The following is a 905417-nucleotide window of genomic DNA, read 5'->3' on the forward strand; positions in this document are numbered from 1 at the left end:
CTTGCAGCTGAACGGCGGCGAGCCCTTGCCGCGCAAGAAGTCGGAGGAGGGCGATGCGCTCCGCTGCAGGCTGCTGAAGCGATCAGGCTTCCGCGGGATCGATCGCTGGCTCACCTGGATGCGGATCGGCACCGGCGCGAAGCGCGACGATGTGCTGGATGCGTGTGCAGTGGCGCTGGCTGCGCGCGAACCATGCGGAAGCGTTCCCGAAGCGCCGCCGCGAGACGCGCACGATCTGCCGATGCAGATTTGGTTCTAGCTGCAGTTCGTCACCTGGTTGGAGCACAGGCTGCGCCACCAGCCGCGCACGCCGTCATGGCTCTCCACCAGCGCCCAGTGCCCGCTGCAGGCGAGGATGCGTTTCGGACCATCGTCGGTATCGAGCTCACCGCCGAGCTTGCGCAGCGCCGGCGTCCACTTGGCATCGACGAAGGGCGCCTGGAACAGCCCGCCCATGCGGGTGTAGCCGTTGGCGTAGCTCGCGCCGACCTTGTTGGCGGCAACCCATCCGCGCCCGGCATAAGGCTTTGGCGCGTTGCGCGGATAGCGCTTGTCATCTTCATAGGCCTTGCCCGGCGGCATCGCGCCTTCGATCAGAAACCAGCCGTCCTTGAAGCCGATGATACGAAACTCGGTGAGCCAGCCGCCCTCCGGCGTGTTCTCGGCCCCGCCCATCTTGAGATGGTAGGGCGGCGGCAGTTTGCCGAGCACGCGTGCCTTCGCCGACGGCTCCGCGCGCACGTTGAGGCCCGCGAGGTCCTTGTCCTCCGACCAGGCGCCAAGGTCGCACGGCTCGGTCCCGCCGGGCAGTGCGTTTCGCTTCGCGTCAAGCTCGGCCTGGCGCGCGGCAAAATCATTGTCCGCCCCGTCGGCATGTCCGGTCGCGATGTCGCTGGGACCGCGCGGCTTCAATTCGGCCGACAGCGCGCGCGTGCCATCCTTGCTGAGCGTCACGACCATCATCTGACGCGGCGCGAAGACGCTTGCCGGCGTCTTCGGGTCGTCCGCGCTCGCGGCATAGACCGCGAGGTAGCCGGTGGTGCCGGCGGTATCCGTGCTGGAAGAGGTGCCCGCAACATATCCGGCCGGCACCAGCGCGACCGCGCTCGCGCGCCACGCCGGTTCGGCTTCGCTTGCCTGCTGTGCGGAAGCCGTCGTGGCTGATAACGCCATGACGGCAACGGATGCCAGGATGCGCATGCGTGGTGCGCGTGCTGCGGTTACGCCCGCGTGCCGGTGAAGGGGAAGCTGCCCATCGGGCCGATGCCCATCTCGCCGGAGATGCCGTCGCCTGCGACCTTGCCGGTGAATTCGAGCGTCAGCGGCATCGGGTTGGTGATGGAAACCTTCCAGGCGACGTCGTCGCCGTTCACGGTGCCGTCGAAGATTTCGGTGGAATTGCCCTCGGCGCCCTGCGTGCCGGTGAGCGTGCCGCCGGAGCTTGCCAGCGACAGCGTCGCCTTGCGCTCGCCCATCGGCGTCGTCATCGTGAGATTCCAGTTTCCGTCCACCGCCATTGATGTCTCCCCTCCAGGTAAGGCGCTTTCAAGCGAGATGGCTACCGTTTCGCGCGAAGAAAACGCGTGCGCGGGTATAGCCCATCTTGCCGCGCGCGCCTAGTTCGCGGCTGCGGCGATCAGGCGCGGGCGGCGGCGCGCAGCCGGCTTCCGACCAGGACGCGGAAGGCGACATACTGGATCGCGAAGGCGGCGATCTTGGCGCCGACCAGCACCACCGACACGTAGAATGCCCAGAGCTTCATGTCGCCGGTCGTCGCGATCGCAATGGTGCCGGCGGCGAGGATGAACATCAGCCCGGCCCAGGCGTAGCCGGCGAGGGTGGCGTATTCCGGAATCGTCTCGGTCACGATCGGCGGCAGATAGCGCAGCATCCAGCCGCGCTTGAGCATGATCGCGCCGATCGCGATGTGACCGATCGCGGGCTTCGCCAGCACGAAGCGCGGATCGTTGGTGAGTAGCGTCGCGCCGCCGAGCACGATCACCAGCCCAAGGCTCGCCCAGGTCATGTAGCCGAGTGACTGTCGCTTGACGCGCGCATAGACCACTTGCGCGATTGCGCCCGCGATCGCAACGCCGGTGGCGATCAGGACATTGTCGGTGGCGAAATAGACCACCAGGAAGACGATGGTGGAGAGGAAGTCGCTCGCAAGCCTGGCAAATACGCTCTTCATCGTCGTGGTTTCCGTTTCCTCGGGATAATGGTTGTGCTGAAGGCTAGCGTCTAGCGTGAGGGCAGCGCGCCGGCCGGCGGCGTCGCGTCCTTGGCCGCGCGATAGTGCGGATACCAGTGGGTAAAGCCGACCGCGGCATTGCGTGCGGCGAAGGCGATCAAGAGGCCCGTCCACAGCGGCAGCGCCGGCACGTAAAGCACCGCAACGTTGCCGACCAGCATGAGCAGCATCGCCACGGTCCAGGCGCCGGTGATCAGGTAGTTGGCATGGAGGAAGCCGGGCAGCTTCGCGGTCTCGGCATCGACCTGCTCCAGCGCATATTGCCGCGTGAAGGGACGGCCGATCATGATCGAGCCGAGCGACACCAGCAGGATGCCGGCATCGACCGCGATCTTCACCGCGGTGCTGCTCAGCGTCGCATCGACGAAGGTGAGGTAGGAGCCGATCGCGGCGAAGATGACGACCGAACCGACGCCGAGGATCTTGATGCTGCGGCCGCGCGCGACATCGAACGCGATCACGGCGAGGCAGATCAGGGCCGCACTGAGCAGGCTCACCGTGGCCGAGGTCACCAGCATCAACATGGCGAAGGCGCCGTAGGGAGCGAGGATCAGGAAGATCGTCATGGTGAGCCTCATCGGCTTATCTTTACAGTGTAAAGATAGCCTAGCGGTGAGCAACGGAGGCGTCAAGCGAAATCTTTACAGTGTCAAAATCGTGAGGTGATGGAAAAATCCCCAGGTTTGCCAATAACATAAGTGGCGACCGCTCGTTTTCGGTCGGCGGCGGCAAAGACGTGGATGCCCGGGACAAGCCCGGGCACGACACGTGGAGAGGTTGGCGCACTGACGTCCGGGGTGGTCGTTGGCTACTCCGCCCCCACCCAATTGCCGTGGAATCCATCGGGCACGCGGTGGCCGAGATGGACCAGCGCGGTCGGGCCCGCTTCGACATCTTGCGCGTTGAACACGGCGAGGTCGCTGCGGTTTTCGCGGGCGCGCCAGACCACCGCGAGCAGCCAGCCGTCGCCTTCCGCGGCGTCAGCGCTGCGCTCGACGAACACAGGCTCGGAGATCGTGTCGCCGGCGGGCAGCAGATAATGGCCGAGCCGCTTGCCGCGGCCGTCGACATGCACGATGCCCGACAGCGCACCGAACATCGGCAGATCTGGGTTAGCGCAGGCGTACCAGCCGTGATTGCTGGCAAATCCGGCGCGCCGATCGTCGACGCGGGGGAATTCGCCGGTGAGGTCGTCGAGATAGGTTTGCGTGAAGCGGTCGGTGTTGCCGGAGAGGTCGAAGGTCCAGCGGCAATAGCGCGCGCGGTTTTTCCGCGGGTCGGTCGGCGAGCCGTCGGGATGATTGAACAGCGGCGCTTCCTCGAACTGCATCACGTCGGCGATGATGCGGTTGCCGTCTTCCCACGCGTTCATGACGTGGAAAACGTAGCAGGTCTCGGCGCGGAACCAGACGATGTCCTTCGATGCGCCGCTGCGCTTCATGACGCCGACATAGGCGCCTTTCTCCGGCTCCCAGGCGTAGGGCGCCTGTCCGCGCATCGCGCGCTGCATGCTGCCGGTGATCGGCAGGATCGGAAACAGCACATGATTCTCGGTGACGATGAAGTCGTGCACCATGCTGGCATAGGGCGCCTCGAAGCGTTCGAACCGCGTCACCACGCCGGACGAGCTCACCGCGCCGAACGACAGCGCCGGCGTCAGCGGGCCCGCGGCGTTGTAGCCGAAGAACACCATCTCGCCGGTCGCCGGATCGATCTTGGGATGCGCGGTGAACGGGCCTGTGATCGCGCCCTTGTAGTCGCAATAGCCGAGGCGATTGAGCGTGCCGGGCTCGATCTCGGTCGGCAGATGGCCTTCCTCCAGCGCGAGCAGCCGGCCGCCATGGAAGATGATGTTGGTGTTGGCGACGCCGCCGTCCGTCGTCGTGGTGGCCGGCGCATCCGGCATCTTGCGGCCGAAGCCGCCGAACAGCGCGCGACCGGCATCGTGCTCGGCCTGCCATTTCGGCGTGCGGACCCAGCGGTTGCGGTAGCTGGCGCGGCCGTTCTCGAGATGGAAGGCGTGCAGCATGCCGTCGCCGACGAACCAGTGCGCACCCGGCGCCTCGAACTGCGGATTGGGGCCGTTGCGATAGAGCGTGCCGTTCAGCCCGCGCGGCAATTCGCCCGAGATCTTCAGGAACGGCGCGTCGGCTTCGAATGGGATCGGCGCCAGATTGGTGCGCGCCGCATTGGATGTGACCTGGTCGAGCATTCCGCATCTCCCTGTATTATGATCTTTACATCGTAAAGATATCAGTAGGGATGACGCCGCCGATCGTCAAGCAAAATCTTTACAGTGTAAAAATTGCGACCTATAAGGCCGCATGGCAAGAATCTCCAAAGAAAACAAGGCGACTCGCCCGGCACGGGCTCCGACCCGCCGGGTTGCACGGACTGCAGCAGTTCGTCCGGCCCAACGGCGCCGCGCCAATGACACGCCGTATCACCATGGCGATCTGCATGAGGCGCTATTGAAGGCCGCCGAGCGCGTGCTCGAGCGTGATGGATTGGCGGGGCTGACATTGCGTGCGGTGGCGCGCGAGGCCGGCGTGTCGCACGCCGCCCCGACGCATCATTTCGGCGATCTTACCGGTTTGCTCAGCGAACTCGCGGCGATCGGTTTCCGGCAATTTGGCCTTGCGATGGCGGCTGCGGACGCTTCGGCGGCCACGACGCCCGAGAAGGGCGTGGCGAGCGCAAAGGCTTATGTTGCCTATGCGCAGGCACATCCCGGCATGTACGGGCTGATGTTCCGCAGCGAGCGGCTGGATCACTCGCGGCCGTCGCTGCACGAGGCGTCCGAGGCTTCGTTCGCAGGGCTGACCCGCGGCGTCGGCGCCAGCCGGCACGAGCAGATTTCCAAGGAGCAGCTTACGCTGGATCAGGCCGCCGCGATCGCGTCCGCCTGGTCGCTGGTGCATGGTTTCACCATGCTGTTGCTCGACGGACGCCTCAAGACGATCCTGGATCGGTCGCCCGAGGGCACATCCGCGGAAATGTTGTTGACCGCGATGCTGCGATTGTCCGCGGGCCGCTCAGCGCGGCAATAACCAGTGCTGCCCCTGGGCTAGTGTCCCGAATGCGAAGTTCGCATCATTTGCCGCACCTTCGGAGCGAACTTCGGATTCGATAAGGACACTAGCAAACTTATGATTCTAGTGTGCTTTATGAATGCGAAGTTCGTGAGAGTGGTTGCCGCGAAATCGCACGAACTTCGCATTCAGCACACTAGCGCCTCACAAGCGACGTGGTCCGGCCGCTCTGTCCGATCGTCTTCACCGTATCCGTGCCGCATTTGAAATCGCGGGCGAAATCGTCGGCGGCCTGCCGCGCCAGCTCGTTGGCGTTGGGATTGGCCGCGACGTCGACATAGGCGACATGACAGACATCGCCCGGCGGCAGCCGAGTCACGGCGAGCATTGCCCGCGAGACCGGGCCGCCGCGCTTGTCCTGCTCGCTGTTGTCGGCGATCTGCCAGCGCTGGATGATTGCAAACGGCTTGCCGCCGGCTGCACGCCATTCGACCCGATCGCCGGTCGAGCTGAACGGGCCGAACCAGGCTTGCGCCGCCGGTTCCCTGGCTGCTGCCTCGCGGTTTCGGCCGACCGAGACCACTTCACGCAGGTCGCCCTCGTTGATCAGCACCACAAGCCCGGATTTTCCCGGACAGACCCTGGTGGTGCTGCCGTCCTCTTCGCTGGGCTTGCCGATCATGCGGCAGGCCTTCGGCGCGGTCGATGAGTAGCTGCTGCTGATCGCCTCAGAGCCGGCATGACCAGGATTTGCGCTGGCGGCCGTCATAAAGACTGTTGCAAAAGCAAGGTATTTCATCAGGGGAAACCTGCGATCCGGACGTTACTTTGTCTCTGACATATGCAATCTGGGGAAGGTTCAATAGACACGCGGGAAACACCTGACAGGCGCGCGGAATCGTCCTAGAAGGGCGGCTTCGCAACTTCTGTCGCGTGCACTTGCGTGCCGTAACCTTGATCGTCATGCCCACGATATCATCCAACAAGCCCTATCGCGTCGGCCGTTCCCGGACCGGTCTTGGCCTTTTCGCCACCAAGCCGATCAAGAAAGGCACCAAGATCATCCGTTATTTCGGGCCGTTGCTCGACTCGAAGAAGAAGGATGAGGACGCGATCGAGAACAAATATCTGTTCGAGCTCACCAACCGCTGGACCATCGACGGCTCGATCCGCGAAAACGTCGCCCGCTACATCAACCATGCCTGCAGGCCGAACGCGGAATCCGACGTTCGCCCACGCAAGCGCAAGGTGTTCATCCGCGCCATCAAGGACATCGAGCCGGGCGACGAAATCAATTACGACTACGGAACCGACTATTTCAAAGCCTATCTGAAGCCGATCGGCTGCAAGTGCGATGCCTGCGAGAAGAAGCGCAAGAAGAAACGCGCGGAGGCGAGGGCGGAGCGGGTGCGGCTGAAGGAAAGAGCCGAGCGGAAGGCACAGCGCAAGGCCGAGAAGCTCGCCGAGGAGCGGGCCAGACAGCGGAAGGCGAAGAAGGCTGCCAAAGCAAACGGCAAGCTCGCCAACGGCACGGCGCTGAACGGCAGTCACCTCAATGGTCACAGCCTGATCAACACGGCGGGCAAGAAGGCTGCCTCGTCGAAGCGCGGCACCGCCCGGGCGCTGAACGCCTGATATCCGGGACGAGGTCTCTCTAGCCGCTCGGCCGGTGCGCCGCGCGTGGCAACGGTGAATTGCCGAAATCCAGCGTCGAGCGCTGGATGATCGTGCCGTGCTCGTCGATAACGAGACGGAAACGCTTGCTCCCCGAGAAGAATGTGAGGCGATGCCGCCCCTGATCGGCGTCGAGCCCGCGCTCCGAGCGCGTCGTGATTGCGCCCGAGCGCATCCCGGCCTGCAGCAGCGGAACCGCGATGCCGAGGCCTTCGGCGACGATATTGGCGTCGACCTCGAACGCGCCGTCCGCGAATGTGATCGTCGTCATGATGCCCTCGCGGGATGGCGGACGGGACGCGGCAGGTAGGCGCATTCGGCGAGCGTCGTTCCGTCGAGCTCGCGCATGAAGGCCTCGCGTGCCGCGGCAAGCTTCGCCTTCAGCCGGCAGCGCGGCAGCAGCAGACAATCTCCGCCATCATCCCTGAAACATTCGACCAGCGCGCTGTCGCCTTCCAGCGCACGGACCACCTGGCCGAGGGTGATGGTCTCCGCCGGCCGCGCCAGCGAAAACCCGCCACCGGCGCCGCGCTGGGTGGCAATGAAGCCGGCGTCGGCAAGGTCGCGCACCACCTTGGCGAGGTGATTGCGGGAAATGTCGAACTCGGCCGCGATCTCGCTGGTCGCAAACGACCGGTCCGGCTCGCCGGCCAGCCGCATCAGGGCGCGGAGCGCAAAATCCGTGAACGATGTCAGGCGCATGGAAGCCCTTCGAAATCAGCACTTGGCGGATCAGCTATAGCAGGTTAAATAGGCATTTGAAATACCTATTTAGGATGTAAGCCATGACAGCAGCAGAGCGCCGCGAGCAGATCACCGCCGGGATTGTCGCGCGGACCGGGATCACCGAGGCCATGATCGAGCAGCTGGTGCACGCCTTCTACGCCAAGGTCCGCAAGGACCCGATGATCGGACCGGTGTTCGAGACCAGGATCAGCAATTGGGAGCCGCATCTGGCGCAGATGTGCGCGTTCTGGTCTTCGGTTGCGCTGATGACCGGGCGCTATCACGGCACGCCGATGGTCAAGCATATGCCGCTGCCGATCGACGCCGCGCATTTCGACCGCTGGCTCGAACTGTTCGAGGCGACCGCGGCCGAGCTGTGCCCGCCTGACGCGGCGGCGCATTTCATCGATCGCGCGCGGCGCATCGCCTCGAGCCTCGAGATGGGCGTCGCCGGCGGACAGGGCGTGATGCTGGCGGTCGGCGAGCGTTACAGGCGAAGCGAAGCAGGAGCAGTGCAATGAGGAACAGGGCGAAAGCGATCGCGCGTGCCATCGATGGCGCATGGTTTCATCAGGATCAGGCCGATCCGTTTTCCGGCAGCAGTCTGGTGCCGATGCTGATCATCGGCCTGGCGCTGACCTTTGCCGGTATGATCGTCGCGGTCGTGCTGAGCTGACGGAAACGGCCGCCGCGTTTGCCGCGACGGCCGCTCGTCACATCCGGCATTCGGTTTACGCCGCGACCGTCTCACCGCTGCGGCGCAACCCGACATATTGCAGCTCGGCGAAAACGCCGGTGGCGATCGCCTGGGCCAGGATCACGATGGTCCCGAAGAGGTTCGGCGACACCGCGCCCGACAGCAGCAGCGCGATGCTGGCGAGCGTCCAGGCCGCGTTGCCGACGACCACCAGCATCACCAGCGGCTTCGGCACCGACATGCGCGTGCCGAGCCAGCCGACCAGCGCCGTATAGGCGATCAGGAACAGCCCGGTCTCGCGCAGCAGCGCTTCCGGCAAGCCGAGCAGTGATGCCAGCGCGCCGGCGTCGAGCACCATCGCTATGGAGGATACGCCACTGAAGACGGCATCGGCAAGCAAAGCGCGGCGCAGCAGCTGGGACGAATGGATCATGGCAGTGTCTCCTCGGGTTGGGGTGGGGGTGGTCAGCGGAACAGCGACTGCAGCTGACGCCACAGCCGGAGCGGACACAGCGCCTTGCCGACCCTCATCTCGGCCGCATAGACCTGCGCGAACACCAACACGCCGGTCGCGTGCACGAGCGGCTGCGGCATGTTGAGCGAGCGCGCCAGCAGCCAGGTGGCCAGATGGACCAGCCACGGGAGCAGGACGGCGAGGGCGCGGACAAGGGACAGCATCAGCATGGTCATCTCCTGTGCCGTGGAAGATGAGCCGGCCGGCGCGCCAATTCGATTACCTCAGGCGTAATGGAACGGGCGAATTCCGCATGGTAGGTTTTGCACCATGAACGCACATGCATCCATGGCGCGGGCCGAGCCCGCCAAACCCGTCCCGATCGGCGAGCACCTGCGCGAGTGGCGGCAGCGCCGTCATCTCAGCCAGCTCGACCTTGCCGTCGATGCCGAGATCTCGGCGCGGCATTTGAGCTTCGTCGAGACCGGCCGCTCGGCGCCCTCGCGCGACATGGTCCTCAAACTGGCGGAGCGCCTCGACGTGCCCCTACGCGAACGCAACGTGCTGCTGGTCGCCGCGGGTTTCGCGCCCGCATTCCCGCAACGCTCGCTGGATGATCCGGCGCTGAAATCGGCGCGCGAGGCGATCAACCTGGTGCTGAGGGCGCACGAGCCGAATCCGGCGCTGGCCTATGACCGGCACTGGAATCTGGTCTCCGCCAACCGCATGGTGGCGCCGCTGCTCGAGGGCGTGCCGCAGCGGCTGCTCGGCCAGCCCTTCAACATCCTGCGGCTTGCCTTCCACCCCGAGGGCCTCGCGCCGCGCACCGTGAACCTCGCGGAATGGGCCGCGCATCTTCTGGAGCGGCTGCATCGGCAATGCGAGGCAACGGCCGATCCGGAGCTGCTCAAGCTCTACCAGGATCTGAAGTCCTATCCGATCCCGGCGCGGTCGGCCCCGATCACCACCGACAACAACGTCGCGCTCCCCTTCAAGCTCCGCCTCAATGGCGAGATCCTTAGCTTCATCTCGACCACCATGGTGTTCGGCACGCCGGTCGACATCACGCTGCAGGAACTGGCGCTGGAGACCTTCTTCCCGGCCGATGAGCTGACCGCCGAGCGGATGCGGCAGATGGCAGCCAGTATGAAATAGCGGCTTGTCTCAGAGCGCTTTCGGCCTACCTTTGGGGTTCCATTTTCCGCCGGGAACCCCGCCATGAGCGATCTGAAGCCGCTTCGCCTCGACATCGTCTCCGACGTCGTTTGCCCCTGGTGCTATATCGGCAAGCATCGCATCGAGGATGCGCTCAAGCTGGTGCCCGATGTGCCGGTCGAGGTGCATTGGCGGCCGTTCTTCCTCAACAATTGGGTGCCGCGCGAAGGCATCAGCCGCGAGGAATATCTCACCGCCAAGTTCGGCTCGGTCGAGGCCTACAAGGGCATTGCCGGCCGCGTGGTCGCCGCCGCCAATGAGGAGGGGCTCACCTACCATCCCGAGCTCGTCAAGCGGCAGCCCAACACAATCGACTGCCATCGCCTGATCCAGTGGGCCGAGGCCAAAGGCAAGGCGGCCGAGATGAAGCAGCGGCTGATGGAGCTGTATTTCCGCGACGGCGGCGATCTCACCGACAGCAACGTGCTGGTGCAGGCGGCAAGCGATGTCGGGCTCGATGCCGACGACGTGCGCAAGCGTCTTGCCACCGACGAGGATGTCGACCTGGTCTCGGCGCAGGCCCAGGAGGCCGCCGAGAAGGGGATTTCGGGCGTGCCGACCTTCGTGTTCGCGCAGAAATACGCGGTGTCCGGCGCCCAGCCGGCCGAGCAGCTCGCCCGCGCCATCCGCCAGGTCTCGGCCGAGATCAACGCAGAGGCCGCGGAGTAGTCCGCAATCCCTATCGAAAGCCCGGCTCATGCCGGGCTTTTTCGTTTGCCCACATCATCCATCGGAAACAATCAGGGGAGACCACCATGATCTATGAGCTGCGCACCTATACGGTCCGTCCAGGCGCCGTCGGCGAGATGGTGAAGGCGGCGAGCACGATCTCGCGCGATATCCGGGCCGACAATTTCGGCAAGCTGGAAGGCTACTGGATCACCGAGATCGGTCCGCTCAATCAGGTCATGCACATGTGGAGCTACGCCGATCTCAACGAGCGGACGCGGCTGCGCGCCGAGCTCGCCAAGAACCCGCGCTGGACCGGCGAGTATATTCCGGTGATCCGACCGTTGCTGGTGCGGCAGGAGGTGCGGCTGCTCAATGCCGTCATCCCGCCGGTGGCGCCGGCGACCAAGGGCAACATCTACGAATTCCGCAACTATCGTGCCAAGCCGGTCGGCGGCGCCAAGCAATGGCTCGATCTGATCACCGGCGTGATGCCGGAGCGCGAGAAATACTCCAAGATCGTCGGTCTCTGGACCACCGAAGCCGGGCAGCCCAACGAAGTCTGCCACATCTGGGCCTATCCCGATCTCAACGCCCGCGCCGCCGCGCGCGGCAACGCGATGAAGGATCCGGCCTGGCTGGAATTTTTGAGCAAGGGCACGCAGGTGCTCGAGGAGATGCACTCGACCATCATGCTGCCGGCACCGCATTCGCCGTTGCAGTAAGAGAGGCGATCATTCGCGCCGCGACGAGCCGTGTTGTCCCAAGCGCAAGACAGAGAGGCCGCCGGTTGAGGCGGCCTTTTCGTCTTTGCGTCAGGACGTCGCGGGCGACGGCAAAAAGCCCCATCCGATGTTTCCATCAGATGAGGCTTTCGAAGCAAGGGCGCGCGCCGTCTGAGAACCAGCGCGCCGCAACGCTAGTCGGGCCAGCTGACACCAACCTGACGGCGGCAGCCCGTTGTTTCCCGATGTGTCTGCATGCCTACGAAAGGGTAAACCGCATTATCCGGGCTTGCCGCGCCGGCTGCGGGTGAAGCGGACGGCGCCGCGCGCGGCTTCGTAGGCGAAGTTGTTCAGGCTCAGCGCGGTGTGAATGGCCGGCACCAGCGGATCGCGGCGCCGCAGCGGCAGCAAGACGTCGCCGATCGCGAAGCGGCCGCGCCAAATCGGGTCGATCATGGGGTGGCCCGGCGCCGCGGTGGAATCGGCCGAATTGATCGTGGGATCGGCGCAGAGATGGCGCGTCAGCTCCAGCGTCAACTGCGTGCCGGGCGAATGTTTCGCAAAGCGCTCGTCGACGCCGATCTTGAAGAAGAAGGCGCGGTCCTGGTGACGCACCACGATGCCGCCCGCGACCGGCGTGTCGCCCGCATGCAGCGTGATGATCTCGCAACGGCCGGCTTCGGCCATTGCCGACGTCGCGCGGCGGATGAAGGTCGCATCGCCGGCATGCTGGCTGAGCGCCGTGCCGCGCTGGCCCTTCCAGCCACCGGCTTCGAGGACAAGGAAAGTCTCGAGCGCCGTCGCAACCTCGCGCGGCGTGCGGGCGACATCGAAGCGCACCGCGCCGTGGTCGGACAGGCGATGATGCTGGCGGCGCAGCTCCTTCAGCTTCTTGGGCCCGAGCGCGTCGCGCAACAATTCGTCGGCATCGCGCGTCGCATCCAGCTGGGCGCGCTGATAGGCGCTCAGTATCCGCGGCTGCAACCCGTCTCGCGCCAGCACCGCGCGGATCGCCGCCATGGCCGGGCCCTCGAGCGACATGGTGCGCAGGATCAGCGCATGCGCGCCCGCATTGCGCGCCTGCCGCAGCATCTTGCCCACCGCTTCCTCGGCGGCGTCGCGGTCGAGCAGCGGCGTGCACAGCGTGCCATAGGGTTCGACGCCGACCAAAGCGGGCAGGGGGATGCGGTAGATCCGCCTCATCGGAACGACGGGCAACAGGCCGATCAATTGCCCGGTATCGCCGGCGGCACTGAGCAGCGCCGCGCCGGTGCGGCCGCGCGCGGAGGCATCGACCGCCAATTCCCAGTCCGCCTGATAGTAGCCATTGGCCTCGATCGCGCGCGCGGCAAGCGCACGCCATGCATTGAGCGGCGCGGCCGACAGCGGCGGCAACGTGCGATCGTCCGTGGCATCCTTGCGCGATGCACGGTGCATCATTGCCTGGTCAGCAATATCGGCCACGTCCCTGTTTCCCCACTCCGCGAGGCTGATTGGGCCTTGCGTTCGTCAGGGCAACGCTAGCGGAAAGAAATGGAAAATGCCGTTGAAGCCACCGCGCAATTTGAACGGTCGTGTTAACGGACCGTTCAGCATACCCGGTGCGCAGCGGCTTGGCCGGCTCGCCGGCTCAAGCGCTAGGGTTTGGTGCTCCGTTGCGTTTCCGCCGCAACGGTGCTCTCGACCGGCTCGTAAGTCTCCGTCACGCAATTGTCGTCGGCTCCGACCTGCCGGCGATCGAAGATCGAGCCTTCATTGATGAACACGCGATAGGTCTGCGTCCCCAGCGGCTTGCCGATCACCGATGTCAGCTCGGCGCGTACGCATGCCGTCCAGCCGGTGCCGCGCGGGTCGTGCAGCGGGGCGGAGACCCGCACATGGGTCGGCTGTGAACCGGCCGTGAACACCGAATCCAGCTTGCCCGCGACCAGCCGTTTGACGTCCGGAGGCATCTCGAGCGGCGCCGGCTCGGCGGCCTTGACCTTCAAGGCCTCCGGCCACACCGCATGGCTGTCCGCCAGGCCGCAGCCACTCAATATTAAGGCGGCGCCGGCCAGCAGCGCCGCCAGATGTACTTGTCCCTGTCCCATTCAGCGCATTTAATGTGCCGCCGTCAGGATTGCGCCCCCTGGTGGCGCTGAATTCGCGTGAGGCGGCGCTTTGTCGATCAACAAATGTCGAGCGACAAGTTATCGTTGGGGTAGAGGTATTACCGGATGTTGCTGCGGCGGCGGGGGAGACAGACTGACATGAAACGCTTCACGGTTGCTGCCGTCATCCTGGCGCTGCTCGCGACACCCACCCTGGCCCAGGGCCGGCGAGGGGGCGGTGGAGGCGATACGAAGACGGAGCAGAAGCCCAAGGTCGACGAGAAGGCCTACAAGGCCGCGCTCGATCGGATCCCCGAGCCCAAGGAGAAATACGATCCCTGGGGTGTCACCAAGCCGGCAGCGGATCCGGCCAAGAAGCCGAAATAGCCGGCCTCACGACTCGGCAGCCATTCGACCGTCGTCGGTCGGCAGTACATTGCCGTATGGCATGAACCTTGGCCTTGCGGCCTCCGACCCATCTTCGATGTCATTGTCGGAGGCCGCCATGCTTCGCCGTTCGCTCCTCAGCCTGATCGTTCCGGCAGCGATCCTGCTCGGCGCCGTGCCGGCATCGGCGGAAAGCCGGCTGGCGCTGGTAATCGGGCAGTCGGCCTACAAGTCGGTGCCCGCGCTGCCGAATCCGGCCAACGACGCCAGGGCAGTGTCGCAGATGCTGACCGATGCCGGATTTGCGGTGACGGCCGCATCGGACCTGTCGCAGGACGAGATGCGCGCACGGCTCAGCGATTTCTCCGGCCAGGTGGCCGCGAAGGGCGCCGACACCGTGGCGCTGGTGTTCTATGCCGGGCATGGCCTGCAGATCGACGGCGAGAACTATCTGGTGCCGGTCGATGTCGATCCGAAGCGCGAGGCTGATATCCCGATCCAGGCGGTTCGGCTCAACGACGTCCTGAATACGCTCACCTCAGTTCCGAGTCGGATGCGCATCGTGCTGCTCGATGCCTGCCGCAACAATCCTTTCCCGGAGCTCAGCAAGACAGCGGGGCACGGGCTCGCCATCGTCGATGCGAGGGTCGGCGCGCCCGGCACGTTCGTGTCGTTCTCGACCTCGCCGGGAGCGGAAGCCGAGGACGGCAGCGGTGCCAACAGCCCCTACACCACCGCGTTGCTGGCCTCGGCCAAGGAGCCGGGCATCCCGATCGAGGACACCTTCAAGCGCGTTCGCCTCGCGGTGAACAAGGCTACCGACGGCCGCCAGACGCCGTGGGACTCGTCCTCGCTCACCGACGACTTCCGTTTCATGGTGGGGACAGCGGCATCAGCCGCGACGCCGCCGCCGGCCGCGGCCAAACGCACCGTCGACGAATGGAAGCGCGAGTTGCAGGGCAAGCCGATCGAGGCCGCGAATGAACTGATGGTGATCGACGGCTCCGACGAATCCTATGAAGCCTTCGCCGCGATCTTCGCCGGCACGCCGCGCGGCCTGCAGGCGCGCGACTGGCTCGACCGGCATCGCCGCATGCTAGCGTGGAATAACGCGATCCTCATCAACACGGCGGCGGCCTATCGCGGCTTCCTCGCGCAATATCCTGACACCGACCTGACAGCGACCGCGCGCAAGATGATCGAACGGCTGCGCTACCGTCCCGATCCGGCACCCGCCGTCGCGCTCAGTGTGCCCGCGACCAACGTCGCGCTGGCGGCGCCGATCTGTCCCTGCAACGCCGCGCCGCCGCAACAGCCGCTGCAGCAGAGGGCCAACGTGCCGGTGAAAAAGCGTGCCGATCCCGATCCGCCGCGGCGCGCGGGCAAGCGCCCGCCGCGCGTCGTGGTCGAGGACGACGTCGTGGTGGTGCGCCGTCCGCCTCCAACCGTGGTCTACGAGCCTGCCGGACCGCCGATCGGAATCGGAATCGGGATCGGCATCGGCGGCGGCGGTGGTGGTTATCGCGGTAACTACGGCGGCGGCTATCGCCGGGGTGGATACTGACGCGACGATCGCGTAAATGCTTTCCCGCATGAGATGCGGCGCCCGGTGATCGCATCCTGGGGGAGGACGCGATGCGGTCGCTGTTTTGCCTGCTTGCCGCGCTGCTGCTGTGTGGTCAGCCGGCGCGCGCCTGGGAGTATTGGGGCGGCGACCGCGGCGGACAACGCTTCTCGCCGCTGACGCAGATCACGTCAGACAATGTCGGCACGCTGCTGCGCGGCTGGGAATTCCGCACCGGCGATCTCGATACGCGCCCGCCCGAGGTGATGAAGCGCACCAAGTTCGAGGTGACGCCGCTGTTCGTCGAGGACAGCCTGATCCTCTGCACGCCGTTCAACGAAGTGATCGCGCTCGATCCCGGCACCGGTGCGCAGAAATGGCGTTTCGATCCGAAGATCAGCATGGCGCAACGGCCGGCCAATCGCTTTGTCTGCCGCGGCGTCGCGCACTGGACGGATGATCGTGCGGCGGAAGGCGCGGCCTGCAGGTCACGCATCTTCACCGGCACCAACGACAGGCGCCTGATCGCGCTCGATGCCAGAACCGGCAAGCCCTGCGCCGATTTCGGCAACGGTGGCGAGATCAGGATCGAGATTGGCATGAAGCTGGAATGGCCGGGCGAGTTTCAGATCACGTCGGCGCCGGTGACGGGACGCGGCGTGGTCGTGGTCGGGTCCGCGATCGGCGACAACCGGCGGGTCGACGCGCCGCTCGGCGCGGTGCGCGCCTTCGATGCACGAACCGGCCAGCCGCGCTGGAGCTTCGATCCGCTCGTGCATGACGGGATCGAGGCCGGCCACAGCAATGTCTGGGCGCCGATGTCGGTGGACGAGGAGCGCGGGCTGGTGTTCCTGCCGACGACATCGCCCAGTCCGGACTTTTGGGGCGGCAAGCGCGCCGGCAATGACGAGCACGCCAATTCCGTGGTCGCGCTGCGGATCGAGACCGGCGAACTCGCATGGGCGTTCCAGACGGTGCATCACGACGTCTGGGACTACGACCTGCCGGCGCAGCCGACGCTGGCGCGGATCGACACCGGCGATGGTCAGCACGACGTCGTGATCCAGCCGACCAAGCAGGGCTTTGTGTTCGTGCTCGATCGCGACACCGGCAAGCCGGTGTGGCCGGTGGAAGAGCGCGCGGTGCCGCAGAACGGTGCCGAGGGCGAGAGGCTGTCGCCGACGCAGCCATTCCCGACCCATATGCCGCCCCTGCTGACGCAGCGGATGACGGCCGATGATGTCGCCGGCCTGTTGCCGGGCACCGGGAGCTCGGCTTGCGAGACGCTGCTCGCGCAATCCCGCAATGAGGGCCTTTACACGCCGCCGTCGACGCAAGGCACGGTGATCTATCCGATGACAGGCGGCGGTGTGAACTGGGGCGGCGCGGCGTTCGATCCGGTCAATCAGATACTCTACGCCAATGTCAGTCATGCGGCGCACATCGTCACACTGATTCCGCGCGACCAGGCCAAGGGCTTCAATCCGCCGCCGGGCCATGAATTCGGCCAGCAGGAAGGGGCGCCGTTCGCGATGTCGCGGGCGCTGGCGACGACGGCGGTCGGGTCGCCCTGCAACAAGCCGCCATGGGGCGAGACGGTGGCGGTCGATCTCAGGGCCGGCAAGATCCTCTGGCATTCGTCGGTCGGCACCAGCGAGGATCTCGCGCCGCTCGGCATCGCGTTCAAGACCGGCACGCCGCTGGTCAACGGCGTCGCGATCACCGCGGGCGGCCTGGTGTTCACCGGTGCGATGGATGCCTATCTGCGCGCGTTCGATGCCAGATCGGGAAAGCAGTTGTGGCTCGGCCGGCTTCCGGTGCCGGGCGTCGCCAATCCAATGACTTATCTCTGGAAGGGCGAGCAGTACGTCGTGATCGGCGCCGGCGGCCATTCCGAGGCCGGCACGTCGATCGGCGATAGCGTGGTGGCATTTCGCCTGCCGCGTCAGGGCGAGGGGGCATCGTTGTGGACCCGCCTGATCGATCGGCCCGGCGGGCGGTTCACCGCCAAGGCTGTGGTCGCCGGTCTCGTGCTCGTCGCCCTCGTTGCGCTGTTCTGGCGCTGGCGGCGGAGCCGTCGCTCGCGATCCGCTTAGGTGCTCCCTGCCGCAGGTGCGCGCCGCCAAAATATCGAAAACAACCCCATGCAAAGTGGCCGGCAGCTGCCGGCGTTCGAAAAGCAACTTGACACGTCGGGCAACTCAGGGTTATTTTTCTACTATTCCGAAATAGTGCAAGCGTCGCCTCGCTCCGCTAAAGCGCGATGAATTCAGGTTCTTCGCCGCGTCTGACTGGTCCGGTATTGGGTGCAGTCCGGACTTCTCATCAACGATCTCCGACCGCCGCATTTGACCCATGCAGTCATGGGGCCTTCTTGCCCGCGTGCTTCCGGAGCTTTCTCGCAATGATGCTGTTCCCCGCATCGGCGATGCTATCAACGTGCACGCCGTCGCCAATTGCTCGGGGTCTCGCCGGTCAGCTTCCTGAAGGCGGCGGCGAACGCGGTCTGGGAGGAATAGCCAAGCGCGACCGCGATCGAGATGACCGACGCGTCGGTGTCGCGCAGCATGTTTTTGGCCTCCTCTAGCCGGTGCTGACGCAGCCAGGCATGCGGTGAGAGCCCGGTGCTTCTCTTGAAGGCGCGGCAGAAGTGGAAGCGCGACAGACCGGCATCCGAGGCGAGCGCGGCGAGGGAGACGTCCGCATCGCTGTCTGGGCGCAGACGCTCGATGGCGCGGCTCAGCACCTTCGGCGAAAGGCCACCCATGGTCGGCTGGATCGTGGTTGGCAAGCCGGTGTGCGCAGCCAGGAGACGCGTGGCCAGAAGGCTTGTCAGTTGAAGCCTGAACAGCGTATCCAGGGCCTCATTGCCCTCCAGGGTATCTGCCGCGGTCAAGAGCAATCGGGATGTAACGGGGTCTAGATGCGCCGTTCGCTCCAGGAGATTGACCGGTCCGGCGGTGTCGGCTTCTTCGGCCGCGCGCTCGAGCGTCGCGTGCGGAAGATAGAACTCAACGACATCAACAGGTTTTGGAATATCCCATCGGGAGCTTGATCCTTCCGGAATGATTATCACAGCTCCGGGACGGAACGTTGCGGTCGCAACTGATCGTCCCGACCGCCGTTCCATGCGCTGCACCGAGCCGTTGTAGGCCATGATGACGTGGTGGGTCTTGGGCCCGCAGACGTCGTGCACTCGTTTGTATTTCCGGTGGGCGATCGCGGCACCGCAGTTATCCAAAGCCACGCGAAATGCCGTGGTCCCGAGCACCCGCGCCATTTCCGCACCGGCGTCAGGACGCTCGGCATTGGCCTGAGTGACTTCGCACGCTTCAGGCGCAACTGACGCGTCCTCCAAGGAATCGCGCAAGACATGCTTGTTCATGAACGTATCCTCGCATTGGGGAGGCGATGCAGGTGGCGGGAGAAATGCCGTGATCCGGAGCAGCCAGCGTTGATTGCGAAGCTCAGTCCGCGTCGCGCGCGGGGCGGGCCGACCACCGCTCGGACCAGGCTTGTTCCCGAAGGGTGAGAAAATGTGTACTGTTCCGAGCGGAAAAAGCCTTGCAGCCGGCTTGAATTGCGATTGAGTTTTCCTTGGCTTCTTGTCCAAGAAGGATCAGAAGTGCCGTTTCTGTTCGAAGATTATTGCCTCGATGCTAACCGGCGCGAGCTCAAGCGAGGCTCCGAGCTCATCCCCGTTGGACCGAAGGTGTTCGATCTGCTGCTCTTCCTGGTCCAGAACCGGGAACAGGTCGTGACAAGGGACGATCTTCTGAAGGCGGTGTGGGAAGGACGGATCGTGTCCGAATCCACGCTGACCAGCCACGTCAATGCCGTGCGCAAGGCAATCGGGGACACCGGCAAGGAGCAACGCCTGATCCGGACGGTTTCTCGCAGAGGCCTCCGGTTTGTTGGCAAGATCATCGAGGAAGAAATGCCCGCGCGAGTCTCGGTCACGGGCCCAGGTACGGGTCTTGGCGTTCAAGATCCTGGCGTTCGACATGCAAAGAACACTCAGGAGCCAATCAGGGCCTTTGAGGTCGATGCGCCGACTGAAACGCGAGAGGCTGCGCCAGTTTTTGCTGCCGAGGCCGAGAGCCCGCCTTCGCTGCCCGACAGGCCTTCCATTGCCGTGCTTCCGTTCCAGAATATGTCTGGCGATGTCGAACAGGAATATTTTGCCGATGGAATGGCCGAGGACATCATCACGGCGCTGTCCCGTTTCAAGGCGCCATTTGTCATCGCGCGAAACTCCAGCTTCACATACAAGGCGCGCGCCGTCGATGTGAAGCAGGTAGGGCGCGAGCTTGGGGTGCGCTACGTGTTGGAAGGGAGCGTTCGCAAGGCGGCAAACCGAGTGCGCATTACGGGGCAACTCGTCGATGCCGCTACTGGAGCACATATTTGGGCCGATCGGTTTGATGGCGAGTTCGGCGACATCTTTGATTTGCAGGATCAGGTGACTGAGAGCGTTGTCGGGGCGATCGCGCCTGCGGTGGAAAAAGCTGAGATCGACCGCGCCAAACGCAAGCCGACCGCTAGTCTCGACGCCTATACCCTCTATTTGCGCGGTCTGGCTCGGCTTCATCAGTTTGGTAACCGGCATGCGAACGACGAGGCACTGCGCCTGTTCAACCGCGCGATCGAGCTCGACCCGGAATTTGCTACCGCCTACGGTCGTGCAGCCTTTTGCTACCTCATTGCCAGGATCAATGGCTGGATTCCGGACACAGCGAACGCAATTGCCGAAGTGAAGAAGCTTACCCAACGAGCGGTTGAGTTGGGCAAGGATGACGCGATCGCGCTCTCTGCTGGCGGGAATGCGTTGGCGTTTGTTGTTGGGGATCTCGAGGTAGGTGGCGGCTTGGTTGATCGCGCGCTCGCGCTCAATTCCAATTTGGCTGAGGCATGGAATTTCGGCGGCTGGGTAAAGCTCTGGCTCGGCGAGCCGGAATCGGCGATCGGGCGCTTCGCGCGTTCCATTCGCCTGAGCCCAGTCGATCCGTGGCTGATGGGCATGCGAGCCGGGACCGCGTATGCGCATTTCTTTTTGGACCGCTATGACGAAGCGGCATCATGGGCGGCAATGGCATTGCAGTGCAGCCCGGACTATCGACCTGGATTACGTATCACCGCCGCAAGCAACGCAATGGCCGGTCGGCCGGAGCAAGCACACAAGGCAGTGGCTCGGCTGCGAGAACTGAGCCCCACGCTGCGCCTTTCCAATCTCAAAGAAGTACTTGGGCCTTATCGACGTGCTGAGGACGTCACGCGATATGAAGAAGGATTGCGGCAAGCAGGGCTGCCCGAATGACCATCTCGGCCAAGGTACCCGCCTTGGCAACGAGGTGATCGAATAACCGCAACTTCCGCTAATGACCCAGAGCGGAAGTTCTCGCCAGAATTGCCGACTTGGTCCCATAGGCCGCGGGGTGCTGTTCATCGAAAGAAACGGCCCCAGCGAGGGGGCATCAAGCTGGGGCCAGTCAACGTCATCCCACGAGGGATCCGCTATTCAAGGAGGAGAAGGCCAACACCGACGATAAGCACGACAAATGAGACTCCAGCAGAGCTGATAAGTCCCCACTCGATCCGGTTCATATGGTTGAACCTAAACACGGACGTACAATCGCCGGAGAGTGTCGTTTCCGCATTTAGATATGCATGTCAGCGAGGGTGTCCTAACAGCTCCTTGGCATTGACCTGTGTATTGAGCAGCTTCCCGACCTTCGCCTAGACTGACCCCATGTCACCCTCTCAGATGCGGCATCTGGCCGAAACTTACGAAGCGATGGCGGGATGGACCGACCGATCCAACCGGACGCGCCTCCACATGACGGCGGACAGTTGGAAGCGGATCGCCAGCCAGGTTGAGGTTCTTAATCGCTCTCCGACCTATCGGATCATCCGTCGCGCGGCCAATCCCTCACCATGGCCAATCATTCGATTGGTGTCCTAATTCCCGGCCTGTCTCAACCAAGGGGCACGGGTTTTCGTGGGCGAATGGATTTCCTAATCTCGATTAATGCACGTTATTGACGGCGCGTCTGGAGTTCCCGCAAATGTTCCCCGCGCCGGGGAACCATCCAATGAAAGACATGCAAGCGCATTTGGAAAAGCTTCGTGTCGAGGCGGAAGAGTGTGAGCTAATCAGCAAGCTTGCGACGAACGCCACCAAGAAGTCCCTCTTCGCCAAGCTGGCCGCGCACCACCGAACTCTGGCCGATGAGGTCGAGCAAACGATGAAGGCGTCGGAGTAGGAACCTTGCACCTCGTTAACACTTGGAGTTCCGGTTCTGGGTAGGAGCCGAACGAGGTGGATGCATGGGACCAAAGAAGCGGCGGCGCCGCGTTGTTCAGACGAATTCGCTTGAAGCAAGGTTCCTAGAACGCGCTCGACAGCTGCGCGAACAGGCCGCAGCACTTCTCCCAGGTATCGAGAAAGAAGCGCTCCTTGAGCTGGCCCAGCAAGCTGAGGTTGGCGCCAGCATGATCGAATGGCTGCGCCTCCCCGCGCTTCAAACATCCACCTAAGGCCGCGTAAGTTGGCGGCCTCTTTCAATTGATGCGATGCCACGTTGCCTCATGGCCCATAGCTGACGGTCTGCATGACGATCGGAAACGTTGGCTCTTCGAGGTAAAGCGGAAGTCCCCCGGTTCAGTCCCTTTTGGCGGATTTTGACCCTGAACGGACATCCGGCGTCGAGCTGCCCGCCGCGCACCGCTGGATGAGTCTATTGCGCTAGAATTCATGCTCGGACCCGAAGGACGCGGTCAAAAGTTCCATGGAACGGTCCTACCCGCCGTCTCGTTAGATAGGCGGAAACGGTCGCGAGGACCGGTTTTGGACAAGCAGCTGGACCGGATCGATTGGGCTGCGCTTGGCGCGTTAGTGGACGCCATCCCCCAGCTTGCATGGATCGCTGACGCCTCCGGCGATATCAATTGGTACAATTGGCCTTGGTACGACTACACAGGCACTGACTTCGAGCAAATGCAGGGATGGGGGTGGCAAAAAGTGCATCACCCCGAGCATGTAGACCGCGTCGTCGCAAATATCACAAAGTCATTCGAAACCGGAACGCCGTGGGAAGACACTTTTCCATTGCGAGGCAAGGACGGCACCTATCGGTGGTTCCTTTCGCGCGCGCTCCCATTTCGTGATGACACGGGCCAGATAACTCGTTGGTACGGAACGAACACCGACATCACCGAGCGCATGGAGATCGAGAGCGCGCTTCGCCAAAGCGAAGAGCAGCTGAATTTACTTGCCGCGATAGTCCATTCGAGTGACGACATCATCGTGAGCAAAAATCTGGACGGCATTATCTCTAGCTGGAACGAGGGCGCCGAACGCGACTTTGGTTACACAGCAGCGGAGGCAATCGGACAGCCAATCACAATCGTCATTCCGGAGAACCGGCATGCTGAAGAACGGGAAATACTATCGAAGATAAGGCGTGGAGAGCGCATTGAGCATTTCGAGACTATTCGTCAGCGTAAAGACGGGACCCAGATTGTAGTCTCTTTGACTGTTTCTCCCGTCAAGAACCGCGATGGCGTCATCATTGGCGCTTCCAAGATTGCTCGCGACATTACCGAGCAGAAACAAATCCAAGAGCGAGTTTCGATGCTTGCACGGGAAGCCGAGCATCGAAGCAAAAATTTGCTTGCCAATGTGCATGCTATCGTCAATCTCTCGCGGGCCGATACTGTCAAAGAGCTAAAGCTGTCGGTACAGGGACGCATTCAGGCTCTCGCGAACGTTCATTCGCTTTTTGCAGCAACCCGTTGGATCGGGGCGGAATTGACGCAGATCGTCAAACAGGAGATTGCCCCATATTCCGCTGGGGCGGACAACCGTGTACGCTTGAGCGGACCACAGGTATTGCTTGAACCGGACGTTGCGCAAGCGGTCGCCTTGATCGTCCATGAATTGGCAACGAACGCTGCTAAGTACGGCGCATTATCCTCCAACCACGGCCGTATCGACGTGACGTGGTCCGACGCCGACCGGAAGCTGCAACTGGCCTGGGGCGAGACCGATGGTCCGAAGGTAGAGCCACCGAGCCGCGCAGGCTTTGGCAGCAAGGTTATCGAGCTGATGGCTGCCGAGCGAAAAGGCACTGTCAGTTTTGATTGGCCCCCCGAGGGAGTGGTCTGCCGGATCATTCTTCCGCTTTGATTGCGCCACACAAGATGTCTTGTGTTGGCCCTGAGCGGACATTCACCACAGCATCGCCGATGTCGGCTTTTGAGAGCGACACGGACCTCGCTAGTACACGCCCTGTTCTCATCACGCTTTAGCGCGGCGCCGTCACAAGTCAGAAACACGAATTCTCAATCCGTGCACTGAAGCGACGTGCAGGCAAACTTGCGCGATGCCATGCTTGCGTTCGCCGCGACGCTTCGCTTACGAGGTCGCGGACGGAGCCGCCGGGCTTCCGGCGACCTGTTCATTTCAGATCATTGCCCATGGAGATTGCGATGAAGATCACTGCCTCGATCATGCTTGCCGCCGCGCTCGCGCTGTCGTCGGCACCGGCCAGCGCCACCGTCCTCGATCTCTCGACCATGACCTGCAAGCAGTTCGTCGACGGTGGCGACGACACCATCAAGATGGTGCTGGTCTGGATGGACGGCTGGTACAAGGGCGATTCCGACGAGGCGATCATCGACACCGATGTGTTTACCGAGAACGCCAAGAAGTTCGGCACCTATTGCGGAAGGAATCCGACGATCAGCATCGTCAACGCGGCGGAGGCCGTGCTCGGCAAGTAAATCTAGCAGCGTGATTAGCCTGAAACCTCATGGTGAGGGCGCGGAACGCGCGTCTCTGTACGATGCTTCGCATCGCCAGGCGAACCATGAGGCCGGGCTGGTGGCCTCGTGCCTCGAGACGCTTGCTGCAAGCGCCTCAGGATGACGGTGTGAGAATTGTAGCGAGCGGCCTCCGTACCGTCGTCCTGGCGAAAGCCAGGACCCATAACCACCGAATTCGATTGAGAGTGCGAGTGGCCCCAGCGTCGCACAATAAGAAGCGGTTGGGGTAATGGGTCCTGGCTTTCGCCAGGACGACGCTGAATGCATTCACATTCTCTCAGGATGAGGAGATACGCCGTCCATGATGCAAGAGCTCTACCCAGGCAGCATCGCGAAGGCGCTCGACACCATCGCCACCGGCTTGTTGTCGGTGGCGGAGGATAGCGTGACGCGGCCGAAGCTCATGGTGCGGCCGAGCCGGACCACGCGGGCGTCGGCCAGGACGTCGGATGCCGTCACCGCGCGCATGAAGTGCGTGGTCTGGTCGACCGTCGTCATCGGACGATAGCCCTTGTTGGCCGCGAGGTTGGCGAGCACCATCGCGGTGTCGGCGAACGCCATCAGCGCCTGGCCGCAGACGATGCCGCCATTGCGGCACAACCGCTCGGAAAACGGCATGCGCAGGATGGCGCCGGGCTGCCAGTCGGCATCGCCGCCGGCGGGCGGCGCGATGTCGAACTGCTCGATCGACAGATTGAGGTCCTGCACCCACGGCGCAAAGACGTCGCCGAGCACGCGTTTGGCGTCGTCGATCCCGAATTCCCCGGCTTGCTGCTGCATGACGTCCCGTTCCCTCTGTTGATGCTATCTATCTTGTTCTAGTTGCGCGTGACATGCACGGCCGGCGTCTTGCCGTCATTCCACTTGCCGTCGATCGCCCGTTCGATCTGGGCGGCGAGCTGCAGCAACAGCCCGTCACTCGCTTGCTTTCCGATCGCCTGGATGCCGAGCGGCAGGCCGTGCTCGTTGGTCGCGAGCGGCAGCGAGATCGCGGGGATGCCGCAGAGATTGGCGAGCGGCGTGAAGGCGAAGTTGCGCCAGAGATTGCCGAACCAGTCCAGCACCGACGGATTGTCGCTGATGGTGAGATATTCCGTGGTGCCGACCTTCGGCGTCGGCAGCGCCGTGATCGGCGTCAGGATGATGTCCCAGTCCTCGAAAAAGGCGCCGAAGCCGCGCGAGGTGGCGTTGAAGACGGCCTGCATGCGGGCGCGATCGGCGAAGCTGAAGTCGCGGCCGTGCTCCCATATGCGGATGTTGATCGGCTCGATCAGCTCCGCCGGCGGCCGCTCCTGCCCGCGCGCGGCGAGCATGTTGCCGATCACGACGGCGAAATTGCTGATGTAGCAGGTGGTCTGCGCCGCGAAGGCTTGCCGATAGTCGATCGTCGGCAGTGCGTAATCGACCTGATGGCCGAGGCCTTCGAGGAAACGTCCGACCCGCTCGAGCTCGGCTGTGATGTGCGGCGTCGCGCGATAGTCGCCCCATGTGTGCGACAGCGCGATTCTGAGCCGGCCGGGATCGCGCGCGATCATCGCGGCATATGGCTCGGGCGAACTCCAGAACGGCATGAACTCGCCGGGCGCAGGTCCCCGGCAGGCATCGACGAAGCCAGCGGTGTCGCGCACCGAGCGCGACTGGCAGCCCTGGATCGAGACCAGCCCGGTGAGATCGGACAGATGCGGCGCGAGCGAGAACACGCCGCGCGAGACTTTCAGGCCGATATTGCCGTTGACCCCGGCGGGAATCCGGATCGAGCCGCCGCCGTCGGTCGCATGCGCGATCGGCACCGCACCGGCGGCGACCATCGCCGCGCTGCCTGCCGACGAGCCGCAGGTGGTGTAGTCGGTGTTCCAGGGATTGCGCGTGACATAGACCGCGGGATTTTCCGCCGAGCTGCAGACCCCGAACTCCGGCGTCGTGGTGCGGCCGATCAAATTGAGGCCGGCCTTGCGCATCTTCGCGGTCAGGAAGGTATCCGCCGCGGCGCGGTTGCCGCGCATCATCAGCGAGCCCATCTCCTGCAGCCGTCCCTTCAGGGTCGGGCCGAGGTCCTTCATCAGGAAGGGCAGGCCGGCGAACGGGCCGTCGAGGTCGGCGCCGTCGCGCGCCGGATCGGCGATCACATCGTCGAACAGCTCGACGACGCCGCAGAGCGCGGGATCGACCTTGGCGACGGCGCTGGCTGCCTGCGACGCCAGCTCACGGGGCGTCAGCTCGCCGTTCCGGACGCGCTCCGCGAGCGCCGTCCCGTCGTGCTGCGTCCACTCGTCCCAGCTCATCGCCAAAGTCATTTGATCGATTCCTTTTCTGCTTTGTTGCGCAGTGTAATTTGCGCGGCCGCCCGGTCAAACCAGTGCGCGCCGGCAGCCCGTCCGACGCGCGCTTGCGCTCCGACGCGCACTGCGCTGCGCTCCGACGCGCACTGCGCTGCGCTGCAAGCGCCGTGCCCGGCTTGAAAATGCCCCAGTTTCGGCGCCCAGTTGCCTGCTCGCGAGTGGTGGGGGCGTACATGTTCCGCAGGTTGGTGTTGCTCGGCGGCGTGGTTGCGATCGGGCTTGCGCTCAGCGGTTGCACGCGCTGCGGTCCGATCTGGGACGACTGGATGCAGTCGCCGAAATCCTGCAAGTCAGACCATCTCTAGGGGCATGATCCGAAAAGTGGAAACCGGTTTTCCGAAAAAGATCATGCTCAAACAAAGAGATGAGAACATGATGCGATTCCGCGGAAACGCATCATGTTCGGGGCCGGGGCAGGCGCGCTTGGCGGCGGCTTTGTTGCGGTGATATACCGCCGACGAAACGCAGGGAGTGTTCTTATGAGAGTTTTGAGCGCAGTCGCGGTTGCGGTGCTGCTGTCGGCACCGGCCTATGCGCAGATGCCGAACGTCAACCTGATGCCTGAGGTCAAGACCAGGACCCAGGAGGAGAAGGAGCAGGACGCGGTCAGGGACAAGGCCTACAAGGACTCGCTCAGCAAGATTCCCGATGCCAAGGGATCGTCCGATCCCTGGGGCGTCGTGCGCAGCGATCCGCCGAAGGCGGCCGCCCATCCCGCCAAGCCGAAGACCAAGACCGGAAGCTCGGCGCAGCCCGGAAGCGCCGCGCCGCGCAGCCAGTAACGCCCATTCGGGGCGACGTCGTCCGTCTCCCGCAGACTCGGATTCTCCCGCCGCCGCCCCTATATTGGGGTGTCGTCAGTTGGTCCGGAGTTGCGGCATGGTGTCTCGTCCGCGCGATCTCGCCAGCCGGATGGCCGAGCGGCGAAAGCCGGACGACGGCTATCTGCGCGAGACCTTCAGCCTGCCACGCGATCAGGCCCGCGTGAGGGCGCGTGACTTTCTCAAGCGCTACCCGAAGGCGGCCTATATGAGCGCCGTCGAGAGTTGGCGCGAGCTTCCCGGCGGCGACATCGAGTTCACGATGCGGCGGCTGGCAAGCGCGGATTGAAGCGTTTTCGAGCGGAGCGGGCGGGCCAGCCGGTCAGGGCACCGGAGCGTGCACGATAGACTATGCCTCAGTCCCCATTGCTGCCGCGGGTCCGTTTCCGCCCCAGATTGTTCAGTTCGCGATCGATCCGCAGCTGCACGCGGCGGATCGCCAGAAGATCGAGCTTTGCTTCGGTCTTGCCCGTGAAGACGCGATCGCCGATCTGGAAGCGCCATTTCCAGACGCCGGCCATCAGCTGAGTGACGCTGAACTCGATGCCCCTGTGGATCATCTGTAACGGTTCCGCGAATGAAGGGCGGTCGTCGACATTTAAACCATTAGTTGTAATAATGATCAGCGCCCGTAAAAAGATCGTGTGAAAGGCCGCGCCCGTTCGAGCTGTCGTTGTGGATTCTGGAAGGATTCGTCCGTCGGCAGCGTCGCCACGGAACGGTCGCCAGCCATGTTGCCTGCCCAGCGCCGCGCAATTCGCGTTGGTTGAGCAGGCCAATGTTACGAACACTGGCGGAACCTGAGTCTTCCGTCGAACGCTACGGAGTTTTTCCAGGGCTCAGGAGGGGTACGAAGGTAGTATGCAGATTGTGCCAGCCGCTATCGGACGCCGTCGCGCCTGTCAGGTTAACTTGTTGATTATCAGGGAACTTCGGGCGCGAGGCGCATCGTACGGCCGGAACTTTGTTCTTGGCCGGAGAACTACGGAATTTTAAACGGCCCCGACAGGGGGCCGCCAACCCGTCCCGGAGGCGGGTTTTCCTCCAGCAGTCGGGGGGCTACCTGTCTGGCTGGGGGCCCCCAAATAAGGGCACTGCCGGGTCAATTGTTCCAGTAAACATTCCGCGAGAACAGATCGCGACCCGCAGGAAATTATGGGGCCAGAACATCTGAGGGTCTTCTCAGTAGTCCTACCGAGAACATCGGCTACCCCTTGGTTACAACGGGGTTAAACCCAAGCCGGGCCACTCCAAAAATCAAAGCAGGGCACTGTGGATGGAAACAGGCCAGCACCGGTTTGCTGGTACTGGCCGAAATAGGCCACTCGCCAAATCAAAACAGGCCACTTAGGAACCGGCGTATGCGCGGCAACTTGGTCACGGTGCGCAACTCCCAATACGCATGTCCGTCATGGGACAAACTCGGCTCCAGAAGATGAGGATGACGAAGAAGAGGCCGCCAACTGAGGCGGCCTCAGCCTGCGCTTTCGTTAAATCTAGTGTGGATTCGCAATCCTGCTTGCAGGAGTTTGTCCACGCATTTGGCCGCGGTCTTGCGCCGGGAGCCCAGTTGCTGGCGCCTTTGCGCCTGGGCCTGTTGTATCGTTTCCGCCGCCTGGGTGTTTGGTAGTGTTGGCAGGATATGGATTGGGCCCACATGCCGACTGGCCGTTAAGACCCCTACATTGCGCCATTGCGGTGCCGGGACCCAAGCATAGCGCCGCCAATAGAATGCAGATGCTATATCTCATGGTGCCTCCATTCAAAAATGGGTTGTGCCAAATGGGGCCATCAACCTTACATCATGGCGCGTTAACCTCAGTGGGATCGAAATGAGTACCCAATTGGGCGGCGCGTTGGCTGGCGCGATTTTCATCTGAGGCACGACCGAGGATTCAGGAACCCCGTTCACCCACGGAGAACACCGGGGAAGAACGTTTGGCCGTCAAGCGGAACGGATGGGGATAGAACATCCTATAGGCTGCTCGGTAGGACTACTGAGAACAGCTGCCAATCCATGGTTGAGGCAGGGTTAAACCCAAACTAGGCCACTCGAAATTTCAAAGTAGGCCACTAGGGATGGAAACAGGCCAGTACCGGTTTGCTCGAAAGAACATATTGCGAACATAGAACAAACGTGGTACGAGGTTCCCATCAACAACGCATTCCGCCTGATCTCATCGCCCGTTTGTCCCGCTAGCGAATCCCCGCAATAAGGAGCACATCCCAAATGTCCGCCACTGCACTGCGTATCGTCGAAGGATCCTCCATGGACAAGTCCAAGGCCCTCTCAGCCGCGCTCTCCCAGATCGAGCGCCAGTTCGGCAAGGGCTCGGTGATGAAGCTCGGCAAGAACGACCGTTCGATGGATGTCGAGACGGTGTCGTCGGGATCACTCGGGCTCGATATCGCGCTCGGCGTCGGTGGCCTGCCGAAGGGACGCGTCGTTGAGATCTACGGGCCGGAATCCTCAGGCAAGACCACGCTGGCGCTGCACACCGTGGCGGAAGGCCAGAAGAAGGGCGGCATCTGCGCCTTCATCGACGCCGAGCACGCGCTCGACCCGGTCTATGCGCGCAAGCTCGGCGTTAACATCGATGAGCTCTTGATCTCGCAGCCGGACACCGGCGAGCAGGCGCTGGAAATCTGCGATACGCTGGTGCGTTCCGGCGCAGTCGACGTGCTGGTGGTCGATTCGGTTGCGGCGCTGGTGCCGAAGGCCGAGCTCGAGGGCGAGATGGGCGATGCGCTGCCGGGCCTGCAGGCCCGCCTGATGAGCCAGGCGCTGCGCAAGCTGACCGCCTCGATCAACAAATCCCATACCATGGTGATCTTCATCAACCAGATCCGCATGAAGATCGGCGTGATGTACGGCTCGCCGGAGACCACCACCGGCGGCAACGCGCTGAAGTTCTATGCCTCGGTTCGCCTCGACATCCGCCGCATCGGCGCGATCAAGGAGCGCGACGAGGTGGTCGGCAACACCACCCGCGTCAAGGTGGTGAAGAACAAGCTGGCGCCGCCCTTCAAGCAGGTCGAGTTCGACATCATGTATGGCGAGGGCGTCTCCAAGATGGGCGAGATCCTCGACCTCGGCGTCAAGGCTGGCATCGTCGAGAAGTCGGGCGCCTGGTTCTCCTATGACAGCCAGCGGCTCGGCCAGGGTCGCGAGAATTCCAAGGCATTCCTGAAGTCGAATCCCGACATCACCGCCAAGATCGAAGCCGCGATCCGGCAGAACTCCGGCCTGATCTCCGAGCAGATCCTCGCCGGCACGCCCGAGCGCGACGCCGAGGGCGAGGAGCCGACGGAAGAGTAAGCCTTCAGCATGATCCGGAAAAGTGCGAAGCGGTTTTCCCTCGCGACAAACGCGAAGCGTTTGCGCGGAGATCATGCTCAAATCATCACATGACTTCGCTGCAAGCGGGTGCTGAGGACGTTGAGTTGCCGACGTCTTCGGCGCCCGTTTGGTTTTGTGTGTCGTCGCGAGAGTTGGGCCGATGAAGCGCCTGATCCTGACCAGTCCGTCCGGCCTCAGCCTCATCCGTTCGGGGCTTGCCGAGGTCGGTATTACATCGACCTTTCGGTTTGTCGGTGGACCGCTGCCGTCGCCAGGAGAACTCGAGGCGTATTTCGGGGCGCGGTCGGACAAGAATCCGGTCGGACACTGGTCGCACTGGTGCGCGTGGGGCCAGCGGCCTCAGGATGCCCGGGCACGTAGGAACCTCGCACTGAACGAATTTTGCGAGCCTTACGAGGTGATCGAGCTTTGGTTCGATCCGGATCCAAATGATCAACTGCAGCTCATCTGGTTGCTCGATCATTTCCAAGCTTACCCGGCGCTGGCGGCCAAGTTGAAGTTGCGGCTTGTCGCATTCGATCTGCTGACGATGCACGAGACGTGGCGTAGCTGGGACCAGGTACCGCTTGCCAACATCCGATCCGAGGACCTTGAGACCGCAAGCGTATGTTGGCAGGCGTACCGGGCGGCAACGCCGGAGGCCTGTTTCGATGCGGTTCATCGCGACCTGAGCGCGTTTCCCTTGCTGAGGCCGGCGCTGCTTGATCTGCTTCGTGAGCTGCCATGGAGCCGATCCGGACTGGGCGCGACCGAGATGCGGTTGCTTGAACTGGTCGCCGCCGGGTTCATGGGGACGAACGCGCTGTTCTACCTCCGCGGCTTTCGCCAGCGTGGCGTCTTTAACGACATGGAAATCGGCAGGCTGCTCGAAGGCCTTGCGCATGGTCCGCGACCGGCGATTGCCGGGCTCGACGATGGCTTGCGCTCCATCGACCCGGACAATGCGCGACGTCGCCTGGAGGCCTTCCAGCGAAGCCGCTTGTCGGTGACGGAGTTTGGCAAGGCGGTGCTTGCCCACAAGGCGGACTTCACGGACCACAATCCGGTCAATCGCTGGTGGGGCGGCACGCACCTCACCAACGACAACCTTTGGCGCTGGAATCCGGCGTTGACCGGCCATGACACGCAGCGGGAGCCGCGCACGTCGTGACGAGTCTGATCCTGGCGACAAGCGATCTCGCGAGCTATCGCCTGAGGCAGGCGGGAAGGGCGGATATCGTCGTCGGCTTGAGGCCGCGCTTCGTTTGGGGGAAAATGCCCTCGTCAGATGACCTCACGACCCTGCTGGAACCGCGTTCCGCAAAGCATGTCGATTTCGACACGCACTGGCTCGACTTCGCCAGTTCAAGATGGACCGGCTCGATCGGTCGGGACTTTGGGCTTGTCGAGTTGTGTGAGCGTTGCGACAGCGTCGAGCTATGGGCTGATCCCCAGCCGAATGACCAGTTGGTGCTGGCCTGGTTGCTCGACGTGCTCCGCCCGCACCGCCACATCGTAGCGAAGCTCAGTCTGGTCCAGACCGATGTCGAGATCGGCGGGTACCGAAGCGAGAGCTCGGCGAAATGGCGATTGCCTGCACTTGCGGTGACCGATGATCGGCTGGAATTGGCCGGTCGCGCCTGGAATGCCTATCGCGCTCCGACGCCCGAGCCCTGTTTCGACCTTCTCATGCAGGATCTGTCGGCCATCCCGCAGCTCCGCGCGGCGCTCATTGCGTTGCTCGAGGAGCTGCCCGGGCGAGACACCGGCCTCGGCGCGTCCGAACTGCGGATGCTGGATCTCGTCGCCGACGGCGAGACAAGCCCACAGGTCCTTTCAAGCGAGCTGAACCGGGAACGCGGCGTGTTCGATTTTCAGGAAGCGGAGCTGATCCTGGACCGGCTCGCCTATTGTCCATCACCGGTCCTGAGCGGATTTCCCTCCGAGATCGAGGCGGCCGACGATTTGAAGGCCCGACGAGAACGACTCCTGTACAGTCGGCTGTCGCTCACCGATTTCGGCCAGGAAGTGTCGGATCGCGAGCTCGACTTCAGCCAGTACAATCCGATCCATCGCTGGTGGGGCGGCACCGAATTGACCAATGAGCGGCTGTGGCGCTGGGACGCCGAGAGCCGCAGCTTGGTCGCCCCGTAAGCCTGATCCGCACAACGCGTGTGCGCAATCAGCCTGCGCCTATGCCAGCGCCTTTTCGCGGCTCGCGATCAGCGCCCGCAGGTCCTCGGTCACCGCGACCGATTGATGCGTCTTCTGGTCGGTCGCGACCCAGATGATCTCGCCGGTGGCGCGCAGGTCATCGGAGCCCCTGGCGAAGATCGCGAGCGCAAGATTGATCGAGGAGCGGCCGATCTTGGCGACCCGGACGCAGACCTCGATGTCCTCGTCGAACCGGATCGGCGCCTTGTACTCGACGACCGATTTCACAGTGTGGAAGTCGATGCCGGTCCGCGCCACCTCGCCGAGATAGTCGTAGCCGAGCGCGCGGAAATATTCGGTGATGGCGGTGTCGAAATAGGTGAGGTAGTGGGCGTTGAACACCACGGCCTGCGCGTCGACCTCCGAATAGCGGACGCGAAACGGGAAATGGAACCAAAATTCCTCGCGCATGTTTCCTCCTGCCGCGGGCGGCCCTCGCTATCGTTCGTCCCGCGGTTAGCAGGGACGTTACGATCGCTCTACCCATCCTACAACAATGGCTACGAGAAGGGCGCTTACTCCGCCGCCTGCGCGTAATCCTCGACCGGCGGGCATGAGCACACCAGATTGCGGTCGCCATAGACGTTGTCGACGCGCCCGACCGGGCTCCAGTATTTGTCGGAACGCGACACGCCGGCCGGGAAGCAGCCCTCGGCGCGGGTGTAGGCCCGGTTCCAGGCATCGTCGGCGATGTCGTGCACGGTATGCGGCGCGTGGCGCAGCGGCGAGGCCTCGACCTTCCAGCGGCCCTTCTCGATCTCCGCGATTTCGTCGCGGATCGCGATCATGGCGTCGCAGAAGCGGTCGATCTCGAACTTCGATTCCGATTCCGTCGGTTCGATCATCAGCGTGCCCGCCACCGGGAAGCTCATGGTCGGCGCGTGGAAGCCGTAGTCGATCAAGCGTTTTGCGATGTCGTCGACGGTGACGCCGCTGGTCGTCTTCAGCGGCCGCGGATCGACGATGCACTCATGCGCAACGCGGCCGCGCTCGTTGCGGTACAGCACCGGGAAGTGCGGCTGCAGCCGTGCGGCGATGTAGTTGGCATTGAGGATCGCGATCTCGGTCGCCCGCGTCAGGCCTTCGCCGCCCATCATCAGGATGTAGATGTAGGAGATGGTCAGGATCGACGCCGAGCCGAACGGCGCGGCCGACACCGGGCCGATCGCATGCGCCGTCGCTCCGTCGGTTGCGGGATGGCCCGGCAGATAAGGCGCAAGATGCGCCTTCACGCCGATCGGGCCCATGCCGGGGCCGCCGCCGCCATGCGGAATGCAGAAGGTCTTGTGCAAATTGAGATGGCTGACATCGGCGCCGTAGTCGCCGGGCCGCGACAGCCCGACCTGCGCGTTCATGTTGGCGCCGTCGAGATAGACCTGGCCGCCATGCGCATGCACGATGTCGCAGATCTCGCGGATATGCTCCTCGAACACGCCGTGGGTCGACGGATAGGTGATCATGACCGCGGCAAGGTTGGCGGAGTGCTTCTCGGCCTTGACGCGGAGATCATTGACGTCGACGTCGCCGCGCGCATCGCACGCCACCACCACGACCTCCATGCCGACCATCGCGGCCGAGGCCGGATTGGTGCCGTGCGCGGAGGAGGGGATCAGGCACACCTTGCGGTGCGGCTCGCCGCGCGCGAGGTGATAGCCGCGGATCGCCAGCAGTCCGGCATATTCGCCCTGCGCGCCGGAGTTCGGCTGCAGCGAGACCGCGTCATAGCCGGTGATGTCGCACAGCCATTGCTCCAGCCGCTTGAATAGCGCGTGATAGCCCTTGGCCTGATCTGAGGGCGCGAACGGATGCAGATTGCCGAACGCCGGCCAGGTCAGCGGGATCATCTCGGTGGTGGCGTTGAGCTTCATCGTGCAGGAGCCGAGCGGGATCATCGCGCGGTCGAGCGCGAGGTCACGATCGCTGAGCTTGCGCATGTAGCGCAGCAGCTCGGTCTCGGAACGATGCGTGTTGAACACCGGATGGCTGAGGAAGGCGCTGGTGCGCCGCAGCTCCTTCGGCAGCGCCTCGTGCGCGCCGGCCTCGATCTCGGCATAGCTGAGCTTGCCGCCGAACACGCGCCACACCGCCTCGACCGTCTCCGGCGTCGAGGTCTCGTCGAGCGCGATGCCGAGCGTGGTCGCGCCGATCCGCAGATTGATCCGCTCGGCCTGCGCGCGGGTGACGAGCTCGATCTGCTTGCTACCTGCCTCGACGGTCACGGTATCGAAGAACGCTTCGCTGGTCGGCGCAAAGCCGAGCTTGCGCAGGCCGGCCGCGAGCACGGTGGCGCGACGATGCACGCTGCGTGCGATATGGGTCAGGCCCTCGGGACCGTGATAGACCGCATACATCGAGGCGATCACGGCGAGCAGCACCTGCGCGGTGCAGATGTTCGAGGTCGCCTTCTCGCGGCGGATATGCTGCTCGCGGGTCTGCAGCGCGAGGCGATAGGCGGGCTGCCCACGCGAATCCACGGAAAGGCCGACGATGCGGCCGGGCAGCGAGCGCTTCAGCGTGTCGCGCACCGCCATATAGGCGGCGTGCGGTCCGCCATACCCCATCGGCACGCCGAACCGCTGCGCCGAACCGATCGCGATGTCGGCGCCGAGCTCGCCGGGCGAGGCGAGCAGCGTCAGCGACAGCAGGTCCGCCGCGACGATCGCCAGCGCGCCCTTGGCGCGCAGCGACGCGATGGCAGGCTTGAGGTCGCGAACCGCGCCCGACGTTCCCGGATATTGCAGCAGCGCGCCGAGCACGTCGGCGTTGTCGAGCTCGGTCAGGGGATCGCCGACCACCAGCGCCCAGCCCAGCGGCGCGGCGCGCGTGCGCATCACCGCCAGCGTCTGCGGATGCACCTCCTTGTCGACGAAGAACACCTTCGCCTTGACCTGCGAGTGGCGCTCGGCGAGCGCCATCGCTTCCGCCGCGGCGGTCGCCTCGTCGAGCAGCGAGGCGTTGGCGACGTCGAGCCCGGTGAGATCGCAGATCATGGTCTGGAAGTTGAACAGCGCCTCGAGCCGGCCCTGGCTGATCTCCGGCTGGTACGGCGTATAGGCGGTGTACCAGGCCGGGTTCTCCAGAATGTTGCGCTGGATCACCGCGGGCAGGATGGTGCCCGAATAGCCCTGGCCGATCAGCGAAGTGAACACCTGGTTCTGCGCGGCGAGCTCGCTCATATGCGCGAGCGCCTCGGTCTCGCTCAGCGCCCGGCCGAGATCGAGCGGCGCCTTCTGCCGGATCGACGCCGGCAGCGTCTCATTCATCAGCGCCTGCAGGCTCGTGGCGCCGACCGTCTCCAGCATCGCGTTGACGTCGCGCGGCGACGGTCCGATGTGGCGGCGGACGAAATCGGTGGCGGCTTCGTTGATCGGCTTGAAGGGCGCGTTCATGACGTGATCCTCGGGGTGATCCTTTAGGCGGTGTGCGCGGCGTAGGCGGCCTCGTCCATCAGGCCGCCGAGCTCGCCCTTGTCGGCAATCTTCAGCTTGAAGAACCAGGCCTTGCCGCCGGCGTCGGAATTGACCAGCGCGGGCTCGGCGGCGAGCGCGTCGTTGACCTCGACCACCTCGCCGGAGATCGGCGCGTAGACGTCGGAAGCGGCCTTGACGGATTCGACGACAGCGGCGGCCTCGGCCTTCTTCAGGCTGCGGCCGATCTTGGGCAGTTCGACGAACACGACGTCGCCGAGCTGCGACTGCGCATAGTCGGTGATGCCGATCGTGGCGACGTCGCCCTCGATGCGGAGCCATTCGTGGTCGGACGTGTACAGCGTCGTCATGGGGATCGGTCCTTTGGCGTTTAGCGTTTGTAGGTATTGGGGACGAAGGGCGTGGCGGAGACCTTCAGCGGGAGCCGCTGGCCGCGCACTTCGGCGAAAACGGTGGTGCCGACGGCGGAAAGGGCGGTAGGCAGATAGCCCATCGCGACCGGCGCATTGAGGCTCGGGCCGAAGCCGCCCGAGGTCACCTTGCCGATCTGCTCGGTCGAGCCGGCATCGGCGAACAGCGCGGCGCCTTCGCGCACCGGGGCGCGGCCGTCGGGCTTCAGGCCGACCCGCCGGCGCGCAGCGCCATCTGCGAACTGCGCGAGAATCTTGTCGGCGCCCGGGAAGCCGGCGGCGCGGGCGCCGCCGCTGCGGCGAACCTTCTGCACCGACCATTCCAGCGCGCCTTCGACCGGCGTCGTCGTGGTGTCGATGTCATGGCCATAGAGGCAGAGCCCGGCTTCGAGCCGCAGGCTGTCGCGCGCGCCGAGCCCGATCGGCAACACGTCGGGATTGTCGAGCAGCGCGGTGACCAGGGCTTCCACCTTGTCTGCGGGCACGGAAATCTCAAAGCCGTCCTCGCCGGTATAGCCGGAGCGCGAGACGAAGCAGTCGACGTCGCCGACGCGGCGCGGACCGGCGTCCATGAATTTCGTCGAACCGACATCTGCACAAAGTTTCGCCAGCGCCGATTCGGCTTTCGGGCCCTGCAGCGCGATCAGCGCGCGGTCGGCCAGCGAGACGATCTCGCAGGCGTCGGAGAGACTCGCGCGCAGATGCGCCTCGTCCTCGGCCTTGCAAGCGGCGTTGACCACGAGGAACAGGTGATCGCCGAAATTCGCCACCATCAGGTCGTCGAGCAGGCCGCCGTCATTGTTGGTGAATTGCGCGTAGCGCTGCCGTCCCGGCGCGATGCCGACGATGTCCTGCGGCACCAGTTTTTCCAGTGCGAGCGCGGCGTCGGCGACCTTGCCGGATTTGGCCTTCAGTACGAGTTGGCCCATGTGCGACACATCGAACAGGCCGGCTTCCTTGCGGGTGTGCAGGTGCTCCTTCAGCACGCCGGCCGCGTATTGCACCGGCATGTCATAGCCGGCGAACGGCACCATCTTGGCGCCGCGCGCGAGATGCAGCGCGTGCAGCGGGGTCTGTTTCAGCGGGGAGGTTTCGCGCGCAAGCATCACAGGGCCCTCGCGGTTCCCGCCGGGGACCTATTTCCCCTTGAGAAACCTGCAGAAAGCCCCATCTGTCGCTGTGCCTGAGAGTATTATCCCGTCGGCGGACGCATCGGGGCGAACCCCAGCGTCTCTTTCCAGATGTCAGACGTCACGCGGTCCTTTTGCCTGAGAGTTTCCGGGGCGGTTGCTCCTTCGGCGCCGGCGGTAAGGCCGGTCTCTCCCGACGTGACTAGGTATAGGTAGGTAGAAAACACGGCGCCACCAAGACTGTCAACGCAGCTGCAGCAACTATCCAATGGGCTTTGTGCTGCCGCGGCAAGCCCATGATCCGCCTGCACAGTTTCTGGACACCGCAGCTGGCAATGTCTAAAAGCGTTCGGCCGGAAAATGACGCCTTTTTGCGGCTGGCCGGCCCCTTTTTCCGATTGGATGAACATGAGCAGCGTCAACGACATCAGGTCGACATTTCTGAACTTCTTCAAGGAGAACGGGCACGAGATCGTGGCCTCGTCGCCGCTGGTTCCGCGCAACGACCCGACCTTGATGTTCACCAATGCCGGCATGGTGCAGTTCAAGAACGTCTTCACCGGCGTCGAGAAGCGCGGCTACCAGCGCGCCACGACGTCGCAGAAGTGCGTGCGCGCCGGCGGCAAGCATAACGACCTCGACAATGTCGGCTACACCGCGCGCCATCTCACCTTCTTCGAGATGCTCGGCAACTTCTCGTTCGGCGATTACTTCAAGGAGCGCGCGATCGAGCTCGCCTGGAATCTGATCACCAAGGATTTCGGGCTGAAGAAGGACAAGCTGCTGGTCACCGTCTACCACACCGACGACGAGGCGGCCGGCTACTGGAAAAAGATCGCGGGCTTCTCGGACGACCGCATCATCCGCATCCCGACCTCGGACAATTTCTGGGCGATGGGCGATACCGGCCCGTGCGGTCCGTGCTCCGAAATCTTCATCGACCGCGGCGAGCACATTTGGGGCGGACCTCCGGGCAGCCCGGAGGAGGATGGCGATCGCTTCCTCGAATTCTGGAACCTGGTGTTCATGCAGTACGAGCAGGTGACGAAGGAGGAGCGCGTAGCGCTGCCGCGTCCCTCGATCGACACCGGCATGGGGCTCGAGCGCATGGCCTGCATCCTGCAGGGCGTCGAGAGCGTGTTCGAGACCGATCTGTTCCGCAATCTGATCGATGCCGCCGCGTCTACCCTCGGGCACGGTCCGAACGAGCAGAACGTTGGGTCGTATCGGGTGATCGCGGACCATCTGCGCTCGTCCGCGTTCCTGATCACCGACGGCGTGCTGCCGTCGAACGAAGGCCGCGGCTACGTGCTGCGCCGGATCATGCGCCGCGCGATGCGCCATGCACAGCTCTTGGGCGCGAGCGAGCCGCTGATGCATCGCCTGGTCTGGGCGCTGGTCCGCGAGATGGGCCAGGCCTATCCGGATCTGGTCCGTGCGGAGAAGCTGATCGAGGAGACGCTGCGGCTGGAGGAGACGCGCTTCCGCAAGACGCTGGCGCGCGGCCTGTCGATCCTCGACGAGAAGAGCGCCGGCCTCAAGAAGGGCGACATGTTCGACGGCGACACCGCGTTCACGCTGTACGACACCTATGGGTTCCCGCTCGATCTGACGCAGGACGCGCTGAAGTCGCGCGGCATCAGCGTCGACCAGGCGTCGTTCACCGACGCGATGGAGCGGCAGCGCGTGAAGGCGCGTGCCTCCTGGGCAGGTTCGGGCGAGGCGGCGAGCGAGGCGATCTGGTTCCCGCTGCGCGAGAAGCTCGGCGCGACCGAATTCCTCGGCTACGAAACCGAGAGCGCGGAAGGCGCGGTGACGGCGCTGATCAAGGACGGCGCCGAGGTCGAGAGCCTGAAGGCCGGCGAGAGCGGCGCGATCGTGCTGAACCAGACCCCGTTCTACGGCGAGTCCGGCGGCCAGGTCGGCGACACCGGCGTGCTGACCGGCGAGGGCGTCAAGTTCCGCGTCACCGACACGCAGAAGAAGGCCGGCGATCTGTTCGTGCATCTCGGCACGGTGGAGCAGGGCACGCTCGGTAACGGCACCGCATTGCAGCTCGAGGTCGATCACACCAGGCGCTCGTCGATCCGCGCCAACCATTCGGCGACGCATCTGTTGCACGAGGCGCTGCGCCAGGTGCTCGGCGATCACATCGCGCAGCGCGGCTCGCTGGTCACGCCGGACCGGCTGCGCTTCGACTTCGTGCATCCGAAGCAGATCACGCCGGAAGAGCTCGCCCGGATCGAGGACATCGCCAACGATGTCGTGCTGGAGAATGACGAGGTCACGACCCGGGTCATGGGCGTCGACGATGCCCGCGAGGCCGGCGCCCGCGCGCTGTTCGGCGAGAAATACGGCGACGAGGTTCGCGTCGTGTCGATGGGCAAGGGCGCCCGCGATCACGGCCAGAACGCGCTTGGCTGGTCGGTCGAGCTCTGCGGCGGCACCCATGTCCGCCGCACCGGTGACATCGGCATGATTTCCGTGACCAGCGAGGGCGCGGTGGCGTCCGGCGTGCGCCGCATCGAGGCGCTGACCGGGCATCATGCGCGCAAGCACGCCAACGACACCATCGCGCTGGCCAAGACCGCGGCGCTGGAGCTGCGCACCACGATCGACGACGTGCCGGCGCGCATCACAGCTCTGATGGAAGAGCGCAAGAAGCTCGAGCGCGATTTGTCCGACGCCCGCAAGAAGCTCGCGATGGGCGGCGGCGGTGCGTCGAACGGCGCCGCCTCAGCGGTTCGCGAGGTCGGCAATGTCAAGCTGCTGGCGCGCGCGGTCGAGGGCGTCGAGACCAAGGATCTCAAGAGTCTCGTCGACGACGGCAAGAAGCAGATCGGCTCGGGCGTGGTCGCGATCGTTGGCGTCACCGAGGACGGCAAGGCCGGCATCGTGGTCGGCGTCACCGCCGATCTGACCGCGCGGTTCAACGCGGTCGAGCTCGTGCGCAAGGGCTCCGAGGTGCTCGGCGGCAAGGGCGGCGGCGGCCGGCCCGACATGGCGCAGGCCGGCGGGCCTGACGGCGCCAAGGCCGACGCCGCACTGTCGGCGATCGAACAGGCCATGACTCAACAGGCATCGGCCGGCGCCTGACGGAGAGGCTGATCGTGGCGACGGCTCCGCTCAAGCCCACGATCGGCGATCCCGGGCTGCGCGACCGTCTCTACGATCTGCTCGAACGCGATGATCTGCCGCATTCGGGCGGCTTGCGCTTTGCCCGGGTCATCGTCGCCATCATCGCCGTCGATGTGCTGGCGGCGATCCTGGCCTCCGTGCCCGAGATCGACGCGCAGTTCGGCTGGCTGCTGACGACCATCGAGATCGCGGCGGTCATCGCCTTCGCGCTGGAATATGCCGCGCGGCTCTGGAGCGTGGTCGGCCACTCGCTGCGCGACATGACGCCGGCGCGGGCGCGGCTGGAATACGCCTTCTCGGCGCTCGGCGTGATCGACCTGCTGGCCTTCCTGCCATCGGCCGTCGCGCTTGCGATCGGCGACAAGACCGCGCTGGTGCTGTTCGGCATGCTGCCGTTCCTCAAGCTGGTGCGCTACTCGACTGCGATGCGCTCGCTGCTGGCGGCGCTGCATGCCGAGCGGCGCACGCTGTTCGGCTGCGTGGTGATCCTGACCGGCGCCGTGCTGTTGTTCGCCTCGCTGCTCTATGCCATCGAGCACAGGGTGCAGCCGGACAAGTTCGGCACCATGCCGCAGGCGATGTGGTGGGCGATCGTGACGCTCGGCACCGTCGGTTACGGCGACGTCGTCCCGATTACGCCGCTCGGCCGGACCGTCACGGTGGTCGCGATCGTGGTCGGCTTCGCGATGATCGCGCTGCCGGTCGCGATCATCTCGACCGCGTTCGCCGACGAGGTCCGGCGCCGCGACTTCGTCGTGACCTGGGGCATGCTGGCGCGGGTGCCGCTGTTCTCACATCTCAACGCTGCCGATATCTCCGACATCATGCGCTTGCTGCGGTCGCAGACCATCGAGGCCGGCGAGGTGCTGGTGCGGCGCGGCGATGCGGCGTCATCGATGTATTTCATCACCGCGGGCGAGGTCGAGATCGACCTGCCGAGCCAGCTTGTGCGGCTTTCCGACGGCGCGTTCTTCGGCGAGATCGCGCTGCTGCGGCGGACCAGCCGCTCCGGCACGGTGACGGCGGCGCGCAAGACCAAGCTCCTGGTGCTCGATGCGCAGGACTTCCATGCCCTGATCGAGCGCATGCCGGCGCTCGCCGCGCATGTCCGGGAGACCGCCGAGGCGCGGCTTGCCGACCCGATCGCGGCCGGCGGCGACCTTGCCGCCGCAGAGATCGCCCAGGCGCCGCGCGAAACCGACGGCGGCATCCGCGACTAGAACCTCATTCCGATTGAATCGGAACGAGGCCTCGATTCTTCGTTTGGCGCGTTTTCTTCACGCGAACCGGTATCCACTTCGCTCGAAAACGCTCAGTCCCGTCGCAGGAACACGTAATCCGCCGAGTAGGCCGCTCCCTTCAGCGCGCCTGATTTGTCGCAAGCGCCGCTGAGCTCGCCGCCCGAGGTGTTGATCCGCTGCACGGTTGCGACGCCGGAGAGCAGGCCGTTGCCGCGATGGGCGATCACCTCGAGCTTCAGCCAGGGAATATCGGCGGCGGTGGCGCCGGGTGTGCTGCCGGCGGTGCGGGCGGTCACGACGCTGCCGTCGACATGCTCCCAGTTCGGACCCGCATAATGCCGGCCGACCGTGCGGCCGTCGGCGATCAGGGTGGCGATCGGTTCGCGGAACGACCAGGCGAGCTTGCCGTCGGTGACCGGCTTGCACTCATAGACCTGCACGCCCTCGGCATGGACGGTGAGGATCTTGGACTCGCCAGGCGCCGCGACGGCGTCGGGCAGGGGATCGGCAGCGAATGCCGCCGACGTGGTGAGCGAGAACGATGCGAGCACGACGGCTCTGACAAGGGCCACGGTCATGCTCGCACCTGTCTTCCCAGGATGACGGCCTCAGGCCGCGATCGCCTTCACGAGGTTGTCGGATACCTTGTCGAGGAATCCGGTGGTCGAGAGCCAGCGCTGGTCGGCGCCGACCAGGAGCGCGAGGTCCTTGGTCATGTAGCCCTCTTCGACGGTCGCGACGCAGACCTTCTCCAGGGTGGTGGCGAACTTGGCCAGCGCCTCGTTGTTGTCGAGCTTGGCGCGATGGGCGAGGCCACGGGTCCAGGCGAAGATCGACGCGATCGAGTTGGTCGAGGTCTCCTTGCCCTTCTGGTGCTCGCGGTAGTGGCGGGTCACGGTGCCGTGGGCGGCCTCGGCTTCCACGGTCTTGCCGTCCGGGGTGAGCAGCACCGAGGTCATCAGGCCGAGCGAGCCGTAGCCCTGGGCCACGGTGTCGGACTGCACGTCGCCGTCATAGTTCTTGCAGGCCCAGACATAGCCGCCGGACCATTTCAGCGCCGAGGCCACCATGTCGTCGATCAGGCGGTGCTCGTAGGTCAGGCCCTTGGCGTCGAATTCCTTCTTGAACTCGCGGTCGAACACCTCCTGGAAGATGTCCTTGAAGCGGCCGTCATAGACCTTCAGAATCGTGTTCTTGGTCGACAGATAGACCGGGTAGTTGCGCATCAGGCCGTAATTGAACGAGGCGCGCGCGAAATCGGTGATGGAATCGTCGAGATTGTACATCTCCATCGCGACGCCGGCGCCGGGCGCCTTGAACACTTCCTTCTCGATCACGGTGCCGTCCTCGCCGACGAACTTCAGCGACAGCGTGCCCTTGCCGGGGAACTTGATGTCGGTGGCGCGGTACTGGTCGCCATAGGCATGGCGGCCGATGATGATCGGCTTGGTCCAGCCGGGAACCAGGCGCGGCACGTTCTTGCAGATGATCGGCTCGCGGAAGATGCAGCCGCCGAGGATGTTGCGGATGGTGCCGTTCGGCGACTTCCACATCTGCTTCAGGCCGAACTCCTTCACCCGGGCCTCGTCGGGGGTGATGGTGGCGCATTTGACGCCGACGCCGACCTTCTTGATGGCTTCGGCGGCGTCGATGGTCACCTGGTCGTTGGTCTCATCGCGGTATTCCATGCCCAGATCGAAATAGAGCAGTTCGACATCCAGGAATGGGTTGATCAGCTTGTCCTTGATGTACTGCCAGATGATCCGGGTCATCTCGTCGCCATCGAGCTCGACGACGGGGTTGGATACCTTGATTTTTGCCATGACGGGGAGGCCCTCTTGGGAACGGCGCGCTTTTGACGGCGGGGGTGGAAAAGATGCCTGCGCTATAGCACCGCCCGGGGGCGGGCGGAAGCGGAGGGGTTATGCACTTTCAGCCCATCTTTTCACCGAGAACCGCCATTCTGGACGGACCAGAATGGCGGCTCCCGGCCTTGTTTTTTGACGGGTTTTCTTCACGCGAACCGGTGCCCACTTCGCTTGAAAACCCTCTAGAACGCCGCCTGCGTCGCGGTCCCGGCCACGATGTACCAGGTCACGAACAGGCCCGCGATCAGGGCGCCCAGCAGGCTCGATCCGGTCCGCCGCCAGGTGAACGTCGCGATCACGGCGACGATCGCGAGCAGGGGCACGAACTGGATCGCGACGATGGTCGAGAGCGGCACGAAACCGGGGTCCGGGACCGGGTTGAACAGCTTCCCCGTCAGCCACAGCGTGCCGTATTGCAGCACCAGCAACACGATGAAACCGAACGTCAGCGCCAGGATGTTGGTCAGGTACAGCGCCCCGCGCGGCGCATCCATGGTCGAGAAATTCCGGTGCAGCACGTGCAGCGCCACGACGAAAAACGCCGTGAACGGAATCAGATAGATCAGGAAGATGAGGAATTGCTTCGCGCTCATCAACTTGAGTGCGACGATCCAGAAGCGGAAGTCGATCTTGAAGGCGAGGTCGGCAAGCCACAGCGCGGCATAGCCGACCGCGACCGAAGCCAGCGCGATCACGACGGATTGACCGACGAGGCCGGTCCGGCTGGCCCGCTTCGGGGCGAACCGCATCAGGGCGAGCGTGATCAGGCCGTTGATGACGGCCCAGACCAGGATCTGGTTGGTGATGCCCTGCGGCAGGAACGCGCTCGGGGTGACGAAAGTGCCGCCCAGTGCAAAGGCCGGGTAATAGGTCAGCGCCGGAATGAAGGCGGACAGGATGAACGCCGTGGTCCAGCGCCGGCCGCTCGCGGCCTGATGCGGCGGCATGGTGCCGTCGGCAACCGCCGGCAGCCGCAGGCGGGAGAACATCGGTGCCTCCAGCAAGCCGTCGAACGTGCCGATCACCAGGACGATAAAGCCGATCAGCGCGACCAGCGTGCCGATCTCCTTGCGGAACCAGATCTGGTCGTCGACCGGACGCGGCGTGCCGCCCTTCAGCGTCTTGGCGAACCAGTCGAGGCTGTAGCCGATCGCCTCATGCGAGATGTGCTCGGCCGGATGGGTCATCGCCGGCGTGTACAGCACCCGCGCGGTGCCGTTGGCCGGATCGCCATAGACCTTGCCCGGCTCGACCGCGCCTTGGGTGCCGAACAGCGCCCAGAGTTTCGGGCTCTTGGTGACGTCGCGCGCGAGCGGGACACCCCACATCAGGTCGGGAAATTCCTCGTACTGCGCGAACACCAGCGCGGTGTTGCGCGGCCAGTTCGCGGTGCCCTCGGCGGCGAACGGCTTGCCGGTGGACGAGCCTTCCAGCACCATCGATTTGTAGTCGTTGGGCTGAGCTGCGGCAGCCGCCAGCACGGTCCAGCCGCCCATCGAGTGGCCCTCGAGCCCGATATTCTCCTTGTCGACGAATTGGAGGCTGCGGAGATAGGTAAGGCCGTCAGGTCCGCCAAAACCGTTGGCGAAGGAGGGCGGGTCGCTGTAGCCGTGGCCGGTCTGGTCGAGCGCCAGCACGACATAGCCGCGGCGGGCGAACTCGATGGCGAAGCCGTCCTGGGTCTCGCGTGAATTGATATAGCCGTGGACGGCGAGGATGCCGGGCGCCGGGATCTGCGGCGTGGCATTCGGTGGGATGTAGAGCAGGGCGCTCATGGTATTGCCCTTGGCGCCCTTGAAGCGGACATCCTCGATCCGGATGCCGCTGGCGGTCTGCGTGAAGTGGGCGAGCAGGCCTCCCGCCACGATCAAGATCAGGCCCAAAATCGCCAGCGTCCACCTGCCCCGCATCCTCGTCCCCCCAAGTGCTTCGACTTCGACCCAAGTGTTTCGCCGTTGAAACCGGCGTCACAAGCGTGCCTTTACAGCTTCGCTTTGGTTGTGGTTGATAGCCTATCCGAAGGCCAAGTGCGCGCAAGCGGCAGCCTTCGCTTCGTGCGATTGGGACTCCGATTGAGGATTCGCAAACGCCGCTAACCCTGTTATCTCCTTGGAGAAAATGGTCCCGCGCAAAACCGGTGCAAAGCTGGTCGGTGCGGTCTTGGACCCCTGCATGAGATTTTGAATCAGCCCTCTCGGAAGCTGATTCAAAATCTTCAGACGTTGAATCAGAAAGTGAAGTGAGATGTCCGGCACCGACAAGACCAAGGCAGGGCACGATCTTGCCGGTCCCGTCGTCATCCTGGTCGAGCCGCAGCTTGGCGAGAACATCGGCATGGCCGCGCGCGCGATGGGCAACTTCGCGCTGTCGAGGATGCGCATCGTCAACCCGCGCGACGGCTGGCCGAACATTGCCGCCCAGCGCGCGGCCGCCGGCGCCGACCACATCATCGGTTCCGTCGAGCTGTTCGACACCGTCGAGCAGGCGATCGCCGATCTCACGCTGGTGTTCGCGACCACCGCCCGGGCCCACGACCAGGCCAAGCCGGTGGTCGGGCCGGAGGGCGCGGCGGGTGAGATCGTCGGTCATGTCGCATCCGGCGGCGGCGCCGGCATCCTGTTCGGGCGCGAGCGCGCCGGCCTGACCAATGAGGAGGTCGCGCTCGCCAACCGCATCATCACCTTCCCGGTGAACCCGGGCTTCGCCTCGCTCAATCTGGCGCAGGCGGTGCTGTTGATGGGCTACGAGTGGTTCAAGCTGTCAACCGCGGGCGCGCTGCCGTTCGCGATGCCCGAGCGGTCCGAGCCGGCCTCCCAGCACCAGATGCAGGCGTTCTTCGACAACCTCGTCGCCGAGCTCGACAAGGTCGAGTTCCTGCGGCCGGCGGAGAAGCGCGACACCATGCTGGTGAACCTGCGCAACATCTTCACCCGGATGGATCCGACCAAGCAGGACATGCACACGCTGCACGGCGTGGTGATGGCGATCGCCGAGGGCCGCAAGGGCCCGGCCAAGGGCGGGGTGCTCGACGGCGCCCAGGCGACGCGCTTGCGGGCGCTGCTCGCCGAGCAGGGGCAGAGCGGCGCGACCGCCGACAGCAGCAGCACGGTGCGCGGCCTCGCCCGGCTGCTCCGCCGCAACCCGACCGACGCCGAACGGATCCTGTGGCAGGCGCTGACGCGGGACCGCCGCTTCGCCGGACAGTTCAAGCGCCAGACCCCGGTCGGCCGCCACATCCCCGACTTCGTCTCCTTCGTGCACCGGCTCGCGATCGAGCTGGTCAACCCGAACGAGAGCGAGGCCATCGGAGCCGACCGCGCCAAGCGCAGAGTCTGGCTCGAAGCGCGCGACTATCGGGTGGTCGACATGCAGGTGGCCGATGTCGAGCGCGACCTCGACGCCGAGCTCGCGCGGCTGGAGGCGGGGCTGCGGCAGGAGCGGTAGCTTACGCAATTGCTCTGTCCGCGGAGCAAGAACGGGATTGGAGTAAGCGTCTCTTTCCACACGTCGTCCTGGCGAAGGCCAGGACCCATAACCACCGCATTGGATTGTGAAAGGGATCGTGGCCGCGGCGTCGCGCAACAATCGAGATTTGGGGTAATGGGTCCTGGCTTTCGCCAGGACGACACTGTGTTGGTGCGCCGCAGGTGGCACGATTTCTGCCGTCGCAATCCCGAAGGCAGCATCTCGCTAGGCTAGTGCCGACACAAGCCACAGGCCCACATGCAGGTCGCGGCCATCAGCTCCGAGGCTTGCGGCGAGCGCGTTGCGTACCGCTTCCATGGCGCGATGACGTTGATCGTCCGTGGCATTCTCGAGCAGCGCAGGCAGCGGGCCGGCCTGCGTGATGAAGGCCATGCTTTGCGCGATGTCGCCGCCATGGATCGGCACGTCGGTGGCCTTGAGCGCAATCTCGTGAAACCCGGCCTCGTGCAGGATGCCGCGAACGCGATCCTCGCGCGCGAACGAAAACATCCCGGGCGCCAATGGATCGAGCGGCGGCTGTGGCGGCACGTGCGGTCGGGCCGCCTCGATCGGCACGCGAAACCACGGCGACTCCGGCATGGTGCGAAAACAGACGAACACCAGCCGCCCGCCCGCTTTCATGCCGCTACGGATGTTGGTGAAGGCCCTGACCGGGTCATCGAAGAACATCAGGCCAAAACGCGAATACACCAGATCCGCCCAGCGCGGTTCGAAGCCGTAGATCGTTGCGTCGGCCTGTGCACAGGTCACGTTGCCAAGTCCCGCCTCGGCAACACGATGCCTGGCCAGATCCAGCATCGGGACCGAGATATCGACGCCCACCACAGCACCTGACGGACCAACGACCTTGGCGAACGCCAACAGCGTGTCACCGGTGCCGCATCCGATATCGATGACACGCTCACCCGGCTTTGCCGCCGCAGCACCCAGGCTGACGCTGGTGACCGACGTGAAGACGTCGCTGATCACGGCTTGCTGCGAAACCCATGAGTGCCCCATGGTGCTGTTCCAGAACTCTGCTCCTCGGGGGTTTGGCGTGGGCGTCTGCATTTGATCAATCTCCTGGTGCTGAAAATTCGACGGTGTGTCGGCTGAAACAAACTGCAAGAAATTCCAAATGGAATGCGAACTGCAGCCGACGCGCTTCCCATGTCGGCTTCAGGCTATCAGGACGTCTTCGCACGATCCGCATCTGATCGATGCTGGACGGCGCTCAGGTGGTGGAGTCATTGCCGCCGCTGCCTTTCGGCCTGGACATCGGAGGGATGCAGCTACCGAAGCGTGGATCGAGCGGATCGTAGCGCGACCTCATTCTCGCGACGATGTAGAGTGCCGCCAGTGCGAAGGTGCCGAGCAACAGCAGGCCCCATGCAGGCGGCGGACCTGCAATCAAAAGCACTGCCGCTCCAACGAGGACTGACGCGAAAATGCCCATAGACAGTTTTGAAGCCATGACCGGCTCTGCAGCTAGCCCAGGGACGAGATACTATCCCTGAAATCGATCTATTGGCGAGAGGCCGGCTGCGACACGCCAGCGCAGATATACCCACCCACCTGGGCCGTGGACGGAGCAACGACCTGTTCGCTCACCGCCGCGAACGTCACTATTGCGAGTTAAAAGTTGAGTTGACCCCAGCTCACGTACTCACTGCCGCGTGGATGGCGCGGCAATGTTGTACCAGGGCATCGTGCGAGACCACGAATTGCTTCAACGGTGTCTCGATGTCGTAGAAGTAGATGTTGGCCACGAAGCCATAGATGCCGGCGTCGATGGTCGTCGGCCTGTCGCCATGCACATAGCCTTGGCTCGGGATCAGGCTCGCCAGCGCGGCGAGATCGGCGATGCCGCGGGCCATCGCGGCGTCGGGCTCGAAGCGGCCGATGCCCTGGTAATAATAGCGCTGCGCGTTGAACTCCTTGGCCTTCATCAAGCCGTCGTCGGTGAGGGCCGGATGCTCGCGCTTGAGCGCATCGCGGAATTGGGGCCAATAGCGCGCGTCCTGCCAGCGCGAATAGGACATCACCCAGTAGAGATCGTCGAGCGTCCGCGTGACGAGGAGATTGGTCGTGCGCTGCGCCGGCGTCAGCGCGGCATCCAGCGTCACGCCATATTTTCCGGTGACATAGGCGAGGATGGTCTCGCTGTCGCCGACAGTGTCACGGCCGTCGACGACATAGGGCAATTGCTGGCGCGGCGCCTTCGACGCATCGAAGATGTGCTCGTGCCGGAACGGCACGCCGGCGAGCTTCAGAAAAGCGAATACCTTCAGGCCATAGCCATTGTTGTCGGCCACGCCGAACAACGGCGGATAGGAATAGAGCGTGAGCATATGGCTCGCCACGTTCGAGGTGGACGAAGGCTACATCAGAATCCGCCAGTTGGATACGCGGGCAAGTAAACCGCCTCGGGATGAACCGGTACAAAGACTACAGCGGACTTGGCGCGCCTTGCTGGCGACATCAGCTAACGGCCGGAAGCGGCTTCATCCGGCGCGGCATCACTTCCCTTGTCCGGCCAATACAGCGACGACAGAGAGGAGGCGCACCGTCATGGCGGCACCTCCTCTCGCTTTGTTCAAGTAATACGTCGTGTTTACTGCGCGGGGCGTGATATGCCCTTGGCTATTGTGCGAAGCGCAAGCGCTTGAAACGGCGCACTTCCGAACAAGCGCAAAGCTTGGGCTCACCAGCCCCAGCCACCGTAGTGGCGTGGGATCAGCGTCGGCCTTCCGGTGACGTAGCTGCGGTTGGCATAGCCACCAGGATAACCACCATACGAGCCATAGTAGCTGCCGGGATAGCCGACAGCGGCGTAAGAACCGTAATTGCCTGCGTTATAGCCGCCGTAGTAACGCGGGACCAGCGTTGGCCTTCCCGTTACATAGCTGCGGTTGGCATACCCGCCATAGTATTCTCCGGGATAGCCGCCATAGTAGCCCGTGCCGACATAGGGGCCACCACCATAGTAGCTATAAGGTGAAGTGGCAGCTACCGCGGCTGCTCCTATCGCGCCGGCCGCCAGGCCAGCACCCGCCACACCGGCACCGTAGCCGTACGCGGCCCGACGATATTGTCGACGGGCGACCCCGGCACCGCTCAGGGGAGTCAACGGCCGACCGATCCGCGCCTCGGCGCTGTCGATTGCTAGCGAAACGCCGCGCTGTTCAGACCAACTGAGCGAGAGCAGTGTCGCACAAGTGAAGGTCGTGGTTACAATTGCAGTTTTCAATGCCAACTTCATCGATTCTCTCCGTTGCTGTAGATACGATGGGTTGTCCGTCGTCGATTCTCATCGAAGCGCTACTTCGATCACGAAGCCCGCAATGAGTTACTTCGTGGCTGCGCCGGTTGTGCCAGCGGTACTCCCCGTCGTCGTGGGAGTGCCCCGGCGGGCGTCACGTCGGTCTTGACGTGCATCGCGTCGGTCATCCCGACGATCACGCCGGCCTTCTCGCCGATCTTGACGTCGTACCATGCCGGCGGTTTGGGCTGCCGCGTCGGAGGTCACCATCACAGAAAGCGCCAGGAGGCCAAACGCGGTCGCCATTCCGAGCGAAGACAGTGCGGTTCGCCGAGAGATCATCAAATCCTCCTCAGGCTCCGCCCCACGTGCAAGGCATACGCTGGCCAGTCGCTACGCATTGATTTACATCAATGTTGGTGCAGCGAATGGCGACGAAATCATTGTGCAGCAGCGCTGACCTACCGCGCGAAAGGGAGATGGTCGGGCGGTGCGGCCCAGTGCAAGCACGCGAAGGCGGAGTTCAAATCGAAGGGGAAGGAAAAATCCTATCGTCCTCTTATGTCCTCAAACCCCAAGGCGATCCAAGGGAGCCTTGATCCTTATCTTGAGGCCGTTCTGCCGCCAGTCGTATTCGATCTTGCCCCCGAGTTGACCAGCAATACTGCGCTCCGTGAGTACGCTGCCAAAGCCGGCGGCTTGCGGCGGGGCAACAATCATGGGACCGCCCGTCTCATTCCACTCAAAATGCAAGTCGCCGCCTTGCGTCTCCCATTTGATACGGATTGCCCCGCTCGGCTCCGAGAGTGCCCCGTATTTGGCTGCATTCGTCGCGATTTCGTGCAGCGCAAGGGCGAAGCTCGTTACGGCCATCACGCCTACAGGCACATCGGGGCCGCCGATCATGATGCGGTCGCGCGAGCCGTCGTCATAGGGTTGCATGACGGTTCGCGCGACCTCGTCCACCGTCGTCCGTTCGCTATGCGCTTCCGTACCCATGATCCCCGGACGTATAAGGTCCTTGGCCCGCATGAGGGCATCCAGCCGACCGCGAAGCGAATGAGCCATTTCCTGCGGCGTTCGAGCTGATCGAGCGCTAAGGCTGATGATGCCGTGGAAGATCGCGAACAGGTTTTTCACCCGGTGGTTCGCCTCTCGCGCAAGCAACCGTTGATGCTCTTGCGCTTCCTTCTGAGTGGTGATGTCCACCACGACACCGACAAAGTTGGTAAGCTCGCCGCTCTCGTCTCTCAGGCACTCGCCACGCGCCTCGACCCAGCGGATGGTTCCGTCTTTGTGGAGCAGCCGGTATTCCTGGATGTACTTTTCTCCGGTGGCGACCGCGAGATTCACGGCCGCAGTAGTCCGCTCCACGTCCTCCGGATGGATGCCCGCGACATATTCCGACAACGGTGCGCCTTTCTCGCCCTTGGCGGGATCGACTGAGAACATTTGCGCGAAATACGCATCCGAATAGAACGTGTCCGTCGGCACATGCCAGTCGAACGTGCCTATCATTCCGGCGGCACTTAGCGCCTGGCTAAGCCGTTTCTCCGCTCTGGCCAGTTCTCGCTGCGCCACAACGCGTTCAGTTGTCTCGTTCACGATGCAGAGGACGCCGCCTATGTCGCCCGCCTCGTTTCGAACCGGGGAATAGGAGATGTCGAAATAGACGTTCTCCGGATAGCCGTGCCGCTCGATGTAGAACGGACGATCCTTGGCGAAGACGGTCTCACCAGTGTCGAGGACGCGCCTTAGCAGAGGTTCAAGATCGTCCCAAAGCTCCGCCCAATTCTCTCGCGCGGGCCGCCCGAGTGCCCTTGGATGCTTCTCACCGATGGTCGGTGCGTAGGCGTCGTTGTAGAGGGCCACGAAGTCCGCGCCCCAGAACAGCACGATTTGTGCGTTGGCAGGCAGCATGAGGCTGACCGCGCTCTTGAGATGCGCAGGCCATCCGTCAATGGGTCCCAAACTGGTCGTGGACCAATCGAGCGCGCGAATGAGCGCACTCAATTCGCTCCCGCCCGGCAGGAAGTCAGTTTGACATTTGCCGCTGGGACTCGTCTCGCGAGTGGTGCTCATTGCATTGAAGCAAACAGGACTTTGCGACCGGAGACAAGAGCCGCGTTCTCCTGCCACTCCCTTAGTCAACTGAGCCAGTTGAGGCAAATGAGCTAACAATGGTTATTCGGGCAATATCCGGTTCGGGTCATGAGCCGCCGATGACGCCCAAGCCGGGCGGCTTCCGCTTTGCCATCGGAAGCCGACGCCAGCGGTGCACGCTTCGGACGGTCAGGCCTTCGAGATCCCGCCGTCGATCACCGGTCCCATCGGCTCGTAGCGCTCGCCGCTGAAGCGCACCAGTTGCAACTGCTCGAGCGGATAATAGTCCGATGGCGAGGTGTTGATCCGGATGCCCGGCAGCAGCATGTCGGATTCGAAATCCTTTAGGTTGGCGGCCTGCTTGATGATGCTTTCGGACGACACGTCGTCGCCGCACTGCTTGAGCACCTGGACCAGGATCTGGCTGGTGAGATAGCCGGTGACCGCGTAGATGTCGTTCTTGGCCGCCGCCGGATCGTATTTGTCGAGGAAGGCCCGCCATTTCTGGATGGCGGGATCGTTGTCCCAGGCGGCGTCGACGGGATCCTTCAGATAAGCGCTCGAAATGATCCCCTTGGAGACGTCGAAGCCCGCGGCCTTCAGCGTCGAGCCCGCGGAGGAGGCGTTGTTGCCGATGTAGTGCGCCGGCTGCCAGCCGAGCTCGGCGATCTTCTTGATGCCTTGGGCGGCGAATTTCGGCGTGGTCATGCTCATGAACACGTTGGCGCCGGCGGATTTGCAGCGGACCACCTGGCTGTCGATGGTCGGATCGGCGGTCTCATAGGACAGCTCCGCCACGATTGCGGACGTCCTGGCGCCGAGTCCGTCCTTGAAACCCTTCAACACGTCGCGGCCGAAATCGTCGTTCTGGTAGACGATGCCGATCTTGGGGTCGTTCTGTGTCGACAGCACATGCTGCGCGAAGGCGCGGCCCTCGATCTGGTAGCAGGGCTGGAACCCCATGGTGTAGGGGAAATTCTTGTAATCGCCGAACTTGGTCGCGCCCGAGGCGATGAAGAGGTGCGGGACCTTCTTCTGGTTCATGTACTTCATGATCGCCGCGTTGGTCGGCGCGCCAAGCGGCGCGAACAGCACATCGATCTCGTCGCCTTCGACGAGCTTGCGCGCCTGCTCGACGGTCTTGGCCGGGCTGTAGGCGTCGTCATAGGTGATGTACTTGATCATGCGGCCGTTGATGCCGCCTTGCTCGTTGATCATCTTGAAATAGCCGCCGGGCGTGCGACCGATCGACGAATAGACCGCAGCCGGTCCCGAATAGGCGTCGATATTGCCGATGACGATTTCGGTCTTGCCCTCCGCCTTGCCCTTGGCAATGGCGGGCGTGCCGAGCAGCAGCGTGGCCGACGTGGCAGCAGTGCCTTTGATGAGATCACGGCGTGTGAGCCGGGATGAACGGTTCCTTGGCATTGTCGTCCTCCGTTTCTTGTTGTTGGCCGTTTTGGCATTGTTGGCCGGTTGGCAGCCTCTGACGGGCATGTCGGCTTGAAGCATTCCGTAGTGCTTCAGCCGGATCAAACCAGTCTATGAGTGAGGCGCGGCAGAACTTGTGTGCAGTCGCTATCGCCGGAAATATTCGCGCGGTGTCAGGGTCCGGAGCGGCGCGGCAGATCACATGATCCGCCGCGCCGACGCCGAGATCGATCAGGCCGCCAGAGCCCGGTTCGCCGCGCGATCGTGCGCATCGAGCTCGCGCACCGGAAACACGCGATCGTAGCCGATGTTAAAGGCGAACGCGTAGACCAGATAGAACGCGACGATGGAGATATCCATCATCAGCGCCGCCCACAGCGAGACGCCGAGATACCAGGCGACGAACGGGATCAGCAGCACGATCAGGCCGGCCTCGAACAGCATCGCGTGCGCGACGCGGATCGGCATCGTCTTGGCGATACGGCCGGTGACGCGGACCAGCGCGTGGTCGAAGCCGAGATTGAACAGCAAGTTCCAGACCGTCGCTACCGTCGCCGAGACGATTCCGATGACGCCCATATGGGCGACCGGCTGATTGAACAGCCAGGCGGCCGCCGGCGTGAAGATGGCGATACCGATCAGTTCGAACAGGACTGCGTGCCTGACCCGGTCGGAGAAGGAACGCATAGACATTTTGAGACCCTTTCTTGTCGTTGCGACCGGGTTTCTATCTGATATTGTGTCATAACAAAGTTAGGTATTATCTGGAAAAGAGATAGATGTCCGTTTCCATGGACCAGCTCGAATCCTTCGTGGCGGCGGCCGAGCAGGGCTCGTTCTCCGGCGCGGCGCGGCTTTTGAAGAAGGCGCAATCAGCGGTCAGCACGCATGTCGCCAATCTGGAGGCCGATCTCGGCATCGCGCTGTTCGACCGCGCCGGCCGCAATCCGGTGCTGACCGAGGCAGGGGCGCGGCTGTTGCCGGAAGCAAAACTGATCCTCGATCGCCGCGAGCACCTGATCGGTGTCGCCAGCAGTTTCGAGGCCCATGTCGAGAAGCGCCTGGTGGTGGCGATCGACGAGCTCTATCCGGAGAGCGCGGTAGGCGAGCTGTTCGCGGAATTCGCCGGGCGTTTTCCCCATGTCGAACTGGAGCTGCTGTTTCCGATCATGGAGGACGTCAGCCGTCTCGTGCTCGACGGCAAGGCCGATGTCGGCGTGATGTGGCGGCAGGAGCATCTGCCGCCAGAGCTTGGCTTCAAGACCATCGGCTGGGTGCCGCTGCAGCTGGTTTGCGGCAAGAACCATCCGCTGGCGCATGGCCGGGTGGATTGGGAGGAGCTGAAGCGGCATCGCCAGATCATGGTCACGGTGCGCAACGAAGGCACCGAGCGGCATCGATTGCGTGTCGCAGCCGAGGTGTGGTGGGTCGAGAGCCATTGGGTGATCCTGCAGATCCTCAAGCAGGGCGTCGGCTGGGCGCTGATTCCGGCGCACATCATGGCGAGCTCGCAGGTTGCCGATGAGCTTGCGGTTCCCGAACTGGAATTCGACGAGGGCGCGCATCCCGTCGCGCTCGAAGTGGTCTGGCACAAACAGCGGCCGGCCGGGCCGGCGGCAAAATGGCTGCGCCGCCGTTTCGCTACGCGGCCGCCCATGCTGCGCATGTGACGGGATCAGACAAGCGTGGAGTTGCTCATCGCATGGTGAGCTGACATCGCGACCATGATGTGTTGCGATAGGTGCTGCACGGACCTGACAGGGTGGAGACGATGGCGAAGCAATTGGAAGGTAAGGTCGCCGCCGTGACCGGGGCGGCGTCGGGGATTGGACTGGCGAGCAGCGCGGCGATGCTGGCCGCCGGCGCGCGCGTGGTGATGGTCGACCGCGATGCCGCCGCGCTGCAAGCGCTCGCCCGCCAGCACGGCGATGCGGTGGTCCCGCTGGTCATCGACCTGCTCGATCCCGCGGAGTGTGCGACCTTGCTGCCCAAGGTGCTCGAGAACACCGGCCAGCTCGACATCCTGCACGCCAATGCCGGCATCTATGTCGGCGGCGACCTCGTCGATGCCGATACGATTGCGATCGACCGGATGCTGAACCTCAACGTCAACGTCGTGATGAAGAACGTGCACGATGTGCTGCCGCACATGATCGCGCGCGGCACCGGCGACATCATCGTGACGAGTTCGCTCGCCGCGCATTTCCCGACGCCGTGGGAGCCGGTCTATGCGTCGTCGAAATGGGCGGTCAACTGCTTCGTGCAGACGGTGCGGCGCCAGGTGTTCAAGCACGGCATCCGTGTCGGCTCGATCTCGCCCGGGCCCGTGATCAGCGCGCTGCTGGCGGACTGGCCGGCGGAGAAGCTGGAGGAGGCCAAGGCGGCGGGCAGCCTGCTGGAAGCGAGCGAGGTCGCCGAGGTCGTGATGTTCATGCTGACCAGGCCGCGCGGCATGACCATCCGCGACGTCGTGATGCTGCCGACGAACTTCGATCTGTAGGGCGCATTTCTGCCGGACGTCGCCTCAGGCGGCGCCGCGATCGAGGGCCGGCGCGGGGTCCTTCTTCGTCAGCCGGCGCAGCGCCGCGACATTGGTGGCGACGGACGCCAGGCGGCACTGCGCCTTGCCGTCGGATTTGGCCTCATAGAGCGCGGCATCGGCAACGGCCAGGAGCTCCTCGGCCTCGGTACCGTGCTCGGGCGAAACAGCGACACCGACACTGACGCCGACCTTTGCGAAGATGCCGTCGGCGAGCCGGTAGGGCATCGTGACGGTCTGGATGATGCGATGACCGACGGCGAGTGCCTGCTCGGCGGTGACGCCGTCCGCCAGCACGACGAATTCATCGCCGCCGAGCCGCGCGATCACCGCGGTCTCGGGCAGGGCGCGCCGCAGCCGCTCGGCGGCCAGCATCAGCACCTGGTCGCCGGCCGCATGGCCATAGGTGTCGTTGACCGGCTTGAAATTGTCGAGGTCGAGGAACAACAGCGCGAACGGCCCGCTATCTCCAGCCGGGGCCGCGAGCTTCGCGTTCAGCGCGGCGACGAAGCCGGCGCGATTGCGCAGGCCGGTCAGGGTGTCGTGATGGGCCAGATGGCCGTTCTCGCGCTCGGCGCGCATGGTGGCGATCAGCATCTTGTTGAGGCGGAAGGCCGCCACCGTCATCGCCGTGAGATACAGCGGCACCTGCATGACGACGATGAAGAGCAGCGGCTCGCCGGCAAGGGCCGCGCCCGGAACGATCGGGCCGAGGCTGAGCAGGATCATGGTGCCGGCAAGGCGCGGGGCGCTGAAATTGCGGAAGCAGATGCCGCCGACCATCGCCGCCGCCGATAGCGAAGCCAGCAGCGCAACCACCCAGTCGCCGCTTGCGAGGCTGATCAAGATGCCGAAGCCGACGCTGGCGCTCCAGGCGACCGCAAGGACGAGGTGCAGATCGGTTGGCGTCGGCCGCCGCTCGCGTGCCGCGCGATGCGCAGACACCAGCACCGCCAGTCGCGAGAGGCAGATGACGAGTTCGAGGATGACCCAGGTGATGAACGGCGCGGTCGGCTCGCGGATCGCAATCACGGCCGCGACAGCAACCGTATTGACCGCACCGGCCGCGAACACCGGCAACGAGCCGTAGAGATCCCCGATCAGCGCCGCGCGGATGTCATCAGGTACGCCTGGTCCCGGGTCGGCGAGCCAGCGCGTCACGCCCCAGCGCGGCTGGCTGTATCGTCCTTTTTCGGACTGCATTGTTCTTGCCTCGTACTTTCACCGCGCAACTGACCCGGCCGGACCTAACAGGCGTTTAAGGCCGGCCCCGATCGCGCGGCGTGATTGACGGCAGGTAAACTCGGAGGCGATCGCGTCGCAGAAATACCGACGCCGGAGGTCGCGATGTGGCCGTTGCGTTACACCGCGAGGAGCTGTTGTTCGGCCGCGCCGCCGGCGCGCTTCGGCTTCTTCGCCTTGGCCGGCGCGAACAGATTGCTGGCGGCAAGGCCCGCGGTGTCGGCGACAGTCGGATCGCACGACACCATGGCCGCGACGATGGCGCCGTCGATCAGAAGCGCGAGCTGGTGCGCGAGCACGGCCGGCTCGGCCGCGCCCATCTCGCCGGCGAGCTTCTCGATATGCGCCAGCACCACCTTTTTGTGCTTCAGCGCGATGTTGCGGAACTGCTTGGCGTCCTTGTCGTGCTCGGCGACCGCGTTGATGAAGGGGCAGCCGTAGAAGCGCTCCTCGGCGAACCAGGTCTTCAGGGCAGGGAAGATCCGCGACAGCTTGGTCTGCGGATCGCCGCCGCCGGCCTCGATCGCGCCGATGAACCATTCGCGCCACTGCCGGCCTTCGCTCTCCAGCACCGCATGCACGAGGTTGGTCTTCGAGCCGAACAGTTTGTAGAGCGTGGTCTTCGCGGTTCCGGCCTCGTCGATGATCGCATCGATGCCGGTGGCGTTGATGCCGTTCTTGCAGAACAGATGGGTTGCGGCGTTCAGCAGGCGCCCGCGCGCCGATTCATCATCGCCGGCGGTGAACGCAGCGGCAGGTTTTTTCTTCGCAAGCGATTTGGCCATGCGCGGCAGTAAATCGGAGCGCGGCAGAATCATCAAGTCGCATCTTCACGGCCGCATCGATGCGCTGAAAATCATCGCGGTCGTGCGGCATTTGCTTGGCGATTGAGCAGGCCGGCACTGATCAATCCGCAGGCAGCCCCGCTTAAGCGCCTGCGGGATTTCGCCTTTTGATTTGCCGCGGGATTGGCACGCTTCGTGCAGGAAACAGACCGTTCGGTATCCTGAAATTCCATCGCTCCCAGGGAGAAAACTGATGACCGCTGTCGCCCAGAAAACCGCACTGACCGGCTGCCTCGCGCCGATCGACAGAGGCGGGCTCGAGCAGCTGATTGCCAATGGCAAGGCCAACCCGAAGGTGATCAAGACCTTGAAGTGCAAGACGGTGGCCGAGGGCAAGTTCCGCCACGCCAACTACATCCGTAACCTCGCGCCCTACATCGTCGACGAGCCGCCGGGCCTGCTCGGCGACGACACCGCGCCCAATCCTTCCGAGGCCTCGCTCGCCGCGCTCGGCTCTTGCCTCGCGGTCGGCCTGCACGCCAACGCCGTGCATCGCGGCTGGATCGTCAACAAGCTCGAGCTCGAGCTCGAGGGCGATCTCAACATCACCGCGGTGTGGGGCACCGGCGACGTCAGCGAAAAGCCGGTCGGCTTCACCGACGTCCGCGTCAAGGTCGACATGGAGTGCGAGGGCGTCTCGCAGGCCGAGATCGACGCGCTCGTCGCGCATGTGAAGAAGTGGTCGCCGGTCGCCAACACCTTCACCCGTCCCGTCAATCTCGAGGTCAGCGCGTAAACGCCCGACCGGCAATTCAAGGTGCGGAGATCATCCATGGGTTCACTGGCTTTGTCGCGGGTCGCAGCTCAAGATCCCGCACCGACCATTGCGGACGAGGTAGCCCGCCTTGCCCGTCAGGAGCTGGCGCCGATCGCAGCCGCGGTCGATGCCGGCTCGGTCTATCCCGGCGAATTCCTGCGCCGGCTCGGCAAGGTCGGCGCCTGGAGCAGCCATGTGCCGCAGGAGGGGCCTGCCGACCTGCGCTGGGCCATCCAGTCGATGGCCGCGCTCGGCGAGGTCTGCGGCGCCACCGCCTTCATGGCGTGGTGCCAGAACACGCTGGTCTGGTACGTCGCCAATTCCACCAACATGAAGCTCGCCGCGCGCTTCGGTGACTGCTTCGCCCGCGGGCGCGCGCTCGGCGGCACCGGGCTCTCCAACCCGATGAAGAGCTTCTTCGGCATCGAGCGGCTGAAGCTGAAGGGCCGCAAGGTCGATGGCGGCTACATCGTCCGCGGTGCGCTGCCCTGGGTGTCGAACCTCGGGCCCGGCCATTACTTCGGCACGATCTTCGAGCGCGAGGACGAGAGCAGCAAGGGCGAGCCGGGCGGCATCGCAAGCGGCGAGCCGGGCAGCACCGTGATGTTCCTCGCCGACTGCTCCGATCCCGCGATCACGCTGACGCCTTGCAAGCCGTTCCTGGCGATGGACGGCACCGGTACCTATGGCGTCCAGTTTCGCGACGTGTTCGTGCCGGACGAACTGATCCTGGCCGAGCCGGCTGCGCCGTTCGTCAAGAAAATCCGCGCCGGCTTCATCCTGTTGCAGGCGGGCATGGGCCTCGGGCTGATGAAGGACTGCATCAACATCATGGACGAGGTCCATGCGCCGCTCGGACACGTCAACCGCTATCTGCCGCAACAGCCGCTGCAATTTCGCGAGCTCCATGCCGAGTTCGAGAAGGAGGCAATGGCGCTGGCAAGCGATCCCTACAATGCCGATGACAGCTACTGGCGCCGCGTCGTCGCACTGCGGCTGCGGATCGGCGATGCCAGCGTCGCATTCGCGCATGCCGCGATGCTCCATTGCGGCGCGCGCGGCTACCTGATGAGCCACCGCGCCCAGCGCAGGCTGCGCGAGGCCTATTTCGTTGCCATCGTCACGCCCGCCACCAAGCAGCTGCGCAAGATGCTGGCGGACGGCTGAAGCATGATCCGGAAAAGTGGAAACCGGTTTTCCCTCGCGACAAACGCGGAACGCGCTTGCGCGGAGATCATGCTCAAACAAGTTCGGGACCACCACAACTGCAACCACAGACAGGAGAGGCTGCCATGACGGACGTTCTGATCACCGCCGGCGAACTTGCCGAGCTCGTCAAGAAAGACCCGTGTGTCATCATCGACACGCGAAATCCGGATGCCTATGCGGCCGGCCATTTGCCCGGTGCCGTCAATGTGCATGACATCTTCACGTTCCTTGCGACCTCGACGCCGGAAGGCATCCACGAGCTGAAGACCAAGTTCGCTGATGCGTTCGGCGCCGCCGGTCTCTCCGGCAAGGAGACCGCGGTGATCTACGAGCAGTCGATGAATTCCGGCTTCGGCCAGTCCTGCCGCGGCTACTACCTGCTGACGATGCTGGGCTATCCCAAGATCAAGGTGCTGCATGGCGGCTTCGATGCCTGGAAAGCGGCCGACCTGCCGGTGACCACCGACGTTGCGGTGCCGGCGAAGGCCGCCTTTGCGATCGTACCGGAGGCCGGCGATATCATGATCGATGCCAAGGCGATGCTGGCAGCAGTCGGCAAGCCCGGCGTTGCGATCCTCGACGTGCGCGACGTCGACGAGTGGATCGGCGAAAGCTCCTCGCCCTACGGCAAGGATTTCTGCCCGCGCAAAGGCCGCATTCCCGGCGCGGTGTGGCTCGAATGGTACCGCATGATGAAGCCGACCGCCGAGGGCCCGCGCTTCAAGTCGAAGGATGAGATCCTGGCGGAATGCGCCACCGTCGGCATCTCGCAGACCACGCCGGTCTATCTCTACTGCTTCAAGGGCGCGCGCGCCTCGAACACCTTCCTGGCGCTGAAGAACGCCGGCGTGAAGGACGTGCGGATGTACTTCGGCTCCTGGAACGAGTGGTCGCGCGACCCGTCGCTGCCGATCGATGAGGGCTTGCCGACCGCGCCCGTCGTCACCGGCAAGGCGGCATAGAACCTGCATGCTTGTTGGTGTCCGGCGGCGCAAAACGCGGCCGGACGCCGATCAATGAACCGGATCGCGGAGCTCTCTGCGTTTCGGTGCGACAATGGGGCGCAGCATGTCCATGTCAGATGATCCCTTCGACGCCGACCGCGTGCTCACGCGATCGGGTTGCGCCTGCGGCTGGCATCGCTCAGCCGCCGAGCATGAGCAGGTCGCGCGCACGCTGCGCTGCGAGCCGGTCGCCGATCTCAGCGAACAGAAGCGTTTCGAAGGCATCGTCGCGTCGGCGGTGATGCGGGCGGTGTTTCCGCAGGATGTCGCGCGCCGCGCTTTCCTGAAATCGGTTGGCGCCGCGACGGCTCTCGCCGCGCTGTCACAGCTCTTCCCGCTGAAGACGGCGACGGAGGCGTTCGCCGACGCCGGACCGCCGGAGAAGAAGGACCTCAAGGTCGGCTTCATCCCGATCACCTGCGCGACCCCGATCATCATGGCGGCGCCGCTCGGCTTCTATGCCAAGCAGGGCCTCAACGTCGAGGTGGTGAAGACCGCCGGCTGGGCGGTCATTCGCGACAAGACCATCAACAAGGAATACGACGCCGCCCACATGCTGGCGCCGATGCCGATCGCGATCTCGCTCGGCCTTGGCGCCAACGCCATACCGTTCACGGTCCCTGCGATCGAGAACATCAACGGGCAGGGCATCACGCTGGCGATGAAGCACAAGGACAGGCGCGATCCGAAGGACTGGAAGGGCATGAAGTTCGCCATTCCGTTCGACTACTCCATGCACAATTATCTGCTGCGCTATTACCTCGCCGAGCACGGGCTCGACCCGGATACCGACGTGCAGCTTCGCTCGGTGCCGCCGCCGGAGATGGTCGCCAATCTGCGCGCCGACAACATCGACGGTTTCCTCGCGCCCGACAATATCTGCCAGCGCGCGATCTATGACGGGGTCGGCTTCCTGCACATCCTCTCCAAGGAGATCTGGGACGGCCATCCCTGCTGCAGCTTTGCCGCCAGCCGCGAGTTCATCACGACGGCGCCGAATTCCTTCGCTGCGCTGACCCGCGCGATCGTGGATGCCACCGGCTACGCGGCGAAGGCCGAGAACCGCAAGCAGATCGCGGAAGCGATCGCGCCGGCCAACTACATCAACGCGCCGGTGACGGTTCTGGAGCAGGTGCTGACCGGCACCTATGCCGACGGGCTCGGTGGCGTGAAAACCGATCCGAAGCGCGTCGATTTCGATCCGTTCCCCTGGCAGTCCTTTGCGGTGTGGATGCTGACGCAGATGAAGCGCTGGGGCCAGATCAAGGGCGACGTCGACTACAAGGCGGTCGCCGAGCAGGTCTATCTCGCCACCGATACCAAGAAGGTGATGGCCGAGATGGGCCTTGCGCCACCGGCCACCTCGTACAAGTCGTTCTCGGTGATGGGCAAGAGCTTCGATCCGGCCAAGCCCGACGATTATCTCGCGAGCTTCAAGATCAGGAAGTCGTCGTGACGGGCGAGGCTTTCTCCACGGCGTCGTCCCTGCGAAAGCAGGGACCCATAACCACGACCCCTAGCCATTATGCACGGTGTCTCCCGGAGTGCTCCATCGAGGGGCCGCGGCGTATGGGTCCCTGCTTTCGCAGGGACGACTGGTTGAGGGAGCTTGCCATATGACCTTCTCCCTCCGTCTCCGCGCCGCCATCGTCTCGATCGCGCTGCTTGCCGGCTTCCTCGGCGCCTGGCACCTTGCCACCCGCAGCAGCGGCACGACGGCGGCCATGAGCCCCGAATACGCCAGGCTGATGGGGCTGACCGCGACGCAGGGCAAGTCGGCGATGCCCGGGCCGCTCGATGTCGGCGCCAAGCTGTGGGAGCATCTGAAGCGGCCGTTCTACGACAATGGCCCGAACGACAAGGGGCTCGGCATCCAGCTTGCCTATTCGATCGGGCGGGTCGGGCTCGGCTATCTGATCGCGGTCGTCGTCGCGATTCCGCTCGGCTTCATGATCGGCATGTCGCCTCTGATCAGCAAGGCGCTCGATCCGTTCATCCAGGTGCTCAAGCCGATCTCGCCGCTGGCCTGGATGCCGCTCGCGCTCTACACCATCAAGGATTCCTCGATCTCGGCGATCTTTGTCATTTTCATCTGCTCGGTGTGGCCGATGCTGCTCAACACCGCGTTCGGGGTCGCCGGTGTGCGCAAGGAGTGGATCAACGTTGCGCGCACGCTCGAGGTCGGCACCGTCAGGCGCGCCTTCACGGTGATCCTGCCGGCGGCGGCGCCGACGATCCTGACGGGCATGCGGATCTCGATCGGGATCGCCTGGCTCGTGATCGTCGCCGCCGAGATGCTCGTCGGTGGTACCGGCATCGGCTACTTCGTCTGGAACGAGTGGAATAACCTGTCGATCACCAATGTGATCATCGCAATCCTCTTGATCGGCTTCGTCGGCATGCTGCTCGACCAGGTGCTGGCGCGGTTCACGCGCATGGTGACGTTTCCGGAGTAGCGATGACCGACAGCCGCATTGCAGCCACTTCACCTCGCCCCGCCTGCGGGGAGAGGTCGATCGCGAAGCGATCGGGTGAGGGGGAGTTTCCGCGAGTCTATCTGCCGCCGTGCTCGCGGAGGAAGCCCCTCACCCCAACCCTCTCCCCGCGAAGAGCGGGGCGAGGGAGCGCAGTCCGTTCGTGGAGCTACCGCGGATGACCGACAAGTTCATCTCGATCGAGGGCATCGCGCGGCGCTATCCCGGCGCCGGCGGCGGCGTCACCACGGTGTTCGAGAATTTCTGGCTGTCGATGGCGCGTGGCGAGTTCGGCTGCGTGATCGGCCATTCCGGCTGCGGCAAGACCACGGTGCTGAACATCCTCGCCGGCCTCGACGAGCCGAGCGAGGGCACGGTGATCGTCGATGGTCAGGGGATCGAGGGCACCAGCCTCGACCGCGCGGTGATCTTCCAAAGCCATGCGCTGCTGCCGTGGCGCACCGTATCGGGCAATGTCGCCTATGCTGTCAGCTCGAAATGGCGCAAATGGGACCGTGCGCGGGTGAAGGCGCATGCGCAGAAGTTCATCGACCTCGTCGGGCTCACCGGCTCCGAGCACAAGCATCCGTCCGAGCTCTCCGGCGGCATGAAGCAGCGCGTCGGCATCGCGCGGGCGCTGTCGATCACACCGAAGATCATGCTGATGGACGAGCCGTTCTCGGCGCTGGATGCGTTGACCCGCGGCACGCTGCAGGACGAGGTGCGGCGGATCTGCCTGGAGACCGGGCAGACCACCTTCATGATCACCCATGACGTCGATGAGGCGATCTTCCTCGCCGACAAGATCTTCCTGATGACCAACGGTCCCGGTGCCGTGCTGGCCGAGATCGTCGAGAACCCGCTGCCGAAGGAGCGCGGCCGCATCGACCTGCACCGCCATCCCTATTACTATGCGCTGCGCAACCATATCGTCGATTTCCTGGTCAGCCGTAGCAAGAGTTTTGCCACCGAGGTGACCGGTCACGATCCGCGCCGCGTGCCGACAGTGCGGCCCGGCGTCGGCGAGCCCGTGATCGTCTCGCCGCCACGCGCCGTCGAACCCAATCCCGCGCAGAGCGCTGCGCGCTGAAGCCCAAGGAGGAAACCTGATGAAACGCGAAGACCTCACCGAGAAGCTGCTCGACATCAAGCGCGAGAAGGGCTGGAGCTGGAAATACATCTGCGAGAAGATCGGCGGCTATTCCGACGTGCTGATCACGGGCGCCATCCTCGGCCAGATGAAACTGACGAAGCCGCAGGCGGCGAACGCCGGCGAATTGTTCGGGCTGTCGAAGGCCGAGATCGCGATGCTCAACGAGGTGCCGATGCGCGGCACCGGCACGCCGATGCCGCCGACCGATCCGCTGATCTACCGCTTCTACGAGATGGTGATGGTCAACGGCCCGGCCTGGAAGGCGCTGATCGAAGAAGAATTCGGCGACGGCATCATGTCGGCGATCGACTTCGACATGGCGCTGGAGCGCGTCGCCAATCCGAAGGGCGACCGCGTCAAGATCACCATGAGCGGCAAGTTCCTGCCGTACAAATATTACGGCGCCAGCGGCAACGTGCCTGAATACGGCTTCAAGGAAGAGTGAGGCGAGGGGGCGAATGGCGAGTAGCGAATGGAATCGCTACTCACCCGATCGCGAAAAACATCACAGGATCGTGCCCGGCGCGTAGCTCGCGGCTTCCGGCTTGGCCTTGGCCAGAGCCTCGACCTGCTCGGCGAAGAAATCAACCTGGGCGCCGGCGTCGCCGGAGTTGGCGCGGCCCTGGTCGAGCACGTGCTGCAGTTCGGCTGCGCTCAAGCCAAGACGCTTGTCGGCGGCGAGCCGCTGCAGCAGATCGTTCTGCACGATCTTGCCGGTGCGCAGGTCGCCGATGGCTGCGACGGCATGCTCCTTGATCGCCTCGTGAGCGCCTTCGCGGCCCGCGCCCTTCTTGACCGCTTCCATCATCACCGTGGTGGTCAGCAGGAAGGGCAGATAGCGGTTGAGCTCGGTCTCGACGACGGCTTCGAACACCTCCATCTGGTCAAGCACCGTGAGCAAGGTTTCGAGCAGGCCATCCATGGCGAGGAAGGCATCGGGCAGCATGACGCGGCGGACGACCGAGCAGGAGACGTCGCCTTCGTTCCACTGATCGCCGGCAAGGCCTGCGGCCATCGCGAGATAGCCCTTCAGGATCACATGCAGCCCGTTGATGCGCTCGCAGGAGCGGCTGTTCATCTTGTGCGGCATCGCGGAGGAGCCGACCTGGCCCTTGGCAAAACCTTCGCTGGCGAGTTCGTGGCCTGCCATCAGGCGGATGGTCTTGGCGAAATTGCCGGGCCCGCTGGCGAGCTCGGTGAGCACGCTGACCGCACGGAAGTCGAGGCTGCGCGGATAGACCTGGCCGACGGCATCGAGCGCCTTCGGCAGGCCGAGGTGTACGAGGACGCGCTGCTCGAGCGCGCGCGCCTTGCCGGCATCGCCGTTGAACAGGGTGATCTGGTCGAGACGGGTGCCCACCGCGCCCTTCAGGCCGCGCGCGGGATAGGTTTGCAGCACATTGACCAGGCTCTGATGCGCCAGCAGCATCTCCTCGCCGGACATGGCGATGCGCTTGCCGAGCGTCGTGACCTGCGCGGCCACGTTATGGGTGCGCGCGGTGAACGGGATGTCGCGCAATTGCTTCGCGCGCGTGGCAAAGCGGATGAGCGCGGCGATGCTCTTGGTCTCGATGAGCTGCAGCGCGCGGTAGACCTGCAATTGCTCGACGTTCTCGGTGAGGTCGCGGCTGGTCATGCCCTTGTGCAGGTGCTCGTGACCGGCGAGCTCGCAGAACTCCTCGATGCGCGCCTTGACGTCGTGGCGGGTGACGCGCTCCCGCCTCATGATGGAGGCGAGGTTGATCTGGTCCTTGACGCGCTCGTAGCTTTCGATCACGCCATCCGGCACCGCGATGCCGAGATCGCGCTGGGCCTTCAGCACGGCGATCCAGTAGTCGCGTTCGAGGCGGACCTTGCCTTCGCCACTCCAGATGGCGCGCATGGCCGGCGAGGCGTAACGTTCGGCGAGGACGTTGGAAATGTGATCTTGGGACATCCCGCTCTCTTGGCATTGCCTGAGGCTGGCTGCAAGCCGCGACCTGCGATGAATCGTCAGGTCTGGTAACGCCTCGGCCGGGCTTGCGGTGCTGGCGCCAGCATACCAGATTCAGGAAGGCGCCGCCTCGGGCAATCCGGGGCGGCGCAGGCATGCTTCGCCCGGCGTCAGAGCGAGAAGGTTACGGCGGCGGGCCCGCAGCTCAGGCCGGCCGTGTTCGGCACGGCCGTGTCGCTGGTCCAGTTGTCCTCGCCGTCAGTGGTCTTGTACAGGAACTGGCCGTCGGGTCCCTGGTGCAGGACGTACAATGTGTCGTTGAACACGACCGGCGCGGCATTGCCGAAATTGCCCGGCGTGTCGGGGACCTGGCGGTCGGCTCCCCAGCTGCCAATGCCGTCGAACCGCTTGAAGAAGAAGAGACCCGTGGGGTCGTTGAAGAACAGGTAGATCCAGTCCTTGTAGGAAGCTGCGCCCGGACCGTTGCTGAGGCCTTCCGTGCCGGCAACCGGATTGCTTCGCCAGGTGCTGCGGTCGAAGGTCGCGTACCAGAAGCGGTTCATGTTGCCGGGTTCGCTATAGCCGGGCCCGCGGCCGAACACGTAGAGCGTGTCGCCGCGCACGACCGCGGCCGGGGTGTCGACGTTCTGGTAGGCGACGGAGATGAGATGGTTGGTTCCGGATGTGTTGATCTCGGGTCCGAAGCTGATGCCGTCGTAGGTCTTGTACATCAGGTCGGACTGGCCGGGATTCGAGTACAGCAGATAGATCAGGCCGTCATACACGGCGGCCGCCACGCCGCCGCCAACGCCGGCCATGTTGGGCACCTGGGCTGCCGCCGTCCACAGCTCGCCGTCATAGACCCTGTAATAGAGGGACTGGTTGATGGGATAGAACACATACAGGTTGGTGTTGAAGACGACGGCTGCCGGCGTGTTGCTGATCCAGGTGTTCCCCGGCATCGGGACATCGCCGCTCCAGGCCTCGCCGTTGAAGACGTTCGTAAAAAATTGCGGACTGTTTCCGACGCCCTTGTGCAGGGAAAACAACCAGCTCTTCATTTTGGAAATCCCCCATGGCGACGAGACGCCGCCTCTGATCATCGGTGTAGATTGATCGACGTGCGCAGGATCGATTGGAATGACCTGATCGTACGCCTGCGCCCGTCGTGTTCTACGTCCGATTCACCGATGGTTGTGTGAAGCTGTTCACTCACCCTGGAGGAGGAGGCCATATATGTCGTGCGCAGACTGAGAATCGAGGCCGCGCAAGGCACGCCGCGACGTGAGTGGCGACTTGTCGGAAGACGGATTTCGAGGAGATGAGAGAAGCGCGAATAGCGAATGGATGCTTTCCGATTCGCTACTCGCTGCTTCCTATTCGCCTTTAGCTGCGGCGAATGCCGCGCGGACCTCCTTCACCGGCGCCATGTCGCGGACGAAGCTGAATGCGCCGTTGTCCTTCATCTCGCGGGCACAGCGCAGGAACGCAGCCAGCGCGTGGCGCTGCATCGCGCCGCCGACGCTGATGCGCTTGACGCCGGCGGCGGCGAGCTGCTCGACGGTCAGGGTCGGATCGGCAAAGCCCATCACCAGGTTGAACGGCTTCTTGACCGACGACACCACGGTCTTGATGGTGGCGAGATCGTAGAGGCCCGGCGAATACAGCACGTCGGCGCCGGCGGCCTCGAACGCCTGCAGCCGCTTGATGGTGTCGTCGAGGTCCTTGCGGCCGTGCAGGAAATTTTCCGCCCGCGCCGTCAGCGTGAACGGGAAGGGCAGCGCCCGTGCGGCTTCAACCGCCGCCTGGACCCGCTCGACCGCCAGCGAGAAATCATAGATCGGGCGCTGCGGGTCGCCGGTCGAGTCCTCGATCGAGCCGCCGACCGCGCCGGCCTCGGCGGCGAACCGGATCGCCTCGGCCGCGAGCTTCGGCATGTCGGCGCCGCATTTTTCCAGATCGGCGTTGACGGGCAGGTCGGTGGCCTCGGCGATCACCCGGCAATTCTCGATGATCTCGTCGAGGCTGACGGTCGAGCGGCCAAGCGTGTTGGCGAGCCCGAGGCTGGTGGTCGCAAGCGCCTCGAAGCCCATGGATGCGAGCAGCTTGGCCGTCCCGGCGTCCCACGGATTTGGAATGATGAAGGCGCCGGGCCGCTGATGCAGCTCGCGAAACCGTGCTGCCTTGTCCGCCTGGGTGCGCATGTGAACTCCTGCTGTTGTCAAAAGCGGCTGAAAGCAGCGATAGGGCGGTTTCGCCCATCAGACAAATTTGTTATTTCTCTCGATATCATCAGCTTTTTGCATGAGGAGAGCGATGGACAGCGACGCGCTCAACACGTTCCTGGTGGTGCATCGGCGCGGCGGGATCTCGCATGCCGCCAAGGCGCTGCATCGCTCGCAGCCGGCGATTTCGCGGCGCATTGCGCTGCTCGAGCAGGAGCTCGGCGTGCCCCTGTTCGAGCGGATCGCGGGCAAGACGCGGCTGAGCGATGCCGGGCGGGTGATGGTGCCCTATGCCGAACGGGCGGTGGCGGCGGCGCAGGATGCCGAGAACGCGGTGCGCGCGCTGCTGCGCGACAATTCCGGCCCGGTGGCGCTGGCGGTGACCGGCACGCTCGCCGGCGAGCGGCTCTCGAATGTGTTGAAGCGCTTTGCCCGCCGGCATCCGGACGTTGCGCTGACGCTGCGCACCGCCACCAGCGCCGAGGTCAGCGACCTGATCCGGCGCGGCGAGGCGACGATCGGGTTGCGCTACGACCGCGACCGCTCGCGCGACCTCGATTGTGAGGTGCTGTTTGCCGAGCCGCTCGGGGTGGTCTGCGCGCCGGACCATCCGCTGGCCGGGCGCCGGGTCGGCAAGCTTGCCGATCTCAGGGATGAGCGGTGGATCGCCTTCCCGGAGGTGCCGGGACGCCGCGAAATCACCGCCTCGCACGTCTTCGCCCTGTTCCTGACGCACGGGCTCGGCGAGGTCGCCTGGACGCCGGTCGACAGCCTGACGGCGCAGAAGCGGCTGGTCGAGGCCGGGCTCGGGATCGCGCTGCTGTCACAAAGCAATGCGGCGGAGGAATTGGGTAGCTCCAGGATCGCGACGATCCGCGTCGGCGATCTCGCCGCAAGTCACGAAGTCGTCGCCGTGACGCGGCACGGCGGCTTCCTCAGCGCCGCCTCGCGCCGCCTGCTCGACATCCTCCGTGCCGACTTCACCAAGACGAGGGGCACAAACACGTCGCGCCGGAACGGCGTCCGGCGCGCGTAAAAGTCGACTTGGTAGGATGTCCCGGGAACTCAGCTTCCCGCCTTGACCTGCGCCGCGGCCACCGCCAGCAGTTCATCCATCTTGGCGCGGATATCGCGCTCGGTGGCGGGTTGCCCCTTGGCCGTGAGGTCCTTCAGAACCTTGTGCAGCACGTCATTGTCGCCGGCTTCCTCGAAGTCGGCGGCGACCACTTCCTTGGCATAGGCGCTGGCGGCGTCGCCCGTGATGCCGAGCTTCTCGGCCGCCCACAGGCCGAGCAGCTTGTTCCGGCGGGCTTCAGCCTTGAACTTCTGCTCCTCGTCGAGGGCGAACTTCTTCTCGAAACCTTCCTCGCGCTTGTTGAATTCGCTCATGGCTGAAGTTCCAATTCCCTTGCTGAATGAGGGCCGCCGCGCGTTGCGGCAGCCCCGATGCCTGCCTAGATAAGTGGGAGGAATCGGCAAGACAACGAGCCGTTAAGCCGCAGGCAAAACTGGCGGAATCGGCCCTTTATGATAGGGCGGTATAAGTGCCCTCAAGGAGGCACTATCGATTGTGCTGGATGGGCCAATCGGATAGGTTGCCAACAGGCATGGTTCTTGTTCTGTTTCCAGTTGGATTGCCCAGGTTCCAGGCCTCCGCGGCAGCTCCGTCGTGGGTCGTAACCCCAAGTCATCCGGAGCACCCAAATCCATGGATTTCAACAAAACACGGTACATCCCAATGAGCCGTCGACGCCGTATTTATGAAGGCAAGGCCAAGGTGCTTTACGAAGGCCCCGAGCCGGGAACCCTGATCCAGCACTTCAAGGACGACGCGACCGCGTTCAACGCCAAGAAACACCAGGTGATCGAGGGCAAAGGCGTCCTCAACAACCGGATTTCGGAGTACCTGTTTCAGCACCTCAACGACATCGGGGTACCGACCCACTTCATCCGCCGCCTCAACATGCGCGAGCAGCTGATTCGCGAGGTCGAGATCGTGCCGCTCGAGGTGGTGGTGCGGAACGTGGCCGCCGGCTCGCTGTCGCAGCGGCTCGGGATCGAGGAGGGCACCCAGCTGCCGCGCTCGATCATCGAGTTCTATTACAAGAACGACCAGCTCAACGACCCCATGGTGTCGGAAGAGCACATCACCGCCTTCGGCTGGGCGACGCCCCAGGAGATCGACGACATCATGGCGCTGGCCATCCGCGTCAACGACTTCCTGACCGGCCTCTTCCTCGGCATCGGCATCCGCCTCGTCGACTTCAAGATGGAGTGCGGACGGCTGTTCGAGAACGAGATGATGCGGATCATCGTCGCCGACGAGATCTCGCCGGACTCCTGCCGGCTGTGGGACATCAAGTCGAACGAGAAGCTCGACAAGGACCGTTTCCGCAGGGATCTGGGTGGCCTGCTCGAGGCCTATACCGAGGTCGCGAAGCGGCTCGGCATTCTGATTGAAAACGAGCGGCCGGCCGGCAGCGGCCCGGTGCTGGTGAAGAGCTAAGCTGAAGGGACGACCGTGAAGGCACGTGTGACTGTGACATTGAAGTCGGGCATCCTCGATCCGCAAGGCAAGGCGATCGAGGGTGCGCTGAAATCGCTCGGCGTCGATGGCGTCGCTAGCGTTCGCCAGGGCAAGGTGTTCGACATCGAGCTCGCCGCGACCGACAAGGCCAAGGCGGAGGCGGCGCTGAAGGCCGCCGCCGACAAGCTCTTGGCGAATACCGTGATCGAGAACTATCGGGTCGAACTGCTCTAGGCCGCATCGAAAATGAAATCAGCCGTCCTCGTCTTCCCCGGCATCAACCGCGAGCGCGACATGGCGCGCGCGCTCAAGCTCGCATCCGGCAATGAGACCGCGATGGTCTGGCACGCCGAGACTTCGCTGCCCAAGGGCACCGACCTCGTGGTGGTGCCCGGCGGCTTCTCCTATGGCGACTACCTGCGCTGCGGGGCGATCGCGGCGCGCGCGCCCGTGATGGACGCGGTGCGCGACTTCGCCGCCAAGGGCGGGCTCGTGCTCGGCGTCTGCAACGGCTTCCAGATCCTCTGCGAGTCCGGGCTGTTGCCGGGCGTGCTGATGCGCAATGCGGGGCTGAAGTTCATCTGCCGCGACGTGCATATGCGCGTCGAGCGCTCCGACACCCCGTTCACCCGCGGCTACAATGCCGGCCAGGTGATCCGCGTGCCGGTGGCGCACGGCGAAGGCAATTACGAGGCGGACGAGGAGACGCTGAAGCGGCTCGAAGGTGACGGGCGGGTGCTGTACCGCTACTGCTCGCCGGAGGGCGTGGTGGACGAGGCCTCCAATTTGAACGGCGCCGCGCATTCGATCGCCGGCATCGTCAATGAGCGCGGCAACGTGCTCGGCATGATGCCGCATCCCGAAAACCACGTCGAAGAGATCATGGGCTGCACCGACGGCCGCGGCCTGTTCGCAGGCCTGGTCCAGCAGTTCGAAAAGGCGGCGTAATCACCATAGCGTTTTCGAGCGAAGTGGGGACCGGTTCGCGTGAAGAAAACGCGTCAGAATAAAATGCTGCGGCGGTGGTGCGTTGCCGCGGCTGCGGCGCTTCTGCTTGCGACGTCGGCCTACGCCCAGGACTTCCCGAAGCGTCCGATCACGATGATCGTGCCGTTCACGGCCGGCGGCACCTCCGACGTCATCGCCCGCGCGGTGGCCGACCAGATGGGCACGGCGCTCGGCCAAAGCATCATCATCGAGAATGTCGGCGGCGCCGGCGGTTCGACCGCGCTCGCCCGCGCCGCGCGCGCCGAGCCGGACGGCTACACCATCGCGATCGGCAATGCCGGCACCAACGCCGCGACCTACACGATCTATCCGAAGCTGCCGTTTACGCCTGACTCCTTCGCGCCGATTGCAGTGGTCGCCAAGACCTTCGGCATCGTCGCGCTGCGCAAGGACTTTCCGGCCAAGGACCTCAAGGAATTCATCGACTACGCCAGGAAGAATCCGGGCAAGGTCAATCTCGGCCATGCCGGCGTCGGCTCCTCGAATTACCTGATCTGCAAGAGTTTCGTGCATGCCGCCGGCATCGACGTGCAGCTGGTCGGCTATCGCGGCGCGGCGCTTGCGCTGACGGACGCGATCGGCAGTCAGATCGACGGCGTCTGCGATGCCGCGGCCTCGGTGTCGCAGGCGATCGACGACAAATTGGTGAAGGCGGTGGTGGTCGGCTCGACCGTGCGGCTGGCCTCGCTGCCGGAACTGCCGACCTCGGCCGAGGCCGGACTGCCCGAGTTCGAGGCGCAGGGCTGGAACGGCCTGTTCGCCCCCAAGGGCACTCCGCCCGAGATCATCGCCAAGCTCAACGCTGCCGCGCGCACCGCGGTTGCAAGCGAGGCGGTGAAGAAGCGTTTCGCGGACCTGTCGACCGTCGCCCCCGACACCAGCGAACTCGCGCCCGAGGTGCTGCAACAACTCGTGACCCGCGACGTCGCGAAATACCGCGCCCTGCTGGCAGACGACAAGAAGTAATTCTTGTTGGTCATTCCGGGGCGCGTCGTTAGACGCGAACCCGGAATCTCGAGATTCCGGGTTCGATGCTAGCGCATCGCCCCGGAATGACGTGGCTTGCTGAGACTGCTATGGTGCTCACAGCCGCCTGAGCCAGCGCTTGACCGCTTCGCCCGGCACCGTCATCGCGGCGACGCCGGCCATGACCAGCAAGAGGCCGAGCGCGAGATTCGACGGCACGGATTCCCCGAGCAGGATCACCGACAGCGCGACGCCGATCGGAATGCGAAGATAACCTTGCGCATTCGTCGTCAGCGTGCCGAGCCGGGTCAGGCACACGTAGAACAGCATCAGGCCGAACGCGCTGGAGAAGATGCCCATCACGACGGTGGCGACCAGCGCCTGCGGCGTCGGGTGCAGCGTCCAGGGATGGTCGACGATCAGGGCGACCGGCAGCAGCACGGTGCCGCCGAACAAGAGCGAGCCGGCCGCCACGACCATCGGATCATAGTCCGACAGCCGAAGCCCGAAGATCGTGGCGCAGGCGAACGAGACGGTGGCGAGCAGGATCGCGATCTCGGCGAAGATCTCCTTGCCGAAGCCTGAGAGTGCGTCGAGGCCGATGATCGCGACCGTGCCGGCGAGGCCGAGGATCGCGCCGACCAGCTTGTGCAGAGAGGCCGGCTCGTGTCGCGTGATCGCCCAGGTGATGAGGAAGGCGAAGATCGGCGTCGTCGAGGCCAGCACCACGGTGTTGGATGCCGGCACGTAAAGCTGCGCCCAGGTGATCACCAAAAACGGGATCGTGGAGTTGATGGTCTGCTGGAAGGCGAACAGCTTCCAGGCCTTGAGGTCGGTCGGGATGCGGATGCCGCGAATGCGCAGCACGATGAGCAGGAAGGCGGCGGCCACCAGCGAGCGCGCGGAAATGAAGGTCACCGGCGGGATCGAGCCGAGCCCGATCTTGGTCAGCGGGTAGGTCGAGCTCCAGCAGCAGGCCAGCGCCAGCAGCAGCGCATAGTCGCGCCAGCCGCGCGCGCCCGGCGCTGGCGTGGGCGAGGTGGGCACTTTCGCGGGAGCCGTCACGCCGCCCGTTTTCGCTGTGCTCTTCGGCACCTTGATTTGGCTCCCTTCGCGCATTGGCGCGCGAAGCAGCAATCTAGCGCGGCGGCGCGATGCAAGGCTAGGGTATTGAATTTACGCCGATATCCCGCTTGGAGGAATTGGTGCGGGCGCGTCTGAGGGACTGAGGCTGGAGGCGTCCCGACGCCTCCGGCGTATGTTACCGTTTTGTGACTTGGCCCACACGGGTGTCTGCCTCGTCCTGCTAGGCTCAGCAGCATGACGAAGCATTTCAGATTACCGATCATTTTCACTGCGCTCGTTGTCGCAACGCAATGCTTCGCTGCGGAGACCAGGGGCGCCGGCTCGACCTTCGTGTCGCCGGTGATGGCGAAATGGATCGATGCCTACAAGGCCAAGACCGGCAACACCGTCAGCTATCAATCGGTGGGTTCGAGCATCGGCGTCGGCCTGATCAAGAAGGCCGCCGTCGATTTCGGGACGAGCGATATGCCGCTCGATCCGAAAGAGCTGGACAGGCTCGGCATGGTGCAATTCCCGATCGTGATCGGAGGCGTCGTGCCGGTGGTCAACATCGCGGGCGTCAAGCCCGGCCAGATCCAGTTCACCGGACAGCTGCTCGCCGACATCTATCTCGGCAAGGTCAGATCGTGGAGCGATCCGGCCATCCAGGCGGTCAATCCCGATCTGAAGCTGCCGCGAACGGCGATCACCGTCGTGCATCGCCTCGATGGATCGGGGACGACGTTCAATTGGTCGAACTATCTTGCGAAGGTCAGCGCGCAGTGGAAGGCAAGCGTCGGAGAGGGCTCGTTGGTCGAGTGGCCGGTCGGGCTCGGCGGCAAGGGCAATGATGGCGTCGCCTCGCTCGTCAGTTTGATTCCCGGGTCGATCGGCTATCTCGAATATGCCTACGCGCTGCAACGGCTCGACCGGATTTCCTTCGGTCTGGTGCAGAACAGTGCCGGCAATTTCGTCACCCCGGACGCCGCATCGTTCCAGGCTGCGGCGTCGAGTGCGGACTGGACGGCGACGCAGGATTTTTACCAGGTCCTCACCAACGCTCCCGGCGAGGACGCATACCCGATCACGGCCACGACCTTCGTCCTGATGCACAAGCAGCCGAAATCGCCCGATGGGTCGGCAACCGCGATCGACTTCCTGCGCTGGTCATTGCAGAGCGGCAAGCCGCAGGCTCAATTGCTCAACTACGTTCCCCTGCCGGCCACGCTGGTCGAGCAGATCGAGCAATATTGGCAGCACAATTTCGAGGCGCTCACGGCGTCGGCAGCGGCGTCCGGAAAGCGGACTGATCGGTAGACCACGCGAATACGCTACTTAAATCCGATCACCATCGAATCCGGGCCAACGAGCGGTTCGACCCGCGTTCGGGAAAATCCGACGTCGCGCATCCAAGCCTGACAGTCTTCGCCTGTGTAGTCAAACCCACCGGCGGTTTCGATCAGCATATTCAAGCTCATCAAAAGCCCGAAAGCGTTTTCGCGGCGATCGTCATCGATGATGGCGTCATAAACAATGATTGCGCCACCTTTCGGAAGCGCATCGAATGCCTTGCCGAGAAGCGCCCGTTTCTTGGCAAGGTCCCAATCATGAAGGATGTGACCCATGATGATGACGTCAATCTCCGGCAGCGGGTCCTCGAAGAAGTTTCCTCCCCGAAACCGCACCCGATCCTCCAGCCCGCGCTGAGCGATAAATTCCTCGAACACCGGCTTGACCGCGGGAAGGTCGAAGCCGATGCCGGTGAGGTGCGGATGGTCGTGTGCGAGCGTGGCAGGCACCATGCCCTGAGCCGAACCGAGATCCATGAAAGTCTTGTACTCGCTCCAAGGGAACTTGCCGGCAATAGCATGCGCCGCACCCGCGCTTATTGCGCTCATCGCGGTCAGAAATCCCCGCAACCGATCCGGATCGGCATACAATGCCGCAAATAAGTCTTCTCCTCCGCCCTTGCCCTCGTTCTGCAATTCGCCGCTGCGCAGGGCCTCCGTGAGCGATCCCCAAAAGCCATAGAGCCGGGCATTCGCCATCTCCAGAATGCCTCCGATGTAGGATGGCTTGGCGCGATCGAGATACAGGTCCGTGTCCGGGGTGTTGCTGTAGATGCCGTTCTCGCGCTCAAGCAATCTGAGCGCCACCAGCGAATCGAGGAAGTCGCGGGCCGATCGCTGATGCAACGCAAGCGTCCTTTGCAGCGTCGGCAGGTCGGCGGGGCCATCGGCCAACGTACTGAACACGCCCAATTCGACGGCGCTCAAGAGCGTTTTGGACGCCCAAAAGCCCATACCAATCTGCATAATATGTTCCGGTGTTGCCGCGCTCATGACTTGATCCCAATTGGTTGTCACTGCCGATGCAGCCGGGTGAACATGTCGCCCCTGGTTCGGGCCTGGTGCGCCGGGAGGGTGGCAGGGGTTCACCACGGCGTCATTTCAAATAACGGCGAATAAATTTGATTTTGACACTTCCGTTCGGTGAACGCCAGTGGCGCAGGATTGGCGAGAACGAATCAGCGATGGACGCCGCTCCGGCGTCCATCGCGTGAGCTGTGCCTGAAATGCCGGACCATGCTCTAGCGCAGGACCTGGCCCAGCACCTCGCCGTCGACCTGCTGCGGTGCCGAACCGAGGATCCGCATGATGGTCGGCGCCACGTCGATATTGCGCATGTGCCGCACCACGGTGTCCTTGCGGATCTGCGGGCCCGCGGCGATGAACGTCGCGCTCATCACCGGAAGCTCGGGGTCGTGACCGTGGGCGCCATAGAAGTTCGGCATCGACAGCATGGTGGTTGCCGCGTTGAACGGCGCGTCGCCCTGGCGCGCGACCCCGGGGTTCTGGATGCCGTCGAAGTTGTAGCCGGGCGCCATCAGCGCGAACACGTCGCCATAGTCCTGGCCGATGGTCTTGCTGATGCATTGTCCGGTTCCGGCGTCGCATTGCAGCGGCCGGGTCTCGACGACGGTGAAGATGCGCTGGTCCTTGAGTGAGTAGTTGAAGCGGGCGTTGGGGTCGACCGCGTTCTTCACCGCGTCGGTGATCTGCGCCACCAGTGTGCGGTAGGTCGCCAGATCAACGGTGCCGCCGAGCTCGCGGTTCTGCAGGTTGACGTAGATGTCGGCGGCGGGACCGGAGGTGCGGATCCCGACCTTGCTGGTGTCGATCCCGGCGTTGCGCAGGATGTTGGTGAGATTGACCGAGGTGTGGAACGGCGCGAAGCCGTGGTCCGACACCACGATCACGTTGCTGTCGCGGCCCGCCGCATCGGCGATCTGCTTCACCGCCTTGTCGGCCGTCTGGTAGGCGAAACGGATGTAGGACGCGTAGCGCTTGACCTTGGCAGCATCCTGGTTGCCGCCGATCGAATTCGGGTCGGTCGGGGTGGTGCCCTGGCGGGGATCGGTCAGCAGGAACTGGTGCTCGGAGCCGTCGGGCTGCTCGATATAGACCATGACGAGGTCGGCGTCCGGATGGGTCTTGATCGCGCGCTCACCGATATTGGCCTGGTAGCGCACGAAGGTCTTCACCATGTCCTCGAACATCGTCTCGATCTCGACGTCGGGGAAGCCCGTGAAGCCCGGGCTCAGGCGCTCCGGAATGCGGAAGTCGGCCTGCGGACGCCAGAACCCGATGTTGTTGTTGATGTCGTCGACGTCGGCGAGCACCGGCGTGTTGCGCGGGATGTAATTGGCGCCGTAGCGGGCGAAGCGCACCACCGAGAGATCGGGAGACAGCGCAGAGACGAAGTACGCGGCACCAACCTTCGCCCCGCTGCCTTCAAAGAAGAACGGTGCATTCTCGCCGCCAAACTTGACGTAGGCCGGCCCGGTCGACGGCGCGTGGAACGGTCCTGCGGTGATGCCGCGGTTGGCATCGAAGAACACCAGCGTGTCGTAGTTCACCTTGCGATCGTTGGTGGTGTCGATCGCGGCGACGCGGATCGAATATTTGACGTCGAGCGTCGAGGCATTGGTGCAGGTCGCGGTTGCCGCGGCGGAGCAGGAGAACGTCTCGATCGGTGCGGAGGTCACCAGCACCGGGCTGAACGAGAAATGGCCGGCAGCCTGCAGCGCCGTCACGATGCTCGGGTCGGCCGTGAAGTCGCCTCGCGACAGCGAGAAGCCCTGGGCCCCGATGCCGCCGAACGCGCCGAACGGGACCGTGAAGTCGGTGATGCGGGTCGGCTGGGCCGGCTGCACCACGGTCTTGTTGATGGAGATGTCGGCGCCGTCGCCGCCGGGCCAGGTCGCCGTGACGACCTTCTTGCCCTGCTGGCGCAGCTGCACCCACAACGGCACCGCCGTCGGATGCGGCGATGGCCCGAGCGGATTCTCGCTGTAGCCGCCGATCGGTGCCGCAAAGCCGCTGATGCTGCCGGAGATCGGCCCGACGATCGGCTCGAACGTGTTCGAGGGGATGTCGTTGTGGACCGCCGTCGAGCCGGTCGCGATGGCAATATGAGACACCGCGGTGAGCGACGGTGACGCCGTCACGTTCTGCAACGCCACCGCGCCGCGCCGGCTCAGCCGGGCGAGGCCGCCGTCGCGCGGCAGTACGCCTTCCTCGATGAATTTCTGGATGAAATCGGGCTTGGCACCGTCGAGCGAGATCATCACCACGCGCGGCTTGCGGCCGTGATGACCGCCGTCATGATCCTGGTCTTGATCCTGATCGTGACCGCGAGCATCGCCAACGCCGCGATCACCATTATCGCCGTCTTGACCGGCGCGCGCCGGAGTTGCAGTCCACGCCAGCGATGCGACAAGCGACATCGCCGTCGTAACGGAAACGAACGTCTTCAATTTCATGAGAATGCCCCAACTTCGCTGCGCGAACGCACAAACGGAAACCGTTCAACAATCTTCGGGGGCTTGCCTGACGCGCATGTGACGCGCGCGCGACGACGCAACGACAGTGCGTCGATGCGTCACAACCGCAGTTCGTATTGCCTCACGCGAAGAACGCGCGTGAACACAACGCGCTAGAGCTGTGCTGTCGATTCAATCCGTGGCGATGTAACGGCTGGATGACGGCGTGCGTCCACAGACGTCACGCGCTTTACGCCGTTGCCTGCGCCGGCGTCCTGCGCTTCACCCGCTTGATGGTGCCGGAGAAGGTGAACAGCGGCCGCTCCGCCGATGTCAGCATGCCCCGCACGAAGATCAGCGACATGCCGGCGCGGGTGACCTCGCCGGTGCACTCGATCAGGTCGCCCTCGCGGGCGGCGTCGAGGAATTCCGAGGCGAACGACACCGTGACGCCGGGGCCCTGCAGCACCGAGCCGGCGAGCGCGAACAGGCAGTAATCCGCGAAGGTCATGAAGCAGCCGCCATGGACGTTGCCGGAGCCGTTGAGATGCTTCTTGCCGACCCGGAACGCGCAGGTGATGCGGCCGTTCTCGTCCATGCGGTGGTAAAACGGGCCGGTATGGGTCTCGAAATTGTCCCGGGTCCAGGTTCGCCAGCCGGCGAATTCGCCCTCGGTTTCGACGTGCAGGTCGGGGCGGCGGTTGAATGCGGTTTTGGCGAGCTCGTTCACGAAATATGGCCTTCAATTATCGGGTTCGGGTCCTTAAATCCGATCCATCCCCATTGTGCAAATCCCGGGACCAAATCCCGGGCCGCGGCCAGCTGCCGCAAAGCTCTGGACAGGCCGGAAATGGGCCCTAAAAGGCCTTTTCGCCCCCGTTCTATCTACCTATTAAGGGTCCCATGAACGCGCCCAAGAACGACGCCAAGAACGAGCCCCAAATCACCCCCGAACTCGTCGCCGCCCACGGGCTGAAGCCGGACGAGTACGAGCGCATCCTGAAGCTGATCGGGCGGGTTCCGACCTTCACCGAGCTCGGCATCTTCTCGGCGATGTGGAACGAGCATTGCTCGTACAAGTCGTCGCGCATCCATCTGCGCGGGCTGCCGACCAAGGCCCCCTGGGTGATCCAGGGCCCCGGCGAGAATGCCGGCGTGATCGATATCGGGGACGGGCAGGCCGTGGTCTTCAAGATGGAAAGCCACAACCATCCGAGCTACATCGAGCCCTACCAGGGCGCGACCACCGGCGTCGGCGGCATCCTGCGCGACGTCTTCACCATGGGCGCGCGCCCGATCGCCTGCCTGAACGCGCTGAGCTTCGGTGCGCCTGAGCATCCCAAGACCCGGCATCTGGTGTCCGGCGTGGTCGCGGGCGTCGGCGGCTACGGCAATTCCTTCGGCGTGCCGACGGTCGGCGGCCAGGTTCGCTTCCACACCCGCTACGACGGCAACATCCTGGTCAATGCGATGGCGGTCGGCCTCGCCGATGCCGACAAGATCTTCTACGCGGCGGCCTCCGGCGTGAACATGCCGATCGTCTATCTCGGCTCCAAGACCGGCCGCGACGGCATTCATGGCGCCTCGATGGCCTCGGCCGAATTCGACGACGCCTCCGAGGAGAAGCGCCCGACCGTGCAGGTCGGCGATCCCTTCGCCGAGAAGCTGCTGCTCGAAGCCTGCCTCGAGATCATGGAAAAGGGTTGCGTGATCGCGATCCAGGACATGGGCGCGGCGGGCCTGACCTGCTCGGCGGTCGAGATGGGCGCCAAGGGCGACCTCGGCGTCGAGCTCGACCTCAGCGCGGTGCCGACCCGCGAGACCGGCATGAGCGCCTACGAGATGATGCTCTCGGAGAGCCAGGAGCGCATGCTCATGGTGCTCAAGCCCGAGAAGGAGAAAGAGGCCGAGGCGATCTTCCGCAAATGGGGGCTCGATTTCGCCATCGTCGGCTACACCACGCCGACCAAGCGCTTCGTCGTCAAGCATGCCGGCGACGTGATGGCCGACCTGCCGATCAAGGAGCTCGGCGACGAGGCGCCGGTCTATGACCGTCCGCATGTCGCCTCGAATGCGCTGCCGGTGATCCGCGGGCAGGACGTCAAGCCGCCGCTCGGCATCGCGGATGCGCTGGAAAAGCTGATCGGCACGCCCGAGCTGTGCTCGAAGCGCTGGGTGTGGGAGCAGTACGACCACGTCATCCTCGGCAATACCATGCAGCGCCCCGGCGGCGATGCCGCGGTGGTTCGCGTCGAGGACGGACCGAAGGGCCTTGCGCTCACCGTCGACGTCACGCCGCGCTATTGCGAGGCCGATCCGTTCGAGGGCGGCAAGCAGGCGGTCGCGGAAGCCTGGCGCAACATCACTGCGGTCGGCGGCCGGCCGCTCGCGATCACCGACAATCTCAACTTCGGCAATCCGGAGCGGCCCGAGATCATGGGTCAGTTCGTCGGCTGCCTGAAGGGCATTTCGGAGGCCTGCCGCACGCTGGATTTCCCGGTCGTGTCCGGCAACGTCTCGCTCTACAACGAGACCAACGGCCGCGGCATCTTGCCGACGCCCTCGATCGGCGGCGTCGGCTTGCTCGACGACTTCACCAAGTCCGCGACCCTGGCGTTCAAGGCGGCGGGCGAGGCGATCCTCTTGGTTGGCGAGACGCAGGGCTGGCTCGGCCAGTCGGTCTATCTGCGCGACGTCTGCGGCCGCGAGGAGGGCGCTCCGCCGCCGGTCGATCTCGCTGCCGAGAAGCGCAATGGCGACGTGGTGCGCGGCATGATCCATGCCGGTACCGCGACCGCGGTGCACGACGTCTCCGACGGCGGTCTTTTGATCGCGCTCGCCGAAATGGCGATCGCCAGCGGCATCGGCGCGCAGCTCCTGGCGGCGCCATCCTCGATCGTGCTGCATGCCTACTGGTACGGCGAGGATCAGGCCCGCTACATCGTCACCGTGCCGGCCGCCGACGCAGGCCTCGTGCTCGCCAAGATGAAGGGCGCCGGCGTGCCCTGCGCGCGCATCGGCACCACCGGCGGCGACGCGATTGCGGTGGCTGGGGAGTCGCCGGTTGCGGTCGAAAGCCTGTCGCGCGCCTTCGAGCACTGGCTGCCGAACTACATGCACGGCACTGCCGCCTGATCCGGCTGGATCAGGCGCCGCGAGCAACGATTCAATGGCGCGATGAACCCATCATCGCGCCATTTCTATTCCGAACGTGATCCCTTCGGATCATGCCTTATGTCGCGCCGCGGACCGCGCGCCAGGCAAAGATGATGATGCAGGCGCCGATGAAGCCGGCGACGAGATAGCTGAGCCAGCCTCCGCCGAGCGACACGCCGAGCAGACCCAACAGCCAGTTCGCCAGCGCGGCGCCGACAATGCCGAGGATGATATTCATGAAGATGCCGGTCCCGGACTTCATGAACATCTCGGCGAGCCAGCCCGCCAGTCCGCCGACGATGATGGCGGCGATCCATCCAACTTGAGGGTCGTTCATCTCAGGACTCCCTAGGGTCAAGCAGTCCGGCCAGCATACCTGAGAATCACCTGGCGGGATGTGACCAAAGGCAGGTTGTGCGCAACTTGTCGGCCGCGAAAATGCCGTTAGCCCCGCCGCTTGCGCCGCGCCCGGCGTTCGGCCGCGGTGATCAGGATGCGCGGGCCCGGCCCCTGGGCGCCGAGCTTGTCGTCGCAGTTGCGCAGTGGGCAATCGGTCACCGACAGGCAGCCGCAACCGATGCAGTTGAACAGCTTGTCGCGGAGATCGGTGAGATCGTTGATGCGCTGCTCGAGCGTCTCGGTCCAGGCCCGCATCGCGCGCTCCCATTCGCGCACGGTCGGCGCGCGATCGAGCGGTATCGCGGCGAAGGTCTGCCTGATCTCCTCCAGCGGGATCCCGGCGCGCTGCGCGATCCTGATCACCGCGATCCGCCGCAGCACCCCGCGCATGTAGCGGCGCTGGTTGCCGCCGGTGCGCCGGCTCGCGATCAGTCCCTTGCTCTCGTAGAAGTGAAGGGTGGAGACGGCAAGTCCGCTGCGCCGCGCCACCTCGCCGACTGAAAGCTCCTGCGCAAGCGTCATTGCAAATCCTGGATTAGAAGTCCTGCAAGCTGCCAGCCTTGACCTCAACCATACTTGAGGTTCTATATCAGTTGCGGGCTTGCAGGGGCAAGCTTCCGGCCGACACGCCGGGGTTCGTTCTTGGAAGCAATATGCCGTCCGCATCATTTTCGTCGCGCCGCTGGCTCGGGCTTCGTGCCAGGCCGTTCGGCATCACTGTTCTGTTGCTCGCCTGTGCCGCGGCCGGCTTGTTTGCTTGGCGCGCAGGCGGATCGAGCGCCTCGGCCAAGCCCACCGTCGAAGCCCCGCCGACGCCGGTCGCGGCGATGGTGGTACGGACCGAAACCTTGCCGCGCTCGATCGAGGCGATCGGCTCGCTGCAGGCGGTGCGTCAGGTGATTCTGGCGCCCGAGGTTGCCGGCCGCGTCACCGCGATCAATTTCGATGCCGGCATCGATGTCGCCGAGGGCGCGCCGCTGGTGCAGCTCTATGACGCGCCGCTGCGCGCCGCGCGTGCGGTTGCGGTCTCCAAGGGACGTTTCGCGCAATTGCAGGAGAAGCGTTCGCAGGGCCTCGCGCCGTCCGGCTTCGTGACCCAGGAGACGCTGCAGCAGCGGCAGGAAGATCTGAAGCAGGCCGACGCCTCGCTCGACCAGCTCGATGCCCAGATCGCGCAGATGACGATCCGCGCGCCGTTCGCGGGCCAGGTCGGTCTGCGCAAGGTCAATCTCGGCCAATACGTCAATGCCGGCGATGCGCTCGCGACGCTGACCGCGCTCGACCAGCTCTATGCCAATTTCACCGTTCCGCAGCAGCGCCTGTCAAATCTGAAGGTGGGAGGCGCGGTGACGATCCGTACCGATGCTTTCCCCGATCGGGTGTTCGAGGCCAAGATCAACGCCATCGAGCCGCAGGTCGCCGAGGACACCCGCAATGTCCTCGTGCAAGCCCTGTTTCCTAATCCCGACCGGCTGCTGCGGCCGGGCCTCTTCGTGATGGTGAACGTCGTGCTGCCGCCGCAGACGGACGCCATCGTGGTGCCGGTGACCGCGATCCAGACCAGCGCATCCGGCGAGAGCGTGCTTGTCGTGCGCGACAACAAGGCGGTCGGCGTCGCTGTGAAGACCGGGCAACGGATCGGCGAGCGTGTCGTGGTGGAGCAGGGGCTTGCGCCCGGCGATCACATCGTCACCGCGGGCCAGCTCCGCGTCATGCCCGGCGCGGCCGTCCAGACGACCATGGCGGAGACGCCGGAGAAGGGACGCTGACCCGCGAGCGGTAGGCGACCAAAGGCAAGCATCATGCATTTCACCGACATCTTCATCCGCCGGCCGATTCTGGCGACGGTCGTCAGCCTGCTGATCCTGTTGATCGGCACCGCAGCGATGGTCTCGCTGCCGGTGCGGCAATATCCCAACATGGAGAGCGCGACGATCCAGGTCGACGTCTCGTTCCCCGGTGCGACCCAGGACGTGATGCAGGGCTTCGTCACGTCTGTCATCGCGCAGTCTATCGCGACCGCCAACGGTATCGAGTACATGACCTCGAACTCGACGCTTGGCCTCAGCCAGATCAAGGCCAAGCTGGTGCTCAACGCCAATGCCGACCGCGCCATGACCGAGGTGCTCGCCAAGGTGCAGCAGGTCAAGTACCGGATGCCGGCCGGCGTGTTCGACCCTGTCATCACCAAGATCACCGACGGCGCCTCGGCGGTGCAGTACATCGCCTTCACCAGCGACACGCTGACGCCGGCGCAGATTACCGACTTCGCGACCCGCGTGGCGCAGCCGCTGCTCACCTCGGTGCCCGGCGTGGCGTCGGCCGACACCTCGGGCGGATCGTCGCTGGCGATGCGGGTGTGGATCGATCCGTTCAAGCTCGCGGCACGCGGGCTGACCGCGGCCGATATCTCCGCCGCGCTGCGGTCCAACAACGTGCAGGCGGCGCCGGGGCGGCTGCGCGGCGAGATGACCGTCACCAACATCACCGCGGCGACCGATCTGCGCAATCTCGACGATTTCCGCAAGATGGTGATCAAGACCGGCGCCGGCGGCGGAGGCCTGGTGCGGCTCGGCGACGTCGCCACCCTCGAGATCGGCGGCGAGAACTACGATTCCAATGCGCGCGACAGCGGCAGGCCCACCGTCTACATCGCGGTGCAGCCGACCCCCGACGGCAATCCCCTGGAGATCGTCGCCGCCACCGCCAAGGTGATCGAGGACCTCAACCGCGTGGCACCGCCCGGATTGAAGGTCGCCGACGTCTTCAACATCGTGCACTTCGTCAAGGCCTCGATATCGGAGGTGCAGCATTCGCTGGCCGAGGCCATCGCGATCGTGGTGGTGGTGATCCTGCTGTTCCTGGGCTCGTTCCGCTCCGTGCTGATCCCGGTGGTCACCGTGCCGCTGTCGCTGGTCGGCACCGCCGCGATGATGCTGGCGCTCGGCTTCTCGATCAATCTGCTGACCCTGCTCGCGATGGTGCTGGCGATCGGGCTCGTGGTCGACGACGCCATCGTGGTGGTGGAGAACATCCATCGCCACATCGAGGAAGGACGGAGTCCCGGCAACGCCGCGCTGATTGGCGCGCGCGAAATCATCGGTCCCGTGATCGCGATGACGATCACGCTCGCCGCGGTCTATGCGCCGATCGGCCTCATGGGTGGCCTGACCGGCAGCCTGTTCCGCGAATTCGCCTTCACGCTGGCGGGCTCGGTGGTGGTCTCGGGCGTCATCGCCCTGACCTTGTCGCCGATGATGAGCGCGCAGTTGCTCGGCGGAGCCACCTCGCACGGCCGGTTTGCCCGCTTTGTCGAGCATCAGTTCTCAAGGCTGTCGCGCGGCTACGGCCGGCTGCTGGCCGCGACGCTCAAGATGCGCGCAGCGGTGCTGCTGGTGGCATTCGGCGTGCTGGCGGCGATCGTGGTGCTGTTCCTCGGCAGCCAGCGCGAGCTCGCGCCCTCCGAGGACCAGGGCTATGTGTTCACCGTGCTCCGCGCGCCGCAATATGCCAGCGTCGATTACACCACGCGCTCCTCGGACCAGATCGAGCAGCTGTTTCGCTCGTTTCCCGAATACCACGCGAGTTGGTTCATCAACGGTACCGACGGGCAGAACCATGCCTTCGGCGGCATCACCCTGACCGATTGGGACAAGCGCAAGCGCTCGGCCAACGACATCCAGAACCAGCTCTACGGCATGTCCTACGGCGTGCTCGGCGCCAGCGTGACGCCGTTCCAGCCGGCGGCGCTGCCGGCGGCGACCGGCGGCCTGCCGTTCCAGATGGTGGTGCGCTCGGCCGGCGATTTCGCCACCATCTATCAGGAGGTCGAGACGCTGAAGGGGGCCGCATGGAAGAGCGGGCTGTTCGCCTTCGTCGACAGCGATCTCGCCTTCGACAGCCCGACCGCGCGAATCACAATCGATCACGCCAAGGCGGCAGAGGCCGGGGTCAGCATGCAGACCATCGCCGACACTCTCGCGGTGCTGGTCGGCGAAAACTATGTCAACCGCTTCAATTTCTTTGAACGCTCCTACGAGGTGATCCCGCAGGTGCGCCAGGCCGACCGGGTCACGCCGGAAGGGCTCGGAAACTTCAACGTCCGTTCGAGCTCGGGGCAGATGTTTCCGCTGTCGACGGTGATCAAGGTCAACGTCAAGCCGGAGCCGAACCGGCTGCCGCAGTTCAATCAGATGAACGCCGCGACGATCTCGGCGGTGCTGAAACCCGGCGTCACCATGGGGCAGGCGGTGTCGTTCATGCAGGCGCAGAAGCTGTCGCCGGGGATGACCGTCGACTGGCTGTCGGACAGCCGGCAATATGTCCAGGAGGGCAACCGCCTCATCGTCACCTTCGGCATGGCGCTGATCGTGATCTTCCTGGTGCTGGCGGCGCAGTTCGAAAGTTTTCGCGATCCGCTGGTGATCATGGTCACGGTGCCGCTCGCGGTCTGCGGCGCGCTGCTGCCGCTGTATTTCGGCTTCACCACGCTGAACATCTATACGCAGATCGGCCTCGTCACCCTGATCGGGCTGATCTCCAAGCACGGCATCCTGATGGTGAGCTTTGCCAACGAGATCCAGCACCACGAAGGGCTCGATCGGGTCGCCGCGATCCAGAAGGCGGCCGCGGTGCGGATGCGACCGGTGCTGATGACGACAGCCGCGATGGTCGCGGGCCTTGCCCCGCTGCTCTATGCCGACGGCGCCGGCGCGGCGAGCCGCTTCGCGATCGGGATCGTCGTGGTGATGGGCATGCTGATCGGCACGCTGTTCACGCTGCTCGTGCTGCCGACCTTCTACATCCTGATCGCCCGCGACCATCGCGCGGCGGCCGCCCCGCGGCTGGAAAGCGTGGCGGCGAGGGGCGAGATCGCGGCGTAGGGCGGGTAGAGCGCCGCGAAAACCACCATCTCGATGCACGGCACGGAGGTGATGGGTTTCGCTGCGCTCTACCCATCCTACGGCCTCATCGAACTAAAGCACGTATCTCGAACCCGGAATCTTGCGCAGCACGGCCGTGACCGCCCAGCTCAGCGCCACGGTGGCGAAGAACGCGATCGCGGCCTTAGCGAAGGCGGGCAGATCCATATCGAACAGCCAGTATTGCAGCCACAGCACGATCGGATAGTGCACCAGGAACATGCCGTAGGCGTCGCCCTGCATACGGTCGAGCAGCGTCGGGCCCGACGATTTCGATTGCAGGAAGTAGGCCAGGATCGCGAATAGGATCGAGGCGCTGAACAGCACATAGAAGGTACCATAGATCCCGAGATACCAGCCGGGCAGCGGATCGGGGTTACCGATGATCATGCGCTTGATGTAGATCATCACCCACATCAAACAGTAGGGGATCAGCGTGATGCCGGTCCAGAACCAGCGCCTCTCGGTCAGCCGTCCGTGGGCGCTGAGCACGCCACCCTCGAGGTTCGCCGCCCCGATTCCCGCTCCGATGAAGAAATAGGACGCATACAGCAGCACGCGGCTCGCCTGCACCGAAAACGGTCCGAACTCGAACCAGTAGTTCTGGCCGTAATGGATCAGCATCGGCAGGTAGGCTGCGGCACTGACGATGACGAGGAACAGCCAGAACTTCGAGGGACGTTGAAATCCCTTGATCGACAGACGGTTGATCGGATCGAGCAGACGCGGCGACACCCGGTACAGAATGCTCGCCGTCAGGTCGAAGGCCATCAGGACATAGACGAACCAGATCGGGCCGCTTGGCCACGGCCCGATCGTCATGGTTCTCCACCAGAATTCGGAGAAGCTCAGCCCCGGCGTCGCGCGCAGCGCGATCGCGTAATAGGCGATCGGAATGACCGTGACCGCGCAGATCACGAACGGCAGGCCGAGCCGCAGCAGCCGGTCGCGCAGGAAGATCAGCCACGGCTTGTTGCCGAGCCCCGGCCAGACGAACAGCCCCGACAGGAAAAAGAACATCGCCATGAAGAAGCTGTCGGTGGCGAGCACCACGCAGTCGAAGCCGATCCACGATGTCGGGTCGGTGTGCCCGAAATAGGTGTAGGGGATCACCGCGTGGTGCAGCAGCACGACCAGGGTCAGGAAGGTGCGCGCGCGGTCCAGCGCGACATTGCGCTTGTGGAGCTTCGGTGCTGCCTGGATGTCGACGGCCGGAGCCGCGTGAGCAATCGATTTCATGGTGCCACCAGCCGGGTCTGCACCCTGATGTTGCAGTCGGGAACCTGATTCAGCAAGGCCCAATCGGCCGGACGGGGGAGTATCGAGGTCGGTCATCTCGGCGAAGCTGTTTCGTCTTTGGAACTGCGGTCGGGTGCGGGCGTTCTCGTCCGACCTGGCGGACACGCGCGGTTATGAGGAGCGGGTAATGACAATTCTGAAATGGGCGCTGATCTTCCTTGTCGTATCGATCATCGCGGGTTTGCTTGGCTTCACCGGCATTTCCGCCGCCTCCGCCGACATCGCGCGCTTTCTGTTCTATGTGTTCGTCGTGATCTTCCTGGTGCTCCTGATCCTCGGGCTCACGATATTCAGGGTATAGCTGGGATCGGGGCCAAGCGCTCCCGACGTCATGCCCGGGCCTCGCCCGGGCATTGCCGTTTTGCAGGCTGGGTCAGCGCGCGACCAAAGGCCGGGCGAGGCCCGGCGCTTGCGGCAGGCGACCCTAGGCGACTTCCTCGATCTTCACCTTGTCCGGATAGAAGGCGAGATGGCCGGCGATCTCGGTCATCGCCGGGAAGGGCTCCTCATAGGTCCAGATCGCGTTGTCCAGCGTCTTGCCGTTGGCCTTGATGCTGAAGTAGTTCGCGTCCCCCTTGTACGGGCAATGCGTGGTCCGCTCGGTGCGGGTCAACAGCTCCATGTTGGCGTCCTGCCGGGGGACGTATTGCACGGCCGGATAGCTCGCTTCCTTCAAGGTCAGCGCATGGGTAGTCTCGGCGATCACGACGCCGTCGGCGATGACGCGGACGCGCTTGGCATTGGGCGTGATCGTGATGGGATGGTCGGGGCCGGGGAGCTTCATGATTCTGCGCCTCTTCTGGTCATTTCGGTGTGATGGCTTGTGACCGATTGATGCAGGTTTAAATCGCTGGGAATGGGAATATAGTGTGCCCGGGATGACCTAGAAGACCCCAAGGGCTAGGTTTTATCCTTAGGTTTATCTGGCCGATCTGGCCCTGATTCGAACGACCTGACGGAGGTGGACTGGGATGCCGATGGACGCCCGTGATATCGAATCGATGATCAAGGCAGCGATTCCCGATGCCGAGGTGACGATCCGCGATCTGGCCGGCGACGGCGACCACTACGCCGCCACTGTTATTTCCGAGTCATTCCGCGGCAAGTCCCGCGTCCAGCAGCACCAGATCGTCTACCAGTCGCTGAAGGGCCAGATGGGCGGCGTGCTGCACGCGCTGGCCCTGCAGACCGGCGTGCCGGAAGGCTAGGGCCCGGCAAAGCTGCGGGCGGGGGCCTCAAGCATGGTGGACAATCCGCGTGGCGCGATGTTTCGCGTCATCGTGCCGAACCAGCACAGCCGCGTCACCAATGCCGAGCTGTTCTTCGACCTCGTCTTCGTCTTCGCCGTCACGCAGCTGTCGCATACGCTGCTGCACCACTTCACCCTGCTTGGGGCGGTGCAGGTCACGCTGCTGTTCCTCGCGGTGTGGTGGGTGTGGGTCTACACCACCTGGGTCACCAACTGGCTCAATCCCGAGCTGACGCCGGTCCGCCTGCTGCTGTTCGTGCTGATGCTGGGCGGGCTGTTGCTGTCGACCTCCATACTGACCGCCTTCGAGGGCCGCGGGCTGTGGTTCGCCGGGACCTATGCGGCAATGCAGGTCGGCCGCACCACGTTCTGGCTGCTGGCGACGCCGCGGCGCCGGACGGCGGTGCGCCACAACGCCATCCGCATCCTGACCTGGCTGTCCTGCTCGGCCGTGCTGTGGATTCTCGGCGGATTCGCCGAACATGAGACGCGGATGTGGCTCTGGATTGCGGCGCTGACCATCGAATATATCGCGCCGGCCGCGCGATTCTGGACCCCTGGGCTCGGCTTTTCCTCGATCGAGGCGTGGTCGGTCGAGGGCGGCCACATGGCCGAGCGCTGCGCCGGCTTCATCATCATTGCGCTCGGCGAGGCCATCGTGGTCGATGGCGCGACCTTTGCCGAACTGACCTGGACGCCGGAGAATGTCGCCGCTTTCATCTCGGCGCTGGTCGGCAGCATCGCGATGTGGTGGATCTATTTCCACAAGGGCGCCGAGGCCGGCTCGGACATGATCTCCAAGTCAGAGGAATCCGGCCGCGTGGCACGGATCGCCTATACCTATCTGCACATGCCGATCGTCGGCGGCATCATCCTCACCGCAGTGGCCGACGAACTGGTGCTGAAGCACCCGTCCGGTCATTCCGATCTGAACACGATCGTCAGCTCGGTTGGCGGGCCCATGCTGTTCCTGGTCGGGACCATCCTGTTCAAATATGTGATCCGCAACTTCCTGCAGCTGTCGCACGGCGTCGGCATCGTCGCGCTGGCGATCACGGCCTATTTCGCCCGCGAGATGTCGCCGCTGGTGCTCTCGCTCGTCACCACCGCGATCATGATCGTGGTCGCCGCATGGGAGTCGATCTCGCTGCGATCGACGGGAGAAGAGGAATAGCGGCCGCCGTTACTTGCGGCCGGCCTTTGCTACCAAATGCTGCCAATAGACGAACAGCGGTGCGCCGATCACTTCGAGCGCGGTGAAGCCCACGAAGGGCAGCGGCGGCAAGCCGACCATCAGCATCGACAGCAGCCTGCCGATGCCGCCGAGGAAGATGCCGCCCCAGACCACCCGAAACAGCACGCTCCCGCTTTCGATCCGCGGCACCAGCCAGAGCAGCGCGAGGCCGAGACCGAGCCAGACCCCGCCGAAGAAGCGCAGATTGCTGTCGAGCACCGGCAGCGCTGGGACCCCCGCGGAGGCGTAGAGCGGATCGCTGACGCCCAGCATGGTGATGATGCCGGTCAGGATCGGGACCAGGGCGAGCAACGCCGTCGCGATCTGCAGCGGACGCCTGCCCATGATTTGCCCCGTCTCTTGGTTTGGGCGCTAGTCCGCGACCAGTGCGTGCACCGAGAACATCGTGTTGGCGTCGGTCCAGCTTTCGCGCACCGTCCAGCCCGCGCTGCGGGCGAGCGCGGTGAAGCGCTCGAGCGAGTATTTGTAGCTGTTCTCGGTGTGGATGCTCTCGCCCGGACGGAACGCAAAGGTGTTGCCGAGGATGCGCACGGTCTGCGCCTTGCGACTGATCAGGTGCATCTCGATGCGATGGCGATCGCGGTTGTAGATCGAGCGGTGCGTGAATCCCGACAGATCGAAATTGCCGCCGAGCTCGCGGTTGATGCGAACCAGCACATTGAGGTTGAACCGCGCGGTGACGCCGGCTGCGTCGTTATAGGCGTCGTACAGCACGCGCTCGTCCTTCTCGAGGTCGACGCCGATGATCATCTGCGCGCCGTGGCCGAGGATTTTTCGCGCGCTGCGCAGGAAGGCCAAGGCCTCGCTCGGCTCGAAATTGCCGAGCGTCGAGCCGGGGAAGAAGCCGACCTTCGGCATCGTGGCGACGGCCTCGGGCAGCGTGAACGGCGTGGTGAAATCGGCAGCGACCGGGTAGATGCCGAGGCGAGGGAAATCCTTCCGCAGCCCGTCGGCCTGGGCTTTGAGGAAATCGCCTGAGATATCGACCGGCACATAGGCTGCGAATTCGCAATGCTCGAGCAGCAGGCGCACCTTGGTGGTCGCGCCGGCGCCGAACTCGACCAGCGCCGCGCCGTCAGGGATGATCGCGGCGATCTCGTCGCCGCGGTCGCGCAGGATGCCAAGCTCGGTGCGCGTCGGATAATATTCCGGCAGCACCGTGATCTGCTCGAACAGCTCGGAGCCGGTGGCGTCGTAGAAATATTTCGGCGACAGCCGTTTCGGGTGACGGGCGAGATCGCCAATCACGTCGCCGGCAAACACCGATGTCGCTTCGTCGAACGGATACGCTTTGGCCAAAGCGGCGGCATGCACATTCATGATACTCTCCCGAACGCGCTTACCGACGCGTTATTGATGTCGACAGGACTCAATCAGGCATAGTCTGCGAGGCGTAACCCCGTGAATTGCCAGCGATGGTGTGGATAGAAGAAGTTGCGATAGGTGACGCGGCTGTGACCCGAAGGCGTCGCCAGCGACGAGCCGCGCAGCACGAGCTGGTTGACCATGAACTTGCCGTTGTACTCACCGAGCGCGCCTTCGATCGCGCGGTAGCCTGGATAGGGCGAATAGGAGCTGCGGGTCCATTGCCAGACGATGCCGTAAGCGTCGTTGAGCAGGCCGGCGCGCGCGGCGACCTCCCATTCCATCTCGGTCGGCAGGTGCTTGCCCGCCCATCGGGCGAAGGCGTCGGCCTCGTAATAGCTGACATGGCAAACCGGCGCGGACGGATCGATCGGCTGCAGGCCGCCCAGCGTCATGATCCTCCATTCGCCGTCGATCTCGCGCCAATGGCCGGGTGCCTGCCAGCCCTCGTTGCTCACGGTGCCAAAGCCATCCATCAGCCACAGCGTGGCGGTGGAATAGCCGCCGTCCTTCATGAAGGCGAGCCACTCTGCATTGGTGATGAGGTTCTTCGCGAGCTTGACCGGGCCGACCAAAGCGCGATGCGCGGGCTTCTCATTGTCGAAATGGAAGCTGTGGTCGCCATGGCCGACGGTGTGGATGCCTTCGTTGAGCGTCACCCATTCCTCAGGCCCGTGCTGCGACGCCGGGAAGCGCCACGTCGGATCGTAGGCCGGCGGGATCGGGTTCTGCGCGAAGGCATGCAGGATGTCGGTGTACATCAGCTCCTGATGCTGCTGCTCGTGATTGAGCCCGACCTCGACCAGCGGCACCAGCGCCTCGAGCGTGTCGGCTCCGGCAGTCTGGAAGAATTTCACCACCTCGGCGTCGACATGGCGGCGGTAGGCGGTGACTTCGTCGGCGGTCGGGCGGGTCAAATGGCCGCGCTGGTGGCGGGCGTGCCGCGGACCGGCGCTGACGTAATAAGAATTGAACAGATAAGCGTAGTCGGGATGGAATGGCGTGTAGCCCTTGACGTGCTCGCCGAGCAGGAACTGCTCGAAGAACCAGGTGGTATGGGCGCGGTGCCATTTGGCTGGGCTCGCGTCCGGCATCGACTGGATCAGCTGGTCTTCGGGCGACAGCGGTGCGGCCCGCCGTTCGGTCTCGTCGCGGACGGCGCGATAGGCGTCCACCAAGCGCTGGGCGAGCGGGCCGGATTCGGAGGATAGTGACGGGGGGACGGCGGGAAGGGCGGCCGCGGCAGAGGCTGGTTTCGTCACAGGGGTCTCCGATTCAATGGAGAGAACGTTGCTTCGGCAAACTGGTTCCCAACGGACAGTTCGTCCTAGATAGGGGCTCCGTTACGGGAAAAAAGCCTCCCCCCGCGATGATATTGGGGCCGTCAGATAATCCCGGCCCGTTTTGGGCGCCCGCAGCGCCCGGTGCATGCCAGATTTCCGCCATTTTGCTTTGGATGCACAATGGTTTGAGCTACATATATAGTCAGTCACGGGTTAGAAGGGTGGGCCGGCCCGTCAAGGCCTGAGAGCGCCGCCCCCGAAGGAAGCGAAAATGAGCATCGAGCAATTCATCGACAACGAAGTGAAGTCGAACGACGTCGTGCTGTTCATGAAGGGCACGCCGCAATTCCCGCAGTGCGGGTTTTCCGGTCAGGTCGTGCAGATCCTCGACCACGTCGGCGTCGGCTACAAAGGCCTCAACGTTCTCGAATCCGCCGAGCTGCGCAACGGCATCAAGGTCTATTCGAATTGGCCGACCATTCCGCAGCTCTATGTGAAGGGCGAGTTCGTCGGCGGTTGCGACATCATCCGCGAGATGTTCCAGGCCGGCGAATTGCAGCAGCTGTTTGCCGACAAGGGCATCCCGGTCGACGTGGCTGCCTGACCTTGACGGCGCGCCAGATCGGCAAGGCGCGGCTCGAAGTCATCGTTACCGACATCACGACCTTGCGCGTTGACGCCATCGTCAACGCGGCCAATTCATCGCTGCTCGGCGGCGGCGGTGTCGACGGAGCGATCCATCGTGCCGCGGGCCCCGAGCTGCTCGCCGAGTGCCGCACCCTGCACGGCTGCAAGACCGGCGATGCCAAGATCACCAACGGCTATCGGCTCCCGGCCAAGCACGTGATCCACGCCGTCGGCCCGATCTGGCACGGCGGCACCCAAAACGAGGATGCGCTGCTCGCATCCTGCTATCGCCGCGGCATCGAGCTGTGCCACGCCAATCAGCTGGGCTCCATCGCATTTCCCGCCATCTCGACCGGCGTCTATCACTTCCCGCCGGATCGCGCCGCCGACATCGCGGTCAAGGCCGTCGTCGATGCCCTGGCCGCCGCGCCCGGCCTCACGCAGGTGATCTTTTGCTGCTTTTCCGCCCAAAGCGGCGAGCTTCATCAGAAGGTCCTGGGGGCCTTTGGCAGCCCTTGTGCCTGATGATACCGCCGCTACACTTCCCCGTGATTTCCGGGGAGGGATAATCCAAATGCATTCATTTCGTCTGACGTGCGCGGTCGCAGCCGCCGCGGTGGTGCTGGCGGCGCCGGCGTACCCGCACACCGAGGGCACCTACGAGATTCCGGCGGGTGCGCATTTCAACCGCGACAAGCTCGCCAAGATCAGCGAGTTCTTCAAGAACGAGGTCGCGACCGGGAAGATTCCCGGCGCCATCGTCCTGATCCAGCAGCACGGCAAGCCGGTCTATCACGAGGCCTTCGGCGTGCAGGACGTGGTCAGCAAGGTGCCGATCACGGACAAGACCATCTTCCGGCTGGCTTCGATGTCCAAGTCGATCACCGCCGTGGTGTCGATGCAGTTGCTGCAGGAAGGGAAATACAAGCTCGACGATCCGGTCTCGAAATACATCCCGTCCTTTGCCAACGTGAAGGTCGGCGTCGAGAAGAAGGCCGAGGACGGCACCAAGACGCTGGAGCTGGTGCCGCCAAAGCGGCCGCTCACGATCCTCGATCTGATGACGCATACGTCGGGTATCACCTACGGCTTCTATGGCGACAGCCTGGTCCGCAAGGCCTACAAGGAAGCCAATATCTACGGCGGAGATTTCGATCTCGCCGAATTCGCCGAGCGGATCGCCAAGCTGCCGCTGCACAACCAGCCCGGCGCGCTCTGGCAATACGGCCATTCCACCGACATTCTGGCGCGCGTGATGGAGGTGGCCACCGGCGAGAAGCTCTCGGCGATCGAGCACGAAAGGCTACTCGATCCGCTCGGCATGAAGGACACCGGCTTCTTCGTCACCGATCCCGAGAAGCAGAAGTTGATGGCCGAGCCGATGCCGAACGACAGCGACTTCCGGGTCGGCCGGGTCAACGATCCGACCAAGGTCAAGAAATGGGAGTCCGCCAGCGGCGGCATGGTCTCGACCATGGCGGATTATTCGCGCTTCGCGCAGATGCTGCTCAATGGCGGCACCCTCGACGGCAAGACCATCCTGAAGCCCGAGACGTTCAAGGAGCTGACGACCGACCGCGTCGGGCCGGGCTCCGGCGTCGAGCGCGACTTTTTCTATTTCCCCGGCGACGGCTTCGGCTTCGGGCTTGGGATCGCGGTGCGCACCGATCCCGGCACTGCGAAGCCGCCGCCGCCCGGCGATCTCGGCGAGCTGAAATGGGACGGCGCCAGCGGCTGCTATTATGTCATCGACCGCAAGCAGGACTTCTTCTTCGTCCTGCTGGAGCAGACGCCGACCGAGCGTCAGCGCATCCAGCGGACGCTGAAGCAGCTCGTCTATGAAGCCATGGAAAACTAGAGCGTTTTCGAGCGAAGTGGATACCGGTTCGCGTGAAGCAACGCGTTGAAAAGAAGGGAATGACGGCATGATCCGATTCAGGCGGATCGGCTCATGCGCTTGCATGCGGGAGGGCCGCGCGTTCGTCGCGGCACTCGCGTTCGCCTTGGTCGCAACGGTTGCGAAGGCCGGCTCCGCGGGGCCGGCCGCGCACAGCTTCTCGGCGGAAGGCCTCGCCAGGGTTTCCGACTATGTCAGGAACGAGGTCGCGACCGGAAAGATCCCGGGGGCGATCCTGCTGCTGCAGCAGCACGGCAAGCCGGTCTACTACGAGAAGTTCGGGGTTCGCGACGTCGCCACCGAATTCTCGATGAGCGCGGATACCATCTTCCGCCTCTATTCGATGTCGAAGCCGATCACCACGGTCATCGCGATGATGCTGGTCGAGGAAGGCAAGCTCGCGCTCGGCGATCCGGTGTCAAAATTTATCCCGGCCTTTGCCGACATGAAGGTCGGGGTGGAAAAGCGCGGCGATGAGGGCAAGATGGCGATGACGCTGGAGCCGCTGAGGCGCCCCATCACCATCGAAGACCTGATGCGCCACACCGCCGGTCTGCCTTACGGTTATTACGGCGGTGGTATCGTGAACAAGACCTACGCCGATGCCGGCCTGTTCAACAACGATCCCGACAATGCCGAATTCGTGGCGCGGCTCACGTCGCTGCCGCTCGCCGAACAACCCGGCACGCAATGGGACTACGGCCATTCCACCGACGTGCTCGGCCGCATCATCGAGGTGATCACGGGGAAATCGCTGTTTCAGGTCGAGAAGGAGCGGCTGCTCGGCCCGCTCGGGATGAACGAGACCGCGTTCTATGTCGCCGACCGGGCGAAATGGCCGCTGATCGCCGAGCCGATGCCGAAGGATCGCACCATCAGTCCGGTCGCCGACGTCCGCAATCCGCGCAAGCCGCTGCGATGGGAATCCGGCGGCGGCGGCATGGTCGGCACCATCGGCGACTATGCGCGCTTCTCGCAGATGCTGCTGAATGGCGGCAGCTATGAGGGTAGGCGCTATCTGAAGCCGGAGACCATCGCGCTGATGGCGAGGGACCATATCGGTCCGGAGACCGGAGTCGTGCGCGACCAGAACTACTATCCCGGTCCGAACTCCGGCTTCGGTCTCGGCTTCGCGGTCCGCACTTCGGTGCCGGCGAACACAGACTGGCCGCTGGGCGAGTATCGCTGGGACGGTGTCGGAGGCACCTTCTTCTTCATCGATCCCGCGGACGACCTGTTCGGGATCTTCATGGTGCAGACGCCGTCGCAGCGCGGCCGGATCCAGCAGGAGCTGAAGACGCTGATCTACCAGGCGATGGGACGGTAGAATTCGGCTTCGTAGCCCGGATGAAGCGAAGCGCAATCCGGGCTACGGGAGTTACGCCGCGCGCACGATGTCCCTGACGTGTCCGATCGCTTCCTCGATCATCGCGGCGGTGACATCGAGATGCGTGCAGGCCCTAATCCGGCCGTCCATCGTCGCCAGCGTCACGCCGCGCTTGCGCAGCTCAGCGACCATCTTGTCGCCTGAGACGCCGGCGCCTTCCGGCTTAAAGAAGACGAGGTTGGTCTCCGGCGCTTGCACCGCGATGCCGTTGATCTGCGACAGGCCGCGCGCCAGCGCCCGCGCATTGGCGTGGTCGTCGGCGAGGCGGTCGACATGGTGATCGAGCGCATGGATGCAGGCGGCGGCGCAGACGCCGGACTGCCGCATCGAGCCCCCGAGCCGCTGCTTCCAGCGCCAGACATCGTCGATGAAGGCGCGGGTGCCGGCGATCACGCCGCCGATCGGCGCGCCGAGGCCCTTGGAGAAATCGATCCAGGCGGAATCCCAGCCCGCCGTCATGTCGCGCGGCGAGATGCCGGACGCGACGGTCGCATTGAGCAGCCGCGCGCCGTCCATGTGGGTGACAAGGCCGTGGGCCCTGGCGATACGCACGACCTCGTCGAGCGCCTCCTTCTTCCAGATCGTGCCGCCGCCGATATTGGCGGTCTGCTCGACGCTGACGAGCACCTGCGGCGGCTGGTAGCGGGTGCGCGGATGCAGCGCGGCCTGGAAGGTCTCAGGCGTGAACTGGCCGTCATCACCCGGCAGCTGCGTGATCTGGAAACCGCCGAGCGCGGCATGGGCGCCGCCCTCGCGCGCGATGATATGCGCGGTCGCATGCGCCAAAATCTCGTCGCCGGGGCGGCAATAGGCCAGCGTCGCCGCGACGTTGCACATCGTGCCCGACGGCATGAACACGGCGGCTTCCTTGCCGAGCAGATCGGCGACGCGGGCGCAGAGCTCATTGGTGGTCGGATCGTCGCCGACCTGCTCGTCGCCGACCTCCGCCTTCGCCATCGCCTCGCGCATCGCCGGCGTCGGCCTGGTCTGCGTGTCCGAGAGCAGGTTGATACGGACGGCGGGTGCCTTGGGATCGGGCCGGGCAGGGGTGTAGTGCATGATGTCTCTCTCGGTCGATATGCCTTGACTTTAGCCAAACAAAAAGGCCCCGGCAAAACCGGGGCCTTTCGGATATCGCAATGCTGAAGTGATCAGCGCGAATAGAATTCGACGATCAGATGCGGCTCCATCTGCACCGGGAACGGCACATCCGAGAGGCCGGGGGTGCGCGCGAACGTCGCGGTCATCTTGGAGTGATCGACCTCGATGAAGTCGGGCACGTCACGCTCAGGGAGCTGGACCGCTTCCAGCACCGGGGTCAGCTGCTTGGAGGAGTCCTTGACCTCGATGAGGTCGCCGACCTTCAGCTTGTAGCTGCCGATGTTGACCTTGCGGCCGTTCACCTTGATGTGGCCGTGGTTGATGAACTGGCGCGCGGCGAACATCGTGGAGACGAACTTGGCGCGGTAGACCACGGTGTCGAGACGGCGCTCCAGGAGGCCGATCAGGTTCTCGCCGGTGTCGCCCTTCAGGCGGCTGGCTTCGACATAGATGCCGTGGAACTGGCGCTCGGAAATGTTGGCGTAGTAGCCCTTGAGCTTCTGCTTGGCGCGCAGCTGCACGCCGAAGTCGGAGAGCTTGCCCTTGCGGCGCTGGCCGTGCTGGCCGGGGCCGTATTCGCGGCGGTTCACGGGGCTCTTCGGGCGACCCCAGATATTCTGGCCCATGCGGCGATCGATCTTGTACTTCGCCTCACTGCGCTTTGTCATCGCGTCCTCTTTGTACAGCCGTCGCACCCAGCGCCCGGCGTTTTGTCAGTCTAGGGTTTGAGGAGACGCGCCCTCCTGTGTACCGGCCAAAAGGCCTGTACCGACAGGTCCGCCTCGAAAGCTCGGGGAGGACCACGGGTCGCGAAACGCATCGCGGGCCGAAAACCGGCCCGCGAGCAAGGGTGGTCTTAAGGAGAAAGTCCGGTTCTGTCAAACAAAACGCAGGGCATTTTGGGCCGAATCGGCGTCAAAATTGGCCGATTTTGCTCCTCAGAGGCGGCTTCCGGCCGCCCGGACCAGCCGGGCATCGGCTTGCGGCCGGCCCGCGCCCAGTTCGGCGGCGATTTCGCCGGCCAGCACCTGCTCGAGGCGGATCAAGGTCTGTGCGATCAGGGCGGCGTCGCAGACCAGATGGTCCCAGCGCACCACCACGTCGACGGTGTGGTCCGGCCTGATCACGCCATAGCTCAACAGGAATGGCCCGGGGCTCAGCGCGTGCAATTCGCCAGGGCCATAGGCCGCGACCGAGGTCACGCCAAAGCTGCCGCAGAAATTGGCGCGCTGCCGGCCAAAATTCATCCCGATCGCCCACGCCAGGCGGCGCAGCGGAAGCGGCAGGCGGGTCACGCAGAGCATTTTGCGGAACGAGGGGATTTCGTGCAGCGGCGCGGTCTTGGCGCGGCGGATCAGCGCGTCGACCTCGGCGAGCGGCATCTCGTCGGCGGCACAGACGCGCTCGAACAGCACGCAGTCCTCGCCCTTCTCAACGCGCGCAATCGCCACCATGCCGACGCTGCGCGGCAGCTCGTAGAGGCAAGGCCACGGCCATTTGACGTGCAGCGTGCGCAGGGTTGGCTCGGTCCTGGCGACCAGCGCGAATGCCTTGACGAAGATGGCGGCCCAGCCCGGTGCCTGCGCCGCACGTGCACGAGCCTCGACGATCGCCCGCACGTTCAGGGTGCGCTTCAGGGAGACCAGCGGCACGCCGGCCGATGCATGCATCAGATCGGCGACGAGACGGCGCGGCAATGAAATTTGACGAAATTTACCGCGCATCCGTTCGGTTCAGTTCCTTAGCAAACAGGCAAAAAGTCAAAGGCCCGGCGAGCTCAAATGGTCGCTCGCCGCACCTGAAGCTCAGATGAACCAACTGGTCGGAGACCAAGGGGTTCTGCTCACGGCGCTGGTTTTGCCAACGGCTCGCCGGCCTTGACCACGTAGACGCCGAGCACCTTGAGCGGCTTGTCGCCGGACGTCTTGGCGTCGTGCACCGCGCCTTCCGGGATCTGGTAGGAATCGCCCGCCTTCAGCTTCAGCGGCGGCTTGCCGTCGATCAGAAGCTCGAGCTCGCCTTCGAGCACATAGCCGGTTTCAGCGCCGGGATGGGTGTGACGCCCCGACGCACCCCCGGCCGGAACCTCGGCGATCGCGGTGACCGTGTTGAAGCCCGGCGGAAAATCGACCTTCTGCAGCGGCGTCCGCTTGATGCCGCTCTGCTGCGCAAAGGCAGCGCCGGCACCGGCAAGGGCAATCACGGTGAGACCAAGCAGTAATTTCCTGAACATGCATTTTCCTCCCAACCCGCAAAACTCTAGCAGCGCGGAATCGCGGCGGAAAGCGGGCGATGTGTGATGTGCACTTGCGACGTTGGGATTAGTCCGTTCATCCAGCAGCGCGGGTTTGCGCCGCTTATTCATGAGCTACTCAGGCGAACGAGCTGTCTCGGCGACACGCATCGTTCACTCCGTCGCAGGCGAGATGCCGGACGTTGCGCCGCGGTTCCTTCACGACGTGACTGGAACCTGCTCGCCGGCAGCTGAGAGCAAGCGGCGGCCGCGTTTGACGCCTACCGCTTGATCCCCGCGAACGCGGCCGCGATGCCGCGCTGGAACAGCGACCAGTCGAAGCCGAGTGCGAGCGCGAGGTAGCCGCGGTCGATCATCGCATTGGCCTGTTCGGCGGTGCGCGCGACGCCGCCGATCGGCACGCCGCTCTTCATGATGCCTTGTTCGGCGCGCTGCATCAGCGCGACCACTTCGGGATCGTCGGGCAGACCGCGCTTGTTGATCGAGGTGGCGAGATCGCCGGGACCAATCACCGCGAGGTCGATGCCCGGTGTCGCCACGATCTCGTCGATGCGGTTGACGGCATCGACGTGCTCGATCGTGATCATGCAGATCATGTCGTCGTCAGCGGTCGCCATATAGTCGTTCATCGAGACGCCCCAGCGGAACGGCGCATGGAACGGTCCCCAGAGCCGGTCGCCTTGCGGCGGATAGCGCACGCTGCGCACCGCCTTCACCGCATCGCTTGCGTTGCAGATCATCGGAAAATTGATGCCGAGCGCGCCGATGTCCATCGGTGCCTTGGCGAGATGCGGCTCGTTGGCGGCGATCCGCACCATCGGCACGCAGGGCGTGCCCGAGGTCGCCACGATCATCGCATGGGCGGTGCCGAGATCGATCGGACCGTGTTCGAGATCGACGATGATCCAGTCCAGTGACTGCGCCATGATCTGCACGGTCTGGATGCTCGGAATGGTCGCGATCGCGCCGAAGGTCGGGCGCTTGTCGCGCCACGCCTCGCGCAGGCGATTGAGCGGCGTCAGCGGGGCTGCGGTCAAGTTCGGTCCTCCCTCGAAGGAGAGCAGAGGCTAGCAGCACGTTGGGACGGCGAAAAGGATCAGGCCGGGACGCGGCCGCCGAAGAATGGCGTCAAGGCTTCCGTCAGCGCGTGCGGGCGCTTCGAGGTGAAGATCATCTCGGCGCGGGCCTGGTCGCTCTCGTGGCCGGCAGGGCCGAGCAGGTCGGCGACGCGGCGTGCGATCGCCGGCGCCGGATCGATCCAGTCGACCGGCCAGGGCGCGAGCCTCCTGAGGCGTTCCAGCAGCAGCGGATAATGCGTGCAGGCGAGCACGACGGTGTCGGTGCGGGCGGGATCGTGGGCGCCATCGCCGACGAAGCAGGGCGCGAGCTCGGCCGCGATATCCTCGTCACGCACGCTCGCGCCGCTGAGGGCGGCCTCCGCCAGCGAGGCGAGCTCGCCGGAGCCGACCAGCGTCACCTCGCAGCCATGCGCAAAGTCCGAGATCAGCTTGCGGGTATATTCGCGCTTCACGGTGCCCCTTGTGCCGAGCACCGAGACGCGCTTCGTTTTCGACGAGGCGCAGGCCGGCTTGATCGCCGGCACGGTGCCGACGAAGGGCAAAGGATAGGCGTCGCGCAGATGCGACATGACCAGGGTGGATGCCGTGTTGCAGGCGATCACGACGAGGTCGGGCGCGTGCGCCGCGATCAGCTCACCGACCAGCGGCACCACGCGGGCGATGATCTCGTCCTCGCCGTGGTGGCCATAGGGGAAGAAGGCGTCGTCGGCGACATAGACGTAATGCGCGTCGGGCCGGGCGCGGACGATCTCGCGCAGCACGGTGAGGCCGCCGAGGCCGGAATCGAACACAAGGATGGTCGGGGGAGTGGACACGCGAAAACTCTATCCGAAGCAGGGTTACCATTCAGTTGTTTTTGGCTATCCGGCCGCTTCGGCCGACAAAAGGCGGTGAAGCCGGGAATTTCACATGGCCTTGACCGATAGCTGCAAGTATTACGGCAAACTATTGCTGCGACGTGTGAAATCCAAAAATGCGGCCGCAAGGGGGCCACGCGACATGATCCGCAATACCGCCGCGAGCTGGGGCTCGCTAGCCCGCGCGTTCCACTGGGTGCTCGGCATCGCCATCATCGGCATGCTGGCCTATGGCTGGTGGATGAACCACGTCCCGGCGCGGGCGGACAAGTTCTTCTACCGCTCGATCCACGCCGATATCGGCTACCTGGTGCTGCTGCTCACCGTGCTGCGGCTGGTCTGGCGCGGCGTCAACCCGACGCCGGCGCTGCCGGCCGAGATGCCCTCCTGGCAGCGGATCGCCGCCCGGGTCAGCCACGGCGCGCTCTACGCCGTCACCATCCTGGTGGCGATGCTGGGTTGGGCGCATTCCGGCGCCCGCGCCCAGGATTATTCGAGCTTCTTCGGCCTGTTTCACGTTCCCCAGATCACCTCGCCCGACAAGGCGGCGGCGGATGCCTATGAGGATCGCCACATCTTCTTCGCCTATGTGCTGCTGGCGCTGATCGTGCTGCACCTCGCCGCGGTCGCCTTCCACCACTTCGTCAAGCGCGACCGTGTCGCCGCGCGGATGGTGGGGACAAGCGAGGTCGACCCCGCCCGCTAGGCATCGGCGGCCGGCTCGGTGCGTTCCAAAATGGTCGCCCGCGCGGGGACGCCTGCGTTACCCTGTGACGAACGGGGACGGCCATCGCGGTTCGAATGCTCATGAACGATGCTGCACGACATCAAACGAACTGGCGCATGCCTGGCGAGGGCGCCCCGCATGCCGCCACCTGGATGGCCTTCGGCGCCGACGTGGAGCTCTGGGGCACGAAGCTCCTTCCCGTCATCAGAAATAATCTCGCCAGCGTTGCCAAGGCAATCGCGGTCTATGAGCCGGTGAAGATGCTCGTGCGCGAGGAGGACTACGACATCGCCGCGCGGCTGTGCGGTCCCTCGGTCAGCCTCGTCGTTCAACCGCTCGATGATGTGTGGCTGCGCGACACGGGACCGGCCTTTGTGACCAATCCTGCCGGGCAGCTCGGCGCCGTCGGTTTCAATTTCAACGGCTGGGGCGGGAAGCAAACGCATGCGCATGATGCCAAGATCGCGGAACGTGTGGCCGAGCTTGCGCAAGCTGAGTTCATCAAGGCCGGCCCGAAGCTGGAGGGCGGCGGCATCGAAGTCGACGGCGAGGGGACAGCGATCATCACCAAAAGCTGTGTTCTCAACGACAATCGCAATCCTGGTTTGACGAAGGATGAATGCGAGGCTGAACTCTTCCGCCTGCTCGGGCTGCAGAAGATCATCTGGCTACCCGGCTGTCACAACAAAGACGACATTACCGACGGCCATACCGATTTCTACGCGCGCTTCAGCAGCCCGGGCGTCGTTGTCGCGGGCCTGGAGATGGATACGTCGTTCGACGATTACGAGGTGACGAGAGAACACCTGGCAATCCTGCGCAAGTCGACAGACGCAAGAGGTCGACACCTGAAGGTCGTGGAGTTGCAGGGACCGTCGACGGTCCGTCCAAAGTACGGAAACGACGACGGCTTCGCCGCCGGCTACATCAATTTCTATGTCTGCAACGGTGCCGTGATCGCGCCGGAATTCGGTGATGCGGCAGCGGACCGCAACGCGCGCGACAAGCTGCGCGACCTGTACCCGGGCCGGGAAATCATCCAGCTCAACATCGATGGCATCGCCGCCGGTGGCGGCGGCATCCACTGCGTGACGCAGCAGCAGCCGCGCACGTGACGCGTGCAGGCCGCGAAGCTATCGCGGCCTGACGGTCTGCAGCAGAGGGTGCCTTAGCCCGCCGGCATCTGCTTCTCGACCAGCCGCACCCAGTAGGAGGCGCCGTGGCCGAGGATGTTGTCGTTGAACTTGTAGGCGGGGTGGTGGCACATCGGACCGTCGCCCATGCCGAGGAAGACGAATGCGCCGGGGCGCGCTTCCAGCATGAAGGCGAAATCCTCGGCGCCCATCACCGGCACCAGATTGTCGTTGACGCGGTCGGCGCCGACCACATCGCGGGCGACCTCGGCGGCGACGCCGGCCTCGCGCGCGTGGTTCAACGTCACCGGATACATCCGTCCATAATCCGTCTCGGCCGAGCCGCCATAGGCCTTGGCGATGCTGGAGGCGACCTCGCCGATCCGGCGCTCGACCAGGTCGCGCACACCGGGATCGAGCGTGCGCACGGTGCCGCCCAGCGTGACGGTCTCCGGGATCACGTTGAACGCGGTGCCGGCCTCGAACATGGTGATCGAGATGACCGCCGATTTCAACGGGTCGACATTGCGTGATACGATCGACTGCAGCGCATTGATGATCTGGGCGCCGATCAGCACGCTGTCGACCGCCTCGTGCGGGGCGGCGCCGGCGTGGCCGCCCTTGCCGTGGACCACGATCTTCAACGTGTCCGACGAGGCCAGCATCGGGCCCGGCGTGGTCGCGAAGTAACCCTCGGGCAGGCCGGGCATATTGTGCAGGCCGTAGACCTCCTGGATGCCCCACCGGGTCATCAGCCCGTCGTCGACCATCGCCTTGCCGCCGGCGCCGCCTTCCTCGGCGGGCTGGAAGATCACGACCGCGGTGCCGTCGAAATTGCGCGTCTCGGTGAGATATTTCGCGGCGCCGAGCAGCATTGCGGTGTGGCCGTCATGGCCGCAGGCGTGCATCTTGCCGGGAATCTTCGAGGCGTAGGCGACGCCCGAGGCCTCCGCGATCGGCAGCGCGTCCATGTCGGCACGCAGGCCGATGGTCTTTCCCGAAGTGGACTTGCGGCCGCGGATCACGCCGACCACGCCGGTGCGCCCGATCCCCGTCACCACCTCGTCGCAGCCGAACTCGCGCAGCTTGTCGGCGACGATGCCGGCGGTGCGGTGGACTTCGTAGAGCAGTTCGGGATTCTCATGGAAGTCATGGCGCCAGGCGGCCATTTCATCCGAGAGGGCGGCAACGCGATTGACGATGGGCATGGGGAGCGTCCGTTTCTTGTGAGCCTTGGTGGGCGGGTCAGCGTAGCGTAACCCGCCGACTTGTCACGCGCGAATGGTACCAGCCCGTAGCCCCGGATGAGCGCAAGCGATATCCGGGAATATGCACAACCCGCCCCGGGTGTCGCTGCGCTCACCCGGGCTACGGGAACGGGGCTACAAATTCGCCAGCCCGCATTCGACGGCGAGGCGGACCAGCTGGGCATCGGTCCGCATGCCGGTCTTGGCCTTGATCAGGTAGTGATAGTTCTGCACGGTCTTGGTGCTGAGGTTGAGGTTGGCGGCGATCTGCTCCTTGGTGCTGCCGGCCGCCAGTTGCCGGAGGATTTCGATCTCCCGCTCGCCGAGCTGGTCGAGCGCCGATCGGGTCGGCACCAGGCTCTCCAGCGCCAGCACGCGGGCGACGTCGTCGCTCATCGCATGCTCGCCGCGCGCCACCGAGCGGATCGCCGCGATCAGCTCGGCCGGTTCGCTGCCCTTGGTGACGAAGCCACTGGCGCCGGCGCCGAATGCCGCCTTCACCTGGGCCGCCTCGCTGTGCATGCTGAAGACGAGGATGCGGGCGTCGGCGTCGCGCGCGCGGATGTTGCGGATCGCTTCCAGCCCGCTGGCACCCGGCATCGAAATGTCCATCACCACCACATCGGGCTGGTGCGACTTGAACGCGCGATAGGCATTGGCGGCGTTGTCGGCTTCGGCGACCACGCGGAAATCGTCCTGATGCTCGAGCACGCGCCGGTAGCCCTGGCGGACCACCGGATGATCGTCCACCAGCAGGATCGAGATGCCCCGAATCTTAGCCGCTGTCGCCGTCACGGTTGTCATCTCAGGCGGCGAGCGGGATCGTGGCGGCGACCGACAGGCCGCGGCTGGCGCGCGCGATCGACAGCGAGCCGCCGAGGGCTGTGACGCGTTCGCTGACGCCGGTGAGGCCGAAGCCCGCGGATTGCGCCACCTTGGCCGCATCGCCGCCGCCATCGTCCTCGACGCGCACCAGCAGAGCGTTCTCGCTTCCGGTGCGCCGCTCGATCCGCAGCACGATCTCGCGCGCCGAGCTGTGGCGCAGCGCATTGGTCAGACACTCCTGCGCGACGCGATAGGCGGTGGCGGCGACCGTGCCGCTGATGTCGGCAAGGTCGCCCTGCAGATCGAGCTGGATCATCGGCTGCGCCGTGCGCGACCGCCAGCTGTCGACGAGATCGACCAGGCTTGCCTCCAGCCCGAGCTCTTCGGCCGGCGGATGGCGCAGCCGGTTCAGCGTATCGCGCAGGCACGCCATGATGCGGCGCGTCGCCTGCGAGATCATCCGTGCATCCTGCGCAATTTCGGTGCCGGCGGCGTACTTGTCCCCGGCACTTGCCTCGATCGTGTTGGCGAAGGCGAGGATCGCGGTGAGATTCTGGCCGAACTCATCGTGCAGCTCGCGCGCCAGCGTGCGGCGTTCGTCGTTGCGGATTTCGAGCAGCCGCCTGGTCAGCACCGTGCGTTCCTCCTCGGCAAGCGCGAGGCGGTCGCCGAGATCGCTGACGGCGCGCCCGATCATCGCGAGCTCCATCGAGCGGACGCGCGGCAGCGGCGTACGGTACTCGCCGTCGGCCATGCGCCGCAGCGCCGACACGATCGAGTGGGCGGGCGCCAGCGTGTGCGCGATCGCAAGCGAAGCGAGCAGCGCGATGGCGAGCGCCATCAACAGCGCGACATGGATGTTGTCGAGAATGTGCTGCCAGGCGAGCGCGATCGCGGCGTCCGGATCGGCGATGGCGCGGACGGTTCCCGCGGTCGCGGCGCGGGCGCTGATCGGCCGCTCCACGGTGGCGTGATCGCCGAGCACCATCTGCACGGTGGCCGCGAACCAGCGCGGCGGCGCCTTGCCGATTCCCTTGCTCTGGCCGCAGAGCGGCTTCTCGAAGGCGCCGGCCGGTTCGAACTGCACGCAGATCCCCGGCGCGATCAGGCCCATGGTTTCGATGGTGCGCCAGTCCGGTGCCGGCAGCAATTGCTCGCGCATCCGGTTGCTGCGCAGCAGCAATTCGCGCCAGTACAGCGCTTCGAGCGATTGCGAAACCCGCTCGGCGGACGCCTGCGTGGCGCGATCGACACTGCGATAGGCGTCGATCGTGGCCCAGATGGTGGCAGCGCCGAGGCATAGCGCGACGATCACGAGCAGGCGGGCGACCAGTTGAAGCACGAGGCGCATGCGATCACTCCACGGCCAGAGCATGATCCGAAACGGAGAGAAGCGGCTGGTCATGCTCAAACGAGAGATGCGATGCTAACAGCACCGCTGTTCCCCGCCAATCGCAAGCATGCGAAGCTATGCAGGTCGGGAAATTTGCCCGACGAAATCTGGGCAGATGTCTTTGGACGGCGCAGGCCGGCTCTGCTCTAACGGAAAGTGAGGCCCGCGCGGAGCCTCACGGAACACAGGGAGCTCACGCAGCATGGATGCCAAGGTCGACGTCGCGGCCGCATCGGCCGGCACGGACGCGGCGGAGCGCAGCGCCCTGCTGCTCTGGATGATCTTCACCGGCCTTTCGGTGTTCGCCGCCTTCCTGCTGTGGCGCTACGGGCTGATCCGCCTCATGATCAGTTCCGACCGCACCTACATTTCCAGCGTCATCGCCGTCCTTTACATCGTCACCTGCATCCATTGCTTCTGGCGGACGCGGGCGATCGCGCGGGAAGGCGAGGTGGCGCGCTCCTGCCGCACCATCCTCGCCGCGCCCGATGGCGCCAAGATCCTTGCATCGGGGGCGCTTGCATCAGATGCGCGCGGCCTGCCCGGCGGGCTCGTCACCGATCACATCAAGAGCCTGGTGCAGAAAGCCGAGGCGCAGGCCAAGGGGCGCATCGACCAGACCCTGCTGCTGCGGACGCTGGCGGACCGGCTGCGCGGGTCCAACGGCTTTGGCGCCTTCGTCTCCGACACGCTGATGAAGCTCGGCCTGCTCGGCACCATCATCGGCTTCATCATCATGCTGGCGCCGATCGCTTCGCTGGATGCCGCCGACAAGGTCGCGATGAAGTCGTCGATGGGCCTGATGAGCGACGGCATGGCGGTCGCGATGTACACGACGCTGGCCGGGCTGATCGGATCGATCCTGGTCCGGATCCAGTATTACATGCTCGATTCCGCGACCCAGCGGGTGTTTTCCGACGCCGTCGTGCTGACCGAGACGCACGTCACGCCGGCCCTGGAACGTCGCCTTGGTACGCCGTCATGATGGATGAGTTCGGGCTCTATCCGCGCGAGGAGCCGTTCGATCCGCTCGGCGTGATGCTGTTCAAGGCGCTGCAGGTCATCGCCTTCCTGTTCTTCCTGGCGCTGCTTGCGGTGTCGCCGGATTCCAAGGACGGCAAGATCGAATCCAAGGCGGAGTTCATCATCACGATGGACTGGCCGGACAACCATCCTGACGATCTCGACCTGTTCGTGCAGGATCCGGCCGGCAACATCGCCTGGTACCGGCATCGCGAGGCCGGCTTCCTGACGCTCGATCGCGACGACCGCGGCGGCGCCAACGACTTCATCATCGTCAACGGCAAGAAGATCGCCTCTCCGATCCGCGAGGAGATCGTCACGCTGCGCGGCATCGTCGCCGGCGAATACACCGTCAACGTCTCGCATTTCCAGGCGACGACCGGCGAGCCGGTGCAGGCCAATGTGAAGGTACAGAAGCTCAATCCAACGGCGCAGGTGATCTTCGACGACAAGCTGACCGTCGATCACACCGGCGACGAGAAGACCGCGGTCAGGTTTCGTCTCGACGCCGAGGGCAAGGTGATCAACGTGGACCGGCGGCCGAAATCGCTGCTCGAGACCTTCCGCAGCAGCTGGCGCAACGGCGCCGACATGGATCCGAAAACCGGCGTCAGGGTGCTCCGCCGTGATTAGTCTGCAGTCGGTCATTCTCACGCTTGCGGTCGCATACGCGGTGGTGGGTGCGCTGCTCTTGATCGTGCTGGTCTATGCGCGGCTGCACTGGTCGCTGAAGGCTGTCGTCATCGTCGTGACCAGCGCCTTCTATTTCGTCAGCTTCGGCGGCATGCGCGGTCTGCTCGGCTGGGCGTCCGCGGAAAAATTGCCGGCGAATTTCAAGCTGCTGTCGACGCGGATCGTGGAGCCGCATTCGCTCGAGGGCGACCCGGGCTCGATCTATCTCTGGGTCGAGGAGCTTGACGAGGACAACCGGCCGAGCGCGATCCCGCGCGCTTTCCGCATTCCCTATAGCGAGGCGTTGGCGGAGCAGACCCACACCGCCGAGAACGAGATCAAGGCCGGGCATCCGCAGGGCGGGCGGGCGGCGGATTTCGGCGGTGGCGACGGCACCATCATGGACTTCGTCAGGGAGTACATCACGCCGAAGACGATCGTGGAGACGACAGGCGGCGATTCTACGACGGGGACGTTCGTGGCCCCGCCGGCCGGCGCGCAAGGGTCGGTGTTCACGCCGCTGCCGCCGCCCCGGATGCCGCCCAAGGACGAGCAGCGATAGCAGGATGCCTACCCAGAAGGTGGCACAAAAATAGGGATCGGCAATAATCAGTCAGCGGGATGGACAGTAATCATCCGGAATTCCTCAATTCCCTGAAGTGTGTAGTCTTGGGGCTAACCGGGGCTAGATTTCATCCCGAAGCGATTTTCCCGGCAAAGGGGCCGCTGCGTGAAGCGGCCCCTTTCGATTCCGGCAGCAAGGTACGGTGAGGGGCCGGCGCGGCGAGGCGGGCTCACAGCACCGTCAGGAATGCGATCGCAAGCACCATCAGCCACCCGACAATGACGAGCGAGACCACCGCGCCCGCGGTGATCTTGGCGATCTCCTTCAAGGTCATTGGCCGGTCCATGCAAGTCTCTCCCGGGTAGCCCCGAGCGAGACATAGGCGCGGATTGGCAGATCGCCCCCGCTGCTCACGGAACGTTGTAGCGCCCCATCGGCCGGGGGCTTTCCCGGGAGGACTGCTGTCATTTCACAAAATATTGTCTGACAGATATTGAAATCTGTCAGCGGGATGGTGTATATACTAATGAGCCCAAGGGAGGAGGGCGCCCAGTGGCTGTTCCGGCGTTTGGCCGGGGGAGCCGGACTTAATTTGACTACCTCGAAGGACTACCTCCATGACCATAGAAATCTTTCAATTGACCGCCCAGATTCAACAGTGGCTCAATCTTCGCGTCGCCCGCCACTTGGCCGCCCAGGCCGCCAAGTTCACCCGCGGGCAGGACAGCGATAACCAGACGGTAAACGCATGAACGAGGCGGTGGTTTTGACACCCGAGCGGATCCTTGAGGCAACTGAGGATGTCTTGAGGCGCTTCGGGTTGACCAAGGCCACCGTTGTCGACGTTGCCCGTGCGCTGGATGTCAGCCACGGCAGCGTCTACCGTCACTTCCCCAGCAAAGCCTCGCTGCGCGATGCCGTCGCCAAGCGCTGGCTCGACCGCGCCAACGAGCCGCTGTGCAAGATCGCAGCCGGCGAAGGCCCGGCGCCGGAGCGGCTGGAGCAATGGCTGCGCACCGCCTTCACGATCAAGCAGAAGAAGGTCTGCGACGATCCCGAGATGTTCGCGACCTATCTGGCGCTGGCGCAGGACGCGCGCGAGGTGGTGGAAGCCTACAAGGACAAGCAGGTCGATCTGATCGCGAAAATCCTGTCCGACGGTGTCGCGCAGGGCGTGTTCGAGATCGACAATGTGAAGGCGACCGCGCGTGCCGTGTTCGACGCCACCGTCCGCTACCATCACCCGGCGCATGCCGAGGAATGGGCCAAGCCGGAATGCCCGGGGCGGATCGATGCGCTGCTGGCCCTGCTGCTGAAGGGCCTGCGGGTCTGCAAGCCCTAGCTGAGCTTTCTGCCGACATACCTCTGACCACCTGATGCCTTTGGCCCGATTGCGAGCCCGGGGCCGCGTGTGCTTGATATCGGATAGGAATCAGCAACGCGGACCACGATGCGGCTTGCACTGTTCGCCGATATTCACGCCAACCGGCAGGGCTTCGCCGCCTGCCTCGACGCTGCGCATGCGCGCGGCGCCGAGCGGCTGATCTGCCTCGGCGATATCGTCGGCTACGGCGCCGATCCCGAATGGGCCGTCGATACGGTGATGGACCTCGTCGCCAAGGGCGCGATCGCGGTGCGCGGCAATCATGACAATGCGATCGGCGTGCCGAGCGACAGCATGAATGCCGAGGCGCAGGCCGCGATCGACTGGACCCGCGGCCGGCTCAGCGGCGAGCAGAAGGCGTTCCTTGCCGAGCTTCCGATGTCGCGGGAGGAGGACAATCGGCTCTACGTGCACTCCGAAGCTTCGGAGCCCACGAAATGGCGCTACGTGCGCGACACCGCCGACGCCGCGCGCAGCATGATGGCAACCGAGCTGCAGATCACGTTCTGCGGCCACATCCATCGTCCCGGCCTCTATTCGATGTCCTCAACCGCCAAGATGACGAGCTTCGTTCCGACTTCGGGCATCGCCGTTCAGTTGCTGCCGGGGCGGCGCTGGCTTGCGGTGCTCGGCTCGGTCGGCCAGCCGCGCGACGGCGATCCCGCGGCGTCGTTTGCGATGTTCGATACCATAAGCCGCGAGATCGCCTTTCATCGCGTGCCCTACGACGTCGCGACCGCGGCGGCGCGGATCAAGGCGAACGGCCTGCCGCACTGGCTCGCCGACCGCCTGCCGCTCGGCCGGTGACGCCGATGGCGGCGCTGGCGATGCAGGCGGGCGCCGAGATCGATGGCTTCACCATCGGCGAACGCGTGCACCGCGGCGGTATGGCGACGCTGTGGAGCGTCACCCATCCCGGCATCACCGTGCCGCTGCTGATGAAGGTGCCGCTCACCTCGGAGGGCGAGGATCCGGCCGCGATCGTCAGCTTCGAGATGGAGCAGATGATCCTGCCGCGGCTGTCGGGGCCGCACGTGCCGGCCTGTTTCGGCACCGGCGACTTCGAACGCCAGGCCTATGTGGTGATGGAGCGCATCCCCGGTCAGACGCTCTACAAGCGGCTCGGCGAGCTGCCGATGCCGTATGAGGAGGTGAGGGTGATTGGCGGCAAGATCGCGACCGCACTCGCCAGCCTGCATCGGCAGAACGTCATCCATCACGACATCAAGCCGAGCAGCATCATGTTCCGCGAGCGCGGCGAGGCGGTGCTGATCGATTTCGGCCTCTCGCATCACCGGCATCTGCCCGACCTGTTGCAGGAGGAGTTTCGCCTGCCTTACGGCACCGCGCCCTACATGGCGCCGGAGCGCCTGCTCGGCGTCCGCGACGATCCGCGCAGCGATCTGTTTTCGCTCGGCGTGCTGCTCTATTTCTTCACCACCGGCGTGCGCCCGTTCGGCGAGACCGAAAGCCTGCGCGGCATGCGCCGGCGGCTGTGGCGTGACCCCTATCCGCCGCGCGAGCTGAAGCCCGACTATCCGCCTTGGCTGCAGGAGATCGTGCTGCGCTGCCTGGAGATCGACCCCGCCGCGCGCTATCCGACCGCGGCGCAGCTTGCCTTCGATCTCGGCCATCCCGATCAGGTGAAGCTGACGGCGCGGGCGCAGCGGCTGCGCCGCGATCCGCTCAGCACGGTGTGGCGCCGCCGCTTCAATCTCGGCGCGGTGCCGCCGCGGCCGAAGTCCGATGTCGCCGCCCAGCTCGCCTCGAGCCCGATCGTTGCCGTCGCGCTCGATATCGGCGAGGGTGCCGAGGCGCTGAACGACACCATCCGCGTCACCGCCGAGCGCGTGCTGTCGACCTCGCCGTCGGCGCGACTCGCCTGCGTGAACGTGCTGAAGCTCAATCGCCTGGCGATCGACCGCACCCATGACGAGCAGGGTCAGAACAAGCATGTCGATCGCCTGGTGGCGCTGCAGCACTGGGCGCGGCCGTTCGGGCTCGAGGAGGGGCGGCTGACCGTGCATGTGCTGGAGGCGATCGATCCCGCCGCCGCGATCCTGGAATTCGCAGCGGTCAACCTGGTCGACCACATCATCATCGGCGCGCGGCAGAACTCGCTGCGGCGCGCGCTGCTCGGCAGCGTGTCCGCCAGGGTCGCGGGGGAAGCGCCGTGCACGGTGACCGTGGTGCGGCCGTCGCGGCTGGCGTCGCAAGCGGACGGCGGCGAGGGCGATGAGGCGGCGGAGCAAGCGGCGAATGCCGCGGCCACGCCGCCCGCAGTGTTCTAGTTTCCCCGGATCGTCAAATCGCCTCGCCGCGAGCTTCGGCTGCCGCATGGCGGATCGCGGCGATGTTGGTCTTGTAGGCCTCGACGGTGCCGCCCTTGAATACGGCGGACCCCGCGACAAAGGCGTTGGCGCCGGCGGCCGCGAGCTGGCCCGCGACGTCGGGCGCAACGCCGCCGTCGACCTCGATGTCGATCGGCCGGCCCGCGACCATCGCCCTGACATCAGAGATCTTGCCGATCGCCGAGCGGATGAAGGCCTGGCCGCCGAAGCCGGGATTGACCGACATGACCAGCACGAGGTCGATCAGGTCGAGCACATATTCGATCGCGCTCGCCGGCGTTGCCGGATTGAGCGAGACGCCGGCCTTCTTGCCGAGCGCGCGGATCGCCTGCAGCGAGCGGTGCAAATGCGGGCCGGCCTCGGCATGCACCGTGATGTGGTCGCAGCCCGCCTTGGCGAAAGCTTCCAGATAGGGATCGCAGGGCGAGATCATCAGATGGGCGTCGAAGATCTTCCTGGTGTGCGGCCGCATCGCCTTGATGACGTCGGGGCCGTAGGAGATGTTCGGCACAAAGTGCCCGTCCATCACGTCGAGATGGATCCAGTCGGCGCCGGCCTGGTCGACGGCGCGGACCTCCTCGCCGAGCTTTGAGAAATCCGACGCCAGGATCGACGGAGCGATAACGAGGGGACGCGGGGTGAATGACTGAGTCATGTCAGCTGTTCCGGAAGACTTCAGGGGGCGACGGGTGAGTCCGCCTAACATGCGGACGCGTGGCGGGCAATGCGAGCGGACGGCGCTCTGCGACCGGAAAATTCTTCCGCCGGCGGCAGCTCTTGCCGGGTGCGCGGAACCCGCTTCGATGCGGGAACGCCTGGTTTTGCTGGGTTTTTGCCATGGCACGCCCTTTGCTCAGCCATTGACCAGCGTTTGAGCCGCCAGGCGCGGCCCTGTTGGAGTATTGCCATGCTGTTCGCCCTTGGCGCTGCGTCGTCGGCCATCGACCTCTTGAGCTCGCTGATGTCGTCGAAGTCGACGACCAAGACCGGCAGCTCTGGTCAGGGGAATCAGACCACCGGCCTGTTCGCCCCTTCGACCGGTACATCGACGTCGGCCGGCAGCAGCACCGGTACCGGCTCGGGCAGCGGCTCCGGGCAGATTTCGCCGCTGACGATGGGCGCGCTGATTTCCGCGCAAAGCCAGTCCCAGACCGCGGTTTCAAACAGCCCGACGGCGGCCAGCCGCTCGGATGCGCTCAAGGACCTGTTCTCGCAGATCGATGCCGACGGCAACGGCAAGATCACCCAGTCTGAATTCGAGAACGCGCTCGGCGCTGGCGGCACCAACACGGCGCAGGCCGACGACGTGTTCTCCAAGCTCGACAGCAATGGCGACGGTAACGTCAGCCTCGACGAGATGTCCCAGGCCTTGCAGGGCCACAAGGGCAGTGGCCATCATCGCCATCACATGGCCAGCGGCTCGACCGACGGCTCCAGCGGCGGCGCGGGCGGATCGAGCTCCGATCCCTTGATGCAGGCGCTGGACGGTGCGACCTCGACGTCGGTGACCAACAGCGACGGCTCGACCACCACGACGACGACCTATGCCGACGGCTCGAAGGTGGCGATGACGACGCCGGCCACATCCGCCGCGACCCTCAACGCGGCCTCGTCGTACAATATCGTCGAGCAGCTGATCCAGCGCCAGGCGAAGGCGATCTCGGCGCAGGACTTCGCTGCGGTTTCGGTCAGCGCGTAGCTCGACACACTGGGCATCGAATAGTGCAGGCTGCCTCTGCTTCGCCTCGCCCCGCGTGCGGGGAGAGGCCGGAACGCATCGTCAGATGCGTTCCGGGTGAGGGGGAGTCTCCGCGAGCACGTCGCTTCAACTTGAACTAACCGAATTTGTCCCGCCAGCTCGGCAGCGCGCCGGCGAATGGCAGCGCGGTCGCCGAATGGACGCCGCGGGCGATGGCGCGCGCCACCGTGTTGGCGGCGAGCGCACCGAGCTTGGTGAGGCCGAACAGCGGATCGATCGGCCTGGCGCCGGTCGCGGCAGCGAACACCACGTCGCCGTCGAGCGGGGCGTGCACGGGATAGATCGCGCGCGCCATGCCGGTCTGCGCGATCATCGCAAGCCGCCGCGCCTGCGGCTTCGTCAACTGCGCATCGGTCACCACGACGACGAGGGTGGTGTTCTCGGCGGCGCTGGCGTCGGCGCCGCCCTTCAGCCGCGCCTTCAGCATGTCCGGCGTGAACGACGGCGGCAGGCCGCGCCCGCCGAATTCGCCGCCGACCTCGAACGGCGCCGCCCAGAACCAGGGGCCGCTGCCGACCGTGACGCTGCCGACCGCGTTGACCACCGCGAGCGCCGCGACCGTCACGCCATCGTCGGTCACGTCGGACGCCGAGCCCAGGCCGCCCTTCAGGTTGGCCGTGGTCGCGCCCATGCCGGCGCCGACGCTGCCGAGCTCAAAGTCGTCGGAGGCGGCATTGGCCGCCGCGTAGCCGAGGTCGCGATAGGGCGGGAAGCGTCCCCACGCCTTGTTGCCGCCGTTGAGCAGGTCGAAGCAGATCGCGCCCGGCACGATCGGGATCACCGCGTCGCGGATGCGGAAGCCGCGGCCGCGCTCGGCAAGCCAGGCCTGCACGCCGCCGGCGGCGTCGAGCCCGTGCGCCGAGCCGCCGGACAGCGCGATGGCGTCGATTGCCTCGACGACGTTGTGCGGCGAAAGCAGCGCTTCCTCGCGGGTGCCCGGACCGCCGCCGCGGACATCGATCGAGGCGACCGCCGGCCGCTCGAACAGGATGGCGGTGACGCCGGAGGCGACCGTTGGATCGTCGGCATGGCCGACGGCAACGCCGGCAATATCGGTGAGAAGGTTTTTCACGATGGGTCCATCCGCCTGCTGTCCGATCGATCCGGTATAGCAGCCGCGACGGATGCATCAACCGTCGGGCGCGGGCGGGCGGAGACGTGCGGTAAGACTTGCAGGCATCAGGTCAAAAAAACGCCCCGGCGGACCGGGGCGTTCTCGTACTCTGGTTGGATCAGACGCGCGAGAGGCTCAGGAGCCCTTCGGATTGATCTCGGTGTAGTTGCCCTTGGCGTCCCACTTGTAGACGACGTAATCGATCGCCTTGATGTCGCCCTTGGCGTCGAAGGCCATCTTGCCGAGCACGGTGTCCCACTCGCCGGCCTTGATGGCGTCCATCACCTTCTTGGCGTCGGTCGAGCCGGCCTTGGCGACGGCCTGGGTCCAGACCTGCATCGCGGCGTAGGTGTAGAGCGTGTAGCCCTCGGGGTCGATGTTCTTGGCCTTGAACTTCTCGACGATCGCCTTCGCGGTCGGCTTGTTGCGCGGGTCCGGACCGAACGTGAACAGCGTGCCTTCGGCGGCGGGGCCGGTGATCGAGGCGAACTCCTTGTCGTTCATGGCATCGCCCGCCATCAGCACGGTCTGCAGGCCCTGGTCGCGCATCTGGCGCAGGATCAGGCCGGCTTCCTGGTGGTAGCCGCCGACATAGACCAGATCGATGTTGTCGCGCTTCAGGCGCGAGACGATCGAGTTGAAGTCCTTGTCGCCCTTGTTGTAGGACTCGAACATCTTCTCCTGGAAGCCGGCCTTGTTCAGCGCCTTCTTGGTCTCGTCGGCGAGGCCTTTGCCGTAGGTGGTCTTGTCGTTCAGGATCGCGACGTTCTTGCCCTTGTAGTTCTTCATGATGTAGTCGGCGGCGACCAGGCCCTGCTGGTCGTCACGGCCGCAGACGCGCGCCACGTTCCAGAGCTTGCGCTCGGTGAACAGCGGGTTGGTCGAGGCCGGGGTGATCTGCAGCACGTTGGCGTCGGCATAGGCCTCGGAGGCCGGGATCGAGGACGACGAGCAGAAATGGCCGGCCACGAACGGGATCTTCGAAGAGCCGATCTTTTCCGCGATCGAGCGCGCCTGCTTCGGATCGCAGGCATCGTCGTCGGCTTCCAGCGCGAGCTTCTTGCCGAGCACGCCGCCGGCGGCGTTGATGTCGGCGACCGCCTGCTCGGCGCCGTTCTTCATCTGCCGGCCGAAAGCGGATTCGGAGCCCGTCATCGGGCCCGCGACGGCGATGGTGATGTCTTGCGCGAACGCGCTCGCCGATAATGCGAACGAAGCGCCAAGTGCCAGGCCGATCAGCTTCAGTGATTTCATGAGACGTCCCTCGTGGTCGTTGCCTCTTGCGGAAGGGCCCGGCACGCCGGGCCCCAAAACCGCGGGCATTCTCAGCTGATTTCGCGGCGAAGTCACCGGCAATTTTCAGGCAAATCGACGCTGCATCCGCCGCGTCTTGCTTGCGGGGGCGGCACGGAACGTCAAGCTAGCCGCGGCGGCCGCCTTCCAGATAGGCGGCGCGGATTTCCGGGCGCTGCAGCAATTCGGCGCCGGTTCCGGCCAGCGTGATCAGCCCGTTGACCATGACATAGCCGCGATGGGCGAGCTTCAGCGCATGGTTGGCGTTCTGCTCCACGATCAGGACAGTGAGGCCGTCCTGCCGGTTCAGCGTGCGGATGGCGTCGAAGATCTGGCGCGCGATCAGCGGCGCGAGCCCGAGCGAGGGCTCGTCCAGCATCAACAGCCGCGGCCGGCTCATCAAGGCGCGGCCGATCGCCAGCATCTGCTGCTCGCCGCCCGACAGCGTGCCGCCGCGTTGTGCGACGCGTTCCTTCAGGCGCGGGAACAGCGCGAACACCCGCTCCAGCCCGGCTGCACGTTCGGCCTCGCTGCATTCGGTGGCATCGGCGCCCATCTGCAGGTTTTCCGCGACGCTCATGCGCGGAAAGATCCGCCGGCCCTCCGGCGATTGTGCGATGCGCAGCCGCGCGATCTCGTGGGTCGGCACGCCGGTGATGTCACGGCCGTCGAACTCGATGGCGCCGGCGCGGGCGCGCGGCCTGCCGAAAATCGTCATCATCAGCGTCGACTTGCCGGCGCCGTTGGCGCCGATCAGGGCGACGATCTCCCCGCGATTGATCTCGATATCGACGCCCTTCAGCGCCTCGATCTTGCCATACGCCGCGCGCACGCCGCGCACCGCGAGCAGGGGCTGGGTCATGACTCGTTCCCCTTCTTGGCCGACATGGCGGTGTCGGTTCTCCCTCCCCCTGAAAGGGGGAGGGTTGGGGTGGGGGTTGTCGCCGCTTGCGCCAATCCCTCCATGTGCGTGACCAAGTCGCTCAGCACGCCGTCCAAATTCGACAGCACGTCGTTGTTCCAGTAGCGAACCACGGTGACGCCTTTTTCCGCGAGCCATGCGGTTCGGCGATCGTCGGCCTGCTTCCGCTGCTCGGCATGCTGACCACCGTCCACCTCAACAGCCAGACCAAGGCGCGAGCAGTAGAAGTCGACGGTGTACGGGCCGATCGGGTGCTGCTTGCGGAAAGAGAAGCCGTTGAGTTGATCGCGACGCAACGCACGCCAGAGGCAGGCTTCCGCATCGGTCATGTTTGCGCGGAGAGATCGCGCCCGTGCCGTCATATCTTTCGTGCGGGAAAAGCGTGACCCCCACCCGCCCGCTTCGCGGTCGACCTCCCCCTTGCAGGGGGAGGTGGGGGGCTTGCTGGCTGCGCTCGTCACGTGCCGCTCTCCATCACGGCGATCGCCTCTTCCTCGTCGGCGCCGAGATAGGCGGCGATCACCTTGGGGTCGTCGCGCACCGTCTGCGGCGTGCCTTCGGCGATCTTGACGCCGTAGTCCATGACCACGACGTGATCGGAGATCTCCATCACGACCGACATGTCGTGCTCGATCAGGAGGATCGAGGTGCCCTGTTCGTTGCGGATCGACAGCAGCAGCTCGTTGAGCCCGCCGCTCTCGCGCGCATTCAGTCCGGCCGCCGGCTCGTCGAGACAGAGCAGCGCCGGTTCAGTGCACATCGCGCGCGCGATCTCGAGCCTGCGCTGGTCGCCATAGGGCAGGTTGCCCGCGGCATCGTCGGCGCGGTCGAGCAGGCTGACGCGCGCGAGCCAGGTCCGCGCCAGATCGATGGCGCGCTGCTCGGCCTCGCGCCAGGACGGCAGGCCGAGCAGTCCGAGCAGGGTCAGACCCGAGGCGCGCATCAGCGCGTTGTGCTGGGCGACCATCAGATTTTCCAGCGCGGTCATGCCGGGAAACAGCCGGATGTTCTGGAAGGTGCGCGCCACCTTGGCCTGCTTGGAGATGCGGAAATCGTTCAGCCGCTCGAGTTGGATGGTGCGGCCGTCGTCATGGGCGAGGCGGATCGCGCCGCCGCTCGGCCGGTAGAACCCGGTGATGCAGTTGAACACGGTGGTCTTGCCGGCGCCGTTCGGCCCGATCAGCGCGGTGATCTTGCGCCGCTCGGCGGCAAAGGACAGTTCGTTGACGGCGACGATGCCGCCGAAGCGCATCATCAGGCGGTCGACGGTGAGAATGGGGTCGCCGCTCATCCGTGGCCCTCCTTGACGAGGTCGGACGAGATCGCCTGGTTGCGTTCCAGGAACACGGTCGGCGCGCGATGGCCGATCAGCCCGCGCGGCCGCCAGATCATCAGCAGCACCATCGCCATGCCGAACACCAGCATGCGGTATTGATCGAGGCCGCGGAACAGCTCGAAGCCGCCGATCATGGTCAGCGCCGCAAGCGCCACGCCAAGCTGCGAGCCCATGCCGCCGAGCACCACGATCGCCAGCACCAGCGCCGATTCCTGGAAGGTGAAGGATTCCGGGCTGATGAAGCCCTGCCGCGTGGCGAAGAACGCGCCGGCGAGGCCGCCGAACATCGCGCCGGTCGCGAACGCCGTCAGCTTGGTGGTCGTGGTGTTGATGCCGAGCGCGCGGCAGGCGACCTCGTCCTCGCGCAGCGCCTCCCAGGCGCGGCCGATCGGCAGCCGCCGCAGCCGGATCGTCACCCAGTTGGTGATCAGCGCCATCGCAAGGATCAGATAGAACAGGAAGACGAGGCGGTGGGTCGGCGAGAATTCGATGCCGAGCTTGGCGGCGAGCCCGTCTTCACCCGCCGTCAGCGGAATGCCGAACATTGTCGGGCGGGGAATTCCCGAGACGCCGTTGGGGCCGCCGGTCAGGCTCTGCCAGTTGATGATGACAAGGCGGATGATCTCGCCGAAGGCGAGCGTCACGATCGCGAGATAGTCGCCGCGCAGCCGCAGCACCGGGAAGCCGAGCAGCACGCCCCAGAACGCCGCCAGGATGCCGGCAAGCGGCAGGCAGACCCAGAACGACAATCCGAAATTGGTGGCAAGCAGCGCGTAGGAATAGGCACCGACGGCGTAGAACGCGACGTAGCCGAGGTCGAGCAGGCCGGCGAGGCCGACCACGACGTTCAATCCCCATCCCAGCATCACATAGGTCAGGACCAGGATCGACAGGTCGAGAATGTAGCGCTGGTTGTAGAAGATGACAGGCACGAGAAAGGTGAACACCAACAGCGCCGGCGCCAGCCAGCGGCCGGCGAACGACATCGCTGATTGCACCGGCTTCGGCACGATGCGGTCCTTGTCGACCGGCCCCCACCACTGCCGCAGCAACTCGACGACGATGCTGCCGCCGAACACCGCGCCGACAAGGGCTGCGAGGTCGCCGAACCGCGTCCAGTAGATCAGGCCGCCCTGCGGCCCGGCTTCGGTGCGAATGCCGATCATCAGCGAGAACAGCACCAGCGCGACAAGGGCGCTGATCAGGGCTTTCTTGAGAATGAAGGCGCTGCCCAAGGGCTGCGCGGCGTGCGAGGGGCGGGCTGAGGTCGCGCTCACGAAGTGCCTGTCAGACTTTTTCGACTTCGGGACGGCCAAGCAGGCCGGTCGGCATGAAGATCAGCACCACGATCAGGATCGAGAACGCGGCGACGTCCTTGTACTCCACCGAGAAATAGGCCGACCAGAACGTCTCGATCAGGCCGATCGCGAGTCCGCCGAGCATCGCGCCCGGCAGCGAGCCGATGCCGCCGAGCACGGCGGCGGTGAACGCCTTGATGCCGGCGACGAAGCCCATGAAGAAATCGACCAGGCCGTAATACAGGAGATACATCATGCCTGCGACCGCGGCGAGCGCGGCGCCGATCACGAAGGTCATCGAGATGGTGCGGTCGACGTCGACGCCGAGCAGCGAGGCCATGGTCTGGTCCTGCTCGCAGGCGCGCATGTCGCGTCCGAGCCGGGTGCGCGAGACCAGCCAGGTGAACAGCGCCAGCACGACGATGGTGGCGAGCACGACCATGATCTGGATGTTGGAGAGCTGCACGGCGAAGCCCGACGAGCCTTCATGCAGCGTGTAGCCGCCGGTGATGATCGGCGGCACCGGCTTCACCCGCGCGCCTTGCGACACCTGTGAGAAATTGGTCAGCACGAATGACATGCCGATCGCGGACAGCATCGGCGCCAGGCGGAACGAATGCCTTAAGGGTCGGTAGGCGATGCGCTCGATGGTCCAGCCATAGAGCGCGGTGATCGCCATCGAGACCAGCAGCACGATTAGCAGGATCAGGGGGATCGCGGTGAGGCCGAGCGACACCAGCACCAGGAACGAGATCAGCGCGATGAAGCCGCCGATCATGAAGATGTCGCCATGGGCGAAGTTGATCATGCCGACGATGCCGTAGACCATCGTGTAGCCGATGGCGATCAGGCCGTAGATCGAACCGAGCACGAGGCCGTTGATCAATTGCTGGGCGAAATAATCCATACGCTGCCGTCAGAGCCTGTTCGGTTGAGAACCGACCAGGCTCTCGTGTTGATCTGGACGCGCCTTCTTCACGCGAACCGGTTCCCACTTCGCTCGAAAACGCTACGTCGAGGGTGACGCGGCGAGGGCCCCGGCAGCCTGATCCGTCACGTCGTGTCGTTTTCTAACAGTGGAACCCCGGCCGCGGCAACAGCGTGGCAGCAGCAGAAAGGGCTTGTACATAACTAGTTTGGCGGATGCGGTTCCGATGTCACAGGGCCGACATGGCCTTGCCTTGCAATGATCACGCCGGAACCCGTGTTCCCCGAGCAACCGCGCTTCCGACGCGCGCGTTGTCCCCAGCTTGATGAAAGCAAAGGGAGTAGCTGAATGAGCAACCCAAATCAGAATCCGGGACAGCCGAACCAGAACCCCAATCAGAAGCCCGGCCAGCAGCAGCAGGGCGGCGGCCAGAAGCCCGGCCAGCAACAGCAGGATCAGGGCCGGCAGGGCCAGAAGCCCAATCCGGAGCGCTAATTCGGACAATTGAGCCGAACTAGCAGGGAGGCCTCGCCGAAAGGCGAGGCCTTCCTTGTTCAGGCTTAAACCCTTTTCGCTTGGGCTGTCTTGTTCAGGCCAACTGGTCGGCGAAGCGGCCGCGGAAGGCGTACGAACCGAAATGCGTGAGCTCGCTTCGGAGGTCGAGCCAGATTTCGCCGCCGAGATCGATCCAGCGCCGGCAGAACGCGTAATCTTCGGACAAATACTCGCCGGTCGTCTTGTCGATCATGCATTCGAACAGCGACACGCGGTCGAGGTCGGCGCGGACCAGGTCGCCGGTGTTCAAGTCGTTGGACTTGTGGTTCGCCCGATATTTGAGTTCGGGATGGGCGTCGCACAGCCTGACGAGGGCGGATCGCTTCATCATGAGAAAGCCGGTTCCGGCATATCGGACCTTGGCGAAGCCGTCGCCGCGAGACGTGATCTGGTCGCCCTCCCATGTGACGACATAGTCCAGCGAGGATGACGCGAGGTTCTTGCGCTTGGCGTCCGCAGCCCGCTGCACCTTTGCCCAATCGATGTGCTTAAGCGGATAGGCCGCGGCGGAAACGTCGGCACCGCAATCCAGCAGCCGGAAGACGGACTCGGGTTCGAACCCGATATCGGCATCGATGAACAGGAGATGGCTGGCGCCGGATGCAAGGAATTGGTGGGCCAGTTCGTTCCGGGCGCGGACGATCAGCGATTCGTTTCCGATCAGATGAAACTGGATGTCGATGCCCCGGGCGGTGGCCGCAGCCTGAAGCTTCAGGGCGGACAACACATAGGCCATCTTCAGATCGCCGCCGTAGCAGGGCGTTGCGACGAAAACGCGCGTTCTTTCGGTCATTTTACCCCCTTTATCCCCGGCCGGCGCCGATCTTGCGCAGATCCCGGCCGGGCCCGATCGCATCGATCCGGAACCATCGCATCGCGCTTAACCTTAACAAAGGGTTTAAATTGCTGCCGGCAATTGATCGGCGTTAGCTCGCGCCCTGAACCGTCGCCGGTCTGAAAGGCGCGGGAAGCACGGGAAGCGGCAATGTCGAACAACTGGCGGATCAGCTCCTTCAATGGCGCGCTGCTTGCGGCCTATTTCATTCCGGTCTGGACCATCATCGCCTTCAGCATCATGGTGTCGCCGATCCACGGCCTCTATGAGCGGCCGAGCGTGTCGATCGCGTTCTATGCCAGCGACTATCTGCACCTCGGCAAGATGGCGACGGTGCGGCTCGCGTGGCTGCTCGCGCTGGCGCGGATCACCGTGGTGGCGTTCTTCACAGTCTTCCTCGCGATGGCCGCGTTCTCGCCGTTGCGCAAGAGCAGCAGCGGCGCCGATGAGGCGCTCGCGGTGGCGCTCTGCCTTGGCAGCGTGCTGAGCTTCGCCAGCATGATGATGGCTTCCAAGGTCGGCGAGGTCGAAGCGATGCGCATGCATGCGTCCGAGCTTCTGATGCTGCTCGGGACCGCGATCGTGATGCTGTTTGAGACCTCGCCGAAGCGAGCTCGAGCGTCTGCCAATGCAGCAACGACCACCGAAACGCCCGCAGGCCAGCTATCCCTTCAGCAGCCCTAAAGCGCGATAGTCTTCGCACTTTAGTCGTTTTTTGCGCATGATCTTTTCGGAAAACCGCTTCGCACTTTTCCGGATCATGCTCCTAGCTCGGCAATGATCGCGCCGGCTTCCTTGACGGCGTGGTTGGCCGCTGGCACGCCGCAATAGATCGCCTGCTGCAGCAGGATCTCCTTGATGTCGTCGGGCGTGAAGCCGCCCTCGGCGAGCGCGGCGCGCACATGCAGACGGAATTCGTCCCACTGGCCGAGCGCGACCATGGTGCCGATCACAAGCACGCGGCGCGTGCGGTGATCAAAATGCGGCCGGGTCCAGATGTCGCCCCACGCATAGCGCGTGATCAGGTCCTGGAAGTCGGTGTTGAACGCGTTGCGGTTCTTGATCGACTTGTCGACCCATTCATTGCCGAGCACCTTGCGGCGCTGCGTCATGCCGTCGTCGCGGCGCTGATTGTCGTCCATGGATGTCTCCTCATGAAATCGTAGCCCGGATGGAGCGCAGCGCAATCCGGGGCTTCAGCGTTGGCCGAAGGACTTGTCCCGGATTTCGCTTCGCTGCATCCGGGCTACACACTGGGTCATTCCGGGGCGATGCGAAGCATCGGACCCGGAATCTCGAGATTCCGGGTTCGGTCCTGCGGACCGCCCCGGAATGACGATGACCGTTACCGTTGCGTCAGGAAGCCGACCACGGCTTCGGTGAAGGCGTGCGACTGCTCGACATTGGAAATGTGCGCGGCATCGAGCAGCGTCATGCTGGCGCCGGGAATGCCGCTGCGGATCATTTCGCCTGCCGACACCGGCGTTGCCATGTCCTGCTTTCCCGCGATCACCAAGGTCGGGCTCTTTATCTTCGGCAGCAGGGCGCGTTGGTCGAGTGTCGACAGCGCCTCGCAGCAGGCGAGATAGCCTTCGACCGGCGAGGCAATCAGCATCGCCTTCATGCGCGCCGCGGTCTCCGGCTCGCGCTCGCGGAAATCTGCGGTCAGCCAGCCGGCGATCACGGCGTCGGCGACCGCGGCGATGCCGCCTTCCTTCACCGCCTTGATGCGGTTGAGCCAGTTGGTCGGATCGGGATAGTAGCAGGCGGTGTTGGCGAGGATGATCTTGCCGAATCTTTCCGGGGCATTCGCTCCCAGCCACTGTCCGACCATGCCGCCCATCGACAGGCCGCACCAGTGCACCTTCTCGATGTTGAGGTCGTCGAGGATCACCAGCACGTCGCGGCCGAACCGCTCCATCGAATAGGGGCCCGCCGGCACGCCGGATTTGCCGTGACCGCGGCGGTCGTAGCGGATGACGCGGAACAGCTGCGTCAGTGCCCGCATCTGCGGCTCCCACATCTGCAAGGTGCAGCCGAGCGAGTTCGACAGCATCAAGGTCGGTCCGCCGTCGCGGCCGTCCACCTGGACGTTGAGCAGGCACCCGTCGGCGTTGATCATCGGCATCGGCTTTTCCCTCTCGTCATGCGCTTGCCGGCTTAAATCCGGCAATGACATCGTCGCTATTTGTCATCCAGTGAAGCCAGCAGGCGGTCGATCAGCGCTTGCGAGGCGCCCTGATAGGCCATCGGCTCGAACAGCTCCGCGATTCGTTTCGCGTCGAGATGCGCGGTGACCTTGGCGTCCGCCGACAGCACCTCGCGCAGGTGCTTCTTCTCCGCGACCGCGCGCTTGCTGGCGGCTTCGATCAGATGATGGGCGTCGCTCTTGCCGATCTTGTCGGCCAGCGCAAAGGTGATGGCTTCCGCCATGATCAACCCCTGCGTCGCATCGAGATTGGCGCGCATCCGCGCCGCATCGACCTCGAGCCCTTCGGCGAGATCGACGATGGCGGCAAGCGCGCCCGAGGTCACCAGCATCAGGCCCGGCAAGGTCGGCCATTCCGCATGCCACGGACCGGCGCTGCGCTCATGATCCTGCACCTGCGCGGCGAAGATCGTGGCGGCAAGATTCGGCGCCATGGTCGCAGCCCCCAGCGCGCTCGCCGCAGCGACCGGATTGCGCTTGTGCGGCATGGTGGAGGAGCCGCCGCGGCCGGCGCCAGCCGGCTCGAAGGCCTCGCCGACATCGGTCTGCATCATCAGCGAAACGTCGCGCGCGATCTTGCCGCAACTGCCGGCGAGGATGGCGAACACCGACGCGGCCTCGGCGATGCGGTCGCGATGGGTATGCCAGGGCGCATCCGGCAGGGGCAGATTGAGCTCTCGCGCAAGGGCGGCGGCGACCGCCAGCCCCTTATCTCCGAGCGCGGCGAGCGTCCCGGCGGCGCCGCCGAATTGTAGCGCCAGCGTCTCGCGGCGCAGGCGCAGCAAGCGCTTGCGGGAGCGATGCAGCGCCGCGGCATATTCGGCGAGCTTGAGGCCGAACGGCATCGGCAGGGCGTGCTGCAGCCAGGTCCGCGCCACCACGGCGGTGTCGCGATGGGCGCGCGCAAGCCTTGCGAAGCCCGCGACGGCGCGGTCGAGGTCGGCCAGCAGCGCGTCGATCCCCTCGCGCAGCGACAGCATCGTCGCGGTGTCGATGACGTCCTGGCTGGTCGCACCCCAATGCACGTAGCGCGCCGCCGCGGCGTCCGCCTTGGCGACATTGGCGGTCAGGGCCTTCACCAGCGGGATCGCCAGATTGCCGGACCGCGTCGCGGCGTCGGCCAGCGCGGCAGTGTCGAATGATTCGGCCTTGCAGGCGGCGCCGATTGGTCCTGCGCCAGCTGCGGGAATCACCCCGCAGGCCACCTCGGCGCGGGCCAGCGCGGCCTCGAAATCCAGCATGTTCTGCAGCGTGGCGGCGTCGTCGCACACCGTGCGCATCGCGGCGCTCGACAGCATCGGCGCGAGCAGGGGGGAGAGGGCTGTGCTCATGGCCGGCGACCTAACCACTGTCGCGCGTCGATGCCAATGCCCCGGGGCTGCCTGCATTTTCAACAACGGGGATTGCGCGATTTCGTGAACGATAGGCTTGGCTTGCTGCGGTTGCGAATATGCATCGCTCATCCTCCGAAGGTGCCCTTTCCTTTGTGTCCCGGCTGCTTTACTTGGGGGAAAAGGTTCTAGCGATCGAGGAGGTCCCCTATGGCCATGACAATGACCGGCGAAGTCCAGCTTGCAGCGCCGCGCCAGGCTGTGTGGGACAAGCTCAACGATCCCGAAGTTTTGAAGGCCTGCATTCCCGGCTGCGAAGAGCTGGAGAAGACCGACGAGGGCGGCTTCCGCGCCACCGCCAAGATGAAGGTCGGCCCGGTCTCGGCCCGCTTCAAGGGCAAGGTCACATTGAGCGATCTCGACCCGCCGAACGGCTACAAGATCTCAGGCGAAGGCGAGGGCGGGGTCGCCGGCTTTGCCAAGGGCGGCGCCACCGTTGGCCTTGCCGACAAGGATGGCGGCACGCTTCTGAGCTACAATGTGGAGGCGCAGATCGGCGGCAAGCTCGCCCAGCTCGGCCAGCGCCTGATCAACGGCGCCGCCAAGAAGCTGGCCGATGAATTCTTTGCAAATTTCGCCAAGGCGGTGCAGGGTTAGCCCCGCCTTTCGGCTGGATTATTCAGGTCCGGCCATGTCCTGGATGGGTGGCTCGAAAGGTTGCCCATCGCGGGGCGCGCCCATATTATGCCGTCTGGAATGATTTAAAACCGCCTGCTTCGCCGATATGCGGTGGCGCAGATAAGAGAGTGCTGATGGCCAAGATTTCAATGATCGTGAACGGCAACCCCGTGAACGCGAATGTCGACCCCCGTACCCTTCTGGTCCAGTTTCTGCGCGAAAACCTGCGGCTGACCGGCACCCATGTCGGCTGCGACACCTCGCAGTGCGGCGCCTGCGTCGTGCATCTGGACGGCAGGGCGGTGAAGTCCTGCACGACGCTTGCGGTGATGGCCGACGGTCACGAGGTCAAGACCATCGAGGGGCTGGCGGCCGATGGCGCGCCGCTGCACCCGATGCAGGAGGCCTTCCGCGAGCATCACGGCCTGCAGTGCGGCTTCTGCACGCCGGGCATGATCATGACCGCGGTCGACCTGGTCCATCGCAAGGGCCACGAGCTCTCCGACGAGGTGATCCGCGAGGAGCTGGAAGGCAATCTGTGCCGCTGCACCGGCTACCAGAACATCGTCGCTTCGATCGCCGCCGGCGCCAAGGCGATGGCGAAGTCGGACCTCGCCTAGTCAGCAATTCATCGCGAGCGCGATCAGGACATTCCAATGTACGAATTCAAATATCACCGTCCCGGCACCGTGCGGCAGGCCGCCAACCTCCTGGTGAAGAACGAGGACGCCAAGCTGATCGCCGGCGGCCACACGCTGGTGCCGGTCATGAAGCAGCGGCTCGCCAGCCCGCCGCATCTGGTCGACCTCTCCCACATCGAAGGTCTCGACACGATCGAGATGAAGGGCCGCTCGCTGGTCATCGGCGCCACCGCCAAGCACGCCGAGGTCGCGAACTCCGCGGTCGTGGGCGAGGCGATCCCGGCGCTGGCCGAGCTTGCCGGCCTGATCGGCGATCCCGCCGTGCGCCACCGCGGCACCATCGGCGGCTCGCTCGCCAACAACGACCCGACCGCCGACTATCCGGCCGCGGTGCTGGCGCTGGGCGCGACCATCGTCACCAACAAGCGCCGCCTCAAGGCCGAGGAGTATTTCCAGGGCCTGTTCTCGACCGCGCTGGAGGCCGACGAGATCATCACCAAGGTGATGTTCCCGGTGCCGAAGAAGGCGGCCTACGTCAAGTTCCGCAACCAGGCCTCGCGTTATGCGTTGGTCGGGGTGTTCGTGGCAAAGCGTCCGTCCGACGTGCGCGTCGCGGTCACCGGTGCGGGCTCCGACGGCGTCTTCCGCGTCACCGCGTTCGAGGACGCCCTGAAGAAGCGCTTCTCGCACAAGGTGCTCGACGGCATCGCGGTTTCGGCCGACGGGCTGAACAGCGACCTGCACGGCAGTGCGGAATACCGCGCGCATCTGATCGGCGTTTTGACGCGCAGGGCGGTGGAAGCCGCGAACGCCAAGGACTAAGTACCAAGGCGTGACCTTGCTGACCTCTGTTCGAAGACTGGCTGTTCCATGAGTGCATCGGCGTTACCCACTTCCGTCGATGCGCTCGAGGATCTCCTGACCTCGCGCGGCTACCTCGCCGAGCGGTCGCTCGCGACCGTGACCTATCTCGCGCTGCGGATGGGCCGGCCGCTGTTCCTCGAGGGCGAAGCCGGTGTCGGCAAGACCGAGATCGCAAAAGTGTTGTCGGCGGCGCTCGGGCGCAAGCTGATCCGCCTGCAATGCTATGAAGGCCTCGACGTCGCCTCCGCGGTCTATGAGTGGAGCAGTGCGGCGCAGATGATCGCGATCCGCCTTGCGGAAGCCTCCGGCGATACCGATCGCGACCAGCTCGCCAGCGACATCTTCGCCGAGCGATTCCTGATCAAGCGGCCGCTGCTGCAGGCGCTCGAGCCCGATGTCGCGGGCCCTCCGGTGCTGCTGATCGACGAGCTCGACCGCGCCGACGAGGCATTCGAGGCGTATCTGCTGGAAATCCTCAGCGACTTCCAGGTCACGATTCCCGAGCTCGGCACCGTGAAGGCGCCGGCGCCGCCGATCGTGATCATCACCTCGAACCGCACGCGCGAGATTCATGACGCGCTGAAGCGGCGCTGTCTCTATCACTGGGTGGATTATCCCACAGCCGAGCGCGAGCTTGCGATCGTCAAGTCGCGGGTGCCGAACATCTCCGCCAAGCTGTCGCAGCAGGTCGTCCGCTTCGTGCAGGCGCTGCGCAACCAGGATTTCTACAAGTCGCCGGGCGTCGCCGAGACCATCGACTGGGCCACCGCGCTGTCCGAGCTGGACGCCCGTTCGCTGACGCCGCAGGTGGTCGGCGACACGCTGGGCGCGCTCTTGAAGTATCAGGACGACATCGCGCGCATGCAGGGCGATGCGCTGCAGAAGACGTTGAAGGATGCGACGAGCGAGACGTAGCTCTTCGTCATTCCGGGGCGACGCGCCAGCGTCGAACCCGGAATCTCGAAGTTGTTGCGCGAGATTCCGGGTTCACGCTTCGCGTGCCCCGGAATGACAGGGTACAAACAATGGCGATCAACCACCTCGCGCCTCCGACCGGCCACATGGCCGACAACGTGATCGGCTTTGCCCGCGCGCTGCGGGCGGCCGGGCTTCCCGTCGGGCCGGGCTCGGTGATCGACGCGCTCGATGCGCTGCAGCTGATCGAGGTCGGGCATCGCGCCGATTTCTACGCCACGCTGGAAGCGATCTTCGTCAAGCGCCACGAGCACGCGCTAATCTTCCGCCAGGCCTTTATGCTGTTCTTCCGCGCCGCCGAGGAGTGGAAGAGCATGCTGGATTCGGTGCCGCTGCCCGACCACGCCAGGAAGAAGCCGCCGCCGGCCTCGCGCCGCGTCCAGGAGGCGATGGCGCAGCCGGCGCGGAGCGAGGAGCGGCCGCAGGCCCAGGAGCAGGAGCTGAAGCTCTCGGTCTCCGACAAGGAGATCCTGCAGAAGAAGGATTTTGCGCAGATGACCGCGGCGGAGATCGCCGAGGTGACGCGCGAGATCGCCAAGATGCGGCTGCCGCAGGCCGAGCTCGTGACCCGCCGCTACCAGCCGGATGCGCGGGGCCTACGGCTCGACATGCGCCGCACCGTGCGCAACTCGCTGCGCACCGGCGGCGAGATCATCGACATCCGAAAGCTCGGCCGGATCGAAAAGCCGGCGCCGATCGTGGCGCTGCTCGATATCTCGGGCTCGATGAGCGAGTACACCCGCCTGTTCCTGCACTTCCTGCACGCCATCACCGATGCCCGCAAGCGGGTTTCGGTGTTTCTGTTCGGCACCCGCCTGACCAATGTGACGCGCGCGTTACGGGCGCGTGACCCCGACGAGGCGCTGGCGAGCTGCTCGTCCTCGGTCGAGGACTGGGCCGGCGGGACGCGGATCGCGACTTCGCTGCACAGCTTCAACCAGCTCTGGGCCCGCCGGGTGCTCGGGCAGGGCGCCATCGTCCTCCTTATATCCGATGGACTAGAACGGGAGGCTGATGCCAAACTGGCCTTCGAGATGGACCGATTGCACCGTTCCTGCCGCCGCCTGATCTGGCTCAATCCGCTGCTGCGCTACTCCGGCTTCGAGGCCAAGGCGCAGGGCATCAAAATGATGTTGCCCCACGTTGACGAATTTCGCCCGGTGCATAACTTGACGTCCATCAAGGGCTTGATCGGGGCGCTGTCGTCCCCGCCGCCGGCGCACCACCGCAGCCTGATCCGTTCTGTTGCTTGAGGAGACGCTCTCATGCTCAACCGCGACGAAGACATTCTTCAGGCCGCCGAGACCTGGCAGAAAGAGGGCCATGGCGTGGCGCTTGCCACGGTGGTCGAGACCTGGGGCTCGGCGCCGCGCCCGGCCGGCTCGAGCCTCGTCATCAATGACGACGGCACCTTCCTCGGCTCGGTCTCCGGCGGCTGCGTCGAGGGCGCTGTCGTGACGGAAGCGCTCGACGTCATCGCGAGCGGCCAGCCAAAAATGCTCGAATTCGGCGTTGCCGACGAGACCGCCTGGAATGTCGGCCTGTCCTGCGGCGGCACCATCCGCGTCTTCGTCGAGAAGGTTGGTTAGCCGTGAAACTCGAGATCCTCAAAGCGTTGAACGCCGAGCGCGCCGCGCGCCGCCCGGTCATCATCGTCACCGACACCGCCAATGGCGATCAGCGTCTGGTCAAGGCCGCGGACATCGCCGCCGATCCGCTGCGTGCCGAGCTCGCAAAGCAGCTGCGGATGGGCAAGAGCGGCAATATCGAGGTATCAGGCAAAAAACTGTTCCTCAACGTCTACGCGCCGACCGCAAAGCTCGTGATCATCGGCGCAGTCCATATCAGCCAGGCGCTGGCGCCGTTGGCGCGCTCGCTCGACTATGACGTCACGGTGGTCGATCCGCGCACCGCGTTTGCGAGCCCGGAGCGCTTCCCCGACGTGCCGCTGGTCGCCGAATGGCCCGACGTCGCGCTGCCGCCGCTCAACGTCGATCACTACACCGCCTTCGTCGCGGTGACGCATGATCCGAAGATCGACGATCCGGCACTGCTGCACGCCTTCGACCGCGACTGCTTCTATATCGGCGCACTCGGCTCGCGGAAGACCCACGCCAAGCGCGCCGAGCGGCTGCGCGCGCAGGGCGCCCGGGACAGCGACATCGCGCGCATCCACGCGCCGATCGGCCTCGATATCGGCGCGGTGTCGCCGTCGGAGATAGCGGTCGCGATCATGGCCGAGATCACCGCGCAGCTGCGCCTGCCTCCCAAGCAAAAAGAAGAAGCGGCATGAAGTTCGGTCCCGCCAGTCCGGCCGACGCGATTGGCGGCGTCACCGTTCATACCCTCCGCCAGGGCGCGCTGGTGCTCAAGAAGGGCACCACGATCGGCCCCGCCGAGGTCGAGGCGCTGACCAAGGCCGGCGTCGACGAGATCGTCGTGGTGCGGCTCGACGAGGGCGACGTCTCCGAGGACGCCGCGGCCGCCAGCATCGCGCAGGCGGTGGCCGGCGAGGGCGTCAACGTCGAGCGCGCCTTCACCGGCCGCGCCAATCTGTTCGCGGCGCGCCCCGGCGTGCTGGTGATCGATCGCGCCGCGGTCGACCGCATCAACGACGTCGACGAGGCCATCACCTTCGCGACCCTCGCCGCGTTCAAGCCGGTGGTCGAAGGCGAGATGATCGCGACCGTCAAGCTGATCCCGTTCGGCGTCGAGGGGCGCTTACGCGATGCCGCCGTCGCGGTGGCCGGCAAGGATACGCTGCGGATCGCGCCCTATGTGATCCAGAAGGTCGGGGTGGTCTCGACGCTGCTGCCGGGCCTCGCGCCGAAGGTGATCGACAAGACGCTGCGCGTCACCGCCGAACGGCTCGCGCCGGCCGGCGCCACCATCATCGCCGAGCGCCGCGTGCCGCATGACGAGACGGTGCTCGCCGCCTCGATCAAGGAATTGCTCGAACTGGGCGCCGAGCTCGTCATCGTGTTCGGGGCGTCCGCGATCGCCGACCGTCGTGATGTCATTCCGGCTGCAATCACCGAGATCGGTGGCGCGGTCGAGCATTTTGGCATGCCGGTTGATCCGGGCAATCTGCTGCTGATCGGCAGCGCCGGCGGCGTGCCGGTGCTGGGAGCGCCGGGCTGTGCGCGCTCGCCGGTCGAGAACGGTTTTGACTGGGTCTTGATGCGGCTGCTCGCCGGCATCAAGGTGACGCGGTCGGATCTCACCGGCATGGGCGTCGGCGGCCTGCTGATGGAGATCGTGACGCGGCCGCAGCCGCGCACCGTGCCGGACACCGAAGGCAACCGCAACGTTGCCGCGATCGTGCTTGCCGCCGGCCGCTCGACCCGGATGGGCGGCCCGAACAAGCTGCTCGCCGAGCTCGACGGCAAGAAGCTCGCGCGCATCGTCGCCGAGCAGGCGCTGGCCTCGAAGGCCTCCGAGGTCATCGTCGTCACCGGACATCAGGCCGAGCTGGTCGAGCGGGCGCTCGATGGCCTCAAGGTGAAATTCGTCCGCAACCCGGATTTCGCCGGCGGCCTCGCCAGCTCGGTGAAGGCCGGCATTGCGGCGGTCTCCGACAGCGCCGACGGCGCGATCGTCTGCCTCGGCGACATGCCGCTGATCGATGCGAAGCTGATCGATCGCCTGATCGAGACCTTCGCGCCCGACCGCGGCCATCTGATCGCGGTCCCGGTCAGCGAGGGCCGCCGCGGCAATCCGGTGCTGTGGTCAAGGCGCTTCTTCAAGGAGCTGATGACGCTCGACGGCGACATCGGCGCGCGTCACTTGATCACCAAGCATGCCGAGGTGGTCGCCGAGGTCCCGGTCGACGGCGACAGCGCCTTCCTCGACATCGACACCCCGCAGGCGCTGGAAGCCGCGCGGCGCGGGTAGGCTTTATCCGCTGTCGTCCCGGCCAAGCGAAGCGCGAGCCGGGACCCATAACCACAGGATGAAGTTGTTGTGCGACGCTGGGGCTCCAGCGAACTCCATCGCACAAGGCGGTGGTTATGGGTCCCGGCTTTCGCCGGGACGACGGGTGGTTAGAGTTGCGCGCCTCAACCCGTCATTCACCATCTGGAAACGACCCCTGCGTACAGTCCGCGCCGGGCTTTGGGGGATTTCCGCTTGATCATTTCGACCGCCGTCGCGCAGCGTCGAGCGTTGACGATTCTCGTCCTGACATTGCTGCTCGGCGCCACGCGTTTCTCCGTGGAAACCTTCGTGCCCAAGGCGCGCGCGGCCGGCGCGTTCGCGGTCGGCAAGTGCGGAGCGTATGGCCAGGCCTACGACTATCCGGCGGAAGGCGCGGCGCGCGCCGCCGCGCTGAAGCAGTGCAAGGGCGATTGCACCACCGTCACCATGAAGCGCGCCTGCGCCGCGCTTTCGATCGACATGAAGAATCCGTGCGGCGCCCATGGCTATGCCGTGGCGCCGAAGATCTCGAGCTCGCTCAATGCCGCGACCAAGAAGTGCTACGACTATGGCGGCAAGGAATGCGTGATCCGCGCCTGGGCCTGCGACGCCAAGGGGTAGGGCAGTCGCCGATCCGCAAGGTCCGCCTGGTGGGCAAAGCGCTGATGGCCTGCACTCCGAGCCGCGCTCAGACGGCGCCATAGAAGTGTCGGTATTGCCAGGCGGCGTCGCGCTCCAATTGGTCTTCGGACCACGATTGGTCTTTGAACCGCATGACCGACATCGGCGATAGATCGACGGGCGGCTTGCCGTCCACGATCCAGGCCGCGAGCGCCTCGCCGACGGTCGGCGAGATCGACAGGCCGGCGACGTTGCATCCGCTCGCAAAATAGAAACCGGTCACGCCGGCGGCCGGGCCGAGAATATGATGGCCGTCGGCGGTCATCGTCGGAATGCCGCCGCGAAACTCCCGCACCTTGGCGGTTTGCAGGAACGGGAGCTGGTCCTTGACCTCATCGGCGGCGGCATGAAGCACGCCGATATCGAGCGGCATGTCCTTGACGTCGAAGCCGGCCCCAAGCGATTGCATATCGAAGAAGCGCGGCGTTTCCTCGTAGACACCCCACAGGAAGCCGCCCTGACACGGGCGGGCATACACCGCGGCATCCATGATGCGGATCATCGGCAGGTCGGCCCGGGCGCCATCCAAAGGTTCGGTGACGATCAATTGCTGCCGGGTCGGCACCAGCGGCACGCGAATGCCGCTCGCCTCCGCGACCTGCCGCGTCCACGCACCGGCGGCATCGACGACAACCGGACTTTCAATGACGCCGTTCGCGGTGGTCAAGCCGATCACGGTGCCGCCGACGATGTTGACGGCGCGCACGTCAGTCTTCGGCAGCAAGGTTGCACCGTTGGACGCGGCGGCTGTGGCGAAACCGACGGCAACCTGCGCCGGGTCGAAATACCGGTCGTCGCCGATCCGCATCGCCGCAACGACGCCCGCCGGCCGCAAGAACGGATTGAGACCGCTCGCCTCTTCCGGAGAGATCAGCTCGACGTCGAGGCCGGTGCGGCGTCCGCGCGCGAAATCTTCCTCGATCACTTCGGCGTCCTGCGGCCGGCGCGCAATCTTGAGGCTGCCCGAATGCACCCAGTCGAGCGGCTGGCCGGTTTCTTCCGTGAACGCCTCGATCTTGCGGCATGCGTCCTTGATGAGGCCAATCATCAAGTCGCTCTTGCGCGCGCAACTCACCATGCCTGCAGCGCGGGGGGAGGTTTGCGATCCGATCTCATGCTTGTCGACAAGGGCGACGCTGAGACCTCCACGCTTGCTCAGGTAATAGGCTGTGGCCGCGCCCAATCCGCCCGAACCAATAACAACAACATCGGCCTTGCTGATCATGATGCAATGCCCTGAAATATGCTGATGGTCATCGAACGCCCGAAGCCTACTACGCGGCGCAGGAGCTGACTATCGCTTTCCGTCCCGGCACGGATCGGGCCTTTGCGACGTCGCGCGGCTAGTGTGCTGAATGCGAAGTTCGTGCGATTTCGCGGCAGCCACTTTCACGAACTTCGCATTCATAAAGCACACTAGAATCATAAGTTTGCTAGTGTCCTTATCGAATCCGAAGTTCGCTCCGAAGGTGCGGCAAATGATGCGAACTTCGGATTCGGGACACTAGCGGTCGACGTGTGGGTTGAGCTTCTTCGCCGCAGCGATATCAGCTTCGCCAGCCGCGACGTCGCCCTTCAGGCGGGCAGGGTCCGCCCGTGGGTTGCTCAAGAAACTAACGTCAGCGCCTGGCGGGCAGATGAGGGATGCGCGGTCAGAACTGGCGTTCGTCGTCAACCTGCGGATAGATTTATCGCCATGCAGTTCGACACCAAGATCGCGGTCGTGATCCGCACCGACCTGGAAGTCTGGCAGAAGCTCAACGTGGCGTCGTTTCTTGCCGGCGGCATCGCCGCTTCCTTTCCCGAATGCATCGGCGAGAATTACGAGGACGGCTCGGGGACCAGATATCTCTCTTTGATCGGCCAGCCGATCCTGATCTACGGCGCCGACGGGCCCGCGCTGTCGCGGGCTCTGGAGCGCGCGCTGGCGCGCAACGTGCAGCCGGCGCTCTACACCGAGGACATGTTCAAGACCACGCATGACGCCGCCAACCGCGAGGTGGTGAAGGCGGTCGTGCGCAGCGAGCTCAACCTGGTCGGCCTCGCCATTCGCGCCGACCGCAAGGTGGTCGACAAGATCCTCGACGGGCTGAAGTTTCACACGTAGCCGAGTGCGCGCGTAGTGCGGTCCGGCGCTTATCGGCTCGCCTCCTTGTCCGGCATGATCTGCAGCAACGGTGTCGGCGCAATCGATATCTGGCCGGTGAATGGTCGATCATGCGCGGCAATCAGCAGAACCGACGTGGCCACGCCGGTCGCGAACAGTCCCATCGCGATGGCGGATCCCAACCGGTTGTCGCAGTGAACAAGGGCAATGACCAATAGCTCGCAGATGGCCTGAAGGTAGAGGCACCACCATTTGATCGAGTCGACTTCGGTCTGGCTGACGATGATCCGTTGTCGTCGCGCATCGAGTGCCGAATTCAGATTGGTGATGATCTCGTGCTGCGTCGTCTGCTGGCCCGGGTTTTGCGCGGGCGTTGATACGACAAGCCGCAACGCCGCGGTCAGCGCCGGAGGAGCTGCCTTGAGCGATGCAGCCTGGCGCGCCATCATCGGCCATTCCACGGCGACCGTTTCCTCGACGTAGTCGCGAACGAGGCCGCGCAGGCGCGCCTCCTGCTCCGGCGGCAGGCCGCCGGCGAGCAAGATGACCGCCCGCAACGAACTGGCTTCGCGGCTCACCGCCGCGGTGGCGCGATCACTGTCACTCCAGACCTGTGCCGCGGTGAATGCGACAAACAGGCCGAAAAGGATGCCGAGCACCGGCAACATGCCGGGAGAGATCGATTTGAAGGACGTTGCGCGCTCCTTGGTCGACAGGATCGCAACGCCTGCGAAAATGAGAACGGCAACAAGATAGGTGAAGCCGAAGACGATGAAGGCCATCCACGGCACAGAAAGGTTGTGTAGCCAATCGCTCATAGGTGTTTCCCCCAGCCGATCGCTTGTATCAAAATCCCCTCAATCTCGCCGGGGGGAGCACGAAGTGAGCCGTAGCCCGTCGCGCAGGGAAAGCCGGATTGCTCCGGTTACACCTGTGGTGCCACCCCTGCGCCTTCTTGTTGCGCAGGGCCCGTGGGTGCGAGCGGGCTTTCCCTGCGCCCACTGTTCCCCGGAGGGGCGGAAATAAGCAGCAAATTCGGGCATTTGCACCGCGAGATCGCGAACCTATGCGCCCCCTGAGGAGCCGGGAAGGCCGACAGGAACGCTTCCGGCCGGCAGGCGTTTTCTCTGAACATGTTGACAATGACTGACTGGTCAGTCATAATATGGCCATGACAAAGCGCATCCAAGAAGCGAACCGCTCCCGGCCTGCCAGGCGCCGGACCACCACGATCCGAGCTGCCGCAGCGAGGATCCCGAAGGTGGCCTCGGCAAAGCTGCCCGAGGCGAAGCCTGCCGCGAACCGCGCCGAGAAATCCGCGGAGCGGCGCGCTGCGATCGTCGAGGCGGCGATGGACGAGTTCATCGCGCGCGGCTTTGCCGCGACGCGGCTCGACGATGTTGCCAAGCGGGCGGGCGTCGCCAAGGGCACGCTCTATCTGTACTTCAAGGACAAGGAGTCGATGTTCGAGGAGCTGATCCGCACCGCCGTCGTGCCCTTGGTCAATCGCATGGCCGCGCCGCCGACCATCACCGGCCCGGTGCGCGATGCGGTGGAGAGATTCGCCGAGACCTTCATCCGCGAGGTCGTGTCGACCCGGCGCGGCGACATCATCCGCCTGATCGTCTCCGAAGGGCCGCGCTTCCCGGCGATCGCCGACTTCTATTTCCGCGAGGTGGTGTCGAAGGGGATGGCCGCGATGCAGGCGCTGATCCAGCTCGCGATCACGCGCGGCGAGATCAGGCAGCGCCAGCTCGCGCAGTTTCCCCAACTCGTCGTGGCGCCCGCGATCGTCGCGGTGATCTGGCAGAGCCTGTTTGCCCGGCACGCGCCGCTCGATGCCCTCGCGATGTTCAAGGTTCATCTCGATCTGATCTTCGGCGAACGGAGCAAGCCATGACCGTCTCGCGCATCATGAAGCTCGTGACCGCAGTCCTGCTGGCGGCGGCGCTGGCCGGTTGCCAGGAGAAGCGTGATCCCGGCTTCCAGGGCTGGGTCGAGGCCGACATGATCTTCGTCAGCCCCGATGAATCCGGCCGCGTCATCAAGCTCAATGTGCGCGAGGGCGACGAGGTCAAGCCCGGCGATCTGCTTTATTCGGTCGACGACGATTTGCAGCGCGCCGATCTCAACCAGAACAACGCGACCCTCGCCAACGCGCGGCAGAGCTATGATCGCGCGGCCTCGCTGCGCGGCACCGGCGCCGGCACCCAGGCCAATCTGGATTCCGCGGTCTCGGCGCTGCGCGTCGCGGAGGCGCGGGTCAACACCTCGCAGACCCGGCTCGACCGTCGCAAGGGCTTTGCGCCGATCGCGGGCTCGATCCAGCAGATCTATTTCCGCGAGGGCGAGATGGTGCAGGCGCAGCGCCCGGTGCTGTCGATCATGCCGCCCGGCAACATGAAGCTGCGCTTCTTCGTGCCGGAGCCCGAGCTGCCGAAGCTCGCGCTCGGCGACGAGGTGAGGGTGACCTGTGACAATTGCGCCGCCGACCTCACGGCAAAGATCTACTTCATCGCTACCACGGCGGAGTACACGCCGCCGGTCATCTACAGCCTCGATGAGCGCAACAAGCTGGTCTATCTGATCCAGGCGCGGCCGAGCCGGCCCGATGTGCTGCGCGTCGGTCAGCCGATCAGCATCTACCTCAATCCCAAGACGCCGGTGGCGGAGCGCAGATGAACGGCGGCTCCACCAGCGCGCGGTCCAACGCACCCTCCATCGCCATCGACGTGAAGGGCCTGACCAAGTCGTTCGGCGGACGCGAGGTCGTCCATGACCTGTCGATGCAGGTCAAGCGCGGTTCGATCTACGGCTTCCTCGGTCCCAACGGCAGCGGCAAGACCACGACCATCCGCATCCTGTGCGGCCTGCTGACGCCCGACAGCGGCGAGGGCACCTGCCTCGGCTACGACATCCGGCGCGATGCCGACAAGATCAAGCGCAAGGTCGGCTACATGACGCAGCGCTTCAGCCTCTACCAGGATCTGTCGGTGCGCGAGAATCTCGAATTCGTGGCGCGGCTCTATGGCATGCCGGATGCGCGCGGCGCCGCGGCCGACATGATCGCGCGCATCGGCCTGAAGGGCCGCGAGGAGCAGCTCGCCGCCAACCTTTCCGGCGGCTGGAAGCAGCGGCTCGCGCTCGGCGCCTGCACGCTGCCCAATCCGCAATTGCTGTTGCTGGACGAGCCGACCGCCGGCGTCGATCCCAAGGCGCGGCGCGATTTCTGGAACGAGATCCACGCGCTCGCCGCCGAAGGCCTCACCGTGCTGGTCTCGACCCATTACATGGACGAGGCCGAGCGCTGTCACGAGATCGCCTACATCGCCTACGGTCATCTGCTGGCGCATGGCACGGTGGACGAGGTGATCGCCGCCTCCGCGCTGTCGACCTGGACGGTGACCGGCGAGGATTTCAACGGCCTGATGGCCGAACTCACGGACAAGCCCGGCGTCGACATGGTGGCGCCGTTCGGCACCAGCCTGCACGTCTCCGGCCGCGACAAGGCGGCGCTCGAGGCCGCGATCGCGCCCTATCGGGACAATTCGAAATGGCATTGGCAGGCCAGCGAGCCGTCGCTCGAGGACGTCTTCATCGACCTGATGGGGCGCTCCAAGGACAACTTTCAGGGATAATTTCCAGGGATAATTGCGATGAGCGCAACGGAAACGATCCAGAACAGCGAGGCGAGGGAGCCGGCATTCGGCTTCTGGCGGCGCAGCTACGCGATGCTGGTCAAGGAGTTCATCCAGCTTCGCCGCGACCGCGTCTCGTTCGCCATGATCATCATGCTGCCGGTGATGCAGCTGACGTTGTTCGGCTACGCCATCAACACCACGCCGCGCAATCTGCCGACCGCGGTGCTGACCCAGGAGGACAGCGATCTCGGCCGTTCGATCCTGAAGGCGATGGAGAACACCGCCTATTTCCATTTTGTCCGCGAGGTCCACACCGTCGAGGAATTCGACGAGCTGCTGCAATCCGGCAAGGTGCTGTTCGGCGTCGAGATCCCGCGCGGCTTCGAGCGCGCGGTGCGGCGCGGTGACAGACCGGCGCTGCTGGTCGCGGCCGATGCCACCGACCCGGTGGCGTCGGGCTCGGCGCTCGGCGCACTCGGGCCGCTGGTGCAATCGGCGCTGGCGCATGATCTGCACGTCGGCGATCCCCCGGACATGCCGTTCGAAATCCGCGCCCACGCCCGCTACAACCCGGCGGCGGATTCGCGCCTCAACATCGTGCCCGGCCTGGTCGGGACCATCCTGACCATGACCATGCTGATCTTCACCGCGCTTTCGGTGACGCGCGAGATCGAGCGCGGCACCATGGAGAGCCTGCTGTCGATGCCGATCAAGCCGGTCGAGGTGATGTTCGGCAAGATCATCCCCTATGTGCTGGTCGGCTTCATCCAGGCCACGCTGATCATCGCCATCGGCATTTTGCTGTTCGGCGTGCCGGTCCTCGGCAGCCTTACGCTGCTGGCGCTGCTCACCACGCTGTTCATCACCACCAACCTGTCGATCGGCTACACCTTCTCGACCATCGTGCAGAACCAGCTGCAGGCGATGCAGCTCTCGATGATGTTCTTCCTGCCGAGCATCCTGCTGTCCGGCTTCATGTTTCCGTTCGCGGGCATGCCGGTCTGGGCGCAATATATCGGCGAAGGGCTGCCGCTGACCCATTTCGTCCGCATCGTCCGGGCCATCATGCTGAAGGGCGCGGCGATGCAGAACCTGCAATACGACACCGCCGCATTGGTCGCCCTGATGCTGTTTGCCATGACGATCGCGGTGACGCGCTTCCGCCGCACGCTCGATTGAGGCTATGATGGATGCCATCAATGATCGTCATTCCGGGGCGATGCGAAGCATCGGACCCGGAATCTCGAGATTCCGGGTTCGCTTCGCGCCCCGGAATGGCGGGGTGGGAGGCATGGCGGAATCTTCGGACAAAAACAGCGCAGCGGCAGACACAACCGTATCCGCCGACTTCCATCACGCCCTGATGCGCGAGGTGATGACCACCGAGCTGCTCCGCATCAAGGTGCTGATCGCTACCGCCGCTGCCCTCGCGGCGATCAGTCTGCTGGTGTATTTCTTTGCGCCCGACGCGGTCAGCCGCGTCTGGCACGGCAACCTCAGCCCCGTCTACGTCTTCTACGTCACCATTCCGCTGATCCTGTTCGAGATCTGGGTGCACGGGGCGATCAGCTGGCACATGCGCAAGGGGCGCGACCTGCCGGTGGTCCGGCGCTACATCGGCGTGCTGGTCGAGACGTCGCTGCCGACCGTCGTGCTGGCGCTGCACATGAACAGCATGGGGCCGCAGGAGGCGCTCGGCTTCGTGGCGCCGCTGATCTATTTCGTCTTCATCATCCTGTCGACGCTGCGGCTCGACTTCTGGCTCTCGACCTTCACCGGCTTCGTCGCGGCGGTCGAGCTGTTCTACATGGCGGTGTTCTTCCATCCCTCGGGCGGCGGCGCGGCCGAGACCAGCATCTACTATCACGCCGCGCGGAGCGCGATCATCCTGATCTGCGGCGTGCTGGCCGGCGCGGTCGGCATGCAGCTGCGCCGGCAGTTCGCGGCCAGCATCGCGGCCGCCACCGCGCGCGATCGCATCACCAATCTGTTCGGCCAGCACGTCTCGCCGCAGGTGGTCGAACGCCTGATGACGGAGGGTGCCGGCACCGGCGGCGACATCCGCCGTGTTGCGGTGATGTTCGTGGATTTCCGCAGTTTCACCTCGGGTGCGCGCACCCGCTCGCCGCAGGAGGTGGTGGACAGGCTCGACGGCGCCTTCGCCGTGCTGGTCGATATCCTCGATCGTCATGGCGGCATCGTGAACAAGTTTCTGGGCGACGGCTTTCTCGCGCTGTTCGGTGCGCCGTTCGAGACCGGCGACGCCGCGCATCAGGCGGTCGCCGCCGCGCGTGAAATGCTCGCGGCGAACGAGCGCACCAACGCGGCGACGAGCTGGCCGCTGCGCATCGGCATCGGCATCCACATCGGCGAGGTCGTCGCCGGCAATATCGGCTCGCCCCGGCGCAAGGAATACACCGTGATCGGCGACACCGTGAATTTCGCCGCGCGGCTCGAGGCGCTGAACAAGGAGCTCGGCTCGCAGTTTTTGATTTCCTCCGCGGTGCGCGAGGCACTCGGCGACGACTGCAAGGACGCAGTGTCGCGCGGCGAGATCCCGGTGCGGGGCTACGAGCACCCGGTGCACGTCTGGCAGTTGGGGTAGGTGGCGACGCTCGCATGATCCGAGGCAATCACGCACGTCTCCTCAAGCCGCGCGAGCTGCCTGCATGTAACTTGCCCGCGATTGTACCGAGTGCTCTGAAGGGCATCGCGCGGGCTGTGCTACGGTGACGTCATCGAAATGACCGAAGCATAAGGACAAGCAAGATGCAGCGGCGTTATGTCACCGTCGATGTTTTCACCGACCGCGCCTTCGGCGGCAACCCGCTCGCCGTGGTGCTCGACGCCGAAGGGCTGTCGACCGAAGCGATGCAGGCGATCGCGACCGAGTTCAACTATTCCGAGACGACCTTCGTGCTGCCGCCGCAGGACAAGGTCAACGACGCCCAGGTTCGCATCTTCACGGTGCGCTCGGAAATTCCGTTCGCCGGCCATCCCAATGTCGGCACCGCCTTCGTGCTGGCGAGCCGGGCCGCGAAGGCGCCGGCGCGCTTGAGGTTCGAGGAGAAGGCGGGCGTCGTGCCGGTCGAGATCCGGTCCGATGGCGGCAATGTGATCGGGGCCGAGCTGACCGCGCCGCAGGCGTTGCAGCGGACCAATGAGGTGAGCCCGGCCGATGCCGCCGCGTGCCTGTCGCTGACGGCGGATGACGTGAAGACCGATCGGCATGTCCCGCAGGTCGTCTCGGTCGGGCTGCCGTTCCTGGTGGTCGAGATCGCCTCGCGCGAGGCGCTGAAGCGCGCCAGGCCCGATGCTGCGGCGTTCGCCAGGACGCTGGCCGAGATCGGCCGCGACGTCGTCTATTTCTATACCCGCGACGTGCCGGCGAGCGAGCAGCCGCTCGACCTGCAGGCGCGCATGTTCCATCCGGGTGCCAGCGGCCTGTCCGAGGACCCCGCCACCGGCAGCGCGACCGCGGCTTGCGCGGCGCTGCTCGCTGATATCGATCCTGCGCGCGATGGCGAATTGCGGCTGCGGATCGGGCAGGGCGTCGACATGGGCCGGCCGAGCCTGTTGCTGACGCGCGTGCGCAAGCAGGCCGGCGCGGTGACGTCGGTGCATGTCGGCGGCGGCTGCGTGACGATGATGGAGGGGACGCTGAACGTGCCGGGCGGGGCGGGCTAGACCTGCGGCGCCGCCAGGTTCTCGATCCTGACGCCGTCGCGCTCCTCGATGATCTCGGCGATCCAGCGACGGTGGCAGTGTTCGTGGTCGCGCTCGTAGCAGAGGATGCAGACCGGGCCGGACTGCTTGACCAGCGCCGACAGCTCGTCGAGCTCTTCCTTGGCCTGCGCCGTCTTGAGGTGCGCCGAATAGATCTTGTGCAGCAGCGCATATTGCCCGCTGCGCGCCGCCTCCCGTCCGCTCTTCGGGGTGCCGAGGCCGCGCAGATGGACGTAGCCGATGCCGCGCTCGTCGAGGCCCGCGGCGAGCTGGGTCTTGGAGAAGCCGGGCCGGCGCGAGGAGGCGATCGCGCGGACGTCGACCAGCAGCTTGACGCCGGCCTGCTCGAGCTCGTCGAGCACCGCCTTGGACGGCGTTTGCTCGTAGCCGATGGTGAACAGCTTCCTGGCCTTCGCCATCGGTTGTCGCTCACTTCACCCGTTCGATCAGCTCCATCGCGCCGGCGGGCGCGCGGATCTTGCCCTCGTGGATCACATAGGCGAACACGTCGCGCGGCGCCTTCTTGGGCGCGGCCTTCTCGACCTTCGGCAGGTCGTCGGGCTCACTGCCGCCGGCCCAGTCCTGAAACCGCCTGGCCCAGGCGTCGAGCTGCTTCGGCGGATAGCAGGTCTTCAATTCGTCATTGCCCTTCTGCAGCCGCGCATAGACGAAGTCGCTCGCGACGTCGGCGATCGCCGGATATTTGCCGTGCTCGGCGAACACCACCGGTACCTCGTGCTCGCGAATCAGGGCGACGAATTCGGGCACGCAAAAACTGTCGTGGCGGACCTCGACGACGTGGCGCAGCGCGCGGCCGTCGAGCTTGCGCGGCAGCAACTCGAGGAACTTGCCGAAATCGGCGCCGTCGAACTTCTTGGTCGGCGCGAACTGCCAGAGCACCGGCCCGAGCCGGTCCTTCAGCTCCAGCACGCCCGAATCATAGAACCGCTTCACCGAATCGCCGGCCTCGGCGAGCACGCGGCGGTTGGTGGCGAAGCGTGGTCCCTTCAGCGAGAAGATGAAGCCGTCGGGCACTTCGCTGGCCCATTTGCGAAAGCTCTCCGGCTTCTGCGAGCCGTAATAGGTGCCGTTGATCTCGATCGAGGTCAGCTTGGAGGCGGCGTAGGACAGCTCCTTCGCTTGCGCGAGCTTCTCCGGATAGAACACCCCGCGCCACGGCTCGAAGGTCCAGCCGCCGATGCCGATATAGATGTTGCCTGCGTCGGTCTTGGTTGCCTTGGTGTCTGTCTTGGTCGCCTTGGTGGGAGCTTTGGCCACGACTGCACTCATCGTGAGGGAGGGAACAGGAAGCAAGACTAATCAAAATAATCGTGATTGGCCAGTTTGCCAGATCGGCGCGGCAGTGCTTATCGTCGCTGTCGCTCTTCGCTACGATGCGCCAAAATGGAGAACAACAATGCGCATGCTGGTTGCGGCCGCCCTCTTGATCATGTCCTCCGCTGCAATGGCCGACGAGGTCGACGATGCGCACAAGCTCGCGATCACCGGCCGCGACGCCTACTGGAATTGTCTCGCCCGCGAATATCCCCGCGACAGCAACAAGGCGATGTCCGACCAGGAGTTCACCTCGCTGATCGCCAATGTCTGTCCGTCGGAGCGGCAGAACTTCCGTGTGTCGCTGATCGACTTCCTGTCGCTGCAATTTCCGAAGCAGGACGCCGACGCGAATCTGACGACCGCCAACCGCGCGATCGAGCTCGCGCAGAAGGACATCGTGACCGCCTTCACCCGGCGCAAGGCCGCGGCCAAATAGGTTCCCAAATCCTGTTGCGGCCGGCCGATTTTTGATATCAATCCGCGCAGGCGAGGGGATCATCGGCATGAGATCACAATCGACGGCAGGTTTCTTGGGCGCACTGGTCGCGGCCGTCGCGCTGGCGGCGGCGTTCATCTACGGGCCGTCGCCGAGCCAGCTCCGCAACCCGACCCGGTCCGCCGCGCAGCCGCAGGCGGCTCCCGCCGCGGAAGCCGCGCCTGCAGCCCCGGCGCCACGCGGCCCGGTGATCCGGGAAGTCCCGAACAACTAGCGCCTCCTGCGCCCCTTGCGGACCGCCTGGGGCCTTCCTATCTTGCTTCCAACGGCGACGTTGCAGCTTCAGGGCTCCGGCGCCGGACGACCACGACATTGATTGGCTGCGCCGGATGTACGCGCGCCCCTTGTTCGTGGTCGTTGGCATTTTCAGGGGTGTTTTACCCCGTTTTCCCGCTTTCCGAGCGTGCGTTTGGGTCGGCCTGCCTTGGCAGCGGGAGAGGCTGCGGCTATACGCTGGCGCTCATGAACCAAGCCATCAAGCCGAGCCCCGAAACCTCATCGCAGGCAGCAAGCTTGCCGCTGCTTTCGGTGGTCGTCCCGACCTTCAACGAACGCGACAATGTCACGGTGCTGTACCGCCGGCTCGACGCGATCCTGAAGGACGTGTCCTGGGAAGTCATCTTCGTCGACGACAATTCGCCCGACGGAACCTGGGACGTGGTGCGCGCGCTGGCGCGGAAGGATTCCCGCGTGCGCTGCATCCGCCGGATCGGCCGGCGCGGCCTGTCCGGCGCCTGCATCGAGGGCATCCTGGCCTCGAGCGCGCCCTATGCCGCGGTGATGGACGCCGACCTGCAGCATGACGAGACCCAACTGCCGAAGATGGTGGCGCTGCTGCAGAGCGGCGAGGCCGAGCTTGTGGTCGGCAGCCGCTATATCGAGGGCTACAAGGCCGACGGCTTCAACAAGCAGCGCGCCGGCGCCAGCGCCTTCGCCACCGAGATCGCGCGCCGCACGCTGAAGGTCGAGATCGCCGACCCCATGAGCGGCTTCTTCATGATCCGCCGCGACCGCTTCGAGCAGCTCGCGCCGCAGCTGTCGACGCAAGGCTTCAAGATTCTGCTCGACGTCGTGGCGACGGCGGAGGGCAAGCTGCGCGCGGTCGAAATTCCCTACACCTTCGGTGCTCGCCAGCATGGCGAGAGCAAGCTCGACTCCATGGTCGCGCTCGACTTCCTCGGCCTGGTGCTGGCGAAGCTGACCAATGATCTGATCTCGCTGCGCTTCATTCTGTTCGCAGCCGTCGGCGGGCTCGGCCTGGTGGTGCACCTCACCGTGCTGTTCATCGCGCTTGAACTGTTCAAGGCGCCATTCCCGGAGGCCCAGGCCACCGGTGCGATCGTCGCCATGACCAGCAATTTCATCCTCAACAATTTCCTGACCTATCGCGATCAGCGGCTAAAGGGCTTTGGCATCCTGCGCGGCCTGCTGCTGTTCTATCTGGTCTGCAGCGTCGGCCTGCTCGCCAATGTCGGCGTCGCGTTCTCGGTCTACGACCAGGAGCCGATCTGGTGGCTGGCGGGCGCAGCCGGCGCGCTGATGGGCGTGGTTTGGAACTACGCGATGTCCGGGCTGTTCGTCTGGCGCAAGCGATGACGGCGGCATGAACGCGAGCGAGGCGCGGCTGGCCCGAAACACCGCGCTTGCGGTGTGCGCGCTGGTCGTGTTGCGGCTGGCCGCCGCGGCATGGACGCCGCTGACTTTCGACGAAGCCTATTACTGGATGTGGTCGAAGGCGCTCGCCGGCGGCTATTACGACCATCCGCCGATGGTGGCGGTGGTGATCCGGCTCGGCACCATGATCGCGGGCGATACGCCGTTCGGCGTGCGGCTGGTGTCGATCCTGCTCGCACTGCCGATGAGCTGGGCGATCTACCGGGCGGCCGGCATCCTGTTCGGCGGCCGGCGCATCGCCGCGAGCGCAACGATCCTGCTCAATGTCACGCTGATGGCCGCCGTCGGCACGCTGATCGTGACGCCGGATGCGCCGCTGCTGGTCGCTGCCAGCCTCCTGCTGTATGCGCTCGCAAAGGTGCTGGAGAGCGGTCGCGGCGAATGGTGGCTTGCGGTCGGCGCCAGCGCCGGCGCGGCGCTGCTGTCGAAATACTCAGCGCTGTTCTTTGGTCCGGCGATCCTGATCTGGCTTGCGATGGTGCCGAAGCTGCGGCGCTGGTTTCTCTCGCCCTGGCTCTATCTCGGCGGTCTGGTCGCCCTCGGCCTGTTCAGCCCGGTCATCCGCTGGAATGCCGATCACCACTGGGTGTCCTTCATCAAGCAGATGGGCCGGGCGCGGATCGAGGATTTCCGCCCGACCTACATCGCCGAGCTGATCCCGACCCAGTTTGCGTTCGCAACGCCATTGGTCTTCATTCTCGGCGTGATGGGCCTCTACGCGCTCTATCGGCGCCGCGCCGGCGCGCTGGAGGCGCGCGCGCTGGTCAACACGATGTTCTGGACCATCGTGGTCTACTTCACCTGGCACGCATTGCATGCACGGGTCGAGGCCAACTGGTTCGCGCCGGTCTATCCCGCCTTTGCCGTGGCGGCCGCGGTCGCGGCAGTCCAGGTGCAGTGGGCGCCGCGCGAGCAGCGCACGATCGATTTCTGCCGCCGCTGGGCCGCGCCCGTCGGCGTCGTGCTGTTCGCGCTGCTGATCGTGCAGGCCAACACCGGTTTGCTCTCGGGCTACCGCCGCGACGCCACCGTGCGCAGCGTCGGTGTCGGCTGGCGGGAGCTAGCGGACGAGATCGAGGCGACCCGCGTGCGGACCGGCGCGAGCTGCGTGCTGGCGGCGGATTACGGCACCACGGGCTGGCTCGTCTTCTATCTCCCCAAGGGCACCTGCGTCGCCCAGCAGGGCCAGCGCATTCGCTGGGTCAACATGCAAGAGCCGAGCCCGGCGCAACTGGCTGGCAAGCTGCTCTATGTGCACGAGGTCGAGCAGGCGATGCCGGCCTCGCTGCGCGACAATTTCGCCCGTGTCGAAACGGTGGCCGAGGCCAAACGCATGCGGGGGCCGTTGACCATCGAGACCTACGCGCTCGACCTGCTGGAAGGTGCAAAGGGCGAGATCCTCGACCGTTCCCCGCCGCCGGAACTCCAATAAAATCCTCGCCGTTAAGTGTCGGATCGTCCGGGGCCGGCTCGTCTTCCAGACAGCCCGTCAACCACGCGAGGTTCCAACCATGACCAGTTCCGTCCTCAAGCCCGCCACCGAGCTCGCCACGACCAATGTCAGGCGCTTTCCCAATGAGAGCGCCGAGTATCGCCGCGCCCGCCAGGAACTGCTTGTCGAAGAGATTGAGCTGCGCCGGCATATCGAGCGCGTCGCCGCGCTGCGCCGCGCATTGCCGCCGGGCGGCGAGGTGACCAAGCCCTATGAGTTCACCGGCGAGTCCGGCGCGGCATCGCTCGCCGATCTGTTCGGCAACAAGCCGACACTCATCATCTACAGCTACATGTACGGCCCGCAGCGCGAGAAGCCGTGTCCGATGTGCACGTCGTTCATGAGCACGTGGGAGGAGAAGCTGCCCGATATCGAGCAGCGCGTGTCGTTCGTGTTCGTGGCGCGCTCGCCGATCGCACGCCTGATCGAGGCGAAGAAGGCGCGCGGCTGGACGCATCACAGGATCTACTCGGATGCATCGGGCGATTACACGCGCGACTATGTCAACAAGGATGACAGCGACCTGCCGGGCTACAATGTCTTCACACGCCACAACGGCACGATCCGTCATTTCTGGGCCGGCGAAATGGGGGCGGGCACGATGGACCCCGGCCAGGACCCGCGCGGCGCGCCGGACATGGATCCGCTGTGGACCTTGCTCGACACGACGCCTGAAGGACGCGGCAAGGACTGGTATCCGAAGCTCAGCTACTGAGAGATGGTTTTTGCTCGATCCCCGCGCGATTACGGGGCGATCGGCAAGGAAATTCTCTCCTGAATATATTCCGGTATGCCGCGCTGGAGCGGCATGCCGGAATGTCCCATGATGGGACAGAAAAGCCGCTTTGGCGGTCCAATGTCATCTTAAAAAAGCCCTACGCCACAGGCACTTCCCGCGCTGCAGGGGATCGCATCCGGTTAAGTCGCATTTAACTAAAAGTCGCCTTAATGGCCGTCTGTGCCCCCGCGCGACGTTGAGCCGAACACCCGTTCGACCCCGCGTCGAGTGAGGGACAAAGGTGGACCTGTTTTGAGCGCCGGGCGTATGGGTACGAGTGCGAGTGCGTATGTTCTTGGGGCGCCAAGCCGCAAGAAATCCTCCCGAAAAATTCTCCCACAGCATTTCCTCGGCAGCGCCGCGGTGGCGGGGCTGGTGCTTGGCTGCGCCTGGACCGTCTACGCCAACATTTTTGCGGCGAGCGTCTATCCGTCGGTGGGTAGTGCGTCGTTCGATGCGCCGGTGGTGAAGCGGCCCGTCGCGGTCGATGCGCGGCCGACGCCTGCCTTCAACGAGGTGTTCGCGTCCCTGACGCCGGCACCGGCGGCGCCCGCGAAGACCGAGGTCGCGAAGTCGGAAGCCCCGGCATCGTCGCTTATGTTTAACGATCGGTTTGCGGCCGCCTCGCCCGAGGGCGTCGCATCCAGCGTCGTGGCTGACGCCGCATCGCAGATCGACCCGATCAAGCAGGCCGCTGCGCCCAAGCTCGCCGAAGCGGCGAGGGCGGTCGCCTCCGCGGAGCTTGCCGAGACATCGAAGGCGTTGCCGGCGCCGAAGTCGGTCGAGACCGCCAAGAAGCAGGCCGCCGCCAATCTGAAGGTGGCGCTCAACGATCCCGCTGCGGACGTTCAGCCCAAGGGTGCCGATAAGGCGTCCGAGGCGAAGCCTGCCGAGGCCAAGCAGGCTGCGAAGTCCGGCGGCGTTCGCGACATGGCCGCGCGGGCCAAGGCCGCGGTGATGTCGATCGCGTCGAACGAGCGGCAGACCATGGTCGAGAAGCTGTGGGGCAAGCGGGAGTCGAGCGGCGGACTGCTCTCCTTCGCTTCAGCCGATGCGAACGTGACCGGCAGCATCCCCTCGACGTTGGACCAGAACCCGATGCTCGGCGGCTCGCCGCCCTATGACCGTCAGACCGCGGTCTACGACATCTCGGCCAAGACCGTGTACCTGCCCGACGGCACGCGCCTCGAGGCGCATTCGGGCCTCGGCTCCAGGCTCGACGACCCCAGGTCCTCGCATCTGAAGATGGTCGGCGTGACGCCGCCGCACATTTACGAGCTCAAGCCGCGCGAGGCGCTGTTCCACGGCGTGCCGGCACTGCGGCTCAATCCGATCGGCGGCGAGGGCAAGATCTTCAACCGCGACGGCTTGCTCGCGCACACCTTCATGCTCGGTCCGAACGGCGACTCCAACGGCTGCGTCTCGTTCAAGGACTATTACGCGTTCCTCGACGCCTACCGTAACAAGGGCATCCGCCGTCTCGCGGTGCTCGCGCGGATTCAGTAGTCAGAGCGGGCAGCGGCCCACCGCTGCGGCCTGATCGACGTCTGGAACTAGATGCCATAGTCGCTATACTGCACTGATCCAGAGCGAGTCCAAGCTCGGCAACGGATCTGGTGCAACGCGAACATGTCTCCCACGCCCTCCATCGAAACCCCGCCGCCGATCACGACCGAAGCGTTCGTCGATGCCGCAGCCGCGGTTGTCCGTCTCGAAGAGATCTACGAGCGCAACACCGGCTTCCTGCGCAATCGTTTCGAGGCCTATGTCAACGGCGTGCCGTTCACGACGCGGGTGCGGGCGCATTATCCGTTCGTCCGCATCACGACCTCGTCGCACGCGCGGCTCGACTCGCGGCTTGCCTACGGCTTCGTCTCAGGACCCGGTGTCCACGAGACCAGCATCACGCGGCCGGATATCTTCCGGACCTATCTCACCGAGCAGATCGGGCTCCTGATCAAGAACCATGGTGTGGCGGTCGAGATCGGCGAGTCGAACGAACCGATCCCGATCCATTTCGCCTACCGCCGCGACATCAATATCGAGGCGGCGCTGACCATCGCCGACAGTTCGGCGTTCACAAGGTCGCTGCGCGACATCTTCGATACGCCCGATCTCGCGGCGATGGACGATGCGATCGCCGACGGGACCTTTGAGCTGACGCCGGGCGTGCCGGAGCCGCTGGCGCTGTTCCGCGCGGCGCGAGTCGATTACTCGCTGCGCCGGCTCTACCACTACACCGGGACCGACCCGGAGCACTTCCAGAATTTCGTGATCTTCACGAACTACCAGTTCTATGTCGATGCCTTCGTGCAGCTCTCCCAGCAGCGGCTTGCGTCGGGCGAGGCCGGTCTCGAGGCCTTCGTCGCGCCCGGCAATGTGATCACGCACAATGCGCGGCTCGGCGGCGGCACCACCGGGACCCCGTCCGAACGCGTCCCGCAGATGCCGGCCTTCCATCTGGTCCGGCCCGGCTATCGCGGCATTACCCTGATCAATATCGGAATCGGTCCGTCCAATGCGCGCAACATCACCGATCACGTCGCGGTGCTGCGGCCGCATGCCTGGCTGATGATCGGGCACTGCGCCGGACTGCGCAACACGCAGCGGCTCGGCGATTATGTGCTCGCTCACGGCTATGTGCGCGAGGACCACGTGCTCGATCACGAGCTGCCGCTCTGGGTGCCGATCCCGGCGCTTGCGGAAATGCAGGTCGCGCTCGAGGAAGCCGTCGGCGAGGTGACCGGGCTCACCGGCTTCGAGCTCAAGCGGCTGATGCGCACCGGCACGGTCGCCAGCGTCGACAACCGCAACTGGGAGATCAGCGGGCCGCAGGTGATCCGGCGCATGTCGCAGTCGCGCGCGGTCGCGCTCGACATGGAATCGGCGGCGATCGCCGCCAACGGCTACCGCTTCCGCGTACCCTACGGCACGCTGCTGTGCGTCTCCGACAAGCCGCTGCACGGCGAGATCAAGCTCGCAGGCATGGCCAGCGAATTCTACCGCCAGCGCGTCGGCCAGCACCTTGAGATCGGTCTCAAGGCGCTGGAGCGGCTCAAGCAGCAGGAATCCGAACGCCTGCATTCGCGCAAGCTGCGCAGCTTCGCCGAGGTCGCGTTTCAGTAGCGCAACGCCGGGCGGGGCGGCCCTCAGGCAAGCGCGTTGCCGCGGGCGATGATCGCGAAGCGGTCGGACAGTTCGGCGAGCGCGACGTCGTGAATCAGCCTTGCGGCGATCGTGCCGCCGACGCCGTCGGGCAGATCGCGGGTGGCGCAGCTGTCGGCGTCGACCGTGGTGCGGAAGCCGAGATCGAGCGCGGCGCGGGCCGTCGAGCTCACGCACATATGCGTCATGAAGCCGGCCAGCACCAGCTCCTTGCGGCCGGTCGCGGCAAGCTGCGCGTTGAGGTCGGTGCCGGCGAACGCGTTCGGCAATTGCTTCTCGATCACGATCTCGCCCGGCCGCGGCGCCAGCGGCGCGACGATCGCGCCACGCTCCGCGCTGCGGTCGAACAGGCTGCCCGGCTGGCCCTTGTGCGCGATGTGGATGATCGCGGCGCCGCTCTCCCGGGCGCGCGCGAGCAATGCAGTGGCGCGCGCAATCGCCGGGTTGGCGTCGGGCAGCGCCAACGGACCTGCAAGATATTCGTTCTGGATATCGATCAGCACCAGGCAGCTGTCGCCGAGGCGCGGCGGGGTAAGGTCGATACCGGCAAGCTGCATCAATGTCTTGGCTGACGTCATGGTCGTTCTCCAGCGGATGTGTCGCCGATAACATAGCCCGGGATCGGCCTGCCGTTATGCAGGGATATTGCAGCCGGTGGCTGCGTTATTGCAGGCGGCGGCCGCGCGATGTAGCCTGCCGCCATGAACTGGGACGATCTTCGCATCATCGCGGCCGTCAGGGACGAGGGCACTTACGCCGGCGCCAGCGCGCGGCTGCGCATTGACGAGACCACGGTCGGGCGCAGGTTGGCGCGGATCGAGCGCGCGCTCGGCCTGCGCCTGTTCGAGGCCGTCGATGGCGTCCGCAAGCCGACCCGGCAGTGCGACATGGTGCTCGCGCATATTGAGGCAATGGCGGCGCATGCCGAGGAGATCGGCCGGATCGGCGAAAGCCTGCCTGGTCCGGTCGGGCGGCTGCGCATCGCCTCCACCAGTGCGATCGCCGAGGAGGTGCTGGCGCCGCGGGCAAGTGAATTCCTGCGCGCCCATCCGGGCCTGACGCTGCAGTTTCTGACGTCGAGCGACAACGTAAAATTCTCGCGCTGGGAGGCCGATCTCGCGATCCGCTTGCGCAAGCCCGACAAGGGCGACTTTGCGATCTCGAAGCTCGCCGAGGTCCGCTCGTATTTCTTCGAGCCGGCCGCGACGACAGCGGGAGATGTGATGCTGTGCGCCTATCCCGACGATCTCGGAGCGATTCCGGAAATGCAGTTCCTGCGCACGAAGCGGCTTCGCGCACGCTGCGTGACCGACAATGTGCGTATCATCCACACGCTGATCCAGTCGCATCACGCGGTCGGCGTGTTGCCGGAGCACAGCTGCGCCGGCCTGCTGACCGACCGCCGTCTGCGCGCCACGCTGCTGCCGAAGCGACGCGACGTCTGGCTCCTGGTGCAGAACCATCTCAAGCGCGACGCGGCAACGCGCGTCACCATCGACTGGCTGCGCGCCTGCTTCCAGGATGCCGCGCAGAGGGGGTGAGGTGCCCTCGCAATGACGGGACGTGCTGCGACGCGTGGGTCACAGCACCGCCCCGTCATGAAAAAATCATGCGCAATCCTCTTGCAACCTGAACGGGCTTCGTCTATTAGCCCGCTCCTTCGCTTCGGCCATGGGTTCGGGCTCGTTGAGATCCCGACCGGCGCGAGCCGCTTTGCGGTGTCGTGTTCCGCCGAAATGAAGATCGCGAGATGAAGCTCATGGTCGAGCGTCGGGGATGAAATCCCGAAGGTATCGGTTCGAATCCGGTCTCTCACAAAGGATAGCTCAGTTGGTTAGAGCAGGTGAATGATACTCATCGGGTCGCGGGTTCGATTCCCGCTCCAAGCGCTCCGTTTCAGCCTGCAAAGCTGATACCTCTGAAGGGGACCGGACGCGCGCTTCAGTCGCAGTCCGGCCGTCCTGCCGCAAGGCTCTTCGTCCGAACATCGACACTGTGAGACCGGCTTTGCGCCGCGGTGGATACCGCTTGCGCTGATGCCGGGTGGCTCCGCGCAGCCGCGCGACATTCGTCGCGCGAACGCGCGCGTGCGCCCGTCATCGCGCAAGCTTCAAGCCACGGCCCGCTTGGCTGACAGGAAGCCGCGTTCGCGTCCTCACGTCCTTTGCCAAATGCAACCCGCTCTCTGGCCCATGGGCCTGATGGCAAACGATGGAGGCGTCTCATGACCTGGCACTTCCTGACGACCAAGTTGACGGTGAAGGATGGCGAGCGCGCGTTGCTGATGCGCGACGGCCGGCTCGAGCAGGTGCTCGCGCCCGGACGTCACCGCCTGTTCGATCCCGTGCATCAGCTCAAGGCCGAGCTGTTCAGCGTCGTGCGGACCGAATTCCCCGCGGATCGCTTCGCGGTGATCAAGGCCGCGCGCCCCGATCTCGCCGACGAGCTGTTCGAGGCGATCGAGACCCGCGCGAACGAGATCGCGATCGTCAGCCTCGACGGCCGTCCCGTGCAACTGATGACGCCTTGGCAGACGCGCGTGTATTGGAAGGTCGCGACGTCGGTCGAGGTCGAGCGCATCGACGTCACCAGCGATCCCAGGGTCACGGCACGCCATCTCGCGATGATCCAGCCCAACCGGGCCGGCGTCATCACCGAGGCCGTGGTCGAGAACCACGAGGCCGGTCTGCTCACGGTCGAGGGCAAGCTGGTCGAGCGGCTCGCGCCCGGCCGGCACGCGTTCTGGATCGCGGGCCGCAAGATCGAGGTCAAGCGCCTCGATTTGCGTCCCCAGGCGGTCGAGATCACGGCGCAGGAGATGCTGACCAGGGATCGCATCGCGCTGCGCGTGACGCTGACCGCGTTCCGCCGGATCGTCGATCCCGAGCGGGTCGTGGCCACGGTGCCCGACGTGGATGCGTGGCTGTACCGCCTGGTGCAGTTCGCGATCCGCGAGGCGGTGGCCGGCCGCACGCTGGACGAGGTGCTGTCTGCGAAGGCGGCGCTCGATACGGAGCTTCGCGACTTCGTCCGCGATCGTGTCGCGGACAGCGGCGTCGAGGTCACCGAGCTCGGCGTGAAGGACGTGATCCTGCCCGGCGAGATCCGCGAGCTGGTCAACAAGGTGGTGGAGGCGGAGCGGGTGGCGAGGGCCAACCTGATCCGCCGCCAGGAGGAGACCGCGGCGACGCGTTCGCTCCTGAACACCGCCAGGCTGATGGAGGAGAACCCTCTGCTGCTGCGGCTCAAGGAGCTGGAGTCGCTCGAGCGTCTGGTCGAGAAGGTCGGCCGCATCGACCTGCATGCGGGCGAGGGCCAGGGCCTCGATGCGCTGCTGACCAAGCTCGTGCGTCTCAAGGCGCCCGAGAGCGCGTAAGACAGGAAGGGCCGCCCACGGGCGGCCCTTCGATTTTTTCGCCGGGACCGACCGCCGGCACTCGTACGAATGTTAGCGTGCAGAAGGCTGTAACCGGGCACCGCCACGGCACAATTCGCATCTCCTGCCCCATGCCGCAAAACAAAGGTGCCACTCCGGGCAGATTGCGATAACGTTCATGCACCGTGGTCCATTCGGCCAGCCGTCAACCCGTCGGTGAAGCCAGTGCAGCAGATTGCGGAATGGCTCGAGAAGCTGGGACTTGGGCAATACGCGCTGCGTTTTGCCGAGAACGGGATCGACCTCGGCGTTCTTCCCGAGCTGACGGATGAAGACTTCGACAGGCTCGGCGTCCTGCTCGGCCATCGCCGCAAGATGCTGCGCGCGATCGCCGATCTCAATCAAGCCGAACTTATCGCCGCGCCGGTCTCGCCGCACGATGCCGAGCGCCGCCACCTCACTGTGATGTTCTGCGACCTGGTCGGCTCGACGGCCTTGTCGGCACGTCTCGATCCCGAGGACATGTGGGAGGTGATCCGTGCCTATCGCGCAGCCTGTGCGCAGGTGATCACGACATATGACGGCGCCGTTGCCAGATTCATCGGCGACGGGATCCTCGCTTATTTCGGCTATCCCCGTGCCCACGAGGATGATGCGGAGCGCGCGGTGCGCGCCGGCCTCGATGTCATCGCTGCAATCGGCAAGCTCGAGACCCGGGCGGAAGAGGGCGTTGCGGTACGGATAGCGATCGCGAGCGGGCTCGTCGTGGTCGGCGACCTCGTCTCCGGCGGCGCGTCTGAGGAGCAGGCGCTGGTCGGCGATGCGCCGAACATCGCGGCGCGGCTGCAGAGCTTGGCGGAGCCGGGCGTGGTGGTCGTGGCGGCCTCGACCCGGCGGCTGCTCGGCAATCTGTTCACGCTTCGCAACCTCGGCCGCCGCGAGGTCAAGGGTATCTCCGAGCCGATCGCGGTGTGGGCCGTCGAAGGCGAGCCGGCATCGGAAAGCCGTTTCGAGGCGGTGCGCACCGCGCGCTCGATCGGCTTCGTCGGCCGCAAGGCGGAGATCGAATTTGCGCTGTCGCGCCAGCAGCTGGCGTGGCAGGGCCAGGGCCAGGCGGTGCTGATATCGGGCGAAGCGGGTATCGGCAAATCGCGCATCGTGGCGATGCTCTCCGACAGCCTGGCGCCCGGAACACACCGCCGTGTGCGGTATCAATGCTCGCCCTATCACACCAACAGCGCGCTGCACCCCTTTGTCGGCCAGCTCGAGCGTGCCGCCGGCATCAGGTCGGAAGATGCGCCGGAGCAGAAGCTGGACAAGCTCGAAGCCATGCTGGCGCTCGGCACGCAGCATGTGCCCACCGTGACACCGCTGATCGCAGCGCTGCTGTCGATCCCGACCGGCGAGCGCTATCCGCCGCTCGGCCTCAGCCCGGCGCAGCAGCGGCGGCAGACATTCGCAGCGCTGCTCGACCAACTCGAGGGCCTCGCCCGGCAGCAGCCGGTGCTTGTCGTCTGCGAAGACGTGCATTGGGCCGATGCCACGTCGCTCGAACTGCTCGACCTCGCGGTCGACCGGATCAGGGGACTGCCGATCCTGATGCTCATGACGTTCAGGCCGGAGTTCGAGCCGCCATGGGCGGGGCTCGCCAATGTCAGCCTGCTGCGGCTCGATCGGCTCGACCGGCAGGATACGCGCGCGCTGATCGAGCAGGTGACCGTCGGCCGGTTGCTGCCCGGCGAGATGATGGCGCAGATCATCGAGCGGACGGATGGTGTCCCGCTGTTCGTCGAGGAGCTGACCAAGATGGTCATGGAGTCGGGGCTGCTGGTCGAGAATGCCGGGCGCTATCGCCTCGACAATCCGCTGCCGCCGCTGGCGATCCCGGCAACGCTGCAGGACTCGCTGATGGCACGGCTCGACCGGCTGGCGCCGGTCAAGGAGGTGGCGCAGATCGGTGCCGCGATCGGCCGTGAGTTCTCATATGCGCTGCTGCGCAGCGTGGCCGGGCGCGATGATCTGACGCTTGGCGCGGCGCTTGCCCAGCTCGAAGAGGCCGAGCTGCTGCTGCGCCGCGGCGTGCCGCCGGACGCAAGCTACAGCTTCAAGCACGCGCTGGTCCAGGAAGCGGCTTACGAGAGCCTGCTCAAGAGCCGCCGGCAATTGCTTCACAAGCATATTGGCGATGTGTTGCGCGACAAATTTGCCGAGATGGCCGAGATCGAGCCGGAAGTCGTTGCCTACCACTTCACCGAGGCAGGGCTCGGCGAGACCGCGCTGGCGTGGTGGCGCAAGGCCGGTCAGCAGGCACTGAAGCGCTCGGCCTATTGCGAGGCGATCGCGCATCTCGGCAAGGCGGTCGCCATCGCCGATGAACTGCCCGACGAGCCGGATCGGATGATCGGCCGGCTCCATCTGCAAATCGCCTACGGCCGCGCGCTGCGGGGCAGTCTCGGGCACAGCGCCCCCGAGACGGTCGCCGCCTGGACCCGCGCCCGGCAGTTCGCCTCCGACATCGATGATCCGATCGAAATGGCGCCGATCCAGTCGGGCCTCTTCAACGCCTGCTTGACCCACGGCGAGCTCGCGCCGATGCGGGAGTTGGCGGAGGCGATCATGGGCGCAGCGGAGCGGCACCCGCAGTCGCCGGTGGCGACCATCGTCGCGCGCTGGACCAGCGGGGTGACCTCCTGGTTCGCGGGCGAGTACGTGAACGCGGGCATCCATCTCGAGCAGGCCTTCGCGGCCTATGCGACCGAACCGGATCCGGCAACCTTCAAGGCGTCGACGCTCGACTTGCCGTTCGTCATCATGAGATTTCTCGCTTTGGTGCTTTGGCCGCGTGGCGAGATCGATCGGGCCCGGCAGCTCGCGGGCGCAGCGGTGGACGTCGCCGGGAAACAGCGCGCGCTCGCGCGCGCCAATGCGCTGGTTCACAAGGCCGTCTTCGACGGGCTGTGCGGCAGCAGGTTGCGCCAGACCGACACGATCCTGGCCCTGGGCCTGGCGCGCGACCACACGATGCCGCTGTACGTCGCCGCCGGCACCTATCTCAACGGTCTGGAGAAGTGGCGTGCCGGCGACCGCGCCGCAGGTCTCGCGGAGATGCAGCGCGGCTGGTCCTTGCTTCACGAGAACGACTGCTACCTCTGTGAACCGTTCTGGGGATTGCAGATTGCCGTGGCGAATGCGGAGGCCGGGCATGTTGATGCCGGGCTCGACATCATCAATGAGTTGATCGAGGCGACGGAGCAGTCCGGGCAGCACTGGCTGGATGCCGAACTCTACCGCGTGCAGGGTGGGCTGCTGTCGCGTCGTCACAGCCCCGACATGTCCGGCGCCGAGGATGCCTTCCACCGTGCCCTCGAGATTGCTCGAAGGCAGCAGACCAGGACGTTCGAGCTGCGCAGCGCGCTGGGACTTGCACGTCTTTACAGTCGCAGCGGCCGGGCAGAGGAGATATCGCAATTGCTGGCGCCGGTGCTCGCCGGTTTCGATCCGGCGCTCGACCTTGCCGAGATCAAGGACGCGCAGGAACTGCTCGCGCAGGCGCGTCGGTGGCCGGACCGGCACTCGCGCGCCTCTTGACGGGTGCCGCAGCGAGCGGTCACACCGCGTCCGCCACCTTCCTGCGCCCGCGCAGATAGTGAAAGAGCAGGCTCGGATGTCGCGCGCGGCGCGAGCGATGCGAAACTGGAACTGTTGGGTTCCCGAAGTTCTACGGTGCGACGATACGCATTTTGCTATTGCGTCCGGCGGCGCATTTGCATCTAACTTTAAGGACGCCGCCGCGGAGAATTCCGCCTTGCGGTCAAACGTTTGGAATATGTTTTTGATCCCGTGTTCGAGTGAGTATGCTGTGCGACCCTTGACGTTCCCGCAGGTGAGCAATTCCGGTGGAACTTGTAATCGCCTTCTCGCGACGTTGTCGCCGGCGGATCTGGACCTCCTGAGACCCGAACTTGAGACCGTTGCGCTCGAACAGGATGCAGTCCTGGCGCGCGCCGGTGACGAGATCGACTACGTCTTCTTTCCTCACAGCGGCGCGATCTTGTTGATGATCGACATGGCGGATGGGCAGACGGTCGCAACCGGCGTGGTCGGATGCGAAGGGGCCGTGGGCAGTCTTTCGGTTCTCGGAGCCTCGCCGTCAGGCATTACCGCCGTCGTTCGTGCGGCTGGTACCGCCTCGCGGGTTCCGGCGGCACGCTTTCATGCCGCTTTCGGCCGCAGTCCGGGGATTCGGCAGGCAATCCAGAAGCACGTCAGATCGATGCTGATCCAGTTTCAGCTCGGCTCCGCTTGCAATGCGCTCCACCCGGTCGAGGCGCGGATGGCGCGCTGGCTGCTTCAGCTTCGCGACCGCGTCGACAGCGACGTCCTCCCGCTGACCCAGCAAGCGCTGTCGCAAATCCTCGGCGTACGACGAACGACGGTGACCTTGCTGATGGGCAATCTGCGCAAGCGCGGTGCGATCAGGTCCGATCAACGAGGCCAGATCGAGATCGACCGGGCGCGGCTATTGGCGGCGGCGTGCGAGTGCCATCGCGTCATGCGTCTCGAGGCCGAGGAGATTTTCTCGGGCGACAAGGTTCGAACGCGAGGAATGGCGCCGGCCAACGATCCGCGCATCCCGGAAATCGAGGCTGACGACGCCGTGTAAGCGCGTTCCCTGCTGCGATCAGCTTCCTGGCCGCCGATCAAGCTCCCGCGTGGAGGAGGATACCCTTTCGAGCTTCGCAATCTCGCGCAGCACCTTTGCGGTCTCGCGCAACTCATTGCGCTTCGGACCGGGCTTCAGCCGTCGTGCTTCATCGAGAAAGTCCTTGGCCTGTAGCAGCCAGGCAGACGTTTCCGTCGTGATCTGCACCTGCGCCATGGTGTCCCTCCATCGCGGTCGTCAAAAGTGGTGGCCACTTTCAGGCCGGTGAACCGCCGCCGCGGCGTCGCCGCACGCGGATGCTCGGCTCATCGACCCAGGCGTCCCGCGCAAACCAGGCGTGATCCGCGCGGCAAAATGGACAGGCCGTGCGCGAGAAGAACACGGTACTGCGTCGAAAGCTCTCGCGATCGGTTTTGATTCCGGTGGAAATCGCGTGCCCGGTTTGCGGACATCTGACCATCACCATGCCCATGAGCGCCTCCCTCCCATATTGCCTTTTGCTTTTTGCCTTGCAGAATAGTCCGGCCGGTTGGATTGGCCCCAGGTCGGTGCGCGGGGTAGTTGGGGGGGCATCGCGCACCTGCGGCGGTTGACGGAGCATCGGGCAGTGGGGGCTGCATGCTCTCGTCACTGGGCTTCTTCCAACCGGCCAGGTCCCTCCTTGAACAAATCCTCGATGTGACTTCAACGCCGCTTCTTCAGGCGGCTCGGCTGAGAACCTTGTCGCTCACTGCACTGCCTCCCTCGCAAGTGAACGCATTCTCCGCAACGCTTGCCCGCGTCACGGGAGCTGACGCTCCGTGCTCAATTCAGATTGTTGAGAGTGAACTTCGATCTTGTCCCAAGCCTACTGTGCGGGACGAAGATGACGCTGTCGGTTCGGTTTGCGACTCTCGCACGAAATTTTTTTTGAAATTGTCAACTCAGACCAACGTATATTTACGGAGAGTGTTGTGAATAACGTGCATGCTGTGAGCAGCGTAAGGCTCCTGGTAAGTCGCCCGGCGAGCCTGCCCCAAACAAAAACCCCGGCATCGCTGCCGGGGTTTTGCATTTCGTTGTCGTTGAGCGAGATCCCGGCTCTGCGGTGCACCGCCTCGCGCTGCACCGCGTCCGGGACGACTTCGTCGCTTAGAAGTCCATGCCGCCCATGCCGCCGCCCGGAGGCATCGCGGGGCCGCCGGCGTTCTTCTTCGGCAGCTCGGCAACCATCGCTTCCGTGGTGATCAGGAGCGCGGCAACCGAGGCAGCGTTCTGGATCGCGGTGCGCACGACCTTGGTCGGGTCGATGATGCCCTTCTTGACGAGGTCGGCATAGTCGCCGGTCTGGGAGTCGAAGCCGTAGTTGTAGGTCTTGTTCTCCAGGATCTTGCCGACGATGACCGAACCGTCTTCACCGGCGTTGATCGCGATCTGGCGAGCGGGAGCCGACAGCGCCTTGCGCACGATCTCGACGCCGGTCTTCTGGTCGTCGTTCTTGGTGCGCAGGCCCTTGAGCTGCTCGGAGGCACGGAGCAGGGCGACGCCGCCGCCCGGGACGATGCCTTCCTCGACAGCCGCGCGGGTCGCGTGCATCGCGTCATCAACGCGATCCTTGCGCTCCTTCACCTCGACCTCGGTCGCGCCGCCGACGCGGATCACCGCGACGCCGCCTGCGAGCTTGGCGAGACGCTCCTGCAGCTTCTCACGGTCGTAGTCCGAGGTGGTCTCCTCGATCTGCGCCTTGATCTGGGCAACGCGGGCGTCGATGTCGGCCTTCTTGCCGGCGCCGTTGACGATCGTGGTGTTCTCCTTGTCGATCATCACCTTCTTGGCGCGACCGAGCATCTGCAGCGTGACGTTCTCAAGCTTGATGCCGAGGTCTTCCGAGATGGCCTGGCCGCCGGTCAGGATCGCGATGTCCTGCAGCATGGCCTTGCGGCGATCGCCGAAGCCCGGAGCCTTGACGGCCGCGACCTTCAGGCCGCCACGCAGGCGGTTGACGACGAGGGTGGCGAGGGCTTCGCCTTCGACGTCCTCGGCGACGATGACCAGCGGCTTGCCGGTCTGCACCACGGCCTCGAGCAGCGGCAGCAGCTCGTTCAGCGAGGAGAGCTTCTTCTCGTTGATCAGGATGTAGGCGTCGTCCATCTCAACGCGCATCTTGTCGGCGTTGGTGACGAAGTAGGGCGAGATGTAGCCGCGGTCGAACTGCATGCCCTCGACGACGTCGAGCTCGGTCTCGAGCGACTTGGCTTCCTCGACCGTGATCACGCCCTCGTTGCCGACCTTCTTCATGGCGTCGGAGAGGAACTTGCCGATCTCGGCATCGCCGTTGGCCGAAATGGTGCCGACCTGGGCGATCTCCTCGTTCGAGGTGACCTTCTTCGAGTTCTTCTGGAGGTCCGCAACGACGGCTTCGACCGCGAGGTCGATACCGCGCTTCAGATCCATCGGGTTCATGCCGGCGGCGACCGACTTGGCGCCTTCCTTCACGATCGCAGCCGCGAGCACGGTCGCGGTGGTGGTGCCGTCGCCGGCCGCGTCTGCGGACTTGGAGGCGACTTCGCGCACCATCTGGGCGCCCATGTTCTCGAACTTGTCCTCGAGCTCGATCTCCTTGGCGACGGTGACGCCGTCCTTGGTGATGCGGGGAGCGCCGAACGACTTCTCGAGCACCACGTTGCGGCCCTTCGGACCGAGGGTGACCTTCACCGCGTTGGCGAGGATGTCGACGCCGCGCAGCATCTTGTCGCGCGCCTCGACGGAGAATTTGACTTCTTTAGCTGCCATCTGAGTTTTTCCTTGAGAGATTTAACCTGGGAGGGAAAGAGGCGCTTAGGCGGCCTTCTTCTTGGAAGCGGGGACGTCGAGCACGCCCATGATGTCGCTTTCCTTCATGATCAGCAGGTCTTCGCCGTCGATCTTGACCTCGGTGCCCGACCACTTGCCGAACAGGACGCGGTCACCGACCTTGACGTCGATGGGGATCAGCTTGCCAGCTTCATCGCGGCCGCCCGGGCCAACGGCGATGACTTCGCCCTGCGAGGGCTTTTCCTTGGCACTGTCCGGAATGATGATGCCGCCAGCAGTCTTCTCTTCGGCGTCGATACGCTTAACCACGACGCGGTCGTGAAGCGGACGGAATTTCATGCAGTCCTCCTAAACATTTGCAGATGCTGTAGATTTTTGGAGAGTTAGCAGTCCAGCCCAGCGAGTGCCAGACTGGTTGCGCAGGAGATAGGCCAAGCCTTGGCGGCGGGCAAGTGCCTCTAGCAGAAAAATTGGCACTCGTGAGTGCCGCCTGCCAAAAGGATGCCGAGATCATTTCGGCATCCTTAACGCCGCCCAAGAGGGGTCGCCGGGGCTATTAGCAGATGCGGTAAGCTGCTGCCAACGCAAGAAATTTCAACAACCTATTAAACATTTGGGCTTGAGATGGGTTAGTCGCGTGCGTCACATTTCTCTCATGTGAGCGCATCCATTGCCGGTGGTCCGGCGGGGGAGGTCGGCCACCACGTGAATGCGCTCCGTCACAGGAGGTTGGCATGGTCTCGCGAGTTGGTGGGGTTGTTTCCGACGATTTCCGGAAGCAGTTGCTGGGGTACGGGCTGACGACGGCGCAAATCCTCTATCGGATGCCGGATCACCCCTCGTTGCTGCAGACCTATGTCTGGCAGAACTACGACCTGTTTCCGAAATTCCCGGCGCTGCAGGATTTCCTCGCGTTCTGGCAGGCGAAGCTCGAAGGCCCGCTGTTTTCGGTGACGGTGGCGCATTCCAAGCTCGTCAAGCCGGCCGAGCTGCGTGCCGTCGACGGCGTGTTCCGGCTGCATTGAGCGGGCGAGCGGGCAAAAGCGCGCTGTGCGCCTTTGCTCGCCTCGCGGCGCGCGACTTGTGTTAGCCTCTCTCCGTCACAAAAAGACGGGAGGCGAAACAATGGCCAAGAAGACGGCATCAAGATCGGCAGCCAAGACCGCGGTGAAGAAGAAATGGTCGGGGCTCGGCGCCGGCGCCAAGAAGACGTCCGCGAAATCGTCCGCGCGCAAGACCATCAAGTCGAAAGGCCGCGTCTCGGCGGCCAAGAAGAGCGCGCCGAAAGCCGCAGCCAAGGCGCGGCCGAAGCAGCGCGTCGCGATCAGCCATCACCGCGAAGAGGACTTCAAGGCCGACGGGCTGCGCGCCTACGCCAAGTACCGCGACCTCGGCATCGCCGCCGCCTCGCATGGCCTCGCGCAGGCACACGTCATCCGGCTGCAGGGACCGTGCAATCCCGATGAGGTGTCGAAGCTGCACTTCCACGACGTCGACTTCCAGATGGTCTATGTGCTCAAGGGCTGGGTGAAGACCTACATGGAAGGCGAGGGCGAGACGCTGATGCAGCAAGGCAGCGCCTGGACCCAGCCGCCGCGCATCCGGCACATGATCCTGGACTACTCCGACGACGTCGAACTGCTGGAGGTGATCCTGCCGGCCGAGTTCAAGACGGTGGAGTTGAAGGCGTAGGCTTTTTTGCGGCCGTCATGGCCGGGCTTGACCCGGCCATCTATCCTGCTTCGCAAGATTCTCCTGGTCGATGGATGCCCGGGTCAAGCCCAGGCATGACGATTTTCTGGGCCGTGTACCCATAAAGCCGTCGGCGTGACTCTACGTCCGCTTTGCCCCGATAGCGACCAAGTTCGTGCGGCAACGCAAGATGTCGCGATGGGCCAGAAGCAGACGTAAGCCGTGACGGGAGGCGACATGATAGGTCGAGTGTACCTTGTGTAGTCCGAGAGGTGAAATGCTTGGAGTTCTGAACTTTACCGGCTTCATTATAGCCGCTTTCCTTTTCGCAAAGTTCTTCTCACGCAGCGTCACGTCGGGATGGGTATTGGCGGTCTTGGCCAATAGTCCAGGTCTCCTGTTCTACGGTCTACTCGATCCGAGGCGTGACGATACGTTCGTCCTTTTCCTAGGAGTGATTTTACTCGCAGGTTTCGGCGGCTTCGGGATAGGTGCAATTGTTGGAATGATAGTCGCGTCTATCCGAGCGCGGAGCGAGCCCACACAGGTTCGCTATGGGTCAAAGCGAACACGCTGCGACTCTCATGCTGGCAACAGCGGAACACGCCGCTTCATGGGTCCCGATGTTCGAGGAATTCCTTCACCGGCCCGATGAAGGGGTGCGCGAACTGGCCGAGCATGCCGCCGGGGATCGGCTTCACCGTTCCGTATTTGGCCGGCCAGCGGTCTTTGGGCAGGTGCCAGGTTCTGCCCAGCATATCGAACAGCGGCGTGTGTGCCGCGTAGTTCTTGTCGATGGCCTCGGCGTCCGAGGCGTGGTGCCAGTGATGGAATTGCGGCGTGACGATCACGTACCGCAGCCAGCCGACATCCATCTTGATGTTCGAATGGATCAGCACCGATTGCACAGAGATGAAAATGAGATAGGCGAAGATCGTGTCCTGCGGGAAGCCGAGCAGGACGATCGGCACCAGCACCAGGGCGCGCGTTGCCAATGGCTCGAAGAAATGGAGGCGCGATCCCGAGAGCCAGTCCATGTGTTCGGGCGAATGATGAACCGCATGGATTCGCCACAACCACGGCACCTCGTGATAGGCGCGGTGGGAGATGTATTCGACTGCATCGGCCGCCAGGATCACCAGCACGAAGCGGACGATCGCCGGCAGGGCCACGACATGCGCTTGCAGTGACGGGCTGATCGCCCAGGCGAAATAGTCATGGGCAAAATGTGTCGAGACCACCAGAAAGACGCCGATCAGCAGATGGTTGACTCCGAAATACGCGAGATCGAGCCTCCAACCGGGGCTGAGCGGCCCTTGCTCCGGCCGCACCCGTGGGAAGACCCACTCGAGCAGCACGAATGCTGCGCCGGTGAAGAATAGATCGAGCACCAACCAGTCGAGGCCGAGATAGAAGCGCGGCTGGAGAAAATCTGGTGTCGGCACGTAGGGCCCGCCAAGCAGCGTGGCGAAAAAAAGCGCGCTGAGGCCGATCGTAGCGGGCACCCGCGGGCCGCCAAGCACGATCCCGGTGACGCCGAGCCAGGCACCGACGACCATGGCAATCGCGAGGGTGAGGCGGAGCAGCTCGACGTCGTAATGGACGCGCAGCTCAGGCGTCGTGAGAAAGGCGGGGTAGCGCAGGCATAGCACCGCAGCGACGCTGAGCACGCCGATCGCGGCGCAGAAAGAACTGCCGATGCGCCCTTCGCCGATACGCGGCCTCGAACTTTCTTGAGCCATCAACGGTCCCCCCACAAAGATTCTGAAGCACGTCAGCATAGGCGCGCGAGAGTTTACTTAAGTTCAACGTCTAGGATACATAGATGGCCGATAAGAGTTAAAATTGCCAGAAGTCAAAGTTCGCTTTGGGTCATTCACGTCGAATCGCATCGGGCGGAGCCGCCGTCGATGTCCGCAATGCTCCGTTTGCGTCCACGCCGGCACTGCGCGGCAAACGACGCTAGGGGCCAACAGCTGCCCACAATGTTAAGACGGCGGCGCGCACTTCGAAACTAACACCGGCACGTCCGGTCGAATCTTCCGTGCCAACGCGACGCGCTCGTTCCAACCGCAAGTAAAAAGGCGAAAACCCTCTGAGAAATCTGCTACACTCGGACTATGAAAACCTTTTCAGATAAGGTCCGCGACATCGTGCGCAAGATCCCAAAGGGGAAGGCCATGACGTACAAAGCTGTCGCTGCTAAAGCCGGCAATCCGAAGGCTGCACGCGCGGTTGGTGCCATAATGCGCACGAATTACGACCCATCGATCCCCTGTCATCGCGTTATTGCAAGCGACGGCTCAATGCGCGGCTACGTGCGTCCGCGCCGTCGGCCGGCCCAACAATGATCCGCTTGACAGGAAGCTTCACCGTGTCAGCACCGCCCCGGATTGCGCGGAGCCTGTCATCGGGCGCGCGTTCGCGCGACCCGTTGGCTCCATCCGGGCTACTGCGACTACGGCTGCGTCAGCATCCCCACGATCGCGCCCATCAGGCAGGTCGTCAGCGTGCCTGAGACGATCGACTTCAGCCCGAGCGCGTTGATCTCGTCGCGCCGCTCGGGCGCCATGATGCCGAGGCCGCCGATCATGATGCCGAGGCTGGCGAAGTTGGCAAAGCCGCACATCGCGTAGAGCATGATCAGCCGCGAGCGCGGATCGAGCGCGTCGGGGCCGAGCTTCGACAGGTCGACATAGGCGATCAACTCGTTCAGCACGGTCTTGGTGCCCATCAGGCTTCCTGCCGTGATCGCCTGCGGCCAGGGCAGGCCCATCAGCCAGCACACCGGCGCCATCACGTAACCAAGCAGGCGCTGCAGCGAAATCTTCGCGCCGCCGATCTCCGGCAGCAGGCCGATGATCGCGTTCGCCAGATACACCAGCGCGACCAGCACCAGCAGCATCGCGATGATGTTCATCAAGAGCTCGAGCCCGGCGGCCGTGCCCTTCACGATGGCGTCCATCGTCGACGACACCTGGATATCGGGATTGTCGAGCGATCCGCCGGTGCGCTTGCCGGACGTTTCCGGCACCATGATCAGGCTCACTAAAATCGCGGCTGGCGCGCCGAGCACCGAGGCGATGACGAAATGCGCGGCCGCATCCGGGATCAGCGGCGCCAGCAGCGTGGCGTACAGCACCAGCACCGTGCCGGCGATCCCGGCCATGCCGCCAGTCATCACCAGAAACAATTCGCTGCGGGTGAGCTGCGCCAGATAGGGCCGGATGAAGAGCGGCGCTTCGACCATGCCGAGGAAGATATTGGCCGCGGTCGAGAGCCCGACCGCGCCGCCGACGCCGAGCGTGCGCTCGAGCAGCCAGGCCATGCCGCGCACAACAGGCGGCAGCACGCGCCAATAGAACAACAGCGTGGTCAGCACGCTCATGACCAGCACGATCGGCAGCGCCTGGAAGGCGAGGATGAAATCCGAGCCGGGTGCCTTGGGATCGAACGGCGCCGGGCCGCCGCCGACATAGCCAAACACGAAGGCAGTGCCGGCGCGCGTCGCGGCCGCGATCGTGCCGACGGCGTCATTGATCGCGCCGAAGGCCTGCGTCACCAGCGGCACCTTGATCAGCACCAGAGCCGTGACGATCGTGACGACAAGCCCGATCGCCGCCTGGCGCAGCGACACCTTCAGGCGATTCTCGCTCAGCGCCCAGGCGATCAAGAGCAACGCCACCACGCCGAACGCCGATTGCAACTGCAGCATCACGCCCCCAAAAAAACTCACGCGATTATGGGCAGGGGCCTCGCGCAGCGCAATGCTGTTGCGCGTTCATCTCGTATCCATTGACAAGTTGCAGGCGCTCGGCCACGCAATCATCCATGTCCTCCGCCACGCCGGCCGGCGCCCGCGATCTGCTCGGCCACAGACCGTTCCTGTTCTTCTTGTCGTCGCGCAGCCTGTCGCGCTTCTCCAGCCAGATCGGCGCGGTGGCGATCGGCTGGCAGATCTATGATCTGACCGGCAGCGCATTCGACCTCGGCATGGTCGGACTGGTGCAGTTTCTGCCGACGGCGCTCTTGGTGTTCGTCGCCGGCCACGCCGCCGACCGCTTCGAGCGCAAGCGCGTGGTGCAGGCCTGCCAGATCGCGGAGGCGCTGACCGCATTGTTTCTCGCCGCAAGCACCTTTGCCGGCACCATCTCGGAGATCCAGATCTTCGTCGCGACCTTCGTGCTCGGAATCGCCGGCGCGTTCGAGAGCCCGGCGACCGCCGCGCTGTTGCCGCTGATCGCGCCGCAAGGCTCGCTGCAGCGGGCGACCGCGATCTCGAGCGGCGCGGCGCAGGTCGCGACCATCACCGGACCCGCGCTCGGCGGTTTCGCCTATGCGCTGATGCCGGGCGCGCCCTACGGCATCATGATGGTGTTCTGGCTGTTCGGTGCGCTGCTCACCGGCGGCATCGGCCGGCTGCAGCAGGCGGCGGTGAAGAACGGCGGGTCGTCGGACGACCTGTTTGCCGGCGTTACCTTCGTTCGCAGCAATCCGGCGATCCTCGGCACCATCTCGCTCGACTTGTTCGCGGTGCTGTTCGGCGGCGTCACCGCGCTGCTGCCGATCTATGCGCGCGATATCCTGCAAGCCGGCCCGCTCGGCCTCGGCATCCTGCGCGCCGCGCCCGCCGTCGGTGCGCTGCTCATGACGATGGTGCTGGCGCGGCACACCATCAACCGCCGCGTCGGAATGCGCATGTTCCAGGCGGTGATCGTGTTCGGCGTCGCGACGGTGGTGTTCGCGCTGTCGCACTGGATGTGGCTGTCGGCGCTGGCGCTCGCGGTGCTCGGCGCTGCGGACACGATCAGCGTCGTAATCCGCTTCTCGCTGGTGCAGCTTGCCACCCCCGACGAGATGCGCGGCCGTGTCGGCGCGGTGAACTTCCTGTTCATCAACGCCTCGAACCAGCTCGGCCAGTTCGAGAGCGGCGTCACCGCGGCGCTGCTCGGCACCGTTCCGTCGGCCGTGCTCGGCGGCGTCGCCACGGTCGCGGTCGCGCTGCTCTGGATGAAGCTGTTCCCGACGCTGCGGGACGTCGAGAAGCTGGAGTAGGGGCTTTCGCTGCACCCGTCATTGCGAGCGAAGCGAAGCAATCCATCTCACCGCATGCCGAGATATGGATTGCTTCGTCGCTGACGCTCCTCGCAATGACGGAATCGGCTCCGGCTGCAACGGATGTGATAGCCCCCGGAGCGAGGGCACTTGCAGGATTTCGGAATAATGGAAAAATATCGCTGATTTGCCCGACGTGTCAAGTTGCCGCGTCGAACGCCGGCAGCTGCCGGCTCCTTTGCATGGGGTTGTTTTCGATATTTCGGCGGCGCGCCCCTGCGGCAGCCGGCCGGGACAAGCCCGGCCGGCTGCCGTGATGGTCCTGCCGCTAGCAGGGAGAAGGAGCAGATCAGCCCCGCCCCACGAACGGCATCTTGGTCGCCATCACCGTCATGAACAGCACGTTGGCGTCGAGCGGCAGGCCGGCCATGTAGGCGACGGCGTCGCCAACCGCCTTGGCGTCCATGCGCGGCTCGTGCTTGGTGGTGCCGTCCGGCTGCAGCACGCCGGGGCCGTTGACCATGCGGTCGGTCATCGGGGTCGCGGCATTGCCGATATCGACCTGACCGACCGCGATGTCATACATCCGGCCGTCGAGGTTGGAGGACTTGGTGAGGCCGGTGATGGCGTGCTTGGTCGAGGTGTAGGCGGCCGAGAACGGCCGCGGCGCATGCGCCGAGATCGAGCCGTTGTTGATGATGCGGCCGCCGCGCGGCGTCTGGTCCTTCATGATGCGGAAGGCGTGCTGGGTGCACAGGAACGGCGCGGTCAGGTTGGTGTTGACCACCGCCTGCCATTGCTCGAGCGGCAGATCCTCGAAGTTCACCGGCGGCGCGCCCATGCCGGCATTGTTGAACAGCACATCGAGCCGGCCATAGGTCGCCTTCACCTTGTCGAACAGCGCCGCGATCGCGGCCGGGTTGGCCATGTCGGCCGACACGCACAGGCTCTTGCCGGCGGGACCGAGCTTGGCGGTCTCTTCCAGCATCTCCATGCGGCGTCCGGCGAGCACTACGGTGTAGCCCTTGTCCATCAAAGCGAGCGACGCGGCGCGTCCAACGCCGGTGCCGGCGCCGGTCACGAGTGCGATCTTGCTGGTTGCCTCAGTCATCCGAGTTTCCTCTTACTTGGTTTTTGCTTCGGTTTCGTTCTTGTAGGGTGGGCGTGGAATGTTCTGGTGCGCCGCACGGAGCGCCGCCGACCAGCGCGAGCGCAGGTCGTGGAAATAGGGCTCGCCGGCCTCGATGCGGTGGTTGAGATCGGCCTCGCAGGCATCGGTGCGCACCACCAGCACGTCGATCGGCAGGCCGACGCCGAGGTTGGAGCGCATCGTCGAATCCATCGAGATCAGGCCCGTTTTGAGCGCCTCGTAGAGCTCGACGTCGTAATGCATGGCGCGGTCGAGCACCGGCTTGCCGTATTTGTGCTCGCCGATCTGGAGGTACGGCGTGTCGGTGGTGCACTCGATGAAGTTGCCGGCGGTGTAGACCATGAACAGGCGCATCCGCGAGCCCTTGATCTGGCCGCCGAACAGGAACGAGACGTCGAACGAGATGTCCTCGGCGCGCAGTGCGTCGCCCTCGGTGGCGTGCACCGAGCGGATGGCGCGGCCGATCCGCTGCGCCGCCTGGAACATGGTCGGGGCGTTCATCAGCGTCTCGAGCTCGCCGGTGTCCGGATTTTCCATGCCCTCGGTCAGGGTCGACAGCACCGACTGGCTGATCGCGAGATTCCCGGCGCTGGCGATCGCCATGATGCGCTCGCCGGGCTTTTCGAAGATGTGCAGCTTGCGGAAGGTCGAGACGTTGTCGAGGCCGGCATTGGTGCGGGTATCGGCGATCATGACGAGCCCGTCGCGCACCAGAATTCCGCAGCAATAGGTCATTTAAAGCCCTCAGACGGTCCGAGTTTCTCGGCGGGAAACTAGTAGCCAATTTCGCGGATGCATCCAACCCCAATTCCCCGTGACGGGACGTGCGACGGCCGGTCACGCGGGCCGGGCGCCGGTCCTGGCGAAGGTCCGTCCGGGTGCCCTGTTCCGGCCGTCGAGGTCGCGAGCATTCCGGTCTCGCTCTGCGTGGCGCGCAGCCGGCAATGATCTTGGCCTCGCGTCGTTGCGGGGGGCGGGGTGTTGTGCTCGACTGCCTGCAACCGACGACAACAAGAAATTTCGGGAGGCGGGAATGTCGTTCAAACTGGCCGCGTGCATTGTGACATTGGGCATCGCGGCGATGGCCGCGAGCCCTGCATCGGCGCAGAAGAAGGGCGGCACGCTGCGGCTCTATCACAATGACAATCCGCCCTCGACCTCGCTGCTCGAGGAATCCACCATCGCCTCGGTGATGCCGTTCGCGGCCGTCTTCAACAACCTCGTGGTGTTCGATCCGGCCAAGGCGCACGAAAGCATCGACACGGTGATCCCCGATCTCGCCGAGAGCTGGTCGTGGGACCAGACTAACACAAAGCTTACCTTCAAGCTGCGGCACGGCGTGAAGTGGCATGACGGCCAGCCGTTCACGGCCAAGGACGTGCAGTGCACCTGGCGGATGCTGATCGGCAAGAGCGAGACCCAAGACGTCAAAACACCGGACTTCAAGCGCAACCCGCGCAAGGTCTGGTACTCGAAGCTCAAGGATGTCAGCATCAATGGCGACGATGAGGCCACTTTCGAGCTGACCGAGCCGCAGCCCGGTCTCTTGGCGCTGCTCGCCAGCGCTTTCTCGGTGGTTTATCCCTGCCACGTGCCGCAGCAGGTGATGCGCACCAAACCGGTCGGCACCGGGCCGTTCAAGTTCGTCGAGTTCCGGCGCGGCGACTCTATCCGTCTGATCCGTAACCCCGATTACTTCAAGAAGGACCGGCCGTATCTCGACGAGATCACGGTGCGCTCGATCGACAGCCGCGCCACCCGTATGCTGGCGTTCGCGACCGGCGACTATGACATCACCTTTCCGTCCGACGTCAGCATTCCCCTGATGAAGGACGTCAAGGCGCGGGCGCCGAACGCGATCTGCGAGATGACGTCGACCAATCTGCAGATCAATCTGCTGGTCAACCGGGTCAATCCGCCGTTCGACAATCCGGATATCCGCAAGGCGATGTCGCTGGCGCTGGATCGCAACGCCTTCAACAGCATCCTGTTCGAGGGCACCGGCCGGCTTGGCGGCGCGATGCAGGCCAAGCCCGAAGGCGAGTGGGGCATGCCGCCGGAGATCCTGTCGACGCTGATGGGATACGGCCCCGATACCGGGAAGAACCTCGCCGAGGCGCAGGCGATCATGCAGAAGCTCGGCTACAGCGACGCCAAGCCGCTCTCGATCAAGATCCAGACCCGCAACCTGCCGACCTATCGCGACCCGGCGGTGATCCTCGCCGACCAGCTCAAGAAGATCTACATCACAGCCGAGCTCGACATCCTGGATACGCCGCGCTGGTACTCGCGGTTGCAGCGCAAGGATTACACCATCGGCCTCAATGTCACCGGCGTCAGCGTCGACGATCCCGACGGCAATCTGGTCGAGAACTATTCCTGCAACTCCGAGCGCAACTACACCCAGTATTGCAACGCCGAGGTCGACAAGCTGCTGGCGGCGCAGTCGCGCGAGGTCGACAAGGACAAGCGCCGCAAGATCGTATTCGACATCGAGCACCTGCTGGTCGACGACGCCGCGCGGCCGGTCATCCTGCACTCATCGGCTGGCAATTGCTGGCAGCCCTATGTGAGGAATTTCCACCCGCACGACAACAGCCAGTACAACAATCTGCGCTTCGAGGATGTCTGGCTGGATAAGTAACGCGTGGTGCCCCGCCGGCGACGACGTGCGCCGTCGCCCTCGTGCGCTTCGTATCCTCATTTATTCACACGACCGAAGCGGTGGCTGGTCCTGCGCACGCGCGCACTCCCGCGCCGATCGCCGGGGGCAAGTTTGCGACGGCGCCCGTCAGTCAGGCCGCGTCGAGATCCATCGGGATATCCGACGTAGCTACGGGAGCTCGGATATCAGCTTGGTCCACTCCGCCTCGGGCCAGGCCCGTGAGGTGCAAGTCCGTATGTTTCCCAGAGAGCTGAGGGCAAGCGCGAGTTTTGTGATGTTGTCGCCGAGCGGTGCTTCGGCGAGGAGAAGGATGTCATGCTCGCCGGAGGTGAGATAGACCTCCTTGATTTCGACACCTAGCGTCTTGGCGAGTTCTTTCGCCGCTCGGCTGCGCTTGGGAGCTTCCTTGACATTACGAATTCCCTGGTCGGTCCAGTCGATCCTCAATATGAATGTCGCCATGTCGTCCTCCAAGGGTTAAGCACTGCCCTTGTCTGCCGCGCGTGCGGCAGGCCAACCTGCTTCATGTTGAAGTTGAGGGAGCGCCACATAAGGCAGGCGCTGCTTTCAGACTGCGATGCCTGCCGACGGCCTGACCGCTGCCCGTTCCTTCAAACGGCGACGTCGGCCCGTCCCGTCCAAGGGCAGCTCGCTGCAGATTACGCCATGTCCCTTGCTCGAGAAAGAGGGCTCCCCGCGTTGTGATCGGAACCGCGTAAGCGAGGGCGCCGCGTCAAGATCACACCCTCTGCGCAAGGATGCGGCCGCAGACCTTCGCGCGCCGGACAGCTATCCGATGTAAGTCAGCTGTGGGTGTAGTCACCGGGTTTCAACCCGAGCGCCTTGACAGCTGCTTCGGGAAGCGGCCCCCACGCTTCGACCGTTTCATTCGGGGCCATCATGTCCGCAATAATTGCCGTGGCCTTTGCCGCGTCTCCTTCAGCCACGAAGAAGACCGAGCGAACAGGCGGGCCGCCGTCCAACGGCGCAGTTGTTACGAGGACAACCTGACCATTTGCCATGCTCTCTTATACCGCATTCGCGGCGCTGTTCCACGGATCCTGTCGATCGATCCTCACGACCCGGCCGCTGCGCCAAGAGCGATGTTGCCACGGTATTGCATCGTCGCGGGTCGAACACCAAATTACTGAATGTGGGAGGCAGAACCGCTCCTGGAGTGAGCGCGTGGCCAGCAAAAGAGCGAACGAAGAGCTCCCCGTCATTGCGCGCTTTGAGGTGCGCCGCCGCAATTACCTCGCGCCCGACGGCTCAATAGAGCGGCCGCTTCCTGCCTTCGCCACCGATGCCAAGCTGCTGGTCGAACTTTACCGGTCGATGGTGCTCTTGCGTCTGTTCGACCGAAAGGCTGTTGCATTGCAGCGCACCGGTCGGCTGGGAACCTATGCCATTTCGCTCGGCCAGGAGGCGGTGTCGGTCGGCATCGCGAGTGCGATGCGGGAGGATGACGTTCTGTTGCCCTCCTATCGCGACAACGGCGCGTTGCTCTGGCGTGGCGTCGCGCTGGAGGAGATCCTGCTGTTCTGGGGCGGCGATGAACGCGGCAATCAATTCTCCGGTCCGGTGCACGATTTCCCGTTCTGCGTTCCCGTCGGATCGCAGGCGCCGCATGCCGCCGGCGTTGCCTACGCCCTGAAGTTGCGCAAGGAGCCGCGCGTGGCCGTCTGCATGTTCGGCGACGGCGCCACCTCGAAAGGCGATGTCTACGAGGCCATGAATTTCGCCGGCGTTCACAAATTGCCGCTCGTGTTCGTCGCCACCAACAATCAATGGGCCATATCGGTGCCGTTGCGTCTGCAGACGGGTTCCGAGACGCTGGCGCAGAAGGCCATCGGCGCCGGGTTCAGCGGCGAGCAGGTGGACGGGAGTGACGTGGTGGCGATGCGCGCCGCGGCCGAGGAGGCCATTACCGCTGCCCGCGACGGCAAGGGCCCTCACTTCATCGAAGCGGTCACCTATCGGCTCGGCGATCACACGACGTCAGATGATGCATTGCGCTATCGTTCGGCCGAAGAAGTCCAGGCGCATTGGAAGGAAGAGCCGATCGCGCGCCTCAGGTCCTATCTTGTGGGTCAGAAGATGTGGACCAAGGCGGACGAGGAGCGGCTTGCCGCCGAGTGCCATGAGCGCATCGAGGCGGCGGTGGAGCGCTATCTGAAGACGCCGCAACGCCGAGCAGAAACCATGTTCGACAACCTCTATGCCGATCTGCCCGAGGCGTATGCCGCGCAGCGCCGCGAACTTGCGGGAGAGGACGATGCCTGAAGTCACGTTGGTCGAAGCCATCAATCTGGCGCTCGGCCGCGCGATGGCGGATGATCCCGATGTGGTCGTGCTCGGCGAGGATGTCGGCGTCAATGGCGGCGTCTTCCGCGCGACCGTCGGCTTGCAGGAGCGCTTCGGTCCGGAGCGCGTCCTCGATACGCCGCTTGCCGAACTCCTGATCAGCGGGCTCTGCGTCGGCATGGCCGCGCAGGGACTGAAGCCGGTCGGCGAAATCCAGTTCATGGGATTTATCTATCCCTGTCTCGATCAGCTGGTGAACCACGCATCACGGATGCGCAACCGTACCCAGGGACGGCTCACTTGTCCGATGGTTCTGCGCACGCCGCATGGTGCCGGCATTCGCGCACCCGAGCATCATTCCGAGAGCACCGAGGCGATGCTGGCCCACATTCCGGGCTTGCGTGTCGTGATGCCTTCGTCGCCGGAGCGCGCCTATGGACTTCTCCTCGCCGCGATCCGCGATCCCGATCCGGTGGTGTTCCTGGAGCCGACGCGGTTGTACCGCGCCGTGAAAGGCGAGGTCGAGGACAACGGCGAAGCCTTGCCGATGGATCGCGCCTTTGTCGAGAGGGAAGGTCGCGACGTCACGCTGATCAGCTGGGGTGCGATGCTGAAGGAAACGATGGCCGCAGCGGACGCGCTCGCCGACGAGAGCATCGCTGCCGAGGTTATCGACCTCGCCACGCTCAAGCCCTACGATGAAAACACCGTGCTCAGGTCGGTCGCAAAGACCGGGCGCTGCGTCATCGTGCACGAGGCCGCGCACACCGGCGGATTTGGCGCGGAGATCGCAGCCATGATCGCCGAGCGCGGACTATCCTCGCTGCTCGCACCCGTGACCCGCGTCACCGGCTACGACACGATCATCCCGATGGCCCGCCTTGAGCAACGCTACATGCCGTCGGTCGGACGCATCGTGACCGCAGCCCGAAAGGCGCACCAGTACAACTGAACACCAATGGACCTTGTGCCATGCGCCAGTTCACGTTGCCGGACCTTGGTGAAGGTCTTGAAGAAGCCGAGATCGTCACCTGGTACGTCAACGAGGGCGATCACGTCGTGACCGATCAGCCGCTCGTTTCGGTCGAGACCGACAAGGCGGTGGTCGAGATACCGGCGCCGTCGAGCGGACGCATCGCGCGCCTGTTCGGTGCCAAGGGCGATATCGTGAAGGTCGGCGCGCCGCTCGTCGAGTTTGCCGAGGACGCCGGGCAGGACACCGGCACGATTGTGGGCGAACTCGACACCGGCGAGCAACGGCCGGCGCCAGCAACTGCTTCGCCGCTCAGCGGGCAGGGAGCCCAAGTGTTTCCGGCAGTGCGCGCCCTTGCGCGCAAGCTTGACGTCGCGCTCGATCTCGTCGAGGCGACCGGGCCCGGCGGCACCATCACGCGGGCCGATGTCGAGAGGGCGGCGAAGCGGATGTCTCACAGCGGACCTGCCGAGCCGCTGCGCGGCTTGCGCCGCGCGATGGCCCAACGCATGACGGCAGCGCATGCGGAAATCGTCCCCGCGACGGTCACCGATGAAGCCGACATCGACGATTGGCGGCAGGGCGAGGACGTGACAATCCGCCTGGCGCGGGCGATCGCCGCTGCCTGCAAGGCAGAGCCCGCGCTCAATGCCTGGTATCATTCCGGTACGGGAGAACGGCGCCTGATCGAGCGCATCGATCTCGGCATCGCCGTCGACACCGGCGGCGGCCTGATCGTTCCCGTGCTGCGCAATGTCGCGGAGCGGAGCGTATCGGACCTGCGGGCCGGGCTCGACCGTCTGCGAGCCGACGCAATCGCGCGCGCGATACCCCCGGAGGAACTGCGCGGTGCGACGATCACGTTGTCGAACTTCGGCATGATCGGAGGCCGGTTTGCTAATCTCATCATCGTGCCGCCGCAGACGGCGATCGTCGGCGCCGGGCGGATTTCGGAGCGCGTGGTCGCGCTTCGGGGGCAGGTTGCGGTCCGACGCACGCTGCCGCTATCGCTGACCTTCGATCATCGGGTAGTGACGGGCGGCGAAGCTGCCCGTTTCCTGGTTGTCCTCAAATCCGACGTCGAGCGCATTTCGTGACATCACTCATTCGCGAAACAGCCAGGAGCGTCACGGCTCCTGGCTTCGTCCCGCGGGTGCATCGACGAGGAAGGCCTCATCGACGGGCACGCCGAGCGCCGTGACCAGCCGGTTGGTCTCGGCGGCCATGCCGACGATCGCCAGCATTTCCTGATATTCGGCGTCGGTCATGCCCTTGGTGCGGGCGCTCGCGGTGTGCGAGTGAATGCAGTAGCTGCAGCCGTGGGCCACCGAGACGGCGACGTAGAGCATCTCCTTGACCTTCGGGTCAAGCGCGCCGGGTGCCATCACCTCCTTGATGCTCTCCCAGGTCCGCCGCAGGGTCTTCGGATCATGCGCCAGCGCGCGCCAGAAATTGTTGACGAAGTCCGAGTTCCGCGTCTTGCGGATGTCGTCGAAGACGGCGCGTGCCTCCGCCGAGAGTTCGTCGTCGGAAAGCAGTTTTACGGTGGCCATGGCTTGTCCCGCTGGTGTGGTTTGCAGCAGCGATCATAGCACCCCTGCGGACATTGCGAGGAGCGAAGCGGCGAAGCAATCCATGCCTCCGAAAGCGATCAGATGGATTGCTTCGCGGAGCCTGTCATCGGGCGCGCGTTCGCGCGACCCGTTGGCTCGCAATGACGGACGCGGAGAGGGATCAGCCCTACGACTGCGTCTGGCTCTGCCACTGGCCGGGACGGCCGGCCTGGTCGACCTTGACCGCGACCGTCAGCGTCTCGTTGCCGCCGCCATAGCGGGTGCCGCGGACCGGGGCGGCGCCGAGATAGTCGAGGCCGATCGCGACGCGGGCATGGGCGTCGGTGGTGCAGATGCCGTTGGCGGCGTCGAAGCCGATCCAGCCGAGATCGGGCACGAAGGCCTCGGCCCAGGCGTGGCCGGCCTGCTGGTTGACCATGCCATCGGAGCGCAGGAAGTGGCCGGAGACGAACCGCGCCGGAACGCCGCCGGCGCGCGCGCAGGCGATCAGGATGTGCGCGTAATCCTGGCAGACGCCGCGCTTCAGCGCGAACGCCTCGGCGGCCGGGGTGGCGCTGTTGGTCGGGTCCTCGTCGAAGGTCATGTGCTCGTAGATATGCACCATCAGCGCGTGCAGGAAACCGAGCACGTCGGCGCCGGCTTCCGCGCGCAGCTCGCGCACGACGGCCGTCATTGCCGGGTTGAGGTCGGTCAGCGGTGTGGGACGCAGGAACAGGCTCGGCGGAAACCGCTCGTCGCTGCCGCGCAGCACGCCGCCGGTATCCTGGGTCTCGATCAGGCCCTCGCAATGGATCGTGAGGTCACTGATCGAACCATGCGTCAGCACATGGGTGACGTTGCCGAAGGCGTCCTCATGGGTGTCGAGCCGGGAATCGGTCGAGACGTCGATCTGCCAATCCGCGACGTACTGGCCGTCATGGCTGCCGGGCGTCATCCGCAGAATCTGGATCACGCCCGAGGCCGCCGGCTCGTAGCGATAGGTGGTGGTGTGGGCTATCCGCAGGCGCATGGCTCAACCGGTGTTCAATCGGTTTTTTCAGGGCAGGAGTGTCATGCCCGGACCCTTCCCGGGCACCCACGTCTTTCTTCCTAATCGGCCGCGAAAGCAAGATGTCGATGACGGGGTCACCAATGTACGAAAGACGCGCTTCGCGCTTTTGCCCGGCCATGACGGGATTTTGCCTCAAAACCGGTCAAATCAGGTACTGCTTGGTGATGATTTCACCCAGCCGTGAGTTGTCCGCGATGAATTCCTGGATGAATTCGTGCACGCCGTGCTGGAAGATATCGTCCATGTTGCTGTGTTCGAGCCGGTTCCTGATGCCGCGGGCATGGCGTTGCGAGGCGCCCTGGCGGCCATAGGCGACGCCGATCTGGTCGAGGTTGCGCACGAGGTTGCTGTAGCAGCTCGCAAGCGAGCGCGGCAGCGTATCGTTGAGGATCAACAGATCCGCGATCAGCCAGGGCTTCAGGGTTTCCCGGTAGACCCAGTGATAGGCGGTCGTTGCCGACACCGAGCGCAGGATCGAGGTCCACTGGTAGTAGTCCAGCGGGCCGCCGACATGCTCCTCCTCGGGCAACAGCATGTGATACTTCACGTCGAGAATCCGCGCGGTGTTGTCGGCGCGCTCGAGATGGACGCCGAGCCGCGAGAACCAGTAGGCGTCGTTGCGCAGCATGGTGCGGTAGGCCGAGCCGTCGAAGCGCAGCGAGGTCTCCTGCACGAAGCGCAGGAATTTGGCGAGCTCCTCGCGGTTGGCGGGACCCTTGTTCCAGACCGCCTGCAGCTCGATCCAGGCCGAATTGATGGTGTCCCACATCTCCGACGTCAGTGCTGTCCGCACCGAGCGTGAATTGAGCCGCGCCGCCTCGATGCAGTTCTTGATCGAGGACGGATTGTCCGACGAGAAGGAGAGATATTCGATGACGTTCCGCTCGTCGGCTTCCTCATAGTGATCATAGAAGCTCGCGCCGACGCCGGCGGTGAGCAGTGCGGAATCCCACTCATTGGTCTTGCCGACATAGGCCGCGGGCAGCGCGGTGACGCGCAACGTCGCATCGATGGTGCGCGCCAGATATTCGGCGCGTTCGACATAACGGGCCAGCCAGAACAGGTTTTCGGCGGTGCGCGACAGCATGCGATAGTCCCTACAAGGCGAAACGTGTTTCACCTCCCCCTGAAAGGGGAGGTCGACGCGCAGCGGCGGGTGGGGGTCTTCTCTCCATTCGGCGTATGCGGCCGACCCCCACCCCGACCCTCCCCCTTGCAGGGGGAGGGAGGGCTCGCGCAGCGCGTTTGGCTTCAAATCACTCACTCAGTATCCAGGTGTCTTTGGTGCCGCCGCCCTGGCTCGAATTGACGACGAGCGAGCCTTCCTTCAGCGCGACGCGGGTCAGCCCGCCGGGCACGATGGTGGTGTGGCTGGAGCCGGTCAGCACGAACGGGCGGAGGTCGACATGACGCGGCGCCAGCCCCTTGTCGGTGCAGGTCGGGCAGGTCGACAGCGCCAGCGTCGGCTGGGCGATGAAGCCTTCCGGCTCGCGCTTGAGCTTGTCGCGGAACGCCTCGATCGTCGCCTTGGTGGCGGCGGGGCCGATCAGCATGCCGTAGCCGCCCGAGCCGTGCACCTCCTTGACGACGAGGTCGGCGAGGTTGTCGAGCACGTAGGACAGATCCTGCGGTTCGCGGCAGCGCCAGGTCTGCACGTTCTTCAGGATCGGCTCTTCGCTGAGATAGAATTTTACGATGTCCGGCATGTAGGAATAGATCGCCTTGTCGTCGGCGATGCCGGTGCCGACTGCATTGGCGAGCGTGATGTTGCCGGCGGCGTAGGCCGACATCAGTCCGGGGACGCCGAGCGCGGAGTCCGGCCGGAAGGTGAGGGGATCGAGAAAATCGTCGTCGACGCGGCGATAGATCACGTCGACCCGCTTCAGCCCCTCGGTGGTGCGCATGAACACCTCGTCGTTCTTGACGATGAGGTCGCGCCCCTCGACCAGCTCGATGCCGAGCTTGTCGGCGAGGAAGGAGTGCTCGTAATAGGCCGAGTTGTAGACGCCGGGCGTCATCAGCGCGACCGTCGGCTCGGCGGAGGCGCTGTGCGGCGCGACCGACCGCAGCGCCGACAGCAGCTCGTCCGGATAACGGTCCACCGGCGCGACGCGGTGCCGCGCGAACAGGTCCGGAAACAACCGCATCATGATCTCGCGGTTTTCCAGCATGTAGGACACGCCGGATGGCGTGCGCGCATTGTCCTCCAGCACGATGAAATTGTCGGGATCGGTACGGATGATGTCGATGCCGGCGATGTGGACGTAGATGTCGTGCGGCACGTCCTGGCCGTTCATCTCCGGACGGAACACCGGGTTCTGGAAGATCAGGTCCTCGGGGATGACGTTGGCACGCAGGATGTCGCGGCCGTGATAGATGTCCTTCAAGAACATGTTGAGCGCGAGCACGCGCTGCTTGAGGCCCTTCTCCAGCAGCGTCCACTCGGTCGCCGACATGATGCGGGGGATGACGTCGAAGGGGATCAGCCGCTCCTGGGCCTCGGCATCGCCATAGACCGCGAAGGTGATGCCGATCCGGCGGAACAAGAGCTCCGCTTCCTGGCGTCGATATTCGAGTGCATCCGGCGGCGTCTCTTTGAGCCAGCGGGAGAGCTCCTGGTAGGCCGGGCGGAGATCCTCGCCGAGGCCATTCATCTCATCGAACGCGACTGCCATATAGCCCGACTGCCCTCCCAAGCCATGTGACACAGTGCATGACTTGATGGGATGGTAGCAAGGGGCGGGCCAGCGCGATATGCATTGGCTTGCGGCATTTGCTATGGGTGAAGTGGAAGGCCTGCCCGAAAAACCGGCTGAGGTCTGCTTAATTCGGCGGCAAAACCCCGTGACATCAAGGCATTGGATCGGCAATGTCAGGGGATCAAGTTAGGGAATGAGACCATGAGCGAGATCGTCACGGCGGGGATATTGGTGATCGGCGACGAGATCCTGTCCGGCCGGACCAAGGACAAAAACATCGGCTTCATCGCCGAATACCTGACCAACATCGGCATCGACCTGAAGGAGGTCCGCGTCGTCGCCGATGACGAGGCCGACATCGTCTCCGCCCTTGATGCGCTGCGGCATAGGTACACCTACGTGTTCACCACCGGCGGCATCGGGCCGACCCATGACGACATCACCGCCGACAGCGTGGCGAAGGCGTTCGGGGTCGATATCCATCATCACCCCGAGGTGGTGGCGCGGTTCAGGGAGCGCTGGAGCGAGCAGGACCTCAACGAGGCGCGGCTCCGCATGGCCCGGGTGCCTGACGGCGCCGAGCTGATCCAGAGCGCGACCATCCTGGCGCCGGGCTTCAAGCTCGGTAATGTCATCGTGATGGCCGGCATCCCCACCATCATGCAGGCGATGATGGACATCGTGGCGCCGACCCTGAAATCCGGCGTGCGGATGTTGTCGGACTCGGTCAGGGCCGACGCACGGGAAGGCGACATCGGCGGTCCGCTGCGGGCGATCGCGGAAGCCAATCCCGACACCATCATCGGCAGCTATCCGTTCCAGGACGAGAACCAGAAGCCGAACACCAATCTCGTGGTCCGCTCGCGCGATCCGGAAAAGCTCGCCGCGGCGATGATCGCGGTGAAGGAGATGCTGAAGCAAGTGCAGGCCGCGCAGAAGAAGCCGGCGGGTTGAGACGATATGGCTGAACGAAATTCCGAACCGAGTGCACAGGAGCGAGCCGGCAGGCCGTTTCCGGTCTCGTGGGATCAATTCCACCGGGACTGCCGGGCGCTGACCTGGCGGCTCAATGAGGTCGGCCCGTTCCAAGCGGTGATCGCGATCACTCGCGGCGGGCTGGTGCCTGCGGCGATCGTGGCGCGCGAGCTCGGCTTGCGGGTGATCGACACCGTCTGCGTCGCCAGCTACGACCACGACAAGCAGGGCGATCTGAAAGTGCTCAAGGGCATTTCGGAGCAGACCGCCAAGCTCGGCGGCGGCACCGGCAAGGGGCTGTTGATCGTCGACGACCTCGTCGATACCGGCAAGACCGGCAGGCTGGTGCGCCAATTGCTGCCCGATGCGCATTTCGCGACCGTGTACGCCAAGCCCAAGGGCCGGCCGCTGGTCGACACCTACATCACCGAGGTGTCGCAGGACACCTGGATCTACTTCCCCTGGGACACCGCACTGTCGTTCCAGCCGCCAATCCGCGACGGGGCGGCGTGAGGAGTCACCTCGCCCCGCTTGCGGGGAGAGGTCGATCGCGGAGCGATCGGGTGAGGGGGAGTCACCGCGAGTTCATCTCTCACTATCTTTGCGGACAAAGCCCCTCACCCCAACCCTCTCCCCGCAAGAGCGGGGCGAGGGGGAAGTAAGAAACATGCCCCTGCAAAACCGCGTCACGCCCACCGGCGACATCGTCGCCTCAGACCATCGCGGCACCTTCACCGGCAATCGCGGCATCATCCACGATCCCGCGACGCGCACGCTGCTGAACAAGCGCTGGTCGAGCCCGGCGTGGCTCACCTGCGTCTGTGAGTTCAGGGGACGGCGGCGCGAGGTGATGAGCCGGCAGAGCTGGACCGAGCTGTTCTTCCTCGATGAGGCCACCGCGTTCGCGGCCGGACACCGGCCCTGCTTCTACTGCCGCCGTGACGATGCCAAGCGGTTTCGCGGCTGCTGGGAGCAGGGCAACGGCGTGAGCGATCTCAGCGCCAAGGCGATGGACGCGGTGCTGCATGCCGAGCGGCTTGACCGCGGCAAGAAGCGGCTGCATCCGCTGTCGACGCGATTGCGCGACTTGCCCGACGGGACGATGCTGCAGGCGAGCGGGGACAGCTACCTCGTCGCCGACGGCGCCACGTTGCGCTGGTCGTTCGCCGGTTACAGCCGGGCCGACGTACCGGAGCCGGCCATGCTGCTGACGCCGCCATCGACGTTGCGCGCCTTCCAGGCCGGCTACCGGCCGGTGTTGCATCCGAGCGCGATGGCCGTTCTGGGTTGATCTGCCGGCGCAGTCGTTACGCCAGCCGCTGCCGCGCCAGCTTGGCCCCGGCGCCCAGCGCGATCAGCTTGGCTTCCGCGATATCCCGCCGCATCGGCGCCATGCCGCAATTGGTGGTCGCGATGATGTTGCCCTTCGGCACGTGCTTGGCGACCGCCTCGATCACCTTGACGACGTCCTCAGCGGTCTCGATCTCGTCGCTGGCGACGTCGATCACGCCGGCCTGCACGATCTTGCCGGGGAGCGCCGCGAGCAGTTCGATCGGCACCTTCGAGTTGCGGCATTCGATCGCGACCTGCTGGATCGTGCTCTTGTCGATGACGGGGAAGGTCTCCTCGTATTGCCGCCACTCGCCGCCGAGCGTCTGCTTCCAGTCGGTGTTGGCCTTGATGCCGTAGCCGTAGCAGATGTGCACGGCGGTGGCGCAGGTCAGGCCTTCGGCGGCGCGCTCCAGGGCCTTGATGCCCCAGTCGCGCACTTGGTCCATGTAGACGTTGAAGGCGGGCTCGTCGAACTGGATCATGTCGACGCCGTCGGCCTCGAGCGCCTTCGCCTCCTGATTCAAAAGCTCCGCGAAAGCGAAGGCCATCTTCACGCGGTCGCCGTAATATTTGTCGGCGATGGTATCGATGATCGTCATCGGGCCGGGCATGGTGAATTTCAGCCGGTTCCTGGTGTGCGCGCGGGCCGCACGGGCCTCGCTCTCGTGGACGCGCCCCTTCAGCTGCAGCGGTGCGACCACCTGCGGGACCATCGCTTTGTAGCGGTCCTTGCGGATGCCCATCTCGACCTTGTGGGCGAAATCGATGCCTTCGATCCGCTCCAGGAAGCCGTGGACGAAATGCTGGCGCGCCTGCTCGCCCTCGGTGACGATGTCGACACCGGCATCTTCCTGCAGCTTGACCGCGAGCACCGTGGCATCGCGCTTGGCGCGGGCGAGCTCGGCGCCTTCCGACTTCCAGGGTGCCCACAGCATGTTCGGCTCCGCCAGCCATTCCGGCTTCGGCAGCGAGCCAGCGATCGTGGTTGGAAACAGCATGGGTGCCTCCCGTTGGGTTCTGATTGAGGGCCTGTGTGCCATGTCCTAAGGTGGAGGTACAGAACAACAAAAGTCTTTGTGACGGGGAATAGAACGCCGATGATCGATCTGCACTACGCGCCGACGCCGAACGGCTGGAAGATCTCGATCATGCTGGAGGAACTGGGGCTGCCCTACAAGGTGATCCCGGTGAACATCCGCGCCGGCGAGCAGTTTCGGCCCGAATTCCTGGCGATCAGCCCGAACAACCGGATCCCCGCGATCGTCGACCATGCGCCCGCCGACGGCGGCGGGCCGTTCTCGGTGTTCGAGACCGGCGCGATCCTGATCTATCTCGCCGACAAGGCCGGCCGTTTCCTGTCCAGGGAGCTACGTGCGCGGTCAAACGTCATCCAGTGGGTGATGTGGCAGATGGGCGGCCTCGGGCCGATGCTCGGCCAGCACGGCCATTTTGCGCTCTATGCGGCCGAGAAGATTCCTTACGCGATCGAGCGCTACCGCGACGAGACCGCGCGGCTCTATGGCGTGCTCGACCGCCAGCTCGGCAGGACCGGCGCCTATATCGCCGGCGACGACTATTCGATCGCCGACATCGCCTGCTTCCCCTGGACCATGACCCACAAGGCGCAGGGTTTTACCCTCGACGATTTCCCGAACATCAAGCGCTGGTACGCCACCGTGCGCGCCCGCCCGCAGGTGCAGGCGGGGCTTGCGATCGGAAAATTCGTCAAGGAGCCGTTTGACGAGGAATCACGCAAGAACATGTTCGGCCAGCGTGCGAAGGAATTGGTCGAGAAGAAATGATGCCGTTATTCCGCGGCGCGACACAGTTGCGAGCCCTGCGCCTTGCGGTGCATCCCGGAATGACGAGAATGAACGTGGAAAAGACAAAGGGAAACGCCATGATCGAATTCTTCTTCGACTGCTCCAGCCCGTGGACCTATCTCGCCTGGCACAACATCCAGCCGCTCGCGAAGGAGTTCGACGCTCCGATCACCTGGCGGCCGATCCTGGTCGGCGGCATCTTCAACACCGTCAACCCGTCGGTCTACGCGCAGCGCGAGAAGCCGGTGCCGCTGAAGGCGCGCTACATGAAGAAGGATCTCACCGACTGGGCGCGCTCGGCCGGCCTTGCGATCAAGATGCCGCCGACCGTGTTCCCGGTGAACAGCGTCAAGGCGATGCGCGGCTGCATCTGGCTCGGCAACGAGAAGATGGTGCCGTTCGCCCGCGCGGTGTTCGAGGCCTATTGGGGTGACGACAAGGACATTTCGCAGGATGCGGTGCTGACCGAGATCTGCACTAAACTCGGGATCGATCCGGCGCAATTCCTTGCCGGCATCGGCGACCAGGCGATCAAGGATCAACTCAAGGCCAACACCGAGGAGGTGATGGCGCGCGGCGGCTTCGGCTCGCCGACGATCTATCTCGACAAGACCGACATGTATTTCGGCAACGACCGCTTGCCGCTGATCCGCGAGGCGCTGGCACGTCTCAAGGCGCGGGCTGCCTGATGCCGAAAGCCGTCGTTTGCCGCGAACTCGGGCCGCCCGAGCGCCTGCAGCTCGAGAACTTTGCCTCGGTGCCCTTGCAGCCGGGACAGGTGCGCGTTGCGATCCGGGCCGCCGGGATCAATTTCCCCGACATCCTGATGGCCGCGGGCGAGTACCAGCTCAAGCCGCCGCTGCCGTTCACGCCGGGCTCGGAAGCCGCCGGCGATGTCGTCGAGGTCAATGACGCTACCGGTGTCGCCATCGGCGATAAGGTGATCGTCAAGATGCGCTTCGGCGCCTATTGCGACGAGACGATTGCAACGCCGTCGCAGTTCGTACCGGTGCCGTCGACCTTCGACTATGCGGAAGGCGCGACCTTCCTGGCCGCGCATGGCACCGCCTATCATGCGCTGATCGACCGCGGACAGATCAAGCCGGGCGAGGTGCTGCTGGTGCATGGCGCCGGCGGCGGCGTCGGACTTGCCGCGGTCGAGATCGGCAAGCTGCTCGGCGCCACCGTGATCGCCGCGGCTTCGAGCGAGGACAAGCTTGCGATCGCCAAGGCGCGCGGCGCGGACCATCTCGTGCTCTATGCGCGCGAGCCGTTCCGCGATGCGGTCAAGCGCCTCACCGACGGTCGCGGCGCCGATGTCGTGTTCGATCCTGTCGGCGGAGAGGTGTTCGAGAACTCGATGCGCTGCATCAACTGGGGCGCGCGGATTCTCGTCGTCGGCTTCACCGGTGGCATCGGTCTTGCCCGCACCAATCTGTTGATGATCAAAGGCGCGAGCGTGCTCGGCGTTCGCGCCGGCGAGGCGGTGCGCAAGGATCCCGCGCTCGGCGAGGGCAGGTTCAAGAGGCTGAGCGAATGGGCCGAGGCCGGCCGGGTGCGGCCGAATATCTCGCACCGGCTGCCGCTGGAAGACTATGCGAAGGCGATGCGGCTGTTGATCGAGCGCAAGGCGATCGGCCGTGTGGCGCTGCTGACGAGGCCGTGAAGCCATAGATCCGTCGGGCAGGCGGCTTGCCAGCGTCCGCCATGCACCGATAGCAGACCAAATTCTGCAGTGCAGCCAAATGACGCGATGGGCCCGGCATTCAAGGAATCGAACCCAGGTCCGTCGCGTGATATCCTCTGCCGGCTGAGTGTCGTTGCAGGGGTGGAGGATGACATGCGTATCGCTGTGATGGCGGCCGGTGCCCTCGGCGGTTATTTCGGAGCACGTATGGCCGCGGCAGGGCACGACGTGTTCTTTATCGCACGCGGCTCCAACCTCGAGGCGATCAGAAAGAACGGTCTCAAGGTCGAGAGTGTGCTCGGCAATCTTCATTTGCCCGAACCCAACGTGACCGATGATCCAGCCACGGTCGGCCCGGTCGATATCGTACTGTTCGCGGTCAAGCTTTGGGACAGCGAGACGGCAGCCAGGTTGTCTCTCCCCCTGGTCGGACCGCGCACCCGGGTGATCCCGCTGCAAAACGGGGTCGATAGCGCGGAGAGGATCGCCCCGATTCTCGGCGCCGACAATGTGGTCGCCGGAAGTGCCTATATTGCTACGGTGCTGTCCGCGCCTGGCGTCGTCACCCACACGAGCCAGTTCGCGCGCATGGTCTGCGGGAGAACCGACGGCAAGCCCGATGAGGGCCTCAAAGCCTTTGCCGACGCCGCTCATGCGGCCGGGGTCGACATCTCGGTGTCCGACGGGATTGAGCGCGAGCGCTGGCAGAAATTTGTATTTCTCGTCGGACTATCAGGCGCGACCGCAACGACTCGCCAGCCGCTGGGGCCAATCCTGGCCGACCCGGATACGCGAGCGTTCTTTTACAGCCTGATGAGCGAGGTGGTGGCGGTCGGCCGTGCCAGGGGCGTTCCGATTCCGGAGAATTTTGCCGAGGACAGAATGAAATTCGCGGAAGCCTCGCCGCCCACCTTCAAGGCTTCCATGCTGCACGATCTCGAACGCGGCAACCGGCTCGAACTCGACTGGCTCGCCGGAAAGGTGGTGGAGTTCGCCCGCCCGCTTGGCGTTCCTACGCCAGCCAACAATGCGGTCTATGCCATGCTCAAGCTGCACAGGATGGGTAACACCCACGCCTAGTCCACCTGACGATTTGTGCTGAATTTCCCCTCTTGCAAGAACGCGATGGTCTGCGCGATCGCTTCCTTGTTGCGCACCAGCCAGGGATGCGAGGTGCGGATCACGATGTGATCGGCCATGCCCTCAAGCCTGGTGTTGGCGACCGACACCCGGCCGTCATGCGGCCGCGGCAGGGCCATGGAGGTGATCGGATAGACCGAACGGTTGCCGGCAATGATGCCGGCGGAATAATCGATCGGCGGCAGCAGCGCGCTGGTCGCGGCATCGCGGCGGGTGACGAGCTGCTGGCCGGCCGGACCGAAATAGGCGCGATAGGCCGCGAGGTTCTTCAGGCGGTCGGCGATCTCGCTGCCGCCGTTCGGTGTCCCGAGCATCACGACGCGGCCGAGCCGCGCCGGGCGATGCCTTGCCAGATAGACGCGTGCCAGAAGACCGCCCATGGAATGGCAGACGAAGTTCACGGAGCCGTCGAGGCTCTGCGCGAACCGATCGAGCGAGGGGTGGATGTCCTCAGCCAGCACGTCGAGTGGCTTGCGCCGGCTGTCATAGTCGAGATTGAGGGTGGCAAAGCCGGCCGCCCTCAGCGCCAGCTCCATCCTGCGAAACGAGCGCGCCGTCCTGCTGATGCCGTGCAACAGGACGACGCCGTCAAGTGTGGACGCCGCTTGACGCCATTCGCTCACTTATAGTCGCGCTCTTGCCACCACGGGAAATAGTCGGGCATGTCCGACGAGACCCTGTTCTTGAACTGCGCGGGGCGCTTTTCCAGGAACGACACCACGCCTTCCTTGACGTCGTCGGAGCGGCCGCGGGCATAGATGCCGCGGCTGTCGACCTTGTGCGCCTCCATCGGATCGTCGGCGCCCATCATGCGCCACATCATCTGGCGGATCAGCGCCACCGACACCGGCGCGGTCTTGGCTGCGAACTCCTTGGCGAGCGCACGCGCGGTGGGCAGCAGATCGTCCGGCGGCACCACCTTGCTGACGAGCCGGCCGGCGAGCGCTTCCTGCGCCGGGAAGACGCGGCCGGAATAGCACCATTCCAGCGCCTGCGAGATGCCGACGATGCGCGGCAGGAACCAGCTCGATGCGGCTTCCGGCACGATGCCGCGCTGGGAGAACACGAAGCCGAAGCGCGCGGCGTCGGAGGCGATGCGGATATCCATCGCAAGCTGCATGGTGACGCCGATGCCGACCGCCGGGCCGTTCACCGCGGCGATGACAGGCTTCAGGCACTTGAAGATGCGCAGCGTCACTTGCCCGCCGCCGTCACGCACCTGCGGATCGCTGTAGTCGACGCTGCCGTCGGCATTGCGCTTGACCGGACCGCGCCGCGCATCGCGGTCGAACGTGTTGGCGCCGGATGATAGATCGGCGCCGGCGCAGAAGCCGCGGCCTTCGCCGGTCACGATGATGGCCCTGACGTCGTCGTCCTTGTCGGCTTTGTCGAACGCGTCGATCAGCTCCTGCTGCATCGTGGCGTTGAAGGCGTTGAGCTTGTCGGGCCGGTTCAGCGTGATGGTCAGGATCTGCTCGGCGACCTCGTACTTGATCGTCTCATACGCCATGGGGATGATTTCCTTCCTTTTATTTGTCATTGCCGGGCTCGACCCGGCAATCCATCTCTTCTTTATGAAGAAGATGGATGCGCGGGTCGAGCCCGCGCATGACAATTTGGAAGGCCGAGGCGCTACTTCTTCGGCGGCGCGGGCCACGGCTTCTGCGGGCCGCGCAGGCCTTCGAACGCCTTGCCCATGCCGAGCACGCCGATGTCGTCGAAGCGGCGGCCGATGATCTGGACGCCGATCGGAAAGCCCTTCTTGTCGTAGCCGCCGTTGATCGACAGCGCGGGGTTCTCCGACATATTCCACGGCACGGTAAAGCAGATGTGCTCGAACGGCTTTGCCGGGTCGTTGAGCGGCGCTGCGAACTCCGCCGGGAAGTTCACCACCGGCGACACCGGCGAGATCACGTAGTCGACCTCGCAGAACAATTTCGCGGCGGCCGCGCGGATCGCCATCGTCATGTTGAAGCCGCGCACCACATCGACGCCGGAGAGCTTTGCACCGGCCTCGGCCCAGTTGAGGATGTAGGGCAGGGTCTTGCCGCGGTCGGCCTGCGACAGTTTCGACAGCTCATCCCAGGTCCGGGCGCGCCAGAAATTGTCGAGCCCTTCGAGCATCTCGGGCGTCAGGATGCCGTCGATCTCGGTGATGACGGCGCCGGCGGATTCGAACGCCTTCGCAGCCTTCACGACGACCTCGCGAACCTCCTTCTCGACCTTCTGGCCGGAGCCGGCGTCGAGCATCAGCCCGATGCGCAGCTTGCGCGGCGACTTCTCCAGCGCCTTCCAGTTCACCTCGAGCGCCGGCAGGCTCATGCCGTCGCGGCGGTCGGGACGCGACAATACGCTCATCATCAGCGCGGCGTCGTCGACGGTGCGGGTCATCGGACCGGCGACGCGGCCGACATAAGGCGGGTCGATCGGCACGCGGCCGAGGCTCGGCTTCAATGCAACGAGGCCGCACCAGTTGGCCGGCAGCCGCACCGAGCCGCCGATATCGGTGCCGAGATGCAAGGGACCATAACCGGCAGCACCTGCCGCGCCAGCGCCGGCGCTCGAGCCGCCGGGGTTCTTGCTGACATCCCAGGGATTGCGGGTCAGCGGATGGAACGACGACAAGCCCGACGACAGCATGCCGTAGTCCGGCATCGTGGTCTTGGAGAAGATCACGCAGCCGGCCTCGCGCAGCCGCGCCGCAGGCGGTGCATCCTTCTCCGCGGGCGCCAGCTTGACGCTCGCCGCGCCCAGCGGCACCGGCTGCCCCTTGGTCGCGACGTTGTCCTTGATGGTGGCGGGAACGCCATCGAGCGTGCCGGCCGGCTCGGCCTGCTGCCAGCGCTCGGTCGAGGTCTTGGCGACCTTCCGCGCCCCTTCCGGGTCGTACAAATACAGCGCCTTGATGTGCGGCTCCCAGGTCGCGACCTGGGAGATGATTTCCTCCAGCACCTCGGACGGCGAGAACTGCTTGGCACGATAGCCGGCGAGCAGGTCGACGGCGGAGAGATCGTGCAGCGACGTGATGTCGTCCCCTTTGGGCTTATGCATGCGCACCTGCCGGCATGCGTTTCTCGATGATGCGGGCGAACATGCTGGCGCCGATCGGCAGGATCTTGTCGTCGAGAACGTAACCGGGATTGTGAACGGGCACGGAGCCGTCATGGCCGACCCAGAAATACGCGCCGGGAATCGCCTGCATCATGTCGGCGAAATCCTCGCTGCCCATCTTCGGCGTCGAGCGGGTGATGACCTTGGCCGGATCGACCACGGTGCGCGCGACTTCCTCGACGACGCGGGACTGCTCTTCCTGATTCACCAGCACGCTGAAGCCGTCGCGGATCTCGACCGAGATTTCGGCGCCATATGCCGCCGCAAAGCCCGCGGAGATTTCGCGCATGCGCTTGCGGATCAGCTCACGGATCTCGTCGGAGAAGCAGCGCACCGTGCCGCACATCCAGGCTTCGCCGGGAATGACGTTGTACGCCGACCCGGAATGGATCTGCGTGATCGACAGCACCGCAGCCTGCAGCGGATCGACGTTGCGGCTGACGATCGACTGCAACGCCTGTCCGAGCGTCATTGCGATTACGACGGCGTCCTTGGAGCGCTCCGGCATCGCGCCATGCGCGCCGTAGCCCTGGATCCTGATGTCGAAGAAGTCGGCTGCGGCCATTGCCGGGCCCGGCAGGATCGCGATCTCGCCATGGTTGAGGTCCGGCGCGTTGTGCAGGCCATAGACCTCGTCGCAGGGGAACTGCTTGAACAGGCCGTCCTTGATCATGGCGCGCGCGCCGCCGAGGCCTTCCTCGGCCGGCTGGAAGATGAAATGCACGGTGCCGTCGAAATTGCGGGTCTCGGCGAGATAGCGCGCCGAGCCGAGCAGCATCGTGGTGTGGCCGTCATGGCCGCAGCCGTGGAAGCGGCCGGGGATGGTCGAACGCCACTTCAGATTGGTGTTCTCCTCCATCGGCAGCGCGTCCATGTCGGCGCGCAGGCCGATCTTCTTGGTGCCGTTGCCCTTGCCCTTGAGCACACCGACCACGCCGGTGCCGCCGAGGCCGCGATGCACCTCGATGCCCCAGCTCGTCAGCTTGTCGGCGACGATGCCCGAGGTGCGGACCTCCTCGAAGCCGATCTCGGGATGCGCATGCAGATCCCGTCTGATGGCGGTGAGTTCGTCGGCAAAACTGTCGATGCGCTCAATGGTCGGCATGGCTCTCTATCCGTTTGTGCGTGATGGGGAGGTGGGTGTGAAAGTAGGGCCGTTCGGCTTGATACGAATGCCGGGACGCAAATGTCTCCACGGCAGCGTGGCGGTATCGGCGGGCATCGCGCCGGGAGCGGCGCAAATCAAGAGCTTCTCGGCGATCGGCTCGAAATCGGCGCGGAAGTGCACCGAGCTCTTGTTGACCAAAATCTTCTGTGCCGTCGGCTCGATGCCGACATAGCGGTACATCGCCTGGTCGGCAAGCTGGGCCTTGTAGGAGCCGACCACGACGCGGACGTCGCCGACCCGCAGGCAGGCCGAGGGGCCCATGTCCATGTCGCGGCCGCCGAAATAGGGACCGGGAGCCACGAATTTTCCATCCGAGAGCTGTTCGACGACAAAAGTCTCCCGGTATGGCGCGTCGCCGGGAATGCCGGACTTGCCGCCGAGCTCGAGCGTGACTGATGCCCCCACACCGGCGCTGTGCGCGGCCTTCGCGGATTGCGGGTCGTAGATCACGCCGGTTGCGGCACTCGCCTTGTTGCGCACCAGCGCGCGCAGCATGCCGGTGGTGTCGGAATCGCCGCCGGCGCCGGGATTGTCCTGAGTGTCGGCGATGATGATCGGCCGGCTCGCCGATTTCGCCAGTTCCATCGCCAGCCGCACGCCTTCGTCGGGCGAATAGATCCGGCCGTCGAAATCATCCTCATGGCTCTCGACCAGGGCGACGACCTTGTCGGCGGCGGCATCCGCATCGGCCTGGGTCCGGCCGTAAGCGAATACGCTCGGCCCGCAATCCCTGAAATCGGCGGCCGGAAAACCCGGCGCAAACGACAGTGTCGGCACCGCGTCGCTCTCGAGGGCGGCGAGCTTTTGATAGATGCCCTTGGTCGGCTGGTCGTTGGTGCATTGCCAGCTGATCGGGATCAGGAACGGCAATTGCCGGAAGGCCTTTGCGAAGCGCTGCCTGGTTTTGAGCATCAGCGCCAGATGCCGGGCGCAGGCGCGGCCGGTTTCGGCCATGTCGACATGCGGATAGGTGCGGTAGGCAATCAGCGTATCGGCATGCTCGATCATCTTTGGCGAGACGTTCGCATGCAGATCGAGGCTCGCCACCAGCGGCAGGTCGTTGCCGATCGCCTTGCGCACGCGGGCCAGCGTTTCGCCTTCACCGTCGTCATAATGCTCGGTGACCATGGCGCCGTGCAGGTCGAGATAGACGGCATCGATCGGTCCGGCCGCGGCGATGCCGTCGACCATTTCCGTCACGATCCGCTCGAACGCATCCTTGCTGACATGCGCCGACGGGCTCGCCGCGGCGAAGATCGTCGGCACCAGCTCCCAGCCATTGGCTTCCGCCGCCTCGACAAAGCCGGCGAGGCCGACATTGATCTTGCGCATGACCTTGAGCACGTCGGCGCCATGCGTCATCGACGGCCAGCCACCGCCATGCACGAAATCGTCATAGGTTGCCTTCGTCGGTGCGAAGGTATTGGTCTCGTGCAGGAAGCCGCCAACGGCAATGCGGGTCATCAAGTCGGTCTCGATACGTTTCTTCGATCATGATGCGATCATAACGACGCGCGTCATGATCTCATCTCGTTGGTTGGAGCGTGATCTCCGGGGAAGACCGGCGTCCACCTTCAGGGCCACGCTCTAGCGCGCGACGTTAAGCGTGTCGTCGCGCCAAGCGCAAGCCGGGGAGCACCAGCGGATTTGCATGCCCTGTGGGCGGAAAGGCTTGAGGCTAAAGACCTAGGCCGTCGCCACAATGCCTTCCGAAACGGGGCGGAAGTTGGCGAAGTCCCAGCCGCGTCCGGGCGCCGCATCCAGCAGCGCGCGGGTATAGGCTTGCTGCGGATTGGTCAGCACCTCGGCGGCCGGTCCCTGTTCCACGACGCGGCCATGTTGCATCACGGCGACGTCGTCGCAGATTTGTGCGGCGACGCGCAAATCATGCGTGATGAACAGCAGCGCGATGCCAAGCCGGCGCTGGATTTCGTCGAGCAGATCCAGAACCTGCGCCTGCACCGAGACGTCGAGTGCGGACACCGCTTCGTCCGCGACGAGCACGTCGGGATCGAGCGCCAGCGCGCGCGCGATCGCGATGCGCTGGCGCTGGCCGCCGGAGAACTGGTGCGGATAGCGCGAGATCGCGTCGGGCGGCAAATGGACGAGCTCGAGCAGCTCGCGCGCCCGCGCCAGCGCATCCTTGCGCGGCATGCCGTAATTGACCGGGCCTTCCGCGATGCTCTCGCCGACGGTGACGCGCGGATTGAGCGAGCGGTAGGGATCCTGGAAGATGATCTGGATCTTCTGGCGATGCGGTTGCAACAGCCGGCGCGACAGGTCGGAAATCTCGCGGCCGGCGAGGCGTACCCCGCCCGAGGTCGGATCGATCAGGCGCACGATGCAGCGCGCGACCGTCGACTTGCCGGAACCGCTTTCGCCGACGATGCCGAGCGTGCGGCCCTTGCGCAGAGTGAGCGTGACGTTGCTGGCGGCGGCGACCTCGCGGGCTTTGCCGTACAGCGACCGCTCCCGGTAGACCTTGCCGAGCTCGTTGGCTTCCAGCACCACGGGCTCGGTCGTCTCCGGGCGCGGCGCTCGCGGCACCAGGCTCGGCACCGAGGACAAGAGGTTGCGGGTGTACTCCATCTTCGGGTTGCGCAGCACGTCCTGCAGCGGGCCGGTTTCGACCAGGCGGCCGTGTCGCATCACCGCGACGCGGTCGGCGATCTCGGCCACCACGCCCATGTCGTGGGTGATGAACAGAACCGCGGTGCCGTGATCGCGTTGCAGGTCGCGGATCAAGGTGAGGATCTGCTTCTGGGTGGTGACGTCGAGTGCGGTGGTCGGCTCGTCGGCGATCAGGAGCTTCGGCTCCAGCACCAGCGCCATCGCGATCATGATGCGCTGGCGCTGACCGCCCGACAGGCGGTGCGGGTAGGAGGAGAAGATGCGCTCCACATCCGGCAGCCGCACATGCTCCATCATCGCCAGGATTTTCTGGCGCCGCGCGCGGGCGTCGAGATCAGTGTGGGCGCGCAGCACCTCGTCGATCTGGCGGCCGACCGGCACCACGGGATTGAGCGCGGTCATCGGCTCCTGGAAGATCATCGCCATCCGCGTGGCGCGGAGTTGCCGCAGCCGCCGGTCGCTGGCGGTAAGCAGCTCCTCGCCGACCAGTTTGACGCTGCCGCCGGACGGCACCAGCGTGCCCTTCTGCTGCAGGCCCATCACGGTGAGCGATGTCACCGACTTGCCCGAGCCGCTTTCGCCGACCAGGCACAGCGTCTCGCTTTCGCGTACCTGTAGCGAGAGGTCGTCGATGATGCGATGCGCATCCGCCTTGCGGCCGAGGCCGACGACGAGATTGCTGATGTCGAGGACGACGTTGGTCATGTCAGGGTCTCTTGGCGCTGCGAAGGAATTTACCCACTGTCATTCCGGGATGGTGCGCCAGCACCAGACCCGGAATCTCGAGATTCCGGGTTCGATGCTTCGCATCGCCCCGGAATGACGGCTTCAGAAGAGCTGAAGCCGTCACTTGCCCTCACGCTGCTTCATGCGGGGATCGAGCGCGTCGCGGGCGGCGTCGCCGATCAGGTTGACGCTGAGAATGGCGATCGAGAGCAACAGCCCCGGCCAGAAGATCAGCGACGGCTTGACCTGGAAATAGGCGCGGCCCTCGGCCATGATGTTGCCCCAGGTCGGCGTTTCCGGCGAGATGCCGGCGCCGAGGAACGACAGGATCGCCTCGGTCAGGATCGCGGACGCGCAGACATAGGTGCCTTGCACGATCAGCGGCGCGATGGTGTTCGGCATCAAATGCCGCCACATGATCTTCGGCAGGCTGCTGCCGAGCGAGATCGCGGCCTCGACATAAGGCTCCTCGCGTGCGGTCAGCACCACCGAGCGCACCAGCCGCGCCACGCGCGGGATCTCGGGGATGGTGATCGCGACCATCACGGTCCAGATGCTGGCCCCCGACAGCGACACCACGGCGATCGCGAGCAGGATGGCGGGGATCGCCATCAAGCCGTCCATCACGCGCATCAGCACCGCATCGACCCAGCGGAAGAAGCCGGCGACGAGGCCGATCAGAAGGCCGATGGCGATCGAGCAGACGGCGGCGCCGAGCCCGATCACCAGCGAGATCCGTGCGCCGTAGATGATGCGCGACAACAGGTCGCGGCCATAGGCGTCGGTGCCGAGCAGATATTGCGCGCTCGACGGCTTCAGCCGCTGCGACGGCGTCAGCAGCAGAGGATCATGCGGGGCAAGCAGCGGCGCGAAGATCGCCATCAGGATGATGAGAGCGAGGCTGATCGTCGCAATCGCGATGATCGGCGTCGACGTCAGGAAGCCGAACTTGACGCGGAACGGCCGGGTGACGGGAAGCGAGGATTCGGGAAGGGTTTCGATCGCCATTGCTCAGTACCGGATACGAGGATCGAGCAGGGTGTAGGCGAGGTCGATCAACAGATTGACCGCGACGTAGATACCCGACGTCAACAGGATCATCGCCTGGATCACCGGATAGTCGCGCGCCAGCACCGCATCGACGGTGAGGCGGCCGATGCCGGGCAGGTTGAACACGCTTTCGGTGACGACGACGCCGGAGATCAGCAGCGCGAAGCCGGAACCGATCACGGTGATGACCGGCACGGCCGCGTTGCGCAGCGCATGGCGCAGCAGCACGCCGGTCTCGCCGATGCCCTTGGCCCGCGCCGTGCGCACGTAATCCTCGCCGAGCACATCGAGCATCGAGGCCCGCGTCATGCGTGCGATCAGCGCGACATAGATGAAGGAGAGCGTGCAGGTCGGCAGGATGAGGCGCTGGAAGAACGGACCGAAGCCGGCCGAGATGCTCTTGAAGCCCTGTACCGGAACCCAGCGCAGATCAATCGCAAAGATCTGGATCAGCACATAGCCGATCACGAACACCGGCACCGAGAAGCCGAGCACCGAGAGCCCCATCACGAAGCGGTCGATCCAGGTGCCGTGCTTCCACGCCGCGATCACGCCGAGCGGCACCGCCACCAGGATCGAGAGGATGATGGTGGCCAGCGCGACCGAGATCGAGGGCTCGAGGCGCGGGACGATCATTTCGAGGATCGGCTTGTTCGAGATCAGGGAGACGCCGAGGTCGCCGTGCAGCAGCTTGGCGATCCAGGTGTAGAACTGGATGTAGATCGGCTCGTTCAGACCAAGCGAGGTCCGAATGCGTTCGAGCTGTTCGGGCGTCGCATTGTCGCCGGCGAGGATGGCGGCCGGGTCGCCCGGCGTCAGCCGCAGCAACAGGAACACGAACAGAGCCACCACGCCCATCACGGGAATGGCGGCGAGGATGCGGCGAAGCAGATATCCGAGCAAATTTGATCCGTTGGGTTGTGGTCGATGAAGTCCCCAGCGGGACCGTTGCACACCAGACCGTAGCACAGATGGTAGCAGACTCACGGTAGAACTTGAGCAAGTCCCATGCCATCGGTGCTGCGGATTTTGCGGTGCAGCTAATCAGTCCTGTGGGCCGCGATTATTCCTCCGGTGAAGTTCGAAGCAGTCCACTGGAAGGTGGATTGATTTCAGCTTTGCGCGCGTCGGCGGGCACATCGAGCCCGGCACCGAACGACGGCGCCATCGGCGGCGTATCGAGGTCGCGCCAATCGTCGATCGCCTGGGCCACCATCTGCGCCGTCGCGGCCGACAGCGTCCAGCCGAGATGACCGTGGCCCGTATTGTAGAACACGCCCGGAATCCGTCCGGCGCGAACCACCGGCATCATGTTCGGCATCATCGGGCGCAGGCCCGCCCATGGCACGACTTTCGACGTATCGATCTCCGGGAAATGATGCCGCACCCAATCCACCAGCGGTTGAATGCGATCGGCGCGAATGTCGCGGTTGAAGCCGTTGAACTCGGCGGTGCCGGCGACGCGGAAGCGGTCGGCGCCGAGCCGGCTGGTGACGATCTTCGCAGCTTCATCGAGCAGGCTGACGGTTGGGGCGGCATTCCGGCTTTGCGGCGCATCGAGCTGCACGGTGATCGAATAGCCCTTCACCGGATAGACATTGACGCGGTCGTTGAGCAGGCTGGCGAAGTGGCGGCTCGCCACGCCGGCGCAAATCACGATCCCGTCCGCCTGCAGCTGCTGGCGTGTCGCGACCGCAGCATCATGTGAAGCAGCTTCGTTCCAGCCGATGCGGAAGCCGTCATCGCCGCGTGCGATCGTGTCGACGTCGGCTTCATGGACAAAGCTCGCGCCACGGCGGATGCAGGCGTCGGCAAGCCCACGCGTGAACTTGTGGATATCGCCGGTCGCGTCCGACGGCGTGAAGAAGCCGCCATAGCAGGCCGTCTGCAGCGCGGGTTCGATGACGCGGATTTCGTCTGATGTCACCGGCCGGCGGTCGAGCCCGCCTTGCTGCAGCAGCGTGTTGACCTTGAGGCCGGCTTCGAAGCCGGCCCTGTCGTGATAGACGTGCAGGATGCCGCGGCGTTCGAGATCGAAGGCGATGTTTTCGCGCTCTGCGATCGAGAACAGATGCTTGCGCGCTTCGATGGCGAGCTTCGTGGTCTCGATGGTGTTGCCGCGATAGCGCGTGATGTGGCCTACGAACTCGCCGATCCAGGAATATTTGTGCCAGCTCGGCTTCGGGTTCATCAGCAGCGGCGCGTCGCTTCTCAGCATCCAGCGCAGCCCCTTGAGGATGGTCGCGGCGCTGTTCCACACCTCGGCGTTGCTGGCGGAGAGTTGTCCGCCATTGGCGAACGAGGTTTCCATCGCGGCGTAGCGATGCCTGTCGAGGACGGTCACCTTGTAGCCGCGTTCAAGCAGGGCATAGGCCGTCGTTATGCCGGTGATGCCGGCGCCGATGATCGCGATGTGTGGCATGATAGTCGTCAGGCTCCCGTGGGTTAGAGTCGCCGAACCACCGGTGAAACCGGCATCGGCGCCCCATCTGTCACGGTACCTGAGAGCTTGATCCGCATCGGGCTGTGGCCAGAAGCGAACTATCCCCTTCGGTGGACGTCATGGCCCTTGATGTGCGGCCATGTTCGTCTCTCTCCAGATCGTCCTGACGATACAGTCCTTTTGCCTGAGAGTTTCCGGGGCGGTTGCTCCGTCGGCGCCAAAGGCAACAACACGAATGTTGTCGCTTCGATCTCTCCCGCATCGTCGCGTTGGACGGCCGGACCGTAGGCGAAGCCTTAAAAATGGACAAGGCTAAATTTCGATCCGGCAGTGCCAACGTGTTGTGCAGTGCAATCGATGTCAGTCCAGCGTCGCCAGCAGTGCCGCCATCAGGCGGCCGCGTTCGGCGAGGCTGTCGACCTCGATGTGCTCGTTGAGCGTATGTGCATCGGCGCCGCGAACGCCGAGGCCGTCGAGCGTGGGGATGCCCATCGCGCCTGTGAAGTTGCCGTCCGAGCCGCCGCCGGCGCTGCCGTGCGGCAGATCGAGACCCATCGCTGCCGCAAGGCGTTTTGCCTTTTCATACAGCGCCATGGTGCCCGCATCCGGCTCCCACACCGGGCGCGTAACGCCGCGCGTCACCTTGAAGGTCACGTCGTTGGTGGTGCCCGACAATGCCAGCATGCGCTCGACGCCACGGTCGAGATCGGCCTGGCGCTTGGCCATGCTGAGCGCTTCGCCGGTGCAGGTCGTCGCGACGCAATTGACCCACTGGCCGCCATGCACGATGCCGACCGAGAAGGTGCAGTCCTCGGTGGTCATGCCGTCGATGGCGATGATCTGCCGCGCCATCTCGCGGATCGCGGAGCGGCCGGAAGACAGCGTTGCGCCGGCATGGCTGGGCTTGCCGGTGGCTTCCAGATTGAAGCGCGCGATCGCGTAGCGGCCGGTGACGACGCCGTTGTTCGGACGGCCGGGCTCCGGCACCAGCACATATTTGTTGCGCGCGGCTTCCGCCTCGATGATGTCGCGCGTCGACGGCGTGCCGACCTCTTCGTCGGGGGTGAACAGCACGGTGATCGGCAGCGGGGTCGTGAAGGAGGCGCGCGCCAATTGCCTGATCGCCTCGATCGACAGGTAGTTGCCGCCCTTCATGTCGAAGATGCCCGGCCCGAAGCACTTGTTGCCTTCGCGCCGCCACTTCAGCTTCTCGATGGTGCCGACGGGGTGAACGGTGTCCAGATGGCCGGCGATCAGGATGCCGGGCTGGCCTTGTTTCGGATGGGGGAAACGGGCGCGGACGCAGCCCGCGAAGCCTTGGCGTCCGGCGATGCGCTCGATCGTCGCACCCATGATCGCCATCTCGCGGGCGGCGAGATCGAGCATGCGTTCGACCGCGGCGGCGTCCCAGGTCGGGCTTTCGCATTCCACCCAGCTGCGCAGGCCCTGCAGCATCATTTCGGAATCAAAGGGGAGATTGGCGGGGTTCATCGTTGTTCTCTCTTGTTGTTCTGACGGCGCCGGCATCGCGCGCGCGTTACGAAAATCTCAGCCGACGATTTTGTAAAGCCAAAATCTGGCGCGCGGCCTCATTCGTTTGTGTACGTCCGATGCGACTTGAAACCGATTGACGCGCTTGGCGCTTGGTGCAAGTCTCGATTTCACAAGCCATACAGCATGTTAGTTCGCCTAAATAACGAACCACATGCATAACGAATAAGCCGGCTTTGACCAGTTACACGTCAGGAGAGATTGCATGTTCCCTATCTCGCGTTGGAAACACCGCACGCTAGCGGCCGCGTTGACGGCGCTCGCGCTGTCGTTCGCGCCGCAGGAATTGTCATTCGCACCGCAGGCGATGGCCGCGGGCAAGACCATCACCGCGGTGATGCACTCGGATCTGCGCGTCATCGATCCGATCATGACCACGGCCTACATCACCCGTGATCATGGCTACATGATCTATGACACGCTGCTGGCGACGGATTCCAATTTCAAGATCCAGCCGCAGATGGCGGACTGGAAGGTTTCCGACGACAAGCTGACCTACACGTTCACGCTGCGCGACGGCCTGAAGTGGCACGACGGCGCGCCGGTCACCGCGGAAGACTGCGTCGCCTCGCTGCAGCGTTGGGGCAAGGTCGACGGCATGGGCCAGAAGCTGATGGACTTCGTCGCGAGCCTGGAGGCGACCGACGCCAAGACCATCACGCTGAAGCTGAAGGAACCCTACGGCCTCGTGCTGGAATCGATCGGCAAGCCGTCGTCGCGCGTGCCGTTCATGATGCCGAAGCGTCTTGCCGAGACGCCGCCGGACAAGCCGATCCCGGAACAGATCGGCTCCGGACCGTTCAAATTCGTGCAGGCGGAATTCCAGCCGGGCGTGAAGGCGGTCTATGAGAAGAACAAGGACTACGTGCCGCGCAAGGAGCCGGCGAGCTGGACCGCGGGCGGCAAGGTCGTCAAGGTCGACCGCGTCGAATGGGTCACGATGGCCGATGCGCAGACCGCGGTGAACGCGTTGCAATCCGGCGACATCGATTTCATGGAGAACCTTCCGTTCGACATGCTGCCGGTGCTCGAAGCCAATCCGGATCTCAAGATCGACGTCCTGAACAAGTTCGGCTTCCAGACCCTCGGACGCATGAACTTCCTCTATCCGCCGTTCGACAATCCGAAGGTGCGCCGGGCTGCGTTCCTGGCGATGAACCAGAAGGACGTGCTCGACGCGCTGGTCGGCAACGCCAAGTACCAGAAGATCTGCGGCGCCTTCTTCGTCTGCGGCACGCCGCTCGAGACCGACGTCGGGGCCGAAACGCTGGTGAAGGGCAACGGACTGGCGGAAGCCAAGAAGGCGCTCGCCGCATCCGGCTATGACGGCACCCCTGTGGTGATCATGGCGCCGGGCGACGTCACGACGTTGAAGGCCCAGCCGGTCGTGGCTGCGCAGCAGTTGCGCGAGGCCGGCTTCAAGGTCGACCTGCAGGCCACCGACTGGCAGACCGTGGTGACCCGCCGCGCCAGCCAGAAGCCGCCGAAGGAAGGCGGTTGGAACATGTTCTTCACCAACTGGGTCGCGGCCGACGTTTCCGATCCGATCGTCAACGCGTCGATCACCGGTCGCGGCAAGAATGGCGGCTGGTTCGGCTGGGCCGAAGACCCGAAGATCGAGGAGCTGCGTGACAAGTTCGCACGCGCCGGCTCGGCTGAGGAAAAGAAGAAGATCGCCACGGAAATCCAGACCGAGGCCTACGATCAGGTGATCTACGTTCCGCTCGGCCAGTACACCATTCCGAGCGCGTGGCGGAAGTCGCTGACCGGCGTGCTCGACGGCCCGGCAACGCCGATCTTCTGGAACATCGACAAGTCCGAGTAAGCTTGCGGCTTGACGCAAAACAAATGGCCGGGACTTGTCCCGGCCATTTTCTTTTCGCGCTGTCGCTTGTCAGGTGTGGCTGTCGCGGAGCTGCTCCAGTCCGTCGCTGAGCGGTGGCCCGCCTTGTGGTGCGTCCTGCGGCGGGGAGGGGCGCTCCTTGCGCCGATCGGGTTGGTCGGTTGCGCGCTGCGCGGATGGATCGTCGTTCGGCATCGTCATGCTCCAATTGCGGCATGACAACGAATACGCAGTGCACGGGTTCCGAACCGGCGACCGCTAATCGCCGTGGCCTGGTCTCATGCTGCTCGGGTTCGACAGGCTCGTGAGCTGTGTCTGTCCGATGCCGGTTCCGTTGATCCAGACCACCGCTCCGGCGGCAAACGCGAGCAGTCCGTACACCATGATCGCGCCGCGGATCCATCGCCGGTAGATCACGCGGTCGTCGGGCGCAGCGTTGCGGAAATTCTGTGCATTGAGCCCGTTGCTGCAATGTGCCGCATCGTCGCCGTGCAAGAGATTGGAGGCGTCGTGATCGCGCGCCCTGTTGTCTGCAATCCGATTGTCGTCCGCAATTCGATTGCAGTTTGCAATCTCCATCGCCGATCTCCGACCAAATTGATTTCAAAATGCGACGGCCGCGAAATCCGCGGCCGGAATTTCTAATGCGGAAAGAGTACGATGGTCAGCCATCGCGGCGTGTGAACCGCGCCACAGCCGGAAAACACGATGCGGTGAGCATCGCCACATTGGCCCACTCATGTGCTGGGTCCGCGCACGGCATGCGAAGGTTGGTGCGGGCGGTGGGACTCGAACCCACACGACGTTGCCATCGAGGGATTTTAAGTCCCTTGCGTCTACCAGTTCCGCCACGTCCGCGTTGCGCCAGGCGCGCCGATTTCTAGCGCGTTTGGGCGCGGAGTGGAATTGTCATTATCCGGTGCTAACAGGTGAGCTTTCAAAGGCTTATGCGGCGGCCCGCAATTCCATTTGCCTCGGCGGCCGAGCATTGGGATAAGCAGCGCGCCGCCGCGATTGAGCCTCAATCCGGACACCGGTGGCTGCTTTAGGCAATCTCAACACTGTCCGGTTAAGAAAGCTGAATGTCCGTTCGTTTCCCACGCCGCCTGAAGCTGTCGCGCGCGGCGGCCGTCATCGCGCTGCTCGCCTCGGCCGCGGGCGTTTCCGGCTGCGCGCAGATCGGCGACACCGTACCGTCGGCATTCGCCGATCCCGCCAAGTACGAGCTTTATGATTGCAAGCAGCTCGAGAACGAGCGCAGCAATCTCAAGACCCGCGCGGCGGATCAGGAAAAATTGATGGCCAAGGCGGAGACCGGCGTCGGCGGTACTGTCGTCTCCGAGATGGTCTATCGCAACGAGCTGATCTCGATCCACTCCCAGCAGAAGCTGGCGGATGAGGCCTGGCGCAAAGGCAGGTGCCATGAAAGCACGCCGGACACGCCTGCGGCCGCTGCCCCCGCTACCCCCACGCCGGCGGCGAAGGGCCCGCGCGCACCGCGAGGCCTCGTCCACTAAGCTTGCGTTGCCAGACGGGTCGGTCGCGATTGGCCGAGTTCAGGCGCGCCAGTCGTAAATCCAGTCCTGCCGCGCCAGCATGCGCTCCGGACCGATGGCGCGGATCGCCAGATCGCGCGCGATCGCCGCCGGCCCACGCAAATGATAGATGCGGCCCTGCTGTCGCGCCAGGCGCTGCACTTTCAGCACGCGCCCGCGCCGCACCCGTGCGTAGCGCTTCAACGCGGCGGGAATGCCCGCGGTGTTTTCCCCGGTGCTGTCGCTCAAGGCCTTGGCGAGCACGGCCGCATCCTCGATCGCCATGCCGGCGCCTTGGGCGGCAAACGGCAGCATCGCATGCGCGGCATCGCCGAGCAGCGTCACCGCGCCTTCGCTCCAGCGGCCGATGTCGGGCAGGGTGAACAGCGCCCATTTGCGCCAGCCGTCGACCGCGCCGATCAGCATCCGCGCCGTCGCGGGCCAGCGCGCGGTGGCGAATGCGCCCTTGATCTCGTCGATGTCGCCGGGCTCGCTCCAGCCCGGCCGGTTCCAGGTGCCCGATACGATCGCGACCACGTTGACCTGGCGTCCCGCCGAGATGGGATAGGCGACGAGATGCGCGTCCGGTCCCATCCAGAGCTGCACGCGCGGTGCGGTGTATTCACGCGGCAGGGCGGTGGCGTCCAGCGTGCCGCGCCAGGCGATCAGGCCGGAGAATTGCGGCTGTACATCCGGAAACAAATGCCCGCGCACCGACGACCAGATGCCGTCGGCGCCGATCAGCGCGACGGCCAATTCCTCCTGCCGTGAATTGCCGCGGCGTTGGACGACGGTGAGGCCTCGCGCATGCTTGGTCACATCCTCGAACTGGCAGCCGAGCCGCAGATCGATATCGGGATGGTCGCTCGCGGCGGCCTGCAGCGCGGCCTGCAAATCGGCGCGGTGGATCACCCAATAGGGTGCGCCGGCGCGGAACTCGGCGGCCTGGCCAAGCGGCATCCGTGCGATCTCGCCACCGGCCCGCGCGCTCAGGATGTTGACGGATTCAGGCGTGACCGCGCGCCGCGCAAGCGGTTCCTTGAGCCCGAGCTCGACCAGGATGCGGCTGGCATTGGGAGAGAGCTGGATGCCGGCGCCGGCTTCCTCGAGCCGTTCGGCCTTCTCCAGCACGACGACGCGAAAGCCCTGTGCCGCCAGTGTCAGCGACACCGTCAGTCCTCCGATCCCGGCGCCTGCAACGATGACGGTTCGCGTCAGCGCCACGGAGCGGTCAGGCGACCTTGTCTTTCAGGACGCATTCCGGCGGCCGCGCTTCGCCGGCCGCGAGGTCGGACGCGAAGCGATAGAGCGTCGAGCAGTACGGGCAGATAATCTCGTTGTCATTGCCGAGGTCGAGGAACACGTGCGGATGGTCGAACGGCGGGTTGGCGCCGACGCACATGAACTCCTGCGATCCGATTTCGATCACCGAGACACCGGCATCGTTATGGAAGTGCGGGACGACGTGGTCGGACATATTCTCACCTTGATGGCAACGATGGGCAGACGCAATCAACAGCATGCGGCATCGCGAAATGCCGCGCACCATACTGGCGGGAACAGTTGATTCCTAGAGCCCCGATGGCTCATTTGCTCATGCAAATTCGACACAATCTTGTCGTCCCAGAGAAGCCCTCCTTTGGTCGGAGCCGTTGTGTCGCAAAAACGGCACACTATCTCCAAGGCGAATAAAACTAGAGGTTTTATCGGGATGAATCGGGTGCGCGTCAGCTTGGCGGTGGTCGGCGTGGCAGCAAGTGCTGCCGTGGGCGCGGCTATTTGGCCGCACGCCCGTGATGCCGGCACCGTGCTGGCGGCGCGGGACGATCCCGCTGCGCTCGCCGACATCAGGCTCAATTCCGTGCTGCGCAACAACCCGGCGTTGATCGCGGACAATATCGAGGCGGCACTGGCTTCCGGCGATGCCGACCTTGCGGCCAGCTTTGTCGCGCTCGCCGGCGAGAAGAGCATCGCACTTAGTGATGATCTCACCAAGCGCGTCGATGACGCGCGCGCCGAGCAATCATCCAGCATGCATTACGCCAAGGGGTTCGCCACCGGCCTGGTGACCGGCAATGCCGACGATGTCGCAAGCCTGTCCGGCACGGTCGCCGGCGACCTGTTCGTGTTCGGTGATGTCAGGGACGTCGTGCGCGAGGGCAAGCACCTCGTGATGGGCGAGGACACCGACCAGCTGGTGCTCGGCCTCGCCGCCGCCGGGCTCGCGGTGACCGCGGCCACCTATGTGTCGGTCGGCGGCGCCGGGCCGCTGCGCGCCGGGCTGACGCTGGTCAAGGATACGCGCAAGGCCGGACGGCTGAGCGAGGGGATGATCGAATGGGCCGGACGTTCGACCCGCGAGGTCGTCGACCAGCCGGCGCTGCGCGAGGCGGTCGTATCCGGCTCGGTGCTGCGGCCGGTGCAAACCGCAACCGCGATCCGCGCGGCGTTCCGCGCCGAGAAGGCCGGCGCGCTGGTGCGCGTCGCCAAGGACGTCGGGCGCATCGGCGAGGCGGCCGGGGTTCGCGCTGCGCGGGATACGCTGAAGGTCGCCGAGAATCCGAGGGAGATCGCGCGGGCGGCGCGGATCGCCGAGGTGAAGGGCGGCCAGACCCGCGCGATCCTGAAGCTGCTCGGCCGCGGCGCGCTGCTGCTGGCGGCCGGCGCATTCAATCTCACCATGTGGCTGTTCGGCGCGCTGCTGGCGCTGTTCGGCTTCCTGTCGTCGATCAAGGCCACCACCGAACGGGCCACTGCCTGGTGGCTCAGACGAAGCAAGGCGCTGCGCCTGAAGCGGCAGATGGCCGCTCAGGCCAGCTTGGCGAGTATGCCCGCCCAGGGTTAGGCTTGCGGTCGCCTGTCGATCGCCAATCGCAAATCCCAAGAACAAACGGAATGGATGATGCCGAGTTTCCATCACGGCGATGTTGAAATTGCCTATATCGACGAAGGCGCGGGCGAACCGATCGTGCTGGTGCACGGCTTTGCCTCGAGCAAGAACGTCAACTGGATCTACCCGACCTGGGTGTCGGATCTCGTCAAGGCCGGCCGTCGGGTGATCGCGCTCGACAATCGCGGCCACGGCGAATCCGCCAAGCTCTACGATGCCGCGCAGTACGAGATCGCGACCATGGCCGGCGACGTGATTGCGCTGATGGACCATCTCGGAATCGCGCGCGCCGACATCATGGGCTATTCGCTGGGCTCGCGGATGACGGCGATCCTGGTGCGAGAGAATTCCGATCGGGTGCGCTCGGCGATCCTTGGCGGGATCGGCATCGGACTGATCGAGGGCGGCGGCCCCGGCGAGGCGGTCGCGCTGGCGCTGGAGGCGCCGTCGCTCGACGATGTCACCGACCCGGTCGGCCGTACCTTCCGCGCCTTTGCCGATCAGACCCGCTCCGACCGCCGCGCGCTCGCCGCCTGCCTGCGTGGCTCGCGCCGCCTGATGACGCGCGAGGAGGCGGCCGGCATCCGCGTGCCGGTTTTGATCGCGGTCGGCAGCAAGGACGAGATCGCGGGCTCGGCGTCAGCGCTCGGCCGGATCATTCCGGGTTCGGAGGTGCTCGACATTCCGAACCGCGATCACATGCGGGCGGTCGGCGACAAGGTCTACAAGACCGGGGTCATCGACTTCCTGTCGCGGCGAAAATAGATCGTCGGCTTCATCCCTGGCGAAGGCGCGCGCGGCCGCGATCAGCACCACGAAGGTCGCGACCCACACCATGCGCGCGCCGTAGCGGTCGTGCGGTCCCGAGATCACGCCGCAGACAAAGGCATTGCCGAGCAAGGCGAGCGTGACCGTGCCCGCCAGCAGCGTCAGATCGTCGAGCCGCCGCTGCCACAGTCCGCGGCCGAACAGGATGACGACCAGGAGCATCGAGCCCAGCGCGACCGGCACGTGGATGCGGTTGATCGCGGTGAAGTCGAGGTGCCAGCGTTGCTGCCGCGCCGCGCGCATCGGCCGGACCTGTTTGGGAATGTAGCGCTCGATGATGCCGTAGGTATGCGGGATCCAGCCATTGGTGCCTTCACCGGTCGCGACATGCATGAGCTGGTCGGCGGTTGCGGTCAGCGCCGCCTTGGCCTGCCATTCCGGATATTCGGCCAGCGAGCGCAGCACGATGTGGCCCATCTCGTCGTTCAGTCCCTTGAAGCGGCCGAGCGTGTTGAACATGCTGTGGCCCCACAGGAAGTCGTCGGCGGTCGGCGGCAACTCGTTGCGATAGGGGCAGAGCTTCAGCTTCTCCGTCGCGCAATGATCGTGCAGATACTGCGCGACGATGCCATCCTGCAGCATGCGGCCGAAGGCGACGCCATAGCCGCCGGGCGTCCAGGCCAGCTGTCCGGACAGCGCAAAGTTCGCCGCCAGCAGCATCGCCGCGCCGGCGACGGTGGTCAGGCTGCCTTGCAGGAGGCCCGCGACCGGGATGCGCCGCCCGAGCCACGGACGCAGCATCCAGCCGACGCAGCACAGGCCGAGCAGCACCGCCAGCGTCGCGCTGTGCGTGGCGGCGGAAAACGCGATGAACCCGAACAGCACCGCCTTCTCCAGCGTCGAAATCCGTTCGCCGTGCAGGATGAGGATGAAGAGCGCGAGCACCGAAAGGCCGGCGAAGATGTCGGTCAGCAGCATGCTGTCCAGCCAGGGCAAAGCGGTGGTTGCGATCAGCGCGAGGCTGATCGCAATCAGCCGGACCGGCCGGGCGAGGCCGAGCACGCGCAGCGTCAGCTGCAGGATCCATAGCGTCGCCAGGGTCTGGATGCCGAGGTTGAGCCAGAAATCCGATGTCTCGCCGACATGGAGGTAGATGCCGAATACCGTGGACCGGCTCGGCACCAGGTAGCCCTCATACCAGCGCGCCAGATAGCCGCCGGTATCCCATTGGAGCAGCGGATAGCCGTTCCAGAAGGCAGGGGCGAGCAGCAGGAGGGGGATGGCAATGGTCGCGATCCAGACCGACCGCGCGTCGGTCAGGCGGGCACCTAAACTCCGGGTATTGATGATGTTTCCCCCTTTTATTGGGCCGACCATGCCCAAAACCACACTGGGGACGAAATCCGCCAATAGTTGCAGAAGCACGGCTTGATTTCGGCAAAATCCCGACCAATTCCCCTAGACGCCGGCCCGGGGGTGTTTGGCTGGGACCGTACTGAGCCATCCCGGGACGCGCTGGGTCCATCGTGCTATAACGCACATCAGAACAACCGAATTGCGAGAGCAGCTATGGCAGTTCATCAGGTCAATCCGCAGGGAGGCAAGCTTGCGGCGCTCGATCCGATCTGGGATCGAATCCGCGGCGAGGCGGAGGACATCCTGCGGCGCGAGCCGGAACTCGCATCCTTCATCTATGCGACCGTGCTGCATCATGAGCGGCTGGAAGATTCGGTAGTCCATCGCATTGCCGAGCGGCTCGATCACGCCGCGCTGTCGGGCGATTTGATCCGCCAGACCTATGGCGAGGCACTGCGCGACGAGCCCGATATCGGCAACGCGTTCCGCGCCGACCTCGTCGCCGTCTATGACCGCGATCCGGCGACCTCGCGCTTCATCGATCCCTTGCTCTACTTCAAGGGCTTTCACGCGCTGCAGACCCATCGTCTCGCGCACTGGCTCTATCAGAAGGGCCGCAAGGATTTTGCCTTCTACCTGCAGAGCCGCTCCTCGGCCGTGTTCCAGACCGACATCAACCCGGCCGCGAGGATCGGCCGCGGCATCTTCCTCGATCATGCCACCGGTTTCGTCTGCGGCGAGACGGCGGTCATCGAGGACGATGTCTCGATCCTGCATGGCGTCACGCTCGGCGGTACCGGCAAGGAGAATGAGGATCGCCATCCGAAGATCCGCCACGGCGTGCTGATCGGCGCCGGCGCCAAGATCCTCGGCAATATCGAGATCGGTCATTGCGCGCGCATCGCGGCCGGCTCGGTCGTGGTCAAGCCGGTGCCGCACAACGTCACGGTCGCGGGCGTGCCGGCGAAAATCGTCGGCGAGGCCGGCTGTGCCGAGCCGTCGCGCACCATGGACCAGATGCTCAGCGCGATCGGGCTTTGATTTCACTCGCTTTCTGATCGCGGCGCGTTCCTGAGCGAAGTGGGCGCCGGTTCGCGTGAAGAAAACGCCACAAAGCACAAAAAAAACAAGAGCCGTGTGCGCAACATCACGTCGCCAAAGCCTGAAAAGGCTCTGGCGATCTTTGCCGTCTCGTCCTAAAACTCCCCCGAAAATCATCGACCCGATTGGAGACGGCCGTGGACGTTCAGGAAGTCAGGAAGCTCGACGCGTATCTCAAACGCGTGTTCAGCAATCCCAAGATCCGCGTGGTGCCGCGGCCCAAGAAGGATGACTCGGCCGAGGTCTATATCGGCGAGGAGTTCATCGGCGTGTTGTTCGTCGACGACGAGGACGATGATCGCTCGTTCCAGTTCCAGATGGCGATCCTGGAAGAGGATCTGGCCGAGTAAGGCGGAACAGCCTCGCCTTCACACGTCGTTACGACGAACTCGCGACAAAATTGCAGAGCGATTTTACGCTGGAGCGACCGTCCTTCGCGGACACGTCGCTCCGCTTGCAATGACAGTGTCATCCCTTCGCGCTGTGCATCTGCGCGGAGAGACGGTTCATCGCGGTGGCGATGTCGCGCCACTGCGCAAGCCAGCTGCGCGGAAAGCGAAAGATCAGGTCGGCGCCGTCGATGCGCCGCTCACTCAGGCACATGCCGGGCGTCGAGGTATCGCGCGTGCAGCGCGCGGTCAGCTGCGGCTCGCTCGCGGTGAACAGGTCCTCGCCGCCATAGGGCGTGCCGTCGCGGAACGCGCGCGCCGTCAGGCCGTCATCCATGTTTGCGCGCTCGTCGAGATAGCGCGGATAGATCGTGCGCAGGCGCATGTCCGGCGCGAGTGAATCGTGGTGCGCCGCGATCGATACGAAGATCCTGTCGATCGGCTGCACCTTGTCATCGACCGTATCGGCGCTGTAGTGCTTCGGCGCGGCGGGCGCGTCCAGCGACGGATAGAGGAAGCTCAAATCGACGCGCTCCTGCGGTCCGGAGTGACGCTGGATCTTCATGCGCACGGCCATGGTCGGCACGTTGAACAGCGTGCCGCCGACGCTCACCGGCAGCCGCGACGGATCGCTCGGCGGAATGGTCGTGTAGGTCGGCCACAGCAGATAGGCGACAAGCGCGACCGCGCCGGCCGCGATCACCGCCGAGGCGATGATCGGAACGAGATGCGCGCGCGGGTTGCGGCGGGTGTCGCGGGCGAGATGCTGGGCGGTCGAGAGAAGCGTCATGAGCGAGGCTGAGATCAGGTCGGGAGTGGCCGAATCATCTGCCGAATATGCCACGTGGCGGGGAATTTCCGTACGATTCCAATGGAATCCGGGACCGAATGGCCATGCGCAAACGCCGCGCCTGATGTGTCCGGTTAACCTTTCCTTAAGGATGATATGGCGGCAGGCTGCCAATTCTGCGAAGCAGGGCAGGTGGCCTGTTGAGTAGCGGAAGTTCCGATGTCGCCCGATACCTTGAATTCCCTGTTCTCGCTCTTGATCGGTTTCGCGCTCGCGGGCGCGCTGGCCAACGGTTACCAGGCGATGGCGGAGCGCCCGGCCGGTTTCGGCCTGCTGCAGGAGGGCGCGGCGCCGAAGACCTTCGCCGCGGTCCCGTTCCTCGTCTTCGCCGCACCGTTCATCATCATGCGCAACACGCTGCGCGGGGCGCGCATCGAGCGCCGCCGCTTCGAATTCGTGATGATGGCAACCGTCATCTCCGGCTTCTGGAGCCTGATGTCGGGCACCTTCTTCGTGATGACGCTGCGCGCTGCGGGCGTGCTGGCCTGATCCGATCATGATCCGCGGCCGATCACGGTCGCGCTTGCTTGAAACCATGTCGGCCGTCGTGCCAAGGTCTCCTGCGATCAGGGCTTCGGTTCTGATTGAATCAGAAACCGAAGCTCTGGATTTTCGTTTCGACGCGTTTTCTTCACGCGAACCGGTGTCCACTTCGCTCGAGAACGCTCCAGGGAGACCTCAATGGCGATCTACGAACTCGACGGGCAGGCGCCCGATCTTCCCGCCGACGGCAGCTACTTCATCGCCGACAATGCCGTGGTGATCGGCAAGGTCCGCCTCAAGTCCGCCGCGAGCGTCTGGTTCGGCGCCGTGCTGCGCGGCGACAATGAGTGGATCGAGATCGGCGAGGGCTCCAACGTCCAGGACAATTCCACCCTGCACGTCGATCCCGGCTTTCCCCTCAGCATCGGCAACAACGTCACCATCGGCCACAATGCGATCGTGCACGGCTGCACGCTGGAAGACGGCGTGCTGATCGGGATGGGATCGATCGTGATGAACGGTGCGCGGATCCGGCGCGGCAGCGTGGTCGGTGCCGGCTCCGTCATCACCGAGGGCAAGGAGTTTCCGGAAAATTCCCTGATCATCGGTGCGCCCGCCCGCGTGGTGCGTACGCTTGACGCTGCGCAGGCCGAGGCGTTGTCGCGGCCGGCGAAGTCCTACGCGATCAGGGGTCCGCAATACAAAGCGGGACTGAAGAAGATCGGCTGAAGCCTCAGCGCTTGCGGCCGCGCTTGCGCGCAGCGTTCGCTGCAGTGGTGCGAGGCTTCGCTGCATCTTGCGGTCTCGTTGCCTCCTGAAGTCTTGCGCTCTTGCGCAGCGCATCCTTCAGGTCGATCGGAATGCCGTGCTTCTTGAGCAGGTCGGCGAAAGCCTCGTCGGCGAGCTCCTGCAAGGTCGCCATCCGGTCGCGCCCGAGCTGCTTCAGCTTGTCGAAAGTGTCGTCGTCAAACTCGATCAGCTTGCGCAAATTGCATTGCTCCCAAACTGTATTGCTCCAACGCCTGCGGGAACCGGCCTTTTGCGGCCTCGTTGACGTCCGCAAGGGAGAATTGCCATGCGCAAATTATCTGTCACCACCGCGCTCGCGACAATCGCGATTGTGCTGACGCCCGCGGTTACCGTTGCCCAAGGTACCGGGAGCGGCGCCGGGACCGGCAGCCCCTCGTCAGCCAGCCCGACATCGCCGCAAGCCACTTCACCGCCGGCCGGGACCAACAGCGCCGGGACCGCGCAATCCTCCGGCGGCCCCAATACCGGCAGAGGCGTTACCACCGGATCGGCAACGACGACCGAGAGCGTCGACAAGGCCATCGCCGACGAGAACGAAAAAGTCGAGCGCCGTACGCGAGGCATCTGCCGCGGCTGTTAAGCTCTGACGGCCGCGCTTCGATGAACGCGGGTCGCGCAGATGTGAGCGCGACATAGGCGCGCGGTAGAAGCCGCAGTCCTAGATTGAGCTAGCATGCGCAGGACGCGGCGGAGGAGGCTTGAAAACAAAGCCTTTGAAAAAAGGAGTAACGGGTGATGTTGCGTAAAACGATGATTGCCTTGCTGGCGACGGCCTCGGTCGGTCTGTTCACCGTCGATGCTGCGTCGGCACGCGGTGGCTTCGGTGGCGGCGGCTTTCATGGTGGTGGCGGCTTCCGCGGCGGCGGCGGATTTGGCGGCTTCCACGGCGGCGGCGCTGCATTCCGGGCCATGGGCGGAGGCGGTGGCTTCCGGTCGGCTGCGATCGGCGGCGGCGGTTGGGCCGGCCGCGGCTGGCACGGCGGAGGCTGGCGTGGTGGCGGCTGGAACGGTGGTTACTATCGGCGCGGCTGGGGCGGCGGCTGGGGCTATCCGCTCGCGGCGGCTGCGGTCGGCTTCGGGGTGGGCTATGGCGCCTACGATTACTATGACGGCTACTACGGCAATCCATACTACGCCGGCTACGGCTATGACGATGGCTACGGCTACGGTTACGGCGGCTGTTACGTCGTGCGCCGCGGCGTGATGACACCGTATGGCTGGCGCGTTCGGCCGGTGCAGGTTTGCAATTGAGCCATTCGCTCACGCATGGCCGGTCCATTCGGTCGCCATGCTGATGGTCTTGCAATGATCGGCGCGGCCGGCGTTTCGATGCCCGGCCGCCGCGCTGGGTCGCGCACTGGTATGCAGCTTGCACCGCCTTGCAGAAGTCCGTGCGTGAGCGCGCCGCGAAAACAGATGGTCCGGCTGCGATTGAAGCCGGGCCCAGAGGACATCCAAGATGCTGACCATTCCTGACCTGACCTTGCTGCTCATGGTGGTTGTTGCGAGCCTTGCCGTTGCGCTGATCTACATGCTCCGCGAGCTCGAGCCGAAGCTTGCGCGGCTGCGACTGCGAGGTGGTCGCGTCTTGCGCGATCGCACCGAATAAGTCGGCAATTCCGTTCGCCGCGGCTTTGGCCGCGGTGATGCTGCGCATACAGAGTCGTCAGCCGAGCACGCCGTGTTTCTTCAGGCGGTCTGCGTCTTTCGCGCGGCTAGGGCCGCCTTCGGGATCTCGAGCCGGAGCTTTCCTGGTAGGTCCCGAGCGGGATTCAAGGACCCCAAAAAACAAGGCCGTCGACGTAGTATACCGTCAACGACCTTGCCAGCCCCGGATATTGAAATCGGCTCACGCCATCCGGTCATTCGAAGATGACTCGGATTCGAAGGCCGATATGTGAACCAGTTCACAAAGTCAGGATTAATTCACGGTAACGGGCACTCATGATCGGCCGCCGCCGGCAGCCCTCGAGCGCGAAAGTTCCCCGTTAGATGATGATCTTGCTCGGGATTTGGCGCATTTTTATGGCTGGTCACCTAGGTGGGCGGGGTCCGCGGGGGCGTCAACCGCGCGACCTGTGGCGCTTCCGGTTGGCGCTACGGGTGGCCTTCGAGCGCTTGCGGGGCGCGGGCTCGGCGGCCGGCTCGTTGGCCTGCGCGCTCGCCAGCGATTGGCGCAAACCCTCGACCTGTTCGGTCAGCGCGGCGACCTGGTCGGAGAGCCTCTTGGCATCGGCCGCCTGCAAGGCGAACTGCTTGCGCATGGTCTGCAGCTGGTCCTGCACCTCCTGCAACTGGTCGATGGATTCCTGCTGGGTCGCCTCCATGCCCTTGGTCTTTTCCACCAGAGCCTCGGAGACCTGCGCGGTCCGCGCCTGCAACTGCCGCGCGGCGACCATGCGGTCGGTCTCCGGCACGTTGCCGGTGTAGGCACGCCACAGCGCGATCGAGCCGATTCCGAACAGCACGAGCACCAGCGCCACGGCGCCGATCGCGATCGGCTGCACGCCAATCAGGCTGCTGGCTTGTGAATTCCGGGGGGCAAGTTCGACCATGCGACCAACAACCGGACATCAATTGAAAGGTTCGAAATAGCACAAACCCCGGCGCGGGCAAAACCGGGGGGTGTGTAGACCACTGCGGCAGCAGCGAAATTTGTATCATATGTTAGTTTTCGGCCGTGCTGCCCGGCCCGCCCGAGGCACGATCGGCCTCTGGCCGACCCGAACTCAAGGTCCCCGAATTCAGCCTCTGGGCGCGATCAGGCCGACCCGCATGTCCTTTGCCAGATAGACGCAAGCGCCGTCGGCGAGCACCCGGCCGTCGGCGATGCCCAGCACCAGCCGGCCGCGCCTGGCCTGGCGTATGTCGACCTCATAGCGCACCAGCCTGACATCCGGCGTGATGTGCCCCCTGAACTTGACCTCGCCGACCCCGAGCGCGCGGCCCTTGCCCGGCGAGCCCGACCAGCCGAGCCAGAAGCCGATGATCTGCCACATGGCGTCGAGGCCGAGGCATCCGGGCATCACGGGGTCGGCGGCAAAGTGACAGGCGAAGAACCAGTGGTCCGGCGCAATCTCGAGTTCGCCGACGACGTGGCCCTTGCCGAACGCGCCGCCGTCCAGGCTGATCTCGGTGATGCGGTCCATCATCAGCATCGGCGGTGCCGGCAGCTGCGCATTGCCCGGGCCGAAATAGCCGCCTTCGCTCGAGCGCAGCAGATCCGGCTTGCTGTAGGACGATTGCGGTGCGTGAAAATCGTGCGGATTGAACAAGATGGCCACCGATGTTCGGGTTCTGGCTGAAGCTTAGCTGCGGCTGCGCCGCGTGGCTCTTGGCCGCGCGGACAGGGGTTTGGCAGGCAAGCCCAGCGCGGCGGCCATGAAGGCCCAGATGTCGCCGGTCAGCCTTGCCGCATCAGGCCGTCTTTCGCTCATGAGCGCGCCGATCAGCGCCTGGCGGATGCCGCCGATCATCAGCGCAATGGTGAGGTGAGGGTCGATGCCGCCGGGCACGATCCCGTCGCGCTGGGCCGCTTCGATCATGCGGGCGCCGGCGTCAAGCTGCCGGCCGGTGAAGGCGGTCTCGACATCGAGCACCTCGGGCGCGCGGCTGAGCGGTCCGATCACGAGGGGCGCAAACGGGTGGTCATAGTGAAAGGCGACATAGGCGCCGATCCGCTCCTTTTCCCGGTCCGCCCAGTCCGCGGCGGACAGCTTGGCGCCGCCGAATGCCGCCGCATCAAGTTGTTCATAGAAGCCTTCGACCACGGCGGCGATCAGGCCGGCCTTCGATCCGAAGTGATGGTAGGCGAGCCCGACCGAGACCTGCGCCCGCCTTGCGACGGCCTGCATCTCGAGGTGCCCATGGCCCTCGATGAGCTCCGCCTGCGCTGCCGAGAGCAGCCGTTCCCGTGTCCCCAGGCTCGCGTCCATCGTGGCCCATTCGCTGAATTGAATTCAATTCAATACCGCCGATGCTAGGATGTCAAGCCGCCGACGCGGATGGCAAAGCGAGCCGGTGAAGGAAGGCGATGGCGTTTGCGATCAAGACCGAGATCCGAAATCCGCGGGCGAAGGTGTTCACCTTCACCGCGCAGAAGACCATGTATGGCGGCAAGCACATCGCGGCCGATGACATCGTGTTCGTGTTCGCGAGCGAGAACGAGGGCGGCAACGGCCTGATCGCCCGCGCGATCGTCGCGTCGGCCGACGCGACACCGCGCAAGGTCGGCGTCATCAGGCAGACGCCGCGCGTCAGCATCACGGTCAGACGCACGGCATCCGCGGCGCGGCTGCTCGGGCGCGACCAACTCAAGCGCTTCAAGGATTGGGGCGATGGCCGGCCGGAGACCGAGCTGAATTTCAAATTCTATCGCCAGGCCACCAACAAGATCGTCGGCATCTCAGACGAGACCGCGGCGTTTCTCGAGCGGTTCTTCTAGTGTCCCGAATCCGAAGTTCGCATCATTTGCCGCACCTTCGGAGCGAACTTCGGATTCGATAAGGACACTAGCAAACTTATGATTCTAGTGTGCTTTATGAATGCGAAGTTCGTGAAAGTGGCTGCCGCGAAATCGCACGAACTTCGCATTCAGCACACTAGGCGTCGATCGCGCCGCTCAAAAAAGGTGCGGCCACCCTTTGGGGGAAGGGTGGCCGCGCGCGAACCGGTCTGGGACGGGGAGGGGTGGGGATGTGACCGGGTCGCGAACTCGAAATTTCCTGTTCTGCTCAGCGCGAGCTTGCCGTTGCAACTGCCGGGCGGTTGTCACCGAGCGAGACCCACACATTGGGATCGCCCTGCGACTGCCGCTTGACGAAGCGGTAGCCAGTGTCGGTCCAGGCGACGATGCTCTCGTTCTGGTTATCGAGCACGAACTCGCCCTTGTCGGTCTTCACCGTCAGCACCGCGTGGCCTTCGCCCTTCTTGTCGCGGACCACCGTGATCAACAGCGCCTCGCGGGGCCAGCCGGCGTCCATCAGCATCTTGCGCTTCAGGAGCACGTAGTCCTCGCAGTCGCCGTAACCGTCAGTCGGCAACGACCATTTCTCGATCACGCCCCAATGATCCATGTCGGTCATCGGCTTGATGGATTCGTTGACCCACTTGTTGACCCGTACGAGGTCCCGCCAAGCGGTCTGCGACAACACGATGTCGCGTGGTTGCGTCGCGCCGCCGCGGCATTCGCCCGGATTGTCGGCACAGAATTCGACCCAGCCGATCGGCGAACGCGCAACGTCACCCAGGCTGGCGTAGACCACGTCGCCGGCCTTGGCCGACACGCACGTCGCAAACAGAATGGCGGCAACCGCCAAACCTTTCCCCTGTCCCCTGAACCCAAACATCGTGGCCCCCGTTCTTCTTGTTGGGACCACGTTTCGCACAAAGCTTTTGCGCCGCCGCTAAGTACGCAAAGTAGATTTGACGCGAATACTGGTAAAACCTGCGGCGAATTCGAACTGTACTTGAATCGAATTCGCGTAAAATTTGAAACAACTGCAATTGATTCAAATTTTATGCATTAACGCCGCGAGCGTTGCGCCAGCGCGGTTTGTTGCGTCAAACGCTGCGGCCGTTAACCGCCGATTTTCACCGGGCCAAACGCGCCGAAGGCGGCCACCGGTGCACCGGTGGCCGCCTTCGCGGGCAAAAACAGGGGGCTTGAGCGGTTTTTCGCTTTACCTCGCGGTAACGCTCTCTTCGAGCGTTTCCGCCGATTGCTCGTGGACGAACTCGAGCGCGAAGCCTTCCTCGAGATTTCGCACCACGCGGGACTGTACCCGCCCGAGCATCACGAGCGATTTCAGCGGCGGGCGGTTCTCGGCGGCAATCGCAGCACCGGACAAGGAAAGGTCGATGATGCGGCAGGTCATCCGCGTGCCGTCTTCCTGGGTCAGCAGGGCGATCGGGTTGCGCGGCACGATACGGTCGTGGCGGCGATCCTCGGGCAGATTGAGGATGTCGCGGTTGGCGAGCCAGGTCAGCTGCGCGGCGAGCTTGTCGCGCTTGCGCGCGGTGGCGCCGATCGTCATCGCAAAGCCGTTGTCGATGATGCGGGTGATGCGACCCTCGACCCGGCCGATATGGTCGAGATAGGCGATCACACGGTCGCCGACATTGCCGATGCCCGGCGCCAGCAAAGCGAGGCCGCCCGGCGACATGTTGATAATCTGGCACGGAAACTCGCGCCGGTCGGGCAGCATGTAGCGGCCGAGCAGGTGCACCTTGACGCGCTGGAAGCGCCGCCGCTCCTCGGCTACGGGGACGACGGTAGTTTTCTTCTGTGCAAACGACATCACGACAAACCCGGCCACCGTCCATTCGGAGCCCCGACGACCCTAAGGCTGATAGGGTTAACGGGGCGTTACGGTTGTGAAAGGGAACTCGGACACGGAGCGAGAGAGACGGGCGACGAACACGTGCACCGTACCCGAGGACGTCAGGCTCATTCATGTGCCGCGTCGGGTTCTCCGAACCATCGCGACGCGGCTTGAGCAGTCTCCTCCAGATCCGGCTCAATATCTGTGGCCCAAGCCACAAACCCGTCGGGTCGCACCAGCACCGCCCTCAAGCCCAGCCGATCGCCGGCCTCGCTTGCGACGTAGCGGACCCGCCCGTGCCAGCGATCGGCAAGCGCTTGCAGGGGCGCGCGCCGATCAAAGTCCAGCAGCGGGCCGCGACCATCTCTGAGCAACTCGCCGAGCTTAGCCCCGCAGGCGAGCTCGAAGTCAGGTGCGCTGCGGCCCACCAGCGGATGGTTGCCGCCAAGATCGTAGCGCAGCGTAACGCCCCACACGCGCTCGGCAAAGTAGGTCGCGCCGTCTGATGTCGCGATCAGGTCGCGGATGATGGCTTCGAGCGCGCGCGAACTTCGGCTTGGCCGCATCAGCGCGACCTGGGCGCGCGACCAGTCCAGCACCTGCGCGCCCACCGGATGCCGCTCACGCGAGTAGCTGTCGAGCAGATCCGCCGGTGCGTCGCCGCGGATCGTGGCCGCGAGCTTCCAGCCGAGGTTCATCGCATCGCCAAGCCCGAGATTGAGCCCTTGGCCGCCGAGCGGAGAATGAATATGCGCGGCATCGCCCGCGAGCAGCACGTGGCCCTTGCGGTAATCCGTCGCCTGACAGGCGCGATCGGTCCAGGTGGTGGCAAGCCGGAGCGCCGTCAACGTGACGTCTGTGCCGGAGACGCGGCGCAGCACCGCCTGCACGTGCTCGCGCGTGATCGGCCGGGTTCGGTGGAAGGCGCCGCCGTCGAACTCCACCATCGCGATCGTGCCGGGCCGTGCGTAGGTATACATGCCCGTCGGCGTGTAGTGACGGCCGGTGCGGAGCTTGTCCGGATCTGATATATCGACCTCGACCGAATAGCCGGTGAACTCGGGATCGGTGCCGACGAATTCAAAGCCGCCGGCCTTGCGCACCATGCTGCGGCCGCCGTCACAGCCGACCAGCCAGCGTCCGTGGAACGTCTCGGCACCGTCGCGAACGATCACGCCATCATCCGATTGTTCGAACGCCTCGACGCCTGTGCCGCGCCTGATCTCAACCCCCATCGCGGTTGCGCGCGCGGCGAGGGTGGATTCGAGCGCCTCCATCTCGACCGCCATGCTGGTGCCTGCCGGGCTCGGCAGTCGAAACGGCCACTTCGACGTCTCGACATCATCGTGAAAGAACTGGATGCCGGCAAAATGGCCGGCCGGGCGGCGCGACTGTTGCATCCAATGCGCGCTGTTCGATGCGCTGCTGCCCGAGCCATCTCTTGTGTGCTGTCGTGCCGCGATGTCGTCCAGCATCCCGCGACGATAGAACGCCTCGATGCTGGGCGCCGAAAGGCCGCGCATGCCGAAGGGCAACCGCTTCAGTGGCGAGTGCGCGTCCGCGGCCTGCTCCAGCACCAGCACCGAGCACCCTGCGAGCCGCAGCTCGCAGGCGAGCATCAAGCCGACGGGGCCGGCGCCGGCAATCACGACATCATGGGGAATGGGGTGGTGGTTGTGCATGAACTGCTCCTATGTCGGTGTTCGACCGGAGCGGTTCGTCGGGTTGAGAACCACACGGACGAACACGATGGGCGCCTTGATGGCGTCCGGTGTTCGTCGTGGGGATCTCATGCACGAGGCAGGAGACCAGAGCTTTCGTTTTTCGAAAGGACTTCGTTTTCGAAAGGACTTTCGTTTTCGAAAGGACTTGGGCTTACCAAACCAAGTCTGCCTTTTCCGACGCGGCGTATATAGCTGCGTGGCGTTCGATCCGCAACGGAAGATGCGCGGCTGCGGATTACTGGAACAATGCACTGCCGCGATGTCGCGGCGCGACCGCATCGGCGTTGCCTGGTTCGTCGACGCGGCGCGCGCCCGGGCGCGGCGCAAGATTGTCCGGCGTCTTGATGTTGCTCGCGAGTCCTGCGGCTTCGAATGCCTTGATCAACCACCAGCCGAGGTCGATCTGACCCGGCAGCAGCCCGAGCTTCGCGGAGCCGGGATAGGCGTGGTGATTGTTGTGCCAGCTTTCGCCCATGCTGATCAGGCCCGCGATGCCGACATTGTAGCCCTGGGCCGCGACGCCTTCGATGATCCAGGTCTGTCCGCCCTTGCGATGCGAGTAATGACCGATCAGCCAGTGACCGGTGACGCAGACGGCGACGCGGACGCAGATGCCCCAGACCAGCCAGCTCCACGAGCCGATCGTGAGGAACAGGATCGCCCAGGGCAATTGCTGCCACATCCAGGTTCGTTCGACGACGGCGTAGATGCGGTCATCGGCGAGCCGCCGTTCGAGCCGGAATTCGGGCGGGTGTTTCAGGACCAGCGTGCAGTGCAGTTGCCACCACGCGTCGCGCCAGAAACCGGCGCGGTGGCAGGAGTAGTCGTGGCACGCCGTCTGGCGCTGCGCCCAGTCGCGGAAATCGTGCAGCCGCACCATGCCGTAGGGGCCGGCCATCCCGACCAGTGTGCCGAGATAGACGCAGAGCCGCTCCAGCGACAGCGGACAGTCGAAGCTCGCATGGATCAGGCGGCGGTGCATGCCGACCGAATGCCCGAAGCACAGCGTGATCGCGCTGGTGACGATGAATAATGCGAACGCGCTCCACGTGAACAGCAGCGGCCCGAGGATGATCGCGACCGCGGTCATGCTGCCAAGCCACAGCGATTTCGCCGGGGCCCATCGCACGCATCCGTCCAGCGGATCGGTGCTGGCGTCGACGAAGATTCGCTCCGAGCCGGGTTGCGGCTTCATTCCGTCACCTGAGGTTGCATCGCAGGTTGCGGTGAAGCGATCGTCGCTGTCAATCGTCCGCGCACGTCCGTCATGTCGCAGCCCGTATTGGCGTCTGCGGCGGATTCACCTAGGTGACGGCGCCCGGCGGATACGGGGTGTGCGGAAGCGGCGCGGTGAGGTTATTTGGCCTCGGCGTCCATTTCCGGTTCGACAGCCGTTTCCGGTTCGACAGCCGCCACTGGTTGTTCAACAGTCACGGCTTTCAGCACCTTTCGCTTCGCCGCGCGGACCTCAATCTGCAGCGGCGGGTGATAGGATCCGCTTGGCGGCACGAAGACGAAGGCGTGGTGTCCATCGCCATCGTTGAGCTTGAGAAGATCGTTGCGGAACTCATCGGCGACGACTTCGCCAACGAGGTTGCCGTTGAAGTAGATATCGATCGCGACCCTTTTGTCGGGGTGTTGGTTGTACAGCGCCCAGCCGGCAATCCTTTTTTCGTTGACGACGTCGACATGGCCAGTGATCTCGCCATACAGGCTCTCGATGCCGGCCTCGATCACCTCGAGGTCGCTCCTGTAGATCGATCTCGTCACATCGAAGCTGAAATTCGCGGTATCGACGCATTGGTCGAGCAAGCCCTGTCGATGCTCCTTCATCCGTTGCAGCGTGTCCAGTTCGCCCAACTTGACGTACATGCCGACGATACCTTCGATACCAGGATTCATGGTGTCGTTCCCCGCAATGCTACCAGCCAATTCGCCCTCGGCTGCTTTCACAATCGATGCCTCCTTGCGGAAAATACTCCGCCAGGACGAGAAGCGCCTCGTTCCGCCAAGGTCTGTCATCAAGACCTTCATGACAGGCCTTCATGACATCCCAATCGTCCTGACTTAAAGTCGGCTCGGCCGAACCCGGCCCAACGACAAGGACAGGGAGAGCGAACCGATGGAGCAGATCCGCGTCTGCACGCATGATGGACCTGGAGCCAAGCCGGTAATCCGGACAGTGCCATGGCCGGAAATCGGCAAAAAGGCGGCCTTGATCAAGGTGGGGGCCTGTGGCGTTTGCGGAACCGATCTGCACATCCTGAAGGGACATTGGCCGAAGCCGTTGCCGTGGCCGTTCACGCTCGGCCACGAGCTCGGCGGCGTGATCGTGGAATGCGGCGCGGAGTTCACCGAGGACTTCATGAGCAAGCCGCTGCAGGTGGGATCGAAGGTGATGATCCCGCCCTTGATGCCGTGCGGCCGCTGCTACTACTGCATCCATTATCCCGAGAGCGCCAACAAATGCCTGACGCCGGTCTATTACGGCCGCTATCTCGGTTTCGACAAGGCGCCGCACATGTGGGGCGGCTGGGCTGAATATGTCTATGTCGATCTCGACATGCTGCCCGGCACCAAGATCTACAAATTGCCTGACGACATGTCGCTGCGGCTCGGCGCGCTCTCCGAGCCTCTGACCTCCTGCATCCGCGCCTTCAACCGCGCCACCCGCGCCGGCGGCTTCAGCTGGGGCGACACGGTGGTGATCCAGGGCTCGGGGCCGATCGGTATCCTCGCGGTCGCCGCCGCGCAGGAAATGGGCGCGGGGCGCGTGATCTGCGTCGGCGCGCCGGAGACACCGCGCCTTGCGCTGGCGCGCAAGTTCGGCGCCGAGGCGACCGTCGATATCGAGCAGCTCAAGACGCCGGAGCAGCGCATCAAGGCGGTGCGTGACATCGTCGGCGGTTTCGGCGCCGACCTCGTCATGGACTGCTCGGGCCATCCGACCGCCGGCCCCGAGGGCATCGAGATGCTGCGCGACGGCGGCACCTATGTCGAGATGGGGCAGTTCACCGATGCCGGCTCGATCAACACGTCGTGGCACCGCATCTGCACCAAGGATCTCAACGTGCTCGGCTCCTGGGGCTTTACCGGCAACGACCTGCCGCTCGGCGTCGACATGCTCTACCGCACGCGCAACAAATATCCCTGGCTCGACATGCAGACGATCTATCCGTTCACCGAAGACGGCGTCGCCCGCGCGGTTGCCGACGCAATGGCGATGAAGACGGTGAAGTCGACCATCGTGCCGTGGCCGGAATTGGTCGGGTGAAGCAGATCGCGGATGCTGCAAATCCTGCTGCAGTGCTCCCAAGGATTTGTGTCCAGGGTGCGGCCGATTGGGCCCTGATATCGCTCGCCGGGACGACGGCCCGGCGCTAACATCGGATCATGCATTCGAACCGTGTGCCGCCGAGCGCGACGTTTGCGTGGGGAAACGTGTCCGAGGACTTCGCGCTGTTCAGAACCCTCAGCGCGGAGCAGCGGCTGATCGCCTTTGGCGCAATGACCCGGCGCGACCTCGTGCGCGGCGAACTGCTGGTCGAGCAGGGCGGCGCCTCCGACGCGCTGTTCCTGGTGCTGCATGGCGCGCTCGCAGTGTACCGGACCAGTCATCCCGAACCGATCGCGGAACTTCGGGCCGGCGAACTGGTCGGCGAGATCGGGTTCTTTGCCAATATCCCGCGCACCGCCAATGTGATTGCGATCCGCGACACCAGCGTGCTGGTGTTGACGCGCGCCGCCTATACGACGCTGGCGCGGGAAACGCCCGAGATCGTCGAGGCGCTGCTGGCTGCGCTCGCGCGGCGGTTTGCCACCGAGACCGCGCGCCTGTTGCCGCTCCGGGCGTCGCCGAAGGCGCGCACGGTCGCGCTGATCCCAGGCGGACGGGAACCGGTGCCTGCCGCCTTTGAGCGCAGGCTGCGCGAAGGCCTTGCCGCTGCGGGTGCCGAGATCGTCGACCTCGCGCGGGTCCAGGCGATGTTTCCGGGCCGCGCGCTTGACGCATCCGAGGTCGCCGACTGGCTCAACAGGATCGAGTACGACGCGCCGCTGGTGGCCTATTTCGGTGGTCCCGACGCATCGGAGTGGGCGCGGAAAACCATCCGCCAGGCCGATCTTGTCGTGTTCGCCTGCCGTGGCCATGCGCCGACGCCCGATCTGACGGAGATCGAACGCTTCGCCTGCGCCGTGCATCCGGCGTCGACGCGGCGCCTCGTCCGGGTTCATGACGTCAGGCGCCACGAGGTCAGCGGCACCGCGGCGTGGCTGGCGCGGCTGCCCTGCTTCATGCATCATCACGTCGCGCTCGAGGACCAGCTCGACATCGACAGCCTGGTTCGCTTCCTGTGCGGTCGCGCCGTCGGATTTGTCGCCGGCGGCGGCGGCAGCCTCGGTACCGCGCATGTCGGCGTCTACAAGGCGTTTCGTGAGCGCGGCGCGATGTTCGACATCTTTGTCGGCACCAGCGTCGGCTCGGCGATGGCGGCGGGCTTTGCCAAGAACTACGACGCCGAGCATCTCGAGCGCGGCACGCATGAGATCTTCGTCTCCAGTCGCAGCTTCCGCCGCCCGACCTGGCCGCGCTACGCCTTGCTGGACCACAAGGCGTTCGATGCCGCGCTCGCCGAGCAGTACGGCCACAATTGCCGGATCGAGGACTGCTGGCGGCCGTTCGCGGCGGTCGCGACCAATCTGTCGACGCACAGTCTCGAATTGATCCGCACCGGTCTGCTGTGGCAGGCGGTGCGGGCGTCGAGCGCCATCCCCGGTCTGCTGCCGCCGTTCTATACGAGGGACGGCTCGATGCTGGTCGACGGATGCCTCGTCGACAACGTTCCGCTGGCGCAGATGCACCAGATGAAGAGCGGACCGAATCTGGTGGTCCATTTCGGCGACCCGGCAACCGAGATGTTCGACGTCGACTATGCCGCGCTGCCGGGGCGGCTTGAGCTGCTTGCATCGCTGCTGACGCCGTTCCGCAAGAAATTGCTTCCGGCCGCACCGAGCGCCGTCAACGTGCTGTGGCGAAGCCTCGTCGCGCATCAGCGCTACGATACGCTGCCGACCACGCCGCTCGACATGGTGATGCGTCCGCCGACGCCCGACGGCATCGACGTCACCGATTTCGACCGCCATCAGGAAATCTTCGAATCCTCGTACCGCTGGGCCCGCGAGACCATTGCTGCCTCGGAGGCGGCGCATAATCCCGCCATTGCGGCCATCGTCGCGTCGGCCAACGGAGCGGACAAGGGATCGGACATGGTCGCTGACAAGGGCGCGGATGACGCGACAGCGACCGCGCCGGTTTCTGAGCAGGCCCGCGTCGGTTGAGCGGCTTGCAGGCGCCGGCGAAGTCGACCATCGTGCCGGACCGAATCCGGAGAACACGATGCCTTTCGATTTGATCCTGCGCGGCGGACGGGTGATCGACCCGTCGCAGAAACTCGATGCCGTGACCGATGTCGGCTTTGCCGCGGGCAAGGTCGCTGCGCTCGGCCGCGAGTTGCAAGCCGATCCCGCCACCGAGGTCCGCGATGTTTCGGGGCTGATCGTCTCACCGGGGATCATCGACCTGCACACCCATGTCTATTGGGGCGGCACCTCGCTCGGCATCGATGCGGAGGAGTTTTGCCGCAACTCCGGCGTCACCACCTCGGTCGACACCGGCAGCGCCGGCCCCGGCAACTTTGCCGGCTTCCGCAAGCATGTGATCGAGCCGAGCCAGGTCCGTATCCTCGCCTATCTGCACGTCTCGCACGCCGGCATCTTCGGCTTCTCGGATCGCGTGATGGTCGGCGAGAGCGAGGAGCTGCGGCTGATGAATCCGATCGACGCGGCGCGGGTCGCCGACGAGAACCGCGACCTGATCGTCGGCATCAAGGTGCGGGTCGGCCTGTTCGCCTCGGGCACCTCGGGGCTGGTGCCGCTCGAGATCGCGCTCGAGGTTGCCGAGCAGGTCGGCATGCCCCTGATGGCGCATATCGACCATCCGCCGCCGAGCTATGAGGAGGTGCTCGCTCGCCTGCGTCCGGGCGACGTGCTGACCCATGCGTTCCGTCCGTTCCCCAACACGCCCGCGACCGCGCAGGGCACGGTGAAGCAGGTCGTGCTGGACGCGCGCGAGCGCGGCGTGCTGTTCGACATCGGCCATGGCAAGGGCTCGTTCGCCTTCAGGACGGCGCGCGCGATGCTCGCCAACGGCTTCTATCCCGACACCATCTCCTCCGACATCCATCAGCTCTGCATCGACGGCCCGGCATTCGACCAGGTGACGACGATGTCGAAATTCCTCTGCATGGGGATGCCGCTGCCGGACGTGATCGCGGCGTCCACCGTCAATGCCGCGATGGCGTTGCGGCGGCCGGAGCTCGGCAGCCTCAAGCCGGGCAGCGTCGGCGACGCCACGCTGCTCTCGGTCCGGCAGGGGACGTTCGACTATGTCGATGTGGTCGGCGAACATTTAACGGGCGATCGCAAGATCGCATCCGAAGGCGTCGTGATCGGCGGACGCTGGTGGCATCCGCGTTAGGATTGATGGACGCGCCGCCGCGGGCATCGAGGTGACTGACATGATCTTCTGGATCGCGGGTGTGGCTGGACTGGCGATCGCCTATCTGCTCGGTTCGACGCCGTCGGGGTATCTGGCGGGGAAGCTGCTGAGGGGCATCGATATCCGCCAGCATGGCTCCAAATCCACCGGGGCAACGAACGTATTGCGAACCCTGGGGAAGTGGCCCGCATTGGCTGTGCTCCTTGTCGACGTGCTGAAAGGCGTGGCGGCAATCCTGTTCGCCCGCTGGTTTTATCCCTGGTTGTACACCTTGCCATCCGTCACGCCGCCGGCATCGCTTGATCCGCAAACGTGCGTGTCCTGGGCTGTCTGCCTGGCCGGACTTGCCGTGTTGCTGGGGCACGGCCGTTCGATCTGGCTGAATTTCACCGGCGGCAAATCCGCCGCGACCGGGCTCGGCGTGTTGCTGGCGATGTCCTGGCCGGTAGGCCTCGGCGCTGCGGCGGCCTTTGGCGCTGTGGTGGCGGTCTTTCGGATTGTCTCCCTCGGCTCGATGCTGGCGGCATTGACGGCGATCGTCCTCGTCTGCGGCCTTGAGCAACCGTTGCCCTATCGCTTGCTGGTGATCGCAGGCGGCATCTACGTGATCGTGCGCCATCGTGCCAACATTCAGCGGCTGCTTGCCGGCACGGAGGCGCGGCTCGGGCATTGATAAAAGAAAACGCGTTTGAACCATGGATATGGAATCCCGTTCCATCGGAACGGCGCTCTAGTCTAGATCAGCGAATGCAAGGCCATGACCGCGGCCTCACGGCTCTCCACCGGAACAAAGAAGCTCACCGAATGCGATGACAAAACATACTTGTCGGCGATGATTCCGTGGCGTTGCAGAATCTGAACCGCCTTGTACGGCAGGTCCGAGGAAATGCCGCCGAAGCAAGTGAGGCTCACCGAACTCAGCGTCTCGCGCTGTTTGCGCAGGTCTTTGCTCCGTTCCAGTGTGCGCAGCAACGCGTCGAGTGTCTCGGAATCGCAAGTCATCATGATGCGGGTTTTGTCGGCGGTGAAAGCCGAGGCGAGGAGTTGCGGCCAAGGCAAGCCATTTTGCTGGAGATGCTGCGCGAACTTCTCAAAGCCTTGATTGAGGTCCGCCGAGTCGATCTCCACATGCTCGATGCGAGCCATCGAGTTGACGGCCAGGACTTTTCCGTTCTCCATGCCTGCGACCTCCTTCATCACTTGCGTGCTGTGTCGAGTGCCGCCCCATTTTCTCAGGACCAAAGGCACGTTTTGGCTGTGGGCCAGCTCCACGCTGCGAAAGTGCAGGACTTTGGCGCCCCAGAAGCACATTTCGGATAGGGATGCGAAATCCAGCTGACGCAAGGGTATTGCGTCCGCGACGATGCGCGGGTCAGCCGAGCAAACTCCGTCGACCTCCTTGATGATCTCGCAGCACTCCGCCTTGAGCGCCGCAGCCATGGCGACCGCGGTCGTATCGCTGCCACCCCGGCCAAGCGTCGTGATTTCCTTGGTCAGCGGGTTCACGCCCTGAAAGCCCGCCAAAACCACGATGCGTCCACGATCGAGTTCTTCGCGCACGCGAATGGGCCGCACGTCCAGAATGCGTGCTGAGGAATGGGACCCGTCGGTCATGACACCGGCCTGACTGCCGGTAAAGCTGATCGCCGGCACGCCGAGATCAGACAGCGCCATGCTCATCAAGGACATGCTGATGCGCTCGCCGGTGGTCAACAGCATATCGAGTTCGCGGCGATTGGGATGCGGGCTGACCTGATAGGCCATCCTGACGAGTTCATCGGTGGTCTTGCCCATCGCGGAAACGATCGCCACGACACGATGACCACGGCCATGCAAATCGGCGACACTGCTCGCGGCCGCGCGGATTCTTGCCGGTGTTTCGAGACAGACGCCGCCGTATTTTTGCACGATGATGGGATTGCTAGGCATTGTTGCCCGCGTCGTGTTGGAAGGCGCCGCTGAACCCGATCAGATCGTTCTCCCCTTCGACGCTTTTGCGGTCTTTGATCGTTTTGCCACGACCCGCGCAGCGCCGCGGTCGCGCTTCTTGCGATCCGCTTCCGCGTGCTGAGCTTTCGTCCCGCCGCGGTGAGCGGCGTATTCCTTGCCGTCTATCGGCGCGACATGCGGTGGATCTCGATCGAGATACGGTCGCCCGATTCCAAAATCCGGTCCACGCGCATCGATCCATTTCCAAAGGGCCTCGGTGGTGACCCAACGCTCCGCCCGCGTCGCGCCCTTGACGCTCACGACATCGACGGCAAGCCCGTGGCCATAGCCGCCACGGAAGCTCCCTCCATGGTATGACTTGTCGGACGCCGCCTTCAGGCCGCTCGCGATCGATTGACGGTAGTCATCCCGGAACGCGCTGGTGATGCCGGGTGCCAACCCGGCCCGCTCCGCCGCGTAAAGCGCGTGAAACAGCTTGAGTTTGAAGCTCCGATCCACCCCTCCAATCACGTAGTCGATCATCGGCATGCCCATTCGTTCCGCCGCCTTCGGATCCTTCCACGTGAAATCGTTATCGACGCGCCTGGTGAACGTCCTGGTGACAGTCACCGTCTTGCGCTTCTTCTTGACGGTCACTTTCCGCTGCTCTTGTACGCTGATGGTGTCTTGCTTCGGCGTCCGTTCGTAGAGCGCCCACAGGTACCGGTCGATGCAGACATCGACGACGAGGCACTCCTCGAAAATATCCAGGGGTTTCGCGGCCTCCTCGGTGTCACCAGACACTGGAGGCGGGCTCGCCGTCGCCGCTTGCACCGGCGATGTTTCGGCCGGCAGCGTCTGCGACGAATCCGGCAACGCAGCCACGACGATTGACTTCGGCTCGCTCGAGGTCGCTGTCGCATCAGGGGGCGTCGCCGGCACCGATTCGACCGCCATCGCCGCATCGGCGTTGGCGACAACGTTAACCATGACACCTGCCTGCGGCGGGGCCATCGTGTCGGACGCCGGCCCCGTTGCGGGTTCCGCAGCCATCGCTGCTTCAGCATTCACTTTGCTGACGTTGTCGACTGCCGTGGCCTGTCGCGTATCGGCCGGTTCGGCGTTGGCGGCGAGAGATGGTGCGAGGTCCTCGATGGACACTGCGCCGCTGTTCCCGATGCCGGCAGAGCCGGCAAGCCAGGCAAAGAGCCAACCTGCGAGAACGATCGTCCCGCACAACTCCGGAGTCGCAATTCGCCGCGGGTTCATCACCCCGTAGCCTCCAAAGGCTCGATCCGAGCCCCGTTGCACCGCCCAGCACGCGACGGCATCGATCATTCGGATCAAAATGGAAACGCGCAATGGGCGGAAGCTGTTGGCGCTACGCTTTTCCAGAAAGTGTTGCCCGACCGCAACGCGCGGCCGGAGCAACCCGGCACGGCGTGTGCTGCTGTGTTCGGTGATTCACCAGCGCTCGAGCTTTGATTCCCATTTTGGGTCAAAACCCGCCCACAGCAACCGGACCGGGGACTTCCGCTTCACCTCGAAGAGCCGACGTTCCCGATCGTCATGCAGACCGTCAGCTATGGGCCAGTTGCAGACGTGGTCAGCGGCCAAAGGCTAGTCTGGGGTCTCCCGGCTCATTCCGATCGCATGGAATGTCTTTCCGCAAGGAGTTGTCTCGACGAACGCCTCATAGAATTTCTCTCGGGGGTATTTATCGATTTCGGCCTGAAGCCTTTGGTACACGACACGGACATAGAGGATTTTGTTTCCAAGCAGAACGTCGAGAGACGCGTTGCTCGGCTGGAAATCTGGCATCGAGCAACAGTTTGGATGGCTCGCCAGATAGGATTTCGGTGTATCTGCCGGGAGATAGTCACCGATCCTGTACGCTTCATGCGCAATTGCACGCTCGAACAGCTCTTGATTGGAAAGGTACCGCATCCGAAGATAGCAAAATCCAGTCAGGTTCAACACGAGCAAGGCGAAGCTCGCTATAATCCCGATCAAAATAGATTTGGCCATTGAGGTTTCTGCACCATTTTGCCGCGCACAACACAACCTCGCGACAATCGAACTTAGCTCTCAAGTGGTCGCACGCTGCAAGCGCCAATTCCCGTACAAATCAGCCGTAGGTCGTGTGCGGTCTTGTACGGATTAGGTAGGCACTACGGCGCCGCGACGAAGTCCGTTTAGGGTCAAAACCCGCCCACAGCAACCGGACCGGGGACTTCCGCTTCACCTCAAGGAGCCGACGTTCGCGATCGTCATGCAGACCGTCAGCTATCGGCCATGAAGAGACCTGAAGAGGACGATCAAGGGTTAGGCTTGCCGCGGAGCCACATCCCCGGCGGAACTTGTTCCTTGGGGATGAATACCGGCTTGGTAGTTGGCCACGCCTCGATCAGCTCCGGCTTGTAACCCTGTGGGTAGTAATCATCAGGGGGTATCTGGGCATCGCGGATCGATTGCTCCTGGATCTCCGGACGCGTATTGCGCGGCGCAGGGATGACCAGCCCACCCATCGCTTCGATGTCGAATTTGGGTGACGCGATGTTCGGATATTTGGCTACGACGCCGTCGCGCACCCAGACTTTGTCGCGGGTCAGGTTGACAACAACCAGATCGGGCGCACCGAAATGAAACGGCCCTTTCCATTGTTCACGAATCTCGGCGTACATTTCCAGGTTGGCGAAGGGGTCGAAGCTCATATGCGTGGTCATCGCCATGCGCGGCTTCAGTTCGCTGAACAGATATCCGGCTGCGTAAGCAGAGTTGTGTGCTTGGTCCATTGTGGTGCGGTTAATGACCGGCATCACGCCGTTGACGGTAGCAGTGATGGAGATCAGTTCGGCCTGAACCTCGGTGATCACCACGTCGCACCCTTTCGCGTATTTGATCGTGAGTGAGTTCGGCCGACCGTCCCCGGTAAACGCGACACACATGCCGTTCCAGTCGAGGCGGTAGGCTGAAGCGCCGTCGGAGACGTGCGACTGCCGCCAGTGGGTGATCTTGATACCGTCTTTCTCGTAGGCCACGCCGCCGTCGTCGCGGAAATCGAATTCTTTGACTTCCATATCGAAGCCCTGACCGATTGGCGATGCATCAAAGTTGTTCCGGTGCCAGGTCAACATCTCTTTCATCCGGTCCATCATGTAGCGCGTGCCCAGCTCAGGCTTCGGACCAGATGGACCCGTGATACGAAACGTTTCGTGCCAGCGACCGCCCCACGCACCGAACATATAAATGTACGCAACGGAATCGACATGATCCCAGTGCAGGTGCGTCAGAAAGATATCGTTAATGCGGTTGAGCGGTACGCCCGCGGCCAGGTAGTTGGCGACCGAGCCGGGGCCCATATCGAAAATAAAGTTGTGGCCGTTGCCGAGTTCAACATAAACGGACGTACCCATCTGTCCGGGCCGTGGCAGCGGCGAGCTGCCCATAAATGTAACGCGAATCTCGTCGGGTTGAACCTCCTCGGTGTTCGGAAACCAGTTCGTCGCGCTCTTAAGCCACGGCATCGGTGCGACGCCATCAAACGTCAGGCCTTCCTTCCAGCGTCCCATCGGTTGACCGCCCGTTGCCAGCTCCTTCAGCACTTGTGGGTCTGTTTCGTAGATCGGAGACGCTTGCCTGTTTTGGGCCATGGCTTCCGGGGCGACCGCTGTCGCGCACAACGAGATTCCGAAGAAGGCAGCCGCCAATCTATTGAGAGTTGCGTTCTTCATGGGGTGGTCCCTTCGCCTGAGGTTTGGACTCGTCTACCGGCCCGTAGTGTCTAATAGGCCGGGTTTTCCCTCTTGATTCTTGTCAATGCGAAAGGCTGCAATGACCGCTTCGGGTCAAAAGCCGCCGATCGCGACCGAACCTAAAGGGCTTCCGGTTCACTTCGGAGAGCTGACGTTCTCGATGGTCATCCAGACCGTCAGCTATGGGCCAATACCGAACATGCTCTCCGACTGATCGATGCCCTGTGCGCCTCCACAATCCGGCGAATCTGCCCGATACCGTTAAAGATACGCCGTGTACGAGTTGACCCAGACCAGAATCGTCATGATCAAGCCAATGACGCCCGCGTTTTCTGCGAACACGGTGGCGGTGCCGGGCATCCCGAGCTTGAGTTGGCTGCGGTCGAAGTCCTTCGGTATGGAAATGACCGCCGGATAGGTCTTGGCGCCGCCGATCGTGCTGACGCGCGCCAGCATCCCCGAGACGGCAATCTGGCCTTCCCCCACGCCGTGCGGGATCACCGCAATCGTCGCCTCGTGGATACGGCCGGGGTCGTTGTCGAACACGAGCTTGACCCGCGCGCCCGGCCTAATGGTCCGAAATCCGTTCGGTGAGAACAGGCCGACGATGACGATGTCGTCCGTGAGGATGAACGACATCACCGCGCGCCCCTGAACGGCACGGTCGCCGGCGGTCAGGGACAGGAGCGTAACGATGCCGTCGCCGACTGCACGGACGGTCGTCTGCTCGAACTCCCATTTGGCGTTGTCGAGCTGTGCCTGGATTTGCGCGACCGTCGTATTGACCCCGCCGACCTCCGATTGCATGGCGAGTTGCGCGTTCAGCTGCGCCGCCTTGGCCGCCTGCAGCTGGAACTCCACGGTCTCGTATTGGACCTGCGTATCCTGCAGGCGGAAGAGGCTTTGCGCATCCTCGCTGGCGAGCTTGCGGTAATCGTCAAGCCGCTGCTTGTGAAACGCAAGCTGCTTGGCGAGCCCCTCGGCATTCGCTGTCGCCTGCTCGTAGTTGGCCTTGAGTTGCTTGACCTGCTGGCGCGCTTGCGCGAGCGACGCCTCCAGCTGGTCGACCTTGTATTTGAAGGGCGCCGGGTCGATCCGGAACAGGACGGTACCGGCCTTGACCCTTTCGTTCGGCCTGACCGGGATTTCGATCACCTGGCCGGAAACATTGGGCGTGGCCTCCGTGACGCGGGAGCCGACGACAAAGCTTCCCGACGGCGTCAGGTAATTGAACAACGCCACGAACACCGCGAGGATGAAGGCGCCGATCAGCACCGTCAATGTGCCGGAGCCCCAGCCCCACTTGACCAGCTTCAACTTCGAGAAGATGAGCCACACCAGGATCAGGTAGAGCGTCAGGATGATGAGCATGATTTGACTCTGCGATTGTCATGCATCGAGACTGGACTGCCGCAAGAAATCCGTACGGCAGGCGCCGAAGCGCCTGCGCACGCTATCGAGATAGCCCGCGAATGCTCTTACGGGCCGACCTTAACCACCCGCGGAATCTTCCAGCTCCCGTCGATGATCGAAGGCGGCGTGTCCTTCGGCCAGTACATCCGCAGCATCAGCACGAAGTCGTCCTTCGGCGCCGGCAGCCAGTTAGCTTCCTTGTCCACTCCCGGCGACTCGTTCTGGAAGTAAAGCGTCAGCGAGCCGTCCGCATTGAACTTCGGATTGTCGCGCATGCTGACGGTGAACTTGTTCAGCGGATTGGGAACGAACCACCAGCCCAGGTCAATCATGTACATGGTGAACGACCAGAAGCCGTTGACGGGCGGTGTTGCACCCTTTGGGAAGGTCAACGTGTACTTGTTCGCACCGCTCAACTTCTGTCCTGTCGAATCCTTTTCGGTGTTGGGATAGACCGCATCACGCTCCTGATTTGCAGGCCAGCCGAAGGCTGCCACCACTGCGCGCTTCATGTAATCGGAGGGGCCGTAGGTACCGAGGCCTTTCGTGACCACCCAGCCATCAACGATCACGCCGAGGCCCTCCTTGTTGGCCTCGATCTTCTTCAAAGCCGTCTGCGGGATGTCCTTCAAGGCTGCCTGTACTGCCGGATCGAGCTTGCTCATCTCGAACGGCTTGCCGGGCACGATGCCGATCTTCGCCATGCTCGCGAGCATCGGCGCATCCGCTGCAGGCGCGGGCGCAGCCGCGGCCATGAGCTTGGCCATGAGGTTGAAGTACCCCTCGGTCCCCATGGCGAGAATAACCGTCTGGGGCTTGTCGGTCATGCTGAAGCCTGGATTGGGATCCACGGGCGGCGCCACTGGGGTGTATGGCTTGCCCCAGGCGGAAAGCGGCGTGATCTTGTACTGCGCCTGCAGCGCGTTGACGGCTTTGTAGTCTGCCTCGGTGCCGTCGGCATAGGTGCGGCCGAGAATGATCATGTAGCGGGTCGCTATCGAAATCTGTTTCATGTCCGCCGGCACCTCGCCCTTCCAGCCCGGGCCGGTGAACAGGTAGTTGGCGGCCTTTCCGCCGGCCGTCCGCTTGCTCGGCGAGTGCTCGGAATCCGACATCCACAGGTCGACAACCTCGAAAAGGTAGAAGCGGTCGCCCATGTCGGGATGACTGAACACCTGCGGTTCGGTCAGGTCGAGCCAGACAACCGAATACAGAGTGTCCGCGTTGGGCGCGGAAACGCCGCGATAATCCGCAGCCGGATAGCGCGGAATGTTGACAAACTGGCCGGCCGGGCCTTTGAACTCCTTCATATCTACCTTCGGCACGTTGCTCATCTGCACGCGCGTCACTTCGGTTGTGATGAGTGAGTAGCCATAAACGTAGGCATCCTCCGCAATCTGTTGCGCTTCCGTCGGCGATATGGATTGCGCGCTTGCGGGGGGAAACGCTGTGAAGCAAGTCAATGCAACAAGGCCGACGGCGAGAAAAAAACGTCGATTGAGAATGTTCATGCAGTGCTCCTTTTGCATTTTTGTCTAATGGAGAAGCCGTACAGTTTTAGGTTGAGGCACGCAGAAATAGATAGATCAAACAACAGCATCCACAGTACGAAGGCCGTTGATTCAGATCAAGGGACGCCCGCTATGGGTCCATGAACGGGCGCGCCCGCGCAATCAGTTCCCGGTATGACTGCTAAACATCTGAAAGTTGGCGTGCTTTCGCCGCGGCAGGCGTGGTAAGCGAGAGGCCCTATCCCGGACAGAGCTTCCTCTGGTCAACGTGCTGTCGAATTTTTAAGGGCCCGAAATAGCCGCGAACCTGCGTGACCCTAGTGCAACATGCAGAGCCAATCTGACGATGTTGCTACCTTTGGGCGAGACAAGAATCGCCGATCGATACACTGCCATTTGGTGGCGGGAGGACAGGCAGATGACGCGTGCATATCCGAACCGAAGTCTTATTGTCGGCTCGTTCGCGCAACAATCGGTCTGGCTGTGGCGTTGGCCGGGTTCTCGACCGACGTTGCATTTGCCGACGAGGACGGCGTTTCGTACTGGCTTCCAGGGCGTTTCAGCAGCCTTGCGGCAGTCCCTGGGGTTCCCGGCTGGTCGATGGCCGAGGTCTATTATCACACTAGCGTAACCGCCTTCGGCAATGCGGCGGCGGCGAGGGAAATCCGCGTCGGTAAAATTCCCGCTAACATCAACGTTGATTTGAATCTGCGCTTGAGTTCGCAGGCCGACCTTCTTCTTCTGAACCCGACCTATACGTTCGCTACGCAAGTGCTGGGCGGACAAATGGCAATCGGCATGACTGGCTTCTTCGGCCGTTCGGCTACCTCGCTCGACGGAACGCTGACTGCGGCTGTGGGGCCGTTTGCTACGATCCGGACAGGAACTCTCTCCGATTCGGTCACATCGATCGGTGATCTGTATCCCCAAGCGACGTTGAAGTGGAACGCCGGCGTCCACAATTTCATGACCTATGTGACCGGCGATATTCCGGTCGGCGCCTATGATCAAAACCGCCCTTCCAACCTTGGCATCGGTCACGGTGGGATCGACGCCGGCGGCGGCTACACCTATTTCAATCCGCAGACCGGTCACGAGTTTTCGGCGGTTGCGGCCTCACCTACAATTTTAAGAATCCGGACACGCAATACCAGAGTGGCATCGATTTCCACATCGACTGGGGTGCTTCGCAGTTTCTCTCAAAGCAGCTCATGGTCGGTCTCGTTGGATACTACTATCAACAGATCACGGACGATTTTGGTCAGAATCCGATCCTGGGTAGTTTCCGGTCGCGCGTGGTGGGAGTCGGTCCTCAGATCGGATACCTGTTTCCGGTCGGAGAGTGGCAGGGATATTTGAACCTGAAAGGGTACGGCGAGTTCGCCGCAGAAAATCGGCCGGCTGGCTGGAATATGTGGCTGACTTTCTCTCTATCGCCGATGGCGCCGACTACCACCGTTGCGCCGACGCGGCGGATCGTGACGAAATGATAGCTGTGCAAACCGCTATCGAGCGCATTGGCCGAGCTGAGGGCTTGTGGAGCAGGCTGACATAGCTTGGCGTGCCGCCGACACCGGCCGCATCCCAGCCAATTTGAACGACACGTTGAACGCCAACCTCCGAGACGGCCTAAGGCGAAGTCCGCTTTGGGTCCAAAAGCAGTCGACGACGATCCAGCACGGCAATTACTGCGTCGCCGTCAGAAGCGGACTCTTGTGAGTCCACGCCCTCGTTATCGACAAGGCTGGGGTGCTGCGAATGATGCGCAATCGCAGCCAATGGTTCGCGCCGATCGATGTCGCGCGACTCGTTTGCCAGTTCATCCCGTCATCAAAAAACGATTGGCAGCGCGAATAGTGTTCATGCCTTGCGCCGCCAGGGCCGCGCACCACATGTCCGCACCGCAATTCTTGGGTGCAGGTTTGGGCTCCCAAACCGCCCAGCTGCGAATTGTGGAGATGGACTATGGACTTCCTCGCATTTCTTAATGGCTCAGGTTTAACCCAGCCGGCCATTTGGACCGCGGTCGCGATCGCGTTTGTGATCCTGCTGCGCATATCGAACGTATTTCGTTACATTCCGAACAATCAGGTCGGCATCGTCGAGAAGCTATGGTCGATGAAGGGCTCGATCGACGACGGCTTCATCGCGCTGAACGGCGAGGCCGGCTACGAGCCCGAGGTGCTGCGCGGCGGCCTGCACGTGATGTTTCCCTTCATGTACCGGATTCACCGCTCGGACCTCGTGACCGTCGGCCAGGGCAAGATCGCCTATGTGTTCGCGCGCGACGGTGCGCCGCTGGAGCCCTCGCAGGTGCTCGGCGCCAACGACACCGAAGACAAGTCGGACTTCCAGGATGCGCGCCGCTTCCTGCTCGGCGGCGGCCAGAAGGGCCCGCAGCGCAAGGTCCTGCGCGAGGGTACCTATGCGATCAACACCACGCAGTTCGCCGTCATCACCGACGAGCGCGTCTACGGCCATGCGCTGAGCGAGCGCGAGCGCGGCGTGCTCGAGAGCATGCAGCTCACGATCGCCGAACGCTGGGGCTTTGCGCCGGTGGTGCTGGCGGCCGATCACGACCTGGTCGGCATCGTCACCGTGCATGACGGCCCGTCGCTGTCTCCGGGCGAGATCATCGCGCCCGAGGTCGGAATCGAGCTGCACGACGCGGCGACCTTTCACAACAATTTCTAGGAGCCCGAGAAATTCCTGCGCGGTGGCGGCTATCGCGGCCGCCAGCTCCAGGTCATCGTCGAGGGCACCTGGTACATCAACCGCCTGTTCGCGACCGTCGAGGCGGTGCCGAAGACAGTGATCCCGGTGGGCAATGTCGGCGTCGTCATCTTCTACACCGGCCCGCGCACCGACGACGTCTCGGGCGAGCAGTACCGTCATGGCGAACTCGTGCTCAACGGCAGCCGCGGCGTCTGGAAGGATCCGCTGTTGCCGGGCAAATACGCCTTCAACACCTATGCCGGCAAGATCGAGGTGATCCTGACCGTCAACTTCATCCTGAAATGGGTGCGCGGCGAGGTCGGCGCGATGAAGCTCGACGAGAACCTGTCGGAGATCTCACTGATCACCAAGGACGCGTTCGAGCCGACGCTGCCGCTCTCGGTCGTGATGCATATCGACTACAAGAAGGCGCCGATGATCATCCAGCGCTTCGGCGACGTGAAGAAACTGGTCGAGCAGACGCTCGACCCGATGGTCAGCGCGTTCTTCAAGAACATCGCGCAGAAGATGACGCTGATCGAGCTGCTGCAGAACCGCGCCGCGATCCAGGCGGAAGCGGCCCACGACATGAAGGCCAAGTTCGAGAGCTATTCGCTCGACCTCCAGGAGGTGTTGATCGGCACGCCGCGGGCGGCCGCCAATGACCACACCATCGAGAACATCCTGATCCAGCTCCGCTCGCGCCAGATCGCGCGCGAGCAGATCGAGACCTATCAGGAGCAGGAGAAGGCCGCGGTGCAGGAGCGCGCGCTCAACGAGGCCAAGGCGACGGCGGCGGCACAGACCGCGCTGACGCAATCGCTGATCCAGGTCAAGGTCAACGAGAACGAGGGCGCCGCGGCGCTCGCCCGCGCGCAGAAGGATGCCGAGACGAGGAAGGTCACCGCGGCCGCGGTCGGCGAGCAATCCAGGCTCGAGGGCAAGGGAGAGGCCGACCGGGTGCTCGCGGTCGGCGCCGCCAACGCGCAGGCGACCAAGCTGTCGGTCGACGCCTATGGCGGGCCGGAGTATCGGCTTGCCGAGCAGAACTTCGCGAAGTTCGCCGAAGCGCTGACCCGGATCAACCAGCCGCTGGTGCCGCAATTCCTGATGTCGGGCGGGCAGGGCGCGGAGAGCAACAGCGCGGGCTTGATCCCGACCGCGATGCTGAGTTCGATGTTCGGGCAAATGATGCCCGGCGCATTGGAGAAGCTGAAGGACGAGGCGCCGAAGGCCGCGCGCAAGGCCAACGGCCAGTGACGCGGCGATCGTGCGACGAGGTCGAATAGCAGCCGAAGGCAACTGCGCTCCCTCTCCGGATTGCCGGCCGGAGGGGGAGGCTGATTTCGGAATATTGGAAATGTATTCCTGATTTGCCCGACGTGTCAAGTTGCCCGGTCGAACGCCGGCGGCCGTCGGCTCCTTTGCATGGGGTTGTTTTCGATATTTTGCAGCGCCCGCAAGCGAGAGCGGTGAAGCGCCCCGGCCGCTGGCCCAACGTTGATCAGCGGCGCGCGTCGCTCGCGCCGCTGGTCCTATTCGGTCTTGTCGACGTTCCAGAACACCGGCGGCGCCGGGCCTTCCAGCACGCCGGTGAGTGATTTGCGCCAGGCGCTCGGCAAGCGGAACTGGCCGAGCGGGATATAGATCACCTGCTCGTAGGCTTGCTTTTGAATCTCCACCGCGACCTTCTTCTGCTCCTCAGGGGAGGTGGCGCGCGCATAGGCGTCGCGCATCTGCTCGAGCTTGGCGTCTTCGGGCCAGCCGAACCAGGCCCGCTTGCCGTTGGCGGCGATCTGGTTGTTGACGATCGGGTTCATCACCTCGGTCGCGCCGGTGAAGGTGAAGAACAGGTTCCAGCCGCCTTCCTTGGGCGGCTTCTGGCTGGCGCGGCGGCTCACCACGGTCTGCCAGTCCGTCACTTGCGCGTCGACGTTGAAGCCGGCCGCGCGCAACAGCTGCGCCGCGACCGTCGGCGGCCCTTTCAGCGTCTGCACGTCGCCGGGGATCATGATCACGACGGGCGTGCCGTCATAGCCCGAGGCGGCGAGCGCCTTCTTCGCCTCGGCCATGCCGTTGCCCTTGATCAGCGTCTCGGCGCCGGCGTCGCTCGCAAGCGGCGTGTCGCAGGCGAAATAGGAGCCGCAGATCTCGTAATATTTCGCGTTGCCGACGGTGGCGTCGAGCACGTCCTTCTGGTTCATCGCCAGGAATGCGGCGCGGCGGACCTTGGCGTTGTCGAATGGCGGGTGCAGGAAATTCATCCGGCCCTCGATCTGGAATCCGAACTTGTTCAGCACGGCCACGGTGAGATCGGAGTTCGCCTCGAGCACGGGCAGCAGGTCGACCGACGGCTGTTCCAGGAAGTCGATCTCGCCGGATTGCAGCGCGTTGATTGCGGTCTGCGCGTCGGGCATCGTGACCCATTCGACGCGATCGACCTTCGCGACCTTGCCGCCCGACAGCCAATCCGGCTTGTCCTTGCGCGGCACGTAGTCGGCATTGCGCTCATAGACGGCCTTCACGCCCGGCTGGAATTCCGCCTGCACAAATTTGAACGGCCCGCAACCGATCTGCTCGGCGATCTGCTTGCCCGGCGCCGTCTCCGCGAGCCGCTTCGGCATCATGAAGGCGACGTAGGAGGAGGGCTTTGCCAGCGACTCCAGCACGAGGCCGTACGGTTCCTTGAGCTTGAGCACGATCGTCTTCGGCCCGCTCGCCTCGAGGGAAGCGGTGAATTCGGCCAGCTTCTGCGCCATGCCGTCGACGGCGGTCCAGCGCTTCAGCGAGGCGATGCAGTCCTCCGCGGTGACGGGCGCGCCGTCATGCCATTTCAGGCCGTCGCGCAGCGTGAAGGTGTAGGTGAGCTTGTCGTCCGAGATGGTCCAGTCCGCCATTTGCGGGCGGACCTTGAAGCTCGAATCGATGCCGAGCAGCGTGTCGTAGACCATGTAGCCATGGTCGCGGGTGATGTAGGCGGTGGTGAAACCGGGATCGATGATGCGTAGGTCCGAATGCATCACGGCGGTGATGGTCTTGCCCTTGCCCGCGGCAAGGGCGCGCGATGACAGGATGGCCGGCGCCGCGATCGCCGGCGGCACGCCCGCCGCAAGCTTGAGGAGCGTTCTGCGCGAGAATTCGACCATTCGCCGTCTCCCGATCTGCCGTTGCGCCGGCATGCTTCACCAATCCGTTGTTGAAAGCAAGCAAGAGCCGCGCCATCGCGTTCGGTCCGGTTGCGAGGTTGCGCAGCCGTGTGCACCCACTGCTTGAGCACGTCGCCGAGCAGGCGTTGGTTCCGGGCTTCGCCGCGCCCAGCACGTGCCGACGAGGTTGAGGAGGACTTAACCGGCTGCTGACACTTGTATCGCCTGGGTTAGCCGGGGTTGGACACCTTTCCGGTAGTTTGTTTGATGCGTGTTCGGCGGTCGAACCGCCGCGTCCCTTTGAGAGGCAAGACGCCATGCGCCGCGGTCTGCTCGTTCTTCTCATGTTCGTCGGCATGGCAGTGTCCGGTCAGGACGTACGCGCCGCGGAGTTCGGCACGCGATACAGCTATCAGCAGCTGCAGGACCTGACCGAGAAGGGGCCCAAGGGCGAAGCCCTCGCGCTAGGCTATGTGAGCCTCACGCACTCCTTCATCCTGCCCTACAAGATGACGGGCTACTATGCCCTGATGGTCAAGGGCTCCGGCAAAGACCTCAACGGCCGCCCGCTCAACGTTTACCACGAACTCTCGCAGGAGAAGATCGAGCAGATGCAGCGTGCCGGCGCGCTGCCCAATCCGCTTCCCGCTTACCGGCGCACGATCTTCGAATACATGTTCGGCTACGTGTTGTGGTGGTGCATTCCGGCGGCGCTGCTCATCATCGGGATGTTCTCGATGCTTGGGATCGGCTCCGGCAAACGCGGTCAGGTCTGACCGATCTGGTTGGCGGCCTCGTCGCGGCCGGTCGCGAGCGCCACGAAGCATAGGCCGCGCGCCGCCGCCGGCACCGCACAAGTCCGCATCCTGCATAGGAGCCTGCGCTTCCTGCCGCACCTCGCAGGCTGTTCGGACCCCGATCCGCCGTGTAGGCTTGCGGTCTGCCGGCCAGCGATAAGGCCACATCCCGCAAATCCTAAGGGAACAAGCAGTCGAGGGAGACCGAAAGAACCGTCATGACCGATATCCGATACGTAGCACCGCGCACGCTTGACGAAGCGATTGGCGCATTTGCTGCCGCCGGGAGTGCCGCCCGCATTATGGCAGGGGGCACCGACTTATTGGTGCAAATGCGCTCCGGCCTGGTGCGGCCGGAACTGATCGTCGACATCAAGAAGATCGGCGAGATGACCGAAATCAGCGAAACCGCCGATGGCGGTTTCCGCGTGGGTGCCGCCGTCTCCGGCATGGAGCTCGCCGAGCATGCGCGCTTTGGCAAGGTATGGCCCGGCGTGCTCGAGGCCGTGAACCTGATCGGCTCCAAGCAGGTGCAAGGCCGCGCCTCCGCCGGCGGCAATCTCTGCAACGGCTCGCCAGCGGGCGACAGCGTGCCGGCGATGATTGCGGCGGGTGCCGTCGTCACCGTGCAGGGTCCGAACGGCCGGCGGGACATGAAGGTTGAGGATGTGCCGGCCGGACCTGGCCGCATTAACCTCAAGCCGGGCGAGATCCTCGTCAGCTTCACATTGCCGCCGCGGCCGAAAGGCTCCGGCGATGCGTATCTGCGGATGATCCCGCGCACCGAGATGGACATCGCGGTGGTCGGCATCGGCGTCAGCCTGACCTTGAAGGATCGCGTCTGTACCGCGGCCCGCGTCGGCCTCGGCGCGGTGGCGCCGACCGCGCTGCTGGTTGAGCCTGCGGCGCAGGCGCTGATCGGCTCGAAGCTCGACGATGCCGCGCTCGAAGCCGCGGCCGCCGCGTGCCGCGCCGCCTGTCGTCCGATCGACGACAAGCGCGGCACCATCGCCTACCGGACCAAAACCGCCGGCGTGCTGCTCAAGCGCACCGCCGCGATCGCCGCCAAGCGCGCGGGAGGACACTAGCACCATGGCGAAACTGCACGTCACCACCTCAGTCAACGGCGAGCCGGTTGAGTTCCTGTGCGAGCCGTACGAGACCATGCTCGACGCGCTGCGCGGGCAATTGGGGCTCACCGGCTCCAAGGAAGGCTGCGCGTCCGGCGATTGCGGCGCCTGCTCGATCACGCTCGACGGCCGCCTGGTCTGCTCCTGCCTGATGCTCGCGGCTGAGGCCGAGGGCCACGAGATCGGGACCATCGAGGGCATGGCCAGGGGCGAGAAGCTGCATCCGCTGCAGCAGAAGTTCCTCGAGCATGCCGCGCTTCAGTGCGGCATCTGCACCTCGGGCATGCTGGTCGCCTCCGAGGCGCTGCTCGCCAAAAATTCCAATCCGACCGAAGAGGAAGTCCGCTTCTGGCTCGCCGGCAATCTCTGCCGGTGCACCGGTTACGACAAGATCGTCCGCGCGGTGATGGAGACCGCGGCTGAAATGCGGGAGGCTCGCCCATGAACGTCGTCAACAACAAATGGATCGGCCAGCGCACCATCCGGCCCGATGGCGTCGACAAGGTGACCGGCCGCGCGGCGTTTGCCGCCGACACCACCATGCCCGGCATGATCTGGGGCAAGGTGCTGCGCAGCCCGCATCCGCACGCCCGCATCAAGTCGATCAATACCGCCAAGGCCGAGGCGCTGCCCGGCGTCAAGGCGGTGGTCACCGCGCGCGACATCGTCGACTTCACGATCGAGAAGGGCGCCGTCATGCTCGGCATCCAGGACATGCGCTGGATGTGCCGCAACGTGATGGCGCGCGACAAGGCGCTGTTCCCCGGCCATCCCGTCGCCGCCGTCGCAGCGACCACGGAGGCGATCGCGGCGGAAGCCTGCAAGCTGATCGAGGTCGACTACGAGGTGCTGCCCTGGGCGATCGAGATCGACGACGCGCTGAAGGCGGATGCGCCGATCCTGCACGAGTTCAACAGATTCGAGGGCAAGCCCTCGAACATCATGGGCCGCCTCGAATCCAAGAAGGGCGACATCGCGCAGGGCTTCAAGGACGCTGAAGTCGTCATCGAGCGTTCCTTCACCACGCGCCCGGTGCACCAGGGCTATATCGAGCCGCATGCCTGCCTGATCTCGGTCGCGGCCGACGGCAAGACCACGATCTGGTCGTCGAGCCAGGGCCAGTTCATGGTGCGCGCGATGACCTCGATGCTGACCGGCATCCCGCAGAGTGACATCCGCGCCATCCCCGCCGAGATCGGCGGCGGCTTTGGCGGCAAGACCATCGTCTATCTCGAGCCGCTCGCGACCTTGCTCGCCAAGAAATCCGGTCGCCCGGTGAAGATGGTGATGACGCGCGAGGAGGTGATGCGTGCCACGGGGCCGACCTCGGGTTCGAAGAGCACGGTGAAGATCGGGGCCAAGAAGGACGGCACCATCGTCGCCGCCCATGGCAGCTTCTATCTGCAGGCCGGCGCCTTCCCGGGGTCGCCGATCCGCGGTGCGGTCGGGTGCAGCTTCGCGCCCTATGACATCCCGCACGTGCTGTCGGAGGGGTTCGACGTCTGCTCCAACCGCTCCAAGGTCGCGGCCTATCGCGCGCCGGGCGCGCCGATCGGCGCCTATGCGGTGGAATGCGTGCTCGACGAACTTGCCGAGGCACTCAAGATGGATCCGCTGGGGCTGCGGCTGAAGAACGCGGCGAAAGAAGGCACCAAGGCCGCGCACGGCCCGGTGTTCCCGCGGATCGGCTATATCGAGACGCTGGAGGCCGCCAGGAACCATCCGCATTATGCCGCGCCGCTCGGCAAGCTGCAGGGCAGGGGCGTCGCGTCGGGTTTCTGGTTCAACGCCGGCGGCGAATCCTCCGCGCAGGTCAACATCACCGAGGACGGCAACGTCGTCGTCACGACCGGGCATCCCGATATCGGCGGCTCGCGCGCCGGCATCGCCAACATCTGCGCCGAATTGCTCGGCATCGACTACAAGCGCGTCTCCGTCATCATCGGCGACACCCAGACGGTCGGCTTCTCCAACCTGACCGGCGGCAGCCGCGTGCTGTTCGCCTCCTCGATGGTGGTGACGCAGGCGGCCGACAAGGTGATCGCGACCTTGCGCGAGCGCGCGGCCAAGCTCTGGGAGATCGACCCGGAAGCCGTGAAGTGGGAGAACGGCGCCGCGCATCCGGTGAGCCCGAATGCCGGCCAGTTCGAGCCGCTGACGCTCGCCGATCTCGCCGAGAAGGCGCCGTCGCAGGGCGGCCCGATCGGCGCCAGCGTGCAGCTCAACACCCAAGGCGCCGAGGGCGGCTTCGGCACCCACATCTGCGACGTCGAGGTCGATGTCGATCTCGGCATCGTCCGGGTCATTCGCTACACCGCCGTGCAGGATGTCGGCCGCGCTGTGCATCCGAGCTATGTCGAGGGCCAGCTGCAGGGCGGCGTTGCGCAGGGCATCGGCTGGGCGCTGAACGAGGAGTACATCTACAACAAGGACGGCAAGGTCGATAATCCGGGCTTCCTCGATTATCGCATGCCGGTCTGCTCCGACCTGCCGATGCTCGACTGCGCGCTGGTCGAGGTGCCGAACCCGAAGCATCCGCAAGGCGTCAAGGGCGTCGGCGAGGTGCCGCTGGTGCCTGTGATGGCCGCGGTCGCCAACGCCGTCCACAACGCCCTCGGCAAACGCTTCTACAGCCTGCCGATGTCGCCGCCAAAGGTGTCGGAGATGCTGGACGCGCCGACGCAGCAGGCCGCGGAGTAGGGAGCGTAGGGCGGGTTACGCCAACGCAAACCCGCCCTACGGTTCTACTACGGTCGCCGCGTAGCCCGGATGAGCGAAGCGATATCCGGGGAGAGAGCTTCCCGCATGTCGCGGAGCCCGTCATCGGGCGCACGTTCGTGCGACCCGTTGGCTCATGCGGGCTACTCGTTGCCATCGCCGCCGCAAAGGGCGATTGACGTAACCGGCATTGCCTCGGCAAGATCGATCGGACGCATCAGGCTCACCGTGAACGGCTGAGATGACCAACCCCGACGAGCTGTCCGCCTACATGATCTTCGGCCGCAGCGATTGGGCGGCCTTGCGCGCCAGCACGTCGCTGACGCTCTCGGACGCCGATCTCACGGCGTTGCGCGGATTGAACGAGCCGATCAATTCCGCCGAAGTCAGCGACGTGTATCTGCCGCTGACGCGCTTGTTGAACCTGCATTTCGCGGCGGCGCGCAACCTCGCGCACGTCAAGGCAGAGTTTCTCGGCCGGCCGGCACGCCGTTCGCCCTACATCGTTGCATTGGCCGGCAGCGTCGGCGTCGGCAAGAGTACCTTTGCCCGCGTGCTGTGCGCGCTGCTGGCCCGCTGGGCGGATCATCCGCGGGTCGAGCTGGTGACGACCGACGGCTTCCTGCATGCCAACGGCGTTCTCGAAGAGCGCGGGCTGATGCGGCGCAAGGGTTTTCCCGAGAGCTACGATCTGCCGCGCATGTTGCGATTTCTGGCGGCGGCGAAGGCGGGTGAGCGCGACCTGGAACTGCCGGTCTACTCGCACTTGATCGGCGACATCGTGCCGGCGGAACGCCAGGTCATCCAGCAGCCGGACATCCTGGTCTTCGAGGGCCTCAATGTGCTGCTGGCGCGCGGCACGGCGCCGGTGGTGGTGTCGGATTTCTTCGACTTCTCGATCTATCTCGATGCCGACGAGGCCGACATCCAATCCTGGTATGTCGAACGCTTCCTCAGATTGCAGCCGACGGCGTTCCGGAATCCCGCCTCCTATTTCCACCACTACAGGGACCTGCCGCCGGGTGACGCGCGCGAGGTCGCGGAGCGGCTGTGGCGTGAGCATCATCGCGCCAATCTCAGGGAGAACATCTTGCCGACGCGGACGCGGGCCGACGTCGTGCTGCGCAAGCGCTCGGACCATTCGATCGGCGAGGTCTGGTTGCGGGAGACGTAGCAAGATGTAGCCCGGATGAGCGAAGCGATATCCGGGGAGGGTGATCCCGCCTGTTACGGAGACCGTCATCGGGCGCACGTTCGTGCGACCCGTTGGTTCATGCGGGCAACCGAACAGTTCCGCTCACCGCAACTCCTTCCCCAACTGCGCAAGCACCGTCTCGCAGGTCATCAGATCGAGATGCCCGCCGCCGGCGTTCTTGAAGAAGGTGATGTCGCTATCCGACAGCCGGCCGGCGACTTTGCCGCCGGCAAGATCATAGTGATCGCCGAGCACGTCGCTCTCGGTGATCGCACCGCTGGCGATCGGTTGCAGGATGTCGCCGACGCCGTCGAAGGCGGATTCGCGGCGGTCGACGAAGATGCGCGAACGCCGCGCCGCCTCGTCGTCGGACTCGCGGGTCTCCGGGGTGAAGCCGCCGACCAGATCGAGATGGGTGCCGGGCTTCAGGTTGGCGCCCTTGACCAGCGGCTCGCGCGAGCGGGTGCAGGTGGTGATGATGTCGGCCTCGCGTGTCGCGGCGTCGAGATCGGAGACGGCCTCGGCCGCGATGCCGTCGCCTTCCAGCAGCGCGGCGAGCTCCTCGGCGCGTTCCACCGTCCGGTTCCAGACCCGCACCCGTTTCAGCTGCGGCCGCACGGTGCGGTGGCCGCGCACCAGCCAGCGCGCCATCTCGCCGGCGCCGACCACCAGCAGCGTCTCGGCATCCGGCCGCGCCAGGTGTTTCGCGCCGAGGGCGGAATCCGCGGCGGTCTTCCAATGGGTGATCTCGGCGGCGTCCATCACCGCGAGCGGACGCCCGTCGTTGCCGTCGAACAGCACGCAGACCGCCTGCACCGCCGGCAGCTTGCCGTGGGCGAGGTTGCCGGGAAAGCTGGTGTACAGCTTGGTCATCATGAAGCGGCCGGCATCGACCGCGCTGCGCGTCACCAGCTGCTGGCCCTTGTCGTCGCCGAGATAACCGTCGTGCACCGCGATCTTCGGCCGCCGGTGCGCGGCCTCGATCGCCTCGATCAGGACCGGAAAGCTCAGGACGCGGTTGACCTCGCTGTCGTCGACGATATGCACGTGGTATCTCCTCTGGAGCGCCCCTCGCGCTCTCGCCGGGCGTCCCCCAAACTGTCCGGACTGGATAGCGCGTGGGGACGGCCAGTCAACCGGACATGCACCATTGGGCGTCCCTTGCTATCCTGCGGACCTGATTCTCTCGCAGGTTTTCGCAAGCCGTGGTTGCATTCATCGTCGCCGTCCTGATCTTCATCCTGCTCGGCGGCGCCGCGCTTGCGACCATGGCGATCCATGCCCGGCTCGCCGATCATCACCGCAGCGACGAGACCAACACCTCGGTACGCCTGGTCGCGACGCTGTTCGTCACCATGCCGTCGCTGCTGCTCGGCCTGATGATGAATAGTGCCGCCAACACCTATGTGGCGGTCGACCGCAATTTGCATGTCTTCGCCACCGACCTCATCCTGCTCGATCGCGGCCTGCGGCCGCTCGGTCCGAGCGCCGACGAGCCGCGCAAGCGGCTGCTCGCCTATGTCGAGCAGGTGCTCAAGGATGTTCCGATCTCCAGGGCAAGCGCCGTGTCCGAGCGCCTGCTCGACGAGGTCGGCACCAGCCTGCGCGAACTGCGGTTCGACGACGAGCAGAAGGTCGCGCTGTGGAACGACGCGCGCTCGGTCTATCGGCAGGCGGTGCAGCAGCGCTGGACCTTTGTCGAGCAGTCCGGCGGCTCGTTTCCGTCGCCGCTGATCTGCATCCTGGTCGGGTGGCTGACGCTGATGTTCGCAACCCTCGGCTTTCGCGCGCCGCGCAACGCAGTGGTGATCTCGACCACCGTCGCCGCCGCCGTCCTGATCTCGGCCGCGATCTATCTGATCCTCGAAATGAGCACGCCGTTCTCCGGCCCGATCCAGCTCTCCGACCGTCCGCTGGTGCGCGCGGTCGAGGAAATCAAACGGTAGCACATTCAGTGTTGTAGCCCGGATGAGCCAACGGGTCGCGCGAACGCGCGCCCGATGACAGGCTCCGCGATATCCGGGGCGGGCTCCCGCATGTCGCTCCGCTCATGCGGGCTACGGGACGGTATCGGCACACGCTCCCGGCTTTATTCCCCTCGCTTTGATGGCCGTCCCGAAAATTCTTCGCGCGCCGTCAGCGGAATAGTGCGCGCCCTCCGGCGTCCTAACGCATGCAAGCCATTTGCATTCGAACAGGAGACATCATGAAGACATCGATCTCGCTCGCGCTCGCCACCGCCGTGTCGCTTGCGTTCGCCTCAGCGGCCTTTGCCGCGCCGCCGACCAAGACCGGAACCACCGCGAAGGGCTCCGTCCTCACCGACGCCAAGGGCATGACGCTCTACACCTTCGACAAGGATTCCGAAGGCAAGTCGGCCTGCAACGGGCCGTGCGCGACGAACTGGCCGGTCTTGAAGGCGGACGCCAGCGACAAGGCCGAAGGCGGCTACAGCATCATCTCGCGTGACGACGGCTCCAAGCAGTGGGCCTACAAGGGCAAGCCGCTCTATACCTTCGCCAAGGACCAGAAGGCCGGCGACATCACCGGCGACGGTTTTCTCAACGGCGCCTGGCACCTCGCGCAGCCCTGAGGCTTGCAGGTGGATTGAGGGTAGGGCGGGTTAGCGCAAGCGTAACCCGCCATCTCTCCGCGCATGAAACGTGCGGCGCGTCACGCGGAGCCTGCCATCGGGCCGCCCTGCGAGCGGACCCGTTGGCTAACCCACCCGTCGATCGTGCCTGAGGCGACGATCGCGCCTCACGCCCTGCGCTTCAGCGCCATGCCCATGCTGATCCAGCTCACGCCGGCGCAGATCAGATCGACGCTGAGGAAGATGCCGAGCACGTAGAGGCTCGAGACCGGCCAGCGCGCCAGGATCATGGCGCCGAGCACCAGCGTGATCAGGCCGGAGATCGCGACCATTCCCCACGGCGCTTCCGAGTTCATGCCGAAGGCGAGGAAGATGCGGACGATGCCCGACACCACCAGCGCGATGCCGAGGAACAGCGTCAGCGTCGCCGCGGCGAGCAGCGGGTTCTCGAAGGTGATGAAGCCCGCCACGACATAGAGCGCGCCGAGCAGCAGCCAGAACAGGAACTTGCCCCAGGTCTTGAACTGGAACGCGTTGATGATCTCGGCGACGCCGGCGACGATCATCATGGCGCCGACGAACAGCACGCTGACGACGGTGGCGAAGAAGACGCTGCCGAAGGCGAGCACGCCGGCGATCAGGTAGATCACCCCGAGGGCGACGATCCAGCCCCACTTGGCGCGGAGGTTGGAAAGCCCGGATCCGAGGCTGTGAGGAGGTGTGGCGGGTGAGCTGGACGCAGTGGACATCGTATCGCTCCCGAATACTTGATGAAACCATGCTACCATAGGTCAAGGCCCGGACAAGGGCGGGTGCGCAGCTGGCACGAACTGCATGCTGGCACCAAAGGCGCCGCGACACGTTGATTCAATTCGTCCGGCGTGTTGCCGCGCAGCATTCGGCGGTTTTGACGATGGCCGGCCCGCGTCGGACGATGGACTGTCCGAACCGCAGCGCAAGCGGTCCGGATCGCGCATCCACAGAGGAGGTCGACATGCCCGCCACGCACGACAAGGATCACGTCTACAAAATCCTGGAACTGGTCGGATCGTCGGACAAGAGCATCGAGGCGGCGATCGAGAACGCCGTGAGCCGCGCGTCAAAGACGATCCGGGAAATGAAGTGGTTCGAGGTGGTGCAGACGCGGGGCCATATCGAGGACGGCAAGATCCGGCACTACCAGGTGGCGCTGCGCGTCGGCTTTACGCTGGAGTAGGCGTTCAGGTCGCTTGCGCCTTGCAGCCTGCAGGATTGCTCGGGACCCATGGGTGCGATCGGCATCCGGCTTTCCCTGCGCCCTCTGTCATCAGAGCGGCGAAACGAAATGCAAAACTCGCGCTGCAGAGGCCGCGAGAATGCCGGTGTATGACTCACCGGCCGCGCAACACATTCGCTGTCGTCTCGGCGAAGGCCGGGACCCATAACCACCGAAGGTGATTATTGCGCGACGCTGGGGCCACAGCCTTCCTTGCCAATCCAATCCTGTGGTTATGGGTCCCGGCCTTCGCCGGGACGACGAATGTGGAAAAAGCGGTGCGGCCGGCCCCCATCACCGTCGCGACAGCGGCGCGGGGGGCGGCGGGGCGGTGGCGCCGGCGGCGAGCGAGCGCTGCACCATCATGGTGTCGGACCAGCGGCCATAGCGATAGGCGACACCGGGCAAATGCCCGACGCGGGCGAAGCCGAAGCGGTCGTGCAGCGCAAGCGAGGCGGCGTTGTCGCTGTCGATGTAGCCGATCATCTGGCGGAAGCCGGCGGCGGCGCAGGTATCAATCAGCTCCTGCAGCAGCCGGCCGCCGACGCGCTGGCCGGTGAAGCGGTGATGCACATAGATCGAATGCTTCACCGTGTAGCGGTAGGCCGGACGCTTGCGAAACAGCACGACATAGGCATAGCCGACCACCTCGCCGTCACAGATCGCGACGAGGTGGGGCAGGCGGGTGTTGCGCAGATTCTTGCGGCGGTCGCGCAGATCGTCGGGTTCCGGCGTGCCGCTGTCGTCGACGCTTTCATCGACGCCGCGGCGGATATGGTGGCGGTAGATCGACAGCATGGCGTCGACGTCGCTGTCGCGGGAAGGACGGACGGTGATCTTGTGATCATTCTCCATTGTGTTGCGTCCGTTCGCCTATTCGGACACGACATAGGTGTAGAAGCGGACGCGGCCGGTGTCGTCGATCTCCTTGTAGATGCCCTGGACCTCGACCTCGAAGCCCGGGAATGCATTGAAGCTCGCCTCGAACATCTTCAGATAATCGATCATCGGCTTGCTGCGTTCCGACAGCCGCTCGCCGGGCACGATGGTGGCGATGCCGGGCGGGTAGACCACGAACGGCGTCGCGGCGACGCGGCCGAAGATCTGGTCGATCGGCAGATAGTCGACATCGTTGCGGATGAGATATTGTGCGGCCTGGCGCGGCGACATCGCGATCTCGGGCAGGTGCTCGGGCAGGAATTGCCTGGCCTGCAGCGTGCTGACGCCGCCGTCGCGGAAGAAGCGGTGCATGTCGCCGCAGAGGTCGCGCAGCCGCACCCCGCTATAGCGTTGCGGGCGGCGGCGGAAGAATTCGGGGATGACGTCCTCGATCAGCGCGTTGTCGTCGTGCAGCTTCTTGAAGGCGACGAGCCCCGACACCAGTGTGCCGGCCTTGCTGGCCTCGACGCCGGGCGTCAGCAGGAAAAGCAGGGAATTGAGGTCGTTCTTTTCGGCGACGATCTGGTTCTCGCGGAGATATTGCGCCACCACCGGCGCGGGGATGCCGTGATCGGCGTAGGCGCCGGTGGCGTGATCGAAGCCCGGCGTCAGCAATGTGAGCTTGTTCGGGTCGGTCATGGCGAAGCCCGCGGTCAGCTCGGGAAAGCCGTGCCAGGTCTCGCCGGGACTGAGCTGCCAGTAGGACGGATTGGTCGCGAGCTGATCGGTCGAGATCGTCTCCCAGGCGACATTGTGCACGCCGTTCTCGCGCGCAACGTCGGGGATCATGACGCGGTCCGGCACGAACGGCTCGAAGAACCAGCGCCGCTCGGCCCGCGTCTCCTTCTCCTCGAACTCGCGCTTCACGGCGCGGATCTTCTTGCGTAGCTCGATGCCGAGCCGGATCGTGTCGTCCCACAAGACTTCGCCGGAGCGGCCCTTCATCATCTGCGCGCCGACATCGAGCGAGGCGAAGATCGGATAGAATGGCGAGGTCGAGGCGTGCTGCATGAAGCTTTCGTTGAAGCGGCGGTGCTCGACCCGGCGCTTCTGGCCCTTGATGTGGCGGTCGCGGATGTGGATCTGCGAGGCCTGCGAGAAGCTCGCGAGCTGCTTGTGGGTCGATTGGGTCGCAATGATGCCGGGGGCCTCGGGGCCGAGATCGGACAGCCCCATGGCGAAGCGGCCGGCATAGATCGGGTGGAATTTCATGAAGCCGGCCCAGGCCTCGTCGAACAGGATGTAGTCGCAGAGATGGCCGATCCGCTTGAGGATCATCTCGGCCGAGTGGATGGTGCCGTCATAGGTGCACTGCTCGACCACGGCGACGCGGAACGGACGCTCCTTCTTCCAGGCGTTCTCGTCCTTGACCAGCGGGTGCTTGCGGATGTGGTCGCGCAGCGCGCCCTCGTCGAGCAGGTCCCAGCGCATCGGCCCGATCAGGCCCCAGGCGTTGCGCACCGTCGGCACGTAGACCGGGATGCCGCCGCCGATCAGCAGCGCGCCGTGATGCGCGGCCTTGTGGTTGTTGCGGTCGAACAGCACGAGGTCGCCGTCGGTAACCAGCGAGCCGAGCGCGACCTTGTTGGAGGTCGAGGTGCCGTTGAGCACGAAATAGGTCTTCTCGGCGCCGAAGATCCGCGCCGCCTCCTTCTGCGCCCGCAGCGCCGGCCCTTCGTGGGTGAGAAGGTCGCCGAGGTCGAGCACGGAATTGTCGAGGTCGTCGCGGAACACGGCTTCGCCGAGGTGTTCGACGAACACCCGTCCGATCGGACTGCGGCTGTAGAACACGCCGCCATTATGGCCCGGGCAGGTCCAGAGCTGATTGCCTTCCTCGGCGTAGTCGACCAGCGCGCCGAAGAACGGCGTCTTCAAATTCTCGGCATATTGCTTCAACCTGGAGATCAGGTTCTTGGCGATGAAGGGCGGGGTTTCCTCGGACAGGAACACGTAGCCGTCGATGAAGTCGAGCACCTCGACCGGCAGGTCCTCGAACCGTTTGCGCCGGATCAACAGGATGATCGGGAAGTCGAGGCCGCGCCGGCGCATCAGGTTGATCAGCGCCGCGGTCTTGCCCTCAAGGCCCTTCTTGCCCCAATCGACCACCATGCAGCCGATCGCGGCGTCGGTCTGCACCGCGATCTCGGCATCTTCCAGCTTGCGGGCACGAACCACCTCGAAGCCGGAGCGCTCGATCTCGGCGATGATCTGGTTGAAGCGGATGCCCTCGAGGTCGTCGGCCTCGAACACCGGCGCAGCGAACAGGAAGTTGAAGCGTTTGAAATAGTCCATGCGTGTCCCCGAACTGGTCCGGCGCTGACGTGTCGGCACAATTCATGACAGGCAGATGACAATGGGGCGGATAGAGGATCGAATACGTTGTTGGGACGCAATCCCTCACTGCACGGCGTCAGCCCGTGGGTATTCGAGCTGCATGGCGACGAAATCCGCCGTATCGCGGCCATAGCGTAGCTCGATCCCGGCAAGCGCCCGGTCGAGCACCTGTGCGGGCGGCGCGGTGCCGACCGTGGGCAGCAGACGATCTGCGGACCAGGCCGGCGCCACGACTTGCGGATAAATACGCAGGCCGTTGCGGGTCGTCACCGCGTCGCCGGTCGCGGCGAACGTCACGGCAAGCGAGCGGTAGGTGCGCGACCAGCTGTCGGCGACCAGTGCCAGCGAGACCTCGTCGACGCCGGGAGCAAGCGCGAGGCCGAGCTGTTCCCGGTTCCAGAACGCCAGCGTGTTCCGGATGGCGGTCAGCGCGAAGGGACGCGTGAACTTGAAGGCGTTGCTGTCATGTCGCGCGTCCCAGCCGGGCAGGCCGATCTCGCGCGCGACGGCCTCGGCCCTGGTGCGGCCGGCGATCGCCTCGATCAGGGTCAGCGACATCGGCATCGAGGCCGAAATCCCGGTCGTCGTCGCGACGCCGCGATCGACCACGATGCGGCGGTCGGCGACGTATTGGATGGCGGGATGTTTGCTGCGCCAGTTCTTCAGGTAAAACCAGTGCGTGGTGGCGCGCCTGCCGTCGAGCAGGCCGGTCGAGGCGAGCACCTTGGCGCCGGCGCAGACGGCGACGATCACAGCGCCTTTCTCCGCCTGCTGCCGGATCCATTGCATGACTGCCGGATCGTCGTCGCGGCTCATCGCCGGCACGATGACGTAGTCGGCGCCGTCGGGATGTGCGGCGTCGAATGCGGCGATGGTCGCATCAGGCTCGACCTTCAGCACCGGGAACAGCGCGACCGGACCGGGTCCCGTCGCCAGCGTAGCGACATCGGCAACATCGGCGCGCTTGAGGATGCCGTAGGGCATCAGATAGTCGGTGGTCTCGGTCATGTCGTTGATGCCGAGCATCGCGATCAGCGGTCGCGACCGCTTCGGCGGCTTCAGCGCCGCGAGCATCGCGTCGTGCTCTTGCGTCGCGATCGGCAGCGGAACGCGGAACGCGGATGCGGCGGGCAGGGTGAAGAGCCAGATGCCGCCGATGATTGGAACCAGCGCGGCAACGGCGATGCCGCTCCACGCGAGAAGCCGCCAGGTCATGATGATCGATCTCAAAATATCCGCGTGCGTCGCCCGGCACGCAAGCTACTCGCCGGTCACGTCGACCAAAACGGCGAAATTCCCGCAAAAACGGACACGCGAACAGCGCGGCTCAGACGCGTAGCCCGGACGAGCGACAGCGACATCCGGGGCCGGTCCTTCCCGCATGTCGCTCCGCTCACGCGGGCTAGGCGACGCGCTCAGTAGACGAGGTTCGTACCCGGCGGCTTTTCCAGTGCCGCCGCCAGCGTCCGATACTCCTCGCAGTCGGTGCCACAGATCTCGGCGATCCGCTGCAGATGATACTGCGCCTGGTCGCGGTTTCCCTGTTCGATCTGCCACAGGCCGTAGTAGTTCCACGTCAGGACGTGGTTCGGATCGGCCTTGAGCGCACGTTCGTACCAGACTTGCGATTGCTTGTAGTCGCCGAGCTTGCGATAGGAGTAGCCGATCAGGTTCGCGACGTTCGGCTGATCGTCGCGGCCGAGTGCGTGCAACTGATCGATCGCGGCGGCGTAGTCGTTGCGTTCGTAGATTGTCGCATAGGCCGCGCGATAGCCGTCGCGAAATGCCGGGTCTTCGAAGCCGGACTGCTTGACGGGTTTCTTGACCTTGTGCGTGGTCTTTCTGTCCTTCTGCTGGGGATAGGACGGCGCGGGAGTGCCGTAGCTCGACCCGTATGGGTCGCCACCACCGCCGCCGCCACCTCCGCCAGCCGCGATGGCGGTTTGCGGTGGGAACAGAATGATCGGCGCTGTCAGAAATGCCGCAAGCATCATCGGTGACTTGATCATGTACGCCTCCCGATTTGACAAGGACAGTTATTGATCTGAAGCACTAACTCCCGATCGCGGGAGACATTCCGCGCGTTTTGAGAAATTGTTTGCCGAAGCGGCAATCGCACTGTCTCTTCGGGGCGTCGCGCTTTCACGTGCACGCCGGCTGAGCGTCTTGTTCGCGCCATCGGACATCGGAGTCGAAACTAACATCGGTGTTAGAATCACACTCGAATGCTCAATGGCCATCTGGCCCGCGGCAAGGAGGACGATCGATGATGAAAACGGACCTCGCCGAGATCTACCGCAACTACATTGCCTGTTTGAATCGCCAGGACTGGCCGCAACTCGGTCAGTTCGTTGACGAGCATGTGTGCCACAACGGCTGGCGGCTCGGGTTATCCGGCTATCGCGAGATGCTGGAAGGGGACTTTCGCGACATCCCGGACCTTCGCTTCAACATCGTTCTGCTGGTGTCGGATGCGTCCCATGTCGCGAGCCGGCTGGCGTTCGACTGTTCGCCGAACGGCACGTTCCTCGGTCTCGGCGTCAACGGCAAGCGCGTCTCGTTCGCCGAGAACGTGTTCTATGAATTCCGCGACGGGAAGATCGTGCAGGTCTGGTCGGTGATCGACAAGGTTGCGATCGAGGCCCAGCTGTAGCGGCGGAGCCTGGATGAGCGTGGCGTCGCTATTTCCGCTCCGGATGCCAGGCGCCGTCCCAATCGGCCGCCGGCGGATCTTGCATGAAGGCTGCGACGCGCGCCTTCATGGCGATCGACGGGCCGTCGCCGGGCGCCGCCGCCAGCGCGGCGGTGAAGGCCTGCTCGGCGTCATCCCAGCGGCGCTCGCGATAGGCGGCGAGACCGTCCGCGTAACGCTGCCGCAACTCGGTCTGCGCGGGCGTCAGTTCGTCCTTCTTGCCGAGGATCTCGAACACGGCGACCGGCTGGGTCTGCCCCATCACGACGAGGCGGTCGATCTCGCGCAGCTCGATGGTTGCGGCGCAGGCCGCGGCGGTGGCCTCCGAGATCAAGCTGCGGCTGCCGTAGAACTTGTTGGCGCCTTCCAGCCGCGAGGCGAGGTTCACGGTGTCGCCGAGCACGGTGTAGCTCATCATGAACTCGGAGCCGATGCTGCCGACCAAGGCCTCACCGGTGGCGATCCCGATCCTGATGTCGCAATCGGCCGGGATCACGCGCACGCCGAGCAGTTCCGGCAGATCCTTGCGCAGCTGGTTGACCTGGCCGATCATGTCGATGGCGGCAAGCGCGGCCAGATGGGTCTGCTCGGCTTCCTCGACGAAGGGCGCGCCCCAATAGGCCATGATGGCGTCGCCGATATATTTGTCGATGATGCCGCGATGCGCATGGACCGGCGCCGACATCGTCGACAGGTAGAGGTTCATGATCTTGACGAGGCCGCTCGGCGTCACGCCCTCGCTCAGGCTGGTAAAGCCCTTCATGTCACAGAACATCACCGTCATGACGCGGCGCTGTCCTTCGGTCGCGGCGATCGCGGGCTGTTCGAGCAGGCCCTCTGCGATCCGCGGATTGATGTAGCGGCCGAACGTCTCGCGGATGCGCTGGTTGTGGCGCAGCGTCTCGATCATGCGGTTGAAGGCGGCCGACAGCTGGCCGATCTCGTCCTGGGTCGTGATGGTGATGGCGCCGTCGAGGCGGCCCGCCTCGACCTCGCGGGTGCTTTCGAGCAGGCGCATCACCGGACGCGTGATGCCGCTGCCGACCAGCATCGCGAACACGAAGCCGAGGATCGCGGCAATGGCGGTCACGACGCCGGAGATAATGATCGCCCGTTGCTGGGCACCCATCACCTTTGCGGCGGCCGAAGCGACCTGCGCCAGCATGTCGGCACGGATGCCCTCGATCCTGGTGTTGAAGTCGTCGCGCAGGGCATCGGCGCGGAGGGTGGTCGCTTTCGCCGCCGCAAAGTCCTTGGCGTCGATTTGCTCGAGCAGCGTCTTGTTCTCTGCGTTCAGGCGCATCAGGAGGTCGTTGACGGCATTGTCGATGCGGTCATCGAGGCGTCCGAGCGCAGCGTTGTCGGATGGCGTCGAGGGATCGGCGATGATCGCATCGATCAGCACGCGCGCGGCGTCGGCCTCGCGCTTGATCAGGGGCTCGATCTCGTCGAAGGCCTTGCGCGCGCTTTCGTAGCCGGAGTCTTCGCCCGGCGCCTGCATCTTCGCCATCATCATCCGGCGCATGGCGAGCGACCGCTCCAGCGCGCGGATGTTGACGCGGGCGAGGTGGCCATAGGCGGGGATGTAGCGGTTGGTGAGCTCGTCGAGGAGATGGCCGACCTGGCCCGCCATCACCATCGACAGCAGCGAGGTGATCACCGCGAGGATGATGAGTCCCGCGGCAATGCCGACGATCTTCTGCCTGATCGAATTACGAAACATGCCCAGCCCGGCCGCAGCTGCAATGAGCGGGTCCACCCCGCCGTGACGGCCAGACAGCTAATAGAGTTCCGCGGGGCGGGGTGCAAGCGACCGGCGCCTGCCATCCCGTCCCGAGGCGGGTGCCGGCGGCTAGCGCAGGCCTTCGTAGACCATCAGGCCGCGCGCGATGGCGAGCTTGCGCAGAGTCCGCGGCACGAACCGCTCCTGGGGATGCAGGTAACGCCACGAGGTCAGCACCAGGTCGTGCAGCCGGCCGACGTCGTCCTCGAACGGGGCGAGCAGGCCGGTGAGGCTCGCCGGCATATGGACGCGGGTCGTGAAGGGCAGCAGCAGCAATTCGAGATGCGCCTTGGCGCCGCTCTCGGTCGTGGCGGTGATGCCGGCGATGGCCGGCAGGGTCTCTTCGACGACGCAGGTGATGATGTCTTCGATCTCGCCGCGGCTCGCACCTGTGAACAGGGCGGAAAAGCTCCGGTTCTTGAGATCGCAGCCGAGCAGGGCGGAGGTGCGGGTGCCGGCCACGCGGAACGGAAAGCGGGTCTCGCCGTCATAGGACAGCACGAAGATGTCGGACAGCAGTTCGCGTACCGCGGACGGCTCGAACTCACTCCGGTCAGGTGCACGTGCGTTGCCGCGCTTCGCATTCCAATATGCGAAGAACTCGCGGCTCGAGCTGTGTTTCATCTAAACCTTGCCCGGCACCTGTCTCGGCGGGACACATCTGTCCCGGTTTTGCTCAGGCGCCTTCCCTTCTCTGTTGTGCAGGGAAGGCTGTGCAGCGTCCATGCCGTGGCCGCGCTTTGGGCGGCTTATCGGCAGCTTTGTGTTGTTAACGTAAATTTAACTATGTCCTTGGCTCCCGCGGAACCCGTGGGTAGGGTCCGCGCGTTCCCGTTCGTGCCGGCTGCCCCAAGCGCCGGCGCCGTTGGTACACAGGTGGCGTCAAACAGTTTGGTCACCGTGCGGGGAGGGGTGGGGACGTTTCCCGATCCCTCCGGGGCACGAGAAGACCAGCCGATCAGGGAGGGCGTTCTCAGCGCCCTCCCTTTTCTTTTGTCCCGATTCCGCACTGCGCGACACTCGGTGTCCGATTTTGGGATTGTGCACTTGCACAGGGGTGCGAAAGCCGCCTATCTCTGATCCACCGCCGCATCGAGGTCGCCGACCCCTTGGACTCCCATCCCGAATCCCCGCTCGCGCCGCCGCCGGAGGCGCCGCGCGAGCCGATCCTGACCTTGCCGCCGGCGCTCACCGCCTACATCCTCCTGATCGCGGCGATCCATCTGCGGGTGCTGCTGCCGCCGGAGCTGGAGAACTGGACCATCGACGTCTTCGGCTTCATCCCGAAGCGCTACGATTCGACGCTGCTCGACATCACCTTTCCGGGCGGCGAAGGCGCCAAGGTCTGGACCTTCGTCACCTATTCGCTGCTGCACGCCAACCTCACCCATATCGGCTTCAACGTGCTGTGGCTGCTGCCGTTCGGCAGCGCGCTGGCGCGGCGGTTCGGCGCGCTGCGTTTCTTCGTCTTCATGGCGGTGACGGCGGCCGCCGGCGCGCTCGCGCATCTGTTGACCCATGAGCACGCGATCGCGCCGATGATCGGAGCGTCGGCTTCGGTGTCGGGGACGATGGCGGCGGCGATCCGCTTTGCCTTCGTGAAGGGCAGCTTCCTGTCGTTCAGCCGTGGCGATGCCGAGGCGGCGGCCAAGGTGCCTGCGCTGTCGCTGTGGCGGGCGCTGCGCAACGGACGGGTGCTTGCTTTCCTGGCGATCTGGTTCGGCGTCAACATCCTGTTCGGCGCCACCTCGCTGTCGCTCGGCGGCGAGGGCGCGAGCGTCGCCTGGCAGGCGCATATCGGCGGCTTCCTTGCCGGACTGCTGCTGTTCTCGTTGTTCGATCCGGTGCCGCGCGCGCGGGACGATGCTGCAGATGCGTCGTCGGTGGATCAGTCGGGGCGCGTCTGATCGCCGCTTGCGGCCTGGATCGAATTCCTCCATCATCTTTGCGACGCAGAAACAAAGCGGGCCGACAATCGAGCCCTGCTACTCGCCGCGCCCCGGAACCGAAATCGGCGCGGAACTGTTGATTGAAGACTCTGGCGAACAGGCTCGGCTCCGCTGAAGCGGGGCGCGAGCGGATTCAGGGAGGCCGACAATGACGGTACGTTCCATTCTCGATGCAAAAGGCCATCAGGTCATGAGCGTCGCGCCCGGCGCGAAGCTCTCGGCCGCGGTCAAGCTGCTCGGCGAGCGCAAGATCGGCGCGGTGCTTGTGATGGAGCAGAGCCGCATGGAGGGCATCCTGTCGGAGCGCGACATCGTGCGCGTGCTCAGCGAGCGAGGCGCGGGCGCGCTGGACGAACCGGTCAGCGCGGTCATGACCAAGAAAGTCGTGAGCTGCCGCGAGTCCGATACGGTCAGCGGCATCATGGAGATGATGACCACGGGAAAATTCCGCCATCTTCCTGTCGTCGAGGACGGCAAGGTGGTCGGGCTGATCTCGATCGGCGACATCGTCAAGCGGCGCGTCGAGGAATATGAGCGCGAGCAGGAGGCGCTGCGCGACTACATCAAGACCGCCTGAGCGCTACTTCCCGGTGCTGCCCGCGCCGCTCGACGGCGGCGCCAGGATGTCGATCGCCTCCTCGATTGCGCTGATGGAGCGTTCGGCCGCACGGATGCCGTGCGCGATCAGGTCGTCGGCGCGATGGAAGTCGAACCAGCCGATCTGACCGACCCGCGGCGAGATCAGCATATCAGGCGGATCGCCGGCAAGGCGTGCGCGGGTGATGCGGTCCTGCATGATGTTGAAGGCGTCGACCATGACGCTCGAGATGCCGGGCCGGCTGGCGCTGCCGAAAAACTCCCGCTTCACGGTGCGTTCGGCGGAGAAGAAGCGGCCAAACCGGCGCTTCGGCGGCTCCGGCTCGAGCTCGGCCTCGGCGGTCACCGCAACCGTCACCTCGGGCGCGGCGGAGGGGCCGTGATTGTAGATCGTGGTCGAGTGCGCGAACACGTCGCTGGAGAGATTCGCCGCAATGACGATCTCGGCGCCGAGCGCGCGCGCGGCCGAGACCGGCACCGGATTGACCAGCGCGCCGTCGACCAGCCAGCGGTCGCCGATCAGGACCGGCGCGAAGATGCCGGGCAGGGCGTAGGAGGCGCGCATGGCGTCGACCACGCGGCCCTGGGTCAGCCAGATCTCGTGCCCGGTGCGCACTTCGGTGGCGACGCTGGCGAACTTCACCGTGAGGTCCTCGATCATGACCTGGCCAAGCGCGGCCTCGATCTCGGCGGCCAGCTTGGCGCCGCGGATCAGGCCGGAGCCGTTGAGGCGGATATCGAGGTAGCCGAGCACGCTGCGCGGCTGCAGGCCGCGCGCCCATTGCTCCAGCGTCTCGATATGGCCGGCCGCATAGGCGCCGCCGACAACGGAGCCGATCGAGGTGCCGACCACCACATTGGGGACGATGCCGTGGGCCAGCAGGGTCTTGATGATGCCGATATGGGCAAAGCCGCGCGCGGCCCCGCCGCCGAGCGCAAGCCCGATGACCGGCCGGCGAACCGTACCCAGTCCTACCTTGTCGGGGCCGTCGGAGCTCTTGTGGCCTCGGCCCATCCAGCTATCCAACACGACAAATCTCCTGCCAGCGCGAGACTAGGCTGCGCAGCATGGCTGCGCCAGCGTCGTCCGTCTTCATGGTTATTCCCACAGGCATGATTCATGCCCCGGGTAGTCCGCGGTAGGCAGGGAATGTGACTGGACCGCGACGGTAGAGCTAACATCGGCTTGATCGCGCGGTTCCAAATGGCGGACGCCGCCCGCCCGGACTGTGACAAAGCCTTGGACGCCCCTTGATCCCCTTGGACGAAGGCTTGAATTTGCCGCGTTTTCGTTGAAAAGCATGGAGATGACTTCGAGGGGCAACGGCATCGGCGGATGCGGGCGGGGCATGCGGCTCCTTCCGCTGCTGACGCTTGCGGCATTTTTGCTGGCCCTGATCCCCGGTTCCGTATCTGCACAGTTCTTCAGCGACCGGCCGCCGCCGATTCCGCCCGCCTCGGTCCCGGAGGTGCCGTCCGGTCCGGCACTCAACCTGGCGCCGCCATCGGGCGGCGGTTCAGGGCCCGTTCTGCCCGGTCCGCTTAACCAGCCGACCATCGTCCAACCCTCGATTGCGACCGTGCCGCCGGTGGTAGCCGTGCCGCCGGCCGGCTCACCGGCCGCGGGGCAGGCGGTGCTGTCGCTGACGGCGCGGTACGGCAAGGACCTGCCGGTCATCAATGCCGGGCTGGTGTGGCGGGTGTTCGCCGACAAGCCTGACGACAACGGCACCTACAAGCTGGTCCGCGAAGAGCGCGGGGCGACGCCCAACGTGGTGCTGCCGCCCGGCAACTATGTCGTCCATGTCGCGCTCGGCCTCGTCAGCGCGGTGCGCGCCGTCAGTCTGAAGTCGGAGACCGACCGCGAGTCCTTCGTGCTCCCGGCCGGGGGCCTGCGGATCGAGGGTCGGGTCGGCAGCAGCAAGATCCCCGCCAACCAGATCTCGTTCGCGATCTACAAGGGCAGCCAGTTCGACGGTTCGGACCGTGGACCAATGGTGCCGAATGTTGCAGCCGGCGACGTCGCGCTGCTGCCCGAGGGCACCTACTACATCGTCTCCAACTATGGCGACGCCAACTCGGTGGTGCGCTCCGACATTCGCGTCGGGGCGGGCAAGCTGACCGACGTCACCGTCACCCATCGCGCCGCCGTCATCACCCTCAAGCTGGTCAGCGAGCGGGGCGGCGAGGCGCTCGCCAACACCGCCTGGTCGGTGATCACGCCGGGCGGCGACGTGATCAAGGAATCGATCGGCGCGTTCCCGCGCGTCGTGCTCTCGGAAGGCGAGTATCGCGCGATCGCCAAGAACGAAGGCAAGGTGTTCGAGCGTCCCTTCAATGTCGTCAACGGCGTCGATGGCGAAGTCGAGGTCGTGGCGCGCTGACGTCCGACCGGCCTGCATTTCATGCAGCTGTCATAGTCTCTAATGTGAACTAACCATCGCGCGAATTTGAGCCGTCATAATCGCTCGCGGTGATGCCGGGCCTGCCTATTTTTACATGACGTTAAGCCGCGGCATGACTTGGATGCCGTGGGGACTAGTGTTTGCGTGGGGCGCGCCATGGTCATGGCCAACAAGAAATCAGCTAAAGCATCGGCCAAATTCAATTCCGAGATGTTCGCCGACGTACCGGTTCTGCAACGCAAGTGGCAGGCCGCGGTCCGTCCCGGCGAAAAGCTGCCGCACTATGAAGACGTGATGCTCGGCAGTCTCGGCCGGCTCGCCGATCATATCGTGCTGCTGCGGAGCGTCGATGGCATGCTCAGCGTCTCGCACGCCGGCCGCTATGTCCAGACATGGCTGAACGACGAGCGCTGGGACATTCCGCTCAGCGCCCTGCCGCCGGATTGCGCCACCGCGTTGACCGAAGCCGCCGCAAACGCGCGCGAGAACTGCCGGCCCTATCTGGCGTCGGCGCATTGCGTCCGCGACGGGCTGGTGCGGACCTTCGACGTGCTGGCGCTGCCGACGCGGTCGCGCTGGGGCGGTATCCTGGTCGGCGTCTACGTCAACGAGCGCAATGCGCAGTACAATCTGCTCGATACGATTTTCTCGGCCGCCGACGAGGGCGTGCTGTCGCTCGCAGCGATCCGCGATGCGCGCGGCGAGCCGGCCGACTTCCAGATCGTGCATCTCAACCAGGGCGCCGCAAGGCAGCTGATGCAGCCTGCGACCGAATTGCTGTGGCGCCGGCTCAGCGCCGGCGGCAACCCGCTTGCGGCGTCAGCGGTGATGAGCTGTCTGCGTGGATTTGTCGGCGGCGGCCCGGGCGGGCAGTTCGAGATCGACAGCGGCGATCGCTGCCTGCGGCTCGGCGTCACGGCATTCGGCGACATGCTGTCGCTGACCGTCTCCGACGTCACCGCGCTGAAGCAGCGCGAGCTGTCGTTCCGCCTGCTGTTCGAGAACAATCCGATGCCGATGTGGGTGTTCGACGCCGGCACGATGGAATTCCTCAGCGTCAACGACGCCGCCGTTCAGCACTATGGCTACAGCCGGGAAAAGTTTCTCGGCATGACGCTGCGCCAGATCTGGCCGGTGGACGAGTGGAGCGTGCACAGCGCCGCGTTGCGCGAGATCGGCGACGTCTATCAATCGAGCCGCGACTGGCGGCACATCAGGGCCGATGGCAGCGAGATCCATGTGTTGACTTTCGGACGCAAGGTGGCGTTCGAGGGCCGCGACGGCTATCTGGTCGCGGTGGTCGACATCACCGAGCGCCGCGCCGCCGAAGCGCGGATCGCGCATATGGCGCACCATGACGGTCTCACCAATCTGCCGAACCGCGATTTCTACCAGGAGCGCCTGCGCGAGGCGCTGGAGCGCGGCCGCAGCGGCAACAAGCGCGTCGCGGTGATGTGCATCGACCTCGACCTGTTCAAGAACGTCAACGACTCCTTCGGGCATCCGATGGGCGACCGGCTGCTCAAGCTGGTGGCGGAGCGGCTGCGCGAGGTGGTCCGCGACAACAATGTGGCGGCTCGCCTCGGCGGCGACGAGTTCGCGATCGTGCTTGCGGCCGACGTTTCGCCGAACGAGGCGAGCGCTTTCGCCGAACGGCTGATCGAAGCGCTGAGCGCGCCCTACAACATCGACGGGCTCGAGGTCGTGGTCGGCGCCAGCGTCGGCATCGCGCTGTCACCGGGCGACGGCACGACGTCGGAAGAATTGATGCGCAATGCCGATATGGCGCTGTACCGCGCCAAGTCCGAGGGCGGCGGCGTGCACCACTTCTTCGAACCGGAGATGGATCAGCAGGCGCAGAAGCGCCGCGACATGGAGCGCGATCTGCGCGCGGCGTTCAGCAACGGCGAGTTCGAGCTGCACTACCAGCCGCTGGTCGATATCGCGGCCGACCGTATCTCTGGCTTCGAGTCGCTGCTGCGCTGGCGGCACCCGCAGAAGGGCATGGTCTCGCCTGCAGAGTTCATCCCGGTCGCCGAAGACATCGGCCTGATCGTCGCGCTCGGCGAATGGGTGCTCCGCGAAGCCTGCTCGGAGGCGATCAAGTGGCCCGCCGACGTCAAGGTCGCCGTCAATCTGTCGCCGGTGCAGTTCCGCAGCCGCAATCTGGTCCAGGCCGTGATCTCGGCGCTGGCGCATTCCGGCCTGTCGGCACGGCGGCTCGAGCTCGAGATCACCGAGTCGGTGTTCCTGGCGGAGACCGAGGCTAACCTCGCGATCCTGCATCAGCTGCGCGAGCTCGGCGTCAGCATCTCGATGGACGATTTCGGCACCGGCTATTCCTCGCTGAGCTATCTGCGCAGCTTTCCGTTCGACAAGATCAAGATCGACCGCTCCTTCGTGAAGGATCTGGCGCGGCGCTCCGATTGCCTCGCGATCGTGCGCGCGATCTCGGGCCTTGGCCGCAGCCTCAGGATCACCACGACCGCGGAAGGGGTCGAGACGACAGACCAACTCGACTGGCTGCGCGCCGAAGGTTGCAACGAGGTGCAGGGATTTCTGTTCAGCGCGGCGAGGCCGGCAGGAGAGATCGCGGCGCTGCTGAGCAGTTTTGCGGAGCGTGCGTCGAAGGCGGCGTAACGTTTTTCCGGTCGTCATGCCCAGGCTTGACCCGGGCATCCATCGTCTTCGACAGAGTCTTTCAGTAGTCGTCATGCCCGACAATGGCGAGGGCTTTTGTAGCCCGGGTGAGCGAAGCGACACCCGGGACGAGTGTCCGGCATATCGCTCCGCTCATGCGGGCTACAAGGCTATACCCTAGAACCGCGTCACGATATCCGACAGGGCCGGGCGCGGGCGGTCCTCGCTCGGCCTGGTCGGGGTGCCGATGTGAATGAGCCCGGCGAGCTTCTCGTCCGGCTTCAGGCCGAGGCCGTCGAGCACGTCGCGGTCGAAGACAAACCAGCCGGTCAGCCAGCAGGCGCCGTAGCCGAGCGCGGTCGCCGCGGTGACGATGTTCATCGCGCTGGCGCCCGCCGACAATTCCTGCTCCCACGGCGGCACCTTCGGGTGCGGCTTGGTGAAGGAGACCACGCCGATCACCAGCGGCGCGTCGGTCAGGCGTTTCTTCTCGACCTCGATGTCGGAGGCCGGCGCCCCGGGATTCTTCCGGGCGAAGACCTTTGCGATCACGTCGCCGGCCCGCGCGCGGGCATCGCCCTCGAACACGATGAAGCGCCAGGGCGCGAGCTTGCCGTGGTCAGGCACGCGTGCGCCGATCGTCAAAATGGTCTCGAGCTCGGCCGCGGACGGGCCCGGGCCGGTCATCTCGCGCGGTTTCATCGAGCGGCGCGTCTTCAGGAGTTCAATGGCATCGGGCACGGAAATGTCCTTCAAGGGGAGTCGTGCCCCCAAGATGGGGACACGACCAAGCCAATGAAAGCCAGTTTAGACCGATTGTGAAGATCAGGCGACGGATCGCGCCCGCTTCACGTCGGGCGGCGTCGCCTCATCGACCAGCGCGGCGATCGCCTCATCGGTCGGCATCACGGTCTGCCGCTCGCTGCCGAGACGGCGGACCGAGACCGAGTGGGTCTCGGCTTCCTTCTTGCCGACGACGAGCAGGGCCGGAATCTTGGCCAGCGAGTGCTCGCGGACCTTGTAGTTGATCTTCTCGTTGCGCAGGTCGATCTCGACGCGCAGCCCGGCGCGGCGCGCGGCGGCCGCCACCACCTTGGCGTACTCGTCGCCTTCGGAGGTGATGGTCGTGACGACGAGCTGGGTCGGCGCCAGCCAGAGCGGGAAGTTGCCGGCATAGTGCTCGATCAGGATGCCGATGAAGCGCTCCATCGAACCGCAGATCGCGCGGTGCACCATGACGGGTGCCTTCTTCGAGCCGTCATGATCGATGTAGAACGCGCCGAACCGCTCCGGCAGGTTGAAGTCGACCTGGGTCGTGCCGCACTGCCAGTCGCGGCCGATGGCGTCGCGCAGCACATACTCGAACTTCGGTCCGTAGAACGCGCCTTCGCCCGGATTGATCTCGGTCCGGATGCGGTTGCTGCCCTTGGCCTTGATTTCCGACAGGACCGTCGCCATCACGCGCTCGGCGTGATCCCACATCTCGTCGGTGCCGACGCGCTTCTCCGGCCGCGTCGAGAGCTTGACGGTGAGCTCGCCGTCGAAGCCGAAATCGGCGTAGGTCGACAGGATCAGGTCGTTGATCTTGAGGCACTCGTCGGCGAGCTGCTGCTCGGTGCAGAACACATGGGCGTCGTCCTGGGTGAAGCCGCGCACCCGCATCAGGCCGTGCATCGCGCCCGACGGCTCGTAGCGATGCACGACGCCGAACTCGGCGAGCCGCAACGGCAGGTCGCGGTAGCTCTTCAGCCCGTGCTTGAAGATCTGCACATGGCCCGGGCAGTTCATCGGCTTCAGCGCGAACCAGCGCTTGTCCTCGGCCTCGTCGCCGGCGGACTGCGCCGCGAACATGTTCTCGCGGTACCAGTCCCAATGGCCCGAGGTCTCCCACAGCGCCTTGTCGAGGATCTGCGGGGCGTTGACCTCGTTGTAGTCGCCGAGTAGCCGGCGCCGCATATAGGCGATCAACTGCTGGAAGATGGTCCAGCCCTTGGGGTGCCAGAACACCACGCCCGGGCCTTCCTCCTGGAAGTGGAACAGGTCGAGCTCGCGGCCGAGCTTGCGGTGGTCGCGCTTCTCGGCTTCCTCGATCTGCTTGAGATAGGCGTCGAGGTCTTCCTGCCTGGCGAATGCCGTGCCGTAGATGCGGGTCAGCATCGGATTGTTGGAATCGCCGCGCCAATACGCGCCCGCCACCTTCATCAGCTTGAACGCGTTGCCGACCTTGCCGGTCGAGGTCATGTGCGGGCCGCGGCAGAGGTCGAACCAGTCGCCCTGGAAGTAGATCTTGATCGGCTCGTTGCCGGGAATGGCGTCGACCAGCTCGACCTTGAAGGCCTCGCCCTTGTCGCGGAACACCTGCTTGGTCTTCTCGCGATCCCAGACTTCCTTGGTGAACGGCTTGTCGCGCGCGACGATCTCGCGCATCCGCTTCTCGATCGCGGCAAAATCTTCCGGGGTGAACGGCTCGTTGCGGAAGAAGTCGTAGTAGAAGCCGTTCTCGATCACCGGGCCGATCGTGACCTGGGTGCCCGGCCACAGCGACTGCACGGCCTCCGCCAGCACATGCGCGGCATCGTGCCGGATCAGTTCCAGCGCGCGCGGGTCTTCGCGGCCGATCAGCTCGATCTTGGCGTCGGCCTCGATCGGATCATTGAGGTCTGCAAGCGTGCCGTCGAGCGCCATCGCGACGGTGCGCTTGGCGAGTGAGGGCGAAATGCCTTTGGCGATGTCGAGACCGGTGGTCCCTCTCGGGAAATCGCGCCTCGCTCCGTCAGGGAAGGTGAGGACGATCTTGTTCACGGGTTCTGCGGGTTTGAGGTTGGAGAGGCTGTACTGGAATCCGGATTCGGATTTGGGTGGCGTTTCTGCCATGGTGACTCCTGTAGCTCACTCCTGCGAACGAGCGCAGGTAAGCGGAAAGCAGCGGTATAGCAGGGGATTTGACGCCTGCAATCCGGCAATATCAAGAAAATGGGCCTCCGGCCGCACGGATTTGAACAAGGCTCGGCTGCAGGTGACGCCACGGATCGTTGCGACGCTGCCGATCATCGTCTAACGTCCGGCCTCCGTTTTCCGCCATCGCGCGATCCGCAAGGTTCATGTTTTCCCGTCTCCTGTTTTTCGTGGCGTTGCTTCTGATCCCGGGCGTGTTGCGGGCGGAAGACACACCGGTCCAGAAGGCCGGATTTGCGAAAAAGCTGACCATCTATCTCGCCCATGGGCCGGCGAACGCCTGCGGCGCCGGCTGCGATCGCTGGATCGCGATCGAAGGCGAGATCGATCGGGAAGCCGCGCAGCGGATTCGCACCTTCCTGTTTGCCAACAAGGACAGGCAGCTTCCGATCTACCTTCATTCGCCGGGCGGAAACGTCGAGCAGTCCTATGGGATCGCGCGGTTCCTGCGCGCGCACAAGGCAATTGCCCGGGTCGGCCGTACCATCGTGCCGGCCTGTTCCACCGGCACGCAGATCGACGCCGCCTGCCTGAAGATCAAGGCTGCCAAGGGAGAGGTCGAGGCCGAGCTCACCACGCGCAACGCGATGTGCGTTTCGGCCTGCGCCTATCTGTTCCTGGGCGCGACCAGCCGCGAAGTGGCGCCCGATTCGGTGCTCGCGGTGCATAACTCCAAGCTGATGTTCGTCGTCCACGGGCATCCGCCTGCGCAGGCCGTCGCGGACTTCAGGCGGCGCGAGATGGTGAGCGCCGATCGCGACCGCAATGTATTCCTCGCGGCGATGGGCATCAGCCATGAGCTCAGCGACCTCATCAAGTCCGTGAAGTTCGAGGACCTGCACGTGCTGACGCGGCCGGAGCTCTATCGATTCGGCATCGATACGCGGCCGCTGCCGGAAACCCTGTGGGCGGTGGAGAAGGAGACACGGCCCTATGTTCGCAAGATCGTGCAGCAGAAAAGGGCCGACGGCAGCGCGTTCCGCATGATGGAGTGGCGGCTGTTCTGCGAGAGCAAGGATCGCGGGCGGCTGATGTTCGTCCGCGAGTTCGAGGAGGGGGCAGCCGGCAAGAGCACGGTGGTGATGATGGCCGGCGCGACCAGGACCGTCGCATTCGGCCGGTCGGCGCGGTTCGGCAAGTACGAGGTCTGGAGCGAGGCGGTGACCTCGGACATCGTCAAGGCGATGCTCGCGGCCCCGCATCTGCAGATCGGCGAAAGCCCGCTGGCAGCCGACGCCAAGCTTTACGCCAAGTCTGACACCAAGTCTGACACCAAGCCCGGCCTTGCGACATTCGATATCGGCACCACCGGGCTGGAGCAGGGCTGGACGCAGCTTCTGGCATCATGCCCGGCGGCGACCGCCGGCCCGAAGCCTGCGAGCCCGTTGCCGGCCGCTGCGTCGCCGAGTGTCAGCGCGGTGCCGGCGGCGTCGCCGTCGCCATGAGCGCAAGAGGCGCCGTTCGATCAGGTGCCATGCATTTAGATGCAGTTGCATCGATCTCGGCGTCTGCTAACACCGCGGCGTGAAACGCTTCGCTCCCACCGCATTGATGCTCGGCAACATCGTCACCGGCTGCTCGGTGCTGGCGCCGGCCGGCATGCTGGCGGAGTTGTCCGACGGACTCGGCGTCACGATCCACACCGCGGGTCTGCTGATCACCTTCGGCGCGATCGTGCTGTGCGTGGGCTCGCCGGTGACGGCGTGGCTGACCAGCCGGATCGAGCGGCGGGCGCTGCTGACGGCGACGCTGCTGGTGCTGACGCTGACCAATGCGGCTTCCGCCTTCGTGCCGAACTACGACAGCCTCCTGATCATTCGGCTGGTGATGCTCGCGGTCGGCGTGCTCTACACGCCGCAGGCGGCAGGCACCGCGGCACTGATCGTGCCGGTGGAGAAGCGCGGCAGCACGATTGCCTACATCTTTCTCGGCTGGTCGCTGGCTGCCGCGATCGGGCTGCCGCTGATCACCTTCATCGCAAGCCGCTACGGCTTTCGCGCGACCTATGGCGCGATCGCAATGACCGGGCTCGTGAGCTCCCTGCTGCTGTGGTGGCGGCTGCCAGGCGGACTGCACGGCGCGCCGGTTGATCTCCGAACCTGGGTCGATCTCGGCCGCAATCCGATGGTCATTCTGCTGCTGTCGATCACGACGCTGCAGATGTCCGGCCAGTTCGTGGTGTTCACCTTCATGGGACCGCTGCTCGCCAAACTGACCGGCGCCAATGCGGACGCCGTCGGGATCGTGTTCGCGCTCTACGGCATCTTCGGGTTCGTCGGCATCGTGATCGCAACGCGCGTGGTGGACTCGTGGGGCGCCTGGAAAACCTCGGTCCTGTTCACCGTGCTGCTGCTCGCAGGCGTCGCCGGCTGGGCGCTGAGCGCCGGCGCCTACGCCTTGATGGCCGCCTCCGTCGCGGTGTGGGGCCTCGGCTTTGCATCGACCAATTCGATGCAGCAGGTACGCCTGGTCGGTGCGGCGCCGGCGCTCGCTTCGGCGTCGGTCTCGCTCAATACCTCGGTGCTGTATATCGGCCAGGCCATCGGCTCCGCGATCGGCGGCTTGCTGTTCGCCCGCGAATGGCTGCACAGCGCAGGCTACGTGGCTACGGCCTTCGTCGCGGCGGCGCTCGCGGTCGTGGTCGTCACGCGGCCGCGACGGGCGGCCGCCACCGCCGCGGCCGAGTGAACGGCTGGCTTTCGCGCTTGTATTCGCGAGTTCCAAGCAACGATCCGCGTGCGGAACATCAGGGAGCTCGGCTGCGCGTCACCACCTCACGCTTTGGCTGGGCACGATGAACGCCGTCGTGCTCGGCTTGTTCGGATTGTGGGCGAAGTAGCCGTAGGCGGCGACGATCACGACGAGCAAGGCAAGCACGGCCAGCAAGTCGATCTGCCGGGGATCATGACCGTTGTGGCTGATTTTCCAGCGCATTGTTGTTTCCTCCCCAAAGGGGGCGACGAAACAATGCGCTAACTATCGCGACAGTTCCGCCGGGCAGCAATGCGCGCCGCGCTTGGACCTGCCGCAGCAACCGATCAATTCTCGTTGACGCCGCGTCAGCCTTCGTTGACGCCGCGCCAGCGGCCATAGCGCCAGGGCAGGTACCAGCGCGCCCCGGGCGGCTTCGTCAGCGGGACATTATCGATCCCGGATGTTCCCCAGGGCTGGCAGCGCAGCAGCCGCGCCAGCGTCATCCAGCCGCCGCCCCACAGGCCGAAGCGTTCGATCGCCTCGTCGCCATAGACCGAGCAGGTCGGCAGATGCCGGCAGTTGTAGCCGACCAGCGGCGACAGCGTGTGCCGGTAGATCCAGATCAGGGCGCGGCCGAGGTTGCGCGGCAAGCGGCGCAGGGTGCTGGCACAGTCCATGCATCGTGGATGGTGTGTCGTTGAATGGTTTGTCGGCGGCATACGCAAGTATGTACGTAGTCTTGCGGGGGTTCCAAGCCAAGGAACTGTTTTGTTGCAGATATTTACGCCACAGTTCGTTACTATTGCACAGCACCGATGGCGCTGCAGCAAGGGCTCTATGGACGGTCCGGGTCAGCAACGCTACCGTTCCCATAACGCGCCGCTGACAGAATCGTGGCGCATTGCCATGGGGCCATTGCCACCGCTCGCATCACCAAGGGCTTGGGGGAAGGAACCAAATTGAGGCTCGTCAAGTCGCTCTCGTTGCGCAGTTGGGCGCTTACCGGCGCCGTTGCTCTTTGCTTCGCGGTTTCCGGCACCGCCGCCATGGCGGGCGGTTCCGCGCAGGCCAATTCGACCCTCGAAGAGCGCAAGCTGCCGATGAAGTTCAGCTGGATCGCCTGCCAGCCGAATTGCCGTGGCTGGGTGTCCGCGGTCGGCATCATCACGGCCGATAGTCCGAGGGAATTCGACGAGTTCGCGCGCGGCCGCCAGCTCAACGGCGCCACCGTCGTGCTCGATTCCAGCGGCGGCTCGGTCAACGACGCGATCGCGCTCGGCCGCCGCTTCCGCGGTCTCGGCGTGCTGACCACGGTCGGCACCAGCGTCGTCAGTCAGGCCGCGCAAAGCGGCCGCGCGAGCGTTCTGCCGGATGCCTATTGCGAGTCGATGTGCGTGTTCCTGCTGCTGTCGGGCAAGACGCGCTACGTTCCGCCGGCCGCCCATGTCCGCGTGCATCAGATCTGGATGGGCGATCGCGCCGACGACGCCAAGGCCGCGAGCTACACCGCGCAGGACCTGATGATCGTCGAGCGCGATATCGGCCGTCTTGCCAAATACACCTTCGACATGGGCGGCGCCGGTGATCTGCTGGCGCTCTCGCTCAGCGTGCCGCCGTGGGAAGACCTGCACGAATTGTCGGCGGCCGAATTGCGGCTGACCAATCTCATCACCACCGATGCGGTTGCCGACGTGCTGCCGCGGCAGGACAACAGCAAGGACAACGCAATTCCCGTCGCCGAGGCGAAGCCGAAGAACAACGATCGCTTCTTGAGCAGCGCGATGGAGGGCGAGGCGTCGCAGGCGAGAGCGACCAAGACCGCCGAGGTCGTGGTGCCGACCGGCGGCAGCGCAGCGCCGGCGCCGGTCCAGCCCGCGCAGTAAGAACGGACATTGTCGCGTCGTTCCGGGACGCGTAAGCGGACCACAGATGCGCAATTGCGCATCGGGGAACCTCGAGATTCCGGGTTCGATGCTGCGCATCGCCCCGGAATGACCTGACATGCAATTTTACGCCGGCTGCTTCGCCTTGGCCTCGATCTGGCCGATCGCATCGACCACTGCATCGAAGGTCAGCAGGGTCGAGGCATGGCGGGCCTTGTAGTCGCGCACCGGCTCGAGCAGCGCGATATCGGCCCATTTGCCGCCCTGCGGGGGCTGGCCGTTTTCCTTCAGCATCTTGCGGACCGTCTCGCGCAATTCGCGCAGCTCGTCCGCGGTCGAGCCCACCACCCGGCTCGCCATGATCGAGGAGGAGGCCTGGCCGAGCGCACAGGCCTTCACGTCATGGGCGAAATCCGTCACCACGGGACCGTCCATCTTGAGGTCGACCTTGACGGTCGAACCGCACAATTTGGAGTGGGCGGTGGCGCTGGCGTCCGGGTCGGCCAGCCGTCCGAGGCGCGGAATATTGCCGGCCAACTCGATGATCCGCTTGTTGTAAATGTCGTTCAGCATGGAGACAGATGCCTGGTTCCGGCGGTGCCGGGCGCTCTTGGCGGCTGGGTTGCACCGTCCTATATATGGACGGCAACGCCGGAAACATAGCCCGGCCATGCAGCCACCGCGGCCCACCTCCGCCGCGGCGGTGCTACAATTGTGGGACTCAGGCGCCCGGCGGTCGAACCATCCGCCCCGTCTGCCCGGTGACACATCCGGACCAAGGTCAAATCCGAGGGCCGGTCGAACGGAGAAGACATGGACGCCTTGATCAAATCGATTCGCCCCAACAAGCCGGCCGACGCGAAGCCCGGCGAGCTCGACCCCTCAGAATTCATGACGGCGGCCGTCCGTGCCGACCAGCCGCGCCCGTCGCGGGCGGAGGCGGAGGACGCCGTGAAGACGCTGCTCGCCTATATCGGCGAGAACACCGGCCGCGAGGGCCTGCTCGACACGCCGCGCCGGGTCGTCGAGGCCTATGACGAGCTCTATCAGGGCTACCACCAGTGCCCGGCCGAGGTGCTGAACCGCACCTTCGGCGAGACCGCCGGCTACGACGATTTCGTCCTCGTCCGCGACATAGAGTTCACCTCGCAGTGCGAGCATCACATGATGCCGTTCTACGGCAAGGCTCATATTGCCTATACGCCGGTGGAGCGCGTCGTCGGCCTCTCCAAGCTGGCGCGGCTGACCGATATCTTCGCCCGCCGTCTGCAGACCCAGGAGCATCTCACCGCGCAGGTCGCGGCCGCGATCGACGAGGTGCTGAAGCCCCGCGGCGTTGCCGTGCTGATCGAGGCGGAGCATACCTGCATGTCGGTGCGCGGCGTTGCCAAGCATGGTGCATCGACCTTCACCAGCCGCTTCACTGGCATGTTCCGCGACAATCCGGCGGAGCAGCAGCGTTTCTTGTCCCTGGTGCGAGGACCGAACCGGTAACCTCGCATTTTCCTGAGCGAGGTTTTCCGTGTCCGCAGCGACCCACGATCACGACCGCGAGGAGGGGCTGGCCTTCCAGCCTAAATTCGACGCGGCAGGTCTTGTGACCTGTGTCGCGACCGATGCCGCGACCGGCGATGTGCTGATGGTCGCGCACATGAACGACGAGGCCCTGCGCAAGACGATCGCGACCGGCGAAGGCTGGTACTTCAGCCGCTCGCGCAATGCGCTGTGGCGCAAGGGCGAGAGCTCGGGCCAGACCCAGCGCGTGCTCGAGATCCGGATGGATTGCGATCAGGACGCGGTGTGGATCAAGGTCGAGCAGATCGGCGCTGCCTGCCACACCGGACGGCGCTCCTGCTTCTATCGCGCGGTGAAGGACGAGGACGGTGACATTGGTTTGTCATTCGTCGATGCCGATCGGATGTTCGATCCGGCGCAGGTCTATCGCAAATAGAGCGTTGATCTAAATCAAATGCGATGCGTCGAAGTGATGCACTTCGTTGCCTCCTGTTCGGCCGTGTGCAAGTAATTGCACATCGTCGTCGCGCTGGGGGTGAGTTGTGGCGCATCGTCTGATACCGCTTGTTGGGTTTCTCGCCTGGGTTGTATTGCCGATCGGTGCAGCACAGTCGCAAACGGCGGAACGTGCGCCCGATACGATGGCCGCGCGCGTCCTTGCTTGTGCGCCGTGTCACGGCGCCGAAGGCGAAGGCACCAGCGACGCCTATTTCCCGCGGCTGGCCGGCAAGCCGGCGGGCTATCTCTACAACCAGCTCATCGCATTCCGGGATGGACGGCGGAAATATCCGCCGATGAACTACCTGCTGGAGTTTCAGACCGACGATTACCTGAAGAAGATCGCCGAGTATTTCGCCTCGCTCAGGCCGGCATTTCCGCCGCCGGTTCCGCCGGTCGACAGCAAGGAGATTCTGGTGCGCGGCGAGACGATCGTGAAGAACGGCGATCCGCAGCACGGCATTCCGCCCTGTTCAGCCTGCCATGGTCCCACATTGGGTGGCATGGAGCCCGGCATTCCCGGCCTGCTTGGCCTGCGCGCGGCCTATATCAGTGGCCAGCTCGGCGGCTGGCGCTACGGCACGCGGACCGCGTTCGCTCCAGATTGCATGCAGATCGTCGCGGGCCTGCTGACGGAGGACGACGTGAAGGCGGTGGCAGCCTACCTGTCATCGCGTCCGGCGCCGGCGGATCCATCCTTCGCGCCGCGAGGCAGCCTTCCGATGCCGCTCGAATGCGGCAGCGAACCGCACTGAAGGGATCGTGCCGATGTCGCGAACCTTAACAGGACTGCTTGTCGGACTGATGCTGGCACTGTCGCCCATTGCGGCTTCGGCGCAGCAGAAGGCGGCCGATCCGGCCGTCGTCGCCAAGGGTGAGTATCTCGCACGCGCCGGCGATTGCATCGCCTGCCACACCGCGCGCGAAGGCAAGACCTTCGCCGGCGGCCTGCCGATGAAGACACCATTCGGCACGCTCTACACGTCGAACATCACGCCCGACCCGCAAACCGGGATCGGCACGTGGACCTCCGATCAGTTCTACCAGATGATGCACAATGGCCGCTTTCCCGATGGCGGCCTGGTCTATCCGGCGATGCCGTTCGCCTCCTATACCAAGGTGACGCGCGAGGACAGCGACGCGATCTACGCCTATTTGCGCACGGTGCCGCCGGTCAGGCAGCTCAACAAGCCGCATGACCTGACATTCCCGTTCAACAACCGCTCGCTGATCCTCGGCTGGCGCACGCTGTTCTTCAGGGAAGGCGAGTTCAAGCCGGATCCGACGAAGTCGGCGGAGTGGAACAGAGGTAACTACCTGGTCGAGGGGCTGGGTCATTGCGGGATGTGTCACACCCCGATCAATGCGCTCGGCGGCAGCAAGCAGTCGCAGGCCTTCGAGGGCGGCCTGATCCCGATGCAGAACTGGTACGCGCCGTCGCTGACCTCCAACAAGGAGACGGGGCTCGGCGACTGGACGATCGAGGAGATCGTCGACTATCTGCGCAAGGGCGTGTCCGCCAAGGGCGCCGTGTACGGACCGATGGCCGAGGTCGTCTACAACAGCCTGCAATATCTCAATGATGATGATGCGCGCGCGATGGCGGTCTACCTGAAGGGCCTTGCGCAGGGCGGTCCTCCGGAGAAGGCGTCGACTTCGCTGCCGTCGGCCGAGAGCAGTCTGCTGCTGTCCTTCGGCAAGTCGATCTATGACCGCGACTGCGCAAGCTGTCATGGCGCGACCGGGCAGGGCATGCCGCCGGATTATCCGCCGCTTGCCGGCAATCAGTCGATCCAGATGGTCTCCGCGGTGAACCCGATCCGGATGGTGCTCAATGGCGGGTATCCACCGGGCACGTCGGGCAATCCGATGCCCCACGGCATGCCGCCGTTCGCGCAGAAACTGTCGGATGACGAGGTCGCGGCTGTCGTGACCTACATTCGAACGGCCTGGGGCAATCGCGGCGAGCCGGTGTCGGCGCGACAGGCCAACGAACTGCGGGCAGCAACGCTGAACTAAAGCATGATCCGGAAAAGTGCGAAGCGGTTTTCCGAAACGATCATGCTCAAACAAAGGAGCTAAAGCGCGATGACTAGTCAACCTCGTCTCGTCGCGCGTTAAGGGGAGCGCGATCATGATCAACTCGTCTTCGCCGCAACCGCCGGCATCGGGCTCGGAAGACGATGATGTCGAGACTATCGTACGCGCCGGTCCAGGTGGCGCGGTTGCGGTCGCGGGCATTGCGACGGCCGTCGTGGTCGGGTTGTGGTTTGCATTCTATCTGCTGGTCTTCCTGCCGCGGAGCGTTCCCTGATGGCGAGCGAGACTGACCACAGCCTCGGCGAGGCCGTTGCCGCTCGGATCGAGCGGCGCTGGGCGACGCTGTCGATCGTCATTGTCGGCGTCCTGGTCGGCATGGCGACCTATATCGGCATCCATCAGGCGACGATGCCGCAGGGCCGGGTCGAAACCGCCGATCCCAAGACGCTGCATCTGTCGGGCGAATTCGTCGAGAGCAATCTCGGCAGCGAAATGCTGGCCGACGGATCGGTCACCGTGCGCGCGATTGGCCAGCAATATTCCTTCACACCGCAATGCATCGTGGTGCCCGCGGAGACTCCGATCACCTTCCGCGCCACCAGCGCCGATGTCGTCCACGGTTTTCTGATCGAGGGCACCAACATCAACACGATGCTGGTGCCGGGCTACGTCACCGACCTGCCGGTACGCTTCAAGGCGCCGGGCGATCACGTGATGCCGTGCCAGGAATTCTGCGGCATCGGCCACCAGGGCATGTGGGGCAAGGTCAAGGTGGTCGACAAGGCTGCGTTCCGTGACATGGCCGCAGCGAAGCGGAGGCTGACCTGTGTTGATTAACAAGCGGCTGATCGCGGTGCATTTCTGGCTTGCCTTCATCGTGTTCGGCGTCGCGCTGGTGCTCGGCGCCTGGCAGATGTTCGTGCGCAGCCCGTTGAACGCCTGGCATTTTAATCCGGAGTTCTACTATCGCTCGGTCACCGCCCATGGCTCGGCGATGGGATACGTCTTCCCGACACTGATCGCGATGGGATTCGGTTACGCGATCACCGAAGCCTCGCTCGAGAAAGAGCTGGTTGGACGGCGCTGGGCCTGGGTGGGCTTCTTCCTGGTCGCCGTCGGCGCCGTTGTCGCGATGATCCCGGTGTCGCTCGGGCTCGCCTCGGTGCTCTACACCTTCTATCCGCCGATGGTCGGCAATCCCTTCTATTACATCGGCGTCGTCATGGTCGTGGTCGGCTCATGGATCTGGGTCGCGCTGATGGTGATCAATTTCGTGATCTGGAAGCGCGAGAACCCGGGCAAGCCGGTGCCGCTTGCGATGTATGCCAATGTTGCGGGCTCACTGCTCTGGGGCTGGACCGCGGTCGGCGCCGCGCTTGAGATCCTGTTCCAGATCCTGCCCGTGGCGCTTGGGCTGAAGTCGACGATCGATGCGGGGCTGGCCCGTGTCTTCTTCTCCTGGACGCTGCACGCGATCGTCTATTTCTGGCTGATCCCGACCTACATCGCCTACTACACGATCTTCCCGCGGGCGATCGGCGGCCGGCTCTTTAGCGACCCGATGGCGCGGATCTCGTTCATCCTGTTCGTCGTGGTGGCGATGCCGATCGGCGTGCATCACCTGTTTGCCGACCCGCAGGTCGGCGCCGGATTCAAGTTCATGCACTCCGTGTTCACCGGCCTCGTCGCGCTGCCGACGCTGCTCACGGTGTTCACGATCTGCGCGTCGGCGGAGATTGCCAGCCGTCTGCGCGGTGGCCGCGGCGCATTCGGCTGGATCGGCGCGCTGCCGTGGTCCAATCCGATCATGCTGGCGACGGCGCTGTCGCTGGTCATGCTCGGCTTCGGCGGCGCCGGCGGTCTGATCAACATGAGCTATCAGCTCGACGCCACCGTGCACAACACGCAGTGGATCACCGGCCATTTCCACCTGATCTTCGGTGGCGCCATCGTGATCATGTATTTTGCCATCGCCTATGATCTGTGGCCGCATCTGACCGACCGTGCGCTGGACAGTTTTGGCCTGATGCGCACGCAGCTCTGGCTGTGGTTCATCGGCATGATCGTGACCACCTTCCCGTGGCACTATGTCGGTATCCTCGGCATGCCGCGCCGCATGGCCTATTATGACTATGCCAACCCGGCGATCTCGCCGCAGGCCTTGTCGGTCACGATGTCGGCAATCGGCGGATTCATCCTGTTGTTGTCGGGCGCTCTGTTCCTGCTGGTGCTGATCCGCGGGCAGTTCGGCGCGCGAGGCGAGGCGGGTGCGTACCGCTTCGCGGTGCCGTTGCACATGCCCGCGCGGATTCCGGTCGCGCTCAACTCATTCGGCCTGTGGCTCGCGTTGATGGTCGGTCTCACCGTGGTGAACTATGGTTTCCCGATTGCGCAGCTGATGGCGCTGAACGAGACCAGCGTGCCTGCGGTCTATGTCGGAGCAGGCCGATGAGCGACCAGCCGCTGTTCTCGCTGCGCAATCCGTGGTTCGGCGCCAGCGTCGGCATCACGGCGGCGATCGCCGTGTTGTCGGCCGTCGCAGGCCTGATCTGGTTGCCGTTGGCGCAGCCCAACCTGAAGCTTGCGGGGGTCTGGGATGCGATCTGCAGCGCGGCCGGCGTTCCGCGTGCCGCCGTGCAGGAGCCCGGCATCAAGCCGGATTTCAAGACGTCCAATGTCATCATGACATCGGAGATGCTGACCAAGGTGAATCAGGTCTCGATCGGGCGGGGCGCAACGCTGGCGCAGCGCTGCGCGATCTGCCACGGACCGCAGGGCGTCAGCGACGCCCATTCACCGAACCTCGCCGGGCAATTTGCCGCGGTGACCTACAAGGAGCTGAATGACTTCAAGACCGGCGCGCGGGTCAGCGTGGTGATGAGCCCGTTCGCAGCGGCGATGAGCGATCAGGACATGAAGGATGTCGCGGCCTATTACGCCTATCTGCCGCGGGTGCCTTCGAACAATCTGGATACCGGGCGTCCCGCGCCGGCGATCGTGGTGACGGGCGCCCCGATGCGCAACATCGCGCCTTGCGGCTCCTGCCACGGCGATGTCGACAACAAGGCGGGAAGCCCCTGGCTTGGCGGCCAGTCGGCGGTCTACATCAAGGCGCAGCTCGAGGCCTTTGCATCCGGGGCCCGCCGCAACGACATCAGCCAGCAGATGCGCAACATCGCGCGCCAGATGACGGCCGAGGAGATCGACCAGGTCGCGCACTACTACGAGGCCCAGCCCTGAACCGGCGCTATTAACGCGCCATTAACCATAATTACGGCACCTTGACGGGACATGGGTGCCGATTGCCGGCGCCCGGCAAGGCACCCGGACAGATGGCGGTCGATCTCTTCAATGCGACGGCTTCGGCAGGTGTCGATTCCTCGCGCCTGAAGGTGGCGAGCTCGATCAAGCAGGCGGCCGCGACCACCGGCACGAGCTTCGAATATCTGCTCACGACCGCGAAGATGGAATCCAATTTCAATCCGCGGGCCGGCGCCACGACCTCGTCGGCGCATGGACTTTATCAATTCATCGACCAGACCTGGCTCGGCACCGTCAAGGAGGCCGGAAGCCAGCTCGGCTATGGCCAGTATGCCGACGCCATCACCAGGAATTCCGACGGCAGCTATTCGGTCAGCGATCCCTCGGCGCGCGCCGCGGTCATGAAGCTGCGCGACGATCCGGACGCGGCGTCCTCGATGGCGGCGGTGCTGACGCAGTCCAACAGCTTCAAGCTTACCGGCAAGCTCGGCCGCCGTCCGACCGATGCCGAACTCTACATGGCCCATTTCATGGGCGTCGGCGGCGCCGGCAAGCTGATCTCGAGCGCCGAGGACAGCCCGAGCGCCAATGCGGCCACGATGTTCCCGAAGGCGGCGGCCGCCAACCAGTCGATCTTCTATGACAAGTCGGGCAACGCGCGCAGCGTCAGCCAGGTCTATTCGGTATTGACCACGCGCTACGCAGCAGCCGCGAACTCCAAGGACACGCGCACCGCCTTCGCGGCGGCGGGTGGCGACACCATGTCGCCTTACGCGATCGCAGGCGCCGCGCCGACCGCAGCGCTGACCATGGACACCGCGTCCTATCTCTCGACCTTCCCGGACTCCCGGTCGGCCGCGCCCGCTGCGACCTCGGCTGTGGCATCGGGACAGCCGGTGCCGACCTTCCGCTCGCTCTACCAGGCCGGCGACCGCTCGGAGCCGATCTCCCCGGCGGTGCAGGAGCTGTGGGGCAATTCCGCCTCGCTGACGTCATCGGCGACGCCGAAGGTCCGCGCGCCCGGACGGCTCGACCTGTTCAGCGATCCGAGCGGCACCTACAGCAACGGCTAGCGCTGTCTTGCTGCGCGCGCGAAGCCGCGCGCCGTTGCGGCTTTAACGAAACGTCAATAATCCCAAACGTTTATGGTGAACCCTTTGTTAAGCGTCATGGTTTATTTTTTCTTGCGGTGGCGTCGTATGTCGATGCCGTTTCGTTGCGTAAGCCGGAAGGACCATGATCGTTCGGCAGTTTATTAGTTGGATTAGGACCGCTCCTGCAGGTGAGCGAGCAGAGGCAACGCGGGCGTTGGCCCGGGCCTGGCTCATCTCGGATCTCACCGAGGACGACCGCATCGCAGCCGAAGGCGCGCTGCTGATGCTGCTCGACGACCCGTCGCCGCTGGTACGGCAGGCAATGGCCGAGGTGTTCGCGCGCAGCGTGGACGCGCCTGCCGCAATCGTGCAGGCGCTGTCGGCCGACCAGCCGGCGATCGCGGTGCCGGTGCTGGAGCATTCACCGCTCCTGATCGATGCCGACCTCGTCGACATCGTCGCCACCGGCTCCGACGAGATGCAGTGCGCGATCGCGCGCCGCACCAATCTGCCGGCCTCCGTCGCCGCCGCGATTGCCGAGGTCGGCTCGGCGGCCGCCGCGCTCGAGCTGATCGAGAATCCTTACGCCGGCCTCGCGCCGTTCTCCTGGGATCGCATCGTCGAGCGCCACGGCCATCTCGCCGCCATCAGGGAATCGATGCTGCAGCTGGAAGACTTGCCGTCGGCAACGCGGCTGGCGCTGGTCGCAAAGCTCTCCGACACGCTGGCGCAGTTCGTCGTCGCGCGAAACTGGCTCGGCGCCGATCGGGCCGACCGCATCGCCGGCGAGGCCAGGGAACGCTCGACGGTGAACATCGCCGCGCGCGCCTTCGGCGACGACATGCAGAACCTGATCACGCATCTGCGCGCCACCGGGCAATTGACCGCCGGGCTGATCCTGCGCGCGCTGCTGTCGGGCAATCTCGATCTGTTCGGGGCGGCGCTCGCCGAACTGTCCGGACTGCCCTATGGCCGCGTCTCCGCGCTGTTGAACGACCGCGGCGGCAACGGCCTGCAGGCGCTGTTGCGCCGTGCCGGCCTGCCGGAATCCACCTACGCCGCGTTCCGCGTCGCGCTCGAGGCGAGCCACGAGGTCGGCTACGTCGACAGCGGTGACGGCGCGGCGCGGCTGCATCGCCGCATGGTGGAGCGGGTGCTGACGCACTGCGAGACCGACCATTCGGCGGCCGAGCCGCTCCTGATCCTGCTGCGCCGCTTCGCGACGGAATCGGCCCGCGAGGATGCGCGGATGTTCTGCGAGGAGCTCGCCGCGGAAGACGCCATCGCGGTGCTGCCCTACGACGACGATCTCATCGCGGCCTGAGGGCCGCGCTTCCTTCCCATCGATGGATGCTTGAGTGGGCTGCCGCAACGCGAGCAGCCGGCCGCGCGGCTATTCGCCGGGCACGATGCTCGGCGCGAGGATCGCCTCGAGGTGCTCGGGACGGTCGCGGTTGGCGTGGGTCAGGAATTCATCGGCGATGCCGCGGAGCTGCTTGCTCAGCACGCCGGCGACGACCGCGGTGTCGAGCTTGGTGCGGTTGCGCACGATCGCCTGCACGGCGTTGATGTGGTGCGCAATCAGCTGCGGCGGCACGGCGCCGAGATCCGGCGCGTGCTCGATGATGCGGCACAGGCTCTCGGCGGCTGCGGCCGCCGACGGATAGCCGAATGTCGCGGCATCACCCTTGATGTCATGCGCGGCGCGGAACAGCTCCTCGCGCGTCTTGTCGCTGAAGCCCTCGCGCAGCACGGTGGCGTGTGCGGCGGAGAGGCGGTCGGCCTCGATCGTCATCCACTCCTTGAACTCGCCCGACAGCCCGGCGAGCGCCTTTTCGGCGCGGCCGACCGGATCGTCGAGATCGCTCTCGGGGACGCGCAGCAGCATCTTGCGCAGCGGATTGGGCTGCGTGATGACGTGGTGCGTGCCGAAACTCTTGACCTCGATCGTCCCGGGTTTGTCTTTCGCCATGGCGATGTCCTAGATGGCCGAGCGCGCCTTTTCGAGCAGCGACGGCTGTTGCAGCACCTCGACCTCGCCGCTCCCGCGGCGTTCGGGGCCGATATAGGTGTTGGTGGTGTTCCGGCGGCGGTCGGGGCCGAAATAGGTCTTGGTCTTGATGAACGGGCGCGGGTTGGCGACCACGTTCATGATGCGCTGGTAAAGGCCCTTGGCCGAGATCGGCTTGGCCAAGAATTCGGTGACGCCGGCATCGCGCGCCACGGTGACACGGCGCTTCTCGGAATGCCCGGTCAGCATGATGATCGGCGCGTAGGGGTTGCCCTTGGATTCCGGCTGCCGGATCATCTGCGCAAGCTCGAGCCCGTCGAAGATCGGCATCGACCAGTCGGTGATGACGATGTCGGGCACGTAGTGCGTATACATCTCGAGCGCGGTGGCGCCGTCCTCGGCCTCATACACCTCGCGCGCGCCGAACGAATGCAGCAGCGTCCGCAGGATGCGGCGCATGTGCGGATTGTCGTCGCAAATCAAAAATCGCAGCTTGTTGAAATCGATGCGATACATGGTCCGGCCCTGATAGGGCATACCGGGCCAATGCGGTATTACCCGACGTTAACCATATCCCGCCCGGGGTTAATGATTGGTTGCCGGGCAAGGAGGCAGACGCCGTCAGTAGCCGAACTGCTCGCGCAGGATGCGTTCTTCCAGCGAGTGGCCGGGGTCGAACAGCATCCGCATCGCGATCGTCTTGTCGGACAGCACCTCGACCCGGCGGACGTCGCGGACCTCGTCATGGTCGGCGACCGCGGCCACCGGGCGCTTCTCGCCCTCGATCACCTCGATCACCACGAAGGCGGAATTCGGCAGCAGCGCGCCGCGCCAGCGCCGCGGCCGGAACGCGCTGATCGGGGTCAGCGCCAACAGCGCCGCGTTGATCGGCAGGATCGGCCCCTGGGCGGAGAGGTTGTAGGCGGTCGATCCGGCCGGCGTCGCCACCAGGATGCCGTCGGCCATCAGCTCGGGCATCCGCTCGTGCTCGTCGATCAGGATGCGCAGCTTGGCGACCTGGTAGGTCTGCCGGAACAGCGCGACCTCGTTGATGGCGTGATGCAGATGCACGGCGCCGTGGATGTCGGTCGCGCGCATCAACAGCGGATTGATCAGCGACTCCCGCGCGGCGGCAAGCCGGGTGCGCAGATCATGCGTCGAATATTCGTTCATCAGGAAGCCGACGGTGCCGCGGTGCATGCCGTAGATCGGCTTGCCGCTGCGCATGTTGGCGTGCAGCGTCTGCAGCATCAAACCGTCGCCGCCGAGCGCGACCACGACGTCGGCATCCGCGGGTAGATGGTTGCCGTACATTTCCGTCAGCTGCTCGAGCGCCGACTGCGCTTCCACGCTCGCGCTGGCGACGAAGGCGATCTTGTCATACCGCTTGGAGCTGGCCATTCGCTCACGAACTCGTTTGGCACGGAACACGCCGCGCTCGTCTATACATCCCGGGCGGCCTTGTCGAGATGGTCCGGGAACGGACCGCATGCCACGCCGGCGCCGCCAAACTAGCGCAGTTTGCCGCTGGATTGCGTAAATCGGGGCGCAGGGAGTGAACGATATGGCTAACAGTCTTGCGACACGGCTCGCCGCGGCGTTGCTGGTGGCCTGCCTTGCGACCGTGGCGCGAGCCGACGATGACGTCCCGCAGCCATCGCCGTCGCCGAGCGCGCAGGCCCCAAGCGGCCAGAACCCAAGTGGTCAGAGCCCGAGCGGTCAGAAAGGGCGGGCAGGGCGCGGCGGCGAGGCTGGCGCCGGCGCCAACGCTGCGGCCAGCGGCTCGACCGCCGAGCAGCACCGCCTGCCGCCGGACTCCACGACCAAGCAATCGGTCGCGCTGCCTTCCCGCACCCTTAACTTCAGCGCGACCGCGGGCTCGATCCGCGTGTTCGACGACAAGGGCGAGCCGCTCGCCGACATCGCCTATACGTCCTACCAGCTCGACGGCGCCGAGAAGGCGAATCGGCCGGTAACCTTCCTGTTCAACGGCGGTCCGGGCTCCGCGTCGGCCTGGCTGCAATTGGGCAATGTCGGGCCGTGGCGGCTGCCGTTCGACGGCGCGGTGTCCTCGGCCGCGCCCGAGCTGCAGGCCAATGCCGACACCTGGCTCGATTTCACCGATCTCGTCTTCATCGACCCGGTCGGCACCGGCTACAGTCGCTTCGTCACGACGTCGGAGGAGGCGCGCAAGCGCTTCTTCACCGTCGACGGCGACGCCAATTCGGTCGCGCTGGTGATCCGCCGCTGGCTGGAGAAATACGACCGGCTGACCTCGCCGAAATATCTCGTCGGCGAAAGCTATGGCGGCATTCGCGGGCCCAAGGTGGTGCGCAATCTGCAAATGCAGCAGGGCGTCGGCGTCCGCGGCCTGGTGCTGATCTCGCCGGTGCTCGATTTCCGCGAATATACCGGCTCCAGCCTCCTGCAATATGTCGCAAGCCTGCCGACCATGGCGGCGGTCGCGCGACAGGCGAAGGGTCCGGTGACGCGCGAGGATCTCGCCGACGTCGAGAGCTACGCGCGCGGCGATTTCCTGCTCGACCTCGTCAAGGGTCAGGCCGACACCGAGGCCACCACGCGGCTCGCCGACAAGGTCGCAAGCCTGACCGGGATCGATCAGGCGGTGAGCCGCCGGCTGGCCGGCCGCTTCGACATCGGCGAATTCCGCCGCGAGTTCGATCGCAAGAGCGGCAAGGTGACCGGCCGCTACGACGCCTCCATCGAGGGCTTCGATCCCTATCCGGATTCCAGCTATTTCCGCTTCAACGATCCGTCCGGCGATCCGCTGATGGCGCCTTTGACCAGCGCCGCCGTCGACCTCACCACGCGCAAGCTGAACTGGCGGCCGGACGGCTCCTATCATCTGCTCAGCGAAAGCGTGAACAAGGCCTGGGAGTTCGGTCACGGCATCAGTCCGGCGGAGTCGGTGACGCAGCTTCGCCAGGCGCTGGCGCTCGACCCCAACCTGAAACTCCTGGTCGGCCACGGCCTGTTCGATCTCGCCACGCCGTACTTCGCCTCGAAGATCATCCTCGATCAGTTGCCGGCCTTTGCGGGCCCGAGCCGCACCAGGCTCGCGGTCTATCCCGGCGGCCACATGTTCTACTCCCGCGACGGCTCGCGCCAGGCGTTCCGCAAGGAGGTCGAGGCGCTGATGAAGTGAGGGGGTGTGGCGGTGTGGATTGCGCCGTCGCTGCAAATACGGTCGTCGTCCTGGCGAAAGCCAGGACCCATAGGATTCGATTGTGAGCGGGATCGTGGCCCCAGCGTCGCGCAACAAATGCCATTTGGGGTAATGGGTCCTGGCTTTCGCCAGGACGACATCGATAGTGGCGCGGCCGATATCCACATTCGTCGTCCCGGCCCCCGTGCGCAATTGCGCACCAGGCCGGGACGACAGCGACATGCTTCGCGCGAAAACGCTTAGCGCTCACGGCTCCACGGGAAGAGGGAGGCCGGGAAATCGGCCGCGTAGCGGTGACCGATCGGCGGGCGGGGCTCTTCTTGCGGAGGATTCCGGTCAGGCTCGACCACCTTCCTGTAAAGATGCCAGGTCGCATGACCAAGCACCGGCAGAACGACGCAGAGACCGACGAAGAATGGCAGTGAGCCCACGGCCAGCAATACCGCAACGATCAATCCCCACGCGGCCATCTCAATTGGATTCATCATCACGGCCCGTATTGAGGTGCGGATCGCATCGATCGCGGTCGCATGACGGTCGAGCATCAGTGGAAAGGAGACGACGCTGACGCATAGGGCAACCAAGGCGAAAAGGAAGCCGACGCCGCATCCGACGATGATGAGCGACCAGCCTTCGGGCGTCGTCAACACGCGCTTTGCGAAATCAGGGATGCTCGCAGCCGGCGCATAACCGAACGTCATGATGTAGATCGCGTCCGCGGTGGCGATCCAGACCCCGAACAGAACGAGCAGGAGAACGCCAAGTTCGAACATGGCGCCGAACGACGGCGCGCGCAGCACCTGCATCGCATCCCAGGCTCCTGGCTCCTCTCCGCGTTCGCGCCGTCGGCTCAGTTCGTAGAGGCCGAGGCCGGCGAAAGGACCGATCAGGGCGAAGCCGGCGGCGAGCGGAAATAGCAGCGGCAGCACCGAATAGCCAAGCACAAGTCTGAACAGGACAAGTCCGAGCACGGGATACATCACGCACAGGACGATTGCGTGGGTCGGGATGGCCTTGAAGTCTTCCCAGCCGAGGCGCAACGCGTCGCCCAGGTCGGAAAGGCTGATCTTGCGAACGACGAAGGCGGTAGAGACGCCAAACAATTGCAGCTTGGGTCGTGCGAACACCGTGGTCATGGTTCCGGTCTCCTTGCTTGTGGCCGCAGGGGAACGGAGCGCCATCAACACACGCACATCCGCCTCATGCGCGAAAATCGCGACTGAGTCCGGCAAATCAGATTCAACCAGAAGGAGCTTGCCGGACGACATCTGTCGCAACCGGTCCAGTAAAACTAGTCCGATGCGCGGCAGAAGCAAGGTGGCGAATACGGTCGGGAGAATTGTGCAGGTGCACACACGAGGTCTTGCGATGCACCATGCGATAGGGGAGGGCCGATCAGTGTTCGCGGCATCCAACACGCGCCGGACAGCGGCGGGCATTACTCCTCTATTGACGTCTGGCTCGATGGGTACCATGTTGATGCTTGACGCCCCCAGCTCCGATGAGGTTGCGGCCGTGACGTTGAGTTTTTGTCATGTCCCAGCATCGCGACCGGCAGAATGGGCGAGGCAAAAGCCACGGTGATGGTGAACGTGAGACCATCCCTCTGACGTGAGCTCCGCCCTTTCGTTCGTCTCCGCAGCCTTCAATGGCAAGGAGGAATGAGGGATGGCTGTAGCGATTTTACTGCTCCTGGTTGCCGTCGCCTCGGTGCTGTTCCACCTCTACAGCCCCTGGTGGTGGACCCCGATTGCCTCGAACTGGAGCTATATCGACCACACGATCAACCTGACATTCTGGATCACCGGAGCGGTGTTCTGCGCGGTGATCGTGTTCATGGCCTATTGCGTCCTGCGCTTTCACCACACCGAGGGACGGCGCGCCCACTACAATCCCGAGAACAAGAAGCTCGAATGGTGGCTCAGCATCGGCACCGCGATCGGCGTCGTCGCCATGCTTGCGCCGGGCCTCATCGTCTGGCACCAGTTCGTCACCGTTCCCGCCGAAGCGACCGACGTCGAGGTCGTTGGACAACAGTGGATGTGGAGCTATCGGCTTCCGGGAAAGGACGGCCGGCTCGGCACGTCAGATGCGCGCCTGATCAGCTCCGACAATCCACTCGGGTTGAATCCCAATGATCCGAACGGGCAGGACGACATCGTCGTGCAAAACGAGGATCTGCATCTGCCGGTCGGGAAGCCGGTGAAAGTGCTGCTCCGCTCGATCGACGTCCTGCATGATTTCTACGTGCCCGAGTTCCGGGCGAAGATGGATATGATCCCTGGATCGGTGACCTACTACTGGCTCACGCCGACCCGGACCGGAACCTTCGACGTCCTCTGCGCGGAGCTTTGCGGTGCTGCGCACGCACAGATGCGCAGCAAGGTCGTCGTGGAAGAAGAGAAGGAATATCACGCGTGGCTGGACAAGCAGCACACGTTCGCCGCCTTGTCCGGCCAGCGCAACGTCGCGAAGGCCGCGTACAAGACTGGCAGCGAATGAACATGCCGACGAGGATCGGCCGGATGTTCGGCCGGATATGAAGTGAACTCGTCGCTGAGCGGAAGACCAAGGAGGGTATTCCGATGGTCGATATCCCGTTTGATGAGGTCGCAGGCATCCCGCCCGCCGAAGTAGGTGAGGTCGAGCTCTATCATCCGCACAGCTGGTGGACGAGGTACGTCTTTTCGCAAGACGCCAAGGTGATCGCCGTCCAGTACTCGATCACGGCGATGTCGATCGGAATGGTTGCGCTGGTGCTGTCGTGGATGATGCGGCTGCAACTGGGGTTTCCCGGCACATTCTCCTTCATCGATGCCAACCAGTACCTTCAGTTCATCACCATGCACGGCATGATCATGGTGATCTACCTGCTCACGGCGTTGTTTCTCGGCGGCTTCGGCAACTACCTCATCCCGCTGATGGTTGGCGCGCGGGACATGGTCTTCCCCTACGTGAACATGCTGAGTTATTGGGTCTACCTGCTCGCGGTGCTGGTGCTGGCCGCGACGTTCTTCGTGCCGGGCGGGCCGACCGGCGCCGGTTGGACGCTTTATCCACCCCAGGCGATTCTCTCCGGTACCCCCGGGCAGGACTGGGGCATCGTTCTCATGCTGGCCTCGCTGATCCTGTTCATCATCGGCTTCACGATGGGCGGGCTCAATTACGTGGTGACGGTGCTGCAGGCGCGCACGCGCGGCATGACCTTGATGCGCATGCCCTTGACGGTGTGGGGCATCTTCACCGCGACCGTGATGGCGCTGCTGGCGTTCCCGGCGCTGTTCGTGGCCTCGGTGATGCTGCTGCTGGACCGCCTCCTTGGAACCAGCTTCTTCATGCCGACACTGGTCGAGATGGGCCAGCTGACCAAGTACGGCGGCGGCAGCCCGATCCTGTTCCAGCATTTGTTCTGGTTCTTCGGCCACCCCGAAGTCTACATCGTCGCGCTGCCGGCGTTCGGCATCATCTCGGATCTGATCAGTACGCACGCACGCAAGAACATCTTCGGCTATCGCATGATGGTCTGGGCGATCGTGGCGATCGGAGCGCTGAGCTTCGTCGTGTGGGCGCACCACATGTATGTCAGCGGCATGCACCCGTATTTCGGGTTCTTCTTCGCCACCACGACGCTCATCATCGCGATCCCGACCGCGATCAAGGTCTACAACTGGGTGCTGACGCTTTGGCGCGGCGACATTCATCTCACGGTGCCGATGCTGTTTGCGCTCGGCTTCATCGTCACCTTCGTCAATGGCGGCCTGACCGGGCTGTTCCTCGGCAACGTTGTCGTCGACGTGCCGCTGTCGGATACGATGTTCGTTGTCGCGCACTTCCACATGGTGATGGGGATTGCGCCGATCATGGCCGTGTTCGGCGGGATCTATCATTGGTATCCGAAAGTCACCGGGCGAATGCTCAATGACGCGCTCGGACGCTTCCACTTCTGGGTGACGTTCATCGGGGCCTATGCGGTGTTCTTCCCGATGCACTATCTCGGCCTGCTGGGGATGCCGCGCCGCTATCACGACATCGGCGAGACCTCGTTCGTCCCGGCATCCGCCCATGACCTCAATGCGTTCATGAGCGTGGCGGCGCTGATTGTCGGCTTCGCCCAGCTCGTCTTCCTGTTCAATCTGGTCTGGAGCCTGTTCAAGGGAAGAGAGGCGGGCGGCAATCCCTGGGGTGCCACCTCGCTGGAATGGCAGACGCCGGAGACCCCGCCGGGGCACGGCAACTGGGGCAAGGAGCTCCCCGTCGTCTATCGCTGGGCTTACGATTACAGCGTGCCCGGTTCCGCGAGGGACTTCATCCCGCAGAATGAACCGCCGGCCAAGGTGCTGGCCCAGGGAGCCCATCCGTGAGTGCCATCGTCCTGTTCATTGCTACGATTGCAGCGATCGCGGGATGGTGGCTCTCGCAGCAACGGCTGGCCGCCAAGCCGTGGCTGGAGCAGGGCATTGCCGTGGATTTTCGCGGCGATCTCGGCTCTTCGGTGCCGGCGGCGAAAATCGGCCTTGGTGTTTTTCTCGCGGTGGTCGGCTCGCTGTTCGCGCTCCTGATCAGCGCCTACTCGATGCGCACCACCATGGTGGACTGGCGCGAGTTGCCGCTGCCGAGGCTGGTGTGGTTCAACACCGGCGTCCTCGTCATCAGCAGCGTGGCGCTGCAATGGGCGCTGATCTCCGCGCGCCGCGACGACCGTGAGGGCCTGATCGCCGGCCTGTTGGTCGGCGGTGCATCGGCCGTGATGTTCCTGATCGGGCAGCTCGTGGTGTGGCAGCAGCTCAACATCGCCGGCTATGTCATGGCGTCGAATCCGGCCAATTCCTTCTTCTATCTGATCACCGCGCTCCACGGGCTGCACGTGACCGGCGGCCTGGTGGCGCTCGGCAGGGCGACCGTAAAACTGTGGCGCGGCGCGCCGATGACGCAGATGCGCCTGAGCGTCGAGCTTTGTACCATCTACTGGCATTTCCTATTGTTGGTCTGGCTGGTCCTGCTCGGCCTGCTGACGGGCTGGACCGACAATTTCGTCGACATCTGTCGCCAGTTGCTCACCTAGCGAGGGCAGGAAGCGATGACCGAAGCCACATTCGCAACCCCCAAGGCACTGCCCGGAACGATACCCGGATTGCGCGGCATCGCCGCCGACTGGGCCTCGGACCAGCGCGCGTTCAAGAACGTGTCCTGGGGGAAGGCCATGATGTGGATCTTCCTTCTGAGCGACACCTTCATCTTCAGCTGCTTCCTGCTGTCGTACATGACGGCGCGAATGTCGACGACCGTGCCGTGGCCCAACCCCAGCGAAGTATTCGCGCTCAATATCGGCGGTCAGCACATCCCGCTCATCCTGATCGCGATCATGACCTTCATCCTGATCAGCAGCAGCGGGACGATGGCGATGGCCGTCAACTTCGGTTACCGCCGGGATCGCGTCAAAACGGCCGCCTTGATGCTGGCCACCGCGGCATTCGGCGCGACGTTCGTCGGAATGCAGGCTTTCGAATGGACCAAGCTGATCATGGAGGGCGTGCGGCCCTGGGGCAACCCGTGGGGCGCACCGCAATTTGGCGCTTCCTTCTTCATGATCACCGGCTTCCACGGCACCCACGTGACCATCGGTGTGATCTTCCTGATCGCCATCGCGCGAAAGGTTCTGCGGGGAGACTTCGACGTCGAGCAGCGCGGCTTTTTCACGAGCCGCAAGGGTTACTACGAGATCGTCGAAATCATGGGCCTGTACTGGCATTTCGTCGATCTGGTCTGGGTGTTCATCTTTGCCTTCTTTTATCTCTGGTGAGGTCGCGCATGACAGAAGCAGCGGTACATGTGGAAGGGCGGGCGGCACAGCACGCGCTACACACCTATGTGCATGGTGCGGTGACATCGGGTGCCGCGCATGCAGAGGGCCAGCAGCACCCGATCAAGCTCTATCTGGTGGTCTGGGGATGGCTGTTCGTGCTCAGCACCTGCTCCTATCTCGTCGACTATTTTGGGATCCATGGCCACCTGCGATGGTCGCTGATCCTGCTGTTCATGGTGCTGAAGGCCGGCCTGATCGTGGCCGTGTTCATGCACATGGCCTGGGAGCGATTGGCGTTGGCCTACGCCATCCTGTTGCCGCCGGTGCTGGTGCTGGTGTTTGTGGGGATCATGGTGTTCGAATCCGACTACACGCATCTGCTTCGGGTCATGTTCTTCGCACCTGCAAGCTAGAAATGCGACGGTCATGACCACATGGGTCATGCTGGACGAGGCAAGGCATCCCGAAGGCGGAGGCCTTGCCGCATGGTCCGGCACCCTGCGAAGAGGGCCTTCAACCGATGGCTTTTCGAACTGACGGGGAATTAATCTCGTGCAAATCAATCGTTCAATTCGTCGCCGGAGCTATGCCAACATCGGAGACTACGTCGCACTGACGAAACCGCGCGTGATGTCGCTGGTCGTCTTTACCGCATTGGTCGGTCTCATGGTCGCGCCCGGCGGCATCGATCCCTTCACCGGGTTCGCTGCTCTTCTTTGCATCGCCGCGGGCGCCGGCGCCGCAGCTGCGCTCAATATGTGGTACGACGCCGACATCGATGCGGTGATGGCGCGTACCGCCATCCGTCCAATTCCCAGCGGCCGCGTATCGCGCCCGGAAGCATTGGCCTTCGGATTGATGCTCGGCACGTGCGCCGTCCTGGCTCTCGGCACCTTGCTGAACATGGCCGCTGCTGCGCTGCTTGCTTTCACGATCTTCTTCTACGTCGTCGTCTACACGATGTGGCTCAAACGCCGAACGCCGCAGAATATCGTCATTGGCGGTGCCGCCGGCGCGCTCCCTCCGGTGATTGGCTGGGCTGCGGTCACGGGACATATCGGGCTCGAGCCGCTCATCCTGTTTCTGATCATCTTCCTTTGGACGCCACCCCACTTCTGGGCACTGTCGCTCAATCTTGCTGGAGAATATGCCCGTGCCGGCGTGCCGATGTTGCCGGTCGTGGCTGGCAAGACCGAAACAAAGCGCCAGATCCTTCTCTATTGCGTGCTCTTGGTTCCGATCTCACTGCTGCCTTGTGCGCTGGGGTTCGCGGGAGCCGGCTACGGCGCGGCCGCGGCGACGCTGGGAGCGATCATGATTTTTCTCGCTTGGCAGTTGCGCCGGAGCGACGACAAGGAAAGGCGGCCTGCTCGTCGCTTGTTCGTGTTTTCGATGCTCTATCTGGTCCTGCTTTTTGGGGGGCTGCTGATGAATGCTGCACCCTACGCTCAGTCCCACTGACTGGACGCATTCGAATCGACAGCCGCTGGGCATTATTCGGAAAAATCGAATATTGTTGCCGGGCGGGCTTGCGCCGTCGGGCAGCTCAGTGATTGAAGTTCGCAGGCACTCGCCAGGGACGGCCCTAGCGCTCGTCCCGCATATATGGACTTCGCTGGGAGACGAGCCTCAAGTCTTGGTCTGCCGACATCGTCTGGAGCCCGTGCATATGTGGCCCGCTCGCCGGGTTGCCCAACAGGATCCAGGCGATGGCGCCCGTGGCCAGCATTCCGCCGCAAATAACCAAAAGGTCCCGCCTCATCGCGCGTCCTCCGTATGCGGCCATTTCCAAGCATAAATCAGGCCAATCCATTCGGGCCCGGGCAGGTGCGGCGCACAGGATAGCGTTGGACAAGTAGGACAGGCTCGCCCTAAGCTCCGTCCATCGCAGCAGCGAGGCGCGGTTCAAGAATGGACTGGTCCTACTATCTCGGGGGCACTGCTATTGTCCTGCTCCTTCTTGCCTATCGGCTGCATGGCGGGCTGTTTAGGAAGAATTCACGGCGGGACGAGAAACTAAATCGACTGATTGATGAACGCATCGGACGCTTGGACCTGAAGCGCCGCAACGATTGAGCCGCCCTGAAGCGGCACCTCGAGGCCAACGCAACGCCACTCTCCGGAATCATCCTCACGGCGACGGCAGAGCTACCTTGGTCTCCCGAGATGACCATCTCGGCAGATGATGCTTTTTTGTGATTTGAAAAGAGATATTTGAGCAATCGAATGAAGGTCTGGGTCTATACCGACACAAGCAAGCCCGTTGGCGAGCCGGAGCATCTGAAGATTTTCGCGACCAATGATGCCGCGCAGTCGTGGTTCAAGCGAAACGTCCCGGGGGGCGCCGCATTTGCTTACGAGATTATTCTGGGGCCACGTTACCTCGCCAAGACGCTCCTCGTGCTGTCCGTCCTGCTTCTTGGCATCGCCGATCTCTACACCACCAACACGATCCTGAATCTCGGCCTCGGCGAGTTGAACCCGTTTATGCATGTCGCTCAGACATGGCTCGGCCCGTGGTGGCTGATCCCGAAGCTCGGTTTGACCTATTTCATGATGTGGCTGCTCTGGCGCAGCAACAACCCCTACAATATCGCGATCGTGGCGGCGTTTTGCTCCACGCCCGTACTCAATAATCTTCTGATCATAGCAAGCACGAAGTAGGGCGCAACACCAGTGGTGCCTCCGCCAGGGCAGGCGCGAGACATCACTGGCGCAACATCGGCTCGCCCGCTGCGGCGATTACTGGCAGTAGTCCCAGAATCCTTGCGTGCGGGACGGATCGGTATAGTACCAGCACATGCCGGGCGCCGGCGCGGCACCGGCCCATGCCGCGGCCGTTGCCGCCGTCACGACCCCGATGGCTGCGCCGGCTGCGATTGCGCCGCCCCGCGGCCAGTAATACCGGCCGGGACGCGCCCATCCGCCGCCTCTCGCCACCGTCCGGCCGCGGACCGCGACGTTGCCGCGCGGCCCGACGACTGCGGTGCGGCCGCGATAGGCGCCACCGCGCGGCCCAACGGCTGCGCCACCACGGTGAACGACGGCACCTCCGCGGGGACCGACCGCCGCGCCGCCACGGCGACCGGCCGCGCGGACGTCGATGATGTCGGATGATTGCGCGGCGTGGTTGCCGATCGGCTTCGCGCCGAGCAGCGTTGCGGACGCCGATTCAAGCGGCATCGCCGCAATGATCGACGCGGTGAGGATGGACGCTGCAAGCATCGTAGTACGCTTCAAGTCAGGCATCAGTATCTCCTGGTAAATTCGGCTACGTCCACCGATCGATCCGGTCGGCGCAGCACTGTCCTCCGTCCTTATGCGACCTTCTTGATCACCGGCGGCGTCCACGCTCCGTCGAGGATGCCCTCCTTGCCCCAGTAGGCGCGGATGTAGAGCGAGAAGTGGCCGTTCGGCGCCGGCAGCCAGTTCGCCTCCTTGTCGCCGCCCGGCGATTTCGCGCCGGCGTGGAGCGTCAGCGAGCCGTCCGCGTTGCGTTTGAGGTTCTTGTTCTTGGTGCCGAGCGAGTAGCGCTTGAGGTCGTTCGGATTGAAGAGGTGCTTGTCGTTGTACAGCGTCAACGACCAGAAGCCGTTGACGGGCGGCTCCTGTCCGGCTGCGAACGTGATGTCATAGCTGTTGCCGCCACTAAGCTCGGCGCCCGCGCCATCGTAATCCGTGTAGAAATACTGGGTCTCGTTCGGCCGGTTGTCGAACATGTTCGACTTTGCCGTGCCGGTCCTGTTGAAGTAGTCGAGACCGAACTGCGCATTGTTGGTCGAGCGATTCCAGCCGTTGCCGGCCGGGCGGCCGTTGTGTTTCCACTGAAAGAACTGCTTGACGACCTTCTCGTCGGTATCGACCGCGGTCGCGACGAGCACCTTCTTCAGCTCGGGATCCCTTGCTGCCGCGTCCGTCAACAGCCGGAACTGGCCATACATGGCTTCCTCGCCCGGCAGCGGGTCGACGATGTCGAGGACCTCACCGAACTGATCGAAGAATTTCTCCGGTATCACCCATTTCGTTTCTTCTCCGCTCGATGCCGGCCCCTTGATGTCCGGTGCCTTGCTCCATTCGATCGTCTTCATCTTCCCGGTGAAGTCCTTCAGCGGATAGGCGACGACCTGGTTGATGACGGACTGGATCGCCTTCTTGTCCTCGGGCGTGTCGTCCTGGAAGATGCGCGGAATGGCGTTCGCGAGCGAGGTCGAGCAGCGGACGACCTCGGTGATCCCCGACGGCTTGAGGCCTTTCCAGTTGGGGCCGGCCAGCAGATAGAATCCGGGCTTTGACTTGTACGGCTTGCCGAGCTCGCCGAACTGGTCGGTGCGGGCGTCGTAGAGCGCATAGACCCAGAAGCGGTCGCCGAAATCCGGCACCTGGATGACCACCGGCTCCTCGTCGAGCGAGAAGAACCCGAGTCCGTAGACGACGTCCTGATTGGGACAGGTCACGAAGGTCTCGGACGGCTCGATGTAGTCGGCGAGCATGCCGATCTGGCCACGCGGTGCGGCGGGCAGCACGCCGTTGAGATGTCCGGGTTGCGGAGCCTGCGTGATCGCGGCCCTGCGGTTGATCATGTTGACCATCGGCCAGCCCCAGACATAGGCCATCTGCGCGATTGTCCTCGCATAGTCAGGCTGCATCACGATGCCAGTGGCCGGCTCGGTCACGCTCGAGGTCGCGGCACAGGCCTGTTGAGCCTTGGCGCTGTCAGCCGTCACCGCGACCGCAGCGGCGGATACCGTCACCGGAACGGCCGCTCTGGTGAACCCGGCAGCGAGCGACGCCGCGCCGATGCCGGTCTTCAGGGCGTCACGACGGGTGGCAGAGAAATCGTTGGTCGAAATTGTCATAGCGGACTCCGGTTCAGATTGCTGCTCAAGCCCCTGGTTGCGAGATCACGACACACGAAGCGCCGTGACCTCGCGCCGCTTCACTTCACCTTCACGAGGTCATCCGGCTTCCAGGTCTGGTCGAAGAACTCGACGCCGGTGCCGTAGAGGCGCACGGCCGCCAGGAAATTCCGTCCATTGACGGTCTGGACGAAGTTGCTATCGGCGGCCTCCGCGGGCTTGCTGGGTCCGAACCAGATATCAATCGAGCCATCGCCGTTGGTCGCGACCTTGCCGAGGCTGTTGATCGACGGCAGCAATTGCGGCGTCTCGACCATCGTGCCGTCGGTGATGTTGTAGGCCGTGACGGCCCAGAACAGCGCGGCCGGCGGATGCGGCGGCAAGTGCAGTTTGTAGGTATTCCCGCCCGTGAGGAAGTCACCATTCGCGTCCTTCAACGCGAACGGATATTTCGACCCGGCGCCGATCGTCCGCATGACCATCGCGGACGCCGTCGAGAAGGCGATCTGGAAGTAGCTCGCACGCTGGTTGACGTCGAGATAGCCGTCCTGGAGCCATTCTGCGGTGCCGGCGGCCCACGTGTTCAGGTACTGGCGGTCCTTGTAGTATCGATCGCGCTGATCCGGCCGGCCGAGCTGCCGCATCGCGAGGATCATCTTGGGCGCGGTCTCGACTGCCTTTTGCAGCAGCGTCTGCTGCTTCTGGTCCGGATTGAACGGCTGCCCCTTGATCATTCCGATCGAGGCCAGCACGCCGCGCAGCTCGGGATCGATCGCCGAGGCCGGCTCATAGTCGATGAACGCCTTGAGCTTGGTCCAGAACGTATTGTCGACCGGGTACATCATGTTGATGCGCTTGCCGCTGGCGTTCGGAAATTGCATCGGCTTGACGTCCTTCTCCGGCGTCCACAGCGGGTAGACGCGCGTCTGCTCGGCGCCCGCGACGGCCTCCTTCGGATCCGGCGCGTTCTCGCCCTTCTTCATGACGGTGCGGAAGAACAGCAGGACGTTGTAGGTCTTCGATTTGAACGCGAAGTAGCCTTCCGGGATCTCGCCGCTGTAATCCGGCGGCAGCAGCAGATAGAGTCCTCCCCGCGCGCGGTCCGGGCCGATCAGTCCGACATCGGTGATCGTGCGCTGGAAGAAATCGGTGAACATGCCGATGACGTTGGCGGGCGCCGCAACAACCAGCGGGCCGGTCTCTTTCAGGTCGAGATAGCTCATCGAATAGATCACGTCGGCATTGGGCGTCGGAATCCAGGTGCGCGCATCCATCCGGTCCTTCCAGATCGGCAGGACGTTGTAGCCCTTGCCGAAGGTCGCCTCCGAGCCGTCCTTCATCCCGATCGTATTGAGCGCGGGCAGCATGGTCATGTAGGCGTGGACCGCACGCTGATAGAACAGCTCGTCGCGCAGATCCTCCGCTTCCTTCTGCGGCAGCCAGTTTCCGTTGTTGAGCTGCTTGACGAGAGGCGGTGACGCCGGTTGATCCTGCGCCACGGCGGGAACTGCGACGCACATCGAAGAGAGCAGGAGCGCTGAAGTCAGGATTGAGGTTCTCGTTGTCATCGGCTTCCTCATTTTGGTTGACTGGACACCCGCGTCCGTTGCGTTCGCTAAGATTCTCTACGTCCTTCGCCTGGCGGTACGAATTGATTAAATTCATTCAGCAAGGGACGGCGTCCGGGCACGCGTGCCGGCCGGTCTCGTCTGCCGCTTTCCCTTATGGTGATGCTCTCGATCGCGAACGTGTGCGAGCAATCAGGATATGTCTTGAGAACATCAGGCCGCTGAGGGCGCGTCTACGTAAATCGTGCCAATCTCATTACAACGGTGTGTCATGCTGCAGCGCACGGCCGAGCGCGAGGGTCGCGCTTGGACTCTCGCCAAACAGCGTTCGATAGTCGCGCGCCAGGCGGCCCATATCGCGGCCCACGCCCCAGCTTTGTGCCGCACTCGAAACGGTTGCCTCAGTGTGTGTGACCAAGTCTCGTCTGATCCGATGCAGCCGCAACCGGCGCACATAGTCTCGCGGCGTGTCATCCAACAGCTCCGAGAATGCACGGAAGAGTGTGCGGCGTGACGTCGAGGCCGCCTGCGACAGCGCCTCGATCGAGATCGGGGTGTCGAGATGGCGTGCGATGTATTTGCAGGCAGCGCGGACAATTTGCGCGTGGCTGCCCGGGTGCGACGTTTCGTCTCTTCCCAGCGGGGTTCGCGCGTAGTGGCTCACGATTGCCTCGATGAGCTTGCTGCCGATGCCGGGCCTGTCGATTTCGGCAGTTGATTTGGCGTTGTGGATGGCTGCGACCTGACCACTCAGCCAACGCACGGCGCTTGCTTCCAGCGGTGCCGGGTGAAGGCCGCTTCGGTCCAGGAGGTTGCGGTCCAGGGCAAGCCCATGATTGGCGAACTGCTGCTTCAATCGCGCAGCGGAAAGCGTCGCGGCGACGTACAACGCATTGCCGCGACACAAGAGGTCGCATTCCTCGCCGGGGAGCAGAACGCCGGCGCTTCCCTTTGACACATCGTTGAGCCAGAGCCGCGATCCGGAGCCGATGCGAAGGATCACGCCGAGCGTGATCGCATCGGCGGAGAACACGCCTCGCACGAGGACGTTGCCGTCGATCAGACCGCTGCTGAATGCAATGCCGTCGCGTGCGGCGAAGGCTAGGCTGCCCCGAACGCGGTGCCCTGGCATCTGGATCGCTTCCAGTTCGGCGCCGAAGATCGCGTTGCCGAGATCATCGATCCGGCAAATATCAAAGCGGTGCCACGTTTCGACGACAGCCGGCAAAACTCACCCCTTGGATCGATCAAGGGGTAGCATAGGAAGCCGAGGCAAGGCGTTCTACGTGGTTCGTGCCAATCTGCTACGAAAGGCGCGAGGCAGCGGAAACCGTCTCGCTCGGTCGTTCGCCGAACAACTCGCGATACCAACCGGACATCCGACCGAGATCGCTGATCCCCCATTGATTGGCGATGAGGGCGATCGTGCAGGCCCTTTCGGCGTCGCTCGCGAGATCGTGCCTGATGCGGTGAAGCCGCAGCTTCCGCACATAGCTGCGCGGCGTTTCTCCCAAAATTTCCTCAAATGCGCGAAAGAGCGTGCGACGCGAGGCGTAGGCGGACGCGGCGATCTGATCGACCGACAGTGGCTCGCAAAGATTTTCCTGAATGAAGGCCCGCGCTCGCTCGACGATCCTGCCGTGCTGGTTCAGCTGCCTGCCGACTTTCCGCTGATGCGGCGGACGGGCCAAATGCGCAATGAGTGCGGAAAGAAGCTGATCGGAAACCGGATTGTCCGCGGTGACGGTCCCAGCATGAATGCGCTGGAACAGATGGCGCAATCGGTTCATCAGGCCGGGTGAAAGCGGCCGTGCGTGGAGACCGGTTTCCCCGAGCGCAGTCCGGTCAAGGACCAGATCCTCCTCGGCGGCCTCCTGTTCCAGCTTCTCCGCCGACAAGGTGAGAGCCGCATACATCGAACCGGGCGCATAGAGCGCGTCATGATCGTCGTTGGGAAAGAAGACGCCCACAGTGCCGGGCTGTACTTCGTTCAGCCAATGCCGCGCGCCGGTCTCGAGCTTCAGAATGGCGCCGATGGTGATGTTGTCCCGGGATAGCGGGCCGAACAGGGAAACCCGCCCATTGATCAATCCGCTGCTGCACTCGATGCCGTCCGAGCTCGAAAAGACGAGACTGCCCGAGAGATGACCGCTCGACATCTGGGTCGCGTCAAGGCCCGCGCCGCGAACGGCGTCGCTCAGATCTTCAATTCTCGAAATGGGAAGGCGCGTCCAAACCTCGGCAGGCAGCATGTCGCGCCTCACTCGAACGGGAGCCGCCCGGGATCGGCGCGACGGCCTCATTGCACGTTCTCATCCTACGCGCTCCGTCGCGATGTCACAACCTTGGCCAGTGGCGAAACGTCGGTTCCAAGGTGCCGCCCGGCGGCAGTTGCGCAATGGTGGCAAGAGTTCCGAGCGGATCTCAGGAGCGTCAGAGCGATCATGTCGTCGTTGCGGCGATCTGTCTCAGCCGTAGGTCTCCACGATGAAGTCGATCAGCGCGCGCAGCTTCGGCGTCATCTTGCGATGCTTCGGCCACAGGATCTGGCGCGCGCGGGTCTGCGTCGCGTAGTTCGGCAGCAGGACCTGCAGCCGTCCCGCGGTGATATCGTAGGCCAGCAGCTCGTCGCGCATCAGCACGATGCCGGCGCCCGCCAGCGCCGCGTAACGGATGCCGAACGCGCTGTTGATGAAGAGGCGGCTCGCGACATCGACATGCACTTCGCCCTCCGGCCCCAAGAAGGTCCATCGCTGCCCGTCCGACCAGCCGGGGTAACGCAGGCATTCATGGCGGGCGAGATCCGCCGGATGGGTCGGCGTTCCGCGTTCGGCGAGATAGCTTGGCGCTGCGCAAACCACGCCGGTATAGGGCGACAGCGAGCGCGACATCATGGTGGAGTCGGTCAGCGTGCCGACCCGGATCGCCGCATCCAGCCCTTCCTCGAGCAGATCGACCATCCTGTCGCTGAGGATGAGGTCGACCGAGACTTCCGGGTATTTCTTCATGAAGCGGACAAGCGCGGGCGCCAGGCTGTACGACCCGAAGGCGACCGAGGTCGCCACGCGGAGCTTGCCGCGCGGCGCGCTGAGCGCCTCCTCGACCAGCGCATCGCCGGCCTCGGCCTGTTCAAGCAATTGCTTGCAGTGATCGAGATAGCTGCGACCGAGCTCGGTGAGGCCCTGCCGCCGGGTCGACCGATTGATCAATTGCGAGCCGAGCCGGTCCTCGAGAAAGCGGATATGCTTGCCGATCATGGTCGGCGACATCCGCAACTCCTTGGCCGCCGCGGTGAAGGAGCCGAGATCGGCGACGCGGGCGAACACGGACATGCTTGTCAGTCGATCCATGATTATAAACCAATGGTTATTTCACTGCGCATCAAGGTGCCACTTATGGGGCGCTGGAACTGTATTTATTACCATAAGTGAGCAATCGGCGCGATGATGCGTCCGATTGCTTCGAAATGCTGCCGATTTCGCCCGGAGGGACGCAATCCCGCCGGAGCCTGAACCAGACAGGAGTGTCACGATGCCCTTCCAGATCACGATCAATGGGACCAGTCATTCGGTCGATGCCGATGGCGACACGCCGCTGCTCTGGGTGCTGCGCGACGTGCTCGGCATGACCGGCACCAAGTTCGGCTGCGGCATGGCGCTGTGCGGCGCCTGCACGGTGCATCTCGACGACACGGCGGTGCGCTCCTGCATCACGACCATCGACAGCATCGGCGACTCCAAGATCACGACCATCGAGGCGGTCGGCATGACGCCGGCGGGCAAGAAGATTCAGGACGCCTGGCTCGCGCATGAGGTGCCGCAATGCGGCTACTGCCAGTCCGGGCAGATCATGTCGGCCTCCGCGCTGCTCGCGGGCAAGCCAAAGCCGACCGATGCCGATATCGATGAAGCGATGTCGGGCAATATCTGCCGCTGCGGCACCTATGTGCGCATTCGCGAAGCCATCAAGCAAGCCGCGCAGTCGGGAGGTTGAGCCATGACGCTGATCGACAATCTGTCCGAGCGCGCTGCCGACCTGTCGCGGCGCAACTTCCTTCGCGCCGGCGCGATCGCGGGCGGCGGTCTGCTGCTCAGCGTGAGCCTGCCGTTCGCCAGCCGCGAGAGCGAGGCGGCTGCCTCCGACGGCTTCGCGCCGAACGCCTTCGTCCGGATCGGCGGCGACGGCAAGGTGGTGCTCACCATGCCCTATGTCGAGATGGGGCAGGGCACCTACACCTCGATCCCGATGCTGATCGCCGAGGAGCTCGAGATCGGCCTGACGCAGGTCCGGCTCGAACACGCGCCGCCGAGTGACAAGCTCTACGCCAACCCGCTGCTCGGCGTGCAGGCCACCGGCAATTCGAACGCAATGCGCGGCGCCTGGCAGCCGATGCGCAAAGCCGGCGCCACCGCGAAGGCGATGCTGGTCGCGGCCGCGGCGAAACGCTGGAACGTCGAGCCGGGGACATGCCGCGCCGAGAACGGCGAGGTGCATCACGCGGCCTCCGGACGCAAGCTGGGTTACGGTGAACTCGCGACTGACGCGGCGCAGATGCCGGTGCCGGAGAATGTCACGCTGAAGAGCCCGTCCGAGTTCAAGCTGATCGGCACGCCGGCCAAGCGGCTCGATACACCCTCCAAGATCAACGGCACGGCGGTCTACGGCATCGACGCACGGCCGCCCGGGGTGAAGGTCGCGACGCTGGCGCAGTCGCCGGTGTTCGGCGGGCGGGTGAAGCGCGTCGATGATGCGGCGGCAAAGGCCGTCAAGGGCGTGCGCCAGATCGTCACGCTCGACGACGCAGTTGCGGTGGTGGCCGACCACATGGGGGCGGCGAAGAAGGGTCTCGCAGCGCTCACGATCGAGTGGGACGAGGGCCCTCACGCCAAGCTCGCCACATCGGATATCGCGCGCGAGCTCGAAGCCGCCGCCACCAAGCCGGGCGCGGTCGCGCAAAATATCGGCGACGCCGATAAGGCGATGGCGGGCGCAGCGACGAAAGTCGAGGCGACCTATCAACTGCCGTTCCTCGCCCATGCGACGATGGAGCCGATGAACTGCACCGTGCATGTGCGTTCCGACGGTTGCGAGATCTGGGTCGGCAGCCAGGCGCTCTCGCGTGCGCAGGCGGTGGCCGCGAAGGTGCTGAACATGCCACCGGAGAAGGTGGTGGTGCACAATCATCTGCTCGGCGGCGGCTTCGGCCGCAGGCTCGAGGTCGATGGTGTCATTCGCGCCGTGCAGATCGCCAAGCAGGTCGATACGCCGGTCAAGGTGGTGTGGACCCGCGAGGAGGACATCCAGCACGACATGTACCGGCCCTACTGGTGCGACCGGATTGCGGTCGGCCTCGATGCATCCGGCAAGCCGGTCGCCTGGAACAACCGCTTCGCCGGCTCGTCGGTGCTGGCGCGATGGGCGCCGCCGGCGTTCCGCAACGGGCTCGACCCCGACACGACCGAAGGCGCGATCGATCTCGTCTACGACATCCCCAACTTCCACGTCGAATATGTCCGGGTCGAACCGCCGGGCATTCCGACCGCGTTCTGGCGCAGCGTCGGGCCCTCGCACAACGTGTTCGTCACCGAAAGCGTGATCGACGAGCTGGCTGCGGCGGCGAAGCAGGATCCGATCGACTACCGCCGCGCGCTGCTCGGCAAGTCGCCGCGCGCCAAGGCGGCGCTCGAGCTCGCGGCGGCCAAGTCCGGCTGGGGCGGCAAGCTGCCGGCCGGGCGCGGACGCGGCGTGTCGCTGCAATTCGTGTTCGGCAGCTACCTCGCGCAGGTCGCCGAGGTCGAGGTCGCCAAGGACGGTTCGGTCCGTGTCCACCGCGTCGTCTGTGCGATGGATTGCGGCACCGTGGTCAATCCCGACACGGTGCAGGCGCAGCTACAGAGCGGCATCAATTTCGGCGTCACCGCGGCGCTCTACGGCGAGATCACGCTCAAGGACGGCCGCGTCGAGCAGACCAATTTCGACAGCTACCAGATGCTGCGCATCGATCAGGCGCCGGCGATCGAGGTCCATATCGTCCCGAGCGCCGAGCCGCCCGGCGGCATGGGCGAGACCGGAACCTCGGGCATCGTGCCGGCGATCAGCAACGCGATCTTCGCGGCGACCGGCAAGCGGCTGCGCAAGATGCCGGTCGATCCGGCGACCTTGAAGCAGACCTAGGAGGCGAGTGAGAGCTCCCCGGGTGCTGGCGCGATCGTGAAGCCGGACGGATTTGCGCCGTGCACTGATCCGTGCGAGAAGCGGGCATGCATCTGAGGCGGCTCGCCAATCTCTGGATTCTGCTGCTCGTCGCGGCCGGGCTGTTGCTCGCGCCCGTGGCGCCGGCATTTGCCCGGATGATGCCGGATGCCTCGGCCGCTGCGATGCAGGCGATGCCGGACGATCACGCCATGTCTGGACAGGCGATGTCCGAGCAGGCGATGGCCGACGACATGCCGTGCTGTCTGGACCAGGGCAAGAGCAAGGGCTGCGACGACTGTCCGTTCCTCGCGCTCTGCATGTTGAGCGTTTCGCTGCCGGTGCCCGCCGGCGCCATGTCGCTGGTCGAGCGCGATCCGCTGCGCAGCCGGATCGCCGCCCATGACGACCGTCTGCTCGACGGCCTTGGCGCCAAACCTCCCGACCATCCGCCTCGAACCACCGTCTGACGGGCGCGCAAGCGCCTGATCGCTGACGCGTGCGCCAATGGCGCGCGTGCCTTTGCATGCCGCTCACGCGGTTCATCAGACGTATCGAGGATCATCACCATGAAGTCATTCCACCTGGCGCGCGCCACTGCCGCCGCGCTGATCGGCGTTGCCGTGACGGGCATGTCTGCCCACGCCGAGATCAAGAACTACGAATTCCAGCTGGTGCAGCCGACGGTCAAGGCGGGTGTCGATCGCATCGTCACGGTGCGGCTGGTCGACAAGACGAGCGGGAAAGCCGTGCCCGATGCGGTTATCTTCTCGACCCGGCTCGACATGGCGCCCGATGGCATGCAGGAGATGGCTACCAAGGTGACGCCGATGCCGGGCACCGAGCCCGGCACCTACCGGTTCAAGGCGACCTTCGGCATGGCCGGGCGCTGGCAATTGTCGCTCGGCGCCAAGGTGCAGGGCGAGACCGGCGCGGTCGAGAACAAGCTCGTCGTCACGGCCGAGCAATGAGCCGCCGAGCAATGGGCGCCTTAACATGGGCCGGCGCTGCCGCTGCGATCGCGGCAGCGGCCGGCGCCGCATGGATCGGCCGCGACCTGCCGCCGCGGCCGGCGATCGCTGCGATCGTCGCCGTCGCGCGGGCGGCGGAGACTGCTGCGCCGATCTACTACCGCGATCCCGACGGCAAGTCGCTCTATTCGGCGACACCGAAGAAGACGCCTGACGGGCGCGACTATCTGCCGGTGTTTGCCGATGACGAGGGCGGTGCCGGCGGGCCCGGGCAATCGGCAGACGTGAGCGCGCCCGCCGCGAAAGGCGAGCGCAAGGTAAAATATTATCGCAATCCCATGGGACTTCCCGACACCTCGCCGGTACCGAAGAAGGATTCCATGGGAATGGATTACATCGCCGTCTATGACGGCGATGACAGCGACGACGGTTCGATCACGCTGTCGCCCGGCAGGATCCAGCGCAGCGGCGTCAAGTCCGAGCCCGCGCAGATGCGCCGCATCCGCACGCTGGTCCGCGCACCCGGCACGATCCAGCTCGACGAACGGCGGGTGTCGGTGATTGCAATGCGCGCCGAGAGCTATGTGCAGAAAGTCGCCGACGTCACGACCGGCAGCCGCGTGACGAAGGGCCAGCCGTTGATGGAGATCTACAGCCCGGCAATATCGTCCGCTGCGGCCGAATATGTCGCGACCATCACGTCGAAGGCGACGGCGAACATCGAGCCCTACGGGCGCGGCTCCAAGCAGCGGCTGACCAATCTCGACGTTCCCGAACCGGTTATCGTCGAGATGGAGAAGAGCCGGACGGTTCCGATCGCGATCCAGTGGCTGTCGCCGCGCGACGGCATCGTGCTGCAGCGCGCCGCCATCGAGGGCATGCGCGCGCAGCAAGGCGACGTGCTGTTTCGGATTGCCGACGTCTCTGTCGTGTGGGCATTGGTCGACGTTGCCGAGCGCGATCTCGGCAATATCGTGGTCGGGCAGAACGTGAACGTGCGGGCGCGCAGCTATCCTGGCCGCAGTTTCGTCGGCCGGATCAGCGTGATCTATCCGCAGGTCAACAAGGAGACGCGCACCGCGCGGGTGCGGATCGAATTGCAGAATGCCGACTTCGCACTGCTGCCGGACATGTATGTCGACGCCGAGATCGACACCGGCGGCGCGGCGCCGGTACTTGCGGTAGCCGATAATTCCATCCTCGACACTGGCAGCCGCCAGAGCGTGCTGATCGACCGCGGCAACGGGCGATTCGAGCCGCGCGAGGTCAAGCTCGGGCGGCGCGGCGAGGGCTATGTCGAAATCCGCGACGGCATCGCCGAGGGCGATGCGGTCGTGACATCAGCGACGTTTCTGATCGATGCCGAAAGCAACCTGAAGGCGGCGATCAAGGGCTTTGCCGAGGCCGGTGCTGCCCAGGCGGGCGAGGGCGACAAGACGGGGGAGCGGCGATGATTGCCCGTGTCATCGCCTGGTCGGCGCGTAACCTGCTGCTGGTGCTGTTCGGCACCGCCTTCGCGGCAGCCGCGGGCCTCTACGCGCTGCTGCATCTGCCGCTCGATGCGATCCCCGATCTCTCCGACACCCAGGTCATCGTCTACACCGAATATCCCGGCCAGGCGCCGCAGGTGATCGAGGACCAGGTCACCTATCCCCTGACCACGGCGATGCTGACGGTGCCGAAGTCGAAGGTCGTGCGCGGCTTCTCGTTCTTCGGCGTGTCCTTTGTTTATGTCATCTTCGAGGACGGCACGGATATCTACTGGGCGCGCTCGCGGGTGCTCGAATTCCTCAACGGTGCGGCGTCGCGGCTGCCGGCCGGCGTCTCACCGACCATCGGGCCCGATGCGACCGGGGTCGGCTGGGTCTACCAGTATGCCGTGATGTCGAAAGAGCTGAACCTTGCCGACACCCGCACGATCCAGGACTGGAACCTGAAGTTCGCGCTTGCGCGGGCGGAAGGCGTGGCCGAGGTCGCAAGCGTCGGCGGCTTCGTCAAGCAGTACAATGTGATTCTCGATCCGCAGCGGATGCGCGACCGCGGCATCACCATGCAGCGGATGCGCGATGCGATCCGCGCCAGCAACGCCGATGTCGGCGGCCGCACCGTCGAGCTCTCCGAGTTCGAATATGTCATCCGCGGCAAGGGCTATCTGAAGGACATCAACGATCTCGGCAATATCGTGCTGAAAACCGACAGCGGCACGCCGGTGCTGCTGCGCGACGTCGCCCGCGTCGAGCTCGGCCCCGACGAGCGGCGCGGCATCGCTGAACTGAACGGCGAGGGCGAGGTCGCGAGCGGCATCGTGCTGCAACGCTTCGGCGTCAACGCGCTCGACGTGATCGAGAACGTCAAGAAGCGTTTCAGGGAGATCGCGACCAGCCTGCCGAAGTCGGTCGAGATCGTGCCGGTCTACGACCGGTCCAATCTGATCTATGCGGCGATCGACACGCTGAAGCGGACGTTGCTGGAGGAGAGCGCGGTGGTCGCGCTGGTCTGCATCGTGTTCCTGCTGCATGTCCGCAGCGCGCTGGTCGCGATCCTGATGCTGCCGGTCGGCGTCTTGATGGCATTCGGCGCGATGAAGCTGCTCGGCATCGGCTCCAACATCATGAGCCTCGGCGGCATCGCGATCGCGATCGGCGCCATGATCGATGCGGCGATCGTGATGATCGAGAACGCGCACAAGCACCTGGAGCGCGCCGAGCCCGGGCGGTCGCGGGTCGCGATCCTGATCGAGGCCGCGGCGGAGGTGGGGCCGGCGCTGTTCTTCAGCCTGCTGATCATCACCGTGTCCTTCATGCCGATCTTTACGCTGGAATCGCAGGAGGGACGGCTGTTCTCGCCGCTCGCCTTCACCAAGACGTTCGCAATGGCGGCCGCGGCGCTGTTGTCGGTGACGCTGGTGCCGGCGCTGATGGTGATCTTCGTCCGCGGCAAGATCGTCCCCGAGCACAGAAATCCGATCAATCGTTTCCTGATCTGGATCTACCGTCCGGTCATCAACGGCGTGTTGCGGGCGAAGACGCTGGTGATCCTGCTGGCGCTCGGCGCCGTCGCCGTCTCGATCTGGCCGGCCCGGCAGCTCGGCACCGAGTTCATGCCCGACCTCAACGAGGGCACGCTGCTCTATATGCCGACCACGCTGCCGGGGATTTCGGTGACCAAGGCGGCCGAGCTGTTGCAGATGCAGGACCGCATCATCCGTAGCTTTCCGGAAGTCGCCTCGGTCTACGGCAAGGCCGGCCGCGCCGCGACCGCGACCGATCCGGCGCCGTCGGAGATGTTCGAGACCATCATCAATTTGAAGCCGAAACCGCAATGGCGCGCCGGCCTCACGCTCGACCGCCTGATCGCCGAGATGGACAAGGCGCTGCAATTCCCCGGCGTATCCAACGCCTGGACCATGCCGATCAAGGCGCGCATCGACATGCTCTCGACCGGGATCCGGACGCCGGTCGGCGTCAAGGTGATCGGGCCAGATCTCGCCGTGATCGACAAGCTCGCCCGCCAGGTCGAGCAGGTGGTGAGGGGCGTGCCCGGCACCTCGTCGGCCTATGCCGAGCGCAGCCTCGGCGGCTATTATCTCGAGATCACGCCGAAGCGTGAGGCCTTGTCGCGCTATGGGATCGCGGTGCAGGACGTGCAGGACACCATCGCGACCGCGCTCGGCGGCCAGAGCGTGACCACGACGGTCGAGGGACGCCAGCGCTTCACCGTCAACATGCGCTATCCGCGCGATTTGCGCGACAATCCGGGCGCGATCGCCAGCGACATCCTGGTGCCGATGCCGGCGGGCGGCGCGGTGCCGCTCGGCGAGGTCGCCGACATCGCGCCGGCGCGCGGGCCGACCACGATCCGGACCGAGAACGGGCAACTCGCCACCTACATCTATATCGACATCCGCGATCGCGATCTCGGCGGCTATGTCGCGGACGCGCAGCGCGCGGTGCAGGCCGGCGTGCAGTTTCCGCCCGGAACCTACGTGGTCTGGAGCGGGCAGTACGAATATCTCGAACGCGCCGCCGCGCGGCTCAGGATCGTGGTGCCGGTGACGCTGTCGATCATCTTCCTGCTGCTCTATCTCAATTTCCGCTCGGTGGCGGAGACCATGATCGTGATGCTGTCATTGCCGTTCGCGCTGGTCGGCGGCTTCTGGCTGATGTGGGCGCTCGGCTTCAACCTGTCGGTTGCGGTCGCGGTCGGCTTCATCGCGCTCGCCGGCGTCGCCGCCGAGACCGGCGTCGTGATGCTGATGTATCTCAACCAGGCGCTGGGCGAGATCACCGCGCGTCGCGCTGAGGAGGGACGCACGATCGATCGTGACGATCTCCATCGCGCGATCATCGCGGGCGCGGTCGAGCGCGTCCGGCCGAAGATGATGACGGTGGTCGCCATCATGGCCGGGCTGTTGCCGATCATGTGGAGCACCGGCACCGGCTCGGAGATCATGCAGCGCATCGCGGTGCCGATGATCGGCGGCATGATCTCGTCGACGCTGCTGACGCTGATCGTGATTCCCGCGATCTTCGCCGTCGTGAAAGGGGTCAGGCTTGGCACGAGAGTTTCGGCACGCGAAGTTGCTCCCAGTGCCGCGCGCCAGCAGGCAAGGATGTGATGGAAACATGACGCCTGTTGGTAGTTTCAAATCGGATTGAATGATACCCCAAGGGGGTATATAGCTGATGGCGGTTTGCAGCGAGCTGATTTGCGGTTAGCTTGCGGCGGTCGGAGATGCGAAGCGGGTGCTGGTGCGATTGACGAGATCAGGGCGGGTGCGGGCGGGATGTTCCATCATCCTGGCCTATCTGTTTTGCGTGCTCGCGCCGTCCTTCGCGCTTGCATTCGGGGCGCCGTTTCCGTGCCTGACCGATGAGGTGCAGCCCGCCGCCGCGGCGCATGTTCACGCGGCGTCGATGGCGCATGCCGAAGCCGTCACGCACGATCATGCCGCCCACGATCATGGCGGCATGCACATGCAACACGCAGCCGATGATGCTGCGCCGCCTGTGAAGCATAGCCACGACGGCAAGAGTTCGCCGGGGCCGTGCTGCGCGTTGATGTGCGTATCGGCGCTGCCGGCCGATCTTCCATTCGTCGCTGCTCCCCAGCATCCGATCGCCACGCGTCCTTCCGAGGCTTATCAGAGCCTGCGGAGCGAGGCGCCTCCGCGCCTCTATCGTCCCCCTATCGCCTGATCGTTCGCTGACATCGTGGCGGTGCCGCACGCTTGCGTGCGCACGCCTGTTATTCATCGGATGATCGGGACAGATCCATGTATTCGCATCTCGGGGCGAGGCTCGCCGCCGTGGCCACCAGGCTTGGCCGGCGCGCGTCATCGATATTCCTGCCGCGGATGGCCGCCGCCATCCTCGCATCTGCACCGCTCGCCGGCTGCATGGCCGACGGCCGGCCGGTCGCCGTCGCAGGCGATCCGGCAAATCCGGCGGCGGGGACGGCCGCCGTCGGCTACCGCTCGACGATCGCGCCCTACAGCAGCCTGCGTCCGTCGACGCCGCAGCCCTGGCGCGAGCGCAATGACGGCGTGACGCCGCCGGCCAAGCCGGAACAGTAGGAGGGCGCCATGCGACATCGGATCATCGTGCCGATCCTGCTGCTTGCGTCATCCGCGCTTGCGGGATGCGCGTCGTTCTCGCCCGACACCGGCATGGGCGTTGTCTCCGAGGTGACCGAGCAGGCGATCGGCAAGGACGTCGCCTTCGTGCGGTCGGTGGATGAGGCCGCGACCGTTGACGCCGCAGTGAAGCGGCTGCTCGCGCACAATTTGACGGCGGATGCCGCCGTGCAGGTTGCGCTCTTGAACAACAAGGGTCTGCAGGCCGCCTATAACGAGCTGGCGCTGGCGGAGACCGATTACGTCGCCGACAGCCTGCCGCCGAACCCGACCTTCTCGGTCTCCCGCATCAGCGGCAACGGCGCCAGCGAGGTCGAGCGGCAGGTGGTCGGCGACATCCTGGCGCTGGCGACCCTTCCGGCCCGCTCCGAGATCGCGCGCGAGCGCTTCCGCCAGGCGCAGCTCAAGGCCGCGCTCGCCACCTTGCGGCTTGCCGCCGAGGTGCGGCGCAGCCATGTCGCGGCCGTCGCGGCAAATGAGATGGTCGCGCTGCTGACGGATGCGAAGGCGACCGCGGAGTCGACCGCGCAGCTCGCGAAAAAGCTCGGCGAGACCGGCGGCATGAACAAGCTCGACCAGGCCCGCGAGCAGGTGTTCTACGCCGAGATCACCGCCGACCTCGCCAGCGCGCGGCAGAATGCGGCGAGTTCGCGCGAGCGGCTGGCGCGCCTGCTCGGATTGTGGGATGGCGATCTTGGCTTCCGGATCCCCGGCAAGTTGCCATTGCTGTTGAAGCGGCCATTGGAACAGCCGTCGATCGAGATCGCCGCGGTCGGTCACCGCGTCGACCTGCAGATCGCACGGATGGAAATCGTCGCGCTCGCCAAGGCGCTCGATCTCACCGAGGCGACGCGCTTCGTCACGTTGCTCGACGTCGCCGGCATCGACAAGCGGACGCACGATCCCGAAGCCCCGCCGTTCAGGGAGCGCGGCTTCGACGTCCAGTTCCAGATTCCGATCTTCGACGGCGGCGAGGTGCGAGTACGGCAGGCGGCGGAGATCTACCGCCAGGCGATGAACCGCCTGACCGAGAAGGCGATCAACGTCCGCTCCGAGGCGCGCGACGCTTACCGCGTCTACCGCTCGACCTACGACATCGCGCGCCATTACCAGCGCGAGGTGCTGCCGTTGCGGCAGATCATCACCGAGGAGATGCAGCTGCGCTTCTCCAGCATGCAGGTCGACGTGTTCGCGCTGCTGACCGAAGCGCGGCAGCGGCTGGCCTCGCTGCGCGCGGCGATCGACGCCAAGCGCGACTTCCTTCTGGCGCAATCCGAGCTGCAGACCGCGATCAACGGCGGCGGCTCGGCCGGCGCAGCATCGACACCGTCTTCCATCGCCTCGGCCGCGCAGCCCGCGGCCGGTGGTGGTCATTGAATGGAGCAGCACATGTTTTCACGACGAGGATTTCTGGGCAGCGCGGCGCTGGTGACGGCAAGCGCGGTCAGCGGCCGCGTCCAGGCCGCCGCCATTCCCGAAGCACCGACCATGGACAAGGCGGTGATGCAGCCGCCGCTACATCCCGCCAGCGGGCCGGACTACCGGCCGGTCGTCACGCTCAACGGCTGGTCGCTGCCGTGGCGGATGAACGGCGACTGGAAGGAATTCCATCTCGTCGCCGAGCCCGTGGTGCGCGAATTCGCCGACGGCATGAAGGCCAATCTCTGGGGCTATAACGGCCAGGCTCCGGGACCGACCATCGAGGCGGTCGAGGGCGACAAGGTCCGCATCTTCGTCACCAACAAACTGCCGGAGCACACCACGGTGCACTGGCACGGCATGATCGTGCCGTCAGGCATGGACGGCGTCGGCGGACTCAACCAGCCGCACATCAAGCCGGGCAAGACCTTCGTCTACGAGTTCGAGATGAAGCACAGCGGGACCTTCATGTACCACCCGCATTCCGACGAGATGGTGCAGATGGCGATGGGCATGATGGGCATGTTCATCGTGCACCCGCGCGATCCTGCGTTCCGTCCCGTCGATCGCGATTTCGTCTTCATCATGAGCAGCTACCTCATCGACCCCGGCACCTATCTGCCGAAGGTCAATGAGATGACCGACTTCAACATGTGGACCTGGAACAGCCGCGTCTATCCTGGCATCGATCCGATGCCGATCCGTCTCGGCGACAGGATCCGCGTGCGGATCGGCAACCTGACCATGACCAACCATCCGATCCATGTGCACGGGCACAATTTCGCGGTGACCTGCACCGACGGCGGCTGGGTGCCGGAGAGCGCGCAGTATCCGGAGACCACGACCGACGTGCCGGTCGGCGCGGTCAGGGCGTTCGACATGCTCGCCGACAATCCGGGCGACTGGGCGTTCCACTGCCACAAGTCGCACCACACCATGAACGCGATGGGCCACGACGTCAGAAACTTCATCGGCGTGTCGCGCCAGGATCTGGCCAAGGCGGTCGGCAAGCTCGCGCCCGACGCGATGGTGATGGGATCGACCGGCATGGCGATGGGCAACATGGAGATGCCCGCGCCCGACAACACGCTGCCGATGATGACCGGCACCGGACAATTCGGGCCGATCGAGATGGGCGGCATGTTCACGGTGATGAAGATCCGCGAGGGGCTCGGCCGCGACGATTACGCCGACCCCGGTCCGTACAAATATCCGCCGGGCACGGTTGCCTATGAGGTCGAGGCGCCTGCCACCGAGCCCGCGCGCCAGCCGCCGGCGGCGCCCGGGCGGAAGGCCAAGCCATCGATGAAGGGAATGAAGATGTAGCGGACCCAGCTCACTCACCAACGACAAGCATCAAACACAGAATGGAGAATCCAGTGAAGCAACTCACCAGCATCGGCATCGCGCTGATTGCGCTGTCGGTCACCGCAGTGCCGTCGCGCGGTCACGAGAAGCACGGCCATGAATCCTATTCGGCCGGCGAGCCCGGCGATCCGAGCAAGCCCTCGCGCACGGTCGAGGTCGAGATGAAGGAGATGGAGTTCACGCCGTTCCGCATCGAGGTCAAGCGCGGCGAGCAGATACGCTTCGTGATCCGCAATGCCGGCACCGAGGATCATGAATTCCTGCTCGCGACCACCGAAGAGAATCTGAAGCATGCCGAAGTGATGAAGAAGCATCCGCACATGGAGCATGACGATCCGAACGGCGTTCGCCTCGCACCGAAGAAGAGTGCGGAGATCGTCTGGAAGTTCACCAAGGCCGGAACGTTTGAATATTCCTGCCTGATCCCGGATCACCGCGACTACGGGATGACCGGCCGCGTCATCGTGAAATGAAACCAGCAACGAAAGAAAGCACAACAATGATGAACAGGATGATCCAACTTGCTGGCGCCGGCGCGTTCGCGCTGGCTCTGACCCTGGGCGCGGCGCTCGCGCAGGCCGCCGCGATCAATGGCGAGGTCAAGAAGATCGACGAGGGAGCCGGCAAGATCACGCTCAAGCACGGCCCGGCCAAGAGCCTTGGCATGGACGAGCCGATGACGATGGTTTACCGGGTCAAGGATCCTGCGCTGCTCAAGCAGGTCAAGGTCGGCGACAAGGTCCGGTTCGAGGCCCAGGAGGGCGACGGCGGCTACACGGTCACCGCGATCCAGAAGGCGAAGTGAGGCGACGGCCCGCATCAGCAGGTTGGGCTGTCGGCTAAACCCAGCCGGCAGCCCTTGAACCCGCGACGCATGATCGCCGGAGCTGTTCCGGATGGATCGGCTTGAATGCGTTGCGTGGCCGGCCTTATCCTGTCGTCTGGAGGACGAGCGATGAACGATTGCTGCGAGCAGAAGACGACCGAATGCTGCGCACCACCGCCGTTGACGCTGCCGGTCAAGGCTCGCGTGCGGGCAGGGGACCGCGATCGCGCGGCCGATTCGTGCGGCTGCTCGGGCGGCGTTCCGGTCTTTGACGGTCTCGATCCGCGCTACAGGCGCGTGCTCTGGACGGTGATCGGCATCAATGGCGCGATGTTCCTGACCGAGATGATCGCGGGTCAGCTTGCCGGATCGCAGGCGCTCAAGGCCGATGCGCTCGACTTCCTTGCCGATACGGTCACCTATGGACTGAGCCTTGCGGTGATCGGCGCCGGCCTGCGTGTGCGCGCCTCCGCTGCGCTGTTGAAGGGCGCGTCGCTGAGCTTGATGGCGCTGTGGGTGTTCGGCTCGACCGTCTACCAGACAATCGTGCTCGGCGTGCCGAAAGCCGAGGTGATGGGCGCCATCGGCGCGTTGGCACTCGCGGCCAATCTAGGCTCGGTTCTGCTTCTGCTGCCGTACAAGGACGGCGATGCCAATGTCCGCTCGGTCTGGCTCTGCTCGCGCAACGACGCGATCGGAAACCTCATCGTGATGGCGGCCGCTCTCGGCGTGTGGGGATCGGTCTCGGCCTGGCCTGACCTTGCCGTCGCCACCGTGATGGCGGCGATATTCCTCACCTCGTCGGTGCAAATCCTGCGGCAGGCATGGGCCGAATATCGCGAGGCGGCGCTACGCAGCCCGTCAGCAGCGCATGGCTGAGGAGGCCGCAAACGCGCGGTGCTTCCTGCGACAGGCCGCGCCAGGGCGGAAATTTGCCGCGCATTTACCTTAAATCATGGCTCCGTGGGAACGTCCGTGGCAGCGGCGCGTTGCTGTGCATCATTCGAGCGCAGAAGGCCCCCTCCATGACAATCAACGCGGCAATACTGATGGCGGCATTGGTGCTATCGGGAACCGTGTTGGCGCAAAGCTCCGGCCCTTCGGCCGGCTCGGCGGGGGCCGGGCAGGCCGCCAACGTGACCACCACCGGCGAGGCGCTGAACAGCGCCAAGAAGACCGGCAACAGCGGGCCGCCGGTCGAGAAGGCCGCGCGTCCGGCCAAGCCGGATGCCGGCGCCGCGGGCAACACGGTGGGGGCGAGCCGCCCGCAAAAGCCGGATCGTCGCCTCGAGCATTATCCGTAATCTCCATCCGTAACGATTATGCTGATCCGTGGGATGGGTGGAGCGAAGCGATACCTATCAGCTCTGATCCGCGCGGAAGCAGGATGGGTTTCGCTGCGCTCTACCCATCCTACGCAGCAAAAAGCCGGCGCAGTCGTCGTGACCACGCCGGCTCGATGCAGGAAGCGGCTGCCTTAACTCAGTAAACCAGGCCGGTGCCCGGGGGCTTCTCCAGCGCTGCGGCGAGCGAGCGATATTCGTCGCTGTTGGTGCCGGCGAGCTGGGCGATGCGGTTCAGGTGGTACTGCGCCTGATCGCGGTTGCCCTGTTCGACCTGCCAGAGGCCGTAATACTGCCAGGTGCGCACGTGGGCCGGGTCGGCCTTCAGCGCGCGCTCGTACCAGATCTGCGAGACCTTGTAGTCGCCGAGCTTGCGATAGGAGTAGCCGATCAGGTTGGCGACGTCGGCGCGATCATCCTGGCCGAGCGCCTTCAGCTGCTCGATCGCGGCGGTATAGTCGTTCTTGTCGTAGATCGTGGTGTAGGCGGCGCGATAGCCGGCCAGGAACTTCTGATCGTCGATCGCGGAGCTCTTGTCCTTCTTCGCCTTCTTGCCCTTGCTGCTGCCGCTGTCGGAAGCCGGCGGCGAGGGATTGTCGCTGCCCGCGGCATAGGCCGAGATGACCGGCCCGGAGGCGAGCGTCATCGAGAGCACTGCGAGGCCCAAAAACTTCGTCTTCCTGCTCATTCCTGGTTGCTCCTGATCGTTCCTGATCGTGCTCGGTAATCCTACACCGAAGCCTGATGACTTGAACACCCAGGGGTGCAGAACATTCCCGGCCGATCCCACGATTGCGTGATCCTGCTTTTCCGCCCGAGAGGAGAACATGACAGAGATGTCATGCACATGAATGAAGTCCGTCAGGGTCCTTCAGAACGGGTTCAGTGCGCGGCCCATAAGGTCACGTGCATTGATCGGTGAGGCCGACCATCCGGCCGGAGACCTCTCGATCCCGACGAGGAGGACCATCATGCTGAAGACGATTTCCGCCGCGCTGCTCGCCATGTCCGTGATCGCAGCGCCCGCGCTCGCCGCCGAGACCGGCAAAGCCGCAACGCCCGCGCCGGCGACCACGACTGCCCCGGCAACCAAGGCCGCTCCCGTGATCAAGAGCGAGCAGCTGCCGTCGAAGGTGCGCAACGCCAACGCCAAGATGCACCACAAGCACTATCGCCATCACCGCCACCACAAGCACATGGGCATGCTGAAGGTGAAGTCGCCGAAGCATGCGACCAAGCACGTCCACGCGAAGGTCGCGACCAAGCACGTCGCGCCGGCCAAACGCGGCTGACCCAAGCGCGGTTGAATCTGATCCGAGGGGCGTAGTTTCGATCCACATTGCCCCGCTGCGCCTTTTGGATGCAGAACCGGCCCGTCCGTCCATTGCTTCCCCAATGGCGACGGGCCGGAGTGCGTCCGGCTCCGGTTGTGAACCCGGGCGAGGAATAACCGAGTTGCGAATTCCCTTCGGCCGCCCGGCGGTTTATGAGACGCCTCTGGGGACTCAGGGAACAGCGTCGTTTGCGGATTTCATCACAACTGGCAGCCATCCTGCTGCTCTCGCTTCCGCTCGCCGGCTGCCTCGCCAGCGACGACGGCGGCAGGCCGACCACGTTCACCGATGATCGGGGCGTCGCCAATCAGCCGTTCCCGGACCGTTACCGCGACCAGATCGTAGCCTTCATGCGGACCTACCTGAACAATCCGGTCGGCGTCCGCGAGGCTGCTATCGCCGAGCCGGTGCAGCGCACGGTCGGCGGCCGGCTGCGCTACGTCGTGTGCCTGCGCTACAGCGCGAAGGATACCGACGGCAATTACCGCCCCGCCCGGGAGCGCGGTGTCCTGTTTGTCGACGGCCGGCTCGACCGCATCCTCGACAACCCTGCCGAGCCCTGCGCCGGCGCGTCCTACGCGGCATTTCCGGAACTGGAAAAGATGCCGCGCTAAGGCATGATCCGGAAAAGTGTGAAGCGGTTTTTCCGAAAAGATCATGCCCGAACGAGGGGCAGAAGCGCGATCTGACCGCGGTTCTGCGCGGCGGCTTGTCGCAAGCCTGATCGAAACGTTAGCGAACTCCGATCACTTTTCGGGGAGCGTTGAACTTCACTTTAGCCGTCTGCGACTTACATCCAGCCGAGATGCGGCTGCTTAACCGGTGAAAAAAACCTTCTGTGCCAGGGAACAAACGGGCGTTGTTGCGACCCTGTCACAGCTCGGAAACATCACGGGTGCGGCATTGCCCCAAAGCAACCTAATTGAGGTCACGTTGTTTGGCTTAACAGCGCAGCGTTAGTAACGGGGATCAGAAATGAAGAAGTTTTTGCTCGGCACAGTCGCGCTGGCCGCCCTTGCGGGCCCTGCGTTTGCGGCTGATATGCCGGCCCGCACCTATACCAAGGCACCGCCGCCCTATACCGCCCCCGCCGTCGTCTACAACTGGACCGGTTTCTATATCGGCGGCCATGTCGGCGGCGCGTTCACCGACGGCAACAACCTGATGGGCAGCGACGCGCGCTTCATGGGTGGCGTGCAGGGCGGCTTCGACTATCAGTTCGCCCCGAACTGGGTGATGGGCGCCGAGGCGCAGTATTCCTGGCTGCCCAGCTCCTCGAACAATGGCGTGCTGCTCCCGGGCGGAACGCTGGTGACCGGCAACACCGACCAGATCGGTTCGGTGACCGGCCGCCTCGGCTACACCTGGGGTCCAGCGCTGCTCTACGCCAAGGGCGGTTATGCCTGGCGCGACAACAACAACATCACCGCGTCGGTTGGCGGCGTGCCGGCGTCCTTCACTACCGATGGCGGCCACAAGGACGGCTACACGGTCGGCGCGGGCCTCGAATACATGTTCGCCCCGAACTGGTCGGCGAAGGCCGAATACCAGTACTACAATTTCGGCAAGACCAACTTCACCAGCGGCCCGGCCGACCTCGTCGGCACGAGCTTCCGGAACGACGAGCATACCGTCAAGCTCGGGGTCAACTACCGCTTCGGCTGGGGTGGCCCGGTCGGCTCCCGCTACTGATCGCGGCTTCATCGCATCAATCGAAAGGCCGGCCTTCGGGTCGGCCTTTTTTGTTGGCCAGCCGCTCGCCCCGGAATGACGACGGATGCGGTGAACCGTAGCTCGGATGGATGGAGCGCGGCGGAATCCGGGGCAGCCGATCCGACGAACGAAGTCCCGGATTTCGCTCCGCTCCATCCGGGCTACGACCCACATTCACCTGATGTTCAGGCCTGATCGTGCAATGCAAAAAATAATTCCTGCATTGCACGGAACTTTCATCGTGCTGCGCTATTATGCGATCGCCGGGCTGGTGGACAAACGAACATGCGTAGTTTTGCGTTAGGGCTGATCCTCTCTGCGGTCTCCGTGCCGTGCCTTGCCCAGACCATCCTCAAATCCGAACCCCTGGCGCTCGCGCCCTACGAGGTCGTGTTCGTGCAGGACGCGTCCTGCTCGGCCGGCAAGGTGCTCAAGGTGACCGGCGCGATCCGGGGTCTGCATCGGCGGAAGATTTGCGTTTCGCTCGCCGCCGAACAGGCCTCGCTGGCGACGGCAACGCCATAGGCGCGGGGCGACCGCACCCATTGCATTCCCGGTCCGCCGCCGCGCGCCGCCGGCCAGCCTAACGTCTGATCAGTTCAACCGCGGCTCCAGCCGCGCTTCGCGATCGGCGTCGGCCTTGTTCTTGGCCGGATCCTCGTTTGGCTCGAGCTGACAGGGCCGGATTTCGTAGTCGTTATCCAGCACCGGGCGGGGCGCGGACTTCTCCTCGGAGATGGCATCCACCACCAGGCCGGATTTCCTGGCCAGCGTCCAGACATCCGCCTCGGTCGGGTAGGCCTTGCTCAGCTTGGCGTCCTGATAAAACAGCGCGTACGGCATTCGTCGTTCCCCAAACAACCGACAACGCCAGCCCCCGTTTTGGGTTTCAGGCAATATCGCCGTTCCGATCACGGAACCGTGAGCGAGCATTTCCGGCAAGTATCTGAAAATATGAGTCATTTCGGCCCTTTCGCGGAGGAGCCTTGAGTCCTTAACGGGTGGTAAACCCCCGGAAAAAGAATCCCCGGGACTCTCCGGGTAGAATCGCCGGATGCTCCGGCCCATGAGAGCGATCCACCAGCCCCCCTACGAACGCGTGCAGCTCGCGCTTGCGGTTGCGCTGCTCGCGGCCTGCGCCGCCAATGTGGCACTGGTCTGGTCCTGGCTGTAGTTCTCCCGGCTCTCGCCAAAATTCGTATGTGGCGGCCACGCGAAAACGCGAGGGCCGCGCGGCGCCGCTGGCGATTGACGGCACCTGCATTCCTCCCATCATTGCCGGCAGAACAAGCGCCCGCTGCGCCCTGCGCGGACGGGCCGCGAGCGGGGGAGCCGGTATGATCGACACGCTGAAGGAACGGGTCAACGGCGACGCCGGCCTGGTACGGCGCGGCCGCTACCTCACCACGACATTCCTGCTCGAGATCGGCGCGGCCGCCTGGCTGATCGCGATCCATGAGGGCCGGATCGTCGCGGTGACGAAGGGTCCGTTCGTGATGCCCTCGTCGTCGTTCGCGCTGCGCACCTCGCAGGCGGAGTGGGACCGGTTCTGCGAAAAGCGGCCGCCGCCGGGCTCGAACGACCTGATGGCGCTGATCAAGCGCCGGGTGCTGAAGGCCGAGGGCGAGCTGCAGATCTTCATGGCGAACCTGCGCTACTTCAAGGAGGCGCTCGGCAAGCTGCGCCGCGAGGGAGTGGCCGCATGAGCGCCAGGTTCGAACCGATCGTCGGCCGCTACATGCATCTGGAGCTGTTCGGCCGGGCCCACCGCGTCTATGTCGAGGAGGCGGGCGAGGGCACGCCGCTGCTCTGCCTGCACACCGCGGGCGCCGACGGGCGGCAATATCGCGGCCTGATGAACGATGCGCGCGTGACGCGCAACCATCGCGTCATCGCCTTCGACATGCCCTGGCACGGCAAGTCGTCGCCGCCGCAGGGCTGGCACGACGAAGAGTACCAGCTCACCTCCGCGCAATACACGACCATGATCCTGGCCGTGATGGACGCGCTCGGCCTCGACAGGCCGATCGTGATCGGCTGCTCGATCGGCGGTCGGATCGCGCTGCATCTCGCGCTCGAGCATCCCGAACGTTTCCGCGCCATCATCGGCCTGCAGGCCGGCGCGCATGTCGATCCCTATTACGACCTGAATTTCCTGCACCGGCCGGACGTGCATGGCGGCGAGGTCGCCGCCGCCATCGTCTCGGGCCTCGTCGGCCCCGACGCGCCCGACAAGGAGCGGTGGGAGACGCTGTGGCACTACATGCAGAGCGGGCCCGGCGTGTTCAAGGGCGACCTCTATTTCTACAAGGTCGACGGCGACATCCGCGCCCGCGTCGCCGAGATCGACACCAGACGTTGCCCGCTGTTTCTGTTGTCGGGCGAGTACGACTATTCCTGCACGCCGGAAGAGACGCTGGCGGTGGCGAACAGCATTGCCGGAGCCGAGGCCACCATCATGAAGGGCCTCGGCCATTTCCCGATGAGCGAGAATCCGGGCGAGTTTCTCACGCACCTGCTGCCGGTGCTGGAGAAGATCGGCGGCCGCTAGCGCACGCCCAGGGTTGCTTTGGTCCTCGACCTCGGGCGGCGCGATATGACAGACTGCGCATCCGCACGATTGGGCATGAACCGGTTGCGCAGGAGGTCCCCATGCTTCCGAAGGCTGAAGCGGCCTATTTCGCGATTGCCGACATCTCCGGCTATACCAACTTCCTCGCGGCGGTCGAGCTCGACCATGCGCAGGACATCATCGCCGATTTCATGGATACGGTGGTGAAGGCGCTGCGCCCGCCGTTCCGCCTCGCCAAGTTCGAAGGCGACGCCGCATTCGTCTACACCACCGCCGAAGCAATCGACGGCTCGCTGCTGCAGGACGCGATCGAGGGCGCCTATTTCAAATTCCGCCGGCGCCTGCGCAACGTGCGCCAAGCCTCGACTTGCGAGTGTCAGGCCTGCGTCGCGATGGGCGATCTCGATTTCAAGTTCGTTATCCATCATGGCGAGATGGTGAAGCAGAAGATGGGCGGCAGGGAGGAGCTCGCCGGGCGCGACGTCATTCTGGTCCACCGGCTGCTCAAGAACACGGTTGCTGAGAAGGTCGGCGGACGCGCCTACGCGCTCTACAGCGACGCGGCCATCCGTGCGATGGGTGTCGATCCGGTCGCGCAGGGTCTCATCGCCCATCGCGAAACCATCGACGTCATCGGCGACGTGACGCTGTGGGCGCGCGATCTCGAAGCGGCGTGGCAGCAGGAAGACGCGCAAACCCGGATGCAGGTGACGCGCGACGACGCCTACGTCATGCTGGAATTCGACATCGCCGCGCCGCGGCAGACGGTGTGGGAGTTTTTCACCGTGCCCGGGCAATGGCAGAAATGGTGGGACGCCGACACCATCGTCGAGGATTCCGGCAAGGGACGACGCGGTCCCGGCACCAGGAACCACTGTATGCACGGCAACCATACCGTCGTTGAGGAGATGCTCGATTGGCGCCCGACCGATTATTTCACGGTGGGCATCACGCTTCCGATTCCCGGCGCGCCGCGGATCGTAATGACTCGCGCCGTTCTGGACGGTCCAAACGGAATGACGCATCTGGAGCTGCGGGTCGCCAAACCGAAACCAAAGGATCGAGAGTTCGTCGACGGCGCCGCGGTGAAATATGCCGAACGCATGACGAAGGCGATCGCCGGCTTGCGATCCATGCTGGAAGGAAAGCAGCCTGCCCTCGGTGCAGTGGATGAGCCGGCGTTGACGCGATCGAGCGGACGCTTCCTGACCGAGCCGGTGAAATCGGGCGCGCGCGGCTGATGCCCAACGCACGGTCCGGGGTCTCATGGGGCTGCGTTACTTGCCCGAGCGCGGCAACTCGTCGATCGCGGCGCGGACCTTGGCCATGGTCGTAGTGCAATAGTCCTCGCGCTCCTTCAGGAAGCGCTGCTGCTGTGCGCGGAAATTGGCAACCCGCTCCCGCACCTCGGATCCGAAGTCGCCGCTGATGTCGAGCCGGGCAAAGTGCGGCAGCTGCGCCGGTTGAGGCGGGACTTCGACGACCGTCACCGCCAAAGGTGACGGAGCGGGGGGCAGGCCCTCGAGCACGGTCGGCACCGGAAGCGGAGGCGGCACGACCGCAGCCCGCACCTCAGCCTTGACGCTGAGCGTGGCGACCGCCTCGGCCAAGGCCTGTTCAGCGGAGGTTGGCAACGCGGCGGGGGCAGGTGTAGCGGCAGGCGGCGTGGCGGTCGGCTGGGCGGCAGGCGGCATCGCCGTCCGTGGGGCAGGCGCCGACAGCTCGGCGTCGGGCAGCTTGCCCTTCACCGACTGTACGAAAGCCATTGTCTGCGCGATCAGGAGATCGCGTTCTTTCATCCACTTCATGGCGCACCCTGAGCGCGCGGATTCCAGCAAAGCAACCGTGCGGAATCAAGCGCTCGCCATCATGATGGTTGACGAAGACGGCTGTTTGGTAGGCGCGGTGACATAATTGTGACACGCCGCGCGGGTGTGGGCGGTCAGCGCTGACGGGGATTGGTGTTCGGGACGAACGGAGTACCGACGATCCGGACCGGGGTCTGGGCCGGTCCCTGATCCGATGTCGACGCTTGATTCGCGGCCGGACGAGGCGCGGGGTTCGCCGGCGCGGGTGCCGGATCGAGCAGGGCGACGAGGCCGGCAGCAGCCATGCTGAGCAGCGTGAACGTGCCCAGCAGCAGCAAATTGCGGTCGGATTCGCGGACCCTCATGCGAGGAAAATCGCGTGAGAGGGCATAATGTTCCGAACAAATCCTCAGGGCGTTGTCGAGCGGATTTGGCCTCACCTCAAGGACAGGCATCAGGAGAGGACGAACCGGTGAGCCGTCCGGAACGGGGCGGGGTTCAGCCTAATGGGCCGCTACCGCAGCGGGTACCTGCTCGATGCTGCGGGCCTCGATCAGGTCGGCGTAGCGGCCATATTCCTCGGCCATTTCGAGCAGCTTCTCGCGCACCGCGGCGTCGGTCACCTGTCGGGCCAGCCGTCGCGCCTGATCGGATTGGAAGCGGTAATGTGCTGTGTCGGACATGGTGGCGGCTCCTCACATATCTGTAAGGGCCACCCGGCAAAGGTTCATCAAAGCGTCATTGCAGCGTCGGTGGACGATCCGCCGGGGGAGCCGACGTGACCGGCGCCGTCTTGTCCTCGCGGACCTCGACTTCGAACCAGCCCATCTCCTTCAGCTCGCGAGCCTTCTTCTCGGCCGCGTCTTCGCTGTCGCGCTTCAGCACGATTCGGCTGGTGCCATCTCGGGCAAGGATCAAATAGGTCATTGGCAGAGTCCCACCCCGCATTCTGCATACCCCGTTTGGGGCCGCAAGAACAGAAGCAAGGCGAGGGATGGGTGATCTTACGGGAAGGATCCCACGATTCCTGCCAGGGGAGTGTCGCAGCGGCTTTCCGAACCGGCCCTGCGGCGCAGCGCCGGTTTGGAAAGGGCGAACTGACTCAGCGCTTCACCACCACGTCGATGTGGCGGTTTCTGTCGTCCCACCGGCCGCTCTGCAGGCAGCTCTCGCGGTAGCTGTCGCAGATGGCGAGGTCGCCGCCATGGGTGCGATTCCAGGTCTTGCAGGTCGACGCGATGTAGGTGCAGGTGCATTTGCCCGACGCGCATTGGCGCTCGACAGCGGTTTCGGCGGTGGCCGCCGAAATGGTGGCGGCGAAGGTTGCGAGCAAGATCAGCAATCTCATGGTGATTCCTCAAAATGGTGAAGTCTGGTCGGCGATAATTTCAGGCTGATCAGGATTGGCGGTGTGCCTTAGCGTTGCGTGCAGACGAAGCGGGTGCCGTTCTTCGTCGTGCCGGTGGCCCGGCTGCCCTTCTTCGCGACAGGATAGTTGTTGCCGTTCGAGAAGCCGGTGAGATGGATGTAGGCGCTATCGCCGCCATCATACGACCCGGAGATCAGACCCGGGGCGGAGCAGGTCCAGCCTGCGGCGCTTGCCGGGATGCAGCCGATGGCAAGCAAAGCGAGGGCGAGGCCGATTTTCATCTCACCCTCAAGCATCATCGATAGCCCGCGCTGAAGTTATGGTCGCGAATGCCGATCGCCTTGGCCTGTGCTGCGGACACCCGATCCCGACACTGGATGTACCTCAGGACCTGCGCGTCGGTGCCCGCGGAGTGCGCGCGCCACATATCGAGATTGAAGCCGTTCTTGGCCATGCAGGCCTGGGAGTGAGGGCTGTCATTGCGCTCCCTGGCGCTCGCCGGAGCGACGGCCAGTGTGGACAAGACAATCGCGGTGCAGAAAACAATCTTCATTTTGAAATTCCCGAACGTGAAAGTGCCGGAACAATAGCCAGCGGGAACAAAATCACAAGTAGTCGTTGCGAGAGTGCTCAACGTTATCGCTAAGCGCTTCCTGCAAAACATTGCGAAGCGCAGGGTCGTTGCATTGGCTAGCGGTGAGTGCGGTCGACGATGTGGCACTCCCGACAACCGGAATACTACGGCTCGCTTTGTACATTGTGGGCAATCAGGCGAAGCGCTTTGATTGAATCGCGACGACGTGTTCGAATCGCAGCCGGGAACGACGCGGCGTAGGCCGCGCATATCTGATGGAGGACGCGATGCCCAGGCACTTCGGTTTGAAGGCAGCATCGGCCGCAGGACGGTCGGCGTTCACGGGATCATCGAGGGATTTGCAGCAGCGGACCGCTTTGGCGTCGGCATCGAAGAAGCATGCTCCGGACAGCTCCGCAGCGTCGAAGCAGGCTTCCCCATCCGCGGAACTGCCGTATTCGCCTGCAAGCTGGCGGGGCTGCTGCGGTCGACGGTCGATCTCGGCGGACTGAAGCCATGTCGCCATGGCCAAGACAGCACCGGAAATCCAAGCCAATTGGTGCCGGCTGAGGGGATTGAACCCCCGACCTTCAGTTTACAAAACTGCTGCTCTACCGCTGAGCTAAGCCGGCGAATTGGGAATGATTTGCGCGCTCGAATAGCAGACTTGGCGCGCCAGAGCCAGAACCAAGGCTTGAACCGAGCAGGCGAGAAGCGATCGCGCCCCCGTATCGGCCCGACAGCAAAAGGCGGCCCGCGGGCCGCCTTTTGCGCCGTCGGCCTAATCAGCTGAGCTACTGGCAGGGATGCTGGCGGCCGTCGCTGCCGCGGAACCAGGTGCCGGGGGTGCAGACAAAGCCGTTTTGCCGGGCATATTCGGCGCCGCCGATCGGGGCGCGGGTATAGTCGGGGCCGCCAAACGGGGCGGTGGCGACCGCAGCCGCCGTGCCGACCGCGCCGCCGACGACGCCACCGGCCACGCGGGCCGCGGCGTCGACAGGCGCGAACGGGCCGGGGTCATAGCGGTTGTAGCTGCTCTGCCAGCCTTGGTCCCGCCGATCGATGCGCTGGTGATAGGCGGTGCGGGTGGTGGCCGGTGCCATCGCCTGGCATCGGGCGTCCGGCCAGGCGTTCGAGCAGCGCGCGGGGGTGCCGATCGTCTGTTGCGCCATCGCCGGGCTCGCCAGTGCCGAGGCGAGCAGGGCTGCTGCGCCGAGGATCTTGAATTGTGTCATGCGAAATCTCCTCTCGTCTTCGAGAGCTAATCTCGCGGTGCCGTGCCTGTTCCAGCGCGGCCTTGCCCTGTGTTCAAAGCAGTGTGAAGTTCTGCAGGTTCGTGCGCATGATGCGTTCCGGCGCTTGCTGCCTTTGACGAGAATTGCGTGTACAGCGGTGAACGGACTGATGTCGGTGCCGACACGGGGGATTGATGTTCGGAATTTTGAGTCTCGGCTTTCTGCTCGGCATGCAGCATGCGCTGGAGCCGGATCATATCGCGGCGGTATCGAGCATCGCGGCCCGCCGCACCCATGTCGGTGACATCGTCAAGCACGGGCTGACCTGGGGGCTTGGCCACACCCTCACTTTGTTCATCTTTGCCGGCGCCGCGATCCTGCTCGGGCGCGCGATCCCGGAAACGGTCGCACAGCCGATCGAGACCGCGGTCGGCATCATGCTGGTCGGCCTCGGCGCGCATGTGTGGTGGCGGCTGTGGCGCGACCGCGTGCACTTCCACACCCATTCGCATGGCGACGGCACCACGCATTTCCACGCCCACAGCCATGCCGGTGAAGCCGTGGCGGTTACGTCCACCGTGGCGCCTGCGTCGACCGTGCCGCACGTTCGCGCCGCGCACAGCCATGCGCACGGCTTCCGCTGGCGCACGCTCCTGGTCGGCCTGATGCACGGCATGGCCGGCTCGGCGGCGCTGTTGGTGCTGACGGTGTCGCAGGCCCCAAGTCCAGTGATCGGGCTCGGCTATGTCGCACTGTTCGGCATCGGCTCGATGATCGGTATGGGCGTGCTGTCCAGCGTGATCGCGGTGCCGCTCGCAGCCTCGGCGCGCTGGCTGACCTGGGCCAATCGCGGCCTGCAAATGGCGGTCGGCGCGGTCACGATCGCGATCGGCGTCCACTCGATCGTCGAGAACGCCTTCACCTGACGGGTAGGCGGCTCCTTGTTTGAGCGTGAAAACCGTTTCGCACTTTGCCGGATCATGCCCCCGGGGCGCCCGTTAACGATTTCTGATTCCGCACGGCCGCATTGACCCGATGCCGATGCTTACGCGTTAGGCTTACCGGCAGTTTGGCCGGCGTCCTTAACCCTTCCGCCAAGCCGTTGGATTAGGTTGCGGGTGAAACAATTCGGGACGCTGGGTGAACATGCGCACAAGTCTTGCGCTGGCGATATTGGCTGCGATGACCTCGACGGCGCTGGCCGGCGGCGGCTTCGACATTGTCGTGCCGGTGCGGCCCGGCGTGCCGATCATCATTAACGGCGTCGACGCCTCCTACGCCGTGGTCGAAAGTGCGATGGGGCTCGCCCGCAACGAGTCGATGGTGCCGACCGTCTATGGCGGCCGCCCGATCGATCCCCAGCCGAATGTCGGCCACTATTATCCGAGCCTCGGCCGCATGCCGGGTTACGGCCGCCTCGAGATCGAGCCGCCGGCCAACCGCCGCCTGCCCAAGCCGGCCGAGAGCTATCATCAATCGTGGGGCGCGGAATCGGCTCCGCTGCCGGCACAGTCCAACGTGCCGGTCGATCCGCCGCCGGTGATCTACGCGCCGGAGTTCAACGGGCCGCGGCCGCTGCCGCGCCCGTTCCCGCGGCCACCGCGACCCCGAGGATTCTGAAATCAACTGCCCGAGATCAAGAGCCCCGCGAAACGGGGATCCTGAATAGCCATCAAGAGCTACGCGACGAACAGAGAGACCTACAGGAGAGAGTAATGCGTCAAATGATCAAAGGACTGATTGCGGCGGTGGCCGTCATGCTGACCGCGCCCGCAATGGCGTGCGGTTTCAACCCTTGCGGCTATTCCGCGCCCATCGTGAATTACGGCTGCGGTGGTTGCGGCGGCTACGGCTACGGCAACGGCAACGGCTACGGCTACGGCGCCGTCGAACGTCTGCCCGACCCGGATGCCGCTTATCCCAGCGCGGCGCAGCAGTACTATTACGTCAACCAGGGACCGACCTACACCGGTCCGGGAAATTGGGCGCCGCGTCCGTACTACCGCGAAGGCTACGGCCGCCCGTATTACGGCTATCGCCGCTATGGCTACCGTCACTACGGCTACCGCCACCACTACGGCTATCGTTCGCACTACGGCTATCGCTACGGCCGCTACGGCCATCCGGTGCTGCGCCGCTACTACTGATCCGATCGTCAGTTCGAGACATCAGCGCCCGTTCGCGTCACGCGAGCGGGCGTTTGTCGTTCACATCAGCCCGAGCCGGCTGGCGCCGATATAGAGCGCGAGCACACAGGCGTTCGACACGTTGAGGCTCTTGATCTCGCCGGGCATGTCGAGGCGGGCGACGAGGCGGCAGGTCTCGCGCGTCAATTGCCGCAGGCCCTTGCCTTCGGCGCCGAGCACCAGCGCGAGCGGCGCTTGCAGCGCGGCCTTGCCGAGATCCTCGCTGCCCTCGCTGTCGAGGCCGACGGTCTGGAAGCCGCGCTCGTTCAACTCGTTCAGCGCGCGCGCCAGGTTCTGCACGGTGACCATTGGCACCAGCTCGAGCGCGCCGGAGGCGGACTTCGCCAGCACGCCGGTCGCCTCCGGGCTGTGACGGGCGGTGGTGACGATCGCCTTCACCGCGAAGGCCGCGGCCGAGCGCAGGATGGCGCCGACATTGTGCGGATCGGTGATCTGGTCGAGCACCAGCACGATGCCCTCCAGCGCCAGCGTGTCGATGCCGGGCGAGGGCAGGGGATCGGCCTCCGCCAGGAGGCCCTGATGCACCGCATCGGGGGTGAGGCGCCGGTCGATCTCGCTGGGCCGGACGATCTCGGGGGCGACGCGGGTCGCGATGTTTTCGTCGGCGAGGCGCTTCGCCGCGTTCTCGGTGAGGTAAAGCTTGCGGATATGGCGGTTCGGGTTGGCAAGCGCGGCCGACACCGTGTGCCAGCCGTACAGAATCACCGGCCCGTCGGAACCGGATTCGCGTTCCTGCCGGGCCGGCGGGCGGCCGAATTTCGGCCCTTTTTGGAAGGGTTTACCGCCCTTGCCTCGGAAATTGGGTTTGCGGTCGCGATCGCTCATGTGAGGCTTGTGTCACGGCTCCTGAATATTGGCAATTTTACACAGCGTTTTCGAGCGAAGTGGGGTCCGGTTCGCGTGAGGAAAACGCGACAAAACAAGAATCTAGCCGCAAGACTCGCTACTTTGGAACAGAGATCGCCCGAGCCTGCAAAAGTATCCCAATTAGATGGCTGGCTTGGTTGACTTTGGGGACCGCCTTCCCCCATAAACGCGCCCGACCGCGCACCCGCTTCGGGTCGGCCGGTTATCAGCGTCATTTCGATGACCGGTCCGCCGCCACTCGCGCGGCCGGTCTGATGCTGTTGGACGGGGGAGTGTCCCGAGTGGCAAAGGGAGCTGACTGTAAATCAGCCGCCTCATGGCTTCGCAGGTTCGAGTCCTGCCTCCCCCACCAGCCTTCGCTCGCTTCGCGAGCTACGGCTCGGCAGGCCAGCAAAACTCCATCGTAGCGAAGAGAGCGAAGGCTGCCACGCCATAGCCCGAAGGGCGACGGCGGGCCGTGTCCGTGAAACCTCGCAGCGGCGAGCGAAGCTAGGCCACAGCCCGCTCGCCCATTCGACGCCTGCGTCTTCACCCTATCTGCGCAAACATCTCCAGCCGCCGCCGGCGTTCCGTTGCTCGGCCCGAGAGTGCAATGGTAGATTGCGCCATTTCATGATTTGAGCCGTTTCAGACGATATGAAGAAATTTTTGCACTGGGACGTTTCTGCAGAAGATGACCCGGCGCTGATGGTTGCCTGCGTCATCTTGCTTGGCGTCTCGATCCTGGTTTCGATACCGGCATTTTTCGGTGGTGGCGGCCAGGCCGGAATTGATTTTTCATGTTTCTGGGGCGCGGGCGCGATGGCGCTCGAAGGCCATGCTGCGGCGGCCTACGATTGGGAGCAGCTGCATCAGCAACTTGTTCTCCGGGTGCAATCCCTCAATCACGCTCCGTATCCTTACGATCAGGTGCCGGTTCCGTTCTTTTATCCGCCGGTATTTTTCCTGGTTTTGGCGCCGTTGGCGCTGCTGCCGTTTCCGGTTGCGTTCTGGGTCTGGAGCGCGGCAAAGCTGTCTTGCTGGCTGCTTGTCGCTCATGCCATCCGGCCACGCTTCGGCGCGCTGCTGCTGGCACTCGTTGCTCCGCCTGTATTCTATGACTTCATTTCCGGCCAAAGCGCACTGCTCGCCGCATCGCTGCTCGGCGGCATCCTGCTGACATTGGACAGGCGTCCGCTTCTCAGCGGGGCCCTGATCGCGCTGCTCATCTTCAAACCGCAATATGGCGTGCTGCTTCCCTTCGTGTTGATCGCCACCGGACGTTGGCGCGTCGTCATCACCGCCGCCCTGGTGATTCCGGTCCTGCTGCTGCTCGCCGGACTGATCTTCGGTTGGGATACCTTTGATGGATTCCGCGCGGCCGCCACCTTCGCCACGACGCAATTCCACCTCAGTGGCGCGCTGCCGTGGTACAAGCTTCAGAGTATCTATGGGCTCTTGAGAGACGCCGGCCTTGGCTACGGTTTGGCGATGGCGGTCCACGTCGCCATCGCATCGGTCGTCGCGATCGGAGTGCTGATCCTGTGGCGCGGCCATGTCAGCTACGCCGTAAAGGCCGCAGGCCTGCTGGCGGCAACGCCGCTGATTTCTCCTTACTTCGCGATCTACGATATGCCGATCCTGGTGGTCGCGCTGCTCTTTCTCATGAACGCCAGCGCGGGCCGCCTCGCGTCGCGTTCGGGTCGAAGCGCCTTCCGGATCGCTGTCAGCGTCGTCTTCGTATTGGGATACGCTTTCCCGTTCGTGCGCACGCCTCTCGGCCCCATGATGTGCGCAACCGTGATCGCACTGATCTGGACGAGATACCGGCAAGAGGCCGGCGAGACACCTACAGGCGAGCAGTTGCGAAAATCTGCGACCGTCGGAGGCTAGTGTCCCCATCGCGGACAGTCGCGAAGATCATCAGGATCAGCCGTCCTGGTGCGCCGGCGGCGTTGCCGTGCCGGGCACAGCCTCCGCGCCAACCGGGCGCCTGGTGCCCGACGGATCGTCGCGCTTGAGCATCGAGGCCCAAGCGAAAAATGGATAGGCCAAAAGCGCCAGGTATCTCGTGGGCATCGGATGATCGACACCGAATGCCGTCGGCTTCTGCCCTTCCGGAAGATAGAGGCTGCCGAACAGCACATCGTAGAACGAGAACAGCCCGGCGTAGTTCTTGTCCCTGGCCTCCCGCTCGCTGCTGTGATGCCAGTGATGAAACTCCGGCGACACCAGGACATGGCGTAGCGGGCCGTAGCCCAGGCGCACGTTGGCGTGCGCAAGCCAGGATTGCCAGTAGTAGATCGCAAGATAGGTCCCGATCGCCTCAGCGGAGAAACCGAGCGCGAACAGCGGAAACAGCGAACCAACCTTCATGAAGGTCACGTCAAGCGGGTGCTGGTGGATCGCGGCGAGCCAGTCCAGCTCTTCGACGGCGTGATGGACGGCATGGATGCGCCACATGGCGGGCACGACATGCAGGATGCGGTGGGTCCAGTAGATGCCGAGGTCCCCGATCACGATCGCGATCGGCGCCTGAGCCCAATACGGGAGATCGCTGACCGCCTGCTTGACGGCCGAGGGCAGGATCGATTGATTGACTAGCGTCGCCAGTGCGATGATCGCGGTCACGCCGATGAACACCAGCCAGCCGTTGAGGAACAGGAAGGCCATATCGGTCGAAAGACCACGCCTGAAGATCTTCTGCTGCCTCGCTGCAAAGAGTTGCTCGAACGGCACGAAGATCAAGGGCGCCAGCAAAAGCTGATATTGTTCCAATAACTCGCGCATTCAAATGGCCATGTGAAATGGCGACAGCCTACCACCTCGGTCCCCGATGGCGTCAATCGGAAACAAAACCCGGGTTGTGGGAGCGTTAATCAGCATCCCCGTGCCGCTACGGGGATCACCGGTGTCCGGGAGCCGGGTTCGTCCGCATGCCCCAATCCCACCGCCTCACTCCATCCGCGCGAACATCTCCACCAGTGTCTCGCGCAGCCAGCGTTGCGCGGGAACGGTGTCGTTGCGCTGGTGCCAGAACAGGCTGACGATGCGCGGCGGCGCCGGCAGCGGCACCGGCATGGCGTGCAGATGGGGCGCGTGGCGGGACTGGGCGCTGAGATCGCGCGGCAGCACGGCGATCAGGTCAGACTGGCGCACGATCTCGTAGGCGGCATTGTAGTGGTTGACGGTCGCGACCAGATTGCGCGACAGCCCGCGCGAGGCGAGAAACTGGTCGTAGGTCGGCAGCGTCTTGCCGGCGAGACTGACATCGACATGCTTGGCGGCAAGGAAGCTCCGCGTGTTGAGCCGCTTCTGCCTGGCCAGCGGATGGTCCCGCCGCATCATGCAGGCATATTCGACGGTCCACAGCGAGCGGGAGCGGATCACGGCCGGCGGCTGCTGCGCCTCGTTGACATAGACGCTCAGCACGCAATCGACCCGGTTGTCCTCGAGCCGATCGCCGATCTCCAGGATGGTGTTGGGCACGGTGTGGATGCGCGCGGACGGCGCCACTTCGCTGAAGCGGTTGAGCAGCCGCGGCATCACCAGCGACGCAACGTAGTCGGACATCGACAGGATGAATTCGGCCTGGGTCTGTCGCGGATCGAAGGCATCCTCGTCGAGCGCGTGGCGGACATGTTCGAGGGCATCGCCGATCGGCTGCCATAGTGCCACGGCGCGCTGCGTCGGGCGGATCCCGCTCGCGGTGCGCACGAACAGGGGATCGCCCAGCGCGTCGCGCAGCCGCGCGAGCGCGTTGCTGACCGCGGGCTGCGTCATGGTCAGCGCGCTGGCGGCGCGCGTGACGCTGCCCTCGGTCATCAGCGCCTCGAAGACTTTCAGCAGGTTGAGGTCGAGCGTGCGGAAGGACACGAGCAATATTCACAAGGGTGATGTGCCAGATAACGATTATAAATTATTCGGATAATATTGGTTTGTCTATCATTCCCCGGCTGACCCTGTGGCGCGTGCCGCCGCGGGGGCGAGGGGGGACTTTCATGTCGATGATCTCGGCGCGCATCGAGCGCCTGCCGTTCGCGCGGTTCCACGTGCACCTGCTGCTGATGGGCGGCCTCGGCTATCTCTTTGACGCGATGGATGCCGCCGTGCTGGCGTTCATCCTGCCGGTGCTGCGCACCGCCTGGGGGCTGACCAATGTCGAGACCGGCGTGCTCGGCAGCAGCACCTTCGTCGGTTATTTGTTCGGCGCGCTGCTCGCGGGGACGCTGGGTGACCTGATCGGCCGCCGCGCGGTGATGATGTCGGCGCTCGCGCTCTACAGCGCGGCCTCGCTGGTCAGCGCGGCGGTGGATAGCTGGCCGGCGTTCTTTGCCGCGCGCGTCGTCGCCGGCATGGGCACCGGCGCGGAGAGCGCGATCATCGCGCCGTACCTCGCGGAGTTCGTGGCGCGGCGTTACCGCGGCGCCTTCACCGGCGCGCTGGCGGGCTTCTTCTCGTTCGGCTTCGTCGCCGCCGCCTTGCTCGGCTATTTCATCGTGCCCGCCTACGAGAACGGCTGGCGCATCGTGCTGGTCATCACGGCCGTGCCTGTCGTGATGCTGCTGTGGTGGCGGAGATCGCTGCCGGAATCGCCGCGCTGGCTGGAAAGCCGGGGCAGGGCGAAGGAGGCCGAAGCGGTGCTCGACAGGATCGAGGCCGGCTTCGCGCGCGAGGGCCGCGCGCTGCCGCCTGCGGTCGCCGAGCCGGCCGCGCCAGTCGCCTCGTCGGGAACGCTGTTGAGCAATTTTGCCGCGCTGCTCGCCGGCCGGCAGGCACGCATCACCACCATGACCTGGATCATGTGGCTGTCGATCACCTTCAGCTACTATTCCTTCTTCGTCTGGATTCCCGGCCTCTTGGTGCAGAACGGCATGAGCATCACCAAGAGTTTTGGCTATTCGCTCGCGATGTATTGCGCGCAGGTACCGGGCTATTTCACCGCCGCCTTTTTCAATGAGCGGATCGGACGGCAGGCGACGATTGCGACCTATATGCTGCTCGGCGGCGTCAGCGCGCTCGGGCTCGCCTTTGCCAAGAGCGATGCGGAGATCATGACGGCCGGCCTGCTGCTGTCGTTCTTCATGAACGGCACCTATGCGGGCGTCTATGCCTACACGGCCGAAGTGTTTCCGACATCGATCCGGACCACGGGTGCCGGGCTTGCCTCCGCGATCGGCCGCATCGGCGCGATCGCAGCGCCGATCCTGGTCGGCTACCTCTACCCGAATTTCGGCTTTGCCGGCGTGTTCGGCGTCACCACGTCGGTCCTCCTGATTGGCGCGCTGACCGTCGTGCTGATGGGCGTGCCGACGCGCGGCCGCTCGCTGGAAGACATCGCAAGCGAAGCCGCGTGATCGCGGCGCCTGGGAGACCATCATGGCTACGACCCTCTTCAAGAATGCCGCGCTGCTCGATCCCCTGCGCTCCGATCTGCTCGAAGGACACCACGTGCTGGTCGAGGACCGCTTGATCAAGGAGGTGTCGGACCGGCCGATCGAGGCTTCCGCCGATCGGGTCGTCGACCTCAAGGGCAAGACCCTGATGCCCGGCCTGATCGACCTGCATGTGCATGCGGTCGCGGTCGAGCTCGATCTGTCGCAGCAGGCGCGGATGGCGAACGTGCTGGTGACGCTGCGCTCGACCATGCTGCTCCGCGGCATGCTGAAGCGCGGCTTCACCACCGTCCGCGATGCCGGCGGCGCCGGCTACGCGCTGAAGCAGGCGATCGACACCGGCCTGACCGACGGTCCACGGCTGTTCGTCTCCGGCCGCGCGCTGAGCCAGACCGGCGGGCATGGCGACGGGCGCGCCCGCTCCGACTATCTGGCCGATCCGACCTGCTCCTGCTGCGTGCGGGTCGGCGCGATTGCGCGCGTCGTCGACGGCGTCGATGCGGTGCGCAAGGCGGTGCGCGAGGAGCTGCAGATGGGCGCCGACCAGATCAAGATCATGGCGTCCGGCGGCGTCGCGTCGCCGACCGATCCGATCGGCGCCTACGGCTATTCCGAGGACGAGATCCGCGCCATCGTCGCGGAGGCGAGAGCGCGGCACACCTATGTGCTGGCGCATGCCTACACGGCGGAGGCGATCGAGCGGGCAATACGCTGCGGCGTGCGCACCATCGAGCACGGCAATCTGGTCGATCTGCCGACCGCGCGGCTGATGGCCGAGCAGGGCGCCTATGTCGTGCCGACCCTGGTCACCTACGAGGCGCTGGCCAATGAGGGCGCGAAGTACGGCCTGCCTGCGGCGAGCGTCGCCAAGATCGCCGACGTGCGCGACGCCGGCCTGCGCTCGCTCGCGATCTACCGCGAGGCCGGGGTCAAGATGGGATTTGGCACCGATCTGCTCGGACCGTCGCAGCGCTTGCAGAGCGACGAATTCCGCATCCGCGCCGAACTGCTCGGCCCGCAGGCGGTGATCGCCAGCGCGACCATCATCGGCGCCGAGGTGCTCGGCATGGCAGGCAAGCTCGGCCGCATCGCGCCGGAGGCCTTCGCCGATCTGCTGGTGGTCGAGGGCAATCCGCTGCGCGACGTGGCGTGCCTGCTCGGGCAGGGCGAGCACATTCCGCTGGTGATGAAGTCCGGCAAGGCCGAGGTCGATCGGCTGGGCGGGTAGGGGGTAACCTGAATCGATACGATTTCTGAATAATGGAAGAGTACCGCTGATTTGCCCGACGAGTCAAGCTGCCGTGTCCGCCGGCTACTTTGCATGGGGTTGTTTTCGATATTTTGGCAGTGCGTCCGTCTTCACCACACCATGCGCAGTGCAGGACAGGGCGGGGATACAGAGCCTTGACCACCGGCGCGCCCGATCACGTTACCGCTGGTGGCGTTGACGTTGCCGGGCAGAAGCACGACATATCGCGTGCCGATCCCACCCGTCGCTCCGGAGCAAGCCATGAACGCGCCCAACATCGAGTCCGTCACGCCGCAGTCTGGCGGCGACGTGGTGGCCTGGCTGACCAACGAGACGCGCGACGAGCGCTTCATCGACAATATCTTCGCCGAGCTGTGCATCCGGTTGCAGCAAACGGGTATTCCGCTCAAGCGGGCGACGATGAATCTGCTGATCCAGCATCCGCAATGGCTCGGCGCCCGGATCATCTGGGGCGACGGCAAGCGCGAGGCCGAGATCACGCGGGTCGACTACGAGGTCAGGGAGCGCTCGGAATATATCGGCAGCCCGGTCTACGAAATCCACCAGGGCGCCGGCGAAGTGCGCGAGCGGCTCGAACGGGCGCCTGGCCGCACGCATGCGCTCTTTGACGAGATGCGCGCGCAAGGCCTGACCGACTATGTGGCGTGGCCGCTGCTGCATACGCTCGGCAAGCGGCATGTCGTGACCTTCGCGACCGACCGGTCCGGCGGTTTCGATGACGCTGACATCGCCGAGCTGCGCAAGGTGGTGCCTGTGCTGGCGCTGGTCAGCGAAATCCGGATGAAGAACCGCCTGGCGCGGACGCTGCTCGAGACCTATGTCGGCACCCATGCCGGCGAGATGATCCTGGCGGGTGCGACGAGGCGGGGCAGCGGCACCACGGTCCGCGCCGCGATCATGATCTGTGACCTCAGGGACTTCACCCGGATCTCGGATTCCTGGCCGCGCGACGACGTCATCGATCTCCTCAACGACTATTTCGACGCGATGTCGGAGCCGATTGCGCGGCACGGCGGGGAAATCCTGAAATTCATCGGCGATGGTCTGCTTGCGATTTTCCCGCTCAGCGATCCCAGGGCCTGCGCCAACCTGCTGCACGCGGTGTCCGAGGCGCGGCAAGCGATGGCGGCGCTCAGCGAAAAGAACAGCATGATGGGCCGAGCCCCGATGAATTACGGCATCGGCGTCCATGTCGGCGACGTCATGTACGGCAATATCGGATCGCGCAGCCGGCTCGACTTCACGGTGATCGGCCCCGCGGTGAACATGGCCTCGCGGCTTGAGGCTCTGACCAAGCAGTTGGGACGAAACGTGCTGCTGTCGCGCGCCTTCGCCGATCTGGTCTCGCACGATTTCGCGCTCGAGCATGTCGGCGAGCATTCGGTGCGCGGTTTCAGCGAGCCGATCGAGCTGTTTGCCTATCGGGGCTGAGGCTCGATTGGCCAAAGCAGCGTGACGTGCGGCGCACGCACCGGCTGAGACGGTCCAATGTCCAAAGGCTCCTGCCGTTAAGGAGATTGGCCGGACAGGTTTACTCTCGGTGCGCGCAGTAATTGCTGCTCGGCATAGTTGGCCAGACGGTCGTACTCTTCGGCGATCTTCAGAAGGTTCGCGCGTGAGTTTTGGTATCTGAATAACTCCGCCTTCGCACGTGTCTTGGCGGCTCGGTCCCGCCAATAGCCGGCGTTGGTCATGACGTTCTCGATCATGGCGCTTCCCCCTTTCTCAGGGATTGCCCATAGACCAACGTCGTCGCGACAAGTCCGCTCCCCGAGGAACCCGGAACTGGCGTTCACGCATGAAGAGTCACTGAAACATTCCGTTTGTTCCAGGCGAAACTTATTCAAGCTGGATTCACACGCGTTATTTTCCGAAACGCCGGATCGCGCGAATCTTCGGATGCTGGGCAGGCTTTTTCATTAAGGAAATTCTTCAAGGCCCAGAGGGTCCGCCTGATTATCGGCACCGGCGGTTCGGCATGAGCATGGGAATAGGACGGCCCCGGCAACGCGAGATGCCGGGGCCGTTTTCCCTTGGTGCCGGGAATTCAGGTCGAGGTGATCTTCCGCGCCGGCGCAGCGCGCTCGACGAAGCCCTTGGCGAGGGCGTGATAGACGCCTTCCTTGCAGATCAGGCGCGAGCTCGCGTGCGCAATCAGGGCCGCGGCCATCAAGGGCACGACCATCGCGTGATTGTCGGTCATCTCGGTGACGATCACGAAGGCGGTGATCGGTGCCTGAACCACGCCGGCGAAATAGGAGACCATGCCGAGCAGCATGATGGCCGACAGCGGCGCGCCGTGAAACAGCGGCGCGATGTTGGAGCCGAGCCCGGCACCGACCGCGAGCGAGGGCGCGAAGATGCCGCCCGGCATGCCGCTGATCGAGGCGAACGTGGTCGCGAGGAATTTCCAGACGCTGAAGCTCGCCGGCAATTGTGCGCCGGCTTCGAGCGCGGATTTGACCTGCTGATATCCCGTGCCATAGATCGCGCCGTCGGACGCAATCCCGCAAATCGCAGCCGCTAATCCGCAGATTGCGGCAAAACCGACTGGATAACGCTTGACCGCGCTTCCGACCGGATTGGCAAACCCGCGTGCCATTGTGATCAGGATGCGACTGAACAGGCCGCCCGCAAGACCTCCGGCAAAGCCGCAGAGCGGCACCGCGAGCCAGTCGGTGCCGTTGCGCAGGGCCGTCGCGCTGGTGCCGAAATACGTATAGTTGCCCATCAGCGCGAGCGAGGTCAGGCCGGCAGCGATCACCGCGCCGATGATCAGGCTGCTGGTTCTCGTCTCGAAGGCACGGCTCATTTCCTCGATGCCGAACACGATCCCGGCCAGCGGGGTGTTGAAGGCGGCCGCGACACCTGCGGCCGCGCCGGCAAGGATCAGGCCGGGTTGGCGCCGCGGCGAGAAGCGGCCGAGCGCGAACATGATCGAGGCGCCGATCTGCACCGTCGGTCCCTCGCGCCCGACCGACGCGCCACACAACAGGCCGAACAGCGTCAGCAGGATCTTGCCGGCCGCAACGCGCAGCGAAACCAGGCTTTCGCGCGCGGTCTGATCGGTCAGATGGCGTGCGGCGATCGCCTGCGGGATTCCGCTGCCCTGCGCGTTCTGAAAGAAGCGGTTGGTCAGAAACACCGACAGCGCGAACCCGGCCGGCGTCAGCACCAGCGAGGCATAATGGAAACGGGATACCACCGCGCCAAACGCGATCTGCGCCAGATCCGCGAGCTGTGCCAGCGCGACGGCCGCCGCGCCGACCGCAATGCCGCCCAGCAAGAACAGGGCGCGGCGCTGCCAACGCGCGGAAACCAGTCTGAACAGCCGCCTCTGGCGGTTGGAGGGGAAGGTCATTCTGGACGAATTCTTAGCTCATGTCGTGGCCCGATACGCAGCGGATCACGTCATTCCTAGCACGCGTCGGCGGTATGCGAAGCTGAAGAAATCAGCACGGTGTGCCGGCGCAGCCGCCAAACTCCAGGGCCGAAATTCGCGATACCGGCCGGGGCCTCACTCTTCGGCGATCTCCAGGAGGCTCACGCGTGAGTTTTGGTGTCTCAACAACTCCGCCTTGGCGCGTACTTTCCCGCCGTGACGCATGATTGAGGAACGCGGAAAATCTGGCACAAACTGCACTTTGCGCGGCTTCGGCCGCGGCGTATTTTGACCGCCCCATTGAAGGGCGCATGTCATGTCCGAAGTGATTGTTCGAGCGGGCATCGTCGTATTGGGACTTTGCCCAATCGCAATGGTTGCCGTTGCTCTGTTCATTTGATGGAAACTCACCTGGCCCGACCGCGCCAACCGGGCCGGTAGACGGCCCCAGCGCCTGCCCTCCCAGGCCCCCATAGGTTGCTGGGGCCACTCAACAAGGAGGCCGCCGGTTGGCGGCCTCATTCTTTGCCTGGTACCGAGTTGAGTACGTCACCGGGATCATTGCCGCGCGAATGACATGGGCACTGAATCGAAAAGGGCCGTCGCATCGGCGGCCCTTTTCTGCCGGTCATAATAGGTCTGTAAAAAACTCAGTCGTGAAAAAATGCTCTGCAAAGAACGGTAACGCCGGCAGGGTTGGTATTACGACCGTCCTATCTTTCCAGAAATCCGGATCAGTACGGTGTTCCTGCCGTGGAACTGGTGGTCTGCGGATGCGTATCCGACGATCATGATGGCGCACCGGAGAGGGTGCTGCCCCGGTCAGGACATTCACCGCGGGGAATCAGGACATCTCATGTCGCCGCGCTTCGCCAAGCATCATGTTGAGCATTGAGATGTGCTCGGCCGTGAGCTGCCGCTGCATGAGGCTCACGGCCCATCCTTCCGGGATCGCGTCCAGCACCAGATCGAGGGCTTGATCTCGCGAGGTTGCGGCAAGCCAGATCTGGACCTCGCCGTCATCGGTGGTCACGCGTACCAAATGAACCTCAAGGGCGGCCTGCATACGCAACAAGCACCGCCGAGGCGATTGGTTGCTGACTAACCTGTGTTATTTTTCGGGGGACTTCAGACCGCGCAGATAGCCGTCTGCCGTGTGATCCTTCAGAGGGTCCGGGCCACCGCAATTGAAGCACCGATAGAGCCGGTTGCCTTTGCCGCCCGGAGGCAATGCGAATTCAAATTTGCGCCCGCATTTCGGGCAAATCTCGGTCTTCGGTTCCATGACTCCACGCAACGATTAAACAAACTTACGTCGCGTCAAATTGCAGGTCAGCGAGCGCAGATAAATAACGTGCGTTGTCGCCCAGCTAAAAAGCCAGGCCCGCCGTCCAGGAACCGACGCGGCGGAGCATGATTGTCACACGTTCGGTGCTGTCCCTGCCGGCAGCGTCTGGACGATCAAGGTAAACTCGCGGCCCCAGCTTGTGCCCCCTCGCTGGGGCCGTTTCTTTGGGGTGGAAGCGCGGCGCTTTCAAGCAGCGATGATCCCGCCGCCTATCTCCGGCGCCGCTGCTTTCTCGGAAACAGCCGGTCGCGGATGTAGCGCGAGGTTGGCGTCAGGCGAATGCCCCGCGGCTTCTGCCAGGCGGCGCGGTCGATCTCCTTCTTGTCGCCGATCGCCAGTCGGCCCTTGGCGTTCTTGGCGATGAAGATCGCGTCGCTCATCCTGCGGCCCGAACGCTTGTTCTTGGCCGTCACTTCCTTCCACAGGCTGAGCCTGCCGAGCTTGAGCTTCGGCAGCTCCTCCCTGATTTCGCGCTTGAGGCAATCCTTCCCGGTCTCGCGCGCGCGCCTGCGCCCGCCGGGGAACATCCACAGCCCGTCAGATCGGCGTCTAACCAGAAGAACCTTGCCGCGCTTCGCGGCTACCAGCTTGGAGGACTTGGGCATTGGAGTACTTGGGCATTTGCTGCGCAATGATCGAAATAGAATCGACCCATTTTAACTTGTCTATTTGTGTAGACAAGTTCGATGCCACATTGTTCCACAGTCGTGTGTCGGCTGTTTGTCTTTGACGGCTGCGATCTACGCTGTGCGCGGTCGCCCGTGGCTTCCTGATCTCGCTTGATGTCCGGTACCTCACGTTGAATTCGTGAAAGCTGTTACGGCCGGTGACTGCAACTCACCCGGTTGCGTCGTGATAACGATACCCATGACGGACGGCTTTCACGGCTTGACTCAATGTTCTTGTTTTGTTCTAATTGCCCTCCACCGGGAATTGGAGGACGCCATGGACAACCGCATCAGCGAAATTCGCAGGCAGATCAGGGCGCTGCGCGTCAGCATGCTCGAGGCCGAAGCCATCATGCGCCAGCAGATCAACCGCGATGAGGACTGCGCCTTCGTCGCCGGGGACCTCTTGAAGATGCGGCTGGTCATGAGCCGCCTGGTCGAGGAGCGTGAGGTCCTGGGCGACCGCGATCCGATCATCGTGCATGCGAGCGTTGCGCCGCGCCGTCGCGCCGCGACGCCGGCCTTCATTCGCCCGGCGCAGCGAGAGCTGGCCGCCGGCGAAGCGCGTGCATGACGGCGCGCCCGGGATGCGGCGGCTGTGCGCCGAACTGCAAGACGTGATGTGCCGGAGGAAAAGATGAGAGAGCCGCTTCGGTATTTCCACGACAGCGATGATCACGCGCCCTGGATCAAGGCGCTGGCCGAGGTCCGGCACATGGCGACGCGGGAAGGCTGGTGCTTTCACCACGTGCAGGCGATCATCGTGGCGATCGACCAGTATGCCGAGGCCGCGCTCGGCAATCGCGAGTTCTTCCTCAACCGGCCGCAGACCGTCGGCCCGGTGAGGCGAGGCGACGTGCCCTAACACGCTGATCGGCAGGCACGCGTGTTCGACGTCGCGGCAGCTCGACGCGCTGTCCGCGGCGGCGAAAGGCCTTTCTCAAGACGTGCCGACTATTTCGTGTAGCCTTGACTGCTGCAGTACCACCAGGATTCGGCGGGCGATGCGCCATGCTCGATCACGTACTTCCGGCAGGCTTCGTAGCTGACCGCGTACCGCTTTCCGCACGGTACCGCAGAGATGCCGAAATTGCTGGTCGAGCATGTGGATGCGGCGTGGCCCGTCGACATCGACAGGACGCCGATAAAGGGCAGGACCGCTAGAAGTGACAGGGTCTTCATCATAGCCATCGCCTCCCAAGTTGGAGGACAGCGGGGCCGCCGTCCCCGCGGAGAACCTACTACATCGCACGCCGTTCACCACCGGATTTCGCGGATCTCACGCGCGATCTGCATCGTTACGCACGCCGTGTTCGTCGTCATGCCCGGCGCGTGACGCCTTCCGGGCGCAGGGGCCAAATGTCCCGGCCTGCCTGAGGCGGACGGGATGGCCAATCCGTTGCCGGCGACATATCGTGACGGTCCGAGGCCGAATCTGAGGCGGATCGTTCATCGCCGGGTCATGTCCATCCGGCCATCGTCAGCGCCGCGCCCGCGAGGGCGGCGGCATATTTGCGGAGGAGTTTCGGATGATCAGGGGCTGGCAGGTTGCGGCGTCGGCGCTCGCTATCGTCGTGATGGTTGCAACGCTGGGGGCTGAAGCGAACGCGGCGCAGTGCGGCAACGGGCCCGGCGGGTTCGAAGCCTGGAAGCAGCAGTTCTCGGGCGAGGCGAGCGCCAAGGGGATCGGCGCCACCGCGATCGCCGCGCTGATGCAGACCCATTATGCCAGTGCGACGATTGCCGCGGATCGCGGCCAGCGCAGCTTCGGCCTGTCGCTCGAGCAGTTCATGGCCAAGCGGGGATCTGCGACCATCGTGGCGCGCGGCCGATCGCTGAAGCAGTCGCAGGCGGCGCTGTTCGCCTCGATCCAGCAGCGCTATGGCGTGCCGCCGGGACCGTTGATCGCGATCTGGGGCATGGAGAGCGGCTTTGGCAGCCAGCGCGGCAACCAGAACATGCTGTCCTCGATCGCAACGCTTGCCTATGACTGCCGCCGTCCGGAGTTCTTCACCGACCAGCTCTATGCGGCGCTGAAGCTCGTCGACCGCGGCACGTTGTCCGGGAGCACGCGCGGCTCGATGCATGGCGAGATCGGCCAGACCCAGTTCATGCCGAAGAACGTCCTCGCCTACGGCACCGGCAATCTCGACGTCGCGGCCAACGCGCTGAGTTCGACGGCGAACTTCCTGCGCGCCCATGGCTGGCGCGCCGGCGCCGGCTATCAGCCCGGGGAACCCAACTTCGCCGCGATCGAGGCGTGGAACGCGGCAGGCGTTTACCAGAAGGCGATCGCCATCATGGGACGGCAGATCGACGGCCAATGAGCGCAGGCGCGAGTTCCTTCATCGCCTGTTAACGCAACGATGCCCAGATCGTGCGCTGTGAAACGGGAGCAGATGGAGACCGGCTCCATGCTCAAGAACGGCACCTACGCGGCGTGGTTTCGAACGTCGCTTGCGGACGGCACCGGCATCGTGCACGTCGCCGATGGCAGGCTGTGGGGCAGCGACGCGGTCATGCTCTACAGCGGCACCTATGAGGTCGACGGCGAGCGCTTCTCCGCCGTGCTCACCACGCAGCGGCACTCCAGGGACGGCACGACCGTGTTCGGCACCGACGACCTCGTGGTGCGGCTCGAGGGCATCTGGACCGGCGCGATCGCGACCTGCACGGGCAGGGCGGATGCCGTGCCCGATCTCGCCTTCGAGGTGACGCTGATTCCGAGCCAGGAGGTGGCACCCGAGCCGCCGCCGGATCTGCCGCTGCCGAAGTTCGACCCGAGCAAGCTTCCGAAGCTGCCGAAACGCTCCAGCCGCTAAGGCATGATCCGGAAAAGTGCGAAGCGGTTTCCCTCGCGACAAGCGCCAAAGCCGTTTGCGCGGGGATCACGCGCTACGCGTCGCGCGGGCCCGCGGTCTCCGGAAACGGCGCGCCGGGGATGTAGAGCTTCAGCGCGCGGATCTCGTAGACCGCCGACGGGTTGACGCTGCGCAGGTCGCGCGCCGCGGCGATCGCCTCCGCCTCATCGGCGCAATCGATCACGTAGAAGCCGAGCAATTGCTCCTTGGTTTCGGAGAACGGCCCGTCGATCACCATGCCGTGGCCGGGCCCACGCAGCGTGCTGGCGTTGCGGGTATCGCCGAGCCGCGCAGCCGGGCCGAGCTTGCCCTTCAGCCGTTGATGGACCTCGCGCAGACCCGTCATCACGGCAGCGTCCTCCTCGGCGTTCCACGATTTGACCTCGGCTTCGACGTGATAGGCCAGGATGGCATAAAGCATCTGATGTGCTCCTTGTTTCTGATGCGACTGGCCCAAGGACGTCTCGTGGCGATCCGAGCCGACATTTCATCTGTAGCGGATCGGACGGTCTCTGTGTTGCGACAAGGTATCCCGCCGTCCGGCATGGCGGCGGCGAATCGCGCAGGCCAAGACAGCAAAAAGGCGCGGCGGATGAGCTTCCGCCGCGCCCCCGATTTTGATGTCTCGCTGGTCCAGGGCTGAGAGCGCCCCGATGCCAGGCTGATTGCTCAGGTCCTAGCGGGCGATCCCAGCGAGGTGACAGCGCTTGAGACAAGACACTAGATCACCTCCTTTCTTTGTTGATGGGACTTCGAATATAGGTGCCGAATCCGCCGCTGTTAAGGCCGCCTCCGGCCCAGCCGCGCCAGGAAACCGGCCGGATTGCGGCGAAATGGTTTCGTTTACCAGAGAACCGAACGCACGCCGGGGCAGTTGAGGCCGCCGCCCGGCCGTGTTAGGTGAACCCGAGATGCGGGTGTAGCTCAATGGTAGAGCAGCAGCCTTCCAAGCTGAATACGAGGGTTCGATTCCCTTCACCCGCTCCAATAATTTCAGGCACTTATCGGAATATTTGATTTCCGTTCCGACAGAAGCGCCGAATCCATTCCGACAAACGTTCACTTTCCGGCCGCCTGCTTGCGCCGCTTGATGGGCTTGATCTGTGCGTGCTGCTTGGCCTCGTCGTCATGATGAAGGTCGTGCGCCATCGCTTTGGTCGATGACCATTGGCCGTTCTTCATCAGTCGCGTTCTTGTGGGGCCGGACGTGCTCGCCTCGGTGGTCCCGCCATGCCGGCCAAACGGTGTGAAGGTCAGCTCAGGGCGCAAGCCTCCAGCCAGAAAGATCTTCTTCGAAATGCGCTCGGCTTGAGTCGGCATTCGCCCTTGCTGCTCCACGACACCAAGCGAAATCAACTGCCTCGCAAGGCCAATTTCCGCTATCTTGCTCGCTCAACCGGACACGATGATCCCGGATGGATATGCCCGGCGCGATGGACCGGGCGAGATCCGTCGGTGGATTAGGGGTGGGGGGAGCTATGCCGAGCTTCGTTCAGTTCCTGCAGAATTCGGGTGTGTACGCTGCGCAAAATTTCATGATCGTTCCTCGGGGAGGCTTCAACCTGGTCTGCCTCCGCGACAGCAAGGACGTTGGCCTGTCGTATGATCGCAATCGACTGCTGGTCGAGGATGTACGGCTCGATGACGTCGAACGTGTCGCTCAGGAATACATCAAGACCCGCTTCAGGGAGCAAAAAGGCCAGGAGCGCGACGACCAGTTGCTGCGTCTGCGTACCGCGCTGTATGCCACCGCACGGCCGGACGGCCCTGCGCGCGGCCTCAAGGTCTCGCCCAAAGATAAAGGCATTCCCGAGCTTAAAGCCGTACGCCGCAGCACAAGCATCAAGTTGGATGTCGCCATTCTGCCGCGCAAGGATTTCACGATCGCGTTCAAATTCCTCAAGCACCTCGATCAATCCGGCAATCTGATCAACGCCACGAAATGGACGCCGGACGACGTGCCCTGGTTCCTCACCAAGCTGAACTGGACGTTCGGGGCTCAGGCAAATATCTTCTTCACCCCGGCAGAGGCGACCTGGATGACGGTCCGGAAAGCCCTGGGGCCAAAAATCTCGCGGGATGTTTTCCGCAAGGAAATCGTCCCGTTCAAGGTGCGCGGCGCCGATCTCACGTGCTTTCTCGTCGGCGACTATGACGCAATGGATAACGAGGCGGCTGGAGAATATCTGCCCGACGAGCAGGTCTTCGTGGTTGTCGATCAGGGCAATCCACCCGTGTTCGACTATGGCGAGGCGTTCATTGGCGTCATGGCGCACGAGGTCGGTCACTTCCTGCACCACAAGCGGAACATTCCCGGCAGTGGGCACCATAATCGAAGCGGCATTTTGCTTTCCAGCGGCATGGAAAGCCTGTCCCTGGACAAGCAACTCGTCACCGACCTCAACGCGTGGTGAGAGCGCTTGTTCTCCGCTCACGCTTTGGCGGCAATGTACCCGTAGTAATTCATAAGGAAGTCCCCAATCGAGAGGGGCTTCTGAGCGCCACCCTTGCCCGGATGCGGGATCGCGTAGTCTCCCTTGCCCCACGTGAAGATCGTTGTCGTCACGTTTCCATTCGACACTTGTATCCTGTCACGCAAGACGACCCAGTGCCGCGTCAACACGGAGCCTTCATCCGACTGGTCGTCATATTCGATCATGTTGGCGCTTATGAACAGGCATACGCGATATCCACTGGCGAGCAGGGCGTTGGCTTCGTTGACGCTGTCGATGCCTTTGCTGAATTTCAGATTGGTCTCCTCGCGCACGTCCTGGTATCCGGCCTTGCGGAACCATTGCTCCATTTCGCTCGGCAAGGTGATCCCCGCGACATCGCTTATTCTGCCGGTGTCGTCAAAATCGAGGAACCAATTTTCGGAGTCGCGAATGGAGGCGCAAGTCAGCCAATCGACGTGGTCCAGCGAGTAGGGCGGCGTGTAGTTTTTCACGTCCTTTCCCGGCTTGATCAGCAGGCGGCCGAGGTTTGCCTGCCCCTTCTGATACAGATCGATGGCGAACCGAGCATATTGCCCCGGCTTGTCGGATGCGTAGCTGAACATCAGCGCGGAGGGGCCGCACATGCTCGCTTGATCCTGATCTATGAGGCTCGGCTTCGCAATTCGCCTGAGAATGCCTATCCCGACGCGGTGCGGGTCGAGCTTCGGAAAGAATGTGGTCCTCGTGTTCTTGAGGAAATCGCAGACCATCTCCGCGGCGAGCTTCTTTTGATCCGAGTTGAGGTCGTACGGTCCAACCCCGAGCCACTTCTTCTTTTCGTCGCCGACGAAGAGCGTGATGAGCTTCTTCGAAGTCGGAGAAAGCGTTCTGGAGGTGTTTGCAATAGTGGTCAGGTCGTCCAGCTCGAATGCGGTGACCATGCCGTCCGTGACGGTCGCCCTGATAATGTCGACGACTTCCCCATAGTCCAGCCTGGAATCGTCGAGCAGACCCTTGCGAAGTGCGGCATCGACGGATGGCGTCGCGATCCCGTCCCATTGACCCTTTGGAGGAGGAGGCTTGGCGGCTGCCTTGGTCGCGAGGTCGACCAGCCGAGTGAAGGTTGGCCCGCCGGGCCGGATATAGCCGTCCGGCGTGCCCGGGAAGTTCTTTTTCTGGAAGTACAGGATCGAGTTGTAGAGGCTGTCGCCGGCGTGGCCCGTCACGACCATTTGCGGTTTGAGCGTGGTCTCAGCTCCTCCGTCGGAAATGGCAATCTTGTTGAGCAGCGAGATGACCAGCTCCTGGTCCTGCTTCCAGTTCTGGCAGCTGCGACCCGTCGCGGCAAACCGACCGACTTTGTCTTTCAATTGCGGCATGAGCAATCACCAGCAATATGATCGTTTTCAGTGGCGGATTGCGGGCTCGACTATCGCGTTGGTGGTCGGCTGAAGCGTCCACGCTAGCTTGTCGATGAACTCGTACTCAAATAGCGCCTGCGGATCGGTTCCGAAATAATATCCATACTGATGCAGAATCTTGGAGCCCTTGGCGACCATCTCGCGCTTCCATTTCAGGTCCTTGGCAGAGCTGAACTGAAATCCAATCACCACCGCATAGTTTTCGTACGCTTCGGCAACTTGCAGAATGGTCGCGCGCGTTAGGATGCCAGCCGGGTCTTCCAGACCTTGAACTCTGAACGCGGTGATGCGGTTCATCAGATTTGATGCAACCTCCTCCTCGGACCAACCCATGACGCCCGCTGCAACGCCCTTTGCGAAGCCTTCCTTGATGAACTTGACTTGAATGTTCTTGAGCGCCTCCCGAGCCGCGACCTTGTCGGCCACCATAAGGACCAGATCAGGAATCATCGCAGCGATATTCTCTGCCTTGAAAGCCTCCTTTAAACCCGCCTTGAAGCCGGCCTTGGCCGCGCTCCAAAATCCTTCGCCAGCGACGGAGCCTGCCGGCGGCGGCGGGACCTCTGGCGGGGTCGGTGTGTTCCGCGGGACCTTCAGTCTCACCTCCGGTGCCCGGAAGTCGAGCGCTTGAACGCCTCTCCTGCGCATCGCAATCAGCGTTCCTCCGCTGTCCCTGGTCAGCAACACCGGATTCTTGATGCCGCGAGCCACTCCGCCTGCCCTGACCTGGGCAACAACATCGGAATCGAACGCGGAAAGCCCGTGATTCAAACCCTCATTGCCCCACTTCCAAACTTGCGCGCGGGGCACCTGGGTCATCATCTTGTCTTCGACGATCCGCAAATCAGTGAGCAATTTTTCGCCGGACTGAGCGCGCGCTCCCTTTAGAAATTCAAACTTGACCCGGGGTGAGATCAGGACCTCGTGACCGTCCCTGGCCAGATTGAGAATTTCATTCTCAAAGCGTCGGCTGAGCGCTTTCTCGGCGGCGCTCGCCGCAGCTCTTTGCCCGTTCTGTATGTCTATAAGAATATTGGTATCGAGCCAGACGGGGGGCTTTAAGGGCGCCATTGCAACAACACCATTGGCATAAACTGTAGGACGCATTTTGCGTCGGCGAGCCTATCCCTCAGTCGCGTCTGCTGAAGCGCCGGTTCAAGCGGCTCTGCCGCACCCTCGATCGCAGACATGCGATCGTCAGCGCGCGCCTTTCGGCTTGGAGCCAAGCAGATCGTGCGTCCCACTGACGCTTAACGTTCCCGAGCACTCGAATCCCCCGAAAATGCCGCAGGAGCCGGTGACGGTGACGCGCAAGTCCTTGCGTTGATACAGGTCGACCGAAACGCCAAATCGCGAAAAATCATTGGCGCTGTTCGGCAGGATCAGGTCGATGTGATCGATCGCCCAGCGCGGCAGGTGAGGATTGCTCTTCCAGAACAGTTCATTGACGGCGTGGTGCCCGAAATTCGGTCCGACCGTGAGGGCGCCGTCTGCGCCCTCGAACACGAAGCCGGTCTCGTCGATGTGAACATTGACCCGGTCCGGCGCTACCGCGAAATGCAGCGACGTGATGTCTTGCGGCTGCGGGTCCTTGCCGAACTGCGCACTATAGCCGTCGCTCCATTGCCCTCGGCCGCGCCCGAGCCCGAAGCCGTGCCGGCCCGGAAGGTCTCGCGTCGAAAGCGGCCGGTCGGATAGCTTTGGGCGCCAGATCTCCCGGAATCCCTTGCCGATTGTGGCTGCCATCGACAGATCAAGGGCCCAATGCGACGGCTTCTCCGGGCTTTTGCCTTCGGCGAAGGCGTCGAATCCGTCGGACGTCTTGGCAATGCGCAGCGTCTTGATCAGGTCTTCCCAGTCCTTGGGCAGGAACGTGACGCCGTCGAGCGTGCTCGTCGCGGCCGCGACGCCATATTTCTCCAATTGGCGTCGGATATAGGCCTTTTCGTCATAGAGGCGGACATTGGGATTCGGCCCCGCGAAATATTTCGACAGATCGATCTGCGGCCGGAGCATGGTCAGCCGCGCCGCGATCTTGCGGTAAGTGTCGGTTGTGGTCGGGTCGGTGGTCGTCACGGAGCTGCCCTCCGAGTGAAAGCCAGTCTCCGATTTGTCTGGTCCGGGCGGTGCCGGGTTCAACTGAACCTCCCAACCGGAAACGCCGACCACCATTCGTGGAGCAGTGTCAACAGCAAGGACGATCCGATGTCACTTCGGAGCAGGGTGCTAGACGTACTCAATGGCCCGGCGGTCGCGCGCATTCGCTTCCGGTTTCCGATCCGTGGCAGCCACGTGACGATTGCACCGCAAACGTTCCATCACGTCGCTCGCGCGATCCGGTTGGGACAGGTCAGCGTCAGAGTTCCGACGGACCTCGCGGCAAATGTTGCGGCACAATATAACGACGTCGCGCGGACTCGGGCGGACGGTACGGTCGTCGCGGCGAATACGCTGGAGGTCGTGTCGGCGACGGGGCGAATGGACGAAGCCTATATCGTCCACGAGGCCTTGCATGCGGCTTACGATCTGCTGCGTACCGGCCTCGACGGCAATGCGGAGGAGGCGTCCGCCTATGTCTGTACCGCGCTCTACTGCCGCATGACAGGCCTGCCGCGACCCCGCTGGGCGAACGGCCCGATCTACGCCAATGCCGCGGAGGTCGCCCGAACGTTGCTGTCGCAATATCAGAAGGGTGATCCCGGCATTCCCTGGGTCGGCGACCATGAATGGCAGATGCTGCGCGCCGGTGTCGGCCTTAGCGCGGTCTATGCCAGCGGACCCGGCGGCATTCTCACCGGGTGGCTGCTCGGCCAACAATACACCCACGACGGCTGATGGGACGTGGGGCGTCCGCTCCACAAAATGACGGGCCGGCTCCTTGCCGCCCGTCCTCAGGCCACCAGCAAACCCAGCTTGCCGACCGTTGCCAGCGAACGGTCAACGCTTTGTCGGGTTGACAGCAGCAACGGCTCGGCGGGCTGCCCGGCATCATCCAATTGCTTGACCTGGATGGTCGATCCGAAGGTTTCAGTCATTTCGGCTGTGATTTGCTCGATCGTCCGGGAGCCGTCGAGCAGTTGCAGAAAGTGGCGCGTCCTGTCATCCTCCAACTGCACGGTTTGGTGAAGCAGATTGGTGACCAGCGGGCCGCTCTGCGCCTGTCTGCGGGCGAGTAGACTCGCCTGCGGACAATCCGTGACTTCCTTCACGAGAAAGGGCCGTGATTTCAGAAAGGAGACCTCGCCGCTGCAGGCCAGGATATAGAGCGCTTCCGTCAATATCCGTTGGTCATCGGCCGTTTGCCGGCCTTCCAGCAGCGTCCGGGCGCCATCGAGCAGTTCAGCGAAGGAGAGTGCGCGCGGCCAGGCCCGGCCGAGACAAAGATGTGCCGCCTTCAGGAGCGGATTGGCCACGGTGATTCGGCTGCCGTCCTGATTTTCAAATTCCATCTCGGAATCGTCGGTCAGGCAGGCGTCGGGGCGACGTGGGCTGGTGGTGCTCAGCAGATAGAAGGCGGTGATGAAGTCGAGATCGACCTTGCGGTCAAGGGAGATGCCTTCGTGGCAGAGCAACGTACGCCGAAACCCGTTGCCGTCGATGAAGTCCTGATACTGATCGCGCGCCATGAACTCGCTTTCGGGAAAGCGCTGCAGCGTGGCGCGGACCTCTTCGGTGTAACCGGCAAGATAGCGTCGTGAGAAATCGGCGTCGCTCAGATATTGCAGCCCATGTCGGCCGGCGTCTTCGACGACTTCGTGCAGCAGAAAGGCTGTCGCGCCAGAATCGAGATCGTCGTGAAAAAGCAACTCGTCCGGAGCGTTGAGCACGCGGTTGCACTGATCGCGCATGACTGTACCGTGCACCGAGCCGGACTTCGATCCTTCGCTGAGAAATTTCACGATCGCGCGAGCTTGTCCGACTTTCTCCTTCATCCCGGTGATGCGCCGGGTGTGGTAGCGCATCATGTCGCGGACCATGTCGCGAAGATGCGAGAACGGGTGCGCGTTGTAACTGACATAGCAGAGCCCCCGTGGCGCCAAATTCCGTTTGAAGATGGACATCATCCTCTCGCGCACGACCGGTGGTACCCATGAATACACGCCATGGGCGATGATGTAGTCGAACTGTCCGAAGGCAGCGTCGACATCCATGATGTCGCAATGCAGAAGCCTGATGTTGCTCAAGCCCAATGCGGCGATGTTCCGCTGTCCGCGTTCGATCGTAACGCCGCTCAGGTCGATACCGATGAACTCGCTGTCTGGATATTGAAAAGCCATCGGCAACAGATTGCCGCCAACGCCGCAGCCGAGCTCCAGGACCCGGCAGCGCTCGACCGGAGCCGGCTGCAGGCCGTAGACCGCAGCGATCGTCGCCAGATGGTTCGGGTGGGTGAGCCCGTAGACATGCCCGGGATAATACACCTCATCGTATGGTGTGGTGCCGGTGGTCGGCTGGCGGTGCTCGGTCTGGATGTTCATCGCTGTCAGTTCCACGAATATGCAAACTTGTCGTTCACGATCGAGACGCGCGTCCGCTTGACCTCCTCCTTGGCGAGAGACTTGCTGAGGAATTCACGCGACAGTTCGGGCAGCAGCGTGTTGGTGATGATGTTATCGATCATCCGCCCGCCGGAGTCCGGATCGTTGCAACGGGATACGATGTGCTCGACGACTGCATCGTCGTAGCCGAAGGCAGCCTTGTGATTATCGCGGAGGCGCTGTCCGATCCGGTCCAGCTGCAATCTGACGATGCCGGCAAGCATCTCGTCCGAAAGCGGAAAGTAGGGGATCGAGACGATGCGCCCAAGCAACGCGGCAGGGAACACCTTCAGCAATTCCGGCCGTAGCAGCCTGGCGAGTTCTTCCGGCTCGTTGCGATACTTCGGATCGCGCGCCAGGCTCATGATGAGATCGGTGCCGACGTTCGTGGTCAGAATGATCAATGTGTTCTTGAAATCAATTCGCCGACCGTTGCCGTCCTCCATGACTCCCTTGTCGAACACCTGAAAGAAGATCTCATGGACGTCGGGATGGGCCTTCTCCACCTCGTCGAGCAGGATAACGCTGTAGGGCTTGCGCCGGACCGCCTCGGTGAGCCGGCCGCCTTCACCATAGCCGACGTAACCCGGAGGTGCGCCTTTCAAGGTCGAGACCGTATGCGCCTCCTGGAACTCCGACATGTTGATCGTGATCATGTTCTGCTCGCCGCCATAAAGGGTTTCGGCAAGCGCGAGGGCGGTTTCTGTCTTGCCCACGCCGGACGGTCCGGCCAGCATGAAAACGCCGATCGGCTTGGACGGGTTGTCCAACTTGGCGCGGCTGGTCTCGATTCGTTTCGCAATCATCGTCAGCCCGTGGGACTGGCCGAGCACGCGGCGATTGAGAATTTCGGGCAGCTTCAGGACGGTCTCGATTTCGTCGCGCATCATTCTGCCGGTCGGGATACCGGTCCAGTCGGACACGACAGAGGCGACCGACTGCTGGTCGACATGGGCATAGATCATCCGCTTTTCCGGATTGATGCCCTCCAGTGTCTCGAACTTGCCGCGCAACTCGACGCGTTTCGTCGCTCGATCTTCGTCGCCGTTCTCGGAGAGGATTTCGCGAATGCTGCGGATATCCTTGACGAGCTCCTGTTCCTTGGCCCAGTCGGCCTCCAGGCCGGACAGCTTGGCCTTCAGCGTCGCTATGTCGCCGTCGATCGCGGTGATGCGCTCGCTGTTCTCGTCCCCGAGGTCGCCGTCGCTGACCAGCGCTGACCGTTCGGCCTCGCGGGCCGCGATGGCGACGCGAGCGTCCTCGATCAGGGCCGGCGTCGCGCTTTGACTGATGGCTACCCGCGCAGAAGCTGTGTCCAGCAGGCTGACCGCCTTGTCCGGCAGCTGTCGGGACGGAATGTAGCGATGCGACAGGTTGACCGCGGTCACGATCGCGGCGTCCGAAATGCGAACGCCGTGGTGCTTCTCCATCGGGCCCAGGAGACCGCGCAGCATGATGCAACAGGTCTCGACATCCGGCTCATCGACCTGGATCGGCTGAAAGCGCCGTGTGAGTGCGGGGTCCTTTTCGATGTACTGGCGATACTCTGCCCAGGTGGTGGCGGCGATGGTCCGCAGCGTGCCGCGGGCGAGGGGAGGCTTGAGGAGGTTGGCCGCGTCGCCGGTGCCGGCGGCGCCACCGGCCCCGATCAGCGTGTGCGCTTCGTCGATGAACAGGATAATCGGGGTAGGCGAGTTCTGTACCTCGTCGATCACCGAGCGCAGGCGCTGCTCGAACTCGCCCTTCATCGAGGCGCCGGCCTGCATCAGGCCGATATCCAGCGCGCAGAGCCTGACGTTGCGCAGCGGCGGCGGCACCTCGCCGGCGGCAATGCGCTGGGCGAATCCCTCGACCACCGCGGTCTTGCCGACGCCGGCTTCGCCGGTGAGGATCGGATTGTTTTGCCGCCGGCGCATCAGCACGTCGATCAATTGGCGGATTTCGTCGTCTCGACCGAGGATCGGGTCCATCTCGCCCGACCTGGCCTTGGCGGTCAGATCCTGGGAGAACCGGTCGAGCGGTGTCGTCCCCTTGGGATTCGCGCGGTCCGTACCGTCAGTACCGGCACCGGCCAATCCGGAGCCGTCCATCGGACGCATGGTCTCCTCCTCGGAGCCTGCCCAGATGGCGCGGTGCTCCGCAGCCAATGCGTCGACATTTATCTTGGCGAATTCCTGCGAGATGTTGTTGAGCGCGCGACGGATCTCATTCGACTTCAATCCGGCGACCAGGAGATGTCCGGTGCGGATCTGGGTCTCGCCGAAGAACAACGTGGCATAGTGCCAGCCACGGTCGAGAATATCGATGACCGAATTGGCGACGCCCGGCATGTCGGTTTCGTTCTTGCGGAAGCCGTTGATGACGCCCGCGAGGTCCGACAGCAGCCGCGCGCGGTCGAGCTTGTAGTGATCCACCGACAGGCTGAGGTCGGTCCGCTCCTGTTGCAGGATGTGAAACAGCCAGTGCGCAAGCTCCACGTTACGGTTGCTGACGCTCTTGGCGTGGCGCAGGGCCTGTATGAAGGCATCGTAGCCGGCCCGGTTCAGTTTGCCAGTCACGGCCTCAAGGCTGATATCGGTCAAGATGGCGCCTCCTGCTCAATCCCCGGGCGATGCCGGGTCGTCGCGGAAATCGGCTCGAATTCCCATGATGTTAGGACAATCGGAGCGATGCTTAGGTTCAAATCGGCTGCTGATCAGTGGCAGCGCTGCGCCGGGCTCTGAGACGCTCGGCAAGGTGAAAGCGTGCATCGCGCCGATACTCCTCGGTCGAGGCCCAGTTCGGCGAAACCCAGCTGGTCCATCCGAGGCGTCCGCTGTGCCCCAGCTTCATCGGGACAACCGCTCCCGCCGGAATGGCGAGTTCCACCTCCCACTCGAGTTCGTCGCCGATATAGAAGTAGACGGCGTCAGCGAGGGGCTCGGACAGGTTAGGCGCTTCGGTGGGCAGGAACTGCTCGTATTGAGCAAAATCCTTCACGAACACGCGAACCCTGATCTTGTCTTCGACACTGAACACGCGTGAGCCCAGGAGCGCGTCGTGACCGAGCCTGGCGTGCGTCCCACCGAGCCGGCTGCAATGGCTCGGGTCGAACGGGAGCCACGTGCCGACGAACTCGTCGATCTCGACCCTGACATCGAACAGCCCTTGCAGCAGCCGCGCCAGTCGTGATGCGGATTTCGCTCTGGGTGAAACCAGCCCGGCGAAGCTCAGCTTCGCCATGTCAGGCACGGTATCCCGATTGGCAAAAATATCGGAGCCGAGGCCGGCGAAGGAGCCGACATAGGCGATGAAGCGATCGTCGGATGGCCGATCATGCTGGGCGATCGGCCGTGCGTCCGCCCAGGCTCGAAAGAACAATTGCAGAAAGCGTCCATTCAGCAGATCGAGAAAGCGGGGGAAAGCGTCATCCCGCATCAACTGCCAGCCGACGCTCTCATCGGTGGTGGCCAGCGGCAGCGCGCCCTGCGGTCCGAGCAGGCCGAGGAATTTGACCTGAATTTTGAGCCTGCCATCGCGGTCGTCGACCGAGCTCAGATTGGAGGCGGGAAATTCCAGATAGGGGGTTTGCCCGAGGTCGACAAACTCCTCGCGACGCGCTGCACTGTCGCCGATCCGCGGCCGATCCGGATTGCATCGCTCGAGCTGGCGGAGCGTCTGAAAGAAATCGAACCGCCAGGGCTCGGCCTTCATCTGGTCGATCAGCGTCACAGCGGCCTCCGGGTGCCCATGCGGGCTGGCCAACGCATGATCTCGCCGCGCTCCGGAGTCGAGATGACGGTCTGGGTGAAGGTGTTGAAGCCTGAATAGTCGGCGAAGAAGCGTTCCAGCACAGCCCCGAGCAGGAACGCGCCGCTGCCCTCGAATGCCTTCTCGTCAAGCGTGACCGTGATCTCCAGGCCGCGCGCTGCGCCGCTGCCGGTACGCTCACGCACCCGCCGCACCACGGGCCTGCTCTCGACGCTGCGCACGCCACGAATCTTTCGTTCCGTCGCATCGTCGAACTGGTCGGCGAACAAGGACAGCATCTCCCGCAGTGCTCCGGCGTTCTTGCCGCCGCTACGCTCCACGAGGCCGAGATAGTTCAAACTCAGCATGTTGATCAGGCGCCAGCTGACGACGCCGCTATTGGCGATCTCGCTGCGGCTGCGCAACTGCGCCACCACCGGCTCGCGTGGCCGGGTGGGACCGGCGATGCACATCAGCTCGAGCGAGGTGTCGTCCAGCAGGCGAAAGTCGGCTCCGCCCTGGCCGACCGGCAGATGTTCCGTGAGATGCCGGTTGGAGCACAGCGCGCGGACGCTCAGCTCGGCGGCGGATCCGTCGCCGCTCGGGTCGCCGGGCTCGAGCAGCGAGAGGAACATGTCCGTCCCGGTATAGTCCGAGGCCGCGCCATAGGTCTTCTCTTCGACGGTGCGCCGCCGAGGCAGCCGACGAACCGTATAATAAAGTCCCTCGACCGATCCGGCCGTCCGGTCGACGGCGGCGGAGTACAACGGACGCACGCGGCGCTTGTCCTTTTCCGCCGGAAAGTGCGCGTAGACCTCCAGCACCTGGTGCGGCTCGTATTCGAGGTAGCGGCTTCGGTCGGGCACCACGTGGTATTCGTAGGTATTCGACTTGATCGGGATGCGATCGCTGGTCTTCTCGAACAGGTTGATCGCCGGGGCGGTGTAGAGACTGAACGTATCCGCCCGGACCGAGGCGGCGAGACGCGAGTTGTGCTCATCGAACGCGAAGACGATATCGATGGATTTGCTGCGTAACCGCGGCATCACAGCGCGAAGCTGCGTCAGATTGACGCCAAGGAACTTGCGCGGAAACACGAAATATTCCCGCAACAACTCCGAGCCACGAAAGACCCGGTTATCGTTCGGAAACAGGGATTCGTTCTCGCTGAAGCCGACCTGCTGCACACAGTCGTTCGGAGCCCGGATGACGACCGGATCGCCGAAATCGTCGAGATAGCGAAAATAGAGCCCGACGCAGTTCGATGTCAGTTGTTCGTAAAGTGCGATGGCGTCCGACTCGGCGCCGGTCAGGTAGATGGGCAGTTCGCTGGCGCGGCAGCCGGCGAACCAGGTCTCCGGCTTGTTGCGAGTCTCAGCGTCCGCCGGCTCCTCGTCGAGCCGCGCGGCGGTACGGTGCGTCAAGGAGAGCCTGAGCCCGGCGATGACCTCTCCGCCGACTGGAATCCCGAGGGCCTGCAACGCGCCCGCGGTCGCAAAATATTCGGCGCCGGTGACGTCAAAGGGCCAAAGCACGATATCGCGGCAAAGCCGGAATCGACAGGCGAGGCTCCGTTCCCTTTCGCGATAGTTCGCGTCGAAATAGGCGCCGCGCGCGATCTTCTTGCCGTCGCGCAATGCCGGATCGGCGTAGGTCGGCTGAATCTTGACCAGCATGGCGGACGGAGTCGGCGCAAGATAGTTCGGAACCAACTGCTCAAGCAGGTTCGCCGTGAATTCCGGAAACTCGTGCTTGAGCTTGAGCTGGACACGCGCAGCGAGAAATGCAGCGCCTTCCAGCAGGCCTGAGATCATCGGATCCGAGCGGTCGCGGACCAGGCCGCCGAGGCGCTCGGCGATACCAGGATATTCCTCGGCAAAACCCTCCGCGTGCTCGTACAGCAGCGACAGTTCACGATTGTAGAAGTCGAGGAATTCGCGGTTCATGCTATAATCGGTTGATCTGTATATCGCCGCTGTCGAGGTCGACGTCTGCGACGAATTCCACGGGTACGTTGAGCGGTTCGCACTTCAGGTCGGAATGCACGACAAAGCGTAGCTTGAGCTGCTCGGGGCCCACGGAGGTGTCGCGCCGCACCCGGATGGACTTGCGATCGAGTCTCGGCTCGTAGGTCGTCAGCGACATGCGCAGGGCATCGCTGAGCTCCTCGTCGGTGACTTCGTCGATCGAGCGGTTTGCGATATCTGGGAAACCATAGTTCAGGATCGAGGTGCGGACGCATCCGCGACCGGTCAGGTCAAGCGTCGATTCGAGGGCAATGGTATTGAGGAGTGTTTCGACGTCCTGCGAAACCTCGCGCCTCAGCAGCGTCTCCGAGATCGGGAAACGACCGGCGCTGCGCCGTCCCGCTATCACTCGTTCGCCGAACTGATCCCGCAGTTCGAGTGCTTTGCGCGCATCGCGCGCGTCATGAGCCGCACGAAAGGCCAGCATCAATGGCGGAGAGAGCCGGTCCTTCCTTGGCGTAACGGTCATTGACGGTCCCCGTACAGCCGGCGCCGATTGCCGCTATTGGCAACCGGCGCCGGGCAGGAAGCTTGCGATCAGGCCCATTCCTTGTTGGCCGCAACGTCCCATCCGAATACCGGAGACGCGCCGGCGCCGCCTTTTTCCGTCTGGGTCTTGTAGGTCATTTTGACCTTCTGGAAGTTCAGGCTGACGTTTTCGGTGAGGCGATCCTCGCCGTGCGATCCGCCCGTCGAGACGCTGGAGACCAGAACGTGCTTCATCTCGATCTTGAGATATTCGAGCGGGTGTTCACCGGCCTTGCGTACCGTGAGGATGGCGCTGTCGATGTGCTTTCCGTTTGCGCAGACCTTGAAAAGCTCGGGTGTCGCCTTGTCCACGAAGTGCGTGAAGTGGAGGTCTTGAACCGCGACCTTGCCGGCGCCGCCGCCCGACCCGCTGTGGAACGTGCCGCTTTGGCTCTCGCCGAACGACCAGCTCAAAATGTCGATTTCGTCCTTGTGTTTGTCGTCGAGCGACTCGCCCTTGATCGGATCGAGTTTCAAAAAGATGTCGACAGCCATAGCATAGCCCTTTCAAAATTCTCTGATGAGTGACGGTTGCAATAGCGCGGCGTCAGGAGCTCGGGCCTGGCAGGCGCGAAACGAGACTGAGACCGACGTCCATCGCTTCCAGTTGAAAGTGTGGACGGAGAAAGAAGCGCGCGTTGTAATATCCCGGGTTCTCCTCGTTTGCTATGACCTCAACCTTCGCAGCGGCCAGCGGCTTGCGCGCTTTCTGAGCTTCTGACGACAAGGCCGGATTGGCATCAACGTATTCGTTGATCCAGGTCTGCAGCCAGACCGTCAGCTCATCCTTTTCCTTCATGGATCCGATCTTGTCGCGAACCATGCACTTCAGATAATGCGCAAAGCGGGATACTGCGAACATGTAGGGCAGGCGTGACGACAGGTTGTCGGACGCGGTTGCATCCACGCCCTTGTCGCCGAAATACTTCTTCGGCTTGTAGAGCGACTGGGCGCCGATGAAGGCGGCCTTGTCGGTGTTCTTGCGATGGATCAGCGGGATCAGTCCCGCCTTTGCAAGCTCGTGCTCGCGACGATCGCTGATGGCGATCTCGGTGGGGCATTTCAGGTCGACGCCACCGTCGTCGGTCGGGAACGTATGCGTCGGCAGGTTGATGACCTCGCCGCCGGACTGGACGCCGCGGATGCGCGTGCACCAGCCGAACTCCTTGAAGGCGCGGTTGATGTTGACTGCCATCGCATAGGCGGCGTTGATCCAGCCGTATTTGTCACCGGTGTGCCCGTCCGTCTCCTCTTCGAAGGCGAACTCTTCGACCGGCTCCGATTTGGCGCCGTAGGGGAGGCGGCCCAGTGCGCGCGGCATGCACAGACCGAGATAGCGCGAGTCGTCCTGATCGCGCAGTCCCTTCCATGCGGCGTATTCCGGCGTGTCGAAAACCTTGCCGATGTCGCGAGGGTTAGACAGTTCGGTCCACGAGTCCATTCCCATCAGCGTAGGCTCGGCGCCGCTGAAGAAGGGGGCGTGCGCGGCGCCGGCGATCTTGCTGAGATCGCGGAGCAACTGCACGTCGGTGGGGAGGTGGCTGAAATAATAGTCGCCGATCAGGCAGCCGAACGGCTCGCCGCCCAGTTGGCCAAATTCGTACTCGTAGATCTGCTTGAACAGCGGGCTCTGGTCCCAGCGCGCATCGGGATAAAGCCGCAGGTTCCGGTACAGCTCGTTCTTGGAGACGTTCATCACCCGGATCTTGAGGTTGGCGTCGGTCTCGGAATTGAAGACGAGGTAGTGGAGGCCGCGCCAGGCACTTTCGATCGCCTGGAATTCGGGCGCGTGCAGGATCTCGTTCATCTGCGCGGTCAGCTTCTGATCGATCCGCGCGATCATCTCCTCGATGGTGTCGAGCACGTCCGACTTGATGACGCTCGTATCCTTCAGCGCTTCCTGAACGAGCGTGGACACCGCGTTCTCGACTTCGGTCGCCGCACGTTCGGTGCGCGGCTTGAAGCTTTGCTTCAGCAGGGCAGCAAACTCGTCAGCCTCGACGGTCCCGACCTTGGTGGTGGTCTCTTTGTGAATTGCTTCTTTTGCCATGGTCCCCATTCCTTCCCTTAGCTGTTGCTGTCGGATTCGGTGGACTGGCTGGTCGCGCGCTCGCGCAGTGCGGCCATCAGTTGAGGATCGGCGAGGAGCTTCTTCAGCTGATCCTCGGCGCCCACCTTGCCATCCATGTAGCGCAGCAGGTTGGCGAGCTGTTCACGCGCTTCGAGCAGCTTGGCCGTCGCCGGCACCTGGCGGGCGACCGCCACCGGCGTGAAGTCGGACATCTTGTTGAAGCGCAGGTTGACGGAGATCTTTTCGTCGGACCCATCGCTGAGACGATTGGCGACGCGCGCCGTCACGCCGGGCTGGATCGCCGCCATGCGGTTGTCGAAATTGTCCATGTCGAACTCGAGGAACTTGCGCTCCTCGACCTTCGTCTTCTCGATGCCGGGGTTGTTGCCGGAAAGATCGGACAGGACGCCCATGACGAACGGCAGCTCGATCAGCCGCTCGGCATCGTAGGGATCTTCGTAAGTGATGTGCACGCGCGGTGCGCGGTTTCGGCGAATGAATTTTTGACCGCTGTCGGTTGCCATTGGGTTGCCCTCTTCACAAAAAAATCTCTGCGGAAGCCGACTTGCGCGACGCAGGCAGGGAAGTGCCTCGGTCTTTCGTCGGCGGAGCTTCCTTCCGTTCAGTTAGTCCCGTCGAACGGAAGGCGGGTTCAATTCGATTTATCGATCGCCTTCAGAGCGCCCTCGGGCAGCACTTCGTTCAGCAGGCTGAGGAAGTCTCGCTGTGCGAGTTCGCGTGCGCGATCGACCAGGAACGGGATCGGGCTGGACGGCTCCGCGGCCCGGAAGAAAGACGCAACCTTGCTCAGCAAGTCCAACGCCTGGGTTCTGTTTTCGGCCGAAAAAACAGCATCTTGAGCCTCATTTTCGGCCGCGGATGGGAGCGAGGTGGCGAATGCCGCCATGCGTTCGATCGGCAGGTCGAAGACCTTGTCGCGACCGATATTGATGGCGGCGCTCTCGACGTGGGCCGGCATCAGCATCCGCATCACTTCGATAAACGATTTGCCAACCATGTCCTGCGCCTGCCGCACCAGCAACAGCGCCGGGCTCGACGGTTCCTTCCGAGCGAAGTAGTCGGCAGCCGCCGCCAGCGCCGCGGATGCCTGTCCGGGTGATGTGACTGCGCCGGCGATTTCGATCGGAGGCTGCGGGCCGTCTTGGGCAGTCTCGTCCGGGGACGGGGCGATTGCGGCCGGATCGCGTGCAGTGACCAGAGTCGCGAGCCAGCCGGCCATGCCGTTCGCGACACCCGCCAGCCTGTCGAGACTGATGGGTTGCCCCGAGTTCAACTTTTCGTGCCAAACCGATTTGATGCCGGCAATCTCGGCAGCGACCGCCGAACAGCGGGCGCTCACCGCCTTGAGGGTGTCGAGGTCGGTCTCGGCGACGATGCGCTCGATGGTTCCGAGATCTGGCATGTCGACATCGGCATCGCCGGCGGGAATTTCGCCCTTGGCAATCTGATAGGCTCGGTAGTTGAGGCTGCCGTGCCGTCGATTTTCGATCAGGGGAAGGAATTGGAGCGGGTTGATCACCGTCGGAAACACGTCGATCGCCTCGATGGTGACCGCCCGAAAGGCATAGTCGCCGTCCTCGCCCCTCGGGTGAACCGCTTCCCATCGTTCGCGGAGCAGCAGGGTGGTTGCCCGCAGGCAGCTGAGGAAGCCGTCGAGATCGCGGTTCAGGATGGAAAACTTGGCGAGCAGCATGGTCAGGCGCAGATCGCGGGTGCGAGCCAACAGGGGCTGGGCAGCGGCGAACTGGCCGGCAATATCGATGGCCTTCGGGTCGAAGCGTCCGCGCTCTCCATTCGCGTTGACGACCTCGAAATACGACATCGGCAGCAGCGATTCCGCAGCTGCGAAGAAATTCAGGTACTGGACGTCGCCGGCCGCATCGAGGTCGGGCCCGCAGGGATCGTCCGGGTCGATGGGCTGGGTCAGGGATGCGACGTCGAGCATGCAAAAAGGATCCGTCTGCGAGGCCCTAGCCCCTCGACCAGGTCCATGACATCTGGCGGATCACGCGGGGGATCATGATCCGATTGACTGGTAGGTCAGATCAACGCCGGCCTCGGTTCATTCCCGCGATGATGGCGGTTTCCCGTGAACCAGCAAGCGCTTGGAACCGACTACATGAGTGCCGCAGTGGCTTCCCCGGGCGGGTGCGTTGCCGCGTCAGGAGAGGTGACACCGAGCGGACTTGCCGGCCATCCCACCGATGGACGGCTCGGATTTCGGTCGTTCGTGCTTGACCGCCCGATGCGCCGGTTGCGCAGCTCGTGCGGTCAACGAGGGAGTTTAACGCCCACATGGGCCAGCTTACCCAGGATACCCGCCTCTGCGAGCTCAAGACCCCCCTTGGCAAGGACGTTCTGGTTTTTGCCCGGTTCGAGGCCGCCGAAGGTCTGAGTGAACTTTTCGAATATCGCATCGAATGTCTCAGCGAGGAAGCCGATCTCGACTTCGATCGGGCCATCGGCAAGCAGTGCACCCTCACCATCAAATTGCACGAGAAGGAACGCGAGTTCAGCGGCATTCTCACGGAAGCCCAATGGCTGGGGGTGAAGAACGACTATTTCAGTTACCGGATCGTGCTGAGGCCCTGGTTGTGGCTGCTGTCGCGGACCACCGATTGCCGGATCTTTCAGGACAAGAAGGCGCCCGACATCATCACGGAGGTCTTCAACGAGCGCGGCTTCACCGATTATGAGTCCAAGCTTACGGAAGAGGGCTCATGTCCAAAGCTCGAATACTGCGTTCAATATCGCGAGACCGATCTGGATTTCGTGTGCCGGTTGATGGAGCAGCACGGGATCTACTACTTCTTCAAGCATGAAGGCGGCAAGCACACGCTGGTGCTGGCTGACTCCAAGTCCTCGCATAGCCCAATCAACGGTCTCGCGAAGATCCCCTACATCCCGCTCACCGGCTCCGATCGTCGCGGCGAGCAGCATATTTATGAATGGGCTTCCGAGCGCCGGTTCCGCACCGGGAAGATCGAGCTCAACGACTACAACTACCAGAAGCCCAACGCGCAGATGATCAGCGACGCCAAGGGCTCCGAGCACTACACGCGATCCGAGATGGAGTTCTACGACTATCCCGGCAAGTTCAAGGAGAAATCTGACGGCGAGCGATACGCGAAGATTCAGCTCCAGGCCGAGCAGGCGATGGATCGGCGCCGCCGAGGCAACGGCGACGCCGTCAATCTGTTTCCCGGCGGACTAACCAAGCTCGAGAAGCACTCGAAAGACTCGCAGAACGTCGAATATCTCGTGGTACGGGCAGCGCATTCGTTTTCCATCGAATCCTATCGCACTGGCGGCCCCGGCGACGCCGGACAGCACGTCTACTTCGGCAGCTACGAATTTCTGCCGAGCGATCGGCCGTTTCGATCTCCCATGACGACGCCGAAGCCGAGGATCAACGGCATTCAGACAGCCAAGGTCGTCACCAAGGACGACAATTCCAGCGAGGAAATCGACGTCGAGTCGCTGGGCGAAATCTATGTTCGCTTCTTCTGGGATCGGAAGAAGAAGCGGTCGTGCCGGCTGCGCGTGGCGCAAGTCTGGTCCGGCAAGCGCTGGGGCGGTCAGATCATCCCGCGCGTCGGGCAGGAGGTGGTGGTGGAATTCCTGGAAGGGGATCCCGACCGGCCCCTGGTGATAGGGACCGTCTACAACGATGAATACAAGCTGCCTTACGACCTGCCGTCCAAGAAGACGATTGCGGGTCTGAAGTCCGACTCGACCAAGGGAGGCGGCGGTTACAACGAATGGAACTTCGAGGACAAGAAAGGGTCCGAGAAGATCACCCTGCACGCCGAGAAAGACTACGACGTCACGGTCCGCGACACCGAGACCAGGACCATCGGCGAGGCCGCGTTCGGCGGCGATACCCGCAAGACCACGCTCAAGAACGGCAACGACAAGCTTGATATCCAATTGGGCGGTCAGCACATCAAGCTGGCGATGGATCAGTCCGTCGATGCGGGCCTGAGCATCACCCTCACGGCCAACGTCAATATCACCCTGCAGGTTGGTCCAAGCCAGATCATCCTGTCTCCGGCCGGCATCGTCATCAACGCGCCAACCATCACCATGACTGCGCAGGCTGCCATGGCGCTCGCTGCCGGCGGCCCGCTGGTTGCCCACGGCACGCCAACCATTGTCGGCTGACAGCCATGAATCAGGTTCGGTTCAGCACAGTCCACGATCTCTTTGAAGCTTATCCGCTGGCGCGCTACGACGTCGGCAAAGCCGCTCCGGACAAGTTGTCGTTGGATTTCCTGCAGGAGGCGGCCGATGCGGGCCACTGGCACCAGGCTGTATCCTTCTGCGCGTATCTGCTCCCCAGGCGCGTGGCCGTCGCCTGGGGCTGTCGCTCGTTGCGGCAGATGTTCGACCATTTCGACGGCAATGAAGGCAGGTCGCTCAGTTTTGCCGAGACCTGGGTCCGGCAACCGGACGAGCAATCGCGCAACAAGGCTTTGGCGGTCGGCAATGCCAACGATCCCGAGCAGCCGGCGACCTGGCTGGCGCTGGCGGCGGGTTGGTCCGGCGGAAGCGTGGTTCCGGCGGAATTTGCGCCGGTCGAAGCCAAGCCGGACCAGACAGCGCGAGCGGTTCGCGCAGCCCTTTTGATCGGCCTCTGCCGGCTTACCCGTGAGTCCAGGGACCGGATAATGACGGCCTGCCTGGAGGATGGTATTCAATTGGTACGCGGCGAACCGCGCCCTCCACGCTGACGAGACGATGTGATGGTGCTTCGCTTCAACATCGAGAACGAGCCGAACCTTCCGGACGGCGGCCCTGTGTCATTTACCGTCACCGGAAGGCGTTCGGTCGACATTGGCCGGGACCGCCATCTCGACTGGACATTGCCCGATCCGGCACGGATGATTTCGGGGAAGCATTGCGAGATCCATTATCGCGACGGCGGCTACTGGCTGCACGACGTCTCGACCAACGGCACCTTTCTCAATGGTGCCGACCAGCGCATTCGGGGAGCGCATCGGCTGCGCAACGGCGATCGGCTCGTCATCGGCCACTATGTCATTGGCGTTTCGCTGGACCTGGATGAGCCTGCCGAGGACACTCCGAGCCATGGTGCGCAGCAGCAAGCTCCGCTCGCTCAGCAGCACGCCGATTACCAGGAACTGTGGGCTCCCGGTCGCGACGTGCCGCCGCCAATCGACCCGCAGCAGTTGCGAAAACCGCGCGAGGCCGCGCGGCCCGTCAATCCGGAATTCCTGGACTGGGCAGCGAGCGTTCCCGCAGCGGGGGTGGATCCTGTCCGCCATTCGTCGCAGATGCCCCAACGCGAGCCACCGCTGCACGACGACATGAGCTGGGCAGCCGGTCCGGTCGCCACGCCAAAACCGCCGGTCGACGTGGTGCACGCGATGCCGACGCCGCGCCGACCATCGGTATGGGCCGACGACGAAGCGGCTGCCCCGCCACCGCCGGCGCCTTCACCGACAGGGCATGTGGGAGCGCCGCGGCCGCAACTGGCCGAGCCGGCACCGGCCACGGCGGCGTCGATCGGCAATCCGGAGTTTGCGCGCCTGGTCGCACGTGCTGCCGGGCTGCCGGACGGTTTCTTCGCCGACAAGACCGAAGCCGAGCTCGCGGAACAGCTCGGCGTCATCCTGCGCATGACCGTGGAAAACCTGATGGCCCTGCTGCAGGCGCGGACCCAGGCCAAGCAGCTGACGCGCAGCACCAGCCAAACCACCATCCAGGCCATCGAGAACAACCCGCTGAAATTCTCGCCGACCGCGGAAGACGCGATGCGTATCCTGTTCGGGCCGCCGACGCGCAGTTACCTCGATGCGCCGCATGCCTTCGCCCAGGGCTTCAAGGATCTCAAATCCCATCAATTGAAGACCTATGCGGCAATGCAGCATGCCGTCCGGGGACTGATCGCTAGTATCGATCCGACGCTGATGGCGCGCGAACTCGAGCTTCAGCGCGGCGCAAGGTCCTTGTTTGGCTCGAACAAGAGCAAGCTCTGGGACGAATTCTTGACGCGCTGGAACGCGCATCTCGGTCGCGACGAAAGCGCGCCGATCGATACCTTCATGCTGCATTTCTCCGAATATTACGACCGCGCAGACAAGTCGGGGTCAAAGTGAACTGTCGGTGACGATGCAGTCGCCGATCATTGCCGAGTGGATGTAGGAATGTCCTGGTACAGCAAAGTTTTCTGGTCGGAAGGCCTGTTCCTGCGGCCGCATCATTTGCAGCAGAACGATCGCTATCTCGAGCATCTGCTGGAAAAACGCGTTCGATACACGACACCGTATCCCTGGGGCTTTGCCCAGCTCGAGATCGATAACGATCTTACCCAGCAGAGCAAATTCGCCGTGCGCAGTGCGACCGGCGTCATGCCGGATGGAACGCCGTTCGATATTCCTGCCGACAGCCCGATCCCGGAAGCCATCGAAGTGCCGGATTCGGCCGCAGGCCAGATCGTCTGGCTGATGATGCCGGTCGCGGCTCCCAATACGCGGGAGGTGGATGAGGATCGCACCGACAGCGCAAGTCGCTACGTTCGGACTGCCGAAACGTTTATCGATTCAACCTCGGCGCTGCGCATCGAAGAAGAGATCGACGTTGTCTATCCACGCCTGTCGTTCGAGCTGCGCAAGACGAGCAAGCCGGGATACATGGGTCTCGGCATCGCTCGCATCCTCGAAGTGCGCGACAAGAATATCCTGTTCGACGACAAGTTTGTGCCGCCGATGCTGGTCTGCGCCGCGCATCCGGTTGTCGATGGCTGGCTCAATCGAATCATCGGCTGGGTCGAGACCAAGCTCGACGAGCTTGCACGCTACGCAGTCGATCCGTCGTCCGGCGGCGGTTTGCAGAGCGTCGATTATCTCGTGCTGCAGGTACTGAACCGGACCATTCCGGTGCTGACTCATTTCAAACGATCCGGCAGTGTACATCCCGAACGGCTCTACGAGGAATTGCTGAGGTTTGCCGGTGAGCTTGCAACCTTCGCGACCACCGAACGACGCGCACGGGACTACCCGGCATACGATCACGACAACCTCGAATACGTCTTCACGCCGCTGGTCCGCGACATCCAGGATTTCCTGAGCGCGCGGCTGGGCAGGCGGGCGATTCGTCTGGAGATCATTGAACGCGCCCAGAACGCATTTGTATCGCCGATCCGCGATCGCGCGTTGTTCCGAAATGCGACCTTGGTGCTGGAGGTCGCCGCGCGGCGGCCTCTCGTGGAGATTCAGAATGAATTCCCGCACCTGTTCAAGGTCGGGCCCAACACAAAAATGACCGAGATCGTGCACGCAAACCTGCCGGGTTTGACCTTGGTGCATCTGCCGACGCCGCCACCGCACATCCGAGCCATCACAGACCACGTCTATTTCTATCTCGATCGCAAGTCGCCGCTGTGGCCCGAGTTCAGCACAGCGGCCTCGATCGGGATGCATTTTTCCGGCGACTGGCCGGAGCTTGAGTTGTACCTTTGGGCCATTCTGGAAGAGCGGCCATGACCGACAGGGATAAGCCGGTTAATCCTTTCGGTCGGGGTGAGCGGACCATCATCCGTCCGAACCCCGGCGGGAAGATGCCGCCGGCTCCGGCTCCTCAACCTCCGGCAGGCGAGGGACCTGCCAGCCGTCCGGCGTACTCGCCATCGCCCATGGCTTCGCCTGGTGCCCCTTCGCCGCTGCCCTCATTTTCTCCCACACCGCAGAGCGCAAGCTACGCCGCCCCGCCGACCAGCCAGCCCTCAGAGGAATGGATTTCGACCCCGGCGCAGGCTCAGGCGCCGCAACCGATGCTGCCGCCCGGACCGCCGTTGCGCGTCGACGATCTGGTTGCGCCAAACGCCAATCCGGTAATGCGCGCTGGCGGCCCTTTGCTGCAGTTGCTTGGCCGGCTGCGCGTCGCGCTGATGCGGGCGTCATTCGCGAGCCTGATGGAGCAGGTCGCCGACGCCATCAAATTCTTCGAAAAGGATATCCGCTCGGCGGGCATTTCCGAGCACCAGGCCAATACGGCAAAGTATATCCTGTGCGCGACCGCCGACGATATTGTGCAGCACATTCCGACCGACGACCGGCACGTCTGGGCCCAATATTCGATGCTCAGCCGGTTCTTCGGCGAGCGCGTGGGCGGCGTACGCTTCTTCGAGATTCTCGACCACTTGAAGACCGATCCACTCGTCAACTATCCGGTGCTCGAGCTTCAGCACGCCTGCCTTGCGCTCGGATTCCAGGGCATTCACCGAACGTCGCCGGGCGGGCTTGCGAACCTCCAGGTGATCCAGCGCAACCTCTATGAAACGCTACGCCGGGTTCGGCCCAAGCCGACCAACGATCTGTCGCCGCACTGGCGCGGACAGGCCTTGGCCGGTCGGCGGAAGCACTTGCGCATTCCGGTCTGGCTGGTGGCGGCCGTGGTCGCCGCGCTGTTAACCGGATCCTATTTCGTTCTGCGAACGTTGCTGGCTGGCCGTGCGGAGAATGCTGCGCAAGTAGCGCTGGCACTGCATCCCGGCGATCCGATCGAGCTCAAGCGCCGCGTCGTTGCGCCGCCGCCACCACCGCCTCCGCCGCCACCGCCGGACCGCATCACCCAGCTGCAGCGCATTCGCAACGCGCTTGCGCAGGAGAAGACGGCGTGCGCCATGACCGCGGATCAGACGGCGAGCTTCATCGTGATCAGGGTGTGCGATCTCGCACTGTTTGCCTCGGGCCAGGCAACCATCCTGGATGGTTTCAAGCCGATCGCGGCCCGCGTCGCGGCGACGCTCGACAAGGAGCCGGGGCGAATCCGGGTGGTTGGCCATACCGACAGCTCGCCGATCCGCACCGTGCGTTTCCCCTCGAATTTCGAGCTTTCGGTCGAACGCGCCAAGGCGGTTGCCGCCGCGCTGAAACCCGGCCTGGCCGATGGTTCGCGCGTCGATGTCGACGGCAAGGGATCGGATTCACCAATTGCCAGCAATTCGACGCCCGAGGGACGTGCCAAAAACCGTCGGGTCGAAATTTTCATCGAACGTAGCGAATAGGCGGACGCCAGAAGCTCACGCGATAAGCGACAGGTACCGATCAATATGCTCGCCAAGGACATTCTACGCATCGTTCTCTATGGAGTCGGGCTCAGCTCGCTTGGAGCAGTGATCTACCTTGCCGGTCCCTTCGTTGCTTTCGGCGACTGGCATCCGTTGGAAAATCACATCGTTCGCCAGATCGCGATCCTGCTGCTCGGCGCCGCGGCAGCAGGCGTCACCGGCCTTCATTTCTTCAAGCGACGCAAGAGTGCCAAAGAGATCGCCGAGGGCGTCAGCGGTGCGGACCAGGCTGTCAGCGACGAGCCGGTGCTCAAGGAGCGCATGAAGGATGCGCTCGCAACACTCAAGACTGCGAGCGGCAACAAGTCCGGTTATCTCTACGATCTACCCTGGTACGTCATCATCGGTCCGCCAGGTGCGGGAAAGACCACCGCGCTGGTCAATTCGGGGCTCAAGTTTCCGCTCGCGCGCGGGGCGACGCCGGCGGCGATCGCCGGGGTCGGCGGCACTCGCTACTGTGATTGGTGGTTTACCGAGGAGGCGGTGCTGATCGACACCGCCGGTCGCTACACAACCCAGGATTCAAACAGCAAGGCCGACAAGGAAAGCTGGCTGTCCTTCCTGGACATCCTGAAGAAGAATCGGTCGCGCCAGCCGATCAACGGCGTTCTCGTCGCAATCAGTCTGGAAGACGTGCTGACGCTGCCGAAGCAGGAACTCGCGCTTCATGCCGATGCCATCAGGATGCGGCTCCTCGAGCTGCATCAAAGGCTGAAAGTGAGCTTCCCGGTCTACGCGCTGTTCACCAAGGCCGATCTCGTTGCCGGTTTCACCGAATACTTCGCCTATCTCGGCGAGGCCGGCCGGCGCCAGGTCTGGGGCGCCACGTTCCAGACCGCCGACAAGACCCAGAATCTGGTGGGACAGGTCCCGGTCGAGTTCGATCGCCTGCTGGAACGCCTGAGCGAAGAAACGCTCGACCGTCTGCAGGACGAGCCGACGCCGCAGCACCGGGTGCAGTTGTTCGGCTTCCCGGCGCAGATGGCGCGGCTCAAGCCGCAGATCCACGATTTCCTCAACCAGATTTTCGAGCCGACGCGGTATCACGTGAATGCCAATCTGCGTGGGTTCTATTTCACGTCGGGCACCCAGCAGGGTACGCCGATCGATCAATTGATCGGATCGTTGGCGCGTACGTTCGGCGCGGAGGAAGTCGGTGCCGGATCGTACTCCGGAACCGGCAAGAGCTATTTCCTTGCCGATTTGATTTCGAAGGTCATCATCGGCGAGGCCGACTGGGTCTCGACCGACCGCGCTGCGGTGCGCCGCGCCTTGATCCTCAAGACCGCGGCGCTGTCGGTGATAGGTTTGGTGGCGATCGGACTGATCGGTGCGTGGCTGACCAGCTACAAGCGCAACTCCGACCTGATCGAGCAGAGCTTGCAGGCGGACAACGAGTATGCGGCCGCCGGGGCGCCGCTGATCAAGCAAACGCTGATCGCCGATCACGATCTCGACAAGGTGCTGCCGCTGCTCTATCGGCTGCGGAACGCCCCGGCCGGCTATGCCTCACGGAATGAGCCGGTAGCACTGTCGGCGCGCTACGGGCTCAGTCAGCACGCGCGCCTGTTGTCGCCCGCGAAGGCGGCCTATCACACCGCGCTTGAGCGCATGTTCCGGCCTCGCTTGCTGTACCGGTTGGAAGAGCAGCTCAATGCGCGCATCAACGAGCCTGCCTTCGTCTATGAGGCGCTGAAGGTCTACCTGATGCTCGGCGGCCTGCAATCCCCGGACCGCGAGCTGATCCGTTCCTGGATGCAGCGCGACTGGGCGGACAACCTGTATCCTGGCGCGACCAACGCGGAGGGACGGCGTCTGCTCGATGAAAATCTCGTCGCCATGTTCGACCTCGAAACCGAGCAGCCGCCGCTGGTCGAGCTTGACGGACGCCTGATCAAGCAGGCCCAGAATTCATTGGCGCGCCTCAGCGTGTCGCAACGCGCCTACGAGTTCCTGAAGTCGGAGGCTCGTGGATCGACCGTCGGCGACTGGATCGCCAGCCGCCGAGGTGGTCCGGACGTGGCAGTTGTCTTCGAAACCACGACTGGGCAGCCCCTGGACAATGTGCGGGTGCCCGAGTTCTTCACCTACAACGGCTTCAATCAGAAGTTCATCGCTCGACTGCCCGGATTGTCAGAGCGCATGAAGCGGGAGCGCTGGGTCTTGGGTGACGCCGGCCAGCAGTCGGCAATCGACCAGCAGTATGACAATCTGGCTGGCGATCTGCTCAGCATCTACTCCAATGAGTTCGTGACGACATGGCGGACCGCGCTCGGCAGTCTGCGTTTGAAGAAATTGCTCGCGGACAAGCCGAAATACGAGGTGCTGAGGGCGCTTTCGGCGCCGACTTCGCCGATGCGGCAAATCCTGGAGTCGGTGCGCGATGAGACGATGCTGACCAAGGAACGCCCGAAGCCGGCGAGCGGCGGCACGCCGGCCGCGCCGCCCGCGGTGACCGCGCCGGCGCTGTTCAACAACGCCCAGGATGGTACGCCCGGTGCCGCGATCGAGTCGCAGTTCAAACCCTACCATGCAGTGCTTGAAGGGGAGAGCACCCGCCGGCCGATCGACTCGACGATCGCAAACCTGAACGACATCGCGCAGAATCTGACGCTGATGGTCGAGAATCCGCAGCTGACGGCGCAAGCAACCGCGGGGCTTCAGACCCAGGTTGCAGCGCTGCGCAACAATGCATCGCGCATGCCGCCACCGTTTTCCGATATGCTGCGGGCGGCGGCCGGGGAGTTCGAAGGCAGCATCGCCGCCTCCACGGCCGGCCAGATCCTGCAGTCGTTGCGCGATCAGGTCACGCCGGTCTGTCAGCAGACGGTGACCAACCGCTACCCGTTCGTACGCAGCAGCGGTCAGGAAGTCCCGCTCGCGGACTTCGCCAAGCTGTTCAGCCCGAACGGTGTCATGGACAAGTTCTTCACTCAGTTCCTGGCGCCTTATGCGGATACGTCGCGATCCGAATGGGTCTGGCGGAAGGAGAGCCCCGTCGGCCGGTCGTTCTCGCCCGATACGCTAAAGCAGTTCCAGAATGCCGCTTATATCCGCGACGCGTTTTTCCAAACTGGCGGCGGTGTGCCGGCGGTGTCCTTTGCGATCCGGCCGCCGGCTGCGGCCGGACCGGGCATCACAGTCAAGACGGAGATCGGTGGCACGACGATCACGAGCCCAACCACACCAGGACCAGCCGCAACTCCCTCCATGTTTGGCGCGCCGCAACCCGCTCCTCCGCCGCCGCCGCCGCAGAGCAATTCACCGACGACGGTCCTCTGGCCCGGCCCATCGCCGCGGACGGCAATTTCGGTCAGCAACGAGACCGGCTCGCCATCCGTGCTCGAGCGCATCGGCCCCTGGTCGTTGTTCCGAATGCTGGAGGCTGGCTCGCTGGTCGCCAAGGCGGAATCCGCCAGCGCAACGTTCATTGTTGCCGGGCGCGAGCTCAACTATCAGATTTCGACCGGATCGTTGCGCAATCCGCTAAACCTGTCAGTGCTCCGCGAGTTTCGTTGCCCGACCGGAATATGACCATGCGATGCGGCTTATTCGGCAAGATCGGCGCGAAGCGTGATTTCATCGCGATCGCGACGCCGCGCAGCTTCCTCGAAGTCTGGGAGCCGTGGGTGCAGGCAGCCATCTCCGCGAGCCGCCACCAACTCGGCGCCGCCTGGCAGGAAGCATTCCTGACCGCGCCGATTTGGCGATTCTGGCTTGGCTCCGCGATCTGCGGCACCACCGTTGCAGGGGCGATCATGCCCTCGCTTGACGGTGTGGGGCGATACTATCCGTTGACGCTGCATGCGGTGCCGGATGGTGACGCCGCGCTGTCGCCGCCGCAGATCGATCCGCAGGACGAGTGGTATGGGCAAGTGGAGACGTTTCTGCTCTCGACCCTCGACCGGGCTGCGACGTTCGAGCAGATCTCCGATGCACTGGATCGTCTCGCGCTTCCACGTCTGGGGACGCCGCGGACTGATGGACCGCCGGTGGTGTCGCTGGGTGGCGCGACGCTGGGAATGATTTCGTCGGTCGATGGGTTTGCCGGGTCGTTCGGCACGCTCTGCGGCGCCAACCCTCAAGTCTATGCCGCGGCTAGTTTCTGGTGGACCGCCGGGGGCGAAGGGTTCTCGCCGACCGCACTGTGTTGCCGCGGATTGCCGGATCCGTTTCGCTATTCCGCGCTGCTGACCGGCGACGTTGGCCGCGAAGTATCCGGGACGGGATGACGCGCGATGGTACACGTCCCATCCTTGTTCGATGTCGGTAGCGTCACTCACGCCGGACGGGTGCGGGCGCGGAACGAGGATGCATGCCTGGTAAGGACTGACGTCGGCTTGTGGGCCGTCGCTGACGGTATGGGCGGTCACGAGGCGGGCGATCTTGCCAGCCGCATCGTGGTGGAGGCGCTTGATTCCATCGGCGCGCCGGACTCCGCGGCGGACCTGCTGGCGCAATGCGAGGCGCGTCTGTTCAGCGCCAACCAGCAGATCCTGGCACTCAGCCATGCAAGGCAGGGTGCCATTGTCGGGACCACAACGGCAGTCCTGCTGGTGCGCGACGGCCACTATGCCTGTATCTGGGCGGGTGACAGCCGGGTGTATCTGATCAACCGCCACGGCATCACACAGGTATCGCACGATCACAGCGAGTTGGAGGAGCTGATCGCCGATGGCGCGCTGTCGCGCGAAGAGGTCCAGGACTGGCCGAGCAATGCCATCACCCGGGCTGTCGGCGTTGTCGCCGACCCCGAGCTCGAGGTGGTGACCGGTCCGGCCGAACCGGAAGACATCTTCGTGATTTGCAGTGACGGCTTGACCCGGCACGTGCGGGACGACGAGATCGAGCAGCACGCGGCCACCCGCCTTGCCCAGGCCGCCTGCGACGACATGCTCGCGCTCGCACTTGATCGCGGCGGGCTCGACAACGTCACGATCGTGATCGTGCGATTGCTCGTGCCGCGATCCTCAGAGCCTACGAGAACGCCGCTTGATCGGGAGTCGCGACCATGACCGCGAACGATCCGTTTCGGTCATCCTACCGCGGTGTGCCGGCCGGCACCCGGCTCAACGGCATTTACGAGATCGAGACGATGATCGGGGCAGGCGGCATGGGGGAGGTCTACCGATGCCGCGAGATCCAGACCGGATCGCCCGTCGCGGTCAAGATGCTGCTCCCCGACATGGTCGACAACGAGGCGGCGCTTGCGCTGTTCCGGCGGGAGGCGGCCGCGCTTCACAATCTTCCGCACGAAGCAATCGTTCGCTACTTCCTGTTCACGGTCGAGCCCGCACTGCAGCGCCCGTATCTGGCGATGGAGTTTGTGAACGGACGCTCGCTGTCGAACATGCTCGACGATGGGCCGCTGACCTTCGAAGCGCTGATCAAGTTGATGCGGCGGGTCGCATCGGGCCTTCAGGCCGCTCACGAGCACGGCATTATCCATCGCGATGTCTCCCCCGACAACATCATCGTGCCGCTCGACGATGTAAGGCGGGCGAAGATCATCGACTTCGGGATCGCCCGGTCGACGCAGATGGGTGACAAGACCATCATCGGTTCCGGCTTCGCCGGCAAGGACAATTACGCGTCGCCGGAACAGGTCGGCTTGTACGGCAACGATGTCACCGCGAAATCCGACGTCTACAGCTTTGGCCTCGTGCTGTTCCATGCCCTGACCGGACAGAAGCTCGATATGGGCGGGAGCCAGTTTCAACTGGTCGAGAAGCGTCGGCGCGTGCCCGATCTCGGCGCAGTGGACATGCGCATCAGGCCGCTTCTGGAGAGGATGCTGCAGCCGGACCCGGCCTTGCGCCCGACCATGGCGGAGGTCGCCAACTGGACGCCGACGGGTTCGGCTCAGCCGTCCGCCGCACCGCTCTACGGCTTCGATCCATTGGCGAAGTCGCAAGCTGGTTCGTCTGCGCTGCAGGAGCGGGCGCCATCAACCACGCGGAACTCTCGCCGCATCTGGCTCGGCGCCTGCGTCGCGGCGCTGCTGCTTCTGCTGGGGGGCGGCGGGTACACCTTCTACAAACTTGTCTGGAAGACATCGGGCTTGGCGGCTTTGCCGCCGCCTCCGAAACTCGCCGGGACATCCACGCCGCCGAGCGAGCCTGCTCCGCCACCGCCAGCACGTCAGGAGCCGGTGAAGCTGCCGTCTCAGCCAACGCTGACGCCGTCTCCGTCTCCCGACGGTCCTGGTCGGGCCGAGCGCATCCGCAAATATGTTGCCCAATATGCGGGCGGCGACTGCTTCTTCATCCTGCCTGTTGCCGTGAGCTCAAGCGCAGCTGTCATTGAAGGCTTCGGCGCTTCGACCGCCCCGTTCGATACCTTCGACAAGGCGTTTCGAAAGGAGCAGGGATTTGAGGCATCGGTCGGCGTCAGGCAGGTGAATCAGGCACAATGTCCGGCCGTCAAATTCCTCAGTCAGGTCGGAGGCGATCAAGCGCGGGCGCCGCGCATCAACCTGTCGGCGACGGAGCTGAAGGCCGGCGAGACCCTCAACGGGACCGTCGAGAATTTTGCCAACCGGGTGGTGGAACTGCTCATGGTCTCGGATCGCGGCGAGGTGCGCAGCCTGTCCTACCTCCTGAAGCCGGGCGTCGACTCGCTTTCCTTTGCCCTGCCGATGGAGCGTACGACCGGTCCGCAACTCCTGTTGGCCGTCGCAGCGCCGCGGGTTCTGGATTCATTGCGCCAGCCGCGACCGATGGCTGCCGACACATTCTTCCTGCAGGCGACGAGTGAAGCTCAACGCGGCAACGTGACCATCACCGCGGCTGGACGCTATGTGATGCTCACCAATTGAGCTGCCGTTCAGAATTTGCCGATCATCAGGATCTTCAGGTCGGCATCCGGCTTGAAGTCGCTCGCCGTGAACTGCCGCGCGTTGTCGGCAGATGACGGCTTGAGCCGCCCCGGACAAAAACTGACCAGACGGTCGTCGCCGCCCGGATCGATCGTCAACGTGAAGGACCGGATTGGACCTGCCCAGTTCGCACCCGTCTTGAGCACGTAGGAAATACGCCGCTCCTGCAGCTTTGCGGTATTGGCCTGGCTGTCACCTGTGCGCTTGTCCAATTCGGCAAGGAACGCATCCGTAACGCAATAGTCTCTCCGGTATCGCTCGACCTCCGGACCTAGCGCCGCGCTGTGACGCAGACCGGAGCGCAGGACCGTGTCAGGGCTGGAGCCGACGCTCGGGCGATATTGATGTTCGACCGTGACGGTACGCGCCGCTGGGAACACTTGTTCGCGAACAGCCGACGTCTTGGTTATCCAGCCGGGCGTGTATTGCTGGCGACCGTTGTCGCTCATGCCGGCAGGCATCAGAAGGCCATCATCGATCAGCTTCGTGCGGGTTGTCGCCGGCAGGTCGGCGAGGCGGATCTCCCGATCACCGAGCGGCAGCAAAGGCAGCTTGAACTGACGGAGGAGGGCAGTGACATCCTTGTTGCCGACCATGGCGCGCTGGTCGATGGCCAGCGGCACCGGGTTGCCGTCGATCCTGGTCTCGAACGCGACGAAGTTGACCGGATCGCTCGACGGAAGCGCAATGTTCTCGGCTTCGGACAGGTCGATGTCGGGCAGCGGAAAGGCGACAGTGAGCGCAACCGGCTTGCTCGTTTGGTTGACGAATTGGTAGCGAACGGTGACCCGGTCCAGCCCGATATGAAGCTCCTCGCTCGCCATGGCCACGTCCTTGGTGCGGACGAATTGCAGCCCGCCGATGGACAATTCGGCCGCGGAATCGTTCGCCCACGCAGGCCAGCCGGTTGCGGCCAACAGGACGATCATCACGGCTCGCGACCTCAACGACAGCCCGCTTAACGCTCCATTTGCCATGCCGGTCTCCATGCGGCGCCGCAGCGTCTGCCCCATGTGGGTCAATCGATCGCCTGGTAAAGGTCGCCCCATTCCGGTTTCCAGACGCCATCGGGGTCGCAAACCACGATCGCGAGCTTCATGTCATTGGCGAGACGGATTGCGCCGCGAAAGGCATCCTGGGCCGGCATATGGGCGCTGACCTGGTCGCTGCTCAGGCGTCCCCCGCTTGCGGCGGCCGGCAACACGATTGACCCGGAGGCGCCGGCAATGTCGCGTCTCAAAACCAGAGTAATCGCGTCGGGCTGGATTTCGCTGACTTGCTCAAATCTGTTTTTGGCCATGGTTTTGCACTGCAAGCTGAAGGAGTTCGGACTATCACCGTCCAGTGAAAGAGTTGAACGGGATCGGGGTTGCTCGCCACTAATTGACGCTGCACTCGCGCAGTCTTGGATTAGGCAGTCTTGGATTAGTCGGACTGACGCCGCATTCGGTTCGGTTACATTGAGGCGGATATGCTTCGTCGATCTAGCTGGATCTGGCTCTCTATCGTCGGCGCGGCTATAGCTGCCACCGGGGCTAGGGCCGACGACGCGGTCGTGCGAAGCTTTGCCGGCGGTTCGGCTGCATCCATGGTCGGGATCGTCGCGGCCAGCCAGGACGTCGAGCTCGCGGGCCCGCAAGCGCTCAGCGCCGACGGACAGGGAAACCTGTTTGTGCTCGATCAGATCAATGGCCGCATTCTGCAGTTCGACCCCAAGCAACCGAACACTGCTCCCGACATCCTGAAGATGCCTGGCGATGTCCAGCCTACCGACCTCGTCGTCCATAACGACGACATCATGGTTTGGGACGGCGGCGTGAGGATGCTGAAGGCGGCACCAGGACAGTCCACACGCGGCTTGGGCGGAGACGTGATCCAGCTCGAGGAAGCCTCATCCCGCGGAACGGACGACCAGGTCGCCATTTCGGCCTTCGCACAGATGGGCTCGCAGGCGCTGAGCAGCCCAACCGACTTGCTGGATCAGAATACGCGCGCGGCCATCGTGAGGACGACGCGGCAGCCCGACCGCCAGTATATTGCCTCGCGCAGCAAGGGATCGGTGATCGCCGATATCATTCCCGACAAGGGCAATGCCGGCGTTCGGGTCGAAATCCAGACCATGGTATCCAACGAGACCATCGGTCAGCTCGGCCTGCGCGTCCGCAACCAGCTCGGCACCGTGGAGTTTCTCGAGATCGACAACAGCGACCGCTTCTACGTGCTGGCCGAGGACATTCCTCCGTCGGGCAAGAATGCCTCCACCTTCGTCGCACGCTATGCCGCGAACGGACGCCTTGAGGGCATCTACGAGCTGCCGCTGGAGAACACGCCCGTGACCCGGCGGTTCGTCACCGTCTCGGGCGATGGCGACGTCTATTTTCTGCGCACCAAGCCGGATGGCGTTGAGGTGGTTGGTGTCGGCTTCCGCCCCTTGAGCAAGGTATCCGTCATTGACGTCAGGCCGTCGCGCACGGCGGCCGCGCCGGCGGCGGCGCGGCCGGATGTCAAGTTCAATGCGACCGCCGCCGTGCGGCCGTCCAATCGTCAGCAGGCGATCGAGACGGCCTTCGCCTTTGAGGGCATCCAGTGGAAGCTGACACCGGCGAACTACGGTAGCGATCCCGACAGCCAATGCTCCGGTTTCAGTCGTATTCGCCGGCCGTGGTATCTGCAGGGCAAGGTAAACCAGGAGGTGCGCGGCGTGCCCTATTGCTGGGGCTGCCACGGTTCGCTCGCGAATTTCCGCCAGCGGATCGACAGCGGGACGCTGGCGGGCAATGTCTGCACCCGTAATGAGCCACGGCCGGACGTGGCCGGCGTCGACTGCTCGGCATTCGTCAGCGCCACGTGGGGACTTTCCGTCCACTACACGACCGCCGCCATTCCCGCGATCGCCGCACCGGTGACTAACCCCTGGGACCTCAAGCCTGGTGACGCCCTGAACAAGCCGGGTTCCCACGTGATGTTGTTCCTGCGGTTCACCCCGGATCGCAAGGCTGAGGTCATGGAATCCTCGACGGGTGGCTGCAACGGTCGGGTCTGCCGCAACGTCTACCCGCTCGCGAGCCTGCTCTCGCGCGGTTACGTTCCGGTCCGCTTTCGGGCGTTCGCAGATGATCAGACGACCGTTTCCGCGAACGCCTATCAGGAGACCGAGGCGCCGACAGGTCGCAAGACGGCGAATAAACGGCGCTGAACCTGAGGTCTTGCCAAGGCTACAGATGAACATGGATCACCGCTGCGCTGGTTTTCGGAGGTCCGGAGGCATTCCTGCCGCTCTGCCTTACCGGTGTGGTTCCAGGGCGGACCTGCTTGATATCGAGGTGGATCGCGATGCGAACGCTCAGGGGTTTTGATCGAAGGACCGGTTGGCTGTGTGCCGCCATCCTGCTCGCTGCGTTGATCGGCCTGCCACTCCAGCGCGCGCATGCGGCGGGTGAACTGTCGATAAGCAATCCCGACGGTGCGGCTCTCCGGGCCCTCGTCATCGGCATCGACGACTACCAGCATGTACGCAAGTTGAAGGGCGCGGTCGCCGACGCCAACGACATCGTGTCCAGCTTGAGGACCATGGGCGTCAGCGACGTGGTCGAGCTGACCAATGCACAGGCCGACCGGGCGAGCGTGCTGCGCGAGATCAGCTCACTGGTGGAGCGGACAAAAAGCAACGATCTCGTCTTCCTGTCGATCGCAGGTCACGGCACGCAGGAGCCGGAGCGGATCAAGGGCTCGGAACCGGACGGAATGGAGAACGTGTTCCTGCTGCCTGAATTCGCGACCACGCCCGCCGGGTCGGTCGAGCGCATTCTGGGAAGCGAATTCAACCATTTCATCCGGCAGTTCGAATTGCGCGGCGCAAGGGTGATTTTCGTCGCGGATACCTGCCATGGCGGCGGAATGGTGCGCGATATCGACCCGCGTGCGGCGGAGATGAGTTTTCGGCAGGTGCCGCGCTACACGCTACTGGTCGATGAATTGAAGCCGGTATCGAGCAGCGACGACCCGAAGTCCGAACTCGATCTCGACCACACCGCGTTCATCGCCGCGGTCGATCGGCACACCAAGGCGCCGGAAGTGCGGATTCCAGGGATCGATGGCCTGCGCGGCGCCCTGAGTTATGCCGTTGCGCGCGCCGTGGAGGGCAACGCGGACATCAATCATGATGGCAAGGTGACCCTGAAAGAGCTTTTCAGCAATGTTCGGCAGGTGGTCTATCAACTGTCCGACCAGCGCCAGAATATCGTGACCGTATCGTCGCCGGCACAGATGCCGGAAACCGAGGTCGCGTTCGAACTGACGCGCGGCGTGGTGCTGATCCAGGGGACGGCCGCGAGAGCTGCCTCCGGCCAGGTTGCTAACGTCGCGTCCGCCGAGAAACAATCTCCTGCGCCGACGGCCGTTACGGCTAAGTCGCAAACCGCTCCAACCAGTGCTGCTGCGACCGCCCCGGCCGCGCCCAGTGCCGCGCTGCCGCCGTTCCGCCTCACCGCGCCGATCCGTTTGGCAGCGCTTGACGGCAAAATGAGCTATTTCACGAGCCTCAAGCCGCAGGATGCCAGCGTGCAGGCCGTTCAACCGACTGATAATCCCGACCTGATCTGGGACCCCGTGTCCCATGACGTGATCGCCTGGGGCGACGTGGTCGCCTACGGCGTTGACGTTGGCGGTTTGACGACAGTGGTCAACCGAACCGCGGCAATTCGGGAGCTGAAGCGCATGGCGACGCAGTCGCCGCAGCTGATGCGTATTTGGCCGGATGATCGACAGCAGCGCAGCGGACAGACCGTCGAGGTCGAATTGTCCGACGTCGGTTCGCGGGCGGTGCTGCTATTCAACGTGTCCGGTGATGGAACCATCCAGATGCTGTATCCGGTGGGTTCTGATGCCGCGATGGCTCGGTCAGCAAATCTGCGGCTGCCTCTTCGGGTAGGCGAGCCGTTCGGCGCCGAGCAGATCGTCGCGGTGACCTCGCAGCAGCGGATGGTGGATCTGGAGACCGTCCTGATGCAGCTCAACCGGCGCCGTGCCTCGGGGCAGGTGATCAAGAGTCTGGAGCGCTACCTGCCGGCGGACGCGCGGATCGCGTCAATCGGCTTTTTCAGCGTTCCCTGACGAAGCTGTGACAGCCGGTCATGTCGCCAGCGAAACTGGTTTCCCGCAAGCAATCCTGGTTCGCGATCGTGCTGTTGCTGGCGGGAAGCGGCGTCGCGTTCGCGGCGCCGCCGCCATCGGCCGCTCCATCGGCAGGTGCGACAAACGCTCCGCTGCTCTGGCGCGTACAGGCCTCGCGCGGCGCGGCAAATGCTGCCGGCGTGGCGCTTGAAATCCTGCCGGGTCCAACTGTCAACATTGGCGGCAAGGTGTCATTCGGCGTAACCGCCAGGAAGCCTGGCTATCTGATGCTGGTGGATGTTGATGCGGAAGGGCGGATGTCCCAGATCTTCCCGACTGCCGAGCTATTGGCGCAGTCGGTCGGACCCGACATGAATCTTGTCAAGCCTGGCGTCCAATTCATCGTTCCGACCCCGGCGGCTCAGCAACGTGGATTTGAATATGTCGTCGCGCCGCCGGCCGGGTCCGCCGTGATTGTTGCGATCCTGAGCGAGCGACGCGTGCAATTGCTCGATTTGCCGGACGTTCAGCGCAAGCTTCAGGGGCCGGCTGACACGTTGAGCTATCTGTCGGATTGGACCAGTCAGCTGCGGATACCGGACAGCGGCGGCGGAAGACTGTTGCCGAACAATTGGTCGTTCGACATCAAATCATACTCCATCAAGTAGGTCAGCGACTGCGTTGCTCCGGCTACCCGGGCGGTTGAGGAGACCGTCCGGCGCGATCATGTGGTGAATATTCTTGTGGCCGAGGCTGCTGTCCGGCGTCTTGCGTGCAGGGCCCCGCGGTTTGGCTCCCTTGCCCCCAGCATTGCCGATTGCGGGGAGGAGACGGCGGCCCGATCTCGAGCGCGCCGCCGTGCATGCCGTCCTAGTTGCAGACCTCAACATTGCCGGTACCGCCGCCGGGACCTCCGCCGCCACGGTAATCGAGATGACACCCGCGACGGACCGGGCGGCATAGATAAGCATCACACACGATCTGGCCGCTGCCACCAGAGGGTCTGGCCGTCGCCTGTCGTCGGGGAGTGTCGGCTTGTGGCTCGGGCCTCTCGCGGACCGGACGATCGGCGCGCGACGGGCGCTCATCAATGTAACGCTTTGCCACCGGCTTTTTACCGCGCCGCTTCTCGCATTCGTTATCCTCGTTCAGGAACGAGCCCTCGGCGCAGGTGATCTTGCGGCACTGATCGCCGTCGGCCTTGTAGCCATGCTCGCAGATCAGCGGGCAAACCCGGGCCGGTTTCAGCTTGATCGCATCGAGCGCATCGAGGCTTGCAAGCTTGACGTCAAATTTGGTTCCGGCGTGCCGGTTGAACAGGGTCAGGGAGCGACGCGAGGCCGCGTTCCAATCACCGTCGATGGAGCCCGTGAAACAGCCAACCCGGCTCAACTCGCTCTGCACCGATTTGGCAATATCCTCCTGCGGCGGCGCCGTGTTCAAGGCGGCAACCTTCGCGCCCTCGCTATTCAGCGATGGGGTAGCGGTTGCAATATTATCCGGCTTGGCGCTGTCGACCACAGGTCCATTCGCGGAAAGCATGGCGACCGTTGAGGTTTGGGATGCGGTCCGCTTCCGTTCAGCCTCGGCAGCTTGGTCCTGCGCCGCCTGCTTTGTTCTTTCTGCCGCGATACGGGCATCCTCCGCGGCCTTGAATTCTGCGGCCGCCTTTTCCTGCTCCGCTCGCTGGGCACCTTCGGACGCAAGCCGCGCCTTCTGCTGCTCCGCTTCCTGCGCTTTCCTGGTGGCGGTAACGCGCGCGTCCTCCGCGTCGATCTGGTTGAGCTGAAGCTTGGCCAGATTTGCATAATAGCCGTCGGGATGCTGGGCGAGGAACGCGCTCATGGCGGCCTTATTGCCGACCTGCAGGGCCAATTCGTAGTCGCGACGGATCTCCGACGAGGCGTTAACCGCCGGCGGCGCCGGCTCTTCTGCCTTTGGCACGAGCGCAACGTCCTCACCGCCCAGTGAGCCGTAAACGTAAGGCTCCTGCCGGTTGCCGGTCGCTTGCAAGACATCATCGCGGACGAAGCCGAAAGCCCTGCGCAGGTCCAGTCCAGGCTTTGCGATATATTTCACCAGCGCTGTCGCGTAGGGACTGTTCGTGCTGTTGCCGTCGAGCGCGGTCAGTCCGGCCTTCGCCGCAAACGCGATCAGCGTATTGGATACGGCGGGTTCTACCCGGGCGAGCCCGCGGCTGATCGCGCGCGAAGCGACGGTTCGCTTCATGGTGTCGGCGAAAGGATTGTTGCGGCAGGCATCAACGATCACGACGCGGAGCTGCTTGGCGGGCTCGATGGCCAGCAGGACACGATCGAGCGAGAAGGCCTCGTCATAGATATCGGTGTCGCGTTCAAGTCTGGCATCCGTCGGGATCAGGTAATTCGTCCCGTCGATCTCGATTCCGTGACCTGCATAGTAGACGATGGCGATGTCTGCATCGCGAGCTTGATCGGCGAAATCCCTCAGTGCCCGCCGCATGTCGCTCGAGGTCAGGTTCAGCCGAGACTCCACCAAATCGAACCCGGCGCCCTTCAAGGTCGCGGCGATAGCGGTGGCATCATTGGCAGGATTCGGAAGCAATGGCGCGTTTTGATAGTTCGAATTGCCGACCACCAAAGCCACTCGCTTCGTTGCCCAGGCTGGCTGAGACGCCAGGAGAACCGAAGCAGCAAGAACAACAAGAACTCGGAGGAGCGTGTAGCGCATGGCGAACGTCCAAAATCGGCTCGAAACAACGGCAGCTTTATCGAAGGTGGCCGCGCGCAAACTCCACTGCGTCAAGCGTTACGGGCGCCGGCATACCTCCGTAGAGAACAAACCTGAGTCCAATCCATTCCTGATGTTGTCGTCCGGGGGAGCGAGATTGTTCAAGGATACACCGAAGCGTGTAGGGCGCGATGGCGGACGGCCGAACAAATGTCAGTCGATCTGTAAGGTATTGAAATAGCTGCTTTTTATCTTTGGCGCCGGAATGGCTGGCAGTGCTGGCATCCGGCTGGGCTTCGCCAGGCGAGGTTCCATCTCTCGATAGTGATCTCGGAATTGAACTCGCCCGCTCAGGCGATGCGCGTGCCGGATCGTCAGAGTGTGACGGCCGCGTCGTTAGTCTCGGTGGCGTCGACAAGGTTCAGCCCGTTCGTCTCGGCTGTTTGTCGCAGCCGCGGGCCTCTTCCATAGGAGCGCGAACTGCGTCTATCTGGAAGCAACGCCGATCCGTTCGAGCTGAGACGTGCGAGTCCCGAAAGAATCGAAATCTGCGTCCTCGGGATCCGGACGTCGACGTGTGGACGCCCACCGCAGGTGTCGTCGAAATCTCTGGAGACGCACATGTCTATTCCGCTGAAAATCTACATTACGCCATTTGCCGAGAAAGGTGTCGCCGAGCCGCAAAAATGGAGTGGCGAGGCCGCCAAGAAGGCACTGGATGTGGTCAATAAGATCTGGGCGAAGGCCAAGATCGTGTTCGTGATCAATGATTACGTGGAAGATAAACCGCTCGATATGGCGAAGAGCGCGCGCAACAATGACCAGCGCGTGCTGGATGTTCTCAGTTTCCGGCATGCTCCCGACAATGCGGTCCACATCTATCTCGTCAATCCGATAGTCAATCTCTCGGCCGGTGGCGGCTCGTACCTTCATAGCGATCCCGAGCCGGCAAGCTTTGTCCAGTGGTATGGCAATGACTTTGCCAACGGACGCGCGTGGGCTCATGAACTTGGGCATTTGATGAGTCTCGACCACGTCGACGTAGATTACGCCGATGAGAAGCAGGCCGCCCTGCGCAGCAACTTGATGACGAAGGGATTGAGCGTGGGAAGCGATTTGACCGGTCAGCAGATCAGCACGGCCAAAGGTTCAAAACTGGTGAAGCGATTTGGCGGCTGACCTCGGAACCTTCTGCTGCCGCCTTGCATGAAACGGTTTACAGCCGGCCCGATCGCTCGTTCGCCCGCCAACCGCCGGAGAGACGCCATGCCCAGGATCGACCTTGCATGATGAGCCCGAGCTCCGACGGCCGCTTCCTGCACAAGGACGGCACGCCGTACGAATAGCCCCACCTGCCGCGGCCGCGCCCGAAATCGGGCGTTGCGGATTGGCCGGTGAAGGACCAATGTTCCGGCGAGGAGTTTTGGTCGCCTCCATGGCGGAATGGTATTTCATCTGGGTCGATGGTCCGCGCGGACCCGAGCCGCAGAAATGGTCGTCGGACGCGCTTTGGGGCCAGCTGGCGCGTCAGGACGTGATCGTGCGTTTTCCCCTGAGCGATCGCGAAGCCGAATTGTCGCTCGACCAGCTCGCAGGGCTGCACCCGGTGCCGCAGTGAGCTGCGCCGCAGTTCTTTCCGTCGACGTTCAATCCGCCGGGGTGAACGTCAGACCGAAAGATCGAAGCCGGGCGTCGCGACCTCGGTCAGGAACGAGGCGACGAACATCTTGCCCAGGACGTGCTTGGCCGCCGGCGTGCCGGCCTTGAGCCGGCCGGCGCGTGTGGCCTCTGCGAGCCCGGCAAGCGTCGGTGCCGCAAGGCTCGTGTCGGGTGTGGTGCGCGGCGCCGTCGCGGATGCGCTGAGCAGCACGCCGGCATAGTAGAGCCGGGTGAGCGCGCGGACATGTGCGAGCCGTGCGCGCAGCGCCTCGTCGAGCGGGCGGCCGAGCCAGGCACGGTGCAAGATGTTTTCCAGCTCCGGCGTCCGCGCCAGGCTGTCGCCGACAATCGCAAGATCGACCAGCGGATCGGTGCGATAGGCGGATTCCCAGTCGATCATCCAGAGCCTGTTGCCGTCGAACAGGATGTTGGCGGGGAGCGAGTCGTTGTGGCTCGACACCGAGTTGGCCTCATCCCAGGCATAGGCCGCGCGGATGCGCGCGAGGTGCGCGTTGCAGCGCTCAAGCACGCCGGGCGCGAACAGGCCGGTGCGGCCGACATGGGCCCAGAGCCGGGCCACGATGTCGGGGTAGCGCACGAAAGCGGGAAAGGTCGGCGTCGCCTGCAGGCGCGCCAGCAATTCGCCGAGCGCCTTCGCCAGCGCCGGCAGGCCGCCGGGATAGCGGCCGAGCGGCTGCCGCTGCACAAAATCCATCACAGCGATGCGCGAGGCCTCGTCGACATAATGGAGTCGCGGCGCGATGCCGGCTTCGGCGGCGATCCTGAGCGACACATACTGAAACGGATTGCGCAGCGGGCTCGGCATTCCTTCGATTCGGAGCAGATAATTCTCGCCGCCTGCATCGATCCGGAACAATTGCGCCGACGTTGCGCCGCCCGAGACCGATGTGACGGCCTCGATCGCTGCGGTGCCGATCACCTGACGCAGTGCGGCATGTGCTGCGTCGCGCTGTGCCGGCGGAAGTTTATCGAGAGCACTCATGCGCAGGAAGTTAGCATGGCCGCTATGCGTGCCCAAAATCGCGTTGATGCAGCGTTCGCGATCTATTGCTGGCAGCGCACGACGAAGCATGAAACAATGCTGCAAAAATCATGTTGGGAGAGAACTTGATGTCGTTCGAGCGGGAGTTGCATTGCGCCGTTGCGTGCCGATCATGGATCGCGTTGCCATTATTCTGCCTGATCAGCACGTTCGGAGTGATGCATAACGCCGCCGCGAACGAGTCCTTGCAGATTGTGGACGCGCGCGTGCCGGCGGTCGACAAAGCGGGCGGGGACCTTCCCTTGACGATGACGATCAAGAACGAGGCCGACAGCGCCGATGCGCTGCTTCGTGTCCGCTGCCCAGTTGCGAATTTTTCCGAGCGTCATACTGTGGATCGCGGCGAGGGCGCACCGGCGATGCGCTCGATATCCAATATACCAGTGCCGGCAAAGGCAATGCTCGAGCTGAAGCGTGACGGTTATCACGTCATGCTGCTGCAGATGCGTCAGACGCTCACGCCAGGCGAGACCTTCAAATGCGCGATCGTTTTTCAGAAAGCAGGCACCATCGAGACGGAGGTACAGGTCCAGAAGTGACCTCACACAAGTGACTCAGGAAGACGGCGGGTGGTGCACAGCCATGCGCCGGGACTCAAGGCTTCTCGCGTGATCGCCCGTGTGTGACGGGCGGTTCGATCAATGAAGAATGCTAGATCCGGAGGAAATGAACTCATGACAAGGTTGAATTGGGTAAAGTCGCATATGCTCGCCGCGGCAGTAGCATCCGCAGCGACCTTCGCGGGCTCTTTCGCGCTCGCCGACGATGTCGGCCAGGACCGTCTGCTCAATGCTGACAAGGAAGCAGGCAACTGGCTGCACCACCACAAGAACTATTCGGCGACGCGCTTCTCGTCGCTGGCCGATATCAACAAGGACAACGTCAAGAACCTCAAGGTCGCCTGGACCATGCATCTCGGCGGCGTCGAGGGCGGCGGAATCTGGTCGCATGGCGGCCTGGAGGGGACGCCGATCGTCGAGAACGGCTTCATGTACGTCACCGACGGCTGGGGTTCGGTCTACAAGATCGATGCGCATGGCGGCAAAGGCGTGCTGCTCTGGAAGATGGATCCGAAGACCGACCATGACTGGGCCGGCGCGGTCGCCTGCTGCGGCGTCGACAACCGCGGCGTCGCATTGTGGGGTAACCTCGTCGTCTCGCACACGCTCGACGGCCGCCTGATCGCGACCAACAAGGAGACCGGGCAGGTCGCCTGGCAGCGCCAGGTCGCCGATCCCGACAAGGGCGAGGTGATCACCGGCGCACCGCTGATCGTCAAGGACATGGCGATCACGGGTGTGGCCGGCGCCGAATACGGCATTCGCGGCTGGATCGCGGCGACCGACCTGAAGAGCCAGAAGGAAGTGTGGCGCACCCACACGATCCCGGGCAAGGACGAGGCGGGTCACGAGACCTGGAAGGACGACAAGGACGCCAAGGCGAGCGGCGGCGGATCGACCTGGGTCACCGGCAGCTTCGACCCCTCGACCAACACCATCGTCTGGGGCGTCGGCAATCCCGGACCGGACTGGGACAACGAGTATCGGCCCGGCGACAACCTCTACACCGACTCCTCGCTTGGTCTCGATGCCGACACCGGCAAGATCAAGTGGCACTACCAGCACACGCCGAACGATCCCTACGACTATGACAGCGTGGCGGAGAACGTGCTGGTCGACGTCCCCGGTCCGAACAACACGACGCAGAAGCTCGCGCTCGAGGCCGACCGCAACGGCTTTGCCTATGCGATCGACCGCAACAGCGGCAAGTTCATCTGGGGTCTGCCGTTCGTCAAGAAGGTGACCTGGACCAAGGGTCTCGACCCCGAATCCGGTAAGCCGGTGGAGTATGATCCGAAGCAGGGCGTGCAGCGCTACAACGCGGCGGTGACGCCAAGCCGGACCAACAAGGTGACGGACATCTGCCCCGGCAACATGGGCGGCAAGAACTGGCCGCCGACCGCGTACAATCCGAACCTGAAGCTCTGGTACATCCCGGTGATCGAGAGCTGCAACCGGATCACGGTCGAGGAGACGACGCCGGACAAGTTGAAGAAGCGTGAGTTCTTCACGGGCGGCGGACCGAGCCAGCCGGTCAAGATCACCGGCAGCGTCACCGCGATCGACGTTACCACCGGCAAGGTGGCAGGGAAGGCGGAGACCGAATTCCCGAACCTCGGCGGCATCCTGGCGACGCCCGACCTCGTGTTCTCCGGACAGCCGTCCGGCGAGGTGATCGCCTACGACGCCAAATCGCTGCAGCAGCTCTGGCAGTTCAACACCGGCGGCGGCGTCAATGCGCCTCCGATGACGTTCTCGGTGGACGGCAAGCAGTATGTCGCGATCCTGGTCGGCCTCGGCGGTGCCTGGGACAAGTGGTTCATCGATGCCACGCCCGAGCTGAAGCGGATGCAGCCGGGCTCGATGCTCTACGTGTTCGCCCTTTGACGTCGCAGCGCGGGAGGCCTCTCACCGAGGCCTCCCGCGTCGATTTGGCCGAGAAAGACAAGAAACAAGACAAATGAAGAAAACATGGCTGGTTGGCGCGTGGCTTGGCTGCGCGCTGGTGATGGGATTCATCGGTACCGCGCAAGCGCAGTCGGCGAGCGATCCGACCGATGCGGGCAAGGCGGTGTTCAAGCGCGGCAATTGCGTCGGCTGCCACAAATGGCACGGCAATGGCGGCGGCGGCTATGGCGGCGACGCGCTGTCGCTGCGCAAGACCGAGCTGACCCGCGAGCAGATCATCGAGACCGTGACGTGCGGCCGGCCGGGCACCGGCATGCCGTTCTTCGTGCGCGGCTCCTACGACACCACGAAATGCTACGAGATGACCCGGCAGGACGTCGCGGACCGCATGCCGCCCGAAGCGAATGTGTTCCTGCGGCCGAACGAGATCGAGGCCGTCGCCGACTACGTGCTCGCCCGCGTCAAGGGCAAGGGCGAGCCGACCTACGAAGAATGCATCGCGTTTTTCGGCGATGGCTCGCGGGTCTGCAACATCTACAAGGAGGCCGGCCACGCCGCCGCGCCGTCCGACCAGAGCGAGAAGGCAAAGCCATGAGCAAGCAAGGATCGGCAATCCGTGGCTTGGTCTTCGCTGTGACAGTCACGGCAGCGGTGCCGGCGATGGCGACCGCGGGAGACCTGCGCGACATCAGCGTCGGAATGACGATCAGCAGCGTGCCGGACGCGGGCTACATCAACCTGACCTGCGTCGGCGAGAAGACCCACAGACTGGCCGACTGGGCGCAATGGCAGGCTTGCCAGGCCGGACCGGACCAGCTGCGCGGCATCCGCTTCGAGTACGATCGCGAGAGCGGGCGGGAAGGCACCATGGTCGGCGGCCATCCCGCGATCCTCACCGTCATGATCGACAACGACGCCAGGATCGCGGCGCTGATGATCGAGACCGATCCGAAGGCGCGGCTCTATCTGCGCAAGAAGGCCTTCCTGCTCGGCCTGCAGGCGAGATCGCGCTATGGCGAGGACGGCTGGACCTGTTCGAAGGCACAGCCGGGCGCCGACAAGCAGGAGGTCGGCGGCGTATTTGTCGACGAGAAATGCACCAAGACCATCGACGGCCGCACGGTCGAGATCGAGCGTCATCTCTATCGCGAGCCGAACAAGGAGCTCAAGGACATGACCGACGAGACCCGGATCACGATCCGCCGCGCCGGGTCCTGACGTCGACCTGACACGTCGCCCGATCTCAGGTCTCGATCGGTGGCGCGTCGATGTCGATCTGCGGCAGCAGGCCGGGCGACTGCCGCTCGACCAGTTCGCGCATCTTTCCGATGATGGCTCTGCCTTCCGCCGAGACGATCGAGCTTGGGCCTGCGACCGTGATGACAAGCGGAGGCGCCTGGTCGGCCTCGGTCAGCCGCATCGCCATCGCGCTCAGGCCCGGCGTTCCCATGTCGCGCGTATAGGCGAAGCCTTGGCGGCGGATCGTCGCCAGCGCATGCTGGATATCGCCGAAGCGGACGGCGGATGACGGTGCTTCCTTGGCATTGATCCGCTGCACGATCCGCCGCGCATCCTCGTCGTTCATCAGGCTGAGAAATACCCGGCCCGGAGTCGAGTGGGTCAGGAGCCGCCGCGCACCGGGCTCGAGATAATAGCGCACTGGTGTCGTGCCCTGCAGCACGCGGATATATTGGCTGTAGAGCTGGTTGCGCGCCACCACGAAAGTGGTCAGCCGCGTCGCCTCGTGCAGCTCGCGCGTGATCGTATCGAGCGTACCTGCGGGGAGCGTCTGGCTCTTGAGCCAGCCGCCGAGCAGGGCGACGCGGACCGTCGGCACATAGCTGCGTGCCGTCCGGTCGTGGTCGAGATAGCCGAGTTCGACGAGGCTTTTCAGCAGCGCCGAGGTGCTCGACGGCGGATAGTTCAGCCGGCGTGCGATCTCGGTCATGGCCGCAGGCCGTTCGATCTCGGCAAAATATTCGAAGATGCGGAGCACGCGATGCGCCGACTTGACGACGGACGGATCGGGGCTGCCGTCGGCGGCACGAAACAATTCGTCGTGCCGGTTGGCCTCGATCACCATGGCCGCGGGATCGTCCGCCTGCGTGCGCACGCGGTCGGCGACGATGCGCCTGCGACCCCGCCGGGACGGGGACTGGGTATCGGAGCGAACGCCCTTCATCTTCTTGCCGCTCGTGTCCTGAACACAGCGCAAGTCTGGTGCGCTGCAACATCCATTGTCGCCTTCTGTCGGCGAATGTGCAGCGAAACCCACGGAGGTCAAGAGTCCACGGTGCAGCATGGCCCGCAGTGCGATTCGCGAGTAGCCGGCATTTCTTCCATGTATCTGAAATTATTCTTGTGTGGGCGTCCGCCGATGGACATCACAGCGATCGTTCCCGATGTTGCAGGCGAAGTTTGAACACCGGGCGATGACATCCCGCACACCGGCAAGGCCGCTGCGACGTCATCCCGAACCAGGAGAGACCCGATGCAGATGAGCGCGCGCGACCTTCGCAGCTCCGCCGATGTCGCCGATCCGGCCCGCCACATCTCGCATGATTGCGCAGGCCTCAACTTCTATGATCTCGATCGCGGACTTCGCAGCCTTCTGGGGCTTTACCTGTCGCGCGAGGATCGCGAGCGGCTGGAGCCGCACTTCAGGCGTCTCGGCGAGCTGGCCGGCGGCAGGCTCGACCGGCTGGCCCGGATCGCCGACAAGCATGCGCCGGTGCTCAACCCAAGGGACGCTTACGGCCGGGACGAAGACTGGATCGACTATCATCCCGCCTATCGCGAGATGGAAGCGATCGCCTTCGGCGATTTTCAGTTTCACGCCATGAGCCATCGCGCCGGCGTGCTCGGCATGGACCGGCCGCTGCCCGCCGTGGCCAAGTATGTATTTCAGTATCTGTTCGTGCAGTCCGAGTTCGGGCTGATGTGTCCGATCAGCGTCACCGACACGTCGACCCACTTGGTCCGCAAATTCGGCTCGGAGGAGCTGAAGGCCTATCTGCTGCCGAAGATGCTGTCGGACGACATGGCGACGCTGTGGAAGGGCACGCAGTTCATGACCGAGCGCGCCGGCGGCTCCGATGTCGGCGCCGTCGAGACCGTTGCGCGCCGCGATGGCGACGTCTGGCGTCTGACCGGCGACAAATGGTTCTGTTCCCACGCCGATGCCGACGTCGCGCTGATGCTGGCGCGGCCGGAAGGCGCGCCCGCGGGCACCAAGGGGCTCGCGCTGTTCGCGCTGCCGCGCCGCCTTAAGGACGGCCGGCGCAACAGCTACCGGATCGTCCGCCTCAAGGACAAGCTCGGCACCAAATCGATGGCATCGGGCGAGATCCGACTCGACAACGCGGTTGCTTATCTGGTCGGTGATCCGGCGCAGGGCCTCAAGCAGATGATGGAGCAGGTCAACCTCTCGCGCCTGTCGCACGGCGTGCGTGCCGCGGCGATGATGCGGCGCTGTGTCAACGAGGCCATGGTCAGCGCCTCGTCGCGCGTGGCGTTCGGCCAGCGTGTCATTGATTTTCCGCTGCTGCGCCGTCAACTGATGAAGCTGATCGTGCCGACCGAGCAGGCGCTGTCGATGGTGCTGCTGGCGGCGCGCGCAATGGACGATGCCAATGCCGGTTCGGCGCAGGCGAGGGACCTGCTGCGCATCCTGACGCCGCTCTTGAAGTATCGCGCCTGCCGCGACAACATTCCGGTCGCCACCGGCGCGATGGAGGTGCGCGGCGGCAATGGCTACATCGAGGAATGGGTGCAGCCGCGGCTGGTGCGCGACGCCCATGTCGGCGTGCTCTGGGAGGGCACCAGCAACATCAACGCGCTCGACATCATTTCGCGCGCCGTCGGCAAGAGCGGCGCGCACCGGGCACTAGTATCCGTGTTGCACGCGCGCATCGAGGAGGCGAAGGCGTTGCCCGAGCCGTTCCGCAAGCGCCTTCGCACCGCGCTCGACCGCGCGATCGCGTTTGCCGAGCGGGTCGCGGCCGATCCCGGCTCTGAGCACACCGCGCGGCTGGCGGCGAGCGCGCTCTACCATGCGGCGTCGGCGATCGTTCTCGCCTGGGAAGGGTGCCAGCCGGAGGTCGATCCGAGGCGCCTGTTGCTGTCACGTTTCGTGCTCGAACATCGCTTGTCGACGAAGGATCCGCTGGCCCCGGCCGATGACGCGTGGGAGCGCGATGCGATCGGTCTGATGCTGAGCGATGCATCGGTCACACTCGATCAAGCGGTCAGGTCCCTGACGGCCTGACCACAACAGAACAAAAAACATCGAGGGGGAGGTTTCCATGCGATCGATTGCGGCCGCGTTCACGGCGGTCTTGTGCTTGGCTGCGGTTGGGTCCGTGCGCGCGCAGGTGTCCGGCGACGTGGTGCGGATCGGCGTCATCAACGACATGTCGGGCCTTTATTCCGATCTTGGGGGCGAAGGCTCGGTGGAAGCGGCCCGGCTCGCGATCGAGGATTTTGGCCCGACCGTGCTCGGAAAGAAGATAGAGCTGATCTCAGCCGACCATCAGAACAAGCCCGATATCGCCTCCGGTATCGTGCGTCGCTGGATCGACGAGAACGGTGTCGATCTGATTGCCGATGGCGGCAATTCGGCGACGGCACTGGCCATTCAGGCCATCACCCGCGAGAAGAAGCGCATCTTTGTGATTTCCGGGCCGGGCAGTTCCGATCTTACCGGAAAGCAGTGCTCGCCTTATGGGTTTCATTTCACCTACAGCACTTACGCTGAAGCCTCCGCCGTCACCAAGGCCATGCTCAGGAAGGGCGCGGATACGTGGTTCTTCCTGACCGCGGACTACGCCTTTGGTCACGCGCTGGAGCGGGACGCATCAAGCTTCATCACGGCCGTGGGCAGCAAGGTCGTCGGCTCGGTTCGCCATCCACTCGGAGCGTCGGACCTGTCGTCGTTCCTGCTTCAGGCACAGAACTCGAAGGCAAAAGTCATCGCATTGGCGAACGCGGGCGGAGATACCGTCAACAGCCTGAAGCAGGCCGCGGAGTTCGGCATCGGAAAATCTGCCGACCAGAACATCGTCGCCCTTCTGATGCTGATCACGGACGTGCATTCGCTCGGCCTTCAGGCGGCGCAGGGCATCATCTACGCGACGTCGTTCTCGTGGACCCAGGACGAGGCGACCCGGACCTTCGCTCATCGCTTCATGGCGCGTCGGCACGGGCAGGCGCCGACCATGATCCAGGCCGGCGTCTACAGTGGAACGATGCATTATCTGAAGGCCGTGCAAGCGGCCGGAACTGACGACGCCGGCGCCGTTGCCACCGCCATGCGCAAGCTTCCGGTCAACGATTTCATGACGCAGAGTGCACAGATCCGCGAGGATGGGCAGGTGATGCGTTCGATGTATTTGGTCCAGGCCAAATCGCCATCCGAATCGCGCGAGCCTTGGGACTATGAAAAGGTGATCGCAACGATTTCGCCGGAGGAAGCCTGGCGGCCGCTCGCGGAAGGCGGTTGTCCGCTTGTGACAAAGGCTCAGTGACGTTGCGTTCGCGGCTCTAATGCCGCGCCAGCAGCACTACGACCATCAAGGCCAGGATCGCGCACAGCACCTTCCAGAAGGTGACGGGATCGCGGTCGTGCAGCGATTTGCGGGTGGTGACGGCGGGGCCGGCCCAGGTGGCGCCGTTTTCCAGTTCGTGCGCGAACTCGATGGCATCGCCGAAGCGTTGTGCCGGGTCGACGCTGAGCGCCTTGCCGATCACCGCGTCGAGCCAGGCCGGCAGGTCCGGCCGGTAGCGCGACAGCGGCGCCGGCTTGCCGAAGCGCGGCCGCGAGAACGGCTCGATCTCGCCGAACGGATAGTTCGCGGTGAACATGCGGTAGACCGTGACGCCGAGCGCGAACAGGTCGGAGGCCTCGTCGCCGGCCTTGCCGCCGAACAGTTCTGGCGCCATGTAGCTCGCGGTGCCCGGAATGTCCTCGGCGGGAAAATCCTCCAGCAGCGGCACCCGCGCGACGCCGAGATCGACAAGGCGCAACCCGCCGTCCTTCAACAGGATCACGTTGTCGGGCTTGATATCGCGATGGATGATGCCGGCGCGGTGCAGCGCGGTGACCGCGCGCACCAGCTTGGTTGCGATCGCGATGCCGTCGGTGAGCGACAGCCGCGGCGCGCGGCCAAGCCGCTGCTCCAGTGTTTCACCCTCGTAGAGCGGCATCGCCGAATAGAGCCTGGTCTGCCGCTCCGCCGGCACCTCAATGATTTCGCCGATCCAGAGGCTGCGCACGCGCGCGGCGACCCAGGCCTCGCGCACGAAAGCGAGGCGGTAGGAGCCTTCGCTCGCGACCCGTGGATGTGGAAACTTCAGCACCACTTCGCGGCCGGCGCGCTTGTCGATCGCCTTGAACAGGCGGCTGTAGCGTCCGTCGGACAAGACGTCGCCGAGGCTGAAATCGTCGATCGTATCGCCGGTCACCGGCAAATCGAGGATCGGCAGCGTCGCGATCGCGTGGGTGAGATCGTCGCGGTCCGCCGGCGGCAGGTCGACGACGTCGAGCACCAGTGCGGTCGTGTTGTCGCTGCTGCCGGCCGCGAGGGCGGCGTCGACGATGCTGCGCGCGGACTCGTCGGGCGGCGTGCGTTCCTCCAGCAATTGCTGGAGGCGCAAATCGCCGAGCGCGCCGTGAACCCCGTCGCTGCAGATCAGGAGACGGTCGTGCTGCCGGAGCCCGAGGGACGTGTAGTCGAAGCGGGCGAATTCCTCGAAACCGATGGCCCGGTTCAGCATGTGGGCGAGGTCGCCGCGGCCGGCGATATGGTCCTGCGTCAGGCGTTCCAGTCGGCCGTCGCTCAGGCGATAGGCACGGGTGTCGCCGATATGGATCACATGGCATTGCCGCCGCGACAGGATGATCGAGGAGAACGCGCAGGCCATGCCGCTGCGCGCGGCATCGACGCGGCCCTGGCCGTAGATCCAGCTGTTGGCGGCTTCCAGCGCCCGCGCGGCGCGGCGGCGGACGCCGAGCGTCTCGGGCAACGAATAATAGGCGTCGATGAAGCTGCGGACCGCGACCTCTGCGGCCTCGCGTCCGCCCTTGTGGCCGCCGACGCCGTCGGCGACCGCGGCCACGACGTCGCGGTGAACCGCGCCCGGCTGGCCCAAGCAGGCCGCGACATAGTCCTCATTGGCGGCGCGCCTGCCGGTCTCGCTGGCAAAGCCGACGCGCACCCCCAAGTCCCGTTGCGAACCGTTCGCCACGTCCGGGCCCCGTCATGTTGCGGAGCGGAGTCCTCAGACGCGCGCTCCCGATACCGCGCCCCAGGTGGTGCGCCAGCGAACCTTGACCATGGCAAGTCCGATGAAGCCAAGCAACGCCAGCCCGCCGAAGAACAGGAAGCCGGCGCCGAAGCCGCCGGTCATGCCCTTGGCGGCGCCTAGCGTCTGGGCAAGGAAGAAGCCGCCGACGCCGCCGGCGCAGCCGACCAGCCCGGTCATCAAGCCGATCTCGTGACGGAAGCGCAGCGGGATCAGCTGGAACACCGCGCCGTTGCCCATGCCGAGCGCCAGCACGCCGATCGAGAACAGCAGCACCGAGATCCAGGCGATGCGCGGCAGTTCGGTCAAGGCCCAGCCGGCCTGCGTCGGCGCAGTCGGGCCCTCCGGCATGAAGGCAATGACGAGATAGGCCGCGACCACGACACCGAACAGGATCGACAGCGAACGGATGCCGCCGATCCGGTCGGCGATCATGCCGCCGACGGGACGGAATCCCGAGCCGAAGGCGACGATCAGCGCGACCAGCATGCCGGCCGCGACGCCGGAGACATGATACTGCACGGTGAAATAGAGCGGCAGCGCGTTGGCGAGGCCGACGAAGCCGCCGAAGGTGATGAAGTAGAAGAACATGAACCAGCGGCTGTCGGAATCCTTCAGCAGTGCGCCGTAGGCATGCAGCGAGACCTTCTTGCGCTCGCCCGGCGCGTCCTTGGCTGCGAACGCGTAATAGGCAAGCACCATCAGCATCGGAATAAGCAGGCAGCCGAACACGGCCTGCCAGCCCCAATGCTCGGCAATGGTCGGCGCGAGCAGCGTGTCGAGCACGACGCCCATATTGCCGGCACCGGCGATGCCCATCACCACGCCCTGATATTGCGGCGGATACCAGCGGCTCGCCTGGGGCAGGGCGACGGCAAACGAGGCGCCGCCGACGCCGAGCGCAAGCCCGAACAGCTCGATCGCGAGCTTGCTGGTCAGCCCGAAGTGCCACACCGCAGCAGTCGCGGCGATCACGACGAGCTGGGCGATGATGCCGGTGCGCTTGGCGCCGATGATGTCGGCGAGAATGCCCATCGGCACGCGCAGCAGCGCGCCGGCCAGCACGGGAATGGCGACCAGGGTGAACTTCTCGTTCACGGCAAGATTCATGTCTCGCGCGATGTAGACGATCAGCGGTCCGAGCGCGACCCACGCCATGAAACTGATGTCGAAGTACAGGAACGCGGCAAGCAGGGTCGGCCAGTGACCTGCCTTCTTGAACTCGGCTAGCTTCATCGCAAGCATCTCGCGTTGATGCGGCGGAGGCAGCCGCGAAAGCGCGGCCATCTCAGGCGCAGACAAATGGAATGTTGGTGAATGGTGAGTGCGCTCGTCGTTGAGACGCACTCCGTCAACAGCTGGGGTCAGCAATTACCGTGCCATCGATCAGGTCGTGTCGCTTTGCCGTGCAGTCGCAAGACGTTGCCGCGCAATCGCGAACAGCGTTCCGCCGGCGCGCGTGGCGTGGCTTGCGGCAACTGCCGCCGCGCAAACGCGCATGCTGGTGCTTTTTTGTGCGATGCGCCAAGTCCGTGCGATCGCGCATCAAATGCGATTTCGCGATCGCCATCGCGGCCCGCGATGCTGTGATGCACAAGAGATCATCGGCGTGGCTAAAATTTCGGCCGGCTGTCGGCGCGGCGCGCGGACTGGTGGATTTTGATCGGCCGGAAACCTATTGATTTTGCAGTCGGATTCGTCCGCCGCGAGTTGGCACGCGTTTTGAATATCAATCAATAACGGAACATCGGTCGTCATCGAAGACGGTCTGCGCCCGCGGCTGGGCTTCCTACAACTCCAAACCTTTATCGGTGCCCATCAACGACGCACGCCGCGTCGCTGCGCAGCGCCGTCGGAATTGAAAGGCAGACCATGCTCGACAAAGTGACCAAGCAGAAGCTCGTGGTGATCGGCAACGGGATGGCCGGCATCCGGACGGTCGAGGCGCTGCTGGAGCGCGCGCCCGATCTCTACGACATCACGGTGTTCGGCTCCGAGCCCTACGGCAATTACAACCGCATCCTGCTGTCGCCGGTGCTCGCCGGCGAGAAGACCGTCGACGACATCATGCTCAACACCGTCGACTGGTACGAGGACAACAACATCACGCTGCGCAAGGGCGAGACGATCACTATGATCGATCGCCGGACCTGCGAAGTCGTCACCGAGGCCGGCGAGCGGGTGCCCTATGACCGCCTGCTGATCGCGACGGGCTCAAACCCGATCATGCTGCCGCTGCCGGGCAAGGAACTGCCGGGCGTGATCGGATTCCGCGACATCTACGACGTCGACCGCATGATCAAGGCCTCGACCGACTACCGCAATGCGGTCGTGATCGGCGGCGGCCTGCTCGGCCTCGAGGCCGCCAACGGGCTGATGAAGCGCGGCATGAACGTCACGGTCGTGCATCTGCTCGACACGCTGATGGAGCGTCAGCTCGATCCAGTGGCCGGCGGCCTGTTGCGCAAGTCGCTGGAAGAGCGCGGCATGGTGTTCAAGATGCCGGCGCAGACCCAGGCGATCCTGGGCGAGGACCGCGTCACCGGCGTGCGGTTCGGCGACGGCACGGAGCTGCCGGCCGATCTCGTGGTGATGGCGGTCGGCATCCGCCCGAATTTCGAGCTCGCCAAGAAGGCCGGGCTCTACTGCGAGCGCGGCATCGTCGTTTCCGACACCATGCAGACCTATGACGGCCGCATCTACGCGGTCGGCGAATGCGTGCAGCACCGCCGCCAGACCTACGGTCTCGTCGCGCCGCTGTTCGACCAGGCCAAGGTCTGCGCCAACCACCTCGCGATGAAGGGTTTTGCCACCTATGACGGCTCGGTCACCTCGACCAAGCTGAAGGTCACCGGCATCGACCTGTTCTCCGCCGGCGACTTCGCGCCGGGGCCGGACAAGGAGGAGATCGTGCTGCAGGACGCCAACCGCGGCGTCTACAAGCGCATCATCCTGAAGGACAAGAAGATCATCGGCGCCGTGCTCTATGGCGACACCATCGACGGTCCCTGGTACTTCCAGCATCTGCGCGACGGCACCGACGTCTCGCATATGCGCGAGCGCCTGGTGTTCGGCGCCGCCAATCTCGGCGATGGCGGCGTCAGCGGCCAGAGCTCGGTTGCCGCGATGAGCGACGAGACCGAGATCTGCGGCTGCAACGGCGTCTGCAAGGGTGCCATCGTCAAGGCGATAAGCGAGAAGAAGCTATTCACGCTCGACGACGTCCGCGCCCATACCAAAGCGTCGTCGTCCTGCGGCTCCTGCACCGGCCTCGTCGAGCAGGTGCTGGCGTTCACGCTCGGCGGCGACTATTCGGCCGCGCCGAAGGTCAAGCCGCTGTGCAAGTGCACCGATCATAGCCACGACGACGTTCGCCGCGTGATCGTCGAGCAGCAGCTCAAGACCATTCCCACGGTCATGCGCTTCATGGAGTGGAAGACCCTGAACGGCTGTCACTCCTGCCGTCCGGCGCTGAATTACTATCTGCTCGCGACCTGGCCCGGCGAATATCGCGACGACCAGCAGTCGCGTTTCATCAACGAGCGCGTCCACGCCAACATCCAGAAGGACGGCACCTATTCGGTGGTGCCGCGGATGTGGGGCGGCGTCACGACGCCGAGCGAGCTGCGCGCGATCGCCGACGTCGCCGAGAAGTTCAACATCCCGACGGTGAAGGTCACCGGCGGCCAGCGCATCGACCTGCTCGGCGTCAAGAAGGAGGACTTGCCGGCGGTGTGGGCCGACCTCAACGACGCCGGCATGGTGTCGGGCCACGCCTACGCCAAGGGCCTGCGCACGGTGAAGACCTGTGTCGGCTCCGAATGGTGCCGCTTCGGCACCCAGGATTCCACCGGCCTCGGCGTCAAGCTCGAGAAGTTCATGTGGGGCTCGTGGACGCCGGCCAAGGTCAAGCTCGGCGTCTCCGGCTGCCCGCGCAACTGCGCGGAGGCGACCTGCAAGGACGTCGGCGTGGTCTGCGTCGATTCCGGTTACGAGATCCATTTCGCCGGTGCCGCCGGACTGCACATCAAGGGCACCGAGTTCCTGACCAAGGTCGAGACCGAGGACGAATGCCTCGAGGTGATCGTGGCGCTGACCCAGCTCTACCGCGAGGAGGGCTGGTATCTGGAGCGCATGTACAAATGGTGCGACCGCGTCGGTCTCGAGCAGATCAGGAAGCGGGTGGTCGACGACGTTGCGAACCGCAAGGCGCTGTTCGCCCGCTTTGCCTATTCGCAGCAGTTCGCGCAGACCGATCCGTGGGCCGAGCGTGCCAGCCGCGGCGTCGATCGCAACGAGTTCGCGCCTCTCGCCGAATTGGAGCTCGCATGACCCAGTGGATCGAAATCGGCGCATTGACCGACATTCCGCGGCTCGGCTCGCGCGTGGTGCGTACGCCGGGCGGCAACATCGCGGTGTTCCGGACCGAGAGCGACGAGGTGTTCGCGCTCGACGACCGCTGCCCGCACAAGGGCGGGCCGCTGTCGCAGGGCATCGTGCACAACAAGCGCGTGACCTGTCCGCTGCATAACTTCGTCATCGAGCTGGCGAGCGGGCAGGCGGTCGCGCCCGACGAAGGCTGCACGCATACCCACCCGGCCAAGGTCGAGAACGGCGTTGTCTGGCTGTCGGTGCGGCAGGCGGCGGCGGTGAGCTGAGCGGTCAGGCAATGTCCGTCAAGACCACGTGTCCCTATTGCGGTGTCGGCTGTGGCGTCATCGCGTCGAAGGACGCGGCGGGCGCCGTCCAGGTCGAGGGCGACAAGCAGCATCCGGCCAATTTCGGCCGGCTCTGCAGCAAGGGTTCGGCGCTCGCCGAGACCATCGATCTCGATGGGCGTCTGCTCGAGCCGATGGTGGACGGCGCGCCGGCGGCGTGGGACGACGCGCTCGATCGTGTCGCCGATGGCTTTAGCAGGATCATCAGGGAGTACGGGCCCGACGCGGTCGCGTTCTATGTTTCCGGCCAGCTGCTGACCGAGGACTATTACGTCGTCAACAAGCTCGCCAAGGGCTTCGTCGGCACCGCCAATATCGACACCAATTCGCGGCTGTGCATGGCCTCCAGCGTCGCCGGGCACAAGCGCGCGTTCGGCAGCGACACCGTGCCGGGCTGCTATGAGGATCTCGATCAGGCGGACTTGCTCGTGCTGGTCGGCTCCAACGCCGCCTGGTGCCATCCGATCCTGCACCAGCGCATGCTGGCGGCGAAGGAGAAGAACCCGACCTGCAAGATCGTGGTGATCGATCCGCGCCGCACCGCGACCTGCGAGGGCGCCGATCTGCATCTGCCGCTGCGCTCGGGCAGCGACTCCGTGCTGTTCAACGGCCTGTTCGCCTTCCTCGCCGGCAGCAACGCGGTCGACCGCGGCTTTGTCGGCAATTGCACGACGGGTGTGGTCGACGCGCTGAAGCAGGTCGGCGGCCAGACCGTGGCGCAGACCGCGGCGACCTGCGGCCTGACCGAAGGCGCGGTCGGGCTGTTCTTCGACTGGTTCACGCGCACCGAGCGCGTCGTCACGCTGTATTCGCAAGGCATCAACCAGTCGTCGAGCGGCGTCGACAAGGTCAACGCCATCATCAATTGTCATCTGTTGACCGGGCGCATCGGCCGGCCCGGCATGGGGCCGTTCTCGCTGACCGGCCAGCCCAACGCGATGGGCGGCCGCGAGGTCGGCGGGCTCGCCAACCAGCTCGCCGCGCATATGGAGATCGAGAATCCCGTGCACCGCGAGCTGGTGCAGCGGTTCTGGCGCGCGCCTGTGATCGCGGAGAAGGCCGGGCTGAAGGCGGTCGACATGTTCGACGCGATCGCCGACGGCCGCATCAAGGCGGTGTGGATCATCTCGACCAATCCGGTGGTGAGCCTGCCGGATGCCGATCGCGCGCGCGCCGCGCTCGACGCCTGCGAGTTCGTCGTGGTGACGGATTGCATGCGCGACACCGACACCACGCGCCATGCCGACGTGCTGCTGCCGGCGCTGGCGTGGGGCGAGAAGGACGGCACCGTCACCAATTCCGAGCGCCGGATCTCGCGGCAGCGGCCGTTCCTCGCAGCGCCGGGCGAAGCGCGCGCCGACTGGCGCATCATCTGCGACGTCGCCGCCCGGATGGGATATTCCGGCTTCGACCACGCCTCGGTGGCGGAGGTGTTCCGCGAGCACGCCGAACTGTCGGGCTTCGAGAATAGCGGCCGGCGCGATTTCGACATCTCGGCGCTGGCGACGCTGGACGATACCGCCTATGACGCGCTGGCGCCGGTGCAGTGGCCGGTGACGTCAGACCATCCGGCCGGCACGCCAAGGATGTTCGAGAGCCAGCAATTCTTCACGCCGGATCACAAGGCGCGCTTCGTGCCGGTGGCGCCGCGCGCGGCGCGCCACGCCACCAGCCGCGACTTTCCGCTGGTGCTCAACACTGGCCGCGTGCGCGATCAGTGGCACACCATGACCCGGACTGGCAAAACCGGACGGCTGCTGGCACATGTGTTCGAACCCTATGCCGAGTTTCACCCCGAGGATGCGCGGCAGGCCGGGCTGCAAAACGAGGGACTGGTGCGGCTGACCAGCAGCTGGGGCGAGATGATCGCGCGCGTCGTGGTCAGCGCCGACCAGCGCCGCGGCTGCATGTTCGTGCCGATGCACTGGAACGCGGAGTTCGCCGGCGAGGGGCGCGTCAACGCGCTGGTCAATCCGGCGACAGATCCAGTGTCCGGCCAGCCGGAGTCTAAGCACACGCCGGTCAAGGCCGATCCCTATACGCCGAAATGGCACGCCTTCATCCTGAGCCGCGACGCGATCCGGCGTCCGGCAAGCGGCTATTGGGTCTACGGCAAGGCCGGAGATTGCACGCGGCTGGAACTTGCGCTCGACACTCGTCCGGAGAGCTGGCGGGACTGGGCGAGGGCGCAGCTCGGCCTCGAAGGTGTCGAGATCGAGTGGATCGCCTATCGCGATCCGGCGGCGGGACGCTTCCGCTACGCGGCGGTGCGCGACGGCCGGCTCGAGGGCTGCGTGTTCATCGCACCCGATCACACGCTGCCGTCGCGGGCCTGGCTGACCGGGCTGTTCGCCGAGCAGCAATTGTCGGCCAACGCGCGGATGTCGCTGCTCGCCGGACGGCCGTTCGGCGCGGGCGAGGACGTCGGCCCGATCGTCTGCTCCTGCTTCAGCGTCGGACGGCACCAGATCACCGCCGAGATCAAAAAGGGCGCCGACAGCGTCGATGCGATCGGCCGCTGTCTGAAGGCCGGCACCAATTGCGGCGGCTGCAAGCCCGAGATCGGCAAGCTGATCGGCGCCACCGCGCAGCCGCGGCAGGCGATCGCGTCCTGAGCTATCCGCTCGATGTCCGCGTCCTAGCAGCCGCGGCAGATGCTCTTCAGCTTGCTGTTGAGCAGGCGGTCCTCCTCGTCCGAAGCTGCCTTGGTAAAGGCATCGTTGCCGTGGCGCTTGTCCTCGGCAAATCCGCCGGCGCCATTGGCGCCGCCGTGCATGCCGTGACTGTGCCCGCCGCCATGGCCGTGGCCGCCGCGCGCGTCCACCGCCGGCATCGCGACCGCAAGCAGCGTCAGCAGCAGCGCGACCGTCGTGATCGTCCGCATGGTTTCCTCCTCGTCGCGGCAAAATACCGCTGACGCCGCGGCAAATCGGTGTCGGCCATCTTCACAATTTCGCGTGGCGGCAATCGCCCGATTCTCGCAGCTGGTTCCCCTGCGGCTGCTCGCACATAGGCCGTCCGGGGATGGCTTCATGCCGACAATGCAGTGCTCGCGACGCCAAAATGGTGTATCGGCAGGCTCTGGCGCGCTCAAGACACGGGCAGGACGCAGTCCGTCGCCGAATAATCAAGATATCGCAAGATTTGGAGGAAGGTTCATGTCGGCTCTGCCACTCTCGGGCATCAAGATTCTCGACCTGACGCGGGTGCTCGCGGGCCCGCTGTCGGCCCAGATGCTGGCGGATCTCGGCGCCGAGGTGATCAAGATCGAGCGGCCCGGCGGCGGCGACGACGCCCGCGCCTTCGGCCCGCCCTATCTCACCGATCCCGAAGGCAAGCAGAACAACAACAACTCGTTCTACCTCTGCGCCAACCGCAACAAGAAATCGGTCACCGTCAACATCGCCAAGCCGGAAGGGCAGGCGATCATCCGCGAGCTCGCCAAGACGGCCGACGTGATGATGGAGAACTACAAGGTCGGCGACCTCAAGCGCTACGGCCTCGACTACGAGACCATCAAGCAGCTCAACCCCGGCATCATCTATTGCTCGGTCACCGGTTTCGGCCAGACCGGACCTTACGCGCCGCGCGCCGGCTATGACGCGATCCTGCAGGCGATGGGCGGGTTGATGAGCGTCACCGGCCATATCGACGGCGAGCCGGGCGAGGGCCCGATGAAAGTCGGCCCCTCGATCGTCGACTACATGACCGGCATGAACACCTCGATCGGTATCCTCTCGGCGCTCTACCATCGCGACGCCAACAACGGGGAAGGGCAGCACATCGACGTCTGCCTGTTCGACACGGTGATCGCATCGCTGTCGCACTGGCTGCAGATCTACCTCGTCAATGGCAAGACCCCGCCGCGCCGCGGCACCTGGGGCAATGGCGGCATGCCGGCCGGCGTGTTCCGCTGCACCGACGGCGAGCTGATGCTGGTGGTCGGCAATGACGGCCAGTTCCAGCGCACCTGCGCCGTGCTCGGCGAGCCCGAGCTCGCGAACGACAAGCGCTTCGTCAAGAACAACGACCGCGTCGTGCACGGCAAGGAGATCATGGCGATCTTTGCCGGGTTGTTCCTGAAGAAGCCGGTGGCCTATTGGCTGGAGAAGCTCGAGGAGGCCGGCGTGCCGTCGGGCCCGATCAACAATTTCGAGCAGGTGTTCAGCGATCCGCACGTGCAGTCGCGCGGCATGCGGGTCAAGGTCGATCATCCGTTCGAGCCGAACCTGTCGCTGATCCGGAACGCGCTGACCTTCTCGGGCACGCCGATCACCGAATACCGCGCCCCGCCGCTGTTGGGGGCCGACACTAAGGAGGTCCTGGCGACCATCGGCTATGACGACGCCAAGGTCGAGGGACTGAAGGCGCAGGGGATTCTGTAGGCGCTGACTTCGAGGCCGCGGGCCACCGTTCCGTCATCCTGAGGAGCGGCCACTTGGCCGCGTCTCGAAGGATGAACGGCCCGGCTGGTGGCCGTCGACCCTTCGAGACGCGCGCAAGGGCGCGCTCCTCAGGGTGACGGGACCAGGGTCGCCGAATTCTGCAATAACACTTCGACCAATATCGAAGCATCATTGACATCCGCCCGCTATCTTGGCGCCATCGATCCCTCATCGAAGGTGCCAATCATGAAACGGGAAGTGGTCCGCGTCGAACCGATCTCGAGCTGGCTGGAGCGCTGGAAGGCGCCGGCGTCGGCGGTCACGCGTGCGGGCAGCATGATCTTCGTCTCCGGCCTGCCGCCGTTCGATCCTGCGACTGGCGAGTTCGCCGCCGGTGCCTCGATCGAGCGGCAGAGCGAGCTGGTGATGGAGCAGCTCAAGCAATGCCTCGAGGCTGCGGGCGCCACGCTCGACAATGTGATGAAGTGCAACGTGTTCTGCACCTCGGCAAAGCACTTCACGACCTTCAATGCAGTCTATGCAAGGTACTTCCCGCAGCAGCCGCCGGCGCGGATCTTCGTCTGCATCCCGGAATGGACCGGGCCGTTCGACGTCGAGATCGACTGCATCGCGATGGTGTAAGGGCAGGGCGCCGCAGCGGCGCCCTCGCTTCACAAATCCTGCCGCGTCAGCCGGCCGTGCATCGCTACCGGCCGCGCGGCCGGCCTGCTCGGCACGTCGCCCATCGTCAGTGCCATCACCGAGACCGTGACCACGCGGTCGATGATGCCGCGGACGTCGTCGAGGTCGCATTTGCCTTCCGACAGCCGCAGCAGGCGTTCCTTCTCGCGGATGGTGTGGTGCGCCATCGCGAGCGCGAAGTGCAGGCCCCAATAGAGCTCGGTGTCGCTGCTGGCTGGCATCGCGCGGCGCATCGCCGCGGCGAACTTGCGCAAGTGATCGACCTCGCGATTCTTGATGCGGCGGATCGGCGGCACGGATTCGATCGAGGCGCGGATCATGAACCGCGCCGCGGTCGAGCCCTCGCGATCCGGCCCGAGGCAGCCGCGCAGGGTGGGGCCGACGAGGGCGCGCATGATGTCCTCGATCGCGGCGCGGCCGCCGCCTTTTTCCTCCGCCGCCCGCAATTCGTTGAGACGCTCGCGATTGGTCTGGATGCTGCGGGTGACGAACAGCTCCGCGATCAATTCGTCCTTGGAGCCGAAATGATAGTTCACCGCAGCGAGGTTGACGTTCGCCTCCGCGACGATGTCGCGCAGCGTGACGTCGCCGAAGCCGCGGTCGGCATAGAGCCGCTCGGCGGCGGCGAGAATGGCGGATCGGGTCTGGTCGCTGGCCATGGCTGAGAGCCTCCGGTCATTCCGGGGCGATGCGCAGCATCGAACCCGGAATCTCGCTCCACAATTTCCAGATTCCGGGTTCAGCCCTGCGGGCTGCCCCGGAATGACGAACGCGAGGTTGCATTTCAAACAATTGTATGAAACTATCGTTTGAACGGTCGGAAATGTCAATCCGCGGATCGCGGGGCAGCATTCTGGCACACCACCGCCGCCCTTCCGCGAACGCCCTTGCGAGCCGCGGAGGCGGGGACAACAATGTCGGCAAATGGCTACGGCCGAGGTCATCGGCCCAGGTCAGCGGCCCAAGTCTAGGAAACGAGGAGCGTCCCATGGATTTCACGATGTCGGCCAGGCAGAAGGAATGGCTGGAGCGCGTTCAGGCCTTCATGAAAACGCATGTTCGCCCGGCGGTGCCGATCTACGACAAGCAGGACGCCGAGGGCCCGCGCTGGAAGGTAATCCCGATCCTCGAGGACCTGAAGAAGAAGGCGAAGGCCGAAGGCCTCTGGAACATGTTCATGCCGCCGTCCTCGCATGAGGACGATGAATTCCATGGCGCGGGATTGACCAATCTCGAATACGCGCTGCTGTCGGAGGAGATGGGCCGCATCTCCTGGGCTTCGGAAGTGTTCAACTGCTCCGCCCCCGATACCGGCAACATGGAAGTGTTCATCCGCTACGGCACCAAGGAGCAGAAGCGCAAATGGCTGCGCCCGCTGATGGACGGCGAGATCCGCTCCGCCTTCCTGATGACCGAGCCGGCGGTCGCTTCCTCCGACGCCACCAACATCGAGACCCGGATCGAGAAGGACGGCGATCACTACGTCATCAACGGCCGCAAATGGTGGTCGTCGGGCGTCGGTGATCCCCGCTGCAAGATCGCAATCCTGATGGGCAAGACCGACTTCAACGCCGCCAAGCATCAGCAGCAGTCGCAGATCCTGGTGCCGCTCGACACCCCCGGCATCAAGGTCGAGAAGATGCTGCCGGTGTTCGGCTTCGACGATGCGCCGCACGGCCACGCCCAGGTGCTGCTCGAGAACGTCCGGGTGCCGAAGGAAAACATCCTGCTCGGCGAAGGCCGCGGCTTCGAGATCGCGCAGGGCCGTCTCGGTCCGGGCCGCATCCATCACTGCATGCGCACCATCGGCCAGGCCGAGGAGGCGCTGGAGAAGATGGTGAAGCGGCTCGCCTCGCGCACCGCGTTCGGCAAGAAGATCATCGAGCATTCGGTCTGGGAGCAGCGCATCGGCGATGCCCGCACCGACATCGAGATGAACCGTCTGCTCTGCCTCAAGGCCGCCGACATGATGGACAAGGTCGGTAACAAGACCGCACAGGCCGAGATCGCGATGATCAAGGTCGCAGCTCCCAACATGGCGCTCAAGATCATCGACCAGGCGATCCAGGCCTTTGGCGGCGGCGGCGTCTCCGACGAAGCAGGGCTCGCCCGCGCCTATGCCCACATCCGCACGCTGCGCCTGGCGGACGGTCCGGACGAGGTGCACAATCGCGCCATTGCCAGGCTTGAACTTCGGAAGTATGCAAACACGTCGCACTGAGCATGATGCGGAACGCATGGCGTTCGCGCGCACATCGTGCTCAGAACGAAAAAGAGAGATCAGGCTGGCGTGCCAGCCTGATTGAGGGAGCGCCCCGACGCGCTCCTTGAAAAATCGAGTTGAGGGAGCGTCATCGTGGCGGACGGCGTCAGGAAAGACGAAGAATTTTCCGGCACAAGGGAAGTCGAGGAGCGCCATCGTATCAACGAGGCCAGTCTCGACGCCTGGATGAGGGAACACGTCGAAGGCTATCAGGGTCCGCTCACGGTCCTGCAGTTCAAGGGTGGCCAGTCCAACCCGACCTACAAGCTCGAGACCCCCGGCCGCAACTATGTGATGCGGCGCAAGCCGTTCGGTAAATTGTTGCCGTCGGCGCATGCGGTCGATCGCGAGTTCCGCGTGATCGCGGCGCTTGGGAAGCAGAATTTCCCGGTCGCGAAAGCCTACGCGCTGTGCACCGACGACGCCGTGATCGGCTCGGCCTTCTACATCATGTCGATGGAGGAGGGGCGGGTGTTCTGGGATCCGACGCTGCCGAGCCAGGAGCCCGACGCGCGCCGCAAGATCTTCGCCAGCAAGATCGAGACGCTGGCCAAGCTTCATCTGTTCAATCCCGAGACGATCGGCCTCGGCGATTTCGGCAAGCCCGGCAATTATTTTGCACGGCAGGTCGATCGCTGGACCAAGCAGTACCGCGCCTCCGAAACCCAGCACATTCCCGAATTCGAGAAGCTCGCCGAGTGGCTGCCGAAAACCGTTCCGGAGCAGAAGCGCGTCTCGATCGTTCATGGCGACTATCGCCTCGACAACATGATCTTCCACGCCACCGAGCCGCGGGTGCAGGCGGTGCTGGACTGGGAATTGTCGACGCTCGGCGATCCCATGGCCGACTTCACCTACCTCTTGATGCAGTGGACCATGCCGGGCCTCGTCAATGCCGATCTCAAGGCATTGAACATTCCGAGCCAGGATGAAGCGGCGCGGATCTATTGCGACGTGACCGGCATCCCGGTGCCGGACCTGAACTGGTATTTCTCCTACAATCTGTTCCGCCTTGCCGGCATCACGCAGGGCATCGCGGGGCGGGTCCGCGACGGCACCGCGTCGAATGCCAAGGCCCTCGAGTCGGCCAAGCGCACCGTGCCGCTGTCGCAGGCGTCATGGGAATACGCGCAGAAGGCCGGCGCAACCTGATCCGAGAAAGCGGCGCGATCCCGCAGGGTTCGCGCCGCTTTCTTTTTACCTCGCCCCGCTTGCGGGGAGAGGCATAGGCCGCCTGAGGCGGCCGTCTTCAAGAACGCCGAAGCGCAGCTTCCGCTGTGTCGCATCGCGAGATGCGATCCGGGTGAGGGGGACTCTCCGCGAGTTCATCTGTCACCGGGTTTGTCGAGATAGCCCCTCACTCACCCCAACCTTCTAAGAGCGAGCCGCGCTCGTCTTGACCCCGCAAGAGCGGGGCGAGGGAGCAGTAGGCCGATCGCGATTCCAAAGGCTCGCGCCGCCGCTGCAAGGTGCGGCATGTTTCCGCATTGTAGCCATCTGTGACTTGAGTTCGCGCTGCCGCTTTGGCAAGTCAGTCCGGTCAACGCCCGCCCTGGTCCTGATCGGACATTTTCATTTTGGCTCTTTCCTCCAATCTTCGCGGCAGCCTGTTCATGGCTGCGGCCATGGCCAGCTTCACGGTCAACGACACCATCACCAAGGCGGTGTCGGCGGAGCTCAACATCGGCGAGATCCTGCTGGTGCGCGGCCTGGTTGCGATGGTGCTGGTCGCGGCGCTCGCCTGGTACCGTGACGCGCTGCGCAGTTTCAGCGTGCTGCTGATCTGGCCGGTCGGGCTGCGCGTCCTTGGCGAGATCGGCGGCACGCTAACCTATCTCTCCGCGATCGCGCAGATCCCGCTCGCCAACGCCTCGGCGATCTTCCAGGCGCTGCCGCTGGTCATCACGCTCGGTGCGGCGCTGGTGTTCGGCGAGCCGGTCGGCTGGCGGCGCTGGCTTGCGATCGCGGCCGGCTTCATCGGCGTGCTTGTCATCGTTCGGCCCGGTGCGGAAGGCTTTAGCCAGGCTGCGCTCTTGGCGCTGGCGTCGGTCGGCTTCTGCGCGGTGCGCGATCTCGCCACCCGCCGTATCCCGAAAGAGCTGCCGACCGTGTTTATCACGCTGCTCACCACCGTGACCGTGACGACGGCGGGTGCTGTCGTCCTTGTCCCGCTCGGCGGCTGGCGGCCGCCGTCCGGCACCGCGCTCGGCCTGCTCATATTGGCCGCGGTCCTGATCTTGATCGGTTATCAGTGCATCATCGTGTCGCTGCGCACAGGCGACATCTCGGCGGTGGCGCCGTTCCGCTATACCGCGCTGCCGTGGGCGATGCTGACGGGCTATCTCGCCTTCGGCCACAAGCCCGACGGTCCAATGCTCGCGGGTGCCGCGATCATCGTGGCCTCCGGCCTCTATGCCTTCTACCGCGAGCGCAAGCGCGACAAGCTCCGTCCGGCCGCGACCGGACCGGGCCTGCCGCCGGATGGGCTGTGAGGCATCCGTGATCCTACGCAATCATTTGCAAATCACTTGGCGCAATGTGCGATCAGCCGTGCGACGAATGCGCCGCACGCTTCGAGCTGCGACATCTCGACGAACTCATCCGGGGTATGCGCCTGTGCGATCGAGCCGGGGCCGACCACCACGGACGGCACATCCGCCATGCTGACGAACAGGCTGGCCTCGGTGCCGAAGGCGACCTTGGCGTGGTCGTTGCGGCCGGCAAATTGCTTGGCGAGCGTGACGATCGCAGCGTCCGCCGCGGTGTCGAGCGCGGGGTAGTCGAGGATCTCCTCGAAGTCGATGCCGCAGTCCGGATGGCGCTTGCGCATGTCAGGCTCGATCTCGGCCTTGGCCCAGGCGATGATCGCGTCCGTCACCTCTCTCGACTCGGTGATGCCGATGCCGCGGCATTCGAATTCCACCACGCAACAGTCCGGCACGATGTTCAGCGCGGCGCCGCCATGCACGATGCTGGTGAGCAGGGTCGAGTGTGGGACATCGTAGAGGCTGCCTTGTTCGGCATCCGCGGCCAGCAGCACGGCGCGGCGGCGGATCTCAGTGATGAGGTCGGCGGCATATTCGATGGCGTTGACGCCGTCGGGCGCGATCGAGGAGTGGCGGGCAAGCCCGCGGAACGTGGCGCGCACGCCGTGCTTGCCCTTGTGCCCGATGATCACCTGCATCTGGGTCGGCTCGCCGACGAAACAGCCGAGCGGCTTGATCGGCTTGCGCGCGACATCGCGCAGCATCGGACGCACGCCGACGCAACCGATCTCCTCGTCATAGGAGATGGCAAGATTGATCGGCGTCTTCAGATCTGCCGCGAGCATCTCGGGAACCATCGCGAGGCAGACGGCGACAAAGCCCTTCATGTCGGTGGTGCCGCGGCCGTACAGCCGGCCATCGCGCTCGACGAGCTCGAACGGGTTGTGGCTCCAGTCCTGTCCCACAACCGGCACGACATCGGTATGCCCCGACAGCACCAGCCCGGCCTTGTCCTCGGGGCCGACAGTGACCCACAACGAGGATTTCTGCCCGGTTTCATCGACGATGCGTTGCCCCGTAAGGCCAAGCGAGGCGAGGTAGCGCTCGATGTAGTCGATCAGGGGCAGATTGCTGCGGTCGCTGACGGTGTCGAAGGCGACGAGGTCGGCCAATAGCTTGCGGATGCGGTCGGGACGTTGATTTTGCATTGCCTGTTCGTTTGCGAGGGATTGCGCGAGGAATTACGAGTGGGTGGGCGATCCTGCCAGCGAAGTATAACAGCTCGTTGGCCTGCCGAGGCCAAGCAATATTCGGACCGTTGCCGGCGGTTATTGGAGGTCCAGGCGTGTAGGATGGGTAGAGCGAAGCGAAACCCATCAAACATATCCGCGCGGTGAGATGATGGGTTTCGTGGAGCTATCATCGGGTCGCGCGCGTTGCGCGGACCTAGCGCGGAACGAAAGGCAAGACTCGGACGATTTATGTCGCGAGAATGCGAAACTGTTCCCCATTCTCGGCTGTCATCGCCCGGTTCTCGGACCGGGCGATCCGGTACGCCGCGGCCTCTCGGCTCAAGCGCAGACGTCTCTGGAATACTGGATCACCCGCATGCGTATGCGCAGGTGATGACACCGCATTGTTTGGCACCTTGAATGCGAACCATCTCCAGCGTCGTCCCGGCGAAGGCCGGGACCCATCACCACCAATGGTCATTGTTGCGCGACGTTGGAACGACGAGTCCCGCTCACAACCCCGGCTGCGGAGTATGGGTCCCTGCTTTCGCACTAGTGCATCTACACGTTTGTCGGGCCATTTGCGAGGATTTGGAAGCGGGCCATTCCGGTGTGGAAGGTGATTGGTCCAGGTGGACGGTGGGAGGCGTAGCCGGTCCATCCGCCGAGTTTTGCGATGATCCATGCCGCCCAAGCAAGAGTGTTGGGGCGATGGTGGTTTTTCTGAAGCTCGGTGCGACCTTTCATGGTTTTGTTGATGGCCCTGAGCGTCTCGATCTCTTCTGCGGTGAAGACAAATTCAGCCGGCAATTCTTCGCCACTGTTGCGGGCCTGAACGAGTTGAATGACGATACATGCCGCTCTGGTGGCGACCGCCACGAGCTTGATCAGGCCTTCGGCGCTCTCGATCTGACTATCCTCGATGCGCAAACCCTGGCTCTTCAGCGAGCGAAAGAGTTGCTCAATGATCCAGCGCTGGCGGTACCAGGAGACGATCTGCCAGGCGTCTTTAACGGTGGCGACCGTATGAGTGGTCAGGAGCAGCCAGCGAATGGGCTCCGCACCTCTCGGCGGATGCAACTCGACCACTTCTACGAAGCTGAGTTTGATGCCCTCCGCCAAGTCGGTGACGCCGGGCCTCTGCGGCCGCTTGAGCACGACGGTTCCGAAGCGCATCGAGAGATGGGCCTGCCGGCCGCGCCGATCCATTCGCTGCGGCAGATCGATCACCGCGTTGTCGCAGAAGCGGCTCCGCTCGACCGCCTGATAAAGTGTGTCGCCATCGACCAGCGCATGGTCGTGCATGGCACGCGACAGAAGATGGACATTCTCAGCTGGCGTCAGCGCCCAGTGAGCAAAGAAATCCCCCTCGCGGTCGTTGACGACGGTGATCATGCGGGCATCTGCCAGGACGTCGCGGCCTTGCTCGGCGGCCGTCACCCAGCGCGCCGACTCCTTGTCGGCCAAGGCGCGCCGCTCATGCGGGATTTTTACCTTGCCTTTGCGCGTCCAAACGTTGCCGCCAGTAAGGCCAAGACAGACCCCGCTGTCGGCATCCACCGCCATCATCGCATGCAACAGCACGCCGCGAGCATTGCCCTTGCCGACTTTGCCCAGCCCGCGCCGCCGTCCCGCCTGGGTCTGGAACTTGACCTCGCTCGTATCCTGGATCGCCAGCACATGACGCCCGCTGACCGCAGTCCGCGTCTGCGCGCTCCAGCCCTCAATCAATTTATCGATCGTGACTTGGGGGTTGTTCACAAACCGCCAGAACGCCATATTGGCAGCCCAATCGCCCCGGGCCATCTGGCGCAAGCAGACGCTGCGCGTGCAAAGCATAGCCCGGAGAAGCGTCGCCCCCTTTTGTCGAGACGAACGTCCCCGAACTCACCCAAAGACAAATCCGGCTGCATCGCTGGCGCTCCTTCGAATCAAAGCGCCCGTGAGAGAATCATACAACATGCTGCAGAGACGCCACTTCTTGCTGCACCGAGTCAATCTGTCGCGCCCCAAAACCGTGTAGAGACGCTAGTGCTTTCGCAGGGACGACGATTGTGGATGGAGGCCGTGCCACACATTCGCTGTCATCCTGGCGAAAGCCAGGACCCATGACCACAAATGGTCATTGTTGCACGTTGCTGGAACGACGAGTCCCTTTCACGACATCCGCCGCGGAGTATGGGTCCCGGCCTTCGCCGGGACGACGCTGGTGTATGCCGCGCCTGCCCTCGCTAGATCGGCTTGCCCGTATACGGCATCGATGCGGTGAGGCCGCCGTCGACCGGGATGGCCTGGCCGTTGACGTAGGACGCTTCGTCGCTTGCCAGGAACAATCCCATCGCGGCGAGCTCGTGCGGCTGGCCGGGACGCTTCAGCGGATTGAGCTGGCCGATCTTGTCCTGGGTGCCGCGCTCCTTGGCGCGATCGAACACCGGCTTGGTCATGCCGGTTTCGATCAGGCCCGGGCACACCGCATTGATGCGCACGCCGGTGCCGGAGAGCGAGTAGGCGGTGGTCTGCACCAGGCTGATGACGCCGGCCTTGCTCGCGCCGTAGGGATGTCCGCTGGCACCCGACTTCAGGCCCGCGACGGAAGCGGTGCAGACGATCGAGCCGGAACCTTGCTTCGTCATATGCGGAATCGAATGCTTGATCGCGAGGAACGGGCCGATCAGATTGACGCGCAGCACTTCCTGCCAATGCTCGACCGTCTGGTCGGCGAGCGGGACGAGGCCGCCGCTGACGCCGGCATTGGCCCAGATCGCATCGAGCTTGCCGTACTTCGAAACCGCCTTCTCGATGAAGGCCTTCACGTCGCTCTCCGAGCCGGCATCGGCGGTGACGGCCTCGACAGTGCCGCCGGCATCGCGCACCAGCTTGGCGGTCTCGTTGACGCCCTCGGTGCGATCGACCGCGATCAGCTTGGCGCCTTCCCTGGTGAACAGCAGCGAGGCGGCGCGGCCGATGCCGCTGCCAGCGCCGGTGATGATGACGGATTTGCCTTCGAGGCGGCCCATGAGTTTCTCCCTGTTCACGTGATTAGTTCGGGTGGTCCTTGGCGCGTCTGCCGCGCGACGGAATTCAAACAAAATTTCAAACGTCCGAAGCACTTGAGACGATGTGCGGCGTGACGTACAGCGAGACGGGACACTATTGAAGGGCTCATCCGATGTCCAATCCAGACAAGCCTGAGGTGACGGTGACGCGGTGGTGGTGGGTTCGTCACGCACCGGTACGCAGCGATGGCGGCAACATCTACGGACAAGAGGATATCGACTGCGACACCGGCGATGTCGAGGTGTTCGAGGCGGTCGCCAAGATGCTGCCGCGCAACGCGGTCTGGTATTCGAGCAATTTGAAGCGCACGCACAAGACCGCGGACGCGATCTGGGCTGCCGGGTTTCCAAAGCCGGAAAGCATGACGCAGGAACGCGACTTCGCCGAGCAGCATCTCGGCCAGTGGCAGGGCATGAACCGCGCCGCGTTTCTCGCCAGTCGTCCGCCGGGTACGGCCTGGTTCGCCGATGTCAACGATCCCGCGCCCGGCGGCGAGAGCTACATGGATCTCTACACCCGCGTCTGCCGCACCATTGTGCGGATCACCGCCGCGGAAGCGGGCAGGAATATCATCGCCGTCGGCCATGGCGGCGTGATCAAGGCCGCGGTCGGGCTGGCGCTCGGCGGCCAGCCGGACAGGGGGCTGTCGTTCGATATCGATAATGTCTCGGTGACGCGGCTCGATCACATCGCAAGCGCGGGCCTGTCGACCTGGCGCTTGCCGATGGTGAACCAGCAGCCCTGGATTGCCGATCCGCGCCACGCCGCGATGCATCAGCCATCCGGGCCTGAAGTCAGGCCGGCGAGCAAGCTTGCGTGATCGTCATTCCGGGATGGTCCGAAGGACCAGACCGCAGATGCGCAATTGCGCATCGGGGAATCTCGAGATTCCGGGTTCGACGCTGGTGCGTCGCCCCGGAATGACGCTAAGACGAACACTTAACATCAGGGAGAGAAACATGACCTTGTTCGACATGAAGGGAAAAGTCGCCGTCATCACCGGCTCGACGCGCGGCATCGGACGCGCGATCGCCGAGCGCATGGCCGAGCACGGCGCCAAGGTCGTGATCTCCTCGCGCAAGGCTGACGTCTGCGAGCAGGTGGCGAAGGAGATCAACGACAGCTACGGCAAGGGCACCGCGGTTGCGATCGCGGCCAACATCTCGTCGAAGGAAAACCTGCAGAACCTGGTCGACGAGAGCAACCGCGCCTTCGGCAAGATCGACGTGCTGGTCTGCAACGCCGCGTCCAATCCTTACTACGGTCCGCTCGCCGGCATCTCCGACGATCAGTTCCGCAAGATCCTCGACAACAACATCGTCGCCAACAACTGGCTCATCTCGATGGTGGTGCCGCAGATGATCGAGCGCAAGGACGGCTCGATCATCATCGTGTCCTCGATCGGCGGCCTGAAGGGCTCGACCATCCTCGGCGCCTACGCGATCTCCAAGGCCGCCGACATGCAGCTCGCACGCAACCTCGCCTGCGAATACGGCAAACACAATATCCGCGTGAACTGCATCGCGCCCGGCCTGATCAAGACCGACTTTGCGAAGGCGCTGTGGGACAATCCGGACAATCTGAAGGCCTCGACCGCGCGCTCGCCGCTGCTGCGGATCGGCGTGCCGGACGAGATCGCGGGCGCCGCCGTGATGATGGGCTCGCGCGCCGGCGACTTCATGACCGGCCAGACCATCGTGATCGACGGCGGCGCGACGATCAGCTGAGCATCACTCGTCATTCCGGGGCAGCCCGCAGGGCTGAACCCGGAATCTCGATGTTGTTGCGCGAGATTCCCCGATGCGCGATTGCGCATCTTAGGTTCGCGCCCCGGAATGACGGACTACTCCACCGCCGCGTACACCCCGTTGCGTACCAGCGAGCGGGTATATTCGCGCTGGCCCGGGCCCTGCATCATGAATACCGCGATCAGGTCTTCGCTCGGATCGATCCAGAAGAATGTGCCGGCCATGCCGCTCCAGAAATACTGGCCGACCGAGCCGGAGAACGGCGCGACGCCCTGCTGCATGCGCACGGCGAAGCCGAGGCCGAAACTGTGGCCGGGCGACACCAGCGTGCCCTGGATCTTCACGCCGGCGCCGAGGTGATCGGAGGCCATGAATTCGAGCGTCTTGCGGCCGATGATCCTGGTGCCGTCGAGCGAGCCGCCGTTCAGCAGCATCTGCGCGAAGCGGGCATAATCCATGGTGGTCGAAACCAGCCCGCCGCCGCCGGATTCCATCGCCGGCTTCTCCAGCATGTTGAACAGCTGCACCTTCTCGTTGGTCCAGGGATCGTTGGCAAACGCCTCGGCGAGGCGGCCGGCATTGGCTTCCGGGGTATGGAAGGCGGTTTCGGTCATCTGCAGCGGCGAGAGGATGTGCTCAGCGAGGTACGCGCCGAGCGTCTTGCCGCTGACGACCTCGATGATGCGGCCGAGGATGTCGGTGGAGCGGCTGTAGTTCCACTCGGCGCCGGGCTGGCAGACCAGCGGCATGCCGGCGAGCATGGTGGCGTGCTCGGCGTTGGTGATCTTGCGGCTGCGCAGCCGCGACTGCTGGTAGAGCTGCTGCACCGGGCCGTTGCCGGTGTGGTCATAAGTAAGCCCAGACGTGTGGCGAAGCAGGTCCTGGATCGTCATCTGCCGCTTCGCCGCGACCAGCTCGAGCTTGCCGTTGTTCTCGACGCCGACCTTGGTCTCGGCGAATTCGGGGATGAACTTCGCGACGGGGTCGTTGAGCAGGAAGTGGCCGTCCTCCAGCAGCTGCATGATGCCGACCGAGACGATCGGCTTGGTCATCGAGAAGATGCGGAAGATCGTGTCATGGGCCATCGGCGCCGAAGCGGTCGGGCTTTGCCGGCCGATCGCGTCGAACCAGCCGATCTGGCCGCGCCGCGCCACCAGCACCGTCACGCCGGGCACGGTTCCCTTGTCGACCTCGCGGCGGAAGGTGTCGGACATCGCCTGCAGCCGCACGCTCGACAGCCCGATCGATTCGGGCTTGGCGAGAGGGAGGGAGGCGGTGGTCGGGCTGGCGGCGTGCATGGTGGCGGTTTGGGCGTTCATGGTCTCTCCCTGGTTCTTGATTCTTGCGGCGAGGTGCCGACACGGGGTGATCGCCGAAGTCTGGCGCAGAAGTTTTGCAATGAACAGAAGCTTCACCGCTTCGCCCTTGCAAACCGGCCATGCCCTGTGCTTGAAACGGCGCGAACCGGCGGCGACGCGGGTTCCCTGCAGGAGTGTAGCTCAATTGGTAGAGCACCGGTCTCCAAAACCGGGGGTCGCAGGTTCGAGCCCTGCCACTCCTGCCAGCTAAATCAAGGGCTTATCCAAGAATATGCCTGAACAGAGGTCGAACGGGGACCCAAATGGGACCCAAGGCCATTCAGGACCCGTAAATCCCGGCTGACATGGCGTTGATGACCGAAGACACCGAAGTGTCAGCTGTCTGCGAGCGTTTCCGCTTGGCATAGTTGCGGAGCAGCACGGCCGGGTCGTCGCCGATCCGCTCGGCCACGGTGTGGACGGGTACCCCCTTGTCCAAGAGGAGCGTGGCGTGGGTGCCCCGTAGGTGATGGAACTCAAAGCCCTCGAAGCCGAGATCGTCCGCGGTGCGCCTGAATCGCTTGGAGAACGCGCTAGGGTCACGGGGGCGGGCGAACGAGAAGCTTTGACCGGCCGGCGGCATCCCGGGGAAGATCAGCGCGTCATCGGGCAAGCGGATGAGGCTGAGATCTACCACGGCGCCGTCTGGGACGCCCGCCATGAGGCGCTGATGCTTCTCCCGTTCGGCCAGAAGCAACGCCACTGTACCATCGTCCAAGGCGATCGTGCGCTTTCCTCGCCATGTCTTGGGCGGCTTATAGCGAGCTCCGAATTTTTTGGTGATCTCTAAGGCTCGCTCAACCTTCAGCGTCTTTAGGTCGGCGTCGAAATCAGTCCAGCGGAAGGCTAGCAGCTCGTTACGACGCACGCCAGTAGCGGCGTCCACCGCCACCGGGACGTACATTGTGACCGACCTCTTGAAACCGCATACCAAGGTCTTGAGCTCGCCCTCATCCAGCGCGAGCCCATGGTCGCTCTCACCGGCCGAGGGCAGCTGCTCGATGCGTGTCATCGGGTTGCTTGCGATCATTCCCTTACGCTCGGCCGTCGAAAGCGATGAGTTGAAGCAGCTGTGGACGTGGTTGACAGTCATTGGCGCCAATTTGGCCTCGAGCTCGGTGTAGAGCTTGTCGATGTCAGTTGCCTGCAGCTTCTGTAACAGCTTAGTGCCGAGCTTGGGCTTTACATGGACCCGCAGTAGTTCCTCATAGCGCTCCAGCGTACGCTGGCCAACCTTGACCTTTTTACGACCAGGGGCGCCGGCAGCAATCCACTGATCGATCCACTGCGCCACCGTGATCTTGCTTGGGTCCACATGCTCACCCGTATCGACTGCCGCGATGAGGGCCCTAATCTCCTTCCGGGCCGCGGCCCTAGTCCCGTGGAATACTTTCGAAAACCGCTTCCCATTCGCCCGCCAGCGGAGTCTGAAAATGTCGGTTCCCCGCTGGTCGATGCCCCCTTCGCCAAATGGGCGTCTAGATCTGGTCTGGTCTTTCAAGCTCTCCTCCACGCACCATGCCTCAAGTTGCCGTTTCCGCTAACTGCGTCGTTCGCCCCTGAAGAAGCGCAAGTAGCGTTCAGTGGAGTCAGATCGCATTTGCGTCATGCGTTGCTCAATTGCGCTCAAGGACTTGCCGTCTGCGATGTCGTTTAGATCTTCCGCGATGCACCACACGGCGAAGCCGGGAAGTTCAGCCTCGATCGTCATGTGATAGTGTTGAGAATGAGCCGCCTCACCGAAGGAACTGAATTCTGTCTTCTTACGGTTTGCAGACCTGAAAACCAATTGAGCGCGCTGGGCGGGGCGAACAACTGTGATCATCGAAATTCGTCTGGCCGTGCTCGTTTGAGCGAGAACCATCTCTAGGGCCTGGCCGAACTCAATCGAGCCGGTTAGGGAGCAGGATTGCTTCTCGGCGCGCGCGGTGCCCAGTCGCCGAACGGCGGAACCGATCTCGGCTAGGCTTTCAGTTGCCAACACAGACAATATGAGAAGACTCACGGCCGGCACCGAAATTTTCACGCCGCTGCCTGGTCCCCGTCCTTGAACCGCAACCAGGAGTCCTGATCGAATCAAAGATCTCTGTCGCTCGTAAAGCGCGTCCGGTGAAAGATTCAAATATTGAGCAAGTGTCGGCGCGTAGGATTTCAAACTGAACATGATTGACAAACACTAGACGAGATTAAAGGTGGTGTCCACCACTATTATCTTGCTGGATCGGCAGAGAGTGTGCCAAATGGTGTAAGTTTACACTAATTTGGAGCCTCCAATGCAAGACGGGTCAAAGGAAGACAAAAGACTTGTTTACGAGGTGCCGGAAGCCGGCGCGTTGCTGGGGTTGGGACGTAACGCCAGCTACGAAGCGGCAAAGCGCGGTGACATACCCACGATCCGCATAGGGAAGTTGATACGTGTCCCGAAGGCGGCGTTTGACCAGATGTTGGCGCGGGTGGGCGCCAAATGAGTAACCGAGAGGCCGCGGACGATTATGATCGTGTCGTTGTGGTGCTCAGCGACAATTGGCGCGTTATTGAGTGCCGGTATCAGATCCACTGGATTTTGCAGCGCCGCGGTTCGCCAGAAAAATCGCGAAAGGACGATTGGCGCGGTCGTTCCTTTTGTCGGACTTCCCAGGCGCTGCTTCGCGATATTCGCTACCACGCGGGCGCGGTGAACGCGCCCGCAATGCAGAAGCTAGCCGCTCTTCCCGATCGCCTTCCAGAAGTTCCCACCCCCTCGACATCACGGAGACCCCCGACCTCATCAGTGGGCTCTTCGCCGGTGGGTGCAGAGAGCGCTGTTAAATTGAACGACCGCTATGCGTAAAGCGTCCGGCGTAAGGTCGTCCGCCGAAGAGGATAAAAGTCACCTGAAACAATGGACCGGTAAAAAGCTTGATTGGTTGAATTGCGTAGCGGTCGACAGTCAAGTCAAGCCCGGCATGTTTGAGACGGCATTCACCATCATCCAACACGCAAATGCCAAGACTGGAATTGCAATACTGAGTGATCGGACGATTAGCGACAAGACGAGCATATCACCGGCCGAGGTATACAGGCACCGGGTCGCGCTTAAGAAGCTGGGCTGGATAAAATGGAGGCGAACGAGGACTGCGCTACTTATTGAGCCCCTGTTCGGTCGGATGGATCTAATGCTGGAAGAACTCGAACATCGACGCCAACAGCGCGAAGTGGAACGGATCGAGGGGCCTCTCAAACGAAAAAAGAGAATCATCGCCGGCGATAAATCAACAGCAGATCGGTTCATCGCCGGCGATCGATCTAGATTCATCGCCCGTGATGAAACAAGATCCATCGTGGGCGATGAACATACACCTTCACCGAACACGCTCAGTAGTACACGTTCAAGAATCTAGCCCGCAAGGAGGTGTTTGAGGGAGTCCTAGCTCGTGGAATTTGCCTTTCTCGCCAGGCAACAGTGTTGGGGATTCTGCGCGTCTTCAACTGGCATTCTCAACTGTCATTCAAGAGATAGCGGCGGCTCTATCATCACGGAGATGTTCATGTTGCGAACCCGCCATCGATTGTTCGATGACAGACGGTCCGATTGACGTTGGAATCCAACAAGCTAGAGGCAGGATCCTACTCGAGGGCATCTAGAGCGGGCTTAGGAGGCCGCGCAGAGCCGACTTGGCGTTCTCAACAGCGTCATACCAGGCTCTAGGGGAATCACTGCTCCACGTGACCTCGTTGACGTAGTCCTGCCGCACCCTCAACACCCGCCGATGGCGGCAGTCCGAACGTTCTCAGCGCGCCGAGGTAGACCTGACGGATCCGGGTCCGCCACGCCGAGTAGACGGCGTTGGTGACATCGCGAACGCGGAAGCTGACGCTTTCCCACGCCCTGCCGCCACAGATCCAGGTCCCGGACATCCATAAAGGCAAACAGATCAGCGGTGGTATAGGGGAGCATGGTGGTCAGATTGTCGTTAGCCGGAAAGCGTTGGGCGACGTGACGAGCAGAGCCGCCGGTCCCGACCGGCCAGCGCCATCATTGAAGCGGCGTGCGCGATCGGTGGACAGTTGGGCACCATGTAGTGGCAGTTGGTATCGAACCACTTCGTCATTTCCCGCGCCCGAAGACCACTACCTCGCCGTAACGGGCGTGACCGCAAGATGCATACGCGTAGACCGCGTCGATGCAGCCTACGTCCAAGCCGACATGAGACCACTGATCCGAACGAGCATCTCGTTGCCGATCTTGGAGCTCGTTGGTGACTGAACCCTGGCTGCATACGTCGACGGGTGGAACTGACGACGACCTACAAGGCCTTTGGCGACAATCGCTTGTGGTGGCTTCGCCCGTAAAGCTACGGATATCACCTGTGGTGCAACGGAACCCATTGGCGGTTCGATGTTAATGTTAAAAGCGGACACCTCATGGGGTGCTAGACGGCCGCGCAAATTTGCGGCAAATTGCATCCAAATTAGGTTTTGGGATGCTTGCTCACATTTTTTGCGGACAAAGAGCGCAAGCTTCCCGCGGCGAGACGGTTTGAAGACAAAGAATTTTGATGTGCGGAGTGTAAGAGCCGCACCGAAGCGGGCAGGGTTAGCGTTCGAAGTCTTTTTCACAGCGCGGCGGACGAGCAAACACCAATAGATGTGTGGCAATTGCTTGTCAGCTGAAGCGCTCGCAGATTTTTTGGCGGGCACTTGGGTAGTTTGATGAATTGATTTCCGACTGCAATCACACCTGCTCTGCGTCGGCAGAGTTTTTAGGAGCGGGTGTTGAGTCGTGTAACTTTCATTGCGAAGGCCGAGCCGCCGGTCCGCTGGTCCGAAGTTGAATCGGGTCTCCACGAAATTTCAAATTTTTCTTCCTCGTTGTCAGGCGATCTTTCGATTGAGCGCTTGGCTATCCCCGCTAATGACCTGCGCACACTAATTAAGCGGCCAGCGTCAAGGCTGGTGGGATCAATTGATACGCTTCTGGCAGTGCCGCCATTGAGCGCCGCGCACGATCCGTTGCACACGCTGTCATGGCCGAATGAAGGCGCGGCTCGCTTGTCAATCCATCAAATCCGTCATCCCGGATTTCGAGCCGGTGAGTCCAACATCCAGTTGATCATTTAGCTGAATCTGTAGTTGCGCGCGAATTGTACGAATATTGGAGCATCTGTAATGGCAAGCGCTAGCGGCACCACCATCCTCACGGGCACGAGCGGCAGCGACAATCTTGTCGGAGGCTCGGGCGATGACACGCTGTCCGGTGGTGCCGGCAACGATCGCCTCAACGGTGGTTCCGGAGATGACACCCTCAATGGGGGCAGCGGCTTTGATACCGTTCTGGGCGGATCAGGGTCGGATACCTTGATCTACAAGGCCTATGAAAATCAGTACGTCCTGGGATCAACCGGCTTCACTGCCACCAACCAGCAAATCAGTGGCGGGATCATTTATTCTGGAACCGATCAGACGAGTCTCGGCATTGTTGGCGCGTCTACGGTCGTCTCAGGTACAACGTTCCAGGGCTACGACTCCTACGACGGCGGAAATGGTGCTGTGCAGCTCGGCAAGGCGGGCGCGACGCCGGATGTCGATACGCTCCAGATCTGGCTGAGTGCCGCGCAGTTAGCCGATGCAGATATTCAGGCCGAGATTTCGTATTATAAGAACGTCTGGGTTCCTGCGCACATCAGTGCTCAAACAGGACAGGCCGACGGTGCCATCTATACCTTCAAAACTCTCAATTTGCAGGTTTCGGCGATCGAGAAAGTTGAAGTACGTGATGCCTCAGGCAATCTTACTATCGCAGCCGCTGCCGATACAGCATCGGCGACAGAAGCCGGCGGTATTAGTAACGGCACTGCTGGCGTCAATCCGACCGGCAACGTCCTAACGAACGATTTCGATTTCAGTGCTGCTTCCAAGACAGTTGCGGGCGTTGCGGCGGGAACCACCTGTGTCTCGTTGAGTTCTGGCGCCGGAACTGACGTGGTCGGTGCGCATGGCACCCTGCATCTCAATACCGACGGTTCCTATACCTACACCGTGAACAACGGCCAGGGCGCGGTAGAAGCGTTGCGCACGTTTAGTGACACGCTGACGGATACGTTCTCCTATACAGTGAAAGATTCCGCGGGGGCGACGGCAACCGCGACTCTCACCGTCACCATCCACGGCACCAACGACGTGCCGGTGATCGGCGGCGTCTCCACCAGCGACGTGACCGAGGACAACGGCGCCGCCGGCATCGTTGCCGGCAACCTGACCACAGGTGGCACGCTCACCATCGCCGACGTCGACCAGGGCCAGTCCAATTTCGCGGCGCATGCCAGCATCGCCGGGACCTACGGCACCTTCACGCTCGCCGCCGACGGCACCTGGACCTACAGCGCCGACAACACTCAGACGGCGATCCAGCAGCTCGGCGCCACCCAGTCCATCACCGACAGCTTCACCGCCGTCTCGTCCGACGGCACCGCCAGCCAGCTCGTCACCGTCACCATCCACGGCACCAACGACGTGCCGGTGATCGGCGGCGTCTCCACCAGCGACGTGACCGAGGACAACGGCGCCGCCGGCATCGTTGCCGGCAACCTGACCACAGGTGGCACGCTCACCATCGCCGACGTCGACCAGGGCCAGTCCAATTTCGCGGCGCATGCCAGCATCGCCGGGACCTACGGCACCTTCACGCTCGCCGCCGACGGCACCTGGACCTACAGCGCCGACAACACTCAGACGGCGATCCAGCAGCTCGGCGCCACCCAGTCCATCACCGACAGCTTCACCGCCGTCTCGTCCGACGGCACCGCCAGCCAGCTCGTCACCGTCACCATCCACGGCACCAACGACGTGCCGGTGATCGGCGGCGTCTCCACCAGCGACGTGACCGAGGACAACGGCGCCGCCGGCATCGTTGCCGGCAACCTGACCACAGGTGGCACGCTCACCATCGCCGACGTCGACCAGGGCCAGTCCAATTTCGCGGCGCATGCCAGCATCGCCGGGACCTACGGCACCTTCACGCTCGCCGCCGACGGCACCTGGACCTACAGCGCCGACAACACTCAGACGGCGATCCAGCAGCTCGGCGCCACCCAGTCCATCACCGACAGCTTCACCGCCGTCTCGTCCGACGGCACCGCCAGCCAGCTCGTCACCGTCACCATCCACGGCACCAACGACGTGCCGGTGATCGGCGGCGTCTCCACCAGCGACGTGACCGAGGACAACGGCGCCGCCGGCATCGTTGCCGGCAACCTGACCACAGGTGGCACGCTCACCATCGCCGACGTCGACCAGGGCCAGTCCAATTTCGCGGCGCATGCCAGCATCGCCGGGACCTACGGCACCTTCACGCTCGCCGCCGACGGCACCTGGACCTACAGCGCCGACAACACTCAGACGGCGATCCAGCAGCTCGGCGCCACCCAGTCCATCACCGACAGCTTCACCGCCGTCTCGTCCGACGGCACCGCCAGCCAGCTCGTCACCGTCACCATCCACGGCACCAACGACGTGCCGGTGATCGGCGGCGTCTCCACCAGCGACGTGACCGAGGACAACGGCGCCGCCGGCATCGTTGCCGGCAACCTGACCACAGGTGGCACGCTCACCATCGCCGACGTCGACCAGGGCCAGTCCAATTTCGCGGCGCATGCCAGCATCGCCGGGACCTACGGCACCTTCACGCTCGCCGCCGACGGCACCTGGACCTACAGCGCCGACAACACTCAGACGGCGATCCAGCAGCTCGGCGCCACCCAGTCCATCACCGACAGCTTCACCGCCGTCTCGTCCGACGGCACCGCCAGCCAGCTCGTCACCGTCACCATCCACGGCACCAACGACGTGCCGGTGATCGGCGGCGTCTCCACCAGCGACGTGACCGAGGACAACGGCGCCGCCGGCATCGTTGCCGGCAACCTGACCACAGGTGGCACGCTCACCATCGCCGACGTCGACCAGGGCCAGTCCAATTTCGCGGCGCATGCCAGCATCGCCGGGACCTACGGCACCTTCACGCTCGCCGCCGACGGCACCTGGACCTACAGCGCCGACAACACTCAGACGGCGATCCAGCAGCTCGGCGCCACCCAGTCCATCACCGACAGCTTCACCGCCGTCTCGTCCGACGGCACCGCCAGCCAGCTCGTCACCGTCACCATCCACGGCACCAACGACGTGCCGGTGATCGGCGGCGTCTCCACCAGCGACGTGACCGAGGACAACGGCGCCGCCGGCATCGTTGCCGGCAACCTGACCACAGGTGGCACGCTCACCATCGCCGACGTCGACCAGGGCCAGTCCAATTTCGCGGCGCATGCCAGCATCGCCGGGACCTACGGCACCTTCACGCTCGCCGCCGACGGCACCTGGACCTACAGCGCCGACAACACTCAGACGGCGATCCAGCAGCTCGGCGCCACCCAGTCCATCACCGACAGCTTCACCGCCGTCTCGTCCGACGGCACCGCCAGCCAGCTCGTCACCGTCACCATCCACGGCACCAACGACGTGCCGGTGATCGGCGGCGTCTCCACCAGCGACGTGACCGAGGACAACGGCGCCGCCGGCATCGTTGCCGGCAACCTGACCACAGGTGGCACGCTCACCATCGCCGACGTCGACCAGGGCCAGTCCAATTTCGCGGCGCATGCCAGCATCGCCGGGACCTACGGCACCTTCACGCTCGCCGCCGACGGCACCTGGACCTACAGCGCCGACAACACTCAGACGGCGATCCAGCAGCTCGGCGCCACCCAGTCCATCACCGACAGCTTCACCGCCGTCTCGTCCGACGGCACCGCCAGCCAGCTCGTCACCGTCACCATCCACGGCACCAACGACGTGCCGGTGATCGGCGGCGTCTCCACCAGCGACGTGACCGAGGACAACGGCGCCGCCGGCATCGTTGCCGGCAACCTGACCACAGGTGGCACGCTCACCATCGCCGACGTCGACCAGGGCCAGTCCAATTTCGCGGCGCATGCCAGCATCGCCGGGACCTACGGCACCTTCACGCTCGCCGCCGACGGCACCTGGACCTACAGCGCCGACAACACTCAGACGGCGATCCAGCAGCTCGGCGCCACCCAGTCCATCACCGACAGCTTCACCGCCGTCTCGTCCGACGGCACCGCCAGCCAGCTCGTCACCGTCACCATCCACGGCACCAACGACGTGCCGGTGATCGGCGGCGTCTCCACCAGCGACGTGACCGAGGACAACGGCGCCGCCGGCATCGTTGCCGGCAACCTGACCACAGGTGGCACGCTCACCATCGCCGACGTCGACCAGGGCCAGTCCAATTTCGCGGCGCATGCCAGCATCGCCGGGACCTACGGCACCTTCACGCTCGCCGCCGACGGCACCTGGACCTACAGCGCCGACAACACTCAGACGGCGATCCAGCAGCTCGGCGCCACCCAGTCCATCACCGACAGCTTCACCGCCGTCTCGTCCGACGGCACCGCCAGCCAGCTCGTCACCGTCACCATCCACGGCACCAACGACGTGCCGGTGATCGGCGGCGTCTCCACCAGCGACGTGACCGAGGACAACGGCGCCGCCGGCATCGTTGCCGGCAACCTGACCACAGGTGGCACGCTCACCATCGCCGACGTCGACCAGGGCCAGTCCAATTTCGCGGCGCATGCCAGCATCGCCGGGACCTACGGCACCTTCACGCTCGCCGCCGACGGCACCTGGACCTACAGCGCCGACAACACTCAGACGGCGATCCAGCAGCTCGGCGCCACCCAGTCCATCACCGACAGCTTCACCGCCGTCTCGTCCGACGGCACCGCCAGCCAGCTCGTCACCGTCACCATCCACGGCACCAACGACGTGCCGACCGTTACGGCGGGCGCGCAGAGCGCACAGCTGATCGAGGCGGGGGTTGGCACGTCCGGCACGTCGACCGCGACGATTGCGCTGACGAAGTCGGATCCGGATACGGGAGACAGCGCTGTATACGATGGCGCCTCGCTGACCGGCAACGGCTGGTCGACCGTTAATGGCGGCACGACTTACACTAAGACAGGCACCTACGGCACCGCAACACTGACAACGGCGACCGGCGTGGTGAGCTACGCGCTCAACAATGCTGCCAGCGCGACCAACGCTCTGGCGGGCGGGACGAGCGCGACGGACAGCTTCACCGTCTATGTGAAGGACGGCAGCACCGGCACGGCGAGCACGGCGGTGAACTTCGCGATCAGCGGCACCAACGACAACCCGACCGTCACGGCGGGCGCGCAGAGCGCACAGCTGATCGAGGCGGGGGTTGGCACGTCCGGCACGTCGACCGCGACGATTGCGCTGACGAAGTCGGATCCGGATACGGGAGACAGCGCTGTATACGATGGCGCCTCGCTGACCGGCAACGGCTGGTCGACCGTTAATGGCGGCACGACTTACACCAAGACAGGCACCTACGGCACCGCAACACTGACAACGGCGACCGGCGTGGTGAGCTACGCGCTCAACAATGCTGCCAGCGCGACCAATGCTCTGGCGGGCGGGACGAGCGCGACGGACAGCTTCACCGTCTATGTGAAGGACGGCAGCACCGGCACGGCGAGCACGGCGGTGAACTTCGCGATCAGCGGCACCAACGACAACCCGACCGTCACGGCGGGCGCGCAGAATGTTCAGCTGGTGGAGGCTGGTGCTGGCACCGCGGGCACGGCCTCGGCCAGCATCACGCTGACAAAGGCTGATCCCGATACCGGCGACGCAGCCGTCTATGACGGCGCCGCGCTGACCGGGAACGGTTGGTCGACCAGCAATGGTGGCGCAACTTATACCAAGACGGGCACCTACGGCACGGCCACGCTGACCACTGCCACCGGCGTGGTGAGCTACGCGCTCGACAACGCCGACCCCGATACCAATGCGCTGGCGCAAGGTGCCAGCGTTAGTGACAACTTCACGGTCTACGTCAAGGACGGCAGCACCGGTACGGCAAGCACGGCGGTGAGCTTCGCCATCGCGGGCACCAACGATGCGCCCACTCTAAACGGCGCAAACTGGCAGTGGGGAACAGGAAATCAGAGTAAAATTCTAACTGTGTCAGGCACGGTTTCGGACCCGGATACAGGCAATTTGACCAGCGAGACAATCACGGTCAACTGGGGTGACAGCACGACGACAACCTTACATCCGGCAAGTGATGGTACATTCAACTTAAACCACACGTATTCGAACAGCGGAAATTGGACCGTTACGCTTACGGTTACCGACCAATTCGGAGCGGTGGTCCAGCAGTCAACGGTCACTTCTAACAAGGGATCTGGATCATTCCCCGCAGGGGTTTCCGGCGAACCTATGAATCTCGGTTTGACGGACCCCACCGGAAGCCACGGCGAGGTATCGCTCACAATTTCGGGGGTCCCGTCCGATTGGACCATAAGTGGCGGAGCACACAATTTAGACGGTTCGTGGACCGTAGTGACTAACGACGTTGGTTCGCTGACCGTAACAACGTCCACGTCCTATGCTGGTGCGCTTGTGCTCAATGTTGCTGAGTCCTGGACCAATGCCGACGGCAGCATAGGAAACACAATTGTTTTCGACAACGTCGAAGCCTACGCACCGGGCAACCCCATCTTCGCCATCTCCGGCAATGACAATCTCACTGCATCAAGTGGCAACGATCTAATTGTTTTCTCGCAGCCGATTGGACACGACGTCGTCTATAGTTTCGATCTGATGCACGATCAGATTGATCTGATCGGATACGCCGGCTTCACGAACTTCTCCGATATCGAGGCGCACACGACGAGTGATGCGGCAGGCAATGCCGTGATTGCGCTGGGCGACGGTCAGTCGGTCATTTTGCAAGGGATTGATGCTGGATCATTGTCGGCCGATGACTTCGTGTTTAATCAAACGCCCGTAGTCGATAATGCCGCCACCATCACGATCAGCGACGGCGCAATGCTGCCGTTGTCCGGTATCATCAACAACGCCGGTTCGATCGAACTACAAGCTTCGAGTAACGATACGCAGCTGCAACTGATCCAGACCGGTATAAAGCTGGAAGGCGGTGGCCACGTAATCCTGTCCGATGACGACCACAATGTTATCGCCGGCACGGCCTCGAACGTCACGCTCGACAACGTCGACAACGTGATTTCGGGCGCTGGCCAGATCGGCCAGGGCAGCCTAACGCTGAGCAACGAGGGCATCATCGATGCCACCGGCACCCACGCCCTGGTGATCGACACCGGTGCCAACGTGATTGCCAATGCCGGCACGCTGGAGGCGACCGGTACGGGTGGGCTGGTGCTCGCCAGTGCAGTGGCAAACAACGGCCTGATCTGGGCCAATGGCAGCACGGTCACAGCGGAGGGCGAGGTTACCGGTAGCGGCAACGCTTTGATCAGCGGCGCCGGCACTATCGAGTTCGGATCAGCCTCGGCAGCAGGTGTCACCTTCGACACGACCGCGGCCGGCCATCTCATCTTGGATGACGCCTTCCACTTCTCCGGCATGGTGAGCGGCCTCGATGGCAACGACGACATCGACCTCAGGGGCATCAGCTTCGGTGCTGGCACCTCGTTGACCTATACGGAGAACCAGGCGGGGACCGGCGGCACTCTGACGGTGACGGATGGCGCTCACACGGCCAACATCGTCCTGCTCGGTCAATACGATCCGAACGGGTTTGCCGAGAAGGCGGACGCAACGAACGGCACGGTGATTACCTATGATCCGCACCACCTCGCTTGAGCGGCGTGACCGACGATGGGGAGAAACAGGCGCTGCGGGAGATAACAAAGCCCGTATGTTTACCCTCCGGCCCATTTTGCGGCGGCGGCGGCTATCAAGGCGGCTGTCGGCCATGCTAAATGGGGGGATTGGATGACTGATTTATTTGGATCTCTCGGCTGCTGCCCAGGGGCCGGCGATCATGTTTAGAGGGTGGCTCCGGCCAATTTCCGCGTGAGTATCCCCCGTAGAAAGGTGGACGAATTCCGGCAGTCGCTGCAAGCCTGCCGGAGCTATTTTGTCACCGCGGCCATATTCAGCCTAGCCATTAACCTGCTCTACCTCGCTGGCCCGCTCTACATGTTGCAGGTCTACGACCGCGTGATCTCGAGTGCTAGCGAGATCACCTTGCTGATGCTGACCCTCGCATTGTTGCTGGCGTTCATCGCACTCGCAGGTCTCGACGCGGTACGCGCACGCGTGCTGACACGCACCAGCATTCGCTTCGATCGCAAGATCGCACCGCGGGTGATGACCGCAATCATCGACCATTCAGCAAAAATCGGCGGCGCGCGCAGCCAGCTCCTGCGCGATTTTGATACGTTCCGTCAGTTCATCACCGGGTCGGGAATTAACGCTGTCTTCGATCTGCCGTGGTCACCGATCTATATCGCGGTGATCTTTTGCCTGCACCCGTTCCTGGGCGCCTTTGCATTAGCCTCTTCGATCATTCTGGTGCTGATGGCCTTTCTCAATGAATGGATCGTGAAGCCTCCACTCTCCGAATCCGGAGAGGCGGCAAATCGAAACTACAGTTTCACGGAGATGAGCCTGCGCAACACTGAGGTGGTGCGCGCAATGGGGATGACCGCTGGTCTGCTGAAGCGCTGGAGCCGCGACCGCGACCGCATGCTCGAGCGCCAGGTTGCCGCTAGCGATCGCGCGGCGGCAATGCAGAGCCTGATTCGTTTCTTGCGACTCTCGATGCAGTCCCTGATCCTCGGTCTTGGCGCCTATCTGGTGATCGAGCGGATGACCACCGCCGGTGCCATGTTTGCCGCCAGCATCCTGCTCGGCCGCGCCTTGCAGCCGATCGAACAGATCGTCGGATCCTGGCGCAGTCTTGTCTCGGCCCGGGGCGCATTCCTTCGGGTGCGGGAGCTGTTGGCCGTCAATCCGCCGCGCCAATCAGGACTGACGCTGCCGCGGCCTGAAGGCCGCCTTTCCGTAGAAGGGCTGTCCTTTGCTGTGCCTGGAACATCGAGGCCCATTCTGCGCGGTGTCACCTTCCAGGTCGAACCGGGCGAAGTGCTGGGGATTATCGGCCCTTCGGGTGCCGGCAAATCCACGCTGGCGCGCCATATCGTTGGCGTTCAGGCGCCATCCGCGGGTGCCGTCCGCCTCGACGGGTCGGACGTTTCGAGCTGGATCAGGTCGTCGCTCGGCGAGCATCTCGGCTATTTGCCGCAGGATATCGAGCTGTTTGCCGATACAGTGGCAGCCAATATTTGTCGGTTTAAGGACGGAGACGACAAGGACATCATTCTGGCGGCGCGAATGGCCGACGTGCACGAAATGATCCTGCGGCTCGTCGACGGCTACGACACCCAGGTCGGGGAGGGAGGAGCGATCCTGTCCGGCGGCTACCGCCAGCGCATCGGCCTCGCACGCGCGGTCTACGGCAATCCGAGCCTGGTCGTGCTTGACGAGCCGAGCTCGAACCTCGACTCGGAAGGTGACGCCGCACTCGCGGAGTGCATCACGGAGCTGAAGAAGCGCGGAACGACGGTAGTCATCATTTCGCATCGACCGGCAACGATCGGGGTGGCCGATAAACTTCTCGTGTTGCGTGACGGCGTTGTCGAGATGTTTGGCGCACGCCATGAAGTCCTGTCGCGTCTAACACGTCCCGTGCCGGTACCGGCCGTTCGAGAGGCGGCAGGCTAGGAGACGTCATGTCATTGCTTGATCTTGCCGATCTATCGATGCGTCCGGGCGTGGTTCTACGCCGTAGGGAACTTGCCAACAAGGATGGGACGCCAAACGATTCCATTCGGAGCATTGCGCTGGCGGGCTGGCTGATCATCGCGATCTTTTTCTTCGGTCTCGGCACCTGGGCGGTTACCGCGCCTCTCAACGGGGCCGTGGTCGCCAACGCCGTCGTGAAGGTCGATGGCAACCGCAAGAGCCTTCAGCACCTCGATGGCGGCATCGTCAAGGAATTGCACGTCAGGGAGGGTGACAGGGTGCTCGCAGGCGACCTGCTGATCGTCCTGGACGAGACCCAGGCTCGCGCCGAACATGAGGTGCTGACGCAGCAATATGCCGTGCTGCGCGCAACGGAAGTCCGGCTGCTGACCGAGCTTGACCATGGCTCCCAGCTTGTCATGCCACCAGATCTGAAAGCGCGCTCTGACGATCCCTATTTCAAAAGCGTCTGGAACGGACAGGTCAGTCAGTTTGATACCCGCCGGGCGTCACTCGAAGGGCAAAGAAGCGTCGTTCGCGAGAAGATCAATCAGCTGGGCTCGCAAATCGTCGGCTCGGAAGCGCAGGTGAAGTCGTTCACCAACCAGATCGACTCAGTACGCAAAGAGGCCAAGGATATCGCTCCGCTCGTCGAGCGGGGGCTGATCGCCCGTCCGCGCATCCTGCAGCTGGAACGGACCGCGTACGGCCTGGAAGGCCAGATCGCCGATGCAAACGCCAGCATCGCCAAGGCGCGACAGGCGATTGCGGAGCAGGAGCAGCAGATCGCCCAGTTTGACAATGACCGGATGACTGACGTCACAAAGGATCTTCGCGACACGCAAGCCAAGCTCCTCGAGGTCATCCCGAAGGCGATGAACGCCAAGGCTGTGCTGGGCCGGATGGAAATTCGCGCGCCCTATACCGGACGCGTGGTCGGGCTCAATGTGTTCTCCGTCGGTGGGGTGATCCAGCGCGGCGACAAAATTCTGGACATAGTGCCTGATGAGGACTCGCTGACAATCGAGGCGCAGGTGGCGGTTGAAGATATCAGCGATGTGCATCCGAACACCCGCGCTGAAGTCCACCTGACCGCCTACAAACAGCGTATAGTTCCGATCATTCATGGCGACGTCATCCTGGTCTCGGCGGACCGCTTGACGGATCCCAAGACCAATAATCCATATTACACGGCGTTTGTTCGGATCGACCAGAACGAGCTCGCGGCCTTGCCGAACATTCATCTTTACCCGGGAATGCCTGCAACGGTGATGATCCCGACGGTTCAGCGAACTGCGTTTGATTATATCGTCGGGCCGCTCATTATGTCGTTCAATCATGCGTTCCGGCAGAAGTGATCGCACGAACGGGACTTCGGAATCGTTCAGGTCGGTCAGGCAAGAAGGGGGCGGGCAACCACGGCCGTGCCGAGCTGATCGACAGCTGCACTCAACGCTGGCGCCGGCGTCCATGGCGCGCCCGGTGACGCCGCCGGATCTGAGCGACAGTGTCCGGTGTGCGCTCGTTGGTTCGCTCTGTGTCCTGACCGCCACCGCGCTTTTCCGACGAGATCGCGCAGGCGGTGGAGCGGGCGTCCCGCGTGATCAAGGCGACGGAGCTCGTCCGGCCGCTGTTGCCGCTTCCAGAGCCGCTCGACCGGGAGAACGTCCTTCGCAAGACATTGGCAGAGCAGGTCTAGGCAAGAATGATGTCCCCGCTCGAGCGAAATTTCGAGATTCAGAAACTTCACGCGCAGCTCACCGACGAAGAGAGCAGCAGGTTATCGGCGGCGCCGACAGATCCGGGGCAAGCTTGCCGCGGGGCCATGCAGCAGCTAGGCCGTGAACCCATAAAGCTGCCGAGCTGACGGCGCAAGATTCCGCTGTGCTCCGGTAGCGATCAAATTCCGCATCGCCGCGAAATGACGCGACGGGCCAGAAACGGTCAGCCAAGGCTGGCGCGGTGTTCGCCCAATCCACCGTCAATAGGCGCATCAAATGGATCTGCGTTCTTGCGGTTAGACGACAGGGAAGTCGCTCGACTAGTCTTCCTGCAAATCGCCATGCTGCATGGCCTTGGGTTCGATTGACTAACGGGAGCGCGCAGCTTCCCCGGTCTGCGAAAAGTGTCCATCCCGCGAGCACATCATTGTGAGCCGGGGAACTGCAGATCAACGTAACGACGCCGCTGCCCATGCGTAGGAACTCTAAGGAACGCGCGCATCTGCGCGCCAGTCCCAACTTCAATCTCTACCGGGAAGGATGAAATGAATCACTTGAAAAAGGCCTTCAATGTCGCGGAGAACGGAGGCGGGTCTTATCGTCTACTAGCTATCCTTCGATGGGTCATGGTTGTCGTCTTCGTATCCTTTGGCATGCAAAAATTCACGTTGCAGTCCGCTCAAGGTATCGCGCAGTTCATCAACAATAGTCCGTTCATTTCGTGGTTATCGCTATTCGGCCTCAGGGGAGAAGCGTATTTCCTCGGCGTTGTCGAATTTGCCATTGCAGCGCTGCTTGCGGTAGGCGCTTTCATCCCAATCTTGTCAGCTGCCGGTTCGCTGATGGGCGTGGTCACCTTTGCGATCACGTGGTCATTCTTCTTCACGACGCCGGGGGTAGTGAAATGGAGCTTGTCGACCGACCCAATGGCATGGAATCTGACTGGCGAGTTTCTTTTCAAGGATATCGTCTTACTTTGTGTCTGCGCCGTGCTGTTCCTGGCATCTTTGCCGCAGACTGTTGTAAAATCACGGACAACCTAGACGGTCGCTGACGTTCTGGATTCGGTGCTCGACCTGCGGCCCCGTGCGCAGCCGCTGGCCGATTGACGCAGACAGCTTGCTCTGCAAACCTTGCCTACCTTCGCGCGACAGGAGGGCGGACCGTGCTGCAAAGAGCGACACCGGAGCGACTGAGCACGTTCTCCGACGGTGTGTTCGCCGTGCTCATCACAGTGCTGGTGTTGGAACTGAGACCACCCGAGCAGCCCACTTTCGAAGCGTTGCTGGCTCTCTGGCCGACGTGGCTGAGTTATGCGGTGAGTTACGTCTTCATCGCGATCGTCTGGGTCAATCACCACCACCTGATCCGCTACGCCAATGAGGCTACGCCGAGCCTCTTGTGGTTCAATTTTGCGCATTTGTTTTCGATGTCCTTGCTTCCGCTCTCCACGGCATGGATGGCGGTGAGCGAACTCGCGCCGCAGCCGGTGGCCTTCTACGCGGCGGTCTTCTTTCTGGTGAACGCGACCTATGTCGCGCTGATCTGGGAGCTCATCGATCGGACGCCACACGGGGACATCCCACCAAAGGTGCGCAGGATCATGCGGGTGCGGTCGCTGACGACATTGTGCCTCTTCGGGGCGGCATCAGTCGTGGCGCTGAGGTACCCACTTGTCGGCCTTGGAATCTGCATCTGCTGTCTCATCGTCTATCTGAGGCCAGAACCGACTTAGGCTCGCTACACACCGAGCAGACGTAGCTATTCCAGGTCGTTCTGCCGCAACTTTGATGCAGGCTATGGTGTCTTATCGGCGCCACGCATAACGGTCTTGAGGGCGTCATCCGAGAGACGACGCTGCAGCGCCTTCGCGTCGTCCAACATGTTCCAATGCGAACCCGGAACAATGTCGTTGCAGATTCAAAGTGCCAAGAAGTCGCGGATCTTTGCCGCGATCTCCCGCGCGTGGGTCTCGAGCGCGAAGTGGCCCGTTTCGACGAAATGGATCATGGCTCCGGGAATATCGCGCTTGAACGCCTCGGCACCGCTTGGCAGGAAAAAGGGATCGTGTTCTCCCCAGACAGCCAGGAAACGTGGCTGGTGAGTCCGGAAGTAGTTTTGGAAAGTCGGATACAGCGCGACGTTGCTCTTGTAGTCGCCCAACAGATCCAACTGAATCTCGCCGGCGCCGGCGCGGGTCAAATAGAAGTTGTCGAGCGAATAGCCGTCCGGGGAAATCGCAGTCACGTCAGGCGCACCGTGCGTATACTGCCAGCGCGTCGTCTCCGGTGCCAGGAAGCTGCGGAGCACTTCTCGGTTGGATGGGGACGGCTCTTGCCAATAATTCCGAACGGGACTCCAGCCCTCACTCAACCCCTCCTCATACGCGTTGCCATTCTGTGAGATGATTGCGGTGATGCGATCCGGATGCCGAACGGCGAGGCGAAAGCCGACGGGTGCACCATAGTCGAAGACGTAAATCGCGAAGCGATGGAGGCCGATCAATTCGGTGAAGTGATCGATGACGTTCGCGATATTCTCGAATGTGTAGACGAAGGCGCTCCGCGCCGGCATGTCGGACTGCCCAAACCCCGGCAGGTCGGGAGCAACGAGGCGAAACTGATCCGCGAGGAGGGGGATGAGATCGCGAAACATGTGGCTGGCGGTGGGGAAGCCGTGCAACAGCAGTATCGTTGGCGCGTCCTTCGGCCCGGCTTCGCGATAGAATACTCCTATGCCATCGACATCGACCTTCCGGTAGGTGACTGCACGCATGGGAACTCCTTTCATTCTCTAGTGGGGCTGAATCCGTCCCCAACTCCTCCTTGGTGTTTCTGCTACGCCGCGCATGGTCGACGTCGCGAAGCGTCCCCAATACGTCACACGTTCCGGTAACCCCGTTCCTGGAGCACCCAGCTGTTGCCATCCGGGTCCAAGAAGTCGGCGAAGCTGGCGTAATCCCTGCGGGTGGGGTCGAGCCCGGGTGCGAAACCTCCGTCCCAGGCATCAATGGGTGTCTTGTGCCGGACCTCACTGACTTTGACCCCACGTTCGAGTAGGTAGCTCCGCACAGCTTCAAGGTCGGTCACGACGAGATAGACATTGCGAACTGATCCGACGGGCGCATCGGTGACTCCGCGACGGATTTGTATCGAGCAGCTCGAGCCCGGCGGAGTGAGCTGCACGACGCGGAACGCGTCATTCGGCGAATAGTCGACGTCAAGCGTGAAGCCAACCTGGTCGGCATAGAACCGCAGCGCTCGTTCGACGTCGCTCACCGGCAACGTGATCACCTCAATTGAGAGTTTCACGGCTGCTGTGCTGGTTGTGTTCATCGCGCCGCGACTCCTCTTCGGTTTGATGCTCGCCGCCCTGATCTTCCACTTGCGGCCGGCTCCTACTCCAAGCGATTGTGGCGGTCCCTCAGTCGGAAATCGAAACCCGGCCAGGATTCACAAGTCGATGACGACGTCACGAACCGGTTGGGAGCAGCAAACGAGAAGGTTGCCGTCAGCAGGCTTCTCGAGTGGCTGCGGTCCATAGGCGACCTCGCCCGAAACCAAACCGCTCTCACAGTTGTGACAAACACCGGTCCGGCACGACCAACGGACCGGGACGTCGCACGCCTCGGCGAGTTCCAGAATGCTCTGATAGGCTGACGCCTTCCAGTGTACGGCGATGCCACTCCTCGCGAACGATACCAGCGGACCGGTGCTGGCGTCGGCCCTGGGCAGATGTGGAGCTCGCGTCGCTGCGCCGACGACACCAGGAGTCATCGACTCGCTGCCGTTGAAGATCTCGACGTGAATCCGATCCGGCGCCACGTCCAAGGCTGCGAGCGCCTCTTTCATATCTGCCATGAAGCGAGTCGGCCCGCAGAGATAGACATCCGCGTCTTGCGGGATGCCGACCTCGTTGAAGACCGATCGCGACAGGTGACCGGTGGCATCGAAATCCTGGCCCATCTTGTCCTGCGAGCCCGGCCGACTGTAACAAACATAGCTACGGCCGTGGGTGAGGGCTGGCATGAGGCGGCGAACCTCGGCGGCGAATGGATGATGCTGCCGGTCGCGAGCCGTGTGCAGCCACAAGACCTCCCGTGTCGAGCGGGCTGCCGCCAGCGCGTACAGCATCGCCAGCACAGGCGTCGCCCCGATTCCCGCGCTGAGCAACACCACGGGCCGCTCTCCGGATTGCAGGATGAAGCTTCCACGCGGCGAACTGACGTCGAGAACGTCGTCCACGCGGACATGCTCCCGCAGGTAGTTTCCACCCGCTCCATTCGGCTCGATCTTCACGCCGATCCGATAGTGCTCTGTCGAGAGAGGACCCGAGAGCGAGTAGCTGCGGAAGAGTGGCGGCCCGCTGTCGCTCGGTCGAAGACGCAAGACGACGTACTGGCCGGGCAGCGCCGCCTTCAGCGGCTGACCGTCCCGATCTCGCATCGAAATGGAGAGGACGTCCGCGCACTCCTGATCGATTGCGGCCACCGCGAGCGGCTGAAATCCTGGTGCAACCGGATGCGAAGCCGCTGCCGGCGCGAGCCCTGCGTTGCCGCTTCCCGCGCCAGTCGTCTGACTCTGCAGTAACGCCTCAAGCGACACGCGCCATCCGGGCGAAAGCGCCTCGATCCGCAAGGCGCGCTCCAATCGATCGCGTGGATGATTGGGCGAATAGAGAAGCGCGTTGATCTCTGCGACCGTCATTCGCTCATTCGCCTCTCCTACCTTCACGATTTCGTCGCCGGCGCCTACTTCGCCTTCCTGCAGGACGCGGAAGTAGAACCCCGGACGGCCGCTGGATGTCAGCAATGCCGGCATCCGCGGTTCATTCATCCGAATGCCGACCCGATAGCAGGTCACGCGGGGCTGAGTGACCTCGAACAGTGCACTGCTGATTTGATAACGGTCGCCGATGCAAACCGTATCGTCGGGTAATCCCTCAATCGTGAAGTTCTCGCCGAACTGTCCATGGACGAGGTCGGTCCTCTTCAACTGCTCCTGCCAGTAGCGATACGATTCGATCTGGTAGACGAAGACGGCTCGCTGCGCACCCCCGTGGCCGCTCAGGTCGCCTTGACCGTCTCCATCCAACTTCAACCGGCCGACCCGACAACGGCCACGCACGGGATTTTTCCAGATCCCGGTGTGTACAGTGCGGCCCTTCCATTCGATATCACGCGGAAGTCCGACGTTCACCGACAGCAGTCGCGCCATGTCCTGCTCCACTTTGACGGGGACCGAAGGTGCTTCCTAGCCGCCGCCACCTGGCTCACGGACCACTTCGGAGACGTCGATGTTGCGATCTGGGCCGTGCGCAACCACCGACTGGCCCGGCTCGAGATGAAGCTGGGTGCCATCGAGATGGACCGAGACGATATCCGGTTCGAATGACACCAGGTTGGAGATGCGGCGGACCTCGGGATAGGCGTCAGGATACCACCATGCCGCCAGACGGGCCTCATCGATGGAGTAGTAGCTGCAGAGCCCTTTGTATGGGCAGAAGGTCTGGAGTTTCACGGGAGTGAGGGCGGACTCGTCGATGTCGGCGCGTGGAACGTACCAGCGCGGTGCGAAGCCGGACTCGTAGAGGACGAGCGGCCGCTTGGTATCGGCGATGATCCGGTCACCATGGCGCACCACGAGGTTACGGGAGGCTTGGCGAATATCGATGCGGTGGTAGGGGTCAGCGGCATGGCCCACGATTCGCTCGTCTTCTTCGTAGAAGGCGTCCATAGCCCGCCAGGCGAACGCAACGCGAGCCTGCAGTTCGCTCGCATGGGGAGGAAGAGTGGTGTGCTGCCACGCCCCTCGCGGTGCGACGTGCTGCTCGTCGGCCCGGACGCTGTACCAGGACGTGAGCCCGAGATCGGCGTGTTGGGTGGTATGCTCGGTGCGTTCAAGGACGCGTGGGGAAATGTCGGTCTCCGGGAAGTAGGCGACCGGATAGCGGCCTGGTTCGAAGAGCAGGAGGGCATTCTCGCTATCGGCGATCCAGGTTCCCCCAAAGCGGACGCGCATACGCCGGCGCAACCGCTCGACGTACAGCAGTCTCTTGGGCAGCGGTTCGGGCACCAGGAACCGGCCGATTGCTCCCGTTGAGAGCGGACCTTGTTGCCAGGACAGTCCCATGGTTTTCTCCATGGGTTTGATGATCGAGGCTCTGAAACGCCAATCTGGCGTCAATGTTCCACGAGAGGATGGCGATTCTCGCCTTGGCTTTGGCGCTCGCCCGTCCCTACGGAGGTGATCGAATGGAGCAGCGTACCGAATGACAGCTACGGTAACCCAGTTAGCCTAACGCCCCCATCCAGCCAGCGATAGCCCGTCCGATTTCGTCGGGCGAATCCTCCTGAACGAAATGGCGCCCCGCGATCGTCACCTCGGCCTGCGTAGGGAAGCTGCGGGCCAAGTCGAGCTCCGCGGTTTGAGCGAGGATCCCGCCAGGCTCGGCCTTCAGGAACAGCTTGGGTATATTGCTCTGCGCCAGCCAATCCGCGTAAGCCTTCGCGATCGCAGTCACGTCGGCGGGCTCGCCCTCGATGGGAATCTGCCGGGGCCAGGTCAGCGTCGGCCGCCGTCCCTCGCCGGGCTCGGCGAACGGCCGCCGGTACTCCGCCATCTCCTCGGTGGAGAGGGCGCGCAGGATGGCCGCCGGCAGGATCTTCTCGATGAAGAAGTTGTCTCGCAGCACCATCTCCTCGCCGGCCTCGGAACGCAGTCCCTGCAAGGCGTGACGCATTCCGAACTTGTCCCAGTGGTCCCAGTTCTGCGGCCCGACGATCGCCTCCATGTACGCGATACCCTTCACGGCGTCGCGGTGGCGGTTGGCCCAGTCGAAGCCGAGGGCCGAGCCCCAGTCATGGATGACCAGGGTGACCCGCTCTCGCACATCCAGGGCCTCGAGCAGAGCGTCGAGGTAGCGGCGGTGCTCGACAAAGCGATACGAGCCCGGACCACTGTTAGGCAGCTTGCCGGAATCGCCCATGCCGATCAGGTCGGGGGCGATACAGCGGCCTAGTGGCTGCAGGTGCGGCAACACGTTGCGCCAGAGGTACGACGAGGTGGGATTACCGTGCAGCAGCACGATGGGGTCGCCCTCTCCAACCTCCACATACGCCATCTCGCTGCCGAGGACCCGCCGCCGCTGCTTTTGGTACGGAAATGCCGCAGAGATCATGTTCGCTTCTCCCGGATTAGCTGACTAAGAAGTCTTTGCTGACGGCAGACCTTCTCAGTCGGTACGCAACTTCGCTGGCGCAATGGCTCGCCGTACAACGGACTTTAGAGGCAGCAGTTCGGGCGCGAGGAGCTGGCCGCTTCAACCTGTTGAGAGCGAACTTCGTTGCCAACACAGTCCCATGCGCTCCCCATGGGTTTGACGTTCGAGCCCCGCCAACAATCTCGAACACAGATCCGGCGGCAAGGTTCCTCGACAAGAAGCGCGTGCCTAACGACCGTTCTGGGTCATTAGTGACCGGGTCGAGCCAGTGGCAAGTCCCGGCAAGTCCGCTATGCCGCCGGAAGCGGAAGTGAATTCAGGGCATTAGCGGCAACGCAATAGTCATGGCGGCGCTGCCTGGGCCGTGATTCAAGCTCCCAAACCGGAGCCTCGAATCATGCGTTACGAACTCAGCGATTACGAATGGACCACCATCAAGCCGATGCTGCCCAACAAGCCGCGCGGAGTTCGCCGGGTAAATGACCGTCGCGTGCTCAATGGTATCTTTTGGGTACTCCGTTCAGGTGCACCGTGGCGCGACTTGCCAGAGACCTACGGTCCTCGCACCACCTGTTACAATCGCTTCGTTCGCTGGCGGCGGGCGGGCGTCTGGGACCAGATCATGGCTGCGCTGGCCGCCGGTCATGACGCTGCGATGCAGATGATCGATACCTCCGTCGTGCGCGTGCACCAGCATGGAGCATGCATCTCGAACAACAATCACCAGCATATGGGCCGCTCGCGAGGGGGCCTGACAAGCAAGATTCACGCGGTGGTGGATGCCAATGGCCTGCCGGTCCATCTAGCCATCACGCCCGGTGAGGCGCACGACAATCGGTTGTGCTCCGTTCTTCTGGGTGCATTGCTTCCGAAGACAATGTTACTGGCGGATCGCGGATACGATGCGGACTGGATCAGGGAGCTTGCTCGACAGCAAGGAGCGTGGGCGAACATTCCGCCGAAACGAAATCGCAAGGACCCGATCTGCTTCAGTCCGTATCTCTATCGTGCGCGAAATCTCGTCGAACGGTTCTTCAACAAGATCAAGCAATGTCGGCGTGTCGCAACCCGATATGACAAGCTCGCAGCCAACTATTTGGCGTTCGTCAAACTCGCCTCAATCCGAATTTGGTTACGCGCTAATGAGTCCGCGCCATAGCAAACGAAGTTCCTTGCCTCGTCGGTAAGCAGGATCGACGACGCGTTAGGTCCAAGCATGGGTCCACGAGAAGGCAGCAGGCGAAAAATTGCTTTGTTTGCAATGAGCTACGAGCGTGCGGCACCGGTTTGATCATCCGGAGGCCGGTGCGAGGCTACGGGAGATCGGCAGCATCCTGCGCGGACCGGATGGAGGAGGCGACCAAGGGCCGGCTCGGAGTGGGCCCACGAACGAGATTGCGCGCTGAACTGGGCATCGGTGCCGCTAAGAGGCCACGTGGAGCGACTTTCCAATCTGTTGGTACTCAACAGCCCATCTAAAAAGTCGGCACCCGACTGCGTGGCACGAGGGCGCGTTAGGTTTCTCGACGGGCGTCGAGGTCGATCGTGATTGGGACAGACGCCCTCGCGACGCACTGAAGATTGAAAGCCCCCCGATTTGCGCTTTAGGAGCCAAGGGTGTTTTTGGCCCAAGAACCTGCTCGAAATACCCTCACGAATGTGGGCGAGGGCTATGCGGTCGCTCTCAAAATGCGCGCAGTGACAGAATCCGCGCTACATTTCGCTCTGGCAAGTCGTTCCGTATCGGGCTCGAAAAGTAGCGATATCGGCAGGTAGTGTAAGGCCAGAAGTGCGAGAGGAGAGAGGGGCAATGCGGATAAGCCCGATTACGCTTCTTAAAACAATTGCTGCTAGCGGGGTCGTAGGCGTCCTACTTCTCTTCACCCCGGTTGGCGGCTACGTGAGTTTCTGGCTCGGCGGAGGCTTGTTCCTTGCCTCCATCGCGTTGCTTGGATATGCGATCCTCGACTGTCTAGGTTTGGCCAGGGCTCTTCAATCATCCTCATTCAAAGAACTTGTTAGAAATATTGCGATCTCGATCGCCTTGATGGCTGCTTCAATAGCTCTACAGGCCGTCCTGCCGCCACCGCCTCCTTCCCTGCTTAGCACTGGAAGTGACGACTGTAGGCCATCTCGGTACTCAGATTGCTAATCCATGTGCCGGCTCAAGCGTGCTGGTATGGGAGCAGCCGCACTGCAGAAGAGCCGCCGTCGATTGCTTGTGGTGACGACTAAGCCGGGACCACGCCGCTGAGGGATCACCCGGGCGATCTCTGATCCTTAGGTGCACCATCCCTAAAGGTCAGCACCTACCTGTACCCTGCGAGCATGCCACTTAAGTCTCTCGGCGGGCAGAGAAGCTCGGCTGATCGGGCCTCGAATGTGCCTTTAGGAGCAAGCACGTTGAGCGCCATCAAAGCTATTCGAAATCTCTTGCATATCTCGACAACCATTTGGATGACAAGTCTGTCAATCCTCTGTCTAGTTTCGCCTGATAACCCGTGAAGCGCGATGTCAATCGATTGTAGGTCCGCAGCCTCATTCCTTTCGGCCGGGGAGGCGGAATGCAATTCTCTGGCGCGCAATTGCTCGACAGGCGCGCCCTGATTTTCGCCTTGCCAGCATGAGCGCGGTCAATCGAGGTTCTAAACTGAGAGAGATACGCAACTTTGGACGGCCAAGCGTGTCGGCTTGCGAATTGGCTTGCACCTGGTGGCTTCCAGACCACCGATGCAAGGCGACCTGTAACGGGACAAACGAAATACCACTGTTGACCACCGAAATTCCTCGGCTGTGCCAAAAGCTCAATCTCTTGCGAGATGTCGTCGATCAAAACTTGCAGCAGACTCTCACCTTCATCAACAGATATAACGCGGATAGAGGCCGAAGCTACCACGCCCGCATTCTGTTTGGTCCAATTGATCGTGCGTGCCTCGCTAGGAGTGCCGTTGAGTTGAACAAAGTTGTTCTTTACCAACCACTGTAGATTGAGAAACAACCCATCCTGGAGGCAAACGCGTGCGCGACGTCGTGACATTTGAGTCTCCATGTCGGCGTGAGCATCCGACATATATCATTCGACGTCGCAATGGCGACCCTCCGACCACCAAGATGATCATGAGCTTGGCATTGAAGGCAGGCGCGCCGACAGGGCCGAGGATTTTGCCTGCGACCGCGTTGATCGGCACGTGAGGCTGCCTAAGCTCGCGAAAATAAATCGCAGCACGAAATAGGTGGTGCCGTCGACGGCTGCGGTAGCGGCGAGAACGAAGAGGAAGCGCTAGAGGGAATGCATTCGCACGCCGTCCCTTATCGGGGCGCCTTGGCAATGGGATGGCGGAGGTAACCGCTGGTTACCGCAGTTTTCAAGAGGCCTCAATGCCGAGAGATTGGCCGCGGCGTCGTGCCGAAATTGATTATCGGACTCGGGAATCCGGGCGGCCAACTCACGAGCAAATGGTGAGTTCGCTTATCGCTCGAGAACATCAACTCGCCAGGACGATGGATGACGCTAGTCCAAGCGGACGGGTTCGTATCTGCAGTGTTAAACACAAGGTCTAGTTCAAAACCCAACATGCTGACTCGTGCCCCGCCGAACCTGCGATGGTCGGTGAGGGGGGCGATATAGCTGTTGTTGATGCCGGCCCTAACTACGGCATCTGCAGGAACCACGAAGTATAAGCCGGCCCGGTCATCCCAAATGTCGTGGAATAGTGCCTTCTCGGCTTTCGCGACGTCGATCGAGTGTGAACCGCGAAGTTTCTTTCCATCCTGAGCTCCGACGGAATAGTAGAGCCCGCAGGCTACTTTCAGCATCCATTTTTCAATGACGGTGCCGCTGACGAGATCGATAAGCGGATGTCGATAAGCACGCCCCTCGTTGGCCTCGATCCCAGCCAGAATTGAAAAGAATCGGCCGGCTTCCGCATCCAGAGGTGAAAGCGCATTGTTGTGCCGCTCGCATAAGATATTCGCGACCATCGCTGAGATTGGAAGGCCTTGGGTGGCACCTGGCGCCTGCCACGGCATGCCAGATATCTGGAGAGCTGCTCCTCCCAACCCTGAAAGCTTACTGATCTGCTCCAGGATGTTTGCAGAGAAATAGTGTTCGCCACTAATTTTCGTGGAGCAATCGTTCGTTCCCCGGAGATAGCAACCGGGGTGAGCGTAACCGGTGGCTGGAGCTGGCGGCACGATCGACGGGACTCGCTTCCGAAATTTTCCGTCCGTCTTGTCATAGCAGCAGGAGACCGAAACCGAGCGGCTGCCACACGGGCAGAGCATCGTTGGGCGTATGTTTATTGTGGTCAAGTCCTACTTACTCGTCAGCCACCTTGGACCAGTCGCCGTTAGCATCCTTCATATCGCGGTGCTTTTTCTCGGTGTCCCAATCCATGCAGGTCCGGATGTCGAAGGAGCTGTTGAAGGTGCACAACTCCCTGTGAATGATCCTGTCGTTCATATCTTTCGTGACTTTGATCATCGCGTCTGTTCCGTCCATCTTGAACCAGACGCCGTTGAAACAGACCTTCAACTCAGGTTGGCAGGTCCTCATGCTGTTTGCCTTCCCGCCGTTTTGCCGAGCGGACAGCAGAACCACCTGCGTGACGAAGTCATCCCATGTCGGCGGCGATTTCGAAGTTGGCGCGAGGCTCATCGGATCGCTAGGCCGTGTCTGTTGGGGCGTTTGTCTCGCCATCTGACCCGGCTCCAGAGACACGGGCGGAGGATTCGCGGCGACTTGGCTGGGCTTGCCCATCATTGTCGTGCCCATCGATTGCAGGTCCTGCGGGGTAAGCCAGACCATGTCGCTCGGCGCGGTGACCACCATCCTGCCGATGATCGCCGGCGGCACTCCGAGTTCCTTTGCCATCTTGGCCATGGAGACTGTTGCCGCCCCAGAGGCAACCGTCTCTTCTCCATTTTCACCGGAGGCGCCGTGAACCCCGATTTGAGCGCCGTAGCTGACGTTCTTCTGTGATCCGGCCGCGAACATGAGGAAGCAGGCCGACGCGCAGAACGCTGTCTTCCCAACATTAGTCGACATTTTGCCGAACCTGATCGCGTCAGCGATCTTCGCTCCCTCGAGCAAGTTGCCGCCGGGAGAATCGAGCCGGACGTTCGCGACGTACTTGCCGCTGTCGTTTGCCTGCTTCACCGCAGCTGAAAATCTGTCGGCATCGCCCGGCACGATCTCGCCGGTGATCCAGATGGTCGCCTGACCTGATTTGCCGACGCCGACTTTGACCTCCGCGGAGTGACCGGCCTGGATGGTCAAGAAAACCGCCGCGAAGCCGTAGGCAGCCGCGCCGGCAATCCGTATCGCACTCATGAAAAACGCCCCAATAAACCCTTCGATCTTCCCGCAACTAAAAAGCGCAGGCAAGCCCGTTCACAACAGTTCCGCGGGGATACTTTCGGGGCAGGACGCCGAGGCGCGCCGGAGTTCACCCCAAGAGGGGGTAGATTCTTCAGCGATTCGGTGAGACGGGCAGCGGAGCGTGAGAATCCCCGCCGATGGGCCTTGCCCGGCCTCGATTGGCACCAGAGCGTTGGCAGGGCGATCCTTGCCGGGATCATTTCCGCCAACGAAGCGAACGTGCCGATGTGCCGTCGGCGCGACCGGCTCGCTATGCCGGGAGTGCCATGGCTATGCAACACCCCTTCGGGGTAAAGGCCGTGGCACATCGTCTCTGGCGATGTTCTCACCCTCCCGGTGCCAAGGCGCCCGGCCGTGAGAAGAGGGTAATTCCAGAGACCTCCATGAAGACCACGACGTCACAACGCCCAGCGGCGCCCCGCTGGTAAGCTCTATTTCAAGACCGACATTTCCCCCCAGCAGCTCTTTGCCGCGCTCGGGCGCCTGCGCCGCGAAGCCATGGTCGAGATCGAGCGGCTGCTCGCCTTCCTCGATGAGACGGAGCCGGACTCCGACCTCGAGCCAACGCTCGGCGCAGTCGAAGCGCACCCGGCGCCGGGCCTCTATGGCTCGGCGCTCGGCGATCAGACCGGCTGGGCTGCCGGCAACCGTGATGATCGGGAAGGGGATCCCGGTTGCGATCGCGAGCCCTCCCTGTGTGGGGCGCACGCCGATTCCGGGCCGTCCCTGAACGACGCCGAGCTCCACGACAACGAGCCGAGCCTGAGCTTGCCCGAAGGCCATGAAGATCAGAGCAGGGTGTGTGGGGAGAGACAACGGACCGTGAGCACTGCGAACCGGTGGCCGGCCCGAAACTACGCGCCGCAATCGGCGCGCAAGGCAGGCGATTGCCACGGGCGGAGGCGGGGTCTGCGCCGACTACACCGGCGACGGCCACCGGCTCGGGGGCCTGACGCGCGGTAGCGACAGCTTGTCGATCGCCGCAGGCGCCGTCGGTTCGTGATGTCCGCCGATTAGGGCTGGAACGACTCACGTGCGCGCTGCATTAGTTTCAGCGGCGACGGAATTACCAGTGCCAACAACGGCCGCACGGTGTAACGCCCGAGCGGCCGTTGTCATAAGCGACGACAGCATCGTCCGTTGGAACCGCCCCGCGTTGTGACCGAATTGACTCTGTCTCGCGAATTCTGCATCAGACGTCCGCTGTTGCGTGGCAATCCAATCGCCGTGCGCGTTAGGATGCCGTTATGTCGATTAACAAAGCAGATTCTCAGCCTTCCAGAGCCGAACCCTGCTCAGCAGGAAAACGGCCGTTGCTGATGCGCGACAAGGACGTCCGCAGGGCTCTGCACGGCAAGGTGCTGCGAGAGCACCATGGTCAGCCCGATACTCTCGTGCTCGATGAGCTGGGACTTCGCCATGGGACGTGCCGCGTCGACATCGCCGTCGTGAATGGCTTCCTTCACGGCTATGAGATCAAGAGTGACGCCGACACTCTCGATCGACTCCCGAGTCAGGTCGAGATCTACGGCAAGGTGCTGGACCGAGCGACCTTGGTTGTTGGTGAGCGGCACGTCGAGAAGGCGAAGGCGCATTTGCCTGATTGGTGGGGCATCAAGGTCGTCTGCGCCGGACCTCGCGGAGGCATCGATTTCGAGGCTGTGCAGCCTGTTCGAATGAATCCCGCGATCGATCCACTCGCGCTGGCCGAGCTGCTCTGGCGTCCAGAAGTCATCGCCATCCTGGCCGCCCGTGGTGTCGCGCCGAAGACCTTGCGGCAGCCGCGAGGTGCCCTCTACAGGCACCTCGTGGGGCTTATGCCGTTGCAGGAGCTGCGGGTGACGATCAGGCAGCAGCTGAAAGACCGTGCGCGATGGCGAGGTCATCGACCACCTTCGTAAGATGGTGGTTCGTCGACACCCACACCCATGTCGACAGATTGCCCGTCGCGACCTTGCCCGCGGCGCAGTCGGCGATGTAGGCATCGCCAGCCGAGAAGTGGGCCCCTGAGTACCACGGCTGCGCCATGATGGTTGCGCACATGGACTGGAACTGGCCAAACCCGTGCGATCGCACCTGTGCGCCTTTTTCGTAGTACCAGTAGTCCGTTATCGTGTAGCGCATCTTGGCGAACGGCTTCACCAGGCGCATGTCGAGCTCGATCGGGTCAGGATGTGCGACGGCGTAGTCGCCAAACGTCGGGATACGGCCGCCGCTGCCCAGCGTCGGCAGCAGCGCCTTGTAGGACTGCCACTCCATGCGCGGGATGAACGACGGCGATTGAATGCCGGCGACCGTGGCAGGATAGGATGTTCCGGCAATGGTCACAGTGCGCCAGCGGTTCAGTGCCGGCACCTTGGACAGCAAGGTCTGCATGATGGTGACGAACACCGTCATTGGGATGTAGGTCTGCGCCTCGAGGTCGACGACCAGATCGCAGTATCCCCACCCGTCCGCTACCTGACGAAGCAGGCTCTCAATGTCGTTCGTGAGGTTGGCGCGATCAAAATCAGGCAAGTAGAGCCGGAGGCAGACGCCGTTGCGGTCCTGTCGCGCGACAGCACCAACGGCTGCAATAAACGCGGGATCGCTTCGCAGGCTCACGACGGGGATGGCGACGCATCCCTCGGCACGGGCCGTGTCAAAAAGCACCTCGACGCAGTGCTTGCCGCCAGCACAGATCGGACTCAAGGAAACGTATTTCAGGTCCACGAAGCAGGGCCGGGCCTGCCACTTTGACTTCAAGCGCTTGCCAAAGTCGCCGATGTGGGAGTCCAACGTCTCCTTGTTGGTCTGTGTCTCGAAATCGAAGCCTACCGGCGGGATCTCGAGCAACGGCGTGATCTTGGCCTTCACCGGGTCAGACAGTCGGCTGAGCGCTTGATATTCGCCCATCTTCCACTTCAGAATCGGGACATAGTGATTGTGATTGAACACGTTTTGGCTCCAAAGAAGATAACGTTGACACTTTTTTCTTCCTCTAATGCCAGATCTGGTGGCCAATTTCGTCGGAACAATGGCATCAAGTGCCCATTATGCATTTTTTTTGGTTCATTAAGCCATGTAGGCAAGCGTCTTGTCGGCGGATTGGCCGCTTCTGCTTGATCGGAGCCAAGCGAAAACGAGCCCGTCCGTCATCGCGACGGGCCGCAAGGGTCTAGAGGATTGCCTGAACCCAAGCGATGGCCGCCGCGGCCAGATCGGCGAGCTGAGCGTAAAAGGCCTTGAACCAGGGCGTGCCTGCAAGGGCCTCGAGGCCTTTGTTCCCGACGAATTGGCCAGCTCCGGCGAGTACACCGAGCGCGAAAGCGCTCATCGCGGTCTTGCCCCTCTCGGCCCTATTCGCTGCCGACCTCGCGGCCTCCAAAATTTCACGGGCCCCAGCTTGGTTGCGCGGTCCTTCTTCCGACAGCAACGCGACGAGACGGTCTGCCTCGAGCATATCCTGCGCGGCCGTCGGAGCGAATTCAGGTCCCTGGTTGTGGCCAGGCCCGACCGGTCGTGATTGCAAGACGACCTGCATCAGTGCCCGTTGCGCCCTGACGTTCTCCCAAAGCGCGTCGACTGCATCGGGGGTGCCAACGCGAACGGTGATCGTGGCGACGCCCTGCGCAGCAGCGGATGAATTCCCCCCAGCAAAGCCGAAGGATTCAGCGAAGCCTCGGTCCGGCTCTCGCGAGAAGCCCACCATCATAGCACCGGCCTGACCGACGCCGACCGCCGAGCTGCGAGGATCACCTTCGCCGCGAATATTGCCGGCGCTGCCGACTGCCTCGGAAGTTGCAGCTCCGTCTGCGGCGGCTGATGAAGCTCCAGCGGCACTGCCGATGGCTTCAGTTCCTATGATTGCGGCAATCTGGTTCCGGCGCCGCTGCCGCGATTGCCGGTCGGCAATACGTTGATCACGAGCCATCGCGGATTCCAGCGTCGGTTGTCATCTTGATTCGGGACCCAACTCAGGACCCAAACATAACCAAACGGAGTGATACGAGCGAGGATCAACAGAGCGGCCCAACGCTCGTAACCTGCTGACATGCGTGACCAATCATCACGGGGCGGCATCAAGCGCGATGCCGCCGCCCGTCCTCCAAAACCGGGGGTCGCAGGTTCGAGCCCTGCCACTCCTGCCAGCTTTTAATCAACAATTTTAATGCCTTGGCCGAGGTCCCGGACCCCGGCCATGATCCTGTTCGCCTACTTGATGAGCGGGCAGCCGCCGTCCTTCAGCGGCCGGAACGCCTGGTCGCCGGGCACTTCGGCGAGCACCTTGTAGTAATCCCACGGCGCCTTCGATTCCTCGGGCTTCTTGACCTCGAACAGGAACATCGAGTGCACCATGCGGCCGTCCTCGCGCACCACGCCGTTGTCGGTGAAGGCGTCGCGCACCGGGGTCGCGCGCATCTTGGCCAGCACCGGCTTGGTCTCCTTGGTGCCGGCGGCCTTCACCGCGTTGAGGTAGTGCAGGGTGGCGCTGTAGGTTGCGGCCTGGTTCATCGTCGGCATCCGCTTCATGCGCTCGAAGAAGCGCTTGCCGAAGGCGCGGGTGCGGTCGTTGAGATCCCAGTAGTAGGCTTCGGTGATGATCAGGCCCTGCGCGAGCTTCAGCCCGAGGCTGTGGATATCCGAGATGAACATCACGATGCCGGCGAGGTTCTGCCCGCCCGCGACGATGCCGAATTCGGAGGCCTGCTTGATGGTGTTGATGGTGTCGGCGCCGCCATTGGCCATGCCGATGATCTTGGCCTTCGAGGCCTGCGCTTGCAGCAGGAAGGACGAGAAGTCCGGCGTGTTGAGCGGATGCCGCGCGCTGCCGAGCACCTTGCCGCCGGCGGCGCGGACCACGTCGCCGGTGTCGCGCTCGATCGAATGGCCGAACAGATAGTCGGCGGTGATGAAGAACCAGGTGTCGCCGCCGTTCTTCACGATTGCGCTGCCGACGGTGTGGGCGTTGGCGTAGGTGTCGTAGGTCCAGTGCAGCGTGTAGGGCGAGCAGGACTTGCCGGTGATGTCGGAACTCGCCGCATCCGTCACGATCATGATCTTCTCGAACTGCTTCGACATCTCCATGCCGGCGAGCGCGGTCGCCGAGGTCGGCATGTCGATGATCATGTCGACATTCTCGGCCTCGTACCATTTGCGGGTGATGGTGGCGGCGACGTCGGCCTTGTTGAGAGCGTCGGCGGTGACGAGCTCGATCGGCTTGCCGAACATCGACCCGCCGAACTCCTCGATCGCCATCTTTGTGGCCTCGACATTGCCGGCGCCGCCGATGTCCGAATAGACCGACTGGAAATCCGTGAGCACGCCGATCTTGAGCGGCGCCTGCTGCGCGAGCGCCGGCCCTGCCAGCACAGCCGCGATCAGGCCGGCGGCGGACAGACTCGTGACGATGGATTTCATGATGGTGTGCCTCCCCGAGGTGTTCTTATCAGTTTGTCCGACAAAGTTAGATTTGCCCGGTTCCGGTGTCAATTCCGACCGCCCGGGTGCGACAATCAGGCCGAATATTGCCCGTTTGACGCCCTAAGGGCCTTCGCCTATCTTTTGTCCGACAAACAACAATCGGGGTCCGGGGGAGCTGAAGATGCCCACCACGCCGCTGTTCCGGCGTATCGATGTCGCGCCGGCCTATCAGAAGGTCGCCGACGCGATCGAACGCGAGATCATCAACGGCCGGATCAAGCCGGGCGAGCCGATCGGCACCGAGCAGCAGCTGGTTGCGCAGTTCGGCGTCAACCGCTCGACGGTGCGCGAGGGCATTCGCGTGCTCGAGGAGGGCGGGCTGATCCGCCGCGATTCCAGCCGCCGGCTGCAGGCCTGCCTGCCGCGCTACAACAAGCTCGCGACGCGACTGTCCCGCGCGCTGATCCTGCATGAGGTGACGTTCCGCGAATTGTTCGAGACCTCGATGACGCTGGAGGTCGCGAGCGTCGAGGGCGCGGTGGAGCGCGCGACCGAGGAGAACATCGCCGAGCTCGCCGGCAATCTCGAGCGCAGCGCAGCTGTCGTCGGCAATCCCGCGGCGCTTGCCGAGCTCGATGCGGAATTCCATGTGCTGATGGCCAAGGCTTCGCAGAACCGCGTGCTGCAGCTGGCGCGCGAGCCCGCCGCGCAACTGTTCTTTCCGACCACCGAGATGATCGTGGGCGGCGTGCCTGAGGGCGGCGCGCGGCTGGTCGAGGCGCACCATCATCTGCTCGACGCGATCAAGCGGCGCGACAAGGAGGCCGGCGTGCTGTGGACGCGGCGGCACCTGCAGGACTGGCGGCGCGGCTTCGAGAAGATCGCCTCGCTCGATCGCTCGGTCGAGCACACCTACATGGAACACGCTTACGCCGCGCGGCAATAGCGACGGCGGGGCCAAGACAAGACGAAACAAGAGAACGACAACAAGCACATTCGGGAGGGACAAATGAGCGGAGACATCGCAGCAACCATCCAGCGCGCCCGCGAGCACAGCATCGGCGATTTGTTGCGCCGGTCGGCGAAGCGCTACCCCGGCAAGACCGCGCTGATCTGCGGCGAGGTGAGCTGGAGCTTTGCGGAGATGGACGCGATCTGCAATCGGCTCGGGCGAGGCTTGCTCGCGCTTGGCGTTGCGAAGGGCGATCGCGTCGCGGTGCTGTCGCGCAACTCGCACGGCTTCGCCGCGCTGCGTTTCGCGGCGGCGCGGATCGGCGCCATCCTGGTGCCGATCAACTTCATGCTCAATCCGGACGAGATCAATTTCATCCTCGCCAATTCCGGCGCCAAGCTGCTCGCGGCCGGCCCCGATTTCGTGGAGACGGCGCACGCTGCGGCCGCCAAGGGCTCGGCGGTCGAGACCCTGATCTGGCTGCCGGGCGAGGACCCGGCCACCGCGCCCGAAGGCATCACGACGTTCGATACCCTGTTGCACGGCGACGCCTCCGCGCCGGAGGTATCGGTGGACAGCCGCGATCCCGCGCAGATCATCTACACCAGCGGCACCGAGTCGCTGCCGAAGGGCGCGATCCTTACCCATGAAGCCGTCATGTGGCAGTATGTCAGCTGCATCATCGACGGCGGCATGGCGACGGACGACACGGTGCTGCACGCGCTGCCGCTCTATCACTGCGCGCAGCTCGACGTTTTCCTGGGGCCCGCGATCTATCTCGGCGCCACCAGCCTCATTACCGGCAAGCCGGTGCCCGACAATGTGCTGGCGCTGATCGCGGCCCACAAGATCAATTCGTTCTTCGCGCCGCCGACGATCTGGATCGCGATGCTGCGCTCGGGCGCATTCGACCGCACCGATCTGTCGACCCTGCGCAAGGGCTACTACGGCGCCTCGATCATGCCGGTCGAGGTGCTGCTCGAGTTGCAGCGCCGGCTGCCCGAGGTGAAGTTCTGGAATTTCTACGGCCAGACCGAGATCGCGCCGCTCGCGACCGTGCTGACGCCGGAGGACCAGCTGCCGAAGGCAGGCTCGGCCGGCAAGCCCGCGATCAATGTCGAGACGCGGGTGGTCAGGCCTGATATGACCGACGTCGGGGTGGGGGAGGTCGGCGAGATCGTGCATCGCTCGCCGCATCTGTTGTCAGGCTATTACAACGATCCGGTCAAGACTGCGGCCGCGTTCGCCGGCGGCTGGTTTCATTCCGGCGATCTCGCGACCGTCGATGCCGACGGCTACATCACCGTCGTCGATCGCGTGAAGGACATGATCAAGAGCGGCGGCGAGAATGTCGCGAGCCGCGAGGTCGAGGAGATGATCTATCGCCTGCCTTCGGTGTCGGAGGTCGCGGTGGTCGGGCTGCCTGATCCGCGCTGGATCGAGGCGGTGACCGCGATCGTCGTGGTCAAGGCCGGCCAGAGCCTCGATGCCGACGCCGTCATCAAGCATTGCGCGGCGTCGATGGCCCATTTCAAGGTGCCGAAGCAGGTCATTTTCGTGGATGCCTTGCCGAAGAATCCGAGCGGCAAGCTGCTCAAGCGCGAGCTGCGCCAGCGCTATGTCGGCGGCGCCACGCTCGACCAGGCGGTGCAGAAGAGCTTCGCCGGCTAGGCTGTCTATTGGCCAGCTGTCGCCGGCGCCTTGTCCGACCATTCCGGCGGCAAGCCAAGCTTGCCGGCGGCCATTCCGACCAGGCCGGGACTGCGGCCGAACGCCTCGCAGGCCGCGTATTTCGGCTTGCCGCCGAGCGTTGCGCCAATCTTGTCGAACGATGGCAGCTCCGGCGCCTTTCCGAATGGCGTCGCGCCGGTGACGACGAGCTTGCTGAAATCGTCGCTGAAGGAAGGGGCGAGATCGTAGGCGTCACCGGCGCTCGAGACCATCGGCGAGTTGGTGAACGAATTCGCCCCGCGGGCCCAGATCATCGCCGCCTGCTGGCGGCTGGCCTGATCGCGCACCTCGGCTTCGACGGTCAGGCTGCCAAGCCCGACCGGCAACCGCGGCACCGGCACCGGCACGCCCGCGCCGAGCGCGCTCGGCAGGAAGCTAACCACCTTGGAAGTGCCCGCCGCGACCTCGTCGGTGGGCGCCGCCTGGGTGACAAGCGCGTGCACGGACAGATCCGCAGGCTGATCGGCACCAACGACCTGAAGCCGCTCGCTCAGGCCGACGCACAGCGAACGATCGATCGCGTTGGCCACCAGGTGCCGCTGCTCCTGGGACAGCGTCGGCGACGCTGTCTGCGAGAAGGTCGTCGGGACGATCCGCACCGTCTTCGCGGCGAGGACCTCGTCCTTGTTGACGCGAACCAGCGATTTCGCCAGCACTCCGTCGGACGGCGTGAGATTGTCGTAGGATGCCAATGACCCGCCCCGCGTCATCGGTGCGCTGGCACAGCCCGACAACAACGCCACCACAACCGCAGCGCCCGGCAGAAATTCGATTCTCATGTACCCCTCGAACGACCGCTCACCCCACGAACGATCGGACGTCACGATAGGGCGGGGCCGCCGGGGTCGGGATTAAGAGATATTAAGTCAGATGTAGCTCGCGAAACCGCGCGACCTATTTGAGCCACATTTGGCCGTGCAGGCTTAACAAAACGCTATATTTGCGCACTGCGCATCCGGGGCCGAGGCCTCTAAAATGCCGTGATGCAAATCCTGGAATACGACCTCGTGGCTTTCCCCGTCACCAACGCACGCATCCTCTGCGTCGAGGACGATGCCGATATCGCGCGCATGCTGGCCGAGGTGCTTGAGGACAACGGCTTCCGACCGGTGCTGGTCGGCTCGGCCGTGGAGATGGATGCGCTGCTCAAGCGCGAGAGCTTTGATCTCGTCGTACTCGACGTGATGCTGCCGGGCGAGGATGGGCTGAGCATCTGCCGGCGCCTGCGCATGTCGTCTTCGATTCCGATCATCATGGTCACCGCGCGGGGCGAGGACATCGACCGCATCCTCGGCCTCGAGCTCGGTGCCGATGACTACGTCACCAAGCCGTTCAATTCGCGCGAACTGGTCGCCCGCATCCGGGCGCTGCTGCGCCGCGTCGAGAGCGGCGCCTCGTCGCGGTCACGGCCGCGTCCGCTGACCTTTGCTGGATGGCGCATCAACCCCACTACCCGTGAGCTGCATGACCCCGCGGGCGTCCGGATCACGCTGACCGGTGCCGAGTTCGATCTGCTGCTGGCGTTCTGCCGCAATCCTGGGCAGGTGCTGTCACGCGAGCAATTGATCGAGCAGGCCTTCGGCGGCCTGATCGCCTCAGTCGAGCGCAGCGTCGACGTTCATATCAGCCGCATCAGGCAGAAGATCGAACCGGATCCGAAGGACCGCTCGATGATCAAGACGGTGCGGCTCGGCGGCTACCTCTTCACGCCTGCGGTCGAGCAGATATGATGGGATGGGCGCAGCGGCTGATGCCGCGCAGCGTCGCTGCGCAACTCATGAGCCTCGTCGCGCTCTCGGAACTGATCGGCATCACGCTCGCGGCGGTGACCATCATCTATCTGTTCGATTCTCCCTCGATCACCGACACGCAGAAGTTTCTGGCCGGGCGGGTCGCGGAGCTCACGCAGCTTGTGCGTTCCACGAAGACGCCGGCAGACGCGGATGAACTGCTGGCCGCAGCCAGGCGCGGCGGTCTCGACGTCAGGCGCGTCGCCTTGGGCGAACTGGTGCCTCGAACAGCCGCAGAGACGCGGTCGTTTTCCATGCGAGCGTTCCGGCAACTCGCTGCCGAGCCCGGAATTGAATTGATGGAGGATCTGCGCCATCCCGCAGGCTCGTCGTCACAGGTGATCGTGAGACTCGACGATGGCCACGCGCTGATGGCCGACGTTGCGGTCAAAGGCGGCCTTTGGTCCACTTTGCTCCGCCCGCTGGCCGGGGGGACGATCATCGTGCTGATCTCGATGCTGCTGCTGTCGGTCTACGCGGTGCGTTGGGTGATCGCGCCGCTGGCCGACGTCGCGCGTGCCGCGACCTCGTTCGGCCGCTCGCCGCGGGCTCCCGAGGTGCTGCGCCGGCGCGGTCCGCTCGAGATCGCCCAGGTCGCCGACGCGCTGAACGACATGCGCACGCGTATCGCAGCGCTGCTCGACGACCGCACCCGCATGCTCGCCGCCATCAGTCATGACCTGCGGACGCCGCTGACCCGGCTCAGGCTGCGTACCGAGCGCGTCGGCGACGACACCCTGCGCCCGGCGATGCTGGGCGATATCGCCAAGATGACGCGCATGATCAACGAGACCCTGGAGTATCTGCGCGAGGATGCCCGCTCGGAGGCGGCGTCGTTCATCGACCTGCCGAGCTTCCTGCAGACCATCTGTTCGGACTTCGCCGACATGGGCCACGCGGTATCCTATGCCGGGCCGGCGCGTCTGCCTTATGCCTGCCGGCCCCGCGCGCTGTCGCGCGCCGTCACCAATATCGTGGAGAATGCGGTCAAGCACGGCAGCAAGGTCGCGGTGACGCTTCGCCCCATGGAGGCCGGCCACATCGAGATCGAGGTGGCCGACGACGGTCCGGGCATTCCGCCGGCGCTGCACGACAAGGTGTTCGAGCCCTTCTTCAAGGCCGACAGCGCCCGGCAGGAGGGGGGCTTCGGGCTGGGGCTGTCGATCGCGCAGGATATTGCCAAGCGTCATGGCGGCAGCATCGCGTTGAGGCTGCGGGAGCCGAGCGGACTGCTCGTATCGATGCTGCTGCCGCCAAAACCCGGCCTGGCCTAGAGGAGGCGAGACGAACGACGCCGATCGCGCCAGGACGCCAGGGGATCGCAGTGCGCCGGCTAAGCCCTTGATTTGGAGAGACGAATGCCCGATCTGCCCGAACCGGGCGGGCGCCGGACCGGACCCCGCCGATCTTGACGTTTGGCCGGTCTCGCAGTAGATACCCGGCACTCGCAGCCGGCCCGCTTAGATGGCGGATATCCGGCGCGGCCTAATTCCCCGAACATTCGAGCTCGTTTATCGGCTCAACCTTCCTAACGAGGGCTGGGTCCGTAAGGTCGGCTGTTCGGATTCCTTGAAACGTTGCAATCGTCCGGTAACGGACGCGGATCTCACGATGGCTTTCAGCCCGTTCAAATTCCTGCAGGAAGTGCGCTCGGAGACCGCCAAGGTCACCTGGCCGACGCGCCGCGAGACGACCATCACCACCATCATGGTGTTCGTGATGGTGGCGCTGGCCTCGGTCTTCTTCTTCGCCGCAGATCAGATCATCCGCTATCTGATTACCCTGATACTGGGCATCCACTGATGAGCATGGGAACTCAATTGATGGACAAGCGCTGGTACATCGTCCACGCCTATTCGAACTTCGAGAAGAAGGTTCAGGAATCGATCCGCGAGCAGGCCAAGCAGCGTGGGCTGGAAGAACTGTTCGAGCAGATTCTAGTGCCGACCGAGAAGGTCACAGAGGTGCGCCGCGGCCGCAAGATCGACGCCGAGCGCAAGTTCTTCCCGGGCTATGTGCTGGTGAAGATGAAGCTGACCGACGAGGCGTTCCATCTGATCAAGAACACCCCGAAGGTGACCGGCTTCCTCGGCGCGGAAAACAAGCCGATGCCGATCTCGGAAGCGGAGGCGATGCGGATCCTGCACCAGGTGCAGGAGGGTGTGGAGCGTCCGAAGGCGTCGGTGTCGTTCGAAATCGGCGAGAACGTGCGCGTGGCCGACGGCCCGTTCGCCTCGTTCTCCGGTGTGGTGGAAGAAATCGACGAGGCGCGCTCGCGCGTGAAGGTCGCGGTGTCGATCTTCGGCCGCGCGACGCCCGTGGAACTGGAATTCGGTCAGGTCGAAAAGGTGGTCTGACCGGACGGCGCGGGGTATATGCCTCGCGTCAAGTCGAGAGGCCGTGGGAGGGAGGAGGCGGTCGCCAGCCCCTTCAACCGAACCACGGAACCTGAAACCGCCGGCCCGTCCGGCACAACAGGAGTGATAAATGGCAAAGAAAGTGACCGGATACCTGAAGCTTCAGGTCCCGGCCGGTGCGGCGAATCCTTCGCCCCCGATCGGTCCCGCGCTTGGTCAGCGCGGCCTCAACATCATGGAGTTCTGCAAGGCGTTCAACGCGCAGACCCAGAAGGAAGAGAAGAACACCCCGATCCCGGTGATCATCACCATCTATGCGGACCGGTCCTTCACCTTCGAGATGAAGACCCCTCCGATGTCCTACTTCCTCAAGCAGGCCGCCAAGATCCAGTCCGGATCGAAGGCGCCGGGCCGTGACAAGGCCGGCCAGGTGACCAAGGCGCAGGTGCGCGAGATCGCCGAGAAGAAGATGAAGGACTTGAATTGCGACACCATCGAATCGGCCATGAAGATGGTCGAGGGCTCTGCCCGTTCGATGGGTCTGGAAGTTGCGGGGTAACGGGCCATGTCAATCGGAAAGCGTTTGAAGAAGGCCCGCGAGGGCGTCGATCGCGAGAAGCTCTATCCGCTCGCGGATGCCATCAAGATGGTCAAGGAGCGCGCCAAGTCGAAGTTCGACGAGACGATCGAGATCGCGATCAATCTCGGCGTCGACCCGCGCCACGCCGACCAGATGGTCCGCGGCGTCGTCAACCTGCCGAACGGAACCGGCCGGACGCTGCGCGTCGGCGTGTTCGCGCGCGGCGCCAAGGCTGAGGAAGCCAAGGCCGCCGGTGCCGACGTCGTCGGTGCCGAAGACCTGGTCGAGAAGGTGCAGGGCGGCGCGATCGATTTCGATCGTTGTATCGCCACGCCCGACATGATGCCCCTGGTCGGCCGCCTCGGTAAGGTGCTCGGTCCGCGCGGCATGATGCCGAACCCGAAGATCGGCACCGTGACCATGGACGTCACCAACGCCGTGAAGGGTGCCAAGGGCGGCTCGGTCGAGTTCCGCGTCGAGAAGGCCGGCATCGTGCAGGCCGGCATCGGCAAGGCCTCGTTCTCCGAGGACAAGCTGGTCGAGAACGTCAAGGCGCTCGCGGATGCGGTCTCCAAGGCGAAGCCGGCGGGCTCCAAGGGCACCTACATCCAGCGCGTGGCGGTTTCCTCCACCATGGGCCCGGGCGTGAAGGTCGAGCCGGGCACGATCCTCGGCTGAGATCCTTGGCCGTGACGAGATAAAGAGGGGCGGGACCGGGCAACCGGTTCCGCCCTTTGTTTTGCCAAGGCGTTTTCAAGCGAAGTGGCTACCGGTTCGCGTGAAGAAAGCGCGCCAAGACAAAGATCTGAAGCCTCTCGCAGGAAAGAAGAACAATGCCCGATAAGGTCCTGGTTTATTCACGCTTTCCCAAGGCCCAGCTGATCCGCTTCGGCGAGCGCTATGAGCTGCTAAACGCGGCGGGCAAACGATTGGACGAAGCGTTCCCGGCGGCCGAGCTCGCCGATATCAGCGCCATGATCACCGCGGGCGGCACGGCGCTCGGCACGGAGGCCATGGACATGCTGCCGAAGCTCGGCGCGATCGTCTGCTACGGCACCGGCTATGACGGCGTCGATCTCGCCGCGGCCGCCAGGCGCGGCATCGCGGTCGGCCACAGCCCGGGGGCCAATGCGGCCTCCGTTGCCGACACGGCGGTGACCTTGATGCTGGCGTCGGTGCGGCGGCTGCTGGTGGCTGACAATTACGTCCGGAGCGGCGACTGGGCCGGTGCAAAGCCGTCGCCGATGATGCGGCCGCAGGCCGGCATGCGCGGCCGCAAGGTCGGCGTCTACGGCATGGGCGAGATCGGCCGCAAGATCGCCGCCCGCGTCGCGGCCTTCGAGACCGAGGTCGGCTATTTCAGCCGCTCGAAGCACGACGTGCCCTATCAATACTTTCCGACGCTGGAGGCGCTCGCCGATTGGTGCAGCGTGCTGCTGGTCGCCGTGCGCGCCGGCGCCGAGACCGAGCATGCGGTCAATGCCGACATCCTGCGCCGGCTCGGCAGCGACGGGTTCGTCGTCAACATCGCGCGCGGCTCGGTCATTGACGAGACGGCGCTGGTCGCGGCGCTGACTGACGGCGTGATCGCAGGTGCCGGCCTTGACGTATTCGCCAGGGAGCCGCATGCGCCCGATGCACTGACCGCTTTGCCGAACGTGGTGCTGTCGCCGCATCTCGGCGGCCACACGTTGGAATCGCACGTCGCCATGCAGGATTGCGTGCTGGCCAATCTCGCCGCGTTCTTTGCCGGCGAGCCGCTCGCCTATCCGGTGGCGATGACGTCCTGACCGGAGCTTCAGCTCCGGCGCGGCGCGTGGCGCAGCTTGTCCGGGTTGCGGACGATGTAGATCGCCGCGATCCGGCCGGTCTCGCCGTCGATCGCCATGCTCAGCGTGTGGTCGACTTCGCCATCGAGGAAGACCAGCGCGCCCGCGCCGCCATTGACCATCATCGGTTCGACGCGAACCTCGCTGCCGGCGTTCTTGCCGGCGATGCCGATGATGAAGCGGACGATCTTCTCTGCCCCCTTGATCGGCTTCAGCGCCGCCAGCTTGCGGCCGCCGCCGTCGGTGATCGCGATGGCATCCTCGCGCAGCAGGTTGGCGAGGGCGGAGACGTCGCCGCTGGCCGCGGCCTTGCAGAATGCCGTCAGCAGCCGTGCGTGGCCTTCGGGTGGCTCGACGGGAACAGGGCGGTTGTCGCGGACCGATCGGCGGGCGCGCGCGGCGAGCTGCCGGCAGGCCGCCTCGCTCCGCTCGAGGGTGCGGGCGACTTCCGCGAACGGCCGGTCGAACACGTCGTGCAGCAGGAACGCGGCGCGCTCGAGCGGCGTCAGGGCGTCGAGCGCCAGCATCAGCGCAAAGGAGAGATCGTCGGCGAGTTCGGTCGCCGCCTCGGCCGACAGCGCCTCGTCGAACACCGGCTCGGGCAACCAGGCACCGACATAGACCTCGCGCTGGGCGCGGGCGCTCTTCAGCCGGTCAAGACAAAGCCGGGTCACCACGGTGACGAGGAACGCCTCGGGATTGCGAACGTCGTCCGCCGCGGCGAACCGCAGCCAGGCGTCCTGGACCACATCGTCGGCATCGCCGCGGCTGCCGAGCATGCGATAGGCAAGCCCGGTTAGCCGCGCCCGATACGGAGCCAGCGGGTCGCGCTCAGGCAGCCTGCTTGATGACATCGATCTGATGGCCGGCCACGGTCACGCGGCGACACTCCCTGGCATATCCCAGCGCCAGCTTCATCATGGGGAAGATGCGGCCGATTTGTAGGGCCATGGCGAGGTCGATCACGCCTTTTTCGCCCCAGCGCGCGCGAACGGCGTCGCGGCAGGCGTCATCGTCGGTCGAGCGCTGCACGATTGCCTCCGCGAAGTGGAAGCCGAGCGCGGTGTCCGCGGTCATGGCGGCAACGTCACGACGGAGCACGGCGGTGACCTGCTGTTCCACCATTCCGGCTCCGATCGCCATGTCCACGACCAGTTGCGCACAGGGGCCGCAATCTTCTGCCAGGGCGCCGGTCAGCTTGGCGGCATAGAAGGCCTCAACCGGCGCGACCGCGCGGTAGGCGGCGGCCTTCATCGCGCCGGCGAATTTGAAGAACGCGGCGGGCGATTCCTTCAGCATGATCTCGAGATAGGTGGTGTCGTAGCCGTAGCGCCTGGAATAGGCGCGCAGCATGCGGCGCGCGATGAAGCTACGCATGTCGTTCTCCTTGATTTGGCAGGGCGGAATAGAGGGCGAGCGCCGCGGGCAGGACGACCGCCACCAGATCGGATGCGGCATGGCGGTCGTGGCCGCCGGCGATCATCACGAGATGCAGCAGGCCGTGGCCGGCCAGGAACGCGGCGCCCGCGACCGCTGCCGGCCACCAGGCCGGCCACAAGGCTCGCGCCGCCAGGCCGAGCCCGGCCGCGATGAAGGCAATGCCGACGTCCTGGACCAAATGAGGGTTGAACGGACCGGTATCGGCGGCACCGGGAACCAGCTGCCACCAGAGGGAACCGGCCGACAGCATCACCAGCCCATTGGCGAGGTTGAAGAGGGCGAGAATTCCTGCAATCCATCGTTTCATGCGAGCCTCCAGCGCCCAGACGAGCGACGGCATTGGAGCGTGACGCCGTCCGGGAAGAAATTTTTCGCTGGGCCGGGCAGGTCGCCGAACTGGTCTGAAATTTGCTCTTGGCAAGCAGGGCAGGACCGGCTACATAGCGCCTTCCGGGCGTGCTGGCACTTGCTGGCATGTCCGTGCTCGCAATCCGAAAACCTGAGATGATAGGAGATCATTCCTTTCCGCATGCCCGCAAGGATGCTCGAAAGGAAGGAGACCCGTCGCCTTCAGAGGAATGAGAGCAGGGGCCTTCAGCGTGCTGAAGTGCCTCGATCCTGTCCAAGACTGCAGGCGCCCGCGAGAACTTAGTGTTTTCAACGGCTTAATCGCATGGCCTGCATAGACGGGTGAAGACCGGATTTTGCACTCCACGTCGCGATCAGTTCGCGGCCGGGAGGCTGGTTTGGTTCGAACCTCGACAGCCCATGGCCGCAAGGCTCTGGGAGGGCAGGCTTCTAGATGTCGTCTTGCCCGGCATGTCCGAAGGGTCTTGCGCCCCAAGGATCAGGTTTAGGGCGGGACGATGGGTGCAACCCGGCGGTCCTGCCTTCGCGGAAAGGCCGCCAACCGGAAAGAGCTTGCTGTGGAACGAGCGGCAAAAAAAGAGTCGGTCGAACAACTTAACGAGGTCTTCAAGACCACGTCGGTTGCGATCGTTGCTCACTATTCCGGCCTCACCGTGGCCCAGATGCAGAAGCTGCGCATGCAGATGAAGCAGGCGGGCGCGTCGGTGAAGGTCTCGAAGAACCGTCTCGCCAAAATTGCTCTTGAAGGCACTGACGTCGCTGCCATCGGCTCCCTGCTGAAGGGGCCGACCGTGATCGCTACTTCGAACGATCCGGTTGCGGCGCCAAAGGTTGCCATCGAATTCGCCAAGGCGAACGAGAAGTTCGTCATCCTCGGCGGCTCGATGGGTAAAACCGTCCTGAATGTCGACAGCGTGAAGGCGCTTGCCTCACTGCCGTCGCTCGACGAACTGCGCGGCAAGATCGTTGGCCTCCTCGTGGCGCCGGCGACCAAGCTTGCTCAGCTCTCCAACGCGCCCGCGGCCAAGCTCGCACGCGTCATTCAGGCTCATGCCTCAAAGGGCGAAGCGGCCTGACCCTTCGCTAATCTCAAACCTGGTTCGAACCAAACGTTTAAGGAACTGAACAATGGCTGACTTGCAGAAAATCGTCGACGACCTATCGAGCCTCACCGTGCTCGAAGCGGCCGAACTCGCCAAGCTCCTCGAAGAAAAGTGGGGCGTGTCCGCCGCTGCCGCCGTTGCGGTTGCCGGCCCGGCTGCTGGTGGTGGCGGTGCCGCTGCTCCGGCTGAAGAGAAGACCGACTTCACCGTCGTGCTGGCTGGGGCCGGCGACAAGAAGATCGAAGTCATCAAGGAAGTCCGCGCCATCACCGGCCTGGGCCTGAAGGAAGCCAAGGACCTCGTCGAAGGCGCTCCGAAGCCCGTCAAGGAAGGCGTCAACAAGGAAGAAGCCGACAAGATCAAGGCCCAGCTCGAGAAGGCTGGCGCCAAGGTCGAGCTCAAGTAATGCGCGATCCGGGAGCGCCGCAGGGCGCTCCCGGGCCATGCAAACGGCGTGCGACAGGTTGTCGCGTGGCGCGCCGGACACAAAAAAGTGTGGGGATCCGTGGACTTAACCCTCGAATCTCCTTTATTGCCATCCCATATCGGGTTGGCAGCGGAAAAACACGGTAGGCGGCGGGGACGGCAGGGTCCTCGGCGGAAGCCGTTGGGAGACAGTCAGATTTCGGGCTTTTTCAGTCCGTAAAGCGGAGCGTTTGGACGAGCGGGTGCAGTGATGCGCCCCGCGCGTTGTTTTGCGTTTTGGAGGCGGTCGGGGCCGGGACGGGGATTTAATTCCTGACTTTGCGCTTCGTTCCTTCGAGACGATTCGAAATTCAACCCGGGGCCGATGGCAGTCGCTCCCGGAAGGTTCGCCCCACAAAGGCGACGAAAATGAGAGGCCACGATGGCGCAGCAGACATTCACCGGTCGCAAACGCGTACGCAAGTTTTTCGGTCACATCAAGGAAGTCGCCGAGATGCCGAACCTCATCGAGGTTCAGAAGGCGTCCTATGACCAGTTCCTGATGGTCGACGAGCCGACCGGCGGTCGGCTCGACGAGGGCCTGCAGGCGGTGTTCCGCTCGGTGTTCCCGATCTCGGATTTCTCCGGCACTTCGATGCTCGAATTCGTCCGCTACGAGTTCGAACAGCCGAAATATGACGTCGACGAGTGCCGCCAGCGCGGCATGACCTTCGCTGCGCCGCTCAAGGTGACGCTGCGCCTCATCGTGTTCGATATCGACGAGGAAACCGGCGCCAAGTCGGTGAAGGACATCAAGGAGCAGGACGTCTACATGGGCGATATCCCGCTCATGACGATGAACGGCACCTTCGTCGTCAACGGCACCGAGCGCGTCATCGTCTCGCAGATGCACCGTTCGCCGGGCGTGTTCTTCGACCACGACAAGGGCAAGACCCATTCGTCCGGCAAGCTGCTGTTTGCCGCGCGCGTGATTCCGTATCGTGGTTCCTGGCTCGACATCGAGTTCGACGCCAAGGACATCGTGTTCGCGCGCATCGACCGCCGCCGCAAGCTGCCCGTGACCTCGCTGATGTACGCGCTCGGTCTCGACGGCGAGCAGATCCTGTCGACCTTCTACAAGAAGATCACCTACAAGCGGACCAAGGACGGATGGCGCGTGCCGTTCGATGCCAACCGCTTCCGCGGCTATTCGACCGTCAACGACCTGATCGACGCCGACACCGGCAAGGTGGTGCTCGAGGCCGGCAAGAAGCTGACCGTGCGCCAGGCGCGCCAGCTTCAGGAGAAGGGCCTGAAGGCGCTGCGCATGTCGGACGAGGAGCTCGTCGGCAACTATCTCGCCGAGGATCTCGTCAACCCGAAGACCGGTGAGATCTACGCCGAAGCCGGCGAGGAGATCACCGAGAAGTCGCTCAAGGTGCTGAACGAGCAGGGCTACAAGGACCTGCCGCTGCTCGACATCGATCACGTCAATGTCGGCGCCTATATCCGCAACACGCTGTCGGCCGACAAGAACATGACGCGCGAGGACGCGCTGTTCGACATCTACCGCGTGATGCGTCCGGGCGAGCCGCCGACGCTGGATTCGGCGCAGGCGATGTTCCAGTCGCTTTTCTTCGACGCCGAGCGCTACGACCTCTCCGCGGTCGGCCGCGTCAAGATGAACATGCGCCTCGAGCTCGATGCGCCCGATACCCATCGCACGCTGCGCAAGGAAGACATCCTGGCGGTCATCAAGACGCTGGTCGACCTGCGCGACGGCAAGGGCGAGATCGACGACATCGACCACCTCGGCAACCGCCGGGTGCGCTCGGTCGGCGAGCTCATGGAGAACCAGTACCGGATCGGCCTTCTCCGCATGGAGCGCGCGATCAAGGAGCGCATGTCGAGCGTCGATATCGACACCGTGATGCCGCAGGACCTGATCAACGCCAAGCCCGCGGCTGCCGCGGTGCGCGAGTTCTTCGGCTCCTCGCAGCTGTCGCAGTTCATGGACCAGACCAACCCGCTGTCGGAGATCACCCACAAGCGGCGCCTGTCGGCGCTTGGCCCGGGCGGTCTGACCCGCGAGCGCGCCGGCTTCGAAGTCCGCGACGTGCATCCGACGCATTACGGCCGCATCTGCCCGATCGAGACGCCGGAAGGTCCGAACATCGGCCTGATCAACTCGCTGGCGACGTTCGCGCGCGTCAACAAGTACGGCTTCGTCGAGACGCCCTATCGCAAGATCAAGGACGGCCGGGTCACCGACGAGGTGATCTATCTGTCGGCGATGGAAGAGGGCCGCTACCGCGTCGCGCAGGCCAACGTGCCGCTCGATGCCAAGGGCCGCTTCACCGACGACCTCGTGGTCTGCCGTCACGCCGGCGAAGTGCTGCCGGTGACGCCGGACAAGGTCGACTACATGGACGTGTCGCCGAAGCAGCTGGTTTCGGTCGCCGCGGCGCTGATCCCGTTCCTCGAGAACGACGACGCCAACCGCGCGCTGATGGGCTCGAACATGCAGCGCCAGGCGGTGCCGCTGGTTCGCGCCGAGGCGCCGTTCGTCGGTACCGGCATGGAAGGCGTGGTCGCCCGCGACTCGGGCGCGGCGATTGCCGCGCGCCGCTCGGGCGTGATCGACCAGATCGACGCCACCCGCGTCGTGATCCGCGCCACCGAGGATCTCGATCCGACCAAGTCGGGCGTCGATATCTACCGGCTGATGAAGTACCAGCGCTCCAACCAGTCGACCTGCATCAACCAGCGTCCGCTGGTGAAGGTCGGCGACATCGTCAAGAAGGGCGACATCATCGCCGACGGTCCGTCGACCGATCTCGGCGAGCTCGCGCTCGGCCGCAACGTGCTGGTCGCGTTCATGCCGTGGAACGGCTACAACTTCGAAGACTCGATCCTGCTCTCCGAGCGGATCGTGAAGGACGACGTCTTCACCTCGATTCACATCGAGGAGTTCGAGGTGATGGCCCGCGACACCAAGCTCGGTCCTGAGGAAATCACCCGCGACATTCCGAACGTTTCGGAAGAAGCGCTGAAGAACCTCGACGAAGCCGGTATCGTCTACATCGGTGCGGAAGTCCGCGCCGGCGACATCCTGGTCGGCAAGATCACGCCGAAGGGCGAGAGCCCGATGACGCCGGAAGAGAAGCTGCTGCGCGCCATCTTCGGCGAGAAGGCCTCCGACGTCCGCGACACCTCGCTGCGCGTGCCTCCGGGCGTGCAGGGCACCATCGTGGAAGTCCGCGTGTTCAACCGCCACGGCGTCGACAAGGACGAGCGTGCGCTGGCGATCGAGCGCGAGGAGATCGAGCGTCTCGCCAAGGACCGCGACGACGAGCAGGCGATCCTGGACCGCAACGTCTACAACCGCCTCGCCGAGCTGCTGGAGAACCGCCAGGGCATCGCCGGCCCGAAGGGCTTCAAGAAGGATACCAAGATCACCCGCGCGGTGCTCGACGAGTATCCGAAGTCGCAGTGGTGGCTGTTCGCCTCGCCGAACGACAAGCTGATGGCCGAGATCGAGGCCATGCGGAAGCAGTACGACGAGTCGAAGAAGGGCCTCGAGCAGCGCTTCCTCGACAAGGTCGAGAAACTGCAGCGCGGCGACGAGCTGCCGCCCGGCGTGATGAAGATGGTCAAGGTCTTCGTCGCGGTGAAGCGCAAGATCCAGCCCGGCGACAAGATGGCCGGCCGTCACGGCAACAAGGGTGTGGTGTCGAAGATCGTTCCGATCGAGGACATGCCGTTCCTCGAGGACGGAACGCATGCCGACATCGTGCTCAATCCGCTCGGCGTGCCTTCGCGCATGAACGTCGGTCAGATCCTTGAGACCCATCTCGGTTGGGCCTGCGCCGGCCTCGGCAAGCGCATCGGCCAGACCATCGACGCCTATTATCACAAGCAGGATCTCAAGCCGCTGCGCGAGACCCTGAAGAAGATCTACGGCGAGGATGAAACCATCAAGTCGCTGAACGACAACGAGCTGGTCGAACTCGGCCGCAATCTGAGCCACGGCGTGCCGATCGCAACGCCGGTGTTCGACGGCGCCAAGGAAGCCGACATTGAGGAGATGCTGAAGCTCGCGGGCTTCGACGCCTCCGGCCAGTCGACCGTTTATGACGGCCGTACCGGCGATCAGTTCGATCGTAAGGTGACGATGGGCTACATCTACATGCTCAAGCTGCACCATCTCGTGGACGACAAGATCCACGCGCGTTCGATCGGTCCGTACTCGCTCGTCACCCAGCAGCCGCTAGGCGGCAAGGCGCAGTTCGGCGGCCAGCGCTTCGGCGAAATGGAGGTCTGGGCGCTGGAAGCCTACGGCGCCGCCTACACGCTGCAGGAGATGCTGACCGTGAAGTCGGACGACGTCGCCGGCCGTACCAAGGTGTACGAGGCGATCGTGCGCGGCGACGACACCTTCGAGGCCGGTATTCCGGAATCGTTCAACGTGCTGGTCAAGGAAATGCGCTCGCTCGGCCTCAACGTCGACCTGCACAATTCCAAGGTGGGACCGGCGTCGACGTCGGAAGCGGCCGAGTAACGCTGTGATCATGCCCGGCGCCAAACGCGCCGGGCCTTCGCACTCCGCTCGGACGTTGGGCGGGGCGCGCGCTGAATAAAAGTTTCGAATTTGCTGCCGGTGACGATCGGCACGCGAGGAGAAGACCATGAATCAAGAGATTATGAATCTTTTCAATCCGACGACCCCGGCCCAGGTCTTCGACCAGATCCGGATTTCGATCGCGTCTCCGGAGAAGATTCTGTCCTGGTCCTACGGCGAGATCAAGAAGCCGGAGACCATCAACTACCGCACCTTCAAGCCGGAGCGTGACGGCCTGTTCTGCGCGCGCATCTTCGGGCCGATCAAGGACTACGAGTGCTTGTGCGGCAAGTACAAGCGGATGAAGTACAAGGGCATTATCTGCGAGAAGTGCTCGGTCGAGGTGACGCTGTCGCGCGTCCGGCGCGAGCGCATGGGCCATATCGAGCTGGCGGCGCCGGTCGCCCACATCTGGTTCCTGAAGTCGCTGCCCTCGCGCATCGGCCTCCTGCTCGACATGACGCTGAAGGATCTCGAGCGGATCCTCTACTTCGAATACTACGTTGTGCTCGAGCCGGGTCTCACCGCGCTGAAGGACCGTCAGCTGCTGTCTGAAGACGAATATCTGAAGGCGCAGGACGAGTACGGCCAGGATTCCTTCACCGCCATGATCGGCGCCGAGGCGATCCGCGAGCTGCTCAAGGGGCTCGAGCTCGAAAAGCTCGAGGCGACGCTGCGTGCCGACATGGCGGAGACCGACTCCGACATCAAGCACAAGAAGCTCGCCAAGCGTCTGAAGATCGTCGAGGCCTTCCGCGTCTCCGGCAACAAGCCGGAATGGATGATCATGACGGTCGTGCCGGTGATTCCGCCGGACCTGCGTCCGCTGGTGCCGCTCGACGGCGGCCGGTTCGCGACCTCGGACCTCAACGACCTGTACCGCCGCGTCATCAACCGCAACAACCGCCTGAAGCGGCTGATGGAGCTGCGTGCGCCCGACATCATCATCCGCAACGAAAAGCGCATGCTGCAGGAGGCCGTCGACGCACTGTTCGACAACGGCCGCCGCGGCCGCGTCATCACCGGCGCCAACAAGCGTCCGCTGAAGTCGCTCGCCGACATGCTGAAGGGCAAGCAGGGCCGGTTCCGCCAGAACCTGCTCGGCAAGCGCGTCGACTATTCGGGCCGTTCGGTGATCGTGGTCGGTCCCGAGCTGCGCCTGCATCAGTGCGGCCTGCCGAAGAAGATGGCGCTGGAGCTGTTCAAGCCGTTCATCTACTCGCGGCTCGACGCCAAGGGCCTGTCCACCACGGTGAAGCAGGCCAAGAAGCTGGTCGAGAAGGAGCGACCGGAGGTCTGGGATATCCTCGATGAGGTGATCCGCGAGCATCCGGTGCTGCTCAACCGCGCGCCGACGCTGCATCGCCTGGGCATCCAGGCGTTCGAGCCGGTGCTGATCGAGGGCAAGGCGATCCAGCTGCATCCGCTGGTCTGTGCCGCCTTCAACGCCGACTTCGACGGCGACCAGATGGCCGTGCACGTTCCGCTGTCGCTCGAAGCGCAGCTGGAAGCGCGCGTCCTGATGATGTCGACCAACAACATCCTGCATCCGGCGAACGGCCAGCCGATCATCGTGCCGTCGCAGGACATCGTGCTCGGCCTCTACTACGTCTCGATCATGCGCGAAGGCCTGCCCGGCGAGGGCAAGATCTTCGGCGACATGGCCGAGCTCGAGCACGCCCTGCATTCGAAGGTCATCCACCTCCACACCAAGATCAAGTACCGGTGGGAAGGCCTCGACGAGGAAGGCAAGCACTCCAAGCGCTGGATCGAAACCACCGCGGGCCGCGTCATGCTCGGCAACCTGCTGCCGAAGAACCCGAAGATCTCGTACGACATCATCAACAAGCTGATGACCAAGCGCGAGATTTCCGGCGTGATCGATCAGGTCTACCGGCACTGCGGTCAGAAGGAGACGGTGATCTTCTGCGACCGCATCATGGCGCTCGGCTTCTACAACGCCTTCAAGGCGGGCATCTCGTTCGGCAAGGACGACATGGTCGTGCCGGCGTCGAAGTGGAAGATCGTGGATCAGACCCGTACGCTGGCGAAGGATTTCGAGCAGCAGTACAATGACGGCCTGATCACCCATGGCGAGAAGTACAACAAGGTCGTCGACGCCTGGTCGAAGGCCGGTGAAGAAGTCGCCAAGGCGATGATGAAGGAGATCTCGTCCACCAAGAAGACGGCGGCGGGCGCGGATGCCGACATCAACTCGATCTACATGATGGCGCACTCCGGTGCGCGTGGTTCGCCGGCCCAGATGCGCCAGCTCGCCGGCATGCGCGGCCTGATGGCCAAGCCGTCGGGCGAGATCATCGAGACGCCGATCATTTCCAACTTCAAGGAAGGTCTGTCGGTGCTCGAGTACTTCAACTCGACCCACGGCGCCCGCAAGGGCCTCGCGGACACCGCGTTGAAGACCGCGAACTCGGGCTACCTGACCCGCCGTCTGGTCGACGTCGCGCAGGACTGCATCATCACGCAGACCGACTGCGGCACCACGCTCGGCATCAAGATGCGCGCCATCGTCGACGCCGGCACCGTGGTCGCCTCGCTCGGCTCGCGCATCCTGGGCCGCGTGGCCTGCGATGACGTGCGCGATCCCGCCACCAACGAGGTCGTCATCAAGCGCGACACGTTGATGGAGGAGAGCCATGTCGACGCGATCCAGCAGGCCGGCATCCAGGAAGTGAAGATCCGCTCGGCGCTGACCTGCGAGCTGATCAACGGCATCTGCGCCAAGTGCTACGGCCGCGATCTGGCTCGTGGCACGCCGGTCAACCACGGTGAGGCCGTCGGCGTCATCGCGGCACAGTCGATCGGTGAGCCCGGCACGCAGCTGACGATGCGCACGTTCCACATCGGCGGCGCCGCCCAGCTCAACGAGCAGTCGTTCGTCGAATCGAACTTCGACGGCAAGATCGTGATCAAGAACAAGGCGATCGCCCGCAACAGCGAAGGCAGCCTGATCGCGATGGTGCGCAACATGGTCGTTGCGATCGTCGATGCCGACGGCACCGAGCGTGCGACCCACCGTATTCAGTACGGTTCGAAGATGCACGTCGACGAAGGCGATATGGTCAAGCGCGGCCAGCGCATCGCCGAGTGGGATCCCTATACCCGCCCGGTGCTGAGCGAGGTCGAGGGCACGATCGGTTTCGAGGATCTGGTCGAAGGCCAGTCGATCTCGGAAACGCTCGACGAATCGACCGGTATCGCCAAGCGCGTGGTCATCGACTGGCGCACGACGCGCGGCGGTTCGGACCTGCGTCCGGCCATCGTGGTCAAGGGCAAGGACGGCAAGGTGATGAAGCTCGCGCGTGGCGGCGATGCCCGCTACATGCTGTCGGTCGACGCCATTCTGTCGGTCGACACCGGCGGGAAGGTGATGCCGGGCGACATCCTGGCGCGTATCTCGACCGAGAGCGCCAAGACGCGTGACATCACCGGCGGTCTGCCGCGGGTGGCGGAACTGTTCGAGGCTCGCAAGCCGAAGGACGCGGCGATCATCGCGGAGACCGCGGGAACGATCCGCTTCGGCCGCGACTACAAGAACAAGCGCCGCATCTCGATCGAGCCGATGGACAAGACCGAGGAGCCGCGCGAGTACCTGATCCCGAAGGGCAAGCACATCCACCTTCAGGACGGCGACATCGTCGAAAAGGGCGATTTCATCGTCGAAGGCAATCCGGCGCCGCACGACATCCTGGCGATCAAGGGCATCGAGGAACTCGCTGCCTATCTGGTCAACGAAATCCAGGAGGTCTACCGGTTGCAGGGCGTGCTCATCAACGACAAGCACATCGAGGTGATTGTCCGTCAGATGCTGCAGAAGGTCGAGGTCACCGATCAGGGCGACACCGACATGATCTCGGGCGAGCAGGTCGACAAGATCGAGTTCGACGCGCTCAACACCAAGGCCAAGGAGGAGGGCAAGAAGCCCGCCACGGGTACGCCGGTTCTGCTCGGCATCACCAAGGCGAGCCTGCAGACCCGCTCCTTCTTCTCGGCGGCGTCGTTCCAGGAGACCACGCGCGTGCTCACCGAAGCTGCCGTCAACGGCAAGGTGGACCCGCTCGAGGGCCTCAAGGAGAACGTCATTGTCGGCCGCCTGATCCCGGCCGGCACCGGCGCCTCGATGGCGCGGATCCGCGAGGTCGCGGTCAAGCGCGACAAGCTGATCCTCGACGAGCGCGAGAAGCAGCAGGCGGCGATCGTGCCGACGGCTCCGGAAGCGGAGCCGCTGGCGCTGCCGCCCGCGGAATAGGCATCCGCAAGACTACGGGTATGGCGAGAAGGCCGGCGTTTAGCCGGCCTTTTTGCTGCTTTCTTTGCTTGCTGCGGTGCAGGGACGCAGTTTGTTCATCTTTCCTTCAGGCAAAAAAGTGCCTTTGCTAGGGTGACTTAGACCGGCTGTTTGGCTCGCGCCGGAGACGACGGAATCCATATGCTCGACTTGGCTATCGTAGGCGGCGGCCCCGGGGGGCTGATGAGCGCCTGGTATTTGAAGCGCAAACTCGGCGACCTCTGCCGCGTTACCATCTTCGAGGCGTCGAACCGCCTCGGCGGCAAGATCGTCACGCGCAAATTCGACACTGCGCCCGCGATGTATGAGGCCGGCGTCGCCGAAATCTATGATTACTCGATGACGGGGCCGGATCCGCTGCGCGAGCTGATCCAGCATTTCGGCCTGCAGACGATCCCGATGGACGCCGAGCAGGTGCAGCTCGACGGCGAACTGCTCGCCGACGTTCCCGGCATGCGCCGTAAGTACGGGGCGAAGACCGCGGCCGCGATCGAGGCGTTCCGCAAGCGCTGCAGCGACCTGGTGTCGCCGATCGAATATTACGAGGGCGTCGGCGCCCACGACAACGAACACCCGTGGGCCTACAAGACCGCCGAGCAGGTCCTCGACGAGGAGGTCGAGGACGCGACCGCCAAGCGTTTCTTCAAGGTGATGGCGCGTTCCGACATCGCGACCGAGAGCCACAACACCAACGGCCTCAACGCGCTGAAGAACTACGTGATGGACGTCGACGGCTATATCGGCCTGTATTCGATCCAGAACGGCAACGAGCAGCTGATCGATTGTCTGCGCTCGGAAGTCAGCGCCGACATCCAGCTCAACCATCGTGTGCTCAAGGTCGGCAAGACCGCTGGCGGCCGCTACCAGCTCAACATGATGAACGGCAAGGGGCCGGAGACGCGCGACTTCGATCTCGTGCTGGTCTGCCTGCCGCACTCCTGGCTCGCGACCATGCGCTGGGACGGCGAACAGCTGCGCAAGTCGATGGTCAAGCACGTCGCCTATTTCGACCGGCCCGCGCATTATCTGCGGGTCTCGATCCTGTTCGACGAGCCGTTCTGGGGCGAGAAGATCCCGGGCGCCTGGTTCATGTCGGAAGCGTTCGGCGGCTGCTGCGTCTACAATGAGGGCGCGCGCCACGATGTCGGCAAGCACGGCGTGCTGAATTGGCTGATCGCGGGCTCGGATGCGCTGGCCTTCGCCAATCTCAGCGACCAGGAGCTGATCGATGCCGCGTTGAAGTCGCTGCCGGCCTCGCTCGGCGATGCGCGCGAGCATTTCCTGGAAGGCAAGATCCATCGCTGGCTGTCGTCGGTCAACGCGCTGCCGGGCGGCCTGCCGGTGCGCGACGTCATGACCAACCACCGGCCCGAGCCGAAGGAGCATCCCGGCATCGTGGTGGTCGGCGACTATCTGTTCGATTCGACGCTGAATGGACTGCTCGATTCCTCCGATGCCGCGACCGACATCATCGTCACCGAGATGATGCGGCTGCGCCGTAGCCGCGCGCAGGACGAGAGCTCGCTGTCCGACAAGATCGACCGCAGCTATTTCGACAATTATCGCGGCGTCGGCCCCTACAGCGAGGTCTGGCGCAACTTCACCGACCCGGCCTATTTGACGGACCTGATCAAGACGGTCTGGGGCAGGGCGAAGGGCTACAAGCTGCTGATCGCCGGCTCCGCCAGCGGCGAACTGGTCGGCGCGCTGCGCGAACGTGGCATCGATGCCTGGGGCATCGAGAACAACCGCTACATCCACGGCAAGACGCCGAAGGCGCTCAAGAAGTACAACAAGCTCGGCTCGATCGCCGACATGCCCTTTAAGACCAACGAGTTCGACTTCGTGTTCGAGACCTCGCTGTGCCATCTCGGCGAGAAGCAGGTCGTGCGCGGGGTGCGCGAGCTCAACCGCGTGGTCAAGACCGGCGTCGTGTTCGCGTCGGTGACCTCTGACATGGCGGCGGCAGTGATCGATCGCTACGACCTGCTGCGCGGGGTGAAGAAGCTCGGCACCTGGTGGGAGTGGTCGGAATTGTTCTTCGGCAACGGCTTCGACCTGTCGATGCACCGCCGCGATTGCACCGATGCGCTGTGGACATTGACGCTGGCCGCCAACAAGGGGCCGGGGCAGTGGTACGCCGACTCCGACAGCCTGCGCTATTCCTTCTTCGACAAGGTCGAAGCCGACCTCGACGATTAGCGGGACAGACCGGAAGCTTTGCCGCCAGGCGACCGGCCTCGTGTCAACCAGCTGTCAAACGGCGGCAATTCTGCGCTCCGCGAATCCGCGCGAGCGCGCCGCGGCGCGTCGGCCGTTCCAAACGCTTTGCCGAATTCGTCGTGATCGCATAGGATTACCGGCGCAGTGTCATCAGCTGCGGTTTCGATTTGCGGTCATGCCGGCCGTGGAGCATCGGTTGGTTTCATGGCGCCAAGACCTCCTGCATCAGACGATCCGACGAGAGCGGCGGCCGACGATCCCGAGCTGAAGAAGAAGCCCGCGTCCGGTCCGCCCGCGGCGGCCGCCTCCACAAAGCCGGCCGCGGCGCCGGCTGACGACGAAGAGGAAGACGACGCGGACGACGAGTTCGAGCTCGATGACGACGATGATGACGAGGACCTCGTCGTCTTCACCGCCAAGGAAGCCGCCGGCGCGCTCTCCACGATCTTTGGCTTCGTCAGGCCGATCCTGGCGAACTACAAGAAGCCGTTCGCCTGCGTCGCCTTCGGCGTGCTGGTCGAGACGTTGTTCAACGTCATCATGCCGCTCAGCCTGAAATTCCTGATCGACGACGCGCTCGGCGAGGAGGATTTCGGGGCCCTCTACAAGATCCTCGGCGTGCTCGCGGTGGCCGGCATCGTCACCTCGATCATCGCGGTCTGGTACGAGCGCTGGGATGCGCGGCTTGGCGCCGGCATCATCGCCGACGTGCGGACGCGGCTGTTCGACCATGTCCAGAACCTGCCGTCGGCCTATTTCGCGCGCACCAAGCGCGGCGAGATCCTGTCGCGCTTCTCGATCGATCTGTCGGCGTTCGAGGGCTCGGTCAAGACCTTCGCCAACAGCGCGGCGCTGCCGGGCCTCGAGCTGGTCGCGGGCATCATCCTGATGCTGTTCCTGAACTGGCAGCTTGCCGTGGTCGCCTTGCTGGTGTTTCCGATCACCCTGATCGGGCCGCGCATCCTGACGCCGAAGGCGGTGCAGGCCAATTACGAGCAGAAGCAGAACGAGGCCGCGCTGCTCGGAACCGTGCAGGAGAACGTCGCCGCGCAGGCGGTGGTGAAGGCGTTCAACTTGCAGCGCCGGGCGCTCGGCTGGTTCACGATGCGCAACCGCGACGTCCGGGCCAAGGCCGCGTCAGCCATGTTCCTGTCGACCATGGTGGAGCGCACCGTCACCATCGCGGTGCTGCTGCTCCACCTCGTGGTGCTGGCGATCGGCGCCTATCTCGCCACCAAGGGGCAGATCACCGTCGGCACCTTCGTGACCTTCGAGAGTGCGTTCTGGGAGGTGTCGTACAACATCGCCCATCTGATGCATTTCATCCCGGTGTCGATCCAGTCGGCGGCGGCGGTGCGGCACATCCAGGAACTGCTCGACGAGCCGACCCGCGGCGCCGACCGTCCCGGCGCGCCGGATCTGCCGCGCATCACCAACGACATCTCCTTCGACCGCGTCACCTTCCAGTATGAGGGGGCGCAGACGCCGGTGCTCGACAATCTCAGCCTCAAGCTCAATGCCGGCAAGAGCATTGCGATCGTCGGTCCCAGCGGCTCGGGCAAGAGCACGCTGATCAACCTGATCCTGCGGCTCTACGTGCCGGACGAGGGCCGCGTCGCCGTCGACGGCGTCGATATCCGCCGGGTGACGCGCGAGTCGCTGCGGGCCAACATGGCGGTCGTGTTCCAGGAAAACATGCTGTTCAACATGTCGATCCGCGAGAACATCCGGCTCGGCAAGGAAGGCGCGACCGACGCGGAGGTCGAGGACGCTGCCCGCAAGGCCGAGATCCATCGCTACATCATGAGTCTGCCGCAGCGCTACGACACGCCGGTCGGCGAGCGCGGCGATACCCTGTCGGGCGGCCAGCGCCAGCGCATCGCGATCGCGCGCGCGATCATCCGTAACCCGTCCGTGCTGCTGCTCGACGAGGCGACTTCGGCGCTCGACCAGACCACGGAGGCTGCGATCAATCGCACGCTGCTCAAGGTCGCCGAGGGCCGCACCATGATCTGGTCGACGCACCGCCTGACTTCGGTGGTCGAGATGGACGAGATCATCGTGATCTCCGGCGGCAGGGCGATCGAACGCGGCTCGCACGAGGAGCTGCTGGCCCGCAATGGCGTCTATCGCAAGCTGTGGGACGACCAGGGACATCTGAATCACGACGAGGACGCCGACGACGCGGACGATGACGATGATGAGGACGAAGACGAGGATGAGGAGGCGTGAGGCCCGTGTCGCGTCACGCCCGGTCCGTGGCGTGCGGACGTTGCCGGAAGTGGTTGGCCGGCTGCGTCGTTGACGCCGCTGCTGCGGGGTTGTGCAGCCGGCGCAGCCAGCCGCGGCCGAGATAGCCGAAAAAGCGCGCCCAGCGCTGGGCCTGCCACGTGGGCCCGCTGCCGACCGACACCTCGCGGAAGCTGAGTGCCTTGGCGTTCGACCAGGCGTCGCAGGCGGTCTTGACCGGATCGTCGTAGAACGCGGTGATCTTCTCCTCGCCCATGCCGTCGGTCGACAGCCAGGCCGGGATGTGGACGTTGCAGAGCTGGGCGACGTCGGTGAACACCTTGTCGGTACCGGTGCCGGTGACGGGGCAGGTGCTGGCGAAGGCATCACCCACCAGCACCACGCCGGCCTGCCGATAGCCGGTGCTGACAAAGATGTCGGCGGGCCTGATCTTGATATCGCCGGCGATGTCGAACTCGCCGGTGAGCCGGCGCAGCCGCGGCAGCGCGGCGTTCAGCGTCTCCACCGGATTGCGCCGCATCGCCCGCAGCCAGGGATCGTCGGCCTTGCGATAGGTGAAGAGGTTGGCGCGCATCCGGTTTCCGACCGGAAACAGCGTGATGTAGGGGATGCGATCGCTCGGCCGCTCCGAGAAATAGGTCATGGCCGCGAACGGGAAGGCGGGGCGGCCGACGGGGACGAAATCGAAGCCGAGCGAGATCGAGTGGCAGAAGCTCGTGACCAGCCGCTCGATGCCGAGCATCCGGCGCAGCCCGACGTTCAGGCCGTTGGCGAGCACCACAAGGCGCGCCGAGATCTCCTCGCCATTGGCAAGCACGAGCCGCTGCCGGTCGGAACTGGTCGCGACATTGATCACCTTGTCGCAGATGAATTCCGCCGGCCCGGCGATTTCGTTCCGAATCGCCGCAATCAGCGCGTCGTACATGATGCCGTATTGCCGGCTCGGCTGCCGGTCGAGCAACCGGCCGAATCGCGCGATCCAGTTCTCGCCGTCCAGCGTCGCCGAGCGGAGCACCGACTCGGCGAGGCCGGTCCTGGCGAATCGCTCGAGCTGGAGGTCGCCGCCGATCTTTTCGACACGGAAATCGAACGGGTAGACCCGGTGGGGGTCGATCAGGACCGTCGGTATCCCGGCACGGCCGAGCATGGCGGCTGCGGTCGAGCCCGCAAGACCGCCGCCGATGATCGCGATGTCGGTGTACCGCATGGGAATTCCGTGGCTGTGACCCCGATTTTTGCCCTGCGAATGGCAAATAAAGGCTTAGTTTCGAAGTTTGCCTTCGGGACTAACTTGGGGAGAGTTGTTTCTATTCATATTTTACCCGGGTATAATATGATTCCGCCCGCGCCCGAAGATTCGGATGAGGGCGCGGGGAGGTCGGTCGGCCGTCACATTTCGCCTTGCGCCGAACCGCGGTGAAATGCGAAATCCGCAAGTGCCAGAGGCGTTTCTTTGCTTGTCGTTTTGCTTGACTTCACTATCTCTCGATTATACAAGGCGCCCACTTAACGACAGGCGGTGAGCTACGCCAGCGTCGGAACGGAACACCCGAAGGTCCTTTTTTGAGGAGCCGGACGGGCACCAACCTCGACGAATGCCGCTCAAACGCTGTCGATGATAGCTAGGCAATGCCAGGACGATATTAGTTCTCTTGAGCACGTCCTCTTGAGAGTGAATTCGGATGCATGACCTCGGTGGCGGACCGAACAGCGAACGCTGAACGGTTCGGGATCGCGGTCCTCTGTGGCGTCGATGCGCTTTCCGCTCAGCGATGAGTGGTTGGCGCGATTTCGCTTTGCGCGGTTGTTTGTTCCGTGTCGAGCGGGCCGTGCGGGACGGCTAGTCCTGAGAAGAAATTTGCGGAGCCATTCAAGGTTTTCGCGCGAACTAAAGGGTGAAGGCTGCATGCCGACGATCAACCAGCTGATCGCAAATCCGCGTGAAGTGCAGAAGTCGCGTAAGAAGGTGCCGGCGCTGCAGCAGTCGCCGCAGAAGCGCGGCGTGTGCACGCGCGTCTACACCACGACCCCGAAGAAGCCGAACTCGGCGCTTCGTAAGGTCGCCAAGGTGCGCCTGACCAACGGCTTCGAGGTGATCGGCTACATCCCGGGTGAGGGCCATAACCTGCAGGAGCACTCGGTGGTCATGATCCGCGGCGGCCGCGTCAAGGACTTGCCCGGTGTGCGCTACCACATCCTCCGCGGCGTGCTGGATACCCAGGGCGTCAAGAACCGTAAGCAGCGTCGTTCGAAGTACGGCGCGAAGCGTCCGAAGTAAGCGGGAACCGATCAGATGTCGCGTCGCCATTCTGCCGAGAAGCGTGAAGTTCTTCCGGATCCGAAGTTCGGGAACATCATCATTACGAAGTTCATGAACTCGGTGATGTACGCCGGGAAGAAGTCGGTTGCCGAAAACATCGTCTACGGTGCGCTCGGCATGATCGAGGCCAAGACCAAGCAGAACCCGCTCGGCGTGTTCGAGCAGGCGCTTGAGAACGTGATGCCGACCATCGAGGTTCGTTCCCGCCGCGTCGGCGGCGCGACCTACCAGGTTCCGGTCGAAGTCCGTTCGGTGCGCCGTCAGGCGCTCGGCATCCGCTGGCTGATCTCAGCCGCCCGCGAGCGCAACGAGAAGACCATGACGGAGCGTCTCTCGGCTGAGCTGCTCGACGCCTCGAACAATCGCGGCAACGCCGTCAAGAAGCGGGAAGACGTGCACCGGATGGCGGAAGCCAACCGCGCGTTCTCGCACTATCGCTGGTAAGGCGAACAACGGAATTTAAGGAACAGTCTCATGCCCCGCCAACATGCCATCGAGGACTACCGCAACTTCGGTATCATGGCGCATATCGACGCCGGCAAGACCACGACCACCGAGCGCATCCTGTATTACACCGGCAAGAGCCACAAGATCGGCGAAGTGCACGAGGGTGCCGCGACGATGGACTGGATGGAGCAGGAGCAGGAGCGTGGCATCACGATCACCTCGGCTGCGACCACCGCGTTCTGGAACGGCAAGCGCCTGAACATCATCGACACCCCCGGCCACGTCGACTTCACCATTGAGGTCGAGCGTTCGCTGCGCGTGCTCGACGGCGCCGTTTGCGTGCTCGACTCCAACCAGGGCGTCGAGCCGCAGACCGAGACCGTCTGGCGCCAGGGCGACAAGTACAAGGTTCCGCGCATCGTCTTCGCCAACAAGATGGACAAGACCGGCGCCGACTTCTTCAAGTGCCTGTCCGACATCGTCGACCGCCTCGGCGCCAAGCCGATCGCGATCCAGCTGCCGATCGGTGCCGAGAACAACTTCAAGGGTCTCGTCGACCTCGTGAAGATGAAGGGCGTCATCTGGAACGATGAATCGCTCGGCGCCAAGTTCGACTATGTCGACATTCCGGAAGATCTGGTCGAGCAGGCCAAGGAGTATCGCGAGAAGATGGTGGAAGCCGCCGTCGAGCTCGACGACGACGCTTTGGCTGCCTTCCTCGACGGCAAGGAGCCGGACGAGGCGACCCTGAAGCGCCTGATCCGCAAGGCCGTGCTGACCGGCGCGTTCTATCCGGTGCTGTGCGGCTCCGCGTTCAAGAACAAGGGCGTGCAGCCGCTGCTCGACGCCGTCGTCGACTATCTGCCGTCGCCGATCGACGTGCCCGCGATCAAGGGTACCGACGATGAGGGCAACGAAGTCGTGCGCAAGGCGGACGACAAGGAGCCGCTGGCGCTGCTCGCGTTCAAGATCATGGACGACCCGTTCGTCGGCACCATCACGTTCTGCCGCATCTACTCCGGCATCCTGCAGTCGGGCACCGGCGTGGTGAACTCGACCCGCGAGAAGAAAGAGCGTATCGGCCGCATGCTGCTGATGCATGCGAACAACCGTGAAGACATCAAGGAAGCCTATGCCGGCGACATCGTCGCACTGGCTGGCCTGAAGGAAGCGCGCACCGGTGACACGCTGTGCGATCCCGACAAGCCGGTGATCCTCGAGAAGATGGAATTCCCGGAGCCGGTGATCGAGATCGCGATCGAGCCGAAGTCGAAGGCCGACCAGGAAAAGCTCGGCGTGGCGCTTGCCAAGCTCGCCGCGGAAGATCCGTCGTTCCGCGTGTCGACCGACCAGGAGTCCGGCCAGACCATTCTCAAGGGCATGGGCGAACTTCATCTCGACATCAAGGTCGACATTCTCAAGCGCACCTACAAGGTCGACGCCAACATCGGCGCGCCGCAGGTGGCGTTCCGCGAACGCGTGACCAAGAAGGCCGAAGTCAAGTACACCCACAAGAAGCAGACCGGCGGTACCGGTCAGTTCGCCGAAGTGTCGATCGTCGTCGAGCCGAACGAGCCCGGCAAGGGCTATGAGTTCGAGTCGAAGATCGTCGGCGGCGCGGTGCCGAAGGAATACATCCCCGGCGTCGAAAAGGGCCTCAACAGCGTGATGGGCTCCGGTGTCGTTGCCGGCTTCCCGGTGGTGGACGTCAAGGTGCAGCTGGTCGACGGCAAGTATCACGACGTCGACTCGTCGGCACTGGCGTTCGAAATCGCATCGCGGGCTGCGTTCCGCGAAGCGTTGACGAAGGGCAAGTCCGTTCTGCTCGAGCCGATCATGAAGGTCGAGGTGGTGACCCCGGAAGACTACACCGGTTCGGTCATCGGCGACCTGAATTCCCGGCGTGGCCAGATCCAGGGCCAAGACATGCGCGGCAACGCCAACGTCATCAACGCGATGGTGCCGCTCATGAACATGTTCGGTTACGTGAACAACCTGCGCTCGATGAGCCAGGGTCGCGCGACCTTCACCATGCAGTTCGATCACTACGCCGAAGCTCCGGCGAACGTGTCGGCTGAAGTCCAGAAGAAGTTTGCCTGATTGTCGTTGATGGCAGTCAACGATTGAACGGAGAGTCAAATGGCCAAAGCTAAATTCGAACGTAACAAGCCCCACTGCAACATCGGCACCATCGGTCACGTCGACCATGGCAAGACCTCGCTGACCGCAGCGATCACCAAGGTGCTCGCAGAAACCGGCGGCGCGACGTTCACCGCCTACGACCAGATCGACAAGGCGCCGGAAGAGAAAGCCCGCGGCATCACGATCTCGACCGCTCACGTCGAGTACGAGACGACCAACCGCCACTACGCCCACGTCGACTGCCCCGGCCACGCCGACTACGTGAAGAACATGATCACCGGTGCCGCCCAGATGGACGGCGCGATCCTGGTCGTGTCGGCTGCTGACGGCCCGATGCCGCAGACCCGCGAGCACATCCTGCTCGCCCGCCAGGTCGGCGTGCCCGCGCTCGTCGTGTTCCTCAACAAGTGCGACATGGTCGACGATCCGGAGCTGCTCGAGCTCGTCGAGCTCGAAGTCCGCGAGCTGCTCTCGAAGTACGAATTCCCGGGCGACAAGATCCCGATCATCAAGGGCTCGGCGCTCGCCGCCCTCGAAGACAAGGACAAGAAGCTCGGCCACGACGCCATCCTCGAGTTGATGCGCAATGTCGACGAGTACATCCCGCAGCCGGAGCGTCCGATCGACCAGCCGTTCCTGATGCCGGTTGAAGACGTGTTCTCGATCTCGGGCCGCGGCACCGTCGTCACCGGCCGTGTCGAGCGCGGCGTGATCAAGGTCGGCGAGGAAATCGAAATCGTCGGTATCCGCGACACCCAGAAGACCATCGTCACCGGCGTCGAAATGTTCCGCAAGCTGCTCGATCAAGGCCAGGCCGGCGACAACATCGGTGCGCTGCTCCGCGGCACCAAGCGCGAGGAAGTCGAGCGTGGCCAGGTGCTGTGCAAGCCCGGTTCGGTCAAGCCGCACACCAAGTTCAAGGCCGAGGCTTACATCCTCACCAAGGAAGAGGGCGGTCGCCACACCCCGTTCTTCACCAACTACCGTCCGCAGTTCTACTTCCGCACCACCGACGTGACCGGTGTCGTGCACCTGCCGGAAGGCACCGAGATGGTGATGCCGGGCGACAACATCGCGATGGAAGTGCACCTGATCGTGCCGATCGCGATGGAAGAGAAGCTGCGCTTCGCGATCCGCGAAGGCGGTCGCACCGTCGGCGCCGGCGTCGTCGCCGCGATCATCGAGTAACTACGCGAATAGGGAATGGCGAGTAGCGAGTGGGTCACTCCATTCGCTATTCGCTACTCGCCACTCACTAAAGAAAGAATACGGCAATGAACGGCCAAAATATTCGCATCCGTCTCAAGGCGTTCGACCATCGAATCCTCGATACGTCGACCCGCGAGATCGTGAACACGGCGAAGCGCACCGGTGCGCAGGTTCGCGGACCGATTCCGCTGCCGACCCGCATCGAGAAGTTCACCGTCAACCGTTCGCCGCACGTTGACAAGAAGAGCCGCGAGCAATTCGAGATGCGCACCCACAAGCGCCTCCTCGACATTGTCGACCCGACCCCGCAGACCGTCGATGCGCTGATGAAGCTCGACCTGGCCGCCGGTGTCGACGTCGAGATCAAGCTCTAAGGTTTTGGATTTTTACGTCCGCCGCTTGCGGACAGAAAGACAGGAAGCACGCCGATGCGCTCCGGAGTGATCGCACAAAAGGTCGGGATGACGCGGGTCTTTACGGAGACCGGCGAGCATATCCCTGTGACCGTGCTGAAGTTGGGCAACTGCCAGGTGCTGGGCCACCGCACGACCGAGAAGAACGGCTATGTCGCTCTTCAGCTCGGCTCGGGCGCCCGCAAGACCGTGTACATGCCCAAGGCCGAACGTGGCCAGTTCGCGGTCTCCAAGGTCGAGCCGAAGCGCAAGGTCGCCGAGTTCCGCGTGTCCGAGGACGCGCTGATCCCGGTCGGCGCGGAAATCCAGGCGGACCATTTCGTGGTTGGCCAGTTCGTCGACGTGACCGGCACCTCGATCGGTAAGGGCTTCGCCGGCGGCATGAAGCGTTGGAATTTCGGCGGTCTGCGCGCCACCCACGGTGTGTCGATCTCGCACCGTTCGATCGGTTCGACCGGTGGCCGTCAGGACCCCGGCAAGACCTTCAAGAACAAGAAGATGCCCGGTCACATGGGCGTCGACCGCATCACCACGCTCAATCTGCGCGTGGTTTCGACCGACGTCGAGCGCGGCCTGATCCTCGTCGAAGGCGCCGTTCCCGGCTCCAAGGGCGGCTGGATCTCGGTGCGCGACGCGGTCAAGAAGCCGCTGCCGAAGGACGCCCCGAAGCCCGGCAAGTTCAAGGTTGCAGGTGGCGAAGCTGCCGAGGCTGTGGCTGAGAAGGAGGGCGTGTGAGATGGAATTGAAAGTCACGACCCTTGAAGGCAAGGACGCCGGATCCGTCGAGCTCTCGGACGCGATCTTCGGTCTCGAGCCGCGCGCCGACATCATCCAGCGCTGCGTGCAGTGGCAGCTGAACAAGCGTCAGGCCGGTACCCACAAGGCCAAGGGCCGCGCCGAGATCTGGCGCACCGGCAAGAAGATGTACAAGCAGAAGGGCACCGGCGGCGCCCGTCACGGCTCGGCCCGCGTGCCGCAGTTCCGCGGCGGTGGCCGTGCGTTCGGTCCGGTCGTTCGCTCCCATGCGACCGACCTTCCGAAGAAGGTGCGCGCGCTCGCGCTCAAGCATGCGCTCTCGGCCAAGGCCAAGGACGGTGGGCTGATCGTGATCGACAATGCGCAGCTCGAGGCCGCCAAGACCAAGGCGCTGCTCGGCCACTTCTCCGGCCTCGGACTGACCAACGCGCTGATCATCGACGGCGCCGAGCTCAACGCCGGTTTCGCGACCGCGGCCCGCAACATTCCGAACATCGACGTGCTGCCGATCCAGGGCATCAACGTCTACGACATTCTCCGCCGCCAGAAGCTGGTGTTGACCAAGGCTGCGGTTGATGCGCTGGAGGCGCGCTTCAAATGAAGAACATCGATCCGCGCCACTACGACGTCATCATCTCTCCCGTCGTGACGGAAAAGGCGACGCTCGCCTCCGAGCACAACAAGGTGATGTTCAAGGTCGCCGGCAAGGCGACCAAGCCGCAGATCAAGGAAGCGGTCGAGAAGCTGTTCGACGTCAAGGTGAAGAGCGTCAACACTCTCGTTCGCAAGGGCAAGACCAAAGTGTTCCGCGGCAACCTCGGCTCGCAGTCGGACACCAAGCGCGCGATCGTGACCCTGGAAGAGGGCCACCGCATCGACGTGACTACCGGACTATAAGGCGCAACGACGATGGCATTGAAAACCTACAATCCCACGACGCCGGGCCAGCGCCAGCTGGTCATGGTCGATCGTTCGGCGCTCTACAAGGGCAAGCCGGTGAAGACCCTGACCGAGGGCAAGCTCGGCAACGGCGGTCGCAACAACACCGGTCGCATCACCGTGCGTTTCCGCGGCGGCGGCCACAAGAAGGCCTACCGCACCGTCGACTTCCGCCGCGACAAGGTGGACATGCCGGCGGTCGTGGAGCGGCTCGAGTATGATCCGAACCGCACCGCGTTCATCGCGCTGATCAAGTATCAGGACGGTGAGCTGGCCTACATCCTGGCGCCGCAGCGCCTGGCGGCAGGCGACACCGTCGTCGCCGGCAACTATGTCGACGTCAAGCCGGGCAACGTCATGCCGCTCGGCAACATGCCGGTCGGCACGATCGTGCACAACATCGAGCTGAAGATCGGCAAGGGCGGTCAGCTGGCGCGCTCCGCCGGCACCTACGCCCAGATCGTCGGCCGCGACCAGGACTACGTGATCGTCCGCCTGAACTCGGGCGAGCAACGTCTGGTGCACGGCCGTTGCCGCGGCACGATCGGCGCGGTCTCCAACCCGGATCACATGAACATCTCGATCGGCAAGGCCGGTCGTACCCGCTGGCTCGGCTGGCGTCCGCACAACCGCGGCGTCGTCATGAACCCGATCGATCACCCGCACGGCGGTGGTGAAGGTCGTACCTCGGGCGGTCGCCACCCGGTTACTCCGTGGGGCAAGCCGACCAAGGGCAAGAAGACCCGCACCAACAAGTCGACCAACAAATTCATTCTCCTCAGCCGCCACAAGCGGAAGAAGTAAGGAACGCCGGACATGGTTCGTTCAGTCTGGAAAGGCCCGTTCGTCGAGGGTTCTCTGCTCAAGAAGGCAGATGCCGCGCGCTCGTCCGGCCGTCACGACGTCATCAAGATCTGGAGCCGCCGCTCGACCATCCTGCCGCAGTTCGTCGGCCTGACGTTCGGCGTCTATAACGGCCACAAGCACGTGCCGGTGGCAATCAACGAGGAAATGGTGGGTCACAAGTTCGGCGAGTTCTCGCCGACCCGGACCTTCCACGGCCATTCGGGCGACAAGAAAGCCAAGAAGGCTTGAGGATTAACCGATGAGCAAACCAAAGCGCGAACGTAGCCTCGCGGACAATGAGGCCAAGGCCGTCGCCCGCATGCTGCGCGTCAGCCCGCAGAAGCTCAACCTGGTGGCGCAGCTGATCCGCGGCCGCAAGGCGTCCGCTGCGCTCGCCGACCTGCAGTTCTCGCGCAAGCGGATCGCGGTCGACGTCAAGAAGTGCCTGGAATCGGCGATCGCGAACGCCGAGAACAACCATGACCTCGAGGTTGACGATCTGGTCGTCGCCGAGGCGCATGTCGGCAATGGCATCGTGATGAAGCGTTTTGCTCCGCGCGGCCGTGGCCGTTCGGGCCGTGTGTTCAAACCGTTCTCGCACCTGACCATCGTGGTTCGTCAGGTCGAGGCCGAGGCAAGCGCCTAAGAAGGGCGCAGGAGAAGACGATGGGTCAAAAGATCAATCCAATCGGGCTGCGTCTCGGCATCAACCGGACCTGGGACTCCCGTTGGTTCGCCGGCAAGCAGGAATACGGCAAGCTGCTGCACGAGGACGTCAAGATCCGCGAGATCCTGCACAAGGAGCTCAAGCAGGCGGCCGTGGCCCGCATCGTGATCGAGCGTCCGCACAAGAAGTGCCGCGTGACGATCCACTCGGCCCGTCCGGGCGTCGTGATCGGCAAGAAGGGCGCCGACATCGACAAGCTGCGCAAGAAGGTTGCCGACATCACCTCGTCGGACGTCGTGATCAACATCGTCGAAATCCGCAAGCCGGAGCTCGACGCGACCCTGGTCGCTGAATCGATCGCCCAGCAGCTCGAGCGCCGCGTCGCGTTCCGCCGCGCCATGAAGCGCGCCGTGCAGTCGGCGATGCGGCTCGGTGCCGGTGGCATCCGCATCAACTGCTCGGGCCGTCTCGGCGGCGCCGAAATCGCGCGCATGGAGTGGTACCGCGAAGGTCGCGTGCCGCTGCACACGCTGCGCGCCGACGTCGACTACGGCGTTGCCACCGCGTTCACGACCTTCGGCACTTGCGGCGTCAAGGTCTGGATCTTCAAGGGCGAGATCCTCGAGCACGATCCGATGGCCCAGGACAAGAAGATGGCCGAGGGCGACAGCACGCCGCGTTCGCGCCGCGACGCCGCTTGAGGCAAAGCAGGAATTTGAGGGCTTAAAGCCATGATGCAACCTAAGAAAACGAAGTTCCGGAAGGCGCATAAGGGCCGTATCCACGGCGTTGCGACCTCTGGCGCGACGTTGGCGTTCGGCCAGTTCGGCCTGAAGGCGATGGAGCCTGAGCGCGTCACCGCCCGCCAGATCGAAGCCGCCCGCCGCGCGCTGACCCGTCACATGAAGCGCGCCGGCCGCGTCTGGATCCGCGTGTTCCCGGACGTGCCGGTGTCGAAGAAGCCTGCCGAAGTCCGCATGGGTTCCGGCAAGGGTGCCCCGGAATTGTGGGTGGTCCGGATCAAGCCGGGCCGCGTGATGTTCGAGATCGACGGCGTGCCGGTGCAGACCGCGAAGGAAGCGCTGTCGCTCGCCGCCGCCAAGCTGCCGATCAAGACGCGCTTCGTTGCGCGCATTGCGGAGTAATCGCCATGGCCGAGATGAAAGTTGAAGACATTCGCGCGATGAGCGACGACCAGCGGGAAGACGCGATCCTGAATCTGAAGAAGGAACGCTTCAACCTGCGTTTCCAGCGCGCCACCGGGCAGCTGGAGAACACCTCGCGGATGCGGGAAGCCCGCCGCGATATCGCTCGTATCAAGACCATCGCTGCCCAGCAGCGCGCGAAGAAGAAGTAAGGGGCCAGCTATGCCGAAACGTACTCTGCAGGGCGTGGTCGTCAGCGACAAGCAAGCCAAGACCATCGTGGTGCGCGTCGATCGCCGCTTCACCCACCCGATCTACAAGAAGACGATCCGCCGTTCCAAGAACTACCACGCGCACGACGAGAACAACCAGTTCAAGCCGGGCGACATGGTCTGGATCGAGGAATCGAAGCCGATCTCCAAGCTGAAGCGCTGGACCGTGGTCCGGGGCGAACACAAGAAAACGGCCTGATTACTTCGGCCTGGCCGAGGGAATTCAGGGAAATTTTGAGCGCGCTGAAGCGCAGAAAGAGGACGAGGTGCATCAATGATTCAGATGCAGACCAACCTCGACGTGGCCGATAATTCAGGCGCACGCCGTGTCATGTGCATCAAGGTTCTTGGAGGTTCCAAGCGCCGCTATGCCACCGTGGGCGACGTTATCGTTGTGTCGATCAAGGAAGCCATTCCGCGTGGCAAGGTGAAGAAGGGCGACGTGATGAAGGCCGTCGTGGTCCGGGTCCGCAAGGACATCCGCCGCGCCGACGGTTCGGTCATCCGCTTCGACCGCAACGCCGCCGTGCTGATCAACAATCAGTCCGAGCCGGTCGGCACCCGTATCTTCGGGCCGGTGCCGCGCGAGCTGCGCGCCAAGAACCACATGAAGATCATTTCGCTCGCGCCGGAGGTGCTGTGATGGCTGCCAAGATCCGCAAGGGCGACAAGGTGATGGTGCTCACCGGCCGCGACAAGGGGCGCACCGGTGAGGTGTTCGAGGTGCGTCCGGACGAGAACAAGGCTCTCGTTCGCGGCATCAACATGGTGAAGCGTCACCAGAAGCAGACCCAGACCCAGGAAGGCGGCATCATCTCCAAGGAGATGCCGATCGACCTTTCGAACATTGCGTATGTCGGCAAGGACGGAAAGCCGACCCGCATCGGGTTCAAGATTCAGGCCGATGGCAAGAAGGTTCGTGTTGCCAAGAGCTCGGGAGCAGAGATCGATGGCTGATACAGCTTACACGCCGCGTCTGCGCGCGGAGTACGACAAGAAGATCCGCGGCATGATGACCGAGAAGTTCGGTTATGCCAACGTGATGCAGGTGCCGCGCCTCGACAAGGTCGTGCTCAACATGGGCGTGGGCGACTCCGTCAACGACCGCAAGAAGGCCGAGACCGCCGCCGCCGAGCTGACCCAGATCGCCGGCCAGAAGGCGATCGTGACCTATTCGCGGATCGCGATCGCGACCTTCAAGCTGCGTGAGAACCAGCCGATCGGCTGCAAGGTCACGCTGCGCAAGACCCATATGTACGAGTTCATCGACCGCCTGGTGAACGTGGCGCTGCCCCGCGTCCGCGACTTCCGCGGCCTGAACCCGAAGAGCTTCGACGGCCGCGGCAACTATTCGCTCGGCATCAAGGAGCACATCATTTTCCCCGAGATCGACTTCGACAAGGTCTCGGAAGCGCGTGGCATGGACATCACGGTCTGCACCACCGCCAAGACCGACGACGAGGCGCGTGCCTTGTTGACCGCTTTCAATTTCCCGTTCCGGCAGTGAGTAGCTGAGCCAAAGCCACTCAAACGCGGATACCCAGGAGCCAAGCATGGCAAAGAAGAGTTCAGTCGAGAAGAACAACCGGCGCAAGCGGATGGCGAAGAACGCCGGCCCGCGCCGCGAGAAGCTGAAGGCGATCATCGCCGACAAGACCAAGCCGATGGAAGAGCGCTTCGCGGCGACGCTGAAGCTCGCCGAGATGCCGCGCAACTCGTCGCCGACGCGCATCCGCAACCGTTGCGAGCTGACCGGGCGTCCGCGCTCGAACTATCGCAAGAACAAGCTCTCGCGCATCGCGCTGCGTGAACTCGGCTCCAAGGGCCTGGTTCCCGGCCTCGTGAAGTCGAGCTGGTAAGGGAGGGTCGGAACAATGTCTACGCACGATCCGATCAGCGATCTCATCACCCGCATCCGCAACGCGCAGATGCGCTCCAAGTCCAAGGTCTCGAGCCCCGGCTCGAAGATGCGCGCTAACGTGCTCGAGGTGCTGAAGTCCGAGGGTTACATCCGCGGCTACGCCAGCGTCGAGCATGCCTCGGGCCGCAGCGAGCTCGAGATCGAGCTGAAGTATTTCGACGGCGAACCCGTCATCCGCGAGATCGAGCGGGTGTCGAAGCCGGGCCGCCGCGTTTACGCCTCGGTGAAGAACCTGCCGCGCGTGAACAACGGTCTCGGCATTTCGGTGTTGTCGACGCCGAAGGGAATCATGGCTGACCACCAGGCGCGCGACGCCAACGTGGGCGGCGAAGTTCTCTTCACGGTGTTCTGAGGAAGGATTTTACGATGTCACGTATCGGCAAAAGGCCGGTGGCGATCCCGTCGGGTGTGACGGCAAGCGTCGAGGGCCAGACGGTGAAGGTGAAGGGGCCGAAGGGCCAGCTTCAGTTCGTCGTGCATGACGACGTCGAGGTGAAGTTCGAGAACGGCCAGGTCAAGGTCGCTCCGCGCGTTAAGACCAACCGCGCGCAGGCGATGTACGGCACCGCGCGCGCGCAGGTCGCCAACCTCGTCGAGGGCGTCACCAAGGGCTTCGAGAAGAAGCTCGAGATCACCGGCGTCGGCTACCGCGCCGCGATGCAGGGCAAGAACCTGCAGCTCGCGCTCGGCTACAGCCACGACGTGGTGTACGCGATCCCGGAAGGCATCACCATCGCGGTGCCGAAGCCGACCGAGATCACGATCACCGGCAACGATCCGCAGCGCGTCGGTCAGGTCGCCGCCGAGATCCGCGCCTACCGTCCGCCGGAGCCCTACAAGGGCAAGGGCGTGAAGTACGCCAACGAATTCATCTTCCGCAAGGAAGGCAAGAAGAAGTAACGGAGCCGGTCATGTCACTCAAGGTTACGAATGCCCGGCGCAAGCAGCGCGTGCGCCTTGCGCTTCGCCGCTCGGCAGGCGGCCGTCCGCGGCTGTCGGTGTTCCGCTCGTCCAAGCACATCTACGCCCAGGTCATCGACGACCAGAAGGGCGAGACGCTCGCTTCCGCCTCGTCGCTGGAGAAGACCATGCGCGACGCCGGCAAGACCGGCGCCGACATCGATGCGGCGAAGGCGGTCGGCAAGCTGCTCGCCGAGCGCGCGGCGCAGAAGGGTGTCAAGGAAGTCGTGTTCGATCGCGGCGCCTACATCTATCACGGGCGCGTCAAGGCGCTCGCGGATGCGGCGCGCGAAGGCGGATTGAGCTTCTAAACTTTACGAACGATTACGAGGAAAGAGGCGCAAGGCCTCCTAGAGATTGGAAAACACCATGGCAGGTGAACGCGAACGCGGCGGACGCGAACGGAGCAGGGAGCGCGAGGAGCGCGACAGCGAGTTCGTCGACAAGCTCGTCCACATCAATCGCGTGGCGAAGGTCGTCAAGGGCGGCAAGCGCTTCGGCTTTGCGGCGCTGGTCGTGATCGGCGACCAGAAGGGCCGGGTCGGGTTCGGCCACGGCAAGGCGCGCGAAGTTCCGGAAGCGATCCGCAAGGCGACCGAATCGGCGAAGCGCAACCTGACGCGCGTCGCGCTTCGCGAAGGCCGCACGCTGCATCACGACATCGCCGGCCGTCACGGCGCCGGCCGCGTCTACCTGCGTGCCGCTCCGGCCGGTACCGGCATCATCGCCGGCGGCCCGATGCGCGCGGTGTTCGAGACGCTCGGCATCCAGGACGTGGTGGCGAAGTCGATCGGCTCGTCGAATCCCTACAACATGGTTCGCGCGACGTTCGACGCGCTGAAGCATCAGGATTCGCCGCGCTCGGTGGCTGCACGCCGCAACATCAAGGTCTCCACCCTGCAGTCGCGCCGCGTCGGCGGCGACGCCGAAGTGGTGGCGGAATAACAACGCGCGCTTCTCGAAGCGCTATTCGGAGTTACTGTCATGGCCAAGGCCAGCAAGACCATCAAGGTCGAGCAGATCGGCAGCGCAATCCGCCGCCATCACTCGCAGCGTTCGACGCTGATCGGCCTCAAGCTCAACAAGATCGGCCGGGTTGCCGAGCTGCAGGATACCCCTGAAGTTCGCGGCATGATCAGCAAGGTTCAGCATCTCGTCCGCGTCGTCGGCGAGTAAGCAGAGATAAGGAGAAGGGCGATGAAGCTCAGCGATATCGCCGACAACGCCGGCTCGCGCAAGAAGCGCATGCGTGTCGGCCGTGGCATCGGTTCCGGCAAGGGCAAGACTTCGGGCCGCGGCGGCAAGGGCCAGACCGCGCGTTCGGGCGTCCGCATCAAGGGTTTCGAAGGCGGCCAGATGCCGATGCATCGCCGTCTGCCGAAGCGCGGCTTCAACAACATCTTCCGGCTCGACTTCGCCGAGATCAATCTCGACCGTCTGCAGGAAGCGATCGACAACAAGCTGGTCGATGCGAGCGCGACGGTGAACGTCGAATCGCTGGTCAAGGCCGGCGTGCTGCGCCGCGCCAAGGACGGCCTGCGGCTGCTCGGCCGCGGCGAGATCAAGACCAAGCTGACCATCGAGGTGCACGGCGCTTCCAAGTCGGCCATTGCCGCGGTCGAGAAGGCCGGCGGCTCGGTCAAGATCCTGGCCCCCGCCAAGGAAGAAGGCGAGGCGGCGTAACATCTGCGTCATTGCCCGCGACGCGCGGGCAATCCGCAGATCGAATGATGGACTTATCGAGGCCGAGCACCAGATAATGTCCGGTGTCTGCCGGCGCCCAGGGAATTGATCTCTTTGGGGGCGCCGGCGAATGGGGCTCCGGGAGAAAGCCGAAACATGGTCTCAGCAGCCGAACAACTTGCCGCCAACCTCAATTTCGGACAGCTGGCGAAAGCCGACGAGCTGAAGAAGCGCATCTGGTTCACCCTGGGTGCGCTGCTTGTTTATCGGCTCGGCACCTACATCCCGCTGCCCGGCATCGATCCCAACATCTGGGAGCAGGTATTCCGCAGCCAGTCCGGCGGCATCCTCGGCATGTTCAACATGTTCGCCGGCGGCGGCATCCACCGCATGGCGATCTTCGCGCTGAACATCATGCCGTACATCTCGGCATCGATCATCGTGCAGCTGCTGACCACCGTGTCGCCGCAGCTCGAGGCGCTCAAGAAGGAAGGCGAGGCGGGCCGCAAGACGCTGAACCAGTACACCCGCTATCTGACAGTGATCCTGGCGCTGTTCCAGTCTTACGGCATCGCGATCGGCCTCGAAGGCGCGGGCAATGTCGTCAGCGACCCCGGCATGTTCTTCCGGATCTCGACCGCGATCACGCTGACCGGCGGCACCATGTTCCTGATGTGGCTCGGCGAGCAGATCACCTCGCGCGGCATCGGCAACGGTATCTCGCTGATCATCCTGTCCGGCATCGTCGCCGAGCTGCCGTCGGCGCTCGCCAACATGCTGGAACTCGGCCGCCAGGGCGCGATGTCGACCGGCCTGATCCTGATCGTCATCGTGATGGCGGTCGCCGTGATCGCCTTCATCGTGTTCATGGAGCGCGCGCAGCGCCGGCTTTTGATCCAGTATCCGAAGCGCCAGGTCGGCAACAAGATGTTCGAGGGCCAGTCCTCGCATCTGCCGCTCAAGCTCAACACCTCGGGCGTGATTCCGCCGATCTTCGCCTCGTCGCTGCTGTTGCTGCCGACCACGGTCGCGAACTTCAACGCCGGCAAGGGGCCGGAATGGTTCCAGTGGATCACGACCCAGCTCAGCCACGGCCGGCCGCTGTTCCTGTTCATGTATCTCGCGCTGATCGTGTTCTTCGCGTTCTTCTACACCGCGATCGTGTTCAACCCGACCGAGACCGCGGACAACCTGAAGAAGCATGGCGGCTTCATCCCGGGCATCCGGCCGGGCGAGCGCACCGCCGAGTACATCGACTATGTGCTGTCGCGCATCACGGTGCTCGGCGCGGTCTATCTCGCGATCGTCTGCCTGATTCCTGAAATTCTGATTTCCTACGCATCGGTCCCGTTCTACTTTGGCGGCACCTCGCTGTTGATCGTCGTCAGCGTGACGATGGATACGGTGTCGCAGGTGCAGGGCTATCTGCTCGCTCATCAGTATGAAGGGCTGATCAGGAAGTCGAAGCTCAGGGGAGGCCGCCGCCGCTGATCGCGGTTCGGCTTCGAACTCAAAACACAGGTGTGCGGACGTCGCCCACCTAGCCGGGGGGCGAAACAGATATGAGATTGATCCTTTTGGGGCCGCCGGGCTCGGGCAAGGGAACCCAGGCGCAGCGGCTGGTGCACAAGCACGGCATCGTCCAGCTCTCGACCGGTGAGATGCTGCGCGCTGCGGTCGCTGCGGGCACGCCGGTCGGCTTGCAGGCCAAGGAGATCATGGCCAATGGCGGCCTGGTTCCCGACGAGGTGGTGGTGGGAATCATCGCCGACCGGATCGAGGAGCCCGATGCCAAGAAGGGGTTCATTCTCGACGGCTTCCCGCGCACCGTGCCGCAGGCCGAGGCGCTCGACGATCTGCTCCGGAAAAAGCACCTCAAGCTCGACGCGGTGGTTGAGCTCCGCGTCAACGAGAGCGCGCTGCTCGCCCGCGTTGAGAAGCGTGCCGAGGAAACCCGCGCGCGCGGTGAGGAAGTCCGCCTCGACGACACACCGGAGGTGCTGACCAAGCGCCTGGCGCAGTACCGTTCGCTGACGGAGCCGCTGATTCACTATTATTCGGAGCGGCGGAAGCTCCTGACGGTCGATGGCATGATGACCATCGAGCACGTCACCCGCGAGATCAACCGGATCCTGACCGCACTCGGCGCGCTGGAACCGAAGGATCACGAGGATCACGCCCCGAAGGCGGCTAAAAAGGCCGCCAAGGCGGCCATGAAGGCCAGCAAGAAGCCGGCCAGGAAGGCAGCTAAACCAGCCAAAAAGGCCGCCAAATCGGCCCGGAAGGCTGCCAAGGCGCCCTCCAAGGCCAACGCGGCCAAGAAAACCGTGAAGAAAGCCGCGAAGAAGGCGGTAAAGAAGGCCGCCCGCGCCGCGAAGGCCCGCAAGGGAGCAAAGACCGCCAAAAAGGCGGCAAAAAAGCTCACGAAAAAGCGAGCTAAACGCTAGGAGCGGTTGACGAAACCGACATGAATCCTTTAATAAGCCCCGCATCCAAGTTGGATAGTTTTATGACGATGCCGGGCCCCGAAGGACATGAGGGGAGGGCGTCGTGTTCGCGTTTGTGGACACAAGCCCGAGAGAGCAAGAACCCGAGAAGCCCGTATCCGTGATGGATCGGCGACAGGAGAGAAGTCCGTGGCCCGTATTGCCGGCGTCAACATTCCTACCAACAAGCGCGTCCTGATCGCGCTTCAGTACATCCATGGCATCGGCCAGAAGAACGCGGCCGACATCGTGGAGAAGGTCAAAATCCCGCTGGACCGTCGCGTCAACCAGTTGACCGACCAGGAAGTCCTGCAGATCCGCGAAGTGATCGACCGCGACTACCTGGTCGAGGGTGACCTCCGTCGTGAGGTCGGCATCAACATCAAGCGGCTGATGGACCTCGGCTGCTACCGCGGCCTGCGTCATCGCCGCGGTCTGCCGGTGCGCGGCCAGCGCACCCACACCAATGCGCGCACGCGCAAGGGGCCGGCCAAGGCGATCGCCGGCAAGAAGAAGTAAGTTTTGCGAATTGCAGGTGGGGAGTAGCGAATGGAAATTCGCTACTCGCCATTTGCGTTTTGAGGTGTAGCCGCTGGCACTACGGCGGCGTCGAGATCACAGGAAAGGTTTGAAATGGGCAAGGAAGCCACCCGCGTACGCCGCCGCGAACGCAAGAACATCGCCTCCGGCATCGCGCACGTGAATTCGTCGTTCAACAACACGACCATCACCATCACCGACGCGCAGGGCAACACCATTGCCTGGTCGTCGGCCGGCACCATGGGCTTCAAGGGCTCACGCAAGTCGACCCCCTATGCCGCGCAGGTCGCGGCGGAAGACGTCTCCAAGAAGGCGCAGGAACACGGCATGCGCACGCTGGAGGTTGAAGTGGCCGGCCCGGGTTCGGGCCGTGAGTCGGCGCTCCGTGCGCTGCAGGCTGCGGGCTTCACCGTCACCTCGATCCGCGACGTGACCACCATCCCGCACAATGGCTGCCGTCCGCGCAAGCGTCGGCGCGTTTGATCTGTAAGTCGCGGGCGGCCTCTGGCCGCCCTGCGATGGTTTTTGGAATTGACCGCGCGGACTGATCCGCGATCTCCAACGCCGGGTTCGGCCATTCGATTTGGCCCTGTGACCGGCAAATGGGTGAAACAGTGACGATCCAGAAAAATTGGCAAGAACTCATTCGACCGAACAAGCTGCAGGTGACGCCGGGCTCGGACGCGAGCCGGTTCGCCACCGTGGTCGCTGAACCGCTCGAGCGTGGCTTCGGCCAGACGCTCGGCAACGCGCTGCGCCGCATCCTGTTGTCCTCGCTGCAGGGCGCGGCGGTGCAGTCGGTGCATATCGACGGCGTGCTGCACGAGTTCTCCTCGATCGCCGGTGTCCGTGAAGACGTCACCGACATCGTCCTCAACATCAAGGACATCTCGATCAAGATGCAGGGCGAAGGCCCGAAGCGCATGGTCGTGAAGAAGCAGGGCCCGGGCGCCGTCACCGCCGGCGACATTCAGACCGTCGGCGACGTCACCGTGCTCAACCCCGACCTGCAGCTCTGCACGCTGGACGACGGCGCCGAGATCCGCATGGAGTTCACGGTCACGACCGGCAAGGGCTATGTCGCCGCCGAGCGCAACCGTCCCGAGGATGCTCCGATCGGCCTGATCCCGGTCGACAGCCTGTTCTCGCCGGTCCGCAAGGTCTCCTACAAGGTCGAGAACACCCGCGAGGGCCAGATCCTCGACTACGACAAGCTGACCATGACGATCGAGACCAACGGCGCGATCACGCCGGAGGACGCGGTGGCCTACGCCGCGCGCATCCTGCAGGATCAGCTCAACGTGTTCGTCAACTTCGAAGAGCCGCGCAAGGAAGTCACGCAGGAGATCATCCCCGATCTCGCGTTCAACCCGGCGTTCCTCAAGAAGGTCGACGAGCTCGAGCTGTCGGTGCGTTCGGCAAACTGCCTGAAGAACGACAACATCGTCTACATCGGCGACCTCGTGCAGAAGTCGGAAGCGGAAATGCTCCGTACCCCGAACTTCGGCCGCAAGTCGCTGAACGAGATCAAGGAAGTGCTGGCCCAGATGGGTCTGCACCTCGGCATGGAAGTGCCGGGCTGGCCGCCGGAGAACATCGACGAGCTCGCCAAGCGCTTCGAGGATCACTACTGATCCGTTTTCACCGTCGTGGCCGGAAAACTTCCGGCCGCGATTTTTTACGCAGCATGATCCCGGAAAAGTGCGGAGCGGTTTTCCGGCGAGGATCATGCTCAAACGAGATAGCAAAAGCGCGCTAAGGCGCTTTTGCGGGCGAACGCAGGATGCCCACCTGCAAAACTTGTCGCTGAACCACCGCGGCAGAATTGAAGAAGGAAGAAGTCAATGCGTCACGGCAAGGTTCATCGGAAGCTCAACCGCACCGCCGAGCACCGGCGCGCGATGTTCGCCAACATGGCGGCCGCGCTGATCAAGCACGAGCAGATCGTCACCACGCTGCCGAAGGCCAAGGAGCTGCGGCCGATCGTCGAGAAGCTCGTCACCCTCGGCAAGAAGGGCGGCCTCGCCCTGCGCCGCCAGGCGATCTCGGAGCTGCGCGACGTCGACCAGGTCAAGAAGCTGTTCGACACGCTGGCGACCCGCTACAAGGACCGCCAGGGCGGCTACACCCGCATCATCAAGGCCGGCTTCCGCTACGGCGACAACGCGGCGATGGCCGTGATCGAGTTCGTCGACCGCGACGTCGACGCCAAGGGCCAGGACTCCGGTCCGACCCAGGACAAGGAAGCCGAGGCGGCGTAAGCCCCGCTTCGAGCCAGGTTTTGAAAGCGGCGCCTTCGGGCGCCGTTTTTGTTTGTCGGGCTAGCCTGCGCGGATGGTGGCGATGAAATTGTCGAGCTCCTGCTTCAGACGGCCGTTGCCGTCCGACAGCAGGCGCGAGGAGCTCAGCACCTGCGACGAGGCGGTGCCGGTCCTGGATGCGCCGCTGGCCACCTGGCCGATGCTGACGGCGACCTGCGCGGTTCGCTCCGAGGCGATCTGAACGTTCTCCGCGATGCTCCGCGTCGCGCCGGCTTGCTTGTCGATCGCATCCGCCACATCCGAGGCGATCTGTGAGATCCGCTGGATGATGCCGGCGATATCGCTGATCGCGCCGGCCGACTCCCGCGTCGCCGCCTGGATATCCGCGATCTGGGCGCGGATGTCCTCCGTGGCCTCCGCCGTCTGCCTGGCGAGCGTCTTCACCTCCTGCGCGACCACGGCGAAGCCCGATCCCGCCTTGCCGGCGCGGGCGGCCTCGATGGTGGCGTTGAGCGCGAGCAGATTGGTCTGCCGCGCGATCGTTGCGATCAGCTGCACCACATTGCCGATGCGGTCGGCGGCGGAGGCGAGCTGCGCCATCCGCTCGTCGGTCTGCCGCGCCTGCGCCACGGCGTCGCTGGCGATGTCAGCCGATTCGCCCACCTGGCGTCCGATCTCGGAGGCCGACGCGATCATCTGTTCGGTTGCGGCTGCAACCCGCCTGACATTGTCCGAGGCCTCTTCGGATGCGGCCGCGACATTGGCGGACAGGTCCTGGGTGTGATGGGCGGTGTCGCTCAGGTCGCGGGCCGAAGCCGCAAGCTCTTCCGACGCCGCCGATACCGTCGCGATGACGCTGCCGGCGCTGGCCTCGAATGCCGCGGCGAGCCGCGCCAGTTCGGCCTTGTGCCGGTCGGCGGCGCGGCGGTCTTCCTCGAGCCGGGCGCCGAGCTCGGCACGCGCCTTGTCCTGCGCCCTGGTCTTGAAGCTCTCCACCGCCCGCGCCATGCCGCCGATCTCGTCGCCGCGCTCGAGGCCGGGCAGCACGACGTTAAATTGCCCGTCGGCGAGCTGCCGCATCGCCGCGCTCATCCGGCTGATCAGGCCCGCGACGCGCCGGCCGAACAGGATGGCAAACAGCGTCAGCACGAATGCAACGAACCCGATCAGCCAGCTGAAGGCCTGCCTGAATGCGTCGGCCTTGCGCTGTGCGAGCTCGGCGCGGATGTTGGCGGCGTCCGCAACCTTGACCAGCGCCGGGCGGGTGCGGTCGAAAATCTGCGACAGGTCGTCGAGCTGATCGTCGAGCGTCTGGCGCGAGACCAGGAAGCCGGCGAAGGCGAGCTTGTAGGCGCGTGCAAGGCCGAGCAATTCGGTCTTCGCATTCGCAGGCAGCGCTAAGGCCGCCAGCGCGGTCTCGAACTCGTCCTCGCGGTCGTTGAGCTGGTCGCCGAACCGCTCTTCGCCGCTCAGCGCAAAATCCTTCTCGAGGCGGCGCATCGTCAGCAGCAGGACGGTCAGGCGCGGCTGATCGATCTGTCCGACTCTTGTCTCGAATTGCTGGATCGCACTGCGCAGCTTGCCCTGCAAGCCGTCGTTCGGATTCAGGCCGAGCACGCGCTGAGCGCCGACGATATTCTGGAACCGCGTCGCATAGAGGTTGATGCCGCTCCGCAGCGAGGCGACCTGCCGGATCGGATCGCCTTCCGGCGCAGTCGCAGCGAAGGCCTCGAGCTTGTCGAGCAGGGCGGTCTCGTCCGCGACGCGTTCGGACAGCTTCTTCGCCAGGCTTTCATCGCGCGACTTCAGGAAACGAGCCGCGATCTGCTGGGTCTCCAGGAAGCCATCCGAGAGCTCGGACAGCTGCGCCCTGAAGCGCATGCTGTCGTCCGACTCGCGCTGAACACGCGCCGCGTAGTTGAGGCCGCCGAGGCAGGTGACGCTGATGACGGCGACGCCGCCAATCCCGAGCATCGCGATCTGGCTTTTGAGGCTGGGACGAAATCGCTTCAGGACAAGCGCGGTGCGCTGCTTCATCCCGGACATAACGAACATCTGATGCATTCCTGTCAGTCATACGGCTCCGGACGTCGTTATCGAACAGACGTCGCGTCCGGTTGCCGAAACAACAGCCCGAGCTCGCTCGCGCTGTTTGCGGCGACGCTTAGCGGCGCTGAATTGACAATGTGTGAAAGCAATCAGCGTGCGCGCGATGTTTCATATGAAGATTGGATGAAGGTCGGCGAGACGATGTATCAACCAAGATTGCGCGATGAAATTTGATCGCCGCGGAAATGCCCGCCGTTTCCGTTTCTGCAACGTCATTCGCGCGAGATGGTCGTCGTCGATCCAGGCCAGCGGTGTTAGAATGCCGGTCGGCGCCTGCCGTAAATTTGCGCACCTGCCGAGCAACAACCTCGGTTGTATCGGCGCGCGCGCATCCAGATATGTCTGACACGGCTGACAGGAGATACCTCAAATGAAAATCGACCTTTCCGGAAAGACTGCGCTGGTAACCGGCTCCACGGCAGGCATCGGCAACGCCATCGCCAAGGGGCTGGCGGAGACCGGTGCCGAGGTCGTGGTCAATGGCCGCGGTCAGGCCAAGGTCGATGCGGCGGTTGCCGCGATCGGGAAGGCGGTATCCGGCGCAAAGGTCCGCGGCATTGCCGCCGATGTCTCGACCGCGGCGGGCTGCAAGGCGCTGCTTGCGGCGCTGCCCGAGGTCGACATCCTCGTCAACAATGCCGGCATCTTCGAGCCGAAGCCGTTCTTCGACATTCCCGACGAGGACTGGAGCCGCTTCTACGAGGTCAACGTGATGTCGGGTGTGCGGCTGTCGCGCGGCTACATGCAGGGCATGCTGAAGCGCAACTGGGGTCGCATCGTCTTCATTTCCTCCGAGTCGGGCCTCAACATCCCGACCGAGATGATCCACTACGGCATGACCAAGACCGCGCAGCTTGCGATCGCGCGCGGCCTCGCCGAGCTGACCAAGGGCACCGCCGTGACCGTCAACTCGGTGCTGCCCGGACCGACCATGTCCGAGGGCGTCGAGACCTTCGTCAAGGATCTCGCCAGGCAAAACGGCCAATCGGTCGAGGAGGCGGCCTCCAACTTCGTCAAGCAGCACCGGCCGACCTCGCTGCTGCAGCGCTTTGCCAGCACCGAGGAGATCGCCAATCTCGTGGTCTATGCCTGCTCCAGGCAGGCATCGGCGACCAACGGCGCCGCGCTGCGCGCCGAGGGCGGCATCGTCAACACGATCGCATGAGGCCGCATGCCGGCCTATGTGATCTCCGAGGTCGAGATGCGGGACGCCGCGGCGTTCGAGGCCTACCGAACGCTGGCGGCGAACACCATCGCACAATTTGGCGGGCGCTACGTCGTGCGCGGCGGCACAGTCGAGGTGGTGGAGGGCGGTCCACCACCGAACGCGATCGTCGTCGTCGAATTTCCGACCATGGCGCGCCTGCGCGAATGGTACGCGTCACCGGAATACGCCGAAGCGTTGAAGCTTCGCGCAACCGCGCTGGAGCGACGCCTTCTGTTCGTCGAGGGCGTGCCGCCGATCTAGCTATCCCTTCGCGCCGTCCAGGAATTCACTGAAGCCGGCAGGACGGTAGGGACCGAAGCAAATCTGCTCCAGCACGCCAATTCCGGTCTGGCCGCCCTGGCGGGCGCGGACCACCTGCTGCACGTGCACATTTTCACGGGCCAGCGGATCCAGCGTCGATGGATCGAACGACTCGCCGCCGATCTCGAGCTCGCCCTTCCACATGCCCTGGCCCCATTGCGGATGGCCGTAGCCGAGGCCCTTCATCTGGAATTTGAGGATCGGGTCGAGCGCGATGGTGTTGGTGTGGCCGTCGATATCGACGAGGTCGATTTCAGCCGACTGCGCCAGCCGGGTGTGCGGCACGTATTTGACGCGATGCCGCGCGGTCGCCATGCGGCGGTCGAGGCCGTCGACCACGCCGGGAATCTCGGCCTCGCATCGGTAGAGCGGCGCGGTGATGCCCTCGCGAACCAGCGCCTCGCCCTGCGTCCCGTCGAAGAAGATCGCGTGCGAGATGTGGTCGTCCCAGACCAGCGGCGCCCAGAGGAAGAACACGCTCGGCGGCGGCATCGGCGCGCCTCCGACGTCGCGTTCGCCGACATTGCGCACGCCCCAGGAGCGATCCTTGGTGCCGTAGCATGTGCGATCGTCGACCTTGATCCCGCCGTCGGGGTGGCTGATGACGCCGCTCCAGCGGCCGAACTGGTCGAACCGGGTCGAATCCATCGCGCGGCGGCCGCCCGACCAAAGCGTCTGGCGCGCTTCCTGGATCGCGCCGGTGCGCGCGGAGAAGGTCAGGTCGCAGGCGAGGCCCGTCGCATTGTCGTCGAGCACGACCCGGGTCCGCAGCATCGGCTCGAGCACTTCGAGCCTGAACGGACCGACCTGCATCTCGGTGCGCTCGATCGGTGCGCGCCGCGAGCCGTAGAAGCAGTGCTGTCGTCCGCCGCGTTCCACGACGCTGAAGGCGCAATCGAGGATCTTGCGGTGTGGGTAGATCGCAATGCCGATCCCGAAATAATACGCGCCGTCGGCGGTGTAGCCGTTGAACCAGGTCCGGTCATAGACATTGCGGTCGCTGGTCGAGGGAACCGCGATCGGCTCCGGCGTCTGGTGGATGGGGAAATCGTCCAGTTTGTTGAGCACGCCGATCCCTTTCGATATCCTGACGCGTTGTATCCACTTCGCTCGATAGCGCGTTAGTCCTGCCAGTATGAAAAACTGTCGTGGTCCAGGGCTTGCGCGCAGGCGCCGCGGGTCATTTTCAGGAACAGCGCGTCGCCTCGCTCGGAGCGCTGGACGCTGAGTGCGGAGACGACGCCCATCATGATGCCGTGCAGCGTGTAGCGCCGATAATCCCGCCAGCAACGATCCCAGTCATAGTCCCGCACGCCGCGCCGGATCAGTTCCGAATGATAGAACCGCACCAGGTCGGCTTCATGAAGCCGCCGTTCGATCGGGGCGATGCCGGCCGAGAGGAAATAGGCGACGTCGACGATTCCCGGGCCCACTGTCAGCGTCTGCCAGTCCAGCGTCGCCATCGGATGGGTATTGCCGCGGACGTCGAACAGCATGTTGTCGAGCCGGAAATCTGCGTGCTGCAGCGTTCGCGGCGCCGATCGATCGGACTGGTAGCGCAATAGCGCGTCCGGAAGCCGGTCGATCAGATCAAGGAATTCCGGCTCGATCACGCCGCGATATCGCTCCTTGTAGTGACCGATGATGCCGGGCAGCACCGAGCGAAGGTCTCTGCGCCGGCTTGCGGCCATCACGAAGCATGGCACCGTATCGAGGCTCGGGTCATTCCATCGCGGCGCATGCAACGCCGCGGCCTCGGTCATGGCCATCTGGCTGTCGGCGATCGAGCATCCGGCGAGCTGATCGCCCGGACGTGCGGGCGCGAGGTCCTCCAGGATCAGGGTGAAGTCGTCGGTCGCCGGATCGATTTCGGCAAGAATCGGCCGGGGGGTGTGAATGGCGACGGTCGCCGCCAGCTCGCGATAGAACGCGACCTCGCGGATGTAAAGCGTGTGCGCGGAACCGGAGCGGCGGCTGTCGGGATCTGCGGCCGGGAATTTGCCGACGACGCTCAAGGGAGCGTTCGGCTCATCGCCGTCATAGGTCAGGCGAAATCGATAGCTGTCGCCGACGAGGCCATTGCCGACCGGCTTGCACGCGAGATCGACGACCCTGACCTGGTCGATCACACCGGCTTCGCGCAGCGCCCGCGTCATCCACTCCGGATCGATCCGCGACGGATCGGCCGTGAGCAAATTCATCGGTTTCCTCCCATCCCCGTGGGCGTCACCACCGCTCCGGCTGCGTCCTGCGCAGCCGGATTGAGGACGGGGTGATCGTTGCGCAAATCATACAGGCGATGCCGTGGCTTTGGCAAAAGCCACCCGCCGGCCTGTGGGGATATCATGCCCGGGATGTTGCCCGGGCATGAGGAAGCGGACGTGAGGAGCCTTACCAGCCTTCGAGCACGATCTTGCCGCGTGACTTGCCGCTTTCCAGCAAAGCGTGGGCGCGCTTGAGGTTCGCGGCGTTGATGGTACCGAAGGTCTGGTCGAGCGTGGTGCGCAGCACGCCCTTGTCGATGAGGTCGGCGACATCGTTGAGCAGATGATGCTGCGCGATCATGTCGGGTGTCTGGAACGAGGAGCGCGTGAACATCGATTCCCAGTGCACCGACACCGCCTTGCCCTTGAACGCGGCGACGTTGAATTCCGGCGGATCGTCGATCAGGCCGAACTTGCCCTGCGGCGCGATGAAGTCGGCGATCGATTTGTAGTGCTGGTCGGTGAAGGTGAGGCTGGCGACGAGGCCGACCGGCGGCAGCCTGAGCTTCTCGATCTGCTCCTTCATCGGCTGCGAGTGATCGATCACCGCATGGGCGCCGAGATCGCGGCACCACTTTTGCGACTCCGGCCGCGTTGCGGTCGCAACCACGGTCAGTCCGGTGAGGCGGCGCGCAAGCTGGATCAGGATCGAGCCGACACCGCCGGCGCCGCCGATGATCAGAAGCGTGCGCGGATCGAGGCTCTTGCCCGGCACCGCGCCGAGCCGGTCGAACAGCAGCTCCCACGCTGTGATCGAGGTCAGGGGCAGGGCGGCGGCCTGCGCGAAGGACAGCGACGCCGGCTTGTTGCCGACGATGCGTTCATCGACCAGATGAAATTCCGAATTGGTGCCCTGGCGCAGGATCGAGCCCGCGTAAAACACCTCGTCGCCGGGCTTGAAGAGCGAGACGTCGGGCCCGACCGCGTCGACCACGCCGGCCGCGTCGAAGCCGAGGATCTTGTATCCGCCGTCGGTCGGCGCCGCGCGCTTGCGCACCTTGTAGTCGACCGGATTGGCCGAGATGGCCTTCACCGCGACGCGGATGTCGCGCCCCTTCGGCTCGGGCTTGGCGATCTCGAAATCGACGAGCGAATCCGCCGCCTCGATCGGCAGCGATTTTTGGTATCCGACGGCCTTCATGCCTGGTCTCCGTGGTGGGCGATTGCCTGCCGATTAACTGTCGCGCTGGCGTCCATTTGGCAAGTACTGTAAAAACAGGGAACTAGTCCCTGTTTGTATACTATTGGGAAAATACTGCATGAAACGGAAGAATTTCGCGCGCCGGCCGGGCTGCGCGGTCGAGGCGGCGCTCGACCTGATCGACGGCAAATGGAAGGGTGTGATCCTGTACCACTTGCAGGCCGGCACCCAGCGCTTCGGCGAGCTGCGGAAGCGGATGCCCGGCATCACCCAGCGCATGCTGACCAAGCAGCTGCGCGCGCTCGAGGACGACGGCCTCGTGATCCGCAAGGTCTACGCCGAGGTGCCGCCGCGGGTCGAATACACGCTTTCCGAACTCGGCGAGAGCCTGCGCCCGGTGATCGATATTCTGAAAGCCTGGGGCGAGGGCCATCAGGAGCGGCTGTCCTGCGCGCCGGCGCCGGAGGTCATTGTGAAGAAGTCGAAGCGCGCGGCCTGAAAGCATGTTCGCGCGACGCGCTCCGCTTCACCTCGCCCCGCGTGCGGCAGGGCAATCGCATATGGAATGAACCGATTCTTCCGCACCGTCATGGCCGGGACAAGCCCGGGCATGACGAATTTGTGGAGCGACCGAGCTCATATGCGATAGCCCTGCCCGCAAGCGGGAGAGGGAACGCAGTTTCGATGCCGGTACGGCTCGATGATTTCAAGCATTTCAGAGCAACAAAAACGGCCGGAGCAATGCCTCGGCCGTTTGCCGTCGACGACAGATCAGCTCGTCTCAGAACGCAACCTGCGTACGCAGCGCGACCGCGTCGAACTTCGATCCGACGTCCGCAGCCGAGGTCGCCGAGGCCTGCTTGGCGATATCGCCGTGCAGATAGTTCAGCATGAAGCGGACGTTGTTGTTGACGTACCAGTTCAGCGCGGCGGTGTAGACGGTCTGCCGTCCACCCGCGATGCCGACCGCCTGCGCGATCTGATCGTTGAGGTCCATCGTGCTGACGCGGCCGGCGATTTCCCAGGCGCCCCAGCCGCCGCCGGCGAGCGAGAACGGATCATGCGGCTTGATCCCGCTATAGGAGGCCGTCGCCGGGTTGTAGGCGTGGTTCTCGCCGGTCAGCACATAGCCGACCTGCGCGTAACCGCCGTCGAACTTCAGGCTCGGCGCGCCGAACGGCGGCAGTCCGGTGTTCGCGGAGCGATCGACATTGAACCAGTAATATTCGCCCTGCGCGATGAACGGGCCATAGGTCGCTGCCGCTTCGACGCCGTAGACCTGCGCGCCGGAGACGTTGGCGATCGCACCGGTCGAGATCAGCGTGGTTGGATCGATGCGCAGCTCGGGCCGGTCGCTGAGCGTGAGCGTCTGCGCCTGCGTGAGCTGGTTGCGCGGCGGCTGCACCAGCCATTCCGCATCGGCGCCGATGTGCACCGAATAGTTCTTGCCGCTGATCGGATTGCCGGCGACGCGGATGACGCCGCCATACTGCTCGGACGTGCCGGCGGGCGAGGCGGAGGACGCAGAGTGGATGGCGCCCGACGTCGGTCCGGTGACATAGCCGCCGATCCAGAACTGGTCGTTCCACCAGCGGGTGCCGGCGGCCGAACGGAAGTCACCGGCGGCGATGTTCTGGGCGATGATGCCGACCGAGGCGCGCTCCATGAACAGGATGTCGTTGGAGCTGGTCGCTTCGTCGAGTGTCCACGGCACGTCCATGATGCCGCCTTCGATCGCCATCTTGCCGCCGAACGGCTTGAAGCCGGTGTAGCTCAGATACGCGTTCTCGATGCCTGAGGTGCCGCCGCCGGGCAGCGATCCCGGCGCCGCGCCGCCGAAGCCGTCGGACGAGCCGCCGAAATCGTAGATCAGCGAGTAATTCCAGTCACCGAAGAACTTGCCGACGATGCCGATGCGCGCGCGGCGGACGTTCTCGCCGCTGTCGAGCTTCTGCGGTGAGGTGCCTGCGGTGTTCGGGCGATAGTCGTAGCCGCCGACATCCCAGTGCACGCGGCTCGTGATCGCAACGCAGTTCTGTTCGTCCGCGGTGCAGATCGTCGGCCGGTTGTTCGGCATCGTCACCACGACGCCGGACGGCGCGACCGGGCCCTTCACCGGGATCGCGGCGTTGGCGGTCGCCACCCGCGCGGCCTTGGCATCCGCCGCCTTCGCATTGGCGTTTGCGCTGGCTGCGCTTGCGGTATTGGCGTTGGTCTGCTTCTGCAGTTTGTCGAGCTTCTGCTCGAGCATCTTCAGCTGCTGCTTCAGCAGCGCGATCTCCGCATCGCTGCCGCCTCCGGCCGATTGCGAATAGGCCGGCGAGGCGGCAAGCGCACCTGCCAGGCCTATGGCGATTGCACTGACTTTTGTTGCACCCATTGTGCACCCCTGTTGTGTTTGAATTCCCCACTCACTCACTGAACGGTCCTAGGAGCGTATCGTGACTGACGCACGACAGTGCTTCCGGGCATCGCAGTTCCGCTTGTGGTCCGCAGGCAACAAGCGGAGCGGCGCAGTGAGATGACAGCCATCATAGAAGCTTGGCGGCGCGCTTCAACGCGGCCGCTGCGGGTTGTGCACCGGTACGGCGGGGGGCCAGTTATCCGGCCGGGCGCCCTTCAATTGCCCGGCGAACACGCCTATATTCCGGCGTTTCCACGAGAGGTGAGAATGCTCCGACCTGTCCGCTTTGCTGCCGTATCCGCTCTGTGCACGTTGGCCTTCATGGGGAATCTTTCCGCAGCCGCGGCCCAGGACCGCCGCGTGCCGTCCTCGCAGGCCGAGCTGCAATTGTCCTATGCGCCGATCGTGCAGCGGGTGCAGCCGGCGGTGGTCAATGTCTACGCCGCCAAGACCGTGCAAAACCGCAATCCATTCCTGGACGACCCGATTTTTCGCCGCTTCTTCGGCGTGCCGGGACAGCAGCCCGAGCAGATGCAGCGCTCGCTCGGCTCCGGCGTGATGGTCGACGGCTCCGGCCTCGTAGTCACAAACAATCACGTGATCGAGGGCGCCGATCAGGTGAAGGTCTCGCTCGCCGACAAGCGCGAATACGAGGCCGAGATCGTGCTGAAGGACAGCCGTACCGACCTCGCGGTGCTGCGCCTGAAGGACACCAACAAGGAGAAGTTCGCGACCCTCGACTTCGCCAATTCCGACCAACTGCAGGTCGGTGACGTCGTGCTCGCGATCGGCAATCCGTTCGGCGTCGGCCAGACCGTGACGCACGGCATCATCTCGGCCCTGGCGCGCACTCAAGTCGGGATCACGGATTATCAATTCTTCATTCAGACCGACGCCGCGATCAATCCCGGCAATTCCGGCGGCGCGCTGGTCGACATGACCGGCCGGCTCGCCGGCATCAACACTGCGATCTTCTCGCGCTCCGGCGGCTCGCAGGGCATCGGCTTTGCGATCCCCGCCAACATGGTGCGCGTCGTGGTGGCCTCCGCCAAGAGCGGCGGCAAGAATGTGAAGCGGCCATGGCTCGGCGCGCGGCTGCAGGCGGTGACGCCGGAGATTGCCGAGACGCTCGGGCTGAAGCTGCCGTCTGGCGCGCTGGTCGCCAACGTCGCGCCGAACAGCCCGGCGGCGAAGGCGGGCCTGAAGCTCTCTGACCTGATCGTCGGGATCGACGGCACGCCGATCGACGATCCCAACGCGTTCGACTACCGCTTCGCGACCCGTCCGCTCGGCGGCAACGCGGAGATCGAGGTGCAGCGCGCCGGCAAGCCGGTGAAGCTCACCATACCGCTGGAGACCGCGCCCGACACCAACCGCGACGAGATCGTGCTGACCGCGCGCTCGCCGTTCCAGGGCGCGAGGGTCGCCAACATCTCGCCGGCGCTGGCCGACGAACTGCATCTCGACGCCGGTGCCGAGGGCGTGGTGGTGACTGATCTCGCCGGTGACGGCACCGCGGCCAATGTCGGCTTCCAGAAGGGCGACATCATCCTCGCGGTCAACAACGAGAAGATCGTGCGGACCAGCGACCTCGAGAAGGCATCGAAGACGGGGACGCGGGTCTGGCGCATCACGCTGGTGCGCGGCGGCCAGCAGATCAACGTGACGCTCGGCGGATGAGCCCCAAGCGACCGCGAGAGGCCGGCAACCTCTTTGCTGCGGCGGGGATGGAGCAGGACGCGCCGCACCCGCTGCCGGACCGGCTGCGTCCGCGCACGCTGGCCGATGTCGTCGGCCAGGATCACATCCTCGGCCCTGACGGCGCGCTGACGCGGATGCTGGAGACGCGCACGCTGGGCTCGCTGGTGTTCTGGGGACCGCCCGGCACCGGCAAGACCACGGTGGCGCGGCTTCTGGCCGACGCCACCGAGCTGCATTTCGAGCAGATCTCCGCGGTGTTCTCCGGCGTCGCCGATCTCAAGAAGGCGTTCGATGCCGCGCGTACCCGCCGCGAGACCGGCAAGGGCACGCTGCTGTTCGTCGACGAGGTGCATCGTTTCAATCGCGCGCAGCAGGATTCCTTCCTGCCCGTGATGGAGGACGGCACGGTGGTGCTGGTCGGCGCCACCACGGAGAACCCGTCCTTCGAGCTCAACGCGGCGCTTCTGTCGCGCGCCCGCGTGCTGGTGTTTCACTCGCTCGATACGGCGGCGATCGAGAAACTGTTCGCCAATGCCGAGAAGATCGAGGGCAAGCCGCTGCCGCTCGATGCCGAAGCGCGCGCCGTGCTGGTGCGGATGGCCGATGGCGATGGCCGCGCCTCGCTGACATTGGCCGAAGAGGTCTGGCGCGCCGCCCGCAAGGGCGAGGTGTTCAACGCCGAGCAGTTGCAGGCCATCCTGCAACGCCGGGCGCCGATCTACGACAAATCGGCCGACGGCCATTACAATCTGATCTCGGCGCTGCACAAGTCGGTGCGTGGCTCCGATCCGGATGCGGCGCTGTATTATCTGGCACGCATGTTCGATGCCGGCGAGGATCCGCTGTTCCTGGCGCGGCGCGTGGTGCGCATGGCGGTCGAGGACATCGGCCTTGCCGATCCGCAGGCGCTGGCGGTCTGCAACGCCGCCAAGGATGCCTACGACTTCCTCGGCTCGCCGGAGGGTGAGCTTGCGATCGCGCAGGCCGTGGTCTATCTCGCCACCGCACCGAAATCGAACGCGGTCTACACCGCGTTCGGCGCGGCGATGCAGACCGCGAAGCAGGGCGGCTCGCTGCTGCCGCCGAAGCACATTTTGAATTCGCCGACCAAGCTGATGAAGTCGGAGGGCTACGGCTCCGGCTATCAATATGATCACGACATGCCGGACGCATTCTCCGGCCAGGACTATTTCCCGGAAGCGCTGGGCCGCCAGACCTTCTACGATCCGCCCGACCGCGGCTTCGAACGCGAGATCCGCAAGCGGCTGGATTACTGGCAGCGGCTGCGCAAGGAACGGGGCGGGAGCTAGAGCAAGACGAGATTGGGCCGCGGCCGCGAATAGCGTGCGTTCCCACCTGCGGCGCGGGCAGGGAACGCTTGCGCAACTTCGGAATATTAGAAATATATTCCTGATTTGCCCGACGTGTCAAGTTGCTTGGTGCCACGCTGGCCGCCGCCGGCTACTTTGTATGGGGTTGTTTTCGATATTTTGCCAGCGCCCGCTGCGACGGCCCATAACTTGATAGTGCTTGAGCGCATCACTTGACGCTCTTCACGAAGTCCAGGATCTCGTCCGTCAGTCGCGTATCCGGCGTGTTGATCGCATAGACCTCCGACATATGGCTGTGCTGCGGCAGCATGAAGCTGCGGGCGCAGCCGCTCGGCCGCTTGCAGCTGGCCTGCTTCATGAGCTCGAACTGCTCGACGAAGCGCGGCGGATCGAGCTCCGCCGCCGTGATCAGGAACGGGATCGGGCTCGCGACCAGCCCTTGCAGCGAGGAGCGTTCGGCATAGCGCGAGGGGTCGGAGCCGTAATAGGCGAGCTCGGCGTCGCCGGCCGGCGAGGCCGTCAGATCATAGATGCCCGACACCATGATCGCGCCGGCAAGCCCGCTGCCCTTCACCTTGTGGAATTCGCCATGGGAGACATAGCTCGCGACATGGATCGCGCCGGCCGATTGGCCCATCAGGAAGATGCGCCTGGGCTCGCCGCCGCGGGAGGCGATGTTTTCCGCAACCCACTGCACGATCGCACCGATGTCCTCCGGGCCTGCCGGCCACGGAAAGGCCGGCGCCAGGCGATAGGTGGCATTGACGCCGACGAAGCCGTTCTTCACCGCCCACAGCATGATGTTGTCGTAGAACGGGCTGCCGGGCGCGCGCTTGTTGCCCGCGACGAAGCCCCCGCCATGGATGTAGATCAGCACGGGTCGTGCGGGCGCCGCCGTCTCCGGCGTGAACACGTCGAGCAGATGCCGGTCGGCGGGGCCGTATTTGAGGTCGCGCTCGACCTTGACGCCCTGATAGGGCTCCTTCTGCTGCAGCGGCGCGTAGAGTGCAGCGGTCTTGGGCGGGTCGATGACGCGGCCGAGTTCCAGGAGCTTCCAGGCCAGATCTTCCGGCATCGCGGCTTCGGGCATCGGGCTTTGCTGGGCGAGCGCCGGGTCCGTGAGCATCAGGGCCGCCGCCAAGGCCGATATCGCCAGTCTCATTCCAGGGCCCCCGTCGATTGCCGTATGCGGCCGAACATGGCCGATCTTGCGCCGGATTCACACCGATTTCGCCGTGACGATTCGCGGCATTTGCGCTAGGCACAATGCAGGTCTGGAGCCGAAAAATCACCATGAGCCGCCGCATCAAGAGAACTACATCGCCGGGCGACCGCGCCAAAGGGCGCGACAAGGGCCGCGACCGGGACCGCGCCGGCGATCGCGGCAAGGATCGTGGTAAGGATCGTGGCAAGAGCGGATCGGCGCAGCGCACCCGTAAGCCGGACGATCGCAAGTTCGGTGAGCGCAAGTCTGGAGAGCGTCCGTTCGCGCATCGTGCGGCCGGAAAGCCGCCGCGCTTTGCCGAGCCGCGCCGCGACCGGCAGGAGCGGGCTGAGCCCGCCGCTACGAAGCCCGCGGCCGAGCAGCCGCTGCCGACCAAGGTGCAGACCGTCGTCGTCACCGCCGACGAGAACGGCATGCGCGTCGACCGTTTCCTCGAGGCACGCTTTCCCGGCCTGTCGTTCTCCCACATCCAGCGCATCGTCCGGAAGGGCGAGCTCAGGGTCAACGGCAAGCGCGCCGATTCCAAGGACCGGCTGGAGGAGGGCCAGAGCGTGCGCATCCCGCCGCTGCGGCTCGATACGCCGAAGACATCAGGCACGCTCTCCGAGGCCGAGGCGAAGACGCTGCAGGCGTTGAAGGACATGACGCTGTACGAGGACGACGACGTGCTGGTGCTGAACAAGCCGGCCGGTCTCGCCGTGCAGGGCGGCTCCGGCATGACGCGCCATGTCGACCAGATGCTCGAGGTGATGCGCGACGCCAAGGGGCAGAAGCCGCGGCTGGTGCATCGGCTCGACCGCGAGACCTCCGGCTGCCTTCTGGTCGCCAAGACGCGTTTCGCTGCCACGCATCTCACCGGCGCCTTCCGCCATCGCTCCGCGCGCAAGATCTACTGGGCGCTGGTCGCCGGCGTGCCGAAGCCGAAGCAGGGCCGCATCTCGACCTATCTCGCCAAGGAGGAGAGCGAGGAGGACAGCATCATGCGGATCGCCGAGCATGGTGACGAGGGCGCGAGCCACGCGGTGACCTATTATGCCGTGGTCGAGACCTCGGCGACCAAGCTCGCCTGGGTCTCGCTCAAGCCGGTGACCGGCCGCACCCATCAATTGCGCGCCCACATGGCGCATATCGATCATGCCATCGTCGGCGATCCGAAATACTTCAACAAGGAGAACTGGCAGCTGCCCGGCGGCTTGCAGAACCGGCTGCATCTGCTCGCCCGCCGTATCGTGATTCCGCACCCGCGCGGCGGCGTGATCGATGCCACCGCGCCGCTGCCGCCGCACATGCTGCAATCCTGGAATCTGCTCGGGCTCGAGGCCGATCGGTTCGACCCGATCGAGAACGCGCCCGAGGAGTGACTGGCGGGGCGCGGCCTCCAATATCTGTCGCGGACAGCAACAACGATCAAACGGCTCCGCGCTTTGCGGCTATCTTCGCACGCCGGCCTTTGCCGGCCTGCAACGGAGACTCTCCATGATCGGCACCTGGCTGCGCGGCACGCTTTTCCTGATCGGCTCGGCTGTCGCCTCGGTGACGGCACAGGCCGAGACCATCGTGCTCCGCGGCGGCACGCTCTACGCATCGGCCGATGCGCAGGCGCTGCCGAATGCGGTGGTCGTGATGACCGACGGCGTCATCAGCGCTGTCGGCAAGTCCGGCGACATCCAGGCGCCGCCGGATGCCCGCGTGATCGATTGCAGCGGCAAGACCATCGTCGCCGGCTTCTGGAACAGCCATGTTCATTTCACGCAGAAAGTCTGGCGCAACGCCGGCGCAGCGCCGGCCGCGGCGCTGACGCAGCACATGCAGGAGATGCTGACGCGCTGGGGTTTTACCACGGTCTGGGATCTCGGCTCGGATCCGAGCGACACCTTGCCGCTGCGCAAGCGCATCGCCGCGGGCGAAGTCGCCGGCCCCAACATCCTGCTTGCCGGCAACATCTTCCCGAAGGGCGGGCACCCCGTCTACATCCCACGCGAAGTACAGCTTCCTGAAGTCGCAACGCCGGAGGAGGCAACGAAATGGGCGCGCGACTGGCTCGGCATGGGTGAGGACGGTATCAAGCTGTTCACCGGCGCGTTCATGGGGGACAAGCCCGTCGTCAACATGGACCCTGCAATCGCCAAAGCGGCTGTCGACGTCGCGCATGCGCAGGGCAGACCGGTGTTCGCGCATCCGCAGAACAAGGTCGGTGTCGAGACGGTGATCGAGGCCGGCGTCGACGTGCTCGCGCACACCACGCCCGGCGAACCCAGCTACACCGCGGATCAGCTGGCGCGGTTCAAGGCACAAGGGACTGCGCTCGTTCCCACACTGTCGCTGTTCACCACGGTGGTGCTCGATCCCAACGTCACCAACCGTCTGGTGGCTTCGACCGTCAACCAGCTCAAGCAGTTTTCGGAGAATGGCGGCACGGTGCTGTTCGGCACCGATGTCGGTTTCACCACGCTGTACGACACCACGCAGGAATTTCAGCTGATGCATCGCGTGTTGTCGGAGCGGCAGGTGTTGGCCTCGCTGACGACCAATCCGGCGCGGTTCTTCAAGGCCGCGAAGAAGGGTCGGGTGGAGCAGGGCTTCGACGCCGATCTCGTGGTGCTCGACGGCGATCCGCTCGACGACGTCGGCAATCTTGCGAAAGTGAGCAGCACCATCCGTTCCGGTCACGTGATCTACCAGAAGCCGTAACGATGGCGGGGAACTCGCATTTCGGGGGCAGCATTGACGCTTGGTGCGTTCACTTGAACCGTTGCTGCCGCGTCACGACATATAGGCTATGAAGCGATCCCTGATTGTTGCCGGCATTCTGCTCTGGGCCATCGGCGCGGCAAGCGCGCAAATCCTTGCGCCCGGCCGCTCGACGTGGGATCCGCCGGTCCCCCAACCTCCGCCGCCGCCGCGGATCGAGGTGCCGGCGATCCCCAGGATGGACGCGCCGACGCAGCCGAGCCTGCGTTCGCGGCCGCGCAGCTCGTTCGGCGACCGCGTCAGCCGGTGTCTCGACGAGGCCGCCGCCGCCGGCCTGAACCAGGCCGAGCGTGCCGCCTATTCGCGATCCTGCGCCAACCACCGGGATTAGGACGTCGACATCGGAATAAGGCGGCACCCGATGCCGCTTGGACCGAAATCGGTCCTGATCCGAAGATCCGACATCCCGCTTGACGCAAAATGAAATCCGCCGGCCTTTGGGCCGGCGGATTGTTGTGTGGCGAGGTACGTCTTCAGTGGTTCCAGTTGCCGCCCTGATCGTTGCCGCCATCATGATGATGGCCGCCACCGTCGAAGTCGAAGAAGTCGAACAGGTCGCTGATCGCCGGGCTGTTGACCGGAACATAGGGATTGCCGGGTGTCGCAACCGGGTTCGGGAAGTTGTCGCGGCTGCGGTGCGTGATCGGTTGCAGGTCCCAGTTCCGCTCGATGAATTTGATGATCGAGACGTGATCGGAATATTCATGCGAGATGTGGCCCTGCCGCGCGAACGGCGACACCACGATCAGCGGAATACGCGTGCCGTCGCCGAAGTAATCGAGCGGCTGCACATAGCCTGAGTCGAAGTAGCCGCCGCCTTCGTCGAAGGTGATGAAGATCGCGGTGTCCTTGGCGTAGTCGGAGCCCTCGACCTGGTCGACGATCTTCTTCACGAAGCCCTCGAACAGGTTGAGCTTGGACGACGCCGGGTGGCCGTCGGTGAAGCCGCTCGGCTTGACGATGGAGACCGCCGGCAGCGCGTGCTTGGAGAGGTCGGAGTACAGATCAACCGAGTCCTTGATATGGGCTGCGACCTGCTCCGGGTGCGTCATGATCGAGGTGTCGTACTGGAACGGATTGCAGATGTTGCAGTACTCGTCGGCGTTCGGTCCGGCTACGCCCCAGTTGAGCTGGTAGGGGTCGTTGACGTAGTTGTTCCACTGGTCGCCGTAATACTTCCAGGAGACGTTCCGCTCGTTCAGGCTGTCGCCGATGCTCTTGCGGGTCGACGGCGGGATCGTGAACGGCGTGTTGGAGGGATTGGTGTCGGTGTAGGCGTTCTTGCCGTTGCCGAAATAGCCCGGGTTGTAGTTGTTCAAGAGATAATAGTGGCCCGGTTCGCAATTCGGATTGATCCGGAGCCCCTTCAGATAGTCGAGGATCGGCTTGACGCCCGGCTGGCCCGGATCCGAGCAGTCGCTGTAGGAGCCGCCGCCGGACACCGGATTGGTCTGGTAGGGCGGCGCGAAGCCGCCATTGCCGCCAGCGCCGTAACCGTCCTCGGTGTACCAGTTGTTGGTACCCATGGCCGGATTCGGGTTCTCGATCTGATGCACGATGCCGGCGTCGGGCGTGCCGCCGAACACCTGCACGCCGTTCGGCGGCACGGCGGCGTTGCCATAGGTGTCGCTGAAGTAGAGCATGTCGGCATGGCCGAACATGATGTGGTTGGCACCGGTGCCGCCGTTGACGGACTGGTGGAAGTTGTCGCTCATCGCATATTTCTGCGCGAGCGAGGTAAAGTAGGGCGCGTCGCCCTTCTGCACATTGTAGAAGCCGAGCGCGGTCGAACCCTCGCCTGTGGTCGTTGCCGTCGGCGAATAGTCGGTGGAGAAGTTGGAGGGCTGTGCCGCGCCGTTGGCGCCGGCGCCGACGGTGACTTCAACCCAGGCGAACAGATTGTTGCCGCAGCCCGACGGATTGTCGCGGCTGGCCGCCGAGCGGTTGCAGTTCAGCTGCTGCCACATCTGGTAGAAGCGATGCACCGGGCTCGCCGCATAGGCGTCGTAGGGCATGGCATCGTTGTTGGTGAGCTGGAACGGACCGGCCGGCAGCGCGCTGACATTGGTGATGCGCTGGTCGGGGGTCTGCGAGGTCTGGCCGGTGCCGCCGGTCAGCAGGTACTGGTAGTATTCGGACGGCAGGCCGGACTCCGACTGCTGCGCCAGCGCCAGCGATGCCTCGCACGTGGTGATCGGCGAGCTGCCGCATTTGTTCGGGATGTAGGAGACCTTGGGGCCGCCGACCAGCGGAGCCGGCAATTGATCCCTGGGGAAGTCCTGCTTCGGCGGGCTCAGCAGGAACGCATCGTTCAGGCCGGTATCGGTCGCGGCCTGCTGGTGCGCCTTTTCGAAGTTGGGCCCGGGGATCGCGTTCTTGTTGGCGTCGAGCTTGACGATGCCCTGCGAGAGCAGGTTGAACACGCTTTCGCCGCGCCGTTCAGGCACGTAGGTCGCGAACACGTGGTCGAAGCTGCGGTTCTCGCCGATGATGACGATCACGTGCTTGATCGGCGACCGCGCCTCATGTCCACCGTGATGATTCCAATCCTCCGCAAGCACCGGGCCGGCGGTGAACTGACCTAGCGCAAGCGCGCTGAGGGTAAGGCGGCAACCTTGCAGCCAACGTGACTTGTGCCTGTCGCGCATTAGAGCTCTCCTTTTTGCTGATTGGGCGGCTTGGTGGAACTTGCGGCGTCTCGCGGCACGACCTTGATCCGTCCCATCATGCCGCCGTCCTCATGCTCGAGGACGTGGCAGTGGTAGACAAAGGTGCCGACGATGTTGGGATCGCGGAAATCCATGCGCAGGCGCACGCTCGGATATTTCAGCATCCGGGTGTTGTAGTAGGGCACATTGACGGTATCGCGCAGGAACGGCTCGTTGACGGCGACGCCGGACCAGTCGAGCAGCTGGAAGTGAAGCTGATGGATATGGAAATCATGCAGCTCCATCGAGCGGTTCTCGATGATCCAGTCCTCGACGTCGCCCTGCTGCACGGTGATGTCGGGCACGTCAGAATGCGGATCGAACGGCTTCGGCGTCTCGCCGTCGAGGGTCATGAAGAACCTGGTCGGGCTGTTCGGATCGTTCGGGTTCTCCGGCTGCTCGGAGAAGAACAGTTTCCTGACGCGCACCGGGGCGACGTTTCCGAGCCACGGCCGCTCGGGGCGGGGCAGCGGCTCAGCGTGCGCGGCCAGTGCGGCGTGCGGTTCGCTTGCATCGGCTGATGCCGTGATCGCCACCAGCGCGCGGTTGGGGTCGTTTTCGCCGGCGGGCCCGGTGTCGACCGCGCGCGTCACCAGCAAGGCCTGGGCGCCCGCGGGCGGTCCTTCGACGATGAACTCGGCGCGCGAGCCCGGCGGCAGGCCGATATGGTTGACCCATTGCACCGACGGCGATGGGCTGCCGTCGAACTGCAACGGCACGCCATCGAGCCCGACGATGCCGATTTGCTGCGGCGCGCGGCCGACCAGCAGCGCGAGGTTGAGATAGGTGATCGCGGACGCGTTCAGCACGCGCCAGAGCTGCCGCTCGCCGGGCTTCATCGTGAGCCTGGCCGGCGGATAGTTCGGATAGGGCACCGGCACGAAATTGACGGAGAGATCCTTCGACGGCTTGCCGAAGCCGGTGCCGGAATTGGCGACGTCGCCATCATTGTCGAGCTGGCTCTTGGTCATGACCGGCTCGAATTTCGACGGCGGCGCGTCGGGATTGACCAGATCCTGGTCGCGGATCACGAGCACGCGCTCGGGCAAGCCGGCGAGCTGTGGATCGGCGCGCTCGATGCCTTCGACGATGATGGCGCCGGAAGCGCCGCCGAGCACCTGCGTCTTGCTGAGGCCGTGCAGATGCGGGTGATACCAATAGAGGCCGGGCGGCGCGTCGCCCGGAATGCGCAGGCGATAGTCGAACGGCGCATCATCAGGCTGGATCGAGGTGCTCAGCACCTCATCCTGGTGGCAGACCGGCGGCACGGTCAGCCCGTGGAAGTGCAGATTGGTCGAGACTGGCGTCATCGCGCCGCTCTCGCAAATGTCTGCCGGCTTTTTCGTCGTGCAGATCGGCGCGCCGGCGAGCGGGCGGTCGATCGCAGGCGTTGCCGTGTCGAGGTCGACGAGGTCGTTCTTGAAATGAATGACCAGCTGATCGCCGGGCCTCAGCCGCAGCGTCGGCGACGGCTTGCCGTCCGGCGTCAGATAGCAGTAGCGGCTCGTGCCATCCGGCAGTTTCTGATCGTGGATCGTGAGGCCGGTTTCGAGCACGCCGTCGCGGCTGCGCAATTCCGCCGGCTCCGCGATCGCGCTTCCGGGTTCGGGCCGCGCACACACGTCCTGCTGCGCGCGCGGCGCATCGTGCAAGCCGGTCGCGCCGAGCCATGCCGTCACGCCGCTCGCGGCGAGCCCGAGGCAGGCCGCGACGATGACACAACAAACGGTCGAAAGTCGTCGTGCCACGCCGCCCCGCCAATACGCCGCCACAGGCGCGCAAGCGGGCTACCGACGCCACGCGTGACGTCAGTCCACGTCTTGCGACCGCAAGGGTCGGCAAATGCTTCTGTTTGGTGCTGTGAGGCTAGCGGTGCGTTGTTGCCGGAATCTGGCAGGTTTTCAACACGCAGATGACAGAAACTTGCGGCACTTCGACGCAGAAATGGGCACGACGTTCAAACCTGCTGAGCGATCAATCGGATGAGCCATTCACCGACTGAATTGCGGAGATACGGCGACGCGCAGGCAATCGGCAAAATTTTTTCGGTGTCGCCGATCCTGCCGCCTGTTCGCCGTCCTGCGCCAACGGCCGGGACACGACTTGCCGATGCACGAGACGTGCGGGCCACGGCAACCTGCGGAACTCTCGTCGTCGTTCACGACGGGAGGGCCTCACGTTGTGACGGTCCTGCATTCCCCTCACGAAGGCGAGCAGTCCTCCGAACAAAACGGAGGAAATTGTTATCGCGCCGGTGCGAGTTCGAACGGGCAAGCGGCATCGGCCGGCGGAGGCGCGGCGATCCGGTTCAGGGCTGTCGAATTTGCGGATCTGTCTGGCTATCCAAACGGACCGCTTTGATTTCGTCTCATGATCTTGAGCGTGAGCAGCGCCGCCCCGAGCACAAGAAACAGGACACCGACGACAGTTGTGCTTGTCGATTCGAATGTCATACCGACTGCTGTCAGCAAGCAGCCTACAACGATAGCAATAAGCCCACCAAGCTTCTTTACCAACAGAAGCTGTCCGTCGCTTGCGCGCGCCACCATGATCAACCTCACTCTGTAAGTGATGCGGTCATTCCACCGTCGCCGCGGGCCGGTGTTGCTTGGACAAGCGGCGGGCTCACATCCGCACACGATGATCGTACTCTCGCGTGCCAATGATGGAAATCGCTCGTTGCTGCCATGATGACTTCTCTTTTGATTCAATTGCGCCGCGGGCGATTGGACAATCTTGCTTACCTAGCCGCGCCGAAACGTCGCATGACTATATCGAGTGTGCATCGCGCAACGGCGCTGCGATTCCGCGATACGCAATGCGTTCAGCGCATTTGTCGTAAAGTGTTCTGGACCAACGCAAGCATTGCAAAGGCTGTGGGAGTGGATCGTTGACTCCGTGGTTTTTTGGGCGCCTACTTCTGGTTGCCGACTAGAAGACCTGAAGCAATAAGGTCGAAATCCGGAAGGACAGCCAATGCGGCCGCCTTCGATCGCGGAACAAGCGGAGCGGCCCTACATCTCGACCGGGCACTTGCCCGAACCCGAGATGGTGCAGGAGCTCGTGTCTCAAGCGCATCAGCGCTTCAAGTCGAACAGCGAAGGGACCAATTCGCAGGTTTATCCGGCCCTGGCCAGGGTGCGGAGTGAACTGTTCGGCGTCTGCGTGGCCGGCACCAGCGGACGTGTCTACGGCGCGGGCGATACCGAATACGAATTCTCGATCATGAGTGTATCGAAGCCATTCGTATTCGCATTGGTGTGCGAGGCCATCGGCCCCGAAGAGGCTCGTGCAAAACTGGGCGCGAACGCGACCGGGCTGCCGTTCAATTCACTGGCGGCGATCGAGCATGGAGCCGGGCGTACCAACCCCATGGTGAACGCAGGCGCGATCGCGACCACAAGCCTCGTGCCGGGCTCGAGCGCTGACGAGCAATGGCGGTTCATCCATGACGGTCTCTCGCGCTTCGCGGGCCGCAAGCTTTCGCTCAACGAAGAAGTCTACGCATCGGCATCCAAGACCAATTTTCGCAACCGAAGCATCGCGCGGTTGCTGGAGAGCTACGACCGGATCTACTGCGACGCCAGGCAGGCGACCGATCTCTACACCCGGCAGTGTTCGCTGAATGTGAGCGCCAGGGATCTGGCCGTGATGGGTGCGACGCTCGCCGATGGTGGCGTGAATCCGGTGACCCGGCAGCGGGTGGTCGATGCGGCCGTGTGCCACTATGCGTTGGCGGTCATGGTCACTGCCGGACTGTACGAGACGTCGGGCGACTGGCTGTACGACATCGGTCTGCCCGGCAAAAGCGGCATTGGTGGAGGCATCGTCGCGGTGTCTCCGGGAAAGGGTGGTTTCGGCACTTTCGGGCCGCCACTGGATGCGGCCGGCAACAGCGTGCGAGGGCAGCTCGCCGCGAAGTTCCTGTCGCAAAGACTGGGCATGGATCTGTTCGTGTCCCAACCGGACGAGTGAACAAGAGGCACTGAAGATCGGTCGAGCCGTGGCCCGATCGATCGCAACGTCGGGCAGGTTGGAGGACGCGATGGCAACGCAAGCAATCTCGATCGGCGACATTCATCAGGAAGAGCGCGCATCATGGGTGCCCATGGTCGCGATTGCGTTCGGCCAGATGATCATGTCGTTCAACGTCGCGTCGTTGCCGGTTGCGATGGGGGGAATGGTGGCCAGCTTCGGCGTGCCGCCGACCACTGTCGCGACCGGTATCGTGGCGTACTCGATGCTTGTCGCCGGGTTCGTGATGCTTGGCGCCAAGCTCGCCCAACGATTCGGGGCGGTGCAGGTGTTTCGTGCCGCCGTCGTGCTTTTTCTGATAGCGCAGATTGCGATGACGTTCAGCCCCACGGCCTCCGTCATGATTTCCGCTCAGGCGCTTTGCGGCGCTGCGGGCGCGGTGATCGTGCCCTCGCTCGTCGCGCTGATTGCCGAGAATTATGCCGGACGCCAGCAGGCGACGGCCCTTGGCGCGTTGGGCTCGGCGCGGGCTGCCGCCGGCGTGCTGGCATTCGTCGTCGGCGGCTTGCTCGGCACCTATATCGGCTGGCGCCCCGCGTTTGGAGTTCTCATCGTTGCCTCGGCGATCGCTTTCGCTCTGAGTTTCCGCCTGCGGCCGGACCGCGGTCGCGCGGATGTCCAGATCGACCTGATCGGGGTCGCTCTTGCCGCGAGCGCGATCATCTTCATCAGCTTCGGCTTCAATAATCTGAACAGTTGGGGCGTGATCCTGGCGACCCCTAACGCGCCATTCGACTTGCTGGGCGTCTCGCCGGCACCGGTCCTGATCGTGCTTGGCATAGTGCTCGGGCAGGCATTCCTGATGTGGACGCATCGCCAGCAGGCCGCGGGGAGGACGCCTTTGCTGGCGTTGGAGGTGATCGATTCGCCGGAGGAGAGGTGCGCCGTCTACGCGCTGTTCGCGGTCGTGGCGCTCGAGGCATCGCTGAACTTCACGGTGCCGCTCTACATCCAGATCGTGCAGGGACGTTCGCCAATTGCGACGGCGATCGCGATGATGCCCTTCAATCTGACCGTTTTCCTCTCGGCGATGATGATCGTCAATCTCTACGACAAGCTGACGCCTCGCCAGATCGGACGCTTCGGCTTTGGTCTCTGTACCGTCGCGTTGTTATGGCTCGCGTTCGTCGTGCGCAACGACTGGAGCGAGATTCCCGTTCTCCTTGGCCTCGTGCTGTTCGGCATCGGCCAGGGCTCGCTGGTGACACTTCTGTTCAACGTTCTGGTCACTGCTTCGCCCAAGGCGTTGGCGGGGGATGTCGGGTCCTTGCGCGGAACCACGCAGAATCTGGCGGCTGCCGTCGGCACCGCGGTGGCCGGAGCTCTGCTGGTCGGTCTTTTGAGCACGATCGCGCTCGGCAGGATCGCGGCCAGTCCGGTGCTGACCAAGGAGCTTCAGAGTCAGGTTGACCTCGGCAACATCACCTTCGTCAGCAATGACCGGCTGCGCAGTGTGCTCGAAGGCACGAGCGGTACGCCGCAGCAGGTCGAGGAAGCCGTCCGGGTCAACACCGAAGCGCGCCTGCGCGCTTTGAAGATCGGATTGCTGATCATGGCCGGCCTCGCACTGCTTGCGGTCATTCCCGCGGGAGGGCTGCCGAATTATCGGCCAGGCGAAATACCGGACGACGGAGCGACCGGCGAGCGCGAGCGATCGACCTGATCGGGATGTTGGCCGCCGCTGGCTGCAACAACAACGAGGTGCCAGATATGGATGAACTCGACCGTCGCATCGTGCTCCGGAGAATGCTTGGCGGCGTCGCAGCCGCTGGTCTCGGAACCGGCTTGCTGATGCAGGCGGCCAGGGCGCTGCCACTGGCCCCCGAAGATGCCCTCGTCGCGAAGACGGATGATCCGGAGCGGCCGCTTCATATGGTCGTCGCCCGGCCACCACCGCGCCCGCGTCCTCCGCCACCGCGCCGCCGCTGGCATCGCCGACGCCGCTGGACCTGTTGGTGGCACAGAGGTCGCCGCCGCTGTGGATGGCGCTGGTGAGGGCAGGCACAAGCTCCGGCAGCTCGAGTGGCCCGGTTGCGCGCGACCGGGCCATGGCTGCTTGGGATCAAGGAGGACGACATGGCTACCTATGAGAACAGTTCCACGATGCTCCGCGGCCTGCCTGGCCCGCCCTTATGGGTCTGCGTGCTGCTGGGCCTCGTTATGATCGCCGCGGGCCTTCTGGTCCTGGGAGATGTCGTGCTTTTCACCGTGATCAGCGCCATCTTTATCGGCTGGACCGCCATCGTTGCCGGCGGGTTCGAAATCCTGCACGCCTTCTGGACCAAGGGCTGGGGTGGATTCGTGTGGCAGCTTGTGCTGGGGGTGCTCTACCTTGCCTGCGGAATCGTTCTGCTCAGCCAACCGGTGGCGAGCGCGCTGCTCCTGACCTATGCCCTCGGTCTCATGCTTTTGGTCTCAGGGATTGTGCGCATGCTGGTCGGCATCGGCCATTGGCAGCAGTCCGGCTGGATCATGCTGGCATCCGGGCTGTTTGGCGTTCTGGCCGGCCTCATCATTCTGACGGGATTTCCGGCGACCGGGCTGTGGGTGCTCGGGCTGCTGCTGGGGATCGATCTGCTGTCTCATGGCATCGGATGGCTGACTTACGCTTTACAGCCTGCCGCCAGAGCGGCTCAATAGGCCGTCGATCCTCCAGGGAGCAGCAGAACTCTCATTAATCGTCTGAAATCAAATCGGCTCCTCGCGACATCAATGACGGTCTCGCGCGATGCGCCATCGGCGGAGAGTGGACATGTCAGGTTTGAGGAAGGGCGTGAGAGTTTCGGCGCTGGTTGCGTCGATCGTGATGAGCCTCGTCGCCTTGCTGCCCGCGCAAGCTCAGCAGGATGGCGACGTGCTGTTTCAGAACGTGCGAATTTTCGATGGCAGGAATGGCGCGCTGTCCGGGCCGTCCAATGTGCTGATCCGGAACAACAAGATCGAGAAAATTTCGACTGGGCCGATCGCGGCCGACGCTCGGGTGATTGCCGGCGACGGACGGGTGCTGATGCCCGGGCTGATCGACGCGCACTGGCATGCATTGCTGGTACGCCCGACGCCGGCGGCCGTGATGGCCAGCGACATCGGTTACATCAATCTTCTTGCGGCCGCCGAGGCAACGGCCACCCTCATGCGTGGCTTTACCACCATTCGCGACATGGGCGGGCCGGCCTTTTCCCTCAAGCGCGCGATCGACGAAGGTCTCGTCGCCGGTCCCCGCATCTACCCATCCGGTGCCATGATCACCATCACCGGCGGCCATGGCGACTTCCGGCCGCTGTCCGATCTGCCCAGAACAATCGGCGGCATGCTCAGCCGCATGGAAAGGATAGGCGGCGCCATGGTCGCGGACAGCCCGGATGAAGTTCGCGTGCGCGCGCGCGAGCAGCTCATGCAAGGGGCTACGCAGGTCAAGCTCACGGCGGGCGGTGGGGTGGCGTCGCCGTTCAGCCCGCTCGATGTGTCCACGTTCACTGAACCGGAGTTGCGCGCCGCGGTCGAGGCTGCGGAGAACTGGGGTACTTATGCCGTCGTACACGCCTACACGCCGGTCGCGATCCAGCGATCGATCGCAGCGGGGGTCAAGTGTATCGAGCATGGTCATTTGATGGACGACGCGTCGGCCCGCCTGATGGCCGAGAAGGGAATTTGGCTGAGCACCCAGCCCTTCCTCGATCTGTCGGGCGCCAGCGCCCTTGGACCTGCGGAGCAGGATAAGATGCGGCAGGTTGTTGCCGGCACCGACAGGGTCTACGGCTTTGCGAAGAAGTACAAGTTGAAGACGGCATTCGGTACCGACGTCTTGTTCTCGAAGGCGCTTGCTGACCGGCAAGGAGCCATGCTGACGACCCTCACGCGATGGTACACACCGGCTGAAGCGCTCATCATGGCGACTTCGACGAATGCCGAATTGCTCAGTCTGTCCGGGCTTCGAAATCCATATCCAGGCAAGCTTGGCGTGGTGGAGGAAGGTGCGCTCGCCGACCTTCTGCTGGTCGATGGCAATCCAATCGACAACATCAAGCTGATAGAGGATCCGGCGAAGAACTTCCTGGTCATCATGAAAGATGGGAAGGTCTACAAGAATCTTCTTGGTGGTGACCGGAACAGGTAGGCGGACATGATCACAAGGCGGGCCAAGCGGCAGTATCAAAGCATCGGCTCGTAGCCGAATGGCTGCCAACGTTGGCCCGTGGAGCGCCGGAAGGACAAGGGCAGTCTACTACCGCCGAAACTGCGTCAGAAACGTCCGCAAGGAATCGTGCGGGCTCTCGACATCCGAAATCACCCAGCCGTCGGGACCGTTGACGACGATGAAGTTGAGCGTGACGGCGCGGCCTTCATTGTCGAATGTCACCGTCACGTCGGCTTTGTCGAACTGCCGGCGCGGGATTGCGATCGAGATCGGGCCGAGCCGCCAGGTCGGGCTCTGCACCAGAAAATCGTAGGGCGCATCGTGCAGCGCGGTCCAGGCACCACGCAGGGTGGGATCGAAGAATCGGCGAGCGGTTTCCTCGTCGCGCGGCAGGCCGTTGGAATATTCGGCGCTGCCTCGCCCATAATGGGCGTAGACGTTGCGGATCAGGGATTCCGGCGAACGGAACCCGGCGCAGGCTGTGGCGGCGGCGAAAACCGCCGCAACCAGCGAAAAACCCGCAAGGAATTTGCCGCGTCCCATCAGCTTTATTTGCCGTTGCCCCTGACATATCTTGCAGGGAAATCCCTTTGAACGAAAGCCGGCCGGCGCGATGCGCGAACTTTTCGACGATGTCCCAGAACAATCTCCGTTCGATCCGCAGGAGGCGGTGCGGCGCCACATTCGCACGCCCCAGCGCAAGCGGTTCTACACCAGCGCCGGCGTCGCCGAGGCCGATGGCGGATTTTCGATCACCCTCGACGGCAAGCCGATCCGCACGCCGTCCGGCAAACCGATCGCGGTGCCGACGCGGGCCATTGCGGACGCGGTCGCGGCGGAATGGAATGCGCAGGGCGAGACCATCGATCCCATGACCATGCCGCTGACGCGGCTTGCCAACAGCGTGATCGAGGGGGTGATTGATCGCGTCGAAGAGGTCGCCGACGATGCGGCCAAGTTCCTCGGCAGCGACCTCTTGTTCTATCGCGCCGGCCATCCAGAGACGCTGGTGGCGCGCGAGGCCCAGCACTGGGATCCGATCCTGTTCTGGGCCGCCGACGCGCTCGGCGCCCATTTCGTGATGGCCGAGGGGGTGATGCATGTCGGCCAGCCCGAGCCTGCGATCAAGGCGGCGCGGGCAGCGTTCCCGACCGACCCATGGTCGGTCGCGGCGCTCCATGTGGTGACGACGCTGACCGGCTCGGCGCTGCTGGCGCTGGCGCTCGCGCACGGCGTCCGTGACGAGGACCAGGTCTGGGCCGCCGCCTATGTCGACGAGGACTGGAACATCGAGAGATGGGGCGTCGACGAGGAGGTCGCCGCCCGCCGCGCCGCCCGCCAGCTCGATTTCAAGGCCGCCGCCGGCGTGCTCAGGGAGCTCAAGCCGGCTGCCGGTTAACGAGGGGTTTACGGCGCCGGGCTAGCCTGCGGCACGTTCCTCGCGCCTGGCCGAGACCTCCGACATGGCAATCGCCATCAATCCCGTGCTGCCGGTGCTCGCCTCGAAGGAGGCGGACAGCGTTGCGCCGGACCTCACGCTGGAGGCCGGCAGCGTCGTCAATGCGCAGGTGCTGAAAGTGCTGTCCGCCGATCTGGTGCGGATCGCGATCGCGAGCCTGTCGATCGACGTCCAGACCGAGGTGCCGCTGCAGCAGGGCCAGAACCTGCAGTTCGCGGTGTCGCAGACCAATGACGGCATCCGCCTGCAGCTGGTCGGGCCGGGCCCGGACACCGGCGATGCCGTCCGGCTGTCGCCGGCGGCGGCCAACGCCACCGATGCCGCCCAGCCGATCGCGACGGCACCGAAGGCGGTATTGACGCCGCTGGAGCGCGTCACCATCACCGCGACGGCCCAGACCGCGGCGGCGGTGCAGGGCAGCCAGGCGCCGCTGTTCGCCAATCTCGCCGCGGTCGCCTCGGCCAATCTACCGCCGAAGCTGCAGGCCGCGATCGCGCAGGTGCTGGCGCAGCAGACCGGCCTCGACGAGAATTTGAGCGGCGACGCGGTGAAGACCGGCTTGCAGAAATCCGGGCTGCTGTTCGAGGCGACGCTCGCGGTGGGCATTGCGCCGGCGAGCGGCAGCGCGCCCGATCTGAAGGCCGCGCTGATCGTGCTGCGCCAGGCGCTGACCTCGCTTGGTACCGCTGATGCCGGCAGGCCGGCGTCCACCACATCGCTCCAGCAACCGGCGCAGGCCAGCGCCGCGACGGCGCCGAGCCTCGTGCCGTCAGGCACGCAAGACCTCGACGTTCGGGAGATCCTGCTGCCGCAGGCCCGCCTGCCGGTCGCCGAGGACGTCAGCCGCGGCACCGCAGGGTTCGCAGGAGCACTCGCCGATGCGCTCGATGCCGGCCCGTCCTCCGGCGGCGCGCTCAATCTCATTCAGGAGGCGCTGCACGAGCTCGGCAACCCGGCACGGCAGGGCGCTGTACCGAGGGAGCTGCTGCCGGGCGAGGTGCCGGTACGCGGCAACACACCGCCACCGCCGTTTCACGGTGCGCTGCCGTCGGCGCAGGCCGTCGCCGAGCCGTCGATCGCCCCAAACACGCCGCTCGCGACCGCCGCGCATCGCCTGCTGGAAAACACCGACGCCGCGCTGGCGCGGCAGACGCTGCTGCAAATCGCCTCGCTGCCGGACCGCGGCGACGCTACGCGGGGGCAACTCGACGCCATGCTGCCGCGCTGGAATTTCGAGATCCCGTTCCTGACCCAACAGGGCACGGCGATGGCGCAGTTCGAGATTTCCCGCGACGGCGGCGGCAATGAGGTCGAAGCCGCCAAGCGGGTGTGGCGCGCGCGCTTCACGCTCGACGTCGAGCCCGCCGGGCCGGTGCACGCGCTGGTCTCGCTGAACGGCGAGCGCACCTCGGTGCGGATGTGGGCCGAGCGTCCTTCGACCGCCGCGCAGCTGCGCGCCGGCGCCTCCGAGCTGAGCCAGGCGCTGACCAGGGCCGAGCTTACGCCCGGCGATATCGAGATCCGCGACGGCACCCCGCCGCAGCCTGCGCCCGCGCGCGCCGGCCATTTCCTGGATCGCGCATCGTGAGCGAGGCCAACAACCAGCTCGCGGTCGCGCTGCATTACGACCACGCCGGTGCGCCGCGCGTGGTCGCGAAGGGCAAGGGCGCGATCGGCGCCAAGATCATCGAGGTCGCCAAGGCCAACGATATTCCGATCGAGGAGAACGAGGTGTTGGCCGGCGCGCTCTCCAATGTCGAGCTCGGCGACGAGATCCCGGCCGAGCTCTACAAGGCCGTCGCCGAGGTGCTGGTGTTCGTGCTGCGGATGTCGGGCCGGGCGCGTTAGCGATCGCGTTTTCGAGCGAAGCGGGAACCGGTTCGCGTGAAGAAAACGCGACAAGCAAGTGAGTCTTCTTGCCATCCTTTCACCACGATGGCATCCACCATCGTCGTCAACGCGAACCTGCCCAGGATTTGTCGTGATCCATCGCCGTCATGCGCTCGGTCTGCTTGCTGCCGCTACGATCCTGCCGTCGCGCAGCTTCGCCAACGTGTCCTACCAGCGCAGCGAGTTTCGCGAGGAGCTGCAAAAGCGCTTCTTCGAGCTTGGCACCGAGGGCACCTTCGTCGGCTACAAGGTCGAGGACTATCTGATCATCGCAAGCGACAAGGTTCGCTCGGGCGAGGGCAAATTGCCGGCCTCGACCTTCAAGATCCCGAACGCGCTGATCGCGCTCGAGACCGGCGTGGTGCAGGACCCCGACAAGGACGTCTTCAAGTGGGACGGCACGACCCGGAGCATCGAGGCCTGGAACAAGGATCACACGCTGCGCTCCGCGCTCGCGGTGTCGGCCTTTCCGGTGTTCCAGGAGATCGCCCGCCGCATCGGCGAGGAGCGGATGAAGAAATATCTCGAGATCATCGACTACGGCAACCGCGACATCGGCGGCGGCATCGACCAGTTCTGGGTGACCGGCAATTTGCGGATCGATCCGGTGCAGCAGATCGATTTCCTCGACCGGCTGCGCCGCGGCGTGCTGCCGGTAGACAAGCGCAGCCAGCAGCTGGTGTGCGACATTCTCCCGGTGACGAAAGTCGGCGAGACCGTCATTCGCGCCAAGACCGGCCTCACCGACAAGGAGCACGGCTCGCTCGGCTGGCTGGTCGGCTGGGCCGAGAAGGGCACCGACATCACGGTGTTCGCGATGAACATGGACTGCAAGACGCAGGCGCAGATCGATGCGCGGATGAACGTCACGCAGCAATGCCTCACCGATATCGTCGCGCTGTGATGACCTGATCTGCGTGTTCATCGCTGGCTGGCGCTGCATAGCTCGACTAGCATCCTCCGACAAAATCAAGCGGAGGAATCATGCATTCAGCAACAGTCTGGCTCTCGTCGCTCACGCTGGCAGCGGCCGGCGGCTGGCTCGCGGCAACGGTGTTTTCAGCGCCGGCCACCAGCAAGGAGCCGCGCTTCCCGCAGCTCACGATGGAGCAGCTCAGCGACCTGCAAAAACCGCTCGGCGAGCAGATCATGAAGGTGTCGAGCGTCGGCATCGGCGGTCCCTACAATCCGATGATCCGGAGCCCGGTGCTGGGCCAGCGCCTCTACGATCTGTTCTACTATCTGCGCTGGCAGACCTCGGTGCCGACACGGCTGAACGAGTTCGCGATCCTGATCATCGGCCGGCAGTGGCGCTCGCAGGTCGAGTGGTTCGCGCACGCGCCGCTCGCCGCCAAGGCCGGCCTGCCGCCCGACGTCATCGCCGAGCTCAAGGCCGGCAACCGGCCGTCGAAGATGGCCGACGACGAGGCGGTCGTGTACGACTTCGTCACCGAACTCACCACGACCAAGAAGGTTTCCGACGAGACCTATGCGCGGGCCAAGAAGATTTTCAACGATCAGCAGATCGTCGACCTCACCGCGGTCGCCGGCAATTACGTGATGGTGGCGATGATCCTGGCGATGGCGGAGGAGACCGTGCCGCCGGGCAAGGAGGAGCCGTTCAAGGTTGGTGAGAAGTAGGGGCGGCTGAGGCGGTTGTGCGCTCCGGCATCGGCTCCGCTTCACCTCGCCCCGCGTGCGGGCAGAGGTCGGAACGCATCACTAGATGCGTTCCGGGTGAGGGGGAGTCTCCGCAAGCGTGGCTATCACCGAATGCGCGGAGATAGCCCCTCACCCCAACCCTCTCCCCGTAAGAACGGGGCGAGGGAGCGCAGCGCCGTCGCGGTCGCTATTCAACCCAACCTCATCAATTGCTAACGCCCGATCGCCCGCTGCAGGGTCGGCATCAGCTTCGGGTCGCGGCATTGCGCGACGTTGAAGCGCATGAAGGCGGCGGCCGTCTGCGAGGCGCTGAACACGTTGCCGGGCGCCAGCACGACATTGTCCGCGAGCGCCAGCCGCGCCACGTCGGCGGAGTCGCACCCGTCGGGCAGATGGCACCACAGATAGAAGCCGCCGCGCGGCATCAGCCAGGGTGTGACGCCGATGCGCTGCAGTTTGTCGCCGACGTCGCGGCGGGCGCGGGCAAGGCGCCGGCGCAGCTCCTCGACATGCTTGCGATAGAAACCGCTCGACAGCACGCTGGCGATGATCTCGGTGGCGACCGCGCTGGGGCCGCCGAAACCGGTCGCGACCTGGAGATCGACGAGATCCTCGATCCAGTCCGCGCGCGCGGCGATGAAGCCGCAGCGCACCGATGCCGACAGCGTCTTGGAGAAGCTGCCGATCCGGATCACGCGGCTCAGGCCATCGAGCGCGGCGAGCCGCGCCGAAGGCTCCGGCTCGAAGTCCGCAAAGATGTCGTCCTCGACGATGGTGAGATCATGGGCTGTAGCGGCATTCAGCACGCGGTGCGCGGTCTGCGGCGACAGCGTCGCACCGGTCGGATTATGCAGCGCCGAGTTGGTGACATAGAGCCGCGGCCGCTCGGCGGCGAGCGTCGCCTCGAAGCTGGCGACATCGGGGCCCGATGCCGTGTAGGGCACGCTGACGATGCGCACCTGATGCGCGCGCAGCAGCGCCCGGAAATTGAAGTAGCAGGGATCGTCGACCAGCACAGTGTCGCCCGGCCGCAGCAGGAAGCGGCAGACGAGGTCGATCGCCTGCGTGCCGGACGCGGTCAGCAAAAGCTGCTCGGGCGGCACCTCGAGGCCCTCGTCGGCAAACCGTGCCATCAGGATCCGGCGCAGCGTGAGCGAGCCGCGCGTCGCGCCGTAGTCGGAGAGCACGGCGTCGTCGGCCCGCGCCAGGCCGCGCAGCGCGCGCCGCAGCGCCTCGGTCGGCATCCACTCGGCCGGCAGCCAGCCGCAGCCGGGCTTGAGCGCGCCGGTCTCGGCATCGAGCGATTGCCGCGACACCCAGAACGGATCCACCGCGCGGTCGCGCTGCGGCTGGTCCCTGGCGAGCGCGAGCGGCGGCAGCGCCGCAGACGAGACATAGAAGCCGGAGCCGGGCCGGGCTCGGATCAGGCCCTCGGCGACGAGGCGGTCATAGGCCTCGACGACGGTGGAGGGCGACACGCCCATGGTCGCGGCCAGGCCGCGGATCGAGGGCAGGCGGTCGTCGGCGACCAGCGCGCGGCTCGCCACCCTGGCGCGGATCGCGTTCATCACGTCGGCGGTCCGCGTCGCCTTTGGCGCATCGGATTGCTGTTGCAAGTGTATGCCTACCTTTGCCCATACAGTTTTGCGGTATTGTACTGATCTGTAGCTGCCTTGGCGAGCCTCCGCCGGCTATGGTCGGTGCGACGTCGGACTCGGCTTCACCTCGCCCCGCCTGCGGGGAGAGGTCGGAACGCATCGCCAGATGCGTTCCGGGTGAGGGGGAGTCTCCACGGGTTCGGCCGTTACCGAGTATGCGGGGCGGCCCCTCACCCCAACCCTCTAAGAGCGAGCTTCGCTCGTCTCGGCCCCGCAAGAGCGGGACGAGGAGGCGCAGTTACGTTTTGGGAAGCAAAGTACGATGGACAAGGCTTCGATCGACGGCTGGGGCAGCGGCCTGCTCGGCGTGATTATCTTCAGCGGCTCGCTGCCGGCGACGCGCGTGGCCGTGGCAGGGTTCTCGCCGCTGTTTTTGACCTCGGCGCGGGCGGCGATCGCGGCGCTGCTCGGCGCCGCGCTGCTTGCGGTGCTGCGGCAGCCCTGGCCGCAGCGCAAGGATCTGGTGTCGCTGACCATCGTCGCACTCGGCGTCGTGATCGGCTTTCCGCTGCTCACCGCGCTCGCGCTCCAGCACATCACCTCGGCGCATTCGATCGTGTTCATCGGGCTGCTGCCGCTGTCGACCGCCGTGTTCGGCGTGCTGCGCGGCGGCGAGCGGCCGCAGCCGCTGTTCTGGCTGTTCTCCTGCATCGGCAGCGCGACGGTCGGCGCGTTCGCCTTGTCGAGCGACGGATCGGCGTCGCTAACCGGCGACCTCCTGATGGTCGCCGCCATCATCGTCTGCGGCCTCGGCTATGCCGAAGGTGCGGCGCTGTCGCGGCGGCTCGGCGGCTGGCAGGTGATCTCCTGGGCACTGGTGCTGTCGGCGCCGGTGGCGCTTGTGATGACGATCATGACGCTGCCGCCGAGCTGGCAGGGCATCGGTGCGCCGGCCTGGCTTGGGCTCGCTTATGTCTCGATCTTCAGCATGCTGGTCGGTTTCGTGTTCTGGTATCGCGGCCTTGCGATCGGCGGCATCGCCAGCGTCGGCCAATTGCAACTGCTGCAACCGTTCTTCGGCCTCGCGCTGGCCGGCCTGTTGCTGCACGAGCAGGTGCCGTGGTCGATGATCGTAGCGACCATGCTCGTCGTCGTCTGCGTGGTGTTCGCGCGCCGCTTTGCTTGACGTCTGTCTCTCCTCACGGTGAGGAGCGCGGAACGCGCGTCTCGAACCATGAGGCCACAGGCGGGCCTGCATCCTTCGAGACGCCAGCAATCGACGCGCACGCTGTCAATTTGACCGGCCGTGCGTGACGTCAGGAAGCGGGCGCTAGGCGGGCTCTTGCGCTTTCCCGATCCGCCCGAGATGGGTGAAGCCAAAGCCTTTCGAATACTTCAGCCCGTAGCCGAGCGCGCGGTCGATCCCGATATGGGCGAGCCAGATCATCGCGATCGACAGCACCAGCGGCGCCGCGGCGGCAAAGCCCAGCGTCATCAGCGCGACCGGCGCCAGATAGCTGTGGGCGGCGTTGTAGACGATGGCGCCGACCCGCGGGCCGGCGAGATAGGCGGCGAAACTCAAATCCGGCACCAGGAACAGCAGGACATAGACCAGCCACGAGCCCTCCCATTGGGCATAGAGCACGGTCATGCCGAGGAACAGCACGAGGCCCTCCAGCCGGAGCAGGGTGCGCACCCCGCCGGTCGGTGCGCCGGTCTCGACCGTGGCCGTGCTCGTGTCGGTCATCGCTATCTCCCCAGATATCGGAAAATCCTACCGTTTTTGCGCCCGAACCCGTCCACAACCGCCTTTCCGGTTCCGAAATGGCCGTGCTAAGCCATTTCCGAACGAAGCGGACCTCGGCTCGCGCCGGGACGCGGACTGTAGCTAACACGGGCGGAAACAAATGAAAGATATCCTCGATACCCTCGAAGAGCGGCGCGCCGGCGCCAAGCTGGGCGGCGGCGAAAAGCGCATCGAGGCGCAGCACGCCCGCGGCAAGCTGACCGCCCGCGAGCGGATCGAGCTCCTGCTGGACAAGGGCTCGTTCGAGGAATTCGACATGTTCGTCGAGCACCGCTCGATCGAATTCGGCATGGAGAAGACCAGGATCCCCGGCGACGGTGTCGTCACCGGCTGGGGCACGGTCAACGGCCGCAAGACGTTTGTCTTTGCCAAGGACTTTACGGTGTTCGGCGGCTCGCTCTCCGAAACCCACGCGCTGAAGATCACGAAACTCCAGGACATGGCGATGAAGGCGAGGGCGCCGATCATCGGTCTCTATGACGCCGGCGGCGCGCGTATTCAGGAGGGCGTCGCTGCTCTGGCGGGCTATTCCTACGTGTTCCGCCGCAACGTCATCGCCTCGGGCGTGATCCCGCAGATCTCCGTCATCATGGGCCCCTGCGCCGGCGGCGACGTCTATTCGCCCGCGATGACCGACTTCATCTTCATGGTGAAGAACACCAGCTACATGTTCGTCACCGGCCCCGACGTGGTGAAGACCGTCACCAACGAGGTGGTGACCGCGGAAGAACTCGGCGGCGCCTCGGTGCACGCCACGCGCTCCTCGATCGCCGACGGCGCGTTCGAGAATGACGTCGACGCGCTGCTGCAGATGCGCCGCCTGATCGACTTCCTGCCCTCGAACAACAGCGACGGCGTGCCGGAATGGCCGAGCTTCGACGATATCGGTCGGGTCGACATGTCCCTGGATACGCTGATCCCCGACAATCCGAACAAGCCCTACGACATGAAGGAGCTGATCCTGAAGGTCGTCGACGAGGGCGACTTCTTCGAGATCTCGGAGACCTTTGCGAAAAACATCGTCACCGGCTTCGGCCGCATCGCCGGCCGCACCGTCGGCTTCGTCGCCAACCAGCCGATGGTGCTGGCGGGCGTGCTCGACAGCGATGCCTCACGCAAGGCCGCGCGCTTCGTGCGGTTCTGCGACGCCTTCAACATCCCGATCGTCACCTTCGTCGACGTGCCGGGCTTCCTGCCGGGCACCGCGCAGGAATATGGCGGCCTGATCAAGCACGGCGCCAAGTTGCTGTTCGCATACTCGCAGTGCACGGTGCCGCTCGTCACCATCATCACCCGCAAGGCCTATGGCGGTGCCTTCGACGTCATGGCGTCGAAGGAAATCGGCGCCGACATGAACTACGCCTGGCCGACCGCGCAGATCGCTGTCATGGGCGCCAAGGGCGCGGTGGAAATCATCTTCCGCTCTGACATCGGCGACCCCGACAAGATCGCCGCGCGAACGAAGGAATACGAAGACCGCTTCCTGTCCCCCTTCATCGCCGCCGAACGCGGTTACATCGACGACGTCATCATGCCGCATTCGACGCGGCGGCGGATCGCGCGAGCGCTGGCGATGCTGAAGGACAAGAAGGTCGAGATCCCCGCGAAGAAGCACGACAATCTGCCGTTGTGAGGAGAGCGTAGGGTGGGTTAGCGCAAGCGTGACCCGCCGCGTTCGCTCCGCACGATCCGTGGCGGGCCTGACCCGCCCGACAGGTCCGAACCCGATGACCGAAGACGAGCCGACCGATGAGATCTCCGAGATCGAGGCGCAGATCGAGGAGCTTGCCGAGAGCGCCGAGCGATCGCGGCGGATCATTCTCGGCTCGAAGGTCGCGATCGCAGGCGGGTTCGCGTTGCTGGCCGTCGCGCTGCTCGGGCTGTTGGGCGCCGGTCAGACTGCGGCACTCGGATCGATCGCACTGGTGCTCGGCGGTATCGTGTCGCTCGGCTCGAATGTCAGCACGTTGCGGCAGACCGAGGCTGCGATCAGCACTGCCGAGGCGCGCCGCGCGCGGCTGATCGGTAACATCGACCTGCGCCTGGTTCACGACGCGCCGCTGAAGCTGATGTGAGGCGCGGCGGGCGCGCAAAAGCGGCGCCACAAACTCAGTGTCGTCCTGGCGAAAGCCAGGACCCATTACCCCAAGTCTCAATTGTTGCGCGACGCTGGGGCCGCGATCCCGTTCATAACCGAAATGCGGTGGTTATGGGTCCCGGCTTTCGCCGGGACGACAGCGGAGGGAGTTACTTCGACGCCAGCGGCACGTAGTCGTATTCGCCGACGCCTTGCAGGATCAGGAACGTCAGCGACGTCGTGCCGGCATTGGTGACGAGGTGAGGGCGGGTCGGACGGACGGCGTAGACTTCGCCGACCTTCAGGTTCACTTCCTCCTTGGGCTCCTGCAGGAACAGCCGCATCTGGCCCTCCAGCACATAGAAGGTGTCGGAGATGTTGCTGTGGGTGTGCCACGGCACCTTCTGGGTCGGCGAGAGTTGCAGCTCCATGATGCGGAAGCCGGGGCGGGCGGCGTGCTGGGCGCGGCGCTCGACTTCGTAGAGATGGCTGGCGTCCTTGACCGGTTGTCCTGGCTTCATGGCGGCCTCCCTGTGGTGTTGTCCCGTCGGGCGGGAAGGCGATGATGCTAGTCCCGTTCTGCCGCGCGCGGAACGGCCGGAATGGTCATGGCGGGCGCGCACGGTGCGTAGGGCGGGGCAGCCGTAACGCGCCCGGCAAGACCTCACTTCATCCCCATGCAGTTCGCATAGAATGTGGTCGTCGCCGGCCAGTCGGAAAACATCGCGCGGACGCCGACCTGTTTTGCCAGCACGTCGAGCACGGTCAACGTGTCGCCGTCGCGGTCGATCGCCGCCTTCACCGACTTGTGGTAGAACGCACCGCCTCGGTTGAGCGGCCCGTCGCGCTCCAGCGACCAGCCGATCAGATCGAGGCCGGCGGCCTTCGCCGCCCTGGCGTAAGCCGACGGGACGATCTCGCCCTTGTCGTTCAGTGCCAGCATCGCGAAGATCGGCGGCCCCAGGATCGCGACGCCGGAGGCCTTCAATTCCTGCATCGACGGCTTCCAGGTCTCCGGCCGGTTCGGATCAAGGCCTGCTTTCTCGTAGCGGTCCTCGAGATAGAGCGCCTGGCCGGCAAAGTCGGGTTCGGTCTTCACCCAATAGAGGATGTCCTTGAGGCTGAAGCTCTGTGGGAACACGTCGCTCGGCGGAATGCCGGCGGCCTTGTAGGCGGCGAGCATCTGGGTCGCATATGTCTCCTGGGTGTAGTCGCCGTCGAACGGCATCGCCACTTCCGGCGCCTTCAACTCGGGCGTGAATTTTGCGCCGAGACTCCTGATCAAGGCGATGCTCTCGTCATGGCTCATCAGCGTGCCGGAATTGGCGTAGAGGTCGGTGCGCCAGCGCGGCGTGCCGTTCTGGTACTCCTCGGGCGTCCTCGCATCCGGATTGAAGCCGTCCATTTTTGCGGTGAGCCGCTTGAATTCGGCGAGCGTGATGTCGCTGGTGCAGCATTTCGCCGAGGCCTTCCTGCCGGCGGCCGGATCGGCCGGGCTGAAGGGCTGCGTGCATTTTGCGGCGAGATCCGGCACCGTCAGGATATTGGTCGTGGTGTGCAGGTCGCATTGGGAATGCCGGCACACCAGCTGGCGATCCCGCGTGAAGGTGACGTCGCATTCGATCACGCCGGCGCCCATCCGCGCGGCGGCGAGATAGGATTCCCGGCTATGCTCGGGGAATTGCAGCGCGGCGCCGCGGTGGCCGATCGAAAAGTCGGTCTTGTGGAACGGCCCGGTGCATTGGCTGAGCTGCTGCTTCAGGGGCCCGTCCTTCATCCTGTCGACCAGATAGAACGGGCGCGGCCCGAGCTGTGCGTCGCGCGGCAGCGCGATCTCCCCGGCGGCGACGGGCAGCGCGGCGCCGAGGGCGAGCAGGAACGAGAGCAGGGCGGTGCGGTGGCGGGCAAGCATGGGTGATCCCCCTGATCAGGCATTGGCAGCAGGCCGACATATCACGGAGCATATGCCGGCCGCCTGTGCGAAATGAAACCATGGAGGAACCAATGCCCGCAGCCTATTTCGTCGTCCGCGCCACTGTCACGGACGCCGCCCGGCGTGCCGCCTTCGACGCCTGGTATTCGCGCGAGCATCTGCCGGACGCGATGAAATCGTTCGGCGCCGAGCGCGCCTGGCGATGCTGGAGCCTGAGCGATCCCTTGCTGCACCAGGCGACCTATCAGTTCGCCGACGAGAAGGCGCTCGAGCGCGCGGTGAGCAGCGATCACATGAAGCGGCTGGTCGCCGACTTCAACCGTGACTGGCCGGAGGTGACGCGCACGCGCGATCTCCTGGTGCTGGCGGAGGAGGCGACGGCGGCATGATGGTTGCGTGACGTCACGACGTCGACAACCCTCGAGTTACGTGAACGCGCGGTTCAGCGAGCGTTCAGCTCGCGAGGCAAAAACTCGCCGCTGCAGTTGGTCCAACTCAGCAACGAAGGGAATGCTCATGGAACGCCGGGATTTTCTGAAGATGGCCTTCGGTGTCGCCGCCGGAGCCGTCACCTTCGCAGCGACGGCGCAGGCGGCGCCGCTCGCGCCGCTTCCCCTCAACCAGGATGCACGCGCACCAGCGGCTGGCGAAGCGCATCCCGCCGTCACCACGGCCGAGGAGGTCGGCCGCATGAAGCCCGAGCAAGTACGCTGGCATCATCGCCATTGGGGTTGGCGTCACCGGCACTGGCACCGCAGGCATTGGGGCTGGCGTCGCCACCATTGGCGCCGTCATCACTGGCGCCGCTGGTGATGTCGACTCCATGACGAAAAGAAAAACCCCGCGCCAGGCGGGGTTTTGTTAGTTCGGAATCTGCCGCGATCAGATCGGGCGGCAACGGCCGTAGCGCCAGACAAAGCCGTACGGGCAGGCGCGGACACGCGGCGCCACCACGACCGGCGGGCGCACGACAACGGCGCCCGGCGCGACGACGACGCCGCGATTCCTGACGCAGCCGCCATAGGGACCGCGATGCCAGCCGGGGCCGCAGCCACCGGCCGCATCAGCGGCGCTGATGCCGGCGAATGCGGTCGTCACCAGAACTGCTGCAGCAAAAAGATACTTCATGTCTTCTCCTTTTTTATTTTGGGCCGCGCTGCGGCACCGCAACAAGCTTTCGTCTACCGATTCGCCCGGCCGGATCATTGCAGAAGGCGTGCCCGATGTCGCCGACCATAATGTTGCGGCCTGAATGCGACATGAATGTTGCAGCTCGCAGCTGCGTCAGCACGCCGCAAGCCGGCTCAGCATCAATTCGAAATATTTCGCGGACGCGGGCAGCCGCGCGCTGATGGCGAGCGTACGAAAATACATCGGAAGGCGAGGCAAACGAGACCGGCGGTTCATCGACGCTTGCCCGAAGGCGCGCCGCTATTGGTCCGGGCCGAACAGCGCGGCGAATCGCTTCTCGCCGTTGCGCGAAAAATTGACCACGCGGCTGCCCGGCGTCGCGTCGCGCGCGGCCCATTTCAGTTCCGTGAAGCGGTCCATCATGGCAGCGCCCAGCGTGCCGGCGAGATGATGACGCCGCTCGCTCCAGTCGAGGCAGGCCTTGCACACCGGCCGGCGCGGATGCGTCAGCGCATCGGCGTCGATCTGCAGCTCCTCGGCCATGAAGCGCTTGCCTTCGCCGGTGAGCTCGATCGCCTGCTTGCTCTGGCGGACCAGCTTCTGCCGCTTCATGCTGTCGAGCATCTGCACGCCGAGATCGCCGGCGAGATGGTCGTAGCAGATGCGGGCGCGGCGCAGCGCCGGATCCTTCGGCCCGGTGCGCACCCGCATATGGCCGGCGCGAGCGGCAATGCCCTGCAGGCCTTCGAGCACGTCGGCGACGTCGGGGTCGGAGAGGCGGTAGTAGCGGTGGCGGCCCTGCTTCTCGGGCTCGATCAGCCCGCCGGCCTCGAGCTTGGAGAGATGCGAGCTCGCCGTCTGCGGCGTGATGCCGGCCTCCTGCGCCAGCTCGCTCGCGGTCAGCGCCCGGCCGGTCATCAGCGCGGTCAGCATGTTGCAGCGTGCGGGATCGCCGACCAGAGCGGCGATCCGGGAGATATCGGGTCCTGCTTTCATAGTTCGATGATAGACGAAGCATCGAGGTCGGACAAGCCGCTATTGTTCACCGTGCCGTCATTGCGGGGATTGCTTCGCTATCGCTCGCAATGACGGAAATATTACCGGAGGCCATCAATGACCGTCACCGTCTTCATCCGCTACCAGCTCGATCCGTTCAAGCGCGCGATGTTCGAGGAGTATTCGCGGAACTGGCTCTCGATCATCCCGCGCTGCGGCGGCGACCTCATCGGCTACTGGATGCCGCATGAGGGAACCAACAACATCGCCTTCGCGCTGATCTCGTTCGACAGCCTTGCCGCCTATGAGGCCTATCGCGCACGGCTGCGCCAGGACAAGGAGGGCGTCGCGAACTTCAACTTCGCGGAAGAAAACCGCTTCATCCTCGCCGAGGAACGGACATTTCTCCGCAAGGTCGAGGTATAGTAGGGCCACAACAGCAATGTGCGGGAGGCGCCCATGATCGCAGTGATCTTCGAAGTCTGGCCCAAGCCTGAGCAACGGGATCTCTATTTCGACCTCGCCGCCGAGCTGAAGCCGATCCTGCAGGAGATCGACGGCTTCATCTCGGTCGAGCGGTTCGAGAGCGTTACCGAGAAGGGCAAGTTCGTGTCGCTGTCATTCTTTCGCGACGAGGCTGCGGTGGAAGCCTGGCGCAACACGATCGAACATCGCCGTACCCAGGCCAAGGGCCGCGCGCGGATCTTCGAGAACTACCGGCTGCGGGTGGCAAGCGTGATCCGGGATTACGGCCTGAACGAACGCGATCAGGCGCCGAAGGACAGCCGCGCGGCACATGAGCCGCACTAGCGGGCGGATGCGTGGGTGCCTATCTCTGCGCGGCCAATGACTCCAGGGAGCGACCAATGCCACTGCCAACTGCTGACAAACGCGCCGCCTTCAGGAAGCTGCATGAGAGCGGCTGCTTCATCATTCCGAATCCGTTCGATGTCGGCAGCGCCCGCGCCTTGCAGCATCTCGGCTTCAAGGCGCTGGCGTCGACCAGCGCGGGCTTTGCATGGACCATCGCCAAGGCCGACAACCGCGTCACCGTCGATGACGTCTGCGACCACCTGACCGCGCTGTGTGCGGCGGTCGATATTCCCGTCAATGCGGATTTCGAGGGCGGCTTTGCGATCGAGCCCGACAAGGTTGCGATAAATGTCGCGCGCGGCGTCAAGACCGGCGTCGCCGGGCTTTCGATCGAGGATTCCACCGGAGACGCCGCCAACCCGCTGTTCGAGCACAAGCTTGCAGTCGAGCGCATCAAGGCGGCGCGCAAGGCCATCGATGCCGACAACAGCGGTGTGTTGCTCACCGGCCGCTGTGAGGCATTCCTGTGGGGCAAGAAGGACCTCAATCTGGTGATCGAACGGCTGCAGGCCTATTCGGAAGCAGGAGCGGACGTCCTTTATTCGCCGGGCATCGCGACCAAGGAGGAGATTTCCGCGGTTGTGAAGGCGGTGGCGCCAAAGCCGGTCAATCTGTTGATCGGCGGCGCGTCGGAGCTGACGCTGCAATCGGTCGCCGATCTCGGCGTGCGCCGGATCAGCGTCGGCGGAGCGCTTGCTCGGATGGCCTGGACCGGCGTGATGAAGGCGGCCAAGGAGATGGCCGAGAAGGGCACCTTCACGGAATTCGCCAACGGCTATCCTGGCGGCGAGCTCAACAAGATGTTCAAGTAGACTCACACGCAAAAAAGCAGCGGGCCGCCGGGGCCCGCTGCTTCGTCGCTCACGATAGCGAGCGGATTACTTGTTCTTGTCGCCGGTCGAGTCGGACGGCGTCGCCGAGCGGTCGATGTCCTGTCCGGTCGGCTTGTTGGCCGACGGAGAGGCCGGCTGTGCCGGTGCCGCGCCCGTGGTCGTGCCGGGCTGGCTGTTCGGCTTCGGCGTCACGTCGCGCATGCCCGGAGGCGGCGCGGCCGGATTGGCCGGCTGCTGCTGCGCGGTCTGCGCTGACGGCGTGGTACCCGCCTCATGCACCGAGGTATTGTTCAAGCCGTAGAACAACGCACCGAGCACCACGGCCACCGCGACTGCGAACATCGCGATCTTGGTGGTGCTGGCCGGTCCCTCCTGGAGTTCCGGGTCCGGCTGCAACTCGTTGTCCAGGCTGTTGAAGCGCGCCTGACGGCGCATTTCGTCCTCGGTCAGGTTGGCGCGATACGGATCGTCAGGTTGATGGGCCATTGCAAAGTTCCTCCGTTAGCACCTGAAAGCTAAACGCAGAGGACAATGGCTGGCGCGCGAGGATGTTCCGCGCCAATGTTGCAACCTGTTCATGCAGGAACCGCCGATTCCTCGGGTTCCAACCTGTTTCATGAGGCCTTTTCGATGTGGACCATGCCGCCTACCGATTCGGTGCTGCACTTGCTCTCGTTCATTGCGGTTGCGGCGCAGTCGATGACGGCGGCACTGGCGGCAGGCAGGCGCAGCATGGATTGGGCCGGCGTCTGCATGCTCGGCGCGATCACCGCGCTCGGCGGCGGCACCATCCGAGACGTGCTGCTCGGACATTATCCGCTGCTCTGGGTCGCGCACCCGATCTACCTTGCGGTCGCGGCGGCGGGCGCCTTCGCCACCATCCTGCTGGCGCGGCTCGTGCACCGGCTCAACCTCGCATTCCTGGTGCTCGATGCGATCGGACTTGTGGTGTTCACCATGGCCGGTTGCGACGTGGCCTCGCAAATCGACGTCGCGCTGCCGATCGTGATCGTCGCCGGCATGATCACCGGCTGCGCCGGCGGCGTGCTGCGCGACATCCTCTGCAACGAGGTGCCGCTGTTGTTTCGCAGCGAGCTCTACGCCAGCGTCTCCGTGGTGACGGGACTGTTCTATGTGACCGGCTCCGGGCTGCAGGTGAACGCCCAGCTCTGGACCGCGCTGACCTTCGCACTCGGGCTGACGTTCCGCATGCTCGCAATCCGCTACCGATGGGAGATGCCGAAATTCGTGTTCAGCGACGAGGAGCGCTGAACGGCTATTTCGCCGTCCGCGCCTTGGCGACCTCGTCCGCAGTGACGACCGGCGCCGCGTTGCCCCAGGCATTGCGGATGTAGGTCGCAACGTCCGCGACCTCCTGGTCGGTGAGCTTGGGATAGGCCGGCATCGAGCCGCCGTTCGGGGCGCGCGGGGTGGTCACGGTCTGTGCGCCGTCGAGGATGATGCGCAGCGTGCTCGCCGGATTGGCCGATTGCAGATTGGCGTTGCCGGGCAGCGGCGGATAGATCCGCGGCGCGCCGGAGCCGTCGAGCTCATGACAGGCGATGCAGGTGCCGCGATAGATGCGTTCGCCATTGCTCATCTGCGCCGGCGAGGGCGGGGTGACTTCCGGCTCCGGCGCGCCGGCAGGCAGGCTCTTCAGATAGACCGCGATCGCGCGCACGTCGGCGTCGCGCATCTTCGAGGTCGAATTGAGCACCACCTCGGACATCAGGGGGCCGGCATGGCTGTGCCCGTTGCGGCCGCTCTGCAGATATTCGGCGATGTCAGCCACGCTCCATGATTTCAACCCGCTGCGCGCGGCGCCATCGAGCCTTGGCGCGAACATGCCTTGCACCGTGCTGCCACTGAGCGCCTGGTCGCGCCTGTCGGCGCCGAAGGCGTTCTTGGGCGTGTGGCAGGCGCCGCAATGGGCGAGGGCCTCGACGAGATAGCGTCCGCGATTCCATTCCGAACCCTTGTTCTGGTCCGGCTGGATGATGCCCGGCGTGAAGAACAGCGCGTTCCAGGCCCGCATCAGCACGCGGTAGTTCAACGGCCAGCGCAGCTCCGGCGGCGGCGCCTTGTTGCTGACCGGCGCCAGCGTCGCGAGATAGGCTCGGACCGCCAGGATGTCGTCGCGGATCAGCTTCGTGAAGTACGGGTAGGGGAAGACGGGGTAATAATGCGCGCCGCTCGGCGCGACGCCGATCCGCAGCGCGCGGAGGAAATCGTCGTCGCTCCAGCCGCCGATGCCGGTATCGCGGTCGGGGGTGAGGTTCGGCGAGAACACCGCACCGAACGGCGTGTCGATCCGCTTGCCCCCGGCGAAGGGCTTTGCCGGATCAGCCGTGTGGCAGCTGGCGCAGTCGCCGGCGATCGTGAGCGCCTTGCCGCGGGCGATGATGTCGTCGGTCGGCGCGGCGGCACATTCTCGGGTCGCCAGCGCACCGCACAACAGCGCTGCGACCAGAATCGCGCCCGTCGTTCGAAATCGTCGCCGCATCCGATCACCTTCCGGTCCACAAGACGCGTTACGCCATTTCGCCGCGGGCCTGTCCTGCGACAGAAACCGAAACGGCCCTGCAATATTCCCGGCACGAAATTGCGATTTTTGAGCCACGGGCTTGGTCGCCCAGAATTGTGCTGCGCGGGCCGGAAAATCCGACATAGACTGGTTCTAACAAGCTCGGATGACTAGCTAAAAAGCAGTCGTCGCGACCAGCGAAAAGAGGGCTAAATGGGAATCAACCAAGGGCCTATCAGCCTCGACCAGAAATACACCCAGGACACCGGCCACGTTTTCATGACCGGCATCCAGGCGCTGGTCCGCCTGCCCATGGCGCAGATCAGGCGCGACCGCGCCGCGGGTCTCAACACGGCAGGCTTCATCTCCGGCTATCGCGGTTCCCCCCTCGGCGGCTACGACCAGCAGCTGTTCGCCGCCCGCAAGCATCTCGAGCAGTACAACATCAAATTCCAGCCCGGCGTGAACGAGGACCTCGCGGCCACCGCGATCTGGGGCTCGCAGCAGCTCGCCCTGTCGCCGGGCGCCAAATATGATGGCGCGGTCGGCATCTGGTACGGCAAGGGCCCCGGCGTCGACCGCTGCGGCGACGTGTTCCGCCACGGCAATGCGGCCGGCTCCGCCAAGCATGGCGGCGTGCTCTGCCTTGCCGGCGATGACCATGGCGCGAAATCCTCCACCGTCCCGCATCAGTCCGACCACGCCTTCATCTCCGCGCTGATGCCCTACCTCTACCCCTCCAGCATCCACGAAATGATCGAGATGGGCCTCCTGGGTATCGCGATGTCGCGCTACTCCGGCTGCTGGGTCGGCATGAAGGTGATCACCGAGACGGTCGAGACGACCGCCGAGATCGACCTCACCGACGAGATGACGCCGTTCATCATTCCGACCGATTTCGAATTGCCGCCGGGCGGCCTCAACATCCGCTGGCCCGACGACCGCTTCGAGCAGGACCGGCGGTTGCAGGACTACAAGGGCTTTGCCGCGATCGCCTTCGCCCGCGCCAACAAGGTCAACCGCGTCACGATGGATTCGCCGAACGCGCGCTACGGCATCATGGCCTCGGGCAAGAGCTACGAGGACATCCGCCAGGCGCTGCGCGAGCTCGGCATCACGCCCGAGATCGCCGCCAAGATCGGCATCCGCCTCTACAAGATCGGCATGCCCTGGCCGCTGGAGCCGGAAGGCGTGCGCAACTTCGCCGTCGGCCTCGAGGAGATCTTCATTGTCGAGGAGCGCCGCGAGATCGTCGAGAACCAGGTCAAGCAGGAGCTGTTCAACTGGCGCGACGACGTGCGTCCGCGCATCGTCGGCAAGATGGACGATCACGACAAGCGCTTCCTGACCTTCGCCGCCGAGCTCAGCGTGGCCTCGCTTGCGAGCTCGCTCACTGAACGGCTGCTTCGACTTAATCTCAATCCCGAAATCGCCGAGATGCTGCGTGCCAAGGCCGACTGGTTCAACGGTCGCCAGTCGACCCAGATGCAGGCGACGGCACCGGTCAGCCGCACGCCGTATTTCTGCTCGGGCTGCCCGCACAACACCTCGACCAAGGTGCCGGAAGGCAGCCGCGCGCTGGCCGGCATCGGCTGCCACTTCATGGCGCTCTGGATGAACCGCTCGACCGAGACCTTCACCCATATGGGTGGCGAGGGCGTGCCGTGGGTCGGCATCGCGCCGTTCACCAACGAGAACCACGTCTTCGCCAATCTCGGCGACGGCACCTATTTCCACTCCGGCATTCTCGCAATCCGCCAGTCGATCGCTTCCAAGGCCAACATCACCTACAAGATCCTGTACAACGACGCGGTCGCCATGACCGGCGGCCAGCGCCACGACGGCGATCTCTCGCCGCAGCAGATCACCTTCCAGCTCCATGCCGAAGGCATCCGCGAGATCTATCTGGTCTCGGAGAATCCGGACGCCTATCCGGCCGACACCATCGCGCCCGGCGTCAAGCTGTATCACCGCGACGAGCTCGAGAACGTCCAGAAGATGTGCCGCGACACCAAGGGCACGTCGGCGATCGTGTTCGTGCAGACCTGCGCCGCCGAAAAACGCCGTCGCCGCAAGCGCGGCCTGATGGAGGATCCGCAGCGTCGCGTGCTGATCAATCCTGCCGTCTGCGAAGGCTGCGGCGACTGCTCGGTGCAGTCGAACTGCATCTCGGTCGAGCCGCTGGAGACGGAGCTCGGGCGCAAACGCACCATCAACCAGTCGACCTGCAACAAGGACTATTCCTGCGTGAAGGGTTTTTGCCCGTCCTTCGTCACGGTCGACGGCGGCAAGCTCAGGCGGCGCGCGCCGCCCGAGCTCGGCAGCATCGATAATCTGCCGGAGCCGGCCTCCAAGCCCGCGCTCGACCGGCCCTACAACATCGCGGTCGGCGGCGTCGGCGGCACCGGCGTGCTGACGATCGGCGCGCTGCTCGGCATGGCCGCCCATATCGAGGGCAAGGCCTCGATGATCCTCGACATGTCGGGTCTCGCGCAAAAGGGCGGCGCGGTGCTGAGCCACGTCCGCCTCTCCGAGCACACCGCCGACGTGACCTGCTCGCGCATCGTGACCGGAACGGCCGATCTGGTGCTTGCGGCCGACGAGGTCGTGGCGGCGTCGAAGGACACCATCACGCTGTGCGATGCGAGCCGTACCGTCGGCATCATCAACAGCCACGTGATCCCGACCGCGGACTTCATCCTGAACCGCGACTTCAACTTCCAGAGCCGCAAGGTCAACAGCGTGCTGGAGACCGAGCTGCGCAAGGACTCCGCGTTCTTCGACTTCACCAAGCCGGCCGAGGCGCTGCTCGGTGACTCCATCGCCACCAACATCATGATGATGGGCTTTGCCTATCAGCGCGGGTTGCTGCCGCTGTCGGCGGAGGCGATTCTGCAGGCGATCGAAGTCAACGGCGTCTCGATCAAGATGAACACGCAGGCGTTCCAGCTCGGGCGTCTGGCCGCGGCCGATCCGGCGCGGCTGAGCGGGATGATGAAGGGCGATGACGAGATCGCGCCACCGAAATCGCTGGATGCGATGTCGCTGGACGAGATCATCACCCATCGCATGGCGTTCCTGACCGACTACCAGAATGCACGTCTGGCAAAGCGCTATCGCAAGCTGGTCGACCAGGTGCGCGACGCCGCCACCAAGGGCGGCTATGGCGAGGCGCTGCCGCGCGCGGTCGCGATCAACTACGCAAAGCTGCTCGCCTACAAGGACGAGTATGAGGTGGCGCGGCTGTTCACCGACGGCCGCTTCGAGAAGCAGCTGCGCGATCAGTTCGAGGGCGAGTTCAAGTTCAACTTCAATCTGGCGCCGCCGATCCTCGGCGGCGGCCTCGACGCGCAGGGCCGGCCGAAGAAGCGCGCTTTCGGTTCGTGGATGATGTCGGCCTTCAGGGTGCTGGCGAGATTCCGCTTCCTGCGCGGCACGCCGCTCGACATCTTCGGCTACAACGCCGACCGCAAGCTGGAGCGCGATCTGATCGCCGGCTACGAGAAGGATGTCGCGACGGTGCTGAACCTGCTGTCGCCGCTCAATCACGACATCGCGGTCGAACTGCTGGCGTTGCCTGACCGCATCCGCGGCTACGGCCCGGTGAAGGACAAGGCGATCAAGGAGGCGAAGGTTCGCTACGCGCAACTCGCCGCCGACCTCGCCAACCCGCCGCCCGCGCCGCGGCAGATGGCGGCGGAGTAGGGACGGAGCGTCGCTGCGTAGGGTAGGTTAGCCGAAGGCGTACCCACCCTCTCGCCTGTTCGCTGATGCATGGTGGGTAACGATTTGGGATGGATGCGAGTCAGAGAATCGTCACGCAGACGCCACTCACAGAACCTTGGGACAGCAGCGGGCCGGTGAACGCGGTCCGCATTGAGCCCATAGGCGATGCAGAGATTGTTCGGCTTTTGCGCGATGGTTCGACCATCGTAGTTGCCGACGTGGGTCTTCCGCTGCGGTGGTTAGCGGCGGACGATCGCTTTGCGTTCTGGAAGGACGAAGTGAAGCATCGTCTGGCGAAACCCAACGTGGATCACCTTCATCTCAGCGAATATCCAGCGAACTACTGCTATGCCGCATCGAAGTGGTCATGCACGTCGCGTGGCACGGTGATCGTTCTCGAAAAGCATCACTAGCTTGCCGGCACACGCAAGGGTGGGGTACGCCTTCAGCTAACCCACCCTTGCTCTTTTACCCGCAGTCTCGCCTGACGGAATATTTCCGCGCTTGCCAAGGTCGCGTCGTCGGTTCAGAAAAACGCTCGAGCGAAGAAACGCCAGCGGAGAGCGATTTGACCATCAAGGGCAAGGCCTACATTGCCGGGATCTACGAACATCCCACCCGGCACGCACCCGATAAATCAACAGCACAGCTGCACGCCGAGGTCGCCAAGGGCGCGATCGAGGACGCCGGGCTCACCAAGGACGACATCGACGGCTATTTCTGCGCCGGCGACGCGCCGGGCGGGCTGTGGCCGATGGTCGATTATCTCGGCCTCAACACCAGGAAGCTGCGTCATGTCGACTCCACCGAGACCGGTGGCTGTTCCTATCTGATCCATCTCGGCCACGCCGCCGAGGCGATCGCCGCGGGCAAATGCTCGGTCGCGCTGGTCACGCTGGCGGGCAAACCGCGCACCGGCCCGATGCCGCCGCGCGCCTCGGGCGCCGAGGCCGATTTCGAATCCGCCTACGGGGCTACCACGCACAATGCCTATGGCATGTGTGCCATGCGCCATATGCACGACTACGGCACCACCTCCGAACAGCTCGCCTGGATCAAGGTCGCGGCCTCGCATCACGCGCAATACAATCCGCATGCGATGCTGAAAGAGGTCGTCACCGTCGAGGACGTGCTGAACTCGCCGATGATCTCCGATCCGCTGCACCGGATGGATTGCTGCGTCGTCACCGACGGCGGCGGCGCGATGATCGTCACGACGCCCGAGATCGCCAAGAGCCTGAAGAAGCCGCTGGTGCGCCTGATCGGCCATGGCGAGGCGATGAAGGGCCCGCGTGGCGGCAAGGATCTCGACCTGACTTATTCCGCCGGCGTGTGGTCCGGTCCGCGCGCCTTCGAGGAAGCGGGCGTGACGCCGAAGGACATCAAATACGCCTCGATCTATGACAGCTTCACCATCACGGTGCTGATGCAGCTCGAGGATCTCGGCTTCTGCAAGAAGGGCGAGGGCGGCAAGTTCGTCGCCGACGGCAATCTGATCTCGGGCGTTGGCAAGCTGCCGTTCAACACCGATGGCGGCGGCCTGTGCAGCAACCATCCCGTCAATCGCGGCGGTATGACGAAAATCCTCGAGGCTGTGCGCCAGTTGCGCGGCGAGGCGCATCCGAAGGTGCAGGTGAAGAACTGCGACCTCGCGATCGCCCACGGCACCGGCGGTCTGCTCGGCGTTCGCCACGCCGCCTCAACCTGCATTCTGGAGCGTGCGTGATGTCTGAAGCGAAGAAGTACAATGCCCCGGTGACCAACTCGGAGACCGCGCCGTTCTGGGAGGCGGCGAAGGCGGGCAAGTTCATGATCAAGCGCTGCAACACCTGCGGCGAGGCGCATTACTTCCCGCGCGCGATCTGCCCGTTCTGCTTCTCGGACAAGACAGTGTGGGAAGAGTCGAGCGGCGAGGCCACGGTCTACACCTACAGCCTGATGCGCAAATCGCCGACCGGTCCCTATGCGATCGCTTATGTGACGCTGAAGGAAGGCCCTTCGCTGCAGACCAACATCGTCGATTGCGATCTTGAGAAGGTGAAGATCGGCCAGAAGGTCAAGGTGGTGTGGAAGCCGACCGACGGCGCCCCGCTGCCGTTCTTCACGCCGGCCTAACCTAGAAAGTACCTTCCCCCCTTGCGGGGGAAGGTGGCAGCCGAAGGCTGCCGGAAGAGGGGTTCTCTCCGCGAGAGATGCGTTTGAGGAGCCAACCCCTCTCCCAAACGAGTTTGCGTTTGATGCCGGTGCCGCCCTCTCCCGCAAGGGGAGAGGGCGCAATAACGGGCGGCGCTGAAGAGACAACAGTTCGGGGAGAAAACAACAATGCCGATCGTGTACGAACAGCTGATGGCCCTGAAGAATCTCGGCCAGAAATACAGCTACGCCGACCGCGACGTGATGCTCTATGCCTATGGCATCGGCCTGGGTGCCGATCCGATGGACGAGAAGGAACTCGCCTTCGTCAATGAGGGCGTGCTGACGCCGCGCCCGCTCAAGGTGGTGCCGACGTTTGCCTCGGTCGCGGCCTGGGGGGCCGGTCCCGGCGAGATGAACCTCAACCGCGTCATGGTGGTCGACGGCGAGCGCGACATCACCTTCCACAAGCCGTTCGCGACCGCGGCGCACATCACTGCCGATTCGACCGTGCTCGACGTGTTCGACAAGGGCAAGGACAAGGGTGCGGTGATCCGCCACCAGACCGTGCTGAAGGACGAGAAGGGCGACAAGCTCGCCACGCTGGTCGCCTCGCGCTTCGCCCGCGGCGATGGCGGCTTCGGCGGCCCGTCCGACGGCCAGCCCGAGCCGCACAAGGTGCCGGAGCGCGCGCCGGACAAGGTGGTCGACATCACGACGCGGCCCGACCAGGCGCTGGTCTATCGGTTGTGCGGCGACCGCAACCCGCTGCATTCCGATCCGGAGTTCGCCAAGAAGGCCGGCTTCCCGCGGCCGATCCTGCACGGCATGTGCACCTACGGCATCACCTGCCGCGGCGTGTTGCAGACCTATGCCGACTACGATCCGTCCGCCTTCAAGCAGCACGTGGCGCGGTTCTCTTCGCCGGTGTTCCCCGGTGAGACCGTGACCATGGAGCTATGGAAGGACGGCAATGTGGTGTCGTTCGAGGCCAAGGTGAAGTCGCGCGGCGTCACCGTGATCAAGAGCGGCAAGACGGTGCTGGCGTAGCTTTCCGTCATTCCGGGATGGTCCGAAGGACCAGACCGCAGGTGCGCAATTGCGCACCGGGGAATCTCGAGATTCCGGGTTCGCGCTGCGCGCGCCCCGGAATGACGGCAATCAAGAACAAAACGGAGAAAACAACCATGGGATTACTCGACGGCAAGGTGGCGCTGATCACGGGCGCCGGCGGCGGGCTTGGTGAAGCCTATGCGAAGCTGTTTGCGCGCGAGGGCGCGGCCGTGGTGGTCAACGATCTCGGCGGCCCGCGCGACGGCTCGGGCTCCGACAAGTCGATGGCCGACAAGGTGGTCGACGCGATCAAGGCCGAGGGCGGCCGCGCCGTCGCCAACGGCGCCGATATCTCGACGCTTGCCGGCGGCCAGTCGGTGTTCGACGACGCCATCAAGCATTTCGGCCGCGCCGACATTCTGGTCAACAATGCCGGCATCCTGCTCGACGAGACCTTCCACAAGGCCAAGGAAGCGAACTGGGACAAGGTGATGAAGGTGCATCTGAAGGGCACCTTCTGCTGCACCCAGCCGGTGTTCAAATGGATGCGTGACAATGGCGGCGGCGTCATCGTCAACACGTCCTCGACCTCGGGCCTGATCGGCAATTTCGGCCAGACCAACTACGGCGCCGCCAAGGGCGGCATCTGGGGCCTGTCCAACGTGCTGGCGATCGAGGGCCGCAAGTACAACATCCGGATCTGGACCCTGGCGCCGGGCGCGCTGACCCGCATGACCGCGGACCTGCCGCGTTACAAGGAGAACCCGGGTGCGGCGCTCGGCCCGGACGGCATCGCGCCGGCCGTGCTCTATATGGTCAGCGACCTGTCGGGCGACCAAACCGGCAAGGTCCTCGGCGTCTCGGGCCCGCGCGGCGTCCGCGAAATGCGGATGATGGAAATGGAGGGCTGGACGCCGCCATTCACGGGATGGAAGGCGGAGGACATCGTCACCCACGCCAAGGAGATCTTCTTCTCTGAGGAAGAGATCAAGAAGTCGGCGCGGCGGTTCAAGTAAGGATTGGCACCCGCGACTGCGGGGACGGCTTCCCGATGCGCAATGGCGCATCGGGAAATGACGCTGTATAGAGGGCGGAAACAGACGAGGCACCCATGACCAAACTCACCGCCCAGGCCGCCGGAACCTTCGCGATCGCGCCGACCCCGTTCCACGACGACGGCCGCATCGACGAGGCATCGATCGACCGGCTGACCGATTTCTACACCGATGTCGGCTGCGACGGCGTCACCGTGCTCGGCATCCTGGGCGAGGCGCCGAAGCTCGACGCCGCCGAGGCGGAGCAGGTCGCGCTGCGCTTCGTCAAGCGCGCCAAGAAGCTGCAGGTCATCGTCGGCGTCTCGGCGCCCGGCTTTGCCACGATGCGCTCGCTGGCGAAGAAGTCGATGGATGCGGGCGCCGCCGGCGTCATGATCGCGCCGCCGCCGCATCTGCGTACCGACGACCAGATCATCGGCTATTTCAAGCAGGCGCAGGAGGCGATCGGCGACGATATTCCCTGGGTGCTGCAGGACTATCCGCTGACGCTGACCGTCGTGTTCACGCCGGCCGTGATCCGCAAGATCGTGATGGATTCGCCGTCCTGCGTGATGCTCAAGCACGAGGACTGGCCGGGCCTGGAGAAGATCTCGACCTTGCGCAACTTCCAGAAGGACGGCTCGCTGCGGCCGTTGTCGATCCTGGTCGGCAATGGCGGCCTGTTCCTCGATTTCGAGATGGAGCGCGGCGCCGATGGTGCGATGACCGGCTATGCCTTCCCCGAGCTCCTGATCGACGTCGTCAATCTGTCCAAGGCCGGCAAGCGCGATGCCGCGCATGATCTGTTCGACGCGCATCTGCCGCTGATCCGCTACGAGCAGCAGCCCGGCGTCGGCCTCACGGTGCGCAAATACGTGCTGCAGAAGCGCGGCATCATCTCCTCCAGCGCGCAGCGCAAGCCGGGTGCGGTCATCACGCCGCAGGCGAGGGCCGAGGTCGACTATCTCTTGTCCCGTGTGGCGCGCGTCGATCGCCGCGCGAATCTGCAACCGCAATCCAGTGCAGCAGGTTAATCATGACCGAGATCGTTGCCCCGCGCCTTGCGTCGACCGTGCTGCTGCTGCGTGACGGCAGCTCATCGGGCGAAATCGAAGTCTTCATGATGGTCCGCCATCACCAGATCGAGTTCAACTCGGGTGCGCTGGTGTTTCCGGGCGGCAGCGTCGACAAGAACGACAAGGAGATCGCCGCCGATCCCGCGCTCTATTCCGGCGGCGAAGGGCTCGACGGCGACGCGCTCGGCTTCCGGATCGCGGCGATCCGCGAGACCTTCGAGGAGAGCGGCATCCTGCTGGCGCGGCCGGTAGGCTCGAAAGACCTGGTCGATGCGAAGCGCGCGAACGAGATCGCGACCGCGCATCGCACGGCGCTGAACGAAGGCAAGATCAGCTTCCTCAAGGTGCTGACCGACAACGGCATGGTGCTCGCGCTCGATGAACTCGTGCCGTATGCGCACTGGATCACACCGGAGGGCATGCCGAAGCGCTTCGACACCTGGTTCTTCCTGGCCGCCGCGCCGCCCGAGCAGCTCGGCGCCCATGACGGCAAGGAATCGACCGACTCGATCTGGGTGTCGACGCGCGAGGCGCTGGAGGGCGGCGAGACCGGCCGCTTCAAGCTGCCGTTCCCGACCACGCGCAACCTGATCCGGCTCGGCAAGCAGCCGAACGTCGGCGCCGCGCTCGCCGACAGCAAGGGCAAGCCGATCGTCGCCGTGATGCCCGTGATGACCAAGACCGCCACCGGCCGCCAGCTCCGCATCCCCAAGGAAGCGGGTTATGACGGTGAGGTGTTCGACGTCGGGGCGCTGGGGTAGGTCCGTCGTCCTGAGAGACGGCGAGTGCGTGACTCACAGGCGGCGCTATGTCGTCCCGGCGAAGGCCGGGACCCATAACCACCGAACTGCATTGCTGCGCGACGCCGAGGCTACAGCTTTTTCCAACAACACAACCCTGTGGTAATGGGTCCCGGCCTTCGCCGGGACGACGGGGGAAGGAGAGTCGCTTCTCCACATTTCGGCTTATATCGAAATATCATCACCTCGCAGCGATGTAGCTTCCGTCTCAACCATCGAGACGGAATCCCGTCAATGACCACCGCCCCACGACAGCCGAGCATGGCCTTCGAGCTCGCCTTGTTGCTCGCGCTCGCCACCCTGTGGGGTGGCTCCTATACCTTCATCAAGCTTGGTGTCGCGACCATCCCGCCGATCACGCTGATCGCGGCGCGCACCGCGATCGCGGGGCTCTTGCTGCTCGTCATCATGCAGATGCGCGGTGTGACGATGCCGACCGATCGCGCCACCTGGCGCCGCTTCATCTTCCAGGCCTGCCTCAACAACAGCGTGATCCCGTGGACGCTGATCGCCTGGGGTGAACGCTTCGTCGATGCCGGGCTCGCCACCATCCTCAATTCGGCCTCGCCGATCTTCACCTTCCTGTTCACCGCCGCGGTCACCCGTCACGAGGCCGCGAGCCCGCGCAAGCTGTTCGGGGTGATATCAGGCATGGCCGGCATCTGCCTGATCGTCGGCGTCGATGCGTTCCGCGATCTCGCGCAGGGGATCGTGGCCGAGGTCGCGATCGTCGCCGCCACTATCTGCTACGCCTGTGCCGCGATCTTCAGCCGCGGCTTCAAGGGGCTCGATCCGATGGCGCCGGCGGCGGGTTCGCTGATCGCGGGCGCCGCGATCCTCGTTCCGCTCAGCCTTGTCGTCGAGCGGCCCTGGACGCTGTCGCCGTCGACGACGTCGCTCGCCGCATTGCTGGCGCTGGCGGTGTTCTCGACCGCGATCGCGTTCGTGATCTACTTCCGCCTGATCCAGACCCTCGGTTCGGTCGGTACCACCGCGCAAGCCTACTTGCGGGTGCCGATCGGGGTGGCGCTCAGCGTCATGGTGCTGGGCGAACGGCTGAGCCCGACGGCGTGGATCGGCCTCGCCTGCGTCGTGATCGGCGTCGCCGCGATGACGATTCCTGCACGAAGGATCGCCACAGCCTGACGTCATCGCCGCGATGACGATTCCTGCACGAAGGATCGCCACAGCCTGACGTCATCGCCGCGATGACGATTCCTGCGCGCAAGATCGCCACCGCCTGAAGTTTCGCCCGCTGAAACCGGCGCCTTGCTGCCGTCAGGCAATCCCTGCATGCTGCCCGCAACGAGATCACAGGGCGGGAAACGGGACGATGTTGCGGCGGGTCAGCCTGATTGCCGGTGCGTGCATGGCGTTGCTGGCGATGGCCGGCACGGTGCGCGCGCAGGACTTCCCGAACCGGCCGATCCGCATCGTCATTCCCTACGCACCGGGCAGCGTCGCCGACGTGTTCGCGCGCATCATGGCGCAGGACATGCAGGAGCAGTGGAAGGGGACGATCGTCGTCGAGGCTAAATCCGGCGCCAATGGCTCGATCGCAGCCGAGGAGGTCGCACGCGCCGCTCCCGACGGCTACACATGGCTATTGGTGACGACCTTCTTCACCGCCAGCCCGGCGCTGAACACGCAGCTGCGCTGGGATCCGGTCAGGGACTTCGTGCCGGTCGGGCAGATCTGTCTCGCCCCGAACTTCTTCATCGTGCCGACCTCGCTGCCGGTGAAGACCGTCGCCGACTATGTCGCGCTGGCCAAGGCCAAGCCGGGCACGCTGAACTACAGCCATCCCGGCAAGGGCTCGACCGGCCATCTCGGCTTCGAGCTGTTCAAGCGGCTCGCCGGCATCGACGTCACGGCGATCGGCTATCGCGGCTATCCGCAGATGGTGCCTGATATCGCGAGCGGCCTGATCACCTCGAGCTTCCTGTCGGCCAACCAGGCGCTGGCCCAGGTGCAGTCCGGCAGCATCCGGATCATCGGGGCGATCAGCGACGGCCGCTCGAAGTATTTCCCCGACGTGCCGACCATGGCCGAGCAGGGCTTTGCCGAGGCGCAGGTGACGCCGTGGTTCGGCTTCGTGGTGCCGGCAGGCACGCCGCTGCCGGTGGTCGAACGCATCAGCGCGGCGCTCGAAACCGCGCTGGCTTCCACCGAGGTGCGCAAGAAGCTGGATGTTGCGGGTTGCGACGCCCGGAGCGCGCCGCTGAGGCAGTTCGTCGATATCATCAAGGCGGACGTTGCGCTCTGGGCCAGGGTGGTCAAGGAAGCCGGCATCCCGCTGGACTGAGCCCGGCCGCCCTGTGCCGGATTAGGCCATCGGCCGCCCCGGGGTGACACTGATCACACCGGGCGGCCGGTCCTGCAGCATGTTTCCCCAAAACCCGTAATTTCCCGTATATTGGGCCCATTGGACCCCGGCCCTTGATGACATGACCGCTGAATTGCCGCCGAATTCGCAAGCGCCGCGTGCGTTCTCCCTCTCCATTGGCCAGCTCACGTTCGGCAGCTTCCTGCTGGTCCTGGCTGTGATCATCATCACATCCACCGCCAGCGTGATCGCGATCCGCCACATCGATACGACCTTCGCCGAGCTGCAGCGGCTGCAGAGCGTCGGCGACATCGCCGAGGATATCGACCGCCGCATGAACGAGCTGCGGCTGGCGGCGCGCGACTTCGTCACCGAGCCGGGCAGCCAGTCGGTCCAGGTCGCGGAGGCGGCCCAGTCGCTGAGCGAGATTCTGAAAAAGACCCGCATCAAGCTGGCGCCCGAGCAGCAGGACATGATCGACGGCGTCACCCAGCGGCTGGCGACCTATCGCAACGGCATCGAGCGCATCTCGGCGCTGCTCAGCCGCCGCGCCGAGCTGGTCGCCGGGCTGCCGCCGCTGCGCGACGCCTTCGACAAGGCGGTCGCCGCGAGCAACGATGCGGCGCTGGCCAATGCGCTGTCGCAATCCCAGAGCCGGATTGCCACCGCATTGCTGGCGCACAACACGTCCGCTGCCGAGCAGGCCGCGCAGAGCATGCGGGCGATGACCATCTCCGATCCCGCGCTGCGCGGCGCTGTCGACAATTATGCCGAGGCGATCATCGCGGTCTCGGTGCGCGAGGGCCAGATCGCCGACATTGACAAGGAAGTGCTCGGCGCCGAAGGCCGGTTGATCCAGAAGGTCACCGAGCTGCTGCGCGAGCTCAGCTCTCGCCGCGGCCACGTGCTGTCGCGCGATTTTGCCCGGACGCTGGCTGAAGCAAAATGGCAGAGCATCGTGCTCGGCACGGCGGGTGTGCTGATCGGCCTGTTCGCGTCGGTGCTGGTGGTTCGCCGCACCGTCCGCCCGCTGGCCAGGATCGCGGGCTCGATCCGCAAGGTCGCCGGCGGCGAGAAAAGCGCGTTCATTCCCGGCGCCGACCTCGACAACGAGATCGGCGATATCGCGCGCGCCGCCGAAGTGTTCCGCCAGACCCTGGTCGACGCCGACAGCGCGCGTGAGGCCGCGCTGCGCGCGCTCGCCGAGCAGCGGCTCGCCGAGGAGAGCTACCACAAGCTGTTCGAGGCGTCGGTCGAGGGCATCTACGTCACGACGCCGGGCGGCGCGCTGCTCAACGCCAATCCGGCGCTGGCGCGGATGATGGGCTATGCCGCGCCGCAGGACCTGATCAAGGGCATCGACGACATCGCCACCACCGTCTACGTGGATCCGGCGGCGCGCGAGCAGTACCAGCAGCTAATGCAGCGCGACGGCACGGTGCGCGACTACGAGTACCAGGTGCGCGCGAGCGACGGCACCGTGCTGTGGCTGTCCGATTCGGCGACCGTCGTCCGCAACGACGAGGGCGAAGTGATCCGCTACGAGGGCACGGTGCGCGACATCACCGACCAGAAGCGCGCCGAAGACGCGATCGCCGAAGGCCGTCGGCTGTTGCAGATGGTCATCGATACCGTGCCCGCCGTCATCAACGTCAAGGACCGCGACCTGCGCTACGTGCTGATGAACCGCTACATGGCGGGAATCTTCGGCATCGAGCCGCAGGACGCGATCGGCCAGACCACCGGCGAGCTGATGTCGCGCTATGGCGCGGCGAAGACCGATGAGAACGACAAGCGCGTTCTGTCGGCGCGGCGCGAGCTCGGCTTCTATGAAGAGGAGTACAAGGACGTCGCCGGCAACATGCGGCAATGGCTGGTCAACAAGCTGCCGATCCTCGACGCGCAAGGCGAGATTGAGAACATCGTCACGGTCGCGCTCGACATCGGCGAGCGCAAGCGCTCCGAGCAGGAGATGCGCAAGGCGAGGGATTCCGCGGAGGCCGCGTTGCGTAATCTGCGGGAAACCCAGAATTCGCTGATCGAGGCCGAAAAGCTCGCCGCGCTCGGCCGCCTGGTGGCCGGCGTCGCCCATGAGGTCAACAATCCCGTCGGCATCAGCCTGACGGTGGCGTCCGCGCTGGAGCGCAAGACCGCGAATTTCGCCACCCAGGTCGAGCGCGGCGACCTGCGCCGCTCCAGCCTCAACGATTTCCTGAACACGGCGCGCGATGCCTCCTCGCAACTCGTCGCCAATCTCAACCGCGCCGCGGAGCTGATCCAGTCGTTCAAGCAGGTCGCCGCCGACCGCAACTATTCGGACCAGCGCACCTTCGACCTCGGCGATCTCACCGAGCAGGTCGTGATGAGTCTGAGGCCCGGCCTGCGCAAGCACAATCTGACACTCAATGTCGATTGCGAGCCGAACCTGATCATGAACTCTTATCCGGGACCGTATGGCCAGGTGCTGACCAATCTGTTTCTCAACGCGGTCGCGCATGCGTTCCCGGACGGCAAGGCCGGCGAGGTCGAGATCCAGGTCCACGCCGCCGGCGGCGACAATGTCGAGGTGATCTTCGCCGACAATGGCTGCGGCATGAGCCTCGACGTGCGCCGCCGCGCCTTCGATCCGTTCTTCACGACGCGGCGCGATCAGGGCGGCACCGGGCTCGGCCTGCACATCGTCTACAGCATCGTCACCACGCGGCTCGGCGGCCGGCTCTCGCTGGATTCCGCACCGGGCAACGGCACACGCATCCAGATGATCCTCCCGCGCGTCGCGCCGCTGGAGCAGGCCGCGGAGTAGGGCGGGACGAGCGCTCGCTCTGACTCCGTCATCGTGAGGAGCGCGAAGCGCGTCTCGAAGAATGCTCGGCCCGGCTGGTGGCCGCCGACCCTTCGAGACGCGCGCAAGGGCACGCTCCTCCAGCGACAAAGGCGAAGCCTTTGCGCGGGGGTGACGGATCTAATGGTTTCAAACCGCTAATTGATATCCGCGAGCTTGTGCAGCGTGGCGCCGAAGATCAGGCTCGCCTTGCCGACCAGTGCGGTCCCACTCATGGTGCCGCGGGTGTCGGTGAAGGTGCCGGAGACGCCGATGCCGACGGGCGCGGGCCCGCCGAACAGCGGGTTGTCGGTGTCGCGTGGCGTCGTGTGGCGTTGCACAAGGACTTCGCCCTTGAAGGCATCGCCCTTCACCGTGTAGCTGCCGGTGTAGTAAAGATAGGCGTCGCCGCCCAGTATCTGGCCGTCGCGGAAGAGAATGACGCCGCTGCCCTTGCCGACGCGACCGTCCAGCAGGGTGACGTGAATTGAGTAAAGTCCGTTCTTCATGACGTCCCGATTGCTGGCCGCCGCGCCCATGGCAAGCCAGTTGGTTTTTTATGCCAAAGCGAGCAACCTCGTGCAATGCGGCAGGTTGATTCCCGGGTGTCCCGCGTTCGGGTGACCCTCGGTTCCTGCCAGGCAGTGTGACGGCGCAATGACAGCGGACCGTACTCGCGAATCAAAGTGGCCCGCGAAATGCATGGCTCTGGTTGCACTGGCCGGTGAGTGCTGGAGCAAACACATGTCTGACTGGATTGAATCCGGCGGCCATTGGGCACGCCCTCGCAGGCTCAATGGAACTTCGGCCCGCTATGCGGGCCACGTGATCGTATCCCTCGTGCTGATAACGCTGGTGTTGGTTGCGGCCATGCGAATCGCGCAGGCGCGCGATCCCGACGGCCGCTACGCCAATTCGCCGCTGAAGGAATGGTTCGACGGCCTGCGCAGCGGCAAAGGGCCGTGCTGTTCGGATGCCGACGGCACAGCGGTCAGCGATGTCGACTGGGAATCCAAGGACGGGCACTATCGTGTGCGCCTCGACGGGGCGTGGATCGATGTCCCCGACGAGGCCGTGGTCACCGAGCCCAACCGGGTCGGTCGCGCTATGGTCTGGCCGATTCCGAGCTACATGGGCGTGACGATCCGCTGCTTCATGCCCGGCAGCATGACTTAGCGCCGCACGCGTTGCTCAGACGTATTTCTGGTCGCGCTCGAGCAGTTCGATCGAGATGCCCTGCGGGCCGCGGATGAAGCAGATCCGCACGCCCGGACGGATCGTGGTCGGCTCCTTGGTGAATTCGACGCCCTTGGCCTTGATCTCGGCAGCGACCGCGTCGATGTCCTTCACCGTGAGCCCGAAATGATCGAGCCCCTGATAGGGCGTCACCGGCGCGGCGTTGACGCCGTCGCCCTGGGTCACCTCCGCAATGAACACCTTCGCGCCACCGAGCTGGACGTCGATGCGGCCGGGGCCGCGGATGATCTCGCCGTCGAGAATGTCGCGCAGCCAGGTCGCGGTGGCCTCGGGATCGGGACTGCGCAGGTGGACGTGGTCCCAGGTGACGACAGGCATTGCGATCTCCTTGTTGTTGTCGTGCCGCTGTTCGGTGCGCGGTACTCGCTCTCGGGCGGCGCAAATCTAGCGAGCGGTTCGCTGGGATACCATCCCTCGTTATGCCTGCCCAAGATTGTCGTCCCGGAATGAAACCATTGCGGCCGTCAGCGATTGTCTTCGCGTGGCCGCTCGACCTGCGGCCGTCCCGGAAGCCGCGCGGTGCGGCTTCCTCTCTGTGTGGGGGGCGGCCCGATCAGGCTGCCAGGGTGAGGGCACGACGATGCGGATCGGCTTGGCGTCGTTTCGGAGGTTGGCCGCCGGACGTCTCGGTGAAGGGGGCTTCTACGCCAGCCTGCTGCTGCCGCTGATTGCACTCGCCGGGATCGCCGCATGGTTCATGCTCCCCGAGCCGAGCGACGCCGGGGACCAGGATGTCTGGCCGGTGTCCTCCATGATCCGCACCGCGCAGAATGCCCCGACCGGCGAGCAACCAGCCCAAATCACAAATCAGACCGCGAGGGATGCGCTTGCCGCACCGACGGACGAGCCGACCACCGTCGGTGTGGCCATCGCTCCACAGGGGGCAGAGGAGGCCAAGCCGTCCGGGCCCGGCGCTGAAAGGTCGCCGCTGGATAAGCTGCGGATCGCCTCGCAATCGTGGCGGCGCGGCGGGCTGGGTTCGAAGGCGCTGGTCACCCTGACGCTGCGCAATGCCAATGATTTCGCCGTCAAGGATATCGAGATCGCCTGCGCCTTCATCCGCCGGGACGGTCGGCCGCTGACCGAGCGCAAGCGGCTGATCTCCGACACCATCGCCATGAAGAGCCGCAAGACCTACTCGCAAATGTTGGTCGGGTTCGTCAACGTGAACGCAAACAAGGCGAAATGCTCGGTCGTGACGGCGAGCCGCCTCTAATTCCCGGCATCTCGAAAAAGTGACCGCGAATTGACTTGTCGGGTGAACCGTAACGGCCGGACAGGAACTAACTAATAAACCAGCCGTTAGCGAACGACCCGGGAGCGCGGACAGCGTCCGGGTGATCATGCGCAGACGATGAAATCGCCCGCGCGATGACTGATGTCGTCGCGCCGAGATGAACCGCGCCCTGCTGCGCGGGGGGAGCTACCAAAATGCCTGTGGCGCGTTATTTCCTGTTCGTTGGTGGAGTGCTGCTCGCGCTGCTCTTCGTCGTCAATGCCATCGTGCCGCAGGAGGCCGTGGTCGCCGGCCAGAACCAGGGACTGTCGTCGCCGGGCGTTGACAAGACCATGGTGCGCATCAAGTCGACCCAGAAATTGCCCGAGCGGGTGGTCTACGATACCAATTTGCCGACCATTGTTCCGGCGCAGGTCAACGCGGTCGCCGCGGCCATCCCGTCGGCTACGGGCGATGCGTCGGCGCAAGCCCGCGTCCGCAATACGTTCGCCCAGTTCATTCCGCCAGAGAAGGCTGATGCGCAGAAGGTCGCGGCTGAGGCAAAATCGGCTGAACAACCGGCGCAGGCCCAGTCTCAGGCGCCGAAGAAGCGCAAGGTCGCGCGCTACCACGCCCATCCCCAGCAGCCGATGCGGCTGGCGCAGCCCGGCATGTATCAGCCTTACCGCGTCGCGCAGCAGCAGCGCATGGGCTTCTTTGGTGGCTTCGGCACCTGGTAAGAAAGGGCTGCCGCAGCCGGCAATCGATCCGCCGCCGCAAACACTTGCGGCGGCTTTTTCATGTCCGCGATCAGGCGGGTGGCCGGATCCGAGACGGCGTCCGAGCGGCGCTCGCTACCTTTAGCGCGGCAGGCGCGGAATCTTGTCCGCGAAGCCGTTGTAGCAGGTCAGCCGCTCGTCCTCTTCCTTCACGAAGCGGCAATCGTTGACGCCCTTGGCCGGGGCGGCCTTCGGCTTCGGCTGCGGCTTGAAGATCTCGTCGTAGCAGATCAGCCGTTCCTTGGTGGCGTCGTCGATGTCCTGACAGGCCTGAAGCTTCTGGGCGACCGATTGCGGCTTGCCGGGCGCGGCAGGCTTCTCGCCCTTCTTGGCGGCCGACTTCTTGCCGACCTGGACCAGCGGCTTGTCGCCGACCATCGGCTGCGAGGCCGCCGCCGGCTTGTCGGCGTCGGCGGGGGCCGGCGTGGTGCCTTGGGCAAGCGCGGCAGCCGGGCAGAAGAGCGCCAGCGCGAGGATGATATGTCTCATGTCGAAAATGTCCGAAATGGCGTGATGACCGGAAGGATGGCGCCGGGGATCGGAAAAGCCCGGCAAGCGCCGACACTTAACGCAAGTCTTGCCCGAATCCTACCCCCAGAGGTGACCCGCCCGGCACCGATCCACCGGCAAAAGTGAGGGCAATTCGTCGCCGTTCGACCCGCGGGAGAGCATGAATTGCCTTTACCTGGCGGGGCGGCTATGACGACGCCATCTGCGCGACTGGCGCTTGGATGGACCACCATCGGGGAGCGCAGAGACTGAACGCCGCGCGCCTGGGCACCGCTTCGAAACGGAGGTGCCATGACGGCGAACATTCTCGATGGGCATGCACATGCCCAAATTGTCATCGACAAGATTGCTGGCGAACTCGACCGGCTGCCCCGCGCGCCGGGGCTTGCGGTCGTGCTGGTCGGCTGCGACCCGGCGAGCCAGATCTATGTGCAGAGCAAGGTCAGGATGGCCGAACGGCTCGGCCTGCGCGGCGAGGTCGCACGCCTGCCGGATGATGCCAGCGAGTCCGATCTGCTTGCCGGAGTAGAGGCGCTCAATGCGCGCGACGATATCGACGGCATCCTGGTGCAGCTGCCGTTGCCGGCGCATATCGACGCCTTGCGCGTGATGGCGGCGGTCGATCCCGCCAAGGATGTCGACGGCCTGCACGCCCTCAACGCCGGCCGGCTGTTTCACGGCGATGACGCGCTGGTGCCGTGCACGCCGCTCGGCTGTCTCCGGCTGATCAAGTCGGTCCGATCAGACCTCACCGGCGCCCATGCCGTGGTGATCGGCAGCTCCAACATCGTCGGCAAGCCGATGGCCGCGCTGCTGCTGCAGGAGCACGCGACCGTGACGCAGACCCATATCCACACCCGCGGCATCAGCAGGATCTGCCGCGAGGCCGACGTCCTGGTGAGCGCGGTGGGCAAGGCCGGCCTCGTGCGCGGCGACTGGATCAAGCCCCAGGCCATCGTCATCGACGTCGGCACCACGCGCGTCGAGAAGCCGGACGGCGGCTATGCGGTGCGCGGCGACGTCTCGTTCGACGAGGCGGTGCAGGTCGCCGGCGCCATCACGCCGGTGCCGCGCGGCGTCGGCCCGATGACGATCGCCTGCCTGATGGAGAACACGCTGAAGGCGGCAAAGGCGAGGGCGGCGCGGCTGCAATAGCGCGGGATACCTGCGGCGATATGCGAGCGGTGGGTGTCGCTCGCGTATCACGCGCGAAGTTCATGACGTCCGGGGTAATGGAAAGCCCGCACCATTCGTCTATCGTCGCGCGACAGATGGAGGCGCGCGATGCTGTATGCGGAAGATCTCACCGAGGGCCAGACGTTCAAGCTTGGCAGCTACACGATCGGCGAGGCCGAGATCCTGGAGTTCGCCGGCAAATATGATCCGGTGCCAATCCATGCCGATCCCGTTGCGGCTGCGGCAGGCCCGTTCGGCGGACTGATCGCAAGCGGCTTCAACACCATTGCGATCTATCAGCGGCTCGTCGTGGAGGCGATCTGGACCAAGGTGGCGGGGATCGTCGGGCGGAGCTTCGAGATCCGCCTGCCGAGCCCGGTTCGGCCCGGCGCCACGCTCACCGGCCAATCCCAGATCCAGAAGATCACCATCAGGCCGGAGCGGCGCGACGCTGTCGTGATCTTCAAGACGGAGCTGGTCAACGACGAGCAGCGCCCGGTTCTTGTCCTCGTGCTCGACGCGCTGATCCGCATGCGGCCGGCGGAGCAGGGGCCGGCATAGGCGCGGCCTGAGGGGCATCCCGAAGTCATCCGCCTCGGACGGCCGTCAGCGCCTCTACGTGTTCCCCGCACGCGACCTTGTCGTCGCGCAATGTTGCGGCAATTATGACAAGCCGGCGGCAGAACGGCAGCGCATCAATGACGTCATCATCGACGAGGCGTGCTGCCCGGTATTTACTTCGTCGATGCGCCGAAGGCATTCGACCCAGACGGATGTGCCGCCGTGAAACGCAGCAAGCAGACGAACGGAGAGATCGAAGCCAGGCGGCGCAAGGCCGAGGAATGGCGCCGCATCCAGGCGCAACGCGCCGCTGAACGGCAACGTCTCCGCGACTACAAGATTGCGCTGGCGCGCGACGAGGTTGCCGTGGATACGACGCGGCTCGCGCCATCGAACAGCTATTCGACTCCCGATTTCGTGCTGCGCGGAACCTATCGACCGGAGCCCTTCATCTGCAAGGACTGCGGCGTTGCCGAGGTCTGGACGCCGTTGCAGCAGAAATGGTGGTACGAGACCGCCAAGGGCGATGTATTTACCGCGGCGGTGCGCTGCCGGGCCTGCCGCACCAGGGAGCGCGCGCGCAAATCCGCCGCACGCCGCGTGCATCTGGAAGGACTCGCAAGGAAGAAGCCTCCCGTCTCGTAGCGATGGGCGTGACATCAGAGTCGCACTTCACATCTGATACGCGGGGAACCGCTGCGCAGGCGGTCAATGCGTCGCGCGTGCGGAACGTTTCGTTGCCTGATTGGTTCGAGACCTTGAAGCCCCCGATGTGGGGTGCGGGCGGGGAGGAACCAGCCAAGGAAACTTGTCAAGGAAACCTGTCAAGGAAACCATCGCGGCCGGAACCAACGAGAAGGAGCAGCGGATGAAACTCAATTCCACGCAAGTCAAGCAGACCATGACGCAACTGAATGCCCAGGTGCTTCCGGACGATCACCCGGCCGTGGCGCAACTGAACAGCGTGTTCGGTGAGCACACGTTCTTCGTCGACACCAGCGGGCTCAAGGTGCTTGAACCGGCCCAGACCTCCGACATGCCGGGGCAGACCGGCGAAGTCGTCAGTCTCGCCGAGTGGAGCGATCCGGAGCTGACCTCGCTTCGGCCGCACGAGCCCGAGCCGACCGGCGTGCTCATAGCGCTTGAACCCAGCAAGCACTGAAGCGTTCCAGCGCGGAGTGAATACCGGTTCGCGCAACCAAAACGCCGTCAAGCAAGGGGATTGAGAGCATGATCCGATTCAATCGGATCATGCTCTTTGTGCTGCATCGTGCGACACCGCGATCGGCCGTCCTGATGGCGACAGCCCCGACGTCGCATCAAGAGGTGCCGAAAGTCACATGGCAAATCAGCGCCGCCTGCGTATGCATCGGTTTGAGATGGGTATCCAGGCGGTGAGGGGCAGATGGGGATCGTGCGGCGCTGGAGCCCTGACGAGGACGAGAAGCTCAAAGAACTCGCTAGGGCCGGCAAGAACGCTCTCGAGATCAGCAACGAACTGACCCGCAGCGCTTCGGCCGTGCGCCGGCGCGCCGAGGTCCTGTCGGTCCTGATCATGGCAAAGGCGTTTCGCGCGCGCCCCTCGCATGTCGCCACCCATCTCGAGCGGGTCGCGATCGACGCGATCCGCAACCGCCGTCCGTTTCCCGCGGGCGTCGGCCCGAGCACCATTGCCGGAATGATCGAGAAGGGCTGGATCGTCCCGGAGATGGGGCGCAGATACAACGTGACCGACGCTGGCGTGGAGGCGGTGCGGCGGAAGATTCCGAGCGGGTGAGAGCGGAGCAGGCTGCGGGTTCGAAGCACTGTGCCGAGCGGCTCGCCCGGCGCCGTGCGAACGGGCGGCTATTCGACACCGAACGCAAGATTTTGCGCCCGAGACGGGTGCCTGGTCCGTTCAATGATTGGAGGCGCGACGACCAGCGGTCTCCCGTCCGCCCTCCGATCTGATTGCCCGATGCTCAACGCCCAGTACACCCAAGCCGACCGATACCAGCGTTTCGCCGATCTTGCGCCTTTCGTCCGCGAGGCGATCGATACCATCGGGTCATTGACCTCGGCCCAGCGGTTGGATGTGGACTTCCTCGAACGCGAATTTATCCCTGCAATGGGGCTCAATGACGAACTGCTTCATGAGCAGCCGCCGGAGCTGGCGCCGAACTTCGGCAAGGGCCTCCACCTCTGGCAATATCCGAACCAGCTTGCGCCATATCTCGCCTGGCTTGCGCGCAATGCGTCCGGCGTCTCCTCATACATGGAGATCGGCTGCCGCTGGGGCGGCATGTTCATCCTGGTGACGGAGTGGCTCAGGAACAGCGGCGCCGACCTGAAGACCGTGATTGCACTCGATCCGATCGCGCCGACGCCGTTTATCTCGGCCTATTTCGATCTGCTGCAGCAGCAGGCCGCGATCGAGCCGATCTACATGCAGGATTTTTCGACCTCGCCGCTGGTCGGTGCGCATGTCGACCGGCTGAAGCCGGACTTCGTCTTTATCGACGGCGATCACAGCCTGCGCGGTGCGCTACAGGATCATCTGCTGGTGCGTTCGCACGCCCGCATCATCGTGCATCATGACATCCATTCCCAGGCCTGTCCCGATACCACGCTGCTCTGGAAGGCGCTGAAGCAGTTCGAGGCGCCGAGCTTCGATACGTTCGAATTCACCAGCCAGTATCCGTCGGTGAATGGCTCATTCCTCGGCATCGGCGCCATGAAGCGGCGATCGGCGCAGATGTAGGACCGGGAGCCGGGTGATCGCCGCGATCACGAGCTCGCGGGCCGATCGCGGAGGTTCAGCTTGCTCTTGTCGCCGCCGGCCCAGGCCAGGGTCTTCGGGTCCATCACGCGGAACCAGAGCGGCGGGATTGCCGCCAGCCCGAACATGCCGGTGTAGCCGTTCGGCAACCGCGGGATGTCGTCGAAATCGCGCAGCGACTGGTAGGGGCGCATCGGGTTGGCGTGGTGGTCGGAGTGACGTTGCAGGTGGAACGTCATCAGGTTCGAGACGATGTGGTTGGTATTCCATGAGTGGCGCGGCTCGACCGCCTGGTAGCGGCCGTTCGGCAGCTTCTCGCGCAGCAGCCCGTAGTGCTCGACATAGTTGGCCTGGGTCAGCGCGTACCAGCCGAGGAAATGGTGCGCGACGATAAACGGCGCGACCTTCCAGCCGAACAGCGCAATCAGCACGGCCGCGACGACGAGCGTCAGCGCAAAACCTTGCAGGATCTCGTTGTTGACCGACCAGACCGGCTCGCCGCGCCTGGTCAGCCGTTCGGCCTCGTTGCGCCAGCCGCGCTTGAACGCGCCGGGCAGCTCGCGCGTTGCGAACGCATAGATCGATTCACCGAATCGCGCGCTGGCGGGGTCCTCGGGGGTTGCGACCCAGGTGTGATGACCGCGATTGTGCTCGACGCGGAAATGCGCGTAGCCGACCGCGCAGTTGGCGAGCATGCCGAACAGGATGTTGAGCCTGTCAGCCTTGTGGCCGAGCTCGTGCCCGATCAACAGCGCGCCGCCATTGATGGTGCCGACGCCGAGCAGCAAGGCGACATAGGACCACCAAGGCAGTTCCTGGGTGCCGAAGAAGGCGATCAGCGCGACGTAGTTGATCCAGGGAAACACCACGGTGATGCGCGCGAGCCGCAGGTAATAGGGATCGGCCTCCATCGCGGCGACCACTTCCGCCGGCGGATTGTGGCTGTCTTCACCGAACACGACGTCGAGCAACGGGATCAGGATGAAGATGAAGACGAAGGGGATCAGCGTCACCAGCGGATTGTGCGTCCGCAGGAACAGCCAGTAGGACAACAGCGGGATCAGCGGCGGAATGAACGAGAGCATCCAGAGATAGCGCTTGCCGTCCCGGTAGGTGATCGTTTCGCCAGCAGCATTGGTGCCCGTGAAGATCATCGCATTCCCTCCAGCATCTCTTGCGAGGCGGCGTTCGCCGTTGTTGGGCCAAGCATGCCGCGAGGCGGGCCTGCGTCGCCAGTTCACAACAGGCCAATTTTGTGGCATTTTGCGCCAAGCCTGTTCGGCCGGACGTTCGCGAGGGGGAGGTCGCCGACGCCATGCACGGATCGGAATCCGATGCCCTTCGCACGCCGGTCTCCGCGGCCTATGCGCGGGCCCTGGTGCGGGCGTTTGGCCAGACGCGAAGCGATCGCGACGAACTGCTGAAGGGCACCGGAATTCGGCTCGAGGCGCTCGACCACCCCGGCGCTCACATGCCGGTATCCTCGCTGGTGGTGCTGGCGGCCAACATCACGCGCCGGCATGGCGAGCTGTGGCCGTTGTCGGCCGCGGCGGTGTGGTCGACATCGCTGCAAGGCGCGCTCGACGTCGCGACCAGGACGGCGCCGACCATCGCGGATGCGTTGGCGACCGGCGCGCGCTTCGGGTCGACCCGCGCGCCCTTCGTCCGCAACCGGCTGCGCAAGACTGCGCGCGCGATCCAGATTGAAATCTCGCCCGCCGTCGTGATGGACGAAGCACTGTGGCACGCCGTGGCGCTGGCGGTCAGCCTCAACGTGCACGCCGTGTACGTGCAGCTGCTCGAGGATGCGATCGGTGAGGCGACACTGCAATTTCCTTGGCCGCCGCCTGCGGGCGCGGCGCGGCTGCTCGAGCATTATTCCTGCGCGGTGAAGTTCAACGCTGCCGCTTTCATCTTCGAGGTGCCGAAAGCGCTTGGCGCGCGGCCGTCGCCGTTTGCCGATCCGCAATTGCACGCCAAGGCCATCGAAGCGCTCGAGGCGATCGAGAATCCGCAGCCCGACTCCACGGCGCTGGCGGGGATCGTCGAGCGCCTGATCGCGGCGCGCCTGCCGCAGCGTCTCGGTGAGGAGGAGGCCGCGCGTCTCGTCGGCACCTCGCGGCGAACGCTGGTGCGGCGGCTCGCCGAGACCGGCAGCGCCTTCCGCCCGCTGCTCGACGGCGTGCTTCGCGAGCGCGCGAGGATCATGCTCGCGGCCGGCACCCAATCGCGCGACGAAATGGCGGCCGCGCTCGGCTACACCGATGCGACGAGCTTCAGCCGGGCGTGCCGGCGGTGGTTCGGCGAGAAGGACGGGCGGGGGTAGGGCGCGATTGTTGGCTCGCGCAAGCCCACAGACCCTGGTGGACGGTACGCAGACTTAAACGATGCCGATCCCGTCAATGCGTATGCAGGGCGTCGTAGGCGTGGGCAAAAAACACAGCGGCGCTGAGGAGCAGCAGCGCGACAATGGTCGCTTCCATCATGACACTTCCCCATTATTGTTTGGGAGAAGTGGTACCGGTCAATTGTTTCCGCCCGGTTTCGTCCGCCGATGAAAATGGTTTCGTGGCAGGTCGCTGCAACAATCGGCTGCCGGATCGAGCTCGCGCGCTGCTCGGATCGCTCGGCATCGATACTGTGACGCCGACCTAAAAGCTACGCCGCCGGGCCCGAAATGGTTTGTCCCGGCGGCGCCCTGTCATTCCCAGCGCTAGGGCCCTGAAATTCCCAGTGTCATTTCCTTAGCAGATCCGCGGAGAGACGGCTGTTGCCGAACTCACACAAGCTTCTAAGAGAGGAGCCGACGCCAGGGCCTACACGTCAGCTCCTCCGAAACGTGACCGTGCTGCGTCCCCAACGGCCCCGTCCCTCAGAGAAGCCTGCGCCGATCTAGTTGCCGATTTGCTAACCTTCCCTCTCGTCGGCAGGGCGGCCGATACCATCATTCCAATTCTGATATCGTTTTTCGGCGAGCCTGGCCGGGAGGTAATCCCTATTGGTGTTATTGGCGGCAGGAACGAGCGGTGGTTTTGGAAGTAGTGTCTTCCGGCTCCCGGCTCTCATACCCCCAACCCGGCTGGGAGCCACAAGGGCGGCCTCGGCGCGCGGCGTCGGGGTCGTTCTCATCTTGCAGCATCGCTTCAGAACAGACGCTAAACCGCCGTGTTACGCCCGTGTTGCGCGGAGTGATTTGTAGCGGCTGGTAGCGCGTTGATTTTACTTGCAGCGAGTTGAGCTGGCTCGCAACGCGAAAACGCTCACTCAGAACGAAATGAGCGCGGCTTAAATTATTGATCTATCGGTAAAATCGCTGGCGCGCTCGGAGAGATTCGAACTCCCGACCCTCGGAATCGAAATCCGATGCTCTATCCAGCTGAGCTACGAGCGCGTTGCGGGTCGATTATCAGACTTGGGCGGGGAGGGCCAGCAGGCAGGCACGGAGCGCGGCACCCAGCGGTGCCGGCACGTCCCGCCGTCTCCCTTACAGCCGTCAGAAGCAGGGATGCCGGCGGTGGTCCTGGCCGATATAGGCGGCCGCGCTCTGGTAGCACTTGTTGCGCGGCGAGCCGTCGTAATAGGCGAAGCTGCCGGCAGTCGGGCCGGGGCCGTAATTGTGCAGATAGCTGATGTGGTAGGGCAGGCCCCAATGGGCGTGGTGGTGATGCCGGTGGTGGCGCGGATGGGCCGTGAGGTCGGCCGCAGCCGCCGGGGTCAGGGCCATCACGGCCAGAGCGAGGGCGGCGAAAAGCTTGGTCTTGGTCATGGGCGGCCTCCGGTCATTTACGGGAATCGGCATTGTGGGCCGCCCCGCGGTCCATTTAACCCGGAATCGGGGCCAAAAGCTGCGGGAAATCAGCCACAGCGCGCCAAATTTTGCCTTTTTGCGGATGCTTAACGGATTGCCAACACAGTCCGGCCAGAGTCTTGCGGTCAGGTCCGCCCGGGCCCGGCCTTTCCCGCGGTTTCGAACGATCCATGCGCATCACGCCCCTTGTCGCCTTGCTGCTCTCGGTTCTGGCCGCGACGCCCGCGCGGGCGGTGCTGCACATCACGCGCGACCATGGCGGCTATGTCGAGGAGTACAAGGCCAAGTACAAGCAGATCCGCGAGCGCCGCGAGCGCGTCGTGATCGACGGCATCTGCAACTCGGCCTGCACGCTGGTGTTCGGCATCGTGCCGCTGAACAAGATCTGCGTCACGCCGCGGGCCAGCATCGGCTTCCACCAGGCCTATTACGACAAGGCCTTCACCTTCGGCATCAAGGTCACCAGCCTCGAGGGCACCTCCGACCTGATGTCCTACTACCCCGATACGGTGAAGGACTGGATCCGCCGCAATGGCGGGCTCACTACCGAGATGAAGAAGATCAAGAACGGAATCGATCTCTGGAAGATCGTCGATCCCTGTCCGGAAGAGTGGTAGGCGCGGACGCGCGCCTTGTTCCGAGTTTTGGGCCTTCAAGTCCTAGGCTTCAAGTCTTGGGGTTTCAGGTCTTGGGCCTGACGTCGCCATCCGACACCAGCAGCACGGACGCCTTCGACTTGCCGAGCACGGCCGCGGCGATGCTGCCGAAATTCAGGCTGTCGCCCTGGATGCGGTCGACGCCGATCACGACAAGGTCGGCCCGGCTTGACGCGATCTCCTGCAAGATCGCGATCTCAGGTGCGGTGTTGGCGCGCAGCCGCGTCGTCACGTTGATGTCATAGCGCGCCGCGGTCGCCGCGATGTCCTTCAGGATCGCTTCCTCATGCGCGAGCGACATGCTGGGGCTGGTGCGGCGGGCGCCCTTGTCGCGCGTGGTCGAGACGTAGACCACCTGCAGCGGCTCGCTCGAGAGGCGCGCCAGCGCGATCGCGACCTCGGCTCCGCGCCGCGAGACGTTGCTGCCCGAGACCGGCACCAGGATCTTCCGCGCATTCGCCGTCGGCTCCTTCTCGTGCACGCCCTTGGCGGCCGCGATCGCCAGCGGGCCGTCGAAGCCGGAGGTCAGGTCGTCGAGCCGCCGGTCGAAGCCGCCGTCGGGACCGGCGACCGCGTCCATGCCGACCACCAGCAGGTCGAAGCCCTTTCTGGCTTCCTCGGCGATCGCCTCCGCCGCCGTCTCCTCGCGGGCGCGGCTGATGACGTCGACATTGCCGCCGCCGTCGGCATCGGCTTCGGCGCTCGCCTTGGCCGCGTTGATGACCGCCGCCTCGGGGCTCTCCTCATCGGCACGGTTCTTCTCCTGCAGCTTGGCATTGGCGCCGACATGCAGCACCGTGATCGGCAGGCCGCGCCCGCCGGCGAGTTGGCCGGCGAGATGCGCGGCGAATGTCGCATTGCTGCTCTCGTCGACCGCGAGCAGCAGCCGCTCGAGATTGGCGACGAAGCCGCGCTGCTCATATTCCTCGCGCTCCAGCCGCTCCTTCTCGTCCCGGCCGAGCGGCAGCCGCGCCAGCGCGCTGCGCAGCATCGGCGGCATCGCCATCGTGGTCAGGATCGCCATGGTCACGATCATCGAGAACATGGTCTGGCTCAGCACCCCCATCGACAGGCCGATGGTGGCGATGATCACCTCGGTCGAGCCGCGCGCATTCATGCCGCTCGCCAGCGCATAGGACTCCTGCCGGGTCAGCCCGCCGAGCGCACCGCCGACAAAGGCGCCGCCGAACTTGCCGATGCTCGCAATCAGCACCAGCGCCGCGGTCAGCCCCAGCACCGACGGATCCTTCAGCACCGTGAGGTCGGCGCTGAGGCCGGCAAGCCCGAAGAATACCGGCATGAACAGGCTCGAGATCAGCCCGCGCAGCCGCTCGTCGATCTGCCGGGTCAGGATCGGGGATTCCCCGACCAGCACGCCGGCGATGAAGGCGCCGAGCACGGTGTGCACGCCGATCAGATGCGTGATCATCGCCATCCCGCTCATCAGCAGCAGGATCACAGTGATGACGGCCGCCGAGGAGACCAGATTGTCGTTGGCCCAGCGGATCAGCCGGAACACCAGCCGCCGGCCGATCGTGAAGCTGACCGCGAGGAAGGCGAGGGTGCCGAACAGCGCCTGCGCGACTGAGAGCACATCGAGCGTGCCGCGCGAGGCGAGGCTGAAGATGACAGCGATGATGATCCAGCCGAGGGTGTCGTCGATGATCGCGCTGGCGACGATGATCTGGCCGACATTGCGGCGCATGAAGTTCATTTCGCGCACCACGACGGCGACGATCTTCACCGAGGAGATCGACAGCGCCGTGCCGAGAAACAGCGATGCGATCAGCCGCGCTTCGGGATACGGCAGCAGGCCGTCGGGAAGGAATTCGCCGAGCGCGAAGCCGCACACGAACGGCACCGCGATGCCCGCGACCGAGATCGTGGTCGCGGCGCGGCCGACCTTTCGCACCAGCTTGAGGTCGGTGTCCATGCCCGTCAGCAGCAACAGGAGCAGGATGCCGAACTGCGCAATGCCGTCGATCAGCGCCTTCTGCTCGCCGGACGGCGGAAAGATCACGCCGTGCGCCGACGGCCACAACCAGCCGAACAGCGATGGTCCGAGCAACAGGCCGCCGAGCAGTTCGCCGATCACGGAGGGCTGGCCGATCCGCTGCATCAATTCGCCGAGACCGCGCCCGACCGCGATCAGGAGCGCGATCTGGACGAGCAGGATGAACTCGGATGGCTTGCTCGCCTTGTCGCCGGCAGCGTCGGCTGCCGTGATGCTCACGAGCAGGATGACGGTCGCCCAAATCGCCGGTTGAAGCCGCCCCCAGCGGATCACCATGGCATCTCCGATTTCCAATTCCGGCGCGGCTCGGCCGGCTTGCCGCATGCGGTCAACGCCCGGGTTCCGAAAGCGATCCACTGGGTCAGATTTTGGAACGGAGGCGCCGGTGGTTCGTTTTGCTCATGATGCGTTCATCCTGGTGATGCGAATGTCTCCATGAGCGAGCCTGACCGCCGGAGCGGCTGTGGCTCAGCTCGCGCGAATGGGAGGCTGCAATGGCAACCAGATCCAATCTTTCGAAGGCTGAACTCGCGCGTAGCGTTGCCGGCGCTACATCGGCATTGGTGCTTAGTGCGCTCGTCCTGTTCGTCGCCGCGCATCACCTGAGCGGCGGGTAGGCAGGCCGCGCGTGCCGCGCCGATCCATCAAAGCAGGAAGGTCCCGATCAGGAGGCCGGCCGCAAACGCCCAAAGCCCGAGGGTGCAGGCCGATATGACCCGGACGAGATTGCGCAGATCCACGTCCTGCCAGCTGCTATGGGACCGATACGTCAATTGCAGGCACCCCCTGCGGTGGCCGCCTTTGCTTCGCTTTTGCTTCCTGGGCCGACAGCCTGTTCCCGATAGGTGCCGAAATGAAGGCAACCGGTGGTGGCGCCCGATCACGCATTTGCGAGGCGTCGCCTAACGCGCGATGAGATCGGGTGCCGTCGTCGTCGCGCTTTAGCTCATTGTTTGAGCATGATTTTTTCGGAAAACCGGCGCGCATTCTTCCGGCTCATGCTCGGGCGTGCGGTATTGTCTTGCTGTCTGTGGGGGCGCCCGCGGCCGGTCAGGCGGCCCGGCGCTTGCGGGTACGTGCCGCCTTTTTCGCCGAGCGCGACCGCTCCGCCGCGGGGCGGCTCGCGGCCGCCTTGCCGCCGAGCTTGCCGCCCTTGCGCGACGGGGAATGATCCTCGCGCGTGCCTCGGCCGGAGCCGCTCTTCTTGCCGCCGTGGGTCTCCTTGTTGACGGTCGCCCATGCGCGCCGCTCGGCCTCGCGATCCGGAACGCCACGCGTCTCGTAGCCTTCCTCGATGTGCTCGGCCTGCCGTTTCTGCTTGTCGGTATAACTCGACTTGTCGCCTCTGGGCATCGCGCTCTCCTGTCTATTTTGATCGAGACGTCTGCCGGACTTCGGCCGTGTCGTCGTTCGGCTCGACGACCTCGAATCTGGACCGGCTGAAGCGGCCCAATCCGCTGAGCTCGTAATAGCCGTCACGTTCGATATCCCTTGTCACCTCGTAGACGCGTCCGAGCGAGAGCGTGTCCCGCTGCAACGTGTTGTCGACGCAGCGAACGTGAAAAATCTTGCCGGTTTCGGCCATGCGCTCATCCTGAATTGTTGGTCTGGTTCGGCGTTACTTATCGCGCAACGTCACGATCGCAACCGGCAACCCTGCCGCGGGCCGATCACGAAATTTCGTTCGGTAACTTCCATTCGGGCGCCGGTTCGAAGACTTCGCTGTCGCCGGGAATTCGCTTCATGTGATAGCCGGCCGGCAGCACCTGGCCCGGCGCTTCATCCGCCACCGGAACGTCGAAGATCAGTCCGCAGATCAGTGCATGTTCCCACGCTTGCTTCTCCGTCGGAAAAGCCTTGTCGATCTGTCTGTCGCGATCGAACAGCGCGTAGGGCATCTGGCATCCTCGCTGCATTGGCTTGGCGCAGGCGGCTCGCTTGTCGTTCGCCCGATATGTCGAAAACGTCCGTTGCCGACCGGTGTTCCTAAATTCGCCCGCCAGCCGCGAACGCCGAGCCGCTCCCTTGCATGATATCGCTGAGATATTTCGCCGGTGGCTTGCCGAGCGCCTTCTTGAACATGGTGATGAAGGCTGTGACGGATTCATAACCGAGTTCGGACGAGACCTGCTGAACGCTCGCGCCGGCGGAGAGTTCGCGCAACGCGACGATCAAATGCAGTTGCTGACGCCAGCGTCCGAATGTCAGGCCGGTTTCCCTCAGGATGAGACGCGCGAGACTGCTCTCGCTCAGCGCCACGCGTTCGGCCCATTCGGCCATCGTGCGGCGATCGGCCGGATCGTCGGCGAGCGCTGCCGCGATCCGTCGCAAGCGTGGCTCGGGCGAGATCGGCAGATGCAGCTGCTGCAGCGGCATGCGCGGCAATTCGCTCAGCAGCAATTGCGCAACGAGGGTTTCAGTGCCGTGGTCCTGCTGCATACGGTCGGAAAGCGCGATGATCAGCTCTCGCAGCAAGGGTGAGATCGACAATGTGCAGCAGCGGTCGGGCAGGTCGGCCGCATCGGGCTCGATGAAGACGAAGAAGATTCGTGCATTGGCGGTTGCGATATTGGTGTGGCGCGTGCCGCCGGGAAGCCAGACGCCGCAATGCGGCGGCACCATCCACAACCCGTTCGGAACGCGGCACATCACGCCGCCGCCGAGCGCGAAGACGAGCTGTCCCTTCCGGTGCGCATGCTCGGCCGCCTCGACCTTGTTTTCGGTGACGTCGAGGCGCACGGCGATGGCCGCCGCCGCGACGTCATCCGGATCAAGGTCCGGCCAGGGATAGCGAAGTTGAAAGCCCATAACGGAGCTGGAAACCCGTCGAGTGACCGAATTTAGCGATCGATAGAATAGATATGTAAATTCTCCCGACAACCAAGTCGATAGCTTGGCGCATGCAGATGGGCAGGAGCATGCGATGACGATGATAGCGCCGATGCGCACGCTGGGCGGGCAGGGCCTGTTGTTGACGGGGATCCTGCTGATCGCCTCGACGCTCCGCGCGCCCATTACCGGCGTCGCGCCGATGCTCGGCATGATCAGTGAGACCAGCGGGATCAGCGCGGCGGAGGCCGGAATCCTGACGACGCTGCCCTTGCTGGCGTTCGCCGCGATCTCACCTGTTGCAGCTGTGCTCGGGCGCGAATGGGGCATCGAGCGGTCGCTGTTCGGTGCGCTGCTTGTCATCGCGGCCGGGATCGCGCTGCGCTCGTCCGGTCCGGTCTGGGCGCTGTTCGCGGGCACCGCCACCATTGGTGCCGGAATCGCCGTTGGAAATGTGCTGCTGCCGAGCCTGCTCAAGCGGGACTTTCCGACCCGTATCGCCAGCCTGACCGGCGCTTACGCGATCACGTCCGCATTGGCCCAGGCGCTCGCATCGGTCGTGGCCATCCCGCTTGCGCAATTGCCGGGATCGAACTGGCATCTCTCGCTTGCGAGCACGCTGATCTTTCCGGTGGTGGCGCTGATAGCCTGGGCACCCCAGCTGGGGGCGCACGCGGCCCCGACGGTCGAGCCGGCCTCGCCGCCGCATCGCGGGCGCATCTGGCACTCGCTGCTCGCCTGGCAGGTGACTGGCTTCCTCGGCCTGACCTCGCTGGTGTTCTACATCATCGTCGGATGGTTGCCCGCCATCCTCGTGCAGGCAGGCTACCCGGCGGCGACGGCGGGTACGCTGCACGGTGGGCTGCAATTGGCGACCGCGGTCCCCGGCCTGATCCTCGGGCCGATGGTCCGGCGCATGAAGGACCAGCGCGGGATTGCGATTGCCGTGTCGCTTGCAACCTGCGTCTCGCTGCTGGGATTGTGGCAGCTTCCGGCGCTCGCAATGCTGTGGGTCGCGCTGTTCGGCTTCGGGGCAGGTGCGGCCTTCCTCCTCGGCTTGACATTCGTCAGCCTGCGAACCTCGCACAGCCACCAGGCGGCCGCGCTGTCCGGCATGGCGCAGTGCCTCGGCTACTCGCTCGCCGCTGCGGGTCCGCCGCTCGCCGGACTTGCCCATGATGCGACCGGAGGCTGGGAGGTTGCGCTCGCGTGCTGCGCCGTCGCGACGGTGCTGATGGCAGTCCTGGGCCGATCAGCCGGCCGCGCGGCGACAATCTGATTGTCGTTCGATGCGGAAATATCGCGAGCCAGATCCGGCTCGCAACAAGGCGTGGCGGCGGGCGGTCGGTTGTCTGCGCCGCAGGCGCGCGCTAGAGAAGGCGGGAAGCCTCGCAAGCAAGAGCCAAGGGAAAAGTATCGTTGAGGACATCTGCCAGCACGCGCATCGCGATCGGATCGACGCTCTTTGCCTTGGCGTCGAGCGCATTCCTTTTTCTGGTTCCTCCGAGTCCGATCGACAGGAACCTGTTGCGTGGCGCCTTCCGTCTCTACAAGGGATATGCGTATCTCATCCCCGTCAAATACGTGGACGGCACGCTCGAGACTGCCCGATTGTACGAAGACGACCGGCTTCTCGGCCCTGCGAACACCGCCCAGCAAGAGATCATCGACAAGGGTGCCGGCCGCTTCGCATTTTACCGGGACACCTGGAATTACTTCGGCCCGGCCTTGATGTTTTCGACAAGCGACAATACAGACCCGAATACCAACGGCAGGAAGTATCACCTCAGATGACGAACTGACCTGCGCTGTGTCCGGCTGTCGTCACGTCGTGCGTATCACGCCCAGTTCCTTCGACCGTTGGAGCAGAGCCGGCCGGTAAGGCGGGGAGGGATCGTCGTCGTCAGGGATGGCGCAATGGCCGAACTCCTGCTGGATGCGCTGGATCTCCATGACCCGATCGTTCAACCGCTGCAGATGTTCAAGCGACGTTGCCTTCCAGTAGCGGAAGGTATCGAACGTAATCGGCACGAAGGCGGTGCCGAACAGCGTTGGTTCAGGCACGATGGTCCGCCCGAGCAACAGGTAGCGGTCAGGACCGACGATGACGAGGGTGGCATACGGCCGGCCTTCACTTACCCTGAGGCCCTTCAGCGAAAGTTCGCACAGCTTGCTGAAATAGGGTTCCTCGCGCCAGCGGTCGGGATCATCGAGGTCGACCTGCACATTCAGCGCGTCGAGCCCGAAATGCGGCACCATGCCCGTGGTCTCGGGAAACCAATCATCATCGAGGTGGCCTTGCAGCCAGGCACAGCTGAATGAGCGGCACTGCCGGGGACGCTCGTGGTAGATCTCGCATCCGCCGCCCGCCAGGATGTGGCTGCAGACCGTATTCACCGGCTTGCCGAGATCGGTCACCTCAAGCACCTTGCAGCAGAGGGTGCATGATCCACATTGCCTGACCGTCGGAGCCACGGGAAAGCCGAGGGCCCACGAGCCCTGCCGTTCGCGGAGGAGCAGCTTCTGCTTCTCCAGCGCGCTCAGTGCACGCTCGACCTTGAGACGCGACAATCTGGTCACGCCGATAATATCTTTCGTCGTCGTCGCGCCGCTCTCGACCGCCCGAACGACGACCAACGCCACTTGATCCATTGTTTTTCTTCTTGTCCGGCTCGTGGCCGGTTCTTCTTGTGCAGTGTTTTTGGCCGCCGGTATTCGGCGACGGTGTATTCCAGTGCAATCCGGAACGTGCCGCGACCGACGGCTGCGAGATTCTACCGAAGCGTATCGGCGAGGGCGGAATGTCGCATCCGATAAACGCGCATGGCATCCCTGAGGACAAATCGTCGTGATTGGCAGCGATAGGCGTTGGGTCCGCGAGCGTCTGCAAGGTCAGAGTGGTCTCGTGTCATCGGCAATGTCACGAGAATGCGAATGTGTGGCTAGCAGACCGTGCAACACGTTCAGTGTCGTCCCTGCGAAAGCAGGGACCCATAACCACCGATGGTTATCGTTGAAGGCCGCTGGAACGACGAGTCCCTTTCACAACATCCGCCGCGGAGTATGGGTCCCTGCTTTCGCAGGGACGACACTGTGGGTGAGGCGCCACCTGCTTACAGCCGCGGGCTCGCCGCCACCCTCTTAAATTCGCGATTGCTGGTTGCCTCAGCTTCAGGCAATGACGGTCTGCAATGAACAAGAGCTTCGAGGAAACTGCCGCTCGTCTGGCGCCGGCGATCTTTGTCGTGCTGTGGAGCACCGGATTCATCGGCACCAAATACGTCATCAACAATGCGGAGCCGCTGACCTATCTGGCGATCCGGATGGCGTTCGTGGTGGTGGTGATGGCGGTCATCGCCGCGATCGCGCGGCCGAATTGGCCGGACCGGATTGGCATTTTCCACAGCGCGGTCGCCGGCATCCTCGTGCACGGCTTCTATCTCGGCGGCACCGCGATTGCGATCGCGCATTCGGTTCCGGCCGGGCTGTCGGCCTTGATCCCGGGCCTGCAGCCGATCCTGACCTCGACCATTGCCAACCGCTGGCTGGGCGAGCGCGTCACGCCGCTGCAATGGGGCGGGCTGGTGCTCGGCCTCGCCGGCGTCGTCTTGATCCTGCACAACCGGCCGATGACGGGCGAGGCCGGGTGGGGCTGGCTCGCCTCCGGCGTCTCGCTGATCAGCATCACCTTGGGCACGCTCTATCAACGGCGCTATTGCAACCGGATCGACTGGCGCGCCGGCAATCTGGTGCAGTACATCGCGGTGACGATCTTCTTCGGCATCGGCGCCTTTGTGTTCGAGACCAATGTGGTGCATTGGACCGGCGAGTTCGTGCTGGCGCTGGCCTGGCTGGTGTTCGCGCTGTCGATCGGCTCGATCGGGCTGTTGTACTGGCTGATCCGTCACCACGCCGCGACCTCGGTCGCGAGCCTGTTCTATCTGGTGCCGGCGGTGACCGCGCTGATGGCCTACGTCCTGTTCGACGAGCGGCTGGATCATGTCGCCATTGCCGGCATGGCCGCCTGCGCCGCGGCGGTGCTGCTGGTCAATCGCCGCGCTTAGTCTTTGCGACGGATCTTCGCGTAAGCTGCAAGCGCGCGTTCGCGCCCCTGCTTGTGATCAACGATCGGCGGCGGGTACGTCTTGCCGAGTTCGATGCCGGCGCTCGCCAGCTCGATCGGTGTCGCTGTCCAGGGCTGATGGATCAGCTCGTTGGAGAGCTGCGCGAGCTCCGGCACCCAGCGCCTGACATAGCCGCCGTCGGGATCGAATTTCTCGCCCTGCAGGACCGGATTGAAGACGCGGAAATAGGGCGCGGCGTCAGCGCCGCAGCCCGCGACCCATTGCCAGTTGGCGGGATTGGAGCCGGCATCGGCATCGACCAGCGTATCCCAGAACCATTGTTCGCCTGTGCGCCAGTCGATCAAGAGGTGCTTGACCAGGAACGAGGCCGCCACCATCCGCACCCGGTTGTGCATCACGCCGCTGTGCCAGAGCTCGCGCATGCCGGCATCGACGATCGGATAGCCGGTGAGTCCGCGCTGCCACGCCTCCAAGGCAAGGGCGTTGCGCCTCCACCGAAAGGCATCGAACTGCTCCTGCAAGTTCCGATCCGCCATGTCGGGGACGTCGAACAGCAGGTGGCGGCAGAATTCGCGCCAGCCGAGCTCGCTGAGGAACTTGTCGATGTCGCCGGCAAGGCGCGAGTCTTCCGCGGCGGCGAAGCGGGCCGCATGCCAGACCTGGCGCGGGCTGATCTCGCCGAAGCGCAGATGTGGCGACAGGCGCGAGGTGCCGTCGCGGTCGGGCCGATCGCGGTCGTCGGCGTAACCGCTGATCCCCTCATCGAGGAATCGCTTCAGCCGCGCCTGCGCCGCGGCTTCACCCGGTGTCCATGTCTCGCGCAGGCCGCCGGCCCAATCCGGCCTGTCGGGCTCGAGCTTCCAATTGCCGAGGTCCTCGCTCGCGACGCCGCTGATGGATGTAAGCTTCTTCGGCGCCGGCAACGGCTTTGGCGGATCGCCGAGGCCTTGGACGCGCCGCCAGAACGGCGTGAACACGCGCAAGGCTCGGTTGTTCTTGTTGCGGATCGCCTTCGGTTCGACGAGCAGATCGCCGCGGAAAATTTGCGAGTCGATGCTGTCACTTGCGAGCGCGGCTTCGACTTCTCTGGCAACGGCCTGATGCGGCGCATGCGCGATGTCGTTCCAGAATACGGCGCGTGCGCCGATTTCGCGCGCCACCGTGGCGATCACCGACGCGGCCGGTCCGGTGCGCAGCACCAGCGATCCGCCTGCCATGGCGAGGCTCTTGCCAAGTGCGCGCAACGACTGCGCCAGCCACCAGCGCGTCGCACCCCCAAGCCGACGTACGGCCGGCGGCATCAATGCACGGCTCTCTTCGTCACGCACATAGAGGCCGACGACCGGCGCGCCGCTTGCCGCCGCCTCATGCAACGCCGGGTGATCCGACAGCCGCAGATCGTCACGAAACCAGACGATGATCGGCTGTGCGCGGGTCACCCGGACGTAGTGAGCCTGCCGTTACTTCGGCTGCGGCACGATGCGGATGTAAGGCTTCGGCGCCTTCCAGCCCTGCGGGTAGATCGTCTTGGCCTCGTCGTCGCTGACCGAGCCCGCGATGATCACGTCCTCGCCCTGCTTCCAGTCGGCAGGGGTGGCGACGCGATGCTTGGCGGTCATCTGCAGCGAGTCGATCGAGCGCAGGATCTCCTGGAAATTGCGGCCGGTGGTCATCGGATAGACCATCACCAGCTTGATCTTCTTGTCCGGTCCGATCACGAACACGTTGCGGACAGTCTGGTTGTCGGCAGGGGTGCGGGTGAGGGGATCGCCCGAGGTCGAGGCCGGCAGCATGTCGTAGAGCTTCGACACGTTGAAGTCGGTGTCGCCGATCATCGGATAGTTCGGCGCCGCGCCCTGGGTTTCCTTGATGTCGTCGGACCATTTGGCGTGGCGGTCCACCGGGTCGACCGACAAGCCCATCAGCTTGACGCCGCGCTTGTCGAACTCAGGCTTCAGGCGGGCGAGCGCACCGAGCTCGGTGGTGCAGACCGGGGTGAAGTCCTTGGGATGGGAGAACAAAAGCGCCCAGCTGTTGCCGATCCAGTCATGGAACTTGATCTTTCCTTCGGTGGTCTCGGCTTCGAAGTCGGGGGCGACGGCGCCAATCTGAAGTGCCATGATTTTACCTCATCTCTTTGAAGTTGCGATTGAATTTGTATTTGAGGCTGTCTGTTCCAGTATAGGACGGGATAAGGCTTAAGTGAACGGGTTCTGAAAAAAGGTGAAACATTTCTCCTTGAGGGTGGAATTCCAAGCAACTTGTTTTGATCCGGATCCCCGCGGCGAAATATCAGCTGCGGCACAAAGGCTTGGAAATGCCCAGATAATGCCGCTTATCGCAGTCATCACGCCGGCCCTGGCTGCTATAGGACTGAACCGTGACGACGTTTAAAGCGACCAAATAGCAACCATCTAAAAATCTCGGAACGCAAGTTCCGAATCATTAACCACTCGTTTACGCCCGCATGGAAAAGCTGGCCTGAGATAGGAATTGAAAGCCCCCACAATGTCTACCCCAAGTACCAAGACCGCTGAGCCTCTCAGCGGTGCGTTGCATCCGTCCTGCCGCAAGACTGCCGCCCATGCGCTCACCATCGTGCGCGACGGCGTGATCACCGGCGAAGGCCCGACCACCAAGGGCCGCATCCATTTCTCCCGGTCTCTCGATGCCGATGACGCTGCCTGGTGCGCGCGCATCCTGACGGCGGCCGCGGTCGAGCATCAGCCGGTCAGCCGGGCCGAGATCGAGGCGCTGTTCGCGATCAACGAGGCCGCCGCCGAGCGCAGCGATGGCGGCCGGTTCGACGATCTGCTCGCCAAGGCGATCGCCCACCATGCCGCCTCCGAGTCCGGCCTGCCGGTGCCGCCGCGCACGGTGGCGCTGTCGCCCGACACCGAGATCGATCGCTGGGCGCCGAGGCAGGGCGCCAAGATGGACACCAAGGTCCTGGAGTGGATCGCGGGCCAGATGCGCGGTCAGCGCCGCACCGGCCGCGCGCTGGCGGCGATGGTGGCGACGCTGGTCGGCGCGACTGCGCTGCCGCTCGCGGCGCAGCTCCCCAACGTGTTCGACATCGGAATGATGTAAACCATCATCCCGCGTGACTGGAATTCGAGCAGAGCGGCGGGGATTACTTCCCCGCCGTTTTCTGTTTGCCACCGGTTTCCTCGAGCCCGAGCGTCCGCCCCGGAAACCCGGCGACGTCGAAATAGCGGGTCGAGAGCACGCGTTGGAATTTCAGCACGGTGCGCAGGCCGTTGGCCGACGGCTTCTTCGACATGATGGTGCCCTCGGCCATCTTCGGCACGATGCCGTTCGGCAGCGCCTCCGACATCACCCGGCCGATCAAGCCGCCATTGTTCGGCGCGCGCAGGCCGAGCAGCTGGGCCGCGGTCATGCCGACATCGGCGTTGCTGACCGGCAGCGGATCGACATAGCCCGCCTTGAAGTCGGGGCCGATCGCCGCGGTGAAGTTGAAGGTGTCGCCGCGGCTGAAGCTGCCATGCATGCCCTGGCCCTGGCGCAGCACGGTGTCGGCGATCTGCACCGAGCAGTTGGTGGGGATCTCGCAGCCGCTCGACCAGGAGCGGAAATTGACCACGATCGACGGGTTCGGCGTCACCGCCTTGCCCTTCAGATTGAGGTTCGACATCGGGAGCGTGCCGGGGAAGGTGCCGAGCTTGTCGTCGACAAACAGGCCGCTGACATAGTCCTGCTCGAGCAGCGCCTTGATGACGCGGTCGGCGAGCTTCTTGTCGCGGTTCGGCAGATAGATCAGGTCCGAGCCGCCATTGGTCGCGATCACGACGTCAGGCTTGGCCGGGTCCTGGCCGAGCACGCCGTTGCCGGCCTTCGGATGGGCATTGTCGGCGACCTTCGCGTTCTTGTCGTTGGGGTCGAACAGCGGCAGGTCCAGCGCCTTGGCGAGGTCGATCGCCAGAAAGCCCATCGGCAGGAAATCCTTCGGCGTGTCGCTATAGGCGATCTTGGCCGAGGGGCTGGTCTTGCTCTCCTTCGAGATCGTCGAGAACCCGTGGTCGGAGGAGATCATGATGTTGGTGTCGGCGGAAAGGCCGAGCTCGTCAAGCGCCTTGCGCAGCTGCGCGAGGTTGTTGTCGGCGTTCTTGATGCCCGCCATCGAGGTCGGGCCGTTGATGCCGGGGGTGATGGTGTTGAGGCTGTCGCCGGTGTTGTGCTGGCTGCCGTCCGGATCGCGCGACCAGAACACCAGCACGAACGGCTTGTTGCGCGCCTTGAACATCGGCAGCACCACCTTGGTCGCGACGTCGGCCATGTAGGCCTGCTGCGCCACGTTGGCGACCGTGGTGCCGGGCGTCTTGGCATCGCCCGCCTTGGCGTTGTCGCCGCGGCTCGGGGTGGCGAGCGGAAGACCGGCCTTGGTCAGGGCCTCCTTCATCTCGTCGGAGAGCGGCACGCCGGTCTTGCCGCCGGTGGAATCGTCGACCACGATCGTGTTCTTGCCGCGATCGGTGTGGTCGAACAGCAGGGTCGGGCCGACCTTGCCGATGGCGGCGGTGCTGAAACCCTGGCCGCGGGCCATCTTTAGCAGCGTCTCCTCGTTGAGGTAGTCGCCGTTGAAGTGATCGTCGACATCGGCGAGCACCGCGTCGTTCTCGATGAAGGGGACCACGGTGTCGCCCGCCGGCGCCGAGGTGTAGCCGGTATAGATCGTGTTGGAGAAGGTGCCGGTGTCGCCGAGATAATGGCCGGTCGACAGCGCCGAGCTGTTCGCCATCGTGAAGGTCGGGAACAGCGAGTGTGAATTCTTGAAGTTGACGCCCTTGTCTCGGATTTCCGCCATCGCAGGCGCCGTCTGCGGCGTCACGATGCCGCCACGCAGGCCGTCCGGGACGAACAGGATGAGGTTGCGGGGCTTGGCGTTCTGCGCCGAGGCGGCGCCCGCCGAAAGCGCGATCATGCTCGCGGACAGTAAGGTAATGGCACGACGCATATTGCTGTTCCCCCTGATGAAGCCCCGCGGCAGCCCGCCGCAGCCTTCGTTTAGTTTTGCCATATGACAGAAATGTTACAGCGCTTGCTCGGCGCTGTAACGGCCGGATTTTTCCCGCGGGACGCCGGTCAACACACCGTCATTCCGCAGGCTGAATCGCGGTTCTCTCATTGCGCGCAGCGCTGCCGGCATGCCCGTACCGGGCATAGAGCGCCGGCAGCACGGCGAGCGTCAGCAGGGTCGCGCTGATCAGGCCGCCGATCACGACGGTGGCGAGCGGCTTCTGCACCTCGGCACCGGTGCCGGTGGCGAACGCCATCGGCACGAAGCCGAGCGAGGCCACCAAGGCGGTCATCACCACGGGGCGGAAGCGGGTGAGGGCGCCTTGCTCGATGGCTTCCCCCATCGGCACGCCGCGCTCGCGCAATTGCCTGATAAAGCTCAGCATCACGAGCCCGTTCAGCACCGCAACGCCCGACAGTGCGATGAAGCCGACCGCCGCCGAGATCGAGAACGGCATGCCGCGCAGCCAAAGTGCGGCGATGCCGCCGGTGAGCGCTAGCGGCACCGCGCTGAACACCAGCAGCGCATCGCGGGCCGAGCCCATCGCCGCCAGCAGCAACAGGAAGATCATCGCAAAACAGGCCGGCACCACGATGGCCAGGCGCTGGCGCGCTGCGGCGAGATTCTCGGATTGGCCGCCCCAGGTCATCCAATAGCCCGGCGGTAGCTGCACCGATTGCGTGACTTTTGCCTGGGCTTCCTCGACCACCGAGCCGAGATCGCGGCCGCGAACATTGGCCGTCACTACGATGCGGCGCTTGCCGTTCTCGCGGCTGATCTGGTTCGGCCCTTCGGTGAAGGAGAACTGGGCGACGCGGTTGAGCGGCAGGCTCTGCACCGGCGAACTCGGCGTCGCCTTCGGCAACGCGACCGGCAAATTGCTCAGCGCCTCGAGATCGGAGCGCACGCTCTCCGGCAATCGCACCACGATGTCGAAGCTGCGGTCGCCTTCGTACACGACGCCGGCATCCTGGCCGCCGACCGCGGCGCCGATCACGTCCTGCACGGCCGAGACGCTGAGGCCGCGCCGGGCAATCGCCGCCTTGTCGACCTTGATCTCGAGCACGGGCAGGCCGCCGGCCTGTTCGACCTTGACGTCGGTCGCGCCGCGCACGCTGCGCAGCGCTGATGCAATCTGGTTGGCGGCTTTCTGCATCGGCCCGAACTCGTCACCGAACACCTTGACCGCGATGTCGCCGCGAACGCCGGCGAGCAGCTCGTTGAAGCGCATCTGGATCGGCTGGGTGAATTCATAGACGTTGCCGGGCAGCCGGCCAACCGCCTTCGAGATGTCCTCGATCAGTTGCTCCTTGGTCAGCGATGGGTCCGGCCACTGCTCGCGCGGTTTCAGGATGATGAAGGTGTCGGACGCGTTCGGCGGCATCGGATCGCTCGCCACCTCCGCGGTGCCGGTCTTGGAGAAGACGAACGACACCTGCGGAAAGCGGCTGACGGCCTTCTCGACCGACAGCTGCATCGCCTGCGACTGTGACAGCGCCGTGCTCGGAATCCTGAGCGCGTGCATGGCGATGTTCTTCTCGTCGAGCGAGGGGATGAACTCCTGGCCGAGGCGGAAGAACCCGAACATGGCGGTTGCGAACAGCACGACCGCTACCGCGATGACCGGGATCGGCGTTGCAACCGCGCGCCGGAGCAGCGGGCTGTAGCAGCGCTTCAGGGCGGCAACGAGCCGGTTTTCCTGCTCCTGCACGCGGCCGGTGATGCCGATCGCGATCAGCGCCGGAACCAGCGTCAGCGACAGCACGAAGGCGGCCGCAAGCGCAAGGATCACGGTCAGCGCCATCGGCTCGAACATCTTGCCTTCGACGCCGGTGAAGGTCAGCAGCGGCACATAGACCAGGAGGATGATGGCCTGGCCGTAGAGGCTCGGCTGCACCATTTCCACAGCGGATGCCCGCACCGTCGCCAGCCGTTCATCGCGCGTCAGCACGCGGCCGAGCGCATGCTGCTTCTCGGCGAGGCGACGCAGGCTGTTTTCGGTGATGATCACGGCGCCGTCGACGATCAGGCCGAAATCCAGCGCGCCAAGGCTCATCAGATTGGCGCTGATCCGGCCCTGCCACATGCCGATCGCGGTCATCAGCATCGCGACCGGGATCACCAGCGCCGTGATCAATGCCGCGCGGAAATTGCCGAGCAGCACGAACAGCACGGCGATCACGAGCAATGCGCCTTCGCTGAGGTTGCGCGCGACGGTGCCGATCGTTGCATCAACCAGCTGGGTGCGATCCAGCACCGTCTTGACCTCGATGCCGGCCGGCAGGGACGGCATGATTGTCCGCAGTTTGGCGTCGACCGCGGCCGACACGGTGCGGCTGTTGGCGCCGATCAGCATCAGCGCGGTGCCGACCACAACCTCGCGGCCGTTCTCGCTGGCGCTGCCGGTGCGCGTCTCACCGCCGATCGAAAGCGTGGCGAGGTCGCGGATCCGAACCGGGACGCCGCCGCGGGTAGTGACGACGACGGCGCCGAGCTCGTCGATGTTCTCGAGCCGGCCGCCGGAGCGCACGACGAAGCCTTCGCCGTTGCGCTCGATATAGCGCGCACCGCGGCTGACATTGTTGGTCTCGATCGCCTTGGCAACGTCGGCAAAGGTGAGGCCGAGCGCGATCAGCTTCGCCGCATCGGGGTGAACCTGATACTGCTTGAGGTATCCGCCGATCGTATCGACGCCGGCGACACCAGGCACCATCTTGATCTGCGGCTTGATGATCCAGTCCTGCACGGTACGCAGATAGGCGTCCTTCTCGACCTCGCTTTGCAGCATCTGGCCGTCCGCCGTCAGGAAGCGGCCGTCGCTTTGCAGGCCCGGCGCGCCGTCGGCCTGCACTTTCTGCCCGGAATAATGGACGGTCCACATGTAGATTTCGCCAAGGCCGGTCGAGGTCGGGCCGATCCGCGGCTCGATGCCTTGCGGCAGGCGCGCGCGGACATCGGTCAGGCGCTCGCCGACCTGCTGGCGGGCGAAATAGATGTCGGTGGCCTCGCTGAACACCGCCGTGATCTGCGAGAAGCCGTTGCGGGAGAGCGAGCGCGTGCTCTCGAGGCCGGGCGCGCCGGCCAGGGCCGTCTCGATCGGGAAGGTGATCTGCTTCTCGATTTCCGCCGGCGACAGCGCCGGGGCCACGGTGTTGATCTGGACCTGCTTGTTGGTGATGTCGGGCACCGCGTCGATCGGCAGCCTGGTCAGCGCAAGGCCGCCGAGGACCATCAGGATCGCCGCCAATGTGACGACTACCCAGCGCCGTTGGATCGCAAGACCGATGATGCGCTCAATCATGGCCGTGCTCCGCCTCGTCCTTCTCGAACTCCGCTTTCAGCGTGAAGGTGTTCTGCACCGCGATGGTCTCGCCGGCTGTGAGGCCGGCAACGATCTCGATATCGTCGTCGTCCTCGCGGCCGGTCCGCACCGATCTTGCCTCGAAGCCGTCAGCATCGCGCACGAACACGGTCGGCGTCCCCTTGATAGTTTGAAGCGCCTTCTTCGAGACGATCACGGTCGACGGCGTGCCTGACAGCGGGACTTCCGCGGTGACAAAGGTGCCCGGCTTCCAGCGGTGGTCCTTGTTGGGCATGGTCGCGATCACGCGCGCGTTGCGGGTCTCGCGGTCGAGCAGGGGGCTGACGAAGATCACACCGGCATTGGCTTCATCTTCGGTGCCGATGGCGCGGATTTTCACCGAAACGCCTTCGCGGACCGCGCCGATGTCTTCGGGGGAAACCGCCAAATCGACCCAGATGTCATCGAGATTGACGATGACATAGAGCTCGCTCTCCTGGCCCTCGCGCCCGATCAATCCGCCGAGATCGACGCGCCGCTCGGACACCCGGCCGCTGATCGGCGCGCGCAAGAACTGCGTCCGCAGGCTCTCCGGGGGCTGGTTCGGCAGGTCGGCGATCTCGGCCTCCGAGAGGCCAAGCGCAAACAGCTTCTGCCGGGCGCCGTCGAGCTTGATCTGGGCATCGTTCGCGGTCAGCCGCGTGCGCAGGAACTCGTTTTCCGACACGATGCGGGTCTCGACCAGCGTCTTCTGCCGCGCGTAGAGGGTCTGCTGCAAATCGTTGGTGAGCCGTGCGGCGAGGTATTCGCTCTTGGCGTCGGCCACCTCGCGGCTTTCGATCGCGGCGACGATCTCGCCCTTCTCGACGACATCGCCGAGGCGCTTGCGCAGTTCCGTGACCGTCGCGAGCACGCGCACCGATACCCGGCCGATGTGATCCGCATCGGGGATCAGCGATCCCGGCGCAAGGAAATGCCGCTTCAGCATGCCGCCGCTGGCTTGCGCGAACGTGATGCCGGCTTCGCGAACCTGGTCTTCGCTCAGCTCGATATGTCCGGGGGCCTCGTGCCGGGCCTCGGTCTTTGTATCTGTCGTCGCAGTCTCCTGCGTCGCGGCCGGGAACCTGACCGGCCAGCCGATCCATCCGGCCGCCACAACGACCAGTGCAATGCCGGCGGCCACGCCGGCGAAAAATAGAACAACCCGTTTCATATGCGCCTCTCCGCAGCGCAGGCCTATGGCCCTGCGCTGTCGCGACATCGATCTGTGCGGAAGCGTGCGCTGGCGAATGGCAGCAGCGCACGGCCGGTCATGTCGACCGGATCAGGCGCGGGGTGGCTTGAAGGGAGAGAGGCGATCGGCCGAGGCCGGCAGCCCGATGCTGGTGTCGCCGTAGCTGTGCGGCGCATAGGCGATCGGGAACGCGGTCTCCTGCGGAGCCACGGAGGCGACGTGCGTCAGGCAATGGTCGCTGTGAGGCGAGGCGGGATGCGCCGGAGCCTTGCCGCCGGCGTCGTTGATCGGCTGCGCGATCGAGAAACCGGGAGCCGCGTCGGCATCGCCGTCGGAGGTCCAGCCGTGGAAGAACGACAGCACCAGCGCAAGCGAAATCAGTCCCGCAAGCAGGCTGCGCCAGCGGCGCGATCCCGTTGCGTGAGGGGAAGACTGAATCATGGTGCGCGAAGCGTCCATGGGGCCTACTTAGCGCCGTGCCCGCGCGCATTCAAGTTCGGGTCCGCGACAGATTGGCCGTGGATACTATAACGTTACGCGCTGTCTGCGGTTCGGCGCAGCAGCCATCGGCGCGCCGCGACGACCGCCCAGATCGCTTCGACGAGGCCGAACGGCCAGGCGCCCTGCAGGAAACCGTAGGCCGAGCCGAGCGCGCAGGAGACAGCGAAGGCCAGGATGAACCAGGGGCTGCGATCTTCGGCCGCATAGCAGACGAGCATCATGGTCACGGCGAATAACCCGAACAACGTCAGCGCATCCATTCCGCAGCAGAACTCCTGTTGTAACGCCGCTGATATCTGATCATGCTTGGGATGGGATATCCATCCAGCGTCGCCGCCCTGAAAGGACTGCCCCATGAAGCGCATGCATGTTCACGTCGCGGTCAAGGATATCCCGCAATCGGTCGGCTTCTACTCGGCGCTGTTCGGGGCCGAGCCGACGGTCGTGAAATCAGACTATGCCAAATGGATGCTCGACGATCCCCGCGTCAACTTCGCGATCTCGAGCCGCGGCCGCGACCCGGGCCTCGACCATCTCGGCATTCAGGTCGAGAGCGCTGAAGAGCTCGGCGAGGTGTACGGACGGCTGCGCAAGGCAGGCGGCGACGTCATCGAGCAGGGCCAGACGGTGTGCTGCTATGCCAAGTCGGAGAAGTCGTGGATCGACGATCCCGCGGGGATCGCCTGGGAGACGTTCCATACGACCGGTGAGAGCATCGTCTATGGCGACGGTACCGGCGAGCGGACCGCGCGAGTCGCGCACGAGAAGCAGGAAGACAAACAGAGCGCGTGTTGCGCCCCACAGCCCAACGCCGCGCCGCCCGGGGCTTCGGCTTGCTGCAGCTCGTGAGCCGGGAGCTGCCGAGGGGCCAGTTGCGCGCGAGTCCACGCTGGCCTTAACCGTCCGATAACTGATTTTCCTAACCACCCCTTGGGTTGTGTTCCCGTACAAGGGCATCCACAGGGGCAGGAAAATGTCGGTTGTCTCAACGAGCAGCGTGCCGGAATACCGGCGGCTGTCGATCAAGGGTGTGTTGCGCGCCAGCAGGATGGGCGCGATCCAGTGGCTCGTCTTGAGCGCCGCGCTGCTGGTGCTCGCCATCACGCTTGGCACCGGCTATCTCGCGCTGCAGTTTCGCGAGCGCGCGCTGGAGATGTCCGAGCGCGAGCTCAACAACACCGCGCTGCTGCTGTCGCGGCATTTCGACCAGCAGCTTACAGATCTCCAGCATGTCCACGACGACATCGTGAATTACCTGCGGGCCGAGCAGGTCGAGACCGCCGATCAATTCGAAAAGAATATGTCGCTCTTGAGCGCGCACGAGATGCTGCGCACGCGGCTGGCGGCGCTGCCGCATGTCGGCGGGCTCAATCTGTTCAACGCCAAGGGATGGCTGATCAACTCATCCGAGATGTGGCCGGTGCCCGACATCAGCGTTGCGGACCGGCGCTATTTCCACGAGTTCACTTCGGGGCGTCCGACCTCACCCGTGATCGTCGAGCCCGCAATGAGCAAGGTGACCGGCAACTGGACCACGATCTTTGCGCGCAAGATCACCGGGCGCAACGGCGAGATCATCGGCTTCGCGAGCCGCGGTGTCGAGCCGAGCCATTTCGAGGATTTCGTCGCCTCGCTGGCACTGAGCGGCGACACCGTGATTTCGATGATCCACCGCGACGGCACCATTATCGCGCGCTATCCGCAGGATGCCAGCGTGATCGGTCGCAACATCATCAACCTGCCGGTGTTCCAGAAGGTCATCAGCTTTGGCGGCAACACCTCGGGACGGTTCGTTGGCGCTTCGGGCGAGGAGAACGTCGGCGCGGTCAGATCGCTGTCGCATTTTCCGATCCTGATCCTCGCTACCACGAAGACATCGAGCGCTCTGGAGGACTGGCGCACCCAGACCAAACTGCAATTCTGCGCGGCCGTGTTGGCGGTACTGATCATCAGCTTCGCGGTCTTCCTGATCGTCCGCCAATTGCAGCGGCAGCACGATGCGGCAAGCCGCCGGCTGTCCGAGAAGAGCCAGCACCTCGACACCGCCATCAACACCATGACGCAGGGGCTGCTGCTGTTCGACGCCTCGGCGCGGCTCGTGATCTGCAACCAGCAATACATCGACATGTTCGGCCTCTCGCCTGATGTCGCGAGGCCGGGTTGCCATCTGCGCGACCTGATCCTGCATCGCCAGGCGATCGGCTCGTTTGTCGGCGACGTCGACGAGTACTGCGCCCGCTTCACCAATCCGAGGGGCGATGAGGTCCGGGACTCCGTGATCATGACGCCGGACGGTCGCAGCATCCGCCTGATCTACAAGCGTGCGCCCGACGGCGGCTGGGCCACCACGCTCGAGGACGTCACCGATGGGCGGCGTGCGCAGGCGCGGATCGAGTATCTCGCGCATTACGATGCGCTGACCAATCTGCCGAACCGGACGCTGTTCCAGCGCCACGCGGAAGAACTGCTGCTCGAGGCCGCCACGCGCGAGTTCGCCATCCATTACATCGACATCGACGAGTTCAAGCGGATCAACGACACGCTGGGCCATCTGATCGGCGATGAGTTTCTCCGGCGCGTCGCCGAGAAGTTGCGCCAGTCGGTCGGGTCGAACGACTTCATCGCGCGGCTCGGCGGCGACGAGTTCGCGATCGTCCAGCACGACATCACCTCGGACGACGACGTCGGCGACCTGGTCGCACGCATCTATCAGTCGCTGCGCACACCGTTCGACTGCCTCGGCCACCATTTGTCGAGCGACGCCAGCATCGGCATTGCGATCGCCCCGCGCCACGGCTCCGATCTGTTCCGCCTGCTCAAATGTGCCGACCTTGCGATGTACGCCGCCAAGGCGGCGGGCCGCAGGACCCATCGCTTCTTCGATCCGGCGATGGAGGCGCAGGCCAATCTGCGCCGCGCGCTGGAGGCCGATTTGCGTATCGCGCTGGCCGAGGGCGGCTTCGAGCTGCACTACCAGCCGCTGGTCGACCTGCGCAGCGACGAGGTGACCGGCTGCGAGGCGTTGCTGCGCTGGCGGCATCCCGTGCGCGGCATGATCTCGCCGGCGGAGTTCATACCGGTTGCCGAGGAGACCGGGCTGATCGAGGAGATCGGGCAGTGGGTGCTGCGCACCGCCTGCACCGAGGCGGCAGCCTGGCCGGCGCATGTGCGCGTCGCGGTCAACGTCTCGCCGATCCAGTTCAAGTCGGAGACGCTGGCGCTGAAGGTTGCCAATGCACTTGCAGAGAGCGGGCTCGATCCGCGCCGGCTCGAGCTCGAGATCACCGAGGCGGTGCTGATCGCCGACGACGATGCGGCGCTGGTCACGCTCGGCCAGCTCCGCGCGCTCGGTGTCCACATCGCGCTCGACGATTTCGGCACCGGATACTCGTCGCTGCAATACCTGCAACGCTTCCCGTTCGACAAGATCAAGATCGACCGCAGCTTCGTCAAGGAAGTGACCCGCAACAGCGGCTCGGCCTCGATCATCCGCGCCGTGGTTTCGATCGCAGCCGACCGCAACATGATCACCACTGCCGAGGGCGTCGAGACCGATCAGCAGCGCGACACCGTGCAGATGCTCGGCTGTACGCAGATGCAGGGCTACCTGTTCAGCAGACCGGTTCCTGCGCGGGACCTGCGGACGCTGCTCGCGGCCGATTGCGTCGCCGCCTGAGCGGTCGCCGATCCGGTCCGTCAGGAACAATCGTCGCCGTCTCCGATTGAGAGTGGAAGCTCTTGAGAGGCGAGGCGGTCCATGAAAAGCAAGCTCGTGTCCGATGCGCCCAGCGCGCAGGTTCACGTCGTCGTGCTCGATAGCGGCGAGGAAGCGTTCGGCGCGCTGACGAAATTCGCCAATGATGCGAAGGTGACGGCGGCATCGCTCACCGCGATCGGCGCGTTCGAGCGGGCAACCGTCGGCTGGTTCGATTTCGCATCCAAGAGCTACCGGAAGATCGAGATCAACGAGCAATGCGAGGTGCTGTGCGCGATCGGCGATATCGCGACCGGCGACGACGGCAAGGCCAGCCTGCATATTCACATCGTGCTCGGACTGTCGGATGGATCGACGCGCGGCGGCCATCTGCTTGCCGGCATCGTTCGGCCGACACTGGAGGTTGTGGTCACCGAAGCCCCTGCCAGGCTTCGCCGGCGGAAGCGGCCCGAGCTCGGCATCGCCCTGATCGATCCCGCCGCGACCGCCTGACGCTTTCCTCCGAAAAGTTCCTAAAAATCGACCTGCCGACGCCGAGGCGCGGAACCGAACCCGTGGAACCGCGTTCCCTTGCGGGGCTCGACCGGCAGGCGATCAATGAAAACCGCAGCAACGTCCGCGGCCATGCTGCTGTTTGCCTCGTGCATGGCAAACGCAGAAAGTGGCCTTGCGTCCTATTATCGTGGCGTCGGCAGGAGTGGCGAGATGACCTGCGCGCATCGCAAGCGGCCATTCGGCAGCATGATCACCGTCTCGTATCTCGGAAAATCGATCCGGTGCCGCGTCAACGACCGGGGCCCGTTCGTTCGTGGACGGATCATCGATGTGTCGACCACGGCGGCCCGCGCGCTCGGCATCCTTCAGCTCGGCGTCGCGCATGTCGTGATCCAGTAGAGCGCGGCCGGCGGCAGGATCAGGGCCTGGAAGCAGTCGCCCGCTGTTCGGCGATCGCCTTGCGGAGCGTCCGTGACAGCGCCTCGACCGAATAGGGTTTCTGGATCAGCTCGAAGCCGCTGTGCGCGTTCTCGGCGAGCACGTTGCTGTAGCCGCTGGTCAGCACCACCGGCAGTCCAGGAAAGCGATCGCGGATGATTCCGGCGAGCTCGACGCCGTTCATGCCCGGCATGATCACGTCGGAGAACACCAGGTCGGCGGCGAACTCGTTCTCCGAGAGGATCGAGAGCGCGGCATTGGCATTGGCCGCGCGCTTGACCGAATAGCCGAGATCCTCGAGCAACTCGGTGGAGAACTGGCCGACATCGTCGTTGTCCTCCACCACGAGGACGCGATAGCCGCGGCCGATCGAAGCCTGCTCGGTGCCCGCGCTGGCGGCGACCTTGGCGTCCGCCGGGCGCATCGCGTGCGGCAGATAGATGGTGAAGGTCGCACCGTGCCCGGGCGTAGAGGTGACCTCGATGTCTCCATCGGATTGCTTGACGAAGCCGAAGGCCTGGCTCAATCCGAGACCCGTTCCCTTGCCGACCTCCTTGGTCGTGAAGAACGGCTCGAAGATCGCGTCGAGATTTTCCGGCGAGATGCCGGTGCCGGTGTCCTGGATCGAGACCGTGACGAAATCGCCGCTGCGCGAGGCCTGGGCGCGCAGGGCAGGGATATTCTTGACCTTCCGGACGCCAATCGTCAGCTGGCCTTCGCCGCTCATGGCATCGCGGGCGTTGACCGCGAGATTGAGTAGTGCGGTCTCGAACTGGCCGATGTCGGCGATCGCGAAGCAGTCGGGATCCTCGATCCTGACCTCGATGTGGATCCGCGCGCCGACCAGCGGGCGGATCAGCTGCGTCACGCTGTCGACCTGCGTCCCGACATTGAACACTTCCGGATTGAGCGGCTGCCGGCGCGCGAATGCCAAGAGCTGCGCGGTGAGCTTGGAGGCCCGCTCCACGGTTTCGGAGATCGCGTCGATATAGCGGCGGCGCCGGTCATCCGGCAGATCGCGGCGGCGCAGAAAGTCGGTCGCGGAGCGGATGATGGTGAGCAGGTTGTTGAAATCGTGCGCGACGCCGCCGGTGAGTTGGCCGACGGCTTCCATCTTCTGCGACTGCCGCAGGGCTTCCTCGCCGCGGCGCCGTTCGGTGATGTCGACGGCCTCCGGCACGGCGCCGACGATGGTGCTGTGCTGGTCCTGCAGCGGCCGCATCGCGAAATCGAAATAGCGTTCGCCGATCGGCAGGCGCAGCTGCATCTCGATCTTGACTTCCTCGCCGCGCATCACGGTCGCGAAGGCATTCTGGATCACGCGCGGCATGCCCTCGGTCGCCGCGAACCACGGCGTGTCCCAGAACGGCTTGCCGACGACGTCGGCGGCATCGGTACAGATGCCGGCCAGCGCCGTCTGGTTGGTGTAGAGCAGGCCGCCATCGCGGTTGAGCAGCATCTGGTATTGATGGCTGGTTTCCAGGATCGCGCGCGTCTGCGCTTCGCGGGATTCGAGCTGCGCGGTGCGCTCCAGGATGCGCCGCTCCAGCGACTCGTTGAGCTTGCGAAGCTCGATCTCGGCTTCCTTGGCCGCCGTGATGTCGTGGGCGACGCCGATGAAGCCGATGTGCTTGCCGTTCGGGTCCCAGCGCGGCTGCGATTCCGAGCGCAGCCAGCGCCAATCGCCTGCGGCGTTCCGATAGCGGGCCTCGAGCACGAATGGCTTCAGCGAGAGCTCGCCGGTGATCTGCTCCTGCAGGATTTGCGGCAGGTCATCCGGATGCAGCGCCTTGCGCCAGTCGAACACAATCGCTTCCTCGAACGGCAGTCCAAGGAAGTCGAGATAGGCCTGGTTGGCAAAGGAGCGGGTGCGGTCGAGCTTGGTCACCCAGATCGGCACCGGCGCGCTGTCGGCGATCAGGCGGAAGCGCTCTTCGCTTTCCCGCAAGGTCTCCTGCGCCAGCATCTGATCGGTGACGTCGAGATCGGCGCCGACCAGCCGCAGCGCACGGCCGCTGCGGTCGCGCTCGATCTTGGCGACGACGCGGATCCAGCGGCTCTCGCCGTCGTTCGGGCGGATGATGCGGTATTCGGCCGTGTAGTCTTCGCCGCCGGCCTTGAGCACGCCGAACAGGTGCCGGATCGTGCGCTCGCGATCCTCGGGGTGGATGCGCGCGACCCAGTTCTCATAGGTCTCGTTGACCTCTTCGGGTGGCAACCCATGCACCAGGAGATATTCGGGAGAGCGGCGGTTGCGCACGCCGTCGCGGAAATCGATCTCGAGCCCGCCGACCCGCGCGATGCGCTGGATCCGCGCCAGCTCCGCCTCGCGCTCCTGGAGCTCGCGATGGGCGCGATCGCGTTCGCGCGCGATCTCCTCAAGATGCTGCCGCAGCCGTTCGGCTGCCGCAGCTTCGGGAAGCACATCAGCGGGATCGGATGGGGTCATACGCGCCGGCAACCTCTCGGTGCAGTTTCACACAGGACGCGGCGGCTTTGCCAGCTTGATTTACGGCAATCGTTAGGCTGAGTCATTCCGGGGCGATGCGAAGCGTCGAACCCGGAATCTCGAGATTCCGGGTTCGCTTCGCGCCCCGGAATGACGATGCAATCCACGAGCTCTTCACTTGGCTTTGGGCGGCCGGCAATTATAGGCCCGGCGGAACCCGGCCGCCTGCGCATCCTCTTCGGAGCAGAACCAGCGATCCGGATTGCCGAGGCCCGGGTAACTGCGGCACGCCTGCAGGTGGTAGATGCCGACATTGCCGGTGACGCGGGCCCGCACGGCGTACTTGCCCTTGATGTTGCAGCTGGCCGGCATCGGCAGGTCGTCGGGGAAGAGCGCGTTGCGGATCTGCTGGTCGCGGTCGGCGGGGCAGGCGTTGCCGAGCAGGGCGCCGTCCTTCCTGGCCGTACGAAAATCGCGCGGCGCCACGAAGCAGCCCCTCCAGAGCCCGGCGCGATTGTCCTTGGCGGTGGCTTCATCCGGCTTGAATCGGCCAGTGGCCGAGTTTTCGACATTGAGAGCGTAGCCCTTCTGGACCAGCACCTGGCTGAGGCTGGTCGGATCGCCCTCGATCTTGCAGACGCCGAGGCGGCGCTTCTTGAAGGTCGGATCGACGCCGATATCGTCGCAGTGAATTGGCTTGCCGCCGATCAGCCTGGTCAGCTGGTCGCGCGCCTCGATCCCGCAGGTCCAGACGTCGGCGTGCTCGTCGATGCAGAGCTGATCGACCGCCGGCGCGTCGATGCCGTCGAGCCGATAGGTCGTGTTGCCGAGCTGAATGGTGCCGGCGTCCTTGATGACCGCTGACGCCGTGGGGCCTGCGGTTGCAGTCAGGCTGGTGGTTGCAGACAGGAAGGCCAGGAGAAGCGTCGTGGCGACCGGATTTCGAAACCGCATTTTCTCAACTTCAGATCTTTGGCGGGCAGCCGAACTTCTAGCACAAGCCGGTACGATCCAACCAAGGACTGTTGGCGAGTGGGGGCGTGCGCACCGTCACGTCCCGATCGGCATTCCGCGACGTAGAACGGCCGGACAATTGCCATTGAAGGGATGCGCATGGGCGAGTTTCGTTATCAACGTCCTCCGCCGAAATGGTCACCGGCATTTGGAGCCTGCAATGCCTCGCGCGCTGGCGGCGGAAGAGAAAGACGGCCCAGGAGACCGCGCCCGATCAAAGATCCAATTGACTTGATCAGAACAAAATAGGAACATGATGCGCCACCTGAATCCCGGATACCCCATCATGTCTGCACGGCCCGAATCTGACGACGATGACGGGCTGGAAGCCGCTGTCGATCAGGCCATTTCCGCCTGCGGCGGGAATTTGCGCGCCACCATCCGGGCGCTGATCGTGGCCAATGAATTCCTGGAGAACGAGGTCAGCGAGCTGATGAAGGCCGTCGCGAAGGCTCATTCGCGTGGCCGCTTCAAGACCTATTCGGGCTGAAATACCGATCGGGCTACCGCCAAGGACTGACCTTGGACTGGCCGGGCAGTGGGCAGGGTCTGCATTAGACCGTTGCCTCCGGGGCAATTTGCTGTACCAACGGAGTGGTTACGCCCAATCGCCCGTGCCAGATTGCGCGGGGAGGAATCCTGCCAAATGGACAATTCGAAGTCCGAAAAAGCCCAAGCAAGTAGAGCATGTTCAAACGAATCCTGATCGCCAACCGCGGCGAGATCGCCTGCCGGGTCATCAAGACTGCGCGCCGTATGGGGATTGAGACGGTCGCCGTCTATTCCGAGGCCGACCGCGACGCGCTGCATGTCGAGATGGCCGATGAGGCCGTGCTGATCGGACCGCCCGCCGCGGCCGAGAGCTATCTTTTGATCGACAAGATCGTCGAGGCCTGCCGCAAGACCGGCGCGCAGGCGGTGCATCCCGGCTACGGCTTCCTGTCCGAGCGCGAGGCGTTTCCGCGCGCGCTGGAAGCCGCCGGCATCGTCTTCATCGGTCCGAACCCCGGCGCCATCGCCGCGATGGGCGACAAGATCGAATCCAAGAAGGCCGCGGCGAAGGCGAAAGTCTCGACCGTGCCGGGTCATCTCGGCGTCATCGAGGACGACAAGCACGCCGTCCAGATCGCCGACGAGATCGGCTACCCCGTGATGATCAAGGCCTCCGCCGGCGGCGGCGGCAAGGGCATGCGCATCGCGCATTCGAAGGCGGAGGTCGCCGAAGGCTTCAACCTCGCCAAGGCCGAGGCGAAGTCGTCGTTCGGCGACGACCGCGTCTTCATCGAGAAATTCATCGTCGATCCCCGGCACATCGAGATCCAGGTGCTCGGCGACAAGCATGGCAATGTGATCTATCTCGGCGAGCGCGAGTGCTCGATCCAGCGCCGCAACCAGAAGGTCATCGAGGAGGCGCCGTCGCCGCTGCTCGATGAGACCACCCGCCGCAAGATGGGCGAGCAGGCCGTCGCGCTGGCCAAGGCCGTGAACTACGATTCGGCCGGCACCGTGGAATTCGTCGCCGGCCAAGACAAGAGCTTCTACTTCCTGGAGATGAACACCCGCCTGCAGGTCGAGCATCCCGTCACCGAATTGATCACCGGCATCGACCTCGTCGAGCAGATGATCCGCGTCGCCGCCGGCGAGAAGCTCGCGATCGCGCAGAAGGACGTGACGCTGACCGGCTGGGCGGTGGAATCCCGCGTCTATGCCGAGGATCCGTTCCGCAACTTCCTGCCGTCGATCGGGCGCCTGGTGAAATACCGTCCGCCGGCCGAGGCCAGCCATGACGGCATCACGATCCGCAACGACACCGGCGTGCAGGAAGGTGGCGAGATTTCGATCCATTACGATCCGATGATCGCCAAGCTCGTCACCCACGCCCCGTCGCGCGCCGCGGCGATCGAGGCGCAGGCGACCGCGCTCGACGCCTTCTATGTCGACGGCATCCGGCACAACATTCCGTTCCTGTCGGCCTTGATGAACCATCCGCGCTGGCGCGAGGGCCGGCTGTCGACCGGCTTCATTGCGGAGGAATTCCCGAAAGGGTTTTCGGCGCGCGCGCCCGAGGGCGAGATCGCGCGGCGGCTGGCCGCGGTCGGTGCCGCCATCGATCACGTGCTGGGCGAGCGCAAGCGGCAGATCTCCGGCCAGATGGGCGGCCGCGTGGTGCTGCGCGAGCGCCGCCGCGCGGTGTGGCTCGACCGCGCCGAGATCGCGCTCGACGTGGCGCGCGAGGGTGACGCGATTGCAGTGCGCTTCATCGGCGCCGACGGGCTGCCGGGCAACCCTCATAACCTCGTATCGAGCTGGGTCCCGGGCGATCCGGTTTGGCAGGGCACCATCGACGGCAACTTCGTCGCCGTGCAGGTGCGGGCGATCAACAACGGCTTCCGCCTCGCGCATCAGGGCTTTGAGGTCCCGGTCTATGTCTTCACCGAGACCGAGGCGACCTCGGCGCGGTTGATGCCGGTGGTCTCGGCCGCCGACACCGGCAAGAAGTTGCTGTGCCCGATGCCCGGTCTCGTGGTGTCGATCGCGGTGACCGAGGGGCAGGAGATCAAGGCCGGCGAGACCCTGGCGGTGGTCGAAGCCATGAAGATGCAGAACGTGCTGCGCGCCGAGCGCGACGGTACGGTGAAGAAGATCCACGCCGCCGCCGGCGCCACGCTCGCGGTCGACGCGCTGATCCTGGAGTTCGCGTAACCCTGTCATTCCGGGGCGCGCGGTACGCGCGAACCCGGAATCTCGAGATTGAGAGCGAGATGAGATTCCGGGTTCGATGCTTCGCACCGCCCCGGAATGACGGAGAATAGGACATAGCAAATGGCCTTCCGCAAACGCCGCGAAGCCCTGCGATCGATTCTCACCGGATCGACCTGCATCCGCCCGGGCTCGGTCTATGACGCGACCTCGATCCGGATTGCGGAAGATCTCGGCTTCGAGCTCGGCATGTTCGGCGGCTCGGTGGCGTCGCTCGCCGTGCTCGGCGATCCCGATATTGCGCTGATCACGCTGACCGAATTCGCCGAGCAGATACGCCGCATGTCGCGTGCGTCGACGCTGCCGGTGCTGGTCGATGCCGACCACGGTTACGGCAACGCGCTCAATGTCCGCCGCACGGTTCAGGAGGTGGAGGCCGCCGGTGCCGCTGGCCTCACCATCGAGGACACGCTGCTGCCGCAGGCGTTCGGCCAGGCCAAGACCCAGCTGATCTCGCTGGAGGAAGGCGTCGGCAAGATGAAGGCGGCGCTTGACGGCCGCAGCGATCCGTCGCTCGTCATCCTGGGCCGGACCGGTGCCGTCTCGATCACCGGTCTCGACGATGCGATCGCACGCGCCAGGGCCTATGAGGCGGTCGGCGTCGATGGCTTGTTCTTCACCGGCATCAAATCGCGTGGCGAGTTGGAGGCGCTCTCGGCCGCGACGACGCTGCCGATCGTGCTCGGCGGCGCGCCGGAGGAGATGACCGCGCTCGACTATCTGGCAAGCCGGCGCGTCAGGATCGCGCTGCAAGGCCACGCGCCATTCGCGGCCGCAACCCAGGCCGTCTACGAGACGCTGAAGGCGCTGCGCGAAGGCACCTCGCCGAAGAACCTCAAGGGTATCGCCTCGTCCGAACTGACCGGCCGCGTCATGCGCGAGGCGGAGACCAAGGCGCGCAGCGGCGAGTTCCTCGGTCTGAAGAAATGAGCGGCGTGATCCGCCACGTCACCATCAGCGGCCGCGTCCAGGGTGTCGGCTATCGCGCCTGGGTCGACGAGCAGGCAAACGCACGCGGCCTCGAAGGCTGGGTCCGCAACCGCCGCGACGGCAGCGTCGAGGCGGTATTCGCCGGCCCCGACGACGTCGTCACTGAAATGATCACGGCATGTGGCCGCGGTCCGTTCTCGGCGCGCGTCGCTGCCGTGCACGCCGCATCTGGCAATTCCGATCTTTTGAACCAGCGCCGGGCAGGGGAGCGGTTCTCGGTCCTGCCCACGATCTGAAGCGCGTCGTTACGCGGCCGCTGAGATCACCAGCGCCTGAATCCGGCCTTCGATCGCGCCGCTGCCGAAGCGGCGCGCAACGGCCGATGCGGCGTGCTCGGTCGCCGCATCAAGGCCGATACCGCCGCGCGCCTCGATCTCGCCACGCAACGGTGATCCCTGGCAAAAGCCGATCGCAGGATCATGAGGCGCACTGGCCCGGCTTTGCAGCCGAACGTCGTCGATTTCGATCTTGCCGAAGCCCGCGACTGCAAGGTCGACCCGGATCGGGTCGGCCGCGTAGTGGCCATAAGGCGTGCGCGCCAGGAAGCGCGGCGGATCGGCCGGAAAGACCTCCGCCAATGCCTGGGTCACCACGTCAGCAAACTCGTTGTCTTCGATGCGACCCCACATGCTGAACAGGAAACGGCCGCCCGGCTTCAGCACACGGCGCGCCTCCGAATAACCCTTGGGCTTATCGGGGAAGAACATCGCGCCGAATTGGCAGGCGACGACGTCGAAGCTCGCATTGTCGAACGGCAGGTTCAGTGCATCGGCCTGCCGCCAGGTGATTGCGGTCCCGCTTGGCATCTGTGACTTCGCTCGTTCGAGCATCGGCTCATTCAGGTCGGTCGCCACGATCCTGGTGTCGCTGCCTAGTGCGGACGACAGCGCGCGGGTGACGGCGCCGGTGCCGGCTGCCGTCTCAAGCAGGTCGCGCGGGCCAAGAGCCTTGGCGCGTTGCGCCAGATCGCGTGCGTAGGGTTCGAAAATCATCGGCACGAGGAGCCGGTCGTAAAGCTCTGGAATGGACCCAACGAACTCCTTGTCGGACGCTGGCATGCGCAATCTCCCTTGCGGCCGCGACGCCGGCAACCCGATGCACGGCCCAATCATCCAGGCGGATCAGCTTGGACGAAGAGCTCGGGGGCCACAAAGGAAAACTCCTCACCTGTGATGCACGGCATTCGCCGGGCACCGGATAGGTCAGGAGACCTGCCATGTTTTCGTGTGCCGTCGTGGACCGCATAGCCAGCCTTGACTTCTGCTCCGTATCGTCTGATATTTCTGTCATGACAGAAATAACCGCCAAGAAAAAACTTCCTGCCGTCGTCGAGCGCTTCATTCTGCATTGGGGCGACATGGGCGACGAATGGGGCGTCAACCGTTCGGTCAGCCAGATCCACGGGCTACTCTACCTCGCCGAGGCGCCGATGACGGCGGAGGACATCGCCGACACCCTCGGCATGGCGCGCTCCAACGTCTCCAACTCGATCAAGGAACTGTTGTCCTGGGGATTGATCCGGCGGGTGCCGATCCTTGGCGACCGCCGCGACCACTTCGAGGCCGAGACCGACATCTGGGAGGTCGCGGCCAGGATCGCGGCGGGACGCAAGGAGCGCGAGATCGATCCCGCGCTCGCAGCGCTGCGCGCCTGTGTCTCCGACGCGGCCGACGATCCCGCGATCAGCCCGCTCGCCAGCAAGCGGCTGAAGGAGATGCTGACATTCACCGAGCTGGTCGATCGCTGGTACACGCAGATGCTGAACGTGCCGCGGCCGCGCCTGGTCGCGCTGATCAAGCTCGGCGAGAAGATCGTGAGTTTCCTGCCCACGGGCAGGGCCAAATAAAGGCGGCGGCGTAACGGGAGCGTGCGATGGCGTCAGCAAGGATATCCACCTTAAAGACAGCGCCGGCTTCCGATACAAAGCTGCTCGACGACCATCGCTTCCGCGCATTGCTGTCGGACGAGGATTGGGGCCGCCTGCCGGTTGCGATCTGGCGGCGTTTCTCGAAACGGTTTGAAGACGGCAACACCGTCGTCTATGTCGGCGAGGTCGAGGAGGCGGCGTGCAGCCGCATCGGCTGGTGGCTGGCGCAGGCCGCGCGGCTGATCGGCGGACCATTCCCGACCGGCACCGAAACGCGTGTGCCGATGATCGTCACCGTCACCGAGGACGCGGCAAGCGGCGGCCAGGTCTGGACCCGCATCTGCGCGCGCCGCGACGGCTTCCCGCAGGTGATTCATTCCGCCAAGCGCTTTGCCGGTTCGACCGGGCTCGAGGAATATGTCGGCTTCGGCGTCAGCATGGCGCTGCGGATCGCGGTCGAGCACGAGGCGCTGGTGTTTCGCAGCGTCGGCTATTCGCTGCAACTCGGCCCGTTTCGCCTGCCGCTGCCCGAATGGCTCACGCCGGGCGATCTCACCGTGACCCATTCCGATCTCGGCTGCGGTGACTTCCGCTTCACGCTGGAGATCATCCACCCGCGTTTCGGCCGGCTGATCCGTCAGTCCGCCGTGTTCAGGGAGGCCACGCCATGACGCCGCTGCTTTGGACACTTGTCGCCATCCAGATTGCGATGGGCGCATTCGATACGTTCTATCACCACGAATTCACCGAGCGGCTGGCCTGGCGTCCCTCGCAGCGCCACGAACTCCAGCTGCACAGCGTGCGCAACATGCTCTATGCGCTGCTGTTCCTCGTGCTCGGCTGGCTGCAAGTGCACGGCATCCTTGCGATCGCGATCATGGCCGTCCTCGTCGTCGAGGTCGTCATCACCTTGATGGATTTCGTCGAGGAGGATCTGAGCCGAAAGCTGCCGCCGAGCGAGCGGATCAATCACACGCTGCTGGCGATCAATTACGGCGCCATCCTCGTGCTGCTGGTGCCGGTCCTGATCGCCTGGGCGATGCTGCCGACCGCCGTCGCGCCGGCCTATGCGGGTCCGTTAAGTCTGTTCGCGACGGCTGCGGCCTTCGGCGTCGCGCTGTTCGGCGCGCGCGACTTTGCCGCGGCCAGACGCCTCGGACGGATGGCCAGCGTGCCGGCCGCGACGCTGGTCGAGAAATTACCGGCGCGGCAGACCGTGCTCGTCACCGGCGCCACCGGCTTCATCGGCAGCCGCCTGGTCGCGAGCCTCACCGCATCCGGCCATCAGGTGATTGCGCTGATCCGCAATCCGGCAAAGGCCGACATGCTGACGCCGCCGGTGACGCTGATCACGAGCCTCGACCAATTGCCCGCCGACGCCGGGATCGACGCCATCGTCAATCTCGCGGGCGAGCCGATCGGCAACGGCCTCTGGACCGAGGCCAAGCGCCGCAAGATCGTCGCCTCACGTATCGACATGACGTCTGATGTGGTCAAGCTGATCGCGCGCCTCGAACGCAAGCCGTCGGTACTCGTGAGCGGCTCCGCGATCGGCTGGTACGGACTCTGGCAGGACCAGGTGCTGACGGAGTCAGCGAAATCCCATGCCTGCTTCAGTCACGAATTGTGCGAGGCCTGGGAGAATGCGGCGAAGCCGGCCGCGGATCACGGCGTGCGCGTGGCATATTTGCGCATCGGTCTCGTGGTCGGCACCGATGGCGGCTTCATCACGCGAATGCTGACGCCGTTCGAGTTCGGCCTCGGCGGCCCGCTTGGCTCGGGCAAGCAGTGGATGTCGTGGATCGAACGCGACGACCTCGTGCGTCTGATCGCGCATGTGATTGCGAGACCTGAACTGTCCGGTCCTGTCAACGCGACCGCGCCGATCCCGGTGACCAACATGAAATTCACCGAGGAGCTCGGACGCCGTCTGCACCGGCCGGCGATCTTCCGCGTGCCGGCGGCGCTGCTCCGCGCCGTTGGCGGCGATTTCGCCGACGAGCTCTTGCTCGGCGGCCAACGCGTGCTGCCGAACAAGGCGCTGAGCAACGGCTTTGTGTTCCGTCACGAAACCTTGCGCAGCGCGTTCGATGCGATCCTGTGAGGAGGCCTCGATGGGCAGCACCTGTTCCCGTGCATTCGGAGGTTGGCTTGCGGGCTGTGGCGCCGCGACCGCGGTGATTTCCGCCGTCGGTCAGACCGTTCTGATGATGACGTCGCACGGCGATGTCGCGCGGCTGCTCTACGGCATCGTCGTGATGCTGCTTCCGTCGGCCGCGGTCTTCATCATCACTTGTCTGCTCACAGCAATTCCCACGGCGATCGTCGTCTGGTTCACTGAGGAGTTCCATATCAGGGCCGCGGGATTTTTCGCCTGCGCAGGCGCGGCGATCGGCGCGTTGAGCATCACTGTCCTTCTACGATCTCCGGCTGTCTGGACATCCGGACTGGTTTGCCTGTTCGCCGTGGCCGGGTTTGTTGCCGGCCTGACCTACTGGTTTGTCATATGCGAACTGGCGGCAGGCGAAGACTCGATGTGAACGGCTGCTGTTCAACCTATGCCGCAGACGCCACGCTCCGAAACGTCGCAGCCAACGTCCTGAGTGCCGCGAGCTTGGCGGGATCGCTGACCTTCGAATGCAGTATCACCTTCGACGTGCCGAGCCGCGGCAGCTTGTGGGCAGGGCCGATTTCGACCAGGCCCGGCGGCGCGATGCGGCGGACGAGGGGCGCGACGGCTAGCCCTGCAAGCGCGGCCGCCACCACCGCGGTGACGCCGCCGCCGACGAAGCCTTCGGTCCAGGCGATGCCGGCCTTGTCGAGCGCCCGCACCGCGAGGGCGCGCACGCCGCAGGGCGGCGCGAGGGTCGCGAGCGGCAGCGCATCGCCGCGCGGCCAGACGAAGCGTTTGGCGGCGAACCAGCCGAATTCGTCCTCGGTCAGCTTCTCGCCGCCGCGCCGGCTGCCTTCCTGGCGCACGATCACGGCGTCGAGCTCGCCGGTATCGTAAGCATCGAGCATTTCGCGGGAGAAGCCGATGGTCACGGAGAGGGCAAGCTGGGAGGCCATCGCGTGCAGCCGCTCCAGCAGCGGCACCAGCTCCGGGCCCGCGGCGTGATCGCTGATCCCGAGCGTGAGCTGCTGCCGCGCCGTTTTCTCGCTGGCCAGCGCGCGATCATGCACCTCGATCAGCGCGCGGGCGTGCTGCAGGAAGGCCGCGCCGTCGGCGGTCAGCCGCACCGCGCGCGGCGAGCGCTCGACCAGCCGCTTGCCCAGCACCGTTTCGAGCCGCTGCAACTTCATGCTGATCGCCGCTTGCGTGGTGCCAAGCGCCTCGGCGGCGCGGGTGAAGCCTTGCAGCTCGGCGACGAGGAGGAAGGCCTGCACGGTGTCGATATCGAGCGTGGTGGTCATGATCAATGATCGTTATCATTGCTATTCATATGGATAAGATACCAAGATGATGCGCGAAGGTCTAGCTAGAGGAGGCGCGATTGACCCGCGCCAACCGGATTCAAGGAGATCGATCATGCCGCTCATCACCGTCACCTACGCGACCTCGCGCGTGAGGCCGTCGCTGAAATCCGACATCGCCGCCGCCGTGTCGGACCTGACCGCCGGGATTCTGCACAAGGATCCCAAGGTCACCGCGATCATTGTGAAGTCCGCCGATGCGGCCGACTGGTTCGCGGGCGGTAAGTCGCTCGCCGAGCAGGGGCTCGCGAGCTACTGGCTCGACATCCACGTCACCGAGGGCACCAACACCAAGGACGAGAAGGCGGCCTATCTCGCGGCGCTGTTCAAGCGGATGGGCGAATTGCTCGGGCCGCTCCACACCGAGAGCTATGCCCATGTCGATGAGGTGAAGGGCGATGCCTACGGCTTCGGCGGCCTCACCCAGGAGCGCCGCTACATCGCCGGCAAGCTCGAGGTCGCGCCGCAGAAGGCGGCGTGAAGCCTATGACGTCGCTTCCGGCAGGCGCGCTGCGGTGTCGCCGAACACCTCGGAAAAGGCCTGCCGGAGCGCGACGTCGACATCGGCCATCGTGACCGGCAATCCGAGATCGACCAGCGAGGTGACGCCGTAGCGCGGATCGACCACGCCGCAGGGCACGATGGCCTGGAAGTGCGCAAGATCAGGCTCGACATTGATTGCGATGCCGTGGAACGAGACCCAGCGGCGCAGCCGCACGCCGATCGCGGCGATCTTGTCGTCATGGCCCGGTCCCTTGTCCGGGCGCCGCACCCAGACCCCGACGCGGTCCTCGCGGCGCTCGCCGCGGACGTTGAAGGCGGCGAGGGTGCGGATGATCCATTCTTCCAGCGAGGCGACATAGGCGCGCACATCGGGCCGGCGCCGCTTGAGATCGAGCATCACATAGGCGACGCGCTGGCCCGGGCCGTGATAGGTGACCTGGCCGCCGCGTCCGCTCTGGAAGGTCGGAAAGCGCGGCGCGAGCAAATCGTCGGCCTTGCCGCTGGTGCCGGAGGTATACAGTGGCGGGTGCTCCAGCAGCCATACCAGTTCGGGGGCCGAGCCCGCCGCGATCTTCGCCACCCGGTCGTCCATTGCGGCGAGCGAATCAGGGTAGGGCACCGCGCGGTCGGAAATCCGCCATTCGACCGCTTCGCCGCCCGAAGGGCGCGCAAAGGTCGTCAAATCGAGGCTTTGGCGGTCGTTAACCATTAGCTAACCCTAACGTGGTCAGGTGAACCCACAATCTAGTTCCCGTTCGGCGGTTCAGAAGTGCCCACCCTCGATAAAGTCAGCGTTGATCTCATGGTGGTCCTCGGCACCACCACGATGCCGATTCACCAGGTCATGCGGCTATCCCGCGGCGCCATCATCGAACTGGATGCCACAGAGGCCGACGAGGTCAAGATCCTCGCCAACAACCTGCCGGTGGCCAGCGGCGTGGTCCTTGTCGACCGCAACCGGATTGCGGTCGAGGTCAAGCAAATGCTGCCGAAATCTCCCGGGGTTCGCAGTTAATTCCCGCATTAATCGCCTTGTCCCTGCATCCGTGATTTGTTACATGGCCCCGTCGATCCGGCGGTGCCTTCGGGGTTCCATCCGGTATCCCAAGCGCTCGTGGCGGAATTGGTAGACGCGCTGCCTTGAGGTGGCAGTGGGTAACACCGTGGGGGTTCGAGTCCCTCCGAGCGCACCACACCTCAGCTGATCCTTGAAATCGCTGGACTTTTCGGAGCGTGGCCGCTCGCCGGCTATGCCGGCCCGTGCCTCCGGGGGCAGGTCCGACGAGTGCAGGCGGGTGACGTGGAGGTGCAGGTCGATGCGGTCATGTAACACCGGTCAGGTAGATTCGCGGATGCATGGCCTTACCGGTTTGGTGTTGCAGACCGAAGCCGACCGCTTTCCCCCAATCGCGCGGCTGCAAGCTTGCCTTACCGGAGCGCCTGATGATCTTTGCGAGCTACGCCTACCGTGTGGTCTCCAACTTCGTGTTCCTGGGGCTGGTCTATTTCACGCTGAACCTTCTGGAGAAGTACGAGCAGCGCGCGACGGTCGCAATTCTGGTCCTGGTCTATGCGGCGATGCACGCCTTTTCCGGGCTGCGCTCGTTCTATTTCTTCCAGCGCATCGAGCGCCTGGAGGGCGAGACGCGACGGCTCGCCGCGGCGGCCGGCGAGGGGCCCAATTCTGTCGCCTCGCGCAGGCAGATCGTCGCCGATGTCACCGCGCTCAGGCATGCCGGCGAGATCAAATCCTATATCGATATCTTCTTCCTGGCGCTGGTGATCCTGCTCTGCGTCGCCAAGATCGTGGCCAGCTAGATCACGTCAATCAGGCACGCGCTTGCCGGCCGCCGCCGCCTCGGCGCGCGGCGTACGCTTCTTCACATTATTGGCGACGTGGACTGACGCGTTGTCGGCAGCCGGCGGCGCGACATGCAAGGGCGCGCCGTGGCCTCGGCCGTGCGCCGGGGCGGGCCCCTGATGCGCGGCCTGCTTCGGATGCCTGGCCTGGCGCGCGGAGAACGCCTGCGCGCGCGATACGCCAACGCCAATTGTCGTACGCTGCACGAGGCGGCGATTGGCCGCCGATCGAGCTGCGAGCAGGGTCAGGTCGAGCGCTTCGGGAACGCGGAACACGTCGGGCGCCGGGACCGGCAATATCGGGACGGATGCGAACCGCGCAAGCTGGGGCTGCGGCCACAGCGTGCGGACGGGCATCGCGACCCGGGTGCGCTGTGCGTGGTCGAGGATGTCGGCATCGCGCCAATCCATGTCGGCAAACACCGGGGCAGGCAGCGTCCGCGTCGCGGTGTACACGAAGTTCGGAATTTTGGGCCAGCGCGTGGTCGCCACCGTCTCGGTCGGTGGATGCAGGTACCATTGCTGCGGCTGGGTCGGCGTCGCCGGGCGATCGGGCGTTGCGGGCACGACATGAACGATCCGGTAGCCGCGCTCCTTCAGCGTGTTGAGGATGCGCGGCAGCGCCGCAACGGTGCGCGGCTGGATGTCGTGCAGCAGCAAGATGCCCTTGCGCTTGGCTTCGATCCGCTGGATCGCGAGGTCATAGACCCGCTGCGGCGAGATGTGGCGCCAGTCGTCCGCGGGGAAATCGGCGCTCCAGACCTGGATGCCCTGGGACGCCAGATAGGCCTCCGGGATCTCGGCGCGCATCAGGCCTGGAATCCGGAAGAACGGCGCGAGCTTGCTCTTGTCGCCATTGAGCGCTGCGAGCGTCGAGGCGATGCCGTCGTCGACCTCCTGCCGCACCTTCTCGAGCGACATCTTGTTCATCGTCAGCGGATGGTTCTGGCTGTGCGTGCCGACGGTATGTCCGGCCGCGATCAGCTTGCGCACACCCTCCGGATTGAACCGGGCCTGGGAGCCGATGGTGAAGAAGGTCGCCTTGACGCACTGGCTGGCGAGAATGGCCAGCACCTGGTTGCTATATTTAGGTAGCGGCCCGTCGTCGAAGGTCAGTACCACTTCGTGATCGGCGAGCGGCAAGGTCTCCGGGTACTGCATGGTGCCGATCCGGGGATGCTCCTTGGGATCGACGACGAGGGTCCGCGAGGTGCCGAGTGCGTTGGGGTTAGGGCAGTCTGCGGCGAGGGCGGCGTACGGCGTCATCAAGCCGCAGCCCAGCAGCGCCGCGCGGACCACGGTCCGCGACCGCTTCCGGATCATCACCAGGACGTTTGCAATCATCGAATCTCGGCCGCATTCCAAACGCACTGACGAATCCTTAGGTGCGGCGCCATGAATGCCGCCTTAACGGTCTGTAATCCACCTAGCGTCCCGGGTTCAATGTGTCCGGTCGGACACGGTTTTCAGCGCCGCCGGGACAATGTGGACGACGTGGTATTTATGCTCCTGCAGGTACCTCAAGAAGGCGGGCAGCATCTCGGCTGTCCGCATTTGCGGGTCATGCAGCAGTATAATTCCCTTGCGGTGGCCTTCGAGCCGCCCGGTGAGCAGCTTGAGTTCCTCCTCGGGGGTCATCTTGTTCCAATCGCTGGCCCAGAAATCGGCTCCGAACACCGCGATACCGCGCTTTTCCAGGCGATCGAGCAGCGCGGGCGTCGACTCGAAATAGGGGAACCGGAAGAACGGCGTGCTCGGGACCGTGCTTGCGGTGCCGCGCAGGGCCGTCTGGACCGCTTCGATTCCCCGGTTGATGTTCGCCTCGGCCTGATCCAGCGGGAGTTTGTTGAGATGCGGATGGTCCCAGCTGTGATAGCCGATGGTGTGGCCGAGGCGCGCGATCTTGCGGACCATATCGGGATGATCGGCCGCGTTGCGGCCGACCATGAAGAAGGTTGCCTGCACGCATTCAGCCGCCAGCGCCGTCAGCACCTTGTCGGTGACCCCCGGCGTCGGTCCGTCGTCGAAGGTCAGCACGACCTCGCCATCCCTGAGCGGCAGGGTCTGCGGAAAGCTCTTCAGCCCGACGCGCGGATAGGTCGCCGGGTCGACCTCGAGTACACGTGAGGTGCCGAGCGCGTCCTTGCGCTGGCATTCGGCGGCGTGCGCCGAGCCGAACAGTGCAACAGGCGCGAGCGCGACCAGCGCCGCGAAAGTCTTCCGGAGCGGTCGCGGTGCGCTCGACATCTTTCTCATTGCACTGGGCCCCACCGATTAGGTAATCCGTTCCGCACTCATCCAACCAGTTTTTCCCCTCCTGTCAAACCGGCGAAACACGGCATGGCCGAGAATTTCGACGTTGCCGAACCCGCCGAGGCCGATCCGTTGGCCCGGATGCCGATGCGGGGCGAGGAGGGCGAGCTCCGCGGCGAATTCGTCGCGGCGATCACCCAGGCCATCCACGCCGCCGACCGGCCGCTGCTGTGCGAGGTGGTGGCGGAACTGCACGAGGCCGATCTCGGCGACCTGATCGCGGCGCTGGAGCCGGACGACCGCGTCACCCTGGTCGAGATCACCGGCACCGATTTCGACTTCTCGGCGCTCAACGAGGTTGACGAGACCGTCCGCGAGGAGATCCTCGAGGAACTCGAGCCGGAGACGGTTGCCGAGGGCGTCCGCGAGCTCGAATCTGACGACGCCGTCGAGCTCCTGGAGAGCCTCGACGAGGAGGACCAGGAAGAGATCCTGGAGAAGCTGCCGGCGGCCGAGCGCGAGGACATCGAGCGCAGTCTGCTGTACCCGGAGAATTCCGCCGGCCGGCGGATGCAGACCGAGTTCATCGCGGTGCCGCCGGATTGGAATGTAGGGCAGGCGATCGACTACATGCGCGACACGCCGGATCTGCCGGACCGCTTCTACGAGATCTATGTGGTCGACGCCGACAAGCATTTGCTCGGCGCGGTGCCGCTCGACGTGCTGCTGCGCGCGCGCCGCCCGGTCCCGATCAAGGACCTGATCGACGAGGACCGTCGCCGGGTTTCCGCGCTGGAAGACCAGGAAGAGGTCGCGCGGATGTTCGGCAAGTACAACCTGGTCGCAGCTCCCGTGGTCGACACCATCGACCGGCTGGTCGGCGTGATCACCATCGACGACGTCGTCGACGTGATCGAGGAGGAGGCCGACGAAGACTTGAAGGCGCTCGGCGGCGTCACCAGCGACGAAGAGCTGTCCGACACGGTGTGGACCATCGCCCGCGGCCGCTTCAACTGGCTCTTGGTCAATCTCGCCACCGCGTTCCTGGCCTCGTCGGTGCTCGGTCTGTTCGAGGGCCAGCTCGAGAAGATGGTGGCGCTTGCGGTGCTGGCGCCGATCGTGGCGAGCCAGGGCGGCAATGCCGCGACCCAGACCATGACGGTCGCGGTGCGCGCGCTCGCCACCCGCGAGCTCGGCCCGTACAACGCGATGCGGGTGGTGCTGCGCGAGACCATGGTCGGGCTCGTCAACGGCATCGCCTTTGCCGTCATCACCGGCGTCGCCGCGGTGGCCTGGTTCAAAATCCCCGGCCTCGGCATCGTGATCGGGCTTGCGATCATCTGCAACCTGGTCGCCGGCGCGCTCGGCGGCATCCTGATCCCGATGGTGCTGGAACGGGTGCGGGCTGACCCCGCGGTCGCCTCCGGCACCTTCGTCACCACCGTCACCGACGTGGTCGGCTTCTTCTCCTTCCTCGGCATCGCCACGCTGTGGTTCGGCCTCAAGTAACGCGCTCGCGGGCAGGGCGGCGCATGGTCCGGGCGCGAGCCGCGCGGGGCCGCTTATCGTTAATCCGAACTTAACGCGCTTCATCGATGATGCCGCTATCTCCAGGGGGCCATCACGGGGGCCATCATGCAGCGGTTGCGGCTCAAGGCGGACGGACGGATCGTCGAATTGCGCGACGGGCAGGAAATCCCGCTCGTGCCCGCACATCCCGACCAGGCGGCGATGCAGCCTGCGGCAGCGCAGCCGGCCGTACGCGATCTGCGCCGCCGGGCCCAGCTCACCCAGCTCGAATTCGCCGCCAAGCTCGGCGTGCCGGTGGAAACCATCCGCAACTGGGAGCAGGGCAAGCGCGCGCCGCGTGGACCCGCCCGCGCGCTGCTCGCCGTGATCGCCCATTCGCCGGAGACGGTGTTCGCCGCGCTGTCGAGCGAGCCCACGGCGGCTTGAGCGGGTAGGGCGCGCTCCATCATCGCTGCAATCTCGGTGTCGTCCCTGCCTAGTGCGCAATTGCGCACGGGAGCAGGGACCCATACTCCGCGGCCCGTGTTGAGAACGGGACTCGTCGTTCGACCATCCCGCGACAATGCCGATCTGTGGTTATGGGCCCTGCTTTCGCAGGGACGACAGCGAGTGTGTTGCACGACCGGGAGTCAAACTTCCGCATTCTCGCGACATGATCTGCCCGAGCTTTGCTCTTCGTTCCGCCCTCTCTTCACAGAGGGCGCAGGGAAAGCCGGGTGCCGATCGCACCCATGGGTCCCGCGTAATAAAAAACGCGGGAGGTAGGACCACAGATGTAACCGGAAACAACCCGGCTTTCCCTGCGCGATGGGTTACGGCTTACTTCGTGCTCTCCCCGGCGAGACTTGGCTTGCTTGTCACCGTCTTCGCAACGACGCATTCACGTCCTGCGAAGAGACACCTGCCGCTAGGGCGTCAGGACCACACGTCTATAATTTGGCATTCGGTGAAACGCGCCGAAACTAAGAAAAGCCTTTAAATCAAGTCTCTTTTGCCTAGCCTGTTTCGGGGTGCTTCGGCGGGTTTCGCCAAATCTAGGGCCCGGCCCAAGGCCGGCTCTGTTGGTCAAACCCTTTGGGAGCCTGAAACCGAAATGGACACTACCACGATCACCGAACCCGCCGGCAAGCGCGGCCGCAATGCCAGCGTCATCCTGACTGATCGCCTCTGCGAGAGGCGGGTCGCCAAGCGGGTCAAATTCTATGACCGCAAATGCCCGGGTCTCTATGTCAGCATCACGACGGCTGGCGTCGCGACCTTCTCGTTCAAGTTCACCGACCGAGAGACCGGCAAGCAGCGTACCGGCTGGCTCGGCGTCTACAATCCCGAGACCTTCACCGTCGAGGATGCCCGCAGCAAGGTCTACGGGCTCAAGGGCATGGGCGGCGACGCGATGGCCGAGACCTTCCGTGACCGCAAAGCCCAGCAGGCGAAGCGCGGCAAGACTGTAGGCGAGATCATCGAGGAGCGGGTCACGTGGATGAAGACCCCGGTCCGGAAGCCCGACGGCGAGATGCGGCCCCGGATCGAGACATGGGAGAACGTCGCCAGCCATCTGCGGCGCTTCATCAGCCCCCGGCTCGGCAAGAAGATCGCCAGTGAGGTTACGAAGCACGACATCGCCACGCTCTCGAACGACATCGTCGCCGGCAAGCTCGGCGGCAAGCCGTCCGTCGCCAATGCCCGCCATATGCGGCGCGCGGCCTCAGGGCTGTTCAACTGGGCGGCCGAGGCCGGCCGCGACTATGTGACCGCCAGCCCCTGCGTCAACCTGCCGAAGCTCGACCCGGAGCATCCACGCACGCGAGTGCTCTCTGAGGACGAGATCAGGATTTTCTGGCATGGCCTCGACCGAGACGACATGCCTTGGGATCGCCGCACCTGCCTCGCGCTCAAGTTCGAGTTGGTCACCATGCTGCGATCCGGCGAACTGCTCCCCGCCCACCGCGACGAACTGTTCGATCTCGACGGAGAATTCCCGCGCTTTGATGTCCCGCTCAAGCGGGTGAAGAAGCGCCGGGTGATCCAGCAACCGCTGTCCGACCTGGCGGTCGAGATCGCCAAGGAGGCGCTCAGAGGATCGAACAAGCAATACGTCTTCGCCAGCCCGCTCGGCGATCAGCCGATGAACCGCATGGCGATGGCGGTCGCGCTGCGCGGCACCAAGGTCAAGGGCAAGGTCAAAACGCCCGGCATCTGCGCGCTGCTCGGTCTCAAGCCGTTCACGCCGCACGATCTGCGCCGGACGGCGGCGACGTTGGCGGGCGATCTCGGCCTTGACGACGCGGCGATTGCGAAGTGTCTCGATCACGCCGCGACTAAGAAGGCTGAGGTCATCGTGCCGACTGTCACCGGCAAGGTCTACAATCACTCGAAGCGCATGAAGGAGAAGCGCGAGGTGCTGGATCGCGTCGCGGCGGAGCTTCGTCGGATTATCGACGAGCCCACGAAGCAGGCTGGCGAACTGCGTCTCGTTGCCTGATCTATAGGTTGTTCATCGACCTTTCTTCGGGGGCGACCCATATAGGCATGGGGCCTGATCTCATTTCTACGTCGGGCCCTCGAAGGATGATCTCGGCGTATTAGCCGCCCCAACGGCGAAGCCGTAGCCGCTTTCGCTTCAATGCTGCCGTTATGTCAAGGACCGCGACGATAGCGGCCCATAGCCCCAAGCCCGCCAAGCCCACCATGAATAAAGTTCCTTCATTCATCGGAAAGCCCCCTGTCTGGCCCCGCCTATGAACGTTGAGCTAGCTTTCTCGTTCCGGGCTATCAATCGGTTCCTTCAATATTGTGGCGCGCAATAACCGATCCATCCCCACCAGATTGCCAAATCTCAAAGCTCGAAGCGGTCCGGTTGATGGGTCAACCCTAGGGCTGGGCACCGCATGACTGGCAAAGAGGTCAGTCGAGCTTCCGAAGTCTTACATATGCCCGGAACACCGGGTCAGCGAAGTCGTACACTCCGCGTCGATCACCATGCTTCACGAGCGCCGGGCCGTAACGTTCTTCAACCAACCTCGGCATCAACTGATCTACGTATTCAATTCCGAGGCCCTGCGCCGTGGATCGAGTTTTCTGCAGAACGACGTTGCCTATGTCTTCGTTGTACAGGGTGGCCTCACTCTGCTGCTCCGCCAGTAGCACAAGCAGCATTGCTCGTTCCTTGCTGTTTCCTATCGCCAGTTGATATTGATCCTCAAGGTTTGGAAACGATTTGCCGCTCCTGATCTTGTCTAGAACCTCGCCGAATATTTTGGCATCAATGTCATTGGTGCCGACCTCATTGCCGTACTGAACGGACGATTTCCCGATCAGTTGCGCGAAATACGGAAAACCCTCGCTGAGATCGACGATTTGGTCGACGACTTTCCTATCGAACTTGATTTTGCCCTTAAACAAGACCTCGGCCGTCGCAAAAATCTCGCGCGTCTCATTAGGGCTCATTGGCTTCACGTAAATTGCACCTTGCTCAATAAGGCGCGCGACCGACTTATGGTCGCTGATCAGCGCACCTAGGTCTTGACCGATGCCGCAGACCCCGAATTTTACCGTAGGTGACGTGAGGGATTTGATAAGCGAGCCGAGGCCGTCCTTATTTCGAATAACGTCAAACTCGTCCAACAGAAGCAGGAGGGCATCGCGTTTGGTCCAAACCCGGTTGTTAGCGTCGAGTGCGCCGCTTACAAAGTTGCGGAATGATTGAACCACATCGTTCGGCACGACGCTGCCGTACTTTTGAACGTCAGATCCTTTTGCGCCCCACTGGACGAGCTTGAGGTCCATGCCGACAGATGCCTCGTCGGAGCGCGAGAATTCGACCAGCTTCTTACCTTGGTCTGGGACCAGCCGGAGCAATCCGTCCTCTGGATCGGTGTCGTTGCAAAGTCGTCGAACCAAGTCATCTGTATTGGCGATGTTGCTGTCGCACGCGTAGTAGACGGTGTAGTAGCGTCGGGGCTGCTTGGGCATCAGGTGGGCGAGACCAGCCTTTTGGGCGATGTCGTAATTCCCATTCGCCATTTGCTGAATTTGCCGCAGCAACGACGATTTGCCGACGCCTCGTTTGCCGTATACCGCGATAAGGCCTTCGTTAGCGTTCAAGGCATTCATGCAACTTTGAATTAGATCAGCGCGGCCAACAAACCGCCTTGGATCGCGAATAACACTCGATGTAAATCCAATCTCAGGATTGACCAATTCAAACATGGCGGTCTTTCTATCCAAACAATGTCGAGCAACCTGAGGATGTTACCGAAAATCGTACATGGGTGCGAGGCTTAGCCCGATCTTCCCCAATAATACTTAGGGAGCGTGCTGGCCGCGTCTCGTCTCGCGCCGACGCCATTTTGCAAACTATGGGTGAGAATTAGTGCAGCGTCTTCCGTCGATGCCGCGACACGTGCTCGATCAGTTCCGCGTTCAAACAATTTAGGATGCGCTCCAACTGCTCGTTGACCAGCAAGAGAGCCCTCAGAGCGCTGCGCACATCGCCGTCGCAGGCGGCAACGATCTCGTCTAGCTCCCGATCATATTCGTCCAGATAGTCGTTGGTCGTTGGGTGCGGCATACGAACAACATCCAAACAGAAAATGCCGTCTCAGGATCGACGAGCACGCCGCTTGTCCTTGATATTCACAGGCGAGCGCCAAAGACCCGGTTGCATTTCGGCGAGCGGCGATCTGCTCTGGACCTATACTTCAACTGTTTTGGGAGATTACATGGTCGAGGTGTATTTCAATGTCAGACATGATCTTCTCGTCGTGAAGAAGGGATGTCCGGTGCCGGCCGTCAGCGCTCAAGGTAAGTGGCGCAAGAGCAAGAAGAGGGTCTTCAGGGTTAGCGAGGAGATCAGGCAGGCGGTCCAGAGCAACGGCTATTACATGCGCAAGCTGAGCGACCTCAAGAAGAACTAGCGGCGATCGGCGCGCAAAAGCCCGGCCACCAATTAAGATGGCCGGGCGAAGTGCAAATATGAACTCGATGAACGCTGCGTATATGCTGCGGTACGAGGCAAACGTCGATCCCGGACGAATACGGGCGACAGACGGTGCCTAGTCACACTCGAATGAGGCTGTTTAGCCGCCGGACCGAGGCACGAACGCATCCACGGACGCGGCTATTCGGGTTGCCAACTCAGTAGCGACAGGGGTGGACTGCTTTTCGAGTGGTAAGCCGACGGAATGGACCGCCGCCAATCCGGCACTAGCGGTACAAACAGCTATCACAATTGCAGCGAGATGATTGATCCTCATGCGATGGTCCCTCGCATCGGCCCCATCAATTAACCGGACACATTCAGAATTGGTTCCCGAGCCCGAACGATTTTGAGGAGTTACTGGAACTCTTCCAAATCCCTTGGAGCGCGGCATCGTCGAGCCGACAGAAGGACACGTCGCCGCATCGGCGCGCGGCGCCAGTGCGCGCGCTTTTTTCAGAATAGCCCGATCAAGGAAAAAACAGCGACTTCGGTTAGGAAAGCGACACTCATGATGGCGACGGTGAGAAACACGTCGCCCGCAGACAGATTTATCATAGTGCGCCTCACATATTGCGAAGCCCCATTGGTAATTCAGCTATGATAAAATGGTTCGGTTCCAGCGGATCGAAGCAGATCCGATGCACGTTGGTATCGTGGTGGCAGGAAGGCCGTGCATAGGCAAAGAAGCGATGCACATCCAGCTAACGGTGGCAGCCATGGTCGAACCGCCCCGCGCCCGCTCTCATGCGATCCCCTTGGAACCCAATCACTCCCGCGCGATCTGTATTGAAATTGGCGATCGGCTCCGGCAGCATCTCGCGCAGGACGCCGCTCCGGTTCCGCCGCAACTGCGAAAACTGCTAGATCGGTTCGACGAGTTGGAGGGCAACGCCCCAAAGAGGCGCTTTGGGCTCTGGCGACTTTCTTAGGGCCCCAGGCCTCGACAATTCAGCCCCGGGCCTTTCATTTGCGGCCTCAGCGTCGATGGCCGCGATGGCTATCGAATTTCGAGTTCTCTAATCGCCTGCGCTGAAATCTCTCCGGGGTCCTGTATGCCGGTGTGCGCGACTTTCATGATCGTCTTCGCGATCATCTCCGCGAGCGGATCATCGCCATCCCTGGCGGAGAGCGCGCGCAGCGTTTGCTCGTAAGCCTTTACGATGAGGTTTGCATCTTTCGGCGCCATGGCATCAATCTGCAAGCGGAGGTAGGTGGACATTTCTTGCCCTCTCAGCCCGATGCGAGAGGCTACCATGGCAACCGTGTCTTCGGTGAAATTCGCTAGATGTGCTGAGCCCTTTGGACAGTGACGCCGGCACGCTTACAGCGCTCGGTGCGCGACCGGTCCGGGCTTTGGGGCATTCTTCGGCGGCGGTCCCATCGTCAGCCAAACGACAAGACCCAGAAGAACTGACGCCACCAATAGTCGGAACAACAGATGCAAAGGCCGTCCCCCTCGGCTGCGTGCTCCTCTCAACAGGTTGGGACAGAACCTAGTGCACGGCAATTCGACTTGTGGGGAGCAAGCATCGGCGTAGCATCGTGGAGTGCAGTTGATGAAGGAGCCGCCAACGGAGGCGGCGTCTCTGGGAACTTCGGAATGACGGTCAGCGAATTGGTACGAGCCCTGCAAGCTCTCCCGGATCAAGATGCGACAGTCGTCATTGGCGAAGGCATGAAGCCGGATACTTGGCTGATCGTGTCCGGAGTGGTGCCCCGCCAAATCGCCCGGATCGATCCCGACCGTGCTGCGCCGGGAACAGAGGCTGCCATTGAAATCGTTTGAGCGGGCCGCCAACCGAGGCGGCCTTACTCTCTCGCATCGCCTTGGGATCGGTCGGGTTCGGGCTTCTTCAATAGCTGATACGACAAGCGTATCGCCGCGTAAGACTTCGCCAGTTGTTGGTCGATCAGATTGTTGCCAGCTTCAATTCGTCGTTTCATCGCCTCGAACTTCGCGAGCCGAAACCAGTAGTCGTCCCACATGCTTTCCTCCGCCAAAAGCACTGAGCGGGGAACTTAACGCAGGTCAGGATTTTGGGTTCCCGTATTCGCGTTCCTCTTGCGGGAAAGGCTCCTGCGTCTTGTGGCCGACACTCTGCTTGGCGCATGGAGAGCCCCGGGCGCTTCTACGACGCGGGCACGCCAATTAGAGAGGCGCCAACTGGGGCGCCCTCGCTTTTCTACATGAACAGGGCAAAAGCCACGATTGCGATGGGGCTCAGCCCGAGCGCCACGATGAGCGCGCTAAAAGGTAAGTCACTGCCCATGACACAACCCCTGCGTTTGGGGTTGGAACTCTACGCCCGGATGCTGAGGGATCGCCAGTGCAATTTGCGCCACCACCGCTCTACGTGCTCGACCCCGGCGCATTCATCGTCCGCTCGACCTCATCGGCCAGTGTCCGGTGATGTGCCGCCAGCTTGGCGAATAGAGACTTTTTCGTCGCGTTGGTCGCGAGCTTGCTGATTAGTTCGCACTCTTCCGCTTCGAGCCGAAGCTTCTCCAAGTGCGCCTTCATGTCCTTCATTTGAGGTTCCCTGCTGCCCGGAACCATTTGGAGGGGGGCGCCAGGGCACGTCAATATCCTTCGCTAATCGAGATATGAAACTCTGTTCACCCACGGAGAACCACGGGGCCTCTAAACCGCTAAAACGGTGATCAGGATTAGCACGCTAAGCGCAATGACGGTGTATCCAACTACTGTAATGACCTTGTCCCGTGTCATGTCGGGAGGTTGGGATCGCCGCTGTTCCGCCCGTTGATTTGGGTCAAGAACGAACGGCGTCCTATAGAATTTTATATCCCAGAACAATGAATGGGCCTCATGGAGAGGCTTTTCGTCTCACCGTGTTTATACGGAATTCGATTTGGAAATAAGGCGCGCTCATATTCGTCATTGCCGGGGCTAGTTTCATTAAGATCAATATTTTAGGATTTCCGGTAGAGGGGCCGTTCGCGTGACGGCCCCTTTTCAATTTCGGGAACCCGTAAGGTACTTTGAGCCTGTCCTCGAAAGGCGGGTACGCGGGACCGCGCGCCTTTCGCATATTTGCCCCGGCCGTTTCCGGGTTTCGGTTCCCGATGTGAAGGCGTAGTTATCGCCGATCGGAGGTGCCGGAATGTCTGATCTGGATCAAGCGTGGGCGATTTGGCGGCGGTTGTCGGGTGCCGACCGCATCAAGTTCGGATCGCGGGTGCGAAAGCTCCGCCAAAAGGAGCGGCAGGTGATGAAGGATCGCGCGATGCCGGTTGCTCGAACCTTTGCGGGCCTGACCCTGACCGAGGCAGACCTCGGCGGCGCTGTCGGGTCGATCGCGGCGCGGTCGCCATAAATGGTCACTGGTGCGGTGTAAATCACCGGCCCGGTCTCCTACAGCGGCCGGCGGGGAAAACGCGGGTAAACACGTTTACCGCGCCGGCAAAAGGCTCGACGGGCCGAGGCCTGATCCGGGTGCGCAAACGTCAGCTTTTGGCGGCCATGCGGAAGGCCTCCGACACGCGAGGGCATTACCGCTTGTGACCCGAAGCAGACTTCCTCTGTTCATGGAAAATTGAGCATTCACCGTGTTCCCGGTTGACGGAGTGGCGCTTTGCAACCCACAAGTGGGGTGTGTTGTCGGCACTTTTGTCCCCCGGTCATAACCGAGATTTACCGTGAACCCTCTCTGCAAGAGCGCAGTCTTAGCTCTGCTTGCTGCTACGAGCTTATCTGCAGTGGCTTGTTCTCCCCAGGAGGACGTCCATCTCACCTGCGCGACGACTATCTTTGTTGCGGACAAGCTTATGGAAGCCGGCAAAGTCCCAACTGACCCCGCGCTACGACAGAAAGCGAACGACGCTGAGATCAACCATCAGAACGCGTCGGCGACTTTCAGAAGGTTGGATACGCGTGAGCCTGAAGGTGAACGTGAACGTCTCATTCAGCTTGTGTATATTGTTGGGAATGAACGTGATCGAATTCTCAAGGAGCTATCATCAAAGGAAATCGTCGCCCGGGCGAAGACCTGTATCGAACAGGCACCTCCGAAAGGGCGAGGGTTTCCACGTCCTGATGGCAGCTTTTGATCGAAAGGCCATGGCCGCACGGCGCAATGGTTCGTTTCTCGTGTGACGAGTTGACCGCCGACAAGCTGCCATGACTTTGAAATCGTCCTGTTGATGTCCGGTTGTGGCCCATAGCTGACGATCTGTATGACGATCATGAACGTCGGCTCTTCGAGGTGAAGCGGAAGTCCCCGGCTCGGTTGCTGTGGGCGGGTTGTGACCCACAACGGGTATCCGATGGACTGGGCCATTCCTTAGATCGGTCAGAGGTAGATCGGTCAGGGGCTGGTCTTAATTTGGTGTTCGCCGAGTGTTCCGGTTACCGTGATCGGCTCGGTTGGCCCGAGCCGTCTGCGCACGAGCCGGATAGCGTCGATGTAGGGATTTGACGCACGATGCCGCTCTAGGTCAGAGCAAAGCGCGTCCACTGCCGCCTTGTCAAAATCGATTTCGGGTGGGTCTAGCTGCAAGTTAGTCTCGACCACCAGAACCGTCTTCGCGCCATTCGCATCAATGACGTATTCGACATCAACGGACAGCGCGTTTCGGTCGGTTATCATATGAACCCCATGGCTAAGGCGGTAGTAGCCTCCTCATATCAGGATGCACTTGCGGTGTCGCCTGTTGGCCTGACCTTCGACCTCTGGTGAGGTTCACCATTGCGCCGCGATCAGAGGCGCAGCGGACCTCATGAGCGCCTTTGTGGTGGAGACCGGCTCCCGGCGGATGGGCAGCAGCATAGATGTCCACCCGCCGGGCTGTCCGCGCCACCGTGCCGATGCGTGGCGGCAGCGCATCCGAGTGTGTCAGAGGCCAACAGTGCGAACGAGACCGGCTTCGCCGGCGCCCTCCTGAGGGACCGCCGGCGGCGCTGCGATCCACGCGATTTGCAACAACGCCAGCGGATCGATGTCGGCGCGGTGGGCGACGTGTTGGCCCTGCTTTTCCGCGCGATCGACTAGCATGACTTCTTCGCGCGCGGTCGCCAGCATGTCGCGCAGAATTTCGGTCTCCCGCTCGCGGCGCTGCTCGATCGTCAGTGCCTCGCCATCGTCGGCGGCCTCGTCGATCTCGCGGTCGAGCGCGGCGATTAGCGCGTCCTTGAACAGCCACGCGATCAGTCCGATGGAATTGGGCTGCTCAGAAAATCCGATGGCGCCGCCGCCAGGAACGTTGTGAATTTCGACCTGACGGCTTTGGGCCGGAAAACCGATCGGTTCGGCGTGCTCGATCGATCCGGTCACGTCCGGCCGCCCTTGCTCCGCCAGCGCCTCGACTTGAGCAATCATCGCCCGCTTCCGATCTGCACTCGGGTGCGGTGCGTGGCGGCAGCGCGCGAGATCGCTCTCAAGCTCGCGCAACCGGCGACGTTTGGCTTCGACAGCACCGAGGACATCTTTCACCGCCGGCACATCGATCTCGACCATCGCGCCGATGGTCCCGGCGGGACGTGCGGCAATTGCCGCCTCGATATTTTGAAGCAATCGGCCGAGGAGCGTGCTCTCTGCTTCGCGCGGCTCTCGCGCGGCAAGTAGCCGGTTGAGATCGGCGCGCGCCCGGTCCAGCCGCTTTTGCTCGGTGACGACCCGAAAATCATCGCTATCGAGATCAGGGCCGCCGTCGCCGCGCGGCTTTTGCAATCCGCGAATGCGCGCCTCGATCTGGAAAATTTCGGCCCGCGTCGCCTGCTCGCTCGCGAAGCTCTCGCGATACAGCGCGCCGAGTTCTTCGCGTCGGAGCTTTATGCCCTCGACCTTCTCGCGCGCTGCCGGCGGCAGCACGTTCAGCGCATCGGCGGCGTTGATCGTCATCATCATGCCGGGCAATGGGCTGGCAACAACGTTGCCGGTGGGTGACAGCGGCACGCTCTCGTTCCGAAAGTGCGGCCTGCCGCCAAAGCCAAAATTCTGCTGATTGTTTGCCATAACGCCCTCGCTCGATGATCGATACCGTGATCGAACCACGTTTCGTTTGCAGCGAAACCCCGGTAGCTCGCTGCAAAGGATCGAGCGTCTGTCCACGATGGCGGCAAGAGCCGCATGGGCGGCTTCTCCGAATGGACGCGGGCAAAGGACCCCGGCAAGCTGTCCGCCGCGATCGAGACGAAGATCACCGCGCAGGCGGAGTATGTCGTCTGGCGGGATGGCGTGGTCGCGCATTTGGAACGCGGAGTTCAAGCCTCAGACCTGTACTAGCGCTAGTAAAGGTAAAAAGGGCATCTATGTCGTCTAGCGACAGCCCTCGCGGCGAAAGGGTAAAGATCAAGACACGATTTCAGAACTGAAATCGAGTTTGCGCGACGCTGACCCCGGCGACCTGACCGCGCATCGCTGGCGGAAGAAATTCTGCATCAAAGGCGAGACTGGGACCGTCATCGATCGGGACAAGATGGCGCTGGCGTTGCGGCTGTCTCCGCGAACCCGCAGATGTCGGACCGCGCGATAGCGGCCGAGATCGGCGTGAGCGACAAGACTGTCGCCAGAGCGCGGAAAGTAACTGCGGACAACTCCGCAGTTACCAAGCGCACCGGCAAGAAAGAAAAGGCGCTAGAAACTAGCGGGTTTAGTCGCCAGTCAAGTCCTCGCCCATTCGCGCTAAACCCGGCGGAAACCGCCGGGTTTAGCTATCGCCGCGTGCGGTAGGCGAGGATATCGTCGAGCAGCCTCACTTTTGGCGCGCGACCGCCGCGCAGCCGAAGAATTTGCCAGACCAGCGCGCGGCGTTCGTCGCGGTGCCGACAGGTTTCGTCGGCGCACGTCCTTATCCATTCGCTGCCGCTGTAGCGAGACAATTCGCGATGGATCGCCTCGGCCTGCGCGTTGCGGCTGAGGCCGGAATGGAACCGCCGCGCCAGTTCGCGGATCAACCGATCCCGCTCGGCAAGCGCCGCCTTCGTTTCTGCCGTCCGCCCGCCCGGTTTGGTCCGCAGTTGTTCCCGCACGTCGGCCAACTCGGACGCCGAGAGCGTGGCGACGTTAATCCGAACAGTCATGAAGCTTTCCCTTACTCTGCGGCGCGTATAGATCGCGTTCACGCCTGTGCTCGGCGACAATCTGCTCGCCGTGCCGCCGCCGCTGCCGGTCGTTCTGCTCGCGCTTCCATTTCTCGCGGCTCGAAAGGTGCCGGTGCCGCGCATCATATTCGCGATCGAGAACGGTGCGGAAAGCGAAGCTCCAATTGCGAAGGTCGCGCGTCGGGGCAAAGCCGCCGTAGTAGCGCTTCCCGCTCGCGATCTGGCCGCGCACATAACCCGGCCACCAGCGCGTTAGCAGGCGCTCGGCCTCGCACGGGCCAATCATGTTCCGGAAGCTGCTGGTGTGGTGATCGCGCGCCATCTCGGCCGCCCGCTCGATCACCTCGCGCGGCGGCGGGCTCGATATGCTGGGTTGGTGCGGTGACGCGGCGCGGGAAGTCGGCGAAGGAACTTCCGCCGTCGGGCCTTCCTCAACCGAAAGCAACTGCCATCCATCCGCGCGGACGGTGTCGATTTGATTTTCGTCTTTTGAAGCGGCGGGATCGTGGGCGATCTCCGACGCCTCCCGCGCCAAAGCACTTTCCTTCGGCGAAAATCCGTGCCCAGCAATAGTATCTCTCCCTGCATGGCACGCATTTTTCCGAGGCCGGCCGCGCGGACTTCCAGTGCGGCTCTTGGCCCGACGCGCGCGCTCGCGCTCGCACTTCCGTTCCTTCTGGATCGCCTCACGTTCCGCCTTGCTGGTGTCGAAGGCGCCGATGGTCGTGATCTTGAGCACCGTCCGCTCGGCCATCGTCAGGCGCAGTCGCCACGCCAGGGCGTCGGCCAACCATTTGCGCGGTTCCGCTGCGATCCGCTCGGCAAGCAGCTTGGCATCACGCGCCGGCAACCAAGGTGCCCAAGCACGCGCCCAAGCGACGATATGCTCCACGATTTCACCGCCCAGAAAGACGATGTGGTGAGCAACGATGGTGAGGTCATCCATGCCGGCGTCGTCGTCTGGCAGAAAGCGGCCATAGCGGCCCTTGAACAGCCGCTCCAGTTCGCGAAGGCGGATCAGCGTGATCAATCGGGATCGGTCGGGCTTGTCATCCTCCCGGTTGCGCCGTTGCTGGGCCTGCCAAGCGTAGCGGTGTGCAATCTCGGCATGACGGCCTTGCGCGTGATCAGGGCGCGCGATAACTTTCGTCGTGTTGTCCATCGGTCGGTCCTTTCCAGCAGATCGTGGTCAGCAAATGCGAAAATCCCCGCGCCCGGTGGCGGACCGTGGCGCGGGTTTTCTTTTGCTCGGTTGGTGCGGTTGCGCGTGTAGTCATAGATTGACGCGTGCATTGATCGGGGGCGGCCTTAACGACGGATGGGGCGCAGCCAGAGACCGATCATGTTGTCATGGGGCTGTTCGCAAATCCTCAGCGCGAAGCAGTCGCGTTATGCTAGGACGCTTTTCGCTCTTGTCACGGTGTAAACCGCGATCTCTGTCGAGCAATTGCGTAAATCAATCTTCTCCAATGCTTCGCCGCGTGGTTCCTCTTTGCCCGCTTTTTCAAACAGGAACATTGACGGCGCCGCCGAGGTGGATTGAGATTGATGGATCAAAGGGCGATGGACACTTGCCCTTGCCTTGGCGTCACTGCTCGCAGTCCTTGGCTCAGCGAGCGGCACCAGCAAACAACATTGACGATGAACCCGGTGCCCCACCGGGAGGTTGGTGCCCGTCATGAGCAGTACAGAGTTAGCGGAGCGCGCTTGCAATGGAGCGCGAGAGGCGACGACGGACCAGCATGAAGCCGAGACGAGAAACGGCGAACTGGACAACGCGCCTCGGCCTCGGCGCATGCTGAACGAAAAGCAGGTCCTTGAGATCATCCCGGTGGGACGGACCACACTTTACCGAATGGAGAAGGCAGGCCGGTTTCCTAAATCGACCTACATCTCGCCGAACCGCCGAGTTTGGTACGAAGATCAGATTGTGCGTTGGCAAGAGACCGTCGACGAATTCGATCCGCGCCGAGGTCGGGGCGAAGCTCAGCGCCATCGGATTTAGCAGCACTGCCGACGCGGCAGCGATGGTCCGTATGGCGCGACCGTCACCCCCAGTCCGAAGAGGATTGAGAAAGGAGCAAAGCAATGGACTATGCAGTTCTATCCGGTGACCAGCAGCTTATCTCGGTCTTTCCCGCTGACACTTTTGCACGAGCCGTCGAGATCAAAAATCACATTCAAGCCAGCTATAACAAGCACTACGGGTGTGCCGAAATCTTCACGGTGCGCAAGGCGACCCGGACAGAGCGGCGGCGCATGAGGAAGGAAACGGTCGGCTTTATAGCCGCAGCAAAATGATGGCCGCGTCGGACCGCCGTGCACTCACTTTTTTAGCAACTCGGGATCATCCGATACGCGCGGGTTTGCTCCAACCCATTCGATGGATGCGAAGAGAGCGTGTCGCGCAAGAACTTCTGCAATGCCCCGAGTTTGCGTCCAATCGTGACCGATCTTGTCGCTCGTTCCGTGTATGGCCCTGCTGCGACCATCACTGTAGATTGTGTCAATGACGCCTTTAAGAGTTGGTCCGCCTGCGTAGACTGGGCTACTAGCCAAAACTCCGACCCGGGCTTCGAGAACCTGCAAGATGGCTTTCGCTTTTTTCCCGCCGCCCAAGGCGTCTAAAGCGGCGGCAAAGTTGACGATCGCAAGCAGATCGTTTTCCTCTCGGCACCCCTCGTAAAACCAAAGCAGCGACTGCAACAGCGCATTCATAAGGAGGGGGCGAGTAACTTGCCCGTCTGCACTGAGCAGATATTCTATGACCTCGGCACTGGCCGTAAAGAAAGCAGAGTGCGTCGCAAGTTCGGTTGCCCAATCTCCGCTGCTCATGTGAGGGCCGTGCTTGCGGCCCCGAATTCTTGATCCTGGCAGCGCAAATTTTCCCGGAACGAAGCGCAGCGTGCTCTCGCGGTACATTCCCCGATCGTATCGTAGATTAAAACCATCAAGCACACGCGACGGCCTATCCCATATGAGGCTGATACAGGTTAAGCCCAAGCGAGTAGCGGAGAGGGCTAGCTCGCGCCCAGCCTCGGCAGAGTGCCCAACTACTTGAACTGTGCAGACGACCGGGCACGGACCTAACGTTTCGAGGATACCTCGCTCCCTCAAGTGATCGATGGTCTCTTTGCGCCGAGGTAATCTTGCCCCACTCCAAGCGCGCAATATCCGCCGGTACATGATCTGCGAGATGCTTCCATCCGCAAGCTTTCTGCTTAGCCAATCTTCCCGACGCTCAAACACGACTGGCCCGATTGTAAACCTAGCCATATCGGAGCTCGCGAATAACGTGGTGCCGAAGGCGTATTCGCAGGCAGGAAGGCCCGAGAGCAATACATCGAGTTCCGCATCGACCCTGCTAACAACACCGGCCGCAGCCACCTCGCGGGTCTCTGAAGATTGAATTTGCATCAAGGCCGGACCAATCGCGGACCTTACCCAAAGTCGCCACTCCTCGTCTCTCACGTTCTTGGTATTGGCACCTCTTGCCTGCATCAGGACGCGCGCGACTTCGGAAATTTGTTCATCAATCGCCTTGTTGATCTGGACGGTTTGGCCGTTGCCATCTGGAATTAATCGGGGAAGACCGAACTCGTCTCCCTTGATGAGGTCGCGAGGTCCCAGTCCTTTAATCTTCTGGCATTCGTCGATGATGCGTTCCGTTAGCTTGGTCGCTTGATCCAGCGGTGCCCCCAAGTGCGTCCCCCATGCCAATACGATTGGAGTTTAATGAGCCGATAATTAGCAGGTTGGGGAACGACACGCGCTATCAGGCAATCATCGCTTGATCTAGGGCCTAATAGGGCCCCGCAGCATTTGGCCGGCCCAAACCCAGCCGGCGGATGCCGTCGAAGCCTTTGATCTTAATGGGCTTTATTCGTCCTTTGGACAACGAAGAAAGGGCTTGGCGTCAGGACCACACGACTTCACCGTCCACCTCGGTCACGCGTCGTCGGTCGTGACCTCGGCGTCCACCGCATCTCACCGCAACACTCCTGACGATGCGCAGCGCCCCTCGATCGGGTGAGACGGGTTATTCATACATTGAGTTGCCCTTCGGATAAAGCGAAATATTTTTGCTTCGGAGGCTTGACCTGTCGGGCAACTCAGTGATCGGCAATTTCCGGGCGGCCTTGCCGCGAGCGCCAATCCGCGTGACACGTCTGGCCATATCAGGCGTTCAAGCATCCATCACCCGCAGCACGGCTGTTTGGCTTTCGGTGCGCAGCAGGATTGCTGTTCCTGGAGCCATCGGTCGCGCGGCTTGCAACTCGACGGGCGCGCCGAGAGATGGACCCGGATCGCCGCGTCGCCGGCATCCATGCGTTCCGCCCGATAGATCTGCATCGGCCGAACACCGTCGCTCACCTCAAAGGTCAGCCGGGCTTGCGGGTCGAAGCCGACCGCCTCGTCGACCTTGCGGATGATCGCAAGAAACTTTCCGGCCGGCATGTGACTGCGGTTGTCCTCCTCGATGTCCCAGAGCTGAATGAAGGTCTCGCTCCAGCTCTCCGGGTTCGCGCCGCAATCGAGTGCCCTGAACGAACCGGTCTTGACTTCGGTCACGTGGTAGCTGGGGCGGACGTCCCGGCCGTCGTAGCTGAAGATCAGCGGCTTCTCCTTGTGCGCCTCAAGGCCGGAAAGGAGGGCCGCGGATGACAGCTCTTCCACCGGAAGCAGGGCGCCGACGATCGAACGGGTATTGGCAAGCGTGTCCATGGCTGCTATCCTCATTTCAACGATTATTGAATTGTAGGATTATCGAAAGATGGAGGAGCGTCAAGCCCGAACCGCGTTTGCTGCGCTGTCGCAGGAAACGCGGCTGCGGATCGTGCGGCTGCTGGTCCAGGCGGGCCCCGAGGGGATGGCCGCGGGGGCGATTGCGGAGGCGGTCGAGGTGTCGCCATCCAACGTGTCGTTCCATCTGAAGGACCTCGAGCACGCCGGCATGATCGTGCCGCGCCGCGAGGCGCGCTCGATCATCTACTCGGCGGATTTCACCGGTTTGCGCGACCTCATTGCCTTCCTGATGAAGGATTGCTGCGCGGGCCACCCGGAGATCTGCGCGCCGGCGCTCGTCGCCGCCCAGTGCGGGCCCTCTAAGAAGAAGGCGCGCGCCTGATGCGCGATTTCGATCTGCCACGGCGCCTTGTGGCCGAAGGCCTCGGCACGTTGCTTCTGGTCGCGACCGTCGTTGGCTCCGGCATCATGGCAGAAACCCTGACCAAGGACGTGGCGCTGGCGCTGCTCGGCAATACGCTGCCGACCGGTGCCATCCTAGTGGTGCTGATCACGATCCTTGGACCGATATCCGGCGCGCATTTCAATCCAGCGGTTACGCTGGTGTTCACGCTCAAGGGCGAACTCCGCCCGCCGCACGCGGCGCAGTACGTCGCGGCGCAGGTGCTCGGGGGAATCCTAGGTGCGATGGTCGCGCATGCCATGTTCGGCCTGCCGCTCCTGGAGTTCTCCGCCAAGGCGAGGACCGGGTTCCCGCAGTGGTTTGCGGAATTCGTTGCCGCGTTCGGACTGGTCGCAACGATCATCGGTGGCGTGCGGTTTCGCGAGGCCGCTATCCCATGGCTGGTCGGGCTCTACATCACGGCCGCTTACTGGTTCACCGCGTCCACGTCTTTCGCCAACCCGGCCGTTGCCATCGCGCGATCATTCACCGATACGTTTTCCGGTATCCGCGCCCAGGATCTGCCGGGATTTATCGTCGCCGAGATTCTGGGGGCGATGGTCGCGCTGGCGCTGATGACGTGGCTGTTGCGGCAGAGCGAAACGAAGATGGAAGCAATCCGATGACGATCACGATCTACCACAATCCCGATTGCGGGACGTCGCGCAACGCCCTCGCCATGATCCGCCAAAGCGGGGAGGAGCCGGAGATCGTCGAGTATCTCAAGACGCCGCCCGCGCGCGACACGCTGATCTCGCTGATCAAGGCCATGGGCATGACGCCCCGCGCGCTGCTCCGCGAGAAAGGCACGCCTTATGCAGCGCTCGACCTTGCCAATCCGAAATGGAGCGACGACGAGTTGATCGATTTCATGATCGCGCATCCGATCCTGATCAATCGGCCGATCGTGGTCTCGCCGAACGGCGTGAAACTGTGCCGGCCGTCCGAGGCTGTGCTTGAACTTCTCGCCACTGACATTGGCCAATTCGTCAAGGAGGACGGAGAAGTGGTCCCGCCCAGGACGCCGGGTGCGCGCGCCGGATGAGCCGCCGTGCAGACAACGTCCTGATTGTTGCGCTCGGGACCACGCAAACCCTTGCCTGGGCGTCGAGCTATTATCTGCCCGCCATCCTCGCGGATCCGATCGCGCGGGACCTCGGCATCTCGACCAACTGGCTGTTCGGCGCGTTCTCGATGGCGCTCGTGATCTCCGGGCTGCTCGGCCCGCGCGTCGGCCGCCAGATCGACCGGATGGGCGGACGCGAAGTGCTCTGCGCGTCCAACCTCATCCTGGCGTCGGGGCTGATCCTGCTCGGGCTGTCCCAGAGCGGCGTGCCGATGGCGGTGAGCTGGCTGTTGCTCGGCGTCGGCATGGGCCTTGGCCTGTATGATGCAGCCTTCGCGGCGCTCGGGCGCATTTACGGCAACGCCGCCCGCCGCTCCATCACCGGCATTACATTGATCGCGGGCTTTGCCAGCACGATCGGCTGGCCGCTGAGTGCGTGGGGGCTCGCAACCATCGGCTGGCGCTGGACCTGTTTCGGCTGGGCTGCGGCGCACATCCTGATCTGTTTGCCGCTCAACGGCCTCCTGATCCCCAAGCTGAAACGGGAGCATCGGATCGCGGCCGACACGCCGAAGCCGCACATTGCCATCGACCGCGCCATGGTGTCGCTCGCCTTTGCCTTCGCCGCCGCCTGGAGCGTGACGTCGGCGATGGCGGTTCATCTGCCGCGAATTCTGGAGTCGCTCGGTGCGACGCAGGCGCAGGCGATCGCGGCGGGCGCACTGATCGGCCCGGCTCAGGTGGCGGCGCGCATTGTCGAAGCGAGCCTGCTGAAGCGCTTCCACCCGCTCTGGTCGGCGCGCCTGGCCTGCATCACACATCCCTTGGGCGCCTGCGTCATCGGCCTGTTCGGCGGTGGCTTCGCGGGGGTGTTCGCGCTGTTGCACGGTGCAGGGAATGGAATCCTGACGATCGCGCGCGGCACGCTGCCGCTGGCGATATTCGGTCCGAAGGATTACGGCTACCGCCTGGGACTGCTCGGCGCGCCGTCGCGACTGTCTCAAGCCCTCGCGCCCCTCATATTCGGATTCCTGATCTCGCCGCTCGGTGGCTACACGCTTGCGGTCACATCGGCTCTGAGCTTGGCCGCGCTGCTGGCGCTGTTCGCACTCGAGGCCGGGCCGAAGACCCCCTCGCGGTAGCATCACGACCCTTCATCCGTCGAACCGTGTCGATGAACGCCTTGATGATCGGGGAGTGGGCTCGCCCGCTGTGATGGGCGATGCTGTACTGGGTCTTGATGGTGCGGTCGCTGATCTCGAGCGCGCGCAGGTTCGGGTGCGGCACGAATTCGAAGTCGGCGACGACGCTGATGCCGAGGCCGCGCTCGACCGCCTTCCACACGCCCTCGCGGCTCTCGATCTCGAACACCGGCTCGATCCTGATGCCCTCGGCCTGCATCGTCGCCTCGAATGCGCGCCGCGTGGTCGAGCCGCGCTCGCGCAGCACGATCGGTTGATCTGCCAGCTCGCGCAGCCTGACCGACTTGCGCTTGAACCAGGGATGATCGCGGTTGACGAACACGATCACGCGGTGCGTGCGGTAGGGGATCATGGTGACGCGCGGATCCTCCGGCACCTCCGCCAGGATCGCGACGTCGGCCTCGAAGTCGACGATGTGGCGGAAGGTGCGTTCGGAATTGCCGAGCAGGGTCGAGATCTGCACCTCCGGATGATCGCGCTTGAAGGCCGCGATGATCTCGGTGGCATGAAACGGCCCGACGGTCGCGACGCGCAGATGGCCCTTGGTCGCCTTGCCGTGCGCGGCCAGGAGGTCGTGGGCCTCGTCGCAGAACGTCATGATGCCGCGGGTGATCTCGAACAGCGCGGCGCCGGCTTCGGTGAGTTCGGTGTGCCGCGGCTTCCGGATCAAAAGCTCGACGCCGTAGCTCTCCTCCAGTTCCTTGACCTGGATGGTCAGCGTCGGCTGCCCGACGTTGAGCACGCGCGAGGCCGCGGTGAAGCCGCCATGGGTGGCGACCGCGTGGAAGGCGCGAAGCTGGCTGAACACTATTGACATAATCAATAGAACGCATCCGTATAATGAATTTGTCAATAGCAGCCGGCGCCGTACCTTCGCACCAAACGGAGGACGCGCTGATGGACTGGACTTATTCCAACCCGGTGAGGATCGAATTCGGAGCCGGCAGCTTCGACAAGCTGCCGGGACTGATCGGCAAGCGCGCCTACGCGCTCGTGACCTATGGCGAGCCGGTCTTCGACGAGCTGGAGCGGCGGCTGCGCGCCGCGGCGGGACCATCTGTCCTGACCATTCGCGACGTCGCGCCCAATCCGGACTACCGCCTGCTCACCGAACAGACCGCGCGCTTTGCCGGGCTCGCGAGGCAGCCCGAGGTGATCGTCGCGCTCGGCGGCGGCTCGGTGATCGACTCCGCCAAGGTGTTCGCGGCCGCCGGCGGTGACTTCGCGACCGTCAAAACCTATCTGGAGACGCAGCAGGGCGCCGAGCGCCTCGCGGCGATCCCGATCATCGCGGTGCCGACCACTGCCGGCACCGGCAGCGAGGTGACCTGCTGGGGCACCGTTTGGGACGAGGCCAACGGCAAGAAATACTCGTTGGCGCGTCCGTCGCTTTATCCGACCCACGCGGTGATCGATCCGCGCCTGATGCTCGGCAAGCCGCAACTCCTCACCATCAGCACCGGGCTCGACGCGCTGTCGCATGCGCTGGAGAGCATCTGGAACGTCAACAACAACCCGGTGTCGGCCAACCACGCCGTGGCCGCGGCGCGCAGCATCCTCGACGTGCTGCCGAAGCTCGCCAATGACCTCGGCAATCTCGAGCTGCGCAGCCGCATGGCGCAGGCGGCGCTGTTCGCTGGCCTTGCGTTCTCCAACACCAAGACCGCGATCGCGCATTCGCTGTCCTATCCGATCACCCTGCGGCACGGCGTGCAGCACGGCATTGCCTGCTCGTTCTCGCTGCCGATGGTGCTGCGCAGTGTCAAAGGGGCAGGCGGGCTCTGCGAGGACAGCTTGAAGCAAATCTTCGGCGCCGACCTCGCGCGGGCGGCCGACGATCTCGAGGACGTCATGGCGCGGCTCGGCATCTCCTGCAATCCGGCCGCCTACAGGATCGAGCGCGACGAATGGCACGCGCTGATCGCGGACTCGCTGGAGGGCGAGCGCGGCCGCAACTTCCTGGGATCGAAGGAACGGCTGATCGAGGCAGCGCAGACGCTGCGGATGCCGAGCGCGGTGAGCGCGTGACGACGGCGCAGTGACAAGGAGAGGCATCATGCAAGACAAGCGCAAGACAATCACCGTCAATGGGCGCCGTTACGACGCGCCGACGCGGCCAACCGTCGTGATCTGCCTCGACGGATCGGAGCCCGGCTATATCGAGCGGGCGATCGAGGCCGGCGTCGCGCCGACCTTCGCGCGCTTCATGAAGGAGGGCGCGCATGTCCATGCCGCCAGCGTGATCCCGAGCTTCACCAATCCGAACAACCTCTCGATCATCACCGGACGGCCGCCCGCGGTGCATGGCATCGCCGGCAACTACTTCTATGACACGGCGAACAACGCCGAAGTCATGATGAACGATCCGAAATTCCTGCGCGCACCGACCATCCTCGCCGGTGTCCATGACGCCGGTTACAAGGTCGCCGCCGTCACCGCCAAGGACAAGCTGCGTACCCTGCTTGCGTACGGTCTGGACTATTCCAGCGGCCGCGCCATCGCGTTCTCGTCGGAGAAGGCCGACCAGGCCACCAAGGCCGCCAACGGCATCGATGATGTGCTCGACTTCGTCGGCCTGCCGCTGCCCCAGGTCTACTCGGCCGATCTGTCGCGCTTCGTGTTTGCGGCCGGCGTCAAGCTGGTCGAGCGTTACCGTCCCGATCTGATGTACCTGTCGACCACCGACTACATCCAGCACAAGGTCGGGCTCGGCACCAAGATCGCCAACGACTTCTACGCCATGATCGACGGCTATCTTGCGAAGCTCGATGCGCTCGGCTGCAACATCGTGGCGACCGCCGACCACGGCATGAACGACAAGTTCCTGCCTGACGGCAAGCCCGACGTGATCTACCTTCAGGATGTCATGGATGACTGGACGGGTACGGGTGCCGCACGCGTGATCCTGCCGATCACCGATCCCTATGTCGCGCATCACGGCTCGCTCGGCTCGTTCGCGACCATCTACACGCCGGAGGGCGCCAACGTCGACACGCTGCTGTCGCGGCTGCGTGCGACCGGCGGCATCGAGGTCGCGCTGACGCGCAACGAGGCCTGCGCCAGGTTCGAGCTGCCGCCGGACCGGATCGGCGACATCGTCGTGATCTCGACCAGGCACAAGGTGCTCGGCACCAGCGAGTCGCGTCACGATCTGTCGGGCCTGACCGAGCCGCTGCGCTCGCATGGCGGACTGACCGAGGAGCGCGTGCCGCTGATCGCCAACCGCAAGATCGCGCTGCCCGCCGGTCACGCCCTGCGCAATTTCGACGCCTTCGACGTCGCGCTCAACCGCATCCAGTGACGCATTCGGACACCAAGGACAGTGCCATGAACATCCAGAGCCCGGCCGTTCGCCACGAGCAGATGCGGATCGCAGGCAGCTTCGTCGACACCGACGAGCATGTCGAGGTCTTCAATCCCTACACCAACAGGGTGGTGGGCACGGTCCCGGCGGCGCGGCCGGAGCATGTGCGCAGCGCCTTCGCCAGGGCGGCCGCGTTCAAGCCGAAGCTGACGCGCTACGAGCGCCAGCGCATCCTGCTGCGCACCGCCGAGATCCTGGCCGGGCGCAAGGAGGAATTCGCGCGGTTGATCACCGCCGAGTCCGGCCTGTGCTGGAAGGATTCGCTCTACGAGGCCGGGCGCGCCTATGACGTCTATTCCTTTGCCGGCCAGCTCGCGATCAAGGACGACGGCGAGACGTTCTCCTGCGACATTAGCCCGCAGGGCAAGGCGCGCAAGATCTTCACGACGCGCACGCCGCTGCTCGGTGCGATCTCGGCGATCACGCCGTTCAACCATCCGCTCAACATGGTGAGCCACAAGATCGCCCCCGCAATCGCGACCAACAACCGCGTGGTGCTGAAGCCGACCGAGCTGACGCCGCTGACAGCGCTCGCGCTCGCCGACGTGCTCTACGAGGCCGGGCTGCCGCCGGAGATGCTGTCGGTGGTGACCGGCAATCCGCATTCGATGGGCGATGCGATGATCACCGATCCGGACGCCGATCTCGTCACCTTCACCGGCTCGGTCAGGGTCGGCAAGCACATCGCCGGCAAGGCGGGCTACAAGCGCCTGGTGCTCGAGCTCGGCGGCAACGATCCGCTGATCGTGATGGAGGACGCCGACCTCGACAGGGCGGCCGAGCTCGCGGTCACCGGCGCCACCAAGAATTCCGGCCAGCGTTGCACGGCGGTGAAGCGCATTCTCTGCGTCGAGGCGGTCGCCGACGATTTCGCCGCGCTGGTGCTGACGAAGGCACGCAAGCTGAAGTGCGGCGACCCCATGGACCCGACGGTCGACGTCGGCACCGTGATCCATGAGGGCGCGGCGAAGGAATTCGAGCGCCGCGTCAATGCCGCCGTCGCCGACGGCGCCGAGCTGCTGCACGGCAACGCTCGCGACGGCGCGCTCTATCCGCCGACCGTGGTCGACCGGATTCCCTACACCAGCGAGCTGGTGATGCAGGAGACCTTCGGACCTGTGATCCCGATCATCCGCGTGCCCAACGACATCGACAGCGTGATCCGGATCTCGAACGCGACCGCGTTCGGCCTGTCGTCGGGCGTCTGCACCAACCGGCTCGACTACATCACGCGGTTCGTCAATGAGCTCGACGTCGGCACCGTCAACGTCTGGGAAGTGCCGGGCTACCGGATCGAGATGTCGCCGTTCGGCGGGATCAAGGACTCCGGCCTTGGCTACAAGGAAGGCGTGCAGGAGGCGATCAAGAGCTTCACCAACGTCAAGACCTATTCGCTGCCCTGGCCGGTCTAGAGCAGCGCGTTCGACGAGGGCCGCACGCGGACAACAAGAACAACGCGGCGGCCGACTGCGATCAACCAAACAAAGGGGAGGCCTCAATGTCGATCACGTTCAGTCCGTCGGGCGTCGGCTCGGTCGGAGTGCAGAATCCGGAGCTTGCGACGTCGTTCCGCCGCGCGCAGTGGCGGATGCTGTTCGCGGCGATGTTCTGCTATCTGTTCTTCTACACCGGGCGGCAAACCTTCGGCTTCGCCATCCCCGGCATCCAGGCCGAGTTCGGCGTCACCAAGGAGGCGCTGGGCTGGGCCAGCGCGGCGCTGCTCTGGTGCTACGCGGTCGGGCAGGCGATCAACGGCAATCTCGGCGACAAGTTCGGCGGCCGCCGCGTGATGAGCGCCGGCGCGATCCTCTCCTTCATCATGAACTGGGCCACCAGCTTCTCGACCGGCATCGTCAGCCTCACCGCGTTCTGGGGCATCAACGGCTATTTCCAGTCGATGGGATGGGCGCCGGGCAGCCGGCTGCTGTCGAACTGGTGGGGCCGCCACGAGCGCGGCACGGTCTACGGGCTCTATACATTCGCGGCCGGTCTCGCCTCGGTGCTGTCGTTCGTCACCTCGCTGGTCGTGATCGGCTACTTCCAGCTCGACTGGCGCTGGATCTTCCGCATCCCGGTCGCGCTGCTGCTGCTCGGCGGCATCGCGTTCTATCTGATCGCGCGCGAGAAGCCCGAGGACATGGGCTTTGCCTCGCCGCATGACGAGGCCGACGATGTCGCTGCAAGCGAAGCCGCGGTCAGCGCCGATGAGGGCTCGCTGGCGCGCTACAAGGCGGTGCTGTCGAACTGGCGTCTTTTGGTCGCCGGCGTTGCGATCGGCTTCCAGAACGCGGCGCGTTACGGCCTCTTGGTGTGGGTGCCTGTGCACTTCCTCGGCAGCAACTGGGCCAAGGCCGGCGCCGCCTCGGTGATCGATCCGCGCTGGATCAGCATCGCGCTGCCGGTCGGCATGGCGGTCGGCGCGTTCAGCAATGGCTGGGTCTCGGACAAGGTGTTCGGCTCGCGCCGCTACCTCGCCATCGTGCTCTACATGGCGCTCGCCGCGGTCACCTCGCTGTGCATGTACGCGATCCCGACCTCGGACGTCGTTCTCGGGATGATCGTGCTGTTCCTGTGCGGCTTCTTCACCTACGGCCCGCAATCCTCGTTCTGGGCGCTGTGCCCCGATCTGGTCGGCCACAAGCGGGCAGGGACCGCAACCGGGGTGATGAACTTCTTCGCCTATCTGTTCGCAGGTCTCGGCGAGCCGATGATCGGCCACTTCATGGACAAGCATAACCAGACATCGCTGGTGTTCCTGGTGGTCGCTGTCTGCGCGACCTCCAGCGCGGTGGTTGCGGCCTTCATCCGCCGCTGACGAACGATCCGCATTCAGCGGCTCACCACAGGTCCGCGCTTCCGGTGGGAAGCGCGGACCACTGTTTTTGGAATGAGCAGAACGCCGTTGTGCGTGCGATCGCCGGTGCCGCAACGCCGGGATGAATTCCCTGAAATTGCCGGCTCGAACGGGATGACCTGACGCTCAATCCCTCATCACCGGTTGACCAAAATCAATGCACGGAAGAATAAATTTCACGTAATATCAACATGATATAAAAAATTGTATGCAGAATACAAAATGTGCTTGTCGCTTTTGACGCCTTGAAGCAGACTTCGCGCAGGGCAGGAGAGGCCAGCGACCGTCAAGGACGAGGGGCGCGGCAGGGCAAAACAATCTGTCGGGAGGAGCGAGCAATGAGCGATCAGGTGTCCACCATCGCAATGGCAGATACGGCAAAGCCTTCCGGCGTGCGCTGGAAGATCTTCCTGCTGATGCTGTTCCTGATCTCGATCAACTATATCGATCGCGCCTCGCTCTCGGTCGCGATGCCGGTCATCGCCAAGGAGTTCGATATCGATCCGGCGATGCAGGGCCTGATCCTGAGCTCGTTCTTCTGGACCTATGCGCTGATGCAGGTGCCGGGCGGCATGCTCGCCGATCGCTTCAAGCCGCGCATCGTGATCGCGCTCGCGACGCTGTTCTGGGGCTTCTTCCAGGCGCTGGCGGCGCTGTCGACCAGCTGGATGTTGCTGCTGCTGACCCGGCTCGGGCTCGGCGCGTCGGAAGCGCCGATCTATCCGGCCGGCGGCAAGCTCAACGCGATCTGGATGACGCAGACCGAGCGCGACCGCGGCGCCACCCTGCTGGACGGCGGCGCGCCGCTTGGTGCGGCGCTCGGCTCGATCGTGATCGCCTGGTTGATGGCGGCGTTCAGCTCCTGGCGCGTCGCCTTCGTCATCGCCGGCGTCGGCACCATGCTGTGCGGGCTGTGGGCCTGGTACTACATCCGCAACGTGCCGCGCGAGCATCCGTCGGTCAATGAAGCCGAGGCGCGCTATCTCGAGGAGGCGCACGCGATCGAGGATGCGGCGACGCCGCCGTCTTCGGGCGCAAGCTGGATGGCGTATTTCCGGTTTCGCTCGGTGTGGTGCATGTGCCTCGGCTGGATGTTCTTCAACACCACGTTCTACGGGCTGCTGACCTGGATGCCGACCTACCTGTTCAAGGTGCACGGCTTCGACATCAAGGCGCTGGGCGGCGCGTCCTTCATCATCTTCTTCGCAGGCTTTGTCGGCGAGCTGTTCGGTGGCTGGATCGGCGATAACTGGCGGGAGCGGGGCGGGTCGCCCAACACCGTGTTCCGCACGCTGTTCGGCATCGCGGCGATCATGGCGACGGTGTCGATCTTCCTCGTCGCCTACGTCACCAACGCGGTTGCGGTCGTGGTGCTGCTGTCGACGACGCTGTTCTTCTTGCGCTGGTGCGGCATGTACTGGGCGATTCCGTCGGCGCTGGCGGGCCGCGGCAAGTCCGGCTTCCTCGGCGGCTGCATGAATCTCGGCGGCAACATCGCCGGCATCACGACGCCGCTGATCGTCGGCTTCATCGTGCAGGCCACCGGCTCCTATTTCCTGGCCCTGATGTATTTCGCCGCCGCGGGCATTGCGCTGTTGATCTGCTCGACCCTGATCGATTACAGCCGCAAGCTCCCGGTCTAGAACGGATGCGGCCGAATCCGCCAAGGGTTCGGCCGCTTGACGAGGCTCACCAATGACACGTCCTATCAGGCTCGGCATGCTGACGCCGTCGTCGAATACCGCGCTGGAGCCGATCACCTGTGCGATGCTATCGGGGATCGACGACGTCTCGGCGCATTTCTCGCGCTTCAAGGTGACCGAGATCGCGCTGTCGGAGCAGGCGCTGCGCCAGTTCGACGCCAGCGAGATTCTTCGCGCGGCCGAGTTGCTCGCCCATGCCAAGGTCGACGTCATCGCCTGGAACGGCACCTCGGCAGGCTGGCTCGGCTTCGACCGCGACGAGAGTCTGTGCGAGGAGATCACGGCGGCGACCGGGATCAAGGCCTGCACCACGGTGCTGGCCTATCGCGACCTGTTGCGGCGGATCGGCGCCAGCCGCATCGGGCTGGTGACGCCGTATCGCAAGGACGTGCAGGAGCGGATCATCGCCAACTGGAATTCCCAAGGGCTGCACTGTTTTGCCGAGCGGCATCTGTCGCTGCAGGACAATTTCTCCTTTGCCGAGGTCAGCGAGGCCGAGGTCGCGCGGCTGATCGAGGAGGTGGTGCGCGAGGGCTGCGATGCCGCCGTCGTGCTCTGCACCAACATGCGCGGCGCCGGCGCGGCCGAGCGGCTGGAGCGCGGATTTGGCGTCCCGGTGCTGGACTCGATCGCGGTGACGCTGTGGGCGTGCCTTGCCGCGGCCGGCTGCGATCCGTCGCGCGTGCAGGGCTGGGGCAACCTGTTCTCGAACCCCGATCTGCGCGCGACCACCGCGATCCACGTGGGAGGGCGCGGTCTCCAATCATGACAGTGAAGGCAAGCGGTGACTGAAGCCAAGACCAATACAAAAGCGACCAGACGGAACAAGGAACCCAAGCACGCGATGACCGCGCTGCAACGGCGCCGCCTGCGTGTGCCGCGGGTCGGGCTACACGAGCAGGCTGCGGCGCGGCTGCGCACCATGATCGTGCGCGGCGAGCTGGCGCCGGGGCAATCGCTGGGGGAGGCGGACCTGTCCGACGCGCTCGGCATCTCGCGCACGCCGCTGCGCGAGGCGCTGAAGCAATTGGCGAGCGAGGGCCTGGTCGAGCTGCGGCTCAACCACAGCGCCGTGGTGGCGCCGTTCCGCCGCGCCGAGCTCGCCGAACTGTTCGAGGCCGTCAGCGGCATCGAACGCTGCGCCGCCGAGCTCGCCGCGCTGCGCATGGAGCCGGACGACTTCGAACGGCTCGCGGCGCTGCAGGACAGGATCGAATGGCATCACGGCCGCGGCGAGCTGCGCGATTATTTTCAAGTTAATCAGCAGATCCATTCGGCGATCGTCGGCTTCGCCCGCAATACGGTGCTGAAGGCGACGCATGAGGCGCTGCTGGCGCGGGCCGAGCGCGCGCGCTTCTTCGCGCTGTCGGTGCTCGGCCGCTGGGATGAATCGGTGCGAGAGCATCAGGAGATTTTGTCCGCGCTGAAGCGCCGCGATGCGGCCCGGGCCGGGCAGATACTGGCCCACCACGTGCGCCGCACTGGCGAGATCGTCGCCGAGACGCTGGATGCCAAGGCAATGAACGACAAGGCGGACGACGCCGCGGCACCGGAGGCACCGGCAAGGCCGCGCGGCCGCAAGACGAGGGACGTTGCGCCATGAAGATCCTGCTGCTCAATCCCAACACGACGGCTGATGTGACGGATCTGCTCCATGCCGCCGGCAGCAAGGCGGCGTCGGCCGGCACCGAGCTCGTGCCGCTCACCGCCGCGCGTGGCGTGCCTTATATCGCGACCCGCGCCGAGGCCCAGATCGGCGGTGCGATCGCGCTGGAGATGCTCGCCGAAGCCGGCCCCGGCATTGATGCCGCTGTCATCGCGGCGTTCGGCGATCCCGGCCTGTTCGGCGCGCGTGAGCTGTTCGCCTTCCCCGTCGTGGGATTGGCCGAAGCTGCGATGCTCACGGCCTGCATGCTCGGCCGCCGGTTTGCGATCGTCACCTTCGCCGGCGCGCTGGCGCCCTGGTACGAGGAATGCGTCGCCATGCACGGGCTGAGCTCGCGCTGCGCCGGCATCCGCACGCTTGACGGTCATTTCCAGTCGATCTCGGAGGTGCAGGCCGAGAAGGAGGAGCTGCTGGTCGCGCTCGCCAACCGCTCGGTCGAGCAGGACAACGCCGACGTGGTCATTCTGTCGGGCGCGCCGCTCGCCGGACTCGCGGCAAAAGTCCGCGACCGCATTCCGGTGCCGGTGGTCGATCCGGTCGCGGCGGCGGTGCGGCAGGCGGAGACGCTCGCCGTGCTCAAGCCGCGCAAGGCGGTGGCCGGCACCTTCCGCCGGCCCGATCCGAAGCCGACGCGCGGGCTGGCCGAGCCACTCGCCGCAATCATCGAACACCGCTCACCGAAGGAGGGAACAAACTGATGTCCTTCGACACCATTATCCGCGGCGGCACCGTGGTGACCGCGGCCGACACCTTCGCCTGCGACGTCGGTATCCGCGGCGGCAAGATCACGGCGCTCGGCCGTGATCTCGGCGATGCAGCCACGATCATCGACGCCACCGACCGCCTGGTGCTGCCCGGCGGCATCGACAGCCATGTCCACTTCGCCCAGCCGTCCGGCGACGGCATCGTAATGGCCGACGGTTTTGCCAGCGGCACGCGATCGGCGGCGTTCGGCGGCAACACCACCGTGCTGCCGTTCTGTCTGCAGGAGAAGGGCCAGACCCTGCGCGAGGCGCTGAAGCATTACCATTCGCTGGCCGAAGGCGAGTGCCATGTCGACGTCGCCTTCCATCTCATCCTCACCGATCCGACCGAGCATGTGCTGGGCCAGGAGCTGCCGGCCCTGGTCGAGGACGGCTACACCTCGCTCAAGGTCTTCATGACCTATGAGGGCCTCGCGCTGTCGGACCGCGAGCTGCTCGAGACCATGTCGGTCGCGCGCGAGACCGGCGCCATGCTGATGGTGCACGCGGAGAATTTCGACGCCATCCGCTTCCTGACCGACCGGCTCGAACGGACCGGTAGCACCGCACCGCGCTTCCATGCGACCTCGCGGCCGATCCCGGTCGAGCGCGAGGCCACCCATCGCGCGATCTCGCTGTCCGAGCTCGTCGACGTGCCGATCATGATCGTGCATGTCTCGAACCGCGAGGCGATGGACGAAATCCGGCGCGCGCAGCAGCGGGGCTTGCGGGTCATGGGCGAGACCTGTCCGCAGTACCTCATGCTGACCGAAAAGGATCTCGATCAGCTCAACATGGAAGGCGCAAAATACGTCTGCTCGCCGCCGCCGCGCGACGTCGCCAGCCAGCAGGCCTGTTGGGAAGGGCTGCAGCAGAAGGTGTTCTCGGTGTTCTCGTCGGACCATTGTCCGTTCCGGTACGACGACCCGCAAGGCAAGCTTGCGCCGAAGGGACGCACCAGCTTCCGCTGGGTGCCGAACGGAATCCCGGGCGTGGCGACGCGGCTGCCGATCCTGTTCTCCGAAGGCGTGGTGAAGGGGCGGATCGACCTCAACAGCTTCGTCGCCTTCAGCGCCACCAACCACGCCAAGATCTACGGCCTCTATCCGCGCAAGGGTACGATCGCGGTCGGCTCGGATGCCGACATCGCGCTGTGGGACCCGAAGCGCAAGGTGACGATCCGCCACGAGTTGATCCACGACGGCGCGGACTACACGCCCTATGAGGGGCTCGAGGTCACGGGCTGGCCGGTGCTGACCATGGTGCGCGGCAAGGTCGTCGTCGATAACGGTACGCTCATTGGGGGCAAGGAGCACGGCACCTATCTGCCGCGAGCCAAGCCGCCGACGGCCGCGACCATTCCGTAACGCGACCAATCCGTAACAAGCAAAGAGAGAAGGCAGGAGATCAACATGCCCTATGCTGTGACAGACGACGGAGTGCGGCTCTATTTCGAGGAGACCGGATCGGGGCATCCGGTGATTCTGGTTCACGAGTTCGCCGGCGACCTGCGCAGCTACGAGCCGCAGATGCGGCACTTCGGCAAGCGCTTCCGGACCATCGCCTACAATGCGCGCGGCTTTCCGCCGTCGGATGTGCCGGAGCAGGTCTCGTCCTATTCGCAGGCGCGCGCCGCCGACGATATCCTGGCGGTGCTCGATCACATCGGCGCGCCGAAGGCGCATATCGTTGGTCTGTCGATGGGCGGCTTTGCGACGCTGCATTTCGGATTGCGTCACCCGACCCGGGCGCTGTCGCTCTGCATCGGCGGCTGCGGCTACGGCGCCGAGCTCGACAAGCGCGAGACGTTTCGCGCCGAGGCCGACGTGATCGCGAACATGATCCGCAGGGACGGCATGCCGGCCTTCGCCGAGCGCTACGCCTACGGGCCGACGCGCGTGCAGTACGAGAACAAGGACCCGCGCGGCCACGCCGAGTTCAAGACCATGCTGGCCGAGCATTCGGCGGTGGGATCGGCCAACACCCAGCAGGGCGTGCAGAAGGAGCGTCCCTCGCTCTACACGCTGGTCGACGAGATGAAGCGCATCAATGTGCCGACGCTGATCATCACCGGCGATGAGGATTGGCCGTGCCTGCTGCCGGGCATCCTGATGAAGCAGAGCATCCCGTCGGCCGCGCTCGCGGTGATGCCGAACTGCGGCCACGCCATCAACATCGAGGAGCCCGACGAATACAACCGGATCGTCGGCGAATTCCTGGCGCAGGTCGAGAGCGGCCGCTGGCCGCAGCGCGATCCGCGCGCGGTCAGTGCTTCGATCACGGGAATGAAGGGGTAGGCTTCACGCCGAGTTGAATCGCGGCCTTCACCCGCCACCAGACCAAGCATCCGCGCTTTTCGGGACACATCCCCGGAAAGCGCGGATTTTTTTTCGGGCGTGAGCAAGCCGCGACAGCCGGCGGTGCACAACCTGTTCGCATGATTGCTGACTGCTGCAGTCATCTCCAACGCGATCCCTTCAATTCCATGTCTTCTGACCGAAGCCGCGTCCACGGATAGCCGCTCGCGTCAGGAGTGACGTCTGCCATGCGCGCAAAGATTGATCCTTCGATGCTCGCTGCAACCGATGCGAACATCGGCGCGCATCATCGTTCGTCGCATTCATTCGATCGACACAGCGCTGTCATCGGCGATGGATAACTTGTCGCAGGTCGACGTCATAAATCCTTCAAAAATAAAAGGGGCACTACGGTGAAAGCCAAATTTCTTTCGACGGTCGGAGTCTGTCTGGTTGCTGCCGCTGCGGTGATGTGCAGCGCCGCCGCTCAGGACGACAACAAGGGCAATAACGGCCACGATCATCATCCGCACGACATCCACACCCAAACGCCGATCAAGCATCTCGTCGTCATCTTCAACGAGAACCGCTCGTTCGATCACTACTTCGCAACCTACCCGGTTGCGACCAACCCGACCGGCTCGATTCCGTTTACGGCGAAGCCGCATACGCCGAAGGTCAACAACCTCGCCAATGCCAATCTGTTGACCAATAATCCGAACACCAACCCGGCCAACGGCACAGGCGCGACCAATCCGTTCCGCCTCGACCGCACCCAGGCCAACACCAAGTCGCAGAACCACGCCTATACGCCCGAGCAGCAGGCGGTCGACAACGGCAAGGAAGACCTGTTTCCGAAATTCACTGGTCGCGGCACCGCCGGCGGCGTCGGCGCGTTCGGCACCAACGGGCAGGTGATGGGCTATTTCGACGGCAACACGGTCACCGCGTTCTGGAATTATGCCCAGAACTTCGCGATGAGCGACAACAGCTGGACCGACACCTTTGGTCCGTCGACGCCCGGCGCGCTCGAGGTGATCTCCGGCCAGACCAACGGCGCGCAGAACATCGTCGGCTCGTCATCGTCGATCGCCGACGGCCAGGGCGGCCTGACGCTGATCGGTGATACCGACCCTGCCTACGATGCCTGCTCGAGCACGACCAGCCAGGTCTTGATGACCAGCAAGAACATCGGCGATCTGCTCAATGCCGAGAAGATCAGCTGGGGCAGCTTCATGGGCGGCTTCGACCTGACGCTCAAGAACAGCAACGGCACCACCAACTGCGGCCGCAGCACGTTCTCGAGCAACGTCAACGGCACCGTCGTGGACTACATCCCGCACCACGCCTGGTTCCAGTACTACAAGTCGACCGCCAACCCGACCCATGCGCGGCCGAGCTCGGTGAATGCGGTCGGACACACCTATGTGCCCGGCAGCAAGACGCTCGATCCGGCCAATCATGCCTACGATCTCGAGGACTTCTATGCTTCGGTGAAAGCCGGCAACTTCCCGGCCGTCTCCTACATCAAGATGCCGGCCTATCAGGACGGTCATCCCGGCAACTCCGATCCGCTCGACGAGCAGGCCGGCAATGTCGAGCTGATCAACTTCCTGCAGAAGCAGAAGGAGTGGGGCGAGACCGCCGTCATCATCACCTATGACGACTCCGACGGCTGGTACGACCACCAGTACCTTGCACCGATCAGCGCCTCGTATGATCCGACCGCCGACCAGGTCAACGGTCCCGGCCAGTGCGGTCGCGGTATCGGCAAGCAGACGCAGCCGAACGGCCTCAACGGCCAGCCGGTAAACGGCCGCTGCGGTCCCGGTACGCGCGTCCCGTTCCTGGTGATCTCGCCCTTCGCCAAGCGGAATTACGTCAGCCACACCCGCATCTCGCAGGCGTCCGTCGTGCGCTTCATCGAGGACAACTGGCTGCACGGCCAGCGTCTCGGCGGCGGCTCCTTCGACGACAACGTCGAATCGATCGCCGACATGTTCGACTTCGAGCGCGGCCACGGCCAGGATCACGAATACCGGCAGGACACGCTGTTCCTCGATCCGACCGCCGGCACCGTCATCGTCAGCGCGCCGGACGATCACCATCACCACTAACGCCCTTCGGTTCTGATCCAATCAGAACCGAAGCTCTGCCCTGACGCGTTCTGCTCGCGCGAACTGGTCTCCGGTTCGCGCGAAAACGCTTAACGAAACTGGATCTGACATGAACGGCCGCACCTTGTGGCTTCTCGGCGCCGGCCTGCTGTGCATGGCCGGCACTGTTGCGGCCGTCGAGACGCAGGGACTTCCGGGGACCAATCCGCACCCGGTGCAGCTCAGGCGTCCGCCGGTCGCTCCGCTGTCCGCCATGGCGCAGCTCGGCCAGAAGATTTTTTTCGACGCGTCGCTATCCTCGTCGGGCGCGTTGTCATGCGCGTCATGTCACAGTCCGGACCACGCCTACGGGCCACCCAATGATGGGCCGGTGATGTTCGGCGGGCCCGCGCAATCCCGGCAAGGGACACGCGCCGTGCCGGGCCTGACTTATCTCGAGCGGCAGCCGAATTTCAGCATCGGGCCGGAAAAGGACGAAGACGACAATGTCGTCGACTTCGCGCAACTGGCCGCGCTCGGCCAGCAGGCTCCGCGCGCCAAGAAGGTCGCGACCGGCACTGCCGTCTCGGCGGTCAACATCGTGCCGCAGGGCGGACTGTTCTGGGACGGCCGCGCCGATACGCTGCAGGACCAGGCGATCTTCCCGCTGCTCGATCCCAACGAGATGGACGGCGGCAGCATCGAGATCGTGGCGCAGAAGCTGCGCCAGGCGAGCTACGCGCCGCGCTTCGCCGAGCTGTTCGGCGCCGGTGTCTTCGACAATACGCGGCTGCTGGTTGCGGAGGCGATGTTTGCCGTCGCGCGTTATCAGGTGGAGGAGCCGACCTTCCATCCCTACACCAGCAAGTTCGACTACTGGCTGGAGGGCAAGGCGCGGCTGAGCGAGAGCGAGTTGCGCGGCCTGCAATTGTTCAACGATCCGGACAAGGCCAATTGCGGCGGCTGCCATACGTCGCAGCCGACCCGGGATGGTCTGCCGCCGCTGTTCACCGATCATCAATATGAGGCGCTCGGCGCGCCGCGCAACGCCGCGCTCGCGAGCAACCGCGATCCCGACCATTTCGATCTCGGGGTTTGCGGTCCGTACCGCACCGACATTGCCGAGCAGACGCAATATTGCGGGATGTTTCTGACGCCGACCTTGCGCAACACGGCAACGCGTCGCGCGTTCTTCCACAACGGCGTCTTCACGAGCCTCGAGCAGGTGCTCGACTTCTATAACTTCCGCGATACCAATCCGGAGAAGGTGTTTTCGCGTGGCGCCGACGGCACGGTGCGCAAGTACGATGACCTGCCGAAGAAATATCACGGTAATGTCGACGTCAGCGATCCGCCGTTCGAGCGCCATCTCGGGGACACGCCGGCGATGACGGCGCAGGACGAGGCCGACATTGTCGCCTTCCTGAAGACGTTGACCGACGGCTACCAGCCGGAGCGGTGAGACGTCGCGACGTTCCATCGCGGAACCGAACCGTGAGTTGGCAGGGCTTCGTCATGCGCGCATAATGGGCGCATGAATGTCGTCGAAGGCAACGGTGCCAGAATCCCGGCAATCGGACTCGGCACATGGGAGCTGCGCGGGCGGACCTGCGCGCGCATCGTCGAGCAGGCGTTGCGGCTCGGCTATCGCCACATCGACACCGCCCAGATCTATGACAATGAGCGCGAAGTCGGCGAGGGGCTGCGTGCCTCCGGCGTCAAGCGCGACGACGTGTTCGTGACCACCAAAGTCTGGACCACGCATTTCATGGCGAAGGATCTCGAACGCGCCGCCAAGGAGAGCCTGGCGCGGCTGCGCCTGACTGAGGTCGATCTGTTGCTGCTGCACTGGCCCAATCCGCAGGTGCCGCTTGCCGAGACGCTCGGCGCGCTGGCGCGGGTCAGGCAGGCGGGCCTGGCGCGGCATATCGGCGTCTCCAATTTCAACGCGGCGCTGATCGAGGAGGCGGTGGCGACATGCCCCGAGCCGCTCGCCTGCGACCAGGTTGAGTACCATCCTTATCTCGACCAGGCCGATGTGATCGAGGCCTGTCGCCGCCACGGCATGGCATTCGTTGCCTACAGCCCGATCGCGAAAGGGCGGGTCAAGGGCGACCGCGCGCTGGCGCGGATCGGCGACCGTTATCGCAAGACCGCTGCCCAGGTCTGCCTGCGCTGGCTGGTGCAACAGAATGTCTCCGCGATCCCACGCACCTCGAAGCTCGAACGCCTTCAGGAGAACATCGACATCTTTGATTTCGAGCTGTCGGTCGACGACATGCGCGAGATCTCGGCGATCGGGAGCGCTGACGCGCGATGATGGGCCCGCGACGCACAGGGTCTTTGCCTGAGCATCAAGTCTTAGAAAGCATCAAGTCTCGGAAAAATGGCTGGGTCCTGATCCGGATCATGCTAATGCCCCGCTGGCCGATTGCGGCTTTGGACCGAATGGGGATTGAGGCAGGCGGGTTCCGGCCGGTATTGTAGCCCGGCGGGGAGAGACGTCACTGATGTGATCGAGTGGGATGAAGTTTCGGCCAAACGCGGATCTGATGGCGTCGGTGTTCGTGCACCTGATGCTGCTCGCGCTGATTTTCCTTTATTCGGAGGTCCATCAATTCGATCCCGTTGCCGCTGACACGGTCCCGGTCGAGATCGTGACGCCGCAGGAGATCGCCAAGTCCGAGGTCGAGACCAAGCCCGAACCGGCACCGAGCCCGTCGCCGACGCCCGAGTTGCAGTTGCCGTCGCTCGATAAGCCGGTGGATTCGGCCAAGCCCGAACCATCGGCGCAGACGCCCGCGCCGCAGCAGAACGCACCACAGCAGCCGCCGCAGAAGCAGGCGACGCCGACGCCCAAGCCCAGCCCGGCGCCGCAACGTGCCGCGGCCGAGCCGCCGCCCACGCCGGCACAGCAAACGCCACCGATGCCCCAGCCAGCGGCGCAGCAACAGGCGGCAGCGTCGTCGCCTGCCTATGCGCAGCCCGAGCCTGATCTTTCGGTCAAATACAACGTCATGCTCGGCCTGCCGCCCGATATCTCCGTGAAGCCGCCAGCCAGCGCGCCGTCCGGCCCCGGACCCGGTAAGGACAATTTCGACGCGGCCGCCACCGAGCAGGCCGATGTCGGCTCGAGCGTGGTCGCCGAATTCCGCCGTCACCTGAAGACCTGCCTGAAACTCCCGCCGACGCTGAGCACGGGCGACGACGTGAAGATCAAGCTCAGGGTGTTCATGAAGCCCGACGGCAAGCTCGCCGCGCAGCCTTTGCTGATCGAGGCCACCGCCTCGGAAAAGGGGCCGCTGCTGCTCAAGAGCGCGACCGAGGCGCTGCAGGCCTGCCAGCCCTATGCGATGCTGCCGCGGGATCGCTACGGCGAATGGAAGGTGCTCGACCTCGACTTCAGCCCGCGCGATTTCGCGTCGTGAGCCGAGGCAAGCTTCAGCTTCCCATCGCCTGCCAGGCATTCGAGGCGAACTGCCGGCGCCAGATCACGATCACGACGGCAGCTGTCGTGACGAACAGCACCCAGGGGCTGACGAACCAGCCGAGATAGCCGAGCGCGAAGAAAAACGCGCGCTGGCCGCGGTTGAAGTGCCGGCCCGCCGTCTCGAACAGCCGCGTGGTGCGGATCACATGGGCCTCCGCCTCCGGCGTATCGCGCCGGTCGGCCGGCGGCATCGCGCCGAACAGGATCGCCACATAGTTGAACAGCCGATAGGCCCAGGCGAATTTGAAGAAAGTGTAGATGAAGATCAGGATCAGCCCGATGCACTTGACCTCCCACAAAGCGGGCGAGGGCGTGAGGTTGACCGGCAGCGCGCCGAGCACGGCGAGCGCGTCGTTGGTGGCGCGCAACAGCGCCAGCCCGCCGCCGATCGCGATCAGACTGGTGGAGGCAAAGAACGCGGTGCCGTTCTGCAAGCTGGCCATGATCTGCATGTCGACCATCCGTGCGTCGCGGTTGAGCAGATTCCGCACCCAGATCTCGCGATAGACATGCATCCGCGCCGACAGGCTGTCGCGCCCATACGCGGTGTGCTCCAGCGTGATGGTATAGACCAGCCATTCCAGCGCAAAGAAGCCGACGGCCAGGATGTCGGTCCAATAGCCAGTCATGTTGCCTTCCTTCGTGAGCGCGCGGCTGACTGTCCGCGCCGGGCCGCATCCGCGTCATGTACAGGTTGAACGCGTGCAATGCACTATGGCAAACTACCGTGGCAACAGGATTCCCGGACATGCTCAAGCTCGTCATCGGCAACAAGAACTATTCGTCATGGTCGATGCGGCCCTGGCTGGCGTTGCGCGCCAACAACATCCCGTTCGAAGAGGTCTTCATTCCGCTCTACACGGACCAAGCCGACAAGGACCGCATCCTCTCTTTCAGCAAGGCCGGCAAGGTGCCGACGCTGATCGATGGCGACGTCACGGTGTGGGACTCGCTGGCGATCATCGAATATCTCGCCGAGAGATTTCCCGAGGCGAAGCTCTGGCCTGCGGATCGTGCCGCGCGCGCGCATGCCCGCGCGATCTCGGCGGAGATGCATTCCGGCTTCATGCCGCTGCGCAACGAATGCGGCATGAACCTGCACCGGCCGATCCGCGCCGTCGCGCTGTCGGATGATGCGCGCGCCAACGTGGCGCGGATCCAGGAGATCTGGGCTGACTGCCATCTGCGCTACGGCAAGCAGGGTCCATTCCTGTTCGGCGCATTCTCTGCGGCGGACGCGATGTATGCGCCCGTGGTGCATCGTTTCCGCACCTACGCGATCCCGGTGAAGGCCGAAGCGCAGCACTATGTCGATGCCATGATGCAGCTTCCGGCGTTCCAGGAATGGACCAGCGACGGCGTTGCCGAGACGCTGCGGATCGCCCGATTCGAGGATGTCTGACGGTTGCTGCGCTTCCGAATTGTGACAGCGCTCGCAAAGATCGCGGCTTGACGCCGCGGGGCCGAAGGCGTCGAATCCGGAAAGGCTGGTTTTGCAAGTCGTGAAAGGGCTTAGACCATGGGCATTCTCGATTCCCTGGAGAATTCGCCGGAGCTGAAAGGCATGCTTGGCCAGCTTGGCGCGGCGGTGATCCCCGTCGTGCTCGGCGAGGTTCTGGGCAATGGCGGGCAGGGCGGCTTGTCCGCGATCGTCGCCAAGCTCGAGCAGGCCGGGCTCGGCGAGCAGGTCAAATCCTGGATCGGTACCGGTCAGAACCTGCCGATCACGGCTGAGCAACTCCAGCAGGTGCTCGGCAGCGACACGGTCAAGCAGCTCGCCGCCAGGTTCAACATTCCGGTGGACCAGCTGTCCAAGGTGCTCGCCCAGCAACTTCCGGCCGCGGTCGACGGCGCGAGCCCGGACGGCAGGCTGCCGCACACCGCCTGAACCGCTGGAATCAGGGTTCCAGCCGGGCTCGGCGGGCAATTTCCGATTGGCACGCAAATTGCTGCCTATCGCCCTGAAAAACCTGCAAAAATCGCACCTTCGCTATGCCCCAATCCTGCTGGATTTGGGGAGGTGCGATGTGCTAGCTTGCCGCAGGGTTCTCAAAATGCCGGCCTGAGCTATCGGGACTGTCAGCTCAGCCAGCAATCTCTAAGAAAATGGAGAGGGCGTTGAAGCATAAGTACTCGATTGGCGAGACCGTCTATTTCACGGCCAGCAACGTGGCGCGCCCCGCCGCGAGCGGCACCTATCAAGTGATCCGTCTGCTGCCGACCGACGGTGACGATTGCCAATATCGCATCAAGAGCTCGACCGAAGCTTTCGAACGGGTGGCCAAGGAGAGTCAGCTCGCGCTGTCCTGAAGGAGTTGTGCGCAAGCCGGCGGCTGGAGCGGGTTCCGCGCCGCCGCCGTCAAAAGGCCCCGTTCGCAGATCCATTGTGCTGAAGGTTGGACGTCGAGGTGGCGGCGTTCGCCGTCGCCGATTGTGCTTACGCTGCGTTGAGGGACATCGCGCATGAACTGGGCTTCCTCGCTGGATCAGATCTGGCGCTCACCGACCTTCCCGATGTGGCTGACGCTGGCCGCCGCGGGGTTCTTTGGGATCGTCGTTCTGGTCACGCTGCTGCGTGCGGAAAAATCCGTCGCCAACGGCGCGCTGACCGTGATCACGCTGCTGTCGATCGCGGTTGCGGTCGCCGCGACGATCCGTGGCTTCGGCCCGGGCGGGCAGGCGGCGCCGGCCGAGACGCGGACGGCGCAACTGGCCAGCCAGACGGTGCCGGCGCTGGCCTGCGTCGACGACCTCGCCGGAGACGCCGTTCTCAACGCCTGCGAGAGGGTGCTGTTCGGTTCATCGGATACGGCGGCAGCGGCGGTCAGCTACGCGGCGGCGCAGGTCTCGCGCCTGACTGCGCTCGGCGACCTCGCGACCGCCGAGCGCAATTCGACCACCGAGTTGCAGGCGCTGCGCCGCGCCATCGAGCATGACCGGTATGGCCTGGTCGCCTATGCGCTGATGGCGCGCGACCACTGCACGCCGACCGCGTGCCCCGCGTTCCGCTCGCTCGGCGACAACCATCAGATCATCGCCAACATGAACGAGCGGACCTACGAGAACCTGATCACGCGCTACGCAGGGTCGTGGAACGCGCCGGCCGGCGCCCAGGCATCGGCTGCCTCCGGCCTGGTCGCGGCGCTGCCGCAGTCGTTGCCCACCGGCAAGCCGACCAATGCGGAGTTTCCGAGCTCAGCGAACACGCCGCCGGTCAGCATCATGACGCCCGAGCCGGCAAAGCCGGCCGCCGCCGCACCAGCGCCGGCCGCGCGCGCTGCCGCCGCAGCCCCGAAGCGTCCGCCGGCGGCGAAGCGCCCGGTCCAGATTGCGCCGGCCCCGGCCGCGCCGGCGTCGCCTCCTGCCGCCGCCAGCGCACCGGCGGCTGCGAACGAGCAATGAGCGTGATGACGGCGGCTTGAGCCGCCGTCATTGCGCTGTTCCGGCTTCGTTTGGCTCGAAAAGCGCTCTAGTCCCGATATCCACCGCCGCGGAGAGCGCTCCCTTTTCAAAGCGCGCGCCGGCCGCTACATCCGGCGCATGCCGCTTCATCTCATCAAGCTCGCCGTCGGTTGCGACTCCGTCAAGGAACTCAAGGGCTGGGTTGCCGAACGGATGGCGACCGCGAAGAAAAAGGGCCTGCCGCTCCGTCACGTCCACATCACGCGGATGACGCCGAAGCGCGAGGAAGAGATTCTTGCCGGCGGCTCGCTCTATTGGGTGATCCGCGGCGAGATCGCCGCGCGCGAGAAGATCATCGCCATCGAGCCGTTCCGCGACAAGGACGGCATCGGACGCTGCCGGCTGGTGATGCAGCCCAAGGTGATCGCGGTCTCGCCGCGGCCGATGCGGCCGTTCCAGGGCTGGCGCTACCTGACCGCAGACTCCGCGCCGGCCGATCTCACCAAGTCGAGCGCCGCCAGCGTGGCATCGATGCCCGAGCCGATGCGCCGCGAGTTGCGCGACCTCGGCTTGCTGTAAGCAATCGGGTTGCTCTGAGCAATCGAACGGCAGTGATCCGGGTTCACTGGGTCACGAGATGCAGCCGGGCCCATTCTGAGGCCGGGACCTCGACATAACGGCCACCCGCCCTGTCGGCGGTGACGTCGAACAGTTCATGGCCGATCCCCATCTCGCTGAGATATCTCCGGAACTGGTCGGTGAAGATTGTGGTGAGGCTGTCGCGGTGCTCGGCAGAGACGTTGGGTGCGAGCCGGTCGTAGATCTGCATCCTTGCGGTCAGGATGACGCGGTTGCCGGGCGGCAGGCTGCGATGCACGCCGCCCGCAAGCATCAATACACATGCAAGCTCGCAGGGCACACCGGAGAGCTTTTCCTTCGCATCCAGCGGGCCGCCGGGCCGCTTCAGTGCAAAGCATTCCTCCTCGGGTCTTCCGTTGCATGCCTCGACCTCGGTTGCCGCCACCGCCGCATCGATGCCGCGACCGCGCAGGATGCGACCGAGGCTGGCAGCGACGGTGAGGTCGGAGCCCGGTTTGACATTGATGACCACCGGCAGCTTGCGTCCGTTCTGCCGGTCGAGGATCGCTAGCAGCCGCTTGTAGGTGTCCCATTGCACCGCGCCTTCGGCCGCGATCCAGTCCGAGCAGCCGGGGCCGCAGGCATCAGGCGCACCATGCGCGACATAGAAGATCATGGCGCCGGGCGCCGAATTGACGCCGCCGACCGGCGGCCGGGTCTGTGCCTGCGCCCCAGCGGCCAGCAGCGCGATGCCAAGAACAATGCCTTGCCTGAAGTAATGGTTCATTCCGATCGCCCTTGAAAGGCGCGATCATCCATGCGTCGCGAGCGTGGCGCAAGCACCCGGCCGCACAGATGAGGCCGAGCCCTCATTACAGGCTCGCATCCTCTCTGCGCATGAACCGTTTCACACTTTTCCGGTCCGGGCTCAGACCGCGATGTTGTCGATCAGGCGCGTGCTGCCGAGCCTTGCCGCCACCAGCATCCGCATCGGGCCGTCCTTCAGCGAGCCGATCGGAGCCAGGGAGGCGGCGTGGCGGACTTCGAGATAATCGAGCACGAAGCCGGCCCTGGTGATCGCCGCGGCGCCGTCGGCCATTGCGGTCGCGGTATCCTCGCCGGCGCGCAGGCGGCCGGCCGTTTGCTTCATCACCCGATGAAGCTCGGGGGCGGCGTGCCGTTCCTCCGGCGAGAGGTAGACGTTGCGTGACGACATCGCGAGACCGTCGCGCTCGCGCACCGTTTTGGACCCGATCACCTTGACCCCGAGGTCGAGGTCCGCGGCCATCTGGGTGACGACCCGGAGCTGCTGAAAGTCCTTCTCGCCGAAGATCGCGACGTCGGGCCGGACCTGCGTGAACAGCTTGCCGACCACGGTGGCGACGCCGCCGAAGAAATGCGGCCGGAAGCGATCCTCGAGCCCGGCGGTGGCCGGCCCCTCCGGCACGATCCTGGTGGCGAAGCCGTCCGGGTACATCGCCTTCACCTCGGGATGCCAGATCAGGTCGACGCCCTCGGCGGCGAGCTTGGCGACGTCGGTTTTCCAGGTGCGCGGATAGGAGCCGAAATCTTCGGTCGGCGCGAACTGGGTCGGGTTGACGAAGATCGAGACGACGACCCGCTTGGCGCGGCGCTTGGCGAGCCGCACCAGCGACACGTGGCCGTCATGGAGCGCTCCCATGGTTGGGACCAGCGCGACGGTTGCCTTCTTGGCGCGCAGGGTGTCGACGGCGCGACGAAGGGCGGGGACGGTACGGACGACGGTGGGATTTCTCGGCATCTGGTCTCGGCTCGTGGGGCAATCCGGGTGGGAACGAATCTGGGCGGGACGGGTTGGCGTTCGGCAGGTCACGCAGCTTACCAAGTCCGAACCACGATCGGCAAACCGGCCGATAAGCCTTACACGATCTCGAACGCGCGCGGATCAAAGCCGCCGATCGATGCAGCAGTCTCGCTTGATCGATTCATCGGCACGGCCGCAATTGATTTCCTGTCGCAGCGATGCATTTCACTTGACCGCAGCGGCGCTCGCTTTGAAGATCATTGCGGGGATTTGAATCATGTTGGTGCAGGCTCGTCAGGGTCAATCCGGCTCCGCACATGTCATCGTGCTGGGCAACGAGAAGGGTGGATCGGGAAAGTCGACCACCGCCCTGCATATCGCCGTCGCGCTGCTGAAGGCCGGGCAGCGCGTCGCCAGCATCGATCTCGACTGCCGCCAGCAGAGCTTCACTCGCTACATCAGCAATCGCCAGGCCTGGGCGCGCCGCACCGGGCTTGATCTCGAGCTCCCCGCGCACCACTGCATCAAGTACGGCGAGACGATGCAGATCGAGGAGAACGAGAACGCGGAATTCCAGCAGTTCATGGCCGCGGTGAGCGCGGTGGAACACGCCTATGATTTCATCGTCATCGATACCCCGGGCGCGGACAGCTACCTGATGCGGCTCGCGCATTCGATGGCCGACACTTTGGTGACCCCGATCAACGACAGCTTCCTCGATTTCGACGTGCTCGGCACCGTCGATCCCGCGACCTATGCGGTGACCGGCGAGAGCCATTATGCGGAGATGGTGCGCGACACCAGACGCAAGCGCCGCCAGCTCGATGGCGCCTCGACCGACTGGATCGTGGTGCGCAACCGCCTGTCGATGCTCGGCTCGCGCAACAAGCAGCTGGTCGCCGACGGCTTGAAACAGCTCTCGCTGCGGCTCGGGTTCCGTGCGGTCGACGGCTTTGCCGAGCGGGTGGTCTATCGCGAATTCTTCCCGCGCGGGCTGACGGCGCTCGACGACATCGACGAGGCGACGCTCGGCACCCGCCCGAGCCTCGGTCACGTCACCGCCCGCGAGGAGGTGATGAGCCTGCTGCGCCAGCTCAAGCTGCCGCTCGACGAGCGCGGCCGCCGCAGGGCCGCCAACCGGGCCGAATGGTTCAGCCAGGTCGACAAGCCGCTGGAAGTTGACGACATCATCGGCAGCTAGGCCGCCGGGCACTCCCTGGGGCAGGTTCCAGCGCGGCAGGCGCGCAGGAAGTGACTATCGTCACTTCCCGGACCGTCCAGAAGCACGGTAGTCTTGCGGGGTTTTCGGCCACTCCGTCGCCAATATGTCGGAACAAAGCTGGCCAGATCCGGTTTTCCCAAGCCAGCCGCGTTTCCGCTCCCCGTCGGCTGGTCTTGAGGTATTATCGTGCCGCAGAGCCATGGCGCCAGAAGCGAATGCACAAAGATTGTGTGCACCGCACAATGAGCGTGCTGCGAAGTCCCAACTTTTAGACTTCCTGTCACAGCGCTGTGACATATATTCTCAAAAGGAGGCCGAAGAGTCTCCGGCCAAGAATAGCCCTGAAAAGGCGGGCACCTCGAGGACGTCATGAAGCGTGGAATTCTCGTTCTGCTTTCTCTCTCCGTGGTGATCACGGCGGCCTATTTCACCGCGAGCAAGTGGGCGATCCGTCACGAAACTCTCATGTTCAAGGACCCGACTCGCGATGAGCGGCCGGTCGCGGTCGACGTTGCCGTGCGCTTCGACAAGGAGATGCAGGCCGACGCTGGCATGATCACGCTGCCGGTTGCGATCCTCAATCATGGCAATACCGTCAAATTCACCGAATATTCCTTCCTCGCGAACGTGTTCGCGGCGCGCGGCTATCTGACCATCAGCATTCAGAACGACCTGCCGTCGGACGGACCGATGGTGACCAAGGTTGGCGAGCTCTATGTCGGCCGCCTGCCGCAGTACCAGCGCGGCATCACCAACATCAAGTTCGCGATCGAGGAGATGAAGAAGCGCCAGCCGAACGCGGACTACAGCAAGCTGACGATGGTCGGCCATTCCAATGGCGGCGATATCGCGATGTATTTCGCCAAGCAGTATCCGGACGAGATCAAGAAGGTGGTGACGCTGGACAATCTGCGCGTGCCGTTCATGACCGACGGCAAGTTCAAGATCCTGTCATTCCGTTCGCATGACTCGCAGTTCAAGCCGGATCCGGGTGTCGTTCCCGATGCCGACGAATGCGAGAAGGCCGGCATCACCGTGGTGAACACCAACTTCCAGCACAACGACATGCGTGACACCGGGCCCGAGAAGGCCAAGGACTCGATCCAGGCCATGCTCGATAAATTCCTCGCCGACACCGACAGCGCTGTCGCGCCGGTCGACACCAGGAATGCGCCGCCGAAGATTCTGGAGCCCGGTCCCGTCTCGCTCTACGTGCCGGTCGAGAAGCCTCAGACCTTGACCGATAAGCTCAAGAAGTCGCTCTCGCTGACCAAGACCGAGACGAAGAAGGATCCGTCGGTCACGAATTGACCGGGCGGCCCGCGGTCCAGGCTGGCCTCTCACGTTGACCAATCCACTGCCGCGGCCCACATAGTGTTTGCTGTACGAGGCAAGCGCTGATGGCCGGCAAGACGATCAAACCGACATCCGGAAGCGATGTACGCCCGGCCCACGCGCCTGGCGTGCCGGCATCCAACGCGAACGACATCGCGGCATTCGTCGCCAAGGCGCGGGCGATGTCGCCGCATCGCGCCGGCGCCCACGGCAGGCTGGTGTTCGCGCTCGACGCCACGATGAGCCGGCAGCCGACATGGGACATGGCGTGCACGCTGCAGGCAGACATGTTCCGCGAGGCCGGCGCTCTCGGCAGTCTCGATATCCGCCTCGTCTATTATCGCGGCTTCAATGAATGCCGTGCGTCGGGCTGGATCTCCGACAGCGCGCAGCTCGCGCGGCTGATGAGCAAGATCGATTGCCAGGGCGGCAACACCCAGATCGGCAAGGTGCTGTCCGAGACGCGTCGCGAAGCAGTCGAGGCCGGGGTGCGCGCGCTGGTGTTCGTCGGCGACGCGATGGAGGAGAGTGCCGACGATCTATGCGCCAAAGCCGGCGAGCTCGGCCTGCTCAAGGTGCCGGTCTTCATGTTCCAGGAGGGCAGGGATGCAACCGCCGAGCAGACGTTTCGCGAGATCGCGCGGCTGACCGGCGGTGCATGGTGCAGGTTCGATCCTGGTGCGGCCGCGCAACTCCGCGAATTGCTGCGTGCCGCCGCAGCCTATGCCGCCGGCGGCCGCGAGGCGCTGCTGCAACTGGCCAAGACCGCGAGCGGCGCGGCGAAGCTGATCGGTCAGATGAAATAGCGCCGCGTCGCGTCAGGCTCCGCCCGACGCCGGTGAGACGAAGCTTCGCATGCTTTTTGCCGCCGGGCCGCCTATATTCCGGACATGCCAACCCTGATCGCTGGCGTCGTCGCCGTTGTCGTCCTTTATTCCGCGCTGCAGATGTTTCGTGCGGCCAATCCCGCCGTGCTTGCGCGCGCGATCAAGATCGGCGGCGGGGTGCTCGCGCTGGCGGTCGCGGCCTTTACCGGCGTGCGGGGCGAACTGGCGGTGGCAATTCCGCTCGGCATCTTCGGGGCCGGACTGCTCGGCTGGTCGCCGTTCGGAAGCACCGGATTTCCCAATCTCGGCGGCATGTTCGGCGGCTCGCGCAGCCAGGGACAAAGCTCGCAAGTGCGCTCGCAATATCTCGATATGACCCTCGATCACGGCAGCGGTGTGCTCAGGGGCCAGATCGTGGCCGGACCGCAGGCCGGCCGCATGCTCGATGAGTTCGACCTGTCGCAGCTATTGGCGATGGTCCCGAGCTTCGACGCCGAGAGCGTCGCGCTACTTGAAAGCTATCTGGACCGCCGCTTTCCCGCCTGGCGTCAGGACGCACAGGGCGACCGGGCACGGGGGCAGGGCCGTGCGGCGTCGGGCGGCAAAATGACGAACGAGGAGGCCTATCAGATCCTTGGCCTGCAGCCGGGAGCGTCGCGCGACGACATCAGCCGGGCTCACCGTACCCTGATGAAGAAACTCCATCCCGACCAGGGGGGCTCGACGTACCTCGCGGCCCGTGTGAACGAGGCCAAGGACACTCTGCTTCGCACGCATCTCTAACTCCGGCTACGCTACCAACGCCACAGCCGAGAGCTGCCTTCCGTTTCTGATTGATGCCCCGTATGGCCCGCCGCTGTCCGGAGTGGCCGATCGCTCTTTCGGGAAAACTTAACCGTAAAAGCTTGACGAGAAGTTTCATGGTCGCGCCGCGCGCTGACGGCCGGCCGTTTTCGCGGCGGCAAAAACAAAACGGCCGGCGCTTGCGGCGCCGGCCGTTGAGATCAGCAGATGCTGACGATCAGTTGCGAACGGTGATGCAGGAGATCTCGGCGCGCTTCAGCGTCTTGCAAGCCGCCTCGGCCTGATCGCGCTCGAGGCCGGCAAAGCGGGCGCGATAGAGCTTGCGATTGTCCTTGGCGACCACCTCGGTGAACGGATCCGCCTTGCTGAGCAGGCCGCGGGCCGAGCTGCGCGCCAGGTCGATACGCTTGTTGGCCTCGCCCTCGGACTCCAGCGCGCCAACCTGGATGATCCAGCCGGTATGCGCGGCGCCCGGCCTTGCTGAGCTGGTCGGCGGAGCGGCCTGCACGCTGCGGGTTGCGGGTTCGATCGACGCCACGGCCTGTGGCGCCGGGGCAGCGGGTGCATGCACGGCCGAGGCCGGCAGCACGCCGAGGATGCCGTTGCCGGTGCCGAAATTGGCCGGCTGCGGCGGCATTTCCGGCCTCGAGGTCTCGGCGGCTCGCGCCATCATCGCATTGGAGGTCTCGGGGACTTCGCCGCGCGAGGGGATCGTGTTGGTGATCGGAGGCGCGGACTGCGCCGGGCCGGCCGCGGCGAGCTTGATCTGGCCGGCCTTGACCTGCACCGTCTTCACCTTGACCGGCTTCATCGGTTCAGCCGAGCCGGGGATCGCGGCGATCGGCTGGGTCTGGATCACGCCTGAGGTCAGCGGCGCCGGCTCGGGCTTGGCCTGCGGCTCCGGCTTGGCCGGAAGCGGCGGCAGCGCGGCGGCGGCCGCCGCCATCAGCGAGGGTTTGCTGGCCGGGCGCGGCGCCTGGATCGCGGCAGCTGCAGCGGCGGGCTCCGATGCCGCGACGGGCGAGGTGTCCGGCGCGCGCGCATTATCCGCGTCGGCGACCTCGACATTGGCGTCGGCCGGATTGCGTTCGGTGATCGCGGCGGCGGTGCGGGTGGTCGCGGCCTTCCCGACGTTCTCTGCGAGCAGGTTGCGCATGATGGCGTCACGCGAGCCGCCGCTGCGGCCGCCGAGCACCACGCCGACCAGGAAGCGATTGCCGCGGCGCATCGAGGTCACGAGGTTGAAGCCGGAGGCGCGGGTGTAGCCGGTCTTGATACCGTCAACGCCCTCGACGTTGCCGAGCAGGTGGTTGTGGTTGCGGATCGATTGGCCGCGGAAGTTAAACACCGAGGTCGAGAAGTAGCGGTAATAGCGCGGGAAGCGGTCCTGGATCGCGCGGCCAAGGGTCGATTGATCGCGCGCCGTCGTCACCTGCTCATCGTTGGGGAGGCCGGAGGCGTTGCGATAAACGGTCCGGCTCATGCCGAGCGCGCGGGCCTTGCGGGTCATCATCCGGGCGAAATCGTCTTCGCTGCCGCCGATCGCCTCGGCGATCACGACCGCGGCGTCATTGGCCGAGCGGGTGACCAGGCCCTTGATGGCGTCTTCGACCTTGATGGTCGATCCGGGCCGCAGGCCGAGCTTAGTCGGGTCCTGTTCGGAGGCGTGCTCGGACACCGGCATTTCGGTGTCGAGCTTCATCCTTCCGGAGTCGAGACGCTCGAACAGCAGATAGAGCGTCATGATCTTGGTCAGCGAGGCGGGGTGGCGCAGGCCGTCGGGACTGGTGGCGGTGAGCACCGAACCGGTGTTGCCGTCGACGATGATCGACGCGAATTGCGGGCTGTAGCTCTCGCGCGCTTCCTGGCTGTGGTGGTGACGGGCGTAGTGCCGCCGGTGACGGCGCGCCTCGGCGCTATCACTCGTGATCAGGATCGCCGTCGTGACGGTAACGAGCCCAAGAACGCCAACTCGCAGCGCCCGCGAGGAGGCCAAGGTTGTTCGAAGCATCTACTTCCCCGTCCCAATTTCTATCTAGATCACTGGCTCGTGAGGCGAAATTGTGCCCAGCGGCCATCGATCCTTGCCTGCGCAACAAACCACTTCGGGCAGAACCATCGGCCCACGTGGCGGCTCAGGTCGCTCTTCTAGCTAAGGTGTTGTTCACAAACAGCTTTCGCGGCTGTCTGTCGGAAGGCGAACAAAGTCCGGGAATCAGGTTAGGCGGACCGAGTTTCCAAAAGATTAAGCAACCGTTGCGTAGTCCCCCGGGGTTTATCGCGAATGCCGGAGATTCGGGGCTGTGTGATTGTGCGATGCACAATATTCATTGACTCTATTGTGCGATGCGATATGGCTATCGGCGTCAGGGGGCCGGGAGCTTCCCGGCAATGGGAATTTGCGCCTTCAAGTCTGGGAAAAGGAATTCCATCCATGGTCAAGATCGAAGACATTCAGAACTACGGCAAAGAGCATTTCGAGTCGGTCACCGCGTCGGCGAACAACCTGCAGAGCGGCGTTCAGGCCATCGCAACCGCCTATGGCGACTATGCCAAGAAGTCCTTTGAGGACACCAAGTCGTTCGTCGAGAAGCTGTCGGGCGTGAAGTCGCTGGACAAGGCGCTCGAGGCGCAGACCGAGTACCTGCGCTCGTCCTACGAGACCTTCGTCGCGGAATCGCAGAAGATCGCCGGCCTGTACAGCGACTGCGCCAAGCAGACCTTCAAGCCCTATGAGGGTCTGGTCTCCAAGTTCGCGCCCGCCGCTCAGTAAGCGTTGCCGACCAAGACAAACGAAAAGCCCGGCCGCTTGGCCGGGCTTTTTTGTTGTGACTGAAGCGGGCGACTATTTGGCCAGCCGCAGCTTGCTGAGGGCGGTTCCGATCGTGTTGAACGTCGTCAGGATCTGGGTCGAGCTGGTCAGCATGAAGAATTTGTCGGGCGTGCTGGCGCAGTTCTTCAGGACGGTCGAGGTCGGATCGGCGGGCGAACTCGTGTTCACCTGGATCGTGTAGATCGTGTACAACGGCGCTCCGTTGGAATCCTTCGCGTTCTGCAGGTTTTGGCACATCAATGCCTGCCTTGCGTCGATCGGATTGCCTGAGGCTTGCGAGCTGCCGTCGCCGTAGTCGGGCCAGCGGTCCTCGGTATTCAGACCGTCGGACAAGAGGATGATGACCCGGTTGTAGGTCGTGTTGGTGTCCTCCGACGGCGCGTTCAGCGGACCACCCACCAGCAGGGACTGCCACGCCCACGCCAAGCCGACCGCCTGGTTGGTACCGCCGGTCGGCTGCATCGCGTTGACCGCCGTCTTGAGCGCGCTCCAGTTGTAGCTCAGCGGAATGATGGGCTCGAGCGGCGTCGAGGCGTTACTGCTGCAATAGAATGTGCTGTTCTCATAGTACTCGTTGGCCGGGAACAGCGTGGTGACGTCGGACGACGCCGGCAGCACGCCGGTCGCATCGTTCGGCTGGGTGCGGTCCGTGATGCAGCCCGTCCAGTTGCCGATCGGATTGGTAGAGGCCTGCCGCCAGTCGTTCTTCACCGTCGGGGTCTGACTGGTCGAGGTCCACTGGTTGTTGGTCCACCCGACAACGGCGCTGACCCGGGGCTGGCTCGTATTGTCTACCGTGTCGTTGGGGCCCGGCTGCGTCCAGTCGTGGGTATACAGCTTGCCGGTGCACTGATAGACGCCGCCGGTCGTCTTGCAACTGCAGCCGGACACCGCGTTGCCCGTGGAGTCCGTCGGACATGCACACGAGTTGGAGCCGCTGCAGAACACGCCGGTGCCGGCTGCGGTGCTCACCCAGCAGCCATTGTAGCGCGTGTGCGAGTTCGCATCGACGCTGGGGCAAATGTAGCCGGAATAGGTCCCGCTCGAGGGGATGTAGTTCGCGTTGGACGTGCTGGTCGGGTTCTTCGTGCAGGTGAAGCCGCCATTGTTGTTGGTCCAGGGGCATCGCGCACCGGGTCCGACGGCGTGCCAGTTCATCGGCAGGCTTGCTTGCATGGTGCCGTTGGCGGGCTGCGTGGTCGGCGGGTTGAGCCAGTCGGTCCAGTCGATCCAGCTCTGGCCGACATTGCTGGTGCCGACATTGACGACCTTGGCGAACGGAATGACGGAGATGTAGACGTCACCATTGTTCTTGCTCAGCGCGCTGAGCTGGTCGATCAGTCCGCCGGTTCCGGCCACGGCGTTGCGCAGCGCGGTGATCTTGCCGTCCTGCGCCATCGATCCCGTGTTGTCGAGGGCGAGGGCGACGCGCATCTTGACGTTGCCCCAGGTGGTGGTCGTCGAGCTCTTGAAGCCCAGCGTCGGAAAACCGGCCAGTTGCATGAAATCGGATTTGATGTGGCCGGATCCGCCCAGCAGGATGGTGGCCGCCGCGCTCGAGGTCGGGGTGGTATAGTTGGCCGTGACGGAAATGCCCTGGCCGTCCTTGTTGGTGTAAAGCGCGGTGAAATAGGTCTGCGCCTTGCTCGGGATCTCCGCAGCCGTGATGTTGCCCATGGTCAGATCCTTGGACAGCATCAGCGCGGTCGAATCGAGCGCCGCCTGCATCGCGGAGCGGGCGTTGTTGGCGCGGGTATAGTCGATCGCGGCTCCCACGAAAGCGAGGAGCGGCAGCATTGCGAAGGTGAAGATCACCGCGACATTGCCGTTATTTGCCCTGGAAAACCGGCGAGCAACCGCGCAGACGCGATCGGAAATGGCTGAACCAAGCATGGCACTCTCGTCGAAATGAATTGCGGTGGCATCTCGACCGGCGCCGCTAAACAGATGGTGAATCGGGCGCCGGAAACCCGGCAGGGCGGCGTGGGGGAGGCTCAAAAGCCGGGCAAAAGCGCTCGCTATCCTCAATGACGTCTAAATTGGCGGCCCGACTCCTTTGTCAAATCGGGCAGAAATGATTAACCTTCCGAGGGTTGCCGCGCCGGGAATCGGACCGGTGGGCCGCGCCGGGTCTGCGCTTGCGGCAGGACCTCGCGAGGCCCATATTCGGGAAGTCGATCCGGCCGCCGGATCGGACCGGGAGCGGCAATCTGGAAAGCATTGCTGGGGGTTCCGCGATCAGTCTTGCGGCAATCGCGACCACCATCGAATTGCCATCCGGTTTCCCGCCATCCGGTTTCCCTTGGGGAATTCGAACGCCTGAGCCATGTTGCGATCCACGTTGACAGTCCCGATTTCCGAGCCGGTTTCGTCGATGCCGGCGGTGGCCGCCGCGCCGGCGCCGAAAATGAACAATGATGACAACCGCAATGGGACGGGCAACGGCCCGTCGACCTCGGTCATCACCAAGGTCAAGCCGAAGACCAAGCGCCCGAACCTGTACCGCGTCCTGATCCTGAACGACGACTACACGCCGATGGAGTTCGTCGTTCACGTGCTGGAACGATTCTTCAACAAGGACGCCGAGGCGGCGACCAAGATCATGCTGCACGTTCATCACCACGGGATCGGCGAGTGCGGCGTTTTTACCTACGAGATCGCCGAGACCAAGGTGACGCAAGTCATGGACTTCGCGCGCAAGCACCAGCATCCACTGCAGTGCGTGATGGAAAAGAAATAGGTCGCTGGAACGACTGACCCGCCGCGAGGCGCGGAACGGGTCTTGCATCGCGGTTTTTGATGGTGGTGAACGGCGTTCCCGTACGATCACGGGCGTCGCCGCGCGACGCCCCGATGCCCCGAATTTAGAAGAAAACCATCATCGCGGGACCGGTCTTTCGCCACGATCCGTCGTAACTATATCAAAGGCGATCACGAAGGTTGTTATTGCCTGACCCGGTAATGGCGATCATGATGGCAGGGGGCCATAGAGGACGCGAATGCCAACTTTTTCCCAAAGCCTTGAACAGTCGCTGCACCGTGCATTGGCGATCGCAAACGAGCGTCACCATCAATACGCGACGCTCGAACATCTGCTGCTGTCGCTGATCGATGACTCGGATGCGGCGGCTGTGATGCGGGCCTGCAGCGTCGATCTCGACAAGCTGAGGACCAGCCTCGTTAATTATCTCGAGACCGAATTCGAAAACCTGGTGACTGACGGCGCCGATGACGCGAAGCCGACCGCCGGGTTCCAGCGCGTGATCCAGCGCGCGGTGATTCACGTCCAGTCGTCCGGTCGCGAGGAAGTGACCGGCGCCAACGTCCTGATCGCGATCTTCGCCGAGCGCGAGAGCCATGCCGCGTACTTCCTGCAGGAGCAGGACATGACGCGCTACGACGCCGTCAACTACATCAGCCACGGCATCGCCAAGCGGCCCGGCGTGTCGGAAGCGCGGCCGGTGCGCGGCGTCGACGAGGAAACCGAGACCAAGGGCAACGAGGACGCCAAGAAGAAGGGCGAGGCGCTCGAGACCTATTGCGTCAACCTCAACAAGAAGGCGCGCGACGGCAAGATCGATCCGGTGATTGGCCGCAATGCCGAGATCAACCGTGCGATCCAGGTGCTGTGCCGCCGCCAGAAGAACAACCCGCTGTTCGTCGGCGAAGCCGGCGTCGGCAAGACTGCGATCGCCGAAGGCCTCGCCAAGCGCATCGTCGACAGCGATGTGCCGGAAGTGCTGGCGGCCGCGACCGTGTTCTCGCTCGACATGGGCACGCTGCTTGCGGGCACCCGCTATCGCGGTGATTTCGAGGAGCGGCTCAAGCAGGTCCTGAAGGAGCTGGAGGCGCATCCGAACGCCATCCTGTTCATCGACGAGATCCACACCGTGATCGGCGCCGGCGCCACCTCCGGCGGCGCAATGGACGCGTCCAATCTGCTGAAGCCGGCGCTGGCCTCGGGCACGATCCGCTGCATGGGCTCGACCACGTACAAGGAGTACCGTCAGCACTTCGAGAAGGATCGCGCATTGGTGCGGCGCTTCCAGAAGATCGACGTCAACGAGCCGACGGTGGAAGACGCGATCGCGATCCTCAAGGGCCTGAAGCCCTATTTCGAGGATTACCATCGGCTGAAATACACCAATGAGGCGATCGAGGCGGCGGTGCAGCTGTCGTCGCGCTACATCCACGACCGCAAGCTGCCCGACAAGGCGATCGACGTGATCGACGAATCCGGCGCGGCGCAGATGCTGGTCGCCGAGAGCAAGCGCAAGAAGACGATCGGCATCAAGGAGATCGAGACCACGATCGCGACCATGGCGCGGATCCCGCCGAAGAGTGTGTCGAAGGACGATGCCGAGGTGCTGAAGCATCTCGAGCAGACCCTGAAGCGCACGGTGTTCGGCCAGGACAAGGCGATCGAGTCGCTGGCGGCGTCGATCAAGCTGGCGCGAGCCGGCCTGCGCGAGCCGGAGAAGCCGATCGGCAGCTATTTGTTCTCGGGTCCGACCGGCGTCGGCAAGACCGAGGTCGCCAAGCAACTGGCGGCGTCGCTCGGTGTCGAGCTGCTGCGCTTCGACATGTCCGAATACATGGAGCGGCACACCGTGTCGCGCCTGATCGGCGCGCCTCCCGGCTATGTCGGCTTCGACCAGGGCGGCCTGCTCACCGATGGCGTGGACCAGCATCCGCATTGCGTCGTGCTGCTCGACGAAATCGAGAAGGCGCACCCGGATCTCTACAACGTGCTGCTGCAGATCATGGATCATGGCCGGCTCACCGACCACAACGGCAAGCAGGTCAACTTCCGCAACGTGATCCTGATCATGACCACGAATGCCGGCGCGGCCGACCTTGCGCGGCAGGCCTTCGGCTTCACCCGCTCGAAGCGGGAAGGCGACGATCACGAAGCGATCAATCGCCAGTTCGCGCCGGAGTTCCGCAACCGGCTGGATGCGATCGTCTCGTTCTCGCACCTCAATGCCGAGGTGATCGGCATGGTGGTCGAGAAGTTCGTGCTGCAGCTCGAGGCGCAACTCGCCGACCGCGACGTCACGATCGAGTTGTCCGAGCCTGCAAAGGCTTGGCTGATCGAGCACGGCTATGACGAGCAGATGGGCGCACGTCCGATGGCGCGCATCATCCAGGAACACATCAAGAAGCCGCTCGCGGATGAGGTGCTGTTCGGCCAGCTCAAGGGCGGCGGACACGTCCGCGTCATCCTGGTCAAGGACGAGGCGACCGCCAAGGACAAGATCGGCTTCGAATATGTCGAGGGCCCGGTCACGCCGAAGCCCGAGAACCTGCCGCCGCGCAAGCGCAAGCCGCCGAAGGGCGGTCCCAACGGCGGCGGAGGCGGCACCAAGGGGCCGGCCTCAAAGGGGCCGATGGTCAAGGTCTGAGGCACGAGCGAACAACCAAACGAAAAGGCCGGCTGAACAGCCGGCCTTTTTGTTTCTGGCGGTGGGAGGCGCGTCTCCGCGCCGTCACTCGCCCTTCAGCCGCTGGCCCTCCTGGACCCGCACCCGGTCGGCGCCGCGGCTGCCGGCGGAGGACAGCCGGAGCGTGCTGAGCGCAGCTCCCACGACGGCAAAGCCGACGCCGACCATCAGCGAGATCCGGGTGCCGTCAGCCGGATAGCGCGCCAGCAGCAGCGCCACCAGGGCGGCGCCGATGGTCTGTCCGAGCAGGCGCGCGGTCCCTAGCATGCCGCTGGCGCCGCCCGAGCGCTCGCGCGGGGCGGCGGCGATCATGGTGCGGTTGTTCGGGGTCTGGAACAGGCCGAAGCCGGCGCCGGCCAGCGCCATGCGCCAGACCACGTCGATCGGCGTGGCGTTGACCGGCATCAAGGCCAGCGTGCCCAATCCCGTCGCGAACAGCAGCAGGCCGATGCCGCCGAGCAGGCCGGCCGGATAGCGTTCCACCAGCCAGCCCGCGAGCGGGGCGGCGAACGCGACCGCAATCGGCCACGGCGTGATCAACAGGCCGATCTGAACCGCCGAATATCCGAAATGGTTTTCCAGATAGAACGGCATCGCGACAAAGGCCAGCATCTGGCCGCAGAACGAGGCGATCGAGGTGCCGATCGAGAGCGCGAAGATCGGAATTCGCAGCAGGTCGACGGGCAGCAGCGGCGAGGGCAGATGCTGCTGCCGCCGGTACAGCAAATGCGAGGCGACCGCGGCGACAGCGAACTCCAATGCGCAGAGATACAGCGACCCGCCATGGCCGGCGCTGTCGATCGCGCTGATGCCGAATCCGAACGCAATCGCGCTCAGCGCGGCGCTCTGCCAGTCGAAGGCGTGAACCGCCGGCCTCGTGTGCGGCAGGAAGCGCCAACCCAGCGCCAGCGTGACAATGCCGAGCGGGACATTGATGGCGAACAGATACGGCCACGTTCCGACCGCCAGGATGAACGAGGCGATGGTGGGACCGACCGCGGCCGAGATCGCGACCACCAGCGCGTTGACGCCGATGCCGCGGCCGAGCAGCGAATGCGGATAGATGAAGCGGACCAGCGCGGTGTTGACGCTGAGGATTCCGGCAGCGCCAAACCCCTGCAGGATGCGGGCGACCGTCAGCAGCGGCAGCGTGTGCGACAGCGCGCAGAACAGCGAGGCCAGCGTGAACAGCAACAGCCCCGCCAGATAGACGCGGCGATAGCCGATGATTTCGCCGAGCGAGGCCAGCGGCAGCAGCGAGATCGTGATCGCCAATTGATAGCCGTTGACGATCCAGATCGAGAACGCCGGGCTGGCGTTCAGATCCCGGGCAATAGTCGGCAACGCAACGTTGGCGATCGAGCCGTCGACGACGGCCATCACAAGGCCGAGCGCGATCGTGAGAATGGCCCAATTGCGCTGCGGCTGCGGCAGCCCGTCGGGATGCTCAATGATCGCGGACGACATGTCGTGGAGTGGCTCTCGGTTCCGGCGTTGCGGGGATTACCGCATGCTGGATTAGCCCGGCCTTTGCAACCCCGAATGCCGGATGCCGGCCGCGACCGAAACGAAGGCTCCGAGCCGAGGCGGCTCAGCCCTGGCCGAGCAATTCGTTGATGCGGCGCTGCAGCTGCCGCTTCTTGATCTCGCTGCGGCGGACCCGCTCGTCGAGATCGCTGACCGGCGTGTCGGAAGTCATGATCCGGAAGGCGAGGCCGACTTTGTTGGCCTGGCGCCAGATCAGACGGGCCAGGAACGAGCGGCCCTTGCGTGCGACGCTGAGATTCATCTCTTCGGGCAACTGCGCGGCATCGCTAAATTCAACGCAGGCACCGCCTTCGCTGATGTTGCGGACGACGCAATCCATCGTCGAGCCGCGTTCATTGATCTCCGCAACCGCACCATAGAACACCTTGTCGCGTACGCTCTGGCGCCGGTCCTGCACGGGAAATCCTCCAAATGAACGGCACGACTGTACCGGTCCGCCCCAGCGAAAAGAAGGGCGCCGGGGGAACCCGTTGCAGTTAGTGTAAATATTTGCATCCGTGAGAGCGTGGATTCCCGGCTATTTTGCGCCGCAAGAGACCTATGGCTTCCCTCGAAAAGCTTTAGTTCGGCAGCCGGCTTTGCCGCCAGTCGCGCGGCGACAGGCCGTAATGGTCGCGGAACACGCGGCCGAAATGCGAGAGATCGTTAAAGCCCCAGGCGAATGCAATCTCGCCGATGTGACGATGCGCGTGCGCCGGCGAGGCGAGGTCGCGCTTGCAGCGCTCCAGCCGCTGCGCCAGCACGAAGCGCTGGAACGAGGTGTCCTCGTCGGCCAAAAGGCTGTTGACGTAGCGCGGCGAGATGCCGAGCGCGGCGGCGGTCTCGGTGAGGTTGAGCTCGGGGTTCGGCAGATGCGCGAGCACATGCGCCTTCAGCCGGTAGAGCAGCGCGGAGCGGTGGGTCGAGGCGGGCAGCGCGGCGCCGCCGAGCCGCTCGCTCATCGCCATCGCCAGCAAGTCGGCGGCCTGGTCGGCGAGGCGGATCGCGTTGTCAGGATCGAGCTTGTCGGCGATCTCGGAGAGCCCCGCGATGAACTGCCAGGCGAGCCGCTGCACGGGACGATCCGATGTGAACGTGGTCGCAGTTAAGCCCTGGGTGCCGGCAAAGCGCCGGTGCAGCATGGCGCGCGGCACCTGGAAGATGGTTTGCGTGAAGTCGGCGTTGAAGCGCAATTCATAGGGCCGGGTGGTGTCGTAGAACGCGAACTCGCCCGGTTGGATCACGGTCTCGCGGCCGTCCTGCAGCACGGCGCCCGCGCCACTCCGGCCGAGGGCGAACAGAACAAAATCCTCGCTGGCGCGAGCGATCCGCGACGGCGTACGCAGCACCCGTTGCTGGCCCGACGAGACGACCGAGCATTTCACCGCGCCCAGGTGCGCGCTGGTGATGGCGCCGTGGAAGGCGGTGCCGAGATCGGACTTGCAGTCGAGCTGCACGAACACGTCGCAGACGATGTCCTGCCAGAGCGCAAGGCGCCGATGGGTGGGCGCGTCTTCCGTGGTGAACAGGGCCGGCATGATTTCCTCCCTTCACGAGTGCAAACGCTGGCCACGAAAACAAAGCAAGCTTCATACCGGGGACGGCCGGGGAATCTCCTCCGCAGTCGAATTTTCCTTCCGTCCTGGTCGAACGGCGTGCCCGGTCTCGGGGCAGCATGATGTCAGAGGCCGCCATGGCCGATCAAGCACGAACCGGCCGGAAGCGTCGGCCGCGAGGAGGACATTATGGGCATCGAACATCCGAAATACCGCGTTGCGGTGGTGCAGGCCGCACCTGCCTGGCTCGACCTCGACGCCTCCATCGCCAAGTCCATCGCGCTGATCGAGGAGGCCGCCGCCAAAGGGGCGAAGCTGATCGCGTTCCCCGAGGCGTTCATCCCCGGCTATCCCTGGTACATCTGGCTGGACTCGCCGGCTTGGGCGATCGGGCGCGGTTTCGTGCAGCGCTATTTCGACAACTCGCTGAGCTACGACAGCCCGCAGGCCGAGAAGCTGCGGCTCGCGGTGAAGAAGGCCGGCATGACCGCGGTGCTCGGCCTGTCCGAGCGCGACGGCGGCAGCCTCTATCTCGCGCAATGGCTGATCGGGCCCGACGGCGAGACCATTGCGAAGCGGCGCAAGCTGCGGCCGACCCATGCCGAGCGCACCGTCTATGGCGAGGGCGACGGCAGCGACCTTGCCGTGCATGACCGTCCCGGCATCGGCCGGCTCGGCGCGCTGTGCTGCTGGGAGCATCTGCAGCCGCTGTCGAAATACGCGATGTACGCCCAGAACGAGCAGGTCCATGTCGCGGCCTGGCCGAGCTTCTCGCTGTACGATCCGTTCGCGCCGGCGCTCGGCTGGGAGGTCAACAACGCGGCCTCGCGGGTCTATGCGGTCGAGGGCTCGTGCTTCGTGCTGGCGCCCTGCGCCACGGTCTCGCAGGCGATGGTCGACGAGATGTGCGACCGCGACGACAAGCACGCGCTGCTGCATGTCGGCGGCGGACACGCCGCGATCTACGGGCCGGACGGCAGCGCGATCGCCGAGAAGCTGCCGCCCGAGCAGGAGGGCCTGCTGCTCGCCGATATCGATCTCGGCGCGATCGGGATCGCCAAGAACGCCGCCGATCCGGCCGGGCACTATTCGCGCCCCGATGTCACGCGTCTGCTGCTGAACAAGAAGCCTTCGAAGCGCGTCGAGCATTTCGCGCTGCCGCTCGACGTCGAAGAGATCGACGCGGCCGCGAGCTGAACAGACTACGGGCATGATCTTATCGGAAAACCGTTTCGCACTTTTCCGGATCATGCCCTGGGCGACATCCAACCGGAGGCGACTGCCATGGAATCCGCCATTCCATCTCATCTGCAGACAGTCCGATCGCGTCATCGGCGTGTGCCCGACGACTACGCGCCGCCTTATCCATCCTTCGTCGCGCGCCACAAGCCCGCGGTCACGCGCGTGATCATGGCCTATTTCGGCGTGCAATATCGCGGTGAGCGGAGCGCGGCGGCGACCGACGCGTTGGCATCGATCGCAAAACGCTTTGCCGGTGAGAACGGCCCGACGCATTGGGACCGTGCGCGATATGTCGACCAGGCCGGCTTCACCAACGTCGTCTCGGTCGCCTATTGGGACGACGCCGGGCGTTTCGACGCCTGGTTCGACGGTGCGCGCGAGGCCTGGACCGGCGGCGGCGCCACTGAGGGCGTCGGCCGCTTCATCGAGGTGCTGCGGCCGCATGTTGCGCGCTACGAGACGCTGTTCTCGTCGCTCGGTCGTCCGGAGGGCGTCGCGGTGCTTGCCGACGGCATGAGCGGCGAGGTGCAGGAGCACGCCTATTGGGGCGGTATGCGCGACCGTATCCCGCTGACGCAGACCGACGCGATGACGCCGGGCGGCGAGCCGCGCGTGATCCGCGACGGCGCACGCATCCGTGTGGTCGCGCATGACAATCTCTGCCTGATCCGCTCCGGACAGGACTGGAGCGATACCGAGGCAGCGGAACGCAAGATGTATCTCGACGATGTCGAGCCGGTGCTGCGCGAGGGCATGGATTTCCTGCGCGACGACGGCGTGCCGATCGGCTGCTACGCCAACCGCTACATGCGCGTTGTCGACGCGGAGGGGCGGTCGACCGAAAAGTCCTATGGCCAGAGCTGGTGGAAGAGCCTCGCCGCGCTGGAGCGCTGGGCGGAATCGCACCCGACCCATGTCAGGATTTTTGGCGCGGCGATGAAGTATCTCTCGACCTTGGGGCCGAACGCCAAGCTCAGGCTGTATCACGAGGTCACGGTGGCAGGCGCCGACGAGCAGTTCTTCGAATATCTCGGCTGCCATGAACGGACCGGCATGCTCACCGCCGTACAGGTCGCGGCGGCGCCATCCGCCTGAGAGCTCGCCTCAACATTGCTCCGTCATGGCCGGGCTTGTCCGCGCCATGCCAGCACGCTGCGGCTTCTCCGTGACTGACTGGTGTCTCTGGAATACCGGATCGCCCGGTCGAGCCGAGCGACGACGCCTTGAGTTGGCTAAGTGCTCGTGTCTAGCGCCGAGCCTTACGCCACGCGCTCGCGCAGGCCCTTGGCGACTTCCTTCTGCGCGTCGAACTCGCGGCGCAGGCGGGCCAGCTCCTCGGCGCTCAGCGCATCGGCGTTGCTGTAGTCGCGCTTCCAGGCAGCGTCCTCGCTCCAGCGCAGCGGCGACTGCACCATGGTCTGCGGGCCGGGCGCGGACTCCAGCACGCGCAGCGCCAGCTCCAGCGTGAACGCCTGCGAGGCGACGTCCTGCGGCTTGCCGGCGGAATTGCCGAGCGGGAAATCGGAGAACAGGAAACGCGGCACCGCGGCATGCTCGACGATATCCTTGGCGCAGCCCATCACGACCGTGGAAATCCCGTTGGCCTCGAGATGCCGCGCCACCAGGCTGACGGTCTGGTGGCAGACCGGGCAGTTCGGCACCAGCACCGCGGCGTCGACCTTGTCGTCACGGCAACGCTTGAGGATTTCGGGCGCGTCGGTCTCGATGGTGACGCGGTGGCTGCGGTTGGTCGGGGCGCCGAAGAAGCGCGGCGCGACGTCGCCGATCGTGCCGGCCGCGGCGAGGCGCTTCAGCTGTGCCAGCGGGAACCAGGTGCCGTTGTCGGTCGCCGTGGTGTGGGTGCGGTCATAGGCGATGTGCGAAATCCGCAGATCGTGCTGCTTTGACGTGTCGCCGTCATAGACCGCATAGAACTTGGCCCCGCCGTTGTATTTCGCGCCGGGACCCTGGTCGCCCCGTGCCGGATCGAACGGCGCCGCGGTCGTGATGATGGCGACCCGGGACTGGTTCAGCGGCTTCTTCAGGGGCTGGAACGGGGCGGAGGTGTAATGCGCCCAGCGGTAGGGGGTGGTGTAGCCGATCGCCGCGTAATAATCGCGGGTCCGCTTCATATAGCCGATCGGAGCGTCGTCATCGGGGGCAAAGCCGAGTTGATCGTCGGATGCTGCGGCCATTTTGCGCTCCCTTTTGCGCGCCATCATTTCAGTCCATAGCTAGACCACGAGCTTGCGGTGTCAAGCCGCGCCCGCACGGGAACAGAATTGCCATGCGAACCGGTCGTTGCGCCGCATTGGTCATGCTTGTGCTGCTGGTGCCGCCGGCCCGGGTCGGTGCGGAGGACGCTCCGGCCGCGGCTCCGGCGCCGCCGCCGGGCGCCGAGCAGCCGGCAGCGCCGCCCCCGGACAAGCCCGCTGAGAAGCCTGCGGCCGCGCCGGGGGAGCCGCCTGCGCCACCGCCGGGAGAGCAGGCCGCGCCATCGGCCGAGAAACCTGCCGCGCCCCCGGCGGATACGCCCGCGGCGGCAACTGACAAGCCCGCGGATGATGCGCGCGAGAGCGATACCCGCGAGGCGATGTGCCTGATGATCGAGTCGGCGGCGCGGGCCAACGATCTGCCGCTCGAATTCTTCGCACGCGTGATCTGGCAGGAGAGCCGCTTCCAGGCCGATGCGGTTGGTCCGATGACCCGCAACGGCCAGCGCGCGCAGGGCATCGCGCAATTCATGCCGGGCACAGCGAACGAGCGCGGGCTGCTCGATCCATTCAATCCGGTGCAGGCGCTGCCGAAGTCGGCCGAATTCCTCAGTGAGCTGCGCAACCAGTTCGGCAATCTCGGCCTCGCGGCGGCGGCCTACAATGCTGGCCCGCGCCGGATCCAGGACTGGCTCGCCGGCTCCGGCTACATGCCGCAGGAGACGCGCAATTACGTCTCCGCGATCACCGGCTCCAGCGTCGACGACTGGGCCGCCGCCGGGCGCAACGGCAAGATGCCACAGCGCGCGCCGACCAAGAGCTGCCGCGAGCTGATGGCGTTGCTGAAGCGCGCGCCCAACCCGTTCGTCGCAGGGCTCGAGCAGCACGTCACGCTGTCGGCGGCCAAGGTGTGGGGCGTCCAGCTCGCCGCCGGCTTCAGCCGCGACAAGGCGCTCGCGATGTATGCCCGCGCCATCAAGCGGCTGTCGAACGTGATCGGCGATCAGGATCCGAGCCTGCTTTCTTCGCGGCTGCGCACCCGCGGCAGCGCGACCTTTTACCAGGTGCGCATCGGCGCCGACACGCGCCCCGAGGCCGACGGCCTATGCAACCGCATTCGCAAGGCGGGCGGGGCGTGTTTCGTGCTGAAGAACAGGGCGTGATTGCTTTGATCCCGTAGCCCGGATGAAGCGAAGCGCAATCCGGGACAGCTCTCGCCGGTTGCAAAGGCGGCCCCGGATTTCGCTGGCGCTTCATCCGGGCTACCGAGGCGCATACCGGACCTGTGCCGTCTCTTGCTTGACCCTGCGTTGTCAGCGCCCTAAGCCGCCGCGATTGCAAAACCATCCGGTTCCCCGTGGCGCTTCCTCCGCTCGATTCTCCGCAATGGCACAACTCGTTCCGCGCCTTCCTATGGGGCGCGCGGTCGATCGGCGCGACCGTGCTGACCCTGGTGCTGTTTGCGACCTATCTCGGCATCGGCGCGCTGGCGCATGATTCCGGCTTCTCGCTGGGCTGGACGCTGGCGAGCACGGCGTTCGTCTGGGCTGGCCCTGCGCAGATCATCGTGATCACGACACTCGGCTCCGGCGCCACCGTGCTGCAATCGGCGATCGCGGTCACCGTCAGCGCGATCCGCCTGTTCCCGATGGTGGTCTCGGTGTTGCCGATGATGCGCACCGAACAGACCAAGCGGCGGCATCTGATCCTGGTGGCGCATCTCACCGCCGTGACGCTGTGGGTCGAATGCTTCCGCTTCCTGCCGCAGGTGCCGCGCAACCGGCGGATCGCCTTTATCCACGGGCTCGGCTGCGGGCTGGTCACCGTCTGCCTGATCGCCAACACGATCGGCTACATGCTCGCGGCCAACCTCACGCCGCTGTTCGCCGCCGGCATGCTGATGCTGACGCCGCTCGCCTTCCTGTTCTCGACCGCACGCAATTGCCGCGAGCTCGCCGATGTCATCGCGCTGGTGCTTGGCCTATTGCTGTTCCCGCTGGCGGCGATGCTGAACAGCGGCGTCGACATCCTGGTCAGCGGGGTCGTCGCGGGCACCATTGCCTATGCCGTGCACCGGGCGAGGGCAGGCATCGTCGGGGCGCGCGCATGAGCGGTTTCATCGGCGACTGGCACGCGCTCGCGATCCTGTTCGTCGCGGGCGTCATCCCCAACCAGATCTGGCGCATGCTCGGCCTGTGGTTCGGCGGCGGCATCGACGAGAACTCCGAGCTCTTGGTCTGGGTGAGGGCGGTCGCCACCGCGATCCTCGCCGGTATCATCGCGCAGATCGTGGTGCAGCCGCCGGGCGCGCTCGCCAGCGTGCCGGACTGGCTGCGCTACGGCGCCGTCGCCGCGGGCTTTGTCGTGTTCATGCTGGCGAGGAAATCGATCTTCGCCGGCGTGATCGCGGGCGAGATCGTCATGATCGCAGGCAAATACTGGCTCGGCTGATTGCGGCGTCCGCATTATCCGCTACTCTCGCTCCCCAAGAACAAGACAACGGGGAAACGGCATGCAGCGGCGCGCATCATCGCTAATCATTGTTGCTCTGACGGCGTTGCTGGCGGCGACGCTGCCGGCGCTTGCCGCGGATTATCCAACGCGGCCGATCAAGCTCGTGGTGCCGTATGCCGCCGGCGGGCCGACCGACGTGCTCGGCCGCATCGTCGGCGAATATCTCGGGCGCGATCTCAAGCAGGTGGTCGTGGTCGAGAACAAGGCCGGCGCGCAGGGTGCGATCGGCGCCGAGGCCGTGGCGCGCTCCGATCCCGACGGCTACACGCTGTTCGTGACGGCCGCCTCGATCTTCGTGCTCAATCCGCTGCTCTACAAGAAGCTGCCCTACGATCCGGCCAGGGATTTTCGCCTGCTGTCCGTGATCACGGACGCGCCGATGGTCATGGAGGTGCATCCCTCCGTGCCGGCGAAGACGATCGCGGAGTTCGTCGCCTACGCCAAGAAGAATCCCGGAAAACTTAATTTCGGATCCGCCGGCACCGGCGGCACGGTTCATCTCGCCGGCGAGATGTTCAAGCAGATGGCCGGCGTCGAGATGACCCACGTGCCGTACAAGGGCGCAGGACCCGCGCTGACCGATCTGCTGTCCGGCAACATCCAGCTGATGTTCGACACGCTCGGCACCGCGCTGCCGCCGGTCAAATCGGGCATGCTGCGGCCGCTCGGCGTCAGCTCGACCGAGCGCATCCCCGATTTGCCCGATCTGCCGACGATCGCCGAGAGCGGCTATCCCGATTATGCGGTCAGCGTCTGGTATGGTATCGCAGCGCCGTCGAAGGTGCCTGATGACATCGCCGACAAGATCAAGGCGAGCCTCGACCGGGCCTTGAACGACGAGGCGTTCCGCGCTTCGCTGCTCAAGATCGGTTTCCCGCCGCTGCGCGCGAAGAGCCAGGCCGAGATCGACAAGTTTGTGAATACCGATCGCGCGCGATGGGCGGGCGTGGTCAAGGCGCTGAACATATCGCTGGATTGACACATGGTACGTGAAATGGAACTGCGCCAGGGCGAGGTGGCCGTCGACATGCCGACGGCGCGCGATGCCGGGCTCGTCTTCATCGGCCGCATCCGCACGCCCTGGACCTCGCGGCTGGCGACGCCGCGGCAGGGGCGGCATGACGGCCCGGTGTGCCGGCTCGAGATTTTCGAGCCCTGGGTCGCCGCGATCAAGGGCGTCGATTTCTATTCAAATCTCGAGGTGCTGTACTGGCTGCATCAGTCGCGCCGCGACATCGTGCTGCAAAGCCCGAAGAACAACGGCAACACCCGCGGCACTTTCTCGCTGCGCTCGCCGGTGCGCCCCAATCCGATCGGCACCTCGGTCGTCAAGCTGGTCGGTGTCGAGGGCAATGTCATTTTGGTGCGCGGCCTCGACTGCCTCGACGAGACGCCGCTGATCGACGTCAAGCCGGACCGCTGCGAGTTTACCCCGCTCGCCCCGCCGCAGGCCGGGGACTTCGAGACGGAGTAGAATCTCTCAACTGTCATTCCGGGGCGATGCGAAGCATCGAACCCGGAATCTCGAGATTCCGGGTTCGCGCTCCGCACGCCCCGGAATGACGGCGGTGGGATTACTTCAACGCTGCGCTTAGCTTTGCCGCGCTCGCCTCCAGCACCTTGCCGTCTTCCTTGTGGCTCGCAGGCGGCAGCAGTGCGACGCCGTCCTTGCGTGGCATGACGTGCATGTGCAGATGGAACACGACCTGGCCACCGGCGGGCTCGTTGAATTGCTGCACCGTGATGCCGTCGGCTTCGAACGCCTTCATCGCGGCGGCGGCGATCTTGTGCGAGGCGCGCGCGACATGGGCGTAGTCGTCGGGCTTGATGTCGAGGATGTTGCGGGCAGGGGCCTTCGGAATGACGAGCGTGTGCCCCGGCGAGCGCGGCATGATGTCGAGGAACGCGAACACGTGCTCGTCCTCATAGACCTTGTAGCAGGGCAGCTCGCCGCGCAGGATCTTCGCGAAGATGTTGTTGTTGTCGTAGGCGGCGGGCATGGCGGCGGTTCCTCGATGATGCTGCTTTATTGCCTAGGTGGCGGCGGAGAGGTCAAGCGTCGTCGTCGACCGTCTTGCGGAACGGGCCGGCCTCGGCGAGTTCGCGGCCGACCTCGGCGACATAGTCGCGCTCGCGCTTGAGGTAATCGGCGATCGCCCGGCGCAGTCCGGGGTCGGCGATGAAATGCGCCGAATAAGTGGTCTGCGGCAGGTAGCCGCGCGCCAGCTTGTGCTCGCCCTGCGCGCCGGCCTCGACCACCTTGAGCCCGCGCTGAACTGCGAAATCGATCGCCTGGTAGTAGCAGACCTCGAAATGCAGGAATGGGTGGTGCTCGATCGCGCCCCAGTTGCGGCCGAACAGCGTGTCCGAGCCGATGAAGTTGATCGCACCCGCGATCCAGCGGCCGTTGCGCTTGGCCATCACCAGCAGCACGTCGCGGCTCATCGTCTCGCCGATCAGCGAGAAGAATTCTCGGGTCAGATACGGCCGGCCCCATTTGCGCGAGCCGGTCTCCATGTAGAATTCGAAGAACGCATCCCAGGCGTCCTCGGTGATGTCGGCGCCGGTGAGCCAGTGGATGGTGATCCCGGCGGCAACCGCCTCGCGGCGCTCGCGCTTGATGCCCTTGCGGTGGCGCGAGTTCAGCGAGCCGAGAAAGTCGTCGAAGGTCTTGTAGCCTTCATTGTGCCAGTGGAACTGCTGGTCGGTCCGCTGCAGGAAACCGTGGGCGCCGAGGAACCTGGCCTCGTCCTCGCGGGCGAACGTCACATGCACGGAGGAGGCCTCGGTGGCGTTGCAGAGTGCCCGCAGGCCTCGCGCCAGCGCCGAGCCGATCACCTCGCGGTCGACGCCGTCGCGGATCAACAGCCGCGGCCCGGTCGCGGGCGTGAAGGGGACCGACACCTGAAGCTTCGGGTAATAGCTGCCGCCGGCGCGGTGGTAGGCCTCGGCCCAGCCGCGATCGAACACGTATTCGCCCTGCGAGTGCGATTTCAGATAGCAGGGCACGACGCCAACGATCCGGCCATCGAGCTTCGCGATCAGATGCCGCGGGCCCCAGCCGGTTCGCGGGCAGGCCGAATTGGAGGCTTCGGCGGCGGCGAAAAAGGCGTGGGAAACGAATGGGTTATAGCTCGAACTTGCGGCGGTCTGGCAATCCTTTGCGGAACCGGGCGAGGCCAGCGTGTCGAGGTGATGGATGCTGTCCGCATCCGCCTTGGGATTGGCGCAGGCGTCCCATTCGGCGGCCGGAATGCCGCCGATGTCAGCCACAGCCTCTAGGGTGATTTCAGAAGACGCCATCGAGAATGAAGACCGGTGCCTCGTTTGAGCATGATCTTTCCGGAACAGCTGGCTCCACTTCCGGATCATGCCCCGCATTCCGCCATCGCCGATGACGACCAACCCTCGCCAACATCGTGCGTCGCTGCGACGAGTTCAAGACTGCAAGGGCATGTCTCGGACATGTCAGGTTCCCGGCACGAACCCCTCGAAGATCATCTGGTCGGCGTAGCGCGCCGCGCGCTCGCGCTGTTCCACCGTCCGCACGGTCCAGGCCAGCAGCGGACAGCCGAACACGTTGCGGGCGATCCACGGCTCCGGCGCCGGCAGCTGGTTGACCCAATAGGCGACGAAATGCGGCTCGGTCGTAAAGCCGTGCCGCAGGTAGAGCATGCTGTCGCGCTGCGCCGGCGTCAGCTTGTCCCAATGGCCGTCGTCATAGGTGCGCTGGGCTGTGATGCCGCGCGGCAGGTTCGGCATGATCTCGCGCAGCGCCAGCACCTGGTCGGGATCGAAGGACATGCCGACCACCGGGCCGGAATAGGACGCCAGCACCTCGGCCATCCGCCGCACCAGCTTGCGGTCGCCGTCGAAATGGCTCTTCACCTCGACCACCAGCGGCACGCGGCCGGCGACCAGCGCGCAGAGATCGCCGAGCGTCATCATCTGCTCGGCGGTGTCCTTGAACTTGACGGCCTTCAGTTCGGCCGCGGTCCTGGTTGCCAGCAGGCCCGCCCCCTCGGTGAGGCGGCCGAGCGCATCGTCGTGATGCACCATCGCCTCGCCGTCGGCGGTGAGCTGGATATCGCACTCGATGGCGAAGTTGCCGGCGACCGCGGCGGTGGCCGCGGCCGGCATGTTCTCGATGATGCCGCGCGCGGCATCATGCAGGCCGCGATGGGCGACCGGCCGTTTCGTCAGCCAATCAGGAGCGCGCATCGATCAGGCGACTTCGAACACGCCTTCGACTTCGACCGCGGCGTCCGCGGGCAGCGAGGCGACGCCGACGGTGGTGCGGGCATGGCGGCCCTTGTCGCCGAATGCTTCGACCATCAGGTCGGAGGCGCCGTTCAGCACCTTCGGCCCGTCAAAGAAGTCGGGCGCCGAATTGATGAAGCCGCCGAGCCGCACCACGCGCACGACCTTATCGAGGTCGCCGAGCGCGGCCTTGATCTGGGCCAGCAGGTTGATTGCGCAGCCGCGCGCGGCGGCGGCGCCCTGTTCGAGCGTGACGCCGGCGCCGAGCTTGCCCTTGGCGATCAGCTTGCCTTCGGCGTTGAAGCAGACCTGGCCGGACACGAACAGCAGGTTTCCGCTGCGGACGAAGGGGACATAGTTTGCGACCGGGGAGGTCGGCTCGGGAAGTGTGATGCCCTGTGATGCCAGTTTTTGTTCGACGGTACCCGCCATCTTTTGGTCCCCCAAATTGGATTGCACGAAGCCTGAAACGCGGTCAGGGCCAAGTTTGTTTCGATTGTTTCGCGCATCGTGCCGCCGGTTGCAAGCGACGGTAAGGTGAGGACAACGCGGCCATGAAGCGCCGAATCGCACGGAAAGCTGCTGAAAATGACGGCATTTTCGCTGCCTACATTGCCATTTTGTCAGACTTGCCCCAGTTGCGGCGCAATACCACCGTCACTATTGTGGCGAATCCCTGCCTCCTTGAGGAAACCATATGACCCTGCCGTTCCGGACTCCGTCGCGTGCCCTGGTGTTTGCGATCGCCGTTGCCGCAGGATCCGGCTTGGTTCAGGGGCCCGCGGTCGCTGCGGCAAGCGGGCCGTTTCTCGCGCATCAGGCGCTCTATGACCTCAGCCTGGTGAAATCGCGCGGCTCCAACTCGGTGAGCGATGCGCGCGGGCGCATCCTCTACAATTTCTCCGGCAACTCCTGCGAAGGCTATACCTCCGAATTCCGCCAGGTGTCCGAGCTCGACAGCGGCGAGGGCAAGGTGACGCTGTCCGATCTTCGCTCCACGTCCTGGGAGGACGCGTCGGGCAAAAGCTACCGCTTCAAGATCGATACGCGGATGAACGACAGCGAATCGTCGCCGGTCGACGGCATCGCCGAGCGGGTCGGCGATCATATCACCGTGAAGCTGACCCAGCCGGTGAAGAAGACGTTCAATATCGACGGCAAGATCGTGTTCCCGACCGAGCAGATCCAGCACATCATCGCCGCCGCCCGCGACGGCAAGTCGGTGCTCGAGCAGACCGTCTATGACGGCTCCGACAACGGCGAGAAGATCTACAACACGCTGACCGTGATCGGGCGGCCGATCACAGGCGACCGCGCGCCGTCATCGCCCGATCCGTCGACGGCGAGCAATGCGATGAAGGCCATGACGCGCTGGCCGGTGACGGTGAGCTATTACGACAGCGACGCGCGCGCGAAGGACGGCGAGCAGACGCCGGTCTACGCGATGTCGTTCGAACTGTACGAGAACGGCGTCTCCCGCGCGCTGGTACTGGACTACAACGATTTCGTGATCTCGGGCGCGCTGGACAAGTTCGACGTCAGGGATTCCAAACCCTGCAAGTGAGGGCTGGCTATCGCCACCCACTCAGCGTCGTCCCGGGCAAGCGAAGCGCGACCCGGGACCCATAACCACAGGGTTGAATTGTTAAACGGGCTGTGGCCCCAACGTCGCGCAACAATCACCTTCGGTGGTTATGGGTCCCGGCTTTCGCCGGGACGACGGCGGAGCAAGCCCGAGCACTCCACGACACCGCACTGGCCTGAACCGTCCGACACGAGTACGCTTCCCTAAACACGCGTGTCAGGGAGGCACCTCATGAGCGAGCTCGACCATCTTCGCCCTAGCGGCCTGCATCACAATCCGGCTTACTCCCACGTCGTCGTCGCCTCCGGCGCGCGCACGATCTACATTTCGGGACAGGTCTCCGTCGACGAGGAGGGCCGCGTGGTCGGCGCCGGCGATCTTGCGGCGCAGACGACGCAGGTGATGCAGAACCTCGGCATGGCGCTGAAGGCCGCCGGGGCCAGCTATTCCAATATCGTGAAGATCACGACCTTCGTCGTCGGCTACAAGCCGGAGCTCCGCCCGATCATCGGCAAGGCGCGCTCGGCATTCTTCGAGGGCATGGAGCCGCCGGCCTCTACGCTGGTCGGTGTCACCGCGCTCGCGGCGCCGGAATGGCTGATTGAGATCGAGGCGGTTGCGGTCGCGGATTGAGAAGGGCTGCGCAGTCGTCATGCGCGGGCTCGACCCGCGCATCCATCGCTTTTCAAAGAGTCCTCGTTGATGGATGGCCGGGTCAAGCCCGGCCATGACGACCGATTACTCCTCCGCGCTCTTCTGCGGCCCCTCATAGGCAATGCCCCTGATCACGGCGGCATTGCCGAATTTCTTGCGCAGATTGTCCATCGCGCGTTCGGCGTGCGCCGAGCGGCGGTCGAGCATGTCGGAATCGTTGGCCTGCGCGCCCGGGCGCAGCGCGCTGACGCCGGTGCCCATCAGGCGGAAGGCGGTGCCGTCGATTTCCTTCGCGAGCATCTCGCGCGAGACCGCAAAGATCTTGGCGGCAAGCTGGGTCGGGGTCTGGATCGATTGCGAACGGGTGCGCTGGCGGAAGTCCGCGGTCTTCAGCTTCAGCGTGATGGTGCAGCCCGAGAATTCGCTGGTCTTCAGCCGCGCCGAGACTTTCTCGGACAGTTTCCAGAGCAGCTTCTCCAGCGTTGCGAAGTCGCGGATGTCGGTCTCGAACGTGGTTTCGCTCGAGATCGTCTTGGCGCCGCGATCGGCCACCACGCTGCGGTCGTCGATGCCGCGCGCGAGCCGCCACAGCCGGCGGCCTTCGCTCGCGAACTGCTTCATCAATTCGTTCTCGTCGGCGCGCTGCAGGTCGGCGATGATGCGAAAGCCGCGCTGCACCAGCTTCTCCTGGGTCGCAGGGCCGACGCCGTAGATGAACCCGACCGGCTTGCTCGCCAGCATCTCGCGCGCCTCGTCCTGGTCGAGCGCGGCAAAGCCCCTCGGCTTGTCGAGGTCGGAAGCGATCTTGGCGAGGAACTTGTTGCAGGACAGCCCGACCGACACCGTGATGCCGATGTCGCGCTCGACATCGCGGGCGAATTTGGCGAGCACCTTGGCCGGGATCATGCCGTGGACGCGCTGCGTGCCGGCGAGATCGAGGAAGGCTTCGTCGATCGACAGCGGCTCGACCAGCGGCGTCAGCGCCTGCATCGCCTGCCGCACCTCGCGCCCGACCCGGACATACTTCGCCATGTCCGGCGGGATCACGGTCGCGTCCGGGCAGAGTTCCAGCGCCTTGAACATAGGCATCGCGGAGCGGACGCCGTAGGTGCGGGCGATATAGCAGGCGGCCGACACCACGCCGCGCTTGCCGCCGCCGATGATGACCGGGCGATCGGCGATCTCGGGATTGTCGCGCTTCTCGACGGTGGCATAGAACGCGTCGCAGTCGATATGCGCCAGCGCCAGCGCGGGTAGGGCGCGATGACGCACCAGCCGCGGCGAGCCGCAATGGCTGCACCGCTTCACCTTGATATCGAGATCGCCGAGGCAGTCTCGGCAGAAACTGAGGGGGCCGTCGGAAGCTGCCGCTGCCGTCGTCACGGCACGTCGCGCTCCCATTTCGGGTCGCCCAGCGCCTGGTGGGCGGCGGCGATATTGGTCGGATGTAGTTCCGAGGCCTTGGCAAACGCTTTCACGGTGGCGTCGTCGCGCATCACGAAATCGAGCACGCTCGCAAGAAATTGAGGATCGGACGCGGCGTTCCGCAGCGTCTCTGGACCGATTCCGGTTTCGGCCAGGAACAAGCCCAGCCGCTCGGGATCGCCGGCAATGAAGCCGAGCGCCTGAATCGCAACGATTTCAGCAACTTCCCGGGGGTTGTGAACAGGCTTTTTCAACGCGCCGGTTTGCCTTTCCGTTAACTTATGGTCTCTATTGAGAGGCCCATCATGCCCGAGTCTTCCGCATGTGTTCAAGCAACGGAAACCACGCTGCGGAAGTTGGACTTCGGGTTAACGGGTTAGAGCGATTCTGGCGCTAGTTTGAATTCACATTTTCGACGCGCCCCGAGCGCGGTGCGTGAGGTACCGCAGCCGGGCCCGTCTCCTGGGTTTGGGAGGGACGGGATGGCCAAAACCGTCCTGATCGTGGAGGACAACGAGCTCAACATGAAGCTCTTTCGCGATCTGTTGGAAGCGCACGGCTATCAGACTTCGGGCACCAGCAATGGCTTCGAAGCGCTCGACCTTGTCCGCAAGCTGCGCCCCGACCTTATCCTGATGGACATCCAGCTACCCCAGGTTTCCGGTCTCGAGGTCACGCGCTGGATCAAGGACGATCCTGATCTGCGCGCAATTCCGGTGGTCGCGGTCACCGCCTTCGCCATGAAGGGCGACGAAGAACGCATCCGCGAGGGCGGCTGCGAAGCCTATTTGTCCAAGCCGATCTCGGTCGGCAAATTTATTGAGACTGTCCGACGCTTTATCGGATAGGGGAGTTGTGGTGCAATGTCCGCGCGTATCCTCGTCGTCGATGACGTTCCGGCGAACGTCAAGTTGTTGGAAGCCCGTCTGTCAGCCGAATATTTCGATGTGCTGACTGCCTCCAACGGGACTGAGGCACTGGAAATCTGTGCACGCGCCGAATGCGACATCATCCTGCTCGACGTCATGATGCCCGACATGGATGGCTTCGAGGTCTGCCGCCGGCTGAAGTCGAATCCGGCGACCCATTTCATTCCGGTCGTCATCGTCACCGCGCTCGACAGCCCGGCCGATCGCGTGCGCGGCCTTGAAGCCGGCGCCGATGACTTCCTGACCAAACCGGTGTCCGACGTCGTGCTGATCGCGCGTGTGCGCTCGCTGACGCGGCTGAAGATGATGACCGACGAGTTGCGCATGCGCGCCATCACCTCGCTTGAGATCGGCATGCAGGCGCCCGAGCGCAGCGCGATCGCCGACAAGGGAACCGGCGGCCGCATTCTTCTGGTCGACGACCGGCCGTCGTCCTACGAGAAGCTGGCGCCGATCCTCTCGGCCGAGCATACCGTCGACGTCGAGATCAATCCGTCGGAAGCCTTGTTCCACGCCGCCGAGGGCAATTACGACTTGCTGATCGTGTCGCTCAGCCTCGACAATTACGACGGCCTGCGGCTGTGCAGCCAGGCCCGCTCGCTGGAGCGCACGCGCCAGGTCCCGATCCTCGCCATCTCGGATGCGGACAACAACACGCGGCTGATGCGCGGGCTCGAGATCGGCGTCAACGACTACCTGCTGCGGCCGGTCGACAAGAACGAACTGTTGGCGCGGGCACGCACCCAGATCCGCCGCCGCCGCTACACCGATCATCTGCGCGACAATGTCCAGAACTCGATCGAGATGGCGATCACGGATGCGCTGACCGGTCTCAACAACCGGCGCTACATGGAGAGCCACCTCGCGACGCTGGCGGAGCAGGCCTCGATCCGCGGCAAGCCGCTGGCGCTGATGATCCTCGACATCGACTACTTCAAGGCGATCAACGACACCTATGGCCACGATGCCGGCGACGACGTGCTGCGCGAATTCGCGGTCCGTATCCGCAAGTCGATCCGCGGCATTGATCTCGCCTGCCGCTATGGCGGCGAGGAGTTCGTCATCGTGATGCCCGAGACCGACTTGCATGTCGCCGGCATGGTCGCCGAGCGGCTGCGCCGCTCGATCGCGGGCGAGCCCTTCACCGTCGACAAGGGCGGCAAGCGGATCACCGTCACGATCTCGATCGGTCTCACCACGCTGGAGCGCAAGGGCGAGCAGGTCGCCGATGTGCTCAAGCGCGCCGACACCGCGCTCTATCGCGCCAAGCATGACGGCCGCAACCGCGTGGTGTCTGCGGCAGCGTAGCGCGATCTCGTAGCCCGGATGCAGCGAAGCGCAATCCGGGGTATCGCGCCGCTTGCACCAGCTTCCCGGATTTCGCTGCGCTTCATCCGGGCTACGAAGTGCCCTTAGCGGCCGCGCTTCACCGCGTCATAGGCCATCCGCTTGAACTCGAACGAGAACGGATGGACGAACGCCATCTGGCGCTGCGCCATCATGACGCCGGCGATGCCCGTTTTGGGCGAAATCCACCACTGCGTGCCTGCGACACCGCCCCAATAGAGTTCGCCGGCGGCATCGGGATGATCAATCGGGGAGGGGTTGAGGATCAATCCGCCGGCGAGGCCGTAGGTCTTGCCGGGCTGCTCGCCCATCATCGCAAAGCGGATCCATTGGCCCGGTGTGAGCTGGTTGGTCATCGCCTCTGCGATCGTCTCCGGCTTCAGCAGCGTCGGTCCGCCGGGCAAGAGGCTGCGGATCAGCGCGACCATGTCATGCAGCGTCGAGACGAGGCCACCGCCGCCATTGAAGCGCGGCACCGGGCGCAGATAGGCGCCAGGATAGGGCGCGTTGTCGGTGCGCGTCAGCCCGGGCTTCATCGGATCCATCAGATCGGCGCCGGCGTAATAGGCGACGAGCCGGTTGTGGTCCTTCTCCGGAACATGGAAGCCGGTGTCGACCATGCCGAGCGGATCGAGGATCCGCGCCTTGACGAACTTGTCGAACGGCTGGCCGCTCACCACCTCGACCAGCCGTGCGACCACGTCGATGGCAACGGAATATTCCCATGACGAGCCGGGATGGAACACCAGCGGCAGATCGGACAGACTGTCGACCATGTCGGCGAGCGTCGTCATCGGATTGAGGATCTTGCGCTCGTTGTAGGCCTTGAAGATCGGTGTGCCCGGATCGAACAAGCCGTAGCTGAGGCCGGCCGAGTGACTCAACAGATGGCGAATGGTGATCGACCGCTGCGCCGGTTCGGTGTCGTCGATCGACGTCGCGCCCGGCCGCAGCACCTTGCGGTTTCTGAGTTGCGGGATGAAGGTCTCGATCGGATCGTCGAGCCGGAAGCGGCCTTCCTCGACCAGCAGCAGCGCCGCGCAGGAGGTGATCAGCTTGGTGTTGGAGAAGACGCGGAAGATGTGATCGGTGCGCAACGGAATCTGCGCTTCCTTGTCGGCCCATCCGACGCAGCCCGTGTCAGCGATGTCGCGCCCGACCAGAACCGTCCAGGAGATGCCGGACAGGAGATCGTTGTCGATGTAGCGCTGCATGGCCGCGCGCGTCGGCGCGAAATCATAGCCGGTGGCCGTCACCTTCAGATCTTCCATGGTCGTTTCCCCTGTTGTGCCGCAAGTCTTCTAAGTAGCAGGTCTTCGCGCGGTCGCTGCCAATCTCGCCGGACGGAATATCCAGCCGGGAATGCCGTGGCCTGCGGTCGGTGTTAACAACCAAACCTGACTTCCGCACGCAACCGGATTTATCCGGCGCGTTTCTTGCCGCCGGGGGCGGGGCTGCCGACCTTGACGCCTGCATTTGCCAGCAACACGCGCGCGGCCTCCTTGGCCGCGCGCGCCATCGCCGGATCGTCGCGCACCAGATCTTGCGCGATCGAGCCATCGACCAGCAGCGTGAGCTGGGTCGCAAGTCCCTCGGCATCGGCGACGCCGAGCTGTCGCAGCAGATCGCGAAACCAGAGCCGGCGGCTTTCCTTGAAGGCGATTGCGATGTTCCTGAAGGTGCGATCCTCGTCCTCCGGCCCGAGCTCGGCCACCGCGTTCACGAACGGGCAGCCGCGAAAATCCTTCGCCGAGAAGCGCCGCTCCAGCGAATCGAAGGTTGCGAGAATCTGCTCGGCCGGCGGCTTGTCGGAGGGACGCGGCTGCACGAAGCGGCGTTGCAGATAGGCTTCGATCAGCGCGTCCTTCGACGGGAAGTGGTTGTAGAGCGTGCGCTTGCTGATGCCGATCTCGGCCGCGATGGTGTCGACGCCGATGGCGCGAATGCCTTGCAGGTAGAACAGTCTGTCGGCGGTCTCGAGGATCCGCTCCTTCATGGTCTGTTTGGGAGGCGGGGAAGCCATGCGCCAGCCGTGATCCTCTTCGCTTGACAGTCGGCCCCCTGTATAGCCTAAGTACACAGATCTGTGTAACCAAAACATGCATGAATCGCAGGCCATGGCACGCGTGCCGTGCCGTTATGGGAGAATAAGAACAATGCCCCTGTTGCAGGTCCTGCGTCCCACGCTTCCCATCCTGATCGGCGCCTCCATCATGCTCACGCTGAGCATGGGGCTGCGGCAGAGCCTCGGCATCTTCATGCAGCCGCTGACGCACGATATCGGCATCTCGATATCCCACTTCACGCTGGCGCTCGCGGTGCAGAACCTCGCCTGGGGTTTTCTGCAGCCGGTCGCCGGCGCGATGACGGTGCGTTACGGCTTTCGCCCGATCATGGTGGTCGGCGCGCTGGCCTACATCGCGGGCCTCGTGCTGATGACGACGGCGCATGGGCTCGTTGCCATCATGATCGGCGCCGGTGTCCTGATCGGCCTTTCGCTCGCCTGCACCGCGAATGCGATCGCAATGTCGGTCTCGGCGCGCGCGGTGCCGGAGACGGTACGCTCGACCGTGCTCGGCATGGTCTCCGCCGCGGGCTCGCTCGGCGCGCTGCTGTCGGCGCCGATCGGCCAGATGCTCAATGAGGGTTTCGGTTGGCGCGTCGGACTTGCCGGTTTTGTCATTCTCTCGATCTTCATGATCCCGGCGGCGTTGTACGCCGGGCGCGTCGACAAGATTCCGCTGCCGAAGCCCGCTGGCGACGACATCGGCAACGCCACCGCGGCGACGGCGGCGAAGACCGCGTTCGGCAACGCAGCCTTCGTGGTGATGACCTGCGCCTACATGGTCTGCGGCATGCAGCTCGTCTTCCTCACCACGCATCTGCCGTCGTATCTCGCGATCTGCGGGCTCGATCCGATGCTGAGCGCGCAGACGCTCGGCATGATCGGCGGCTTCAATGTGCTGGGCTCGCTGTTCTTCGGCTGGGCCGGCCAGCGCTGGAACAAGCTGGCGCTGCTCGGCGCGATCTACATCCTGCGCTCGCTGGCGCTCGCCTGGTACTTCATGCTGCCGGCAACGCCCGGCTCGACGCTGCTGTTCGGCGCGATCATGGGCTTCCTCTGGATGGGTGTCGGTCCGCTGGTCGCGGGCGCGGTGGCCGAGATGTTCGGCTTGCGCTGGCAGGCGATGATCCAGGGCCTCGCCTTCATGAGCCACCAAGTCGGCAGCTTCCTCGGCGCTTACGGAGGAGGGCTGATCTACGACTCGCTCGGCTCCTACACCATGGCCTGGCGCATCGGCGTCGCGCTGGGCCTTGCAGGCGGCATCATCCAGCTCGCCTTCGCGCTGATCCGGCCGGCGCAGCCGCCGCTGCTGAAGGCCGCTTAGCAGAATCCCTGCGAAGCTAGCGGCTGCTCCTTGCGAGGGCAGTCGCCAGATGCTGCCTAGTTTTTGACCGGCCACTTGCCGCAAGAGCGTGCAATGGAGCGCGATGCGGCTCCGGCCGCGGATCGAAGCGATAGCGTTTTCAAAGTGTTACGCGGCGCGCAGTGGTGGCACGAATCTTGTTTCAATTTGGCTAGAAATCGTGCCGGAAACCCTCGCTGAGGTTCCGGCCTGGGGACCTTTGGGAAGGGCTGGCCGCGATGGGGCTAGTCGCCGTCATTCTCCAGCCATCCGCGCACCACGGCCTTTGCCGCGCCGCCGAGCGGGAGGCCCTATTGCTCTGCGTCGGGCCCGATGCCGCTGCGACTTCGCTGCATCCCGCCACCCGCACCGCGGCACTTCGAGACATCCCGATAGCCGGACGCGCGCTGTCCTTCGGCGCTCACGCTGCGAACGCGCCGCGCCCATTCCGAACGCCAGCATTTCTCTTGTGATGGGAGGTCGATGATGGAGTCTGCGACACACACGCGCCAGAAGCTCGTGAGAATCGTGGTTGCCTTGTTGGGCGTGGCGTTCCTTTACCTGCTGTTCAACGATCTTGCGCTGGCCGAGGATGCGGCGGCGCCGCCTGCCTGTGGCGGCAAGATTCTCGAGAAGTGCACGCCGAATTCTGGCGACACCGCCTGGATGCTCACGTCAGTCGCGCTCGTCCTGATGATGACGATCCCGGGGCTCGGCCTGTTCTATGGCGGCATGGTGCGCAAGAAGAATGTCGGCGATACCGTGATGACCAGCTTCGCGGTCACCTGCCTGGTCACGATCCTGTTTGCCGTCCTCACCTACAGTCTGGCGTTTCGTGCCGGCACGCCGTTCATCGGCGGCCTCGATCGCCTGTTCCTCAAGGACATCCTGAGCGACATCGGCAAGGGGGGCATCGGCAATCCCAATCCACTCGCCGCGACGATCCCCGAGTCCGTTTACATCTGCTTCCAGATGACGTTCGCCATCATCACGCCGGCGCTGATCGCCGGCGCTTTTGCCGAGCGGATGAAGTTCTCCGCGATGCTCTGGTTCATCGGGCTGTGGGCGATCTTCGTCTATGCGCCGATCGCGCACTGGGTCTGGGGCCCTGACGGGATCTTCTCGGCGGGTAACGACGCTGCGTATGTCAAGGTTCTCGATTTCGCCGGCGGCACCGTTGTGCACATCAATGCCGGCGTGGCCGGCCTGATGTGCGCGATCATGCTCGGAAAGCGTAGCGAGACCGGACCGGCGCACAACATGGTGCTGACCTTCATCGGCGCCTCGCTGCTGTGGGTCGGCTGGTTCGGCTTCAATGCCGGCTCCGCCGTCACGGCCGGAATGCAGGCGGGCATGGCCATGCTGGTGACCCAGATCGCAACGGCTGTGGCAGGCTTCACCTGGATGCTGGTGGAATGGGCGTTGAAGGGCAAGCCGACCGTGGTCGGCATCTGCTCGGGTGCCGTGGCGGGCCTCGTCGCGATCACGCCGGCCTCCGGCTTCGTCGGGCCGGTCGGCGCTTTCGCGATCGGCATCGCCGCCGGCGTCTGCTGCTACTGGGGATGCACCGGCTTGAAGCGCATGTTCAGCTACGATGATGCGCTGGACTGCTTCGGTGTCCATGCCCTTGGCGGCATCGTCGGGGCGCTGCTGACCGGGGTGTTCGCGGTCGAGCAGTATGGCGGAACGGCAGGTGTTCTGGAAGGAAATCCCGGGCAGTTCCTCAATCAATGCATCGGCGTTGCGACGGTTTTCGTGTATGATGCCGTGGTGAGCCTGATCATCCTGTTCGTGATCAATCTCTTCGTCGGGCTTCGCGTGACGCGGGACATCGAGCGCGAAGGGTTGGATCTGGCACTGCACGGCGAGGTCGTGCAGTAGACTTTGGCGGCATTCCGCGCAGCTGGCGATCTTCGCCCGCTGGCGCGGATCTAAGCTGTTCGAGGTGATCCGATGAACTGGTTCTATTGGAACACAGCGTGGTCGCTGTTCTTCAGCCTCATTTGGTTCATGACGATCACACACAATCCGGATGCAGAGATCGCAGACGCGCATCTGCGTGACGAGGCGTTCAAGGGTTAGCTCCGGTAGTAACGCCACATCCTGAGGAACGTCCGGTGGATCTCGTCGGGCGTCCGGTCGAATGGCTCCAGATTGACGCGGACCACGCCACGATGGTCCATGCGCCACGGCAGGCGCATCAGCAGCCGGTAGGGTGGCCGCTTGCGCCAATCGGCCACCAGCGCGCTGCCGAGCGGCCCGCTGAGTGCGATCTGCAATTCGTGAACGGTCATCGCGCGCTCCGCGATCTCGACGAGGTCGATGCGCGTGATGGCGCGCCAGCGGATCAGTCCGAAGGCCTGGATGAAGATACCGTACTGGTTGGCGCCGATGGTCGGACGACTGGCCTCCAGCAGGGGGATGTTGTAGTAGGTGAAGCCGGCCGCCGCCGCCGCCAGCGCCAGCCAATAGATTGCGCCCGTGATCCAGGTCGCGGTCAGAAAGATAGCGGCGAGGGCCGCCGTGACATAGACCGGAAAGTAGATGTCCTCGCGGCCGTAAGCTACCGAGTAGCCGCCGACGTTTCCCTCGTCCAAGGTTGCGATCATCTGAGCCCTGCGCCCGGGACTGGTCCGGGAATCATGAGGGATGACGCAAGCCTAGAAAGCAAAAACGGGGCCGCGAGGGCCCCGTTTGAAACGTCGGAAGCAGCAGATCTTACTTGATCTTGGCTTCCTTGAACTCGACGTGCTTGCGCGCGACCGGGTCGTACTTCTTCTTGACCAGCTTGTCGGTCATGGTGCGCGAATTCTTCTTGGCAACGTAATAGAAGCCGGTGTCGGCCGTCGACACGAGCTTGACCTTGATGGTGACCGCCTTGGCCATGTGCAAAACCTCGAAAATCGGGGGAATTCGGGAGCCGGCCAAATCGGCCCGCGTTTGGCCGGGAAACTAGCCAGAAACAGCCCAAAGTCAAGGATTTCTGAGCCAAGATCACCCCGATTCCGGGCCTATTACCCCTCGAAGAACTGATTTTTCGGCCGCGGCAGGCCCAAATTCTCGCGCAAGGTCCGCCCCTCATACTCCGTGCGGAAAATCCCGCGCTTTTGCAGTTCCGGCACCACCTTATCGACGAACTCGAACAGGCCCTGCGGCAGATAGGGGAACATGATGTTGAAGCCGTCGCCGCCCCGGCCGGTCAGCCATTCCTCCATCTGGTCGGCGATGGTCTGCGGCGTGCCGACGAAGGCGAGCCCGCCATAGCCGCCGACGCGCTGCGCGAGCTGGCGCACGGTGAGCTTGTCGCGCGCCGCGACATCGACGAGGCGCTGCCGGCCGCTTTTGCTTGCATTGGTTTCGGGGATCGGCGGCAACTGTCCGTCGGGATCGAAGCCGGACGCATCGGTGCCCAGGATAACCGACAGCGAGGCGATCGCACTGTCGTAATGCACGCGGCTGTCGAGCAGCGCGCGCTTCTCTTTTGCTTCCTCGACGCTGTCACCGACCACGACGAAGGCGCCTGGCAGAATCTTCAGATGCTCCGGATCGCGGCCAATCTTCTCCATGCGGCCCTTGATGTCGGCGTAGAGCTTCTGTCCGTCGGCCAGGCTGCCGCCGCCGGTGAACACGGCTTCCGCGGTCTCGGCCGCAAGCTGCCTGCCGTCATCGGAAGCGCCGGCCTGCACGATCACCGGCCAGCCCTGCACGGGGCGGGCGATGTTCAGCGGCCCACGGACCGAGAGATATTTGCCCTTGTGATTGAGCACATGCATCTTGTCGGGATCGACGAACAGCCCGGACTCGACATCGCGCACGAACGCATCGTCGGCGAAGGAATCCCACAGGCCGGTGACGACGTCGTAGAACTCGCGGGCGCGCCTGTAGCGCTCGGCGTGCTCCATGTGATCGTCGAGGCCGAAATTCAGCGCCGCGTCCGGATTGGATGTGGTGACGATATTCCAGCCGGCGCGGCCGCCCGAGATGTGGTCGAGCGAGGCGAAGCGCCGCGCGACGTGATAGGGCTCGTCGAAGGTGGTCGAACCGGTCGCGATCAGGCCGATATTCTCCGTCACGGCGGCGAGTGCCGACAGCAGGGTGAACGGCTCGAACGAGGTCACGGTGTGGCTGCGCTTCAGCGCGTTGATCGGCATGTTCAGCACGGCCAGATGGTCGGCCATGAAGAAGGCGTCGAACTTGCCGGCCTCGAGCTTGCGGATCAGCGTCTTGATGTGGTCGAAGTTGAAATTGGCGTCGGGCCAGGCCCCGGGATAGCGCCAGGCACCGGTGTGAATGCTGATCGGCCGCATGAACGCGCCGAGCTTGAGTTGACGCTTCGCCATTGCCCCGTTCCGTCCTTGATGTCGTTAGCGGAACAGATAGGGAGGCGTTTCGCGGCGCGCCATCGGGAAGATTATTTTGTTTTTGGCCGCTCTCTCGACAGTGTCATTCCGGGGCATCGCGCAGCGATGAACCCGGAATCTCGCGCCGCAATCTCGGGATTCCGGGTTCTCGCTTCGCGAGCCCCGGAATGACGCGGATCATACTCATACTATGCCCCCAGCACATCCTTCTGCATCTTGCCGCTGTAGAAATGGAAGAACGGCACGGGCGCGTCGTGGCGGAGCGGGCCGGTGGCGAGACGGCGGTCGAGCTCGGCGAGCACGTTCTTGGTCATGGCATGCGCGTCGGCCAGCGGCTCGGAGCCGATCTCGACCCAGACCAGCTCGACCAGCTCGGCATCGGCATGCACCACGCCCTCGACACGATGCGCGATCGTCGACGCGTCGGCAGTGAAGAAGCGCGTGTCGAAGCGGCGGACGCGGCCGGGCGGGGTGATCGCACGCGCGATCAGGAACAGACCGGACGGATCGGGCAACAGACCCGCATCGGCGAACGGCGCCCAGGGGCCGTCGAGCTTGTGCGGCTTCTCGACCTTGCGGCCGAGGCAGAGCCCGGTCTCTTCGCACGCCTCGCGGATCGCGGCGTTGGCAAGCGCACGCGCGCGGCCGGGCGTGATCTTCGGGCTGCCCTTCAACAGATTGGCTTCGAGCTCCGGCGTGATCGGCGCTGCGACCGGCACGCGGTTGTCGGCCTTGTCGACGCGGCCGCCCGGGAAAACAAATTTGCCGGGCATGAACACGACCTTGTCGTGACGCTTGCCGACCAGCACCTTCGGCTTGGCGCCGGTGCGATCGATCAGGATCAGCGTCGCCGCATCCTTCGGCCGGAAATACGCATGATGGTCGGCTTCTTTTTCGCCCTGGTGGACGACAGCGGCGGGCGCGGCAGCTTCAGTCATTTCATCCCTTTCATTTCTTCTTGCGGCCCGGTTTAGCTAGACCGGCGGGATGTCGCTAGGGGGATTCTCGTCAAAGCCATGCATGCGCAGGGCCCATTGCAAGCCGATCACGGCTCCCTTCACCGGCTGCAACAGCGCCAGCGATGCGAACAGCGTGAACGGCAGATAGATCGCAAGTTGCAGCCACACCGGCGGCGAATAATTAGTCTCGATCCACAGCGCCATCGGTACCACGATATGGCCGACGATAACGATGACGAGATAGGCAGGCAGATCGTCGGCGCGATGCGGCGTGAAGTCGAGGTCGCAGACCGGGCAATGGCCGTCGCATTTGAGAAACTTGCGGAACAGTCTGCCTTTTCCGCAGCGCGGACAGCGGCAGCGGAACCCGCGCTTCATCGCGCTCCATACGTCGCGCTTCTCGGGCTCGGCCGCCTCGCGAGTCCAAACCACCGTCGGCGGTGTCACTTCCATGACTTGCCTCGCTTCGATTTGCCGGACTTCTGCTGCGCCGGCTTGCGATCCTTCTTGTTGCGCGATTTCCGCTCCTTGTGCGCCTTCTTGCCTGATCCTTTCGGTCCCTTGCCAAATCCGGCGGCACGGCGCTCGGCCCTTACGCTATCGCGTTTTCTGCCGCGCGGAATTGCCTGACCATCGGATAATAACTCAAACCGCAGCGCGCCGGCTATCGGCGCGGCTTCCACCAGACGCACATCGACGACGTCGCCGAGCCGATACATGGTGTTGCTGCGCGCGCCGATCAGCGCGTGGCGGGTTTCGTCGTAGTTGAAATATTCGCTGCCGATGGTGCGGATCGGGATCAGGCCGTCGGCGCCGGTGTCGTCGAGCTTCACGAACAGGCCGGATCGCGTGACGCCGGAAATGCGGCCCTGGAACGAGGCGCCGACCTTATCGGCAAGGAAATGCGCGATCAGCCGGTCGGTGGTCTCGCGCTCCGCCTTCATCGCGCGGCGCTCGGTGACGGAAATCTGCGCGGCGATCTCGGCGAGCGTCTCCACGGTTTCATCCGTCGGCAAGGCGCCTTCGCCAAGCCCGAGCGCGCGGATCAGCGCGCGATGCACGATCAGATCGGCATAGCGACGGATCGGCGAGGTGAAGTGTGCGTAGCGGCGCAGGTTCAAGCCGAAATGGCCGTAGTTCTCGGCGGAGTATTCGGCCTGCGCCTGCGAACGCAGCACAACCTCGTTGACCAGCGGTTCGTAGTCCTCGCCGGCAACCTGCGCCAGCACGCGGTTGAATTGCGTGGGGCGCAGCGCGCCCTGCTTGGTGAAGGGCAGGTCGAGCGTCTTCAGGAATTCCTGCAGGTTGTGCACCTTCTCCTGGCTCGGCTCGTCGTGCACGCGGTAGATCAGCGGAAGCGCCTTCTTCTCCAGCATCTCGGCAGCGGCGACGTTGGCGAGGATCATGAACTCCTCGATCAGCCGGTGCGCGTCGAGCCGCTGCGGCACGATCACGCGATCGACGGTGCCGTCCGGTTTCAGCAGGATCTTGCGCTCGGGCAGATCGAGATCGAGCGGGTCGCGCTCGTTGCGTGCAAGCTTGACCAGCTCGTAGGCCGACCACAGCGGCTTCAGGATCGGATCGAGGATGGGGCCGGTGATGTCGTCGGGCCGTCCGTCGATCGCAGCCTGTGCCTGCGCGTAATGGAGCTTTGCGGCCGAGCGCATCAGCACGCGGTGGAAGCTATGCGAGCGCTTGCGGCCGTCGGCGCCGATCACCATGCGCACCGCGAGCGCGCCGCGCGGCTCGCCCGGCACCAGCGAACAGAGATCGTTGGAGATGCGCTCGGGCAGCATCGGTACGACGCGATCAGGGAAATACACCGAGTTGCCGCGCTGCAACGCGTCGCGGTCAAGCGCCGAACCGGGCCGCACATAGAAGGCGACGTCGGCGATCGCGACATGGACGATGAAGCCGCCCTTGTTGTTGGGATCGGGATCGACTTCCGCATGCACCGCGTCGTCGTGATCCTTGGCGTCAGGCGGATCGATGGTGACGAGCGGCACGTCACGCCAGTCCTCGCGGCCCTGCAAGGTTGCGGGCTTGGCGTCTTCAGCCTCGCGCAGCGCGGAAGTGGAGAACACCTGCGGGATATCGTGGGTGTTGATCGCGATCAGGCTGATCGCCTTTTCACTGGCAATCGAGCCGAGCCGCTCCTTGACGCGGGCGGAGGCGAGGCCATAGCCGCGGGTGCGGATCAGGTCGACGCTGATGAGATCGCCGTCCTCGGCGCCGCCGCTGTCGGCCTTGGCGATGTTGAGCTCGCGGCCGGCCTGCTTCTTGTCGACCGGGATCAGGCGCCCGCCGCCATCGGGATTGCGGCGGAAGATGCCGAGGATCCGGGTGCGCCCGTGATCGATCACCTTGATGACGCGGCCGCGATAGGGCGTGCCGTCTTGCTCGTCCGTGACTTCGACGCGCAGCAGCGCGCGGTCGCCGACGCCGGCGGTGGTGCCGGGCTTCGGCCGCCGCGGCGTCTCGATGCGGATTTTCGGGGCGGTGCCGTTCTCGTCCGAGTCCCACTCGGCGGGCGTGGCGATCAGCTCGCCGTCGCTGTCGCGGCCGGTGATGTCGGCGAGCAGGGTCGGCGGCAGCGCCGCCGGCTCGTGGATCTTGCGGCCGCGCTTGGCAATCGTGCCGTCGTCGGCGAGCTCGCGGAGGATCCGCTTCAGCTCGACGCGGTCGGCGTTCTTCAGGCCGAACTCGCGCGCGATCTCGCGGGTGCCGACCTTGCCTGGATTGGCGCGGATGAAGGCGACGATGGCATCCCGGCCCGGAAAGCCATGGTCGGGTTTTCGTTTCACTTATCCTCGTGCCTTGCCGGCGCTTTTCTTCGCGGGCGCTTTCGCTGGTGCCGATGATTTCGCAGGCGACGTCTTGGCACCGGAGGCGACCGGCGCGCGCGCCTTGCTGGTCGCATCCGTCTTCGGCTTCGCCGCGGCCTTCTTCGACGCAGCCTTCTTGGCGGGCTTGGCGTCGGCGTCGCCGTCGGCATCTTCAGCCTTTGCTGCCTTGGCCTTCGTGGCCTTGGCGGGCTTTTCCACCTTCGCCTTCTTGGCCTTCTTGCCGCCGCCCTTGGCCGCGCGCTCGTCGATCAGCGCGATCGCCTCCGCGAGCGTGATCTGGTCGGGCGTGCGGTCGCTCGGGATCGTCGCGTTGACGCCGCCGGCCGCGACATAGGCACCGTAGCGGCCGTTCTTCAGCGCGACCGCGCCGAGCGTCGGGTGATCGCCGAGTGGCTTGCCGGGATCGGCGCCGAAGCGGCGGCCGCTCGGGCCCTTCGCGATCTTCTCCGCGATCAGCGTGACGGCACGGTTCAATCCGATGTCGAAGACCTCGTCGCCGGCCTCGAGGCTGGCATAAGTCTTCTCGTGCTTCACGAACGGCCCGAACCGGCCGAGGCCGGCGGTGATCGGCTGCCCGGTTTCCGGATGCTTGCCGATCTCGCGCGGCAGCGACAACAGCTTCAGCGCCAGTTCGAGGTCGACATCGGCCGGCGAGGTGCCCTTCGGAATGCCCGCCCGTTTCGGCTTCTCGCCTTCGGCGTAATCCTTCTGCTCGCCGAGCTGGATGTAGGGGCCGAAGCGGCCGGCCTTCACCGTGACATCGAAGCCGGTGTCGGGATCGGTGCCGAGCACGCGGTCGGCGCTCTCGGCGCTGTCGGCCGCGAGCGGACGGGTGTAACGGCATTCCGGATAGTTCGAGCAGCCGACGAAGGCGCCGAACTTGCCGGCCTTGAGGTTGAGCCGACCGGTGCCGCAGGTCGGGCACTGCCTGACGTCGCCGCCATCCGCGCGCGGCGGATAGATATGCGGGCCGAGCATCTCGTCGAGCGCGTCGAGCACCTCGGCGACCCGGAGGTCCTTGATGTCGTTGACCGCGCCGATGAAGCCGCGCCAGAAATCCTGCAGCACCTGCTGCCAGGCGATCTCGTTGTTGGAGATGCGGTCGAGCTGCTCCTCGAGATCGGCGGTGAAGTCGTATTCGACGTAGCGCGAGAAGAAGTTCTCCAGGAACGCGACCACGACGCGGCCCTTGTCTTCGCCGTGCAGCCGCTTCTTCTCGAGCTTGACATAGCCGCGGTCCTTCAGGACCTGCAGGATCGAGGCGTAGGTCGAGGGGCGGCCGATGCCGAGCTCCTCCATCCGCTTCACCAGCGAGGCTTCCGAGAAGCGCGGCGGCGGCTCGGTGAAATGCTGGGTGACGGCAAGGCTCTGGCGCTTCACGGCCTCGCCCTCGCTCATCGCGGGCAGGCGGCGCGAATCCTCGTCCTCCTCGTCGTCGCGGCTTTCCTGATAGAGCGCAAGGAAGCCGTCGAACTTGATGACCTGGCCGGAGGCGCGCAATTCCAGCACGCGTGAGCCGGCCTTGGCCTCGATGTCGACGGTGGTGCGCTCGAGCTCCGCCGACTCCATCTGGCTCGCAATGGTGCGCTTCCAGATCAATTCATAGAGCCGCGCCTGATCGGCATCGAGCCGTCGGCCGATGGTGGCCGGGCGACGCGACAGATCGGTCGGGCGGATCGCTTCGTGGGCTTCCTGCGCGTTCTTGGCCTTGGCCTGGTACTGGCGTGGGGCGTCCGGCACGTAGGCGTTGCCATAGTCCTCACCGATCACCTTGCGCGCCTGCGTTATCGCTTCGGGCGCGATCTGCACGCCGTCGGTTCGCATATAGGTGATGAGGCCGGTGGTCTCGCCGCCGATGTCGATGCCCTCATAGAGCCGCTGCGCGATGCGCATGGTGTGCGCCGGCGCGAAGCCGAGCTTGCGGCTCGCTTCCTGCTGCAGGGTCGAGGTAGTGAAGGGCGCCTGCGGATTGCGCCGCGCCGGCTTGGCCTCGACGGTCGCGACCTTGAACAGGGCGGCCTCGATCGCCTTCTTGAAATCCTCGGCCTCCGCGCCGGAGCCGATGTCGAGCCGCGCGATTTTCTTGCCGTCGGCGCCGACCAGCCGCGCCTCGAAGGCGTCGCCGCGCGGCGTCAGCAACGTCGCGACCAGCGACCAGTACTCCTTCGGAACGAACTTCTCGATCTCGAGCTCGCGGTCGCAGACCAGCCGCAGCGCGACCGACTGCACGCGGCCGGCGGAGCGGGCGCCGGGCAGCTTGCGCCACAGCACGGGGGAGAGGGTGAAGCCGACCAGATAGTCCAGCGCACGGCGCGCCATATAGGCGTCGACCAGCGCGCCATCGATCTGGCGCGGCGCCTTCATCGCCTCGGAGACGGCCTGCTTGGTGATGGCGTTGAACACCACGCGCTCGACCTTCTGGTCCTTCAGCGCGCGCTTCTCCTTCATCACCTCCAGCACGTGCCAGGAGATCGCCTCGCCCTCGCGATCGGGGTCGGTTGCGAGGATCAGACGGTCGGCACCTTTGAGCGCCTTGGCGATGTCGTTGAGCCGGCTCGCGGCCTTGGCATCGACCTCCCAGATCATCTGGAAATTGGCGTCGGGATCGACGGAACCATTCTTGGCCGGGAGGTCGCGAACATGGCCGAACGACGCCAGGACCTCGTAGGAGGACCCCAGATATTTGTTGATCGTCTTGGCCTTGGCCGGCGATTCCACAATGACGATATTCATGTCATTCCAATAGCTTATGGGAAAACTTGAAGGTGGGTTCCGCTAGACTCGCGGCCCGCCGTGTCGGGGCGAACATGGGTGCTGGGGCGGTCCCTGTCAAATCGCCAGATATTGAAGGGAGGCGCCAAGCTGTGGAGTTTCTATCCCAAGGGTTGCAAAATGCGCCCTAGAGTTGCGGCCGGAAAGAGCGTATCTCTTTATATATAGGGTAGGAATCGGATTAGGCCTTTTGAGCAGCACAGGGGGCGGCCGGAAGCGCAAGGCGTCCGGCGGGCGGCGACCGGCGGGCGACGAGACGGCTGGGGAAGGCGGCCCCGACGACGCCCTGGTCCTGATCGCAGGCGCCGCGACCGAACTCGCTAATCGCCCGGCGCCACAAATTCGAAGTCCTCGAGCGCCTGTTCGCGATGGCCCGCCTGGAGGCCGACGAGCAGCTGCGCTCGCGCAGCCGGAGGAAGCTGTCGTGAGGGCGTCGCGGGAAGCAGGGGCGGCCTATGAGCGGGGCTCTCTCCATTCGTCGTCCTGGCGAAAGCCAGGACTCATAACCACCGCAGTCGGTGATGAACGGGATCGCGGCCCCAGCGTCGCGCAACAACTCTCATTTTGGGTAATGGGTCCTGGCTTTCGCCAGCACGACGGTGGGGATGGACCGCAATTCAAGATGTCAAACAGCGCGGTGCGGCGAAACAGAAGGCGTGATTTGCGACGCTTCCTGGAGAACGGAAGAACGCTAGCTCGTGCCACATCCACCGCCGTCGTCCCGGCGAAGGCCGGGACCCATACGCCGCAGCGGGTGTTGTGAATGGGACTCGTCGTCTCAGCATCGTTCAACAACCAGCATTTGTGGTTATGGGTCCCTGCTTTCGCAGGGACGACACCCAATATGGGTCGTCGTATGTGAGTCATACATCCGCGTCCTCGCGACGCGAGGCGTATTCGGATAAAGCGAAATATTTTCGCGAGCGAGGATTGACAAGTTTTTGGTGAGTTGCCCGTCGTGTCGTACCAGCAACACCCGTCCTACGCACTCACGAGGCGCCGCGCGCGCTTCGCTGCAGGCCGCGGCTTCAGCGTCGTATCCGCAGCACCCAGCACGCGTCCATCCTGCGAATAGAGCGCGAGCTTCTTCACCGGCTTGCCCTTGTCGCGGTCGACCAGGATGGTCGCGATCTCGTCCGGATGCTCGTCGAATTCCTCGGTCCATTGCCGCAGCGCGACCAGGATCGGAAAGATGCCGTGGCCCTTCGGCGTCAGAACATATTCCTGATAGGCGCTGCCGTCGGAGGCGGGGACCGTCTTCAGGATGCCGCGCTCGACCAGCGTGCGCAGCCGTGTGGCAAGGATGTTCTTGGCAAGCCCGAGGCTCGCCTGGAATTCGCCGAAGCGGCGCCGGCCGAGGCTGGCGTCGCGGATGATCAGGAGCGACCACCAGTCGCCGAACACGTCGAGCGCCCGTGCGACGGGACAGCTGTCGCCTGCAAGGCTGGTTCGTTTCACCGACCGTCTCCAGGAGTTTGGGCCATCACGAGCTTGTGTGGTTGCAATATTAAACCGTATGCCCTAGCTAAGCAACGAGGTTTAATAATGCAACCAACTGGAGGCGGACATGAGACTGGCGAACAAGACGGCGTTGATTACCGGCGGCAACAGCGGCATCGGGCTCGCGACAGCGAAGCTGTTCGTGGCGGAGGGCGCCAAGGTCGTCATCACCGGGCGCAACAAGGAGACGCTTGCGGCGGCATCCAGGGAGCTCGGGCCGAACGCGCTCGCAGTGGTGGCCGATGCCACCGACGTCGCGGCGCTGGAAGCCGCGGTGAAGCAGGGCGCCGAGAAGTTCGGCAAGTATGACGTTCTGTTCGCCAATGCCGGCATTCCCGGCCAGACGCCGGTCGGCGGCACCACGCTGGCCGCATTCGAGAATGTGATCCGCACCAATCTCACCGGTGTGTTCTTCACGGTGCAGGCGGTCGCGCCGTATCTCAACGACGGCGCATCGATCATTCTCAACGGCTCGGTGATTTCCGTGCTCGGCAATCCCGGCTACTCGGCCTATGCCGCGAGCAAGGCCGGCGTGCGCGCGATGGCGCGGGTGATGGCGTCAGAATTCTCGCCGCGCAACATCCGCGTCAACGTGGTGGCGCCGGGTGCCGTGCGTACGCCGATCTGGGGCGCGGCGATCGCGACGCCCGAGGCCGAGAAGATCTTCGAGCAGCGGATCGGCAAGACCACGCCGCTCGGGCGGATCGGCGAGCCCGATCACATTTCGAAGACCGTGTTGTTTCTCGCGTCGGACGACGCCGCGCATGTGCAGGGGCAGGAGCTGTTCATCGATGGCGGTGCAACGGCATCACCGGCGGGCGCACCGATCTATCGCGGATAGAGCCTTTCCGTTCCGATTAAATCGGAACGGGGCTCTGGTTTTATTCTGACGCGTTTTCTTCACGCGAACCGGTATCCACTTCGCTCGAAAACGCTCTGGTTTGTTTCTCATTGTAACGAACGGCCGGGTGTGAAGCGTTTCATACCGGCCGTTTTCGTTTTGCGACTATCATCGCGCGCATTGAACCTTTGACGTGCTGCCCGGACTCCTGATTGGGCGGGGAATTTTTCACCACGGAATCATTTGGAGTGCCGCCATGCCGAAAGCAGCCCGCATTTCGACGTCGATCCCGGTTTCGTCCGCATCGGAAAGTTCGGACACGTCTCAGTTCGTGACGGTCGCACTGTTTTCCGGCATCGGCCTGTTGATTTCGCTGGTGGCCGTCATCCTCGGCATTCAGGGCGTCTGGTTCTGAGTTTCTCCACCTGAACGGCCTGCCGCCGCCGGGCGACGGCAGGCGCTTTGATTCACATCAGGCGGCGTTCAGGCTGCCGGCGGCCTGCAGCGCGCCCGCAACCGCCTTTTCGCGATGCTCGGGGCCAACCTGGATGCCGTCGGCGGGGATGAACTCGACATTCCTGACGCCGATGAAGCCGAACACGCCGCGCAGATAGGTCTCGAGGTGCTCGAGCGCGGCCATCGGCGTGTCGGCGCCGTAATAGCCGCCGCGCGAGATCGCGATGATGACGCGCTTGTTGCCGGCCAGTCCCTCGACGCCGCCGGCGCCATACTTGAAGGTCTTGCCCGCAACCATGATGCGGTCGATCCAGGCCTTGAGCTGGCTCGGAATCGTAAAATTGTACATGGGCGCGCCGATCACGACGATGTCGGCGGCGAGGAACTCGTCCAGCACGGCCTGGCCGGTCGCGATGTCATCGCGCACCGACGGATCCGGCGCCGCGCCCTGACTGGCGGCGAGGTGCTGGCCGGAGAGGTGGGCGAGCGGGGTCTGGCTGAGGTCGCGGTAGCTGACGACGAGGCCCGGATTGGCCTGGCGCAGCCGCTCGACGGCAGCGGCCGAGACCTGGCGGCTGACGGAGTGGGGGCCGAGGACCGAGGAATCGATGTGCAGAAGTTTCATAGCAGAGGTCACCTTTGGTATAGGTTTGTAACTGGCGCTATATGAGTGACCGCCCTAAATCTCCGCAAGAACGCACATTTTTGAAACCCGAGCACAGAAATGAGACCCGAGAACATCGATGTGACTGCTCCACCGCCGCGGCCCAGTCCCGACCACAGCGATTGCCGCGCGGTCGCCTCCGTGCTGGCGCGGGTCGGCGACAAATGGAGCGTGTTCGTGATCATGATGCTGATCGACGGGCCGAAGCGCTTCAACGAGTTGAAGCGCATGATCAATGGCATCTCGCAGCGGATGCTGACGCTCACGCTGCGCGGGCTGGAGCGCGACGGCCTGGTGACGCGTACGGTGTTTCCGACCATCCCGCCGCGGGTCGACTATGAGCTGACGGATCTCGGCCGCGGACTGGCGGCGCCCGTGAAGGCGCTCGGCCAGTGGGCGTTCGCGCATCTGCCGGAGATTGAAGGCGCGCGGAACGATTTCGACGCGCGGAATGGCGAAGGCTGAGTTCGGAGCCTTCGCGTTCGGACAAGCAGACCCGTCATCCTGAGGAGCCTGCGTAGCAGGCGTCTCGAAGGATGCACGGCCACCAGTCGGGCCGTCGATCCTTCGAGACGCGCTGCGCGCTCCTCAGAGTCTGACTCATAAATCACCCAACCTTAGCTGCAGCCGCGAGTCTGCGGGTCAGGAGCCTGATGTGTGCAATCAGCAGCCAGGCAGCTTCGGTTGCCACCGTCGCCTCGAAGTCCTTGGCGAGGCGGCGGCATCTGCCGAACCAAGCGAATGTGCGTTCAACCACCCACCGCCTCGGCAGAAGCTGGAAGCCTTTGACGCCTTGGGGCCGCTCGACGATCTCGACAGTCCATGGACCGCAGTCTGAGAGCGCGTCGAGAAGTTGATTTCCGCGGTAGATCCGGTCGGCAAAGACGTGGCGCAGCCGGGGGAAGTTCATCCGCACGTTCTTCAGCAGCGGTACGGCGCCATGGCAGTCCTGAACGTTGGCGGGATGAACATGAACCCCGAGGAGGAGGCCATTGGTATCCGTCACAATGTGCCGCTTGCGGCCGTAGATGCGCTTGCCTGCATCGTAGCCGCGCGGTCCGCCAGCTTGCGTGGTCGGCGCACTTTGACTGTCGATCACGGCTGCCGTCGGCTTCGGTGTCCGTCCAAGCTTTTTTCGCGCCCGTCGGACAAGCACGCTGACAATCCTCTGCCACCGGCCTGTATCCCGCCATCTATAAAAATAGCCCTGCACCGTCGAATAGGGCGGGAACTCCTGCGGCAACGCCCGCCACTGGCAGCCAGTCGAAACGATATAGAGGATCGCTTCGATCACACGACGCAGCTCCGTCTTACGCGGCCGGCCGCGCCGGTTCGCTCGCGGCAACAGGCGTCTGATCAGCGCCCACTCCGCATCGGTCATATCGCTTGCATAACGCAGATCGTCCCGCCGATATTGCTCCCGAGTGATCTTGGTCCAGGGCATCGTGCTCTCCCTCGAATCTTTGCAAATCCGATGGAATCACACCCCACTGAGATCACTCACCCATTTTTCAGTCAGGCTCTCAGGATGACGGACAGGCGTTTGCGCGAGCGAGATATTCAGCTCGTCAAATCATCGACACCAGCCCGCCGCCGTGGCGTTCGAGCCTACCGGCGAGCTCGAGCTCGAGCAGCACGGCGCGGACAACGGCCGGCGACACGTCGGCCATCCGGATCAGATCGTCGAGGCTGATCGGGCTCGGCCCGAGCAGATCGATGATGCGGGCGCGATCGCCGCTGTCGGTGGCAAAGTCCAGCGGCTCGTCGTCCTCGCGCACGCCGAGCATCACCGGCCGTTCCATGATCGGCGTGACCGCGCTGATGACGTCGGCGGCTTCGGTGACCAGCGTGGCGCCTTGCTTGATCAGATCGTTGGCGCCGGCGGCGCGCGGATCGATCGGCGAGCCCGGCACCGCGAACACCTCGCGGCCCTGTTCGGCCGCCATCCGCGCCGTGATCAGCGAGCCCGAGCGATGCGCGGCCTCGACGATCACGACGCCGAGCGAGGCGCCCGAGATCAAACGGTTGCGACGGGGAAAGTCGCGCGCCCGCGGCACATGGCCGAGCGGCATCTCCGAGATCGCCGCGCCGTGTTCGAGCAGGGCGGCCAGCAGATCCTCGTGCTCCGGCGGGTAGATCCTGTCGTGGCCGCCGGCCAGCACGGCGACTGTGCCGCTGGCGACGGTGGCGCGGTGCGCCGCCTGATCGATGCCGCGGGCGAGGCCGGAGATCACGACAAAGCCGGCATCGCCGAGATCGCGCGCAAGGGTGCCTGCAAATTTCAGCCCGGCGCCGGAGGCGTTGCGGGAGCCGACGATCGCGATCATCGGCCGCATCAGGACCTCGCGCGCGCCGCGCACACCAAGCAGCGGCGGCGCGTCGTCGATGGTGGCAAGCCGCGCCGGATAATGCGCTTCCTCCGGCGCGACGAGATCGATGCCGAATTTGCGGCAGGCCGCGAGCTCTGCGGCGGCGTCGGCCTCGCCGCAGATCCGTCCGGGGCCCGAGGCGCCGCCGCGGCGCGCCAGATCGGGCAGGCGTTCCAGCGCGTGCGCCGCGTCGCCAAAATGGCGGAGCAGCGATGCAAAGGTGCGCGGGCCGACATTGTCGGAGCGGATCAGCCGCAGCCGGTTGAGCCGTTCGGTGTCGGTGAGTTTTGTAGGGCTGGGCGAGCGGTCATGCATGCGGGGCGCAGCTTCGCCCAACCTGAGATTGTGATCAACTGCGACATTGGCGCAGCCGCGCGCGACGCGCTAAAAGCGCTTGGCAAGAAGCCGCCAAAAACCGTCAAGAAACAGGAAGTCCGCCGATGATTTCGCTTGCCGATCTCCAACGCCGCATCGCTTCCGGCGAATTGTCCACCGATGCCGCCATCACGCAGACGCGGGACGCCATCGCGGCGCAGGACAAGACTATCGGCGCCTTCGTCCGCCTCGACGAGACGGCGCGTGCGCAACAGGCCGGGCCGCTGCGTGGAATTGCAGTCGGCATCAAGGACATCATCGATACCGCTGACCTCCCGACCGAGATGGGCGCCGCGATCTATCGCGGGCATCAGCCGCGCGCCGACGCGCCGGTCGTGATGGCGCTGAAGCAGGCCGGCGCCACCATCATCGGCAAGACCACGACGACGGCATTCGCGGCGAACGATCCGACCGCAACGCTCAATCCGCACAATCACGCGCACACGCCGGGCGGCTCGTCGTCGGGCTCGGCCGCAGCGGTCGCCGCCGGGATGATCCCGCTTGCGCTCGGCACGCAGACCGGCGGCTCCGTGATCCGGCCGGCCTCGTTCTGCGGCGTCGCCGCGATCAAGCCGAGCTATCGGCTGCTGCCGACAGTCGGAGTGAAATGCTTCTCCTGGACGCTCGATACCGTCGGGCTGTTCGGCGCCGGCGTGCGCGACGTCACGCTGGGGCTCGCTGCGATGACCAGGCGGCCCGAGCTGGTGGTGCCGTCGAAGGTTTCCGCGCCCCGCATCGGCGTGGTCACGCAGGCCTTCGCCGGTTCGCCGGAACCTTCCGGCGCGGAGGCGTTGCAGAAGGCCGCGCGTGCGGCGGAGCAGGCCGGTGCGACCGTGCGCGAGCTCGCGATGCCCGAGGTCGTCGCAGAGGCGTGGCGCATCCATCCGGTGGTGCAGGAGTTCGAGGCGCATCAGTCGTTCGCCTGGGAATACGGCCAGAACTACGATGCGATGCCGCCGCTGCTGCGCGGCCGGCTCGACGAGAGCAAGGGTGGCACGCCGGCCGAATACGACGCGGCGATGGACGTCACGCTGCGCGCACGGCAGGCGCTGGCTGCTGTTCTCACCGAGGTCGACGTGCTCGTGACGCTGTCGGCGCCGGGCGCGGCACCCGAGGGTTTGGCGTCGACCGGCGATCCCCGTTACAACCGGCTCTGGACCTTGATGGGCGTGCCCTGCGTCAACGTGCCGACACTGACCGCCGAGGGCGGATTGCCGGTCGGCGTCACCGTGATCGCGGGGTTTGGCGACGACGCGAAGGCGCTGGCGGCCGCGAGCTTTGTCGAGGACGCGCTGAAGCGGTAGGCCTAGTCATTCCGGGGCGATGCGCCGCATCGAACCCGGAATCTCGCGCCACAACCTCTGGGTTCACCGGTGCGCAATTGCGTACCTGAGGTTCATCGCTGCGCGATGCCCCGGAATGACATACGTCACTTCCGCTCGCCGATCTTGCCCTCGGTACCGGCCTGCAGGCGCTGGATGTTCTCGCGGTGCATGTAGAACAGCAGCAGCGTCAGCACGGCGAACAGCGAGGCGAGCGCGTTATGGCCGAACCACCACAGGAACAGCGGCGTCACGAACGCGGCGATCAGCGCCGACAGCGACGAGTAGCGCGTGGTGTAGGCGGTGCCGAGCCAGATCACGGCGAAGATCAGCGCCGCCGGCCAGAACAGGCCGAGCAGCACGCCGAGATAGGTCGCGACACCCTTGCCGCCGCGAAACCTCAGCCAGACCGGGAAGAGGTGGCCGAGGAAAGCCCCCAGCGCCGCCAGCATCGCCGCATTCGGGCCGTCGATGGTGCCGGCGATGATGACGGCGACGGTGCCCTTCAACATGTCGCCGAGCAGCGTCGCCGCGGCGAGGCCCTTGCGGCCGGTGCGCAGCACATTGGTGGCGCCGATATTGCCCGAGCCGACCGTGCGCAGATCCTGCGTGCCGGCCATCCTGGTCAGCACCATGCCGAACGGGATCGAGCCCAGCAGGTAGCCGATCAGGAAGGCGAGCGGCAGCAGCCCATCAGCAGACATCGCGGTGGTTCCCTGGAGCGGTCCGGCCCGAACCGGGCAGTGCCGTCAATGAAATATTAACCATAAATCCGCACCATGGCCTTGGTAATGAGGGAGCTTATCATGGCTTCTGTTCGCAGGCGGCTGGAGCAGTTTTTCTTTGTCGTTTACGTCGCGGCCATCGTCGTTGGCACAACGATGGAAGCGATGTCGCAACTCGCGTCGCGCTGAGTTCCACCCCAGTTTCAGACGTGCTCGTACACGGTCCGTCCGCCGACGATCGTCCGCGTCACGCGGCCCGAGAAGCGGGCGTCGTCGAACGGCGTGTTCTTGCACAGTGATTTGAGATCGTCGCGGTCGAGCACCCAGGGCGTGTCGGCGTCGATCACGATGACGTCGGCCGGCGCGCCCGCGCGCAGCGTGCCGCCGGGCAGGCCGAGCAGCTCCGCCGGCCGCGTCGACATCGCCCGGATCAGCGTCTTGAAGTCCATCTCGCCATTGTGGATCAGCCGCAGCGCCGCCGGCAGCATGGTCTGCAGACCGACTGCGCCGCTCGCCGCTTCCGCGAACGGCAGCCGCTTGACCTCGACGTCCTGCGGATTGTGGTCGCTCATCACGACGTCGATCAGCCCGGAGGCCAGCGCCGCGACCAGCGCCTTGCGGTCCTCCTCGGTGCGCAGCGGCGGGGCCAGCTTGAGGAAGGTGCGGTAGGGGCCGATGTCGTTTTCGTTCAGCGTCACGTGGTTGATCGAGACCGAGGCCGAGACATTGTGGCCGGAGTCGCGGGCGCGCTTGAGGATCTCCAGCGACTCGATCGAGGTCAGCGAGGCTGCGTGATAGCGCCCGCCGGTCAGCCCGGCGAGCCGCATGTCGCGCTCGAGCATGATCGACTCGGCCGCGGTGGGAATACCGGCGAGGCCGAGCCTCGTGGCGAATTCGCCCTCGTTCATCACGCCTTCGCCCACCAGATGCGGGTCCTCGGTGTGATGCACGATCAGCGCGTCGAAATCGCGGGCATAGGTCAGCGCACGCCGCATCACCTGGGCGTTGGTGACGCTGCGGTCGCCGTCGGTGAAGGCGACGGCGCCGGCGGCCTTGAGCAGACCGATCTCGGTCATCTCCTGGCCCTGCATGCCCTTGGTCAGCGCCGCCATCGGATGGATGTTGACGATCGCGGTGTCGCGGGCGCGGCGCAGCACGAAGTCGACGGTCGCCGAATTGTCGATCACCGGCGAGGTGTCGGGCTGGCAGATGATGGTGGTGATGCCGCCGGCCGCGGCGGCCTGGCTGGCGGAGGCGAAAGTCTCGCGATGGCTGGCGCCGGGCTCGCCGACAAAGGCGCGCATATCGATCAGGCCGGGGGCCACGATCTTGCCGGCGCAATTGACGATGTCGGTGCCTTCGGGGACGCCGGCGGCGCCGATGCCGCGCTTGGCGTCACGGATGACGCCGTCGGCGATCAGGACGTCGCCCGGACCGTCGAAATCGCGCGACGGATCGATGACGCGGGCGTTGGCGAGCAGGATGGGGCGGCGGTCGGTCAGCATCGGTCTCACGCGTTTGGCAGGTTGCGGGCGAGCGCTTCCAGCACCGCCATGCGCACTGCCACACCCATTTCAACTTGTTCACGGATCAGCGACTGCGCGCCGTCGGCGACGAAGGTGTCGATCTCGACACCGCGGTTCATCGGGCCGGGATGCATCACCAGCGCATCCGGCTTGGCATAGCCGAGCTTCTTCTGGTCGAGGCCGAAATAGTGGAAATATTCGCCCGACGACGGCACGAAGGAGCCGTTCATGCGCTCACGCTGCAGCCGCAGCATCATCACGATGTCGGCGCCGTTCAATCCCTCGCGCATGTCGCGCGCGACCTCGACGCCCATCCGCTCGATACCGGGCGGCAGCAGGGTGGAGGGGGCCACCACGCGGACGCGCGCGCCCATGGTGTTGAGCAGGAAGATGTTGGAGCGCGCCACGCGCGAATGCAGCACGTCGCCGCAGATCGCGATCGTCAGCCCCTCGAGCCGGCCCTTGTTGCGGCGGATCGTCAGCGCGTCGAGCAGCGCCTGGGTCGGGTGCTCGTGGCTGCCGTCGCCGGCATTGATCACGGAACCGTCAACCTTGCGCGCCAGCAACTCGACCGCGCCGGAAGCGTGGTGGCGTACCACCAGGATGTCCGGGTGCATCGCGTTCAGCGTCACCGCGGTGTCCATCAGCGTCTCGCCCTTGCGGGTCGACATCGATGACACCGACATGTTCATGACGTCGGCGCCCAGGCGTTTTCCGGCGATCTCGAACGAGGACTGGGTCCGGGTCGAGGCCTCGAAGAACAAATTGACCTGGGTACGGCCGCGCAGGCTGGCGCGCTTCTTGTCGACCTGGCGGTTGAGCTCGACATACTCCTCGGAGAGGTCGAGCAGGCCCGTGATGTCGTCAGCGGAAAGGCCCTCGATGCCCAGCAGATGCCGGTGACCGAGGACAAAAGTCGATTTCAATGATGGGGTCATTAAAGCGAGAGCTATAGGCGCGGATGGCCGGTGGGGCAAGCGCGAAGAGGGCTCGCGGGAGTTTTCCCCGAGTAAGATGTCGCCGCCTTCTCGGCGGTCCTGCCGGGGCTCGCCGCGGGACATCCGCGCCTTGCTTTTGCGGGGGTTTCCGGAACAAGACGTGGATGGCCGGGCATTGGCGGAGCGGCAGCGACGCCGTCCTCCTGACGGGCTATACCCGGCCGTGACGCCGGAGCGAGACCTCGTGAAAATTGTCGTGATCGCATGGATGACCATCGCGTTGATCCCGGGGGCGATCTCGCCTGCCTTCGCTCAGAACTTGCCCGGCGACTTCGCGTTCCTTCGCGACATCGATCCGACCATCATCCAGGACATCCGCTACGCCGGCGCGAACAATTTCATGGGGCGGCCGCTCGCGGGTTATGGCGCGGCGGAATGCGTGGTGAAGCGGGAGGTCGGGCTCAGGCTCAAGGCCGTGCAACAGGAACTGGCCCGGCAAAGACTGTCGCTGAAGATGTTCGATTGCTACCGGCCGGCCCGCGCTGTCGCCGACATGGTGGCGTGGTCGAAGAACGGCACCGAGACCGCCGCCGAGCGGCGCTACAACCCGGCCTTTTCGAAGGCGGATCTGTTCCGCCTCGGCTACATCGCCACCCATTCGGGGCATTCGACAGGGGCCGCGGTCGATCTCACGTTGGTCGATCTTGGTGCCGACAATTCGCACAAGTTCGATCCGGCCAGGGACTATGCCGACTGCACCGCGCCGGCCGCCGCGCGCGCTCCGGAGGGGAGCGTCGACATGGGCACCGGCTACGACTGTTCCGACCTGAAGGCCCACACCGCGACGGGCTCGATCACCCCTGCGCAGAGGCGCTGGCGCACCATGTTGGTCGCGGCGATGGCCCGGCAGGGGTTCGCGAACTATGCCAAGGAATGGTGGCACTTTTCGCTGCCGGGGGCAGGCCGGCCGGCTTACGACTTCCCGATCGTCCGGGCGCGGTAGCGCGTTTTCGAGCGAAATGGACGCCGGTTCGCGTGAAGAAAGCGCGTCAGAACAAGAGACTGGAGCTTCGATTCTGATTCAATCAGAACCGAAGCTCTAGTGCAGGATTTTCCTCAAATCCGAAACATTTTCGCAAGACGACGCTTGCCATCGCAAAAGTAGCCGAGCGCACTTTCAACACTCCTTAATTGTGGCCGTATGAAGTGCGGGCAACACGGGAGCATGCAGCATGCGTTTCGCAACCATTGCAATTGTTGTCGTCGGCGTCGCCGGAGTCTTGATCTACGATCGACACGACAAGAGCGCGAATTATCAGCGCGTCGATGCCCGCATCAGCGGCGTCAGCGAGCAATGCTATCTGGAAAAGGTCGAGCGCGGGGTCATCACCAAGACGACGTCGACCTCCGATCTGACTCGCTGCGAGATTGCCGAGCTGCTGCGCAAGGAGCATCCGAAGTGGCAGGGCTATGACGTGAAGCACAAGATCGAGGTGAAGGTCGTCTATGTCTCGCCGGTCGACGGGGCCACCCACCAGTCGAGCCTGCAGATGTCCTATTTCCCCAACGGCAAGCCGCTGCGCGCCGGAGACGTGTTTCCTGTCCTCGCCTCCAAGACCAAGGCGGACAAGACGCGTTCGATCTGACCGACGCGGTTCGACAGGACGGAAGCACAACCATGCGCCTTGGCCTCTACGCTATGATCGCTGTCGCCGTCGCGAGCTTCTATGTCTATAGCGAGCTCGACAAGCGGTTGAACTTCCGGCCGATCGACGCGCGCGTCAGCAGCGTCAAGGAACAATGCTACATGGAGAAGACCGAGGGGTCGCGAAGCTCGACCTCCGATCTGTTGCCTTGCGAGCTTACCGAGCTGCTGGCGCGCCACCATCCGAAATGGCAGGGCGCCGACATCAAGCACAAGATCGAGATCCGGTTTGCCTACATCTCGCCGGTGGACGGCGCCGCGCATGAGTCCAACCTGCAGTTGGCGGCCTATCCCGATAACCGGCAACTCAGCAGCGGCGACATCTTTCCTGTCCAGGCTTCCAGGAAGGAGGCGAACCGGACCCGCGTCAATGACTGGGTCGACCGCTGGCTCGGCCGCCACGCGCCCAAGCGCGCAAGCATCTAAAGCATGGAAGCATCCAGCGGACGTGTACTTTTCGCTGCCCCGCGCCGGCTCGCAGGCTTATGATCCTCCGATTCCATTGCGCCGCGGCTGGCCCGTGATCCCGGCCGGAAGAGGCCGGTTGTCCGGGCCGCATGCGTATAGACCAGTTGCCGAGGAGACCATGACGCAGGCTCCGTTTGCCACCCACGACGTCTTCAACCAGTCGCCGCCGTTCGAAAATGTCGACCTGTTCACGGTGGATGCGCCGCTCGCCGCGGCAGTCGCTGCCAATGGCGGGGCGGCGGCAACGGCTGAGCTGTCGGATTTCGGCAAGCATTGGGGCTCGGACGCGATGGCGGAGCGCGGCCGCGTTGCCAACGAGAACACGCCGAAACTGCGCTTGTTCGATGCCAGGGGCAATCGCCGCGACGAGGTCGAGTTTCACCCGGCCTATCACGAGCTGATGGCGCACTCGGCGCATGCCGGCGTGCACAACTCGACCTGGAGCGCCGACGGCAAGCCGGCCGGCGGAGCGGCCGAGGTGGTGCGTGCGGCAAAGTTCTACATCGCTTCCCAGGTCGAGACCGGTCATCTCTGCCCGATCACGATGACGCGCGCCTCGGTCGCGGCGCTGGCCTCGCAGCCGGATATTCTGGCGAAGACGATGCCGGTGATCGGAACGCGCGCCTACGATCCCACCTTTGCGCCGTGGTGGACCAAGCGCGGCATGACCCTCGGCATGGGCATGACGGAAAAGCAGGGCGGCACGGATGTGCGCGCCAACATGACGCGCGCCGAGCGCGACGGCGAGGCCTGGCGCATCACCGGGCACAAATGGTTCATGTCGGCGCCGATGTGCGACGCCTTCCTGGTGCTGGCGCAGACCATGAATGGGCTGAGCTGCTTCTTCATGCCGCGCTTTGCGTCCGACGGCACGGTCAACGCGATCCACTTCCAGCGCCTGAAGGACAAGCTCGGCAACCGCTCCAATGCCTCGTCGGAGGTCGAATTCCACGGCGCTTATGCCGAGCTGATCGGCGAGGAGGGCAAGGGCATCCGCACCATCATCCAGATGGTGCAGCTGACGCGGCAGGATTGCGCGATCGCATCCGCCGGGCTGATGCGCTCGGGGCTGGCGCATGCGCTCCATCACGCGCGGCACCGCAGCGTGTTCCAGAAGCATCTCGCCGACCAGCCGCTGATGCAGGCGGTGCTGTCGGACATGGCGCTGCATGTCGAGGCGTCCATCGCGCTGGTGATGCGGCTCTGCCGTGCCTTCGATCGCGCACCGGGCGATGCGGGCGAGGCCGCCTATATGCGGCTGCTGACGCCGGCGATCAAATACTGGACCTGCAAGAGCGCGCCCGGCTTCCTCTATGAGGCGATGGAGTGCCTCGGCGGCAATGGCTATGTCGAGGAAGGCATTTTGGCGCGCCATTACCGGGAGTCGCCGGTCAACGCGATCTGGGAGGGTTCCGGCAACGTGATGTGCCTCGACGTGCTGCGCGCGCTCGGCCGCGAGGCCGATGCCGCGCTTGCCGTGCTCCGCGCGCTCGCCGACGAGACCAGGGGCCTGCCCGGCGCCGCTGAGGCTGTTACGTCGATCGGGCAGTCGTTCCGCGGGCCGGACAGCGAACGCGTCGCGCGGCTTGCGGTCGAGCAGCTGGCGCTCCTGGCGGCAACCGCGGCCCTCAACCAGGTCTCGCCGAAGAACGCCGAGCTGTTCGCGGCGACACGGCTTGCCGAACGCCACGCCGGGATGTACGGCGCGGTGGACTTATCCGATGCCGATCAGCGCGCGCTGCTGGCGCGGGCGCTGCCATGACCACATTGACCACCGTCATGCCCGGCCTTGTGCCGGGCATCCACGTCTTTGCTTCGACAGGGCAAGGAAAGACGTGGATGGCCGGGACAAGCCCGGCCATGACGAATTGATAGAGCCGAGGTTCGCTGATGGATTCTCTCACGCCGCAAGACGCGACTGCTGCTATCGAACCGCCGCCGCTCCCCCCGCGGGTCTGGAAATTCTGGGGCACCGCGCTGTGGGGCCTGTTGATCTTCGCCGCGATGTTCGTCGGCCAGGTCACGGTCATCGTCTGGCGCATCGTCGCGCAGGGCGGGGAGGTGTCGACGGCCGGCATCACCCATGTGGTCGCCGACGGCCTGACGATCTCGCTCTCGGTCCTCGCCGGCCTGCCGATGGTGTTGCTGGTGCTGTGGTTCGCGATCCGCCGGACCCGGATCCCGTTCGCCGATTACCTCGGGCTGCGCGGGACGTCGTGGAAGAACGTGATCATCGGCGTCGTCGCGCTCGTCGTGCTGGTCGGAGCCTGGGACATGGTATCCCGCGCCGCCGGCCGCGAGGTGTCGCCGGGCTTCATGGGCGACGTGCTGAAATCGGCGCAGGAGCACAGCGCGCTGTGGCTCCTGGTGATCGCCTTCGCCGTCGCCGCGCCGCTCTGGGAGGAGCTGTTCGCACGCGGCTGGCTCTACCGCGGCTGGTCGGAATCCGCGCTCGGACCCTATGGCGCGATCCTGCTGTCGTCGATCGTCTGGACGGTGATGCACCTGCAATACGACTGGTTCTTCCTCTGTCAGGTGCTGACGATCGGTCTCCTGTTCGGCTATTTGCGCTTCCGCACCGGATCGACCTGGCTGACCATCCTGCTGCACGGGCTGAACAATTTCGCGGCGACGATCCAGACCTGGTGGCTGGCTGGCTGAGAGTTCCCTATGCTAGGTTGAAGCTAGGCCCACCTTCGCTGCAACGTTGTTGTAGAAGAATCCCATATGTCGAACTTCGAGAATGCCAACGCGCCGGTCCCGGCACCGCCGCAGCGGACTTGGGATTTCGTGGAGACTGCATTCGTCATCCTGATCGCTTACGGCGTTTTTACGCTGGTTGGAGGTTGGGCCATGACGATCATCATCGCGGCGCAAGACGGCGTAGCCAGAATGTCGCCAGCTCAATTGCGGGATTTCGCCGCCCAGGGGCGATGGTACGGCGCTGGCCTTACCATCGCGAGCCCTTTGACGATCGGCGTGCTCTGGATCGCGATCCGGAAAGCTCGCCGCGGGTTCGAGGAATATCTCGCGCTCAACTGGCCGAGCCCGGCCGAAGCCATGCGCGCATTTGCAATCTTTGCCGGCATTCTGCTCGTTGAATCGGTCATCAATTCGAGTGTTGGTGGCGAGGGGGCCGCGGTGGATGACCCGGTCTTCGTGGTCAAGGGCGCGAGCGGCTTGATGATCCTGCTCATCGGTACCTGCATTGCAGGACCCATCATGGAAGAGTTCCTCATTCGTGGCTTCTTGTATCGCGGCTGGTCGGAGTCGTTTCTGGGTCCGATCGGAGCGATCGTTCTGACCGCCGTCGTCTGGGCTATGACCCACACACAGTATGACGTTTATGGGAAGTTGGAGATATTCGGGATGGGATTGGCGCTGGGCTATTGCCGTTGGCGCAGCAACTCAACCTGGCTGACGGTCATGATCCATTCCGCCCTCAACACATTCATCTTTTTCGTGACAGGCCCGTATGTCTAGGGCCCAACGGCTGCGATCACGATTGGCATCGTGATGTCCGGGATCGTCTGCGGCGTGATCATCATCCGGAACCAGCGCCGGTGCGTCGCCAGCCATCGGAAGGTTGGAGGATGCCAGCAGCCCCCTCGAGTGCTATGATCTGGATCAATGAATGAGCGCGGGCCGGACTGAAACCAGGCAGCGGCGGCTGCCGTCGTGCGAGCTCTTCTCATGGCTATCTTGATCCGAGCAATCCTGGCCAGCGTCGTCGCGCTGGCGTCTCTCGGCGCCATCACGCAGCAGGTGCGCGACCAGGGCGTTACCGACACCGAAATCCGGATCGGCAATGTCATGCCGTATAGCGGCGCGCTGGAGATTTTCGGCCAGATCGGCAAGGCGGAAGCCGCCTATTTCGAGATGATCAACGAACGCGGCGGCATCAATGGCCGCAAGATCCGCTTCATGTCCTATGACGATCTGTCGGATCCCTCCAACGCCATGGATCTCACGCGAATTCTGGTCGAGACCGACAATGTGCTCTTGATGTTCGGTTCGTTCGGCACGCCGGGGAATCTCGCGGTGCGGAAGTATCTCAACGAACGCAAGATCCCCCAGCTTTTCGTTGCTTCCGGCGATCACGAGCTCAGTGAGCCGGCCTCCTATCCGTGGACCATGGGCTGGCAGCCTTCGTATCGCGAGGAGGGACGCATCTACGCGAACTACATCCAGGCTTTCTATCCCGGCAAGAAAATCGTGGCGCTTTGGGAGAATGACCAGTTCGGGCGCGAATTGTTCAAGGGACTGGTGCAAGGGCTGGGCGACGTCGCCCACAACATCAGGGTCGACATCGCCTATGATGTCGACGATCAGCACCTGGACGGCCACGTCTCGATCCTGAAGCAATCTGGCGCCGAGGTCTTCGTGTTTGCCGGAGTTCCGGAAAATGCCGCCAAGGTGATCCGCGCCGCGGCCGATCACGGCTGGCGGCCGGTGTTCGTCGTGAACCAGATGGCGTCATCGATCGAGACGGTGCTCAAGCGGGCCGGCACGGAGAATGCGACCGGCGTCATCACCGCCGCGTTCCTGAAGGATGCGAGCGATCCGGCCTGGAGAGCGGAGCAGGGTGCCTGGTACAGCTTCCTGGACAAGTACACCAAAGCCGGCGGCAAGGATGACGCGGCCGCAGTCTACGGCTATGCCGCCGCCGAAACGATGGTCGAGGTGCTCAGGCAATGCGGCAACGACCTGTCGCGCGAGAATGTCATGAAGCAGGCCGCGGCGCTCAGAGATTATCAGGCGTCCGCCTTGCTCCCCGGCATCAAGATCAACACCGCTCAGTTCCGACCGGTCGAGCAATTGCGGTTGCTTCAGTTCGACGGCCGTAGCTGGCAGCCGATCGGGGATGTGCTCGATACGGCGTTCGCCGGTTCGGCCGGGAAATAGCGGCGATCAGGAGAAGCCGTACAAGCCGCGCCCAATCGTTGCAGGCCCTCGCTCTTGCTGAAGCGCAAGGGCGAGTTGTGGTGCTAGTTCGCTTGGACCGGTGGGCCGGTCTATTGCGGGAGGGCGCGCGCCGCTCTGCGCCGACGGGGCTTCGAAAGAGACGCGACTTCGAAAGTAATGACTTGTTGCGCGGATGGCACAGGAGCCCGTGGCCAAATCAGGTACATTGATACTGTATTGAAAGACTTTTCATCACCCGGAGCATTGCGTTGGCGTCAGACGCAGTCAGTCTGGCTGATACTACAAGCGTAGCGGACGCGGCGGCTGCTACAGCGCCTTTTCGCGTAAAGATCGTGACGCGCGACGAAATCGCCGGTTGTCCGGCTTGGGAGGCCAGTTTCGCCGACCTGCGCAAGGATCACCGTTACTACGAGATCCTGGAGGATACGCTTCGCGAGCGTGTCGAGTACCGGTACTTCGCAATCATCGACCGGGCGGGCTGTCTCCACGCCGTCCAGCCGTTCTTTCTTCTCGACCAGGACGTTCTCGAAGGACTTGGAGCGCAATGGCAGCCATTGCTGGCGCGCATCCGACGCTTCGTTCCCGGATTTCTCAGAATGCGCACCCTGATGGTCGGATGCTTCGCCGGGGAAGGGCATCTTGCCGGATCAAGCACGGTGCCGTCCGGCAAGATCGCGGAGATTCTTTGCGGCGAAATCGTCACTCTCGCAAGATCGTGCCGGGCGCAGCTCATCGTCCTGAAGGAATTCCCCGCGCGCTACCGGCCGGTGCTGGATTGCTTTGTCCGGCGCGGCTTCGCCCGTGCGCCGAGCATGCCGATGACGGCGCTCAATATCGAGCACGACGACTTCGATGCCTACATGCAAAATGCGCTGCCGCGATCGGCGCGCTGGCAGCTCCGCAAGAAATTCAAGGCAACCGACGGTGAAAGCATCGCTCTTACCGTCACCGACGACGCAAGGGATGCGGTCGACGAGATCTATCCGCTCTACCTGCAGGTCTTCGACCGTTCGAAATTCCGGTTCGAGAAACTGACAGCCGACTATCTCCGCCGGCTCGGCAGCGACATGAAGGACAAGGTCCGCTTCTTCATCTGGCGCCGTGGCGGGAAAGTGATCGCCTTCAGCCTTTGCATGGTCGAAGGCGACAGTCTGTTCTGGGAGTATGTCGGCCTCGACTATGTTGTCGCGCTCGACCTTCATCTTTATTACTACACCATTCGCGACATGATGAATTGGGCGATCGCCAACGGTTACAGATGGCTTCGAAGCACGGGTCTCAGCTACGAACCGAAATTCCGGATGCGGCATGATCTCGATCCGCTCGACCTCTATGTGCGGCTTCGCTCTCCGCTTCCGAACGCGATCTTCAGGCTCCTGTTGCCCTGGATCGTACCGGCCCGCTATGACAAGACCTTGCGCAAATTCGCGAACTATCGCGAAGTCTGGTAGCGACCGATTGCGCGGCGATATTCAAGGCCGATCGGGGTACGCCTTCTAAAGCCCCACCGCGGCAATCACGATCGGCATCGTGATCGCGGCCAGAATTGTCTGCAGCGTGATGATCTGGGCGAGTAGCGGCGCGTCGCCGCCCATCTGGCGCGCCAGCACATAGGCTGACGGCGAGGTCGGCACCGCGGCGCAGGCCGCGACGATAGCGAGGTTGGACCCGGTGACGCCGAACCACACCGCGAGCGCGACGGTCAGCGCCGGCATCAGCACGAGTTTCAGCACCAATGCCGCGCTGGCAGCGAGGCTGGGGCGAAAGATGCCTTCCAGATGCAGCCCGGCCCCGGTGACGAGCAGGCCGATCGCCAGCGACGAGCCGCCGAGCGCGTCGGCGACGTCATACCATATCTGTGGCAGCGGGATGTGCGCGACATTGATGACGAGCCCGATGACGCAGGCCCAGATCAGCGGGTTCTGCACGACCGTCATCACGATGGCGCCGGTCGAACGCTTCTCGGACGAGGCATATTTCGCCAGCACGGCGACGCTGAACACATTGACCAGCGGGATGATCGCGACCATCGCGACCGAAGCCAGGGCAAGGCCTGTGCTGCCATAGAGATTGCGCGACACCGAAAGCGCGACATAGGTCTGCCAACGGGTCGCGCCCTGGAAGATCGAGGTGAAGGCGGGGCCGTCGACGCCGGCGCGCGCCAGCGGGCCGCGCAGCGCGAGGCAGAATAGCGACATCACCAGCGCCGCGAGCAGCAGCGCGCCGCCGACGCCGGCGACCGGCACCGTGGTCAGGTCAGCCTTCACCAGGGTCTGCACCAGGAGCACCGGGAACAGCACGTAATAGGTCAGCCGCTCCAGCCCGTGCCATTGCGTATCGAGCGGCATCAACGTGCGCTTCAGGACGAAGCCGAGCACGATCAAGAGGAACACCGGCAGCAGCGCCGCGATCACCACGGCCATGGTCAGCGCTCCCCGCGCAACTTCGCGAGCCGGTCCAGCGCACCCTGCAGGATGAAGATCGCGGCGTGCTCGTCGATCACCTCGGCCCGCCGGGCGCGGCTGACGTCCATCCCGATCAACTCGCGCTCGACCGCCGCGGTCGAGAGCCGCTCGTCCCACAGCCCGATCGCAAGCGCGGTGAGGCCGGCGAGGTTGCGGGCAAACGCCCGGGTAGACTGCGCGCGCGGGCCTTCGCTGCCGTCCATGTTGATCGGCAGCCCGAGCACGAAGCCGACGGCGTTGCGTTCGGCGGCGATCGCGAGCAGCCGTGCCGCGTCGACCTTGAACTGCTTGCGCTGAATGGTCTCGACGCCGGTCGCGAGCCGCCGGTCCGGATCGGAGGCGGCAACCCCGATGGTCTTGGTGCCGAGGTCGAGGCCGACAAGCGCGCCGCGCTCGGGCCAGTGCGGTGCGGCTTCGATCAGGGGAAGGATGGGGGCGGGCATGGCGCTAGCGCTTAGCACGCAGCCGCGCGCCGAGGCAAAGCCCGGCACTGCCGTGGCGTCCATGCGAAAACGCCGGTCAGGCGGCGATCACCCGCTCGTCGCCACCGAGGCACGCGGCCAGCCCCTGCAACGCGCTGTATTGATGCGCGGTGCGGCGCTGGATGAACAGCGTCTCGACATGCGCATGCTGCGGATTGAGCTTGTGGATGTTGATGTCGCGCTGGACATGATCGCGCTCGACGACGGCGCGCGGCAGCAGGGTGACGCCCATGTCGGCGGCGACGCAGCCGACCATGCCGTCGAGCGTGCCGAACTCGAAGCGAACCGCCGACGGCCAGCCGAACTCGGTAAACACCTGTTCGAGACGCTGCCGGTAGGTGCAGCCGGTGCGGAACACCAGCGCGGTCGGGCCCGACTCCGGCGTGCCGGCGCGCAAGGCGGCCAGCGATTTCCAGCGCTGCGCGGTGATCAGCACCAGTTCCTCGGTGAAGGCTGATGTCGCCGACAGTTCGGCATGCTCGATCGGGCCGGCAACAAAGGCGCCGTCGAGCGAGCCGTCGAGCACGGCGGCAACGAGGTCGGCGGTCGGCGCTGTGCGCAAGGTCAGGCGCACCGCGGGATAGCGGCGATGAAACTCGGCGAGCAGCGTCGGCAGCCGCACCGCGGCGGTGGTTTCCATCGAGCCGATCGACAGCGGACCCTTCGGCTCGCCATCGTCGCGCGCGGCGAGCACGGCTTCGCGCGACAGCGCCGCCATGCGCTGCGCATAGGGCAGCAGGCGGCGGCCGGCGCCGGTCAGCGACATGCCGCGGCTGTGGCGCTCGAACAGCGCGGTGCCGATCTCGGCCTCCAGCGCCTTGATGCGCTGGGTGACGTTCGACTGCACCGTGTTCAGCTCGTCGGCGGCCCGGGTGATGCCGCCGAGCCGGGCGACCGTGGAAAAGGTGAGCAGGTCGGTCAATTCCATCCGGGACCACCGTTCTGATTTAGAGATGGTAGCGTTCTCTAGTATTCATTATCCGAGAATGTTAGGCCCGCTTAGGCTGCAAGTCCAGAACAGCAAGTCCAGAACAGGGAGCAAGCGCATGCCGATCAGCACCGAATTGACGGCACGTCTGGACATCGAGCATCCGATCCTGCTCGCGCCGATGGACACGATCGCTGGCAGCGGGCTGGTCAAGGCGGTCAGCGCCGCCGGCGGCTTCGGCATTCTGGGCGGCGGCTACGGCGACAAGACGCGGCTGCAGGCCGAGACCGCGAAGCTGAAGGGTTTTGCAAAGCCGTTCGGCATCGGCTTCATCACCTGGAGCCTCGCCAGGCAGCCCGAGCTGATCGACATCGCGCTGGATGCGCGGCCGCGCGCGGTGATGCTGTCATTCGGCGATCCCGCGCCGTTCGCGCCGAAGATCAAGGCGGCGGGCGCGCTGCTGATCTGCCAGGTGCAGAGCGAGGAGATGGCGCGGCAAGCGCTCGATTGCGGCGCCGACATCCTGATCGCGCAGGGCACGGAGGCGGGCGGTCACGGCGCATCGCGCACCACGCTCGACATCGTGCCGGCGATCATCGATTTCGCGGCGGGGCGCGTGCCTGTGGTCGCGGCCGGCGGCATCGCGGACGGGCGTGGCCTCGCGGCGATGATGATGCTCGGCGCGTCCGGCGTGCTGATGGGAACGCGCTTCTACGCCAGCGTGGAGGCCGACGCGGCCGAGCAGGCGAAGCAGCTGATCTGTGCGGCGAAGAGCGGTGAGACGGTGCGCGGCGTGGTGTTCGACTGGTCGCGCAAGCTGATGTGGCCGGCGCCGTTCACCGCGCGTTCGCTTGCCAACGATCATCTGCGGCGCTGGAGCGGCCGCGAGATCGAGCTGATGCAGCGCGCCGACGAGGTCGCGGTGGAGTATGCTGCCGCGAAGGCCGCGGCCAATTTCGATGTCGCCGCGGTGTTTGCCGGCGAGTCCGTCGGCCTGATCCATGATATCGTTCCGGCGGCCGAGATCGTCGGCCGCATCGTCGCCGAGGCCGAGCAGTCGTTGCAGGGCCGGCGCAACTCTCTTTCCTCTTTGACCTGAACAAGCGTGAGACACACCATGTGGCCGGACCGTCGATTGATCGATCGTTTCAAGACCGAATTCCCGATCGTGCTGGCGCCGATGGCCGGTGTGATGGATGCGGAGCTGGTGATCGCGGTGGCGCAGGGGGGCGGGCTCGGCTCGCTGCCATGTGCGATGCTGTCGGCCGAGAAGGCGCGTGAGCAGGTCAACATCATCCGCCAGCGCGTTTCTGCGCCGGTCAACCTTAACTTCTTCTGCCACAAGGCGGTCGACGCCGATCCGGCGCGCGAGGCGAACTGGCGGCAACGGCTGGCGCCATACTATCGCGAGCATGGTCTCGATCCGAATGCGCCGATCAATGCGGCGAACCGCGCGCCGTTCGACGCGGCGTTCTGCGCGGTGGTCGAGGAGCTGAAGCCCGAGGTCGTCAGCTTTCATTTCGGCCTGCCGGAGCCAAACCTGTTGCAGCGGGTGAAAGCCACCGGCGCCACCGTGATGTCGTCGGCGACGACGGTGAAGGAAGCGATCTGGCTCGAGGAGAACGGCGCCGACGTCATCATCGCGCAAGGCGCCGACGCCGGCGGCCATCGCGCCATGTTCCTGACCGATAACATCGCCGAGCAGCCCGGGACGTTCTCGCTGCTGCCCCAGGTGGTGGATGCGGTCAAGGTGCCGGTCGTCGCGGCCGGCGGCATCGCCGACGGGCGCGGGATCGCCGCGGCATTCGCGCTCGGCGCCTCCGGCGTGCAGGTCGGCTCGGCCTATCTGCGCTGCCCGGAGTCCAAGGTGACGGCGCAGGCCCGCGTCGCGCTGGCGCAGGCGAGCGACGAATCCACCGTCATCACCAATGTGATGACCGGCCGCCCGGCGCGCGGCGTCGCCAACCGTGTGATGCGCGAGGTCGGGCCGATCTCGCCGGACGCGCCGGCGTTCCCGCACGCAGCGACCGCCCTCGGACCGCTGAAGGCGGCTGCCGAAAAACAGGGCAAGGTCGATTTCACCAATCTGTGGGCCGGGCAGGCGGTGCGGATGGGCAAGGAAATGCCGGCGGCCGAGTTGACCCGCGCGCTGGCCGGCGCCGCGCTGGCGCGGATGGCGGCTCTGTCTCAGGCCTGACGCGCGGCCTCGTTCAGACCAGGCATGCCACGTAGAGGATCGCGACCCCCAGCGCCGTGCCGATCGACCAGAGGGCCGGGTCCCAGCCCTCCGGGCGGGGGCTGCCGTTGAGCATTGACATGACGCGCTCCGAACTTTTCTGTTTGGCTGGAGTAGGCGCCGTGAATGTTTCGGGACGACTTCGCGGCGGCCGCGAACTGGTTTCGTCGTGCGTTTCGCAGCCGGAATCCGCGGCAGGATGTCTTGTCCGGTCGCCGGATTGGCACCAAAGCCCTGTTGGGCGGGCAAATTCGCGCGGTTGCGGCGCAAAACCGGCCTCTGCTATACGGCAGGCTGACCTTTCAGCCTGACCTTTCAGCCCCGAGGCCCTATATAATGTCCGTAGACGCCACGACCGTCCGCCGCATCGCGCATCTGGCGCGGATCGCGGTCAGCGACGCCGAAGTTCCCCATCTGCAGGGCGAGCTGAACGCGATGCTGGCCTTTGTGGAGCAGCTGTCGGAAGTGAATATCGACGGCGTCGAGCCGATGACGTCGGTGACGCCGATGGAGATGAAAAAGCGCGCCGACGTGGTCAATGACGGCGAGATCGCCGACGTCATCGTCCGCAACGCGCCCGACACCGTGAACGACTTCTTCCTGGTGCCGAAGGTGGTCGAGTAACGCAAGCGTCGCGTTTTCGAGCGAAGTGGATACCGGTTCGCGTGAAGAAAACGCGTCAAACAAGAGCGACAAAGTTCAATGTGTCTGCTGTGCGACGATGAGAAGGCCTACAAGGCCTATATGGACTTCCTCGATGCCATGGAGCGCAAGGGGAAGGTCGCCGATCCCAACGCGGCGATGGACGCCGTGCTCGACCATCTCGAGGCGCTTGACGCCGCCCGCGCCAAGGAAAATGCCAAAGCCCGGCAGGACGACCCCGCCAACGACAAGACCCTGTCTCCGTTCTTCTGCAGCCCGATCAATAAATGACTGATTTGACATCGCTGACGATCGCCGAGGCCCGCGAGGGCTTGGCGAGCAAGTCTTTCACCGCCCGCGAACTGACCGATGCGCATCTCGCTGCGATCGAAGCCGCGCGCGTGCTCAACACCTATGTGCTCGAGACGCCCGACCGCGCCCGCGAGATGGCCAAGGCCGCCGACGCGAAAATTGCAAAAGGCGAGGGCGGACCGCTCGCCGGCATCCCGCTCGGCATCAAGGACCTGTTCGCGACCCGCGACATCAGGACCACGGCGTGCTCGAATATCCTCGGCAATTTCATTCCGCCCTACGAGTCGACGGTGACCTCGCAGCTGTGGCGCGACGGTGCAGTGCTGCTCGGCAAACTCAACAATGACGAATTCGCGATGGGCTCGTCGAACGAGACCTCGTGCTTCGGCCCGGTCACCAACCCGTGGCGGCGCGAGGGCTCCAATACCACGCTGGTGCCGGGCGGCTCGTCCGGCGGCTCGGCTTCGGCGGTGGCGGCTGCTCTCTGCATGGGCGCGACCGCGACCGACACCGGCGGCTCGATCCGCCAGCCCGCCGCGTTCACGGCAACCGTCGGCATCAAGCCGACCTATGGCCGCTGCTCGCGCTGGGGCATCGTCGCGTTTGCATCCTCGCTCGACCAGGCCGGCCCGATCGCGCGCTCGACGCGCGATGCCGCGATCCTGATGCGCTCGATGGCGGGGCACGATCCCAAGGACACCACGTCGGTGGACATCGCCGTGCCGGATTACGAGGCCGCGATCGGCAAGTCCGTGAAGGGCATGAAGATCGGCATCCCCAGGGAATATCGGCTCGACGGCATGCCGGCCGAGATCGAAAAGCTCTGGAGCGAGGGCGCGCAGTGGCTGAAGGCCGCCGGCGCCGAGCTCGTCGAGGTGTCGCTGCCGCACACCAAATACGCACTGCCTGCCTATTACATCGTGGCACCGGCGGAGGCCTCGTCGAACCTCGCGCGCTACGACGGCGTGCGCTACGGGCTGCGCGAACCGGGCAGGAACATCATCGAGATGTACGAGAACACCCGCGCCGATGGTTTTGGCGACGAGGTGCGCCGCCGCGTGCTGATCGGCACCTATGTGCTGTCGGCCGGTTACTACGATGCCTATTATCTGCGTGCGCAAAAGGTCCGGACGCTGATCAAGAAGGACTTCGAGGACTGCTTCGCCAAGGGTGTCAACGCAATCCTGACGCCGGCGACGCCGTCGGCAGCGTTCGGCATCGGCGAGAAGGGCGGCGCCGATCCGGTCGAGATGTATCTCAACGACATCTTCACGGTGACCGTGAACATGGCGGGCCTGCCGGGCATCGCCGTGCCCGCCGGCAAGGACTCGCAAGGCCTGCCGCTCGGTCTGCAACTGATCGGCCGTCCGTTCGACGAAGAGACGCTGTTCTCGCTCGGCGAGGTGATCGAGCAGGCGGCCGGCCGCTTCGTGGCCCCAAAATGGTGGTGAGCGATGGCGGATTTCCGCGCCAGTCTCGCTGACACCGCGCCCGATGCGGCGCTGTCGCCGCCGCTCGCCGCGTTGTGGTGGGCGAAGAAGGGCGATTGGGACCAGGCGCACCGCATCGTGCAGGACGAGGGCGACGCCAATTCGGCCTGGGTGCATGCCCATCTGCATCGCGTCGAGGGCGATCTCGGCAATGCCGGCTACTGGTATCGCCAGGCCGGCCAGCCGGTCGCAAAGGACACGCTCGAGGCCGAGTGGGAGCGGATCGTAGCCGCGCTGCTGGCGCAGCGCGGCTAAAGGACGCCGGTGCGGAGGCACCGCGAGCATTAACCTTGTTTCGGCCGCCATGCCGCCGCCCAGATTGGCCGTGATAGGCTAATGGAACCGGGCGGGGGCCAGCGGCAAAAGAGAGTATTCGTGCGTGGGTCGGGCATAGGGGGATGGCTGTCAGCAATGCTGGTGGCCGTGGTGGCGGCGGGCCTTGCCGGCTGCGCCTCCGTCTACAATCTGCCCGGCAATGTGCCGCTCGGCGCCGCGCTCGCCGACAACAGCAGCGCCCGCGACATTCCGGCCTACGAAGATGATCTGCTGCTCGCGCTGTCGTTCTCCGGCGGCGGCACCCGCGCGGCGGCGTTTTCGTTCGGCGTGCTGGAGGAGCTTGACCACACGCGTTCGAGTGCGGCGGGCACCAAGACGCTGCTCGACCGCGTCGACTTCGTCTCCGGCGTCTCCGGCGGATCGGTCACCGCCGCCTATTTCGGGTTGAAGCGCCGCGCGGCGCTCGACGATTTCCGCCAGCGCTTCCTGCTGCGCAACGCCGAGGAGGGACTGAAGACCCGGATCTCGCTCGGCAATATCGGACGCGCGCTCGGCGGCGGCGTCAACGACAGCCAGTTCACCGACTGGCTCGATCAGAATTTGTTCGACGGCGCGCGGTTCGACGCACTGGCCGACGATCGCCGGCCGCGGGTCTGGATCAACGCGTCTGATATCTACAACCGCACGCCGTTCGTGTTTGGCAAGACGTCGTTCGATGCCTTGTGCAGCGACATCAGATCGTATCGTGTCGCCGAAGCGGTGGCGGCATCCGCCGCGGTGCCGCTGGCGTTCGCCCCGATCGTGCTGCAAACCTATCCTGGCGGTTGCGCCGCGCCGCTGCCGGCCTGGCTCGAGCGGGTGCGCAACGATCCGAACGCACAGCCGTTGCTGCGCGCCTACGCCGAGGCCCAGGCACATTACCGCGACGGCTCGATGCGCTACGTCAAGCTGCTCGATGGCGGCCTCGTCGACAATTACGGCCTGTCGGGGCTGAGCATCGGCTTGCTCGCCGCGCAGCGTCCGTACGAGCCGCTGAACGAACGGCAGGCGGCCAAGCTGAAGCGCATCCTGTTCCTGGTGGTCGACGCCGGCCGCGGCATCTCCGGCGACTTCGTGCAGACGCTCGAAGGGCCGAACGGCGTCGAACTGGTGTCCGCAGCCGCCGACACCGCGATCGATGCCAGCGTGCGCTCCAGCTACGCCGCCTTCACGGCGCTCGCCGAGGACTGGTCCGGCAAGCTGAAGCGCTGGCGCTGCGGGCTGTCGGCGGCCGAGCGCAGCCGGCTCGGCGTCGGCGCCGGCTGGAAATGCGGCGACGTCGCGATCTATGTCGAGCGGCTCGGCTTCGACCGGCTCGGACCGGACCGCGCCGGCATCCTGAACGCCATCCCGACGCGGTTGTCGCTGCCGCCGGAGCAGGTCGACCAGCTGATCGCGGGCGGCGCCGACGCGCTGCGCTCGAGCAAGGCCTACCAGCAGTTCCGGCGCGGGCTCTGATCCGCCGCAGGCGACGGCGGCGGGCTGCAAGGGGACTGCAAGGCGGCTTGACTGGCGCGATCGGTTGCGCGAAGCCCAATCCATCCCAGATATCCTTTATCCGGAAACCGAGATCCATGACCGCATCTGCCGCCCCGCACAAGCTGATCAAGAGCGCCACCGGCGATTGGGAGGTCGTGATCGGCATGGAGATCCATGCCCAGGTCACCTCGAACGCGAAGCTGTTCTCCGGCGCATCGACCGCGTTCGGCGGCGAGCCCAATTCCCATGTCTCGCTGGTCGATGCCGCGATGCCGGGCATGTTGCCCGTGATCAATGAGGAGTGCGTCCGCCAGGCGGTGCGCACCGGTCTCGGGCTCAACGCGCAGATCAACCTGCGCTCGGTGTTCGACCGCAAGAACTATTTCTATCCGGACTCGCCGCAGGGCTACCAGATCAGCCAGTACAAGTCGCCGATCGTGGGCGAGGGCGAGGTGTCGCTCGAGCTCGACGGCGGCCGCAGCGTCACGATCGGGATCGAGCGGCTGCACCTGGAGCAGGACGCCGGCAAGTTGCTGCACGATCAGTCGCCGACGATGTCCTATGTCGACCTCAACCGTTGCGGCGTTGCGCTGATGGAGATCGTGTCCAAGCCCGACATCCGCGACGCCGAGCAGGCCAAGGCCTACGTCACCAAGCTGCGCTCGATCCTGCGCTACCTCGGCACCTGCGACGGCGACATGGAGAAGGGCAATCTGCGCGCCGACGTCAACGTCTCGGTGCGCCGTTACGGCGAGACCGCGTTCGGCACCCGCTGCGAAATCAAGAACATGAACTCGGTCAACTTCATCGGCCAGGCAATCGAGTACGAGGCGCGGCGTCAGATCGAGATCATCGAGGACGGCGGCTCGATCGACCAGGAAACCCGGCTGTTCGACCCGAACAAGGGCGAGACCCGCTCGATGCGCTCCAAGGAAGAGGCGCACGACTACCGGTACTTCCCCGATCCCGATCTGTTGCCGCTCGAGTTCAGCCAGGCCTTCGTCGACGATCTCAAGGCGCAGCTGCCGGAACTGCCGGACGAGAAGAAGTCCCGTTTTATTACGGGCTTCGGCCTGTCGCCCTATGATGCGAGCGTGCTGGTCGCCGAGCGCGAGAGCGCGGAGTTCTACGAGACGGTGCTGTCGGGTCTTGCCGACAAGGCGCGCGACGGCAAGCTCGCCGCCAACTGGGTGATCAACGAACTGTTCGGTCGTCTCAACAAGGAAGGCGTCGAGATCGCAGCCTCGCCGGTGTCGGCGGAGCAGCTCGCCGCGATCGTCGACCTGATCGGCGAGGGAACGATTTCCGGCAAGATCGCCAAGGACTTGTTCGAGATCGTCTGGCAGGAAGGCGGCGATCCGCGCGCGCTCGTCGAGGCGCGCGGCATGAAGCAGGTCACCGACCTCGGCGCGATCGAGAAGGTGGTCGACGACATCATTGCGGCCAATCCCGACAAGGTCGAACAGGCGAAGGCGAAGCCGCAACTGGTCGGCTGGTTCGTCGGTCAGGTGATGAAGTCGTCGGGCGGCAAGGCGAACCCGCAGGCGGTCAACGACCTCTTGAAGTCGAAGCTCGGCATCTGAACAACAGGACAATGATGTTGTCCTTGGCGCATGATCCAGCCGGATCATGCTCCCTTGCACGCTCCTTTGCCGTCACCTTCGGTGTCGTCGCGCACGCGTGAACGCGGCGTGATCCTGCCTCACACCCTCCGTTCGCGGCACGCCGGCGCCATCGGCGCCGAATCGCCGAAGCCGCGATTCGTTCGCAAATCCGGTTCGGATGACCTCAAACGAGGCAAAACCCGTCTTACCCACGAAATTTTTTTCATTGCCAAAAATTACGACTCGGCGTCGGCGTCGCGCCGCTTTTCGTCGTCGCTCGCGACTCAACGCAATGACGGTCGCGCGTCGATCGCTTCAATGCGAATTCAAGAAAGGCCTGCAATACAAGCGTTTCCTGCAACGTTGACAAATGCCGATGTCGGCGGCTGTTGCACTTCTTGCATCGTCGCGCGATTGCATCGTCGATTTGAACGGCGACGCGCGCTGTGCGCGTTGCCACCGCTGCGTCAACACTTCCTTAAGCGGGACACTGTTTTTTTCGGTCTGTTGGTGTATTCGGGAAGTAGTGCATATCGATTCCCGAGTGCACGCAGCGAAGTAGAGCCATCTCACATACTGGAGGGCAACATGGCTAAGAAGGCAAAGAAGGCGAAGAAGGCGAAGAAGGCGAAGAGCGCAGTGAAGAAGACTGCGAAGAAGACCCGCAAGGTCGCCAAGAAGAAGTAAGCCTCTCGCCTCGAGAGGATTGCCGGCGGCTTGACGTCGGCACGTCGCGAGAGCCAGCGGACGGACTGCTGAGAGGCACATCCCACCCCCAAGGCTCTGGCTGACGAAAGAGGGTGTCGGCGAGACATCAGGTCAAACGGCTGGATCGAATTTCGGAGAGGGCAACCTTCCCAAAACCGGTCCGGCAGAAGAAACAGAGATTTCTTCGTTCGGTGCGGAGCCCGCTTGGTTCCGCAATTTCACCGGCGAGAATGCCGAGCTGAAATCTGGTCCTGACGTGTTCGCCGACCCCCTCGTTCCGGCGGCCCGCGCAGTCCGCGCCCGGCAGCCACTTTCCCCATCCATCCCCGTTCCGGATCGACGCTGGGCCTGACGGCCTCGCGTTGCTTTTGTCTGTGCACCCGACCGCACGCCGCTCCGCGGCTCGTCCATGGTCGCGCCGCCCCTCCGTCAATTTCGAAACTGATTGCCTGGTGGGACCCGCCGGCGCCGCGGCCAATGTCCGCCATGGTTATCGTTGTCCCAAACACCAGGGTAAACCGCCGTTCACGAATGCAAGGAAGTGCCTGCGGCACAGGCACTTCTGCGATTCCTCGATGCGCCCTCGGCGACGCCGATTTACATCCCGTTCATCGCGATACTTAAACCGCTCTTCAAATTTGATGGGCCATGATCATCCCAACAAGCCGGCAAACGGCACGCGATGATCCCAAGGATCGGCGCGGGGCATGATCAAGAGATCAGCCCGGGAATGACAGGGTAGTTTCAACAGTGGACGGGGGCCGCGCTCGGGGGAGGGCGGCCAACAACAAAAAGGGGATTGAGAATGTTTCAGGGGGTCATCGATCAGGAAAGCGCTGTCCCGGTTGCCGCAACGGCGATCCAGGACGTGCTGTTCGAACGTGGTATGTATTGGGCGAGCGGCCGCTCCGGTGTGGTCAACCTCGTCGCGGCGCACAAATGGTTCAACCTGGCGGCGCTCAAGGGACGTACTGATGCGATCGCGCACCGCCGCGAAGTCGCCGAGCAGATGTCCGATGTCGAGATCGCGGTCGCCCAGCGTGAAGCCCGCGCCTGGATGACGACGCACTAAGCCAACCGATGTCGATGGGAGCCTCGGCTCCCTCGCTCCACCTAGAACCAGTATCGCGCCGCGTAGATCACGGTCATCAGCGCTCCGGCCACGATGACGAACTGCCGGACGATGTGGGCGGGAAGGATCCGGATCAGGAAACCGCCGGCATAGCCGCCGATCATGGCGCCGAGCAGCATCGCCAGGGTCTCCGGCCACCGCACCGCCCCCTGCAAGATAAAGATCAATGTGGCAGCGAGCGACACGCAGGTCGCGAGAAGGTTCTTCAACGCCTTGATCGCCCTGATGTCGTTGGGCTCGGTGATCGACAGCACCGCGGTCAGGATGACGCCGAGACCGGCGCCGAAGAAGCCTCCATAGATGGACGCCAGCCCAAGCACAGCGCTGCTCGCGCCGGTCGAGGGCAGGGCCGCGGCCTTGTGGCGCCCGACGGTCCATCCCTGGATCTGCGGCGCGAAGGCAAACAACAGCGTTGCAAATGCGATCAAGGCCGGCACCGGCAGCAGGAACAGCCGCTCGGGAAGCAGCAACAGCACGCCGGCGCCGACCGCGCCGCCCACCGTGGCGATCGCGACGAAGCTGATCGTGCGCCGCGTCGGCGGCGGCAGCTTGCCGCGATCGGCGAGCGCGGCGATCAAATGCCCCGGCGAGATCGCCACCGCATTCGACGCGTTGGCGATGACGGCCGGCAGGCCCGCCGCGAGCATCGCCGGAAAGGTGATGAGCGTCGCGCCGCCCGCCAGCGCATTGATGATCCCTCCGGCGACCCCGGCCGCCAGCAGCAGAAGACTTGTCTGGGTATCCATCCTTCACCCTCTTGAGGGTGAGCAGGCTAGCGGGCGGCGCGCCAATCGGTCTGGAACGTCTGTGACGTCACTTCAGCCGGGCCAGTAGACGCCCGGCGTCGTGCCAAAGGTGCGGCGGAACAGCCGGGTGAGGTGGCTCTGGTCGGAAAAGCCAGCATCGGCCGCGACTGCTGCGATCGGCTCGCCGGCGCGCAGCAATTGCCGGGCAAGATTGAGGCGGGCCAGCAGGCGGAAGGTATGCGGCGGGATGCCGAGCTCGCGGCTGACCATGCGGCTGAACCCTTCGCGGCTTCGCCCGAAGCCGGCGGCAATCGCGCCGATCGGCGCGACGCTCTCGGTCAATGCGATACCAAGCTTCGTCCTGTCGGTGCAGCCGGCGGGGTGAGATGGCGCGCACGACAGGATGTCGTCGGCGATCTCGCTGACGTGCTCAGGCGAGATCTCGTCGACGTTCCGCCAACGCTGCCCGAAGCGGATGATCCGCACCGACGAGCAGACGCGGCCGGCAGGAATGTAGGCGTTGAGGCAGACCGTTTCCTCGTCCGACATCGTCATCGGCGCATGGAGCATTCCCGCCGGAATCAGCGCGGCATGGCCGGCAGGCACGGTGACGGTGGCGCCGCCGATGCGAAAGGCGCGCGACCCCGACAGCACCAGCACGATCTGGTTCTCGTCATGGAAGTGCGGCTTGAGGGCAAGCGAGCCGGCGCCGCGCCACGATGCCAGTTCGACGATGCCGTCACTGTCGGTTCGCCGATAAGTCCAGGCATTGGTCATGGCGAGGCGAGCGATCACGGAGCTCTCGAACCGATGGGGTGGGTGATCTCCGAGCGTAGCACGGGGGTCACCGCCCGTCATGGGACGTCACCGCTGCGCAACCGAGGCGATCGGCGAGGCCGTGCGCATGGTCGCCATTGCGATGAGGGCGGCGACGAGATTGGCGGCTGCACTGATCGCCACCGGAATGAAGTAGCTGTGGCTGATGTCGTAGGCGAAGCCGGCGGCGCTCGGGCCCAGCAGCGTGCCAACCGCGACGCTGGTGTAGAGGATGCCGATGATGCCGCCGACATTGCGGCCGCCGAAATGGTCGGTGACGACAGCGGGCAGGATCGCGACCCAGCCGCCATAGAACAGGCCGAACAGCAGTGCGAAGGCCGTGAGCGACCAGAAGGTGCCGGCGATCGCCCAGATCGCCAGCGAGACGGCCATGCCGAGATACATCGCGACCAGGAATGCATCGCGGCCGACGCGGTCGGCGATGCCGCCGAGGAAGAACCGGCCGGCCGTGCTGCCGACCCCGATCATCCCGAGCAACAGCACGGCCAGCGTCGGCGCCACCTGATGATCGACCGCAAACGGCACGAGGTGCACGAAGGGCACGAATACGCCGAACGCGCTGATCAGGCAGGCGGCATAGAGCCCGGCGAAGCGCGCGCTCCGTACTGCAGCGCGGATCGAGACGCCCTGGCGGAGCGGAGCGCCCGATACCGTCTCGAGCGGATCGCCGTCCGGTCCGGTGCCGTAGCGGCGCGGATCGTCCGCGATCAGCAGCGATGCACCGATCCCGGCGACGGCGGCGACAACGCCCAGCACGACATAGGCATCGCGCCAGCCGAGGCTCGTGATCAGCCAGGTCGCGAGCGGCGGCATCACCAGTGTGCCGACCCCGATCCCGCTGACGGCGAGGCCCGACGCAAAACCGCGCCGCCTGACGAACCAGCGCTGCACGGCGCCCAAGGTCGGCACGTAGGCGCAGCCGACACCGGCGCCGATACCGATGCTGTAGGCGGCATAGACCTGGAGGATGGTCTGCGCCTGTCCCGCCAGCGCCATGCCGAGACCGACCAGCGCCATTCCGAGGCCAGCGAGCCTGCGCGCGCCCCAACGATCGGCAAGCGGACCGGAGATCATCCCCAGGCCGAAATACAGGAAGCCCGCGAAGGAGAACACCAGCGACACCGAGCCGCGCGAGGCGCCGAACTCCCGCTGCAGGGACTCGACGAAGGACGAGAATGTGTAGGCGCTGCCGAAGCCGATCAGCGTGACGACGAAGGCAGCTGCAACGACGTACCAGCCGTAGAACGGCTTGGCTCGTTGATAACCGGGGTGCATGACGGCATTCCTCATGATCGTTCTCCCTGTGCCGCATGACCACCGGCCGTGCTCGGCGGGTAGAGCAGCATCTGCGTGCAGCGAAACAGCGCGATGGTCTTGCCTGTCGCCTCGCTGCGGATCTCGGCGTCCCACACCTGGGTGGTGCGCCCGGCGTGAACGAGGCGCGCCTCGCAGCTCATGCCGCCTTCGCGCGCGGCGCCGATGAAGTTGGTCTTCAACTCCCCGGTGGCGAAGCCGATGGCGCCGTCCGGCAACGACGCGAGGCAGCCGAACCCGCATGCGGTATCGGCCAATGCGACGATGCTTGCGCCGTGCAGCAGCCCGTGCGGCGAGAAGTGTTTTGCGGCAATCTCGAAGCGGCCGCGGATGTGGCCACGTCCGGCTTCGAGCCATTGAAAGTCCAGCAGGCCGGGCAGGCTGCCGGCTTGCGACGCATTGATGCGCTCGACGAGCGGGCCGGTCTGACCGCCTGCAGCGATCTCGCGGATGGCAAGCTTGCTTGCGACCTCAGTCATGGCTTGCTCCATCAAGAAAACGGAGCCGTCGGGAGCGGCAAGGAAGGTTAGAAAATCTAAGTTCCATGGTTCAACTTTCTCTGCGTTGACGCGGCTTTCAGCATCGGATTAGGCTGATAGGGCGCCCGTAACGCCGAGTTGGCAAACCAGATTTGCTGGGCAATTGAGATTAGAAAATCTAAATTATGGAAAGCAGGCTTCCACCGCTGAACGCGCTCAAGGCGTTCGAATCCGCCGCCCGCCATCTCTCGGTGAAGCTAGCAGCCGAGGAGCTATGCGTGACGCCGGGCGCGGTCAGCCAAATGCTCAAGACGCTCGAAGCCGATCTCGGCGTGAAGCTGTTCGAGCGGGTGCCGCGCGGCATCTATCTCACGGACGCCGGCCGCGACTATCTGCCGTCGATCCGCAACGCCTTTCGCCAGATCGCGGATGCCTCGCGCCGCGTCGCGGCATCCGTCGATGTCGGTACGCTGACGGTGAGCGTCACGCCGTTCTTTGCATCGGCCTGGCTGGTGCCCCGCATGGCCTCGTTCCAGGGCGCGCATCCCGAGATCGATCTGCAGATCGTCACCAGCAACACAGTGGTCGATTTCTCGCGCAGCGGCGTCGACGTCGCGGTGCGCCACGGCCTTGGCCGCTACCCGGGGCTGCGCAGCGACCGCGTCGTCACCGTGGAGATGGTGGCGGTCGCATCGCCGTCGCTGGTGGCGCGCCTCGGGCGACCGGCGTCTCCTGGCGCGCTCGCAAGCTGGCCGCAGGTGCATGACGCCGATCGCAAGGGATGGAGCCTGTGGTTTCAGGCCAACGGCATCGCGGAGGTTCGCATGCCGCGCGGACCCTCGTTCGATGACAGCGGCCTTCTGCTGAAGGCCGTGCTGACGGGGCAGGGCGCGGGCCTGCTGCCGGCCGCGATGGTGGCACATGAGATCGCGAGCGGTGAACTGGTCCAGCTGCTCGAGACCGCGCATCTGGAGGAGTTCGCCTACTATCTCGTCTGTCCCGACAACAGGCAGTCGCTTCCGAAGATCGCGGCGTTCAGGGATTGGATCCTGGGACCGGAGGCTCAGTCGGCGGCGGAGCACTAAACGCGACGAGATTATGTCAGGCCGAGCAACGGACTCTGCTTCACCTCGCCCCGTGTGCGGGGAGAGGTCGGATCGCATGGAGCGAAGCGCAATGTGATCCGGGTGAGGGGGAATCTCCGCGAGTCTAACTCGAAGTTGTTTTGCGGATGCAGCCCCTCACCCCAACCCTCTCCCCGTAAGAACGGGGAGAGGGAGCACAGCGGCAGTGGACGGCTCACCGATAGAACGCGTTGGGCGGCACGCCAAAATGCTTGCGGAACATCGCGGTGAAGGCGCTCTGGCTGGCATAGCCGGCATCGAGCGCGACATCGACCACGCGGGCGCCGCGCGCGAGGCGTTCGAGCGCAAACAGCAAGCGGGCCTGCTGACGCCATTCGCCGAACGTCATGCCGGTTTCCCTGGCGAACAGACGATGGATGGTCTTCGACGTCAGCTTCAGCCGGCGCGCCCATTGCTCCGCCGTGGAGCCATCGTTCGGGTGGGCCACCAGCGCGGCGCAGATCCGCGCGAGCCTTTCGTCGCGCGGCATCGGCAGGTGCAGCGGCAGCACATCGACTTCGCGCAGCTGGTCGAGCAGCACGCGCATCAGGCGCTCGTCGGAGGTCGCGGGCGCATAGTCCAGCGGGACGCGCATCGCGGCGACGAACAATTCGCGCAGCAGCGGCGAGACCGCGAACACGCAGCTGGCCCGCGGCAGATTGGGAGCCGCGTCGGCGTCCACGAACACGGTGCGGATCTTGACCGCGCCGCACATCCGGACCTCGTGCGCGAGATCGGCCACGAGCCACACCGCCCGGTTGGGCGGCACCACCCAGGTGCCTTCAGCGCAGCGCACGACCATCACGCCCTCGATCGCATAGAGCAGCTGGCCGCGTGGATGCGCGTGCAGGCCGGTCGACGCGCCGCTCGGATAGTCGATCTCCATCGCCGCCATCGGCCGCGCCGTGGCGTGATAGTCGAGGTGCCGTGTGGTCAGCTCGTCCAACACGTCTTCATCTCGCATGTCCCAATCTCACTAGGTGAGGTCAGTCTAGCGTGAGACGGACTTCGGCGCGACAGGTAGTTGCTGGTGCGTCCTCCACCAACAAGCTGCCGGGTCATGTTCAAGTCAAGAGCTGCACTTCTCTATCCCTTCGTTGCCATCGTGCTGTGGGCAGGCAACGTCATCGTTTCTCGCCTCTCGGCGCACACGATCGGTCCGCAGGCGATCACCTTCTATCGCCTGCTGGTCGCGGTGCTGCTGATGTCTCCGTTCGTGGCGCGCGCCGCCTGGCGCAATCGCCGTGCGATCTGGCCGCATCTCGGTCCGCTCGCGATCCTCGGCTTCCTTGCGATGTGCCTGTTCCAGAGCCTGTCGTATCTGGCGGCCGAGACCACCACCGCGACCAACATGGCTGTCTTCACCGCGCTGACGCCGCTGTTGACGGTCGTCCTCAGTGCCGCGCTGCTCGGCGAACCGCCGACGCTTGGCATGATCTGCGGCGCGCCGCTGTCGTTTGCGGGCCTCGTCTATCTCGTCAGCGGCAGCGACTTGTCGTCGCTGTTGCAGAACGGCGTGCATGCGGGCGACGCGCTGATGCTGCTGGCCGCGATCGTTTATGCGCTGTACGGCGTGCTGCTGAAACGCTGGAATCTGCCGATCACTGGATGGCAATCCACCTACATGCAGGCGCTGTGCGCGCTGGCCGTGATGTTTCCCGCGTTCCTCGCGACGCCGGCGCCGCTGCGTCAGGTCAACGCCGAGACTTTGCCGCTGATCGTCTATGCCGGCGCGCTGGCCTCGGTGGTGCTGCCGTTCCTCTGGATCCGCGGTGTCGCGCAGCTCGGCCCGAACCGCTGCGCGATCTTCATGAACCTGCTGCCGGTGCTGACGGCCGCGGCCGCGATCGTGATGCTGGGCGAGCCGGTCAGGCCATTCCACGTCATCGGCGGCGGCCTCGCGCTGCTCGGTGTCGCTTGCGCGCAGGCCTTGCCGCGGCCGCTAAAGACCGCGATCGGTGCGCGATAACGAAGTGACGGATCGCCGATCTCGCTGTTTTGATCGCATGTGAGAAGCCAGGGCAGAATACAGCGCTACGCTCGGCGATCACCTGTTCGGTGAAACGGAGTGATCGCGATGCGTGTTGCCTTGCGTGTTTGCTTGCCTATTTCCTTGGCCTTGGCGTTGCCGCTTGTGATGCTGTGGAGCTCGGTTGCCTGCGCCGCATCGGCGCATCATCGACGCGTGCGACAGCACCTCATCATCCGTCCAAGTGAACAGGTCGTGCCTCCGGACCGGTACGTATATCCGGGCTTTGGCCCGATCCCGCCCGGCGAGAACCGAAACCTCGATCCATCCACCCGCGGCAGCGGCTGACGTCGTCACCGCCGCACTGAGCTTCATTACGTCGATGGCTCTGCCCGCGCGCAAGAAGTTGGTCAAGGACCGAGCTATGCTGCGTCGGTCACCAGCTTGTGCTGAGATCTCTCGGCGACACGCTTTTCGAGCGTGGCAATCGTTCCCTTGAGATTGGCGTGCCGCTCATTGAGCGACCTTGCCAAAATCGGATACCTCGCGTCCGATCGGTCATAAATTCCCACGCGCGCTTCTTCGGTCGCGATGTCGGCTTCGATCTGCTGGCAGGCCAGGATGAGATCGGACAGCATCTTGCTGACCGTCGACTCGCGTCCGCCACGTCCGCGACCTGTCTCAAAACGATGATGCATGTTCATTTGCGTGCTCCGAATGTCTGAGTTCGGCACACCGAGAATAGCTGGCGCCGAACTACTCACGGATACATCGCAAGTTCCCTGCCAGTTCGGGGTCCGTGAGAATACTGTCGGGGCGGCGCGGCGTATGCCGCCGGGGGGCGACAGTTTGATGGCTCGGACTATTCTCGCCGCCACGCCGGAACGCAAGCACCCAGCGTGATGCGCTTGTAGTCTCGCGCGGCGTCCTGATCTCCCGCCTGTTCGGCAAACCTAACCGCTGCTTCCATGTCTTGAGCGGCGGACGCGCTGTCGCAGAATTGGCTGCGAATTTCAGCCCGGTATCGATATGCCCTGTAGTTCATCGGGTTATACTGAAGCGCAAGGTTGTAGCTGCTTTGCTCCTCGGTGGCGCCTCGGCGCGCTTCATCCGACTGACTGCCGAAATTGGCTTGGCGATTGAGCGCCTGGAGTGTCCCGAGCTCCGTGTAACGCAGAGACATCGCACCGAGACTGGCAGGAAGTGCGTCACCCGACGAAGAAGGTTGCCTCGCCGAGGAACGTTCAATTTCGATCTTCTTGTACTTGATGGCGTTGCCGTAGTCTCGCAAGCCTTGAAAGGTGCTCGATATTTCGCCGGTGATCGACGCAAGATAAGCGGTCGGGAGGCGTCGATCGCTCAGCAGGTTGAGACACGCCCGTATCTTTGCCTGCGCAGGCAAGACGTCGCGGCATTCCTTGTCAACCACACGCCACTCGTCCCGCGAATGCAGCGTCGGCGACGTCTGCGCAGCAGGCAGAACGAGAACCAGCGCGAAACAGATCGCTGACCTGAGACCGCGACTTGGGCCATCCATCTATTTCTTCGCCTTCAGCTCGAGCTCGACCGGCCGGCGGATTCTGCGTGCGGGCGCCTTGATCATTTGATGCCAAATAATCAAGCCGAGGGAAAGCTGACGCGGTTCATGGATGGACCTAAAAGTGAGGCCGTTCGTGACTGGGAAAGACCGAACGGCCCCAGCCGGCCCGTAGTGCCAAAATGGAAGAAATAGGCCGGCGCTCCAGTTACGGAGTCGCCGGACAAATGGTTTCACCAGTGCCAATCGACGTCGCTACCGTACGCCCCCCGATGCGGCCGCTTGCTATGAACGGGCAGGGTCGGCTTGACGACAGGTCGTCAGGACAAACGCAGCCTTGCTGCATTGCCACTCGCTGCCAAGCGCAGCGCTCGAGACCGGCCGCGGGGCAGCAGCGATCGCCAGCACAACAACCATGCAAGCCAGCGAAGTCGCGACCACGAGCCCGCCTGCCTTGGATGAGAAGCGCTGCCGTAACCAGGGACCCAAGTCGGCGGATCGGTGAAGCTGGGCGTTACGCAGAACCTGGTCGGTATCCTGGAATTGGATGCCACTGTCTTGCTGCATGGCCTTACCCCGGAAATGTTCAGGTGAAATAAACAATGCGGGGATGGTGGGCGCGGTTTGTTGCGTGCTCGCTTCGCGGCGCCGGGAATGATGTTTCATTCACGCGGAGGTGACAACCGGTCGAGGCCAGGGGCCAATGCCGGCATTCCTCCACGACGACCCTTTTGGGACCGCCGCTCAAGAGAGGGTAAAGGGCCGCTTTTTCTGTGGCTTGGGGACAAGACCGGACGACCAAGAGCTCTGGAAAATACTTTCGAAGTCACAGTCGGCGCGTCGCACGCCAACACCGTTTTGGAGGGAATACGGGCGATTTGCCTCGGCGGTCCTCCATTTCGAACGGAGCAGCGTCGAGTACGGCGAAGGCGCCATCGCGCGGCGCTCGCCGTGTTGGTCGCTGGCCTGCTCGATAGGCCGCTTCCGGATCGTCTGCCCGGCTGGGCAACCGACTGGATCTGGTCGAATCCCCAAAAAGTACGCCGCCGGTCTCAAAAATACACGCCCGGCGGCGTTTCCTTCCTGAACTGGGACACTGAAATCCCCAGCACGGTCCAGAGTGCAGGCACTATGCCATCGCGGTTCGCGCCGGGGCGGCTAAGTACCCATGCCGCGTCGCTGGATTGCTTGACTTAGATCAAACCCCACGACCGAAAAGCAGCCTCGCATGCGCTCCTCCTGTAATTTCAATGGAGGGTAGCATGGCGGTAGTCGTGCAGTACGTGGTCAAGCCGAATCCAGGCGGTGACCTCGCAGGAATACTGGAATTGGCAAAGGAGAGTGCCGGGCTTTGGCGCAAGTATGGTGGCAAACCAAGGTTCTGGTCTGTCGCCGTCGGTGAAGCCGGCAATTTCGTTTTCTCAGTAAATTTTGAGACGTTTTCGGCTTACGGCGCGGCGGTTGACAAGCTGAACGCCGATCCAGCTTTCCAGACCTGGCAAGCGAAGAGATTGAAAGCGGGCTTGACCACCCTTGTGCGCGCGAACATGGCGATCGAGATTGAACTTTAAGGGAGTGCCGTTCAGCACGCCAAAAGTACGCCGCCGGGCTCGAAATGGCATTGTCCCGGCGGCGCTTCTTTATCCAGCCTTGGTCATATTTGCAGTAACGGTCGAACTGATCGCCGTCTCAAGTTTCGGAAAATCGGCGCGATTCTGAGAGATGAATTTGACCGTGCTCTCGCACGAGGTTGTCACCCATGTCTTAGGTACGACCTGTTACCCATGTCTCCGGGCTGGACAATAGTTGGCTGGCGGAGACGGAGGGATTCGAACCCTCGATAGGCCTTTACAAGCCTATAACGGTTTAGCAAACCGCCGCCTTCAGCCACTCGGCCACGTCTCCAATGGCGCCGATATGCCCGAGAGGGCGCTGAGCCGCAAGCGGCAGATTCAGATTGCGCCAAGGTGATTTGAGGGCAACTCGGCCGCCGGCCGTTCCCAAGCCTTTATATGCCGCGCCGATAGGCTCGTATCGGAGCGCGCGGATGCTTAAAATGAAAGATATAACAATAGATTAGCGTGATATTTGGTTGAGGCCGGAAGCGGCGGGCGCCAAGTCTGTTGAAAACCGGTTGCGCCGGCTCATTCCACGCTGGCGCCGCGTCGCAAATCGGCCTCGATCTGCAATTTGGTGCCGCCGCCGAACCGGGCGCGATAGACCTGCAGGTTTTCCATGATCCGCTGGACGTAGTTCCGCGTCTCCGAGAACGGAATCAGCTCGACCCAGTCGACCGCGTCGACCTTGGGATCGCGCGGATCGCCATAGCGCTCGATCCACTTCCGCACGCTGCCGCGGCCGGCATTGTAGGCGGCGAAGGTCAAGATGTAGGAGCCGCGATAGTCCTCGAGCAGGCCGCCGAGCTCGGCGGCGCCAAGCATCGCGTTGTAGACCGGGTCGGTCTTCATCCGGTTGAGGTCGAAGCCGATGCCGGCGCGCTTGCAGACGTAGCGCCCGGCGTCCGGCGTCACCTGCATCAGGCCGTAGGCCTGGGCCGGTGACACCACCGCAGGATTGAACGCGCTCTCCTGGCGCGCGATCGCGTAGACGACGCTCTGCTCGACCTCCGGCCCGACCTGGCGGAACGACGGAATGCCGTTCACCGGATAGGCGTAGTGATCGAATGGCAGTCCGCGGTTGAGCGCGGCCTTGCCCATCAGCAGCATGCCGCGGGCATCGCCGTGGCGCGCGGTGAGCTCGCCGAGGCCGGCAAGGGCCTCCGGATCGCCATTGTCGCCCATGTCGCCGAAGATCGGGATCGCGAGCTCGCGCGCATCGATTTCGTAGAGCAGCGCCACCGCGCGTACGATCTCCAGCCGCTCGGCGCCGCGGCCGCGCGGCGCGCTGTTCAGCTCGATCTGCGGCAGGCCGAGTTTGGCACGCGCGAGCTGGCCGTAATAGCTGGTGGACTGCTCGGCCGCGCGTCCGTAGGCGGCGCGCGCCTCCTGGCCGCGGCCGGCGGCCTCCGCGGCGCGGCCCTGCCAATAACCGGCACGCGCCAGCGCGGTCGGGTTGGCGCTGCCGACGCCGATCCGCGCGAAATGCTGGGCGGCGAGGGCGGGATCGTTGAGGAAGCGCAGCGCGATCCAGCCCGAGGTGAATTCCTGCTCGGTCTTGTAGATGTCGCGGGCCGGCAGCGCCGCGTCGCGCGCGATCAGATAGGCGGTGCGAAACTCGTTGGTGTCGATCATCTTGCGCGCCAGCAGCCGGCGCTCGATCCACCATTCGTCGACATTGTAGAGGCGGGAGGCTTCCTTCGGCGCGCTCAGCATCAGCCGCGCGGCCTCTGCGAATTTCTCCTCGCGGCGGAGCAACTGAATCTTGGCGAACAAGTAGCCGGTGTCACCGGAGAGCTCGCTCGGCACAGCTTCCAGCAGCGCGCGCAGGTTCGAACCCTTGCGGGTGGCGGCGATGCGTGCCTTCGCGAGCGCCACGTAGCCCGAGCCAAGGCGTTTGGCTTCGCGCATGCCGGCGGCCTCGTTGTCGGTGCCGTAGAGCATGGTGTCCATGCGTGCCTTGTGGTCGCCGGCAGTCAGCAGCGAGCCGAATAGGTCGAGCGCGGTGTTTTCGGTGTCCTCGCTCATCCCGTCGTTGCGCCAGGCTTCGCGGACTAGGCGCTCGGCATTGCCGCGGTCGCCGCGTCCGATCATCACCTTGGCGAGCGCGAGCCGGCCCTTGGCCGAGACCGGCGATTCATTCTGGAACCAGGCCCAGACCGCGGAGTCGTCGCGGCGGTCGTCCCACAACGAGGCCTCGATGCGGCGACGCAGGAAGGTCTGCGACGGCCAGCTCGGATTGGCATCGAGGAAGGCGCGGTAGCGCTCGACCGAGGCGCCGTTGTCCTCGCTGCGCAGGATCAGCCATTCGGCAAGCTTGCGCGCGACCGGATCTGAGATCGAGGCCTCGGCCTCGGTGGCGTCCGCCGGCTTGCGCTTGCGCAGCAGCTCGACGACGCTTGCAAGCGCTTCCTTGTCCGAGTGCGACGTCGAGGATGTCGCGGCCACGGCCGCAGGCAGCACCGGCTTGCGCGCGATCGGCGCGGCATGCTGGCGGGTTGCCGGAACCAGTGCGGGCGCGGGCACCGACCTGTTCGATACAGTTCCGGTTGCAACCGGAGAGGCGGGCTTTGACGCGGTGGTCTTTGACGTGGCGCCCTTGGATTCCGTTGTCTTCGGAGCCGTTGCCTTGTGAGCTTCGGTCTTGGCAGGAGCTGCCTTGGCTCCGTCTGTCTTGACCGCACCGGGCTTGGGCGACGTTGTCTTGTGAGCCTCGGTCTTGTGAGTTTCAGTCTTTTCAGCGCTGGTCTTGGCAGCGTCAGTCTTGGCAGCGCCGGGTTTGATTGCCGCTGGCTTTGAAGCCGCCGCCTTCGGAGCCGTGGACTTCGGCGTGGTCTTGGAGGCGGCGCCCTTGGAAGCCGCGTCTTGGGCAGCCGGCTTCGCGGTTGGAGCATCCTCGGCGGCCCAGGCATCTGCCGTGATGGCGGCAAGGCCAACAACGAGCGCCAGGCTCGTCGCCAGCGCCGTCGACCGCAATGTGCCTGCACGAACGGAACGGATCACAGAAGTCCTCTGCGGCCCCGAATCATCTGGTCGTTTGGGCCATGGGTTCTTATTTGATTGAAAACGTACACAAAATACTAAGAAGCCTGCCGGTGCGGCTGTTTGCGCCAGCACAACGGCAAAATCGCGGCTGGAAACGATGTCGCGAGCCGCAGATTACCGTTGGGAATAGGTACGGTACGGCCCTTTCGCCTGTCGGCCAGACCCGATATGAATTGCCTTTCATGGCGTTTCGCAACAACCGGGTGCCGGTCGCACGGACGTGAAGCGCGCCAACAACAAAGGTCCGTCGACCTAGCCTTTAGCCTGAAGCGTTTGGAGGAAGTCCATGGCAGCCAAGACAAAATTCCGAGGATCATTCACTGCCTTGGTGACGCCCTTCAAAAACGGCTCGGTGGACGAAGCCGCCTTCCGCGGCCTTGTGAACTGGCAGATCGCCGAGGGCACCCACGGCCTGGTGCCGGTCGGCACCACAGGCGAGAGCCCGACGCTGAGCCATGACGAGCACAAGCGGGTGGTCGAGTGGTGCATCGAGGAGGCCAAGGGCCGGGTGCCCGTGATCGCCGGTGCCGGCTCGAATTCGACCAATGAGGCGATCGAGCTCGCCGAGCACGCCGAGAAGGCCGGCGCCACCGCGGTGCTGGTCGTGACGCCGTACTACAACAAGCCGACCCAGGAAGGCATGTATCAGCACTTCAAGGCGATCAACGATGCGATCGGCATTCCGATCATCATCTACAACATCCCGCCGCGCTCGGTGATCGACATGTCGGTCGACACCATGAAGCGGCTATTCGAGCTGAAGAACATCGCCGGCGTCAAGGACGCCACCGCGAGCATGGTGCGGGTCTCGCAGCAGCGCGCGGCGATGGGCGAGGACTTCAACCAGCTCTCGGGCGAGGACGCCACCATCATCGGCTACATGGCCCATGGCGGCCATGGCTGCATCTCGGTGACCTCGAACGTCGCGCCGCGGCTGTGCTCGGAGTTCCAGACCGCCTGGCAGAAGGGCGACGTCACCACGGCACTGAAGATCCATGACAAGCTGATGCCGTTGCACACCAACCTGTTCATCGAGAGCAATCCGGCGCCGGTGAAGTACGCGATGTCCCTGCTCGGCAAGCTGGACGAGAAGCTGCGCCTGCCGATGGTGCCGGTCACCGAAGCGACCCGCCAGGCGGTCCGCAGCGCCATGGTCCACGCCGGCCTGATCAACTGAGCCGGACCGCGACCGCCGTGAACAGTGCCGTGCGCAATGTCGAACAGAAGGGGATGGGCATGCTGAAGGAATTCCGCGAATTCGCCATGAAGGGCAATGTCGTCGACCTCGCCGTCGCCGTCATCATCGGTGCGGCCTTCGGCGCGATCGTCACCTCGCTGGTCGGCGACATCATCATGCCGATCATCGGCGCGATTACGGGCGGACTCGACTTCTCCAACTACTTCACCGGGCTTTCCAAGGCCGTGAGCGCGACCAACCTCGCCGACGCCAAGAAGCAGGGCGCGGTGCTGGCCTGGGGCAGCTTCCTGACGCTGACGCTCAATTTCCTGATCGTCGCCTTCGTGCTGTTCATGGTCGTCCGCTTCATGAATCAGTTCAAACGCAAGGATGAGGCCAAGCCCGCCGAACCGCCGAAGCCGTCCGACGAAGTCGTGCTACTGACGGAAATCCGCGACCTCCTCAAGAAGAGCTAAAGTGGCCGAGAAGAACGAACGCCCGATCAAGGTTGTTGCCGAAAACCGAAAGGCCCGCTTCAACTACGCAATCGAGGACACGATCGAGGCCGGCATTTCGCTGACCGGCACCGAGGTGAAATCAATCCGCAACGGCAAGAGCACGATCGCGGAATCCTATGCGGATTCCAAGAACGGCGAGATCTGGCTGATCAACGCCAATATTCCTGAATATCTGCAGGCCAACCGCTTCAACCACGAGCCGAAGCGGCCGCGGAAGCTGCTGCTGCATCGCAAGCAGATCAACAAGCTGCTCGGCGCGGTCGACCGCGAGGGCATGACGCTCATTCCGCTGAAGCTGTATTTCAACGAGCGCGGCCGTGCCAAACTGCTGCTTGCGGTCGCCAAGGGTAAGAAGCTGCACGACAAGCGCGAGACCGAGAAGAAGCGCGACTGGAGCCGCGAGAAGGGCCGCCTGATGCGGGCGCGGGGATAGCACGGTGCGGAAACGGCGTCATTGCGATGACGGCGGTTGGAGAGGGTCCGATGAGCCAGAGCAGCCTCACTGACGTCGACTGGAGCAAGATCCCGGCGCCCACGGATGACGGCGGCGCGGCGCATCTGACCGGCATGACGATCCCGCCGGTCAGACTGCGTGCCACCGACGACACCGCGGTGGCGCTGTCGGCGCTCAAGGGCCGCACCGTGGTGTTCGCCTATCCGCGAACCGGGGAGCCCGGCAAGATCGGGCTGGTCGACGATTGGGACATGATCCCGGGCGCCCGCGGCTGCACGCCGCAGACCTGCGCGTTCCGCGACCTGTTCGCCGAGCTGAAGGCGGCCGGTGCTGCCCAGGTGTTCGGGCTGTCGACGCAAAGCAACGCGTACCAGACCGAGATGGCCTCGCGGCTGCATCTGCCGTTCCCGGTGCTGTCCGACGAAGCGCTGGAACTGACGCACACGCTGAAGTTGCCGACGATGTCGGTGGCGGGGCTGACCCTGATCAAGCGGCTCGCCCTTGTGATCGACGATGCGCGCATCAGCCACGTGTTCTATCCGGTGTTCCCGCCCGACCGAAACGCCGGAGACGTGCTGGAATGGCTGAAGGCCAATCCGCGGACGGACTAAAGCAATATGAAGTCATGGGCCGTCGCAGGGGCGCTGCCAAAATATCGAGAACAACCCCATGCAACGTAGCCGACGGCGGCCGGCGTTCGCCCAGGCAACTTGACACGTCGGGCAACTCAGGGGTATTTTCTATTATTCCGAATCCGCGCGAGTGTCCTGTGCATCTGCAGGCTTTGGATAGCGGTTCGCAAAGCGGATACCGGAAGGGGCGCTAGCCGAGCTCCTTGCGCACGGTCGCGAACACCTTGCGGAACATGTCGGTCGTCAACACGCCGGTGTTCGTGTTGTAGCGCGAGCAGTGGTAGCTGTCGTAGAGCTTGAATTTGCCCGCGCTATGCACGGCACCGTGCACAAAAGGCGCGGCCGCCAAGCGAACATCCAGCGCCTTGAGAGTCGATTCGTGGGCGATTCGTCCGAGCAGCACGATCGCGCGCAGCTTCGGCATCGTGGCGATGGTGGCGCGGAGGAATTGCCGGCAGGTGTTGATCTCGGCCGGCAGCGGCTTGTTCTGCGGCGGCACGCAGCGCACCGCATTGCTGATCCGGGCGTCGACCAGCTTCAGGCCGTCGTCCGGCCGCGCCTGATAGACGCCGCTGGCAAAACCATATTCGAGCAAGGTCGCGTAGAGCAGATCACCGGCGTAGTCGCCGGTGAAGGGACGGCCGGTGCGGTTGGCGCCCTGCATGCCCGGCGCGAGGCCCACGATCAACAACCGCGCATTCGGATCGCCGAACGATTCCACCGGCGAGTTGAACCAGTCCGGATGCAGTGCGCGCGCCTGCGCGCGGAAGTCGGCCAGCCTGACACAAAGCTGACAGTTGCTGTCGGGGCGCGTAGCAGCAGCGACGAGATTACTCGTCGAAATCGTCATCGGCTCCCCGTGGGGCCATGGTGGTCGCGCGCTGCAGGAATTGCGGGGAGTGGTGACGCGGTTCGCGCGGGGCCGGGCGTTCGGACGGATCACGGCCAAGCTTGGATTGCAACTCGACAAGGTCGGTGAAGACGTCGGCTTGGCGGCGCAGCTCGTCGGCGATCATCGGCGGCTGGCTGGCGATGGTGGAGATGACCGTGACGCGAACGCCGCGGCGCTGCACTGCTTCCACCAGCGAACGGAAGTCGCCATCGCCGGAAAACAGAATCATCTGATCGATGTGCTCGGCGAGTTCCATGGCATCGACGGCGAGCTCGATGTCCATGTTGCCCTTCACCTTGCGGCGGCCGCTGGCGTCGATGAATTCCTTGGTCGCCTTGGTGACGACGGTGTAGCCGTTGTAATCGAGCCAGTCGATCAACGGGCGGATCGACGAATACTCCTGATCCTCGATGATCGCCGTGTAGTAGAACGCACGGAGCAGGGTGCCCCGACTCTGGAACTCCTTGAGGAGGCGCTTGTAGTCGATGTCGAAGCCCAGCGTCTTTGCGGTGGCGTAAAGATTCGCTCCGTCGATGAAGAGCGCGATCTTGTTGGAAACAGGTGACGACATCAAAGTGTTCTCGCGTGGTTGTTAGTGTTCTTAGCGCGGCGGTGATCAACCGCGCGCAATTTCCGGCGTTGCTGCCTAAAGTTCTGTGAATCTTTCCCCACGACAGTCACCACCGCAATTATGGTGAGGCGAGGGCAAAAAGCCTAGACCCTTGACATTGCAATGAAGAGATTTACTCGCCTGGGACAGCAACCTGGCCATGTCGTCAGACGCTCCGGCCCTTCTGGCCCCCGTCAGACCGGGTTATCAGAGCCTGTTCGGAAGGCAAATCACAAATTTTGCCTTGCGAAACCGGGGCTAGGCCTATAACTAACCCTCATAACCTACATGTTCGGTCCCTTTTACCACGGAGCGCCTCGAGATGGCTCGCGTCACCGTCGAAGATTGCATTGACAAGGTCGACAATCGTTTCGACCTCGTCCTGTTGGCCGCGCATCGCGCCCGGATGATCTCGTCGGGATCGCAACTCACGGTTGATCGCGACAACGACAAGAATCCGGTCGTCTCGCTGCGCGAGATTGCCGATTCGACGATCTCGCCGGAAGACCTGAAAGAGGAACTCGTGCACTCCCTGCAGAAGTTCGTCGAGGTCGACGAGCCCGAGCCCGACACCGTGCCGCTGATCGGTTCCGCCGGTGCCAGCGTCGACGCCGACGACACCGAGGTCGCGGTCGAGCGGATGACCGAGGAAGAGCTGCTGAAGGGCCTCGAGGGTCTGGCGCCCCCGGAGGAGCAGCCCGAGGAAGACGAGTAAGCTCGCCGTCGTTTCGAACAGATTTGCCGAAGGCCCGGACATTGCTCCGGGCCTTTGCTTTTGTTGACAATTTTGCTGTTACGGTGCGTCCTATGCGGACGCGGGAAATTGAATGGTTCCAGGGCCCGCGCGGGGTGCTGCTTCATTGGAAAGCGCACTAGATTGAGGAAAGGTGGGACGTTCCGGTCCCGCGCGAGAGGCAGCGAGTTCATGGCGTATCGACGCCGCAGTTCCATCCAGATGCAGGCTGCAACCGAAACGGTCGCGGTGGCGCCGACGTCGTCCACGGCGGAGAGGCCGGCCAAGCCGCGGACGCGAATGATGCGACAATATGACCTTGTCGAGCGCGTCCGCTCCTACAACCCTGACACCAACGAAGACCTGCTCAACCGCGCCTATGTCTACGCCATGAAGGCGCACGGCACGCAGACCCGTGCCTCCGGCGATCCCTATTTCTCGCATCCGCTCGAGGTCGCCGCGATCCTCACCAACCTCAAGCTCGACGACGCCACGATCGTGGCGGCGCTGCTGCACGACACGATCGAGGATACCGAGGCGACGCGGGCCGAGATCGACAATGTGTTCGGCCACGAGATCGGTGCGCTGGTCGAAGGCCTGACCAAGCTGAAGCGGCTGGAACTGGTGTCGCGCGAGGCCAAGCAGGCCGAGAATTTGCGCAAGCTGCTGCTTGCGATCGCCGACGACGTTCGCGTGCTGCTGATCAAGCTCGCCGACCGGCTGCACAACATGCGCACGCTGGAATTCGTGCCGCCGGCCTCGCGCCGCCGCATCGCCGAGGAGACGCTGGATATCTATGCGCCGCTGGCCGGCCGCATGGGTATGCACGAGATGCGCGAGGAGCTCGAGGACCTGTCGTTCTTCGTGCTCGATCCCGAGGCCTATGCGGTGGTCAAGCAGCGGCTCGACTCACTGGCCGAGCGCAACCGCAATTTGATCGGCGAGATCGAAACCCAGCTCTCCAAGAATTTGCAGAAGAACGGCATCACCGCGCGGGTGTTCGGCCGCCGCAAGCAGCCGTTTTCGATCTGGACCAAGATGGAGCGCAAGTCGGTCGGCTTCGAGCAGCTGTCCGATATCTACGGCTTCCGCATCATCCTCGACGATGTCGGCGCCTGCTACCGCGCGCTCGGCATCGTCCACACCACCTGGCCGGTGGTGCCGGGCCGCTTCAAGGACTACATCTCGACCCCGAAGCAGAACGACTACCGTTCGATCCACACCACGGTGATCGGGCCGGGCAAGCAGCGCGTCGAGCTGCAGATCCGCACCGAGGACATGAACCAGATCGCCGAGTTCGGTATCGCCGCGCATGCCTTCTACAAGGAGGGCGCGGGCTCGCCGCACGAGCGGCTGAAACATGAGTCCAACGCCTTCGCCTGGCTGCGCCACACCATAGGCATCCTCTCGGAAAGCGCCAATCCGGAAGAATTCCTCGAGCACACCAAGCTCGAGCTGTTCCACGACCAGGTGTTCTGCTTCACGCCGAAGGGCAAGCTGATCGCGCTGCCGCGCAACGCCAACGTGATCGATTTCGCCTATGCCGTGCACACCGGCGTCGGCAACAGCGCGGTCGGCTGCAAGATCAACGGCAAGTTCGCGCCGCTGTCCTCCGAGCTGCAGAACGGCGACGAGGTCGAGGTGCTGACCTCGAAGGCGCAGTCGGCGCCGCCGTCGGCCTGGGAAGCGCTCGCCCGCACCGGCAAGGCGCGGGCCGCGATCCGCCGTGCCACCCGCGACGCGGTGCGCGACCAATATGCCGGCCTCGGCCGCCGCATCGTCGACCGCCTGTTTGCCCGCGCCAAGATCGAATACGCCGACGACAAGCTGAAGGGCGCGTTGCCGCGGCTCGCGCGCGGCTCGATCGAGGACGTGATGGCCTCGGTCGGGCGCGGCGAGATCAAGGCCTCCGACGTCGCGCGCGCGATGTATCCCGATTACAAGGAAGAGCGGCTGGTGCGCTATGGCGCCAAGAAGGGTCTCGCCGCCAAGCTGAAGACGCAGAACCCGCCGCATCCGGCGCGCGCCACCTCGGTGATCCCGGTGCGCGGCATCAATTCCGACCTGCCGGTGAAGTTCGCGCCGAACGGCGGTGCGGTGCCGGGCGATCGGATCGTCGGCATCGTCACGCCGGGCGAGGGGATCACGATCTATCCGATCCAGTCGCCGGCGCTGAAGGATTTCGAGGAGGAGCCGGAGCGCTGGCTCGACGTGCGCTGGGATATCGACGAGACCATGCCGCAGCGTTTCCCGGCCCGCATCCTGGTCCATAATGTCAACGAGCCCGGCAGCCTCGCCCAGATCGCGACCGTGATCGCCGAGCACGACGGCAATATCGACAACATCCACATGTCGCGCCAATCGCCTGATTTCACGGAGCTGACCATCGATCTTGAGGTCTATGACCTCAAGCATCTCAGCGCTATCATCGCCCAGTTGCGCGCCAAGGCCGTCGTCGCTCGGGTCGAGCGCGTCAATGGGTAACGTCTCGTCGTTGCCGGGCTTGACCCGGCAATCCATCTTTCCAAAAGGATGGATGCGCGGGTCAAGCCCGCGCATGACGGGCTAGATTGCAGGTCAAAGAGATGTCCAAAACTCCGCCGCTGCGTCTCGGTATCAATGTTGATCACGTCGCCACTCTGCGCAACGCCCGGGCCGGAGCGCGGCCCGATCCGGTGCGGCTGGCGCTTGCCGCGATCGCGGCCGGCGCCGACGGCATCACCGCGCATTTGCGCGAGGATCGCCGCCACATCCGCGATGAGGACATGGCGCGGCTCAAGGCCGAGATCTCTAAGCCGTTGAATTTCGAGATGGCGGCGACCGACGACATGTTGCGGATCTCGCTCGCCACCAAGCCGCACGCGGTTTGCCTGGTGCCGGAACGGCGCCAGGAGCTCACCACCGAAGGCGGCCTCGACGTCGTCGGCCAGCACAACGCGCTGGCGCCGTTCATCGCGCGGCTCAATGACGCCGGCATCCGCGTCTCGCTGTTCATTGCCGCCGATCCCAGGCAGATCGAGATGGCCGCGAAGCTGAAGGCGCCCGTGATCGAGATCCACACCGGCGGCTGGTGCGACGCCGTGGTCGACGGCCACAAGGACAAGGCGGAGGCCGAATGGAAGCGCATCGTTGCCGGCGCCAGGCTCGCGCAGGCGGCCGGGCTCGAGGTCCATGCCGGTCACGGGCTCGACTATGACACCGCGGAGACGATTTCCGCGCTACCCGAAATCCGGGAGTTGAACATCGGTTATTTCATGATGGGCGAGGCGCTGTTCGTCGGCATCGCCGGAACGGTGCGTGAGATGCGTGCGGCGATGGACCGCGGCCGCGCCAGGGCGCAGGGTGGCGTCAGCGCATGATCATCGGCATCGGCTCCGACCTGATCGACATCACCCGGGTGGCCAAGGTGATCGAGCGCCATGGCGAGCGATTCCTCGATCGCATCTTCACCGACGCCGAGCGCGCGAAGGCGATGCGCCGCGCCAACAACGAGAAGATGGTGGTCGCAACCTACGCCAAGCGCTTCGCCGCCAAGGAAGCCTGCTCCAAGGCGCTCGGCACCGGTATCCGGCGCGGGGTGTGGTGGAAGGACATGGGCGTCGTGAACCTGCCGGGCGGGCGGCCGACGATGCGGCTGACCGGCGGGGCGCTGGCCCGGCTGCAGGAACTGACGCCCGAGGGCATGCAGGCGCAGATCGACCTTTCGATCACCGACGATTGGCCGTTGGCCCAGGCCTTCGTCATAATTTCGGCGGTTGCCCCCGCCAGATGATCCCGCGGTGCCGGATTCTGCCGGAAAACTTCAGCAAACTAAAAAATCATTGATATTTCAATGAATTGCGAAGTTTTGAGGCGGCGATTGATTGCGCCCCTGCGAACAACCGTCTAAAACGCCGCAGGGTTATATCGAGCGAGACGCTGATTCCGGGTTTAGGCCGGAATTTGCCCTCAAGATCAGAATCAAGGCCATTTTCCTCACGCGAAGGCCGAACGCTTCGCGCGAAGAGAACGTTCTGCCACCGCGTGGACATCAGTCCACGGGAATTGGGAAAGCAATGAGCGTGACCACCGGGACCAAATCTGAAAGCGGCTTGGGCGAGACCATCCGCGTCGTCATCCATGCTCTTCTGATCGCGCTCGTCATCCGCACCTTCCTGTTCCAGCCGTTCAACATCCCCTCCGGGTCGATGAAGGCGACGCTCCTGGTCGGCGACTACCTGTTCGTCTCGAAATATTCCTATGGCTACAGCCACTATTCGATCCCGTTCTCGCCGAACATTTTCTCGGGCCGCATCTTCGGTTCGGAGCCGAACCGCGGTGACATCGTGGTGTTTCGGCTGCCGCGGGATGACTCCACCGACTACATCAAGCGCGTCATCGGGCTGCCCGGCGACCGCATCGAGGTCAAGAGCGGGCTGCTCTACATCAACGATGAGCCGATCAAGCGGGAGCGGCTGAGCGACTTTGTCGGCGAGGATCCCTGCGGCTCGGCGGATGCGACCGCCCGCGTCAAGCGCTGGAAGGAGACGCTGCCGAACGGCGTCAGCTATGAAACGCTCGACTGCACCGACAACAGCTACATGGACAACACCATCGTCTACACCGTTCCGCCCGGGCATTTCTTCATGATGGGCGACAACCGCGACAACTCCACCGACAGCCGCTTCCTGTCGCAGGTCGGCTACGTGCCGTTCGAGAACATCATCGGGCGAGCCCAGATGATCTTCTTCTCGATCGCCGAGGGCGAGCAGGCCTGGATGATCTGGCGCTGGCCGCTTGCCGTGCGGTGGAATCGCCTATTCTCTATCGTGCGATGAACGACGATACCGCATCCATCAACGATCCTGCGCCGACCGGCGAGCCGAGCCAGACGCCTGCCGCCGACAGCACAGCCGCGCCGAAGAAGCGGCGCAGCAAGGCGGTCAAGGCCGCTGAGGAGAAGGCCGCGATCGCGGGCACCGAGGCGCGGATCGGGTACACGTTCCAGGATCCCGCGCTGCTGACCACTGCGTTCACCCACGTGTCCGCGCTGAAGCCCGCCACCCGCAACCGCGCCGATAGCTACCAGCGGCTGGAGTTCCTCGGCGACCACGTGCTCGGGCTGATCGTATCGGACATGCTGTTCCGGTCGTTCCCCAAGGCCGACGAGGGCGAATTGTCGAAGCGGCTCGCCGACCTCGTGCGCAAGGAGAGCTGCGCCGACGTCGCCAAGGCGCTCGGGCTGCTCGAGGACATCAAGCTCGGCATGGTGAAGGCGGTCGAGGGCGCCCGGCTGCGCAAGTCCGTGCTCGGCGATATCTGCGAAGCGGTGATCGGGGCGATCTTTCTCGACGGCGGCTATGATGCCGCACGCCAGTTCGTCGAGCGCAACTGGACCGAACGGATGCACAAGCTGCGCCGGCCGCTGCGCGATCCCAAGACCGTGTTGCAGGAATGGGCACAGGGCAAGGGGCTGCCGACGCCGGTCTATCGCGAGGTCGAACGCACCGGCCCGCATCACGATCCACAATTCCGCGTTGCGGTCGACCTGCCGGGCCTGGCCTCCGCCGAGGGCCTCGGCGGTAACAAGCGCGCGGCCGAGAAGGCGGCGGCATCCGCGATGATCGAGCGCGAAGGCGTCGGCACCAATGACTGACGAGGCCAAAGGGCAAGGGGACGCGACGCGCTGTGGCTTCGTCGCGCTGATCGGTGCGCCCAATGTCGGCAAGTCGACGCTGGTCAATGCGCTGGTGGGCTCCAAGGTCACGATCGTTTCGCGCAAGGTGCAGACCACGCGCGCACTGATCCGCGGCATCGTGATCGAGGGCAACGCGCAGATTATCCTGGTCGACACGCCCGGCATCTTCGCGCCGCGGCGCCGGCTTGACCGCGCCATGGTGTCGACCGCCTGGAGCGGCGCGCACGACGCCGATCTCGTCTGCGTGCTGCTCGATGCGAAGTCGGGCCTCGACGAAGAGGCCAACGCGATCCTGACCAAGCTCGACACCGTCGCGCATCCGAAGATCCTGGTGCTGAACAAGGTCGATCTCGTGCAGCGCGAGAAGCTGCTGGCGCTGGCGCAGGCCGCCAACGAGCGGATGCGCTTCGAGCACACCTTCATGATTTCGGCGCTATCCGGCGACGGCGTTGCTGATTTGCGCCAGACGCTCGCCAAGCTGGTGCCGGCGGGGCCGTTCCTCTATCCCGAGGACCAGATGTCGGATGCGCCGATGCGGCATCTGGCGGCCGAGATCACGCGCGAGAAGATCTACAGCCATCTGCATCAGGAACTGCCGTACCAGTCGACGGTCGAGACCGACAGCTGGACCGACCGCAAGGACAAGTCGATCCGCATCGAGCAGACGATTTTTGTCGAGCGCGAGAGCCAGCGCAAGATCGTGCTCGGCAAGGGCGGCGCCACCATCAAGTCGATCGGCGCGCAGGCGCGTGCCGAGATCGCCGAGATCATGGGCGTCCCCGTGCATCTGTTCCTGTTCGTCAAGGTGCGCGAGAACTGGGGTGACGATCCCGACCGCTACAAGGAAATGGGACTGGAATTCCCCAAGGAATAAGAGTCGACGCTTGCATGAACGTGCCCAGAAACGTGCTGTGGTTTGAGGTTCTGCTCTATATGTCGCTGACGCTGGATGCGCTGTCGGTGGCGTTCCAGGACCGCACGCCGACCGCTTTGAAGACCGAGCAGGTGATCATGGGTGAGACCCTGACGGCCGGCTGCATGATCCTGCTCCTGATGTATTTCGTCCGGCTTGCCGCGCAGCACCGCAAGAACTGGCCGCGCTGGGCGCTGCTCGCGGTGCTCGTGTTGTCGGTGATGTCCCTGCTGCAGGTCATCGGTGCAAGGGGCATGGAGATCGACAGCGCCATCGAGGTGGTGTCGTGCATCCTGACCACGGCCGGGCTGTATTATTCCTTCACCGGCGACGCGCGGGGCTGGTTCAACGCGTAGCGAATGACGCGTGCGGAAAGCTGCGTTCATCCGCGGAATCCTGCTAGACTCCGCACATGGAATGGACCGACGAAGGCATCGTGCTGGGCGTGCGGCGGCATGGCGAATCCTCCGCCATTGTCGAGCTGCTGACGCGCGAGCACGGCCGCCATCTCGGCCTGGTGCGCGGCGGCGCCAGCTCGCGGATGCGGCCGCTGCTGCAGCCCGGCAACAGCGTCACCGCGGTGTGGCGGGCGCGGCTCGACGAGCATCTCGGCATGTATGCGCTGGAAGGCACGCGGCTGCGCGCGGCGACGCTGCTCGGCTCGTCGCATGCGGTCTATGGTGTCACGCATCTGGCGGCGCTGGCCCGGCTGCTGCCCGAGCGCGATCCGCATGAGGACATCTACGAGATGCTGGAGGGGACGCTCGACGATTTCGAGGACGCAGGCGTTGCCGCCGTGCATCTGATCCGGTTCGAGCTCGCCATGCTGACCGAGCTCGGCTTCGGGCTCGACCTGGAAAACTGCGCGGCCAGCGGGGAGACCACCGACCTGATCTACGTGTCGCCGAAATCCGGCGGCGCGGTGTCGCGCGCCGCCGGCGAGCCGTGGCGCGACCGGCTGTTGCCGCTGCCGGCGTTCCTGCGCGAAGGCGAGGGCGGCGCCAACAGCTGGTCGGACCAGGACCTGCTCGACGGCTTCCAGATCACCGGCCTGTTCTTGCTCCGCCACGTGCTGGAGCCCCGCGGCCAGGGCCATTCCGACGCCCGCGCCGGATTTATCAACGCCGTGACGAGGCGGCGGGGCCGGAGCGCGGTTCCGTAAGGCCGATTCGGGCCTTAAATTCCCGCTGATTCGCGGCTTGCCCGATTCAGCGCCAAGGTTTAACGCCTCCCCATGGGAAAACGACAGATACCGCCGGAAGAGCCGGCCGAAATTCACGAGGTGCCGCTGCGTGATGCGCTCGAGGAGCGCTATCTCGCCTATGCGCTCTCGACCATCATGCACCGCGCGCTGCCTGATGCCCGCGACGGGCTGAAGCCGGTGCACCGGCGCATCCTCTACGGCATGGACCTGCTCGGGCTCGACCCGCGCGCCGCATTCAAGAAGTCGGCCAAGATCGTCGGCGACGTGATGGGCTCGTTCCATCCGCATGGCGACCAGGCGATCTATGACGCCATGGTGCGCCTGGCGCAGGATTTCTCCTCGCGCTACCCGCTGGTCGACGGCCAGGGCAATTTCGGCAATATCGACGGCGACAACCCGGCCGCCTACCGCTACACCGAAGCGCGCATGACCGAGGTCGCGCGCCTCTTGCTCGAAGGCATCGACGAGGACGGCGTCGAGTTTCGTCTCAACTATGACGGCCAGTCGAAAGAGCCGGTGGTGCTGCCGGGCGGCTTCCCGAACCTGCTCGCCAACGGCGCGCAGGGCATCGCGGTCGGCATGGCGACCTCGATCCCGCCGCACAACGCCGCCGAGCTCTGCGACGCCGCGCTGCATCTGATCGAAAAGCCCGACGCCAAATCGAAGGCGCTGCTGAAATGGGTCAAGGGCCCGGACTTCCCGACCGGCGGCATCGTGGTCGATTCCAAGGAAGCGATCGTCGAGGCCTACACCACGGGGCGCGGCTCGTTCCGCACCCGTTCGCGCTGGACCCAGGAGGAGGGCGCCCGCGGCACCTGGGTGGTCGTCGTCACCGAGATCCCGTGGCTGGTGCAGAAGTCGCGGATCGTCGAGAAGATCGCCGAGCTCATCAACGAGAAGAAGCTGCCGCTGGTTGCCGACGTCCGTGACGAGTCGGCCGAGGACGTCCGGCTCGTGATCGAGCCGAAATCGCGCACCGTCGATCCGGCGCTGATGATGGAGTCGCTGTTCCGGCTGACCGAGCTGGAAAGCAAGATCTCGCTGAACCTCAACGTGCTGATCAAGGGCCGCATCCCCAAGGTGGTCGGCCTTGCCGAGTGCCTGCGCGAATGGCTCGACCATCTGCGCGACGTGCTGGTCCGGCGGACCAAATTCCGCAAGACCCAGATCGAGCACCGCCTGGAAGTGCTGGGCGGCCACCTCGTCGCCTATCTGAACCTCGACAAGGTGATCAAGATCATCCGGACCGAGGACGAGCCGAAGCCGGTCTTGATGAAGACCTTCAAGCTGTCAGAGATCCAGGCCGATGCCATCCTCAACATGCGCCTGCGCAATCTGCGCCGCCTGGAGGAGATGGAGATTCGCACCGAGGACAAGGATCTTCGCAAGGAGCTGAAGGGCATCGAGGGCCTGCTCGCTTCCGAGACCGAGCAATGGGCCAAGGTCAGCGATCAGGTGCGCAAGGTCCGCGACATCTTCGGACCGAAGACGCCGCTCGGCAAGCGACGCACCACCTTCGCCGATGCGCCCGAGCATGACCTCGCCGCGATCGAGGAAGCGCTGGTCGAGCGCGAGCCGTGCACCGTCGTGATATCAGAGAAGGGCTGGGTGCGGACGCTGAAGGGCCATGTCGAGGATCTCTCCGGCCTTGCCTTCAAGACCGACGACAAGCTCGAGCATTCGTTCTTTGCCGAGACCACCTCGAAGCTGTTGCTGTTCGCGACCAACGGCAAGTTCTACTCGCTCGACGTGGCAAAGCTGCCTGGCGGCCGCGGCCATGGCGAGCCGATCCGCATGTTCATCGACCTCGAGCAGGACGCCGCGATCATCTCGCTGTTCGTCAACAAGGGCGAGCGCAAGTTCCTGATCGCGAGCAGCGAAGGGCAGGGCTTCATCGTCAAGGAAGAGGACTGCGTCGGCAACACCCGCAAGGGCAAGCAGGTGCTCAACGTCGAGATGCCGAACGAGGCCCGCGCGATCACGACCGTGAACGGCGACACCGTTGCGGTGATCGGCACCAACCACAAGATGGTGCTGTTCGGTCTCGACCAGGTGCCGGAGATGACGCGCGGCCGCGGCGTGCGCCTGCAGAAATACACCAGCGCGTCGCTGTCTGACGTTGCGGTGTTCGACGCCAAGGCCGGCTTGAGCTGGAAGGATTCCGCCGGCCGCGAGCACAGCATGACCATGAAGGAACTGGCCGACTGGCGCGGCAACCGCGCCGACGCCGGCCGGCTCGCCCACGGCCTGCCGAAGTCAAACAAGTTCAATCGCGGCGTGGAGTAGCGGTGTTGTAGCCCGGATGGAGCGCAGCGAAATCCGGGGCCGCTGTCGCATTGGACAACGATCCCGGATTGCGCTTCGCTCCATCCGGGGCTACGCCTTCGATCCGCGCGGTGTGATAGTATCCACATTTCACCGCGCTATAACCGTCGCCGACGACATCGGGCGACGGTTGCCATGGCGCACAATCACGACCACGATCACAGCGGTCATTCTCACGGACATGCCCACGCCGGGCATTCCCATGCCGGGCACAGCCACGCGCCCGACAGTTTCGGCACCGCCTTTGCGGTCGGCGCGTCGCTGAACACCGCTTTCGTCGTCGCGGAGTTGATCTTCGGCTATTCCGCCAACTCGCTGGCGCTGGTCTCCGACGCGGTTCACAATCTCTCCGACGTCATCGCGCTGCTGCTGGCCTGGGGCGGGGCATGGCTCGCCGGCAGGCGGCCGACCGATACCCACACCTATGGCTACCGTCGCGCCTCGATCCTGGCGGCGCTGTTCAATGCCGGGTTGCTCCTGATCGCGGTCGGCGGCATCGCGGTCGAGGCCATCAACCGCTTGCGCGAGCCGGCGGAGGTCGCAAGCTGGACCGTGGTCTGGGTCGCGGCGCTCGGCATCCTGATCAATGGCGGCACCGCGCTGCTGTTCATGCGCGGCCGCGACAGCGATCTCAATGTCCGCGGTGCCTATCTGCACATGGCGGCGGATGCCGGCGTTTCGCTCGGCGTCGTGATCGCCGCGCTGCTGATCATGGCGACCGGCTGGCAGTGGCTCGATCCGGCGATCAGCCTGGTCATCGCCGTGGTGGTGCTGCTGAGCGGCTGGGAGCTCGCCCGCGACAGCGTCAACCTCGCGCTCGACGCGGTGCCGAGGGGGATCGATCTCAAGCAGGTGCGGGATTATCTCGCCGCGCTCGAAGGCGTCACCGAGGTGCACGACCTGCACATCTGGGCGATGAGCACCAGCGAGACCGCGCTGACCGCGCATCTGGTGCGGCCCGGCGGACACGATGATGTCTTCCTGCATCACGTCTGCGCCGAGCTCTCGGAGCGCTTCAGCATCCACCACGCGACGCTGCAGGTCGAGATCAGCAGCGAGACCTGCCGGCTGGCGCCGGCGGAGATGGTCTAGCCTAGGCAGCCGCGATCCACTCGCATTCAATTGATCGCTCGGCCCACGTCCACGTCTTCCGCAGGCGGCGACGACACGGCACATTGCGACCGCGCGAACGGCCGGCGTGATCAACGGAGGGCGACGTGAAGAAGGCAATCGGTCTTGCAATGTTGTTCTTCGCCGTGGGCGCGCTGCCGCATGCGGACGCCGAGCCGGCGAAGTCGGGCGTCGAGAAGCTCTACATCCTCAACTGCGGCGAAGGCGTTGCCGGCGACATTTCACGCTGGTCGCCCGGCGTCAATGAAGGCAAGTCGATGGACTTCGTGGACAATTGCTACCTGATCAAGCATGCCCAGGGCTGGTTCCTGTGGGACACCGGGATTCCCGACGCGGTGGCGGCGATGCCGAACGGCCTTGCGCCGGCCGATCCCAAGGCGGTCACCTGGCGTCGGCCGAAGACGCTCGCCGCGCAGCTCGACCAGCTCGGCGTCAAGCCGTCGGACATCAAGGCGATCGCCGTGTCGCACACCCATCCCGATCACATCGGCAATGTCGAGCTGTTCCCGGCCGCGATGCTGTATGTGCAGAAGGCGGAATATGAATGGCCCGGCGCCAACAACGCGCCGCGCTTCAAGCCCGAGCATCCCGTGACCAAGCTCGAAGGCGACCGCGACGTGTTCGGCGACGGCAGCGTCACCATCCTGTCGACGCCGGGCCACACGCCCGGCCACCAGTCGCTGCTGGTGAAGCTGCCGAAGACCGGCGCGATCGTGCTGACCGGCGATGCCGTTCACTTCAGGGATAATTGGGACAATCGGCGCGCGCCGAGCATGAACGCCAGCAAGGAGCAGACGGTGGCTTCGATGCAGAAGATCGCCGACACGCTGACGAAAGACAAGGCGCAGCTCTGGATCAACCACGACAAGGCGCAGCGCGACGGGCTGAAGCTGTCGCCGGAGTTCTACGACTGAGCTGCTTTGGGACCGCGCGCTTTCGACCAGTTTCGAAAGATCTGCGCGGTCTCCTCGTCCATCGGAAAGAAGCTTTCGATGCGCAGCTCCTGCAGCGTGACGTCCTGCGGCGTCCCCAGCGTCGCGATCGTGGTGAACAGCTGCAGGCCGATGTCGCCCTTGCGGAACAGCATCGGCAGCACCGGTCCGGATGCGGGCCCGGTCGGCGCGGCCAAAGCGGCCTCGACATCGTCATAGGCCAGCAGCCGCTTGAGCAATTCCGCCGTCGCGGTGGTGCCGTCGGCGGCGGCATCGGCCTCGACGCTGCGGACGAAGTAGCCGGCCACCTCGGTCCAGTTGGTGAGATAGGGGCGCAATACGCCGGGCGCGACCAGTGCGTCGGCGAGATTGACCGCCGTGCCTGGCGCCAGCGGCCCGACCAGGAATTCCACCAGTTGGCTTGCGCCTGCATTGGCGAGCAGCAGATTCCAGTGCCGGTCAACCACGACCGCCGGGAAGGGCTCCTGCTGTGCCAGGATGAAATCGAGCGCGTAGCGGATCTGGGCGAGCTCCGGCGCGGCGAGGTCGGTCTGCCGCCAGACCGGCGCGAAGCCGGCCGCAACCAAGAGCGCGTTCTGCTGGCGCAACGGCACGTCGAGCGCCGCGGCAAGCCGGATCACCATGTCGCGGCTCGGTGCGGCGCGGCCGAGCTCGAGAAAGCTGAGATGGCGCTGGGAAATATCCGCGCGCCCGGCGAGCTCGAGTTGCGAGTGGCCCTTGCGCTGCCGCCACCAGCGCAGACTGGCCGAAAAATCGCGCTGCTGCGACATGAATACCTGTGAAGTAGTTGCCGGAATGATCTCGCCGGGCAAGATGCCACAAGCGAACCGAAAACGCATGGGGATCGGGATGGGCGAGTGGATCGGCGTTGCGATTGCCTTGGTCTCGAGCTGCCTCGGCGGCACCGCCGCGGCGATCACCCGTTACCTGGCGGGCAATGCCGACCCGATCACACTGGCGATCCTGCGCTGGGCGATCGGCTTTCTCTGCGTGCTTCCGGCGGCGATCCTGCTCGGCGCGAAGTGGCCGCGGCGCACGGACTTGCCGGCGGTCGCGGCGCTCGGCGTCGCCTTCTTCGGCGTGTTCTTCGTGCTTTACAATCTCGCGATGTCCTACACGACGGCGGCGCGCGCCAGCCTGGCGCTGGCGACCTTGCCGCTCTCCACCATGGTGGTCGGCGCCGTGCTCGGCATCGAGCCGCTGACGATGCGCAAATCGATCGGGGTCTCGATCGCGGTGCTCGGCGTGGCGGCGGCGCTGGCATCCGGGCTGGCGGCAGCGCCAGTGGGCGCATGGCGCGGCGAACTGATCATGGCCGCCGCGGTGCTCTGCATGGCCTTCTACAACGTGCTGTCGCGGCCGTTCATCCGCCGCTCCAGCGCGCTCGGTTTCCTTGCCGTCGGCATGGGCGCCGGCGCGGCCGCGCTGGTGGCGGTGGGATCGTTCACTGGCAGCCTGGCGACGCTGCGCGAGTTCGGCACGTCGCAATGGATCGCGGGGCTCTATCTTGGCATAGCCGGCGGCGCGCTGGCTTTCATCCTGTGGGTGCTTGCGCTCGAGCGGGCCTCGCCGACCCGCGTCGCCAACACCATGACGGTCAATCCGATCGCCGCCGGGCTGCTTGCGAAGCAATTGGTCGGCGAGCCGATCACGGCCAATCTGGTCGTCGGCCTGATCGCGGTCTTCGCCGGGATCTGGATCGCGACCTCGGAAACCAAATCGGTCTGATCAGCCGCGCGGGGCGGCAGGTGCGGTCGCCGGCGGGGCAGGCGAGTGCGTCGGCTTCAGCGTGCCGGCGTAGAACGACAGGACGAACACCAGGATAAGGCCGACAAGATAGACCCCATAGGATTGCGGCGGGGTGATCGCCCATTGCATGAGGCGTCGGATCGGGTTTGGCGGGCCAGCGTCGTTGTCCATGCGCTGTTTGTGCGCGAAGGGCCGGACAAAAGGAAGCGGAATCGGCGCCATTCAGCGGTCGTGTTCCGCGCGAAATGGTGAGGCGGGCGGCCTTGCAATGCCGCATTGGCGTCCGCATCTGTCACGTGACGACCAGCCCTTCCTCCCGCACCAATTGCCCGGCATAATCCAGCTTATGGAACTGACGCCCCGTTTGCGCCTCATGAATTGGCTGGTCCGCCAGGGTCTGACGGGCCTGCCGGAAAACGACCTGCTGCGCGGTTTCTGCGAGCGCTGCCGGGCCGCGGGCATGCCGCTGTCGCGGGCGATCGTCTTCATCGATACACTGCATCCGATCTTCGAGGGACGCGGTTTCCGCTGGAACGACGGCGAGAGCAACGAGGCCGACATATTCGAATACGGCTCGACCAGCACCGGCGAAGCCAGCCAGACCTGGCGGCGGTCGGCCTTCTATCACATGCTCGAAAACGGCCATGACGAGATAGTGATCGATCTCGCCGACACCTCGCACGATTTCTCGATGATCGGCGAGCTGGCGGAGAAGGGCCACAAGCATTTCGCCGCCTTCGTGCATCGCTTCGGCGAGGCCGGCACGATCGGCGAGATGGACTGCTTCTACTCCTACTACACCACCCGCCGCTCGGACGGGTTCGACGAGAACCATATGGCGGCGCTGCGCGACCTGGTGCCGGTGCTCGGGCTCGCGATCAAATCGGCTGCCCAGGTCGAGATCGCCCGCACGCTGGGGCGGGTCTATCTCGGCCGTGACACCGCGGAGCAGGTGCTGCGTGGACGCATGCAGCGCGGCATCACCGAGAAGATCAAGGCCGTGCTGTGGTACTCCGACGTGCGCGGCTCGACCGCGATCAGCGAGCGCATCGGCCCGGACGAGATCATTCCGTTCCTCAACGACTATGCGCAGGCCTCGATCGACGCGATCCATGACGCCGGCGGCGAGGTGCTGAAGCTGATCGGCGACGGCGTGCTGGCGATGTTCACCGGCGAGAACGTGGCAGGCGCGAAGCGGGCGGCGCTGCGGGCCGAGCACAGATTCCGGCATAACATCCGCGTGCTGAACGATCGCCGCGAGAACGAGGGCCGGCCGACCACCACGGCCTATGTCGGGCTCCATGTCGGCCAGGTGTTCTACGGCAATATCGGCAGCGAGGACCGGCTGGATTTCACGGTGGTCGGACCGGCCGTCAACGAGGTCAGCCGGATCGCGTCGATGTGCGCCTCGGTCGATCGGGAATTGCTGACCTCGACCGATTTCCGCACCGGGCTCGATGCCGCCGGCCGCAACTATCTGGTCTCCACCGGCCGCTTCGTGCTGCGCGGCATCGGCCATGCGCAGGATCTCTATACGCTCGATCCGGCGATTGCAGCCGACGAGGTCGTCGGCGGCAAATACGAACGGTACCTGGCGAGCTAGACCTTCCCGTCATTGCGAGGAGCTCGCGACAAAATTGCAGAGCAATTTTGCGCTGAAGCGACGAAGCAATCCATCCCTCCGCAAGTGGAGACATGGATTGCTTCGTGGAGCCTGTCATCGGGCGCGCATTCGCGCGACCCGTTGGCTCGCAATGACGTGGGTGGAGAGCCCGTTCAGCACCGCGCGGGTTCGCCGACCATGTCGGGCTGCCGTGTCAGCGACACCGCCGGCGACATCAGGATCACCAGCGCCTGGGCGGCGAAGATCGCGGCCGCGAGATAGAGGCAGGCTTCGGCGCCGTAGAGGCCGCCGACGATGGCGCCGAGCGCCGAGCCGAGCGGGCGGGCGCCGTAGCTCATGATGTTGATCGCCGAGACGCGACCGAGCAGCGAGGGCGGCGTCACCGACTGCCGCAGCGTGGTGGTCGAGATCACCCACAGGATCGGGCCGACGCCGAGCAGGAAGAAGCTGAAGCCCGCGAGCAGCGGCGTCGCAATCCAGGTCGTCAGCGCCATCACGGCCGCGGCGACAAAGCCGGTGACCGGTCCGAGCCCGATCACGGTGCCGAACGCCAGCCGCTTCATCACGCGGGTGGCGAACAGCGCGCCGACCACCATGCCGACGCCGTACATCGCAAGCGTGGTGCCGACACCGGTCGCGCTGAGCCCGAGATGACGCACCGCATAGGGCACGAACACGGCGAGCAGCAGGAACGACGCCGTGTTGAAGATGAACTGGGTGATGAACACCGGCCGCAGCAAGGCGTGGTGCATCACGAAGGCCGCGCCTTCCTTGATGTCCTGCAACGGATGGCGGCGCGGGGCAGGCTGCCGCGCCGGCTCGTAGATGCCGGCGAGCAGCACGACTGCGATCGCGGACAGCGCTGCGGCGAAGCCGAACGCGGGCGCGGCACCGACCCAGCCGACCAGCACGCCGCCGAGCGCGGGGCCGCTGGCGAACGCGACGGTACGCGCGAGCTCGATGCGGGCGTTCGCCGCCGGCAATTGCTGTGACGCCACCAGCGAAGGGACCAGCGCCGGCGCAGCGACGCTATAGGCGACCGTGCCGCAGACCGCGATGAAGCCGAGCAGCGCGAGCAGCGGCAGCGTCATCAGGCCGAGCCACAATAGCAGCAGGATCGCGGCAAGCGCGGCCGCGCGCAGCGCTTCGGAGCCCGCCATCACCCAGCGCCGCGACACGCGGTCGGCGAGCAGGCCGGCGGGGATCGCAAACAGGATGAAGGGCAGCGTCAGCGCGGTCTGCAACAAGCCGGTCTGGCCTTCGCCGACGCCGAGCAGCAGCACGGCGACGATCGGCGCAGCCGCTAGCGCAATCTGTTCGGCCGATTGCGCGGCAAGGTTGGACCAGGCCAGGCGGTTGAAGGTGGCCGGCAGGCGAGGCGTATCGGCGGACATGGCAGAATCCCTTGGGACATTCAATCTGGCCATAGTGTGTGGTTGGAAGGAGCCCGATCCCACCCGTTTCCCGATAACGCCAAACAAAAGGGCCCGCCGGAGAGGCGGGCTTTTCTGGTCGAAGTGAGATGGGGTTTAGCAGCCGCATCGGAGCCGTATTCCCTCTCCCGCTTGCGGGCAGGGCTATCGCAATTGGCCCTTGGCGACCGCGCAAGTGCTTGGCCTCGTGGTTCGAGACGCGCCGCAAGCGGCGCTCCTCACCATGAGGGTCTACTATTGTGCCGCAAAACAAGACCTCATCCTGAGGAGCCCGCCGAAGGCGGGCGTCTCGAAGGATGGCCACAAGGACACCGCCACGAAATGCGATAGCCCTGCGCTTGCGGGGAGGGCTGGGGTGGGGGGTATCGCCGCGAGTCGCATCGTGGAGAGAGCCCCCACCCGGATCGCATCTATCGATGCGATCCGACCTCCCTCGCAAGCGCAGGGCAATCGCGTATGGAATGAACCGATCCTTCCGCGCCGTCATGGCCGGGCTTGTCCCGGCCATCCACGTCTTTTCTTCGCGTGAAAACGAAGACGTGGATGCCCGGGACAAGCCCGGGCATGACGAGTTTGTGGGAACTCCGATCGCCTCAAACGGCCAAATGCGATTGCCCTACCCGCAAGCGGGAGAGGTGGAGCCCGTCTGCCGTCAGAGCGCGGTCACATCACTGCGCCGTGGGTCCCGCCGCGAGCTGGCCGGTGATGGTGCCGACCAACGTGGCGGGGCGGCTGTCCTCGCCATTCGGCGCCGGCGGGGCGACCTCGGCCTTGCGCTGCGCCAGCGCGCTGGTCAGGCTGGTGAGTGCGTCGGAGCCGGCGGGGAAGCCGGCCTCCGAGAGGATCTTGTCGATCATCGGCTTGAATGCGGAGACCGACAGCAGCTGCGCGGCGAGGCCGTCGCCGAGCCCGAGGCCGCCATTGCCGTTGGCGTGGCCGTTGGCGCCGCCACGGCCGAGCATGCTGCCGGTGTCGAAGATCCGGATGTCGGAGATCTTCTCGATCGGCTTCACCGCCTCGGCGAGCGCGCTCGGGATCACGTTGATCCGCGCGAGGTTGAGATCGTAGGCGATCATGTCGGCGCTCAGCTTGTTGCGCGCCTCCGCCTTCATCGTCGCGACCTCGGCTTCGGCCTGGCCGAGCGCCTTGACGCCGGCAGCGCGGGTGGTGGCGGCCGCCGCATCGGCCTTGGCGAGCACGTTGGTGGCTTCCGCCTTGTTGGCGGCGGCCTGGCGTTCCGCCTCGGCCATCACCGTGATCGGCATCGCGTCGGTCTCGGCCGCCTTGCGCGCCGCGATCACGTTGATGATCTTGTCGCGCTCGGCGATCTCGGTGGCGCGGGCGGTGGTGACCTTTTCCTCGGCGGCGATCGCGACCGCGCGCGCGGTCTCGGCGATGGTCTGGGCCTCCGACTGCTCCTTGCTCTTGGCCGCGACCGCGATCGCGCTTTCCTGCGCGACGATCTGAAGGTCGCGCTCCATCTCGGTGTTGCGGCGCTTGACCGCGAGATCGGCCTCGATCTTGCGCGTGTCGCGGGCCTGGTTGGCCTCGGTCTGCTTGTTGGCGACCGCGAGCTCCTGCTGGATGCGGTATTCGGCCTCGTTCTGCAGCGCGGTCTGTTCGACCTGCGCCGTCTGCGCGCGCATCGCGGCGGTCTTGTTGGCGATGTCGCGCTGCTGGGCGAGCTCGGCCTCGCGCTTGGTGCTTTCGATCGTCAGCGTGGTCTGCCGCGCCACCAGATCCTGCTGGGCGATGTTGACCTCGGTGGTGCGGACGATCTGGTTGCGCTCCTGCTCACGCTCCTTGGTGATCTTGGTCAGCGTGGTGAGACCATGCGCATCGAAGAAATTGCTCGGGTTGAAGTGCTTGATGTCGCTCTGGTCGAGCTTCGTCAGCGACACCGATTCAAGCTCGAGACCGTTGTTCTGGATGTCGGCGCCGACCGCGTCCTGCACCGCCTTGACGAAGGTGGCGCGCTGCTCCTGCAATTCCTCGAGGTTCATGGTCGCGGCGACCGAGCGCAGGCCGTCGACGAACTTGGCCTCGACCAGCTCGCGCAGCTCGGCCGCGTCATTGGTGCGGTTGCCGAGGGTCTGCGCCGCGAGCGCGATCGACGACGCGTCGGGTTTGACGCGCAGATAGAACTCGGCGCCAATATCGACGCGCATGCGGTCCTTGGTGATCAGCGAGTCCGGGCCGCCGCGCGCGACCTCGAGCCGTAGCGTTTTCAGGTTCACCGCCGCGGTGGAGTGGAAGATCGGCAGCACGAGCGAGCCGCCGTCGAGCACCACCTTCTGGCCGCCGAGGCCGGTGCGGACATAGGCCTCGTCGCGGGTCGAGCGCTTGTAGAGCTTTGCGAACAGGAGACCGATAACGAGGATGACGATGACGCCAATAACGACGGGTACAGCAAGTTCCCACATGTGTTATGCCCTGTTGGAAGATCGTTGTTGTTCGACGAGGTCGGCTGGAGCGGCAATCGCGATGAAGCCCTTGGCATCGCGATCGACCAGCAGCACGCTGGCGCCGACCGGCAATGCCTCGGACTCCGCGCTGGCACGCGCCGACACGGTGTGCCAATTGCCGAAGACATCCTTGAGACGGACCCGGCCGGGCAGGCCCTGATCGAGCGGGCCGACCGACACGGTTGCGACCTTGCCGACAAAGTCGCTGTCGTTGACCGCATAGCTCTCGTCGCGCGGAATGATGCGGGCGAGGCCGCGGCTGGTATTTCTGATCACGGGGATGCTGCCTGCGGCAGCAACCACCGCGGCGAGCGAGACCGGGATGGCGGTGCCTGCAGCGTGCGCCAGTCCCTGAAGCAGGAAGCCTCCGATCGAGAAGATGCCGAGGATCAGGATGATCAGGATTAGGAGGGGAAGCCGTCCGGCGTTGATCCAGAGAAACAGGCCACTGAGAGCATTGTGGCTCTCGGCCTCGACCGCGAAATCCTTGCCGATCAATTCGCTGATCGAAAGTCCGACCATGGTGCTGAGCAGTTCGATACCGCCAAGTGCCACCATGATCGCAGCCGCGACCGCGAAGGGCCGCACGTCGGGGGCGAGCAGAATGTCGCCAACTGCACTCATTTTTCTGACTTGATCCTTTCAAGCCGCGCCGCGATTTCCTTTTCGCGATGCAGGCGATCGAGTTCGTCAAGTTCCTTGTCGCCGAGCACGCTGGAGGTGGGAACGCCGGTGACCCGGGCGATCGCCGCCATGGCGCGCTCAGCACTCAATGTATTGGTCGTCGATGGACCCCGGCTGGTTTCGTCCTGGGCCTCGCGGATCAGGCTTTGTTCGAGATCGGCCAAGCGCGTCTCCGCCTCGCGGCGCGCGCCGAGCATGGCCTGCAGCGCCTTGGTCTGCTCGTCGATTTCGAGCTCGATGAAATCCATCGCGCGTTCCAGCGCGATCACCTGCGACTCCAGATCAATTTGCCGTGCAACGCCGGCGCGCGCGAGATCCTCGCGATTTTCCGCAAGTGCGAGACGAATCTTTTCGTTCAGATTGGTCGTTTCGGTATCCAGTTCTTCGCGCCGCGTCTTCAGGCGGAATTCCTCGGCGCGCGACTTGCCGAGCGCGTAGCGCGCCTCGTCGGCGCCGGCGTCGATCTCGCGGATCGCCTGTTTGACCAGCGCGACCTTGTTGTTGTTCTCGACATTGTCGATGGTCTGGCTCGCGATGGCGGCAAGAAGCCGGCCCATGCGCGCAAGGATGCCTTCGTGAAGCATGGTCTTCTCCTCCGGTTGTGCTGATGTCGATTTGACGGCGATGTGGATTTCGTAGCCGCGTCCATCCGAGATCAAATGCGCCGGGAAGGGGCTTTCCCAGCCCGAGACATATCCCGGCACATCGAACGGCACCAAGACGCGTCCGCTGACAGTGCTAATGGTCAGTGAAGTTGGGCCCTTGATTGCAAACAACTTGTCGTCGAGCGGTATCCGGCGGACGGCGGCGCCTGCGATGTAGTTGGCGCGGTCGCGCAGGCCGAGCGTCACCAGCCGTGCGGGCAGGCCGGTCTCCTTGCGGATTTTCTCGTAGGCCTGGGCGTGCAGCGAGACGAGGTTGGCGCCGACGGGGGCGACCTCGGCGAGGATCGCCATCATCCGGTCATAGGCCGCAAAGGTCGCCTCGATCGCCTCGATGCCTGAAGGGTCAGGGGCGAGGGCGTAGCGCAGCGTTGCGGTGGGCGTCTCGACGGGCAGCTTGATCATGCATCTAACGTAAAGCACTTCCTCGGTGCTTTGCAAGGAAGGCGGCTGGTATCATTTTCGTGAGCCTAGATGCAGTTGCAAATGAGTTGCAATAACGGGAGAGATCAGCCATCTTCGTCGGATGGATGCTCGGACCCCTGAACTGTCTTCCGTTTCCGTTCCCAATGCCGTGCCAGGCGGCTGGCGAGGCGATGCCGGACATGTGCGCAGCCTGCCGGAGGTGAACGCGACCGTCGCGGTGCCGTCAGGCGGTCTTTGGTGGCGGCGGCTGCTGGCCTTTGCCGGGCCGGGCTATCTGGTTTCGGTCGGCTACATGGACCCCGGCAACTGGGCCACCGACCTCGCGGGGGGATCGAAGTTTGGCTACACGCTGCTGTCGGTCATCCTGCTCTCCAACCTGATGGCGATCCTGCTGCAGGCGCTCGCAGCACGGCTTGGCATCGCCACCGACCGCGATCTCGCCCAGGCCTGCCGCGCGACCTATTCGCGCCCGGTGAACCTGCTGCTGTGGCTCGCCTGCGAGGCCGCGATCATCGCCTGCGACCTTGCCGAGGTGATCGGCACCGCGATCGCGCTCAAGCTGCTGTTCGGCATTCCGCTGATCGGCGGCGCGCTGCTGGCGGCGCTCGATGCGTTCCTGCTGCTGCTCCTGATGAACCGCGGCTTCCGCTTCCTCGAGGCCTTCGTGATCGCGCTCTTGATCGTCATCGCGGTCTGCTTCGTCGTCCAGATCGCGGCCGCCGCGCCGCCGGTGGCCGCCGTGCTCGGCGGCTTCATCCCGTCGCGCGAGATCGTCACCAATCCGGAGATGCTGTACATCGCGATCGGCATCATCGGCGCGACCGTGATGCCGCATAACCTCTATCTGCACTCCTCGATCGTGCAGACCCGCGCCTATCCGCGCACCGAGGAGGGGCGGCGCGACGCGATCAAATGGGCGACCACCGATTCCACCATCGCGCTGATGCTGGCGCTGTTCGTCAATGCCGCGATCCTGGTGCTGGCGGCCGCGACTTTCCACAAGAGCGGCCATTCCGACGTCGCCGAGATCGACCAGGCGTTCGAGCTGCTGTCGCCGCTGCTCGGCCTCGGCATCGCTTCGACGCTATTTGCCGTGGCGCTGCTCGCCTCCGGCCTCAACTCGACGGTAACGGCGACGCTGGCCGGCCAGATCGTGATGCAGGGCTTCCTCGATCTGCGGCTCCCCGACTGGCTGCAGCGGCTGGTGACCCGCGGCATCGCGATCGTCCCTGTCATCGTGGTCGCCGCGCTCTATGGCGAGAGCGGCACGGCGCAGCTGCTGGTGTTCAGCCAGGTCGTGCTGTCGATGCAGCTGCCGTTCGCGGTGATCCCGCTGGTGCGCTTCGTGTCCGACAAGCGCAAGATGGGCGCGTTTGCGATCTCACGCCCCGTCGCGGTGGCCGCGTGGATCGTCGCCGGGTTGATCGTGGTCCTGAACGTGAAGCTGCTGATCGATACGTTCTTCGGCAGCTAGCATGATCCGGAAAAGTGCGAAGAGGTTTTCCGAAAAGATCATGCTTAAACAAGAATCTAAAGCGCGATGATGATTCAACCTCATCTCATCGCGCTTTAGCAGAAACGACCGTCGCTCAAGGTCGGTGCGCTCGGGATCGTGGGTCTCGTAGGCGCCGCGGCCTCTCCACGTCATTGCGAGCGAAGCGAAGCAATCCATCGCGCCACATGCGGAGATATGGATTGCTTCGTCGCTATGCTCCTCGCAATGACGCGGATGGGTTCGGGGCCTTAGTCCTGCGCCTCGGCCAAGACCTCGCCTGAGGCGTCGACGCGCAGCCAGCCCGACGGCGCGAGCCGCTGCTGCGGCAGGAAGCGGCCCTTGTAGTCCATCTTCTTGGAGCCTTCGATCCAGTAGCCGAGATAGACGTAGGGCAGGCCCTGCCGGCGGGCGCGGGCGATGTGGTCGAGGATCATGAAGGTGCCGAGCGAGCGGGCCTCCAGCCCGGGCTCGAAGAACGAATAGACCATCGACAGCCCGTCGCTGAGCACGTCGGTCAGCGCCACCGCCATCAGCTCGTCGCCGCGCCCGGTGATGGCGCTGTCGGCATTGCGCTTGCGGTACTCGATGATCCGGGTCTCGACATGGCTGTCCTCGACCATCATCGCGTAGTCCAGCACGGTCATGTCGGCCATCCCGCCGTTGCGGTGGCGGCGGTCGAGATAGGCCCGGAACACCGAATATTGCTCCGAGGTCGGCACCGCGGTGCGCTGCTCGCCGATGATGTCGGCGTTGCGGGCCAGCACCTTGCGGAAGTTGCGGGAGGGGCGGAATTCGTTGGCGATCACCCGGACCGAGACGCAGGCCCGGCACTGGTCGCAGGCCGGGCGGTAGGCGATCGACTGGCTGCGGCGGAAGCCGCCATGGGTCAGCAAGTCGTTGAGATCGCCCGCTTTGTCGCCGACCAGGTGCGTGAAAACCTTCCGCTCATGTCGGCCCGGCAAATACGGGCAGGGCGACGGCGCCGTCAAATAGAACTGGGGAGTATCACGCGAATGCTGGGTCACGTCAGGTCGTCGGGCTCCACAAATAATACAGGCAGCCGAGTTAACATCGCCCCCCTGAGGCTAACGGTCAATTGGTTTAGGCGGGCCTAATAGGAGGTCCGCGCGGCCGGGGCGACCGGGGTCCGGACCGAGCTGTTGATAATGACGGTTCCGAGGATGATGTCGTGCAGCAGCCGGCGGCGGCCGTTGAGCAGCCCGATCAGGAGCACCAGCGGCGACAGGAACGAGATCGTCACCCAGAACAGCACCGCATGGGTGGCGCCGAGCACGAAATAGCCGCGCGCGCCGTACCAGGTCCGCAGTTCCAGATCCATCATGCGCATGCCGATGGTGGCCGAGTGCTGCCCGCCGATCGAGGCGCCGTAATAGACGATCGCCCAGACGATCGAGGCCGGCGAGACCAGCCAGAACAATGCCCAGCCGAGACCGAGCGTGACGAGGCCGAACACCGCGATGAAAATCACCGCCAGGATCACCGGCACCGATAGCACGAACAGATCGATCAGGAATGCAAACACGCGTCGCGTCAGCACGCCGCGGAACAGGTCCGGCTGCATCATTGGGTCGAACGCATGCGGAGGAACGCCGCCGTCGTTGCGCCAGGCCTCGTTGCGCCAGGTGCCGCCGTCATTGCCGTAGGACATGACCAACCTCCGATGAAAGTCCCGCGCAGGAGATGGGAACAGGAGGCGCGTTCGCCAAGCCTGCGCGAACATTAACTAGCCGAAATATTCCGGCGATTCGGGGGCTGGATTGAGCGGTTCTATCTTCACGGCGTCATTGCGAGCGGAGCGAAGCGATCCACTCGTCGCAATAACGGGCGGCGGCCTTCAGCTCTCCGCCTTGATCTTTTCGGCGGCCTTCGGCGCGAAATAGGTGAGGATGCCGTCAGCGCCGGCGCGCTTGAAGCCGACCAGGCTCTCCATCATCGCGCGCTCACCGTCGATCCAGCCATTGGCGGCGGCGCCGGCGATCATCGCGTACTCGCCGGACACCTGGTACACGAAGGTCGGCATCGCGAAATGGTCCTTCACGCGGCGGACGATGTCGAGATAGGGCATGCCCGGCTTCACCATCACCATGTCGGCGCCCTCGGCGATGTCGAGCTCGACCTCGCGCAGCGCCTCGTCGGAATTGGCGCTGTCCATCTGGTACGTGCGCTTGTCGCCGGTCAGCGTCTTGGCCGAGCCGATCGCGTCGCGGAACGGGCCGTAGAAAGCGGAGGCGTATTTCGCCCCATAGGACATGATTTGCACGTCGCCGAAGCCGCTGTCGTCGAGCGCCTCGCGGATCGCACCGATCCGGCCGTCCATCATGTCCGACGGCGCGATCACGTCGCAGCCGGCCTCGGCCTGGGTCAGCGCCTGCTTCACCAGCACCGCGACGGTCTCGTCGTTGAGGATCTTGCCGTCCTCGATCAGCCCGTCATGGCCGTGGCTGGTGAAGGGATCGAGCGCGACGTCGCACAGCACGCCGATGTCGGGAAACTCCTTCTTGATCGCGCGCACCGCCTGGCAGACCAGATTGTCGGGATTGAGCGCCTCCGAGCCCTGCTCGTCGCGCAGCGACGGCTCGGTGAACGGGAACAGCGCGATGCAGGGAATGTTGAGCTTTGCCGCGCGCTCGGCGTCGCGGACGATCTGGTCGACGGTGAGCCGGTCGACGCCGGGCATCGAGGCCACCGGCGTGCGGGTGTTGTGGCCATCGACCACGAACATCGGCCAGATCAGGTCGTCGGTGGTCAGCACGTTCTCGCGCACCAGGCGGCGGGCCCATTCCGACTTGCGGTTGCGCCGCATCCGGATCGTGAGGTCGAGCGAGGGGGAGGCGAGGGCGTCAGTCTGGCGCCGCGGCGCATCGCGCAGTTCGATCGGGCGCCCGAATTTGATCGCCATGTTGTCTTCTCCTCGACGGACGGCAGTTCTGGACCTGATAAGGTCTGGACCTGATATAACTCCGGTTCTAGCACCTGTCAGGGGCGCCGTCATTGCGCCGCTATTGCATCCGTGGCGCCCTTGATTTGCCGCAACGGCGATTGATTTTGCGTCCCCGGCGGGCCAAGACTGTGCCCATGAACCCCATTTTTCAGCCGCTCTGCGGCGATTCGGATGTCTGACACCTCTGCACGCGATCAGGCGCGGGACAATGCCATCTCGGTGAGCGCGATCTCGTCCGACCGGATCGAGCCGGACGACAATGCGTGGACGCGGCGCCTCGTCATCTTCCTGCGCATCATGGCCGTCGTCTCGGTCGCCAAGGGCCTCTATCACTGGGCCCAGGTGACCGGCTTCGTCGGCGGCGAGGAGGAGGCCTTCGAGAACCAGTCGATGGCCTGGCAGACCGCCACGATCTATTTCGCCGTCATCGAGCTCGTCGCCGCCGTCGGGCTCTGGCTCGCGACACCCTGGGGCGCCGTGGTGTGGCTGACCACCGTGGTGTCGATGGCGGTGATCGAGCTGATGTTTCCCGGCATCTATGGCGGCAGTCTCACCGTGGTCGGGCTCGAGGCGCTGATGCTCGCGGCGTATCTTGCGCTGGCCTGGATGTCGGCGCGCGAACGCCCGCCATAGGTCGACGTGGAGCGATGGCCTGATGCACTGTTGCCCCGTGGCGACAGCGCCGCGAATTGCCGGCCGCGGCCGGCAATATTTGGCAGCCGTGCGCGCAACGAGAAGACAGCATTGCTGGTTCTGATAGGTGGGTGCCGACAGATCGCATCCGTTTGAGACACTCCCTTGCGGGACCGTCTCTACGGGACCTGCCGTCGGGGCCCATTTCACCGGACCTCGGCGCGTGTGCCGGCCGGCTTTGCGCGGGCCGACGGCGGAACCGGTCTGGCTCTCCGCAACAGATTTGCACCGCTTGCGCGCATCGCGTGCACGTCCCGCCGCTGCACTCCGATAAAATTTTCAAAGAATTTTCTGGTAACCGATCGGTCACCGTAAAGGGTTCCCTCATACCCGTTACGCCACCGTTTCGAATTCAGACGATGCTGTTTCCGAATGTGACAGGGCAGGCAGACGAAGCGTGAACAAGGGTCCGCCACCGTCAATGAAAAGTTGCGAAAAGCCTTTGATCCATGGGCTTAATCCACGATTCACTGTCTTAAATTCATGATCTCTTTATTCTCTTATTTAAGCGGATATTCAAACGGCCCCCTTACGTTGGACCTATCAGGCGGGACACAAGTTTCGTCGAATAAAGTCGATAAAAACGACAAACAGGGGAAGTGTCATGATGAAAGCCGTTGCGACAACGGCGGCGGATGCCGCTGATCGCGCTACCGGTCAAGCTCCGGTGCAGCCGCTCTATCTCGAAGCCCTGACTTTGGTGGAGCGGCTGCATCGCCGGCTCCTCGACGTCATCAAGGACGAATTCGATCGTCGTGGCCGCGCCGACATCAACTCGGTGCAGGCGCTGCTCCTGTACAACATCGGCGACAAGGAGTTGACCGCCGGCGAGCTGCGCACCCGCGGCTACTATCTCGGCTCCAACGTCTCCTACAATCTGAAGAAGCTCGTCGAGCTCGGCTTCCTCGATCACCAGCGTTCGCGCGTCGATCGCCGCTCGGTCCGTATCCGGCTGACCCCGCAGGGCCAGGAAGTCCGCAAGATCGTCGATGCGCTCTATCAGAAGCACGTCAAGACGGTGGAGCAGGTCGGCGGCATCTCGAACGAGGAGTTCGCGAGCCTCAACAAGTCGCTGCATCGCCTCGAGCGCTTCTGGACCGACCAGATCCTGTATCGCCTCTGAGCCTTCCTGTTTTCGCCTGATGGCCAAGCCGGCCGCGCGAGAAGACCGGCAGCCTTCCTTCAGTCCAGCCTTGCTCCAGTCCAGCCTTGCTCCAGTCAACGCATCGGTCATGCCCGGCCGATGCGTTTTTCATGCTGCACGTGTTTCATGCTGCACCTGCGAAAATAAATGGGCCCCGGCGAGGAACCAAGGCGTTCCCTGCGGCTTATCCGTTAGCCAACGGAGAGGCAGGGATATGTTGCTCGAACGCGGGATTGAGGTGCTGAATGTCGAGGTCGTCGGTGACGCCTACGCGATCGCCTCGAATTATCTGCGCAAATCCGGCGCCCTTCCCGACAATTTCGCCACCAATGAGCGCCTGCTCGGCATCATCGTGAAGCTGTTCCAGCGTGGTGAGATGAATCGCCTCCGCCTCGCCAACAAGGCGATCGCGAAGTTCGAGGCCGAGACGCTGGTGGTCGCCTGAGCGTCAACCCGGAGACTTCAATGGAAGCCGCTATCGATCGGATCATGCAGACGTATGATCTGCTGCTCAACCGCACGCCCGCTGCGAGCGAGGAAGCGCGGGCGAAGGTGACAGAGTACGTGCAGACGCTGTTCGACGCCGGCGAGCGCGATCCGCATCGCTTGACGGTATGTGGGCTGACCTATCTGCGCCAACTCGACGGCAGTACCGACCACGTGAAGGCCGGCTATACCGGGCTGTAGCGGCGCGCCTGGTTTCGCGGTCTGATCCGCGTCGTCGGCAAGGCTTCCTCGGCGGCGATTTGCTTTGCCGTGCGGGTTCCTCACACACGATCGTCGTCCTGGCGAAAGCCAGGACCCATAACCACCGCATTTGACGATGATCGGGATCGCGGCCCCAGCGTCGCGCAACAATTGAGATTTGGGGTAATGGGTCCGGCTTTCGCCAGGACGACACTGAGTTTGTCGCACCTCAAAACTGAAATGGAGCAACCGAAACCGCCAACTTTCCGTCGCTCGATTTCTGCACGGTGAATTCGACTTCCTTGGAAGCCTTGATGTCGCCCACAGAAACTGAGATGCCGCCGCTACATTGCAATGTTCGCTTGTCCTCACTTGCCGACGTCGTGACGATCTTTTCACCGAGGAGGTATTGTGGATTTGCGTTTTCCGCAGTGGGCTTCGCCGTCGATTCCTTGGCGGCGAAATTGACAAGCGGATTGCGGTGATCGTTGGAGATGGTCTGGAGCACGGCCTTCCGGGTTTCGATTGAATCGCACTCGAGTTGATCGCCGCAGCCACCCAGAACAACCAGGACCGGAAAAGCCAGAAACCAAAGCAGTCGTGACGGCATGCCAAGTGACTTCTGTGGGATGGATGGTTTCCGGCAACCGACCCGGCGGAGCATGGTTCCTGCGCTCGCGCTCGGCGCGGCTGCTCCAGCCGTGGCGCGCGATCCTGGCTGCTCGGCTGGCCCGTGTCCGATAGGAACGCTGATCTTGCCGCTCCGTTGCTCCTCGATTGCTTGCGAGGAGCCGATCATGCGCACAACTGCCCTATTCGCTGTCCTGGCGTTCGTCCTGGCGTTCGGCGTTGCAGGACTGGCAAGTGTGAGTCCGGCCAGCGCCCGGGATTATCGCTGGTGCGTGCAGGGGCGCGGCGTCGGCTATCCCGGCGATTGCATGTACCAAACCCGCGCCCAGTGTCTCGCGTCAGCTTCCGGAAGGAACGTGACCTGCGGGATCAATCCTCGTGCCGCATATGGTCAGCAGCGGCGGGGATATCGCGACCGCTATTGATTGTCTCGCCAATGGCGCGCGCGTGGCGGATGGGGAAGGGCGCACCCAACGGGTGATGCGGTTAGCCGGGGCCGCTTTTTGAGCCTGCCGTCTACTGCCCTATGGATAGGTGTGGCCTTTCTGAGCAACGCGCACAGCCAAGGGCGTGCGGGGAAGATCCCCAAACTCGGACGAGTCGTAGTCTCGGCCTTCAGGTGTCACGATGTGGATGTCGTAACACTGCGACCGTGAAAGCTCTTTTGCCTTGCGTAGAGCTGCTTCGGCCGTGCCACGACGGTGCACGATCTCTCCAAACTTGCACCTAGCTTTTACGGTGAAGCTCATCTTTCTTCTTTTTCTTGTTTCGCTTGACGACGTCGGCCTGAGCCCGGAACGCTTGGGCCAGGCTCTTCATTTGCTCAGCCGCGAATTCGTCAGCCGTCCGCACCGCCGCCTGCTCGGCGGTCTTGGCCTGCTTCTTCAGGTCCTTGGCTATGCCCATGCCCTGTAACTTCCACACCGTTTCGCCAGTTCCATCCGTCTGATCTCACTAACGCGAAGCTGGCAGGAACTTTTTAGGCTTCCCGGGCTTTTTGATTTTGCTTTTGGGGCAGCCAAACGTCAGCGTTGGAGAGAGGAGCCATGAAGCGACGACGCAGGGTTAGGCAGATTTTCCCCCTTGAAAAACGCCTTTCCCAAGAAGCCAAACGGCTACGTCAACGGGCCAAGAACCTTCCTCCCTGTCGAGAGCGGGAGACCCTGTTGAGGCAGGCGCGGCATGACGAAACCACCGCCAATTTGACGGCGTGGCTACTGTCCCAAGGTCCGCGGGCACCCAGCTAGGAGGACACTCAATGCATACAAATCACCACCATATCGACGGTGTGGAGATTGCCTTTGTAAGCGCTGCGACCGTGTCGCTTGTGGCTCTCATCGCCTCGATGGCCTGGCTTTTGTTAGGTTGAACTTGCCAGGGTGAAATCGACCGAGGGCTCCATCGAGAACCTTCATTCGATGGTCGTGGCGGCCTTGCCTTGAGCTGCCGGCTTTGCATTTTCTTCTGTCCAGCCGATCGGTTGTTGCGCGCAAGACACTCGCCTTGGGATATCCCGCACCGATTTACATAAGCTAATGCCGGAACCGCGCGATTCTTGATGGATGGGGAGCCTGTCTCCAATAGCTCAGCCCCGGATCAGGCAAATGGCCCCAGCACCGGCCTCCAGGCCCCCAAAGGTGCTGGGGCCATTTCGTGGTTTGGCGCGTTACCTGATGCGCTTCGGGCGAGCTTCGACGGCGCCACCATTCCGTGAGCGATCTGCCGCAGCGTCCCGTCTGCCCTCCGTGAGCATACGGGACGTCGACGCTACCTGTTCTCCGGCTTCCAAGTCGTGCTGGCGCGATCGTATTTAAAACCAGGCGCGGCCCCGCACCGAATCAAAGCAAGCGAAAAATGACCGGAGATGGTGCGGCGATTTGCAGCACTGGCTAGTCGCGCCCTCCGGCTTGCCGAAGGCTGTGGCGAATGGTCGCTAGGGACACGCAGACGCGAGATCGGCGAGCGATTCCTGACCCGAAGGGACCGCGCTGTCCGAGCGGCGATGCGATCACGTGACCGGATGCAGCCGGCGATCGGCAGGCTGCTTTCCGAAAATTCAGGAGGAAGCCCCATGATCCCGTCCCACATGCGCCTGTTCGGCGCGGTCTTTGCGCTGTTGCTTGGGGCGAGCGGTCCGGCGCCCGCGCAGCAGCTCGAGCTCAAGCTGATGGCGCCGGCAGCGCCCGGCGGCGGCTGGGATCAGACCGCGCGCTCGATGCAGCAGGCGCTGGTCGCCTCCGGTGTCGCGCGCAGCGTCCAGGTCACCAACGTTCCCGGTGCCGGCGGCAGCGTCGGCATTGCGCAGTTCGTCAACGGCGCCAAGGGCGACGGCAACCAGATGATGGTGAACGGCTTCGTCATGGTGGGTGCGCTCGCCATGAACAAATCGCCGGTGACGCTGGATCAGGTGACGCCGATCGCGCGCCTCACCGAGGAGATCCAGGTCATCGTGGTGCCGGCGAACTCGCCGATCAGGACGGCGCAGGATCTTGCCGCCGCGGTGAAGGCCGATATCGCCAAGGTGACCTTTGCCGGCGGCTCGGCCGGCGGCGTCGACCATGTGATGGCGGCGCTGTTCGCGGGCACGGTCGGCGCCGACGCCAAGAAGATCAACTACATTCCGTTCTCGGGCGGCGGCGAGTCGCTCGCAGCCATTCTCGGCGGCAAGGTCACGGCCGGCATTTCCGGCCTCAGCGAATATGACGGCCAGATCAAGGCCGGCAAGCTGCGCGCGCTCGGCGTGACGTCGGCGAACCGACTGCCCGGCGTCGATATCCCGACCTTCAAGGAGCAGGGCATCGATCTCGTGCTGGCCAATTGGCGCTCGGTGGTCGCACCGCCCGGCATCACGCCGGAGCAGCGCAAGGTGCTGAGCGATGCGGTCGAGAAGATGGTGAAGTCCGATGCCTGGAAGGAGATCCTGAAGCAGAAGGGCTGGGATGACGCCTATCTCGGTGGCGACGCCTTCGCGGATTTCCTGAAGAAGGAGATCACGCGCGTGACCGAGGTGCTGAAGTCCGTCGGCCTCGTGAAGTCATGACACCGGACGCGGCGTCTGAAAACCTCCGGCCGGCGCCGGCGCGCCGCGTCGATCGCGCCGGCGTGGTCATCGCGGCCGCGCTTGCCGGGCTTGCTGCGGTGCTGGTGTGGGACGCCAGCAAGCTGCCGTCCACCACGATGTACGGCATGGGGCCGGAGGCGATGCCGGTCGTCATCGCGATCGGCCTCGTCATTCTGGCGATCGGTAATCTGATCGATGCGCTGCGCGGCAACCTGCCGCCGCGCGAGAGCATGGATCCGAAACCGGTGTGGCTGATCATCGGCGGCCTGGCGCTCCTGATCGCCATCATCGGCTTTGGCGGCGGCTTCATCCTCGCCACCTCGGCGCTGTTCGTCACCACGTCGGCGGCGTTCGGCCGCCGCGCCGTCCTGGCCGACACCGCCATCGCGCTGGTGATCACGACGCTGATTTATCTCGCGTTCGACAAGCTATTGACGCTGAGCCTTCCCGCCGGCCCGCTGGAGCGACTGCTGTGATGGACACTTTCGCCGCGCTGGCGCACGGCATGGCGGTCGCCATGCAGCCGATGAACCTGCTTTACGCCCTGATCGGCGTGTTCCTGGGCACCGCGGTCGGCGTATTGCCGGGCATCGGACCGGCGCTGACGGTCGCGCTGCTGCTGCCGGTGACCTACAAGCTCGATCCCGGCGGCTCGCTGATCATGTTCGCCGGCATCTATTATGGCGGCATGTATGGCGGATCGACCACCGCGATCCTGATCAACACGCCGGGCGAGAGCGCGTCGATGGCGACCGCGCTCGAGGGCAACAAGATGGCCAAGGCCGGCCGCGGCGGCCCGGCGCTGGCGACCTCGGCGATCGGCTCGTTCGTCGCGGGCACCATCGCCACCATCGGCCTCGCATTCCTCGCGCCATGGCTGGTCGATTTCGCCGTGCGCTTCGGGCCGGAGGATTACTTCGCGCTGATGTGCGTCGCCTTCGTCACGGTATCGGCAACCTTCGGCGACTCGCCGGTCCGCGGCCTCACCAGCCTGTTCATCGGCCTCACGCTCGGGCTGGTCGGCATCGACAAGCTGACCGGACAGGCGCGGCTTGCCTTCGGCATCCCCGAGCTGCTCGACGGCGTCGAGGTGACGACGCTCGCGGTCGGCCTGTTCGCGGTCGGCGAGGCGCTCTATGTCGCCTCGCGCCGTCATCACGCCGAGGAGAAGCTCGAGCCGGTGCGCGGCTCGCTGTGGATGACGCGGGAGGACTGGCGGCGATCGTGGAAGCCGTGGCTGCGCGGCACGCTGTTCGGCTTTCCGATCGGGGCGCTGCCGGCCGGCGGCGCGGAGATCCCGACATTCCTGTCCTATTCCACCGAGCGGCGCCTCACCAAACATCCCGAGGAGTTCGGCAAGGGCGCGATCGAGGGCGTCGCAGGGCCGGAGGCGGCGAACAACGCGTCCGCCGCCGGCACGCTGGTGCCGCTGTTGACACTCGGCCTGCCGACCTCGGCAACGGCTGCAATGATGCTGGCGGGCTTCCAGCAATACGGCCTTAACCCGGGGCCGCTGCTGTTCGCGGAGCGGCCCGACCTGGTGTGGGGCCTGATCGCGAGCCTGTTCATCGCCAACGGCATGCTGCTGGTGCTCAATCTGCCGCTGGTTGGGCTCTGGGTGCGGCTGCTGGCGATCCCGCAGCCCTGGCTCTATGCCGGCATCCTGGTGTTCGCCACCATGGGCACGATCGCGGCGAAGCCGTCGGTGGTCGAGCTGTCGATGCTGGCGACATTCGGCGTGATGGGCTTTCTGATGCGCCAGTTCGACTTCCCGATCGCGCCCGTCGTGATCGGGCTGATCCTCGGGCCGATCGCCGAAAGCCAGCTGCGCCGCGCGCTGGCGATCAGTCTCGGCGATCCCATGGTGCTGCTGCAAAGCCCGATGTCGGCGACGCTGCTCGGCATCGCGCTGATCGCGCTGCTGGCGCCGTTTGTGCTCAAGGGGCTCGGGCGATTCAAGGCGAACGAGGATTAGGGCGCGACCAGACCGTAAAAGGCCCGCTCCGGGGCTCGCATTTCGGAGCGGGCCAGTCTGGGCACGGCAAATATCGCCGCGACGCGAAACCTAGCGCGACAAGCTGACACCATCCTGACGACAGCGAAAAAAGAGAGGCGGCCGGATGCCGCCTCTCGGTCACATGATTTTCCGTGAACTGAAAGTTCAGCTTACCATTTGTAGGCGAGGCTCGCCGTGATGCGGCGGCGATCGCCGTAGTAGCAGGAGCTGATGGTCGCGCAGCTCGCGACATAGATCTTGTCGGTGACGTTCACGACGTTGAGCGCCGCGCGCCAGTTGTTGTCCCATTCGTAATGCAAGGCGAGATCGCCCAGCACGACCCCCGGGACGCGTGCGGTGTTCGCGGTGTCGGCAAAGGACGAGCCGACATAGCGCACACCGCCGCCGAAGCCGAAGCCCGTGAGCGGGCCGTCGCGGAAGGTGTAGTCGGTCCACGCTGATGCGAGCTGCCGCGGCGCGTTGGTCGGCACGGTGCCGATCAGCGCGGGATTGAGGTCCTTGCTGACGAACAGCTCGTAATTGGTGTAGCTCGCCACCAGCTTGAAATCGCGCGTGATGTTCGCGACCGCCTCGAGCTCGACGCCGCGCGAGGTGACTTCGCCGTTTTGGGTCTGGAACAGCGGGTTGTTCGGATCTGTTGTCAGCGCGTTCTTGCGCTTCAGGTCGAAATACGCGACGCCGAACCGTGCGTTGAGCCCGACCGGCTCGTACTTGACGCCGACCTCGGTCTGCTCGGAGGTTTCCGGCAGCAGCAATTGGCCGGACGCGGTGGTGCCGATGACCGGATTGTAGCCTGTCATGTAGGAGACGTAGGGCGCAACGCCGCTGTCGAAATTGTAGATCGCGCCGACACGGCCGGAGAACTTGCTGTCGTCGCGGCCCTGGGACGCGCCGATCCGGTTGTTGTTGGTGAGATCGACCCAGTCCTGGCGTCCGGACAGCACGACCGTCAGGCGGTCGAGCTTGACCTGATCCTGCAGATAGAGGCCGGCCATGCCCTGGGCGAGATAACCGTTCTGATAGAGCGGGCCGCTATACGGCAGGTTGGTGCCGTACACCGGATTGAGCACGTTGAGATTCGTGCCCATGCCAAAACCCTGGCGGTCGTCGATGCCGTAATATTTCAGATCGACGCCGACCAGCGCGGTGTGCTGCAGCGCGCCCGTGGTGAAGCGGTATTCGAGCTGATTGTCGAGGTTGAGCTGGGTGGCGATGCCGCGGGTGTAGAAATTGCCGCGGGTGATGTCGGCGGCGGCCGGCGTCGTCGCGTAGCCGAGCCCGTAGAGGCCTGCGTAATAGACGTCGACATGCGCCATGCGCGCGTTCTGGCGGAAATCGACGCTGTCAGTCACGCTCTTCTGGAACTGGTAGCCGACCATCTGCTGGTCGCGGCGGAACTGGTCGGCGCTGGGATCGCCGACGAACAGGCTGGTCGGAATCCGGCCGAACGGCGCGTTGGTGACGGTGCCGACATAGGGCAGGAAGTTCAGCGCGCGGGTGTTGCTGTGCGAGGCCATGCCGAACACGGTGAGGCTGGTGTCGGCATCGGGCCGCCAGGTCACCGATGGGGCAAAGAAGAAATTGTTGTCGTAGACATAGTCGGTCTGGGTGCCGCCGCCCTGGGCCTGGCCGACCAGGCGGTACTGCACCTGGCCATTGCCGGGCTGCGCCGTCGCGCCGCCGATGTCGAACTGGGTATAGGCGTTGCCGAAATTGTTGACGCCGGTCTCGATGTAGCGAATGGGCTCGGCCTGCGGCAGCTTGCTCACCGCGTTGACGAGGCCGCCCGGCGCCGAGCCGCCATACAGGATGCCGGACGGACCGCGCAGCACCTCGACGCGCTCGAGATTGAAGGGCTGCAGCTTCCAGCTCGCATAGGAGGTGTAGAACAGCTGCAGGCCATCGAGGAACAGCGACTCGTTCTGCGCGGGGAAGCCGCGGATCATGAACCAGTCGTTGCGGAAATCGGCGCCATAGGTGCCGCCGATGACGCCCGGCGTGTAGCGCAGCACCTCGTCGAACTTGCTGACGATCTTCTGGTCGCGGATCTGCTCGGCGCTGATGACCGACACCGATTGCGGGGTCTGGATGATCGGCGTGCTGGTCTTGGTGCCGCTGGCGCTCAGCCGCGCCAGATAGCCGGTGACCGGGCCGTTGGCGCGTTCGTGCCCGCCGCTGGCGCCCGCGGGCTGCTGAGCAGTCTGTGGCTGCGCGCCCACCGGGGCAGCCGTCGCGCGGCGCGAGGCGCTGCGTGCGCGCGTGGTCCGCTGCGAGGGCTGCTGCGACCGCGCCGCTTGCCGCTGCGGCGCCTCGACTGTCACGGACGGCAATTGCGTCTGGGCGAAGACATCGTCCGCACCGACAACCGAAAGCACCGCGACAGCCGAAGCAGCAAACCGCTGCGGCCGAATCCACCTGCACGACATTTATTCCACGCTCCATAAAAAAATCTTGAGCGAGTCGTTATCACGGTGATTTTCGCGAGCAGCCTGCGTGCGGTTAGAAGCTGTCGAAGTTGCACGCAAAGCTCGGCTGTGTGACCGGGAGACAACGGCGTATGACGCGCAATTGCACGCATCGCGTGAGAGCCTTGAATCGATCCAGTGTTGAACGATTCAAAAATCGAACGATTCAAAAATTGTCTCGTCATCTCGTGAGTCGATGCATCGCGATCGCGCGCGACATGATCAAGCCAGTCCGATGTCGCGCGGTTGCGCGAGCAACGCGTTGAAACCTCGAGGCGATAGTTGTCTCGTCCGCGGTCCTGCGCGGTCGGGAAGGGGAGTCACGTTCCACTCGGCGGCTGCCACAGCCGTGCTGGCCGCGCGGCGGGAACCGGGCGGCGGGGGCGGCCGTCCGGCCGGCTGGCAATCCCCGCCATCCCCACCATATCTGGCATAATTGACCGGCAGGGACCGCAACCGCTTGGCCATTTTGGGGCGATGTGATAACGCTCTGAAACCAGCTTCGACCGCCACTCGTGACCGTCCGCATCCTGCCTAAAGGCTTGCGGCGGTGGAGATATTTCGCCGATGACCTCGTCCAGCAAGACCGCTTCCGCGCCCGATTCCTTCTTCACCGCGACCCTCGCCCAGGCCGATCCCGAGATCGCTGCCGCGATCAAGGGCGAGCTCGGCCGGCAGCGTCATGAGATCGAGCTGATCGCCTCGGAAAACATCGTCAGCCGCGCCGTGCTGGAGGCGCAGGGCTCGGTGATGACCAACAAATACGCGGAGGGTTATCCGGGCGCGCGCTACTATGGCGGTTGCGAGTGGGTCGACGTCGCAGAGACGCTGGCGATCGAGCGCGCCAAGAAGCTGTTCGGCGCCGGCTTCGCCAACGTCCAGCCGAACTCCGGCAGCCAGATGAACCAGGCGGCGTTTCTGGCGCTGCTGCAACCCGGCGACACCTTCATGGGCCTCGACCTCGCCGCCGGCGGCCATCTCACCCACGGTTCGCCGGTCAACATGTCCGGCAAGTGGTTCAAGGCCGCGCACTACACCGTGCGCCGCGAGGACCAGATCATCGATATGGACGAAGTCCAGAAGCAGGCCGAGCAGGTCAAGCCGAAGCTGATCATCGCTGGCGGCTCGGCCTATTCGCGCGCCTGGGACTTCAAGCGCTTCCGCGAGATCGCGGATTCCGTCGGCGCGTATCTGCTGGTCGACATGGCGCATTTCGCGGGCCTCGTGGCCGGCGGCGTGCATGCCTCGCCGGTGCCGCACGCCCACGTCACCACCACCACGACGCACAAGTCGCTGCGCGGTCCGCGCGGCGGCCTGATCCTCACCAATGACGAGACGCTGGCCAAGAAGCTGAACTCGGCGATCTTCCCGGGCCTGCAGGGCGGTCCGCTGATGCACGTCATCGCCGCCAAGGCGGTGGCGTTCGCCGAAGCGCTGCGGCCGGACTTCAAGGTCTACGCCAAGAACGTGGTCGAGAACGCCAAGGCGCTGGCAGAGACGCTGCGCGGCCACGGCCTCGACATCGTCTCGGGCGGCACCGACAACCACCTGATGCTGGTCGACCTCAGGCCGAAGGGCCTGAAGGGCAACATCTCCGAGAAGGCGCTGGTGCGCGCCGCCATCACCTGCAACAAGAACGGCATCCCGTTCGATCCCGAAAAGCCGTTCGTCACCTCCGGCCTGCGGCTCGGCACGCCGGCGGCGACCACGCGCGGCTTCGGCGTCGCCGAGTTCAAGCAGGTCGGCGGCATGATCGCGGAAGTGTTGAACGCGCTGGCGCAGTCGCCGGACGGCAAGGCGCCGCTGGTCGAGGCCGCGATCAAGGAGCGCGTCAAGGCGCTGACCGATCGCTTCCCGATCTATCAGTAAAAAGGTCGCTGCTAGAGGTCCCGTCGGATGCGCTGCCCGAGCTGCAATTCTCTCGACACGCAGGTCAAGGACTCGCGTCCGACCGAGGACTCCGCGGTCATTCGCAGGCGTCGCGTCTGCATGGCCTGCAACTTCCGCTTCACGACCTTCGAGCGGGTGCAGCTGCGCGAGCTGACCGTCATCAAGCGCAACGGCCGCCGCGTGCCGTTCGACCGCGACAAGCTGGTGCGCTCGCTGCAGATCTCCTTGCGCAAGCGCCCGGTGGAATCCGAGCGGGTGGAGAAGATGGTGTCCACCATCGTGCGCGAGCTCGAAAGCGGCGGTGAGGCCGAGGTCTCCTCGGAGGCGATCGGCGAGATCGTGATGGAGCATCTGCGCCAACTCGACGACGTCGCCTATGTGCGCTTCGCCTCGGTCTATCGTAACTTCCGCGAGGCCAAGGACTTCGAGGCCGTGCTCGACGAATTGACCGGCGAAGAGGACCCGCGGCTCGCGACGCTACGCAAATGATCTTCCGCATTCTGGAAGACCAGTTCGCGCAGAAGGCCAAAGAGGCCAAGGAAGCGGCAAAGGCGGCCGATCTGCGCTTCATGCAGCTGGCGCTGGCGCTTGGCCGGCGCGGGCTCGGGCGCACCTGGCCCAATCCGGCGGTCGGCGCCGTCATCATCAAGGACGGCGTGATCGTCGGACGCGGCTGGACGCAAGCAGGCGGCCGGCCGCATGCCGAGGTCGAGGCACTCAGGCGCGCCGGCGATGCCGCGCGCGGCGCCGCGCTCTACGTGACGCTCGAACCGTGCTCGCATTTCGGCCGCTCGCCGCCTTGCGCCGACGCCGTGGTGGCGGCCGGGCTCACCCGCGTCGTCTCGGCGATCGAGGATCCCAATCCGGAAGTCGCGGGGCAGGGGCACGCCAGGCTGCGTGCCGCAGGCATCGCGGTCGATGTCGGGCTGTGCGCGGAAGAGGCCGCGCGCGACCATGCCGGGCACTTCCGCCGTATCCGCGACAAGCGCCCGCATGTGATCCTCAAGCTCGCGGTGTCCGCCGACGACAAGATCGCTGCCAGCGGCCATGAGCCGGTTACGATCACCGGAGAGGCCGCGCGGACCCGCGTGCATCTGCTGCGCGCGCAGAGCGATGCGATCCTGGTCGGCATCGGCACGGTCAAGGCGGACGATCCGCTCTTGACCTGCCGCCTGCCCGGGATGGCGGCGCGCTCGCCGGTGCGCCTGGTGCTGGACCGTGCGCTGCGCATTTCAGGCGACAGCCGCCTGGTGCATTCGGCGCGCGAGACGCCGCTCTGGGTGCTGACCTCTGACATGGCGGAGGCGCCTGCCGCGGTGAAGCTAGGTGCCGCCGGCGCGCAGGTGATCCGCGTCGCCGCCGGCGCGCCCCAAGGGCTCGATCTGCCGTCCGTCCTGCATGCGCTGGCGGAGAAGGGGATCTCGCGGCTGCTGGTCGAGGGCGGATCGCGCGTGGCAAATTCTTTCGTGGCAGCCGGCCTTGTCGACGAGATCTGGCTGTTGCGCGGACCCGATGCGATCGGTGCCGACGGCGTTCCCGCGCTGGACGCAATGCCGCTCGACGCAATCACGCAGTCGCCCGCCTTCCGGCTTCGTGCTAGCGAAGCCTTGGCCAAAGACGTTTTGACTATCTACGATCGATCCTAGGTCGTCATGCTCGGGCTTGACTCGGGCATCCACGTCTTGGTCGCCAGCAGTGAAGTAAGTCGTGGATGGCCGGGTGAAGCCCGGCCATGACGAAGAGTAAGAGGTTTGTTGTGTTCACGGGAATTGTCACCGATATCGGTGAGATCACCAGCCTGAAGCAGGTCGCGCAGGGGCAGCTGCACCGGATGCGGATTGCCTGCGACTACAACCAGACCACGATCGCCGACGGCGCCTCGATCGCCTGCAATGGCGTCTGCCTCACGGTGGTCGCCTCCGGCATGGCTGACGGCAAGACCTGGTTCGATGTCGATGCGGCGGCCGAGACGCTCGGCATGACCACTGCCAAGCATTGGGGACAGGGCAGCCGGCTCAATCTCGAGCGCGCGCTCAAGATCGGCGACGAACTCGGCGGTCACATCGTGGCCGGGCATGCCGACGGCATCGCGACCATCGTCAAGCGCGACGATCTGCCCGACATGGCGCGCTTCGAGCTGCGAACCAGCCGCGAACTGGCGCGTTTCATCGCGGCGAAGGGATCGGTCACGCTGGACGGCGTGTCGCTGACCGTGAATACGGTCGACGACGTCAGCTTTTCGGTGCTGATCATCCCGCACACGCTTTCCGTGACGACCTTGAGCGGCTGGAAGGCCGGCAGCGAGGTCAATATCGAGGTCGATCTGATGGCCCGCTACGCGGCGCGGCTGTCGGAGATGAAATGACGGCATAGCCGTCAAGCGGCAGTCATTCCGGGGCGATGCGAAGCATCGAACCCGGAATCTCGAGATTCCCCGGTGCACTATTGTGCACCTGCGGTCTGGTCCTTCGGACCATCCCGGAATGACAGTGCCTGAGGCATTCGTGCTTGGCTTCAGTCGTCGGGGCGACTACAAACTCGCGAAACGTTGACATCCAACGTTATCGGTAAATGTCAACAATATGAAATGGATACGTAAATGGCTGACGCGCGGCGCGCACCCCTGAAGGACCAGACCGACGTTACCGGCGCACGCGTGCTGATCGTCGAGGCGCGGTTTTATGACGACATCCAGGATGCGCTGCTGGAAGGCGCGCTTGCAGAGATCAAGACCGCAGGCGCCAGCCATGACGTGATCACGGTGCCGGGCGCACTGGAGATCCCGGCGGCGATCGCGATCGCGATCGATGCGGCTGAAACGAACGGCAAGCCTTATGACGCGGCGATCGCGCTCGGCTGCGTGGTCCGCGGCGACACCATCCATTTCGAAATCGTCTCGCAGGAGTCCTCGCGCGGATTGATGGATTTGGCCGTCAGCCGGAAATTCCCGCTCGGCAACGGCATCCTCACCGTCAACACCGAGGCGCAGGCCTGGGCGCGGGCGCGCGCCAGCGAACTCAACAAGGGCGGCGACGCGGCGCGTGCGGCGCTGGCGATGCTGCGGATCAAACGCCGCCTGGCAAAGGCTTGACCATGGCTGACAACAAGAAGCCCGCGAAAGCCCCCGACAGGAAAGCCAACCGCCGCGGCGCGGCACGGCTCGCGGCGGTGCAGGCGCTCTATCAGATGGACATCGGCGGCGCCGGCATCAACGACATCTTCGCCGAGTTCGAGAGCCACTGGCTCGGCAACGAGGTCGAGGGCGAGAAATATTTGCCGGCGGAAGCCGCGTTCTTCCGCGACGTGGTCTCCGGCGTGGTGCGCGACCAGGCCAGGCTCGATCCTTTGATCGACGAGGCGCTGTCGAAGGGCTGGCCGCTGAAGCGGATCGACGCCATCCTGCGCGCGGTGCTGCGGGCAGGCTCCTACGAGCTCGAGCACCGCAAGGATGTGCCGGGCCGCGTGGTGGTCTCCGAATATGTCGACGTCGCGCACGCCTTCGTCGAGAAGGACGAAACCGGCATGGTCAACGCCGTGCTCGACCAGATCGCGCGCCAGTTCCGCGGCGACGAGTTTGTGCGGAGCTAGGTGCCGCGATGCCGCCCGCCTCCGTAGCCGTCACCCTGAGGTGCCGTAGCGAAGCGGAGGCCTCGAAGGGCGACGGCGTGGCGCGACGGTCGCATCGGGGCCGTGCATCCTTCGAGGCTCGCTTCGCTCGCACCTCAGGATGACGGGTTGATGACCCAAGCAAGCAAACATACCTCCGGCGAAGACTCCCTGATCGCGCGTTATTTCAAGCCGCTCGCGACCGATCCGGGGGCGTTCGGGCTCGACGACGACGCCGCCGCGCTGAGGGCTGATGGCGAAGACATCGTGGTCACCACTGACGCCATCGTCGAGGGCGTGCATTTCCTCGGCGATGATCCGCCCGACACGCTGGCGCGCAAGGCGCTGCGGGTGAACCTCTCGGACATCGCCGCCAAGGGCGCGGTGCCGGCGGGCTTCGTGCTGACGCTGGCGCTGCGCGGCGCCGAGGAGGCCTGGCTGAAGCCGTTTGCCCGGGCGCTCGGCGAGGACGCCGCGCATTTCGGCTGCCCGCTGCTCGGCGGCGACACGGTCTCGACGCCGGGGCCGCTGATGATCTCGATCACTGCGTTCGGCCGGGTGCCGCAGGGCACGATGGTGCATCGCGCAGGGGCACAGGCGGGCGACCGTGTGTTCGTCACGGGCACGATCGGAGACGCCGCGCTCGGCCTCGATGTGCTCCGGGGTGGCCCGGTCGCCGCGGCTCTGGCGGACGATGTCGTCGGGCGGGATTTTCTTGCCGCCCGTTACCGTGTTCCGCAGCCGCGCAACGCCTTGGCCACGGCCGTCCGCACCCACGCCAGCGCCGCGATGGATGTGTCCGACGGGCTTGCCGGCGATCTGACCAAGCTTTGCGCAGCCAGTGGTGTGGCGGGCGTGATCAACGTGCCGAGTATCCCGTTGTCGTCCGCGGCCGCAGGGCTGCTCGCGCGCAAGGCGATCGGTATCGAGACCTTGGTGGCCGGCGGTGATGATTACGAGCTCTTGTGCGCGGTCCCGAGCGATCATGTCGACGCGTTTCTGCGCGACGCACGGCAGGCAAAGGTCGCGGTGACCGCAATCGGCGGCCTGATCGCAGGCTTGTCGCCACCAAGCTTCCTTGACGGGCAGGGGCGGGAACTGAAGTTGAAGCGGCTGTCCTACAGCCATTTCTAGAGCGTTTTCGAGCGAAGCGGGCACCGGTTCGCATTAAGAAAACGCGTTGGAACGGAAGCAGCGCTGGACTTCCCGCGCCTGATCGCGCCGATTTTCCTTCTAAATAGCTGCCGATATCGGCGTTTTCGGCCACAGGTGGCGTTGCACAGCGGTAACGATTTTGGCAAGGTCGCGCCCGATTTGAGGCAATCCGTTTTTGGGGAGGATTGTCCTCGCAAAATAAGCGCCTGCCGCCCCCTAGCGGCACAAGAAGGCGCGGGGGTTACATCAAGGATCTGAGGCAACATGACAGCTTTATGGTTGATTGTGCTCTGCGGGGCGCTTTCCATCGTCTACGCGATCTGGGCGACGCAGTCGGTCTTGAACGCGGATGCGGGTAATCCGCGCATGCAGGAAATCGCGGCCGCGGTGCGCGAGGGCGCACAGGCCTATCTGCGGCGGCAGTACACTACGATCGGCATGGTCGGTATCGTGATCTTCGTGGTGCTGGCCTACTTCCTGGGCCTGCCGGTGGCGATCGGCTTTGCGATCGGCGCCATCCTGTCGGGGGCTGCCGGCTTCATCGGCATGAACGTCTCGGTGCGCGCCAACGTCCGCACCGCGCAGGCGGCAACCACCTCGCTCGCCGGCGGCCTCGAGCTCGCCTTCAAGGCGGGCGCGATCACCGGCATGCTGGTTGCGGGGCTCGCGCTGCTCGGCGTCACCATCTATTTCATGATCCTGGTCAAGTTCATGGGTCTGGAAGCGGGCAGCCGCACAGTGGTCGACGCCATGGTGGCGCTCGGCTTCGGCGCCTCGCTGATCTCGATCTTCGCCCGTCTCGGCGGCGGCATCTTCACCAAGGGTGCGGACGTCGGCGGCGACCTCGTCGGCAAGGTCGAGGCCGGCATCCCCGAGGACGATCCGCGTAACCCGGCCACCATCGCCGACAACGTCGGCGACAACGTCGGCGACTGCGCCGGCATGGCGGCTGACCTGTTCGAGACCTATGCGGTGACCGCGGTCGCCACCATGGTGCTTGCGGCGATCTTCTTCGCCAAGACGCCGATCCTGGTGAACATGATGACGCTGCCGCTCGCGATCGGCGGCATCTGCATCATCACCTCGATCATCGGCACCTTCTTCGTCAAGCTCGGTGCCAGCCAGTCCATCATGGGCGCCCTCTACAAGGGCCTGATCGCCACCGGCATCCTGTCGCTGGTCGGCGTCGCGCTCGTGATCAATTGGCTGGTCGGCTTCGGCAAGCTCGACGGCGTCGACTATACCGGCATGGCGCTGTTCTGGTGCGGCGTGGTCGGTCTCGTCGTCACCGGCCTGATCATCTGGATCACCGAATACTACACCGGCACCGACTATCGCCCGGTGAAGTCGATCGCCTCGGCCTCGGTCACCGGTCACGGCACCAACGTGATCCAGGGCCTCGCGGTCTCGATGGAAGCGACCGCGCTGCCCGCGATCGTGATCATCGCCGGCATCCTCGTCACCTACAGCCTGGCCGGCTTGTTCGGCATCGCGATCGCGACCGCCACCATGCTGGCGCTGGCCGGCATGATCGTCGCGCTCGACGCCTTCGGCCCGGTCACCGACAACGCCGGCGGCATCGCCGAGATGGCGGGGCTGCCGAAGGAGGTGCGCAAGTCGACCGACGCGCTCGACGCGGTCGGCAACACCACCAAGGCGGTGACCAAAGGCTACGCGATCGGCTCCGCCGGTCTCGGCGCGCTGGTGCTGTTTGCGGCCTATAACCAGGACCTCAAATTCTTCATCAGCGACTCCAATGCCCATGCCTACTTCAAGGGCGTCAACCCGGACTTCTCCCTGAACAATCCTTACGTCGTGGTCGGCCTGCTGTTCGGCGGCCTGCTGCCGTATCTGTTCGGTGCGATGGGCATGACCGCGGTCGGTCGCGCCGCCGGTGCGATCGTCGAGGAAGTGCGCCGTCAGTTCCGCGAGAAGCCCGGCATCATGCAGGGCACCGACAAGCCGGACTACGGCAAGGCGGTCGACCTGCTGACCCGGGCGGCGATCAAGGAGATGATCATCCCGTCGCTGCTGCCGGTGCTGTCGCCGATCGTAGTCTACTTCCTGATCTATGCGATCGCGGGCGGCGGCGCAGCCGGCAAGTCGGCGGCATTCTCCGCGGTCGGTGCCATGCTGCTCGGCGTCATCGTCACCGGTCTGTTTGTCGCGATCTCGATGACCTCGGGCGGCGGCGCATGGGACAACGCCAAGAAGTACATCGAGGACGGCCACTACGGCGGCAAGGGCTCTGACGCCCACAAGTCCGCGGTGACCGGCGATACCGTCGGCGATCCCTACAAGGATACGGCGGGCCCGGCGGTGAACCCGATGATCAAGATCACCAACATCGTGGCGCTGCTGCTGCTGGCGATCCTGGCGCACTGAGCGGCGGACACGACTGAAACGAAGCCCCGCGGTGAAAGCCGCGGGGTTTTATTTTTGAACCAGACGCGAACAACACGGAGATCAATCGATGTCGCTCTCATCCGCACGGAACTACGCGCTCCGCGCCTCCAAATCGCAGGATCAGAAGGAGGCCATCGAGCTGCTCTCGAAGGCGATCATGGAACTGGCGATGTCGATTGAAGCGACCGACGCCAAGGTCAAGAAGATCAACAAGTCTTCGTAGCGTTGGCCGCAACGTGGTCAGGAAAGATCGTGACGGCGGCTGCTACTTGACCTCCATCTGCAACCCTTCCTTCTCGATGATCGCCGCGAACTTCTTCGTCTCGGCATCGACGAAATCGGAGAATTGCTGGGGCGTGCCGTAGTCGGCGCGCGCGCCCATGCCGGCGATGTTCTTCTTGACGTCGTCGCGCTCCAGCATCGCCTTGACCTGGCGGTTCAACTCGTCGAGCACCGGGGCAGGCGCGGTCTTCGGCAGGAACACGCCGAACCAGGACGAGACGTCGAACTTTGCCAGTTCCGGCGCACCCTCGCGCATCGTCGGCAGGTTCGGTGCGGAATCGCTACGCTCCGGCGTGGTGACACAGAGGCCGTTGAGCTTGCCGTCCTGCACCTGCGGCAGCGACGGATAGAGATTGTCGAACAGGATCTGGATGTCGCCGGCGAGCCCGGCCTGCAATGCGGGACCGGCGCCGCGGAACGGCACGTGCGTCATCTTCAGCCCGGTGAGCTGCAGGAACCAGGCACCGGTGAGGTGAGGGCTCTGTCCGGTGCCGGACGAGCCGTAGGTGAGCTTGTCCGGATTCTTCTTCAGGAAGGCGATCAATTCGGGGATCGACTTGAGACCGGTCGACGGATGCGCCGACACGATGTTCGGAATCCGGATCATGTTGGAGACCGGCTGCAACTGGTCGGCCTTGTAGGTCAGGTTGCGGAAGATGCTGTAGGCGATCGCATTGGGGCCGGGATTGCCGATCAGGATGGTGTGGCCGTCGCCCTTGGCGCGCGTGACCTCGGATGTGCCGATGGTGCCGCCGGCTCCGGAGCGATTCTCCACCACCACCGACTGGCCCCAGAGCGGCTGCAAATGCGCGGCGAGCAGCCGTCCCATCACGTCGGTCGAGCCGCCGGCCGCCGCCGGCACGATGATGCGGACCGTCTCGGTCGGCCGCCAGTCACCGGCGCCGAGGCTCGCGCGCGGCAGGATCGCCGCGGCCGTCAATGCGGCCGTGCCCGACAATACCGTACGGCGGGAAAATCTCTTGGCTCTCATGCGTTTACCCCCTGCTCAGGCTCTTGTTTGCGAGCAAACTAGGGGACCGCTTGCCCCTCGGGCAAGCGACAACTTGGCGCAGCGGCTTATGCTCTGGACTCCGGTTTGACGCGTTGTCTCACGCGAACCGGAGTCCACTTCGCTCTAGTTGAAGCTCAGCAGCTTGAAGAGCGGTGTCAGGTAGGACATTTCCTGGCCCGACGTCGGCGTGGACCGGCTGACGAAGTCGAAGATCTTGCCGTCCTTCAGGCCGTAATTGGCGAGCCGGCGCACCTGCCGGTTCTTGTCGAAATAGACCGCGATCACGCGCTGGTCGATCACCCGCTGATTCATGAAGGCGACCGGGCGGGAAGTTCGTTGCGAGATGTAATAAAACACCTCGCCGTCCAGCGTTGCGACCGTCGAGGGCGTGCCGAGCACGATGAGCACCTGGTCCTGGCTCGCGCCGATCGGGATCTGCTCGAGCGCCCCCTCGGGCAGGATGTAGCCCTTCTGGAATTGTTCGCCGGCGCAGCCGCCGAGTGCGGCGCAGACGAGGCCAATCGCCGCGACGGCGCGCAGACGCGAAAAGAACCCGCGCGCGGAAGCGGCGCGAGACTGTCGTGAAAGAGTTTGGTTCATCGGCGGAACTGATCCGTCCCCTTGCATCGGCCGAGGCATTGACGTACCGGGCAGCTCAATGGATTGCAATCATGCCGAGCTCCAATGGGCGACCTCTCAACAGGCGACCCTTTGGGGACCGGCAGCCGGAACCCGTCATGCTTTGGCCGTTCAATCACTTCAGAAGACCCCGGGTGCCCGCGCGCAGCACCATTGAGACCATCTATGGCATGATCGTGACGCAGGCGCGAGAACCGTTGTTTTACCGTGACTTGGGCGTTCCGGACACGGTTAACGGCCGTTTTGACCTGCTTCTGATGCATCTGTGGCTGGTGCTGCGGCGACTGAAATCCGTCGAGGGCGGCGTCGCGCTGTCCCAGGCCCTGTTCGATCATTTCTGCATCGATATGGACGACAATCTGCGCGAAATGGGCGTCGGCGACCTCACGGTGCCGAAGCGCATGCAGGCGTTCGGCGAAGCTTTCTACGGCCGCACTGCGGCCTATGATCTGGCGCTGACCGACAGCGAGGCGGCCTTGGCCGAGTCGTTCTGCAAGAACATCCTCAACGGTCAGAACATCGGCAAGGCCCGCGAGCTCGCCGCCTACGCCAGAGAGGCGATCGAAGAGCTGGCGCGTACCGATCTCGCGGCGTTGGCCAAGGGCGCCTGGTGCTTTCCGGTACCACAGGCTGCGGGGACGGCGGCATGAGCGGCGGCACCACAGGGCAGCCCGATGCACGGCGCGACCGCGACCCCTGGCGGGTTCTCGTCAATGTCGCGCAGATTCCGGAGACCGGCCTGCATCGCGAGATCGCAGCCGACGAGGCGGCGCGCAAAGCGATGGCCGAAGTTGCCGAGTTGAGGGAGGTCGTCTCCGCGCGTGCAGAGTTCGACCTGCAGCCCAAGCGCGACGGCAGCTACCACGTCACCGGCAGAGTTAAGGCCAGGGTCGGGCAGACCTGCGTAGTGACGCTCGATCCGATCGAGAACGAGATCGATGAGCCGATCGATGTGGTGTTCGCGCCGCCCGAGCAGATCCCGCAAATGGCCGACCTGGTGGACGACGCCGACGACAGCGATGAGGAAACGCCGGACCCGCCAGAGCCGATCGTCGGCGGCTTCATCGACATCGGCCGGCTTGCCACCGATGCGCTGTTTCTCGGCATAGACCCGTATCCGCGCAAGGTGGATGCGGTCTTTGAACAGAAGGCTGAAGCCCCTGACCCGGAAAATCACCCTTTCGCGGCGCTGAAGGCGCTGAAGGAAAAGCCGGACGGCAAGAAGCCCAAGGGAAGTTGAGGGCGCCTGGCGCCACATTTGCGGGGATGGCTTGCCTGCAAGCTTGCGCGAGCACTGTTCCTAGTTACTTCAAATACGTGTCACAATACATTGAAATACAATGTATTTCTGGTATGTTCTGATGTGTTGCGTGACGGTTCGGCAGCTGCCTCATTTGCGGTCAAGAGGTTGTGTCGGACCGAGGACACGCTATTGTCGCGGCCCGGCCGGGACGCGAGTTGGTGTTTCGCCGCGCGCCGTTTACGGCGGTGACTTCAAGCTCGCGGTCCTCGTCTGAAGGGCTGCGGGAAAGCAGGCTTCCGGGACGTTCATGCCTCAAAAGGTTCGAATAGCGCTTGACGCCATGGGGGGCGATGTCGGCGCTGCCGTCGTCATTCCGGGCGCTGCTATCTCGCTGAGCCGTCATCCCGACAGCGAATTCCTGCTGATCGGGGACCGGGCCCAGATCGAGCCGGAGCTCGCCAAGCATCCGGCGCTGAAGGCGGTATCGAAAGTGATCCATACCGACGTCGCCGTGAAGAACGATGAGAAGCCGAGCCAGGCGTTGCGGCGGACCCGGCGGGCGTCATCGATGTGGCTCGCGATCGACGCCGTGAAGCATCGCGAGGCCGATGTCGCGGTCTCCGCCGGCAACAGCGGCGCGCTGATGGCGATGGGCAGCATCAATCTGCGGACGCTGCCGGGCGTCGACCGCCCGGCGCTCGCCGGAGTTTGGCCGACTCTGCGCGGTGACTCCGTGGTGCTCGACCTTGGTGCCACGATCGGCGGCGACGCCCATCATCTCGCGACACTGGCGGTGATGGGGAGCGCGATGGCCAGCGTGCTGTTCAACATCGAACGCCCCACCGTCGGCCTCCTCAACATCGGAGAGGAGGAGGTCAAGGGCCATGAGGAAATCCGCGAGGCCGCCGAAATGCTGCGCGCCCTATCTGACATCAACTATATCGGCTTCGTCGAAGGGGATGGCATCGGCAAGGGGCGTGCCGACGTGATCGTGTCCGAAGGATTCAGCGGCAATATCGCGCTCAAGACCGCCGAAGGCACTGCCCGCCAGATGTTCGACCTGTTGCGCGAGGCGATCGGTTCGAGCTGGATCTCGCGCATCGGCTATCTGCTGGCCCGCGGTGCATTCCGGAAGCTGCGCGACAAGCTCGATCCCAACAAGTCGAATGGCGGCCTGCTGCTCGGCCTGAAGGGCGTGGTGGTCAAGAGCCATGGCGGCGTCAACACGGAAGGCTTTGCTTACGCGGTCGATGTTGGCTATGAGATGGCCCACTACGATCTCCTCACCAAGATCAATCAGATGCTTAATCGCGACGGCAGTGCGCTGGTGCAGGCGCAGACCGCGCAGGAGGCTGTCTCGTGACTGCGATACGTTCGGTAGTGCTCGGCTGCGGCTCTTATTTGCCGGAGCGGGTTTTGACCAATGCCGAACTGGCCAGCCGGATCGACACGTCGGACGAATGGATCGTGCAGCGCACCGGCATCAGCGAGCGCCACATCGCGGCCGACGACGAATTCACCTCGCATCTGGCGATCAAGGCGGCGCAGGCCGCGCTCGCCCACGCGCAAGTCGATGCGCAGTCGATCGACCTGATCGTGCTCGCGACCTCGACGCCGGACAACACCTTTCCCGCCACCGCGGTCGCCGTCCAGCACGCGCTCGGCATCAACCATGGCGTCGCCTTCGACCTGCAGGCGGTCTGCTCCGGCTTCGTCTTCGCGCTGGCCACCGCCGATAATTTCCTGCGCGCCGGCACCCACAAGCGGGCGCTGGTGATCGGTGCCGAGACCTTCTCACGCATCCTCGACTGGAACGACCGCGGCACCTGCGTGCTGTTCGGCGACGGCGCCGGCGCGGTCGTGCTGGAGGCGCAGCAGCATTCCGGCACCACCAGCGACCCCGGCGTGTTGACGACGCATCTGCGCTCCGACGGCCGCCACAAGGCCAAGCTGTTCGTCGATGGCGGGCCCGGTTCGACCAGGACGGTCGGGTATCTCCGGATGGAGGGCCGCGAGGTGTTCAAGCACGCCGTCGGCATGATCACCGACGTGATCGTCGACGCCTTCAACGCCACCGGCTTCACCGCCGAGGACATCACCTGGTTCATCCCGCACCAGGCCAACAAGCGAATCATCGATGCGTCGGCGCATAAGCTTCATATTGCGCCGCAGAAAGTGGTCCTGACGGTCGACAAGCACGGCAACACGTCGGCGGCCTCGATCCCGCTCGCGCTGTCGGTCGCCGTGAAGGACGGGCGCGTCAAGAAGGGCGATTTGGTGCTGTTCGAGGCGATGGGCGGCGGCTTCACCTGGGGCTCGGCGCTCGTCCGCTGGTAGCGCATCGCCAAACAGTATCGACAGGTTGCCGGTATCTTTCCTACGCCTGGGTGCTGGTCGCTGTTGACCATTGCGCGCTAAGCTTTTAATTTCAGTCAAGAAATTGTTCGCCGAGAGTGCGGGGCAGGCGATGACCACGGGAACCGGAAAAACAGTGACGCGCGTCGATTTGTGTGAGGCGGTCTACCAAAAGGTGGGTCTGTCGCGCACGGAATCGTCGGCATTTGTCGAGTTGGTGCTGAAGGAGATCACTGATTGCCTGGAAAAGGGCGAGACAGTGAAGCTGTCCTCATTCGGCTCCTTCATGGTGCGCAAGAAGGGCCAGCGTATCGGCCGTAATCCGAAGACCGGCACCGAGGTGCCGATTTCGCCGCGGCGGGTGATGGTGTTCAAGCCGTCGGCGATCCTGAAGCAGCGGATCAATGGCCATGTCGTCACCAATGGCGACGGCAGCAAGGCCGACTAGAGCGTTTTCAAGCGAAGTGGATACCCGGTTCGCGTGAAGAAAGCGCGGCAAACCTAGAATCCGGAGCCCCGTTCCGATTCAATCGGAACGGAAAGGCTCCAGGCATTGAGCTCAAAGGAGCGGGCATTTGGACAAGGCGCCGGATGCGTTCCGTACCATCAGCGAGGTCGCTGATGAACTCGATATTCCCCAGCATGTGCTGAGATTCTGGGAAACGCGCTTCGCGCAGATCAAGCCGATGAAGCGCAGCGGCGGACGCCGCTATTATCGCCCCGACGACGTCGACCTGCTCAAGGGCATCCGCCGGCTGCTGTACGGCGAGGGCTACACCATCCGCGGTGTGCAGCGGATCCTGAAGGAGCACGGCATCAAATCGGTGCAGGGCATCGCCGACCAGACCGCGGCGGTCTCGTTCGGCGCGGTCGAGGAAGCCGTCGGCAACAGCATGGCCGAGCCCGACGACCTCGAGAGCAGCGACGGCCTCGATTTCGACGGCGAGGAGGGTGATGGCGACGAGAAGGGGATCGACTACCGATTCGTCGATCCCGACGAGGATCCGATCCTGTCGACCTACAAGGCGCATGCCCAGCCGGGCAAGGCGCCCGCCGCGCCGCCGGTTCGTCCCGCCGTTCCGTCAGTCGATCGGGAGCGGCTCGAACGCGTGCTGCAGGAGCTGGTCGCCTGCCGGCAGATGATCGACGCGGCGATGAAGGACGGCTGAGGGGGAACCGGTGCCCGGATTGCAGTCTTCAGAAGCCTGCTTTGCCTTGCGCGAACGCAGGATCGCAGCTAATGGAACGGCATCGGAGCGTGGCGCAGCCCGGTTAGCGCACTAGTCTGGGAGACTAGGGGTCGGAGGTTCAAATCCTCTCGCTCCGACCATTTTCTCAAAATTCGTTCGGTGATGGTTTGAAGCGGACGCGCATCGCGCGCCGCCGGCTTGCGATTGGTTGCCGATGCTGCTCGCCGATCGCGGAAAGCTGTGCGCGGAAGCCAACACGCTGCCATCAATATCGAGCAAACGCTCGTTGAAGAGGCAGTACCAAGCCGATCGCATCGGCGGCCGTCGTGTCGATGAACAAGCGTTCATGGAACGTCACTGATTTCAGGCGGTTAGTTGCGGGGCGCATTTGGAGGACAAAATGAAGCACGCAATCATCGTCCTTTCCGCGGCATGCCTGATAGCTTCCACCCCGGTTGCTTTTGCACAGGGTGTTTCGAGCAAATCACCTGGACACGAGATGCAAAAGAAGGGCTCCAAGAAGGGCAGTCACGGCGCTTCGGGCTATGCACCCGGGCACGAGATGCAGGCACGAGGATCGAAAGCCGGGAGCCCAGGGGCGTCTGGCTACGCCCCTGGTCAGACGACGGGGTCGGGCAGCGGGATGACCGGAGGCAGCTCGACCAGGTCCAGATAGTTACACTGCAAGATTGGTTTCGCGGGGCCCCGGCCGTCAGCGCCGGGGCTCCTTTTCCATGGCCCGTTCACGGATCGACCGCGGCTTGGCCCGTTTCATGCTTTCCATTGAGGGGCAAATGGGGGGCCAACATGATTGCTGAACACTTCCTGGTCTGGGCTGCGCTGCTGAGCGTTCTCGCCTTCCTGGCGTTCCAGTCGCCGGGGCGCGGACACCGATAAGTCTCCGCATCGTACGCTTCGCAAGGTGAGCGGCGCGACCGTGCCGGTTGCCAGTCGTCCCGTCCGCTGCAGAGCCGGTCGCCTCAGGCCTCGGCCTCCATCGCAACAATCAGGCAGGCCTTTTCCAGGCGGTTGGTAAGCATCGAAAGCTTGGCCGTGAACTCGGCCAGCTCAGCCTCGCTGAACTCCTCGAACACGGTTTTCTTGAACGCCTTGTGCTGTTCGGCGAGGCCCGCGAGGTGTTTTTTGGTCTTTTCGGTCAGCGACAGCCGCACCACGCGCGCATCGGCCGGGGAGGGTGCGCGCCGCAGCAGTTCCTTCTGTTCGAGCAGCTTGGATTGCGTGGTCACGAACGACGGATCGACGTGCAGCAGTTTCGACACCACGTTGATCGGCACGCCGTCATCCTTGTCGAGATCCGAAATCGCGATGAGAATCATCCATTGCGGACCGCTGACGCCAAGCGACTTGCCCCAGACCTGACGGACGCGCTCCAGATGCGAGTTGATGGCCGAAATCTCGAGCGTGAACCGCTTGATGATGTCGAGATGTTCGATGGCGCGCTGGCGCGTCGAATCCTTCCTTGTCACTGACACAGCTTCCTCTTCCCTCGGGCGCCGACTCAGCTTTGTGCTGATTTATTTCTTGTTTTCCGCGCTGCAGTAGGTTTTTTCCCGCAAGCCGCCAACGAACGCAAGTGAACGTAAAGTAATTATGATGGTCGTGTGACGGTTGGACTATTTGGGGTGTGACAAGTTTTCTCAGGTAAGCAAAGGGCTTACAGGCAGCGTTGCCGACGAGACACAGTGTGGCCGCATTCGCATTCCTGACTTTATAAACTATTTTGATTGGCGAACTCGCCAATGCATATTGAACCCGGCGGTAGGGGAATCTCGATCGTCCCGTTGCGGTGATCGTTCAAGTCCGTCGCACACCACAGATTGATCTGAGGGTGCGGGGTTTGGGGAAAACGGTCTTGGACAATGCGGGAGGATCACGGGGCGCTCGCGGCCTCGGACTCTCCGCATATGAGCAACTTGGAGGTTTAATATGAATTTGAAGAGCCTTATCCTGGGCTCGACGGCTGCGCTGGTCGCGGTCGGCGGGGCACAGGCGGCCGATCTTCCCGTCAAGGCCAAAGCGGTCGAGTACGTGAAGGTTTGCTCGCTTTACGGTCCGGGCTTCTACTACATCCCCGGCACCGACACCTGCATCAAGCTGGGCGGCTATGTGCGTGCTGACGTCGTGGTGAACGGCAACAGCGTGTACGGCGCGAACTACAACGGCGCCAGCGGTGCCAACAACCGTTTCACGAACGGCTACACCTGGCGTTCGCGTGAAGACTTCAACATCGATACGCGCACCGCGACCGAATACGGCGTGGTCCGCACCTATTTCGATGCGGTGTTCACCTGGACCTCCGACACCTATGCCGGCCAGGGCAACGGCTCGACCGTGTACTCGGCGATCGGCTCGTCTTCCGCGCCGAACAACGCCGGTTCGGGCAACGTGGCTGCCGGTACGGTCGGCGTCTACTACGCCTTCATCCAGTTCGCCGGCTTCACGATGGGTAAGGCGGTTTCGCAGTTCGCTGCCCCCTGGAACGGTTATCCGGGCAACAACTACGACGCACTCGTCGGTGGCGTGAACACCACCAACGGCATCAACCAGTTCACCTACACCGCGCAGTTCGGCAACGGCGTGTCGCTGGCTCTGTCGGCGCAGGACCAGGTTGCCTACATGCAGGCTGGCGTGAACAACCTCAGCGTCGGTGGTGCTTACGGCTCCAGCGACTACGCCGGCACGATCGCTCCGGACTTCGTCGCTTCGCTCAAGGTCGACCAGGCTTGGGGTATCTTCCAGGCGTCGGTCGCCGCGCATGACAACCACGCTGCCTACTACGGCGGCACCGAGTTGACCGGTCATCCCGACGACAAGTGGGGTTGGGCTGGTGCGTTGGCCCTGTCGATCAAGAACATCCCGACCGGACCCGGCGACACCATCAACATCCAGGGCGTCTACACCGACGGTGCGACCCGTTACAACATCCAGGAACTGGCCAGCCAGGCCGGCGCGATCGCCATCTTCGGCGGTTCGAGCCTCCCGGGCGTCTATGGCAGCGTTGGCTTCGGTACGGCACCCGACACGGTGTTCGGCCCCGGCGGTCAGCAGCAGTCCATCAAGACCTGGGGTATGCGCGGTGCGTACACCCACAACTGGGATCCCTACTGGAACACCAGCTTGTACGGTGCGTTCGCCGCTGTTTCGTACAACGATGCGGCTAAGTCGCTCATCTGCGGCGTTGGTGGCGTCGGTGGTTCGTTCCGTGCCGCATTCGCTGGCGGCGCTGGCGTGACCGCCTGCAACCCCGACTACAACATCGCGCAGATCGGCGTGATCACCCGTTGGACCCCGGTCAAGAACCTGACCTTCTCGGCCGACGTGACCTACTCGCACCTCGATCAGAAGTATGCCGGTATCATCACCACGTCGTCGACTGCTATCGGCAAGCCGACCGCGACCTACGAGCTGAAGGATCAGGACACTGTCCAGATGCTCTTCCGCGCTCAGCGCAACTGGTAATACCGGTTGATCTGATCACGATCCAACAGAACCCCGGCAGGCAACTGCCGGGGTTTTTCTTTGCGAAAGATTCTAAGGAGAGCTGCGCTGCGTCAATTCGGTCCACGCGAACGACGAAGACGAGCCATGCGATTCATTCGCCGCAGACTTATTTACTTACCTGATCTACTAAACTATATACGCCACGGCCAACACATTGAATGATGGCTCTTAGCTAGCTGCTAAGCCTCCCAAACCTCCGGCAATGCCCTGCCGGAGGTTTTTGATTCAAGGGCCGAGCCGGCGTTGACGATGGTGGCGCGGGTTGCCGTCGCCTTGCCGATTCGATGCCGTCAAGATTTGACGGAATCGATCCGCAGTGCATTCTCGCCATTGATGGGACCCTTCAAGAACAGCCGTCTGGCGCGCATGAGTAGCGGCCACTATTGCCTGATCCGGGATCTCGGGCTGGTGAAAGGCGGCAAGGGATTGCGGCACCATGAGGTGATCATCGATTTCTCGTGGCGCGGCCTGCTCAAGCTGGCCCTGAGCGCGGGTGCAGGCGTCCTGCGGCGGCGCGCATCCGTGCGCATCGAGACAGCCGAATAGCGCGGGGCCGCGTCATGACGCGGCGTGGCCTGCGGCCAGGATGCGCGAGATCATCGCGTGAGGCTCACGCGCTTCGCAAACTAGTGTTCGGGTTCGGACGACGTGATTCCAACATTGTCAGAGCTTCGCCTATGACGATCGCGCACTGTGCCACGCCGCGCGCCGATTGCGATCAACGTGGTTCACCTGCGCAGGTGCTGTCGCGCTGCTTCGCTGATGTTGCCTCGGCGGCAGCGGCCGCGGTGGAAATTCCGGCCGCGATCGCCATCAGCGTTGTCGCGACCAATCTGTTCAGGATGTGCACGATCATCGTCTCCAATTGTCGATGTCGGATTGTTCGCAACGCGGAATGATTTCGTTACGCGGCCACCGTCTCAACCTGCTGCAGGCGGCTCACTTGCGCGTGAGAAGGCGCCGTTGCTGGGCGACAATTCGGTGATGTAAGGTGCCGCAGCCAAGCGGTTGGGGCTGCGATCCGCGCTCCGGCCGAAACAAAGAAGAACCAGGGCAAGAAAAATAAGGGAAGGAACGGATCTCACATGAAGGATTTTGCCGGAAAGATTGCCGTCATCACCGGTGGCGGAACGGGCATGGGGCGCGAGCTGGCACGGCAGCTCGTTGCCGAGGGCTGCAACGTCGCGATGTGCGACGTCTCGGCCGAGGCGATGGCCGAGACCAAGCGGCTCTGCGAGGTCGAGAAGCTGCCGCAGGGCCTGCGCATCACGACCCACATTGCCGACGTCTCGATCGAGGATCACTACAAGCGCTTCCGGGACGAGCTGATCGAGCAGCAGGCGACCGACAAGATCCACCTGCTGTTCAACAACGCCGGCATCGGTGGTGGCGGCAGCCTGTTCTCCAACACGCGCGAGCAGTGGGAGCGCACCTTCAACATCTGCTGGGGCGGCGTCTATCTCGGCGTCCGCACCTTCCTGCCGCTGTTGGTGAAGGCCGACGAGGCGCACATCGTCAACACCTCGAGCGTCAATGGCTTCTGGGCCTCGGTCGGCATGGGCGTATCGCACACCGCCTACAGCGCCGCGAAATTTGCCGTGAAGGGATTCACCGAGGCGATGATCAATGATCTCCGCCTCAACGCGCCGCATGTGAAGTGCTCGGTCGTGATGCCCGGCCACATCGGCACCTCGATCGTGTCGAACTCGCGCAAGGTCCAGAACGGCTCCGACCAGCTCAATGCCGACGAGCTCAAGCAGGCCCGCCAGCGCCTGCAAGGGCAGGGCATCGACGTCGCCAAGATGTCGGACGCCGACATCCAGCAGCTCGCGCTCGACCGTGCCCGCATCTTCCATGACGAGGCACCGACCTCCGCGGCGGCCGCCGCCAAGATCATCCTCGACGGTGTGAAGGCCGAACGCTGGCGCATCCTGGTCGGCGACGATGCGCATCTGCTCGACGAGCGCGTGCGCAAGACGCCGGAACAGGCCTACTCGCCGGAGTTTTATCAGGACCTCGTGGCAGCGACCGGGTGGAAGGTCGGCTGAACGGCCGTCCCGCATCGCGTGCGGGACGGATTCACTCAAGCGCTATCCGCGCATCGCGCGTTGGCGCGATCCCGCTTGATAGGCGAGGCGGTAATGCCCTGAGCAATAGGGCATGCCGCCGAGCGGTGTGTTGCCGCAGAAGCAGAAATCATCGGCGCCCGGGGTGCTGATCGGCCAGCGGCAGCGCTGCTCGCTCAGCTCGAACAGCGAGCAGCTGTTGGCGCTGACGATCGGGGCGTCGTCGGGCTCCTGCTCGTAGACCGCCTGGAGCAACCGGAGCTGCTGCTTGGCAGTCGCCCGTTGCGCGGCGTGGGCGGCGGATTTCTTGCGCCGCGCCCGACGTTCGTCCGGCGTCGTGCGTGTGAGGTTCAGCCGCGACAGCTTGCCGATCACCGCATTGCGGCTGACGCCGATATTGACGGCGATGTCGCGGCAGGAGAGGCCGGCTTCAAAGTAGATCTTGAGTTGGTCGACGCGCTCCGGCGTCCAGGTCTCTTGGATGGCAATCATCTGACGGTTCCACGTTCTGTGTTGAACCGCCGCGCCGGCACACGCGCCCTTAGTTCTTGAGCATGATCTCTTCGGAAAACCGGTTTCCACTTTTCCGGATCATGCTCTCAGGGCGTGCGGCCGTTGTCGCGGATTGCAAGCAACCCGTCCTTGATGGCGAGCCGAATGCCTTCCTCGATCAATGTCCGTGCGACGCCCGGGACGCTCGTGCCGTGGGTGCCCTGTCGCACCAGCTTCTCGAGGTATCCGATGGTCGAGAGCGCCAGCGTGACCGGGACGCGGTCGGTTTCGGCCTTTTCCGTAGCCATGGTGAAACGCTTAACCCCGAACGCCGGTACTGAAAAGTATCTATTTAGAGTCTATTTAGGAATGCGGCAGTTCGTCAAGCCGTGGGCTGCAAGAAACAGCCAGCCGCGCCCAAGCGGGCTGGAAGCGAGTTCCAGCGCGAGGGCGCCATCGAATTATTGAGATAGATGAGGGTGTTAGGGCCGCAACTCGACCTTGACCGGGAATTTCTTGAGAAGCCGCTCAGCCTTCTCGGCCTTGTCCGGAGGCGCGCTCACACTCAGGTACAGCCCGCGGGACGGATCGGTGATCGCGTCGACACTGACCTCGCCGGACAATCCTTCCAGCGCCAGCAGCTCGCGCGCGGCCTCGCCAGCGGCGATCTCGCGCAGCTTCGGCTTGAAGATCTTGCCGACCGGAGTCACCGGCATCTCCGGAAGCACCGACACCACGCGCGGGCGCGCCGGCGGCTCCAGGATGTTGTCCTGCACGAAGGCGGCGAGCGCGTTCGGATCGATATGGGTACCGGGCTGCGCGGAGACGAACAGCATCGGCACTTCGCCGGCGTAGGTGTCGGGACGTCCGACGGCTGCGGCGAGCGCCACGCCCGGAAACGCCAGCGCGGCGTCCTCGATCGCGCGCGGATCGATGTTGTGGCCGCCGCGGATGATGACGTCCTTGGCGCGGCCCATGATGTAGACGAAGCCGTCGGCATCGATCCGGCAGATGTCGCCGGTGCGCAGCCAGCCGTCGCGGAACGCCTCCTCAGTCTGCTTCTTGTCGACATAGCCGGCGAATACCTGCGGGCCCCTGGTCAGCAGTTCGCCGACCGGCGAGGGCCACGGTCCGGTGTGGAGCTTGCCGCCGTCGAGGATCGCAAGCTCGACCAGCGGATTGCGGGTGCCGACGCTCTCGGCGCGCGGCTTCACGCCGTGCACATCGTGAGTGATGGCGCCGGCGAGCTCGGTCATGCCGTACAGCTGCTGGATGCAGGGGCCGCCCCAGGTCGCAAGATAGCGCCGCTCGATCTCCGGCGGGCAGATCGAGGCGCCGGTGGCGGTGACACGCAGGGTCGAGATGTCGCTGTCCGCGACCGGGATATCGGCGAGGGCGCCAAGTATCGTCGGCACGTTGCCGGCGATGTTGATGCGGTATGTCTCGATGATCTGCCAGAAGTGCCGGACCAGCGCCGGATCGCGCGCGCCGGCGGGACCGGGGATGACCATCGTCGTGCCGGCCGCCAGGGAATTGGCCGTGGTGCAGAACAGGCCGCCGACATGGAACAGCGGCATCGTGATCATCGCGCGCTCGCCGCGATGGAAATCGAGCGCCATCCGCGAGGATAAGGTGGAGGCGACCATCGCGCGATTGGTGAGCCGCGCCACTTTGGGATGGCCGGTGGTGCCGCCGGTCGGCAGCATCACGGCGACGCGGTCGGCCTCGCTCAGGTCCTTGGACCTGCCGTAGTCGTCGCGCCAGGCGGGATCAGGCCGCAGCACCTCGCCGTCGAAGGCGATGCTGCCGTCGAGCGGCACGATCACGATGCGCTTGAGCGACGGCACCTCGCGCTGCAGGCCCTCGACCCTCTCATAGAGCCCGCCCGGCATGCCCGGCGGCGGCGCCAGCAACAGCTTTGCGTTGATCGCGTTGAGCTGGGCGACGATCGCCTCGCGCGTGAACAGCAAATTGAGCGGCTCGGCGACGCCGCAGGCGGCTGCGCCGAAGATCGCGACGACGGTCGCGGGGCACGCCGGGAGCAGGACAGCCACCGCGTCGTCCTTGCCGATGCCGTGCTTACGGAAATAGGTTTCAGCGGCCTTGATGCAGCCCATCAAGTGATCGTTCGAGATCACGACCGGGTTGGGATCGAGCGGCGAGCGCAGATAGATCGCGGCTTCAGCGTCCGGCGCGCCCTGCGGGCCGCGGGCAATGAGGTCGAGGATGCGCGGGCATGCCGCGAGCGTCTCCTGCATTTCCCTGTCGCGCGCAGCCTCGTCGGCCGGCGAAAGCCTGTCCTTCAGCATATCCGTCCCCGTCCATTCTTGTTCGTTGGGACGGGGATTGTATCGAGCCGTGCTCGCGGAACACAAGTGCGGCTTATCGACCGCCTGTCAGCCGTGGACCACGGATTTGGCGATCATGCAGTGGATGCCCTTGGAGCCATTGACCGTCTGCGTCACGCGCAGGTCGGCGGCAAGGCTGCACAGCGTGTAGGCGTCTTCACGCGACAGATTGCGCTTCTCGCCGAGCAGCACGATCATGTCGCGCAGCGCCCGCACCACGCACTGGTCGAGATCGGGATCCATCGCCATGGTCATGTAATGATCCGCGGTCTCTGCGCGCGGATAGGCGAGCTTGATATCCTTGCGCAGTGTGAGGCGGAAGCGGCCGGTCAGCGCGGTCTCGATCGCGGTGACGCAGACCTCGCCGTCGCCCTGCACGCCATGGCCGTCGCCGCAGGAGAACAGCGCGCCCGGAACGAACACCGGCAGATAGAGCTTGGCGCCGGCGCCGAGTTCCTTGTTGTCGAGATTGCCGCCCATCGCGCGCGGGATCAGCGAGGAGATCCGGCCCCAGGCCGGTGGCGGCGACACGCCCATTACGCCGAAGAACGGCTTGAGCGGCAGATCAAGCCCCCAGGGCATGCGGCCGACCATGCGCCCGCGATCGAGCGGGATGTTGAGGACGCGTGTCTCGTGGAAATCGTCGGGCAGGGTGCCGGACAATGGCTTGATCAGATTGTAGCCCCAGTCCTGTCGCAGCTGAACGTCGAGAATATCGACCTCAAGCACGTCGCCGGGTTCGGCGCCGGCAACGGCGATCGGGCCGGTCAGAATATGTCCGGGTACCATCCGCGCGCACTTCGCATGGATCTCGTCGAGCTCCGGCGGAACGTAGAATTTGCCGCGGTCGGGCACCACGTCCGGGCCGCCGCTGACGGTCTCGATCGTGATCTCGTCGCCGCTCGCGACGGCCAGAACCGGTTTCAGCTTGGCTTCAAAGAAGCCCCAATGGCAGGTTTCAGGGCTCGACTTCAGATGATGATGGGTCATGTGGCGGCTTTTGATTGGTTTCCCAGCAGCGTATGACGCTGTAGCAGAACTTCGCAGGGGCTTCTCTTGTTTTTTGTGCTCTCCAAGACGCTCGGCATCATGCTGTTGCCGATCAACTTCCTGATCGGTATCGGCGTGATCGGCACCGTGCTGCTGTTGACGCGGTTTGCGCGCCTCGGCCGCAGGTTGATGGTGGCCGCGCTGCTGCTGCTCGCGATCTGCGGCTTCTCGCCGCTCGGCAATGTCCTGATCTCCACATTGGAGCAGCGCTTCCCGCCATGGGACGCCTCGCGCGGCGTGCCGGACGGCATCATCGTGCTCGGCGGCTCGATCGATGCCGATCTGTCGGTCGCGCATGGCACGCCGGTGGTGCGCAGCGCGGCCGATCGCGTCATCGCGGCGGCGGCGCTCGCGCGCAGATATCCGAACGCGCGCCTCGTGTTCACCGGCGGCAGCGCGAACCTGATCTCGAACGATGCGCGCGAAGCCGACTATGCTGCCGAGATGTTCGAAGGTCTCGGCATTGCCAGGTCGCGATTGATCATCGAGCGCCGCTCCCGCAACACGGTGGAGAACGCCGAATTCTCCAGGGCGCTGGTCGATCCCAAGCCGGGTGAGCGGTGGCTGCTCGTCACCTCGGCCTACCATATGCCGCGCTCGGTCGGGCTGTTCCGCAAGGCGGGATTCAATGTCGAGGCCTATCCGGTCGATTGGCGCGTCGGCAATGTCTTCAGCTTCGGGACACTTGCGATCGAGGGCCTGTCGCGCACCGATCTCGGCACACGCGAGTGGATCGGGCTTCTGGCCTATCACCTGGCCGGCCGAACCGATGATTTGCTGCCGGGGCCGGCCGCGCGCTGAGGCGTAGGCACTTGTCGCCTCCAACGGCCAATCCTAACATCGACGCAACAGGCGACGCCAAGCCGCCGATCACGGGAGTTTTCGCCATGCAACAGCAGACACCGCCGGAAGAGTTCGACCTCGGCGCAATCGTCACCGACCTGAACAACCTGCTGCGGCTGAAGACCACGGTCATCGGCATCAAGATGTTCGCGCGGGTCGAGGAGATGGAGGCGATCCAGAAGATTCGCCGTCCGTCGGCGGTCCACACCACGGACCAGATCGTCAGCATGGCCTCGCGGCTCGGCTGGACCGTCGGCATCACCGGCGACGATCTGGTCGGCGCGCAATGCCGCGCCGTGATCGGGCTCGCGCCGCAGGATGAGAAATGGCTTGCCGGCGAGAACTATGTCGGCGTCTGGCACGGCACTGCCGAAGACGCGCGCAAGCGCCAGGAGGCGCTCGACGTGGTGCCGTACGGTCAGTATCAGGCGATGGCGGTCAGCCCGCTGACCAGCGGACGGCTCAACCCGCCCGACATCTGCCTGGTCTATGCGACGCCGGGACAGATGATCATCCTGATCAACGGGCTGCAGTACACCGGCTACAAGAAGTTCGAATGGGGCGTGGTCGGCGAGACCGCCTGCGCGGATTCGTGGGGGCGGGCGCTGAAGACCGGCGAGCCGAGCCTGTCGCTGCCATGCTTCGCCGAGCGCCGCTATGGCGGCGTGCCCGACGAGGAAATGCTGATGGCGCTGCCGCCGGCCTATCTGGTGAAGGCGATCGCCGGGATGAAGCAGCTCGCCAAGAACGGTTTGCGCTACCCGATCGCACCCTACGGCATCCAGGCCGACGTGCGCGCCGGCATGGGCGTCTCGTACAAGAAATAGCCGATTGCGTCGCCGCGCCCGCGATGACAAAAGGGCGCCCAATTCGCTGCGCAGGGAGCCTGATCCATGTCCTCGTCGAAACTCGACATCGTCGTCTACGGTGCGACCGGCTTCACCGGCCAGCTCGTCGCCGAATATCTCGCGGCGCATTATAGCGACGGCAGCCTGACATGGGCGATGGCCGGGCGCAGCAAGGACAAGCTCGCCTCGGTACGCGACGCGATCGGCGCGCCCGTCGACACGCCGCTGATCGTTGCCGATGCCGGCGACGCCGCTTCGCTGAAGGCGATGCTGGCGAAAACCAGGTCTGTCATCTCGACGGTCGGACCGTATCAGCTCTATGGCAATGAGCTGATCGCGGCCTGCGTGGAAAGCGGCACCGACTATTTCGATCTCTGCGGCGAGCCGGTCTGGATGCGGCAGATGATCGATAAATACGAAGCCGCCGCGAAGGCCAGCGGCGCGCGCATCGTGTTCTCCTGCGGTTTCGACTCGGTGCCGTTCGAGCTCGGCGCGTTCTTTGTGCAGGAGGAAGCGCGGCGCGTGTTCGGCGCGCCGGCGCTGCGAGTCAAGGGCCGCGTGCGCGACATGCGCGGCACGCTGTCCGGCGGCACCGCCGCGAGCGCCAAGGCGACGTTCGATGCGGTTGCCAAGGACCTCAGCCTGGTTGCGATCCTCAACAACCCGTTCGCGCTGACGCCGGGCTTCGAGGGCCCGAAGCAGCCGCGCGGCAGCAAGCCGGCCTATGAGGAGGATCTGCACTCCTGGACCGCGCCGTTCATGATGGCGCTGATCAACACGCGCAACGTCCACCGCTCCAACATGCTGATGGGCTTTCCCTACGGACGGGACTTCGTCTACGACGAGATGGTCCTGACCGGTCCGGGCGAGAAGGGCGAGGCCAACGCCAAGAAGGTGATGGCGCTGAATGCCGAGAAGACCGGCCCAAGCGCGCCGAAGCCGGGCGAGGGGCCGTCAAAGGAAGAGCGCGAGAACGGCCGCTACGATCTGCTTTATCTCGCGGTCGCGCCCGATGGCCGCATGGTCCGCGCCGGCATCAAGGGCGATCGCGATCCCGGCTACGGCTCGACCTCGAAGATGATTTCGGAATGCGCGATCTGCCTGTTACGCGACACGCCCGACGTTGCCGCCGGCTTCTGGACGCCGGGAGCCGCGATGCAGCACAAGCTGATCAAGCGTCTGGTCGATCACGCCGGGCTGACGTTTGAGGTCGAGAAGTAACTTCGCTTACCTCGCCCCGCTTGCGGATCGCATCGTGAGATGCGATCCGGGTGAGGGGGTACAGATCAGTCCAATCGCATTGTTCGTGGAGAGAGCCCCTCACCCCAACCCTCTAAGAGCGAGCTTCGCTCGTCTCGACCCCGTGAAGGACGGGGAGAGGCGCTACGCCGCCGCGCGCGGATTATAAGCGTACATGAAGTCCATGCCCTTGGACGACACCGGCAGCAGCAGCTTCAGCATGTGATCGCGGAGCCAGGCGCCGGTCGGGCTGAACTCGCGCTTGCTGTTGCCGTTGCGGCGGGCGATCGCCACGATCTTCTCGGCGCGCGGACGCCGCTCGTGCTCGAAAGCCTGGAACGTCATGCCGAGCTCCTGGCCGTCGCGCATCAGGATGCCGAGCCGCAGCGCGTCCTCCAGCGCCAGCGATGCGCCCTGGCCGGCATGCGGGCTCGTCGCGTGCGCCGCGTCGCCGATCAACAGCGTGCGCTTGCGCGACCAGGTCGGCAGCGTCGCGACGTCGAGTGTGTCGGTGACCACGATCTTCTCGGCGGCTTCGATAATCTCGGGGATCGGCGCGTGCCAGCCGGCGTGGAAATCGCGCAGATGCTGCCTGATCGCGGCCTGGCTCTGCAACCGGTAGGCCGCCGCGGTCATGCCGTGCGACGGCTGCGTGCTCCACCACATCGCGCCCGTGTCCGGATCGGGGCTGCACATCCCATAGCCGAAGAAGCCGCTCTGCCCGAACGTGGTCGCCACCCTCTGGCCGATCGGCAGCTTCTCGATCACCGCGCGGGGCACGAATCCGCCGAAGCCGATCAGCCCGGTGTCGAACGGCGTCGGGCCGTCAGGGATCACGTGGCGCCGCACCGCAGAGTGCACGCCGTCGGCACCGATCACGAAATCACCCTCTGCGGTGGTTCCGTCGTTGAAATAGGCGATCACGGGCTGGTCGCCGCGGTCTTCGATCTTCACCAGTTTCTTCTCGAAGAACACCGAGACGTTGGAGGCCCAGGCCTTGTCGATCAGCGTCTCGTTCAACGTCGCGCGGCACATGTTCACCGCGGGCTGGCCGAAGCGCTGCTGCATGTTCTGGTTGAGCGAGCCGAGCTTCTTGCCGCCCTGCGAATAGAAGTCGAAGGACTCCGCGATCGAGCCGTTGCGGATCAACTCGTCGGCGAGGCCGAGCTCCGCCAGCACGTGCATGCCGTTCGGCGCGATCTGCAGCCCGCCGCCGATCCCGGTGGAGTAGGGCCAGGCTTCATAGAGCTCGGTCTCGATTCCGGCGCGGGTCAGGAACATCGCGGTGACGGGGCCTGCGATGCCGGCGCCGATGATCAGAGCTTTACGGGGACGTGAGGTCATGCCTTGCTCCATGCATCCGTGTGGGATAGGAAAGGTCAGTTGCTAATTATCTTAGTATATAAGATATTAGGCGAGTAAGATATAGGAGCCGATTTGTCAAGAACGACGTCGCGCGAAGCGCTGATGCAGGCACTCGAGGAGGCGATGCGCCGGTCATCCGCGCAGGGCGTGATGTACGGCCAAGCCGTTGCAAACATGGCCGGAATCTCCAATTCCGACATGGAATGCATGGACATCCTGCATCTGGAGGGGCGGGTGACCGCGGGGCGTCTTGCCGAGGTCACCGGGCTGACCACCGGCGCGATCACCGGCGTGGTCGATCGTCTGGAGAAGGCGGGTTACGTGCGCCGCGAGCGGGACGAGAGCGACCGCCGCAAGGTCTTCATCTCGGTGGTGGAGGAAAAAGCGGCGGAGATCGGCAAGTTCTACGTGCCGATGCAGGAGGCGATGCTCAAGCTGTGGAGCAGCTACACCGACGACGAGTTGCGCTTGCTGCTGCGCTTCGCCAATGACGGCTACAAGGGCGTGCTGGAAGCGACCGGAGCATTGAAGGCGGTGATCGACATGCCGCCGGAGCAGCGCGCCAGTCTCAAGATGCCGCCGAAGACTCGTCGATGATCCGTGCCGACGTCGCGCGGTAGCGCTCGGCCGCCGCATACATGCCCCACATCGTGCCCAGCATCATCCAGAAGTGCCGCCAGTGGTCGGTATCGATGATGAAGCTCTCGCCGACAAAGCCGAGGAACGCCGAGAAGACCGCGAGATAGCCGCGCTGCCACGGCATCCGCATGTAGATGTAACGGAAGCCGATGATCGCGGTGACGAACACCAGCGCCGGATAGCAGATGCCGGAAATCCAGCCGCCCGACATGAAGGCGTTGAGATAGGAATTGTGGGTGTCCTCGGGGAAGTAGGTATGGAATTGCAGCGGCCCAATGCCGAACGGCAGCTCCAGCGCCATCTGGGCGCCGAGGATGTGGCGGCCGAAGCGGCCGAAGCGGCCTTCGTCATAGCTCTGGTCGAAGCTCGCGCGCTGCTTGAACATGTCGGCGACCGAGCCGATCGAGAGCAGCACCGCGATCAGCGCCACGGCCAGGATCGCGGCGATCAGCGTCATCACGATGATGCGCGAGCGCTGCGCCTGCGAGCGGCTGGTGAACACCATCAGCGCCAGCATGAAGGCCGCGGTGATGACGAGGCCGCCCCAGGCGGCGCGGGAGAACGACAGCAGGATCGCAAGCGAAATGATGCCGAAGGCGATGGCGTTGCGGAACGCCTTGCCGAAGCGGTCGGAGACCACGCTCTGCAGCGTGAACAGCGCCGGCAGGATCAGGAAGGCGCCGAGTACGTTCGGGTCCTTGAAGGTGCCGCGGGCGCGGTCATACAGCGTCAGCAGGTCGTAGCCGCCCGGCACCAGACGGAAGTAGCCGGCGATGCCGGCGAGCGAAGCGATCATCGCGCCGACGATCAGGCCGCGGCGCAGCATGTCGAGGCGGGCTTCGGTGTCCTCCGACATCACCATCGCGAAGAAGATGACGGTGATGGCCATGTACCAGGAGGTCAGGATCCAGTTCACCACCTCCGGCTTGTCGAGGAACGGCACCGCACCGATGCTGTAGCCGACATTGAGCACGATCAATGTGAACAGCAGCGGCATGAACACGAGCCGCATGCGCAGGCCCGTGGCGAAGAACAGCACGCAGGCAGTCAGCGTGACGAGCTCATACGGGCTCGGCTCGATGAACACGATGGCGCCGGACGCGCCGGCCAGCCACACCAGCGCCCGCTGCAGCGCCAGCACGCCCGTTGGTGCTGATGTCAGCGAATGGGACGTCCCGGCTGTCGCCGCATAGGCCATCAGATACTCACGCAACGCAACAGATACAGAACCTGACACCCGTCATTGCGAGGAGCGTCAGCGACGACGCAATCCACCTATCCCCCAGCGGCAGCGTGGATTGCTTCGCTGCGCTCGCAATGACGTGCGGTTTGAACCCGCCTCGATCAGTACGCGTTCTCGCTCTTGGTCAGCAGCGAGAACGGGGTCTTGAGCAGGATGTAGAGGTCGAACAGCACCGACCAGTTCTCGATGTAATAGAGGTCGTATTCGACGCGCTTCTGGATCTTCTCGTCGGTGTCGACCTCGCCGCGCCAGCCGTTGATCTGCGCCCAGCCGGTGATGCCGGGCTTGACGCGGTGGCGGGCGAAGTAGCCGTCGACCGCCTCGTCGAACAGGCGGTTCTCCAGCTTGCTCTGCACGGCGTGCGGGCGCGGGCCGACCAGCGAGAGATTGCCCTTCAGCACGACGTTGAACAGTTGCGGCAATTCGTCGAGCGAGGTCTTGCGGATGAAGCGGCCGACGCGAGTCACGCGCGGATCGTTCTTGGTCACCACCTTGGAAGCGGTGGGGTCGGCCTGGTGGTGGTAGAGCGAGCGGAATTTGTAGACGTCGATCCGCTCGTTGTTGAAGCCGAAGCGCTTCTGGCGGAACAGCACCGGGCCGGGGCTGTCGAGTTTCACCGCGAGCGCCACCAGTCCCAATACCGGCAGCGCCGCAAGCAAGGCCAGACCGCCGACCACGCGGTCGAACAGCCATTTCAGCACCAGATCCCAGTCGGTGATCGGCGCCTCGAACATATCGAGCGTCGGCACCTTGCCGATATAGGAATAGGAACGGGGGTGGAAGCGCAGCTTGTTGGTATGGGCCGACAGGCGGATGTCGACCGGCAGCACCCAGAGCTTCTTCAGCATTTCCAGGATGCGGGTCTCCGCCGAGATCGGCAGCGCGAACAGCACGAGGTCGACGCGGGTGCGGCGGGCGAATTCGACGATGTCATCGATCTTGCCGAGTTTCGGTGAGCCGGCGCAGGTATTGGTGGCGCGATCGTCATTGCGGTCGTCGAACACGCCGAGCAGATGGATGTCGGAATCATCCTCGGCGTTCAGCGCCTCGATCAGCTGCTCGCCATTGTGGTCTGCTCCGACGATGATGGTGCGGCGGTCGAGCCGGCCGTCGTGCGCCCAGGCGCGCACCATCGATCGCAGCAGCAGCCGTTCGGCGATCAGCACCGCAAGGCCGACGCAGAAGAACGACGACAGCCAGACCCGCGAGACCTCGCCGCCGAGCTTGACCAGGAAGGAGATGCCGATGAACAGCAGGAACACGAAGGTCCATGACGAGATCATGCGCGTCATCTGGCGCAGTTGGCCGCGGAAGATCTGCACCTGGTAGATATCGGCGGCCTGGAAGCAGACCACGGCGGCGGCCGACATGCCGAGGATCGATGCGATATATCCCCAGTGAATGCTGCCGCCGGCGAGCGGTCTGACATAGGCGAGATAGAGCCCGACGCCGACCAGGCTGAGCAGCACGAAGTCGGTGAGGCGAACCACGCCGGCGATCACGACCGGCGAGTAGGCGCCGCGAACCTTCTGGTTGGTAACGGCGAGCGCGGCCGGCGAGAGGCGCCGGCGCCGTTCGATCTGCGGCTGAGCGGCCATCGCAGACGCAGCGGCATCCAGCATCGAGCGTGCGTTAAACGGTTCCACGAGTCCACGTCCATTCCTGCGCATGCAGATGGGCATCCGCGCGCAGCACGAAAATTCCCCCGGACGTGACTTAAGGGGACAAATCGGAAGAAACGGTTACGTGTGCAAGAAGTGGTTAACGTTTGGCAAATGCGTCGCGATAGCCGGCCAGCACACCCTCGACCATCGCGCTTTGCGAGAAATGTTCCGAAATCCGCTCGCGCAGTCTTGCGGCGCGCGCCGCGGTCGCGGCGGGATCGTCGAGCGCGGCCTTGATCGCGTCGGCCATCGCTCCGGCATTGCTCGGCGCGAACAGGGCGTCGGTGTGGGTATCGAAGATCTCCGGGATGCCGCCGACATCGGCGGCGATCATCGGAACGCCGGCCGCGCCCGCCTCGATCACCACATAGGGCATCGAATCGCCGCGCGAGGGCACCACGAGCAGACTGCCCTTCGAAAAGCCAAAGCGCGCCTTGACGTGACCGATGAAGCGGACGGCCTCGCCGAGCGACAGCCGCTTCACCTGCTCCTTGAGGCGCTCGAATTCCTCGCCGTCGCCGCCGAGCGTCAGCGTCAGCGGCTTGCCCTCCGCGCGGAGCTTGGCCACCGCGTCGATCAGGAGATCGGCGCCCTTGATGCGCCGGAACTCGCCGACATAGGCCACATCGGTGGCATCGTCGGCGCCGGGGACCGGTTCGAATTCCTCCGCGGTGACGCCGTTGAACACGCAGCGCACGAGGCCTGCCGGCTTGCCGACGGTGCGCTGATAGGTGTCGCGGGCAAACGCGCTCTCGAACAGGAACAGGTCGGTGCTGTTCATCAGGGTGCGCTCGAGCTGGCTGTAGAAGCGGCCCTTCCAGGTGTCGAGCGGGTAGTGCAGCGAGCCGCCATGCGGCGTGTAGACCCGGATCACCTTGCTCGAGCGCCGCCGCAGCCGGACATAGGCGCCGGCCTTGGCGCCATGGCCATGGACGACATCGGGTTTCAGCTTGCGGATCAGGCCGGCGATGTGGGCCCAGACCATGAAGTCGGCGAAGCGCGGCTCACGGCGTATCGCGACGCGGTGGACGCCGAGCTTGAGCCGCGGCTCGATCTCGGCAAGCGCCGCGTCGGCCCGCGCGCCGCCGGTCAGGCTGTCGGCGACGATGCCGACATGGTGGCCGCGTTCGATCTGGCCGTTGGCGACGTCGAGGATGTGACGAATGATGCCGCCGACGGGGGCACGCACCACGTGCAGGATGCGGAGGGGCGGTTGCTGGGTTTGATCCTGCGCCATCGATCAGAACCAGCGCTCGCCGACGAACACGGTGTCACCCGGGCCGAGCGGCGTGCCCAGCGGAGCGACGAAGCGGCCCGCGCCCGATGCATCGGTGTGGGTGAGGGTGACCTCGCGCCTGGCGCGCGGCGAGAAGCCGCCGGCGATCGCGACCGCGCTTTCGACCGTCATATTGGGCACATAGGGATATTGGCCGGGGGCCTGGACTTCGCCGAGGATGAAGAACGGCCGGTAGGCCTCGATCTCGACCGCCACCGACGGCTCGCGGATGAAGCCGTTGCGCAGCCGTGCGGTGATCTCGGCGGCAAGCCTGGCAGGGGTGCGGCCGCGCGCCGGCACCGAGCCGATCAGCGGCATGGTGATCGCGCCGGCGGCGTCGATCGCATAGGCGTTGGTGAGCCCTTCCTGGCCATAGACCACAACGCGGAGCTTGTCGCCGGGGCCGAGATTATAGCCCTCGCGCGTCGGCGCGGGATCGGCATAGGCCGCGGGCGCAGCATACGCCATCGAATCCAGGCCGGGGTCACCGGCGACCGGCGACGTCCGACCCATGCAGCCCGACAGCGCGAGCGCAGCGACCAGACAAATAAGGGGAGCGCGCAGATCGCGCATGCAAGGAATCCCGCGACAATATCGGCTCCGATTAACGGCACCCATGGTTAACAAAGAATGACGGGGCGGGTGGTGGCGGCCATGCCCGTCAACCCCACCGATTAACCCAGCGGCAACCTTAATGGACTGTAATCGCCCCATTGAGATGGAGTCGCGGTGTCCGCGGGGGTTCGTTATGCGTTTTGCATTCTGGCGTAGAGGCAAGGATAAGGCCGTCGTGCAACGGGCGTTGCCGAAGTCTGCGCCCGTAGCCGACGAAGCTGTCGTTAAGCCGGCTGCGCCCAAGCTTGCTCCTGACAAGCCTGCGCCCGACAAGCCGGCGCGCCCGGCGGAGGCGGCCGATCTCGACCTGCACGTGCTCGGCCGCGCGCTGGGGCGCAAGCGCGGCTGGATCATCGTGCCGACGGTGCTGGTGTTCGCGTTGTCGCTTGCCGCGGTCAACGTCGTGACGCCGCGCTACAAGTCGGAAGCGCGAATCCTGATCGACAATCGTGAGAACGCCTTCCTGCGTCCGAACGGCGAGCGCGACCTGGAGCGCACCTCGCTCGACGCCGAGGCGGTGACGAGCCAGGTGCAGCTGTTGCTGTCGCGCGATCTCGCGCGCGACATCATCAAGAAGAACAAGCTGGCCGAGCGTCCGGAGTTCGATCCGGTGCTGCGGGGCTTTTCGCCGCTGAAGTCGCTGCTGGCGCTGTTCGGCATCGGCCGTGATCCGTTCAGCCTGACGCCGGAAGAGCGGGTGCTTGATTCCTATTACGAGCGCTTCCAGGCTTTTGCGGTCGACAAGTCGCGCGTCATGGTGATCGAGTTCCAGTCGGAAGATCCCGAGCTAGCGGCGCGCGTCGCCAACTCGATCGCGGACGGTTATCTCGTGCTGCAGCAGGCCGCGCGGCAGGACCAGGCCAAATCCGCCAGCACATGGCTGCTCGGCGAGATCGACAAGCTGCGCACCAAGGTCGCGGAGGCGGATTCGCGCGTCGAGGAATTCCGCTCGAAGTCGAGCCTGTTCGTCGGCACCAACAACATCCCGCTGTCGAACCAGCAGATGGGTGAGCTGAACACGCAGCTCAACAATGCCCGCGCGCTGAAGGCGGATGCCGAGACCAAGGCACGGCTGATCCGGGAGATGCTTCAGGGCGGCAAGCCGATCGAGGCTTCCGAGGTCCTCAATTCCGAGCTGATCCGCCGGCTGGCCGAACAGCGCGGCACGCTGCGCGCCCAGCTTGCCGAGCAGTCGTCGACGCTGCTCGACAACCATCCGCGCATCAAGGAATTGAAGGCGCAGATCGCCGATCTCGACCGGCAATTGCGCGAGGAAGCCGGCAAGGTTTCGCGCTCGCTGGACAATGACGCCCGCGTCGCCGATGGCCGAGTCATGGCGTTGCAGGCGAGCCTGGACCAGTCGAAGAGGCAGGCGTCGTCTAGCAATAGCCAGGACGTGCAACTGCGCGGGCTGGAGCGCGAAGCCAAGGCGCAGCGCGACCTGCTGGAGGCCTATCTCGCCAAGTATCGCGAGGCGACGGCGCGCGAGAACATCGAGGCCGCGCCGACCGACGGTCGCATCATCTCGCGCGCCTCGGTTTCGAATACGCCGGCCTATCCGAAGAAGCTGCCGATCGTGCTGATCGCGACGCTGGCGACGCTGCTGCTGTCGTCCGGCGTCATCATCACCGGCGAGCTGCTGCGTATCTCCGCGCCCGGTGCGGTTGGCCGCGCCTTCGCGCCGGCGGCTGCCGTGATCAGGCGCCGCGAGCCGGTCATGGATGCCGCAACCGTGGACCAGCCCCCGCCGGCGCTGCCGCCTGAATCGGCGCTCGCATCGCCGGTCGCGTCGAGGCCGGCGGTGGAGCCCGAACTGCCGCTGGAGCCTGCGGCTGCCTATGAACCTTCGGCGCAGCCTGAGTCCGCCGAGACCGCCGACGAGATCGATGAGCTCGCCGAGCGCCTCGTCGCCGCCGGTCCCGCCGCCCACAAGGTCACCGTGCTCGGCCCGGCCGCGGCTGATAGCGTTACGTTGACCGCCCTGACGCTGGCGCGTCTGATGGCGCGCCAGGCCAAGGTTGTCGTCGTCGATCTCGTCGCGTCCTCGCCGGTGCTGACGTTGGCGACCGTCGATCCGGCGGCGCCCGGCCTCGCCGAGCTGATGCAGGGCGAGGCGACCTTCGCGCAGATCATCACCAAGGATCGGCAGTCGCGTGTTCAGATCGTCAGCGCCGGGCGTCCGGGCTTCGATCGCTCGCATCTGCAATCGCCGCGGCTCGCCCTCGCGATCGATGCGCTGCTCAGGGTCTACGACCACGTGCTGCTCGACGCCGGTTCGGCCGTCGACCTGCCGGCCGAACTGCTGACCGCGAAGGCGCAGGCGGTCGTCGTGCCCGACGCCACCATGGCGCAGGATGCCCGCCACTCGATGGTCGAGCAACTCAGGGCGGTCGGCTTCGCCGAAGTGACGATGCTGAGCAAGCCCTGCGCGGTGTCGGAAGCGGTCGCGCGGGGCCCGCGGGTGGTGGCCGCCTGAGCGCCACCGTCAGCCCGTCGGGGTAAATCCGGTCGCCCGCACGATCCCTTTCCAGCGATCGGATTCGGTGGCGAGCAGTTGCGCAAAGTCATTCATCGCGATTGCGTCGACGTCGACCGACAGTTTGGCCATGCCGGATTTGACCTCGTCGGTGCGCAATGACGCCTGGATCGCGCCGTTGAGTTGCGCGACGATTGCCGCGGGCGTCTTCGCCGGCAGGAAGATGCCGAACCAGGTCACGTCCTGAAGCCCGGGGTAACCGGCTTCCGCCACCGTCGGCACATCGGGGAGGGATTTGAGGCGGCTGGGACCGGTTGTCGCCAGAGCGCGAAGCTGTCCGGACTGGACCTGACTCAGCAGGCTGTCGATCGGCATCACCGCCGACGCAATCTCGCCCTTCAGGAGATCCTGGACCGCCCCTCTGCCTTGATAGGGCACGTGGAGATAGTCGAAGCCCGCGGTTCGGCCGAGCATCGCGCCGATGAAATGCAGCGTGGTGCCGACGCCCGGCGTGCCGTAGGTCGCCTGTGTCGGGTTGGCGCGGCACCAGGCGACGAGGTCGGCGAGGCTCCTGACGTCGTTCGGGACTTTCGGGCCGACCGCCAGCAGCGTCGCGAATGAGCCGACGGTCGATACCGGCGTGAAGTCCTGCGGTGCGTATGTCAGCGACTTGTAGGTGTGCGGAAACAGCGCGATGAAGCCAAGCGGCGCGAGCAGCATGACCGATCCATCGGCCTCGGCGTTCCTCACGGCCTCGATCGCAATCCGGCCGCTCGCACCGGGCCGGGTCTCAACGACGATGGAATCGGCATAATCCTTCATCTGCCCGGCGACGAGCCTTGCGACGGCGTCCGGCAATCCGGGCGTGTAGCCGGTCAGGATATGGGCAGTCTTCAGGCGGGGCTGCGCGCCGGCCGGCCGGACCAAGCCCGCGGCGGCGAGTGCGGCACCGGCCGCTGACGCGGTCAGGAGGTCGCGACGGGTCAACATGCATGCCTCCATGGTCGTCGAGCCGCGCCGTCCGGGGCGCGACGATCTGCGTCATCGCACGCGGAGGATGCGTGAGGCGGGGATAAACGTCCAATGCTAGTGTCTGAGGCGTCCATAACCGTTTTGGTAAGGATCGCTGATGCAGGACATCGAGCGTGCCCGACGCCGGATCAAGCTGCGCGACCTGCACATCCTGCTCGTCATCGCGCAGCGCGGCAGCATGGCGAAGGCTGCCGCCGAGCTCGCGGTGTCGCAGCCGGCGATATCGCGGGCGGTCAGCGACATGGAGCACGCGCTCGGACTTCGGCTGTTCGATCGTTGCCGTAACGGCATCGAACTGACGGCCTATGGCCATGCTCTGGTGCGACGCGGGGTCTCGATCTTCGACGAGCTTACCCAGGGCTTGCAGGAGCTCGAGTTTCTGGCCGATCCGAGCATCGGAGAGTTGCGCATCGGCAGCACGGAGAGCATCGCAGCGGGCTTGCTTCCGGTGGCGATCGACCGCTTCACGCGGCAGCATCCCGGCATCCGCATCAATGTCGCGCAGACCGTTCTCAGCGATCTGCGCTACCGCGAACTGCGCGAGCGCAACATCGATCTGCTGCTTGGATGGACACCGACGCCATTTGACGAGACAGACCTAGCGGTCGAGCCCTTGCTCGATGATCGGCGCGTCGTTGTCGCGGGAAGGCGAAGCAAATGGGCGCGCGCATCCAGGTTCGAATTGGCCGACCTCGCACACGAGCGCTGGGTGTTGCCTCCGCCGGACACCTTTCCGGGTTCCGCGGTGGCGGAGATGTTTCGCGAATTCGGAATGCAGATGCCGAGCGCGCCGATCACGACGCTGTCGCTCCATTTGTGCTGTCGGCTCGCCGCGACCGGCCGCTTCATCACCGTGCTGCCGGGCTCGGTCGCGCGGTTTGCCGGCGGCGATCTCGGCCTGAAGGTGCTTCCGGTTCAGCTTCCGCGGGCGGCCGCCGTCTCGGCCGCGATCGTCACGTTGAAAGGCCGCACCCTAGGTCCGACCGCCGAGATCTTCATCGCCTGTATCCGTGAGGTCGCCAAGGCGGCCGCAAGCAAGGCGGCCGCTGGCAAGTGACGGGCATTACGAGCGCCGTTCCCTTCCGGTGCGGGCGCCTGACCTCTAATGCGCCATCATCGGCTCGCGCGCGGTTCGCTCGAGCACCGGATCTATCCGTAGCCTGATCGTGACGAGCGCGCCGATCAGTCCCATCACGGCGAGCAGCAGCAGCCCTGCCGTAAAGCTGCCGGTCAGGTCCTTCAGATAGCCGACGGCGAATGGGCCGGCGAAGCCCGACAGGTTGCCGAGCGAGTTGATCGCGGCAATGCCTGCCGCCGCCGAGGCGCCGGTCAGGATGCCGGCCGGCATCGGCCAGAACATCGGCGGCACCGCTGACACGCCGATCTGCGCAAGGCAGAGTAGGGCGACGATCAGCACCGGATTCGATACCAGCCCGGCAAGGCCGATACCGACGGCGGCGAGCGTCAGCGCGCCGGCGACATGGTATCGCCGCTCGCCGGTCTTGTCGGAATGGCGGCCGAGCAGCACCATGCCGACCGCGCCGAACACGAAGGGCAGGGCCGCGATCAAGCCGGTTTGGGTGTCGGTGACGCCAAAGGCCTTGATGATGGTGGGCAGGAAGAATGCGACGCCGTAGCTTGCCGCGTTGAGGCAGAAATACACGAAGGCGCAGGCAAGGACCCGCGAGTCGGTGAGCGACTGCAGAACGGAAATATGCTCCACGGCCTCGGTTTGCTGCCGCTCGCGCTCAAGCGTGGTCTGAATCCACTTGACCTCGTCGGGCTGCAGCCAGCTTGCCTGGCGCGGAAAGTCCGGCAGGAAGGTCAGGACAGCGAAACCGACCAGGACCGACGGCAGTGCCTCGCAAATGAACAGCCACTGCCATCCGGTCAGGCCGGCGCCCGACAGGTTGAGCAGCAATCCCGAGATCGGCGCCCCGATGATGCTCGAGATCGGGATCGCCAGCATGAACAGGCTGATGACGCGCGCGCGGTACACCGACGGGAACCAGAGCGTCAGATAGAAGATGATGCCCGGGAAGAAGCCGGCTTCGCAGGCGCCGAGCAGGAGGCGCAGGAAGTAGAAGATCCATTCGCTCGACAGGCCGCTCGCCGCGGACATCTGCGGGATGAAGGCAAATGCGGCCGAGACGATGCCCCAGCTGATCATGATGCGGGCGATCCACCGCCGCGCACCGAACCGCTCCAGCAGGATGTTGGAGGGCACCTCGAAGAAGAAGTAGCCGATGAAGAACAGGCCGGCGCCGAGCCCGTAGGCGGCCTCGCTGAGGCCGAGCGCCGCGTTCATGTGCAGCTTGGCGAAGCCGACATTGACGCGATCGAGATAGGCCACGAAGTAACACAGGATGAGGAACGGAATCAGCCGCCGCATCATCTTTCCGATCGCGCGCTTCTCGACATCGTCGCTCATCGTTCCCATCCCTTCCTGTTTTTCGATTCGGCAGACGATCACCGCGCTGTTCGGGGCGGCACCTGGCGCACCCGCAGCGGTTCGTCGCGTTGCTCTTGCAAGTCTTCTTCATTGTTGTGTAATCGACTGCCGCGTGACTAATGGCATTTGGGAATGGAGCCACGGCGAAACTGTCATGATGCACCGCGGTATAAGCGCGGGAACCCTGGAGCGTTTTCCAGCGAAGTGGCTGCTCGTTCGCGCCAAGAAAACGCCGCAAAGCAGAATCTGGAGCCCCGTTCCGGCTTAATCGGAACGGAAAGGGCCCTTGCCGGGCAGGATGGTGGCGGGCCGTGATCAATAATCTGAAACTGCGCCAGCTGCGCCTGCTGGTCGCTCTCGACAATGAGCGCAAGTTGCAGCTCGCCGCCGAGCGGTTGAACATCACCCAATCCGCGGCATCGAAGATGCTTGCCGAAATCGAGGCGCTGGCGCGGGTTCCCTTGTTCGAGCGCACCGCGCGCGGCGTCGAACCGACGGCCTATGGGTCGATCCTGATCCGTGGCGGCAAGAGCGTGCTGGCCGATCTCGACCAGGTCACCGACGAGTTCGCGGGCTACAAATCCGGTGAGCTCGGCACGGTCTCCGTTGGAACAGTCGCCAAGCCCAGCATCGACCTCGTCGTCGACGTCATCCAGTATCTCGGCGAGAAGCTGCATCGGGTGAACATCTCGCTCGATGTCAGCACCAGCCCGCCATTGATCACGCGACTGCTGGCGCTCGAGTTCGATTTCGTCGTCGCCAGGATTCCCGCCGGCATCGATCCCCGGCAATTCGACTATTACGAGATCGGCGCGGAGGAGGCGGTGCTGCTCGTTCGTGCGGAGCATCCGTTGGCCGGCCGCGAGACGGTCGAGCTGGAGGACATGGCTGACCAGCAATGGATCTGCCAGCCGCGCGAATCCTTCATGCGCCAGGCGCTCGAGAGGTTGTTCATGAGCCGCGGCGTGACGCCGCCGCGCCGGGTCATCAACACCGAGTCGTTTTTCGCCTCGGTCGGAATTGCGGCGGGCATCGACGCGATCGTGCCGGTCCCCATGCTGGTGTTCGATCTGGTCGATCCGCAGCGGTTCAAGGTGCTGCGCCTGCGCGACAGGCTGTTGTTGGAGAATTACGGCCTGATCAAGTTGCGCAAGCGCGCGCTGTCACCTGCCGCGGCACTCTTGTTCGACGCGATGAAACGGCTCGGGGTACCGAATGGCGGCGCAGAGCAGGGCGACGCGGCGAGCTGAACACTCAGCGGAACATGCCGCGCAGGTTCTGCGCAATCTCGAACAGCGCCGGATTTTGCTTCACGGCGCGCTTGGCGCGATTGATGGCCGACAGCGCGCTGGCCGCCGGCTTGCCGCGCAGGCTGAGCGGAACGAAGCTGTCGACGACGGCTTCATCGTCCTTGCAGAACAGCCGCTTGTACTCGTCCGAGCCGATGCCGAGATCGAGAGCGCGGTAGTTCAGGCCGGCATGGCGATCGATGATATCGCGCATCAGGATCAGGCCGGGGCTGAACTTGGAATTGGCCGACATCGTGTAGGTGTTGAACATCATCGAGAAGCGATGACCGTCGGACACGCCGGCGAAGATCGCGATCACTTCCTCGTCGCACTCCAGCGCGTGGATGTCGATCGCATAGCCGTTGCCGTCGGCGCGCGGAGCGAGGCAGGCGGCACGAATGAACTGCTCGATGCCCGGCTCGGCGAACACGTTCGGCAGCTTCTGCTCGGCCATGCGCTGCGGCTTGACGCGGAAGAACCAGTCGAGCAGGCGGCAGGCATCGGCGCTCTCGCTCGCGACGTAATAGCGATAGCCGGGCAGCGCCTGCAGCTTGCGCTCCTTGCCCTTGAGGCGGCGGCGGAACGAGTTGCTGACCAGCGTCGCCGGTGCCGCGCCGGGCTCGATCGCCAGCACCGGGCAGTCGTTGACCGAAGGCTGACGCGGCAGCAGCGCCAGCGGATTCGGGAGGTCCTGCCAGCGCAGCGGCTGCTGGCAGAGCACGAGCGCATCGGCGCGGGAGCGTTCGGCGATCGATCCGATCAGAGCCGCGATGTCGGCTTCCGTCGCGTTGGCGGCGAAATCCTTCGCGCACAGCGCCATGTTGAAGGTTGCATGCTTGCCGCCCATGAAGCTCGCGCAGTTCGCGCCGAGGCGGGATTCGATTGCGAGCGGCAACAGCAGCAGCGGCCGACGTTCGCTGTCATGAGCGACGACGATGAAGGGCCGCAGGCCCTCGCGCTCGCCGACCTGGCGTTGCCAGCTGGCGAGGAAATCGAACCGCTGATAGGGCGTGTAGCTGTGCTGCGATGTCTCGAAGCCGCGCCAGGTCGCTTCGGCCGCGGTGAGATCATGAAAGATGTCGACGCCGGCAACGCGGATCGCGTTCGGCCACGCCCGCGTCTCAGCCGTCTGGCCTTCGATTGCCGCCGCCATGGTCATCTCGGAACCCAAATTTTTTTTAGGTATTAATTTACAGTTCTCGGCTGGGGCCGACCTTCGCAGGGAAATGTCAACAAAGAGTAAGAACAATGCCGCGGCGGTGTGCGGGAACCGCCTGACAAGGACGGGGATCTTGGCGCCGGACAGCGGGATTTTACGACGGGCCCGAATGGAGCTCGCGTATTTCAGTGGCGCCTTCAAGCTGCGGGAACGCGAGAGCGGCGGCGCCGGGGTGATCCTGCGCTTCGCCCGCGTTCGTCCCGCGCGACGCGGCCGGTTTCAGCCGCTGAAGTCCCAGGAGATCTCCCCGGCTTTCCTCGATCGCACGATCCGAGCGCTGAAGCGCTGGCAGTATGACATCGTCGGGATCGACGAGGCTTGCCGCCGCGCGGTGACCTTGCCGGTGCGCCGGCGTTTTGCCTGCCTGACCTTTGACGGCGCCAGCAAGGACATCGTTACCCATGCTTGGCCGGTGCTCGCCAGGCACCGCGTCCCCTTCACCCTGTATCTGCCGACGGCTTTCCCGGATGGCGTGGGCGTGGCGTGGTGGCTGGCGCTCGAGGACATCATCGCCCGCGAGAGCCGCATCGGCCTCATGGTCGACGGCAGGGAGCGGCACTTCGCGGTCTCGACGCTGTCGGACAAATACGAGCTGTTCGATTTCCTGTCCGGCTGGCTGCGCAAGCTGCCGCCGTCGGACCTGTCCTACGCGCTGAATGATCTCGCCACGCGCTATTCGGTCGATGCGGCCCAATTGTCACGCAATGCGTCACTCGACTGGCAGGATCTGGCGAAGCTTGCCGCCGATCCGAACGTGACGCTCGGCAGCGCCACGGTGAACTATCCGGCGCTGTCGAGCCTCAGGGATGCCGACGCGCAGCGCGAGATGGCGATGGGCAAGGCGGTGGCCGAGAGCGCGCTTGGGCGGCAGGTCAGGCATTTCGCATTCCCGTTCGGGGACCGCGATGCGTTCGGCCGTCCGCATGTCGTGATGGCGGAGGAGGCCGGCTTTGCCAGCGCGGTGTCGACCATACCAGGGGTCGTCAAGGCGCAGGGGCGCACCAACCTCCACGCGCTGCCGCGCATCGGATGGGACGGCCGCGTGCGCTCATTGCGGATGATGCGGGTGCTGCTGTCGGGCGTGATGTTCGCGCCGGTGCGGCCGACGCGCAGCGTGCGCGACCAGGACGTTACTTAGGCGCGATCGGGCCGCGACATCCAGGCGACGATCGGCATCGCCGGCAGCACCCAGCCGAGGCCGGCGACGACGTAGAAGATCGCCTGCAGCAACCCCGAATTGGCAAGCCACGGCGTCTGGGCGACCGTCATGCCAAGCAGCGACCACACTACCACCAGGATCAGCAGGAAGATGGTTCCGAGCAGTTTGCGGGTGCGTATGGCCATGGCGGATATTTGCAACTCGTGATCCAGGGCGTTTTCGAGCGAAGCGGACACCGGTTCGCGCAAAGAAAACGCGTCAAAACAATATTCTGGAGCTTCCTTCCGACTTGATCGGAAACGAGGCTCCGGGCGGCGGCTTGCGCCGCGGGCGCGGCGGACTATAAGGGGCCCGAAAATCCAATCAAGTCAGGGCGAAATGGCCGGTATTTCCGCAAAGACGTCGCAGCTCCGCGCTGTCAGGGTATGGCTGGTCGCGGTCGCCGCCCTGATCGCCCTGATGGTCTTGGTCGGCGGCGCCACGCGGCTAACCGAATCCGGCCTGTCGATTGTCGAATGGAAGCCGGTGACCGGCACGCTACCGCCGCTGACCGAGGCGCAGTGGACCCAGGCCTTCGAGGGCTACAAGAGGATCCCGCAATATCGCGAGCTCAACGCCGGGATGACGTTTGAGCAATTCAAGACGATCTTCTGGTGGGAGTGGAGCCACCGGCTGCTTGGCCGCGTGATCGGCGCGGCCTATCTGCTGCCGTTCCTGTATTTCCTGTGGCGCGGCGCGGTGAGCGGCGAGCTCGGCCGGCGATTGTGGGTGATTTTCGGCCTCGGCGCGCTGCAGGGCGGCGTCGGCTGGTGGATGGTCGCGTCCGGCCTCTCGGAACGCATCGAGGTATCGCAGTATCGGCTGGCGACGCATCTGGTGCTGGCGCTCCTGATCTTCGCGGCGATCGTCTGGACGCTGCGGCGCCTGACCGACCGCCCAAGCGTGATTGCGCCGCTCAGGCTGAAGATCACGAGCGCGGTGCTGCTCGTGCTGACCTTTGTGCAGCTCTATTTCGGCGCGCTGGTCGCGGGGCTGCGCGCGGGCAGGGTTTATAATACCTGGCCCGACATCGATGGCGGCTTCATTCCGTCGGCTGACCGGCTTTGGTTCGAGACACCGTGGTGGCGCAATCTGTTCGACAACACGCTGACGGTGCAGTTCGAACATCGCATGACCGCCTATCTGCTGTTCGCGCTGGCGATCGCACATGCGATCGATGCCATGCGCGCGCGCGCCGGCGGCGCTGTCATCGCGGGTGCCTGGTGGCTGGTGGCGGCGATCACGCTGCAGGCGACGCTCGGCATCCTGACGCTGCTGCATCAGGTGCCGATCGATCTGGCGCTGACGCACCAGGCCGTCGCCGTCGTCGTGCTGACGCTCGCGGTGCTGCAGGCCGAGCGCTTCGCCGCGCGCCGGACCGAACGGGACCAGCCGACCCTCGTTGCGGTCGGCCAGCCCGGTTGATCGATCAGGACAGATAGTCGAGCCCGATATCGAGCGTGGCCGAGCTATGGGTCACCCAGCCGACCGAGATCAGATCGACGCCGGTGGCGGCAATCGCCGCGGCGGTCGCCGCGGTGATGCGGCCGGAGGCTTCGGTGATCGCCTTGCCGCGCGCCATGTCCACCGCCTGGCTGAGCTGCTCGGTCGTCATGTTGTCGAGCAGCACCACGTCGACGCCGAGCGTCAGCGCCTCTTCGAGCTGCGAGAGCGTGTCGACCTCGACCTCGATCTTGACGAGATGGCCGGCATTGGCCTTGGCGCGTTCGATCGCGGTGCGGATGCCGCCGGCGAGCGCGATGTGGTTGTCCTTGATCAGCACCGCGTCATCCAGCCCGAAGCGATGATTGCCGCCGCCGCCGGCGCGCACCGCATATTTCTCCAGCGCACGCAGTCCCGGCGTGGTCTTGCGGGTGCAGACGATCTGCGCGCGGGTGCCGGCCACGGCTTTCACGAGCGTGGCGGTCGCGGTGGCGACGCCGCTCAGGTGGCAGAGGAAGTTGAGCGCGGTCCGCTCGGCGGTGAGCAGGCTGCGGGCCGGGCCGTCGATGATCGCGATGACCTGGCCGGGTTCGACCGCGCTGCCGTCGGGCCGTTCGGCGCGCAGCGTGATGGCCGGCGACACCGTCTGGAAGGCTGACCGCGCGACATCGAGCCCGGCGATCACGCCGGGCTGCCGCGCCCGCATCACCAGCCGCGCCTGCTGGCCGGCCTGCACGATGGCGTCTGCGGTGATATCGCCGGCGCGGCCGAGATCCTCGCGCAAGGCGGTCTGCACGATCGGCTCATAGATCAGCGGCAGCAGGGGGGTGAGGGTCATGACAGGGCACTCCTGGCAAATGGCGTGGATTCGACGATGTCGCGCGCGGCGGCGAGTGCATCGGCGCGGGTAAGGGACGACGGAACGGCCGACGCAGCAAGGTGCGGGAAATCGCTGCGGAAGTGGCCGCCGCGGCTTTCCTCACGCCGGATGGCAGCAACCGCGACCATCAATCCGACCAATGCTGCGTCGGACGCCGCACTGTGACCGCATGCGAGTGGATAGAGGCTGCGGATCGCGCGGGCGATCCCGTCGCGGTCGCGCAAGACGCCGAGCCCCTGGGTGAGGATCGGTCGCACGGCGGAGGGATCGGAAGCCTGTGGCATCGCATCGTCGCGCAGCATGGCGCGCGGGCCCGCACTCACGCTTTCGATACTCTCGGCGACCCAGCGCGCGCAGACGATCGCTTCCATCAGCGAGTTGCTGGCGAGCCGGTTGGCGCCGTGCAACCCGGTGCGTGCGGCCTCGCCGCAGGCCCACAGGCCCTGCACCGTGCTGCGGCCATAGCCATCAACCGCGATGCCACCCATATGGTAGTGAACCGCCGGCCGGATCGGGATCGGATCATGGGCGGGATCGATGCCGGCCATCTTGCAGAACGCGCTGATCACGGGATAGCGCTGCGCAAACTCCGCGCCCGGATGTTGGCGCGCGTCGAGGAAGGTGCGATGCCCCGCGGCGCGGTGGCGCCAGACGGCGCGCGCGACGATGTCGCGTGGCGCCAGCTCGGCCCCGGGCTGATCGGCCATGAAGCGCTCGCCGGTCTCGTCGATCAAGACCGCGCCGTCGCCGCGGATCGCCTCGGTCAGCAGCGGCATCGGGCGCGACGGCCCGTCGAACGCGGTCGGATGAAACTGGACGAACTCGATGTCCGACAGTTTTGCGCCGGCATGTGCGGCAAGCGCGAGCCCCTGGCCGAAACATCCGCCGGGATTGGTGCTGTCGGCGAACAGCCCGCCGATGCCGCCGGTCGCGATCACCACGCGATTGGTCGCGATCGTCAGCGCGCCACTTGGGCTGGCTGCAAGCACGCCCCTGACCGCATTGTCCTCGACCAGCAGCCGGCGCGCCTCGACGCCTTCCAGCAGCGTGATCGATGGTGTGCGCCGAACCGCCGCGATCAGCGCGCGCATGATCTCGCGTCCGGTACCGTCGCCGGTGGCGTGCACGATGCGGTTGCGGCGGTGTGCGGCCTCGAGCCCGAGGCGCCAGCTGCCGTCGGCGTGGCGGTCGAAGGCGACGCCGAGCCTCGCCAGCTGCTCGACGGCGGCGGGCGCGGCGTGGACGATCCGGCTCGCGGCGGCCGCGTCGCAAAGGCCGGCGCCGGCCGCGAGCGTATCGGCGAGATGCAGGGCAGGGCTGTCATCGGCGCCGACCGGCGCCGCAAGGCCGCCCTGAGCCCACATGCTGGAAGCTTCCGCGCCGAGCGGCGACTTCGACAGCAGCACGACCGGCTCGGGGGCGAGCTGAAGCGCGGTCATCAGCCCGGCGGCGCCGCCGCCGATGATCACCGGGCGGCCGTTGAGATCGGAGATATCGGTGCTCATATCGCCAGCATCCTTTCGACGCTCTTGCGCGCGCGATCGGCGATCGCGGGGTCGATGGTGACCTCGTGCTGGTTGGTCTCCAGCGCGTGGCGGATGTTCTTCAGCGTGATCCGCTTCATGTGCGGACAGAGATTGCAAGGGCGGACGAAGTCGACACCGGGATTTAGCGCGGCGATGTTGTCGCTCATCGAGCATTCCGTCAGCAGCACGACGCGCGGCGGACGTTTGGTCTCGACGAACGACTGCATCGCAGCCGTCGAGCCGGCAAAGTCCGCTTCGGCGACCACCTCGGGCGGGCATTCCGGATGCGCCAGGATGGTGATGTCAGGGTGATCTTCGCGCAGCTGGCGCACGTCATCGGCGGTGAACAGCTCGTGCACCTCGCAGTGGCCCTTCCAGGCGATGATCTTCTTGCTGGTTTGCTTGGCGATGTTCTGCGCCAGATATTCATCAGGTAGCATGATGACGCGCTCGGCGCCGAGCGATTCAACCACCTTCAGCGCATTGCCCGACGTGCAGCAGATGTCGGACTCGGCCTTCACCGCGGTCGAGGTGTTGACATAGGCGACGACCGGTGCGTCCGGGTAGCGCGCGCGCATCAGCCGCACGTCCTCCGCCGTGATCGAATCCGCCAGCGAGCAGCCGGCCTTGAGGTCGGGGATCAGCACGGTCTTGGCCGGATTGAGCAGCTTCGCGGTCTCGGCCATGAAGTGCACGCCCGCGAGCACGATGACATCGGCATCGACCTTGGTTGCTTCGCGCGCGAGCAACAGGCTGTCGCCGACGATATCGGCGACGCCGTGGAAGATCTCCGGCGTCTGGTAATTATGCGCCAGCACCACCGCGTTGCGGCGGCGTTTCAGCGCGAGGATCGCATCGACGTCCTCGGCGAACGTGGCCCATTCGAACGGCGGGATGACGCGTTTGACGCGCTCATAGAGCGGCGCGGTGCGGGTGAGCAGATCGGTATCGAGTGCAACCATTTATACTCTCCGTGAGCATAAGATGGTTTATACTTATCCTGAGCATAAGGCGTGTCAAGTGCGCGAAAGCGGGAGCTTGGTGCCGGCGACGGCCCGCTCGGCCAGCACGGCATGGCGGAAGCGGAATAGCTTGGCCGGCCGGCCGACGGTATCGGCGGCCATTGCGCCAGTCTCTTCAACGAGTTCCTGCTGCTCGATCAGCCGGCGGAAGTTCTGCTTGTGGACCAGCCGGCCTGCGAGCGCCTCAACACTGCGTTGCAGTTGCAGCAGGGTGAACTCGGCCGGCATCAGCTCGAATACCACCGGACGGTATTTGATCTTGGCGCGCAGCCGCGCGATCCCGGTCGCGAGAATGCGGCGATGATCCGCCGTCATCGGCTTGCCCGGCACGACCGGCGCCTCGCGGCCATGCCCGCGTCCGGCTTCCGGGATCAGCGCGGCCTCGTAGAGCAGCTCATAGCGCTGCAGCACCAGCTCCTCGTTCCAGTCGCGATCGTCGAGACCGAAGGTGATGGCGCAGCGCTGCCAGCGCTCGCGCTGCAGCGTCGGTGACGGCGCCGCCTTCGCCCACGTTTTCAGCTTCGGCGCGATCGTCTTGGCCAGGAAGGCCGGCGCGCCGGCGCGATGATCCTCCCAGGGGAAGTAGTCGTACCAGCCGGACCAGTGCGCCTCAAAGCCTTCGCCGACCCGATCCTCGCGGGTCAGGCCGAGATAGCTGATCGAGACGCTATGCGGTCCCTTGGCATCGCCGGAGCGGCCGCGGTCGGCAAAGGTGTAGAGCTGCTCGACATAGCCGAGCGGGTGGCCGGTCTGCGCTTCGACCCAGGCCCGCAGCGCGGTCTGCAGCGAGCGATGGGTGAACTCGAACGGGCCGCTCGGCAGCGCGGAGCCGCCGGCGATGGTCATGATCTTCGGCGTGCCCTCGGTGACGGCGACCAGCACCGCCACGAGATCGGCGGTCACTGCGTTCCCCGAAGCCGATGCGCTGGATTTCTGCGGCGATCTGGCCACGCGATCGTTCCGCGCTAGCAGTAGCCGTAGACGCCGCAGGCGTAGGGCAGGCGATCCCAATAGGTCACATAGGCGCCGCCGTAGTATGGGCCGAAATAGTTGTAGGAGTGCCAGTTGCCGTAATAGCCGGGCAGCGACGACGATCCCGGCAGCAGCGGTTCGCCGGGCACGAACGGGATGTACGGCTCGGAATTGAGCGGGATCACCACGGGCTGCTCGACGACCACGAGCTGGCGTCCGCGCCGCACATAGGTCGGCGATGTGATTGTGGTGCGGTAGGCGTAATGCCGGCGCGGCAGGCCCGCCGGCAGCTGGCGCGCGGCCTTGACGGTCGCGCTCTTGGCGACGGCCGGGCCGTCGGCGGCGTCAGCAGGCGGGATCGCAAACAATGCGATCGCGAGCGGCAATGTCCAGCGCAGCATCAATGGTCTCCCGAATCATCCGGAGCCTATCACTGCCACTTTAAGCCGGATTGAACGTTAACGAGAGGCCCGTCGGTATTAAGCGTTAACGGGATGTCCGTCGCCTTGGGCAAGCTTCCGGAGCGATGCGGCGCACCGCTCCGGAACAATTGCGGGATCAGGCGCGCAGGGCCTGGTCGAGGTCGGCGATCAGGTCTTCCTTGTCCTCGATGCCGATCGAAAGCCGCACCACCTCGGGCGCCGCGCCCGACCTCACCTTGGCGGCGTCGTCGAGCTGGCTGTGGGTGGTGGAGGCCGGATGGATCACCAGCGAGCGGGTGTCGCCGACATTGGCGAGATGCGAGAACAGCTGCAGGTTCGACACTAGATTGACGCCGGCGTCATAGCCGCCCTTCAGGCTGAAGGTGAACACCGCCCCGGCGCCCTTCGGCGAATATTTGCGCTGCAGGGCGTTGTACCTGTCGCCGGGCAGGCCGGCATAGTTCACCGCCGACACGGCGGGGTGGGTGGAGAGGAATTCCGCCACCGCCTTGGCGTTGTCGCAGTGCTTCTGCATGCGCAGCGGCAGCGTCTCGATGCCGGTCAGGATCATGAAGGCGTTGAACGGCGACAGCGCGGGGCCGAGGTCGCGCAGGCCGAGCACGCGGCAGGCGATCGCGAAGGCGAAGTTGCCGAAGGTCTCCTGGATCCGGATGCCGTGATATTCCGGGCGCGGCTCGCTCAGCATCGGGTATTTGTTGTCCTTCGACCAGTCGAAGGTGCCGGCATCGACAATGATGCCGCCGAGCGAGTTGCCGTGACCGCCGAGGAACTTGGTCAGCGAGTGCACGACGATGTCGGCGCCGTGGTCGATCGGCTTGATCAGATAGGGCGAGGCCAGCGTGTTGTCGACGATCAGCGGCACGCCGGCCTTGCGCGCAACGGCCGCGATCGCCTCGATATCGGTGATGCTGCCGGCCGGGTTGGCGATCGACTCGATGAAGATCGCCTTGGTGTGCGGCGTCACCGCGCGCTCGAAGCTTTCGATCTCATCTGGGTCGGCCCAGGCCACATTCCAGCCAAACGCCTTGAAGGCGTGGGTGAACTGGTTGATCGAGCCGCCATAGAGCTTGCGTGCCGCGATGATCTCATCGCCGGGCTTCAACAGCTGCTGCAGCACGACGACCTGTGCCGCGTGACCGGAAGCGACGGCGAGCGCCGCGGTGCCGCCTTCGAGGGCTGCGACACGTTCCTCGAGCACGGCATTGGTCGGATTGCCGATGCGGGTATAGATGTTGCCGAATGCCTGCAGGCCGAACAGCGAGGCCGCATGGTCGGCGTCGTTGAAGACGAATGACGTGGTCTGGTAGATCGGCGTCGCCCGCGCGCCGGTGGTGGGATCAGGCTGCGCGCCGGCGTGCACGGCGAGGGTGGAAAATCCCGGAAGGCGATCGGTCATTCTTTAGTATCCTGTTGTGGCCTGGTCGAAACGCGCGGCATGCTGATGGCGACGGCGCCCGCCGTCAAGCGAGTTGGGCACACCGCCAGTTGGAGGGGCATCCGCGCTATACCGGATGATCGCAGCGATTATTCCGCCGCGATGTCAGGTCGTCTCGGTCTTGTTCTTTGCCGCGCGGTCGGATGCCGCAGTCTGGCCGCCGCCGAAGCTCGTGCGATTGAGCGACAGCCGCATGCCCTGCGTCGGGACCGGCGCACGCTTGGAGCTCAGCGTGCGCGAGTTGACGCCCATCCACGAGATCTCCGACGACAGCCGGCCATACTCGATCTTCGGGCAACGGTTCATCACCACCTTGAGGCCCGCGGCTTCCGCCTTCTCGGCAGCGGCATCGTCGCGCGCGCCAAGCTGCATCCAGATCACCTTCGGCGGCGTCGACAATTTCAGCGCCTCCTCGACCACGGGCATGATGTGGCTTGAATTGCGGAAGATGTCGATCATGTCGATCGGCCGATCGATGTCCGCAAGCGAGGCGACGAACGGCTTGCCCATCAGCGTCTTGCCGACATGGCCGGGGTTGACCGGGATCATGTCGTAGCCGCGCTGCGCCAGATATTTGAACGCGAAATAGCTCGGCCGCACATTGACCGGCGAGGCGCCGACCATCGCGATCGTCTTGACGTTGTTCAGAATGCTGCGGATGTAATTGTCGTCGTAGGCGTCGTGATTCATTTTTCTTCCGGGTTTGTCATTCCGGGGCTCGCGCAGCGAGAACCCGGAATCTCGAGATTCCGGGTCTGGTGCTAATGCACCATCCCGGAATGACGACCTCAGGTCGTCACTTGTCCTGCCACTTCGGATCGCGCTTCTCGATGAAGGCACCGATGCCTTCCTCGGCGTCGCGCGCCATCATGTTTTCGGTCATCACCTCGGCGGCGAAGCGATAGGCATCGGCGAGGTTCATCTCGGCCTGGCGATAGAACGCTTCCTTGCCGAGCTTTACGGTGTAGGCCGATTTCAGCGCGACCTTCTCGGCCAGCGCGATCGCGGCGTCGCGTTCGGTGCCAGCGGATACCACGCGGTTGACGAGGCCGATGCTCTGCGCCGTTGCTGCCGAGACCGGCTCTCCGGTCAGCAGCATCTCCATGGCCTGTTTGCGCGGCACGTTGCGCGACAGCGCCACCATCGGCGTCGAGCAGAACAGCCCGATGTCGACGCCCGGCGTCGCGAACGCCGCCGCTTCGGAGGCGACCGCGAGGTCGCAACTTGCGACGAGCTGGCAGCCGGCCGCGGTGGCGATGCCCTGGACGGATGCGACCACCGGCTTCGGCAGGCGCACGATGGCCTGCATCATCGCGCTGCAGGCGTTCATGATTTGCGCGAAATAGGCGCGGCCGCGGTCGGCATCGCTACGGCGCGCGGTGAGTTCCTTGAGGTCGTGGCCGGCGCAGAACGCTGGGCCGTTGGCGGCGAGCACGACGGCGCGGATGCGCTTGTCGCCGCCGACATCGTTCAGGGCGGCGTGCAGCTCGGCGATCAGGCCCTCGGAGAGGCTGTTGCGCGCTCCGGGGCGATTGAGCGTCAGTAGCGCGATACTGCCGACGGTCTCGCGCAGCAGGATCGGCTGGTGTTGCGGCGCTTCGGCGCGGGCGGCTTGGGCGGACATGCTGAAATTCCACTTTGGTCTCTGTGACAACTTAATGTAACAGGCAGGCTGAAGCGAGGGCAGGGACGGCATGGCGACTGCGAAAATGAGCGTGGCTGACGTGGAGGAGTTCCTGCGGAGGGAATTCCCGCAGGCGTTCGTCCACGACGATGTCCGGATCGAAAGCGCCGACGGCGAGACGGCCCTGCTGCGCCAGCGCTTCAGCGAGCGCATGCTGCGGCCGGGCGGAACGGTGTCCGGGCCGACCCTGATGGGCCTGGCGGATTTCGCGATGTACGTGGTGCTGCTGTCGGCGATCGGGCCGGTCGGCCTTGCCGTGACCACCAACCTCAACATCAATTTCCTGCGCAAGGGCCAGCCGGGGCAGGACGTGCTCGCGGTGGCGAGGCTGCTCAAGCTCGGCAAGCGGCTCGCGGTCGGCGAGGTCAACCTGCTGTCCGGCTCGTCTCCCGATCCCATTGCCCATGTCACGGCGACCTATTCCATTCCAAATCAATAGGCTTTTCTATGGTATTATTGCACCATATTTGCAAACCATTGTTTTTTCTGATGTAATTTGAGCGCGTGGGCGTTGACGCGAGATCGCGGCTTCTCTAGAAAGCTGCCAGTTCGGCGCATACGGCGCCGATTTCTTTTTCACGGATTTCACACATGAGCACGTTCTCGGCCAAGCCCGCCGAAGTGACGAAGAAGTGGGTCGTGATCGACGCCAAGGGTCTGGTCGTCGGTCGTCTCGCCACGCTCGTCGCGATGCGCCTGCGCGGCAAACACCTGCCCACCTACACCCCGCATGTCGATTGCGGCGACAACGTCATCATCGTCAACGCCGCGCATGTGGTGCTGACCGGTCGCAAGCGCGACCAGAAGACCTACTACAAGCACACCGGCTTCATCGGTGGCATCAAGGAGCGCACCGCGAAGCAGATCCTCGAGGGTCGCTTCCCCGAGCGCGTCGTCGAGAAGGCGATCGAGCGCATGATCCCGCGTGGTCCGCTCGGCCGCATGCAGATGGGCAATCTGCGCGTCTATCCGGGTGCCGATCATCCGCATGAAGCGCAGAGCCCCGAGAAGGTCGATATCGCTTCCCTGAATCGCAAGAACACGAGGGCCGCATAATGTCCGATACGTTGCAGTCCCTCGACCAGCTCTCGCAGGTCAAGCCGGCCGCTCCCGACGCGCCGAAATACGTCAAGAAGGTCGACAAGTACAACCGCGCTTACGCCACCGGCAAGCGCAAGGACGCGGTCGCCCGCGTCTGGGTCAAGCCGGGCTCCGGCAAGATCTCGGTCAACACCCGCGAGTTCGAAGTCTACTTCGCCCGCCCGGTGCTGCGCATGATGATCCAGCAGCCGCTGGTCGCTGCCGCCCGTAACGGCCAGTACGACGTGATCTGCACCGTCGCCGGCGGCGGTCTCTCCGGCCAGGCCGGTGCTGTCCGCCACGGCATCTCGAAGGCGCTGACCAACTTCGAGCCCGAGCTGCGCGGCGTCCTCAAGAAGGGCGGCTTCCTGACCCGCGACAGCCGCTCGGTCGAGCGCAAGAAGTACGGCAAGGCGAAGGCCCGCAAGTCCTTCCAGTTCTCGAAGCGCTAATTCGAGTTCTAAAATTCGCGGCAATTGCCGCGGGCATCGAGTTGCAGAGGGCGCCGCGAGGCGCCCTTTTTGCTGCGTCCGACCGGCGATGCTTCGGCGCGAATTAGCGCAGTTTTTCATGAAAACTTGCGTGTGCGTGCAAACGAAATTGGAACTCGCACCTTCTAGCTTGCGGGCTCGCAGTGGCGCTGCATCACCGTATTTATTTGCGCCTGCGAACGTTGCATCACCGGGCTGGGGTGAGTTTATGTCGTTCGATCCATCGACACTTTATTTGTTCGCCACCATGGTCGCGGGCATGCTCGGCGCCATGCTCTGGTTGTTCGGCAGGCAGGAGAACATTTCCGCGCTGAAATGGTGGGGCACCGCCTATCTGCTCGGCGCGGCCTCGGTTGCGGTCTGGACGGTCGGTAGTTCGACGCTCGATCCGATGGTTCTGCTGGGCTTCAATGCGATCGGCTTCGCCGCCTGCGGCCTGGTCTGGAATGCCGCGCGCATTTTCCACGGCCGCAAGGCCAATTTGCTGGGCCTCGTGCTCGGCCCGATCGCATGGATCGGGGCGGTGACGACGGTTGAGGATCCCGCGATGCGCCTGACGATCGGCGCCGGGATCGTCGCGATCTACGCCGCGTTGACCGCATCAGAACTGTGGAGCGAGCGCCGCCGCGCGATGCAACGGCGCTGGCTTGCGATCGTCATCCCGGTCGCGCACGGTTGCGTCCTGATGCTGCCGATCCTGGTCGGCGACCTGCTGCGATTGAACGGCCAGAATTTCGTCTCCAGCTTTTGGGTCACGCTGTTTTCGATCGAACTCGTGCTGTACGCGATCGGCACGGTGTTCGTGATCTTCATGATGGTGTCGGACCGCGCGGTGGCCGTGCACAAGACGGCAGCGTCGATCGACCCCCTGAGCGGCATGCTCAACCGCCGCGGCTTCACCGAGGCCTGCGCCCGGGTGATCGAGCGCGAGTCCATTGCCGGCCGGCCGGTCACCGTGATGATCTTCGACATCGATCACTTCAAGTCGATCAACGACCGCTTCGGCCATCCCGCCGGTGACGAGATCCTGAAGCTGTTCTCCGCTGTCGTGGTCAACAGCCTCAGGATCAGCGATCTGTCGGGCCGGATCGGCGGCGAGGAATTCGCGGCGCTGCTGCCGTGCTCGCTGGAGGAAGGTGTACTGGTCGCCGAGCGCGTGCGCGAAGCCTTCGAGAACAGCAACATCACCTGCGAGGAAGGCGCGGTCGACACCACGGTCAGCATCGGCGTCGCCGGCGGCCCCGCCGGCACCGAGCTCGAGGTGCTGTTGGCCTCGGCAGACACCGCGCTCTACCAGGCCAAGCGCGGCGGCCGCAACCGCGTCGAGGCGGCGGAGGAATTGCCGCTCTCGCTGGAGAACTGGCGGCGCAAGACCGCGGGCCTGCCGGCTTCGGCGCGGCAAAAGCCGGCGAGCGTCCGGGCATGAGTGCGGTAACGAGTGATTAACCGTTCGATCCCATGCTTTCGGGCATGGAGTCGATCCGCACCCGCAATCCTCAGTCAGCCCTGATGTCGCTCGAAGCCGACGCGGTTTCGGCGCGTAGCGGTTTCGCCTGCCTGTTCTCGGACTCCCATGAATACGAGACCGCGCTGATCGCCGAACGGCGCGCGCAGGGGCGATACCAGCCGCCGAAGAGTCGCTGGCCGATGGTGATGCTGGCCGGCGTGATGCTGATGGTCGCGGGAACGGTGCTGCTGCTCTCCTGACGTGCGGTCACGCGGCCCGCACCGGATCCTCCGTCTTGAAGTGGTCGATCATCACCTTGGCGATCGCCATCAGCGGCAGCGCCAGCGCCAGCCCCCAGATGCCGAACACGACGCCGAGCAGGATCTGGAACGCGAACAGCGTGGCCGGCGGGATGTCGAGCGCCTGGCGCTGGATGATCGGCGTCAGCACGTAGCTTTCCAGCGCATGGACGCCGAGGAACAGGATGAAGGCCGACAGCGCCGCGATCCATCCGGTCGCCAGACTCGCGAGCACCACGATCAGCCCGCCGAGGATCGCGCCGACCGTCGGGATGAAGGCGAGCAGGCCGGCCTGGATGCCGAGGATGAACGAGCTCGGAATGCCGATGATGGCAAGCCCGATCCAGGTGACGAGGAACACCGCCGTCATCGTGATGATCTGCGCGATCAGCCAGCGCTCCAGCGTCTCGCCGATGCGGTCTACGATGACGGTCGCCTGCGCGCGGTACTTCGCCGGCGCGATGAACAACAGGCCGGCGCGGTAGATGCTGGGCTGGGCCGCGAAGGCGAGCCCGAGAAACAGCACGATGAAGAAGTTGCCGACGACGCTGACGGTGCCGAGCAGCACCTTCAGCGTCTGGCTGATGATGGCGCCGCCGCTTGAGGCCAGCGCGCCGGCGCCGGGGATGCCGTGGGACTGCGACGATGGGGGCGTCGTCGTTGTCGTCGTCACGGCGGTGCCTTCGCCCTTCGCCTCGCCCGCGGCATTGGTGAAATCGAGATAGCTGGTGTCGACCCCGTGCTGTTCGAGGAAGTCCTTGACGCTGCCGAGCTGCGATTTGATCGTGTTGCTCAGCACCGTGGCCTGCTGCGCGATCGTGGTGCCGCCGAGGAACACGATGCCGGACAGCAGCCCGGCCATCGCCAGGCAGACGATCGCAAGCCGCAACGCGTGGGGCAGCTTGGTCAGCCGGCCGAGCAGGGTGGTCATGGCATTGAGGGCGACCCCGAGCAGCATGCCGGCGAACAGCAGGAACAGGGTCGCGGCAAAATGCCAGGCGAAGGTCAGCAGGGCGGCGAACAGCACCACGCCGATGCCGCCGACGGCGATCGCCCATGCCAAGTCGTTGCGGGCTTGCAGGCGATTGTCAGCCGAGTCTGTCACGGGTGATTCCCCCTTCGCGACGGTGTTTCGAGCAGTCTTTGGCGAAAACCCCGCCGGGATCAAGCTGGCGGGGCCGTGCCGGTTCGCCGCTGACGGGGTGCGGGGCCGGGCGCGATCGGTGGGCATCTGGCCGGCTTTGGGTCCCGAGGGGTGCGAATCTGTGCAGGACTGCAAGCCCCCCTGTGCAGATATAGACAGTTGATCCGGCGGGAACTCGAAGGCATGATCGTCTCCGCAACGTCGCAAACTTAGAAGAATCATTGCGCGAGACTTCAATAATGAGACGGCCCGTGGTCGGCGTGATCGGAAACGCCCATCGCATCGAAAATCGTTTCACAGTCCAGATGGTCGGGGAGCGCAACCTTCGCGCGGTTGCCGAGGTGTCGGGCGCGGTGCCGCTGATGTTCGCCGGCAGCCCCGAAATCACCGAGGTCAGTGCCTTGCTCGACGTGGTCGACGGCGTGGTGCTGACCGGGGCCCGCGCCAATGTTCATCCGACCCGCTTCAATACCGAACCGTGCGCCGCCCACGAGCCCTACGACATCCACCGCGACGACGTTGCGCTGGCGCTGTCGGAAGCCTGCGTCGCGCGCGGTGTGCCGATCTTCGGCATCTGCCGCGGCCTGCAGGAGATGAACGTTGCCTTCGGCGGCTCGCTGCATCCGGAGATCCGCGAGATTCCCGGCCGCATGAACCACCGGATGCCGCGGCTGGAGAACGGCGAGATCCATCCTGACCCGACCGTTGTGTTCGCCGACCGTCACGACGTCGCGCTGACGCCGGGCGGCGCGTTCGCGAAGATACTTGGTCGTGAGACCATTCGGGTCAATTCGCTGCACGGCCAGGGCATCCTCGAGCCCGGCAAGCGCGTCGTGATCGAGGGCATCGCCGAGGACGGCACCATCGAGGCGATCCGCATCGCCGATGCGCCGGGTTTTGCGCTGGGTGTGCAGTGGCACGCCGAATACGATCCGCAGCGCAATCCGATCAACCGCGCCCTGTTCGAAGCCTTCGGCGACGCGCTGCGCGAACGGCGGCGGGCGGCGTAGGACGGTTTCACCGCCACCGTCCCTGCGCGTCTAATCACGACGTCGTCTCCGGAAAACGCGCTGTCGTCCCTGCGAAAGCACGGACCCATGCTCCGCGGCGGTTGTTGTGGACGGGACTTGTCGTTGCGGCACTGCTCAACAATGACCGTCGGTGGTTATGGGTCCCTGCTTTCGCAGGGACGACACCGAAGGTGTGGCGTCGCCTGTCCGTCGGGTCGGTTTGTCGAACCTCGGTTCGGGAAGCCATGAAAGACGCAGGGCTTTCTTTAGGCAATCCATGGGATCCGAGCGGCAGGCGAGTAGATCGTCCACTCAGGGCGTCATGAACGCAAAGTGTGTTGTCCCCGCAACGTCACAAGAGTTCCGTTGAGCATCGCACCTGTTGGGGCTTCACTGTGTGGCAAATTCCCAGTCTAATAACGGCGGACCTGAGGCAAAGATTTTACCACCAAGACGTTCATTTAAGATCAGGTTCAAGAGGCCGCTGACCAGCGCCAGCGGCCTCTTCGTGTTGCTTCGTTGATCGTGTTGCTTCGTTGATCGCAAAGTGCAGGTATCGGCCGTTGCCGCGTCGACGGCACGCAGGAAGCAGCACGTCACGGCATTAGCGCACTGACCATGGCCATGCCGGCGGTTGCGGTTTGCTGGTGGCGTGCGGCCGCGTCGGGGTTGGCGCCGGTTTGCGCGCCTGGGCAACATCGGTCGACGGCCGCGGACGCGGCAGTGGTATTTCCGGGGCTACCGTTGGCTGTTCGGGGCTTACCTTTGGCTCGGCGGCGTTGGCGATGACACCGGCCAGCTGTTCCTGGCTTGCGTTGAGCCGCTCGGTGACCGTCTCGCTTTCGCGCGCCATCTGATTCTGGGTCGCCTTGATCTGGTCGATGATATCTTTGCTGCGTGCCATTTCTGCTTGGCTCGCCTCGAGTTGGCTTGCGACATTTTTATGGTCGCGGACCAATTGTTCTTGCCTCGCCTCAAGCTGTTCGACCGCTTGCCTCAAGGCAGCGAGATCGCGCGCCATCGGTTGAAGCTGCTGCGCCAAGTCGGAAGAAAGTGCGGCGGCAGTCGGCGCAACGTCTTTCGGCGGGGTTTGCGCAGGAGGTGAGGAGTGGCCAGGGGAGGCCACCATCGCCGTATCGCTGGGTGACGACCACCACCAAGCAGCGCCACCTATGCAAGCTGCCAGCACGGAACCGACAATGGCAAGGTGGCGGCAATCCGCCAATCGATGAACCGCTTCCAGCGGCGCGTGAAACGCTTTCTTGCCGGTCGGCGGGCCGGAAGGGCTGACTCCTGCTTCGCGCGCGAGGTTCGAAAGCTGCTCTTCCAAGCTCACGAGCCGCCCTTCCGCGACCCTGTCATTCAGCATGGAATCCATTTTGTGCTCCGTATCAAATGCAAGGTCGCCCGCCTTGAGAGCAGATCCGCTCTTCGGCGCGCTAACATTCAACGGGACCCAGATGGGTATTTGCAGCTTAAGCCTACGGGGGATGAGGATGCGGCCTGCACGTCACATCGTCTCTCTTTTTGTAAGCTCATCCTTCCTGAACTGTCCCGACGATTTTGGCCGAGATATTGTTCGTCCGCAATCGGGAACACTGCTTGCAATGGGGCGCTCGAGCTCGTGGATCGAGGTCCTGTTCGGCCGTCTCACGATGCGTCTCGCAGCCAAGGCACGTTACTTCGAGGTGTCGTAAGTCGGCGTTGAGAGCGTCGCCAAGCACGGGCGAGGGCTGGGCTGGACCCTGAAACGCGGGAGTGTTCCATGTTTGGCGAGCGACCATGTCGGCATCCCGCCTGGCGCGTTCGGCCGACGGCTGACCACGGCGCCAAACATGTACTCCGGGGCCCTCCTGCGAATTCTCGGTATGTTGAGTTGTGCTGCCGGCGAGATGTACCGCTGGTCGACAGGTCGCAGCTATACTTCCGGTATTGCGCGTGCGCCGGAATCGGCCTTCCTCCGTACTAATACGGATACGAAAGTGGCGGATTGCGGCGCCGGACTCGGCTAAGCAACAGGGATATTTGCTCCGGCGCCGACGACCCTTTCCGAATACTGCTTTTCCTTTTCCATTTTCGGGTGCAGCCGACACGAGGGGTTGGTCGGGATGAATTTGTCGGGCCGTCTGGCGATGGGGATGTTGTTTCCCGTCGCCGCGCTCCTGCTCGCGCTGGGCTTCATCCATGGCGTGACCTGGCCGGGCGTTCTGCTCGCGGGTGGCGCGGTTGCGGTGGTATTGATGACGGCTGAGGTGATTGCGAGATCGCTGTCCAGGACGCCCGCCCAGCTGGTGCGGGCGGCGGAGGCGCTGTCGCGCGGCCAGCAGGTCTCGCTCGGCTCAAGCGATGACGGCGAGACCGCTCAGCTCGCGGCGACGCTTGCCGAATTGTCGGCGCAGATGGGCAGCAGGCAGCACCTGCTGGAGAAGACCGTCGAGAGCATCCGCGATCCGGTGGTGGTCGCCGACGAGCACGGGATGATCGTGATCGTCAACGCCGCGGCGCGACGGCTGTACAGTGTCGAACCCGGTTTTGATACCCTGACCGGCGTTCGCACCTTCCAGAACTATTATGCCGACGGCACCACCGTGATGCCGATCCCGGACACGCCGATGGCGCGTGCGCTGCGCGGCGATGACGTCGACGATTTCGAGCTGATCGTCAAACCGCAACCGTCGCAACCGGCCGTCTTCCTTGTCGTCAACGCGCGGCCGCTGCGCGACGATACCGGCAATCTGCGGGGCGCGGTCGCCGTGCTGCACGACGTCACCGCGCAGCGTCGGGCACACCAGGCGCTGGTCGAGAGCGAGCAGATGGCGCAAGCCATCGTCAGGACCGCGCTCGACGCCTTCGTCCAGACCGACCAGGACGGCGTCATTCTCGACTGGAGCCCGCAGGCCGAGGTGCTGACCGGCTGGACGCGCTCCGAGGCGGTCGGTTATCGGGTGGTCGAACTGGTGTTTCCGGAGGAACTGCGCCTCGCGCACCGGCAGCGGATCACCCGCTTCCTGCAGGAGACCGCGGCCGGCGGCATGGGCATGCGCTATGAAACGGCGTGCCTGCACCGCGACGGTCACCGGTTCTATGTCGAGGTGTCCCTCAACGCGCTGCGCCGCGGTGACGGCTGGATCATCAATTCCTTTGTCAGGGACGTCAGCCAGCGCCGGATCGCCGAGGAGCAGTTGATCCAGGCGCAGAAGTCGGAATCGCTGGGGCGGCTGACCGGCGGCATCGCGCACGACTTCAACAACATGCTGACCGTGATCACCGGCACGATCGAGATCCTCGCCGACGGCGTCAAGGACAACCCGCAACTCGCCGCAATCGCCAAGCTGATCAGCGATGCCGCCGATCGCGGCGCGCAGCTCACCTCGAGCCTCCTGGCATTCGCGCGCAAGCAACCGCTGCAGCCCGGCGAGACCGACGTCAACGACCTGGTCGGCGAGGTGGTCCGGCTGCTGTCGCAGACGCTCGGCTCGCAGACCGAGATCAGGACGGAGCTCGGCCGCAACGCCTGGCTCGCCTTCGTCGACCGCAGCCAGCTTGGTGCCGCGCTGGTCAATCTCGCCATCAACGCGCGCGACGCCATGCCTGACGGCGGCACGCTGACCTTTGCGACCCGCAACATCCAGCTCGGGATTCCCGACGCCGTGGCGTGCGGCGTCGAGCGCGCCGGCGATCATCTCGTGATCGAGGTGACCGATACCGGCACCGGCATTTCGCCGACGCATCTGGAGAAGATCTTCGATCCGTTCTTTTCCACCAAGGAGGTCGGGCAGGGCGCCGGGCTCGGGCTCAGCATGGTGTTCGGCTTCGTCAAGCAAAGCGGCGGCGGTATCGAGGTCAAGAGCGAGCAGGGGCGCGGCACCATCTTCAGGATCTATCTGCCGAAGGCCGACGGCACCGCACAGCGTGCGGCGGAGGAGGACGATCTGCCCGTCAGGGGCGGCGACGAGACGATCCTGTGCGTGGAGGACGACCCTACGATCCGAGACTATGTCACGGGCCAGCTCGAAAGCCTCGGCTACAACGTACTGGTTGCGGCGAACGCGGACGCTGCGCTCGAAATCGTCAACCGCGGCACCGCGTTCGACCTTCTGTTCACCGATATCGTGATGCCCGGCAGCATGAACGGCCGGCAATTGGCGGAGACACTGATGGCGGGGCGCCCGGCACTGCGGGTGCTGTTCACCTCGGGCTACAGCGACGGCGTGCTGCCTGCGCAGCAGGGGCGCGGCGGCCACGGCATTCCGCTGCTCACCAAGCCCTATCGGCGCGGCGAACTGGCGCGGATGCTGCGGCGCTGCCTTGATCTTCAGGTCGACTTTCAGGGCGATCCGGTTCCACAGCCTTATTCCGTGCAGCCCGATCTCGAACGCTTCCTGCGCGAGAATCCGCCGGGGAAGACGTAGACCGTGGTGTGGCCTGGATGCCACCGGGTCCGCAACGCGCGGCCCGATGATAAACTGCGCGAAATCCATCATCCCTGATCTGTTCGCTATTTGATGGGTTTCGCTTCGCTCTACCCATCCTACGCGCTAAGCTCCCGCGACAAGGCGCGGCCGGTCAACGGCCCGATTTCAGGGAGTATGGAATGCAGGACCGCAAATGGTCGAGGCGCGACTGGCTCAAGGTGACGGCGGCCACCGCCGCCGGCATGGTGTTCGCGGAGCCGCTGCGCGCGGCGGCGCCGCCGGCGGAAGCCGTGACGCCGGAGTTGATCGCAGCCGCCAAGAAGGAAGGCAAGATCTCGTTCTACAGCGCGCTGGAACTGAACACGGCCGAGCGTCTCGCGCGTGACTTCGAGCAGAAATATCCCGGGATCAGCGTCCGCGTCGAGCGCTCCGGCGCCGAACGCATCTTCCAGCGTATCGCCCAGGAGCAGGGCAGCGGCATCAACGCCGTCGACGTCGCCAATTCCACCGATCCCGCGCATTACCTCGACTGGAAGAAGAACGGCTGGCTCGCGGTCTATGTGCCGGAGGACGTCGCCAGGCATTTTCCGGCCGACCAGATCGATCCCGACGGCACCTCGGCGACGTCCTGCGCCTGGTTCGAGGTGATCGGCTACAACACCGAACAGGTGAGGCGCGAGGAGGCGCCAAAGAGCTACGCCGACCTGCTCGATCCCAAGTGGCGCGGCAAGATCGTCAAGGGCCACCCGAGCTATTCCGGCGCGATCATGACCGCGACCTTCGTGCTGGCACGCGACCTCGGCTGGCCGTATTTGGAGAAGCTTTCGCAACAGCGCGTGATGCAGGTGCAGTCGGCGGCCGATCCGCCGAAGAAGATCCTGCTCGGCGAGCGCGCGGTGATGGCCGACGGTAACGACTACAACCTCGTGCTGGCCAAGGATCAGGGCAAGCCGGTCGAGGTGGTCTATCCGGCCGAGGGCGCGCCGCTGATCATCGTCCCGAGCGGCATCTTCAAGAACGCGCCGAACCCGAATGCGGCGCGGCTGTTCCAGAGCTACTTCTTCAGCGCCGAGACGCAGCAGATGCTGGCCGACGAATTCGCGCACCGCTCGTTCCACGTCAAGGTGAAGGAGAAGGCCGGGCACGTGCCACTCGACAAACTGAAAATGCTCAAGGCCGATCCGGCCCAGGTGCAGGTGCAGTCGGAGGAGATCAAGGCGAGGTACGCGAAGCTGTTCCGGGTGTAGTTCAAGGCTCCGTAGGATGGGTAGAGCGAAACCCATCGCCCCCGTGCAGGCGCGAGATGATGGGTTTCGCTGCGCTCTACCCATCCTACAGATCCAAGGCTACTAGCGTCATTGCGAGCGAAGCGAAGCAATCCATCCTTCCGGATACGCGGAGAGGTGGATTGCTTCGTCGCTTCAGCGCAAAATTGCTTTGCAATTTGTCGCGAGCTCCTCGCAATGACGCGGATAGCGCTCGGACAGCCGGGCGGCGCAGTGAGGGGCTGCGGTCGGCTAACCTCCCACTTCCGCGCTGAGCATCGGCCCGAACAGCTCCCATCGCTCGCCTTTGAGTCGTCTGAGCTGCATCTGCTTGATCGGCGCGAAATCGATCGGGCTGGTGTTCATCGTGATGCCGGGAAGCAGGTTGGTGGTCCGGAAGGCCTTCAGGTTGGCGGCCTGTTTCATCACGTTGGCGCGCGTGAGATCGTCGCCGCACTGCTTCAGCACCTGAACCAGTGTCTGGGCGGCATTGTACCCTGTCATAATCAGGCTGTCGGCCCGATTGCCTTCGGGAAAATATTTGGAGAGATACTCGTCGAACGCCTTCATGCCGGGGTCGTCCTTCCATTGCGGATCGAGCGGATCCATCAGGTAGGCCACCGAGATGATGCCCTGCGCGTTCTCGAAGCCGGCAGGCTGGATCACGGCGCCGAGCGAGGAGCCGACCGAGTTGAGGATGTGCAGCGGTTTCCAGCCGATCTCGGCCGTCTTCTTGATGGCCTGCGCCGCGAATTTCGGTGTGGCTATGTCGACGAAAACATCGGCATTCATCGATTTCATCTTGACGATGTGCGTGTCGATGGTCGGCTCGGCCACCTCATAGGCATCCTCGATGACGATCATCGACGTCGCCTTGTCGCCGAGGCCGTCCTTCAGGCCCTTGAGATAGTCCTTTCCATAATCGTCGTTCTGGTAGAGGACCGCGATCCTGCCGTTCGGCTTTTCCTTCAATATGTGCTTGGCGTAGATCCGTCCCTCGCTCTGATAGCTGGGCTGCCAGCCCATGGTCCACGGGAAGTTCTGCGGATCGTTCCACTTGGTGGCACCGGTCTGAATGAACAGCTGCGGCACCTTCTTCACGTTCATGTACTTCTGAATCGCGCCGTTGGATGCCGTGCCGAGAGAGGCGAAGATCAGCAAGACCTCGTCGCCTTCGACCAGCTTGCGCGCCTGCTCGACCGTCTTCGGCGGACTGTAGCTGTCGTCGTAGGAGATGAAATTGATCTTGCGGCCATTGATGCCGCCCTCGGCGTTGATCTTGCGGAAATAGGCCGCCTGGGCCCGACCGCTGGTGCCATAGGCGGATGCCGGCCCGCTATAGGGCATGATGTTGCCGATCTTGATTTCGGTATCGGTTACGCCGCTGTCGTATTTCTTCTGGGCGAATGCGCTGCCAGCACAGACAGCGAGAATGGTGATGGCGGTCGAAAGCGCCGCCATTCGTCGAGCGACGAAAGACATCTCGTTTCTCCCCATGCAGAAAATGATTGCGTGTCTTATCGGAGGCCGCTTTCGGGTCCTTGCCGGCAGTGAACACCCGAGCCCAGGCGTTGTCGATCCCGGAAACACAACCTTGTGTGCGGTTCGCATCACGTCATCAGGTTCGTCAGCGTTGCTGACCGTAGTCTTCCGGGCTTCCTGCGATCAGGCCGCGCGCATCGATCGCTGCGCGCGATAGGCCTGGGGCGACGTCAGCGTTAGCTTGCGGAAGGCTTTTCGAAAGCTGCTCTCGTCCTCATAGCCGGTGGCGCGGGCGATCGCCTTGATCGGCTGCGCCGTTGTTTCCAATAGCGTGCGGGCGTGCTCGACGCGGCGGCGCATGATGAAGGCCTGCGGCGGCTCGTGGGTCAGTTCGCGGAAGCGGCGGTTCAGCGTGCGTTCGCTGTGGCCGAGCGCGTGTGCGAGGCCGCGCACCGTGATCGGGGCCTTGCCGGTGCGGCGCACCAGCATGTCCGCCTTGATCAGCAGCGGATCCTGGCCGAGCATGTAGCCGAGCGGCATGAAGATCGCCTGGGTGCGCTGCGCGGTGTCGATCACCGCATAGTCGGCGCAGACCTTTGCGACCTCCGCGCCTTCGACAAGCTCGATCAGCCGCAGCAACAGATCGACCCACGACATCGGACCGGCGGCGCAGACCAGGCGATCGGCCTGCGTTATCACGGCATCACCGGCGAGATCGACCTTGGGATGGCGTCGGTGCAGTTCGCTCTGCAGCCACCAGGTGATGGTGGCGCGGCGGCCGTCGAGCAGGCCGGCATTGGCGAGCAGCAGCACGCCGCTGCAGAACGCGCCGATCAACCGGCCGCTGGCATGCTGCTGGCGCAGCCAGGCGCCGGCACGGTCATATTGCGGTTGCAGGCGCTCGGCGGTGAGATGATCGACCAGGCTGCCCGGCACGATGATCGCGTCGCACGCCGTCCGCCTGCCCACCGCGCCATCGACGGCGAGCAACTTGCCGCCGCCGGCGCGCACCGCCTTGCCGTCGAGCGAGAGCGTCTGCCAGTTGAAGCGCGCCTTGCCGCCGCGCAGCTGCATCACATGGTTGGCGAGGGTGAGGATGTCGGCGATGCCGGCGACCGCCGATTGCATGCAGCCTTCCAGCGCGAGGATCGCAAGCTTCATGGGACCTCCGGAATTTGCCGTCATGCTAGCCGATCAGCGCAATCGGGCGGTGGCAGATATTGCCCGATCTCTGTCCGATCGGCCACTGCCTGATAGTGCCGTGCCGGTCCATCTTCGCTGCGTTGTCACACCCTCAGCAATGGAGAGAGACCATGCCTTACGTCACCATTTCCACCGTCCGCGGTATCTTCGATGTCGCGCAGAAGCAGGCGCTGCTGGAGCGCGTCACCGACCTCATGGTCGAGATCGAGGGGCAGGGTAACCCGGACTTCCGCCGCAACGTCTGGGTCAAGATCGAGGAGGGCGAGCCGGCGAGCTGGTCGCTCGGCGGCATGATCCCGACGCCCGACATGATCGCCGGCAAATTCGGCGCGCTCGACGCCGGCGGACGGCGGCTCGCCAAGGCGAAGGTGTAACCGTCCTGCGTAGGATGGGTAGAGCGAAGCGAAACCCATCATCTCAAGGCTTGCACCGGTGCGATGGGTTTCGCTTCGCTCTACCCATCCTACGTACCGTTCTCACCCAAAAACAAAAGGCGCTTCCGGTGGAAGCGCCTTTCGCATGTCGTCGGTGCCGTAAGATTTACAGCGAGTAGTACATCTCGAATTCCACCGGGTGCGGGGTCATTTCGAAACGCGCGACCTCGGTCATCTTCAGTTCGATATAGGCGTCGATGAAGTCGTCGTCGAACACGCCGCCGTTCTTGAGGAATGCGCGATCCTTGTCGAGGCTCTCGAGCGCCTCGCGGAGCGAGCCGCAGACGGTCGGGATCTGCTTCAGCTCTTCCTTCGGCAGATCGTAGAGGTCCTTGTCCATCGCCGGACCCGGATCGATCTTGTTCTTGATGCCGTCGAGGCCGGCCATCAGCATCGCGGCGAAGCCGAGATAGGGGTTGGCCATCGGGTCGGGGAAACGCACCTCGACGCGCTTGGCCTTCGGGTTCGCGGTGTAGGGGATGCGGCAGGCCGCCGAGCGGTTGCGCGCGGAATAGGCGAGCAGCACAGGGGCTTCATAGCCCGGGACCAGACGTTTGTAGGAGTTGGTCGACGGGTTGGTGAAGGCGTTGATCGCCTTGGCGTGCTTGATGACGCCGCCGATGTAGTGCAGGCAGGTCTCCGACAGGTCGGCGTATTTGTTGCCGGCGAAGGTCGGCTTGCCGTCCTTCCAGATCGACTGGTGGACGTGCATGCCCGAGCCGTTGTCGCCATAGACCGGCTTCGGCATGAAGGTGGCGGTCTTGCCGTAGATGTGGGCGACCTGGTGGATGCAGTACTTGTAGATCTGCATATGGTCGGCCATCAGCGTCAGGGTGTCGAACTTCATGCCGAGCTCGTGCTGGGCCGAAGCGACTTCGTGGTGATGCTTCTCGACCTTGACGCCCATCTTGGCCATTGCGCCGAGCATCTCGGAGCGCATGTCCTGCACCGAGTCCTGCGGCGGCACCGGGAAGTAGCCGGCCTTGGTGCGGATGCGGTGACCGAGATTGCCGCCCTCATATTCGGTCGCCGAGTTGATCGGCAGCTCGGAGGAGTCGAGGCGGAAGCCGGTGTTGTAGGGCTCGGCCGAATAGCGCACGTCGTCGAACACGAAGAACTCGGCCTCGGGGCCGACGAACACGGTGTCGCCCACGCCCATCGACTTCACCATCGCCTCGGCCTTCTTGGCGATGCCGCGGGGGTCGCGGTTGTAGGGCTCGCCGGTGGTCGGCTCGAGCACGTCGCAGGTGATGACCATGGTGGTCTCGGCGAAGAACGGGTCGATCGTCGCGGTGACCGGGTCGGGCATCAGGCACATGTCGGATTCATTGATCGCCTTCCAGCCGGCGATCGACGAGCCGTCGAACATCGTTCCCTCGGCGAAGATGTCATCGTCGATCATGCTGACGTCGAAGGTGACGTGCTGCCACTTGCCGCGCGGATCGGTGAAGCGCAGGTCGACGTATTTGACGTCGTTGTCCTTGATCGATTTCAGGACGTCTTTGGCGGTCTTCATGAATACCCCTTATGGATGTGCGGGTCGGTTTCCAGCGGAGAGCGACGTTATTCCCGGTTTTGGCGAGTTCGTGTGACTACACAAACGAAATCAGGCTGCCGAAGCAGCCTTTTTTCTCTTTTGCCGTCAGAAAATCCGGATAGCACCGCCCTTAAATAGCGTCCAGCCCGGATTCGCCGGTCCGGATGCGGATGGCTTCCTCGATGTTGGAGACGAAGATCTTGCCGTCGCCGATCCGGCCGGTCTGCGCGGCGCGGCGGATCGCGTCGATCGCCTTCTCGACCAGGTCGTCGCCGATCACGATCTCGATCTTCACCTTGGGCAGGAAGTCGACGATGTATTCCGCACCGCGATAGAGTTCGGCATGGCCCTTCTGGCGGCCAAATCCCTTGGCCTCGGTGACGGTGATGCCTTGCAGTCCGACTTCCTGGAGCGCTTCTTTCACCTCGTCGAGCTTGAAGGGCTTGATGATGGCTTCAATCTTCTTCACTGAGCGCCTCCCGGGCATTGCAGATTGCAGGGTCGAGTTCGATGCGCGTGGGGCGCAGTCTGGTTGGTCTTAAGGCTTCCGGCCGGTGGCCGGAAACACGCGCAATGGTCGCATGAAGCGGCCTTGCGCGCGGCTTCCTCAAAAGCAGGGTCTATGCCAAGTTGTTAAGGTCCCCGATTTCGGAATGTTATCAGCCTTTTAACAGGCAATCGGCTGATATCGAACCACATGGGCTATGATATCCAAGCCTAACAAATAGGCAAATAGATCAATCCGTATGCAGTCGGCCAGTAGAAACCCCACGAACGTCACAGGAATTGCCTCTCGAAAAGGCGAAGCGATTGAGGATTCGGCATGGACGTTCTGACGACGACCGAGATGGAACGCGCCGACCGGCTGACCATCGCAGCCGGAACGCCAGGCTTCGCGCTGATGATGAGCGCTGGCCAGGCCGTCGCGGAAGCCGCGATGGACCTGGTCGAGGAGGGGCCGATCGTGGTGGTCGCGGGCCGCGGCAACAATGGCGGCGACGGCTTTGTCGCCGCCGCCGAGCTTGCCGCGCGCGGCCGCGAGGTCTCGGTGATTCTGCTCTGCGAGCGCGACAGCCTGCAGGGCGACGCGGCGCTGGCGGCGAAGGGCTGGAAATATCCGGTGCTGCCGTTCAACCCGCAGGCGCTCGGCAAGCCGGCGCTGATCGTTGACGCGCTGTTCGGCGCCGGCCTCAACCGGCCGGTGAAGGGCGATCCGCTGGGGATGATCGCGGCCATCAACGCCAACGGTACGCCGGTGCTGGCGGTCGATCTGCCGAGCGGCATCAACGGCACATCGGGCGCCGTGATGGGCGCGGCCGTGCACGCGACCGAGACCGTCACCTTCTTCCGCAAGAAGCCCGCGCATCTGTTGCTGCCGGGCCGGATGTATTGCGGCCGGGTGCGCGTTGCCGACATTGGTATCGCCGCGCAGGTGCTCGACGAGATCAAGCCGCTGACCGCGGAGAATGCGCCGGAGGCCTGGCGCTGGTCGTTTCCGGTGCCGCGGATCGACGGCCACAAATACGCGCGGGGGCACGCCGTCGTGGTGTCGGGCGATCTCGCCTCGACCGGGGCGGCACGGCTCGCCGCGCGCGCGGCGCTGCGCGCCGGCGCCGGCCTCGTGACGCTGGCCTCGCCGCGCGACGCGCTCGCCGTCAACGCCGCGGCGCTGACCGCGGTGATGTTGCGCGCGGTCGACAACCCGATCCAGTTCGCCGAGCTGCTTGGCGACAAGCGCCTCAATGCCTGCGTGATCGGTCCGGGCACCGGGGTCAGCGCGCGGACCCGTGACTTCGTCCACACCGCGCTGTCGGCGCAGCGGCATCTGGTGCTCGACGCCGACGCGCTGACCAGCTTTGCCGGCGCGCCGGACCGGCTGTTCGAGGCGATCAAGTCGAGCGCCGGTCAGCAGGTGGTGCTGACGCCGCATGAGGGCGAGTTTCCGCGGCTGTTCAGCGATATTTCCAACAAGCATCCCGGCCGCTCCAAGCTCGAGCGCGTGCGCGCGGCGGCCGAGCGCTCCGGCGCGGTGGTGCTGCTGAAAGGCGCCGACACGGTGATCGCGTCTCCCGACGGCCGCGCCACCGTCGCCGCCAATGCGCCGCCCTGGCTCGCCACCGCCGGCGCCGGCGACGTGCTGTCGGGCATCATCGCGGGTTTCCTGGCGCAGGGCGTCGCGGCCTTCGAGGCCGCCAGCATCGGCGTCTGGATGCACGGCGAGAGCGCGAGCGAGGCGGGCCCCGGCCTGATCGCGGAAGATCTCACCGAAGTGCTGCCCGCCGTGTTCCGCCGCCTCTACGACGAGTTCGGGATTGAGTATTAGGCGGCTGGTGCTGGCCGACATGGATGTCGCCGCGCGCGTGCATCGCGTGGCATTCGACGACGCGCTGCGGTGGCTCGCCGGCCTGCACACGCCCGACGGCATTGATCGGATGATCTGAACAACTGGTTAGATATTTGCGTTTCTGCGATCGATCCGGCTGGCCTATACGATTCAAACCGTCGCCTCTTGCCCGGAACAATCAGATGAACGCACCGACCAGCCTGCTTTCGACCGCTTCACGGACCGCCGCCGCTCCGGCTCACGGGAGCGTCGACCCCGCGTCCTATCGCGCGGCGATGCGTCACCACGCCGGCGCGGTGACGATCCTGTCGGCGGGCGGGCCGGGCGACAGAACGGGGATGACGGCGACGTCGGTCTGTTCGCTGTCGGACACGCCGCCGCGGCTGATCGCTTGCGTCAACCGCTCGGCGAGCGCGCATGGCCTTATCCGGCGCACCGCAGCCTTCGGCGTCAATATGCTGCACGCCGACCAGGCCGAGCTGGCCAATGTGTTCGCCGGCCGCCGCGGCATCGAGCGGGACGATCGTTTTTCCGACGCCGACGGCTGGCTGTCGCTTGCCACGGGCGCGCCGATCCTCAAGGATGCGCTGATCGGGCTCGACTGCGAGCTGATTGACGAGCATGCGCACGACACGCATTCGATCTTCGTCGGCGCGGTCCGCGCGATGCATCTGCGTGAGGGGCAGACGCCGCTGATCTATTTTGGTGGCGCGTTCTGCGGATTGGCCCGGCGGACCTAAGGGCGCGGCTTGAGGAATTTGTGTATCACTGATGTCAGCGCGTCGGCGGCCGGCGAGAACGATTGTCCGCGCAGCGAGACGATGCAGACCGTGCGCTCCAGCGTCGGATTGACGATCGGCAGCGCCTGCATCGTCTTCCTGATCGGCCGCGGCAAGGCGACCTTCGGCAGGATGCCGACGCCGAGGCCGGCGCCGGCCAGCGCGGCCAGCGTGTAGCTGTGCTCGACCTCGAACTTGATCTTCATCTGCAGATTGCGCGTGGCGAGCGCACGCTCCAGCATCGAGCGCAGCGCCGCCGATTTTGAGTTCAGCAGGATCGGATAGGCGGACAGTTCGGTAAGGTCGACCGCGCTGCGCTTGCGAAACGGAAACGCTCTTGTCGCCAGCGCATAGATCGGGTCGTTGAACAGCGGCGCGAATTGAAACTCGGTCGAGCCGTCCATCTCCGGCCCGATGCCGAAATCCGCCTCGCGCCGGCGCAAGCAGTCCAGCATGTCCTCGGCCGCAAGCTCGCGCAGATTGATGTTGATGCCGGGATAGCTCGCCTGGAAGGCATGCAGCGCCTGCGGCAGGATGGTCGCGGCAATGGTCGGGACGCAGGCCAGCGACAGCGTGCCGCGCTGGATGTCGATGACCTCACGGATCTCGCGCAGGCCGTTCTCCCATTCGCCGAGCGCGCGCCGCGCATGCGTCAGCAGTTGCAGTCCCTCCGCGGTCAGCTCGACGCGCCGCGTGGTGCGATGAAACAGGGCGGCGCCGACCTGGTCCTCCAGCAGCTTGATCTGCATGCTGACCGCGGATTGCGAGCGGTTGAGCTGCTCGGAGGCCTGGCGAAAGCTCTTGTTCTCGGCGACCGCGATGAACATGTGCAGCAGCTTGAAATTGATCTGCGACATCGTTTTGCCCTGCAGGCGGATTGTCCCGGAGAACTGAACAGTTCTTAAGATAATCTCGTTAGAAAGATCAGTGTCGGACATCTAGCATGATTGTGTTGGCCGTGGGAGACGATCCTGCGGCGCGATGCAGAAAAGATGCTCCAATGTCCTTCACCGTCACCAAGCCGCGCACGCGCCGCGTCCAGCGTTCCGAACTCGCGGTTCCCGCGACCTCGACCCATTTCTTCGAACGCGCAGCGAGCAGCGCGGCCGATTTCATCTTCCTCGATCTGGAGGACGCGGTTGCGCCGCCGCGAAAACCCGAGGCGCGCGAGATCGCAATCGAGGCGCTGAATCGGATCGACTGGGGCAACAAGACGCTGGCGGTGCGCATCAATGGCCTCGACACCGAATGGGCGCATCGCGACATCATCGAGATCGTCAGCCGTGCGCCGCGCCTCGACCTCGTCATGGTGCCGAAGGTCGGCACCGCATTCGACGTCCGTTTCGTCGAGGCGCTGCTGACGGGGCTCGAGCGTGAGTTCCCGCGCGCAAGGCCGCTGGGCATCGAGATCCTGATCGAGACCACGCTCGGGCTCGCCAATGTCGAGGACATCGTGCAGGCGTCGGAGCGGTTGGAAGCGGTCATCTTCGGCATCGGCGATTACTCGATTGATCTACGCACCTGCGGCGAGATCATCGGCGCCTCCGATCCGCGCTATGCCGTGCTCACCGATGCGGACGAGGGCGGTGCGCGCCGGATGCACTGGAACGACCAGTGGCACTTCGCGCTGGCCCGCATCGCCAATGCTTGCCGCGCCCACGGCCTGCGTGCGATCGACGGCCCTTATGCAAATTTCGGCGATGCCGCAGGTTTTCGCGCCAGCGCGGCGCGGGCGGCCGCGCTCGGCTTCGAGGGCAAATGGGCGATCCATCCGTCGCAGGTCGAGACCGCCAACGAGGTGTTCTCGCCGACCGCACGTGAGATCGGCTGGGCGCGCGAGATCACGGCCAAGATCCAGTCCGCCAGCGCCGGCGGCGACGGCGCTTTCGGGCAGGACGGCGTGCTGATCGATCTTGCGGTGCTCAAGCGCGCGCAGGCGATCATCGAGCGCCATGACGCAATTCAGGCGGCAGGCAGACAAGGAGTGCGCGATGTCGCATGAACCACCGCTGACCGGAATTCGCGTGCTCGACATCGCGACCTTCGTGGCGGCGCCGTTCTGCGGGACGGTGCTGTCCGACTTCGGCGCCGAGGTGATCAAGATCGAGCAGCCAGGCACAGGGGATCCCTTGCGGCGGTTCGGCACGCCGAGCGAATGCGGCGACACCTATGTCTGGCTCAGCGAGGCCCGCAACAAGAAGTCGGTGACGCTCGATCTGCGCAGCGAGCGTGGCGCGGCGCTGTTTCGCGAACTGGTCCGCCAATCCGACGTGGTGCTGGAGAACTTCCGGCCGGGCACGCTGGAGAAATGGGGGCTCGGCTTCGAGGCGTTGCGCGAGATCAACCCAAAACTCGTGATGCTGCGCATCAGCGCCTATGGGCAGGACGGCCCGCTGCGCGACAAGCCGGGCTTCGCCCGGATCGCGCACGGCTTCAGCGGGCTCGCTTATCTTGCCGGCGAGGCGGGACGCCAACCCGTGATGCCGGGATCGACCTCGCTCGCCGATTACATTTCCGGGCTATGGGGCGCCCTCGGCGTGCTGCTGGCGCTGCGCCATGCCGAAGCCACCGGACACGGGCAGGTGGTCGATATCGGGCTCTATGAATCGGTGTTTCGGCTGCTCGACGAGATGGCGACCGTGTTCGCCAAGACCGGCTTCGTCCGCGAACGCCTCGGTGCCGACACCGTCAATGTCGTGCCGCACAGCCATTACCAGACCGCCGACGGCAAATGGGTGGCGCTGGCCTGTTCGAGCGACAAGATGTTCGAGCGCCTGGTGCAGGCGATGCAGCGCCCCGAACTAGCGACCGACCCGCGCTATGCGGCCATGGCCGGCCGCCTGGCGCGGCGCGAGGAGGTCAATGGGATGGTCGCCGACTGGATCGGCTCCATGCCGCTGGCGACGGCGCTTGCCGAGTGCGAGCGCTACGATGTGCCCTGCGGGCCGATCTACAGCATCAGTGACATCTTCGCCGACCCGCAATACCGGGCCCGCGGCAACATCGCCGAGGTGCCCTCGCGCGCCGGGCCGATCGCGGTGCCGAGTGCGATCCCAAAGATGTCGCGCACGCCGCCGCAGTTCAAGCATGCCGGCGTCGCGCTCGGCGCGCACACCGACGAAGTCCTGACCTCGCTTGCCGGCGTCACGGCGGCGGCGCTCGCCGCGCTGCGCAGCGACGGGGTGATCTGACATGCCCCAATTCTCCCGCGGCCACGAAGGAACCACGCCATGACCAGGCAGATGAAATTGATCGGCTTCCTGCAGGCCCAGAATTGCTCGAACTATCCTGCCTCCTGGCGCCATCCGGACTCGAGGCCGAACTGGTTCTCGCGCGACTATTATCAGGAGATCGGGCGCACGCTGGAGCACGGCAAGTTTCATCTCGCCTTCTTCGACGACCGGCTCGCGATCCCCGATCGCTTCGGCGACGATTTCCGCGAGACCATCCGCCACGGCGTGCGCGCGGCGAAGCTCGATCCGGTCTCGGTTGCGCTCGCGATGGGATTGGCGACCGAGCGGCTCGGCATCGGTGTGACCTATTCGACCACCTATTACGAGCCGTTCCACGTCGCGCGGGTGTTCGCAACGATGGACCTGCTGCTGAACGGCCGCGCCGCCTGGAACGTGGTGACCTCGCTGAATGACTCCGAGGCAGCGAATTTCGGCGCCTCGCAGCACCTCAGCCACGATCTGCGTTATGACCGCGCCGACGAGTTCATGGAGGTCGTGCTCGGCCACTGGAACAGCTGGGAGGACGGCGCCGTCAGCTTCGACCGCGAGAGCGGGCTGTTCGCCGACCCGGCCAAGGTGCACCGGCTTGACCATCACGGGCAGTTCTTCCGCTCGCGCGGCCCGTTCACGGTGCCGCGCTCGCCGCAGGGCCATCCAGTGATCATCCAGGCCGGGCAGAGCGGCCGCGGCAAGACCTTCGCGGCGCGCTGGGGCGAATTGATCTTCGTGATCTATCCCAATCTCGACATCGCGAAGAAGCAGTATGCCGACTTGAAGGGGACGCTCGCCAAGACGGGCAGGGACATCAGCATCGCGCCGGCGGTCTATCCGGTCGTCGCCGAGACCCAGGCCGAGGCCGAGGACAAGTTCGCGGCGATCAACCGGCTCGCCAAGCCGATCGATGCGCTGACGCTGCTATCGGAGGTGCTGAACTACGATTTCGCGGCCAAGGCGATGGACGAGCCGTTCACGTCGGATGAGCTGGCCTCGATCAGCGGGCTGCAGGCGATCCGCGACCGCGTGATGAATCTCAGCGGCAAGCCCAATCCGACGCCGCGCGATTTTGTGCAGTTCAGCGGCAGAGGAACGCTCGCCGAACTGCCGACCTTCGTCGGCTCGCCCAAGGCGGTCGCCGATCAGATGGAGCGCTGGTTCTGCGAAGGCGGCTGCGACGGCTTTGTCGTGGCGGCCACCCATGTGCCCGGCACCTACCAGGACTTCGTGCGCCTCGTGGTGCCCGAGCTGCAACGCCGCGGCCTGTTCCAGCGCGAGTATCAGGGCGACACATTGCGCGAGAATCTCGGCCTGCCGCGGCCGCAAGCCGCGCATGCAAGCGCAGACGAGGAGGCGCGCGTCTCGACCGGATAGCCCCGGCACAAAAATCGGCGCAGACAACGATCAGAACAAAATCAAAATCAGGGAGGCTGAAGTGACCAAGGGCGTTAACGCGGGGGGCCGGCTCGACAGATTGCCGATCGCCGGATTTCACTACCGGATCTTCGCGCTGATCGGAGCCGGACTGTTCGTCGACGGCTTCGAGATCTTCCTCGCCGGCAGCATTCTCGGCGCGCTGGTTCAGTCCGGCTATTCGGACCTCGCCCAGAATGCGCGCTTCATCTCGGCGACCTTTGTCGGGATGCTGATCGGTGCCTGGCTGGCGGGCGTCGCCGGCGACCGCTTCGGCCGTAAGTTCGCCTACCAGGCCAACCTCCTGATCTTCGGCTTCAGCGCGCTGGCGGCAACACTCGCGCCGTCGATGAACTGGCTGATCGGGGCCCGCTTCGTGATGGGCCTCGGGCTCGGCGCCGAGATCGTCGTCGGCTATGTCGTGCTCAGCGAATTCATCCCGCCGCAGCAGCGCGGCCGCTGGGGCGCGGCGCTCGCGACCTGCACCAATGGTGCGTTGTTCGTCGCGACCCTGGTCGGCTGGGTCGTCATTCCGCATCTCGGCTGGCGCTGGATGTTCGCGCTGTGCGGCGTCGGCGCGATGATCGTCTGGTTCCTGCGGCGCTCGCTGCCGGAATCGCCGCGCTGGCTCGAGACGCAGGGCAAGAGCGCCGAGGCGGAGGCCGTGCTGACTGCGATCGAGCAGGAGGTCGGCAAGGGCAGGACCCTGGCGACCCCGGCCTATCAGCCGGCCCCGGTGCAGCCGGACGTTCGCTTCACGCGCCTGTTCTCGCGCGCACTGATCGCGCGGACCATCGTCGGCTGCCTGATCCTGATCGGGCTCAACACCGCGGTCTACGGCTTCATCGCCTGGATCCCGACCTTCTTCGTCAAGCAGGGCATCAACCTGTCGTCATCGCTCGGCTACACCATGCTGATGACGCTCGGCAGCCCGCTCGGCACGCTGTCGGGAATGTGGATCGGCGAGAAGATCGACCGCAAGCCGTCGCTAATCGTGCTGTCGCTCGCGGCGGCCGGGCTCGGACTGATCTATCCGATGTTCATCAACCCCGTCGCCTTCGTCGTGATCGGCTTCCTCCTGGTCTTCACGGTGGCGGTGATGCTGGCGCTGGCTTGGGGGCTCTACATCCCCGAACTGTTCCCGACCGAGCTCAGGATGCGCGGCTCCGGCATCTGCAACACCGCCGGTCGCCTGATGTCGATCGTGACGCCGTTCATCGTGGTCGAGCTGTTCACAAGGTTCGGTGTCACCGGCGTCGTCTCTGTGGTAGCCGGGCTCCTGGTGGTGCAGGCGATCGCGGTCGCGGTGCTCGGCATCGAGACCCGCAAGCGTCCGCTGGAGGCGTTGCGGCCGGAGGCGATGGATGGCGAAGCGTCGTCCGCAGAGATGCGCGGCAAGCTGCAACCAAGCCCCGGTGGGATCGCCGCCGGCGGCGAGTAGCGGGACGAAGCGCACGATGTCCGCGTGATCAACGCATGCGGACATCCGGACCTCGTCCGTCTTACGATACTTTTGGTGGACGCGTCGAAAGATGCGGGCTAAACGCGCAGGGTATTCCCTCGGCACCGTGAATCTCGCTCGTGAGTGGCAGGCAGAACAATTTCCTCGCTCAGGCGCTGCAACAAGGCGCCTTGGCGTTGCGGGCGCAGCAGTTTGCTCAGGCCGAGCAGATTGCGACGAACGTCCTGAAATCAAACCGCACGGACAGACACGCCGCGCTTCTTCTGGCGCATGCCCTGATGGGGCAGAACCGGGGCGGCGAGGCGATCGCCGCGCTCGAGCGGGTTGCGCGTCGCACCGACGATGGAGAGGTCGAGACTTTGCTCGGCGCGCTGCTGTGTGGAGCGGGCCGCGTCACCGACGGCATCGCACAGCTTCGGCGCACGGCGGCACGCCGCCCGCCATATTTTCCGTCCTTTCAGGAACTCGCCGGGCAGCTTGCCAAGGCCGGTCAACACGACGAGGCGATCAGCACGATCGAGGCCGCTCTGGCGCTAGCCCCTGCGAGCGTCGACCTGAAGCTCGATCTCGGGCGCCTGTTGCAGGAGACCAATGACATCGCGCGGGCTGCAAGCGTCCTGACGGCGGCACGTGATGCTGCGCCGGGACGCCCCGACGTTCTCAACCAGCTCGGGCGGGTCCTTATCCTCGTTGGCGACTACGCCGCAGCCGCGGATGCGTTCCGCCGCGTGCTCGCGCAATACCCGGATGATCGCTCGACTCGCGCCCACCTCGCCACTTGCCTTTTCGAGCAGGGTGAGCGCGATGCTGCCGAGGCAGCGCTGCGCTCGGTGATGCGCGGTCAGCCCCAGCTGTTTGGACGCGCGGCATTCGTCATGGCCTCGGGATCTCATGGCCGCTTCTTCTTCTCCCAGAGCGCCGCTGTGAAATTCCTCGGCGGGGAGTGAGATTGAGAGCGGCGGACGACATTCCGCCGTGCCTTACGCCCTGAAGTTTCTCCGGTAGAGGTTCGGCTGCCGCCTGAGCTCGGTGCGGAGTTCGCCGACCCGCTTGGCGTCTTCCGCGGTGAACGGCGATGCCTGCGCGGTCCAGTCGTCTCGCTTGACAGGAATACATTGCGCGATCGGAGTCCCCTTAGGGAGCACGCCTCTGAAATTCTTGTCGTGCCAGTACGCCGGAAAGTGCACCCAATTGTCGGCATAGAGGTCGGAATTGACCAGGCCGCTGAGTGTGGTGAATGGCAGGTCGAAGCGGTTGACGGGATGGGTGAAGTAGATCGCGTAGCCTTCCGGGGCTTCGACGGTCCACAAATTGTGGAATTTGAGAAAGAAGCGGCCCTCTTCAAAGAGTGGGGTGCCGGTGACCTGACCCGGGTCGTGGAAGCCGATTGGTGAGCGTGGGAATTCCGGCGTGCCTCCCGGCGGCAGGTCCTGGTCCCAGGTGATTTCGCCGTCCTCGACCTTGAGATCGCAAACCAGCGGCAGCAAGAACCCGCAGGTCATCGCATCCACGAACGGCGGGCAGCGCTTGATGGTGTCCTCGTCGTGCAGGTTGATCGAGGAGAACGCCGTCGCCGGCATGGCCTTGAGCCAGTCGGGAACGCCCTGCGCCGCCGGTATCGGGGCCGGTATCAGTCCATCAAGCTCCGTCGGACAACGGAATTTGAGCGTCAGCTTGCTATTGGTCGACATTGGGCGCTCCGATGTCGGATCGACCTACATGAATGCGGCGCAAAGGTGAAGCGCGCGCTCAGCAGCCAGGATCGCCCCTAGGTCACGAGATACTTCGCGACCGCCGGCTCGTTCCATTCGATCCCGAGCCCGGGACCCATGGCGGTCACGGCGCCGTCGACGATCTCGGCGGGCCTTGTGAGGATGGAGCCGGCGAAGTCGAGGAATTCGAGCCAGTGCGCGGTCGGCGTCACCGCGAGCAGATGCGCGCTGACTTCCGCGAACAAATGGCTCGACATCGGAATCGATGCGGCGTCGGCTTGTCCCGCGACTTGCATCCAGCCGGTGACGCCGCCGACCTTCATCACGTCGGGCATGATGAAGTCGGATGCGCCGGCCGCGATCGCTTCGGCAAAGCCGCGCGGAAACCACCAGTTCTCACCTGCCTGGATCGGCGTCGGCGAGGTCTCGCGGACCTTTGCGTGGCCGGACAGGCTCTCCTGCGGCACCGGCTCCTCGATCCAGTGCAAATCGTAGGGCGCAAGGCGGGCGATGCGGCGGGTCGCCTCCGCCGGATCGAGCGACTGGTTGAAGTCGATCATCAACGCGATGTCGGGGCCGAGCAGGGCGCGCACGCCCTTCACGACGCGCTCGTCATTGGCGGCATCACCGTCGCCGCCTTTGATTTTTATGCCGCGAAAACCCTGGTCGAGCGAGCGGCGCAGCGCGCGCTCATCGGCGACGGGATCGACCACGCCGTAGCTGTCATAGGCCTTGATCGGCTTCGCCGAGCCGCCAAGCAGTTCGACCAGCGGCCGGCCGGCGAGCTGGCCGAGCACGTCCCAATACGCCATGTCGAGACCTGATACCGCCATGCCGACCAGGCCTTGCCAGCCGAGCAGCCGGAACTTGGCGTCCATCGCCTTCATCAGGTCGAACGGCGCGACCGGCTTGCCGATGAGCTCGCGGCCGATCTCCTCGATCAGATAGGCAAGTGGTTTAAGCGTGAGCTTGCTGTAGGCGAAGATGTAGGTGCGGCCGGTAACGCCTTGGTCGGTCTCGACATCGATCAGAACCAGCGGGCCGGAATCGATCACGCCGAAGGCGTTCTTCACAGGGCGCCTGAGCGGCACCACGACGCTTCGCGCCTTGACTGCGCGGATCGCTGCAACTGTCTGGCTCATGGACGTTTCCTCTTGTTGTTATTGGACACTGTACCATCGGACCAACCGCGGCGCGGCCCAGTCGGTCGCGACCTGTTCGATCAGATAGCGGCCCGGATATTCGGCGAGGAAGGCGATGCGCTGGGTCTGGCCCGGCTCGACCGCGAGCGTGTCGAGCCAGAACGGCTTCCAGCCGTCGTCGAGCCGGTCGAGCAGACGGAAGTGATGGCCGTGCAGATGAAAGACGCTGACGATCGGGCCGCGGTTGGTCAGCGCCAGCACGACCGGCCGGCCGGCCTTGGCCTGAAAGGCCGGCGCGGCCGACGGCTTGAAGTCCGCCGGGCGGAACCATTCGGTCGGCGTGCCGAGAGTTAGCTCGAACCTTGCGGCGCTCTTGAGATCGAGCTGGGCGGGCATGTCGTTGCCGGGCAGGGGCGGAGCCGGCGGGAACGGCGCCGGGCGGAGCGGCGGGTCGTTCGAGACGGCCAGCTTGCCGACCGGGCGGGCCTGCGTGCCGTCGTGCAGCAGGATCGCGAAGCTGGTTCCGGCCGGTCCGGCCGCGTCGACGAAGACATCGGTGCGGCCGCCGGGAGCCAGTACCAGCGCACCGTTGCGGGCCGGAAACGGTTCGGCCGGCTGGCCGTCGATGGCCATCACCCGGACATCGAGGTTTTCCAGCTTGACCGCCAGGACGCTGCGTTGGCTGCCGTTGATAAAGCGGAGTCTGAGGCGGGCATTGGCCGGTGCTGAGATATCGTATAAGGTTTTGCCGTTAATCGTATGAATTTGCGTCGAATCTTTTGGATCATTGCCGGCCGGGACTGTGCTTCCGTCCGGCCGCAGGCGCCACTCTTCGATCAGCAGGACCTCGTCGCGATCGACCGCGACCGGCGAGGTGCCGGTCACGATCAGCGGCCGCGGCCGTACCGGCGCCGTGCCGCCATCACCGAACAGCGGCTCGCACAGAAAGGTGCCGGCATGCCGGAGCGGCAGCTGGAAGCTATCCTTCGCCCCGGTGGCAAGCAGCGCCCGGGAGGCCAGTGGCTCCGCCGCCGCGACGCCGTCGAGCCCGCGGCAATCCAGCGCGGCCGCGACCGGCAGGTCATTGCCAAAGGTGACGTCAAGGACCTCGCCGCGCTTGAAGCGGAGGTCGCCGCCGCCGAGTGACCAGACCGATGTCTCCGGTCCGCCCGGACGAAGCGAGATGCGGTCGGGTTTGGCCTGGAGCGCGACCGCGGTCCGGCCCTGTGCCGCGCCGGTGGCCGGCAGAGCGGGGCAAAGCGCCGCGGCGCCGAGGGCGGCGATCAGGTTGCGCCGGGTGAGTGAAAATTCGGGACTTGCGGGAGGACTTGCCATCCGGCCGATGCGGACCATTTTCAAGTGTACCTGTCCAGTCGCGATCGGTCGCAGGGCGGGCTCAACAGCGGCCATTTTTTTGCTGCGAACCGATGGGCGCATGCTATAAGCCCGGCCGCCCGCGGCATCGCGGCCGGACTGGGATGCTTTTCGCGCGGGCGTGGCGGAACTGGTAGACGCGCTGGATTTAGGTTCCAGTGACGAAAGTTGTGGGGGTTCGAGTCCCTCCGCCCGCACCAAGCGCTTACAGCGTTTGCATGACGAATTCTTGGAGAACCTTTGGCCCCGATGGGGTGAGGGTTCGCCGAACCCACAGACGTTAGGCCGCAAGGCCCATCGTCGAACAGATTGAACACTGCCACGGCCGCTCGGGCCGCGGCAAAAGCGGAAGAAGATTGATACCATGCAGGTCACCGAGACCCTCAACGAGGGATTGAAGCACGAATTCAAGATCAGCGTCCCGGCATCCGATCTCGATGCCAAGGCGGACGCCAAGCTGGTCGACCTCAAGGACAAGGTCCGTCTCAACGGCTTCCGTCCCGGCAAGGTGCCGGTGGCACATCTGAAGAAGATCTACGGCCGCTCGGTGATGGCCGAGACCATCGACCAGACCATCAGCGATACCAACCGGCAGATCTTCGAAGATCGCGGCTTCCGCCTCGCCGGCGAGCCGAAGATCACGATGCCGACCGAGAAGGACCAGGTCGAGGAATTGCTGTCGGGCAAGACCGACCTGACCTACACCGTCGCGATCGAGGTCGTGCCGCCGATCCAGCTCGCCGATTTCAAGTCGTTCTCGGTCGAGAAGCCGGTCGTCGAAGTCTCCGACGCCGACGTCGACGATGCCATCAAGCGGATCGCCGAAGGCAGCCGCCCGTACAATGCCAAGACCGAGGGCGCGGCGGAGAAGGGCGACCGCGTCACCATCAGCTTCAAGGGCACCATCAACGGTGAAGCCTTCGAGGGCGGCACCGGCGAGGGCATCCAGGTCGTGATCGGCGCCGGCCAGTTCATCCCGGGCTTCGAGGAGCAGCTGATCGGCATCGGCACCAATGAGACCCGCACGCTGAAGGTCTCGTTCCCGAAGAACTATCTGAACGAGAAGCTCGCCGGCCAGCCGGCCGAGTTCGAGACCACCGCGACGCTGATCGAGGCGCCCGGTGAGACCACGATCGACGACGAGTTCGCCAAGACGCTTGGCCTGGAGTCGCTCGACAAGCTGAAGGAAGCCGCCCGCGAGCGTCTGACGGCCGAGTTCGCCGGCGCGACCCGCCAGAAGGTCAAGCGCGCGCTGCTCGACCGGCTCGACGAGAGCCACAAATTCGAGGCGCCGCCGTCGCTTGTCGCCGAAGAGTTCAATCTGATGTGGAACTCGATCAAGGCGGAGATGGACTCGTCCGGCAAGACCTTCGCCGACGAGAACACCACCGAGGAAGCGGCAAAGGAGGAGTACCACAAGATCGCCGACCGACGCGTCCGCCTCGGCCTCGTACTGTCGGAGATCGGCGAGAAGAACAAGATCACCGTGACCGACGACGAGGTGTCGCGCGCCGTGATCGAGCGTGCGCGCCAGATGCCCGGCCGCGAAAAGGAAGTCTGGGACTACTACCGCAGCAACGCCCAGGCGCTGGCCCAGCTTCGCGCCCCGATCTACGAGGACAAGGTCGTCGACTTCGTCCTGGAGCTCGCCAACGTGACCGAGAAGAAGGTCACCAAGGAGGAGCTGTTCAAGGATGAAGACGCCGAGAAAACTGCCGCTTAATTTCGGCACCTCGCGTTAATGATGAACCGCGAAAGCGCGCCTGGCGAAGGTCCCCGTCGCTAGGCGCGAAGACGCGAATCAGCTTGAACTTCTGCGACCTGCCCAGGTGGCTAGTGCGGCGAGTTGACGGCCTTGTCGGCCGGAAATTGGCCCATATCTGGGTTAAGCCTTGAGGCAGTGGTCTTGAGCCAAGTAGTCTTGAGCAAAGTTCTGCATCACCCCTAACCCTTGGGTTCTTTCATGCGCGATCCCGTTGAAACCTACATGAACCTCGTGCCGATGGTCGTCGAGCAGACCAATCGCGGCGAACGCGCCTACGACATTTTCTCGCGCCTGCTGAAAGAGCGCATCATCTTCGTCACCGGTCCGGTGGAAGACGGCATGTCGACGCTGATCGTCGCGCAGCTGCTGTTCCTCGAGGCCGAGAATCCGAAGAAGGAAATCTCGATGTACATCAACTCGCCGGGGGGCGTGGTGACGTCGGGCCTTGCAATCTACGACACGATGCAGTTCATCCGTCCGCCGGTATCGACGCTGTGCACGGGGCAGGCGGCCTCGATGGGCTCGCTGCTGCTGGCCGCCGGCGAGAAGGACATGCGCTTCACGCTGCCGAATTCGCGCATCATGGTGCACCAGCCCTCCGGCGGCTTCCAGGGCCAGGCCACCGACATCATGCTGCACGCGCAGGAGATCCTGAATCTCAAGAAGCGCCTCAACGAGATCTACGTGAAGCATACCGGCCAGACCTACAAGGCGATCGAGGACGCGCTCGAGCGCGACAAGTTCCTCACCGCCGAGGACGCCAAGGCGTTCGGCCTCGTCGACAAGGTCATCGATAAGCGTCCGGACGATCCGGCCGCCGCGAAGGCGGCCTGATCTGGGCAGGCATCTCGAGGCGTCGGTGTGATCTCCACATTGACGCCTCACATAACCGGCAAAAGCAGGGCGGTGGACCCGCGGGCGGGTGCATGCGCACAGGCGGAAAGTTCCGGTTTCGTGCTCATATACCGACGTGGTAATCCCGCAACGTTCCGTGGATTTCGACGCGTATTCCACGTGCGATCGTTGAAAATCACGGTATTGTCACGGTCTTGAGCCGGCCATCCGATTAGCGAATTCTTGATAGTCGGGTGCCAGCATGGTTGGCTGTGATGCATCGGCTATGATCGCGGAGATTCGAATAAACCGTGATCCACACGGTCAGTATTGCGTAGGGTCTTTTTTGGTACGGAATTTGCTCTATCTACCCAAGACCCCGGTTTTGTGCCGGATTGGGTCGATCTGGCAAACAAGATCGAACGGCGGACGGAGATAATGAATGAGTAAGGTCGGCACGAGCGACGCCAAGAACACGCTATATTGCTCGTTCTGCGGCAAGAGCCAGCATGAAGTTCGCAAGCTGATTGCCGGACCGACTGTCTTCATTTGCGACGAGTGTGTCGAACTGTGCATGGACATCATTCGCGAGGAGAACAAGTCCTCGCTGGTGAAGTCGCGCGACGGCATCCCGACGCCGAAGGAAATCTGCAAGGTCCTGGACGACTACGTGATCGGCCAGAGTCATGCCAAGAAGGTGCTGTCGGTCGCCGTCCACAACCACTACAAGCGGCTCAACCATCAGACCAAGCACAACGACGTCGAACTGGCGAAGTCGAACATCCTGCTGATCGGTCCGACCGGTTCGGGCAAGACGCTGCTCGCGCAGACGCTGGCCCGCATCCTCGACGTGCCCTTCACCATGGCTGACGCGACGACGCTGACCGAAGCCGGCTATGTCGGCGAGGATGTCGAGAACATCATCCTGAAGCTGCTGCAGGCCGCCGACTACAACGTCGAGCGTGCGCAGCGCGGCATCGTCTATATCGACGAAATCGACAAGATCAGCCGCAAGTCGGACAATCCCTCGATCACCCGCGATGTGTCGGGCGAGGGCGTCCAGCAGGCGCTGCTGAAGATCATGGAAGGCACGGTGGCCTCGGTCCCGCCGCAGGGCGGCCGCAAGCATCCGCAGCAGGAGTTCCTGCAGGTGGATACCACCAACATCCTGTTCATCTGCGGTGGTGCGTTCTCGGGCCTCGAGAAGATCATCTCCGCGCGCGGCCGCTCGACCTCGATCGGCTTCGCGGCGCAGGTGCTCGCGCCGGAGGACCGCCGCACCGGCGAGATCTTCCGTCACGTCGAGCCCGAAGACCTGCTGAAGTACGGCCTGATCCCGGAATTCGTCGGCCGTCTGCCCGTCGTTGCGACGCTGGAGGACCTCGACGAAACCTCGTTGAAGAAGATCCTGACCGATCCGAAGAACGCGCTGGTGAAGCAGTACCAGCGGCTGTTCGAGATGGAGAACATCGAACTGACCTTCGCCGACGAGGCGCTTGGCGCGGTCGCCCGCAAGGCGATCGAGCGCAAGACCGGCGCGCGCGGCCTGCGGTCGATCCTGGAGAGCATTCTGCTCGAAACCATGTTCGACCTCCCGGGCCTGGAAGGCGTCGAGGAAGTCGTGATCTCGCGCGAGGTCGTCGAGGGAACGGCGCGTCCGCTCTACATCTACGCGGATCGTTCCGACCGCGCCGTCGAGAGCAGCGCGAGCGCCTAAGCGGCGCTCGTCCCGACCCGCCAAAAATGCACGGCTGCCGGACGCTCCGGCGGCCGCCGCGGCGCAGCAGCGGCGCCCTTACGGCGTAGCAGCAAATGCTTGTTTAGCCTATATTTCCCGACACTTCTGAGACTTGACACCCCCCCGCCTGATAGCCACCTAATGCTATCGGTGAGGGATCTCATCCGTTGAGATTCGTCGCTTCACGATGCGGAATAAGCGGCTGCAGACGGCATTCTCATTCCGCATCACCAAGGCACCTTGTGGCGGTTGCGCAAGCTGGCGGACTGCGTGCAAGGGGGCACAACAAAAGGATTAGGCCATGACGACCTCAAAACCCCGGCCAACGATCGTCCACGGCGAAAGCCACTCCTATCCGGTGCTGCCGCTCCGCGACATCGTCGTCTTCCCGCACATGATCGTGCCGCTCTTCGTCGGCCGCGAGAAATCGATCCGCGCGCTCGAAGAGGTGATGAAGAACGACGCGCTGATCATGCTCGCGACGCAGAAGAATGCGTCCGATGACGATCCGGCACCCGATTCAATTTACGAGACCGGTACGCTCGCCAGCGTCCTGCAGCTCCTGAAACTGCCCGACGGCACCGTGAAGGTGCTGGTCGAGGGCCTCGAGCGCGCGCGCGTCGAGAAGTATTCCGACCGCAGCGAATATTATGAGGCGACCGCGGTCGCGCTCGCCGACACTGACGCCAACTCGGTCGAAGCCGAGGCGCTGGCGCGGTCGGTCGTGTCCGACTTCGAAAGCTATGTGAAGCTGAACAAGAAAATCTCCGCCGAAGTCGTCGGCGTGGTTCAGGCGATCACCGATTTCGCCAAGCTCGGCGATACCGTTGCCTCGCATCTCGCGGTCAAGATTGCCGATCGGCAAGCGATCCTGGAGACGTTGTCCGTCACGCAGCGCCTGGAGAAGGTGCTGGGCCTGATGGAGAGCGAGATCTCGGTGTTGCAGGTCGAGAAGCGCATCCGCTCGCGCGTCAAGCGCCAGATGGAGAAGACCCAGCGCGAGTATTACCTGAACGAGCAGATGAAGGCGATCCAGAAGGAACTCGGCGACGACGAAGGTCGCGACGAGCTGGCCGATCTGGAGGAGAAGATCTCCAAGACCAAGCTGTCCAAGGAAGCACGCGAGAAGGCCCAGCACGAGCTGAAGAAGCTGCGCCAGATGTCGCCGATGTCCGCGGAAGCGACCGTCGTGCGCAACTATCTGGATTGGCTGCTGTCGATTCCGTGGGGCAAGAAGTCCAAGGTCAAGAAGGACCTCGAGGCCGCGCAGGCGGTCCTGGACTCCGATCACTACGGGCTCGAGAAGGTCAAGGACCGTATCGTCGAGTATCTCGCGGTGCAGTCGCGCGCCAACAAGCTGACCGGACCGATCCTGTGCCTGGTCGGGCCTCCCGGCGTCGGCAAGACCTCGCTCGGCAAGTCGATCGCGAAGGCCACGGGGCGCGAATTCGTGCGCGTGTCGCTCGGCGGCGTGCGTGACGAGGCCGAGATCCGCGGTCACCGCCGCACCTATATCGGCTCGATGCCCGGCAAGATCATCCAGTCGATGCGCAAGGCGAAGACCTCGAACCCGCTGTTCCTGCTGGACGAGATCGACAAGATGGGCGCCGATTTCCGCGGCGATCCGTCGTCGGCGCTGCTTGAGGTCTTGGACCCCGAGCAGAACTCGACCTTCAACGACCACTACCTGGAGGTCGACTACGACCTGTCCAACGTGATGTTCATCACGACCGCGAATACGCTGAATATTCCCGGCCCGCTGATGGACCGCATGGAGATCATCCGGATCGCCGGCTACACGGAGAACGAGAAGGTCGAGATCGCGCGCAAGCATCTGATCCCGAGCGCGCTCTCCAAGCACGGTCTGGACTCCAAGGAATGGTCGATCGACGACGCGGCCTTGCTCTTGATGATCCGCCGCTACACCCGCGAAGCGGGCGTGCGTAACCTGGAGCGTGAGCTCTCCACACTCGCCCGCAAGGCGGTGAAGGAGCTGATGATCTCCAAGAAGAAGTCGGTGAAGGTCACCGAGGCGAACATCGAAGAGTTCCTCGGCGTTCCGAAGTATCGCTTCGGCGAGATCGACGACGAGGATCAGGTCGGTATCGTCACCGGTCTGGCCTGGACCGATGTCGGCGGCGAGTTGCTCACCATTGAAGGCGTCATGATGCCCGGCAAGGGCAAGATGACCGTCACGGGCAATCTGCGCGATGTGATGAAGGAGTCGATCTCGGCGGCGGCGTCCTACGTCCGCTCGCGTGCGATCGTCTACGGCATCGAACCGCCGATGTTCGACCGCCGCGACATCCACGTTCACGTGCCGGAGGGCGCAACGCCGAAGGACGGTCCGTCTGCCGGTGTTGCGATGGCCACCGCGATCATCTCGGTCATGACCGGCATCCCGGTCCGCCACGATGTCGCGATGACCGGCGAGATCACGCTGCGTGGTCGCGTGCTGCCGATCGGCGGTCTGAAGGAGAAGCTCCTGGCTGCCGCCCGCGGCGGCATCAAGACGGTGCTGATCCCGGAGGACAACGCCAAGGATCTCACGGAGATTTCCGATGCGATCAAGGGTGGCATGGACATCATTCCGGTCTCGCGGCTGGATGAGGTCGTCGCCAAGGCGCTGGTCCGCGTGCCCGCGCCGATCGTCTGGGAAGAGGAGACCAGCAAGGTCGACGTCAAGCCCGATGCTTCCGATGAGGCGTCCGGCGGCCTGACGGCGCACTGAAGCGAGCTCCGATCGACATAAGAAAACGGCGCCTTCGGGCGCCGTTTTTGTTTTCGCTGTTCGCGATCAGGTCGGGAAGGCTGCGGCTCTGTCCGCGGCGGCAAAGTGCGCCATCTGATCGGCATGCGCCTTTGCGAAAGCCGGCCGCGCCGTGGCACGCGCGGAGTAGTCGCGACACGCGGGATATTCCGCCAGTCCGTCGAAGCGGTCGACCAGGCGCAGCACATCCGCCATGAGAATGTCGGCGACGGAGAACGGCCCGGCCAGCCATTTGCGGCCCGTCAGCACCGGCTCCATGTGCCTGAGCCGGGATTGCAGGAAGCCGTCGAAGCGTGTCCATGCCGACCTGCCGCCGCTCTCGCCCGAGAACACCAGGAGCGACCAGGGCAGGCTCGCCATCTCGACCGAGTTGAGCGCTGCGAACAGCCATTTCAAAGCCTCGCTGCGCTGGCGCGGATCGGTCGGCAGCAGCGCGTCGCTGCGCTCGCCGAGATGCAGCAGGATCGCGCCGCTCTCGAAGATCGAGACGTCGCCGTCGGTCAGCCACGGCACCTGGCCGAACGGCTGGTGCGCGAAGTGCTCGGCGCTCCGATCGCGAAACGGCACGCTCGCAACGCGATACGGCAAGCGCGCCTCTTCCAATGCCCAGCGCACGCGGAGGTCGCGCACAAATCCCCGCGGCATCTCCGGAACCCAATCGAAGGTGGTAAGCGTCAGGTCGGCCATTGGGTATCTCCATTTGCTGGCTTCACAGCAAAGAACGAACCAGTGGCGCGCATTCCGACAGCCCGACGGGCGTTTTCGTCGTTGCGGTACGAATGATTGAGCTGCCGACGTGGGTACGCCGGCGCCGGAACTAGTCTTTCCTCTCGACGACGAAATTGCCGATCGCGCCCAGCGCCATCAGCACGCTGGTGCCGAGGAACACCGCGGGCATGCCGATATGGCCGCCGATGAAGCCGCCGCCGAGCGGGCCGATCACCTGGCCGGCATATTGCGCCGAGATCGAATAGCCGAGCATGCTGCCGGTGATGGCATCAGGCACGTTGTGCCGGATCACGCTCGCGATGCAGGGCAGGAGGCCGCCGAGCGCGAGCCCCATCAGGAAGCGGAGCAGGATCAACTGCCAGCCGCTGACCACGAAGGCCTGCGGGATCAACAGCAGCGCGGAGACAGCAAGGCAGATGGTGATGATCCGCCAGTGGCCGACCCGATCGGCCAGCTTGCCGAGATGCGAGGACGACAGCAGGCTGCCGAACGCCGCCGCCGACATCACGAGGCCGGCGACGAACGTCACCTGCGGTGCCTCGACCAGTTGCGCGACATAGACGGTGATGATCGGCTCGATCGACATGTTGGCGACCATCAGCAGCAGGCCGGTTCCCCACATCGCGACGACAGGGCGCTTGTCCGGGACCAGCGACCAGCCGCCGCGCGCCTTGCCGCCTTTCGTGGTCTTCGGACGTACTTCCTCGCGGATCAGGAACGTCGTGCCGAGGAAGGTGAAGAAGATGACGCCGCCGATCAGGAAGAATGTCGCGCGGATGCCGATCAGCCCCGGCAGCACACCGCCGATCAAGGGACCGACCAGGCTGCCGGCCATGATGCCGGCCGACAGCACGCCGATCGCCCAGCCGGATCGCGCTTTCGGCGTCTGTGCCGCGACCAGCACGGTCGAACCCGACGCGTAGCCGCCGAGCAGGCCGGTCAGCAGCCGCAGGCCGACCAGCTCATAGACGTTGTGCGCCATGCCGATCAGCGACATCGCGATCGCCATGCCGAGGCTGGCGCGGATCAGCATCAGCTTGCGGCCGTAGCGATCGGCGAGCCGTCCCCACAGCGGTGCCGTCAGCGCCGCGCTGAAGAAGGTTGCGCCATAGGCGACGCCCGACCATTGCACGATCGCGGCATGATCGGTCACGCCGAGTTGCTCGACATAGAGCGGCAGGAACGGCAGCAGCAGCGTCATCCCCACGATTGTCGTGAAGGAGCCGAACACGCAGACGATCAAATTGCGTTTCCAGGGGCCCGCGTCGAGCAGGGCTTCGCGATCGACTTCGATGTTCATGTCAGCGCAGCCCGATCACGGCGAAGCCGCGCGCCCGCAGGCCGCGGCGATCCTCGTTCAGCGAACGCAGCAGGCGATCACGGGTATCGGTGATGTGGTCGGCGGCCTCGCGCGCGGCGGCATCGGGATCGTTGGCCTTGATGAAGCCGAGGATGCGCCGGTGCTCGCGCCAGGCCTGCTCGCGCGACGGCTCGGTCCACACTTCCAGCCAGCGCGCCCGCGACAGCCTCGTCATGGCGCCGGCGATCGCCTTGACGATGAAGGGATTGCCGGAGAGCCGCGCGATCTCGACATGGAAATCGGTGCCGACCCGATGCCATTCCTCGCGCGGCGCGCCGGACTGGCAGGCATCCAGCATCTCCTCGACGCCGGCGATATCGGCTGCGCTCGCCCGCGCGCAGGCGAGGCGCACCGCCGTCGTCTCCAGCGGAATCCGGAACTCGGCCAGCGCCTCCAGCTCACCGAGGTCGATCGGTGCGACAATCCAGTTGCGGCCATCGCGGCGCACCAGCTCTTCGCCTTCGAGCCGGACCAGCGCGGCACGGATCGGCGTGCGCGATCCCTCGAACCGGCTCTCCAGCCAGCGCTCGGTCAGCCGCTCGCCGGGGCCGAGGTCGAGCGACAGGATCATCTCCCGGAGCTGGTCATGGATTTGAAGCATCTGCGACATGGCCGTCCTTTGGCCGCTCCTTGGTGGGCGCGGAATCTCGATCAGGCGGCTTTTGTATCCCGACTTGGTATCCCAAACAAGGCGGGTATGGGATACCAGCGTTGCTCCGTCGAAGGAAGTGGGCCGAGAGCCAGGGCCCTGGACGATGGAACCGTACTCACGGCGGCTGCTTTGTTTGACGAACTTGGAGAGCGCTACATGCGTATCGATGGGCAATGCCATTGCGGGGCTATCACCTATCAGGCCGAGATCGACCCGGAACGGATCTCGATCTGCCATTGCACGGACTGCCAGGCGCTGACCGGCTCGCCGTACCGCGTCACGGTGATCTGCGACGCCGAACAGGTGCGGCTGACCGGAGGTGCGCCGAAGGTCTACGGCAAGCGGGGCGATAACGGCCGAATCCGCTTCCAGCACTTTTGCGGCGATTGCGGTTCGCCGCTGTTTACGAGCGGCGAGGACGGCGGGCCCGACGACTGGGGCATCCGCTGGGGCAGCATTCGCCAGCGCGGCCAATTGACTCCGCGACGCCAGGTCTGGTGCCGCTCCGCAGCGCCATGGATCAATGATCTCAAGGAATTGCCAGCGCGCCCCAAGGATTGGAGCTGACGGATTGAGGCATTGCGGCCTTGCGCCTCGGGGGCAGGCGAGGCTAAAGAGGCGCGCTGGCAAGGGCGGTTAGCTCAGCGGTAGAGCACTGGTTTTACACACCATTGGTCGGGAGTTCGATCCTCTCACCGCCCACCATTCGCGACCCTTAGGCGAGGCCTATCGAGCGGCCCAGCCGTCCGGACGCGCGGGCATGCTTCTCCCGATGATTGGGAGATTGCATCGGCGCTTGCTCGTTGAGGTAATGGCGCTGGATCGAGCCCTACGGTTGCAGCATCCTGATGGTCGCGATCGGCCACTTCCCGATGTGGCCCTTGATCGAGATGCGCAACCCGTGAGATTCGTCCAAAAACACGCTCTCGACGGTCCCTGCGGTTCCATCGGTGAGAACCGCGGCTCGTCCCACCAGTTCGGCCTCCGCTTGCACATGCTCGCGCAGGATGACGGTGGCGCGGTGTTTCACGAGTTGCAAAGCGGCCTCTGGTTGATGAGCCCTACGGAGTAAGGCCATTGCATGGCTCTCGGTGAACGCGCGGAGAGGGCGCGATCCCGGCCGTGGAGTAGTCTCATGGGGATGGCCGGGACCGCGCTTGCTCCGCGCTGGCGTGCCGAATGTCATTCGATCCCCGATGGTGCGAAAGGTGCCGAAAGTCACGCGCCCCGATTTGATGCCGACGCTGCAGCGATGCTATTCTGTCCGCCTAACCGGGAACTTGATGCATGCGCAAACTCGCCGCGATTTTTCTTCTCACCATGATTGCCGGACCTGCATTCGCACAGTCGGATCACGTGCAGCGCTATCGCGAAGAGGTCGAGAAGTCGCCGGCCGATGCGGCCAACGAGGCGCGGCAGCAGCGCGCCTATCAGCGTGCGCTCAGCGGTGTGCCGGATCAGAAGCCGACCGATCCCTGGGGCATCGCGCGCAGCGATGGGCAGGGCGCGCCCAAGGCGAATGCCGCGAAGCCGAAACCGGCCAAGCCCACGAGCGCAGCCGCCAAATAGAGCTCCGAGCGCGGATCAGGTCGATGAAATACTACGTCTGCAAATTGACCGGACCGCGCCCGACCTTTCCTCAGGATATGACGCCGCAAGAAGCCGCCATCATGCAGGCGCACGTCGCCTATTGCGGCGAACTGCTGCAGGCCGGCAAGGCGCTGGTGTTCGGACCGGTCGCCGATCCTGCCGGCGTCTGGGGCCTCGGCGTCCTGCAACTGCCTGACGATGCCGATCCGCAGGAGATCGTCGCCAACGATCCCGTCACCAAGGCGGATGCCGGATTCACCTATCAGCTGATGCCGATGCTGCGCGCCGCGACGCGCGAGAGCTGCTAGGGCATGATCCGGAAAAGGTGCGAAGCTGTTTTCCGAAAAAGATCATGCCCAAACATGAGACAACAGAAGCTTCCTTACAAGGTTTGGATCGCATGAACGCTGGCCATCCGCAGAACGCCGACCAGATTGCTTATTGGAACGGGCCGGGCGGTCAGCGCTGGGCCACACGGCAGGCCGCGCAGGATATCGTGCTGCAGCCGGTGCTCGACCTCCTGATCGATCGCGCCGCGCCGAAAGCCGGCGAACGCGTCGTCGATGTCGGCTGTGGCAGCGGCGCCTCGAGCTTCGCGCTGGCGGCCAAGGTCGCGCCCACAGGTCACGTGCTCGGCGTCGATGTCTCGGAGCCGATGCTGACGCGGGCGCGGCAGAGCGCGCCGCAGGGTTTGCCGGTCGAGTTCGCGCTGGCCGACGCGACCATCTATCCGTTTGTCAGCGAGAGCTTCGATCTGTTGGCCTCGCGCTTTGGCGTGATGTTCTTTGCCGATCCCGTGACGTCGTTCGCCAATCTGCGCAAGGCGATGAAGCCGACCGGCCGTCTCGCCTTCGTCTGCTGGCAGGAGCCGCGCGAAAATCCGTTCTTCATGACGCCGCTTGCTGCCGTCTACAAGCACGTGCCGAAACTGCCGCCGCTAGGGCCCGAGGATCCCGGCCCGTTCGCGTTCGCCTCCGAGGCGAGGGTGAAGCGGATCCTGGGCGAAGCCGGCTTCTCCGGCATTGCCATGGAGCCGTGCCGGGTTGAGCTTGATGTCGCGACTGGGCGCGGCATCGATGCCGCGATCCAGGGCGCGCTCGAGATCGGGCCGGCCAGCCGCGCGCTGGAAGGGCACGCGGATGACGTGCGCGCTGCTGCGATCGCCTCGATGCGCGAGGCGCTGGCGCCTTTCGTGAAGGGCGATGCCGTGCTGCTGCCCGGTGCGATCTGGATCGTGACCGCACGGGCCTGATCAGGCCTTCTCTTCCCAGATCATCGCCAGGTGCACGATGGTCTGCACGGCCTTCTCCATGTCCTGCCGGCTGACCCATTCGAGCCGCGAATGGAACGCGTGCTCGCCGGCGAAGATGTTCGGGCAAGGCAGTCCCATGAAGGACAGCCGCGAGCCATCAGTGCCGCCGCGGATCGAGGTCTTCACCGGCGTGAGGCCGGCGCGCTCGATCGCCTCGATCGCATAGGCCACGATCTGGGGGTGGCGATCGATCACGTCTTTCATGTTGCGGTACTGCTGCTTGACCTCCATGCGGTAGGTCGAGCGCGGATAGCCCTTCATGACGTCCTTCACGATGTCTTCCAGCAGCGCTTCCTTCTGCTTCAAGCCGGCCTCGGTGAAATCGCGCACGATGAAGTCGATCCGCGCGTTCTCCAGCGCGCCGGAGATTGCGACCGGATGCAGGAAGCCTTCCTTGCCCTCGGTGGTCTCGGGCGAGCAGCTGTCCTTCGGCAGGCGATCGACGATCGCGGCGGCGATCTTGATTGCGTGCTCCATCTTGCCCTTGGCGAAGCCCGGATGGGTCGCGACGCCTTCGATGATGATGTTGGCGCCGTCGGCCGAGAAGGTCTCGTCCTCGATATGGCCGGCGGTCTCGCCGTCCATGGTGTAACCGAAATCGGCCCCCAGCTTCTTGATGTCGACCTTGTCGACGCCGCGGCCGATCTCCTCGTCCGGCGTGAACAGGATCTTGATGGTGCCGTGCTTGACCTGCGGATTGGTGATCAGGAAATGCGCGGCATCCATGATCTCGGCAAGGCCCGCCTTGTTGTCGGCGCCGAGCAGGGTGGTGCCGTCGGTGGTGATGATGTCGTTGCCGATCTGGTCGGCCAGCGCTTCGTGCTCGGCGGGGCGGATCACCTGCGAGGCATCGGCGGGCAGCACGATGTCGCCGCCCCGATAGTTCTTCACGACCTGCGGCTTGACGTTCTTGCCGGTGCAGTCGGGAGAGGTGTCCATGTGCGAGCAGAAGCAGATCACCGGCACTGTCTTGTCGGTGTTGGCCGGGATCGTCGCATAGACGTATCCGTGCGGATCAAGATGCGCGTCGGATATCCCCATCGCCTGCAACTCGGCGACCAGCAGGCGCCCGAGATTCTTCTGCTTCTCGGTGGAAGGCGTGGTGGGTGAATCCGGATCGGACTGGGTGTCGATCACGACATAGCGCAGGAAGCGCTCGGTGACGGTGTGCTTGAAGTCGAGAGCCGGTGCCAGCATGAAAACCGCGCAAAAAACTGGAGAAAGGAACAATGCGCTTTGGCGAAGTTGGTTCGCGCGAGCAAACCGCGTCAAGGCGAGTTTCGAAGGACAATCCTATAACAGAAAAGCGCCACTCCGGGGCCGCGTCACGAGCCGGAATGGCGCTTTGTCTTAACGGAGAGAGTAGGCGCTAGACGGCTTCCTTCAGCTCCTTGGCGGCGCGGAAGGCGACCTTCTTGCTGGCCTTGATATGGATCTGTTCGCCAGTCGCGGGGTTGCGGCCCATGCGGGCGGCGCGCTTGCGGACCTGGAGGATGCCGAGGCCAACGATCCTGATGCGCTCGCCCTTCTTGAGGTGCTTGGTGATCCTGGTGACCATATCGGTCAGGATCGCCTCGGCCTGCTTCTTGGACAGTTCCTGCTCTTCGGCGATGGCCGCCGCCAAATGCTTCAGCGTGATCGTCGCCGGTGTCGCTGCTTTCTTCGCCATGTCTGGCCCTCCTCGTTGCTGAATGGCTGGATTGCTGCTTTTCACGCGAATGGCGCGCCGTTCGCGTCGGGAAAATGCGTCCGGAAAAGTCCTGAAAACCGCCGGTTCCGGGAACGGGCAGCACCGGGCCGGCCACAGGAAACCCAGACGTATCAGGCCTTATTTGATTCGGGGCTTCGCTGACTACGCCGTTTCCCCTGAAAACAGGCGACAACCCGCGTACGCGCCGCGAAAATGCCGACGCTGTGCAGGGATCCGCAACGTCCTTGACTAACCGGATGCGGGCCTTTATGCCCTCGGTCCTGCGCGGATCAATCCGACGATCAGCATCCGCGGGAGTAGCTCAGTTGGTTAGAGCGCCGCCCTGTCACGGCGGAGGCCGCGGGTTCGAGTCCCGTCTCTCGCGCCATTTATTTCAATGACTTAGCAGCGTGTTTGGCCCGAAACCATTGGTCCCTCTGGACCGGTGCCATAACGAGTTGCCTCCCTCCTGTTCACTGCACCTGGCGACTGCCGCGACAGATCAGGACGCCGCGAGGCCGACAACGCTGACCGGTTGAGCGGCCTGCTCGGGCCTGACCGATAATGCCACGCGCTGTTCGGGCGTCAGCCACCACAGCAGGAACAGCAGTGCTATCCCGTTCGACAGCAGGCCTGTCGTGAGCGGCACGTTCATGATCGCCTGAACTGCGATGCCCGACGAAACCGCGATGAAGCGCGGCGACAGGTGCTTTGAGACCATCGATCCCACCGACAGGATCAGGCCGCAGACGAAAGCCGACACCGGGGCGAGCGCAAGACCGACCGATGCGATGCCCTCGGTGGCGAGGAAGGACGCGTTGAAATTGCCGTCCTGATAAATCGCTCCGAGGGTCGGGCCGAGCTCGCCGTACGGGCAGGCGGCCATGTATCGCAGGACGGTGATCTGGCAGAACCGGGTGAGTTCGCGGTGCGCAAAGAAGTCGGCGTATTGATCGAGCGCGAGCGACGGGATCGCGACGAAGCGCAGATTGATGGTGCTGAACACGATGTAGGTCTTGTCGGCGACGAGAATGGCGAAAGCCAAAAGGCCGATAACCATCGGGATCAGAAATGCTAGCGCCGTGGCCAGCCGCGGGTCGAACCGGCCGTACAGCCAGAACAGAAACGGCAGCCAGATCGGCAACAGAAGGACGGTCTTGTTGTTGACGACGGGATAGAAGCAAAGCGCAAGCAACAGCACCCCGGCCGCCGGCATCCACCGCCTGCGCGATGCGAAATGCGCGAACAGGTAGGGCAGGACCGCGCCGATCATGATCGCGGTGAGATAGTTCAGCAGCGCCGGCCGCACGACGGCGGTGCGGGCTGCGCCATAGGGATCGCCAAGATTGGCCCCGTAGGAGATGTCGCCGATCAGCACGGCAAGGCACGACGCCAGTAGCAGAACCGCGATGCGCTTGACGGCCGCTTCGGACAAATCGGGCCGCCAAACCGGGATGTTCTGTAACATCAGAGGGATCATCGCGGCGGCCAGCGCGGCGATCATGGCCCAGCGGGCGATGGCGTGCGGATAGTCGAACGCGCTGAAGAAGCTGAGCCAGACGAAGCCGAACACGGCTGACAGCAGCGAGAAGCCGACCAGATAACCGAAGCTGAATCGTGCCGCGACGAACGCCGGGACGAACGCGACCATGATGGCGGTGCCGAGGACGGCCTGCGCGGTGATGCCGGATCGCCAGACATGCATCGCCGGGAATGCGTGCCCGCAGGCGATCATCGAGGCGACGCTGAGGACGAAGAACCCGGGGATCGTGACCCCGACAACCAGGTCACTGCGCGTCAATGTCATCGGTCCGTCCGAATCCGAAAGCTGCGAGGCAGCTAGCCGGTCGGCCCTGGACGAAGCAAGTTAAGCAATATCTCGGTCTGTATTGTTATGTTTCTGCCTGGCCATTCGTCACCGCGATGCCCTATTGAATTCACACAACGGCAACACCTTGCCTTGATCAGGCAAAGAATGCGGCGACCGCGTTGAGGTCGGATTGTCCCGGCGCATCGCCGCGCAAATTGGCGTCGATGATGCGGCGACAGGCGTCAACCGTGTGAGTATCGCCCAATTCGTTGGCGGCCTCGAGGATCGACCAGACCGTGTCCAAGGGAACGTCGCTCTGCGTGGTCGCCTTCGGGTCTGACAGCATTGGCGGGGCCGCGGTTAGAATTCGAACAGGTCGCGACCGCGCCGCGCCAAATTGTGCAGGTCCGCCATCGTGCCGCGCACCGCGTTGCAGCGGCGGCATTCGATGATGGTGTCGCCGGATGCATGCGCCGGATCGGCGACCTTGATCGCCAGGCTACCGCAATCCGTGCAGATGATCTTGAAGCCGGTTGAAATTACTTGCTGCTGCAAATTCATTGTGGCCTGCGCCTCTGTTGACGCCGACCTTAACCGAACAACTTTTAAGACTGGGGTCGCGGAGCGGATTGCAATCGAACAACCGCATTAGGACGCGGTTAAGATTTCGCCGCGGCCGCGCGGCCCTGCAGATGCAGCGTCGGCCTGCCGAGACCGGCCGCGGCGGCGCGCACGGCATTGCGGGCATTGACGGTGATGATGCCGGCGGCGTGGGTCCAGACCGCGAGGTCGGAGGCGCTGTCGCCGGCGTAGATGAAGCCCCCGGGAAAGGTCTTCCGCAACAGGTCGGCCTTGTTGGCGCCCTTGAGATTATGTTCGCCGTCGGAGCCAAGCACCTGATCGATCCACGGCAGGCGCGACGCCAGCTTCTGTGCGAGCAGCGCGTCGGCCGCCGTTGCCAGCACGATGCGGCGGCCGGCCGCGTTCTCGCGCTCGGCCAATGCGACGACGTCCTGGTGCAGTTCGATCCGGCTCCAGTCGATGCGCTGGCGCTGTGCGAGCTTGCGCTTCAGCGCCGCGCGGCCGTGCGTCAGCCAGGCGGCGCATGACACGACGATCAGCGCATTGCGGCGCAGGATCGAGAAGAAGCTGAGATGGAGCAGGTCGCCCGTGATCAGCGTGCCGTCGAGGTCGAGCACCAGCGGCAGCGATGCCGGGAGGCCGAGCAAAGGGGACGACCCGTCGGTGCGGGAAGCATCCTGCGGCTTCGCAATGTCGGCGCCGGCGAGGCGAGGCTCAGTCATTCGCGGCACTCAGCCGGGTTGCGACCTTGCACACGTCGATCGCGCGCACGCCGGTCTCGGTGGTCCTGCAGTCGCCGTAGCCGAACTTGCTCGCAAAGGCCACACCATGCTGGTCCGAGCTTGAAACGATCAGGACCAACAAAAAAGGCCGCCCGAGGGCGGCCATCTTACCTGTGGAAGTCAGCAAAAATCTTCAGCGGACCGTGGAGGTGCCCGACGAGGTGATCGCCACCGGTTTGCCGGCCTTGATGACCTGGGTGGTCTGGGCAGTCTGGGTGAAATCCGCGTTGTTCCGGGCCGAAATGCCGAGCGCCGCGATCCCGATCCCCGCAATAAGGGCAACCACCACAATCTTGAGATGGGTCGCGCGGTCAGCTGAATGGATCGAGTGGTTCATGGTCGCCTCCGGGCGTCTGTGCGCCGTCTATGGCAGGTACTGGTAAGGCCCATCTGTTTCCGGATCGTTTCGTGAGTTCCGGGAAATGGTTTCGTGCCACGGGCGGATTGGTTTCACCGTGCCTTGCGTCACACTGCCGGCCGGCTAAAACTGCCCCAGGCGCGGAAATGCGCTTGGGAGAAAAACAATAATGAAAACAATGAGACTAACCCGGCGCCGGGTGCTTGGAACCGGCTCCGCGGCACTCGCCGCCACGATGTTTGGTAAGCGCGCCGTTGCGGCGGCCGAGTTCGACTTCAAGCTCGGCGTCAACACTCCGGAAACCCATCCGCTAACAATCCGCCTGACGGAGGCCGCCAAGGCAGTCGGCGCCCAGTCGTCCGGCCGGGTCAACATCACGGTGTTCGCCAACAGCCAGCTCGGCGGCGATCCGGAGATGCTGTCGCAGGTCCGGGCCGGCGGGATCGAGCTGTTGGCGGCGCCCAGCATGACGCTGTCGACGCTGGTGCCGCTGTCGGGGCTGCCCAGCATCGGATTTGCCTTCCAGTCCTACGACCAGGTCTGGGCGGCGATGGACGGCGGCGTCGGCGACCTCGTGCGCGAGGCGATCACGAAGACCGGCGTCGTGCCGCTGAAGAAGGTCTGGGACAACGGCTTCCGCCAGATCACCTCGTCGTCGAGCCGGCAGCTCAACAGCGTCGACGATCTCAAGGGTTTCAAGATCCGCGTGCCGGTGACGGCATTGCTGACGTCGCTGTTCTCAGGGCTCGGTGCGCTGCCGTCGAGCATCTCCTACAGCGAGCTCTATTCGGCGCTGCAGACCCACATCGTCGAAGGGCAGGAGAACCCGCTGGCGCAGGTTTCGACCGGCAAGCTCTACGAGGTGCAGAAATTCTGCGCGCTCTCGAACCATTGCTGGAGCGGTTACTGGATCCTCGGCAACCGCCGCGCGATGGCCGGCCTGCCGCCCGATCTGCTCGAGCTTATCAATGCCGCGTTCGACGCCGCGGCGGTGAAGGAGCGCACCGATCTGGTCGAGATGGACCGCTCGCTGCAGGCCGAGCTGACCGAGAAGGGCATGACCTTCAACAAGCCCGATCCCGTGCAGTTCAGGGCCGCGTTGGTGAAGGCCGGCTTCTACACGCAGTGGCAGAAGACCTACGGCGCGGACGCCTGGGCGGCGCTGGAGAAATACACCGGCAAGCTGACGTGAGCGCCGCCTGACATCGCGCGCCGGCTGGGCTGAGACGGGTGCTAGCTGGCGCGCGCGATGTCGGCGCGGATCGCGCGCGCCGCCCACACGAACAGCAGGGCACCGAGCGTCGTCGTGAGCGCGGCCGACAGCAGCGAGTAGCGAACCGCATCGACGCCGTAAGTGCCTTTCAGCGCGTCGTTGATCATGCCGACGGCGAGGGGGCCGATGCCCTGGCCGAAGCAGGTCGCGGTCAGCAGCACGATCGCCGAGGCCAGCGCGCGCATGCTGGGTTTTGCCACAGTCTGGGCGATCGCGAAGATCGGGCCGAGATGGAAGCCGACCATGAACGAAGTCAGCGCCAGGGTCGCGACCATCAGCGTGAAGCTTTGCGTCAGCATGCACAGCGCGAACACCGGGCCGGCGAGACCGGACATGATCGCGGGCGCCCACAGCTTCCAGCGGTCGTCGCGACGGCCGATCTGCGCCACCACGAGGCCACCGATCAGCGTGCCCGCCATGCCGGCGAGACCCTTGAAGGTGCCGGCATAGGTGCCGATCTCGGCGCTGGTGAGGTGATGGATGCGCGCCAGGAACGGCGGGATCCACACCGCGGTGGCGTAGTTGGTGTAGGTCGTCAGACAAAAGCCGACCAGCACGATGACGAAGCTCGGCTGCGATACCAGGAAGCGCAGCGTCGGCCCGATCGGCTCGGCCTTGAAGGTCTCGGCCATCGCGCCGCGCTTCGGCTCGGAGATCGTCAGCCACAAGACGGCGGCGAGTGCGATGCCGGGCAGGCCCGCGGTGAAGAACGCCATCCGCCAGCCATAGTGCTGGTTGACATAGCCGCCGATGAAATAGCCGAGGAAGACGCCGAGATAGGTGCCGATCGCGTAGATGCCGAGCGCGCGCGGTCGTTCGTTCTTGTCGAACAGATCGGCGATCATCGATTGCGAGGCCGGCGTGCCCGCCGACTCCCCGATGCCGACGCCGACCCGGGCCAAGGCCAGCGTCGTGACGCTGGAGGCGAGGCCGCAGAGATAGGTCATCGCGCTCCAGAACGCGAAGGCGACCGCGACGATGTTGCGGCGGTTGAGGCGATCGGCCATCCGCGCGATCGGAATGCCGAGCAGCGAATAGAACAGCACGAAACCGAACCCGGCGAGCAGGCCCATCGTGGTGTCGCTGAGCGTGAACTCCTTCTTGATCGGTTCGATCAGGACGTTGAAGATGGTGCGGTCGAGGAAGTTGAGGGCGTAGATGATCGTGAGCAAGGCGAGGACGTAGTAGCGGTGCGCCGAGGGCGCGGCCGCAGCTTGGGTTGGCGCGGCCGCCTGCGGTGCGACATCGACCATGACTTCCTCCCCCGATCTTCTTTGTTGTTGTTGCTTGCGCGCGGGCCTTACGCCTCGCGGATGTAATTCCCTGCCTCGAATTCGACCGGCCTCGTGTCGGCGTCGAACGACACCCCGATCGGGTCGCGGCCGGTGGCCATGGCCTCGAGCTGGTCAGCGAGCATCCGGCGGATCATCAGGATGCCGCGGTCGCTCTGGCCAAAATGCTCTTCGGAATGGATCGTCACCGCTCCCTGGCCGACCTGGGCCTCGTAGTCGCCGGGAAATTGCTGGTGCTCGGCCTCGGTCATGTCCCACCAGAACTTGCCGTTGAACTTCGAGCGCATCCGCCCGATATCGCCCGCGTTCTTGACTCGGCCGGCGACGTAGATGCGGAACGAGGTGTCGTCGATGGGCAAGGTCCAGCCGATCGATTCGACGCGCGCGAACTGCGCGACGCGCGGATTGGGCACGACACGGAGTGTGGGGAGGGCGGCCTCGGTGACGCGATAGAACACTTTGCCGTCGTCCTGCCTGCGGATCGAACGCACCGCGACGCCGCGCGGCGACATTTCGAACTTCACCTCGGGCATCGAGGCCATCATGTTGGTGAACTGCGGCCCTGAGAACGAGCCGTGCAGCACCGGCACATGGTAGGGGTCGGCGACGTTCTCGAAATGCTGCAGCCAGTTGCAGGGGATCACGGCAGGGCCGCCGCCGCCGATCGAGGAATCATCGGCCTCGACGAACTCGCCGTCGTCCATGTTCTCCAGGCACTCGTAGCGCGGCAGCACCGGCCGTTTCTCGGCCGGCCCCATGTAGGCGAAGATCAGGCGGTAGCGTTCCTGCACCGGATACCAGGGCTGGCGCACCTTGTCCTTGAACAGGCCGCCGTCGGGCTCGCAGGGTTGTTCGAGGCAGCGGCCCTCGGTGTCGAATTTCCAGCCGTGATAGCAGCAGCGGATACCGTCTTCCTCGACCTTGCCGTAATAGAGCGTGGTGCCGCGGTGGCAGCAGCGCGCATGCAGCAGGCCGGCCCGGCCATGCCGGTCGCGGAACAGGATCAGGTCTTCGCCAAGCGCGCGGACTTTTCTGGGGATATCGGTGGCGTCACCGGTGAGGCCGACCGGGTGCCAATACCGGCGCAGCAGCTCGCCCATCGGCGTGCCGCGGCCGACCGAGGTGAGCTCGGTCCGGGTGCTGGACGGCTTCATCGCATAGGCCGTGCCGAGATCGCGGTCCCGCTGGGTGATCGTCATGTTGTCCTCCCCGCCGCTGGTCTGGCGCCGGCGGCTGATCTATCGTTGACCAAGTCAACGATAGATCGATGACAATGTCAACGATCTCGTTGAGCTTGGCAGCGCGCGGCTTTGTTGGCAGAGGTTGGTGATGACCGAGAAGCTCAGGACTGAGAGGGCCTTGCCGCCGGAGGCCGTTGTCGATTCCGAACTGGCGCCGATCACCGCGATGATGTCGTCGCGGCTGATGGTGCTGGCGAACCTGCTCAGGCGCGGCGCGATGCTGCGCTACAAGCGCCTGACCGGCCTGTCCTCGGTCGAGTTCGGTCTGGTCGCCTCGCTCGGCCGGCGGCCTCCGATGAGTGTGGTGCGGCTCGCCGAGGCCGTCGGCATGGACAAGGGGCAGATCAGCCGGGCGCTCGCCGAGCTCGTGGCGCGCAAGCTGGTGGCGAAGGCGGCCAACCCGCGCGACAACCGGGAGACTTTGGTCTCTCTTACCAAGGCCGGCCTGGCCGCCCATGATGCCATCGTGGCCGGCGCCCAGGAACGAAACCGGCGCCTGCTGGAACAGCTTGCGCCGGGGGATCTCGAGCTGCTGCTTGGACACATCGATCGGCTCACCCTGACCGCCGCCGAGATGCTCGCTGCCGAACGGGGGCTGGGCTGATATGGGGAGAGCGCAGGGCACCGGATGGCCGCCGCGGCGTTACCCATGGAGGCAAGCGCATCCGCCCGATGAGGCCAAGAGCCCGCGGGAAGGACGGTAAAAGCGTCAAAATAGCTTGTCTTGCGCCCTCTGTTGCGCTGCGCTAAAGCCTCAAGAACAATTCCAATCAACGAATCTGCGGCACGTCCGAAACCGCAGCAAGAAGGCCTCGCCGATGACCGGCATCCTGCAGAATTATCTCCCACTTGTGGTCTTTATCGGAGTTGCGAGCCTGATCGGTCTGGCGCTCCTGATCGCACCGTTCCTGGTCGCGTTCCAATCGCCGGACCCGGAAAAGCTGTCCGCCTATGAATGCGGATTCAACGCTTTTGACGACGCCCGCATGAAGTTCGACGTCCGGTTCTATCTGGTGGCGATCCTCTTCATCATCTTCGACCTCGAAGTGGCGTTCCTGTTCCCCTGGGCCGTGGCGTTCGGAAAGCTCGGCGCCACCGGGTTCTGGTCGATGATGGTGTTCCTGGCCGTGCTGACGGTCGGGTTTGCGTATGAATGGAAGAAAGGCGCGCTCGAATGGGATTGAGCCCCACCGCCGCAACCTCCCAGCCGGCGATTGCCAAATCTGAGATCGCCATGGCTCCGAAGGGTATTCTTGATCCGTCGACCGGCAAGCCGGTCGGCGCCAACGATCCGTTTTTCCTTGAGGTGAATCACGAGCTGTCCGACAAGGGCTTCTTCGTCGCCGCGGCCGATGACCTCATCACCTGGGCGCGCACCGGCTCCCTGATGTGGATGACCTTCGGTCTGGCCTGCTGCGCGGTCGAGATGATGCAGGTCTCGATGCCACGCTACGACGTCGAGCGCTTCGGCTTCGCGCCGCGTGCCTCGCCGCGGCAGTCTGACGTGATGATCGTCGCGGGCACCCTGACCAACAAGATGGCGCCGGCGCTGCGCAAGGTCTACGACCAGATGCCGGAGCCGCGCTACGTCATCTCGATGGGCTCCTGCGCCAATGGCGGCGGCTACTACCACTACTCCTATTCGGTGGTGCGT

General features: G+C 64.4%; 878 protein-coding genes, 14 tRNA genes, 3 pseudogenes and 4 riboswitches (2 of these 899 running past the window's edge). Of the genes and pseudogenes, 521 read left to right on the forward strand and 374 right to left on the reverse strand.

The window, feature by feature from the left end:
* Window positions 1–259, forward strand: partial view of a DUF429 domain-containing protein gene (locus tag QA635_RS16470; protein ID WP_283070340.1) — the 3' portion only. It extends 413 nt beyond the left edge of the window; the window shows 259 of its 672 coding nt (coding positions 414–672); its start codon lies off the left edge, out of view; the stop codon is at window positions 257–259.
* Here the strand turns inward: QA635_RS16470 and QA635_RS16475 are convergent.
* The 5 genes from QA635_RS16475 to QA635_RS16495 form a co-directional block, all read right to left on the reverse strand.
* Window positions 256–1200: an SH3 domain-containing protein gene (locus QA635_RS16475; protein WP_283070342.1), complete on the reverse strand. Its 945-nt coding sequence runs from the start codon at window positions 1198–1200 to the stop codon at window positions 256–258. The two genes, QA635_RS16470 and QA635_RS16475, sit on opposite strands and share 4 nt — an antisense overlap.
* Window positions 1201–1220: 20 nt before the next feature.
* On the reverse strand, window positions 1221–1517 hold the full coding sequence (locus QA635_RS16480; protein ID WP_021077922.1) for a hypothetical protein: 297 nt from the start codon (window positions 1515–1517) through the stop codon (window positions 1221–1223).
* 119 nt (window positions 1518–1636) lie between these two features.
* Window positions 1637–2191: an inner membrane-spanning protein YciB gene (locus tag QA635_RS16485; RefSeq protein ID WP_283070344.1), complete on the reverse strand. Its 555-nt coding sequence runs from the start codon at window positions 2189–2191 to the stop codon at window positions 1637–1639.
* A gap of 50 nt (window positions 2192–2241) precedes the next feature.
* A complete protein-coding gene (locus tag QA635_RS16490; RefSeq protein WP_283071677.1) occupies window positions 2242–2817 on the reverse strand; it encodes a hypothetical protein in 576 nt (191 codons plus the stop codon).
* A gap of 242 nt (window positions 2818–3059) precedes the next feature.
* Entirely contained in the window at window positions 3060–4463 is a 1404-nt protein-coding gene (locus QA635_RS16495; RefSeq protein WP_283070346.1) for a carotenoid oxygenase family protein, read from the reverse strand.
* A 112-nt stretch (window positions 4464–4575) separates the two neighbouring features.
* Between QA635_RS16495 and QA635_RS16500 the strand changes: the two genes are divergently transcribed.
* Complete coding sequence (locus tag QA635_RS16500) at window positions 4576–5301, forward strand: TetR/AcrR family transcriptional regulator (protein WP_283070348.1); 726 nt, start codon at window positions 4576–4578, stop codon at window positions 5299–5301.
* Between the two features lie 178 nt (window positions 5302–5479).
* Here the strand turns inward: QA635_RS16500 and QA635_RS16505 are convergent, their stop codons facing one another.
* The gene (locus QA635_RS16505; RefSeq protein WP_283070349.1) at window positions 5480–6052 is read right to left on the reverse strand and encodes a hypothetical protein; all 573 of its coding nucleotides are present in this window, start codon (window positions 6050–6052) and stop codon (window positions 5480–5482) included.
* 194 nt (window positions 6053–6246) lie between these two features.
* Between QA635_RS16505 and QA635_RS16510 the strand changes: the two genes are divergently transcribed.
* The gene (locus QA635_RS16510) at window positions 6247–6918 is read left to right on the forward strand and encodes an SET domain-containing protein (protein ID WP_283070351.1); all 672 of its coding nucleotides are present in this window, start codon (window positions 6247–6249) and stop codon (window positions 6916–6918) included.
* Between the two features lie 19 nt (window positions 6919–6937).
* Here the strand turns inward: QA635_RS16510 and QA635_RS16515 are convergent, their stop codons facing one another.
* Window positions 6938–7228, reverse strand: a complete 291-nt coding sequence (locus tag QA635_RS16515) for a DUF6522 family protein (protein ID WP_028339832.1) — start codon at window positions 7226–7228, stop codon at window positions 6938–6940.
* On the reverse strand, window positions 7225–7659 hold the full coding sequence (locus tag QA635_RS16520; protein ID WP_057018350.1) for an RrF2 family transcriptional regulator: 435 nt from the start codon (window positions 7657–7659) through the stop codon (window positions 7225–7227). Before QA635_RS16520 ends, QA635_RS16515 begins: the two co-directional genes overlap by 4 nt.
* 83 nt (window positions 7660–7742) lie before the next feature.
* Here QA635_RS16520 and QA635_RS16525 point away from each other — a divergent pair, with 83 nt between their 5' ends.
* Entirely contained in the window at window positions 7743–8204 is a 462-nt protein-coding gene (locus QA635_RS16525) for a group III truncated hemoglobin (RefSeq protein ID WP_283070352.1), read from the forward strand.
* Window positions 8201–8359 carry a hypothetical protein gene (locus tag QA635_RS16530; RefSeq protein ID WP_016844794.1) on the forward strand — a complete coding sequence of 53 codons (159 nt, stop codon included), beginning with the start codon at window positions 8201–8203 and terminating at the stop codon, window positions 8357–8359. The genes QA635_RS16525 and QA635_RS16530 overlap by 4 nt, the downstream gene beginning before the upstream one ends.
* 55 nt (window positions 8360–8414) lie before the next feature.
* On the opposite strand, the gene QA635_RS16535 is transcribed toward QA635_RS16530, so the two are convergent.
* Both QA635_RS16535 and QA635_RS16540 read right to left on the reverse strand, forming a co-directional pair.
* On the reverse strand, window positions 8415–8813 hold the full coding sequence (locus QA635_RS16535) for a hypothetical protein (protein WP_283070355.1): 399 nt from the start codon (window positions 8811–8813) through the stop codon (window positions 8415–8417).
* Between the two features lie 32 nt (window positions 8814–8845).
* Window positions 8846–9070, reverse strand: a complete 225-nt coding sequence (locus tag QA635_RS16540) for a hypothetical protein (RefSeq protein ID WP_283070357.1) — start codon at window positions 9068–9070, stop codon at window positions 8846–8848.
* A gap of 94 nt (window positions 9071–9164) precedes the next feature.
* Between QA635_RS16540 and QA635_RS16545 the strand changes: the two genes are divergently transcribed.
* From QA635_RS16545 to QA635_RS16555, 3 genes are all read left to right on the forward strand, one after another.
* Window positions 9165–9989, forward strand: a complete 825-nt coding sequence (locus tag QA635_RS16545; protein ID WP_225164234.1) for a helix-turn-helix domain-containing protein — start codon at window positions 9165–9167, stop codon at window positions 9987–9989.
* A gap of 63 nt (window positions 9990–10052) precedes the next feature.
* Entirely contained in the window at window positions 10053–10718 is a 666-nt protein-coding gene (locus QA635_RS16550) for a DsbA family oxidoreductase (protein WP_283070360.1), read from the forward strand.
* A gap of 86 nt (window positions 10719–10804) precedes the next feature.
* Window positions 10805–11443, forward strand: coding sequence for an NIPSNAP family protein (locus QA635_RS16555; protein WP_035631194.1), 639 nt, complete (start codon window positions 10805–10807; stop codon window positions 11441–11443).
* 279 nt (window positions 11444–11722) lie between these two features.
* On the opposite strand, the gene QA635_RS16560 is transcribed toward QA635_RS16555, so the two are convergent.
* A complete protein-coding gene (locus QA635_RS16560; RefSeq protein ID WP_283070364.1) occupies window positions 11723–12907 on the reverse strand; it encodes a GNAT family N-acetyltransferase in 1185 nt (394 codons plus the stop codon).
* 173 nt (window positions 12908–13080) lie between these two features.
* The gene (locus QA635_RS16565; protein ID WP_283070365.1) at window positions 13081–13533 is read right to left on the reverse strand and encodes a hypothetical protein; all 453 of its coding nucleotides are present in this window, start codon (window positions 13531–13533) and stop codon (window positions 13081–13083) included.
* Between the two features lie 159 nt (window positions 13534–13692).
* On the opposite strand from QA635_RS16565, the gene QA635_RS16570 reads away from it, so the two are divergent.
* From QA635_RS16570 to QA635_RS16580, 3 genes are all read left to right on the forward strand, one after another.
* Window positions 13693–13920: a hypothetical protein gene (locus QA635_RS16570; RefSeq protein WP_016848541.1), complete on the forward strand. Its 228-nt coding sequence runs from the start codon at window positions 13693–13695 to the stop codon at window positions 13918–13920.
* Between the two features lie 118 nt (window positions 13921–14038).
* Window positions 14039–15484 (forward strand): caspase family protein, encoded by a 1446-nt coding sequence (locus QA635_RS16575; RefSeq protein WP_283070369.1) that lies wholly within the window; start codon window positions 14039–14041, stop codon window positions 15482–15484.
* 71 nt (window positions 15485–15555) lie between these two features.
* On the forward strand, window positions 15556–17580 hold the full coding sequence (locus tag QA635_RS16580) for a pyrroloquinoline quinone-dependent dehydrogenase (protein WP_283070370.1): 2025 nt from the start codon (window positions 15556–15558) through the stop codon (window positions 17578–17580).
* Between the two features lie 338 nt (window positions 17581–17918).
* Here QA635_RS16580 and QA635_RS16585 read toward each other — a convergent pair whose 3' ends face one another.
* Entirely contained in the window at window positions 17919–18869 is a 951-nt protein-coding gene (locus tag QA635_RS16585; protein ID WP_283070371.1) for a helix-turn-helix domain-containing protein, read from the reverse strand.
* Window positions 18870–19109: 240 nt separating this feature from the next.
* Here QA635_RS16585 and QA635_RS16590 point away from each other — a divergent pair, with 240 nt between their 5' ends.
* The 5 genes from QA635_RS16590 (at window position 19110) to QA635_RS16610 (ending at window position 24268) form a co-directional block, all read left to right on the forward strand.
* Complete coding sequence (locus tag QA635_RS16590; RefSeq protein ID WP_283070373.1) at window positions 19110–20801, forward strand: winged helix-turn-helix domain-containing tetratricopeptide repeat protein; 1692 nt, start codon at window positions 19110–19112, stop codon at window positions 20799–20801.
* Window positions 20802–21576: 775 nt separating this feature from the next.
* Window positions 21577–21747: a hypothetical protein gene (locus tag QA635_RS16595; protein WP_283070375.1), complete on the forward strand. Its 171-nt coding sequence runs from the start codon at window positions 21577–21579 to the stop codon at window positions 21745–21747.
* A gap of 64 nt (window positions 21748–21811) precedes the next feature.
* Complete coding sequence (locus tag QA635_RS16600; protein WP_283070377.1) at window positions 21812–22021, forward strand: hypothetical protein; 210 nt, start codon at window positions 21812–21814, stop codon at window positions 22019–22021.
* A gap of 310 nt (window positions 22022–22331) precedes the next feature.
* Window positions 22332–23672, forward strand: a complete 1341-nt coding sequence (locus tag QA635_RS16605; protein WP_283070378.1) for a sensor histidine kinase — start codon at window positions 22332–22334, stop codon at window positions 23670–23672.
* A 302-nt stretch (window positions 23673–23974) separates the two neighbouring features.
* Window positions 23975–24268, forward strand: a complete 294-nt coding sequence (locus QA635_RS16610) for an HdeA/HdeB family chaperone (protein WP_283070380.1) — start codon at window positions 23975–23977, stop codon at window positions 24266–24268.
* Window positions 24269–24625: 357 nt separating this feature from the next.
* Here QA635_RS16610 and QA635_RS16615 read toward each other — a convergent pair whose 3' ends face one another.
* Both QA635_RS16615 and QA635_RS16620 read right to left on the reverse strand, forming a co-directional pair.
* Entirely contained in the window at window positions 24626–25090 is a 465-nt protein-coding gene (locus QA635_RS16615; RefSeq protein WP_225164349.1) for a PaaI family thioesterase, read from the reverse strand.
* A 38-nt stretch (window positions 25091–25128) separates the two neighbouring features.
* Complete coding sequence (locus tag QA635_RS16620; RefSeq protein ID WP_283070383.1) at window positions 25129–26604, reverse strand: amidase; 1476 nt, start codon at window positions 26602–26604, stop codon at window positions 25129–25131.
* Window positions 26605–26822: 218 nt separating this feature from the next.
* On the opposite strand from QA635_RS16620, the gene QA635_RS16625 reads away from it, so the two are divergent.
* From QA635_RS16625 to QA635_RS16635, 3 genes are all read left to right on the forward strand, one after another.
* Complete coding sequence (locus tag QA635_RS16625; RefSeq protein WP_050387707.1) at window positions 26823–26954, forward strand: hypothetical protein; 132 nt, start codon at window positions 26823–26825, stop codon at window positions 26952–26954.
* 174 nt (window positions 26955–27128) lie between these two features.
* A complete protein-coding gene (locus tag QA635_RS16630; RefSeq protein WP_076828393.1) occupies window positions 27129–27431 on the forward strand; it encodes a hypothetical protein in 303 nt (100 codons plus the stop codon).
* Window positions 27432–27528: 97 nt separating this feature from the next.
* Window positions 27529–27759, forward strand: coding sequence for a hypothetical protein (locus QA635_RS16635; RefSeq protein WP_016848527.1), 231 nt, complete (start codon window positions 27529–27531; stop codon window positions 27757–27759).
* 67 nt (window positions 27760–27826) lie between these two features.
* Here QA635_RS16635 and QA635_RS16640 read toward each other — a convergent pair whose 3' ends face one another.
* Entirely contained in the window at window positions 27827–28030 is a 204-nt protein-coding gene (locus QA635_RS16640; RefSeq protein WP_253609962.1) for a hypothetical protein, read from the reverse strand.
* A 1670-nt stretch (window positions 28031–29700) separates the two neighbouring features.
* Between QA635_RS16640 and recA the strand changes: the two genes are divergently transcribed.
* From recA to QA635_RS16655, 3 genes are all read left to right on the forward strand, one after another.
* A complete protein-coding gene (recA, locus tag QA635_RS16645; protein WP_092090369.1) occupies window positions 29701–30789 on the forward strand; it encodes a recombinase RecA in 1089 nt (362 codons plus the stop codon).
* Window positions 30790–30970: 181 nt separating this feature from the next.
* Window positions 30971–31981 carry a hypothetical protein gene (locus QA635_RS16650; RefSeq protein ID WP_283070394.1) on the forward strand — a complete coding sequence of 337 codons (1011 nt, stop codon included), beginning with the start codon at window positions 30971–30973 and terminating at the stop codon, window positions 31979–31981.
* Window positions 31978–32964, forward strand: a complete 987-nt coding sequence (locus QA635_RS16655; protein WP_283070397.1) for a hypothetical protein — start codon at window positions 31978–31980, stop codon at window positions 32962–32964. Before QA635_RS16650 ends, QA635_RS16655 begins: the two co-directional genes overlap by 4 nt.
* A 39-nt stretch (window positions 32965–33003) precedes the next feature.
* On the opposite strand, the gene QA635_RS16660 is transcribed toward QA635_RS16655, so the two are convergent.
* The 4 genes from QA635_RS16660 to gcvT form a co-directional block, all read right to left on the reverse strand.
* Window positions 33004–33435 (reverse strand): acyl-CoA thioesterase, encoded by a 432-nt coding sequence (locus QA635_RS16660; protein WP_283070399.1) that lies wholly within the window; start codon window positions 33433–33435, stop codon window positions 33004–33006.
* 104 nt (window positions 33436–33539) lie between these two features.
* Window positions 33540–36413 carry an aminomethyl-transferring glycine dehydrogenase gene (gene gcvP / locus QA635_RS16665; RefSeq protein WP_283070401.1) on the reverse strand — a complete coding sequence of 958 codons (2874 nt, stop codon included), beginning with the start codon at window positions 36411–36413 and terminating at the stop codon, window positions 33540–33542.
* Between the two features lie 23 nt (window positions 36414–36436).
* Window positions 36437–36802: a glycine cleavage system protein GcvH gene (gene gcvH, locus QA635_RS16670; protein ID WP_225164341.1), complete on the reverse strand. Its 366-nt coding sequence runs from the start codon at window positions 36800–36802 to the stop codon at window positions 36437–36439.
* A gap of 20 nt (window positions 36803–36822) precedes the next feature.
* A complete protein-coding gene (gcvT, locus tag QA635_RS16675; RefSeq protein WP_283070403.1) occupies window positions 36823–37968 on the reverse strand; it encodes a glycine cleavage system aminomethyltransferase GcvT in 1146 nt (381 codons plus the stop codon).
* Window positions 37969–38109: 141 nt separating this feature from the next.
* Window positions 38110–38198, reverse strand: a riboswitch (glycine riboswitch).
* Window positions 38199–38400: 202 nt separating this feature from the next.
* Between gcvT and alaS the strand changes: the two genes are divergently transcribed.
* Both alaS and QA635_RS16685 read left to right on the forward strand, forming a co-directional pair.
* Window positions 38401–41088, forward strand: a complete 2688-nt coding sequence (gene alaS / locus QA635_RS16680; protein ID WP_283070405.1) for an alanine--tRNA ligase — start codon at window positions 38401–38403, stop codon at window positions 41086–41088.
* An 11-nt stretch (window positions 41089–41099) separates the two neighbouring features.
* Window positions 41100–42350, forward strand: a complete 1251-nt coding sequence (locus QA635_RS16685) for a cyclic nucleotide-gated ion channel (protein ID WP_283071681.1) — start codon at window positions 41100–41102, stop codon at window positions 42348–42350.
* A gap of 92 nt (window positions 42351–42442) precedes the next feature.
* Here QA635_RS16685 and QA635_RS16690 read toward each other — a convergent pair whose 3' ends face one another.
* From QA635_RS16690 to QA635_RS16700, 3 genes are all read right to left on the reverse strand, one after another.
* The gene (locus QA635_RS16690) at window positions 42443–42949 is read right to left on the reverse strand and encodes a DUF3455 domain-containing protein (protein ID WP_283070407.1); all 507 of its coding nucleotides are present in this window, start codon (window positions 42947–42949) and stop codon (window positions 42443–42445) included.
* A gap of 30 nt (window positions 42950–42979) precedes the next feature.
* Window positions 42980–44194 (reverse strand): NADP-dependent isocitrate dehydrogenase, encoded by a 1215-nt coding sequence (locus QA635_RS16695; RefSeq protein ID WP_283070409.1) that lies wholly within the window; start codon window positions 44192–44194, stop codon window positions 42980–42982.
* A 227-nt stretch (window positions 44195–44421) separates the two neighbouring features.
* The gene (locus QA635_RS16700) at window positions 44422–46149 is read right to left on the reverse strand and encodes an alpha/beta hydrolase family protein (RefSeq protein WP_283070411.1); all 1728 of its coding nucleotides are present in this window, start codon (window positions 46147–46149) and stop codon (window positions 44422–44424) included.
* A 334-nt stretch (window positions 46150–46483) separates the two neighbouring features.
* Between QA635_RS16700 and QA635_RS16705 the strand changes: the two genes are divergently transcribed.
* The gene (locus QA635_RS16705) at window positions 46484–47683 is read left to right on the forward strand and encodes a TrmJ/YjtD family RNA methyltransferase (protein WP_283070413.1); all 1200 of its coding nucleotides are present in this window, start codon (window positions 46484–46486) and stop codon (window positions 47681–47683) included.
* A 246-nt stretch (window positions 47684–47929) separates the two neighbouring features.
* Here QA635_RS16705 and QA635_RS16710 read toward each other — a convergent pair whose 3' ends face one another.
* The 7 genes from QA635_RS16710 to QA635_RS16740 all read right to left on the reverse strand — a co-directional run bounded on the left by QA635_RS16710 (window position 47930) and on the right by QA635_RS16740 (window position 55193).
* A complete protein-coding gene (locus QA635_RS16710) occupies window positions 47930–48775 on the reverse strand; it encodes a class I SAM-dependent methyltransferase (protein ID WP_283070415.1) in 846 nt (281 codons plus the stop codon).
* A gap of 163 nt (window positions 48776–48938) precedes the next feature.
* Window positions 48939–49178, reverse strand: a complete 240-nt coding sequence (locus QA635_RS16715) for a hypothetical protein (protein ID WP_283070417.1) — start codon at window positions 49176–49178, stop codon at window positions 48939–48941.
* 184 nt (window positions 49179–49362) lie between these two features.
* Window positions 49363–50055, reverse strand: coding sequence for a glutathione S-transferase C-terminal domain-containing protein (locus QA635_RS16720; RefSeq protein ID WP_283070418.1), 693 nt, complete (start codon window positions 50053–50055; stop codon window positions 49363–49365).
* 353 nt (window positions 50056–50408) lie between these two features.
* Window positions 50409–50966, reverse strand: a complete 558-nt coding sequence (locus QA635_RS16725) for a hypothetical protein (RefSeq protein ID WP_225164221.1) — start codon at window positions 50964–50966, stop codon at window positions 50409–50411.
* A 567-nt stretch (window positions 50967–51533) separates the two neighbouring features.
* Window positions 51534–52979: a PAS domain-containing protein gene (locus tag QA635_RS16730; protein ID WP_283070419.1), complete on the reverse strand. Its 1446-nt coding sequence runs from the start codon at window positions 52977–52979 to the stop codon at window positions 51534–51536.
* Window positions 52980–53258: 279 nt separating this feature from the next.
* The gene (locus QA635_RS16735) at window positions 53259–54497 is read right to left on the reverse strand and encodes an ABC transporter substrate-binding protein (protein ID WP_028339865.1); all 1239 of its coding nucleotides are present in this window, start codon (window positions 54495–54497) and stop codon (window positions 53259–53261) included.
* Window positions 54498–54731: 234 nt separating this feature from the next.
* The gene (locus QA635_RS16740) at window positions 54732–55193 is read right to left on the reverse strand and encodes a PACE efflux transporter (RefSeq protein WP_283070421.1); all 462 of its coding nucleotides are present in this window, start codon (window positions 55191–55193) and stop codon (window positions 54732–54734) included.
* Between the two features lie 86 nt (window positions 55194–55279).
* Between QA635_RS16740 and QA635_RS16745 the strand changes: the two genes are divergently transcribed.
* A complete protein-coding gene (locus QA635_RS16745) occupies window positions 55280–56170 on the forward strand; it encodes a LysR family transcriptional regulator (RefSeq protein WP_283070422.1) in 891 nt (296 codons plus the stop codon).
* 101 nt (window positions 56171–56271) lie between these two features.
* Window positions 56272–57000: an SDR family oxidoreductase gene (locus tag QA635_RS16750; RefSeq protein WP_283070423.1), complete on the forward strand. Its 729-nt coding sequence runs from the start codon at window positions 56272–56274 to the stop codon at window positions 56998–57000.
* Between the two features lie 24 nt (window positions 57001–57024).
* Here the strand turns inward: QA635_RS16750 and QA635_RS16755 are convergent, their stop codons facing one another.
* Both QA635_RS16755 and QA635_RS16760 read right to left on the reverse strand, forming a co-directional pair.
* The gene (locus QA635_RS16755; RefSeq protein WP_283070425.1) at window positions 57025–58242 is read right to left on the reverse strand and encodes a GGDEF domain-containing protein; all 1218 of its coding nucleotides are present in this window, start codon (window positions 58240–58242) and stop codon (window positions 57025–57027) included.
* Between the two features lie 158 nt (window positions 58243–58400).
* Complete coding sequence (locus QA635_RS16760; protein ID WP_283071682.1) at window positions 58401–59066, reverse strand: TetR/AcrR family transcriptional regulator; 666 nt, start codon at window positions 59064–59066, stop codon at window positions 58401–58403.
* 253 nt (window positions 59067–59319) lie between these two features.
* Here QA635_RS16760 and QA635_RS16765 point away from each other — a divergent pair, with 253 nt between their 5' ends.
* The 7 genes from QA635_RS16765 (at window position 59320) to cynS (ending at window position 66168) form a co-directional block, all read left to right on the forward strand.
* Window positions 59320–59862 (forward strand): OsmC family protein, encoded by a 543-nt coding sequence (locus QA635_RS16765; RefSeq protein WP_038385944.1) that lies wholly within the window; start codon window positions 59320–59322, stop codon window positions 59860–59862.
* 36 nt (window positions 59863–59898) lie between these two features.
* The gene (locus QA635_RS16770; RefSeq protein ID WP_283070429.1) at window positions 59899–61050 is read left to right on the forward strand and encodes an acyl-CoA dehydrogenase family protein; all 1152 of its coding nucleotides are present in this window, start codon (window positions 59899–59901) and stop codon (window positions 61048–61050) included.
* Between the two features lie 125 nt (window positions 61051–61175).
* Window positions 61176–62054: a sulfurtransferase gene (locus QA635_RS16775; protein WP_283070431.1), complete on the forward strand. Its 879-nt coding sequence runs from the start codon at window positions 61176–61178 to the stop codon at window positions 62052–62054.
* Window positions 62055–62160: 106 nt separating this feature from the next.
* Window positions 62161–63552, forward strand: coding sequence for a CmpA/NrtA family ABC transporter substrate-binding protein (locus QA635_RS16780; protein ID WP_283070433.1), 1392 nt, complete (start codon window positions 62161–62163; stop codon window positions 63550–63552).
* A 160-nt stretch (window positions 63553–63712) separates the two neighbouring features.
* Window positions 63713–64552, forward strand: a complete 840-nt coding sequence (ntrB, locus tag QA635_RS16785) for a nitrate ABC transporter permease (protein ID WP_283070435.1) — start codon at window positions 63713–63715, stop codon at window positions 64550–64552.
* Between the two features lie 196 nt (window positions 64553–64748).
* A complete protein-coding gene (locus QA635_RS16790; protein WP_283070436.1) occupies window positions 64749–65660 on the forward strand; it encodes an ABC transporter ATP-binding protein in 912 nt (303 codons plus the stop codon).
* Between the two features lie 19 nt (window positions 65661–65679).
* Window positions 65680–66168, forward strand: a complete 489-nt coding sequence (gene cynS / locus QA635_RS16795; protein WP_050387665.1) for a cyanase — start codon at window positions 65680–65682, stop codon at window positions 66166–66168.
* Between the two features lie 60 nt (window positions 66169–66228).
* On the opposite strand, the gene purB is transcribed toward cynS, so the two are convergent.
* From purB to QA635_RS16810, 3 genes are all read right to left on the reverse strand, one after another.
* Window positions 66229–67659, reverse strand: coding sequence for an adenylosuccinate lyase (gene purB / locus QA635_RS16800; RefSeq protein WP_283070439.1), 1431 nt, complete (start codon window positions 67657–67659; stop codon window positions 66229–66231).
* A 167-nt stretch (window positions 67660–67826) separates the two neighbouring features.
* Window positions 67827–68717, reverse strand: a complete 891-nt coding sequence (locus QA635_RS16805) for a hypothetical protein (RefSeq protein ID WP_283070440.1) — start codon at window positions 68715–68717, stop codon at window positions 67827–67829.
* Between the two features lie 315 nt (window positions 68718–69032).
* Window positions 69033–69860, reverse strand: coding sequence for an isocitrate lyase/PEP mutase family protein (locus QA635_RS16810; RefSeq protein WP_283070442.1), 828 nt, complete (start codon window positions 69858–69860; stop codon window positions 69033–69035).
* Between the two features lie 112 nt (window positions 69861–69972).
* Between QA635_RS16810 and QA635_RS16815 the strand changes: the two genes are divergently transcribed.
* On the forward strand, window positions 69973–70917 hold the full coding sequence (locus QA635_RS16815; protein WP_057018384.1) for a LysR family transcriptional regulator: 945 nt from the start codon (window positions 69973–69975) through the stop codon (window positions 70915–70917).
* Between the two features lie 29 nt (window positions 70918–70946).
* Here QA635_RS16815 and QA635_RS16820 read toward each other — a convergent pair whose 3' ends face one another.
* Window positions 70947–71270 (reverse strand): DUF1476 domain-containing protein, encoded by a 324-nt coding sequence (locus QA635_RS16820; protein ID WP_050387668.1) that lies wholly within the window; start codon window positions 71268–71270, stop codon window positions 70947–70949.
* Window positions 71271–71619: 349 nt separating this feature from the next.
* Here QA635_RS16820 and purC point away from each other — a divergent pair, with 349 nt between their 5' ends.
* From purC to QA635_RS16840, 4 genes are all read left to right on the forward strand, one after another.
* Complete coding sequence (gene purC, locus QA635_RS16825; protein WP_016843454.1) at window positions 71620–72387, forward strand: phosphoribosylaminoimidazolesuccinocarboxamide synthase; 768 nt, start codon at window positions 71620–71622, stop codon at window positions 72385–72387.
* A 15-nt stretch (window positions 72388–72402) separates the two neighbouring features.
* Complete coding sequence (purS, locus tag QA635_RS16830) at window positions 72403–72642, forward strand: phosphoribosylformylglycinamidine synthase subunit PurS (RefSeq protein ID WP_026192985.1); 240 nt, start codon at window positions 72403–72405, stop codon at window positions 72640–72642.
* A 12-nt stretch (window positions 72643–72654) separates the two neighbouring features.
* Entirely contained in the window at window positions 72655–73356 is a 702-nt protein-coding gene (gene purQ / locus QA635_RS16835) for a phosphoribosylformylglycinamidine synthase subunit PurQ (protein ID WP_283070448.1), read from the forward strand.
* Window positions 73357–73419: 63 nt separating this feature from the next.
* A complete protein-coding gene (locus QA635_RS16840) occupies window positions 73420–74382 on the forward strand; it encodes a tripartite tricarboxylate transporter substrate-binding protein (RefSeq protein WP_283071684.1) in 963 nt (320 codons plus the stop codon).
* A gap of 117 nt (window positions 74383–74499) precedes the next feature.
* On the opposite strand, the gene QA635_RS16845 is transcribed toward QA635_RS16840, so the two are convergent.
* Window positions 74500–75477 carry a DMT family transporter gene (locus QA635_RS16845; RefSeq protein ID WP_283070449.1) on the reverse strand — a complete coding sequence of 326 codons (978 nt, stop codon included), beginning with the start codon at window positions 75475–75477 and terminating at the stop codon, window positions 74500–74502.
* A 225-nt stretch (window positions 75478–75702) separates the two neighbouring features.
* Here QA635_RS16845 and pstS point away from each other — a divergent pair, with 225 nt between their 5' ends.
* The gene (pstS, locus tag QA635_RS16850) at window positions 75703–76764 is read left to right on the forward strand and encodes a phosphate ABC transporter substrate-binding protein PstS (RefSeq protein ID WP_283070452.1); all 1062 of its coding nucleotides are present in this window, start codon (window positions 75703–75705) and stop codon (window positions 76762–76764) included.
* A 14-nt stretch (window positions 76765–76778) separates the two neighbouring features.
* Here the strand turns inward: pstS and QA635_RS16855 are convergent, their stop codons facing one another.
* The 3 genes from QA635_RS16855 to QA635_RS16865 form a co-directional block, all read right to left on the reverse strand.
* The gene (locus tag QA635_RS16855) at window positions 76779–77789 is read right to left on the reverse strand and encodes a methyltransferase (RefSeq protein WP_283070455.1); all 1011 of its coding nucleotides are present in this window, start codon (window positions 77787–77789) and stop codon (window positions 76779–76781) included.
* A gap of 248 nt (window positions 77790–78037) precedes the next feature.
* Window positions 78038–80272 (reverse strand): alkaline phosphatase family protein, encoded by a 2235-nt coding sequence (locus QA635_RS16860; protein ID WP_283070457.1) that lies wholly within the window; start codon window positions 80270–80272, stop codon window positions 78038–78040.
* A gap of 250 nt (window positions 80273–80522) precedes the next feature.
* The gene (locus QA635_RS16865) at window positions 80523–81002 is read right to left on the reverse strand and encodes a PaaI family thioesterase (RefSeq protein WP_092088532.1); all 480 of its coding nucleotides are present in this window, start codon (window positions 81000–81002) and stop codon (window positions 80523–80525) included.
* A gap of 173 nt (window positions 81003–81175) precedes the next feature.
* Here QA635_RS16865 and purL point away from each other — a divergent pair, with 173 nt between their 5' ends.
* Window positions 81176–83407: a phosphoribosylformylglycinamidine synthase subunit PurL gene (purL, locus tag QA635_RS16870; RefSeq protein ID WP_283070461.1), complete on the forward strand. Its 2232-nt coding sequence runs from the start codon at window positions 81176–81178 to the stop codon at window positions 83405–83407.
* 97 nt (window positions 83408–83504) lie between these two features.
* Here the strand turns inward: purL and QA635_RS16875 are convergent, their stop codons facing one another.
* Together QA635_RS16875 and soxR are read right to left on the reverse strand one after the other, a co-directional pair.
* Complete coding sequence (locus QA635_RS16875; RefSeq protein ID WP_016843463.1) at window positions 83505–83765, reverse strand: GlsB/YeaQ/YmgE family stress response membrane protein; 261 nt, start codon at window positions 83763–83765, stop codon at window positions 83505–83507.
* Window positions 83766–83872: 107 nt separating this feature from the next.
* Window positions 83873–84349: a redox-sensitive transcriptional activator SoxR gene (gene soxR, locus QA635_RS16880; RefSeq protein ID WP_057018397.1), complete on the reverse strand. Its 477-nt coding sequence runs from the start codon at window positions 84347–84349 to the stop codon at window positions 83873–83875.
* Between the two features lie 131 nt (window positions 84350–84480).
* Here soxR and QA635_RS16885 point away from each other — a divergent pair, with 131 nt between their 5' ends.
* Window positions 84481–85596, forward strand: a complete 1116-nt coding sequence (locus QA635_RS16885) for an efflux RND transporter periplasmic adaptor subunit (protein WP_283070464.1) — start codon at window positions 84481–84483, stop codon at window positions 85594–85596.
* A gap of 33 nt (window positions 85597–85629) precedes the next feature.
* Window positions 85630–88710, forward strand: a complete 3081-nt coding sequence (locus tag QA635_RS16890; RefSeq protein WP_283070466.1) for an efflux RND transporter permease subunit — start codon at window positions 85630–85632, stop codon at window positions 88708–88710.
* A gap of 93 nt (window positions 88711–88803) precedes the next feature.
* On the opposite strand, the gene QA635_RS16895 is transcribed toward QA635_RS16890, so the two are convergent.
* Window positions 88804–89988, reverse strand: a complete 1185-nt coding sequence (locus QA635_RS16895) for an acyltransferase family protein (RefSeq protein WP_283070468.1) — start codon at window positions 89986–89988, stop codon at window positions 88804–88806.
* Between the two features lie 187 nt (window positions 89989–90175).
* On the opposite strand from QA635_RS16895, the gene QA635_RS16900 reads away from it, so the two are divergent.
* Window positions 90176–90349: a DUF1328 domain-containing protein gene (locus QA635_RS16900; RefSeq protein ID WP_024582607.1), complete on the forward strand. Its 174-nt coding sequence runs from the start codon at window positions 90176–90178 to the stop codon at window positions 90347–90349.
* Window positions 90350–90472: 123 nt separating this feature from the next.
* Here the strand turns inward: QA635_RS16900 and QA635_RS16905 are convergent, their stop codons facing one another.
* Window positions 90473–90832 carry a DUF427 domain-containing protein gene (locus QA635_RS16905; protein ID WP_057018401.1) on the reverse strand — a complete coding sequence of 120 codons (360 nt, stop codon included), beginning with the start codon at window positions 90830–90832 and terminating at the stop codon, window positions 90473–90475.
* A gap of 187 nt (window positions 90833–91019) precedes the next feature.
* On the opposite strand from QA635_RS16905, the gene QA635_RS16910 reads away from it, so the two are divergent.
* Together QA635_RS16910 and QA635_RS16915 are read left to right on the forward strand one after the other, a co-directional pair.
* Window positions 91020–91256 carry a BolA family protein gene (locus tag QA635_RS16910; protein WP_016843470.1) on the forward strand — a complete coding sequence of 79 codons (237 nt, stop codon included), beginning with the start codon at window positions 91020–91022 and terminating at the stop codon, window positions 91254–91256.
* 33 nt (window positions 91257–91289) lie between these two features.
* A complete protein-coding gene (locus QA635_RS16915) occupies window positions 91290–92471 on the forward strand; it encodes a low temperature requirement protein A (RefSeq protein WP_283070474.1) in 1182 nt (393 codons plus the stop codon).
* A 9-nt stretch (window positions 92472–92480) separates the two neighbouring features.
* On the opposite strand, the gene QA635_RS16920 is transcribed toward QA635_RS16915, so the two are convergent.
* Genes QA635_RS16920 through egtB form a run of 3 tightly spaced genes read right to left on the reverse strand, consistent with a single transcriptional unit; the run spans window position 92481 to window position 95179 of the window.
* A complete protein-coding gene (locus tag QA635_RS16920; protein WP_283070476.1) occupies window positions 92481–92876 on the reverse strand; it encodes a DUF4345 domain-containing protein in 396 nt (131 codons plus the stop codon).
* A 27-nt stretch (window positions 92877–92903) separates the two neighbouring features.
* Window positions 92904–93872 (reverse strand): L-histidine N(alpha)-methyltransferase, encoded by a 969-nt coding sequence (gene egtD / locus QA635_RS16925; RefSeq protein ID WP_057018404.1) that lies wholly within the window; start codon window positions 93870–93872, stop codon window positions 92904–92906.
* A gap of 53 nt (window positions 93873–93925) precedes the next feature.
* Complete coding sequence (egtB, locus tag QA635_RS16930) at window positions 93926–95179, reverse strand: ergothioneine biosynthesis protein EgtB (RefSeq protein WP_283070477.1); 1254 nt, start codon at window positions 95177–95179, stop codon at window positions 93926–93928.
* A 292-nt stretch (window positions 95180–95471) separates the two neighbouring features.
* On the opposite strand from egtB, the gene grxD reads away from it, so the two are divergent.
* The 4 genes from grxD to QA635_RS16950 all read left to right on the forward strand — a co-directional run bounded on the left by grxD (window position 95472) and on the right by QA635_RS16950 (window position 99051).
* Window positions 95472–95804, forward strand: a complete 333-nt coding sequence (gene grxD, locus QA635_RS16935; RefSeq protein ID WP_168858985.1) for a Grx4 family monothiol glutaredoxin — start codon at window positions 95472–95474, stop codon at window positions 95802–95804.
* The gene (locus QA635_RS16940) at window positions 95801–96352 is read left to right on the forward strand and encodes an O-acetyl-ADP-ribose deacetylase (protein WP_283071686.1); all 552 of its coding nucleotides are present in this window, start codon (window positions 95801–95803) and stop codon (window positions 96350–96352) included. The genes grxD and QA635_RS16940 overlap by 4 nt, the downstream gene beginning before the upstream one ends.
* A 49-nt stretch (window positions 96353–96401) precedes the next feature.
* A complete protein-coding gene (locus QA635_RS16945; protein WP_283070479.1) occupies window positions 96402–97685 on the forward strand; it encodes a serine hydrolase domain-containing protein in 1284 nt (427 codons plus the stop codon).
* A 103-nt stretch (window positions 97686–97788) separates the two neighbouring features.
* On the forward strand, window positions 97789–99051 hold the full coding sequence (locus tag QA635_RS16950; protein ID WP_283071688.1) for a serine hydrolase domain-containing protein: 1263 nt from the start codon (window positions 97789–97791) through the stop codon (window positions 99049–99051).
* A gap of 51 nt (window positions 99052–99102) precedes the next feature.
* Here the strand turns inward: QA635_RS16950 and QA635_RS16955 are convergent, their stop codons facing one another.
* The 6 genes from QA635_RS16955 to murI form a co-directional block, all read right to left on the reverse strand.
* Window positions 99103–100170 (reverse strand): threonine aldolase family protein, encoded by a 1068-nt coding sequence (locus tag QA635_RS16955; protein WP_283070480.1) that lies wholly within the window; start codon window positions 100168–100170, stop codon window positions 99103–99105.
* A gap of 92 nt (window positions 100171–100262) precedes the next feature.
* Window positions 100263–100880, reverse strand: coding sequence for a 30S ribosomal protein S4 (rpsD, locus tag QA635_RS16960; protein WP_283070481.1), 618 nt, complete (start codon window positions 100878–100880; stop codon window positions 100263–100265).
* 270 nt (window positions 100881–101150) lie between these two features.
* A complete protein-coding gene (locus QA635_RS16965; protein WP_283070483.1) occupies window positions 101151–101936 on the reverse strand; it encodes an acyltransferase in 786 nt (261 codons plus the stop codon).
* 119 nt (window positions 101937–102055) lie between these two features.
* On the reverse strand, window positions 102056–102445 hold the full coding sequence (locus QA635_RS16970) for a cupin domain-containing protein (protein ID WP_283070485.1): 390 nt from the start codon (window positions 102443–102445) through the stop codon (window positions 102056–102058).
* Between the two features lie 281 nt (window positions 102446–102726).
* Complete coding sequence (locus QA635_RS16975; RefSeq protein ID WP_283070486.1) at window positions 102727–103503, reverse strand: HpcH/HpaI aldolase family protein; 777 nt, start codon at window positions 103501–103503, stop codon at window positions 102727–102729.
* A gap of 59 nt (window positions 103504–103562) precedes the next feature.
* The gene (gene murI, locus QA635_RS16980; RefSeq protein ID WP_283070488.1) at window positions 103563–104360 is read right to left on the reverse strand and encodes a glutamate racemase; all 798 of its coding nucleotides are present in this window, start codon (window positions 104358–104360) and stop codon (window positions 103563–103565) included.
* Window positions 104361–104544: 184 nt separating this feature from the next.
* Between murI and QA635_RS16985 the strand changes: the two genes are divergently transcribed.
* Window positions 104545–105108: a cytochrome b gene (locus QA635_RS16985; RefSeq protein ID WP_057018412.1), complete on the forward strand. Its 564-nt coding sequence runs from the start codon at window positions 104545–104547 to the stop codon at window positions 105106–105108.
* Between the two features lie 101 nt (window positions 105109–105209).
* Entirely contained in the window at window positions 105210–106244 is a 1035-nt protein-coding gene (locus QA635_RS16990; RefSeq protein WP_283070489.1) for an agmatine deiminase family protein, read from the forward strand.
* A gap of 53 nt (window positions 106245–106297) precedes the next feature.
* On the opposite strand, the gene QA635_RS16995 is transcribed toward QA635_RS16990, so the two are convergent.
* From QA635_RS16995 to QA635_RS17005, 3 genes are all read right to left on the reverse strand, one after another.
* The gene (locus tag QA635_RS16995; protein WP_283070491.1) at window positions 106298–107470 is read right to left on the reverse strand and encodes a M20 aminoacylase family protein; all 1173 of its coding nucleotides are present in this window, start codon (window positions 107468–107470) and stop codon (window positions 106298–106300) included.
* A gap of 174 nt (window positions 107471–107644) precedes the next feature.
* Complete coding sequence (locus QA635_RS17000; RefSeq protein ID WP_283070493.1) at window positions 107645–108313, reverse strand: response regulator; 669 nt, start codon at window positions 108311–108313, stop codon at window positions 107645–107647.
* Window position 108314: 1 nt separating this feature from the next.
* The gene (locus QA635_RS17005; protein ID WP_283070494.1) at window positions 108315–109685 is read right to left on the reverse strand and encodes a histidine kinase; all 1371 of its coding nucleotides are present in this window, start codon (window positions 109683–109685) and stop codon (window positions 108315–108317) included.
* A 244-nt stretch (window positions 109686–109929) separates the two neighbouring features.
* On the opposite strand from QA635_RS17005, the gene QA635_RS17010 reads away from it, so the two are divergent.
* From QA635_RS17010 to QA635_RS17040, 7 genes are all read left to right on the forward strand, one after another.
* Entirely contained in the window at window positions 109930–110712 is a 783-nt protein-coding gene (locus tag QA635_RS17010) for a MotA/TolQ/ExbB proton channel family protein (RefSeq protein ID WP_057018416.1), read from the forward strand.
* A complete protein-coding gene (locus QA635_RS17015; RefSeq protein WP_283070497.1) occupies window positions 110709–111383 on the forward strand; it encodes a hypothetical protein in 675 nt (224 codons plus the stop codon). The genes QA635_RS17010 and QA635_RS17015 overlap by 4 nt, the downstream gene beginning before the upstream one ends.
* Window positions 111376–111984 (forward strand): hypothetical protein, encoded by a 609-nt coding sequence (locus tag QA635_RS17020; protein ID WP_168858972.1) that lies wholly within the window; start codon window positions 111376–111378, stop codon window positions 111982–111984. Before QA635_RS17015 ends, QA635_RS17020 begins: the two co-directional genes overlap by 8 nt.
* A gap of 620 nt (window positions 111985–112604) precedes the next feature.
* Window positions 112605–112739 (forward strand): hypothetical protein, encoded by a 135-nt coding sequence (locus QA635_RS17025; protein ID WP_016843141.1) that lies wholly within the window; start codon window positions 112605–112607, stop codon window positions 112737–112739.
* Window positions 112736–113329, forward strand: coding sequence for a TetR/AcrR family transcriptional regulator (locus tag QA635_RS17030; RefSeq protein ID WP_076828498.1), 594 nt, complete (start codon window positions 112736–112738; stop codon window positions 113327–113329). The genes QA635_RS17025 and QA635_RS17030 overlap by 4 nt, the downstream gene beginning before the upstream one ends.
* 108 nt (window positions 113330–113437) lie before the next feature.
* Window positions 113438–114178, forward strand: a complete 741-nt coding sequence (locus QA635_RS17035) for a metallophosphoesterase family protein (protein ID WP_283070500.1) — start codon at window positions 113438–113440, stop codon at window positions 114176–114178.
* 5 nt (window positions 114179–114183) lie between these two features.
* Window positions 114184–115662 (forward strand): serine/threonine protein kinase, encoded by a 1479-nt coding sequence (locus QA635_RS17040; protein WP_283070502.1) that lies wholly within the window; start codon window positions 114184–114186, stop codon window positions 115660–115662.
* Window positions 115663–115675: 13 nt separating this feature from the next.
* Here QA635_RS17040 and rpe read toward each other — a convergent pair whose 3' ends face one another.
* Entirely contained in the window at window positions 115676–116377 is a 702-nt protein-coding gene (gene rpe / locus QA635_RS17045; RefSeq protein ID WP_038380608.1) for a ribulose-phosphate 3-epimerase, read from the reverse strand.
* Between the two features lie 252 nt (window positions 116378–116629).
* Here rpe and QA635_RS17050 point away from each other — a divergent pair, with 252 nt between their 5' ends.
* Window positions 116630–117421, forward strand: a complete 792-nt coding sequence (locus QA635_RS17050) for an EF-hand domain-containing protein (protein WP_283070504.1) — start codon at window positions 116630–116632, stop codon at window positions 117419–117421.
* Between the two features lie 136 nt (window positions 117422–117557).
* Here the strand turns inward: QA635_RS17050 and QA635_RS17055 are convergent, their stop codons facing one another.
* The 7 genes from QA635_RS17055 to QA635_RS17085 form a co-directional block, all read right to left on the reverse strand.
* On the reverse strand, window positions 117558–118553 hold the full coding sequence (locus QA635_RS17055; protein WP_283070505.1) for a P1 family peptidase: 996 nt from the start codon (window positions 118551–118553) through the stop codon (window positions 117558–117560).
* A 177-nt stretch (window positions 118554–118730) separates the two neighbouring features.
* A complete protein-coding gene (locus tag QA635_RS17060; RefSeq protein WP_028336789.1) occupies window positions 118731–119849 on the reverse strand; it encodes a branched-chain amino acid ABC transporter substrate-binding protein in 1119 nt (372 codons plus the stop codon).
* Between the two features lie 166 nt (window positions 119850–120015).
* On the reverse strand, window positions 120016–120750 hold the full coding sequence (locus tag QA635_RS17065) for an ABC transporter ATP-binding protein (protein WP_028336790.1): 735 nt from the start codon (window positions 120748–120750) through the stop codon (window positions 120016–120018).
* The gene (locus QA635_RS17070) at window positions 120747–121139 is read right to left on the reverse strand and encodes an endonuclease domain-containing protein (protein WP_283070507.1); all 393 of its coding nucleotides are present in this window, start codon (window positions 121137–121139) and stop codon (window positions 120747–120749) included. Before QA635_RS17070 ends, QA635_RS17065 begins: the two co-directional genes overlap by 4 nt.
* A gap of 128 nt (window positions 121140–121267) precedes the next feature.
* The gene (locus tag QA635_RS17075; protein WP_283070509.1) at window positions 121268–122101 is read right to left on the reverse strand and encodes an ABC transporter ATP-binding protein; all 834 of its coding nucleotides are present in this window, start codon (window positions 122099–122101) and stop codon (window positions 121268–121270) included.
* On the reverse strand, window positions 122098–123423 hold the full coding sequence (gene livM / locus QA635_RS17080; RefSeq protein WP_283070511.1) for a high-affinity branched-chain amino acid ABC transporter permease LivM: 1326 nt from the start codon (window positions 123421–123423) through the stop codon (window positions 122098–122100). The genes QA635_RS17075 and livM overlap by 4 nt, the downstream gene beginning before the upstream one ends.
* Before the next feature lie 10 nt (window positions 123424–123433).
* Window positions 123434–124351 (reverse strand): ABC transporter permease subunit, encoded by a 918-nt coding sequence (locus tag QA635_RS17085; RefSeq protein WP_283070513.1) that lies wholly within the window; start codon window positions 124349–124351, stop codon window positions 123434–123436.
* A 369-nt stretch (window positions 124352–124720) separates the two neighbouring features.
* Here QA635_RS17085 and QA635_RS17090 point away from each other — a divergent pair, with 369 nt between their 5' ends.
* Window positions 124721–124867 carry a hypothetical protein gene (locus QA635_RS17090; protein WP_168858023.1) on the forward strand — a complete coding sequence of 49 codons (147 nt, stop codon included), beginning with the start codon at window positions 124721–124723 and terminating at the stop codon, window positions 124865–124867.
* A 94-nt stretch (window positions 124868–124961) separates the two neighbouring features.
* Here the strand turns inward: QA635_RS17090 and QA635_RS17095 are convergent, their stop codons facing one another.
* On the reverse strand, window positions 124962–125720 hold the full coding sequence (locus tag QA635_RS17095) for a hypothetical protein (protein WP_283070515.1): 759 nt from the start codon (window positions 125718–125720) through the stop codon (window positions 124962–124964).
* A 192-nt stretch (window positions 125721–125912) separates the two neighbouring features.
* On the opposite strand from QA635_RS17095, the gene QA635_RS17100 reads away from it, so the two are divergent.
* Entirely contained in the window at window positions 125913–126446 is a 534-nt protein-coding gene (locus QA635_RS17100) for a hypothetical protein (protein WP_283070517.1), read from the forward strand.
* A gap of 74 nt (window positions 126447–126520) precedes the next feature.
* On the opposite strand, the gene QA635_RS17105 is transcribed toward QA635_RS17100, so the two are convergent.
* From QA635_RS17105 to QA635_RS17115, 3 genes are all read right to left on the reverse strand, one after another.
* Entirely contained in the window at window positions 126521–126904 is a 384-nt protein-coding gene (locus QA635_RS17105; RefSeq protein ID WP_092090102.1) for a carboxymuconolactone decarboxylase family protein, read from the reverse strand.
* A 203-nt stretch (window positions 126905–127107) separates the two neighbouring features.
* Window positions 127108–127890, reverse strand: a complete 783-nt coding sequence (pcaD, locus tag QA635_RS17110) for a 3-oxoadipate enol-lactonase (RefSeq protein WP_283070519.1) — start codon at window positions 127888–127890, stop codon at window positions 127108–127110.
* A 56-nt stretch (window positions 127891–127946) separates the two neighbouring features.
* Window positions 127947–129302 carry a 3-carboxy-cis,cis-muconate cycloisomerase gene (locus tag QA635_RS17115; RefSeq protein ID WP_283070520.1) on the reverse strand — a complete coding sequence of 452 codons (1356 nt, stop codon included), beginning with the start codon at window positions 129300–129302 and terminating at the stop codon, window positions 127947–127949.
* A 210-nt stretch (window positions 129303–129512) separates the two neighbouring features.
* On the opposite strand from QA635_RS17115, the gene QA635_RS17120 reads away from it, so the two are divergent.
* From QA635_RS17120 to QA635_RS17160, 9 genes are all read left to right on the forward strand, one after another.
* Entirely contained in the window at window positions 129513–129959 is a 447-nt protein-coding gene (locus QA635_RS17120) for an SRPBCC family protein (protein WP_016840413.1), read from the forward strand.
* A 155-nt stretch (window positions 129960–130114) separates the two neighbouring features.
* Entirely contained in the window at window positions 130115–130600 is a 486-nt protein-coding gene (locus QA635_RS17125) for a (2Fe-2S)-binding protein (RefSeq protein WP_028336799.1), read from the forward strand.
* A 36-nt stretch (window positions 130601–130636) separates the two neighbouring features.
* Complete coding sequence (locus QA635_RS17130; protein WP_050383296.1) at window positions 130637–131443, forward strand: FAD binding domain-containing protein; 807 nt, start codon at window positions 130637–130639, stop codon at window positions 131441–131443.
* A gap of 48 nt (window positions 131444–131491) precedes the next feature.
* Entirely contained in the window at window positions 131492–132400 is a 909-nt protein-coding gene (locus QA635_RS17135) for an AAA family ATPase (protein WP_076858627.1), read from the forward strand.
* A 110-nt stretch (window positions 132401–132510) separates the two neighbouring features.
* Window positions 132511–133713, forward strand: coding sequence for a vWA domain-containing protein (locus QA635_RS17140; RefSeq protein WP_092090105.1), 1203 nt, complete (start codon window positions 132511–132513; stop codon window positions 133711–133713).
* A gap of 12 nt (window positions 133714–133725) precedes the next feature.
* Window positions 133726–134049, forward strand: coding sequence for an XdhC family protein (locus tag QA635_RS17145; protein WP_018272401.1), 324 nt, complete (start codon window positions 133726–133728; stop codon window positions 134047–134049).
* A 2-nt stretch (window positions 134050–134051) separates the two neighbouring features.
* Window positions 134052–134753, forward strand: a complete 702-nt coding sequence (locus tag QA635_RS17150; protein WP_283070531.1) for an XdhC family protein — start codon at window positions 134052–134054, stop codon at window positions 134751–134753.
* Window positions 134750–136354, forward strand: coding sequence for an NTP transferase domain-containing protein (locus QA635_RS17155; protein WP_283070532.1), 1605 nt, complete (start codon window positions 134750–134752; stop codon window positions 136352–136354). Before QA635_RS17150 ends, QA635_RS17155 begins: the two co-directional genes overlap by 4 nt.
* A gap of 291 nt (window positions 136355–136645) precedes the next feature.
* Window positions 136646–136996: a DUF4189 domain-containing protein gene (locus QA635_RS17160; RefSeq protein ID WP_420888210.1), complete on the forward strand. Its 351-nt coding sequence runs from the start codon at window positions 136646–136648 to the stop codon at window positions 136994–136996.
* 67 nt (window positions 136997–137063) lie between these two features.
* On the opposite strand, the gene QA635_RS17165 is transcribed toward QA635_RS17160, so the two are convergent.
* Complete coding sequence (locus tag QA635_RS17165; RefSeq protein ID WP_283070534.1) at window positions 137064–138281, reverse strand: NAD(P)/FAD-dependent oxidoreductase; 1218 nt, start codon at window positions 138279–138281, stop codon at window positions 137064–137066.
* Between the two features lie 471 nt (window positions 138282–138752).
* Between QA635_RS17165 and QA635_RS17170 the strand changes: the two genes are divergently transcribed.
* A complete protein-coding gene (locus tag QA635_RS17170; protein WP_283070535.1) occupies window positions 138753–139163 on the forward strand; it encodes a DUF2000 family protein in 411 nt (136 codons plus the stop codon).
* A gap of 29 nt (window positions 139164–139192) precedes the next feature.
* Here the strand turns inward: QA635_RS17170 and QA635_RS17175 are convergent, their stop codons facing one another.
* On the reverse strand, window positions 139193–139981 hold the full coding sequence (locus QA635_RS17175) for a bestrophin-like domain (RefSeq protein ID WP_482151238.1): 789 nt from the start codon (window positions 139979–139981) through the stop codon (window positions 139193–139195).
* A gap of 347 nt (window positions 139982–140328) precedes the next feature.
* On the opposite strand from QA635_RS17175, the gene QA635_RS17180 reads away from it, so the two are divergent.
* The 6 genes from QA635_RS17180 to QA635_RS17205 all read left to right on the forward strand — a co-directional run bounded on the left by QA635_RS17180 (window position 140329) and on the right by QA635_RS17205 (window position 146491).
* Complete coding sequence (locus QA635_RS17180) at window positions 140329–141063, forward strand: TetR/AcrR family transcriptional regulator (protein WP_283070536.1); 735 nt, start codon at window positions 140329–140331, stop codon at window positions 141061–141063.
* Window positions 141060–141845, forward strand: coding sequence for an HlyD family secretion protein (locus QA635_RS17185; protein WP_283070537.1), 786 nt, complete (start codon window positions 141060–141062; stop codon window positions 141843–141845). Before QA635_RS17180 ends, QA635_RS17185 begins: the two co-directional genes overlap by 4 nt.
* Window positions 141842–142801: an ABC transporter ATP-binding protein gene (locus tag QA635_RS17190; protein ID WP_057018437.1), complete on the forward strand. Its 960-nt coding sequence runs from the start codon at window positions 141842–141844 to the stop codon at window positions 142799–142801. The genes QA635_RS17185 and QA635_RS17190 overlap by 4 nt, the downstream gene beginning before the upstream one ends.
* Before the next feature lie 18 nt (window positions 142802–142819).
* Window positions 142820–143983 carry an ABC transporter permease gene (locus QA635_RS17195; RefSeq protein WP_141339985.1) on the forward strand — a complete coding sequence of 388 codons (1164 nt, stop codon included), beginning with the start codon at window positions 142820–142822 and terminating at the stop codon, window positions 143981–143983.
* A 112-nt stretch (window positions 143984–144095) separates the two neighbouring features.
* Window positions 144096–145409, forward strand: coding sequence for an adenylate/guanylate cyclase domain-containing protein (locus QA635_RS17200; RefSeq protein WP_283070540.1), 1314 nt, complete (start codon window positions 144096–144098; stop codon window positions 145407–145409).
* A gap of 164 nt (window positions 145410–145573) precedes the next feature.
* Complete coding sequence (locus QA635_RS17205) at window positions 145574–146491, forward strand: PhzF family phenazine biosynthesis protein (protein ID WP_283070542.1); 918 nt, start codon at window positions 145574–145576, stop codon at window positions 146489–146491.
* On the opposite strand, the gene QA635_RS17210 is transcribed toward QA635_RS17205, so the two are convergent.
* On the reverse strand, window positions 146488–146949 hold the full coding sequence (locus QA635_RS17210) for a DUF488 domain-containing protein (RefSeq protein ID WP_283070544.1): 462 nt from the start codon (window positions 146947–146949) through the stop codon (window positions 146488–146490). The two genes, QA635_RS17205 and QA635_RS17210, sit on opposite strands and share 4 nt — an antisense overlap.
* Window positions 146950–146959: 10 nt before the next feature.
* Window positions 146960–147808 (reverse strand): DUF72 domain-containing protein, encoded by an 849-nt coding sequence (locus QA635_RS17215; protein WP_225163757.1) that lies wholly within the window; start codon window positions 147806–147808, stop codon window positions 146960–146962.
* Window positions 147809–147947: 139 nt separating this feature from the next.
* Between QA635_RS17215 and QA635_RS17220 the strand changes: the two genes are divergently transcribed.
* The 7 genes from QA635_RS17220 (at window position 147948) to QA635_RS17250 (ending at window position 155434) form a co-directional block, all read left to right on the forward strand.
* The gene (locus QA635_RS17220; RefSeq protein WP_283070546.1) at window positions 147948–148304 is read left to right on the forward strand and encodes a hypothetical protein; all 357 of its coding nucleotides are present in this window, start codon (window positions 147948–147950) and stop codon (window positions 148302–148304) included.
* A 67-nt stretch (window positions 148305–148371) separates the two neighbouring features.
* Complete coding sequence (locus QA635_RS17225) at window positions 148372–148578, forward strand: hypothetical protein (RefSeq protein WP_057018442.1); 207 nt, start codon at window positions 148372–148374, stop codon at window positions 148576–148578.
* A gap of 248 nt (window positions 148579–148826) precedes the next feature.
* A complete protein-coding gene (locus QA635_RS17230; RefSeq protein WP_283070549.1) occupies window positions 148827–149960 on the forward strand; it encodes a glycosyltransferase in 1134 nt (377 codons plus the stop codon).
* 7 nt (window positions 149961–149967) lie between these two features.
* Window positions 149968–151470: a glycosyltransferase family 39 protein gene (locus QA635_RS17235; protein WP_283070551.1), complete on the forward strand. Its 1503-nt coding sequence runs from the start codon at window positions 149968–149970 to the stop codon at window positions 151468–151470.
* A gap of 79 nt (window positions 151471–151549) precedes the next feature.
* Window positions 151550–152245, forward strand: coding sequence for a DUF899 family protein (locus QA635_RS17240; protein WP_283070553.1), 696 nt, complete (start codon window positions 151550–151552; stop codon window positions 152243–152245).
* A 426-nt stretch (window positions 152246–152671) separates the two neighbouring features.
* Window positions 152672–153814, forward strand: a complete 1143-nt coding sequence (locus tag QA635_RS17245; RefSeq protein WP_341850427.1) for a DUF2778 domain-containing protein — start codon at window positions 152672–152674, stop codon at window positions 153812–153814.
* Between the two features lie 123 nt (window positions 153815–153937).
* On the forward strand, window positions 153938–155434 hold the full coding sequence (locus QA635_RS17250; RefSeq protein ID WP_283070554.1) for an AMP nucleosidase: 1497 nt from the start codon (window positions 153938–153940) through the stop codon (window positions 155432–155434).
* Between the two features lie 23 nt (window positions 155435–155457).
* On the opposite strand, the gene QA635_RS17255 is transcribed toward QA635_RS17250, so the two are convergent.
* A complete protein-coding gene (locus QA635_RS17255; protein WP_283070556.1) occupies window positions 155458–156051 on the reverse strand; it encodes a cysteine hydrolase family protein in 594 nt (197 codons plus the stop codon).
* 123 nt (window positions 156052–156174) lie between these two features.
* On the opposite strand from QA635_RS17255, the gene QA635_RS17260 reads away from it, so the two are divergent.
* The 6 genes from QA635_RS17260 (at window position 156175) to QA635_RS17285 (ending at window position 163512) form a co-directional block, all read left to right on the forward strand.
* Window positions 156175–157014 (forward strand): LysR family transcriptional regulator, encoded by an 840-nt coding sequence (locus tag QA635_RS17260; RefSeq protein ID WP_283070558.1) that lies wholly within the window; start codon window positions 156175–156177, stop codon window positions 157012–157014.
* 204 nt (window positions 157015–157218) lie between these two features.
* Window positions 157219–157290 (forward strand) — tRNA-Phe (locus tag QA635_RS17265).
* A 2-nt stretch (window positions 157291–157292) separates the two neighbouring features.
* Window positions 157293–157359: transfer RNA gene (locus QA635_RS17270), tRNA-Ile, on the forward strand.
* A gap of 338 nt (window positions 157360–157697) precedes the next feature.
* The gene (locus tag QA635_RS17275) at window positions 157698–158849 is read left to right on the forward strand and encodes a slipin family protein (protein ID WP_283070560.1); all 1152 of its coding nucleotides are present in this window, start codon (window positions 157698–157700) and stop codon (window positions 158847–158849) included.
* A gap of 225 nt (window positions 158850–159074) precedes the next feature.
* Entirely contained in the window at window positions 159075–162437 is a 3363-nt protein-coding gene (locus tag QA635_RS17280; RefSeq protein ID WP_283070562.1) for an adenylate/guanylate cyclase domain-containing protein, read from the forward strand.
* A 76-nt stretch (window positions 162438–162513) separates the two neighbouring features.
* A complete protein-coding gene (locus tag QA635_RS17285; protein ID WP_425249165.1) occupies window positions 162514–163512 on the forward strand; it encodes a Crp/Fnr family transcriptional regulator in 999 nt (332 codons plus the stop codon).
* An 18-nt stretch (window positions 163513–163530) separates the two neighbouring features.
* Here QA635_RS17285 and QA635_RS17290 read toward each other — a convergent pair whose 3' ends face one another.
* From QA635_RS17290 to groES, 4 genes are all read right to left on the reverse strand, one after another.
* Complete coding sequence (locus tag QA635_RS17290; RefSeq protein WP_225163766.1) at window positions 163531–163728, reverse strand: hypothetical protein; 198 nt, start codon at window positions 163726–163728, stop codon at window positions 163531–163533.
* Window positions 163729–163768: 40 nt separating this feature from the next.
* The gene (locus QA635_RS17295; RefSeq protein ID WP_092090127.1) at window positions 163769–163984 is read right to left on the reverse strand and encodes a hypothetical protein; all 216 of its coding nucleotides are present in this window, start codon (window positions 163982–163984) and stop codon (window positions 163769–163771) included.
* A gap of 659 nt (window positions 163985–164643) precedes the next feature.
* The gene (groL, locus tag QA635_RS17300; RefSeq protein ID WP_157343304.1) at window positions 164644–166284 is read right to left on the reverse strand and encodes a chaperonin GroEL; all 1641 of its coding nucleotides are present in this window, start codon (window positions 166282–166284) and stop codon (window positions 164644–164646) included.
* A 45-nt stretch (window positions 166285–166329) separates the two neighbouring features.
* Entirely contained in the window at window positions 166330–166644 is a 315-nt protein-coding gene (groES, locus tag QA635_RS17305; protein ID WP_021077770.1) for a co-chaperone GroES, read from the reverse strand.
* 395 nt (window positions 166645–167039) lie between these two features.
* On the opposite strand from groES, the gene QA635_RS17310 reads away from it, so the two are divergent.
* Both QA635_RS17310 and QA635_RS17315 read left to right on the forward strand, forming a co-directional pair.
* Complete coding sequence (locus tag QA635_RS17310; RefSeq protein WP_026192965.1) at window positions 167040–167330, forward strand: usg protein; 291 nt, start codon at window positions 167040–167042, stop codon at window positions 167328–167330.
* Between the two features lie 100 nt (window positions 167331–167430).
* Window positions 167431–167997, forward strand: a complete 567-nt coding sequence (locus QA635_RS17315) for a cupin domain-containing protein (protein WP_225163768.1) — start codon at window positions 167431–167433, stop codon at window positions 167995–167997.
* Between the two features lie 611 nt (window positions 167998–168608).
* Here the strand turns inward: QA635_RS17315 and QA635_RS17320 are convergent.
* Entirely contained in the window at window positions 168609–169778 is a 1170-nt protein-coding gene (locus QA635_RS17320; RefSeq protein ID WP_283070566.1) for a sterol desaturase family protein, read from the reverse strand.
* A gap of 399 nt (window positions 169779–170177) precedes the next feature.
* Here QA635_RS17320 and QA635_RS41780 point away from each other — a divergent pair, with 399 nt between their 5' ends.
* Complete coding sequence (locus QA635_RS41780; RefSeq protein ID WP_371818086.1) at window positions 170178–170348, forward strand: MGMT family protein; 171 nt, start codon at window positions 170178–170180, stop codon at window positions 170346–170348.
* A 107-nt stretch (window positions 170349–170455) separates the two neighbouring features.
* Here QA635_RS41780 and QA635_RS17325 read toward each other — a convergent pair whose 3' ends face one another.
* On the reverse strand, window positions 170456–171712 hold the full coding sequence (locus QA635_RS17325; RefSeq protein WP_283070568.1) for a NupC/NupG family nucleoside CNT transporter: 1257 nt from the start codon (window positions 171710–171712) through the stop codon (window positions 170456–170458).
* Between the two features lie 116 nt (window positions 171713–171828).
* Here QA635_RS17325 and QA635_RS17330 point away from each other — a divergent pair, with 116 nt between their 5' ends.
* Complete coding sequence (locus QA635_RS17330) at window positions 171829–173052, forward strand: MFS transporter (RefSeq protein WP_283070570.1); 1224 nt, start codon at window positions 171829–171831, stop codon at window positions 173050–173052.
* 349 nt (window positions 173053–173401) lie between these two features.
* On the opposite strand, the gene QA635_RS17335 is transcribed toward QA635_RS17330, so the two are convergent.
* Together QA635_RS17335 and QA635_RS17340 are read right to left on the reverse strand one after the other, a co-directional pair.
* Window positions 173402–174163 (reverse strand): SDR family oxidoreductase, encoded by a 762-nt coding sequence (locus QA635_RS17335; RefSeq protein ID WP_050385914.1) that lies wholly within the window; start codon window positions 174161–174163, stop codon window positions 173402–173404.
* 12 nt (window positions 174164–174175) lie between these two features.
* Complete coding sequence (locus QA635_RS17340) at window positions 174176–174937, reverse strand: proteasome-type protease (protein ID WP_016846384.1); 762 nt, start codon at window positions 174935–174937, stop codon at window positions 174176–174178.
* A 298-nt stretch (window positions 174938–175235) separates the two neighbouring features.
* On the opposite strand from QA635_RS17340, the gene QA635_RS17345 reads away from it, so the two are divergent.
* Window positions 175236–176846 carry an ABC transporter substrate-binding protein gene (locus QA635_RS17345; RefSeq protein WP_283070573.1) on the forward strand — a complete coding sequence of 537 codons (1611 nt, stop codon included), beginning with the start codon at window positions 175236–175238 and terminating at the stop codon, window positions 176844–176846.
* 189 nt (window positions 176847–177035) lie between these two features.
* Here QA635_RS17345 and QA635_RS17350 read toward each other — a convergent pair whose 3' ends face one another.
* Together QA635_RS17350 and QA635_RS17355 are read right to left on the reverse strand one after the other, a co-directional pair.
* The gene (locus QA635_RS17350; RefSeq protein ID WP_026192964.1) at window positions 177036–177329 is read right to left on the reverse strand and encodes a GYD domain-containing protein; all 294 of its coding nucleotides are present in this window, start codon (window positions 177327–177329) and stop codon (window positions 177036–177038) included.
* A 341-nt stretch (window positions 177330–177670) separates the two neighbouring features.
* The gene (locus QA635_RS17355) at window positions 177671–177889 is read right to left on the reverse strand and encodes a hypothetical protein (protein WP_057019099.1); all 219 of its coding nucleotides are present in this window, start codon (window positions 177887–177889) and stop codon (window positions 177671–177673) included.
* Between the two features lie 214 nt (window positions 177890–178103).
* Between QA635_RS17355 and pdhA the strand changes: the two genes are divergently transcribed.
* The 3 genes from pdhA to QA635_RS17370 are packed head-to-tail and all read left to right on the forward strand — an operon-like array spanning window position 178104 to window position 181241.
* Entirely contained in the window at window positions 178104–179150 is a 1047-nt protein-coding gene (gene pdhA / locus QA635_RS17360; protein ID WP_425249191.1) for a pyruvate dehydrogenase (acetyl-transferring) E1 component subunit alpha, read from the forward strand.
* A complete protein-coding gene (locus QA635_RS17365; protein WP_283070575.1) occupies window positions 179143–180123 on the forward strand; it encodes an alpha-ketoacid dehydrogenase subunit beta in 981 nt (326 codons plus the stop codon). Before pdhA ends, QA635_RS17365 begins: the two co-directional genes overlap by 8 nt.
* Before the next feature lie 20 nt (window positions 180124–180143).
* Complete coding sequence (locus tag QA635_RS17370) at window positions 180144–181241, forward strand: dihydrolipoamide acetyltransferase family protein (protein WP_283070576.1); 1098 nt, start codon at window positions 180144–180146, stop codon at window positions 181239–181241.
* A 30-nt stretch (window positions 181242–181271) separates the two neighbouring features.
* Here the strand turns inward: QA635_RS17370 and QA635_RS17375 are convergent, their stop codons facing one another.
* The 4 genes from QA635_RS17375 to QA635_RS17390 form a co-directional block, all read right to left on the reverse strand.
* Window positions 181272–181697, reverse strand: coding sequence for a carboxymuconolactone decarboxylase family protein (locus QA635_RS17375; RefSeq protein ID WP_092089679.1), 426 nt, complete (start codon window positions 181695–181697; stop codon window positions 181272–181274).
* 187 nt (window positions 181698–181884) lie between these two features.
* The gene (locus tag QA635_RS17380; RefSeq protein WP_283070577.1) at window positions 181885–182727 is read right to left on the reverse strand and encodes a transglutaminase family protein; all 843 of its coding nucleotides are present in this window, start codon (window positions 182725–182727) and stop codon (window positions 181885–181887) included.
* A 184-nt stretch (window positions 182728–182911) separates the two neighbouring features.
* Window positions 182912–183856 (reverse strand): alpha-E domain-containing protein, encoded by a 945-nt coding sequence (locus QA635_RS17385; protein WP_057019095.1) that lies wholly within the window; start codon window positions 183854–183856, stop codon window positions 182912–182914.
* A 169-nt stretch (window positions 183857–184025) separates the two neighbouring features.
* Window positions 184026–185444 carry a circularly permuted type 2 ATP-grasp protein gene (locus QA635_RS17390; RefSeq protein WP_168856780.1) on the reverse strand — a complete coding sequence of 473 codons (1419 nt, stop codon included), beginning with the start codon at window positions 185442–185444 and terminating at the stop codon, window positions 184026–184028.
* Between the two features lie 225 nt (window positions 185445–185669).
* Between QA635_RS17390 and QA635_RS17395 the strand changes: the two genes are divergently transcribed.
* The 3 genes from QA635_RS17395 to QA635_RS17405 all read left to right on the forward strand — a co-directional run bounded on the left by QA635_RS17395 (window position 185670) and on the right by QA635_RS17405 (window position 187734).
* Window positions 185670–186422, forward strand: a complete 753-nt coding sequence (locus QA635_RS17395; protein WP_028342907.1) for a competence/damage-inducible protein A — start codon at window positions 185670–185672, stop codon at window positions 186420–186422.
* 6 nt (window positions 186423–186428) lie between these two features.
* Window positions 186429–186956, forward strand: a complete 528-nt coding sequence (gene gpt / locus QA635_RS17400) for a xanthine phosphoribosyltransferase (protein WP_057019092.1) — start codon at window positions 186429–186431, stop codon at window positions 186954–186956.
* Window positions 186957–187110: 154 nt separating this feature from the next.
* Window positions 187111–187734 carry a hypothetical protein gene (locus QA635_RS17405; RefSeq protein WP_283070578.1) on the forward strand — a complete coding sequence of 208 codons (624 nt, stop codon included), beginning with the start codon at window positions 187111–187113 and terminating at the stop codon, window positions 187732–187734.
* Between the two features lie 16 nt (window positions 187735–187750).
* Here QA635_RS17405 and QA635_RS17410 read toward each other — a convergent pair whose 3' ends face one another.
* Window positions 187751–188773, reverse strand: coding sequence for a methionine synthase (locus tag QA635_RS17410; protein ID WP_283070579.1), 1023 nt, complete (start codon window positions 188771–188773; stop codon window positions 187751–187753).
* Window positions 188774–188872: 99 nt separating this feature from the next.
* Here QA635_RS17410 and QA635_RS17415 point away from each other — a divergent pair, with 99 nt between their 5' ends.
* The 4 genes from QA635_RS17415 (at window position 188873) to QA635_RS17430 (ending at window position 192365) form a co-directional block, all read left to right on the forward strand.
* Window positions 188873–189577, forward strand: a complete 705-nt coding sequence (locus QA635_RS17415) for a glutathione binding-like protein (RefSeq protein ID WP_225648192.1) — start codon at window positions 188873–188875, stop codon at window positions 189575–189577.
* Between the two features lie 98 nt (window positions 189578–189675).
* Complete coding sequence (locus QA635_RS17420; RefSeq protein WP_283070580.1) at window positions 189676–190287, forward strand: 2-hydroxychromene-2-carboxylate isomerase; 612 nt, start codon at window positions 189676–189678, stop codon at window positions 190285–190287.
* Window positions 190287–191264: an NADPH:quinone oxidoreductase family protein gene (locus QA635_RS17425; protein WP_283070581.1), complete on the forward strand. Its 978-nt coding sequence runs from the start codon at window positions 190287–190289 to the stop codon at window positions 191262–191264. Before QA635_RS17420 ends, QA635_RS17425 begins: the two co-directional genes overlap by 1 nt.
* A 174-nt stretch (window positions 191265–191438) precedes the next feature.
* Complete coding sequence (locus QA635_RS17430; protein ID WP_283070582.1) at window positions 191439–192365, forward strand: ketopantoate reductase family protein; 927 nt, start codon at window positions 191439–191441, stop codon at window positions 192363–192365.
* Here the strand turns inward: QA635_RS17430 and QA635_RS17435 are convergent.
* The 10 genes from QA635_RS17435 to QA635_RS17480 form a co-directional block, all read right to left on the reverse strand.
* Window positions 192362–193048, reverse strand: a complete 687-nt coding sequence (locus QA635_RS17435; RefSeq protein ID WP_283070583.1) for an alpha/beta hydrolase — start codon at window positions 193046–193048, stop codon at window positions 192362–192364. The two genes, QA635_RS17430 and QA635_RS17435, sit on opposite strands and share 4 nt — an antisense overlap.
* Entirely contained in the window at window positions 193045–193935 is an 891-nt protein-coding gene (locus QA635_RS17440) for a crotonase/enoyl-CoA hydratase family protein (protein ID WP_283070584.1), read from the reverse strand. The genes QA635_RS17435 and QA635_RS17440 overlap by 4 nt, the downstream gene beginning before the upstream one ends.
* Before the next feature lie 122 nt (window positions 193936–194057).
* Window positions 194058–195476: an amidase gene (locus QA635_RS17445; RefSeq protein ID WP_283070587.1), complete on the reverse strand. Its 1419-nt coding sequence runs from the start codon at window positions 195474–195476 to the stop codon at window positions 194058–194060.
* Complete coding sequence (locus QA635_RS17450) at window positions 195469–196641, reverse strand: M20 aminoacylase family protein (protein WP_016846360.1); 1173 nt, start codon at window positions 196639–196641, stop codon at window positions 195469–195471. The genes QA635_RS17445 and QA635_RS17450 overlap by 8 nt, the downstream gene beginning before the upstream one ends.
* Window positions 196642–196647: 6 nt before the next feature.
* Window positions 196648–198168 (reverse strand): M81 family metallopeptidase, encoded by a 1521-nt coding sequence (locus QA635_RS17455; RefSeq protein ID WP_283070589.1) that lies wholly within the window; start codon window positions 198166–198168, stop codon window positions 196648–196650.
* A 222-nt stretch (window positions 198169–198390) separates the two neighbouring features.
* On the reverse strand, window positions 198391–200040 hold the full coding sequence (locus tag QA635_RS17460; protein ID WP_283070591.1) for an ABC transporter ATP-binding protein: 1650 nt from the start codon (window positions 200038–200040) through the stop codon (window positions 198391–198393).
* 141 nt (window positions 200041–200181) lie between these two features.
* Window positions 200182–201069, reverse strand: a complete 888-nt coding sequence (locus tag QA635_RS17465; protein WP_225160286.1) for an ABC transporter permease — start codon at window positions 201067–201069, stop codon at window positions 200182–200184.
* A 3-nt stretch (window positions 201070–201072) separates the two neighbouring features.
* Window positions 201073–202014 carry an ABC transporter permease gene (locus tag QA635_RS17470; protein ID WP_028336105.1) on the reverse strand — a complete coding sequence of 314 codons (942 nt, stop codon included), beginning with the start codon at window positions 202012–202014 and terminating at the stop codon, window positions 201073–201075.
* Between the two features lie 160 nt (window positions 202015–202174).
* The gene (locus tag QA635_RS17475) at window positions 202175–203533 is read right to left on the reverse strand and encodes a D-amino acid dehydrogenase (protein WP_283070594.1); all 1359 of its coding nucleotides are present in this window, start codon (window positions 203531–203533) and stop codon (window positions 202175–202177) included.
* Window positions 203534–203598: 65 nt separating this feature from the next.
* A riboswitch (glycine riboswitch) is annotated at window positions 203599–203713 on the reverse strand.
* A 3-nt stretch (window positions 203714–203716) separates the two neighbouring features.
* Window positions 203717–203823, reverse strand: a riboswitch (glycine riboswitch).
* A 91-nt stretch (window positions 203824–203914) separates the two neighbouring features.
* Window positions 203915–205045, reverse strand: coding sequence for a M20/M25/M40 family metallo-hydrolase (locus QA635_RS17480; RefSeq protein ID WP_283070596.1), 1131 nt, complete (start codon window positions 205043–205045; stop codon window positions 203915–203917).
* A gap of 265 nt (window positions 205046–205310) precedes the next feature.
* Here QA635_RS17480 and QA635_RS17485 point away from each other — a divergent pair, with 265 nt between their 5' ends.
* Window positions 205311–206930, forward strand: coding sequence for an ABC transporter substrate-binding protein (locus QA635_RS17485; RefSeq protein WP_028336108.1), 1620 nt, complete (start codon window positions 205311–205313; stop codon window positions 206928–206930).
* Window positions 206931–207206: 276 nt separating this feature from the next.
* Here QA635_RS17485 and QA635_RS17490 read toward each other — a convergent pair whose 3' ends face one another.
* Together QA635_RS17490 and QA635_RS17495 are read right to left on the reverse strand one after the other, a co-directional pair.
* A complete protein-coding gene (locus QA635_RS17490) occupies window positions 207207–207527 on the reverse strand; it encodes a hypothetical protein (RefSeq protein ID WP_283070598.1) in 321 nt (106 codons plus the stop codon).
* A 192-nt stretch (window positions 207528–207719) separates the two neighbouring features.
* Window positions 207720–207806 (reverse strand) — tRNA-Leu (locus QA635_RS17495).
* Window positions 207807–208030: 224 nt separating this feature from the next.
* Here QA635_RS17495 and QA635_RS17500 point away from each other — a divergent pair.
* The gene (locus tag QA635_RS17500) at window positions 208031–208465 is read left to right on the forward strand and encodes a twin-arginine translocation pathway signal (protein WP_283070599.1); all 435 of its coding nucleotides are present in this window, start codon (window positions 208031–208033) and stop codon (window positions 208463–208465) included.
* Window positions 208466–208504: 39 nt separating this feature from the next.
* Here QA635_RS17500 and QA635_RS17505 read toward each other — a convergent pair whose 3' ends face one another.
* The gene (locus QA635_RS17505; RefSeq protein ID WP_283070601.1) at window positions 208505–209707 is read right to left on the reverse strand and encodes an FAD-dependent monooxygenase; all 1203 of its coding nucleotides are present in this window, start codon (window positions 209705–209707) and stop codon (window positions 208505–208507) included.
* 7 nt (window positions 209708–209714) lie between these two features.
* Window positions 209715–209960, reverse strand: a complete 246-nt coding sequence (locus QA635_RS17510; RefSeq protein ID WP_018272338.1) for a zinc-finger domain-containing protein — start codon at window positions 209958–209960, stop codon at window positions 209715–209717.
* A 234-nt stretch (window positions 209961–210194) separates the two neighbouring features.
* Between QA635_RS17510 and QA635_RS17515 the strand changes: the two genes are divergently transcribed.
* On the forward strand, window positions 210195–211328 hold the full coding sequence (locus tag QA635_RS17515) for a hypothetical protein (protein ID WP_283070603.1): 1134 nt from the start codon (window positions 210195–210197) through the stop codon (window positions 211326–211328).
* A 57-nt stretch (window positions 211329–211385) separates the two neighbouring features.
* Window positions 211386–212138, forward strand: a complete 753-nt coding sequence (locus QA635_RS17520) for an alpha/beta fold hydrolase (RefSeq protein ID WP_283071695.1) — start codon at window positions 211386–211388, stop codon at window positions 212136–212138.
* Between the two features lie 3 nt (window positions 212139–212141).
* Here QA635_RS17520 and QA635_RS17525 read toward each other — a convergent pair.
* Window positions 212142–213518 (reverse strand): annotated as a pseudogene (locus tag QA635_RS17525) (hypothetical protein); the annotation flags it as partial.
* Between the two features lie 192 nt (window positions 213519–213710).
* Between QA635_RS17525 and cysE the strand changes: the two are divergent.
* Both cysE and QA635_RS17535 read left to right on the forward strand, forming a co-directional pair.
* Complete coding sequence (gene cysE, locus QA635_RS17530; RefSeq protein WP_092089661.1) at window positions 213711–214538, forward strand: serine O-acetyltransferase; 828 nt, start codon at window positions 213711–213713, stop codon at window positions 214536–214538.
* Window positions 214539–214735: 197 nt separating this feature from the next.
* Window positions 214736–214948, forward strand: a complete 213-nt coding sequence (locus QA635_RS17535) for a DUF3126 family protein (RefSeq protein ID WP_021077729.1) — start codon at window positions 214736–214738, stop codon at window positions 214946–214948.
* 118 nt (window positions 214949–215066) lie between these two features.
* Here the strand turns inward: QA635_RS17535 and QA635_RS17540 are convergent, their stop codons facing one another.
* Window positions 215067–215777, reverse strand: a complete 711-nt coding sequence (locus QA635_RS17540) for a hypothetical protein (RefSeq protein ID WP_076830248.1) — start codon at window positions 215775–215777, stop codon at window positions 215067–215069.
* A gap of 219 nt (window positions 215778–215996) precedes the next feature.
* On the opposite strand from QA635_RS17540, the gene QA635_RS17545 reads away from it, so the two are divergent.
* Both QA635_RS17545 and QA635_RS17550 read left to right on the forward strand, forming a co-directional pair.
* Window positions 215997–216326, forward strand: a complete 330-nt coding sequence (locus tag QA635_RS17545) for a DUF6949 family protein (RefSeq protein ID WP_028336117.1) — start codon at window positions 215997–215999, stop codon at window positions 216324–216326.
* Between the two features lie 192 nt (window positions 216327–216518).
* Window positions 216519–217049, forward strand: coding sequence for a gamma carbonic anhydrase family protein (locus QA635_RS17550; RefSeq protein ID WP_028336118.1), 531 nt, complete (start codon window positions 216519–216521; stop codon window positions 217047–217049).
* Window positions 217050–217053: 4 nt separating this feature from the next.
* Here the strand turns inward: QA635_RS17550 and QA635_RS17555 are convergent, their stop codons facing one another.
* Window positions 217054–217308, reverse strand: coding sequence for a hypothetical protein (locus tag QA635_RS17555; RefSeq protein WP_018272329.1), 255 nt, complete (start codon window positions 217306–217308; stop codon window positions 217054–217056).
* Between the two features lie 87 nt (window positions 217309–217395).
* Between QA635_RS17555 and QA635_RS17560 the strand changes: the two genes are divergently transcribed.
* The 3 genes from QA635_RS17560 to QA635_RS17570 all read left to right on the forward strand — a co-directional run bounded on the left by QA635_RS17560 (window position 217396) and on the right by QA635_RS17570 (window position 218739).
* Window positions 217396–217710, forward strand: a complete 315-nt coding sequence (locus QA635_RS17560) for a hypothetical protein (RefSeq protein ID WP_283070612.1) — start codon at window positions 217396–217398, stop codon at window positions 217708–217710.
* Window positions 217711–217865: 155 nt separating this feature from the next.
* A complete protein-coding gene (locus QA635_RS17565) occupies window positions 217866–218381 on the forward strand; it encodes a hypothetical protein (protein ID WP_283070616.1) in 516 nt (171 codons plus the stop codon).
* Between the two features lie 208 nt (window positions 218382–218589).
* Entirely contained in the window at window positions 218590–218739 is a 150-nt protein-coding gene (locus QA635_RS17570) for a hypothetical protein (protein WP_156436402.1), read from the forward strand.
* Between the two features lie 454 nt (window positions 218740–219193).
* Here QA635_RS17570 and QA635_RS17575 read toward each other — a convergent pair whose 3' ends face one another.
* From QA635_RS17575 to QA635_RS17585, 3 genes are all read right to left on the reverse strand, one after another.
* Window positions 219194–219685, reverse strand: coding sequence for a hypothetical protein (locus QA635_RS17575; protein WP_225160275.1), 492 nt, complete (start codon window positions 219683–219685; stop codon window positions 219194–219196).
* A gap of 189 nt (window positions 219686–219874) precedes the next feature.
* Complete coding sequence (gene fabA, locus QA635_RS17580; RefSeq protein ID WP_253641025.1) at window positions 219875–220405, reverse strand: bifunctional 3-hydroxydecanoyl-ACP dehydratase/trans-2-decenoyl-ACP isomerase; 531 nt, start codon at window positions 220403–220405, stop codon at window positions 219875–219877.
* A gap of 33 nt (window positions 220406–220438) precedes the next feature.
* Window positions 220439–221065 (reverse strand): TetR/AcrR family transcriptional regulator, encoded by a 627-nt coding sequence (locus QA635_RS17585; protein WP_283070620.1) that lies wholly within the window; start codon window positions 221063–221065, stop codon window positions 220439–220441.
* Between the two features lie 98 nt (window positions 221066–221163).
* On the opposite strand from QA635_RS17585, the gene QA635_RS17590 reads away from it, so the two are divergent.
* Entirely contained in the window at window positions 221164–221574 is a 411-nt protein-coding gene (locus QA635_RS17590) for a hypothetical protein (protein ID WP_283070622.1), read from the forward strand.
* A gap of 289 nt (window positions 221575–221863) precedes the next feature.
* Here QA635_RS17590 and QA635_RS17595 read toward each other — a convergent pair whose 3' ends face one another.
* The 5 genes from QA635_RS17595 to QA635_RS17615 all read right to left on the reverse strand — a co-directional run bounded on the left by QA635_RS17595 (window position 221864) and on the right by QA635_RS17615 (window position 227211).
* Window positions 221864–222478, reverse strand: a complete 615-nt coding sequence (locus tag QA635_RS17595) for a transglutaminase-like cysteine peptidase (RefSeq protein ID WP_069279885.1) — start codon at window positions 222476–222478, stop codon at window positions 221864–221866.
* Window positions 222479–222811: 333 nt separating this feature from the next.
* A complete protein-coding gene (locus QA635_RS17600; RefSeq protein ID WP_028342942.1) occupies window positions 222812–223429 on the reverse strand; it encodes a PilZ domain-containing protein in 618 nt (205 codons plus the stop codon).
* A gap of 149 nt (window positions 223430–223578) precedes the next feature.
* Window positions 223579–225135 (reverse strand): FAD-dependent oxidoreductase, encoded by a 1557-nt coding sequence (locus tag QA635_RS17605; RefSeq protein ID WP_283070624.1) that lies wholly within the window; start codon window positions 225133–225135, stop codon window positions 223579–223581.
* A 277-nt stretch (window positions 225136–225412) separates the two neighbouring features.
* Complete coding sequence (locus tag QA635_RS17610; RefSeq protein WP_283070625.1) at window positions 225413–226372, reverse strand: acyl-CoA desaturase; 960 nt, start codon at window positions 226370–226372, stop codon at window positions 225413–225415.
* Between the two features lie 161 nt (window positions 226373–226533).
* Window positions 226534–227211, reverse strand: a complete 678-nt coding sequence (locus tag QA635_RS17615) for a hypothetical protein (protein ID WP_283070627.1) — start codon at window positions 227209–227211, stop codon at window positions 226534–226536.
* 88 nt (window positions 227212–227299) lie between these two features.
* Here QA635_RS17615 and QA635_RS17620 point away from each other — a divergent pair, with 88 nt between their 5' ends.
* The 4 genes from QA635_RS17620 to plsY (QA635_RS17635) all read left to right on the forward strand — a co-directional run bounded on the left by QA635_RS17620 (window position 227300) and on the right by plsY (QA635_RS17635) (window position 232406).
* On the forward strand, window positions 227300–228451 hold the full coding sequence (locus QA635_RS17620; RefSeq protein WP_050385824.1) for a zinc-binding dehydrogenase: 1152 nt from the start codon (window positions 227300–227302) through the stop codon (window positions 228449–228451).
* A 119-nt stretch (window positions 228452–228570) separates the two neighbouring features.
* Window positions 228571–230514 carry a patatin-like phospholipase family protein gene (locus QA635_RS17625; protein ID WP_283070630.1) on the forward strand — a complete coding sequence of 648 codons (1944 nt, stop codon included), beginning with the start codon at window positions 228571–228573 and terminating at the stop codon, window positions 230512–230514.
* Window positions 230515–230572: 58 nt separating this feature from the next.
* Complete coding sequence (locus QA635_RS17630) at window positions 230573–231712, forward strand: amidohydrolase/deacetylase family metallohydrolase (protein WP_283070632.1); 1140 nt, start codon at window positions 230573–230575, stop codon at window positions 231710–231712.
* Between the two features lie 40 nt (window positions 231713–231752).
* Window positions 231753–232406, forward strand: a complete 654-nt coding sequence (gene plsY, locus QA635_RS17635) for a glycerol-3-phosphate 1-O-acyltransferase PlsY (protein WP_283070633.1) — start codon at window positions 231753–231755, stop codon at window positions 232404–232406.
* Between the two features lie 62 nt (window positions 232407–232468).
* On the opposite strand, the gene QA635_RS17640 is transcribed toward plsY (QA635_RS17635), so the two are convergent.
* The 6 genes from QA635_RS17640 to QA635_RS17665 all read right to left on the reverse strand — a co-directional run bounded on the left by QA635_RS17640 (window position 232469) and on the right by QA635_RS17665 (window position 240341).
* Window positions 232469–233662, reverse strand: a complete 1194-nt coding sequence (locus QA635_RS17640) for an aspartate kinase (protein WP_283070635.1) — start codon at window positions 233660–233662, stop codon at window positions 232469–232471.
* Between the two features lie 39 nt (window positions 233663–233701).
* Window positions 233702–235000: a peptidase M15 gene (locus tag QA635_RS17645; RefSeq protein WP_283070637.1), complete on the reverse strand. Its 1299-nt coding sequence runs from the start codon at window positions 234998–235000 to the stop codon at window positions 233702–233704.
* A 282-nt stretch (window positions 235001–235282) separates the two neighbouring features.
* Window positions 235283–235690, reverse strand: a complete 408-nt coding sequence (locus QA635_RS17650; protein ID WP_283070639.1) for a hypothetical protein — start codon at window positions 235688–235690, stop codon at window positions 235283–235285.
* A 290-nt stretch (window positions 235691–235980) separates the two neighbouring features.
* On the reverse strand, window positions 235981–237396 hold the full coding sequence (gene gntH, locus QA635_RS17655) for a guanitoxin biosynthesis MBL fold metallo-hydrolase GntH (RefSeq protein WP_283070641.1): 1416 nt from the start codon (window positions 237394–237396) through the stop codon (window positions 235981–235983).
* A 282-nt stretch (window positions 237397–237678) separates the two neighbouring features.
* Window positions 237679–238788, reverse strand: a complete 1110-nt coding sequence (locus tag QA635_RS17660) for an HlyD family secretion protein (RefSeq protein WP_283070643.1) — start codon at window positions 238786–238788, stop codon at window positions 237679–237681.
* A gap of 107 nt (window positions 238789–238895) precedes the next feature.
* The gene (locus tag QA635_RS17665; RefSeq protein ID WP_283070645.1) at window positions 238896–240341 is read right to left on the reverse strand and encodes a DUF1254 domain-containing protein; all 1446 of its coding nucleotides are present in this window, start codon (window positions 240339–240341) and stop codon (window positions 238896–238898) included.
* Between the two features lie 471 nt (window positions 240342–240812).
* On the opposite strand from QA635_RS17665, the pseudogene QA635_RS17670 reads away from it, so the two are divergent.
* Window positions 240813–241831 (forward strand): annotated as a pseudogene (locus QA635_RS17670) (SphA family protein).
* Window positions 241832–242306: 475 nt separating this feature from the next.
* A pseudogene (locus QA635_RS17675) lies at window positions 242307–244316 on the forward strand (SPFH domain-containing protein).
* 275 nt (window positions 244317–244591) lie between these two features.
* On the opposite strand, the gene QA635_RS17680 reads toward QA635_RS17675, so the two are convergent.
* Complete coding sequence (locus QA635_RS17680; protein WP_425249166.1) at window positions 244592–246202, reverse strand: ABC transporter substrate-binding protein; 1611 nt, start codon at window positions 246200–246202, stop codon at window positions 244592–244594.
* Between the two features lie 317 nt (window positions 246203–246519).
* Here QA635_RS17680 and QA635_RS17685 point away from each other — a divergent pair, with 317 nt between their 5' ends.
* From QA635_RS17685 to coaA, 5 genes are all read left to right on the forward strand, one after another.
* A complete protein-coding gene (locus QA635_RS17685) occupies window positions 246520–246978 on the forward strand; it encodes a hypothetical protein (protein ID WP_283070647.1) in 459 nt (152 codons plus the stop codon).
* A 248-nt stretch (window positions 246979–247226) separates the two neighbouring features.
* Window positions 247227–248087: an FAD binding domain-containing protein gene (locus QA635_RS17690; RefSeq protein WP_283071700.1), complete on the forward strand. Its 861-nt coding sequence runs from the start codon at window positions 247227–247229 to the stop codon at window positions 248085–248087.
* Between the two features lie 4 nt (window positions 248088–248091).
* On the forward strand, window positions 248092–248574 hold the full coding sequence (locus tag QA635_RS17695; protein WP_225160258.1) for a (2Fe-2S)-binding protein: 483 nt from the start codon (window positions 248092–248094) through the stop codon (window positions 248572–248574).
* Window positions 248571–250829 carry a xanthine dehydrogenase family protein molybdopterin-binding subunit gene (locus QA635_RS17700; RefSeq protein WP_283070649.1) on the forward strand — a complete coding sequence of 753 codons (2259 nt, stop codon included), beginning with the start codon at window positions 248571–248573 and terminating at the stop codon, window positions 250827–250829. Before QA635_RS17695 ends, QA635_RS17700 begins: the two co-directional genes overlap by 4 nt.
* 259 nt (window positions 250830–251088) lie before the next feature.
* On the forward strand, window positions 251089–252021 hold the full coding sequence (gene coaA, locus QA635_RS17705) for a type I pantothenate kinase (protein ID WP_283070651.1): 933 nt from the start codon (window positions 251089–251091) through the stop codon (window positions 252019–252021).
* 123 nt (window positions 252022–252144) lie between these two features.
* Here the strand turns inward: coaA and QA635_RS17710 are convergent, their stop codons facing one another.
* Window positions 252145–253089 (reverse strand): ornithine cyclodeaminase family protein, encoded by a 945-nt coding sequence (locus QA635_RS17710; protein WP_283070653.1) that lies wholly within the window; start codon window positions 253087–253089, stop codon window positions 252145–252147.
* A gap of 158 nt (window positions 253090–253247) precedes the next feature.
* On the opposite strand from QA635_RS17710, the gene QA635_RS17715 reads away from it, so the two are divergent.
* Both QA635_RS17715 and QA635_RS17720 read left to right on the forward strand, forming a co-directional pair.
* Window positions 253248–253988 carry a bestrophin-like domain gene (locus tag QA635_RS17715; protein ID WP_283070655.1) on the forward strand — a complete coding sequence of 247 codons (741 nt, stop codon included), beginning with the start codon at window positions 253248–253250 and terminating at the stop codon, window positions 253986–253988.
* Window positions 253989–254248: 260 nt separating this feature from the next.
* Window positions 254249–254635, forward strand: coding sequence for a COG4315 family predicted lipoprotein (locus QA635_RS17720; RefSeq protein ID WP_283070657.1), 387 nt, complete (start codon window positions 254249–254251; stop codon window positions 254633–254635).
* Between the two features lie 167 nt (window positions 254636–254802).
* Here QA635_RS17720 and QA635_RS17725 read toward each other — a convergent pair whose 3' ends face one another.
* Window positions 254803–255384, reverse strand: coding sequence for an HdeD family acid-resistance protein (locus QA635_RS17725; RefSeq protein WP_057017581.1), 582 nt, complete (start codon window positions 255382–255384; stop codon window positions 254803–254805).
* Window positions 255385–255629: 245 nt separating this feature from the next.
* Between QA635_RS17725 and QA635_RS17730 the strand changes: the two genes are divergently transcribed.
* Complete coding sequence (locus tag QA635_RS17730) at window positions 255630–255851, forward strand: dodecin (protein ID WP_026192947.1); 222 nt, start codon at window positions 255630–255632, stop codon at window positions 255849–255851.
* Between the two features lie 333 nt (window positions 255852–256184).
* On the opposite strand, the gene QA635_RS17735 is transcribed toward QA635_RS17730, so the two are convergent.
* The 4 genes from QA635_RS17735 to QA635_RS17750 form a co-directional block, all read right to left on the reverse strand.
* The gene (locus tag QA635_RS17735) at window positions 256185–256745 is read right to left on the reverse strand and encodes a GNAT family N-acetyltransferase (RefSeq protein ID WP_283070661.1); all 561 of its coding nucleotides are present in this window, start codon (window positions 256743–256745) and stop codon (window positions 256185–256187) included.
* A gap of 18 nt (window positions 256746–256763) precedes the next feature.
* A complete protein-coding gene (locus QA635_RS17740; RefSeq protein ID WP_283070663.1) occupies window positions 256764–259121 on the reverse strand; it encodes an Orn/Lys/Arg family decarboxylase in 2358 nt (785 codons plus the stop codon).
* 105 nt (window positions 259122–259226) lie between these two features.
* Complete coding sequence (locus tag QA635_RS17745) at window positions 259227–260378, reverse strand: DJ-1/PfpI family protein (protein ID WP_283070665.1); 1152 nt, start codon at window positions 260376–260378, stop codon at window positions 259227–259229.
* A 200-nt stretch (window positions 260379–260578) separates the two neighbouring features.
* A complete protein-coding gene (locus QA635_RS17750; RefSeq protein WP_283070667.1) occupies window positions 260579–261172 on the reverse strand; it encodes a tetratricopeptide repeat protein in 594 nt (197 codons plus the stop codon).
* A gap of 257 nt (window positions 261173–261429) precedes the next feature.
* Between QA635_RS17750 and QA635_RS17755 the strand changes: the two genes are divergently transcribed.
* Window positions 261430–261816: an ester cyclase gene (locus QA635_RS17755; protein ID WP_283070669.1), complete on the forward strand. Its 387-nt coding sequence runs from the start codon at window positions 261430–261432 to the stop codon at window positions 261814–261816.
* A 28-nt stretch (window positions 261817–261844) separates the two neighbouring features.
* Here QA635_RS17755 and QA635_RS17760 read toward each other — a convergent pair whose 3' ends face one another.
* Complete coding sequence (locus tag QA635_RS17760) at window positions 261845–263578, reverse strand: adenylate/guanylate cyclase domain-containing protein (protein ID WP_283070670.1); 1734 nt, start codon at window positions 263576–263578, stop codon at window positions 261845–261847.
* Window positions 263579–263707: 129 nt separating this feature from the next.
* Entirely contained in the window at window positions 263708–264262 is a 555-nt protein-coding gene (locus QA635_RS17765; protein ID WP_283070671.1) for a PAS domain-containing protein, read from the reverse strand.
* 485 nt (window positions 264263–264747) lie between these two features.
* On the opposite strand from QA635_RS17765, the gene QA635_RS17770 reads away from it, so the two are divergent.
* The gene (locus QA635_RS17770) at window positions 264748–265545 is read left to right on the forward strand and encodes a rhomboid family intramembrane serine protease (RefSeq protein WP_225644877.1); all 798 of its coding nucleotides are present in this window, start codon (window positions 264748–264750) and stop codon (window positions 265543–265545) included.
* A gap of 190 nt (window positions 265546–265735) precedes the next feature.
* Window positions 265736–266164: a CBS domain-containing protein gene (locus QA635_RS17775; protein ID WP_028336151.1), complete on the forward strand. Its 429-nt coding sequence runs from the start codon at window positions 265736–265738 to the stop codon at window positions 266162–266164.
* Window positions 266165–266167: 3 nt separating this feature from the next.
* Here the strand turns inward: QA635_RS17775 and QA635_RS17780 are convergent, their stop codons facing one another.
* Window positions 266168–267214 carry a patatin-like phospholipase family protein gene (locus QA635_RS17780; RefSeq protein ID WP_057019669.1) on the reverse strand — a complete coding sequence of 349 codons (1047 nt, stop codon included), beginning with the start codon at window positions 267212–267214 and terminating at the stop codon, window positions 266168–266170.
* A 277-nt stretch (window positions 267215–267491) separates the two neighbouring features.
* On the opposite strand from QA635_RS17780, the gene QA635_RS17785 reads away from it, so the two are divergent.
* Entirely contained in the window at window positions 267492–268568 is a 1077-nt protein-coding gene (locus QA635_RS17785; RefSeq protein ID WP_092082438.1) for a hypothetical protein, read from the forward strand.
* Window positions 268569–268745: 177 nt separating this feature from the next.
* On the forward strand, window positions 268746–271229 hold the full coding sequence (locus QA635_RS17790) for a putative bifunctional diguanylate cyclase/phosphodiesterase (protein WP_283070678.1): 2484 nt from the start codon (window positions 268746–268748) through the stop codon (window positions 271227–271229).
* Between the two features lie 177 nt (window positions 271230–271406).
* Here the strand turns inward: QA635_RS17790 and QA635_RS17795 are convergent, their stop codons facing one another.
* Together QA635_RS17795 and thrS are read right to left on the reverse strand one after the other, a co-directional pair.
* The gene (locus tag QA635_RS17795; protein WP_076831733.1) at window positions 271407–271970 is read right to left on the reverse strand and encodes a nitroreductase family protein; all 564 of its coding nucleotides are present in this window, start codon (window positions 271968–271970) and stop codon (window positions 271407–271409) included.
* An 84-nt stretch (window positions 271971–272054) separates the two neighbouring features.
* The gene (thrS, locus tag QA635_RS17800; protein ID WP_283070680.1) at window positions 272055–274103 is read right to left on the reverse strand and encodes a threonine--tRNA ligase; all 2049 of its coding nucleotides are present in this window, start codon (window positions 274101–274103) and stop codon (window positions 272055–272057) included.
* A 227-nt stretch (window positions 274104–274330) separates the two neighbouring features.
* Here thrS and QA635_RS17805 point away from each other — a divergent pair, with 227 nt between their 5' ends.
* The gene (locus QA635_RS17805) at window positions 274331–275629 is read left to right on the forward strand and encodes a COG3904 family protein (protein WP_283070682.1); all 1299 of its coding nucleotides are present in this window, start codon (window positions 274331–274333) and stop codon (window positions 275627–275629) included.
* Between the two features lie 106 nt (window positions 275630–275735).
* Window positions 275736–276872, forward strand: coding sequence for an MFS transporter (locus QA635_RS17810; RefSeq protein ID WP_283071701.1), 1137 nt, complete (start codon window positions 275736–275738; stop codon window positions 276870–276872).
* Between the two features lie 78 nt (window positions 276873–276950).
* On the opposite strand, the gene QA635_RS17815 is transcribed toward QA635_RS17810, so the two are convergent.
* Together QA635_RS17815 and yidD are read right to left on the reverse strand one after the other, a co-directional pair.
* On the reverse strand, window positions 276951–277118 hold the full coding sequence (locus QA635_RS17815; protein WP_283070684.1) for a hypothetical protein: 168 nt from the start codon (window positions 277116–277118) through the stop codon (window positions 276951–276953).
* Window positions 277119–277243: 125 nt separating this feature from the next.
* Window positions 277244–277555 carry a membrane protein insertion efficiency factor YidD gene (gene yidD / locus QA635_RS17820; RefSeq protein WP_283070686.1) on the reverse strand — a complete coding sequence of 104 codons (312 nt, stop codon included), beginning with the start codon at window positions 277553–277555 and terminating at the stop codon, window positions 277244–277246.
* A 282-nt stretch (window positions 277556–277837) separates the two neighbouring features.
* On the opposite strand from yidD, the gene QA635_RS17825 reads away from it, so the two are divergent.
* On the forward strand, window positions 277838–278761 hold the full coding sequence (locus QA635_RS17825; protein WP_283070688.1) for a COG3904 family protein: 924 nt from the start codon (window positions 277838–277840) through the stop codon (window positions 278759–278761).
* 126 nt (window positions 278762–278887) lie between these two features.
* Here QA635_RS17825 and QA635_RS17830 read toward each other — a convergent pair whose 3' ends face one another.
* Window positions 278888–279334, reverse strand: a complete 447-nt coding sequence (locus QA635_RS17830) for an iron-sulfur cluster assembly scaffold protein (protein ID WP_057019663.1) — start codon at window positions 279332–279334, stop codon at window positions 278888–278890.
* Window positions 279335–279574: 240 nt separating this feature from the next.
* Here QA635_RS17830 and folE point away from each other — a divergent pair, with 240 nt between their 5' ends.
* From folE to QA635_RS17880, 10 genes are all read left to right on the forward strand, one after another.
* Window positions 279575–280255: a GTP cyclohydrolase I FolE gene (gene folE / locus QA635_RS17835; RefSeq protein ID WP_016843918.1), complete on the forward strand. Its 681-nt coding sequence runs from the start codon at window positions 279575–279577 to the stop codon at window positions 280253–280255.
* Window positions 280256–280283: 28 nt separating this feature from the next.
* Entirely contained in the window at window positions 280284–280712 is a 429-nt protein-coding gene (gene hisI, locus QA635_RS17840; RefSeq protein ID WP_225160242.1) for a phosphoribosyl-AMP cyclohydrolase, read from the forward strand.
* A 205-nt stretch (window positions 280713–280917) separates the two neighbouring features.
* Complete coding sequence (locus tag QA635_RS17845) at window positions 280918–281529, forward strand: c-type cytochrome (protein WP_341850428.1); 612 nt, start codon at window positions 280918–280920, stop codon at window positions 281527–281529.
* 49 nt (window positions 281530–281578) lie between these two features.
* Window positions 281579–282793: a c-type cytochrome gene (locus tag QA635_RS17850; protein ID WP_283071703.1), complete on the forward strand. Its 1215-nt coding sequence runs from the start codon at window positions 281579–281581 to the stop codon at window positions 282791–282793.
* Between the two features lie 115 nt (window positions 282794–282908).
* Entirely contained in the window at window positions 282909–283088 is a 180-nt protein-coding gene (locus tag QA635_RS17855) for a hypothetical protein (RefSeq protein WP_016843914.1), read from the forward strand.
* Entirely contained in the window at window positions 283088–283651 is a 564-nt protein-coding gene (locus QA635_RS17860) for a cupredoxin domain-containing protein (protein ID WP_057019660.1), read from the forward strand. The genes QA635_RS17855 and QA635_RS17860 overlap by 1 nt, the downstream gene beginning before the upstream one ends.
* Entirely contained in the window at window positions 283641–285266 is a 1626-nt protein-coding gene (locus QA635_RS17865; protein WP_283070693.1) for a b(o/a)3-type cytochrome-c oxidase subunit 1, read from the forward strand. Before QA635_RS17860 ends, QA635_RS17865 begins: the two co-directional genes overlap by 11 nt.
* Complete coding sequence (locus QA635_RS17870; protein WP_016843911.1) at window positions 285263–286054, forward strand: c-type cytochrome; 792 nt, start codon at window positions 285263–285265, stop codon at window positions 286052–286054. The genes QA635_RS17865 and QA635_RS17870 overlap by 4 nt, the downstream gene beginning before the upstream one ends.
* A 92-nt stretch (window positions 286055–286146) precedes the next feature.
* Entirely contained in the window at window positions 286147–287148 is a 1002-nt protein-coding gene (locus QA635_RS17875; RefSeq protein ID WP_283070695.1) for a transglycosylase SLT domain-containing protein, read from the forward strand.
* A gap of 163 nt (window positions 287149–287311) precedes the next feature.
* Window positions 287312–288493 carry a DUF2336 domain-containing protein gene (locus QA635_RS17880; RefSeq protein ID WP_283070697.1) on the forward strand — a complete coding sequence of 394 codons (1182 nt, stop codon included), beginning with the start codon at window positions 287312–287314 and terminating at the stop codon, window positions 288491–288493.
* Between the two features lie 69 nt (window positions 288494–288562).
* On the opposite strand, the gene QA635_RS17885 is transcribed toward QA635_RS17880, so the two are convergent.
* From QA635_RS17885 to QA635_RS17895, 3 genes are all read right to left on the reverse strand, one after another.
* Window positions 288563–289141 carry an Hpt domain-containing protein gene (locus QA635_RS17885; protein ID WP_016843908.1) on the reverse strand — a complete coding sequence of 193 codons (579 nt, stop codon included), beginning with the start codon at window positions 289139–289141 and terminating at the stop codon, window positions 288563–288565.
* 9 nt (window positions 289142–289150) lie between these two features.
* On the reverse strand, window positions 289151–289696 hold the full coding sequence (locus QA635_RS17890) for a response regulator (RefSeq protein ID WP_028336173.1): 546 nt from the start codon (window positions 289694–289696) through the stop codon (window positions 289151–289153).
* A gap of 105 nt (window positions 289697–289801) precedes the next feature.
* The gene (locus QA635_RS17895; protein WP_028336174.1) at window positions 289802–290581 is read right to left on the reverse strand and encodes an NAD kinase; all 780 of its coding nucleotides are present in this window, start codon (window positions 290579–290581) and stop codon (window positions 289802–289804) included.
* Window positions 290582–290744: 163 nt separating this feature from the next.
* Here QA635_RS17895 and QA635_RS17900 point away from each other — a divergent pair, with 163 nt between their 5' ends.
* Complete coding sequence (locus QA635_RS17900) at window positions 290745–292346, forward strand: S10 family peptidase (protein ID WP_283070700.1); 1602 nt, start codon at window positions 290745–290747, stop codon at window positions 292344–292346.
* Between the two features lie 260 nt (window positions 292347–292606).
* Here QA635_RS17900 and QA635_RS17905 read toward each other — a convergent pair whose 3' ends face one another.
* Complete coding sequence (locus QA635_RS17905; protein WP_028342674.1) at window positions 292607–293503, reverse strand: DUF2189 domain-containing protein; 897 nt, start codon at window positions 293501–293503, stop codon at window positions 292607–292609.
* A gap of 532 nt (window positions 293504–294035) precedes the next feature.
* On the opposite strand from QA635_RS17905, the gene QA635_RS17910 reads away from it, so the two are divergent.
* The 8 genes from QA635_RS17910 (at window position 294036) to QA635_RS17945 (ending at window position 300834) form a co-directional block, all read left to right on the forward strand.
* Window positions 294036–294869: a cytochrome c oxidase subunit II gene (locus QA635_RS17910; RefSeq protein ID WP_283070713.1), complete on the forward strand. Its 834-nt coding sequence runs from the start codon at window positions 294036–294038 to the stop codon at window positions 294867–294869.
* An 83-nt stretch (window positions 294870–294952) separates the two neighbouring features.
* A complete protein-coding gene (gene ctaD / locus QA635_RS17915) occupies window positions 294953–296728 on the forward strand; it encodes a cytochrome c oxidase subunit I (protein ID WP_229159874.1) in 1776 nt (591 codons plus the stop codon).
* Window positions 296725–297429: a cytochrome c oxidase subunit 3 gene (locus QA635_RS17920; protein WP_283070716.1), complete on the forward strand. Its 705-nt coding sequence runs from the start codon at window positions 296725–296727 to the stop codon at window positions 297427–297429. The genes ctaD and QA635_RS17920 overlap by 4 nt, the downstream gene beginning before the upstream one ends.
* A gap of 15 nt (window positions 297430–297444) precedes the next feature.
* The gene (locus QA635_RS17925) at window positions 297445–298167 is read left to right on the forward strand and encodes a heme-copper oxidase subunit III family protein (protein WP_283070718.1); all 723 of its coding nucleotides are present in this window, start codon (window positions 297445–297447) and stop codon (window positions 298165–298167) included.
* 8 nt (window positions 298168–298175) lie between these two features.
* Window positions 298176–298583, forward strand: coding sequence for a cytochrome C oxidase subunit IV family protein (locus QA635_RS17930; protein ID WP_283070720.1), 408 nt, complete (start codon window positions 298176–298178; stop codon window positions 298581–298583).
* A gap of 139 nt (window positions 298584–298722) precedes the next feature.
* Window positions 298723–299631, forward strand: coding sequence for a heme o synthase (locus QA635_RS17935; protein WP_283070722.1), 909 nt, complete (start codon window positions 298723–298725; stop codon window positions 299629–299631).
* A gap of 450 nt (window positions 299632–300081) precedes the next feature.
* Complete coding sequence (locus tag QA635_RS17940; protein ID WP_168856726.1) at window positions 300082–300246, forward strand: hypothetical protein; 165 nt, start codon at window positions 300082–300084, stop codon at window positions 300244–300246.
* A 150-nt stretch (window positions 300247–300396) separates the two neighbouring features.
* Window positions 300397–300834: a DUF5658 family protein gene (locus QA635_RS17945; protein ID WP_057019648.1), complete on the forward strand. Its 438-nt coding sequence runs from the start codon at window positions 300397–300399 to the stop codon at window positions 300832–300834.
* A gap of 78 nt (window positions 300835–300912) precedes the next feature.
* Here QA635_RS17945 and QA635_RS17950 read toward each other — a convergent pair whose 3' ends face one another.
* The 6 genes from QA635_RS17950 to QA635_RS17975 form a co-directional block, all read right to left on the reverse strand.
* Window positions 300913–301419 carry a hypothetical protein gene (locus QA635_RS17950; protein WP_283070726.1) on the reverse strand — a complete coding sequence of 169 codons (507 nt, stop codon included), beginning with the start codon at window positions 301417–301419 and terminating at the stop codon, window positions 300913–300915.
* Window positions 301420–301487: 68 nt separating this feature from the next.
* Window positions 301488–303026: a DUF1254 domain-containing protein gene (locus QA635_RS17955; protein ID WP_283070728.1), complete on the reverse strand. Its 1539-nt coding sequence runs from the start codon at window positions 303024–303026 to the stop codon at window positions 301488–301490.
* A gap of 80 nt (window positions 303027–303106) precedes the next feature.
* On the reverse strand, window positions 303107–304594 hold the full coding sequence (locus tag QA635_RS17960; protein WP_283070730.1) for a DUF1254 domain-containing protein: 1488 nt from the start codon (window positions 304592–304594) through the stop codon (window positions 303107–303109).
* A gap of 256 nt (window positions 304595–304850) precedes the next feature.
* On the reverse strand, window positions 304851–305822 hold the full coding sequence (locus QA635_RS17965; RefSeq protein ID WP_283070732.1) for a helix-turn-helix domain-containing protein: 972 nt from the start codon (window positions 305820–305822) through the stop codon (window positions 304851–304853).
* Window positions 305823–305898: 76 nt separating this feature from the next.
* Window positions 305899–306846: a helix-turn-helix transcriptional regulator gene (locus QA635_RS17970; RefSeq protein ID WP_283070734.1), complete on the reverse strand. Its 948-nt coding sequence runs from the start codon at window positions 306844–306846 to the stop codon at window positions 305899–305901.
* A gap of 216 nt (window positions 306847–307062) precedes the next feature.
* Complete coding sequence (locus tag QA635_RS17975; protein ID WP_283070736.1) at window positions 307063–307944, reverse strand: LysR substrate-binding domain-containing protein; 882 nt, start codon at window positions 307942–307944, stop codon at window positions 307063–307065.
* A 181-nt stretch (window positions 307945–308125) separates the two neighbouring features.
* Here QA635_RS17975 and QA635_RS17980 point away from each other — a divergent pair, with 181 nt between their 5' ends.
* The 14 genes from QA635_RS17980 to QA635_RS18045 all read left to right on the forward strand — a co-directional run bounded on the left by QA635_RS17980 (window position 308126) and on the right by QA635_RS18045 (window position 322309).
* Window positions 308126–308587, forward strand: a complete 462-nt coding sequence (locus QA635_RS17980) for a (2Fe-2S)-binding protein (protein WP_283070738.1) — start codon at window positions 308126–308128, stop codon at window positions 308585–308587.
* Between the two features lie 3 nt (window positions 308588–308590).
* Complete coding sequence (locus QA635_RS17985) at window positions 308591–310768, forward strand: xanthine dehydrogenase family protein molybdopterin-binding subunit (protein WP_283070739.1); 2178 nt, start codon at window positions 308591–308593, stop codon at window positions 310766–310768.
* A gap of 86 nt (window positions 310769–310854) precedes the next feature.
* Window positions 310855–311256: a hypothetical protein gene (locus QA635_RS17990; RefSeq protein WP_283070740.1), complete on the forward strand. Its 402-nt coding sequence runs from the start codon at window positions 310855–310857 to the stop codon at window positions 311254–311256.
* 99 nt (window positions 311257–311355) lie between these two features.
* Window positions 311356–311757: a FixH family protein gene (locus QA635_RS17995; protein WP_283070741.1), complete on the forward strand. Its 402-nt coding sequence runs from the start codon at window positions 311356–311358 to the stop codon at window positions 311755–311757.
* Window positions 311758–311768: 11 nt separating this feature from the next.
* Window positions 311769–313211 (forward strand): efflux RND transporter periplasmic adaptor subunit, encoded by a 1443-nt coding sequence (locus tag QA635_RS18000; protein ID WP_283070742.1) that lies wholly within the window; start codon window positions 311769–311771, stop codon window positions 313209–313211.
* Window positions 313208–316375, forward strand: coding sequence for an efflux RND transporter permease subunit (locus QA635_RS18005; protein WP_283070743.1), 3168 nt, complete (start codon window positions 313208–313210; stop codon window positions 316373–316375). Before QA635_RS18000 ends, QA635_RS18005 begins: the two co-directional genes overlap by 4 nt.
* Window positions 316376–316502: 127 nt before the next feature.
* On the forward strand, window positions 316503–316955 hold the full coding sequence (locus tag QA635_RS18010; protein ID WP_283070745.1) for a hypothetical protein: 453 nt from the start codon (window positions 316503–316505) through the stop codon (window positions 316953–316955).
* Between the two features lie 77 nt (window positions 316956–317032).
* Complete coding sequence (locus QA635_RS18015) at window positions 317033–317332, forward strand: hypothetical protein (protein WP_283070747.1); 300 nt, start codon at window positions 317033–317035, stop codon at window positions 317330–317332.
* Between the two features lie 9 nt (window positions 317333–317341).
* Window positions 317342–318769 (forward strand): TolC family protein, encoded by a 1428-nt coding sequence (locus QA635_RS18020; protein ID WP_283070749.1) that lies wholly within the window; start codon window positions 317342–317344, stop codon window positions 318767–318769.
* A gap of 12 nt (window positions 318770–318781) precedes the next feature.
* A complete protein-coding gene (locus tag QA635_RS18025) occupies window positions 318782–320137 on the forward strand; it encodes a multicopper oxidase family protein (protein WP_283070750.1) in 1356 nt (451 codons plus the stop codon).
* Between the two features lie 41 nt (window positions 320138–320178).
* Window positions 320179–320652: a cupredoxin domain-containing protein gene (locus QA635_RS18030; RefSeq protein WP_253639544.1), complete on the forward strand. Its 474-nt coding sequence runs from the start codon at window positions 320179–320181 to the stop codon at window positions 320650–320652.
* Window positions 320653–320681: 29 nt separating this feature from the next.
* Window positions 320682–320984 carry a copper-binding protein gene (locus tag QA635_RS18035; RefSeq protein ID WP_057019685.1) on the forward strand — a complete coding sequence of 101 codons (303 nt, stop codon included), beginning with the start codon at window positions 320682–320684 and terminating at the stop codon, window positions 320982–320984.
* A gap of 150 nt (window positions 320985–321134) precedes the next feature.
* On the forward strand, window positions 321135–321884 hold the full coding sequence (locus QA635_RS18040) for a cation efflux transmembrane domain-containing protein (protein ID WP_283070754.1): 750 nt from the start codon (window positions 321135–321137) through the stop codon (window positions 321882–321884).
* A gap of 146 nt (window positions 321885–322030) precedes the next feature.
* Window positions 322031–322309 carry a hypothetical protein gene (locus tag QA635_RS18045; RefSeq protein ID WP_057019637.1) on the forward strand — a complete coding sequence of 93 codons (279 nt, stop codon included), beginning with the start codon at window positions 322031–322033 and terminating at the stop codon, window positions 322307–322309.
* A 178-nt stretch (window positions 322310–322487) separates the two neighbouring features.
* Here the strand turns inward: QA635_RS18045 and QA635_RS18050 are convergent, their stop codons facing one another.
* Entirely contained in the window at window positions 322488–323036 is a 549-nt protein-coding gene (locus tag QA635_RS18050) for a tetratricopeptide repeat protein (RefSeq protein ID WP_225160214.1), read from the reverse strand.
* Window positions 323037–323319: 283 nt separating this feature from the next.
* On the opposite strand from QA635_RS18050, the gene QA635_RS18055 reads away from it, so the two are divergent.
* From QA635_RS18055 to QA635_RS18070, 4 genes are all read left to right on the forward strand, one after another.
* Window positions 323320–323640: a His-rich protein BRANT gene (locus QA635_RS18055; RefSeq protein WP_225160213.1), complete on the forward strand. Its 321-nt coding sequence runs from the start codon at window positions 323320–323322 to the stop codon at window positions 323638–323640.
* Between the two features lie 230 nt (window positions 323641–323870).
* Entirely contained in the window at window positions 323871–324296 is a 426-nt protein-coding gene (locus QA635_RS18060) for a hypothetical protein (protein WP_283070756.1), read from the forward strand.
* A 361-nt stretch (window positions 324297–324657) separates the two neighbouring features.
* Complete coding sequence (locus tag QA635_RS18065) at window positions 324658–325374, forward strand: outer membrane protein (protein WP_057019633.1); 717 nt, start codon at window positions 324658–324660, stop codon at window positions 325372–325374.
* Window positions 325375–325680: 306 nt separating this feature from the next.
* Window positions 325681–325920 carry a DUF6719 family protein gene (locus QA635_RS18070; protein WP_026192929.1) on the forward strand — a complete coding sequence of 80 codons (240 nt, stop codon included), beginning with the start codon at window positions 325681–325683 and terminating at the stop codon, window positions 325918–325920.
* Window positions 325921–325989: 69 nt separating this feature from the next.
* Here the strand turns inward: QA635_RS18070 and QA635_RS18075 are convergent, their stop codons facing one another.
* A complete protein-coding gene (locus QA635_RS18075; protein ID WP_016843366.1) occupies window positions 325990–326238 on the reverse strand; it encodes a hypothetical protein in 249 nt (82 codons plus the stop codon).
* A 494-nt stretch (window positions 326239–326732) separates the two neighbouring features.
* On the opposite strand from QA635_RS18075, the gene QA635_RS18080 reads away from it, so the two are divergent.
* The 3 genes from QA635_RS18080 (at window position 326733) to QA635_RS18090 (ending at window position 329208) form a co-directional block, all read left to right on the forward strand.
* Window positions 326733–327101 (forward strand): hypothetical protein, encoded by a 369-nt coding sequence (locus QA635_RS18080; RefSeq protein WP_063790153.1) that lies wholly within the window; start codon window positions 326733–326735, stop codon window positions 327099–327101.
* On the forward strand, window positions 327098–327946 hold the full coding sequence (locus tag QA635_RS18085; protein WP_283070760.1) for an alpha/beta fold hydrolase: 849 nt from the start codon (window positions 327098–327100) through the stop codon (window positions 327944–327946). Before QA635_RS18080 ends, QA635_RS18085 begins: the two co-directional genes overlap by 4 nt.
* Window positions 327947–328047: 101 nt before the next feature.
* Entirely contained in the window at window positions 328048–329208 is a 1161-nt protein-coding gene (locus tag QA635_RS18090; RefSeq protein ID WP_283070762.1) for a DUF2652 domain-containing protein, read from the forward strand.
* A gap of 36 nt (window positions 329209–329244) precedes the next feature.
* Here QA635_RS18090 and QA635_RS18095 read toward each other — a convergent pair whose 3' ends face one another.
* The 10 genes from QA635_RS18095 to QA635_RS18140 all read right to left on the reverse strand — a co-directional run bounded on the left by QA635_RS18095 (window position 329245) and on the right by QA635_RS18140 (window position 332953).
* Window positions 329245–329775 carry a hypothetical protein gene (locus QA635_RS18095; protein WP_283070764.1) on the reverse strand — a complete coding sequence of 177 codons (531 nt, stop codon included), beginning with the start codon at window positions 329773–329775 and terminating at the stop codon, window positions 329245–329247.
* Between the two features lie 134 nt (window positions 329776–329909).
* Window positions 329910–330140 carry a hypothetical protein gene (locus tag QA635_RS18100; protein ID WP_283070766.1) on the reverse strand — a complete coding sequence of 77 codons (231 nt, stop codon included), beginning with the start codon at window positions 330138–330140 and terminating at the stop codon, window positions 329910–329912.
* A gap of 138 nt (window positions 330141–330278) precedes the next feature.
* A complete protein-coding gene (locus QA635_RS18105) occupies window positions 330279–330458 on the reverse strand; it encodes a hypothetical protein (protein ID WP_038383198.1) in 180 nt (59 codons plus the stop codon).
* Window positions 330459–330513: 55 nt separating this feature from the next.
* Complete coding sequence (locus tag QA635_RS18110; RefSeq protein ID WP_057019624.1) at window positions 330514–330702, reverse strand: hypothetical protein; 189 nt, start codon at window positions 330700–330702, stop codon at window positions 330514–330516.
* A gap of 175 nt (window positions 330703–330877) precedes the next feature.
* On the reverse strand, window positions 330878–331123 hold the full coding sequence (locus tag QA635_RS18115; RefSeq protein ID WP_076831538.1) for a hypothetical protein: 246 nt from the start codon (window positions 331121–331123) through the stop codon (window positions 330878–330880).
* Window positions 331124–331191: 68 nt separating this feature from the next.
* The gene (locus tag QA635_RS18120; protein WP_283070769.1) at window positions 331192–331425 is read right to left on the reverse strand and encodes a hypothetical protein; all 234 of its coding nucleotides are present in this window, start codon (window positions 331423–331425) and stop codon (window positions 331192–331194) included.
* A 14-nt stretch (window positions 331426–331439) separates the two neighbouring features.
* Complete coding sequence (locus QA635_RS18125; RefSeq protein ID WP_028335372.1) at window positions 331440–331697, reverse strand: hypothetical protein; 258 nt, start codon at window positions 331695–331697, stop codon at window positions 331440–331442.
* A 214-nt stretch (window positions 331698–331911) separates the two neighbouring features.
* Window positions 331912–332244: a hypothetical protein gene (locus QA635_RS18130; RefSeq protein ID WP_283070770.1), complete on the reverse strand. Its 333-nt coding sequence runs from the start codon at window positions 332242–332244 to the stop codon at window positions 331912–331914.
* Between the two features lie 31 nt (window positions 332245–332275).
* Window positions 332276–332350, reverse strand: a tRNA-Thr gene (locus QA635_RS18135).
* 162 nt (window positions 332351–332512) lie between these two features.
* Window positions 332513–332953 (reverse strand): hypothetical protein, encoded by a 441-nt coding sequence (locus QA635_RS18140; RefSeq protein WP_283070772.1) that lies wholly within the window; start codon window positions 332951–332953, stop codon window positions 332513–332515.
* 194 nt (window positions 332954–333147) lie between these two features.
* On the opposite strand from QA635_RS18140, the gene QA635_RS18145 reads away from it, so the two are divergent.
* The 3 genes from QA635_RS18145 to QA635_RS18155 all read left to right on the forward strand — a co-directional run bounded on the left by QA635_RS18145 (window position 333148) and on the right by QA635_RS18155 (window position 335100).
* Window positions 333148–333879 carry a sulfite exporter TauE/SafE family protein gene (locus QA635_RS18145; protein WP_283070774.1) on the forward strand — a complete coding sequence of 244 codons (732 nt, stop codon included), beginning with the start codon at window positions 333148–333150 and terminating at the stop codon, window positions 333877–333879.
* Between the two features lie 220 nt (window positions 333880–334099).
* Window positions 334100–334573 carry a hypothetical protein gene (locus QA635_RS18150; protein ID WP_283070775.1) on the forward strand — a complete coding sequence of 158 codons (474 nt, stop codon included), beginning with the start codon at window positions 334100–334102 and terminating at the stop codon, window positions 334571–334573.
* Window positions 334574–334668: 95 nt separating this feature from the next.
* On the forward strand, window positions 334669–335100 hold the full coding sequence (locus QA635_RS18155) for a hypothetical protein (protein ID WP_283070776.1): 432 nt from the start codon (window positions 334669–334671) through the stop codon (window positions 335098–335100).
* 60 nt (window positions 335101–335160) lie between these two features.
* Here the strand turns inward: QA635_RS18155 and rlmB are convergent, their stop codons facing one another.
* Complete coding sequence (gene rlmB / locus QA635_RS18160) at window positions 335161–335985, reverse strand: 23S rRNA (guanosine(2251)-2'-O)-methyltransferase RlmB (RefSeq protein ID WP_283070777.1); 825 nt, start codon at window positions 335983–335985, stop codon at window positions 335161–335163.
* 308 nt (window positions 335986–336293) lie between these two features.
* Between rlmB and QA635_RS18165 the strand changes: the two genes are divergently transcribed.
* A tRNA-Tyr gene (locus tag QA635_RS18165) sits at window positions 336294–336379 on the forward strand.
* A 284-nt stretch (window positions 336380–336663) separates the two neighbouring features.
* Complete coding sequence (locus QA635_RS18170) at window positions 336664–337899, forward strand: glycosyltransferase family 87 protein (RefSeq protein ID WP_283070779.1); 1236 nt, start codon at window positions 336664–336666, stop codon at window positions 337897–337899.
* A 36-nt stretch (window positions 337900–337935) separates the two neighbouring features.
* Here the strand turns inward: QA635_RS18170 and QA635_RS18175 are convergent, their stop codons facing one another.
* Window positions 337936–338796: a sterol desaturase family protein gene (locus QA635_RS18175; RefSeq protein WP_283070781.1), complete on the reverse strand. Its 861-nt coding sequence runs from the start codon at window positions 338794–338796 to the stop codon at window positions 337936–337938.
* A 165-nt stretch (window positions 338797–338961) separates the two neighbouring features.
* Window positions 338962–339888 (reverse strand): LysR family transcriptional regulator, encoded by a 927-nt coding sequence (locus tag QA635_RS18180; protein ID WP_028335380.1) that lies wholly within the window; start codon window positions 339886–339888, stop codon window positions 338962–338964.
* Window positions 339889–340007: 119 nt separating this feature from the next.
* Between QA635_RS18180 and QA635_RS18185 the strand changes: the two genes are divergently transcribed.
* The 3 genes from QA635_RS18185 to QA635_RS18195 all read left to right on the forward strand — a co-directional run bounded on the left by QA635_RS18185 (window position 340008) and on the right by QA635_RS18195 (window position 344103).
* On the forward strand, window positions 340008–341363 hold the full coding sequence (locus tag QA635_RS18185; protein ID WP_050384788.1) for an MFS transporter: 1356 nt from the start codon (window positions 340008–340010) through the stop codon (window positions 341361–341363).
* A 22-nt stretch (window positions 341364–341385) separates the two neighbouring features.
* A complete protein-coding gene (locus QA635_RS18190) occupies window positions 341386–342630 on the forward strand; it encodes a metal-dependent hydrolase family protein (protein WP_283070785.1) in 1245 nt (414 codons plus the stop codon).
* A gap of 282 nt (window positions 342631–342912) precedes the next feature.
* Window positions 342913–344103 (forward strand): adenylate/guanylate cyclase domain-containing protein, encoded by a 1191-nt coding sequence (locus tag QA635_RS18195; protein WP_283070787.1) that lies wholly within the window; start codon window positions 342913–342915, stop codon window positions 344101–344103.
* A gap of 77 nt (window positions 344104–344180) precedes the next feature.
* On the opposite strand, the gene QA635_RS18200 is transcribed toward QA635_RS18195, so the two are convergent.
* The 4 genes from QA635_RS18200 to QA635_RS18215 form a co-directional block, all read right to left on the reverse strand.
* Window positions 344181–344381 carry a hypothetical protein gene (locus QA635_RS18200; protein ID WP_283070788.1) on the reverse strand — a complete coding sequence of 67 codons (201 nt, stop codon included), beginning with the start codon at window positions 344379–344381 and terminating at the stop codon, window positions 344181–344183.
* 338 nt (window positions 344382–344719) lie between these two features.
* On the reverse strand, window positions 344720–346033 hold the full coding sequence (locus QA635_RS18205; protein WP_283070789.1) for a chloride channel protein: 1314 nt from the start codon (window positions 346031–346033) through the stop codon (window positions 344720–344722).
* An 865-nt stretch (window positions 346034–346898) separates the two neighbouring features.
* Window positions 346899–347120 (reverse strand): hypothetical protein, encoded by a 222-nt coding sequence (locus QA635_RS18210; protein ID WP_283071704.1) that lies wholly within the window; start codon window positions 347118–347120, stop codon window positions 346899–346901.
* 491 nt (window positions 347121–347611) lie between these two features.
* On the reverse strand, window positions 347612–348007 hold the full coding sequence (locus QA635_RS18215; RefSeq protein WP_283070790.1) for an NUDIX hydrolase: 396 nt from the start codon (window positions 348005–348007) through the stop codon (window positions 347612–347614).
* A 340-nt stretch (window positions 348008–348347) separates the two neighbouring features.
* Here QA635_RS18215 and QA635_RS18220 point away from each other — a divergent pair, with 340 nt between their 5' ends.
* A complete protein-coding gene (locus tag QA635_RS18220) occupies window positions 348348–348644 on the forward strand; it encodes a hypothetical protein (RefSeq protein ID WP_283070791.1) in 297 nt (98 codons plus the stop codon).
* Between the two features lie 63 nt (window positions 348645–348707).
* Window positions 348708–348935: a hypothetical protein gene (locus tag QA635_RS18225; RefSeq protein WP_016843397.1), complete on the forward strand. Its 228-nt coding sequence runs from the start codon at window positions 348708–348710 to the stop codon at window positions 348933–348935.
* Between the two features lie 89 nt (window positions 348936–349024).
* On the opposite strand, the gene QA635_RS18230 is transcribed toward QA635_RS18225, so the two are convergent.
* The gene (locus QA635_RS18230) at window positions 349025–349255 is read right to left on the reverse strand and encodes a hypothetical protein (protein WP_225160192.1); all 231 of its coding nucleotides are present in this window, start codon (window positions 349253–349255) and stop codon (window positions 349025–349027) included.
* 344 nt (window positions 349256–349599) lie between these two features.
* On the opposite strand from QA635_RS18230, the gene QA635_RS18235 reads away from it, so the two are divergent.
* A complete protein-coding gene (locus tag QA635_RS18235; RefSeq protein WP_076831503.1) occupies window positions 349600–350397 on the forward strand; it encodes a lytic murein transglycosylase in 798 nt (265 codons plus the stop codon).
* Window positions 350398–350469: 72 nt separating this feature from the next.
* On the forward strand, window positions 350470–350892 hold the full coding sequence (locus QA635_RS18240) for a hypothetical protein (protein WP_018272222.1): 423 nt from the start codon (window positions 350470–350472) through the stop codon (window positions 350890–350892).
* Window positions 350893–350965: 73 nt separating this feature from the next.
* On the opposite strand, the gene QA635_RS18245 is transcribed toward QA635_RS18240, so the two are convergent.
* A complete protein-coding gene (locus tag QA635_RS18245) occupies window positions 350966–351352 on the reverse strand; it encodes a YciI family protein (protein WP_028335390.1) in 387 nt (128 codons plus the stop codon).
* Between the two features lie 492 nt (window positions 351353–351844).
* Between QA635_RS18245 and QA635_RS18250 the strand changes: the two genes are divergently transcribed.
* A tRNA-Gly gene (locus QA635_RS18250) sits at window positions 351845–351918 on the forward strand.
* Window positions 351919–351990: 72 nt separating this feature from the next.
* Here QA635_RS18250 and QA635_RS18255 read toward each other — a convergent pair.
* The gene (locus QA635_RS18255) at window positions 351991–352287 is read right to left on the reverse strand and encodes a hypothetical protein (protein WP_283070794.1); all 297 of its coding nucleotides are present in this window, start codon (window positions 352285–352287) and stop codon (window positions 351991–351993) included.
* Between the two features lie 59 nt (window positions 352288–352346).
* Between QA635_RS18255 and QA635_RS18260 the strand changes: the two genes are divergently transcribed.
* On the forward strand, window positions 352347–353345 hold the full coding sequence (locus QA635_RS18260) for a hypothetical protein (protein ID WP_283070796.1): 999 nt from the start codon (window positions 352347–352349) through the stop codon (window positions 353343–353345).
* 17 nt (window positions 353346–353362) lie between these two features.
* On the opposite strand, the gene QA635_RS18265 is transcribed toward QA635_RS18260, so the two are convergent.
* The 3 genes from QA635_RS18265 to QA635_RS18275 all read right to left on the reverse strand — a co-directional run bounded on the left by QA635_RS18265 (window position 353363) and on the right by QA635_RS18275 (window position 356863).
* A complete protein-coding gene (locus QA635_RS18265; RefSeq protein WP_283070798.1) occupies window positions 353363–354745 on the reverse strand; it encodes a hypothetical protein in 1383 nt (460 codons plus the stop codon).
* A 27-nt stretch (window positions 354746–354772) separates the two neighbouring features.
* The gene (locus QA635_RS18270) at window positions 354773–355894 is read right to left on the reverse strand and encodes a type II toxin-antitoxin system VapC family toxin (RefSeq protein ID WP_283070799.1); all 1122 of its coding nucleotides are present in this window, start codon (window positions 355892–355894) and stop codon (window positions 354773–354775) included.
* A gap of 90 nt (window positions 355895–355984) precedes the next feature.
* Window positions 355985–356863, reverse strand: a complete 879-nt coding sequence (locus tag QA635_RS18275) for a hypothetical protein (RefSeq protein ID WP_283070800.1) — start codon at window positions 356861–356863, stop codon at window positions 355985–355987.
* Between the two features lie 129 nt (window positions 356864–356992).
* Here QA635_RS18275 and QA635_RS18280 point away from each other — a divergent pair, with 129 nt between their 5' ends.
* Window positions 356993–357622, forward strand: coding sequence for a hypothetical protein (locus tag QA635_RS18280; RefSeq protein WP_225160386.1), 630 nt, complete (start codon window positions 356993–356995; stop codon window positions 357620–357622).
* A gap of 56 nt (window positions 357623–357678) precedes the next feature.
* On the opposite strand, the gene QA635_RS18285 is transcribed toward QA635_RS18280, so the two are convergent.
* The 9 genes from QA635_RS18285 to QA635_RS18325 all read right to left on the reverse strand — a co-directional run bounded on the left by QA635_RS18285 (window position 357679) and on the right by QA635_RS18325 (window position 369646).
* Window positions 357679–359265, reverse strand: a complete 1587-nt coding sequence (locus QA635_RS18285; RefSeq protein ID WP_283070801.1) for a class I SAM-dependent methyltransferase — start codon at window positions 359263–359265, stop codon at window positions 357679–357681.
* Between the two features lie 5 nt (window positions 359266–359270).
* Window positions 359271–361907 carry a type VI secretion system ATPase TssH gene (gene tssH, locus QA635_RS18290; RefSeq protein ID WP_283070802.1) on the reverse strand — a complete coding sequence of 879 codons (2637 nt, stop codon included), beginning with the start codon at window positions 361905–361907 and terminating at the stop codon, window positions 359271–359273.
* A 97-nt stretch (window positions 361908–362004) separates the two neighbouring features.
* Complete coding sequence (gene tssG / locus QA635_RS18295; RefSeq protein ID WP_283070804.1) at window positions 362005–363069, reverse strand: type VI secretion system baseplate subunit TssG; 1065 nt, start codon at window positions 363067–363069, stop codon at window positions 362005–362007.
* On the reverse strand, window positions 363033–365000 hold the full coding sequence (gene tssF / locus QA635_RS18300; RefSeq protein WP_283070805.1) for a type VI secretion system baseplate subunit TssF: 1968 nt from the start codon (window positions 364998–365000) through the stop codon (window positions 363033–363035). Before tssF ends, tssG begins: the two co-directional genes overlap by 37 nt.
* Before the next feature lies 1 nt (window position 365001).
* The gene (gene tssE / locus QA635_RS18305) at window positions 365002–365550 is read right to left on the reverse strand and encodes a type VI secretion system baseplate subunit TssE (protein ID WP_152977617.1); all 549 of its coding nucleotides are present in this window, start codon (window positions 365548–365550) and stop codon (window positions 365002–365004) included.
* Between the two features lie 68 nt (window positions 365551–365618).
* The gene (locus tag QA635_RS18310; RefSeq protein WP_016843423.1) at window positions 365619–366104 is read right to left on the reverse strand and encodes an Hcp family type VI secretion system effector; all 486 of its coding nucleotides are present in this window, start codon (window positions 366102–366104) and stop codon (window positions 365619–365621) included.
* 52 nt (window positions 366105–366156) lie between these two features.
* Window positions 366157–367659, reverse strand: a complete 1503-nt coding sequence (gene tssC, locus QA635_RS18315) for a type VI secretion system contractile sheath large subunit (protein ID WP_018272201.1) — start codon at window positions 367657–367659, stop codon at window positions 366157–366159.
* Between the two features lie 17 nt (window positions 367660–367676).
* Window positions 367677–368204 (reverse strand): type VI secretion system contractile sheath small subunit, encoded by a 528-nt coding sequence (tssB, locus tag QA635_RS18320; RefSeq protein ID WP_283070809.1) that lies wholly within the window; start codon window positions 368202–368204, stop codon window positions 367677–367679.
* A 128-nt stretch (window positions 368205–368332) separates the two neighbouring features.
* Window positions 368333–369646: a type VI secretion system protein TssA gene (locus QA635_RS18325; protein WP_283070810.1), complete on the reverse strand. Its 1314-nt coding sequence runs from the start codon at window positions 369644–369646 to the stop codon at window positions 368333–368335.
* Between the two features lie 350 nt (window positions 369647–369996).
* On the opposite strand from QA635_RS18325, the gene QA635_RS18330 reads away from it, so the two are divergent.
* From QA635_RS18330 to QA635_RS18370, 9 genes are all read left to right on the forward strand, one after another.
* Entirely contained in the window at window positions 369997–371865 is a 1869-nt protein-coding gene (locus QA635_RS18330) for a type VI secretion system Vgr family protein (protein ID WP_283070811.1), read from the forward strand.
* A gap of 5 nt (window positions 371866–371870) precedes the next feature.
* Window positions 371871–372434, forward strand: a complete 564-nt coding sequence (locus tag QA635_RS18335) for a DUF6931 family protein (protein ID WP_283070812.1) — start codon at window positions 371871–371873, stop codon at window positions 372432–372434.
* 12 nt (window positions 372435–372446) lie between these two features.
* Window positions 372447–373823, forward strand: a complete 1377-nt coding sequence (gene tagH, locus QA635_RS18340; RefSeq protein WP_283070813.1) for a type VI secretion system-associated FHA domain protein TagH — start codon at window positions 372447–372449, stop codon at window positions 373821–373823.
* A gap of 48 nt (window positions 373824–373871) precedes the next feature.
* Complete coding sequence (gene tssK / locus QA635_RS18345; RefSeq protein WP_028335406.1) at window positions 373872–375209, forward strand: type VI secretion system baseplate subunit TssK; 1338 nt, start codon at window positions 373872–373874, stop codon at window positions 375207–375209.
* A 287-nt stretch (window positions 375210–375496) separates the two neighbouring features.
* Window positions 375497–376732 (forward strand): type VI secretion system protein TssL, long form, encoded by a 1236-nt coding sequence (gene tssL / locus QA635_RS18350; RefSeq protein ID WP_256527869.1) that lies wholly within the window; start codon window positions 375497–375499, stop codon window positions 376730–376732.
* Window positions 376733–376777: 45 nt separating this feature from the next.
* Window positions 376778–380329 (forward strand): type VI secretion system membrane subunit TssM, encoded by a 3552-nt coding sequence (gene tssM / locus QA635_RS18355; RefSeq protein ID WP_283070815.1) that lies wholly within the window; start codon window positions 376778–376780, stop codon window positions 380327–380329.
* Window positions 380326–381027 (forward strand): type VI secretion system-associated protein TagF, encoded by a 702-nt coding sequence (gene tagF / locus QA635_RS18360; protein WP_341850440.1) that lies wholly within the window; start codon window positions 380326–380328, stop codon window positions 381025–381027. The genes tssM and tagF overlap by 4 nt, the downstream gene beginning before the upstream one ends.
* Before the next feature lie 6 nt (window positions 381028–381033).
* A complete protein-coding gene (locus tag QA635_RS18365) occupies window positions 381034–381810 on the forward strand; it encodes a PP2C family protein-serine/threonine phosphatase (protein WP_341850429.1) in 777 nt (258 codons plus the stop codon).
* Window positions 381807–383612, forward strand: coding sequence for a serine/threonine-protein kinase (locus tag QA635_RS18370; protein WP_283070820.1), 1806 nt, complete (start codon window positions 381807–381809; stop codon window positions 383610–383612). The genes QA635_RS18365 and QA635_RS18370 overlap by 4 nt, the downstream gene beginning before the upstream one ends.
* A gap of 8 nt (window positions 383613–383620) precedes the next feature.
* On the opposite strand, the gene QA635_RS18375 is transcribed toward QA635_RS18370, so the two are convergent.
* Window positions 383621–384601: a DUF4424 domain-containing protein gene (locus tag QA635_RS18375; protein WP_341850441.1), complete on the reverse strand. Its 981-nt coding sequence runs from the start codon at window positions 384599–384601 to the stop codon at window positions 383621–383623.
* A gap of 89 nt (window positions 384602–384690) precedes the next feature.
* Window positions 384691–384987 (reverse strand): hypothetical protein, encoded by a 297-nt coding sequence (locus tag QA635_RS18380; RefSeq protein WP_283070822.1) that lies wholly within the window; start codon window positions 384985–384987, stop codon window positions 384691–384693.
* Between the two features lie 156 nt (window positions 384988–385143).
* On the opposite strand from QA635_RS18380, the gene QA635_RS18385 reads away from it, so the two are divergent.
* From QA635_RS18385 to QA635_RS18395, 3 genes are all read left to right on the forward strand, one after another.
* Window positions 385144–386868 (forward strand): NHL repeat-containing protein, encoded by a 1725-nt coding sequence (locus QA635_RS18385; protein ID WP_283070824.1) that lies wholly within the window; start codon window positions 385144–385146, stop codon window positions 386866–386868.
* 137 nt (window positions 386869–387005) lie between these two features.
* Complete coding sequence (locus QA635_RS18390; protein WP_283070825.1) at window positions 387006–388784, forward strand: caspase family protein; 1779 nt, start codon at window positions 387006–387008, stop codon at window positions 388782–388784.
* Window positions 388785–388852: 68 nt separating this feature from the next.
* On the forward strand, window positions 388853–389452 hold the full coding sequence (locus QA635_RS18395; RefSeq protein ID WP_283070826.1) for a DUF4384 domain-containing protein: 600 nt from the start codon (window positions 388853–388855) through the stop codon (window positions 389450–389452).
* 202 nt (window positions 389453–389654) lie between these two features.
* Here QA635_RS18395 and QA635_RS18400 read toward each other — a convergent pair whose 3' ends face one another.
* Window positions 389655–391493, reverse strand: a complete 1839-nt coding sequence (locus QA635_RS18400) for a caspase family protein (RefSeq protein WP_283070827.1) — start codon at window positions 391491–391493, stop codon at window positions 389655–389657.
* A 621-nt stretch (window positions 391494–392114) separates the two neighbouring features.
* Here QA635_RS18400 and QA635_RS18405 point away from each other — a divergent pair.
* Together QA635_RS18405 and QA635_RS18410 are read left to right on the forward strand one after the other, a co-directional pair.
* The gene (locus QA635_RS18405; protein ID WP_283070829.1) at window positions 392115–392672 is read left to right on the forward strand and encodes a zinc metalloprotease; all 558 of its coding nucleotides are present in this window, start codon (window positions 392115–392117) and stop codon (window positions 392670–392672) included.
* Window positions 392673–392928: 256 nt separating this feature from the next.
* On the forward strand, window positions 392929–393111 hold the full coding sequence (locus tag QA635_RS18410) for a hypothetical protein (RefSeq protein ID WP_283070831.1): 183 nt from the start codon (window positions 392929–392931) through the stop codon (window positions 393109–393111).
* Window positions 393112–393159: 48 nt separating this feature from the next.
* Here the strand turns inward: QA635_RS18410 and QA635_RS18415 are convergent, their stop codons facing one another.
* Window positions 393160–394155 carry a phosphotransferase gene (locus QA635_RS18415; protein ID WP_283070833.1) on the reverse strand — a complete coding sequence of 332 codons (996 nt, stop codon included), beginning with the start codon at window positions 394153–394155 and terminating at the stop codon, window positions 393160–393162.
* Window positions 394156–394283: 128 nt separating this feature from the next.
* Between QA635_RS18415 and QA635_RS18420 the strand changes: the two genes are divergently transcribed.
* The 4 genes from QA635_RS18420 to QA635_RS18435 all read left to right on the forward strand — a co-directional run bounded on the left by QA635_RS18420 (window position 394284) and on the right by QA635_RS18435 (window position 397901).
* Window positions 394284–394754: a copper chaperone PCu(A)C gene (locus QA635_RS18420; protein ID WP_341850430.1), complete on the forward strand. Its 471-nt coding sequence runs from the start codon at window positions 394284–394286 to the stop codon at window positions 394752–394754.
* A gap of 135 nt (window positions 394755–394889) precedes the next feature.
* Window positions 394890–396662: a PQQ-dependent dehydrogenase, methanol/ethanol family gene (locus QA635_RS18425; protein ID WP_129965109.1), complete on the forward strand. Its 1773-nt coding sequence runs from the start codon at window positions 394890–394892 to the stop codon at window positions 396660–396662.
* Window positions 396663–396735: 73 nt separating this feature from the next.
* Entirely contained in the window at window positions 396736–397278 is a 543-nt protein-coding gene (locus tag QA635_RS18430; RefSeq protein WP_283070837.1) for a c-type cytochrome, read from the forward strand.
* Window positions 397275–397901 carry a hypothetical protein gene (locus QA635_RS18435; RefSeq protein WP_283070839.1) on the forward strand — a complete coding sequence of 209 codons (627 nt, stop codon included), beginning with the start codon at window positions 397275–397277 and terminating at the stop codon, window positions 397899–397901. Before QA635_RS18430 ends, QA635_RS18435 begins: the two co-directional genes overlap by 4 nt.
* 25 nt (window positions 397902–397926) lie before the next feature.
* Here QA635_RS18435 and QA635_RS18440 read toward each other — a convergent pair whose 3' ends face one another.
* A complete protein-coding gene (locus QA635_RS18440) occupies window positions 397927–398865 on the reverse strand; it encodes an IclR family transcriptional regulator (RefSeq protein ID WP_283070841.1) in 939 nt (312 codons plus the stop codon).
* Window positions 398866–399174: 309 nt separating this feature from the next.
* Here QA635_RS18440 and QA635_RS18445 point away from each other — a divergent pair, with 309 nt between their 5' ends.
* Together QA635_RS18445 and QA635_RS18450 are read left to right on the forward strand one after the other, a co-directional pair.
* A complete protein-coding gene (locus QA635_RS18445; RefSeq protein WP_283070842.1) occupies window positions 399175–400950 on the forward strand; it encodes an acyl-CoA dehydrogenase family protein in 1776 nt (591 codons plus the stop codon).
* A 37-nt stretch (window positions 400951–400987) separates the two neighbouring features.
* On the forward strand, window positions 400988–402208 hold the full coding sequence (locus tag QA635_RS18450; protein WP_283070843.1) for an ABC transporter substrate-binding protein: 1221 nt from the start codon (window positions 400988–400990) through the stop codon (window positions 402206–402208).
* A gap of 16 nt (window positions 402209–402224) precedes the next feature.
* Here QA635_RS18450 and QA635_RS18455 read toward each other — a convergent pair whose 3' ends face one another.
* Window positions 402225–403898, reverse strand: coding sequence for a bifunctional protein-serine/threonine kinase/phosphatase (locus tag QA635_RS18455; protein WP_283070845.1), 1674 nt, complete (start codon window positions 403896–403898; stop codon window positions 402225–402227).
* A gap of 63 nt (window positions 403899–403961) precedes the next feature.
* Window positions 403962–405221 (reverse strand): MFS transporter, encoded by a 1260-nt coding sequence (locus tag QA635_RS18460; protein ID WP_283070847.1) that lies wholly within the window; start codon window positions 405219–405221, stop codon window positions 403962–403964.
* A gap of 636 nt (window positions 405222–405857) precedes the next feature.
* Between QA635_RS18460 and nirB the strand changes: the two genes are divergently transcribed.
* From nirB to QA635_RS18475, 3 genes are read left to right on the forward strand one after another with little or no spacing between them, the layout of a single operon-like run.
* On the forward strand, window positions 405858–408317 hold the full coding sequence (gene nirB / locus QA635_RS18465) for a nitrite reductase large subunit NirB (RefSeq protein ID WP_283070848.1): 2460 nt from the start codon (window positions 405858–405860) through the stop codon (window positions 408315–408317).
* A complete protein-coding gene (gene nirD, locus QA635_RS18470) occupies window positions 408314–408643 on the forward strand; it encodes a nitrite reductase small subunit NirD (protein WP_028335429.1) in 330 nt (109 codons plus the stop codon). Before nirB ends, nirD begins: the two co-directional genes overlap by 4 nt.
* Window positions 408644–408654: 11 nt before the next feature.
* Entirely contained in the window at window positions 408655–411318 is a 2664-nt protein-coding gene (locus QA635_RS18475) for a nitrate reductase (protein ID WP_283070851.1), read from the forward strand.
* A 23-nt stretch (window positions 411319–411341) separates the two neighbouring features.
* On the opposite strand, the gene QA635_RS18480 is transcribed toward QA635_RS18475, so the two are convergent.
* Window positions 411342–411587 (reverse strand): hypothetical protein, encoded by a 246-nt coding sequence (locus tag QA635_RS18480; protein WP_283070852.1) that lies wholly within the window; start codon window positions 411585–411587, stop codon window positions 411342–411344.
* 274 nt (window positions 411588–411861) lie between these two features.
* Here QA635_RS18480 and QA635_RS18485 point away from each other — a divergent pair, with 274 nt between their 5' ends.
* Both QA635_RS18485 and QA635_RS18490 read left to right on the forward strand, forming a co-directional pair.
* A complete protein-coding gene (locus QA635_RS18485; RefSeq protein WP_283070856.1) occupies window positions 411862–413088 on the forward strand; it encodes a CaiB/BaiF CoA transferase family protein in 1227 nt (408 codons plus the stop codon).
* A 246-nt stretch (window positions 413089–413334) separates the two neighbouring features.
* Window positions 413335–413730: a Rid family hydrolase gene (locus tag QA635_RS18490; protein ID WP_283070866.1), complete on the forward strand. Its 396-nt coding sequence runs from the start codon at window positions 413335–413337 to the stop codon at window positions 413728–413730.
* 29 nt (window positions 413731–413759) lie between these two features.
* Here the strand turns inward: QA635_RS18490 and QA635_RS18495 are convergent, their stop codons facing one another.
* Window positions 413760–414449 (reverse strand): TetR/AcrR family transcriptional regulator, encoded by a 690-nt coding sequence (locus tag QA635_RS18495; protein ID WP_283070868.1) that lies wholly within the window; start codon window positions 414447–414449, stop codon window positions 413760–413762.
* A 329-nt stretch (window positions 414450–414778) separates the two neighbouring features.
* Between QA635_RS18495 and QA635_RS18500 the strand changes: the two genes are divergently transcribed.
* The 3 genes from QA635_RS18500 (at window position 414779) to QA635_RS18510 (ending at window position 418545) form a co-directional block, all read left to right on the forward strand.
* On the forward strand, window positions 414779–416011 hold the full coding sequence (locus tag QA635_RS18500; RefSeq protein ID WP_225646145.1) for an acyl-CoA dehydrogenase family protein: 1233 nt from the start codon (window positions 414779–414781) through the stop codon (window positions 416009–416011).
* A 135-nt stretch (window positions 416012–416146) separates the two neighbouring features.
* Entirely contained in the window at window positions 416147–417205 is a 1059-nt protein-coding gene (locus tag QA635_RS18505; RefSeq protein WP_283070870.1) for a phosphotransferase family protein, read from the forward strand.
* Between the two features lie 425 nt (window positions 417206–417630).
* Window positions 417631–418545, forward strand: a complete 915-nt coding sequence (locus tag QA635_RS18510; RefSeq protein WP_092082390.1) for a DMT family transporter — start codon at window positions 417631–417633, stop codon at window positions 418543–418545.
* Between the two features lie 32 nt (window positions 418546–418577).
* Here the strand turns inward: QA635_RS18510 and argE are convergent, their stop codons facing one another.
* The 3 genes from argE to QA635_RS18525 form a co-directional block, all read right to left on the reverse strand.
* The gene (gene argE / locus QA635_RS18515) at window positions 418578–419747 is read right to left on the reverse strand and encodes an acetylornithine deacetylase (protein ID WP_283070872.1); all 1170 of its coding nucleotides are present in this window, start codon (window positions 419745–419747) and stop codon (window positions 418578–418580) included.
* A gap of 585 nt (window positions 419748–420332) precedes the next feature.
* Window positions 420333–421577, reverse strand: a complete 1245-nt coding sequence (locus QA635_RS18520; RefSeq protein WP_283071706.1) for an IS4 family transposase — start codon at window positions 421575–421577, stop codon at window positions 420333–420335.
* A 425-nt stretch (window positions 421578–422002) separates the two neighbouring features.
* Window positions 422003–422788 (reverse strand): SDR family NAD(P)-dependent oxidoreductase, encoded by a 786-nt coding sequence (locus QA635_RS18525; protein ID WP_283070874.1) that lies wholly within the window; start codon window positions 422786–422788, stop codon window positions 422003–422005.
* A 152-nt stretch (window positions 422789–422940) separates the two neighbouring features.
* On the opposite strand from QA635_RS18525, the gene QA635_RS18530 reads away from it, so the two are divergent.
* Both QA635_RS18530 and QA635_RS18535 read left to right on the forward strand, forming a co-directional pair.
* On the forward strand, window positions 422941–423648 hold the full coding sequence (locus tag QA635_RS18530; RefSeq protein WP_283070876.1) for a histidine phosphatase family protein: 708 nt from the start codon (window positions 422941–422943) through the stop codon (window positions 423646–423648).
* Between the two features lie 139 nt (window positions 423649–423787).
* Window positions 423788–424555 (forward strand): SDR family NAD(P)-dependent oxidoreductase, encoded by a 768-nt coding sequence (locus tag QA635_RS18535; protein WP_026192903.1) that lies wholly within the window; start codon window positions 423788–423790, stop codon window positions 424553–424555.
* Between the two features lie 116 nt (window positions 424556–424671).
* On the opposite strand, the gene QA635_RS18540 is transcribed toward QA635_RS18535, so the two are convergent.
* Entirely contained in the window at window positions 424672–425895 is a 1224-nt protein-coding gene (locus tag QA635_RS18540; RefSeq protein WP_283070877.1) for a serine hydrolase domain-containing protein, read from the reverse strand.
* 169 nt (window positions 425896–426064) lie between these two features.
* Here QA635_RS18540 and QA635_RS18545 point away from each other — a divergent pair.
* Window positions 426065–426140: transfer RNA gene (locus QA635_RS18545), tRNA-Trp, on the forward strand.
* Between the two features lie 74 nt (window positions 426141–426214).
* On the opposite strand, the gene QA635_RS18550 is transcribed toward QA635_RS18545, so the two are convergent.
* A complete protein-coding gene (locus tag QA635_RS18550) occupies window positions 426215–427249 on the reverse strand; it encodes a tyrosine-type recombinase/integrase (protein WP_283070879.1) in 1035 nt (344 codons plus the stop codon).
* 225 nt (window positions 427250–427474) lie between these two features.
* Window positions 427475–428098 (reverse strand): hypothetical protein, encoded by a 624-nt coding sequence (locus tag QA635_RS18555; protein WP_283070880.1) that lies wholly within the window; start codon window positions 428096–428098, stop codon window positions 427475–427477.
* Between the two features lie 109 nt (window positions 428099–428207).
* Here QA635_RS18555 and QA635_RS18560 point away from each other — a divergent pair, with 109 nt between their 5' ends.
* Window positions 428208–428402 (forward strand): helix-turn-helix domain-containing protein, encoded by a 195-nt coding sequence (locus QA635_RS18560; RefSeq protein ID WP_283070882.1) that lies wholly within the window; start codon window positions 428208–428210, stop codon window positions 428400–428402.
* 354 nt (window positions 428403–428756) lie between these two features.
* Window positions 428757–429314, forward strand: coding sequence for a hypothetical protein (locus QA635_RS18565; RefSeq protein ID WP_283070884.1), 558 nt, complete (start codon window positions 428757–428759; stop codon window positions 429312–429314).
* Window positions 429315–429887: 573 nt separating this feature from the next.
* Here the strand turns inward: QA635_RS18565 and QA635_RS41785 are convergent.
* Window positions 429888–430193: a hypothetical protein gene (locus tag QA635_RS41785; RefSeq protein WP_425249167.1), complete on the reverse strand. Its 306-nt coding sequence runs from the start codon at window positions 430191–430193 to the stop codon at window positions 429888–429890.
* Between the two features lie 496 nt (window positions 430194–430689).
* Here QA635_RS41785 and QA635_RS18570 point away from each other — a divergent pair, with 496 nt between their 5' ends.
* From QA635_RS18570 to QA635_RS18595, 6 genes are all read left to right on the forward strand, one after another.
* Window positions 430690–431034 carry a hypothetical protein gene (locus tag QA635_RS18570; RefSeq protein ID WP_283070885.1) on the forward strand — a complete coding sequence of 115 codons (345 nt, stop codon included), beginning with the start codon at window positions 430690–430692 and terminating at the stop codon, window positions 431032–431034.
* Window positions 431035–431082: 48 nt separating this feature from the next.
* A complete protein-coding gene (locus QA635_RS18575; protein WP_283070887.1) occupies window positions 431083–438645 on the forward strand; it encodes a VCBS domain-containing protein in 7563 nt (2520 codons plus the stop codon).
* A gap of 234 nt (window positions 438646–438879) precedes the next feature.
* On the forward strand, window positions 438880–440571 hold the full coding sequence (locus tag QA635_RS18580) for a type I secretion system permease/ATPase (RefSeq protein ID WP_283070889.1): 1692 nt from the start codon (window positions 438880–438882) through the stop codon (window positions 440569–440571).
* An 8-nt stretch (window positions 440572–440579) separates the two neighbouring features.
* Window positions 440580–441950 (forward strand): HlyD family type I secretion periplasmic adaptor subunit, encoded by a 1371-nt coding sequence (locus tag QA635_RS18585; protein ID WP_283070892.1) that lies wholly within the window; start codon window positions 440580–440582, stop codon window positions 441948–441950.
* 908 nt (window positions 441951–442858) lie between these two features.
* A complete protein-coding gene (locus tag QA635_RS18590; protein ID WP_283070894.1) occupies window positions 442859–443356 on the forward strand; it encodes a YkgB family protein in 498 nt (165 codons plus the stop codon).
* 122 nt (window positions 443357–443478) lie between these two features.
* The gene (locus QA635_RS18595; protein WP_283070896.1) at window positions 443479–444048 is read left to right on the forward strand and encodes a TMEM175 family protein; all 570 of its coding nucleotides are present in this window, start codon (window positions 443479–443481) and stop codon (window positions 444046–444048) included.
* 185 nt (window positions 444049–444233) lie between these two features.
* On the opposite strand, the gene QA635_RS18600 is transcribed toward QA635_RS18595, so the two are convergent.
* From QA635_RS18600 to QA635_RS18620, 5 genes are all read right to left on the reverse strand, one after another.
* A complete protein-coding gene (locus QA635_RS18600; protein ID WP_283070897.1) occupies window positions 444234–445088 on the reverse strand; it encodes an alpha/beta fold hydrolase in 855 nt (284 codons plus the stop codon).
* A gap of 104 nt (window positions 445089–445192) precedes the next feature.
* Window positions 445193–445648, reverse strand: coding sequence for a VOC family protein (locus QA635_RS18605; protein ID WP_283070899.1), 456 nt, complete (start codon window positions 445646–445648; stop codon window positions 445193–445195).
* A 117-nt stretch (window positions 445649–445765) separates the two neighbouring features.
* Window positions 445766–447529, reverse strand: coding sequence for an MOSC and FAD-binding oxidoreductase domain-containing protein (locus tag QA635_RS18610; RefSeq protein ID WP_283070901.1), 1764 nt, complete (start codon window positions 447527–447529; stop codon window positions 445766–445768).
* Window positions 447530–447565: 36 nt separating this feature from the next.
* On the reverse strand, window positions 447566–448444 hold the full coding sequence (locus QA635_RS18615; protein ID WP_283070903.1) for a DUF427 domain-containing protein: 879 nt from the start codon (window positions 448442–448444) through the stop codon (window positions 447566–447568).
* Window positions 448445–448604: 160 nt separating this feature from the next.
* A complete protein-coding gene (locus tag QA635_RS18620) occupies window positions 448605–449492 on the reverse strand; it encodes a haloalkane dehalogenase (RefSeq protein ID WP_283070906.1) in 888 nt (295 codons plus the stop codon).
* Between the two features lie 439 nt (window positions 449493–449931).
* Here QA635_RS18620 and QA635_RS18625 point away from each other — a divergent pair, with 439 nt between their 5' ends.
* A complete protein-coding gene (locus QA635_RS18625) occupies window positions 449932–450693 on the forward strand; it encodes an IS5 family transposase (protein ID WP_283070908.1) in 762 nt (253 codons plus the stop codon).
* Between the two features lie 1260 nt (window positions 450694–451953).
* Here the strand turns inward: QA635_RS18625 and QA635_RS18630 are convergent.
* The 4 genes from QA635_RS18630 to QA635_RS18645 all read right to left on the reverse strand — a co-directional run bounded on the left by QA635_RS18630 (window position 451954) and on the right by QA635_RS18645 (window position 455697).
* Entirely contained in the window at window positions 451954–452571 is a 618-nt protein-coding gene (locus QA635_RS18630) for a hypothetical protein (RefSeq protein WP_283070910.1), read from the reverse strand.
* A gap of 338 nt (window positions 452572–452909) precedes the next feature.
* The gene (locus tag QA635_RS18635) at window positions 452910–453563 is read right to left on the reverse strand and encodes a hypothetical protein (protein ID WP_283070912.1); all 654 of its coding nucleotides are present in this window, start codon (window positions 453561–453563) and stop codon (window positions 452910–452912) included.
* 289 nt (window positions 453564–453852) lie between these two features.
* A complete protein-coding gene (locus QA635_RS18640) occupies window positions 453853–454866 on the reverse strand; it encodes a COG3904 family protein (RefSeq protein WP_283070914.1) in 1014 nt (337 codons plus the stop codon).
* A gap of 318 nt (window positions 454867–455184) precedes the next feature.
* Window positions 455185–455697, reverse strand: a complete 513-nt coding sequence (locus QA635_RS18645; protein WP_283070915.1) for a hypothetical protein — start codon at window positions 455695–455697, stop codon at window positions 455185–455187.
* 536 nt (window positions 455698–456233) lie between these two features.
* Between QA635_RS18645 and QA635_RS41790 the strand changes: the two genes are divergently transcribed.
* Window positions 456234–456815, forward strand: a complete 582-nt coding sequence (locus QA635_RS41790; protein ID WP_425249192.1) for a sce7726 family protein — start codon at window positions 456234–456236, stop codon at window positions 456813–456815.
* On the opposite strand, the gene QA635_RS18655 is transcribed toward QA635_RS41790, so the two are convergent.
* The 3 genes from QA635_RS18655 to QA635_RS18665 form a co-directional block, all read right to left on the reverse strand.
* Window positions 456760–457851, reverse strand: a complete 1092-nt coding sequence (locus QA635_RS18655; RefSeq protein ID WP_283070919.1) for a beta family protein — start codon at window positions 457849–457851, stop codon at window positions 456760–456762. The genes QA635_RS41790 and QA635_RS18655 overlap by 56 nt on opposite strands.
* 220 nt (window positions 457852–458071) lie before the next feature.
* The gene (locus QA635_RS18660) at window positions 458072–458827 is read right to left on the reverse strand and encodes a hypothetical protein (protein WP_283070920.1); all 756 of its coding nucleotides are present in this window, start codon (window positions 458825–458827) and stop codon (window positions 458072–458074) included.
* A gap of 281 nt (window positions 458828–459108) precedes the next feature.
* On the reverse strand, window positions 459109–460314 hold the full coding sequence (locus tag QA635_RS18665; protein ID WP_018272156.1) for an ABC transporter substrate-binding protein: 1206 nt from the start codon (window positions 460312–460314) through the stop codon (window positions 459109–459111).
* A gap of 184 nt (window positions 460315–460498) precedes the next feature.
* Here QA635_RS18665 and QA635_RS18670 point away from each other — a divergent pair, with 184 nt between their 5' ends.
* Window positions 460499–461263, forward strand: a complete 765-nt coding sequence (locus QA635_RS18670) for a FadR/GntR family transcriptional regulator (protein WP_018272155.1) — start codon at window positions 460499–460501, stop codon at window positions 461261–461263.
* Between the two features lie 63 nt (window positions 461264–461326).
* Window positions 461327–462940, forward strand: coding sequence for an acyl-CoA synthetase (locus tag QA635_RS18675; protein WP_283070923.1), 1614 nt, complete (start codon window positions 461327–461329; stop codon window positions 462938–462940).
* A gap of 5 nt (window positions 462941–462945) precedes the next feature.
* Here the strand turns inward: QA635_RS18675 and QA635_RS18680 are convergent, their stop codons facing one another.
* A complete protein-coding gene (locus tag QA635_RS18680) occupies window positions 462946–463779 on the reverse strand; it encodes a DUF3313 domain-containing protein (RefSeq protein WP_283070925.1) in 834 nt (277 codons plus the stop codon).
* 204 nt (window positions 463780–463983) lie between these two features.
* On the opposite strand from QA635_RS18680, the gene QA635_RS18685 reads away from it, so the two are divergent.
* The 7 genes from QA635_RS18685 (at window position 463984) to QA635_RS18715 (ending at window position 469517) form a co-directional block, all read left to right on the forward strand.
* Window positions 463984–464730 carry a response regulator gene (locus QA635_RS18685; RefSeq protein ID WP_225160344.1) on the forward strand — a complete coding sequence of 249 codons (747 nt, stop codon included), beginning with the start codon at window positions 463984–463986 and terminating at the stop codon, window positions 464728–464730.
* Window positions 464727–466064: an ATP-binding protein gene (locus tag QA635_RS18690; protein ID WP_283070927.1), complete on the forward strand. Its 1338-nt coding sequence runs from the start codon at window positions 464727–464729 to the stop codon at window positions 466062–466064. Before QA635_RS18685 ends, QA635_RS18690 begins: the two co-directional genes overlap by 4 nt.
* A 337-nt stretch (window positions 466065–466401) precedes the next feature.
* Entirely contained in the window at window positions 466402–466593 is a 192-nt protein-coding gene (gene secE / locus QA635_RS18695; RefSeq protein ID WP_028335448.1) for a preprotein translocase subunit SecE, read from the forward strand.
* Window positions 466594–466613: 20 nt separating this feature from the next.
* Window positions 466614–467147 (forward strand): transcription termination/antitermination protein NusG, encoded by a 534-nt coding sequence (gene nusG, locus QA635_RS18700; RefSeq protein ID WP_021081670.1) that lies wholly within the window; start codon window positions 466614–466616, stop codon window positions 467145–467147.
* Window positions 467148–467277: 130 nt separating this feature from the next.
* Window positions 467278–467706, forward strand: a complete 429-nt coding sequence (gene rplK / locus QA635_RS18705) for a 50S ribosomal protein L11 (protein ID WP_016840552.1) — start codon at window positions 467278–467280, stop codon at window positions 467704–467706.
* 6 nt (window positions 467707–467712) lie between these two features.
* On the forward strand, window positions 467713–468405 hold the full coding sequence (rplA, locus tag QA635_RS18710; RefSeq protein WP_018272150.1) for a 50S ribosomal protein L1: 693 nt from the start codon (window positions 467713–467715) through the stop codon (window positions 468403–468405).
* Between the two features lie 155 nt (window positions 468406–468560).
* Window positions 468561–469517, forward strand: a complete 957-nt coding sequence (locus QA635_RS18715) for a 2-hydroxyacid dehydrogenase (RefSeq protein ID WP_283070928.1) — start codon at window positions 468561–468563, stop codon at window positions 469515–469517.
* Window positions 469518–469525: 8 nt separating this feature from the next.
* Here QA635_RS18715 and sigJ read toward each other — a convergent pair whose 3' ends face one another.
* Genes sigJ through QA635_RS18730 form a run of 3 tightly spaced genes read right to left on the reverse strand, consistent with a single transcriptional unit; the run spans window position 469526 to window position 471336 of the window.
* On the reverse strand, window positions 469526–470410 hold the full coding sequence (gene sigJ, locus QA635_RS18720; RefSeq protein WP_283070930.1) for an RNA polymerase sigma factor SigJ: 885 nt from the start codon (window positions 470408–470410) through the stop codon (window positions 469526–469528).
* A complete protein-coding gene (locus QA635_RS18725) occupies window positions 470388–470909 on the reverse strand; it encodes a hypothetical protein (protein WP_283070931.1) in 522 nt (173 codons plus the stop codon). Before QA635_RS18725 ends, sigJ begins: the two co-directional genes overlap by 23 nt.
* 16 nt (window positions 470910–470925) lie before the next feature.
* Window positions 470926–471336 (reverse strand): hypothetical protein, encoded by a 411-nt coding sequence (locus QA635_RS18730; RefSeq protein ID WP_283070933.1) that lies wholly within the window; start codon window positions 471334–471336, stop codon window positions 470926–470928.
* Window positions 471337–471922: 586 nt separating this feature from the next.
* Here QA635_RS18730 and rplJ point away from each other — a divergent pair.
* The 6 genes from rplJ (at window position 471923) to QA635_RS18760 (ending at window position 486258) form a co-directional block, all read left to right on the forward strand.
* Entirely contained in the window at window positions 471923–472441 is a 519-nt protein-coding gene (gene rplJ, locus QA635_RS18735; RefSeq protein WP_028335452.1) for a 50S ribosomal protein L10, read from the forward strand.
* 52 nt (window positions 472442–472493) lie between these two features.
* Window positions 472494–472874 carry a 50S ribosomal protein L7/L12 gene (gene rplL / locus QA635_RS18740; protein ID WP_028335453.1) on the forward strand — a complete coding sequence of 127 codons (381 nt, stop codon included), beginning with the start codon at window positions 472494–472496 and terminating at the stop codon, window positions 472872–472874.
* Between the two features lie 441 nt (window positions 472875–473315).
* The gene (gene rpoB, locus QA635_RS18745; RefSeq protein WP_057019553.1) at window positions 473316–477434 is read left to right on the forward strand and encodes a DNA-directed RNA polymerase subunit beta; all 4119 of its coding nucleotides are present in this window, start codon (window positions 473316–473318) and stop codon (window positions 477432–477434) included.
* A gap of 127 nt (window positions 477435–477561) precedes the next feature.
* Window positions 477562–481764, forward strand: a complete 4203-nt coding sequence (rpoC, locus tag QA635_RS18750) for a DNA-directed RNA polymerase subunit beta' (protein WP_057019552.1) — start codon at window positions 477562–477564, stop codon at window positions 481762–481764.
* Window positions 481765–481944: 180 nt separating this feature from the next.
* The gene (locus tag QA635_RS18755; protein WP_283070937.1) at window positions 481945–484005 is read left to right on the forward strand and encodes an FAD-dependent oxidoreductase; all 2061 of its coding nucleotides are present in this window, start codon (window positions 481945–481947) and stop codon (window positions 484003–484005) included.
* 225 nt (window positions 484006–484230) lie between these two features.
* Complete coding sequence (locus QA635_RS18760; RefSeq protein ID WP_283070939.1) at window positions 484231–486258, forward strand: ABC transporter ATP-binding protein; 2028 nt, start codon at window positions 484231–484233, stop codon at window positions 486256–486258.
* 13 nt (window positions 486259–486271) lie between these two features.
* Here QA635_RS18760 and QA635_RS18765 read toward each other — a convergent pair whose 3' ends face one another.
* Window positions 486272–487483, reverse strand: a complete 1212-nt coding sequence (locus tag QA635_RS18765; RefSeq protein WP_283070940.1) for an FAD-dependent oxidoreductase — start codon at window positions 487481–487483, stop codon at window positions 486272–486274.
* A gap of 699 nt (window positions 487484–488182) precedes the next feature.
* Between QA635_RS18765 and rpsL the strand changes: the two genes are divergently transcribed.
* The 31 genes from rpsL (at window position 488183) to rplQ (ending at window position 507283) form a co-directional block, all read left to right on the forward strand.
* Entirely contained in the window at window positions 488183–488554 is a 372-nt protein-coding gene (rpsL, locus tag QA635_RS18770; RefSeq protein WP_006611834.1) for a 30S ribosomal protein S12, read from the forward strand.
* 15 nt (window positions 488555–488569) lie between these two features.
* Entirely contained in the window at window positions 488570–489040 is a 471-nt protein-coding gene (gene rpsG / locus QA635_RS18775; RefSeq protein ID WP_016843741.1) for a 30S ribosomal protein S7, read from the forward strand.
* A gap of 30 nt (window positions 489041–489070) precedes the next feature.
* A complete protein-coding gene (gene fusA, locus QA635_RS18780) occupies window positions 489071–491143 on the forward strand; it encodes an elongation factor G (protein WP_057019548.1) in 2073 nt (690 codons plus the stop codon).
* 39 nt (window positions 491144–491182) lie between these two features.
* The gene (tuf, locus tag QA635_RS18785) at window positions 491183–492373 is read left to right on the forward strand and encodes an elongation factor Tu (protein WP_018272140.1); all 1191 of its coding nucleotides are present in this window, start codon (window positions 491183–491185) and stop codon (window positions 492371–492373) included.
* 86 nt (window positions 492374–492459) lie between these two features.
* Window positions 492460–492768, forward strand: a complete 309-nt coding sequence (gene rpsJ, locus QA635_RS18790) for a 30S ribosomal protein S10 (RefSeq protein ID WP_002712302.1) — start codon at window positions 492460–492462, stop codon at window positions 492766–492768.
* A gap of 54 nt (window positions 492769–492822) precedes the next feature.
* Window positions 492823–493542 (forward strand): 50S ribosomal protein L3, encoded by a 720-nt coding sequence (gene rplC / locus QA635_RS18795; protein WP_057019547.1) that lies wholly within the window; start codon window positions 492823–492825, stop codon window positions 493540–493542.
* 1 nt (window position 493543) lies between these two features.
* Window positions 493544–494164, forward strand: coding sequence for a 50S ribosomal protein L4 (rplD, locus tag QA635_RS18800; RefSeq protein WP_016843745.1), 621 nt, complete (start codon window positions 493544–493546; stop codon window positions 494162–494164).
* Window positions 494161–494460: a 50S ribosomal protein L23 gene (locus tag QA635_RS18805; RefSeq protein ID WP_028339313.1), complete on the forward strand. Its 300-nt coding sequence runs from the start codon at window positions 494161–494163 to the stop codon at window positions 494458–494460. The genes rplD and QA635_RS18805 overlap by 4 nt, the downstream gene beginning before the upstream one ends.
* A gap of 12 nt (window positions 494461–494472) precedes the next feature.
* Window positions 494473–495306, forward strand: a complete 834-nt coding sequence (gene rplB / locus QA635_RS18810) for a 50S ribosomal protein L2 (RefSeq protein WP_021081655.1) — start codon at window positions 494473–494475, stop codon at window positions 495304–495306.
* A 12-nt stretch (window positions 495307–495318) separates the two neighbouring features.
* Window positions 495319–495597, forward strand: a complete 279-nt coding sequence (gene rpsS / locus QA635_RS18815) for a 30S ribosomal protein S19 (protein ID WP_028335459.1) — start codon at window positions 495319–495321, stop codon at window positions 495595–495597.
* Window positions 495598–495607: 10 nt separating this feature from the next.
* Window positions 495608–495994 (forward strand): 50S ribosomal protein L22, encoded by a 387-nt coding sequence (gene rplV / locus QA635_RS18820; protein ID WP_016843750.1) that lies wholly within the window; start codon window positions 495608–495610, stop codon window positions 495992–495994.
* A gap of 20 nt (window positions 495995–496014) precedes the next feature.
* On the forward strand, window positions 496015–496716 hold the full coding sequence (rpsC, locus tag QA635_RS18825) for a 30S ribosomal protein S3 (protein ID WP_016843751.1): 702 nt from the start codon (window positions 496015–496017) through the stop codon (window positions 496714–496716).
* 30 nt (window positions 496717–496746) lie between these two features.
* Complete coding sequence (rplP, locus tag QA635_RS18830) at window positions 496747–497160, forward strand: 50S ribosomal protein L16 (RefSeq protein WP_016843752.1); 414 nt, start codon at window positions 496747–496749, stop codon at window positions 497158–497160.
* A 5-nt stretch (window positions 497161–497165) separates the two neighbouring features.
* Window positions 497166–497372, forward strand: a complete 207-nt coding sequence (rpmC, locus tag QA635_RS18835) for a 50S ribosomal protein L29 (RefSeq protein ID WP_016843753.1) — start codon at window positions 497166–497168, stop codon at window positions 497370–497372.
* A 10-nt stretch (window positions 497373–497382) separates the two neighbouring features.
* Window positions 497383–497631 carry a 30S ribosomal protein S17 gene (gene rpsQ / locus QA635_RS18840; protein WP_016843754.1) on the forward strand — a complete coding sequence of 83 codons (249 nt, stop codon included), beginning with the start codon at window positions 497383–497385 and terminating at the stop codon, window positions 497629–497631.
* 75 nt (window positions 497632–497706) lie between these two features.
* Window positions 497707–498075, forward strand: a complete 369-nt coding sequence (gene rplN / locus QA635_RS18845; RefSeq protein WP_011473865.1) for a 50S ribosomal protein L14 — start codon at window positions 497707–497709, stop codon at window positions 498073–498075.
* Complete coding sequence (rplX, locus tag QA635_RS18850) at window positions 498075–498389, forward strand: 50S ribosomal protein L24 (protein ID WP_016843755.1); 315 nt, start codon at window positions 498075–498077, stop codon at window positions 498387–498389. The genes rplN and rplX overlap by 1 nt, the downstream gene beginning before the upstream one ends.
* A complete protein-coding gene (gene rplE, locus QA635_RS18855) occupies window positions 498382–498939 on the forward strand; it encodes a 50S ribosomal protein L5 (protein ID WP_016843756.1) in 558 nt (185 codons plus the stop codon). Before rplX ends, rplE begins: the two co-directional genes overlap by 8 nt.
* Before the next feature lie 46 nt (window positions 498940–498985).
* Complete coding sequence (gene rpsN / locus QA635_RS18860) at window positions 498986–499291, forward strand: 30S ribosomal protein S14 (RefSeq protein ID WP_016843757.1); 306 nt, start codon at window positions 498986–498988, stop codon at window positions 499289–499291.
* Between the two features lie 15 nt (window positions 499292–499306).
* Entirely contained in the window at window positions 499307–499705 is a 399-nt protein-coding gene (gene rpsH / locus QA635_RS18865) for a 30S ribosomal protein S8 (protein WP_018272133.1), read from the forward strand.
* Window positions 499706–499719: 14 nt separating this feature from the next.
* Window positions 499720–500253, forward strand: coding sequence for a 50S ribosomal protein L6 (rplF, locus tag QA635_RS18870; RefSeq protein WP_092114986.1), 534 nt, complete (start codon window positions 499720–499722; stop codon window positions 500251–500253).
* An 11-nt stretch (window positions 500254–500264) separates the two neighbouring features.
* Complete coding sequence (gene rplR, locus QA635_RS18875) at window positions 500265–500624, forward strand: 50S ribosomal protein L18 (RefSeq protein WP_016843760.1); 360 nt, start codon at window positions 500265–500267, stop codon at window positions 500622–500624.
* Window positions 500625–500682: 58 nt separating this feature from the next.
* Window positions 500683–501258, forward strand: coding sequence for a 30S ribosomal protein S5 (gene rpsE / locus QA635_RS18880; RefSeq protein ID WP_016843761.1), 576 nt, complete (start codon window positions 500683–500685; stop codon window positions 501256–501258).
* A 39-nt stretch (window positions 501259–501297) separates the two neighbouring features.
* The gene (gene rpmD / locus QA635_RS18885) at window positions 501298–501489 is read left to right on the forward strand and encodes a 50S ribosomal protein L30 (protein ID WP_028335461.1); all 192 of its coding nucleotides are present in this window, start codon (window positions 501298–501300) and stop codon (window positions 501487–501489) included.
* A 21-nt stretch (window positions 501490–501510) separates the two neighbouring features.
* Window positions 501511–501996 (forward strand): 50S ribosomal protein L15, encoded by a 486-nt coding sequence (gene rplO, locus QA635_RS18890; protein ID WP_028339310.1) that lies wholly within the window; start codon window positions 501511–501513, stop codon window positions 501994–501996.
* Window positions 501997–502152: 156 nt separating this feature from the next.
* Window positions 502153–503487, forward strand: coding sequence for a preprotein translocase subunit SecY (secY, locus tag QA635_RS18895; RefSeq protein ID WP_057019546.1), 1335 nt, complete (start codon window positions 502153–502155; stop codon window positions 503485–503487).
* Between the two features lie 71 nt (window positions 503488–503558).
* On the forward strand, window positions 503559–504443 hold the full coding sequence (locus QA635_RS18900; RefSeq protein WP_283070946.1) for an adenylate kinase: 885 nt from the start codon (window positions 503559–503561) through the stop codon (window positions 504441–504443).
* A 189-nt stretch (window positions 504444–504632) separates the two neighbouring features.
* Window positions 504633–505001, forward strand: coding sequence for a 30S ribosomal protein S13 (rpsM, locus tag QA635_RS18905; protein ID WP_092082432.1), 369 nt, complete (start codon window positions 504633–504635; stop codon window positions 504999–505001).
* A gap of 114 nt (window positions 505002–505115) precedes the next feature.
* Complete coding sequence (rpsK, locus tag QA635_RS18910; protein ID WP_006021048.1) at window positions 505116–505505, forward strand: 30S ribosomal protein S11; 390 nt, start codon at window positions 505116–505118, stop codon at window positions 505503–505505.
* 119 nt (window positions 505506–505624) lie between these two features.
* Window positions 505625–506656, forward strand: a complete 1032-nt coding sequence (locus tag QA635_RS18915; RefSeq protein ID WP_035631062.1) for a DNA-directed RNA polymerase subunit alpha — start codon at window positions 505625–505627, stop codon at window positions 506654–506656.
* Between the two features lie 210 nt (window positions 506657–506866).
* Window positions 506867–507283, forward strand: a complete 417-nt coding sequence (gene rplQ / locus QA635_RS18920) for a 50S ribosomal protein L17 (protein ID WP_028339307.1) — start codon at window positions 506867–506869, stop codon at window positions 507281–507283.
* A 60-nt stretch (window positions 507284–507343) separates the two neighbouring features.
* Here rplQ and QA635_RS18925 read toward each other — a convergent pair whose 3' ends face one another.
* Window positions 507344–509338 carry a methyl-accepting chemotaxis protein gene (locus QA635_RS18925; RefSeq protein WP_283070947.1) on the reverse strand — a complete coding sequence of 665 codons (1995 nt, stop codon included), beginning with the start codon at window positions 509336–509338 and terminating at the stop codon, window positions 507344–507346.
* 217 nt (window positions 509339–509555) lie between these two features.
* On the opposite strand from QA635_RS18925, the gene QA635_RS18930 reads away from it, so the two are divergent.
* The 3 genes from QA635_RS18930 to QA635_RS18940 are packed head-to-tail and all read left to right on the forward strand — an operon-like array spanning window position 509556 to window position 510860.
* Window positions 509556–509738, forward strand: coding sequence for a hypothetical protein (locus QA635_RS18930; protein ID WP_283070948.1), 183 nt, complete (start codon window positions 509556–509558; stop codon window positions 509736–509738).
* A gap of 24 nt (window positions 509739–509762) precedes the next feature.
* The gene (locus QA635_RS18935) at window positions 509763–510557 is read left to right on the forward strand and encodes an SDR family NAD(P)-dependent oxidoreductase (protein WP_283070949.1); all 795 of its coding nucleotides are present in this window, start codon (window positions 509763–509765) and stop codon (window positions 510555–510557) included.
* A 6-nt stretch (window positions 510558–510563) separates the two neighbouring features.
* Window positions 510564–510860: a DUF1330 domain-containing protein gene (locus QA635_RS18940; protein ID WP_283070950.1), complete on the forward strand. Its 297-nt coding sequence runs from the start codon at window positions 510564–510566 to the stop codon at window positions 510858–510860.
* On the opposite strand, the gene QA635_RS18945 is transcribed toward QA635_RS18940, so the two are convergent.
* The 3 genes from QA635_RS18945 to QA635_RS18955 all read right to left on the reverse strand — a co-directional run bounded on the left by QA635_RS18945 (window position 510861) and on the right by QA635_RS18955 (window position 514325).
* Window positions 510861–511988, reverse strand: a complete 1128-nt coding sequence (locus QA635_RS18945; protein WP_283070951.1) for an Rv3169 family protein — start codon at window positions 511986–511988, stop codon at window positions 510861–510863.
* A 53-nt stretch (window positions 511989–512041) separates the two neighbouring features.
* Window positions 512042–513121 (reverse strand): phosphotransferase, encoded by a 1080-nt coding sequence (locus tag QA635_RS18950; RefSeq protein WP_283070952.1) that lies wholly within the window; start codon window positions 513119–513121, stop codon window positions 512042–512044.
* Window positions 513122–513311: 190 nt separating this feature from the next.
* On the reverse strand, window positions 513312–514325 hold the full coding sequence (locus tag QA635_RS18955; protein WP_283070953.1) for a zinc-binding alcohol dehydrogenase family protein: 1014 nt from the start codon (window positions 514323–514325) through the stop codon (window positions 513312–513314).
* A 118-nt stretch (window positions 514326–514443) separates the two neighbouring features.
* Between QA635_RS18955 and QA635_RS18960 the strand changes: the two genes are divergently transcribed.
* A complete protein-coding gene (locus QA635_RS18960) occupies window positions 514444–514824 on the forward strand; it encodes a winged helix-turn-helix transcriptional regulator (protein WP_016843775.1) in 381 nt (126 codons plus the stop codon).
* Between the two features lie 282 nt (window positions 514825–515106).
* Here the strand turns inward: QA635_RS18960 and QA635_RS18965 are convergent, their stop codons facing one another.
* Window positions 515107–516705: an OprO/OprP family phosphate-selective porin gene (locus QA635_RS18965; RefSeq protein WP_057015490.1), complete on the reverse strand. Its 1599-nt coding sequence runs from the start codon at window positions 516703–516705 to the stop codon at window positions 515107–515109.
* Between the two features lie 345 nt (window positions 516706–517050).
* Here QA635_RS18965 and QA635_RS18970 point away from each other — a divergent pair, with 345 nt between their 5' ends.
* Window positions 517051–518409, forward strand: coding sequence for a DegQ family serine endoprotease (locus QA635_RS18970; RefSeq protein ID WP_092090135.1), 1359 nt, complete (start codon window positions 517051–517053; stop codon window positions 518407–518409).
* Window positions 518406–519740 carry a replication-associated recombination protein A gene (locus QA635_RS18975; RefSeq protein WP_283070954.1) on the forward strand — a complete coding sequence of 445 codons (1335 nt, stop codon included), beginning with the start codon at window positions 518406–518408 and terminating at the stop codon, window positions 519738–519740. The genes QA635_RS18970 and QA635_RS18975 overlap by 4 nt, the downstream gene beginning before the upstream one ends.
* A 229-nt stretch (window positions 519741–519969) precedes the next feature.
* Here QA635_RS18975 and QA635_RS18980 read toward each other — a convergent pair whose 3' ends face one another.
* Window positions 519970–520923, reverse strand: a complete 954-nt coding sequence (locus QA635_RS18980) for an alpha/beta hydrolase (RefSeq protein WP_283070955.1) — start codon at window positions 520921–520923, stop codon at window positions 519970–519972.
* A 131-nt stretch (window positions 520924–521054) separates the two neighbouring features.
* On the opposite strand from QA635_RS18980, the gene QA635_RS18985 reads away from it, so the two are divergent.
* The 3 genes from QA635_RS18985 to QA635_RS18995 all read left to right on the forward strand — a co-directional run bounded on the left by QA635_RS18985 (window position 521055) and on the right by QA635_RS18995 (window position 524068).
* A complete protein-coding gene (locus QA635_RS18985) occupies window positions 521055–522347 on the forward strand; it encodes an RluA family pseudouridine synthase (RefSeq protein WP_283070956.1) in 1293 nt (430 codons plus the stop codon).
* Window positions 522348–522462: 115 nt separating this feature from the next.
* The gene (locus QA635_RS18990) at window positions 522463–523677 is read left to right on the forward strand and encodes an amidohydrolase family protein (RefSeq protein WP_283070957.1); all 1215 of its coding nucleotides are present in this window, start codon (window positions 522463–522465) and stop codon (window positions 523675–523677) included.
* An 88-nt stretch (window positions 523678–523765) separates the two neighbouring features.
* The gene (locus tag QA635_RS18995) at window positions 523766–524068 is read left to right on the forward strand and encodes a hypothetical protein (RefSeq protein ID WP_225160323.1); all 303 of its coding nucleotides are present in this window, start codon (window positions 523766–523768) and stop codon (window positions 524066–524068) included.
* Window positions 524069–524210: 142 nt separating this feature from the next.
* Here QA635_RS18995 and QA635_RS19000 read toward each other — a convergent pair whose 3' ends face one another.
* The 3 genes from QA635_RS19000 to QA635_RS19010 all read right to left on the reverse strand — a co-directional run bounded on the left by QA635_RS19000 (window position 524211) and on the right by QA635_RS19010 (window position 528994).
* Entirely contained in the window at window positions 524211–526385 is a 2175-nt protein-coding gene (locus QA635_RS19000; protein ID WP_283070959.1) for an alkaline phosphatase family protein, read from the reverse strand.
* Window positions 526385–528193, reverse strand: a complete 1809-nt coding sequence (locus QA635_RS19005; protein WP_283070961.1) for a multicopper oxidase family protein — start codon at window positions 528191–528193, stop codon at window positions 526385–526387. Before QA635_RS19005 ends, QA635_RS19000 begins: the two co-directional genes overlap by 1 nt.
* 591 nt (window positions 528194–528784) lie before the next feature.
* Window positions 528785–528994 (reverse strand): hypothetical protein, encoded by a 210-nt coding sequence (locus QA635_RS19010; RefSeq protein WP_283070964.1) that lies wholly within the window; start codon window positions 528992–528994, stop codon window positions 528785–528787.
* A gap of 427 nt (window positions 528995–529421) precedes the next feature.
* Here QA635_RS19010 and glsA point away from each other — a divergent pair, with 427 nt between their 5' ends.
* The 4 genes from glsA to QA635_RS19030 all read left to right on the forward strand — a co-directional run bounded on the left by glsA (window position 529422) and on the right by QA635_RS19030 (window position 534594).
* On the forward strand, window positions 529422–530420 hold the full coding sequence (glsA, locus tag QA635_RS19015; protein ID WP_253623756.1) for a glutaminase A: 999 nt from the start codon (window positions 529422–529424) through the stop codon (window positions 530418–530420).
* Window positions 530421–530583: 163 nt separating this feature from the next.
* Window positions 530584–532143 (forward strand): MFS transporter, encoded by a 1560-nt coding sequence (locus tag QA635_RS19020; RefSeq protein ID WP_283071707.1) that lies wholly within the window; start codon window positions 530584–530586, stop codon window positions 532141–532143.
* Window positions 532144–532556: 413 nt separating this feature from the next.
* Entirely contained in the window at window positions 532557–533120 is a 564-nt protein-coding gene (locus tag QA635_RS19025) for an HdeD family acid-resistance protein (RefSeq protein ID WP_057015505.1), read from the forward strand.
* Between the two features lie 166 nt (window positions 533121–533286).
* Window positions 533287–534594: a metal-dependent hydrolase family protein gene (locus tag QA635_RS19030; protein ID WP_425249193.1), complete on the forward strand. Its 1308-nt coding sequence runs from the start codon at window positions 533287–533289 to the stop codon at window positions 534592–534594.
* Between the two features lie 108 nt (window positions 534595–534702).
* Here QA635_RS19030 and QA635_RS19035 read toward each other — a convergent pair whose 3' ends face one another.
* Complete coding sequence (locus tag QA635_RS19035) at window positions 534703–535158, reverse strand: hypothetical protein (RefSeq protein ID WP_225160318.1); 456 nt, start codon at window positions 535156–535158, stop codon at window positions 534703–534705.
* A gap of 70 nt (window positions 535159–535228) precedes the next feature.
* Between QA635_RS19035 and QA635_RS19040 the strand changes: the two genes are divergently transcribed.
* The 5 genes from QA635_RS19040 (at window position 535229) to QA635_RS19060 (ending at window position 539605) form a co-directional block, all read left to right on the forward strand.
* Complete coding sequence (locus QA635_RS19040; protein WP_283070969.1) at window positions 535229–536014, forward strand: ATP12 family chaperone protein; 786 nt, start codon at window positions 535229–535231, stop codon at window positions 536012–536014.
* A 64-nt stretch (window positions 536015–536078) separates the two neighbouring features.
* Window positions 536079–537662, forward strand: coding sequence for a flagellar hook-length control protein FliK (gene fliK, locus QA635_RS19045; protein WP_283070970.1), 1584 nt, complete (start codon window positions 536079–536081; stop codon window positions 537660–537662).
* Window positions 537659–537922 carry an EscU/YscU/HrcU family type III secretion system export apparatus switch protein gene (locus tag QA635_RS19050; RefSeq protein WP_028335488.1) on the forward strand — a complete coding sequence of 88 codons (264 nt, stop codon included), beginning with the start codon at window positions 537659–537661 and terminating at the stop codon, window positions 537920–537922. The genes fliK and QA635_RS19050 overlap by 4 nt, the downstream gene beginning before the upstream one ends.
* Window positions 537923–538055: 133 nt before the next feature.
* Window positions 538056–538868, forward strand: coding sequence for a class D beta-lactamase (gene blaOXA, locus QA635_RS19055; RefSeq protein WP_283070973.1), 813 nt, complete (start codon window positions 538056–538058; stop codon window positions 538866–538868).
* Between the two features lie 80 nt (window positions 538869–538948).
* The gene (locus tag QA635_RS19060) at window positions 538949–539605 is read left to right on the forward strand and encodes a carboxymuconolactone decarboxylase family protein (RefSeq protein ID WP_137483123.1); all 657 of its coding nucleotides are present in this window, start codon (window positions 538949–538951) and stop codon (window positions 539603–539605) included.
* Between the two features lie 233 nt (window positions 539606–539838).
* Here the strand turns inward: QA635_RS19060 and QA635_RS19065 are convergent, their stop codons facing one another.
* Window positions 539839–541194: an aminotransferase-like domain-containing protein gene (locus QA635_RS19065; protein WP_283071708.1), complete on the reverse strand. Its 1356-nt coding sequence runs from the start codon at window positions 541192–541194 to the stop codon at window positions 539839–539841.
* Between the two features lie 352 nt (window positions 541195–541546).
* Here QA635_RS19065 and QA635_RS19070 point away from each other — a divergent pair, with 352 nt between their 5' ends.
* Window positions 541547–542410, forward strand: a complete 864-nt coding sequence (locus QA635_RS19070; RefSeq protein WP_283070976.1) for a DMT family transporter — start codon at window positions 541547–541549, stop codon at window positions 542408–542410.
* Between the two features lie 144 nt (window positions 542411–542554).
* Here the strand turns inward: QA635_RS19070 and QA635_RS19075 are convergent, their stop codons facing one another.
* A complete protein-coding gene (locus tag QA635_RS19075; RefSeq protein WP_028335494.1) occupies window positions 542555–542971 on the reverse strand; it encodes a DUF4260 domain-containing protein in 417 nt (138 codons plus the stop codon).
* 160 nt (window positions 542972–543131) lie between these two features.
* Between QA635_RS19075 and QA635_RS19080 the strand changes: the two genes are divergently transcribed.
* Both QA635_RS19080 and QA635_RS19085 read left to right on the forward strand, forming a co-directional pair.
* Window positions 543132–544664 (forward strand): acyl-CoA carboxylase subunit beta, encoded by a 1533-nt coding sequence (locus QA635_RS19080; protein ID WP_283070978.1) that lies wholly within the window; start codon window positions 543132–543134, stop codon window positions 544662–544664.
* Between the two features lie 94 nt (window positions 544665–544758).
* Window positions 544759–545106, forward strand: coding sequence for a hypothetical protein (locus QA635_RS19085; protein WP_028338231.1), 348 nt, complete (start codon window positions 544759–544761; stop codon window positions 545104–545106).
* A gap of 172 nt (window positions 545107–545278) precedes the next feature.
* Here QA635_RS19085 and QA635_RS19090 read toward each other — a convergent pair whose 3' ends face one another.
* Window positions 545279–545629: a cupin domain-containing protein gene (locus QA635_RS19090; RefSeq protein WP_018272103.1), complete on the reverse strand. Its 351-nt coding sequence runs from the start codon at window positions 545627–545629 to the stop codon at window positions 545279–545281.
* A gap of 143 nt (window positions 545630–545772) precedes the next feature.
* Window positions 545773–547020: a glycerophosphodiester phosphodiesterase family protein gene (locus tag QA635_RS19095; RefSeq protein ID WP_283070982.1), complete on the reverse strand. Its 1248-nt coding sequence runs from the start codon at window positions 547018–547020 to the stop codon at window positions 545773–545775.
* Between the two features lie 92 nt (window positions 547021–547112).
* Between QA635_RS19095 and QA635_RS19100 the strand changes: the two genes are divergently transcribed.
* Together QA635_RS19100 and QA635_RS19105 are read left to right on the forward strand one after the other, a co-directional pair.
* A complete protein-coding gene (locus QA635_RS19100; RefSeq protein ID WP_283070983.1) occupies window positions 547113–547430 on the forward strand; it encodes a hypothetical protein in 318 nt (105 codons plus the stop codon).
* Window positions 547431–547557: 127 nt separating this feature from the next.
* Window positions 547558–547854, forward strand: a complete 297-nt coding sequence (locus QA635_RS19105; RefSeq protein ID WP_057015962.1) for a twin-arginine translocation signal domain-containing protein — start codon at window positions 547558–547560, stop codon at window positions 547852–547854.
* Between the two features lie 69 nt (window positions 547855–547923).
* Here the strand turns inward: QA635_RS19105 and QA635_RS19110 are convergent, their stop codons facing one another.
* Entirely contained in the window at window positions 547924–548169 is a 246-nt protein-coding gene (locus tag QA635_RS19110) for a GCG_CRPN prefix-to-repeats domain-containing protein (protein ID WP_283070984.1), read from the reverse strand.
* Here QA635_RS19110 and QA635_RS19115 point away from each other — a divergent pair.
* Window positions 548168–548293, forward strand: a complete 126-nt coding sequence (locus QA635_RS19115) for a hypothetical protein (protein ID WP_256520351.1) — start codon at window positions 548168–548170, stop codon at window positions 548291–548293. The genes QA635_RS19110 and QA635_RS19115 overlap by 2 nt on opposite strands.
* A gap of 179 nt (window positions 548294–548472) precedes the next feature.
* Here QA635_RS19115 and QA635_RS19120 read toward each other — a convergent pair whose 3' ends face one another.
* Window positions 548473–549168, reverse strand: coding sequence for an ArsR/SmtB family transcription factor (locus QA635_RS19120; protein ID WP_229158973.1), 696 nt, complete (start codon window positions 549166–549168; stop codon window positions 548473–548475).
* Window positions 549169–549285: 117 nt separating this feature from the next.
* Here QA635_RS19120 and QA635_RS19125 point away from each other — a divergent pair, with 117 nt between their 5' ends.
* The 3 genes from QA635_RS19125 to QA635_RS19135 are packed head-to-tail and all read left to right on the forward strand — an operon-like array spanning window position 549286 to window position 550853.
* Window positions 549286–549594: an NIPSNAP family protein gene (locus tag QA635_RS19125; protein WP_050384507.1), complete on the forward strand. Its 309-nt coding sequence runs from the start codon at window positions 549286–549288 to the stop codon at window positions 549592–549594.
* 33 nt (window positions 549595–549627) lie between these two features.
* The gene (locus QA635_RS19130; RefSeq protein ID WP_283070989.1) at window positions 549628–549978 is read left to right on the forward strand and encodes an antibiotic biosynthesis monooxygenase family protein; all 351 of its coding nucleotides are present in this window, start codon (window positions 549628–549630) and stop codon (window positions 549976–549978) included.
* Between the two features lie 56 nt (window positions 549979–550034).
* On the forward strand, window positions 550035–550853 hold the full coding sequence (locus tag QA635_RS19135) for an isocitrate lyase/PEP mutase family protein (RefSeq protein WP_283070990.1): 819 nt from the start codon (window positions 550035–550037) through the stop codon (window positions 550851–550853).
* A gap of 66 nt (window positions 550854–550919) precedes the next feature.
* Here the strand turns inward: QA635_RS19135 and QA635_RS19140 are convergent, their stop codons facing one another.
* Window positions 550920–551360 (reverse strand): hypothetical protein, encoded by a 441-nt coding sequence (locus QA635_RS19140; protein ID WP_283070991.1) that lies wholly within the window; start codon window positions 551358–551360, stop codon window positions 550920–550922.
* A gap of 144 nt (window positions 551361–551504) precedes the next feature.
* Here QA635_RS19140 and QA635_RS19145 point away from each other — a divergent pair, with 144 nt between their 5' ends.
* Complete coding sequence (locus tag QA635_RS19145) at window positions 551505–552146, forward strand: trimeric intracellular cation channel family protein (RefSeq protein WP_225161762.1); 642 nt, start codon at window positions 551505–551507, stop codon at window positions 552144–552146.
* 4 nt (window positions 552147–552150) lie between these two features.
* Here QA635_RS19145 and QA635_RS19150 read toward each other — a convergent pair whose 3' ends face one another.
* Entirely contained in the window at window positions 552151–553377 is a 1227-nt protein-coding gene (locus tag QA635_RS19150) for a cytochrome c (RefSeq protein ID WP_283070993.1), read from the reverse strand.
* A 234-nt stretch (window positions 553378–553611) separates the two neighbouring features.
* On the opposite strand from QA635_RS19150, the gene QA635_RS19155 reads away from it, so the two are divergent.
* The 11 genes from QA635_RS19155 to QA635_RS19205 all read left to right on the forward strand — a co-directional run bounded on the left by QA635_RS19155 (window position 553612) and on the right by QA635_RS19205 (window position 568349).
* Window positions 553612–557103, forward strand: a complete 3492-nt coding sequence (locus tag QA635_RS19155) for an indolepyruvate ferredoxin oxidoreductase family protein (protein ID WP_283070995.1) — start codon at window positions 553612–553614, stop codon at window positions 557101–557103.
* 89 nt (window positions 557104–557192) lie between these two features.
* Window positions 557193–557537: a hypothetical protein gene (locus QA635_RS19160; RefSeq protein ID WP_283070997.1), complete on the forward strand. Its 345-nt coding sequence runs from the start codon at window positions 557193–557195 to the stop codon at window positions 557535–557537.
* A 155-nt stretch (window positions 557538–557692) separates the two neighbouring features.
* Window positions 557693–558850 (forward strand): thiolase domain-containing protein, encoded by a 1158-nt coding sequence (locus tag QA635_RS19165; protein ID WP_018272091.1) that lies wholly within the window; start codon window positions 557693–557695, stop codon window positions 558848–558850.
* Window positions 558850–559239, forward strand: coding sequence for a Zn-ribbon domain-containing OB-fold protein (locus QA635_RS19170; protein WP_283071000.1), 390 nt, complete (start codon window positions 558850–558852; stop codon window positions 559237–559239). The genes QA635_RS19165 and QA635_RS19170 overlap by 1 nt, the downstream gene beginning before the upstream one ends.
* A 207-nt stretch (window positions 559240–559446) precedes the next feature.
* The gene (locus QA635_RS19175; protein WP_283071001.1) at window positions 559447–560307 is read left to right on the forward strand and encodes a MaoC family dehydratase; all 861 of its coding nucleotides are present in this window, start codon (window positions 559447–559449) and stop codon (window positions 560305–560307) included.
* Window positions 560308–560444: 137 nt separating this feature from the next.
* Window positions 560445–561326 (forward strand): SDR family oxidoreductase, encoded by an 882-nt coding sequence (locus QA635_RS19180; protein ID WP_076831307.1) that lies wholly within the window; start codon window positions 560445–560447, stop codon window positions 561324–561326.
* A gap of 95 nt (window positions 561327–561421) precedes the next feature.
* Window positions 561422–562378, forward strand: a complete 957-nt coding sequence (locus QA635_RS19185; protein ID WP_018272087.1) for a dihydrodipicolinate synthase family protein — start codon at window positions 561422–561424, stop codon at window positions 562376–562378.
* A 2-nt stretch (window positions 562379–562380) separates the two neighbouring features.
* Complete coding sequence (locus tag QA635_RS19190) at window positions 562381–563181, forward strand: NUDIX hydrolase (protein WP_283071009.1); 801 nt, start codon at window positions 562381–562383, stop codon at window positions 563179–563181.
* Between the two features lie 273 nt (window positions 563182–563454).
* Window positions 563455–564366, forward strand: a complete 912-nt coding sequence (locus QA635_RS19195) for a DMT family transporter (protein WP_283071010.1) — start codon at window positions 563455–563457, stop codon at window positions 564364–564366.
* 187 nt (window positions 564367–564553) lie between these two features.
* A complete protein-coding gene (locus QA635_RS19200) occupies window positions 564554–565525 on the forward strand; it encodes a Bug family tripartite tricarboxylate transporter substrate binding protein (protein ID WP_283071011.1) in 972 nt (323 codons plus the stop codon).
* A 142-nt stretch (window positions 565526–565667) separates the two neighbouring features.
* Window positions 565668–568349 (forward strand): PAS domain S-box protein, encoded by a 2682-nt coding sequence (locus tag QA635_RS19205; protein WP_057015976.1) that lies wholly within the window; start codon window positions 565668–565670, stop codon window positions 568347–568349.
* A 176-nt stretch (window positions 568350–568525) separates the two neighbouring features.
* On the opposite strand, the gene QA635_RS19210 is transcribed toward QA635_RS19205, so the two are convergent.
* Window positions 568526–568876, reverse strand: coding sequence for a GrlR family regulatory protein (locus QA635_RS19210; RefSeq protein WP_026192881.1), 351 nt, complete (start codon window positions 568874–568876; stop codon window positions 568526–568528).
* A gap of 235 nt (window positions 568877–569111) precedes the next feature.
* On the opposite strand from QA635_RS19210, the gene QA635_RS19215 reads away from it, so the two are divergent.
* Window positions 569112–569543, forward strand: a complete 432-nt coding sequence (locus QA635_RS19215; protein WP_425249194.1) for a hypothetical protein — start codon at window positions 569112–569114, stop codon at window positions 569541–569543.
* 15 nt (window positions 569544–569558) lie between these two features.
* Here QA635_RS19215 and QA635_RS19220 read toward each other — a convergent pair whose 3' ends face one another.
* A complete protein-coding gene (locus QA635_RS19220) occupies window positions 569559–569942 on the reverse strand; it encodes a VOC family protein (protein ID WP_092089011.1) in 384 nt (127 codons plus the stop codon).
* 262 nt (window positions 569943–570204) lie between these two features.
* Between QA635_RS19220 and QA635_RS19225 the strand changes: the two genes are divergently transcribed.
* Window positions 570205–570840: a hypothetical protein gene (locus QA635_RS19225; RefSeq protein WP_253639653.1), complete on the forward strand. Its 636-nt coding sequence runs from the start codon at window positions 570205–570207 to the stop codon at window positions 570838–570840.
* 215 nt (window positions 570841–571055) lie between these two features.
* Window positions 571056–571580 carry a hypothetical protein gene (locus QA635_RS19230; RefSeq protein ID WP_225161773.1) on the forward strand — a complete coding sequence of 175 codons (525 nt, stop codon included), beginning with the start codon at window positions 571056–571058 and terminating at the stop codon, window positions 571578–571580.
* A 120-nt stretch (window positions 571581–571700) separates the two neighbouring features.
* On the opposite strand, the gene QA635_RS19235 is transcribed toward QA635_RS19230, so the two are convergent.
* Window positions 571701–572108, reverse strand: coding sequence for a hypothetical protein (locus QA635_RS19235; RefSeq protein WP_225161774.1), 408 nt, complete (start codon window positions 572106–572108; stop codon window positions 571701–571703).
* A 217-nt stretch (window positions 572109–572325) separates the two neighbouring features.
* Window positions 572326–572405, forward strand: a riboswitch (ZMP/ZTP riboswitch).
* Window positions 572406–572420: 15 nt separating this feature from the next.
* Between QA635_RS19235 and QA635_RS19240 the strand changes: the two genes are divergently transcribed.
* The 6 genes from QA635_RS19240 to QA635_RS19265 all read left to right on the forward strand — a co-directional run bounded on the left by QA635_RS19240 (window position 572421) and on the right by QA635_RS19265 (window position 576606).
* A complete protein-coding gene (locus QA635_RS19240) occupies window positions 572421–573284 on the forward strand; it encodes a bifunctional 5,10-methylenetetrahydrofolate dehydrogenase/5,10-methenyltetrahydrofolate cyclohydrolase (protein WP_283071017.1) in 864 nt (287 codons plus the stop codon).
* A 129-nt stretch (window positions 573285–573413) separates the two neighbouring features.
* Window positions 573414–573866: a MaoC/PaaZ C-terminal domain-containing protein gene (locus QA635_RS19245; protein ID WP_076831284.1), complete on the forward strand. Its 453-nt coding sequence runs from the start codon at window positions 573414–573416 to the stop codon at window positions 573864–573866.
* 222 nt (window positions 573867–574088) lie between these two features.
* On the forward strand, window positions 574089–574511 hold the full coding sequence (locus QA635_RS19250) for a zinc-ribbon domain containing protein (protein ID WP_283071019.1): 423 nt from the start codon (window positions 574089–574091) through the stop codon (window positions 574509–574511).
* Window positions 574512–574734: 223 nt separating this feature from the next.
* Window positions 574735–575028, forward strand: coding sequence for a hypothetical protein (locus tag QA635_RS19255; protein ID WP_016846480.1), 294 nt, complete (start codon window positions 574735–574737; stop codon window positions 575026–575028).
* Between the two features lie 243 nt (window positions 575029–575271).
* Window positions 575272–575643, forward strand: coding sequence for a hypothetical protein (locus QA635_RS19260; RefSeq protein WP_283071021.1), 372 nt, complete (start codon window positions 575272–575274; stop codon window positions 575641–575643).
* A gap of 180 nt (window positions 575644–575823) precedes the next feature.
* Window positions 575824–576606, forward strand: a complete 783-nt coding sequence (locus QA635_RS19265; RefSeq protein ID WP_283071023.1) for a class I SAM-dependent methyltransferase — start codon at window positions 575824–575826, stop codon at window positions 576604–576606.
* 26 nt (window positions 576607–576632) lie between these two features.
* Here the strand turns inward: QA635_RS19265 and QA635_RS19270 are convergent, their stop codons facing one another.
* Window positions 576633–577778 carry an alkane 1-monooxygenase gene (locus QA635_RS19270; RefSeq protein ID WP_283071026.1) on the reverse strand — a complete coding sequence of 382 codons (1146 nt, stop codon included), beginning with the start codon at window positions 577776–577778 and terminating at the stop codon, window positions 576633–576635.
* Window positions 577779–577939: 161 nt separating this feature from the next.
* Between QA635_RS19270 and QA635_RS19275 the strand changes: the two genes are divergently transcribed.
* On the forward strand, window positions 577940–578950 hold the full coding sequence (locus QA635_RS19275; RefSeq protein ID WP_283071028.1) for a helix-turn-helix domain-containing protein: 1011 nt from the start codon (window positions 577940–577942) through the stop codon (window positions 578948–578950).
* Between the two features lie 143 nt (window positions 578951–579093).
* Window positions 579094–579279: a hypothetical protein gene (locus QA635_RS19280; protein WP_283071029.1), complete on the forward strand. Its 186-nt coding sequence runs from the start codon at window positions 579094–579096 to the stop codon at window positions 579277–579279.
* Between the two features lie 659 nt (window positions 579280–579938).
* Here QA635_RS19280 and QA635_RS19285 read toward each other — a convergent pair.
* A tRNA-Arg gene (locus QA635_RS19285) sits at window positions 579939–580015 on the reverse strand.
* A gap of 102 nt (window positions 580016–580117) precedes the next feature.
* Window positions 580118–580390, reverse strand: coding sequence for a hypothetical protein (locus QA635_RS19290; protein WP_076831273.1), 273 nt, complete (start codon window positions 580388–580390; stop codon window positions 580118–580120).
* Between the two features lie 212 nt (window positions 580391–580602).
* Here QA635_RS19290 and QA635_RS19295 point away from each other — a divergent pair, with 212 nt between their 5' ends.
* Complete coding sequence (locus tag QA635_RS19295) at window positions 580603–581049, forward strand: hypothetical protein (RefSeq protein ID WP_028339233.1); 447 nt, start codon at window positions 580603–580605, stop codon at window positions 581047–581049.
* A gap of 64 nt (window positions 581050–581113) precedes the next feature.
* Here the strand turns inward: QA635_RS19295 and QA635_RS19300 are convergent, their stop codons facing one another.
* The 5 genes from QA635_RS19300 to QA635_RS19320 form a co-directional block, all read right to left on the reverse strand.
* A complete protein-coding gene (locus tag QA635_RS19300) occupies window positions 581114–583378 on the reverse strand; it encodes a cation:proton antiporter domain-containing protein (RefSeq protein ID WP_283071031.1) in 2265 nt (754 codons plus the stop codon).
* Window positions 583379–584152: 774 nt separating this feature from the next.
* Window positions 584153–584455 (reverse strand): hypothetical protein, encoded by a 303-nt coding sequence (locus tag QA635_RS19305; RefSeq protein WP_050385697.1) that lies wholly within the window; start codon window positions 584453–584455, stop codon window positions 584153–584155.
* Between the two features lie 13 nt (window positions 584456–584468).
* Window positions 584469–584687, reverse strand: coding sequence for a hypothetical protein (locus tag QA635_RS19310; RefSeq protein WP_168858095.1), 219 nt, complete (start codon window positions 584685–584687; stop codon window positions 584469–584471).
* 85 nt (window positions 584688–584772) lie between these two features.
* Complete coding sequence (locus QA635_RS19315) at window positions 584773–585000, reverse strand: hypothetical protein (protein WP_076831268.1); 228 nt, start codon at window positions 584998–585000, stop codon at window positions 584773–584775.
* A gap of 88 nt (window positions 585001–585088) precedes the next feature.
* Window positions 585089–585910 (reverse strand): AraC family transcriptional regulator, encoded by an 822-nt coding sequence (locus tag QA635_RS19320; protein ID WP_283071035.1) that lies wholly within the window; start codon window positions 585908–585910, stop codon window positions 585089–585091.
* Window positions 585911–586025: 115 nt separating this feature from the next.
* On the opposite strand from QA635_RS19320, the gene QA635_RS19325 reads away from it, so the two are divergent.
* Both QA635_RS19325 and QA635_RS19330 read left to right on the forward strand, forming a co-directional pair.
* A complete protein-coding gene (locus QA635_RS19325; RefSeq protein WP_283071037.1) occupies window positions 586026–587210 on the forward strand; it encodes an MFS transporter in 1185 nt (394 codons plus the stop codon).
* A gap of 140 nt (window positions 587211–587350) precedes the next feature.
* A complete protein-coding gene (locus QA635_RS19330) occupies window positions 587351–587725 on the forward strand; it encodes a hypothetical protein (RefSeq protein WP_225161787.1) in 375 nt (124 codons plus the stop codon).
* A gap of 30 nt (window positions 587726–587755) precedes the next feature.
* Here QA635_RS19330 and QA635_RS19335 read toward each other — a convergent pair whose 3' ends face one another.
* Window positions 587756–588583, reverse strand: coding sequence for a YkgJ family cysteine cluster protein (locus tag QA635_RS19335; protein WP_283071038.1), 828 nt, complete (start codon window positions 588581–588583; stop codon window positions 587756–587758).
* Between the two features lie 539 nt (window positions 588584–589122).
* On the opposite strand from QA635_RS19335, the gene QA635_RS19340 reads away from it, so the two are divergent.
* A complete protein-coding gene (locus QA635_RS19340) occupies window positions 589123–589995 on the forward strand; it encodes a DMT family transporter (RefSeq protein ID WP_283071040.1) in 873 nt (290 codons plus the stop codon).
* Here the strand turns inward: QA635_RS19340 and QA635_RS19345 are convergent.
* Window positions 589992–591455, reverse strand: coding sequence for a cryptochrome/photolyase family protein (locus QA635_RS19345; RefSeq protein WP_283071041.1), 1464 nt, complete (start codon window positions 591453–591455; stop codon window positions 589992–589994). The genes QA635_RS19340 and QA635_RS19345 overlap by 4 nt on opposite strands.
* A gap of 21 nt (window positions 591456–591476) precedes the next feature.
* Window positions 591477–592136 carry a peroxiredoxin gene (locus QA635_RS19350; RefSeq protein WP_092088955.1) on the reverse strand — a complete coding sequence of 220 codons (660 nt, stop codon included), beginning with the start codon at window positions 592134–592136 and terminating at the stop codon, window positions 591477–591479.
* A gap of 388 nt (window positions 592137–592524) precedes the next feature.
* Here QA635_RS19350 and QA635_RS19355 point away from each other — a divergent pair, with 388 nt between their 5' ends.
* On the forward strand, window positions 592525–593106 hold the full coding sequence (locus QA635_RS19355) for a hypothetical protein (protein WP_026192875.1): 582 nt from the start codon (window positions 592525–592527) through the stop codon (window positions 593104–593106).
* Window positions 593107–593149: 43 nt separating this feature from the next.
* Here QA635_RS19355 and QA635_RS19360 read toward each other — a convergent pair whose 3' ends face one another.
* From QA635_RS19360 to QA635_RS19380, 5 genes are all read right to left on the reverse strand, one after another.
* Entirely contained in the window at window positions 593150–594991 is a 1842-nt protein-coding gene (locus QA635_RS19360) for an alkaline phosphatase family protein (protein ID WP_283071044.1), read from the reverse strand.
* 139 nt (window positions 594992–595130) lie between these two features.
* The gene (locus QA635_RS19365) at window positions 595131–598355 is read right to left on the reverse strand and encodes an efflux RND transporter permease subunit (RefSeq protein ID WP_283071046.1); all 3225 of its coding nucleotides are present in this window, start codon (window positions 598353–598355) and stop codon (window positions 595131–595133) included.
* On the reverse strand, window positions 598348–599568 hold the full coding sequence (locus QA635_RS19370) for an efflux RND transporter periplasmic adaptor subunit (RefSeq protein WP_283071047.1): 1221 nt from the start codon (window positions 599566–599568) through the stop codon (window positions 598348–598350). The genes QA635_RS19365 and QA635_RS19370 overlap by 8 nt, the downstream gene beginning before the upstream one ends.
* A 111-nt stretch (window positions 599569–599679) precedes the next feature.
* Window positions 599680–600030 carry a hypothetical protein gene (locus QA635_RS19375; RefSeq protein WP_283071048.1) on the reverse strand — a complete coding sequence of 117 codons (351 nt, stop codon included), beginning with the start codon at window positions 600028–600030 and terminating at the stop codon, window positions 599680–599682.
* 92 nt (window positions 600031–600122) lie between these two features.
* Window positions 600123–600350 carry a hypothetical protein gene (locus QA635_RS19380; protein ID WP_018272058.1) on the reverse strand — a complete coding sequence of 76 codons (228 nt, stop codon included), beginning with the start codon at window positions 600348–600350 and terminating at the stop codon, window positions 600123–600125.
* A gap of 94 nt (window positions 600351–600444) precedes the next feature.
* On the opposite strand from QA635_RS19380, the gene QA635_RS19385 reads away from it, so the two are divergent.
* The 4 genes from QA635_RS19385 (at window position 600445) to QA635_RS19400 (ending at window position 604699) form a co-directional block, all read left to right on the forward strand.
* Entirely contained in the window at window positions 600445–600939 is a 495-nt protein-coding gene (locus QA635_RS19385) for an ArsI/CadI family heavy metal resistance metalloenzyme (protein ID WP_283071050.1), read from the forward strand.
* Between the two features lie 124 nt (window positions 600940–601063).
* A complete protein-coding gene (locus tag QA635_RS19390) occupies window positions 601064–603766 on the forward strand; it encodes a bifunctional diguanylate cyclase/phosphodiesterase (protein ID WP_283071051.1) in 2703 nt (900 codons plus the stop codon).
* 81 nt (window positions 603767–603847) lie between these two features.
* A complete protein-coding gene (locus QA635_RS19395) occupies window positions 603848–604297 on the forward strand; it encodes a PPC domain-containing DNA-binding protein (protein ID WP_057017046.1) in 450 nt (149 codons plus the stop codon).
* A gap of 105 nt (window positions 604298–604402) precedes the next feature.
* Complete coding sequence (locus QA635_RS19400; protein ID WP_283071052.1) at window positions 604403–604699, forward strand: septal ring lytic transglycosylase RlpA family protein; 297 nt, start codon at window positions 604403–604405, stop codon at window positions 604697–604699.
* Window positions 604700–604718: 19 nt separating this feature from the next.
* Here QA635_RS19400 and QA635_RS19405 read toward each other — a convergent pair whose 3' ends face one another.
* Both QA635_RS19405 and QA635_RS19410 read right to left on the reverse strand, forming a co-directional pair.
* Window positions 604719–607187, reverse strand: coding sequence for a PAS domain-containing protein (locus QA635_RS19405; protein ID WP_283071053.1), 2469 nt, complete (start codon window positions 607185–607187; stop codon window positions 604719–604721).
* Between the two features lie 174 nt (window positions 607188–607361).
* Window positions 607362–608141, reverse strand: coding sequence for a thermonuclease family protein (locus tag QA635_RS19410; RefSeq protein ID WP_283071054.1), 780 nt, complete (start codon window positions 608139–608141; stop codon window positions 607362–607364).
* Window positions 608142–608454: 313 nt separating this feature from the next.
* Between QA635_RS19410 and QA635_RS19415 the strand changes: the two genes are divergently transcribed.
* From QA635_RS19415 to QA635_RS19430, 4 genes are all read left to right on the forward strand, one after another.
* A complete protein-coding gene (locus tag QA635_RS19415) occupies window positions 608455–608691 on the forward strand; it encodes a hypothetical protein (RefSeq protein WP_425249168.1) in 237 nt (78 codons plus the stop codon).
* A gap of 197 nt (window positions 608692–608888) precedes the next feature.
* Entirely contained in the window at window positions 608889–610904 is a 2016-nt protein-coding gene (locus QA635_RS19420; RefSeq protein ID WP_283071055.1) for an acetyl-CoA carboxylase biotin carboxylase subunit, read from the forward strand.
* Between the two features lie 120 nt (window positions 610905–611024).
* Complete coding sequence (locus QA635_RS19425; protein WP_253608284.1) at window positions 611025–611891, forward strand: isocitrate lyase/PEP mutase family protein; 867 nt, start codon at window positions 611025–611027, stop codon at window positions 611889–611891.
* A complete protein-coding gene (locus tag QA635_RS19430) occupies window positions 611888–612187 on the forward strand; it encodes an acylphosphatase (RefSeq protein ID WP_028336455.1) in 300 nt (99 codons plus the stop codon). The genes QA635_RS19425 and QA635_RS19430 overlap by 4 nt, the downstream gene beginning before the upstream one ends.
* Before the next feature lie 9 nt (window positions 612188–612196).
* On the opposite strand, the gene QA635_RS19435 is transcribed toward QA635_RS19430, so the two are convergent.
* Window positions 612197–613009 (reverse strand): class I SAM-dependent methyltransferase, encoded by an 813-nt coding sequence (locus tag QA635_RS19435; RefSeq protein ID WP_283071709.1) that lies wholly within the window; start codon window positions 613007–613009, stop codon window positions 612197–612199.
* Window positions 613010–613239: 230 nt separating this feature from the next.
* On the opposite strand from QA635_RS19435, the gene QA635_RS19440 reads away from it, so the two are divergent.
* The 4 genes from QA635_RS19440 to QA635_RS19455 are packed head-to-tail and all read left to right on the forward strand — an operon-like array spanning window position 613240 to window position 616358.
* Window positions 613240–613797 (forward strand): GbsR/MarR family transcriptional regulator, encoded by a 558-nt coding sequence (locus QA635_RS19440; RefSeq protein ID WP_092088931.1) that lies wholly within the window; start codon window positions 613240–613242, stop codon window positions 613795–613797.
* Window positions 613798–613823: 26 nt separating this feature from the next.
* Complete coding sequence (locus tag QA635_RS19445; RefSeq protein ID WP_028336452.1) at window positions 613824–614489, forward strand: DUF4166 domain-containing protein; 666 nt, start codon at window positions 613824–613826, stop codon at window positions 614487–614489.
* A complete protein-coding gene (locus tag QA635_RS19450; protein WP_283071059.1) occupies window positions 614486–615922 on the forward strand; it encodes a TIGR01777 family oxidoreductase in 1437 nt (478 codons plus the stop codon). The genes QA635_RS19445 and QA635_RS19450 overlap by 4 nt, the downstream gene beginning before the upstream one ends.
* Window positions 615923–615932: 10 nt before the next feature.
* Window positions 615933–616358: a hypothetical protein gene (locus QA635_RS19455; RefSeq protein WP_283071060.1), complete on the forward strand. Its 426-nt coding sequence runs from the start codon at window positions 615933–615935 to the stop codon at window positions 616356–616358.
* Window positions 616359–616374: 16 nt separating this feature from the next.
* Here QA635_RS19455 and QA635_RS19460 read toward each other — a convergent pair whose 3' ends face one another.
* Entirely contained in the window at window positions 616375–617232 is an 858-nt protein-coding gene (locus QA635_RS19460) for a LysR family transcriptional regulator (RefSeq protein ID WP_283071062.1), read from the reverse strand.
* A gap of 115 nt (window positions 617233–617347) precedes the next feature.
* On the opposite strand from QA635_RS19460, the gene QA635_RS19465 reads away from it, so the two are divergent.
* On the forward strand, window positions 617348–617773 hold the full coding sequence (locus QA635_RS19465) for a tautomerase family protein (protein WP_283071064.1): 426 nt from the start codon (window positions 617348–617350) through the stop codon (window positions 617771–617773).
* Window positions 617774–617776: 3 nt separating this feature from the next.
* Here QA635_RS19465 and lipB read toward each other — a convergent pair whose 3' ends face one another.
* Window positions 617777–618505, reverse strand: coding sequence for a lipoyl(octanoyl) transferase LipB (gene lipB / locus QA635_RS19470; protein ID WP_283071066.1), 729 nt, complete (start codon window positions 618503–618505; stop codon window positions 617777–617779).
* Between the two features lie 60 nt (window positions 618506–618565).
* On the opposite strand from lipB, the gene QA635_RS19475 reads away from it, so the two are divergent.
* The 3 genes from QA635_RS19475 (at window position 618566) to QA635_RS19485 (ending at window position 619614) form a co-directional block, all read left to right on the forward strand.
* A complete protein-coding gene (locus QA635_RS19475) occupies window positions 618566–618811 on the forward strand; it encodes a FliM/FliN family flagellar motor switch protein (protein WP_021080574.1) in 246 nt (81 codons plus the stop codon).
* Between the two features lie 93 nt (window positions 618812–618904).
* A tRNA-Leu gene (locus tag QA635_RS19480) sits at window positions 618905–618989 on the forward strand.
* 250 nt (window positions 618990–619239) lie between these two features.
* The gene (locus QA635_RS19485) at window positions 619240–619614 is read left to right on the forward strand and encodes a hypothetical protein (RefSeq protein WP_283071070.1); all 375 of its coding nucleotides are present in this window, start codon (window positions 619240–619242) and stop codon (window positions 619612–619614) included.
* A gap of 6 nt (window positions 619615–619620) precedes the next feature.
* On the opposite strand, the gene QA635_RS19490 is transcribed toward QA635_RS19485, so the two are convergent.
* Together QA635_RS19490 and QA635_RS19495 are read right to left on the reverse strand one after the other, a co-directional pair.
* Window positions 619621–621000, reverse strand: coding sequence for a polysaccharide deacetylase family protein (locus QA635_RS19490; protein ID WP_283071071.1), 1380 nt, complete (start codon window positions 620998–621000; stop codon window positions 619621–619623).
* A gap of 96 nt (window positions 621001–621096) precedes the next feature.
* Window positions 621097–621912, reverse strand: coding sequence for a polysaccharide deacetylase family protein (locus tag QA635_RS19495; protein ID WP_283071073.1), 816 nt, complete (start codon window positions 621910–621912; stop codon window positions 621097–621099).
* 84 nt (window positions 621913–621996) lie between these two features.
* Here QA635_RS19495 and mgtE point away from each other — a divergent pair, with 84 nt between their 5' ends.
* The 3 genes from mgtE to QA635_RS19510 all read left to right on the forward strand — a co-directional run bounded on the left by mgtE (window position 621997) and on the right by QA635_RS19510 (window position 625921).
* Complete coding sequence (gene mgtE, locus QA635_RS19500) at window positions 621997–623418, forward strand: magnesium transporter (protein WP_283071074.1); 1422 nt, start codon at window positions 621997–621999, stop codon at window positions 623416–623418.
* A gap of 126 nt (window positions 623419–623544) precedes the next feature.
* Window positions 623545–623865, forward strand: a complete 321-nt coding sequence (locus QA635_RS19505; protein ID WP_028343385.1) for a helix-turn-helix domain-containing protein — start codon at window positions 623545–623547, stop codon at window positions 623863–623865.
* Window positions 623866–624532: 667 nt separating this feature from the next.
* On the forward strand, window positions 624533–625921 hold the full coding sequence (locus QA635_RS19510; RefSeq protein ID WP_283071076.1) for a tyrosine-type recombinase/integrase: 1389 nt from the start codon (window positions 624533–624535) through the stop codon (window positions 625919–625921).
* Between the two features lie 422 nt (window positions 625922–626343).
* On the opposite strand, the gene QA635_RS19515 is transcribed toward QA635_RS19510, so the two are convergent.
* Together QA635_RS19515 and QA635_RS19520 are read right to left on the reverse strand one after the other, a co-directional pair.
* Window positions 626344–627648, reverse strand: a complete 1305-nt coding sequence (locus tag QA635_RS19515) for an nSTAND1 domain-containing NTPase (RefSeq protein WP_283071078.1) — start codon at window positions 627646–627648, stop codon at window positions 626344–626346.
* Window positions 627649–627808: 160 nt separating this feature from the next.
* Window positions 627809–628009 carry a hypothetical protein gene (locus QA635_RS19520; protein ID WP_283071079.1) on the reverse strand — a complete coding sequence of 67 codons (201 nt, stop codon included), beginning with the start codon at window positions 628007–628009 and terminating at the stop codon, window positions 627809–627811.
* 151 nt (window positions 628010–628160) lie between these two features.
* Here QA635_RS19520 and QA635_RS19525 point away from each other — a divergent pair, with 151 nt between their 5' ends.
* Complete coding sequence (locus QA635_RS19525) at window positions 628161–628355, forward strand: hypothetical protein (protein ID WP_283071080.1); 195 nt, start codon at window positions 628161–628163, stop codon at window positions 628353–628355.
* A gap of 1062 nt (window positions 628356–629417) precedes the next feature.
* On the opposite strand, the gene QA635_RS19530 is transcribed toward QA635_RS19525, so the two are convergent.
* On the reverse strand, window positions 629418–629639 hold the full coding sequence (locus QA635_RS19530; RefSeq protein ID WP_283071081.1) for a hypothetical protein: 222 nt from the start codon (window positions 629637–629639) through the stop codon (window positions 629418–629420).
* A 381-nt stretch (window positions 629640–630020) separates the two neighbouring features.
* Between QA635_RS19530 and QA635_RS19535 the strand changes: the two genes are divergently transcribed.
* Complete coding sequence (locus tag QA635_RS19535; RefSeq protein WP_283071082.1) at window positions 630021–630206, forward strand: hypothetical protein; 186 nt, start codon at window positions 630021–630023, stop codon at window positions 630204–630206.
* Between the two features lie 23 nt (window positions 630207–630229).
* On the opposite strand, the gene QA635_RS19540 is transcribed toward QA635_RS19535, so the two are convergent.
* Both QA635_RS19540 and QA635_RS19545 read right to left on the reverse strand, forming a co-directional pair.
* The gene (locus QA635_RS19540) at window positions 630230–630406 is read right to left on the reverse strand and encodes a hypothetical protein (protein ID WP_283071083.1); all 177 of its coding nucleotides are present in this window, start codon (window positions 630404–630406) and stop codon (window positions 630230–630232) included.
* A gap of 364 nt (window positions 630407–630770) precedes the next feature.
* On the reverse strand, window positions 630771–630950 hold the full coding sequence (locus tag QA635_RS19545) for a hypothetical protein (protein ID WP_283071084.1): 180 nt from the start codon (window positions 630948–630950) through the stop codon (window positions 630771–630773).
* Between the two features lie 592 nt (window positions 630951–631542).
* On the opposite strand from QA635_RS19545, the gene QA635_RS19550 reads away from it, so the two are divergent.
* Window positions 631543–631755 carry a hypothetical protein gene (locus tag QA635_RS19550; RefSeq protein ID WP_283071090.1) on the forward strand — a complete coding sequence of 71 codons (213 nt, stop codon included), beginning with the start codon at window positions 631543–631545 and terminating at the stop codon, window positions 631753–631755.
* A gap of 990 nt (window positions 631756–632745) precedes the next feature.
* On the opposite strand, the gene QA635_RS19555 is transcribed toward QA635_RS19550, so the two are convergent.
* On the reverse strand, window positions 632746–633027 hold the full coding sequence (locus QA635_RS19555) for a hypothetical protein (RefSeq protein WP_283071091.1): 282 nt from the start codon (window positions 633025–633027) through the stop codon (window positions 632746–632748).
* 246 nt (window positions 633028–633273) lie between these two features.
* Window positions 633274–634392: a hypothetical protein gene (locus tag QA635_RS19560; protein ID WP_283071093.1), complete on the reverse strand. Its 1119-nt coding sequence runs from the start codon at window positions 634390–634392 to the stop codon at window positions 633274–633276.
* A gap of 114 nt (window positions 634393–634506) precedes the next feature.
* On the opposite strand from QA635_RS19560, the gene QA635_RS19565 reads away from it, so the two are divergent.
* Window positions 634507–634662, forward strand: coding sequence for a hypothetical protein (locus QA635_RS19565; protein WP_283071096.1), 156 nt, complete (start codon window positions 634507–634509; stop codon window positions 634660–634662).
* 428 nt (window positions 634663–635090) lie between these two features.
* Here the strand turns inward: QA635_RS19565 and QA635_RS19570 are convergent, their stop codons facing one another.
* Together QA635_RS19570 and QA635_RS19575 are read right to left on the reverse strand one after the other, a co-directional pair.
* A complete protein-coding gene (locus tag QA635_RS19570) occupies window positions 635091–635459 on the reverse strand; it encodes a hypothetical protein (protein ID WP_283071097.1) in 369 nt (122 codons plus the stop codon).
* Window positions 635443–636642: a hypothetical protein gene (locus tag QA635_RS19575; RefSeq protein ID WP_283071099.1), complete on the reverse strand. Its 1200-nt coding sequence runs from the start codon at window positions 636640–636642 to the stop codon at window positions 635443–635445. Before QA635_RS19575 ends, QA635_RS19570 begins: the two co-directional genes overlap by 17 nt.
* A 516-nt stretch (window positions 636643–637158) precedes the next feature.
* Between QA635_RS19575 and QA635_RS19580 the strand changes: the two genes are divergently transcribed.
* Together QA635_RS19580 and QA635_RS19585 are read left to right on the forward strand one after the other, a co-directional pair.
* Entirely contained in the window at window positions 637159–637485 is a 327-nt protein-coding gene (locus QA635_RS19580) for a helix-turn-helix transcriptional regulator (RefSeq protein ID WP_283071100.1), read from the forward strand.
* 83 nt (window positions 637486–637568) lie between these two features.
* The gene (locus QA635_RS19585; protein WP_283071102.1) at window positions 637569–637781 is read left to right on the forward strand and encodes a hypothetical protein; all 213 of its coding nucleotides are present in this window, start codon (window positions 637569–637571) and stop codon (window positions 637779–637781) included.
* A 24-nt stretch (window positions 637782–637805) separates the two neighbouring features.
* Here QA635_RS19585 and QA635_RS19590 read toward each other — a convergent pair whose 3' ends face one another.
* Both QA635_RS19590 and QA635_RS19595 read right to left on the reverse strand, forming a co-directional pair.
* The gene (locus QA635_RS19590; protein WP_283071104.1) at window positions 637806–639182 is read right to left on the reverse strand and encodes a hypothetical protein; all 1377 of its coding nucleotides are present in this window, start codon (window positions 639180–639182) and stop codon (window positions 637806–637808) included.
* A 495-nt stretch (window positions 639183–639677) separates the two neighbouring features.
* Window positions 639678–640205 carry a DUF6428 family protein gene (locus QA635_RS19595; RefSeq protein ID WP_283071105.1) on the reverse strand — a complete coding sequence of 176 codons (528 nt, stop codon included), beginning with the start codon at window positions 640203–640205 and terminating at the stop codon, window positions 639678–639680.
* Window positions 640206–640254: 49 nt separating this feature from the next.
* On the opposite strand from QA635_RS19595, the gene QA635_RS19600 reads away from it, so the two are divergent.
* Genes QA635_RS19600 through QA635_RS19615 form a run of 4 tightly spaced genes read left to right on the forward strand, consistent with a single transcriptional unit; the run spans window position 640255 to window position 642876 of the window.
* Window positions 640255–640608: an ArsR/SmtB family transcription factor gene (locus QA635_RS19600; protein ID WP_283071107.1), complete on the forward strand. Its 354-nt coding sequence runs from the start codon at window positions 640255–640257 to the stop codon at window positions 640606–640608.
* Window positions 640608–641294, forward strand: a complete 687-nt coding sequence (locus QA635_RS19605; protein ID WP_283071113.1) for an aquaporin — start codon at window positions 640608–640610, stop codon at window positions 641292–641294. Before QA635_RS19600 ends, QA635_RS19605 begins: the two co-directional genes overlap by 1 nt.
* Window positions 641291–641713, forward strand: a complete 423-nt coding sequence (gene arsC / locus QA635_RS19610; protein WP_225161812.1) for an arsenate reductase (glutaredoxin) — start codon at window positions 641291–641293, stop codon at window positions 641711–641713. Before QA635_RS19605 ends, arsC begins: the two co-directional genes overlap by 4 nt.
* Window positions 641710–642876, forward strand: a complete 1167-nt coding sequence (locus QA635_RS19615) for an MFS transporter (RefSeq protein WP_283071115.1) — start codon at window positions 641710–641712, stop codon at window positions 642874–642876. The genes arsC and QA635_RS19615 overlap by 4 nt, the downstream gene beginning before the upstream one ends.
* On the opposite strand, the gene QA635_RS19620 is transcribed toward QA635_RS19615, so the two are convergent.
* Window positions 642800–643753, reverse strand: coding sequence for a LysR substrate-binding domain-containing protein (locus QA635_RS19620; protein WP_283071710.1), 954 nt, complete (start codon window positions 643751–643753; stop codon window positions 642800–642802). The two genes, QA635_RS19615 and QA635_RS19620, sit on opposite strands and share 77 nt — an antisense overlap.
* Window positions 643754–643833: 80 nt before the next feature.
* Here QA635_RS19620 and psrA point away from each other — a divergent pair, with 80 nt between their 5' ends.
* The 14 genes from psrA (at window position 643834) to QA635_RS19690 (ending at window position 661087) form a co-directional block, all read left to right on the forward strand.
* Window positions 643834–644964: an iron-containing alcohol dehydrogenase PsrA gene (gene psrA / locus QA635_RS19625; RefSeq protein WP_283071117.1), complete on the forward strand. Its 1131-nt coding sequence runs from the start codon at window positions 643834–643836 to the stop codon at window positions 644962–644964.
* 25 nt (window positions 644965–644989) lie between these two features.
* Complete coding sequence (gene phnA, locus QA635_RS19630) at window positions 644990–646237, forward strand: phosphonoacetate hydrolase (protein WP_425249195.1); 1248 nt, start codon at window positions 644990–644992, stop codon at window positions 646235–646237.
* A 26-nt stretch (window positions 646238–646263) separates the two neighbouring features.
* A complete protein-coding gene (gene phnY, locus QA635_RS19635; protein ID WP_283071119.1) occupies window positions 646264–647712 on the forward strand; it encodes a phosphonoacetaldehyde dehydrogenase in 1449 nt (482 codons plus the stop codon).
* 86 nt (window positions 647713–647798) lie between these two features.
* Window positions 647799–649115 carry an MFS transporter gene (locus tag QA635_RS19640; protein ID WP_283071120.1) on the forward strand — a complete coding sequence of 439 codons (1317 nt, stop codon included), beginning with the start codon at window positions 647799–647801 and terminating at the stop codon, window positions 649113–649115.
* A gap of 377 nt (window positions 649116–649492) precedes the next feature.
* Complete coding sequence (locus QA635_RS19645) at window positions 649493–650797, forward strand: MFS transporter (RefSeq protein ID WP_283071122.1); 1305 nt, start codon at window positions 649493–649495, stop codon at window positions 650795–650797.
* Between the two features lie 52 nt (window positions 650798–650849).
* Window positions 650850–651626: a maleate cis-trans isomerase family protein gene (locus QA635_RS19650; protein WP_283071124.1), complete on the forward strand. Its 777-nt coding sequence runs from the start codon at window positions 650850–650852 to the stop codon at window positions 651624–651626.
* 15 nt (window positions 651627–651641) lie between these two features.
* Entirely contained in the window at window positions 651642–652460 is an 819-nt protein-coding gene (locus QA635_RS19655) for a GntR family transcriptional regulator (RefSeq protein ID WP_283071126.1), read from the forward strand.
* On the forward strand, window positions 652457–653221 hold the full coding sequence (locus QA635_RS19660) for an aspartate/glutamate racemase family protein (RefSeq protein ID WP_283071128.1): 765 nt from the start codon (window positions 652457–652459) through the stop codon (window positions 653219–653221). The genes QA635_RS19655 and QA635_RS19660 overlap by 4 nt, the downstream gene beginning before the upstream one ends.
* A complete protein-coding gene (gene hydA, locus QA635_RS19665; protein WP_283071130.1) occupies window positions 653221–654633 on the forward strand; it encodes a dihydropyrimidinase in 1413 nt (470 codons plus the stop codon). The genes QA635_RS19660 and hydA overlap by 1 nt, the downstream gene beginning before the upstream one ends.
* Before the next feature lie 45 nt (window positions 654634–654678).
* A complete protein-coding gene (locus tag QA635_RS19670) occupies window positions 654679–655563 on the forward strand; it encodes an alpha/beta fold hydrolase (protein ID WP_283071132.1) in 885 nt (294 codons plus the stop codon).
* A gap of 470 nt (window positions 655564–656033) precedes the next feature.
* Entirely contained in the window at window positions 656034–657680 is a 1647-nt protein-coding gene (locus QA635_RS19675; RefSeq protein WP_425249196.1) for a phospholipase C, read from the forward strand.
* A 109-nt stretch (window positions 657681–657789) separates the two neighbouring features.
* On the forward strand, window positions 657790–659121 hold the full coding sequence (locus QA635_RS19680; protein ID WP_283071136.1) for a cytochrome-c peroxidase: 1332 nt from the start codon (window positions 657790–657792) through the stop codon (window positions 659119–659121).
* Between the two features lie 72 nt (window positions 659122–659193).
* Window positions 659194–659979, forward strand: a complete 786-nt coding sequence (locus QA635_RS19685; protein ID WP_283071138.1) for an aldo/keto reductase — start codon at window positions 659194–659196, stop codon at window positions 659977–659979.
* Between the two features lie 205 nt (window positions 659980–660184).
* On the forward strand, window positions 660185–661087 hold the full coding sequence (locus QA635_RS19690; protein ID WP_283071140.1) for a hypothetical protein: 903 nt from the start codon (window positions 660185–660187) through the stop codon (window positions 661085–661087).
* A gap of 13 nt (window positions 661088–661100) precedes the next feature.
* Here QA635_RS19690 and QA635_RS19695 read toward each other — a convergent pair whose 3' ends face one another.
* A complete protein-coding gene (locus tag QA635_RS19695; protein ID WP_283071141.1) occupies window positions 661101–661778 on the reverse strand; it encodes a DUF599 domain-containing protein in 678 nt (225 codons plus the stop codon).
* A gap of 119 nt (window positions 661779–661897) precedes the next feature.
* Between QA635_RS19695 and QA635_RS19700 the strand changes: the two genes are divergently transcribed.
* From QA635_RS19700 to QA635_RS19720, 5 genes are all read left to right on the forward strand, one after another.
* Window positions 661898–662551: a glutathione S-transferase family protein gene (locus tag QA635_RS19700; RefSeq protein WP_283071143.1), complete on the forward strand. Its 654-nt coding sequence runs from the start codon at window positions 661898–661900 to the stop codon at window positions 662549–662551.
* Between the two features lie 117 nt (window positions 662552–662668).
* On the forward strand, window positions 662669–663037 hold the full coding sequence (locus QA635_RS19705) for a YidB family protein (protein ID WP_225164574.1): 369 nt from the start codon (window positions 662669–662671) through the stop codon (window positions 663035–663037).
* Window positions 663038–663255: 218 nt separating this feature from the next.
* Window positions 663256–663459: a hypothetical protein gene (locus QA635_RS19710; RefSeq protein WP_018272021.1), complete on the forward strand. Its 204-nt coding sequence runs from the start codon at window positions 663256–663258 to the stop codon at window positions 663457–663459.
* A gap of 153 nt (window positions 663460–663612) precedes the next feature.
* On the forward strand, window positions 663613–664551 hold the full coding sequence (locus QA635_RS19715; RefSeq protein WP_283071147.1) for a hypothetical protein: 939 nt from the start codon (window positions 663613–663615) through the stop codon (window positions 664549–664551).
* Window positions 664552–664689: 138 nt separating this feature from the next.
* Window positions 664690–665130, forward strand: coding sequence for a DUF1489 family protein (locus tag QA635_RS19720; RefSeq protein WP_028336418.1), 441 nt, complete (start codon window positions 664690–664692; stop codon window positions 665128–665130).
* Between the two features lie 43 nt (window positions 665131–665173).
* Here the strand turns inward: QA635_RS19720 and QA635_RS19725 are convergent, their stop codons facing one another.
* A complete protein-coding gene (locus tag QA635_RS19725; RefSeq protein WP_283071149.1) occupies window positions 665174–665917 on the reverse strand; it encodes a hypothetical protein in 744 nt (247 codons plus the stop codon).
* Between the two features lie 141 nt (window positions 665918–666058).
* On the reverse strand, window positions 666059–666910 hold the full coding sequence (panC, locus tag QA635_RS19730; RefSeq protein WP_283071150.1) for a pantoate--beta-alanine ligase: 852 nt from the start codon (window positions 666908–666910) through the stop codon (window positions 666059–666061).
* A 280-nt stretch (window positions 666911–667190) separates the two neighbouring features.
* Here panC and QA635_RS19735 point away from each other — a divergent pair, with 280 nt between their 5' ends.
* From QA635_RS19735 to QA635_RS19750, 4 genes are all read left to right on the forward strand, one after another.
* Window positions 667191–668114: a division plane positioning ATPase MipZ gene (locus QA635_RS19735; RefSeq protein ID WP_283071152.1), complete on the forward strand. Its 924-nt coding sequence runs from the start codon at window positions 667191–667193 to the stop codon at window positions 668112–668114.
* A 390-nt stretch (window positions 668115–668504) separates the two neighbouring features.
* Entirely contained in the window at window positions 668505–669446 is a 942-nt protein-coding gene (locus QA635_RS19740; protein WP_050999547.1) for an alpha/beta hydrolase, read from the forward strand.
* 89 nt (window positions 669447–669535) lie between these two features.
* Window positions 669536–670276, forward strand: coding sequence for a vWA domain-containing protein (locus QA635_RS19745; protein WP_283071154.1), 741 nt, complete (start codon window positions 669536–669538; stop codon window positions 670274–670276).
* Between the two features lie 84 nt (window positions 670277–670360).
* On the forward strand, window positions 670361–671080 hold the full coding sequence (locus tag QA635_RS19750) for a DnaJ domain-containing protein (RefSeq protein WP_283071156.1): 720 nt from the start codon (window positions 670361–670363) through the stop codon (window positions 671078–671080).
* Window positions 671081–671318: 238 nt separating this feature from the next.
* Here the strand turns inward: QA635_RS19750 and QA635_RS19755 are convergent, their stop codons facing one another.
* The gene (locus QA635_RS19755; protein ID WP_283071157.1) at window positions 671319–673112 is read right to left on the reverse strand and encodes a D-alanyl-D-alanine carboxypeptidase; all 1794 of its coding nucleotides are present in this window, start codon (window positions 673110–673112) and stop codon (window positions 671319–671321) included.
* A gap of 423 nt (window positions 673113–673535) precedes the next feature.
* Here QA635_RS19755 and QA635_RS19760 point away from each other — a divergent pair, with 423 nt between their 5' ends.
* Window positions 673536–673874: a phasin family protein gene (locus QA635_RS19760; protein ID WP_016844841.1), complete on the forward strand. Its 339-nt coding sequence runs from the start codon at window positions 673536–673538 to the stop codon at window positions 673872–673874.
* A gap of 72 nt (window positions 673875–673946) precedes the next feature.
* On the opposite strand, the gene QA635_RS19765 is transcribed toward QA635_RS19760, so the two are convergent.
* Window positions 673947–675827, reverse strand: coding sequence for a TadE/TadG family type IV pilus assembly protein (locus tag QA635_RS19765; protein WP_283071159.1), 1881 nt, complete (start codon window positions 675825–675827; stop codon window positions 673947–673949).
* A 345-nt stretch (window positions 675828–676172) separates the two neighbouring features.
* Window positions 676173–676349: a hypothetical protein gene (locus tag QA635_RS19770; RefSeq protein ID WP_283071161.1), complete on the reverse strand. Its 177-nt coding sequence runs from the start codon at window positions 676347–676349 to the stop codon at window positions 676173–676175.
* On the opposite strand from QA635_RS19770, the gene clpS reads away from it, so the two are divergent.
* Together clpS and clpA are read left to right on the forward strand one after the other, a co-directional pair.
* Entirely contained in the window at window positions 676342–676674 is a 333-nt protein-coding gene (gene clpS / locus QA635_RS19775) for an ATP-dependent Clp protease adapter ClpS (protein WP_038385792.1), read from the forward strand. The genes QA635_RS19770 and clpS overlap by 8 nt on opposite strands.
* A gap of 259 nt (window positions 676675–676933) precedes the next feature.
* A complete protein-coding gene (gene clpA, locus QA635_RS19780; protein ID WP_076834521.1) occupies window positions 676934–679339 on the forward strand; it encodes an ATP-dependent Clp protease ATP-binding subunit ClpA in 2406 nt (801 codons plus the stop codon).
* A gap of 84 nt (window positions 679340–679423) precedes the next feature.
* On the opposite strand, the gene QA635_RS19785 is transcribed toward clpA, so the two are convergent.
* From QA635_RS19785 to QA635_RS19795, 3 genes are all read right to left on the reverse strand, one after another.
* Window positions 679424–680845, reverse strand: a complete 1422-nt coding sequence (locus tag QA635_RS19785; protein ID WP_283071163.1) for an MFS transporter — start codon at window positions 680843–680845, stop codon at window positions 679424–679426.
* 124 nt (window positions 680846–680969) lie between these two features.
* Window positions 680970–681323, reverse strand: a complete 354-nt coding sequence (locus QA635_RS19790) for a PilZ domain-containing protein (RefSeq protein WP_283071165.1) — start codon at window positions 681321–681323, stop codon at window positions 680970–680972.
* 163 nt (window positions 681324–681486) lie between these two features.
* Window positions 681487–682443, reverse strand: coding sequence for an AraC-like ligand-binding domain-containing protein (locus QA635_RS19795; protein WP_283071167.1), 957 nt, complete (start codon window positions 682441–682443; stop codon window positions 681487–681489).
* Window positions 682444–682650: 207 nt separating this feature from the next.
* Here QA635_RS19795 and QA635_RS19800 point away from each other — a divergent pair, with 207 nt between their 5' ends.
* Together QA635_RS19800 and QA635_RS19805 are read left to right on the forward strand one after the other, a co-directional pair.
* Window positions 682651–683658: a carbon-nitrogen hydrolase family protein gene (locus QA635_RS19800; protein WP_283071172.1), complete on the forward strand. Its 1008-nt coding sequence runs from the start codon at window positions 682651–682653 to the stop codon at window positions 683656–683658.
* 87 nt (window positions 683659–683745) lie between these two features.
* Window positions 683746–684798, forward strand: coding sequence for a phenylacetaldoxime dehydratase family protein (locus tag QA635_RS19805; RefSeq protein ID WP_283071174.1), 1053 nt, complete (start codon window positions 683746–683748; stop codon window positions 684796–684798).
* 164 nt (window positions 684799–684962) lie between these two features.
* Here the strand turns inward: QA635_RS19805 and QA635_RS19810 are convergent, their stop codons facing one another.
* Window positions 684963–685898, reverse strand: a complete 936-nt coding sequence (locus QA635_RS19810; protein ID WP_283071176.1) for a glycine/sarcosine/betaine reductase selenoprotein B family protein — start codon at window positions 685896–685898, stop codon at window positions 684963–684965.
* Window positions 685899–685990: 92 nt separating this feature from the next.
* Between QA635_RS19810 and QA635_RS19815 the strand changes: the two genes are divergently transcribed.
* From QA635_RS19815 to tsaA, 5 genes are all read left to right on the forward strand, one after another.
* Window positions 685991–687079: a lytic transglycosylase domain-containing protein gene (locus QA635_RS19815; protein ID WP_283071178.1), complete on the forward strand. Its 1089-nt coding sequence runs from the start codon at window positions 685991–685993 to the stop codon at window positions 687077–687079.
* A 194-nt stretch (window positions 687080–687273) separates the two neighbouring features.
* Window positions 687274–688026 carry an AzlC family ABC transporter permease gene (locus QA635_RS19820; RefSeq protein WP_283071179.1) on the forward strand — a complete coding sequence of 251 codons (753 nt, stop codon included), beginning with the start codon at window positions 687274–687276 and terminating at the stop codon, window positions 688024–688026.
* Window positions 688023–688367, forward strand: coding sequence for an AzlD domain-containing protein (locus QA635_RS19825; RefSeq protein ID WP_028336400.1), 345 nt, complete (start codon window positions 688023–688025; stop codon window positions 688365–688367). Before QA635_RS19820 ends, QA635_RS19825 begins: the two co-directional genes overlap by 4 nt.
* Before the next feature lie 61 nt (window positions 688368–688428).
* A complete protein-coding gene (locus QA635_RS19830) occupies window positions 688429–689409 on the forward strand; it encodes a Bug family tripartite tricarboxylate transporter substrate binding protein (RefSeq protein ID WP_283071180.1) in 981 nt (326 codons plus the stop codon).
* Between the two features lie 3 nt (window positions 689410–689412).
* Window positions 689413–689904 (forward strand): tRNA (N6-threonylcarbamoyladenosine(37)-N6)-methyltransferase TrmO, encoded by a 492-nt coding sequence (tsaA, locus tag QA635_RS19835; RefSeq protein WP_283071182.1) that lies wholly within the window; start codon window positions 689413–689415, stop codon window positions 689902–689904.
* Window positions 689905–690004: 100 nt separating this feature from the next.
* Here the strand turns inward: tsaA and QA635_RS19840 are convergent, their stop codons facing one another.
* The 4 genes from QA635_RS19840 to QA635_RS19855 all read right to left on the reverse strand — a co-directional run bounded on the left by QA635_RS19840 (window position 690005) and on the right by QA635_RS19855 (window position 693122).
* Entirely contained in the window at window positions 690005–690430 is a 426-nt protein-coding gene (locus tag QA635_RS19840; protein ID WP_253639701.1) for an HIT family protein, read from the reverse strand.
* A 52-nt stretch (window positions 690431–690482) separates the two neighbouring features.
* A complete protein-coding gene (locus tag QA635_RS19845; RefSeq protein WP_283071185.1) occupies window positions 690483–691733 on the reverse strand; it encodes a GNAT family N-acetyltransferase in 1251 nt (416 codons plus the stop codon).
* Between the two features lie 165 nt (window positions 691734–691898).
* Window positions 691899–692651: a glycerophosphodiester phosphodiesterase gene (locus QA635_RS19850; RefSeq protein ID WP_092078215.1), complete on the reverse strand. Its 753-nt coding sequence runs from the start codon at window positions 692649–692651 to the stop codon at window positions 691899–691901.
* Window positions 692652–692654: 3 nt separating this feature from the next.
* On the reverse strand, window positions 692655–693122 hold the full coding sequence (locus QA635_RS19855; RefSeq protein WP_016845428.1) for a RidA family protein: 468 nt from the start codon (window positions 693120–693122) through the stop codon (window positions 692655–692657).
* Between the two features lie 122 nt (window positions 693123–693244).
* On the opposite strand from QA635_RS19855, the gene QA635_RS19860 reads away from it, so the two are divergent.
* The 3 genes from QA635_RS19860 (at window position 693245) to QA635_RS19870 (ending at window position 694908) form a co-directional block, all read left to right on the forward strand.
* A complete protein-coding gene (locus tag QA635_RS19860; RefSeq protein WP_283071187.1) occupies window positions 693245–693391 on the forward strand; it encodes a hypothetical protein in 147 nt (48 codons plus the stop codon).
* Entirely contained in the window at window positions 693388–694254 is an 867-nt protein-coding gene (locus tag QA635_RS19865; protein WP_057020803.1) for a cell envelope integrity EipB family protein, read from the forward strand. The genes QA635_RS19860 and QA635_RS19865 overlap by 4 nt, the downstream gene beginning before the upstream one ends.
* A gap of 252 nt (window positions 694255–694506) precedes the next feature.
* Window positions 694507–694908, forward strand: coding sequence for a RidA family protein (locus QA635_RS19870; protein WP_253590036.1), 402 nt, complete (start codon window positions 694507–694509; stop codon window positions 694906–694908).
* 105 nt (window positions 694909–695013) lie between these two features.
* Here the strand turns inward: QA635_RS19870 and QA635_RS19875 are convergent, their stop codons facing one another.
* Complete coding sequence (locus tag QA635_RS19875) at window positions 695014–696330, reverse strand: DNA polymerase IV (protein WP_283071191.1); 1317 nt, start codon at window positions 696328–696330, stop codon at window positions 695014–695016.
* Entirely contained in the window at window positions 696309–696608 is a 300-nt protein-coding gene (locus QA635_RS19880; RefSeq protein WP_225646969.1) for a DUF3572 domain-containing protein, read from the reverse strand. Before QA635_RS19880 ends, QA635_RS19875 begins: the two co-directional genes overlap by 22 nt.
* A gap of 228 nt (window positions 696609–696836) precedes the next feature.
* Between QA635_RS19880 and QA635_RS19885 the strand changes: the two genes are divergently transcribed.
* Both QA635_RS19885 and QA635_RS19890 read left to right on the forward strand, forming a co-directional pair.
* Window positions 696837–697202, forward strand: coding sequence for a response regulator (locus tag QA635_RS19885; protein ID WP_028336390.1), 366 nt, complete (start codon window positions 696837–696839; stop codon window positions 697200–697202).
* 15 nt (window positions 697203–697217) lie between these two features.
* Window positions 697218–698591 carry a PleD family two-component system response regulator gene (locus QA635_RS19890; RefSeq protein ID WP_283071193.1) on the forward strand — a complete coding sequence of 458 codons (1374 nt, stop codon included), beginning with the start codon at window positions 697218–697220 and terminating at the stop codon, window positions 698589–698591.
* Window positions 698592–698695: 104 nt separating this feature from the next.
* On the opposite strand, the gene QA635_RS19895 is transcribed toward QA635_RS19890, so the two are convergent.
* The gene (locus QA635_RS19895; RefSeq protein WP_283071195.1) at window positions 698696–699901 is read right to left on the reverse strand and encodes a serine hydrolase domain-containing protein; all 1206 of its coding nucleotides are present in this window, start codon (window positions 699899–699901) and stop codon (window positions 698696–698698) included.
* 149 nt (window positions 699902–700050) lie between these two features.
* The gene (locus tag QA635_RS19900) at window positions 700051–700653 is read right to left on the reverse strand and encodes a TetR/AcrR family transcriptional regulator (protein WP_283071197.1); all 603 of its coding nucleotides are present in this window, start codon (window positions 700651–700653) and stop codon (window positions 700051–700053) included.
* A gap of 133 nt (window positions 700654–700786) precedes the next feature.
* On the opposite strand from QA635_RS19900, the gene QA635_RS19905 reads away from it, so the two are divergent.
* The 3 genes from QA635_RS19905 (at window position 700787) to QA635_RS19915 (ending at window position 704119) form a co-directional block, all read left to right on the forward strand.
* Entirely contained in the window at window positions 700787–702019 is a 1233-nt protein-coding gene (locus QA635_RS19905; RefSeq protein ID WP_057020799.1) for an MFS transporter, read from the forward strand.
* A gap of 501 nt (window positions 702020–702520) precedes the next feature.
* Window positions 702521–703918: an ammonium transporter gene (locus tag QA635_RS19910; protein WP_283071200.1), complete on the forward strand. Its 1398-nt coding sequence runs from the start codon at window positions 702521–702523 to the stop codon at window positions 703916–703918.
* Between the two features lie 72 nt (window positions 703919–703990).
* Window positions 703991–704119 (forward strand): hypothetical protein, encoded by a 129-nt coding sequence (locus QA635_RS19915; protein WP_256527872.1) that lies wholly within the window; start codon window positions 703991–703993, stop codon window positions 704117–704119.
* Here the strand turns inward: QA635_RS19915 and QA635_RS19920 are convergent.
* The 8 genes from QA635_RS19920 to QA635_RS19955 all read right to left on the reverse strand — a co-directional run bounded on the left by QA635_RS19920 (window position 704116) and on the right by QA635_RS19955 (window position 714433).
* On the reverse strand, window positions 704116–704646 hold the full coding sequence (locus QA635_RS19920) for a hypothetical protein (RefSeq protein WP_283071202.1): 531 nt from the start codon (window positions 704644–704646) through the stop codon (window positions 704116–704118). The genes QA635_RS19915 and QA635_RS19920 overlap by 4 nt on opposite strands.
* 109 nt (window positions 704647–704755) lie before the next feature.
* Window positions 704756–704923 (reverse strand): 50S ribosomal protein L33, encoded by a 168-nt coding sequence (gene rpmG / locus QA635_RS19925; protein ID WP_018271988.1) that lies wholly within the window; start codon window positions 704921–704923, stop codon window positions 704756–704758.
* A 128-nt stretch (window positions 704924–705051) separates the two neighbouring features.
* Window positions 705052–706377: an LLM class flavin-dependent oxidoreductase gene (locus QA635_RS19930; RefSeq protein ID WP_283071205.1), complete on the reverse strand. Its 1326-nt coding sequence runs from the start codon at window positions 706375–706377 to the stop codon at window positions 705052–705054.
* A gap of 209 nt (window positions 706378–706586) precedes the next feature.
* Window positions 706587–707336, reverse strand: coding sequence for an NUDIX hydrolase (locus QA635_RS19935; protein WP_283071207.1), 750 nt, complete (start codon window positions 707334–707336; stop codon window positions 706587–706589).
* 36 nt (window positions 707337–707372) lie between these two features.
* Complete coding sequence (locus QA635_RS19940) at window positions 707373–707810, reverse strand: DUF983 domain-containing protein (protein WP_018271985.1); 438 nt, start codon at window positions 707808–707810, stop codon at window positions 707373–707375.
* Complete coding sequence (gene rnr / locus QA635_RS19945) at window positions 707801–710161, reverse strand: ribonuclease R (protein WP_283071209.1); 2361 nt, start codon at window positions 710159–710161, stop codon at window positions 707801–707803. Before rnr ends, QA635_RS19940 begins: the two co-directional genes overlap by 10 nt.
* Complete coding sequence (gene topA / locus QA635_RS19950) at window positions 710162–712936, reverse strand: type I DNA topoisomerase (RefSeq protein WP_283071211.1); 2775 nt, start codon at window positions 712934–712936, stop codon at window positions 710162–710164.
* 1020 nt (window positions 712937–713956) lie between these two features.
* Window positions 713957–714433 carry a winged helix-turn-helix transcriptional regulator gene (locus QA635_RS19955; protein WP_057020794.1) on the reverse strand — a complete coding sequence of 159 codons (477 nt, stop codon included), beginning with the start codon at window positions 714431–714433 and terminating at the stop codon, window positions 713957–713959.
* Window positions 714434–714542: 109 nt separating this feature from the next.
* Here QA635_RS19955 and QA635_RS19960 point away from each other — a divergent pair, with 109 nt between their 5' ends.
* A complete protein-coding gene (locus QA635_RS19960; RefSeq protein ID WP_229163205.1) occupies window positions 714543–715316 on the forward strand; it encodes an SDR family NAD(P)-dependent oxidoreductase in 774 nt (257 codons plus the stop codon).
* Between the two features lie 256 nt (window positions 715317–715572).
* Window positions 715573–715731, forward strand: coding sequence for a hypothetical protein (locus tag QA635_RS19965; RefSeq protein WP_196238162.1), 159 nt, complete (start codon window positions 715573–715575; stop codon window positions 715729–715731).
* A 57-nt stretch (window positions 715732–715788) separates the two neighbouring features.
* On the opposite strand, the gene QA635_RS19970 is transcribed toward QA635_RS19965, so the two are convergent.
* Window positions 715789–716397 carry an FMN-dependent NADH-azoreductase gene (locus QA635_RS19970; protein ID WP_283071214.1) on the reverse strand — a complete coding sequence of 203 codons (609 nt, stop codon included), beginning with the start codon at window positions 716395–716397 and terminating at the stop codon, window positions 715789–715791.
* Between the two features lie 99 nt (window positions 716398–716496).
* Between QA635_RS19970 and QA635_RS19975 the strand changes: the two genes are divergently transcribed.
* On the forward strand, window positions 716497–716901 hold the full coding sequence (locus QA635_RS19975) for a winged helix-turn-helix transcriptional regulator (RefSeq protein ID WP_050385779.1): 405 nt from the start codon (window positions 716497–716499) through the stop codon (window positions 716899–716901).
* Between the two features lie 142 nt (window positions 716902–717043).
* Here QA635_RS19975 and QA635_RS19980 read toward each other — a convergent pair whose 3' ends face one another.
* Together QA635_RS19980 and dprA are read right to left on the reverse strand one after the other, a co-directional pair.
* The gene (locus QA635_RS19980; RefSeq protein WP_225164260.1) at window positions 717044–717880 is read right to left on the reverse strand and encodes an IS5 family transposase; all 837 of its coding nucleotides are present in this window, start codon (window positions 717878–717880) and stop codon (window positions 717044–717046) included.
* Window positions 717881–718004: 124 nt separating this feature from the next.
* Window positions 718005–719120: a DNA-processing protein DprA gene (gene dprA / locus QA635_RS19985; protein WP_283071215.1), complete on the reverse strand. Its 1116-nt coding sequence runs from the start codon at window positions 719118–719120 to the stop codon at window positions 718005–718007.
* Between dprA and QA635_RS19990 the strand changes: the two genes are divergently transcribed.
* Together QA635_RS19990 and QA635_RS19995 are read left to right on the forward strand one after the other, a co-directional pair.
* On the forward strand, window positions 719115–719249 hold the full coding sequence (locus tag QA635_RS19990; RefSeq protein ID WP_276573465.1) for a hypothetical protein: 135 nt from the start codon (window positions 719115–719117) through the stop codon (window positions 719247–719249). The genes dprA and QA635_RS19990 overlap by 6 nt on opposite strands.
* Window positions 719246–720484, forward strand: a complete 1239-nt coding sequence (locus QA635_RS19995) for an amidase (protein ID WP_283071217.1) — start codon at window positions 719246–719248, stop codon at window positions 720482–720484. Before QA635_RS19990 ends, QA635_RS19995 begins: the two co-directional genes overlap by 4 nt.
* A 125-nt stretch (window positions 720485–720609) precedes the next feature.
* Here the strand turns inward: QA635_RS19995 and plsY (QA635_RS20000) are convergent, their stop codons facing one another.
* The 3 genes from plsY (QA635_RS20000) to QA635_RS20010 form a co-directional block, all read right to left on the reverse strand.
* The gene (gene plsY / locus QA635_RS20000) at window positions 720610–721206 is read right to left on the reverse strand and encodes a glycerol-3-phosphate 1-O-acyltransferase PlsY (RefSeq protein WP_283071219.1); all 597 of its coding nucleotides are present in this window, start codon (window positions 721204–721206) and stop codon (window positions 720610–720612) included.
* 224 nt (window positions 721207–721430) lie between these two features.
* Window positions 721431–722732, reverse strand: coding sequence for a dihydroorotase (locus QA635_RS20005; protein ID WP_283071220.1), 1302 nt, complete (start codon window positions 722730–722732; stop codon window positions 721431–721433).
* Window positions 722733–722737: 5 nt separating this feature from the next.
* Window positions 722738–723691 (reverse strand): aspartate carbamoyltransferase catalytic subunit, encoded by a 954-nt coding sequence (locus QA635_RS20010; RefSeq protein ID WP_026192854.1) that lies wholly within the window; start codon window positions 723689–723691, stop codon window positions 722738–722740.
* 268 nt (window positions 723692–723959) lie between these two features.
* On the opposite strand from QA635_RS20010, the gene QA635_RS20015 reads away from it, so the two are divergent.
* From QA635_RS20015 to QA635_RS20050, 8 genes are all read left to right on the forward strand, one after another.
* Complete coding sequence (locus tag QA635_RS20015) at window positions 723960–724694, forward strand: M15 family metallopeptidase (protein ID WP_283071711.1); 735 nt, start codon at window positions 723960–723962, stop codon at window positions 724692–724694.
* A gap of 229 nt (window positions 724695–724923) precedes the next feature.
* On the forward strand, window positions 724924–725337 hold the full coding sequence (locus QA635_RS20020) for a hypothetical protein (protein ID WP_283071222.1): 414 nt from the start codon (window positions 724924–724926) through the stop codon (window positions 725335–725337).
* A 32-nt stretch (window positions 725338–725369) separates the two neighbouring features.
* Window positions 725370–725822, forward strand: a complete 453-nt coding sequence (locus tag QA635_RS20025) for a hypothetical protein (RefSeq protein WP_028341011.1) — start codon at window positions 725370–725372, stop codon at window positions 725820–725822.
* A 160-nt stretch (window positions 725823–725982) separates the two neighbouring features.
* Window positions 725983–727626 (forward strand): acyl-CoA dehydrogenase family protein, encoded by a 1644-nt coding sequence (locus QA635_RS20030; RefSeq protein WP_283071224.1) that lies wholly within the window; start codon window positions 725983–725985, stop codon window positions 727624–727626.
* A gap of 128 nt (window positions 727627–727754) precedes the next feature.
* Entirely contained in the window at window positions 727755–728525 is a 771-nt protein-coding gene (locus QA635_RS20035) for a CPBP family intramembrane glutamic endopeptidase (RefSeq protein ID WP_076834453.1), read from the forward strand.
* Between the two features lie 66 nt (window positions 728526–728591).
* Window positions 728592–729347: a CPBP family intramembrane glutamic endopeptidase gene (locus tag QA635_RS20040; protein ID WP_283071226.1), complete on the forward strand. Its 756-nt coding sequence runs from the start codon at window positions 728592–728594 to the stop codon at window positions 729345–729347.
* A 210-nt stretch (window positions 729348–729557) separates the two neighbouring features.
* Window positions 729558–730769, forward strand: a complete 1212-nt coding sequence (locus tag QA635_RS20045) for an ABC transporter substrate-binding protein (protein WP_283071228.1) — start codon at window positions 729558–729560, stop codon at window positions 730767–730769.
* A 353-nt stretch (window positions 730770–731122) separates the two neighbouring features.
* Window positions 731123–732241 carry a GNAT family N-acetyltransferase gene (locus tag QA635_RS20050; protein WP_283071230.1) on the forward strand — a complete coding sequence of 373 codons (1119 nt, stop codon included), beginning with the start codon at window positions 731123–731125 and terminating at the stop codon, window positions 732239–732241.
* Window positions 732242–732286: 45 nt separating this feature from the next.
* Here QA635_RS20050 and QA635_RS20055 read toward each other — a convergent pair whose 3' ends face one another.
* From QA635_RS20055 to QA635_RS20065, 3 genes are all read right to left on the reverse strand, one after another.
* Window positions 732287–733213 carry an AEC family transporter gene (locus tag QA635_RS20055; RefSeq protein ID WP_253639727.1) on the reverse strand — a complete coding sequence of 309 codons (927 nt, stop codon included), beginning with the start codon at window positions 733211–733213 and terminating at the stop codon, window positions 732287–732289.
* 2 nt (window positions 733214–733215) lie between these two features.
* Complete coding sequence (gene ruvX / locus QA635_RS20060) at window positions 733216–733698, reverse strand: Holliday junction resolvase RuvX (protein WP_028341005.1); 483 nt, start codon at window positions 733696–733698, stop codon at window positions 733216–733218.
* Window positions 733699–733774: 76 nt separating this feature from the next.
* Complete coding sequence (locus QA635_RS20065; RefSeq protein ID WP_283071233.1) at window positions 733775–734665, reverse strand: LysR family transcriptional regulator; 891 nt, start codon at window positions 734663–734665, stop codon at window positions 733775–733777.
* 118 nt (window positions 734666–734783) lie between these two features.
* Here QA635_RS20065 and QA635_RS20070 point away from each other — a divergent pair, with 118 nt between their 5' ends.
* The 10 genes from QA635_RS20070 to QA635_RS20115 all read left to right on the forward strand — a co-directional run bounded on the left by QA635_RS20070 (window position 734784) and on the right by QA635_RS20115 (window position 744523).
* A complete protein-coding gene (locus QA635_RS20070) occupies window positions 734784–735764 on the forward strand; it encodes an NAD(P)H-dependent flavin oxidoreductase (RefSeq protein WP_283071235.1) in 981 nt (326 codons plus the stop codon).
* A gap of 18 nt (window positions 735765–735782) precedes the next feature.
* Window positions 735783–736862: an NAD(P)H-dependent flavin oxidoreductase gene (locus QA635_RS20075; protein WP_225644801.1), complete on the forward strand. Its 1080-nt coding sequence runs from the start codon at window positions 735783–735785 to the stop codon at window positions 736860–736862.
* A gap of 375 nt (window positions 736863–737237) precedes the next feature.
* A complete protein-coding gene (gene gatC, locus QA635_RS20080) occupies window positions 737238–737525 on the forward strand; it encodes an Asp-tRNA(Asn)/Glu-tRNA(Gln) amidotransferase subunit GatC (RefSeq protein WP_057020773.1) in 288 nt (95 codons plus the stop codon).
* Window positions 737526–737603: 78 nt separating this feature from the next.
* Window positions 737604–737834, forward strand: a complete 231-nt coding sequence (locus QA635_RS20085) for a hypothetical protein (protein WP_279706456.1) — start codon at window positions 737604–737606, stop codon at window positions 737832–737834.
* Window positions 737831–739306: an Asp-tRNA(Asn)/Glu-tRNA(Gln) amidotransferase subunit GatA gene (gene gatA, locus QA635_RS20090; RefSeq protein WP_283071240.1), complete on the forward strand. Its 1476-nt coding sequence runs from the start codon at window positions 737831–737833 to the stop codon at window positions 739304–739306. The genes QA635_RS20085 and gatA overlap by 4 nt, the downstream gene beginning before the upstream one ends.
* A 3-nt stretch (window positions 739307–739309) precedes the next feature.
* Complete coding sequence (locus tag QA635_RS20095; RefSeq protein ID WP_225158888.1) at window positions 739310–739600, forward strand: hypothetical protein; 291 nt, start codon at window positions 739310–739312, stop codon at window positions 739598–739600.
* Window positions 739601–739756: 156 nt separating this feature from the next.
* Window positions 739757–741118: a patatin-like phospholipase family protein gene (locus tag QA635_RS20100; protein WP_057020770.1), complete on the forward strand. Its 1362-nt coding sequence runs from the start codon at window positions 739757–739759 to the stop codon at window positions 741116–741118.
* Between the two features lie 116 nt (window positions 741119–741234).
* Complete coding sequence (gene gatB, locus QA635_RS20105; RefSeq protein WP_057020769.1) at window positions 741235–742722, forward strand: Asp-tRNA(Asn)/Glu-tRNA(Gln) amidotransferase subunit GatB; 1488 nt, start codon at window positions 741235–741237, stop codon at window positions 742720–742722.
* Between the two features lie 30 nt (window positions 742723–742752).
* On the forward strand, window positions 742753–743430 hold the full coding sequence (locus tag QA635_RS20110; protein ID WP_283071243.1) for a hypothetical protein: 678 nt from the start codon (window positions 742753–742755) through the stop codon (window positions 743428–743430).
* A gap of 826 nt (window positions 743431–744256) precedes the next feature.
* Window positions 744257–744523 (forward strand): hypothetical protein, encoded by a 267-nt coding sequence (locus QA635_RS20115; RefSeq protein WP_057020768.1) that lies wholly within the window; start codon window positions 744257–744259, stop codon window positions 744521–744523.
* A gap of 41 nt (window positions 744524–744564) precedes the next feature.
* Here QA635_RS20115 and QA635_RS20120 read toward each other — a convergent pair whose 3' ends face one another.
* The 4 genes from QA635_RS20120 to QA635_RS20135 form a co-directional block, all read right to left on the reverse strand.
* Window positions 744565–745329 carry a sulfite exporter TauE/SafE family protein gene (locus QA635_RS20120; RefSeq protein ID WP_283071244.1) on the reverse strand — a complete coding sequence of 255 codons (765 nt, stop codon included), beginning with the start codon at window positions 745327–745329 and terminating at the stop codon, window positions 744565–744567.
* Between the two features lie 72 nt (window positions 745330–745401).
* Window positions 745402–746124: an AraC family transcriptional regulator gene (locus QA635_RS20125; RefSeq protein ID WP_283071245.1), complete on the reverse strand. Its 723-nt coding sequence runs from the start codon at window positions 746122–746124 to the stop codon at window positions 745402–745404.
* 69 nt (window positions 746125–746193) lie between these two features.
* The gene (locus QA635_RS20130; protein WP_283071247.1) at window positions 746194–747456 is read right to left on the reverse strand and encodes an MFS transporter; all 1263 of its coding nucleotides are present in this window, start codon (window positions 747454–747456) and stop codon (window positions 746194–746196) included.
* Window positions 747453–747959 carry a PaaI family thioesterase gene (locus tag QA635_RS20135; protein ID WP_283071249.1) on the reverse strand — a complete coding sequence of 169 codons (507 nt, stop codon included), beginning with the start codon at window positions 747957–747959 and terminating at the stop codon, window positions 747453–747455. The genes QA635_RS20130 and QA635_RS20135 overlap by 4 nt, the downstream gene beginning before the upstream one ends.
* 185 nt (window positions 747960–748144) lie before the next feature.
* Between QA635_RS20135 and gcvA the strand changes: the two genes are divergently transcribed.
* The gene (gene gcvA, locus QA635_RS20140; protein ID WP_283071251.1) at window positions 748145–749044 is read left to right on the forward strand and encodes a transcriptional regulator GcvA; all 900 of its coding nucleotides are present in this window, start codon (window positions 748145–748147) and stop codon (window positions 749042–749044) included.
* A gap of 214 nt (window positions 749045–749258) precedes the next feature.
* Here the strand turns inward: gcvA and QA635_RS20145 are convergent, their stop codons facing one another.
* Window positions 749259–750047 carry an AraC family transcriptional regulator gene (locus QA635_RS20145; RefSeq protein WP_253623796.1) on the reverse strand — a complete coding sequence of 263 codons (789 nt, stop codon included), beginning with the start codon at window positions 750045–750047 and terminating at the stop codon, window positions 749259–749261.
* A gap of 96 nt (window positions 750048–750143) precedes the next feature.
* Between QA635_RS20145 and QA635_RS20150 the strand changes: the two genes are divergently transcribed.
* Window positions 750144–751052, forward strand: coding sequence for a DMT family transporter (locus QA635_RS20150; protein WP_283071255.1), 909 nt, complete (start codon window positions 750144–750146; stop codon window positions 751050–751052).
* A 422-nt stretch (window positions 751053–751474) separates the two neighbouring features.
* Here QA635_RS20150 and QA635_RS20155 read toward each other — a convergent pair whose 3' ends face one another.
* Window positions 751475–751756, reverse strand: coding sequence for a hypothetical protein (locus QA635_RS20155; RefSeq protein ID WP_283071257.1), 282 nt, complete (start codon window positions 751754–751756; stop codon window positions 751475–751477).
* Between the two features lie 158 nt (window positions 751757–751914).
* A complete protein-coding gene (locus QA635_RS20160) occupies window positions 751915–752481 on the reverse strand; it encodes a hypothetical protein (protein WP_283071258.1) in 567 nt (188 codons plus the stop codon).
* A gap of 1370 nt (window positions 752482–753851) precedes the next feature.
* Here QA635_RS20160 and QA635_RS20165 point away from each other — a divergent pair.
* A complete protein-coding gene (locus QA635_RS20165; protein WP_283071260.1) occupies window positions 753852–754160 on the forward strand; it encodes a hypothetical protein in 309 nt (102 codons plus the stop codon).
* A 240-nt stretch (window positions 754161–754400) separates the two neighbouring features.
* Here QA635_RS20165 and QA635_RS20170 read toward each other — a convergent pair.
* Window positions 754401–754494: transfer RNA gene (locus QA635_RS20170), tRNA-Ser, on the reverse strand.
* Between the two features lie 239 nt (window positions 754495–754733).
* Window positions 754734–757205 carry a transglycosylase SLT domain-containing protein gene (locus QA635_RS20175; protein WP_425249197.1) on the reverse strand — a complete coding sequence of 824 codons (2472 nt, stop codon included), beginning with the start codon at window positions 757203–757205 and terminating at the stop codon, window positions 754734–754736.
* Window positions 757206–757536: 331 nt separating this feature from the next.
* On the opposite strand from QA635_RS20175, the gene dapA reads away from it, so the two are divergent.
* Genes dapA through QA635_RS20195 form a run of 4 tightly spaced genes read left to right on the forward strand, consistent with a single transcriptional unit; the run spans window position 757537 to window position 760010 of the window.
* Window positions 757537–758427, forward strand: coding sequence for a 4-hydroxy-tetrahydrodipicolinate synthase (dapA, locus tag QA635_RS20180; protein ID WP_283071262.1), 891 nt, complete (start codon window positions 757537–757539; stop codon window positions 758425–758427).
* 59 nt (window positions 758428–758486) lie between these two features.
* A complete protein-coding gene (gene mscL, locus QA635_RS20185) occupies window positions 758487–758903 on the forward strand; it encodes a large conductance mechanosensitive channel protein MscL (RefSeq protein WP_283071716.1) in 417 nt (138 codons plus the stop codon).
* Between the two features lies 1 nt (window position 758904).
* Window positions 758905–759378 carry an SsrA-binding protein SmpB gene (gene smpB, locus QA635_RS20190; RefSeq protein WP_076834415.1) on the forward strand — a complete coding sequence of 158 codons (474 nt, stop codon included), beginning with the start codon at window positions 758905–758907 and terminating at the stop codon, window positions 759376–759378.
* 50 nt (window positions 759379–759428) lie between these two features.
* Entirely contained in the window at window positions 759429–760010 is a 582-nt protein-coding gene (locus QA635_RS20195) for a peroxiredoxin (RefSeq protein ID WP_283071264.1), read from the forward strand.
* Between the two features lie 211 nt (window positions 760011–760221).
* Here QA635_RS20195 and QA635_RS20200 read toward each other — a convergent pair whose 3' ends face one another.
* Together QA635_RS20200 and QA635_RS20205 are read right to left on the reverse strand one after the other, a co-directional pair.
* Window positions 760222–760881, reverse strand: a complete 660-nt coding sequence (locus tag QA635_RS20200; protein ID WP_225158901.1) for a uracil-DNA glycosylase — start codon at window positions 760879–760881, stop codon at window positions 760222–760224.
* Entirely contained in the window at window positions 760862–761494 is a 633-nt protein-coding gene (locus QA635_RS20205) for a LabA-like NYN domain-containing protein (RefSeq protein ID WP_016844002.1), read from the reverse strand. The genes QA635_RS20200 and QA635_RS20205 overlap by 20 nt, the downstream gene beginning before the upstream one ends.
* A 361-nt stretch (window positions 761495–761855) precedes the next feature.
* Between QA635_RS20205 and rpoZ the strand changes: the two genes are divergently transcribed.
* The 12 genes from rpoZ to QA635_RS20265 all read left to right on the forward strand — a co-directional run bounded on the left by rpoZ (window position 761856) and on the right by QA635_RS20265 (window position 774430).
* Window positions 761856–762248: a DNA-directed RNA polymerase subunit omega gene (gene rpoZ / locus QA635_RS20210; protein WP_016844003.1), complete on the forward strand. Its 393-nt coding sequence runs from the start codon at window positions 761856–761858 to the stop codon at window positions 762246–762248.
* A 210-nt stretch (window positions 762249–762458) separates the two neighbouring features.
* Window positions 762459–764750, forward strand: coding sequence for a RelA/SpoT family protein (locus tag QA635_RS20215; RefSeq protein ID WP_057020754.1), 2292 nt, complete (start codon window positions 762459–762461; stop codon window positions 764748–764750).
* Between the two features lie 101 nt (window positions 764751–764851).
* Complete coding sequence (locus QA635_RS20220) at window positions 764852–765625, forward strand: pyridoxine 5'-phosphate synthase (protein ID WP_283071271.1); 774 nt, start codon at window positions 764852–764854, stop codon at window positions 765623–765625.
* Window positions 765622–766038, forward strand: coding sequence for a holo-ACP synthase (gene acpS, locus QA635_RS20225; RefSeq protein WP_092078078.1), 417 nt, complete (start codon window positions 765622–765624; stop codon window positions 766036–766038). Before QA635_RS20220 ends, acpS begins: the two co-directional genes overlap by 4 nt.
* 283 nt (window positions 766039–766321) lie before the next feature.
* Window positions 766322–767083 carry a signal peptidase I gene (lepB, locus tag QA635_RS20230; protein ID WP_028333840.1) on the forward strand — a complete coding sequence of 254 codons (762 nt, stop codon included), beginning with the start codon at window positions 766322–766324 and terminating at the stop codon, window positions 767081–767083.
* A complete protein-coding gene (gene rnc, locus QA635_RS20235) occupies window positions 767080–767901 on the forward strand; it encodes a ribonuclease III (protein WP_225158903.1) in 822 nt (273 codons plus the stop codon). Before lepB ends, rnc begins: the two co-directional genes overlap by 4 nt.
* Complete coding sequence (era, locus tag QA635_RS20240) at window positions 767894–768817, forward strand: GTPase Era (protein WP_283071275.1); 924 nt, start codon at window positions 767894–767896, stop codon at window positions 768815–768817. Before rnc ends, era begins: the two co-directional genes overlap by 8 nt.
* A gap of 14 nt (window positions 768818–768831) precedes the next feature.
* Entirely contained in the window at window positions 768832–769212 is a 381-nt protein-coding gene (locus QA635_RS20245) for a hypothetical protein (RefSeq protein WP_283071277.1), read from the forward strand.
* Between the two features lie 56 nt (window positions 769213–769268).
* Window positions 769269–770018: a DNA repair protein RecO gene (recO, locus tag QA635_RS20250; RefSeq protein WP_283071279.1), complete on the forward strand. Its 750-nt coding sequence runs from the start codon at window positions 769269–769271 to the stop codon at window positions 770016–770018.
* A 72-nt stretch (window positions 770019–770090) separates the two neighbouring features.
* A complete protein-coding gene (gene parC, locus QA635_RS20255; protein ID WP_283071281.1) occupies window positions 770091–772346 on the forward strand; it encodes a DNA topoisomerase IV subunit A in 2256 nt (751 codons plus the stop codon).
* Window positions 772347–772520: 174 nt separating this feature from the next.
* Window positions 772521–773477, forward strand: a complete 957-nt coding sequence (locus tag QA635_RS20260; RefSeq protein WP_283071282.1) for a cation diffusion facilitator family transporter — start codon at window positions 772521–772523, stop codon at window positions 773475–773477.
* Between the two features lie 149 nt (window positions 773478–773626).
* On the forward strand, window positions 773627–774430 hold the full coding sequence (locus QA635_RS20265) for an N-acyl homoserine lactonase family protein (protein ID WP_283071718.1): 804 nt from the start codon (window positions 773627–773629) through the stop codon (window positions 774428–774430).
* Here the strand turns inward: QA635_RS20265 and QA635_RS20270 are convergent.
* Window positions 774421–775239 (reverse strand): helix-turn-helix domain-containing protein, encoded by an 819-nt coding sequence (locus tag QA635_RS20270; protein WP_283071283.1) that lies wholly within the window; start codon window positions 775237–775239, stop codon window positions 774421–774423. The two genes, QA635_RS20265 and QA635_RS20270, sit on opposite strands and share 10 nt — an antisense overlap.
* A gap of 79 nt (window positions 775240–775318) precedes the next feature.
* On the opposite strand from QA635_RS20270, the gene QA635_RS20275 reads away from it, so the two are divergent.
* Window positions 775319–776197, forward strand: a complete 879-nt coding sequence (locus QA635_RS20275; RefSeq protein WP_283071284.1) for a DMT family transporter — start codon at window positions 775319–775321, stop codon at window positions 776195–776197.
* On the opposite strand, the gene QA635_RS20280 is transcribed toward QA635_RS20275, so the two are convergent.
* Window positions 776198–776389 (reverse strand): hypothetical protein, encoded by a 192-nt coding sequence (locus QA635_RS20280; RefSeq protein ID WP_283071285.1) that lies wholly within the window; start codon window positions 776387–776389, stop codon window positions 776198–776200.
* A 175-nt stretch (window positions 776390–776564) separates the two neighbouring features.
* On the opposite strand from QA635_RS20280, the gene QA635_RS20285 reads away from it, so the two are divergent.
* Window positions 776565–777821 (forward strand): adenylate/guanylate cyclase domain-containing protein, encoded by a 1257-nt coding sequence (locus QA635_RS20285; RefSeq protein WP_076834391.1) that lies wholly within the window; start codon window positions 776565–776567, stop codon window positions 777819–777821.
* A 173-nt stretch (window positions 777822–777994) separates the two neighbouring features.
* Here the strand turns inward: QA635_RS20285 and QA635_RS20290 are convergent, their stop codons facing one another.
* The 4 genes from QA635_RS20290 to QA635_RS20305 all read right to left on the reverse strand — a co-directional run bounded on the left by QA635_RS20290 (window position 777995) and on the right by QA635_RS20305 (window position 783491).
* Entirely contained in the window at window positions 777995–779236 is a 1242-nt protein-coding gene (locus tag QA635_RS20290) for an MFS transporter (protein WP_283071287.1), read from the reverse strand.
* 707 nt (window positions 779237–779943) lie between these two features.
* A complete protein-coding gene (locus QA635_RS20295; RefSeq protein ID WP_283071288.1) occupies window positions 779944–781698 on the reverse strand; it encodes a flotillin family protein in 1755 nt (584 codons plus the stop codon).
* Window positions 781699–781701: 3 nt separating this feature from the next.
* Entirely contained in the window at window positions 781702–782364 is a 663-nt protein-coding gene (locus QA635_RS20300) for an OB-fold-containig protein (RefSeq protein ID WP_092078044.1), read from the reverse strand.
* On the reverse strand, window positions 782361–783491 hold the full coding sequence (locus QA635_RS20305) for a PspA/IM30 family protein (protein ID WP_283071293.1): 1131 nt from the start codon (window positions 783489–783491) through the stop codon (window positions 782361–782363). Before QA635_RS20305 ends, QA635_RS20300 begins: the two co-directional genes overlap by 4 nt.
* 121 nt (window positions 783492–783612) lie before the next feature.
* On the opposite strand from QA635_RS20305, the gene QA635_RS20310 reads away from it, so the two are divergent.
* On the forward strand, window positions 783613–784986 hold the full coding sequence (locus tag QA635_RS20310) for an Nramp family divalent metal transporter (RefSeq protein ID WP_283071295.1): 1374 nt from the start codon (window positions 783613–783615) through the stop codon (window positions 784984–784986).
* A gap of 269 nt (window positions 784987–785255) precedes the next feature.
* Here the strand turns inward: QA635_RS20310 and QA635_RS20315 are convergent, their stop codons facing one another.
* From QA635_RS20315 to hemB, 3 genes are all read right to left on the reverse strand, one after another.
* Window positions 785256–786032: an arginyltransferase gene (locus QA635_RS20315; protein ID WP_283071297.1), complete on the reverse strand. Its 777-nt coding sequence runs from the start codon at window positions 786030–786032 to the stop codon at window positions 785256–785258.
* Window positions 786033–786118: 86 nt separating this feature from the next.
* The gene (locus QA635_RS20320) at window positions 786119–786676 is read right to left on the reverse strand and encodes an RDD family protein (RefSeq protein ID WP_092078031.1); all 558 of its coding nucleotides are present in this window, start codon (window positions 786674–786676) and stop codon (window positions 786119–786121) included.
* A 186-nt stretch (window positions 786677–786862) separates the two neighbouring features.
* Window positions 786863–787927, reverse strand: coding sequence for a porphobilinogen synthase (gene hemB, locus QA635_RS20325; RefSeq protein WP_283071298.1), 1065 nt, complete (start codon window positions 787925–787927; stop codon window positions 786863–786865).
* Between the two features lie 213 nt (window positions 787928–788140).
* Between hemB and QA635_RS20330 the strand changes: the two genes are divergently transcribed.
* The 4 genes from QA635_RS20330 to QA635_RS20345 all read left to right on the forward strand — a co-directional run bounded on the left by QA635_RS20330 (window position 788141) and on the right by QA635_RS20345 (window position 790493).
* On the forward strand, window positions 788141–788602 hold the full coding sequence (locus QA635_RS20330; RefSeq protein ID WP_016845013.1) for a DUF6163 family protein: 462 nt from the start codon (window positions 788141–788143) through the stop codon (window positions 788600–788602).
* A 664-nt stretch (window positions 788603–789266) separates the two neighbouring features.
* Window positions 789267–789785 carry a transcriptional regulator LdtR gene (ldtR, locus tag QA635_RS20335; protein WP_018271925.1) on the forward strand — a complete coding sequence of 173 codons (519 nt, stop codon included), beginning with the start codon at window positions 789267–789269 and terminating at the stop codon, window positions 789783–789785.
* A 235-nt stretch (window positions 789786–790020) separates the two neighbouring features.
* Window positions 790021–790251 (forward strand): hypothetical protein, encoded by a 231-nt coding sequence (locus QA635_RS20340; protein WP_283071302.1) that lies wholly within the window; start codon window positions 790021–790023, stop codon window positions 790249–790251.
* A 20-nt stretch (window positions 790252–790271) separates the two neighbouring features.
* On the forward strand, window positions 790272–790493 hold the full coding sequence (locus tag QA635_RS20345; protein ID WP_050384934.1) for a hypothetical protein: 222 nt from the start codon (window positions 790272–790274) through the stop codon (window positions 790491–790493).
* Between the two features lie 229 nt (window positions 790494–790722).
* Here the strand turns inward: QA635_RS20345 and QA635_RS20350 are convergent, their stop codons facing one another.
* Window positions 790723–791292 (reverse strand): hypothetical protein, encoded by a 570-nt coding sequence (locus tag QA635_RS20350; protein ID WP_283071304.1) that lies wholly within the window; start codon window positions 791290–791292, stop codon window positions 790723–790725.
* On the opposite strand from QA635_RS20350, the gene QA635_RS20355 reads away from it, so the two are divergent.
* Window positions 791291–791548 (forward strand): DUF3551 domain-containing protein, encoded by a 258-nt coding sequence (locus tag QA635_RS20355; protein WP_283071305.1) that lies wholly within the window; start codon window positions 791291–791293, stop codon window positions 791546–791548. The two genes, QA635_RS20350 and QA635_RS20355, sit on opposite strands and share 2 nt — an antisense overlap.
* 301 nt (window positions 791549–791849) lie before the next feature.
* Here the strand turns inward: QA635_RS20355 and QA635_RS20360 are convergent, their stop codons facing one another.
* Entirely contained in the window at window positions 791850–792029 is a 180-nt protein-coding gene (locus tag QA635_RS20360; protein WP_283071306.1) for a hypothetical protein, read from the reverse strand.
* A 1165-nt stretch (window positions 792030–793194) separates the two neighbouring features.
* On the opposite strand from QA635_RS20360, the gene QA635_RS20370 reads away from it, so the two are divergent.
* The 3 genes from QA635_RS20370 to QA635_RS20380 are packed head-to-tail and all read left to right on the forward strand — an operon-like array spanning window position 793195 to window position 796159.
* Window positions 793195–794163, forward strand: a complete 969-nt coding sequence (locus QA635_RS20370; RefSeq protein ID WP_425249169.1) for a Bug family tripartite tricarboxylate transporter substrate binding protein — start codon at window positions 793195–793197, stop codon at window positions 794161–794163.
* The gene (locus tag QA635_RS20375) at window positions 794160–794660 is read left to right on the forward strand and encodes a tripartite tricarboxylate transporter TctB family protein (protein ID WP_283071309.1); all 501 of its coding nucleotides are present in this window, start codon (window positions 794160–794162) and stop codon (window positions 794658–794660) included. The genes QA635_RS20370 and QA635_RS20375 overlap by 4 nt, the downstream gene beginning before the upstream one ends.
* On the forward strand, window positions 794660–796159 hold the full coding sequence (locus QA635_RS20380; protein ID WP_283071310.1) for a tripartite tricarboxylate transporter permease: 1500 nt from the start codon (window positions 794660–794662) through the stop codon (window positions 796157–796159). Before QA635_RS20375 ends, QA635_RS20380 begins: the two co-directional genes overlap by 1 nt.
* 191 nt (window positions 796160–796350) lie before the next feature.
* On the opposite strand, the gene QA635_RS20385 is transcribed toward QA635_RS20380, so the two are convergent.
* Window positions 796351–798627, reverse strand: coding sequence for a TonB-dependent siderophore receptor (locus QA635_RS20385; RefSeq protein WP_283071312.1), 2277 nt, complete (start codon window positions 798625–798627; stop codon window positions 796351–796353).
* A 606-nt stretch (window positions 798628–799233) separates the two neighbouring features.
* On the opposite strand from QA635_RS20385, the gene glyA reads away from it, so the two are divergent.
* From glyA to QA635_RS20430, 9 genes are all read left to right on the forward strand, one after another.
* Window positions 799234–800535, forward strand: coding sequence for a serine hydroxymethyltransferase (gene glyA, locus QA635_RS20390; protein WP_157341026.1), 1302 nt, complete (start codon window positions 799234–799236; stop codon window positions 800533–800535).
* 27 nt (window positions 800536–800562) lie between these two features.
* Window positions 800563–801045 carry a transcriptional regulator NrdR gene (nrdR, locus tag QA635_RS20395; RefSeq protein WP_016844999.1) on the forward strand — a complete coding sequence of 161 codons (483 nt, stop codon included), beginning with the start codon at window positions 800563–800565 and terminating at the stop codon, window positions 801043–801045.
* Window positions 801042–802202, forward strand: coding sequence for a bifunctional diaminohydroxyphosphoribosylaminopyrimidine deaminase/5-amino-6-(5-phosphoribosylamino)uracil reductase RibD (gene ribD / locus QA635_RS20400; protein WP_283071314.1), 1161 nt, complete (start codon window positions 801042–801044; stop codon window positions 802200–802202). Before nrdR ends, ribD begins: the two co-directional genes overlap by 4 nt.
* 110 nt (window positions 802203–802312) lie before the next feature.
* A complete protein-coding gene (locus QA635_RS20405) occupies window positions 802313–802921 on the forward strand; it encodes a riboflavin synthase (protein WP_283071722.1) in 609 nt (202 codons plus the stop codon).
* Between the two features lie 234 nt (window positions 802922–803155).
* Window positions 803156–803647: a 6,7-dimethyl-8-ribityllumazine synthase gene (gene ribH / locus QA635_RS20410; protein WP_283071316.1), complete on the forward strand. Its 492-nt coding sequence runs from the start codon at window positions 803156–803158 to the stop codon at window positions 803645–803647.
* 2 nt (window positions 803648–803649) lie between these two features.
* On the forward strand, window positions 803650–804144 hold the full coding sequence (gene nusB / locus QA635_RS20415) for a transcription antitermination factor NusB (protein ID WP_016844994.1): 495 nt from the start codon (window positions 803650–803652) through the stop codon (window positions 804142–804144).
* Between the two features lie 150 nt (window positions 804145–804294).
* Window positions 804295–805296 (forward strand): thiamine-phosphate kinase, encoded by a 1002-nt coding sequence (gene thiL / locus QA635_RS20420; protein WP_283071318.1) that lies wholly within the window; start codon window positions 804295–804297, stop codon window positions 805294–805296.
* A 285-nt stretch (window positions 805297–805581) separates the two neighbouring features.
* Window positions 805582–807702, forward strand: coding sequence for a sodium-translocating pyrophosphatase (locus QA635_RS20425; RefSeq protein ID WP_076834360.1), 2121 nt, complete (start codon window positions 805582–805584; stop codon window positions 807700–807702).
* Between the two features lie 88 nt (window positions 807703–807790).
* Window positions 807791–807946 (forward strand): hypothetical protein, encoded by a 156-nt coding sequence (locus QA635_RS20430; protein ID WP_167350400.1) that lies wholly within the window; start codon window positions 807791–807793, stop codon window positions 807944–807946.
* A 42-nt stretch (window positions 807947–807988) separates the two neighbouring features.
* Here QA635_RS20430 and QA635_RS20435 read toward each other — a convergent pair whose 3' ends face one another.
* Both QA635_RS20435 and QA635_RS20440 read right to left on the reverse strand, forming a co-directional pair.
* On the reverse strand, window positions 807989–808996 hold the full coding sequence (locus tag QA635_RS20435; RefSeq protein WP_092077993.1) for a Bug family tripartite tricarboxylate transporter substrate binding protein: 1008 nt from the start codon (window positions 808994–808996) through the stop codon (window positions 807989–807991).
* A gap of 144 nt (window positions 808997–809140) precedes the next feature.
* Window positions 809141–809617: an outer membrane protein assembly factor BamE gene (locus QA635_RS20440; RefSeq protein WP_225158929.1), complete on the reverse strand. Its 477-nt coding sequence runs from the start codon at window positions 809615–809617 to the stop codon at window positions 809141–809143.
* Between the two features lie 137 nt (window positions 809618–809754).
* Between QA635_RS20440 and QA635_RS20445 the strand changes: the two genes are divergently transcribed.
* The 8 genes from QA635_RS20445 to QA635_RS20480 all read left to right on the forward strand — a co-directional run bounded on the left by QA635_RS20445 (window position 809755) and on the right by QA635_RS20480 (window position 814805).
* Window positions 809755–810306 (forward strand): ubiquinol-cytochrome C chaperone family protein, encoded by a 552-nt coding sequence (locus QA635_RS20445; protein ID WP_283071320.1) that lies wholly within the window; start codon window positions 809755–809757, stop codon window positions 810304–810306.
* The gene (locus tag QA635_RS20450) at window positions 810303–810896 is read left to right on the forward strand and encodes a YceD family protein (RefSeq protein WP_225158931.1); all 594 of its coding nucleotides are present in this window, start codon (window positions 810303–810305) and stop codon (window positions 810894–810896) included. Before QA635_RS20445 ends, QA635_RS20450 begins: the two co-directional genes overlap by 4 nt.
* Window positions 810897–811206: 310 nt before the next feature.
* Entirely contained in the window at window positions 811207–812262 is a 1056-nt protein-coding gene (plsX, locus tag QA635_RS20455) for a phosphate acyltransferase PlsX (RefSeq protein ID WP_283071322.1), read from the forward strand.
* Window positions 812259–813236 carry a beta-ketoacyl-ACP synthase III gene (locus tag QA635_RS20460; RefSeq protein WP_283071324.1) on the forward strand — a complete coding sequence of 326 codons (978 nt, stop codon included), beginning with the start codon at window positions 812259–812261 and terminating at the stop codon, window positions 813234–813236. Before plsX ends, QA635_RS20460 begins: the two co-directional genes overlap by 4 nt.
* A 130-nt stretch (window positions 813237–813366) precedes the next feature.
* Window positions 813367–813702, forward strand: coding sequence for an integration host factor subunit alpha (locus QA635_RS20465; protein WP_035631661.1), 336 nt, complete (start codon window positions 813367–813369; stop codon window positions 813700–813702).
* A gap of 127 nt (window positions 813703–813829) precedes the next feature.
* On the forward strand, window positions 813830–814423 hold the full coding sequence (locus QA635_RS20470) for a MerR family transcriptional regulator (RefSeq protein ID WP_092077977.1): 594 nt from the start codon (window positions 813830–813832) through the stop codon (window positions 814421–814423).
* Window positions 814424–814506: 83 nt separating this feature from the next.
* Window positions 814507–814584, forward strand: a tRNA-Pro gene (locus QA635_RS20475).
* Window positions 814585–814658: 74 nt separating this feature from the next.
* A complete protein-coding gene (locus QA635_RS20480; protein ID WP_283071325.1) occupies window positions 814659–814805 on the forward strand; it encodes a hypothetical protein in 147 nt (48 codons plus the stop codon).
* Between the two features lie 619 nt (window positions 814806–815424).
* Here the strand turns inward: QA635_RS20480 and QA635_RS20485 are convergent.
* Window positions 815425–815937 (reverse strand): MarR family winged helix-turn-helix transcriptional regulator, encoded by a 513-nt coding sequence (locus QA635_RS20485; RefSeq protein ID WP_283071327.1) that lies wholly within the window; start codon window positions 815935–815937, stop codon window positions 815425–815427.
* A gap of 454 nt (window positions 815938–816391) precedes the next feature.
* Here QA635_RS20485 and QA635_RS20490 point away from each other — a divergent pair, with 454 nt between their 5' ends.
* Together QA635_RS20490 and QA635_RS20495 are read left to right on the forward strand one after the other, a co-directional pair.
* Window positions 816392–817924: a porin gene (locus tag QA635_RS20490; protein WP_225158933.1), complete on the forward strand. Its 1533-nt coding sequence runs from the start codon at window positions 816392–816394 to the stop codon at window positions 817922–817924.
* Between the two features lie 408 nt (window positions 817925–818332).
* On the forward strand, window positions 818333–818512 hold the full coding sequence (locus tag QA635_RS20495; RefSeq protein ID WP_050999539.1) for a hypothetical protein: 180 nt from the start codon (window positions 818333–818335) through the stop codon (window positions 818510–818512).
* 172 nt (window positions 818513–818684) lie between these two features.
* On the opposite strand, the gene QA635_RS20500 is transcribed toward QA635_RS20495, so the two are convergent.
* Entirely contained in the window at window positions 818685–818822 is a 138-nt protein-coding gene (locus QA635_RS20500; protein WP_283071329.1) for a hypothetical protein, read from the reverse strand.
* A gap of 229 nt (window positions 818823–819051) precedes the next feature.
* Here QA635_RS20500 and QA635_RS20505 point away from each other — a divergent pair, with 229 nt between their 5' ends.
* Window positions 819052–820014, forward strand: a complete 963-nt coding sequence (locus tag QA635_RS20505) for an SDR family oxidoreductase (protein ID WP_283071330.1) — start codon at window positions 819052–819054, stop codon at window positions 820012–820014.
* Between the two features lie 42 nt (window positions 820015–820056).
* Here QA635_RS20505 and QA635_RS20510 read toward each other — a convergent pair whose 3' ends face one another.
* The 4 genes from QA635_RS20510 to QA635_RS20525 form a co-directional block, all read right to left on the reverse strand.
* On the reverse strand, window positions 820057–820524 hold the full coding sequence (locus tag QA635_RS20510; RefSeq protein WP_076825272.1) for a GcrA family cell cycle regulator: 468 nt from the start codon (window positions 820522–820524) through the stop codon (window positions 820057–820059).
* 107 nt (window positions 820525–820631) lie between these two features.
* On the reverse strand, window positions 820632–820832 hold the full coding sequence (locus QA635_RS20515; RefSeq protein ID WP_016844973.1) for a hypothetical protein: 201 nt from the start codon (window positions 820830–820832) through the stop codon (window positions 820632–820634).
* A gap of 174 nt (window positions 820833–821006) precedes the next feature.
* Complete coding sequence (locus QA635_RS20520; protein ID WP_283071331.1) at window positions 821007–822833, reverse strand: AMP-binding protein; 1827 nt, start codon at window positions 822831–822833, stop codon at window positions 821007–821009.
* An 87-nt stretch (window positions 822834–822920) separates the two neighbouring features.
* Window positions 822921–823862 carry an acetamidase/formamidase family protein gene (locus QA635_RS20525; protein WP_283071333.1) on the reverse strand — a complete coding sequence of 314 codons (942 nt, stop codon included), beginning with the start codon at window positions 823860–823862 and terminating at the stop codon, window positions 822921–822923.
* A gap of 66 nt (window positions 823863–823928) precedes the next feature.
* Here QA635_RS20525 and QA635_RS20530 point away from each other — a divergent pair, with 66 nt between their 5' ends.
* The 3 genes from QA635_RS20530 to QA635_RS20540 all read left to right on the forward strand — a co-directional run bounded on the left by QA635_RS20530 (window position 823929) and on the right by QA635_RS20540 (window position 826834).
* The gene (locus QA635_RS20530) at window positions 823929–824723 is read left to right on the forward strand and encodes a YdcF family protein (RefSeq protein ID WP_283071335.1); all 795 of its coding nucleotides are present in this window, start codon (window positions 823929–823931) and stop codon (window positions 824721–824723) included.
* 86 nt (window positions 824724–824809) lie between these two features.
* Entirely contained in the window at window positions 824810–825592 is a 783-nt protein-coding gene (locus QA635_RS20535) for a DUF169 domain-containing protein (RefSeq protein WP_283071337.1), read from the forward strand.
* Window positions 825593–825658: 66 nt separating this feature from the next.
* Window positions 825659–826834, forward strand: a complete 1176-nt coding sequence (locus QA635_RS20540; protein ID WP_283071339.1) for a saccharopine dehydrogenase family protein — start codon at window positions 825659–825661, stop codon at window positions 826832–826834.
* A gap of 162 nt (window positions 826835–826996) precedes the next feature.
* On the opposite strand, the gene QA635_RS20545 is transcribed toward QA635_RS20540, so the two are convergent.
* On the reverse strand, window positions 826997–828196 hold the full coding sequence (locus tag QA635_RS20545) for an FAD-dependent oxidoreductase (protein ID WP_283071340.1): 1200 nt from the start codon (window positions 828194–828196) through the stop codon (window positions 826997–826999).
* A gap of 123 nt (window positions 828197–828319) precedes the next feature.
* Between QA635_RS20545 and QA635_RS20550 the strand changes: the two genes are divergently transcribed.
* A complete protein-coding gene (locus QA635_RS20550) occupies window positions 828320–828814 on the forward strand; it encodes a MarR family transcriptional regulator (RefSeq protein WP_283071725.1) in 495 nt (164 codons plus the stop codon).
* Here the strand turns inward: QA635_RS20550 and QA635_RS20555 are convergent.
* The 4 genes from QA635_RS20555 to QA635_RS20570 all read right to left on the reverse strand — a co-directional run bounded on the left by QA635_RS20555 (window position 828786) and on the right by QA635_RS20570 (window position 833612).
* Window positions 828786–830054, reverse strand: a complete 1269-nt coding sequence (locus tag QA635_RS20555) for an O-antigen ligase family protein (protein ID WP_283071342.1) — start codon at window positions 830052–830054, stop codon at window positions 828786–828788. The two genes, QA635_RS20550 and QA635_RS20555, sit on opposite strands and share 29 nt — an antisense overlap.
* A 146-nt stretch (window positions 830055–830200) precedes the next feature.
* Window positions 830201–831745, reverse strand: coding sequence for an undecaprenyl-phosphate glucose phosphotransferase (locus QA635_RS20560; protein ID WP_283071343.1), 1545 nt, complete (start codon window positions 831743–831745; stop codon window positions 830201–830203).
* A 115-nt stretch (window positions 831746–831860) separates the two neighbouring features.
* Window positions 831861–833000, reverse strand: coding sequence for a glycosyltransferase family 4 protein (locus QA635_RS20565; RefSeq protein ID WP_283071345.1), 1140 nt, complete (start codon window positions 832998–833000; stop codon window positions 831861–831863).
* A 3-nt stretch (window positions 833001–833003) separates the two neighbouring features.
* Complete coding sequence (locus QA635_RS20570; RefSeq protein ID WP_425249170.1) at window positions 833004–833612, reverse strand: polysaccharide biosynthesis/export family protein; 609 nt, start codon at window positions 833610–833612, stop codon at window positions 833004–833006.
* A 175-nt stretch (window positions 833613–833787) separates the two neighbouring features.
* Here QA635_RS20570 and QA635_RS20575 point away from each other — a divergent pair, with 175 nt between their 5' ends.
* Window positions 833788–836130 carry a GumC family protein gene (locus QA635_RS20575; RefSeq protein WP_283071348.1) on the forward strand — a complete coding sequence of 781 codons (2343 nt, stop codon included), beginning with the start codon at window positions 833788–833790 and terminating at the stop codon, window positions 836128–836130.
* Between the two features lie 9 nt (window positions 836131–836139).
* Here the strand turns inward: QA635_RS20575 and QA635_RS20580 are convergent, their stop codons facing one another.
* On the reverse strand, window positions 836140–837120 hold the full coding sequence (locus QA635_RS20580) for a Bug family tripartite tricarboxylate transporter substrate binding protein (protein ID WP_283071350.1): 981 nt from the start codon (window positions 837118–837120) through the stop codon (window positions 836140–836142).
* Between the two features lie 139 nt (window positions 837121–837259).
* Here QA635_RS20580 and QA635_RS20585 point away from each other — a divergent pair, with 139 nt between their 5' ends.
* The gene (locus QA635_RS20585; RefSeq protein ID WP_283071352.1) at window positions 837260–838219 is read left to right on the forward strand and encodes a LysR family transcriptional regulator; all 960 of its coding nucleotides are present in this window, start codon (window positions 837260–837262) and stop codon (window positions 838217–838219) included.
* A 45-nt stretch (window positions 838220–838264) separates the two neighbouring features.
* On the opposite strand, the gene QA635_RS20590 is transcribed toward QA635_RS20585, so the two are convergent.
* Window positions 838265–839602: an MFS transporter gene (locus QA635_RS20590; protein ID WP_425249171.1), complete on the reverse strand. Its 1338-nt coding sequence runs from the start codon at window positions 839600–839602 to the stop codon at window positions 838265–838267.
* Window positions 839603–839925: 323 nt separating this feature from the next.
* Between QA635_RS20590 and QA635_RS20595 the strand changes: the two genes are divergently transcribed.
* Window positions 839926–840864, forward strand: a complete 939-nt coding sequence (locus QA635_RS20595; RefSeq protein WP_283071356.1) for a LysR family transcriptional regulator — start codon at window positions 839926–839928, stop codon at window positions 840862–840864.
* Window positions 840865–840868: 4 nt separating this feature from the next.
* Here QA635_RS20595 and QA635_RS20600 read toward each other — a convergent pair whose 3' ends face one another.
* Window positions 840869–842062, reverse strand: coding sequence for a GNAT family N-acetyltransferase (locus tag QA635_RS20600; RefSeq protein WP_283071357.1), 1194 nt, complete (start codon window positions 842060–842062; stop codon window positions 840869–840871).
* A 169-nt stretch (window positions 842063–842231) separates the two neighbouring features.
* On the opposite strand from QA635_RS20600, the gene QA635_RS20605 reads away from it, so the two are divergent.
* Window positions 842232–843260 carry a polysaccharide deacetylase family protein gene (locus QA635_RS20605; protein ID WP_283071733.1) on the forward strand — a complete coding sequence of 343 codons (1029 nt, stop codon included), beginning with the start codon at window positions 842232–842234 and terminating at the stop codon, window positions 843258–843260.
* Here QA635_RS20605 and QA635_RS20610 read toward each other — a convergent pair.
* Window positions 843257–843466, reverse strand: coding sequence for a DUF2842 domain-containing protein (locus tag QA635_RS20610; RefSeq protein WP_016844954.1), 210 nt, complete (start codon window positions 843464–843466; stop codon window positions 843257–843259). The genes QA635_RS20605 and QA635_RS20610 overlap by 4 nt on opposite strands.
* Window positions 843467–843659: 193 nt before the next feature.
* On the opposite strand from QA635_RS20610, the gene QA635_RS20615 reads away from it, so the two are divergent.
* On the forward strand, window positions 843660–844745 hold the full coding sequence (locus QA635_RS20615; RefSeq protein WP_283071360.1) for a COX15/CtaA family protein: 1086 nt from the start codon (window positions 843660–843662) through the stop codon (window positions 844743–844745).
* Window positions 844746–844749: 4 nt separating this feature from the next.
* On the opposite strand, the gene nadC is transcribed toward QA635_RS20615, so the two are convergent.
* The 8 genes from nadC to QA635_RS20655 all read right to left on the reverse strand — a co-directional run bounded on the left by nadC (window position 844750) and on the right by QA635_RS20655 (window position 852665).
* Window positions 844750–845601: a carboxylating nicotinate-nucleotide diphosphorylase gene (nadC, locus tag QA635_RS20620; RefSeq protein ID WP_283071361.1), complete on the reverse strand. Its 852-nt coding sequence runs from the start codon at window positions 845599–845601 to the stop codon at window positions 844750–844752.
* Window positions 845598–847148, reverse strand: a complete 1551-nt coding sequence (locus QA635_RS20625; RefSeq protein WP_283071365.1) for an L-aspartate oxidase — start codon at window positions 847146–847148, stop codon at window positions 845598–845600. Before QA635_RS20625 ends, nadC begins: the two co-directional genes overlap by 4 nt.
* Entirely contained in the window at window positions 847145–848131 is a 987-nt protein-coding gene (gene nadA, locus QA635_RS20630; RefSeq protein ID WP_283071366.1) for a quinolinate synthase NadA, read from the reverse strand. Before nadA ends, QA635_RS20625 begins: the two co-directional genes overlap by 4 nt.
* 54 nt (window positions 848132–848185) lie before the next feature.
* A complete protein-coding gene (locus QA635_RS20635; RefSeq protein ID WP_425249198.1) occupies window positions 848186–849037 on the reverse strand; it encodes an NUDIX hydrolase in 852 nt (283 codons plus the stop codon).
* Between the two features lie 119 nt (window positions 849038–849156).
* Window positions 849157–849564, reverse strand: a complete 408-nt coding sequence (locus QA635_RS20640; RefSeq protein WP_028333925.1) for a hypothetical protein — start codon at window positions 849562–849564, stop codon at window positions 849157–849159.
* 157 nt (window positions 849565–849721) lie between these two features.
* Window positions 849722–851002, reverse strand: coding sequence for an O-acetylhomoserine aminocarboxypropyltransferase (locus QA635_RS20645; RefSeq protein ID WP_038385449.1), 1281 nt, complete (start codon window positions 851000–851002; stop codon window positions 849722–849724).
* Between the two features lie 144 nt (window positions 851003–851146).
* On the reverse strand, window positions 851147–851731 hold the full coding sequence (locus tag QA635_RS20650) for a CoA-binding protein (protein WP_092077894.1): 585 nt from the start codon (window positions 851729–851731) through the stop codon (window positions 851147–851149).
* A 106-nt stretch (window positions 851732–851837) separates the two neighbouring features.
* On the reverse strand, window positions 851838–852665 hold the full coding sequence (locus tag QA635_RS20655; protein ID WP_283071370.1) for an enoyl-CoA hydratase: 828 nt from the start codon (window positions 852663–852665) through the stop codon (window positions 851838–851840).
* A 70-nt stretch (window positions 852666–852735) separates the two neighbouring features.
* On the opposite strand from QA635_RS20655, the gene QA635_RS20660 reads away from it, so the two are divergent.
* From QA635_RS20660 to QA635_RS20680, 5 genes are all read left to right on the forward strand, one after another.
* Window positions 852736–853164, forward strand: a complete 429-nt coding sequence (locus QA635_RS20660; protein ID WP_028340177.1) for a PaaI family thioesterase — start codon at window positions 852736–852738, stop codon at window positions 853162–853164.
* 152 nt (window positions 853165–853316) lie between these two features.
* Complete coding sequence (rplM, locus tag QA635_RS20665) at window positions 853317–853781, forward strand: 50S ribosomal protein L13 (RefSeq protein WP_016840522.1); 465 nt, start codon at window positions 853317–853319, stop codon at window positions 853779–853781.
* Window positions 853781–854257: a 30S ribosomal protein S9 gene (gene rpsI, locus QA635_RS20670; protein WP_028333930.1), complete on the forward strand. Its 477-nt coding sequence runs from the start codon at window positions 853781–853783 to the stop codon at window positions 854255–854257. Before rplM ends, rpsI begins: the two co-directional genes overlap by 1 nt.
* A gap of 247 nt (window positions 854258–854504) precedes the next feature.
* Window positions 854505–855722: a GGDEF domain-containing protein gene (locus tag QA635_RS20675; RefSeq protein ID WP_283071373.1), complete on the forward strand. Its 1218-nt coding sequence runs from the start codon at window positions 854505–854507 to the stop codon at window positions 855720–855722.
* A gap of 44 nt (window positions 855723–855766) precedes the next feature.
* Complete coding sequence (locus QA635_RS20680; protein WP_028333932.1) at window positions 855767–856003, forward strand: hypothetical protein; 237 nt, start codon at window positions 855767–855769, stop codon at window positions 856001–856003.
* 7 nt (window positions 856004–856010) lie between these two features.
* On the opposite strand, the gene QA635_RS20685 is transcribed toward QA635_RS20680, so the two are convergent.
* Window positions 856011–857147 carry an AI-2E family transporter gene (locus QA635_RS20685; RefSeq protein ID WP_283071375.1) on the reverse strand — a complete coding sequence of 379 codons (1137 nt, stop codon included), beginning with the start codon at window positions 857145–857147 and terminating at the stop codon, window positions 856011–856013.
* A gap of 278 nt (window positions 857148–857425) precedes the next feature.
* On the opposite strand from QA635_RS20685, the gene QA635_RS20690 reads away from it, so the two are divergent.
* Entirely contained in the window at window positions 857426–858196 is a 771-nt protein-coding gene (locus QA635_RS20690) for a gamma-glutamyl-gamma-aminobutyrate hydrolase family protein (protein WP_057020651.1), read from the forward strand.
* A 604-nt stretch (window positions 858197–858800) separates the two neighbouring features.
* On the opposite strand, the gene QA635_RS20695 is transcribed toward QA635_RS20690, so the two are convergent.
* A complete protein-coding gene (locus tag QA635_RS20695; RefSeq protein ID WP_283071379.1) occupies window positions 858801–859574 on the reverse strand; it encodes a hypothetical protein in 774 nt (257 codons plus the stop codon).
* A gap of 760 nt (window positions 859575–860334) precedes the next feature.
* Here QA635_RS20695 and QA635_RS20700 point away from each other — a divergent pair.
* Both QA635_RS20700 and QA635_RS20705 read left to right on the forward strand, forming a co-directional pair.
* Window positions 860335–862608, forward strand: coding sequence for a hybrid sensor histidine kinase/response regulator (locus QA635_RS20700; protein WP_283071381.1), 2274 nt, complete (start codon window positions 860335–860337; stop codon window positions 862606–862608).
* A 182-nt stretch (window positions 862609–862790) separates the two neighbouring features.
* The gene (locus tag QA635_RS20705) at window positions 862791–863858 is read left to right on the forward strand and encodes an ABC transporter substrate-binding protein (RefSeq protein ID WP_283071382.1); all 1068 of its coding nucleotides are present in this window, start codon (window positions 862791–862793) and stop codon (window positions 863856–863858) included.
* Window positions 863859–864128: 270 nt separating this feature from the next.
* On the opposite strand, the gene QA635_RS20710 is transcribed toward QA635_RS20705, so the two are convergent.
* On the reverse strand, window positions 864129–865358 hold the full coding sequence (locus QA635_RS20710) for an ABC transporter substrate-binding protein (protein WP_283071385.1): 1230 nt from the start codon (window positions 865356–865358) through the stop codon (window positions 864129–864131).
* A gap of 183 nt (window positions 865359–865541) precedes the next feature.
* Entirely contained in the window at window positions 865542–866519 is a 978-nt protein-coding gene (locus tag QA635_RS20715) for a GlxA family transcriptional regulator (protein WP_283071387.1), read from the reverse strand.
* Between the two features lie 152 nt (window positions 866520–866671).
* Between QA635_RS20715 and QA635_RS20720 the strand changes: the two genes are divergently transcribed.
* Complete coding sequence (locus QA635_RS20720) at window positions 866672–866935, forward strand: tautomerase family protein (RefSeq protein ID WP_168855915.1); 264 nt, start codon at window positions 866672–866674, stop codon at window positions 866933–866935.
* A gap of 166 nt (window positions 866936–867101) precedes the next feature.
* Here the strand turns inward: QA635_RS20720 and glnA are convergent, their stop codons facing one another.
* Window positions 867102–868511, reverse strand: coding sequence for a type I glutamate--ammonia ligase (gene glnA / locus QA635_RS20725; RefSeq protein WP_028333940.1), 1410 nt, complete (start codon window positions 868509–868511; stop codon window positions 867102–867104).
* Window positions 868512–868662: 151 nt separating this feature from the next.
* Entirely contained in the window at window positions 868663–869001 is a 339-nt protein-coding gene (locus tag QA635_RS20730; protein WP_011441447.1) for a P-II family nitrogen regulator, read from the reverse strand.
* A 354-nt stretch (window positions 869002–869355) separates the two neighbouring features.
* On the opposite strand from QA635_RS20730, the gene QA635_RS20735 reads away from it, so the two are divergent.
* The 3 genes from QA635_RS20735 (at window position 869356) to QA635_RS20745 (ending at window position 871616) form a co-directional block, all read left to right on the forward strand.
* Entirely contained in the window at window positions 869356–870855 is a 1500-nt protein-coding gene (locus QA635_RS20735; protein ID WP_283071394.1) for an NAD(P)H-hydrate dehydratase, read from the forward strand.
* Window positions 870845–870973 (forward strand): hypothetical protein, encoded by a 129-nt coding sequence (locus QA635_RS20740; RefSeq protein ID WP_283071396.1) that lies wholly within the window; start codon window positions 870845–870847, stop codon window positions 870971–870973. The genes QA635_RS20735 and QA635_RS20740 overlap by 11 nt, the downstream gene beginning before the upstream one ends.
* A gap of 85 nt (window positions 870974–871058) precedes the next feature.
* Window positions 871059–871616, forward strand: coding sequence for a flavin reductase family protein (locus QA635_RS20745; RefSeq protein WP_283071398.1), 558 nt, complete (start codon window positions 871059–871061; stop codon window positions 871614–871616).
* On the opposite strand, the gene QA635_RS20750 is transcribed toward QA635_RS20745, so the two are convergent.
* Window positions 871613–872512 carry a LysR family transcriptional regulator gene (locus QA635_RS20750; RefSeq protein WP_283071400.1) on the reverse strand — a complete coding sequence of 300 codons (900 nt, stop codon included), beginning with the start codon at window positions 872510–872512 and terminating at the stop codon, window positions 871613–871615. The two genes, QA635_RS20745 and QA635_RS20750, sit on opposite strands and share 4 nt — an antisense overlap.
* A 143-nt stretch (window positions 872513–872655) precedes the next feature.
* Between QA635_RS20750 and QA635_RS20755 the strand changes: the two genes are divergently transcribed.
* The 5 genes from QA635_RS20755 (at window position 872656) to QA635_RS20775 (ending at window position 878704) form a co-directional block, all read left to right on the forward strand.
* Window positions 872656–873657, forward strand: coding sequence for an HpcH/HpaI aldolase/citrate lyase family protein (locus QA635_RS20755; protein ID WP_283071401.1), 1002 nt, complete (start codon window positions 872656–872658; stop codon window positions 873655–873657).
* A complete protein-coding gene (locus QA635_RS20760; RefSeq protein WP_283071402.1) occupies window positions 873647–874846 on the forward strand; it encodes a CaiB/BaiF CoA transferase family protein in 1200 nt (399 codons plus the stop codon). Before QA635_RS20755 ends, QA635_RS20760 begins: the two co-directional genes overlap by 11 nt.
* Before the next feature lie 39 nt (window positions 874847–874885).
* On the forward strand, window positions 874886–876256 hold the full coding sequence (locus tag QA635_RS20765) for an LLM class flavin-dependent oxidoreductase (RefSeq protein WP_283071403.1): 1371 nt from the start codon (window positions 874886–874888) through the stop codon (window positions 876254–876256).
* Between the two features lie 61 nt (window positions 876257–876317).
* Window positions 876318–877736 (forward strand): MFS transporter, encoded by a 1419-nt coding sequence (locus QA635_RS20770; RefSeq protein ID WP_283071404.1) that lies wholly within the window; start codon window positions 876318–876320, stop codon window positions 877734–877736.
* 191 nt (window positions 877737–877927) lie between these two features.
* On the forward strand, window positions 877928–878704 hold the full coding sequence (locus QA635_RS20775; RefSeq protein WP_283071406.1) for a tetratricopeptide repeat protein: 777 nt from the start codon (window positions 877928–877930) through the stop codon (window positions 878702–878704).
* 33 nt (window positions 878705–878737) lie between these two features.
* Here the strand turns inward: QA635_RS20775 and QA635_RS20780 are convergent, their stop codons facing one another.
* From QA635_RS20780 to QA635_RS20790, 3 genes are all read right to left on the reverse strand, one after another.
* A complete protein-coding gene (locus QA635_RS20780) occupies window positions 878738–879448 on the reverse strand; it encodes a hypothetical protein (RefSeq protein ID WP_283071408.1) in 711 nt (236 codons plus the stop codon).
* 77 nt (window positions 879449–879525) lie between these two features.
* Window positions 879526–880611, reverse strand: coding sequence for an enolase C-terminal domain-like protein (locus tag QA635_RS20785; protein WP_283071409.1), 1086 nt, complete (start codon window positions 880609–880611; stop codon window positions 879526–879528).
* A gap of 18 nt (window positions 880612–880629) precedes the next feature.
* A complete protein-coding gene (locus QA635_RS20790) occupies window positions 880630–881964 on the reverse strand; it encodes a multicopper oxidase family protein (RefSeq protein WP_283071735.1) in 1335 nt (444 codons plus the stop codon).
* 136 nt (window positions 881965–882100) lie between these two features.
* Here QA635_RS20790 and QA635_RS20795 point away from each other — a divergent pair.
* The 5 genes from QA635_RS20795 (at window position 882101) to lon (ending at window position 889053) form a co-directional block, all read left to right on the forward strand.
* Window positions 882101–882185 (forward strand) — tRNA-Leu (locus QA635_RS20795).
* Window positions 882186–882349: 164 nt separating this feature from the next.
* Entirely contained in the window at window positions 882350–883708 is a 1359-nt protein-coding gene (gene tig, locus QA635_RS20800) for a trigger factor (protein ID WP_050384896.1), read from the forward strand.
* 240 nt (window positions 883709–883948) lie between these two features.
* Window positions 883949–884584, forward strand: a complete 636-nt coding sequence (locus QA635_RS20805; protein WP_016847729.1) for an ATP-dependent Clp protease proteolytic subunit — start codon at window positions 883949–883951, stop codon at window positions 884582–884584.
* A 442-nt stretch (window positions 884585–885026) separates the two neighbouring features.
* Window positions 885027–886301 (forward strand): ATP-dependent Clp protease ATP-binding subunit ClpX, encoded by a 1275-nt coding sequence (gene clpX / locus QA635_RS20810; protein ID WP_018271869.1) that lies wholly within the window; start codon window positions 885027–885029, stop codon window positions 886299–886301.
* Between the two features lie 322 nt (window positions 886302–886623).
* Window positions 886624–889053 (forward strand): endopeptidase La, encoded by a 2430-nt coding sequence (gene lon, locus QA635_RS20815; protein WP_028333951.1) that lies wholly within the window; start codon window positions 886624–886626, stop codon window positions 889051–889053.
* Window positions 889054–889119: 66 nt separating this feature from the next.
* On the opposite strand, the gene QA635_RS20820 is transcribed toward lon, so the two are convergent.
* The 3 genes from QA635_RS20820 to QA635_RS20830 all read right to left on the reverse strand — a co-directional run bounded on the left by QA635_RS20820 (window position 889120) and on the right by QA635_RS20830 (window position 891791).
* A complete protein-coding gene (locus QA635_RS20820) occupies window positions 889120–889779 on the reverse strand; it encodes a glutathione S-transferase family protein (protein ID WP_283071413.1) in 660 nt (219 codons plus the stop codon).
* A gap of 130 nt (window positions 889780–889909) precedes the next feature.
* Entirely contained in the window at window positions 889910–891121 is a 1212-nt protein-coding gene (locus QA635_RS20825; protein ID WP_283071415.1) for an MFS transporter, read from the reverse strand.
* 1 nt (window position 891122) lies between these two features.
* The gene (locus tag QA635_RS20830; RefSeq protein ID WP_092077818.1) at window positions 891123–891791 is read right to left on the reverse strand and encodes a GntR family transcriptional regulator; all 669 of its coding nucleotides are present in this window, start codon (window positions 891789–891791) and stop codon (window positions 891123–891125) included.
* Window positions 891792–891989: 198 nt separating this feature from the next.
* On the opposite strand from QA635_RS20830, the gene QA635_RS20835 reads away from it, so the two are divergent.
* Window positions 891990–892400, forward strand: coding sequence for a GFA family protein (locus tag QA635_RS20835; RefSeq protein ID WP_283071737.1), 411 nt, complete (start codon window positions 891990–891992; stop codon window positions 892398–892400).
* A 63-nt stretch (window positions 892401–892463) separates the two neighbouring features.
* A tRNA-Val gene (locus QA635_RS20840) sits at window positions 892464–892538 on the forward strand.
* Between the two features lie 124 nt (window positions 892539–892662).
* Here QA635_RS20840 and QA635_RS20845 read toward each other — a convergent pair.
* Complete coding sequence (locus QA635_RS20845) at window positions 892663–892872, reverse strand: PRC-barrel domain containing protein (RefSeq protein ID WP_283071416.1); 210 nt, start codon at window positions 892870–892872, stop codon at window positions 892663–892665.
* A 248-nt stretch (window positions 892873–893120) separates the two neighbouring features.
* Here QA635_RS20845 and QA635_RS20850 point away from each other — a divergent pair, with 248 nt between their 5' ends.
* The 3 genes from QA635_RS20850 (at window position 893121) to QA635_RS20860 (ending at window position 894675) form a co-directional block, all read left to right on the forward strand.
* Window positions 893121–893402 (forward strand): hypothetical protein, encoded by a 282-nt coding sequence (locus QA635_RS20850; RefSeq protein WP_038385060.1) that lies wholly within the window; start codon window positions 893121–893123, stop codon window positions 893400–893402.
* Between the two features lie 23 nt (window positions 893403–893425).
* Entirely contained in the window at window positions 893426–893731 is a 306-nt protein-coding gene (locus QA635_RS20855; RefSeq protein WP_092077809.1) for a YciI family protein, read from the forward strand.
* Window positions 893732–893823: 92 nt separating this feature from the next.
* Window positions 893824–894675 carry a class I SAM-dependent methyltransferase gene (locus tag QA635_RS20860; protein ID WP_283071418.1) on the forward strand — a complete coding sequence of 284 codons (852 nt, stop codon included), beginning with the start codon at window positions 893824–893826 and terminating at the stop codon, window positions 894673–894675.
* Here QA635_RS20860 and pepT read toward each other — a convergent pair whose 3' ends face one another.
* Both pepT and QA635_RS20870 read right to left on the reverse strand, forming a co-directional pair.
* Window positions 894676–895932 carry a peptidase T gene (gene pepT / locus QA635_RS20865; protein WP_283071419.1) on the reverse strand — a complete coding sequence of 419 codons (1257 nt, stop codon included), beginning with the start codon at window positions 895930–895932 and terminating at the stop codon, window positions 894676–894678.
* Window positions 895933–896104: 172 nt separating this feature from the next.
* Window positions 896105–896404 carry an HU family DNA-binding protein gene (locus QA635_RS20870; RefSeq protein WP_016847738.1) on the reverse strand — a complete coding sequence of 100 codons (300 nt, stop codon included), beginning with the start codon at window positions 896402–896404 and terminating at the stop codon, window positions 896105–896107.
* A gap of 332 nt (window positions 896405–896736) precedes the next feature.
* Here QA635_RS20870 and QA635_RS20875 point away from each other — a divergent pair.
* Window positions 896737–896813 (forward strand) — tRNA-Asp (locus QA635_RS20875).
* 114 nt (window positions 896814–896927) lie between these two features.
* On the opposite strand, the gene QA635_RS20880 is transcribed toward QA635_RS20875, so the two are convergent.
* The 6 genes from QA635_RS20880 to QA635_RS20905 all read right to left on the reverse strand — a co-directional run bounded on the left by QA635_RS20880 (window position 896928) and on the right by QA635_RS20905 (window position 899936).
* Window positions 896928–898232: a hypothetical protein gene (locus tag QA635_RS20880; RefSeq protein ID WP_283071420.1), complete on the reverse strand. Its 1305-nt coding sequence runs from the start codon at window positions 898230–898232 to the stop codon at window positions 896928–896930.
* A gap of 157 nt (window positions 898233–898389) precedes the next feature.
* The gene (locus tag QA635_RS20885) at window positions 898390–898581 is read right to left on the reverse strand and encodes a hypothetical protein (protein ID WP_076825345.1); all 192 of its coding nucleotides are present in this window, start codon (window positions 898579–898581) and stop codon (window positions 898390–898392) included.
* A gap of 14 nt (window positions 898582–898595) precedes the next feature.
* Window positions 898596–898796: a hypothetical protein gene (locus QA635_RS20890; protein WP_253608452.1), complete on the reverse strand. Its 201-nt coding sequence runs from the start codon at window positions 898794–898796 to the stop codon at window positions 898596–898598.
* A gap of 98 nt (window positions 898797–898894) precedes the next feature.
* The gene (locus tag QA635_RS20895) at window positions 898895–899539 is read right to left on the reverse strand and encodes a haloacid dehalogenase-like hydrolase (protein WP_283071423.1); all 645 of its coding nucleotides are present in this window, start codon (window positions 899537–899539) and stop codon (window positions 898895–898897) included.
* The gene (locus QA635_RS20900; protein WP_283071424.1) at window positions 899532–899678 is read right to left on the reverse strand and encodes a hypothetical protein; all 147 of its coding nucleotides are present in this window, start codon (window positions 899676–899678) and stop codon (window positions 899532–899534) included. Before QA635_RS20900 ends, QA635_RS20895 begins: the two co-directional genes overlap by 8 nt.
* A gap of 54 nt (window positions 899679–899732) precedes the next feature.
* Complete coding sequence (locus QA635_RS20905; RefSeq protein ID WP_092077524.1) at window positions 899733–899936, reverse strand: hypothetical protein; 204 nt, start codon at window positions 899934–899936, stop codon at window positions 899733–899735.
* Between the two features lie 199 nt (window positions 899937–900135).
* Here QA635_RS20905 and QA635_RS20910 point away from each other — a divergent pair, with 199 nt between their 5' ends.
* On the forward strand, window positions 900136–901149 hold the full coding sequence (locus QA635_RS20910) for a TRAP transporter substrate-binding protein (RefSeq protein ID WP_283071425.1): 1014 nt from the start codon (window positions 900136–900138) through the stop codon (window positions 901147–901149).
* A 41-nt stretch (window positions 901150–901190) separates the two neighbouring features.
* Here the strand turns inward: QA635_RS20910 and QA635_RS20915 are convergent, their stop codons facing one another.
* Together QA635_RS20915 and QA635_RS20920 are read right to left on the reverse strand one after the other, a co-directional pair.
* Window positions 901191–902483 (reverse strand): spinster family MFS transporter, encoded by a 1293-nt coding sequence (locus tag QA635_RS20915; protein WP_283071426.1) that lies wholly within the window; start codon window positions 902481–902483, stop codon window positions 901191–901193.
* A 47-nt stretch (window positions 902484–902530) separates the two neighbouring features.
* Entirely contained in the window at window positions 902531–903721 is a 1191-nt protein-coding gene (locus QA635_RS20920; RefSeq protein ID WP_283071428.1) for an aromatic ring-hydroxylating dioxygenase subunit alpha, read from the reverse strand.
* A 130-nt stretch (window positions 903722–903851) separates the two neighbouring features.
* On the opposite strand from QA635_RS20920, the gene QA635_RS20925 reads away from it, so the two are divergent.
* From QA635_RS20925 to QA635_RS20935, 3 genes are all read left to right on the forward strand, one after another.
* The gene (locus QA635_RS20925) at window positions 903852–904367 is read left to right on the forward strand and encodes a MarR family winged helix-turn-helix transcriptional regulator (RefSeq protein WP_050384956.1); all 516 of its coding nucleotides are present in this window, start codon (window positions 903852–903854) and stop codon (window positions 904365–904367) included.
* 214 nt (window positions 904368–904581) lie between these two features.
* Entirely contained in the window at window positions 904582–904947 is a 366-nt protein-coding gene (locus tag QA635_RS20930; RefSeq protein ID WP_018271860.1) for an NADH-quinone oxidoreductase subunit A, read from the forward strand.
* A 50-nt stretch (window positions 904948–904997) separates the two neighbouring features.
* A protein-coding gene (locus QA635_RS20935) for a NuoB/complex I 20 kDa subunit family protein (protein WP_018271859.1) crosses the window boundary here: on the forward strand, window positions 904998–905417 show its 5' portion. The gene runs 126 nt beyond the window's last position; only the first 420 of its 546 coding nucleotides appear in the window; its start codon is at window positions 904998–905000; its stop codon lies off the right edge, out of view.

It is taken from the genome of Bradyrhizobium brasilense, from assembly GCF_029714345.1.
Taxonomy (GTDB): domain Bacteria; phylum Pseudomonadota; class Alphaproteobacteria; order Rhizobiales; family Xanthobacteraceae; genus Bradyrhizobium; species Bradyrhizobium australafricanum.

Bases quoted from the DNA above. Each gene is read 5' to 3' on its own strand.
- QA635_RS17870 (WP_016843911.1), top strand. From the start codon at position 285,263: ATGAGCGACCAGCCGCTGTTCTCGCTGCGCAATCCGTGGTTCGGCGCC.
- QA635_RS16580 (WP_283070370.1), top strand. From the start codon at position 15,556: ATGCGGTCGCTGTTTTGCCTGCTTGCCGCGCTGCTGCTGTGTGGTCAG.
- QA635_RS17545 (WP_028336117.1), top strand. From the start codon at position 215,997: ATGTCGCCCGATACCTTGAATTCCCTGTTCTCGCTCTTGATCGGTTTC.
- ntrB (WP_283070435.1), top strand. From the start codon at position 63,713: ATGACCTTCTCCCTCCGTCTCCGCGCCGCCATCGTCTCGATCGCGCTG.
- QA635_RS18665 (WP_018272156.1), bottom strand. From the start codon at position 460,314: ATGAAATCCATCGTCACGAGTCTGTCCGCCGCCGGCCTGATCGCGGCT.
- QA635_RS17750 (WP_283070667.1), bottom strand. From the start codon at position 261,172: ATGATCAAGTCACCGATGATGCTTGCGGCATTTCTGACAGCGCCGATC.
- tssE (WP_152977617.1), bottom strand. From the start codon at position 365,550: ATGACCGTTACGCCAAGGAAGGACCGGCTCTCTCCGCCATTGATGCTG.
- QA635_RS20895 (WP_283071423.1), bottom strand. From the start codon at position 899,539: ATGACTGAGCCTCGCCTCGCCGGCGCCGACATTGCGAAGCCGCAGGAT.
- QA635_RS19150 (WP_283070993.1), bottom strand. From the start codon at position 553,377: ATGCGGCGACGATTTCGAACGACGGGCGCGATTCTGGTCGCAGCGCTG.
- glsA (WP_253623756.1), top strand. From the start codon at position 529,422: ATGCGGCCGCCTTCGATCGCGGAACAAGCGGAGCGGCCCTACATCTCG.
- QA635_RS18030 (WP_253639544.1), top strand. From the start codon at position 320,179: ATGGAGAATCCAGTGAAGCAACTCACCAGCATCGGCATCGCGCTGATT.
- QA635_RS20265 (WP_283071718.1), top strand. From the start codon at position 773,627: ATGTTGTTCTTCGCCGTGGGCGCGCTGCCGCATGCGGACGCCGAGCCG.
- rplL (WP_028335453.1), top strand. From the start codon at position 472,494: ATGGCTGACTTGCAGAAAATCGTCGACGACCTATCGAGCCTCACCGTG.
- QA635_RS16920 (WP_283070476.1), bottom strand. From the start codon at position 92,876: ATGGGCAGGCGTCCGCTGCAGATCGCGACGGCGTTGCTCGCCCTGGTC.
- QA635_RS18530 (WP_283070876.1), top strand. From the start codon at position 422,941: ATGTCCAATCCAGACAAGCCTGAGGTGACGGTGACGCGGTGGTGGTGG.
- QA635_RS19245 (WP_076831284.1), top strand. From the start codon at position 573,414: ATGCTGTATGCGGAAGATCTCACCGAGGGCCAGACGTTCAAGCTTGGC.
- QA635_RS20855 (WP_092077809.1), top strand. From the start codon at position 893,426: ATGAAATACTACGTCTGCAAATTGACCGGACCGCGCCCGACCTTTCCT.
- QA635_RS17905 (WP_028342674.1), bottom strand. From the start codon at position 293,503: ATGACCACGGTGTTCGCACGACCCAAGCTGCAATTGTTTGGCGTCTCT.
- QA635_RS18960 (WP_016843775.1), top strand. From the start codon at position 514,444: ATGAAACGGAAGAATTTCGCGCGCCGGCCGGGCTGCGCGGTCGAGGCG.
- QA635_RS20005 (WP_283071220.1), bottom strand. From the start codon at position 722,732: ATGCTGACCGACCGCCGCCCCATCCTGCTCGCCAACGCCCGCGTCATC.
- QA635_RS18235 (WP_076831503.1), top strand. From the start codon at position 349,600: ATGATCAGGGGCTGGCAGGTTGCGGCGTCGGCGCTCGCTATCGTCGTG.
- tssF (WP_283070805.1), bottom strand. From the start codon at position 365,000: ATGAACCGCGAATTCCTCGACTTCTACAATCGTGAACTGTCGCTGCTG.
- QA635_RS16505 (WP_283070349.1), bottom strand. From the start codon at position 6,052: ATGACGGCCGCCAGCGCAAATCCTGGTCATGCCGGCTCTGAGGCGATC.
- QA635_RS19915 (WP_256527872.1), top strand. From the start codon at position 703,991: ATGAACTGGTTCTATTGGAACACAGCGTGGTCGCTGTTCTTCAGCCTC.
- cynS (WP_050387665.1), top strand. From the start codon at position 65,680: ATGAAACGCGAAGACCTCACCGAGAAGCTGCTCGACATCAAGCGCGAG.
- QA635_RS19095 (WP_283070982.1), bottom strand. From the start codon at position 547,020: ATGCTTGCCCGCCACCGCACCGCCCTGCTCTCGTTCCTGCTCGCCCTC.
- QA635_RS19140 (WP_283070991.1), bottom strand. From the start codon at position 551,360: ATGGCCCATCAACCTGACGATCCGTATCGCGCCAACCTGACCGAGGAC.
- QA635_RS18040 (WP_283070754.1), top strand. From the start codon at position 321,135: ATGAACGATTGCTGCGAGCAGAAGACGACCGAATGCTGCGCACCACCG.
- coaA (WP_283070651.1), top strand. From the start codon at position 251,089: ATGACCAACCCCGACGAGCTGTCCGCCTACATGATCTTCGGCCGCAGC.
- QA635_RS17945 (WP_057019648.1), top strand. From the start codon at position 300,397: ATGAAGGTCTGGGTCTATACCGACACAAGCAAGCCCGTTGGCGAGCCG.
- QA635_RS17000 (WP_283070493.1), bottom strand. From the start codon at position 108,313: ATGACAACCGTGACGGCGACAGCGGCTAAGATTCGGGGCATCTCGATC.
- QA635_RS18215 (WP_283070790.1), bottom strand. From the start codon at position 348,007: ATGCCCAAGTCCTCCAAGCTGGTAGCCGCGAAGCGCGGCAAGGTTCTT.
- QA635_RS17255 (WP_283070556.1), bottom strand. From the start codon at position 156,051: ATGACGTCAGCCAAGACATTGATGCAGCTTGCCGGTATCGACCTTACC.
- QA635_RS17415 (WP_225648192.1), top strand. From the start codon at position 188,873: ATGATCGATCTGCACTACGCGCCGACGCCGAACGGCTGGAAGATCTCG.
- QA635_RS20350 (WP_283071304.1), bottom strand. From the start codon at position 791,292: ATGATCGGCTCCTCGCAAGCAATCGAGGAGCAACGGAGCGGCAAGATC.
- QA635_RS20095 (WP_225158888.1), top strand. From the start codon at position 739,310: ATGGCGGATTTCCGCGCCAGTCTCGCTGACACCGCGCCCGATGCGGCG.
- QA635_RS19735 (WP_283071152.1), top strand. From the start codon at position 667,191: ATGTTGGTGCAGGCTCGTCAGGGTCAATCCGGCTCCGCACATGTCATC.
- QA635_RS17155 (WP_283070532.1), top strand. From the start codon at position 134,750: ATGAAGTTCGGTCCCGCCAGTCCGGCCGACGCGATTGGCGGCGTCACC.
- QA635_RS20750 (WP_283071400.1), bottom strand. From the start codon at position 872,512: ATGTCGCAGATCAATTTCAAGCTGCTGCACATGTTCATCGCGGTCGCC.
- QA635_RS19680 (WP_283071136.1), top strand. From the start codon at position 657,790: ATGAACGGCCGCACCTTGTGGCTTCTCGGCGCCGGCCTGCTGTGCATG.
- QA635_RS18660 (WP_283070920.1), bottom strand. From the start codon at position 458,827: ATGGCTCGTGATCAACGTATTGCCGACCGGCAATCGCGGCAGCGGCGC.
- QA635_RS17390 (WP_168856780.1), bottom strand. From the start codon at position 185,444: ATGGCAGTCGCGTTCGATGAGATGAATGGCCTCGGCGAGGATCTCCGC.
- rpsS (WP_028335459.1), top strand. From the start codon at position 495,319: ATGGTTCGTTCAGTCTGGAAAGGCCCGTTCGTCGAGGGTTCTCTGCTC.
- QA635_RS18725 (WP_283070931.1), bottom strand. From the start codon at position 470,909: ATGCTGCGCGCCTATTCCAGGCGCTACGGCTACGACACCACCTATCTC.
- recO (WP_283071279.1), top strand. From the start codon at position 769,269: ATGGAATGGACCGACGAAGGCATCGTGCTGGGCGTGCGGCGGCATGGC.
- QA635_RS18055 (WP_225160213.1), top strand. From the start codon at position 323,320: ATGCTGAAGACGATTTCCGCCGCGCTGCTCGCCATGTCCGTGATCGCA.
- QA635_RS17625 (WP_283070630.1), top strand. From the start codon at position 228,571: ATGCATTCGAACCGTGTGCCGCCGAGCGCGACGTTTGCGTGGGGAAAC.
- QA635_RS17910 (WP_283070713.1), top strand. From the start codon at position 294,036: ATGGCTGTAGCGATTTTACTGCTCCTGGTTGCCGTCGCCTCGGTGCTG.
- QA635_RS19020 (WP_283071707.1), top strand. From the start codon at position 530,584: ATGTCGTTCAACGTCGCGTCGTTGCCGGTTGCGATGGGGGGAATGGTG.
- QA635_RS17980 (WP_283070738.1), top strand. From the start codon at position 308,126: ATGCCCTTCCAGATCACGATCAATGGGACCAGTCATTCGGTCGATGCC.
- QA635_RS20885 (WP_076825345.1), bottom strand. From the start codon at position 898,581: ATGCTGTCAGACCCGAAGGCGACCACGCAGAGCGACGTTCCCTTGGAC.
- QA635_RS17315 (WP_225163768.1), top strand. From the start codon at position 167,431: ATGGCCAAGAAGACGGCATCAAGATCGGCAGCCAAGACCGCGGTGAAG.
- rpmG (WP_018271988.1), bottom strand. From the start codon at position 704,923: ATGGCCAAGGCGGTCACCATCAAGGTCAAGCTCGTGTCGACGGCCGAC.
- QA635_RS16630 (WP_076828393.1), top strand. From the start codon at position 27,129: ATGAGAGTTTTGAGCGCAGTCGCGGTTGCGGTGCTGCTGTCGGCACCG.
- cysE (WP_092089661.1), top strand. From the start codon at position 213,711: ATGGCAGTTCATCAGGTCAATCCGCAGGGAGGCAAGCTTGCGGCGCTC.
- QA635_RS20130 (WP_283071247.1), bottom strand. From the start codon at position 747,456: ATGAGGAATGCCGTCATGCACCCCGGTTATCAACGAGCCAAGCCGTTC.
- QA635_RS19545 (WP_283071084.1), bottom strand. From the start codon at position 630,950: ATGAAGGACATGAAGGCGCACTTGGAGAAGCTTCGGCTCGAAGCGGAA.
- QA635_RS19845 (WP_283071185.1), bottom strand. From the start codon at position 691,733: ATGGCGTCTTCTGAAATCACCCTAGAGGCTGTGGCTGACATCGGCGGC.
- QA635_RS18755 (WP_283070937.1), top strand. From the start codon at position 481,945: ATGCTCGACTTGGCTATCGTAGGCGGCGGCCCCGGGGGGCTGATGAGC.
- QA635_RS19555 (WP_283071091.1), bottom strand. From the start codon at position 633,027: ATGATAACCGACCGAAACGCGCTGTCCGTTGATGTCGAATACGTCATT.
- QA635_RS16695 (WP_283070409.1), bottom strand. From the start codon at position 44,194: ATGGCAAAAATCAAGGTATCCAACCCCGTCGTCGAGCTCGATGGCGAC.
- QA635_RS18265 (WP_283070798.1), bottom strand. From the start codon at position 354,745: ATGCCGCAATTGAAAGACAAAGTCGGTCGGTTTGCCGCGACGGGTCGC.
- QA635_RS18630 (WP_283070910.1), bottom strand. From the start codon at position 452,571: ATGTCACGACGTCGCGCACGCGTTTGCCTCCAGGATGGGTTGTTTCTC.
- QA635_RS17205 (WP_283070542.1), top strand. From the start codon at position 145,574: ATGCAGCGGCGTTATGTCACCGTCGATGTTTTCACCGACCGCGCCTTC.
- QA635_RS20055 (WP_253639727.1), bottom strand. From the start codon at position 733,213: ATGGCCGTGGTGATCGCGGCGCTGCTGCCGGTGTTCCTCTTGATCGTG.
- QA635_RS17030 (WP_076828498.1), top strand. From the start codon at position 112,736: ATGAACGAGGCGGTGGTTTTGACACCCGAGCGGATCCTTGAGGCAACT.
- QA635_RS19155 (WP_283070995.1), top strand. From the start codon at position 553,612: ATGGGAATCAACCAAGGGCCTATCAGCCTCGACCAGAAATACACCCAG.
- QA635_RS19450 (WP_283071059.1), top strand. From the start codon at position 614,486: ATGACGCCGCTGCTTTGGACACTTGTCGCCATCCAGATTGCGATGGGC.
- QA635_RS18645 (WP_283070915.1), bottom strand. From the start codon at position 455,697: ATGGCCTTCGGGCAAGCTCAGGCTCGGCTCGTTGTCGTGGAGCTCGGC.
- QA635_RS18370 (WP_283070820.1), top strand. From the start codon at position 381,807: ATGACCGCGAACGATCCGTTTCGGTCATCCTACCGCGGTGTGCCGGCC.
- QA635_RS17065 (WP_028336790.1), bottom strand. From the start codon at position 120,750: ATGACCCAGCCCCTGCTCGCGGTGCGCGGCGTGCGCGCGGCGTATGGC.
- QA635_RS20765 (WP_283071403.1), top strand. From the start codon at position 874,886: ATGACCAGGCAGATGAAATTGATCGGCTTCCTGCAGGCCCAGAATTGC.
- QA635_RS16720 (WP_283070418.1), bottom strand. From the start codon at position 50,055: ATGCTCACGCTCTATTCCTATCCGCCGTTGTTCGGCGTGGCCGACAAC.
- QA635_RS19690 (WP_283071140.1), top strand. From the start codon at position 660,185: ATGAAGTTTCGGCCAAACGCGGATCTGATGGCGTCGGTGTTCGTGCAC.
- QA635_RS18065 (WP_057019633.1), top strand. From the start codon at position 324,658: ATGAAGAAGTTTTTGCTCGGCACAGTCGCGCTGGCCGCCCTTGCGGGC.
- QA635_RS20145 (WP_253623796.1), bottom strand. From the start codon at position 750,047: ATGCGAGATGAAGACGTGTTGGACGAGCTGACCACACGGCACCTCGAC.
- QA635_RS18925 (WP_283070947.1), bottom strand. From the start codon at position 509,338: ATGTTCGTTATGTCCGGGATGAAGCAGCGCACCGCGCTTGTCCTGAAG.
- QA635_RS17610 (WP_283070625.1), bottom strand. From the start codon at position 226,372: ATGAAGCCGCAACCCGGCTCGGAGCGAATCTTCGTCGACGCCAGCACC.
- QA635_RS17695 (WP_225160258.1), top strand. From the start codon at position 248,092: ATGGCGAAACTGCACGTCACCACCTCAGTCAACGGCGAGCCGGTTGAG.
- QA635_RS20110 (WP_283071243.1), top strand. From the start codon at position 742,753: ATGATCCAGCCGGATCATGCTCCCTTGCACGCTCCTTTGCCGTCACCT.
- QA635_RS19070 (WP_283070976.1), top strand. From the start codon at position 541,547: ATGGACAAGGCTTCGATCGACGGCTGGGGCAGCGGCCTGCTCGGCGTG.
- QA635_RS19940 (WP_018271985.1), bottom strand. From the start codon at position 707,810: ATGGAAGTGACACCGCCGACGGTGGTTTGGACTCGCGAGGCGGCCGAG.
- QA635_RS20375 (WP_283071309.1), top strand. From the start codon at position 794,160: ATGACACCGGACGCGGCGTCTGAAAACCTCCGGCCGGCGCCGGCGCGC.
- QA635_RS18450 (WP_283070843.1), top strand. From the start codon at position 400,988: ATGCGATCGATTGCGGCCGCGTTCACGGCGGTCTTGTGCTTGGCTGCG.
- QA635_RS19110 (WP_283070984.1), bottom strand. From the start codon at position 548,169: ATGAAGTATCTTTTTGCTGCAGCAGTTCTGGTGACGACCGCATTCGCC.
- QA635_RS19145 (WP_225161762.1), top strand. From the start codon at position 551,505: ATGTGGACCATGCCGCCTACCGATTCGGTGCTGCACTTGCTCTCGTTC.
- rpsH (WP_018272133.1), top strand. From the start codon at position 499,307: ATGTCTACGCACGATCCGATCAGCGATCTCATCACCCGCATCCGCAAC.
- QA635_RS17790 (WP_283070678.1), top strand. From the start codon at position 268,746: ATGGTCATGGCCAACAAGAAATCAGCTAAAGCATCGGCCAAATTCAAT.
- QA635_RS16535 (WP_283070355.1), bottom strand. From the start codon at position 8,813: ATGATCCATTCGTCCCAGCTGCTGCGCCGCGCTTTGCTTGCCGATGCC.
- nirB (WP_283070848.1), top strand. From the start codon at position 405,858: ATGCTCGACAAAGTGACCAAGCAGAAGCTCGTGGTGATCGGCAACGGG.
- tssM (WP_283070815.1), top strand. From the start codon at position 376,778: ATGCTCGCCAAGGACATTCTACGCATCGTTCTCTATGGAGTCGGGCTC.
- QA635_RS16875 (WP_016843463.1), bottom strand. From the start codon at position 83,765: ATGAACGACCCTCAAGTTGGATGGATCGCCGCCATCATCGTCGGCGGA.
- QA635_RS19440 (WP_092088931.1), top strand. From the start codon at position 613,240: ATGACAGAAATAACCGCCAAGAAAAAACTTCCTGCCGTCGTCGAGCGC.
- egtD (WP_057018404.1), bottom strand. From the start codon at position 93,872: ATGAATGTGCATGCCGCCGCTTTGGCCAAAGCGTATCCGTTCGACGAA.
- lon (WP_028333951.1), top strand. From the start codon at position 886,624: ATGACGACCTCAAAACCCCGGCCAACGATCGTCCACGGCGAAAGCCAC.
- QA635_RS16890 (WP_283070466.1), top strand. From the start codon at position 85,630: ATGCATTTCACCGACATCTTCATCCGCCGGCCGATTCTGGCGACGGTC.
- QA635_RS19600 (WP_283071107.1), top strand. From the start codon at position 640,255: ATGGAGGAGCGTCAAGCCCGAACCGCGTTTGCTGCGCTGTCGCAGGAA.
- QA635_RS20755 (WP_283071401.1), top strand. From the start codon at position 872,656: ATGTCCTTCACCGTCACCAAGCCGCGCACGCGCCGCGTCCAGCGTTCC.
- QA635_RS20780 (WP_283071408.1), bottom strand. From the start codon at position 879,448: ATGTCGACCAATAGCAAGCTGACGCTCAAATTCCGTTGTCCGACGGAG.
- rpsC (WP_016843751.1), top strand. From the start codon at position 496,015: ATGGGTCAAAAGATCAATCCAATCGGGCTGCGTCTCGGCATCAACCGG.
- QA635_RS19935 (WP_283071207.1), bottom strand. From the start codon at position 707,336: ATGACTGAAGCTGCCGCGCCCGCCGCTGTCGTCCACCAGGGCGAAAAA.
- QA635_RS16750 (WP_283070423.1), top strand. From the start codon at position 56,272: ATGGCGAAGCAATTGGAAGGTAAGGTCGCCGCCGTGACCGGGGCGGCG.
- QA635_RS18365 (WP_341850429.1), top strand. From the start codon at position 381,034: ATGGTACACGTCCCATCCTTGTTCGATGTCGGTAGCGTCACTCACGCC.
- QA635_RS20040 (WP_283071226.1), top strand. From the start codon at position 728,592: ATGTCGAACTTCGAGAATGCCAACGCGCCGGTCCCGGCACCGCCGCAG.
- QA635_RS17290 (WP_225163766.1), bottom strand. From the start codon at position 163,728: ATGGCGCAGGTGCAGATCACGACGGAAACGTCTGCCTGGCTGCTACAG.
- rpsJ (WP_002712302.1), top strand. From the start codon at position 492,460: ATGAACGGCCAAAATATTCGCATCCGTCTCAAGGCGTTCGACCATCGA.
- QA635_RS18765 (WP_283070940.1), bottom strand. From the start codon at position 487,483: ATGCGGTACACCGACATCGCGATCATCGGCGGCGGTCTTGCGGGCTCG.
- QA635_RS19100 (WP_283070983.1), top strand. From the start codon at position 547,113: ATGCCCGCAGCCTATTTCGTCGTCCGCGCCACTGTCACGGACGCCGCC.
- tagH (WP_283070813.1), top strand. From the start codon at position 372,447: ATGGTGCTTCGCTTCAACATCGAGAACGAGCCGAACCTTCCGGACGGC.
- QA635_RS19190 (WP_283071009.1), top strand. From the start codon at position 562,381: ATGACCGAGATCGTTGCCCCGCGCCTTGCGTCGACCGTGCTGCTGCTG.
- QA635_RS17485 (WP_028336108.1), top strand. From the start codon at position 205,311: ATGTTCCCTATCTCGCGTTGGAAACACCGCACGCTAGCGGCCGCGTTG.
- QA635_RS19495 (WP_283071073.1), bottom strand. From the start codon at position 621,912: ATGAGAAAGATGTCGAGCGCACCGCGACCGCTCCGGAAGACTTTCGCG.
- QA635_RS17700 (WP_283070649.1), top strand. From the start codon at position 248,571: ATGAACGTCGTCAACAACAAATGGATCGGCCAGCGCACCATCCGGCCC.
- QA635_RS18600 (WP_283070897.1), bottom strand. From the start codon at position 445,088: ATGCGTGCAGTCACCTACCGGAAGGTCGATGTCGATGGCATAGGAGTA.
- QA635_RS18930 (WP_283070948.1), top strand. From the start codon at position 509,556: ATGAAATTTGATCGCCGCGGAAATGCCCGCCGTTTCCGTTTCTGCAAC.
- QA635_RS19225 (WP_253639653.1), top strand. From the start codon at position 570,205: ATGCGGATCGGCTTGGCGTCGTTTCGGAGGTTGGCCGCCGGACGTCTC.
- QA635_RS19385 (WP_283071050.1), top strand. From the start codon at position 600,445: ATGAAGCGCATGCATGTTCACGTCGCGGTCAAGGATATCCCGCAATCG.
- QA635_RS18915 (WP_035631062.1), top strand. From the start codon at position 505,625: ATGGGTGAAACAGTGACGATCCAGAAAAATTGGCAAGAACTCATTCGA.
- QA635_RS19810 (WP_283071176.1), bottom strand. From the start codon at position 685,898: ATGGCCGCAGCATCCGACGATCAACTCGGCTTTGCCCCCGATGACGAC.
- QA635_RS19130 (WP_283070989.1), top strand. From the start codon at position 549,628: ATGATCGCAGTGATCTTCGAAGTCTGGCCCAAGCCTGAGCAACGGGAT.
- QA635_RS18610 (WP_283070901.1), bottom strand. From the start codon at position 447,529: ATGGCGCGACTGCTGTCGGTGAACGTCGGACTTCCGCGTGATATCGAA.
- QA635_RS20890 (WP_253608452.1), bottom strand. From the start codon at position 898,796: ATGAATTTGCAGCAGCAAGTAATTTCAACCGGCTTCAAGATCATCTGC.
- QA635_RS19320 (WP_283071035.1), bottom strand. From the start codon at position 585,910: ATGGGCTTTCAACTTCGCTATCCCTGGCCGGACCTTGATCCGGATGAC.
- QA635_RS20745 (WP_283071398.1), top strand. From the start codon at position 871,059: ATGAACGCACCGACCAGCCTGCTTTCGACCGCTTCACGGACCGCCGCC.
- QA635_RS19435 (WP_283071709.1), bottom strand. From the start codon at position 613,009: ATGCCAGCGTCCGACAAGGAGTTCGTTGGGTCCATTCCAGAGCTTTAC.
- QA635_RS19230 (WP_225161773.1), top strand. From the start codon at position 571,056: ATGCCTGTGGCGCGTTATTTCCTGTTCGTTGGTGGAGTGCTGCTCGCG.
- QA635_RS17430 (WP_283070582.1), top strand. From the start codon at position 191,439: ATGCGTATCGCTGTGATGGCGGCCGGTGCCCTCGGCGGTTATTTCGGA.
- QA635_RS18625 (WP_283070908.1), top strand. From the start codon at position 449,932: ATGCGTTACGAACTCAGCGATTACGAATGGACCACCATCAAGCCGATG.
- QA635_RS19885 (WP_028336390.1), top strand. From the start codon at position 696,837: ATGGCCAAAACCGTCCTGATCGTGGAGGACAACGAGCTCAACATGAAG.
- QA635_RS20515 (WP_016844973.1), bottom strand. From the start codon at position 820,832: ATGGCTACGGAAAAGGCCGAAACCGACCGCGTCCCGGTCACGCTGGCG.
- QA635_RS18995 (WP_225160323.1), top strand. From the start codon at position 523,766: ATGAAGCGATCCCTGATTGTTGCCGGCATTCTGCTCTGGGCCATCGGC.
- QA635_RS16650 (WP_283070394.1), top strand. From the start codon at position 30,971: ATGAAGCGCCTGATCCTGACCAGTCCGTCCGGCCTCAGCCTCATCCGT.
- QA635_RS17125 (WP_028336799.1), top strand. From the start codon at position 130,115: ATGGCCAAGATTTCAATGATCGTGAACGGCAACCCCGTGAACGCGAAT.
- QA635_RS18335 (WP_283070812.1), top strand. From the start codon at position 371,871: ATGAATCAGGTTCGGTTCAGCACAGTCCACGATCTCTTTGAAGCTTAT.
- QA635_RS18075 (WP_016843366.1), bottom strand. From the start codon at position 326,238: ATGCCGTACGCGCTGTTTTATCAGGACGCCAAGCTGAGCAAGGCCTAC.
- QA635_RS17480 (WP_283070596.1), bottom strand. From the start codon at position 205,045: ATGAACCCCGCCAATCTCCCCTTTGATTCCGAAATGATGCTGCAGGGC.
- QA635_RS16610 (WP_283070380.1), top strand. From the start codon at position 23,975: ATGAAGATCACTGCCTCGATCATGCTTGCCGCCGCGCTCGCGCTGTCG.
- QA635_RS19180 (WP_076831307.1), top strand. From the start codon at position 560,445: ATGGGATTACTCGACGGCAAGGTGGCGCTGATCACGGGCGCCGGCGGC.
- QA635_RS18485 (WP_283070856.1), top strand. From the start codon at position 411,862: ATGTCGGCTCTGCCACTCTCGGGCATCAAGATTCTCGACCTGACGCGG.
- QA635_RS16855 (WP_283070455.1), bottom strand. From the start codon at position 77,789: ATGAGCGCGGCAACACCGGAACATATTATGCAGATTGGTATGGGCTTT.
- QA635_RS20135 (WP_283071249.1), bottom strand. From the start codon at position 747,959: ATGACTGAGGTCGCAAGCAAGCTTGCCATCCGCGAGATCGCTGCAGGC.
- QA635_RS17145 (WP_018272401.1), top strand. From the start codon at position 133,726: ATGCTCAACCGCGACGAAGACATTCTTCAGGCCGCCGAGACCTGGCAG.
- QA635_RS17275 (WP_283070560.1), top strand. From the start codon at position 157,698: ATGACCTGGCACTTCCTGACGACCAAGTTGACGGTGAAGGATGGCGAG.
- mscL (WP_283071716.1), top strand. From the start codon at position 758,487: ATGCTGAAGGAATTCCGCGAATTCGCCATGAAGGGCAATGTCGTCGAC.
- tssB (WP_283070809.1), bottom strand. From the start codon at position 368,204: ATGGCAACCGACAGCGGTCAAAAATTCATTCGCCGAAACCGCGCACCG.
- QA635_RS17855 (WP_016843914.1), top strand. From the start codon at position 282,909: ATGATCAACTCGTCTTCGCCGCAACCGCCGGCATCGGGCTCGGAAGAC.
- QA635_RS19670 (WP_283071132.1), top strand. From the start codon at position 654,679: ATGCCCTATGCTGTGACAGACGACGGAGTGCGGCTCTATTTCGAGGAG.
- QA635_RS20085 (WP_279706456.1), top strand. From the start codon at position 737,604: ATGTGTCTGCTGTGCGACGATGAGAAGGCCTACAAGGCCTATATGGAC.
- QA635_RS16910 (WP_016843470.1), top strand. From the start codon at position 91,020: ATGCCGATGGACGCCCGTGATATCGAATCGATGATCAAGGCAGCGATT.
- QA635_RS20320 (WP_092078031.1), bottom strand. From the start codon at position 786,676: ATGTCCTACGGCAATGACGGCGGCACCTGGCGCAACGAGGCCTGGCGC.
- acpS (WP_092078078.1), top strand. From the start codon at position 765,622: ATGATCATCGGCATCGGCTCCGACCTGATCGACATCACCCGGGTGGCC.
- QA635_RS17285 (WP_425249165.1), top strand. From the start codon at position 162,514: ATGTCGCGCGCGGCGCGAGCGATGCGAAACTGGAACTGTTGGGTTCCC.
- QA635_RS18685 (WP_225160344.1), top strand. From the start codon at position 463,984: ATGCAAATCCTGGAATACGACCTCGTGGCTTTCCCCGTCACCAACGCA.
- QA635_RS17685 (WP_283070647.1), top strand. From the start codon at position 246,520: ATGCGCCGCGGTCTGCTCGTTCTTCTCATGTTCGTCGGCATGGCAGTG.
- QA635_RS20385 (WP_283071312.1), bottom strand. From the start codon at position 798,627: ATGTCGTGCAGGTGGATTCGGCCGCAGCGGTTTGCTGCTTCGGCTGTC.
- QA635_RS18240 (WP_018272222.1), top strand. From the start codon at position 350,470: ATGGAGACCGGCTCCATGCTCAAGAACGGCACCTACGCGGCGTGGTTT.
- QA635_RS18615 (WP_283070903.1), bottom strand. From the start codon at position 448,444: ATGGGACTGTCCTGGCAACAAGGTCCGCTCTCAACGGGAGCAATCGGC.
- sigJ (WP_283070930.1), bottom strand. From the start codon at position 470,410: ATGTCATCAAGCAGGCTGCCTGAGCGCGACCCGCTGGCTCCGTATCGG.
- QA635_RS16705 (WP_283070413.1), top strand. From the start codon at position 46,484: ATGTCCGGCACCGACAAGACCAAGGCAGGGCACGATCTTGCCGGTCCC.
- QA635_RS18605 (WP_283070899.1), bottom strand. From the start codon at position 445,648: ATGAACACAACCAGCACAGCAGCCGTGAAACTCTCAATTGAGGTGATC.
- recA (WP_092090369.1), top strand. From the start codon at position 29,701: ATGTCCGCCACTGCACTGCGTATCGTCGAAGGATCCTCCATGGACAAG.
- QA635_RS41780 (WP_371818086.1), top strand. From the start codon at position 170,178: ATGACGTACAAAGCTGTCGCTGCTAAAGCCGGCAATCCGAAGGCTGCA.
- QA635_RS18965 (WP_057015490.1), bottom strand. From the start codon at position 516,705: ATGGGTGCAACAAAAGTCAGTGCAATCGCCATAGGCCTGGCAGGTGCG.
- gatA (WP_283071240.1), top strand. From the start codon at position 737,831: ATGACTGATTTGACATCGCTGACGATCGCCGAGGCCCGCGAGGGCTTG.
- dapA (WP_283071262.1), top strand. From the start codon at position 757,537: ATGGCAGCCAAGACAAAATTCCGAGGATCATTCACTGCCTTGGTGACG.
- tssK (WP_028335406.1), top strand. From the start codon at position 373,872: ATGTCCTGGTACAGCAAAGTTTTCTGGTCGGAAGGCCTGTTCCTGCGG.
- QA635_RS19175 (WP_283071001.1), top strand. From the start codon at position 559,447: ATGCCGATCGTGTACGAACAGCTGATGGCCCTGAAGAATCTCGGCCAG.
- QA635_RS17465 (WP_225160286.1), bottom strand. From the start codon at position 201,069: ATGGCGATCGAAACCCTTCCCGAATCCTCGCTTCCCGTCACCCGGCCG.
- QA635_RS17515 (WP_283070603.1), top strand. From the start codon at position 210,195: ATGAATCGGGTGCGCGTCAGCTTGGCGGTGGTCGGCGTGGCAGCAAGT.
- QA635_RS16805 (WP_283070440.1), bottom strand. From the start codon at position 68,717: ATGAAGAGCTGGTTGTTTTCCCTGCACAAGGGCGTCGGAAACAGTCCG.
- QA635_RS20120 (WP_283071244.1), bottom strand. From the start codon at position 745,329: ATGGATACCCAGACAAGTCTTCTGCTGCTGGCGGCCGGGGTCGCCGGA.
- QA635_RS17740 (WP_283070663.1), bottom strand. From the start codon at position 259,121: ATGGACTATTTCAAACGCTTCAACTTCCTGTTCGCTGCGCCGGTGTTC.
- QA635_RS17070 (WP_283070507.1), bottom strand. From the start codon at position 121,139: ATGACCGATGCGGAAGCCTGCCTCTGGCGTGCGTTGCGTCGCGATCAA.
- QA635_RS17410 (WP_283070579.1), bottom strand. From the start codon at position 188,773: ATGCTGTTTCCAACCACGATCGCTGGCTCGCTGCCGAAGCCGGAATGG.
- QA635_RS18095 (WP_283070764.1), bottom strand. From the start codon at position 329,775: ATGAAGTGGATGAAAGAACGCGATCTCCTGATCGCGCAGACAATGGCT.
- QA635_RS20310 (WP_283071295.1), top strand. From the start codon at position 783,613: ATGGATGCTCGGACCCCTGAACTGTCTTCCGTTTCCGTTCCCAATGCC.
- QA635_RS16520 (WP_057018350.1), bottom strand. From the start codon at position 7,659: ATGCGCCTGACATCGTTCACGGATTTTGCGCTCCGCGCCCTGATGCGG.
- ribH (WP_283071316.1), top strand. From the start codon at position 803,156: ATGGCTGACGCGCGGCGCGCACCCCTGAAGGACCAGACCGACGTTACC.
- QA635_RS17320 (WP_283070566.1), bottom strand. From the start codon at position 169,778: ATGCTGACGTGCTTCAGAATCTTTGTGGGGGGACCGTTGATGGCTCAA.
- mgtE (WP_283071074.1), top strand. From the start codon at position 621,997: ATGGCCGAGAATTTCGACGTTGCCGAACCCGCCGAGGCCGATCCGTTG.
- QA635_RS19815 (WP_283071178.1), top strand. From the start codon at position 685,991: ATGCGAACCGGTCGTTGCGCCGCATTGGTCATGCTTGTGCTGCTGGTG.
- purC (WP_016843454.1), top strand. From the start codon at position 71,620: ATGAGCCGTCGACGCCGTATTTATGAAGGCAAGGCCAAGGTGCTTTAC.
- QA635_RS19305 (WP_050385697.1), bottom strand. From the start codon at position 584,455: ATGCCCAGAGGCGACAAGTCGAGTTATACCGACAAGCAGAAACGGCAG.
- QA635_RS19920 (WP_283071202.1), bottom strand. From the start codon at position 704,646: ATGATCGCAACCTTGGACGAGGGAAACGTCGGCGGCTACTCGGTAGCT.
- QA635_RS20830 (WP_092077818.1), bottom strand. From the start codon at position 891,791: ATGTCGCAGATGCTTCAAATCCATGACCAGCTCCGGGAGATGATCCTG.
- QA635_RS19405 (WP_283071053.1), bottom strand. From the start codon at position 607,187: ATGACCCCATCCGATCCCGCTGATGTGCTTCCCGAAGCTGCGGCAGCC.
- QA635_RS16770 (WP_283070429.1), top strand. From the start codon at position 59,899: ATGGGTTCACTGGCTTTGTCGCGGGTCGCAGCTCAAGATCCCGCACCG.
- QA635_RS20100 (WP_057020770.1), top strand. From the start codon at position 739,757: ATGCTGGTGGCCGTGGTGGCGGCGGGCCTTGCCGGCTGCGCCTCCGTC.
- QA635_RS17170 (WP_283070535.1), top strand. From the start codon at position 138,753: ATGCAGTTCGACACCAAGATCGCGGTCGTGATCCGCACCGACCTGGAA.
- rpe (WP_038380608.1), bottom strand. From the start codon at position 116,377: ATGACTCAGTCATTCACCCCGCGTCCCCTCGTTATCGCTCCGTCGATC.
- rplO (WP_028339310.1), top strand. From the start codon at position 501,511: ATGAAGCTCAGCGATATCGCCGACAACGCCGGCTCGCGCAAGAAGCGC.
- QA635_RS19220 (WP_092089011.1), bottom strand. From the start codon at position 569,942: ATGCCTGTCGTCACCTGGGACCACGTCCACCTGCGCAGTCCCGATCCC.
- QA635_RS17455 (WP_283070589.1), bottom strand. From the start codon at position 198,168: ATGACCCGCATTGCCGTTGGCGGCTTCCTGCACGAGACCAATACCTTC.
- clpS (WP_038385792.1), top strand. From the start codon at position 676,342: ATGAACAATGATGACAACCGCAATGGGACGGGCAACGGCCCGTCGACC.
- QA635_RS17295 (WP_092090127.1), bottom strand. From the start codon at position 163,984: ATGGGCATGGTGATGGTCAGATGTCCGCAAACCGGGCACGCGATTTCC.
- QA635_RS19675 (WP_425249196.1), top strand. From the start codon at position 656,034: ATGTGCAGCGCCGCCGCTCAGGACGACAACAAGGGCAATAACGGCCAC.
- rpsK (WP_006021048.1), top strand. From the start codon at position 505,116: ATGGGCAAGGAAGCCACCCGCGTACGCCGCCGCGAACGCAAGAACATC.
- QA635_RS17010 (WP_057018416.1), top strand. From the start codon at position 109,930: ATGGATGCCAAGGTCGACGTCGCGGCCGCATCGGCCGGCACGGACGCG.
- QA635_RS18950 (WP_283070952.1), bottom strand. From the start codon at position 513,121: ATGAATTTGCTCACGGCCGATCCGTCGCGGATCGATCCGGAGTGGATG.
- QA635_RS20705 (WP_283071382.1), top strand. From the start codon at position 862,791: ATGCAGGACCGCAAATGGTCGAGGCGCGACTGGCTCAAGGTGACGGCG.
- QA635_RS20500 (WP_283071329.1), bottom strand. From the start codon at position 818,822: ATGATCGTGCACATCCTGAACAGATTGGTCGCGACAACGCTGATGGCG.
- QA635_RS20480 (WP_283071325.1), top strand. From the start codon at position 814,659: ATGCTGCTCGCCGATCGCGGAAAGCTGTGCGCGGAAGCCAACACGCTG.
- purB (WP_283070439.1), bottom strand. From the start codon at position 67,659: ATGTCCCAAGATCACATTTCCAACGTCCTCGCCGAACGTTACGCCTCG.
- QA635_RS19980 (WP_225164260.1), bottom strand. From the start codon at position 717,880: ATGCCCTGGACCAAGATCACTCGGGAGCAATATCGGCGGGACGATCTG.
- QA635_RS18640 (WP_283070914.1), bottom strand. From the start codon at position 454,866: ATGAGTGCGATACGGATTGCCGGCGCGGCTGCCTACGGCTTCGCGGCG.
- QA635_RS19395 (WP_057017046.1), top strand. From the start codon at position 603,848: ATGAAAAGCAAGCTCGTGTCCGATGCGCCCAGCGCGCAGGTTCACGTC.
- QA635_RS19060 (WP_137483123.1), top strand. From the start codon at position 538,949: ATGCATTCAGCAACAGTCTGGCTCTCGTCGCTCACGCTGGCAGCGGCC.
- QA635_RS19970 (WP_283071214.1), bottom strand. From the start codon at position 716,397: ATGAAACTTCTGCACATCGATTCCTCGGTCCTCGGCCCCCACTCCGTC.
- QA635_RS16945 (WP_283070479.1), top strand. From the start codon at position 96,402: ATGCATTCATTTCGTCTGACGTGCGCGGTCGCAGCCGCCGCGGTGGTG.
- QA635_RS20245 (WP_283071277.1), top strand. From the start codon at position 768,832: ATGAACGTGCCCAGAAACGTGCTGTGGTTTGAGGTTCTGCTCTATATG.
- QA635_RS20660 (WP_028340177.1), top strand. From the start codon at position 852,736: ATGGCGACTGCGAAAATGAGCGTGGCTGACGTGGAGGAGTTCCTGCGG.
- QA635_RS20200 (WP_225158901.1), bottom strand. From the start codon at position 760,881: ATGACGATTTCGACGAGTAATCTCGTCGCTGCTGCTACGCGCCCCGAC.
- QA635_RS20680 (WP_028333932.1), top strand. From the start codon at position 855,767: ATGGAGTCGATCCGCACCCGCAATCCTCAGTCAGCCCTGATGTCGCTC.
- QA635_RS20790 (WP_283071735.1), bottom strand. From the start codon at position 881,964: ATGGTCCGCATCGGCCGGATGGCAAGTCCTCCCGCAAGTCCCGAATTT.
- QA635_RS17185 (WP_283070537.1), top strand. From the start codon at position 141,060: ATGACCGTCTCGCGCATCATGAAGCTCGTGACCGCAGTCCTGCTGGCG.
- QA635_RS19195 (WP_283071010.1), top strand. From the start codon at position 563,455: ATGACCACCGCCCCACGACAGCCGAGCATGGCCTTCGAGCTCGCCTTG.
- QA635_RS17860 (WP_057019660.1), top strand. From the start codon at position 283,088: ATGGCGAGCGAGACTGACCACAGCCTCGGCGAGGCCGTTGCCGCTCGG.
- QA635_RS20505 (WP_283071330.1), top strand. From the start codon at position 819,052: ATGAAGGATTTTGCCGGAAAGATTGCCGTCATCACCGGTGGCGGAACG.
- QA635_RS19910 (WP_283071200.1), top strand. From the start codon at position 702,521: ATGATGGAGTCTGCGACACACACGCGCCAGAAGCTCGTGAGAATCGTG.
- QA635_RS19695 (WP_283071141.1), bottom strand. From the start codon at position 661,778: ATGACTGGCTATTGGACCGACATCCTGGCCGTCGGCTTCTTTGCGCTG.
- rplD (WP_016843745.1), top strand. From the start codon at position 493,544: ATGGAATTGAAAGTCACGACCCTTGAAGGCAAGGACGCCGGATCCGTC.
- QA635_RS19640 (WP_283071120.1), top strand. From the start codon at position 647,799: ATGTCGATCACGTTCAGTCCGTCGGGCGTCGGCTCGGTCGGAGTGCAG.
- QA635_RS19930 (WP_283071205.1), bottom strand. From the start codon at position 706,377: ATGGCGAAGCGTCAACTCAAGCTCGGCGCGTTCATGCGGCCGATCAGC.
- QA635_RS19410 (WP_283071054.1), bottom strand. From the start codon at position 608,141: ATGCGGTTTCGAAATCCGGTCGCCACGACGCTTCTCCTGGCCTTCCTG.
- QA635_RS20545 (WP_283071340.1), bottom strand. From the start codon at position 828,196: ATGACCTCACGTCCCCGTAAAGCTCTGATCATCGGCGCCGGCATCGCA.
- QA635_RS17475 (WP_283070594.1), bottom strand. From the start codon at position 203,533: ATGCCACACATCGCGATCATCGGCGCCGGCATCACCGGCATAACGACG.
- QA635_RS18185 (WP_050384788.1), top strand. From the start codon at position 340,008: ATGTCGATGATCTCGGCGCGCATCGAGCGCCTGCCGTTCGCGCGGTTC.
- QA635_RS20070 (WP_283071235.1), top strand. From the start codon at position 734,784: ATGCCGATCAGCACCGAATTGACGGCACGTCTGGACATCGAGCATCCG.
- QA635_RS19370 (WP_283071047.1), bottom strand. From the start codon at position 599,568: ATGAAACGGGTTGTTCTATTTTTCGCCGGCGTGGCCGCCGGCATTGCA.
- QA635_RS18635 (WP_283070912.1), bottom strand. From the start codon at position 453,563: ATGCCGTGGCAGGCGCCAGGTGCCACCCAAGGCCTTCCAATCTCAGCG.
- QA635_RS19805 (WP_283071174.1), top strand. From the start codon at position 683,746: ATGGAATCCGCCATTCCATCTCATCTGCAGACAGTCCGATCGCGTCAT.
- purL (WP_283070461.1), top strand. From the start codon at position 81,176: ATGAACGCGCCCAAGAACGACGCCAAGAACGAGCCCCAAATCACCCCC.
- QA635_RS19525 (WP_283071080.1), top strand. From the start codon at position 628,161: ATGGTCGAGGTGTATTTCAATGTCAGACATGATCTTCTCGTCGTGAAG.
- QA635_RS17060 (WP_028336789.1), bottom strand. From the start codon at position 119,849: ATGAAATCACTGAAGCTGATCGGCCTGGCACTTGGCGCTTCGTTCGCA.
- QA635_RS17175 (WP_482151238.1), bottom strand. From the start codon at position 139,981: ATGAGCGATTGGCTACACAACCTTTCTGTGCCGTGGATGGCCTTCATC.
- QA635_RS19260 (WP_283071021.1), top strand. From the start codon at position 575,272: ATGGGGATCGTGCGGCGCTGGAGCCCTGACGAGGACGAGAAGCTCAAA.
- QA635_RS18985 (WP_283070956.1), top strand. From the start codon at position 521,055: ATGAGCCGCCGCATCAAGAGAACTACATCGCCGGGCGACCGCGCCAAA.
- QA635_RS17165 (WP_283070534.1), bottom strand. From the start codon at position 138,281: ATGATCAGCAAGGCCGATGTTGTTGTTATTGGTTCGGGCGGATTGGGC.
- QA635_RS16500 (WP_283070348.1), top strand. From the start codon at position 4,576: ATGGCAAGAATCTCCAAAGAAAACAAGGCGACTCGCCCGGCACGGGCT.
- QA635_RS20010 (WP_026192854.1), bottom strand. From the start codon at position 723,691: ATGACCCCATCATTGAAATCGACTTTTGTCCTCGGTCACCGGCATCTG.
- QA635_RS18170 (WP_283070779.1), top strand. From the start codon at position 336,664: ATGAAGAAATTTTTGCACTGGGACGTTTCTGCAGAAGATGACCCGGCG.
- QA635_RS20340 (WP_283071302.1), top strand. From the start codon at position 790,021: ATGTTGCTCGAACGCGGGATTGAGGTGCTGAATGTCGAGGTCGTCGGT.
- hydA (WP_283071130.1), top strand. From the start codon at position 653,221: ATGTCCTTCGACACCATTATCCGCGGCGGCACCGTGGTGACCGCGGCC.
- QA635_RS17310 (WP_026192965.1), top strand. From the start codon at position 167,040: ATGGTCTCGCGAGTTGGTGGGGTTGTTTCCGACGATTTCCGGAAGCAG.
- QA635_RS19350 (WP_092088955.1), bottom strand. From the start codon at position 592,136: ATGGCACTTCAGATTGGCGCCGTCGCCCCCGACTTCGAAGCCGAGACC.
- QA635_RS17650 (WP_283070639.1), bottom strand. From the start codon at position 235,690: ATGGCCAAATCTATTTTGATCGGGATTATAGCGAGCTTCGCCTTGCTC.
- rpsG (WP_016843741.1), top strand. From the start codon at position 488,570: ATGTCGCGTCGCCATTCTGCCGAGAAGCGTGAAGTTCTTCCGGATCCG.
- QA635_RS20155 (WP_283071257.1), bottom strand. From the start codon at position 751,756: ATGAACATGCATCATCGTTTTGAGACAGGTCGCGGACGTGGCGGACGC.
- QA635_RS17385 (WP_057019095.1), bottom strand. From the start codon at position 183,856: ATGCTGTCGCGCACCGCCGAAAACCTGTTCTGGCTGGCCCGTTATGTC.
- QA635_RS20345 (WP_050384934.1), top strand. From the start codon at position 790,272: ATGGAAGCCGCTATCGATCGGATCATGCAGACGTATGATCTGCTGCTC.
- QA635_RS19210 (WP_026192881.1), bottom strand. From the start codon at position 568,876: ATGAAGAACGGACTTTACTCAATTCACGTCACCCTGCTGGACGGTCGC.
- QA635_RS17885 (WP_016843908.1), bottom strand. From the start codon at position 289,141: ATGGCGAAAGACAAACCCGGGACGATCGAGGTCAAGAGTTTCGGCACG.
- QA635_RS19895 (WP_283071195.1), bottom strand. From the start codon at position 699,901: ATGGAAGATCTGAAGGTGACGGCCACCGGCTATGATTTCGCGCCGACG.
- rplE (WP_016843756.1), top strand. From the start codon at position 498,382: ATGGCTGATACAGCTTACACGCCGCGTCTGCGCGCGGAGTACGACAAG.
- rplX (WP_016843755.1), top strand. From the start codon at position 498,075: ATGGCTGCCAAGATCCGCAAGGGCGACAAGGTGATGGTGCTCACCGGC.
- QA635_RS20920 (WP_283071428.1), bottom strand. From the start codon at position 903,721: ATGACGATCACCCAGCGGGACCGCGATCTCGGCACGGCCTATGCGATG.
- QA635_RS18080 (WP_063790153.1), top strand. From the start codon at position 326,733: ATGATCGACACGCTGAAGGAACGGGTCAACGGCGACGCCGGCCTGGTA.
- QA635_RS17050 (WP_283070504.1), top strand. From the start codon at position 116,630: ATGCTGTTCGCCCTTGGCGCTGCGTCGTCGGCCATCGACCTCTTGAGC.
- rpoB (WP_057019553.1), top strand. From the start codon at position 473,316: ATGGCGCAGCAGACATTCACCGGTCGCAAACGCGTACGCAAGTTTTTC.
- QA635_RS18500 (WP_225646145.1), top strand. From the start codon at position 414,779: ATGGATTTCACGATGTCGGCCAGGCAGAAGGAATGGCTGGAGCGCGTT.
- rpoC (WP_057019552.1), top strand. From the start codon at position 477,562: ATGAATCAAGAGATTATGAATCTTTTCAATCCGACGACCCCGGCCCAG.
- QA635_RS20450 (WP_225158931.1), top strand. From the start codon at position 810,303: ATGAGCGGCGGCACCACAGGGCAGCCCGATGCACGGCGCGACCGCGAC.
- QA635_RS19185 (WP_018272087.1), top strand. From the start codon at position 561,422: ATGACCAAACTCACCGCCCAGGCCGCCGGAACCTTCGCGATCGCGCCG.
- QA635_RS19905 (WP_057020799.1), top strand. From the start codon at position 700,787: ATGCCCCTGTTGCAGGTCCTGCGTCCCACGCTTCCCATCCTGATCGGC.
- ctaD (WP_229159874.1), top strand. From the start codon at position 294,953: ATGGTCGATATCCCGTTTGATGAGGTCGCAGGCATCCCGCCCGCCGAA.
- QA635_RS18200 (WP_283070788.1), bottom strand. From the start codon at position 344,381: ATGATCGAGAACGTCATGACCAACGCCGGCTATTGGCGGGACCGAGCC.
- QA635_RS16700 (WP_283070411.1), bottom strand. From the start codon at position 46,149: ATGCGGGGCAGGTGGACGCTGGCGATTTTGGGCCTGATCTTGATCGTG.
- QA635_RS20525 (WP_283071333.1), bottom strand. From the start codon at position 823,862: ATGACCCATCATCATCTGAAGTCGAGCCCTGAAACCTGCCATTGGGGC.
- pstS (WP_283070452.1), top strand. From the start codon at position 75,703: ATGACGAAGCATTTCAGATTACCGATCATTTTCACTGCGCTCGTTGTC.
- QA635_RS17240 (WP_283070553.1), top strand. From the start codon at position 151,550: ATGACCAGTTCCGTCCTCAAGCCCGCCACCGAGCTCGCCACGACCAAT.
- QA635_RS19565 (WP_283071096.1), top strand. From the start codon at position 634,507: ATGGGCGGCTTCTCCGAATGGACGCGGGCAAAGGACCCCGGCAAGCTG.
- QA635_RS18270 (WP_283070799.1), bottom strand. From the start codon at position 355,894: ATGCGTCCTACAGTTTATGCCAATGGTGTTGTTGCAATGGCGCCCTTA.
- QA635_RS18025 (WP_283070750.1), top strand. From the start codon at position 318,782: ATGTTTTCACGACGAGGATTTCTGGGCAGCGCGGCGCTGGTGACGGCA.
- QA635_RS19865 (WP_057020803.1), top strand. From the start codon at position 693,388: ATGACCCTGCCGTTCCGGACTCCGTCGCGTGCCCTGGTGTTTGCGATC.
- QA635_RS19765 (WP_283071159.1), bottom strand. From the start codon at position 675,827: ATGCTTGGTTCAGCCATTTCCGATCGCGTCTGCGCGGTTGCTCGCCGG.
- QA635_RS16955 (WP_283070480.1), bottom strand. From the start codon at position 100,170: ATGCACTACACCCCTGCCCGGCCCGATCCCAAGGCACCCGCCGTCCGT.
- QA635_RS20260 (WP_283071282.1), top strand. From the start codon at position 772,521: ATGGCGCACAATCACGACCACGATCACAGCGGTCATTCTCACGGACAT.
- QA635_RS17395 (WP_028342907.1), top strand. From the start codon at position 185,670: ATGAGCGAGATCGTCACGGCGGGGATATTGGTGATCGGCGACGAGATC.
- QA635_RS17420 (WP_283070580.1), top strand. From the start codon at position 189,676: ATGATCGAATTCTTCTTCGACTGCTCCAGCCCGTGGACCTATCTCGCC.
- folE (WP_016843918.1), top strand. From the start codon at position 279,575: ATGGACGCCTTGATCAAATCGATTCGCCCCAACAAGCCGGCCGACGCG.
- QA635_RS16480 (WP_021077922.1), bottom strand. From the start codon at position 1,517: ATGGCGGTGGACGGAAACTGGAATCTCACGATGACGACGCCGATGGGC.
- QA635_RS17565 (WP_283070616.1), top strand. From the start codon at position 217,866: ATGTTGCGTAAAACGATGATTGCCTTGCTGGCGACGGCCTCGGTCGGT.
- QA635_RS19870 (WP_253590036.1), top strand. From the start codon at position 694,507: ATGAGCGAGCTCGACCATCTTCGCCCTAGCGGCCTGCATCACAATCCG.
- QA635_RS18175 (WP_283070781.1), bottom strand. From the start codon at position 338,796: ATGCGCGAGTTATTGGAACAATATCAGCTTTTGCTGGCGCCCTTGATC.
- QA635_RS17075 (WP_283070509.1), bottom strand. From the start codon at position 122,101: ATGAGCGGCGACCCCATTCTCACCGTCGACCGCCTGATGATGCGCTTC.
- QA635_RS18330 (WP_283070811.1), top strand. From the start codon at position 369,997: ATGGGCCAGCTTACCCAGGATACCCGCCTCTGCGAGCTCAAGACCCCC.
- QA635_RS18260 (WP_283070796.1), top strand. From the start codon at position 352,347: ATGGATATGCCCGGCGCGATGGACCGGGCGAGATCCGTCGGTGGATTA.
- QA635_RS19720 (WP_028336418.1), top strand. From the start codon at position 664,690: ATGCCGCTTCATCTCATCAAGCTCGCCGTCGGTTGCGACTCCGTCAAG.
- QA635_RS18035 (WP_057019685.1), top strand. From the start codon at position 320,682: ATGAACAGGATGATCCAACTTGCTGGCGCCGGCGCGTTCGCGCTGGCT.
- QA635_RS17085 (WP_283070513.1), bottom strand. From the start codon at position 124,351: ATGGATTATTTCGCCCAGCAATTGATCAACGGCCTCGTGCTCGGTTCG.
- QA635_RS16820 (WP_050387668.1), bottom strand. From the start codon at position 71,270: ATGAGCGAATTCAACAAGCGCGAGGAAGGTTTCGAGAAGAAGTTCGCC.
- QA635_RS20290 (WP_283071287.1), bottom strand. From the start codon at position 779,236: ATGTCCGCCGATACGCCTCGCCTGCCGGCCACCTTCAACCGCCTGGCC.
- QA635_RS20625 (WP_283071365.1), bottom strand. From the start codon at position 847,148: ATGAGCACCGATATCTCCGATCTCAACGGCCGCCCGGTGATCATCGGC.
- QA635_RS17460 (WP_283070591.1), bottom strand. From the start codon at position 200,040: ATGACCAACGTCGTCCTCGACATCAGCAATCTCGTCGTCGGCCTCGGC.
- alaS (WP_283070405.1), top strand. From the start codon at position 38,401: ATGAGCAGCGTCAACGACATCAGGTCGACATTTCTGAACTTCTTCAAG.
- QA635_RS17990 (WP_283070740.1), top strand. From the start codon at position 310,855: ATGCATCTGAGGCGGCTCGCCAATCTCTGGATTCTGCTGCTCGTCGCG.
- nusB (WP_016844994.1), top strand. From the start codon at position 803,650: ATGGCTGACAACAAGAAGCCCGCGAAAGCCCCCGACAGGAAAGCCAAC.
- QA635_RS17815 (WP_283070684.1), bottom strand. From the start codon at position 277,118: ATGCGCTGGAAAATCAGCCACAACGGTCATGATCCCCGGCAGATCGAC.
- topA (WP_283071211.1), bottom strand. From the start codon at position 712,936: ATGAATATCGTCATTGTGGAATCGCCGGCCAAGGCCAAGACGATCAAC.
- QA635_RS20330 (WP_016845013.1), top strand. From the start codon at position 788,141: ATGTCTGACACCTCTGCACGCGATCAGGCGCGGGACAATGCCATCTCG.
- QA635_RS17850 (WP_283071703.1), top strand. From the start codon at position 281,579: ATGCTGGCACTGTCGCCCATTGCGGCTTCGGCGCAGCAGAAGGCGGCC.
- QA635_RS18585 (WP_283070892.1), top strand. From the start codon at position 440,580: ATGTCATTGCTTGATCTTGCCGATCTATCGATGCGTCCGGGCGTGGTT.
- rplF (WP_092114986.1), top strand. From the start codon at position 499,720: ATGTCACGTATCGGCAAAAGGCCGGTGGCGATCCCGTCGGGTGTGACG.
- QA635_RS17105 (WP_092090102.1), bottom strand. From the start codon at position 126,904: ATGGACGACAATCAGCGCCGCGACGACGGCATGACGCAGCGCCGCAAG.
- pcaD (WP_283070519.1), bottom strand. From the start codon at position 127,890: ATGCCGATGATCAACGCCGACGGGTGCCTGCTCAACGTCCAGGTGGAC.
- QA635_RS19570 (WP_283071097.1), bottom strand. From the start codon at position 635,459: ATGACTGTTCGGATTAACGTCGCCACGCTCTCGGCGTCCGAGTTGGCC.
- QA635_RS18195 (WP_283070787.1), top strand. From the start codon at position 342,913: ATGAACGCGCCCAACATCGAGTCCGTCACGCCGCAGTCTGGCGGCGAC.
- QA635_RS18120 (WP_283070769.1), bottom strand. From the start codon at position 331,425: ATGAAAATCGGCCTCGCCCTCGCTTTGCTTGCCATCGGCTGCATCCCG.
- QA635_RS17940 (WP_168856726.1), top strand. From the start codon at position 300,082: ATGGACTGGTCCTACTATCTCGGGGGCACTGCTATTGTCCTGCTCCTT.
- QA635_RS16790 (WP_283070436.1), top strand. From the start codon at position 64,749: ATGACCGACAAGTTCATCTCGATCGAGGGCATCGCGCGGCGCTATCCC.
- gpt (WP_057019092.1), top strand. From the start codon at position 186,429: ATGGCTGAACGAAATTCCGAACCGAGTGCACAGGAGCGAGCCGGCAGG.
- QA635_RS19215 (WP_425249194.1), top strand. From the start codon at position 569,112: ATGTCTGACTGGATTGAATCCGGCGGCCATTGGGCACGCCCTCGCAGG.
- QA635_RS17775 (WP_028336151.1), top strand. From the start codon at position 265,736: ATGACGGTACGTTCCATTCTCGATGCAAAAGGCCATCAGGTCATGAGC.
- rpsI (WP_028333930.1), top strand. From the start codon at position 853,781: ATGTCCGATACGTTGCAGTCCCTCGACCAGCTCTCGCAGGTCAAGCCG.
- QA635_RS20270 (WP_283071283.1), bottom strand. From the start codon at position 775,239: ATGTCGCAGCAGCGCGATTTTTCGGCCAGTCTGCGCTGGTGGCGGCAG.
- QA635_RS16615 (WP_225164349.1), bottom strand. From the start codon at position 25,090: ATGCAGCAGCAAGCCGGGGAATTCGGGATCGACGACGCCAAACGCGTG.
- QA635_RS19520 (WP_283071079.1), bottom strand. From the start codon at position 628,009: ATGCCGCACCCAACGACCAACGACTATCTGGACGAATATGATCGGGAG.
- QA635_RS18150 (WP_283070775.1), top strand. From the start codon at position 334,100: ATGCGCACAAGTCTTGCGCTGGCGATATTGGCTGCGATGACCTCGACG.
- QA635_RS17350 (WP_026192964.1), bottom strand. From the start codon at position 177,329: ATGGCGACATTCATATTGAGGATCGACTGGACCGACCAGGGAATTCGT.
- QA635_RS17805 (WP_283070682.1), top strand. From the start codon at position 274,331: ATGTTTTCCCGTCTCCTGTTTTTCGTGGCGTTGCTTCTGATCCCGGGC.
- QA635_RS18100 (WP_283070766.1), bottom strand. From the start codon at position 330,140: ATGAGGGTCCGCGAATCCGACCGCAATTTGCTGCTGCTGGGCACGTTC.
- QA635_RS16575 (WP_283070369.1), top strand. From the start codon at position 14,039: ATGCTTCGCCGTTCGCTCCTCAGCCTGATCGTTCCGGCAGCGATCCTG.
- QA635_RS17195 (WP_141339985.1), top strand. From the start codon at position 142,820: ATGAGCGCAACGGAAACGATCCAGAACAGCGAGGCGAGGGAGCCGGCA.
- QA635_RS16950 (WP_283071688.1), top strand. From the start codon at position 97,789: ATGCGGGAGGGCCGCGCGTTCGTCGCGGCACTCGCGTTCGCCTTGGTC.
- QA635_RS20835 (WP_283071737.1), top strand. From the start codon at position 891,990: ATGCGTATCGATGGGCAATGCCATTGCGGGGCTATCACCTATCAGGCC.
- QA635_RS20590 (WP_425249171.1), bottom strand. From the start codon at position 839,602: ATGGGAACGATGAGCGACGATGTCGAGAAGCGCGCGATCGGAAAGATG.
- QA635_RS20370 (WP_425249169.1), top strand. From the start codon at position 793,195: ATGATCCCGTCCCACATGCGCCTGTTCGGCGCGGTCTTTGCGCTGTTG.
- QA635_RS20195 (WP_283071264.1), top strand. From the start codon at position 759,429: ATGAGCCAGAGCAGCCTCACTGACGTCGACTGGAGCAAGATCCCGGCG.
- QA635_RS18325 (WP_283070810.1), bottom strand. From the start codon at position 369,646: ATGCTCGACGTCGCATCCCTGACCCAGCCCATCGACCCGGACGATCCC.
- secE (WP_028335448.1), top strand. From the start codon at position 466,402: ATGGCTTTCAGCCCGTTCAAATTCCTGCAGGAAGTGCGCTCGGAGACC.
- QA635_RS16710 (WP_283070415.1), bottom strand. From the start codon at position 48,775: ATGCAGACGCCCACGCCAAACCCCCGAGGAGCAGAGTTCTGGAACAGC.
- QA635_RS20550 (WP_283071725.1), top strand. From the start codon at position 828,320: ATGCAGGCACTCGAGGAGGCGATGCGCCGGTCATCCGCGCAGGGCGTG.
- rpsD (WP_283070481.1), bottom strand. From the start codon at position 100,880: ATGACAAAGCGCAGTGAGGCGAAGTACAAGATCGATCGCCGCATGGGC.
- QA635_RS19560 (WP_283071093.1), bottom strand. From the start codon at position 634,392: ATGGCAAACAATCAGCAGAATTTTGGCTTTGGCGGCAGGCCGCACTTT.
- QA635_RS16545 (WP_225164234.1), top strand. From the start codon at position 9,165: ATGAACGCACATGCATCCATGGCGCGGGCCGAGCCCGCCAAACCCGTC.
- QA635_RS18045 (WP_057019637.1), top strand. From the start codon at position 322,031: ATGACAATCAACGCGGCAATACTGATGGCGGCATTGGTGCTATCGGGA.
- arsC (WP_225161812.1), top strand. From the start codon at position 641,291: ATGACGATCACGATCTACCACAATCCCGATTGCGGGACGTCGCGCAAC.
- QA635_RS17600 (WP_028342942.1), bottom strand. From the start codon at position 223,429: ATGTCGTTTGCACAGAAGAAAACTACCGTCGTCCCCGTAGCCGAGGAG.
- QA635_RS18590 (WP_283070894.1), top strand. From the start codon at position 442,859: ATGAATCACTTGAAAAAGGCCTTCAATGTCGCGGAGAACGGAGGCGGG.
- QA635_RS18565 (WP_283070884.1), top strand. From the start codon at position 428,757: ATGCGTAAAGCGTCCGGCGTAAGGTCGTCCGCCGAAGAGGATAAAAGT.
- pepT (WP_283071419.1), bottom strand. From the start codon at position 895,932: ATGCTGGCACCGGCTCTCGACTTCAAGCACACCGTCACCGAGCGCTTC.
- QA635_RS20295 (WP_283071288.1), bottom strand. From the start codon at position 781,698: ATGTGGGAACTTGCTGTACCCGTCGTTATTGGCGTCATCGTCATCCTC.
- rplM (WP_016840522.1), top strand. From the start codon at position 853,317: ATGAGCACGTTCTCGGCCAAGCCCGCCGAAGTGACGAAGAAGTGGGTC.
- QA635_RS18955 (WP_283070953.1), bottom strand. From the start codon at position 514,325: ATGAAGGCCGTCGGATACCAAAAATCGCTGCCGATCGAGGCGGCGGAT.
- QA635_RS20285 (WP_076834391.1), top strand. From the start codon at position 776,565: ATGGAACTGACGCCCCGTTTGCGCCTCATGAATTGGCTGGTCCGCCAG.
- QA635_RS20575 (WP_283071348.1), top strand. From the start codon at position 833,788: ATGCGTTTTGCATTCTGGCGTAGAGGCAAGGATAAGGCCGTCGTGCAA.
- QA635_RS19445 (WP_028336452.1), top strand. From the start codon at position 613,824: ATGGCGTCAGCAAGGATATCCACCTTAAAGACAGCGCCGGCTTCCGAT.
- QA635_RS18670 (WP_018272155.1), top strand. From the start codon at position 460,499: ATGCCCACCACGCCGCTGTTCCGGCGTATCGATGTCGCGCCGGCCTAT.
- QA635_RS17950 (WP_283070726.1), bottom strand. From the start codon at position 301,419: ATGCCTGACTTGAAGCGTACTACGATGCTTGCAGCGTCCATCCTCACC.
- QA635_RS20650 (WP_092077894.1), bottom strand. From the start codon at position 851,731: ATGAATCACGACGCCTACGACGACAATTACATCCGCAGCATTCTGAAC.
- QA635_RS17335 (WP_050385914.1), bottom strand. From the start codon at position 174,163: ATGACTGAGGCAACCAGCAAGATCGCACTCGTGACCGGCGCCGGCACC.
- QA635_RS18245 (WP_028335390.1), bottom strand. From the start codon at position 351,352: ATGCTTTATGCCATCCTGGCCTATCACGTCGAAGCCGAGGTCAAATCG.
- QA635_RS16640 (WP_253609962.1), bottom strand. From the start codon at position 28,030: ATGATCCACAGGGGCATCGAGTTCAGCGTCACTCAGCTGATGGCCGGC.
- QA635_RS19725 (WP_283071149.1), bottom strand. From the start codon at position 665,917: ATGAACCATTACTTCAGGCAAGGCATTGTTCTTGGCATCGCGCTGCTG.
- gcvP (WP_283070401.1), bottom strand. From the start codon at position 36,413: ATGAACGCGCCCTTCAAGCCGATCAACGAAGCCGCCACCGATTTCGTC.
- QA635_RS17575 (WP_225160275.1), bottom strand. From the start codon at position 219,685: ATGGTCGAACTTGCCCCCCGGAATTCACAAGCCAGCAGCCTGATTGGC.
- QA635_RS18420 (WP_341850430.1), top strand. From the start codon at position 394,284: ATGTCGTTCGAGCGGGAGTTGCATTGCGCCGTTGCGTGCCGATCATGG.
- QA635_RS18285 (WP_283070801.1), bottom strand. From the start codon at position 359,265: ATGAACATCCAGACCGAGCACCGCCAGCCGACCACCGGCACCACACCA.
- QA635_RS18225 (WP_016843397.1), top strand. From the start codon at position 348,708: ATGAGAGAGCCGCTTCGGTATTTCCACGACAGCGATGATCACGCGCCC.
- QA635_RS19795 (WP_283071167.1), bottom strand. From the start codon at position 682,443: ATGCCGGCCCTGTTCACCACGGAAGACGCGCCCACCCATCGGCGCCTT.
- plsY (WP_283070633.1), top strand. From the start codon at position 231,753: ATGATCTTCTGGATCGCGGGTGTGGCTGGACTGGCGATCGCCTATCTG.
- QA635_RS19535 (WP_283071082.1), top strand. From the start codon at position 630,021: ATGACGGTCAGCGAATTGGTACGAGCCCTGCAAGCTCTCCCGGATCAA.
- QA635_RS20025 (WP_028341011.1), top strand. From the start codon at position 725,370: ATGCGCCTTGGCCTCTACGCTATGATCGCTGTCGCCGTCGCGAGCTTC.
- QA635_RS17440 (WP_283070584.1), bottom strand. From the start codon at position 193,935: ATGGCGTATGAGACGATCAAGTACGAGGTCGCCGAGCAGATCCTGACC.
- QA635_RS19160 (WP_283070997.1), top strand. From the start codon at position 557,193: ATGGATGCGAGTCAGAGAATCGTCACGCAGACGCCACTCACAGAACCT.
- QA635_RS16985 (WP_057018412.1), top strand. From the start codon at position 104,545: ATGATCCGCAATACCGCCGCGAGCTGGGGCTCGCTAGCCCGCGCGTTC.
- QA635_RS17015 (WP_283070497.1), top strand. From the start codon at position 110,709: ATGATGGATGAGTTCGGGCTCTATCCGCGCGAGGAGCCGTTCGATCCG.
- thrS (WP_283070680.1), bottom strand. From the start codon at position 274,103: ATGGCAGAAACGCCACCCAAATCCGAATCCGGATTCCAGTACAGCCTC.
- QA635_RS18410 (WP_283070831.1), top strand. From the start codon at position 392,929: ATGGCGGAATGGTATTTCATCTGGGTCGATGGTCCGCGCGGACCCGAG.
- QA635_RS19585 (WP_283071102.1), top strand. From the start codon at position 637,569: ATGGACTATGCAGTTCTATCCGGTGACCAGCAGCTTATCTCGGTCTTT.
- QA635_RS19960 (WP_229163205.1), top strand. From the start codon at position 714,543: ATGAGACTGGCGAACAAGACGGCGTTGATTACCGGCGGCAACAGCGGC.
- QA635_RS18375 (WP_341850441.1), bottom strand. From the start codon at position 384,601: ATGATCGTCCTGTTGGCCGCAACCGGCTGGCCTGCGTGGGCGAACGAT.
- QA635_RS20720 (WP_168855915.1), top strand. From the start codon at position 866,672: ATGCCTTACGTCACCATTTCCACCGTCCGCGGTATCTTCGATGTCGCG.
- QA635_RS18130 (WP_283070770.1), bottom strand. From the start codon at position 332,244: ATGGCGACATGGCTTCAGTCCGCCGAGATCGACCGTCGACCGCAGCAG.
- tssL (WP_256527869.1), top strand. From the start codon at position 375,497: ATGCTGCCGCCCGGACCGCCGTTGCGCGTCGACGATCTGGTTGCGCCA.
- QA635_RS20735 (WP_283071394.1), top strand. From the start codon at position 869,356: ATGGACGTTCTGACGACGACCGAGATGGAACGCGCCGACCGGCTGACC.
- rpsL (WP_006611834.1), top strand. From the start codon at position 488,183: ATGCCGACGATCAACCAGCTGATCGCAAATCCGCGTGAAGTGCAGAAG.
- QA635_RS17680 (WP_425249166.1), bottom strand. From the start codon at position 246,202: ATGGTCGAATTCTCGCGCAGAACGCTCCTCAAGCTTGCGGCGGGCGTG.
- gatB (WP_057020769.1), top strand. From the start codon at position 741,235: ATGACCGCATCTGCCGCCCCGCACAAGCTGATCAAGAGCGCCACCGGC.
- QA635_RS20910 (WP_283071425.1), top strand. From the start codon at position 900,136: ATGAGACTAACCCGGCGCCGGGTGCTTGGAACCGGCTCCGCGGCACTC.
- QA635_RS19415 (WP_425249168.1), top strand. From the start codon at position 608,455: ATGATGCGCCACCTGAATCCCGGATACCCCATCATGTCTGCACGGCCC.
- QA635_RS17755 (WP_283070669.1), top strand. From the start codon at position 261,430: ATGATGAAAACGGACCTCGCCGAGATCTACCGCAACTACATTGCCTGT.
- QA635_RS20380 (WP_283071310.1), top strand. From the start codon at position 794,660: ATGGACACTTTCGCCGCGCTGGCGCACGGCATGGCGGTCGCCATGCAG.
- QA635_RS19855 (WP_016845428.1), bottom strand. From the start codon at position 693,122: ATGGCGGGTACCGTCGAACAAAAACTGGCATCACAGGGCATCACACTT.
- QA635_RS17510 (WP_018272338.1), bottom strand. From the start codon at position 209,960: ATGTCCGACCACGTCGTCCCGCACTTCCATAACGATGCCGGTGTCTCG.
- QA635_RS19605 (WP_283071113.1), top strand. From the start codon at position 640,608: ATGCGCGATTTCGATCTGCCACGGCGCCTTGTGGCCGAAGGCCTCGGC.
- QA635_RS19800 (WP_283071172.1), top strand. From the start codon at position 682,651: ATGGGCATCGAACATCCGAAATACCGCGTTGCGGTGGTGCAGGCCGCA.
- rplA (WP_018272150.1), top strand. From the start codon at position 467,713: ATGTCAATCGGAAAGCGTTTGAAGAAGGCCCGCGAGGGCGTCGATCGC.
- QA635_RS19315 (WP_076831268.1), bottom strand. From the start codon at position 585,000: ATGCCCTACGCGCTGTTCGATCGCGACAGACAGATCGACAAGGCTTTT.
- QA635_RS19995 (WP_283071217.1), top strand. From the start codon at position 719,246: ATGATTTCGCTTGCCGATCTCCAACGCCGCATCGCTTCCGGCGAATTG.
- QA635_RS19965 (WP_196238162.1), top strand. From the start codon at position 715,573: ATGCCGAAAGCAGCCCGCATTTCGACGTCGATCCCGGTTTCGTCCGCA.
- QA635_RS17225 (WP_057018442.1), top strand. From the start codon at position 148,372: ATGAGATCACAATCGACGGCAGGTTTCTTGGGCGCACTGGTCGCGGCC.
- QA635_RS18280 (WP_225160386.1), top strand. From the start codon at position 356,993: ATGTCACTTCGGAGCAGGGTGCTAGACGTACTCAATGGCCCGGCGGTC.
- QA635_RS19975 (WP_050385779.1), top strand. From the start codon at position 716,497: ATGAGACCCGAGAACATCGATGTGACTGCTCCACCGCCGCGGCCCAGT.
- QA635_RS19455 (WP_283071060.1), top strand. From the start codon at position 615,933: ATGGGCAGCACCTGTTCCCGTGCATTCGGAGGTTGGCTTGCGGGCTGT.
- QA635_RS17140 (WP_092090105.1), top strand. From the start codon at position 132,511: ATGGCGATCAACCACCTCGCGCCTCCGACCGGCCACATGGCCGACAAC.
- panC (WP_283071150.1), bottom strand. From the start codon at position 666,910: ATGCCGAGAAATCCCACCGTCGTCCGTACCGTCCCCGCCCTTCGTCGC.
- QA635_RS20580 (WP_283071350.1), bottom strand. From the start codon at position 837,120: ATGTTGACCCGTCGCGACCTCCTGACCGCGTCAGCGGCCGGTGCCGCA.
- QA635_RS19310 (WP_168858095.1), bottom strand. From the start codon at position 584,687: ATGGCCGAAACCGGCAAGATTTTTCACGTTCGCTGCGTCGACAACACG.
- QA635_RS19080 (WP_283070978.1), top strand. From the start codon at position 543,132: ATGAAAGATATCCTCGATACCCTCGAAGAGCGGCGCGCCGGCGCCAAG.
- QA635_RS18445 (WP_283070842.1), top strand. From the start codon at position 399,175: ATGCAGATGAGCGCGCGCGACCTTCGCAGCTCCGCCGATGTCGCCGAT.
- QA635_RS18805 (WP_028339313.1), top strand. From the start codon at position 494,161: ATGAAGAACATCGATCCGCGCCACTACGACGTCATCATCTCTCCCGTC.
- QA635_RS18760 (WP_283070939.1), top strand. From the start codon at position 484,231: ATGGCGCCAAGACCTCCTGCATCAGACGATCCGACGAGAGCGGCGGCC.
- QA635_RS17130 (WP_050383296.1), top strand. From the start codon at position 130,637: ATGTACGAATTCAAATATCACCGTCCCGGCACCGTGCGGCAGGCCGCC.
- QA635_RS20300 (WP_092078044.1), bottom strand. From the start codon at position 782,364: ATGAGTGCAGTTGGCGACATTCTGCTCGCCCCCGACGTGCGGCCCTTC.
- soxR (WP_057018397.1), bottom strand. From the start codon at position 84,349: ATGACGCTTGCGCAGGAGCTTTCAGTCGGCGAGGTGGCGCGGCGCAGC.
- QA635_RS17745 (WP_283070665.1), bottom strand. From the start codon at position 260,378: ATGACCTGGCGGCTTCTCGCGTGGAGCGGCATCGCCGTTGCCGCGCTG.
- QA635_RS17660 (WP_283070643.1), bottom strand. From the start codon at position 238,788: ATGCTCATCATCCTGACGCTCTACCTGATCCTGGTGTGGCTCATCTTC.
- QA635_RS16860 (WP_283070457.1), bottom strand. From the start codon at position 80,272: ATGAAATTGAAGACGTTCGTTTCCGTTACGACGGCGATGTCGCTTGTC.
- QA635_RS18690 (WP_283070927.1), top strand. From the start codon at position 464,727: ATGATGGGATGGGCGCAGCGGCTGATGCCGCGCAGCGTCGCTGCGCAA.
- QA635_RS17615 (WP_283070627.1), bottom strand. From the start codon at position 227,211: ATGAAGGTCTTGATGACAGACCTTGGCGGAACGAGGCGCTTCTCGTCC.
- QA635_RS19135 (WP_283070990.1), top strand. From the start codon at position 550,035: ATGCCACTGCCAACTGCTGACAAACGCGCCGCCTTCAGGAAGCTGCAT.
- QA635_RS16585 (WP_283070371.1), bottom strand. From the start codon at position 18,869: ATGAACAAGCATGTCTTGCGCGATTCCTTGGAGGACGCGTCAGTTGCG.
- QA635_RS17100 (WP_283070517.1), top strand. From the start codon at position 125,913: ATGTCGAACAACTGGCGGATCAGCTCCTTCAATGGCGCGCTGCTTGCG.
- QA635_RS20615 (WP_283071360.1), top strand. From the start codon at position 843,660: ATGGCCGGTATTTCCGCAAAGACGTCGCAGCTCCGCGCTGTCAGGGTA.
- QA635_RS17330 (WP_283070570.1), top strand. From the start codon at position 171,829: ATGTCCTCCGCCACGCCGGCCGGCGCCCGCGATCTGCTCGGCCACAGA.
- tagF (WP_341850440.1), top strand. From the start codon at position 380,326: ATGACCATGCGATGCGGCTTATTCGGCAAGATCGGCGCGAAGCGTGAT.
- phnY (WP_283071119.1), top strand. From the start codon at position 646,264: ATGAACATCCAGAGCCCGGCCGTTCGCCACGAGCAGATGCGGATCGCA.
- QA635_RS19760 (WP_016844841.1), top strand. From the start codon at position 673,536: ATGGTCAAGATCGAAGACATTCAGAACTACGGCAAAGAGCATTTCGAG.
- QA635_RS18495 (WP_283070868.1), bottom strand. From the start codon at position 414,449: ATGGCCAGCGACCAGACCCGATCCGCCATTCTCGCCGCCGCCGAGCGG.
- QA635_RS19860 (WP_283071187.1), top strand. From the start codon at position 693,245: ATGAAGCGCCGAATCGCACGGAAAGCTGCTGAAAATGACGGCATTTTC.
- QA635_RS18480 (WP_283070852.1), bottom strand. From the start codon at position 411,587: ATGCGGACGATCACGACGGTCGCGCTGCTGCTGACGCTGCTTGCGGTC.
- QA635_RS18520 (WP_283071706.1), bottom strand. From the start codon at position 421,577: ATGGCCCGGGGCGATTGGGCTGCCAATATGGCGTTCTGGCGGTTTGTG.
- QA635_RS19120 (WP_229158973.1), bottom strand. From the start codon at position 549,168: ATGAAAGCAGGACCCGATATCTCCCGGATCGCCGCTCTGGTCGGCGAT.
- QA635_RS19650 (WP_283071124.1), top strand. From the start codon at position 650,850: ATGACACGTCCTATCAGGCTCGGCATGCTGACGCCGTCGTCGAATACC.
- QA635_RS18430 (WP_283070837.1), top strand. From the start codon at position 396,736: ATGAAGAAAACATGGCTGGTTGGCGCGTGGCTTGGCTGCGCGCTGGTG.
- QA635_RS18220 (WP_283070791.1), top strand. From the start codon at position 348,348: ATGGACAACCGCATCAGCGAAATTCGCAGGCAGATCAGGGCGCTGCGC.
- QA635_RS20520 (WP_283071331.1), bottom strand. From the start codon at position 822,833: ATGCTGAAGGACAGGCTTTCGCCGGCCGACGAGGCTGCGCGCGACAGG.
- QA635_RS17880 (WP_283070697.1), top strand. From the start codon at position 287,312: ATGATCGTTCGGCAGTTTATTAGTTGGATTAGGACCGCTCCTGCAGGT.
- QA635_RS17595 (WP_069279885.1), bottom strand. From the start codon at position 222,478: ATGTTTGGGTTCAGGGGACAGGGGAAAGGTTTGGCGGTTGCCGCCATT.
- QA635_RS19900 (WP_283071197.1), bottom strand. From the start codon at position 700,653: ATGGCTTCCCCGCCTCCCAAACAGACCATGAAGGAGCGGATCCTCGAG.
- QA635_RS20645 (WP_038385449.1), bottom strand. From the start codon at position 851,002: ATGACCGATCGCCTTCCGGGATTTTCCACCCTCGCCGTGCACGCCGGC.
- QA635_RS19750 (WP_283071156.1), top strand. From the start codon at position 670,361: ATGCCAACCCTGATCGCTGGCGTCGTCGCCGTTGTCGTCCTTTATTCC.
- QA635_RS18205 (WP_283070789.1), bottom strand. From the start codon at position 346,033: ATGACCTTCCCCTCCAACCGCCAGAGGCGGCTGTTCAGACTGGTTTCC.
- QA635_RS19850 (WP_092078215.1), bottom strand. From the start codon at position 692,651: ATGCGCGCTCCTGATTGGCTGACGAAACGGCCGGTCGCCCATCGCGGC.
- QA635_RS41790 (WP_425249192.1), top strand. From the start codon at position 456,234: ATGCGCGACAAGGACGTCCGCAGGGCTCTGCACGGCAAGGTGCTGCGA.
- QA635_RS17340 (WP_016846384.1), bottom strand. From the start codon at position 174,937: ATGACCTATTGCTGCGGAATTCTGGTGCGCGACGGGCTCGTCATGATC.
- QA635_RS19255 (WP_016846480.1), top strand. From the start codon at position 574,735: ATGAAACTCAATTCCACGCAAGTCAAGCAGACCATGACGCAACTGAAT.
- QA635_RS19645 (WP_283071122.1), top strand. From the start codon at position 649,493: ATGAGCGATCAGGTGTCCACCATCGCAATGGCAGATACGGCAAAGCCT.
- QA635_RS20570 (WP_425249170.1), bottom strand. From the start codon at position 833,612: ATGCGCGATCTGCGCGCTCCCCTTATTTGTCTGGTCGCTGCGCTCGCG.
- QA635_RS20115 (WP_057020768.1), top strand. From the start codon at position 744,257: ATGTTTCAGGGGGTCATCGATCAGGAAAGCGCTGTCCCGGTTGCCGCA.
- QA635_RS16745 (WP_283070422.1), top strand. From the start codon at position 55,280: ATGTCCGTTTCCATGGACCAGCTCGAATCCTTCGTGGCGGCGGCCGAG.
- QA635_RS17970 (WP_283070734.1), bottom strand. From the start codon at position 306,846: ATGCTGCCTGCCGAGGTTTGGACGCGCCTTCCCATTTCGAGAATTGAA.
- QA635_RS20030 (WP_283071224.1), top strand. From the start codon at position 725,983: ATGACGCAGGCTCCGTTTGCCACCCACGACGTCTTCAACCAGTCGCCG.
- rplC (WP_057019547.1), top strand. From the start codon at position 492,823: ATGCGCTCCGGAGTGATCGCACAAAAGGTCGGGATGACGCGGGTCTTT.
- QA635_RS19115 (WP_256520351.1), top strand. From the start codon at position 548,168: ATGTCTTCTCCTTTTTTATTTTGGGCCGCGCTGCGGCACCGCAACAAG.
- QA635_RS17645 (WP_283070637.1), bottom strand. From the start codon at position 235,000: ATGATCGATGCCGTCGCGTGCTGGGCGGTGCAACGGGGCTCGGATCGA.
- QA635_RS19040 (WP_283070969.1), top strand. From the start codon at position 535,229: ATGCGCGAACTTTTCGACGATGTCCCAGAACAATCTCCGTTCGATCCG.
- rplB (WP_021081655.1), top strand. From the start codon at position 494,473: ATGGCATTGAAAACCTACAATCCCACGACGCCGGGCCAGCGCCAGCTG.
- QA635_RS19375 (WP_283071048.1), bottom strand. From the start codon at position 600,030: ATGATTCAGTCTTCCCCTCACGCAACGGGATCGCGCCGCTGGCGCAGC.
- QA635_RS16765 (WP_038385944.1), top strand. From the start codon at position 59,320: ATGACCGCTGTCGCCCAGAAAACCGCACTGACCGGCTGCCTCGCGCCG.
- QA635_RS16755 (WP_283070425.1), bottom strand. From the start codon at position 58,242: ATGCAGTCCGAAAAAGGACGATACAGCCAGCCGCGCTGGGGCGTGACG.
- tuf (WP_018272140.1), top strand. From the start codon at position 491,183: ATGGCCAAAGCTAAATTCGAACGTAACAAGCCCCACTGCAACATCGGC.
- QA635_RS17845 (WP_341850428.1), top strand. From the start codon at position 280,918: ATGGCCGCGCGCGTCCTTGCTTGTGCGCCGTGTCACGGCGCCGAAGGC.
- QA635_RS18405 (WP_283070829.1), top strand. From the start codon at position 392,115: ATGTCTATTCCGCTGAAAATCTACATTACGCCATTTGCCGAGAAAGGT.
- QA635_RS20435 (WP_092077993.1), bottom strand. From the start codon at position 808,996: ATGAGAGCCAAGAGATTTTCCCGCCGTACGGTATTGTCGGGCACGGCC.
- lepB (WP_028333840.1), top strand. From the start codon at position 766,322: ATGAGCGTGACCACCGGGACCAAATCTGAAAGCGGCTTGGGCGAGACC.
- QA635_RS20445 (WP_283071320.1), top strand. From the start codon at position 809,755: ATGCTTTGGCCGTTCAATCACTTCAGAAGACCCCGGGTGCCCGCGCGC.
- QA635_RS18085 (WP_283070760.1), top strand. From the start codon at position 327,098: ATGAGCGCCAGGTTCGAACCGATCGTCGGCCGCTACATGCATCTGGAG.
- QA635_RS18145 (WP_283070774.1), top strand. From the start codon at position 333,148: ATGTTCGGAATTTTGAGTCTCGGCTTTCTGCTCGGCATGCAGCATGCG.
- QA635_RS16625 (WP_050387707.1), top strand. From the start codon at position 26,823: ATGTTCCGCAGGTTGGTGTTGCTCGGCGGCGTGGTTGCGATCGGGCTT.
- QA635_RS17955 (WP_283070728.1), bottom strand. From the start codon at position 303,026: ATGACAATTTCGACCAACGATTTCTCTGCCACCCGTCGTGACGCCCTG.
- QA635_RS18000 (WP_283070742.1), top strand. From the start codon at position 311,769: ATGGGCGCCTTAACATGGGCCGGCGCTGCCGCTGCGATCGCGGCAGCG.
- gcvA (WP_283071251.1), top strand. From the start codon at position 748,145: ATGGAAAGCAGGCTTCCACCGCTGAACGCGCTCAAGGCGTTCGAATCC.
- QA635_RS17180 (WP_283070536.1), top strand. From the start codon at position 140,329: ATGGCCATGACAAAGCGCATCCAAGAAGCGAACCGCTCCCGGCCTGCC.
- QA635_RS19710 (WP_018272021.1), top strand. From the start codon at position 663,256: ATGGAGAGGGCGTTGAAGCATAAGTACTCGATTGGCGAGACCGTCTAT.
- QA635_RS18310 (WP_016843423.1), bottom strand. From the start codon at position 366,104: ATGGCTGTCGACATCTTTTTGAAACTCGATCCGATCAAGGGCGAGTCG.
- QA635_RS19400 (WP_283071052.1), top strand. From the start codon at position 604,403: ATGAAAACCGCAGCAACGTCCGCGGCCATGCTGCTGTTTGCCTCGTGC.
- QA635_RS18900 (WP_283070946.1), top strand. From the start codon at position 503,559: ATGAGATTGATCCTTTTGGGGCCGCCGGGCTCGGGCAAGGGAACCCAG.
- clpX (WP_018271869.1), top strand. From the start codon at position 885,027: ATGAGTAAGGTCGGCACGAGCGACGCCAAGAACACGCTATATTGCTCG.
- QA635_RS20510 (WP_076825272.1), bottom strand. From the start codon at position 820,524: ATGATTGCCATCCAAGAGACCTGGACGCCGGAGCGCGTCGACCAACTC.
- QA635_RS20215 (WP_057020754.1), top strand. From the start codon at position 762,459: ATGGCGTATCGACGCCGCAGTTCCATCCAGATGCAGGCTGCAACCGAA.
- QA635_RS19540 (WP_283071083.1), bottom strand. From the start codon at position 630,406: ATGTGGGACGACTACTGGTTTCGGCTCGCGAAGTTCGAGGCGATGAAA.
- QA635_RS18490 (WP_283070866.1), top strand. From the start codon at position 413,335: ATGAAACGGGAAGTGGTCCGCGTCGAACCGATCTCGAGCTGGCTGGAG.
- QA635_RS17550 (WP_028336118.1), top strand. From the start codon at position 216,519: ATGGCGATCTACGAACTCGACGGGCAGGCGCCCGATCTTCCCGCCGAC.
- QA635_RS17365 (WP_283070575.1), top strand. From the start codon at position 179,143: ATGCCTGAAGTCACGTTGGTCGAAGCCATCAATCTGGCGCTCGGCCGC.
- QA635_RS20015 (WP_283071711.1), top strand. From the start codon at position 723,960: ATGACCATCGCGTTGATCCCGGGGGCGATCTCGCCTGCCTTCGCTCAG.
- QA635_RS16915 (WP_283070474.1), top strand. From the start codon at position 91,290: ATGGTGGACAATCCGCGTGGCGCGATGTTTCGCGTCATCGTGCCGAAC.
- QA635_RS19340 (WP_283071040.1), top strand. From the start codon at position 589,123: ATGAACAAGAGCTTCGAGGAAACTGCCGCTCGTCTGGCGCCGGCGATC.
- QA635_RS17640 (WP_283070635.1), bottom strand. From the start codon at position 233,662: ATGCCTAGCAATCCCATCATCGTGCAAAAATACGGCGGCGTCTGTCTC.
- QA635_RS19025 (WP_057015505.1), top strand. From the start codon at position 532,557: ATGGCTACCTATGAGAACAGTTCCACGATGCTCCGCGGCCTGCCTGGC.
- QA635_RS17345 (WP_283070573.1), top strand. From the start codon at position 175,236: ATGTCGTTCAAACTGGCCGCGTGCATTGTGACATTGGGCATCGCGGCG.
- QA635_RS17095 (WP_283070515.1), bottom strand. From the start codon at position 125,720: ATGACCGAAAGAACGCGCGTTTTCGTCGCAACGCCCTGCTACGGCGGC.
- QA635_RS17035 (WP_283070500.1), top strand. From the start codon at position 113,438: ATGCGGCTTGCACTGTTCGCCGATATTCACGCCAACCGGCAGGGCTTC.
- QA635_RS17380 (WP_283070577.1), bottom strand. From the start codon at position 182,727: ATGCGCCTGCGGATAGCCCACACCACCACCTATCGCTACGAGCCGGCG.
- QA635_RS16725 (WP_225164221.1), bottom strand. From the start codon at position 50,966: ATGAAGTTGGCATTGAAAACTGCAATTGTAACCACGACCTTCACTTGT.
- QA635_RS17200 (WP_283070540.1), top strand. From the start codon at position 144,096: ATGGCGGAATCTTCGGACAAAAACAGCGCAGCGGCAGACACAACCGTA.
- rpsN (WP_016843757.1), top strand. From the start codon at position 498,986: ATGGCAAAGAAGAGTTCAGTCGAGAAGAACAACCGGCGCAAGCGGATG.
- QA635_RS17765 (WP_283070671.1), bottom strand. From the start codon at position 264,262: ATGAAACACAGCTCGAGCCGCGAGTTCTTCGCATATTGGAATGCGAAG.
- QA635_RS18400 (WP_283070827.1), bottom strand. From the start codon at position 391,493: ATGCGCTACACGCTCCTCCGAGTTCTTGTTGTTCTTGCTGCTTCGGTT.
- fliK (WP_283070970.1), top strand. From the start codon at position 536,079: ATGGCAATCGCCATCAATCCCGTGCTGCCGGTGCTCGCCTCGAAGGAG.
- QA635_RS17720 (WP_283070657.1), top strand. From the start codon at position 254,249: ATGAAGACATCGATCTCGCTCGCGCTCGCCACCGCCGTGTCGCTTGCG.
- QA635_RS19620 (WP_283071710.1), bottom strand. From the start codon at position 643,753: ATGTCAATAGTGTTCAGCCAGCTTCGCGCCTTCCACGCGGTCGCCACC.
- plsY (WP_283071219.1), bottom strand. From the start codon at position 721,206: ATGTCTGCTGATGGGCTGCTGCCGCTCGCCTTCCTGATCGGCTACCTG.
- yidD (WP_283070686.1), bottom strand. From the start codon at position 277,555: ATGGACTGTGCCAGCACCCTGCGCCGCTTGCCGCGCAACCTCGGCCGC.
- QA635_RS19615 (WP_283071115.1), top strand. From the start codon at position 641,710: ATGAGCCGCCGTGCAGACAACGTCCTGATTGTTGCGCTCGGGACCACG.
- QA635_RS18980 (WP_283070955.1), bottom strand. From the start codon at position 520,923: ATGAGACTGGCGATATCGGCCTTGGCGGCGGCCCTGATGCTCACGGAC.
- QA635_RS17250 (WP_283070554.1), top strand. From the start codon at position 153,938: ATGTCTCCCACGCCCTCCATCGAAACCCCGCCGCCGATCACGACCGAA.
- QA635_RS20075 (WP_225644801.1), top strand. From the start codon at position 735,783: ATGTGGCCGGACCGTCGATTGATCGATCGTTTCAAGACCGAATTCCCG.
- QA635_RS19270 (WP_283071026.1), bottom strand. From the start codon at position 577,778: ATGATCTTCACGGGCACCAATGCTGCTGGCGAAACGATCACCTACCGG.
- QA635_RS16635 (WP_016848527.1), top strand. From the start codon at position 27,529: ATGGTGTCTCGTCCGCGCGATCTCGCCAGCCGGATGGCCGAGCGGCGA.
- QA635_RS17985 (WP_283070739.1), top strand. From the start codon at position 308,591: ATGACGCTGATCGACAATCTGTCCGAGCGCGCTGCCGACCTGTCGCGG.
- QA635_RS17490 (WP_283070598.1), bottom strand. From the start codon at position 207,527: ATGGAGATTGCAAACTGCAATCGAATTGCGGACGACAATCGGATTGCA.
- QA635_RS17540 (WP_076830248.1), bottom strand. From the start codon at position 215,777: ATGACGCTTCTCTCGACCGCCCAGCATCTCGCCCGCGACACCCGCCGC.
- groES (WP_021077770.1), bottom strand. From the start codon at position 166,644: ATGAAATTCCGTCCGCTTCACGACCGCGTCGTGGTTAAGCGTATCGAC.
- QA635_RS18730 (WP_283070933.1), bottom strand. From the start codon at position 471,336: ATGCCGTCGCTCGTCTGGGCGCTGGAGGCTCGCATGAAACGATGGATT.
- rnc (WP_225158903.1), top strand. From the start codon at position 767,080: ATGAACGACGATACCGCATCCATCAACGATCCTGCGCCGACCGGCGAG.
- QA635_RS16735 (WP_028339865.1), bottom strand. From the start codon at position 54,497: ATGCCAAGGAACCGTTCATCCCGGCTCACACGCCGTGATCTCATCAAA.
- QA635_RS18140 (WP_283070772.1), bottom strand. From the start codon at position 332,953: ATGACACAATTCAAGATCCTCGGCGCAGCAGCCCTGCTCGCCTCGGCA.
- QA635_RS18435 (WP_283070839.1), top strand. From the start codon at position 397,275: ATGAGCAAGCAAGGATCGGCAATCCGTGGCTTGGTCTTCGCTGTGACA.
- QA635_RS19830 (WP_283071180.1), top strand. From the start codon at position 688,429: ATGCAGCGGCGCGCATCATCGCTAATCATTGTTGCTCTGACGGCGTTG.
- QA635_RS16660 (WP_283070399.1), bottom strand. From the start codon at position 33,435: ATGCGCGAGGAATTTTGGTTCCATTTCCCGTTTCGCGTCCGCTATTCG.
- QA635_RS18525 (WP_283070874.1), bottom strand. From the start codon at position 422,788: ATGGGCCGCCTCGAAGGCAAATCCGTCATCATCACCGGCGCTGGCAGC.
- QA635_RS19715 (WP_283071147.1), top strand. From the start codon at position 663,613: ATGAACTGGGCTTCCTCGCTGGATCAGATCTGGCGCTCACCGACCTTC.
- QA635_RS16540 (WP_283070357.1), bottom strand. From the start codon at position 9,070: ATGACCATGCTGATGCTGTCCCTTGTCCGCGCCCTCGCCGTCCTGCTC.
- QA635_RS17875 (WP_283070695.1), top strand. From the start codon at position 286,147: ATGGCGGTCGATCTCTTCAATGCGACGGCTTCGGCAGGTGTCGATTCC.
- QA635_RS18575 (WP_283070887.1), top strand. From the start codon at position 431,083: ATGGCAAGCGCTAGCGGCACCACCATCCTCACGGGCACGAGCGGCAGC.
- QA635_RS20065 (WP_283071233.1), bottom strand. From the start codon at position 734,665: ATGGAATTGACCGACCTGCTCACCTTTTCCACGGTCGCCCGGCTCGGC.
- QA635_RS19420 (WP_283071055.1), top strand. From the start codon at position 608,889: ATGTTCAAACGAATCCTGATCGCCAACCGCGGCGAGATCGCCTGCCGG.
- QA635_RS16815 (WP_057018384.1), top strand. From the start codon at position 69,973: ATGGACAGCGACGCGCTCAACACGTTCCTGGTGGTGCATCGGCGCGGC.
- tsaA (WP_283071182.1), top strand. From the start codon at position 689,413: ATGGTACGTGAAATGGAACTGCGCCAGGGCGAGGTGGCCGTCGACATG.
- QA635_RS20490 (WP_225158933.1), top strand. From the start codon at position 816,392: ATGAATTTGAAGAGCCTTATCCTGGGCTCGACGGCTGCGCTGGTCGCG.
- QA635_RS19290 (WP_076831273.1), bottom strand. From the start codon at position 580,390: ATGACCAAGACCAAGCTTTTCGCCGCCCTCGCTCTGGCCGTGATGGCC.
- QA635_RS18560 (WP_283070882.1), top strand. From the start codon at position 428,208: ATGCAAGACGGGTCAAAGGAAGACAAAAGACTTGTTTACGAGGTGCCG.
- QA635_RS17220 (WP_283070546.1), top strand. From the start codon at position 147,948: ATGCGCATGCTGGTTGCGGCCGCCCTCTTGATCATGTCCTCCGCTGCA.
- QA635_RS19840 (WP_253639701.1), bottom strand. From the start codon at position 690,430: ATGCCCGCCGCCTACGACAACAACAACATCTTCGCGAAGATCCTGCGC.
- QA635_RS17785 (WP_092082438.1), top strand. From the start codon at position 267,492: ATGACTTCGAGGGGCAACGGCATCGGCGGATGCGGGCGGGGCATGCGG.
- QA635_RS20635 (WP_425249198.1), bottom strand. From the start codon at position 849,037: ATGACCATCGCCGGCGGCTCCGCGCTGCCGAGCGGCCCGTTCGAGTTC.
- QA635_RS20605 (WP_283071733.1), top strand. From the start codon at position 842,232: ATGGAGCTCGCGTATTTCAGTGGCGCCTTCAAGCTGCGGGAACGCGAG.
- plsX (WP_283071322.1), top strand. From the start codon at position 811,207: ATGCCTCAAAAGGTTCGAATAGCGCTTGACGCCATGGGGGGCGATGTC.
- QA635_RS19030 (WP_425249193.1), top strand. From the start codon at position 533,287: ATGAGCCTCGTCGCCTTGCTGCCCGCGCAAGCTCAGCAGGATGGCGAC.
- QA635_RS20860 (WP_283071418.1), top strand. From the start codon at position 893,824: ATGAACGCTGGCCATCCGCAGAACGCCGACCAGATTGCTTATTGGAAC.
- QA635_RS17005 (WP_283070494.1), bottom strand. From the start codon at position 109,685: ATGCGCCTCGTGCTTCAACTGGTCGCCCGCCTGCTCGTGATCGTCGCG.
- QA635_RS20870 (WP_016847738.1), bottom strand. From the start codon at position 896,404: ATGGCGAAGAAAGCAGCGACACCGGCGACGATCACGCTGAAGCATTTG.
- QA635_RS19300 (WP_283071031.1), bottom strand. From the start codon at position 583,378: ATGGTGATCCGCTGGGGGCGGCTTCAACCGGCGATTTGGGCGACCGTC.
- tig (WP_050384896.1), top strand. From the start codon at position 882,350: ATGCAGGTCACCGAGACCCTCAACGAGGGATTGAAGCACGAATTCAAG.
- QA635_RS19240 (WP_283071017.1), top strand. From the start codon at position 572,421: ATGACGGCGAACATTCTCGATGGGCATGCACATGCCCAAATTGTCATC.
- QA635_RS19125 (WP_050384507.1), top strand. From the start codon at position 549,286: ATGACCGTCACCGTCTTCATCCGCTACCAGCTCGATCCGTTCAAGCGC.
- QA635_RS19090 (WP_018272103.1), bottom strand. From the start codon at position 545,629: ATGAAGCCAGGACAACCGGTCAAGGACGCCAGCCATCTCTACGAAGTC.
- QA635_RS19235 (WP_225161774.1), bottom strand. From the start codon at position 572,108: ATGAGACATATCATCCTCGCGCTGGCGCTCTTCTGCCCGGCTGCCGCG.
- QA635_RS20850 (WP_038385060.1), top strand. From the start codon at position 893,121: ATGCGCAAACTCGCCGCGATTTTTCTTCTCACCATGATTGCCGGACCT.
- purQ (WP_283070448.1), top strand. From the start codon at position 72,655: ATGAAATCAGCCGTCCTCGTCTTCCCCGGCATCAACCGCGAGCGCGAC.
- QA635_RS19380 (WP_018272058.1), bottom strand. From the start codon at position 600,350: ATGGATGCGCTGACGTTGTTCGGGTTATTCGCCGTGACCATGATGCTC.
- QA635_RS19010 (WP_283070964.1), bottom strand. From the start codon at position 528,994: ATGGTGGCGCGCGCAAGCGACGGACAGCTTCTGTTGGTAAAGAAGCTT.
- QA635_RS18190 (WP_283070785.1), top strand. From the start codon at position 341,386: ATGGCTACGACCCTCTTCAAGAATGCCGCGCTGCTCGATCCCCTGCGC.
- QA635_RS18020 (WP_283070749.1), top strand. From the start codon at position 317,342: ATGCGACATCGGATCATCGTGCCGATCCTGCTGCTTGCGTCATCCGCG.
- tssC (WP_018272201.1), bottom strand. From the start codon at position 367,659: ATGGCAAAAGAAGCAATTCACAAAGAGACCACCACCAAGGTCGGGACC.
- thiL (WP_283071318.1), top strand. From the start codon at position 804,295: ATGACCCAAGCAAGCAAACATACCTCCGGCGAAGACTCCCTGATCGCG.
- QA635_RS20150 (WP_283071255.1), top strand. From the start codon at position 750,144: ATGTTCAAGTCAAGAGCTGCACTTCTCTATCCCTTCGTTGCCATCGTG.
- QA635_RS16690 (WP_283070407.1), bottom strand. From the start codon at position 42,949: ATGACCGTGGCCCTTGTCAGAGCCGTCGTGCTCGCATCGTTCTCGCTC.
- QA635_RS17445 (WP_283070587.1), bottom strand. From the start codon at position 195,476: ATGCATAAGCCCAAAGGGGACGACATCACGTCGCTGCACGATCTCTCC.
- argE (WP_283070872.1), bottom strand. From the start codon at position 419,747: ATGCAAAATCAACGTCCCGACCGCATCCGCAAGCTATTGGCCGACCTC.
- QA635_RS19205 (WP_057015976.1), top strand. From the start codon at position 565,668: ATGACCGCTGAATTGCCGCCGAATTCGCAAGCGCCGCGTGCGTTCTCC.
- QA635_RS19705 (WP_225164574.1), top strand. From the start codon at position 662,669: ATGGGCATTCTCGATTCCCTGGAGAATTCGCCGGAGCTGAAAGGCATG.
- QA635_RS20640 (WP_028333925.1), bottom strand. From the start codon at position 849,564: ATGCTGCGCTGGACATTGCCGCTCGCGATCGCATTGTTTGCGATCCCG.
- QA635_RS20760 (WP_283071402.1), top strand. From the start codon at position 873,647: ATGTCGCATGAACCACCGCTGACCGGAATTCGCGTGCTCGACATCGCG.
- QA635_RS20425 (WP_076834360.1), top strand. From the start codon at position 805,582: ATGACAGCTTTATGGTTGATTGTGCTCTGCGGGGCGCTTTCCATCGTC.
- nusG (WP_021081670.1), top strand. From the start codon at position 466,614: ATGGACAAGCGCTGGTACATCGTCCACGCCTATTCGAACTTCGAGAAG.
- QA635_RS18460 (WP_283070847.1), bottom strand. From the start codon at position 405,221: ATGAAGCTAGCCGAGTTCAAGAAGGCAGGTCACTGGCCGACCCTGCTT.
- QA635_RS17975 (WP_283070736.1), bottom strand. From the start codon at position 307,944: ATGGATCGACTGACAAGCATGTCCGTGTTCGCCCGCGTCGCCGATCTC.
- QA635_RS20360 (WP_283071306.1), bottom strand. From the start codon at position 792,029: ATGGGCATAGCCAAGGACCTGAAGAAGCAGGCCAAGACCGCCGAGCAG.
- QA635_RS17090 (WP_168858023.1), top strand. From the start codon at position 124,721: ATGAGCAACCCAAATCAGAATCCGGGACAGCCGAACCAGAACCCCAAT.
- QA635_RS17930 (WP_283070720.1), top strand. From the start codon at position 298,176: ATGACAGAAGCAGCGGTACATGTGGAAGGGCGGGCGGCACAGCACGCG.
- QA635_RS17605 (WP_283070624.1), bottom strand. From the start codon at position 225,135: ATGCACAACCACCACCCCATTCCCCATGATGTCGTGATTGCCGGCGCC.
- QA635_RS41785 (WP_425249167.1), bottom strand. From the start codon at position 430,193: ATGCAGCCAGGGTTCAGTCACCAACGAGCTCCAAGATCGGCAACGAGA.
- QA635_RS20165 (WP_283071260.1), top strand. From the start codon at position 753,852: ATGGCGGTAGTCGTGCAGTACGTGGTCAAGCCGAATCCAGGCGGTGAC.
- QA635_RS17760 (WP_283070670.1), bottom strand. From the start codon at position 263,578: ATGTTTCGTAATTCGATCAGGCAGAAGATCGTCGGCATTGCCGCGGGA.
- QA635_RS18680 (WP_283070925.1), bottom strand. From the start codon at position 463,779: ATGAGAATCGAATTTCTGCCGGGCGCTGCGGTTGTGGTGGCGTTGTTG.
- QA635_RS19105 (WP_057015962.1), top strand. From the start codon at position 547,558: ATGGAACGCCGGGATTTTCTGAAGATGGCCTTCGGTGTCGCCGCCGGA.
- QA635_RS19685 (WP_283071138.1), top strand. From the start codon at position 659,194: ATGAATGTCGTCGAAGGCAACGGTGCCAGAATCCCGGCAATCGGACTC.
- QA635_RS17025 (WP_016843141.1), top strand. From the start codon at position 112,605: ATGACCATAGAAATCTTTCAATTGACCGCCCAGATTCAACAGTGGCTC.
- QA635_RS19745 (WP_283071154.1), top strand. From the start codon at position 669,536: ATGGCCGGCAAGACGATCAAACCGACATCCGGAAGCGATGTACGCCCG.
- QA635_RS17450 (WP_016846360.1), bottom strand. From the start codon at position 196,641: ATGCCGACCATTGAGCGCATCGACAGTTTTGCCGACGAACTCACCGCC.
- QA635_RS20555 (WP_283071342.1), bottom strand. From the start codon at position 830,054: ATGGCCTATGCGGCGACAGCCGGGACGTCCCATTCGCTGACATCAGCA.
- QA635_RS18475 (WP_283070851.1), top strand. From the start codon at position 408,655: ATGTCCGTCAAGACCACGTGTCCCTATTGCGGTGTCGGCTGTGGCGTC.
- QA635_RS17210 (WP_283070544.1), bottom strand. From the start codon at position 146,949: ATGGCGAAGGCCAGGAAGCTGTTCACCATCGGCTACGAGCAAACGCCG.
- QA635_RS20675 (WP_283071373.1), top strand. From the start codon at position 854,505: ATGTCGTTCGATCCATCGACACTTTATTTGTTCGCCACCATGGTCGCG.
- QA635_RS17355 (WP_057019099.1), bottom strand. From the start codon at position 177,889: ATGGCAAATGGTCAGGTTGTCCTCGTAACAACTGCGCCGTTGGACGGC.
- clpA (WP_076834521.1), top strand. From the start codon at position 676,934: ATGCCAACTTTTTCCCAAAGCCTTGAACAGTCGCTGCACCGTGCATTG.
- QA635_RS20805 (WP_016847729.1), top strand. From the start codon at position 883,949: ATGCGCGATCCCGTTGAAACCTACATGAACCTCGTGCCGATGGTCGTC.
- QA635_RS20880 (WP_283071420.1), bottom strand. From the start codon at position 898,232: ATGACATTGACGCGCAGTGACCTGGTTGTCGGGGTCACGATCCCCGGG.
- QA635_RS17425 (WP_283070581.1), top strand. From the start codon at position 190,287: ATGCCGAAAGCCGTCGTTTGCCGCGAACTCGGGCCGCCCGAGCGCCTG.
- rpoZ (WP_016844003.1), top strand. From the start codon at position 761,856: ATGGCTCGCGTCACCGTCGAAGATTGCATTGACAAGGTCGACAATCGT.
- secY (WP_057019546.1), top strand. From the start codon at position 502,153: ATGGTCTCAGCAGCCGAACAACTTGCCGCCAACCTCAATTTCGGACAG.
- QA635_RS19580 (WP_283071100.1), top strand. From the start codon at position 637,159: ATGAGCAGTACAGAGTTAGCGGAGCGCGCTTGCAATGGAGCGCGAGAG.
- QA635_RS16905 (WP_057018401.1), bottom strand. From the start codon at position 90,832: ATGAAGCTCCCCGGCCCCGACCATCCCATCACGATCACGCCCAATGCC.
- QA635_RS18090 (WP_283070762.1), top strand. From the start codon at position 328,048: ATGCTTCCGAAGGCTGAAGCGGCCTATTTCGCGATTGCCGACATCTCC.
- QA635_RS20275 (WP_283071284.1), top strand. From the start codon at position 775,319: ATGGGCGAGTGGATCGGCGTTGCGATTGCCTTGGTCTCGAGCTGCCTC.
- gntH (WP_283070641.1), bottom strand. From the start codon at position 237,396: ATGAAGAACGCAACTCTCAATAGATTGGCGGCTGCCTTCTTCGGAATC.
- QA635_RS19550 (WP_283071090.1), top strand. From the start codon at position 631,543: ATGTCTGATCTGGATCAAGCGTGGGCGATTTGGCGGCGGTTGTCGGGT.
- QA635_RS19740 (WP_050999547.1), top strand. From the start codon at position 668,505: ATGAAGCGTGGAATTCTCGTTCTGCTTTCTCTCTCCGTGGTGATCACG.
- QA635_RS19265 (WP_283071023.1), top strand. From the start codon at position 575,824: ATGCTCAACGCCCAGTACACCCAAGCCGACCGATACCAGCGTTTCGCC.
- QA635_RS17925 (WP_283070718.1), top strand. From the start codon at position 297,445: ATGACCGAAGCCACATTCGCAACCCCCAAGGCACTGCCCGGAACGATA.
- QA635_RS19390 (WP_283071051.1), top strand. From the start codon at position 601,064: ATGTCGGTTGTCTCAACGAGCAGCGTGCCGGAATACCGGCGGCTGTCG.
- QA635_RS16885 (WP_283070464.1), top strand. From the start codon at position 84,481: ATGCCGTCCGCATCATTTTCGTCGCGCCGCTGGCTCGGGCTTCGTGCC.
- QA635_RS16595 (WP_283070375.1), top strand. From the start codon at position 21,577: ATGAAAGACATGCAAGCGCATTTGGAAAAGCTTCGTGTCGAGGCGGAA.
- QA635_RS18385 (WP_283070824.1), top strand. From the start codon at position 385,144: ATGCTTCGTCGATCTAGCTGGATCTGGCTCTCTATCGTCGGCGCGGCT.
- QA635_RS18935 (WP_283070949.1), top strand. From the start codon at position 509,763: ATGAAAATCGACCTTTCCGGAAAGACTGCGCTGGTAACCGGCTCCACG.
- QA635_RS16490 (WP_283071677.1), bottom strand. From the start codon at position 2,817: ATGACGATCTTCCTGATCCTCGCTCCCTACGGCGCCTTCGCCATGTTG.
- QA635_RS17500 (WP_283070599.1), top strand. From the start codon at position 208,031: ATGTCCGTTCGTTTCCCACGCCGCCTGAAGCTGTCGCGCGCGGCGGCC.
- QA635_RS16810 (WP_283070442.1), bottom strand. From the start codon at position 69,860: ATGCGCACCCAGGCGGACAAGGCAGCACGGTTTCGCGAGCTGCATCAG.
- QA635_RS16570 (WP_016848541.1), top strand. From the start codon at position 13,693: ATGAAACGCTTCACGGTTGCTGCCGTCATCCTGGCGCTGCTCGCGACA.
- rplP (WP_016843752.1), top strand. From the start codon at position 496,747: ATGATGCAACCTAAGAAAACGAAGTTCCGGAAGGCGCATAAGGGCCGT.
- QA635_RS18415 (WP_283070833.1), bottom strand. From the start codon at position 394,155: ATGAGTGCTCTCGATAAACTTCCGCCGGCACAGCGCGACGCAGCACAT.
- QA635_RS17370 (WP_283070576.1), top strand. From the start codon at position 180,144: ATGCGCCAGTTCACGTTGCCGGACCTTGGTGAAGGTCTTGAAGAAGCC.
- rplQ (WP_028339307.1), top strand. From the start codon at position 506,867: ATGCGTCACGGCAAGGTTCATCGGAAGCTCAACCGCACCGCCGAGCAC.
- QA635_RS16965 (WP_283070483.1), bottom strand. From the start codon at position 101,936: ATGCGCGGTAAATTTCGTCAAATTTCATTGCCGCGCCGTCTCGTCGCC.
- QA635_RS20355 (WP_283071305.1), top strand. From the start codon at position 791,291: ATGCGCACAACTGCCCTATTCGCTGTCCTGGCGTTCGTCCTGGCGTTC.
- QA635_RS20915 (WP_283071426.1), bottom strand. From the start codon at position 902,483: ATGGTCGATGTCGCACCGCAGGCGGCCGCGCCAACCCAAGCTGCGGCC.
- QA635_RS20565 (WP_283071345.1), bottom strand. From the start codon at position 833,000: ATGGCGCAGGATCAAACCCAGCAACCGCCCCTCCGCATCCTGCACGTG.
- QA635_RS19465 (WP_283071064.1), top strand. From the start codon at position 617,348: ATGCCGCTCATCACCGTCACCTACGCGACCTCGCGCGTGAGGCCGTCG.
- QA635_RS16995 (WP_283070491.1), bottom strand. From the start codon at position 107,470: ATGCCCATCGTCAATCGCGTTGCCGCCCTCTCGGATGAAATGGCCGCC.
- QA635_RS16760 (WP_283071682.1), bottom strand. From the start codon at position 59,066: ATGGCCAAATCGCTTGCGAAGAAAAAACCTGCCGCTGCGTTCACCGCC.
- QA635_RS18425 (WP_129965109.1), top strand. From the start codon at position 394,890: ATGACAAGGTTGAATTGGGTAAAGTCGCATATGCTCGCCGCGGCAGTA.
- QA635_RS20020 (WP_283071222.1), top strand. From the start codon at position 724,924: ATGCGTTTCGCAACCATTGCAATTGTTGTCGTCGGCGTCGCCGGAGTC.
- QA635_RS19490 (WP_283071071.1), bottom strand. From the start codon at position 621,000: ATGATTGCAAACGTCCTGGTGATGATCCGGAAGCGGTCGCGGACCGTG.
- glnA (WP_028333940.1), bottom strand. From the start codon at position 868,511: ATGAAGACCGCCAAAGACGTCCTGAAATCGATCAAGGACAACGACGTC.
- QA635_RS18990 (WP_283070957.1), top strand. From the start codon at position 522,463: ATGATCGGCACCTGGCTGCGCGGCACGCTTTTCCTGATCGGCTCGGCT.
- QA635_RS19575 (WP_283071099.1), bottom strand. From the start codon at position 636,642: ATGGACAACACGACGAAAGTTATCGCGCGCCCTGATCACGCGCAAGGC.
- QA635_RS17960 (WP_283070730.1), bottom strand. From the start codon at position 304,594: ATGACAACGAGAACCTCAATCCTGACTTCAGCGCTCCTGCTCTCTTCG.
- QA635_RS19325 (WP_283071037.1), top strand. From the start codon at position 586,026: ATGACGATGATAGCGCCGATGCGCACGCTGGGCGGGCAGGGCCTGTTG.
- QA635_RS19065 (WP_283071708.1), bottom strand. From the start codon at position 541,194: ATGAACGCGATCCGCGCCAGGGTGGCGAGCCGCGCGCTGGTCGCCGAC.
- QA635_RS19365 (WP_283071046.1), bottom strand. From the start codon at position 598,355: ATGATTGAGCGCATCATCGGTCTTGCGATCCAACGGCGCTGGGTAGTC.
- QA635_RS20205 (WP_016844002.1), bottom strand. From the start codon at position 761,494: ATGTCGTCACCTGTTTCCAACAAGATCGCGCTCTTCATCGACGGAGCG.
- QA635_RS17890 (WP_028336173.1), bottom strand. From the start codon at position 289,696: ATGTATCGCATCGATTTCAACAAGCTGCGATTTTTGATTTGCGACGAC.
- QA635_RS19355 (WP_026192875.1), top strand. From the start codon at position 592,525: ATGTCTACCCCAAGTACCAAGACCGCTGAGCCTCTCAGCGGTGCGTTG.
- QA635_RS19510 (WP_283071076.1), top strand. From the start codon at position 624,533: ATGGACACTACCACGATCACCGAACCCGCCGGCAAGCGCGGCCGCAAT.
- QA635_RS17040 (WP_283070502.1), top strand. From the start codon at position 114,184: ATGGCGGCGCTGGCGATGCAGGCGGGCGCCGAGATCGATGGCTTCACC.
- rpsE (WP_016843761.1), top strand. From the start codon at position 500,683: ATGGCAGGTGAACGCGAACGCGGCGGACGCGAACGGAGCAGGGAGCGC.
- QA635_RS19200 (WP_283071011.1), top strand. From the start codon at position 564,554: ATGTTGCGGCGGGTCAGCCTGATTGCCGGTGCGTGCATGGCGTTGCTG.
- QA635_RS17235 (WP_283070551.1), top strand. From the start codon at position 149,968: ATGAACGCGAGCGAGGCGCGGCTGGCCCGAAACACCGCGCTTGCGGTG.
- QA635_RS19430 (WP_028336455.1), top strand. From the start codon at position 611,888: ATGAGCGGCGTGATCCGCCACGTCACCATCAGCGGCCGCGTCCAGGGT.
- QA635_RS16555 (WP_035631194.1), top strand. From the start codon at position 10,805: ATGATCTATGAGCTGCGCACCTATACGGTCCGTCCAGGCGCCGTCGGC.
- rplN (WP_011473865.1), top strand. From the start codon at position 497,707: ATGATTCAGATGCAGACCAACCTCGACGTGGCCGATAATTCAGGCGCA.
- rplR (WP_016843760.1), top strand. From the start codon at position 500,265: ATGTCACTCAAGGTTACGAATGCCCGGCGCAAGCAGCGCGTGCGCCTT.
- glyA (WP_157341026.1), top strand. From the start codon at position 799,234: ATGACCTCGTCCAGCAAGACCGCTTCCGCGCCCGATTCCTTCTTCACC.
- QA635_RS19505 (WP_028343385.1), top strand. From the start codon at position 623,545: ATGCAGCGGTTGCGGCTCAAGGCGGACGGACGGATCGTCGAATTGCGC.
- rplK (WP_016840552.1), top strand. From the start codon at position 467,278: ATGGCAAAGAAAGTGACCGGATACCTGAAGCTTCAGGTCCCGGCCGGT.
- QA635_RS19075 (WP_028335494.1), bottom strand. From the start codon at position 542,971: ATGACCGACACGAGCACGGCCACGGTCGAGACCGGCGCACCGACCGGC.
- QA635_RS19295 (WP_028339233.1), top strand. From the start codon at position 580,603: ATGCGCATCACGCCCCTTGTCGCCTTGCTGCTCTCGGTTCTGGCCGCG.
- QA635_RS18005 (WP_283070743.1), top strand. From the start codon at position 313,208: ATGATTGCCCGTGTCATCGCCTGGTCGGCGCGTAACCTGCTGCTGGTG.
- QA635_RS19515 (WP_283071078.1), bottom strand. From the start codon at position 627,648: ATGTTTGAATTGGTCAATCCTGAGATTGGATTTACATCGAGTGTTATT.
- QA635_RS18540 (WP_283070877.1), bottom strand. From the start codon at position 425,895: ATGAACGCCCAAACCGCCACCATGCACGCCGCCAGCCCGACCACCGCC.
- QA635_RS20715 (WP_283071387.1), bottom strand. From the start codon at position 866,519: ATGAAGCTTGCGATCCTCGCGCTGGAAGGCTGCATGCAATCGGCGGTC.
- QA635_RS17230 (WP_283070549.1), top strand. From the start codon at position 148,827: ATGAACCAAGCCATCAAGCCGAGCCCCGAAACCTCATCGCAGGCAGCA.
- QA635_RS20540 (WP_283071339.1), top strand. From the start codon at position 825,659: ATGTCCTCGTCGAAACTCGACATCGTCGTCTACGGTGCGACCGGCTTC.
- QA635_RS18440 (WP_283070841.1), bottom strand. From the start codon at position 398,865: ATGAAGGGCGTTCGCTCCGATACCCAGTCCCCGTCCCGGCGGGGTCGC.
- QA635_RS18015 (WP_283070747.1), top strand. From the start codon at position 317,033: ATGTATTCGCATCTCGGGGCGAGGCTCGCCGCCGTGGCCACCAGGCTT.
- QA635_RS18970 (WP_092090135.1), top strand. From the start codon at position 517,051: ATGGGGAATCTTTCCGCAGCCGCGGCCCAGGACCGCCGCGTGCCGTCC.
- QA635_RS20690 (WP_057020651.1), top strand. From the start codon at position 857,426: ATGAGACGGCCCGTGGTCGGCGTGATCGGAAACGCCCATCGCATCGAA.
- nadA (WP_283071366.1), bottom strand. From the start codon at position 848,131: ATGGTTGCACTCGATACCGATCTGCTCACCCGCACCGCGCCGCTCTAT.
- QA635_RS19000 (WP_283070959.1), bottom strand. From the start codon at position 526,385: ATGCGCGACAGGCACAAGTCACGTTGGCTGCAAGGTTGCCGCCTTACC.
- QA635_RS16620 (WP_283070383.1), bottom strand. From the start codon at position 26,604: ATGACTTTGGCGATGAGCTGGGACGAGTGGACGCAGCACGACGGGACG.
- QA635_RS18715 (WP_283070928.1), top strand. From the start codon at position 468,561: ATGCCCGATAAGGTCCTGGTTTATTCACGCTTTCCCAAGGCCCAGCTG.
- QA635_RS18940 (WP_283070950.1), top strand. From the start codon at position 510,564: ATGCCGGCCTATGTGATCTCCGAGGTCGAGATGCGGGACGCCGCGGCG.
- gcvH (WP_225164341.1), bottom strand. From the start codon at position 36,802: ATGACGACGCTGTACACGTCCGACCACGAATGGCTCCGCATCGAGGGC.
- QA635_RS16485 (WP_283070344.1), bottom strand. From the start codon at position 2,191: ATGAAGAGCGTATTTGCCAGGCTTGCGAGCGACTTCCTCTCCACCATC.
- QA635_RS20535 (WP_283071337.1), top strand. From the start codon at position 824,810: ATGCAACAGCAGACACCGCCGGAAGAGTTCGACCTCGGCGCAATCGTC.
- QA635_RS18115 (WP_076831538.1), bottom strand. From the start codon at position 331,123: ATGAGATTGCTGATCTTGCTCGCAACCTTCGCCGCCACCATTTCGGCG.
- QA635_RS17375 (WP_092089679.1), bottom strand. From the start codon at position 181,697: ATGGCCACCGTAAAACTGCTTTCCGACGACGAACTCTCGGCGGAGGCA.
- QA635_RS18620 (WP_283070906.1), bottom strand. From the start codon at position 449,492: ATGATCTCTGCGGCATTTCCGTACCAAAAGCAGCGGCGGCGGGTCCTC.
- QA635_RS20035 (WP_076834453.1), top strand. From the start codon at position 727,755: ATGGATTCTCTCACGCCGCAAGACGCGACTGCTGCTATCGAACCGCCG.
- QA635_RS18125 (WP_028335372.1), bottom strand. From the start codon at position 331,697: ATGAAGATTGTTTTCTGCACCGCGATTGTCTTGTCCACACTGGCCGTC.
- QA635_RS17585 (WP_283070620.1), bottom strand. From the start codon at position 221,065: ATGGACGCGAGCCTGGGGACACGGGAACGGCTGCTCTCGGCAGCGCAG.
- QA635_RS18070 (WP_026192929.1), top strand. From the start codon at position 325,681: ATGCGTAGTTTTGCGTTAGGGCTGATCCTCTCTGCGGTCTCCGTGCCG.
- gatC (WP_057020773.1), top strand. From the start codon at position 737,238: ATGTCCGTAGACGCCACGACCGTCCGCCGCATCGCGCATCTGGCGCGG.
- QA635_RS20825 (WP_283071415.1), bottom strand. From the start codon at position 891,121: ATGAACATCGAAGTCGATCGCGAAGCCCTGCTCGACGCGGGCCCCTGG.
- QA635_RS16550 (WP_283070360.1), top strand. From the start codon at position 10,053: ATGAGCGATCTGAAGCCGCTTCGCCTCGACATCGTCTCCGACGTCGTT.
- QA635_RS18110 (WP_057019624.1), bottom strand. From the start codon at position 330,702: ATGACCTATTTGATCCTTGCCCGAGATGGCACCAGCCGAATCGTGCTG.
- QA635_RS17325 (WP_283070568.1), bottom strand. From the start codon at position 171,712: ATGCTGCAGTTGCAATCGGCGTTCGGCGTGGTGGCGTTGCTCTTGATC.
- QA635_RS20465 (WP_035631661.1), top strand. From the start codon at position 813,367: ATGACCACGGGAACCGGAAAAACAGTGACGCGCGTCGATTTGTGTGAG.
- QA635_RS18535 (WP_026192903.1), top strand. From the start codon at position 423,788: ATGACCTTGTTCGACATGAAGGGAAAAGTCGCCGTCATCACCGGCTCG.
- QA635_RS16510 (WP_283070351.1), top strand. From the start codon at position 6,247: ATGCCCACGATATCATCCAACAAGCCCTATCGCGTCGGCCGTTCCCGG.
- QA635_RS19595 (WP_283071105.1), bottom strand. From the start codon at position 640,205: ATGGACACGCTTGCCAATACCCGTTCGATCGTCGGCGCCCTGCTTCCG.
- QA635_RS17830 (WP_057019663.1), bottom strand. From the start codon at position 279,334: ATGCTGAACGACATTTACAACAAGCGGATCATCGAGTTGGCCGGCAAT.
- QA635_RS17665 (WP_283070645.1), bottom strand. From the start codon at position 240,341: ATGAACATTCTCAATCGACGTTTTTTTCTCGCCGTCGGCCTTGTTGCA.
- QA635_RS17405 (WP_283070578.1), top strand. From the start codon at position 187,111: ATGCCCCTGCAAAACCGCGTCACGCCCACCGGCGACATCGTCGCCTCA.
- ldtR (WP_018271925.1), top strand. From the start codon at position 789,267: ATGATGAAAGCCGTTGCGACAACGGCGGCGGATGCCGCTGATCGCGCT.
- QA635_RS20905 (WP_092077524.1), bottom strand. From the start codon at position 899,936: ATGAACCACTCGATCCATTCAGCTGACCGCGCGACCCATCTCAAGATT.
- QA635_RS17115 (WP_283070520.1), bottom strand. From the start codon at position 129,302: ATGAGCACAGCCCTCTCCCCCCTGCTCGCGCCGATGCTGTCGAGCGCC.
- QA635_RS16715 (WP_283070417.1), bottom strand. From the start codon at position 49,178: ATGGCTTCAAAACTGTCTATGGGCATTTTCGCGTCAGTCCTCGTTGGA.
- QA635_RS16840 (WP_283071684.1), top strand. From the start codon at position 73,420: ATGCTGCGGCGGTGGTGCGTTGCCGCGGCTGCGGCGCTTCTGCTTGCG.
- QA635_RS20600 (WP_283071357.1), bottom strand. From the start codon at position 842,062: ATGACCATGGCGGCGGCAATCGAAGGCCAGACGGCTGAGACGCGGGCG.
- QA635_RS16740 (WP_283070421.1), bottom strand. From the start codon at position 55,193: ATGTCTATGCGTTCCTTCTCCGACCGGGTCAGGCACGCAGTCCTGTTC.
- QA635_RS18155 (WP_283070776.1), top strand. From the start codon at position 334,669: ATGCGTCAAATGATCAAAGGACTGATTGCGGCGGTGGCCGTCATGCTG.
- QA635_RS20925 (WP_050384956.1), top strand. From the start codon at position 903,852: ATGACCGAGAAGCTCAGGACTGAGAGGGCCTTGCCGCCGGAGGCCGTT.
- QA635_RS20045 (WP_283071228.1), top strand. From the start codon at position 729,558: ATGGCTATCTTGATCCGAGCAATCCTGGCCAGCGTCGTCGCGCTGGCG.
- rpsQ (WP_016843754.1), top strand. From the start codon at position 497,383: ATGCCGAAACGTACTCTGCAGGGCGTGGTCGTCAGCGACAAGCAAGCC.
- QA635_RS20610 (WP_016844954.1), bottom strand. From the start codon at position 843,466: ATGGCCATACGCACCCGCAAACTGCTCGGAACCATCTTCCTGCTGATC.
- QA635_RS20695 (WP_283071379.1), bottom strand. From the start codon at position 859,574: ATGGATTCCATGCTGAATGACAGGGTCGCGGAAGGGCGGCTCGTGAGC.
- QA635_RS16515 (WP_028339832.1), bottom strand. From the start codon at position 7,228: ATGACGACGATCACATTCGCGGACGGCGCGTTCGAGGTCGACGCCAAT.
- QA635_RS17560 (WP_283070612.1), top strand. From the start codon at position 217,396: ATGCGCAAATTATCTGTCACCACCGCGCTCGCGACAATCGCGATTGTG.
- QA635_RS20710 (WP_283071385.1), bottom strand. From the start codon at position 865,358: ATGTCTTTCGTCGCTCGACGAATGGCGGCGCTTTCGACCGCCATCACC.
- nrdR (WP_016844999.1), top strand. From the start codon at position 800,563: ATGCGCTGCCCGAGCTGCAATTCTCTCGACACGCAGGTCAAGGACTCG.
- QA635_RS17900 (WP_283070700.1), top strand. From the start codon at position 290,745: ATGGCTAACAGTCTTGCGACACGGCTCGCCGCGGCGTTGCTGGTGGCC.
- QA635_RS19890 (WP_283071193.1), top strand. From the start codon at position 697,218: ATGTCCGCGCGTATCCTCGTCGTCGATGACGTTCCGGCGAACGTCAAG.
- QA635_RS17260 (WP_283070558.1), top strand. From the start codon at position 156,175: ATGAACTGGGACGATCTTCGCATCATCGCGGCCGTCAGGGACGAGGGC.
- QA635_RS17895 (WP_028336174.1), bottom strand. From the start codon at position 290,581: ATGGCCAGCTCCAAGCGGTATGACAAGATCGCCTTCGTCGCCAGCGCG.
- QA635_RS20700 (WP_283071381.1), top strand. From the start codon at position 860,335: ATGTTGTTTCCCGTCGCCGCGCTCCTGCTCGCGCTGGGCTTCATCCAT.
- dprA (WP_283071215.1), bottom strand. From the start codon at position 719,120: ATGCATGACCGCTCGCCCAGCCCTACAAAACTCACCGACACCGAACGG.
- era (WP_283071275.1), top strand. From the start codon at position 767,894: ATGACTGACGAGGCCAAAGGGCAAGGGGACGCGACGCGCTGTGGCTTC.
- rpmC (WP_016843753.1), top strand. From the start codon at position 497,166: ATGGCCGAGATGAAAGTTGAAGACATTCGCGCGATGAGCGACGACCAG.
- QA635_RS19275 (WP_283071028.1), top strand. From the start codon at position 577,940: ATGCACGGATCGGAATCCGATGCCCTTCGCACGCCGGTCTCCGCGGCC.
- QA635_RS19990 (WP_276573465.1), top strand. From the start codon at position 719,115: ATGCATGCGGGGCGCAGCTTCGCCCAACCTGAGATTGTGATCAACTGC.
- QA635_RS17520 (WP_283071695.1), top strand. From the start codon at position 211,386: ATGCCGAGTTTCCATCACGGCGATGTTGAAATTGCCTATATCGACGAA.
- QA635_RS17620 (WP_050385824.1), top strand. From the start codon at position 227,300: ATGGAGCAGATCCGCGTCTGCACGCATGATGGACCTGGAGCCAAGCCG.
- QA635_RS18390 (WP_283070825.1), top strand. From the start codon at position 387,006: ATGCGAACGCTCAGGGGTTTTGATCGAAGGACCGGTTGGCTGTGTGCC.
- QA635_RS20655 (WP_283071370.1), bottom strand. From the start codon at position 852,665: ATGTCCGCCCAAGCCGCCCGCGCCGAAGCGCCGCAACACCAGCCGATC.
- QA635_RS19485 (WP_283071070.1), top strand. From the start codon at position 619,240: ATGATCTTTGCGAGCTACGCCTACCGTGTGGTCTCCAACTTCGTGTTC.
- rlmB (WP_283070777.1), bottom strand. From the start codon at position 335,985: ATGAGCGATCGCGACCGCAAACCCAATTTCCGAGGCAAGGGCGGTAAA.
- gcvT (WP_283070403.1), bottom strand. From the start codon at position 37,968: ATGCTTGCGCGCGAAACCTCCCCGCTGAAACAGACCCCGCTGCACGCG.
- nadC (WP_283071361.1), bottom strand. From the start codon at position 845,601: ATGACCCTCACCCCCCTGCTGCCGCTGATCTATGAGCCGATCGTGCAG.
- QA635_RS17735 (WP_283070661.1), bottom strand. From the start codon at position 256,745: ATGGAGAATGATCACAAGATCACCGTCCGTCCTTCCCGCGACAGCGAC.
- QA635_RS17120 (WP_016840413.1), top strand. From the start codon at position 129,513: ATGGCCATGACAATGACCGGCGAAGTCCAGCTTGCAGCGCCGCGCCAG.
- rplV (WP_016843750.1), top strand. From the start codon at position 495,608: ATGAGCAAACCAAAGCGCGAACGTAGCCTCGCGGACAATGAGGCCAAG.
- QA635_RS18555 (WP_283070880.1), bottom strand. From the start codon at position 428,098: ATGTTCAGTTTGAAATCCTACGCGCCGACACTTGCTCAATATTTGAAT.
- QA635_RS16775 (WP_283070431.1), top strand. From the start codon at position 61,176: ATGACGGACGTTCTGATCACCGCCGGCGAACTTGCCGAGCTCGTCAAG.
- QA635_RS16600 (WP_283070377.1), top strand. From the start codon at position 21,812: ATGGGACCAAAGAAGCGGCGGCGCCGCGTTGTTCAGACGAATTCGCTT.
- QA635_RS19360 (WP_283071044.1), bottom strand. From the start codon at position 594,991: ATGCGTCGTGCCATTACCTTACTGTCCGCGAGCATGATCGCGCTTTCG.
- QA635_RS16565 (WP_283070365.1), bottom strand. From the start codon at position 13,533: ATGGGACAGGGACAAGTACATCTGGCGGCGCTGCTGGCCGGCGCCGCC.
- ribD (WP_283071314.1), top strand. From the start codon at position 801,042: ATGATCTTCCGCATTCTGGAAGACCAGTTCGCGCAGAAGGCCAAAGAG.
- QA635_RS17730 (WP_026192947.1), top strand. From the start codon at position 255,630: ATGCCCGCCACGCACGACAAGGATCACGTCTACAAAATCCTGGAACTG.
- QA635_RS19280 (WP_283071029.1), top strand. From the start codon at position 579,094: ATGGTCGCTTCCATCATGACACTTCCCCATTATTGTTTGGGAGAAGTG.
- QA635_RS19425 (WP_253608284.1), top strand. From the start codon at position 611,025: ATGGCCTTCCGCAAACGCCGCGAAGCCCTGCGATCGATTCTCACCGGA.
- QA635_RS16495 (WP_283070346.1), bottom strand. From the start codon at position 4,463: ATGCTCGACCAGGTCACATCCAATGCGGCGCGCACCAATCTGGCGCCG.
- QA635_RS17630 (WP_283070632.1), top strand. From the start codon at position 230,573: ATGCCTTTCGATTTGATCCTGCGCGGCGGACGGGTGATCGACCCGTCG.
- QA635_RS18105 (WP_038383198.1), bottom strand. From the start codon at position 330,458: ATGTCCGACACAGCACATTACCGCTTCCAATCCGATCAGGCGCGACGG.
- QA635_RS17995 (WP_283070741.1), top strand. From the start codon at position 311,356: ATGAAGTCATTCCACCTGGCGCGCGCCACTGCCGCCGCGCTGATCGGC.
- QA635_RS20820 (WP_283071413.1), bottom strand. From the start codon at position 889,779: ATGGCCGACCTGACGCTTACCACCTTCGATTGGGTTCCGGAGATGCCG.
- QA635_RS18975 (WP_283070954.1), top strand. From the start codon at position 518,406: ATGAGCCCCAAGCGACCGCGAGAGGCCGGCAACCTCTTTGCTGCGGCG.
- QA635_RS19035 (WP_225160318.1), bottom strand. From the start codon at position 535,158: ATGGGACGCGGCAAATTCCTTGCGGGTTTTTCGCTGGTTGCGGCGGTT.
- QA635_RS16780 (WP_283070433.1), top strand. From the start codon at position 62,161: ATGTCCATGTCAGATGATCCCTTCGACGCCGACCGCGTGCTCACGCGA.
- QA635_RS20430 (WP_167350400.1), top strand. From the start codon at position 807,791: ATGTCGCTCTCATCCGCACGGAACTACGCGCTCCGCGCCTCCAAATCG.
- QA635_RS17590 (WP_283070622.1), top strand. From the start codon at position 221,164: ATGGCGTTTGCGATCAAGACCGAGATCCGAAATCCGCGGGCGAAGGTG.
- QA635_RS17135 (WP_076858627.1), top strand. From the start codon at position 131,492: ATGAGTGCATCGGCGTTACCCACTTCCGTCGATGCGCTCGAGGATCTC.
- QA635_RS19335 (WP_283071038.1), bottom strand. From the start codon at position 588,583: ATGGATCAAGTGGCGTTGGTCGTCGTTCGGGCGGTCGAGAGCGGCGCG.
- QA635_RS16895 (WP_283070468.1), bottom strand. From the start codon at position 89,988: ATGAAATCGATTGCTCACGCGGCTCCGGCCGTCGACATCCAGGCAGCA.
- QA635_RS18675 (WP_283070923.1), top strand. From the start codon at position 461,327: ATGAGCGGAGACATCGCAGCAACCATCCAGCGCGCCCGCGAGCACAGC.
- QA635_RS20220 (WP_283071271.1), top strand. From the start codon at position 764,852: ATGTCCAAAACTCCGCCGCTGCGTCTCGGTATCAATGTTGATCACGTC.
- QA635_RS16475 (WP_283070342.1), bottom strand. From the start codon at position 1,200: ATGCGCATCCTGGCATCCGTTGCCGTCATGGCGTTATCAGCCACGACG.
- rpmD (WP_028335461.1), top strand. From the start codon at position 501,298: ATGGCCAAGGCCAGCAAGACCATCAAGGTCGAGCAGATCGGCAGCGCA.
- QA635_RS20495 (WP_050999539.1), top strand. From the start codon at position 818,333: ATGAGTAGCGGCCACTATTGCCTGATCCGGGATCTCGGGCTGGTGAAA.
- QA635_RS17190 (WP_057018437.1), top strand. From the start codon at position 141,842: ATGAACGGCGGCTCCACCAGCGCGCGGTCCAACGCACCCTCCATCGCC.
- QA635_RS20785 (WP_283071409.1), bottom strand. From the start codon at position 880,611: ATGAGCCAGACAGTTGCAGCGATCCGCGCAGTCAAGGCGCGAAGCGTC.
- QA635_RS18230 (WP_225160192.1), bottom strand. From the start codon at position 349,255: ATGATGAAGACCCTGTCACTTCTAGCGGTCCTGCCCTTTATCGGCGTC.
- QA635_RS19700 (WP_283071143.1), top strand. From the start codon at position 661,898: ATGCTCAAGCTCGTCATCGGCAACAAGAACTATTCGTCATGGTCGATG.
- QA635_RS16900 (WP_024582607.1), top strand. From the start codon at position 90,176: ATGACAATTCTGAAATGGGCGCTGATCTTCCTTGTCGTATCGATCATC.
- QA635_RS19530 (WP_283071081.1), bottom strand. From the start codon at position 629,639: ATGTCCACCTACCTCCGCTTGCAGATTGATGCCATGGCGCCGAAAGAT.
- QA635_RS19785 (WP_283071163.1), bottom strand. From the start codon at position 680,845: ATGTCGTCCGCGATCATTGAGCATCCCGACGGGCTGCCGCAGCCGCAG.
- groL (WP_157343304.1), bottom strand. From the start codon at position 166,284: ATGGCAGCTAAAGAAGTCAAATTCTCCGTCGAGGCGCGCGACAAGATG.
- QA635_RS20305 (WP_283071293.1), bottom strand. From the start codon at position 783,491: ATGATCAAGCTGCCCGTCGAGACGCCCACCGCAACGCTGCGCTACGCC.
- QA635_RS19755 (WP_283071157.1), bottom strand. From the start codon at position 673,112: ATGCTTCGAACAACCTTGGCCTCCTCGCGGGCGCTGCGAGTTGGCGTT.
- QA635_RS19875 (WP_283071191.1), bottom strand. From the start codon at position 696,330: ATGGGAGCGCGACGTGCCGTGACGACGGCAGCGGCAGCTTCCGACGGC.
- QA635_RS17725 (WP_057017581.1), bottom strand. From the start codon at position 255,384: ATGTCCACTGCGTCCAGCTCACCCGCCACACCTCCTCACAGCCTCGGA.
- QA635_RS16530 (WP_016844794.1), top strand. From the start codon at position 8,201: ATGAGGAACAGGGCGAAAGCGATCGCGCGTGCCATCGATGGCGCATGG.
- QA635_RS18050 (WP_225160214.1), bottom strand. From the start codon at position 323,036: ATGAGCAGGAAGACGAAGTTTTTGGGCCTCGCAGTGCTCTCGATGACG.
- grxD (WP_168858985.1), top strand. From the start codon at position 95,472: ATGAGCATCGAGCAATTCATCGACAACGAAGTGAAGTCGAACGACGTC.
- QA635_RS20440 (WP_225158929.1), bottom strand. From the start codon at position 809,617: ATGAACCAAACTCTTTCACGACAGTCTCGCGCCGCTTCCGCGCGCGGG.
- psrA (WP_283071117.1), top strand. From the start codon at position 643,834: ATGGACTGGACTTATTCCAACCCGGTGAGGATCGAATTCGGAGCCGGC.
- hemB (WP_283071298.1), bottom strand. From the start codon at position 787,927: ATGGCGATCAAATTCGGGCGCCCGATCGAACTGCGCGATGCGCCGCGG.
- QA635_RS16990 (WP_283070489.1), top strand. From the start codon at position 105,210: ATGAACGATGCTGCACGACATCAAACGAACTGGCGCATGCCTGGCGAG.
- QA635_RS20280 (WP_283071285.1), bottom strand. From the start codon at position 776,389: ATGGACAACGACGCTGGCCCGCCAAACCCGATCCGACGCCTCATGCAA.
- nirD (WP_028335429.1), top strand. From the start codon at position 408,314: ATGACCCAGTGGATCGAAATCGGCGCATTGACCGACATTCCGCGGCTC.
- lipB (WP_283071066.1), bottom strand. From the start codon at position 618,505: ATGGTTAACGACCGCCAAAGCCTCGATTTGACGACCTTTGCGCGCCCT.
- QA635_RS19660 (WP_283071128.1), top strand. From the start codon at position 652,457: ATGAAGATCCTGCTGCTCAATCCCAACACGACGGCTGATGTGACGGAT.
- QA635_RS17810 (WP_283071701.1), top strand. From the start codon at position 275,736: ATGCTCGGCAACATCGTCACCGGCTGCTCGGTGCTGGCGCCGGCCGGC.
- QA635_RS20930 (WP_018271860.1), top strand. From the start codon at position 904,582: ATGACCGGCATCCTGCAGAATTATCTCCCACTTGTGGTCTTTATCGGA.
- fusA (WP_057019548.1), top strand. From the start codon at position 489,071: ATGCCCCGCCAACATGCCATCGAGGACTACCGCAACTTCGGTATCATG.
- QA635_RS19085 (WP_028338231.1), top strand. From the start codon at position 544,759: ATGACCGAAGACGAGCCGACCGATGAGATCTCCGAGATCGAGGCGCAG.
- QA635_RS19170 (WP_283071000.1), top strand. From the start codon at position 558,850: ATGTCTGAAGCGAAGAAGTACAATGCCCCGGTGACCAACTCGGAGACC.
- ruvX (WP_028341005.1), bottom strand. From the start codon at position 733,698: ATGCCCGCCCCCATCCTTCCCCTGATCGAAGCCGCACCGCACTGGCCC.
- QA635_RS19460 (WP_283071062.1), bottom strand. From the start codon at position 617,232: ATGACCACCACGCTCGATATCGACACCGTGCAGGCCTTCCTCCTCGTC.
- QA635_RS20585 (WP_283071352.1), top strand. From the start codon at position 837,260: ATGCAGGACATCGAGCGTGCCCGACGCCGGATCAAGCTGCGCGACCTG.
- QA635_RS19825 (WP_028336400.1), top strand. From the start codon at position 688,023: ATGAGCGGTTTCATCGGCGACTGGCACGCGCTCGCGATCCTGTTCGTC.
- QA635_RS16970 (WP_283070485.1), bottom strand. From the start codon at position 102,445: ATGTTCAGGAAATTACTGCTTGGTCTCACCGTGATTGCCCTTGCCGGT.
- QA635_RS17570 (WP_156436402.1), top strand. From the start codon at position 218,590: ATGCTGACCATTCCTGACCTGACCTTGCTGCTCATGGTGGTTGTTGCG.
- QA635_RS18210 (WP_283071704.1), bottom strand. From the start codon at position 347,120: ATGCAGGCCGCCCTTGAGGTTCATTTGGTACGCGTGACCACCGATGAC.
- parC (WP_283071281.1), top strand. From the start codon at position 770,091: ATGGGAAAACGACAGATACCGCCGGAAGAGCCGGCCGAAATTCACGAG.
- QA635_RS16525 (WP_283070352.1), top strand. From the start codon at position 7,743: ATGACAGCAGCAGAGCGCCGCGAGCAGATCACCGCCGGGATTGTCGCG.